The 903968-nt window shown below is 74.3% G+C and carries 819 protein-coding genes, 4 tRNA genes and 6 pseudogenes (2 of these 829 cut by a window edge); 464 read left to right on the forward strand and 365 right to left on the reverse strand.

Features of this window, described 5'->3' with window-relative positions:
• A protein-coding gene (locus tag ANAE109_RS00225; RefSeq protein ID WP_011984369.1) for a thiamine pyrophosphate-dependent enzyme crosses the window boundary here: on the reverse strand, positions 1-251 show its 5' portion. 1369 nt of this gene lie to the left of the window's left edge; only the first 251 of its 1620 coding nucleotides appear in the window; its start codon is at positions 249-251; the stop codon falls past the left edge of the window.
• A 131-nt stretch (positions 252-382) separates the two neighbouring features.
• On the opposite strand from ANAE109_RS00225, the gene ANAE109_RS00230 reads away from it, so the two are divergent.
• Complete coding sequence (locus ANAE109_RS00230) at positions 383-1336, forward strand: phosphate acyltransferase (RefSeq protein ID WP_011984370.1); 954 nt, start codon at positions 383-385, stop codon at positions 1334-1336.
• On the forward strand, positions 1333-2433 hold the full coding sequence (gene buk / locus ANAE109_RS00235; RefSeq protein WP_011984371.1) for a butyrate kinase: 1101 nt from the start codon (positions 1333-1335) through the stop codon (positions 2431-2433). Before ANAE109_RS00230 ends, buk begins: the two co-directional genes overlap by 4 nt.
• Before the next feature lie 211 nt (positions 2434-2644).
• On the opposite strand, the gene ANAE109_RS00240 is transcribed toward buk, so the two are convergent.
• The 3 genes from ANAE109_RS00240 to ANAE109_RS00250 all read right to left on the reverse strand — a co-directional run bounded on the left by ANAE109_RS00240 (position 2645) and on the right by ANAE109_RS00250 (position 6182).
• The gene (locus tag ANAE109_RS00240) at positions 2645-3601 is read right to left on the reverse strand and encodes an NAD-dependent epimerase/dehydratase family protein (protein ID WP_011984372.1); all 957 of its coding nucleotides are present in this window, start codon (positions 3599-3601) and stop codon (positions 2645-2647) included.
• Positions 3602-3687: 86 nt separating this feature from the next.
• Entirely contained in the window at positions 3688-5625 is a 1938-nt protein-coding gene (locus tag ANAE109_RS00245) for a DUF4105 domain-containing protein (RefSeq protein WP_011984373.1), read from the reverse strand.
• 56 nt (positions 5626-5681) lie between these two features.
• Positions 5682-6182: a DUF3015 family protein gene (locus tag ANAE109_RS00250; protein ID WP_011984374.1), complete on the reverse strand. Its 501-nt coding sequence runs from the start codon at positions 6180-6182 to the stop codon at positions 5682-5684.
• Positions 6183-6392: 210 nt separating this feature from the next.
• Here ANAE109_RS00250 and ANAE109_RS00255 point away from each other — a divergent pair, with 210 nt between their 5' ends.
• The 7 genes from ANAE109_RS00255 (at position 6393) to ANAE109_RS00285 (ending at position 13503) form a co-directional block, all read left to right on the forward strand.
• A complete protein-coding gene (locus ANAE109_RS00255; RefSeq protein ID WP_011984375.1) occupies positions 6393-7196 on the forward strand; it encodes an electron transfer flavoprotein subunit beta/FixA family protein in 804 nt (267 codons plus the stop codon).
• 20 nt (positions 7197-7216) lie between these two features.
• On the forward strand, positions 7217-8179 hold the full coding sequence (locus ANAE109_RS00260) for an electron transfer flavoprotein subunit alpha/FixB family protein (protein ID WP_011984376.1): 963 nt from the start codon (positions 7217-7219) through the stop codon (positions 8177-8179).
• A gap of 31 nt (positions 8180-8210) precedes the next feature.
• Positions 8211-9215, forward strand: a complete 1005-nt coding sequence (locus ANAE109_RS00265) for an MBL fold metallo-hydrolase (RefSeq protein ID WP_011984377.1) — start codon at positions 8211-8213, stop codon at positions 9213-9215.
• A gap of 64 nt (positions 9216-9279) precedes the next feature.
• Positions 9280-10041, forward strand: a complete 762-nt coding sequence (locus ANAE109_RS00270) for a TerC family protein (RefSeq protein WP_011984378.1) — start codon at positions 9280-9282, stop codon at positions 10039-10041.
• Positions 10034-10936, forward strand: a complete 903-nt coding sequence (locus tag ANAE109_RS00275; RefSeq protein ID WP_011984379.1) for a DMT family transporter — start codon at positions 10034-10036, stop codon at positions 10934-10936. Before ANAE109_RS00270 ends, ANAE109_RS00275 begins: the two co-directional genes overlap by 8 nt.
• A gap of 107 nt (positions 10937-11043) precedes the next feature.
• A complete protein-coding gene (locus tag ANAE109_RS00280) occupies positions 11044-12222 on the forward strand; it encodes a glycosyltransferase family 4 protein (RefSeq protein ID WP_011984380.1) in 1179 nt (392 codons plus the stop codon).
• 96 nt (positions 12223-12318) lie between these two features.
• On the forward strand, positions 12319-13503 hold the full coding sequence (locus tag ANAE109_RS00285; protein ID WP_041448013.1) for a murein transglycosylase A: 1185 nt from the start codon (positions 12319-12321) through the stop codon (positions 13501-13503).
• 59 nt (positions 13504-13562) lie between these two features.
• Here the strand turns inward: ANAE109_RS00285 and uraA are convergent, their stop codons facing one another.
• Complete coding sequence (gene uraA, locus ANAE109_RS00290) at positions 13563-14867, reverse strand: uracil permease (RefSeq protein ID WP_011984382.1); 1305 nt, start codon at positions 14865-14867, stop codon at positions 13563-13565.
• A 197-nt stretch (positions 14868-15064) separates the two neighbouring features.
• On the opposite strand from uraA, the gene ANAE109_RS25165 reads away from it, so the two are divergent.
• Positions 15065-15241 (forward strand): hypothetical protein, encoded by a 177-nt coding sequence (locus ANAE109_RS25165; RefSeq protein WP_158305859.1) that lies wholly within the window; start codon positions 15065-15067, stop codon positions 15239-15241.
• Positions 15242-15339: 98 nt separating this feature from the next.
• On the forward strand, positions 15340-16332 hold the full coding sequence (locus tag ANAE109_RS00295; protein ID WP_011984383.1) for an MBL fold metallo-hydrolase: 993 nt from the start codon (positions 15340-15342) through the stop codon (positions 16330-16332).
• Between the two features lie 5 nt (positions 16333-16337).
• Here the strand turns inward: ANAE109_RS00295 and ANAE109_RS00300 are convergent, their stop codons facing one another.
• Positions 16338-17015, reverse strand: a complete 678-nt coding sequence (locus ANAE109_RS00300) for an O-methyltransferase (protein WP_011984384.1) — start codon at positions 17013-17015, stop codon at positions 16338-16340.
• A gap of 157 nt (positions 17016-17172) precedes the next feature.
• Here ANAE109_RS00300 and ANAE109_RS00305 point away from each other — a divergent pair, with 157 nt between their 5' ends.
• Both ANAE109_RS00305 and ANAE109_RS00310 read left to right on the forward strand, forming a co-directional pair.
• Positions 17173-18192, forward strand: a complete 1020-nt coding sequence (locus ANAE109_RS00305; protein ID WP_011984385.1) for an RluA family pseudouridine synthase — start codon at positions 17173-17175, stop codon at positions 18190-18192.
• Between the two features lie 35 nt (positions 18193-18227).
• Positions 18228-20786 (forward strand): penicillin-binding protein 1A, encoded by a 2559-nt coding sequence (locus tag ANAE109_RS00310; RefSeq protein ID WP_011984386.1) that lies wholly within the window; start codon positions 18228-18230, stop codon positions 20784-20786.
• Between the two features lie 74 nt (positions 20787-20860).
• Here the strand turns inward: ANAE109_RS00310 and ANAE109_RS00315 are convergent, their stop codons facing one another.
• Entirely contained in the window at positions 20861-21301 is a 441-nt protein-coding gene (locus tag ANAE109_RS00315) for an EVE domain-containing protein (protein WP_011984387.1), read from the reverse strand.
• A gap of 84 nt (positions 21302-21385) precedes the next feature.
• On the opposite strand from ANAE109_RS00315, the gene tatB reads away from it, so the two are divergent.
• From tatB to ANAE109_RS00345, 6 genes are all read left to right on the forward strand, one after another.
• The gene (tatB, locus tag ANAE109_RS00320) at positions 21386-21742 is read left to right on the forward strand and encodes a Sec-independent protein translocase protein TatB (RefSeq protein ID WP_011984388.1); all 357 of its coding nucleotides are present in this window, start codon (positions 21386-21388) and stop codon (positions 21740-21742) included.
• Complete coding sequence (gene tatC, locus ANAE109_RS00325; protein ID WP_011984389.1) at positions 21739-22551, forward strand: twin-arginine translocase subunit TatC; 813 nt, start codon at positions 21739-21741, stop codon at positions 22549-22551. The genes tatB and tatC overlap by 4 nt, the downstream gene beginning before the upstream one ends.
• A gap of 95 nt (positions 22552-22646) precedes the next feature.
• Positions 22647-22841 carry a hypothetical protein gene (locus ANAE109_RS00330; RefSeq protein WP_041448014.1) on the forward strand — a complete coding sequence of 65 codons (195 nt, stop codon included), beginning with the start codon at positions 22647-22649 and terminating at the stop codon, positions 22839-22841.
• 17 nt (positions 22842-22858) lie between these two features.
• Positions 22859-24067 carry an acetyl-CoA C-acetyltransferase gene (locus ANAE109_RS00335; protein WP_011984390.1) on the forward strand — a complete coding sequence of 403 codons (1209 nt, stop codon included), beginning with the start codon at positions 22859-22861 and terminating at the stop codon, positions 24065-24067.
• A gap of 66 nt (positions 24068-24133) precedes the next feature.
• Entirely contained in the window at positions 24134-24331 is a 198-nt protein-coding gene (locus ANAE109_RS00340; protein WP_011984391.1) for a hypothetical protein, read from the forward strand.
• Positions 24332-24337: 6 nt separating this feature from the next.
• Positions 24338-25072 carry a rhomboid family intramembrane serine protease gene (locus ANAE109_RS00345; protein WP_011984392.1) on the forward strand — a complete coding sequence of 245 codons (735 nt, stop codon included), beginning with the start codon at positions 24338-24340 and terminating at the stop codon, positions 25070-25072.
• 45 nt (positions 25073-25117) lie between these two features.
• Here ANAE109_RS00345 and ANAE109_RS23155 read toward each other — a convergent pair whose 3' ends face one another.
• Positions 25118-27697, reverse strand: a complete 2580-nt coding sequence (locus ANAE109_RS23155) for a hypothetical protein (RefSeq protein ID WP_011984393.1) — start codon at positions 27695-27697, stop codon at positions 25118-25120.
• A 140-nt stretch (positions 27698-27837) separates the two neighbouring features.
• Between ANAE109_RS23155 and ANAE109_RS00355 the strand changes: the two genes are divergently transcribed.
• The 5 genes from ANAE109_RS00355 to ANAE109_RS00375 all read left to right on the forward strand — a co-directional run bounded on the left by ANAE109_RS00355 (position 27838) and on the right by ANAE109_RS00375 (position 33102).
• Entirely contained in the window at positions 27838-29775 is a 1938-nt protein-coding gene (locus tag ANAE109_RS00355; RefSeq protein WP_041448015.1) for a YgiQ family radical SAM protein, read from the forward strand.
• A gap of 10 nt (positions 29776-29785) precedes the next feature.
• On the forward strand, positions 29786-30520 hold the full coding sequence (locus tag ANAE109_RS00360) for a GDSL-type esterase/lipase family protein (RefSeq protein ID WP_011984395.1): 735 nt from the start codon (positions 29786-29788) through the stop codon (positions 30518-30520).
• 119 nt (positions 30521-30639) lie between these two features.
• Positions 30640-32028 carry an adenosylmethionine--8-amino-7-oxononanoate transaminase gene (gene bioA / locus ANAE109_RS00365; protein ID WP_011984396.1) on the forward strand — a complete coding sequence of 463 codons (1389 nt, stop codon included), beginning with the start codon at positions 30640-30642 and terminating at the stop codon, positions 32026-32028.
• A gap of 75 nt (positions 32029-32103) precedes the next feature.
• Entirely contained in the window at positions 32104-32775 is a 672-nt protein-coding gene (gene bioD, locus ANAE109_RS00370; protein WP_011984397.1) for a dethiobiotin synthase, read from the forward strand.
• A 54-nt stretch (positions 32776-32829) separates the two neighbouring features.
• Positions 32830-33102: a hypothetical protein gene (locus ANAE109_RS00375; RefSeq protein ID WP_041448016.1), complete on the forward strand. Its 273-nt coding sequence runs from the start codon at positions 32830-32832 to the stop codon at positions 33100-33102.
• Positions 33103-33143: 41 nt separating this feature from the next.
• On the opposite strand, the gene ANAE109_RS00380 is transcribed toward ANAE109_RS00375, so the two are convergent.
• From ANAE109_RS00380 to ANAE109_RS00390, 3 genes are read right to left on the reverse strand one after another with little or no spacing between them, the layout of a single operon-like run.
• Positions 33144-33419, reverse strand: a complete 276-nt coding sequence (locus tag ANAE109_RS00380) for a DUF1844 domain-containing protein (protein WP_011984398.1) — start codon at positions 33417-33419, stop codon at positions 33144-33146.
• 48 nt (positions 33420-33467) lie between these two features.
• On the reverse strand, positions 33468-34847 hold the full coding sequence (locus tag ANAE109_RS00385) for a trypsin-like peptidase domain-containing protein (RefSeq protein ID WP_011984399.1): 1380 nt from the start codon (positions 34845-34847) through the stop codon (positions 33468-33470).
• Between the two features lie 3 nt (positions 34848-34850).
• Positions 34851-35084: a hypothetical protein gene (locus ANAE109_RS00390; RefSeq protein WP_011984400.1), complete on the reverse strand. Its 234-nt coding sequence runs from the start codon at positions 35082-35084 to the stop codon at positions 34851-34853.
• Positions 35085-35164: 80 nt separating this feature from the next.
• On the opposite strand from ANAE109_RS00390, the gene thiE reads away from it, so the two are divergent.
• From thiE to ANAE109_RS00405, 3 genes are read left to right on the forward strand one after another with little or no spacing between them, the layout of a single operon-like run.
• Positions 35165-35833, forward strand: coding sequence for a thiamine phosphate synthase (gene thiE / locus ANAE109_RS00395; RefSeq protein ID WP_011984401.1), 669 nt, complete (start codon positions 35165-35167; stop codon positions 35831-35833).
• Positions 35830-36540 carry a gamma-glutamyl-gamma-aminobutyrate hydrolase family protein gene (locus ANAE109_RS00400; RefSeq protein ID WP_011984402.1) on the forward strand — a complete coding sequence of 237 codons (711 nt, stop codon included), beginning with the start codon at positions 35830-35832 and terminating at the stop codon, positions 36538-36540. Before thiE ends, ANAE109_RS00400 begins: the two co-directional genes overlap by 4 nt.
• Entirely contained in the window at positions 36537-37328 is a 792-nt protein-coding gene (locus tag ANAE109_RS00405) for a PfkB family carbohydrate kinase (protein WP_011984403.1), read from the forward strand. The genes ANAE109_RS00400 and ANAE109_RS00405 overlap by 4 nt, the downstream gene beginning before the upstream one ends.
• Positions 37329-37362: 34 nt before the next feature.
• Here the strand turns inward: ANAE109_RS00405 and dnaB are convergent, their stop codons facing one another.
• Entirely contained in the window at positions 37363-38787 is a 1425-nt protein-coding gene (gene dnaB, locus ANAE109_RS00410) for a replicative DNA helicase (protein ID WP_011984404.1), read from the reverse strand.
• Between the two features lie 252 nt (positions 38788-39039).
• On the opposite strand from dnaB, the gene ANAE109_RS00415 reads away from it, so the two are divergent.
• From ANAE109_RS00415 to ANAE109_RS00445, 7 genes are all read left to right on the forward strand, one after another.
• Complete coding sequence (locus tag ANAE109_RS00415; RefSeq protein ID WP_011984405.1) at positions 39040-39870, forward strand: LEA type 2 family protein; 831 nt, start codon at positions 39040-39042, stop codon at positions 39868-39870.
• A gap of 125 nt (positions 39871-39995) precedes the next feature.
• Positions 39996-41312: a magnesium transporter gene (mgtE, locus tag ANAE109_RS00420; RefSeq protein ID WP_011984406.1), complete on the forward strand. Its 1317-nt coding sequence runs from the start codon at positions 39996-39998 to the stop codon at positions 41310-41312.
• A 129-nt stretch (positions 41313-41441) separates the two neighbouring features.
• The gene (locus ANAE109_RS00425; RefSeq protein WP_011984407.1) at positions 41442-42833 is read left to right on the forward strand and encodes a pitrilysin family protein; all 1392 of its coding nucleotides are present in this window, start codon (positions 41442-41444) and stop codon (positions 42831-42833) included.
• Positions 42830-44263, forward strand: coding sequence for a pitrilysin family protein (locus ANAE109_RS00430; protein ID WP_011984408.1), 1434 nt, complete (start codon positions 42830-42832; stop codon positions 44261-44263). The genes ANAE109_RS00425 and ANAE109_RS00430 overlap by 4 nt, the downstream gene beginning before the upstream one ends.
• Positions 44264-44388: 125 nt before the next feature.
• The gene (locus ANAE109_RS00435) at positions 44389-44787 is read left to right on the forward strand and encodes a MarR family transcriptional regulator (protein ID WP_011984409.1); all 399 of its coding nucleotides are present in this window, start codon (positions 44389-44391) and stop codon (positions 44785-44787) included.
• Positions 44780-45037 carry a DUF5985 family protein gene (locus tag ANAE109_RS00440; RefSeq protein ID WP_011984410.1) on the forward strand — a complete coding sequence of 86 codons (258 nt, stop codon included), beginning with the start codon at positions 44780-44782 and terminating at the stop codon, positions 45035-45037. Before ANAE109_RS00435 ends, ANAE109_RS00440 begins: the two co-directional genes overlap by 8 nt.
• Positions 45034-45294, forward strand: a complete 261-nt coding sequence (locus ANAE109_RS00445; RefSeq protein WP_011984411.1) for a DUF5985 family protein — start codon at positions 45034-45036, stop codon at positions 45292-45294. The genes ANAE109_RS00440 and ANAE109_RS00445 overlap by 4 nt, the downstream gene beginning before the upstream one ends.
• 1 nt (position 45295) lies before the next feature.
• On the opposite strand, the gene ANAE109_RS00450 is transcribed toward ANAE109_RS00445, so the two are convergent.
• Both ANAE109_RS00450 and metH read right to left on the reverse strand, forming a co-directional pair.
• Positions 45296-46708, reverse strand: a complete 1413-nt coding sequence (locus ANAE109_RS00450; protein ID WP_011984412.1) for a sigma-54-dependent Fis family transcriptional regulator — start codon at positions 46706-46708, stop codon at positions 45296-45298.
• 292 nt (positions 46709-47000) lie between these two features.
• Positions 47001-50450, reverse strand: a complete 3450-nt coding sequence (metH, locus tag ANAE109_RS00455) for a methionine synthase (RefSeq protein ID WP_011984413.1) — start codon at positions 50448-50450, stop codon at positions 47001-47003.
• 206 nt (positions 50451-50656) lie between these two features.
• Between metH and amrS the strand changes: the two genes are divergently transcribed.
• The gene (gene amrS, locus ANAE109_RS00460; protein ID WP_011984414.1) at positions 50657-51730 is read left to right on the forward strand and encodes an AmmeMemoRadiSam system radical SAM enzyme; all 1074 of its coding nucleotides are present in this window, start codon (positions 50657-50659) and stop codon (positions 51728-51730) included.
• Between the two features lie 22 nt (positions 51731-51752).
• Here the strand turns inward: amrS and ANAE109_RS00465 are convergent, their stop codons facing one another.
• The gene (locus ANAE109_RS00465) at positions 51753-52049 is read right to left on the reverse strand and encodes a hypothetical protein (RefSeq protein WP_011984415.1); all 297 of its coding nucleotides are present in this window, start codon (positions 52047-52049) and stop codon (positions 51753-51755) included.
• 89 nt (positions 52050-52138) lie between these two features.
• On the opposite strand from ANAE109_RS00465, the gene ANAE109_RS00470 reads away from it, so the two are divergent.
• On the forward strand, positions 52139-52762 hold the full coding sequence (locus ANAE109_RS00470) for an outer membrane lipoprotein carrier protein LolA (protein WP_011984416.1): 624 nt from the start codon (positions 52139-52141) through the stop codon (positions 52760-52762).
• Between the two features lie 9 nt (positions 52763-52771).
• A complete protein-coding gene (locus tag ANAE109_RS00475; protein ID WP_011984417.1) occupies positions 52772-54238 on the forward strand; it encodes a helicase HerA-like domain-containing protein in 1467 nt (488 codons plus the stop codon).
• Between the two features lie 37 nt (positions 54239-54275).
• On the opposite strand, the gene ANAE109_RS00480 is transcribed toward ANAE109_RS00475, so the two are convergent.
• The 5 genes from ANAE109_RS00480 to ANAE109_RS00500 form a co-directional block, all read right to left on the reverse strand.
• Positions 54276-55049 (reverse strand): glycosyltransferase, encoded by a 774-nt coding sequence (locus ANAE109_RS00480; RefSeq protein WP_011984418.1) that lies wholly within the window; start codon positions 55047-55049, stop codon positions 54276-54278.
• The gene (locus tag ANAE109_RS00485) at positions 55034-55789 is read right to left on the reverse strand and encodes a bifunctional 2-polyprenyl-6-hydroxyphenol methylase/3-demethylubiquinol 3-O-methyltransferase UbiG (protein ID WP_041448017.1); all 756 of its coding nucleotides are present in this window, start codon (positions 55787-55789) and stop codon (positions 55034-55036) included. Before ANAE109_RS00485 ends, ANAE109_RS00480 begins: the two co-directional genes overlap by 16 nt.
• A 108-nt stretch (positions 55790-55897) precedes the next feature.
• On the reverse strand, positions 55898-57310 hold the full coding sequence (gene rimO / locus ANAE109_RS00490) for a 30S ribosomal protein S12 methylthiotransferase RimO (protein WP_011984420.1): 1413 nt from the start codon (positions 57308-57310) through the stop codon (positions 55898-55900).
• A gap of 58 nt (positions 57311-57368) precedes the next feature.
• Positions 57369-57857: a YajQ family cyclic di-GMP-binding protein gene (locus tag ANAE109_RS00495; RefSeq protein ID WP_011984421.1), complete on the reverse strand. Its 489-nt coding sequence runs from the start codon at positions 57855-57857 to the stop codon at positions 57369-57371.
• An 81-nt stretch (positions 57858-57938) separates the two neighbouring features.
• On the reverse strand, positions 57939-59591 hold the full coding sequence (locus tag ANAE109_RS00500) for a ribonuclease J (protein ID WP_011984422.1): 1653 nt from the start codon (positions 59589-59591) through the stop codon (positions 57939-57941).
• A gap of 215 nt (positions 59592-59806) precedes the next feature.
• Between ANAE109_RS00500 and ANAE109_RS00505 the strand changes: the two genes are divergently transcribed.
• Both ANAE109_RS00505 and ANAE109_RS00510 read left to right on the forward strand, forming a co-directional pair.
• Entirely contained in the window at positions 59807-60925 is a 1119-nt protein-coding gene (locus ANAE109_RS00505; protein ID WP_049768488.1) for a hypothetical protein, read from the forward strand.
• A 50-nt stretch (positions 60926-60975) separates the two neighbouring features.
• On the forward strand, positions 60976-63315 hold the full coding sequence (locus ANAE109_RS00510; protein WP_011984424.1) for an ATP-dependent helicase: 2340 nt from the start codon (positions 60976-60978) through the stop codon (positions 63313-63315).
• A 41-nt stretch (positions 63316-63356) separates the two neighbouring features.
• On the opposite strand, the gene ANAE109_RS00515 is transcribed toward ANAE109_RS00510, so the two are convergent.
• Complete coding sequence (locus tag ANAE109_RS00515; protein ID WP_143827879.1) at positions 63357-65132, reverse strand: CotH kinase family protein; 1776 nt, start codon at positions 65130-65132, stop codon at positions 63357-63359.
• A 124-nt stretch (positions 65133-65256) separates the two neighbouring features.
• Here ANAE109_RS00515 and add point away from each other — a divergent pair, with 124 nt between their 5' ends.
• Both add and glgC read left to right on the forward strand, forming a co-directional pair.
• Positions 65257-66381: an adenosine deaminase gene (gene add, locus ANAE109_RS00520; RefSeq protein ID WP_011984426.1), complete on the forward strand. Its 1125-nt coding sequence runs from the start codon at positions 65257-65259 to the stop codon at positions 66379-66381.
• Between the two features lie 167 nt (positions 66382-66548).
• Positions 66549-67784 carry a glucose-1-phosphate adenylyltransferase gene (glgC, locus tag ANAE109_RS00525; RefSeq protein ID WP_011984427.1) on the forward strand — a complete coding sequence of 412 codons (1236 nt, stop codon included), beginning with the start codon at positions 66549-66551 and terminating at the stop codon, positions 67782-67784.
• Positions 67785-67822: 38 nt separating this feature from the next.
• Here the strand turns inward: glgC and ANAE109_RS00530 are convergent, their stop codons facing one another.
• Together ANAE109_RS00530 and ANAE109_RS00535 are read right to left on the reverse strand one after the other, a co-directional pair.
• Positions 67823-68212 (reverse strand): response regulator transcription factor, encoded by a 390-nt coding sequence (locus ANAE109_RS00530; protein WP_011984428.1) that lies wholly within the window; start codon positions 68210-68212, stop codon positions 67823-67825.
• Positions 68213-68292: 80 nt separating this feature from the next.
• Positions 68293-70899: a carbohydrate binding family 9 domain-containing protein gene (locus ANAE109_RS00535; protein WP_011984429.1), complete on the reverse strand. Its 2607-nt coding sequence runs from the start codon at positions 70897-70899 to the stop codon at positions 68293-68295.
• A gap of 128 nt (positions 70900-71027) precedes the next feature.
• On the opposite strand from ANAE109_RS00535, the gene ANAE109_RS00540 reads away from it, so the two are divergent.
• The 4 genes from ANAE109_RS00540 (at position 71028) to ANAE109_RS00555 (ending at position 76641) form a co-directional block, all read left to right on the forward strand.
• A complete protein-coding gene (locus ANAE109_RS00540) occupies positions 71028-72521 on the forward strand; it encodes a pitrilysin family protein (RefSeq protein ID WP_083776770.1) in 1494 nt (497 codons plus the stop codon).
• On the forward strand, positions 72518-74032 hold the full coding sequence (locus ANAE109_RS00545; RefSeq protein ID WP_041448018.1) for a pitrilysin family protein: 1515 nt from the start codon (positions 72518-72520) through the stop codon (positions 74030-74032). Before ANAE109_RS00540 ends, ANAE109_RS00545 begins: the two co-directional genes overlap by 4 nt.
• 148 nt (positions 74033-74180) lie before the next feature.
• Positions 74181-75497, forward strand: a complete 1317-nt coding sequence (locus ANAE109_RS23160; protein WP_158305860.1) for a sensor histidine kinase KdpD — start codon at positions 74181-74183, stop codon at positions 75495-75497.
• Between the two features lie 211 nt (positions 75498-75708).
• Positions 75709-76641: a PD-(D/E)XK nuclease family protein gene (locus ANAE109_RS00555; protein WP_011984431.1), complete on the forward strand. Its 933-nt coding sequence runs from the start codon at positions 75709-75711 to the stop codon at positions 76639-76641.
• Between the two features lie 82 nt (positions 76642-76723).
• On the opposite strand, the gene ANAE109_RS00560 is transcribed toward ANAE109_RS00555, so the two are convergent.
• From ANAE109_RS00560 to ANAE109_RS00610, 11 genes are all read right to left on the reverse strand, one after another.
• A complete protein-coding gene (locus tag ANAE109_RS00560) occupies positions 76724-77032 on the reverse strand; it encodes a Dabb family protein (protein ID WP_011984432.1) in 309 nt (102 codons plus the stop codon).
• Between the two features lie 5 nt (positions 77033-77037).
• Entirely contained in the window at positions 77038-77646 is a 609-nt protein-coding gene (locus tag ANAE109_RS00565) for a GNAT family N-acetyltransferase (RefSeq protein ID WP_011984433.1), read from the reverse strand.
• Positions 77643-79016, reverse strand: coding sequence for a sigma-54 dependent transcriptional regulator (locus ANAE109_RS00570; protein ID WP_011984434.1), 1374 nt, complete (start codon positions 79014-79016; stop codon positions 77643-77645). Before ANAE109_RS00570 ends, ANAE109_RS00565 begins: the two co-directional genes overlap by 4 nt.
• Positions 79017-79054: 38 nt before the next feature.
• Positions 79055-80548, reverse strand: a complete 1494-nt coding sequence (locus ANAE109_RS00575) for an ATP-binding protein (RefSeq protein WP_011984435.1) — start codon at positions 80546-80548, stop codon at positions 79055-79057.
• Positions 80545-81453, reverse strand: a complete 909-nt coding sequence (locus ANAE109_RS00580) for a hypothetical protein (RefSeq protein WP_011984436.1) — start codon at positions 81451-81453, stop codon at positions 80545-80547. Before ANAE109_RS00580 ends, ANAE109_RS00575 begins: the two co-directional genes overlap by 4 nt.
• Before the next feature lie 117 nt (positions 81454-81570).
• The gene (locus ANAE109_RS00585; RefSeq protein ID WP_041448020.1) at positions 81571-83283 is read right to left on the reverse strand and encodes a multiheme c-type cytochrome; all 1713 of its coding nucleotides are present in this window, start codon (positions 83281-83283) and stop codon (positions 81571-81573) included.
• Positions 83284-83495: 212 nt separating this feature from the next.
• Entirely contained in the window at positions 83496-83801 is a 306-nt protein-coding gene (locus ANAE109_RS00590) for a hypothetical protein (protein WP_041448021.1), read from the reverse strand.
• A gap of 235 nt (positions 83802-84036) precedes the next feature.
• Positions 84037-85779, reverse strand: a complete 1743-nt coding sequence (locus ANAE109_RS00595) for a M14 family zinc carboxypeptidase (RefSeq protein ID WP_011984439.1) — start codon at positions 85777-85779, stop codon at positions 84037-84039.
• Positions 85780-85788: 9 nt separating this feature from the next.
• The gene (locus tag ANAE109_RS00600) at positions 85789-86568 is read right to left on the reverse strand and encodes a hypothetical protein (protein WP_011984440.1); all 780 of its coding nucleotides are present in this window, start codon (positions 86566-86568) and stop codon (positions 85789-85791) included.
• Positions 86569-86696: 128 nt separating this feature from the next.
• Complete coding sequence (locus tag ANAE109_RS00605; RefSeq protein ID WP_011984441.1) at positions 86697-87731, reverse strand: rod shape-determining protein; 1035 nt, start codon at positions 87729-87731, stop codon at positions 86697-86699.
• 71 nt (positions 87732-87802) lie between these two features.
• Complete coding sequence (locus ANAE109_RS00610; protein WP_011984442.1) at positions 87803-89866, reverse strand: S9 family peptidase; 2064 nt, start codon at positions 89864-89866, stop codon at positions 87803-87805.
• A gap of 174 nt (positions 89867-90040) precedes the next feature.
• Between ANAE109_RS00610 and ANAE109_RS00615 the strand changes: the two genes are divergently transcribed.
• Positions 90041-91600 (forward strand): serine/threonine-protein kinase, encoded by a 1560-nt coding sequence (locus tag ANAE109_RS00615; protein ID WP_011984443.1) that lies wholly within the window; start codon positions 90041-90043, stop codon positions 91598-91600.
• A 73-nt stretch (positions 91601-91673) separates the two neighbouring features.
• Here the strand turns inward: ANAE109_RS00615 and rplI are convergent, their stop codons facing one another.
• From rplI to ispE, 8 genes are all read right to left on the reverse strand, one after another.
• Positions 91674-92123, reverse strand: coding sequence for a 50S ribosomal protein L9 (gene rplI, locus ANAE109_RS00620; RefSeq protein ID WP_011984444.1), 450 nt, complete (start codon positions 92121-92123; stop codon positions 91674-91676).
• A gap of 10 nt (positions 92124-92133) precedes the next feature.
• The gene (gene rpsR, locus ANAE109_RS00625) at positions 92134-92565 is read right to left on the reverse strand and encodes a 30S ribosomal protein S18 (RefSeq protein WP_011984445.1); all 432 of its coding nucleotides are present in this window, start codon (positions 92563-92565) and stop codon (positions 92134-92136) included.
• A gap of 3 nt (positions 92566-92568) precedes the next feature.
• Entirely contained in the window at positions 92569-93021 is a 453-nt protein-coding gene (locus tag ANAE109_RS00630; RefSeq protein WP_011984446.1) for a 30S ribosomal protein S6, read from the reverse strand.
• A gap of 106 nt (positions 93022-93127) precedes the next feature.
• Positions 93128-93706, reverse strand: coding sequence for an aminoacyl-tRNA hydrolase (pth, locus tag ANAE109_RS00635; RefSeq protein ID WP_011984447.1), 579 nt, complete (start codon positions 93704-93706; stop codon positions 93128-93130).
• 8 nt (positions 93707-93714) lie between these two features.
• On the reverse strand, positions 93715-94422 hold the full coding sequence (locus ANAE109_RS00640) for a 50S ribosomal protein L25/general stress protein Ctc (RefSeq protein WP_011984448.1): 708 nt from the start codon (positions 94420-94422) through the stop codon (positions 93715-93717).
• A gap of 193 nt (positions 94423-94615) precedes the next feature.
• Positions 94616-95581, reverse strand: a complete 966-nt coding sequence (locus tag ANAE109_RS00645; RefSeq protein WP_011984449.1) for a ribose-phosphate pyrophosphokinase — start codon at positions 95579-95581, stop codon at positions 94616-94618.
• A gap of 130 nt (positions 95582-95711) precedes the next feature.
• Positions 95712-96005 carry a septation regulator SpoVG gene (gene spoVG, locus ANAE109_RS00650; RefSeq protein WP_011984450.1) on the reverse strand — a complete coding sequence of 98 codons (294 nt, stop codon included), beginning with the start codon at positions 96003-96005 and terminating at the stop codon, positions 95712-95714.
• A complete protein-coding gene (gene ispE / locus ANAE109_RS00655; protein ID WP_011984451.1) occupies positions 95957-96874 on the reverse strand; it encodes a 4-(cytidine 5'-diphospho)-2-C-methyl-D-erythritol kinase in 918 nt (305 codons plus the stop codon). The genes spoVG and ispE overlap by 49 nt, the downstream gene beginning before the upstream one ends.
• 154 nt (positions 96875-97028) lie before the next feature.
• Between ispE and ANAE109_RS00660 the strand changes: the two genes are divergently transcribed.
• Positions 97029-97448 (forward strand): SH3 domain-containing protein, encoded by a 420-nt coding sequence (locus ANAE109_RS00660; protein ID WP_011984452.1) that lies wholly within the window; start codon positions 97029-97031, stop codon positions 97446-97448.
• Between the two features lie 89 nt (positions 97449-97537).
• On the opposite strand, the gene ANAE109_RS00665 is transcribed toward ANAE109_RS00660, so the two are convergent.
• Positions 97538-99157 (reverse strand): carboxypeptidase M32, encoded by a 1620-nt coding sequence (locus tag ANAE109_RS00665; protein WP_011984453.1) that lies wholly within the window; start codon positions 99155-99157, stop codon positions 97538-97540.
• A 54-nt stretch (positions 99158-99211) separates the two neighbouring features.
• Between ANAE109_RS00665 and ANAE109_RS00670 the strand changes: the two genes are divergently transcribed.
• The 11 genes from ANAE109_RS00670 (at position 99212) to ANAE109_RS00720 (ending at position 111980) form a co-directional block, all read left to right on the forward strand.
• Positions 99212-100027 (forward strand): uracil phosphoribosyltransferase, encoded by an 816-nt coding sequence (locus ANAE109_RS00670; RefSeq protein ID WP_041448022.1) that lies wholly within the window; start codon positions 99212-99214, stop codon positions 100025-100027.
• On the forward strand, positions 100020-100547 hold the full coding sequence (gene hpt / locus ANAE109_RS00675; protein ID WP_011984455.1) for a hypoxanthine phosphoribosyltransferase: 528 nt from the start codon (positions 100020-100022) through the stop codon (positions 100545-100547). The genes ANAE109_RS00670 and hpt overlap by 8 nt, the downstream gene beginning before the upstream one ends.
• Before the next feature lie 155 nt (positions 100548-100702).
• Complete coding sequence (locus ANAE109_RS00680; RefSeq protein WP_011984456.1) at positions 100703-101488, forward strand: hypothetical protein; 786 nt, start codon at positions 100703-100705, stop codon at positions 101486-101488.
• Between the two features lie 195 nt (positions 101489-101683).
• Positions 101684-104188, forward strand: a complete 2505-nt coding sequence (locus ANAE109_RS00685) for a methyltransferase domain-containing protein (RefSeq protein ID WP_011984457.1) — start codon at positions 101684-101686, stop codon at positions 104186-104188.
• A gap of 139 nt (positions 104189-104327) precedes the next feature.
• On the forward strand, positions 104328-104870 hold the full coding sequence (locus ANAE109_RS00690; protein WP_011984458.1) for a PilZ domain-containing protein: 543 nt from the start codon (positions 104328-104330) through the stop codon (positions 104868-104870).
• A gap of 35 nt (positions 104871-104905) precedes the next feature.
• Complete coding sequence (locus tag ANAE109_RS00695; RefSeq protein WP_011984459.1) at positions 104906-107074, forward strand: glycoside hydrolase family 57 protein; 2169 nt, start codon at positions 104906-104908, stop codon at positions 107072-107074.
• Between the two features lie 6 nt (positions 107075-107080).
• Positions 107081-107947 (forward strand): GGDEF domain-containing protein, encoded by an 867-nt coding sequence (locus ANAE109_RS00700; protein WP_011984460.1) that lies wholly within the window; start codon positions 107081-107083, stop codon positions 107945-107947.
• Positions 107948-107996: 49 nt separating this feature from the next.
• On the forward strand, positions 107997-109157 hold the full coding sequence (locus ANAE109_RS00705; RefSeq protein WP_011984461.1) for a tetracycline resistance MFS efflux pump: 1161 nt from the start codon (positions 107997-107999) through the stop codon (positions 109155-109157).
• A gap of 4 nt (positions 109158-109161) precedes the next feature.
• Positions 109162-110163 carry a DUF4931 domain-containing protein gene (locus tag ANAE109_RS00710; RefSeq protein WP_011984462.1) on the forward strand — a complete coding sequence of 334 codons (1002 nt, stop codon included), beginning with the start codon at positions 109162-109164 and terminating at the stop codon, positions 110161-110163.
• Between the two features lie 54 nt (positions 110164-110217).
• Complete coding sequence (gene glgA / locus ANAE109_RS00715) at positions 110218-111645, forward strand: glycogen synthase GlgA (protein WP_011984463.1); 1428 nt, start codon at positions 110218-110220, stop codon at positions 111643-111645.
• A 53-nt stretch (positions 111646-111698) separates the two neighbouring features.
• Positions 111699-111980, forward strand: a complete 282-nt coding sequence (locus ANAE109_RS00720) for a hypothetical protein (protein ID WP_011984464.1) — start codon at positions 111699-111701, stop codon at positions 111978-111980.
• 10 nt (positions 111981-111990) lie between these two features.
• On the opposite strand, the gene ANAE109_RS00725 is transcribed toward ANAE109_RS00720, so the two are convergent.
• The 4 genes from ANAE109_RS00725 to ANAE109_RS00740 all read right to left on the reverse strand — a co-directional run bounded on the left by ANAE109_RS00725 (position 111991) and on the right by ANAE109_RS00740 (position 116203).
• Positions 111991-113250 carry a metallopeptidase family protein gene (locus ANAE109_RS00725; RefSeq protein WP_011984465.1) on the reverse strand — a complete coding sequence of 420 codons (1260 nt, stop codon included), beginning with the start codon at positions 113248-113250 and terminating at the stop codon, positions 111991-111993.
• Between the two features lie 87 nt (positions 113251-113337).
• Positions 113338-114309 carry an SIR2 family protein gene (locus ANAE109_RS00730; protein ID WP_011984466.1) on the reverse strand — a complete coding sequence of 324 codons (972 nt, stop codon included), beginning with the start codon at positions 114307-114309 and terminating at the stop codon, positions 113338-113340.
• 51 nt (positions 114310-114360) lie between these two features.
• Positions 114361-115479, reverse strand: a complete 1119-nt coding sequence (gene thiO, locus ANAE109_RS00735) for a glycine oxidase ThiO (RefSeq protein WP_041448023.1) — start codon at positions 115477-115479, stop codon at positions 114361-114363.
• A 58-nt stretch (positions 115480-115537) separates the two neighbouring features.
• Entirely contained in the window at positions 115538-116203 is a 666-nt protein-coding gene (locus ANAE109_RS00740; RefSeq protein ID WP_011984468.1) for a TetR/AcrR family transcriptional regulator, read from the reverse strand.
• A gap of 91 nt (positions 116204-116294) precedes the next feature.
• Between ANAE109_RS00740 and ANAE109_RS00745 the strand changes: the two genes are divergently transcribed.
• On the forward strand, positions 116295-117494 hold the full coding sequence (locus ANAE109_RS00745) for a DNA polymerase IV (RefSeq protein WP_011984469.1): 1200 nt from the start codon (positions 116295-116297) through the stop codon (positions 117492-117494).
• Here ANAE109_RS00745 and ANAE109_RS00750 read toward each other — a convergent pair whose 3' ends face one another.
• Positions 117495-118055, reverse strand: a complete 561-nt coding sequence (locus ANAE109_RS00750) for a hypothetical protein (RefSeq protein WP_041448024.1) — start codon at positions 118053-118055, stop codon at positions 117495-117497. It lies immediately after the preceding gene.
• Between the two features lie 137 nt (positions 118056-118192).
• Here ANAE109_RS00750 and ANAE109_RS00755 point away from each other — a divergent pair, with 137 nt between their 5' ends.
• Positions 118193-119029 (forward strand): nucleotidyltransferase family protein, encoded by an 837-nt coding sequence (locus ANAE109_RS00755; protein ID WP_041448025.1) that lies wholly within the window; start codon positions 118193-118195, stop codon positions 119027-119029.
• Positions 118986-119798 carry a metallophosphoesterase gene (locus ANAE109_RS00760; protein ID WP_011984472.1) on the forward strand — a complete coding sequence of 271 codons (813 nt, stop codon included), beginning with the start codon at positions 118986-118988 and terminating at the stop codon, positions 119796-119798. Before ANAE109_RS00755 ends, ANAE109_RS00760 begins: the two co-directional genes overlap by 44 nt.
• 96 nt (positions 119799-119894) lie before the next feature.
• Here the strand turns inward: ANAE109_RS00760 and ANAE109_RS00765 are convergent, their stop codons facing one another.
• Positions 119895-120275: a response regulator gene (locus tag ANAE109_RS00765; RefSeq protein WP_011984473.1), complete on the reverse strand. Its 381-nt coding sequence runs from the start codon at positions 120273-120275 to the stop codon at positions 119895-119897.
• Positions 120272-121243, reverse strand: coding sequence for a DHH family phosphoesterase (locus ANAE109_RS00770; RefSeq protein ID WP_011984474.1), 972 nt, complete (start codon positions 121241-121243; stop codon positions 120272-120274). Before ANAE109_RS00770 ends, ANAE109_RS00765 begins: the two co-directional genes overlap by 4 nt.
• Before the next feature lie 288 nt (positions 121244-121531).
• On the opposite strand from ANAE109_RS00770, the gene hprK reads away from it, so the two are divergent.
• The 11 genes from hprK (at position 121532) to ahcY (ending at position 131907) form a co-directional block, all read left to right on the forward strand.
• On the forward strand, positions 121532-122497 hold the full coding sequence (gene hprK / locus ANAE109_RS00775) for an HPr(Ser) kinase/phosphatase (RefSeq protein ID WP_011984475.1): 966 nt from the start codon (positions 121532-121534) through the stop codon (positions 122495-122497).
• On the forward strand, positions 122494-123378 hold the full coding sequence (rapZ, locus tag ANAE109_RS00780; RefSeq protein ID WP_011984476.1) for an RNase adapter RapZ: 885 nt from the start codon (positions 122494-122496) through the stop codon (positions 123376-123378). Before hprK ends, rapZ begins: the two co-directional genes overlap by 4 nt.
• Positions 123379-123447: 69 nt before the next feature.
• Positions 123448-123867 (forward strand): PTS sugar transporter subunit IIA, encoded by a 420-nt coding sequence (locus ANAE109_RS00785; RefSeq protein WP_011984477.1) that lies wholly within the window; start codon positions 123448-123450, stop codon positions 123865-123867.
• Between the two features lie 31 nt (positions 123868-123898).
• Positions 123899-124393: a PTS sugar transporter subunit IIB gene (locus ANAE109_RS00790; RefSeq protein ID WP_011984478.1), complete on the forward strand. Its 495-nt coding sequence runs from the start codon at positions 123899-123901 to the stop codon at positions 124391-124393.
• A gap of 10 nt (positions 124394-124403) precedes the next feature.
• On the forward strand, positions 124404-125108 hold the full coding sequence (locus tag ANAE109_RS00795) for a PTS sugar transporter subunit IIC (protein ID WP_011984479.1): 705 nt from the start codon (positions 124404-124406) through the stop codon (positions 125106-125108).
• Positions 125105-125872 (forward strand): PTS system mannose/fructose/sorbose family transporter subunit IID, encoded by a 768-nt coding sequence (locus tag ANAE109_RS00800; RefSeq protein ID WP_011984480.1) that lies wholly within the window; start codon positions 125105-125107, stop codon positions 125870-125872. The genes ANAE109_RS00795 and ANAE109_RS00800 overlap by 4 nt, the downstream gene beginning before the upstream one ends.
• Positions 125873-125876: 4 nt before the next feature.
• Positions 125877-126149, forward strand: a complete 273-nt coding sequence (locus ANAE109_RS00805) for an HPr family phosphocarrier protein (RefSeq protein ID WP_011984481.1) — start codon at positions 125877-125879, stop codon at positions 126147-126149.
• On the forward strand, positions 126146-127945 hold the full coding sequence (gene ptsP, locus ANAE109_RS00810) for a phosphoenolpyruvate--protein phosphotransferase (RefSeq protein ID WP_011984482.1): 1800 nt from the start codon (positions 126146-126148) through the stop codon (positions 127943-127945). The genes ANAE109_RS00805 and ptsP overlap by 4 nt, the downstream gene beginning before the upstream one ends.
• 163 nt (positions 127946-128108) lie before the next feature.
• The gene (gene metK, locus ANAE109_RS00815; protein WP_011984483.1) at positions 128109-129278 is read left to right on the forward strand and encodes a methionine adenosyltransferase; all 1170 of its coding nucleotides are present in this window, start codon (positions 128109-128111) and stop codon (positions 129276-129278) included.
• 129 nt (positions 129279-129407) lie between these two features.
• Entirely contained in the window at positions 129408-130376 is a 969-nt protein-coding gene (locus tag ANAE109_RS00820; protein WP_011984484.1) for a metalloregulator ArsR/SmtB family transcription factor, read from the forward strand.
• Positions 130377-130425: 49 nt separating this feature from the next.
• Positions 130426-131907 carry an adenosylhomocysteinase gene (gene ahcY, locus ANAE109_RS00825; RefSeq protein ID WP_011984485.1) on the forward strand — a complete coding sequence of 494 codons (1482 nt, stop codon included), beginning with the start codon at positions 130426-130428 and terminating at the stop codon, positions 131905-131907.
• Positions 131908-131958: 51 nt separating this feature from the next.
• Here the strand turns inward: ahcY and ANAE109_RS00830 are convergent, their stop codons facing one another.
• On the reverse strand, positions 131959-132609 hold the full coding sequence (locus ANAE109_RS00830; RefSeq protein ID WP_011984486.1) for a hypothetical protein: 651 nt from the start codon (positions 132607-132609) through the stop codon (positions 131959-131961).
• A 126-nt stretch (positions 132610-132735) separates the two neighbouring features.
• Between ANAE109_RS00830 and ANAE109_RS00835 the strand changes: the two are divergent.
• The 5 genes and pseudogenes from ANAE109_RS00835 to ANAE109_RS00855 all read left to right on the forward strand — a co-directional run.
• Positions 132736-133609: pseudogene (locus ANAE109_RS00835) on the forward strand (undecaprenyl-diphosphate phosphatase); the annotation flags it as partial.
• 37 nt (positions 133610-133646) lie between these two features.
• Entirely contained in the window at positions 133647-134237 is a 591-nt protein-coding gene (locus tag ANAE109_RS00840; RefSeq protein WP_011984488.1) for a CoA pyrophosphatase, read from the forward strand.
• Positions 134234-135325, forward strand: a complete 1092-nt coding sequence (locus tag ANAE109_RS00845; protein WP_011984489.1) for a mannose-1-phosphate guanylyltransferase — start codon at positions 134234-134236, stop codon at positions 135323-135325. Before ANAE109_RS00840 ends, ANAE109_RS00845 begins: the two co-directional genes overlap by 4 nt.
• Before the next feature lie 105 nt (positions 135326-135430).
• Entirely contained in the window at positions 135431-136801 is a 1371-nt protein-coding gene (locus ANAE109_RS00850) for a phosphomannomutase/phosphoglucomutase (protein ID WP_011984490.1), read from the forward strand.
• 2 nt (positions 136802-136803) lie between these two features.
• Positions 136804-137763, forward strand: coding sequence for an ROK family protein (locus ANAE109_RS00855; protein WP_011984491.1), 960 nt, complete (start codon positions 136804-136806; stop codon positions 137761-137763).
• A 2-nt stretch (positions 137764-137765) separates the two neighbouring features.
• On the opposite strand, the gene ANAE109_RS00860 is transcribed toward ANAE109_RS00855, so the two are convergent.
• Genes ANAE109_RS00860 through ANAE109_RS00870 form a run of 3 tightly spaced genes read right to left on the reverse strand, consistent with a single transcriptional unit; the run spans position 137766 to position 139577 of the window.
• Entirely contained in the window at positions 137766-138527 is a 762-nt protein-coding gene (locus tag ANAE109_RS00860) for an energy transducer TonB (protein WP_011984492.1), read from the reverse strand.
• Between the two features lie 3 nt (positions 138528-138530).
• The gene (locus tag ANAE109_RS00865; RefSeq protein ID WP_011984493.1) at positions 138531-138944 is read right to left on the reverse strand and encodes a biopolymer transporter ExbD; all 414 of its coding nucleotides are present in this window, start codon (positions 138942-138944) and stop codon (positions 138531-138533) included.
• A 3-nt stretch (positions 138945-138947) separates the two neighbouring features.
• Complete coding sequence (locus ANAE109_RS00870) at positions 138948-139577, reverse strand: MotA/TolQ/ExbB proton channel family protein (protein ID WP_011984494.1); 630 nt, start codon at positions 139575-139577, stop codon at positions 138948-138950.
• A 251-nt stretch (positions 139578-139828) separates the two neighbouring features.
• On the opposite strand from ANAE109_RS00870, the gene ANAE109_RS25170 reads away from it, so the two are divergent.
• From ANAE109_RS25170 to ANAE109_RS00890, 5 genes are all read left to right on the forward strand, one after another.
• Positions 139829-139969, forward strand: a complete 141-nt coding sequence (locus ANAE109_RS25170) for a hypothetical protein (protein WP_158305861.1) — start codon at positions 139829-139831, stop codon at positions 139967-139969.
• An 83-nt stretch (positions 139970-140052) separates the two neighbouring features.
• A complete protein-coding gene (locus tag ANAE109_RS00875; RefSeq protein ID WP_011984495.1) occupies positions 140053-141543 on the forward strand; it encodes an NFACT family protein in 1491 nt (496 codons plus the stop codon).
• Positions 141544-141677: 134 nt separating this feature from the next.
• Positions 141678-142436 (forward strand): hypothetical protein, encoded by a 759-nt coding sequence (locus ANAE109_RS00880; protein WP_041448028.1) that lies wholly within the window; start codon positions 141678-141680, stop codon positions 142434-142436.
• A 124-nt stretch (positions 142437-142560) separates the two neighbouring features.
• Positions 142561-144582 (forward strand): outer membrane protein assembly factor, encoded by a 2022-nt coding sequence (locus tag ANAE109_RS00885; RefSeq protein ID WP_011984497.1) that lies wholly within the window; start codon positions 142561-142563, stop codon positions 144580-144582.
• Positions 144582-149099: a translocation/assembly module TamB gene (locus tag ANAE109_RS00890; RefSeq protein WP_011984498.1), complete on the forward strand. Its 4518-nt coding sequence runs from the start codon at positions 144582-144584 to the stop codon at positions 149097-149099. Before ANAE109_RS00885 ends, ANAE109_RS00890 begins: the two co-directional genes overlap by 1 nt.
• On the opposite strand, the gene ANAE109_RS00895 is transcribed toward ANAE109_RS00890, so the two are convergent.
• Positions 149093-150298 carry a membrane protein gene (locus ANAE109_RS00895; RefSeq protein WP_011984499.1) on the reverse strand — a complete coding sequence of 402 codons (1206 nt, stop codon included), beginning with the start codon at positions 150296-150298 and terminating at the stop codon, positions 149093-149095. The genes ANAE109_RS00890 and ANAE109_RS00895 overlap by 7 nt on opposite strands.
• A gap of 106 nt (positions 150299-150404) precedes the next feature.
• On the opposite strand from ANAE109_RS00895, the gene ANAE109_RS00900 reads away from it, so the two are divergent.
• Genes ANAE109_RS00900 through ANAE109_RS00910 form a run of 3 tightly spaced genes read left to right on the forward strand, consistent with a single transcriptional unit; the run spans position 150405 to position 152599 of the window.
• On the forward strand, positions 150405-151061 hold the full coding sequence (locus ANAE109_RS00900) for a DedA family protein (RefSeq protein ID WP_011984500.1): 657 nt from the start codon (positions 150405-150407) through the stop codon (positions 151059-151061).
• Complete coding sequence (locus tag ANAE109_RS00905; RefSeq protein WP_011984501.1) at positions 151058-152032, forward strand: transglutaminase domain-containing protein; 975 nt, start codon at positions 151058-151060, stop codon at positions 152030-152032. Before ANAE109_RS00900 ends, ANAE109_RS00905 begins: the two co-directional genes overlap by 4 nt.
• A 45-nt stretch (positions 152033-152077) precedes the next feature.
• A complete protein-coding gene (locus ANAE109_RS00910) occupies positions 152078-152599 on the forward strand; it encodes a hypothetical protein (protein ID WP_049768490.1) in 522 nt (173 codons plus the stop codon).
• A gap of 15 nt (positions 152600-152614) precedes the next feature.
• Here the strand turns inward: ANAE109_RS00910 and ANAE109_RS00915 are convergent, their stop codons facing one another.
• Entirely contained in the window at positions 152615-153763 is a 1149-nt protein-coding gene (locus ANAE109_RS00915; protein ID WP_011984503.1) for a M20 family metallopeptidase, read from the reverse strand.
• Between the two features lie 96 nt (positions 153764-153859).
• Between ANAE109_RS00915 and argC (ANAE109_RS00920) the strand changes: the two genes are divergently transcribed.
• Together argC (ANAE109_RS00920) and argB are read left to right on the forward strand one after the other, a co-directional pair.
• Positions 153860-154924 (forward strand): N-acetyl-gamma-glutamyl-phosphate reductase, encoded by a 1065-nt coding sequence (gene argC, locus ANAE109_RS00920; protein ID WP_011984504.1) that lies wholly within the window; start codon positions 153860-153862, stop codon positions 154922-154924.
• Complete coding sequence (gene argB / locus ANAE109_RS00925) at positions 154921-155736, forward strand: acetylglutamate kinase (RefSeq protein WP_011984505.1); 816 nt, start codon at positions 154921-154923, stop codon at positions 155734-155736. Before argC (ANAE109_RS00920) ends, argB begins: the two co-directional genes overlap by 4 nt.
• A 42-nt stretch (positions 155737-155778) precedes the next feature.
• On the opposite strand, the gene ANAE109_RS00930 is transcribed toward argB, so the two are convergent.
• The 8 genes from ANAE109_RS00930 to ANAE109_RS00965 all read right to left on the reverse strand — a co-directional run bounded on the left by ANAE109_RS00930 (position 155779) and on the right by ANAE109_RS00965 (position 167016).
• On the reverse strand, positions 155779-156783 hold the full coding sequence (locus ANAE109_RS00930) for a radical SAM protein (protein WP_011984506.1): 1005 nt from the start codon (positions 156781-156783) through the stop codon (positions 155779-155781).
• 13 nt (positions 156784-156796) lie between these two features.
• The gene (gene tes, locus ANAE109_RS00935) at positions 156797-158623 is read right to left on the reverse strand and encodes a tetraether lipid synthase Tes (protein ID WP_011984507.1); all 1827 of its coding nucleotides are present in this window, start codon (positions 158621-158623) and stop codon (positions 156797-156799) included.
• Positions 158624-158639: 16 nt separating this feature from the next.
• A complete protein-coding gene (locus ANAE109_RS23165) occupies positions 158640-159335 on the reverse strand; it encodes an outer membrane lipoprotein carrier protein LolA (protein WP_011984508.1) in 696 nt (231 codons plus the stop codon).
• Positions 159322-160005, reverse strand: coding sequence for a YqaA family protein (locus ANAE109_RS00945; protein ID WP_011984509.1), 684 nt, complete (start codon positions 160003-160005; stop codon positions 159322-159324). Before ANAE109_RS00945 ends, ANAE109_RS23165 begins: the two co-directional genes overlap by 14 nt.
• Positions 160002-160760, reverse strand: coding sequence for an ABC transporter ATP-binding protein (locus ANAE109_RS00950; protein WP_049768491.1), 759 nt, complete (start codon positions 160758-160760; stop codon positions 160002-160004). Before ANAE109_RS00950 ends, ANAE109_RS00945 begins: the two co-directional genes overlap by 4 nt.
• Complete coding sequence (locus tag ANAE109_RS00955; RefSeq protein WP_011984511.1) at positions 160757-161851, reverse strand: ABC transporter permease; 1095 nt, start codon at positions 161849-161851, stop codon at positions 160757-160759. The genes ANAE109_RS00950 and ANAE109_RS00955 overlap by 4 nt, the downstream gene beginning before the upstream one ends.
• On the reverse strand, positions 161848-162681 hold the full coding sequence (locus ANAE109_RS00960; RefSeq protein ID WP_041448029.1) for a hypothetical protein: 834 nt from the start codon (positions 162679-162681) through the stop codon (positions 161848-161850). The genes ANAE109_RS00955 and ANAE109_RS00960 overlap by 4 nt, the downstream gene beginning before the upstream one ends.
• 90 nt (positions 162682-162771) lie before the next feature.
• On the reverse strand, positions 162772-167016 hold the full coding sequence (locus ANAE109_RS00965) for a BadF/BadG/BcrA/BcrD ATPase family protein (protein ID WP_011984513.1): 4245 nt from the start codon (positions 167014-167016) through the stop codon (positions 162772-162774).
• A 318-nt stretch (positions 167017-167334) separates the two neighbouring features.
• On the opposite strand from ANAE109_RS00965, the gene ANAE109_RS00970 reads away from it, so the two are divergent.
• Positions 167335-167964 (forward strand): hypothetical protein, encoded by a 630-nt coding sequence (locus ANAE109_RS00970; protein WP_011984514.1) that lies wholly within the window; start codon positions 167335-167337, stop codon positions 167962-167964.
• A 130-nt stretch (positions 167965-168094) separates the two neighbouring features.
• Positions 168095-169084, forward strand: a complete 990-nt coding sequence (locus tag ANAE109_RS00975; RefSeq protein ID WP_011984515.1) for a GTPase — start codon at positions 168095-168097, stop codon at positions 169082-169084.
• Positions 169085-169114: 30 nt separating this feature from the next.
• Here the strand turns inward: ANAE109_RS00975 and ANAE109_RS00980 are convergent, their stop codons facing one another.
• Positions 169115-171007 carry a sulfatase-like hydrolase/transferase gene (locus ANAE109_RS00980; protein WP_011984516.1) on the reverse strand — a complete coding sequence of 631 codons (1893 nt, stop codon included), beginning with the start codon at positions 171005-171007 and terminating at the stop codon, positions 169115-169117.
• A 211-nt stretch (positions 171008-171218) separates the two neighbouring features.
• Between ANAE109_RS00980 and ANAE109_RS00985 the strand changes: the two genes are divergently transcribed.
• Complete coding sequence (locus ANAE109_RS00985) at positions 171219-171815, forward strand: class I SAM-dependent methyltransferase (protein WP_011984517.1); 597 nt, start codon at positions 171219-171221, stop codon at positions 171813-171815.
• 85 nt (positions 171816-171900) lie between these two features.
• Here ANAE109_RS00985 and ANAE109_RS00990 read toward each other — a convergent pair whose 3' ends face one another.
• Both ANAE109_RS00990 and ANAE109_RS00995 read right to left on the reverse strand, forming a co-directional pair.
• Positions 171901-172737 carry an ion channel protein Tsx gene (locus tag ANAE109_RS00990; protein ID WP_011984518.1) on the reverse strand — a complete coding sequence of 279 codons (837 nt, stop codon included), beginning with the start codon at positions 172735-172737 and terminating at the stop codon, positions 171901-171903.
• Positions 172738-172835: 98 nt separating this feature from the next.
• Positions 172836-173861, reverse strand: a complete 1026-nt coding sequence (locus ANAE109_RS00995; protein WP_011984519.1) for an arginine N-succinyltransferase — start codon at positions 173859-173861, stop codon at positions 172836-172838.
• A gap of 148 nt (positions 173862-174009) precedes the next feature.
• Between ANAE109_RS00995 and dtd the strand changes: the two genes are divergently transcribed.
• A complete protein-coding gene (dtd, locus tag ANAE109_RS01000) occupies positions 174010-174459 on the forward strand; it encodes a D-aminoacyl-tRNA deacylase (RefSeq protein WP_041448700.1) in 450 nt (149 codons plus the stop codon).
• A 69-nt stretch (positions 174460-174528) separates the two neighbouring features.
• Entirely contained in the window at positions 174529-174873 is a 345-nt protein-coding gene (locus tag ANAE109_RS01005; RefSeq protein WP_011984521.1) for a histidine triad nucleotide-binding protein, read from the forward strand.
• Between the two features lie 3 nt (positions 174874-174876).
• Here the strand turns inward: ANAE109_RS01005 and ANAE109_RS01010 are convergent, their stop codons facing one another.
• On the reverse strand, positions 174877-175788 hold the full coding sequence (locus tag ANAE109_RS01010) for a hypothetical protein (protein WP_011984522.1): 912 nt from the start codon (positions 175786-175788) through the stop codon (positions 174877-174879).
• Positions 175789-175912: 124 nt separating this feature from the next.
• Between ANAE109_RS01010 and ANAE109_RS01015 the strand changes: the two genes are divergently transcribed.
• The 13 genes from ANAE109_RS01015 to ANAE109_RS01075 all read left to right on the forward strand — a co-directional run bounded on the left by ANAE109_RS01015 (position 175913) and on the right by ANAE109_RS01075 (position 186942).
• On the forward strand, positions 175913-176782 hold the full coding sequence (locus ANAE109_RS01015; RefSeq protein ID WP_011984523.1) for a CoA ester lyase: 870 nt from the start codon (positions 175913-175915) through the stop codon (positions 176780-176782).
• A gap of 128 nt (positions 176783-176910) precedes the next feature.
• Positions 176911-177117: a hypothetical protein gene (locus ANAE109_RS01020; protein ID WP_049768492.1), complete on the forward strand. Its 207-nt coding sequence runs from the start codon at positions 176911-176913 to the stop codon at positions 177115-177117.
• A gap of 88 nt (positions 177118-177205) precedes the next feature.
• The gene (gene aroH, locus ANAE109_RS01025) at positions 177206-177559 is read left to right on the forward strand and encodes a chorismate mutase (protein WP_011984525.1); all 354 of its coding nucleotides are present in this window, start codon (positions 177206-177208) and stop codon (positions 177557-177559) included.
• A gap of 29 nt (positions 177560-177588) precedes the next feature.
• Positions 177589-178467 (forward strand): 3-deoxy-7-phosphoheptulonate synthase, encoded by an 879-nt coding sequence (gene aroF, locus ANAE109_RS01030; RefSeq protein WP_011984526.1) that lies wholly within the window; start codon positions 177589-177591, stop codon positions 178465-178467.
• Between the two features lie 2 nt (positions 178468-178469).
• Positions 178470-179327, forward strand: coding sequence for a prephenate dehydrogenase (locus ANAE109_RS01035; protein ID WP_011984527.1), 858 nt, complete (start codon positions 178470-178472; stop codon positions 179325-179327).
• On the forward strand, positions 179324-180616 hold the full coding sequence (gene aroA, locus ANAE109_RS01040) for a 3-phosphoshikimate 1-carboxyvinyltransferase (RefSeq protein WP_011984528.1): 1293 nt from the start codon (positions 179324-179326) through the stop codon (positions 180614-180616). The genes ANAE109_RS01035 and aroA overlap by 4 nt, the downstream gene beginning before the upstream one ends.
• Entirely contained in the window at positions 180613-181452 is an 840-nt protein-coding gene (locus tag ANAE109_RS01045; protein WP_011984529.1) for a shikimate dehydrogenase, read from the forward strand. The genes aroA and ANAE109_RS01045 overlap by 4 nt, the downstream gene beginning before the upstream one ends.
• On the forward strand, positions 181449-182594 hold the full coding sequence (gene aroC / locus ANAE109_RS01050) for a chorismate synthase (protein WP_011984530.1): 1146 nt from the start codon (positions 181449-181451) through the stop codon (positions 182592-182594). The genes ANAE109_RS01045 and aroC overlap by 4 nt, the downstream gene beginning before the upstream one ends.
• Positions 182575-183066: a shikimate kinase gene (locus ANAE109_RS01055; protein WP_011984531.1), complete on the forward strand. Its 492-nt coding sequence runs from the start codon at positions 182575-182577 to the stop codon at positions 183064-183066. The genes aroC and ANAE109_RS01055 overlap by 20 nt, the downstream gene beginning before the upstream one ends.
• A complete protein-coding gene (locus ANAE109_RS01060) occupies positions 183063-184238 on the forward strand; it encodes a 3-dehydroquinate synthase family protein (protein ID WP_011984532.1) in 1176 nt (391 codons plus the stop codon). Before ANAE109_RS01055 ends, ANAE109_RS01060 begins: the two co-directional genes overlap by 4 nt.
• A gap of 8 nt (positions 184239-184246) precedes the next feature.
• Positions 184247-184702, forward strand: coding sequence for a type II 3-dehydroquinate dehydratase (gene aroQ / locus ANAE109_RS01065; RefSeq protein WP_234945214.1), 456 nt, complete (start codon positions 184247-184249; stop codon positions 184700-184702).
• 37 nt (positions 184703-184739) lie between these two features.
• Entirely contained in the window at positions 184740-185744 is a 1005-nt protein-coding gene (locus ANAE109_RS01070) for a glycosyltransferase (RefSeq protein WP_011984534.1), read from the forward strand.
• 115 nt (positions 185745-185859) lie between these two features.
• Positions 185860-186942 (forward strand): DUF4303 domain-containing protein, encoded by a 1083-nt coding sequence (locus tag ANAE109_RS01075; RefSeq protein WP_049768679.1) that lies wholly within the window; start codon positions 185860-185862, stop codon positions 186940-186942.
• 22 nt (positions 186943-186964) lie between these two features.
• On the opposite strand, the gene ANAE109_RS01080 is transcribed toward ANAE109_RS01075, so the two are convergent.
• Both ANAE109_RS01080 and ANAE109_RS01085 read right to left on the reverse strand, forming a co-directional pair.
• Positions 186965-187861, reverse strand: coding sequence for an RluA family pseudouridine synthase (locus ANAE109_RS01080; protein WP_011984536.1), 897 nt, complete (start codon positions 187859-187861; stop codon positions 186965-186967).
• 10 nt (positions 187862-187871) lie between these two features.
• Complete coding sequence (locus ANAE109_RS01085; RefSeq protein WP_011984537.1) at positions 187872-188168, reverse strand: FmdB family zinc ribbon protein; 297 nt, start codon at positions 188166-188168, stop codon at positions 187872-187874.
• A 144-nt stretch (positions 188169-188312) separates the two neighbouring features.
• Between ANAE109_RS01085 and ANAE109_RS01090 the strand changes: the two genes are divergently transcribed.
• Entirely contained in the window at positions 188313-189683 is a 1371-nt protein-coding gene (locus ANAE109_RS01090) for a hypothetical protein (RefSeq protein ID WP_011984538.1), read from the forward strand.
• Between the two features lie 13 nt (positions 189684-189696).
• Here the strand turns inward: ANAE109_RS01090 and ANAE109_RS01095 are convergent, their stop codons facing one another.
• Positions 189697-190044: a hypothetical protein gene (locus tag ANAE109_RS01095; RefSeq protein WP_234945215.1), complete on the reverse strand. Its 348-nt coding sequence runs from the start codon at positions 190042-190044 to the stop codon at positions 189697-189699.
• 203 nt (positions 190045-190247) lie between these two features.
• Here ANAE109_RS01095 and ANAE109_RS01100 point away from each other — a divergent pair, with 203 nt between their 5' ends.
• Positions 190248-190694: a CoA-binding protein gene (locus ANAE109_RS01100; RefSeq protein ID WP_011984540.1), complete on the forward strand. Its 447-nt coding sequence runs from the start codon at positions 190248-190250 to the stop codon at positions 190692-190694.
• A 2-nt stretch (positions 190695-190696) separates the two neighbouring features.
• Here ANAE109_RS01100 and ANAE109_RS01105 read toward each other — a convergent pair whose 3' ends face one another.
• The 3 genes from ANAE109_RS01105 to ANAE109_RS01115 form a co-directional block, all read right to left on the reverse strand.
• The gene (locus ANAE109_RS01105; protein WP_011984541.1) at positions 190697-191752 is read right to left on the reverse strand and encodes a hypothetical protein; all 1056 of its coding nucleotides are present in this window, start codon (positions 191750-191752) and stop codon (positions 190697-190699) included.
• A gap of 49 nt (positions 191753-191801) precedes the next feature.
• The gene (gene hflX / locus ANAE109_RS01110; protein WP_011984542.1) at positions 191802-193601 is read right to left on the reverse strand and encodes a GTPase HflX; all 1800 of its coding nucleotides are present in this window, start codon (positions 193599-193601) and stop codon (positions 191802-191804) included.
• Between the two features lie 113 nt (positions 193602-193714).
• On the reverse strand, positions 193715-194020 hold the full coding sequence (locus ANAE109_RS01115) for an STAS domain-containing protein (protein WP_011984543.1): 306 nt from the start codon (positions 194018-194020) through the stop codon (positions 193715-193717).
• Positions 194021-194276: 256 nt separating this feature from the next.
• Here ANAE109_RS01115 and ANAE109_RS01120 point away from each other — a divergent pair, with 256 nt between their 5' ends.
• The 9 genes from ANAE109_RS01120 (at position 194277) to rsfS (ending at position 201931) form a co-directional block, all read left to right on the forward strand.
• On the forward strand, positions 194277-194948 hold the full coding sequence (locus ANAE109_RS01120; protein WP_041448032.1) for an HAD family hydrolase: 672 nt from the start codon (positions 194277-194279) through the stop codon (positions 194946-194948).
• 174 nt (positions 194949-195122) lie between these two features.
• Positions 195123-196382: an MFS transporter gene (locus tag ANAE109_RS01125; protein WP_011984545.1), complete on the forward strand. Its 1260-nt coding sequence runs from the start codon at positions 195123-195125 to the stop codon at positions 196380-196382.
• Between the two features lie 9 nt (positions 196383-196391).
• Positions 196392-196910 carry a 3'-5' exoribonuclease domain-containing protein gene (locus ANAE109_RS01130; RefSeq protein WP_011984546.1) on the forward strand — a complete coding sequence of 173 codons (519 nt, stop codon included), beginning with the start codon at positions 196392-196394 and terminating at the stop codon, positions 196908-196910.
• A 258-nt stretch (positions 196911-197168) separates the two neighbouring features.
• The gene (locus ANAE109_RS01135) at positions 197169-197615 is read left to right on the forward strand and encodes a nucleotidyl transferase AbiEii/AbiGii toxin family protein (protein WP_041448033.1); all 447 of its coding nucleotides are present in this window, start codon (positions 197169-197171) and stop codon (positions 197613-197615) included.
• A gap of 61 nt (positions 197616-197676) precedes the next feature.
• Complete coding sequence (locus ANAE109_RS01140) at positions 197677-198294, forward strand: LysE family translocator (RefSeq protein ID WP_011984548.1); 618 nt, start codon at positions 197677-197679, stop codon at positions 198292-198294.
• Between the two features lie 80 nt (positions 198295-198374).
• On the forward strand, positions 198375-198875 hold the full coding sequence (locus ANAE109_RS01145) for a DUF2059 domain-containing protein (RefSeq protein ID WP_011984549.1): 501 nt from the start codon (positions 198375-198377) through the stop codon (positions 198873-198875).
• Positions 198876-198921: 46 nt separating this feature from the next.
• A complete protein-coding gene (proB, locus tag ANAE109_RS01150; protein WP_011984550.1) occupies positions 198922-200055 on the forward strand; it encodes a glutamate 5-kinase in 1134 nt (377 codons plus the stop codon).
• A 5-nt stretch (positions 200056-200060) separates the two neighbouring features.
• Positions 200061-201347, forward strand: a complete 1287-nt coding sequence (locus ANAE109_RS01155; protein ID WP_011984551.1) for a glutamate-5-semialdehyde dehydrogenase — start codon at positions 200061-200063, stop codon at positions 201345-201347.
• A gap of 8 nt (positions 201348-201355) precedes the next feature.
• Complete coding sequence (rsfS, locus tag ANAE109_RS25455; RefSeq protein ID WP_011984552.1) at positions 201356-201931, forward strand: ribosome silencing factor; 576 nt, start codon at positions 201356-201358, stop codon at positions 201929-201931.
• A gap of 40 nt (positions 201932-201971) precedes the next feature.
• On the opposite strand, the gene ANAE109_RS01165 is transcribed toward rsfS, so the two are convergent.
• Together ANAE109_RS01165 and ANAE109_RS01170 are read right to left on the reverse strand one after the other, a co-directional pair.
• The gene (locus ANAE109_RS01165) at positions 201972-203267 is read right to left on the reverse strand and encodes a CxxxxCH/CxxCH domain-containing protein (RefSeq protein ID WP_011984553.1); all 1296 of its coding nucleotides are present in this window, start codon (positions 203265-203267) and stop codon (positions 201972-201974) included.
• Between the two features lie 128 nt (positions 203268-203395).
• Positions 203396-204295 (reverse strand): DMT family transporter, encoded by a 900-nt coding sequence (locus ANAE109_RS01170; protein ID WP_011984554.1) that lies wholly within the window; start codon positions 204293-204295, stop codon positions 203396-203398.
• 131 nt (positions 204296-204426) lie between these two features.
• Between ANAE109_RS01170 and ANAE109_RS01175 the strand changes: the two genes are divergently transcribed.
• The 4 genes from ANAE109_RS01175 (at position 204427) to ANAE109_RS01190 (ending at position 207605) form a co-directional block, all read left to right on the forward strand.
• Positions 204427-205125, forward strand: coding sequence for a hypothetical protein (locus ANAE109_RS01175; protein ID WP_011984555.1), 699 nt, complete (start codon positions 204427-204429; stop codon positions 205123-205125).
• 153 nt (positions 205126-205278) lie between these two features.
• Complete coding sequence (locus tag ANAE109_RS01180) at positions 205279-206661, forward strand: hypothetical protein (protein ID WP_011984556.1); 1383 nt, start codon at positions 205279-205281, stop codon at positions 206659-206661.
• Between the two features lie 5 nt (positions 206662-206666).
• Positions 206667-207011, forward strand: coding sequence for a DUF86 domain-containing protein (locus ANAE109_RS01185; protein WP_041448709.1), 345 nt, complete (start codon positions 206667-206669; stop codon positions 207009-207011).
• Positions 207012-207149: 138 nt separating this feature from the next.
• On the forward strand, positions 207150-207605 hold the full coding sequence (locus ANAE109_RS01190) for a hypothetical protein (RefSeq protein WP_041448035.1): 456 nt from the start codon (positions 207150-207152) through the stop codon (positions 207603-207605).
• Positions 207606-208076: 471 nt separating this feature from the next.
• Here ANAE109_RS01190 and ANAE109_RS01195 read toward each other — a convergent pair whose 3' ends face one another.
• Positions 208077-209135 carry a serine/threonine-protein kinase gene (locus tag ANAE109_RS01195; protein WP_011984559.1) on the reverse strand — a complete coding sequence of 353 codons (1059 nt, stop codon included), beginning with the start codon at positions 209133-209135 and terminating at the stop codon, positions 208077-208079.
• Positions 209136-209407: 272 nt separating this feature from the next.
• Between ANAE109_RS01195 and nifJ the strand changes: the two genes are divergently transcribed.
• From nifJ to ANAE109_RS01210, 3 genes are all read left to right on the forward strand, one after another.
• A complete protein-coding gene (nifJ, locus tag ANAE109_RS01200; protein ID WP_011984560.1) occupies positions 209408-213019 on the forward strand; it encodes a pyruvate:ferredoxin (flavodoxin) oxidoreductase in 3612 nt (1203 codons plus the stop codon).
• 219 nt (positions 213020-213238) lie between these two features.
• A complete protein-coding gene (locus ANAE109_RS01205; protein WP_011984561.1) occupies positions 213239-214432 on the forward strand; it encodes an efflux RND transporter periplasmic adaptor subunit in 1194 nt (397 codons plus the stop codon).
• Positions 214433-217636 (forward strand): efflux RND transporter permease subunit, encoded by a 3204-nt coding sequence (locus ANAE109_RS01210; RefSeq protein WP_011984562.1) that lies wholly within the window; start codon positions 214433-214435, stop codon positions 217634-217636. It begins immediately after the preceding gene.
• A 78-nt stretch (positions 217637-217714) separates the two neighbouring features.
• Here ANAE109_RS01210 and ANAE109_RS01215 read toward each other — a convergent pair whose 3' ends face one another.
• On the reverse strand, positions 217715-219139 hold the full coding sequence (locus tag ANAE109_RS01215) for an NAD(P)/FAD-dependent oxidoreductase (protein ID WP_041448711.1): 1425 nt from the start codon (positions 219137-219139) through the stop codon (positions 217715-217717).
• Positions 219140-219391: 252 nt separating this feature from the next.
• On the opposite strand from ANAE109_RS01215, the gene ANAE109_RS01220 reads away from it, so the two are divergent.
• From ANAE109_RS01220 to ANAE109_RS01275, 12 genes are all read left to right on the forward strand, one after another.
• Entirely contained in the window at positions 219392-221350 is a 1959-nt protein-coding gene (locus ANAE109_RS01220; protein WP_011984564.1) for an FAD-dependent oxidoreductase, read from the forward strand.
• Positions 221347-221853, forward strand: a complete 507-nt coding sequence (locus tag ANAE109_RS01225; protein WP_011984565.1) for a ubiquinol-cytochrome c reductase iron-sulfur subunit — start codon at positions 221347-221349, stop codon at positions 221851-221853. Before ANAE109_RS01220 ends, ANAE109_RS01225 begins: the two co-directional genes overlap by 4 nt.
• 10 nt (positions 221854-221863) lie before the next feature.
• Positions 221864-223210, forward strand: a complete 1347-nt coding sequence (locus ANAE109_RS01230; protein WP_011984566.1) for a cytochrome b N-terminal domain-containing protein — start codon at positions 221864-221866, stop codon at positions 223208-223210.
• Positions 223211-223212: 2 nt separating this feature from the next.
• Positions 223213-224442: a cytochrome c family protein gene (locus ANAE109_RS01235; protein ID WP_011984567.1), complete on the forward strand. Its 1230-nt coding sequence runs from the start codon at positions 223213-223215 to the stop codon at positions 224440-224442.
• A gap of 19 nt (positions 224443-224461) precedes the next feature.
• Positions 224462-226405 (forward strand): Sec-dependent nitrous-oxide reductase, encoded by a 1944-nt coding sequence (gene nosZ / locus ANAE109_RS01240; RefSeq protein WP_011984568.1) that lies wholly within the window; start codon positions 224462-224464, stop codon positions 226403-226405.
• Positions 226402-227088 carry a hypothetical protein gene (locus ANAE109_RS01245; RefSeq protein WP_011984569.1) on the forward strand — a complete coding sequence of 229 codons (687 nt, stop codon included), beginning with the start codon at positions 226402-226404 and terminating at the stop codon, positions 227086-227088. Before nosZ ends, ANAE109_RS01245 begins: the two co-directional genes overlap by 4 nt.
• Entirely contained in the window at positions 227085-228464 is a 1380-nt protein-coding gene (locus tag ANAE109_RS01250; protein ID WP_011984570.1) for a nitrous oxide reductase family maturation protein NosD, read from the forward strand. The genes ANAE109_RS01245 and ANAE109_RS01250 overlap by 4 nt, the downstream gene beginning before the upstream one ends.
• Positions 228461-229360, forward strand: coding sequence for an ABC transporter ATP-binding protein (locus ANAE109_RS01255; RefSeq protein WP_011984571.1), 900 nt, complete (start codon positions 228461-228463; stop codon positions 229358-229360). Before ANAE109_RS01250 ends, ANAE109_RS01255 begins: the two co-directional genes overlap by 4 nt.
• A complete protein-coding gene (locus ANAE109_RS01260) occupies positions 229357-229800 on the forward strand; it encodes a nitrous oxide reductase accessory protein NosL (protein WP_011984572.1) in 444 nt (147 codons plus the stop codon). Before ANAE109_RS01255 ends, ANAE109_RS01260 begins: the two co-directional genes overlap by 4 nt.
• On the forward strand, positions 229797-230642 hold the full coding sequence (locus tag ANAE109_RS01265; protein WP_011984573.1) for an ABC transporter permease: 846 nt from the start codon (positions 229797-229799) through the stop codon (positions 230640-230642). Before ANAE109_RS01260 ends, ANAE109_RS01265 begins: the two co-directional genes overlap by 4 nt.
• Positions 230643-230795: 153 nt before the next feature.
• On the forward strand, positions 230796-231374 hold the full coding sequence (locus ANAE109_RS01270; RefSeq protein WP_041448715.1) for an RNA polymerase sigma factor: 579 nt from the start codon (positions 230796-230798) through the stop codon (positions 231372-231374).
• Positions 231371-232570, forward strand: a complete 1200-nt coding sequence (locus ANAE109_RS01275) for an anti-sigma factor (protein ID WP_011984575.1) — start codon at positions 231371-231373, stop codon at positions 232568-232570. Before ANAE109_RS01270 ends, ANAE109_RS01275 begins: the two co-directional genes overlap by 4 nt.
• A gap of 65 nt (positions 232571-232635) precedes the next feature.
• Here ANAE109_RS01275 and ANAE109_RS01280 read toward each other — a convergent pair whose 3' ends face one another.
• The gene (locus tag ANAE109_RS01280) at positions 232636-234018 is read right to left on the reverse strand and encodes an MATE family efflux transporter (RefSeq protein WP_011984576.1); all 1383 of its coding nucleotides are present in this window, start codon (positions 234016-234018) and stop codon (positions 232636-232638) included.
• A gap of 107 nt (positions 234019-234125) precedes the next feature.
• Here ANAE109_RS01280 and ANAE109_RS01285 point away from each other — a divergent pair, with 107 nt between their 5' ends.
• From ANAE109_RS01285 to ANAE109_RS01330, 11 genes are all read left to right on the forward strand, one after another.
• The gene (locus ANAE109_RS01285) at positions 234126-235226 is read left to right on the forward strand and encodes a glycosyltransferase family protein (RefSeq protein ID WP_011984577.1); all 1101 of its coding nucleotides are present in this window, start codon (positions 234126-234128) and stop codon (positions 235224-235226) included.
• 8 nt (positions 235227-235234) lie between these two features.
• Entirely contained in the window at positions 235235-235696 is a 462-nt protein-coding gene (gene rlmH, locus ANAE109_RS01290) for a 23S rRNA (pseudouridine(1915)-N(3))-methyltransferase RlmH (protein WP_011984578.1), read from the forward strand.
• Positions 235697-235813: 117 nt separating this feature from the next.
• Positions 235814-236215, forward strand: coding sequence for a hypothetical protein (locus ANAE109_RS01295; RefSeq protein ID WP_011984579.1), 402 nt, complete (start codon positions 235814-235816; stop codon positions 236213-236215).
• 116 nt (positions 236216-236331) lie between these two features.
• Entirely contained in the window at positions 236332-236625 is a 294-nt protein-coding gene (locus tag ANAE109_RS01300; protein ID WP_041448036.1) for a type II toxin-antitoxin system Phd/YefM family antitoxin, read from the forward strand.
• Complete coding sequence (locus ANAE109_RS01305) at positions 236622-237011, forward strand: PIN domain-containing protein (protein WP_041448037.1); 390 nt, start codon at positions 236622-236624, stop codon at positions 237009-237011. Before ANAE109_RS01300 ends, ANAE109_RS01305 begins: the two co-directional genes overlap by 4 nt.
• A gap of 138 nt (positions 237012-237149) precedes the next feature.
• A complete protein-coding gene (gpmI, locus tag ANAE109_RS01310) occupies positions 237150-238700 on the forward strand; it encodes a 2,3-bisphosphoglycerate-independent phosphoglycerate mutase (RefSeq protein WP_011984581.1) in 1551 nt (516 codons plus the stop codon).
• Positions 238697-239434: a ComF family protein gene (locus ANAE109_RS01315; RefSeq protein WP_011984582.1), complete on the forward strand. Its 738-nt coding sequence runs from the start codon at positions 238697-238699 to the stop codon at positions 239432-239434. Before gpmI ends, ANAE109_RS01315 begins: the two co-directional genes overlap by 4 nt.
• Before the next feature lie 62 nt (positions 239435-239496).
• Complete coding sequence (locus ANAE109_RS01320) at positions 239497-243258, forward strand: DUF3857 domain-containing protein (protein WP_011984583.1); 3762 nt, start codon at positions 239497-239499, stop codon at positions 243256-243258.
• On the forward strand, positions 243255-246980 hold the full coding sequence (locus ANAE109_RS01325; RefSeq protein ID WP_011984584.1) for a DUF3857 domain-containing protein: 3726 nt from the start codon (positions 243255-243257) through the stop codon (positions 246978-246980). Before ANAE109_RS01320 ends, ANAE109_RS01325 begins: the two co-directional genes overlap by 4 nt.
• 152 nt (positions 246981-247132) lie before the next feature.
• A complete protein-coding gene (locus ANAE109_RS25175; protein ID WP_158305862.1) occupies positions 247133-247282 on the forward strand; it encodes a hypothetical protein in 150 nt (49 codons plus the stop codon).
• Between the two features lie 124 nt (positions 247283-247406).
• Positions 247407-247604, forward strand: a complete 198-nt coding sequence (locus tag ANAE109_RS01330) for a hypothetical protein (RefSeq protein WP_041448038.1) — start codon at positions 247407-247409, stop codon at positions 247602-247604.
• A 30-nt stretch (positions 247605-247634) separates the two neighbouring features.
• On the opposite strand, the gene ANAE109_RS01335 is transcribed toward ANAE109_RS01330, so the two are convergent.
• From ANAE109_RS01335 to hemW, 3 genes are read right to left on the reverse strand one after another with little or no spacing between them, the layout of a single operon-like run.
• Complete coding sequence (locus ANAE109_RS01335) at positions 247635-248249, reverse strand: DUF4230 domain-containing protein (protein WP_011984585.1); 615 nt, start codon at positions 248247-248249, stop codon at positions 247635-247637.
• Between the two features lie 9 nt (positions 248250-248258).
• Complete coding sequence (locus tag ANAE109_RS01340; protein ID WP_011984586.1) at positions 248259-248681, reverse strand: TfoX/Sxy family protein; 423 nt, start codon at positions 248679-248681, stop codon at positions 248259-248261.
• 10 nt (positions 248682-248691) lie between these two features.
• Positions 248692-249831 carry a radical SAM family heme chaperone HemW gene (gene hemW / locus ANAE109_RS01345; protein WP_011984587.1) on the reverse strand — a complete coding sequence of 380 codons (1140 nt, stop codon included), beginning with the start codon at positions 249829-249831 and terminating at the stop codon, positions 248692-248694.
• Between the two features lie 161 nt (positions 249832-249992).
• On the opposite strand from hemW, the gene ANAE109_RS01350 reads away from it, so the two are divergent.
• Complete coding sequence (locus ANAE109_RS01350; protein ID WP_041448039.1) at positions 249993-252074, forward strand: OPT family oligopeptide transporter; 2082 nt, start codon at positions 249993-249995, stop codon at positions 252072-252074.
• A 67-nt stretch (positions 252075-252141) separates the two neighbouring features.
• Here the strand turns inward: ANAE109_RS01350 and ANAE109_RS01355 are convergent, their stop codons facing one another.
• Positions 252142-252498 carry a cupin domain-containing protein gene (locus tag ANAE109_RS01355; RefSeq protein ID WP_011984589.1) on the reverse strand — a complete coding sequence of 119 codons (357 nt, stop codon included), beginning with the start codon at positions 252496-252498 and terminating at the stop codon, positions 252142-252144.
• Between the two features lie 157 nt (positions 252499-252655).
• Positions 252656-255211 carry a response regulator gene (locus tag ANAE109_RS01360; RefSeq protein WP_011984590.1) on the reverse strand — a complete coding sequence of 852 codons (2556 nt, stop codon included), beginning with the start codon at positions 255209-255211 and terminating at the stop codon, positions 252656-252658.
• Positions 255212-255327: 116 nt separating this feature from the next.
• On the opposite strand from ANAE109_RS01360, the gene ANAE109_RS01365 reads away from it, so the two are divergent.
• From ANAE109_RS01365 to ANAE109_RS01385, 5 genes are all read left to right on the forward strand, one after another.
• Positions 255328-256179, forward strand: coding sequence for a 50S ribosomal protein L11 methyltransferase (locus ANAE109_RS01365; RefSeq protein WP_041448040.1), 852 nt, complete (start codon positions 255328-255330; stop codon positions 256177-256179).
• Positions 256176-256916: a 16S rRNA (uracil(1498)-N(3))-methyltransferase gene (locus ANAE109_RS01370; RefSeq protein WP_011984592.1), complete on the forward strand. Its 741-nt coding sequence runs from the start codon at positions 256176-256178 to the stop codon at positions 256914-256916. The genes ANAE109_RS01365 and ANAE109_RS01370 overlap by 4 nt, the downstream gene beginning before the upstream one ends.
• Before the next feature lie 31 nt (positions 256917-256947).
• Positions 256948-257901, forward strand: a complete 954-nt coding sequence (locus ANAE109_RS01375) for an RDD family protein (RefSeq protein ID WP_011984593.1) — start codon at positions 256948-256950, stop codon at positions 257899-257901.
• A 31-nt stretch (positions 257902-257932) separates the two neighbouring features.
• Positions 257933-259966: a general secretion pathway protein GspE gene (locus ANAE109_RS01380; RefSeq protein ID WP_011984594.1), complete on the forward strand. Its 2034-nt coding sequence runs from the start codon at positions 257933-257935 to the stop codon at positions 259964-259966.
• A gap of 102 nt (positions 259967-260068) precedes the next feature.
• Positions 260069-261631, forward strand: a complete 1563-nt coding sequence (locus ANAE109_RS01385) for an acyl-CoA carboxylase subunit beta (protein WP_011984595.1) — start codon at positions 260069-260071, stop codon at positions 261629-261631.
• Between the two features lie 21 nt (positions 261632-261652).
• On the opposite strand, the gene ANAE109_RS01390 is transcribed toward ANAE109_RS01385, so the two are convergent.
• The 3 genes from ANAE109_RS01390 to ANAE109_RS01400 all read right to left on the reverse strand — a co-directional run bounded on the left by ANAE109_RS01390 (position 261653) and on the right by ANAE109_RS01400 (position 263993).
• The gene (locus ANAE109_RS01390) at positions 261653-262270 is read right to left on the reverse strand and encodes a DUF2231 domain-containing protein (RefSeq protein WP_011984596.1); all 618 of its coding nucleotides are present in this window, start codon (positions 262268-262270) and stop codon (positions 261653-261655) included.
• Between the two features lie 180 nt (positions 262271-262450).
• A complete protein-coding gene (locus ANAE109_RS01395) occupies positions 262451-262654 on the reverse strand; it encodes a cold-shock protein (protein WP_011984597.1) in 204 nt (67 codons plus the stop codon).
• 166 nt (positions 262655-262820) lie between these two features.
• Complete coding sequence (locus ANAE109_RS01400) at positions 262821-263993, reverse strand: nitronate monooxygenase family protein (RefSeq protein WP_011984598.1); 1173 nt, start codon at positions 263991-263993, stop codon at positions 262821-262823.
• A gap of 204 nt (positions 263994-264197) precedes the next feature.
• Between ANAE109_RS01400 and ANAE109_RS01405 the strand changes: the two genes are divergently transcribed.
• The 3 genes from ANAE109_RS01405 to ANAE109_RS01415 all read left to right on the forward strand — a co-directional run bounded on the left by ANAE109_RS01405 (position 264198) and on the right by ANAE109_RS01415 (position 266939).
• Complete coding sequence (locus ANAE109_RS01405; protein WP_041448041.1) at positions 264198-265532, forward strand: hypothetical protein; 1335 nt, start codon at positions 264198-264200, stop codon at positions 265530-265532.
• A 75-nt stretch (positions 265533-265607) separates the two neighbouring features.
• Complete coding sequence (locus ANAE109_RS01410; RefSeq protein ID WP_011984600.1) at positions 265608-266381, forward strand: lysophospholipid acyltransferase family protein; 774 nt, start codon at positions 265608-265610, stop codon at positions 266379-266381.
• An 81-nt stretch (positions 266382-266462) separates the two neighbouring features.
• Positions 266463-266939: a DUF2267 domain-containing protein gene (locus ANAE109_RS01415; RefSeq protein ID WP_011984601.1), complete on the forward strand. Its 477-nt coding sequence runs from the start codon at positions 266463-266465 to the stop codon at positions 266937-266939.
• Between the two features lie 10 nt (positions 266940-266949).
• Here the strand turns inward: ANAE109_RS01415 and ANAE109_RS01420 are convergent, their stop codons facing one another.
• Positions 266950-268194 carry a sensor histidine kinase KdpD gene (locus ANAE109_RS01420; protein WP_041448042.1) on the reverse strand — a complete coding sequence of 415 codons (1245 nt, stop codon included), beginning with the start codon at positions 268192-268194 and terminating at the stop codon, positions 266950-266952.
• A 218-nt stretch (positions 268195-268412) separates the two neighbouring features.
• On the opposite strand from ANAE109_RS01420, the gene accC (ANAE109_RS01425) reads away from it, so the two are divergent.
• The 5 genes from accC (ANAE109_RS01425) to yhbY all read left to right on the forward strand — a co-directional run bounded on the left by accC (ANAE109_RS01425) (position 268413) and on the right by yhbY (position 274572).
• Positions 268413-269945 carry an acetyl-CoA carboxylase biotin carboxylase subunit gene (gene accC / locus ANAE109_RS01425; protein WP_011984603.1) on the forward strand — a complete coding sequence of 511 codons (1533 nt, stop codon included), beginning with the start codon at positions 268413-268415 and terminating at the stop codon, positions 269943-269945.
• Positions 269942-270454 (forward strand): biotin/lipoyl-containing protein, encoded by a 513-nt coding sequence (locus tag ANAE109_RS01430; protein ID WP_011984604.1) that lies wholly within the window; start codon positions 269942-269944, stop codon positions 270452-270454. The genes accC (ANAE109_RS01425) and ANAE109_RS01430 overlap by 4 nt, the downstream gene beginning before the upstream one ends.
• Before the next feature lie 63 nt (positions 270455-270517).
• Positions 270518-272167 carry a methylmalonyl-CoA mutase gene (locus ANAE109_RS01435; RefSeq protein WP_011984605.1) on the forward strand — a complete coding sequence of 550 codons (1650 nt, stop codon included), beginning with the start codon at positions 270518-270520 and terminating at the stop codon, positions 272165-272167.
• Positions 272168-272174: 7 nt separating this feature from the next.
• Entirely contained in the window at positions 272175-274058 is a 1884-nt protein-coding gene (locus ANAE109_RS01440; protein WP_011984606.1) for a DnaJ domain-containing protein, read from the forward strand.
• A gap of 7 nt (positions 274059-274065) precedes the next feature.
• Positions 274066-274572, forward strand: coding sequence for a ribosome assembly RNA-binding protein YhbY (yhbY, locus tag ANAE109_RS01445; protein ID WP_011984607.1), 507 nt, complete (start codon positions 274066-274068; stop codon positions 274570-274572).
• Between the two features lie 213 nt (positions 274573-274785).
• On the opposite strand, the gene ANAE109_RS01450 is transcribed toward yhbY, so the two are convergent.
• Positions 274786-275088, reverse strand: a complete 303-nt coding sequence (locus tag ANAE109_RS01450; RefSeq protein WP_011984608.1) for a hypothetical protein — start codon at positions 275086-275088, stop codon at positions 274786-274788.
• A gap of 125 nt (positions 275089-275213) precedes the next feature.
• Here ANAE109_RS01450 and ANAE109_RS01455 point away from each other — a divergent pair, with 125 nt between their 5' ends.
• A complete protein-coding gene (locus tag ANAE109_RS01455) occupies positions 275214-275816 on the forward strand; it encodes a putative metallopeptidase (RefSeq protein WP_041448719.1) in 603 nt (200 codons plus the stop codon).
• 59 nt (positions 275817-275875) lie between these two features.
• Here ANAE109_RS01455 and ANAE109_RS01460 read toward each other — a convergent pair whose 3' ends face one another.
• The gene (locus ANAE109_RS01460) at positions 275876-276469 is read right to left on the reverse strand and encodes a FumA C-terminus/TtdB family hydratase beta subunit (RefSeq protein WP_041448043.1); all 594 of its coding nucleotides are present in this window, start codon (positions 276467-276469) and stop codon (positions 275876-275878) included.
• 279 nt (positions 276470-276748) lie between these two features.
• On the opposite strand from ANAE109_RS01460, the gene ANAE109_RS01465 reads away from it, so the two are divergent.
• Entirely contained in the window at positions 276749-277684 is a 936-nt protein-coding gene (locus tag ANAE109_RS01465) for an RluA family pseudouridine synthase (RefSeq protein ID WP_011984610.1), read from the forward strand.
• 207 nt (positions 277685-277891) lie between these two features.
• Here the strand turns inward: ANAE109_RS01465 and ANAE109_RS01470 are convergent, their stop codons facing one another.
• The 4 genes from ANAE109_RS01470 to ANAE109_RS01485 all read right to left on the reverse strand — a co-directional run bounded on the left by ANAE109_RS01470 (position 277892) and on the right by ANAE109_RS01485 (position 280380).
• Positions 277892-278341, reverse strand: coding sequence for a biopolymer transporter ExbD (locus ANAE109_RS01470; RefSeq protein WP_234945216.1), 450 nt, complete (start codon positions 278339-278341; stop codon positions 277892-277894).
• 8 nt (positions 278342-278349) lie between these two features.
• Positions 278350-278763 (reverse strand): biopolymer transporter ExbD, encoded by a 414-nt coding sequence (locus ANAE109_RS01475; protein ID WP_011984612.1) that lies wholly within the window; start codon positions 278761-278763, stop codon positions 278350-278352.
• A gap of 38 nt (positions 278764-278801) precedes the next feature.
• The gene (locus ANAE109_RS01480) at positions 278802-279569 is read right to left on the reverse strand and encodes a MotA/TolQ/ExbB proton channel family protein (protein ID WP_011984613.1); all 768 of its coding nucleotides are present in this window, start codon (positions 279567-279569) and stop codon (positions 278802-278804) included.
• Positions 279570-279636: 67 nt separating this feature from the next.
• Positions 279637-280380, reverse strand: a complete 744-nt coding sequence (locus tag ANAE109_RS01485; RefSeq protein WP_011984614.1) for an energy transducer TonB — start codon at positions 280378-280380, stop codon at positions 279637-279639.
• A 490-nt stretch (positions 280381-280870) separates the two neighbouring features.
• Between ANAE109_RS01485 and ANAE109_RS01490 the strand changes: the two genes are divergently transcribed.
• Positions 280871-284200 carry a TonB-dependent receptor gene (locus tag ANAE109_RS01490; RefSeq protein WP_011984615.1) on the forward strand — a complete coding sequence of 1110 codons (3330 nt, stop codon included), beginning with the start codon at positions 280871-280873 and terminating at the stop codon, positions 284198-284200.
• A 22-nt stretch (positions 284201-284222) separates the two neighbouring features.
• A complete protein-coding gene (locus ANAE109_RS01495; protein WP_011984616.1) occupies positions 284223-285881 on the forward strand; it encodes a hypothetical protein in 1659 nt (552 codons plus the stop codon).
• 246 nt (positions 285882-286127) lie between these two features.
• On the opposite strand, the gene tsf is transcribed toward ANAE109_RS01495, so the two are convergent.
• The 3 genes from tsf to ANAE109_RS01510 all read right to left on the reverse strand — a co-directional run bounded on the left by tsf (position 286128) and on the right by ANAE109_RS01510 (position 289273).
• Positions 286128-286787: a translation elongation factor Ts gene (gene tsf, locus ANAE109_RS01500; RefSeq protein WP_011984617.1), complete on the reverse strand. Its 660-nt coding sequence runs from the start codon at positions 286785-286787 to the stop codon at positions 286128-286130.
• Positions 286788-286869: 82 nt separating this feature from the next.
• Positions 286870-287817 (reverse strand): 30S ribosomal protein S2, encoded by a 948-nt coding sequence (gene rpsB / locus ANAE109_RS01505; RefSeq protein WP_011984618.1) that lies wholly within the window; start codon positions 287815-287817, stop codon positions 286870-286872.
• Between the two features lie 412 nt (positions 287818-288229).
• Entirely contained in the window at positions 288230-289273 is a 1044-nt protein-coding gene (locus ANAE109_RS01510) for a competence protein CoiA family protein (RefSeq protein WP_011984619.1), read from the reverse strand.
• 127 nt (positions 289274-289400) lie between these two features.
• Between ANAE109_RS01510 and bcp the strand changes: the two genes are divergently transcribed.
• The 9 genes from bcp (at position 289401) to ANAE109_RS01555 (ending at position 298567) form a co-directional block, all read left to right on the forward strand.
• On the forward strand, positions 289401-289856 hold the full coding sequence (bcp, locus tag ANAE109_RS01515; protein ID WP_083776778.1) for a thioredoxin-dependent thiol peroxidase: 456 nt from the start codon (positions 289401-289403) through the stop codon (positions 289854-289856).
• A 40-nt stretch (positions 289857-289896) separates the two neighbouring features.
• Positions 289897-291210, forward strand: a complete 1314-nt coding sequence (locus tag ANAE109_RS01520) for an RsmB/NOP family class I SAM-dependent RNA methyltransferase (RefSeq protein ID WP_011984620.1) — start codon at positions 289897-289899, stop codon at positions 291208-291210.
• 2 nt (positions 291211-291212) lie between these two features.
• The gene (gene mutM, locus ANAE109_RS01525) at positions 291213-292043 is read left to right on the forward strand and encodes a bifunctional DNA-formamidopyrimidine glycosylase/DNA-(apurinic or apyrimidinic site) lyase (protein WP_011984621.1); all 831 of its coding nucleotides are present in this window, start codon (positions 291213-291215) and stop codon (positions 292041-292043) included.
• A 168-nt stretch (positions 292044-292211) separates the two neighbouring features.
• On the forward strand, positions 292212-293627 hold the full coding sequence (locus tag ANAE109_RS01530) for a hypothetical protein (RefSeq protein WP_011984622.1): 1416 nt from the start codon (positions 292212-292214) through the stop codon (positions 293625-293627).
• A 601-nt stretch (positions 293628-294228) separates the two neighbouring features.
• Complete coding sequence (locus tag ANAE109_RS01535) at positions 294229-295176, forward strand: ribonuclease HII (RefSeq protein WP_041448046.1); 948 nt, start codon at positions 294229-294231, stop codon at positions 295174-295176.
• Positions 295177-295264: 88 nt separating this feature from the next.
• Entirely contained in the window at positions 295265-296938 is a 1674-nt protein-coding gene (gene pcnB / locus ANAE109_RS01540) for a polynucleotide adenylyltransferase PcnB (protein WP_234945218.1), read from the forward strand.
• 104 nt (positions 296939-297042) lie between these two features.
• Positions 297043-297792 (forward strand): UMP kinase, encoded by a 750-nt coding sequence (gene pyrH / locus ANAE109_RS01545; protein ID WP_011984626.1) that lies wholly within the window; start codon positions 297043-297045, stop codon positions 297790-297792.
• Positions 297793-297809: 17 nt separating this feature from the next.
• Entirely contained in the window at positions 297810-298373 is a 564-nt protein-coding gene (frr, locus tag ANAE109_RS01550) for a ribosome recycling factor (protein WP_011984627.1), read from the forward strand.
• On the forward strand, positions 298370-298567 hold the full coding sequence (locus tag ANAE109_RS01555; RefSeq protein ID WP_011984628.1) for a hypothetical protein: 198 nt from the start codon (positions 298370-298372) through the stop codon (positions 298565-298567). Before frr ends, ANAE109_RS01555 begins: the two co-directional genes overlap by 4 nt.
• A gap of 27 nt (positions 298568-298594) precedes the next feature.
• Here the strand turns inward: ANAE109_RS01555 and ANAE109_RS01560 are convergent, their stop codons facing one another.
• The 5 genes from ANAE109_RS01560 to ANAE109_RS01580 form a co-directional block, all read right to left on the reverse strand.
• On the reverse strand, positions 298595-298804 hold the full coding sequence (locus tag ANAE109_RS01560; protein WP_011984629.1) for a dodecin family protein: 210 nt from the start codon (positions 298802-298804) through the stop codon (positions 298595-298597).
• A 225-nt stretch (positions 298805-299029) separates the two neighbouring features.
• Positions 299030-299467 (reverse strand): hypothetical protein, encoded by a 438-nt coding sequence (locus ANAE109_RS01565; protein WP_011984630.1) that lies wholly within the window; start codon positions 299465-299467, stop codon positions 299030-299032.
• On the reverse strand, positions 299464-300342 hold the full coding sequence (locus tag ANAE109_RS01570; RefSeq protein WP_234945219.1) for a polyphosphate kinase 2 family protein: 879 nt from the start codon (positions 300340-300342) through the stop codon (positions 299464-299466). The genes ANAE109_RS01565 and ANAE109_RS01570 overlap by 4 nt, the downstream gene beginning before the upstream one ends.
• 44 nt (positions 300343-300386) lie before the next feature.
• Positions 300387-300722, reverse strand: a complete 336-nt coding sequence (locus ANAE109_RS01575) for a hypothetical protein (RefSeq protein ID WP_011984632.1) — start codon at positions 300720-300722, stop codon at positions 300387-300389.
• Between the two features lie 216 nt (positions 300723-300938).
• A complete protein-coding gene (locus ANAE109_RS01580) occupies positions 300939-302642 on the reverse strand; it encodes an NAD+ synthase (protein WP_011984633.1) in 1704 nt (567 codons plus the stop codon).
• Between the two features lie 79 nt (positions 302643-302721).
• Here ANAE109_RS01580 and ANAE109_RS01585 point away from each other — a divergent pair, with 79 nt between their 5' ends.
• From ANAE109_RS01585 to ANAE109_RS01595, 3 genes are all read left to right on the forward strand, one after another.
• On the forward strand, positions 302722-303687 hold the full coding sequence (locus ANAE109_RS01585; RefSeq protein WP_011984634.1) for an ABC transporter substrate-binding protein: 966 nt from the start codon (positions 302722-302724) through the stop codon (positions 303685-303687).
• Between the two features lie 165 nt (positions 303688-303852).
• Positions 303853-305253 (forward strand): serine protease, encoded by a 1401-nt coding sequence (locus ANAE109_RS01590; protein WP_011984635.1) that lies wholly within the window; start codon positions 303853-303855, stop codon positions 305251-305253.
• 257 nt (positions 305254-305510) lie between these two features.
• Positions 305511-305852: a LuxR C-terminal-related transcriptional regulator gene (locus tag ANAE109_RS01595; protein ID WP_011984636.1), complete on the forward strand. Its 342-nt coding sequence runs from the start codon at positions 305511-305513 to the stop codon at positions 305850-305852.
• A gap of 93 nt (positions 305853-305945) precedes the next feature.
• Here the strand turns inward: ANAE109_RS01595 and tkt are convergent, their stop codons facing one another.
• The 4 genes from tkt to ANAE109_RS01615 form a co-directional block, all read right to left on the reverse strand.
• Entirely contained in the window at positions 305946-307943 is a 1998-nt protein-coding gene (gene tkt / locus ANAE109_RS01600; protein WP_011984637.1) for a transketolase, read from the reverse strand.
• 294 nt (positions 307944-308237) lie between these two features.
• Entirely contained in the window at positions 308238-308681 is a 444-nt protein-coding gene (locus tag ANAE109_RS01605; RefSeq protein ID WP_041448722.1) for a histidine phosphatase family protein, read from the reverse strand.
• A gap of 2 nt (positions 308682-308683) precedes the next feature.
• Entirely contained in the window at positions 308684-311725 is a 3042-nt protein-coding gene (locus ANAE109_RS01610; RefSeq protein ID WP_011984639.1) for a malto-oligosyltrehalose synthase, read from the reverse strand.
• On the reverse strand, positions 311709-313289 hold the full coding sequence (locus tag ANAE109_RS01615) for a 4-alpha-glucanotransferase (protein WP_011984640.1): 1581 nt from the start codon (positions 313287-313289) through the stop codon (positions 311709-311711). Before ANAE109_RS01615 ends, ANAE109_RS01610 begins: the two co-directional genes overlap by 17 nt.
• Before the next feature lie 154 nt (positions 313290-313443).
• Here ANAE109_RS01615 and gluQRS point away from each other — a divergent pair, with 154 nt between their 5' ends.
• On the forward strand, positions 313444-314457 hold the full coding sequence (gene gluQRS / locus ANAE109_RS01620; RefSeq protein ID WP_011984641.1) for a tRNA glutamyl-Q(34) synthetase GluQRS: 1014 nt from the start codon (positions 313444-313446) through the stop codon (positions 314455-314457).
• Here the strand turns inward: gluQRS and ANAE109_RS01625 are convergent, their stop codons facing one another.
• Complete coding sequence (locus ANAE109_RS01625) at positions 314458-314997, reverse strand: hypothetical protein (protein WP_011984642.1); 540 nt, start codon at positions 314995-314997, stop codon at positions 314458-314460.
• Positions 314998-315117: 120 nt separating this feature from the next.
• On the opposite strand from ANAE109_RS01625, the gene ANAE109_RS01630 reads away from it, so the two are divergent.
• Together ANAE109_RS01630 and ANAE109_RS01635 are read left to right on the forward strand one after the other, a co-directional pair.
• On the forward strand, positions 315118-315681 hold the full coding sequence (locus ANAE109_RS01630) for a tRNA-(ms[2]io[6]A)-hydroxylase (RefSeq protein WP_011984643.1): 564 nt from the start codon (positions 315118-315120) through the stop codon (positions 315679-315681).
• 193 nt (positions 315682-315874) lie between these two features.
• Positions 315875-316918, forward strand: coding sequence for a zinc-dependent alcohol dehydrogenase family protein (locus tag ANAE109_RS01635; RefSeq protein ID WP_011984644.1), 1044 nt, complete (start codon positions 315875-315877; stop codon positions 316916-316918).
• 60 nt (positions 316919-316978) lie between these two features.
• Here the strand turns inward: ANAE109_RS01635 and ANAE109_RS01640 are convergent, their stop codons facing one another.
• Positions 316979-318022, reverse strand: coding sequence for a histidinol-phosphate transaminase (locus tag ANAE109_RS01640; protein WP_011984645.1), 1044 nt, complete (start codon positions 318020-318022; stop codon positions 316979-316981).
• 190 nt (positions 318023-318212) lie between these two features.
• Between ANAE109_RS01640 and ANAE109_RS01645 the strand changes: the two genes are divergently transcribed.
• The 4 genes from ANAE109_RS01645 (at position 318213) to ANAE109_RS01655 (ending at position 320365) form a co-directional block, all read left to right on the forward strand.
• A complete protein-coding gene (locus ANAE109_RS01645; RefSeq protein ID WP_011984646.1) occupies positions 318213-318527 on the forward strand; it encodes a hypothetical protein in 315 nt (104 codons plus the stop codon).
• A gap of 192 nt (positions 318528-318719) precedes the next feature.
• On the forward strand, positions 318720-318950 hold the full coding sequence (locus tag ANAE109_RS24710) for a hypothetical protein (RefSeq protein WP_143827880.1): 231 nt from the start codon (positions 318720-318722) through the stop codon (positions 318948-318950).
• Between the two features lie 236 nt (positions 318951-319186).
• Complete coding sequence (locus tag ANAE109_RS01650) at positions 319187-319762, forward strand: group II intron maturase-specific domain-containing protein (RefSeq protein WP_049768497.1); 576 nt, start codon at positions 319187-319189, stop codon at positions 319760-319762.
• A gap of 180 nt (positions 319763-319942) precedes the next feature.
• Positions 319943-320365, forward strand: a complete 423-nt coding sequence (locus ANAE109_RS01655; protein ID WP_255342641.1) for a DMT family transporter — start codon at positions 319943-319945, stop codon at positions 320363-320365.
• 75 nt (positions 320366-320440) lie between these two features.
• Here ANAE109_RS01655 and ANAE109_RS01660 read toward each other — a convergent pair whose 3' ends face one another.
• The 5 genes from ANAE109_RS01660 to queF all read right to left on the reverse strand — a co-directional run bounded on the left by ANAE109_RS01660 (position 320441) and on the right by queF (position 326995).
• Positions 320441-321544 carry an arginase family protein gene (locus ANAE109_RS01660; protein ID WP_011984648.1) on the reverse strand — a complete coding sequence of 368 codons (1104 nt, stop codon included), beginning with the start codon at positions 321542-321544 and terminating at the stop codon, positions 320441-320443.
• Between the two features lie 58 nt (positions 321545-321602).
• Positions 321603-323195 (reverse strand): leucyl aminopeptidase, encoded by a 1593-nt coding sequence (locus ANAE109_RS01665; RefSeq protein ID WP_011984649.1) that lies wholly within the window; start codon positions 323193-323195, stop codon positions 321603-321605.
• 119 nt (positions 323196-323314) lie between these two features.
• Positions 323315-325162, reverse strand: coding sequence for a serine/threonine-protein kinase (locus ANAE109_RS01670; protein WP_011984650.1), 1848 nt, complete (start codon positions 325160-325162; stop codon positions 323315-323317).
• A 126-nt stretch (positions 325163-325288) separates the two neighbouring features.
• Positions 325289-326455: a glycosyltransferase family 4 protein gene (locus ANAE109_RS01675; protein WP_011984651.1), complete on the reverse strand. Its 1167-nt coding sequence runs from the start codon at positions 326453-326455 to the stop codon at positions 325289-325291.
• A gap of 171 nt (positions 326456-326626) precedes the next feature.
• Positions 326627-326995: a preQ(1) synthase gene (gene queF, locus ANAE109_RS01680; RefSeq protein ID WP_011984652.1), complete on the reverse strand. Its 369-nt coding sequence runs from the start codon at positions 326993-326995 to the stop codon at positions 326627-326629.
• 208 nt (positions 326996-327203) lie between these two features.
• Here queF and ANAE109_RS01685 point away from each other — a divergent pair, with 208 nt between their 5' ends.
• Positions 327204-327401, forward strand: a complete 198-nt coding sequence (locus ANAE109_RS01685; RefSeq protein ID WP_041448049.1) for a hypothetical protein — start codon at positions 327204-327206, stop codon at positions 327399-327401.
• A 145-nt stretch (positions 327402-327546) separates the two neighbouring features.
• On the opposite strand, the gene ANAE109_RS01690 is transcribed toward ANAE109_RS01685, so the two are convergent.
• The 8 genes from ANAE109_RS01690 to ANAE109_RS01725 form a co-directional block, all read right to left on the reverse strand.
• On the reverse strand, positions 327547-329298 hold the full coding sequence (locus ANAE109_RS01690; protein WP_011984653.1) for an OPT/YSL family transporter: 1752 nt from the start codon (positions 329296-329298) through the stop codon (positions 327547-327549).
• A gap of 136 nt (positions 329299-329434) precedes the next feature.
• Positions 329435-331072 (reverse strand): hypothetical protein, encoded by a 1638-nt coding sequence (locus ANAE109_RS01695; protein WP_011984654.1) that lies wholly within the window; start codon positions 331070-331072, stop codon positions 329435-329437.
• Between the two features lie 4 nt (positions 331073-331076).
• Positions 331077-332555 (reverse strand): lipopolysaccharide biosynthesis protein, encoded by a 1479-nt coding sequence (locus ANAE109_RS01700; protein ID WP_011984655.1) that lies wholly within the window; start codon positions 332553-332555, stop codon positions 331077-331079.
• Positions 332556-332914: 359 nt separating this feature from the next.
• Complete coding sequence (locus ANAE109_RS01705) at positions 332915-333994, reverse strand: pectin acetylesterase-family hydrolase (RefSeq protein WP_011984656.1); 1080 nt, start codon at positions 333992-333994, stop codon at positions 332915-332917.
• 70 nt (positions 333995-334064) lie between these two features.
• Positions 334065-335051: an NAD(P)H-quinone oxidoreductase gene (locus ANAE109_RS01710; RefSeq protein ID WP_011984657.1), complete on the reverse strand. Its 987-nt coding sequence runs from the start codon at positions 335049-335051 to the stop codon at positions 334065-334067.
• The gene (locus tag ANAE109_RS01715) at positions 335048-335479 is read right to left on the reverse strand and encodes a hypothetical protein (RefSeq protein ID WP_011984658.1); all 432 of its coding nucleotides are present in this window, start codon (positions 335477-335479) and stop codon (positions 335048-335050) included. The genes ANAE109_RS01710 and ANAE109_RS01715 overlap by 4 nt, the downstream gene beginning before the upstream one ends.
• 46 nt (positions 335480-335525) lie before the next feature.
• On the reverse strand, positions 335526-336935 hold the full coding sequence (locus tag ANAE109_RS23170; protein ID WP_049768500.1) for a hypothetical protein: 1410 nt from the start codon (positions 336933-336935) through the stop codon (positions 335526-335528).
• 243 nt (positions 336936-337178) lie between these two features.
• Positions 337179-337976 carry an ATP-binding protein gene (locus ANAE109_RS01725; protein WP_011984660.1) on the reverse strand — a complete coding sequence of 266 codons (798 nt, stop codon included), beginning with the start codon at positions 337974-337976 and terminating at the stop codon, positions 337179-337181.
• A 199-nt stretch (positions 337977-338175) separates the two neighbouring features.
• Here ANAE109_RS01725 and ANAE109_RS01730 point away from each other — a divergent pair, with 199 nt between their 5' ends.
• Positions 338176-338934 (forward strand): J domain-containing protein, encoded by a 759-nt coding sequence (locus tag ANAE109_RS01730; RefSeq protein ID WP_011984661.1) that lies wholly within the window; start codon positions 338176-338178, stop codon positions 338932-338934.
• 16 nt (positions 338935-338950) lie between these two features.
• On the opposite strand, the gene ANAE109_RS01735 is transcribed toward ANAE109_RS01730, so the two are convergent.
• Positions 338951-339547 (reverse strand): DUF938 domain-containing protein, encoded by a 597-nt coding sequence (locus ANAE109_RS01735; RefSeq protein WP_041448050.1) that lies wholly within the window; start codon positions 339545-339547, stop codon positions 338951-338953.
• 116 nt (positions 339548-339663) lie between these two features.
• Here ANAE109_RS01735 and ANAE109_RS01740 point away from each other — a divergent pair, with 116 nt between their 5' ends.
• A complete protein-coding gene (locus tag ANAE109_RS01740; RefSeq protein ID WP_011984663.1) occupies positions 339664-340875 on the forward strand; it encodes a hypothetical protein in 1212 nt (403 codons plus the stop codon).
• A 7-nt stretch (positions 340876-340882) separates the two neighbouring features.
• Positions 340883-341650: an acyl-[acyl-carrier-protein] thioesterase gene (locus ANAE109_RS01745; protein WP_011984664.1), complete on the forward strand. Its 768-nt coding sequence runs from the start codon at positions 340883-340885 to the stop codon at positions 341648-341650.
• Positions 341651-341932: 282 nt separating this feature from the next.
• Here ANAE109_RS01745 and ANAE109_RS01750 read toward each other — a convergent pair.
• Positions 341933-342364, reverse strand: a pseudogene (locus tag ANAE109_RS01750) (HNH endonuclease); the annotation flags it as partial.
• Positions 342365-342760: 396 nt separating this feature from the next.
• On the opposite strand from ANAE109_RS01750, the gene ANAE109_RS24515 reads away from it, so the two are divergent.
• Positions 342761-343015, forward strand: a complete 255-nt coding sequence (locus ANAE109_RS24515; protein ID WP_041448052.1) for a hypothetical protein — start codon at positions 342761-342763, stop codon at positions 343013-343015.
• 38 nt (positions 343016-343053) lie between these two features.
• On the opposite strand, the gene ANAE109_RS01760 is transcribed toward ANAE109_RS24515, so the two are convergent.
• Positions 343054-343593 carry a spore maturation protein gene (locus tag ANAE109_RS01760; protein WP_011984667.1) on the reverse strand — a complete coding sequence of 180 codons (540 nt, stop codon included), beginning with the start codon at positions 343591-343593 and terminating at the stop codon, positions 343054-343056.
• A gap of 220 nt (positions 343594-343813) precedes the next feature.
• A complete protein-coding gene (locus tag ANAE109_RS01765; RefSeq protein ID WP_011984668.1) occupies positions 343814-344419 on the reverse strand; it encodes a nucleoside recognition domain-containing protein in 606 nt (201 codons plus the stop codon).
• Positions 344420-344495: 76 nt separating this feature from the next.
• Here ANAE109_RS01765 and ANAE109_RS01770 point away from each other — a divergent pair, with 76 nt between their 5' ends.
• The 3 genes from ANAE109_RS01770 (at position 344496) to ANAE109_RS01780 (ending at position 348628) form a co-directional block, all read left to right on the forward strand.
• On the forward strand, positions 344496-346028 hold the full coding sequence (locus tag ANAE109_RS01770; RefSeq protein ID WP_011984669.1) for a transglutaminase-like domain-containing protein: 1533 nt from the start codon (positions 344496-344498) through the stop codon (positions 346026-346028).
• A gap of 105 nt (positions 346029-346133) precedes the next feature.
• Complete coding sequence (gene mce, locus ANAE109_RS01775; RefSeq protein ID WP_011984670.1) at positions 346134-346538, forward strand: methylmalonyl-CoA epimerase; 405 nt, start codon at positions 346134-346136, stop codon at positions 346536-346538.
• A 248-nt stretch (positions 346539-346786) separates the two neighbouring features.
• On the forward strand, positions 346787-348628 hold the full coding sequence (locus tag ANAE109_RS01780; protein WP_011984671.1) for a TIGR04551 family protein: 1842 nt from the start codon (positions 346787-346789) through the stop codon (positions 348626-348628).
• Between the two features lie 81 nt (positions 348629-348709).
• On the opposite strand, the gene ANAE109_RS01785 is transcribed toward ANAE109_RS01780, so the two are convergent.
• Entirely contained in the window at positions 348710-349114 is a 405-nt protein-coding gene (locus ANAE109_RS01785) for an OsmC family protein (protein ID WP_011984672.1), read from the reverse strand.
• Between the two features lie 128 nt (positions 349115-349242).
• Here ANAE109_RS01785 and argH point away from each other — a divergent pair, with 128 nt between their 5' ends.
• The 8 genes from argH (at position 349243) to ANAE109_RS01825 (ending at position 356996) form a co-directional block, all read left to right on the forward strand.
• Positions 349243-350646: an argininosuccinate lyase gene (gene argH, locus ANAE109_RS01790; RefSeq protein WP_041448053.1), complete on the forward strand. Its 1404-nt coding sequence runs from the start codon at positions 349243-349245 to the stop codon at positions 350644-350646.
• Positions 350647-350935: 289 nt separating this feature from the next.
• Entirely contained in the window at positions 350936-352204 is a 1269-nt protein-coding gene (gene lysA, locus ANAE109_RS01795; RefSeq protein ID WP_011984674.1) for a diaminopimelate decarboxylase, read from the forward strand.
• A 118-nt stretch (positions 352205-352322) separates the two neighbouring features.
• Entirely contained in the window at positions 352323-353210 is an 888-nt protein-coding gene (dapA, locus tag ANAE109_RS01800) for a 4-hydroxy-tetrahydrodipicolinate synthase (RefSeq protein WP_011984675.1), read from the forward strand.
• A gap of 32 nt (positions 353211-353242) precedes the next feature.
• Positions 353243-354049: a 4-hydroxy-tetrahydrodipicolinate reductase gene (gene dapB / locus ANAE109_RS01805; protein WP_011984676.1), complete on the forward strand. Its 807-nt coding sequence runs from the start codon at positions 353243-353245 to the stop codon at positions 354047-354049.
• Positions 354046-354798, forward strand: coding sequence for a fumarylacetoacetate hydrolase family protein (locus ANAE109_RS01810; RefSeq protein WP_011984677.1), 753 nt, complete (start codon positions 354046-354048; stop codon positions 354796-354798). The genes dapB and ANAE109_RS01810 overlap by 4 nt, the downstream gene beginning before the upstream one ends.
• 27 nt (positions 354799-354825) lie before the next feature.
• The gene (gene folK / locus ANAE109_RS01815) at positions 354826-355317 is read left to right on the forward strand and encodes a 2-amino-4-hydroxy-6-hydroxymethyldihydropteridine diphosphokinase (RefSeq protein WP_011984678.1); all 492 of its coding nucleotides are present in this window, start codon (positions 354826-354828) and stop codon (positions 355315-355317) included.
• Positions 355314-356201, forward strand: a complete 888-nt coding sequence (locus tag ANAE109_RS23175; protein WP_049768501.1) for a lipopolysaccharide assembly protein LapB — start codon at positions 355314-355316, stop codon at positions 356199-356201. Before folK ends, ANAE109_RS23175 begins: the two co-directional genes overlap by 4 nt.
• 189 nt (positions 356202-356390) lie before the next feature.
• Positions 356391-356996 carry a glutathione S-transferase family protein gene (locus tag ANAE109_RS01825; RefSeq protein ID WP_011984680.1) on the forward strand — a complete coding sequence of 202 codons (606 nt, stop codon included), beginning with the start codon at positions 356391-356393 and terminating at the stop codon, positions 356994-356996.
• A 21-nt stretch (positions 356997-357017) separates the two neighbouring features.
• Here the strand turns inward: ANAE109_RS01825 and ANAE109_RS01830 are convergent, their stop codons facing one another.
• Positions 357018-357635, reverse strand: coding sequence for an FmdE family protein (locus ANAE109_RS01830; protein ID WP_011984681.1), 618 nt, complete (start codon positions 357633-357635; stop codon positions 357018-357020).
• Between the two features lie 85 nt (positions 357636-357720).
• Here ANAE109_RS01830 and ANAE109_RS01835 point away from each other — a divergent pair, with 85 nt between their 5' ends.
• The gene (locus tag ANAE109_RS01835) at positions 357721-358383 is read left to right on the forward strand and encodes a DUF2238 domain-containing protein (protein WP_011984682.1); all 663 of its coding nucleotides are present in this window, start codon (positions 357721-357723) and stop codon (positions 358381-358383) included.
• Here the strand turns inward: ANAE109_RS01835 and ANAE109_RS01840 are convergent.
• Entirely contained in the window at positions 358380-359105 is a 726-nt protein-coding gene (locus tag ANAE109_RS01840) for a class II aldolase/adducin family protein (protein WP_011984683.1), read from the reverse strand. The genes ANAE109_RS01835 and ANAE109_RS01840 overlap by 4 nt on opposite strands.
• Complete coding sequence (locus tag ANAE109_RS01845; protein ID WP_011984684.1) at positions 359102-360136, reverse strand: SIS domain-containing protein; 1035 nt, start codon at positions 360134-360136, stop codon at positions 359102-359104. Before ANAE109_RS01845 ends, ANAE109_RS01840 begins: the two co-directional genes overlap by 4 nt.
• Before the next feature lie 90 nt (positions 360137-360226).
• Between ANAE109_RS01845 and fsa the strand changes: the two genes are divergently transcribed.
• Positions 360227-360874, forward strand: coding sequence for a fructose-6-phosphate aldolase (fsa, locus tag ANAE109_RS01850; protein WP_011984685.1), 648 nt, complete (start codon positions 360227-360229; stop codon positions 360872-360874).
• A gap of 156 nt (positions 360875-361030) precedes the next feature.
• Positions 361031-361240, forward strand: a complete 210-nt coding sequence (locus ANAE109_RS01855) for a hypothetical protein (RefSeq protein ID WP_143827882.1) — start codon at positions 361031-361033, stop codon at positions 361238-361240.
• An 18-nt stretch (positions 361241-361258) separates the two neighbouring features.
• Here the strand turns inward: ANAE109_RS01855 and ANAE109_RS01860 are convergent, their stop codons facing one another.
• Both ANAE109_RS01860 and ANAE109_RS01865 read right to left on the reverse strand, forming a co-directional pair.
• Positions 361259-361705 carry a hypothetical protein gene (locus ANAE109_RS01860; RefSeq protein ID WP_011984686.1) on the reverse strand — a complete coding sequence of 149 codons (447 nt, stop codon included), beginning with the start codon at positions 361703-361705 and terminating at the stop codon, positions 361259-361261.
• A 74-nt stretch (positions 361706-361779) separates the two neighbouring features.
• A complete protein-coding gene (locus ANAE109_RS01865) occupies positions 361780-362613 on the reverse strand; it encodes a triacylglycerol lipase (RefSeq protein ID WP_041448055.1) in 834 nt (277 codons plus the stop codon).
• A gap of 192 nt (positions 362614-362805) precedes the next feature.
• On the opposite strand from ANAE109_RS01865, the gene aroF (ANAE109_RS01870) reads away from it, so the two are divergent.
• From aroF (ANAE109_RS01870) to ANAE109_RS01880, 3 genes are read left to right on the forward strand one after another with little or no spacing between them, the layout of a single operon-like run.
• On the forward strand, positions 362806-363822 hold the full coding sequence (gene aroF, locus ANAE109_RS01870) for a 3-deoxy-7-phosphoheptulonate synthase (RefSeq protein WP_011984688.1): 1017 nt from the start codon (positions 362806-362808) through the stop codon (positions 363820-363822).
• A gap of 17 nt (positions 363823-363839) precedes the next feature.
• Positions 363840-364862, forward strand: coding sequence for a 3-deoxy-7-phosphoheptulonate synthase (gene aroF / locus ANAE109_RS01875; protein ID WP_011984689.1), 1023 nt, complete (start codon positions 363840-363842; stop codon positions 364860-364862).
• 54 nt (positions 364863-364916) lie between these two features.
• Complete coding sequence (locus ANAE109_RS01880) at positions 364917-365129, forward strand: hypothetical protein (RefSeq protein WP_011984690.1); 213 nt, start codon at positions 364917-364919, stop codon at positions 365127-365129.
• Positions 365130-365148: 19 nt separating this feature from the next.
• Here the strand turns inward: ANAE109_RS01880 and trpA are convergent, their stop codons facing one another.
• From trpA to ANAE109_RS01945, 13 genes are all read right to left on the reverse strand, one after another.
• A complete protein-coding gene (trpA, locus tag ANAE109_RS01885; RefSeq protein ID WP_011984691.1) occupies positions 365149-365991 on the reverse strand; it encodes a tryptophan synthase subunit alpha in 843 nt (280 codons plus the stop codon).
• Positions 365988-367268, reverse strand: coding sequence for a tryptophan synthase subunit beta (gene trpB, locus ANAE109_RS01890; RefSeq protein ID WP_011984692.1), 1281 nt, complete (start codon positions 367266-367268; stop codon positions 365988-365990). The genes trpA and trpB overlap by 4 nt, the downstream gene beginning before the upstream one ends.
• On the reverse strand, positions 367265-367885 hold the full coding sequence (locus ANAE109_RS01895) for a phosphoribosylanthranilate isomerase (protein ID WP_011984693.1): 621 nt from the start codon (positions 367883-367885) through the stop codon (positions 367265-367267). The genes trpB and ANAE109_RS01895 overlap by 4 nt, the downstream gene beginning before the upstream one ends.
• 44 nt (positions 367886-367929) lie before the next feature.
• Positions 367930-368709, reverse strand: a complete 780-nt coding sequence (trpC, locus tag ANAE109_RS01900; protein WP_011984694.1) for an indole-3-glycerol phosphate synthase TrpC — start codon at positions 368707-368709, stop codon at positions 367930-367932.
• Positions 368706-369719, reverse strand: coding sequence for an anthranilate phosphoribosyltransferase (gene trpD, locus ANAE109_RS01905; protein ID WP_011984695.1), 1014 nt, complete (start codon positions 369717-369719; stop codon positions 368706-368708). Before trpD ends, trpC begins: the two co-directional genes overlap by 4 nt.
• Complete coding sequence (locus ANAE109_RS01910; RefSeq protein WP_011984696.1) at positions 369716-370297, reverse strand: aminodeoxychorismate/anthranilate synthase component II; 582 nt, start codon at positions 370295-370297, stop codon at positions 369716-369718. The genes trpD and ANAE109_RS01910 overlap by 4 nt, the downstream gene beginning before the upstream one ends.
• Before the next feature lie 263 nt (positions 370298-370560).
• Positions 370561-372042, reverse strand: coding sequence for an anthranilate synthase component I (gene trpE, locus ANAE109_RS01915; RefSeq protein ID WP_011984697.1), 1482 nt, complete (start codon positions 372040-372042; stop codon positions 370561-370563).
• Positions 372043-372123: 81 nt separating this feature from the next.
• Positions 372124-372519 carry an aspartate 1-decarboxylase gene (panD, locus tag ANAE109_RS01920; protein WP_011984698.1) on the reverse strand — a complete coding sequence of 132 codons (396 nt, stop codon included), beginning with the start codon at positions 372517-372519 and terminating at the stop codon, positions 372124-372126.
• A 131-nt stretch (positions 372520-372650) separates the two neighbouring features.
• Positions 372651-373412: a glycosyltransferase family 25 protein gene (locus tag ANAE109_RS01925; protein ID WP_011984699.1), complete on the reverse strand. Its 762-nt coding sequence runs from the start codon at positions 373410-373412 to the stop codon at positions 372651-372653.
• 70 nt (positions 373413-373482) lie between these two features.
• Positions 373483-374775, reverse strand: coding sequence for a glycosyltransferase family 4 protein (locus tag ANAE109_RS01930; protein ID WP_011984700.1), 1293 nt, complete (start codon positions 374773-374775; stop codon positions 373483-373485).
• A 43-nt stretch (positions 374776-374818) separates the two neighbouring features.
• The gene (locus ANAE109_RS01935; protein WP_011984701.1) at positions 374819-376813 is read right to left on the reverse strand and encodes a thioredoxin; all 1995 of its coding nucleotides are present in this window, start codon (positions 376811-376813) and stop codon (positions 374819-374821) included.
• 151 nt (positions 376814-376964) lie between these two features.
• Positions 376965-378002, reverse strand: a complete 1038-nt coding sequence (locus tag ANAE109_RS01940; RefSeq protein ID WP_011984702.1) for a hypothetical protein — start codon at positions 378000-378002, stop codon at positions 376965-376967.
• Between the two features lie 19 nt (positions 378003-378021).
• A complete protein-coding gene (locus tag ANAE109_RS01945; RefSeq protein ID WP_011984703.1) occupies positions 378022-378531 on the reverse strand; it encodes a hypothetical protein in 510 nt (169 codons plus the stop codon).
• A 123-nt stretch (positions 378532-378654) separates the two neighbouring features.
• Here ANAE109_RS01945 and ANAE109_RS01950 point away from each other — a divergent pair, with 123 nt between their 5' ends.
• From ANAE109_RS01950 to ANAE109_RS01965, 4 genes are all read left to right on the forward strand, one after another.
• On the forward strand, positions 378655-378906 hold the full coding sequence (locus tag ANAE109_RS01950) for a sulfurtransferase TusA family protein (protein WP_041448740.1): 252 nt from the start codon (positions 378655-378657) through the stop codon (positions 378904-378906).
• Between the two features lie 9 nt (positions 378907-378915).
• A complete protein-coding gene (locus ANAE109_RS01955; protein ID WP_011984705.1) occupies positions 378916-379971 on the forward strand; it encodes an asparagine synthase-related protein in 1056 nt (351 codons plus the stop codon).
• 199 nt (positions 379972-380170) lie between these two features.
• Positions 380171-383125 carry a pyruvate, phosphate dikinase gene (gene ppdK / locus ANAE109_RS01960; RefSeq protein WP_011984706.1) on the forward strand — a complete coding sequence of 985 codons (2955 nt, stop codon included), beginning with the start codon at positions 380171-380173 and terminating at the stop codon, positions 383123-383125.
• A 147-nt stretch (positions 383126-383272) separates the two neighbouring features.
• Positions 383273-384484, forward strand: a complete 1212-nt coding sequence (locus ANAE109_RS01965; RefSeq protein WP_011984707.1) for a penicillin-binding transpeptidase domain-containing protein — start codon at positions 383273-383275, stop codon at positions 384482-384484.
• Between the two features lie 174 nt (positions 384485-384658).
• Here ANAE109_RS01965 and ANAE109_RS01970 read toward each other — a convergent pair whose 3' ends face one another.
• Positions 384659-385774 (reverse strand): DUF4388 domain-containing protein, encoded by a 1116-nt coding sequence (locus ANAE109_RS01970; RefSeq protein WP_011984708.1) that lies wholly within the window; start codon positions 385772-385774, stop codon positions 384659-384661.
• 64 nt (positions 385775-385838) lie between these two features.
• On the opposite strand from ANAE109_RS01970, the gene ANAE109_RS01975 reads away from it, so the two are divergent.
• From ANAE109_RS01975 to ANAE109_RS02010, 8 genes are all read left to right on the forward strand, one after another.
• Complete coding sequence (locus ANAE109_RS01975) at positions 385839-386492, forward strand: TlpA disulfide reductase family protein (protein ID WP_234945222.1); 654 nt, start codon at positions 385839-385841, stop codon at positions 386490-386492.
• 286 nt (positions 386493-386778) lie between these two features.
• Entirely contained in the window at positions 386779-387756 is a 978-nt protein-coding gene (locus ANAE109_RS01980; RefSeq protein ID WP_049768503.1) for a dihydrodipicolinate reductase, read from the forward strand.
• A gap of 8 nt (positions 387757-387764) precedes the next feature.
• A complete protein-coding gene (locus tag ANAE109_RS01985; protein WP_011984711.1) occupies positions 387765-388202 on the forward strand; it encodes a MaoC family dehydratase N-terminal domain-containing protein in 438 nt (145 codons plus the stop codon).
• An 8-nt stretch (positions 388203-388210) separates the two neighbouring features.
• Complete coding sequence (locus tag ANAE109_RS01990; RefSeq protein ID WP_011984712.1) at positions 388211-389179, forward strand: MaoC/PaaZ C-terminal domain-containing protein; 969 nt, start codon at positions 388211-388213, stop codon at positions 389177-389179.
• 15 nt (positions 389180-389194) lie between these two features.
• Positions 389195-390070 (forward strand): TRAP transporter TatT component family protein, encoded by an 876-nt coding sequence (locus tag ANAE109_RS01995; RefSeq protein ID WP_011984713.1) that lies wholly within the window; start codon positions 389195-389197, stop codon positions 390068-390070.
• Between the two features lie 9 nt (positions 390071-390079).
• Positions 390080-390997: a DUF4292 domain-containing protein gene (locus ANAE109_RS02000; protein WP_011984714.1), complete on the forward strand. Its 918-nt coding sequence runs from the start codon at positions 390080-390082 to the stop codon at positions 390995-390997.
• Between the two features lie 97 nt (positions 390998-391094).
• On the forward strand, positions 391095-391784 hold the full coding sequence (locus ANAE109_RS02005) for a MotA/TolQ/ExbB proton channel family protein (RefSeq protein ID WP_011984715.1): 690 nt from the start codon (positions 391095-391097) through the stop codon (positions 391782-391784).
• 1 nt (position 391785) lies between these two features.
• On the forward strand, positions 391786-392241 hold the full coding sequence (locus ANAE109_RS02010; protein ID WP_011984716.1) for a biopolymer transporter ExbD: 456 nt from the start codon (positions 391786-391788) through the stop codon (positions 392239-392241).
• Between the two features lie 160 nt (positions 392242-392401).
• On the opposite strand, the gene apaG is transcribed toward ANAE109_RS02010, so the two are convergent.
• Positions 392402-392776: a Co2+/Mg2+ efflux protein ApaG gene (apaG, locus tag ANAE109_RS02015; RefSeq protein WP_011984717.1), complete on the reverse strand. Its 375-nt coding sequence runs from the start codon at positions 392774-392776 to the stop codon at positions 392402-392404.
• Between the two features lie 74 nt (positions 392777-392850).
• Here apaG and ANAE109_RS02020 point away from each other — a divergent pair, with 74 nt between their 5' ends.
• A complete protein-coding gene (locus ANAE109_RS02020) occupies positions 392851-393663 on the forward strand; it encodes a Sir2 family NAD-dependent protein deacetylase (RefSeq protein ID WP_011984718.1) in 813 nt (270 codons plus the stop codon).
• Between the two features lie 34 nt (positions 393664-393697).
• Here ANAE109_RS02020 and ANAE109_RS02025 read toward each other — a convergent pair whose 3' ends face one another.
• The 4 genes from ANAE109_RS02025 to ANAE109_RS02040 form a co-directional block, all read right to left on the reverse strand.
• Entirely contained in the window at positions 393698-396019 is a 2322-nt protein-coding gene (locus ANAE109_RS02025; RefSeq protein ID WP_011984719.1) for a carboxypeptidase-like regulatory domain-containing protein, read from the reverse strand.
• 83 nt (positions 396020-396102) lie between these two features.
• Positions 396103-397305, reverse strand: coding sequence for a metallophosphoesterase (locus ANAE109_RS02030; RefSeq protein WP_041448743.1), 1203 nt, complete (start codon positions 397303-397305; stop codon positions 396103-396105).
• Between the two features lie 182 nt (positions 397306-397487).
• Positions 397488-397817 (reverse strand): hypothetical protein, encoded by a 330-nt coding sequence (locus tag ANAE109_RS02035; protein WP_011984721.1) that lies wholly within the window; start codon positions 397815-397817, stop codon positions 397488-397490.
• A gap of 85 nt (positions 397818-397902) precedes the next feature.
• The gene (locus ANAE109_RS02040) at positions 397903-398241 is read right to left on the reverse strand and encodes a 4a-hydroxytetrahydrobiopterin dehydratase (protein ID WP_011984722.1); all 339 of its coding nucleotides are present in this window, start codon (positions 398239-398241) and stop codon (positions 397903-397905) included.
• Between the two features lie 87 nt (positions 398242-398328).
• Between ANAE109_RS02040 and ANAE109_RS02045 the strand changes: the two genes are divergently transcribed.
• Positions 398329-398697 (forward strand): DUF423 domain-containing protein, encoded by a 369-nt coding sequence (locus ANAE109_RS02045; protein WP_011984723.1) that lies wholly within the window; start codon positions 398329-398331, stop codon positions 398695-398697.
• Between the two features lie 45 nt (positions 398698-398742).
• On the opposite strand, the gene ANAE109_RS02050 is transcribed toward ANAE109_RS02045, so the two are convergent.
• Positions 398743-399057, reverse strand: coding sequence for a rhodanese-like domain-containing protein (locus ANAE109_RS02050; RefSeq protein WP_011984724.1), 315 nt, complete (start codon positions 399055-399057; stop codon positions 398743-398745).
• Positions 399058-399135: 78 nt separating this feature from the next.
• Between ANAE109_RS02050 and ANAE109_RS02055 the strand changes: the two genes are divergently transcribed.
• Together ANAE109_RS02055 and ANAE109_RS02060 are read left to right on the forward strand one after the other, a co-directional pair.
• Positions 399136-400440 carry a POT family MFS transporter gene (locus ANAE109_RS02055; protein ID WP_011984725.1) on the forward strand — a complete coding sequence of 435 codons (1305 nt, stop codon included), beginning with the start codon at positions 399136-399138 and terminating at the stop codon, positions 400438-400440.
• 24 nt (positions 400441-400464) lie between these two features.
• Positions 400465-401841 carry a POT family MFS transporter gene (locus ANAE109_RS02060; protein WP_011984726.1) on the forward strand — a complete coding sequence of 459 codons (1377 nt, stop codon included), beginning with the start codon at positions 400465-400467 and terminating at the stop codon, positions 401839-401841.
• Positions 401842-401886: 45 nt separating this feature from the next.
• Here ANAE109_RS02060 and ANAE109_RS26040 read toward each other — a convergent pair whose 3' ends face one another.
• The gene (locus ANAE109_RS26040; RefSeq protein ID WP_011984727.1) at positions 401887-406314 is read right to left on the reverse strand and encodes a DEAD/DEAH box helicase; all 4428 of its coding nucleotides are present in this window, start codon (positions 406312-406314) and stop codon (positions 401887-401889) included.
• A gap of 90 nt (positions 406315-406404) precedes the next feature.
• Between ANAE109_RS26040 and ANAE109_RS02070 the strand changes: the two genes are divergently transcribed.
• The 3 genes from ANAE109_RS02070 to ANAE109_RS02080 all read left to right on the forward strand — a co-directional run bounded on the left by ANAE109_RS02070 (position 406405) and on the right by ANAE109_RS02080 (position 408321).
• Positions 406405-406929 carry a DUF4442 domain-containing protein gene (locus ANAE109_RS02070; RefSeq protein ID WP_011984728.1) on the forward strand — a complete coding sequence of 175 codons (525 nt, stop codon included), beginning with the start codon at positions 406405-406407 and terminating at the stop codon, positions 406927-406929.
• 63 nt (positions 406930-406992) lie between these two features.
• The gene (locus ANAE109_RS02075) at positions 406993-407175 is read left to right on the forward strand and encodes a hypothetical protein (RefSeq protein ID WP_011984729.1); all 183 of its coding nucleotides are present in this window, start codon (positions 406993-406995) and stop codon (positions 407173-407175) included.
• 15 nt (positions 407176-407190) lie between these two features.
• Entirely contained in the window at positions 407191-408321 is a 1131-nt protein-coding gene (locus ANAE109_RS02080; RefSeq protein ID WP_011984730.1) for a hypothetical protein, read from the forward strand.
• Between the two features lie 43 nt (positions 408322-408364).
• Here ANAE109_RS02080 and ANAE109_RS02085 read toward each other — a convergent pair whose 3' ends face one another.
• Positions 408365-408898, reverse strand: a complete 534-nt coding sequence (locus ANAE109_RS02085) for a hypothetical protein (protein ID WP_085938826.1) — start codon at positions 408896-408898, stop codon at positions 408365-408367.
• Between the two features lie 661 nt (positions 408899-409559).
• On the opposite strand from ANAE109_RS02085, the gene ANAE109_RS02090 reads away from it, so the two are divergent.
• Positions 409560-410735: an HNH endonuclease gene (locus tag ANAE109_RS02090; protein ID WP_011984732.1), complete on the forward strand. Its 1176-nt coding sequence runs from the start codon at positions 409560-409562 to the stop codon at positions 410733-410735.
• Positions 410736-410949: 214 nt separating this feature from the next.
• On the opposite strand, the gene ANAE109_RS02095 is transcribed toward ANAE109_RS02090, so the two are convergent.
• Genes ANAE109_RS02095 through ANAE109_RS02105 form a run of 3 tightly spaced genes read right to left on the reverse strand, consistent with a single transcriptional unit; the run spans position 410950 to position 414213 of the window.
• On the reverse strand, positions 410950-412098 hold the full coding sequence (locus tag ANAE109_RS02095) for a class I SAM-dependent RNA methyltransferase (protein WP_011984733.1): 1149 nt from the start codon (positions 412096-412098) through the stop codon (positions 410950-410952).
• A 10-nt stretch (positions 412099-412108) separates the two neighbouring features.
• A complete protein-coding gene (locus ANAE109_RS02100) occupies positions 412109-413080 on the reverse strand; it encodes a GGDEF domain-containing protein (RefSeq protein ID WP_234945223.1) in 972 nt (323 codons plus the stop codon).
• Positions 413081-413127: 47 nt separating this feature from the next.
• A complete protein-coding gene (locus tag ANAE109_RS02105) occupies positions 413128-414213 on the reverse strand; it encodes an OmpA family protein (protein ID WP_143827884.1) in 1086 nt (361 codons plus the stop codon).
• A gap of 116 nt (positions 414214-414329) precedes the next feature.
• Here ANAE109_RS02105 and ANAE109_RS02110 point away from each other — a divergent pair, with 116 nt between their 5' ends.
• The 8 genes from ANAE109_RS02110 to phoU all read left to right on the forward strand — a co-directional run bounded on the left by ANAE109_RS02110 (position 414330) and on the right by phoU (position 421834).
• Positions 414330-415025, forward strand: a complete 696-nt coding sequence (locus ANAE109_RS02110; RefSeq protein WP_011984736.1) for a response regulator — start codon at positions 414330-414332, stop codon at positions 415023-415025.
• Between the two features lie 5 nt (positions 415026-415030).
• A complete protein-coding gene (locus tag ANAE109_RS02115; RefSeq protein WP_011984737.1) occupies positions 415031-416164 on the forward strand; it encodes a cell wall metabolism sensor histidine kinase WalK in 1134 nt (377 codons plus the stop codon).
• Between the two features lie 132 nt (positions 416165-416296).
• Complete coding sequence (locus ANAE109_RS02120) at positions 416297-417505, forward strand: hypothetical protein (protein WP_011984738.1); 1209 nt, start codon at positions 416297-416299, stop codon at positions 417503-417505.
• Between the two features lie 40 nt (positions 417506-417545).
• Positions 417546-418358, forward strand: coding sequence for a phosphate ABC transporter substrate-binding protein (locus ANAE109_RS02125; RefSeq protein WP_011984739.1), 813 nt, complete (start codon positions 417546-417548; stop codon positions 418356-418358).
• 82 nt (positions 418359-418440) lie between these two features.
• Entirely contained in the window at positions 418441-419418 is a 978-nt protein-coding gene (pstC, locus tag ANAE109_RS02130) for a phosphate ABC transporter permease subunit PstC (protein WP_011984740.1), read from the forward strand.
• Entirely contained in the window at positions 419415-420329 is a 915-nt protein-coding gene (pstA, locus tag ANAE109_RS02135) for a phosphate ABC transporter permease PstA (protein WP_011984741.1), read from the forward strand. The genes pstC and pstA overlap by 4 nt, the downstream gene beginning before the upstream one ends.
• A 43-nt stretch (positions 420330-420372) precedes the next feature.
• Positions 420373-421116, forward strand: coding sequence for a phosphate ABC transporter ATP-binding protein PstB (gene pstB / locus ANAE109_RS02140; RefSeq protein WP_041448748.1), 744 nt, complete (start codon positions 420373-420375; stop codon positions 421114-421116).
• Positions 421117-421138: 22 nt separating this feature from the next.
• The gene (phoU, locus tag ANAE109_RS02145; protein ID WP_011984743.1) at positions 421139-421834 is read left to right on the forward strand and encodes a phosphate signaling complex protein PhoU; all 696 of its coding nucleotides are present in this window, start codon (positions 421139-421141) and stop codon (positions 421832-421834) included.
• Between the two features lie 21 nt (positions 421835-421855).
• Here the strand turns inward: phoU and ANAE109_RS02150 are convergent, their stop codons facing one another.
• From ANAE109_RS02150 to ANAE109_RS02190, 9 genes are all read right to left on the reverse strand, one after another.
• The gene (locus ANAE109_RS02150; protein WP_041448056.1) at positions 421856-422059 is read right to left on the reverse strand and encodes a hypothetical protein; all 204 of its coding nucleotides are present in this window, start codon (positions 422057-422059) and stop codon (positions 421856-421858) included.
• A gap of 149 nt (positions 422060-422208) precedes the next feature.
• Positions 422209-422715, reverse strand: a complete 507-nt coding sequence (locus ANAE109_RS02155; protein ID WP_011984744.1) for a histidine phosphatase family protein — start codon at positions 422713-422715, stop codon at positions 422209-422211.
• Between the two features lie 263 nt (positions 422716-422978).
• The gene (locus tag ANAE109_RS02160) at positions 422979-423554 is read right to left on the reverse strand and encodes a hypothetical protein (RefSeq protein WP_041448057.1); all 576 of its coding nucleotides are present in this window, start codon (positions 423552-423554) and stop codon (positions 422979-422981) included.
• 152 nt (positions 423555-423706) lie between these two features.
• Positions 423707-424336 carry a phosphatase PAP2 family protein gene (locus ANAE109_RS02165; protein WP_011984746.1) on the reverse strand — a complete coding sequence of 210 codons (630 nt, stop codon included), beginning with the start codon at positions 424334-424336 and terminating at the stop codon, positions 423707-423709.
• Complete coding sequence (locus ANAE109_RS02170) at positions 424333-425133, reverse strand: CHAP domain-containing protein (RefSeq protein WP_011984747.1); 801 nt, start codon at positions 425131-425133, stop codon at positions 424333-424335. The genes ANAE109_RS02165 and ANAE109_RS02170 overlap by 4 nt, the downstream gene beginning before the upstream one ends.
• Positions 425130-426107 carry an ABC transporter substrate-binding protein gene (locus ANAE109_RS02175; protein ID WP_011984748.1) on the reverse strand — a complete coding sequence of 326 codons (978 nt, stop codon included), beginning with the start codon at positions 426105-426107 and terminating at the stop codon, positions 425130-425132. Before ANAE109_RS02175 ends, ANAE109_RS02170 begins: the two co-directional genes overlap by 4 nt.
• Positions 426104-426868 (reverse strand): ABC transporter permease, encoded by a 765-nt coding sequence (locus tag ANAE109_RS02180; protein WP_011984749.1) that lies wholly within the window; start codon positions 426866-426868, stop codon positions 426104-426106. The genes ANAE109_RS02175 and ANAE109_RS02180 overlap by 4 nt, the downstream gene beginning before the upstream one ends.
• Positions 426801-427742 (reverse strand): ABC transporter ATP-binding protein, encoded by a 942-nt coding sequence (locus tag ANAE109_RS02185; RefSeq protein ID WP_011984750.1) that lies wholly within the window; start codon positions 427740-427742, stop codon positions 426801-426803. The genes ANAE109_RS02180 and ANAE109_RS02185 overlap by 68 nt, the downstream gene beginning before the upstream one ends.
• Positions 427743-427842: 100 nt before the next feature.
• Positions 427843-428787: an RNA methyltransferase gene (locus ANAE109_RS02190; RefSeq protein ID WP_011984751.1), complete on the reverse strand. Its 945-nt coding sequence runs from the start codon at positions 428785-428787 to the stop codon at positions 427843-427845.
• Positions 428788-428913: 126 nt separating this feature from the next.
• Between ANAE109_RS02190 and ANAE109_RS02195 the strand changes: the two genes are divergently transcribed.
• Complete coding sequence (locus ANAE109_RS02195) at positions 428914-429723, forward strand: glycosyltransferase family 2 protein (RefSeq protein ID WP_011984752.1); 810 nt, start codon at positions 428914-428916, stop codon at positions 429721-429723.
• On the opposite strand, the gene ANAE109_RS23180 is transcribed toward ANAE109_RS02195, so the two are convergent.
• Positions 429715-430893: a hypothetical protein gene (locus tag ANAE109_RS23180; protein ID WP_011984753.1), complete on the reverse strand. Its 1179-nt coding sequence runs from the start codon at positions 430891-430893 to the stop codon at positions 429715-429717. The genes ANAE109_RS02195 and ANAE109_RS23180 overlap by 9 nt on opposite strands.
• Positions 430894-431115: 222 nt before the next feature.
• Between ANAE109_RS23180 and ANAE109_RS02210 the strand changes: the two genes are divergently transcribed.
• Together ANAE109_RS02210 and ANAE109_RS02215 are read left to right on the forward strand one after the other, a co-directional pair.
• The gene (locus ANAE109_RS02210; protein ID WP_011984754.1) at positions 431116-432714 is read left to right on the forward strand and encodes an ABC-F family ATP-binding cassette domain-containing protein; all 1599 of its coding nucleotides are present in this window, start codon (positions 431116-431118) and stop codon (positions 432712-432714) included.
• A 127-nt stretch (positions 432715-432841) separates the two neighbouring features.
• Complete coding sequence (locus tag ANAE109_RS02215; RefSeq protein ID WP_011984755.1) at positions 432842-433627, forward strand: DUF4412 domain-containing protein; 786 nt, start codon at positions 432842-432844, stop codon at positions 433625-433627.
• Positions 433628-433631: 4 nt separating this feature from the next.
• On the opposite strand, the gene ANAE109_RS02220 is transcribed toward ANAE109_RS02215, so the two are convergent.
• Positions 433632-434423: a glycerophosphodiester phosphodiesterase gene (locus tag ANAE109_RS02220; RefSeq protein ID WP_011984756.1), complete on the reverse strand. Its 792-nt coding sequence runs from the start codon at positions 434421-434423 to the stop codon at positions 433632-433634.
• Positions 434424-434583: 160 nt separating this feature from the next.
• Between ANAE109_RS02220 and ANAE109_RS02225 the strand changes: the two genes are divergently transcribed.
• Together ANAE109_RS02225 and ANAE109_RS02230 are read left to right on the forward strand one after the other, a co-directional pair.
• Positions 434584-435417 carry an SAM-dependent methyltransferase gene (locus ANAE109_RS02225; RefSeq protein ID WP_011984757.1) on the forward strand — a complete coding sequence of 278 codons (834 nt, stop codon included), beginning with the start codon at positions 434584-434586 and terminating at the stop codon, positions 435415-435417.
• Positions 435418-435459: 42 nt separating this feature from the next.
• A complete protein-coding gene (locus ANAE109_RS02230) occupies positions 435460-436200 on the forward strand; it encodes a phosphatase PAP2-related protein (RefSeq protein WP_011984758.1) in 741 nt (246 codons plus the stop codon).
• 9 nt (positions 436201-436209) lie between these two features.
• Here ANAE109_RS02230 and ANAE109_RS02235 read toward each other — a convergent pair whose 3' ends face one another.
• On the reverse strand, positions 436210-438066 hold the full coding sequence (locus tag ANAE109_RS02235; RefSeq protein ID WP_011984759.1) for a TRAP transporter large permease subunit: 1857 nt from the start codon (positions 438064-438066) through the stop codon (positions 436210-436212).
• Positions 438067-438210: 144 nt separating this feature from the next.
• On the opposite strand from ANAE109_RS02235, the gene ANAE109_RS02240 reads away from it, so the two are divergent.
• Complete coding sequence (locus tag ANAE109_RS02240) at positions 438211-439050, forward strand: TRAP transporter TatT component family protein (RefSeq protein ID WP_011984760.1); 840 nt, start codon at positions 438211-438213, stop codon at positions 439048-439050.
• A gap of 16 nt (positions 439051-439066) precedes the next feature.
• The gene (dctP, locus tag ANAE109_RS02245; RefSeq protein WP_011984761.1) at positions 439067-440047 is read left to right on the forward strand and encodes a TRAP transporter substrate-binding protein DctP; all 981 of its coding nucleotides are present in this window, start codon (positions 439067-439069) and stop codon (positions 440045-440047) included.
• An 8-nt stretch (positions 440048-440055) separates the two neighbouring features.
• On the opposite strand, the gene ANAE109_RS02250 is transcribed toward dctP, so the two are convergent.
• Positions 440056-440970 carry a hypothetical protein gene (locus ANAE109_RS02250; RefSeq protein ID WP_200860877.1) on the reverse strand — a complete coding sequence of 305 codons (915 nt, stop codon included), beginning with the start codon at positions 440968-440970 and terminating at the stop codon, positions 440056-440058.
• A gap of 54 nt (positions 440971-441024) precedes the next feature.
• Positions 441025-441405 (reverse strand): response regulator, encoded by a 381-nt coding sequence (locus ANAE109_RS02255; protein WP_011984763.1) that lies wholly within the window; start codon positions 441403-441405, stop codon positions 441025-441027.
• Positions 441406-441607: 202 nt separating this feature from the next.
• Here ANAE109_RS02255 and ANAE109_RS02260 point away from each other — a divergent pair, with 202 nt between their 5' ends.
• From ANAE109_RS02260 to ANAE109_RS02270, 3 genes are read left to right on the forward strand one after another with little or no spacing between them, the layout of a single operon-like run.
• Positions 441608-442540 carry a DUF429 domain-containing protein gene (locus ANAE109_RS02260; RefSeq protein ID WP_011984764.1) on the forward strand — a complete coding sequence of 311 codons (933 nt, stop codon included), beginning with the start codon at positions 441608-441610 and terminating at the stop codon, positions 442538-442540.
• Positions 442531-443193 carry a uracil-DNA glycosylase family protein gene (locus ANAE109_RS02265; RefSeq protein WP_011984765.1) on the forward strand — a complete coding sequence of 221 codons (663 nt, stop codon included), beginning with the start codon at positions 442531-442533 and terminating at the stop codon, positions 443191-443193. The genes ANAE109_RS02260 and ANAE109_RS02265 overlap by 10 nt, the downstream gene beginning before the upstream one ends.
• On the forward strand, positions 443190-443618 hold the full coding sequence (locus tag ANAE109_RS02270) for a septal ring lytic transglycosylase RlpA family protein (protein WP_011984766.1): 429 nt from the start codon (positions 443190-443192) through the stop codon (positions 443616-443618). Before ANAE109_RS02265 ends, ANAE109_RS02270 begins: the two co-directional genes overlap by 4 nt.
• A gap of 55 nt (positions 443619-443673) precedes the next feature.
• Here the strand turns inward: ANAE109_RS02270 and ANAE109_RS02275 are convergent, their stop codons facing one another.
• The 5 genes and pseudogenes from ANAE109_RS02275 to ANAE109_RS02295 form a co-directional block, all read right to left on the reverse strand.
• Positions 443674-445140 carry a sensor histidine kinase gene (locus ANAE109_RS02275; protein ID WP_011984767.1) on the reverse strand — a complete coding sequence of 489 codons (1467 nt, stop codon included), beginning with the start codon at positions 445138-445140 and terminating at the stop codon, positions 443674-443676.
• A complete protein-coding gene (rpe, locus tag ANAE109_RS02280; RefSeq protein ID WP_011984768.1) occupies positions 445137-445829 on the reverse strand; it encodes a ribulose-phosphate 3-epimerase in 693 nt (230 codons plus the stop codon). The genes ANAE109_RS02275 and rpe overlap by 4 nt, the downstream gene beginning before the upstream one ends.
• Positions 445830-445918: 89 nt before the next feature.
• Positions 445919-447238, reverse strand: a complete 1320-nt coding sequence (locus ANAE109_RS02285) for a transcription antitermination factor NusB (RefSeq protein ID WP_011984769.1) — start codon at positions 447236-447238, stop codon at positions 445919-445921.
• Entirely contained in the window at positions 447235-448176 is a 942-nt protein-coding gene (gene fmt, locus ANAE109_RS02290; protein WP_041448062.1) for a methionyl-tRNA formyltransferase, read from the reverse strand. Before fmt ends, ANAE109_RS02285 begins: the two co-directional genes overlap by 4 nt.
• A 276-nt stretch (positions 448177-448452) precedes the next feature.
• A pseudogene (locus tag ANAE109_RS02295) lies at positions 448453-449618 on the reverse strand (HNH endonuclease).
• A 574-nt stretch (positions 449619-450192) separates the two neighbouring features.
• Here ANAE109_RS02295 and ANAE109_RS02305 point away from each other — a divergent pair.
• The gene (locus ANAE109_RS02305; RefSeq protein WP_234945225.1) at positions 450193-450855 is read left to right on the forward strand and encodes a hypothetical protein; all 663 of its coding nucleotides are present in this window, start codon (positions 450193-450195) and stop codon (positions 450853-450855) included.
• Between the two features lie 558 nt (positions 450856-451413).
• Here ANAE109_RS02305 and ANAE109_RS02310 read toward each other — a convergent pair.
• On the reverse strand, positions 451414-452784 hold the full coding sequence (locus ANAE109_RS02310; protein ID WP_011984773.1) for a glycerate kinase: 1371 nt from the start codon (positions 452782-452784) through the stop codon (positions 451414-451416).
• Here ANAE109_RS02310 and ANAE109_RS02315 point away from each other — a divergent pair.
• Positions 452783-453430, forward strand: a complete 648-nt coding sequence (locus ANAE109_RS02315; protein WP_041448066.1) for a hypothetical protein — start codon at positions 452783-452785, stop codon at positions 453428-453430. The two genes, ANAE109_RS02310 and ANAE109_RS02315, sit on opposite strands and share 2 nt — an antisense overlap.
• Positions 453431-453447: 17 nt before the next feature.
• On the forward strand, positions 453448-454989 hold the full coding sequence (locus ANAE109_RS02320; RefSeq protein WP_011984775.1) for a HEAT repeat domain-containing protein: 1542 nt from the start codon (positions 453448-453450) through the stop codon (positions 454987-454989).
• Between the two features lie 64 nt (positions 454990-455053).
• Here ANAE109_RS02320 and ANAE109_RS02325 read toward each other — a convergent pair whose 3' ends face one another.
• The 5 genes from ANAE109_RS02325 to polX all read right to left on the reverse strand — a co-directional run bounded on the left by ANAE109_RS02325 (position 455054) and on the right by polX (position 461131).
• Entirely contained in the window at positions 455054-456424 is a 1371-nt protein-coding gene (locus ANAE109_RS02325) for an LETM1 domain-containing protein (protein ID WP_143827885.1), read from the reverse strand.
• Between the two features lie 105 nt (positions 456425-456529).
• Positions 456530-457606: a recombinase RecA gene (recA, locus tag ANAE109_RS02330; RefSeq protein ID WP_011984777.1), complete on the reverse strand. Its 1077-nt coding sequence runs from the start codon at positions 457604-457606 to the stop codon at positions 456530-456532.
• 390 nt (positions 457607-457996) lie between these two features.
• Positions 457997-458596: a YqgE/AlgH family protein gene (locus ANAE109_RS02335; RefSeq protein WP_011984778.1), complete on the reverse strand. Its 600-nt coding sequence runs from the start codon at positions 458594-458596 to the stop codon at positions 457997-457999.
• Between the two features lie 120 nt (positions 458597-458716).
• The gene (locus tag ANAE109_RS02340) at positions 458717-459310 is read right to left on the reverse strand and encodes an HPF/RaiA family ribosome-associated protein (protein ID WP_011984779.1); all 594 of its coding nucleotides are present in this window, start codon (positions 459308-459310) and stop codon (positions 458717-458719) included.
• A gap of 60 nt (positions 459311-459370) precedes the next feature.
• Positions 459371-461131, reverse strand: a complete 1761-nt coding sequence (gene polX, locus ANAE109_RS02345) for a DNA polymerase/3'-5' exonuclease PolX (protein WP_011984780.1) — start codon at positions 461129-461131, stop codon at positions 459371-459373.
• A gap of 400 nt (positions 461132-461531) precedes the next feature.
• On the opposite strand from polX, the gene ANAE109_RS23185 reads away from it, so the two are divergent.
• The gene (locus ANAE109_RS23185) at positions 461532-462557 is read left to right on the forward strand and encodes a DUF6600 domain-containing protein (RefSeq protein ID WP_011984781.1); all 1026 of its coding nucleotides are present in this window, start codon (positions 461532-461534) and stop codon (positions 462555-462557) included.
• A gap of 30 nt (positions 462558-462587) precedes the next feature.
• On the opposite strand, the gene thpR is transcribed toward ANAE109_RS23185, so the two are convergent.
• The 3 genes from thpR to glmU all read right to left on the reverse strand — a co-directional run bounded on the left by thpR (position 462588) and on the right by glmU (position 466896).
• Positions 462588-463175, reverse strand: coding sequence for an RNA 2',3'-cyclic phosphodiesterase (thpR, locus tag ANAE109_RS02355; protein ID WP_011984782.1), 588 nt, complete (start codon positions 463173-463175; stop codon positions 462588-462590).
• Positions 463176-463558: 383 nt separating this feature from the next.
• Complete coding sequence (glmS, locus tag ANAE109_RS02360) at positions 463559-465394, reverse strand: glutamine--fructose-6-phosphate transaminase (isomerizing) (protein ID WP_011984783.1); 1836 nt, start codon at positions 465392-465394, stop codon at positions 463559-463561.
• Between the two features lie 38 nt (positions 465395-465432).
• Entirely contained in the window at positions 465433-466896 is a 1464-nt protein-coding gene (gene glmU, locus ANAE109_RS02365) for a bifunctional UDP-N-acetylglucosamine diphosphorylase/glucosamine-1-phosphate N-acetyltransferase GlmU (RefSeq protein WP_011984784.1), read from the reverse strand.
• 94 nt (positions 466897-466990) lie between these two features.
• Here glmU and ggt point away from each other — a divergent pair, with 94 nt between their 5' ends.
• Genes ggt through ANAE109_RS02405 form a run of 8 tightly spaced genes read left to right on the forward strand, consistent with a single transcriptional unit; the run spans position 466991 to position 476121 of the window.
• Positions 466991-468655: a gamma-glutamyltransferase gene (ggt, locus tag ANAE109_RS02370; RefSeq protein ID WP_041448067.1), complete on the forward strand. Its 1665-nt coding sequence runs from the start codon at positions 466991-466993 to the stop codon at positions 468653-468655.
• A 57-nt stretch (positions 468656-468712) separates the two neighbouring features.
• The gene (locus ANAE109_RS02375) at positions 468713-469288 is read left to right on the forward strand and encodes a chemotaxis protein CheW (protein ID WP_011984786.1); all 576 of its coding nucleotides are present in this window, start codon (positions 468713-468715) and stop codon (positions 469286-469288) included.
• Positions 469285-470763, forward strand: coding sequence for a protein-glutamate O-methyltransferase CheR (locus tag ANAE109_RS24525; protein ID WP_011984787.1), 1479 nt, complete (start codon positions 469285-469287; stop codon positions 470761-470763). Before ANAE109_RS02375 ends, ANAE109_RS24525 begins: the two co-directional genes overlap by 4 nt.
• Positions 470760-471134 carry a PleD family two-component system response regulator gene (locus tag ANAE109_RS02385; protein WP_011984788.1) on the forward strand — a complete coding sequence of 125 codons (375 nt, stop codon included), beginning with the start codon at positions 470760-470762 and terminating at the stop codon, positions 471132-471134. The genes ANAE109_RS24525 and ANAE109_RS02385 overlap by 4 nt, the downstream gene beginning before the upstream one ends.
• A gap of 1 nt (position 471135) precedes the next feature.
• Positions 471136-471696, forward strand: coding sequence for a chemotaxis protein CheW (locus ANAE109_RS02390; RefSeq protein WP_011984789.1), 561 nt, complete (start codon positions 471136-471138; stop codon positions 471694-471696).
• A gap of 3 nt (positions 471697-471699) precedes the next feature.
• Positions 471700-474192: a response regulator gene (locus ANAE109_RS02395; RefSeq protein ID WP_011984790.1), complete on the forward strand. Its 2493-nt coding sequence runs from the start codon at positions 471700-471702 to the stop codon at positions 474190-474192.
• Positions 474189-475256 carry a chemotaxis protein CheB gene (gene cheB, locus ANAE109_RS02400; protein WP_011984791.1) on the forward strand — a complete coding sequence of 356 codons (1068 nt, stop codon included), beginning with the start codon at positions 474189-474191 and terminating at the stop codon, positions 475254-475256. The genes ANAE109_RS02395 and cheB (ANAE109_RS02400) overlap by 4 nt, the downstream gene beginning before the upstream one ends.
• Positions 475257-475296: 40 nt before the next feature.
• On the forward strand, positions 475297-476121 hold the full coding sequence (locus ANAE109_RS02405) for a TatD family hydrolase (protein WP_011984792.1): 825 nt from the start codon (positions 475297-475299) through the stop codon (positions 476119-476121).
• Here the strand turns inward: ANAE109_RS02405 and moaC are convergent.
• The 3 genes from moaC to ANAE109_RS02420 are packed head-to-tail and all read right to left on the reverse strand — an operon-like array spanning position 476118 to position 478422.
• Positions 476118-476588 (reverse strand): cyclic pyranopterin monophosphate synthase MoaC, encoded by a 471-nt coding sequence (moaC, locus tag ANAE109_RS02410; protein WP_011984793.1) that lies wholly within the window; start codon positions 476586-476588, stop codon positions 476118-476120. The two genes, ANAE109_RS02405 and moaC, sit on opposite strands and share 4 nt — an antisense overlap.
• A gap of 4 nt (positions 476589-476592) precedes the next feature.
• Positions 476593-477537: a thioredoxin-disulfide reductase gene (trxB, locus tag ANAE109_RS02415; RefSeq protein WP_011984794.1), complete on the reverse strand. Its 945-nt coding sequence runs from the start codon at positions 477535-477537 to the stop codon at positions 476593-476595.
• Positions 477538-477588: 51 nt separating this feature from the next.
• Positions 477589-478422 (reverse strand): methyltransferase domain-containing protein, encoded by an 834-nt coding sequence (locus ANAE109_RS02420; RefSeq protein WP_011984795.1) that lies wholly within the window; start codon positions 478420-478422, stop codon positions 477589-477591.
• 88 nt (positions 478423-478510) lie between these two features.
• Between ANAE109_RS02420 and ANAE109_RS02425 the strand changes: the two genes are divergently transcribed.
• Together ANAE109_RS02425 and ispG are read left to right on the forward strand one after the other, a co-directional pair.
• Positions 478511-479575, forward strand: coding sequence for a thioredoxin (locus ANAE109_RS02425; protein ID WP_011984796.1), 1065 nt, complete (start codon positions 478511-478513; stop codon positions 479573-479575).
• A gap of 212 nt (positions 479576-479787) precedes the next feature.
• The gene (ispG, locus tag ANAE109_RS02430; protein ID WP_011984797.1) at positions 479788-480906 is read left to right on the forward strand and encodes a flavodoxin-dependent (E)-4-hydroxy-3-methylbut-2-enyl-diphosphate synthase; all 1119 of its coding nucleotides are present in this window, start codon (positions 479788-479790) and stop codon (positions 480904-480906) included.
• On the opposite strand, the gene ANAE109_RS02435 is transcribed toward ispG, so the two are convergent.
• Positions 480903-481238 (reverse strand): cytochrome c, encoded by a 336-nt coding sequence (locus tag ANAE109_RS02435; protein ID WP_011984798.1) that lies wholly within the window; start codon positions 481236-481238, stop codon positions 480903-480905. The two genes, ispG and ANAE109_RS02435, sit on opposite strands and share 4 nt — an antisense overlap.
• 114 nt (positions 481239-481352) lie before the next feature.
• On the opposite strand from ANAE109_RS02435, the gene ANAE109_RS02440 reads away from it, so the two are divergent.
• The 5 genes from ANAE109_RS02440 to ANAE109_RS02460 all read left to right on the forward strand — a co-directional run bounded on the left by ANAE109_RS02440 (position 481353) and on the right by ANAE109_RS02460 (position 486926).
• Entirely contained in the window at positions 481353-483080 is a 1728-nt protein-coding gene (locus ANAE109_RS02440; protein ID WP_011984799.1) for a proline--tRNA ligase, read from the forward strand.
• Positions 483081-483086: 6 nt separating this feature from the next.
• The gene (locus ANAE109_RS02445) at positions 483087-484208 is read left to right on the forward strand and encodes a DUF4388 domain-containing protein (protein ID WP_011984800.1); all 1122 of its coding nucleotides are present in this window, start codon (positions 483087-483089) and stop codon (positions 484206-484208) included.
• A gap of 218 nt (positions 484209-484426) precedes the next feature.
• Positions 484427-485110 carry an orotidine-5'-phosphate decarboxylase gene (gene pyrF, locus ANAE109_RS02450; protein WP_041448068.1) on the forward strand — a complete coding sequence of 228 codons (684 nt, stop codon included), beginning with the start codon at positions 484427-484429 and terminating at the stop codon, positions 485108-485110.
• Positions 485111-485178: 68 nt separating this feature from the next.
• Positions 485179-486090, forward strand: coding sequence for an alpha/beta fold hydrolase (locus tag ANAE109_RS02455; RefSeq protein WP_011984802.1), 912 nt, complete (start codon positions 485179-485181; stop codon positions 486088-486090).
• Between the two features lie 173 nt (positions 486091-486263).
• On the forward strand, positions 486264-486926 hold the full coding sequence (locus tag ANAE109_RS02460) for a peroxiredoxin (protein WP_011984803.1): 663 nt from the start codon (positions 486264-486266) through the stop codon (positions 486924-486926).
• A gap of 143 nt (positions 486927-487069) precedes the next feature.
• On the opposite strand, the gene ANAE109_RS02465 is transcribed toward ANAE109_RS02460, so the two are convergent.
• Both ANAE109_RS02465 and ANAE109_RS02470 read right to left on the reverse strand, forming a co-directional pair.
• Entirely contained in the window at positions 487070-487474 is a 405-nt protein-coding gene (locus ANAE109_RS02465) for an SRPBCC domain-containing protein (protein WP_011984804.1), read from the reverse strand.
• Positions 487471-487788 (reverse strand): helix-turn-helix transcriptional regulator, encoded by a 318-nt coding sequence (locus ANAE109_RS02470; protein WP_041448069.1) that lies wholly within the window; start codon positions 487786-487788, stop codon positions 487471-487473. Before ANAE109_RS02470 ends, ANAE109_RS02465 begins: the two co-directional genes overlap by 4 nt.
• Before the next feature lie 427 nt (positions 487789-488215).
• Between ANAE109_RS02470 and ANAE109_RS02475 the strand changes: the two genes are divergently transcribed.
• Complete coding sequence (locus tag ANAE109_RS02475) at positions 488216-489523, forward strand: glycosyltransferase (protein ID WP_041448070.1); 1308 nt, start codon at positions 488216-488218, stop codon at positions 489521-489523.
• Positions 489524-489648: 125 nt separating this feature from the next.
• Here ANAE109_RS02475 and ANAE109_RS02480 read toward each other — a convergent pair whose 3' ends face one another.
• Positions 489649-491910 carry a transglycosylase SLT domain-containing protein gene (locus tag ANAE109_RS02480; protein ID WP_041448071.1) on the reverse strand — a complete coding sequence of 754 codons (2262 nt, stop codon included), beginning with the start codon at positions 491908-491910 and terminating at the stop codon, positions 489649-489651.
• A 436-nt stretch (positions 491911-492346) separates the two neighbouring features.
• Here ANAE109_RS02480 and ANAE109_RS02485 point away from each other — a divergent pair, with 436 nt between their 5' ends.
• The gene (locus ANAE109_RS02485; RefSeq protein WP_011984808.1) at positions 492347-492883 is read left to right on the forward strand and encodes a hypothetical protein; all 537 of its coding nucleotides are present in this window, start codon (positions 492347-492349) and stop codon (positions 492881-492883) included.
• 207 nt (positions 492884-493090) lie between these two features.
• Positions 493091-493261, forward strand: coding sequence for a hypothetical protein (locus ANAE109_RS25460; RefSeq protein ID WP_200860878.1), 171 nt, complete (start codon positions 493091-493093; stop codon positions 493259-493261).
• Between the two features lie 46 nt (positions 493262-493307).
• Here ANAE109_RS25460 and ANAE109_RS02490 read toward each other — a convergent pair whose 3' ends face one another.
• Entirely contained in the window at positions 493308-494264 is a 957-nt protein-coding gene (locus ANAE109_RS02490; protein WP_011984809.1) for an NADP-dependent oxidoreductase, read from the reverse strand.
• Between the two features lie 137 nt (positions 494265-494401).
• Here ANAE109_RS02490 and ANAE109_RS02495 point away from each other — a divergent pair, with 137 nt between their 5' ends.
• A complete protein-coding gene (locus ANAE109_RS02495; protein ID WP_011984810.1) occupies positions 494402-495094 on the forward strand; it encodes an RNA polymerase sigma factor in 693 nt (230 codons plus the stop codon).
• A gap of 83 nt (positions 495095-495177) precedes the next feature.
• Positions 495178-496554, forward strand: coding sequence for a hypothetical protein (locus ANAE109_RS02500; RefSeq protein WP_011984811.1), 1377 nt, complete (start codon positions 495178-495180; stop codon positions 496552-496554).
• A 24-nt stretch (positions 496555-496578) separates the two neighbouring features.
• Here ANAE109_RS02500 and ANAE109_RS02505 read toward each other — a convergent pair whose 3' ends face one another.
• The 3 genes from ANAE109_RS02505 to ANAE109_RS02515 all read right to left on the reverse strand — a co-directional run bounded on the left by ANAE109_RS02505 (position 496579) and on the right by ANAE109_RS02515 (position 498584).
• On the reverse strand, positions 496579-497061 hold the full coding sequence (locus tag ANAE109_RS02505; RefSeq protein ID WP_234945316.1) for an enolase C-terminal domain-like protein: 483 nt from the start codon (positions 497059-497061) through the stop codon (positions 496579-496581).
• Between the two features lie 280 nt (positions 497062-497341).
• Complete coding sequence (locus ANAE109_RS23895; RefSeq protein WP_011984812.1) at positions 497342-497803, reverse strand: hypothetical protein; 462 nt, start codon at positions 497801-497803, stop codon at positions 497342-497344.
• A gap of 118 nt (positions 497804-497921) precedes the next feature.
• Complete coding sequence (locus ANAE109_RS02515; RefSeq protein WP_041448075.1) at positions 497922-498584, reverse strand: Smr/MutS family protein; 663 nt, start codon at positions 498582-498584, stop codon at positions 497922-497924.
• 24 nt (positions 498585-498608) lie between these two features.
• Between ANAE109_RS02515 and ANAE109_RS02520 the strand changes: the two genes are divergently transcribed.
• From ANAE109_RS02520 to ANAE109_RS02555, 8 genes are all read left to right on the forward strand, one after another.
• Positions 498609-498791, forward strand: coding sequence for a CPXCG motif-containing cysteine-rich protein (locus ANAE109_RS02520; RefSeq protein ID WP_011984814.1), 183 nt, complete (start codon positions 498609-498611; stop codon positions 498789-498791).
• Positions 498792-498905: 114 nt separating this feature from the next.
• Positions 498906-499619 carry an ABC transporter ATP-binding protein gene (locus tag ANAE109_RS02525; RefSeq protein WP_011984815.1) on the forward strand — a complete coding sequence of 238 codons (714 nt, stop codon included), beginning with the start codon at positions 498906-498908 and terminating at the stop codon, positions 499617-499619.
• A complete protein-coding gene (locus ANAE109_RS02530; protein ID WP_011984816.1) occupies positions 499619-501757 on the forward strand; it encodes an ABC transporter permease in 2139 nt (712 codons plus the stop codon). Before ANAE109_RS02525 ends, ANAE109_RS02530 begins: the two co-directional genes overlap by 1 nt.
• Before the next feature lies 1 nt (position 501758).
• Positions 501759-503066 (forward strand): ABC transporter permease, encoded by a 1308-nt coding sequence (locus ANAE109_RS02535; RefSeq protein ID WP_011984817.1) that lies wholly within the window; start codon positions 501759-501761, stop codon positions 503064-503066.
• 8 nt (positions 503067-503074) lie between these two features.
• Entirely contained in the window at positions 503075-503851 is a 777-nt protein-coding gene (locus tag ANAE109_RS02540; protein ID WP_011984818.1) for an outer membrane lipoprotein-sorting protein, read from the forward strand.
• An 86-nt stretch (positions 503852-503937) separates the two neighbouring features.
• Complete coding sequence (locus tag ANAE109_RS02545; RefSeq protein WP_011984819.1) at positions 503938-505521, forward strand: hypothetical protein; 1584 nt, start codon at positions 503938-503940, stop codon at positions 505519-505521.
• A gap of 149 nt (positions 505522-505670) precedes the next feature.
• Complete coding sequence (locus tag ANAE109_RS02550) at positions 505671-506057, forward strand: DUF302 domain-containing protein (RefSeq protein WP_200860879.1); 387 nt, start codon at positions 505671-505673, stop codon at positions 506055-506057.
• 541 nt (positions 506058-506598) lie between these two features.
• A complete protein-coding gene (locus ANAE109_RS02555) occupies positions 506599-508542 on the forward strand; it encodes a multicopper oxidase family protein (RefSeq protein WP_011984821.1) in 1944 nt (647 codons plus the stop codon).
• Positions 508543-508630: 88 nt separating this feature from the next.
• On the opposite strand, the gene ANAE109_RS26095 is transcribed toward ANAE109_RS02555, so the two are convergent.
• The 6 genes and pseudogenes from ANAE109_RS26095 to ANAE109_RS02580 all read right to left on the reverse strand — a co-directional run bounded on the left by ANAE109_RS26095 (position 508631) and on the right by ANAE109_RS02580 (position 516382).
• Complete coding sequence (locus tag ANAE109_RS26095) at positions 508631-509635, reverse strand: phosphate acyltransferase (RefSeq protein WP_369730627.1); 1005 nt, start codon at positions 509633-509635, stop codon at positions 508631-508633.
• A pseudogene (locus ANAE109_RS26100) lies at positions 509633-510886 on the reverse strand (malic enzyme-like NAD(P)-binding protein); the annotation flags it as partial. The pseudogene ANAE109_RS26100 and the gene ANAE109_RS26095, both read right to left, overlap by 3 nt.
• 312 nt (positions 510887-511198) lie before the next feature.
• The gene (locus ANAE109_RS02565; RefSeq protein WP_011984823.1) at positions 511199-513025 is read right to left on the reverse strand and encodes a DUF4091 domain-containing protein; all 1827 of its coding nucleotides are present in this window, start codon (positions 513023-513025) and stop codon (positions 511199-511201) included.
• Between the two features lie 543 nt (positions 513026-513568).
• Positions 513569-514060, reverse strand: coding sequence for a C-GCAxxG-C-C family protein (locus tag ANAE109_RS02570; RefSeq protein ID WP_011984824.1), 492 nt, complete (start codon positions 514058-514060; stop codon positions 513569-513571).
• Complete coding sequence (locus ANAE109_RS02575; RefSeq protein ID WP_011984825.1) at positions 514057-514998, reverse strand: Fpg/Nei family DNA glycosylase; 942 nt, start codon at positions 514996-514998, stop codon at positions 514057-514059. The genes ANAE109_RS02570 and ANAE109_RS02575 overlap by 4 nt, the downstream gene beginning before the upstream one ends.
• Positions 514999-515029: 31 nt before the next feature.
• Positions 515030-516382 (reverse strand): sigma-54-dependent Fis family transcriptional regulator, encoded by a 1353-nt coding sequence (locus ANAE109_RS02580; protein ID WP_234945227.1) that lies wholly within the window; start codon positions 516380-516382, stop codon positions 515030-515032.
• Positions 516383-516453: 71 nt separating this feature from the next.
• Between ANAE109_RS02580 and ANAE109_RS02585 the strand changes: the two genes are divergently transcribed.
• From ANAE109_RS02585 to ANAE109_RS02600, 4 genes are all read left to right on the forward strand, one after another.
• Positions 516454-516720, forward strand: a complete 267-nt coding sequence (locus ANAE109_RS02585) for a hypothetical protein (RefSeq protein ID WP_041448076.1) — start codon at positions 516454-516456, stop codon at positions 516718-516720.
• Between the two features lies 1 nt (position 516721).
• Positions 516722-518167: an amidase gene (locus ANAE109_RS02590; RefSeq protein WP_011984827.1), complete on the forward strand. Its 1446-nt coding sequence runs from the start codon at positions 516722-516724 to the stop codon at positions 518165-518167.
• Positions 518168-518190: 23 nt separating this feature from the next.
• Positions 518191-518937, forward strand: a complete 747-nt coding sequence (locus ANAE109_RS02595) for a 1-acyl-sn-glycerol-3-phosphate acyltransferase (protein ID WP_041448758.1) — start codon at positions 518191-518193, stop codon at positions 518935-518937.
• Positions 518938-519137: 200 nt separating this feature from the next.
• A complete protein-coding gene (locus tag ANAE109_RS02600) occupies positions 519138-520313 on the forward strand; it encodes a lactate racemase domain-containing protein (RefSeq protein WP_041448077.1) in 1176 nt (391 codons plus the stop codon).
• A 209-nt stretch (positions 520314-520522) separates the two neighbouring features.
• On the opposite strand, the gene ANAE109_RS02605 is transcribed toward ANAE109_RS02600, so the two are convergent.
• The 11 genes from ANAE109_RS02605 to ANAE109_RS02655 all read right to left on the reverse strand — a co-directional run bounded on the left by ANAE109_RS02605 (position 520523) and on the right by ANAE109_RS02655 (position 530409).
• On the reverse strand, positions 520523-521206 hold the full coding sequence (locus tag ANAE109_RS02605) for a dihydrofolate reductase family protein (RefSeq protein WP_011984830.1): 684 nt from the start codon (positions 521204-521206) through the stop codon (positions 520523-520525).
• Positions 521207-521234: 28 nt separating this feature from the next.
• Positions 521235-521714 carry an SRPBCC family protein gene (locus tag ANAE109_RS02610; RefSeq protein ID WP_011984831.1) on the reverse strand — a complete coding sequence of 160 codons (480 nt, stop codon included), beginning with the start codon at positions 521712-521714 and terminating at the stop codon, positions 521235-521237.
• Entirely contained in the window at positions 521711-522055 is a 345-nt protein-coding gene (locus ANAE109_RS02615) for a helix-turn-helix transcriptional regulator (protein WP_041448078.1), read from the reverse strand. The genes ANAE109_RS02610 and ANAE109_RS02615 overlap by 4 nt, the downstream gene beginning before the upstream one ends.
• 844 nt (positions 522056-522899) lie before the next feature.
• Positions 522900-523715: a hydrogenase nickel incorporation protein HypB gene (gene hypB / locus ANAE109_RS02620; protein WP_011984833.1), complete on the reverse strand. Its 816-nt coding sequence runs from the start codon at positions 523713-523715 to the stop codon at positions 522900-522902.
• Complete coding sequence (locus ANAE109_RS02625; protein WP_011984834.1) at positions 523715-524059, reverse strand: hydrogenase maturation nickel metallochaperone HypA; 345 nt, start codon at positions 524057-524059, stop codon at positions 523715-523717. The genes hypB and ANAE109_RS02625 overlap by 1 nt, the downstream gene beginning before the upstream one ends.
• A 6-nt stretch (positions 524060-524065) precedes the next feature.
• On the reverse strand, positions 524066-525088 hold the full coding sequence (hypE, locus tag ANAE109_RS02630) for a hydrogenase expression/formation protein HypE (RefSeq protein WP_011984835.1): 1023 nt from the start codon (positions 525086-525088) through the stop codon (positions 524066-524068).
• Positions 525089-526228: a hydrogenase formation protein HypD gene (gene hypD, locus ANAE109_RS02635; protein ID WP_011984836.1), complete on the reverse strand. Its 1140-nt coding sequence runs from the start codon at positions 526226-526228 to the stop codon at positions 525089-525091. It lies immediately after the preceding gene.
• Positions 526229-526283: 55 nt separating this feature from the next.
• On the reverse strand, positions 526284-526571 hold the full coding sequence (locus ANAE109_RS02640; protein WP_011984837.1) for a HypC/HybG/HupF family hydrogenase formation chaperone: 288 nt from the start codon (positions 526569-526571) through the stop codon (positions 526284-526286).
• A gap of 20 nt (positions 526572-526591) precedes the next feature.
• Positions 526592-528937 carry a carbamoyltransferase HypF gene (hypF, locus tag ANAE109_RS02645; RefSeq protein WP_011984838.1) on the reverse strand — a complete coding sequence of 782 codons (2346 nt, stop codon included), beginning with the start codon at positions 528935-528937 and terminating at the stop codon, positions 526592-526594.
• A 50-nt stretch (positions 528938-528987) separates the two neighbouring features.
• Complete coding sequence (locus ANAE109_RS02650) at positions 528988-529557, reverse strand: Sua5/YciO/YrdC/YwlC family protein (RefSeq protein ID WP_011984839.1); 570 nt, start codon at positions 529555-529557, stop codon at positions 528988-528990.
• Positions 529558-529761: 204 nt separating this feature from the next.
• Positions 529762-530409 carry a hypothetical protein gene (locus ANAE109_RS02655; RefSeq protein ID WP_041448079.1) on the reverse strand — a complete coding sequence of 216 codons (648 nt, stop codon included), beginning with the start codon at positions 530407-530409 and terminating at the stop codon, positions 529762-529764.
• Between the two features lie 41 nt (positions 530410-530450).
• Here ANAE109_RS02655 and ANAE109_RS02660 point away from each other — a divergent pair, with 41 nt between their 5' ends.
• Positions 530451-532097, forward strand: coding sequence for a glycosyltransferase family 39 protein (locus ANAE109_RS02660; RefSeq protein WP_041448080.1), 1647 nt, complete (start codon positions 530451-530453; stop codon positions 532095-532097).
• On the opposite strand, the gene ANAE109_RS02665 is transcribed toward ANAE109_RS02660, so the two are convergent.
• The 6 genes from ANAE109_RS02665 to ANAE109_RS02690 form a co-directional block, all read right to left on the reverse strand.
• Positions 532039-532572, reverse strand: a complete 534-nt coding sequence (locus tag ANAE109_RS02665) for a hydrogenase maturation protease (RefSeq protein ID WP_011984842.1) — start codon at positions 532570-532572, stop codon at positions 532039-532041. The genes ANAE109_RS02660 and ANAE109_RS02665 overlap by 59 nt on opposite strands.
• 126 nt (positions 532573-532698) lie before the next feature.
• Positions 532699-534435 carry a nickel-dependent hydrogenase large subunit gene (locus ANAE109_RS02670; protein ID WP_011984843.1) on the reverse strand — a complete coding sequence of 579 codons (1737 nt, stop codon included), beginning with the start codon at positions 534433-534435 and terminating at the stop codon, positions 532699-532701.
• 18 nt (positions 534436-534453) lie between these two features.
• Positions 534454-535704, reverse strand: a complete 1251-nt coding sequence (locus ANAE109_RS02675) for a Ni/Fe-hydrogenase cytochrome b subunit (RefSeq protein WP_011984844.1) — start codon at positions 535702-535704, stop codon at positions 534454-534456.
• Positions 535701-536651 (reverse strand): hydrogenase 2 operon protein HybA, encoded by a 951-nt coding sequence (hybA, locus tag ANAE109_RS02680; RefSeq protein ID WP_011984845.1) that lies wholly within the window; start codon positions 536649-536651, stop codon positions 535701-535703. The genes ANAE109_RS02675 and hybA overlap by 4 nt, the downstream gene beginning before the upstream one ends.
• Before the next feature lie 6 nt (positions 536652-536657).
• Positions 536658-537779 (reverse strand): hydrogenase small subunit, encoded by a 1122-nt coding sequence (locus ANAE109_RS02685; protein ID WP_234945228.1) that lies wholly within the window; start codon positions 537777-537779, stop codon positions 536658-536660.
• 494 nt (positions 537780-538273) lie between these two features.
• The gene (locus ANAE109_RS02690; RefSeq protein WP_011984847.1) at positions 538274-539560 is read right to left on the reverse strand and encodes a DNA recombination protein RmuC; all 1287 of its coding nucleotides are present in this window, start codon (positions 539558-539560) and stop codon (positions 538274-538276) included.
• Positions 539561-539696: 136 nt separating this feature from the next.
• On the opposite strand from ANAE109_RS02690, the gene ANAE109_RS02695 reads away from it, so the two are divergent.
• Complete coding sequence (locus ANAE109_RS02695) at positions 539697-541379, forward strand: DNA mismatch repair protein MutT (RefSeq protein ID WP_011984848.1); 1683 nt, start codon at positions 539697-539699, stop codon at positions 541377-541379.
• 33 nt (positions 541380-541412) lie between these two features.
• Here ANAE109_RS02695 and ANAE109_RS23200 read toward each other — a convergent pair whose 3' ends face one another.
• The 4 genes from ANAE109_RS23200 to ANAE109_RS02715 all read right to left on the reverse strand — a co-directional run bounded on the left by ANAE109_RS23200 (position 541413) and on the right by ANAE109_RS02715 (position 549017).
• Positions 541413-543392, reverse strand: a complete 1980-nt coding sequence (locus ANAE109_RS23200) for a PAS domain-containing protein (protein ID WP_011984849.1) — start codon at positions 543390-543392, stop codon at positions 541413-541415.
• Positions 543393-543431: 39 nt separating this feature from the next.
• Positions 543432-547571 carry a DUF3857 domain-containing protein gene (locus ANAE109_RS02705; RefSeq protein WP_011984850.1) on the reverse strand — a complete coding sequence of 1380 codons (4140 nt, stop codon included), beginning with the start codon at positions 547569-547571 and terminating at the stop codon, positions 543432-543434.
• 72 nt (positions 547572-547643) lie between these two features.
• Entirely contained in the window at positions 547644-548381 is a 738-nt protein-coding gene (locus ANAE109_RS02710; protein ID WP_011984851.1) for an MgtC/SapB family protein, read from the reverse strand.
• 93 nt (positions 548382-548474) lie between these two features.
• Positions 548475-549017, reverse strand: a complete 543-nt coding sequence (locus ANAE109_RS02715) for a GNAT family N-acetyltransferase (protein WP_011984852.1) — start codon at positions 549015-549017, stop codon at positions 548475-548477.
• A gap of 119 nt (positions 549018-549136) precedes the next feature.
• Between ANAE109_RS02715 and ANAE109_RS02720 the strand changes: the two genes are divergently transcribed.
• Positions 549137-549328, forward strand: a complete 192-nt coding sequence (locus ANAE109_RS02720) for a hypothetical protein (RefSeq protein ID WP_041448081.1) — start codon at positions 549137-549139, stop codon at positions 549326-549328.
• Positions 549329-549346: 18 nt separating this feature from the next.
• Here the strand turns inward: ANAE109_RS02720 and ANAE109_RS02725 are convergent, their stop codons facing one another.
• Positions 549347-549910, reverse strand: a complete 564-nt coding sequence (locus ANAE109_RS02725; protein WP_011984853.1) for a TMEM165/GDT1 family protein — start codon at positions 549908-549910, stop codon at positions 549347-549349.
• 158 nt (positions 549911-550068) lie between these two features.
• On the opposite strand from ANAE109_RS02725, the gene ANAE109_RS02730 reads away from it, so the two are divergent.
• Complete coding sequence (locus ANAE109_RS02730; RefSeq protein ID WP_049768507.1) at positions 550069-550920, forward strand: YwiC-like family protein; 852 nt, start codon at positions 550069-550071, stop codon at positions 550918-550920.
• A 14-nt stretch (positions 550921-550934) separates the two neighbouring features.
• Here the strand turns inward: ANAE109_RS02730 and ANAE109_RS02735 are convergent, their stop codons facing one another.
• A complete protein-coding gene (locus ANAE109_RS02735; protein WP_041448082.1) occupies positions 550935-553370 on the reverse strand; it encodes a fimbria/pilus outer membrane usher protein in 2436 nt (811 codons plus the stop codon).
• Complete coding sequence (locus ANAE109_RS02740; RefSeq protein ID WP_011984856.1) at positions 553360-554115, reverse strand: molecular chaperone; 756 nt, start codon at positions 554113-554115, stop codon at positions 553360-553362. Before ANAE109_RS02740 ends, ANAE109_RS02735 begins: the two co-directional genes overlap by 11 nt.
• Positions 554116-554179: 64 nt before the next feature.
• Here ANAE109_RS02740 and ANAE109_RS02745 point away from each other — a divergent pair, with 64 nt between their 5' ends.
• From ANAE109_RS02745 to ANAE109_RS02765, 5 genes are all read left to right on the forward strand, one after another.
• Positions 554180-554674 carry a spore coat U domain-containing protein gene (locus ANAE109_RS02745; RefSeq protein ID WP_041448083.1) on the forward strand — a complete coding sequence of 165 codons (495 nt, stop codon included), beginning with the start codon at positions 554180-554182 and terminating at the stop codon, positions 554672-554674.
• Positions 554675-554846: 172 nt separating this feature from the next.
• Positions 554847-555308 (forward strand): spore coat U domain-containing protein, encoded by a 462-nt coding sequence (locus ANAE109_RS02750; RefSeq protein WP_011984858.1) that lies wholly within the window; start codon positions 554847-554849, stop codon positions 555306-555308.
• A gap of 387 nt (positions 555309-555695) precedes the next feature.
• Positions 555696-557837, forward strand: coding sequence for a response regulator (locus ANAE109_RS02755; protein ID WP_049768508.1), 2142 nt, complete (start codon positions 555696-555698; stop codon positions 557835-557837).
• A gap of 17 nt (positions 557838-557854) precedes the next feature.
• On the forward strand, positions 557855-563305 hold the full coding sequence (locus tag ANAE109_RS02760; RefSeq protein ID WP_011984860.1) for a HAMP domain-containing protein: 5451 nt from the start codon (positions 557855-557857) through the stop codon (positions 563303-563305).
• A gap of 1 nt (position 563306) precedes the next feature.
• Complete coding sequence (locus ANAE109_RS02765) at positions 563307-564143, forward strand: protein-glutamate O-methyltransferase CheR (protein WP_011984861.1); 837 nt, start codon at positions 563307-563309, stop codon at positions 564141-564143.
• Between the two features lie 3 nt (positions 564144-564146).
• Here ANAE109_RS02765 and ANAE109_RS02770 read toward each other — a convergent pair whose 3' ends face one another.
• On the reverse strand, positions 564147-564812 hold the full coding sequence (locus ANAE109_RS02770; protein WP_011984862.1) for a hypothetical protein: 666 nt from the start codon (positions 564810-564812) through the stop codon (positions 564147-564149).
• A 151-nt stretch (positions 564813-564963) separates the two neighbouring features.
• On the opposite strand from ANAE109_RS02770, the gene ANAE109_RS02775 reads away from it, so the two are divergent.
• The 9 genes from ANAE109_RS02775 to ANAE109_RS02810 all read left to right on the forward strand — a co-directional run bounded on the left by ANAE109_RS02775 (position 564964) and on the right by ANAE109_RS02810 (position 573019).
• Positions 564964-565638, forward strand: a complete 675-nt coding sequence (locus tag ANAE109_RS02775; RefSeq protein WP_011984863.1) for a hypothetical protein — start codon at positions 564964-564966, stop codon at positions 565636-565638.
• A gap of 26 nt (positions 565639-565664) precedes the next feature.
• On the forward strand, positions 565665-566537 hold the full coding sequence (locus ANAE109_RS02780) for a phosphatase PAP2 family protein (RefSeq protein ID WP_011984864.1): 873 nt from the start codon (positions 565665-565667) through the stop codon (positions 566535-566537).
• A gap of 85 nt (positions 566538-566622) precedes the next feature.
• Positions 566623-567579, forward strand: a complete 957-nt coding sequence (locus ANAE109_RS02785; RefSeq protein WP_041448084.1) for a COX15/CtaA family protein — start codon at positions 566623-566625, stop codon at positions 567577-567579.
• A 135-nt stretch (positions 567580-567714) separates the two neighbouring features.
• Positions 567715-568332, forward strand: a complete 618-nt coding sequence (locus ANAE109_RS02790; RefSeq protein ID WP_011984866.1) for an OmpA family protein — start codon at positions 567715-567717, stop codon at positions 568330-568332.
• Between the two features lie 304 nt (positions 568333-568636).
• On the forward strand, positions 568637-569593 hold the full coding sequence (locus tag ANAE109_RS02795) for a DUF5996 family protein (RefSeq protein ID WP_011984867.1): 957 nt from the start codon (positions 568637-568639) through the stop codon (positions 569591-569593).
• Positions 569594-569709: 116 nt separating this feature from the next.
• The gene (locus tag ANAE109_RS02800) at positions 569710-570117 is read left to right on the forward strand and encodes a bacteriohemerythrin (protein WP_011984868.1); all 408 of its coding nucleotides are present in this window, start codon (positions 569710-569712) and stop codon (positions 570115-570117) included.
• 206 nt (positions 570118-570323) lie between these two features.
• On the forward strand, positions 570324-571253 hold the full coding sequence (locus ANAE109_RS02805; protein WP_234945229.1) for a zinc metalloprotease: 930 nt from the start codon (positions 570324-570326) through the stop codon (positions 571251-571253).
• Positions 571254-571383: 130 nt separating this feature from the next.
• A complete protein-coding gene (locus ANAE109_RS25180; RefSeq protein WP_158305863.1) occupies positions 571384-571578 on the forward strand; it encodes a hypothetical protein in 195 nt (64 codons plus the stop codon).
• A gap of 409 nt (positions 571579-571987) precedes the next feature.
• Positions 571988-573019 carry an aldo/keto reductase gene (locus ANAE109_RS02810; RefSeq protein WP_011984870.1) on the forward strand — a complete coding sequence of 344 codons (1032 nt, stop codon included), beginning with the start codon at positions 571988-571990 and terminating at the stop codon, positions 573017-573019.
• An 11-nt stretch (positions 573020-573030) separates the two neighbouring features.
• Here ANAE109_RS02810 and ANAE109_RS23205 read toward each other — a convergent pair whose 3' ends face one another.
• The 4 genes from ANAE109_RS23205 to ANAE109_RS02830 form a co-directional block, all read right to left on the reverse strand.
• Entirely contained in the window at positions 573031-573888 is an 858-nt protein-coding gene (locus ANAE109_RS23205) for a S1/P1 nuclease (protein ID WP_011984871.1), read from the reverse strand.
• A gap of 102 nt (positions 573889-573990) precedes the next feature.
• Positions 573991-574989: a tripartite tricarboxylate transporter substrate binding protein BugD gene (locus ANAE109_RS02820; protein WP_011984872.1), complete on the reverse strand. Its 999-nt coding sequence runs from the start codon at positions 574987-574989 to the stop codon at positions 573991-573993.
• Between the two features lie 34 nt (positions 574990-575023).
• Positions 575024-576526 (reverse strand): tripartite tricarboxylate transporter permease, encoded by a 1503-nt coding sequence (locus tag ANAE109_RS02825; RefSeq protein ID WP_011984873.1) that lies wholly within the window; start codon positions 576524-576526, stop codon positions 575024-575026.
• 7 nt (positions 576527-576533) lie between these two features.
• Positions 576534-577022, reverse strand: coding sequence for a tripartite tricarboxylate transporter TctB family protein (locus ANAE109_RS02830; protein ID WP_041448085.1), 489 nt, complete (start codon positions 577020-577022; stop codon positions 576534-576536).
• Between the two features lie 345 nt (positions 577023-577367).
• Between ANAE109_RS02830 and ANAE109_RS25185 the strand changes: the two genes are divergently transcribed.
• Genes ANAE109_RS25185 through ANAE109_RS02850 form a run of 4 tightly spaced genes read left to right on the forward strand, consistent with a single transcriptional unit; the run spans position 577368 to position 580931 of the window.
• Positions 577368-578027, forward strand: a complete 660-nt coding sequence (locus tag ANAE109_RS25185) for a hypothetical protein (protein ID WP_158305864.1) — start codon at positions 577368-577370, stop codon at positions 578025-578027.
• Positions 578024-579178 (forward strand): M48 family metallopeptidase, encoded by a 1155-nt coding sequence (locus tag ANAE109_RS25190; RefSeq protein WP_011984876.1) that lies wholly within the window; start codon positions 578024-578026, stop codon positions 579176-579178. The genes ANAE109_RS25185 and ANAE109_RS25190 overlap by 4 nt, the downstream gene beginning before the upstream one ends.
• Entirely contained in the window at positions 579175-579744 is a 570-nt protein-coding gene (locus tag ANAE109_RS02845) for a hypothetical protein (RefSeq protein WP_011984877.1), read from the forward strand. The genes ANAE109_RS25190 and ANAE109_RS02845 overlap by 4 nt, the downstream gene beginning before the upstream one ends.
• Before the next feature lie 32 nt (positions 579745-579776).
• On the forward strand, positions 579777-580931 hold the full coding sequence (locus ANAE109_RS02850) for an MFS transporter (RefSeq protein ID WP_011984878.1): 1155 nt from the start codon (positions 579777-579779) through the stop codon (positions 580929-580931).
• 14 nt (positions 580932-580945) lie between these two features.
• Here the strand turns inward: ANAE109_RS02850 and ANAE109_RS02855 are convergent, their stop codons facing one another.
• Both ANAE109_RS02855 and ANAE109_RS02860 read right to left on the reverse strand, forming a co-directional pair.
• Entirely contained in the window at positions 580946-581407 is a 462-nt protein-coding gene (locus tag ANAE109_RS02855) for a DoxX family protein (RefSeq protein WP_041448086.1), read from the reverse strand.
• A gap of 162 nt (positions 581408-581569) precedes the next feature.
• The gene (locus tag ANAE109_RS02860) at positions 581570-582439 is read right to left on the reverse strand and encodes a putative RNA methyltransferase (protein WP_011984880.1); all 870 of its coding nucleotides are present in this window, start codon (positions 582437-582439) and stop codon (positions 581570-581572) included.
• Between the two features lie 180 nt (positions 582440-582619).
• Between ANAE109_RS02860 and ANAE109_RS02865 the strand changes: the two genes are divergently transcribed.
• Positions 582620-583834 carry a glutathione-independent formaldehyde dehydrogenase gene (locus tag ANAE109_RS02865; RefSeq protein ID WP_011984881.1) on the forward strand — a complete coding sequence of 405 codons (1215 nt, stop codon included), beginning with the start codon at positions 582620-582622 and terminating at the stop codon, positions 583832-583834.
• A 63-nt stretch (positions 583835-583897) separates the two neighbouring features.
• On the opposite strand, the gene ANAE109_RS02870 is transcribed toward ANAE109_RS02865, so the two are convergent.
• Positions 583898-584386: a cupin domain-containing protein gene (locus ANAE109_RS02870; protein WP_011984882.1), complete on the reverse strand. Its 489-nt coding sequence runs from the start codon at positions 584384-584386 to the stop codon at positions 583898-583900.
• 131 nt (positions 584387-584517) lie between these two features.
• Positions 584518-585264 carry an MBL fold metallo-hydrolase gene (locus ANAE109_RS02875; protein ID WP_011984883.1) on the reverse strand — a complete coding sequence of 249 codons (747 nt, stop codon included), beginning with the start codon at positions 585262-585264 and terminating at the stop codon, positions 584518-584520.
• Between the two features lie 56 nt (positions 585265-585320).
• On the opposite strand from ANAE109_RS02875, the gene senA reads away from it, so the two are divergent.
• Together senA and senB are read left to right on the forward strand one after the other, a co-directional pair.
• Positions 585321-586595, forward strand: coding sequence for a selenoneine synthase SenA (gene senA / locus ANAE109_RS02880; protein ID WP_011984884.1), 1275 nt, complete (start codon positions 585321-585323; stop codon positions 586593-586595).
• On the forward strand, positions 586583-587575 hold the full coding sequence (gene senB, locus ANAE109_RS02885; protein WP_234945230.1) for a selenoneine biosynthesis selenosugar synthase SenB: 993 nt from the start codon (positions 586583-586585) through the stop codon (positions 587573-587575). The genes senA and senB overlap by 13 nt, the downstream gene beginning before the upstream one ends.
• 6 nt (positions 587576-587581) lie before the next feature.
• Here the strand turns inward: senB and ANAE109_RS02890 are convergent, their stop codons facing one another.
• Genes ANAE109_RS02890 through ANAE109_RS02905 form a run of 4 tightly spaced genes read right to left on the reverse strand, consistent with a single transcriptional unit; the run spans position 587582 to position 594609 of the window.
• Positions 587582-588829, reverse strand: coding sequence for an MFS transporter (locus ANAE109_RS02890; RefSeq protein WP_011984886.1), 1248 nt, complete (start codon positions 588827-588829; stop codon positions 587582-587584).
• The gene (locus tag ANAE109_RS02895) at positions 588826-590277 is read right to left on the reverse strand and encodes an efflux transporter outer membrane subunit (RefSeq protein WP_011984887.1); all 1452 of its coding nucleotides are present in this window, start codon (positions 590275-590277) and stop codon (positions 588826-588828) included. Before ANAE109_RS02895 ends, ANAE109_RS02890 begins: the two co-directional genes overlap by 4 nt.
• Positions 590270-593434, reverse strand: coding sequence for an efflux RND transporter permease subunit (locus ANAE109_RS02900; RefSeq protein ID WP_011984888.1), 3165 nt, complete (start codon positions 593432-593434; stop codon positions 590270-590272). Before ANAE109_RS02900 ends, ANAE109_RS02895 begins: the two co-directional genes overlap by 8 nt.
• Before the next feature lie 29 nt (positions 593435-593463).
• Entirely contained in the window at positions 593464-594609 is a 1146-nt protein-coding gene (locus tag ANAE109_RS02905) for an efflux RND transporter periplasmic adaptor subunit (RefSeq protein ID WP_011984889.1), read from the reverse strand.
• Between the two features lie 94 nt (positions 594610-594703).
• On the opposite strand from ANAE109_RS02905, the gene ANAE109_RS02910 reads away from it, so the two are divergent.
• A complete protein-coding gene (locus tag ANAE109_RS02910) occupies positions 594704-595333 on the forward strand; it encodes a TetR/AcrR family transcriptional regulator (RefSeq protein WP_011984890.1) in 630 nt (209 codons plus the stop codon).
• 57 nt (positions 595334-595390) lie between these two features.
• On the opposite strand, the gene ANAE109_RS02915 is transcribed toward ANAE109_RS02910, so the two are convergent.
• Positions 595391-596365, reverse strand: a complete 975-nt coding sequence (locus ANAE109_RS02915; RefSeq protein ID WP_011984891.1) for a CHAD domain-containing protein — start codon at positions 596363-596365, stop codon at positions 595391-595393.
• 2 nt (positions 596366-596367) lie between these two features.
• Complete coding sequence (locus tag ANAE109_RS02920) at positions 596368-596871, reverse strand: inorganic diphosphatase (RefSeq protein WP_041448770.1); 504 nt, start codon at positions 596869-596871, stop codon at positions 596368-596370.
• A gap of 189 nt (positions 596872-597060) precedes the next feature.
• On the opposite strand from ANAE109_RS02920, the gene ppk1 reads away from it, so the two are divergent.
• Positions 597061-599292, forward strand: coding sequence for a polyphosphate kinase 1 (ppk1, locus tag ANAE109_RS02925; RefSeq protein WP_011984893.1), 2232 nt, complete (start codon positions 597061-597063; stop codon positions 599290-599292).
• 23 nt (positions 599293-599315) lie between these two features.
• Here ppk1 and ANAE109_RS02930 read toward each other — a convergent pair whose 3' ends face one another.
• Positions 599316-599513, reverse strand: coding sequence for a hypothetical protein (locus ANAE109_RS02930; protein WP_041448088.1), 198 nt, complete (start codon positions 599511-599513; stop codon positions 599316-599318).
• Positions 599514-599727: 214 nt separating this feature from the next.
• Between ANAE109_RS02930 and ANAE109_RS02935 the strand changes: the two genes are divergently transcribed.
• Positions 599728-601263, forward strand: a complete 1536-nt coding sequence (locus ANAE109_RS02935; RefSeq protein WP_011984894.1) for a Ppx/GppA phosphatase family protein — start codon at positions 599728-599730, stop codon at positions 601261-601263.
• 110 nt (positions 601264-601373) lie between these two features.
• On the opposite strand, the gene ANAE109_RS02940 is transcribed toward ANAE109_RS02935, so the two are convergent.
• Positions 601374-602006 carry an outer membrane beta-barrel protein gene (locus ANAE109_RS02940; protein WP_011984895.1) on the reverse strand — a complete coding sequence of 211 codons (633 nt, stop codon included), beginning with the start codon at positions 602004-602006 and terminating at the stop codon, positions 601374-601376.
• Positions 602007-602207: 201 nt separating this feature from the next.
• Entirely contained in the window at positions 602208-602639 is a 432-nt protein-coding gene (locus tag ANAE109_RS02945) for a DoxX family protein (RefSeq protein WP_011984896.1), read from the reverse strand.
• A 135-nt stretch (positions 602640-602774) separates the two neighbouring features.
• Between ANAE109_RS02945 and ANAE109_RS02950 the strand changes: the two genes are divergently transcribed.
• A complete protein-coding gene (locus ANAE109_RS02950; RefSeq protein WP_011984897.1) occupies positions 602775-603107 on the forward strand; it encodes a helix-turn-helix transcriptional regulator in 333 nt (110 codons plus the stop codon).
• A 61-nt stretch (positions 603108-603168) separates the two neighbouring features.
• On the forward strand, positions 603169-603402 hold the full coding sequence (locus ANAE109_RS02955) for a hypothetical protein (protein WP_011984898.1): 234 nt from the start codon (positions 603169-603171) through the stop codon (positions 603400-603402).
• Between the two features lie 14 nt (positions 603403-603416).
• On the opposite strand, the gene ANAE109_RS02960 is transcribed toward ANAE109_RS02955, so the two are convergent.
• Together ANAE109_RS02960 and ANAE109_RS23910 are read right to left on the reverse strand one after the other, a co-directional pair.
• Positions 603417-603914 (reverse strand): DoxX family protein, encoded by a 498-nt coding sequence (locus ANAE109_RS02960; protein ID WP_011984899.1) that lies wholly within the window; start codon positions 603912-603914, stop codon positions 603417-603419.
• Positions 603911-604696 (reverse strand): YciI family protein, encoded by a 786-nt coding sequence (locus ANAE109_RS23910; RefSeq protein ID WP_011984900.1) that lies wholly within the window; start codon positions 604694-604696, stop codon positions 603911-603913. Before ANAE109_RS23910 ends, ANAE109_RS02960 begins: the two co-directional genes overlap by 4 nt.
• Before the next feature lie 206 nt (positions 604697-604902).
• Between ANAE109_RS23910 and ANAE109_RS02975 the strand changes: the two genes are divergently transcribed.
• Entirely contained in the window at positions 604903-606129 is a 1227-nt protein-coding gene (locus tag ANAE109_RS02975; protein WP_011984901.1) for a CHRD domain-containing protein, read from the forward strand.
• A 36-nt stretch (positions 606130-606165) separates the two neighbouring features.
• On the opposite strand, the gene ANAE109_RS02980 is transcribed toward ANAE109_RS02975, so the two are convergent.
• On the reverse strand, positions 606166-606975 hold the full coding sequence (locus ANAE109_RS02980) for a Rieske (2Fe-2S) protein (RefSeq protein WP_011984902.1): 810 nt from the start codon (positions 606973-606975) through the stop codon (positions 606166-606168).
• A complete protein-coding gene (locus ANAE109_RS02985; RefSeq protein ID WP_011984903.1) occupies positions 606972-607523 on the reverse strand; it encodes a YceI family protein in 552 nt (183 codons plus the stop codon). Before ANAE109_RS02985 ends, ANAE109_RS02980 begins: the two co-directional genes overlap by 4 nt.
• A gap of 194 nt (positions 607524-607717) precedes the next feature.
• On the opposite strand from ANAE109_RS02985, the gene ANAE109_RS02990 reads away from it, so the two are divergent.
• The gene (locus ANAE109_RS02990) at positions 607718-608209 is read left to right on the forward strand and encodes an RNA polymerase sigma factor (RefSeq protein ID WP_011984904.1); all 492 of its coding nucleotides are present in this window, start codon (positions 607718-607720) and stop codon (positions 608207-608209) included.
• Complete coding sequence (locus tag ANAE109_RS02995) at positions 608206-608940, forward strand: DUF4384 domain-containing protein (RefSeq protein ID WP_011984905.1); 735 nt, start codon at positions 608206-608208, stop codon at positions 608938-608940. The genes ANAE109_RS02990 and ANAE109_RS02995 overlap by 4 nt, the downstream gene beginning before the upstream one ends.
• 38 nt (positions 608941-608978) lie before the next feature.
• Here ANAE109_RS02995 and ANAE109_RS03000 read toward each other — a convergent pair whose 3' ends face one another.
• Complete coding sequence (locus tag ANAE109_RS03000) at positions 608979-609611, reverse strand: hypothetical protein (protein ID WP_011984906.1); 633 nt, start codon at positions 609609-609611, stop codon at positions 608979-608981.
• A gap of 235 nt (positions 609612-609846) precedes the next feature.
• Between ANAE109_RS03000 and ANAE109_RS03005 the strand changes: the two genes are divergently transcribed.
• Positions 609847-610725 (forward strand): hypothetical protein, encoded by an 879-nt coding sequence (locus ANAE109_RS03005; RefSeq protein ID WP_011984907.1) that lies wholly within the window; start codon positions 609847-609849, stop codon positions 610723-610725.
• Between the two features lie 5 nt (positions 610726-610730).
• On the opposite strand, the gene ANAE109_RS25195 is transcribed toward ANAE109_RS03005, so the two are convergent.
• Positions 610731-611834, reverse strand: a complete 1104-nt coding sequence (locus ANAE109_RS25195; RefSeq protein ID WP_011984908.1) for a methyl-accepting chemotaxis protein — start codon at positions 611832-611834, stop codon at positions 610731-610733.
• A 171-nt stretch (positions 611835-612005) separates the two neighbouring features.
• On the opposite strand from ANAE109_RS25195, the gene ANAE109_RS25200 reads away from it, so the two are divergent.
• A complete protein-coding gene (locus tag ANAE109_RS25200) occupies positions 612006-612533 on the forward strand; it encodes a GbsR/MarR family transcriptional regulator (protein ID WP_011984909.1) in 528 nt (175 codons plus the stop codon).
• A gap of 91 nt (positions 612534-612624) precedes the next feature.
• Positions 612625-613539 (forward strand): SDR family oxidoreductase, encoded by a 915-nt coding sequence (locus ANAE109_RS03020; protein ID WP_011984910.1) that lies wholly within the window; start codon positions 612625-612627, stop codon positions 613537-613539.
• Positions 613540-613611: 72 nt separating this feature from the next.
• Here ANAE109_RS03020 and ANAE109_RS03025 read toward each other — a convergent pair whose 3' ends face one another.
• Both ANAE109_RS03025 and ANAE109_RS03030 read right to left on the reverse strand, forming a co-directional pair.
• Entirely contained in the window at positions 613612-614220 is a 609-nt protein-coding gene (locus tag ANAE109_RS03025; protein WP_011984911.1) for a lysoplasmalogenase, read from the reverse strand.
• Between the two features lie 95 nt (positions 614221-614315).
• Positions 614316-615227 (reverse strand): SDR family oxidoreductase, encoded by a 912-nt coding sequence (locus tag ANAE109_RS03030; RefSeq protein WP_011984912.1) that lies wholly within the window; start codon positions 615225-615227, stop codon positions 614316-614318.
• A gap of 208 nt (positions 615228-615435) precedes the next feature.
• Here ANAE109_RS03030 and ANAE109_RS03035 point away from each other — a divergent pair, with 208 nt between their 5' ends.
• Entirely contained in the window at positions 615436-615735 is a 300-nt protein-coding gene (locus ANAE109_RS03035) for a hypothetical protein (protein WP_011984913.1), read from the forward strand.
• Positions 615736-615893: 158 nt separating this feature from the next.
• Positions 615894-616808, forward strand: coding sequence for a DMT family transporter (locus ANAE109_RS03040; protein WP_011984914.1), 915 nt, complete (start codon positions 615894-615896; stop codon positions 616806-616808).
• Between the two features lie 10 nt (positions 616809-616818).
• Here the strand turns inward: ANAE109_RS03040 and ANAE109_RS03045 are convergent, their stop codons facing one another.
• Positions 616819-617415, reverse strand: a complete 597-nt coding sequence (locus tag ANAE109_RS03045) for a gluconokinase (protein WP_011984915.1) — start codon at positions 617413-617415, stop codon at positions 616819-616821.
• 186 nt (positions 617416-617601) lie between these two features.
• Between ANAE109_RS03045 and gnd the strand changes: the two genes are divergently transcribed.
• The 9 genes from gnd to ANAE109_RS03090 all read left to right on the forward strand — a co-directional run bounded on the left by gnd (position 617602) and on the right by ANAE109_RS03090 (position 625551).
• The gene (gene gnd / locus ANAE109_RS03050) at positions 617602-618615 is read left to right on the forward strand and encodes a phosphogluconate dehydrogenase (NAD(+)-dependent, decarboxylating) (RefSeq protein WP_011984916.1); all 1014 of its coding nucleotides are present in this window, start codon (positions 617602-617604) and stop codon (positions 618613-618615) included.
• The gene (zwf, locus tag ANAE109_RS03055; protein ID WP_011984917.1) at positions 618612-619976 is read left to right on the forward strand and encodes a glucose-6-phosphate dehydrogenase; all 1365 of its coding nucleotides are present in this window, start codon (positions 618612-618614) and stop codon (positions 619974-619976) included. The genes gnd and zwf overlap by 4 nt, the downstream gene beginning before the upstream one ends.
• Before the next feature lie 10 nt (positions 619977-619986).
• A complete protein-coding gene (locus ANAE109_RS03060; RefSeq protein ID WP_011984918.1) occupies positions 619987-620571 on the forward strand; it encodes a histidine phosphatase family protein in 585 nt (194 codons plus the stop codon).
• Positions 620568-621257 (forward strand): 6-phosphogluconolactonase, encoded by a 690-nt coding sequence (gene pgl, locus ANAE109_RS03065; protein WP_011984919.1) that lies wholly within the window; start codon positions 620568-620570, stop codon positions 621255-621257. The genes ANAE109_RS03060 and pgl overlap by 4 nt, the downstream gene beginning before the upstream one ends.
• A gap of 80 nt (positions 621258-621337) precedes the next feature.
• On the forward strand, positions 621338-622924 hold the full coding sequence (locus tag ANAE109_RS03070) for an alpha/beta fold hydrolase (protein WP_049768509.1): 1587 nt from the start codon (positions 621338-621340) through the stop codon (positions 622922-622924).
• 158 nt (positions 622925-623082) lie between these two features.
• Positions 623083-624192, forward strand: a complete 1110-nt coding sequence (locus ANAE109_RS03075) for a sigma-54-dependent Fis family transcriptional regulator (RefSeq protein WP_011984921.1) — start codon at positions 623083-623085, stop codon at positions 624190-624192.
• A gap of 107 nt (positions 624193-624299) precedes the next feature.
• Positions 624300-624626: a helix-turn-helix transcriptional regulator gene (locus tag ANAE109_RS03080; RefSeq protein WP_041448089.1), complete on the forward strand. Its 327-nt coding sequence runs from the start codon at positions 624300-624302 to the stop codon at positions 624624-624626.
• Entirely contained in the window at positions 624623-625048 is a 426-nt protein-coding gene (locus ANAE109_RS03085; protein WP_011984923.1) for an SRPBCC domain-containing protein, read from the forward strand. The genes ANAE109_RS03080 and ANAE109_RS03085 overlap by 4 nt, the downstream gene beginning before the upstream one ends.
• Positions 625049-625083: 35 nt before the next feature.
• Entirely contained in the window at positions 625084-625551 is a 468-nt protein-coding gene (locus ANAE109_RS03090; protein ID WP_011984924.1) for an SRPBCC family protein, read from the forward strand.
• Between the two features lie 424 nt (positions 625552-625975).
• On the opposite strand, the gene ANAE109_RS25965 is transcribed toward ANAE109_RS03090, so the two are convergent.
• The 3 genes from ANAE109_RS25965 to ANAE109_RS03105 all read right to left on the reverse strand — a co-directional run bounded on the left by ANAE109_RS25965 (position 625976) and on the right by ANAE109_RS03105 (position 629208).
• Positions 625976-626335 carry an antibiotic biosynthesis monooxygenase gene (locus ANAE109_RS25965; protein WP_369730629.1) on the reverse strand — a complete coding sequence of 120 codons (360 nt, stop codon included), beginning with the start codon at positions 626333-626335 and terminating at the stop codon, positions 625976-625978.
• Positions 626336-626406: 71 nt separating this feature from the next.
• Positions 626407-627735: an ISAs1-like element ISAnsp13 family transposase gene (locus ANAE109_RS03100; RefSeq protein ID WP_011984925.1), complete on the reverse strand. Its 1329-nt coding sequence runs from the start codon at positions 627733-627735 to the stop codon at positions 626407-626409.
• A gap of 234 nt (positions 627736-627969) precedes the next feature.
• Positions 627970-629208: a Fic family protein gene (locus ANAE109_RS03105; protein ID WP_011984926.1), complete on the reverse strand. Its 1239-nt coding sequence runs from the start codon at positions 629206-629208 to the stop codon at positions 627970-627972.
• 161 nt (positions 629209-629369) lie between these two features.
• Between ANAE109_RS03105 and ANAE109_RS03110 the strand changes: the two genes are divergently transcribed.
• Both ANAE109_RS03110 and ANAE109_RS25465 read left to right on the forward strand, forming a co-directional pair.
• Entirely contained in the window at positions 629370-629723 is a 354-nt protein-coding gene (locus ANAE109_RS03110) for a hypothetical protein (RefSeq protein WP_041448091.1), read from the forward strand.
• Between the two features lie 9 nt (positions 629724-629732).
• The gene (locus ANAE109_RS25465; RefSeq protein WP_011984928.1) at positions 629733-630683 is read left to right on the forward strand and encodes an AlpA family transcriptional regulator; all 951 of its coding nucleotides are present in this window, start codon (positions 629733-629735) and stop codon (positions 630681-630683) included.
• Positions 630684-631038: 355 nt separating this feature from the next.
• On the opposite strand, the gene ANAE109_RS03120 is transcribed toward ANAE109_RS25465, so the two are convergent.
• Positions 631039-631115: transfer RNA gene (locus ANAE109_RS03120), tRNA-Asp, on the reverse strand.
• A 16-nt stretch (positions 631116-631131) separates the two neighbouring features.
• Positions 631132-631203: transfer RNA gene (locus ANAE109_RS03125), tRNA-Val, on the reverse strand.
• Positions 631204-631347: 144 nt separating this feature from the next.
• Between ANAE109_RS03125 and ANAE109_RS03130 the strand changes: the two genes are divergently transcribed.
• Entirely contained in the window at positions 631348-634047 is a 2700-nt protein-coding gene (locus ANAE109_RS03130; RefSeq protein WP_041448092.1) for an SNF2-related protein, read from the forward strand.
• Between the two features lie 470 nt (positions 634048-634517).
• On the opposite strand, the gene argE is transcribed toward ANAE109_RS03130, so the two are convergent.
• Together argE and ANAE109_RS03140 are read right to left on the reverse strand one after the other, a co-directional pair.
• The gene (gene argE / locus ANAE109_RS03135) at positions 634518-635633 is read right to left on the reverse strand and encodes an acetylornithine deacetylase (protein ID WP_041448093.1); all 1116 of its coding nucleotides are present in this window, start codon (positions 635631-635633) and stop codon (positions 634518-634520) included.
• A 58-nt stretch (positions 635634-635691) separates the two neighbouring features.
• A complete protein-coding gene (locus ANAE109_RS03140) occupies positions 635692-637122 on the reverse strand; it encodes a formimidoylglutamate deiminase (protein WP_041448094.1) in 1431 nt (476 codons plus the stop codon).
• A gap of 34 nt (positions 637123-637156) precedes the next feature.
• Here ANAE109_RS03140 and dapF point away from each other — a divergent pair, with 34 nt between their 5' ends.
• From dapF to ANAE109_RS03160, 4 genes are read left to right on the forward strand one after another with little or no spacing between them, the layout of a single operon-like run.
• Entirely contained in the window at positions 637157-637957 is an 801-nt protein-coding gene (gene dapF / locus ANAE109_RS03145) for a diaminopimelate epimerase (protein ID WP_011984932.1), read from the forward strand.
• Positions 637958-637960: 3 nt separating this feature from the next.
• Complete coding sequence (locus ANAE109_RS03150; protein WP_011984933.1) at positions 637961-639829, forward strand: response regulator; 1869 nt, start codon at positions 637961-637963, stop codon at positions 639827-639829.
• 14 nt (positions 639830-639843) lie between these two features.
• Complete coding sequence (locus ANAE109_RS03155; RefSeq protein ID WP_011984934.1) at positions 639844-641301, forward strand: DUF4388 domain-containing protein; 1458 nt, start codon at positions 639844-639846, stop codon at positions 641299-641301.
• A gap of 35 nt (positions 641302-641336) precedes the next feature.
• Positions 641337-642149 carry a PhzF family phenazine biosynthesis protein gene (locus tag ANAE109_RS03160; protein WP_011984935.1) on the forward strand — a complete coding sequence of 271 codons (813 nt, stop codon included), beginning with the start codon at positions 641337-641339 and terminating at the stop codon, positions 642147-642149.
• Positions 642150-642195: 46 nt separating this feature from the next.
• Here the strand turns inward: ANAE109_RS03160 and ANAE109_RS03165 are convergent, their stop codons facing one another.
• From ANAE109_RS03165 to ANAE109_RS03180, 4 genes are all read right to left on the reverse strand, one after another.
• Positions 642196-642516, reverse strand: a complete 321-nt coding sequence (locus tag ANAE109_RS03165) for a hypothetical protein (protein ID WP_011984936.1) — start codon at positions 642514-642516, stop codon at positions 642196-642198.
• Positions 642517-642568: 52 nt separating this feature from the next.
• Positions 642569-643018: a bacteriohemerythrin gene (locus ANAE109_RS03170; RefSeq protein WP_011984937.1), complete on the reverse strand. Its 450-nt coding sequence runs from the start codon at positions 643016-643018 to the stop codon at positions 642569-642571.
• Between the two features lie 194 nt (positions 643019-643212).
• Positions 643213-644637 carry a pitrilysin family protein gene (locus ANAE109_RS03175; RefSeq protein WP_011984938.1) on the reverse strand — a complete coding sequence of 475 codons (1425 nt, stop codon included), beginning with the start codon at positions 644635-644637 and terminating at the stop codon, positions 643213-643215.
• Positions 644634-646190, reverse strand: coding sequence for an ATP-binding protein (locus tag ANAE109_RS03180; RefSeq protein ID WP_011984939.1), 1557 nt, complete (start codon positions 646188-646190; stop codon positions 644634-644636). Before ANAE109_RS03180 ends, ANAE109_RS03175 begins: the two co-directional genes overlap by 4 nt.
• A gap of 165 nt (positions 646191-646355) precedes the next feature.
• Between ANAE109_RS03180 and ANAE109_RS03185 the strand changes: the two genes are divergently transcribed.
• Positions 646356-647183, forward strand: coding sequence for a hypothetical protein (locus ANAE109_RS03185; RefSeq protein WP_011984940.1), 828 nt, complete (start codon positions 646356-646358; stop codon positions 647181-647183).
• Between the two features lie 62 nt (positions 647184-647245).
• Here ANAE109_RS03185 and ANAE109_RS03190 read toward each other — a convergent pair whose 3' ends face one another.
• Positions 647246-647917, reverse strand: coding sequence for a DUF1054 family protein (locus ANAE109_RS03190; RefSeq protein ID WP_234945232.1), 672 nt, complete (start codon positions 647915-647917; stop codon positions 647246-647248).
• A 54-nt stretch (positions 647918-647971) separates the two neighbouring features.
• Between ANAE109_RS03190 and ANAE109_RS03195 the strand changes: the two genes are divergently transcribed.
• The 6 genes from ANAE109_RS03195 (at position 647972) to ANAE109_RS03220 (ending at position 652439) form a co-directional block, all read left to right on the forward strand.
• Positions 647972-648979, forward strand: coding sequence for a YafY family protein (locus tag ANAE109_RS03195; protein WP_011984942.1), 1008 nt, complete (start codon positions 647972-647974; stop codon positions 648977-648979).
• On the forward strand, positions 648976-650082 hold the full coding sequence (locus tag ANAE109_RS03200; RefSeq protein WP_011984943.1) for a YafY family protein: 1107 nt from the start codon (positions 648976-648978) through the stop codon (positions 650080-650082). Before ANAE109_RS03195 ends, ANAE109_RS03200 begins: the two co-directional genes overlap by 4 nt.
• 187 nt (positions 650083-650269) lie before the next feature.
• On the forward strand, positions 650270-650635 hold the full coding sequence (locus tag ANAE109_RS03205) for a response regulator (RefSeq protein ID WP_011984944.1): 366 nt from the start codon (positions 650270-650272) through the stop codon (positions 650633-650635).
• Between the two features lie 488 nt (positions 650636-651123).
• Positions 651124-651843: a hypothetical protein gene (locus tag ANAE109_RS03210; protein WP_143827889.1), complete on the forward strand. Its 720-nt coding sequence runs from the start codon at positions 651124-651126 to the stop codon at positions 651841-651843.
• Positions 651844-651900: 57 nt separating this feature from the next.
• Complete coding sequence (locus ANAE109_RS03215; RefSeq protein WP_143827890.1) at positions 651901-652155, forward strand: hypothetical protein; 255 nt, start codon at positions 651901-651903, stop codon at positions 652153-652155.
• Positions 652152-652439: a type II toxin-antitoxin system RelE/ParE family toxin gene (locus ANAE109_RS03220; RefSeq protein WP_011984946.1), complete on the forward strand. Its 288-nt coding sequence runs from the start codon at positions 652152-652154 to the stop codon at positions 652437-652439. The genes ANAE109_RS03215 and ANAE109_RS03220 overlap by 4 nt, the downstream gene beginning before the upstream one ends.
• A 103-nt stretch (positions 652440-652542) precedes the next feature.
• On the opposite strand, the gene ANAE109_RS03225 is transcribed toward ANAE109_RS03220, so the two are convergent.
• Entirely contained in the window at positions 652543-653424 is an 882-nt protein-coding gene (locus tag ANAE109_RS03225; protein WP_011984947.1) for an NAD(P)-dependent oxidoreductase, read from the reverse strand.
• Between the two features lie 174 nt (positions 653425-653598).
• Here ANAE109_RS03225 and ANAE109_RS03230 point away from each other — a divergent pair, with 174 nt between their 5' ends.
• Positions 653599-654816, forward strand: a complete 1218-nt coding sequence (locus tag ANAE109_RS03230) for an NAD(P)/FAD-dependent oxidoreductase (RefSeq protein WP_011984948.1) — start codon at positions 653599-653601, stop codon at positions 654814-654816.
• Here ANAE109_RS03230 and ANAE109_RS03235 read toward each other — a convergent pair whose 3' ends face one another.
• The 5 genes from ANAE109_RS03235 to ANAE109_RS03255 all read right to left on the reverse strand — a co-directional run bounded on the left by ANAE109_RS03235 (position 654817) and on the right by ANAE109_RS03255 (position 661423).
• Positions 654817-657489, reverse strand: a complete 2673-nt coding sequence (locus tag ANAE109_RS03235) for an ATP-dependent Clp protease ATP-binding subunit (RefSeq protein ID WP_011984949.1) — start codon at positions 657487-657489, stop codon at positions 654817-654819. It lies immediately after the preceding gene.
• A gap of 115 nt (positions 657490-657604) precedes the next feature.
• Entirely contained in the window at positions 657605-658081 is a 477-nt protein-coding gene (locus ANAE109_RS03240; protein ID WP_011984950.1) for an arginine repressor, read from the reverse strand.
• Positions 658078-660174 (reverse strand): bifunctional glutamate N-acetyltransferase/amino-acid acetyltransferase ArgJ, encoded by a 2097-nt coding sequence (gene argJ / locus ANAE109_RS03245; RefSeq protein WP_011984951.1) that lies wholly within the window; start codon positions 660172-660174, stop codon positions 658078-658080. Before argJ ends, ANAE109_RS03240 begins: the two co-directional genes overlap by 4 nt.
• A gap of 1 nt (position 660175) precedes the next feature.
• Positions 660176-661210: an N-acetyl-gamma-glutamyl-phosphate reductase gene (argC, locus tag ANAE109_RS03250; protein ID WP_011984952.1), complete on the reverse strand. Its 1035-nt coding sequence runs from the start codon at positions 661208-661210 to the stop codon at positions 660176-660178.
• A 129-nt stretch (positions 661211-661339) separates the two neighbouring features.
• A tRNA-Leu gene (locus ANAE109_RS03255) sits at positions 661340-661423 on the reverse strand.
• A gap of 124 nt (positions 661424-661547) precedes the next feature.
• On the opposite strand from ANAE109_RS03255, the gene ANAE109_RS03260 reads away from it, so the two are divergent.
• Both ANAE109_RS03260 and ANAE109_RS03265 read left to right on the forward strand, forming a co-directional pair.
• Positions 661548-662339 (forward strand): hypothetical protein, encoded by a 792-nt coding sequence (locus ANAE109_RS03260; protein WP_041448097.1) that lies wholly within the window; start codon positions 661548-661550, stop codon positions 662337-662339.
• Between the two features lie 131 nt (positions 662340-662470).
• Entirely contained in the window at positions 662471-663493 is a 1023-nt protein-coding gene (locus tag ANAE109_RS03265; RefSeq protein ID WP_011984954.1) for a hypothetical protein, read from the forward strand.
• A gap of 24 nt (positions 663494-663517) precedes the next feature.
• On the opposite strand, the gene ANAE109_RS03270 is transcribed toward ANAE109_RS03265, so the two are convergent.
• Positions 663518-664918, reverse strand: coding sequence for a protein-disulfide reductase DsbD (locus ANAE109_RS03270; RefSeq protein WP_011984955.1), 1401 nt, complete (start codon positions 664916-664918; stop codon positions 663518-663520).
• A gap of 153 nt (positions 664919-665071) precedes the next feature.
• Here ANAE109_RS03270 and ANAE109_RS03275 point away from each other — a divergent pair, with 153 nt between their 5' ends.
• From ANAE109_RS03275 to iscX, 7 genes are all read left to right on the forward strand, one after another.
• Positions 665072-666286, forward strand: a complete 1215-nt coding sequence (locus tag ANAE109_RS03275; protein ID WP_011984956.1) for an IscS subfamily cysteine desulfurase — start codon at positions 665072-665074, stop codon at positions 666284-666286.
• A gap of 14 nt (positions 666287-666300) precedes the next feature.
• Positions 666301-666762, forward strand: coding sequence for a Fe-S cluster assembly scaffold IscU (gene iscU / locus ANAE109_RS03280; protein ID WP_011984957.1), 462 nt, complete (start codon positions 666301-666303; stop codon positions 666760-666762).
• Positions 666763-666775: 13 nt separating this feature from the next.
• On the forward strand, positions 666776-667105 hold the full coding sequence (locus ANAE109_RS03285; RefSeq protein ID WP_011984958.1) for an iron-sulfur cluster assembly accessory protein: 330 nt from the start codon (positions 666776-666778) through the stop codon (positions 667103-667105).
• A 72-nt stretch (positions 667106-667177) separates the two neighbouring features.
• Complete coding sequence (gene hscB, locus ANAE109_RS03290; protein ID WP_011984959.1) at positions 667178-667801, forward strand: Fe-S protein assembly co-chaperone HscB; 624 nt, start codon at positions 667178-667180, stop codon at positions 667799-667801.
• Positions 667802-667813: 12 nt separating this feature from the next.
• A complete protein-coding gene (gene hscA / locus ANAE109_RS03295) occupies positions 667814-669700 on the forward strand; it encodes a Fe-S protein assembly chaperone HscA (protein ID WP_011984960.1) in 1887 nt (628 codons plus the stop codon).
• A gap of 6 nt (positions 669701-669706) precedes the next feature.
• Positions 669707-670012, forward strand: a complete 306-nt coding sequence (locus tag ANAE109_RS03300) for a 2Fe-2S iron-sulfur cluster-binding protein (protein ID WP_011984961.1) — start codon at positions 669707-669709, stop codon at positions 670010-670012.
• A gap of 16 nt (positions 670013-670028) precedes the next feature.
• Positions 670029-670226: a Fe-S cluster assembly protein IscX gene (iscX, locus tag ANAE109_RS03305; RefSeq protein ID WP_011984962.1), complete on the forward strand. Its 198-nt coding sequence runs from the start codon at positions 670029-670031 to the stop codon at positions 670224-670226.
• A gap of 18 nt (positions 670227-670244) precedes the next feature.
• Here iscX and ANAE109_RS03310 read toward each other — a convergent pair whose 3' ends face one another.
• Genes ANAE109_RS03310 through ANAE109_RS03340 form a run of 7 tightly spaced genes read right to left on the reverse strand, consistent with a single transcriptional unit; the run spans position 670245 to position 676194 of the window.
• Positions 670245-671321, reverse strand: coding sequence for a chemotaxis response regulator protein-glutamate methylesterase (locus ANAE109_RS03310; protein WP_011984963.1), 1077 nt, complete (start codon positions 671319-671321; stop codon positions 670245-670247).
• Entirely contained in the window at positions 671321-672229 is a 909-nt protein-coding gene (locus ANAE109_RS03315; protein ID WP_011984964.1) for a protein-glutamate O-methyltransferase CheR, read from the reverse strand. Before ANAE109_RS03315 ends, ANAE109_RS03310 begins: the two co-directional genes overlap by 1 nt.
• A 3-nt stretch (positions 672230-672232) precedes the next feature.
• Complete coding sequence (locus tag ANAE109_RS03320; RefSeq protein WP_011984965.1) at positions 672233-672790, reverse strand: chemotaxis protein CheW; 558 nt, start codon at positions 672788-672790, stop codon at positions 672233-672235.
• 18 nt (positions 672791-672808) lie between these two features.
• On the reverse strand, positions 672809-674485 hold the full coding sequence (locus ANAE109_RS03325; RefSeq protein WP_011984966.1) for a chemotaxis protein CheA: 1677 nt from the start codon (positions 674483-674485) through the stop codon (positions 672809-672811).
• Positions 674486-674493: 8 nt separating this feature from the next.
• Positions 674494-675006 (reverse strand): chemotaxis protein CheD, encoded by a 513-nt coding sequence (locus tag ANAE109_RS03330; protein ID WP_011984967.1) that lies wholly within the window; start codon positions 675004-675006, stop codon positions 674494-674496.
• Entirely contained in the window at positions 675003-675812 is an 810-nt protein-coding gene (locus ANAE109_RS03335) for a GAF domain-containing protein (protein WP_011984968.1), read from the reverse strand. The genes ANAE109_RS03330 and ANAE109_RS03335 overlap by 4 nt, the downstream gene beginning before the upstream one ends.
• A 10-nt stretch (positions 675813-675822) precedes the next feature.
• A complete protein-coding gene (locus ANAE109_RS03340) occupies positions 675823-676194 on the reverse strand; it encodes a PleD family two-component system response regulator (protein WP_011984969.1) in 372 nt (123 codons plus the stop codon).
• Positions 676195-676617: 423 nt separating this feature from the next.
• Here ANAE109_RS03340 and ANAE109_RS03345 point away from each other — a divergent pair, with 423 nt between their 5' ends.
• Together ANAE109_RS03345 and ANAE109_RS03350 are read left to right on the forward strand one after the other, a co-directional pair.
• Entirely contained in the window at positions 676618-677265 is a 648-nt protein-coding gene (locus ANAE109_RS03345) for a hypothetical protein (RefSeq protein ID WP_041448099.1), read from the forward strand.
• The gene (locus ANAE109_RS03350; protein ID WP_011984971.1) at positions 677262-678197 is read left to right on the forward strand and encodes a lamin tail domain-containing protein; all 936 of its coding nucleotides are present in this window, start codon (positions 677262-677264) and stop codon (positions 678195-678197) included. Before ANAE109_RS03345 ends, ANAE109_RS03350 begins: the two co-directional genes overlap by 4 nt.
• Before the next feature lie 8 nt (positions 678198-678205).
• Here ANAE109_RS03350 and ANAE109_RS03355 read toward each other — a convergent pair whose 3' ends face one another.
• Entirely contained in the window at positions 678206-678898 is a 693-nt protein-coding gene (locus ANAE109_RS03355) for a response regulator (RefSeq protein WP_011984972.1), read from the reverse strand.
• A gap of 75 nt (positions 678899-678973) precedes the next feature.
• Between ANAE109_RS03355 and ANAE109_RS03360 the strand changes: the two genes are divergently transcribed.
• The 18 genes from ANAE109_RS03360 to ANAE109_RS03445 all read left to right on the forward strand — a co-directional run bounded on the left by ANAE109_RS03360 (position 678974) and on the right by ANAE109_RS03445 (position 698841).
• Complete coding sequence (locus tag ANAE109_RS03360; protein ID WP_011984973.1) at positions 678974-679483, forward strand: chemotaxis protein CheW; 510 nt, start codon at positions 678974-678976, stop codon at positions 679481-679483.
• Positions 679480-679869, forward strand: coding sequence for a chemotaxis protein CheW (locus ANAE109_RS03365; protein ID WP_011984974.1), 390 nt, complete (start codon positions 679480-679482; stop codon positions 679867-679869). The genes ANAE109_RS03360 and ANAE109_RS03365 overlap by 4 nt, the downstream gene beginning before the upstream one ends.
• A gap of 19 nt (positions 679870-679888) precedes the next feature.
• Positions 679889-681157: a methyl-accepting chemotaxis protein gene (locus ANAE109_RS03370; protein WP_011984975.1), complete on the forward strand. Its 1269-nt coding sequence runs from the start codon at positions 679889-679891 to the stop codon at positions 681155-681157.
• 36 nt (positions 681158-681193) lie between these two features.
• Complete coding sequence (locus tag ANAE109_RS03375; RefSeq protein WP_011984976.1) at positions 681194-683470, forward strand: hybrid sensor histidine kinase/response regulator; 2277 nt, start codon at positions 681194-681196, stop codon at positions 683468-683470.
• Entirely contained in the window at positions 683467-684489 is a 1023-nt protein-coding gene (gene cheB, locus ANAE109_RS03380) for a chemotaxis-specific protein-glutamate methyltransferase CheB (RefSeq protein WP_011984977.1), read from the forward strand. The genes ANAE109_RS03375 and cheB (ANAE109_RS03380) overlap by 4 nt, the downstream gene beginning before the upstream one ends.
• A complete protein-coding gene (locus tag ANAE109_RS03385; protein ID WP_011984978.1) occupies positions 684486-685985 on the forward strand; it encodes a CheR family methyltransferase in 1500 nt (499 codons plus the stop codon). The genes cheB (ANAE109_RS03380) and ANAE109_RS03385 overlap by 4 nt, the downstream gene beginning before the upstream one ends.
• A gap of 8 nt (positions 685986-685993) precedes the next feature.
• Positions 685994-686377 (forward strand): PleD family two-component system response regulator, encoded by a 384-nt coding sequence (locus ANAE109_RS03390; protein ID WP_011984979.1) that lies wholly within the window; start codon positions 685994-685996, stop codon positions 686375-686377.
• 123 nt (positions 686378-686500) lie between these two features.
• On the forward strand, positions 686501-687247 hold the full coding sequence (locus tag ANAE109_RS03395) for a YebC/PmpR family DNA-binding transcriptional regulator (RefSeq protein WP_011984980.1): 747 nt from the start codon (positions 686501-686503) through the stop codon (positions 687245-687247).
• Between the two features lie 21 nt (positions 687248-687268).
• A complete protein-coding gene (locus tag ANAE109_RS03400; RefSeq protein ID WP_011984981.1) occupies positions 687269-688573 on the forward strand; it encodes a thymidine phosphorylase in 1305 nt (434 codons plus the stop codon).
• Between the two features lie 47 nt (positions 688574-688620).
• On the forward strand, positions 688621-689469 hold the full coding sequence (locus ANAE109_RS03405) for a purine-nucleoside phosphorylase (protein WP_011984982.1): 849 nt from the start codon (positions 688621-688623) through the stop codon (positions 689467-689469).
• Positions 689470-689515: 46 nt separating this feature from the next.
• On the forward strand, positions 689516-689887 hold the full coding sequence (locus tag ANAE109_RS03410) for a PilZ domain-containing protein (RefSeq protein WP_011984983.1): 372 nt from the start codon (positions 689516-689518) through the stop codon (positions 689885-689887).
• 178 nt (positions 689888-690065) lie between these two features.
• Positions 690066-690482, forward strand: a complete 417-nt coding sequence (locus ANAE109_RS03415; RefSeq protein WP_011984984.1) for a cytidine deaminase — start codon at positions 690066-690068, stop codon at positions 690480-690482.
• A gap of 61 nt (positions 690483-690543) precedes the next feature.
• Positions 690544-691512: a riboflavin biosynthesis protein RibF gene (gene ribF / locus ANAE109_RS03420; protein WP_011984985.1), complete on the forward strand. Its 969-nt coding sequence runs from the start codon at positions 690544-690546 to the stop codon at positions 691510-691512.
• A 133-nt stretch (positions 691513-691645) separates the two neighbouring features.
• Positions 691646-693352, forward strand: coding sequence for a type IV-A pilus assembly ATPase PilB (gene pilB / locus ANAE109_RS03425; protein ID WP_011984986.1), 1707 nt, complete (start codon positions 691646-691648; stop codon positions 693350-693352).
• A gap of 31 nt (positions 693353-693383) precedes the next feature.
• Entirely contained in the window at positions 693384-694481 is a 1098-nt protein-coding gene (locus ANAE109_RS03430; protein ID WP_011984987.1) for a type IV pilus twitching motility protein PilT, read from the forward strand.
• Between the two features lie 61 nt (positions 694482-694542).
• Positions 694543-695802 (forward strand): type II secretion system F family protein, encoded by a 1260-nt coding sequence (locus ANAE109_RS03435; protein WP_011984988.1) that lies wholly within the window; start codon positions 694543-694545, stop codon positions 695800-695802.
• A gap of 3 nt (positions 695803-695805) precedes the next feature.
• A complete protein-coding gene (locus ANAE109_RS03440; RefSeq protein WP_234945233.1) occupies positions 695806-697458 on the forward strand; it encodes a nitrogen regulation protein NR(II) in 1653 nt (550 codons plus the stop codon).
• Between the two features lie 9 nt (positions 697459-697467).
• Entirely contained in the window at positions 697468-698841 is a 1374-nt protein-coding gene (locus ANAE109_RS03445) for a sigma-54 dependent transcriptional regulator (RefSeq protein ID WP_011984990.1), read from the forward strand.
• Between the two features lie 119 nt (positions 698842-698960).
• On the opposite strand, the gene ANAE109_RS03450 is transcribed toward ANAE109_RS03445, so the two are convergent.
• The 5 genes from ANAE109_RS03450 to ANAE109_RS03470 are packed head-to-tail and all read right to left on the reverse strand — an operon-like array spanning position 698961 to position 706993.
• Entirely contained in the window at positions 698961-703961 is a 5001-nt protein-coding gene (locus ANAE109_RS03450; RefSeq protein WP_011984991.1) for a hypothetical protein, read from the reverse strand.
• A gap of 17 nt (positions 703962-703978) precedes the next feature.
• A complete protein-coding gene (locus ANAE109_RS03455; protein ID WP_011984992.1) occupies positions 703979-704482 on the reverse strand; it encodes a PilX N-terminal domain-containing pilus assembly protein in 504 nt (167 codons plus the stop codon).
• A gap of 8 nt (positions 704483-704490) precedes the next feature.
• Entirely contained in the window at positions 704491-705753 is a 1263-nt protein-coding gene (locus tag ANAE109_RS03460; protein ID WP_011984993.1) for a PilW family protein, read from the reverse strand.
• 5 nt (positions 705754-705758) lie between these two features.
• The gene (locus tag ANAE109_RS03465; protein WP_011984994.1) at positions 705759-706346 is read right to left on the reverse strand and encodes a prepilin-type N-terminal cleavage/methylation domain-containing protein; all 588 of its coding nucleotides are present in this window, start codon (positions 706344-706346) and stop codon (positions 705759-705761) included.
• Positions 706347-706354: 8 nt separating this feature from the next.
• Positions 706355-706993, reverse strand: a complete 639-nt coding sequence (locus tag ANAE109_RS03470) for a type II secretion system protein (protein WP_011984995.1) — start codon at positions 706991-706993, stop codon at positions 706355-706357.
• 257 nt (positions 706994-707250) lie between these two features.
• Between ANAE109_RS03470 and ANAE109_RS03475 the strand changes: the two genes are divergently transcribed.
• Positions 707251-708996: a M48 family metallopeptidase gene (locus ANAE109_RS03475; RefSeq protein WP_234945234.1), complete on the forward strand. Its 1746-nt coding sequence runs from the start codon at positions 707251-707253 to the stop codon at positions 708994-708996.
• A gap of 31 nt (positions 708997-709027) precedes the next feature.
• Here ANAE109_RS03475 and ANAE109_RS03480 read toward each other — a convergent pair whose 3' ends face one another.
• From ANAE109_RS03480 to ANAE109_RS26105, 3 genes and pseudogenes are all read right to left on the reverse strand, one after another.
• A complete protein-coding gene (locus ANAE109_RS03480) occupies positions 709028-709786 on the reverse strand; it encodes an ABC transporter permease subunit (RefSeq protein WP_011984997.1) in 759 nt (252 codons plus the stop codon).
• Positions 709783-710694 carry a lipopolysaccharide assembly protein LapB gene (locus tag ANAE109_RS03485; RefSeq protein WP_011984998.1) on the reverse strand — a complete coding sequence of 304 codons (912 nt, stop codon included), beginning with the start codon at positions 710692-710694 and terminating at the stop codon, positions 709783-709785. Before ANAE109_RS03485 ends, ANAE109_RS03480 begins: the two co-directional genes overlap by 4 nt.
• Positions 710695-711281: 587 nt before the next feature.
• A pseudogene (locus ANAE109_RS26105) lies at positions 711282-711375 on the reverse strand (prepilin-type N-terminal cleavage/methylation domain-containing protein); the annotation flags it as partial.
• Positions 711376-711685: 310 nt separating this feature from the next.
• Here ANAE109_RS26105 and ANAE109_RS03495 point away from each other — a divergent pair.
• The 19 genes from ANAE109_RS03495 (at position 711686) to ANAE109_RS03585 (ending at position 736900) form a co-directional block, all read left to right on the forward strand.
• The gene (locus ANAE109_RS03495; RefSeq protein ID WP_041448100.1) at positions 711686-712636 is read left to right on the forward strand and encodes an ABC transporter ATP-binding protein; all 951 of its coding nucleotides are present in this window, start codon (positions 711686-711688) and stop codon (positions 712634-712636) included.
• Between the two features lie 3 nt (positions 712637-712639).
• A complete protein-coding gene (locus tag ANAE109_RS03500; protein WP_011985001.1) occupies positions 712640-713512 on the forward strand; it encodes an A24 family peptidase in 873 nt (290 codons plus the stop codon).
• Between the two features lie 3 nt (positions 713513-713515).
• Entirely contained in the window at positions 713516-714658 is a 1143-nt protein-coding gene (locus tag ANAE109_RS03505) for a sensor histidine kinase (RefSeq protein WP_011985002.1), read from the forward strand.
• Between the two features lie 48 nt (positions 714659-714706).
• Entirely contained in the window at positions 714707-716077 is a 1371-nt protein-coding gene (locus tag ANAE109_RS03510; protein ID WP_011985003.1) for a sigma-54 dependent transcriptional regulator, read from the forward strand.
• 216 nt (positions 716078-716293) lie between these two features.
• Positions 716294-716551, forward strand: a complete 258-nt coding sequence (locus ANAE109_RS03515; protein ID WP_011985004.1) for a helix-turn-helix transcriptional regulator — start codon at positions 716294-716296, stop codon at positions 716549-716551.
• A gap of 55 nt (positions 716552-716606) precedes the next feature.
• Entirely contained in the window at positions 716607-717662 is a 1056-nt protein-coding gene (gene pilM / locus ANAE109_RS03520; RefSeq protein ID WP_011985005.1) for a type IV pilus assembly protein PilM, read from the forward strand.
• A gap of 2 nt (positions 717663-717664) precedes the next feature.
• Entirely contained in the window at positions 717665-718246 is a 582-nt protein-coding gene (locus ANAE109_RS03525) for a PilN domain-containing protein (RefSeq protein WP_011985006.1), read from the forward strand.
• Positions 718247-718252: 6 nt separating this feature from the next.
• A complete protein-coding gene (locus ANAE109_RS03530; RefSeq protein ID WP_011985007.1) occupies positions 718253-718882 on the forward strand; it encodes a type 4a pilus biogenesis protein PilO in 630 nt (209 codons plus the stop codon).
• A gap of 35 nt (positions 718883-718917) precedes the next feature.
• Positions 718918-719421: a pilus assembly protein PilP gene (locus ANAE109_RS03535; RefSeq protein WP_234945319.1), complete on the forward strand. Its 504-nt coding sequence runs from the start codon at positions 718918-718920 to the stop codon at positions 719419-719421.
• A gap of 5 nt (positions 719422-719426) precedes the next feature.
• Positions 719427-722108, forward strand: a complete 2682-nt coding sequence (gene pilQ / locus ANAE109_RS03540; RefSeq protein WP_011985009.1) for a type IV pilus secretin family protein — start codon at positions 719427-719429, stop codon at positions 722106-722108.
• A gap of 8 nt (positions 722109-722116) precedes the next feature.
• Positions 722117-722737, forward strand: a complete 621-nt coding sequence (locus ANAE109_RS23215) for a hypothetical protein (RefSeq protein WP_011985010.1) — start codon at positions 722117-722119, stop codon at positions 722735-722737.
• A gap of 117 nt (positions 722738-722854) precedes the next feature.
• On the forward strand, positions 722855-723217 hold the full coding sequence (locus ANAE109_RS03550) for a hypothetical protein (RefSeq protein ID WP_011985011.1): 363 nt from the start codon (positions 722855-722857) through the stop codon (positions 723215-723217).
• Between the two features lie 95 nt (positions 723218-723312).
• On the forward strand, positions 723313-723885 hold the full coding sequence (gene efp, locus ANAE109_RS03555) for an elongation factor P (RefSeq protein ID WP_011985012.1): 573 nt from the start codon (positions 723313-723315) through the stop codon (positions 723883-723885).
• A gap of 36 nt (positions 723886-723921) precedes the next feature.
• Positions 723922-724485, forward strand: a complete 564-nt coding sequence (gene accB, locus ANAE109_RS03560) for an acetyl-CoA carboxylase biotin carboxyl carrier protein (protein ID WP_011985013.1) — start codon at positions 723922-723924, stop codon at positions 724483-724485.
• 18 nt (positions 724486-724503) lie between these two features.
• The gene (accC, locus tag ANAE109_RS03565) at positions 724504-725883 is read left to right on the forward strand and encodes an acetyl-CoA carboxylase biotin carboxylase subunit (protein WP_011985014.1); all 1380 of its coding nucleotides are present in this window, start codon (positions 724504-724506) and stop codon (positions 725881-725883) included.
• Positions 725884-726092: 209 nt separating this feature from the next.
• Positions 726093-728774 carry a tetratricopeptide repeat protein gene (locus ANAE109_RS03570; RefSeq protein ID WP_011985015.1) on the forward strand — a complete coding sequence of 894 codons (2682 nt, stop codon included), beginning with the start codon at positions 726093-726095 and terminating at the stop codon, positions 728772-728774.
• A 12-nt stretch (positions 728775-728786) separates the two neighbouring features.
• Positions 728787-729683 (forward strand): ExeA family protein, encoded by an 897-nt coding sequence (locus tag ANAE109_RS03575; RefSeq protein WP_011985016.1) that lies wholly within the window; start codon positions 728787-728789, stop codon positions 729681-729683.
• Positions 729684-729731: 48 nt separating this feature from the next.
• On the forward strand, positions 729732-733664 hold the full coding sequence (locus ANAE109_RS03580) for a translocation/assembly module TamB (RefSeq protein ID WP_011985017.1): 3933 nt from the start codon (positions 729732-729734) through the stop codon (positions 733662-733664).
• Complete coding sequence (locus ANAE109_RS03585; RefSeq protein ID WP_011985018.1) at positions 733649-736900, forward strand: POTRA domain-containing protein; 3252 nt, start codon at positions 733649-733651, stop codon at positions 736898-736900. The genes ANAE109_RS03580 and ANAE109_RS03585 overlap by 16 nt, the downstream gene beginning before the upstream one ends.
• A 203-nt stretch (positions 736901-737103) precedes the next feature.
• Here ANAE109_RS03585 and ANAE109_RS03590 read toward each other — a convergent pair whose 3' ends face one another.
• From ANAE109_RS03590 to tolQ, 7 genes are read right to left on the reverse strand one after another with little or no spacing between them, the layout of a single operon-like run.
• Positions 737104-737757 carry an MtnX-like HAD-IB family phosphatase gene (locus tag ANAE109_RS03590; protein WP_011985019.1) on the reverse strand — a complete coding sequence of 218 codons (654 nt, stop codon included), beginning with the start codon at positions 737755-737757 and terminating at the stop codon, positions 737104-737106.
• A gap of 14 nt (positions 737758-737771) precedes the next feature.
• Positions 737772-738434: a class I SAM-dependent methyltransferase gene (locus tag ANAE109_RS03595; RefSeq protein ID WP_011985020.1), complete on the reverse strand. Its 663-nt coding sequence runs from the start codon at positions 738432-738434 to the stop codon at positions 737772-737774.
• Complete coding sequence (locus ANAE109_RS03600; RefSeq protein ID WP_011985021.1) at positions 738431-739354, reverse strand: Ppx/GppA phosphatase family protein; 924 nt, start codon at positions 739352-739354, stop codon at positions 738431-738433. Before ANAE109_RS03600 ends, ANAE109_RS03595 begins: the two co-directional genes overlap by 4 nt.
• A 7-nt stretch (positions 739355-739361) precedes the next feature.
• Entirely contained in the window at positions 739362-740663 is a 1302-nt protein-coding gene (locus ANAE109_RS03605; protein ID WP_041448797.1) for a PD40 domain-containing protein, read from the reverse strand.
• Positions 740664-740671: 8 nt separating this feature from the next.
• Complete coding sequence (locus ANAE109_RS03610) at positions 740672-741433, reverse strand: energy transducer TonB (RefSeq protein WP_011985023.1); 762 nt, start codon at positions 741431-741433, stop codon at positions 740672-740674.
• On the reverse strand, positions 741434-741892 hold the full coding sequence (tolR, locus tag ANAE109_RS03615) for a protein TolR (protein ID WP_011985024.1): 459 nt from the start codon (positions 741890-741892) through the stop codon (positions 741434-741436). It lies immediately after the preceding gene.
• 12 nt (positions 741893-741904) lie between these two features.
• Complete coding sequence (gene tolQ / locus ANAE109_RS03620) at positions 741905-742642, reverse strand: protein TolQ (protein ID WP_011985025.1); 738 nt, start codon at positions 742640-742642, stop codon at positions 741905-741907.
• Positions 742643-742911: 269 nt separating this feature from the next.
• On the opposite strand from tolQ, the gene ANAE109_RS03625 reads away from it, so the two are divergent.
• The 8 genes from ANAE109_RS03625 (at position 742912) to ANAE109_RS03660 (ending at position 751224) form a co-directional block, all read left to right on the forward strand.
• Positions 742912-743691 (forward strand): hypothetical protein, encoded by a 780-nt coding sequence (locus ANAE109_RS03625; protein WP_041448103.1) that lies wholly within the window; start codon positions 742912-742914, stop codon positions 743689-743691.
• An 87-nt stretch (positions 743692-743778) separates the two neighbouring features.
• A complete protein-coding gene (gene murI, locus ANAE109_RS03630) occupies positions 743779-744558 on the forward strand; it encodes a glutamate racemase (RefSeq protein ID WP_011985027.1) in 780 nt (259 codons plus the stop codon).
• A gap of 280 nt (positions 744559-744838) precedes the next feature.
• Positions 744839-745387 carry a hypothetical protein gene (locus ANAE109_RS03635; RefSeq protein WP_011985028.1) on the forward strand — a complete coding sequence of 183 codons (549 nt, stop codon included), beginning with the start codon at positions 744839-744841 and terminating at the stop codon, positions 745385-745387.
• A 16-nt stretch (positions 745388-745403) separates the two neighbouring features.
• Positions 745404-746087: a cell division ATP-binding protein FtsE gene (gene ftsE, locus ANAE109_RS03640; protein WP_011985029.1), complete on the forward strand. Its 684-nt coding sequence runs from the start codon at positions 745404-745406 to the stop codon at positions 746085-746087.
• Between the two features lie 2 nt (positions 746088-746089).
• Positions 746090-746974 carry an ABC transporter permease gene (locus ANAE109_RS03645; protein ID WP_011985030.1) on the forward strand — a complete coding sequence of 295 codons (885 nt, stop codon included), beginning with the start codon at positions 746090-746092 and terminating at the stop codon, positions 746972-746974.
• A 3-nt stretch (positions 746975-746977) separates the two neighbouring features.
• Positions 746978-748090: a murein hydrolase activator EnvC gene (locus ANAE109_RS03650; RefSeq protein WP_011985031.1), complete on the forward strand. Its 1113-nt coding sequence runs from the start codon at positions 746978-746980 to the stop codon at positions 748088-748090.
• Positions 748091-748167: 77 nt separating this feature from the next.
• Positions 748168-749547 carry a S41 family peptidase gene (locus ANAE109_RS03655; RefSeq protein ID WP_011985032.1) on the forward strand — a complete coding sequence of 460 codons (1380 nt, stop codon included), beginning with the start codon at positions 748168-748170 and terminating at the stop codon, positions 749545-749547.
• A 171-nt stretch (positions 749548-749718) separates the two neighbouring features.
• Entirely contained in the window at positions 749719-751224 is a 1506-nt protein-coding gene (locus tag ANAE109_RS03660) for a cellulose synthase family protein (protein ID WP_011985033.1), read from the forward strand.
• 86 nt (positions 751225-751310) lie between these two features.
• Here the strand turns inward: ANAE109_RS03660 and ANAE109_RS03665 are convergent, their stop codons facing one another.
• From ANAE109_RS03665 to rho, 21 genes are all read right to left on the reverse strand, one after another.
• Positions 751311-751847: a GNAT family N-acetyltransferase gene (locus ANAE109_RS03665; RefSeq protein WP_011985034.1), complete on the reverse strand. Its 537-nt coding sequence runs from the start codon at positions 751845-751847 to the stop codon at positions 751311-751313.
• 172 nt (positions 751848-752019) lie between these two features.
• Positions 752020-753036, reverse strand: a complete 1017-nt coding sequence (locus ANAE109_RS03670; RefSeq protein ID WP_143827891.1) for a glycosyltransferase family 2 protein — start codon at positions 753034-753036, stop codon at positions 752020-752022.
• Positions 753037-753120: 84 nt separating this feature from the next.
• Positions 753121-753825 (reverse strand): HAD family hydrolase, encoded by a 705-nt coding sequence (locus ANAE109_RS03675; RefSeq protein ID WP_011985036.1) that lies wholly within the window; start codon positions 753823-753825, stop codon positions 753121-753123.
• A gap of 207 nt (positions 753826-754032) precedes the next feature.
• Positions 754033-755430, reverse strand: a complete 1398-nt coding sequence (ftsY, locus tag ANAE109_RS03680) for a signal recognition particle-docking protein FtsY (protein ID WP_011985037.1) — start codon at positions 755428-755430, stop codon at positions 754033-754035.
• 250 nt (positions 755431-755680) lie between these two features.
• Complete coding sequence (smc, locus tag ANAE109_RS03685; RefSeq protein WP_011985038.1) at positions 755681-759277, reverse strand: chromosome segregation protein SMC; 3597 nt, start codon at positions 759275-759277, stop codon at positions 755681-755683.
• A 255-nt stretch (positions 759278-759532) separates the two neighbouring features.
• Positions 759533-760450, reverse strand: coding sequence for a type II secretion system protein GspN (gene gspN / locus ANAE109_RS03690; protein WP_011985039.1), 918 nt, complete (start codon positions 760448-760450; stop codon positions 759533-759535).
• A gap of 5 nt (positions 760451-760455) precedes the next feature.
• Positions 760456-761016: a type II secretion system protein GspM gene (gene gspM, locus ANAE109_RS03695; protein WP_234945235.1), complete on the reverse strand. Its 561-nt coding sequence runs from the start codon at positions 761014-761016 to the stop codon at positions 760456-760458.
• Positions 761017-762603 (reverse strand): pilus assembly protein PilM, encoded by a 1587-nt coding sequence (gene pilM / locus ANAE109_RS03700; RefSeq protein WP_011985041.1) that lies wholly within the window; start codon positions 762601-762603, stop codon positions 761017-761019.
• Positions 762604-762606: 3 nt separating this feature from the next.
• Positions 762607-763965 carry a type II secretion system protein GspK gene (locus ANAE109_RS03705; protein WP_011985042.1) on the reverse strand — a complete coding sequence of 453 codons (1359 nt, stop codon included), beginning with the start codon at positions 763963-763965 and terminating at the stop codon, positions 762607-762609.
• Entirely contained in the window at positions 763965-764684 is a 720-nt protein-coding gene (locus ANAE109_RS03710; protein ID WP_011985043.1) for a type II secretion system protein GspJ, read from the reverse strand. Before ANAE109_RS03710 ends, ANAE109_RS03705 begins: the two co-directional genes overlap by 1 nt.
• A complete protein-coding gene (locus ANAE109_RS03715; RefSeq protein ID WP_011985044.1) occupies positions 764684-765349 on the reverse strand; it encodes a prepilin-type N-terminal cleavage/methylation domain-containing protein in 666 nt (221 codons plus the stop codon). Before ANAE109_RS03715 ends, ANAE109_RS03710 begins: the two co-directional genes overlap by 1 nt.
• The gene (locus ANAE109_RS03720) at positions 765346-765957 is read right to left on the reverse strand and encodes a type II secretion system protein (protein ID WP_011985045.1); all 612 of its coding nucleotides are present in this window, start codon (positions 765955-765957) and stop codon (positions 765346-765348) included. The genes ANAE109_RS03715 and ANAE109_RS03720 overlap by 4 nt, the downstream gene beginning before the upstream one ends.
• A 7-nt stretch (positions 765958-765964) precedes the next feature.
• Positions 765965-766378, reverse strand: coding sequence for a type II secretion system major pseudopilin GspG (gene gspG / locus ANAE109_RS03725; protein WP_011985046.1), 414 nt, complete (start codon positions 766376-766378; stop codon positions 765965-765967).
• 5 nt (positions 766379-766383) lie between these two features.
• Positions 766384-767613, reverse strand: coding sequence for a type II secretion system inner membrane protein GspF (gspF, locus tag ANAE109_RS03730; protein ID WP_011985047.1), 1230 nt, complete (start codon positions 767611-767613; stop codon positions 766384-766386).
• Between the two features lie 3 nt (positions 767614-767616).
• A complete protein-coding gene (gene gspE / locus ANAE109_RS03735) occupies positions 767617-769413 on the reverse strand; it encodes a type II secretion system ATPase GspE (RefSeq protein ID WP_041448104.1) in 1797 nt (598 codons plus the stop codon).
• 33 nt (positions 769414-769446) lie between these two features.
• The gene (gspD, locus tag ANAE109_RS03740) at positions 769447-772125 is read right to left on the reverse strand and encodes a type II secretion system secretin GspD (RefSeq protein ID WP_011985049.1); all 2679 of its coding nucleotides are present in this window, start codon (positions 772123-772125) and stop codon (positions 769447-769449) included.
• Between the two features lie 21 nt (positions 772126-772146).
• Entirely contained in the window at positions 772147-773139 is a 993-nt protein-coding gene (gspC, locus tag ANAE109_RS03745) for a type II secretion system protein GspC (protein ID WP_041448105.1), read from the reverse strand.
• A gap of 182 nt (positions 773140-773321) precedes the next feature.
• The gene (locus ANAE109_RS03750; RefSeq protein WP_011985051.1) at positions 773322-774737 is read right to left on the reverse strand and encodes a sigma-54 dependent transcriptional regulator; all 1416 of its coding nucleotides are present in this window, start codon (positions 774735-774737) and stop codon (positions 773322-773324) included.
• 47 nt (positions 774738-774784) lie between these two features.
• Complete coding sequence (locus ANAE109_RS23220; protein WP_234945236.1) at positions 774785-775006, reverse strand: hypothetical protein; 222 nt, start codon at positions 775004-775006, stop codon at positions 774785-774787.
• An 81-nt stretch (positions 775007-775087) separates the two neighbouring features.
• The gene (gene rpmE, locus ANAE109_RS03755; RefSeq protein WP_011985052.1) at positions 775088-775450 is read right to left on the reverse strand and encodes a 50S ribosomal protein L31; all 363 of its coding nucleotides are present in this window, start codon (positions 775448-775450) and stop codon (positions 775088-775090) included.
• Positions 775451-775574: 124 nt separating this feature from the next.
• Positions 775575-776888: a transcription termination factor Rho gene (rho, locus tag ANAE109_RS03760; protein ID WP_011985053.1), complete on the reverse strand. Its 1314-nt coding sequence runs from the start codon at positions 776886-776888 to the stop codon at positions 775575-775577.
• Positions 776889-777145: 257 nt separating this feature from the next.
• Between rho and ligA the strand changes: the two genes are divergently transcribed.
• From ligA to ANAE109_RS03790, 6 genes are all read left to right on the forward strand, one after another.
• Positions 777146-779245, forward strand: a complete 2100-nt coding sequence (gene ligA / locus ANAE109_RS03765; protein ID WP_011985054.1) for an NAD-dependent DNA ligase LigA — start codon at positions 777146-777148, stop codon at positions 779243-779245.
• Positions 779245-779526 carry an acylphosphatase gene (locus ANAE109_RS03770; protein WP_011985055.1) on the forward strand — a complete coding sequence of 94 codons (282 nt, stop codon included), beginning with the start codon at positions 779245-779247 and terminating at the stop codon, positions 779524-779526. The genes ligA and ANAE109_RS03770 overlap by 1 nt, the downstream gene beginning before the upstream one ends.
• A 171-nt stretch (positions 779527-779697) precedes the next feature.
• On the forward strand, positions 779698-782391 hold the full coding sequence (locus ANAE109_RS03775) for a TIGR03960 family B12-binding radical SAM protein (RefSeq protein WP_011985056.1): 2694 nt from the start codon (positions 779698-779700) through the stop codon (positions 782389-782391).
• A gap of 187 nt (positions 782392-782578) precedes the next feature.
• A complete protein-coding gene (locus tag ANAE109_RS03780; protein WP_011985057.1) occupies positions 782579-784801 on the forward strand; it encodes an Rne/Rng family ribonuclease in 2223 nt (740 codons plus the stop codon).
• Positions 784802-784806: 5 nt separating this feature from the next.
• Positions 784807-786111 carry a YhjD/YihY/BrkB family envelope integrity protein gene (locus ANAE109_RS03785; protein WP_011985058.1) on the forward strand — a complete coding sequence of 435 codons (1305 nt, stop codon included), beginning with the start codon at positions 784807-784809 and terminating at the stop codon, positions 786109-786111.
• Positions 786112-786256: 145 nt separating this feature from the next.
• Complete coding sequence (locus ANAE109_RS03790; protein WP_011985059.1) at positions 786257-786637, forward strand: HU family DNA-binding protein; 381 nt, start codon at positions 786257-786259, stop codon at positions 786635-786637.
• A gap of 81 nt (positions 786638-786718) precedes the next feature.
• Here the strand turns inward: ANAE109_RS03790 and ANAE109_RS03795 are convergent, their stop codons facing one another.
• The 11 genes from ANAE109_RS03795 to ANAE109_RS03845 all read right to left on the reverse strand — a co-directional run bounded on the left by ANAE109_RS03795 (position 786719) and on the right by ANAE109_RS03845 (position 794808).
• Complete coding sequence (locus tag ANAE109_RS03795; RefSeq protein WP_011985060.1) at positions 786719-788740, reverse strand: flagellar biosynthesis protein FlhA; 2022 nt, start codon at positions 788738-788740, stop codon at positions 786719-786721.
• Positions 788737-789768, reverse strand: a complete 1032-nt coding sequence (locus ANAE109_RS03800) for a flagellar biosynthesis protein FlhB (RefSeq protein WP_011985061.1) — start codon at positions 789766-789768, stop codon at positions 788737-788739. The genes ANAE109_RS03795 and ANAE109_RS03800 overlap by 4 nt, the downstream gene beginning before the upstream one ends.
• On the reverse strand, positions 789765-790541 hold the full coding sequence (locus tag ANAE109_RS03805; protein WP_011985062.1) for a flagellar biosynthetic protein FliR: 777 nt from the start codon (positions 790539-790541) through the stop codon (positions 789765-789767). Before ANAE109_RS03805 ends, ANAE109_RS03800 begins: the two co-directional genes overlap by 4 nt.
• Positions 790538-790804: a flagellar biosynthetic protein FliQ gene (locus ANAE109_RS03810; protein ID WP_011985063.1), complete on the reverse strand. Its 267-nt coding sequence runs from the start codon at positions 790802-790804 to the stop codon at positions 790538-790540. The genes ANAE109_RS03805 and ANAE109_RS03810 overlap by 4 nt, the downstream gene beginning before the upstream one ends.
• Positions 790805-790809: 5 nt before the next feature.
• On the reverse strand, positions 790810-791481 hold the full coding sequence (sctR, locus tag ANAE109_RS03815; protein ID WP_011985064.1) for a type III secretion system export apparatus subunit SctR: 672 nt from the start codon (positions 791479-791481) through the stop codon (positions 790810-790812).
• Positions 791478-791840, reverse strand: a complete 363-nt coding sequence (locus ANAE109_RS03820) for a flagellar biosynthetic protein FliO (protein ID WP_011985065.1) — start codon at positions 791838-791840, stop codon at positions 791478-791480. The genes sctR and ANAE109_RS03820 overlap by 4 nt, the downstream gene beginning before the upstream one ends.
• On the reverse strand, positions 791837-792817 hold the full coding sequence (locus ANAE109_RS03825) for a FliM/FliN family flagellar motor switch protein (protein ID WP_041448106.1): 981 nt from the start codon (positions 792815-792817) through the stop codon (positions 791837-791839). The genes ANAE109_RS03820 and ANAE109_RS03825 overlap by 4 nt, the downstream gene beginning before the upstream one ends.
• A gap of 155 nt (positions 792818-792972) precedes the next feature.
• Complete coding sequence (locus ANAE109_RS03830) at positions 792973-793299, reverse strand: hypothetical protein (RefSeq protein WP_041448107.1); 327 nt, start codon at positions 793297-793299, stop codon at positions 792973-792975.
• Positions 793296-794015, reverse strand: a complete 720-nt coding sequence (locus ANAE109_RS03835; protein WP_011985067.1) for a secretion protein — start codon at positions 794013-794015, stop codon at positions 793296-793298. The genes ANAE109_RS03830 and ANAE109_RS03835 overlap by 4 nt, the downstream gene beginning before the upstream one ends.
• A 12-nt stretch (positions 794016-794027) precedes the next feature.
• Positions 794028-794381, reverse strand: a complete 354-nt coding sequence (locus ANAE109_RS03840; RefSeq protein ID WP_011985068.1) for a hypothetical protein — start codon at positions 794379-794381, stop codon at positions 794028-794030.
• A gap of 7 nt (positions 794382-794388) precedes the next feature.
• Positions 794389-794808, reverse strand: coding sequence for a hypothetical protein (locus tag ANAE109_RS03845; RefSeq protein WP_011985069.1), 420 nt, complete (start codon positions 794806-794808; stop codon positions 794389-794391).
• A 160-nt stretch (positions 794809-794968) separates the two neighbouring features.
• Here ANAE109_RS03845 and ANAE109_RS03850 point away from each other — a divergent pair, with 160 nt between their 5' ends.
• Positions 794969-796282 (forward strand): flavohemoglobin expression-modulating QEGLA motif protein, encoded by a 1314-nt coding sequence (locus tag ANAE109_RS03850; RefSeq protein WP_011985070.1) that lies wholly within the window; start codon positions 794969-794971, stop codon positions 796280-796282.
• Positions 796283-796375: 93 nt separating this feature from the next.
• Here ANAE109_RS03850 and ANAE109_RS03855 read toward each other — a convergent pair whose 3' ends face one another.
• Positions 796376-797491: a VIT1/CCC1 family protein gene (locus ANAE109_RS03855; protein WP_011985071.1), complete on the reverse strand. Its 1116-nt coding sequence runs from the start codon at positions 797489-797491 to the stop codon at positions 796376-796378.
• Positions 797492-797664: 173 nt separating this feature from the next.
• Here ANAE109_RS03855 and hisD point away from each other — a divergent pair, with 173 nt between their 5' ends.
• The 14 genes and pseudogenes from hisD (at position 797665) to ANAE109_RS23225 (ending at position 809553) form a co-directional block, all read left to right on the forward strand.
• The gene (gene hisD, locus ANAE109_RS03860) at positions 797665-799086 is read left to right on the forward strand and encodes a histidinol dehydrogenase (RefSeq protein WP_011985072.1); all 1422 of its coding nucleotides are present in this window, start codon (positions 797665-797667) and stop codon (positions 799084-799086) included.
• Positions 799083-799700 (forward strand): imidazoleglycerol-phosphate dehydratase HisB, encoded by a 618-nt coding sequence (gene hisB, locus ANAE109_RS03865; RefSeq protein WP_011985073.1) that lies wholly within the window; start codon positions 799083-799085, stop codon positions 799698-799700. The genes hisD and hisB overlap by 4 nt, the downstream gene beginning before the upstream one ends.
• Positions 799701-799758: 58 nt before the next feature.
• On the forward strand, positions 799759-800373 hold the full coding sequence (gene hisH, locus ANAE109_RS03870) for an imidazole glycerol phosphate synthase subunit HisH (protein WP_011985074.1): 615 nt from the start codon (positions 799759-799761) through the stop codon (positions 800371-800373).
• An 8-nt stretch (positions 800374-800381) separates the two neighbouring features.
• Complete coding sequence (hisA, locus tag ANAE109_RS03875) at positions 800382-801098, forward strand: 1-(5-phosphoribosyl)-5-[(5-phosphoribosylamino)methylideneamino]imidazole-4-carboxamide isomerase (RefSeq protein WP_011985075.1); 717 nt, start codon at positions 800382-800384, stop codon at positions 801096-801098.
• A 14-nt stretch (positions 801099-801112) separates the two neighbouring features.
• Positions 801113-801874, forward strand: coding sequence for an imidazole glycerol phosphate synthase subunit HisF (gene hisF / locus ANAE109_RS03880; protein WP_011985076.1), 762 nt, complete (start codon positions 801113-801115; stop codon positions 801872-801874).
• A gap of 160 nt (positions 801875-802034) precedes the next feature.
• A pseudogene (hisI, locus tag ANAE109_RS26110) lies at positions 802035-802370 on the forward strand (phosphoribosyl-AMP cyclohydrolase); the annotation flags it as partial.
• 32 nt (positions 802371-802402) lie between these two features.
• Entirely contained in the window at positions 802403-802744 is a 342-nt protein-coding gene (gene hisE / locus ANAE109_RS03885) for a phosphoribosyl-ATP diphosphatase (RefSeq protein WP_049768512.1), read from the forward strand.
• A 130-nt stretch (positions 802745-802874) separates the two neighbouring features.
• Positions 802875-803069: a 30S ribosomal protein S21 gene (gene rpsU / locus ANAE109_RS03890; RefSeq protein WP_011985077.1), complete on the forward strand. Its 195-nt coding sequence runs from the start codon at positions 802875-802877 to the stop codon at positions 803067-803069.
• Between the two features lie 19 nt (positions 803070-803088).
• Positions 803089-803538, forward strand: a complete 450-nt coding sequence (locus tag ANAE109_RS03895; protein ID WP_011985078.1) for a GatB/YqeY domain-containing protein — start codon at positions 803089-803091, stop codon at positions 803536-803538.
• A gap of 57 nt (positions 803539-803595) precedes the next feature.
• A complete protein-coding gene (gene dnaG, locus ANAE109_RS03900; RefSeq protein WP_255342642.1) occupies positions 803596-805455 on the forward strand; it encodes a DNA primase in 1860 nt (619 codons plus the stop codon).
• The gene (rpoD, locus tag ANAE109_RS03905; protein ID WP_011985080.1) at positions 805452-807911 is read left to right on the forward strand and encodes an RNA polymerase sigma factor RpoD; all 2460 of its coding nucleotides are present in this window, start codon (positions 805452-805454) and stop codon (positions 807909-807911) included. The genes dnaG and rpoD overlap by 4 nt, the downstream gene beginning before the upstream one ends.
• A 38-nt stretch (positions 807912-807949) precedes the next feature.
• Positions 807950-808022, forward strand: a tRNA-Ile gene (locus tag ANAE109_RS03910).
• 19 nt (positions 808023-808041) lie between these two features.
• Complete coding sequence (locus ANAE109_RS03915) at positions 808042-808782, forward strand: zinc ribbon domain-containing protein (protein ID WP_011985081.1); 741 nt, start codon at positions 808042-808044, stop codon at positions 808780-808782.
• A 6-nt stretch (positions 808783-808788) separates the two neighbouring features.
• Positions 808789-809553 (forward strand): ribonuclease HI family protein, encoded by a 765-nt coding sequence (locus tag ANAE109_RS23225; protein WP_011985082.1) that lies wholly within the window; start codon positions 808789-808791, stop codon positions 809551-809553.
• 18 nt (positions 809554-809571) lie between these two features.
• Here ANAE109_RS23225 and ANAE109_RS03925 read toward each other — a convergent pair whose 3' ends face one another.
• From ANAE109_RS03925 to priA, 6 genes are all read right to left on the reverse strand, one after another.
• Entirely contained in the window at positions 809572-810339 is a 768-nt protein-coding gene (locus tag ANAE109_RS03925) for a sulfite exporter TauE/SafE family protein (protein WP_011985083.1), read from the reverse strand.
• 14 nt (positions 810340-810353) lie between these two features.
• Positions 810354-811721: an FAD-dependent oxidoreductase gene (locus ANAE109_RS03930; protein WP_200860880.1), complete on the reverse strand. Its 1368-nt coding sequence runs from the start codon at positions 811719-811721 to the stop codon at positions 810354-810356.
• A gap of 87 nt (positions 811722-811808) precedes the next feature.
• Positions 811809-812036: an anti-sigma factor gene (locus ANAE109_RS03935; RefSeq protein ID WP_041448110.1), complete on the reverse strand. Its 228-nt coding sequence runs from the start codon at positions 812034-812036 to the stop codon at positions 811809-811811.
• Between the two features lie 123 nt (positions 812037-812159).
• Positions 812160-812717, reverse strand: coding sequence for a peptide deformylase (gene def / locus ANAE109_RS03940; RefSeq protein WP_011985086.1), 558 nt, complete (start codon positions 812715-812717; stop codon positions 812160-812162).
• A 71-nt stretch (positions 812718-812788) separates the two neighbouring features.
• Positions 812789-815962 (reverse strand): DUF4388 domain-containing protein, encoded by a 3174-nt coding sequence (locus ANAE109_RS03945; RefSeq protein WP_011985087.1) that lies wholly within the window; start codon positions 815960-815962, stop codon positions 812789-812791.
• A gap of 96 nt (positions 815963-816058) precedes the next feature.
• On the reverse strand, positions 816059-818266 hold the full coding sequence (gene priA / locus ANAE109_RS03950) for a primosomal protein N' (RefSeq protein ID WP_011985088.1): 2208 nt from the start codon (positions 818264-818266) through the stop codon (positions 816059-816061).
• A gap of 72 nt (positions 818267-818338) precedes the next feature.
• Here priA and ANAE109_RS03955 point away from each other — a divergent pair, with 72 nt between their 5' ends.
• Together ANAE109_RS03955 and ANAE109_RS03960 are read left to right on the forward strand one after the other, a co-directional pair.
• A complete protein-coding gene (locus tag ANAE109_RS03955) occupies positions 818339-819043 on the forward strand; it encodes a hypothetical protein (RefSeq protein WP_011985089.1) in 705 nt (234 codons plus the stop codon).
• Between the two features lie 441 nt (positions 819044-819484).
• Positions 819485-821182: a MopE-related protein gene (locus ANAE109_RS03960; RefSeq protein WP_011985090.1), complete on the forward strand. Its 1698-nt coding sequence runs from the start codon at positions 819485-819487 to the stop codon at positions 821180-821182.
• Positions 821183-821257: 75 nt separating this feature from the next.
• Here the strand turns inward: ANAE109_RS03960 and ANAE109_RS03965 are convergent, their stop codons facing one another.
• Both ANAE109_RS03965 and ANAE109_RS03970 read right to left on the reverse strand, forming a co-directional pair.
• The gene (locus ANAE109_RS03965) at positions 821258-821896 is read right to left on the reverse strand and encodes a YqiA/YcfP family alpha/beta fold hydrolase (protein WP_011985091.1); all 639 of its coding nucleotides are present in this window, start codon (positions 821894-821896) and stop codon (positions 821258-821260) included.
• Between the two features lie 63 nt (positions 821897-821959).
• Positions 821960-823294 (reverse strand): replication-associated recombination protein A, encoded by a 1335-nt coding sequence (locus tag ANAE109_RS03970; RefSeq protein WP_011985092.1) that lies wholly within the window; start codon positions 823292-823294, stop codon positions 821960-821962.
• A 26-nt stretch (positions 823295-823320) separates the two neighbouring features.
• On the opposite strand from ANAE109_RS03970, the gene ANAE109_RS03975 reads away from it, so the two are divergent.
• Positions 823321-824160, forward strand: coding sequence for an NAD(+)/NADH kinase (locus ANAE109_RS03975; RefSeq protein ID WP_234945237.1), 840 nt, complete (start codon positions 823321-823323; stop codon positions 824158-824160).
• Positions 824161-824291: 131 nt separating this feature from the next.
• On the opposite strand, the gene ANAE109_RS03980 is transcribed toward ANAE109_RS03975, so the two are convergent.
• Positions 824292-824519 (reverse strand): hypothetical protein, encoded by a 228-nt coding sequence (locus tag ANAE109_RS03980; RefSeq protein ID WP_041448111.1) that lies wholly within the window; start codon positions 824517-824519, stop codon positions 824292-824294.
• 161 nt (positions 824520-824680) lie between these two features.
• On the opposite strand from ANAE109_RS03980, the gene recN reads away from it, so the two are divergent.
• The 3 genes from recN (at position 824681) to ANAE109_RS03995 (ending at position 828443) form a co-directional block, all read left to right on the forward strand.
• Entirely contained in the window at positions 824681-826516 is a 1836-nt protein-coding gene (recN, locus tag ANAE109_RS03985; RefSeq protein WP_011985094.1) for a DNA repair protein RecN, read from the forward strand.
• Between the two features lie 34 nt (positions 826517-826550).
• Positions 826551-827336 (forward strand): Stp1/IreP family PP2C-type Ser/Thr phosphatase, encoded by a 786-nt coding sequence (locus tag ANAE109_RS03990; protein ID WP_041448112.1) that lies wholly within the window; start codon positions 826551-826553, stop codon positions 827334-827336.
• Between the two features lie 189 nt (positions 827337-827525).
• Positions 827526-828443: a M23 family metallopeptidase gene (locus ANAE109_RS03995; protein WP_011985096.1), complete on the forward strand. Its 918-nt coding sequence runs from the start codon at positions 827526-827528 to the stop codon at positions 828441-828443.
• A gap of 40 nt (positions 828444-828483) precedes the next feature.
• Here ANAE109_RS03995 and ANAE109_RS04000 read toward each other — a convergent pair whose 3' ends face one another.
• Positions 828484-829170 carry a CHAP domain-containing protein gene (locus ANAE109_RS04000; protein WP_011985097.1) on the reverse strand — a complete coding sequence of 229 codons (687 nt, stop codon included), beginning with the start codon at positions 829168-829170 and terminating at the stop codon, positions 828484-828486.
• 140 nt (positions 829171-829310) lie between these two features.
• On the opposite strand from ANAE109_RS04000, the gene secA reads away from it, so the two are divergent.
• The gene (secA, locus tag ANAE109_RS04005) at positions 829311-832145 is read left to right on the forward strand and encodes a preprotein translocase subunit SecA (RefSeq protein ID WP_011985098.1); all 2835 of its coding nucleotides are present in this window, start codon (positions 829311-829313) and stop codon (positions 832143-832145) included.
• 134 nt (positions 832146-832279) lie between these two features.
• Positions 832280-833464 (forward strand): BamA/TamA family outer membrane protein, encoded by a 1185-nt coding sequence (locus ANAE109_RS04010; RefSeq protein WP_011985099.1) that lies wholly within the window; start codon positions 832280-832282, stop codon positions 833462-833464.
• 73 nt (positions 833465-833537) lie between these two features.
• Here ANAE109_RS04010 and ANAE109_RS24725 read toward each other — a convergent pair whose 3' ends face one another.
• The gene (locus tag ANAE109_RS24725; RefSeq protein ID WP_011985100.1) at positions 833538-834095 is read right to left on the reverse strand and encodes a cyclic nucleotide-binding/CBS domain-containing protein; all 558 of its coding nucleotides are present in this window, start codon (positions 834093-834095) and stop codon (positions 833538-833540) included.
• Between the two features lie 103 nt (positions 834096-834198).
• Between ANAE109_RS24725 and ANAE109_RS04020 the strand changes: the two genes are divergently transcribed.
• The gene (locus ANAE109_RS04020) at positions 834199-835128 is read left to right on the forward strand and encodes a DNA-3-methyladenine glycosylase (RefSeq protein WP_041448113.1); all 930 of its coding nucleotides are present in this window, start codon (positions 834199-834201) and stop codon (positions 835126-835128) included.
• 53 nt (positions 835129-835181) lie between these two features.
• Positions 835182-835430 carry an Lrp/AsnC ligand binding domain-containing protein gene (locus tag ANAE109_RS04025; RefSeq protein ID WP_011985102.1) on the forward strand — a complete coding sequence of 83 codons (249 nt, stop codon included), beginning with the start codon at positions 835182-835184 and terminating at the stop codon, positions 835428-835430.
• Positions 835431-835452: 22 nt separating this feature from the next.
• On the opposite strand, the gene ANAE109_RS04030 is transcribed toward ANAE109_RS04025, so the two are convergent.
• The 7 genes from ANAE109_RS04030 to ANAE109_RS04060 form a co-directional block, all read right to left on the reverse strand.
• Entirely contained in the window at positions 835453-836544 is a 1092-nt protein-coding gene (locus ANAE109_RS04030; protein ID WP_011985103.1) for an AI-2E family transporter, read from the reverse strand.
• A 9-nt stretch (positions 836545-836553) separates the two neighbouring features.
• The gene (locus ANAE109_RS04035) at positions 836554-837261 is read right to left on the reverse strand and encodes an oxidoreductase (protein WP_011985104.1); all 708 of its coding nucleotides are present in this window, start codon (positions 837259-837261) and stop codon (positions 836554-836556) included.
• Positions 837262-837349: 88 nt separating this feature from the next.
• Positions 837350-838192: an MBL fold metallo-hydrolase gene (locus tag ANAE109_RS04040; RefSeq protein ID WP_011985105.1), complete on the reverse strand. Its 843-nt coding sequence runs from the start codon at positions 838190-838192 to the stop codon at positions 837350-837352.
• A 66-nt stretch (positions 838193-838258) separates the two neighbouring features.
• A complete protein-coding gene (locus ANAE109_RS04045) occupies positions 838259-838774 on the reverse strand; it encodes an adenine phosphoribosyltransferase (RefSeq protein ID WP_083776993.1) in 516 nt (171 codons plus the stop codon).
• Between the two features lie 84 nt (positions 838775-838858).
• A complete protein-coding gene (locus ANAE109_RS04050; RefSeq protein ID WP_011985107.1) occupies positions 838859-839713 on the reverse strand; it encodes a M23 family metallopeptidase in 855 nt (284 codons plus the stop codon).
• Positions 839710-840474, reverse strand: a complete 765-nt coding sequence (surE, locus tag ANAE109_RS04055; RefSeq protein WP_011985108.1) for a 5'/3'-nucleotidase SurE — start codon at positions 840472-840474, stop codon at positions 839710-839712. The genes ANAE109_RS04050 and surE overlap by 4 nt, the downstream gene beginning before the upstream one ends.
• A gap of 64 nt (positions 840475-840538) precedes the next feature.
• Positions 840539-840994 carry a MarR family winged helix-turn-helix transcriptional regulator gene (locus ANAE109_RS04060; RefSeq protein WP_234945238.1) on the reverse strand — a complete coding sequence of 152 codons (456 nt, stop codon included), beginning with the start codon at positions 840992-840994 and terminating at the stop codon, positions 840539-840541.
• Positions 840995-841177: 183 nt separating this feature from the next.
• Between ANAE109_RS04060 and ANAE109_RS04065 the strand changes: the two genes are divergently transcribed.
• Together ANAE109_RS04065 and ANAE109_RS04070 are read left to right on the forward strand one after the other, a co-directional pair.
• The gene (locus ANAE109_RS04065; protein WP_011985110.1) at positions 841178-842956 is read left to right on the forward strand and encodes an ATP-binding protein; all 1779 of its coding nucleotides are present in this window, start codon (positions 841178-841180) and stop codon (positions 842954-842956) included.
• Positions 842957-843063: 107 nt separating this feature from the next.
• A complete protein-coding gene (locus ANAE109_RS04070; RefSeq protein WP_011985111.1) occupies positions 843064-844512 on the forward strand; it encodes an MFS transporter in 1449 nt (482 codons plus the stop codon).
• A 1205-nt stretch (positions 844513-845717) separates the two neighbouring features.
• Here ANAE109_RS04070 and ANAE109_RS04075 read toward each other — a convergent pair.
• The gene (locus tag ANAE109_RS04075; RefSeq protein WP_011985112.1) at positions 845718-846188 is read right to left on the reverse strand and encodes an aminoacyl-tRNA deacylase; all 471 of its coding nucleotides are present in this window, start codon (positions 846186-846188) and stop codon (positions 845718-845720) included.
• Positions 846189-846493: 305 nt separating this feature from the next.
• On the opposite strand from ANAE109_RS04075, the gene ANAE109_RS04080 reads away from it, so the two are divergent.
• Positions 846494-847033 (forward strand): hypothetical protein, encoded by a 540-nt coding sequence (locus ANAE109_RS04080; protein ID WP_041448115.1) that lies wholly within the window; start codon positions 846494-846496, stop codon positions 847031-847033.
• 116 nt (positions 847034-847149) lie between these two features.
• Positions 847150-847854, forward strand: coding sequence for a radical SAM protein (locus ANAE109_RS04085; protein WP_011985114.1), 705 nt, complete (start codon positions 847150-847152; stop codon positions 847852-847854).
• Here the strand turns inward: ANAE109_RS04085 and ANAE109_RS04090 are convergent.
• The gene (locus ANAE109_RS04090; protein WP_011985115.1) at positions 847838-848908 is read right to left on the reverse strand and encodes a 4Fe-4S binding protein; all 1071 of its coding nucleotides are present in this window, start codon (positions 848906-848908) and stop codon (positions 847838-847840) included. The genes ANAE109_RS04085 and ANAE109_RS04090 overlap by 17 nt on opposite strands.
• 182 nt (positions 848909-849090) lie before the next feature.
• Here ANAE109_RS04090 and ANAE109_RS04095 point away from each other — a divergent pair, with 182 nt between their 5' ends.
• From ANAE109_RS04095 to ANAE109_RS04120, 6 genes are read left to right on the forward strand one after another with little or no spacing between them, the layout of a single operon-like run.
• Positions 849091-849951: an STAS domain-containing protein gene (locus ANAE109_RS04095; protein WP_011985116.1), complete on the forward strand. Its 861-nt coding sequence runs from the start codon at positions 849091-849093 to the stop codon at positions 849949-849951.
• Between the two features lie 10 nt (positions 849952-849961).
• A complete protein-coding gene (locus ANAE109_RS04100) occupies positions 849962-850333 on the forward strand; it encodes an STAS domain-containing protein (protein ID WP_011985117.1) in 372 nt (123 codons plus the stop codon).
• Positions 850334-850340: 7 nt separating this feature from the next.
• Positions 850341-850745: an anti-sigma regulatory factor gene (locus ANAE109_RS04105; protein WP_011985118.1), complete on the forward strand. Its 405-nt coding sequence runs from the start codon at positions 850341-850343 to the stop codon at positions 850743-850745.
• Entirely contained in the window at positions 850736-851743 is a 1008-nt protein-coding gene (locus tag ANAE109_RS04110; RefSeq protein ID WP_011985119.1) for a SpoIIE family protein phosphatase, read from the forward strand. Before ANAE109_RS04105 ends, ANAE109_RS04110 begins: the two co-directional genes overlap by 10 nt.
• Positions 851740-853896, forward strand: coding sequence for an ATP-binding protein (locus ANAE109_RS04115; protein WP_011985120.1), 2157 nt, complete (start codon positions 851740-851742; stop codon positions 853894-853896). Before ANAE109_RS04110 ends, ANAE109_RS04115 begins: the two co-directional genes overlap by 4 nt.
• Positions 853893-855884 (forward strand): ATP-binding protein, encoded by a 1992-nt coding sequence (locus ANAE109_RS04120; RefSeq protein WP_011985121.1) that lies wholly within the window; start codon positions 853893-853895, stop codon positions 855882-855884. The genes ANAE109_RS04115 and ANAE109_RS04120 overlap by 4 nt, the downstream gene beginning before the upstream one ends.
• Positions 855885-855895: 11 nt before the next feature.
• On the opposite strand, the gene rarD is transcribed toward ANAE109_RS04120, so the two are convergent.
• A complete protein-coding gene (gene rarD, locus ANAE109_RS04125) occupies positions 855896-856792 on the reverse strand; it encodes an EamA family transporter RarD (protein WP_011985122.1) in 897 nt (298 codons plus the stop codon).
• A 64-nt stretch (positions 856793-856856) separates the two neighbouring features.
• Here rarD and ANAE109_RS04130 point away from each other — a divergent pair, with 64 nt between their 5' ends.
• Positions 856857-857312, forward strand: a complete 456-nt coding sequence (locus tag ANAE109_RS04130; RefSeq protein WP_011985123.1) for a universal stress protein — start codon at positions 856857-856859, stop codon at positions 857310-857312.
• Here the strand turns inward: ANAE109_RS04130 and ANAE109_RS04135 are convergent.
• The gene (locus tag ANAE109_RS04135; RefSeq protein WP_143827893.1) at positions 857287-857775 is read right to left on the reverse strand and encodes an SRPBCC family protein; all 489 of its coding nucleotides are present in this window, start codon (positions 857773-857775) and stop codon (positions 857287-857289) included. The two genes, ANAE109_RS04130 and ANAE109_RS04135, sit on opposite strands and share 26 nt — an antisense overlap.
• Before the next feature lie 108 nt (positions 857776-857883).
• On the opposite strand from ANAE109_RS04135, the gene ANAE109_RS04140 reads away from it, so the two are divergent.
• Together ANAE109_RS04140 and ANAE109_RS04145 are read left to right on the forward strand one after the other, a co-directional pair.
• The gene (locus ANAE109_RS04140; RefSeq protein ID WP_011985125.1) at positions 857884-858870 is read left to right on the forward strand and encodes a dihydroorotate dehydrogenase-like protein; all 987 of its coding nucleotides are present in this window, start codon (positions 857884-857886) and stop codon (positions 858868-858870) included.
• Between the two features lie 33 nt (positions 858871-858903).
• Positions 858904-859548: a diacylglycerol kinase gene (locus ANAE109_RS04145; protein WP_158305865.1), complete on the forward strand. Its 645-nt coding sequence runs from the start codon at positions 858904-858906 to the stop codon at positions 859546-859548.
• A 9-nt stretch (positions 859549-859557) separates the two neighbouring features.
• Here ANAE109_RS04145 and ANAE109_RS04150 read toward each other — a convergent pair whose 3' ends face one another.
• Complete coding sequence (locus tag ANAE109_RS04150; RefSeq protein WP_011985127.1) at positions 859558-859818, reverse strand: hypothetical protein; 261 nt, start codon at positions 859816-859818, stop codon at positions 859558-859560.
• A gap of 154 nt (positions 859819-859972) precedes the next feature.
• Here ANAE109_RS04150 and ANAE109_RS04155 point away from each other — a divergent pair, with 154 nt between their 5' ends.
• From ANAE109_RS04155 to ANAE109_RS25970, 4 genes are all read left to right on the forward strand, one after another.
• Entirely contained in the window at positions 859973-860392 is a 420-nt protein-coding gene (locus tag ANAE109_RS04155) for a rubrerythrin family protein (protein ID WP_011985128.1), read from the forward strand.
• Positions 860393-860488: 96 nt separating this feature from the next.
• Complete coding sequence (locus ANAE109_RS04160; RefSeq protein ID WP_011985129.1) at positions 860489-861853, forward strand: heterodisulfide reductase-related iron-sulfur binding cluster; 1365 nt, start codon at positions 860489-860491, stop codon at positions 861851-861853.
• Positions 861850-862410 (forward strand): DUF3501 family protein, encoded by a 561-nt coding sequence (locus ANAE109_RS04165; protein WP_011985130.1) that lies wholly within the window; start codon positions 861850-861852, stop codon positions 862408-862410. Before ANAE109_RS04160 ends, ANAE109_RS04165 begins: the two co-directional genes overlap by 4 nt.
• A 92-nt stretch (positions 862411-862502) precedes the next feature.
• Positions 862503-862631 carry a hypothetical protein gene (locus ANAE109_RS25970; protein ID WP_255342616.1) on the forward strand — a complete coding sequence of 43 codons (129 nt, stop codon included), beginning with the start codon at positions 862503-862505 and terminating at the stop codon, positions 862629-862631.
• A gap of 57 nt (positions 862632-862688) precedes the next feature.
• Here the strand turns inward: ANAE109_RS25970 and ANAE109_RS04170 are convergent, their stop codons facing one another.
• A complete protein-coding gene (locus ANAE109_RS04170; RefSeq protein ID WP_011985131.1) occupies positions 862689-863291 on the reverse strand; it encodes a 3'-5' exonuclease in 603 nt (200 codons plus the stop codon).
• 168 nt (positions 863292-863459) lie between these two features.
• Between ANAE109_RS04170 and ANAE109_RS04175 the strand changes: the two genes are divergently transcribed.
• On the forward strand, positions 863460-864029 hold the full coding sequence (locus ANAE109_RS04175; RefSeq protein ID WP_011985132.1) for a type 1 glutamine amidotransferase domain-containing protein: 570 nt from the start codon (positions 863460-863462) through the stop codon (positions 864027-864029).
• 458 nt (positions 864030-864487) lie between these two features.
• Here ANAE109_RS04175 and ANAE109_RS04180 read toward each other — a convergent pair whose 3' ends face one another.
• On the reverse strand, positions 864488-865555 hold the full coding sequence (locus ANAE109_RS04180) for an HNH endonuclease (protein ID WP_011985133.1): 1068 nt from the start codon (positions 865553-865555) through the stop codon (positions 864488-864490).
• Positions 865556-866092: 537 nt separating this feature from the next.
• Positions 866093-867904 (reverse strand): DUF294 nucleotidyltransferase-like domain-containing protein, encoded by a 1812-nt coding sequence (locus tag ANAE109_RS04185; protein WP_011985134.1) that lies wholly within the window; start codon positions 867902-867904, stop codon positions 866093-866095.
• Positions 867905-868058: 154 nt separating this feature from the next.
• Between ANAE109_RS04185 and ANAE109_RS04190 the strand changes: the two genes are divergently transcribed.
• On the forward strand, positions 868059-868676 hold the full coding sequence (locus ANAE109_RS04190) for a hypothetical protein (protein ID WP_011985135.1): 618 nt from the start codon (positions 868059-868061) through the stop codon (positions 868674-868676).
• Here ANAE109_RS04190 and ANAE109_RS04195 read toward each other — a convergent pair.
• Both ANAE109_RS04195 and ANAE109_RS04200 read right to left on the reverse strand, forming a co-directional pair.
• Positions 868619-869173: an adenylyl-sulfate kinase gene (locus ANAE109_RS04195; RefSeq protein WP_011985136.1), complete on the reverse strand. Its 555-nt coding sequence runs from the start codon at positions 869171-869173 to the stop codon at positions 868619-868621. The genes ANAE109_RS04190 and ANAE109_RS04195 overlap by 58 nt on opposite strands.
• Positions 869170-870300 carry a phosphotransferase family protein gene (locus tag ANAE109_RS04200; RefSeq protein WP_234945239.1) on the reverse strand — a complete coding sequence of 377 codons (1131 nt, stop codon included), beginning with the start codon at positions 870298-870300 and terminating at the stop codon, positions 869170-869172. Before ANAE109_RS04200 ends, ANAE109_RS04195 begins: the two co-directional genes overlap by 4 nt.
• 176 nt (positions 870301-870476) lie before the next feature.
• Between ANAE109_RS04200 and ANAE109_RS04205 the strand changes: the two genes are divergently transcribed.
• From ANAE109_RS04205 to ANAE109_RS04225, 5 genes are all read left to right on the forward strand, one after another.
• Positions 870477-871274 carry a prolipoprotein diacylglyceryl transferase gene (locus ANAE109_RS04205; RefSeq protein WP_011985138.1) on the forward strand — a complete coding sequence of 266 codons (798 nt, stop codon included), beginning with the start codon at positions 870477-870479 and terminating at the stop codon, positions 871272-871274.
• Positions 871275-871288: 14 nt separating this feature from the next.
• Positions 871289-873196: a molecular chaperone DnaJ gene (locus tag ANAE109_RS04210; RefSeq protein WP_011985139.1), complete on the forward strand. Its 1908-nt coding sequence runs from the start codon at positions 871289-871291 to the stop codon at positions 873194-873196.
• A gap of 115 nt (positions 873197-873311) precedes the next feature.
• Positions 873312-873689: a hypothetical protein gene (locus ANAE109_RS04215; protein WP_049768514.1), complete on the forward strand. Its 378-nt coding sequence runs from the start codon at positions 873312-873314 to the stop codon at positions 873687-873689.
• A 95-nt stretch (positions 873690-873784) separates the two neighbouring features.
• A complete protein-coding gene (locus ANAE109_RS04220) occupies positions 873785-874177 on the forward strand; it encodes a response regulator (RefSeq protein ID WP_011985141.1) in 393 nt (130 codons plus the stop codon).
• Between the two features lie 5 nt (positions 874178-874182).
• The gene (locus ANAE109_RS04225; protein WP_011985142.1) at positions 874183-875226 is read left to right on the forward strand and encodes an NAD-dependent epimerase/dehydratase family protein; all 1044 of its coding nucleotides are present in this window, start codon (positions 874183-874185) and stop codon (positions 875224-875226) included.
• A 7-nt stretch (positions 875227-875233) separates the two neighbouring features.
• On the opposite strand, the gene ANAE109_RS04230 is transcribed toward ANAE109_RS04225, so the two are convergent.
• Positions 875234-876538 (reverse strand): hemolysin family protein, encoded by a 1305-nt coding sequence (locus tag ANAE109_RS04230; protein WP_041448117.1) that lies wholly within the window; start codon positions 876536-876538, stop codon positions 875234-875236.
• Positions 876539-876713: 175 nt separating this feature from the next.
• Between ANAE109_RS04230 and ANAE109_RS04235 the strand changes: the two genes are divergently transcribed.
• Positions 876714-877856, forward strand: a complete 1143-nt coding sequence (locus ANAE109_RS04235) for a hypothetical protein (RefSeq protein ID WP_011985144.1) — start codon at positions 876714-876716, stop codon at positions 877854-877856.
• On the opposite strand, the gene ANAE109_RS04240 is transcribed toward ANAE109_RS04235, so the two are convergent.
• The gene (locus ANAE109_RS04240) at positions 877832-879055 is read right to left on the reverse strand and encodes a methyltransferase (RefSeq protein WP_143827894.1); all 1224 of its coding nucleotides are present in this window, start codon (positions 879053-879055) and stop codon (positions 877832-877834) included. The genes ANAE109_RS04235 and ANAE109_RS04240 overlap by 25 nt on opposite strands.
• A 67-nt stretch (positions 879056-879122) precedes the next feature.
• Here ANAE109_RS04240 and ANAE109_RS04245 point away from each other — a divergent pair, with 67 nt between their 5' ends.
• Both ANAE109_RS04245 and odhB read left to right on the forward strand, forming a co-directional pair.
• Positions 879123-881945, forward strand: a complete 2823-nt coding sequence (locus ANAE109_RS04245) for a 2-oxoglutarate dehydrogenase E1 component (protein WP_011985146.1) — start codon at positions 879123-879125, stop codon at positions 881943-881945.
• A gap of 4 nt (positions 881946-881949) precedes the next feature.
• The gene (odhB, locus tag ANAE109_RS04250) at positions 881950-883263 is read left to right on the forward strand and encodes a 2-oxoglutarate dehydrogenase complex dihydrolipoyllysine-residue succinyltransferase (RefSeq protein ID WP_011985147.1); all 1314 of its coding nucleotides are present in this window, start codon (positions 881950-881952) and stop codon (positions 883261-883263) included.
• A gap of 53 nt (positions 883264-883316) precedes the next feature.
• Here odhB and ANAE109_RS04255 read toward each other — a convergent pair whose 3' ends face one another.
• The 3 genes from ANAE109_RS04255 to ANAE109_RS04265 are packed head-to-tail and all read right to left on the reverse strand — an operon-like array spanning position 883317 to position 888762.
• The gene (locus ANAE109_RS04255) at positions 883317-884066 is read right to left on the reverse strand and encodes a DUF72 domain-containing protein (RefSeq protein WP_011985148.1); all 750 of its coding nucleotides are present in this window, start codon (positions 884064-884066) and stop codon (positions 883317-883319) included.
• Positions 884067-884091: 25 nt separating this feature from the next.
• Positions 884092-886026, reverse strand: a complete 1935-nt coding sequence (ligD, locus tag ANAE109_RS04260; RefSeq protein WP_143827895.1) for a DNA ligase D — start codon at positions 886024-886026, stop codon at positions 884092-884094.
• 57 nt (positions 886027-886083) lie between these two features.
• The gene (locus tag ANAE109_RS04265) at positions 886084-888762 is read right to left on the reverse strand and encodes an ATP-dependent helicase C-terminal domain-containing protein (protein ID WP_041448118.1); all 2679 of its coding nucleotides are present in this window, start codon (positions 888760-888762) and stop codon (positions 886084-886086) included.
• 176 nt (positions 888763-888938) lie between these two features.
• Here ANAE109_RS04265 and ANAE109_RS23235 point away from each other — a divergent pair, with 176 nt between their 5' ends.
• Positions 888939-890807, forward strand: coding sequence for a methyl-accepting chemotaxis protein (locus ANAE109_RS23235; RefSeq protein ID WP_011985151.1), 1869 nt, complete (start codon positions 888939-888941; stop codon positions 890805-890807).
• Between the two features lie 189 nt (positions 890808-890996).
• Here ANAE109_RS23235 and clpA read toward each other — a convergent pair whose 3' ends face one another.
• The 5 genes from clpA to ANAE109_RS04295 all read right to left on the reverse strand — a co-directional run bounded on the left by clpA (position 890997) and on the right by ANAE109_RS04295 (position 896231).
• Positions 890997-893288 (reverse strand): ATP-dependent Clp protease ATP-binding subunit ClpA, encoded by a 2292-nt coding sequence (clpA, locus tag ANAE109_RS04275; RefSeq protein WP_011985152.1) that lies wholly within the window; start codon positions 893286-893288, stop codon positions 890997-890999.
• A gap of 2 nt (positions 893289-893290) precedes the next feature.
• Positions 893291-893617: an ATP-dependent Clp protease adaptor ClpS gene (locus tag ANAE109_RS04280; protein ID WP_011985153.1), complete on the reverse strand. Its 327-nt coding sequence runs from the start codon at positions 893615-893617 to the stop codon at positions 893291-893293.
• 248 nt (positions 893618-893865) lie between these two features.
• Complete coding sequence (gene aat, locus ANAE109_RS04285; RefSeq protein ID WP_011985154.1) at positions 893866-894573, reverse strand: leucyl/phenylalanyl-tRNA--protein transferase; 708 nt, start codon at positions 894571-894573, stop codon at positions 893866-893868.
• 80 nt (positions 894574-894653) lie between these two features.
• Entirely contained in the window at positions 894654-895271 is a 618-nt protein-coding gene (locus ANAE109_RS04290) for a hypothetical protein (protein WP_011985155.1), read from the reverse strand.
• 108 nt (positions 895272-895379) lie between these two features.
• On the reverse strand, positions 895380-896231 hold the full coding sequence (locus ANAE109_RS04295) for a sigma-70 family RNA polymerase sigma factor (protein ID WP_011985156.1): 852 nt from the start codon (positions 896229-896231) through the stop codon (positions 895380-895382).
• A gap of 292 nt (positions 896232-896523) precedes the next feature.
• On the opposite strand from ANAE109_RS04295, the gene ANAE109_RS04300 reads away from it, so the two are divergent.
• The 7 genes in view from ANAE109_RS04300 to ANAE109_RS04330 are tightly spaced (at most 1 nt apart) and all read left to right on the forward strand, a layout consistent with a single transcriptional unit that may run on beyond the window.
• On the forward strand, positions 896524-897174 hold the full coding sequence (locus ANAE109_RS04300) for a cytochrome c3 family protein (protein WP_011985157.1): 651 nt from the start codon (positions 896524-896526) through the stop codon (positions 897172-897174).
• Positions 897162-900185, forward strand: coding sequence for a TAT-variant-translocated molybdopterin oxidoreductase (locus ANAE109_RS04305; RefSeq protein ID WP_011985158.1), 3024 nt, complete (start codon positions 897162-897164; stop codon positions 900183-900185). Before ANAE109_RS04300 ends, ANAE109_RS04305 begins: the two co-directional genes overlap by 13 nt.
• On the forward strand, positions 900182-901630 hold the full coding sequence (gene nrfD / locus ANAE109_RS04310) for an NrfD/PsrC family molybdoenzyme membrane anchor subunit (protein WP_011985159.1): 1449 nt from the start codon (positions 900182-900184) through the stop codon (positions 901628-901630). The genes ANAE109_RS04305 and nrfD overlap by 4 nt, the downstream gene beginning before the upstream one ends.
• A complete protein-coding gene (locus ANAE109_RS04315) occupies positions 901627-902154 on the forward strand; it encodes a DUF3341 domain-containing protein (protein ID WP_011985160.1) in 528 nt (175 codons plus the stop codon). Before nrfD ends, ANAE109_RS04315 begins: the two co-directional genes overlap by 4 nt.
• A gap of 1 nt (position 902155) precedes the next feature.
• The gene (locus ANAE109_RS04320) at positions 902156-902728 is read left to right on the forward strand and encodes a cytochrome c (protein WP_011985161.1); all 573 of its coding nucleotides are present in this window, start codon (positions 902156-902158) and stop codon (positions 902726-902728) included.
• Positions 902725-903909: a hypothetical protein gene (locus tag ANAE109_RS04325; protein WP_011985162.1), complete on the forward strand. Its 1185-nt coding sequence runs from the start codon at positions 902725-902727 to the stop codon at positions 903907-903909. The genes ANAE109_RS04320 and ANAE109_RS04325 overlap by 4 nt, the downstream gene beginning before the upstream one ends.
• Positions 903906-903968: the 5' portion of a hypothetical protein gene (locus ANAE109_RS04330; RefSeq protein ID WP_011985163.1), read on the forward strand. The gene runs 381 nt beyond the window's last position; 63 of the gene's 444 nt are visible here — the first part of the coding sequence; the start codon lies at positions 903906-903908; its stop codon lies off the right edge, out of view. The genes ANAE109_RS04325 and ANAE109_RS04330 overlap by 4 nt, the downstream gene beginning before the upstream one ends.

Here is a 903968-nt window from a genome sequence, read left to right on the forward strand (position 1 = left end):
GGGTCGGCGGCGACGTTCAGGCCGACGTGCTTCATGGTGACGACGGCGCGCGCGCCGGCGAAGGCCGCGCCGAGGCCGACCTCGAGCGCGACCTTCTCGTTCGGCGCCCACTGGGCGCGGCCGCCGAGCGCCGAGAACGCCTCGAGGATCTCGGTCGAGGGCGTGCCGGGGTACCCGGTGCCGAGGTGCACGCCGCCGTCCATCGCGGCGGCGGCCACCGCCTCGTCACCGGAAAGAAGCCGTCGTTCCATCGTTCGCGCTCTCCTCGTGATCGCGCGCGCCACATCACGGGACGTGCGGGGCGCCGCCGTCCGGGGTAAAAGCCGGCCGGCCCGTGCGCGATTCCGGGCAAAAGGAGCGGCATGATAGCGCGAGGGAAGCGATGATGCCCATCCCCACGCTCGAGCGGCTCGTCGCGGCCGCCCGCGCCGCCGGCCCGCTTCGTGTGGCCGTGGCGGCGGCCGAGAACGACACCGCCCTCGCCGCGGCCGCGCTCGCCGTCCGCCAGCGCATCGCGGAGATCGTGCTCGTGGGCGATCCCCAGGCGATCCGCGCGCGGCTCGCCGCCGCCGGCGAGGATCCCGCCGATTTCAGCGTCGAGCCGGCGGAGAGCGACGCCGACGCGGCGCGTCGCGCCGTGGCGATGGTGCGCGGCGGGGAGGCGGCCGTGCTCATGAAGGGCCGCCTGCCGACGGGCGAGCTGCTGCGCGCGGTGCTGGATCGCGAGGGGGGGCTCCGCGCCGGGCGGCTCCTCTCCGACGTGCTCGTCGCGGATCACCCGCTCTCCGAGCGGCCGCGCCTGCTCGGCGTGACCGACGGCGGGGTGAACGTCGCGCCCACGCTCCCGCAGAAGAAGGAGATCGTCGCGAACGCCGTCCGCCTCTTCCAGGCGCTGGGCTACGCGCGGCCGAAGGTGGCCTGCCTGTGCGCCGTGGAGACCGTGAGCGAGGTCATGGCGGCGACGAAGGACGCGCAGGCGCTCGCGGAGGCGAACGCGCGGGGGGAGCTGCCGGGCTGCGTCGTCTCCGGCCCGCTCGCCCTCGACAACGCCCTCAGCCCGGAGGCCGCGCGCGCGAAGGGCATCGACCACCCGGTGGCCGGCCACGCGGACGTCCTGCTCGTCCCGACCATCGAGACCGGCAACGCCCTCGGCAAGGCCTTCACCTACCTCGCCCGGCGCCACGTCGGCCACGTCATCGTCGGCGCGCTGGCGCCGGTGCTCATCCCGTCCCGCGTCGAGCGGGCGGAGGACAAGATCTACTCCATCGCCCTGGGCGTCCTCGCGGCGGCCTCCGAGCGCTGGCGCCGCGAGGGCGGCGGGAGGGAGCGGCCGTGACGGAGGCGACCCCGGAGCACGCCGGGCCGCTCGTGCTGGCGGTGAACCCGGGCGCGGGCTCGACGAAGCTCGCGCTCTACCGCGGCGACGCGCTCGTGCGCGAGGAGAAGCTCACCCACCCTCCGCTCATGGAGCGCCCCGCGGCGCGGGTCCTGGACGAGCTCCCCGCCCGCCTCGAGGCGGCGCGGGCGCTGCTCTCCGCCGCGGCGATCCCGCTCGGCCGCCTCGCCGCGGTGGTCGGCCGCGGCGGGCTCCTCCCCCCGCTCCGCTCCGGCACCTACCTCGTGGACGCCGAGATGCTGCGCGACCTCGCCCGGGCCGAGCGCGGCGAGCACGCCTCGAACCTGGGCGCTCCCATGGCGCGCGCGCTCGCCGACGACCACGCCTGCCCGGCCTTCATCGTGGACCCCGTGTCGGTGGACGAGCTCGATCCGGTCGCCCGCGTCTCCGGCCTCTGCGGGGTGGAGCGGCGGAGCCTCTCGCACGCGCTCAACATGCGCGCCGTCGCGAGACGGCACGCCGCCCGGGCGGGCCGCGCGCTCGAGGACCTCCGCCTCGTGGTCGTGCACATGGGCACCGGCGTCTCGCTCTCCGCGCAGCGCGACGGGCGGATGGTCGACGTCGTGAACCCACAGGACGAGGGGCCGTTCTCGGGCGATCGCGCCGGGGGCGTGCCGGCCATGGCGGTGGTGGAGCTGTGCTTCGCGCCGGGCGCGGAGGAGCGCGCGGTGCGTCGCCGGCTCTTCGGCGACGGCGGCCTCTACTCGCACCTCCGCACGCGCGACGCGCGCGAGGCGATCCGCCGCTGCGAGGCGGGCGACTCCCAGGCCTGCCTGGTGCTGGACGCCATGTGCTACCAGATCGCCAAGGCGGTGGGCGGCCTCGCCGCGGCGCTCGAGGGGCGCGTGGACGCGGTGCTCCTCACCGGCGGCATGGCCCACCTGCCGCACGTGGTGGAGGGCGTCCGCCGCCGCGTCGGCTGGATCGCGCCGGTGCACGTCCTCCCCGGCGAGGACGAGCTGCGCGCGCTCGCCGAGGGGGCGCTGCGCGTGCTGCGCGGCGAGGAGCGGCCACGGAGGTACGGCGACCGCGAGTGAGACCGCGACGCCCCGAGGGGAGGCGAGGCGCCGCGGCCCCTTTCCCGGCAACGACCCGACGAACGCCTTCCGTGGAATACCAGTACTCGCGGCGAAGACGACAGTACCTCACACAGGGTACCGCCCTCGCACCATCCGCTCTCCCCCTTTCACGGTAGGTGCGGGCCATTCTCCGCGCCGGGCCGCGCCTGGCCGCTGCCGTGTTCACGCCTCAGCGATCCGCCCCGAACCGCTCGCGGGCCCAGGCCACCGTCTCCGTCGCGCCGGCGTCGGGCGCGACGGGCACGAGCTCCGGGAACCTCGCCCGGAAGCGCCGGTCGTCCACCACGAACGGCTCTTCCCACTGGTAGAGCATCTCGTCGAGCTCGCGGACGATGGGGACGGCGAGCGCGATCGCGCGGACGAGCGGGCGCGGGAGCACGCGCAGGCGGATCTCCCGGCCGAGCGCGGCGGAGAGCCGGGCGACGAGCGCGCGCGTCGGCTCCGCGGGCGCGCAGGGCAGCATGAAGGTCCGGCCGAGCACGTCGTCGTCCGCGGTGCCGAGCGCGGCCAGGGCGCGGGCGACGTCGGGGATGAAGTGGTAGCTGTGAGGGGTGTCCGGGTTCCCGATCCAGGTCACGGGCCTCCCGCCGAGCGCGGCGGGCCAGAAGCGCGGGCCGAAGAACGACTGCTCCCCGCCCGGTCCGTAGAAGTCGGAGGCCCGCCCCACCACCGCGCGGACCTCGCCGCGGCGCTGGGCCTCGGCGAGGAGCGCCTGGGTGCGGGCGCGGATCTCGCCCTTCCGGCTCACCGGAGCGGGCGGGGTGTCCTCGCGCATGGGGTGGCCGCCGGTCCTGCCGAGGGCGTAGAGGTTGTCGAGCACGACGAGCCGCGCCCCGGCGCCGCCCGCGGCCCGCGCGAGGTTGGTCGCGAAGCGCGGGACGAGGTCCGCCCATGCGCGCGCGGAGTAGGGCGGGTTCATGCAGTGGTACACCGCGGCGGCGCCGCGGGCGGCCTCCGCGCAGAACGCCGCGTCGGCCGCGTCGCCGCGGAGGAGCTCGGCGCCCGGAGGCACCTCTCCCGCGCCTCGCCGAGCGACGCGCACGGCGAAGCCGCGGGCGGCGAGCGCTCGCGCGAGGTGCTGCCCGACCTGGCCGGCGCCGAAGACGACGTGCAGTGGAGCGATCATGCTCCGGGGCCATACCGCCGTCCCGCGCGGCGCGAAAGGCCCGCGGCGGAGCGCGGCGAGGGCGCGCCGCCGCTCCCGCGCGACGGTCAGCGGTAGAGGAGCAGGCCCGCCTGCACGTCGCGGTCCTCGGGCGCGGCCCGCGCCTCGACGGCGAGCGAGAGCGCGCGCGTGAGGTGCAGCCGGAGGGTGCCGGAGACGGACCAGGTCTGCTCCGGCGTGGCGAGGGGCAGGTAGCGCCAGCGCGCGTCGGCGAGGAGGACGGCGCGATCTCCGGCCCGGACGCGGACGAGGGCCGAGGGGCCGAGCCCGAGCCGCGCTCCCGCGCCGCGGATGCCCTCCAGGCTCGGCGCGCCGAGGAGCTCCGCGTCGCCCAGGGCGAGGAGGTCGATCGCGCCGCCGAGGTCCGCGAGGCCCAGGCCGCCGCCGAGCTCGGCCACGCCGGCGAGGCACCCCGCGCAGCCGGCGTCGCGCACGGTGGTGGCCCCGACGCGCATGCGCCACGACGGCCGCTGGTCCCAGCGCGAGAGGGGGTTCAGCGAGACCACCTTCACGAGCGAGGCGTCGTCGAGCTCGAGCCGGCTTCGCTCCGGGTAGTAGCGCAGGCGCGCCGGCAGGAACTCGATCTGCGCGGTGGGTGGGTAGCCCTGGAGCGGATCGGCGAGGTCGTGGAGGGCGAGGCGGCCCTCGAGCGCGGCGAACCCGCCGTACGCGCGCGACGCCCCGCCCATGAGCCCGGCGCGGAGCGAGCCGTGGCCGCGATCCGGCCGCCGCGCCTCGGGGGCGGGCACCTGCAGGGGGGCGCTCGGCACCGGCAGCTCCGCGCGTCGCTCGAGCAGCGCCTGGCGCAGCCGCGCGGCGCGGGGATCCTCGCCCATGACGAGCTTCCGCCCGTGGCGCAGGTCGAGCAGGTCCTGGGCGGCGTCGAGCACGGCGACGCGACGCGCGGGCGCGAGCGCGGGGGGGAAGGGCGCCGAGGGCCGGCTGGCGAGCTCGACCGCGGTGTCGAGCTCCAGGCCGGAGAGGGTCCTCGCGCGCGCCTCGAACTGCGTGCGGATGGAGGGGCGGTAGTGGACGGCGCGCACGAGCCCGGGGTTCGCGAAGAGCGCCTTGACGGTGTCGGAGGGCAGCACCACCCCGCCACGGACGCGAGCGAGCAGCTCGAGGCGCGGCGCCGCCGCCTCCAGCGCGCCGAGCACGTGGTAGCTGCAGTTCTCGTCGAGGTACCAGTACGCGAACCAGGTCCCGCCGAGCTCCCACAGGTGGCGGGCGAGGAGCGCGGTCTCGTCCGGCGTGAAGGCGAGGTCGTACTCCCACAGGTCGCGCGACTCGAAGTCTCCGTACTGCCGGACCTTGTAGTAGTACGCGTAGTGCTTGAACTCGCCCTTGAACAGGCCGAACACCCCCTTCACCGCGTAGAGGATGGCGTTCGAGGTGTCGACGGTGGCGGCGTAGTCCACGCCGTAGTCGAGCAGCTCGAAGTGCTTCCCCTCGCGCGCGCCCTCCGCCTTGTCGAGCCGGAGCAGGGTGTGGCCGAAGGAGGAGGACGGGTTGTTGAGGTAGTACGACGAGAAGACGAGGGTCACGCCCGCCGGCCGCACGCGGGCGAGGAAGTCGTCGCGCTTGGGGCAGCTGCGCGGCGGGAGCGCGGCGGGATCGAGCCCGAGCCGCGCGGCGAGGAAGGCGAGGCGGGCCGGGAAGCGGCAGACGGGATCCGACAGCTCGTCCGCGAAGGGCCCCGAGGAGAAGAAGCCCTCGAGGGTGGCCTCGAGCTCGGCGGCGGGGTCCTCCTTGCCCTCGGGGGCGAGGAAGAATTGGGGGCCGTCGATCTCGCTCTTCCAGCCGAAGAGCCCCTTGCGCCAGTGGCCGAGCCGGAGCCAGCCGAGGTCCTCGGCGAGCCGGGCGGCGCGGGCGCGCGCGACGTGGGGCGCGGCCGCCTGCGCGGGCGAGGGTACGGCCTCCGCGGCCCCCGCGGGCGCGGCGAGCAGGAACGAACAGAGAAGGAGCGCGGCGCCGGTCGAGGCCATCCGCGCTCCTGATTACCACGGGGGCCGCGCCAGGAGCGCCTGCCCCGGGCGGACCGCTAGCTCTTGCCGCAGCCGAGGCTCTGGTCGCCGTGCAGCGTCTCGAGGATGGCGCGCGTCACGTCCTCGTTGGACGCGCTCTCGCTCGGGAAGATGGTCTTGAAGTTCTTCTGCAGGGCGGCGCCGACCTTGTGCGAGTCCTCGCAGGCGTTGATCACGGTGAGCGCGCCGATCGCCTCGCCCTCGCCGCGGGAGATGTCCTTCGCGAGCGCCTCGCGGTTGGCCTCGACGAAGTTCTGCGTGCCCATGGCGAAGAGACCCGGGCCGCAGTTCGAGGTGCCGGTGGTGATGCCGAAGGTCTGCGTGCCGAAGAGGCCGTTCGTGGTGGCGGCGAGGATCTGCACGGCGCCCGGCGTGTCGCCGAAGGCCATCGAGCCGAGGCCGCAGCCGGCGGTCCCGTACTTGCCCGTGCCGCGGATGGCGGACTCGGCCTGCGACTGGGCGGCGGCGGGGAGGGCGAAGAGGACGGCGGCGATCGCGAGTGCGAAGGAGCTGCGCATCGGGGTTCTCCTTGGAGCGAGTTTGACGGAGCGAGAACGAGCCCGTCCGGGGGCTCGCGGTGCAGAACGTCGTATCCGCTCTCTCACGACAGCGCCTGTTTCTGGCTGCGCCCTCGTGGGGCGCAGGCGCCCGCCTTTTCGGTTGCGGTCCGATGCCGCGCTGCGCAATATCTCGGCCACCACGAACCGATTCGACAATCAGGTGCGCGCATGCCCCTCAAGATCCTGGTGACCGCCAAGCGGGTGGAGGACCCGGAGTCGAAGATCAAGGTGAAGCCCGACGGCTCGGGGATCGTCACCGACGGGGTCAACTACAAGATGAACCCCTTCGACGAGATCGCCGTCGAGGAGGCGCTGCGCCTGAAGGAGAAGCACGGCGGTGAGGTGGTCGTCGCCTCCATCGGGGGCGAGAAGTCCGCCACCGAGCTCCGCGCCGCCCTGGCCATGGGCGCCGACCGCGGGATCCTCGTGCGCCACGACGGTCCGCTCGACCCGGTGGTCGTCTCCGCGCTCCTCGCCAAGGTCTTCGAGCTGGAGAAGCCGGACCTCGTGGTGCTCGGCAAGCAGTCCATCGACGACGACCAGAACCAGGCCGGCCAGTACCTCGCCGCGCGCCTGGGGCTCGCCCAGGCCACGTTCGCCTCCAAGACGGAGAGCCTCGAGAGCGAGGCGGAGCAGAAGAAGCAGCCAGGGCTCGCGCTGGCGGCGGACGGCAAGACCCTCGCCGTCGTCCGCGAGGTGGACGGCGGCGTGGAGACGCTCGAGGTGACGCTCCCGGCGGTGGTGACCACCGACCTGCGGCTCAACAAGCCGCGCTTCGCCTCCCTCCCCGGCATCATGAAGGCGAAGAAGAAGGAGCTGAAGGAGCTCGCGGCGGCCTCGCTCGGCGTGGATCTCGCGCCGAAGGTGGTGGTGCGGAGGCTCTCCGAGCCCCCCGCGCGCAAGGGCGGCGTGAAGGTGCAGGACGTCGAGGAGCTGTGGAAGAAGCTCCACGACGAGGCGAAGGTCGTCTAGGCGCGCGGCGGAGGAACACCATGGCGAACGTCCTCATCGTGGCGGAGCAGTCCGGCGGCGCGATCCGCAAGGCGACGTTGCACGCGATCTCGGCGGGGCGCGAGGTGGCGCGCCGCACCGGCGGGGAGCTGCACGTGGCGCTCCTGGGGAAGGGGATCGGCGCGGCGGCCGAGGAGCTCGCCGGCTACGGCGCCGAGGTGCACGCCGCCGACGCCGCGGTGCTCGAGCACCCGCTCGCCGAGGCGCACGCGCCGGTGGTGGCGGAGCTCGCCCGCGCCGTGCAGGCGGCCTACGTCGGCGCGGCGGCGACGGCGATGGGCAAGGACCTCCTGCCGCGCGTCGCCGCCCTGCTCGAGGCGGGCATGGCCACCGAGGTGCTCGGCTTCGGCGGCGACGGCGCGGAGTTGACGTTCCATCGGCCGATGTGGGCGGGCAACGTCCTCGCCGAGGTCGCCATCGCCACGCCGGTGAAGGCGTTCACCGTGCGGGCGACCGAGTTCCCCGCCGCGGCGAAGGAGGGCAAGGGGGCCGTGATCCCGGCGCCGGTGAGCGTGGACGCGGGCGCCCTGCGCACCCGCTACGCGGGGTTCAAGGAGGTGAAGAGCGAGCGGCCGGAGCTCACCGAGGCGCGCGTGGTGGTCGCGGGCGGGCGCGGCACGAAGGGCGACTTCAAGGCCGTGGAGGCGCTCGCCGACGAGCTCAACGCGGCGGTCGGGGCGAGCCGCGCGGCGGTGGACGCGGGCTGGGTGCCGAACGACTGGCAGGTCGGCCAGACCGGCAAGGTGGTCGCGCCGGACCTGTACGTCGCCGCCGGCATCTCGGGGGCGATCCAGCACCTCGCCGGCATGAAGGGCTCGAAGGTGATCGTGGCGGTGAACAAGGATCCCGACGCGCCCATCTTCCAGCTCGCCGACTACGGCCTCGTCGCCGATCTCTTCAAGGCGCTGCCGGAGCTCACCGCGAAGGTGAAGGGCGCCCGTTGACGGAACGTCGGCGGGGCGGCGCGGGCGGGCGATGACCGAGGCGGACCTCGCCGCGCTGGGGGTGCACCGCATCGCGGTGCCCATCCCCTTCCCGCAGGCGGGCGGGCCGGTCAACGTCTACGCCATCGAGGAGGCGGGCGGCGGGCTCGTGCTCTTCGACTCGGGCTTCTCGAGCGCGGAGGCGCACGCGGCGCTCGAGGACGGCTTCCGCCGCATCGGCCGGCGCTTCGACGAGGTGACGCGCATCGTCGTGTCGCACGGCCACGTGGACCACTACGGCGGCGCCCGCCACGTCCAGGAGCTGCACGGCGGCACGCCCCCCGTGTACGCGCACCCGGCCGATCTCCCCAAGGTGACCGAGGAGGGCTGGCGCTGGCGCGAGCACGCGCCCGCGTACGCGGCGCACCTCGCGCGCCTCGGCCTCCCCGAGGACGTGATCGCGGCCACCGCCGCGGCGGGCGAGAAGAGCTTCGAGCTCGCGCCCCGCGTCCCCGAGGCGCGCCCCCTCGCCGAGGGCGAGCGGCTCCGCGCGCGCCACCTCGACCTCGAGGTGCTCCACATGCCGGGGCACACCCCCGGCCTCGTCTGTCTCTACGACCGCGCGCGGCGGCTCTTCCTGTCCGACGATCACCTGCTGCAGAAGATCTCGCCGAACCCGCTCATCGAGCTGGGCCCGCACGGCGAGGAGGGCTACTTCCGCCCGCTCCTCGCCTACCTCGACAGCGTCCGCCGCCTGCACGCGCTCGACGTCGACCTCGTGCTCCCCGGCCACGGCCCGCCGTTCTCGGGCCACCGCGCGGTGATCGACCGGCTCGTGGAGTTCTACGGGAAGCGTCAGGCGAGGCTGCGCGAGCTCCTCGCCGCGGGGCCGCGCACCGCGTGGGAGCTCTGCCGGACGCTCTTCCCCTGGGCGAAGCCGGCCGAGGCGTTCCTCACCATCTCCGAGACGGCCGCGAACCTCGAGCTGCTGGAGGCGCGCGGGGAGGTCGCCCGGACGGAGGTGGCCGGCCGCTGGAGCTACGCGCTGGCCCGCTGACCTCCGCAGTCCCGGCCACTGCCGCTCGACAAGGACCCCCGCATCGGGCAATCAGAGGGCCGCCATGCTCGACCTCCTCACCCAGCCGGACGTCTGGATCTCGCTCGCCACGCTCGCCGCGATGGAGATCGTCCTCGGCATCGACAACGTGGTGTTCCTCACCATCCTCGCCGGGCGCCTCCCGCAGGAGCAGCAGCCGAAGGCGCGCAGGCTCGGGCTCGGCTTCGCCCTCGCCACCCGGCTCGGCCTGCTCTTCGCGATCAGCTGGGTGATGGGGCTCACGCGCGAGCTGTTCTCCGTCGCCGGCCAGGGCTTCTCCGGGCGCGACCTCATCCTCCTCGCCGGCGGCCTGTTCCTCATCGGCAAGGCGACGTTCGAGATCCACGACAAGCTCGAGGTGGAGCACGGGCCGGAGGAGGCGAAGAAGGGCGGCGCGAGCTTCTGGGGAGTGATCGTCCAGATCGGCATCCTCGACATCGTCTTCTCGCTCGACTCCGTCATCACCGCCGTGGGCATGGCCCGCCACCTCTCGGTGATGGTGACCGCGATGGTGCTCGCGGTGGGCGTGATGCTGGTGTTCGCCGGGCCGATCGGGGGCTTCGTGGAGCGCCACCCGACCATGAAGATGCTCGCGCTCTCGTTCCTCATCCTCATCGGCGTGATGCTCGTGGCGGAGGGGTTCGGCAGGCACGTCGAGAAGGGCTACATCTACTTCGCGATGGCGTTCTCGCTGGCGGTGGAGCTCCTCAACATGCGCATCCGGCGGGCGAAGGAGGCGCCGGTGAAGCTGCACGGTCGGTTCGAGATCGAGGAGCCCCGTGGCTGACCTGGCGCTGCTCGTCCTCACGCTGTTCTGGGGCACCACCTTCCACTTCGTGAAGGGGGTGCTCGAGGTCGCCTCGCCGGGCGTGTTCCTCGCGGCGCGCTTCGCGACGGCCGCGGCCGTCCTGGGCGCGGTCGCGCTCTGGCGGCGCGAGCGGGTGGGGGCGGGGTTCCTGCGCCACGGGGTGCTGCTCGGCGCGTTCATGCTGGCGGGCTTCGCCCTCCAGACCGTCGGGCTCCGCCACACGACGCCGGCGCGCTCCGGCTTCTTCACCGGCCTGGCGGTGCTCATCGTCCCGTTCCTCGCGAGGTTCCTGCTCGGACGGGCGGTGAAGATGGCGAGCTGGGCGGGCGTCGCGCTGGCGGTGGCCGGGCTCGCGCTGCTCACCCACCCCTTCGGCGAGCCGGTCGACGCCGGGGTGCGGCTCGGAGATCTCCTCACCGCCGGCTGCGCCGTCGCGTTCGCGCTCCAGATCGTCTACACGTCCGAGTGGTCCCCCCGGCACCCCATCGTGCCGCTCACGCTCGCGCAGATCACGGTCACCTTCCTCGGAGCGGCGGCGATGCTGCCCTTCGAGTCGCGCTACTACCGGCCCGAGGGCGCGGCGGTGTTCGCCGTCACGGTGGTCTTCACGGGCGTGTTCATGACCGCCCTCGCCTTCTTCGTCCAGAACTGGGGCCAGCGGCACACGACGGCGGTCCGCGCGGCGCTCATCTTCTCGCTCGAGCCGGTGGCGGCGGCGCTCTTCAGCCACTTCTACGGCGGCGAGCCGCTGCGGGCGACCGACTGGGGTGGCGGCGCGCTCATCGCGCTCGGCGTCGTCGCCGGGGAGGTGGGCGGCTTGGTGGAGGGGCGGCGGTCCCCCGGCCCCGCGCTCACCGCCGGCGGGCGCGGCTGAGAAGGGGCCCCAGCCTCGGCCCCCGGGCGGTCGGAAGCCCGCCGCAGGGCTTCCCCGCGTCCCGAGCGGTCTCCATGTTGCGTGTGACGGAGAGGGCCCTCACGCGCATGAATCATCCGGACACGTCTCTCTCGATCGCCTACGCCAACTATGGGGAGCAGAGCGGTGTCACCGCCCACGTGGCCGGAGCGCTCCGCGCCCTCGGCCACCGGATCGCTCCGGTGTCGGCGCGCGGGCCGCTCGACCTCCGCGACCCGCAGACCCGCCTGCCCCGGCTCACCCGCGACGTGTTCGCCCACCTGGCGGTCGCTGCCGCGCGCTTCCGGGGGCGGGCGCTCGCGTACCGCTGGAACACGGCGTACGCCTTCGACGTCCACTCGCGCTACCTCGGCGCGGCGATCGACGGGCTCGATCCCGCCCCGGACGTCGTGCTCCAGAACGGCGCCCTGTTCGCGCCCGGCGCGCCGCCGCGCGTCCCGTACGTCCTCCTGCTCGACCACACGCGCGCGCTCGCGGAGGCGTCGCCGGCGTTCCCCGCCGCCGGCCTGGCGGCCCCGCCGCGCTACGGCCCGTCCTGGTTCGCGCGCGAGCGCGCCTGCTACCAGGGGGCCGCCGCGATCGCGACGTTCTCCGAGAACGTGGCCCGCTCGCTCGTGCGCGACTACGGGATCGCGGGCCAGCGCGTGGAGATCGTCGGCGCCGGCGCGAACGCGGTGCCGGAGCGGGTGGTCCGCGCGGACGACGGCGAGACCATCCTCTTCGTGGGGCGCGAGTTCGCGCGGAAGGGCGGGACGTTCCTGCTCGACGCCTTCGAGCTGGTGCGCCGCCGCCGGCCGTCGGCGCGGCTGCTCATCGCGGGACCGCCCGAGCCCCTCGCCCTGCCCGCCGGCGCCGAGCAGCTCGGGCCCGTTCCCTACGAGGAGCTCGAGCCGCTGTTCGCCCGCGCCACCGTGTTCGCCCTGCCGACCTTGTGGGAGCCGTTCGGCATCGCCTTCCTCGACGCGATGGCGTGCGGCGTGCCCTGCGTCGGGACCCACGTCGAGGCGGTGCCGGAGATCGTCGAGGACGGGAAGACCGGCGTGCTCGTGCCGCCCGGGGACCCGGCCGCCCTCGCGGAGGCGCTGCTCGCGCTCCTCGGCGATCCGGCGCGTGCGCGGGCGATGGGCGCGGCGGGCCGCGCGCGCGTGCAGGGCCGCTTCCTGTGGTCGCACGTCGGCGGCCGGCTCGACGGCCTGCTCCAGTCGGTGCGGGCGACGCCGCGCCAGCCCGCGCGCGCCGCCTCCTGAGATGGCCGGCGGTCCGGGCCGCGGCGCTCGTGCCCCAGGAGGGCGGCCGGACGAGCGGGCGGAATGCCGCCGGCCGGTCCCGAGTTATCGTGCGCGATGCGCCGCGCCCTCCGCCTCGCCCTCGCCGCCACGCTCGCGCTCGCCGCCTGCCGCACCGTCCCGCCGCCGCCCCCGCAGCCGGCCACCACCGCCGAGCGGGCCCTCGAGGAGCTCTCGCCCGGCGCCTTCCCGGCGTTCGGCGACGACCTCGACTACGCGGGCCTGGACGCCGCCCTGGAGGGATCGCTGCAGCACTTCGCGCGGGTGGCGCGCGCCGATCCCGGCCGGACGCTCGCCTTCGGGAAGGAGCGCGTCCCGGTCGCGAAGGTGGCCGCCTCGCTGCGGCGCTTCCGCGAGCTCGTGGGGGCGCGGCCCGCGCCGGCCGCGCTGCGCGAGGCGCTGCGCCGCGAGTTCCGCGTCTTCCGCTCGATCGGCGACGGGCGCGGGACGGTGCTCTTCACGGGCTACTACCTCCCGGAGATCGCGGGCTCGCTCGAGCGCGGCGGCCGGTACCAGGTCCCCCTGCACCGGGCCCCGGTCGATCTCGTGCAGGTCCGCGCGCGCGACTTCCCCGCGCTCTCGGCGGACCTCATCGGCCGGGTGCGCGACGGCCGGCTCGTGCCGTATCCGACGCGCGCGGAGATCGCGGACGGCGCCATCGCCGGCCAGGGCGCGGAGCTGGCGTGGGTCGCCTCGGCGGTGGACGCCTTCTTCCTGGAGATCCAGGGGAGCGGGCTCTTGCGCCTGCCGGACGGGACCACCCGCGTCGTGACCTACGCCGGCAAGAACGGCCACCGCTACGAGGCGATCGGCGCCGAGCTGATCCGCCGCGGCGCGCTCACGCGCGAGCAGGTCTCGATGCAGGCCATCCGCGCGTGGCTCGCGGCGAACCCGGCGGAGCAGCCGCTCCTCCTCGCCACGAACCCGTCCTACGTCTTCTTCCGCTTCGCGGACGACGCCATCGGCTCCCTGGGCGTGCCGGTCACCCCGGATCGCACCATCGCCGCCGACGCGCGCGTGTTCCCGAAGGGCGCGCTCGCCTTCGTGGAGACGGAGCGCCCCGCGGACGCGACGGGGGGGCCCATGAAGCCGTTCGGCCGGTTCTTCCTCGACCAGGACGCGGGCGGCGCGATCAAGAGCTCGGCGCGCGTCGACCTGTTCCTCGGCAGCGGCGCCTACGCGGAGAGCGCGGCGGGACGGATGAAGCAGCCGGGGCGGCTCTACTACCTGCTCCTGAAGTAGAAGCGCCCGGCCCCGCGCGGGCGGGACCGGGCGCCGAGGATTCGCCGCCGCTCGGGGATCTAGACGTCCGCCGCCTCGCCGGCCGCCTCGCCGGCGCCCTTCTCCATGGCGCGGGGCAGGATCAGGTTCAGCAGCATGCCGACGTAGGCGGCGAGGGACATCTCGCCGAACTCGATGCCGCCGATGTGCAGCTTCGCGCCGCCGATGCCGATGACGAGCACCACCGAGGCGATGATGAGGTTGCGCTTCTGGGAGAAGTCGATGCCGGCCTCGACCAGCATGCGGATGCCGGCGGAGGCGATGATCCCGAAGAGCAGGATGCAGATGCCGCCCATCACGTGGGTCGGGATGGTGCGGATGAGCGCGCCCACCGGCGGGAAGAACGACATCACGATGGCGATCACGGCCGCGCCGCCGATGACCCACACGCTGAACACCCGCGTGATCGCCATGACCCCGATGTTCTCGCCGTAGGTGGTGTTGGGCGGGCCGCCCAGGAGGCCCGCGAAGGCGGTGGCCACGCCGTCGCCCGCGAGCGAGCGGTGGAGGCCCGGATCCTTCACGAAGTCGCGCCCCACGATGTTGTTCGTGACGATGAGGTGGCCGATGTGCTCGGTGATGACGACGAGCGAGATCGGGGCGAGCGTGAGGATCGCGCCCCAGGTGAACTTCGGCGGCACGAAGGGGGGCAGCGCGACCGGCGCGGCGGACCTCACCGCGTCGAAGCTCACCTGCCCGGCGAGGAGCGCCACGAGGTAGCCGCCCACGATGCCGATCAGGATGGGGATGACGCCGAGGAACCCCTTCAGGAACACCGCCGCCAGGATGGCGATCGCGAGCGCGGAGAGGGCCACCGCGAAGTACTCGGGGTGATAGGTCCCCGTGCCGCCCTCCATCGCCATCGTCACCACCGCGGTGCGGGCGAGGCCGAGGCCGATGACCATCACCACCGAGCCGATGACCACGGGCGGCAGCAGCCGGTCGATCCAGCCGGTGCCGAACTTGCCGATGATGGCCGCCACGACGATGTAGACGAGGCCCACCACCACGCAGCCGCCCATGGCGACCGCGATGCGGTCGGGCGAGGCGAGCTCTCCCGCCTTGGCGCCGAGCAGGCCGATGAACGCGGCGATGAAGGCGAAGGACGACCCGAGGTAGGCGGGGATCTTCCCCTTCGTCACGAAGATGTAGAGCAGCGTGCCGACGCCGGAGGTGAAGAGCGTCACCGAGGTGTCGAGGCCGACGAGGTACGGCACGAGCACCGTCGCGCCGAACATCGCGAACAGGTGCTGCAGCGAGAGGGGGATGCTCTGCAAGAGCGGGAGCCGCTCTCCCACGTCGACGGTGCGCTGCTCCGCTTTCATCTTCGCCTCCCGGGGGGAGCCCACGTCCCTGCGGGCGGGCTCGGTGTCTCTTCGAAGAGGTAGGGCCATGGCGGCGCGCATGATGCCAGAGGGGGCTGACGCCCCCAAGCGAGGTTCGCGCGCAGGGGTGGCCCCGAAGGCGCCTCGCACCGGCGCGCGGGCGGCGCGACGATCCCGGCCAGACGCGGAGGTGGGCGATGGCACAAGACAGGCGAGGCGGCTTCCATTCGCTCGAGAAGAAGATCCACGACCTCGAGGAGCAGGACCGCACCTCGGAGCGGAAGGCCGGCGCGGAGGGCGGGCAGCGGCGCGAGCCGAAGGGGGAGAAGGAATCGGCGGAGCGGCGCACCCCGCCGGCCGCCCACGACGAGTGAGCAGAGCCCTGCGGGCGTGAGCCCCCGAGGCGCGCCGCGACCCGGCGCGCAGGCGGGGGTTCGCGCCTGTGGGGAGGGCGGTGTAGAACGGGCGCCCGATGAGGCGGCCGCCGATCGAGCTCCACAAGGGAGAGCTCCGCATCACCCACAGCGCGCTCCACCTCGACGCGAAGCGCCGCGTCGAGTGCGCGTTCGTCTCGCACGCGCACGGCGACCACATCGGCCGCCACGACCGCACCATCGCGACCACCCCGACCCTGGCGCTCATGCGCCACCGGCTGGGGGAGCCGAAGCGGCGCAAGACCGAGGCGCTCCCCGTCGACTACCGCACGCCGTTCGGGCTCGGCGAGCTCACCCTCGAGCTGTTCAGCGCGGGCCACGTGCTCGGCTCGGCGCAGCTGCGCGTGACCCGCAACGAGGTGGCGGTGGGCTACACCGGCGACCTCTGCACCGAGCCCACCCACGCCGCGGAGCGCGCGGACGTGATGCCGTGCGACGTGCTCGTGATGGAGTCGACCTTCGGGCTGCCGCGCTACGTCTTCCCGCCCAAGGAGGAGACCCTCGCGGCGGTCCGCAGGTTCGTGGACGACGCCCTGTCGGACGGCGTCACCCCGGTGCTCCTCGGCTACGCGCTCGGCAAGGCCCAGGAGATCCTGAAGTTCCTCTCCGACGCGGGCTACCCCTGCCGCGCCCACCCGGTGGTGCACGCGGTGAACCGGGTCTACGAGGCCCACGGCGTGGCGTTCCCGAACGTGCGGGCGCTCGGGCCGGAGGGGCCGGAGCGTGGGGAGGTGGTCGTCGCCCCCCCGCACCTCGCGCGCAGCCCCGCGATGCGGGGCGTGGGAAAGCGCCGCACCGCCATCCTCACCGGCTGGGCGATCGACGGCGGTCGCTGGTTCCGCGGCGTGGACGCGGCCTTCCCGCTCTCCGACCACGCCGACTTCCCGTCCCTCGTGCGCTACGCGAAGGCGACCGGCGCCGGGCGCGTCTTCACCGTGCACGGCCACGCCGACGCGCTCTCCGCCGCGCTCCGCAAGGAGGGCGTGCGGTCGGAGCCGTTGCGCGAGCACATGCAGCTGGAATTGCTGTAGCGGGCTCAGCGCACCTTCACTCCGAGCGATAGCCCCTCCGCCGTCGGGAGCATCGTCGCGCGGAAGCGGCCGCCGCGGGCGAGCCGCTCGCTGAAGCGCCGCAGCGGCTCCATCGCGGCGGCGTCCTCGCCGGCCGAGGCGGGCTCGTGCACGTGGCCGAAGCCGAAGGTGTTGTCGGCGAGCAGGACGCCGCCCACGCGCAGGTGCTCCTCCGCCCAGGCGAGGTAGGCGGGGTAGCCGCCCTTGTCGGCGTCCACGAAGACCAGGTCGAAGGGGCCCTCGCCCTCCACCTCCCGCAGCCGCTCCAGGGCGGGGCCGACGTGGACCCGGACGCGGCCCGCCACGCCCGCGCGCGCGAACGCGGCCCGCGCGAGCGCGGCGTGCCGCTCGAGCAGCTCGAACGTGTGGAGCACGCCGTCCTCCGGGAGCGCCCGCGCGAGGCAGACGCCGCTGTACCCGGCGAGCGTGCCGATCTCGACGATCCGGCGCGCGGCGCAGGCGCGGGCGAGCACCTCGAGGTGGAGCCCGTCGAAGCGGCCCACGTGGATGGGCGGGAGGCCGGCCGCGTCGCTCCGCGCCCGGATCTCGCGCAGCACCTCGTCCTCCGGCGCGTACACCGACTCCGCCCACGCCGCGAGCGCGGGGTCGCCCTGCCCGAACCCCTTCACCGGGGGAGATCCCATCCTGTCCTCCGCGGAGCGAGTTACCGTCCCCGGCGCGGGTCGCACGTGCCGGGCGGGTGGGGCGATCGGCGCGAGGCAGGCGCGGCGCTCCGGCGAGCGCTCCGCCGGCCGGCACGGCGAGGTCGTCGGAGGCGGGCGGGTGCTGTAGAACATCCCCGTGCTGACGTTCACCATCTCAGAGGACGCCGCCGGGCAGCGGCTCGACAAGCTCGTGCGCAAGGCGCTCCGCGACGTGCCCCTCTCGCACGTCTACAAGATGTTCCGCACCCGGAAGATCCGCGTGAACGGCGGGCGCGGGAAGGCGGAGCAGCTCGTAGCGGCCGGCGACGTCGTGGTGATCCGCGGCGACGAGGAGCGGCTCCTCGCGCGGCAGGAGCCGGAGCCGGGCGCCCGGGCGGGCGCGGTCACCTTCGGCGTGCTCCACGAGGACGCCGACGTGCTCGCGGTGGACAAGCCGGCGGGGCTCGCCGCTCACCCCGGCACCGGCATCAGCGGCGCGACGCTCGTGGAGATGGCGCGCGCCCACCTCGGCACGCCCGCGGACCTGCCGCCCACCGAGTTCAAGCCCTCCCCGGCGCACCGGCTCGACCGCGACACCTCCGGCGTGGTGCTGGTCGCGAAGAACCGCAAGACGATGGTGCGGCTCACCGAGCTCTTCACCGACGGCGCGGACGTGAAGAAGACCTACCTCGCGCTCGTGAAGGGCAAGATGCCGCGCGAGGCGGGGACCATCGACCTGCCGCTCGCCGAGCACGAGCAGACCGCGCGCTCCAAGGCGGCGCGCGGGGTGAACCTCCAGGAGGCGCTCACCCGCTGGAAGGTGGTGTCCGCCATGAAGGAGGCCTCGCTGCTCGCGGTGACCATCGAGACCGGCCGCACCCACCAGATCCGGCGCCACCTCGAGGCGGTCGGGCACCCGGTGCTGGGCGACCGCCGCTACGGAGACTTCCCGACGAACCGCGCCGCGCGCCAGCGCTGGGGCCTGCGGCGCATGTTCCTCCACGCGTGGCGCCTCGAGCTGCCGCACCCGACCACCGGCGCGCCGCTCAGGCTCGAGGCGCCGCTCCCGGGGGAGCTCCTGGAGGCGCTGTCGCGCGCCAACCTGAGCTCGCCCGCCGGCACGGCGTCCGGGCGGGCGGCGCCCCGTGGGGCGGCTCGCCCACACGGCGAGCGTTGAACTCACCCGGACCCGGGGCATAGATTCGCCTGCCGATGACCGACAGCCGCGATCCGACGGTCGAATCCGGGGGCGCGCCGGACGCCCCTCCCCGGGTGGTGCTCGACGGGCTTCCGCCCCGGCGCCCCTTCGTCCGCGGGCTCGTCCGCTGGGCGCTGTTCCTGGCCATCGTGGCCGTGAACGCGGGCGTGGTGGCCGGGATCGCCGGCTACCTCTACTTCTCGCGCGGGCTGCCGGAGCTCCCGAAGCTCTCCGACTACCGGCCGCCCATCGTCACCGAGATGGTGAGCGCCGACGGCCAGATCGCCGGGGAGTTCTTCGTCGAGCGCCGCAAGGTGGTCCCCTACGAGCGCATCCCGAAGCGGCTCCTGCAGGCGTTCGTCGCCTCCGAGGATCAGGACTTCTTCGAGCACGGCGGCGTCGACTGGACGGGCACGCTGCGGGCGGCGCTCAACACCTACGTGCTGCGGCGCCGGATCCAGGGCGGCTCGACCATCACGCAGCAGACCGCCAAGGCGCTGCTCATCAGCGCGGAGGGGTTCGAGTCGGGGACGCGGCGGAACCTCGCCCGCAAGCTGCGCGAGTTCATCCTCGCGAAGCGGCTCGAGCGCGCGTTCACGAAGGAGGAGATCCTCTGGATGTACCTGAACGGCGTCTACCTCGGGCACCACAGCTACGGGGTCCAGGCGGCCGCCGAGAACTACTACCGCAAGAACGTGGAGGACCTGACGCTCGAGGAGGCCGCGCTCATCGCCGGCCTCCCCCAGGCGCCGTCGCGCTACTCGCCGTTCTCGCACCCCGAGGCGGCGAAGGACCGCCGCCGCTACGTGCTGCGCCGCATGGCGGAGGAGGGCTTCATCACGCAGGAGGAGCGGGCGCGCGGCTCCGAGGCGGAGGTGAAGGTCTTCGGCGTGGACGACGTCTTCCGCGAGACCGCGCCCTTCTACGTCGAGCACGCGCGCCGCTACGTGGTGGACCGCTTCGGCAACGAGCGGCTGCTTCAGGACGGCCTGCGCGTGGAGCTCGCCATGGACCTCGAGAAGCAGCGCGCGGCGCAGGCCGCGATGCTCTCGGGCCTCATGGAGGTGGATCACCGCCAGGGCTACAACGGGCCCGTCGCGAACGTCGCCGGGGCCGAGCGGAAGACGCTCGCCGAGCGGCTGGCGCGCGCCTGGCCGAAGGGGAGGCTCGAGCGCGGCGAGTACTGCGTGGGGATCGTGGCCCGCGTGGACGACCGCGCCGGGTTCGCGGAGGTGGAGGTCGGCGAGAACCGCGGCCTGCTCCCCCTCTCCGGCATGCGCTGGGCGCGCCGGCCGAACCCGGAGGTCTTCTACCCCGACGCGCTCATCTCCCGCGCCTCCATCGCCGTGAAGACGGGCGACGTGGTGCTGCTCCGCCGCGTCGCGCGCGAGGATCTGCAGAAGCGGGAGAGGGAGCTCGGGCTGGGCAAGGCCGCCTCGGTGCCGGAGGCGGAGCTGCTCTTCACCCTCGAGCAGGAGCCCAAGCTGCAGGGCGCGCTCGTCTCGGTGGACCCGTGGACCGGCTACGTGGTGGCCATGGTGGGCGGCTACGACTTCGACGCGTCCGAGTTCAACCGCGCCTTCCAGGCCTGCCGCCAGCCGGGCTCGGCGTTCAAGCCCCTCGTCTACGCCGCCGCCATCGAGAAGCTCGACTTCACGCCGGCCACCATCCTGACCGACGCGCCCATCGTCTTCCGCGACGACGAGAACAGCTGGAAGCCCCAGAACTACGGGCAGGACTTCAAGGGCGACGTGACGCTGCGCACCGCCCTCGTGGACTCGATGAACATCCCGGCGGTGAAGACCGCCGAGGCGCTCTCGGCGAAGGTCGGCATGCAGGCCCTCGCCGAGTGGGCGAAGGCGCTCGGGCTCACCACGCCCGTGAAGCTCGAGCTCGGGACCGCGCTCGGCTCGTCGTGCGTGAACCTGTGGGAGCTCACGAACGTGTACGCGCTCTTCGCGCGCTACGGCGAGAAGCGCCCCGCCACCTTCGTGAAGCGGGTGCTCGACCGCGACGGCAACGTGCTCGAGGACCGCACCGACTGGCGCGATCCCTGGGTCGGCCTCGACGCGCGGCTCGCCGCCGGGTTCGCGGAGGTGACGCGCCCGCGCGCCCGGGTGATGGACGAGCGGACCGCCTACATCCTGGTGCGGCTCCTGCGCGAGGTCGCCACCGTCGGCACCGGCGCGCGGGCCTCGGCCCTCGGCAAGCCCGCGGCGGGCAAGACCGGCACGACGAACGACTCGTTCGACACCTGGTTCATGGGCTTCACCCACGACCTCGCCACCGGCGTGTGGCTGGGCTACGACGTGAACGTGACGCCGCTCGGGCGGTACGAGACGGGCGGCCACGCGGCCCTGCCGATCTGGCTGTCCTACATGCGCACCGCGCTCGACCGCCGCCCGCAGCCCGAGTTCACCGCGCCCGCCGGGATCGTGGAGGTGCGGATCGATCCCGACACCGGCAAGCCGGCGGCCGACGGCGTGTTCGAGCCCTTCAAGCAGGGCACCGAGCCGAGCGCGCCCGCCGAGGGTCAGCAGCAGGTCGAGGTGCAGGACCTGTTCATGCAGTAGCCGCGCGCGGCGCCGCGGCTTCACGGAGCGTCACGTTCGCCGCGGCGGCGGGACCGGCGCTCCGGACGGCCCTCTCAGAAGCGCTCGTCGCGGCGCAGCCCACCGGTCTTCGCGATGATGTCGGCGAGCGCGGTGAGATCGCGCCACTCGGCCGGCGACAGCGGCACGACCGAGAGCCGCCCCTGGCGCACGAGCGCGGAGCCCTCGAACGCCGGCTCCTGCTTGAGCGCCTCGAGCGGCACCGGCGCGGGCAGGGGGGCCACCGCCTTCACGTCCACGCAGACGGCGCCCTCCCCGGCGGAGGGGTCGGGGTAGGCGGTGCGGACGACCTCGGCCACCCCCACCGCGCGCTTCTCGCCCGAGTGGTAGATGACCGTGCGGTCGCCCGCCTGCATCGCGCGGAGGTTCGCCTGCGCCTGCGGGTTCGAGACCCCGGTCCAGGCGGTGGTGCCCTCGCGGACGAGATCGTCCCAGGCGTAGGTGCCGGGCTCGGTCTTCAGCAGCCAGTAGGCCATGCGCCGGAGAGTTAGGGGGCGGCGGACCGGTCCGCAACGACCGTGCGAAGCCTTCCCCTCGCCCGCGTGTTATATGGGCCGGGCATGTTCGGCCTCGGCTTCGGCGAGATCATCATCATCGCCATCCTGGCGCTGCTCCTCCTGGGCCCCGAGCGCCTTCCGGAGGCGGCCAAGGCGCTCGGGAAGACCCTCCGTGACGTCCGCCGGGCGACCGACGACATCAAGGGCCAGATCGAGACGGAGATCTACGCGGAGGAGCGCAAGGCCGCGAAGCCCGCCCTCGTCCCGCCGGTGCCCGCTGCGCCGCTCGCCCCGGCGGGGCCGCCCCCGCCGGCCACGAGCGAGAACGTCCCCGGCCTCGAGGCGGCGCTCGCCGAGCCGCCAGCCTCGGCCTCCCCGGAGACCACTCCCGGCGAGCCAGCCCCCAGCAGGACCGCATGAGCTCGACCGCGCCGCAGCTCCCCCCCGCCGGTGCCGCAGCGCCGGAGCCGGAGAACGAGGTCCGGCTCACGTTCATGGAGCACCTCCGCGACCTGCGGAAGCGGCTCACCCACGCCATCCTCGGCGTGCTCGTGGGCATGCTCGCGGTGGGCGGGTTCGTGGACGGGATCTTCCACTGGCTCATGGCCCCGGTGCGCGCCGCCCTGCCGCCGAACCAGCAGGTGCTGCACTACACGAGCTCGATCGAGCCGCTCATGGTGTACCTGAAGGTGGCCGTGTACGGCGGCGTGTTCGTGGCCGCGCCTTGGGTGCTGTACCAGCTGTGGCAGTTCGTCGCCCCGGGCCTGTACAAGAAGGAGAAGCGGCTCGTCATCCCGTTCCTGTTCTTCGGGACGCTGCTCTTCTACGTCGGCGCGGCGTTCTGCTACTTCCTCGTCATGCCGCCGGCGTTCCCCGCGATGCTCGCCGTCGCGGCCGACGCGAGCCTCGCCCCGATGCTCACCATGAGCTCCACCCTGGGGCTCGTGCTCGCCATGCTGCTCGGCTTCGGCGTCGTGTTCGAGGTCCCGGTCATCCTCGCCTTCCTCTCGCTCATCGGGGTGGTCTCGGCGCAGACGCTCGCCAAGTACCGGCGGGTGGCGATCATCGTGAACGTGCTCGTCGCGGCGGTGATCACCCCCACCGGCGATCCGCTGAACCTCGCCATGATGGCCGTGCCGATGATCGTGTTCTACGAGATCGGGATCCTCCTCGCGCGCATCCTCGGCAAGCGCAAGGCCGAGCCGGTGGGCGCGGCCGCCAATCCGTAGGTCGAGTCGCTCCCGGCGCTCGCCGACGCGCGCCCCGCCCGGTGGCCCCATCCGAAGGCGCGCGAGCAACCGCGCGCGGAAGTAGCATCCCGGACGTGACGACCTTCCACGTCCTCGCCGCGCTCTTCGGGATCTACATGCTCGCGCGCCACGCCCCGCGGGCGGTGCGGCTGCTGCGCTCCCCCGGCCACCGGGCCGCCGCCGCGATCCCCCTCGTGAACATCTTCCTCGCCATGGCCATCCTGGCCTTCGCCGTGAAAGGGCTCGCCGCGAGCCTTATCCCTGGATGACGGGAGGCTCAGGGCGCATGAAGCGGGCAGGCCAGAAGGACGTCGTCATTCTCGCCGCCAAGCGGACCCCCTTCGGGACGTTCGGCGGCGCCCTCAAGGACCACAGCGCCACCGATCTGGCCGTGCACGCCGCCGGCGCCGCGATCGCGCAGGCCGGCGTCCCCGCCGAGGACTACGGGCACGTGGTGATGGGGAACGTCGTGCAGACGAGCCCCGACGCCATCTACCTCGCCCGCCACGTGGGGCTGCGCGCCGGGCTGCCGCAGCGCGTGGCGGCGCTCACCGTGAACCGGCTCTGCGGCTCCGGGTTCGAGGCGATCATCCAGGCGGCCAGGCTCATCGAGCTGGGCGAGGCGGAGCTGGTCCTCGCCGGCGGGACGGAGTCGATGAGCCAGGCGCCGCTCGTGGTGCGCGGCACGCGCTTCGGCTACGCCTTCGGGAAGCCGCCTGCGATGGAGGACATGCTCTGGTCGGCCGTCACGGACAGCTACGCGGGCATGCCCATGGCGCTCACCGCGGAGAAGCTGGCCGAGCAATACGCCCTCTCGCAGGACGAGGTGGACGACTACTCGGTGCTCTCCCAGCGACGCTGGGCGGCGGCCCACGAGGCGGGGCGCTTCCGCGAGGAGCTGGCGCCCCTCGAGCTGAAGGGCAGGAAGGGGCCGGTCGCCTTCGAGCGCGACGAGCACCCCCGGCCCGACACCACCGTCGAGGGCCTCCGCACGCTCCCCAAGGCCTTCAAGAAGGACGGGGTGATCCACGCGGGCGCGGCGAGCGGCATCGCGGACGGGGCCGGCGCGCTGGTCGTCGCCACCCGCGAGTACGCGGAGCGACGCGGGGTGAAGCCCATCGCGCGGGTGGTGAACTGGGGCCACGCCGGCGTGGACCCCACGGTCATGGGCATCGGTCCGGTGCCCGCCATCCGCAACGCGCTCGAGCGCGCCGGCGCGACCCTCGCGGACGTGGACCTGTTCGAGGTGAACGAGGCCTTCGCCCCGCAGTACCTCGCGGTGGAGAAGGAGCTCGGGCTGCCGCGCGAGCGCACCAACGTGGACGGCGGCGCCATCGCCGTGGGGCACCCGCTCGGCGCGAGCGGGGCGCGCATCACCATGCACCTCGCGTACGAGCTCCGCCGTCGCGGCGGCCGGGCGGCGGTGGGCGCCGCCTGCATCGGGGGCGGCCAGGGCGTCGCCATCGTCCTCGCGCCGGCCGAGCCCGGCGCATGACCGCAGCGATCTTGCCGCGTCTCCCTCGGAGGGATAGGGTCCAGCCCGTTCCGAAGGAGGGCGCGGATGGCGAGCTTCACCGGGGTGAAGGTGTTCTCCACGACCCTCGCGCGCGACCGCGAGCACATGGGGGAGCAGGTCGGGCGCTGGCTCGCCGAGCACCCCGACTACGAGGTCGTGGAGCGTGAGGTGAGGCAGAGCTCCGACAAGGAGTTCCACTGCCTGTCGATCATCCTCTTCTACCGGGACCGAAGAAAGGCCTGACGCCACATGCCGACCGCGCGCCGCCGTGCCCCTCGCCTCGGAGACACGTTCACCTTCGGGGGACGGGTCCCCGCCGTGGTGGGGCTGCTCATCGCGGCGATGGCGGTGGTCACGATCGCGAGCTGGCTCGACCGGCGGCTGCTGCAGCTCCTCGCGTTCGACCCGGCGAGCGTGCTCTACGGTCAGCTGTGGCGGCTCCTCACCTGGGTGTTCGTCCAGGACAGCCCGCTCACCCTGTTCTTCGCCGGGTTCATGCTGTGGTGGCTCGGGCAGCAGCTCGTGTACGTGTGGGGCGAGCGGCGCTTCCTCCTGCGCTTCCTGGGGATCACCGTCGGCGCGGGCGTGCTCGCCACGCTGTTCGCCCTGGTGTACCGGCCGGCCGCCGTCGGTCACGTCAACGCCTGGCCCACGGTGAACGGGCTGCTCGTCGCCTGGGCGCTCATGTTCCCCGACCGGCCGCTCTCCTGGTTCGGCGTCATCAACATGAGCGCCAAGATGATGGCGGCGCTCGTGGCGTTCGGGACCGTGCTCTACGCCATCGCCTACGGCGGCCCGGGGCGCTTCGCCGTGCACTTCGCGGCGCTCGCCATCGGCTGGGCGCTCTCCCGTGGCCTCTCGTTCGGCGGCTTCTTCCGCAAGGCGCGCCGCAACCTGGAGGAGCGGGAGGCGCGCCGCCGCGCGAAGCACCTCAAGGTCGTCCGCCGCAACGGGCAGGACGAGCCGCCGCGCTGGATGAATTGAGGCCTCGCCCTCCCGCCCGGCGAGGACGCAGCCGCGCCCGAGGCTTCAGCTCACGGACACTTCCTTCACCGCCGCCCGGTAGACCCAGATCCGGCCGGTGTTGGTGCGCGTGTCGCCGGGGACCATGAAGAAGCCCGGGCCGTCCTCGCGGTAGTCCGGGCTGTAGCCCGCCACCTGCCGGCCGTCGCGGAACGTCACGCGCACCTTCTTCCCCTCGGCCGCGGGGGTGGGCTCGCCGGGGGCGAGCATGAAGAAGATCGCCTTCACCTTCTCGGTCGCGATCGTCTCCCCGGCGGCGCCGGGTGCAGGGAGGAGCGCGAGGGCCGGGGCGGCGAGGTCGAGGTCCTCGACGACGCCGCGCTTCACCGTGCCCTCCAGCGTGTGCACCACCACCCGCTGCGTGCCCGAGGCGACGGTCGGTCCCGCGGGCGAGGCGGCGCGCGCCGGCATCGCGGCGGCCCGCGGGGGCTCGGGCGCGGAGGGCGGCGCGGGCACCGCGGCGCCGCGCGCCGGCGAGAGCGCCGGAGGCGGCGCCACCGCCGCGGGGGCGGCTGGCGTCGCGGCGCGCGGCGCTGGAGCGGCTGGCGCGGCGGGCGCGGTGGACGTCGCAGCGGCCGGCCGTGGGGCGGGCGCCGGGACCGCGGCGGGTGGGGCGGCGGCGGGGCGCGGAGCGGCGGCGGTCGCCGGAGCGGCGAAGTCGAGCGCGGGAGGGGGGAGGTCCGCCTCGTCGGCCGGGATCTCCTCGAGGATCTCCTCCCCGTCCACCGTCGGGATCTCCTCGACGATCTCGGGCAGCGAGAGATCGTCCCCGTCGGGCGCCGCCGCGGAGACCGGCACGAGGGAGTGACTCTCCGTGACGGAGTCCGCCTCGGCGGCGTCCGGCGTGGCGTCGGCGTGCGCGACGGGCGCCGCCGCCGCGCCGGCGGCGAGCTCCCAGGGCGCGGGCGCCTCGGCGGTCGCCCACGCGGCGCCTGGATCGGCGGCGTCGAACGAGCCACCGGACGCGAGCGAGAAGTCGGGGTCGAGCGCGGCGCCCGGCGGCCAGTCGCCCGCCCCGTCCAGCGCGGAGCCGTCCGGGTCGAGCGCGAGGGGCTCGCCGGCCTCGAACCCGTCGGCGGGGGGCTCGAACACCGCCCCCGGCGCGAACGCGGCGGTGTCGTCGTACTCGCCCAGCGCGAACGCGGCGGTCGCGTCGATGGGAGCGCCGGGCTCCGCGGAGAACCCGGCGTCGAGCGAGAGGCCGTCGTCCGGGCCGAACGCGGACGCGCCGGCGCCGGGGTCCTCGTCGTACGCGCCGAGCGGCGCGCCCGGCGCGGAGGGAGCGGGCGGCGGCGTGGGATCCCAGCCGGCGGGAGGGAGCGTGGAGGCATCGCCGCCGAGCGGCAGCGTCTGCGTGGGCTCCGGCTCGCTCGCGAGCCCCAGCAGCTGGGTCGGCTCGGGCGCCGAGGCCGGATCGAGCTCGGCGCCCTCCGGCTCGGCGGCCAGCGCGACGTCCTCGAGGCCCAGGAGGTCCAGGTCGGCTGCGTCCAGATCCAGCGCGGGCAGCTCCTCGAGCGCTCCGGCGGGCGCCGCGGCGCCGAGCGGGAACGCCCGCGTCGGCTCGGGCTCGGCCTCCGGCGCGAGTCCGGCATCCCAGCCCCCGTCGAAGGCGGGCTCTGCCGCCCCGTCGGCCGCGAGCGAGGCGGGATCCCACGCGGCCTCCCCCTCGCCGCCGAGGGCGGACAGGTCGAAGGGCTCGGGCGCGATGCCGGCCGGTTGCAGGCCGGCCTCGGGGAGCCCGGCGTCGTCGTACGCGAGGGCGGGCGCTCCCGCGAGCGCCGCCGGATCGAGCGGGGCCGCTGCGCCGTCCGCGCCGCTCCACGCCGCCGCGTCGTCCGGGGTGGGCGAAGCGGCCGCGTCACCCGAAGGATCCCAGCCGGCCGCGCTCGCCGGATCCCACGCCGGCGGCGCGCCGGGGTCCGCGGGGAGCGCGTCCGGAGCCCAGGCGGCCGTTTCGTCCGCGAGGGTGGCGGGATCCCAGGGCTGTCCCTCCGCGCCGGCGCTCGGGTCCCAGGCGGCGTCCTGCGGGATCGCGGCCGGATCCCAGGCCTGGGCGCCCTCGGGAGCGTTCGGGTCCCAGGAGGCCGGATCCTGCGAGGCCGCGCCCGGATCCCACGGCGGCGCGGCGGCGTTCGGATCCCAGGCGGCCGTTTCCTGCGGGAGGGCGGCGGGATCGTAGGGGGGCTGCGCGCCGAGCTCGCCCTCCCAGCCGAGCGTGGCGGGATCGAACAGGGCGGAGGGGTCGAGGTCGGCGAGCGGGTTCTCCCCCGCCGGCTCGGCCGGCGCCGCCTCGAGCGCGACCGGCGGCGCGGACGCCGGGAAGAACGGCTCGGGCTCGGGCTCGGGCGAGAGCTCGGGCGGCGGCGGTGGTCGGTTCCGCAGCCCCGCGGGGAGCAGCGACTCGCGCAGCCGGGCCGCGGCCGCGTTCACGTCGAAGCCGCCGCGCGGCGCTCCCCCGCCCGCGTCGCCGCCCACGAGATCGCGCAGCTCGGCGAGGCGGCGCTCCTCCTCCGGCGAGAGCTTTCCCGCGCGGCGCTTCGCGTCGAGGGTCCGGAACTCCTGCATGACGCTGCGCGGATCGGGCATTCGGTCTTCCGGGAGGGTGGCGGGCCACGGGGGCCGAGCGAGAGGGCGGATGATACCTCGCCCGGCGAGGCCCACAAAACTGGCGAGGGGGGCGCTCCTCCTTGATTTCCCTAGCTCCGGCAGCCATGTATGGCGCGCCCATGAATCGCCTGCCGGTGCTCCACGACGGCCGCGCCCAGCCGCCCGCGGCCCGCGCCGACTCCTTCCTGCCCACCTCCGCCGCCGAGCTCCGCGCGCGCGGCTGGAGCGCGCTCGACGTCCTGCTCGTGACCGGCGACGCCTACGTCGACCACCCGAGCTTCGGGGCGGCCGTGATCGGCCGGGTGCTCGAGGCGCAGGGCTACAAGGTCGGCATCGTGGCGCAGCCGGACTGGCGCAGCACCGCGGACGTGCTGCGCATGGGGCGGCCGCGGCTCTTCGTCGGGGTCACCTCGGGCGCCATGGACTCCATGGTGAACCATTACACGGCCCACAAGCGCCGCCGCTCCGACGACGCGTACACGCCGGACGCGGTCGCCGGCAAGCGGCCCGATCGCGCGACCACGGCCTACGCGCGCCTCTGCCGGCAGGCGTTCGGGGCCACGACGCCCATCGTCGTGGGCGGCATCGAGGCCTCGCTCCGGCGCATCGCCCACTACGACTACTGGGACGACCGGGTGCTGCCCTCGGTGCTCGTCCCCTCGGGCGCGGACCTGCTCGTCTACGGGCAGGGCGAGAAGCCGGTGCTGGAGATCGCGCGCCGGCTCGCCTCGGGGGAGGACCTCTGCGGGCTCGTGGACGTGCCGGGGACGGCCCTCGCGGTGCCGGACCTCGCGCTCGCCATGCTGGAGGGACGCGAGCGGAAGACGCTCGAGCTCCCCGCCTACGAGGAGATCGCGCTCGACAGGCGGCGCTTCGCCGAGTTCAGCCGCCTCTACCACCTCGAGCACAACGCCGAGAACGCGCGCATCCTCGTGCAGCGCCACGGGCGCGGGGAGAGGGCGCGCTTCGTGGTGGTGAACGAGCCGATGGCCGCGCCCTCGACCGAGGAGCTCGACCGGATCGCCGAGCTCCCCTACGTGCGCGAGGCGCACCCGTCCTACGGCGGCGCGCACATCCCCGCGCTCGAGCAGATCCGCTGGTCGATCCAGATCCTGCGGGGCTGCGCCGCCGGCTGCGCCTTCTGCTGCATCACCGAGCACCAGGGGCGCGACATCGCCAGCCGCTCGGAGGCGAGCGTGCTGCGCGAGCTCGCCACGCTCGCCTCGAAGGAGAGCTTCAAGGGCACCATCACCGACGTGGGCGGCGCGACCGCCAACATGTGGGGGATGCGCTGCACGGACGCGGAGGCGCACGCGGTGTGCCGGCGCGCCTCCTGCGTCTATCCGACCGTCTGCAAGTTCTTCGCGGTGGACCACGGCCCGCTCGTCGACCTCTACGAGAAGGCGCGCAAGGTGAAGGGGGTGAAGCACCTCTTCGTCGGCTCGGGCGTGCGCTACGACCTCGCCCAGGCGGACACGAAGAACGGCGCCCGGTATCTCAAGACGCTCGTGCAGCACCACGTCTCGGGGCAGCTCAAGGTCGCCCCCGAGCACGTCTGCGAGCCGGTGCTGAAGCTCATGAAGAAGCCGGGCGTCTCGTCGTTCGAGCGGCTCCGCAAGGACTTCGAGCGCTACTCGCGCGAGGCGGGCAAGGAGCAGTACCTCGTCCCGTACTTCATCTCCTCGCACCCGGGGTCGTCGCTCGAGCAGGCCGCGGAGCTCATGGACTACCTGCAGGACAACCGCTGGAAGCCGCAGCAGGTGCAGGACTTCATGCCCACGCCGATGACGCTGGCCTCCGACATGTACTGGTCGGGCTACCACCCCATGACCGGCGAGCCGGTGCACGTCACGCGCGACATGGACGAGAAGCGCATGCAGAAGGCGCTGCTCCGCTGGGGAGACCCGGCGAACCGGCCGCTCATCGAGAAGGCGCTCCGCAAGCTCGGGCGGCTGAAGCCGGGGGAGCGGCTCGGGCCGGGGATGCGGCCATCGCGCGGCTCCCCGAAGAGGCGCGGCCCCGCCGGTGGGCCGGGCCCCCGGCGCCCGCGTGCCTAAGGTACCGGCCGTGATCCCGCACCGTGGCCGTGCCGCGCTCGCCGCCGCGCTCCTCCTGCTCGCCGGCGCCGCGCGCGCCCAGCTCCCGGAGCGGCCGAAGGCCGGCCGCGGCGCGCCCATCGCCTACCTGGCCATGGGCGACTCGACCGCGGTGGGGGTGGGGGGCGGCGCCGGCGGCGGCTACCCGCAGCGGCTCGCGCGGCGGCTCGAGGCGAGCGGCGTCCCGGTGAAGCTCGCCGTGGTGGCGGCGTCGGGCGCCACCATCGCCGACCTGCGCCGCGACCAGCTCCCGGAGGTGATGGCGAAGCGGCCGGCGCTCGTCACCATCGGCGTGGGGATCAACGACCTCATGCAGGGGCGCAAGCTCGCCGACTTCGCCCGCGATCTCGAGGTCGTCGCCGACCTGGTGCGGCGCACCAAGGCGACCGTGGTCCTCCAGACGCTCCCCGACCTCACCTTCTCGCCCGCCGGCCACGGCGCGCCGCCCTCGCTCGGCAGGCGCCTCGAGGCGTACAACGCCACCATCGCGCGCGTCGCCGAGCGGCACGGCTTCGTGCTCTCCGACGTGTACGGCAAGAGCCGGCGCGCCTTCCGCGACCGCCAGGCCGAGCTCTTCGCGAAGGACGGCTTCCACCCCTCCTCCGCCGGCTACGAGGTGTGGACCGAGGCGCTCTGGCCGGACGTGGAGCGCGCGGTCGTCGCTCCGCGCGTGCAGGCCCGCACGCCCGCCGCGGGCGAGCGCTGAAGGGCGGCTCGCGATCCGCGACCGCGTCGCGGCTCGCGACTCCCGGCCGGCGCCGGGCTCGCGAGCGCTCGCTCTACCGCTTCCCTTCGGCCGAGGGCGCGCGATAGCCTCGCCGCCCCATGTCCGACCCGTCCGGCTCCCTCGCCGCGCGCGCCGCGCGGCACCGCCGCCTCTGCGAGGCCGATCACCGCCACCTCTGGCACCCGTTCACGCAGATGCAGGACTGGCTCGCCGAGGAGCCGCTCGTCGTCGACGCGGCCGACGGCGTCCACCTCGTCGACACCCTCGGCAACCGCTACCTCGACGGCGTCTCCTCGCTCTGGTGCAACGTGCACGGCCACCGGGTGAAGGCCATCGACGACGCGATCCGCGCGCAGCTCGACCGCGTCGCCCACTCCACCCTGCTGGGCCTCGCCTCCACCGCGTCCATCGAGTGCGCCGAGGAGCTCGTCCGCCACCTGCCGGAGGGCCTCACCCGCGTGTTCTTCTCCGACGCGGGCGCCACCGCGGTGGAGATCGCGCTCAAGATGGCCTTCCAGCACCACCAGCTCCGCGGCGACGTCGAGCGCAGCGAGTTCGTGGCGCTGCGCGGCGGCTACCACGGGGACACCCTCGGGTCCGTGTCGGTGGGCGGCATCGAGCTCTTCCACCGCATCTTCAAGCCGCTCCTCTTCGACGTGCACCACGCCCCGCAGCCGTACTGCTACCGCTGCCCGCTCGCGAAGGAGCCGTCCTCCTGCGGGATGGCCTGCGCCGACGCCGTCGAGGAGGTGTTCGCCGCGCGGCCGGGGAAGATCGCCGCCCTGGTGATGGAGCCCGTGATGCAGGGCGCGGACGGGATGATCGCCCAGCCGCCCGGCTACGTGCGCCGCATGCGCGAGCTCTGCGATCGCCACGGGGCGCTGCTCGTCTGCGACGAGGTCGCGACCGGCTTCGGCCGCACCGGCACCACCTTCGCGGTGGAGCAGGAGGGCGTCGTCCCCGACATCCTCACCATGGCGAAGGGGATCACCGGCGGGTACCTGCCGCTCGCCGCCACCGTGACCACCGAGCGGGTGTTCGAGTCGTTCCTCGGGCCGTACGAGGAGAAGCGGACCTTCTTCCACGGCCACACCTACGCGGGCAACCCGCTCGCCTGCGCCGCGGCCACCGCCTCCATGCGGCTGCTGCGCGAGGAGCGCGTCATCGAGGGGCTGCCCGCGAAGATCGCCGCCCTCGCCCGCGCGCTGGAGCCGGCCCGGCGGCTGGCGCACGTGGGCGAGGTGCGCCAGCGCGGCCTCATGGTGGGCATCGAGCTCGTGCGCGACCGCGAGACGCGGGAGGAGTACGCCTACGCGCTCCGGGCCGGGCACCAGGTGATCCTGGAGGCGCGCAAGCGCGGCGCCATCCTGCGGCCCCTCGGGAACGTGGTGGTGCTCATGCCGCCGCTCGCCATGACGGAGCGACAGCTCGAGGAGCTCGCCGCCATCGCCCTCGCCGGCATCGAGCGGGCGACGGCGAGGATCTGAACGCGGTCACGCGTGAACGCCGCTCGTGGTGAGCCTGTCGAGCCGCGGGCGGGGGTGGCGACGGAGGTGTGCAGGATGCGGGGGCTGTTCATCACCGGGACCGACACCGGCGTCGGCAAGACCGAGGTGACCTGCGCGCTCGTCGCGAACGCGCGCGCGGCGGGCTTGGACGCGGTGCCGATGAAGCCCGCGCAGTCCGGCGTCGCGCCCGGCGAGCCCACCGACGCCGACCGGCTCCACGCCGCCTGCGACGGGGCGGAGCCGCTCGAGGTCCTCTGCCCGTACTCGTTCGCCGCGCCGCTCGCGCCCGCGGTCGCCGCCCGGCTCGAGGGTAGGCAGGTGTCGTTCGGCGCGATCGTGGACGGGGTGCGCGCGCTCGCCGCGCGGCACGAGGCCGTGCTGGTGGAGGGGGCGGGCGGGCTCCTCGTCCCGCTCACCGAGGAGGAGACCTACGCCGATCTCGCCGTGGCGCTCGGGCTGTCGGTGCTGGTGGTCGCGCGCGCCGGGCTCGGCACGGTGAACCACACCGCGCTCACCGTGGAGGCGCTCCGCGCGCGCGGGCTCGTCCTCACGGCGATCGTCCTCAACCAGGCGTGCGAGACGGACGACCCGTCCGTGCCGTACAACCCGGCCGAGATCGCGCGCGTGACCGGACGTGAACCGCTCGCGCGCCTCGCGCACGTGCGCGATATCGCTGAGCGCCAGCGATTTCTGCGATCCAGGCTCGCCGGGAAGATCCAGTTTTAGGGCACGGCGCGCGAAAATTGGATCGCCTCGGCGATCGATCCTAGAGATCGCCGCGTGCCGAACGTCGTCGACCTCACGCTCGTCTCCCGCGCCCGCCGCATCCTCCAGCAGGTCCTCGAGGAGCGCGGCCTCGGCTTCTTCCTCCTCGCCTCGTCGCGCGTCCCGAAGCTCGACGCGCGGCGCATCGCCTGGGTCGTCCAGGCGGCGCGGCGCAAGGCGGGCCCGCACGCGCGGCGCGACCCGAACGCCCTCTCCCGTACCCGCCGCGTGGTCCGGCGCGAGCTCATCCGGCTCCTCGCCGAGGCGATGGTGCAGGCGGGGGTGTAGCGCCGCGCGGCGTCCGGCGCGAGCGCCACCGCGGCCGGGGGCTACTCCGGCTTGCCGCCCTGCCTCGACACGTAGCGCAGCCGCAGGTCGGTGAGGAGGTGGTCGATGAACTGCTCCTCCTCCGCCGTGAGGTTGCCCTTCGTCTTCTCGCGGAGCATGGCGAGGATGTCGATCGTCTGGTGCGCGAGGGCGAGGTCGGGCTTGCCGGGCAGCCCGGTGTCGGGGTGGGGCGCGTCGCCGAGGTGGACGAACGCGCTCGAGGCGAGCGACAGCACGAAGGTGTAGAAGTCGATCCCGCCGGCGCTCTTCTCGTCCATGGCGACCTCCCCGCAGCGCGGGCCGCGACGCGGCCTGTGCCCCGGAGTCTACTGGAAGTCGAAGGCGATCCGCTCGGCCGCGTAGCCGCGCTGCACGAGCAGCACGAGCTGGCCGCTCCGGCGCGCGCGGGCGGCGGCCCGGCGGAAGTCGGCGAGCGTCGCGACCTCGGTCGAGTTCACCTCGCGCACGAGGTCGCCCTGGCGGATCCCCACCCGGGCGGCGGGCGAGGCGGGCGCGACGGTCTTCACGATGAGCACCGAGCCGCGGTGCAGGCGCTCCTCGGCGAGCGTGAGCCCCGTCGAGCGCGTGGCGAGCTGCGCGGCGGCCTCCGGGGAGAGCTCCACCGACGGCACCGACAGGGCGATCCGCTTCCCGCCCCGGACGAGCTCGAGGCGCGCGGCCTGGCCGATGGGGAGATCGCGCATCCGGAAGCGGAACTCCTCGGCGCTGCGGGCCGCGAAGCCCTGCACCGCCTCCACGACGTCGCCCTTCTTCACGCCGGCCTTCGCGGCGGGTGAGCCGGGATCCACGCCGGTCACCACCACCCCGCCGGACGCCCCCTCCGCCGCGCCGTCCTTCGCGGGCAGGTCGTCCACCGCCACGCCCACGTAGCCCTCGCGCACCTCGCCGTGCGCGATGAGGTCCTCGGCGATGCGCCGCGCGCGGTCGATGGGGATGGCGAAGCCGATGCCGGCGTTCCGGTCGCCCAGGATGGCGGTGTTGATGCCGACGAGCCGCCCCTCGATGTCGAGGAGCGCGCCGCCGGAGTTGCCCGGGTTGATGGAGGCGTCCGTCTGGACGAAGTCGAAGAGCATCCGGTCGCCGGCCCGGAAGTTCCGGTGCACCGCGGAGACCACGCCCGTCGTGACGGTGTGCGAGAGGCCGAACGGGTTCCCGATGGCGATGAGCGTCTCGCCGATGAGGAGGTCGTCCGAGCGGCCCAGGGTGGCGAAGGGGAGCCGCTCCTTCGTCTCCAGCTTCAGCACGGCGAGGTCGCTCGACGGATCGGTCCCCACCACCTTGGCGTTGATCTCGCGCCCGTCGAGCAGGCCCACGCGGAAGCGGGCGCCGCGCTCGACCACGTGGTTGTTCGTGAGCACGTACCCGTCGGGCGAGACGATGACGCCCGAGCCGAGCGAGCTCACCGCGTAGCCCTTGCGGAAGCGGGGCTTCTCGAAGAAGTCGCCGAAGAGCAGCTCCGCCATCGAGCTCGCCCGCGACGGCACGCGGATGCGGACGAGCTCCTCGGCGGAGACGTTGACCACCGCGCCGCGCACCTTCTCCACCGCCTGCACCACCGGCGTGCGCCGGCTCGGCGAGGGACGCTCGTCGGGGCGGGGGAGGGCGTTCGGTCGGGCGGAAGCGCTCGCGGCGAGCACGGAGGCCCCGAGCGCGAGCGAGGCGAGGATCGCGCGGTGCGCGCGCACGGCTCAGGTCTGGGGGGCCTCGCCGGTGTCGGCGGGCGACTCGGGCTCGTCGTCGACGTCGTCGAGGTCGTCGCGATCGTCGGAGTCCATCGAGGCTTCGATGGGCATCGCCTGGTCCGCGAGGTCCGGGAGGGACTTCAGGTGCTTCTCGTAATCCTTCTCGTCCAGCACGCCCTTGCGCAGGTAACGCTGCGCGACGCGCTTGTCGACGAGCTTGTTCTCGGGCTGATCGGCCATGGGTCCACCTGGAAACGCGGGAGGCCGCGAAAATATGCGGCACCTTGCGGGGCCGTCAAGCGCGTGTTAGCGCTGTCGTCATGCCCACTTCCGACGGCTCCGCCGGCGCCGCACGGCGGGCGCGGCTCGCGGGGCTCTACGCCATCGTGGGGGGCGCGGCCGCGGTGGAGCAGGCGCGCGCGGCGATCGCCGGCGGCGCTCGGGTCGTGCAGGTGCGCATCAAGGACGCGCCCGCAGGCGCGGTGCTGGCCGCCGCCCGCGAGATCGTCGCCCTCGCCCGCGGCCGCGCGCTCGTCATCGTGAACGACCGCGCCGATCTGGCGCTCCTCTCGGGCGCCGACGGCGTGCACCTCGGGGACGAGGATCTCCCTCCCGCCGAGGCGCGCAGGCTGCTCGGCCCGGACCTCCTCGTCGGCCGCACCACCCGCACGCTCGAGGAGGCGCGCGAGGCGCTGCGGGAGGGGGCCGATCACGTGGGGTTCGGCCCCATCTTCCCGACCGGCTCGAAGGCCCTCGCGGTCCCGGCCCGCGGGGCGGGGATGCTGCGGGAGGTGGCGGCGGCGCTCGCGGCGCCGGTGGTGGCCATCGGCGGCATCGGCCCCGCGAACGCCGGCGAGGTGGCGCGCGCCGGCGCGGCCTGCGCCGCGGTCATCGGCGCGCTGTTCGACGCGGGGGACGCGCGCGCCAACGCCGAGCGCCTCGCCGCGGCCTTCGAGGCGGGGCGGGCCGCGCGTGAGGCGACGCGGTGACGCGCCCTCGCATCGGCCTCACCCTCGACGCCGAGGAGGGGGCGGGCCGCTACTTCCTCGGCCGCGCGTACGTCGACGCGGTGCTCGCCGCCGGCGGCCTCCCCATCCTGCTCCCTCACTCGAGGGAAGCCGCCGCGGCCTACCTCGCGCTCCTCGACGGCCTCGTCGTGACGGGCGGGTTCTTCGACGTGCCGCCCGAGCTCTACGGCGAGGCGCGCCGGGAGGCGTGCGGGGTGACGAGGCCGGAGCGGACCGCCTTCGAGAAGGAGGTCCTCGAGGCGGCGCTCGCCGCGCGCATGCCGGTGCTGGGCGTCTGCGGCGGGATGCAGCTCCTCAACGTGGTGCGGGGCGGGACGCTGTACCAGGACCTCCCCCAGGACGCGGGGATCCGCGGGCACGAGCAGCCCGCGCCCAGGGACGTCCCCTCGCACGAGGTGGTGGTCCAGCCCGGCACGCACCTCGCCGCGCTCGTCGGGGCGGGTAGCCTCCAGGTGAACTCGACGCACCACCAGGCCCTCCGCGAGCCGGGCGCGGGCGTCCTCGTCTCGGCCCGGGCGCCGGACGGCGTCGCGGAGGCGATCGAGCTGCCCGACCTGCCGTTCGCGCTCGGCGTGCAGTGGCACCCCGAGGCCGTCGCCCGCCACGAGCCGCGCCACGCCGCCCTCTACCGCGGCCTCGTCGCCGCGGCGCGGGACCGCCGGCGGTGACGCCGCGCGGATCCTCCGCCCGCGCGCGCGCGCCGCGGGCGCCGCACGCCGGGCCGCGCGTGCTCGTGGTGGCCGGCCTCGATCCCTCCGGCGGCGCGGGGCTCCTCGCCGACCTCGAGGCGGTCCGCGCCGCGGGCGCCCAGGGGTGGGCGGTGGCCGCCGCGCTCACCGCCCAGGGTCCGGGCGGCGCGCGCGGCTTCGAGCCCGCGAGCCCTGAGATCCTGGTCGCCCAGATCGACGCGCTGGTGCTCGGCGCGGAGCGCCCGCGGGCGGTGAAGACCGGGATGCTCGCCACCGCGACGCTCGCGCGCGCGCTCGCCACACGGCTCGGCGAGCGCCCGCTCGGGAGGGTCCCGCTGGTCGTGGACCCCGTGCTCGTCGCCTCCTCCGGCGCGCCGCTCTTCGACGCCGAGGGCGGCGGGGCGGGGGACGCGCTCGCCCCCCTCCTCGCGCGCGCCCGGCTCGTGACGCCGAACCTCCCCGAGCTCCGCGCCCTCACCGGCCTCGACGTGTCCACCGACGACGCGGCCATCCGGGCGGCGCGGGCGCTCCCCGCGCGCGCGGTGCTCGTGAAGGGCGGGCACCGCGAGGGCGCGCCGCTCGACCTGCTCGTCATCGCCCGCGCCGTGGTCCGCGTCCCCGGTCGCCGGCGTGCGGGGACCGCGCGCGGCACGGGCTGCCGGCTCGCCTCGGGGATCGCGGCGCTCCTCGCGCAGGGCGCCTCGCTCGAGGAGGCGGTGCGCGGCGCGAAGCGGCTCGTGGAGCGCTACCTCGACCGGATGATCTAGACCGGGGGCCCGCCGAGCGAAGCTCCGCGCAGCTTCACTGTCCGTCGCGCCGCCGCTCCATCTCCGCGAAGTAGGTCGTGGTCTTGAAGAAGACGAGCGGGATCGTGCCGGTGGGACCCTGGCGCTGCTTCGCCACGACGAGCTGGACCTCGAGCGTGTCGCCGCTCGCGGTGCCGGACTGGACGTCCTTGTTGTCCTCGTCGTTCCGGTGCAGGAACATGACGATGTCCGCGTCCTGCTCGATGGCGCCCGACTCGCGCAGGTCGGAGAGCATGGGCGGCTCCCCCTTGCGCTTCTCCACGCCGCGGTTGAGCTGCGAGAGCGCCACGATGGGGCACTCGAGCTCCTTGGCGAGCGACTTGAGCGAGCGGCTGATGGTGGCGATCTCCTGCTCGCGCGACTGGCTCGCGCGGTCCGACGGGGCGTGCATGAGCTGGAGGTAGTCGATCATCACGAGGTCGAGGCCGCCGTTCTCGCGCTTCAGCTTGCGGCACTTGGAGCGCAGCTCGACCGGGGTCAGCACGAAGTTGTCGTCGAGCCAGATGGAGGCGGCGCCGAGCTTGTCCGCGTGCGTGGCGATCTTCTGCCAGTCGTAGGCGGAGAGCTGTCCCGCCGAGAGCCGCCGCCAGTCGAGGCGGGCCTCCGAGGCCAGCATGCGGAGCGCGAGCTGGTCGGAGGGCATCTCGAGCGAGAAGAACGCGACCTTCTTGCCGGCCCGGGTGGCCGCGTGCGTCGCGATGTTGAGCGCGAAGGCGGTCTTGCCCACCGAGGGGCGGGCGGCGAGCACGGTGAGCGTGCCGGGCTGGAACCCGAGGGTGTTCTTGTCGAGCGACTGGATGCCGGTGGGCACGCCGGTGATGGGCGAGAGGCCGGCCTGGACGCGCTTCTGGACGGCCTCCAGGTTCTCGATCGCCCGCATCACGGGCTCGGCGATCTTCTTCAGCGTCTCGGTGCCGGTCCCCTGCGCCGCCCCGAAGACGTCCTGCTGGGCGGAGTCGAGGAACTGCTGGACGCTCGCCCCCGCCTCGTAGCCGCGCTCCACCACCCGCTGGGCGGTGAGCATCATCTGCCGCAGCCGGGCGAGCTCCTGCACCGTGCGCCCGTAGTGCTGCACGTTGGCGGTCGTGCCGATGGCGCGCGCGAGCGAGAGCGGCAGCTCGCGGGGGACGGCGCTGCCGAGGAGCCCCTTCGCGTCGAGCCGCTGCTGCACGAGGATGGGGTCGAGCGTCTTCGACTCGCGCGCGAGCTCCTCGCACACCGCGTACACGTGCTGGTGCGCGAGCAGGTAGAAGTCGCCCGACTTGATGAGCGCGGCGACCTGGTCGAAGGCGGTCTCCTCGACGAGGATCGCGCCGATGACCGCCTGCTCGGCCTCGAGGCTGTGGGGCAGGTCGCGGGCGCTGCGCAGGGGTGCGACGGGCGCCTCGGAGACGCGTCGGACGGGGTCGTGCTCGGCCATGGGAACCGGCGCAGCCTACCAGCGAGGTCCGACGGGATCACCGTGGACAGGCGGTGGAAAACGTCGGAAATACCGGGGGAAAACGCTGTGGAGGGAGGGTGGACGGGCTGTGGACGAGGTGTGGACGGGCGTGAATGCCGGCCCGGGGCCGTCCGTCCGTCCCCTGGCCGCGGGCTTGCCGCGCCCCGCGCCGCGCTCGGAGTCCGGCTCCCACCTCGCCCATCACCACCTCTCCCCTGTAGAACCTCACCCATGAAGAAGACCTTCGCCCTCGCCCTCCTCGCGCTCACCGGCGCCGGCTGCGCCGGCCTCTCCGATCTCGCCCGCGTCGCCTTCGAGGAGCCGAAGCTCAGCTTCCGCTCGGCGAGCGTCGAGGCGCTCGACCTGGAGGGCGCCACCATCGGCGTGAAGTTCGACCTCGAGAACCCGAACGGCTTCGGGCTCGACGTGGCGCGCGTCGGCTGGGGCGTGGAGGTGGAGGGGACCCGCGTCGCCACCGGGGACATGCCCGGCGGGCTCGCGATCCCGGCGAAGGGCGTCGCGCCGCTCACCATCCCCGTCCGCGTGCGCTACCAGGACGTCCCCGGCATCGTCGGGCTCCTCACGAGCCGCCGCGACGCCATCGGCTACCGCCTCTCCGGCAAGGTCGGCGTCCGCACGCCCATCGGCATCGTGGACCTCCCCGTCTCGCACTCCGACCGGGTGGCGCTCCCCTCGCTGCCGAGCTTCTCGCTCGAGGGGGTCTCGCTGCGCACCGCCTCGTTCACCGACATGGCGCTCGACGTGAAGCTCCGGGTGAAGAACCCCAACGCGTTCCCCATCCCGGCCGGGAGCCTCGACTACGCGCTGTCGCTGGCGGGGACCGAGGTCGTGCGCGCGCAGGACACCGCGCTCGCCAGGGTGGCGGGCGGGGCCGCGCAGATCGTGTCCATCCCGGTGCGGGTGAGCGTGCTGAAGGCGGGCCGCGCCGCCACGGAGCTCGCGCGCGGCGCTCCCGTCCAGCTGGGGCTCGCCGGGACCGCGGACGTGGCGGGCATCCCGGTGCCGCTCGACCTCGCCGCGACGGTCCCGGCCCGGCGCTGACGCCGCCGCGCCGGCGCCGCTCGGCGCCGCGTGGGCGCGCGCCTCCCGGTGCGCGTCCACGGCGGAGCCTTTCGCTTTACGCGGCTCCATCGCGCGACTAGCCTCCGCGTCGCGAGGAGAGCGGCATGGACGCGGACGAGCTGGTCGACGTGCCGCTCACGGCGGAGGAGCTCCGGGACGCCTGGCCGGCCCTCTCCTGGGAGGAGCGGATCGAGGGCTTCCACCGCCTCGTGCGCGCCGAGGCCGACGACTTCTTCCTCGAGCTGCCCCCCGCGGACGAGGCGGCGCTGCTCCTCGCCCTGCCGCCCCCGGAGCGGCGGCTGTGGATCCGGCTCCTCGCGCCCGACGACGCGGCCGACGTCATCCAGGAGACCCCGGAGGAGGAGCGGCCCCGCCTCATCGAGCTGCTCGACCCGGTGGCCCGCCGCGAGGTGACCGCGCTCCTCGCCTACGCGGAGGACGCCGCCGGCGGCCTCATGAGCCCGCGCTTCGCCCGCCTGCGGCCGGAGATGACGGCGGACGAGGCCATCCGCTACCTGCGGCGCCAGGCGCGCGAGCAGGCGGAGACCATCTACTACGCGTACGTGCTCGACCCCGAGCAGAAGCTCTCCGGCGTGGTGTCCTTCCGCGACCTGCTCACCGCCCCGCCCGACCGGCGCATCTCCGAGCTCATGAAGCGCGACGTGGTGAGCGTGCCGGACACCCTCGACCAGGAGGCGGTGGCGCGCATCATGGCGCGCGAGGACATCAACGCCATCCCGGTGGTGGACGGGCAGGGGCGCATGCAGGGCATCGTCACCGTGGACGACGTGGTGGACGTGGTCCAGCAGGAGGCCACCGAGGACATCCAGAAGATCGGCGGCACCGAGGCCCTCGACGCGCCCTACCTCGACACCGGGCTCTTCGCGATGGTGAAGAAGCGCGCCGGCTGGCTCGCGCTGCTCTTCGTCGGGGAGATGATGACCGCGAGCGCGATGGGCCGGTTCGAGGAGCACATCGCGAGCGCGGTGGTGCTGGCGCTGTTCGTGCCCCTCATCATCTCGTCGGGAGGGAACTCCGGGTCGCAGGCCTCGACGCTGGTGATCCGCGCCATGGCGCTCGGCGAGGTGGGCATCGCGGACGCGTGGCGGGTGGCGCGCCGCGAGATCCTGTCGGGCCTCGTCCTCGGGGGGATCCTGGCGGTGCTGGGCGTCGTGCGGATCTTCCTGTGGCAGGGCCTCTTCGGCACGTACGGCCACCAGGCCGCCCGCCTCGCGCTGACCGTCGGCTCGAGCGTCATCGCCGTGGTGACGTTCGGGACGATCGCCGGATCGATGATGCCGCTCCTCATCCGGCGCCTGGGGTTCGACCCGGCGAGCGCGTCCGCGCCGTTCATCGCCACGATGGTGGACGTGTCGGGGGTGGTCATCTACTTCTCGATGGCGCGCCTCGTCCTCCTCTGACCGGCGCGCCGCGCGGGGCCCCCGCGCCAGCGCGCCCCGCCGCCCCACCGGGCACGTTCCGCCCGGGCGTCACGTACGGTATGGCAACGCCTCCGGAGACGAGAGCCTCCGGCGAAAGGGGTCGCCGCCATGAAGCCCGTCCTGCCGCTCGCCCTCGCGCTCGCAGCGCTCGCGTGCGCCTCGTCCCGCGGCGCGGCGGGGGGCGCGGAGCCCGCGCGCGCCACGCGCCTCTCCGTGCCGCTCGAGTACCACACGCTGGAGAACGGCCTGCGGGTGGTGCTCTCCCCGGAGCGGAGCGTCCCGAAGGTCGCGGTGGGCGTCTACTACGGGATCGGCTTCCGCGTGGAGCCGAAGGACCGCACCGGCTTCGCCCACCTCTTCGAGCACATGATGTTCCAGGGCTCGCGGAGCCTGGGGAAGATGGAGTTCATCAAGCTCGTGCAGTCGAACGGCGGGACGCTCAACGGCTCCACCCGCTTCGACTTCACGAACTACTTCGAGGTGGTCCCCTCCAACGTCCTCGAGACGATCCTGTGGGCGGAGGCCGACCGGATGCGAGGCCTCGCGGTGACCCAGGAGAACCTCGCGAACCAGCAGGGCGTGGTGGCGAACGAGGTGAAGGTCAACGTGCTGAACCGCCCGTACGGCGGGTTCCCCTGGCTCGACCTGCCGCAGGTCGCGAACGAGAACTGGTACAACGCGCACAACTTCTACGGCGACCTCGCCGACCTCGAGGCGGCGACGCTCGCCGACGTGCGGCGGTTCTTCGAGACCTACTACGCGCCCAACAACGCGGTGGTGGCGCTCGTGGGGGACTTCGAGCCGAAGGAGGCGCTCGCCTGGGTGGAGCGGCACTTCGGCGACATCCGCCCGGCCAGCCAGCCGCCGCGCCCGGATCTCTCCGAGCCGCGGCAGGAGCGGGAGAAGCGGGCCGAGAAGGTGGATCCGCTCGCGGAGCGGCCCGCCGTCGCGCTCGCCTGGCACGCGCCGGCGCGGAACACGCCCGCGCACGCCGCCTTCGTCCTCCTCGACCAGATGATCCTGCAGGGGCGGGACTCGGCCCTGTACCAGAAGCTCGTGCAGGAGCAGGGGCTCACCGGCGAGGTGTCGGGGGGGCTGAACCTCCTCGGCAACCCGTGGAACTACCAGGGCCCGATGCTCCACATCGCCTACCTCTTCCACGACAAGGACCGCTCCGCCGGCGAGATCCTGCGCGCGGTGGACGAGGCGCTCGCGCCGTACCTCGAGCGGCCGGTGGAGCCCGAGGCGCTCGCGCGGGCCAAGGTGAAGGCGCGCTCCGCGCTCTACGCGGAGATGGAGAGCTTCGCCGGCTTCGGCCTCGCCGACCTCCTCGCCGCCCACGCGCTGTTCGACGACGACCCCGCCCGCGTGAGCCGGATCGAGGCCGAGCTCGAGGCGGTCACGCCGGCGCTGGTCCTCGAGACCGCGCGCGAGTACCTCCGCCCGACGAACCGCACCGTGCTCCTCGTGAAGACCAAGGACCAGGGGGTCGCCCCGTGACCGTCCTCGCCGCCGCCCTCGCCCTCGCCCTCGCCGCCCAGGACCCCGCCGCGGCCGCGCCGAAGCAGGCGCCGCCGCCGCCGCGTCCGCCGCCGGACTTCCGCGTGCCGGGGACGCGCTCGTTCACGCTCGACAACGGCCTCGCCGTCACGCTCGTCGAGATGGGCCAGCTCCCCAAGGCCACCGTGGCGCTGGTGCTGCGCGCCGGCACGGGCGACGACCCCCTGGAGAAGACGGGGCTCTCGAGCTTCCTCGGGGCGCTCCTCACCGAGGGGACGACCACCCGCAGCGCCGCGGACATCGCCGCGGCCGCGGCGCGCTGGGGCGGCGCCATCGAGACGAACGTGACGCCCGACGAGACGGTGGTCGGCGGCACGGTGCTGTCCGAGTTCGCCCCCGAGCTCGTCGCGCTCGTCGCCGACGTGGCGCTCAACCCGGCCTTCCCGCCGCGCGAGGTGGAGCGCGTGCGCCAGGACACCCTGCGCGCCGTGACCATCGCCCGCACGCAGCCGCAGGTGCTGGCGCAGGAGCGGTTCCTCGCGTCGCTCTACCCCGATCACCCGTACGGCAGGCTCCTCCCCACGCCGGAGATCGTGCGCGGCTACACGGTCGACGAGGCGCGGGCGTTCCACCGGGCGAGCTACGGCGCGCGCCGCGCCCACCTCTACGTGGCCGGACGCTTCGACCGGGCGGCGACCGAGGCGCGGATCCGCGCCGCGCTCGCCGCCATGCCGCCGGGCGCCCCGCGCGAGCCGACGCCGCCGCGGCCGGCCTCGCGCCGCGCGGTCGAGCTCGTCCCGCGCCCCGGGGCGGTCCAGTCTTCCCTCTACCTCGGCCTGCCCGTGCTCGACCCGCGCCACCCGGACTACCTCCGGCTCGCGGTCGCGAACACGCTCCTCGGCGGCTACTTCTCCTCCCGCATCACCGCCAACATCCGCGAGGCGAAGGGCTACACCTACTCCCCGTACAGCCTGGTCTCGGTGCGGGCCGGGACGGGGTACTGGGCGCAGGTGGCCGACGTGACGACGGCGGTGACCGGCGCGTCGCTGAAGGAGATCTTCGCCGAGGTGGAGCGGCTGCGCGCCGCGCCGCCGGGGGCTGACGAGCTCCGCGCGGTCCAGGCATACCTCGCCGGCACCTTCGTGCTGCAGACCTCCGATCGCGACGGGCTCATCGCGCGCCTGCGCTTCGTCGATCTGCACGGGCTCGGGGAGCGCTGGCTCGAGGAGTACGTGAAGAACGTGCGGGCGGTGACGCCCGCGGACGCGCAGCGCATGGCGCAGGCCTGGCTCGACCCGGCGCGGATCACCGTGGTGGTGGTGGGCGACCCGGCCCTGGTGACCGAGCAGGTGCGGCCGTTCGGCGAGATCGTCACCGCCCCGGCCGCGCCGCAGCCGGACGCCGCGGCGCCTTCGAAGCCGCGGACCTGAGCCCTCGGGGAGGGGGCGCGACGGCCCCGTGCGTGACGGCGCGGCCAGCGGCGGACGGGACCACCGCTCGGCGGCACCTCGGAACCTTTGACGTCATACGGTGTCGTGGGTAGTGTGCCGCCGACTTGAGCGAGGAGATCGCGCACGACATCCGGGCGTTCCTGCTGGCGTACGTGGAGTCGTACGAGCAGCTCGAGATCCTGCTCCTGCTGCACCGCGAGGCGGCCGCGTGGCAGCCTCCCGGCGTGGCGGACGCGCTCAAGATCCCGCTCTCGTCGGCCGCCGCCTCGCTGGACGAGCTCGCCGCGCGCGGCCTGTTGCGCCGCGAGCGCGGGGGCTACCGCTTCGACCCGGGGGATCCGTCCGTCGCTTGCCTCGTCGCGGGCCTGGCGCGCGCCTACGAGGAGCGCCGGGTGGCGGTGATCGATCTCATGAGCGCCAACGCCATGGACCGCATCCGGAGGTCGGCGCTCCGCACCTTCGCGGAGGCGTTCCGGCTGAGGGGGACGAAGAAGGATGGCTGAGGCGGTCTACCTGCTGTGCGCCCTGACGAGCATCGCCTGCGCGGCGCTGCTCGTGCGGAGCTACCTCGCCACGCGCGTGCGGCTCACGCTGTGGAGCGCGCTCTGCTTCGTCGGGCTCGCGCTCAACAACGTGATGCTGTACGTGGACCACATCGTGGTGCCGGGCGCGGACCTGTGGCTGCTCCGCACGGCGCCCGCGGTCCTGGGGATCGGCGTGCTCGTCGCCGGGCTCGTCTGGGAGTCGACGTGAGAGGGTTCGCGTGGGGCGTGCTCGCCGCCGGGTGCGCGGTCGCCGGGCTGTTCTTCCTGCGCTTCTGGCGGGAGAGCCGGGACCGGCTCTTCGCCGGGTTCGCCGCGGCGTTCTTCATCCTGTGCGTCAACTGGCTCGTCCTCGGGATCACCAACTCGGGCGACGAGACGCGGCACAACGCCTACGTGCTGCGGCTCGTGGCGTTCCTCGTGCTCATCTGGGCGATCGTGGACAAGAACCGCCGCTCCGCGCGCTGAATCAGAGCGGCTCCCGCCCGGACGCCATCGGGCCGGGGCCCACCACGCCGAGCCGCTTCATCCGCTTCCACAGCGTCACGCGCGAGATGCCGAGCACGTCGGCGGCGCGCGCGCGGTTCCAGCCGGTCCGGATGAGCGCCTCGACGATCGCCGAGCGATCGGGCGCGGCGCGCTCCGGCGTGGGCGGCGCGGCGCCGCGGATCTCGGCGGGGAGGTGGGCGGGCGAGATGGGCGCGCCGCCCGCCTGCAGCGCCGCGTACTCGAGCACGTTCTGCAGCTCGCGCACGTTCCCCGGCCACGCGTAGGCGGCGAGGAGCCGCGACGCTTCCGGCGAGGGCGGCGGCGCGCCGAGCCGCGCGAGGAAGCCCTCCGAGAGGAGCGCCACGTCCTCGGCGCGCTCGCGCAGCGGCGGCACGCGGAGCGGGAACACCGCCAGGCGGAAGTACAGGTCGGCGCGGAAGCGGCCGTCGGTCACGAGCTGCTTCAGGTCCCGGTGCGTGGCGCAGAGGAGCCGCACGTCGACCGGGAGCGGTTGCGAGTCGCCCACCCGCTCGACCACGCGCTGCTCGATGACGCGCAGGAGCTTCACCTGGACCGCCGGTGAGATGTCGCCGATCTCGTCGAGCAGGAGGGTCCCGCCGTGCGCCTCCTGGAACCGGCCGCGCCGGTCGCGCAGCGCCCCGGTGAACGCCCCCTTCACGTGGCCGAAGAGCTCGCTCTCGAGGAGGTTCTCGTTGAGGGCGGAGCACGACACCCGCACGAGCGGCCCCGCCGCGCGCCGGCTCTGCCGGTGGATCGCCTCGGCCACGCGCTCCTTTCCCACGCCGCTCTCGCCCAGGATCATGACCGTCGCGTCGGAGCGGGCGACGAGGGCGATCATCCGGTACAGCTCGCGCATGACCGGGTGGCAGCCGAGGAGCCCTGCGCACTCGCTCTCCGGCGGCGCGGCCTCCGCCGCGGCGGCGACGCCGGCGGACGGAGCCGGGAGCGCGCACGCGCTCTCCCACGGGATGGCGCCGACGCTCAGGTCCGTGACGTCGGTGAAGCTCTCGAGCGCGCCGGCGACGGTCCCGTCCGGCCCGTGGAAGGCCACCGCGTTCTTCACGATGAGCCGCTCCCGGCCGTCCTTCGTGCGGATGCTGCAGCACTTGGAGCTCTTCCCGCGGTCGGAGATCCCGCAGCGCACCGGCCCGCCTCCGCACATGCAGCCGCGCCCCATGTCCCCGGCGAGGAGCGCGCAGGTGCGGCCGATCGCCTCCGCGGCGGAGTAGCCGGTGATCGCCCCGGCGGCGGGGTTCCAGTAGGTGATCACGCCGTCCCGGTCGGTCGTGAAGACGCCGTCGGGGAATGCGTCCGCGACCTGCTGCAGCGACTCAGCGCTGCCGAGGCCGAGATAGGGCAGGGACGGGATCATGCGTCGGGCTCGGGGGGTTCCGTCGGGGTCCACGGAAACGTCTGCGTGAACGAGCAGACCTTATCAGACCGGAGCCCTATCGGGTCTGAACCCCCTGAAATTCCCCGCAAACGGCCGCGGCGCATTGCCGCAGGGTCACGCGCGCCCCTGGTCCGCAGCTCAAACACGCGCGGAGGAGATCGAGGCGCTCCTGGACGGCCTCCGCCGGCTACGGCGAGCGCCGCTCGGCGGAGTCGCCGTTCCTCTTTCCGCCCGTCCCGGAGCCCGAAGGCGGGCGGCGCGTGGGCGCACCTCACACCGCCGCAGCGGTGGCGCCCCGCACGACGAAGTAGATGGCGTCCGGGTGGTGGAGCACGATGGCCGAGGTGGACGCCTCCGGCACCATCTGGTTCGCCTCGGTGAGCGAGACGCCGATGGTCCGGTCGGGCTCGAGCAGCTTCCACACCTGGCGCTGGTCGGCGAGCTCCGGCCAGGAGGGATAGCCGGGCGAGTAGCGCTTGCCCTGGCCCTCGGGGACGCCGAGCTCCGCCCGGACGCGCCGGTGCCAGTACTCCGCGAGCGCCTCCGCCGCCTCCACCGCGAGCCCGTGCACGAAGAGCCCCCGGCTGTAGTCGCCGCGCTCCTGCGCCGCCTCGGCGAGGTGCGTCGCCTGATCGCCCACCGTCACCACCTGGAGCGCGCACACGTCCGAGCCGCGCTCCTCGCGGAACCAGTCGGCCATGCAGAGGTTCCGGTCGTCGGGCTGGCGCGGGAGCACGAGCCGCGCGACCTCCGCCTTGCGGTGCGTCGGGTCGAGCACGACGAGATCGTTCCCCTCGGCGTGGCAGGGGAAGTAGCCGTACACCACCTTCGGCACGAGCCAGCCGTTCGCCTGCGCCTCGGCCTTCAGCTCCTCGAGCTTGGGGCCGAACTGCTCGCGGATGAGCCGCTCGTACTCCTCGCCCTTCGCCTTCACGCCCCACTGCAGCTTGAAGAGCTCGGGGAGGTCGAGCAGCGGCCACAGCTCGGCGAGCGCGATCTCGCCCGCGGGGACCACCCGCGCGCCCCAGAACGGCGGGGACGGGATGCGCAGCGCGGGGGCGACGCCGGAGCGGCGCGCCGGCGCCGGGGGCGGGACCGGGGAGGCCGGCATGTCGCGGTTCGCGATCGCCTTCTGCAGCACGCCCTGCTTCAAGCCCTCCCGGCGGGCGGGGTCGACGAGCGCCTCCACCACCTCGAGCCCCTCGAAGGCGTCCTTCGCGTAGAACACGCCGCCCGGGTACGGGGCGCCGCCCTGCGTGAAGAGGGCGCGGTAGCCGAAGCGCCGGTTGATGGCGGCGCCGCCGATGATGACGGGGAAGGACAGGTTCCGCCGGGCGAGCTCCTCCACGCAGAAGGGCATCTGCTTCGAGGTCGAGACGAGCAGGGCGGACAGGCCGATGGCGTCGGCGTTGGCCGCCACCGCCTTCTCGATCACGGTCGCGATCGGCACCTGCTTGCCGAGGTCGTGGACCGTGAAGCCGTTGTTCGCGAGGATCGTCTTCACGAGGTTCTTGCCGATGTCGTGGACGTCCCCGTAGACGGTGGCGAGCACGACCGTCCCCTTCGTGGCGCCCTCCTTCTTCTCGAGGAACTGCTCGAGGTGGGCGACGGCCTTCTTCATCACCTCGGCGGACTGCAGCACGAACGGGAGGATGAGCTCGCCCGCGCCGAAGCGATCCCCCACGTCCTTCATGGCGGGGAGGAGGACCTGGTTCAGCACCTCCACCGCCGAGCGGCGGGTGAGCGCGTCGTCGATGAGCGCCTCGATCCCCTCCGGGCGCCGGTGGAGGATCTGCAGGTGGATCCGCTCCTCCGCGCTCTTGCCGCCCGCCGCGGCGAGCGGGTCCACCGCCGCCTTCTCCGGGGCGCCCTTCGCCCCGAAGTGCGCGATGAGCCGCGCGAGCGCGTCGGGGCGCCGGTCGAGGAGCAGGTCCTCGGCGAGGACGCGCTCCTCCTCGGCGATGGCCGGGTAGGGCCGGATGTCCTTGGGGTTCACGATGGCGAGGTCCAGCCCCGCCTGCACCGCGTGGTAGAGGAAGACCGAGTTCACCACCTCGCGCGCGCTCTTCGCGAGGCCGAAGGAGACGTTCGACACGCCGAGGGTGGTGAGGACGCCCGGGTTCTCCGCCTTGATGCGGCGGATCCCCTCGAGCGTCTCGATGGCGCTCTTGCGGTACTCCTCGCCGCCGGTGGCGAGCGTGAACGTGAGCGCGTCGAACACCAGGCTGTCCGGCGGGATGCCGTGGTCCCTCGCGATGGCCACGGTGCGCCGCGCGATCTCCGCCTTGCGCTCAGCGGTCTGGGCCATCCCCTTCTCGTCGATGGTCATGGCGACCACCGCCGCGCCGTAGCGCCGGACGAGCGGGAGGATCTTCCGCACCCTTTCGCCGGACTTCTCCAGGTTCACCGAGTTCACGATGCAGCGGCCCGGGTAGACCTTCAGCGCGCCCTCGACCACGTCCGCCTCGGTCGAGTCGATCATGAGCGGGGCGTCCACGGCCTGGGCGAGGAGCTTCGCGAGCGTGCGCATCTGCGCGCCCTCGTCGTCGCGCTCGTTCAGCGCCACGCACACGTCGAGCACGTGCGCGCCGGCGTCGACCTGCCCGCGGGCGATCTGCAGGAGCCCGGCGTAGTCGTCGGCGAGCAGGAGCTCCTTCACCTTCTTCGAGCCCTGGCTGTTGAGCCGCTCCCCCACGATGAGCGGCCGGGGCTCCATCGCGAGCGGGACCGCCTTCATGGCGCTGGAGAGCTCTGGGGCCGGGGCCGGCCGGGCGCGGCGCGGCGCGCGCAGCCCCCGCACCCGCTCGACCACCGCGCGCATGTGCTCGGGGGTGGTCCCGCAGCAGCCGCCCACGAGCTCGACGCCGTACTCGGCCACGAACCCGGCGAGCGCGTCGGCCAGGGCCGCCGGGGAGAGCTTGTAGACCGCCCGTCCGTCCTCGTTCTCCGGCATGCCCGCGTTCGGCAGCACCGAGACGTAGTGGCTCGACTTCTCCGCGAGGGTGCGCACCGCCGCGCGCATCTCGGCGGGGCCGGTGGAGCAGTTGAGGCCCACCGCGTCCACCGGCAGCCGCTCGAGGGTGGCGAGCGCGCTCGCCACGTCCGTGCCGAGCAGCATGCGGCCGTTCGCGTCGATGAGCGTGGGCTGGGCGATGATGAAGACGTCGCGCAGGAACTCCTTGCGGCAGGCGTCGGCGGCGAGCACGGCGGCGCGCAGCTCCAGCATGTCCTGCTGGGTCTCGATGATGAGGGCGTCGACGCCGCCCTCGATGAGCCCCTTCGCCTGCTCGAAGAAGATCCGCTCGAGCGCGTCGGAGGTGATGTTCCCGAGGGCCGGGTCCGAGGACGAGGGCAGCATGCCCGTCGGCCCCATGGAGCCGGCCACGAAGCGCGGGTGGTCGGGGGTGGCGAACCGCTCGGCGGCGCGGCGGGCGAGGATGGCGGCCCGGAAGTTCACCTCGTAGGTGCGGTGGCCGAGGCCGTACTCGTCGAGCTTGAGGCGGGAGGAGCCGAACGTGTTCGTCTCGACGACGTCGCAGCCCACCGCGAAGTAGCGGGCGTGGATGTCCTCCACGAGGTCGGGCCGGGTCAGCGTGAGGAGATCGTTCGCCCCGTCCTTGCCGCCGAACTCCGCGGCCGTGAGCTGGTGGCGCTGGATCTGGGTGCCCATCGCGCCGTCGAAGACGAGGGGGCGGCGGTCGATGGCTTCGCGGAAGGTCACTTAGGCGTCCTCGAAAATGTCCGGCCCGCGCGGGCGCGCGGGCCGTGCAGCAGAGATAGCAAAGCCGGGCGCCTCGATCGAGCGCGCGACCGCCTGCGGACCCGGGTCGCCACGGCGGCGGGACCCCCGCGTGGACCCGCGCGCGCGGGCGAGGCCCCGCCACCCCGCCCGCTGCCGCGGCCGGGTCGCGCCGCTACGATCCCCGCGTGCTCCACGAGGCGCGCTACTGGGAGCCCGCCGAGGGCGGGAGGGTGCTGTGCACGCTCTGCCCGCGCGCCTGTCGCATCGGGGACGGCCAGGCCGGCTTCTGCTTCATCCGACAGAACCGCGGGGGACGGCTGCTCACCGCCGGCTACGGCCGCTCCACGGGCTTCGCCGTGGATCCCGTCGAGAAGAAGCCGCTCGCCCACTGGCTGCCGGGCTCGGCGGTGCTGTCCTTCGGCACCGCGGGGTGCTGCCTGGGCTGCCGCTTCTGCCAGAACTGGGACATCTCGAAGGCCCGCCTCGACGATCGCGCCGCGGAGGATCGCTGGTCGCCGGAGCGCGTCGCGGCGCTCGCGGTCGAGGCGGGCGCGGCGGGGGTGGCCTTCACGTACAACGACCCCATCATCTGGGCGGAGTACGCCATCGACGTGGCCGAGGCGGCGCACGCGCGCGGCCTCTACACCGTGTTCGTGACGAGCGGCTACGTGGAGCCCGCGGCGCGCGCGGAGATCTTCCGCCACATGGACGCGACGAACGTGGACCTGAAGGCGTTCACCGAGGACTTCTACGCGAAGGTGACCCTCGCGCACCTCGCGCCGGTGCTCGACACGCTCGAGTGGCTCGCCCGCGAGACGGACGTCTGGGTGGAGGTCACGAACCTCCTCATCCCGGGCCTCAACGACGCGGAGGACGAGACGCGCCGCCTCGCCGACTGGGTCGCCGCGCACATGGGCGTCGACGTCCCCCTCCACTTCACCGCCTTCCACCCCGACTACAAGCTGCGCGATCGGCCCCGCACGCCTCCCCGCACGCTCTCGCACGCGCGTGAGCTCGCGCGGGCGGCCGGGCTGCGCCACGTCTACACGGGCAACGTGCACGATCCCGAGGGCCAGACCACCTTCTGCCCGCGCTGCGGCGCCCGCGTCATCGAGCGCGACTGGCACGCGGTGCGGGCGGTGCGGATGGCCAGGGGCGCCTGCGCGGCGTGCGGCGAGCGGATCGCGGGGCGCTTCGCCGACGGGCCGGTGGCGCCGACCTCGGGCAGGCGCGTCGCGCTGGGGCTGCCGGACGCGTGAGCGTCCGGGCCGGCTCTCGGGATCAGGGAGCGTCTGCCGCGAGCGAGATGCCGCACTTCTCCTTGGCGTCCGCCGTGGAGATCCACTCGCAGAACTCGGCGCCCGACGGGGCGTGGCAGGTGTCGAGCCACCCCTCGCACTGCTTCTGCTTGGCGTCGCCGGCGCCCACGTCGGAGAGCCGGTCCTCCGCGCCGCGCTCGCAGGAGTCCTGCGAGCTGCCGCCGCCCGCGCACTCGCAGAAGCGGTTCGCGAGCTCCTGGCAAGGCTCGGTGCAGGCGGAGAGGAGGGCGAAGGCGAGGGCGGTGACGAGGCGGCGCATCGGAGCGGGGGAGGATCGCTTGGGGCGCCCCCCGCGTCAAGGCATGGTGAATGCCGTGCCGACGCCGCCCGTCTGCTATCTAGCTCGCCATGATCGCCGCCCTCGCCGCCCTCCTCCTCGCCGCCGCCCCGCCGCCCGCCGACGCGGGCCAGCTCGCTCGCAAGGTCCAGACCTTCTACGAGCGCACCCGCGATCTGGAGGCCCGGTTCCAGCAGACCTACACCTACTCCGGCTTCGGGCGCCGCCAGGTCTCGGCGGGTACGCTCAAGGTGAAGAAGCCCGGCATGATGCGCTGGGACTACGAGACGCCCGCGCCGAAGACCGTGGCGGTGAAGGGGTCGCGCCTCGTGCAGTTCGAGCCCGAGGAGAACCAGGCGTACGTGGACGAGCGCTTCGACGCGACCGCCATGAGCGCGGCGGTCACGTTCCTCCTCGGCAAGGGCGACCTCGCCCGCGAGTTCGGCCTCTCCACCGACGGGACGGGGGCGCTGGTGCTCCGCCCGAAGGAGGAGGACCCGCGGGTCGAGTCGATCGCGCTCACCGTGGGGCCGGACGGCGAGGTGCGCGCCACGCGGGTCGTGGACGGGGCCGGCAACGTGAACGAGATCCGCTTCGAGAAGGTGAAGCGGAACGCCGGGCTCCCCGACGGGGCCTTCGAGGTGAAGCTGCCCAAGGACGTGCGCCGCATCGCGCCGCCCGGCGCGGAGCGGTAGAAGAGGGGCATGTCCCCTCCCGCCCCGCTCCTCGTCGCCAAGAGCACGCAGGAGCTGCTGCTCCTCCCCGGCCTCGCCAACCGCCACGGCCTCGTCGCCGGCGCGACCGGGACCGGCAAGACCGTCACCCTGCGGGTCCTCGCCGAGGGGTTCAGCCGCCTCGGCGTGCCCGTGTTCCTGGCGGACGTGAAGGGGGATCTCTCCGGCCTGGCGCGGCCGGGAGGCGACTCGCCGAAGATCGTCGAGCGCGCCCGCGAGCTGGGCCTCGCGCTCGCGCCGGAGGCGAGCCCGGTCGTCTTCCTGGACGTGTTCGGGGAGGCGGGCCACCCGCTGCGCACCACCATCTCCGAGATGGGGCCGCTCCTGCTCGCGCGCGTGCTCGGGCTCAACGAGACGCAGGCGGGCGTGCTGCAGGTGGCGTTCCGGGTGGCGGACGAGGGCGGGCTCCTGCTCCTCGACGTGAAGGACCTCCGGGCGATGCTGGAGCACCTCTCGCAGCAGGCGGCGGAGCTGCGGCAGCGCTACGGGAACGTGGCGCCGGCGAGCGTCGGGGCCATCCAGCGGTCGCTGCTCGCGCTCGAGGCGCAGGGCGCCGACCGGCTCTTCGGCGAGCCGGCGCTCGCGCTCGAGGACCTGCTCCGCACGGACCTGGGCGGCCGCGGGCAGGTGACCATCCTCCACGCCGAGCGGCTCGTGCGCGCGCCGCAGCTCTACGCCACGCTCCTCCTCTGGCTGCTCTCCGAGCTGTTCGAGCAGCTCCCCGAGGTGGGCGATCCGGAGAAGCCGCGGCTCGTCTTCTTCTTCGACGAGGCGCACCTGCTCTTCGACGACGCGCCGGACGAGCTCCGCGCGAAGATCGAGCAGGTGGTGCGGCTCGTCCGCTCGAAGGGGGTCGGCGTCTACTTCGTCACGCAGAACCCGCTCGACGTGCCGGACGCGGTGCTGGGACAGCTCGGGAACCGCGTGCAGCACGCGCTGCGCGCCTTCACGCCGCGCGACCAGAAGGCGGTCCGGGCGGCGGCGGAGACCTTCCGCCCGAACCCGGGGCTCGACGTCGAGGCCGCCATCACCGAGCTCGGCGTGGGCGAGGCGCTCGTCTCCTTCCTCGACGCGAAGGGGACGCCCGCGCCGGTGGAGCGCGCGCTCGTCGTCCCGCCGCGCTCGCGCCTCGCGCCGCTCACGCCGGAGGAGCGGGCGCAGGTGCTCTCCGCCTCGCCGCTGCGCGGGCGCTACGACGCGGCGGTCGACCGCGAGTCCGCCCACGAGCTGCTGCAGAAGCGCGCGGCGGAGCGGGAGGCGCCGGCGCGCGAGGAGGCGCCGCGGGGCCGGCAGGAGCCCGGCGCGCTCGGCGGCGCGGGCGACATGCTCGGCAAGATGGCGACGAGCGCGGTGCGCGCCGCCGGGACCCAGATCGGCCGCGAGATCATGCGCGGCATCCTGGGCTCCATGTTCGGCGGCGGCCGCCGGCGGCGCTGAGCCCGGCGATCGGCCGGCTCGTCGCGGGGCCGACCCGTCAGCGGCGGGAGCCCAGCCGGAGCCGGAGCCGGAGCCGGAGCCGGAGCGCGAGCACGAGGAGCTGCAGCCCCGCCGCGAGCATCGCGCCGGGCCGGAGCTTCGAGCCGCCCACGTCGCGCCAGGCGCGGAGCGGCACCTCCTCGAAGGCCTCCGCCGCGAGCGGCGGCGCGCCCGGGCCGCCGGCGCGGAGCCGGGCGAGGAGCTCGACGTCGAAGATCCAGCGGGTCCGGAAGGGCGCCTCGAGCGCGGCGGCGAGCGCGGGCGTCGCCCGGAACAGCTTCGCGCCGCACTGCGTGTCGTAGACGGGCAGCCCGAGCGCGAGGGAGGCGAACGTGGCGAACACCCGGCCGAGGTAGTGCCGGTGCGCGCGCCGCTCGATGCGCCAGCCCAGCAGCCGCACGCGCGAGCCCATCACCGCGTCGCGGCTCGAGGCGGCGGCCACGTCGACGAGCCGCAAGAGCTCGTCCACCGGCGTGGAGAGGTCCGCGTCGGCGTAGCCGGTGAAGGCGGCGCCGCTCGCGAGGGCGGCGCGCAGGCCGGCGCGCACCGCCTCCGCCTTCCCGGAGTTCCGGGCGAGCGAGAGGACCGAGATGCGGGCGGGCTCCGCGCGGCGGAGCTCCTCGAGCGCGGCCGCCGTCGCGTCGGTCGACCCGTCGTCCACGAGCAGGAGCGCGAGCCCGTCGCGGGCGCGGGCGAGCCGCAGCAGCTCGGCGCGGTCTAGGCGCGCGGCCTCGTTGTAGCAGGGGACGACGAGGACTACCTCTTGCGGCATAGCGCCCACCAGCTCAGGCCGGGCAGATCGATCCCGAGCCGCGAGAGCAAGAGCGAGAGGGAGGCGTCGAGCGAGAGCGCGCCGCGCACGAGCGCCGTCACCGGGGCGGGGGCGCTCCACCCGCCGAGCTCGGCCGGCGGACGGGGCCGGTGCCGGAGCCGCTCGAGCGCGACCTGGGCGGCGCGCGGCGGGATGAGCGCGTGGAACAGGCCGCCCCCGCGGACGACCTCGAGCCCGGCGCCGGCGAGGAGCGCGCGCGCGGCGCCCGGGGCGTACCGCCGGTGGTGGCGGAGGCCCTCGTCGTGGGACGAGGACAGCGCGGGCCAGGCCGGCACCGAGACGAGCGCGTGCGCGCCGGGCAGGAGCCGCCGCGCGACCACCTCCGAGAGGAACCCGAGGTCGTCCGCGACGTGCTCGAGCACGTCCAGGAGGAGGGCGAGCCCGAAGGCGTCCGCGGGGGCGGCCCGCGTGAAATGCAGCCGGCCGGTGGGGGCGAAGGCCGGGGACGCGAGGTGCGCCGCCGTGTAGTTCGCGTCCCAGCACGTCACCGTGGACCCCGGCGCGAGCTCCTCCGCGAGCCGGCGGGCGATGAAGCCGTCGCCGGCGCCCACGTCGAGGACGGCGACGCGCGACCGGAGCAGCCCCGCGCCGCGGAGCACGCGCAGGAAGAAGGCGAGGCGCGCCTCCTCCCACGGGTGACGGCGGACGGGCGCGCCGCTCTCCAGCTCCACGAGATCCATCGCGGGGACTGTCGCGCGAAACCCAGCAGGGATCCAGCGCATTGACTGCGCGGCGTCGCGTGCGGCGAGGCGGTGCCGGCCCGCGCCTCCGCGGCGGGGCCGGCTCGATCAGCCCACGACCGGCAGCCCGCCGCGGCGCGGCGTCTCGCCTCCGGCGGGCGCGGGCAGCGGTCGCCGCGCCCGCTCCGGATCGCGCGCCACCACGTGGCCGACGAGGTCGTACTCGGAGGCGTCGGTGATCTCGACGGTGACGAGCTCGCCGGGGTAGGCGACGCCGTCGTTCACGTAGGTGATCCCGTCGATCTCCGGGGCCTGCTGGGCGTGGCGCCCGGCGAGGAGGTGCTCCGTCTCCTCGGCGCGGCCCTCCACGAGCACCTCCAGCCGGCGGCCGACCATCGCCCGCTGGTGCTCGCGCGAGATCTCCTGCTGGAGCGCCATGATCCGGTCGCGCCGCGCGCGCTTCACCACGTCCGGCACCTGCTCCGCCATGTCCGCCGCGGGCGTGCCGTCCTCGGGCGAGAACTCGAACACGCCGAGCCGCTCGAAGCGCTGCTCCTCCACGAAGCGCACGAGATCCTCGAAGTCCTCCTCGGTCTCGCCGGGGAGCCCGACGATGAGCGAGGTGCGGAGCGCGATCCCCGGCACCCGCGCGCGCAGCCGCGCGAGCAGCTCGCGCAGGAACACCGAGTCGCGGCCGCGCTTCATCGAGCGGAGCAGCCGGTCCGAGGAGTGCTGGAGCGGCATGTCGAGGTACTTCACGATCTTCGGCTCGCGGGCGATCACCTCCACGAGCGCGTCCGGCACGTCGCGCGGGTAGGCGTAGTGCAGCCGGAGCCACCGGATGCCGTCCACCTTGCAGAGCTCGGGCAAGAGGTGATGCAGCCGCACCTTGCCGGGCAGGTCGTAGCCGTAGGCGGTGAGATCCTGCGCCACGAGCGACAGCTCCACCGTGCCTTGCGCCGCGAGGGCGGCGGCCTCCGCGACCACGTCGTCCACCGGCCGCGAGCGCTGCGCGCCGCGCAGCTTGGGGATGATGCAGAAGGCGCAGGCGTTGTCGCAGCCCTCGGAGATCTTGAGGTAGGCGGTGTGCGAGGGGAGCGAGTTCACGCGCGGCGTGGCCGCGGAGTGCACGAAGTCGGGGTCGGGCACGACGAGCCGCTTCGCCTGCGCGTCGGAGACCACCCGCGCGATCTCCGCGTACGCGCCGGTGCCGAGGAAGTGGTCCACCTCGGGCAGCTCCGCCGACAGCTCCTCGGCGTGGCGCTGCACCAGGCAGCCGGTCACGACGAGCTTCTTGCAGCGCCCCTCCTGCTTCATCCCCGCGAGCTCGACGATGGCGTCGACCGACTCCTCCTTGGCGCTCTCGATGAAGCCGCAGGTGTTCACCACGATCACGTCCGCCTGGGCGGGGTCGCGCTCGAGCCGGTAGCCGGCGCCCGTCAGGGTGCCGAGCATGACCTCGCTGTCCACCCGGTTCTTCGGGCAGCCGAGCGTGTGGAGGTAGACGCGGGTGGTCGCCATGGGAGCCGGCGGATCTAACAGACGGGGAGGGGCGGGACAATCCGCGCTCCCGGTCCCCTCACTCCCGGAAGTTCTGGAACTGGAGCGGCACCCCCAGGCCCCCCGTCCGGATGGCCTGCATCGCCGCCTGCAGGTCGTCCTTCTTCTTGCCGCTGATGCGCACCGCCTCCCCCTGGATGGCGGCCTGGACCTTGAGGCCGCTCTCCTTCATGAGGGCGACGATCCTCTTCGCGTCCTCCTGCTTCAGGCCCCGCTTCAGCTTCACGAGCTGGCGCACCGAGCCGCCGGAGGCGGGCTCGAGCTTCTGCGGGTCGAGGCCCTCGAGCGGCACGCCGCGCTTGGCGAGCTTCTCCATGAGCACCTGCAGCGCCGCCTCCGCGCGCCCCTCCGAGCCGGCCTTCACCACCACGTTCTCGTCCTTGTCGCGCTCGAGGTCCGTGCTCGTCCCCTTGAAGTCGAAGCGCTGCAGGATCTCCTTGCGCGCCTGGTTGAAGGCGTTCTCCACCTCCATGAGGTTCAGCTCGGAGACCACGTCGAAGCTCGGCATACCGCTCTCCCTCGTGCGGGCCGTTCGCGATGGCGGGCGCCTCTCCCGAAGCCCGTTGCGCGAAGCTTTGAGCCCAGAGCTCTAGAGTTCCAGCACCACCGGCAGCACCGTGGGCCGCTTCCCCGTGGTGCGCTTCAGGAAGCGGCGGACCGCGACCCGGAGCGTCTCCTGCACCTCCTCGATCGCCACGCGGGCCTGCGGCGTGAGCTCGTCGAGGGCGCGCAGCGCCTCCGCCCGGATCTCCTCCTCCGCCCCCTCGAACCCGGCGACGCCCCGGGCGAAGAGCTCCGGCCCGCGTATCACCGCGCCGGTCACCTTGTCCACGGCGAGCACCGCGATGCAGAGCCCGGCCTCGGCGAGCAGGCGCCGGTCCTTCACCACGAGCGCGCCGATGTCCTGCCCGAGCAGCGCGTCCCGGTCGGTGTAGACGCGCCCGACCGGGACCGGCTCCTCGAGCACGGTCGCGCCGAGGTCGCCGAGCTCGAGGACCTGCCCGTCGAGGAGCAGGTGCCGCCCGCGCACCCCCTCCGCGGCGGCGTGGGCCGCGTGGCGCGCGAGGTGACGGTACTCTCCGTGAATGGGGACGAAGTGCTCGGGCCGGGCGAGCGCGATGAGCCGCCGCTGCTCCGCCTCCTGGGCGTGGCCGGACACGTGCAGCGGCCGGAGCCCCTCGTAGGCCACCTGCGCCCCGCGCCGGCAGAGCGCGTTCACCAGCTCGCCGACCGCCACCTCGTTGCCTGGGATGAAGCGCGAGGAGAGGACGACGAGATCACCCGGCGCGACGTCGAGGTCCAGGTGCTCGCCGCGCGCGAGCCGCGCGAGCGCGCTCCGCGGCTCGCCCTGGGTGCCGGTGGTGAGGACGCAGAGCTCCTTCGGCGGCAGCTCGCGCGCCTCCGGGAACCCCACCGGCATCCAGCCGGGCAGCTCCAGGTACCCGAGCGCCTGGGCGAGCCGGACGTTCGTCTCCATCGAGCGGCCGAGGAGCGCGAGCCGCCGGCCGAACGCGCGCGCGGCGTTCGCCACCTGCTGGATGCGGTGGATGTTGGAGGCGAAGCAGGCGACGAAGACGCGTGCGGGGGCGCGCTCGAACGCCTCCTCGAGGGCTGCCCCGACCTCGGCCTCGGAGAGGGAGGAGCCCGGCCGCTCGGAGTTCGTCGAGTCGGAGAGCAGGAGGCGCACGCCGCGGCGGCCGAGCGCCTCGACGCGGGCGAGATCGAAGCCGGGCCCGGAGATCGGGCGCGGGTCGATCTTGAAGTCCCCGGAGTGGAGGATCGTGCCCTGGGGCGTCGACAGCGCGAGCCCGCACGCGTCGGGGATGGAGTGGGTGACGGCGTAGAACTCGGCCGAGAGGGGAGACGCCTCGCCCGCCGGTCGCGCGTCGCCGGGCGCCACCTCGCGCAGGTCCGCCTCGACGCCCGCCTCCTCGAGCCGCGGGCGCAGGAGCGCGAGCGTGAAGCGCGTTCCGTAGACCGGCGCCTTCACCTCGCGCAGCAGGAACGGCAGCGCGCCGATGTGATCCTCGTGCCCGTGGGTCAGGTAGATGGCGCCGACCTGCTCGCGCCGCTCGCGCAGCCAGCCGAGGTCCGGCGCGATCACGTCCACGCCGATGGGCTCGTTCGGGAAGAGGATCCCGCAGTCCACCACGGCCATCCGGCCGTCGGCCTCGATCGCCATGCAGTTCATGCCGATCTCGCCGAGGCCGCCGAGCGGCACGATGCGGACGGGGGGCGCCACGCGGGGAATCTACTCCCTGGGGGCGCGTGGAGGGGCGGGAACCCGGTTCCCTGGCACCGGGCCCCCCACCCGCTCCGCCCGTCGCCTTCGCGGCGGGCCGGAGGCGACCGCCGCGCAGCGGCTGCGGACCCCTGCGCGGCGCCGGCCTCCCACTGGAAAGGATCCCGCCGCGTCCGGATCGTGTCCCCCCGGCCCCGTGTTAGCCTCGCTCGCCCATGCGAAGGCTCCCTCGCGCGCTCGCCACGCTCGCCCTCCTCGCCGTCTGCGCCGGCGCGCTCGCGCGAGAGGATGCGCCGGCCCCTGCGCCTGCTTCCCCCGCTCACCCGCCGGGCGGGGCCGCTCCCGCCTCCCCGGTCCCCGGCGTGCCGGCGGAGGCGCCGGAGCCGGCGGGCATGGGACGGGCCGATCCGAAGCTGGTGCGGCTGCGCTTCGACTGGCCGGCCGCCGCCGAGGTGCAGGCCACGCAGCGCCGGACCCGGACGCGCACGGGGCACGCGCCGGTGACGACCACCACGCGCTTCACGCAGCGGCTCGAGCGCCGCGAGGGGGCCCTCCGGATCTCCACCTCCGGCACGACCTGGGAGGGCGACGCGCCGTACCCCGGGCCGCCCGCGGCCGTGGAGGGCGTGCTCCGCGCGGCGGAGCGGGTCGTGCAGGTGGTCTCTCCAGAAGGCGAGTTCCGCGGGCTGGAGGGCGTGGAGGCGCTCCGCCCGGCGCTGGCGCGCGTGCTCGCCGGCTCCGTGCCGCCCGAGCAGGTGGAGCGGGCGCTCGGGTTCGCCGAGAGCTCCATGCAGGCGCAGGCGCAGGAGATGTGGAACCTCGCGGTGGGGTTCTGGATCGGCGCGGACCTGGAGCTCGGCGAGCGCTACGGCATGCGCACGGAGGCGGAGGTGCCGCTCGCCCACGCGGAGGCCGAGTTCGAGCAGGAGTTCTCGGTGCGCCGGCGCGTGCCCTGCTCCGCGCGCGACCGCGAGGAGCGCTGCGTGGAGGTGACGCTCCGCTCCGCGCCGGACCCCGCGGCGTTGCCCGCCCTCGCGCGCGGCGTGGTCGCCCAGCTCGCGGGTGGGGAGGCGCCGGTCGCGGCGGAGGCGCTCCGGGAGCTCGTGGTCGAGAACGAGCTCCTGCTCGTCACCGAGCCCGCGAGGCTGCTCCCGCACCGCGTCGTCTGGACGCGCACGGTGCGCGCCACCGCCGCCGCCGGCGAGGGCGCCGGGGGCGAGCCGCGGCTCCTCGAGCAGGTCGATCGCCACGAGGCGGACTACCGCTACGACGCCCCCAGGAAGAAGCCGCCCCGCAAGCCGAAGCGGGCCCAGCCGCGCTCGGCGTCGCGCTGACGCCGGGCCCGCGGCTCGCGTCCCCCGCCTCGATTATCCTTACCCGCCCCATGGCTCCCCCCGACCCGCTCCTCGAGGGCCTGAACGACGCGCAGCGCGAGGCCGTGCTGCACGGCGACGGCCCGCTCCTCGTCCTCGCCGGCGCGGGCAGCGGCAAGACCCGCGTGATCGTGCACCGCATCGCCCGCCTCGTGCGCGACGAGCGCGTGATGCCCTGGCACGTCCTCGCCGTGACCTTCACCAACAAGGCGGCGGGGGAGATGAAGGACCGGCTCGAGGCGCTGCTCGGGACGCAGGCGAGCGAGCTGTGGGTGCAGACCTTCCACGCCTTCGGCGCCCGCTTCCTGCGCCGCGAGGCGGCGCGCGCGGGGCTGCCGCCCTCGTTCGCGATCTACGACGACGACGATCAGATCCGCGTGGTGAAGCGCATCTTCCAGGAGCTGCGCGTCGAGGACGGCGAGCCGCTCACCGCCCGCCAGGCGCTGTCGCGCATCGACCGCTGGAAGAACGCGGCGCTGCGGCCCGCCGAGGTGGTGGTCGGCGAGTACGACGTGGAGGGGCAGCTGGCGCGCGAGGTCTACGGCCGCTTCGAGGCGGCGCTCGCGCGCGCCGGCGCGGTGGACTTCGGCGACCTGCTCCTGCGCCCGGTGCGCCTCCTCGAGGAGGACGCGACGGTGCGGCGCGCCTGGGCGGGGCGCTTCCGCTACCTGCTCGTGGACGAGTTCCAGGACACGAACGCCGCGCAGTACCGGCTCCTCAAGCTCCTCGCGAACGAGAAGCGGAACGTGTGCGTCGTGGGCGACGACGACCAGGCGATCTACCGCTGGCGCGGCGCGGACGTGACGAACATCCTCGAGTTCGACCAGGGCTTCCCCGGCGCGCGCGTCGTGAAGCTCGAGCAGAACTACCGCTCCACCCGCACGGTCCTCGACGCCGCGCACGCGGTCATCTCGAAGGCGCGGCGCCGGCGGGAGAAGCGGCTCTGGACGGAGAGCGGCGCGGGCGAGACGCTCGCGCTCGTCGTCGGCCAGGACGAGCACGACGAGGCCGAGCGCGTCGCGCGGGCCGTGGCGGCGGAGCGCGCGCGCGGCACGGCGGGCGAGGAGATCGCCGTCCTCTACCGGACGAACGCCCAGTCCCGTCCCCTCGAGGCCGCGCTCCGGGCGGCCCGCATCCCGTACGTGATCGTGCGCGGGACGAGCTTCTACGACCGGGCCGAGGTGAGGGACGCCGCCGCCTACCTTCGGCTCGCCCTCTCGCCGCGGAGCGACCTCGACCTGGAGCGCGTCCTGAACCGGCCCGCGCGCGGCGTCGGCGAGAAGACGCTGGAGCGGCTGCGCGCCCACGCGTCGGCGCGGGGCATCGCGCTCTTCGACGCGATCGCCGAGCGCGACGCGGTGGAGGACCTGAAGCCGGCCGCGCGCCGGGCCCTCGGCGAGTTCCACGCCCTCGTCGCCGGCCTGGCCGCGGACGTGCCCGCGCTCGACGCGGGGATCGCCGTGCAGGAGGCGCTGAAGCGCTCGGGCCTGCTCGCGCGGCTCGAGGCGGAGCACACCGACGAGGCGGTGGAGCGGGCGGAGAACCTGGCCGAGCTCGTCGCCGCCGCGCGGGAGTTCGACGAGTCGCTCCTCGGCGAGCCGCCCCCGCGCGATCCCGAGGAGGTCCGCCCCCCGCCGCTCGCGCGCTTCCTCGAGCAGATCGCCCTGCTGGGCGAGGCGGACGCGGAGACGCCGGAGGGGCGCGTCTCGCTCATGACCCTCCACGCCGCGAAGGGGCTCGAGTTCGAGGCGGTGTTCCTCGCCGGCCTGGAGGACGGGACGCTCCCCTACGAGCGCCCCTGGTCCGACGCCGGCCCCGCCGAGCGCGAGGCGGCGGAGGACGAGGAGCGGCGGCTCTGCTACGTCGGCATGACGCGGGCGAAGAAGCGCCTCACGCTCTCGCTCGCCCGGCGCCGCATCGGCTACGGGGAGGGCGGACCGTCCTACCGGTCGATGGAGCCGTCGCGCTTCCTCGCGGACCTCCCGCCCGAGCTGTTCGGCCTCGCGCCCAGGCTCGCTTCGGCGCCGGCCGCGCGCGGCCCCGTCATCCGCCGCCCGCCGGGCTCCTTGCCGGGCGAGCCGCACATCGAGCTCGAGGAGGATGGGCCGCGCGAGCCGCCGCCCCCGCGGCGGCCGGCGGCCGCGCGCGCGGGGCCGGTGGTGGACTACGACTTCGACCAGCGGCCGCGCGCGGCCGGGACGATCGCGCGCGGCACCCGCGTCGCGCACGAGTCGCTCGGGGAGGGGACCGTGGCCGCCTGCGAGGGCTCCGGCCCCGGGGCGAAGGTGACCGTCTTCTTCGACGAGGTCGGCGAGAAGCGCGTCCTCGCCCGCTTCCTCAGGCCGGCGTAGCGCTCAGGCCGGACGCGCTCATGGCGCAGGGGGTGGCGCCGTCAATTCGGCGCCCCCGGCGTGCGCGCCACGTCCGACCACGCCTCGACGCCGTCGCCGGTGCGCCCGTAGGCGCCCCCCTCCGCGCGCGGGCCGAAGTAGACGAGATCGTACGGAGCGTGCAGCGTCCCCGGCGCGAACACGCCGAGCTCGCCGCCCGCGGGGGAGAGGACGAACGGCAGGCGCAGCGGCTCGCCCGCCGGCGCCCCGGCCGGCGGCGGCCAGGGCGTGCCGTCCGCGACGAGCAGCAGGTGCCCGCGCGGCGGGATCGTGGTCCCCTCGGGGAGCGCGTACTTCCCCGGCGCGCGCAGGTCGTCGGTGACGTGGGCGCCCGAGAGGTCGAGCGCGACGTCGGCCCGGTTGTACAGCTCCACGTAGCCGGGCCCCGTCCCGCCGGGCATGCCGACCTCGTTCACCACGAGCGGACCCGAGCCGTGCGCGCGCAGCCTCGCCAGCCGCCCGAGGAGGACGCTCCGGCGATCGCGGACGAACGTCACCAGGCGGGAGGGCACCGTCTGCGCGCGCGTCGCGTCCACGAACGGATCGGTCACGATCTCCGGGCCCGCCGCCGCCCAGAGCGCCTCGAGGTAGGGGCCCACCCGCTCCGGGGTGAAGGGGCCCGCGAGGGCGGCCTCGAGCTTGGCGAGCAGGCGCGCGCGCAGCGCCGGGTGATCCCAGACGCGCGTGGCGAGCACGCTCCAGGTCGGCTTCTGCCCGGCGCGCTCCGTCACCCGCACGTCGTAGATCCGCCGCACCGCGTCGTCGTAGATGGAGAAGATCTGCGCCTCGCGCCAGACGCCGCCGAGGGGCGCGTTGGCGGCGATGTCGCGCGACCAGTAGGCCTGCGAGTTGTTGAGATCCCACGGGACGTAGGTCCACACGTCGCGGTGCAGCTCGTGGAGCCAGTAGCCGCGGGCGTCCTCGAGGACGGTGTTCGCGATGAGCTCGTCCGCCGCGAGGTTGCCGAGGTAGGCGTCGAGGTCCATCACCTCCCCGAGCCGCCGCTCGAGCTCCGCGTCGTCCGTCCGGCTGACGGTCTCGAGGAGGCGGTCGAGGTCGTCCCAGGGGAGCGCCTCGTTGCGCGTCTTCGTGAAGTCCTGCTGGTACGCCGGCTCGTAGCGGGGGAGCAGCTTCAGCTCGCAGTTGCGGCCGCCGCAGCGGTAGAGGGAGGCGTCGGTCTCGTGCCCGTGGTGGACGAGGTACTCGCCGCCCACCCGCTCCATGTCGAGGAACACGCCGCGGTAGGCGCCGTTCACGTAGAGCTTCACGTAGCGGGCGAAGGGGACGGGGAGGCCGAGGGCGCGGTAGAGGTCCACCGCGAAGCGCTCCACGAGCTTCGCCGCGTCGTCGTACTCGGCGAGCAGCGCGAAGCGATCGCGCCCCTCGAGCGCGTAGCCCGGGTCGAGGTCGATGCGCCAGCTCCGCTGCGGGCGCGTGCGGGACGAGGCGCCGCGGAAGCGCACGAGCCCCTCGGCCGCGCGGCCGTCGAGCGCCACGGTCGCGGGGTACATGACGTCCCAGGTCGGCTCCGCCTCGAGCGCGGCGAGGTCGCCCGGCGCGAGCGTGAGATCCACGCGGCGCAGGCGCGGCTCGGGGGTGGGGAAGGCGCCGGGGGCGCTCGCCACCGGCCAGGACGGCCCCGGGGGAGGGAGCTGCTGCTGCGGGGGCTGGTACGGCGGCGGCTGCTCGTCGGGAGGGCGCACGACGGTCGTCCCGTCGCCGCGGCCGCAGGCGAGCGAGAGGATGGCGGCCACGAGGAAGGGGGCTTGCCTGTTCACGGGGCAACGTGCGATCCGCCGGGGACGAACCGGGAGGCCGCCGGCGGGGAGGACCACACCTCGGGAAGCGGGCGACCAGGCGGGTCGTCGCGCGGCGGCCCCCAGCGGGATCTAAGATCCGGCCATGCCCTCCAACGCCGGCGCCTCCCCGATGCCCGTGACGGACGAGCTCCTGCGGGCGCTCCCCAAGACCGACCTCCACTGTCACCTCGACGGCTCGCTGCGTCTCACCACCCTGCTCGAGCTCGCCGAGGCCCAGGGGGTGCGCCTCCCGGCCGACACTCCGGAGGGGGTGGGGCGGGCGGTGCGGATGGGCGCCCAGTGCGCGTCGCTCGAGGAGTACCTCACCGCCTTCGACGTGACGCTGTCGGTGCTCCAGACCGAGGACGCGCTCCGCCGGGTGGCCTACGAGCTCGCCCTCGACTGCGCCGCCGAGAACGTGCGCTACCTCGAGGTGCGCTACTCGCCCGTCCTCCACACGCGCAAGGGGCTCAAGCCGACGGCCATCGTGGACGCCGTGCTCGACGGCCTGCGCGCGGCGGGCCGCGAGTCCGGCATCCGCTCCAACGTCATCATCTGCGGGATCCGGCACATCGATCCGCAGACGTCCGTGCGGCTCGCCGAGCTGGCCGTGGCCTACAAGGGCAAGGGCGTGGTGGGGTTCGATCTCGCCGGGGCCGAGGAGGGCCACCCCGCCTCGCGCCACCGCGAGGCGGTGCAGCTCATCCTCGACAACAACGTGAACGTGACCATCCACGCCGGCGAGGCGTTCGGCCCGGAGTCCATCGCCCAGGCCGTCCACACCTGCGGCGCCCACCGCATCGGGCACGGCGTGCGGCTGCGGGAGAACGGGGACCTGCTGAACTACCTCAACGATCACCGCATCCCGCTCGAGATGTGCCCCTCCTCGAACGTCCAGACCCGCTCGGTGACCGGCTACGAGAGCCACCCGCTCAAGTTCTACTTCGACTTCGGCCTGCGGGTGACCGTCAACACCGACAACCGGCTCATCACCGACACCACCATCACGAAGGAGCTCCGCCTCGCCCACGAGCGCATGGGCTTCACCCTCGAGGACCTGTGCACGCTCCTCGTGCAGGGCTTCAAGAGCGCGTTCCTGCCGTTCCGGGAGAAGGCGGAGCTGCTGCGCGACGTGAACGCGGAGATCGCGGCGGTGCTCGCGCGGTTCGCCGGGCCGGGGGCGGGCGGGCCGGCCGCCGCGGTGACCGAGGCGGTGGCGGTGCGGTAGACTCCGTCCCGAGGCATCCCTGACGGGGCGACCGCGTGCGCGATCTCGCTCGCGCGGCTGGCCTCGCGGTAGAGCGAGATCTCCGCGCGCGGCGCGGCCGCTTCCTTGCCCCGCCTCGCGCGGGTGCGTAGCCTCGAAGGCGTACCGTATCCACGCGGAGTGACCCGATGGCGAAGCTTCTCGCGATGATCCTCGCCGGCGGAGAGGGCCGAAGGCTCGACCCGCTCACGCGGGAGCGCGCCAAACCCGCCGTGCCCTTCGGCGGCCGCTACCGCATCGTCGACTTCGTCCTGTCGAACTTCGCGAACTCGGGCGTCCTCAAGATGAAGGTGCTCGTGCAGTACAAGTCCGAGTCCCTGAACGCCCACATCCAGCGCGGCTGGCGCCTCACCGCCCTGCTCGACCAGTACGTGGAGATCGTGCCCGCGCAGATGCGCGTGGGGCCGAAGTGGTTCGAGGGCTCGGCGGACGCCATCTACCAGAACCTCAACATCATCACCGACGAGGAGCCCGAGTTCACGTTCATCTTCGGCGCCGACCACGTCTACCGCATGGACGTCCGCCAGATGCTCCAGTTCCACCAGGACAAGGGCGCGGACCTGACCGTCGCGGCCATCCCGGTCCCGGTCGAGGAGGCGTCGGAGTTCGGCATCATCGAGGTGGACGGCGACGGCCGCATGATCGGCTTCGTCGAGAAGCCGAAGGCCGGGGTGAAGACTATGCCCGGCGACCCCACCCGCGCCCTCGCCTCGATGGGCAACTACCTCTTCACCACGGACGCCCTCGTCCAGGAGATCGTGCGCGACGCCGGCGACACCAAGAGCGCGCACGACTTCGGCAAGTCGATCGTCGCCGCGATGTACGAGCGCAAGCGCGTCTTCGTCTACGACTTCGCGAAGAACGTGGTGCCCGGCCAGGGGGACAAGGAGCGGGGCTACTGGCGCGACGTGGGGAGCCTCGACGCGTACTACCAGGCCAACATGGACCTCGTGGACGTGGACCCGTCGTTCTCGCTGTACAACGACCGCTGGCCCATCTTCACCGCCCAGCACAACTTCCCCCCGGTGAAGTTCGTCTTCAACAACCAGACGGAGGGCCGGGTCGGCTACGCCACCGACTCGCTCGTGTCGGAGGGGTGCATCATCTCGGGCGGCCACGCCCACCACTGCATCCTCTCGCCCAAGGTGCGGATCAACAGCTACTCGCTGGTGGAGGACTCGATCCTCTTCGAGAACGTGAACATCGGCCGGCACTGCAAGATCCGCCGCGCCATCGTCGACAAGCACGTCGAGATCCCGGCCAACACGACCATCGGCTACGACCTCGAGCACGACCGCAAGCGCTTCCACGTCACCGAGAGCGGGATCGTGGTGATCCCGAAGGCGATGCGGGTCGAGCCGTGACGCGCGGGGCCGGGCGTCCCCGGGGGCGCGGCCCCCGGCTACCCGTTCACCAGCCGCTCCGCCTTGTTGAAGGCGATCTGCAGGTCCACCGGCTTCTCCATCACGTCGGAGGCGCCCAGCTCGACGAGCAGGTCGCGCATGTGCTGGTCGCCGCCGAGCGCCGACACGACCAGCACCGGGATGCCGGCGGTGCGCGGGTCCGCCTTCAGCCGCAGCAGGACGTCGCGCCCATCGAGCGCCGGCATGGCGACGTCGAGCACGATCACGTCCGGGAGCTGGGACAGCGCCGCGGCGAGCGTCTCGACGCCGTCGCGCGCGTGGGAGACGGCGTGGCCCCGCCCCGTCGCGTAGCTCGCGTAGAGCTTCGCGAGCGCGGCGTCGTCCTCGGCGAGGAGGATCCTGATCGGGGCCGGGGGGGTGAGCGCCATCGCGCTCCGAAGCATAGCGCTGCAGCAGGCGGGCGCAACCCACCGGGGCGTACGGCGGCTCCCTCGGCGTACGGCCGGGCTCAGCGAGCCCAGTAGTAGGTCCACTTCACGAGGAAGGTGTCCGTGGCCGGCCCGGCGCCGAGCGCGACGGGACGCAGCGTGCTGGCCAGCGGGGCCGAGCCGTCCCACTCGAGCTCGCGCTGCGCCCTCGTGTAGACGAGGTACAGCGTCGAGCCCAGCCGGTATTCCCAGCGCAGCACCGCGTTCAGGTTGAGCGCGCCCTCGCGGAAGTCGTTCTCGCTCGGGCCGGGCGCCTCCGCGGGGGAGAGGGAGGCCAGCGTGACCTTGCGATCCACGCCGCTCGCCTGGCGGAACGCGCGGTACTCGCCGAAGGAGGTGAAGAGCTGGACGTACCCCTGCAGCGTGAGGCGCGGCGTGAGGACCACCTGCTGCCGCAGCGTGACGGAGAGCGAGGGGGCCTCGAGCCCCGCGAAGCGGTACACGCCCGGCGCCGGCTCGTCCACGTAGCGCGCGCCCCACCGCGAGACCTCGTAGCGCACGTCGAACCGGCTCTCGACCCGCGCGTGGGGCCGGACCACGACGACCCCGCTCGTGCCCCAGTAGCGCTGGCCCTGCACCGGCCCGAGCGCCTCCGAGCGGCCCATCCCGGCGCCTCCCTCGAGGAAGACGGCCTTGGAGGGGTCGAGGGAGAGCCAGCACTCCCCGAAGGTCGAGCGCGGCCGCTCGAGCGCGACGCCGGACTCCTCGATCTCGCGGACGTCCCAGGCCCGCAGCTCCACGACGCCCGTGCAGCCCACCCACTGGTAGCTGCGGAGCTGCGCCTCCGCGGAGAGCCAGAGCTGCTTCATGCGGGCGAGGCCGCGGCCGTCGGTGGTGCGCTGCCCCTGGACGCCGGAGACGACCGAGTAGGTGTGGAAGGGGCCGCCGCCGCTCGGGCGGACGTAGCGCACCAGCGCGCGGCCGAGCTGCTCGTTCTGCGTCCGCTGGTAGCCGAGCGCGTTGAGGTCGAGCGTGGGGGACTCGTACTCCCAGTGCAGCTCGAAGCGCCAGGGCTCACCGCCGGCCCGGCCGACCGCCGCGTGCGCCCCGTAGCCGAGCTCGCCCTCGTCGAGGACGGTCCCGTCGGCGAGCGTGCGCCTGGGCGAGGACACGGGCGCGCCGGGGGCCGCGCGCGCCGGGGCGCCGCCGAGCGACTGCGAGCCGGTGACCTGCCCGAGCAGGAACCACTCCCCATCGCGCGAGCGCAGGCTCCAGTCGAGCGCGGCGGCGCTCCCGGAGAGCGCGTCGCAGCGGGCCGGGCGGCGCTCGCGCGGGTCCTCCGCCTCGTCGTCCTTCTCGGCGTCCGAGATCGAGCAGCCCGGGCCGAGGGGCAGCGTGGAGGTCACGGTCGCGCCGAGCGTGCGCCCCGGGGCCGGCTGCCAGCGCGCGACGCCGGCGAGGAAGTTCCGCGGGGCCGGGGCGAGCTCGGGGAGCGACGAGCGCGGCCCGAAGTGGAAGGGCTGCGCCGCGTCCAGGCGGAAGGAGCGATCGGGGCTCGCCTCGGGCAGCCCGGAGCCGGCGCCGGTGACGAGCGCGTCGAGGATCCCCACCTGCAGCGTGCCGGTCGGCTTGCCGACGAGCTTGACGGCGCCGAGGATGGGCGCGTCGAGCCCGATGCGGCGCGAGTAGAAGAGCTGCTGCGGAGAGCGTCGCCCCGGGAGGGCGACCGGCTGGAACAGATCCATCCCCTGCGTGAAGAAGGGCCGCTTCTCCGGGAAGAAGATCTCGAAGGAGGAGAGGTTCTGGATGATCTCGTCCGCCTCGACCTGCCCGAAGTCGGGGTTGACCGTGCCCTGCAGCGACAGCGCGCGGCCGAGCGAGGCGCGCACGTCCACGCCGACGTCGCCGACCGGGTCGGCGTCGCGCGGGCTCGGAACGTCCGAGACGCGCGGCCGGAACGCGAGCCGCGCCGCGGTGTACGGCGCCACCTCGAGGTCCTGCACCGGGGCGAGCCCCTGGAGCCCGGTCAGGCTGCCCATGCGCGCGAGCTGGCCGCGGGCGCCGCGCGGCAGGTGCACGGAGAGGAGCTCCTCGTGACGCCGGGCCACGACGCGCTTCACCGCGAAGCCCCAGGTCTGCACCGGCGCGTTCGAGAAGCGCAGGGCGGCGAGCGGGATGCGCAGCTCGGCCCCCCAGCCGTCGGCGAGCGCCGCCGTCGCCCCCTCCCACACCGCGTCCCAGTCGCTCGTGGAGGTGTCGTCCTCGAAGAGGAGCGCGTCCGACTGCACCCCGGCGGCGTTGATCTCGAAGGCGTACGCGGCGCGGTGATCGTGCATCGAGTCCACGATCACCGTCACCGCGTCGGAGTACGGCGCGCGGTCGCGCCGGCCGAGCGGCCTGCGCACCTCGCCCGGGCTGCGGTCGCGCGCCGCGATCCCCACGTACAGGGCGCGATCGTCGAACAGCACGCGCACCTCGGTGCGCTCCGAGGGCGCGGCGCCCTCGGAGGGGAAGATCTGGACGAAGCCGTCGTAGGCGGGGGCGAGCGCCCAGCCCGGCTCCTCGAGCCGCCCGTCGAGGACGATCTCGCCCTGGCGCCGGGCGGCGGTGAGGGGATCGCCCGGGGCGGCGGCGAGGGCGGGCGGGGCGAGCGCGGCGGCGAGGAGCGCGAGCGAGCGTCGGATCATGGCGGCGTCGGGGGCGTCCGTGGGCCGGTACGCGGCGGGCGGGAAGATATTTCGGGCGGGCCCGGTACGGAGGGCGCTCGCCGCGGAACGTGACGCGGCAGGGGGCCCGCCTTATAACGCGGGCCGCCATGACGCCGAGAACCCTCGCGACCCTCCTCGCCGTCGCGCTCGTCCCCGCCCTCCCCCGCGCGCAGGCTCCCGCGGCGGCGCCGGCGGCGGCCGACGCTCCCGAGCTCCCCTACCAGCTGTTCCGTCTGGAGAACGGCCTCACCGTGATCCTGCACGAGGACCACACGACCCCCATCGTCGGCGTTCACGTACAGTACGACGTGGGCTCCAAGAACGAGAAGGAGGGGCGCACCGGCTTCGCGCACCTGTTCGAGCACCTGATGTTCCAGGGGACGGAGCACCTGCCGAAGGGCGAGGCGGACAGGCTCGTGGACGCGGCGGGCGGGAGCGCCAACGGCTCCACCTCCCAGGACACCACCCAGTACTGGGAGCAGGTGCCGACGAGCGCCCTCGAGCAGATGCTCTTCGTCGAGGCCGACCGGATGGGGTTCCTCCTGCCGACGCTCACGCAGGACAAGCTCGACAACCAGCGCGACGTGGTGCGCAACGAGCGGCGCGAGAACTACGAGATGCAGCCGTACGGGCTGTCCTACGAGAAGATCCTGCACGCCCTGTGGAACCCGGAGTTCCCCTACCACTGGATGCCGATCGGCTCGCACGAGGATCTCGAGGCGGCGACGCTGGAGGACGTGAAGGAGTTCTTCCAGCGCTGGTACGGGCCGGAGAACGCGGTGCTGGCCATCGCGGGAGACATCGATCCCGCGCGCACGCGCGCGCTCGTGGAGAAGTGGTTCGGGGGCATCCCCGGCAGGGCGAAGCCCGCGGCGGCCGCGCCCGCTCCCGCGCCGCTCGCGTCGGAGAAGCGCGTGACCATGGAGGACCGGGTGCAGCTCCCGCGCCTCTACATGGCCTGGCAGAGCCCCAAGCTCTTCGCGGAGGGCGACGCCGCGCTGGGCGTCGCGGGCCAGGTGCTCTCCGACGGGAAGAGCGCGCGGCTCGTGAAGCGGCTCGTGATGGACGAGCGCATCGCCCAGAGCGTCTCCGCGGGCCAGTCCTCGCAGGCGCTCGCGGGCATGTTCCTCGTGGTCGCGACGCCCAAGCCGGGCGTCTCGCTGGCGCGGCTCGAGAAGGAGATCGACGAGGAGATCGCGCGCCTCGCCGCCGAGCCGCCGACGGCCGAGGAGGTGCAGCGGGCCAAGAACGGCATCGAGGCCGGCGCGATCTTCTCGCTGGAGCCGGTGGGTGGCTTCGGCGGCCGGGCCGCCACCCTGGCCGACTACTACCTGCGCGCGGGCGATCCCGGCTACCTCGCCACGGACCTCGCCCGCTTCAGGAGGCTCACCCCCGAGGAGGTCTCCGCCGCGACCCGCCGCTACCTCCGCAAGGACGCGCGCGTCGTCCTCACCGTGACCCCCTCCGCGGGCGCGCCCCCGGTCCCCGCGCCGCAGCGGCCGCCGTCGCCCGCCGCGCCGCGCCCCGGCGCCCCCGCACCGCCGACCGCGCCGCCCGCCGCCGCCGCGCCGCCCTCCAACGCCAACGGAGCCGTCCGATGATCCGCCGCCACGCCCTCGCCGTCCTCGTCGCCGCGGCGCTCGCCTGCGCGGGTCCGCGCGCGAAGGCACCGCAGGCCCCGCCCGCCGCGCCGGCCGCCGCGGCGGTCGTGCCGGCGGGACCGGATCGCGCGAAGCTCCCGGAGCGCGGCCCGGCCCCGGAGCTGGAGCTGCCGGCCCAGCGGCACTTCGCGCTCGCGAACGGCCTCAAGGTGCGCCTCGTCGAGTACCGCCGCCTCCCGGTGGTGGCGGTGAACCTCGTGGTGGAGGCGGGCGCGGGGCGGGATCCGGCCAAGCTGCCCGGCCTCGCGAGCTTCACCGCGGCGATGCTCACCGAGGGGACGAAGACCCGCTCCGCGATCCAGCTCTCCGACGAGACCAACTTCCTCGGCGCCTCGCTGCGCGCCTCGGCGGGCCCGGACGCCGCCGCGGTGACGGGCGGGACGCTCGCGAAGCACCTCCCGAAGTTCCTCGAGCTCTTCGCGGACGTGACGATGAACCCGGCCTTCCCGAAGGCCGACTTCGCCCGCGTGCAGGACCAGCGGCTCGTCATGCTCCTGCAGCAGCGCGATCAGCCTCAGCCCATCGCCTCCAAGGCCTTCGTGCCCGTCTTCTGGGGGAAGATGCCCTACGGCCACTACCTCCTCGGCGACGAGGCGGCGGTGAAGGCGACCCGCCCGCGAGACCTCGCGGCGTTCCACGCCCGGCACTACCGGCCCGAGAACGCGGAGCTGATCGTGGTGGGCGACGTCGCCGAGGCCGAGCTGCGCCCGCTGCTGGAGGCGACGCTCGGCAAGTGGAGGCGCGGCTCGGCGCCGGGGCCGCTCGCGCCCAGGCCGCCCGCCGCGCCGCACCGGGCGCTCCTCATCGAGAAGCCCGCGGCGCCGCAGTCGTACGTGCTCGTCGGCATGCCCGGCGTCGAGCGCTCCTCGCCCGACTACGTCGCCGCCTCCGTCGCCTTCCAGGTGCTCGGCGGCGGCTCCTCGTCGCGCCTCTTCCGCAACCTGCGCGAGGAGAAGGGCTACACGTACGGGGTGTACGCGATGGGCGAGGCGCGCAAGCTCGCCGGCGCGAGCCTGGTCGCGGGCAGCGTGAAGGCGGACGTCACCGGCGCCGCGCTGAAGGAGATCGTGCGCGAGCTCGCGCGGCTGCGCGAGGAGCCCGTCCCCGCGCAGGAGCTGTCGGACGCCAAGGACGCGCTCGTGCTCGGCCTGCCCGCCGACTTCGCGACCGCGGGCGGCATCGCCGGCCGGGTCGCGGAGCTCGCGCTGCACGGCCTGCCCGACGACTACTGGAACGGCTACGCCGACGCGGTGCGGGAGGTGGACGCGGAGGCGGTCCAGCGCGCCGCGCGGCGCTACCTCGATCCCGCCAAGATGACGGTGGTGATGGTCGCGGATCCGGCCGTCGTGCGGCCGCAGCTCGCGGACGTCCCCTTGGGGCCGATCGAGGAGCGACCCGCGCCGGCCCGCGCCCCGGCGCCATCCCCCGGGCGCGCGGTGGGCCAGCGCTAGCCTGGCCGGGTGCGACATCGGGACACGATGACCTCGCGGTGATCTCCGTGTTGGATCGGAGGCTCACCCGAGGTCGCTCATGCCGGCTCCTGCCGGGAAGACGGGCCGTTGGTTCGGACTGCCAAAGCGCGTCGCGCTCGGGTTCGCCGTGGCGATCGGTAGCCTGATCGCCTCCGGGATCCTCACCGGCGTCACGCTGGGGAAGCGGACCGACGCCAGCGTCGCGGCGGAGCTGGCGGCCGACACCCAGCTCGCGCTCGAGGAGCTCGAGTCGGCCATGCTCGTCGCGGACACGGCGCTCGACGCGTACCTCGCCGGGGGGGAGGCCCGCCACCGGGCGCGCTTGCAGCGGGCGCGCGACAAGATCCCCGGCGAGCTGGATCACCTCACCCGGGCCATCGCGGCGGAGCGCATCGACGAGGACGGCGAGCTCCTGGGGCGGCTGCGCCCGGCGGTGAAGCGGATGGTCGACGCGCTGGATCGCGCGGCCGCCCTCGCCGACGCCGGCGGCCGCGAGGAAGCGCGCCTCCACCGCCTCGCCGAGGGGGTACCTCCGTTCGACCGGGCGCACGCGGCGCTCGAGGCGGTCGAGGAGCGCGAGAAGAGCGAGGTCGCTCGTGCCGCAGCCTGGGCGCACCGTGCGCGCATCATCTCGAACGGGGTGTTCCTCGGGCTCGACACGATCCTGCTGCTGTTCGTGCTCGGGGCCGCGCGCGTCGTGCGGCAGGAGATCCGCGCCCGCGAGGAGCACGAGGCGGAGCTCGCCCGGACGCAGGCGGTGCAGCAGCGCCTCGTCGCCGTGGTCAGCCACGACCTGCGGAACCCGCTCTCCGGCATCCTGACCGCCTCGTGGGCGCTCGCCCGCGTGAGCCTCCCCGACGACGCGCTGCGGGCCGTGCGCAGGATCACCGCGGCGGGCCGGCGCATGGAGCGGCTGATCCGCGACCTCCTCGACTGGAGCCGCGCGAAGGCCGGGGCGGAGATCCCGGTGACCTTGCTCGAGGCCGACCTGTGGGACGTCTGCACCCGCGTCGCCGAAGATCTCTGCGATCCCCGCTGCCAGCGGCTGGAGCTCGCCCGCCACGGCGACACCCGCGCGGAGTTCGACCCGGAGCGGATGGAGCAGGTGGTCGCGAACCTCGTCTCGAACGCCCTCAAGTACGGGGACCCCGACCGGCCCGTGTACGTGGAGGCGGCGGGCGAGGAGGGAGCGGTCCGGATCGAGGTGCGCAACGAGGGACCGCCGCTCGATTCGGCGACCATCGCGGCCATCTTCGAGCCCTTCCACCGCGCGCCGCGCGACCACCCCGACTCGAGGACGAGCGTGGGGCTCGGGCTGTTCGTCGTGCGCACGCTCACCGAGGCCCAGGGCGCCGAGGTGAACGTCCACTCCTCGGTCGGGCAGGGGACCACGTTCGTCGTGAGGGTGCGACGAGCCGTCCGCGCCGAGGCGCGGGCGGGGTGACGCGGGGGTCGGCGCCGCAGCTGGCGCCGGCCCCCGACCCCACCTCGAGCGCGACCTTCAGCGAGCCCGCGAACGCCACGTCGGCCTCGCCGCGTCCCGCTCAGCGTCCGTCCAGGCAGCCGCCCGCCCAGTCGCCCGGAGGGCCCCCGCCTGTCGGACCGTCGCGCTAGACTGCGCGAGCTACGGGCTCCCTGCCCGCCCGCTCCCACCCATGGCCGATCTCCAGAACGAGTTCTCCTGGTCGAAGTCCCGCCACGAGAAGTTCGCGGAATGCCGGCGCGCGTACTTCTACGCGTATTACGGCAGCTGGGGGGGGTGGGAGGCCGCGCCCGGTACGCCGGTGCGGGAGCTGTACGTCCTGAAGAAGCTCTCCTCGCGCTGGCAATGGGCGGGCTCGGTCGTGCACGACGCGCTGAAGCAGATGCTCTCTCGCGCGCGGGTGACGGGCGACTTCCTCCCCCTGGAGCGCGTGCTCGAGCGGACCCGGACGCGGGCGCGGGCGCAGTTCGCGGTCTCGCGCGAGAAGAGCTACTGGCGGGAGGCGTCGCGCATCGTCGGGCTGGTGGAGCACGAGTACGGCGACGCCGTGGCGGACGAGGACTGGCGGCGGCTCTACGAGGGCGTCGTCGACGGCTCGCTGCGCGCGTTCTACGCGAGCCCCACCTTCGAGGAGATCCGCCGCACGCCCCGCGAGCGCTGGCTCTCGGTGGACGAGCTCGACTCCTGGGAGTTCGAGGGGACGAAGATCTGGGTGGCGATCGACTTCGCCTTCCGCGACTCCGACGGCCAGGTCCGCATCCTGGACTGGAAGACCGGCAAGGAGCGCGGCGTCGATCACACGCAGGTCGGCATCTACGCGCTCTACGCCCAGCGCAAGTGGAGCGCCCCGCCCGACCAGGTGCTGGGCGGGCTCGTCTACCTCGTCGCGAACGGCGCCGGCGCGGGAGGGGAGACGGTGTCGGTGGCCGCCGATCCCGCCGCGCTCGAGCGGTGCCAGAGCGAGATGCGCCACTCCATCGGCGAGATGAAGGCCACGCTCCAGGACCCCGCGCGCAACCACGCCCTCATCGACCAGTTCCCGCAGCGAGCCCAGCGCGAGAGCTGCCGCCGCTGCCCGTTCCGCCGCCCGTGCGGGCGGATGTAGCGCGCGTACCCGTCCCGCCCGCTCGTCACGCGGGGAGTGCCCGTCGCCGGCGTGTCACCTCCGCCTCCGGGCGGGAACGGCGCTAGGAGCCCGTCTCGTAGTCCACGACCGCGCGCCTCTCGCGCACGCGCCCGATGAGGTCGGCGACGGCGCGGTGCTCGGGGTGCGCCTGGTAGGCGTCGAGGGCCGCGCGATCGGCGAACGTCGAGGAGAGCGCGACGTCGTAGGACGCCTCGCCGCGCGAGAAGTCGATCCCGACCTCGAGCTCGAGCAGGCCCGGGATGCGGCCCGCGAGCCCCTCCAGCGCCGCCTTCACCCTGCGCGCGTTCTCCTCGCGCGACGCGCCGTCGGCCTGCTCCTTCAGCGTCCAGAACACGAGGTGCTTCACCATGCCGTTCACCTCCCACGCGGACGGACCCGCGCCCGTCCGGACGATCGTGCCGCTCGCCTCGCCGAGCGCTCTCCGGGGGCGCCGGCGGTCGAGTCGAGCCGCTTCTCCATGCGAACCGCGGCGAGCGAGGTCTCGCCCGGGAGCGGGACGCGCGCGGCGCCGCGCCGCCCGAAGCCGAGCCGCGCGTAGAACGGGACGGCCCCGAGCGCCGCCACGACCCGGAGCCTCGCCACCCCGGCGCGGCGCGCGGCGCGCTCGACGTGCCGGACGAGCGCCGTCCCCACGCCGGCGCCGGCGGCGCGCGGGAGCACGAACACCGCGGTGAGCTCCGCGTCGCGGCGCGCCGCGTACCCGACGATCGCCCCGTCCCGCTCCGCGACGACGTAGCGCTCGCCCCCGGCCGTCATGGCCCAGCGGTGGTACAGGGCCGGGAGCGACGACCAGGCGCGGACCTCCGAGTGGCCGTAGGCGGCGGCGCCCTGCCCGCGGATGGCGGCGCGCATCACGCGCGCGAGGGCGGGGGCGTCGGCGACGTCCCCCGCGCGGAGCCTGGGCGCGCGAGGGGCGCGGCGCGGCGGTGGCGCGCCGCCCGACGCGGCGGTGCGTCCGCTCACGCCTTGGCGTCCTTCTCCACGAGGCCGTAGCGCTGGAGCTTCTCGTACAGGGTGGAGCGATGGAGCCCGGCCGCCTCGGCGGCCTTCGCGACGTTGCCGCCCGCCTCGCGCAGCAGGTCCTCGAGGAACTTCCGCTCCCAGGCGTCGCGGGCGCGCCGGTAGCGCCCCTCCGCCCCGCCCGCGGCGGCTTCGGCGGCGGGCTGGGCGAGCTCGGGCGGGAGATCCGCGAGGGTGATGGTCTCCCCGCGCGCGAGGAGGAGCCCGCGCTCGATGGCGTGCTCCAGCTCGCGGATGTTGCCCGGCCAGGGGTGGTCGAGGAGCGCCCGCATCGCCTCGGCGTCCGGCTCGAGCGGCGGCCGCCCCAGCCGCAGCGCGTGCTTCTCCACGAAGTGGTGGACGAGGAGCGGGATGTCCTCCTTCCGCTCGCGCAGGGGCGGGAGCCGCAGCGGGACGACGCGCAGCCGGAACCACAGGTCCTCGCGGAACTTCCCCTCCTTCACCGCGCGGGCGAGGTCCTCGTTCGTGGCCGCCACCACGCGCACGTTCCCCTTGCGCGCCTTGCGGCTGCCGACCGGGATGTACTCGCCGTCCTGCAGGACGCGCAGGAGCTTGGGCTGGAGCGCGGGCGGGAGGAGCCCGATCTCGTCGAGGAACAGCGTGCCCCCCTCCGCCTCGGCGAAGAAGCCGGCCCGCGCCTGCTCGGCGCCGGTGAAGGCCCCCTTCTCGTGGCCGAAGAGCTCGGCCTCGGCGAGGTTCTCGGGGATGGCGCTCATGTTGAGCGCCACGTAGGGTCCGCTCGCGCGCCGGCTCATGGCGTGCGCCGCGCGCGCGAGAAGGTCCTTGCCGGTGCCGGACTCGCCCTCCACCAGGATGGGCACGTCGGAGGGGGCGATCCGCCCGAGCATCTCCACGAGGGCCTTCATCGGCTGCGACTTGCCGATGATGCCGTGCACGCCGAACTCGCCGGCGAGCGCGCTCCGCAGGCGCGCGTTGTCGCGCTTGATGCGCGCGTGCTCCACCGCGCGCGCGACCACGAGCTCGAGCTCCTCCGGCTCGAAGGGCTTCTTGAGGTAGTCGAAGGCGCCGGCCTTCATCGCCTCGACCGCGGTCTCCACGGTGGCGAAGGCCGTGACGAGGATGACCGGGATCTCCGGCACCCGCTCCTTGAAGCGGCGCATCCCCTCGATGCCGTCGATGCCGGGCATGCGCAGGTCGGTGACGATGGCGTCGAACTCCGCCCGCTCGACGGCGGGCAGCGCCTCCGCCACCGAGGCGAAGTCGAACACCGCGTACGACCGCCCCAGCGTGCGCTTCATCATCTGCCGCGCGGAGTCGAGGTCGTCGATGACCATCAGGTTGGGCTTCGTCACGGGAGTCCTCTAACGAGATCGCGCGCCGGGTGATGGGCTCACGGCGCGGCGCCTGCGCCCGCCGCGGCCGGCTCGGCCGGCGCGACGGGCAGGCGGATGCGGAAGGTGGCGCCGTGGCCGGGGGCGCTCTCGACCTCCACCGTGCCGCCGTGGGCCTCCGCCGCCTGGCGCACGATGGCCAGCCCGAGGCCGGTGCCGTTCGCCTTGGTGGTGAAGAACGGGTCGAAGACGTGGGCGGCGATGTCCCTCGGCAGGCCCGGGCCGCTGTCCGACACCTCCACCACGAGCCCGTCTCCCTCGCGGCGCGCGCGCGCGACGAGCGTCCCGCCCCCGCGCTCCTGCATCGCCTGCACGGCGTTGACGCAGAGGTTCAGGAAGGCCTGGCGGAGCAGCTCGCCGTCGGCCACCACCTCCGGCAGCGCGGGCGCGATCTCGACCACGCGCTCGACGTTCGCGTGCGCCGCGGCCGGCCCGACCACCTCCACCGCCTCGCGCAGGATCGGCTCGACGGGCTGCGCGATGGGGTGCACCGTGCGCGCGCGCGCGAAGACCAGGAACCGCTCGATCAGCCCGGCCGCGCGGGTGACCTCGCGCCGGATCGCCTCCACGTCGGACTTCACCTCGGCGTCGGCGGGCAGCTCGCGCGCCGCCACCGAGGCGTAGCCGCGGATGACGTTCAGGGAGTTGCCGATCTCGTGGGCGAAGCCGGCGGCGATGCCGCCCAGCGTGGCGAGGCGGTCCGCGCGCAGCACCTCGCGGGTCTTCTGCGCGACGCGCGCCTCCAGCTCGGCGATGAGCCGCTGGTTCTCGCTGCGCCGGTCGTCGAGCCGCCGCGACATGTCGTTGAAGGCGCGCACCAGATCGGCGAGCTCGCGCTCCTCGGGCTCCTCGAGGCGGACGCCGCGCTCCTCCGCGAGCGACTCGGCGGCCTCGGAGAGCCGCACGAGCGGGCTCGTCACGCGGCGCAGGAAGATGGCGGCGAGGAGCTGCCCGACGAAGATCCAGAAGGCGGCGACGATGCTCGCCCCCCACGCCAGGTTGCGGGCGTTCCCCACCACCTCCTCGTGCGTGAAGTCCACCCGGACGGCCCCCACCACGGCGCCGCTGCGCAGGATGGGAGCGGAGGCCACGATGCCCTCCGGCTGGAGCAGCCGCCCGAGCGCCTGGAGCGGGGACTCGGCGAGCTGGAACTCCGAGGGCGGGGCGCCCTCGGGGCAGGCCTCCTCGGTGCGCGTGACGCAGGCGAGGACCTTGCCGGTCCGGTCGACGATCCAGGCGCGGTCGAGCGGCGCGCTCGCGACCACGCGCTCGAGCACCGCCGGCAGCGCGGAGGCGCCGCCCGGGTCCACGCCGTCGGCGCGGACCCAGTGGGCGGCGGCGGTGGCGGCGGTGGAGGCGATGGCGACGCCCTCGCGCGCCAGGAGCTCCTGCCCGCGCACCACCTCGCGCCAGAGCGCCACGGCGGTGACGCCGCTCATCGCGAAGATGATCACCCCCGCGATGAGCACGAAGAGCTTGAGCCGGAGGGTCACGGCGACGACTCCCCGCGCGGCGGCGGCCGCGGCGCCCCGCCGAACTCGTGGCAGGCGGTGCACGACTTGCCGTGCGCGTGGCTCTGGGCATGCGCGTGGCAGCGGAGGCACCGCGCCGGCTCCGGGGTCCAGGTGTGGGCCGGGTGGCAGTCCAGGCAGCGGAAGTGGCCGGGGTTCGCGTGCAGCCCGGCGCGGCGGGTCGCCGGCGCGTCGTGGCAGTGCGTGCAGGAGACGAGCGTCTCGCCCGGCGGCGCGTGCGGCCGGTGACAGGTCGCGCAGGCCATCGCCATGGGCGCGCCGTGCTCCCCCACCGGCGCGTGGATGCCCTGGGCCGTGTGGCAGCGCAGGCAGTCGCGCCGGGTCGGCCGCAGCCCCGGCTCGTCGCCGAGGAACTCGTGGCAGGCGAAGCAGTGCATCCCCTCCATGCCGTGGACCCGCACCGCGTGGCCCGGGTGGCAGTCGGCGCACTTCGCCGCGATGGGCTCGAAGCCGTGCATGCTCGCGGCGTGGCAGCGGACGCAGGCGATCTTGTGCTCCTCGTAGTGGATGCGGTGCCCGCGCGAGCCGCCGACCTGCGGCCAGCGCGGATCGTGCGAGAAGTGGCACTCCGCGCACGAGCCGATCTCCACCCCGCCGTGCCCCGCCGGCGCCTTGCCGAGCAGGAACGCGCCCAGCATGGCGACGCCCTGCTCCGGGCGCGCGTGGTGGCAGCGCTGGCAGGCGACGCTCTTGTGCGTGCCCTGCATCCACAGGGCGAACTCCGGGCTCGCCTGGTGGCAGGTCGCGCACAGCCGCGGATCCTCGTCGACGTAGCGCTTGAAGCGCAGGCCGCCGGCGACCGCGGCGGCGACCGCCAGGGCGGCGACGGCGAGGAGCAGCGTCTTCGCGGTGCGTCCGAGCCTCATGGGGGAGGCGATTGTATCGCCCCCGCGCGCCCGCCGCGCGCGGGCCCCCGCGCGGAAAAAGAGGGGGGCCGCACGGTCGCCCGCGCGGCCCCCGACGACGCGCCTCTCGGGCGCGAGCTACTTCTGCTCGTCGCTCATCCGGTCGTACTCGAGCGGATGCTCGTGCTTCATCATCTCCACGCTGATCCGGCCGTTCAGCCAGGCCCAGTTCATCGGGAAGATCGAGGGCTTCAGGTGCACGTTGTAGAAGTGCACGACGAAGAGGAACAGGATGGCGAGCGTCGCCTCCTCGCCGTGGATGATGAGCGCGGCGGTGATGAGCCAGCTCGGCGCCCAGGCGGCGAAGAAGGCCGGGAACCAGAAGATGAAGCCGGTGCCGACCATCATCACGATGCCCCAGAACACGGCCCAGTAGTCGAACTTCTCCAGGTACATGTACCGGTCGAACTTGGGCCGCTCCTTCTTCACGCCGAGCATGAAGAGGATGTTGTCGCGCATGTCGAGCGCGTCCTTCGGGCCCGGCAGCATCGACAGGGGCAGCCGCTTCTGGGAGGCGAGGAACGTCAGGTAGAACAGGTGGTAGGCGGCCGAGATGATGATCAGGACGGCGCCGACGCGGTGCCACAGCGCCGCGCCCTCCGCGCCCCCGAAGATCTTCATGAACGCCTCGGAGTAGGGGGCCGCGTCCCTGCCGCCGATGATGGGCGCGTTCCCGAACGTCCCGGCGCCGCGCAGCGGCCAGCCGGTGATGCCGAGCAGGATGACGCCCGACAGCATGAACCAGTGCTGGATGCGCTGGTGGATGTCGAAGCGGATGACGCTCCGCACCGCGTCCGCCGACGGACCGTGGCCCTGCTTCGCCTTGAGGCGCTGGCGCAGCTCGTACACGAAGTCGACGACGACGTGGAAGGCGAAGAAGAGCAGGGTGAGGGTCGTCAGGTACGAGAAGGCGATGTGGATGACGTGCGGGACCGGGTGCCCGCCCGTCTCCTGCGGCGTCTCGTGCGCGATGAGCGAGGCGAAGTTGTCCGTGGCGCCCGCGTGGCAGCGCGCGCACGCGTCCTTGCGGTTCGCCACGTTCACGATCGAGTTCGGGTCGGTCTTCGCCACGATCGCGTGCGTGCCGCCCTTGCCCTGCGGGGCGGCGTGGCAGCTCACGCAGACGGGCGCGAAGGCGTTGCCCACGCGGACCATCCGGCCGTGGATCGAGTCGTGGTAGTTGACCGTGGCCTCCGGCTTGAGACCGGCGACGGCGGCGAACTCCTCGTTGCCGTGGCAGCCCTCGCAGCGCCGCGTCATCTCGCGGCGGTCGGCGGGCACCGGCTGGCGCGCCTCGGCCTTCGGGTCGTAGAAGGCGAGGGACTTCACCGCGTGCACCGAGCCGTGGCAGGAGGCGCAGGTCGGGCCGGACGCCTTCGTGTCCTCGCGCAGCCACTTCGAGTGGATCGAGGCGGCGAACGCGTCGGTCTGCTCGGTGTGGCAGTTCTGGCAGGCCAGGTAGGCGCGCGGCGAGGTGACCGCCACCTTCTGGCCCTCCTCGCCGAAGGTGCCCTTCTCCAGCCGGGCGACGAACTGCTGCTCCGCGTCCGAGAGCGGCGGGAGCGTGCCGCCCATCGCGTGCTCCTCGGTGTAGCCCGCGTGGCAGTCCGTGCAGGCGACGCCGTTCTCCGCGTGGACGGACTTGGCGAAGGTGTCGGCGTGGACGGTGGGCCCGTCGCCGCCGGGGGAGTGGCACTGCAGGCAGGTGTCGCTGCCCTCGGGCAGCTTGGGCCCCTCCGCCCGAGCGGCGGGGGCGAGGAGGAGCGCGAAGGAGAGGAGGATGGCTCGCATAGGCGGGGTTCGCGTGTGCAACCGATATGCCCCTGCGCCCCAAACGGCTCGGAGCGCAAGGGGGCGTTATCGTTCAGGTTTGCGATGAATCAATCGTCGGGAGGTCGCAAAGGTTGCGCGCAAGCCTTCCGTTCGGGAAAGGCTGCGCGTCGGCGCGCACCCGCCGATGAACGCGCGAGCCCGGGGAGGTCCCGGCGGCGGCGCCTCGGCGGCTACTTGCTCGACGCCTCCTGCGCGGCGGGCTTGCGGGAGGCGAGGCTGGTCAGCGCGCCCACGCCCGCGCCGGCGGCGGCGCCCATCACGGCGAACAGCGACCCGACCCCGGCGACGCCGAGCACGATCCCGAACACGATGAGCCCGCGGACGAGGAACGTCGCCTGGAGCGGCGTGCCGAAGATGCCGCCCGCGAGCAGCACGCCGGCGTAGCCGCCGTACAGCATGGCCGGGAGGAGCGCGACGGCGAGGAAGAGGGCGAGGCCGATGCCGGCGCCGATGAGGGAGGGGGTCTTGCTCTGCATCTCGGTTCTCCTGGTTGGCTGCGGTCTGAAAGGTCCCGGCGATCCGCACCGCATCGCGTCCGCCGTGCCCGCTCCCCACTGCACGACCGTTGCCAGGATCGCGGCGCCTCGTGTCGCGGGCTTGCGCGATCGGTCGTCGGGAACTCCCGACACCCCGCCGGAGGGCGACGACATCGCGCCGAGCGCTCCACATCGCCGCGCGGCGCGGGGGGACGGGCCGAAGGGCGCCGTGGGGTCAGGGGCGCGCGTCCACCCGAGTCACCGGGTAGGTGCGGTACGCCTCGTCCCAGGCCGGGTGGCGCCGGTAGAAGAAGTCGGTGCGCGCCTCGCGATCGGCGGCGAAGGCGGGATCGGCGAGCAGGCGTTCCCACTCGGCCCGCACGGCGGCGTCCTTCGCGAGCAGCTCCCGGGCGAACGGCTCGAGCACGTAGTCCTCGACGTACTCCTTGCGCTCGAACGCGGCGTTGAACGTCCCCCAGGCGAGGAGGGCGTCGGGGCCGGTGGGCTCGAGGAGGTGCGCGGCGAGGAGCGCCCGCGCCTGCGCGGCCGGGACGAAGAGCGCGCCCGGCCCGATCGCTCGCCGCTCGCGCGCCCAGGCCCCCTTCACGGCGAGCAGCTGGCGTCCCTCGAACGGCTCGGCGCGGAACCTCGCGTCCGCGGCGCGGAACACCTCGACCTCGCGCGCCGGCCGCGCCTGGCCGAGCCGCTCGAAGATCACGCCGTGCGTGGCGAGGGTCGAGGCCACCTGCTCGGCCCAGCCGGCCGGGACGATCCAGCCGCCCCGGGGCAGCACGGCCCTCACCGCCGGCCGGAGCTCCCCGAGGAACGGCACGCTCCAGAGCTCGGGGCGCGACTCGTCGTAGCGCGACACCTGCGCCCCGGTCACCACGGAGGGCTCCCGGACGTAGGCGTAGCCGCGGAACGCGAGCGTGGTGGCGGCGCCGGTCGGCTCGAAGGACAGGGCGACCTCTCGCCCGGCGAGGGCGGGCGCCTCGCGGTCCGCCCGGTCGGCGGCGGCGCGCCAGCGCGGGCCGTGCTCCGCGGCGAGCTCGAGCAGCGCGCGCAGGAAGGCGACGGCGCCCCTGACCCGCTCGCCGTACGGGCGCCAGGAGTGCGCCTCGAGCAGGACGCCGAGCCGGTTCCGCGCCGCCCAGTACCCGTGCCCGAAGCGCGGCGGCGCCACGCCCGCCGCGAACCCGCTCGCCGGATCGCCGTCCTCGCGGAACGACGGATAGAAGTCGAGCGGGAGGTGGCCCGCGGCCGTGAGCCGGGCGAGGAGGGCCGCCGAGAGCGCCGCGCCCTCGGGACGGAGCGCCTCGGCGTAGCCGAGGCGCGGCTCGACCATCACGGCCAGGTCGTGCTGGAACTGCGCGCCGTCCGTGACGTGCAGATCGGCGTAGACGATGGGGTCCCACTTGCGCAGGAGCCCCAGCATCGCGCGCGTCTCCGGCGCGTCCGCCTTCGCGTAGTCGCGGTTCAGGTTGAGGTTCGCGGCCGTGGCGCGCCAGCCGGCCTCGACGGGCCCGCGCTGGTTCGGGCGCTGCTGCGGCCCGAAGCGCTCGTGCCCGTCGGCGTTGAAGATCGGCACGAACACCGCGGTGACGCGCGAGAGCGGGCCGGCCTTCGCCGCGAGCAGCCCGCGCAGCGCGATGAAGCCCGCGTCCTTTCCGTCGAGCTCGCCGGCGTGGATCGCGCCCTGGAACAGCACCACCGGGCGCCTCCGCGCCCGGGCGGCGTGCGGGGTGAGGACGCCGTCCGCGCTGGCGACGAGCGCGACGAGCTGGCGCCGCTCCGGCGTCACCCCGAAGGAGACGCAGCGCGCGCGCCGCGGGAACGCCTTCGCGAAGGCGCGGCAGAGCCCGACCGCCTCGTCGTGCCGTCCGGTGCGCTCGAAGGCGGTGCGCTCCGCGGTGGTGGAGAGATCAGGTGCGGCGACGGTCAGGAGGGCGGCCGCGAGGGCCGCGGGGGCGATCGGCATGCGCGCGCATCATAGCGGGCGCGGGGCGAGGTAGCCGGTGAGTGCGAGCGCGACCGCCGACAGCGCCTGGAGCGCGCCCGCCGCGCCGGCGGGGATGGGTCCGACGAGCACGATCCAGAGCGCCATCCCACCCGCCACCACCCCGAGGCTCGCGTGCACCCGCCGGCGCCGGGCGGCGCCCGGCGCGTCGGCGGCCCCCGCGGCGACCGGCATCCCCACCACCGCCGCGAACGTCGCCACGAACAGCCCGAAGCCGACGAGGGCGACCTCGCTGCGGGGCACGACGGCCGAGACGAGCACTCCGAAGGCGGCGGCGGCGAGCGCCGGCACGGACGCGAGCGCGAGTCCCACCATGGCCCCGGCGGCGAGCCGCGCGAGGGATGCGGCGCGCGGGCGGCGCAGGGCGACCACCGTCGCGAGCGCGGCGAGCGCCACGGCGGCGCCCACCGCGGCACGCCGCGGGCTCCCGTGGAGCGGTCCCGCCACGCGCGCCGCCTCGGCCTCGGCCACCACGCGCTCCGGCCCGCGGTCCGCCTCCGCCAGCAGCGCCTCGCACTCCGCGACCGGCCGGCGCGCCGCGCACAGCGTGAGCGCCGCCTCGCGGCGTGGAGCGCAGTCGGTCCGCCCGCGCCCGGCGTGGAGGCACTCCGCGTACGCGACGCGGGCGCCGACGTCCCGCGCCGGCGCCGGCTCGGTCGACGCGGCGACGCCGAACGCGAAGGCGACGGCGACGAGGAGCCCGGCCGCGGCGAACGCGATCGGAGATCCCTCGAGCTCGAACGGTCCCATGCGCACAGGGGACCTAACGCCGACACGGCGCGCGCGCTGACGCCGGCGCGCGGTGGAGACGGCACGACCGCCGCGAGCGCGAGGCCCGGGCGGTCGTTGGGAGACGCGCGGCGGCCCGGTGCGGCGGCCTATCCGTGCGCGGTCACCTGCCGGAGGATGTCCAGCTCCTCGAGCGCCTTCCCGGCGCCGATCACCACCGAGGAGAGCGGGTCCTCGGCGAGGAACACCGGCAGGCCGGTCTCCTCGCGGAGCAGCACGTCGAGGTTCTTGAGGAGCGCGCCGCCGCCGGCGAGGACGATGCCGCGGTCGGCGATGTCGCCCGCGAGCTCCGGCGGGGTCCGCTCCAGCGTCACCTTCACCGCCTCGACGATCCCGTTGATGGGCTCGCTGAGCGCCTCGCGGATCTCGGAGGACGTGACGGTGAGGGTGCGGGGCACTCCGGCGACGAGGTCGCGCCCCTTGATGTCCATCGTGAGCTCCTCCTCGGTCGGGTAGGCGGTGCCGATGCCCATCTTGATGAGCTCGGCGGTGCGCTCGCCGATGAGGAGGTTGTACTTGCGCTTGATGTGCTGGATGATCGCCTCGTCCATCTTGTCGCCGGCGATGCGCACCGAGCGGCTGTAGACGATGCCGCCGAGCGAGATCACCGCGACGTCGGACGTGCCGCCGCCGATGTCGACGATCATGTTGCCCGAGGGCTCGGTGATGGGCAGGCCCGCCCCGATCGCCGCCGCCATGGGCTGCTCGATGAGGTAGACCTCGCGCGCGCCCGCGCTCTCGGCCGCCTCGCGCACCGCGCGCTTCTCCACCTCGGTGATCCCCGACGGGATGCCGATGATGATGCGCGGCTTCACGAAGCTCTTCCGGTTGTGCGCGCTCTGGATGAAGTACTTGAGCATCGCCGCCGTGACCTCGAAGTCGGCGATGACCCCGTCCTTCATCGGGCGGATGGCGACGATGTTCCCGGGCGTGCGCCCGAGCATCTCCTTCGCCTCCTTGCCCACGGCGAGGACCTTGCGGCCGCCGCGCGCGTCCTGCTGGACGGCGACGACGCTGGGCTCGTTCGACACGATGCCCATGCCGCGGATGTAGATGAGGGTGTTCGCGGTCCCGAGGTCGATCGCGAGATCGCGCGACAGCATGTTGTGAAGCCAGTTGAGCACGGCGGGGTCCGGTTTATGGCAGGGCGGGGTCGGACGGCAAGCGGTTTCGGGAGGTTAGCGCGTTCGGGAGCTCAGCGCGCCTTCGCGGACACGTTCGCCGCGGGGGCGAGGTGCTCGTCGAGCCACCCGAGCACAACATCGTAGAACACTCTCGCATTCTTCGGCTTCGAGACCCAGTGTCCTTCGTCCGGGAAGACGAGAAGCTTCGAAGGGATCCCGCGCCGCTGCAGCGCCGTGAACGCGGCGTAGCCGTGGTCGACGGTGGTGCGGTAGTCGAGCTCGCCCACCGAGACGAGCGTCGGCGTCCGCCAGCGCTGCACGAAGCGGTGCGGCGAGAACTTCTGGTAGTCGGCCGGCTGGTCGAACGGCGTCCCCCCGAACTCCCACTCTGGGAACCACAGCTCCTCGGTGCGATAGAAGAAGGCCTCGAGGTCGAAGATCCCCGCGTGCGACACGAGGCAGCGGAAGCGCTCCGTCTGGCCGTTCAGCCAGTGCACCATGTAGCCGCCGTAGCTCGCGCCCGCTGCGCACATCCGCGCACCGTCCACCGCGCCTAGCGCGATGGCGGCATCGACGAGCGCCATCACGTCCTCGTAAGGCTTGCCGCCCCAGTCGCGCGAGACGGCGTCGACGTAGGCCTGCCCGTAGCCGGTCGAGCCGCGCGGGTTCGGCAGCACCACCGCGTACCCGCGCGCCGCGTACAGCATGGCGTTCCAGCGCGAGGTCCAGGCGTCGTTCCAGGCGCCCTGCGGCCCTCCGTGGACGAGCACCGCCGCCGGGTGACGCTGGCCGTCGCGGTGCTCGGCCGGGAGGACGATCCAGCCGAAGACCTTCGTGCCGTCCTTGGAGGTGGCCTCGAGGGGCCGCAGCGTGGGGCGCGCGATCCCCGCGAGGGCGTCGGCCGCGAGGCGCGTGCGCTCCGCCCAGCGGGCCTTGCCCGGCTTGCCCTCGAGCACCGCGATCTCCGGCGGCGCGGTGGTCCCGTCCACGAGCGCCGCGACGCGCGCCCCGTCGGCCGAGTACGAGACGGACTGCACGTTCACGCGCGGCCTGCCTGCGAGGGCGGGCGCGCCGGCGAGCTTCACGAGCTCCCCGCTCCGGACGTCCACCTCGTAGACCTCGTGGTAGCCGGAGGTGAGCGCGACGAAGCGCAGCGCCCCGCCCTTCCGCGCCCAGTGCAGGTCGCTCGCCGAGAGATCCACGCCCGCGGTGAGATCGCGGGCGTCCTTCCCGTCGATCCCGGCGACCATCACGCGGACGCGGTCGGACTCGTAGCCGCCGCGCGCCTGCGACAGCCAGGCGAGCCGCTTGCCGTCGGGGGAGGGGCGCGGGCTCGCGTCCCAGCCCGGCCCGCTCGTAACGCGGCGGGCCTCGCCGCCCGCGAGCGGGACCGCGAAGACGTCCGCGTTGGTGGAGGCCGCCTCGAGCGCGTCGTCGACGGCGGTGAAGTAGAGGGTCTTCCCGTCGGGGGAGACCGCGAGGTCGCCCGGGCCGCCGCGGACCGCGGGCGGAGCGTCGCGATCGCCGGGCGTGAGGTCCGAGGGCGCCCCGCCGTCGAGGGGAACCTTCAGCACGTGGGTGCGCAGCCGCTCGCGCCACGCGTTCCAGTGGCGGAAGAGGAGGCGGGTCGCGACGCGCGGCTTGCCCTTCGCCTCGGCCTCCGCCTTGGCGTTGCAGCCGGCGTCGGCGCCGCAGCGCGGGTCCACGTCCGCGGTGACGAGGAGGGCGGCCCCGTCCGGCGTCCACGAGAGCTCGTTCGCGCCGCCGGGCAGCGCGCTCGCGACGCGGATCTGGCCCGAGGCGAGGTCGAGGACGTGCGCCTGGGGAGCGCCGCTCCGGGTCGAGACGAAGGCGAGCCGCTTCCCGTCCGGGGAGAAGCGCGGCGAGGAGATGCGCTCGTCACGATCGGTGAGCTGCCTGCTCGCTCCGCCCGCGGCGGGCGCCACGTACAGCGTGGAGACGATCCGATCGCCGGCGCCGGTGAGTCGCCCGACGGTGAAGGCGAGGAGGGTACCGTCCGGAGAGAGCTCCGGCGCGCCGACCCGCGGGAGCGCCACGAGGTCGTCCACCGTGAACGGCCGGGGCGCGGCCGCGGCCGCGGCCACGGCGAGCGCGGCGAGGGCGGAGGTGAGCATGGAGCGCCCTTCTACCACGTGCGCCCGTCGCCTCGGAGAGGGCTCGGGGAGCTTTGCCGGGGCGCCGCCGCGCGCTACGCTCCGGCGCGAGCGATGGCCCGTCGCAAGCCCGCCCCGGAGCCCCAAGCCTCCTGCGCCCGGTGCGGGCACCTCGCCGGTCCGCCGAGCGAGGCGGTGAACTTCTGCCCCGCCTGCGGAGCGCCGCTGCGCGCCGGAGCGCGCCGTCGCGGCGGTCGCGAGAAGGACGGCGTGGTGGCGGACCGGTACCGCCTCGTCGAGCTCCTCGGCGAGGGCGGGATGGGCCGGGTCTACAGGGCCGAGCACATCCGCATGGGCAAGGCGCTCGCGCTGAAGCTGCTGCGCGAGGACTTCGCGCGCGAGCCGGCCGCGGCCGAGCGGTTCCTCGCCGAGGCGCGCGCCGTGTCGCGCCTCTCGCACCCGCACACCATCGCGGTGTTCGACTTCGGCGAGGCGGGGCCGCGCGGCGGCCTCTACCTCGCCATGGAGTACGTGCCCGGGGAAGACCTCGCGGCCGTGCTGCGCGCGGGCGGGCCGCTGCCGGAGGCGCGCGCCCGCGAGCTGGGGCGGCAGATCCTGGGCTCCCTCGCCGAGGCGCACGAGGCGGGCGTGGTCCACCGCGACATGAAGCCCGGCAACGTGATGCTCATGCGGACCCGCTCGGGCGAGGACTTCGCGAAGGTGCTCGACTTCGGGATCGCGGCGCTCCGCGACGACCGCGCGGCCGGCGCGGGCGACGCCATCGTGGGGACTCCGGCGTACCTCGCGCCGGAGCAGGCGCGGGGCGCGGCGGTGGACGGCCGCACGGATCTGTACGCCCTCGGGTGCGTGCTCTACGAGCTCGTCTCCGGCAGGCCGCCGTTCGTGGCGCCGAGCCCGATGGCGGTCGTCTCCGCGCACCTCTCGCAGGAGCCGCCGGCCCTCGCGAAGCTGGTCCCGGGCGTGTCGCGCGCGTTCGCGGAGGTCGTGCACCGCGCGCTCGCGAAGCGTCCCGAGGACCGCTTCCCGAGCGCCGACGCCATGCGCGAGGCGCTCGTCGGGACGAGCGGGCGCGCCGGCCGTCGCGCGCGGCCTGGCGACGGGGAGCGCGACGCGGGGGGCGGCCTCGCCAGCCGCGCGGACTTCGACGCGCTCGCCGCCCGGATCCTGCGCCCCGGCCGCGTGGTCCTGGCGCTCGCGGCCCTGGCGGTGCTCGGCGGGGCCGCCGTCGCGTGGCGGTGGGAGGACGTCCACGCGCTCCTCGCCGCCCGCGCGCCCGCCCTGGCAGCGGCGCTGCCCGCGGCGCTGCAGCCGGCGCCTCGCCTCGACGGCGCTCCGCAGGGGAGCTCGCACCCCTCGCCGGAGGGTGAACACGCCGTTTCCCCGGTCTCGCCGTCACCCACCCCGGCGGAGGAGGCTCCGCCGGACGTCGAGCCGGCCGGCGCCCCGCAGGCCGAGACGCCGCCGCCGGCCGCCGAGGCGGGCGCTGCAGCGCCGGATGACCCGTCGCAGGCGGCCGGAGGCGCCGAGCCGGACGCGGGCGCGCCCCAGCGCGAGGCGGCGCCCTCCTCCGAGCCGCTCGCCGAGGAGCCGGAGGCGCTCGGACCGGGCGCGCGGTCGGAGTCCGGCGACGAGGCGCTCCGCGAGGTGGTGGACGGCGAGGGCCGCTTCCGCCTCTCCTTCGAGCCGCGGCCCGAGGCGGCCCTGCCGCTCGTCGCGCCGTCCCCAGCGCCGTAGGCGTGGGCTCCAGAAATGGAGAAGGCCGGCCCCGGAGGACCGGCCCTCGACTGTCGCAGGTCATACGAGGCGACTAAGCGGCCTCGGCCTCGACCTTGACCTTCACCTTGCCGACCACCTCGCTGTGCAGCTTCACGGGGACCTCGAAGTCGCCCGTGGTCTTGATCGGCTCGGCGAGGTCGATCGCGCGGCGATCGATCTGCAGGCCGCGCGCGGCGAGGGCCTCGGCGACGTCCATCGCCGTGACCGAGCCGTAGAGCTTGTCCTGCTCGCCGACCTTGCGGCTGAGGGTGATGGGCGTCTCGGCGAGCCGCTTCGCCACGGCCTGCGCGCTCGCCTTCATCTTGGCGGCCTTGGCCGTCGCGATGGCCTTCTGGTGCTCGAGCTCGCGGACGTTCTTCGGGTTCGCGAGGACCGCGAGCCCGCGCGGGAGCAGGAAGTTCCGGCCGTAGCCGGGCTTCACGTCCACGAGCTCGCCGCCCTTGCCCAGGTTCTCGACGTCTTCACGGAGGATGAGCTTCATCTCGGCCTCCTTACATCCCGCCCACGGTGTAGGGCAGGATCGCGAGCATGCGGCCGCGCTTCACGGCGGTGGCCACCTCGCGCTGGTGCTTCGCGCAGTTCCCGCTGATCCGGCGGGGGATGATCTTGCCGCGCTCGGTCAGGAAGTACTTCATCTGCGACTGGTCCTTGTAGTCGACCTTCAGCGTCTTGTCGGCGCAGAACCGGCAGACCTTGCGGCGGCCGAAGCCGCGCCGCCCGCCCTCCTCGCCGCCGCGGTCGTCGCGATCGCCACGGTCCCCGCGGTCGCCGCCGCGGCCGCCGAAGCCGCCGCCGCCACCACCGCCGTACCCGCCGCCGCCGCCGCCACCGCCGCCGTAACCGCCGCCGCCGAAGCCACCACCGCTCCGGGGACCGCCGAACCCACCGCTGCTCTTCGGACCACCCATGTCAGGACGTGCCATGGCCTATTCCTCCGCCGCCTCGGGCGCCTCGGCCTCGAACGGCTCATCGCCGGGGGCGAACTCACCGCGCTCCTCGCGCGGCTTCGGCTCGTCCTCGACCGCCTGGATCTTCACGTCGGGCTCGACCTGCCGGGCGTCGAAGTCCACGCCCTCGGCGAGCCGCACCGACTGGAACTTCGAGACCTGGTCGATCATCTTCAGGTTGCGCTCGAGCTCCGCCACCAGGCCGGGCTGGCCGATGTACAGGCAGTGCATGTAGAGCGCCTTCGGGTTCTTGCCGACCGGGAACGCGGTCTTCCGCTTTCCCTGGTTCGTGAACCGGATGACCTTGCCGCCCTCGCGCGTCACCACGCCGCGCAGGCGCTCCTTGATCTCCTCCACCTGGTCGTCCGGCGTCTCCGCCTTGAGCAGGTAGATGGTCTCGTACTCGCGTACGAGCTTCCTCGTCTCCGCCATGTCGCTCCCCTCGGGTCTGAAAGCGGCGGTTCGCCCGCCGCGAGGAGTCCGCTCTTCCGTTTCGCCCGCCCGGCCCCATGCCGGAGGACGAGTGCTGCAGCAGCTCTCAGCCAGCGGCGCTCGCGCGCCGGTTCACCTGGTTCATCGCCTTCGCCGCGCCCAGCTCGATCGCGAGCCGGGCCGCCTCGGTGGCGCGGACGAGGCACTCCTCGAGCGGCGCCTCGTCGGCCTTGGCGAAGCGGCCGAGCACGTAGTCGGCCGGATCCATCCGCGGCGGCGGCCGGCCCACCCCGACGCGCACGCGCGCGTAGTCGGGGCCGCCCACGTGGGCGTTCACGCTCTTCAGGCCGTTGTGGCCGCCGTGGCCGCCGCCGACCTTGAGCTGGACCCGGAACGGCTCGAGCTCGAGATCGTCGTGGACCACGACGAGGTCCTCGAGGCCGAGCTTCCAGAAGTGGAGCGCGGACCCGACGGACTCGCCGGAGTGGTTCATGTAGGTCTGGGGCTTCATGATCCAGACGCGCTCGCCGCCGGCCCGCCCCTCCGCGAGCTCGGAGGCGAACTTGCGGAGGGTGAACTCGGCCCGGAGGGCGAGCGCGAGCCGGTCGGCCACGAGGAAGCCGACGTTGTGGCGCGTGCGCGCGTACTCGGGGCCCGGGTTCCCAAGACCGACGACGAGCTTCAAGGGCGCCCCTACTTCTTGGCGCCCTTCGCCTCGGGAGCCTTCTTGGCGGCCTCGCCACCCGCGGCCGGAGCGGCGCCGGCGGCAGGCGCACCCGCCGCGGCCGCGCCCTCGGCCGGCGCGGCACCCGGAACGGCGGCGGCCACCGGGGCGGCGACCTCCTCCTTCTCGGGCACGGCGACGAACGCGATGACGTAGTCGCTCGAGTACTTGAGCTTGCAGCCCTCGGGCGGCGTCAGCTGCGAGACGTGGATCGACTGGCCGATCTTGAGGTTCGTGACGTCGACCTCGATCCGCACCGGGATCTTGGAAGGCAGCGCCTCGAGCACGACCTCGTGGGTCGCGAGCGAGAGGATGCCGCCCTCCGCCTGGCCGACCGAACGGCCGGAGGTGACGACCGGCACGGCGACCTTCACCGCCTCGTCCAGCTTCACCTCGAGGAAGTCGGCGTGCTCGAGCTTGCGCGAGACGGGATCGACCGCCCAGTCCTTGAAGAGGACGTGCTTCTCGGCGCCGTCCAGCTTGAGGGTGAGCAGGGTGTTGAACTTGTGGGGGGTCTCGATCGCCTTGAGGAGCGACGCCGGATCCACCGAGAGGTGGGTGGGCTCCTGCTTGCGGCCGTAGACGACCGCGGGGATGAGGCCCTTCTGACGCAGCCGGCGCGCGGGACCCTTGCCCTTCTCCTCGCGACGCTGGGCGTTGATGATGTTGTCGGCCATTCTCGTCCTCCCAATGGACTCGGGCCGCTCCGGTCTGGAGCAGGGCGCGAGGGGCCGCCTGGATGAGCGTGCCGGCCCTGGGTGGTAGTGGGGCCCCCGACCATCCGGGAGCCACGGGAGCGCGGGTGATTACCCGAAACCCCCCGGGTAGTCAAGGGTTCCGCGCGGAAGCAGGCGGGGGCGCAGCCCCCGTCTAAACGAACAGGCTCGAGAGGGAGTCCGCGGAGTGGATGCGGCGGACGGCCTCGGCGAGCAGGCCGGCGATCGTGAGCGAGCGGATCTTGCGGCAGGCCTCCGCCGCGGGCCCGAGCGCGATCGTGTCGGTCACCACCACCTCCTCGATGGGGCTCTTCACGATCCGCTCGACGGCGGGGCCGGACAGCACCGCGTGCGTGGCGTACGCGTAGACCTTCACCGCGCCCTTGTCCATGAGCGCGTTGGCGGCCTGGGTGAGCGTGCCGGCGGTGTCGATCATGTCGTCGAGGAGCACGGCGATCTTCCCCTGCACCTCGCCGATGACGTTCATGATCTCCGCGACGTTCGGCTTCGTGCGCCGCTTGTCCACGATGCCGAGGGTCGAGCCGAGCCGCTTCGAGTAGGCGCGGGCGCGCTCCACGCCGCCCGCGTCGGGCGAGACGATGACGACGTTCTGCGCGTCGCCGTCGAAGCGCTTGCGCATGTGCTCGAGCAGCACGGGCGCGGCGTAGAGGTGGTCGAAGGGGACGTTGAAGAAGCCCTGGATCTGCCCGGCGTGCATGTCCATCGAGACGACGCGGGTCGCGCCGGCGGCCTCGATGAGGTCGGCGATGAGCTTCGCGGTGATGGGCACGCGCGGCGCGCTCTTCCGGTCCTGGCGGGCGTAGCCGTAGTAGGGGAGCACCGCCGTGATGGAGCCCGCCGACGCGCGCTTCAGCGCGTCGATCATGATGAGGAGCTCCATCAGGTTGGTGTTCGCGTCGGGCGAGGTGGACTGCACGACGTAGGTGTCGAGGCCGCGGACGTTCTCGCCGATCTCGACCTGGATCTCGCCGTCCGAGAACCGCCCCACCGTCGCGTGCGCGAGCGGCCGGCCGAGCTCCTTGCACATCGCCTCGGCGAGCTTCCGGTTCGAGTTGCCAGAGAAGACCCGGTAATCGGGCCGAATTCCGTGAAATTCCATCGAGCGCTCCGGCGTGGTCCCGCGAGGAGGAGAGGGCGGCCCGGGGGTGCCGAGGCCACCGGCGGCGCCACATATACCGGAACCGCCCGACAGACCCAACCGGCAACCGCGCGCGGCGCGCAGGCGGCGATCAGTCGTCGTGGGTGCCGGTCGGGCGGGGCGCCGCTCCCTTGCGCAGCTCCCGGTCGTACTCGGCGAGGATCGTCCGCTCCATCCGCTCGCGCGTCTCGGTGTTGAGCGGGTGCGCGATGTCCTTGAACGTCCCGTCCTTGCGGCGCTTCGCCGGCATCGCGATGAAGAGGCCGGTGTTCCCGTGGATGACCTTGAGGTCGCGGACGACGAAGCAGTCGTCGAGGGTGATGGTGACGTAGGCCTTCAGCTTCTCTTCGTTGACGGGGAAGACGCGGACCTCGGTGATCTCCATGGCGTAACCCCCGGATGCCGTCGCACCGTCGTCGCGGCGAGGACCATCACCTTCCGATCGACGACCTCCTCCGCGATCGTCCGCGCCGCCCGCGCAGCCGCGTTCCGGCTGTGAAACGTGCCGAACACGGTGGGCCCACTTCCCGACATTATAGCGGCCGTCGCGCCTCGACCCACAAGCAGCCCCAAGAGCGTCGCCAGGGGCGGCCGCTCCAGCAGGCAGGGCGGCTGGAGATCGTTCCCCGCGCGGGATGGCTCGAAGCGCGCGAAGCGCGGCGGCAGACGCGGCCTGCGGCCCTGCCGCGACGCGTCGAGCCAGCGGTAGGCCTCGCCGGCCCGGATCGCGAGCGCCGGATCGTCGGGGTAGACGAGGACGAGGTGCTGCGGGGGCACGTCGGCGGGCGTGAGCCTCTCGCCCCGGCCCTCGGCCCACGCCGGCCCCGGGCCGAGGAAGAAGGGCACGTCGGAGCCGACCTCGAGGGCGATCGCGGCGAGCGCGGCGCGGTCGCGGATCCCGAACGCGCGAGCGAGGCAGCGCAGCACCGCCGCGGCGTCGGAGGACCCGCCGCCGAGCCCCGCGGTCACCGGGATGCGCTTCGCGATCCGGATGCCGATCGTCCGCTCGACGCCGAAGCGCGCGCGGAAGCGCTCGGCGGCGCGCGCGGCGAGGTTGTCGGCGCCGTCGAGCTCCGGCCTCCCCGGGACCCGGCAGGTGACGGGGCCGGCGCGCTCGCCCACCGACACGTCCACGCGATCGCCGAGGTCGAGGGGGACCATCAGCGAGCGGATGCCGTGATAGCCGTCCCTGCGCGGCGGGCCGACGCGCAGCACGAGGTTCACCTTGGCCGGGGCGATCGTCTGGAGGCGCACGGGACGCTCCTACCACGCCCGCGCGAGCGCGGCGCGGCGGTCCGCGCGCGTCCGCCCGGGCCGCGTCACGAACGTCGCTCCCGCTCCTCTGATGCGTTGCGGGCGCCAGGCCTCGCTCTCACACTCCGCGCCCTTCCAAGGAGGAAACACGTCCATGTCCCGCCTCTTCGCTCGCCTCTCGGTCCCCTGCCTCGCCGCCCTCGCCGTCGCCGCCAGCGGCTGCGCCTCCGCGTTCGGCCCCGAGCCGGTGACGCGGCTCTCCGAGGCGCCGCAGGCGCAGCTCTCCGCGACCGTGAAGCAGGAGGTCGCGCTCAGGACCGGCCCCGACAAGCTCGCGCACGTCGTGGAGCGGCTCCCGGCCGGCGCGTCCGTCACCGCCTCGGATCGAGCGGTGCGCGGCTATCGCCGGGTCCGCACCGAGGCGGGCCGCACCGGCTACGTCGAGGAGTCCGCGCTCGAGGTGGGCGCCGCCGTCGCCGCGCCGGCCACGCCCGCGGCTCCGGCTCCGGCTCCGGCGGACGGCGCGCCCGCCGCGGCCGCTCCCGAGGCGGCGGGACAGCCGGTGGCGAACTAGCCTCGGCGCGCGGGAGAGACCTCGCGCGCGCTGCACCGTCGCTGGCGGCCCGGGGGCTCGTGTCCTCCGGGCCGTCTCGCGGTCGGCGTTCAGCCCGCGAGCGAGAGGCCGTACAGCGCGCCGTACTTGGTCTTCACGTAGCGCTCGAAGTCGCGGTCGGTGAGCCCTTCGCCCGTCGCGTCGCGAACGATCTCCTCGGCGTCCTTGCGGCGCCCCACCCGGTAGACCCGCTCGGCGAGCCACACCCGCAGGGGCGCGAGCTCTCCTCGGGCGAGGGCCTCGTCGAGGCCGGGCAGCGACCGCGCCGCCGCGGCGTACAGCGTCGCGGCGTACAGGTTGCCGATGGTGTAGGTCGGGAAGTAGCCGAGGTCGCCCCAGGCCCAGTGGATGTCCTGCAGCACGCCCTCCACGTCGTGGCGCGGGCGGACCCCGAGGAGCGCCTCGCTCCGCGCGGCCCAGGCCTCGGGCAGCTCGCGGACCGCGAGCGCGCCGCGCAGCAGGCCGAGCTCGAGCTCGAACCTCAGCGCGATGTGGAGGTTGTAGGTGACCTCGTCGGCCTCGACGCGCACGAGCGAGCGCCGGACGCGGTTCGCGGCGCGGTGGAAGTCCTCGGGCGCCACTCCGGCGAGGCGAGGGAAGCGCGCGGCGAGCCGCGGCAGGAAGGCGCGCCAGAACGGGAGCGAGCGGCCGACCAGGTTCTCCCACAGGCGCGACTGCGACTCGTGCAGCCCCATCGACGGCGCGGCGCACAGGAGCGAGCGCCGGTCCTGGGCGGGGAGGTGCTGCTCGTAGAGGCCGTGCCCCGCCTCGTGGAGGGTGGAGAAGATCGCCGAGAGCGGCTGGTCCTCGTGGATGCGGGTGGTGATGCGCACGTCGCCGGGGTCGAGGCCCAGCGTGAAGGGGTGCACCGAGCGGTCCTGCCGCCCGGCGGCGGGATCGAAGCCGAGCGCCTGCAGGAGCTCGAGCGTGAAGCTCCACTGGGCCTCGGCGTCGAAGCGGCCCGCGAGGAAGCCGTCCTCCGGCGCGGGCGCCGCGTCGATGGCCGCGACGACCGGGGCGAGCCAGCCCGCGAGCCGCTGCAGGATGGGCGCGAGCCGAGCGACGCGCATCCCCGGCTCGTAGCCCTCGAGCAGCGCGTCGTAAGGTTCAATCTTGCCGGGGGGGCGCGAGAGGCCGCGCCCCCCCGGACCCCCCGCTCGCTCCGGCGCAGCCTCCTCCGGCTGCGCCTGCGCTCGCCGCTCCAGCATGGGCAGCAAGGCGTCGGCCTGCTCGCGGCGGAGCGCGAGGAGCCGCTCCAGGCTCGGCGCGAAGCGCGCGAAGCTGCGCTCCGCGCGCGCCGCCTTCCAGGCGTCGATCCCCTCGGCCTGCGCCTGCGCCAGCGCGCGGACCAGCTCCTGCGGCACGCGCGCGGCGCGCTCGTGGTCGAAGCGCAGCGCCCGCAGCGCCGCGGCGCGATCCGGGTCGCCGTCCGCGTCGCGCTCCGCCCGATCCAGCGCCTCGGCGACCGCGCGCGAGGTGAGCCGCTCGTGCAGCGCCGCCTGCACCACGGCGAGCTGGTCGCCGCGCGCGGCGGCGCCCCGCGCCGGCATGAAGGTCTCCTGATCCCACTGAAGGAGGGAGACGGCGCCTCCGAGCGCCCGCACGTCGCTCATGACGGCCGCGAGCGTCTCCCACGCGGCGCTCCGGGGGGACGGGGCGGGGTCGGCCATGGCCGCTCATTTAGGCCGAGGCATCCGGGGGAACAAGCATTATGCTCCCCGCCCGTGCGAGACCGCAGCTACGACAGCGTCCCGTTCCGCCTCTCCGAGATCGAGCACCGCTACGGCCCCACCGTGCACATCGTCGCGAACCCGTTCCTCCTCGGGCACCTCGCGACGCTCTGCGCGAAGGAGACGCGCCAGCCCGAGATCACCCGCCTCGTGCGCATCCTCTACGAGGACCTGATCCGCACCGTCCTGAACGTGGAGTTCCCGCGACGGAGGGTCTCGGTCCCGACGCGCATGATCGACAGCTCCCCCCAGGGCATCTTCGAGGGAGAGGTCATCGACCGCGCGGTCCGCGCGGTGACGGTGAACATCGCCCGGGCCGGAGCGCTCCCCTCGCAGGTGGCGTACGACCTCCTCAACGAGACGCTGGAGCCCTCGCTCGTGCGGCAGGACCACATCATCATGAGCCGCATGCTCGGCATGAACGAGGAGGTGGTCGGCGCCGGCATCGGCGGGATGAAGATCGGCGGCGACGTGGACGAGGCGTTCCTGCTCTTCCCCGATCCCATGGGCGCGACGGGCAGCTCGCTCGCGACCGCGATCGAGACCTACAAGACGAAGGTCCCCGGCAAGCCCAGGCGGATCGTGAACATCCACCTCATCGTCACGCCCGAGTACCTGCGGACCATGACCGCGGCGCACCCCGACGTCGTGGTCTACGCGATCCGGGTGGACCGCGGCCTCTCCCCGCCGGAGGTGCTCGCCACCGTCCCCGGCACGCGCTGGGACGAGGAGCGCGGGCTCGACGATCACCAGTACATCGTCCCCGGCGGCGGCGGCTTCGGGGAGATCCTGAACAACGCCTATGTCTAGCGGCGCGAGCAAGGTCGAGGTCCTCATCTCCGAGGCGGACCTCCAGGCGCGGGTGAAGGCGCTCGGGGCCGAGATCACGCGCGATCACGCGGGCCGCTCGCTCGTCGTGATCGGCGTGCTGAAGGGCTGCTTCATCTTCCTCGCCGATCTGGTGCGGGCCATCGACCTGCCCATCTCCATCGACTTCATCGGCATCTCCTCGTACCAGGGCACCCGCTCGACGGGGGTCGTGCAGATCACGAGCGATCTCACCCGGCCCATCGAGGGGAAGGACGTGCTCCTCGTCGAGGACATCGTCGACACCGGCCTCTCCATGCGGTACCTCCTCGACAACCTGGCGACGCGCAGGCCCGCCAGCCTCCAGGTCTGCGCGCTGCTCGAGAAGCCGTCCCGGGCGGTCGTGAAGGTCCCCATCCACTACCGCGGGTTCGAGATCGGCGACGAGTTCGTGGTCGGCTACGGGCTCGACTGGGACGGCAAGATGCGCAACCTGCCGTTCATCGGCGTGCCGCGGAGCTAGACCATGGTTCGCGATTCGAGCTCAGCGTCGCTGTCTCGAATCGCGCCATGGTTTGGCCATGATCCGACGGGGGCCCCACCCCTGCTGCGCGGGGCCCGGGCGCGGCCTCGCCGCGCTCTTTCCGAATCGGGCAGTCTCGTTTAGCGGAGGATCTCGTGGCGGACGACACGACGCGGGCGCCGAGGCGCGGTGGCGGGGCGAGGGCCGCGGTCGCGTGGCTCGCGATCCTGGCCTTGCTCGGCGTCGTGGTTTGGCTCGTCTCGGAGCGGAACGCGCGCACCTGGTACCTCGTGCCGGACGAGGGACGGCTGGTGGTGATGCGCGGCGTGCTCGCGCCGATCGGGCGGCAGACCTTCAAGACCGCCGATCCGGTGCTCGCGCAGGCCTACGAGCCCATCGTCGCGCCGCCCGGCAAGCCGCTGCCCGAGGCGCGCGGCTTCGAGGAGCGCAGCCTCCTCGATCAGGGGATCTACGAGATCGTCTCCGGGTGGGCGCGCGACGAGATCGCGAGCGGCGACCCGGCGCGGCTCGAGCGCGGGCTCGGCTATCTCTCCCGCGCCGAGCGGCTCGCCGGGCTCTCGGCGGCGCAGCGCGAGGACCTCTCCGCCCTGCGCGCCGAGTCTGGCTTCTACGAGGCGCAGCGGCTCCTCGATCGCGCGGTGGGCGAGCTGCGCCAGGCCGCCGAGAAGCTCCGCCACACGGCCGCCTCCCGCTCGGCGCACGCGAACGACGCCCGCGCGCTCCTGCACGACGTCGAGCCGGCGCTCGACGCCGCCGCCGTCGCGCTGAGGAGCGCCGGCGGCGCGCCGCGCCCGCGGACGGGCCCCCCCCAGCCGGCGCAGGAGAGCCAGCCGGCGCCGCAGGGGGCGACGCCCGCGGAGCCCGCCCCGCCGGCGCCGGCGCCGGCGGCGCCCGAGACCGGGGCGGCCGGGGAGCGGTGAGCGGCGAGCCGCGACGCCGCGTCCGGAGTCGGAGGTCGGAGTCGACCCGACGACGGCGCCGGGCGACGGCGTCACGGCGGACCACGAGGACCAGGATCGGGTGCGCACACCTCCGCTCCTCTGCCACCCGCTCGCCGGCGCGCCGCGGGCGGCCGGGAGGGCGGCGCTCCTGCCGGTGGTAACATCGGCTCCGCCATGGCTCCCTTTCACGCGCGGAACGGCGCGGGCGAACTGCTCGCGCGCTACAGCTTCCTCGAGCCGCTGCTCGCCGGCCGGCGCGTGCTGGAGGTGGGCGCCGCGGCGGCGACGGACGGGGTGACCGCGCTCTTCCTCGCGGAGCGCGGCGCGGCGGCGGTGCTGTCGATCGCCGACGCCGAGCCGGAGCTGGCGGCGGCGCGCGAGGCGGGCCACCACCCCTTCGTGCAGTTCCGCGCCGCCGCGGCCGAGGCGCTCCGCCCCGGCACGTTCGACCTCGCGCTGGTCGCCGACGGCGCGGCCCTCGCCCGGGACCCGGCCCGCCTCGCGGCGCTCCGCCGGCTCCTCGCGCCGGGCGGCCGGCTCGTGACGGCGCTCCCGGCCGGCGGCGTCGGCCTCGCCGACCTCGCCGGCGAGCCGCCCGCCCCGGACGCGCCGCCGTACGAGGCGTTCGTGGCGGCGCTCGCGGATCAGTTCCCGCTCGTGGAGGTCGCGACGCAGTCGGCGACGGTCGGCTGGGTGCTCGCGCTCGCCGGCGAGGGGGAGGACGACGAGCCCGACGTGGCGATGGACGGCACGCTCGCCGGGACGCCGGAGACCGCCGCCTACGTCGCCGTCTGCGGCGACGAGCCGTGCGGGCTCGCGGGGCTCGCGGTGGTCGCCTTGCCGGTGACGCCGCTCGCGGACGGCGCGCGGGCCGCCGCCGGCGCCGTCGCCGCCGCGCGCGAGGCGCTCGCGACGGCCGAGGCGCAGCGTGCGCTCGCCGCCGGGGAGGCGGCGCAGGCGGCGGCCGAGCGGGACGCCGCCGCGAGCGAGCGCGCCGCGGAGCGGGCCGCGCGCGCCGAGTCGGACGCCGCGCGGGCGGCGCTCGCGGCGGAGGTGAACGACGCGCGCGCGGCGGCGGAGGCGGCCGACGCGGCGCTCGCGCCGACGCGGATGGCGGCCGAGGCCGCCCGGGCCCGGGCGGCCGAGCTCGAGGCGCTCCTGGAGGAGGAGCGCGAGGGCGCGCTCGAGCTGCGCGCCGCGGTCGATCGCGTGCGCGCGGCGGAGGCGGAGCACGCGCGAGAGACGCGGGAGGCGCGCGCCGGCCTGGAGGCCGCGCGCGCCGAGGCCCAGGCGGCGAAGAGCGGCCTCGACGCCGCGCTCGCCCGCGCCATCGCCGCGGAGACGCGCGCGGCGGAGCTGGAGGAGGCGGGCGACGAGCTCGCCGCTGCGCGGGCGGAGGCGGCCGGGCGGCTCGAGGCGGTGGAGGCCGCGCTCCACGCGGCGGACGCGGAGCGCGACGCGGCCCGGGCCGAGCTCGACGCGGGCCGCGCCGAGCGCGACGCGGCCCGGACCGAGCTCGAGGCAGCGCGGGCCGAGCGCGACGCGGCCCGGACCGAGCTCGAGGCAGCGCGGACCGAGCGCGACGCCGCGCGGACGGCGGAGCGCGACTCCCGCGCCGGGCGCGAGGCCGAGGGGGCCGAGCTGGAGCGGGTGCGCACGGCGCTCGAGGCCGCGGAGCGGGAGCGGGCGCGCCAGGCCGCGGAGGCGGAGGCCGCGCGGTGCGACCGCGAGCGGATGCGGGAGGAGGCCGCGTCGGTGCGCGAGCGGCTCGCGGCGCTGGAGGAGGGGACGGTCGCGCGCGACGCGGAGGGCGCCCGGCTGGCGGAGGCCGCGGCGCGGGCGCAGGAGGCGGTCGCCGCCGCGCAGTCGGCGCGCGAGCTGCTCGAGGCGCAGGTGGCGGAGCTGGGCGCGCGCCTCGAGGCCGAGGCGGAGCGGCTCCGCATCGCGGAGGCGCGCGTGGCCGAGGCGCAGGCGCGGTCGGAGGTCGTCGCGGGGGTCGAGGCGCGGGCGCGCGAGGCGGAGGAGGCGCTCCGCGCCGCGGAGGGGCGGGCCCAGGCGGCGGAGCGGCGGGCGGAGGAGCTCGAGGCGCGCGCGGCCGGGGCGGCCGAGCTCGCGGGGGACGCCGAGGCCCGCGTGCTCGCGGCGGAGCGCGCGGCGTCGGAGCGCGAGCGCGAGCTCTCCGCCGCGCGCGGCGCGGCCGAGGAGCGGGCGCGCGCCGCGGAGACCGAGCTCGCACGGCTGCGGGAGAGCGCCGAGGCGGCGGGCGCGGAGGCGGCGTCGCTCGAGGCCGAGCTGCAGGCCGCGCGCTGGGAGCGGGACGAGCTCGCCGAGAAGCTCCGCGCGGCGCCCGCAGGAGGGGACGCCACGCCGGACGGCGCCGGGGAGGACGCGGCCCGGTTGCGCGACGCGCTCGCCGAGGCGCTCCGGCGCGCCGCCGACGCCGAGGCCGCGGCGGTGGCCGCGCGGGCCACCGCTCCCGAGGGAGCCGCCGAGGGCGCCGCGGACGCGCTGCGGGCCGCCTCCGTCGAGCGCGACGCGCTCGCCGCGCAGCTCGCGGAGCGCGACCAGAAGATCGCGCGGCTGCAGCGCGAGGTGGCAGACAAGACCGATCGGCTGGGGCGCCTCGCGCGCGAGATGGGAGAGCTGAAGGCGAGGGGCGCGGGCAAGCTCTGGGGGTAGGGCCGGGCGAGGGAGACTCGCGCCTCCGCGAGGCGGGCGCGGGGTGGCCGCAGCGCGCCCGCGGACGCACATCGCCGCCGTCGAGCGAGCAGGCAGGCGTTCGCTCGGTCGCCCGGCGGGGTGCTATCGTCCTCGTCCCATGAGCGTCCCCCGTCGCTACGAGCGGATCGACATCGAGCTCCCCTGCCGTCTCTTCATCCCGGGGGAGGTCGGGCTCCGCTTCGAGGCGTTCTGCACCTCGCAGAACCTCGGCCTCGGGGGCCTGTTCGTCACCTCGAGCTTCCTGCTGCGCGCCGGCCTCGAGCTGTACGTGGAGCTCGCGCTCCCCGACGGCCCGCTCGCCATCCGCTCGCGCATCGCCCACGTCGTGCCGCACGGCGACCGCGCTCACCCCACGGGCATGGGGATCGAGTTCCTCGACGTCGACGCGCACGGCCGGGAGACGCTGCTCCGCTACTTCACCCCCGCGCGCTACACCAGCTTCTACGAGGCGTTCATCGCGGAGTTCCCGCACCTCGACGAGACGGTGCCGCTGCGCGACGTCTCGCTCGTCCTGAACCTGTGGGAGGAGTGGAAGATCCGCGGCGAGGGCGGGCCGCTCTCCACCGCCTCGGGGGCGCCCCCCGCGCCCGCGCTCGGCGAGGGCACCACGGACGCCCGCGGCGTGCGCTCGCGTCGCTAGGCGAGGGGCCCGCTCCGCCGTTACGGTTCTGCTCGATGCAGAAGGCACGGCTCGCGCTCCTGTGGCACATGCACCAGCCGCCCTACCGCGACGCGGACACGGGCGAGTACCTGCTCCCCTGGGTCCGGTTGCACGCCACCCGCGCGTACAACGACATGGCGTGGATGCTGGAGCGCCACCCCGCGCTCCGCTGCACCGTCAACTTCACACCGATCCTGCTCGAGCAGCTCGAGGACTACGTCGCCGGCCGCGCGCGCGACCGCTTCCTCGAGCTCAGCGCGCGCCCCGCGAGCGAGCTCGGGCACGACGAGCGCAGCGCGGTGGTGCGGGGCTTCTTCATGGTGGACTGGGGCCGCAACGTGCGCCCGGTCCCGCGCTACTGGGAGCTCCTCCACAAGCGCGGCCAGGACCTGGGCGACCGTGATCCCCGGCGGCTCGCCGCCGGGTTCTCCGACGCGGACCTCACCGATCTGCAGGTGCACTTCAACCTCGCCTGGATGGGCTTCGGCGCGCTCGCGGACGACGAGGGGCTGCGGGCGCTGCGGGAGAAGGGGCGCGACTTCGACCGGGCCGACGTCGCCTACCTGCTCGAGGCCCAGCGGCGGATCCTCGCCGGCGTCGTCCCGCGCTGGACGCGGCTCGCGGAGCGCGGCCAGGTCGAGCTCTCCACGACGCCCTACTACCACCCGATCCTGCCGCTCCTCTGCGACAGCGACGCGGCGCGCAGGGCCTTGCCGCACCTCCCGCTCCCGCCACGCTTCGCGCACCCGGAGGACGCCCGCTGGCACGTGCGGGAGGCGCTCGCGAGCCACGAGCGCCGGTTCGGCCATCGGCCCGCCGGGATGTGGCCGGCCGAGGGATCGGTCTCGCCCGAGGCGGTGGAGGTGCTCGCGCGCGAGGGGGTCCGCTGGGCCGCGAGCGACGAGGGCGTGCTGCTCCACTCGCTCCCGCCGACCGCGCCGCGGCTCGCCTCGGTCTACCGGCCCTGGCGCATCGCCGCGGGCGAGGGGCGCGAGCTCACCATGCTCTTTCGCGATCGCGCGCTGTCGGACGCCATCGGCTTCACCTACGCGGGCGTGCCGGCGCAGGAGGCGGCGGGCGACTTCGTCGCGAACGTCGGCGCGATCGCGCGGGCGTGGGAGGCGGAGCGGCTCCCGGGCCGGCCCACGGTGGGCGTCTTCTTGGACGGGGAGAACGCCTGGGAGCACTACCCCGAGAGCGGCCGGGAGTTCCTGGACCGGCTCTACGGCGGGCTCGCCGTGAGCGACGCGATCGAGACGGTCACCCTCTCGGAGGCGACCGCGGACGCCGAGAGCGGCATCGTCACGCGCATCCACTCCGGCTCCTGGATCGAGGCCTCCTACCGCGTCTGGATCGGGCACGCCGAGGACCGCCACGCCTGGACCGCGCTCGGCCGCGCGCGCGCGGCGCTGGCGGAGGCGGAGCGCCAGGGGAGCGTGGACGCGGGCCGGCTGGAGCAGGCGCGCCGGCACCTCCACGCCGCCGAGGCGTCGGACTGGTTCTGGTGGTACGGCGACGACTTCTCGACCGACCTGGGCGCCGAGTTCGACGGGCTGTTCCGCGGGCACGTGGTGCGGGCGTGCCTCCTCATCGGCGCGACCCCGCCGGCGGAGGTGCTCGAGCCCATCAAGCGCGTGGCCCCCGGCGCCGAGGCGCGCGCGGCGCGCGAGCCCACGGCGCTGCTCGCCCCGCGCATCGACGGCCGCGAGACCACCTTCTTCGAGTGGGCGGGCGCGGGGGTCCACCGGCCGGGCCAGCACCGCGGCTCGATGTTCGGGGGCGCGCAGGCCTTCCGCGAGCTCCACTTCGGCTTCGGCCTCGACGCGCTCTACCTGCGGCTCGATCCGGCCGAGTCGCCGGCGCGCAGCGCCGAGGTGGTGAGCCACGTCCGCGTCGTCATCCTGGCGGGCGAGCGGCAGGCGACCGTGGAGCTCGCCGTCGTGCCGGACGGCGCGGTCCGCCCTGGGCGCGCGGCCGCAGCCGAGCTCGGCGAGGCGGCCTTCGGGAAGGTGCTGGAGGCGCGCCTCCCGTTCGCCGCGCTCGGACTCGTCCCCGGCGGCGAGGTCGCCCTCGGCGTCCACGCGGTGCGCGGCGAGGTCGAGGTCGAGCGGCTCCCCCGCCACGGGTTCGTGAGGTTCACCGTCCCGGACGCCGACTTCGAGCGCGTCCACTGGAAGGTGTAGCGCGGCATGACCGGCGACCCGACGCGCATCCGGCCTCCCTCGCCCGGCGCGTCGGCCGCGGGCTCGGCCCGCCTCGTGTTCGTCGAGGGCGCCGAGCTGCTCGGGGTGAGCCTCCCGCTGGACCGCGAGGCGGTGCTCGGACGCGAGGCGGGCTGCGCGCTCCGCCTGCCCGCCGACGACGTGTCGCGGCGGCACGCGCGGATCGCGCCGGCGGACGGCGGCCACGTCGTCGAGGATCTCGGCTCGACCAACGGGACCTTCGTGAACGGCGAGGCGGTGACGGCGCGCCGGCTCGCGAGCGGCGACCGCATCCGCGTCGGTCCCTTCGTGGCGCGCTACCTCGCCGCCGGGGACGAGGCCGCGCGCGAGCTGGAGGCGCTCGCGGCGCTGGCGCGGCGCGATCCGCTCACCGGCCTCGCGAACCGGCGGGCGTTCGAGGAGGCCCTCGCGCGGGAGGTGGCGCGGGCCGCCCGCGAGGGCGGGCCGCTCGCGGCCATCGCCCTCGACGTGGATCACTTCAAGCGCGTGAACGACGGGTACGGGCACGCCGCGGGTGACGCGGTGCTCGTCGAGGTGGCCGCGCGCGCGGCGCAGGGGCTCCGCGCGAGCGATCTCCTCGCGCGGGTGGGAGGCGAGGAGCTCGCGGCGTTGCTGCCCGGCGCGACCCTCGAGGCGGCGGCGGAGGCGGCGGAGCGGATCCGCGCCCGCGTCGCGGGCGCGCCCATCGCCGCCGGCGAGCTGCGCCTTCGGGTGACCCTCTCCGCCGGCTGCGCGGCGCTCGGGCCGGGGGAGGACGGGGCGACGCTCCTCGCCCGCGCCGACGCGAGGCTCTACGAGGCGAAGCGGGCGGGGCGGGACCGCGTCGCGGGCTGAGGAGCACGGGGCTGCGCGGCCGCCCGCCCCGGGTTATCCTCCCGGACCCGTGAAGAACCGGTCCGCGCTCGCGATCCTCTTCGTCATCGTCTTCATCGATCTGCTCGGCTTCGGGATGGTCATCCCCGTGATGCCGCTCTACGCCGAGCGGCTCGGCGCGTCGGAGGCCTGGACCGGGCTCCTCTCCGCGGGGTACTCGGCGATGCAGTTCGTGTTCGCGCCGATCTGGGGCCGCCTCTCCGACCGGGTCGGGCGCCGCCCGGTGCTGCTCGTGTCCATCGCCATGACCGCGGTGGCCTTCGCCCTGTACGGGCTGGCGGGCACGTTCGCGATGCTGCTCGTCTCCCGCCTGTTCGCCGGCGCCGCCACCGCCAACATCGCCATCGCGCGGGCGTTCGTGGCCGACGTCACCCCTCCCGAGGGGCGCGCGCGGGGGATGGGCATCATCGGCGCGGCGTTCGGCCTCGGCTTCGTGCTCGGGCCGGCGCTCGGCGGAGTTCTCTCCCAGTATTCCCTGTCGCTCCCGGGCTTCGCCGCGGCCGGCCTCGCGGCCGCAAACGGGATCGCCGCCTGGGCCATCCTCCCCGAGCCGGAGCACCGCTACTCGGTGGACCGGCGGCGGCGGTTCGCCGCGATGCGCGAGGAGCTCGGCCGGCCCGGCATCCGCCGCATCATCGGCATCTACTTCGTCACGATCCTGGCCTTCAGCGCGATGGAGGCGACCTACGCGTTCCTGGCGAAGCAGCGCTACGGGCTCGCCGAGTCCGCCGTCTCCTACGTGTTCGCCTACATCGGCGTGCTGCTCGTGCTGGTGCAAGGGGGACTCATCGGGCGGCTGTCGCGGCGCTTCGGCGAGAAGCGGCTGCTCGTCACCGGGCTCGTGCTGCAGGCGCTGGCGCTCGCGGCGCTCCCGTTCGCGGGGACGGTTCCGGGGCTGCTCGTCGCGACCGCCCCGCTGGCCGTCGGCGCGGGCCTCACCCAGCCCACGCTCTCGGCCCTCCTCTCGCGGTTCGCCCGCGCGGAGGACCAGGGCGGCACCCTCGGGATCGGCGAGTCCGCCGCCGCCTTCGGCCGCATCCTCGGTCCAGAGGCGGGGACGTGGACCTTCGGGCAGTGGTCGATCGCGTTCCCGTACCTGGGCGGCGCGGCGCTGATGGCGTTCGCGGCGGCCATCGGCGTGACCGTGCGCCCCGCGGGCGAGGAGAGGTGACGCGATGCCGGACCTGCGCAGGGATCCCATCGTAGGGCGCTGGGTGATCATCGCGACCGAGCGCGCCCGGCGGCCGTCCGATCTGGTGCGTCCCGCCGAGCCCGCCAAGGCGGGGCTGTGCCCCTTCTGCCCGGGCCAGGAGGACAAGACGCCGCGCGAGGTGTACGTGGCGGGCCGGCCCCCTTCGGCGCCCGCGAACGGCCCGGGCTGGAGCGTGCGCGTCGTCCCGAACCGCTTCCCGGCCCTCAAGATCGAGGGCGACCTGGACCGCGAGGCCGAGGGCATCTACGACCGGATGAACGGGATCGGCGCGCACGAGGTGCTCGTCGAGACGCCGAACCACGAGCGGCAGATGAAGGACCTCTCGGTCCCGGAGCTCACCGAGGTCCTCTTCTCGTTCAAGGCGCGGATCCTGGACCTCCGCAACGACCTGCGCTTCCGCTACATCCTGCTCTTCAAGAACCAGGGCCAGCTCGCCGGCGCCTCGCTCGACCACGCGCACTCGCAGCTCATCGCGCTGCCGGTCGTGCCGCGCCAGGTGGTCGAGGAGATCGAGGGCGCGAAGCGCCACTACGAGCACAAGGAGCGCTGCATCTTCTGCGACATCGTCGGCCAGGAGCGGAAGGAGCGCGCCCGGCTGGTGCACGAGAACGAGGAGTTCGTGGTGTTCGCGCCGTGGGCGCCGCGCAGCCCCTTCGAGACCTGGATCGTGCCCAAGCGGCACGAGTCGAACTTCGAGGCCGAGCCGAAGGAGCGGCTCTCGCTCTGCGCGCAGGCGCTCGGGACGACGCTGCGGCGGCTCGCGGCCGCGCTCGGCGATCCCGCCTTCAACTTCATCGTCCACTCGAACCCGCTGCGCGACGCCGCCTCCCCCTCGTACCACTGGCACATCGAGGTGATGCCGGCGCTCACCCAGGTGGCGGGGTTCGAGTGGGGCTCCGGCTTCCACATCAACCCCGTCCCGCCCGAGGAGGCCGCGGAGTTCCTCCGCGGCGTCGAGGGCTGAGCGTCCGCCCGCGGCGGAGCGCGCACGGAAGAACGGCCGGAGCCGAGACACGCGATGGAGATCCTGTTCGTGGCGTCCGAGGTGGCGCCCTGGTCGAAGACCGGCGGGCTCGGGGACGTCGCGGGGGCGCTCCCGCGGGCCCTCGCCGCGCGCGGCCACGCCGTCTCGGTGGTGACGCCGCGCTACGGGACGATCGACCCGCACGCGCACCGGCTGCGCCCGCTGCACCGCGCGCTCGACGTGCGGGGCGAGCCGACCACCCTGTGGGTGAGCCGCGACCGCGCCCCGGTGTACTTCGTGGAGCACGAGCACTTCTTCGGCTCGCGCCGCGGCCTCTACGGCGAGGCCCACGACTACGGCGACAACGCCGAGCGCTTCGCGTACCTGGCGCGGGCCGCGCTCGCCCTGCCGGGCGCGCTCGGGCTCCGGCCGCACATCGTCCACCTGAACGACTGGCAGACCGGCCTCGTCCCGTTCCTGCTCCGGCGCGAGCACGCCCGGGACGCCGCCCTCGCCGGCGCACGGACGGTGTTCACCATCCACAACCTCGCCTACCAGGGCGTGTTCTCGAAGCACGTCGTGCCCGCGCTCGGGCTGCCCTGGGACGTGTTCCGCTACGAGGCGATGGAGTTCCACGACCAGCTGAACTTCCTCAAGGCGGGGCTCGTCTTCGCCGACGCGCTCACCACCGTGTCCCCGACCTACGCGCGCGAGATCGCCACCCCCCAGGGCGGCGTGGGGCTCGACGCCCTGCTCCGCCACCGCGCGCGGGACCTGCACGGCATCCTGAACGGCATCGACGTCGAGGAGTGGGACCCCGCCACCGACCGGCACCTCCCCGCGCGCTACTCCGCGGCCGACCTCTCGGGCAAGGCGGCCTGCAAGTCGGCCCTGCAGCGCGAGCTCGGCCTGCCGGAGCGGCCCGACGTGCCGCTCGTGGCGATGATCGGGCGCCTCGCCGAGCAGAAGGGCCTCGATCTCGTGGTGGCGGCGCTCGGCGAGCTCCTCGCGCGCGACCTCCAGCTCGTGCTGCTCGGCACCGGCCGGCCCGAGCTCGAGGAGGCCTTCCGGCGCGCCGCGCGCGAGCGGCCCGACCGGATGGCGGCGCGCATCGGCTTCGACGAGGGGCTCGCCCACCGGATGGAGGCGGGCGCCGACCTGTTCCTCATGCCCAGCCGGTTCGAGCCGTGCGGGCTGAACCAGATGTACTCGCTGCGCTACGGCACGATCCCGGTGGTGCGCGCGGTGGGCGGGCTGGAGGACACCGTCGAGGACTTCGACGGCTGGAGCCGCGGCACCGGCTTCAAGTTCCGCGACTATCACCCGCAGGCGATGCTGCTCGCCGTGCGGCGCGCGCTCGAGGCCCACCGCGATCGCCGCGCCTGGCGGGCGATGATGCTGCGCGGGATGGCGCTCGACTTCAGCTGGGACCGGAGCGCGCAGGCGTACGAGGCGCTCTACCGCTCGCTCGCCGCGCCGTGAGCCGGCGCGGGTCCGCCCTTCATTGCGCCGCGGCCCAACCTTAGCTTGTGGGCATGGGCCCGCGATTCGACGACGAACCCGATCCCCCGGAGCCGACCGTTCAGCCGAGCGATCGGACGCATCGGGAGCGCATGGCCGAGGCGGACGAGAAGGTCGTGCCGATCGAGAACGTCGGCGGTGCCGCGCCGACGCCCCTCGGGCTCGACTCCGGCGGCAACTTCCCGGGGTCGGAGGACGACCTGTCGAACCTGCCGGAGCCGGAGCCGCCCGAGCCGCCCGAGGTCGGCGCGGTGCACGTGCGCGAGGACGAGCGGGGCCGCCGCAGGCGGCGCTGAGACCGGGCGGCTACTCCAGGCCGCGCGCGCGCAGGTCGTCGTCGCTCTCGCCGTGCAGGTGCCCGAGCTCGTGCAGGAGCGTGACGCGGACCTGCTCGGTGAGCTCGCGCCGGTCGCGGGCGAAGCGGAGCAGGTTCTTCCGGTAGAACACGATGGTGCGGCAGCGCGGCCCGTCCGCGTGCGTGCAGGGCTCGTCCTCGGACGGGCCGCGGAAGAGCCCCAGGATCGAGGGCGAGAGCGGCGGGTGCACGGCGAGCAGGTCCTCGAGGTCGGGCAGGTCCTGGATCTCGATGGGCACCGACCCGAGCGCGCTGCGCTCCTCGGCGGGGAGCGAGGCGACGGCGGCCTCCACCTCGTCGCGGAAGCCGCCCATGTCCACGGGCAGCTCCACCTTGAAGTCGTCCGGCGCGAGCGAGCGCGCGCGGCCGAGGAGCGACGCCGCGCGCCGCTCGTCGCCGCGGCGCTCCGCGAGCAGCCCGAGCTGGTGGATCGTCCAGGGATCGTCGGGGGCGAGCGCGAGGGCGCGCTCGAAGGCCCGCTGCGCCTCGTCGAACCGGCAGAGCTCGTAGAGCGCCACGCCGCGCTCGTACACGGCGTCGGCGTCGCCGGGCAGGGCCTGGACGGAGCGATCGAGGTGGCCGAGGGCGAGGTGGCTGCGGCCGAGGTCGTTCTCGGCCATCCCGGCGACGAGCTCGAGCCGCCCGGCGAGCTCGCGGTCCTTCCGCAGATTGGCGGCGCGCGCGCCGCGGAGGGCGTACTCGAGCCCCGCCTCGATGGCCTCCGGTGAGCTCGCGAGGCGGCGGACGTGGAGCTCGGCCGCGCCGAGCAGCGCGCGGGGCTCGTCCGGCTCGATGGCGAGCGCCCGCGCGAACGCGAGGCGCGCCTCGTCCACCCGGCCGGCGGCCGCGAGCGCCTCGCCGCGCGCGGTGAGCGCTCCCACGTGGCGCGGCGCGCGCTGCAGCGCCTCGTCGGCGCAGGCGAGCGCCCGCTCGGACGACCCACGCTCGAGCGCCGCGGCGGACTCCTCCGCCAGCACGCCGGGGGAGGCCGAGGGCTCGGCGGGGAGGCAAGGCGGCGCGGCCCGGGCGCCGGCCGGAGAGACGATCGAGGGGGCGGGGGCCCCCTGCGGCCGTACCGCGGCGGTCGGCGCGCTGCTCGCGCGCGCCGCGGGCGCGGTCGGGTTGGGCGCCGACGGTGCGGTGGGCGCAGGGGGGCGGGTGCACGCCGCAAGGAGGACGAGCCACACCGCGCGGCGAAGCGGCCGGTGCATTGGCGGCAGCTTGCCACGGTTCCCCGGCAGGCGCTACACGGCGGGGCGGGCGAGCGGGCGCGTGTGGGCGCCAGCGCCACCCGGAGCTCACGGGACCGGCCTCGGACGCGCGGCGGCGGTCGGGGGGGAGGCGGGGCGCGGCTCCTCGCGCGGCCCGAGCTCCCGCTCGCACCACGACGCCAGGTCCTCCAGGAAGGCGAGGAGCTCCGGCGGATGCACCGGATCCGACGCGTGCAGGTCCACCCGCCCGATGCGGTCCATCGCGACCGTCGCCCGCTCGAGGTCGGACGAGGCGCCGAGCTCGAGGAACCAACCCACCGGCGGGACCCGCAGGTCGCGCAGCTTCGTCCAGATCCAGCGCAGGTTGGGGTCGTTGAACCCGTAGCCGACGAGCAGGATCTCGCGCCCCATCACGTCCGACGAGAAGCGCAGGTCGATGGGGTTCGCGGCGAGATCCGAGCGGCGGAGGAAGTCGGACTCCCCGATGACGAGCGAGCCGGGCCGCTCGAGCGTGCCGTGCAGCTTGTAGATCGGGAAGCGCGGCACCTGCCGCCCGTCCACCTCGTCGAACTGCCAGCGCCGCAGGTCCTCCGCGGCCGCGACCACCTGGCAGGGCCGGCCGGCCCACGCGAACGTGCGCTCGAGGAGGTCGTCGAAGTTGGTCGTGTAGATGGCCGGGACGAAGGGCGCGAGGCGGACGAGCCGGTGGTGCAGCGGGAGCTGCGCGGGGTCGATGCGGCTCGTGTCGAACAGGACGCGGAGCCTCTCGACGAGCCGCGCCTCGCCGCGCAGGAAACGGTAGGCCTCCGGCAGGCGGAGCAGGGCGTCGAGCGACACCGGCTCGTCGGGCGCGGGCGGGGTGAACCGGGCGCGCGCGTCCGGTACCTGCTCGCGCAGCGCGGGGAGGAGATCCTCGGCGAGCGCGCAGACGATCTCGCGCCAGGAGGGGAGGCCTGCCCAGCGCGACGCGCCGGCGCCGACGAGCAGCACGAGCTGCCCGCGCGCGAGCCGGGCGAGCAGCCGCTCCCTCAGCTCGTGCAGGTCGGCGGGGGCCTCCATCCCACGAGAAGCTACGCACGCCCGGTGCGCGCCACGCGCCTCGCGGCTGGCTCAGCGCCGCCCGAGGATCGCGCCGAGCCGCGCGGGCGAGAAGGGCGCGAGGTCGAGCGGCGCGGCGGCGCCGGTGACGGCGGCGGCGATCGCGTCCGCGGTGACGGGCGCGAGGAGGATCCCGTTGCGGGTGTGGCCGGTGGCGTAGAACAGGCCGGGGACCGTCCCCTCGCCGAGGATGGGTTCGCCGTCCGGGCTCGCGGGCCGGAAGTTCGACCAGGTCTCCACGACCGGCGCCTGGGCGAGCGCGGGCGCGATCTCGACAGCGACGCCGAGGACGTGGCGGAGCCCGCCCGCGGTGACCGCCTTCTCCCAGCCCACGTCCTCCATGGTGGAGCCGCACAGGATCCGGCCGTCGGGTCGGGGCACCACGTAGCCGTTGCCCGAGAAGACCACGCGGGAGAGGAGCGGCGGCCGAGTGTCCACGACGGCGATCTGACCGCGCACCGGGCGCACCGCGCCCGGCGGGAGGCCGTTTCCCTCCACGAGGAGGCTCCAGCTCCCCGCGGCGAGCACCACCGCCCCGGCGTCGATCCGCCCTGCCGCGTGGTCGACGCCCGCGGCGCGGCCGCCCTCCGTGCGGATGCGGCGCACGTCCCCCGTCACGAACCGCGCGCCGGCGCGCGCCGCGGCGACGTACACCGCGCGCGCGAGCAGGCGCGGATCGAGCGACGCCTCGTCGGCGAAGTAGAGGGCGCCGCGCGCCTCTGAGGAGACGCCCGGCTCGAGGGCGCGGACGGCGGCCTCGTCGAGCACCTCCACGGGCAGGCCGCTGCGCTCCAGCTTCTCGGCCCTGCCCGCGAGGAGCCGCGCGTGATCGTCGTCGAGCGCGACCTCCAGCGTGCCGAGCGCGCGGTAGCCCACCGCGATCCCGGAGCGCGCCTCGACCTCGCGCACGAACTCCGGGTAGCGCGCGAGCGAGGCGCGGCAGAGCGCGTAGAACGGGCCGGGCTCGATCGCCTCGACGCCAGGAGAGAGGATGCCGCCCGCCGCGCTCGACGCCTCGGCGCCCGGGATCGAGCGCTCGAGCACCACCACGTCGCGCCCCGCCTGCGCGAGCCGCAGCGCGACCGAGGCGCCCTGGATGCCGGCGCCCACCACCACCACGTCCGTCCGCATGGCGGGCAAGACTACGCCCTCGCGGCCTCGCGGGGGAAGCGCGCAGGGCTCACGATGATCACACGGCTGCGCCGTTGCTCGGCGTGCCGCCCGGCGTCCCGGGGACGGAGGCAGGGCGCGCGGGCCGGAGGCCGTTCACGAGGAGCTCCAGCACGTGCTGGCGCCACGCCTCCGGCGCGATCGGCTCCTGCACGAACGGGCGCGCCGCCTCGCGGGAGGAGGCGACGAGCGCGGCGAGCCCTCCCACGGTGACGACGGTGAGGACCGGGTCGAGATCGGAGGCGTCCCCGGCCGCCAGCGCGGCGGCCGCGCGGCGCACCGGCTCGAGGAGCGCCGGGTCGGTCTGGGTCAGCTGCGACAGGAAGGGTGCGCCGTCGAGGTACTCGCGGATCAGGATCTGGGCGCCCATCGGGTCCTTCATCATGGCGTCCAGGTACGCGGCGACCACCACCGCCGCCCCGCCGGGCCCCGACTGCACGAGCCGCGCGATCTCGTTCGCGGAGCCGAGCCACACGGCGCGCAGGATGTCGAGGTAGAGGGCCCGCTTGGACGCCCAGTGCCGGTAGATGAGCGCCACGTTGCAGGCGGCGCCGCGCGCGATCCCCTGGACCCGCGCGCCGTGGTAGCCGCGCTTCGAGAACTCGGCGCGCGCCGCGTCCCAGATCCGCTCCGCGATCCCAGCGCGCGGGGCGCCCGCCTTGCGCATGGCGACAGAGGCGTCCATGAAACCGTCGAATACCCGCTGCGTTGACCTGGGTCAAGTCCGCTTGCGCCCCCGTCCGGAGGGTGGGCGGGCCGGCATATATGAGGAGGTGATGACGGGGCCGCGCACCATCCTGCACCTCGACCTCGACGCGTTCTTCGCGTCGGTGGAGCAGCTCGACGACGCCTCGCTGCGCGGGCGCCCGGTGATCGTGGGTGGCCCATCGCGGCGCGGCGTGGTGTGCGCGGCGAGCTACGAGGCGCGCCGGTTCGGCGTCCGCTCCGCCATGCCGACCGCGCAGGCGCGCAAGCTGTGCCCCGAAGGGACCTTCGTCGCGCCGCGCTTCGCGCGCTACGCGGAGCTCTCCGAGAGGGTCTTCGGGATCTACCGGCGCTACACACCGCTCGTCGAGCCGCTCTCGCTCGACGAGGCGTTCCTCGACGTCACCGCGAGCCGCGCCCTGCACGGCGGGGGGCGCGACATCGCCACGGCGGTGAAGCGCGCGGTGCGCGGGGAGTGCGGGCTCGCCGTCTCGGCCGGCGTGGCCGAGGTGAAGCTGGCGGCCAAGATCGCGACGGACCTCGGCAAGCCCGATGGGCTCGTGGAGGTCCCGCCCGGCGGCGTCGCCGCCTTCCTCGCGCCGCTGCCCGTCGGCCGCCTGTGGGGGGTCGGGCCGGTGACCGAGGGTGCGCTCCGCAAGCTCGGCGTGACGCTCGTCGGCGAGCTCGCGCGCCTGCCGGAGACGGCCCTCGCGGCCGTGGTGGGCGCGTCCAACGCGCGGGGGCTCCGAGCGCTGGCCTCGGGCGAGGATCCGCGCGAGGTGGTGCCCGACGAGGAGGCCAGGTCGGTCGGCGCGGAGGAGACCTTCGGCGAGGACGTCACCGGGCGCGCCGCCCTGGAGCGCGCCCTCCTCGAGCAGGCCGGGCGGGTGGGGCGCCGGCTCAGGGCCGCGGGGCTCGCCGGCCACACCGTGACGCTCAAGGTGAAGTACGCCGACTTCACGCTCGTCACCCGCCGGACGACGCTCGCGCACCCCACCGACGACGACCGCGCCATCTACGAGGCGGCGCGCGCGCAGCTCGCGCGCGTGGAGGCGGACCGCCCGGTGCGGCTCACGGGCGTGTCGGTGTCGGGCTTCGCCGGCGCGGCGGAGCGCGACCAGCTGGATCTGTTCGCGTCCGGGGCTCCCGCGCGCCCGCCCGACGCCGAGAAGCGCCGCTCCCTGAACGCCGCGCTCGACGCCCTCGCCCTGCGCTTCGGGGATCGCGCCGTCACGCGCGCCGACCTCGCCGACGACGCGGACGACGACTGATCACCCGCCGCCGGGGCTGCCCAGCTCGCCCGTGTTCGGGACCCAGACGGCGTCGGGCGGCGGCCCGCCGCCGGGGCGGTGCCCCCGACCAGACGCCGAGCGCGCCTCGATCGAGAGGGCGGTCGGGCGTCCAGCCCGCCCGCTCGCGTACGACGCCCTCACCTCGGCCCCCTCGCGCAGCTCGACCAGCCGCCCCGGTCGGCCGTCGACGGTGATGGCGGTGCGCGTCCCCACGTGCAGCGTCACGCGCTCCTCGCCCGGCGCGCGGATCACCACGCGCTCCTCGGACAGGCGCTCGAGCGTGCCCTCGATGCGACGTACCGACCTCGCGCGGGCGGCCGCGCGGCGGTGCCGGTCGGAGCGCCCGCTCGGCTCCTGGTGAGCCTGCTCCCCGGGCGTGCGGCCGCCGCGCTGCGCGGCGGTGGCCTCGGGCTCCGGCGCCTCCGCACGCTCCTCGGGTGGGGCGGACGCCTCCGGAGCCTCCGGCCCCCGCCGGCACGCGACGGCGAGCGCGCCCGCCACGACCAGCGCGAGCCGAGAACTGGAGCCGCCGAGGAGCACGCCGCACCGCCGTTCAAGGAAGGTACCCTCGCTCGAACGTGCGCCGCGCGACGTCCGCGGGCAACGCCGCTCCGCGGCTGACCCGGGGGCCGCCCCGCGGGCTTCCTCCGCGGGGGCGCGCGCCGCACCTTCTCCTCATGATCTCGACCGAACGGCCGGGGGAGCACCTCGCGACGCGGGACCGGGAGGCGGGTGAGCTCGACGCCCGGGCCGACGCCCTGCGCGCCCTCTCGAACGCCGGCGTGCCCCACCTGGTCGCCGGCGCCTACGCCTTCTTCGAGTACACGGGGATCTTCCGGGACACGAAGGACCTCGACATCTTCCTCCGCGAGCGCGACCTCGAGGACGCCTTCCGCGTGCTCGAGGCCGCCGGGTTCCGGACCGAGCTGCTCGATCCGACCTGGATCGGCAAGGGCTACCGGGGGGAGTGGTTCGTCGACCTCATCTTCTCCTCCGGCAACGGCGTCGCCGTGGTGGACGACCTGTGGTTCGAGCACGCCCGGCCCGGGCGCGTGATGGGCGTGGACGTGCTGCTCGCCCCCCCGGAGGAGATCATCTGGTCGAAGGGCTACGTGCTCGAGCGCGAGCGGTACGACGGCGCCGACGTGAACCACCTCCTGCGAGCGTGCGGCGACTCGCTCGACTGGGACCGGCTCCTGCAGCGGTTCGACCGCCACTGGGAGGTGCTCTTCTCGCACCTCATGCTCTACCGCTTCACCTATCCGTGCGAGCGGGACAAGGTGCCGGAGCGCGTCATGCACGCGCTGATGCAGCGCACCCGCGCCGACATGCTGGAGGGGAACCACGTCCGCCCGGTCTGCAGGGGCACCCTCATCTCTCGCGTGCAGTACCGGCACGACCTCGAGCACCTCGGCTACGAGGACGGGCGGGCGCTGGACGAGGCCGAGCGGGGCGGAAGGACGGAGCGCGATGGCGGACGGGGACGGGACCTTCCGGCTGGCGGCGATCGCTGACCTGCACTGCCGGCAGGATCAGCACGGCCGCTTCCGCGAGGTCGTGAAGATGGTGAACGGCGAGGCCGAGGGGCTGGTCCTCGCCGGCGACCTCACCGATCACGGCAGCGTGGACGAGGCGAAGACGCTCGCGGAGGCGTTCTCCCAGCTGCGCGTGCCGTGCGCCGCGGTGCTCGGCAACCACGACTACGAGGGCGGGGTGGTGAAGGACATCGTCCGGATCCTGGGCGAGTCCAAGATCGAGGTGCTGGACGGGGATCACGCGGTGTTCGACAAGCGGGTGGGGATCGCCGGCGTGAAGGGCTTCGCGGGCGGGTTCGAGCGGGGGATGCTCCAGGCGTTCGGCGAGCCGGTGATCAAGGCCTTCGTGCAGGAGGGCGTGAACGAGTCCCTGAAGCTGGAGGCCGCCCTCGGCCAGCTCGACCTGCCGATCAAGGTCGTCCTCATGCACTACGCCCCCATCCTGGAGACCTGCGACGGGGAGCACCTGGAGATCCGCCCCTTCCTCGGCACCTCGCGCCTCTGCGCGCCCTGCGAGGCGTTCGGGGCGACGGCGGTGTTCCACGGCCACGCCCACCACGGGAAGACCGACGGGCACACCCCCAAGGGGATCCCGGTGTTCAACGTCGCGATGCCGCTCGTGCGAAAGCTGTGGGATCGGCGCTTCCGCGTCTTCGACGTCTCGGAGGGGAGCTGCACGCCGGTCGGCGACACCGCCGCGAGCCCGCAGCCGCAGCAGCCGCAGCTCATCGTCACGACCACGCACTGAGGGACGGGCTTCAGGCTTCCGGACAGGCTAGGGGAAGAGCGACCACGTCGCGGCGCCTTCCCTGAAGCCCGTCGCAGTAGCCCGTCGCCCCGCTCTTCAGTGCCTCAAGGGAGGCGGGCCGGCGGCCTTGCGGACGCGCTCCAGGATCTCGTCCATCCCGACCGACTTCGGGATGTAGCCCTGCGCGCCGAGGAGCTCCGCCTCCCACTCGAACCCGTAGGCGGAGAGGATCAGGATCGGCACGGCGGCGCTCTTCGCGTCCCCGCGCATCCGCTCCATCACCCCCCAGCCGTCGAGCACCGGCATCTTGAGGTCGAGGAGCACGATGCCGGGCGCCTCGTCGGAGACGCGCGCCAGCGCGACCTCGCCGTTCTCCGCCTTCTGCACGGGGTAGCCCGCCTCGACGAGCACCTCGGAAAGCGCCTCGCGAAAGTCGTCGTCGTCGTCGACGACGAGGATGTACTGGCCCGGCATCATGGTGCGCTCGGCTCCGTCCTCAGGGTCTCCGCGATCTCGCCCGCGATGCGCCGCGCGTCCTCGAGGCGGTCGGGCGGGAGGGAGACCGCGCCCACCACCGGATGGCCCCCGCCGCCGTAGCGCTCGCAGAGCCGCGAGATGTCGTGGGCGCGCGCCGGGCGCGCCCACGGGTTCGATCCGACCGACACCTTCGCGCGCTTCGCGTCGCGGCTCACCACCACGGTGTAGCGGGCCTGCGGGAAGAGCTCGTAGGCGATGAACTTGTTGGCGGACTCGATGGGCGTCTCGCCGAGGTCGATGGTGACGACCCCGCCCTCCACCCGGGCGATCCGCCGGTAGGTGTCGATCGCCTCCGCGTGCCGCGCCAGGATCGGCGCGAGCGGGCGGGCCACCCAGGGCTCGTCGGCGATCTCGGCGAGCGGGCGGTGCTGCAGCGCCTCGATGAGCCGGGCGGGGATCGACGGGTCCTTCGTGGCCTCGAGCAGCGTCATGATCCGCAGCGCCGGCGCCTCGAGCCGCACGGCGGTGGCGGGCGAGTCGAAGCGGGCCGCGTCGATGACGTCGGCCCAGCGGACGAGCTCGGCGAGGTCGTCGGCCCGCCACTCGAAGCGCTCGGCGAGGGTCCGGGCGATGAAGCCGGTGCAGCTCGGCGCGGCCGGATCCCAGAACTTCTGGCCGCTCGCGTCGCGCTCGAACGCGGCACGGTCGTTAGGCGTGGGGAACGCGCTGGCGTGGTGGTCGAACCACCAGTGAAGGTCCGGCGAGGCGGAGAAGCGGAAGTCGACGCACGCGTTCACGTCGCCGTCGAAGGCGCCCGAGGGGAACGGGTCGCCGGCCCCGTGCTGCAGCGGGACGTGGCGGACCTCCGAGAGGCGCGTCCCCTCGCGCTCCGCGAAGAACCGGCTGAAGAGCGCGGCCGAGGCGCAGCCGTCGAAGCAGTTGCCGTGGTAGAGGACCTTGAGCTGCATGGGGCGGGGCAATGTAGTGACCTGCCGAGCATACCGTCAACGCGCGAGACGGGCCCCGCGACCGCGGGCGAGCCCCCCACCGGGGCGACGCGCGGACGACGCCACGCCGGCGGCCCGCCGAGCGCCACTACACTGACCGTTCAGTTGCCGGAGTCGGCTCCGTCGCGCGCCCCGACGCGCCGGGCCGTCCGCCCGCCCGCCCCGCGCGAGCGGCGGGTATGCGCCGCGCTCGAAGGGAGTGCCGACGAGGTGGCGGCCAGGCGTTTCGGCGGGTTAGACTCGCCCGCGATGGACGCGATCCGCGTCGGGGCCCTCCTCGACGACAAGAAGTTCGACCTCCGGCTCTCCCTCGTCGCGGGCAAGCAGGGGCTCTCGCGCCGCATCAGCTCCGCCCGGATCCAGAAGCCCGGGCTCGTGCTGGCCGGCTTCACCGAGAACCTCCACCGCGAGCGGGTGCAGGTGTTCGGCAACACCGAGATGAGCTATCTCGCGACGCTGCCGCGCGAGCGCGCCGTCGACGTCCTGCGGAGCTTCTTCTCGGCCGACGTCGCCTGCCTGGTGGTCACGAAGGGGCTCGACGTGCCGCCCGAGATGGCGGCGGCGGCGGACGAGTCCGGCGTGCCGCTGCTGCGCACGACGCACCTCAGCTCCACGTTCATCGAGGGGGTCCAGAACTACCTCGAGGACATCCTCACCGCGCAGACCTCCATGCACGGCGTGCTGCTCGACGTGTTCGGCGTCGGCATCCTCCTGCTCGGGAAGTCCGGCATCGGCAAGAGCGAGATCGCGCTCGACCTCATCATGCGCGGCCACCGGCTGGTCGCCGACGACATCGTGGACGTGAAGCGGCGCACGCCCGACTCGGTCTACGGGGCGGGATCCGAGATCATCAAGCACCACATGGAGATCCGCGGCCTCGGGATCATCAACATCAAGGACCTCTTCGGCGTCGCCTCCATCCGCGAGCGGAAGAAGATCGAGATCGTCCTCGAGCTCGTGGAGTGGGATCCCAGCGTCGAGTACGACCGGCTCGGCGTCGAGGAGAAGAAGTTCCGCATCCTCGACGTGGAGATCCCCATGCTCATCGTCCCGGTCCGGCCGGGCCGCAACATGACCACCATCGTGGAGGTGGCGGCGCGCAATCACCTCCTCAAGCTCCAGGGCCACCACTCGGCGCGCGAGTTCCAGGAGCGCCTGAACCGCGCCATCGCGCTCGCCCCCGGCGGGCGCGTCGGGGAGCTGGACGTCGAATGAACGAGCTCGTCAACCGCGGCGGCCCGGAGGTGGTGATCCTCACCGGCGTGTCCGGCTCGGGGAAGTCCACGGCGCTGCGCGCCCTCGAGGACGCGGGCTTCTACTGCGTCGACAACCTGCCCATCCTCTTCCTCGAGAAGCTCCTCGAGCTGTCCGGCCACACCGCCGGCGAGGTCTCGCGCATCGCGCTCGTGGTGGACGCGCGCGAGGGCCGCTTCCTCGCCGACGCGCCGCGCGTCATCCAGGAGATCCGCCAGCAGGGGGCGGACGTCGAGGTGCTGTTCCTCGACGCGTCGGACGAGTCGCTCGTGCGCCGCTACTCGGAGACGCGCCGGCGCCACCCCCTCGCCGGCGAGAGCGGCACGGTCCCCGACGGCATCGCCGCCGAGCGCCAGGCCCTCGCCGCGCTGAAGGCCATCGCGGACGAGGTCATCGACACGACGACCCTCAACGTGCACGAGCTGAAGCGGCTCGTGACGCGGCGCTTCGCGACGTCCGAGGGGGCTCGGCTGGGCGTCACGGTGGTCTCCTTCGGGTTCCGCTTCGGGCTCCCCACCCACGCCGACGTGGTCCTCGACGTGCGCTTCCTGCCGAACCCGTACTTCATCCCGGAGCTGAAGCCGCACCCGGGGACCGACCCGCGCGTGGCGCGCTTCGTCCTCGGCCAGCCGGACGCGAAGGCCTTCCTCGAGCGGATCTCCGACCTGCTGGGCTTCCTGCTCCCGCGCTACCGCGCCGAGGGGAAGAGCTACCTCACCATCGCCATCGGCTGCACCGGCGGGAAGCACCGCTCCGTCGCCCTGGCCGGCGCCCTCGCCGAGCGCCTGGAGGGAGGCGGGCAGCCGGTGCGGCTGTGGCACCGAGACGTCGAGAAGGAGTAGCCGGACCGCTGGCCCCCCGAGCCGCGCGAGGCTATGGTACGCGCGCGCAAACGGGAGGGAGCGATCCTGATGGTCGGACTCGTCGTCGCCACGCACGGTGGGCTCGCGGAGGAGCTGCTCCGCACCGCCGAGGGCATCGTCGGACACCTCGAGCAGTGCGAGGCGGTGAGCATCGGCGCGTCCTCCTCCATGGAGGACTGCCGGGCGCGCCTCGGCGAGGCGGTGAAGCGCGTCGACACCGGCGAGGGCGTCCTCGTGCTCACCGACATGTTCGGCGGCACCCCCGCCAACCTGGCGCTCACCTTCCTCGACGAGAAGCTCGAGGTGGTCACCGGCGTGAACCTGCCCATGGTGCTGAAGCTCGCCTCCGCGCGCGCGGAGAACCTCGGCCTGCACGCCGCCGCCGAGCTGCTCACCGGCTACGGCCAGAAGAACATCACCCTCGCCTCGGAGCTGCTCCGCACCCGGGCCCGCACGAGCCGCCCGTGAATCGGGGCACCCCCGCCGCCGTCTCCGTTCCGTGATCGCCCTCGTCCGCGTCGACAACCGCCTCCTCCACGGCCAGGTGCTGGAGACCTGGCTCCCCCACCTCGCCGTCCGGGAGGTGGTGGTCGCGGACGACGAGGCGGCGTCGAGCAGGCTCGCGCGCGCGGCCATGACCCTCTGCGTCCCGCCCGAGCTGGCGGCGCGCATCGAGCCGGTCGGCGCGGTCGATTACGCCGCGCTCGCCGCCGCGCCGGCGCCGGTCCTCGTGCTGGTGCGCGACGTCGCCCAGCTCGTGCAGGCGCGGGCCGCCGGGCTCACGCCGGCGCTGGCGCCCCGCCTCAACGTCGGCAACGTCCACTACGCGCCGGGGCGCCGGAGCGTCACACCCTCCGTATTCCTCTCGCAGGAGGAGGTCCGCGCCCTGCGCGCCCTCGCCGCCGAGGGGTTCGAGGTGGAGCTGCGCGCGGTGCCCGCCGAAGCCCCCGCGGGGATGGACGAGATCGAACGCCGGTACGCCGCGGCCCGTTAGGTTACACTGCTTGGGCTTGTCCTACCTCGTCCTAGGGGTCGTCGCGGGCCTCGCCGCGGTGGAGCGCAAGGGCTTTCTGCAGGCCATGCTCTCCCGGCCCATCGCGCTCGCGCCGGTGACCGGCTGGGCGCTGGGCGATCCGCAGGGCGGCCTCCTCGTCGCCCCGCCGCTCGAGCTGCTCTGGCTCGGGGCGGTGAACCTCGGCGCCGCGCTCCCCGTGCACGAGGCGCTCGCCACCGCGGCGATCACCGGCGGCGCGGTCCTCGCCGGGCGCGCCCTCGGCGCGGGCGTGTCGCCCGAGGTGGCCATCCTGGCGGTGCTGATCTGCGCGCCGCTCGCGCTCGTGGGCCGGCGCGCCGACCGGCTCGTCGAGGGCTGGAACGAGCGGATCGCGCTGCGCGCCGAGGCGGCGCTGGCGAGCGGCCACCCGCGCGCCGCGGTGCGCTGGAACCTCTCCGGGCTCGCGGCCCCGTTCGCCGTCGCGGCGCTGGTCGCGCCGGCGGGGGCCGCCCTCGCGGCCGTGGCGATCCCGGCGTTCCTCCGCGCCGTGCCCGCCGCCGCCACCCCGCTGCAGCTCGGCTTCTTCGCCTTCGCCGCCCTGGCCTGCGCCTCCGGCGCCAAGGCGCTCCGCGCGCGCGAGGCGCCCCGCTACTTCTACGGCGCGCTCGCCGTCGCGCTCGTCGCGGGGGTGATCGTCGGGAGGGCGCTGTCGTGAGCGCGCGCGTCCCGGCGCGGACCCTCGCGCGCGTGTTCTGGCGCGGCCTGTTCCTGCAGGCCGCCTGGAACCGGCGCGGCATGCAGAACCTCGGCTTCGCCTACGCCATCGATCCCGCGCTGCGCGCGCTCTACCCCGAGCCCGCCCGGCGCCGCGAGGCGCTCGAGCGCCACCTCCAGTTCTTCAACTGCCACCCCTACATGGCGGCGGCCATCCTGGGCGGCGCGATCCACCACGAGGAGCGGGTCGCCGCGGGGGAGGAGCCGGCCGGCGCGGCCCTGCGGTACAAGGCCACGCTGCAGGGGCCGCTCGCCGCGCTCGGCGACGGCTTCTTCTGGACCGCGCTCCGCCCGTTCTGCGGCGCCCTCGGCGCCGTGGGCGCGCTGCTCTTCGGCGGCGCCGGGGTGGTCGCCGCCCTCGTCCTCTACAACGTCGTCCACCTCTCCCTCCGCGCCGGGCTGTTCCGCGTCGCCTACCGGGGCGGCGACGCGGTGATCCCCGCCATCGCGCGGCTCGGGCTGCCGCTCGCGGCGGACCGCCTGCGCGCCGCCGGCGCGGCCCTGTGCGGCGTCGCGGCGGCGGTCGTGGCCCTGCGCGCCGCCGGCGCCGCCGGCGCGCCGGCCACCCTCGTCGCGATGCTCGCCGCGGGGGCCGGCTACGCCGCCCTCGCGCGCGGCGCACGTCTCCTCCCCACCGCCTACGTCGCGGCCCTCGCGGCCGTCGGCGCCGCGGTGGTGGCCGGCCACTTCCACTGGAGCAGCTAGGGGCATGCCGAGGCACGAGCGCACCTTCGTCATCGTCAACTCGCTCGGGCTGCACGCGCGCGCCGCGGCGCAGCTCGTCCAGACGGCGAACCGCTACCGCGCCGAGATCCACGTCGAGAAGGACGGGATGCAGGTGAACGGCAAGAGCATCATGGGCGTGCTGACGCTCGCGGCGGCCAAGGGCTCCTCCATCATCCTCGTCGTCGACGGCGAGGACGCGGACGCGGCCATGACGGCCCTCGCGAAGGTGATCGAGAGCGGGTTCGGGGAGACATGACGCCGAGCGCCACCTCGATCCTCGTCGGCATCGCCGCGTCGCCCGGCATCGCGATCGGGCGCTGCTGGCCGGTGGATCGGCGCAAGGTCCGCGCGCCGAAGCGCCTGCTCGCGCCGGAGGAGATCGAGAACGAGCTCGCGCGGCTGCGCACCGCGCTGGAGATCTCCGAGCTGCAGCTCGCCGAGGTGCGCGAGAAGGTGGAGCGCGCGCCCGGCACGCAGGGCGGCGCCGAGCACACCGCCATCATCGACATGCACCGGATGATGCTGAAGGACGAGATGCTCGTCCTGGAGGCGCAGCGGCTCATCCGGGAGGAGCGCGTCAACGCCGAGTGGGCGGTGAAGCGCGCGACCCGCAAGATCAAGAGCGCGTTCCACGAGCAGGCGGACGAGTACTTCAAGGAGCGGCGCGCGGACGTGGACTACGTGGGCGAGCGCGTCATCAAGAACCTGCTCGGCCAGGCCCCGGACGTCGAGGAGCCGCCGCCCGAGGGCGCCATCATCGTCGCCCACGACCTCTCGCCCGCCGACACGGCGCTGCTCCTGCACGAGCGCAAGGTGGCGGCCTTCGTGACCGACACCGGCGCGAAGACCTCGCACACCGCCATCGTCGCCCGGGCGCTGGAGGTGCCGGCGGTGGTGGGCGTGGGGCGCATCACCTCGCTCGCGGGGCGGGGCGACTGGATCGCCGTCGACGGCAGCCGCGGCGTGGTGGTGATCAACCCCACGCCGGGGGAGCGGGTCGAGTACGAGGTCGCCCGCGAGCGCTTCCTCGAGGCGGAGCAGGTCCTGCTCCGCACGCGCGACCTCCCCGCCCGCACCCTCGACGACGTCACCGTCCGCCTCGCCGGCAACATCGAGTTCGTCGAGGAGGTGCCGAGCCTCGTCGCGCACGGCGGCGAGGGGGTGGGGCTCTACCGGACCGAGTTCCTGTTCATCGGCCGGACGGAGCTGCCCGGCGAGGGCGAGCAGTACCAGACCTACCGGCGAGTCCTCGAGGCGCTCGCGCCGAAGCCGGTGACCATCCGCACCTTCGACCTCGGCGGCGAGAAGCTGCCCGTCGGCATGCGCCTGCCCGCCGAGAACCCCGCGCTGGGCCTGCGCGCCATCCGCTACTGCCTGCGCCAGCCCGAGATGTTCCGGGCGCAGCTCCGGGCCCTGCTGCGCGCGTCGGTGCACGGCAACCTGCGCATCATGTTCCCCATGATCTCCGGGGTGTCCGAGCTGCGCGCGGCGAAGCGGCTCCTCGCCGAGGTCCGCGAGGAGCTGCGGCGCGAGGGCGCGCCGGTGCGCGAGGAGGTCCCCCTCGGCATCATGATCGAGCTGCCGTCCGCGGCGCTCATCGCGGACCGCCTCGCCGAGGAGAGCGACTTCTTCTCCATCGGCACGAACGACCTCATCCAGTACGCGATCGGGATCGACCGGCAGAACAAGGACGTCGCCTACCTCTACAAGCCGCTCCACCTCGCCGTGCTGCGCATGCTGAAGCTGATCTGCGACGCGGCGCAGGTGAAGGGGATCCCGGTCTCCATGTGCGGGGAGATGGCAGGCGACGTGATGAACACGCTCGTCCTCATCGGCCTGGGGGTCTCGGAGCTCTCCATGAACGGGCCCGCGATCCCGTTCGTGAAGCGGGTGGTGCGGGCGGCCCGGGCCGCGGACGGGCGGGCGCTCGTCGAGCGCATCCTCTCCCTCACCACCGCGGACGACATCGAGCGCGAGGTGCGCACCGAGATGCTCCGTCGCTTCCCGGAGCTGCTCGAGGCGGAGGCCACCTTCGGGCCAGTCTCGGGGTAGCGCCCGCGGACGCCCGCCCGCTCGTCCGGCGCCCGCTCGGGCCCGCGAACCGGGCCTCCGCGAGGCGCGCCGCGCCGCGGGTGGACGGCCCTCCGTCATATTGACAGCTTCCGGCCCCGGCGCGTACCTTCGCCACCCCCCACGCCCGCGGAGAAACCTTCCGATGCCGCACACCGACTACCTGTTCACCTCCGAGTCCGTCACCGAGGGCCATCCCGACAAGATGGCGGACCAGATCTCGGACGCGGTCCTGGACGCGGTGCTCGCGCAGGACAAGAAGGGGCGCGTCGCCTGCGAGACCCTGCTCAAGACCGGGTACGTCATGATCGCGGGCGAGATCACCACCACCGCCCGCATCGAGTACCCGAAGCTCGCGCGCGAGGTCGTGAAGCGCATCGGCTACGTCTCCGGCGACATGGGCTTCGACGGGAACACCTGCGGCGTGCTCGTCGCGGTGGACCAGCAGTCCCCGGACATCGGCCAGGGCGTCGACGTGGGCGGCGCGGGCGACCAGGGCATGATGTTCGGCTACGCCTGCGACGAGACGAACGAGCTCATGCCGGCGCCGATCCAGTACGCCCACGCCGTCACGCGTCAGCTCGCGAAGGCGCGGCGCGGCGGGCTCGACTTCCTGCGCCCCGACGGCAAGAGCCAGGTGACCGTCGAGTACCGCGGCGGCAAGGTGGCGCGCATCGACACGGTGGTCGTCTCCACCCAGCACTCGGAGAGCGTCTCGAACCGCAAGCTCCACGCGGCCCTCCGCGAGGAGGTCATCGCCAAGGCGCTCCCGAAGAAGCTCGTCGACCGGAAGACCAAGGTCTTCATCAACCCCACCGGCCGGTTCGTGATCGGCGGGCCGATGGGCGACACCGGCGTGACCGGCCGCAAGATCATCGTGGACACCTACGGGGGCATGGGGCGCCACGGCGGCGGCGCGTTCAGCGGCAAGGACCCCTCCAAGGTCGATCGCTCCGCCGCGTACATGGGCCGCTACATCGCCAAGAACGTGGTGGCCGCCGGGCTCGCCCGCCGCTGCGAGGTGCAGGTCGCCTACGCCATCGGCGTCGCCGAGCCGGTCTCGGTGATGGTCGAGACGTTCGGCACCGCGGCGGTCCCGGAGGAGCGGATCGCCCAGGCGGTCCGCGAGGTCTTCGGCCTCACGCCCAAGCAGATCATCGAGGGGCTCGACCTGCTGCGGCCCGTCTACGAGAAGACCGCCGCGTACGGCCACTTCGGCCGCACCGAGAAGGAGTTCAGCTGGGAGCGCACCGACAAGAAGGACGCGCTCCGCGACGCGGCGGGCGGCAAGGTCCGCGCGGTCGCGGGCGCCTAGCGGCCCGGCCTCCGCGGCGCACAGGGGCCTGCTCCCTCGCGGGAGCGGGCCCTTCGAGTCTCTGCGGTGGCCCCCGGCCTTGACCGCGGCGAGGGCCCGGTACATATATCCGTCCATCCGGATGGATCGATGACTCAGCCTGCCCCCGCCCGCCCGCACGGTGAGGCCCTCCTCGGCTGGATGGAGGGGCTCGCCGACCCGACCCGGCTCAGGCTGCTGCACGCGCTCGAGCGCAAGGAGCTCTCGGTCCTGGAGCTCTGCGAGGTGCTGGCGCTGCCACAGTCCACCGTCTCGCGCCACCTCAAGGTGCTCGCGGACCAGGGCTGGCTCGCGAGCCGGCGCCAGGGGACGCAGAGCCTGTACGGCTATGCGGACGGGCTCGCGCCGGGCGCTCGGCGCCTGTGGCTGCTCGCCCGCGCCGAGAGCGAGGCCTGGCCGGCGGTGCGGCAGGACGCGGAGCGGCTCCAGGCGGTGCGCGCGCGCCGCGACGGGGCGCAGCGCTTCTTCGCCGGCGCGGCCGGAGCGTGGGATCGCCTGCGCGCGGAGGTGTACGGCTCGTCGGTGGCGCGCGAGGCGCTCCTCGCGCTGCTGCCCTCCTCGTGGACCGTCGCGGACCTCGGCTGCGGCACGGGCGCCCTCTCCGCGGAGCTGGCGCCGCACGTGCGCGAGGTCGTCGCGGTCGATCAGTCCGCGGCGATGCTGCGCGCCGCGCGCCGGCGCTGCGCGGCGCTCCCCAACGTCGAGCTGCACGAGGCCCGGCTCGAGGCGCTGCCCATCGCCGACGGCCGCTGCGACGCGGCGCTGCTCGCGCTCGTGCTCGCCTACCTCGACGAGCCCGCGGCCGCGCTGCGCGAGGCGGCGCGGGTGCTGGCGCCGGGGGGCCGGCTCGTGGTCCTGGACGCGGTCCGCCACTCGGACGAGGCGCTCCGCCGCCGCATGGGCCAGGTCCGGCCGGGCTTCGCGCCGGAGGAGCTCGAGGCGCTCCTCGCCGGCGCCGGCCTCGGCGCCGTGCGGACCCGCGCGCTGCCCCCCGAGCCCGGCGCCAAGGGCCCCGGCCTCGTCGTCGCCACGGCCGAGCGCGCCTCACGGCGGCGCTGACCCCTCCCCGAACGCCCACCACACGACCCACCACGACAAGGAGAGCACCATGGCCGTCCCCGCCGCGAAGAAGAAGCTGCTGAAGCCGCCCGCCGCGCCCGTCGAGCACCGCGTGAAGGACCTCGCGCTCGCCGAGTGGGGCCGCAAGGAGATCGAGCTCGCCGAGAAGGAGATGCCCGGCCTCATGGCGGTGCGCCGCGAGTACGCGCGCAAGAGGCCGCTCGCCGGCCAGCGCATCACCGGCTCGCTGCACATGACCGTCCAGACCGCGGTGCTCATCGAGACGCTCGCGGACCTGGGCGCGGACGTGCGCTGGGCGAGCTGCAACATCTTCTCGACCCAGGACCACGCCGCCGCGGCGGTGGTGGTGGGCCGCGGCGGCACGCCCGACGCGCCGCGCGGCGTGCCGGTGTTCGCCTGGAAGGGCGAGACGCTCGAGGAGTACTGGGACTGCACCGAGCGCGCGCTCGACTTCGGCGGCGGCAAGGGGCCGACGCAGATCGTGGACGACGGCGGCGACGCCACGCTCCTCATCCACAAGGGCTTCGAGTTCGAGAAGGCCGGCAAGGTGCCGCGCGCGGCGAGCGCGGACTCGGAGGAGTACGCGGTCGTGCTGAGGCTCCTCGGCCGCGAGCTGAAGAAGGACCCGCGGCGCTGGACGCGCGTCGCGGAGGACTGCGCGGGCGTCACCGAGGAGACGACCACGGGGGTCCACCGGCTCTACGAGATGCAGAAGGCGGGGACGCTGCTCTTCCCCGCCATCAACGTGAACGACTCGGTGACGAAGTCGAAGTTCGACAACCTCTACGGCTGCCGCCACTCGCTCGTGGACGGGCTCAACCGCGCCACCGACGTGATGCTCGCCGGCAAGCTGTGCGTGGTGTGCGGCTACGGCGACGTGGGCAAGGGCTGCGCGCAGGCGCTCCGCGGCCAGGGCGCGCGGGTGGTGGTGACCGAGATCGATCCCATCAACGCGCTGCAGGCGTCGATGGAGGGCTACCAGGTCGTGCGCGTCGAGGACGTGGTGAAGGAGGCGGACGTGTTCGTCACCGCCACCGGCAACCTCGACGTCATCACCGTCGCGCACATGCAGCAGATGAAGGACTGCGCCATCGTCGGCAACATCGGCCACTTCGACAACGAGATCGACATCGCCGGCCTGAAGAAGGTCCCCGGGCTGGAGAAGGTGAACATCAAGCCGCAGTACGACGCCTTCGTGTTCCCCGACGGCCACCGGGTGCTCGTCCTCGCCGAGGGCCGGCTCCTGAACCTCGGCTGCGCGACCGGGCACCCGTCGTTCGTGATGTCGAACTCGTTCACCAACCAGACGCTCGCGCAGCTCGAGCTCGCGACGAACCGCGCGGCGTACGAGAAGAAGGTCTACGTGCTGCCGAAGCACCTCGACGAGAAGGTCGCGGCGCTCCACCTCGAGCAGATCGGCGCGAAGCTCACGAAGCTCACGAAGAAGCAGGCGGGCTACCTGGGCGTGCCGCCGAACGGGCCGTTCAAGCCCGATCACTACCGGTATTAGAGGCGCGACGGCCCGGGCCGTGGACGGCCCGGGCCGCGCTCGCCGTCTCCATCAGAAGTCCAGCGCGCCCCGCAGCCCGACCTGGACCCAGGTGTGGGTCGCCTCGTCCCACTCCGGGATGTCGGTGTCTCGGCCGCCGATCTCGGCGCTGATCTCGGTGAAGCGGCCCCAGCTGACGCTCGCCCACGGCCCGATCACGATGGGACCCCAGGCGAAGTCGATCCCGCCCTGCGCGCCGACCTCCCACCCCTCGTACGAGAGCTCGAGCGAGTCGGTGTCCACCGCCTCGCTCACGTCTCCGTAGGTCAGCGCCTCGAACCCGCCGAACGCGCCGATCCAGGGTCCGGCGTTCCCGGGCGCGAGCCGGACGTCCACCTGACCCCCCACCGCCCACCCGAAGGGCCCGTCGCAGTCGAGGGAGCTCGCGTCACACGCGTCCTCGACGTTGTCCCCCACCACGCCCGGCGAGAGGCGAGCGTACCCGCCCAGCATGAGCCTGTCCGCGAAGCGCCAGCCGAGGTCCACCTGGAGCGGGATCTGCCCGCGCACCGCGCTGTCGAGGTCCACTCCGTTGCGCAGCTCGCCGAACGGGAACGCCCAGCCCACCCGCGCGCCCACCACGAAGCCGGCCGACGCCGTCACCGGCGCGGCCAGCCCCGCGAGCGCCAGCGCCACCACCACCGCCACCCGTTGCCTGTCCATTGTGCCCTCCCTCGTCCTCCGCATTCCGCTGAGACCAGGCGCGCGCAAGTCATCCGTGTCGCGCTCCCCGGGCGGGAGGGGCCGCGTTGATGATCCGCCGACGGTGGACTAGGGTTCCGTCCGCGCATGAGCCTCCTCGCCGCAGTCTTCCTCGGGGTCCTCCAGGCCGCGACCGAGTTCCTCCCCGTCTCCTCCACCGCCCACCTGCTCGTCTTCGGCGAGCTGCTCGGCCACGACCTCGCCGACCCGCGCTTCCGGGCGTTCGCGACCATCATCCAGACGGGCACCACCCTCGCGGTGCTCGTGTACTTCCGGACGGAGATCCTCTCCCTCCTGGCGGCGGGCCTGCGCTCGCTCGCTCGCCGCCGCCCGCTCGAGACCCCGCAGTCGCGCCTCGCCTGGTTCATCGTGCTCGGCACGGTCCCCGCCGCGGTGCTGGGGAAGCTCTTCGAGGAGCGGATCGAGGCGCTCGGCAACTGGGTCATCGCGGGTTCGCTCGTGGTGCTCGGGCTCGTGCTCCTCGCCGCCGAGCGCTACGCCCGCCACCTGCGCACCGTCGAGGACGTGGGCGCGCGGGACGCGGTGCTCATCGGCCTCGGCCAGGCCCTCGCGCTCGTGCCGGGGAGCTCGCGCTCGGGCACGACCATCACGGCCGGCATGCTGCTCGGCTTCACGCGCGAGGCGGCGGCGCGCTTCAGCTTCCTGCTCTCGGTGCCGATCATCCTCGGCGCCGGAGGCTACAAGCTCTGGAAGACCGTGCCGGTGCTGCGCGGCGAGCCGAGCTGGGCGCTCGCCACGCTCGTCGGGACCGCGGTGTCGGCGGTGGCCGGCTACCTCGTCATCGACTGGCTGCTCGGCTGGCTGCGCACCCGCACGACGCACCTGTTCGTCGTCTGGCGCATCGCGGCCGGCGTGGCCCTCGCGATCCTCATCTGGCAGGGGGTGCTCCCGGCCGGCCACGCCTCCGTGTCCGCGCCCGCCGTCGAGGCGGCGCGCGCCGCGGACCCGGACGCCCCGCTCGGCGCCGCGCTCCGCCGATGAGCCTCGAGGCCCTGCGGACCGCGCTCGCGGCGCACGCGTGGGGCGTCGCGCCGGTCGCCGAGATCCCGCCGGAGCACTTCCCGCTCGGCGGGTTCCTGCGCGCGGCGGTGCTCGTGCCGCTCTACGACGGGCCCGGAGGCACGCACGTGGTCCTCACGCGCCGCACGCGGCACCTCCGCCGCCACGCCGGGCAGATCAGCTTCCCCGGCGGGCGCATCGACCCGGAGGAGGAGCACCTCGCGGCGGCGCTGCGGGAGGCGCGGGAGGAGATCGGGCTCGAGCCGGCGCACGCGGACGTGCTGGGACGGCTCTCCGAGACGCTCGTCCTCACCTCGGCCTTCCGCTTGACGCCCTGGGTCGCCTCGGTGCCATATCCGTACCCCTACGCGGCGGCGGCGCACGAGGTGGCCGAGATCCTCCACGTGCCGCTCGCCTCGCTGCTGGCGCCCGGCGCGCACCGCACCGAGCGCGTCGAGGCCTGGGGGCTGCCCGTGGACGTGCACCACTTCACCTTCGGCGACGAAACGATCTGGGGCGCCACCGCGCGCATCCTGTCGGAGCTGCTGTCCATCTGGAGGACCCTGTGAAGATCCATCCCGTCGTCATGGCCGGCGGCTCCGGCACCCGCTTCTGGCCGCTGTCCCGCAAGGACCGGCCGAAGCAGTTCCTCGCCCTGGCCGGCGGGGCGCCGCTGCTCGCGGCCACGATCGCGCGGCTCCCCCCGCTCGGGAAGGCGGATCGGACCTTCGTGGTGTGCGGGCCCCGCCACGCCGTCGCGGCGCGGCGCATGCTGCCCCAGCTCCCCAAGGAGAACTTCATCGTCGAGCCGTGCGCGCGGAACACGGCCCCCTGCGTCGGCCTCGCCGCGCTCCACGTGGCGGCGCGCGATCCGCAGGGCGTGCTGGCGATGCTCCCCGCCGACCACCACATCGCGAAGCCCGCGGCCTTCCGCGAGGCGCTCGCCGCGGGCGCCCAGCTCGCCGAGCGCGGCGCCGTCGCGACGATCGGCATCCGCCCCTCGCGGCCGGAGACCGGCTACGGCTACCTGAAGGTCGGCCCGCGCCTCGCCGCGCGCAGCGGGAGGGGCAAGGCGCGGCTGCAGGCGTTCAAGGTCGAGCGGTTCGTGGAGAAGCCCGACGCGCGCACCGCGGCGCGCTACCTCGCCGACGGCGGCTACCTCTGGAACTCGGGGATCTTCGTGTTCCGCGCGGACGTGATCCTGGAAGAGATCCGCCGCGCCATGCCCGTGCTGGGCGAGCAGCTCGCCCAGATCGGCGCGGCGCTCGGGACGCCGGCGTACGCCCGCACGCTGCGGCGCGTGTTCCCGGAGTGCCCGTCCATCTCCATCGACTTCGGCGTCATGGAGAAGAGCGACCGCATCGCGGTCGTGCCCGCCGACTTCGGCTGGAGCGACGTGGGGAGCTTCGCCGCGCTGCCCGACGTGCGCGCCACCGATGCGACCGGCAACGTCGCGGAGGGGGACGCCCTCGTCATCGACGGCCGCAACAACGTGGTGATCGCCACCGACGGGCGGCCGGTGGCGGTGGTCGGGATCGACGACGTGGTGGTGGTCGACGCGGGGGACGCGATCCTGGTCTGCCGGCGGGACCGCGCGCAGGACGTGCGCAAGGCGGTGGAGGAGCTCACGCGCCGGGGCCGCGACGAGGTGCTATAGCGCCGCCGGGCGCCCCCTTCGTGCTAGACAGCGCCCGCCCGCCCCGACGTGGACTGCGCGCCGCCGGGCTCGGCACGACATTCTACCCGGAACCCGGAGACCCCCATGGACACGCTCTCGCCCACGATCTTCCGTGAGTACGACATCCGCGGGCTCGTCGATCAGGACCTGACGGAGCACGCGGTCCACCTCGTGGGCAAGGCGCTCGGGACGCGCATCCGCGAGGCGGGCGGGCGCAAGGCGGCCGTCGGCCGCGACGCGCGCCTCTCCGGCGAGCGCTTCCGCGACGCGATGGTCTCGGCGCTCACCTCGACCGGGATCGACGTGCTGGATCTCGGCGTGGTGCCGACCCCGCTCACCTACTTCGCGGCGCACACCGCGGGCGTGGACGGCATCTGCATGATCACCGGCTCCCACAACCCGCCGGAGTACAACGGCCTCAAGGTGGGGCTCGGCGCGGCGACCTTCCACGGCGAGGAGATCCAGGCGCTGCGACGGCTCGCCGAGTCCGGGCGGTTCGCGAGCGGGTCCGGCACGGTGAGCCCGTACGACGTGATCACCCCCTACCGGAAGTACGTCCGGGAGAACCTCCGCCTCGGCGGCCGCAAGCTGAAGGTGGTGGTGGACGCCGGGAACGGGACCGGCGGCGTGATCGCCGTGCCCATCCTCGAGGCGCTCGGGGTCGAGGTGGTGCCGCTGTTCATCGACATGGACGGCCGCTTCCCGAACCACCACCCGGATCCGACCGTGGAGAAGAACCTCGAGCACCTGAAGGCGAAGGTGCTGGAGACGAAGGCGGACCTCGGCATCGCCTACGACGGCGACGCGGATCGCGTGGGCGCGGTGGACGAGCGGGGGCGGGTGCTGTGGGGGGATCAGATCATGATCCTCTTCTCGCGCGCGCTCCTCGCCGAGGAGCCCGGCGCCGCCATCGTCGGCGAGGTGAAGTGCTCGATGTCGCTCTACGACGACATCGCGAAGCGCGGCGGACGCGCCATCATGTGGAAGGCCGGGCACAGCCTCATCAAGGCCAAGATGAAGGAGGAGCGCGCGCTGCTCGCCGGCGAGATGAGCGGGCACATCTTCTTCGCCCACCGCTGGTTCGGGTTCGACGACGGGATCTACTCGTCGGCGCGCCTCGTGGAGCTGCTCTCCCGGACGGACGCGCCGCTCTCGGCCCTGCTCGCCGACGTCCCCCGGACCGAGTCCACGCCGGAGCTGCGGGTCGACTGCCCGGAGGACAAGAAGTTCGAGGTGGTGCGCCGCGCCCAGGAGTTCTTCGCCGCGCGCTACGAGGCGGTGACGGTGGACGGCGTGCGCGTCGTCTTCCCGGACGGCTGGGGGCTCGTGCGGGCCTCGAACACCCAGCCGCTGCTCGTGCTGCGCTTCGAGGCGCGCACGAAGGAGCGGCTCGACGAGATCGAGGCGCTCGTGCGCGGCAAGGTCGCCGAGATCATGCGGGAGGTGGGGGCCTAGCGATGCCGCTCGGGATCGGCGTGGACCTGGGGGGGACGAACGCGCGCGCCGCGGTCGTGGACGCCGACACGGGCGAGATCGTCGCCGCGCACAAGGAGCCGCTGCGGGACCGCACCCCGGCGGGCGTGGTCGAGATCGTGCGCCACGCCATCGGGGAGGCCACCTCCGCGGCGAGCGTGGTCCCGGGTGTCTTCGGGGCGGTGGGGGTGGGCGTCGCAGGGCAGTGCCTGGGGCGCACCGGGGTCGTGCTGAACGCGCCGAACCTGGGGTGGCGCGACATCGCCTTCGGGGAGCTGCTCCGCGACGCGCTCGGCGTGCCCGTGCGGGTCGCGAACGACCTGTCGGTCGCGGCCTGGGGCGAGAAGCGCTTCGGCGCGGCGAAGGGGATCGACGACGTGGTGCTCGTGTTCGTCGGCTCCGGCGTCGGCTCGGGCCTCATCCTGGACGGCCGGCTGTACGACGGCGCGCAGGGCGTCGCGGGGGAGTTCGGCCACGTGAAGGTCACGCCGCTGCGCGCCGAGACGGCGGTGCGTCGCTGCGGCTGCGGTGACTGGGGCTGCCTCGAGGCCTACACCTCGGGGGTGAACGTGGCGACGCGCGTGCGCGAGGAGCTCGCCGCCGGCGCGCGCACCGCCATCTTCGAGCGGGTGGGTGGAGACCTCGCGCGCGTGACCGCGAGCCTGGTGGACGACGCTTACCGGGCGGGCGACGCCTACGCCCGGGCGCTCTGGGCGGAGGTGGGCGAGCTGCTCGGCACCGCCATCGCGAACCTCGTCACCGTGCTCAACCCCGCCCGGCTCATCCTGGGCGGCGGCGTGCTGCTCGGCTGCCCCGCCCTCGGGGAGCTCGTGCGCCGGACCTTCGACGCGAAGGTCTCCAAGTCCGCGGGGAAGGGGCTCAGCATCGAGCACGCGTGGCTGGGAGACGATGCGGGCGTGATCGGCGCCGCCGTGTTGCCCTAGGCTCACGGCAATTCGTAGCGCACCGTGTAGCGGAGCCTCGTCGCGACGCGCTCCTCGCCCCTGCGCGCGGGGTCGAAGCGGCAGTGGCGCTTCACGCCGGCGACGGCGGCCTCTCCGAGGCCGTGGCCGGGCGACTCCACCACCTTCGCGTCCGCGACGCGCCCGGCCTCGTCCACGAGGAGCGTGAGCACCACGCGACCCTCCACTCCGGCGCGGCGAGCCGCCTCCGGGTACTCGGCCTGCGGGATCTCGCAGGAGATCGGGCGGGGCAGCACCGTCACCTGAGCGGGTGACGCGTAGCGCTCGGAGCGATACGGCTGCACGTCCTGCGGGTCGGGCGCGGTGCGCGGCATCTCGCCGTGGAGCGTGTTGCCGGAGGGCGCAGAGAAGGAGCCGCCCTCGGTCGTGGCCGACATGGCCACCCCGACGCGGACCGCCGCGCGCCTCGGCGCGTCCGCGGGCGGCTCGGCGCTGGGCGGCGGCGGGGCGGGATCGGGGCGCGCGGCCCGCGGTGCGAGCGGCGGCGCCTTCACCGGCGCGCGGCGCGGCGCGGGCCCGAGCGGCTCCGGCTCGGGCGCCGGGGTGGGGGCAGGCGCGGGCGCGGGCGCGGGAGGTGGGGGCGGGGGCGGCGCGACGTCGACGACCTCCACGGCGACCTCGTCACCGAGGGCCGGAAGGGGCGGCAGGCGCGCGAGGCCGGCGAGCGCCGCGAGGTGGAGCGCGGCGGAGACGGCGTAGGCGAGCGGCGGCGGGAGGCGCCCCATCCGTCACCGCTCCCGCTCGACGTGGATCGCGAAGCGGGTCACCCCGCCGTCGCGCACGAGGTCGATGGCGCGCACCACCGCCCCGTGCAGCGCACCCTTGTCGGCGGAGATCACGGCGCGGGTGCCGGCGTCCTTGCGCACCGCCTCGCGCGTCCGCGCGACGAGCTCCTGCTCGGTCCGCTCGACGCCGTCCAGGTAGACCTTCCCGTCGCGGGTGAGCACGACCGTGAGGACCGTGCCGGTGGTCTCGCCGCCGTGCGCCGCGCGCGGCAGCTCGACCTCGATGGCCGCCCGGACGATGTAGGTGGCGGTCACCATGAAGATGATGAGCAGCACGAGGACGACGTCGACGAGCGGCGTGACGTTGATGCCGCTGATGAGGTCGTCGTCGTTCTCGCCGCCGGAGAGCCCGGCCATCGCTCACGCCTCCCTGCCGGGGCGCGCCTCGAGGTGCGCGATGGCCGCGTGCCCGAGCGCCGTCGCCCGCTGGGCCGTCCGGCGGAGGCCGCGCTGGAACAGGTTGTAGGCGACCACGGCGGGCAGCGCCACGAACAGCCCGACGGCGGTGGCGACGAGCGCCTCGCTGATGCCCGCCATGACCGTGCCGGCGCCTGCGGCGCCGGGGTTGCGCGAGAGCTCGAAGAAGGCCCGCACGATGCCGAGGACCGTGCCGAACAGGCCGATGAAGGGAGCGTTGTTGCCGAGGGTGCCGAGGAAGGCGAGCCGCTGCTCGTAGTCGATGCGCGAGCGCTCGATCGTCCCGGAGACGACCTCGCGCACCGCGTCGGGGCCCATCGCCGCGTGCGCGACCGCGGCGCGCACCACCTCCGCCTCCATGCCGCGGCGCCCTTCCACCGCGGCGCTCGCGCCCGCGAGGTCCCCGGCGAGGAGCTGCCGCCGCAGCGCGTCCACGTCGCCCGCCCGGCGGGAGAGGAAGAAGGCGACGCGCTCGATCATCACGCCGATGGAGGCGACGGAGAGGGCGATGAGGAGCCAGAGGACCCACTCGGCGCCGAGGTTCGTGAACCCGAGGAGCTGCTTCTGGAGCATGGCGTTCCTTCCTGAAAGGCCTGCGGGACGTAACGATCCGCGCTCCTCGAAGTCAAGGCGAGGGCCGGCGCCGGGGGTGCGAGCGCCGGTCACGTGCCGTGAACCCGTACCCGCCGATCCACGGACCGCGAGGCGACTCGCGCGGGTCGATCGCGCGAGCGTCGCGCGTCGCGCACGGGAATTTCGCGTGACGCTTGCTTGACGTGTGTGATCTCGGCGCGCTAACCTCCGCGCAACTTGTCCATTCTTGAATGTCCAGCGACATCGTGAGTGACATCGAATGGACGTTCCGAGGAGGGAACACGATGCCTGCGAAGAAGACGACGAAGAAGCCGGCCGCGAAGAAGACGACGACGAAGAAGAAGGCGGCGAAGAAGTCCGCCAAGAAGTAGTTGCGTCGGCGCGCTTCGTCGCGCAGCGCCGCGGCCGCCTTCGGGCGGCCGCTGCTTTTTTGGGCACCTAGTAATGTCTCGGCATGTCGCTCGGCGCGGGTGAGATCGAGGCGGTCGTCCGGGAGCTCGCGCCCCTCGTCGGCTCCCGCGTCGACGCGGTGCGGGTCCACGCCGAGCGCGCGCTGACCCTCGAGCTGTTCGGGCGCGCCGGGCCCGTGCTCCTCCTCCTCTCCGCCGAGCCGGACGTCACGCGCCTCCACGTCACGCGCGCCCGCCCGCCGCAGCCCGCCACGCCCTTCCCCTTCCAGGTGCTGCTGCGCCGCGAGATCGAGGGCGCGCGCCTCGCCGCGATCGAGACGCTCCCGGGGGATCGGGTGGTGGCGCTCGCGCTCGAGACGCCGCGCGGCCGCCTGCGGCTCGTCGGGGAGCTGACCGGCCGGCACGGCAACCTGTTCCTGCTGGGCGACGACGGGATCATCCGGGCGAGCGCCGGGCGCAACCTCTCGCAGCGGCGCAAGCTCGTCGCCGGCGAGCCGTACGTCGCGCCCGCGCCCCCGCCTTCGCCCCGCGTCGAGCGGCCGCGCTTCACGGCCGAGCCCTCGGGCCCGTTCCCGCTCTCGGCCGCGGTCGAGGCGCGCTACGCGGCCCTCGTGCAGGAGCGGCTCGTGGCGGAGGGCCGCCGCCGGCTCCGCGAGCCGGTCCGCGCGGGCGTCGCCCGCGCCTCGCGCGCGCTCGAGAAGCTGGCCGACGAGGCGGCGCGCGTGCCGGTCGCCGAGGCCGACCGGCGCGCGGCGGACCTCCTCAAGGCGAACCTCCGCGCGGTGAAGCGCGGGGAGCGCGAGGTGACGCTCACGGAGTGGACGGAGGAGGGGCCGCGCGAGGTGCGCGTCGCCCTCGATCCCGCCCTCGCGCCGCAGGCCAACATGGAGCGGCTCTACCGCCGCTATCGGCGCATCGTGGAGAGCGCGGAGCGCGTGGCCGCGCGGACCGCGGGGGTGCGGGGCCGCGAGGCGGCGCTCCGCTCGCTCCTCGGCGAGATCGACTCGGCGCCGCTCGAGGAGCTCCCCCGCCTCGAGCGCGAGGCGCGCCGGCTCGGGGCGGGCCCCCGGCCGCAGCCGCAGCCGCAGCCGCGCCCCGCCGGGCCCGGCGGCCGCGCGCGGGCGCGCCCGGAGCCGCTCCCCTACCGCGTCTTCCGCTCCGCCGCCGGCGCCGCCATCCTCGTCGGCCGTGGCGCCGCCGAGAACGATCGCCTCACGCTCCGGGTCGCGCGCGGCAACGACCTCTGGCTGCACGCCCGCGGTGTCCCCGGCGCGCACGTGGTGGTGCGGCTCGAGAAGGGCCGCGGCCCCGACCAGGGGACGCTCCTCGACGCCGCCCACCTCGCCCTCCACTTCTCCGACGCGCGCGGCGCCCCGCAGGCGGACGTCGCGTACACACGCGCGAAGTACGTCCGCAAGCCCAAGGGCGCAGGCCCGGGCGCGGTGACGTACAGCCAGGAGAAGGTCCTGCTGCTCCGCACGGAGCCGCAGCGCATCGCGCGGCTGCTGGCGGAGGAGGAGGGCGGCCAGGAGTAGGGAGGGGCAGGCGGCGATCCGACCGCCGCCAGCCCAGCCCCTGCCTTCCCGCCCGCTCTCCACCCGTCCCCCGCGCCGCCCGCGGGGGTGGCCCTTGCTGTGGCGTGCCCCCCTCCGTAGGATCGCGGCCGCCCGTGCCCCGCCCCCCGCAGGCCAACCGCCAGCTCGAGCTCTTCGACGCGCGCCGCGCCTCGCGCGAGGCGCGGCTCTCGGCGGCCAGCCGGCTCGCCGACTCCCTGTCCGGCATCCTCTCCGAGCGCGTGCGCCTCACCGTTCACGACAACCGCTCGACCATGGTGTCGTTCCGCCGCGGCTCGGGCGGGATCCACTACCGGCTCCACCACATGTTCCTCGGCGCCCCCGGGGAGGTGGTGCGGGCGCTCGCCGCCTTCGCCGGCCCCACCCGCGGCGCGTCGGCGCGCCGGCGCGAGGCCGGCTCGCGCATCGACGCCTTCGTCCGGCACAACCGCGCGCGGATCGCGGTCCCGCGCGCCGACCGGCTCCAGCCTCGCGGGCGCGCCCACGACCTGCAGCAGATCTTCGATCGCCTCAACGCGGCCCACTTCGGCGACGCCATCCAGGCGCACATCGGCTGGGGGGCCGTCCGCGGCGGGGCGCGCCGCCGCACCGTGAAGACGGGCGTGTACGTGCAGGACGCGCGCATCATCCGCATCCACCCCACGCTCGATCGACCCGAGGTCCCCGAGTTCTACGTCGCGCTGGTGGTGTTCCACGAGATGCTCCACCAGGCGGTGCCGGCGCGCGAGGTGAACGGGCGCCGCGTGGTGCACGGCGCGGAGTTCCGGCGGCGGGAGCGCGCCTACCCGGACTACGCGCGCGCGAAGGCCTGGGAGGAGGGAAACCTGGGCCTGCTCCTCTCGTCGCCCACGTAAGCGGCGCCGCCGCGCCGCGCGGTCGGCGGCCGCAGATCACTCCGCGCGAACCCCCATCGGGCGCCTCGAGCGCGCCGAAAACAAACCGGCGGGGTCCCCGGGCGTGCGCCATAATCCCCGCTCGATGGTGCGCCGCGTCGCTCTCGCGCTGCTCGTCCCGCTCGCGCTCGGCGCCACCGGCTGCCTGCGCGCCCGCGGCACGGAGAGCGAGCCGATCGTGACCGAGCTGAAGCTCGAGGGCGTGGAGGCCCTCGACGCCGAGGACATCAAGGCGAAGCTCGCGACGCAGGAGCCGGCCGCGCCGGGGGGCGTCACGGGGCTCGTCAGGCGCGAGGGTTTCCCGCTGGATCCGGACGCCCTCGCGTCCGATCGGCGGCGCGTCGAGGCGTTCTACCGCGACCGCGGCTACTACGCGGCGCGCGTCGACAAGGTCGACGTGGTGCCCGACGGGCCCGGGCGCGCCCGCGTGGTGATGCACGTGGTGGAGGGGAAGCCGGTCCGGGTGACCGAGCTGCACATCAAGGGGCTGGAGGAGGTGGCCGAGGCGCGCGAGCGGCTGAAGGAGCTGCCGCTCGAGGTCGGGGACGTCTTCCGCGTGTCGGCCTACGACGCGACGAAGGCGGCCATCACCAGGGGGCTGCGCACGAAGGGCTGGGCGAACGCGGAGGTGACGCAGGCCGCCCAGGTGCTGCCGCAGGAGGGGACCGCGCAGGTGACGTACGAGGTGAAGGCGGGTCGCCGCTTCCGCTTCGGCCCGATCTTCGTGGCGGGGACCTCGGCGGTCTCGCGCGATCTCGTGCGCGAACAGGCCTCGGTGGACGTGAGGACCGGTGCCTGGTTCGACGAGTCGAAGCTCTCGAAGGCGCAGGCGCGCGTGTTCAACCTGGGCGTCTTCGCCGGGGTGCGCGTGACCCGCGGCACGCCCAGCGCGGAGCGGGGCATCATCCCGGTGGTGGTGGCGGTGCGCGAAGCTCCCTTTCGCACCATCCGCGCCGGGCCCGGCCTCGGGGTGGAGGCGACGCGCTGGGAGGCGCGGGGCAACGCGTCGTGGCAGCACCGCAACCTGTTCGGCGAGCTGCGGCGGTTCGGGATCGACCTGCGGGCCGGCTACGCCTGGCTGCCCACGCCGTGGGCCGACCAGCGCAGCGGCGTCGTCGCGCTGATCGGCTTCGAGTTCCAGCAGCCCGCCGCCATCGCCCGCCGCCTCGACGTGTCCGCCCGGGTGGAGGTCGAGCGCGGGCTCGAGCTCGCCTACGGGTTCTGGGCAGAGCGGGTCGAGCTCGGCCTCCCCGTCCGGATCTCCCCGCGCTGGACGTTCATCCCCTCCTACAACCTCGAGGTGTACCAGCTCTCCGACGCGCCCGAGGCGGTGGTGACCAGGCCCGGCACGCCGGAGGCCGAGACCCGCCCGCTCCTCGTCGGCTGCCCGAGCAGCACCTGCCTCCTCTCCTACCTGGAGCAGCGCCTCGCCTGGGACGGGCGCGACGATGCCGTGAACACCCGGCGCGGCTACTACGTCGGGCTCTCGCTGCAGGAGGGCTTCCGCATCGGGACCGTCGGCTACCGCTACCTGCGCTTCCTCCCCGAGGTGCGCGGGTTCTGGCCCCTCTCGCGGAAGCTCGTGCTCGGCGCGCGGGCGCGGGTGGGCGCGCTCGTCCCGCTCACCGAGCCGAAGGAGCCGCCCATCGTCGCGAACTTCTACTCGGGCGGCCCGCTCTCGATGCGCGGCTACTACACCCGCCGCCTCTCCCCGATGATCGAGGTGGGCAAGAACGACTGGGTGCCGGTCGGCGGCAACGGGCTCTTCGACGGCTCGCTCGAGCTGCGCTACGCGTTGGCCGGGAACTGGTCCGGCGCGTGGTTCCTCGACGCCGGGAACGTGGCGCCGCCGGACAACGGGGAGACCGCCTGGCGCGAGGCCCTCTCGCTCGGCGACCTCCAGCTCGCGAGCGGGGTCGGCCTCCGCTACGCGACCCCGTTCGGACCGATCGGCGTCGACGTGGGGGTGCGGCTGCCGACCGACCTCTCGTCCGGGGTCCCCTTCGACAAGCGCTTCCCGCCGGTGCCCTCGAACCCGAACGCCGGGACTGCGGAGCACCGTGAGCCGATCGTCGCCGTTCACATCACCATCGGCGAGGCGTTCTAGTGCGCGCGCTGGTCGCAGCGCTCAGGGTCGCGGGGTGGGGCCTGCTCGGCCTCGTCGCGCTCGTCGGCGTCCTGCTCTCTGCCGTGACGCTGTTCGCGACCTCGAAGGCGGGCGGGCCGATCGTGGCGCGCGAGGTGATCCGGCTCGTCGACGACGCGCTCGCCGGCCGGTTCGAGCTCGCGGGCGTGGCGGTGCGGCCCGACGGCACCGTGGAGGTGCGGGGACTGCGCGTGTTCGATCCCGACGAGCACCTCGTCCTGGCGGTGGACCGGGCGCGCGTGGCGATCGACGTGACCCAGCTTCGCCGCCGCACCGTCGGCGCCGCGATCGCGCTCGACGGTCCGTCCGTGCTCCTCGAGGAGGAGGAGGACGGCGGGCTGTCGCTCGTGAGGGCCTTCTCGGCCGCGCACCCTGGGCCGCCCAGGCCGGAGGGGCCGCGAACCCCTCCGCGAGGCCCGGGGCTCGAGGTGCGCGTCAGCGCGCTCGCCATCCGCGGCGGGGACGTGTGGTGGGTCGACGCGGACGGCGCGACGCGCCTCGAGGCGCGGGATCTCGACCTCGACGCCCGCGGCGCGTGGCAGCGCTCCGCCGCGGACGTCGAGCTCCGGCTGCGGGGCATGCTGGACCTGCCGGTGGCGGCGCCCCTGTCGCTCGACGTGGTCGCCTCGCGCGAGGGCGACCGCGTGCGCGCGCCGCTCCTGCGCGCCTCCGTGGGTGGGACGGCGGTCTCGCTGATCGGGCACCTCGACGTGGTGACCCTCGCCGGGCGCGCCGCCATCACCCGGCTCGACGTCGACCGAGCGCAGGCGCGCACGGTCGTGCCGGAGCTCGGCGGCGGAGAGGACGCGGCGGCCACGGTCTACGCGGAGTCGGACGGCGCGATCGCCACCGCGGCCGCGCGCGTGGAGCCGCGCGACGGCGGGCCCGCGCTCGGGCGGCGCGCGGACGCCGCGGTGGCCCTCCGCCTCGACGGCGCGCGTGCGCTCGGCTTCGACCTCGCCTTGGAGCGGCTCGATCCCTCCGCCCTGCACGCGGCCGCGCCGGCGGGAGACGTCACCCTCACCGGGCGGGGTGCGCTCGTCGGCAGCTCGCTCGAGGATCTCCGGGCAGACGTGGCGGTGTCGGTGGCCCGCTCTCGGCTCCGCCGGGGCGAGCTCGGGCCGGGCGAGGTCGTCGCGCGCGCCGAGCGGGGCGCGTACGACGTCCGCCGGCTCACGCTCCGCGCCCCCGGGCTCTCCCTCGACGGCGCGCTGCGCTGGCGCCCCGGCGGCGCCGTCTCCGGGCGGGTGGACGCCGACGCGGCCGACCTCGGGGTGGCGATGCGCAACCTGGGCGCGCTGCTGGGGAAGGAGCTGCCCGACCTCCGAGGGAGCGCGCGGGTCGAGGCGGCGCTCTCGGGCACCGAGCGGGCGCCGGTGGCGCGCGCGACGGTGTCCGCGCCGGCGCTCCGCTCGGGCGGGCTCGCGGTGGGAGGGGTGAAGCTCGACGTCAGCGCCGAGGGGCCGCTTCGCCGTCCGACCGTGAGCGTCGAGGGGGTGGTCGCGGCGCTGCGCTCCGGCGGCGACGAGATCGCGCGCGGGCTCGTCCTGCGCGCGCGGCTCGCCGACGAGGAGGCCGTCGTGTCGGCCTCCGCGGCCTTGCCGGCGGTGGGCGACCGGCCGTTCGCCCTCGACGCCCGCGGACGCCTCGGGCCGCGGCGCGATCGGCTCGCGCTCGCGCAGCTCGCGATCGCCTACCCCGGCGCCCGCTGGACGCTGACGCACCCCGCGGAGCTACGCTTCGCCGGCCCCTCCGTGGACCGGCTGGAGCTCGTGGCGGACGCGCAGCGGATCGCGCTCGAGGGAGGCCTCACGCCGCGCGGCGGCCTCGACGCGCACGCGAAGCTCGTGGGGGTGGACCTGACCCGCCTGCCGCCCGGCGTCATCCCGCGCAACCTCGGCGTGGCCGGGCTCGTGAGCGCGGACGCGCGCGCGGGGGGCACGAGGCGCCGCCCCCTGCTCGACGCGAGCTTCGACTTCCGCGGGGGCGCGGTGCGCGGCCTCGCCGGCCTCGACGGCGCCGGCACCGCGCGCTGGGACGGCCGCGCGCGCCGCGCCGCGGTCACCCTCGGGGTGGCGCGCGCCGACGGCGGCTCGGTGGACCTCTCCGCCGATCTCCCCATCCCCCTGGATCGCTCGCCGGCCGCGCCGCTCGCCGCGCGGGTCCGCGGGCGCGCGCTGCCCGTCGCGCCCGTCCTCGCCGCCGCGGGGGCCGCCTCTCCGCTCCAGGGGACCGTCGAGCTCGACGCGGCGCTGGAGGGGACGGTCGGGGCGCCGCGCGTGCGTGCGGACGCGACGCTCGCGGAGGGGGCGTACGAGGACCTCGGGCCGTTCGCGATCGCGATCGCGCTCGAGGACGCCGGGGAGCGGGCCGAGCTGCGCGCGAGCGCGGCGTACGACGGCGTGCGCGCGCTCGTGCTCGAGGCGGCCGCGCCGCTGGACCTGTCGGAGGTGATCGCCGGCCCCTCGGAGGCGCTCGCGGCGCTGCGCGGGGCGCCGGTGGAGGCGAACGTCGCGGTCCCTGGCCTCGAGCTCGCCCCGCTCGCGGGCGTGCGCGGGATCCCTGCGGGGCTCGAGGGCACCCTCGAGGTGCGCGCGGCGCTCGCAGGCACGATCGACGCGCCGCGCGGGAGCATCGCGGTCGGCCTGGCCCGTGGAGTGGTGGCGGGCTACCGCGACGTGAGCGCGGGCCTCGCGGTCGCCCTCGAGGACGCCCGGGTCGCCCTCACGGGCCAGGTCGCGCTGGGAGGGGATCCGGTGCTGCGGCTGGGGGGCGCGCTCGAGGCGCCCCCGGAGCGGCTCCTCCCGGCGGATCGCCTGGAGAGGACGCCCCTCCAGCTCGAGGTGGTGGTGCCGCGCGTTCAGCTCGCGCGGGCGGCGGGCGCGGACTCGACGCTCCCGCTCGCGGGCACCGTCGAGGGCCGCCTGTCGGCGTCGGGTACGCTCGCCGCCCCGGTCGCGCGGGTCGAGCTCGCGGGCAGCGGCGTCGCCGTGGCCGGGCGCCCCCTCGGCGAGGTGTCGGTTCGCGCCGAGCACGCGAACGCGCGCACCCGGGCGCAAGCGGCCATCCGCGCGGTCGCGGGGGGCGTCGTCGAGCTGTCGGGGACGCTGGAGGCGGCGTTCGGGGTGGGCGTGCGCGGTCCGCCGCTGCGGGAGGCACCCCTCGACGCCCGCCTCGTGGCCCGCGGGCTCGACCTCGGGGTCCTCGCCGCGCTGCTCCCGGGCGTGGTGCGCAGCGCCGCCGGGCCGCTCACCGCCGACGTGACGGCGCACGGTCCGCTCGGGCGGCCGCGGCCCCGTGGCAAGGTGACGCTGACCGACGGACGGCTCGCCGTCGCGGAGTACGGCGAGTGGACGGCCATCGCGCTCGACGCGGAGGTGAACGACGACACCCTCGAGCTCCGCACCCTGTCCGCTCGCCGGGGGCACGGCACGGTCCGCGTGTGGGGGGCCGCCCGCGCCCTGCGGGAGCAGAGCTCGCCGGTGGAGGCCCACGTCGAGGCGAGATCGCTCGTGATCCCCCGGTCCGGCCAGGAGCTCGCGACCATCGATGTCCGCGGGGACGCCACCGGGACGTACGCCCCCGACGCGCTGCGCCTCGAGGTGAAGATCCCCGAGGGCACGCTGAAGCTCCCTCGGCAGACTCCGCGCGAGCTCCAGCAGCTGGAGCAGCGGCCGGACATCGTGGTGGGCAAGCCGAAGACCGACGAGCGGCGCCGGCGGTCCGGGGCCGGCGCGGGGCCCGGGGCGAAGCCGTTCGTGCTGGCGGTGCACGCCATGGCGCCCGGAAGGCTCTTCGTGAAGAGCGACGATCCTCCCATGAACGTGGAGCTCAAGGCCGACGTGACCTACGAGCTGGCCGGCGGGAACGACTACACCTCGGGCGAGATCTCCGTGGTGCGCGGGTTCGTGGAGCCCATCGGCGGGCGCCACTTCGAGCTCGGCCGCGGGCGCGTCCAGTTCACCGGCGGCCCGCCGGCCGCGGCCATGCTCGACGTCGAGGCGACCTACGAGAACCCGGAGGCGACGGTCACCGTCACGGTGACGGGCCCGGCGAGGGAGCCGGAGATCCGGCTCTCCTCGAAGCCGCCGCTCGACGAAGGGCAGATCGCGATGCTGATCGCGACCGGCCGGACCGAGGTGAAGTCCGGCTCCGGGGACTCGAGCGCGTTCACGGGCGAGGAGGTCGGCAGGGCCGCGCTGGGCGCGGTGGCCACCCGGGCGTTCAAGAACCTCGTGGCGGACAAGCTCCCGCTCGACACGGTCGCCGTGGACTCGGGAGCGGTGCGGGCCGGAAAGTACGTGACGGACAAGATCTACGTCGGCTACGTGCGGCGCTTCGACGCGGACGTCGAGCGCGGAGAGAACGAGAACGAGGCGCGCATCGAGTACCGGATCACGCCGCGCTGGACGGCCGAGTCGCGCTACGGCACTTCCGGCTCGGGCGGCGCCAGCCTGGTGTGGTCGAAGAGCTACTGACGGGCCCCGAGCGTCGCACCGCCCGGGCCGGCGCGCCCGCCGGTCGCGGCGTCCGCCGGCCCGCGCGCCTCGCGCCAGAGCGCCCGGGCGATGAGCGCCGCGAGCGCGAGCCAGAGCAGGGTGCGCACGACGGCGGTGGGGTGGAACAGGTGGTCGCGGAACCACGGCTCCCAGCGCCGGGCCCGGACCTCGAACGCCACGTGGAAGTCCCAGATCGACACCGCGGTGAGCGCCGCGAACAGCGCGGCGGGGCCGGCCGCGAGCGCGCCCGCCAGGAAGCCGTACAGCGCGTACTGCGGGCTCCAGACCTTGTTCGTCGCGATCCAGACCACCAGCGCCAGCGCGGTGGCGAGCCGCGCCGCGCGCGCGGCGTCGCCGCCGCGGCGGGCGGCGCAGGCGGTCGCGACGGCGCCGGCGATCGCGGCGGCCGCGAGGGGCCCGGCGGAGAGCGCCTCGAGGAGGGGGCCGCGCGGGACGGCGAGGGCCTGCCACACGGAGTTCTCGGCGCCCCGGCCGGCGTTGAAGCGGAAGAACCAGCTCCAGCGCTCGGGGGCGGCCAGCGCGAAGGGGAGGTTCACGGCGAGGACGACGCCGGCGAAGACCACCGCGTAGCGGAGGAGCGCACGCGGCCGGGTCGCGGCGAGCGCGGCGAGCGCGGCCGGGACGAGCGTCGCCGGGAAGAGCTTCGCCGACACGCCCAGCGCCGCCGCCGCCGCCCCCGCGCCGGCGCGGCCGCGCTCCTGCGCCAGCAGCGCGCCCGAGAGGAGGGCGATGGGGAGCACGTCCCAGTTCAGCCCCGCGTAGTAGACGAGCGCGGGCGTCGCCCCGAGCCACCAGGGCAGGGCGCCGGGGAGCCGCGCCAGGGCGAGGAGCGCGGCGGCGAGGCACGCGGCGAGGACCAGGTAGGTGGCGGTGAAGTGACCGAGCGCCCCTCCCGGCGCGTACGACGGGAGCCAGAGGGCGATCCCGAGCAGCACCGGGTACTCGATGCGGTCCTCGAGGTACGGGAGCGGGTGCGAACCCCCGAGGTAGCGATCGCCGTGCAGGGCGATGACGTCGGAGTAGCAGTGGTGCTGGAAGGACCAGAACCGGTAGCCCGGCCCGGCGTGGGCCGCGCCGCGGGCGACGTTGACGTAGCCCACGGCGAGCCACAGCCCAGCGAGCGCGGCGGTCACGACGAGCGAGCGGCGGCGGTCCACGGCCAGGCAATAGCACGCGGCGCCGAAGCGGTCGCGGGAGGGGCGCGATGGGGCCGGGGCGCGGTTGGGAGCGGGCGCGGGGCCCCTTCTCGAATAACATCCGCGCGTGGCCTCCTTCTCCGGGCTCGCCCAGACGCTCGCCGACGCCGTCTCGCGGACCGGGCCGGCCGCGCCGGCCATCCTGTTCGCCGCGAGCTTCGTCGAGTACGTGTTCCCGCCGTTCCCGGGCGACCTCGTCGTGGTGCTCGGCGCCTGGTACGCGGTGGACGGCGCGCTCTCCTGGCCCGCCACGTTCGTCTCGGTCACGGCCGGCGCCATGCTGGGGGCCTGGATCGACTACCGGGTGGGCGCCGCCGTCGGCCGGCGCCTCGACCGGCGGCTCTCGGGGACTCGATCGCTCTCGGCGGAGAGGCTGCTCCGCTTCGAGGCGAGCTACCGGCGCTGGGGCGCGCTGCTGCTCGTCTCGAATCGGTTCTTCCCCGGCGTCCGCGCGTTCTTCTTCCTCGCCGCCGGCGCCGCGGGGATCCCCCTCCGCCGCGTGCTGCTGTACGGCGGGCTCTCCGCCGCGCTCTGGAACGCGGTGCTGCTCGGCGCGGGGGCCCTCTTCGCGCGCAACGTGGAGGAGCTCGTCCACCTGTTCGAGCACTACACGTACGCCGCGTGGTGGGCGCTCGGGGGCGTCGCCGCGGTCGCGCTCGCCGGCGCGCTGTGGCGCCGCCACGCCGCCCGCAAGGCCTCGCGCGCGGCCGGAGAGGAGCGATGAGCGCCGCGGCCGCCCTCGCGGCGCTGCTCGCCCTGGGGCTGCCGGAGGGCGCCGCGCGCTACCGCGTCGAGCTGGGCGGCGTGACGGTGGGCCTGGCGGAGCTCGAGCTCCGCTGCGGCCGGGAGCGCTGCCGCGCGCGGTGGGAGACGCGCCTGCGCCTGCCCGAGGAGGCGGGCGGGGCCGTGACGACGCGCCGCTTCGAGACCGAGCTCGATCGCGCGGGGCGCGCCGTCGGGCGGATGCGAAGGACCCGCGACGCCGAGATCGCGAGGCTGGAGGTCCCCTCGGGGCGGGTCCCGGCGGGCCTCGCCGAGGCGCTGCTCGCGACCGCCGCCGGTCGGGGCGAGGCGGCGTGCGTGGAGGTCTTCGAGGAGGAGACCCTCGCGACCGGCCGCGCCTGCGGCGCGTGGGAGGGCGACACGCTCCACGCGACCGTGCTCGGCGTCGAGGAGCGGGTGACGTTCGCGGCCGACGGCCTCCCCGAGACGGTCGCGCTCGCGAGCGACGGGGCGCGCTTCCTCCGCGATCGGCGCGCCGCCGTGCCCTCTCGCCCGCCGCGCCTCACGGCGCGCGTGGCCGGCCCGGGGGATCCCGCGCGCGCCGAGAGCTTCTGCGGCGTGCCGGTCGACCCTCCCCCGCCGCGGGCGCCGCCGGGGCTCCCCGCGCCGCGGGCGGCCGGCGAGAGCTGCCGCGAGAAGACCGCGGCCTACCTCGCGACCGCCGCCGCCGCCGGGCACGAGGGGCGCACCGCGATCGGCGTCGCGTGGGACGGGGACGGCTTCGTGTGGCACGCGTGGGCGGAGCTCCTCGCGGACGGGAGCTGGGTGCCGGTGGATCCGTCGTTCGGAGAGCTGCCCGCGCGCGGTCCGCGCTTCACGGTGGCGCGCCACGGCGCCGGACGCGCGGCCGCCCTGGCCGCCGGGCGCCGCGTCCTCGCCTGCTGGGGCAGGGCGGGGGTGCTCGCTCGCTGAGCGCCGGTGCGGGCCCGCGCGCCGGCGCGGACGCATCTTGGAGGCGTGGACCTCATCGCTCTCTACGTCGAAGACCATCTCGCCCTCTCGCTCGGCGGCATCCGGCTCGCGCGCCGATCGCTCGGCGAGAACCGCGGCACGCCGTTCGCGGCGCCGCTGGAGCGGCTCATCCCCGACCTCGAGGAGGATCGCGACGTGCTGAAGGATCTCCTCCGGGCGCTCGGCGGCTCGCGGAGCGCGCTGAAGGAGGCGGCGGTCGTGCTCGGAGAGTACGCAGGCCGCCTCAAGCCCAACGGTCGCCTCCTGAGCTACTCGCCGCTCTCGCGGGTGTGGGAGCTCGAGGGGCTCCTCGCCGGCAGCGAGTCGCGCCGCGGAATGTGGAACGCGCTCGCCCGCGTGCAGCGCCAGGACCGGCGCCTCGAGGGCTTCGACTTCGCCGCGCTCGAGGCGCGCGCGCGGCGCCACCTCGACGAGCTCGAGCGCTGGCGGCTGCGCGCGGCCGAGGAGGCGTTCGGGCTCGCTCCGCGGCGCCGCTCGCGCGCCGCCACTCCCCAGCCCGCGCGCTGACGCGCGCTCCTCGCCTCAGGCGCCGCGGCGCGCGAGGAAGCGCAGGAACGCGCTGGCCTTCGGCACGAGCGTCGAGAGATCGACCTCCTCGCCCGCGGTGTGGAAGCCCCTGCCGCGCGGGCCGAGCCCGTCGATGGACGGGATCCCGGCCGCCCCCGTGGTGCAAGCGTCGGAGCCGCCGCCGACGAGCGGCGCCTCGCCGAGCCCGAGGCCGCTCTCCCGCTGGCAGTCGCCGTACTCCTTGGCGAGCGCGGAGGAGGCCTGCGTCCGCTCGAGGGGATCGCGCCACCCGCCGCGGGAGAGCGCGAGGGTCGTGCCGGGCACCGCCGCCTCGGCCGCGATCGCCTCCGCGGCCTCGGCGAGCGCGAGCCCGTCCGCGGCCGTCTCGAAGCGGAGGTCCACGTCGCAGCGCGCCTCGGCCGGGACGGTGTTCTTGGTCGTGCCGCCGGAGACGAGCCCCACGCTCACGGTGACGCCCCGCTCGTAGTCCGTGAGCCCCTGCACGCGGTCGACGAAGCGCGCGATCGACCAGATCGCGTTGCGACCCTTGTCGTGCTCGTTGCCGGCGTGGGAGGCGACGCCGCGCGCCTCGGCGTGGAGCGAGCCGACACCCTTGCGCCGCGTGACGAGCAGGTCGCCCGGACGGCCCGACTCGAACCCGAGGGCGCAGGCCGCGCCCTGGGCGTGGGTGCGGGTGAGGGGCTGCGACTCGGGGGATCCCACCTCCTCGTCGGCGACGAGGATGCCCCTCACCGCCACCCGCTCGAGCAGCCCCGCGCGCTTGGCGGCGACGAGGCCGAAGAGCATCACCACGATCCCGCCCTTCATGTCGAACACGCCCGGGCCCACCGCCCGGGCGCCGTCGCGGCGGAACCCCTCGAACGTCCCCGGCGGGAAGACCGTGTCGGTGTGGCCGAGCAGGAAGACCGGCGCGCCGTCCGCCGCGCCGGAGAAGAGCAGGTGGGGCCCGAAGCGCGCCGACGGGCGCAGCTCGACGGAGAGGCCGAGGGTGCGGAGCTGGCCCGCCACGAGGTTCGCCACCGACTGCACCCCGGCCTTGTTCCCGGTGAAGGAGTTCACCGTGACGAGCCGCTCGAGGAGCGACTCCATCGCGCCCCGCTGGCCTGCGAGCCAGGTGAGCGCGTCGTCGAGGCGAGCGGCCATGCGTCCTCCTTGTGCCGGGCGCCGGGGCGAGCTCGCCCTCGGCGGGCCGCGCCGGCCCCTGGCCGGGCGCGGGAGTCCCCGGTATAAGGGCGGCCCATGGCACCGGGCAAGCGCTACCGGGCCGCCGTGATCGGCGGCTCGGGGTACGGCGGGGCGGAGATGATCCGCCGGCTCCTCCTCCACTCCGACGTGGAGCTCGTGCGCGTCGCCTCCGTGGACTTCGTCGGCGAGCCGCTGGCCGCCGCGGATCCCGCGCTGGAGGGCGTCACCGACCTCGTCTTCGAGGGGATCCCGCCCGCGGAGGCGGCGCGGGGCGTGGACGTCGTCCTGCTCGGGCTGCCGCACACGGTCGCGGCGTCCAAGCTCCCGGAGCTCGCGGCGCTCCCGGGCCTGAAGGTCGTGGACATGAGCGGCGACTTCCGCCTGAAGGACGCCGCCGCCTACGAGCGCTGGTACAAGCACACCCACCCCTGCCCGGAGCGGCTGCGCGACTTCGTGTACGGCCTCCCCGAGCTGAACCGGGAGTGGATCCGTGCCGCGCGGTTCGTCGCCTCGCCCGGCTGCTTCGCCACCACCATCGAGCTCGCGCTGCTGCCGCTCGCGCGGGCCGGGCTCCTCGAGGGCGTGGTCCACGTGCAGGGGATCACCGGGTCGTCGGGCTCGGGGGTCGCGCCGTCCGCGGGCACGCACCACCCGGTCCGCGCCGGCAACCTCCGCACCTACAAGCCGCTCGAGCACCAGCACGTGCCGGAGATCGTCGAGACGCTCGCCCAGGCCGGCGCGCGCGACCTGGCGCTGCGCTTCGTGCCGGTCTCCGCGCCGCTGTCGCGCGGCATCCTCGCCACCTGCTTCCTCGAGCTGCCGGAGGAGTGGACGCAGGAGCGGCTCGATCGGCTCTTCCGGGAGAGCTACGCGGGCGAGCCGTTCGTGCGCGTCCCGAGGAAGCGCCTGCCCGAGGTCGCGGCGGTCTCGGGCTCGAACTACGCCGAGGTGGGCGTCGCGGCGGGGCCGCCGCGCGCCGGGCGGCGCACCGTCACCTGCTTCGGCGCGACCGACAACCTCGTGAAGGGCGGGGCGGGGCAGGCGATCCAGAACATGAACCTCATGCTCGGGCTCGACGAGAAGGCCTCGCTCGCCGATCCCGGTCCGTGGCCGCCATGAAGACCATCGTGCTGAAGCTGGGCGGGGAGCTCGTCCACGCCCCCGAGCTGGACGTCATCGCGCGCGACCTGCGCGTCCTCGTCGACGGCTTCAACCGCGTGGCCATCGTCCACGGCGGCGGGCCGCAGGCGTCCGCCCTGCAGAAGACCCTCGGCCTCGAGACGCGGATGGTCGCGGGCCGCCGCTACACCGACGCGCAGACGCTCGAGGTGATGAAGTACGTGGTCGCCGGCCAGCTCAACGTCGATCTGTGCGGGCGGCTGCTCGCGAACGGGGTCATGGGCGTCGGGCTCCACGGGGCGAGCGGCCACGTGGTCCAGGCCCGCCGGCGGCCGCCGCGGGTCATGAAGGGCGCCGGGCCCGAGCCGGTCGACCTCGGGCTCGTCGGCGACGTGCTCGGCTTCAACCTGCCGCTCCTCGGCGATCTCTTCGAGCGGCGCTACGTCCCGGTCATCGCCTGCCTCGGCTGCGACGCCCAGGGCCAGGCGCTGAACATCAACGGCGACACGGTCGCGAGCCAGCTCGCCGGCGCGCTCGAGGCGGACGCGCTCGTGCTCGTCACCTCCACCCCCGGCGTGCTGCGCGACGTGAACGACCCGTCCTCCCGCATCCCGCACATCACCCACGCGGAGTTCGAGCGGATGGTGGCGGACGGCACGATCTCGGGCGGGATGATCCCCAAGCTCGAGGAGTCGTTCGCGGTGCTCGACTCGGGCGCGAAGTCGGTGGTCATCGTCGGCAAGCTCGGCGAGGGCGATCTCGCCCACGCGGTGCTGAACCCCGGCAGCGCCGGGACCGTGCTGGTCGGCTGAGCTCCCGCGCCGCGGCCTCCGCCGACGGGGCCCCGGCCGCGCTCAGCGCGGCGCGGCCGCGGACAGGCCGAGCCGGGTGAGCACCTGCTCGCGCAGGAGCGGCAGGTAGCTCTTGTCGCAGTAGCTGCGGATGGCGACGTAGCAGCCGCGGCAGTCGTTCGTGCGCGCGAAGCGCTGGATCAGCTCCCGCTGCGAGCGCGCCTTCACCGGCTTGTGGGCACACGGGCGGAAGAACCCCTCGGGCGTGACGAGCAGGAAGCGATAGCCGGCGCGGCAGCCGGGGATCCCCCCGTCCGCGAAGAAGCGGTAGAGGCCGTCCAGGTCGGGCGCCGGGTTGCGCACGGGCCCTCCCCGCCGCTTGAGGTCGAGGACCGCGTCGAGCTGGGCCCGCAGCCCTCGCAGGTCCTCGGGCGACGAGACGAGGTAGTCCGTGTTCCCCGTCCGCAGGGCGGAGTACGCGCTGAAAGAGATGCTCGAGCCCCATCTGCGCGCCGTCTCGCACAGCCGGGTCAGGTCGCCGGCGTTGAGGCGAGACACGGCGCAGTTCAGCACCACGTCGCCGTGGCCGCGCGAGGTCAGCTCCGGCACGAGCCGCTCGAGCCTGCGGAAGAGGCCGGGTACGCTGCGGAAGTCGTCGTGGCGCTCGTCGGGGAAGTCGAGCGAGATGGAGAACTGGTTCACGCCGGCGGCGCGCAGCGCCTCGTACTTGGGGGCGCTCAGGAGCGTGCCGTTGCTGACCACGATGAGGTAGGGGGCGCCGCGGCGCTCCTTGATCGCGCGCGCCACCTCCACCACGTCGCGGCGGAGCAGGGGCTCGCCGCCGGAGAGCTGGACCGCCACCGGCCGGAGCTCACGGTAGATCTCGCCGATGCGCTGCGGCGAGAGCGGCGTCTCGTCGCGCAGGATCCCGCCCTTGTCGCAGTGCTTGCACCGGGCGTTGCAGGAGCCGGTGAGCTCGAAGGAGACGACCAGCGGGCGATCCGCCAGGTAGTTCCGGCTGCCGCGCAGGAAGAGGCGGAGGACGGTCGCGACGCCGAGCTGGTCCATGCGGGCGCCTCCCTCACACGGTTCGTGCGCCCGCGCCCGCTCCTTCGCCCGCGGCGCCGCGGCGGGCCCGCCACTCCTGGAGCGGGATGGCGTGCTTCCGCTCCACGCGCTGACGGTGAACGGGGCCGCAGTTGTAGGCGCAGAACGGGAACATCCCCTCCGGCGTGGAGTAGTGGATCACGCAGCGCTTCACGCGCTCGACGTCGAAGTTGTAGCGATCCTGGAAGTGCATCCCCGCCGCGAGGAGCGTCCGGTAGGTGCGCTCGCCGGCGCGCCCGCGGCCGACCCTCTTGTCCGTCATGCCGCGCAGCGCGTGCAGGAAGGTGCGGACGGTCAGCCCCTCCGGCGCGAGCTCCTTGCGGAAGTGGCGCGCGAAGAGGAGCGGGACGCGGACCTTGTGGAGGCCGCGGAAGCGCGCGCGCTCGACCCGGGAGGCCAGCCGATCCAGGTCGCGGAAGAGCCCCTCGACGTCGAGGAAGCGCGTGATCGGCACGGCGTTCCCGTGCCGGTCCACGACGAAGTACGCGCCCGACGAGCAGGCCGGATGGGCGGTGGCGGTGATCTTGGGGTCGCCGGTGAACGCGGCGATGAGGCGCGACAGCGGCGCGGTGATGGCGAGCGGGTAGAAGTCCCGCATCGGCTCGAGCCAGCCCGCCGCGCCGAGATCGCCCGCGAGATCACCCAGCGTGTAGCGCTTGGCCTCGCGATCGGCGAGGGAGATGCGCCCCGTGAACGAGACGGGCTGGTAGGCGATCCCGCTCACCACGTGGATGTTGTCGATCGCGAACCGGAGGATCTTGGCGACCTGATCGTCGTTCACCCCCTTCACGATGGTCGGCACGAGGCAGACCTTCATCCCGGCGGCGTGGATCTGCTCGAGCGCGCGGCGCTTCACCTCGAGCAGCGGCCGGCCGCGGGTGACCTCGTGCACGGCGTCGTCGACGCCGTCGAACTGCAGGTAGATGGTGTGCAGCCCGGCCTCCGCGGCGGCCTTCGCGAACCCCGGCTCGGCGAAGCGGATGCCGTTGCTCGCCGCCTGGACGTGGCTGAAGCCGAGCTCGTTCGCCCTCCGCACGAGGGCGAGGAAGTCGGGGTGGAGGGTCGGCTCGCCGCCCGAGAACTGCACCGCCGTCGCCGGCACCGGGCGGTAGGCGCGGAGCCGCTCGAGGAGCGCGACGGCCTCGTCGAAGGTCGGCTCGCACACGTAGCCCGTCGCGCTCGCGTTCGCGAAGCAGATGGGGCAGCTCAGGTTGCAGCGGTTCGTGAGGTCGATCTGCCCGAGCATCGTGTGGCTCTGGTGCATGTTGCACAGGCCGCAGCTGCCGGGGCAGGCGTCGGCGGCGGGCACGCGCGGGTTCTCGACGCCGGCGCCGTCGCGGAAGCTCCACTGCTGCATCTTGAGGAACAGGGCGCTGTTCGTGAACACCCGGTCGCGCACGTAGCCGTGCTCGGGGCACGTCTTCTCCATGTACACGTCGCCCCGCCAGTCGAACACCCGCCCCAGCACCGTCCGCGCGCACTCGGGGCAGAGGGTCTCCACCGTCTTCGGCAGGGCGCGCACCACCGGCCGGATGGGCGTGCCCGAGTACGTTCGCACCGCGGAGCCGGGGCGATCGGGTGCGGCCTCGTGGAACAGCACGTCGTGCAGCGCCTCGCGGATGGCCCCGTGCTCGGGGCAGGTCTTCTCGAGGACCACCCCGTCGCCGCTCACCCTCAGCGTCGCCGCGAGCACGCGCTCGCACGCCGTGCACTGCGACTGCATCGGGCTGCTAGGGGCCTGGGTGAGCCGCGGATCCGAGGACGCCTGCGCCATGATCTCCCCCTTGACGGTCGGTGCCATGGACGAGGGTACCGGTCTACGGCACGACGCTATAGCCCTCAGGTGCGGTGAACAGAAAGAGTGAGCCCTCGATCGCGACCCCTCTTTGCACGTCGGAGAGCACGAACCGCGTCGTGTCGCCGGAGGTCTCGTGCAGCAGGATGTCGCGGGGTAAATGATCTTTGGGGTCGAGCGTCAGCTCGACGCGGGTGAACGAGGCGGCGAGCTCGGGACCGCGCGGCGTCAGGGACAGCACCGGCGCGCCCCCGGCGCCGAAGGCGAGCGTCGTCTCGAACGCGTCCGCGAGCGCCGCTCCGCAGGCGCCGAAGCCGATCGTCGAGAGGATCCCCTCGGCGCGCGAGCGGCCGACGGTGAACCGCTGCACCTGGCGGATGCGCGGAAACACCGCCCAGCCGCGATCGCCCGCGATGACGGTCCACGCGCGGTCCGGCGCGGAGTACTCCCACCGGAGCCTGTCCGGCTTCCGGTAGTAGAGGACGCCGGACGAGCGGTCCTCCTCTCCGATGGCGGTGAACCCCTTCGTCTGGACGAAGCGGGCGCGGAGCGTGGTGGTGGCCTCGCGCGCGCGGCAGTGCGCGTCGAGCACCCCGGCGAGCGTCCGCGGCGGCCCGTCACGCCCCGCAGCGGGCGAGGGCGGAGCCGCCAGGAGGAGCGCGACGAGCGCGACGGCCGCCGCCGGACGCGCTCCGCGCGGGAGCTCAGGCGCCGGCATCGTCGGAGCTCCGGGTGCGCGCGCGCGCCCCGCGCGCGCGATCGAGGGCGGCCTTCGCGGCGCCGACGAGCGCGATCGCGAGCGCGACCACGAAGATGGTGAGGTTGGAGGGCCGCAGCTCGTGCCCCAGCACCGCGAACAGGAGATAGCGGGGGAACCTGCCCACGTAGGACGCGAGGACGTACGCGGGGAGCGGGTAACCAGCGGAGATCGCGAGCAGGCGCACCGCGTCGACCGGCAGGGGGACGAAGGAGGCGAGCGCGAGCGAGAGGAACGGCGCCCGGCGGAACCACGCGACGGCGCGAGCGTGCCACGCGCTCTCGCGCGCCCGCCGGAGCCGGCCGGCGCGCCAGAGCCCGCTCACGATGTGGTAGTCGTGCAGGTTCGCGATGCAGGTCCCGGCCGTCGCTACCAGCGCGACCCACAGCACGCCGGCCTCGCGCGCCGCCCACAGCACGATCCAGGCCGTCGGCAGCGGGAGGAACGTGCACGCGAAGCTGAGGTAGAGCAGCAGCAGGATGAGGACCTCGAGGCCGGGGCTCCGCAGCGTGTTGCGGGCGAGCCAGAGCGCCGCGCCGCTCGCGGCGACGAACCCGGTGAAGGCGAGCGCCCACGAGCGCCAGGCGAGGTCTCGCGTCGCCGCGGCGGCGCGGGTGGCGGGGAGGCTCATGCCCCATCCTCGGGCGCGAGCAGGGGGGAGGCGGACCGCGGCCGGAGCGCGCCGGCGGGAACGGCTGCGCCGTCCCGCATCTGGATGACCGTGTCCGCCACCGCCGCGCACTCCGCGTCGTGGGTGATCATGAGGATGGTCGGCCCCGCGCCCGTCCCGATCTGCCGGAAGAGCGACATCACGGTGCGTGCGTTCGTCGAGTCGAGGTTCCCGGTGGGCTCGTCGGCCAGGACGAGGCGCGGCTCCTTGACGAGCGCGCGCGCGATGGCGACGCGCTGCTGCTCGCCCTGGGAAAGGTCGAGCGGCCGGCTGCGGCGCTTGCTCTCGAGGCCGACGCGCGCGAGCAGCGTCCGGATGCGCTCGTCCGACCGGTCGGTCCGCCCGGCGATGCGGCAGGCGAGCTTCAGGTTGTCCTCCACGGTGAGCGCGGAGATGAGGTTGAGCCGCTGGAACACGAACCCCACGTCGCCGCGCCGGAAGGCGGTGAGCGCCCGCTCCGGCGCGCGCGTCACCTCGAGGCCTCCGACGCGCACCGAGCCGGAGGTGGCCCGGAGCATCCCGCCCACCACGTAGAGCAGCGTGGACTTGCCGCAGCCGGACGGGCCCATGACGGCCGCGAACGTCCCCGGCGCGACGTCGAGGTCGATCCCGCGCAGCGCCGGAACGGCGATCCGCCCGCTCCGGTACTCCTTCACCAGCCCCCGGACCTGGATGGCGCTCCCGCCCGGCACCTCGCTCCTCTCGCGCCCCGTCATTCGTAGCTCAGCGCCTGCACGGGATCCTGCCGCGCGGCGAACCAGGCCGGGTACAGCGCCCCGAGGAGGCCGCTCGCGATCCCGACCCCCCCGCCCACGAGGATCCAGAACCGCGTCACCTCCACCGTGAGGAGCGGGTACCAGCTCCGCAGCGCCGCGACCGAGGCGAGCGTGAGGGCGTAGCCCGCGAGGACCCCGCAGCCGGTGAGCAGCAGGGACTCCAGCACGACCGTGCCCATGATGCGGCGCCGCGAGGCGCCGAGGGAGCGCAGGATCCCGATCTCGCGCGTCTTCCCCAGGATGGTCATGTACATGGCCAGCGAGACGACGAGCAGGCTGACGACGAGCGTGGTGCCCGTGATCGCCCCGATGAACTCCCGGAGCCCGGTCATCGAGCGCGCCATCTCGTCGGCGAGCCCCTCCAGGATCTGGCAGCGCACGCCTTCGATCGCGGCCTCGATCGCGGCGGCGGTCGACTTCACCGCCCCCGGCGACGTGCAGCGCACGAAGAAGAGCGACACGCGCCGCTCCTGGTGGAGCATCGCCTGCAGCTCCGCCATCGGGAGGAAGATGCGCGCCCCGACGCCCTCCTTCGAGACGCCCACGATCTCGAACCGGGCGCCGAGGATCTCGACGCGATCGCCCACCGCCAGCCGGGCCGCGGCCGCGAGGCGGGAGTCGACGACCACCTCACCTCGTCCGCGCAGCGGTCGCCCCTCCACGATCCGCAGCCCGCCGCCGATGGAGGAGAACTGCTCGGGGTCGATGCCGTAGACGACGTAGAACGCGTTCCGGAAGGTGGTCGTCCAGGCGACCACCGGCGAGACGGCCGCGACGCCGGGCAGCGCCCGCAGCCGCTCGGCGTAGCGCTCCGGGAGCACGCCGCTCTTCAGGGCCAGGAACTGGGTCGCCCCGGCGGGCTGCACGATGAGGTCGCCGCCGACGTTCTGGATGCGCTGCGCGACCTCCTGGATGGATCCCCGGGTCAGACCCACCACCACGAGCAGCAGCGCCACGCCGATCCCGATGGCGAGGACGCAGATCGCGCTCCGCACCTTCTTCTGGAGGACGTTGGCGAGGGCGAGCGTCACCGGTCGCGCTCCGTCCCGTCGACCCTCTCGACCCGCGCTCCGGGGGGAGACAGCGGCCGGAAGGCGCGCGCGTCCAGCCCGGGCGGATTCACCGTGAGAGAATCGAACTCGACGAGGACGGAGCCGCCGGCGACGGGGTCCTGCACGCTCAGCCGCTCGGGCTGGAGCCGCCCGTCGCGCTCACGCTGGCGCTCCCGGAGGATGACGAGCTCCTCCCGCCCGTCGGCGTCGTAGAGCACCTCGCGCTCGACGGCGAACCGCCGCCGCTCCACCCAGAGCCGCCGGTGCAGCCGGCCCGCCCGGCGGATCGAGAGGACGTACGTCTCGCCGTCCTCCCGGACCTCCAGCGCGTCTGCGGGGCCGGGCGGCTCCACGAACAGCGCGCGGAGGAGCGCGCGCGCGTCCAGGCGGAGCTCCCGGCCCCGGGCCACGACGCCGCGCACCGTGGTGCCCGTGTACACCACGCGCTCGCTCGGGACGTGCAGCCAGAAGCGCTCACCGTCGCTCACCAGCGTGAACAGCGTCGGCATGAGGGAGCGGTAGCCCTCCACGAACAGCCCGGGCGCCGCGCCGTCGCTCCACGGGCTGCGGGCCGCGAGCGCGCCGCGGCAGGAGCGCGCGCCCGCGGCCGCGCGCTCCTGGAAGGTGAGGGTGACCTTTCCCTTCAAGGCCACGAGGCCCGCGGCGTCGTCGACGAGCCGCCGCGCGAGCTCCTCGGGCGAGGCCGTGCGGATCGGGCGTCCGGAGAGCGGATCGCCTGGCGCCTGGCGCGCCGCGCAGCCCGCGATCAGCGCCGCGAGCGCCGCCCCCAGCCACGGCCCGGATCGCATGGCCACAGCGTCGCACGGCGGATGGGTGGCGGACACTGCCCCGAGAGACCCCCCCGAAGCGACGAGTCGACACGGGGATGAGACGATCCGTCAAGCGCGGCGCCGGAAGCGCTCCTTCACCTCGTAGGCGAAGGCGTCGAGGATCTCCGGGTCGATCGGGTCGCCGTTGAGCGAGAGGGTCAGGGAGAGGAGTCCCTCGCGCTCCCGCGCGTGGACGAGCTGGGCCTCGGTCAGCTTGTCGGGCATGCACTCGAGCGGGCCCACGCAGACCGCGCCGTCGATCTCTCCGCGCCGCCACTGCACGAGGGGGAGGCCCACCGCGAGCACCGCCTCGTGCTCGAGATCGTCGCGGAGGTAGGGCGCCGCGGCCGCGAGCGCCTCGTCCAGGCGCGGGTGATCCGGCCACCCCATGGCCCGCGCCATCGCGCGCCGGCACGTGCGGAGGATGCGCCGGCGGATCCAGCCCTTGAGGCGGTCCTGCGGCGCGCCGCGGAGGCCGCGGCGCACCTGGACGTGATCGGAGTACTCCAGGTACTCGGCCACCGGCTCGAGCCGCACCCGGACCCCGCGCTCCTCGAGGGCGTCGCCCACGCCGCCGTTCGCCCCCGGATCGGAGCGCAGGTAGATCTCGCCCACGAGCATCACGGTGGGGTGCGGCCGCGCGGTCTTGAGCGCCCGCAGCGCGCGGCCGGTGCGCTCGAGCAGCGCCGTGACGCCGTAGTTCCCGCCGCTCGCGGCCTCCAGCAGCACGCGGCGCGCCGAGAGGTCGGCGCCGGCCGCGCGCTCCAGGAGCCGCGTGAGCTCGCCGGAGGCCGCCGCGTGGACGCGCGCCGCGGCCCCTCGCTCGCGCTCCACCGGACGGACGTCGCGGAGCGCGTCCTCCAGCAGGCCGAACGCGGCGATCCCCGCGAAGACGAGCGCGCCGAACCCGGCCGGCACACCCGCGAAGTAGTCCGAGTCGGGCGGCGACCAGATCCCCACGCGCGCGCCGTGCCCGAGCCGCTCGAGGATCATCTGGTGGAGCTGCCGGTAGTAGCCGAACCGGCAGGGGCCGTTCGACCCCGGCATGAAGAACGAGAGCCGCTCGCCCGGGTCGGCGCGCTCGAGCCGCTGGAGCAGCGAGCCGAGCGTCACGATCATCGGCAGGCACTCCTTGCCGCTCGTGTGGCGCCGCGCCTGGCGGATCGCCTCCGCGCTCGCCGCCGGGAGCACCTCCGCGGGGACGCCGTACCCGCGCAGCGCCGCCGCGAGCGAGTGGGCCTCGGCGCCCATGGGCGGCACGAGCACGCGCGAGCCTCGACGCGCGATCTCGGGCAGCGACTGGGAGGCGAGCGCGAGCAGCGGCGCGGCCGAGGCCGCGGCGCTCCCACCGGAGCGCAGATCCTCGCGGACGCAGTGGAGGAAGGCCTCCACGCGCGTCTTCGTCCCCGCGTCGCCGGCGTGGCCGTCCGTCTCGATGACCGCGAAGGGCTTCCCCTCCATGAGGCGCGCGTACGCGTGGAGGGTGAAGCTGTCGGGCCCGCACCCGTAGTTGCTCGCGAACAGGCTGTAGACGCCGGGCGTGCGCCGCACCTCGTGGGCGGCCCGGAGGATCCGCTGCGTGTAGCCCCAGAACGCGCCCGGCACCATGGGGGTGGCGGGATCCGTGGGGTAGCAGTCGGTGGGGATCGCGACCGCCCCCTGCTCGCGCAGCAGCGCCGGGATGTTGGCGCTCAGGACCGGGTCGTGGATCGTGTAGGTGCGGCCGAGCACGACCACGGGGAGGAGCCCCCCGGCGCGGCAGCGTTCGAGGGCGCTGCGCCCGATCCCGATCAGCGCGGCGTCGAAGCGCGCCTGCTCCTCGCGCGCGGCGGCGTGGGCGGCGCGCCAGGTCTCCTCGTCGCGGACGCCCAGGTCCTCGGCGATGGAGCGGCAGGTGTCGAGGAACGCCGGCGCGTCGAGGAAGCCCGGGCCGAGCTTGATCGCCGGCGAGAGCACCCGCCGTCCGGCGAGGAGCGGGCGCAGGTCGAGCCGGAGCACGTCGGCGCTCCCCGCCACGATCGGGCAGAGCCAGTGCGACTCCTCGTCCTTCACGGGGGGCAGGTCGCGGAGCATGGGCAGGAACACGCGCTCGGCGGGCGCCTGCGCCAGGGCCGCCACGAGGCCGTGGTACTGCTGCATCGGCGCGCAGAACGGGACGTTCGCCCCCTCCGCCCCGCGGCGCAGCGCCTCCCGCCCCCCGCCCTGCGCCACCACGAGGTCGAAGTCGAGCGCGCGGAAGAACCGGGCGAAGAACGGGAACAGCCCCTTCAGCTGGAACGCCTCCGCGAGCGCGACCCGCGGCGCGCCCGTCGGCGCCGCCAGCGGTCGCAGCACCGCCTCCACCAGCTCGGCTCGCTCGCGGAACGGATCGGGCGCGCCGTCGGGGAGCTTGCGCGCGCGCGTCCCTCCGTCGTGGAGCGAGCACCCACCCCCCCAGGAGAAGGCGCGCCGCTCCCCCTGCACCCGGGTGCGGATCCGCTCGATGCGGCAGGCGTTCCCCGAGCCGCCGCAGCCGGTGCTCGAGCGGCAGACGAAGGTGTCCTTCCGCTCCACCCGCGCGTCGAGGAACCTCGCCAGCTCGAGCGGCGCGCCCGAGGCGAGCGCCTCGCGCGCGAGCAGCGCGATCCCCCACGCCCCCACCGTGCCGGGATTCGGGGGCACGATCACCTCGGCGCCGGTCTGCCGCGCGACCGCCGCCGCGAGCGCGTCCGCGGCGAACGGCATCCCCTGGCAGAAGACCACCTCGCCCACCGAGCGGTTGCCCTTCACGCGGTTCAGGTAGTTCTGCACCACCGAGTCGTAGAGCCCGGCGACGAGACGCGGCCGCGTGACGCCGGCGGCCGCCGCCTCGTCGAGGATCTCCGCCATGAACACCGCGCAGTGCTGGCCGAGGGCGGCGCAGGCGTCGGCCCCGACCGCGACGCGCGCCAGCGCCTCCACGTCGAGGTTCCCGAGGCGGACGCCCTGCTCCTCGATGAACGAGCCCGTGCCGGCGCTGCACGCCTCGTTCATCGCGGCGTCCACCACCCGCCCCGCCGCGAGCCGGATGTACTTCGCGTCCTGGCCGCCGATCTCGAAGATGGTGTCGACCCGCGGGTCGCAGGCGCGCGCCCCCTCGGCGTGGGCGGCGATCTCGTTCAGGACGTGCACGCGGTCGCCGCCGAAGCAGGTCGTGAGGAGCGATCCGACGATCTCGCGGCCGCTGCCGGTGACGCCGAAGCCCGCCACGGCCGCGCCGGCCGGCCCTCCGGCGGCCCGGCGCACCAGCTCCTGCGCCGCGCCCACCGGGTCCCCGGCCGTGCGGGTGTAGCTCTCCCAGAGCGGCGCGCCCGAGGGGACGTGGAGCGCCACCACCTTGGAGCCGGTCGAGCCGATGTCGAGCCCGAGTAGGAACGCGTCGCCTTCGCTCACCGGGGGTGGTGCACGGCGCGGGAGGCGGTGGACGCTGCCCATGGCGTCGGACAGGGGGGGACGCAGCTCCACCGGCGCGTGGGCCGGCGGCGAGACGAGGTCCTCCGGCCTCGGCAGCGGCCCGTCGCCCCGCGCCGCCAGCACGGCGCAGCCGAGCGCGTCCAGGTACAGCGCGTCCTCGCCGTGCTCCTCGGCGAGCGTCATCCCGCGCTCCGCCAGGCGGCGGCGGAACCGCTCGCGGACCCTGCGCGAGCGTCCGACGCCTCCGGCGAGCACCACCGCGGGAGAGACGGCGCCCGCCCGGGAGCGGAGCAGCACCTGCACGTTGTCGCAGATGGCGTCGAAGAGGCCCGCGAGGATCCGCGCCCGGTCCTCGCCCTGGTTCGCGAGGTGGGTCATGTCCGTCTTGAGGATGACGGGGCAGCGCCCGGAGAGGTGCGCCGGCTCCTCCACGGGCGCCGCGAGGACGTCGGCCTCCTCGGGCGCGAGGCCGAAGCGCTCCACGAGCTGCCGCAGGAAGTTGCCGGTGCCTTGCGAGCAGCGCGGGTTCTCCCGGTACTCGGCGTCCTCGCCGCCGTTCACCTCCAGGACCGAGAAGCCGTGCGCGCCGATGTCGACGATGACGGCGGGCCCGTCGCCGCGGAGGAAGCGGTGGCCCGCGAGGCGCGCCTGCTTGCCCGGGACCCGCGAGAGCGCGAGCTGCCGGCCGAGGCGGCCGGTGGCGACCGCGCCGCGGAGGCCGTCCCAGCCCCACTCGCGGAGGAGCTCGCCGAGGGCGGCCCCGGGCGTCTTGTGGTGCTCGACCCGGGCGCGCCGGCGCCAGACGAGGCCTCCCGGCTCGCCGGCGAGCTCGACCACCTTCAACGTCTCGGCACCTGCGTCCACCCCGAGGAAACGCGGCATGCTGACCGCGAGTGTCGCTCACGGCGTCCCTCGCGTGCGTGCCCAGAACGGGCGCGGCGCGGGGAGCAGGGGCACGCTTCCCACCGCCCGCCCATCCCTCGTGGGGCCGACCCGGCGTGGGAGTGGCATCCGCAGCCCGATCCGTCGACTCGGGCGCGCCTGGGGCGCTCGACGAAGCAGGAGGCCGGAACCGGGCGCCGGTTGAATATCGGTGGTCTACTCCCCGTCGCTTCCCGCAGCCCACCGGCCGCCCGCGCTCCGCGGTTGCGCCACGCTCACTGAGGGAGCTACCTCGCTCCCGCTCGAAAAGGACACTCGATGACCACGAAGTTCGCATTCACGCTCGCGATGGCGGCGCTGTTCGGCTTCGCGGCCCCGGCGCGGGCGCAGCTCCCCGGCGCGGCACAGAAGCTCGGCAAGGCGAAGGCCGCGACGGCGGAGGCCGGCACCACGGCGGAGGCGAAGACCACGGCGGCCGCCGCGAAGGCGGAGACGAAGGCGTCCGACGCCGCCACGAAGGCCGACGCCAAGGCCGACGCCGACACGGCGAAGGCGGAGCGTAAGGCGGACGCCGGCGCGAAGAAGGCCGAGGAGAAGGCCGCCGCGGCGAGCCCGGTCGCCGGCGAGCAGGTGGGCCAGGCGAACGCGCTGGGTCACGAGAAGGCCGACGCCGGCAAGGCGAAGGCGAAGAAGGGCAAGGCGAAGGGCCTCGAGAAGGCGAACGCCGGCCGCGCGAAGGGCCAGGCGACCGCGGCCGAGGCCAAGGCGAAGGCCGTGGACGCCCACGAGCAGGGCCACGCGGCCGCCGCGGAGGCCGACGCGAAGGGCCAGGCCACCGCAGCGCAGGCGAGGCAGCAGGGCGAGAGCAAGGCGACGGCTGCGCAGCAGAGGCTGCACCCGGTCGTTCCCGCCCCGGCTCCCGCGCCCGCCGCTCCGGCCGCCAAGTAGGGGCCGGCTCTCCTCATGAGGACGACGGCCCGGCCGCTCGGCCGGGCCGTCCTGCATCGTCATCCTTCGTGGGGGCAGCCCCGCCCTGGTCACGGTCTCCCGGCGCGAAGCCGCGGCGACGATCGCGGTCGTGCCCGCGAACCTCACCACCCAGTACAAGGACGCGGAGCTGCGCTTCCGCCAGGCGACGGATCACGACGCGAAGCGCGAGGCGCTCCGCGAGATGCTGGCGCTCCTCCCCAAGCACAAGGGGACGGAGAAGCTCCACGCGGACCTCAAGAAGCGGCTGGCGAAGCTCGAGGAGGAGGCCGGGCACGCGGCGCGCGGCGGCCACCGCGCCGACCCCGGGCACGTGCGGCGCGAGGGCGCCGGGCAGTGGATCCTGGTCGGCCCGCCGAACGCGGGGAAGTCCTCGCTCCTCGCGGCGCTCACCCACGCGCACCCCGAGATCGGCGAGTACCCGTTCACCACGCGCGCGCCGCTGCCCGGGATGGCGGCGGTCGAGGACGTGCAGGTGCAGCTCGTGGACACGCCCCCCGTCGCGGCGGGGCACACCGAGCCGTACCTGCCCAACCTCGTGCAGGGCGCGGACGGCGTGATCGTGGTGCTCGACCCGACCGCCGACGACGTGGCGCAGGCGTTCGCGGCGGTCCTCGAGGTGCTCTCGCGAGGTCACGTGTGGCCGCGCGGGCGCGCGCCGCCCCAGGGCGCGTCGCCCCTCCTCGTCGCGCGGCCGGTGCTGGTGGTCGCCACCCGCCGCGATCTCGACGACGGCGGCACGTTCGCCGCGCTCGCGCGCGACGCGGCGGGCGCGGAGCTGCCCTTCTTCGCGGTGTCGGCGACGCGCGGCGACGGGCTCGACGCGCTCCGGCCCGAGCTGTTCCGCGCGCTGGGACGGATCCGCGTCTACACGAAGGAGCCCGGCAAGAAGCCCGATCTGGGCAAGCCCTTCGTGCTCCCCGCCGGCGCGACCGTGCACGACCTCGCCGCGCTCGTGCACCACGACGTCGCCGCGCACCTCAAGTTCGCGCGCATCTGGGGCCACGCGCGCTTCGAGGGCCAGCAGGTCGACCGCCACCACGTCCTCGCGGATCGCGACGTGGTGGAGCTGCACGCGTGAGGCTACGAGCAGATCTTCCCCGGAGCAGGGCTACCGGTCCCCCACCGTGGCCGCCGCCGGCAGCGGTCGCGGCACGTGCGCGGGGGCGACCTCCTCGCCGCGCATGGCGCGCAGGATCCTGCCCGCGCTGGCGGCGAGCCGGGCGCTGGCGTCGGGGAGCGGCCGGTCCTGGGGATCGGTGACCTCGGCGCCGGCGAGGCCGGCGTAGACGGTGACCTTGAGGTCCTTGCCGATCACCGCGTAGCGGGGCTCCCAGCCCACGGTGGACAGCACGAAGCGGTCCTCGGGCGCCTCGAACATCGAGAGGCCGTCGGAGTGGAGCGACGGCGCGTGCGTGTCGCCGAGCAGCGAGAAGAGCGTGGGGACCACGTCCACGTGGCTCGTCGGGGCGTCGCGCGTGGCGGCGGGGATCCCGTCGCCGAGCACCACGAGCGGCACGTGGATCTGCTCGTCCGTCACCGCCGACCCGTGGCCGAGGTGCCCCTTCTCCTTGAACTCCTCGCCGTGGTCGCCGGTGAAGATCACGAGGGGCCTGCGGCCGCGCGCCTGCTCGAACCAGGAGAGGAACTCCTCCAGCGTGCCGTCGAGCGCGTACGCCGCGTTCTTCGCGCGGTTGCGGATGGTCTCGGGCGCCGCCGTCGTGGCCTGCAGCCCGCCCGAGCCGTCCCAGGCCGGCCGGAACGGCTCGGCGCCGGGCGGGTGGAAGTAGTTGAAGTGGGTCCCGTAGAGGAACAGGAACATGAAGAGCGGCTGTCCGGGCGGCACCGCCGCGGCCATCGCGCGCGCGTCCGCGAGGAGCTGCGGATCGCGATCGCCCCAGCCCTCGCCGTCGCAGCGGTTCCTGAGGTCCTCGCTCGATACGCCCGCGAACACCGTCTCGCGGAGATCCATCCAGTCGAGGCAGGAGGCCGAGAGCGCCTTCACCGCGTAGCCGTTGTGGCGGAGGGCGGGGAAGAGCACCGGCCGCCGCCCGGCGCCGAGGGTCGCCTCGAGCTTCTGCGCCTGGATCCCGTAGAGGAGGCTGAAGAGCGTGTAGTGGGTGGCGACGGAGCCCGCGTAGTGGCGCGTGAAGCGGGTGCCGGCCTCGGCGCGGCGCCACAGGTTCGGCATCACCTCCGGCGCCAGGTGCGCGGCGGGGAGGCTCTCCGCCAGGATGAACAGCACGTCCGGCGCGCGGGTGAAGCGGATCTCCTCCGGCGCGACGCCGGCCGGCAGCCGGAGCGACTCCTGCCCGGCGAACTGGTCCACCGCGCGCTTGCCGAACACGCGCGAGTAGACGGAGTTCATGCGCAGCGGCACCTGGAGCGGCAGCACGCCGGAGGCGGCGAACATCGCCGGGCCTCCGAAGTACACGAGCCCGGCGCCGTACACGCGCTCCGCGCCAGCGGCGAGGAGCAGCGCCAGCGCGATGCCCCAGGTCCGCCGCGGCGTCGCGAAGCGACGGATGAACCAGGCCCCCAGCGCGACGTCGAGCGCGACGAAGGCGATCCCGATCCCGAGGAACAGCGCCACGTCCGCCGGCGAGATGCCCGTCTCCTTGAGCGCGTACGGCTGGAACATCACGCGGACGAAGAAGCCGTTCATGTGGAAGCCGACCGCGCCGTAGATGCGGCTGTCCAGCGCGAGGACGCTCGTCGCGAGGCCGAGCACGGCGGGCGCCGCGACGCGGTACGCGCCCGGCTTGAGCGAGAAGGGGAGCGCGACCACGAACGCGGCGAGCGCGAGGAGCCCCGCCTGCGGGAGGAAGATGGGCCAGAGCGGGAGCCGGTACGCGGCGGGGGAGTTCCCGACCGCCGCCGCGATCGAGCTCGCGTACAGGGCCAGGAACAGCGGGACGTGCAGGAGCGACCAGACGAGCGCCGGGAAGCGGTACCCGCTCCCGCCTCGCGTCGCCCCGGCGCCGATGTGGAGCGCACGGGACATCGGCCGCGGAACGTAGCACCGGCGGGGGCCGCACGCCACCGAGGGGAGGGCGAAAGGGGGAGCAGGCGAGCGCACGCGTGGAAGGACGCGGGTTCTGGCCGCGCCCCGCGAGTCCCGCGCGTGATCGCGTCCGGCGGGGGCGCGGGCCTTCCACCTCGCGCCGAGGTCGGTCGCCGTCGCGGTCGCCCGCCGCGTGGGCTAAGAAGCGGCGATGGCCGACGGACCGCGCAGGGACTTCGAGAGTGCCTATCTGGCGGGCTCGCCCCCCTGGGACATCGGCCGGCCGCAGCCCGAGATCGTGAAGCTCGCCGACGAGGGCGAGGTGAAGGGCACCGTGCTCGACGTCGGCTGCGGCACCGGGGAGAACGCCCTCCACCTCGCGAGCCTCGGCAAGCGGGTGGTCGGCGTGGACGGCTCGCGCGCGGCGATCGCGCGGGCGCGGGAGAAGGCTGCCGAGCGCGGCCTCCCGGTCGCGTTCCACGTCGCCGACGCGCTCCAGCTGAGGCGCCTCCACCTCCGCGTGGAGACGGTGGTCGATTGCGGGCTGTTCCACGTCTTCTCGGACGAGGAGCGCCGTCCGTACGCGGAGTCGCTCACCGAGGTGCTCTCGCCGGGCGGCACGCTCCACGTCCTCTGCTTCTCGGACGAGGAGCCGCCCGGCCCCGGCCCGCGGCGTGTCGCCGAGTACGACCTCCGCGCCACGTTCCGCTCGCTCTTCGCGATGGTGCGGATCCGCCCGGCGCGCTTCGAGAGCCTCGTCCACCCGGGCGGCGCGAAGGCCTGGCTCGCGACGCTCGTGCGGATCTGAGCGAGCGCCGGTGCCCGGAAGCGGAGGGGCCGCGCCTCCTCGCGGAGGGCGCGGCCCCGGGTGCGGTTCCGTCGCGGCGGCGGGACTAGTACACCGTCCACTGCACCATGATCTGCGGCGCCGAGGCGGTCTCCACCGGGTGGCGGTGGTAGAACCACTCGGTCCCGACCCACAGCCGGTTCGGCTTCCCGCCGAACGGCGCGAGCGCGTCCACGAGGAGCTGGGGCTGCGCCCAGATCTCGACGAAGGACTCGTCCGCGGCGAAGTCGTGCGTGCCGTTCACGTCGACGAAGCCCGTGAAGAGGAAGGGCACCTTGCCGATCGAGAAGGGCACCGTCCAGAACGGGCTCACCTGCCACTGGTTCCCCTCGTCGATCGAGTCGAGGACGGAGTCGTAGCGGTAGTAGAGGTTCAGGCCGGCCACCGCGAAGCCCGGGAGGGTGAGGTCGAAGCCGACGCCGGCGAGGTAGGCGCCGAAGCCCTCGCTCTGGTTCAGCTCGCCCGCGAGGCCCCAGTTCTTGATGAAGCCGAACAGCGGCTCCTTCTGGCCGAGCACGCGGTTCAGGAACAGGCGAGGGTGCCACTCGGCGTACAGCTTGTACTCGCCGGCGTCCTCGTGGGAGGGGCTGAACCCGTTCCTGAAGTGGCCGGCGTAGAAGTCGGCGAACGCGAAGTTGTCGCCGTACTCCCAGGTCGAGAAGTGGTTCAGCGTCACCGTGGTCATGCGACCGTCGGTGTAGTAGAGCGGATCGTCGAAGTTGTAGCCCTGGAGCAGCTGGACGTTGGTGCTCGAGAAGGCCTGGAAGGGCGGCTCGGCGGCGGCGGCGGTCGCGCGCGCGCCGCCCGCCTGCTGGGCGCTCGCCGGCGCCGCGGCGAGCGCGAGCACGGCGAGGAGGGCGAGGAAGCGGGGGTTCGAGGTCATGGGGCGAGCCTTCTAGCTCAACCCTCTGACACTCGAAAGGGTATTCCTTACCCGGGGTTGCTTCGCTCCTCGTGAAGGCGCCGCGTCGACCGAGGCGCCTACTCGAAGGGCACGAGGTGGAGCCGCTCGCCGGGGCTCGCCTCGAGAATCGCGCGTGCCTTCGCGGGGATGCGGAGCACCTCGCCGTCGAGCCGGGCCGGGGTGCGCACCGCCCGGAAGCGGATCTTGCCGCCCGTCCGGTAGCGCCCGACGAGCCGCTCCTCGCCGTCGCGCTCCAGCGGCTCCGGGGCCAGCTTCGCCCGCCGGTACGCGCGCACCAGCGTCACGTCCTCGAGCCTCGCCTCGTAGTGCGGACCGCCGTCGAACGGATCGATGCGGTTCACGTAGTGGAACCCGATCCGCTCGAGCATCCGCCGCACCGGCTCGGTCTCCGGGCCGACCTTGCCGAGGTTGCGCTGCACCTGCTCCGGGAAGAGCGTCGCGTACACGTCCACGGGCGGGAAGAGCTGCTGGATGAACTCCTTGTTCTCGCGGCTCTTCTTGTCGGCGGTCTGGTAGTCGAGGTCGGTGAAGCGCTTGCCGAACGCCTCCCAGAACGCGCTCCGCCCGTCCTTGGTGAGCGGCGGCATGAGCTCGGCGAGGACCTTCTCGCGGAACCGCTCGCGGAACATCGCCAGGTACAGGAAGCGGACGTAGGCGAGCTGCTTGCCCGCGCGCTCCTCGCCGCCCCGCTCCTCCGGGTCCACGACCAGGCCGCCGATCTCCGTCGGGCCGTCGAAGTGGTAGCCGATCGAGAGGACCTCGTGCTTGAAGTGCCGGTCGATCGTGGACGAGTAGTGCTCGCGCTCGGAGACGTCGAAGAAGGTGCAGGGGGACTCCCGCGTGCCGTGCTGCGCGATCACCATCGAGGTGCCGATGATGCGGCCGGAGCGCGGCTCCTCGGCGACGAACACGTAGGCGCGCTGCAGCGGATCGCGGATGCGCCCCGCGAAGCTGCGCACCGATTGCTCGATGATCCGGGCGAGCGCGCGCTCGTCGTACGGGAGGTTGACGGTGTTCAGCACCTTCGCGAGCCGGGAGAGGCTCGGGAGATCCGACTTCTGCGCGTCGCGGAGGAGGAGCATGCGTCGGGTGGGGAGGACTAGCACGCGCCCCCCGGGCTGTCACCCGAGGGGACCCGCAGGCCCCGCGAGGATCCTCACCCGCCCGCGCGCGCCGCGCGCCCGCACGGGAACGTTGAACCCGGCGCGCCGGCGTGCCATGGAACGGTCCGTGCGCGCGGTGGTGCAGCGGGTGTCCCGGGCAGAGGTCCGGGTCGAGGGCCGGGTGTCCGGGGCGATCCTCCGCGGCCTCCTCGTGCTCCTCGGCGTCGCGCGGGAGGACGGACCCTCCGACGCGGACCTCCTCGCCGACAAGCTCGCCGGGCTGCGCATCTTCGAGGACGACGCGGGCAAGATGAACCTCTCCGTCGGCGAGGTGGGCGGCGGCCTGCTGGTCGTGTCGCAGTTCACGCTCCTCGGCGACGCACGCAAGGGCAACCGGCCGAGCTTCGTCGACGCGGCGAACCCCGAGCTGGCGAACGCGCTCTACGAGCGGGTCTGCGGCCGGCTGCGCGAGAAGGGGCTCGCCGTCGCGACCGGCGTCTTCCGCGCGCACATGGACGTCGAGCTGGTGAACGACGGGCCGGTCACGATCCTGCTCGACTCGCGCCGCCTGTTCTGACGGCGGCGGTGACGACACCCTGGGCGAGCGCCCGGGACGCAGCCCGCAGGGCTACCGAGGAGAACGAGCATGTCCGACTGCCTCTTCTGCAAGATCGTGGCGAAGACGCTCCCCGCGAAGATCGTCCACGAGGACGCCGACACGGTCGCGTTCGAGGACCTGAACCCGCAGGCGCCGACGCACGTGCTGATCGTGCCGCGCAAGCACGTGGCCACCATGGTCGACCTCGCCCCCGAGGACGACGCGCTCGTCGGCAAGCTCTTCCGCGCCGGCGCCGCGATCGCGAAGGCGCGCGGCATCGACGGCCCGGGCTACCGGGTGGTCATGAACCACAACCGGGACGCGGGCCAGAGCGTGTTCCACATCCACCTGCACGTCCTCGGCGGACGGCGGATGGGCTGGCCGCCGGGGTAGAGCTCAATACCCGGCGCCGGTCCCCGTCGTCGCCGCGGCCGCGCCCGCCCCCTCGCGCGCGAGCGCGTGCGCTCCCCGCGCGGCGAGGGTCGCGCGCACGAGCGCGAGGCGGGCCGTGAACAGGTCGCCCCGCGCGAGCGCCTCGCGTGCCTCCGCCAGGTGCGCCGCGCTCGCCCCGGTGCCCGCCGCCTCGGCGAGCGCGCCGTGCCGCTGCGCCTCGCCGCGCGTCGCCTCCAGCGCGTCGGCCTGCGACGCCAGCGCGGCGTCGAGCCCGCGGGAGTCGCCCGCCTCGAGCGCGCGCATCGCCGTGTCCAGGTCGCCCAGGGCCGCCGCGGTGGACTCCGCCCGGGCGAGGGTCGACTCCGCCGCCTCGGCCGCGCGGCGGGCCTCCTCCGCCTCGCGCGCCTGGAGGCGCTCTTCCAGGGCTTCGGCCCGCGCGCGCTGCGCGTCCACCTCGTCTCGGAGCGCCTCGATCTCGAGCTGGAGCTGCTCCGCGCGCGCGGCGGACTGCGCGTCGGCGAGCGCCTGCGCGTCGAGCCGGATCTGCTCCTCCCGGATCGCCTCCTGCCGGTCGGCCTCGAGGCTCTCCTCGCCCCCGGGGGAGCTCGCCTCCGGGCGCGCGATCCCCGCCGCGCCCGGGGTGGCCGGGTCGGCGGCCGCCGTGGGGCCGGCCTCGGGCGCGGCCGCAGGCGGCGCCGGCGCGCCGGTCGGCGACGGCGCGCTCGCCGCTCGCTCGTCCGGAGCCCGGGCTTCGGTCGCTGCCGCTCCCTGCTGGCCCGGTTCCTCCGCGCCCGCCTGCCGCTCCGGGATCGCGATCGTCTGGACGGCTTCCCGTGGGGGCGGCGTGCGGGGAGAAGCCTGGGCCTGCGCCTGGGAGGAGAGGAGCGCGGCGACGACGGCGGCGGCGTACGTCATGCGAGGAGGATTCGGCGGCGCCGCCCTGCCCGCAACCCGGCGCGACCTTAGGGGCGCGGCCCGGGCTGGGCGCGCCGCGCGCGCTCTGGCAGGCTGCGGGGCGCCACGCCTGGAGGGAGCCCCCGTGAACCTCGTACGTCCCCGCCGCAGCGTCCTCTACGTCCCCGGCGCGCACGCGCGCGCGCTCGAGAAGGCGCGCTCGCTCGAGGCCGACGGCCTCATCCTCGATCTGGAGGACGCCGTCGCCCCGGCGGCGAAGGGGGACGCGCGCGCCAGGGTGGTGGAGGCGCTCCGGGCGGGCGGCTTCGGCCAACGCGAGGTGGCGGTGCGCGTCAACGGGCTCGCCACTCCGTGGGGACCGGACGACCTCGCCGCCGCGGCGCGGGCCCGGCCGGACGCGATCGTGCTGCCCAAGGTCGAGTCCGCCGCGCAGGTGCACGCCGCCGACGCGGCGCTCGCTGCCGCCGGAGCCTCCGAGAGGCTCGCGCTGTGGTGCATGATCGAGACGCCGCGCGGCGTGCTCGCCGCCGCCGAGATCGCGGCCGCCTCGCGCAGGCTCGCCTGCCTCGTGGCGGGCACGAGCGACCTCGTGAAGGACCTCGGCGCGCGGCACACGCCCGCGCGGACGGAGGTGCTGACGAGCCTCGGGCTCATCGTGCTGGCCGCGCGCGCGTTCGGGCTCGCCGCGCTCGACGGCGTCCACCTCGAGCTCGACGACGACGCCGGCCTGGAGGCGAGCTGCCGGCAGGGGCGCGACCTCGGCTTCGACGGCAAGACCCTCATCCACCCGAGGACCATCGCCGCGGCGAACCGCGCCTTCGCGCCGGACCCGGCCGAGCTCGAGGAGGCCCGGCGCGTCATCGCGGCGCACGCGTCGGCGGAGGCGGCGGGGCAGGGGGTGGTGGTGGTGGACGGGCGGCTCGTCGAGGCGCTCCACGTCGAGGCCGCGCGGCGGAGGGTGGCGCTCGCGGAGGCGATCGGGGCGCGCCGCTGAGCCGAGGACGGCGGGCCGCCGGCGCGCGGCGGTTCCTCGGGCCAGTCGCCCCGGGCCGGGCGTCCGGTCGGGGCGGGAGGATGCGCTCGTTTGACAGCCCCCGGCGGCGCCGCTATCGTCTGCTGAAAATGAGAAGCAGTCGCAACTTGGAGGAGGGAGACGCCTCGGCGCCGCACGCGTGCGAGGACGTCCGCTGCGGGTGCGGCTGCCTGCTCGCCCGGGTGATCGACGGCGCGGTGGAGCTGAAGTGCCGCCGCTGCAAGCACGTCTGGCGGCTCCCCGTCGAGGGTGCTCCCCGTCCCCTCGCGCGCCCGGATCGCGTCGACGCTGGGTGAAGAGCGCGCGCGAGGGCCGCGCTGCGCACGTCCGGCCCCTCGCCCTGTGGACAGGGGTGGGCGCATTCCTTAGACTCTTCCGCTCCCGATGCGCGGAATCCGTGGGGCGACCCAGGTCGCGGCGAACACCGTTCCGGCCATGGAAGAGGCCGTCGTCGAGCTCTGTCGCGAGATCGAGCGGCGGAACGAGATCGGCCCGGCCGACGTGGTGTGGGCGATCTTCACCGTGACGCACGACCTGGACGCCGACTTCCCCGCGCGCGCCGCGCGGGTGGCCGGCTGGACGCAGGTCCCCATGATCTGCTCCCAGGAGATCCCCGTGCCGGGATCGATGCCGCGGGTGGTGCGGGTGCTACTGCACGTCGACTCCGCGGGCCCACGCAGTCACGTGTATCTTCGCGGCGCGCAGGCGCTGCGGCCGGATCTGCACCGGCAGCCGTGACGGTGGGGCGAGAGAGGAACTGGACGACGATGGTGCCGATCGAGAAGAGCGCCTCCGAGGCGGAGATCGAGGGCGTCCCGGAGCCGTACGCGCTCGCCTCCCTGGAGCTGCACCCCGGCCGGACGGTGGTGACGGTGGGCCGCGGCACGGGTGCGGTGACGTTCGGCGGAGCGCGGGTGCCGGTCGTGGCGGGGCCGTGCGCCGTGGAGAGCTGGGAGCAGCTCGAGGCGGTGGCGCGGGCGGCCAGGGCCGCGGGCGCGCGGCTGCTGCGCGGGGGCGCCTTCAAGCCGCGCTCCTCGCCGTACACGTTCCAGGGCCTCGGCGAGGAGGGGCTGAAGCTGCTCGCCCGGGCGCGCGAGCTCACCGGCCTGCCGGTGGTGACCGAGGTGATGAGCCCGGACGCGGTCGGGCTCGTGGCGGAGTACGCCGACTGCCTCCAGATCGGCGCGCGCAACATGCAGAACTACGACCTGCTGCGCGCCGTCGGCCGGGCCTCGAAGCCGGTGCTCCTGAAGCGGGCGCTGTCCGGCACCATCGAGGAGCTCCTCATGGCGGCGGAGTACGTGCTCGCGGCGGGGAACCCCGAGGTGATCCTCTGCGAGCGCGGCATCCGCACCTTCGAGCGCGCCACGCGGAACACGCTCGACCTCTCCGCCGTCCCCGTCCTGAAGGAGCTCACGCACCTGCCGGTGCTGGTCGATCCCTCCCACGGCACGGGCAAGCGGAGCCTCGTGCCGGCGATGGCGCTCGCCGCCGTCGCGGCCGGCGCCGACGGGCTGCTCCTCGAGGTGCACCCCGACCCCGCGCGCGCCCGCTCCGACGGGCCGCAGTCGCTCACGCCCGCGGACCTCGAGGCCCTCGTGCCGAGGCTCGCCGCGGTGGCCTCCGCCGTCGGCCGGGAGCTCTAGCCGTGGCCGCGAGCCCATTCCCTCGCACGGTCGGCGTGGTGGGCCTCGGGCTCATGGGCGCCTCGCTCGCGCGCGCGGTGCGCGCGGCCGACCCCGGCGTGCGCCTCGTCGCCGTCGAGCCGCGCGAGGACGTGCGCGCGCAGGCGCTCGCCGACGGCGTCGCGGACGAGGCGCGCGCGGCGCCGGACGTCGCCCTCGAGGCGTGCGAGCTCGCCGTGCTCTGCACCCCCGTCGCGGCGATCGAGGCGCTCCTCGGGCCGGTGTCCCGGCTGCTGCCCGACGGCGCGGTGCTCACCGACGTCGGGGGCGCGAAGGCGCACGTCGTGGCGGCGGCCCGCGCCTCGGTCCGGCCGGGCGTGGCGTTCGTGGGCGCGCACCCGATGTTCGGCGGGCACGGCGGCTACGCCGGCGCGAGCGCCGAGAAGTGGAAGGGGGGCACGGTGGCGGTGTGCACCGACGCCGCGCCCGCCGAGGCCCCCGACGCGGTGGAGCGCGTCGTCGCCCTCCACCTCGCGCTCGGCGCGAGGGTGGAGCGCTGCACCGCCGCCGAGCACGACGCCGCGGTGGCGATGGTCTCGCACCTGCCGTACCTCGTGGCCTCCGCCCTGGCGGTGGCGGCGAGAGAGGCCGGCCCCCTCGCGGTGAGGCTGGCGGGGCCGGGGCTCAAGGACATGACCCGCCTCGCCGCCTTCCCGTTCGACATCCAGGGTGAGGTGGCCCGGCGGAACGCGGGGCTCCCCGAGGCGGCGGCGCGCCTCGAGCGTCATCTGGCGCGGCTCCTCGCCGCGATCGCCGAGTCGCCGGAGGCGGCGCGCAGCGCCCTCGAGGCCGCGCGCGCAGCGCGGGAGGAGATCTTTTGACAGGCTCGCTCACCTGCCGCCGCAAGGGGCCGCTCCGGGGATCGATCGAGGTCCCGGGCGACAAGTCCATCTCCCACCGCGCGCTGCTCTTCGGCGCGCTCTCCACCGGCGAGACCCGCGTGCGCGGCCTGCTCGACGCGGAGGACGTGCACGCCACCCGCCGCGCCGTCGAGGCGCTCGGCGCCACCGTCCGCGCCGAGGGCGAGGAGCTCGTGGTGGTGCCGCCCCCGGCGCTGCGCGAGCCGGGCGACGTCGTGGACTGCGGGAACTCGGGCACGAGCCTCCGGCTCCTCACCGGCGTGCTCTCCGGCGTGCCCGGGCTGTCGATCCTGACCGGCGACGCCTCGCTCCGGCGCAGGCCCGTCCGCCGCGTCATCGAGCCCTTGCGCCGCATGGGCGCGGACCTCTCGGCGCGCGACGGCGATCGGCTCCCGCCGGTGGTGGTGCGCGGCCGGCCGCTGCGCGGCGCGCGCCACGTGCTGGAGGTGGCGAGCGCCCAGGTGAAGAGCGCGTGCCTGCTCGCGGGGCTGTTCGCGGAGGGGGAGACGACCGTCGTCGAGCCGGAGCGCTCGCGCGATCACACCGAGCGGATGCTCGCGGGCATGGGCGTGCCGGTGCGCGTGGACGGCCTCGAGGTGACCGTGGCGCCGGCGCGGCCCCGCGGCGGGCGGGTGGACGTGCCGGGCGACATCTCCTCGGCCGCCTTCTTCCTCTGCGCCGCCGCGGCCCTGCCTGGCTCCGAGGTGACGGTGCGGAACCTGGGGGTGAACCCGACCCGCACCGGGCTCCTCGACGTGCTCGGCGCCATGGGCGCCGCGCTCTCGCGCGCGAACGAGCGCGAGGTCGCAGGCGAGCCGCGCGCCGACGTGACGGTGCGCGCGGCGGCGCTCCACGGCACGGAGATCGGCGGCGCGATCATCCCGCGCCTCATCGACGAGCTGCCCGTGGTGATGGTGATGGCCACCCAGGCGCGGGGCCGGACCGTCATCCGCGACGCGAAGGAGCTGCGGGTGAAGGAGTCGGACCGGCTCGCCTCCATGGGCGAGGCGCTCGCCCGCGCGGGCGCGAAGATCGAGCTCTTCGAGGACGGCTGCGCCATCGAGGGGCCCACGCCGCTCCGCGGCGTGGCGGTGCAGACGCGCCTCGATCACCGCATCGCCATGTCGATGGCGGTCGCGCAGCTCCTCGCGGGCGGCGAGGAGGTGGTGCTCGACGACGTGGCCTGCGTGGCGACCAGCTTCCCGTCGTTCTTCGCCCTCCTCGACGGGTTGTGCGAGGGCGGCGCGTGATCACCGGACGGACCGCGCTCTACGGCGTCCTCGGCAACCCCGTGCGCCACAGCCGCTCGCCGCAGATGCAGGCGGCGGCGTTCGAGCACCTCGGCCTCGACGCCACCTACGTCGCGCTGCCGGTCGAGCCCGAGCGGCTCCCGGCCGCGGTCGCCGGCGCCCACGCCCTCGGGTTCCAGGGGCTGAACGTCACCGTCCCGCACAAGCGCGCGGTGGTGGCGCTGTGCGAGGCGGTGGACCCGGTGGCGCGCGAGGTCGGGGCGGTGAACACGCTGCGCCGCACCGAGCGCGGCTGGGAAGGCTTCAACACCGACGCCGCCGCGTGCCTCATGCTGCTCCGCGAGGAGGGGCTCCGTCCCGGAGCGCCCGCGCTCCTCGCCGGGGCGGGCGGGGCGGCGCGGGCCGCGGCGTGGGCGCTCGTCCGCGCCGGCGCCGTGCTGCGCATCGCGGCGCGCCGGCAGGATGCGGCGGAGCGGCTCGCGGCCGAGCTCGGGCCCCTGGCCGGCCCGGGCACGCCGGCGCCCGTCGCGGTGCCCTGGGGCGCGCTCGAGGCGGAGGCGGACGCCGCCGAGGCGGTCGTGAACGGGACGACCGTCGGCCTGCACCCGGAGGACGCGCCGCTGCCGCTCCGCGTGCGCGCCGGCCAGCTCGTCGCCGACTTCGTCTACGGCGACACGCCCCTCGCCCGCGCCGCGCGGGACGCGGGGGCGCGGCTCGTCTCCGGCGAGCGCATCCTCGTGCGGCAAGGCGCGCTCTCGTTCGCGCTCTGGACCGGGCGCGCCGCGCCCGAGGCGCTGATGGCGGCCGCCATCGCCGCGCCGGGAAGGGCCACATGACCATCCGCTACCTCACCGCCGGCGAGTCCCACGGGCCGGGTCTCGTCGCCATCGCCGAGGGGTTCCCCGCCGGCCTCGCCGTGGACTTCGACGAGGTGAACCGGGATCTGCGCCGGCGCCAGAAGGGCTACGGGCGCGGCGGGCGCCAGAAGATCGAGAAGGACGAGGCGGAGTTCCTCGCCGGGCTGCGCGGCGGCGTGACGCTCGGCGCCCCCATCGCGCTCGTGGTGTGGAACAAGGACCACGAGAGCTGGAAGGACCTCGTCTCGCCGTACGCGCGCGGAGGGCGGCCCTTCACCCAGGTGCGCCCCGGCCACGCCGACCTCGCCGGCGCGCTGAAGTACGCGCTCACCGACGCGCGCGACGTGCTCGAGCGCGCCAGCGCGCGCTCCACCGCGGTGACCGTGGCGCTCGGCTCGCTCGCGAAGCAGCTCCTCGCGCGCTTCGGCGTGCGGGTCTCCTCGCGCGTGGTCGCGATCGGGCCGCGCCTGCGCCACGTGGAGGAGCCGCCCACCGACGCGGAGCGCGACGCCATCGAGGCCTCCGACCTCCACGTGGAGGACGAGGCGGTCGCGGCCGAGTGGCGGGCGCTCATCGACGCGGAGAAGGCGCGCGGCGGCTCCATCGGCGGCGCCTTCGACGTCCACGCCACGGGCCTCCCCATCGGGCTCGGCAGCCACGTGCACCCGGACCGGCGCCTCGACGCGCGGCTCGCCGGCGCGCTCTGCGGGGTGCAGGCGATCCGCGCCGCGGAGATCGGCGACGGCACGCAGGTCGGCCGCTCCGGCCCGGAGTTCCACGACGCCATCCAGCACGACCCCGCGCGCGGCTTCCACCGGCCCTCCAACCGCGCGGGCGGGCTGGAGGGCGGCATGACGGACGGGATGCCGCTGCGGGTGCGGGCGTACATGAAGCCCATCCCCACCATGCTCACGCCGCTCGCGACGGTGGATCTCGCGACGCGCGAGGCGACGCAGGCGCGGTACGAGCGGAGCGACGTGTGCGCGGTGCCGGCCGCGGCGATCGTGGGGGAGGCGGTCGTCGCCTGGGAGCTCGCGAACGCCTTCCTCGAGAAGTTCGGCGGCGACGCCCTCGTGGACGTCGAGAAGGCGGTGGAGGCCTATGCCGCTCGCATCCGCTGAGACGCTGGCGCTCGCCGGGATGATGGGCTCCGGCAAGTCCACCGTCGCGCGCCACCTCGGCCGGCTCCTCGGGCGCCGGGTGGTGCACCTCGACGAGGAGATCGTCCGCGCCGCCGGCAAGCCCATCCCGGCGATCTTCGCGGAGGACGGGGAGCCGCGCTTCCGCGCGCTGGAGCGGGAGGCGGTGGCGGCGCTCCCGGCGGGCGTGGTCGCCGATCTCGGCGGCGGCGCCTTCTGCGATCCCGCGAGCGCCGCGCGCCTCCTCGCCGCGGGCCGCGTGGTCTTCCTCGACGTCTCCGCCGCCGAGGCCGCGCGCCGGCTCGGCGCCGGCGACGCGGGCCGGCCCCTCGCGGAGCGCTGGCCGGAGCTCCTCGGGCGCCGGCTGCCGCTCTACCGCCGCGCCCACCTCACCGTCGCCGTGGACGGCCTCACCGCCGAGGCGGTCGCCCGGCGCATCCTGGAGTCGCTGTGACCGACGTCGTCGAGGTGATCCCGGCCCGGCAGGGCGAGCACGAGTACCCGGTGCGCGTGGGCGCCGGCGCGGCCGAGCTCGTGGGCGCGCTCGCCGACGAGCACGATCGCGTGATGCTCGTCTCCTGCGCGCGCGTGCTCCGCACGCCGTTCGGGAGGGCGGTGCGCGCCCGGCTGGAGCGCGAGGCGCCGCTCGCCCTCGTCCACGTGCTGCCGGACGGGGAGCGCGGCAAGACCCTGCGCGAGCTGGAGCGCGCCGCGGTGGCGATGCTGCGCGCGGGCGCGACGCGCGGGAGCCTCGTCGTCGCGCTGGGCGGCGGCGCGGTGACCGACGCCGCCGGCTTCCTCGCCGCGACCTACATGCGCGGGGTGCGCTGGGCGGCGGTGCCCACCACGCTCCTCGGGATGGTGGACGCCGCCATCGGCGGCAAGACCGCGGTGAACCTGCCGGGCGCGAAGAACGCCGTGGGCGCCTTCCACCCCCCGGAGGCGGTCCTCGCCGATCCCGCCGCGCTCGAGACGCTGCCCGCGCGCGAGCTCCGGAGCGGCAAGGGAGAGGTGCTGAAGTACGCCGCGCTCCAGCCCGCCCTCCTCGGCGCGTTCGGGCAGCAGCTCGCGGGCGACGAGGTGGACCCGCTCGTCATCGCCACCTGCGCCCGCATGAAGGTGGACGTCGTCGAGGCGGATCCCACGGAGCAGGGGCCGCGCAAGCTCCTCAACCTCGGCCACACCTTCGGGCACGGGGTGGAGGCCGCCGGCGACTTCTCCCGCTACGCGCACGGCGAGGCGGTGGCCATCGGGCTGGCGTTCGCGTTCCGGCTCGCGGCGCGGCTCGGCCGGGTGGGGGCGGACGCGGTCGCCGCGGTCGAGGAGCGGATCGCCCAGGCCGGGCTCCCCGCGCGCGTGCCCCGGGCCGACGCGCGCGCGGCGGCGAAGCTCATGGCGTTCGACAAGAAGCGCGGCGAGGGCGGCCTGCGCTGGGTCCTCCCGCTCGCGACGGAGAACGGGGGCTGGACGGTGGAGTGGGACGTCGCGGCGGAGCCGGCGGCGATCGAGGCGACGGTCGCCGAGCTGGAGGCGCCCGCCCCTTCGCGCGCTTCGACTCCGGCGCGCGGGCGCGCTAGGCTCGCCCGCGGCCGCGGCGCGGCCGGAAAGGCGAAGGCGACCAGATGATACTCCTCGTGAACGGCCCGAACCTGAACCTGCTCGGCGAGCGCGAGCCCGACGTGTACGGGCGCACCACGCTCGCCGAGGTCGAGGCGCTCGTCCGCGACGCCTGCGCCGCCTGGAACGTGGAGGTGAAGGCGTTCCAGTCGAACCACGAGGGCGCGCTCGTGGACTTCCTGCACGAGCACCGCAAGGTGGCGCGGGGCATCGTCCTCAACCCGGGCGCGCTCACGCACACGAGCTACGTGCTGCACGACTGCCTGAAGTCGATCCCGCACGTCCCGGTCATCGAGGTGCACCTCTCGAACATCCACGCCCGCGAGGCGTTCCGGCGGACGAGCGTGGTCGCGCCCGCCTGCCGCGGCCAGATCACCGGGCTGGGGATGCGCGGCTACCTGCTCGCCGCGGAGTGGCTGTGCGCCGAGATCGGCGCGGTGCCGGTCGAGCGGGAGGGCGCCGTCCGCGGCTAGCCAGGCGCTCCTCGCCGCCCGCGCTCGCGCCGCCCGCGTGCCCCGCGTCGCCGTCCTCATGCCCGCCCGCGACGCCGCCGCCACGGTGCGCGCCGCGGCGGTGTCCATCCTGCGCCAGACGGAGCGCGACCTCGCGCTCGTCTGCGTGGACGACGGCTCGCGCGACGCCACCGGCGAAGTCCTCGAGCGGCTCGCCGCGCGCGACCGGCGCGTCGTCGTCGTGCGCGGCCCGGGCGAGGGCATCGCGCGCGCGCTGAACCGAGGGCTCACGCGGTGCGACGCCGAGCTCGTCGCGCGCATGGACGCGGACGACGTCGCTCACCCGCAGCGGCTCGCGCTCCAGCGCGAGGCGCTCGGGGCGGATCCCACGCTCGCCGTCCTGGGCGCGCGGGTCCGGCTCTTCCCCGGGCCGCTCGTCCGTCCGGGGATGCGCCGGTACGTCGGCTGGCTGAACGGGCTCACCACGCCCGGCGAGCTCCGGCGCGATCTCTTCGTCGAGGCGCCGCTGGTTCACCCTTCGACCACCCTCCGCCGCGCGACCCTCGAGGCGGTCGGGGGCTGGCGCGACGGGGACTTCCCCGAGGACTACGACCTCTGGCTGCGCGTGGACGCGGCCGGCGGCCGCCTGGCCAATCACCCGCGCACGCTGCTCGCCTGGCGCGAGGCCCCCACGCGCGCCACGCGGACCGACCCGCGCTACGCGCTGGCGCGCCACGTGGCCCTCAAGTGCCGGTACCTCGCCGCGGGTCCGCTCGCCGGCCGGCGCGAGGTGGCGCTGTGGGGCGCGGGCGAGACGGGGAAGGCCTTCGCCGACGCGCTCGCCCGCGAGGGGATCGGGGTGGCGATGTTCGTGGAGGTCGACCGCAACAAGATCGGCCGGCAGGTGCGCGGCGCGCCGGTCGTCGGCTACCAGGACGTCGGCCGCGTGCGCGGGCTCCCGCTGCTCGTGGCGGTCGGAGCGCCGGGGGCGCGCGGGCTCATCCGCGAGGAGCTCGCGAAGGGCGGGTTCGAGGAGGTGCGCGACTTCCGTTGCGTCGCCTGACCGCGGCGCGTCACGGCCAGCGCGCCGCGCCGGCGCGGGAACCCGACCCCTGCGGTCGCCGACCGGCGCGGGGGTGGATGGAAGCGCGCGGGGGGTGGCGCTACCGTTGGTGCTCATGCGATCGCCGTCCTCCGTCGGCTCCGGGCCCGCGCCGTCGTTCGATCTCGCCGCCTTCCGGCGCGCGCTCACCGATCGCACGGCCGCCGCGGTGAAGGCGCTGCGAGCCCAGATCGGCTCGGAGACCCTCTACGCCTTCGCGCTCTACACGAGCGCCGAGTCCGGCTACGCGTGGGTCGAGGCCTCCGCGAACACGGAGGAGGGGCTGGCGCGCGCCGCGACTTCCCGGGCGGCGGACGATCCGCGCTTCCGCGGCGAGGCGGGGCGGCGCCTGCTCCGCTGGTCGGTGGAGGACTGGGCGCACCACGACTTCGACGCGGCCGTGCGGGCGGTGCCGCTCCCGGATCCCCTGGAGCGGCGCGAGTCCCTGGACCGCGCCCTGCTGACGGCGATGGTGGGCGCGCTGCGGACGCTCGACCGGGCGGGGCTGTTCGGGCGGGGGGCGGATCGCGCCTTCCTCACGGTGAACGTGCTGTGCCCGCACCCGTCGCGCGCGTTCTTCGTGCGGAACCTGCGCGCCCTGAACCCCGTCCCCACGGTGGAGCGCCACCTCCGCGAGACGGACCCCGCCCCCTTCGTGCGCGCGGTGAACCGCGCCCCGCGCCGCGAGCGGATGCGGATCTGGCTCGCCCTGTACGAGGACCTGTACATGGAGTGGAAGACGCCCATCGCCGAGGAGGCGCGGGCGCGCGGCATGTCCCCGTGGGAGGTGGAGGTCGAGCTCGCCCGGTTCGGCCCCAAGGTCGTGCCGAAGCTCGTCGATCTGCTCGCCCACTACGGCTTCGCGCCGCCGTTCGACTCCGCCCGCGAGCTCGAGACGCGCGAGGTCTGGCTGGCCGGCAGCGCGCTCTTCCTCGTCCGGCGCATCGGCCTGGTGCCCGAGTCCCAGATCCGCAGGCTGCAGGCGCTGGTGGGCGCGTTCGAGGAGCGCGACCGCCGCCTCAAGATCGCCTCCACGCTCGCCGAGAACACCGCCCGCGTGCTGCACGAGCTCCGCCCGCGGAAGTTCCCGGAGAGCGTGATGGACCCGCAGACCTACAAGCTGCTCAACCCCGAGCCCTTCCTGCCCCGCCGCCCGTGATCGCTCGGCGGTCGCGCCGGCGTCACTGCGGGAGGAGCGCCCCCTCCGCCGCGCGGAGGTCCTCGGGCACCGGCGCCTCCAGCAGGAGGCGCGCGCCGGTGGCCGGGTGGTCGATCTCCAGGCGCCGCGCGTGCAGCATCACCCTCGGGATGGCGACCTCCCCGACCCGCCGCGGCCCGCCGTAGCGAGGGTCGCCGAGCAAGGGCGCGCCGAGGTGAGCGAGGTGCACGCGGATCTGGTGGGTGCGCCCGGTCTCCGGGCGCGCCTCCACGAGGGCGGCGAGCGGGCCGGCGCGGAGCGTCCGGTAGCGCGTGGCGGCCGCGTCGCCGCGCGGATCGACGCGGCGGAGCCCCGCGCGAGCGGGATCCTTCCCGAGCGGCGCGTCGATCCGCCCGTCGGGCGGCGCCGGCGGCCGGGCGCAGAGCGCGAGGTAGGTCTTCTCCGGCGTCCCGGTGCGGAACGCCTCGGCGAGCGCAGCGGCGGCGGCGGCGGTGCGCGCGAGCACCGTCACGCCGCTCGTCTCGCGATCCAGCCGGTGGACGAGCGTCACCGGCGCGCCGAGCAGGTCCGAGACCAGCTCGGGCAGGGTGCCGCGATCCGTCGTGAGCGTCGGCTGCGACGGCACCCCGGCCGGCTTGTCGACGGCGACGAGGTCCTGGTCCGCGTAGAGGAGCCGCGCGCGCTCGAGCGCGCTCCGCGCCGGCGCCGCGCGCCCCGCCTCCTCGAGGTTGACGACCACCTTCTGGCCGGCCTGAAGAAGGCGCCCCGAGACCTTGCAGCGGCGCCCGTCGAGGAACACGCCGCCGGAGTCCAGCGCGCGCCGCGCGGCGCCGCGGGAGACGCCGCCGCGGGCGGCGATGAAGCGATCGAGCCGCTCGCCCCCGTCCGCAGATGCGACGACCAGCGAGAGCCGCTTCAAGCCCGCGCCATCAGCACGCGCCTGCGCCCTGCTTGGCCGGGCAGGTCGCGCACGCGTCGGGCTTGGACTCGACCTTCGGCTCCGGCTTCGACTCGGCCTTGTCGCCCTTGCCGGTGATCGCGGCGGAGTTCCGGCCGTTGTAGTCGGTGATGTAGAAGCCCGAGCCCTTGAAGGCGAACGCGCTCGCGGACATGAGCTTCGTCACCTTGGAGCCGCAGACGTCGTGGACCTCGAGCGCCGGCGAAGACATCTTCTGCAGGTGGTCGAACCGCCCGCACTTGGGGCACTCGTACTCGTAGATGGGCATACCCGCGAATCTCCGACGGAGAAGCTAAAATCGGCGGACCCGCTGTCAAGCGGACGCCCGGCACGGCCGTGGGAGCGTCGCCGTCGCGAACCCGGTTCGCGCGCGGCGCCCTTGGCCCGGCCGGGACGGAGGGAGCCTTTTATCATGGACGCGCTGGAGATGGATCTGCTGGGGGCCGAGGTCGACCGGCTCGCGGCCGCCGTCGACGAGGAGCGGTTCCGGCACGTCGCCGGGCTGGAGCGCGAGCCGTCGCTCGCTCCCCTGTTCGCCGCGAGCTCGCGCGCGGCGCACCGCGAGACCGTGCAGGCGCTCCGGGAGCGGGGCGAGGAGCCGCTCGCCGGGCGCGTGGCGGCGCTCCGCGCCGAGCGCGCCCAGGCCGAGGCCGAGGAGGCGTGGCGCGCCGAGGAGGCGCAGGCCACCGCGCGCGGCCCCGACGGCACCGCGCCGCTCGCCGCGCTGGAGGCCGCGCTCGTCCGCGAGCCCGATCGCGCGCGCCGGCTGGGCCTCGCGCGCGCCGCCGCCGAGGCGCTCGCGCCGGTCGCTTCCCTGCGCGAGCGGGCGGTGGAGGCGCGGGCGCGGGCGCGGGCCGAGGTCGGGCTCGCGCCGGACTGGCGGCTCGTCGTGGAGGGCGACCAGGCGCTCGCGGCCTCCGACGACGCCTTTCGAGACGTGCTCGCCTTCGCCGCCCGCCGCGAGCTCGGCCTCGGGCCACAGCCCGGAGGCGAGCTCGCGCGCGCGGACCTCCTGCACCTCGTCGAGGCGCCGCGCTACGACGGCCTCTTCCGGCCCGGGATGCTGCCCATCGCGCTGAAGCTGACGCTCGAGCCGCTCGCCCTCGACCTCGGCCGCGTGCGCATCGACGACGCGGCGCGCGCGGGGAAGTGGCCCGGCGCCCACGCGCTCGGCGCGCGCGTCTCCTTCCGTCCTCGCGGCGGCGCCGGGGACTGGCACGATCTGCTGGCGGCGGTGGCGCGCGCGCTCCCCGCGGCCGTGGCGGCGGCGCGAAGGGCCGATCCCGTGCTCGGGGAGGCGCTCTCGTGGGTGCTGGGCGGGCTGCTGCTCGAGCCGCGCTGGCTGCACGACCGGGCCGGCGTCGACCGGCGCCAGGCGCCGGACGTCGTCCGCGCGCTCGCGCTGCGCCGCCTCCTCGCGCTGCGCGCGGACGCGGCGGCGCTGCGGGTGGCGACCGAGGTGGAGCGCGGCCTCTCGGGCGCGGCCTGGCGCGAGGCCCACCGCGAGGCGCTCACCGCCGCCACCGGCGCGGCCTGGGACGTCGGCCGGGCCTCGCGCGACGCCGACGCCGGGCGGCTCGGCGCGGCGCTCTCGGGCGCCGCCGCGGGCGAGGCCCTCCGGCGCGCGCTGGTGGAGCGGTACGACGAGGACTGGTGGCGAAACCCTCGCACCGCGGCGCACCTCGCCGGGCTCCTGGCGGCGGGTCGGCTCCCGGAAGCGGCGGAGCCGCCGGCGCCAGCGGAGGCGGCGCGGCGGCTCGTGGGCAAGCTCGAGGGGAGGTGACGCCCGCGGGCGCCTAGGTCTTCTTCCGGAGGGCGCGGATGATCTTCTCCTTCGTCCGCGACGGCACCGGGGTGAGCGCCGGCGCCGCCCGCGCGCTCTCGCGGCCGCTCTCCTGTGCGGCCTTGTGCGCCTTCCACTTCAGGTGCGCCTCGATCTCGTAGGCGAGGAGCTCGATCTCGAGGTCGCTGAGCCCCGCGCCGGCCTTCTCGAGCGGGGCCGCCCGGGGGGGCGTCGCGCCGAGGCGCATGCGGAGGACCTTCTCCTCCGCGGGCGCGAGCTCCTTGGCCGCCGAGCGCCGGAGAGCGGCCTGGGCAGTGCCCTCGGTGACGACCGCGACGCCGGGCTTCTTCTTCGTTTCCATGAAGGTCATGGTAGGCGGGCACCGCCCCCTGTCCATTTTTCGCGAGCCGCTCGGCCGTCGGAGGGACGTGGGAGCAAGCCCCCGATATCGCACACGAATCCCCGGCGTTTCCGCGAGCGATTCCGCGGGCCTGAGGGCTCCCGGACGCCCGGTTGCGCGGTCTCTGTCGTGCCGGCATGTTTCCCTCCAACGGAGGGAACGGAATGGCCGACTGGCGCGCGAACATCCTGGACGACGACGCGGCGCTCCGCCCGCTCCTCAGGTCCACCCGGCGCGTGGCGGTGCTGGGCATGAAGACCGAGGCGCAGGCGAGCCAGGCCGCCTTCTACGTCCCCCAGTACCTCGCCGGTCAGGGCGTCGAGGTCGTGCCCGTGCCCGTCTACTACCCCGAGGTGCAGGAGATCCTCGGCCGGCGCGTGTACCGGAGCCTCGCCGCGGTGCCGGGCGATATCGATCTCGTGGACGTGTTCCGCCGCCCGCGCGACGTCCCCGGCCACCTCGACGATCTGCTCGCGAAGCGGCCGCGCGCGGTCTGGCTGCAGCTCGGGATCCGCCACGACGCCGTCGCCGAGCAGCTCGCCCGCGCGGGCATCCAGGTCGTCCAGGACCGCTGCTTGATGGTCGACTGGCGGCGGCTCGTGTCGGGCTGACGCTAGGGCTCGTCGTCGGCCGGCTCCGAGGCGCCGGCCTCGGCGTCCGCCGCCTTCTTCTTCAGCCCGGCGGCCTCGAGCGCGCCGGCGACGCCGGGCGGCTTGCGGACGTCGGGCAGCGCCGCGCTCGGCGCCGCGATGGGCGCGGCCGTCTCCCCGAGCGCCGTCACCTGGGCGAGGAGCTCCACCCGCGCGCGCACGCCGGGCGCGTCCTTCACGGTGAAGGAGCCGGCGAGCCGGACGCGCAGCGGCGCGCCGGTCTCGGCGTCGAGGAGGAGCTCGCCCTCGGCGGACTCGGGCACGCGGGCGTCCAGGAACGCGAACCGGGCGGCGGAGTCGGGATCGGGCGCGCCGGTGGGGAGGACGCGCGGCTTCGCCGCCGCCTGGGGCGCGCCGGGGGCGAGCGAGAGCCGGAAGCGCCGCGCGGAGCGCCCCGCGACCGTCGCCTCTCCGGCCGGCTCCAGCGCGAGCGCCTCGCCGTAGAGCGCCGCGAGCGCGTGCGCCACGCGGAAGCTGTCGTCCCGGAAGCGGCGCGCGTCGCGGCCGCGATCGGTGGGGCGCTCGCGGAACGGCGCGTAGCGGGCGCGCGCGTAGGTCATGCCGCCCGCGTAGATGATCTCCTTGCCGGTGTCGGACCCGGGCCCGAGGCCCGGATCCACGTCCGCCTCGACGTGGAACTCGCCGGTCGCCGACTGGCGGAGGCGGTGGCGCTCGAGGGCGTGGACCCGCGGCGGTGGCGGCGGCGGCGGGACGAACGGGGCGGGCTTGCCGTCCACGGCGGGAGCCGTCGCGGGCGGGGGCGGCGGCGCGGGGTCGTCGCCCTCCCGCGCGACCGTCCAGTCGATCGCAGCGGACCACTCGAAGGAGCCGAGTCGCGCGGCCACCTCGTCCGCCGTCAGGGCGAGCGCCTCGCGCGGCTTCGACGGGTCGACGGTCGCCGCCTGGCCGGCGCGCGCGGTGTCGGCGCCGCCCTCGAGGCGCTGCTTGCCCTCGGGCTCTGGGCCGCCGGAGCAGGCCGCGAGCAGCGCGGCGAGGGTCAGGGCGAGCGTGCGGGTCATGCGGAGCGCGACTCTAGACCGGAAGCGTGCCCTGGCGCGAGCGGAGGCGCTACGACACGCGCGCGATCCGGGAAGGGAGCAGGCGCGCCGCGGGGGAGGGCGGTGTGGGCTCGGGCGCGGCGCGATCCGTCGCTGCCGCGCGTGCGGCTCCCTCCTCGCCCGGTTCCGGCGTCGCGGGCGGCGGCGGCGCGCTCGCCGCGACGTCGGCGAACGCGACGCGGCGGTCCTCCCACAGCAGGCGGTCGCACAGGTGCAGCAGCTCGGCGAGCCCGTCGCGCGAGAGCGCCGAGACCGCGATCCCCTCCGCGCGGTGCGCGAGCGCGGCGCCCTCACCCGGCGGCAGCCGGTCGGCCTTGTTGAACACGAGCAGCCGCTGCTTCTGCTCGAGGCCGAGGGAGGCCAGGATCGTCTCGACCGCCTCGATCTGCTCGGGGTGGCGCGGGTCGGAGGCGTCCACGACGTGCAGCAGCAGGTCCGCGTCGGAGAGCTCCTCCAGCGTGGCGCGGAACGCGTTCACGAGGTCGGGGGGCAGGTCGCGGATGAAGCCGACCGTGTCGGTGATGATGACCTCGCGGTCGCGCGGGAAGCGCAGGCGCCTGCTGGTCGGATCGAGGGTCGCGAACAGCTTGTCCTCCGCGAGCACCGCGGAGTCGGTGAGCGCGTTGAGGAGCGTGGACTTGCCGGCGTTGGTGTAGCCCACGATGGAGAGCACGGGCAGGCCGCGGCCGTTGCGCTGCTTGCGGCGCAGCTGGCGGCTCGAGCCGAGCGCCTCGATGCGCCGCTCCAGCGCCGTGATCCGGTCGCGCACCCGGCGGCGATCGATCTCGAGCTTCGTCTCGCCGGGGCCCCGGCCGCCGATGCCGCCCGCGAGGCGCGAGAGGGAGTCGTCGCGGCCGACGAGCCTCGGGTAGAGGTACTTCAGCTGGGCGAGCTCGACCTGGAGCTTGCCGTCGGCGCTCTGCGCGCGCTGCGCGAAGATGTCGAGGATGAGCTGGGTGCGGTCCAGGATCTTGAGGCTCGTCGCCTCCGCGATGTGGCGCGCCTGCGACGGCGAGAGCTCGGCGTCGAACACGATCACCGTCGCCATGAGCTGCATCGAGCGCAGCACGACGTCCTCGAGCTTGCCCTTGCCGATGAGGTAGCGCGGATCGGGATCGCGGCGGAGCTGGACGGTGGCGTCGATCACCTCGACCCCCGCGGTCCGGGCGAGCTCCTTCAGCTCCTCGAGCGAGGACTCCGCGTCCGCGCGCGACCGCCCCTTCCCGCCGAAGCCCACGAGGATGGCCCGCTCGCGCCCGCCGGTGCGGCGCACGGCCCGGGCGCGGGCGAACTCCTCCTCGAGCGCGAGCGCGCCGGAGAGCGCGTCGTAGGCGAGGTCGTGGACGCTGGCCGCCGCCTCGTCCTTCCACATCGCGCCCTGGGCGTTCTCCGGGACGAGGTGCGCGAAGTGCACCTTGCCCGGGAGCCCGTCCTCGCGGACCTCGATCGCCGCGACCAGGTCGAGGCGCAGGAGGGCGAGGTCGGTGTGGTCGTCGCGGGTGAGCGGCTCGCCGTTCAGGTGCGTGTGCACGAGGCGCAGGCCGCGCAGGCGGCTCTCGCCGGCGCGGCCGCGGCCGACGTCGGGGAGCTCGAGCTTGCGGGCGTCGCCGACGATGACCGAGTGCACGTCGCCCTTTCGGTCGAGGAGCACGCCGATCTGGCGGTTGGTCTCGCGCGACACCTCGGAGAGGTGCCGGGCGAGCTCCGGCGACACGATCGACGCGGCGTCGACGCGGCGGCGGTAGGTGCGGCGGAGGGCGTGGAGCTGGGAGGGCTTGAGGCCGAGGGTGTTGCCGAGGACGTCCTGCATTCGTTGTCCGGAGCATAGCCACGGTCGCGGCGCGGATCGAGCCGATCGCGCGGGCGGGAGGCGGCGGGGGTCTCCGTGCGCAGCGGGCCGCCGAGCGGCGGAGAGCTCCTCGTTCAGGCCGCCCCGCTCTCCGGGCCCAGGTCCACCCCCGCGGTGTCGATGTGGAGGTAGCGCAGGAGGCGCAGGTGGTGCTGGCGCAGGCCGCGCACCGCCACGTGGCGCGGCCGCACCGCCAGCACCTGGGCGAGGAACGCGACGCCGAAGTCGTGGAACTCGCGCACGTGGGTGAGATCCAGGTGCACCGGCTCGTCCGCGTCGCCCTCGGCGAGGGCGCGCGCCACGCGCTGTGCGGCGGAGACGTCGAACACTCCCTCGAGCTTGAGCAGCCGCGCCGCGCGCGGTATCGGCCTGCCGTTCATCGGTCCTTCCCCCGGCAGCGCAGCCGCGCCGCCAGCGGCGAGCGTTGGAAGAAGCGTGCCGACGGCGGCGACCCGATCAGGTTGCACGCGCGATCCCCGTAGCTCCGCATTCGGACTCGGGGTCCGGGGCAAATCGGTGACCCGGGCGTCCCGTTTGACGCTGTGTCCGGGCGGCCCCAGGGTCGGCGCGATCGGGCGCTGTCGGGCGCGCATGCAGCGCGTGCCGCATGGGCGAGCAGCGCCCACCTTGCAGGACATGGCGCGGCCTGAGGCGGTCCTCCTCGACGTGGACGGGACGATGGTGGACTCGGTGGACCTCCACGCGCGCGCGTGGCAGGAGGCGCTCCGGAGGTTCGGCCGGGACGTCCCGCTCCCGGAGGTGCGGCGGCAGATCGGCAAGGGCGGCGACCAGCTCGTGCCGGTGTTCCTCCCTCCCGAGCAGCTCGCCCGGGAGGGGGAGGCGCTCGAGCGGTTCCGCGCCGAGCTGTGGCGGCGCGAGTACATGGCGCAGGTGCGGCCGTTCCCGGGGGCGCGCGCGCTCCTGCGCCGCGCGCGAGAGGCGGGGCTGCGAGTGGCGCTCGCGTCGAGCGGCAGCGAGGAGGAGGTCGCGCACAACCGGCGGCTCCTCGACGTCGACGCGCTGCTCGAGGGGTCCACCACCTCCGACGACGCGGCGCGCTCGAAGCCGCACCCGGACATCTTCGAGGCGGCGCTCGCGCGCGTTCGCGCGCCGCCCGAGCGGGCGATCGCGGTGGGCGACTCGCCCTGGGACGCCCTCGCCGCGGGGCGCGCGGGCGTGAGGACCGTCGGGCTCCTCTCCGGAGGGTTCGAGGAGCGCGAGCTGCGGGAGGCGGGCTGCGTGGCGATCTACGCCGGGCCCGCCGACCTGCTCGCGCGCTTCGACGAGTCGCCGCTCGCGCGCGGCTGAACCACGGCTCGCGCTTCGAGAGCGGCATCGCTGTCTCGAACGCCGTCTCCGGGTCGCGCACGCTCGTTCGGAGCGCTCCTCGCGAGCGGTCGCGGCGCCGCGCCGTCCCCGGCGGCCGGGCGGGCGGCGACGCCTCGACTCCGCCGCGCGACTCTGCTTCACTCGCGCGCCAGCATGGCGACCCTCGTCTCCCCCGAAGCCGGCGCGCCCGCCGGCGCGCGCTCGGTGCTGAACGCCGCCGTGATCGTCGCGGCGCTCGGCTACTTCGTCGACATCTACGACCTCATCCTCGTCTCGATCGTGCGCAAGCCGAGCCTCACCGCCCTCGGCGTCGCACCCGAGCTGCTCCTCACCGAGGGCTTCTCGATCCTCAACTGGCAGATGATCGGGATGCTGCTCGGCGGGATCGTGTTCGGGGTGGTCGGCGACAAGCTGGGGCGGCTGCAGATCCTGTTCGGCTCGATCACGCTCTACTCGCTCGCGACGCTCGCGAACGGCTTCGTCACGGACCTCTCCACCTACAAGGTGCTGCGCTTCGTCGCCGGGCTGGGCCTCGCCGGCGAGCTCGGGGCCGGCGTGACGCTCGTGTCGGAGATCCTGCCCGCCCGGCTGCGCGGGTACGGGACCATGATCGTCGCCTCGGTGGGGGTCTCCGGGGCGGTGGCGGGGAACCTCGTGGCGAAGTGGCTCGACTGGCGCTGGGCGTACTTCGTGGGCGGCGGGCTCGGGCTCGTGCTCCTCGTCCTGCGCATCAAGGTGCACGAGTCGGGGATGTTCCGGAAGGTGGCGCGGCAGGCGGGGATCTCCCGCGGGGACTTCTTCTCCCTGTTCACCGACCGCGAGCGCTTCACCCGCTACCTCGCCTCCATCCTCATCGCCGTGCCGATCTGGTTCGCGAACGCGATCCTCGTGCTGGGCGCGCCGGAGTTCGCGCAGGCGCTCGGCGTGACCGGGCCCGTCTCGGCCGGTGACGCGGTCATGTTCTTCTACGGCGGGCTCGTGGTGGGCGACGTGGCGAGCGGCTCGCTCTCGCAGCTCCTGCGCAGCCGCCGCCGCGTGGTGCTCCTCTTCCTCTCCCTCCTGGCGGCGGCGATCGCGGCCTACTTCCTCGCCGGCCGGGGCGCCTCTCCGGGGCTGTTCCTCGCGCTGTGCGGGCTCCTCGGCGTGACGAGCGGCTACTGGGCCATCTTCGTCACCATCGCCGCCGAGCAGTTCGGGACGAACATCCGCGCCACGGTCGCGACCACGGTCCCGAACTTCGTGCGCGGCCTGGTGGTGGTGGTGACCTCGACGTTCGTGTGGCTGCGGCCGCAGGTGGGGCTGGTGGGCGGCGCGCTGGCGGTGGGCGCGATCTGGTTCGCGCTCGCCCTCGGCTCCGCGCTCCGGCTGCGCGAGACCTTCGGCATCGACCTCGACTACGTCGAGCGGGACTAGGGAGGGACCATGTCGCTCTACGTGGTGGACGTCGAGGCGGACGGCCCGATCCCGGGGAAGTACTCGATGGTGTCGCTCGGCGCGGTGCTCGTCGAGCCGGGGCTCGGCCGCACCTTCTACGGCCGGACGCGCCCCATCGCCGACGCGTTCCTCCCCGACGCGCTGGCGGTGTCTGCGACCACGCGCGAGGAGCACCTTCGCTTCGACGAGCCGGGCGAGGTGATGGCCGCCTTCGAGCGCTGGATCCAGGAGACCACGCGGGGCAAGCCGGTCTTCTTCTCCGACAACCTCGCCTTCGACTGGCAGTTCGTGAACTGGTACTTCCACACGTACCTGGGCCGTAACCCCTTCGGCTGGAGCGGCCGGCGCATCGGCGACCTCTACTGCGGGATGGTGAAGGACGCGTACGCACAGTGGAAGCACCTCCGCAAGACCGGCCACGACCACCACCCGGTGAACGACGCCAAGGGGAACGCCGAGGCGCTCCTGGCGATGATCGACATGGGGCTGAAGCTCACGGCGCGGTGAGCGGGGCTGATCCGGAGGCCAGGGTCGCACCACATGGGCCGCTCGAGGAGCTCGCCGAGGTGCCGGCGCCGGGTCAGGGCGGTACAATGCTCTCCGTGGACCGGCACGAGACACGGGCGGGGGCGACGAGCCGGGTGATCCGGCTTCACGAGGACGACGGCGCGTTCGACCGAGCATTCTGGTCTTCCGTCCCGGCGTCGCGTCGCCTCGAGTCCGTCTGGGAGCTGGTGCTCGAGTACCTCGCGTGGCGGGAGCCCGATGCCGGTCAACCCCGACTTCAGAGATCTGTTTGCCGCGTTGAACGCCGAGCGCGCTGAGTACCTGCTCGTCGGCGGCTACGCGCTCGCGGTTCACGCGGCGCCGCGCTTCACGAAGGATCTCGACGTGTGGGTCGCCCCGACGACCGCGAACGCGGTGCGCGTCCGGGCAGCGCTGGAGCGCTTCGGAGCGCCGCTGGCGGACCTCCGCGAGTCGGATCTCGCGACCCCAGGCATCGTCTTCCAGATCGGTGTCCCTCCGAACCGGATCGACGTGCTCACCGCGATCGACGGCGTCACGTTCACGGAGGCCTGGCCGGAGCGCATCGAGACGACCTACGGCGGCGAGCCCGTCCCGGTCATCGGCCGGCTCCAGCTCATCGCCAACAAGCGCGCCTCGGGGCGACCGCAGGACCTCCTCGACGCCGAGATGCTCGAGCGCGGCTGAGGCGCCTCGCGGGCCTCCACCTGCGCATCAGCGCGAACGCCCTCGACGCGGACCCGCTCTCGTGATCTCTCCCGCCGCCCTGACGCTCTTCCTCACCGGCGCGACCCTCGGTCTCTCCGCCGCCGCGCAGCCCGGGCCCTACCAGGCCTACTTGCTGGCGCAGTCGCTGCGGAACGGCGCCGCCCGCACCCTGCCGGTCGCGCTCGTGCCGTTCGTCTCCGACCCGGCCGTGATCGCGGTCGTGCTGGTGGTCCTCGCCCAGGTGCCGGCGGGGTTCCTCCGCGTCCTCCAGATCGTGGGCGGCGCGGTGGTGCTCTGGCTCGCGGTGGCGACGCTGCGGGCCGCCCGCGCCGGCGGCCCGGTCGAGGGGAGGGCGCCGCCGCGCGGGTTCGTGCGGGCCGCGGTCGTGAACCTCACGAACCCGAACGCCTGGATGTTCTGGAGCCTCGTGGGCGGGCCGGTGCTCGCCGAGGCGTGGCGCGACGCGCCGGTGCGCGCGCTCGCGTTCCTCGCCGGCTTCTACCTGTTCCTCACCGGCGGCAACTTCGCCCTGGTGGGGCTCGCCTCGGCGGCGAGCCGGCTCGGCCCGCGCTTCACGCGCGCGCTCGGGCTCGTCTCCGGCGCGGCGCTGCTCGCCTTCGGCGCCTGGCAGATCGGGCGCGGGCTCGCGGGGGCGTGACGCGCCTTCACGGAGGGAGCGTCCCGGCTCCACGCTCCGTGCTAGGATGCCGCGTCACCTCACCCGCTCCGGAGCTCGCCATGCCCCGCCTCGCGCTCGTCGCCGCCCTCCTGCTCTCCCTCGCACCCTCCGCCCGCGCCGGGACGCCGGCGCCTGCCGGACGCGCCGCCGCCGCCGTCGAGCTCGCGCGCTTCGCGCTCCCGAGGGCGACCTGGGATCAGACGCTGGCGGCGGTGCTGGGTCAGATCGAGCAGCAGGCGGCGAGCGGAGGCTCCGCGCTCCCCGCCGGCTTCTCGGAGGCGCTGCGGGAGGAGCTCGGGCAGCTGTTCTCGTACGAGGAGATCCTCGACCTGCAGGCCGGCCTGCTCGCGAAGCACTACACCGAGGCGGAGATGCAGCAGCTCGTCGCCTTCTACCGGACCCCGCTCGGACAGAAGACGATCCGGATCATGCCCGAGGTGGCGGCGGACGCGATGGGGCAGGTCCAGGTGCTCATGGGGCAGCGCGTGCCCGCCATGATGGAGCGGCTCCAGAGGCGCTTCGGACCGGAGGCGGCGAAGGCGAAGGCCGGCGCGAAGTGAGCGGCCGGTGCAGGGGCCGGGCCTGATGGGGTAGGCTCTCGCCCCCATGCGCAGCGCCCTCTCCCGCACGAAACGGCTCGTCGTCAAGGTCGGCACCGGCACGCTGACCGACCCGAGCGGCCGGTTCGACCGGGCGAACTGCGCCCGGCTCGGCGCGGAGCTCGCCGAGCTCGCGCGGCGCCGCCGGGTCGTGCTCGTCTCCTCGGGCGCGGTCGCGCTCGGGGCCGAGCGGCTCGGGCTCGCCCGCTCCCGTGGCAAGCCCTGGGACATCCCCACCAAGCAGGCCTGCGCCGCCGTCGGCCAGCCGCACCTCATGGCCGCCTGGGGCGACGCGCTCGGCGCGCACGGCGTCACCGTCGCCCAGGTGCTGCTCACCGCGGACGACCTGGCGTCGCGCAAGCGGTTCCTCAACGCGCGGCGCACCTTCGACAAGCTCCTCGAGGCGGGCGTCGTGCCGGTCGTGAACGAGAACGACACCGTCGCCGTGGACGAGATCAAGGTCGGGGACAACGACACGCTCGCCGGGCTGGTGGCGGGCTGCGTCGAGGCCGAGCTCGTCGCGATGCTCACCGACGTGGAGGGGCTCTACGATCGGAACCCGTCGGAGCCGGGCGCCAGCCTCCTGCACGACGTGCCGCGGGTGACCGGCGAGATCGAGCGCATCGCGGGCGGCGCCGGCAGCGAGCGGAGCGTCGGCGGGATGGCCACCAAGGTGAAGGCGGCGCGCCGCCTCGGCGCGCAGGGCGTCACGACCGCCCTCCTCTCCGGCCGCCGGCCCCGGGCGCTCGCGGCGCTCCTCGCGGGCGACCGGGTGGGGACGGTCTTCGCGCGGGGGGCGGCCCGGCTCACCTCTCGCAAGGGCTGGCTCGCCGCGGCCGCCAAGGGGAAGGGCGTCATCGTGGTGGATCCCGGCGCGCGGCGGGCGCTGACCGAGCAGGGGCGGTCGCTGCTCCCCTCCGGGGTCAGGGCGGTCGAGGGCCACTTCGGCGTGGGGGATCCGGTGGACATCGCGGTGGACCCCGCGAGGCCGTTCGCGCGCGGGCTCGCCGGCTACGGCGCCGACGAGGTCCGCCGCATCGCCGGGCTGAAGACGGGCGAGATCGAGCGGGCGCTCGGGTATAAGTACCTCGACGAGATCGTCCACCGGGACGATCTCGTCGTCCTCGAAGCCCGGGAATGACGGCCATGAGACAGCCTGCGAGCGAGGGGCTCGCCGCCGAGATGCGGCGGCTGGCGGAGGCGTCGAGCGACGCCTCGCGGGCGCTCTCGCGCGCCCAGCCGCGCGCCAAGGACGAGGCGCTCCGCGCCGCCGCCGACGCGATCGGCCGCCGGGCGAAGGAGATCCTCGCCGCCAGCGCCGAGGACGTCGCCGCCGCGCGCGCCGCGGGGCAGTCGGCCGCCTACCTCGACCGGCTCGCGCTCGACCCGAAGCGGCTCGACGGGATCGCCGCGGCGCTGCGCGAGGTCGCGGCGCTGCCGGATCCGGTGGGCGAGGTGACCGCCACCTGGCGGCGCCCCAACGGCCTCTCCGTGAAGAAGGTGCGCATCCCGCTCGGCGTCGTGCTGATGGTGTACGAGGCGCGGCCGAACGTGACGGTGGACGCCGCGGCGCTGTGCGTGAAGAGCGGCAACGCCGCCATCCTCCGGCCCGGCTCCGACGCGCTCCGCTCCTCCCTCGCGCTCGCCGCCGCCTTCGCCGAGGGGCTCGCCGCGGCGGGGCTGCCGGCCGCGAGCGCGCAGGTCGTCCCCACCAGCGATCGCGAGGCCACCTTCGAGCTGCTCCAGCTCGACGACCTCATCGACCTCGCCATCCCGCGCGGCGGGCCGTCGCTCATCCGCGCCGTGGCGGAGCGGTCGCGCGTCCCGGTCGTGAAGCACTACCAGGGCGTCTGCCACCTGTTCCTGGACCAGAGCGCGCCGCTCCAGCAGGCCATCGACCTCGCGCTGAACGGCAAGGTGCAGCGCCCCGCCGTGTGCAACGCGCTCGAGTGCCTCCTCGTGCACCGCGAGGCGGCGGGGCGGCTGCTGCCCGCGGTCGGGCGCGCGCTCGTCGACGCGGGGGTCGAGCTCCGCTCGTGCCCGACTTCGACGACCATCCTCGCGAGGGCCGGCGTGCCCGCGGTGACGGCCGCGCCGGACGACTACGGCAAGGAGTTCTCGGACCTGATCCTGGCGGTGCGCGTGGTCCACGACCTCGACGGCGCGCTCGATCACATCGCCCGCTACGGCTCGCTCCACACGGAGGCGATCCTCACGCGGGACCTCGCGAGCGCGCGCCGCTTCGAGCGCGAGGTGACGGCGAGCGCGGTCATGGTGAACGCCTCGACACGGTTCAACGACGGCGGCGAGCTCGGCCTGGGAGCCGAGATCGGAATCTCGACGACGAAGCTCCACGCGTTCGGCCCGATGGGCCTCGCCGAGCTCACCACCCAGAAGTTCGTGGTGGAGGGCGACGGGCAGGTGCGGAGCTAGGGGAAAGAATGGCGATCAAGAAGAAGGCGACGGCGAAGAAGACGGCGAAGAAGACGAAGCCCCTGAAGAAGACCGCGAGGTCCCGTCAGGCGCCCGCGCGCGGCGGGAAGGAGCTTGCCCGGCGCCGCGGCCCGGCCCCCGTATCGCAGGCCTTGAAGCGCGTGCCCCGCGCCGCGAAGAAGCCGGCCGCCTCGGCGGGGGGCCCCGTCTCGGCGGCGCCCGCCGCCGCGCCGCAGCCGGATCACGCCCGCCCGACCGCGCTCGCCATCGCGCACGCCGGCCTCGACAAGAAGGCCGAGGAGGTCACGGTGCTCGACGTGCGCGGGCTCACGAGCTACGCCGACTACTTCGTGGTCATGACCGCCGACTCCGACCGGCAGGCCTCGGCCATCGCGGACCACGTCGAGCAGACCATGAAGGCGCAGGGCGTCTCCAAGGTCGGCGTGGAGGGCTACGAGACCGGGCGCTGGATCCTGGTGGACTACGGCGACGTGGTCGCCCACGTCATGAACCGCGAGTCGCGCGGCTTCTACGATCTCGAGGGGCTCTGGGCGGACGCGCCGCGGTTCGCCGTGGAGGGGTAGGGCCTCCCTCCCCGGGCGCGAGGCGAGCCGCGCGCCTCCCTCAGAACATCGAGTGGCAGCGGTCGCAGGAGACGGACCGCACGTAGGGCTCTCCCCACTGCAGAGGGGGATACCCCGCGTTCACCATCGACTGCCTCCCCAGGTGGCAGCCCACGTTCGAGCAGGTGCGGGTGGCGGGATCGTAGCTCGCCTGCTCGAGCGAGACGGTCAGCACCTCCTTCCCGGTTTCGGTCAGCCGGATCTCGCTGCCGGGCGGCAGCTCCCAGCCGATCATCGAGACGTTGAACGGGCTCACGTAGTAGGGCGCGATCGGCGCGGTCGTCGCGAGCGCCGGCAGGCCCGTCACGTAGCCGTCCGGCAACGCCGAGCGCCGGTCGAACGCGACGTCCGGCCGGCCGTTCACGTGGCGCAGCGGCAGCACCGCACCGCCGGCCGCGGGAGCGCGCAGCCCTTCGCCGTGGCAGGTGACGCACTGGGTGCGCGCCCAGCTCGGATGCGAGAGGCGCGCGGGGTCGCCGCCGTCGAGCGCGTAGTCGCCGCTCGTGTCGAGGTAGTAGAAGCCGCCCGGCGTCGTGTGCGCGGGATCCACGGTCTCGAAGTGGCAGGTCTGGCAGGTGATGGGCGCCGCCGCGAAGCCCGCGGTCGGGCTGCCGTGGAGCGGGTAGTGGTAGGGGCCCGGCATGCCGGCGTAGTGACCCCACTCCCAGGCGAGGCTCCCGTCCTCGGCGAGCTGGATATGCGAGTTGGGGGCGGCGCTCGTCGCTCCCGGGCCGGACGACGCATAGCCGGGAGGGTTCCCGTGACAGCCGCCGCAGCCGAGCGTTCCCGGCGCCGCGGTCCAGGCGGGCGTGGCGCGGTACTCGAGCTGCGCTTCCGGGTGACCCTGCCCGCTCGAGTGGCAGTAGACCCCGCTGCACGAGCCGGACGCGCTGTCCCAGCCGGCCTGCGGCGTGTTGCGCGCCTTGATGACGTCCCCCGCGACGAGGGGAACCGGTGGCGTGAGCACGACGTCGGGGAGCCCGTCGTCTCCGAGGTCCGCCTCGTGCGCGGCCTCGTCGACGGGGTGGCAGTGGCCGCAGCCGAACGCGTAGCGCGTCCCGCCCGTCGCCACGTCCTCGAGGACGCGCAGGTCGCCGTACGCGAGGCCGTCGAGCGCCGCCGGCGCCACGTGCGCGAGGTGCGCGCCGGTCGCGGGAGGCGCGGCGTGACACGTGTCGCACGGACCGGCCTCCACCCGCTGGCGCCGAGGGAGCGGCGCGCGGGACTCGCATGCAGCGGCGACGAGCAGCGTGACCGCCGCCGCGCGGAGCGCGACGCCAAGCGTGATGCGCGCCATCGAAACCCTCCCGGTGCAGCCCCCGGACGGGATTCTCGGGCAACCACGCCAGCCGCGCCAGTTCTCGGGGAGGCGGCCCTCGCCGTCTCGGCGCGCCACCTGTACGAGATCGCGCTCACGCTCGTGCATCAGGCGCCGCCGTCGGAGGTGCGCGGGGCGTCGCGCGTGGCGAGCGCGGCGGCGGCGAGCACCATCGCGCCGCCGAGCGCGAGGTGCCAGCCGAGGGACTCGCCGAGCAGGAGCGCGCCCAGCGACACCGCGACCGTCGTATCGAGGAGCGGCAGCGCGCCGATGGCGGCGATGGGGACGCGCGGCACGAGCCAGTAGAGGCCGATGTAGGTGAGGGCCGTCCCGAAGACGGCGAGGTAGGCGAGCGCGGCGAGCGCGGCGGGCACGTACGCGGCCGGGCGTCCCGACTCGAAGACGAGCGCGGCGACGAGGAGCACGACGGCGCCCACGAAGGTCTGGCCCGCGGTCATGGCGAGCGGCGTGACGGCGACGAGGTGGCGGCGCACGAGCACGTTCGCGATCGCCACGACGATCGAGGCCGAGACGATGAGGGCGCTGCCGAGCGCCAGCTCGCCCGAGCCCTCGAGCGAGCCGAGGTGTGGCCACTGCAGCACCGCGATGCCCGCCACGCCGAGCGCCGCGGAGGCGAGCTTCGCCGGGGTGAGCCGCTCTCCGGGGAGGAACACCCGGGCGAGCAGCGAGATCCAGACGGGGAAGCTCGCGAAGAGCAGCGCGGCGAGGCCGGAGGGCACCCACTGCTGCGCGACGAACATGAGCCCGTAAGGGATGGCGATCTGGAACAGCCCGACGACCGCGACGCGCGGCCCCACCTCGCCCGCGAGCACGCGCCAGGCGCCGCCGCGGAGCGCGAAGGGCGCGAGGATCGCCGCCGCGAGCGCCATGCGGATCCCGGCGAAGCGCAGGGGCGGGAGGTGCTCGAGGCCGATCCGGATGACGGCCCAGGTCGAGCCCCACAGGAAGGCGATGGCGACGTAGACGAGGACGATGCGAGCGCGCACGGGGGCGCATCCTAACCGCTCGCCCGGCCGGCGGCCGGGCGCCGGCACGGCGCGCGCCGCGGCACCAGCGGCGGGCGTGCCGCTCCGCCCACGGGTCCTGTCCCTATCTTTAGAAGCGAAGGGGGTTTCACATGACGCGCGCGCTCTCGCTCTCGCTCGCCGTCGTCGCGGTCGCCGCCTCGGCGTGCGCCACGTCGAGCAAGGAGAATCAGTTCAGGCCGGTCGCCCAGGAGGACGTCGGGCGGCTGTCCGCGCAGCAGATGGCGCCCATCAGCGCGGCGCGCCAGGACCTGGCGCGCGCGAACGACGAGCTCGCGCGCGCCAAGCTCCGGATGGCGGAGGCGAGCCGCGACCGGGGGCTCTCGGAGGCGGAGAAGACGGCGGTGCAGGCGGATCAGCAGCGCGCTGCGGCGCTGAGCAAGGAAGCCGACGCGTCGCGCGAGCCCGCGAAGCTCGCGGCGGCTCGGCAGGCCGCGGCAGCGGCGCAGCTGCGTCAGCGGGCCTCGGAGGCGCACCAGGACTACACGGCGAAGATCATCGCCGCGCGCGAGGCGGAGGTGCGCGCGGCCGAGGCTCGCGTCGCGGAGATGCAGGCGCGCCTGGATCAGGCGCAGCTCGCCGCGCTGCAGCAGGCCGGCATCCCGGCGGCGACGAAGTACGACCCGGCGAGCTTCCAGCGCCGGGTGGCCGAGGCGGCGGGAGCGTCTCAGCGGGCGCAGACCGAGCTCGCGCGGGCCATGGGCGCCGCCCAGCAGTCCGAGAACCAGTGGCGCGCGCTGAGCGAGCAGCTGCGCGTCCCGCAGCAGGGGACGGCGACCGGGGGTCGGTGAGCGCCTGACGGCGCCGGTGCGGCCGCGAACGGGGCGCGGGGCGGCCCGCGGTGCGCGTGGAGCGCTCCGCCGCCACCAGCACACCTTGGGGCGAGCCCTCGCAGGCGAACCGCCGAGCGTCGCGGCGGTGTAGGCGTGGAGGCGGAGGCGCCCATGCCGCTTTCCGTGTTCGTCGCCCTCGCGCTCTCGGCCGGGGCGCCGTCCGCGCCCGGCGCGTGCGGCTGCCCGGATCCCGAGACGGCGCCCACAGGGCTACTCTGGCGCGGGGCGGGCCCGCTTCCGCCCGGCGAGCTCGCGCGCCTCGCCGCGCCCATCGTGTGGTTCTCGCGGGACGAGCCGCTCGTCGTTCCGGGCGCGACGCCGCCGCCCGATCCCCACCCGTGCGACGCGGAGGCCCCGCGCGACTCACCCGTCGTGTACTGGTCCCTCGATCGCGTCCAGCTGCGTGGCACCGACCAGCTCGCCCGACCCGTGGAGGAGGACGCGCGCCTCATGGAGCGGGCCGTGAGCGCGGTGTTCCGCTTCTTCTTCTATTACCGGGAAGACGTCGGGGTCGGTCACCATCCGAACGACATCGAGCTCGTCGACGTCACGGTGAACCTCGTGCGCGAGTCCGGCTGCTGGGAGGCGCGCGTGCGATCCGTGACCGGGTTCGCGCACGGGGTCGACTGGTACTCGAACGAGCTCGCCGTGCAGCCCGACACGCGGCTGCCCATCACCATCCTCGTGGAGGAGGGCAAGCACGCGAGCTGTCCGGACCGGAACGCGGACGGGATCTACACGCCCGGATACGACGTGAACCGCCGCATCAACGACGCGTGGGGGGTGCGCGACGTGATCGGCTCGGGGTTCCTGCTCTCGAGCGGCTACGCCGCGTCGATGACGAAGCCGCGCACGCCCATCGAGCGGGTGCTCCCGCCGGAGCCCGGGCCGCCGTGCGCGACGGGGAGGCGCTCGTCCGTGCGCGACCCCGACGCGGCGCTGGGCCGCTACGTGCTCCGGCCCGCCCGCGAGGTGCCGATCTGCCTCCAGGCGCCGGAGCCTCGCGCGCTCGAAGCCTCCATGCGCCGCAACCACTTCGGCCTCGATCACGAGGCGCCGCAGCGCTGGTTCGAGCTCGGCGACGCGCTCGAGCAGCCCATCAACGGGACGGAGAGCCTCGTCCCGAGCATCGCGCTCCGCTGGGACGGCGGGCTCGGCTTCGCAGCGCTCTTCCGCGGCCTCGACCTCCGCGAGCTGTACCTCGTGCCGCGGCTATCGTTCGTGGGCGTGGCCGACGCGCTCGAGCTGCTCGTCACGAACTCGGCGGCGCGCTTCGCGAGCGGGTACGCGAGCGCCGGGGTGGCGCGCGAGGAGTCCGAGTGGCGCTTCGTCTCGGAGGCGGGCCTCAAGCTCCGCGTCACCGCGAAGGGCTGGCAGCGCGTCCTCAGTCTCGGCTATCAGTTCGCGGGCCTGCGCGTCGGCGTACGCTCGAGCGGGTTCGACCCGCTGGAGGACCTGCGGTTCGTCGCGGAGCTGGGGGCGGGAGTATGGTGAGCCCGATGTCTGCCCGGGACGATCGGGTGCGGCTGAAGCACATGCTGGACGCGTCGCGCGTCGTGGAGGCGTTCGCCGCGGGCCGCACGCGCGAGGACCTCGATCGAGACCTCCAGCTGACGTTCGCCCTCGCGCGCGCCGTCGAGATCGTCGCGGAGGCGGCGAAGGACGTCTCCGAAGAGCGGCGGATGCACCATCCCGGCGTCCCCTGGCGCGCGATCGCCGCGACGCACCACCGGCTCGTGCACGATCCGCTCGCCCTCGACCTCGACCGGCTCTGGCACATCGTCTCCGTCGACGTGCCGGTCCTCATCCCGCACCTCCGGGACGCGCTCGGCGAGACGCCCTGAAGGCGGGCGCCGCGGGTCGCCTCGGCAGGTCTGCGTGACGTGCGGGAGCCGGCGCGCGACGCGGGCTCGTCTTGCGAGAGGTGGGGGAAGGGGATTACTCTCGGTCGAAGCCGAGCGCGGTGCGGGGACACCTTCGCGATGAGCAGACTCGCCACGAGCAAGTGGGTCACCACGAAGCGCTCCGGCCGCTTCCTGGACCTGATCGTAGGGCTGTTCACGGCGCTGCTCTTCTTGATCGCGCTGGCTCTGGGGCCCGGCGTTGGCTGCGATCCGTGCGTAAACTCGGTGATGTCGGAGGCGAGCTCTCCTTCGGGTGATCACCGCGCGGTCGTCTTCTTGCGTAACTGTGGCGCGACGACGTCATACAGCGTGGAGCTGTCGATACTGCGGGGAGACGAGCGGCTGCCGACGTGGAAGGGAAACGCATTCAGCGCCGACGCTGGTTACAGCGATGCCCCGCTGAAGCTCGAGGTTCACTGGGACTCGGACCAGGCTCTGACCGTCAGGCACGATCCACGCCTGCGTCTCTTTCAGAACGAGGCGAAGGTTGGCCCCATCGGCCTGAGGTACGTGGCGGCGGAGAGCGCTCCGTGACTCAGGCGTCGAGCGATTCGGCCGCCACGGAGGGCGCACGGCCCGGTTCGACGGGCGGGCTCCTCGGCACCGTGAGCCGAATCGTCGGAGCGCTCGACCTCCTCCTCGCGTCCATCCTGGCGGTATTCCAATGGGCCGCGATGGTGTGTGCTCCGGCGGCTTATCAAGCCAGTTCGACCGAACCGGAAGATCTCGTAGGTGTTGTCGTCTGGAGTGCCTTCCTGGTACCGGCAATTCTTTCTGCCGGGGTCTCCGGACTCATTTTGCTGAGACGTAGGACGACTGCTTCAGTAACGCCCCGTGCGGCCTCATGGCTGTGCGTAGGGCTCGCGGTGCCCTCTGCGGCCATGTGGGTGGGTTCCATTGCTGCAGGCGACCGAGAGTTGAGGATCGCCATGGTGCTACCCACGGGATTGTTCGTCCTCTCTGCGTGGCTCCTGCGCCGGATGGACGGGGCAGTTCCCTAGCTCCTCAGATCCTCACCACCCACGCCGCCACCCCCGCCGCCAGCGCAAGGATCAACGCCAGTCCGATACGGAACGGCGCGCGGCGGCGGATGGGGAACTCGGCGGCGGTGGCGGAGCCGCGCACGTCGGCGATGCGGGTGGCGCGCAGGGTGGAGAGGTCGAGCTTGGAGAGCGCGACCTCCTCGGTGGCGTAGCCGCGGTTGGCGAGGAGGGCGACGAGGCGGGCGCGCGGGTGGACCTCGCGCCCGACGAGCCGCGCGGCGGTCGCGTCGAGCACGCGCGCGAGCGCGCCTGCGGAGGCGATGCGCGCGGCCGGGGTCCTCGAGAGGCAGCGCTCGATGGCGTGCGCGAGCCGGCGGGGGCAGTCGGGGGCGAGGGCGCGCACCTTCCTGAATCGGCCGCGCGCGATGGCGGCGAAGAGCTCCTCGGCGTTCTTCCCGCGGAAGGGCTTCTCGCCCGTCGCGAGCTCGTACAGCGTGACGCCCAGCGCCCACACGTCTGCGCCCGGCCCCTCCTCCTCGCCCGCGAGCACCTCCGGCGCCATGTACGACGGGCTCCCCACGAGCATGCCGGCCTTGGTGAGCGACAGGTCGTCGGCGCCCTTCGCGATGCCGAAGTCCATGAGCTTCACCTCGCCGTCGCGCGAGACCATCACGTTCGCCGGCTTCACGTCGCGGTGGAGGAGCCCGTTGAAGTGGACGTAGTCGAGCGCGTCGGCGATCCGCGCGCCGATCACGGCGACGCAGTCGGCCGGCAGCGCCCCGCCGGTCGCGAGGACGCGGGCGAGGTCCGCGCCGTCCACGAGGTCGGTCACCAGGTAGAGGCCGTCGTCCTTCTCGACCAGGTCGTGCACGCCGACGATCGCCTCGTGCCGGAGCCGGGCGTACGCTCGCCCTTCTCGACGGAACCGCTCCACAATCTCCTTCGAGCGGGCGAGCTTCGTGTCGAGGGACTTCACCGCGACCGTGCGCTCGAGGCCGTCCTGGTACGCCTCGTACACGACGCCCATGCCGCCACGCCCGATTTCACGGACGATCCGGCTGGTCCCGACCTTGCGCACCATGGCGGGGGAGCTTGCGACGCCGAGGACCCGGCGTGCAAGCGGGCGGCTGGACGCGGATGTAGGACTGACGCCGAAGTCATGCCGAAGCGATACCGGAGCGACCCGGTCCTGGAAGAACCTCGCCGTTGCGAGGGGTTGTCGAGGGGGTCGGGCGATCTGCTACAGTCCCCCGTTCCAGCGCAGGTCCCGGATCGACACGAAGTAAACCCGCTCGGCACTGCCCAGCGGCGCGAACGCGCGCGCCGTGGCGCGCATGCCCGAGGAGTCAACCGATGGCGAGCAGGCGCATGGTGACCATGGACGGCAACGAGGCCGTCGCGTCGGTCGCCCACCGGATCAACGAGGTGATCGCGATCTACCCGATCACCCCCTCTTCCAACATGGGTGAGTGGGCCGACGAGTGGTCCGCCAAGGGCCAGAAGAACATCTGGGGGACGGTGCCCTCCGTCTCCGAGATGCAGTCGGAGGGCGGCGCGGCCGGCGCGGTGCACGGCGCGCTGCAGGCGGGGGCGCTCACGACGACCTTCACGGCGTCGCAGGGCCTGCTCCTCATGATCCCGAACATGTACAAGATCGCGGGCGAGCTGACCGCGTTCTGCATGCACGTCAGCGCCCGCTCGGTCGCGACGCACGCGCTCTCGATCTTCGGCGATCACTCGGACGTGATGGCGGTCCGCCAGACCGGGTTCGGGCTGCTCTCCTCGGCGTCGGTGCAGGAGGCGCACGACTTCGCGGCCATCGCGCAGCGCGCCTCGATGCTCTCGCGCGTCCCGTTCCTCCACTTCTTCGACGGCTTCCGCACCTCGCACGAGGTCGCGAAGATGGAGGAGCTCACCGACGACGACCTCCGCCAGATGATCCCCGAGGAGCTCGTCGCGGCGCACCGCTCCCGCGCGCTCACGCCGGACAAGCCGACGGTGCGCGGCACCGCCCAGAACCCCGACGCCTTCTTCCAGGCGCGCGAGGCGTGCAACCCGTTCTACGCGGAGGCCGCCGACCACGTGCAGGAGGCGATGGACCACTTCGCCAAGATCACGGGCCGCCGCTACAAGCTCTTCGAGTACGTCGGCCACCCGCAGGCGGAGCGCGTCATCGTCGCGATGGGCTCCGGGTGCGACACCATCCAGGAGACCGTCGAGCACCTCGTCGCGAAGGGCGAGAAGGTCGGCCTCGTGAAGGTGCGGCTGTTCCGGCCCTTCGACCTCGGCGCGTTCATGACCGCCTTCCCGCGGACCGTGCACCACATCGCGGTGCTCGATCGCACGAAGGAGCCGGGGTCGCTCGGCGAGCCGCTCTACCAGGACGTGGTCACCGCGCTGCGCGAGGCGGAGCAGGCGCACATCGACCGCTTCCACCACCAGCTCACCGTCATCGGCGGCCGCTACGGCCTCTCCTCCAAGGAGTTCACGCCGGCGATGGTGAAGGCGGTCTACGACGAGCTCTCGAAGGCGCGCCCGAAGCGCCACTTCACCGTCGGCATCAACGACGACATCGGCCACACCTCGCTCAAGTACGACCCGGCCTTCGACACCGAGCCGGCCGACGTGGTGCGCGCCCTGTTCTACGGCCTCGGCGCGGACGGCACCGTCGGCGCGAACAAGAACTCCATCAAGATCATCGGCGAGGACACGCCCAACTTCGCGCAGGGCTACTTCGTCTACGACTCGAAGAAGTCCGGGTCGGTGACCATCTCGCACCTGCGCTTCGGGCCGCGGCCGATCCGCTCCGCCTACCTCATCTCCAACGCGAACTTCGTCGCCTGCCACCAGTTCGGCTTCCTCGAGAAGTACGACATGGTCGAGCAGGCGGTGCCCGGCTCGACGTTCCTGCTCAACTCGCCGTACGGGCCCGACGAGGTGTGGCAGCACCTCCCGGCGGAGGTGCAGGACCAGATCCTGCAGAAGAAGCTGAAGCTCTACGTGATCGACGCGTACAAGGTGGCGCGCGAGACGGGCATGGGGGTGCGCATCAACACCATCATGCAGACCTGCTTCTTCGCCATCTCCGGCGTGCTCCCGAAGGACGAGGCGATCGGGCACATCAAGAAGACGATCGAGAAGACCTACGCGCGCAAGGGGCCGGAGGTCGTCCAGAAGAACTTCGCCGCGGTGGATCACACCCTCGCGCACCTCTTCGAGGTGAGCACCGCGGGTCGGCAGGTGAGCGGGAAGCCGCGCCCGCCGGCGGTGGCGGAGGTGGCGCCGGACTTCGTGAAGCGCGTCACGGCGCTCATGCTCGCCGGCAAGGGCGACCAGCTCCCGGTGTCGGCGTTCCCGGTGGACGGCACCTGGCCGACCGGGACGTCCAAGTGGGAGAAGCGCTCGATCGCCCTCGAGCTGCCGGTGTGGGAGCCGAGCCTCTGCATCCAGTGCAACAAGTGCGCGCTCATCTGCCCGCACGCGGCCATCCGCCCGAAGTTCTTCGCGCCGGAGGCGCTCGCCGCCGCGCCGCAGGGCTTCGTGACGATGGACTTCAAGTCACCGGACGTGAAGGGCAACAAGTACGCCCTCCAGGTGTCCCCCGACGACTGCACGGGCTGCACGCTGTGCGTGGAGATCTGCCCGGCGGAGTCGAAGACCGAGAAGGGCCACAAGGCCATCAACATGAAGGACGCCATGCCGCTCAAGGAGAAGGAGCGGACGAACTGGGCGTTCTTCCTGTCCATCCCCGAGGCGGACCGCACCCGCGTGAAGCTGGACGTGAAGGGGACGCAGTTCCTCCAGCCGCTGTTCGAGTTCTCCGGCGCCTGCACCGGCTGCGGCGAGACCCCGTACCTGAAGCTCCTCACCCAGCTCTACGGTGACCGGGCGATCATCGCGAACGCCACGGGCTGCTCGTCCATCTTCGGCGCCAACCTGCCGACGACGCCGTACACGCAGGACGAGGCGGGGCGCGGGCCGGCCTGGGCGAACTCGCTCTTCGAGGACAACGCCGAGTTCGGCTTCGGCATGCGGCTCGCCATCGACAAGCAGGCCGAGCACGCGAAGGAGCTCCTCGCCAAGATGGGCACCGTCGTGGGCGACGGGCTCGTCGAGGAGATCCTGAAGGCCGAGCAGGGCGACGAGGCGGCGATCGAGAGGCAGCGCGCGCGCGTGAAGCTCCTCAAGCAGAAGCTCGCCGCGGTCGACACCTTCGAGGCGCGCTGGCTCTACAAGATCGCCGACTACCTCGTCCGCAAGTCGGTCTGGATCGTGGGCGGCGACGGCTGGGCCTACGACATCGGCTACGGCGGCCTCGACCACGTCATCGCGCAGGGCCGCGACGTGAACATCCTCGTGCTCGACACGGAGGTGTACTCGAACACCGGCGGCCAGGCGTCGAAGGCGACGCCGATGGGCGCGGCGGCGAAGTTCGCGACGGCCGGCAAGAGCCTGCCGAAGAAGGACCTCGCCATGCTCGCCATGACCTACGGCCACCCCTACGTGGCGCGCGTGGCGCTCGGCGCCAAGGACGCGCAGACCGTGAACGCCTTCAAGGAGGCGGACAGCTACACGGGGACGTCCGTCATCGTGGCCTACGCGCACTGCATCGCGCACGGCTACGAGATGTCCGACGCCCTCGGGCAGCAGGAGAAGGCGGTCGAGTCCGGCTACTGGCCGCTCTTCCGCTACGATCCGCGGCGCGTCGCGAACGGCGAGAGCCCGCTCAAGCTCGACAGCCCCGCGCCGAAGATCGACCTCGCGCGCTTCGTCGAGAACGAGACCCGCTTCCGGCAGGTGGAGGCGTCGAACCCCCAGGGCTTCGCGAAGATGCTCGAGCAGGCGCAGAAGGACGTGCGCGAGCGGTACGCGCTCTACGAGCAGCTCGCCCGCGCGATGAACCCGGCGAACCTCGTGCCCGGCGCCGCCGCCGCGGACGGGAAGCCGCCCAAGGCGCGCGCGTAGCCGGCTCCCACGGACGCACGACGGGCCCGATCCGCTCCGGCGGGTCGGGCCCGTTCCCATTCGTGCGCCCGCCGGGGGAGGCGCCGCGGAAGCGGCGGATCGCGCGGGCGGATTCCCCGCCCCCCCGATCGGACTCGCCTTTCGCCCCCCGAACGGACATAAGGAGGGCGTCCGCCCGTATGGGCGGTTTCTTCTTTTGTTCTACTGGAAGGGCAGACGATGGCGGGTCGATCCCATCGGATCTCGGCGCTCGTCGCGGCCTCGACGCTCGCGCTCGGCGCATGCAAGGGCGGCGGCGGCGAGCAGGCCGCGGCGCAGCCGGAGCCGGTCACGCTGGCGCCGGAGAACGTCACCACCGTGACGGAGCGGACGCTGCAGTCCGGCCCGGACATCTCCGGCACGCTGCGCGCCCGGCGCGCCGCCGCGCTGCGCGCGGAGGTCGGCGGGACGGTGCTCGAGGTCCTCGCCGAGGCGGGCGAGCGGGTGAAGCCGGGCCAGCTCCTCGCGCGCGTCGACGACACCGCGCTGCGCGACGCGCTCATCGCCGCACGCTCCGGCGTGAGCGCCGCGAAGAACACGCTCCAGGTCGCGGAGGCGAACGCGAAGCGCGCGCGGACGCTCGCCGAGGCGGGCGCCTTCGCCGCCCAGCAGGCGGAGCAGGCGGAGGCCGCGCACGAGGGTGCCCGGGCGCAGCTCGCCGACGCGCGGGCGCGCCTGGTCCAGGCCGAGCAGCAGGTGAGCAAGGCCCGCGTCCGCGCGCCGTTCTCCGGCGTCGTCTCCGAGCGGCAGGTCTCCGTCGGCGACGTCGTCGCGCCCGGCGCCCCGCTGTTCACGGTCATCGACCCGACCCGCCTGCAGTTCGAGGCCTCGGTCCCGGCCGCCCAGGTCGGGCTCGTGCGGCCGGGCGCGCGCGTGGACTTCACCGTCACCGGCTTCGACCGGGTCTTCGAGGGCGCCATCGAGCGGGTGAACCCCGCCGTCGATCCCGCCACGGGGCAGGTGCGGGTCTACGTGGACGTGAAGAACGAGAACGGCCAGCTCATCTCCGGCCTCTACGCGCACGGGCGCGTGGCGGCCGAGAGCAGCACGGGCCCCTCGGCGCCGGCCGCGGCGGTGGACGACACGAGCAAGCCGCCGACGGTGATGCGCGTCTCGGGCGGCAAGGTGGAGCGCGTGGAGGTGCAGATCTCGGTGCACGACGACGTGACCGGCGCGGTGGGCTTCCGCGCGGGCGTGAAGCCGGGGGACGTGCTCGTGCTCGGCTCGGCGCGGGCGACGCTCGCGGAAGGCGCTCCGGTGCAGGTCGCGCCGGCGGGCGCGGACCAGGGCTCCCGGGCGCAGCCGGCCCCGGAGTCCGGGGCGCCCGCGGAGACGGGGGGCGGCGCGCAGGCGTCGGACGGCGGGGGGCGGTAGATGCTCATCTCGGACTTCGCCATCAAGAAGCCGATCGTCACCGTCACGGTGATGCTCGCGCTCGTCATCTTCGGGCTCATCGCGCTCGTCGCGCTCAAGACCGACGAGTTCCCCGACGTGCAGCCGCCCGTGGTGGCCGTCACGATCGTCTACCCCGGGGCGTCGCCGGAGACCGTCGAGCGCGAGCTCATCGATCCGATCGAGGACGCCATCTTCTCGATCAGCGGGATCGACGGCGAGCAGACCACCGCCTCCGCCACCGACGGCCTCGCGCAGTTCATCGTCTTCTTCGACTTCGAGAAGGACCTGCAGGAGGCGACGCAGGACATCCGCGACGCCATCAGCGAGAAGCGCGCCGACCTGCCGCTGGAGATGGAGGAGCCGATCATCACGCGGTTCGATCCGGCCGACGAGCCGATCGTCTCGCTCACGCTCACCTCCGGGTCCATCGACGTCCCGTCGCTGACGCGGCTCGCCGACGAGGTGGTCTCGCGCGAGCTGCGCGCGGTGCAGGGGGTGGCGGACGTGCGGCTCGTGGGCGGCCGGAAGCGCGAGCTCACGGTGGAGCTGAACCCGCAGGCGATGGCCGCCGCGGGCGTGTCGGCGAGCGACGTGGTGGGCGCCCTCCAGGCGCAGAACCTGGCCGCGCCGGTCGGCAGGGTGAACACGCCCCTCGGCGAGCAGTCCATCCGGCTCAGCGGGCGGCTGCAGACGCCCGACGAGTTCGCGGCCATCGCGGTCGCGACGCGCGGCGGGCAGGTGGTGCGGCTCGGCCAGCTCGGGAGCGTGAAGGACGGCGCGGAGGAGCCGCGCACGCTCGCGCTCTACGACACGTCGGAGGCGGTCGGCCTCGAGGTGCTGAAGACGAAGGGCTACTCGACCACCGCGGTGGCCGACGAGATCAAGGCGCGCGCGAAGGCCCTCGAGCCACGGCTGCCGAAGGCCGCGAAGCTCCAGGTCGTGCAGGACGCGGGCGAGCGCGTGCGGCGCTCGGTGAACGAGGTGCAGACGACGCTCGTGGAGGGCGCGCTCCTCACCGTGCTGGTGGTGTTCTTCTTCCTCAACTCCTGGCGCTCCACGGTCATCACCGGCCTCGCGCTGCCGGTCTCCGTGCTGGCCGCGTTCATCAGCGTGTGGATGTTCGGGTTCACCCTCAACACGATGTCGCTCCTCGGCCTGTCGCTCGCGATCGGCATCCTCATCGACGACGCCATCGTCGTGCGGGAGAACATCGTCCGGCACATCGAGCTCGGCGAGGACCACACCACCGCGTCGTTCAAGGGCACCGACGAGATCGGGCTCGCGGTCGCGGCGACCACCTTCTCGATCGTCTCGGTGTTCGTGCCGGTGGCGTTCATGTACGGGGTCGCCGGCCAGTGGTTCAAGCCGTTCGCCCTCACCATCGCCGCCGCCGTGCTGGTCTCGCTGTTCGTGTCCTTCTCGCTCGACCCGATGATGTCGGCCTACTGGCCCGACCCGCAGATCGAGAAGGGCCAGGCGCGCGGCCCCGTCGGGCGCGCGCTCGGGGCGTTCAACGCCTGGTTCGACCGGCAGGCCGATCGCTACAAGGGGGTCGTGGCGTGGGCCCTCGATCACCGCTGGACGATGATCGCGCTGGCCGGGCTCTCGTTCTTCGGGGCGATCTTCCTGCAGGGCGCCTTCGGCGGGGCGGGCTTCGTGCCCATCTCCGATCGCAGCGAGGTGAACCTCATCGTCCAGACGCCGCCCGGCTCCTCGCTCGACTACACCCGCGCGAAGGTGGAGGAGGCGAACGCCATCGTCCGCAGCCACCCCGAGGTGAAGTACGTCTACTCCTCCATCGGCACGCCCATCCCGCTCCAGGCGCCGGGCGTGGACCAGGCGCTCGTGTACGTGCGGCTCGTACCGAAGGCGGACCGCGCGCGCTCGCAGGAGGAGCTCGGGACCACCCTGCGCCGCGAGCTGAAGCGCGTCGCGGGCGCGGAGATCTCCGTCTTCACGAGCGGCTTCGGCGGGGCGTTCAAGTCGATCCAGCTCGAGCTGCGCGGGCCGGACTCGCGCGTGCTCGCCCAGTACGCGGAGAAGGTGAAGGCGGTCGCCCAGGCCGTCCCCGGCGCCGTGGACGTCGGCCTCTCCACGCGCGGCCAGAAGCCGGAGCTGGAGGTGGCGGTGAACCGCGGCCTCGCGGGCAACCTCGGCGTCACCGTCGGCCAGGTCGCGCAGTCGCTCCGCATCGCCTTCGCCGGCCTCGACTCGGGCGACTGGGTCGACCCGACCGGCGAGACCCGCGACGTCATGGTGCGGCTCGCGCCAGAGGCGCGCGAGCGCGCGGTGGACCTGCGCCAGCTGCCGCTCGTCCTGCACCCGCAGAACGGGGGCAACCCCCAGGTCGTGCCGCTCGGCCAGGTGGCCACGGTGCGGGAGGGCCTCGGGCCCGCCCAGATCGCGCACCTCGACCGCGAGCGCGTCATCAACATCCAGGGGAACGTGGCGGGCCGCTCGCTCACCGAGGTGGTGCAGGACATCGAGCGGCGCCTCGGGGCCGAGGTGAAGCTCCCGCCGGGCTACACCATCCGTCAGGGCGGCGAGTCGCGCGACCAGCAGGAGGTGTTCATGCGCGTCGGGCTCGCGCTGCTGCTCGCGGTGCTGCTCATGTACCTCATCCTCGTCCTGCAGTTCGGGTCGTTCCTCGACCCGCTCGCGATCCTCCTCTCCCTGCCGCTGTCGCTCATCGGCGTCGTGGGCGCCCTCCTCCTCACCGGGGACACCCTCAACATCATGAGCCTCATCGGCGTGATCCTGCTCTTCGGCATCGTCGCGAAGAACGCGATCCTGCTCATCGACTTCGCGAAGTGGGCGCGCGAGGAGCGGGGCATCTCGATACGGGACGCGCTCGTCGAGGCCGGCCGCATCCGCCTGCGCCCGATCATGATGACGAGCGTCGCGATCATCGCCGGCATGATCCCGGTGGCGCTCGGGGCGGGAGAGGGCGGCGACTTCCGCGCGCCCCTCGGCCGGGCGGTGATCGGCGGCGTCATCACCTCGACGCTCCTCACCCTGCTCGTCATCCCGACCGTCTACGAGATCATGGACTCCTTCCGCGAGCGGGCGCTGCGGGGGTTCCGCCGCCTGCTGGGGGGCGGCCGGGGCGGGGGGAACGGGACGAGCGAGCCCGCGCCGGCGCCTCACGCGCGCGCGGGCGGGGTGAGGCGCGAGCTGGAGTAGGGGCACCGTCGCTCGGGCGCGGTCACCGCTCGTGCCGGGACGGTCGAGGCACGAGCGGGAACGTCCGCGCGCCTCGCGCTACCACAGCCTCCGCAGCGCCGTCTGCGCCGCGTGGTACCCGCACATCCCGTGGACGCCGCCGCCCGGCGGCGTCGAGGCCGAGCAAAGGTACAGCCCGGGCACCGGGGTGGACCAGGGGACGAGCCGCGCCGCGGGCCGGAACAGCGTCTGTCCCAGGGTGTTCGCGCCGGCGCCGACGTCCCCGCCCACGAGGTTGGGATCGTCGGCCTCCAGCGCAGCCGGCCCCCGCACGGCGCGCGTGAGGACGCGCTCGCGGAACCCCGGGGCGAAGCGCTCCAGCTGCGCCTCGAGCGCGCCGAGCGCGTCGCCGCCGAAGCCGCTCGGCACGTGGCAATAGGCCCAGGCGGTGTGCTTCCCGGGCGGCGCGCGCGGCGGGTCGAAGAGCGTGTGCTGCGCCACGAGCACGTAGGGGCGCACCGCGAGCTCGCCGCGCCAGACCGCCGCCTCGGACGCCGCGATCTCCTCGAGCGTGCCGCCGAGGTGCACCGTCCCCGCCCGCGCGCACTCCGCCGCGAGCCACGGGATGGGCCCGTCGAGCGCGTAGTCCACCTTGAAGGCGCCCGGCCCGTAGCGGAAGCGCGCGAGCGCCCGGGCGTACCGGCGCGGCAGCCGGTCGCCGGCGACGCGGAGCACCTGGCGCGGCGTGAGGTCGAGGAGGGTGGCGCGGGTCCGTGGGAGCGCGGCGAGGCTCCTCACCTCCTCGCCCGTCACGATCTCGCCGCCCGAGGCGCGGAGGAGCGCGGCGAGCGCGTGCGGGATGGCCTGCGCTCCGCCGGCGGGGAACGGCCAGCCCTCCGCGTGCGCCGCCGCACCGAGCACGAGCGCGAAGGCGGCGCTCGGCGCCCGCTCGAGCGGGAGCTGCGCGTGCGCGGCGAGCCCGGCGAGGAGCGCGCGCGCCCTCGGGCCGCGGAAGCGCGCCCGGGCGAGCGCCGAGGCCGGCACGAGGGCCGGCAGCGCGAAGCGCGCGAGGAGGAGGGGCCGGCGGGGGACGCGGACGAGCCCGCCCAGGAGCTCGTCCATGAGCTCCGGGAAGCGCTCCGCGAGCGGCGCGAAGAGCGCGCGCCAGGCCCGCGCGTCGCCGCGGTCGAGGCTCCCTCCCGTGGCCTCGAACGACCGCGACAGCAGGGCGGCCGTGCCGTCGTCGAACGGGTGCGCGACGGCGATGGGAGGCTCGACCCACGTGACGCCGTGCGCCCCGAGCGGCAGGCGGCGCAGGAACGGCGAGCCCGCCGCGAGCGGGTGGATCGCCGAGCAGTGGTCGTGGTGGAAGCCGGGCAGGGTGAGCGACAGCGTGCGCGCGCCGCCGCCCACCTGCGCGTTCCGCTCGACGACGCGGACCCGCAGGCCGGCAGTGGCGAGCGCCACGGCGGCCGCGAGGCCGTTCGGGCCCGCGCCCACCACGATGGCGTCGGGAGCGCTCACCGGCTGGTCGTAGCGGCGCCGGCCGGCCGCCGCGAGTGCCCGCGCCGGGGGAGCGCGGAACGGCGCGCGCCGGAGCGAGCCGCTCGGAGGCATGGCGGGGGAGGGTACGACCGGGCGTGCGCCAGTCGACCCGCAGTGCGAGCGGGGCCGATCGCCGCGCCCCAACGGCCGCGACCTCGGGGCGCCGTCACGGTGCCGAAGATCCAGGGTCCCGACCGGCGCCGCCAAGCGCCGATCGAGCTGGGGGGCTTCATGGCGATCCGTGCCCGGGTTCCGGAGCTCGAGGACTGGAAGGCACAGGTGAAGTGCCAGGCCGGCTGCCCCGTCGCCACCGACGCGGGGCGCTACGTGCAGCTGGTCGCGGCGCGGCGGTACGAGGACGGCTACCTCGTCGCGCGGGCGCCGAACCCGTTCGCCTCCGTCTGTGGCCGCGTCTGCGCCGCGCCGTGCGAGGACGCGTGCCGGCGCGGCAGCATCGACGCGCCCATCACCATCCGGGCCCTGAAGCGGACGCTCTCCGAGCGCTTCGGCGTCGAGTCCGTCCACCCCGACACGCAGGATCGGCTGCTCGAGGCGCTGCTCCCCGAGGGCAACCGCTACGTGGGCCATCTCCCCGTGGCGCCCTTCTCGGCGCGCGGCCCGGAGGCCCGCCGCAAGGTGGCGGTGATCGGCGCGGGGCCGGCCGGCCTCTCCGCGGCGCACGATCTCGCGCTGCTCGGCTATGCCGTCACGGTGCTCGAGGCCTCGGACGAGCCGGGCGGCATGATGCGCTTCGGCATCCCGGAGTACCGGCTGCCTCGCGGCGTCATCCGCGCGGAGATCGAGAAGATCCTGTCGTTCGGCGTGACGCTCAGGACCGGGACGCCGCTCACCCCCTCGTTCGGGCTCGAGGCGCTCCGCCGGGACGGCTTCGAGGCGGTGTTCCTCTCCGTGGGCGTGCAGAAGGGCCGCGATCTCGAGCTGCCCGGGGTCGACCTGGACGGCGTCGTCAAGGCGGTGGACTACCTCCTCAACGCCAACCGCGGCTACCGCGTCGACCTCGGGCGCAAGGTCGTCGTCATCGGCGGCGGCTTCGTCGCGTTCGACGCCGCGCGCATGGCGCTCCGCCTCGGCCGCGAGGAGGCGCCGGAGATCGGCGCGCGCCTCGGCGAGGAGGTGGACGCGAGGATGAAGGAGGCGTTCGACGCCGCGCGGGAGGCGGTGCGGGGCGGCGCGACCGAGGTGACCATCGTCTCGCTCGAGAGCTTCGCGGAGATGCCGGTGCTGCGCACGTCGCAGGGCCACGAGGAGTTCGAGGAGGCGAAGCGCGAGGGGATCCGCTTCGAGCCGAGGCGAGGCCCGAGGCGGTTCCTGGGAGAGAAGCGGCTCGAGGCGGTGGAGCTGAGGCGCGTCATCTCGGTCTTCGACGAGGCGGGCCGCTTCTCGCCGCGCTACGACGACGCCGACGTCCTCGCGATCCCCGCCGACGCCTGCGTGCTCGCCATCGGCCAGCGCGCGGAGCTCTCCTTCCTGAAGCCGGAGGACGGGGTCGAGGTCACGCCCGGCGGGACCATCAAGGTGGACCGCGCCACCCTCGCCACCAGCGCGCCCGGGGTGTTCGCCGGCGGCGACGTGGCGTTCGGGCCGCGCAACCTCATCGAGGCGATCGCCAACGGCAAGCGCGCGGCGCGCTCGATCCACGAATACCTCTCGCGCGAGGCCGCCCGGGTCGAGGCGCTCCTCGAGATCGAGAAGATCCCCACCCGCGAGTACCGGATGATCGCCGGGTTCGAGGTGCTCGACCGCAGGCCGCCGCCGACGCTCGACCTCGGGCGGCGCACCGGCGTCGCGGAGGTCGAGATCGCGTTCTCGGAGGAGGAGGCGATCGCGCAGGGCGCGCGCTGCCTCGTCTGCCACGTGCAGACGATCTACGACCCGGAGAAGTGCGTCCTCTGCGGGCGCTGCGTGGACGTGTGTCCGGAGTACTGCCTGTCGCTCGTCCCCATCGAGGAGCTCGAGCTCCCGGAGGAGGAGCGGCGGGCGCTCGTCGCGCTCGCGCGCGCCGACGGGCTGCCGCTCTCGGCGATGCTGAAGGACGAGGAGAAGTGCATCCGGTGCGGGCTCTGCGCCATCCGCTGCCCCACCGACGCGATGACGATGGAGCACTTCCAGATCACCGAGCGGTACGGGGCCGCGGGCGAGCGGGCCGCGCCGCGCGAGAGGTCGTCATGACCGAGCGGAAGGATCGGCGGGAGTTCCTGAAGGGCCTCGGCATCGGGGCGGGGGTCGTCGCCCTCGGCGGGCAGTCGGTCGCCGCGCTGCGCTCGCTCGTGCCGAACGTCTCGTACGACGCGCCCACCACCGTGAAGATCGGCGCGCCCGGCGAGTTCCCGGACGGGATGAAGTTCCTGCCGGAGCAGCGGCTGTTCGTGTTCCGCGAGGGGAAGGTGTTCCACGCCATCTCCGCCGTCTGCACGCACCTCGGCTGCACCGTGCGCGCCGAGGCGCTGCCGCGCGCGGAGACGAAGACCGTCGAGGGACAGCCGCTCAAGCTCACGCACCGCTTCCTCTGCCCGTGCCACGGCTCGCGCTACGAGGGCGACGGGCAGAACGTGGCCGGACCCGCTCCGCGCCCGCTCGACTGGTACCACCTCGAGCTCGCGCTCGACGACGGACAGCTCGTGGTCGATCTGGCGAAGCCGGTGGACCGCGACTTCCGGCTGACCATCGCCTGAGGAGGACGTCGTGGCCACCGCTCCCCGAACCGGAACGTCCCCGCCCGCCGCACCCGGCGTGCACCCGCGGCGGTTGTGGAGCCTCCGCCCGGCGTCGGATCGCCAGGCCGGCGACGCGATCGTCGCGAACTTCCTCCTGCACTGGTTCCCCGCGAAGGCGCTCCGCGCCTCCCTCGACTGGCGGTACTCGCTCTGGCTGGGGACCGTCTCCGCGGCGCTCCTGCTCCTGCTCGTCGTGTCGGGCCTGCCCCTGCTCTTCCTGCACGTGCCGTCGGTGGAGCGCGCCTACGGGTCCGTGAAGGACATCGAGTACGTCGTCACCTTCGGCTCCTGGATCCGCTCCGTGCACCGCATCGCGGCCCACCTCATGGTGGCGGCGGTGTTCCTCCACCTCGTCCGGGTGTTCCTCACCGGCGCGTACAAGAACGGGACGGGGCGCGGGCAGCACCGAGAGTGGAACTGGGTGCTCGGCGTGGTGATGTTCCTCGTGACCCTGTTCCTCAGCTTCACGGGCTACCTGCTCCCGTGGGACCAGCTCGCCTACTGGGCGGTCACCGTGGGCACCAACATCGCCTCGGCGGTGCCGCTCGTCGGGGCGGAGGTGCGCGAGCTCCTGCTCGGCGGCCGGAACATCGATCAGCCGACGCTCATCCGCTTCTACGTGCTGCACGTGATCGTGCTGCCCGGCGCGCTCGGCGCGCTGTTCGCCTACCACATGTGGCGGATCCGCAAGGACGGCGGGCTCGCCTGCGCGGACCGCGCCGCCGCGCTCCCCGCGCCCGCGCCGGACGCGCCGGGCGCGACGAAGACCTACTCGCTCCTCGGGATCGCGCGCGGCACGGGCCCGACGATCCGCGCCACCTCCGTCGAGGCGCCGCTCACCACGGTGAACTCCGTCCCCGACCTCACGCGGCGGGCGGCCATCGTCGTCCTCGGCACCATCGCGGTGGTGAGCATCCTCGCGGTGCTCATCCGCTCGCCGCTCGAGGAGGCCGCGAACCCGCTCGTCACGCCGAACCCCGCCAAGGCCCCCTGGTACTTCCTCTGGCTGCAGGAGCTCGTCACCGACACCACCTTCCGCATCGGCTCCTTCACGGTGAACGGCGCGCTCGTGGGCGGGATCATCCTGCCCGGGATCCTGGTGACCGTCATGGCGATCTGGCCGTGGCTCGATCGGAGCCCGCCGGAGGCCGCCGGACGCTGGATGCCGAGGACCCGCCGGACGCAGAACGCGGTGTTCCTCGTGATCGTCCTGCTCGTGCTCCTCCTCACGTACGTCGGGCTGTTCGTCCGAGGGCCGTACTGGAACCTCTACTGGCCGTGGGAGGCCTGGCCCGACATGCCGGGCCGGATCTGATCATGGAACAGCGCAGCCCATCGCCGTACCGCAGCCGTGACCGGCTGGTGCTCGCACTCGTCGGAGTCCTGCTCGTCGTGTCCACCGCCCTGTTCGCCTGGAAGGACTGGGTCCACGACTGGCGCTACTACCAGTGGGAGTTCAAGCGGCGCGTCGCGGGTCAGCTCGGCGAGGACAAGGCGTCCGCCATACCGTCCGGCATGCTGCAGGTCTGGGTCCCCGCGCTGCAGCGCGCCGACCGGTGCGTGATGTGCCACCAGGCCACCGCCTGGAAGGGCTTCGAGGGCGCCGAGGAGCCATTCCGCACCCACCCCCCTGCCATCCTGGCGTCTCACCCCGTCGAGCGGTTCGGGTGCACCGCCTGCCACGGCGGCCAGGGGTACGCGGTCGACGTCGAGGAGGCGCACGGCCCGGTCCAGCACTGGGAGGAGCCGGTGCTCGGCGAGTTCCTCGGGGAGGGGTACTCGCTCGCGGGCGACCGCGGCGCGCTCCTGCAGATGAACTGCAACGTCTGCCATCGCTACGACCGCGCGACGAAGGGCGCGGACGCCATCAACCTGGCGAAGCGGCTCGTCGGGGAGAAGGGTTGCCGCGCCTGCCACGTGATCAACGGCCGCGGCGGGAACATCGGGCCGGATCTCACCTTCGTGGGCGACAAGGCGCCGGAGCAGTTCGACTACACGCGCCTGCTCGGCCAGCGGACGATGTTCGCCTGGCACGTGGCGCACTTCCGGGAGCCGAAGGCGCTCGTGCCCGACACCGTCATGCCGAACTTCAACTTCTCGACCGAGCAGGTGCAGGCGCTCTCGATGCTCGTCATGTCCTGGCGCAACGAGCCCGTGCCGGCCGCCTACCTCGCGGGCGCGCCGCGGACCGATCCGCAGACCCCTCAGGAGATCGAGGAGGAGCGGCGGATGCTCACCGGACCGGGGGCGTGGTTCGTGAAGACCGGCTGCTTCGTCTGCCACAACGTCTCGTCGCTCGGCGTGAAGAGCCCGGCGCAGATCGGCCCCGATCTCTCGAACGCGGTCGAGGACGTGCAAGCGCGCTTCGGCCGCACCGTCGACGACTTCCTGCGCGCGCCGACCGGCACGATGTCGGTGGTGCTCTCGCGGCAGATCGTCCTCACGCCGGCGGAGCTCGAGGTGGCGATCGGGAAGGTCCGCGAGGCTTACGCCGCGTGGCTGGAGCAGCAGAAGGCGAAGGGAGAGCCCGCGCCGGCCCGGCGCTGAGCGTGGCACAGGAGGCACCATGTCGTCCTCGAAGAGCGTCTCGAAGCCACTCGCGATCGCCGCGGTCCTGGTCGCGGCGGCCGCGGTCGCGGTGCGCTGTGCGCCCAGGGAGCCGAAGGGAGCGAGGCGGGAGGCCGCCAAGTCGGACGTCTCGGTCGCGGCGCAGAAGACGTACGTCGCCCCGGGGGATCTCGACGAGTACTACATGTTCTCCTCCGGCGGTCACTCCGGTCAGGTGTTCATCTATGGCCTCCCGTCGATGCGCCACCTCGCGACCATCCCGGTGTTCGCGCCGTACCCCGCCACGGGCTACGGCTTCGACGACGAGACGAAGGAGATGCTCGGGAAGCTCACCTGGGGCGACGTGCACCACCCGGCGCTCTCCGAGACCAAGGGCGACTACGACGGCCGCTGGCTGTTCGTGAACGAGATGAACGGCCGGATCGCGCGCATCGATCTGCGCGACTTCAAGACGCGGCAGATCATCGGGCCGGTCCCGAACGTCTCCGGGAACCACGGCTCGGCGTTCGTCACCCCCAACACCGAGTACGCCATGATGTCCTCCCGGTTCTCGATCCCCATCCCCAAGGGGACGGCCGTCTCGATCGACAAGTACGCGAGCGAGTACAAGGGCATCGTCGCAGGGATCAAGATCGACCCGGAGTCCGGGAAGATGTCGCTCGGCTGGCAGGTGGCGCTCCCGCCGTTCGACTGGGATCTGGGCGACGCCGGCAAGCTCGTCTCCGACGGGTGGATGTTCCTCACCTGCTACAACTCCGAGCGCGGCACCGGCAAGCTCGAGGTCACCGCGTCGCAGCGCGACCGGGACTACATCGCGGCGATCAACTGGCGCGAGGCGGAGAAGGCCGCTGCCGAGGGGAAGGGCGACCTCATCGGCGGGGTGAAGGTGCTCGACCCGCGCAAGGTGCCCGGGCTCGTGTACCTCATGCCCTGCGGGAAGTCGCCGCACGGCGTGGACGTCTCGCCGGACGGCAAGTACATCATCGGCTCAGGGAAGCTGCAGGGCGTCACCACCGCCTTCAACTTCGAGAAGGTCCTCACCGCGATCAAGAACAAGGACTTCACCGGCGAGGAGGACGGCATCCCGGTCCTCAAGTACGAGTCGATCAAGGACGCCGAGGTGCCGGTGGGGCTCGGGCCCCTTCACACGCAGTTCGGCCCGGACGGCTGGGCGTACACCTCGCTCTTCGTCGACAGCGCGCTCGCGAAGTGGAAGCTCGGGACCTGGGAGGTCGTGGACAAGGTCCCCATGTCGTACTCGACCGGCCACCTCTCCGCCGCCGAGGGTGACACCGTGTCGCCCGACGGGAAGTGGCTCGTGGGCCTGAACAAGCTCTCCCACGGGCGCCACCTGTCGGTGGGGCCGTCGCAGCCCGAGTCCTCGCAGCTGGTGGACATCTCCGAGGACAAGATGAAGCTCGTGTACGACGCCTTCACCGAGCCGGAGCCGCACTACGCGCAGATCATCAAGGCGGACAAGGTGAAGCCGATCGAGGTCTACAAGAAGGAGGAGAACAAGAACCCGCTCGCGGTGTGGGACGTGAAGGACACGGGCGCGAGCCGCAAGGGAAACGAGGTGGTGGTGAAGATGACCGCGGTGCGCTCCACCTTCACGCCGCAGCTCATCGAGGTGAACCAGGGCGACACGGTGAAGGTGGCGGTGACGAACATCGAGCAGACGACGGACGAGCTGCACGGCTTCGGGCTGCTCGACTACAACATCAACCTCGTCGTCGATCCCGGCGAGACGAAGGTCGTCACGTTCAAGGCCGACAAGCCGGGCGTGTTCCCCTACTACTGCACGAACTTCTGCTCCGCGCTCCACCAGGAGATGCAGGGCTACCTCGTGGTCCGGCCCGCGCGTGCCGCGGCGCCGGCCGAAGGCGACGAGGGCGGTGGCGCGCGGGCCGGCCGGGAGGAGACCAGGAGGGGACCGCGATGACGCGCCTGCTCGAGAGCAGCCACCGCGCGCTCTCGTCGCCGGTCGGAGGCACGCCGCGGGCGCTCGTCCTCGCGGCGGCGCTCCTGCTCCTGCCCACCTACTTCCTGCCGCTCTGGAACCTGACGATGTTCGCGCCGCAGTACCAGGGCGGGCTGCGGCTCGACATCTACAGCTACAAGCTCGAGGGCGGGAACGAGGGCCAGGATCTGAAGGAGATCAACCTCCTCAACCACTACATCGGGATGCGAGATCTCAGGGAGGACGACTTCCGCGAGTTCCAGTGGATGCCGTTCGTGATCGGCGTCCTGGCGCTGCTCTTCCTGCGCGCGATCGTGATGGGCCGGCTGCTCGACCTCGTGGACTCGACGGTCCTGTTCGCCTGGTTCGCGGGGTTCTCCGGGTGGTCGTTCGCGTACAAGCTGTACAGATACGGGCACGACCTCGCCCCGACGGCGCCGGTGAAGGTGGACCCGTTCATGCCGCCGCTCTTCGGCGGGACGCAGCTCGCCAACTTCGAGGTCTACTCGTACCCCGCCGCTGGATCGTACGCGCTCCTCGCGGCGGGGCTGGCGCTCGTCGCCGCCCTGCTCCTCGCGGCGCGCGCGGCGCTCCGGGAGGCGCGGGCTGCACGCGGCGGGACGTCCCCGGCCGGCGCCTCCTCGGCCCGGACCGCCGCACGATGATCGCCGCGGCCCTGCTCCTCGCCGTCGCCGCGGGCCAGGGCGACATGCCGGCGATCCCGGCGGGGGACGTCGAGGGGCGGCCGCCGCGCGGCGAGGCCTCGCCGCTGCAGGCGCGGATCGACGCGGCGCCGCCTGGCGCGCGCGTGGAGGTCGGGCCCGGCGAGTACGCCGGCGATCTGTTCCTCGACCGCCCGATCCACCTCGCCGGCCGCGGCCGGCCGCGGCTCGTCGGGGCCGGCAAGGGGAGCGTGGTCCGGATCCGCGCCCCGGGGGTGGTGATCGAGGGGTTCGACATCGACGGGCGGGAAGGCGGTGACCTCGGCCGCGACTCGGCCGGCGTGCACGTCGCCGCGCCCGGCGCCGTGGTGCGCGACTGCCGGATCGAGCGGGCGCTCTTCGGCGTGTACCTGCGCGAGGCGCACGGCGCCCGCGTGGAGGGGAACACCGTCCACGGCATCCCCGGGAAGGAGCCCGGCGAGAAGGGCTCCGGCGTCCACGTGTGGAACACCGAAGGGTTCACGCTCGAGCGGAACGTGGTGTGGCACGCGCGCGACGGGTTCTACATCCAGTCCTCCCCGCACGGCGTCATCCGCGGCAACGTGGCGCGCGAGCTCCGCTACGGGCTCCACTACATGTTCTCGGACGACAACGTGTTCGAGGAGAACACGTTCGAGGCGAACGCGGCCGGCGCGGTGCTCATGTACTCTCGACGGATCGAGTTCCGCCGCAACCGCTTCCTGCACAACCGCGGCTTCGCCTCGGTCGGGCTCCTGTTCAAGGCCTGCGACGACGCGATCGCCGAGGACAACCTCTTCGCCGACAACGCGCGCGGCATCTTCCTCGAGGGCTCGTACCGGAACGTCTTCCGGCGGAACGTCGTCGCGGAGTCGGACGCGGCCATCGTGCTCTACGACTCGTGCGGCGAGACCCGCTTCGAGGGGAACGCCTTCATCGGGAACCTCACCTCCCTCGACCTGGTCGGCCGCCGGACCGACACGAGCTTCGACGGGAACTACTGGTCGGACAACGACCAGCCGGATCTCGACGGTGACGGGAGGAGCGACCGGCCCTACGTCCTCGGCAGCCTGTTCGACCACCTGCGCGGGAACCTCGCCGCGGCGGACCTCCTCGCCCAGAGCCTCGCCGCCGCCGCGCTCGCCGCGGCGGAGCGGAGCTTCCCCGTGCTCGCGCCCATCCAGGCGGTGGATCGCGCCCCGCTCGCGCGCGCGCCGCGCCTGCCCGCGGTCCCCACCGTTCGGTCGGCCGGGCGGCGCGTCTCCGCTCCCGGCCTCGCCGGGTCCGCGGCGGCGATCGTGCTCGGTCTCGCCGTGCTCGGCGGCGGCCGAAGGTCCGGGCGCGCAGAGGAGGAGCGGTGATCCGGTTCGAGGCGCTCTCGAAGCGCTACGGCCCGAACCGCGCGGTCGAAGGGCTCACCCTCACGGTGGGGGCCGGAGAGGTGGTGGCGCTCCTCGGCCCGAACGGCTCGGGCAAGACCACCTCGCTCAAGGCGGCGGCCGGGCTCGTCCGTCCCACGTCGGGGCGCGTGCTCGTCGGCGATCCGGGCGTCAGCGCGGCCGAGCCGCGGGCGCGGCGAGCGCTCTCGTTCCTGCCGCAGAAGGTGAGCTTCCCGGACGCGCTCACCGGCGCGGAGGTGGTCGAGTTCTACCGGCGCCTGCGGGGCGGAGCGCCCGGCGCGGCGCGCGAGGTGCTGCGCACCGTCGCCCTGAACGGCGCGGCCTCGCGGGCGATCGGCACCTACTCCGGGGGCATGGTCCAGCGTCTCGGGCTCGCGGTCGCCGCCCTGCCGGACGCGCGCAGCTACCTGCTCGACGAGCCCACCTCGTCGCTGGATCCCGATGGCCTGTGCGCGTTCTACGGGCTCGCCGAGCGCTGGCGCCGCGCGGGCAGGTCCGTCCTGTTCAGCTCTCACCAGCTCGGGGACGTGGAGCGGCTCGCCGACCGCGTGGCCGTCCTGGTGGAGGGACGCCTCGTGGCCCAGCTCGGGCAGCGGGAGCTCCAGGACCGGCTCGTCGGGCGGGGCCTCCTGCGGGTGCGGCTCGATCGCTGCCCGCCCGCGCTGGAGGGCAAGCTCGCGCGGCTCGCGCCCGGTGCGCGCTGGACGGGCGAGGAGGTGATCGTCCCCGGCACGCCGGCGGTGCGCGCCGCGGCGGTGGAGGCGATCCGCGCGGAGGGTCTGGAGCTGCGCGGCCTCTCCGCCGAGGAGGGGCGCCTCGACGCGCTCTACCGCGAGCTCGTGGAGGGGACCGCATGAGGAACGCGTCCGCCGTGCTGCTCGTCGCCCTGTCCTGCTCGCGCGGACCGCCCGCCCCGGCGCCGCTCGACACGCGCAACGACGCCTGCGCGCAGTGCCGCATGGCCGTGTCCGACCCACGGTTCGCCGCCCAGCTCGTCGCGGCGCGCGAGGAGCCACGGTTCTTCGACGACATCGGCTGCCTGCGCGACTTCCTGAGGGCGCACGCGTCGCTCCCGGACGGCGCCGTCGCGTACGTGGCGGACCACCGGACGCGGGCGTGGGTGCGCGCCGCGGCCGCCCGGTACACGCGCGACGACGCGCTCGCGACGCCGATGTCCTCGCACCTCGTCGCGCACGCCGACGACGCGTCGCGCGCCGCCGACCCCGAGGCGGCGCGAGGGGTCCGGATCACCGTCGCGGAGGTCTTCGGGCCGGGCGGAGTCCCCGACGCCCGATGACGCCGCCGCTGCCATCTCCGCTCCTGCTCGTCGCGCGCCAGGAGCTGCTCCTCGCGGCGAGGTCGCGCTGGACGCAGATCTTCGCGGCGGTGTTCGCCGTGCTCGCCCTCGGCGTCGCGTTCTCCGGGTACGTCCTCTCGGGTGGGAGCGGGTTCCAGGACTTCGCCCGGACGAGCGCCTCGCTCGTGCAGCTCGTCGCGCTGGTCGTGCCGCTGGCGTCGCTCCTCATGGGAGTCCTGTCGCTCGCGCCCGAGCGGGGGACGGTCGAGCTCCTCTTCGCGCAGCCGGTGGCGCGCCGCACCATCCTCGCCGGGAAGCTGCTCGGCCTCCTCGCGGCGCTCGCCGCGGCGCAGGCGGTCGGGTTCGGGCTCGCGGGCCTCGTCATCTTCTCGCAGGCGGGCGAGGCGGGGGGCGCCGGGTACGCGCTGCTCGTCCTCGGATCGATGGTGCTCACCGCGGTGTTCCTCGCCGTCGCGGCGCTCGTGGCCTCCGGTGCGGTCGGCCGCAAGCGCGCCCGCGCGATGGCGGTGGCGATCGTGGTCTGGTTCGCGGCGGTGGTCCTCTTCGACCTCGCAGCGCTCGCGATCGCCTCGGTGCTGCCGTCGGGGACGGCCTCGCGGCTCCTCGCCGTCTCGGTGATCGTCAACCCCGTGGGCGCGGTGAGGACCGGGGCGCTCCTCGCCATCGAGGGGACCGCGGCGTTCGGGGCCGCGTCGCTCGCCTTCCTGCGCTTCACGGGCGGCGAGCCGGGCGCGGCGGCGGCCCTCTGCGCGTCGCTCCTCCTCTGGATCGCCGTGCCGGCGCTCCTCGCCGCTTGGAGGCTCGGGCGCATCGATCTGTAGGGGGCCGAGGCGGGGCGCGGGATCCGCCTGCCGGCGAGCGGGCGGGCGGGCGGGCGCCGGCGTACAATGGGCGTAGATCGAAGTCGCGCCTGGCGCGTTCACCGCGCAGGGCCCGGAGCACGCGTGGCGGCGGACGAGAGCGACGAGCGACTCATGCTGCGGTTCCAGGCCGGCGACGCGCGGGCCTTCGAGGCGCTCGTGGGCCGGCACCGCACCCCCGTCTTCTCGTTCCTCGTGCGGCTCACCGCCGACCGCGCGCGCGCCGAGGATCTCTGTCAGGAGGTGTTCCTCAAGGTGGTGAAGGCGTCGAGGACATGGGAGGAGCGCGCGCGGTTCCGGACGTGGCTCTACGCGATCGCGCGGAACCTCGCGGTGGACGAGGCGCGCCGGGCCGCCTTCCGCAGGGCCGAGCCGCTCGACGCGCCAGGCCTCGCCGGCGCCGCGGCGTACCCCGCGGGCGATCCGGCGCCGGACGCCGCCGCCGAGGCGGCGCTGCTCCGGCCCAAGCTCGAGGCGGCGCTCGCGGCGCTCCCGGACGAGCAGCGTGAGGTGTTCCTCCTGCGCGAGTACGCGGGCCTGCGCTTCGCGGAGATCGCGGACGTCACGGGCACCCCGGAGAACACGGTGAAGAGCCGCATGCGCTACGCGCTGGAGGGGCTGCGCGAGGCGCTCGCCGCCCTCGGCGTCGGCCCCGAGGTCCCGGTTTCCGCGGCAGGAGGCGCCTCCCCATGAGCCACGAGCGCTTCAGCGAGCGGATCCTCGACCTCGCCTACGGCGAGCTCTCGCCGCGCGAGGCGGGCGAGGTGGAGGCGCACGCGGCCACGTGCGCCGGGTGCGGCGCGGAGCTCGCGCGCATCCGCGCGACGCGGCGGCTGATGGCGGCGCTCCCGGACGAGCGGGCGCCGGACCGGGGAGAGGGCGTCCTCCTCGCGGCGGCGCGCGAGGAGGTGCGCGGGCGCGCGCCGGCGCGGAGCTGGTCGCGCTGGAGGTGGTCGACGTCCGTCGTCGCGGCGCTCCTCCTGGCGGTGGGGGCCGTCTCGTATCGCCTCCTCGAGATGAGACCCGCCGCGGAGCGGGGCGGCGAGGAGCTCCTCGGGCGCGGACGATACGCGGAGGCTCCGCCGAGCCCGGAACCTTCCGGCGAGGGGGTGGCGAAGGCCGAGGCGCCGGACGAGGCGCTGAACGACATGCGCGCAGAACCTCCCTCCGTGGCGCAGGCGCCCCGGCCGGAGGGGGCGGCGCGGCCGCGCGCGGAGCTGGCCGCCCCCACCCGCCGCGAGGTGCGATCGGCTCCGACCCCTGACGCCCAGGGGAAGCACGCGGCGTCCGCCCCGGCCCGCGAGGAGGAGGCCGCGCCCGCTGCGCGCCGCGCGTACGCGGAGGCCCCGGCCGACCCGAGCCGTGCCGAGGACGCGGAGGTCGCGAGCGCCGCGGCCGGCGCGGCGGAGGAGGCGGCGGGCTTCGCGGCGCCGCCCGAGCGCGCCCCCGAGGCGCCGTCGCGGAGCGCCGTCGCCGCAGCGCGTCCTCGGAGCGCCGGCGCACCGGCCGCGGCGCCGGCGGCCGCGCCGGAGCCTGACGGCGCCGCCGAGGCCGCCTCGTCGGCGGACGCGCTCGAGCGCTACGCCACGCTGAGGGCGCACGGGGCGCTGGCAGGCGAGATCCGCACCTTCGTCGGCTGCGAGGGCGAGGCATGGCGAAAGGTGGAGCGCGATCGCCAGGGCCGGGTCGTGAAGTACGTGCGGGAGGGGCGCATCGGCGGGGCCCGCGTCCGGGTCGAGCACCTCTTCGACGCGGACGGACGGCTCGCCGCGGTGCGGGCCACCGACGTGGAGCGGGGCGCCGCAGTCGAGCCCGGCGCGCTCGGGCTCACGCTGCCGCGCCACGCCGGCGAGGCCGGCGCCGACGCGCCACCCCGCTGCGAGCGCTGACTCCCCGCGCGTCGTGAAGAGTCCCCGGCCGTCGCGATGGCGCCGCGGATGGTTCACCGGCCGCTTCAGGGCGCCTCGGGCACGAGCTCGATCCGCCGCCAGGCGCCGGAGCGGAAGCGCAGCAGGAGCGCCAGGGCGAGCAGCGCCAGCCACAGCACCAGCCATCCCACGGCGACCACCTCGCCCGCGCCGAGCTCGCGCACCGAGATCCAGGTCCCCGGGACGAAGACCGCCCAGCCGAGGGTGACCCGCATCCACATGACGAACGCGGTGTCGCCCGCCGCCCTCAGCGCCTCTCCGAGCGACATCGCGGCGGCGTCGAAGAGCTGCCAGGCCGCCGCGAGGAGCAGCACGCGCCGGCCGATCGCGACGAAGGCGCTCCCCGGTCCGGCGCCGGTCGCGAACGGCGCGAGGATCGCCTCCGGCGCGAGGACGTACAGGGCGCCGACGAAGAGCTGCCAGGCGGCGCTCACCGCGAACGTGACCGCCACGAGGCGCGGGACGCGGTCGGCGTGGGACGCGCCGATCGCCTGACCCACCAGGATGGCGCCCGCGCTCGCGAGCGCCCACGCGGGCATGAACGCGACCGTGTTCACCTGGAGGATCGCCATGAGGGCCGCGAGCGACGTCGTCCCGAGCTCGACGAACACCACGTTCACGAAGAAGACGAAGGCCAGGACCTCGAAGAACCAGTTGACGCCGGACGGCACGCCGAAGCGGAGCAGCCGCCCGAGCTCCCGGGCGCGGAGCGTCCCGGTCCCGGTCCGGCGTCCCTCGCGCACGAACACCGCCAGGAGCCCGGCGAACGCGAGCGCGGTCGAGAGGGTGCTCGCGACGGCGGCGCCCGTGACGCCGAGCGCGGGCAGCCCCAGCCGCCCGTCGATGAGGAGCCAGTTGCCTGCCACGTTCAGCACCATCGCCGCGAGGTTCGCGCGCATCGGCAGCCGCGTGTCGCCCAGGCCGCCGTAGTAGTTCGAGAGCGCCTCCAGCCCCACCACCGCGCCGGCCGAGAGGAGCCGGATCTGGAGGTAGCCGCTCATGAGCGCGCGCACGTCCGGCGCGTAGGCGAAGGCCTCGAGGGCGCGCGGCGTCGCGAGCGTGCCCAGCACGCCGAGCACCTGCGCGCCCGCGGCGACGGCGAGCCCGTACCAGCCGAAGCGCCGCGCCCCGGCGAGGTCGCCGCGCCCGAAGAGCTGGGACGCGAAGCTCTGGACGACGAACACGATCCCCATCGGCAGGATGACGATCGAGAAGGCGTTCGTCGCTCCCGTGGTCGTCGCCGCGAGCGCCGCCTCGCCGAGGTGGGCGACCATCACGGCGTCCGCGATGCCCACCACGACCTGGGTGGCGCGGGAGACCACCATGGGCCAGGCGAGCGCGAGGAGGGGGCGCAGGATCGCGCTGCGCCCGGAGGCGCGCGTGCGCTCGGACGGGTGAGGGGCGTCCATCGGCCGCGCAGGGTACCCCGGACCTCGCCGCGCCCGGAAGCGCGGGCGCCCGGGCGGGTCCCCGCCGGGCCCGCGGCTCGGTCTCGCCGCTGCGCTAGATTCACGGGGTGGCGCGCATCCTCTACGGCGTGGCGGGCGAGGGCATGGGGCACGCGATCCGCTCGCGCGTCGTCATCGACCACCTCTCCCGCTCGCACGACGTGCAGGTGGTCGTCTCGGGCCGCGCGCACGGCTATCTCAAGGCGCTGGAGCGAGAGCGCCTGGGGGTGAACCGGATCTGGGGCCTCTCGATCGTCTACGAGGACAACGAGGTGCGGAACTTCCGGACCGTCCTCGCGAACGTCGCGGGGGCGGCCCTGGGCGGCTGGCCGCGCAACGTGAAGGCGTACTTCGACCTCGCCCTGGCGTTCCGGCCGGACGTCGTGGTCTCCGACTTCGAGAGCTGGAGCCACCTGTTCGCGCGGATGCACGGGCTCAGGTGCCTCTCGGTGGACAACAACCAGATCGTGAACCGCGCCGATCACCCGCCGGAGATCACCGCCGGGCACGAGGCCGAGTACCTCGTCGCGAAGGCCGTCGTGAAGGCGAAGCTGCCCGGCTGCTTCCACTACCTCGTCGCGACGTTCTTCCAGCCGGAGGCCGTGAAGCGCCGCACGACGCTCCACCCGCCGGTGCTGCGCCCCGAGATCCTCGCCGCCCGCCCGGAGCCCGGCGACCACCTCCTCGTCTACCAGACCTCCACGTCGAACGAGGCGCTCCCCGACGTCCTGCGCCGCTCGGGGCGGGAGTGCCGCATCTACGGGCTGCGCCGCGACCTCACCTCCGACGAGCGCGACGGCAACCTCCTGTGGCGGCCCTTCGACGAGCCCGCCTTCATCGAGGACCTGCGCACCGCCCGCGCGGTCGTCTCGGGCGGATCCTTCACGCTCATGAGCGAGGCGGTGTATCTCCACAAGCCCATGCTCGCCGTCCCCGTGAAGCGTCAGTTCGAGCAGCTCCTGAACGCCCGCTACCTCGAGCGGCTCGGCTACGGCGCCGCCGCCGAGCTCATCGACGACGCCGTCCTCGCGGCGTTCCTCGGGCGCCTCCCCGAGCTCGAGCGGCGCCTCGCCGCGTACCGCCAGGACGGGAACCGCGACCTCCTCGCCAAGCTCGGCGAGACGATCGCGCGGGCGCTCGTCCCCGGCGACGTCGGCCCACTCCCCTGACGCCCCCGATGCGCCTCCGCGTCGTCGCCGTCGGCAGGGATCGCTCCGGGCTCTACGCGCCGGCGATCGAGGAGTACGCGAAGCGCCTCGGTCGCTACGTGAAGTTCGAGCTCGTGGAGGTCCCCGAGGCGAGGAAGCACGCCGGCACCGCCCAGGCGAGGGACGAGGAGGCGGAGGCGCTCCTCGCGAAGCTGGGCCCGCGCGAGCGGGTCATCGCCCTCGACGAGCGGGGCGCGGAGTGGACGAGCGTCGCCTTCGCGGAGCGGGTGCGGCGCTGGACCGAGGGCGGGCGGGACGTGGCGCTCGTCATCGGCGGCTCCGACGGCCTGTCGCGCGCGGTGCTGGACCGCGCCGAGGAGACGCTGGCGCTCTCGCGGATGACGCTCGCCCACCGGCTCGCGCGGCTCGTCCTCGTCGAGCAGCTGTACAGGGCGATGACGATCCTGAGGGGAGAGCCGTACCACAAGTGAACGTCGTGCTCCGGGCGTGGTCCGCACGGCGCTCGTGACCCGAGGAGACCGCGGCGTCAGTGAGGCGCCCCGCGCGGTGCCCTTGGCATACTCCGCTGGATGCGTGACGCTGCGTTCATGCGCCTCGCGTTCGTCGGCGCGGTCGCCCTCGTCCTGACCGCCTGCGAGATCGACGACGATTGCCGTACCGCGCGCGAGCAGCACCAGCCCGTCCAGCCCATCGGAGTCGCCTGCACGCGCGGCTCCTACGGCGACTGCGCGGAGGACTACGACGACTGTGCCGAGGGGACCTGCCGCCACAGCGACGCCGCGGGTGGGCTCATCTGCACCGTGCCCTGCGACGCCGGGTGCGAGCGGCACGGCCTGTTCTGCGGGACCCAGGGGATCTGCGAGCCCGCGGCGCGGTGCGGGCTCGCGTGCAGCATCATCGGATACTGCTGCTGCACGGCGGGCGCTCCAGGGCTGCCCACGGAGTGCGGCGTCCTCTACTGCGGGTGGGGCCTCAGCAGCTGCGGGTGAAGGGGCCCGGGGAGCAGCTCCGTTCGACGCCCGCCGCGCGGGCCGAGATCCCTGGTGAGGGGTGGTGTCGCCCTGGAACGTTGCGCAAGTAGCTACCGGGCGCTACCTTTGCCATCGTGCGCGTCGTGGGGATCAAGGTTCTCAAGAACAAGCTGAGCGAGTACGTCCGTCTCGCCTCGCAGGGGGAGACGGTCCTCATCGCCGATCGCGACCGCGTCGTGGCGGAGCTCGTCCCGGCCGATCCGCGCCGGAGCGAGATGGTGTCCGACGCGGCGCTCGCCGACCTCGTCCGCCGCGGCGTCGTGACGCCCGCGCTCATGCCGCCGGGCGCCCGTCCCGCGGCGCCTCCCAGGACGGTGCGCCTCGCGGAGCTCCTCGCGGAGCTGGACGCCGATCGCGCGGACCGATGATCTACCTCGACACGTCCGTCGCGCTCGCCGAGCTCTTCGCGGAGGACCGCCGGGCGCCCGACGCGCTCTGGGCGGAGGCGCTCGTGTCGAGCCGCCTGCTCGAGTACGAGCTCTGGACGAGGATCCACGCGCGCGGTGCTGCCCGGACGCACGACGGTCCGGCGCGGGAGGTGCTCGCCCGCGTGTCGTTCGTCGAGCTCGCGCGTCCAGTGCTCGCGCGCGCGCTCGAGCCGTTCCCCGCGCCCGTGCGGACGCTCGACGCGCTGCACCTCGCGACGGTCCACTACCTCGCCGAGGCCGGACAGCGCGTGGCGGTCGCTACGTTCGACGCCCGCATGGCCGAGGCCGCGCGGAGGATGAGCTACCCGCTCGCTTTCGCGCCCTGAACGACGCGCGGGCTCCGCGGCCTCACCGGCGCAGGTCCACTGCGGGTGGGGCGCACCGAGTCGCCGGCGGATTCTCCTGTTGTGGCCCAGGGACGCGAAACCTAAGATCTCGGCTCCCCAAACGTCTCGGAGGAATCCTTGGCCAAGCCGAAGCCCGTGCTGCTCGTCGTCCTCGACGGTTGGGGCCTCCGCGCGGAGCGCGAGGCGAACGCCATCGCGGTCGCGGGCACCCCGAACATGGACGCCCTCGTGCGGGAGTTCCCGCACACCGCCATCGAGACGAGCGGGCTCTCGGTCGGCCTCCCGGAGGGCCAGATGGGGAACTCCGAGGTGGGCCACACGAACCTCGGCGCGGGGCGGATCGTCTACCAGGACCTCGTGCGCATCAACCGCGCCGTCGAGGACGGGTCCTTCTTCAAGAACGACGCGTTGCTCATGGCCTGCCGGCGGGCGAAGGAGAGCGGCGGCGCGCTCCACCTCATGGGGCTCCTCTCCGACGGCGGGGTGCACAGCCACGAGGAGCACCTCTTCGCGCTCGCCGAGCTGGCGCGCCGCGAGGGAGTGCCGCGCACGTTCGTCCACGCGTTCATGGACGGGCGCGACACGCCGCCCAAGAGCGGCCTCGAGTACATGGCGAAGCTGGAGAAGGTCCTCCGCGACAAGGGCCATGGCAAGGTCGCCACCGTCTCCGGGCGCTACTACGCGATGGACCGCGACAAGCGCTGGGATCGGGTCGAGGTCGCCTACCGCGCGCTGGTGAAGGGGGAGGGGCAGCGCGCGCCGGGCGGCGTCGCCGCCATGGAGGCGGCCTACGGCCGCGACGAGACCGACGAGTTCGTGAAGCCCACCGTGGTCGTGAACGGCGACGGCAAGCCGGTGGGCCCGGTGCGCGACGGCGACGCGGTGCTGTTCTTCAACTTCCGCGCCGATCGCGCCCGCGAGATCACGCGCGCGCTCACGGACGAGGGGTTCAAGGACTTCGACCGCGGGCCGGCGCCGCGGCTCTCCGCGTACGTCTGCATGACCGAGTACGACAAGACGTTCCCGCACCCGGTCGCCTACGCGCCGCAGGACCTGACCGAGATCTTCCCCGAGATCGTGGCGCGCGCCGGCCTGAAGCAGCTCCGCTGCGCCGAGACCGAGAAGTACGCGCACGTGACCTTCTTCTTCAACGGCGGGCGCGAGACGGTCTTCCCGGGGGAGGACCGCATCCTCGTGCCGAGCCCGCGGGACGTGAAGACGTACGACCAGAAGCCGGAGATGAGCGCCCGCGAGGTGACCGACAAGCTCGTGCAGGCCATCGGGACCGGCCAGCACGGCTTCGTGCTCGTGAACTTCGCGAACCCGGACATGGTCGGCCACACCGGCCTCCTCGACGCCGCCGTGAAGGCGGTGAAGGTCGTCGACGAGTGCGTCGGCCGGCTCTGGCAGGCGGCGAAGGCGCAGCGGATGGCGATGCTCGTCACCGCCGATCACGGCAACTGCGAGATGATGACCGACCCACAGACCGGCCAGCCGCACACCGCCCACACGCTGAACCCGGTGCCCTTCATCCTCGCAGACCCCGACTTCCGCGGCGCGAAGCTGCGCGCGAAGGGCGTGCTCGCCGACGTGGCGCCCACCGCGCTGCAGGTGATGGGGCTGCCCCAGCCGAAGGAGATGAAGGGGCTCGGGCTCCTGCAGCGATGACGCCGACGGGCTCGACCCCGCCGGACCGCCCGCTCGCGGCCGCGCTGCGCGCGGTGGCCGCGGCGCTGCTCGACCTCGTCTACCCGCCGCGCTGCGCCGCCTGCCGCGAGGGGGTGGCCTCCGAGCCGTTCTGCCCCACCTGCGCCGAGGCCGTGGATCCGTTGCCGGCGGGCTGCGCCCGCTGCGGCATGCCCGGCCCCGACCCGCTCTGCGGCGCGTGCCGCGCCGATCCGCCCGCGTTCGACGCGATCCGCGCGGGCGGGCTCTTCGGGGGTCCCCTCGCCGACGCGATCCACGCCTTCAAGTACGGAGGGCGTCCGGCCCTCGCGCGCCCGCTCGGCGCGTGGCTCGCGCGCACCGCGCCGCTTCCGCCCGGCGCGCTCCTCGTCTCCGTCCCGCTCGCCCGCCGCCGCCGCATCGACCGCGGCTACGACCAGGCCGCCCTCCTCGCCGACGCGCTCGCCCGCGCCGCCGGCGCGCGCGACCGCCGCCTCCGCGGCGCCCTCGTGCGCACCCGCGAGACGCCGCCGCAGGTGGGGAGGACGCGCGCGGAGCGCAGCCGGAACGTCGCCGGCGCGTTCCGCGCCGTGCGGACCCGGGATCTCCAGGGGAAGGACGTGGTGCTGGTCGACGACGTGGTGACGACCGGGGCGACGGCAGACGCGGCGGCCAGGGCGCTCAAGGACGCAGGGGTGAGATCCGTGATCGTGGTCGCGCTGGCGAGGGCAGACTGAGCACTCACACCTGGCTCCCGAAACGGCATGCTCCGGGGGCGCCGGCGGTTAGACTGCGCGAGATGTCTCGCCCCCTCGCCGCCCTGCTCGCGCTCGCCGTGGTCGCCCCCCTCCCCGTCGCCCGTGCCGCCGGAGGGGCGCCTGGCGCGCGCGGAGCGGATCCCGAGGCCGCGCTCCGCGCCGAGGCGATCGCGGCGCTGGCGCGGGACCGGCGCGGGCCGCGCGGGATCGTCGCGCTCGCCGAGCTCGGCGAGCTCGAGGCCGAGGCGCCGGAGCTCGCGCCCCTCGCCGCCGCCTACGCCGCCGCCGTCGAGGACCGCGCGGCCCACCCCGAGGTCCGCGCGCTGGCGCGCCACCGGCTGGCCGCCCTGGAGCGCTCGCGCGGGAACTTCCAGCGCAGCGCCGCGCAGGTGCGGCGGCTCGGGTTCGTGACGCGCTGGCACGTCGTCGGCCCGTTCGACGACGAGGGCAAGCGCGGGCTCGACACCGCCTACGCGCCGGAGCAGGGGATCGATCTCGCCGCCCGCCACGACGGCAAGGTCGGCGAGGTCGCGTGGCGCCCGCTGCCGGACGAGGCCGTCGTGCACGGCTTCGTGGATCTCGGCGCCGCCCTCCGGCCCGCCAGCGAGGGGGTCGCCTACGCCGTGGCTTTCGTGGAGGCGGCGCGCGACGAGCGCGTGGCCCTGTGGCTCGGCGCGAGCGGCGCCGCGAAGGTGTGGGTGAACGGCGCGGTCGTCGTCGCCGACGCCGGCTACCACCCGGCGAGGCTCGACCAGCGCGGCGCCGTGGTGACGCTGCGCCGGGGCACGAACCGCATCCTCGTGAAGCTGTGCCATCAGCTCGGCCGCATGGGCTTCTTCCTGCGGCTCGCCGACGAGCGCGGCGACGGTCGTGCCCGCGCGGCGGGCTCGCCCGACGCTCCCGCCCCCGAGCCCGGGCCCGCGGCTTCCCCGATCGACGGCGCGGTGGCGCGGCTCGAGGCGCAGGCCCGCGGGGCGAGGACGCGGGCGGAGGAGGCCGCGGCGCGGCGGGACCTCGCCATCGTCCTCGCAGAGCGGCAGAGCGCGGACTTCGAGGAGCGGCGGCCCGCCGCGGAGGCGCGGCGCGCGGCGGAGCTGGCGCCGCGCTCGGCGGAGCTGCAGCTCCTGGCGGCCTCGATGGAGGAGGACCACGGGCGGCGGCGCCGCTACGTGGAGGCGGCGCTCGCCGCCAGGCCCGAGGAGCCTCGCGCGCTCGCCGCGCTGGCGCGCGAGGAGCTGGATCAGGGACGGCCCCACGCGGCGCTGCGGCTCCTCGATCGCGCGGTGGCCGCCGCGCCGCGCTGGGCCGCGCCGCGCGTCGCGCGGGTCGAGGCGCTCGATCGCGCCGGCCTGGAGGTGCGCGCGGTCCGCGCCGCGGCGGAGGCCGCGGACGCCTTCCCCACCACCCCCGGCGCGGTGCGCGCCGCGGCGCGCGCGGCGGGCCGGCTGAACCGCGTCGAGGAGGCCGTGGCGCGGCTGCGGACCCTGCTCGCGCTGCGGCTCGACGACGCCGAGGCGCGCGGCACGCTCGCCCACCTGCTCGTGGAGCGCGGCGAGGTCGCGACCGCGGCGGCGCTCCTCGCGGAGGCCCTCAGGCTCGATCCCGCCGCCGGCGAGCAGCGGCTCCGCCTCGCGGACCTGCTCGCCGCGAACGGACGCGGAGAGGAGGCGGAGGCCGCGTACGAGGCGGCGCTGCGCATCGCCCCCGCCGACGCGGACGCCCTCGAGCGCCGCGGCCGGGCGCGGCTCGCCGCCGGGCGTCCCCGCGACGCGCTCCAGGACCTGCACGCCGCGCTCGACCTCCGCCCCCAGTCGCCGGAGCTGAAGGAGCTCGTGCGGAGCCTCGAGCCGGCCCGCGAGCGGTTCGAGGCGCCCTACGTCCTCGACGCACGCGCGCTCGCCGCGAACGCGCCCGCGCCGCGCGCCGACGACGACGCCATCGTGCTCGGCGAGCTCAAGGTGACGCGCGTCTTCCCCTCCGGGCTGTCCGCCACGTTCCACCAGCAGGTGGTCAAGATCGTGAGCGCCCGCGGGGCGGAGGCGTTCCGGCGGCACGTCATCGGCTGGACGCCGGATCGGCAGGACGTCCGCGTCGAGCGCGTGCGGATCGTGAAGCCCGACGGCAGCAGCGTCGAGACGCACGACGCGGCGGAGCGGAGCGCGAGCGAGCCGTGGTACCGGCTGTACTACGACACGCGCACCCGCACCCTGTCCTTCCCGTCGCTCGGGGCCGGCGACGTCCTCGAGGTCGCCTGGCGCATCGAGGACAGCGCCCGCGAGAACCTGCTCTCGGACTACTTCGGCGATCTCACCTTCCTCGACGACACCACCCGCAAGGCGCGCGTCGACTACGTGCTGCTCGTCCCCGAGGCGCGGCCCATCTACTCGAGCGTGCCCGAGGGCGTGCGCCACGAGACGCGCAAGCTGTCCGGCGGGCTCGTCGAGCACCGCTTCGCCGCCCGGGAGCTCGCGCGCATCCGGCCCGAGCCTGGCATGCCCGGCTGGAGCGAGGTCGCCCGCTACGTCCACGTCTCCACCTACGGCGACTGGGACCAGGTGGCCCGCTTCTACTGGGGGCTCGTGAAGGACCAGCTGCGCCCCACGGACGAGCTCCGCGCCACCTCCGCGCGGATCGTGGAGGCGGCGGTCGGCGCGACCCGGCTCCAGCCCGTCGCGGCGCGAGCGGGAGGGGCGGCCCCCGCGGCCCAGGGCGGCTGGACGCTGGACCAGAAGCGGGCCATCGCCCGCGGCGTCTACGACTTCGTCGTCTCGCAGACGCGCTACGTGGGCCTCGAGTTCGGGATCCACGGCTACAAGCCCTACCGGGTGGATCAGGTGCTGGCGCGACGCTTCGGCGACTGCAAGGACAAGGCGAGCCTCGTCCACGCGCTCCTCGCCAGCGCGGGGATCGACTCGCGGCTCGTGCTCCTGCGCATGCGGCGGCTCGGCCGCATGCCGGAGGCGCCCGCGTCGCTCGCCGTGTTCAACCACGCCATCGTGTACGTGCCCGAGCTCGACCTGTGGCTCGACGGCACCGCCGCCCACTCCGGCTCCGGCGATCTGCCGAGCGAGGACCGCGGCGCGACCGTGCTGGTGGTGAACCCCGGCGGGAAGGCGCGCTTCGGCACGGTCCCGCAGGCGCGCCCCGAGGACAACCGCCTGGAGAGCCGCTTCGAGGTGACGCTCGGGGCGGACGGCCGCGCGCGCGTGCGAGGGAGCTCGCGCGTCCGCGGCTCGCAGGCGCCGCAGTACCGGCGCGCCTACCTCGCCGAGCACGAGCGGCGCGCCCAGCTCGAGCGGGCCTTCGGCCGAACCTTCCCGGGCGCCGAGGTGACCGGCCTCTCCGTCTCGGACCTCACCCGCATCGAGGAGGACGTCGCGATGGAGTTCACCCTCGACGTGCCGCGCTACGCGCTCGCCGACGGGGGCGGCCTCCGCTTCACGCCGTTCGGCGACGTGGCGGGGTACGCCCAGTCGTACGCCGCGCTCTCCGCCCGCAGGTACGATCTCGTGGTCGGGGATCCGGGGATCACGCGCTTCACCTATCGTTACGTCCTGCCCGCGGGCTGGGCGCCGGTCGAGGTGCCCGAGCCCGCCGCCGCCGACACGCCGCACGGCGCGTTCGAGGTGCGCTACCGCCGCGAGGGCGACGCGCTCGTCGCCGAGGGGCACGTCACCTTCAAGGCGGCGCGCGTCGCGGCGGCGGAGTACCCCGCGTTCCGCGACCTCGCCGCGCGGATCGACCGCGCCTTCGCGCGGAAGGTCCGCATCGCTCCCGCCGCGGCGGGGGAGGGCTCGCGATGACGGCCCGCCTCCGTCGCCCCTGCGCCCTCGCGGCCGCGGTTCTCCTGGCCGCGCTCGGCTGCGCCGGGCCCCGGGCCGGCTCCCCCGGACCGGGCGCGTCGGGCAACGCCCGTCCGGCCGAGGCGCTCGTCCTCCGCAACGACGCCGCCGCCGCGCAGGCGGGCACCTCCCGGGCCCTCGCGCGCCGGGGCGAGGACCCGTGGGCGCACCTCGGCGCCGCGCTCCTCGCCCGCCGCGCGCTCGACGCGGCCGCGGAGGGTCGCCACCTCCTCGCCGTCGCCGCCGCCGCGCCCGCCGATCCCGCCGCGCTCGTGGCGCTGCGGCGCCTCTCCGAGCTCGCGGAGGAGTCCCCGGCTCGCGCCGGCGAGGTGGAGGCGGGCCTCGCGCCGCTCCTCGAGGCCGGCCGGTTCACGGGCCTCGCCGCGTACCGGGCGCGCATCGCGCGGGTGACCGCCGCGGAGGTCCGGGGCGACCACGCGCGGGCGGTCGCGCTGCGCCGCGCGAACGGCGCCGTGACCGCCTGGTCGCTCGCCGGACCGTTCGGCCGGTACCAGGCGCTCGACCTCGACGCGCGCTTCCCGCCAGACGAAGGCGTCCTGCCGGAGGCCGCGCCGGCGCCGGCGGGGCTGCCGCCGCGGCCGACCCGCGCGCTCCCCGCGCCGGACGGCACCGTCACGCTGGAGGGCGAGCCGCCCGATGCGGACGTGTTCTACCTCGCCTCCGACGTGACCCTCGCCCGCGGGGGCCGGTACCTGCTCACGGTCGGTACGGGCCTGTCGGCGCGCGTCTCCATCGACGGCGGGCCGGTCCACGAGCGGCGTGCGTTCGCGGGGACCCCGGCGTCGCTCGCCCACCTTCCGCTCGAGCTCGCGCCGGGTCCCCACCGCGTGCTCGTGAAGCTCACGCGCGGCCCCTCCTCCCGCAGCGGCCTCCACGTCGCGCTCACGCGCGAGGACGGCGCCCCCTCGGACGCAGCCTTCACGCCGGCCGCGCCGGGGGCCGCGCCGCGGGCGCCCGTCCCCCCGCGCGCGGGCCCGCCGGTGGGCGCCCCCGACGGCCTCGCGTCCGCCCTCGAGCCTGCCGGGGGCTACGCCCTCGCGCAGCTGCTCGCGGCGCGCGACGCGGCGCAGGTGGATCGCGAGGGAGCGAAGGCGCTCCTCGCCCGCGCGGTGGCGCGCCTGCCGAGCTCCGCCGCGCTGCGCGTGGCGCGGGCCACCGTCGTCCAGGACGACGACACGCTCGACTCCCAGGCCGGCCGCGCGCGCGCCGAGGCCGATCTGCGCGAGGCGCTCGCGCGCGATCCCGGGCACGCCGAGGCGCGCGTGCTGCTCGCCGAGCTGCTCCGGCGCTCCGAGCGGCTCGACGACGCGGACGCCTTGCTCGCGGGGCTCTCGCCGGCGGCCGCGGGCCGGGGCGCGGCGCTCGAGGCCCGGGCCCGCGCGGCCGAGGCGCGGGGGCTGGGAGTCCGGGCCGAGCAGCTCGCCGCGGAGGCGCTCTCCGAGAGCGGCCGCTGCGGCGCGGCCGACCTCGCCTACGCGCTCGCCGGTCGCCGGCTCGCCATCGCGGAGGAGGACGCCCGGATCCGCGCGGTCGCCGCCTGCCGCGACGGGGCGGCTCGCCTCGCGGAGCACCTGCGCCGGCGCGGGGACGCGCGCGGCGCGGTCGAGGCGCTCGCGTCGACGGTGGCGGCGCGACCGTGGGCGATCGAGCCGGCCCTCACCCGAGCGGGCGCGCTCGTCGCGGCGGGCGACGCCGCCGGCGCGGTCGAGGCGCTCGGCGCCCTCCAGGCGGTCTGGCCGCGGAGCCCGCGCGTCGCGAAGAAGCTCGCGGACGTGCGCGAGCTCGCCGGCGATCTCCCGGGCGCGCGCGCGCTGCGCGAGCGGGCGCTGCTCCTCGACGGGGCGGACCTCGCGCTGCGCCGGGCCCTCGCGCTGGAGGACGGGCGCGAGGTGCTCGACGCCGGCGCCCAGGACGGCCGCGCGGCGATCCGCGCGTACGAGCGGGCGCGCCCCCGCGGGGCGACCTCGGCGGCGATGGTGCTCGACGCGGCGGCGATCGAGCTCCACCCCGGCGGCTCCGCCACGGAGCGGACGCACCAGGTGATCCACGTCCTCGATCAGCAGGGCGTCGAGGAGTTCGGCGAGATCTCCGTCCCGCACGGCGCGGACGTGCTCCAGCTCCACACGGTGAAGCCCGACGGGCGCGCGCTCGAGCCCGAGCGGGCGGGCGCGTCGAAGGGGTCGGTGTCGCTCGCCGGCCTCGAGCCGGGGGACTACGTCGAGGTGGAGCACGTGCGCGCGGTGCGCGGGCTGGGCGGCGCGTACGTGTCCGACCCGTTCTACTTCCAGGTCGCCGGCGTGCCGCTCTTCCACTCCTCGTACCTCGTCGTCGCGCCCGAGGGGCTCGGGCTCGCCGTGGACGCGCACGGAATGCCCGCGCCGGAGGTGCGGCGCGAGGGGGGGCGGGACGTCGTGCGCGGCCTGCGGACCGAGGTCCCGGCCTTCGTCCCGGAGCCCGGCGCGGTGCCGCCGCAGGAGTACCTGCCGTTCGTGCAGGTGGGCGCCGGCGCGGACCGGGCGGACGTCCAGCGCGCGCTCGGCGACGCGGTGCTCGAGCGCACCCGGCCGACCGAGGAGCTCCGCGCGTTCGCGCGCGCGCTCAGGGCCGAGGCGGGCCGCGACGCCTCGCCGGAGGCGCTGGCGCGGGCCGCCTACGCGCGCGTCGCGCGCGACATCCTGGGGACGGGCAGCGCGCTCGGCGAGGACGCGAGCGTGGTGCTGTCGCGCGGTCGCGGCAGCCGGCTCGTGGTGCTGAAGGCGGTGCTCTCCGAGCTCGGGCTGCGGACCCGCATCGCGCTCGCCCGCCCGTTCTCGGCGGACGCCGTCGCCTACCGGTTCCCGAACCCCGCCGAGTTCACGCACCCGCTCCTCCGGGTCCAGGCGGGAGCGGAGACCTTCTGGCTCGACCCCGCGCTCCGGCTCGCGCCCTTCGGCGCGGTGCCGTCGAGCGTGCTCGACGTGGACGCGATGGTGCTGCCGGAGCCGGGCGACGCGATGGAGGTGGCCCGCACGCCTGCGCGCGCGCAGGTCGAGGAGCGGCGCGAGGTCGCCGTGCACATCGCCCTGCGCCCGGACGGCGCCGGCGAGGTGCAGGGGAGCGATCGCTACTTCGGGGCCATGGCGGCCGCGGCGAAGGAAGGGCTCGAGAAGCTCGACGCGACCGAGCGGCGCCAGGCCGTCGAGGCGATGCTCTCGCGGACCTTCGGCGGGGTCACCGTGCAGGAGGTGACCATCGGCGGCGAGGACGAGCCGGCGGCGCCGCTCGAGATCCGCTGGCGCGGGACCGTGCCGGACCTGGCCCGCGCGTCCGGAGGCGGGATGGTGATGGACGCGTCGCTCTTCCCGGCGCGGCTCGCGTCGCGCTACGTGCAGATCGCGCAGCGTCGCACGCCGCTCCTGCTGCCCACGCCGGAGGTGGGCGTGTCGAAGATCGAGATCGCCGTTCCGGAGGGGCTCGCGATCCGGGCCTCGCCGGCGCGGAAGGTGGAGACGCCGTTCGGCACCTTCACGCGGACCGAGCGCGCCGAGGGGAGGACGCTCGTGCGCGAGGACCGGCTCGCCGTGACGCGCGGGAGGGTCCCACCCGAGCGGTACGGCGAGTTCGCCGCCTTCGCCGCGGCGGTGGACGCGATCCAGGATGACCCGGCGGTGTTCCACCGCTGACCTCCTCGCTCCGGACGGAAGTCGGCCAGACCGCCGACCCTGGGTCGGGCGCGACCCTCGGGCCCCGAAGGGGAAAACCACCCTCTTGCCAAGGGCATACGCCTCCGGTGCGGGGGCGCCGCCAGGGCACGTCGCCTGCACTAAGGGTGCGCGTGCGTCTCGTCGCCTGGATCGCGGAGAGCTGCCGTCGACTCGCCGCCGCGCTGGTCGCGGTGACCGTCCCGCCCGCTCCCCATCCACTCCCCGCCGTCGTGACGCTGGTCCGCCGCGCTCCCTCCCCGCGCGGCGCCCCCCAGCGCTGACGGGCATCCGGGACCGGGCCGCACGCAGCCGTTCGCTCCCCTGCGAGAGGGGCGGTCGCTTTCCCGGGCGACCGCCTCTTTTCTTTCACTCCAGCAGGAGCCGGCGCCACGCGTCGGCGAGCCAGTGCTCGAACCTCTCGGGAGGCCAGCCCTCTACGCGGGGGCCGTCCGGCGCATCCTCGGGCGGCTCGCACCGCTCGTGCGTTCGATCCACGCCGCCGCCTCCGAGCACCCGGAGGTCGCCGAGCTGTGGCGGGAGATCTCGGCGCGCCGCGCGCGCAACATGCGCCTGCTCGCCGCCGACCTCGCCGAGGCTGGCTGACCGCGGCCCGCGCGCGCGGCTCCGGTCGAGCTACGTCTGCGAGCGCGCGGGCGGGAGCACGTCCACGAAGCGGACGTCCTCGAAGCCGAGCGAGAGCAGCAGCGCCCGGATGTGCCGCTCGGCCGACGCGCGCGCGCGCGCCTGCAGCGCGGCGTCGGCGTCGACCTCGCGCTCGAAGGCGGCCTTCGCGAGCTCGAGCAGCCGCGCCGTGTCGGCCGAGTCGAGGTTGGAGCCGAGGACCTCGGTCTCGCCGGGGCGGAGCGCGACGGTGGTGCGGATGGGGGGCAGCACCACGTCCACGCGGCGCCCTTCCACCTGGACGCTGTTCGCGTTCAGCCGCTCGAGGTCCAAGGTCAGGTAGGCGTCCGCGAAGACGATGGCCTTCCCCTGCGGCGCGCTCACCGCGTGGCGCAGCCAGCCGGCGACGTCGCCCCAGAACGAGCCGGCCGGCGTGGGCTCCGGCGCGAAGCTCACCTTCTTGTAGAGCCGCACCTCGAGGGTCTCGAGCCGCGCCACCTCGCGGATCTGCGTCGCGACCGCCGGAGGAGCGGGCATCGGACGGTCGCTCGGCAGCACGCGGAACATCACGGCGAGGCCGGCGCCGAGCGAGAGTCCCAGGACGGCGAGGCCGAGGAGGCGGCGCATGCGGCGATGCTACCGCGTCCGGCCGGGCCGCGCCCGGGGGGCGGCGCGCCGCCTGCGTGGCGCCGCCGTGGGCTTCGCACGCACCCGCGCCGCCTTGGCGGCGGCCGCGCGCAGGGCGGCCTCCATCGCGAGGCGCGCCCACGGCAGCATCGCCTCCGGCTCCTCGTGCGCGTCGTCGGGCGGGCGGAAGTAGCTCGTCCGCTCCGTGGTGCCGTCGCGGCGCGCGTAGAACCACGGCCGGCAGCCCGCGTCGACGAAGCGCGCGCGGGTGACGGCGTCCGTCTTGAGGAACAGCTCGTCGTCGTCGAGCAGCCCGAACATCGCCCCGCCGGCGTAGAGCCCGTGCCCGCCGAACATCCGGCGGGCCTCCACGGGGCCGGCGAGCGCCAGCAGGTCGAGCACGTGCTCCACGAACGCCTCGGAGTTCGCCATGATCTCTCCCTCACTCGAGCAGCCGCTCCGCGATCGAGGTGTGGAGGTCCATGCCACGCGAGGTGAGGACGAGCGCGCCGCGCCGCCGGACGGCGAGGCGCCGCCGCACGAGCCGGTCCGCCTCGCGCGACTGGATCGGAGACAGCGTCGCGAGCGGCACGCCCTCGAGCGTGCGGAGCCCGAGCATCATGCGCTCGTTGCGCTCCGCCGCCGGCGCGATGCGGTCCTCCTCCGCCGTCGGCGACCGCCGGCCGAGCGCCGCGTCGAGGTAGGCGCGCGCGTCGCGCAGGTTCCCGTAGCGGTACGAGCCCGCCTCGCCGCGCGCGCAGCCGTAGGCGCCGGCGCCCAGCCCGAGGTAGCTCTCGGCGGTCCAGTAGAGGCGGTTGTGCGCGGACTCCAGGCCGGGGCGCGCGAAGTTCGAGATCTCGTAGCGGCGCAGCCCGGCGCGGCGGAGCGCGGCGCGGATGGCGGCGGCCTGCGCGGCGACCTCGTCGTCGGAGGGGAGGGGGAGCCGGCCCTCGCGGCGCATGCGCGCGAGGGGCACCTCCTCCGCCATGATCCCGGGGTCGAGCGTCAGCGCGTACGCCGAGACGTGGGCCGCGCCCGAGGCCGCCGCCCGGGCGGCGTCGGCCCGGGCGATCTCCACCGTGGAGCGCCGGGCCCCGTAGATGAGGTCGACGCTGACGTTCCCGAGCTCCTCGGCCGCCTCGCGGATCGCGCGCTCCGCCGCGTCCGGGCCGTGCCGGCGGCCGAGCTTCGCGAGGACGCCCGCGTCGAACGATTGCACGCCGACCGACACGCGGTTCACGCCCGCGGCGCGCCAGGCCCGCAGCCGCGCCCGGTCGGTGGACTCGGGGTTGGCCTCGATCGTCACCTCGGCCCCGGCGGGCAGCGCCAGCCGCGCGCGCAGCGCCGCGAGGAGCGCCGCGACCTCGTCCGGATCCCACAGCGACGGCGTGCCGCCGCCGAGGTAGACGCTCACCGGCGCGAGCCCGTCGAAGGCGCCGGCGCGCAGCTCCAGCTCCGCGAGCAGCGCGGCGAGATACCGGCGGCCCTCGGGCGGCCGCTCGGTCGTGACCGCGAAGTCGCAGTACGGGCAGCGGTGCGCGCAGTAGGGGAAGTGGACGTAGATGCCGAACCGGCGCGCCATCGGCCCTTCATAGCGCGACGCGGCGTCCGGATCTCGCGCGCTTGGGCCGGTCGCCGGGGCCGGCAGGGCGTGGGTGGCGGGCGTCGACCCGAGAGTCGACAGCGAGGGGGAGACGTGGTTTCTTGACGCCCCGCAACCGGACCGTGTCGCGAGGACCCCGAATGGCCGAGCTCGCCACCCCCCCGCCCAAGGACTTCAAGCCCTACATCGCCGACGAGACGACGGTCCCCGAGTTCACGCTCAAGGCGATCGTCGCCGGCGCGCTCGCGGGGATCCTCTTCGGCGCCGCCACCGTGTACCTCGCGCTCAAGGCGGGCCTCACGGTGTCGGCCTCGATCCCCATCGCCGTCATCGCCATCTCGCTCGGGCGGAAGTTCCTCAAGACCTCCATCCTCGAGAACAACATCATCCAGACGGCGGGCTCGGCCGGCGAGTCGATCGCCGCCGGCGTGGTGTTCACGCTGCCCGGCTTCCTCTTCCTCTCCGTCGATCCCTCGACGAAGGTCTCGGTCGGCGCGGGCTACTTCGACTACGTGACGCTGTTCGCCCTCTCGCTCGTGGGCGGCATCCTCGGCGTCCTCATGATGATCCCGCTGCGCCGCTCCCTCATCGTGAAGGAGCACGCGACGCTGCAGTACCCGGAGGGCACCGCCTGCGCGTCGGTGCTCATCGCCGGCGACAAGGGCGGCGAGTTCGCCAAGACCGCCTTCCAGGGCGTGGGGCTCGCGCTCGGCTACGCCGTGCTGCAGAAGGTCTTCCACGTCATCGCGGAGACGCCCGCCTGGGTCACCCGACAGACGAACAAGTGGCTCCCGAACGCCACCGTGAACGGCGAGATCACCCCCGAGTACCTGGGCGTGGGCTACATCATCGGGCCGCGCATCGCGGGCGTGCTCGTCGCGGGCGGCGTGCTCGCCTGGCTCGCCCTCATCCCGCTCCTCTCGGTGCTCGTGCCGGCGGACGTCATCGCGGGCCAGCTCGTGAAGCTCGGGGACCTCAAGGACGTCGCCACCGCGGGCGGCGCCGGGGGCTGGGATCCCGCGACGCACGCCTTCTCGAACCTGCCCAACGCCGTGTACCGCGCCTACATCCGCCAGATCGGCGCGGGCGCCGTCGCGGCCGGCGGCTTCATCACGCTCCTCAAGACGCTCCCCACCATCTGGACGTCGCTCCGAGACTCGATCGCCTCGCTCGGCGACAAGGCCGCCCAGGCGGGCGTGCGCCGCACCGAGCGCGACCTGTCGTTCCTCACCGTCATCATCGGCAGCGTCGGCCTGGTCCTGCTCCTCGTCATGCTCCCGCAGGTGCCGGGCGAGTCCGTCCTCCAGAAGCTCCTGGTCGCGCTGCTCGTCATCGTCTTCGGCTTCATCTTCGTGACGGTCTCGTCGCGCATCGTCGGCATCATCGGCTCGTCCTCGAACCCGATCTCCGGCATGACCATCGCGACGCTCATGGCGACCGCCATGGTCTTCGTGGGCGTGGGCTGGACCGGCTCGGCGTACGAGCCCCTCGCGCTCGTGGTCGGCGGCATGGTCTGCATCGCCGCCGCGAACGCGGGGGCGACGAGCCAGGACCTCAAGACCGGCTACCTCGTGGGCGCGACGCCGCGCTACCAGCAGATCGCGCTCTTCGTGGGCGCCATCTTCTCGGCCTTCGTCATTGGGCTCACGGTGAAGGTGCTCGACACCCCCACGGCGGACCTCGCCGCGCAGGGGGTCCAGCACATGATCGGCACGGAGAAGTTCCCGGCCCCCCAGGCGACGCTCATGGCGACGCTCATCAAGGGGCTGCTCTCCCTGAACCTCGACTGGCACTTCGTGCTGGCCGGCGCGTTCTTCGCCGTGACCATGGAGCTGTGCGGCGTGAAGTCGCTCTCGTTCGCCGTCGGCCTCTACCTGCCCCTCTCGACGACGCTGCCGATCTTCGTGGGCGGCGCCCTGAAGGGCGTCGTGGACTGGCTCGCGGCGCGGCGCGGCGAGCACGCGGAGGAGAGCGAGCTCGGCGGCGGCAGCCTGTTCGCCACCGGCCTCGTGGCGGGCGGCGCGCTCACCGGCGTCATCGTCGCGCTGCTCAACGTGAACGACGGGGTGAACCGCTTCATCGGGACCACCCTCAACATGGAGCCGCGCATCGCCGGCATCATCGGCCACGGCGGCTACCAGGTGCTCGGGGTGCTCTTCTTCGCCGGGCTCGCGTTCGCGCTCTACCGCGCCGCGCGGCGGTCGAAGCCTCCCGTGATCTAGCCCGACGCGGCGACGCGGACGCACCGGGGGGCGCTCGCCGCGGCGGGCGCCCTTCGCGCTGGAGGTCTCAGCCGTCGCGATGCACGGTGTCGAGCGAGAACGCCGGGACGCACACGGCGAGGTACCTCGCCCCCGCGGGCGTGCTGTAGCGCACCCACTCGCCGCTGGGCGCGTGCACCGCCTGTCCCGCGCCCACCTCCAGCACGCCCTCGCGCGTCTCCACGCGCAGCGCCCCCTCCAGCACGACCGTGTACTCGTCGAACTCGGGGGTCTGGCCCGGCTCCGCCCAGCCCGGCGGGCTCGTCATGCGGGCGACGCTCACCCCCGCGCTCCCGGTGGCGACGCGGCCGAACAGCTCCTCGATGAGCTTGGGCGGGTTCCCCGCAGCGGGGACGACGAAGGGGGTGGTGACGAGCCGGGCCATGCGGCGATCGCTAGCGGGAGCGGGCTGGGCCCGCAAGCGGCGCGGACGAGCGCACCCCGCCCGCGACCCGCGCGAGGAGGGGTCGCCCCGCGCGGCCGCTCGGCGCGGCCCCCCGGCGGCGTTCCTCGACGCTCGAGACGAGCGGAGGTCGAGGACCTCACGACTCCTTCAGCGAGTCGATCTGCGTCTGCAGCTGCCTGTTGCGCTGCTGGTACCGCGCGACCTCGCCGTTCAGGAAGTCGTTCTCGCCGCGCAGCTCCTCGAGCTCCTCGCCGAGCTTCGCGACCCGCGCCTTCAGGGTGGCGAGCTCCGCGGGATCGGCCTTCGGCGCGGGCGCGGGTGGCGGCTTCGCCGAGGCCTTCTCCAGCTCCTGGACGCGCTTCTTGAGCGTCAGCTCCGCCCGGGCGCGCGTCTCGAGGTGCTTCTCCAGCTCCACCATCGCGGCGCGCAGCCGGGCGACCTCGGCCTGGTGGCGCTTCTCCGCCTCCGAGGCGTCCGCCGCGAGGGCGCGCGCGCGCTGCTCGCCCTTCTCGTGCGTCTTGCGGCTCTCGTCGCTGCGCGCGCTCCGCTCGCGCTCGAGCTCCTCGAGCTTCCGCCGCGCGGCGCCGAGCTCCGACTCGAGCCGGCTCGTCGCGCCCTGCAGCTTGCCCGCCTCGACGGCGAGCCGCTCCTCCGCCCGGGCGCGCTCCGCCGCGGCCGCCTGGGCGGCGCGCGACGCGCTCTCCGCCGCCGCGCTGCGCTGCTGCACCATCTCCTTCAGCGTGGCGACCTCCTTGCGCAGCCGGGCCGCCTCCTCGGCCACCGGCTCGAGCTTCGCGAGCCGGCCGATCTCCGCCTCGAGCCGCTTCGCCCGCTCGCGGTCCCCCTCGGCGCCGCGACGGGCGGCCTCGATGGCCTTCGCGAGCTGATCGCGCTCCGACGCCGCCTGCGCCGCCCGCCGCTCGGCGTCCGCGCGCGCGGTCTCGATGCGCGAGAGCTCGCCCTTCGTCCCGGCCACCGACGCGCGCCCCTCCTCGAGCGCCGCGCCGAGGTCGCGGATCCGCTGCTCCGCCGCGGCCAGCTCGGCCGCCTTCGCCTCGAAGGCGTGCTCGGCGGCGACGGCCTTCTCGTCGTACGCCCGCGCCTCCGCCTGCGCCTGGCCGAGCGCCTCCTCGAGCCCGGCGTGCGCCTCGGCCTGCGCCGCCGCGTCCGCCTCGAGCGCGCCGATCCGGCCGGTCGCCTCGGCGAGCTCCGCCGCGACCGCCTGGGCGCGCCCGTGGGCCTCGTCGAGCCGCGTCCGGAGGGCCTCGATCTCCGCGTCTCCCTCGCGGCGCGCCTCGGCCGCCTGCTCGAGCTTCGCGGCGAGCTCGGCGACCACGCGCCGCAGCTCGGCCGCGAGGGAGTCCCGCTCGCCGGTCAGCGCCGCGAGCCGCGCCTCCGCCTCCGCCTGCTGCGCGCCCGCCTCGTCGCGCTCGGCGGTGCGGGCGGCCTCGAGCTCGGCCTGCGCGCGCGCGTGGGCCTCGTCCGCCTCGGCGCGCGACGCCTCGAGCCGCGCGCGCTCGTCGGCGCGCTCCGCCTCGAGGCCGGCGACGGCGCGCGCGTGCGCCTCGGCCCGCTCGGCGAGCTCCGCCTCGAGCCGCGCCCGCTCCGCGTCGGCCTCGCCGATCCGCGCCGACCAGTCCTGCGCCGCCGCCTCGTGATCCTGCATCGCCTGCGAGAGCACGTCAGAGATCGACTGGCGCGTCGCCTCGCTCTCCTCGAGCCTGCGGAGCGCGTCCGCGGCGCGCGCCTCGTGCTCGGTGGCCGCCGCCCGCGCGTCGACGAGCGCGTGCTCGAGCTCGTCCGCGCGCTCCCGCGCCGCCGCCAGATCGCGCTCCAGCCCGTCCCGCTCGCCGGCGAGCTCGGCGGCCTGGCCCTTGAGCTCGCCGAAGGCGTCGCGGACGCGCGCCACGAACGCGTCGCGCGCGCGGAGCCGATCGCGGAAGTACTCGAGCTTCTCCTCCGGCGTGCCCTTCGGCGGCGCGGGATCGCGCGGCCAGTCGGCGAAGACGTCGGCGGGATCCGCCCGGCCGCCGCCGACCCTCACGCGGCCGATGGCGGCCGGGGGGCGCGCTCCGATGGGCGGCGGGGCGGGCGGGGCGGCGGGCGCCGCGGACGCGGGCGCCGGGCGCGGCGGAGGGGCGGCGGGCGGCGCGGCCGCCGCGAGGGCGGCGGCGAGTCCGCGGGCCGCGATCTGCCCGGAGTCGACGCGGGTGAGGAGCGGCGGGGCGTCGCCCTCGGGCGCGGAGCGGCGGCCGTCCGGACGCGGCGGCGCAGGCGGCGCGGGCGGCGCGTCGCGCGGCGCCGAGGGGCGGGGCGCGGCGCCGTCACCGTGCAGCAGGGCGGCAGCGCGGCCGAGCAGCTCGGCCATGTCGAAGGGCTTGCGCAGGTAGTCGTCTGCGCGCGTGCGCGTGGCGCGGTGCGCCTCGATGGCCGCGTCGGTCGCGTCTCCCGTGTAGAGCAGGAGCGGCACGGCCTGGACGGCGCGCTTCAGGCGATTGCACACCGAGAAGCCGCTCATGTCGGGCAGCTCGGCCGCCAGCAGGATGAGATCGGGCGCGGCTTGCCGGCAGCGCTCGACGGCCGGCTCGCCCGCCTGCAGCGAGGTGACCTCGAGGCCCGCCGGACCGAAGGCGCGGCGGATCTCGTCCGCGAGCGCGGCGTCCGGCTCGACGAGGAGGACGTTCAGGGACATGGCGGGGCGGATCGTACCCTCGTTTGCCAAGGCCGCGAAATGAGGGGACGAGTGCGATATCGCGGGACCCAGATCCCCCTGGCCTCCGCGGGCGGGCCGGGGTACGGATGCGGCCGATGCCCACCTTCTCCCTCACCCTGGATGCGGCGCGCGAGCGCGCCGAGGACCTCTCCGCCGAGCTGTTCGACGCCGGGGCGAGCGGCGTCGAGGTGCGCGACGGCGAGGGCACGCCGATGCCGGGCATCGCCCAGCCCGCGCCGGGTCGCGCGCTGCTCGTCGCGTTCTTCTCCGACCGCGCCGACGCCGAGGAGGCCCGCGCCGCGCACGGCGGCGAGCTCGCCGAGGTCGCCGACGAGGACTGGGGCGAGACCTGGAAGAAGGGGCTCGGGCCGCTCGCGGTGGGCCGGGCCTTCGTGCGCCCGTCCTGGGTGGACGCGCCGGTCCCGCCCGGCATGGCGGAGATCGTGCTCGATCCGGGGATGGCGTTCGGCACCGGGACCCACCCCACCACCGGGCTCTGCCTGGCGGCGCTCTCGGAGCTGCTCGCCGCCCGCCCCGGGGCGTCGGTGCTCGACGTCGGCACCGGCTCGGGCCTGCTCGCCATCGCCGCGGCGAAGCTCGGCGCCGGGCGGGTCGCCGCGAACGACAACGATCCCGTCGCGGTGGCCGTCGCGCGCGAGAACGCCGACCGGAACGGAGCGGCGCTGGAGCTCACCGGGGCCGCGGTCGGGGAGATCGCGGGCACCTTCGATCTCGTGGTCGCGAACATCCTCGCCAACACGCTCGTCGAGCTCGCGCCCGACGTCGCCGCGCGGGTGGCGCCGGGTGGCACGGTGCTCCTCGCCGGGATCCTCACCCCGCAGGAGGACGAGGTCCGCGCCGCCTACGTCGCCCAGGGGCTCCGCCCCGCCCTCGAGCGGCGTGACGCCGAGTGGAGCCTCCTCACGCTGGAGCGCCCGCGCGCGTGACGCTGCGACGCGTCCACCTGCCCCCGCAGCGCTTCGAGGGCGAGCGGGCCGCGCTCACGCCCGAGGCGCGCCACTACCTGCGCGACGTGCTGCGGCTCGGACCGGGCGCGGAGGTCGAGGTGTTCGACGGTCGCGGCGGGGCGTGGGCGGCGCGGGTCGACGCGGCCTACGAGGCGCTGCTCCTCGGCGAGCGGCGCGCGCAGGGAGGGGCGGCGGCCGAGATCTGGCTCGTGGCCGCCCTCGCGAAGGGCGAGAAGATGGACCTCGTCGTCCAGAAGGCGACCGAGCTCGGCGCGGCCGGCGTCGCGCCGTTCGCCGCGGAGCGGTCGGTGGTGCGGCTCGAGCCGGACAAGGGCGAGGAGCGCGCGCGGCGCTGGCGGCGCATCGCCGAGGAGGCGGCGCGCCAGTGCGGCCGTGCGGACGTTCCGGAGGTGCGCGCGCCCGCGCCGCTCGCGGGCGTCCTCGCCGCGCTCCCGCCGGGCGCGCTCGCGATCGCGCTCCAGCCGGGCGGGCCCCCGGTGCTGGCGCTCGAGCCCGTCGCGGCGAGGGCCTACGCCGCGATCGTGGGGCCGGAGGGTGGGCTCACGGACGTCGAGCTCGCCGCCTGCGACGCGGCGGGCGCGCGCCGGGCCGCCCTCGGCCCGCGCGTCCTGCGCGCCGAGACCGCCGCCATCGTGGCCGTCGCCTTGCTCCAGGCCCGCTTCGGCGACCTGGGCGCCCCGGTTCCCGTTCCTTGACCGGCCCCGCGGGCGAACTTAGCCTCGACCCGTGCTCTGCCCTCGCTGTGCCCGAGAGACGGATGAGCGCGCCGCCTTCTGCGGCGCGTGCGCCGCGCCGCTCACCCTGCGGGACGAGCCGGCCCTGCGGACCCTCGACGTGACGCTCGACCTCGATCGGCGCAGGTCGCGCACTCCGCCGTCCCTCTCGAGCCCCTCGCCGACGCCGCCTGCCGCACCGGCCCGCGGCGCTCCGCCTCCCGAGCCCGCCTTCGTGGCGCCGCCGGCGCCCGCCCCGGCGAGCCGCTCGCACTGGGATCTCGGGCGCATGGTCGAGGAGGCGCTGCGCGACGCGGGCGTCGCCGCCGAGGCCTCGGCGCCCGCCGGTGCGCCGGCCCCCGCGGCCCAGCTCGCGGCGCCTGCGGCGGAGAGCGCCCCCTTCGCGTGGTCCGATGCCGCACCGCAGCGCTGGCCCGACGCCGCTCCGGAGGTGATCGACGCCGACGAAGCCGAGGTCCTGGGCGTCGCCGAGGTCGCCGTCCGGCCAGCGGAGGTCCACCTCCGGAGGCCCGCCACCTGGCGGCGTGCCGGCGCGTGGGCGATCGACGCCGGCCCCCTCCTGGCCGGCGTGGTCTACCTCGGCGCCTCGCTGCTGGCGCCCACCGGCTCCGGCGCCGTCGCCGGCCTGGACGGCCTGCTCGACCTGCTCGCTCGCGAGAAGGACGTCGTGCTCTCCCTCGTGGCCCTGCTGGCGCTCGCGCTCGCGGTGTACGCGACCCTGGCGCACGCGCTCGCCGGCGCCACGCTCGGCAAGTGGATGCTGGGCCTTCGCGTCGTCGGCCCGGGGGGGCGGCGCCCGTCGCTGGCGCGCAGCGCCGCGCGCTCCGGCCTCGCCGCCGCGTCCTTCGCGCTGCTCGGGCTCGGCTTCCTCCTCGCGCTCTTCACCCGCAGCGGGAGGGCCCTGCACGACCTCCTCGCGCGGACCTGGGTGGTCGAGGCTCCTTGACCCCCGTTCACCGGGGTCCTACAACCGAGCCGTGCCGAAGGACCTCGCCGCCCTCCTCGTCGAAGAAGGCGTGGTCACTGCCGACGTCATGGAGCGCGCGCTCGCGCGCCGGGACGAGGCGGGCGGCGCGCTCGACACCGCGCTCCTGGAGCTCGGCGCCCTCCCCGAGGACGCGCTCGCGATCGCCCTCGCGGGCGCCGCGGACGTCCCGCCCGCGCCGCCCGAGGCGTTCGCGGGCGGCGACGCGCGCGCGCGCCGCGTCTTCCCGGCCCGCGTCGCGGACCGTCACGGGCTGGCGCCCTTCGCGCTCGACGGGCGCGAGCTGTCCGTCGTGTCCGTGTTCCCGGTCGACGCCGGCCTGCTCGACGAGATCGGCTTCATGCTCTCGCTGCACCTCACCGCGTACGTCGCGCCGGAGTGGCGGGTGCGGCTGCTCGTTCACCAGCTGTACGGGACGCCGATCGCGCCTCGCTTCGCGGCGATGGCCGTCGCGGCCGGCGCCCTCGCGCGGGAGGACTCGCCGGGTGAGGCGGACGCCGCGCCGGGGACGGAGGAGCGCGAGGAGGGCGAGGCGGCGCCGGTGGGGTTCGGCGGGGACGACGAGGGACCGCTCGAGCCGCTCGCCGCGGCGCTCGCGCAGGCGCTCGAGGAGGTCGACCCCGGCCTGGTCCGCGAAGCGCTCGCGCCGGCCGGAGGGGACGCCGCCGCGATCCGCGACGCCGCGCCGGGCGCGGAGGAGGACGTCCACGCCGCGCCGCCGGATCGCAGCGCGCCGCCCGGCTGGACGCTGGAGCACGCGCGCGCCGCGCTCGCCGCCGCGCGCACGCGGGACGAGGTGGTCCTCGTCGCGCTCCGCTACGCGCGCGACTTCTTCGCCTTCGCGGCGATGTTCGCGGTCACGCGCGACGCCGTCGCCGGGCACGACGCGCTGGGGGTGGAGCCCGAGGCCCGCGAGCTCGCGCGCGGCGTCGCCATCTACGCCGACGACCCTGGCACCTTCCGCACGGTCATCGAGACGAAGAGCCCGTACCTCGGGCCGGTGTCGCGCGAGCCCGCCGGCAACGCGGCCATCCTCGCAGGGCTCGATCGCGGCACCCCGCGCACCGCGCTCGTCGCCCCGGTGCTGCTCCGCGATCGCCCCGTGTGCGTGCTCTTCGCCGACAACGGGGGGGCTCCGGTGTCGGCGCGGCGGCTCGGCGACCTGCTCCTCCTCGTCTCCACGCTCGGCGCCGCGTTCGAGCGGATCATCCGCGAGCGCAAGCGCCGGCGCGCCCCCGCCCGGACCCTGCCGCCGCGCGCGGCGCAGCTCGCCGCGGAGCCGGCCGCCGCGCCCCCCGCGTCCGATCCGTGGACGGCAGCGGCGCCGGGAGCCACGCCCGCGCCGCCCGCACCGGCGGCCGCGCCGGCCGATCCGTGGACGGCGACCGAGCCCGCTCGCCCCGCGCTCGCGCCCGCCGCGGCGCCCGCCATCCCCGACGAGCTCGACGCGCTCGAGATCGACGTGGACGAGAGCGTCGTCGCCCCGAACACCCCGCCCGCGCTGCTCGCCGACCGGGCCCTCGACGCCGATCCGGCGGTCGCCGCCGCGGCGTGCGCCGCGCTCGCCGCGCGCCGGCGCGAGCCGGCCGCCCGGGAGGCGAGCGAGCGGCTGCGGCGCGCGCTCCTCTCCGGCATCGAGGCGCGCGCCCGGCGCGCCGCGCGGGCGCTCGGGGCGCTGCGCGACGTGGACGCGATCCCGCTGCTCGTGCAGGTGCTGGAGACGAGCGCGCCGGAGCCGGCGCGAGCGGCGGCGGACGCGCTCGCCGACATCACGCTGCAGCGGCTCGGGACCGACGCGCGCGCCTGGCTCGGCTGGTGGAAGCAGAACCGCGGCCGCGGCCGCGCGGAGTGGCTGTTCTCCGGGCTCACGAGCCAGGAGCGCGAGACGCGCGTGGCCGCGGCGGTCGAGCTCTCCGGCGTGGCGCCTCCCCCGGTCGCCTACTCCGCGGACCTGCCGCCCGCCGAGCGCGAGAGCGCGGCGCGCGCGTGGGCGGGGTGGTGGTCGCGCAGCGGCAACGTGCTTTGATCGGCGCCGACGGCCCCGCGCGGAGCCGCTCGGGCCGCTTGCCTCCGGTGAATGGGGGTGCGTATCCTCCCGCCCCTCCACGCACGCACGCGCGAGGTGTCCATGCACAAGCCGGTCGACCCCGATCCGCGTCGCGCCCTCCTCGATCAGCTCGACGCCGAGGCCGAGCGCGGCGGCGGAGAGGAGCGCATCGCGAAGCAGCACCGGGCGGGCAAGCTCACGGCGCGTGAACGGATCGAGCTGTTCCTCGACCCGGGCTCGTTCGTGGAGCTGGACAAGTTCAAGACGCACCGCTGCGCCGACTTCGGCATGGAGCGGCAGAAGGTGCTCGGCGACGGGGTGGTCACGGGGTACGGGCTGGTGGAGGGGCGCCAGGTCTTCGTGTTCGCCCAGGACTTCACGGTCTTCGGGGGCTCGCTCTCGGGCGCGTTCGCCGAGAAGATCTGCAAGGTGATGGACCGGGCCATGGAGGTCGGGTGCCCCGTCGTCGGCCTCGACGACTCTGGCGGCGCGCGCATCCAGGAGGGGGTCGTCTCGCTCGCCGGCTACGCCGACATCTTCCTGCGCAACACGCTCGCGTCGGGCGTCATCCCGCAGATCTCGGTGATCCTCGGGCCGTGCGCGGGCGGCGCGGTCTACAGCCCCGCCATCACCGACTTCATCTTCATGGTGAAGGACACGGCCTACATGTTCATCACCGGCCCGGACGTCATCGCGTCGGTGACGCACGAGCAGGTGACGAAGGAGGACCTCGGGGGCGCGCGCGCGCACGCGACGCGCTCCGGCGTCGCGCACTTCGCCATCGACTCGGAGGAGGCGACGCTCGGCGCCGTGCGCGAGCTGCTGAGCTTCCTGCCGCTCAACAACGCCGACGACCCGCCCGCGCAGCCGTGCTCGGACGACGTCCTCCGCCGCGACGAGCTCCTCAAGACGGTCGTCCCGGAGAGCCCGAGCAAGCCGTACGACATGCGCGAGGTCGTCAAGGCGACCGTCGACGACCGGCACTTCTTCGAGGTCGCCGAGCTCTTCGCGGCGAACATCGTCGTCGGCTTCGCCCGGCTGAACGGGCGGCCGGTGGGCATCGTCGCGAACCAGCCCGCCGTCCTCGCCGGTGCCCTCGACATCGACGCCTCGGTCAAGGCGGCGCGCTTCGTCCGCTTCTGCGACGCGTTCAACATCCCGCTGCTCACCTTCGTGGACGTGCCCGGGTTCCTCCCGGGCGTCGATCAGGAGTGGAGGGGGATCATCACCCACGGCGCGAAGCTCCTCTACGCGTTCGCCGAGGCGACGGTGCCGAAGGTCACCGTCATCACGCGCAAGGCGTACGGCGGCGCCTACGACGTGATGGCGTCGAAGCACCTCCGCTCGGACGTGAACTTCGCCTATCCGTCGGCGGAGATCGCGGTGATGAGCCCGGAGGGCGCGGTGGGCATCGTGTTCCGCAAGGAGCTGCAGGCGGCGAAGGATCCGGTCGCGGAGCGCGCGCGCCTCGTGCAGGAGTACCGCGACAAGTTCGCGAACCCCTACAAGGCGGCGGAGCTCGGCTACGTGGACGAGGTCATCCGGCCGGAGGACACGCGGCCCAAGGTCATCCGGGCGTTCGAGATGCTGCGCACCAAGCGGCAGGAGAACCCGCCGAAGAAGCACGGCAACATCCCGCTCTGAGGGGCGGGGGCGCAGCCCCGTTCAATGGATCTCGGGCTCGGCCCCGGTGCCCGCCTCGGCGATCGGCCCGAGCGCGGACCGCTGCACCCGCTCCCGGCTGGTCACCGCCCGGTAGGCCCGCTGCAGCAGCCAGCCGAGCCCGCGCCCCGCGTCTCGCCCCAGGCGCGCCATCCCGTGCGCCGAGAAGAGCGGGGGCGACTCGGCCGCCGCGCCGCCGAGCGCCGTCACGCCGGCGCCGTGCGTGTAGACGAGCTCTCCCCCGAGGTAGGCGGTGTAGCCCGCCGCCCCCGCGGCGAGCAGCCCGCTCAGGGCGGAGGTGAGGTTCGCGTGGTTGCGCGCGCGCCAGCCGGAGACGCCGGCGGCCGCGAGGACGATGCAGAGGTTCCCGATCCCGTGTGCGAACATCATCTCGCGCGCGTGGGTGGAGCGGAGCTCGATCTCCTGCGAGGCCGCCATGCCCGTGAGCCCCGCCGCGAGCCCCGCCGACGCGGCTCCCCACCAGAGGTTGCGACCGAGCCGGTCGAGCCGGCGGTCGCGTGGACGGAGGGCGGCGGCCAGATCCACCAGCGCCGCCGCGGGGAGGAGCACGAGCGGGGCGTGGACGAGGGACGGGTGCAGCTCGTGCGTTCGCATCGTCATGGCGGGGCCTCTCCACACACGCTGCGGCCCGTCGGCGGCCGCCGCAACGGAGTCCGCTCGGCCCGCCGCCCGTCCCGCGGGCTCGCTTCACTGCGCGTGACGAGGACCCCCCAGGATGCGCGAGAGCCCGGCCCCCCTGCAGAGGAACCGGGCTCGGTGCCGAGCGATCGCGCGGGCGACCTACGTCTTCCGCACGTTCGCGGCCTGAAGGCCCTTCGGGCCCTTCACGACGTCGAACTCCACCTTCTGACCCTCGGCGAGGCTCTTGAAGCCGTCGCCCTGGATCGCGCTGTAGTGGCAGAAGACGTCCTCACCGCCGTTGTCCTGGGTGATGAAGCCGAAACCCTTCGCGTCGTTGAACCACTTCACGGTGCCAGTCGCCATTCAACATCTCTTTCGCTGGTTCGACCGCCGGTATGACGTTCGGTCCACCCGAAAAATGATGGACCAAAAATCTCTATCCGAAAAAAACGCAAGGGTCGAGATGCGGCGTCCCGCGCGGGCAATCCGCTTTGACCACAATCAATGTGTCTCGAAAGGGTGCTCCGGGCTAGGCGCCGGCCGCGGCCGCCGCGAGCGCGGGGGCGGCCTCGAAGGCGCCGTCGTCCGTCGCCAGGCGCGCCTCGAGCTGCGCGAGGAGCTCCGCCGCGGTGGGCAGCGTCGTCACGTCACGCTCGCCGATGCGGACGAGGCTCTGGCCCGTGTAGAAGAGCCCGTTCTCCTCGTCGCCCTTCACCGCGGCGGCGAGCAGGGCGTCGGTGATGCAGAAGCTCTCCTTGAAGCCGCTCGTGCGGCAGACGCAGAGCCCCTCGCCGAGGCACTCGATGCAGGCCTTCTTGCGCCCGAGGTAGCCGTCCTTGCCGAACCACCAGGCCTTGGAGCGCGGCGGGACCGCCTCGCCGCGCGCGAGCTTCTCGGTGAACGCATTCCGCACCGCCCGCGCCTTCATCCCCTTCACGCAGCTGGTGATGATCGCGACGTCGTCCTCGCCCTTGCCGAGGTGCATCGCCTTGAACGCAGGGTGAACGTCGCCGTCGGCGCACGCGAGGAAGCGCGTCGCGAGCTGGACGCCCGCCGCGCCGCCGCGGAAGAAGCGGGCCACGTCGGACCCGTCCACGCCGCCCGCGGCGACCACCGGCAGCGACGTCGCCGAGAGCACCTCGCGCGTGAGCGTCGGGAGCGAGTGGCCGATGTCCCCGATGTGCCCGCCCGCCTCGGAGCCCTCGGCGACGACGAAGTCCGCGCCCCACTTCTCGTACATCGCCGCGAGCCGTCCGGAGGAGACGATGCCCGCGAACGGCACGCCGCCCTCCTTGCACCAGCGGACGATCTCGCGGGAGATCCCGGCGCCCTGCACGATGAAGGAGACCCGCTCCTCGATGGAGAGGCGGGCGAGGAGCTCGAAGTCGGCCTTGTTGATGGCCGCCATCAGGTTGACGCCCACGAAGCCTCCCGGGGCTTCGCGGCGCGCGCGGCGGATCTCGGCGCGGAGCTGCTCCGGCGTCTTGAGGACCGCGGAGATCGTGCCCACGCCGACGAGCCGGGCGCCCCGGTGCGCGGCGACCTTGCCGCTCACGCCATCCGACGCGTGGATGCCCATCCCGCCCTGGACGAGCAGGCGGCGCCCCGACCGGACGATCGCCTCGATGGCGGCGCGATCGAGGCGGGCCAGCGGCGCGGAGGTCTCCTCGGCGTGCAGCGGCGCGGGATCGGTGACGGGCATTTGGTGAAGCTCCTTCGCGCCCGGGGTGGAGACGGCGGGACGCGAGGCGGAACCCTACGATCCCGGTGTCACCCGAGCGTCACGGCTCCCGCCGAAATCCTTCGACGCGACGCGTAAGCGGGCCTGCGGGCGGTCGCCCCCACGACGCGCTGCGTCCCGCTCAACCGGGGCGCCCGCGTGAGGTACGCTCGGCCGGCACGCGCCATGACCTCACGCTCGCTCGAACCGAAGCCGCTCGTCGTCGCCGTGGAGATGGGCTACGGGCACATGCGCGCCGCGATGCCGCTCGCGGATGCGCTCGGCACGGAGGTGCTGCAGGTGGACAAGGCGCCGCTCGTGGCGCCGGGCGAGGAGCGGCTGTGGCAGCGGGTGCGCCGGACCTACGAGGGGGTCTCCCGCCTGTCGCAGGTGCCGTGGGCCGGCGCGCCGCTCCGGCGGGCGCTGGAAGCGGTCACCGACATCCCGCGCCTCTACCCCTACCGCGACCTCTCCGCGCCCACCCGCGGGGTCCACGCGCTCGACCGGCTCGTGCGGGGGCGGGAGCTGGGCCGCGGGCTGGTCGCCGAGCTCCGCCGGACGGGCGCGCCGCTCCTCACCACCTTCTACTCGCCGGCGATCGTCGCCGACGCGGCCGGCGTGGAGCGGGTCTTCTGCGTCGCGACCGACTCGGACCTGAACCGGATCTGGGCGCCGGTGGAGCCGGGGCGCACGCACATCCGCTACCTGGTCCCGACCCGCCGCGCCGCGCGGCGGCTCCGATCGTACGGCGTGCCGGAGGACCGGATCACCTTCACCGGCTTCCCGCTGCCCGACGCGCTCGTGGGCGGGACCGCGCTGGGTGCGCTCAAGCGGAACCTGGCGGCGCGGATCGTGCGGCTCGATCCCTCGGGCGAGTTCCGCCGATCGATCCCCGAGGAGCTCGCGCACTTCCTCGGCGCCCTCCCGGCCGAGGAGGAGGGCCGGCCGCCGCTCCTCGCCTTCGCGGTCGGCGGCGCCGGGGCGCAGGCGGGGATGGCCGCGGAGCTGCTGCCCGGCTTCCGCCCCGCGCTGGAGGGCGGAGCGCTGCGGATCTGCCTCGTGGCGGGGGTGCGCGCCGAGGTGGCGGCCCGCTTCGCCGAGATCGTCCGGCGCGCCGGGATGGAGCCGCTCCTGGGCGGGCCGCTGGAGATCCTGCTCGCCCCCGGGTTCCGCGAGTACTACGCGCGCTTCAACGCGCTCCTCGCGCGCACCGACGTGCTGTGGACGAAGCCCTCGGAGCTCACCTTCTACGGCGCGCTGGGGATCCCGCTCGTGCTGGCGCCGCCCGTGGGGGTTCACGAACGGTATAACCTCCGCTGGGCGCGGGAGAGCGGCGCCGGGCTGAAGCAGCGGGACGCACGGTTCGCCTCGGAGTGGCTCGCCGACGGGCTCGCCGACGGCGTGCTCGCCGCCGCCGCCTGGGCCGGCTACATGCGGCTCCCCAAGTTCGGCCTGCAGCGCATCCTCGAGACGGTGGGCGCCGCGCCCGAGGCGCGCATCGCGGCCCCCCGCGGCGGCTGAGGCCGACGTGTGCGGCGGCCCCGCGGCGCCCGCCCGCCGCTTGCCGCGCCGCCAGGGGCGGAGGAGGATGCGCCCGTGCTGCGGGCCTTCTCGGTCGTCTACTGGGTCTTCTTCGTCGCCACGCTGCCCATCCTGTTCCTGGGGGCGGCGCTGGTGTTCCTCGTCACCGTCCCGTTCGACCGGCGCCGCGTCGCGGTCCACCTCTACTCGTGCGCCTGGGCCACCTTCTACGTCCTCGCGAACCCGCTCTGGAGCACCTCGATCCACGGCCGCGAGCGGCTCCCGTGGAAGGGCGCCGCGGTCCTCGTCGCGAACCACCTCTCGCTCCTCGACATCCTCGTCGTGTACGGGCTCTTCCGTCCCTTCAAGTGGGTGTCGAAGGCCGAGATCTTCCGCGTGCCGTTCGTCGGCTGGAACCTGTGGCTCAACGACTACGTGGCGGTGAAGCGGGGCGACCGGGAGTCGATCCGGGAGATGATGGACCGCTGTCGCGCCCACCTCGCGCGCGGCTCGCCGGTGATGCTCTTCCCGGAGGGGACCCGCTCCCGCGACGGCCGGCTGGGGCCGTTCAAGGACGGCGCCTTCCGGCTCGCGATCGAGGCGGGCTGCCCGGTCATCCCCCTCGTCGTCAGCGGCACGGGCGACGCCCTCCCCAAGCACGGGCTCGTGCTGCGCCAGCGGATGCGAGCGCGCGTCGAGGTGCTCGAGCCGCTGCATCCGGAGGACTTCCCGGCCTGCGACGCGCTCCGCGACGCGGCCCGCGCCGCGATCGCGGCCGCGCTCCCCGAGGCCAACCGGCCGGCGGGGCCGCTGCGATCCGCGCCGCCGGGGTTGCCGCAGGTCCGCTGACGTCCGGGCGGGCGCCCGCCGCCGCGCCCGTGGCCCGGCCGCCGCGCTGCGCCGCGCCGGGGTCACGCGCATGTTCTCGGCATGGCGGGCGAATACCAGGTGACGGGCGGATACGGCGACGCGGTCCCGGGGACGGTCGGCCCCGACGCGATCGACGGGCGCGTGGAGTGGGTCGACGTGGCCGGGCAGAGCCTCGCGGAGCGGCTGGAGGCGCGGCTCGGCTCGGAGGTGGATCTCCGCAAGGTCCTGCTCGGCGTGCTCGTCCCGCTCGCCGGCGCGCTGCACGGGGAGCCCACCCGCGCCATCGCCGCGCGGCTGCCGTACCCGCTCGCGCGCGAGCTGCTAGACGCCGACGACGGCGTGGCGCGCGTCCCGGCCGGCGTGGAGACCTACCTGCGCGACGTCGCGGAGCTCGTCCAGCACCCCGTCCCGAGCGCCGCCCTCTACGCGCGCGCGGTCCTCGACACGGTGCGCGAGGCGTTGCCCGCGGAGGCGGCGTCCGAGGTGGAGCGCCGGCTCCCGGCGGCGCTCGCCGCGCTCTGGCGCGCCGCGCGCTGACCGCGGGGCGTCACGCGGTGGGGCGCGCGACGCAGCGGCGCGGGAGGTGCACCGTCACGATCGTCTCGCCGTCGTGCGAGCTCGCCTCGACCTCGCCTCCGTGCCCGCGCACGATCTGGCGGGAGATGTAGAGGCCCAGGCCGAGCCCGGAGGCCTTGCGGCTCTTCTCGTCCGGCCCGCGCGCGAACGGCTCGAAGAGGTGAGAGAGCACCTCCGCCGGGATGCCCGGCCCGCCGTTGCGAACGTGCAGCAGGAGCCGCTCCGCATCGTCGCCGTCCACCTCGACGCGGACGGGGACCGCGGGGTCGCCGTGGTCGATGGCGTTCGACACGAGGTTCGAGGCGACCTGCTCGAGCCGGTCGGGATCCCACTCGCCCGCGGGGTCGCCGTGGACGGCGATCTCGATGGCGCGATCGCTGTTCACGGCGCGGAGCTCGTCCACCACCTTGCGGGCGATGGCGTCGAAGCTCGCCGGGCACGGGTTGATCGGGATGCCGTTGCCGAGCCGGGTCCGGGTGTAGCTGAGCAGGTCCTGGATGATGCGGCCCATGCGGCCGGCCGACGAGCGCATCCGCTCGATGGCGCGCGCCTGCCAGCCCTCGAGCGCGCCTTTCCGGTGCAGCAGCGCGGCGGACATGTGGATCGCGCCGAGCGGGTTGCGCAGGTCGTGCCCCACCACGCCGAGGATGAAGTCGACCGTCCGGCGCCGGTTCTCGAGGTCGCCCTCGGCGCGGCGGAGCGTCTCGCGGGCGTCCTCCTGGGCGCGGGCGAAGCGCGCGCGATCGATCGTACGGGCCGCGCGCTCCGCCGCGACGCGGAGCAGCAGCAGCGCGTCCGCGTCGAGCGGCTCCTCGCCGCGAGTGCCCGCGAGGAGCGCGCCGGGCGCGGCGCACGCGAGGAGCGGAGCGCCCGCGCCGTGGCGCGTGCCGGGCGGGAAAGGCGAGCCCGGCCGTCCGGTCGTGCGGAGCGTCCCGGAGTCCGCCACCTCGGCGGCGAGGCCGGCGGCGATCGCCGCGGGCGCTCCTTCGTCCAGCCCCACGGCGGCGACGAGCTCGAGCCGGTCTGCCTCGCGCACGAGCAGCGCGACGGAGTCGATGGCGGGCACGACCTCCGCCAGCGCACCGAGGAGCCGTCGGAGCGCGTGCTCCTCCGGCTCGACGGCGAGGAGGCGCTCGAGGCCGCCGGCGAGCGGCACGCGCGTGCGCTCGGAGGCTTCGTCACCCTCGGGCTCGCGGCGCACGACGTCCTCTGGCATCGCTGGACATCGTGGGCGCGCCGCCGTCCGGCGGGAACCCCCCGTGACGCGCTCCGCGGCTCCCTGCCAGTCGGCGCCCCGCACGTTGCGGACTCGAGGGGTCGATGTGGGAGAGGCTTTGCGTGCGCGTGCGCGCGCAGGTATCGTGGCCCGCTCCCGAGCGCCCCGCATCCCGCGCCGGACCCCGCTGCGACCGAGAACGTCCTCGAGGCCCGAGAATGAGCCCGAAGAAGCCCATCCGGAAGGTCCTCGTCGCCAACCGCGGCGAGATCGCCGTGCGGGTCATGCGGACCTGCCGGGAGATGGCGATCGCGACGGTGGCGGTCTACTCCGACGCGGATCGCGGCGCGCTGCACGTGCGCAAGGCGGACGAGGCCGTCCACATCGGGGCCTCCCCCGCGCGCGACAGCTACCTCGTGGTCGAGAAGGTGGTCGACGCCGCCAAGAAGGCCGGCGCCGACGCGATCCACCCTGGCTACGGGTTCCTCTCCGAGAAGGCCGAGCTGGCCCGCGCGTGCGAGGCGGCGGGCATCACCTTCGTCGGCCCGAGCGCCGCGTCGATGGACGCGATGGGAGTGAAGACCACCGCCCGCAGGAACATGAACGCGGCGGGGGTGCCGACCGTGCCCGGGTCGGAAGGCCCGATCGCCGACGAGCAGGAGGCCAAGGCCTTCGCGGACGCGATCGGCTACCCCGTCATGATCAAGGCTGCGGCCGGCGGCGGCGGGAAGGGCATGAAGAAGGTGGAGCGGGAGGCGGACTTCCTCTCGCTGTGGGCCTCCGCGCGGCGGGAGTCGGCGGCAGCCTTCGGCGACGACCGGCTCTACCTCGAGAAGTTCCTGGACCGCCCGCGCCACGTCGAGATCCAGGTGTTCGCCGACGAGCACGGGAACGTCATCCACCTCGGCGAGCGCGAGTGCTCGATCCAGCGCCGGCAGCAGAAGGTGGTGGAGGAGAGCCCGAGCTGCGTCCTCGACGAGCGGATGCGCGAGGCGATGGGGCAGGTCGCCGTGCGGGCCGCGAAGGCGGTGGGCTACCGCGGCGCCGGGACCGTCGAGTTCCTGGTGGACGCGCAGCGGGACTTCTACTTCCTCGAGATGAACACGCGGCTGCAGGTCGAGCACCCCGTCACCGAGATGCTCACCGGGCTCGATCTCGTGCGCATGCAGCTCGAGGTCGCCCGCGGCGAGCGGATCCTCGCGCAGGACCAGGTCGTCCGCCGCGGCCACGCCATCGAGGCCCGCGTCTACGCCGAGGACCCGGCCCGGCGCTTCCTGCCGTCGCCCGGGAAGATCACCTACCTGCGCGTGCCGGGCGGCCCGGGCGTGCGCGACGACTCGGGCGTGTACACGGGCTGGGTGGTCCCGCAGTTCTACGATCCGATGATCTCGAAGCTCGTCGCCTGGGCGCCCACCCGGGAGCAGGCCATCGAGCGGCTCATCCGCGCCCTGGGCGAGTACACCGTCCACGGCATCGCCACCAACGTGGCCTACCTCGCGGCGGTGCTCGATCACCCCGCCTTCCGCTCGGGCGATTACGACACCGGCTTCTGCGTCGCGTACGAGCGCGACCTGGTGCGGCCGCCGGACCCTGCCTTCGAGGGCGTGGCGCTCATCGCCGCCGCGGTCGAGGCGTTCCGGCGCGATCGCGACGCCGCCGAGACGTTCGCCGCGCGGGCCGGGGCGGCGGCGACGCGCTCCGGCTGGGCGCGGCTCGGGCGCGCCCGGGCCCTGCGGGGAGGTGGACGGTGAGCACGTACGTCGCCCTCCTCGACGGCGGAAGGCGCGAGGAGTCGATCGAGGTGAGGCAGACCGGCGCCGGCACCTTCGAGGTGCGCCTCCGCGGCGAGGTGCACGTCGTCGACGCCTACAAGCACGACTACGGGACGCTGTCCCTCATCGTGGACACCGCGAGCTACACGGCCACGCTGGATCGCCGCGACGCCCACGTGCGGGTCCGGGTGAGGGACTCGGTGTATCCCATCGAGATCCTCGACGAGAAGAAGCTCCGCATACGGCGCGCGACGGCCAGGTTCACGGTCGACGGCCGGCAGATCCTCACGGCGCCGATGCCGGGGAGGATCGTGCGGGTGCTGGCGAAGGCCGGCGACGCGGTGAAGGCGGGTCAGGGGCTGGTGGTGGTCGAGGCGCTGCAGATGGAGAACGAGATGAAGAGCCCCAAGGACGGCAAGGTCCTCGAGGTCCTCGTCGCGGAGGGCCAGGCCGTCGAGGCGAACGCGAAGCTCTGCGTGGTCGAGTAGCGAACCCACCCATCTCACCGCGCGGCCCGCACTCGCGGCGCCGCGGCTCGGCGAGGGACCGACATGGCGGACGAGAAGAAGCAGCGCTGGATCGAGGGCACCTACGGGAAGGCCGTGAAGAAGGGGCCGGAGCGCCGCGCGCGCTTCGAGACCACGAGCGGCGTCCCCCAGCAGCCCGTGTACGTCCCGTCGGACGTGAAGCCGGCCCTGGAAGAGCGGCTCGGCCTCCCCGGCGAGTACCCGTTCACCCGCGGCGTGCAGCCGACCATGTACCGCGGCCGGTTCTGGACGATGCGCCAGTACGCCGGCTTCGGCAGCGCGGAGGAGTCGAACAAGCGCTACCACTACCTGCTCAAGTCCGGTCAGACCGGGCTGTCGGTCGCGTTCGACCTGCCCACGCAGATGGGCCGCGACTCCGACCACCCGCGGGCGCGGGGCGAGGTCGGCAAGGTGGGCGTGGCGATCGACTCCATCCGCGACATGGAGACCCTCCTCGACGGCATCCCGCTCGGCGAGGTCTCCACGTCGATGACCATCAACTCGACGGCCGGCATCCTCCTCGCCCTCTACCAGGCGGTCGGCGAGAAGCAGGGCGTCGCGCCGGGGGACCTGCAGGGCACCATCCAGAACGACATCCTCAAGGAGTACGCGGCGCGCGGCACGTACATCTACCCGCCCGAGCCGTCGCTCCGCGTCATCACCGACATCTTCGCGTACACGGCGAAGGTGATGCCGAAGTGGAACCCCATCTCGATCTCCGGCTACCACATCCGCGAGGCGGGCTCGACGGCGGTGCAGGAGGTGGCCTTCACCCTCGCCGACGGCATCGCCTACGTGGACGCCGCGGTGAAGGCGGGGCTCGACGTCGACGCGTTCGCCGGCCGGCTCTCCTTCTTCTTCAACGCGCACAACGACCTGCTCGAGGAGGTGGCGAAGTTCCGCGCCGCGCGCCGGCTCTGGTCGCGCCTCATGAGGGATCGCTTCAAGGCGAAGGACCCGCGCTCGATGATGCTGCGGTTCCACACGCAGACGGCGGGCTCGATGCTCACCGCGCAGCAGCCGGACAACAACATCGTGCGCGTCACCATCCAGGCGCTCGCGGCGGTGCTGGGCGGCACGCAGTCGCTGCACACCAACTCGCGCGACGAGGCGCTCGGGCTGCCCACCGAGGAGTCCGCCCGCATCGCGCTCCGGACGCAGCAGATCGTCGCGAACGAGTCGGGCGTGGCGGACATCATCGATCCCCTCGGCGGGAGCTGGGCCATCGAGGCCATGACCGACGAGATCGAGGGGCGGGCCGAGGAGTACCTCCGCAAGATCGACGAGATGGGCGGGATGGTCCACGCGATCTCCAAGGGCTACGTGCAGCGCGAGATCCAGGAGGCCGCCTACGCCTGGCAGCGCAAGGTCGAGGCGAAGGAGCAGGTCGTCGTGGGGGTGAACGCGTTCCGCTCGGACGATCCGGCCGTCACGGTGATGAAGGTGGACCCGGCCGTCGAGGAGCGGCAGGTCGCGCGCCTGCAGTCGTTCCGGCGGGAGCGGAACGGGACCGCCGCGAAGCAGGCGGTGGAGGCGGTGCGCGCGGCGGCGAAGGGGACCGACAACCTCATGCCGCCGATCCTCGCGGCCGTGAAGGCCCAGGCCACCCTGGGCGAGATCTCCGACGCGCTGCGCGAGGTGTTCGGCGAGTACCGGGAGACGGTGGTACTGTAGCCGGCCGGTGAGCGACGGGAACGGGCAGGGGAAGGCGGCCGGGGCGCAGCAGCCGGCGGACGAGGCGCCGCCGCGGCTCGACCGCGTGCCCCCCGGCTACCGCCCGCCGCCCGTCCGCGCCGCGACCCCGCCGCCGCGCGTGGCGCCCGAGGCTTCGGCTCGCGCCGCTCCGCCCGTCCCGCCCCGCGCGTCGTACGGTCTCGCCGAGCGCGAGGTGACGGCCGCGGCTGCGATCGCCGCGGGCCTCGCGCGCGAGGGATCCCTCCGCGCGGAGGGGGCGCTGCACCTGTTCCTGCTCGCCGCCGCGAACCAGGCGCACGGGCGGCTCGCGCTCGCCTCCGGGCCGGTGCGCTACGCGCTCACCTTCCGCCGCGGCACCGTGGAGCACGTCGCCTCGGCGGCGCCGGAGGACGGCCTCGGCCGGTTCCTCGTCCGGCGCGGCGCGCTGACGCCCGAGCAGCTCGTCCGGGCGGACGGGGCGTGCGCGCCCGGCGGCGACCTCGTCGCGACGCTCGTGGCCGAGCGGCTCCTGGCCCCCTCGGACGTCGCGGCCCTCCTCGGCGAGCACGGCGCGTCGCTCGTCGCGCGCGCCCTCGCCGTCGAGGACGGGAGCTGGAGCTGGGAGCCCGGCGCGGCGCCGCCGCCGTCCGGCTTCCCGCTCGGCAACCCGTACGGCATGGCCGCCGCCGCGGTGCGCGCCGTCGACGCCGCAGGCGCGGAGCGCCGCCTGGGCGATCGCGCCGGGCGCGCCGCCTCGCGCGTGGTCGGACGCGTGCGCCTGGAGGACCTGCGGCTCGCCCCCCAGGAGGCGCGCCTCACCGGCCTCTTCGACGGGCGGAGCGCGCTGGAGCTCGCCGCCGCCCATCCCGCCGACGCGGCGACGATCCTGCGCGTCGCGCTGCTCCTCGCCGAGGCGGAGCTGCTCGCGTTCGGAGCGGCGCGCGCCTCGCCGCCCCGCGCGGTCCCGGGCGCGAGCGCGTCCGCGTCCTCCGCCGCGGCCGCGCAGCCGACCTCGACCCCGACCGCGCCGCGAAACCCTGAGGCCGGTCACCCTTCCGCGGCCTCCGGCCGCGACGCTCAGGACAGGCCGCGCGTCGCGTCCTCCGCCGCGGCGCGAGCCCCGACCTCGACCCCGACCGCGGGAGCGCGAACGGCCGCTCATCCCGAGCGTAGCGCCGCCGCGGCAGCGGCGGAGCGAGCTCGAGGGACGCCACCCGTTCCCGTCGATCCCGCCACGCTGCGTGCGCTCCTCCAGCGGCTCGCGGCCGCCGACCACTTCGAGGTCCTCGGCGTGAAGCGCGACGCCGCCCCGGCGCAGGTGAAGGTCGCCTACTTCCGGCTCGCGAAGAGCTATCACCCGGACGCGGTGCCCGCCTCCGTCTCCGCGGAGGTCCGCGGCCTCTGCGCCGACGTGTTCGCCAAGGTGAGCGCCGCCTGGGCCGTGCTCGGCGACGACGCGCAGCGCGCGAAGTACCTGGACGAGCTCGCCTCCGGCGGCGCAGCGGACGTGGACGTGATGCGGATCCTCCAGGCGGAGAACGTGTTCCAGGCGGGCACGGTCCTCGTGCGGGCACGCCGCTACGCGGAGGCGCTCGAGAAGTTCCGCGACGCGGCGGTCCTCAACGAGGACGAGCCGGAGTTCGCGATCTGGCTCGCGTGGTGCGAGTTCCTCGTCGCGAAGGAGCCGCGGGCGCAGCACGCCGCGAGCGCCGCCGCCATCGAGGACGGGCTGCGCCGGAACGCGCGCTGCGCGCCGGGGTACCTGTTCCTCGCCCAGATGGCCAAGATCGTGGGGGACCTCTCCCTCGCGGAGCGCCATCTCCGCCGCGGCCTCGCGGTCGCGCCGGAGCACGTGGACCTCGTCCGCGAGCTCCGCTACCTCAGGAAGTGAGCCGCACATGCCCGCACCGACGAACCCGAAGAAGCGCGCCCTCATGCCCTCGACCCGGCTCCGCAAGACGCTCCGCGCGGCCGGGCACCACCTCTCGCCCGTCGTGCAGGTCGGGAAGGAGGGGGTCACCGAGGCGGTCCTGCGCCAGCTCGACGAGGCGCTCTCCGCGCACGAGCTCGTGAAGGTGAAGATCGGCACGGAGACCCCCGAGGATCGCTTCGAGGCGGCGGACCGGCTCGGCGCGGACAGCGGCGCGCAGGTGGCGCAGATCCTCGGCCGCACGATCCTGGTGTACCGCCGGCACCCGGAGAAGCCGCGCTACGAGGCCCCCACCGCGCGCCCCGCACTGAAGGAGCTGGAGAGCCCCGCGCCCCGCACCCGCGGCAAGGCCCGCCGCTCCCCGGCGCGCGGCGCGAAGGGGCCGGCGCGCGGCGCGAAGCCTGGGCGCGGCGCGAAGGGGGCGGCGCGCGGCGCGAAGCCCGCGCGCGGCGCGGCGCGGACGCGGTCCAGGTAGTCGCGCGAGGCCGTTCGCGTGGGCTCGGACTGAAGCTGGCAGGGAGGGGCCCCGTCGCGAAGCGGCGGGGAGGGACGCAGTCCCTCGTGCGACTTCGGCGAGCGCAGGCGCAGCCCGATGAGGCTGCGCCGGAGCGAGCCGGGGGGCCCCGGGGGACGCGCAGCATGCGTCCCCCCCGGTAAGAAGCCGGGACGCAGTCCCCGTCAGATCAGATCAGTTCAGCTCGCCGTCGCGCGCGCGGTCGTAGCCCGACGTCGCGTCCGCCACGAACCGCCGGCGCACCGCCTCGATGTCGTCCTCGTCGGCGACGCCCTTCTCGAGCAGCACGTTCTCGGCGATCTCCGCCTGCGTGACCGCCTGGGCGACCTCGGCCTCGGCGGCCTCGAGCCGGAGCCCCAGCTCCTTCACGCGCTCGCCGAGGTCGCCGACCTCACCGGCGAGCTCGCGCTCCCGGCGGGCGAACCGCAGGACCGCGGTGGCGAGCACGACGACGGCGATCCAGAGGAGCAACGGCATCGGCGGTCATCGTACCGGCGCCCCGCGCCGAAGTGAAGAAGCGGGTGCGCCCATCGGCGACGGCATGCGACCTTGTCCGACGGGCGCCGGTGGGCCATCCTGAACCGCGCGTGGCCCGTCTGAACGTGACGCTCGCGGTGAAGCGGCTCGTGCGCGACGTCGCGGCGCGGGTCCCCGAGCTGGCGCACGTGCGCAGCTCCCGCGTCCTCGTGGTCGCCGGCGAGGCGCGGCGGGCCTCGCGGGCCACCATCCGCCCGGCGCACTTCAAGCGGCCGCGCGCGCCAGGGACGGGGGGGCGGCAGAAGCCGCTCATCCGCGTGAGGGGGAGGAAGATCCTCTACGTCATCACCCTGCGGCCGCTCTGGTTCCGCGCGTCGACGCCCGAGCAGCGGATCGGCACGATCCTGCACGAGCTCTACCACGCCTCGAACCGCTTCGACGGAACCCTGCACCGCGGCCGCCGCCACTCGCGGCTCCCGCGCGCCCGCTACAACCGCAAGATCCGCCGGCTCCTCGAGCGCTACCTGGCGGTGGCGCCCCCGGAGATCGTGGCGCCGTTCTCCGCGAGCGGGATCGTGCGCGCGCGGATGTGGCTCGAGCGCCCGGGAGGCTCGTTCCCGGAGGAGGGCTTCACCGGGCGGCGGCTGTACACGGAGCGGCAGCTCTTCTGCGGGCTCGTGCGGATGGTGACGCCGCGGAGGCGCAAGACGCGCCGCGCGGCGGGGTGAGGACCCGGCACCCGGAGCCTGCCGCCGGCCGACGCAGTCCGCGATGGGCGGCGCGCCGTTCAGACGGTGGTGCGCCCGAGCAGCGCGCGCGCGGCCTCGGCCTCGCGCGCGAGCGTGGCGTGGAGGCTCTCCCCGTGCGCGTCCATCGTGACGATCGCCGGGAAGTCCTTCACCTCGATGTCCCAGATCGCCTCGCGCACCCCGAGGTCGTCGAGCCCGTGCACGCCGTGCACGTGGACGACGCGCCGCGCGAGCCCCACGGCGAGCGCGCCGACCGCGTGCAGGTAGACCGCGCCCCGGGCAGCCAGCGCCGCCAGCGTGGCGGGGCCCATCCCGCCCTTGCCCACGACGCCGCGCACGCCGTAGCGGGCGATGAGCTCCGCCTCGTACGGCTCCTCTCGCATCGACGTCCCGGGCCCGGCGGCGACGAAGCGCCAGGCCCGGGTGACGGGATCCTGCGCGACGACCGGCCCGCAGTGGTAGACGAAGCTGCCCTCCACGAGCCGCTTCACCGCGGGATCGAGCTCCCGCAGGAGGGCGCGGTGCGCCGCCGCGCGGGCGGTGATCAGCCGTCCGCTGAAACGCACCTCGTCGCCGACGTGGAGCGACCGCACGGTCTCCTCGTCGATCGGCAGGGTGAGCGAGGTGGGCATCGATCTGGACCTATCGACCTCCCCGCCGTCCTGCCACCCCCCGTCCGCGCGTCGGCCCCGGGGCGTGGCGCCGCCTCGCGAACGGCGAAGTCGACGCTTCGAGCGCCGCCCGAAGCCGGGAGAGCGCCTCGTCGGCCCGCAATCGCGGTTGCCTTCGCGGCGGGGGAGGCTCTATCTCCCGTCCCGGGCGGAGCACCCGCTCCCGCGCGGGCGAGCCGCTCGCGAGGGGGAGGGCGGGGGCGGACCGCAGGGCCGCGCGCGGCGCGGGGAACGGATCGCATGCGACGGGAGATTCGGCTGCCGCTCACCGCCTCGGGGCGGCTCGATCGGGCGCTCGCGGACGCGCTCGGACTGGGGCGCGCCTCGGTGAAGCGCGCCTTCCTGCTCGGCGAGGTGCGCGTGCGCGGACGCCGCGCGCGGGCGAGCGACCCGGCGGAGCCGGGCGCCCTCGTGGAGCTCGACGTGGAGGAGCCGGCCGGAGCGCCGGAGCCGGAGCCGGAGGCGCCCCTCGCGGTGCTCGTCGAGACGCCGCGCCTCGTCGTGGTGGACAAGCCGGCCGGCGTCGCGGTCCACCCGCTGGCGCCGGGGGAGGGCGGCACGCTCGCGAACGCGGTCGTCGCGCGCTTCCCGGAGTGCGCGGGCGCCTCCCCCGAGCCCCGCGAGGGCGGGGCGGTCCAGCGGCTCGATCTCGAGACGAGCGGCTGCGTGACGTTCGCGCGCGACCCGGAGGCCTGGCAGGAGCTCCACGCCCGGCTCTCGGCGCGCGAGGTGGAGAAGATCTACCTGGCGCTCGTGGCGGGTCGGATGGCCACGGTCGGCGTCTCCTCGGTGCCGCTGGCGCAGCGTGGAGGGAGGGCGATCCCGGTGCCCGATCCCGAGACGGAGGAGCGGCTCCGCGCGAAGGGGCTCCGCCCGCGGCCCGCGGAGACGCACTGGGACGTCGCGAGGCGCTTCGAGACCCACACGCTCCTGCGCGTCCGCATCGTCACGGGCGTCATGCACCAGATCCGGGCGCACCTCGCGCACCTCGGCCACCCCGTGGCCGGCGACGCGCTCTACGGCGGCGACGCGGCGGCGCTCCCCGGCCTGCGGCGTCAGTTCCTCCACGCCACGCGGCTCGCCCTCGAGGGACCGGACGGCGAGCGCGTCGAGGCGGAGAGCCCGCTGCCGCCCGAGCTCGAGGCCGTGCTGGCGCGGCTGGGCGCGGGCAGGTAGCTCCTCGGTCGCCGCAGCCCCCGCGATCGCTCGCCGTCCGCTCATCCTGAGCCTGTCGAAGGCCCGGTCATCCTGAGCCTGTCGAAGGCCCGGTCATCCTGAGCCTGTCGAAGGACGGCGGGCTCAGGGCGAGCGGTCTGCTCGATCGCTGCCAAAAGGAAAGGGCCGGCTCGCGCCGGCCCTCGGGTCCCCTTCCCCGCTGACCCGCTACTGCGGGGCCGCCTCCGCCGGTGCGGCCTGCGCGGTGAGGGGCGGATCGGTCATCATCCCGATCGTGTTCACGCCCGCTCCGTGCGCCTGGTCGAGCACGTACACCACCTGGTCGTACTTGACGTTGTCCTCGGCGTTGAAGAACAGCACCTTGGAGGGGCGGCCCTCGTACGCAGGGCCGAGCCGCTGCATCGCGTCCGCGACGCTCAGCTCCTGCTTGTTCAGGAGCACGTTCCCGTTGCGCAGCGCCGTCAGGATCGTCTGATCCGGCGGCACCGAGTCCGGCGGGACCGGCTGCATCTCGGGCTGGTAGTCCGGGACGCGCATGAACTTCTGCTTCTCGGCGAGCGGCGTCAGCACCATGAAGATGATGAGCAGCACCAGCACCACGTCGATGAGCGGCGTGACGTTGATGTCCGAGGCGGGCTTCTTGGTCCCGAGCGCCATCCCCATGGCTACTTCTCCTTGATCTCGCTGGCGGCGAGGCTCACGCCGAGCAGGTGCGTCTTCGAGACCTCGAGGATGATCTCGCGGACCTTCTTGTAGTCGAGGCTCTTGTCGCCCTTGATCATCACCGGAGAGCCCGGCGACATCTGCATCGCCACGGTGAGCTCGGTGGAGAGCTGATCGAGCGGGACCTCCGCCTTGTCGATCCAGGCCTTCCCGTCGGCGGTGATGGAGAGGAGGACCGGATCGCCGCCGCCCTTCAGCGCGGAGACGTGCTTGGCGTCGGGGAGCTGGACCGGCTTTCCGCGCTGCAGCATCGGGGTGATGACCATGAAGATGATGAGGAGCACCAGCACGACGTCGACGAGCGGCGTCACGTTGATGTCGCTCTTCACCGACTTGCTGCCGACATCCATCGACATCGCGTTCGGCTCCTGGCGCTTCGAGGAGGGGGGGGAGGCTACCTCGCCTCGCCGCGCCCCTCCTTCATGAAGAAGTCGACGAGCTCCGTGGCGGAGTCGGTGATGTCGACCTGCATGTCCTCGACGCGGTTCGTGAGGTAGTTGAACATCATGACCGCCGGGATCGCGACGAGGAGGCCGAAGGCGGTGTTGATGAGCGCCTCGGCGATCGCGCCGGACACCGTGCCGAGACCGCCGGAGCCGGTGGCCGCCATGTTCTGGAAGGCCTTGATGATGCCCCACACCGTGCCGAGGAGGCCGACGAACGGAGCCGTCGAGCCGATCGTGGCGAGCGAGCCGAGGCCGCGGCGGAGATCGTTCACCGTGCGGAGCGAGCTCCGCTCCACGGCGCGGTTCACGGCGGCGATGACGTCGAAGTCGCCCACGTCCTTGGGGCCGCGGGTGTGCAGCGCCTCGACGCCGCGGCTGTACTCCTCGATCGCCAGGCCGAGCACCTTGGGGAGGTGGCCCCGCTTCAGCTTCCTCGAGAGCTCCACGGCGTCACCGAACTTCCCGCCGGGGAGGAGGTCGCGCAGGCTGGCCGCGTACTGGCGGGACGCCTTGTTGGCGCGGGAGTAGGTCACGAGCCGCTCGGCCATCACGCCGAGCGAGTAGATGCTCATGATCCCGAGGATCACGGCGACGACGATTCCGAAGCCCTCGATCGACTTGATCATGTTGACCAGATCGAAGGTGCCCGGGGCGGCGCCGGCGCCGTGCGCCTGCGCGAGGGCGAGATTGTGGACGGCATCGAGCGGCTGGAACATCGACATCTCCTGTGGGCTGAAACTACAGGTGCGGGTGCGGAAAGAGCGGTGAGACGAGCGGGCTCGGTCAGCCCGAGGTGAAGCGGATGGGGAGGATGACCCAGATCGCCACCGGGCGGCCCTGCGCGTCGGCGCCGGGGACCCACTTGCAGCTCTGGACCGCCTGCCAGATCGAGGTCGAGATGCGCTGGTCCGGGACCGTGCCCATCACCTCGAACCGGCTAGGGACGCCGTCCGGGCGGATGGCGAACTTCACGGTGATCGGACCCGAGATGTACCCCGCGAGCTGCTGCGGGATGCGGACCGACCGCTGCACGCACCCCGGCTCCTTCATCTGCGGCTTGCGATAGCCCGCGGTGGCGTAGGCCGGCGCGTCCTCGATGTCGTTGGCGGCCTGCGCGCCGACGACGCCGCCGACCACCCCCTCGCCCTCGCCGACGTCGCCGTAGTCGTACTCCGGCTCGGGAGCCTCGTTGGGATCCGGCGCCTTCATCTCGGGCTGGATCTCCTGCGGCTGGATCAGCGCCTGCGGAGGAGGCGGCTTGGGGAGATCGGTCCGCGGCTTCGACTCCGGCGGACGCTTCCGCGCCGCCGGGGGGGCGGGCGGAGGAGGAGGCGGGGGCGGGGGCGGCGCGGTCTTGACGAACTTCACGTCGACGACCGGCTCGTCGATGACCTTCGCCTTGATCGCCGCCGACGCGAAGATGACCGCCGCGATCAGGATTCCCTGGAAAACCGTAGAGCCGAAGACGTAGCCCGCGCGTCGCGCGGCGGCCTTACCGCCTTCCTTCTTCGTGACTTCGTCGAACACGCGCGGCTGGCCTCGCTGCTGCTGCGGTTGACGGCAGAATCAGCCGGAAAAATGAAGACGCTTCCTAGTCTCGGGACCTGCGTCTTGTCAATACCGGTCCGCGACAATACTGCGCACGGGGGAGAGTCGCAGGAAACCGATCGAAATCGCGCGGTTCGGCGTCGCGCCTTTCGCCTCGATCGCTCCCGGACGACATGCGCGCCGATGGCGCAACGCGGCTCTAGGGGCGCCTTCACGGCCCTAGCCCACAAGGCCGCGACACTCTGGCGCTTTCGCAAAAACCTGCGTGAACCCGGAGTGTTGCGCCCCGAGGGGGGCGTAAACGACACGCCCCCCTAACAGCTGGCCCCGTCTTGACATTCCTCACAGCGGGTGCCTAGAACGGCGGATCGATTGACCCGTCGGTCGACCGCCACGTGTGCCGTGCCTGTATCCATACGTGCGCTCGACCGTCTGGCTGCGGCTGAGTGCTCTCTCCCTGGAGGAAGTCATGAGGAAGAAGTTGCTGCGCTTCCTGCGGCTCGCGCCGCTCGCGCTGCTGTTCGCGAGCACTGCGTCCGCGCAAACCACCGGCACCATCCTCGGCGTGGTGACCGATGCGTCGACCGGAAAGCCGGTCGCCGGCGCCGTCATCATCGCCACGAGCCCTTCGCTGCAGGGCGAGCAGACGGCGGTGACGGACAACAACGGTTCCTTCCGTCTCCCGCAGCTGCCGCCGGGTGACTACAAGCTCGCGGTCCAGCTCGACGGCTACAAGCCGGCCGAGCGGTCCGACATCACGGTGCGCCTCGACAAGACCATCCGCGCGAACCTCGCGGTCGTCCCCGAGGCCGTCCAGATGGAGGAGCAGGTCGTGCGCACGGGCGCGGCGCCGGTCATCAACATCGGCGCGGCCGAGAGCGGCGCGGTCATCTCCCGCGAGTTCGTGGCGAGCGTCCCCGTCGGCCGCACGGTCGAGGCCGTCTCGGCGACGGTGCCGACCGCGTCCGTCGACCAGTACGGCGTCGGCTTCGCCGGCTCGCAGTCGCCCGAGAACGCCTACATCCTCGACGGCATGAACGTGACGGACCCGGTGTACGGCACGTTCGGCGGCAACCCGACCGCGCAGAACCCGCAGACGACCCTCATCACGAACTTCATCCAGGAGGTCGACGTCAAGACCGGCGGCTTCATGCCGGAGTACGGCCGCGCCACGGGCGGTGTGCTCAACATGGTCGCGAAGTCGGGCTCGAACGAGTTCCACGGCTCGGTGTTCGGCAACCTGACCCCGCGCTTCCTGTTCCAGCCGACGGGCCGCACGGCCGGTGCGGCCGGTGAGGCGGTGGCGTGGCGGTTCAAGCCGGACGAGGGCTCCTACGACCTCGACCTCGGCTTCGAGATCGGCGGCCCCATCCAGAAGGACAAGCTCTGGTTCTACGCCGGCTTCGCGCCGGTCATCACGAAGCGCAACACGGAGCGGTTCCTCCGCTCCAACGTGCTCGGTGACGTCGGGACGGGGAACTGCGCGGTGGAGGATCCGCTCGAGCTCGGCCGCTGCATCGACTCGAACGGCAACTTCGTCCAGAACACGATCCCGGGCACGAGCGAGATCATCGAGAGCGGCCGGAGCACCTACCAGTTCACCGGCAAGCTCACCTACCTGCTGAACGAGAACAACAACTTCACGCTCTCCGGGTTCGGCCTGCCGTCCACCGAGAAGCGCTACGCGATGAACGGCGCCGAGCAGCGCCGCACCATCGAGAGCACCGACAACATCTTCGACGTGATCGGCCGCTACTCCGGCAAGTTCCTCGACAAGCGGCTCATCACCGAGGTCGTCGCCGGCTGGCACGGCTCCACCTCCGTGGACGATCCGTCCTCGTTCCAGGCCAGCAACTCCGCGATCGAGTGGTACGACAACCTCCCGCTCTCCGGGTTCGAGGGTGATCGCCCCGGCGTGGACGCCGCCTGCAACACGGCGGACCCGCTCGCGAGCTGCACGGTGTTCGGCTACCTCACCGGCGGCTCCGGCTTCCTGAACGACTCGGCCGCGAACCGCCTGGCGGGCCGCGTGAACGCCACCTACCTGTTCGACGCCTTCGGCTCCCACGCCACGAAGGGCGGCCTCGACGTCGAGCGCTCCACCTACGGGATCACGAAGCGCTACGGCGGCGGCGCCTACTTCCGCGCCGTCCCCAACGCCACCGGGACGGACGCCAGCCTCCGCGTGTTCCGCGGCTACGGCGTCGTCAACAACGGCACGCCGAGCGACACCTTCGGCGTCATCGCCGAGCCGGGAGCCCTGATCGGCCCTGACGGCATCAACCAGTTCGAGAGCATCGAGACGAACTCGCAGACGACGTCCACCGCGCTCTACCTGCAGGACTCGTGGCAGCTCCCCATCCAGAACGTGACGCTGAACTACGGTCTCCGCTGGGAGATGCAGGACATGTCCAACCGGGACAACCCGGAGGACAACGGGTTCACGATCTCGAACAACTGGGCGCCGCGCGTCCAGGCGATCTGGGACTTCACCGGGAACGGCCGCGGCAAGCTGGCCGGCAGCTGGGGCCGCTTCTACTACATGATGCCGCTCGACATGGGCGACCGCGCCTTCGGCCTCGAGGACAACCTCCGCTACCGTCTGACGGCTTCGACGTGCGGTAACTGGGCCCAGTCGGGCGCCGTGGGCAACTACGCCGCGTTCGACGCGACGCAGGTCGGCCTCGGCAGGAGCACCTGCGAGATCGAGACCCGCACCGCCGCCGGCGAGACGTTCGACGCGTTCCAGTCGGGCGGCTTCACGCCGGTCGATCCGAACCTCGACGCGACCTACGTCGACCAGTTCGGCGGCCAGCTCGAGTACGAGGTGCTCTCCGACCTCTCGCTCGGCCTCGAGTACCAGGGCCGTCGCCAGGGCGCGACGATCGAGGACATGTCCTCCGACGACGGCGTCCACTACTACATCGGCAACCCGGGCACCGGCAGCCCGTTCACGATCGACGGGGTGACCTACGATCCGGTCAACGTGACCACGTTCGACGTGATGACGGGCCGCGAGGTCAACGTGAAGTTCCCCGAGCCCGAGCGCTCGTACGACGCGATCACCGTCTTCGGGCGGAAGAACTTCTCCCAGAACTGGCAGGCCTTCGCGAGCTACACCTACTCGTACCTGCGCGGTAACCTCGCCGGCCCGTACCGCGAGGAGGACGGCCAGATCGACCCGGGCATCACCTCCGAGTACGACCTCGCCTCCCTCATGGCGAACAAGCACGGTCGACTCCCCGGCGACCGTCCGCACCAGGTGAAGCTGTACGGCTCGTACACCTTCAACTTCGGGCCGCGGTTCAACCTCACCACCGGCGCGGGGTACACCGGCACCTCCGGAAACCCCGTCAACGCGCTCGGCGCCGACGGCGGCGCGGGCGACTACGGCGAGGGCCAGGCGTTCATCCTCCCGCGCGGCATGGCGGGGCGCTCGCCGTTCCTCCACAACGTCGACCTCAAGGGCTCGCTCAGCTACGTCATCACGCCGCCGTACGCGCTCCAGTTCTCGGTGGACGTGTTCAACGTCTTCAACACCGAGGAGGTCCGGCTGACGGACGAGAACTACACGTTCGACGCCGTCCAGCCGATCGTCGGCCTGAACTGCGACACGAGCGCCGGCGGCTCGAGCAACCCGGTCGCGAAGCTCCAGGCCGACTGCTCCGACGTGCGGTACCTCAAGACCGTCGACGGCCGTCCGGTGAGCGTCAACCCGAACTGGGGCAAGGCCGCCCCGGGCGTCAACTCGTTCCAGGCGCCGCTCTCGCTGCGCTTCGGCGTCGCCCTCTCGTTCTAGGCCGCGCCAGGAGACAACGACCATGAACAGCATCAGGAAACTGTGGTGGGTCGGAGCGGTGGCGATCATCGCCGCCTGCGATCCGTACGACGACGAGAACAAGGGGCCGCCCTCGATCCTCTCGGCCTTCGCCTCGAACGCCGACGAGGCGGCCGAGGGCGAGCTGGTCGACGGGTTCTGGACGATCCGCTCCTCGTCCGTCTGCGAGGGCGCGCACCTCGCGCCCCGCGGCGTCGTGCCTCGCGGCGCGTCGGCGGAGGCGTCGACGATCGCCGACATCCCGGTCGTCTACGTGAAGACCAACAAGCTCCTCGACGGGGCCTCGATCCAGGCGGATCCGCTGAGCTGCGATCCGGCCGTCCGCGACGGCGCGCCGTGGCTCAAGGTGACCCGCGTGGTGGGCGCGACGGAGACGGACGACTCGGCCAACTGGCTGAGCTGCTACAACCCGTCGTCTCCGACCTCCTCGGAGGGCGCGTCGATCATCATCTACCGCGGCGAGGACGTCTCGGGCGGCGTCGCTGGGGACGGCTGGTTCGCCGTCAGCGAGGTCGAGGGCGACGCGGCCGAGGTCGCCACCTACCGCATCGAAGGCACCGTCTTCGATCGGCAGGGCAACGCGCTCCCGGTGAACGTCGCGTTCGAGCTCGAGCCGGACGCCGGCCCGATCAAGTCCTTCCGCGCGACCGAGCTCGCCGGCTCGGGTGACGCCGTCACCGCCAACTTCGAGTTCACGCCCGGCGCCTGCGGCAGCGCGACCGAGTACGTGGTGCAGAAGGTCACGGGCAAGGACGCGGACGGCGACCCGATCTGGACGGCCCTCGAAGGCGCGACGTTCACGGTCGCGGATCCGCCCGCGACGACGTACTCCTTCACCGACACCGTCACGGCCGGCGAGGTCTACGACTACCGGATCCGCGCGACGGTTCCGGGCGTGGGCGAGGAGTTCACCGAGACCGCCGGCGAGTACACGCTCACGGCCCTCGAGATTCCCGCTGGGGCGCCGACGGCCGCCTTCCTGCCGGCCGAAGGTACGGGCACGGCTGCGAAGCCGAACCGGATCTCGGTGAACACGAGCGCGACCGCTCTCCCCGCGGGTGCCAGCGCCTTCGTGGTCCTCCGGGCCACGGAGGACGAGTCCATCGCGACGGAGGATCTGCCGGGCGCGTTCTCGGTGGTCGCTCCCGAGGTCGGCCTCGCCGGCTCGACGACCGAGGCGAAGTTCCCGTTCGAGGACACCAAGCTCAGCGGCTGCCAGCAGTACTTCTACGCGCTGGCGGTCACGGACGCCGACGGCAACGTCGGCCCCTACGGTGACCCCTCGCCCGGCGTCAAGTCGCCGGTCGCCAAGGTCGCTGCGCCGACGCTCGAGGCCGTGACCGCGGGCGGCGTGAAGGTGACGTGGAAGATCCTCCGCGGCGCCCTCACGTACGACGTGCAGCGCGCGCCGGACGCCGCTGGCGTGCCGGGCACCTATGAGACCATCGCTGCGAACGTCGCTCAGCCCGCCAATCCGGTGGATCCGACGGCGAAGGCGGTCACGACGGCGAACGTCACGGACGCGACCGCGGCGGCCGGGACGAAGTACCACTACCGCGTGAACGTCGCGACGAGCGACTCCACGCTCTGCAGCGACGTGGTCACGACGAGCACGGGCACCGCCGCCTCCATCACGCGGTAACCCGTAGTCGACTCGAACGAAAAGGGAGCCGGCCACCGTGCCGGCTCCCTTTTTTTGCGCGTGCGCGTGCCCCACGCGCGCGCGTGCCCGACCCGCGTGCCCGACCGAGAGTTCCGCGCCTCGGCCGCTACGTCCGCGCCACGCCCGCGGGGAACGAACACGCGCGCCACAGCCGCGCGGAAAGAGAAAGCCCCGGCCCGCACGCGGCGGACCGGGGCTCGTTGCTTCGTGAGGCTCGAAAGCGAGCTACTTCTGCAGCCCGGCCGCCTTGGCGACCTCTTCGGCCAGGTTCTCCTGCTTCTTCTCGAGCCCCTCGCCCAGCACGAAGCGGGCGAAGCGCCGGACCTGGATGTTCTCGCCGATCTTGGCGACCGCGTCGGTGAGGACCTCGGACATCTTCTTCTTGTCCTCCTTCACGAACGGCTGATCGAGGAGGCAGAACTGCTCGTAGAACTTCTCGAGCTTGCCCTGGGCGATCTTCTCGAGGATCGCCTCGGGCTTCTTCTGGTCGCGCATCTGCGCCTTCGCGATCTCGAGCTCCTTCGCGACGACATCGGCGGGGACCTCGTCGCGGCGCACCCACTGCGGCGCGGCGGCGGCGATCTGCATCGCGATGTCCTTCACCAGCGCCTGGAAGCCGTCAGTGCGGGCGACGAAGTCGGTCTCGCAGTTCACCTCCACGAGGACGCCGATCTTGCCGCCCATGTGGATGTAGCTCGCGACCTGGCCCTCGGTGGCGGCGCGGGAGGACTTCTTGGCGGCGGCGGCGAGGCCCTTCTTGCGGAGCACCTCCTCCGCCTTCGCGAAGTCGCCGCCGGCCTCGGCGAGCGCCTTCTTGCAGTCCATCATGCCGGCCCCGGTCTTCTCGCGGAGCTCCTTCACCATGTTCGCGTTCACTTCGGCCACGGGTCGTTCTCCTTCGTGCGTTGAAAAAGGTCGGGGGCGGACCCGCCGGGTCCGCCCCCGGAGGCTCCGGGATGCGCGGGGGCTAGCGGTTGGCGTCGCTGCCGGGCGCGGGCTGCGCCGGCGTCACCTCGCCCTTGCGGACGACCTCGACGTTCGCGCTCGCGGCGGCGCGGTCCTCGCGCGGCTCGCGGCGCTCGCGGTCACGCCCGCCTCCCCGGCGGTCGCGGCGATCGCGGCGGTCCTTCTGCCCGCGCTCGCTCGCGGCGTCACGATCCTCCTCGCCCGGACGCCGCTCCTCGCCGTGCTGCGCGGCCCAGGTGGAGTAGCGGGCGCGGCCCTCGATGCAGGCCTCGGCGATCTTGCCGGTGAAGAGGCGGATGGAGCGGATCGCGTCGTCGTTGCCGGGGATGACGTACTCGATGCCCTCGGGATCGCAGTTCGTGTCGACGACCGCGACCACCGGGATGCCGAGCCGGTTCGCCTCGTGCACCGCGATGTGCTCCTTCTTCGTGTCGATGACGAAGATCGCGGCGGGCAGGCGGCTCATCTCCTTGATGCCGCCGAGGTTCTTCTCCAGCTTCTCGCGCTCGCGCTCGAGCTGGGCGACCTCCTTCTTGGGAAGCCGCTCGTAGGTGCCATCCGCCGCCATCTTCTCGATGGTCTTCAGCCGGTCGATGCCCTGCTTCACGGTCTTGAAGTTCGTGAGCGTGCCGCCGAGCCAGCGGTTCGTGACGTGGTACTGGCCGGAGCGGGAGGCCTCCTCGCGGATGGCGTCCTGGGCCTGCTTCTTCGTGCCGACGAAGAGGACCATGCCGCCCTTCGCGACCGCATCCGAGACGAAGCGGAGCGCGCCGCGCGCGAGGCCGACGGTCTTCTGGAGGTCGATGATGTAGATGCCGTTGCGGGCGCCGAAGATGTACGGCTTCATCTTCGGGTTCCAGCGCTTCGTCTGGTGGCCGAAGTGGACGCCCGCCTCGAGGAGCTGCTTCATCGTGATGGCGGTGCCCTGCGTCGTGAGGGCGCTCGCCATCGTCTCGCCCTGGGCCTGCGCCGGGGCCGCCGCCTCGGGCGCCGGGGTCGGCGTCGGGGGAGCGATGGGGTCCTGCTGCTGCTGCTGCTGCGGCTGCTGGTTTTCCATGTGTTCTCCGGTTCGTGTCCGCCACCTCGCCGAGCTGAAGACGCGCCTTTTGACCCACGGGACGGGCGAGAAGCCGCCGTCGCCGGGAGCACCGGAGCGCGCCGATGCGGGAGGTGTGTGAATTTGCTGCGCCACGCGCCCCCTGCTGCGGGCCGCGCCACCGCGAGCCGAGTCGGCGCACGGGGGACCGTCCTCTAACACAACGAACCGCACGTCGCAAGGCGAGCGGAGGCGGGCCGTGGACGAGAAAATCCGTACGGATTCCGCGGGGTGCCGCAGGAGGACCTGCGCGCTGCGTGAAGGCTCAGCGCTGCCACCACGACAGGGTCACCACCGCGCCGTCGTACCCCCGCCAGGCGACCGGGCGGGCGGTCCCTCCGGGGCAGGCGTGGCGGGCCAAGCGCTCGCCCAGGTCGAGGCGCGTCAGGCCGCAGTCGGGGCAGCGGAAGCGATCGGCGAGCGCCGCCCGCTCTTCCCTCGACAGCGGCGCGTCGTGCGGCGCGACGGGCGCCGGCAGCCCCGCGGGACGGGCGGAGAAGAAGCCGCGCGCCCGGTACGCCTCGAGCTCGGCGATCTCGGCCCCCTCGCCTCCGCGCGCCCGGTCCTCGTCGGCGCGGGCGTGCGCGGCGCAGGTCGGGCAGGGAGGGAAGCCGAGGCTCCGCGCGCAGGCGAGCTCGACCCCATCCGCGCCCTCCCGCTCCCACTCGTCGCGCGCGTCGATCTCCACCGCAGGTACCCCCGCGGTCGCGAGCGCCACCTCCTTGGCGGCGTCCACCGCGTGCGTCACCACCACCTCGATGGCGAGGGCAGGGCGCTCCCCCGCCAGCACGAGCACGTCCGCGCGGAGCGCGCCGATCGCGCCTTCCGTGACGGCCCGATCGCCCTCGCGCGCCACCTCCCGCGGCGCGGCGCGCCGGCACGCCGGGCAGCGGGTGAGGAGCGTCACGCGCCGCCTTCCCGTGAAGGCGTCCTCGCACAGGGCTAGGAGCCGCTCCTTCGCGTCGAGGTGCAGCGCCGTCTCCGGTGCGGTGAGCGGGCAGGCCGACCCGGCCCGGTGCGCGAAGTGGGGAGCGCGGACCTTTCCGAGGTGCGGGACGAGCTCCTCCCCGCAGCCGAGGCACGTGAAGGGGGCGCGGGCGCGCCGGTCGTTCGCGTCGAGCCGCACCGCGTGGACCTTCCTGCCGTCCCGGTCGCGCGCCCAGGCGAGGAGGACGTCGCCCGCGGCCCTCGCCGCCGTCGGCCGCTCTCCGGGCGCCGTCGGCGCCGTCTCCGGCTTGCCCGGGGGCGCGCGCCGGGCGCGGGGCACCGAGGCTGGCGGACCGTGTCTCGGCTTCGAGCGGCGGCGCATTGGGGCGGAGTGTAGCGCCGTCCCCGCCCGGGATCCTGCGCCCGGGGGCCGGACCGGGTACGGCTACGCGGTCGCTCCGCGCGCCCGGACACACCGATGGCCCCGGGCGGGCGAGCCAGGAGGATTCATGGCGCTCGAGGTGGGCAAGAAGGCCCCGCAGTTCGCGCTGCCCGACGAGGACGAGAACGAGGTGAAGCTCTCGGACTTCGCGGGGAAGCGCGTGGTCGTGTTCTTCTTCCCCAAGGCCGACACGCCCGGCTGAACGCGGGAGGCCTGCGACTTCCGGGACGAAGTCGACGCGTTCAAGAGGAAAAAGGTGGCGGTGGTGGGGATCTCCAAGGACAAGCCCGCCGCGCAGAAGAAGTTCAAGGAGAAGTACGACCTGCCGTTCCCGCTCCTCTCCGACCCCGACGCCGAGGTGCAGCAGGCCTGGGGCGTCTGGAAGGAAAAGAGCATGTACGGCAAGACGACCATGGGCACCGAGCGGACGACCGTGATCGTCGGTCCGGACGGCAAGGTCGAGCACGTCTTCCCCAAGGTGAAGGTGGAGGGCCACGTGGCGCAGGTGCTCGAGAGCCTGTAAGGTCGCGCGCCCGCCGGCTCCGCGCCGGCGGGCCCTCCCCATGCCGCGCAAACCGCTCCGACCCCGCCCGAACCGAAACGACCTCGTGGACCCGCTGGTGCTCGAGGTCCACGGCCTCGTGCGCGACCAGGGCTGGCTCGCGGATCGCGCCCTCGAGCGCGCGCTCCGGCGCGAGCCGAAGCCCTGGGCCTCCGAGCGGCGCGCGGTAGCCGAGTCGGTCTACGGGCTCATCCGCTGGCAGGGGCTGCTCGACTTCCTGCTCGGCGGGAAGCCCGACCTCGCGACGCGCTACGCCGCCTGGCTCGTGCGGTTCGAGGGCGTCCCGGTGGCGGACGCTGCGCGGCGGCTCGCGGTCCCACCGGCCGCGCTCGCGGGGCTCGCGAGCGCGGAGGCGCGGCTCGCCGCGGTGACCGAGCCGGTGGAGCGGCTCTCCCTCGAGGCGTCCCTGCCGAGCTGGATCGCGGAGCGCTTCGTCCGCGAGCTCGGGGAGGTCGAGGCGCGCACGCTCGCGGCGGCGATGAACGCGCGTGCGCCGCTCACGGTCCGCGCGAACCTGCTGAAGATCGATCGCGAGGAGCTGCGCGGAAAGCTCGGCTCGGAGGGCATGGCGTCGGAGCCGACGCGCTTCTCGCCGTGGGGGCTCGTCCTCGACGGCCACCAGAACGCCTTCGCCCTCGGCTCGTTCCGCGACGGGCTGTTCGAGATCCAGGACGAGGGCAGCCAGCTCATCGCCCTCGCCTGCGGCGCGCGGCCCGGCAAGACGGTGGTGGACGCCTGCGCCGGCGCCGGGGGCAAGTCGCTCGCGCTCGCGATGGAGATGCGGAACAAGGGCTCGCTCCACGCGCTCGACACGGACGAGGGGCGCCTCGACGACGCCAAGAAGCGCGCCCGCCGCGCCGGCGTGCACAACCTCCGCGCGCGCGTCATCGCCGCCGGGGCCGAGGCCGAGGCGCAGCTCGCGGACCTCGCCGGGCAGGCCGACGTCGTGCTCGTGGACGCCCCGTGCAGCGGCCTCGGCACGCTGCGCCGCAAGCCCGACGCGCGCTGGCGGCTCACCCCGGAGGACCCCGAGCGCTTCGCGGGGATCCAGCGCACGCTGGTCCGGCGCTTCGCGGCGCTGCTCCGGCCGGGCGGCCGGCTCGTGTACGCCACCTGCTCCGTCGGCAAGACCGAGAACGGCGACATCGCGGACTACGCCGAGCGGGAGGTCGGCCTCGCGCCGGTGCCGCTCGCGCCGCTCCTCGGGGAGGAGCGGGCGAAGGCCCTGGGAGTGGACGGCGCTCGCCTCGAGCTCTTCCCGCACCGGCACGGGACGGACGGGTTCTTCGTGGCGGCGTTCGAGAAGAGGAAGTAGGCGTGCCCGAGCTCCCCGAGGTCGAGATCGCGGCCCGCAACCTGCGGCGCTGGACGATGGGCCGGCGCATCGAGCGGATCGAGCCCGACCCGAAGGCGCGCTACGTCTTCCGCCCGGCGACGCCCACCGCCTTCGCGCGCGGCCTCGAGGGGGCGCGCTTCGGCCCGATCCGCCGCATCGGCAAGCACCTCCTCGTCTCGATGAAGAAGGACGGCGCGCCGGTCGGGCTCCTCGCCCACCTCGGCATGACCGGCAAGTGGCTCCGCCGCGAGGGGGACGCCGCGCCGTCCCGCTTCTCGCGCGCGCGCTTCCACCTCGACGACGGCGCGGTGCTGCACTTCGACGACATGCGGCTCTTCGGCCGGCTCCGGGTCGTGCCCGGCGCACGCTTCGAGGAGGTCCGGGAGATCGCCGAGCTGGGTCCCGATCCCCTGGAGCAGGGCATCGACCTCGACCGGCTCGCGGAGGCGCTCGGGCGCTCGAGGCTGGCGGTGAAGGTCCGCATCATGGACCAGGCGCTCCTCCCCGGTGTCGGCAACATCGTCGCGAGCGAGTCGCTCTTCCTCGCGAAGATCGACCCGCGCCGCCAGGCCCGCTCGCTCACGCCCGCCGAGGTCCGCAAGCTCGCCGACGGAATCCTCGCGACGGTGAAGGAGACCATCGCGCGCGAGGACAGCCCCGAGATCAGCTACGTCGAGGAGCCCGGGTCGGAGAACCCGTTCCTCGTGTACGCGCGCGAGGGCGAGAGGTGCCCGCGCTGCCGGCGGGCGGAGATCGTCCGCGTCGTCCAGGCGCAGCGCTCGACGTACTACTGTCCGCGCTGTCAGCGGTGAGGCGTACGCACCGCGGCGGCCGGTCGGGACGGTATGCGCCATCCTGGCCGGTGTGCGCCAGCGGCCGCGGTGGTGTACGGTCAGTGCGCCTGCTAGGCTCGGGCCGAGTGAAGGTTCACCAGGACTGACTGGCAGGAGAGCCCCTGAACCCTCCTGCAGAGGAGTGCCATGGCCCTTCCGTTCGCGCGCGAGAGCAGTCCCGAGGCGCGAGCCGCGCCGGAGGCTGCGCTCGCTGCGGCGCCCGACGGGCAACCTCGAAGATTCGACGGATGGCCAGGGGGCGCGGGCTTGAGCGTATCAGCGGTCTGCGCGGCACTGGTCGCGCTGACGGTGCATGCCGATGTGGACGCCGAGTGGCGTCTCCATGCTCGGAAATGGGTCGACGCAGACAAGGTGCTGTGCGGGATCGGCGAGACTTCCGACGACGTGCCCGCTCACTTGGGGCGCCGGGAAGAGGCCGGAAAGGAATTGCGAGCTGCGCGACCGTCCAATCGCGACGTCGAAGCCGCACTCCGCGGCTCGTCGCGGCCTGACCGGCTGCTCGCGAGCGCCGCGATCGCGGTGATCGGCGATGCATCGGATGCGCAGGTGGACGGGCTCACGCGCCAGGTGCAGGACCCCGATCCGTACGCGCGCTTGCTGGCGGTGCGTGCGTTGCGGAGCGCTTCGGCCGAGCAGGTCGGGAAGCGCGCGACGGCGCTGGTGGCTGCGCTCGTGCGCGAGCAGAACGGGGCCGTGCTGCTGGAGGCCATTCCGCTGCTCGAAGGGATGGATTCATCGGACGCGACGCCGGTGTTCGGACACATGTTCGAGCTGCCGGATGATGGGCTGCATGCGTACGCGTACGCGATGCTCGAGCGTCTGGGTCGACCGTCGCTCGAGAGCGTGGAGCGCTACGTCGAGCAGCGGGGGAGTGCGCCGGCACGGGATGCGCTGCGCGGGAGTGATTGGTTGCGGGCAGCGAACCAATATGTGGATTCGTACAGGTCGTATTACTTGGGCGGGCACAATGGGATGGACGACTTCGGCGCGCTGAAGTCCGCAGGCGAACGACTCGCACGCCGCGTTCCACGCGAGTCCGTCCTCAGGGAGGCGCTCTTCCATCACGACGCGCTGAAGCGCGCTGCCGCTCTGGCGGCCCTGTCCGTCGCGAGATCTACGAACGGCGATCTGGTCCCCCGTCTCATCCATCTGATGAGGCACGAGCGAGATCCCGTCATGCGTGGCTTTGCAGCGGACGCGCTCAGGGCCGCGCCCGAGGATGTCGTGCGGAAGAACGCGAGAGGCGTCATCGAGGCGCTCTCGGACGAGTCGGACGTTCACGTCGTGGTCGCAGAATCGTTCCTGGCGATGCGGCTCGACCCCGAGGCGGCGGTCGAGGCCATCGCGATGCTGTCCATCCGTGGAGACAACACGCTCAGGCGAGTGCTGCACGCTCAACTTCACAACATCGGAGGCCCCCCTGCCGTCGAGCGAGCCGCCCAGATGCTCGGGCGGCTCGGGAAGACGGAGGCCGCGGCCGAGCTGAGGGAGATCGAGAAGGAGCGGGAGGAACGGGACCGAGCCAAGAGACGCGGAGACTAGTGTGCCGGCCGCAGGGGCTAAATGGGCTGCAACGGCCGCCGTTGTTCAGGTGCTGTGCGGGTGCTTCGGCCCGTGCGATGCCAAGGTGCTGTAAGAGGCAGTCGCGCCCTCGGGTCAGCGTCGTGCGGTCGTGTTTCGGAGAAGTTGGGCTGTTGTTGGAGGCCCCGAGGCCCCGAGGCCCGGACCAGTTCCTGGATGCGCTGGTGGCGCGCGCAATCAACGCGTCGTTGGGCCGGTGGGAAGCGTTCTGGGCGCCCAACAGCTACAGCGCCGTGGCGTGAACGTCGCCAGTGTTCGAACGGAGCGAACGTGTCGCGTCTGTGACGAGTACGTCATGTGGCGTGCGGTTCTGTCGTCAGGGGCTTGGTGGAATGTGCTGTACAGGCTCGATGCCTGCCCAAACTGCGGAGCGCGCGACGATACCGAAAGGCTCGTGTGAAGGCTGTCATGGCTAACGGGCGGGCTGTGCCCTACCGAAAGCTCACGGCCAGGTGACAAGACAGCATCGGGCGAGAAGGGCGCTCCGTCTCAAATGGCGCGCTCGACCGGCCAGCTTCCCACGGTTCCCGCCCCGCCGCCTGGTGGCGTACACTCCGCCTCGATGCGCCCCGAAGACCTCGCCCGGATGTCCGTGGCCGAGCTGCGCGAGCGGTTCCTCGATCGCAACCGCGCCCTCTCGCCCGAGTGCGAGGCGGCCCTCACGACGGACCCGCGGGCGGGCGCGCGCGAGGTGCTCCGGCTGATCCTGAAGCGCCGGCACGCCAACCGGGCGGAAGGACAGCGCCTTCGGCATCTGCTCCGGTACGAGGGAGAACTCTGGGACGGGGGCGTCACGCTCGTCGCGGGCGTGGACGAGGCCGGGATGGCGCCGCTCGCGGGGCCGGTGGTGGCGGGCGCGTGCATCCTCCCGCGCGACTACCGGCCGCGCGGCATCGACGACTCGAAGCAGCTCGACCGGCGGGAGCGCGAGCGGCTCGCCGAGGACATCAAGGCGAACGCCGTGTGCTGGGCGGTGGCGCGCGCCGAGGTCGAGGAGATCGACCGCCTCAACATCTACCGCGCCGGGCTGCTCGCGCTCACCCGCGCGGTGCAGGCGCTCACGCCCGCGCCGGGCCACGTGCTCGTGGACGCCCGCAAGCTCCCGGAGCTCCGGCTCCCGCAGACTCCGATCATCCACGGCGACGCGCTGTCGCTCACCATCGCCGCCGCCAGCATTCTCGCGAAGACGACCCGCGACGAGCTCATGGGCGAGCTCGACGCGCTCTACCCCGGCTACGGCTTCTGCAATCACAAGGGCTACCCGACCGCCGAGCACTTCCAGGCGCTCGAGCGGCTCGGCGCCTGCCCGATCCACCGGCGCTCCTTCCAGCCGGTCCGGGAGGCGCTCGGGCTCGCGCCGCTCCAGGGCGAGCTGTTCGCCCCACCTCCCGAGAGCGCCGCCGAGCCCGGCGGGGAGGGGGCGATCGCTGGAATTGCGCCAGGATCTGCGCCGTGTGACGTCGCGGAGCCACTCCCGGCGCGCACCCCCGCGAGCGCACGAGGGATTTGACCTAAGCCTCGCCGCTCGCTACAACGCCCCCCAAGGACGAGCCCGACGGTGTAGGCGCGTTTCCGCGAGCCAGGGAGTTGACCCCGGCGTGGACGCCCCCCGATCCGGCGACTACATGCACGACCGATCTCCGACCGACCTGCTCCCGGCGTCACACGAAGAAGAACTCGAAGAGAGCCGCCCCCACCGCCCGCCGCCCGGTCTCGCGCTCGATCCTCCGGAGGAGCCGCCGCCGGAGCATCCGCCCGAGATCCCGCTCGACCGCCTCGACGCCGACGCGGTGAGGGTCATCGCGCGGCTGCGGCACATGCGCCACCGCGCGTACTTCGTCGGCGGCTGCGTGCGGGACCTGCTCCTCGGCGCCAAGCCCAAGGACTTCGACGTCGCCACCGACGCCCATCCCGGCGAGGTGCGCGCCATCTTCCGCAACTGCCGCCTCATCGGCCGGCGCTTCCGGCTCGCGCACGTCTACTTCCGCGGCGGGAAGGTCATCGAGGTCGCGACCTTCCGCAAGAACCCGGTGGACGTGGGCGAGGACGTGCCGGACACGGACGACCTCCTCATCACGCGCGACAACGTGTTCGGCACCGCCGAGGAAGACGCGGTCCGCCGCGACTTCACGGTGAACGGCCTCTTCTACGACGTCGCGACCGGCGAGGTGATCGACTACGTCGGCGGCCGCGAGGACCTCGAGGCCCGCCGCATCGCGACCATCGGCGACCCCGAGATCCGCATGCGCGAGGACCCGGTGCGCCTGCTGCGCGCCGTCCGCTTCGCGGCCCGGCTCGGCTTCATCATCGCGCCCGACACCTTCGAGGCCATGCGCCGCCACGCGAGCGAGCTCGCACGCTGCGCGCCGGCCCGGGTGCTCGAGGAGATCTTCAAGATCCTGCGCTGCGGCGGCTCCGCCCGCGCCTTCGAGCTGCTCCGCGCGAGCGGGGCGCTGCCCGTCATCCTCCCGGCGCTCGCCGCCGCGCTGGAGAGCTGGGACACGACCGGCCGCCGCGCGTTCTTCGCGCACCTCGCCGCCCTCGACCGGCTGGTGCGGTCGGGCGAGGAGGTGTCCGACGCGGTGCTGCTCGGCGCGATCGTCATGCACCTCGGAGGCCCGGCCGCCGGCCCGTCGCCGCTCGAGCCCGCGTCCGTCGACGCGACGCCGGAGGAGGGCGCCCCGGCGCACGGCGGGCACGACGCCGCCGCCGCGCTCCTCGACTCGCTCGTCCAGAGCGCCCGGCTGCCGCGCAAGATCGCCGAGCGCACGCGCCTGGCGCTCCACGCCCTCCGGATGTTCCGGGACCCGCCGAAGAAGCGGCGCCGCCGCGGCCGTGGTGTGGCCGGCCAGAGCTACTACGAGGACGCGCTGCAGCTCCTCCAGATCTCCGTCGCCGCCACGGGCGAGGGGCAGGAGGTGCTGGAGCGCTGGCGTGCGACGTCCGGCGCCCACCCGGCGCCCGCGCCCGCGCGCGAGCAGCCCGAGCCGCGCCGCCGCGGCCCCGAGCGCACGCGGGAGCCACGCCGCGCGCACGCTCCCGCTGCGGCCGCTTCCGTCGAGATCCCCGTCCAGGCGCAGGAGACCGCCACGGAGGAGATCCCGTTCGTGGAGGTCGCCGCCGGAGGGGAGGCACCCGAGACGCCCCGTCCGGGCACCGAGGCCACCTCGGCGGCTGCAGGGGACGGCGCGCGCCGCCGCCGCCGCCGTCGCGGCGGACGCCGTCGCCGCCGTCGCGGCGCGGGCGAGGGCGCTCCCGCCGAGCAGCCCTGAGCCGACGAAGACACCCCGGCGCGCGGCCCGCGCGTCGGGTAGAATTTCGCTCCAATCCGCGCCGCCTTGACCGACCCGGCGCCCTTTTGTAGAACGCGCCGACCATGCCGAGCGACCGAGCCGCGACGCCGAAGCCCAGCTACAAGCGCATCCTCCTCAAGCTGTCGGGCGAGGCGCTCATGGGCGACGGCAAGTACGGCATCTCGCCGAAGACCCTCTCCGCCATCGCCGGCGACGTGAAGGACTGCGTCGATCTCGGCGTCGAGGTCGCGCTCACCATCGGCGGCGGCAACATCTTCCGCGGCGTGTCCGGGGCGACGGAGGGCATGGACCGCTCCTCCGCCGACTACATGGGCATGCTCGCCACCGTCATCAACGCGATGGCGCTGCAGGACGCGCTCGAGAAGATCGGCGTGAACACGCGGGTGCAGTCGGCCATCGAGATGCACCAGGTCGCCGAGCCCTACATCCGCCGCCGCGCCATCCGCCACCTCGAGAAGGGCCGGGTGGTGATCTTCGCGGCGGGCACCGGCAACCCGTACTTCACGACCGACACCGCCGCCTCCCTCCGCGCGATGGAGATCCACGCGGACGTGCTGCTCAAGGCGACCAAGGTCGACGGCGTCTACACGGACGATCCGAAGAAGAACCCGGCCGCCACCAAGTTCAAGCAGCTCAGCTACATCGACGTCCTGAAGAAGAACCTGAAGGTGATGGACTCGACGGCCATCAGCCTCTGCATGGACAACGACCTGCCGATCATCGTGTTCGACTCGACGCTGCGCGGGAACGTTCGCCGCGTCGTGCTGGGCGAGCAGATCGGGACCACGGTCGGCCGGCTCGAGGAGAAGTAGACACGAGGGGAGGGGCCATGAGCGTCGCGGACGACATCCTGAACGACCTGCACGGTGGCATCGCCAACACGCTGGACGACCTCCGGCGCGAGCTGGCTTCGGTCCGCACCGGCCGCGCGAGCCTGCACCTCCTCGACGGCGTGCGGGTCGACTACTACGGCACCTCCACCCCGCTGAACCAGGTGGCCACGCTCTCCGTCCCGGAGGCGCGGCTCATCATGGTGAAGCCCTGGGAGAAGAACCTCATCCCGGTGATCGAGAAGGCCATCCGGGACGCCAACCTCGGCGTGAACCCCCAGTCCGACAAGGACCTCGTCCGCGTCCCGATCCCGCCGCTCACCGAGGAGCGCCGCAAGGAGATCGTGAAGCAGGTGAAGCACAAGGGCGAGGATCACAAGGTCGCCATCCGCAACCAGCGCCGCGACGCGAAGGAGCTCATCGAGGTCGCGGAGAAGGACGGCGACATCGCGGCGGACGACGCGAAGAAGGCCCTCGACAAGATGCAGAAGGAGACGGACGAGGGCGTGAAGAAGGTCGACGAGATCGTCGCCGCGAAGGAGAAGGAAGTGATGCAGGTGTGAGGCTGCCTGCGCTCCTCCTCCTCCTCGGTCCCCTGTTCGTGATCGGCTTCGGCGCGGGCGCGCTCCGCGCCTGGTCGCACCGCCCAGGCGTGTCGGATCGCACGCGGCGCGCCCTCCAGGCGGTGTGGGTGCTGCTCCTGCTCGGCGGCACGCCCCTCTGGCTGTTCCTGGCGGCGACGCTCGGGATCTTCTGAGCCCGCCGCCCAGCCGAGCCGGCCGCGCTACTCCTCGAACTTGAACGAGAGCTTCAGCTTGGTCCGGTAGGCGGCGATCTTCCCGCCGTCGAGGTGGATGTCCAGCGCGGAGACCTCCGCCACGCGCAGATCTCGAAGAGACTTCGAGGCCGCCTCCACGGCGGCCTGCGCTGCCTTCTCCCACGACTCGGGGCTCGATCCCACGACCTCGATCACCTTGTAGATGCTGTTCGGCATCGCGGCTCCTCCTCACCGCGAACCTCGCTCGCGGCGCGCGGAACGGCACCGCCTCGCATGCGCACGTCGCGCGTCCGGCCGCGGGGAACCTTGGGCCGCCCCGCCGGCGGGTACCGCGGCGTGACCCGTCCGTCGGGTAGCCAGGAGATCGTGCGTCGAGGGGGCGCCCGCCACCTCGGCGGGCATGTCACGACGCGCCACTCGAAGCTCGGGATGAGCCGCGGCTCAGACCGGGAATACCATCGTGGCGAGCGCGATGAGCCAGAGCGTGTGGGCCATGCCGGACCACATGGCCATCCGCTTCACCGGCGAGTCGGTCGGCGGCACGTCCTGGCCCGCCGCGAGCCGAGTCGCGACGGCGCGCCAGGCCGGCCGCAGCCCGGCGAGCACGACCACCACGCGCACGATCGAGAGGGCGAACCCGACCATGATGCCGGTGCGCGGGTGCACCCCCTGGAAGGCGAGCACCAGCAGCCCGGTGAGGATGGTCGCCACGGCCATCGCCACGTCGAGCCCGATGGCCGGGTTCACGCGCGCGGCGAGGCCGGCGGGAAAGGGACGGCCGGCGGCGAGGGTGCGACGCACGTCGCCAGCGACCCAGAGCGTGGCGCCCAGCCAGGCGGACGCGGACAGGATGTGGAGGAACCGGAGCAGGTCGTTCAAGGTGTCTTTCCTTCGAGGAGTCGGATGGTGGCGCGCAGCACCTCGAGCCGCGCGTGCTTCTTGTCGTTCGCCGCGACGAGGAGCCACGGGGCGTCGGGCCGATGGGTGCGTGCGAGCATGTCCTCGATCGCGCGGCGGTAGGCGGGCGCTGCCTTCCGGTTGCGCCAGTCCTCCGGGCCGAGCTTGTAGCGCTTCACCGGGTCGGCTTCGCGGTCTCGGAACCGCTCGAGCTGCGTCTTGCGGTCGATGTGGAGAAAGAACTTGAGGAGCCGGATCCCGTCCGCGGTGAGCGTCCGCTCGAACGCGTTGATCTCGTCGTACGCGCGCCGCCACTCCTCGCCCGTCGCGAGCTTCTCGACGCGCTCCACGAGGACGCGCCCGTACCAGCTCCGGTCGAACACGGCCAGCTCGCCGCGCCGCGGGAGTCGCGTCCAGAACCGCCACAGCCAGTGGTACGATCGCTCCTCCTCGTTCGGCGCGCCGATCGGCCAGACCTTGTAGCCGCGCGGGTCCATGAGCGTCGTGAGCCGCTTGATGCAGCCTCCCTTGCCGGCCGCGTCCCAGCCCTCGAAGACGACGATCGCGCGACCCTCGTCGAGGAAGTTCCGGACTTGCAGCGCGTACGCCCGCCGCTGGAGGTCGACGATCACCTGCTCGTAGCGGTCTTCGTCGACCTTCACCGACAGATCGACGTCGTCGAGCGAGAGCGTCCCCGGGGCGAACACCGGGTAGGAGAGCGCGGCGTCGGCGGTGCGAGGGCGGCGGGCGGGCATGGCGGCTGGGGGCGCGCGGCGCCCGCCGGAACTTAACGCCAGCGCCGGCAGGGGCTCGTCACGCATGAGGGACACGGCGGGGGGCTCCGGCGTCTTCGCCACCGGTGTCTCCGACGGAGCGTGACAGGCCACCCCGAAGGCGGCAGTCACCCGCGCCGCAGCACCTCGTCGAGCCGGCCGGTGAGCTGACCGCGCGTCATCACCTCGTCCACCCCGGCCGCCTCGGCGGCCTCGATGAGATCCGCCTGAAGGTGGCCCAGGAATCCCACCACGCGCGCGCCGGTGTCCCGCTTGAGCGCCGCGAGCTCCTCCACCATGCCGGGCTGGTTGAGGTCCGCGAGCACGCTCGCACCCGCGGTCTCACGGACCACGTCCCCGAGTGGCCGGTCGCGGGGCGCGAGCAGGATGGGCACCGCAAGCCGCTCGGCGGCGGAGGTGATCTTGGAGCGGAAGAGCAGGTCCCGGACGGCGACGACGATCATGGGTGAGACCTAATCGCGGCGCGGGCCGAAGGCGAGCGGGACGGCCGTCGAGACGCCGGCAATGGTCCGGGGGGCGGCCGTACCGGACGAGGCGCGGAACTCTCGGTTTGGTCGGCCGGGGTCGGCCCGCCCTGTCGGAGCTCAGCTGATCGCAGCCTCCGGGAGGCGGATGGTCGTCGCGTCCGAGGGTCGCCGCGCGGCGCGGGGTCGCGCTCGTCAGTACCGGTACCCGTGCGCGATCGGGAACCGCCGGCCCTCGCCGAACGCCTTCTCGCTCACCTTCAGCACCGGCGCCGCCTGGCGGCGCTTGTACTCGCTCGCCACCACCATGCGCAGCACGCGGCGGACGGTCGCCTCGGGGTGGCCGCGCGCCACGATGGCGTCGAGCGGGAGCCGCTCCTCGACGTAGGCCTCGAGGATGTCGTCGAGGACGTCGTAGGGCGGCAGCGAGTCCTGGTCCACCTGGCCCGGCTTCAGCTCGGCCGAGGGCGGCTTCGTGAAGGTGCGCTCGGGGATGAGCGTGCGCCCCGCCCGCGCGTTCGCGGCGCGCGAGACCCGGTACACGAGCGTCTTCGGGACGTCGCCGATGACGGCGAGGCCGCCCGCCATGTCGCCGTAGAGCGTGCAGTAGCCGACCGCGAGTTCGCTCTTGTTGCCCGTCGAGAGCACGAGCCCGCCGGTGTCGTTCGAGAGCGCCATCAGGAGCTGGCCTCGGATGCGGGCCTGCACGTTCTGCTCGGCCAGGTCCCCGAGCGGCTTCCCCTCCGCCGCCTCGATCTGCCCGAGGAAGGCGGCGTGCATCGGCTCGATGGAGATCTCCTTGAAGGGGATCCCGAGGTGGTCGGCGAGGGCGGCGGCGTCCTCGCGCGAGTGGCCGGAGCTGTAGCGGGAGGGCATCGCCACGCCGAGCACGTTCGCCGCCCCGAGCGCGTCGGCCGCGAGGCAGGCCGTGAGCGCCGAGTCGATGCCGCCGGAGAGCCCCACGATGGCGCTGCGGAAGCCGCACTTGCGGACGTAGTCGCGGACCCCCAGCACGAGCGCGCTGTAGACCTCGTCCGCCTCCGGGTCGGGGGCGCCGGGCGCCACGGCGACGCCGTCGCGGCCGAGCGGGACCGCGCTGGCCGCGCCGGTCGCGAGCTCGGCGACCAGCAGCACCTCCTCGAAGAGCGGGGCGCGGGCGAGGATCGCGCCGTCGCTCCCCACCAGCATCGAGCCGCCGTCGAAGACGAGCGCGTCGTTGCCGCCCACCTGGTTCACGTAGGCGATGGGCGCGCCGTGGCCCGCCGCGCTCGCGGAGAGCATCCGCTCGCGCAGCCCCGGCTTGCCCATGGCGTAGGGCGAGGCGGAGATGTTCACCACCAGTCCGGCGCCCCCCCTCACGAGCTCGGCGATGGGATCGCGCGCGTAGCGCGGGTGGACCCAGAAGCGCTTGTCGTTCCAGACGTCCTCGCAGACGGACAGGCCGAGGCGGAGGCCGACGCCCCCCGCGTCCGCCGCGGTCGAGCTGTCGGAGGGCAGGAAGTAGCGCGTCTCGTCGAAGACGTCGTAGGTGGGCAGGAGCGACTTGCGCCCCACGGCGGCGACGCGCCCGTCGGCGATGAGCGCCGCCGCGTTGTAGACGCCGGGCGGCGGCGCGCCCGCGACGCCCTCGGGGAAGCCGACCACGATCGCGACGTCGCGCGACCACTCCGCCGGGGCGGCGAGCTCGGCGAGCGTGCGCGCGGCGCGCTCGAGGAACTCGGGGAGGTCGAGGAAGTCGCGCGGCGGGTAGCCGCAGAGGGCGAGCTCGGGGAACACGACGAGCGTCGCGCCCTCGGCGCGCGCCCGCTCCGTGACGGCGCGGATCTTCGCGGCGTTCCCCGCGAAGTCCCCGACCGTGGTGTTCACCTGCGCGAGGGCGATGCGTCCGGTGGGAGCCACGGTGGGGATGTTACATTGCCCCGCGCGCCCCGCGCCCGCACTTCCGCGGGCGCGGCCGGCGCGAAGTCGCCGAGCCGCCATGACCGCGTCCCCGCGCCGCCGCGTCCTCGCCGTGCTCCCGCTCGCGCTCGCGCTCGCCTGCTCGCGCCCGGCCCGGACGCTCCCCGAGGTGAAGGTCCACGTCGCCTCCGACCTGCCCGCCGAGGTGCTCGCCGACGTGGCCGCGCGGTTCGGGGTGGCGAAGGTGGTCCCCGTGGCCGCCGCCGCGGACGCCGAGCTCGCCTGGGTCGGGGATCCCGCCCAGGCCCTCGCGCTCGGCGAGCGGCTCGTCGCCGGCAGCGCCCCCGCCGCCGAGGACGTCCCGGCGCGCTGGCGCGATCCGAAGCGCCGCTTCGCACCGCTCGGAGCCCGCGCGCGCGTGCTGCTCGTCTCCCCCGCCGCGCGACTGCCGTTCTCGCCCTCGAACCTCCGCGATCTCGCCGACCCGCGCGCGCGTGGGCGGATCTCGGTGGTCCCGTTCGGCCGCGGCGCGGGACCGGTCACCATCGCCGCGCTCGTGCTCGCCTACGGTGGCGAGAGCGCGGGCCGCTTCCTCTCGCTCGTCGCCCGCAACGAGCCGCAGCTCGCGGACGCGGACGCCGAGGTCCGCGCGCGCGTCGCCTCGGGTCAGGCGACCTTCGGGCTCGCCGGCTCCCTCGAGGGCGCCGCCGCGGCGGCGAGCGCGACGCCGCTCGAGGTCGTCTACCCGGACCAGCTAGGCTCGGGCGCGGTGGCGCTGCCCACCGCGGTGGCGCTCCTCGGCGGCGCGTCCGACGCCGCCCGCGCCCTCGCGGCCTGGCTGGCGGGGCCGGACGCGGAGCGGGTGCTGGTGGCGCGGATCCCCGGGCTGCTCCCGCTGCGCGCGGAGGTGCCGGTGCCGGTCGGGGTGGAGCCGGCGGGGAACATCGTCTCGCTGCCGTTCGATTGGGACGCGCTCGCGGCGGAGACGGGGAAGCAGCGAGCGCGGCTGGAGCGGTGGCCGGAGGGGTTCACCGAGCGGAAGTGAGCGGGTGGACGTCGCCGGGCGGGACCCTGCAAAGGTCGCCGCGCGCGCTTCGACAGGCTCCGCGCGCACCAAACCGACGGGGGCCATGGCTCGGCGAGACGCACCGCCCGGGAGGACCCTTCCTCGCAGGCGCCGCCTGCACGGCGGGCCCCTACCTTCAGGCCGATGCAAGTCCGCGCAGCCCGCGCGCTCCTTTCCCTCGCCCTCGGCGGCCTCGCGGTCGCGGGGCCCGCACCCGTCGCGGCGCGCGGTGCGCGGGGGGCGGAGTGCGTGGGGCGCTACGCGGACACCCTCTCGGCGATGAAGGCCGCGGCGCGCGAGCGCGAGGCACGCCCGGCCGCGGACTACGTGTACTGCCTGCGGGCCACCGCGGTGTACGAGCACCTCTCCTACGGCCGCGGCGGGAAGCTGCGCCGGCAGTACTACACGAAGACCCGACACGGCACCGGCTTCGCCTACGGCGCGCGCGGCGGCGAGTCGCTCGTCGCCACGAACCACCACGTGGTGGACTTCCCGGAGGTGACGGGAGAGGACACCGAGCTCGAGGGCGTGCCGGCCGGCTCGCGACGGGTGCGAGAGGAGGTCCGCATCGTCTCCAGCGAGGCGGAGCCCGAGGCGCCGGGGCAGCACGCGCTCAGCGCCGTCGTCTCGGACGAGGCGCTCGACGTGGCGGTGCTCTCCACGCCCACGAAGCTCCGCACGCTCCCGTACCGCACCGGCAGCGCGCGAGACCTGCGGGTCGGGGACGCCGTGCTGGTGCGAGGCTTCCCGCTGGGCGCGTTCCCGGCCGCCAACGCGGGGCGGGTCATCGCCGTCGGGCAGCGCGACCTCGATCGTGGCTGGGACCACGAGGACTTCGCCGTCGACGCCCTCCTCAACCTCGGCAGCTCCGGCAGCCCCGTGCTCGCCGTCTCCTGCACCACCGGTGAGCCCGAGCTCGTCGGCATCTACCACGCGGGCTACAAGGGCGCGCAGGGGCTGAACGTGGTCGTCGGCATCGACCAGGTGCGCGGCCTGCTGGAAGGGCTGCGCGCCTCGCCGCGCGAGGTCGCCGCGCGGGATCCGGGCGTCGATCGGGCCTCGGCGCGTGCCGTGCTCGCGAAGGGGCCGGTCGTCATGCCTTTCGGGGGGCGCGTGGTGCGCGCCGAGCTCTCCGGCGGCGGAGTACGGTTCTCGCTCCTCGACGCGAGCTATCCCCTCTCGACCCGCGTGGAGCTCGCCGTGCTCGACACCGGCCCGCGCTCCGGCCCCGGCGGGGACGAGCTCAGCGAGGCGCTCTGGGAGCAGCTCGGGCTGGTCCTCCACTACCGGCGGGTCGAGGAGGAGCGCGAGAGCGCGAGCGCTTCGTCCGCGCGCGCGCGCGTCGAGGAGCACATCCGTGACCGCGAGGAGGAGCAGGCGGACCTCATCGCGGCGGCGGAGGCGGGCGCGGACGGGCTCGCGCTGATCGGAGGGGCGGTGCGCGACCCGGCGACCGGCACCGCGGCCCCCGACGCTCGGACGCCGAGAGGAGCCCCTCCTCCGCCCGCGCGCACGCGGGGCCTGCGACAAACGGTCGCCCCCTGACCCCGGCACACCGGAGGGTCGGCATGCGAGCTTTCGCCGCGCCCCCCGTCAGGACAATAGCCAGAAATCATTAGTGATACCAGTCCATTGCGAAATAGTTGTGCCGGGGGGTGGCAACCGTGTGGGGCGTTATTATCGTCCCCTTCGCCGACGACGGGCGACCGAGCGGGGGTGCGGTGAGGCAGCAGTAGCTCGGCTGTGCCTCGATTCGTTCGGCGAAACGGCCCTACACTTGGGGCCCTTCCGGGGAAGAAACGATGGCTCAGATCGATATCGAGATCCTCACGCCGTTCGCCGCCAAGTTCATGGAGGGCACGACGCTCACGCCTGCTGAGCGCGCCGAGGTCCTCCGGATCGCCCAGGGCTTCGCCTGCAAGGACTCCGCGGCCGCCGCTGGCGTCTCGCCCGAGACCATCCGCGCGCGCCGCAAGCGCATCTACCGCAAGCTCGACGTGCCCGGCTCCGGCGAGCTCCTCGCGAGCCTCCTCGCGCTCTCGCTCAAGATGCTCGCGAAGGGCGAGCGGATCGAGCCGCGCCCCGTCACGCCGGCGCAGCCGCAGCCGACCACGACGGTGTCGTCCGCCGTCGTCGCCCGCTAGTCGGGCGGAACAGAACGAGCTGGGCCACGCGCGCCTTCCCACGCGCCCCGGTCACGGGGTGCGGGGGAGGGCGCGCGATGCGTTTCAGGACGACTACCGCGCCAGCCAGCTCTCGATGCGTCCGGCGATCTGCGCGGGCGTGAAGCCGTACTCCTCGGCCAGCGCCTTCTCCGGCGCGCTCGCGCCGAAGCGATCGATGCCGAGCACGAGCCCGTCCTTGCCGACGTGCTTCCACCACTCGAGCCCGCGCGCCGCCTCGAGCGCCACGGCCGGCAGGCCCGGCGGGAGCACCTGGTCCTGCCACGCCTTCGGCTGCGCCTCGAAGCACGCGAGGCACGGCACCGACACGAGCCGGCCGCGGAGCCCCTTCTGCGCGAGGACCTCGAGGGCGGCCTGCGCGAGCGCCACCTCCGACCCCGTCGCCAGGATCGAGAACCGCGCGCCCTCGGGGGCCGCAACCACGTAGGCGCCGCGGAGCGCCGCCTCCGGGTCGAAGTCGCCGTCGCGCTTCACGGGCGCGATCTTCTGGCGCGACAGGATGAGCGCGGTCGGGCCGTTCCGGCGGGTGAGCGCGTGCGCCCACGCGACCGCCACCTCGTCGCCGTCGCACGGCCGGCACACGTGGAGGTTCGGGATGGCGCGCAGCGCGGTGAGGTGCTCCACCGGCTGGTGCGTGGGGCCGTCCTCGCCGAGGAAGATGGAGTCGTGCGTCCAGACGAAGACGTTCTGGAGCCCGGAGAGCGCGGCGAGGCGCACCGTCGGGCGCATGTAGTCGGCGAACTGCAGGAACGTGCCCGTGAACGGGATGTGAAGCCCGTCGTAGGCGAGGCCGTTCGCGATCGCGCCCATGGCGTGCTCGCGGATGCCGTAGTGCACGTTGCGGCCGGCCGGGGTCGACGGGGAGAACGACCCGCCGCCCTTGATGTCGGTGAGGTTCGACTCGGCGAGGTCGGCGGAGCCGCCGACCAGGCACGGGACGAGCGGGGCGATCTTCTGGATCGTCGCCGCGGAGAGCTTGCGTGTCGCCTCCGCGCCGGCGGCGCCGTCGAGGACGCGCTCCAGGATCCGCTCCGGCACCCAGCGGTCCACGTGCACGTCGAGCAGCGCGGCCTTCTCGCCGTTCGCCTGGCGCCAGGCGCGCTCCTTCTCGCGCCACGCCTCGACCTGCTTCGCCTTCTCCGCCTGCACCTCGCGCCAGAGCGCGCGCACGTCGTCGGGGACGAGGAAGCGCGGCTCCTCCGGCCAGCCCAGGTTCTTCTTCGTGGCGGCGAGCTCGGCCTCGCCGAGCGGCGCGCCGTGGGCCGACGACTTGCCGGCCTTGCCCGGCGAGCCGAAGCCGATGGTGGTGCGGACGCGGATGAGCGAGGGCTTCCCGAGCTCCGCCTTGGCGGCCTGGATGGCCCGGTCGATCCCGTCGTGATCGCGGCCGTCGACCTCCTGCACGTGCCAGCCGTAGCCCTCGAAGCGCTCCGTCACGTCCTCGCCGGTGAAGGCGATGGAGGTGTGGCCGTCGATGGTGATCTCGTTGTCGTCGTAGAGGTAGACGAGCCGGCCGAGCGCGTTGTGGCCGGCGAAGCTCGCCGCCTCGGCGGCGACGCCCTCCATGAGGTCGCCGTCCGACACGATGGCGTAGACGAAGTGATCCTCGAGGGGGTTGCCGGGGCCGAGCTTGGCCGAGAGCATCGCCTGGCCGAGGGCGAAGCCCACGCCGTTCGCGAAGCCCTGGCCGAGCGGGCCGCTCGTCACCTCCACGCCGGGCAGGTAGCCGAACTCGGGGTGTCCGGGCGTGCGCGAGTGGAGCTGCCGGAACTTCTTCAGATCCTCGACGGTGCAGTCGAAGCCGGCGAGGTGGAGGAGCGAGTACAGCAGCATCGACCCGTGGCCGGCCGAGAGGACGAACCGGTCGCGGCCGATCCAGCGCGGCTGCCGCGGATCGAACCGCAGGTGGCGCGTCCACAGGACGAAGGCCATGTCCGCGGCGCCCATCGGCATGCCGGGGTGGCCGCTGTTCGCCTGCTGCACGGCGTCGGCCGACAGCATGCGGATGGTGTTGACCGCCTTCTCGACGAGGTCTCTGCTCGCGCTGGGCACCGGGTTCCTCCGTGAAAACGCGGGCGCAACATCGCGCAGCGGGGGAGGGAGATCAAGGGGGACCCCTCGCCGGCCGCCCGACCGGTCGATCGCGGCCCCCGGCGGCGCCGGCGTCGCCGGAGAGGCGCTCACAGGGTTGTTCAGAATGCCGGGACCGAGCCAGGCGAGCGAGACGCGAGCAGCGCAAGGCGCGACGACCGAGCATGGCCGTAGGCCATGTAAGGGAGGAGCAACGCAGCGATGCGACGCGGATCGTTCGCCGCGGCGACGGGACCGGCGTTCTGGACAGCCCTCTCAGGGCGGCGGGCGGATCCAGGCGAGCGCGACCGTGCCGTCGGCGGCGACGTCCAGCGCCGCGACGGTGCCCGGCGGGACCGGGAGGTCGCGCCCCGCCGCGAGCGCGACGGCCTGGGCCAGCTCGGGGTTGTGGCCGACGAGGGCGGTCCCCGCCGGCGCGCGGCGCGCGAGCGACAGCAGGTCGCCCCCGCTCGACGCGCCGGAGGCGAGCGCGGGGTCCTCCGCGCTCGAGGCGCCCGTCGCGGCGGCGAGCAGCGCGGCCGTCTCAGCGGCGCGTACGAACGGCGAGGTCCGGATGGCGACCAGGGCGAGGGACGGGGAGAGCGCGCGCGCGTGGACCTCGAAGCGCGCGCGGCCCGGGGGCGTGAGGCGGCGGGCCTCGTCGGTGGTCGTCCTCGGCTCGGCGTCCGCGTGGCGGACGAGGTAGACGCGGCCGGCCACGGTCACTCCGAGACCAGCACGGCGACGGGGAAGTCCTCGAACAGCTCGGCGAGCGGGAGCGCGTCGCCCTCGCGCCGCGCGCCGGTCACGACGTCGCGCCACCGGCGCGGCAGGCCGTGCGGGACCTCGAGCGCGCCCTCCCAGCGGATCCGGCCGCCGCCCGCCTCGAGGAGCCCGAGCACGAGCCGGGGGACCACGCACAGCGCGGCGCGCCCGCCGTTGCCGGCGTGCGCCCTCGCGAACGCGAACACGCTCCGGGCGTGCGGTCCCTCCGCGTGCGCCGGGCGGTAGTCGCCGGCGAGGAAGAGCTCGCGCTGCTCCCGTCGCGCGTGCAGCGCCGCGTGCAGGAGGAGGAGCTTCGCCCGGCCGTCGGCGAGCGTCTCCGGGGCGGAGACGCTCCGGGCGAGGTCTCGGCGCGCCGCGGGGCCGCGGGCGAGGTCTGCGCGAAGCGCCTCGAGCGTCTGCGCGCGCAGCGCGTAGTCCACCGGCCGGCGGTTGTCGGGATCCACGAGGGAGAGATCCCAGAGCTCGCAGCCCTGGTACACGTCCGGCACGCCCGGCGCGGCGCACTTCACGGCCACCTGGGCGAGCGAGGAGAGCCGCCCGACGGCGGCGACGCGCGCCGAGAACGCGCCGAGGTCAGCGAGGAAGGCGGGCGAAGCGAGGATGCGCTCGACGAAGGTCCGGACGCCGGCCTCGTAGTCCTCGTTCGGGCTCGTCCAGCTCGTGTGCACCTTCGCCTCGCGGAGCGCCTTCTCCATGTAGCCCTGGATCCTGCCCACGAAGTCGGCGTGTGCGCGCGTGCCCGGCGTCACCCCGCCGTCGGGCAGGGCGCCGACGAGCGTCTGGTAGAGCAGGAGCTCGTCGGCGCGGTCCGGTGCGCCGCCGCCCTCGCCGCCCACGTGCGCCCGGTTCATCCGGTGCCAGCGCAGCACCGCGGCGCGCCACTCGGTGGGGATCTCCGAGAGCGCGTCGATCCGGACGCGCACGTCCTCGCTCCGCTTGGTGTCGTGCGTGGAGGTGGAGGAGAGCGACCCCGGGAAGCGCGCCTGCCGCTCCGAGAGCAGGCCGTGCACCTCCTCCGGCGTCGTCCCGAAGTGGCGCGGCTCGCCGCCGACCTCGTTCAGGGAGACCAGCCGCACGTACGTGTAGAACGCGGTGTCCTCGACGGCCTTGGCCGTCACCGGGCCGGTGATCTGCTGGAGCTTGAGGGTGAGCTCGAGCCACTCCCGCCGCTCGTCCTCGGTGAGCTCCTCCGGGTAGCGCTGGAGCACGACGTCGCGGAGGAAGTCGTAGATGGACGGGTCCACGACCGGGCTCCGCCGCCGGGCGCGCGCGATGGTGCGCTCGACGAGCGCGCGGTCGCGGTCGTCCACCTCGCCGCGCCGCGTGACGTAGGTGCGGTAGACCGGGAACAGGGCCACGAACTCCACGAGCGCGCGGGTGAGCTCGTTCAGCGTGAAGTCGCGCGTGCGCCGGTTCATCTCGCTGATGCGGTTGAGCCGGTGCGCGAGCATGTTCACCTCGCCCGCCATCGAGGAGGACATGACGAGCCGCTTCTTGTCGGCCACCACGTCGGCGAACTGCTCGCGGCGGCCGGAGAGGCGCGCCCACATGCCGTCGAAGGCGCGCTCCGCCTCCGGCTCGACGAACAGCCCGTTCACCGCGGCGAGGAACTCGTAGCCGGTGGTGCCGTCCACGTCCCAGCCGTCGGGCATCCGCTCCGGCGCGATCAGGATCTTCTCCACGACCACGTAGAGCGGCCGGGGCGGGAGCCGCCCCGCCTCGAGCGCCTCGAACACCCGCTCGAGGACGAGCGCCTCCGTGTCGGGCTCGAGCGGCGTGCCGCGCCGGGCGGCGAGGGCGCGGGCGCGCTCGACGAGGTACGACGCCTGGAGCCTCCGGAAGTACGCCGGCGGGGCGTAGAGGCCGTCGGGGTGGTCGATGCGCAGCCCGCTGATGCGTCCGTCGCGCAGGAGCCCGAGGACGAGGCGGTGGGCCTCCTGGAAGACGCGCGGCTCCTCCATGCGGATCGCGGCGAGGGCGTTCACGTCGAAGAACCGGCGGTAGTTGATCTCCTCGCCGGCCACCCGCCAGAACGCGAGCCGGTAGGCCTGGCCCTCGAGGAGCTTCTCGAGCAGATCGAAGCTCCGCCGCTCGCTCTTCCGGCCGTTGAAGATGCGGATGTTCTCGTCCACGAACGCCCGCACGCGCGGGCTCGCCTCGCACAGCGACGCGAGGCGGCGCTTCGCGACCTCCTTCTCCCGGGCGCGATCCGCGACCGCCTGCGGCGAGGTGTCGGTGCGGGGCGCGAGCTTCTCCAGCGAGACGCAGATGGACTCGAGCTCCTGGTAGTGGACGTCGCCCGGGCCGAGCTCGCCGCGGAGCTCGTCGAGCCGATGCCGCAGCAGCTGCGGCACGGAGCGGGGCGCGACCGGGAACACGTGGTCCCAGTAGCGCACCACGAGCGCGCCGCCCTCGCGCGCGAGCTGGAGCTCGCCGCGCTCGAGGACCTTCCCGAACTGATCCCCGAGGAGCGGGACGAGCACCTTGTGGCCGAGCTCGGCCTTCAGCGGCCGCCACTCGACGTCGAAGGCCCGCGCGTGGACCGACGACGGCCCGTTCTCGAGCACGTCCATCCACCACGCGTTCCGCGGTCCGATGCCCATGTGGTTGGGCACGAAGTCGACGAGGATCCCCATGCCGCGCTGGGCGCACGCACCCGCGAGGCGCAGGAAGCCCTCCTCGCCGCCGAGCTCCGGGTTGAGGCGGCCGTGGTTCACGACGTCGTACCCGTGCGTGGAGCCGGGCGCCGCCTCGAGGATGGGCGAGACGTACAGGTCCGAGACGCCGAGGGCGTGGAGGTACGGCACGACTCGGGCGGCGTCCTCGAAGCCGAACCCGCCGTGGAGCTGCAGGCGGTAGGTGGAGGCCGGCCGCCGGGTCGAGCCCTCGCCGCGCGCCGCCTCCTGCGCGAGCGCCTCGACGAGCTCGGCCGCGAGCGCCACCCGCTCGGTCGCCGCCGTCTCAGCCGCGCTCGCCACCGGTGCTCCCCACGAGCCGCCCGCTCCGCGCGGCGAGGTCGCGCAGCCGGTCGCGCGCGCCCAGGTCGGCCGCGAGCGCGCCGAGGTGGCGCGGCATCCGGTACGTCCAGTTCTCGGCGGTCACCGTCCCCGGCACGTTCACGCGGTCGCGCAGCCCGAAGGCGTCCTGGAACGGCAGGAGGAGGAGCTCCGAGCCCGCCGCGTAGACGAGCTCGAGCAGCGCGTCGCGCACGGCGTCGTCGTAGAAGGCCTTCTCGCGCGCGCGCAGGCCGGCCAGCCCGGGCAGGGCGAGGAGCGCCGCGCGCTCGTCGTCCGGCATCCCGTCCCACCAGTCCGCCAGCGAGTCGGTGTCGTGCGTGCCCGTCGTGGCGACCGAGAGGGCCGGCCAGGTGCGAGGGTCGCGGAACGGCTGGTCCGGAACGTGCCAGTGGCGCTCCCAGCGGAGGACGCAGTAGCCGGGGACCTCGATGCGCCGGAGCGACTCGCGCACGAAGTCCGGGACGGTGCCGAGGTCCTCCGCCGTGACGCGCGCGCCGGCGGAGAAGAGGCCGAGGACGCGCTCGCCGTTCTTCGTCTGCGCCTCCTCGCCCTCGGGCACGAACGCCGGCGGGCTGCCGTCGTTCGGGAAGAAGTAGGTGCGGTACAGCCCGACCACGTGGTCCACCCGGTACAGGCCGTACAGGTCCGCCATGCGGCGCGCGCGCTCCCGCAGCCAGGGGTAGCCCTCGCGCTCCATCGCGTCCCAGCGGTACACGGGCAGACCCCAGTCCTGGCCGGTCGCGCTGAACGCGTCGGGGGGGACGCCCACGCGCGCGTCGAGCCGGAAGTCGCCTCGCCGCGCCCAGACGTCGGCGGAGTCGGTCGCCACCATGAAGGGCAGGTCGCCGGCGAGCTCCACGCCGGCCTCGTTCGCCGCGCGCCGCGCGGCGTGCCACTGCTCCTCGAGCTGCCACTGGAGCCAGGTGTAGAAGAGGATCGTGCGGGAGTGGCGCGCGCGGGCCTCGGCGAGCGCCTCCGGGGCGCGCTCGCGCAGCTGCTCGGGCCAGTCCATCCAGGCGCGGCCGCCGAGGGCGTCGTCGTGGATCGCGACGAAGAGCGCGTAGTCGTCGAGCCAGGCGGCCTCCGCGCGCGCGAACGCCTCGAGCGCCCGGGCCCGCGCGGTCCCGCGGGACCACTCGTCGCGCTCGAAGCGCGCGAAGGCGAGCTCCAGGGCGCGGCGCTTCAGCGCACGGACCTCGTTCCAGCGCACCGACGGCGCGGCGCGCACCCGCGCGAGCCGCTCGCGGTCCTCGGAGGAGAGCGCCTCCTCTCCGCCCGCCGCCTCGAAGTCCTCGAGCCCGCCGAGCGCGAGGTAGACCGGATCGATGGCGAAGGCCGACAGCGCGGCGTAAGGGCTGTGCTGCCCGCGCGACGCCTCGTTCACCGGCAGCACCTGCACGATGGAGAAGCCCGCCCCGGCGCACCAGCGGCCGAACGGGACGAGGTCGGGGATCTCGCCGACGCCCCAGTCGCGGGCCGAGCGGAGCGAGAAGAGCGGGAGGAGGACGCCGGCCTGTCGGGGCATGGGTCGGGGGGGCTCGGAGCGGGCCCTGGGTCGCGCTCGAAAGGATGGGGCTTGTGGTGATCGGGGGCAGGGGATTATCAGGAGCCGCGCCCATCCGGCACCCTGAAAAGCGGGTGTGGCGCGGCGCGCGCCTCGTGGCGAGGTCGCGCGGCCGATGACCCTCGAGGCGGGCCGCGAGGCCCTCACGCACACTCCCTTGCGACGCGGCCGCTTCGCCCCCTCCCCCACGGGCCCGCTCCACCTCGGCAACGCCCGGACGGCGCTCCTCTCCTGGCTCGCCGCGCGGGCGCTCGGAGGCCGCTACGCCCTGCGCGTCGAGGACCTCGACGCCCCGAGGGTCCGGCCCGGCATGGAGCCGCGCATCCTCGACGAGCTGCGCTGGCTCGGGCTCGACTGGGACGAAGGCCCGGACGTGGGAGGCCCGGCCGGCCCGTACCGACAGTCGGAGCGGCTCGAGCGCTACGCGGCGGCGCTCGAGCGGCTCCGCGCGGCGGGGCACGTGTACCCGTGCTTCTGCTCGCGCGCCGAGATCGCCGCCTCGGCGCAGGCGCCTCACGGGCCCTCCGACGACGGCCCGCGCTACCCGGGGACCTGCCGCGCCCTCTCCGCCGCCGAGCGCGCGGAGCGCGCCCGGACCCGCGCCCCGTCGTGGCGGTTCCGCGTCCCGCACGGCCCCGTCGCGTTCGACGACGGCGTGCACGGACCTCGGACCGCGGACGTCCTCGCCACGGTGGGCGACTTCGTCGTGGCGCGCGCCGACGGCGTCCCGGCCTACCAGCTCGCGGTCGTGGTGGACGACGCGGCCATGGAGGTCACCGAGGTCGTGCGAGGCGACGACCTCCTCCCCTCGACCGCGCGCCAGCTCCTGCTCTACCGGGCGCTCGCGCTCGCGCCGCCGCGCTTCGCCCATGTCCCGCTCGTCGTCGGCGAGGACGGCGAGCGGCTGGCGAAGCGGCACGGCGCGCTCTCGCTCGGGGAGCTGCGCGAGGGCGGGGCCGCGCCGGACGCGGTGACGGGGCTCCTCGCCGAGCTGTCCGGGCTGACGCCGCCAGGCGTGCGCTGCCGGCCCTCGGACCTCGTCGCGGGCTTCTCGCTCGCGCGCCTCCCCCGCGCGCCGGCGGCGCTCGCCGCCGCGCGCGTCGCCGCGCTGCTCGACGGTGAAGCCTGATCAGAACTCCACGCCCACCCGGCCGAGCATCCCGAGCGCGGGCTCGCCGCTCGGGGTCCCCGGCAGCCCCCAGCGCGCGAGCCCCCACACGCCGAGGCGCAGCGGGAAGGCCGGGATCTTCAGCGACACGCCCGGCCGCGCGCCGTAGAAGGTCGACCACTCGCCGGCGACCGCCGCGCCGAGGTCCTCGCGCGAGCGCAGGCTCGCGGCGCCCAGCTCGCCGAGGAGCTCGAGCCGCAGGAGCGGCAGCACGTCGAAGGCGAGACCGGCGAGCCCGCTCGCGTCGTAGCGCTCGAGCCGGGAGCCGTCGAAGTACCCGCCCGCCGCCGCTCCCACCGCGAGCGAGCCCACGCGCAGGAGGACGGTCCCGCCCAGCTGGCCCATCTGCGCCAGCGGCTCGTTCGACCCCGGCGCGCGCTGCACGCCGAGCTGCTCGGCGCCGAGGGTGGCCTCGAGCCCCAGAGACACCGCCGCCCGGGCCGTCCCCGCCCGAGCGAGCGTCGCCATCGCCACCACCACCACCACCGTCCGGACGTGCATGCGCTCTCCTCCCCGGGTGATCGGGCGCCTCACCCAAGCTGCGCACCGCGCGGCACCCGGCCGACTCCGCACCGGGGGAACGACCGGGCGAGAGAGCGGGTGCCGCGCTAGATCCGGCCCGTGATCCTCCGCTCCGCCACCGACCCCCGCTGGCTCCCCGTCGCGCTCGCCGAGCTGCGCGCCACGCTCGCCGACCACGCCCACTGCGAGAAGAAGGCGGCCGCGAGCGCGCTGAAGCTCGTCGCCGATCACGCCGATCGGCCCGATCTCGTCCACAGCCTCGCGCGGCTCGCGCAGGAGGAGCTGCAGCACTTCCTCGCCGTGCTCGCCGAGATGGCCCGCCTCGGCGTGCCGCTCCCGTCCGACGAGGGGGACCCGTACGCCCAGGCGCTCCTGCGGCGCGTCCGCGGCGGACCGGGGCGCCTCGCCGACCGGCTCCTCGTGGCCGCGCTCATCGAGGCGCGCAGCTGCGAGCGGCTCGGGCTGCTCGCCGCCGCGCTCGAGGACCCGCGGCTGCGCGAGCTGTACGCGCGGCTCGCGCAGTCGGAGGCGGGGCACGAGCGGCTGTTCGTCGAGCTCGCGCGGCGTCACGGCGCGGGCGACGTGGAGGCGCGCCTCGCGGAGCTGGCCGCGGACGAGGCCCACATCGTCGCGGGTCTCCCGCTCCTGCCGCGCATTCACTGACCGCGTCCTCCGCGGGGGTCCCGGTCCGGAGCCGGCGAGCCCGCGCACCGGGAGCGGCGAGGCGAGCGCCGATGCGCGAAACGGTCGCATCCGTCGTGGTCCTGCCATTCCGCGCTCGGGCGGGGGACGCTGCGAAACGGCGCGGCGCGCTCGTTCCGCTCGCCGCGACGGTCGAGGACCGGAGGAGGCTCGAATGAAGGCGCTCGTCTATCACGGACCCGGCAAGAAGGCCTGGGAGGAGAAGCCGAAGCCGACGATCAAGGGACCCACCGACGCGATCGTGAAGGTCCTGAAGACCACCATCTGCGGCACCGACCTCCACATCCTGAAGGGCGACGTCCCGGCGGTCACGGACGGGCGGATCCTCGGCCACGAGGGCGTCGGCGTGATCGAGGAGGCGGGCCCGGCCGTCACGAACTTCAAGAAGGGTGACCGGGTCCTGATCTCCTGCATCACCTCGGACGGCAAGTGCGAAGCCTGCAAGAAGGGGATGTACTCGCACTGCGCGAACGGCGGCTGGATCCTGGGGCATCTCATCGACGGGACGCAGGCCGAGTACGTCCGCGTCCCGTACGCCGACACCAGCCTGTACGCGGTGCCCCGCGGCGCCGACGAGGGCGCGCTCGTCATGCTGAGCGACATCCTCCCCACCGGCTTCGAGGTGGGCGTGCGCAACGGCGCCGTGAAGCCGGGCGACAGCGTGGCCATCGTCGGCGCCGGTCCGATCGGGCTCGCCGCGCTCGTGACGGCGCAGTTCTACTCGCCCGCCGAGCTCATCATGGTGGACCTGGACGACAACCGCCTCGAGGTGGCGAAGCGCCTCGGCGCGACGCGCGCCGTGAACAGCGGCGACGGCAAGGCGGTCGAGAAGGTCATGGCGCTCACCGGCGGCAAGGGCGTGGACGTCGCCATCGAGGCGGTGGGCATCCCGGCGACGTTCGACGTCTGCCAGGACATCGTCGCGGCCGGCGGGCACGTCGCGAACGTCGGCGTGCACGGCAAGAGCGTCTCCCTGAAGCTCGAGAAGCTCTGGATCCACAACGTCACGATCACGACCGGGCTGGTCGACACGAACACGACGCCCATGCTCCTCAAGACCGTCGTCGCGGGACGGCTCGCCCCTCGCGAGCTCATCACGCACGAGTTCGCGCTCGACGACGTGATGAAGGCCTACGAGACCTTCGGGAACGCCGCGAAGGAGCGAGCGCTGAAGGTCCTCATCCAGGCCGCGGGCTGACGGGGCGCGCGCGGACCCGCCCCGCGGACGGCGGGGTCGGTCCGCGCGGAGGGATCGCCCTCACCTCGTCCCGGCCGCCGCCGCGAGCAGCGCATCGTTCTCGGCGGGCGTCCCCACGGAGATCCGGATGCACCCCTCGAGCCCGGGGTAGTGGTCCTGTCGCCTCACCAGGATCCCCCGCGCGACGAGCCCGTCGAACGCCGCCTTCGCGTCCGGCGTGCGGACGAGCAGGTAGTTCGCCGCGCTCGGGTAGGGTCTCCACGTCGGGTGCGCGGAGAGCCCGGAGAAGAGCCGGGCGCGCTCCGCGCGGATCCGCTGGTGGATGGGTGCGAAGGCGGCGGGCGCCTCGAGCGCGGTGAGCAGGATCGCGCCCGTGTGCGCCGGGATGCAGAACGGCGGCACGAGCGCGCGCACGATCGAGGCGACCCGCGGCGCGCCGAGCAGGTAGCCCGCGCGGATGCCGCCCAGGCACCAGGACTTGGAGAAGGTGCGGAGGATCGCGACGTTCGGGTTCGCGCGCGCGAGCGGGCGCGCGTCGGTGCCCGCGAAGGCGTGGTACGCCTCGTCCACCACGAGCAGCCAGTCGCGCTCGCGCGCGCGGGCCGCGAGCCGCTCGACGTCGCCGGACTCGAACAGCCGGCCGGTGGGTGCGTGCGGGTTCGGCAGGAAGAGCACGCCGGGCGGGCCGTCCATCGCGGCGAGCAGCGCGTCCGCGGGGAGGGCGAAGTCCTCCCCGAGCGGGACGGAGCGGTACGGCGTCGCGGCGGCGACCGCGCCGCCCTTGTAGTACGGGAACGCCGGCACGGTATCGAGCACCGAGCGCGCGCCCTGCGCGAGCGCCAGCACGAGGAGGTTCGAGCCCGGGGCGACGACGATCCCCTCCTCGGGCCACTCCTCGTGGCGCGACAGGGCAGCGCGCACGTCCTCGGCGTGGAGCTCGGGGTAGCGGTTCCACGAGAGCGCCGCGAGACGGGCGAGGGCGCGGGCCTTGAGCTCCGGCGGGAAGTCCTCTGGGCTCTCGTTCTGATCCAGCTTCACGCGCGCGTCGACCTTCGCGTACGGGTAGTCGGCGACGGCGGCGAGGTGCGGCTTGAAGGCGTTCACGGCGCCGAGGGTAGCACAGCGCCCCCTCCGGTCCGGGCTGTCGGCCGGCCCGGCGGCCCCGTCGGGAATACCCGACACGGCGCCGCGGAACCCCGCGGAACGCCGCCGCGAAGAGGTGGCAGAGCCCGTGCAGATGAGCGAGGGTGGGTGGCCGGACGGACGGCCCCGGGACGAAAAAGGAGACATGGTCATGACGAAGAACTCGAAGGTCCCTGCTCTCGTTGGCGCCGGCGTCGGTCTCGCCCTCTTCCTCGCAGTGGCGCTCCTGCCCGCGCTCCTCTACGGCGGCTACGCGGGCGTGATGCTGGCCGGCGGAATCTTCGGCACGCCGGTGAGCGCCTCCTTCGCCGCGCGCGCGCTCATCATTTTCGGGATGGTGCTCGGCGTCACCGCGGTCGGCTCGCTCTTCGCGGTCGCCGGCGCCGCCGCGGGCGCGGCCGTCGGCGCCCTCATCGGCCTCGCCCCCGCCGAGGCGAAGAAGGCCGCCGAGAAGGCGAAGGCGTAGCGGCCGGTCGAGCGGAACCGAAGCTCGATACCGTCCGACACCCGGCCCCGGATCCGCGAGGATCCGGGGCCTCGTCGTGTGTGCCCAGCATGGGCGTGATCAGAAAGCCAGACGCGGGACGGCGACCGCCTACCGGACGTCCGTGGGCCACGACGGCGCGAAGGGCCGAACGAGCAGGAGGGTGGAACGACCGTGAGCCTCGAACGCGCCAAGCACCAGAAGGCCAGGCAACTGGCGCTGCCGCTGGAGACGAGGGGTGAAGCCCCGCGGTGCCAGCGGAGCGGTGAAGCGCGGTCGGCGGTGGACGGAGACGGACGCCCGGGAACGGACCGCCTGATGGAAGAGGTGGTCCAGCGCGGCAACGCCAAGGCGGCGCTGAAGCGCGTGAGGCAGAACAAGGCAGCCCCGGCATCGACGGGATGACCCTGCTGGAACTGCCGGAGCATCTGGCCGAGCACCCGTTCGCCATGACGCCGGCCTCGAGGTAGCGCCGAATCAACCCCAGCATCCGCTTGTCCGCGATCCTCCCCGCCAGCTTCCCCATCAGTGGTGATGGAGAGGCACGAGGGGACGCCGCAAGGCGGGCCGCTCTCGCCGCTCCTCGCGAACGTGCTCCTCGACGAGGTGGACAAGGAGTTGGAGAACGCGGGCACGCGTTCGTGCGCTACGCCGACGACTGCAACGTGTACGTGCGGTCCCGGCGGGCAGGCGAGCGGGTGATGGAGACGCTCTACGCGCGGCTCCGGCTACGGGTCAACGAGGCGAAGAGCGCGGTGGCGCGCCCGCAGGACCGCAAGTTCCTCGGTTACAGCTTCTGGTACGCCAAGGGAGGAGAGGTCAGGCGGCGCATCGCGCCGAAGGCCCTTGAAGCGATGAAGGACCGGGTCCGGGAGATCACCGCCCGGAACGGTGGCAGGTCCATGGAGCGGGTGATCGAGGAGCTGCGGGGCTACCTCGCCGGCTGGAGGGAGTACTTCCGGCTGGCGGACACGCCGCGCGTGCTCAGCGACCTCGACGAGTGGATCGGGCACCGCGTGCGCGTGGTTCACCTCGAGCAGTGGAAACGGGGCACCACCGTATACCGGGAGTTGCGGGCGAGAGGCATGGGCCCGGTCTCCGCGGCGAAGGTGGCAGTCAACGCCCGCCGCTGGTGGAAGAACGCGACCATGGCGATCCACGTCGCGCTGCCCACGAGCTACTTCGACCGAGCAGGAGTCCCGAGGCTGGCCCGCTGACCTCAACCGCTCGAACCGCCGGATGCGGACCCGCACGTCCGGTGGTGTGGGAGGGGAGTAGCCGGGAACACCGGCCACCCCCTATCCCGATTCCGAGGGCGTCCGCACTGTCGCCTCTCGCGCCGTCGCGGTAAGAACCGCACCTCACCGAAGGAGGATCCCCTGCAGCTCGCCCTCGTCCTGCTCGCCCTCATCGCCGGCGCCGTGGTCCCCGTGCAGGCCGGCGTGAACGCCACCCTGGCTCGCCACGCGGGCCGCCCGGAGTGGGCGGCGTTCGTGAGCTTCGCGGTCGGCCTCGCCGGGCTCGCGGCCTACGTCGTCGTGCTGAGGGTCCGCCCGCCGCCGCTCGCCGCGCTCGCGGCCGCCCCGCCCTGGAGCTGGACCGGCGGGCTCCTCGGTGCGTTCTACGTGACCGCGATCGTGATCCTCACGCCGCGGATCGGCTTCACCCTCGCGCTGGCGCTCACGCTCGCCGGGCAGATGATCGCGGCGCTCGCGCTCGACCACGCGGGCGCCCTGGGGCTCGCGACGCGCCCCGTCACCGCCCCGCGCCTCGTCGGCGCGGCGCTGCTCTTCGCCGGCGTCCTGCTGATGCGCCGCTGATGAGGTCGTGAAATCGATCCCCGGACCGGGCCGCGGCGACCGCGGGGACCACGGCCGCTGACGGCGCCCGCTCGCTCACCCGAGCGCCGCGTCGACGGTCTCGCGCAGGTAGCGCGCCGCCAGCGCCACGGTGCGCGGGCCGCCCCCGGCGCTGCGCGCCACGTACGGCGCGACCTCCATCACGTCCCCGCCCGCCAGCCCCACCTCGCGCCCGAGGCGCGCGACCAGCGCGGAGACGAACTCGGGCGCGAGCCCGCCCGGCTCGGGTGTGCCCGTCGCGTCCGCGAACGACGCGTCCGTCCCGTCGATGTCGTTCGAGAAGTAGACCGCGGAGACGCCGGTGGCCCGCACGTGCGCGACGATCGCCTCGAGCGCCGCGGCGGGATCGGCGCGGACCTCCTCCGCCCAGAACTGGCGCACCCCCAGCGTCGACTCCCAGTGCGCCCGGTCGTGCCCCGAGGCGCGCGTGCCGACCTGGACCAGCCGGCCGCCGCGCCCGAGCAGGTCGTTCGCGTGATACGACCAGGTGGCGAAGCAGGTGCGGATGCCGAGCCGCTCCGGGAGCAGATCGGTGTGCGCGTCGACCTGGACGATCCCGATCCCCGCGCGGACCGAGGCGAGCGCCTTCACCACCGGCCACGCCGCGGAGTGATCGCCTCCCAGCGCGAAGACCCGCGCGGCCGGGTTGGCGGCGAGGACGAGCGAGAGGGCGCGCTCGGCGATCGAGAGCGGCGAGACGGGCCAGGCGGCGCGCTCGGCCGGCTCGAGGTCCGGGTAGAGGGCGCGGGCGGTCGCGGCCCGCTGCGCGTCCGAGAGCATCTCGTCCTCGAGGAGCTGCGGCACCACGAACACGTCGCCGAGATCCACGAGGCCGGCCGCGCGCGCCCGGGCCGGCCAGCCGGGGTCTTCCTCCAGCAGCCTCGCGCGGATGGCCGACGGTCCGAGGTTCGCGCCGCGCTGGAACCCGCCGCCCGCGTCGGAGGGGATCCCGAGCAGCACCGCGCGCGCGCCGGCGGCGCGGGCCAGCTCCTCGCGCCAGCGGGCCCGCACGATGGCGTCGTCCGCCGCCCCGTAGAGCCGGCGCTGGAGGGCGAGCTGCTCCGCCTTCCCGGTGGAGACGAGGTGGACCCCGCCGCCGGCGGGTCGGAGCAGGCGCCCGAGGGCGTCGATCGCGTTCACGCGGGTAGGTTAGCCCGGCGGGCTCGCCGCCGCAGCGCGCTTCGTGCCGGCCGGCGCGTCACGGCCGGTGGGCGCGCACGAGCTCGACGAGCGTGCGCACGCCGAAGCCCGTCCCGCCCTTCGCGACGTAGCCGCGCTCCTTCGGGGCGTGGGAGGGGCCCGCGATGTCGAGGTGCGCCCAGGGGACGTCCTTCACGAACGCGTGGAGGAAGTGCGCGGCGGCGATGGCCCCGCCCCAGCGCTCCCCGGTGTTCTTCAGATCGGCGCGATCGCTCTTCAGCTGCTCCTTCAGCGACTCGGTCATGGGCAGCCGCCAGAGCTCCTCGCCGGAGGCGCCCGCCGCGGCGAGCAGGCCGTCCACCGCCGCGCCGTCCGGGCCGAAGAGGCCGGCGGTGGTGTGGCCGAGGGCCACCATGCAGGCGCCGGTGAGCGTCGCCACGTCGACCATCAGCGCCGGGTTCCACGTCTGCGCGGCCCAGGCCAGCACGTCCCCGAGCACGAGCCGGCCCTCCGCGTCGGTGTTGGTGATCTCGACGGTCTTGCCCGCGTAGGAGACGAGCACGTCGGAGGGCTTGTAGGCCTTGCCGCCGGGCATGTTCTCGCAGGCGCCCAGGACCGCGTGCACCGGGAACGGCGGCGCGAGGCGGGCGACGACGCGCATCGCGCCGAGGACGGCCGCCGAGCCGGCCATGTCGGTGTTCATGGTCACCATGCTCTCGGTGGGCTTCAGCGACAGGCCACCCGAGTCGAAGGTGATGGCCTTGCCGACGAGCACGACCGGCGGCTTCTTCGCCGCGGCGCCCCTCGGGATCCAGCTCAGGGTGACGAGCCGGGCCGGCTCGGAGGAGCCGCGGGTCACGCCGAGGAACATGCCCATGCCGAGCGCCGCGATCTCCTTCGGGCCCCGCACCTCGACGGCGAGCCGCGCCTCGCGCGCGAGGGCCTCGGCCTGCTCCGCGAGGAGGGTGGGGGTGCAGTCGGCAGGCCCCAGGTTGACGAGGTCCCGCGCCCAGGCCACGGCGGCGCCGATCTCGCGCGCGAGCTCGAGCGCGTCCCTCAGCTCGGCCCGCCGCTCCGCGCCGGCGGGCACCGCCACGGTGAGCTCGGCGAGCGGGGTCCGCCGCGCGTCGTCCTCGCTCTTGTAGCGCTCGAAGGCGTAGGCGCCGAGGAGCGCGCCCTCGGCGAGCGCCCGCGCCGCCCCGGCGACGTCCTCGACGCCGTCCTCGGGGAGGGCGACGGCGAGCGCGCGCGCGCCCGCCTTGGCCGCGGCGCGCGCGGCCTTGCCGGCCGCGTGGCGGAGCGGCTCGAAGCCCGTCGACGGCCACGCCTCCGCCTTGCCGCGAGGGCCCATGCCGAGCAGGAGCACCCGGCCCGCGGGCGCGCGCCCCAGCGTCGGGAGCGAGAGCTCCTGGCCGGCCTTCCCCGCGAAGCGCTCCGCCTTCACGGCCGCCGCCAGGGCGCCGCCGAGCAGCGCGTCGAGGGCCTTCACCCGACCGCGCCCGCCGGCCCGGACGTCCTCCTCGTAGACCGGCAGCGCGAGCGCGTCCGCAGCGAGCTCGATCGCGGGGGTCCCCGCCGCCTTCACCGAGGGCTGCTTCCTCGCCGTGGCCTTGCCCGTGCGGGCCTTCGCCGTCGCCTGCTTACGCGCCATCCGGTCTCCTCGCGAGAAGCTCGCCGCCCCGCCGTCGAGGGCGGGCGGACTGTGGGTGCCGGCGTCGTTTAGCACGAGCCGCCCCGCGGCGCAGGGTCACGTGCGGCCTGGCGGCGCCGTCACGGCGACCGCGCCGCCGCCTCGATGCGCCGGGCGGCCGCCGCCGCCTCGGCGGACCCGCAGGCCTGCGCGCGCCGGGTCATCCCGAAGAACCCCTTCGTCTCGACCGTCGCGAGCGCGGCCCGCCGCAGCGCGGGGAGCGCGGCGCGATCGCCGATCTCGCCGAGCCGCTCGGCGGCCTCGCGCCGCACCTCGCAGTCGGGCACGTCGAGCAGGGCGCCGTAGGCGGCGGCGCGATCGAGCCGCTCCTCCGCGCCCAGGTCGCGCGCGAGGTGGAGCGCCCGGAGCCGCTGCGAGGGGGCCCCCTCGCGCGCGGCGCGCAAGACCGCGGGGACGGCGGCCTCGCCCTCCTCGAGCAGGAGGCGGTGCGCCCGGTCCGCGGTCGCCCGGTCCGCGGCCAGCGCCGCGACGAGGTCCGCGCGGGCGGGGTCGTCGAGGGAGCCGCGGGCGCGCGCAGCGGCGAAGGCGGAGAGCGCCGCTGCGTCGGCGCCGGTGAGGTGCAGCGCCCGGGCGCGGAGGAGCAGCAGCTCGCCGTCGTCCGGACGCTCCGCCAGCGCGCGATCGAGGAGCGCGAGGGCCGCGCCGGGCCGGCCGCCGGCGAGGAGGCTGCGCGCCTCGGCGGCGGTCCTGCCGCGGCTCCAGCCGAGCGCGAGGGCGAGCGTGAGCGCGAGCAGGGCGGCGACCGCGGCGGCGGCGACGACGCGGGGGTGCGCGCCCAGCTCGCGGACGGCCGCGCGCGCGCGCCGGGCGGCGGACCGCGCGAGCGTGCGGGCGCGCCCGGCGAGGCGCGCGGCCTCGAGCGAGAGCGTCGACGACGCGATCGGGGCGGTCCGGACGGGCGGGAGCGCGGCGCGGGTGTCGGCGACGCCCACCGGGTCGGGCGCCCGGGCGGGCGGCGTCGCGGACAGGGAGATGGCGGGCGACGGGGTCGCGTTCGGCGGCAGCACGAAGGCGGGCCCGAGGGAGCCGCCGAGATCGTCGCGCAGGGCGCTCGCGGACGGATGTCGCTCGTCCGGCTCCTTGGCGCAGGCGCGCGCCACCGCGGCCACCAGCGCGGGGTAGGCGCCGAGGTCCGGGCGCGGGTCGGTGAGCGGGGGCACCGGGCGCGTCGCCTGCATCATGAGCAGCGCGCGCGGCTCGTCGGCCTTGAACGGGTGGCGGCCGCCCAGCACGCGCCAGGCGATGAGGCCGACGGCGTACAGGTCGGCGCGCGCGTCGACCTCGCCCCCGAGCGCCTGCTCCGGCGCGAGGTACTCGGGCGTGCCGACCACGACCCCGGCCTGCGTGGAGGCGCCGCTCGCGGGGTCGGCGATCTTCGCGATGCCGAAGTCGAGGAGCTTCGTCACCTCGCGTCCGCTGGCCGTGCGGGCGAGGAAGACGTTCTCGGGCTTGAGGTCGCGGTGCACGACGCCGAGGGCGTGCGCCGCCTCGAGCCCCGCGCACACCTGCCAGAGGATCGGCACCGCCTCCTCCGGCGAGAGACACCCGTCGCGCCGGATCCGGTCGAAGAGGCTCTCGCCGCACAGCAGCTCCATCACGAGGAAGAGCCAGCCGTCCGGGCTGCGACCGAAGTCGGTCACGCGCACGATGTTGTCGTGCTCGAGCGCGCTCGCGATCTCCGCCTCCCGCCGGAACCGCTCGACGAGGTCGGGCGAGGAGGAGAGGTCCGGGCGCAGGACCTTCACCGCGACGTCCTTGCGCAGGTGGACGTGGCGGGCCCGGAACACCGCCCCCATCCCGCCGGTCGCGAGGTGCGCGGCGAGCTCGTACCTTCCGTCGAGGACGAGGCCGAGGAGCGACTCGGGCTCGAATCGGCCCCCGGCTGGCGGGTGTTCGGCGGCGGACACTCGGGCCGGGATTGTACTCCACGGGCCGTGTCACGCTCGGACGGCCGGAGGTGATCAGGCGCCATTCCCCTACACGCCGTCGCTCCACTCCAGAGCCCGTCGCGGGCGCGCGGACTCCGGCGCGCCTCACGCCGCCTTGCCGTGGGAGGAGATCGCGTCGAGCAGGGCGCGCTCGAGCCGCTCCGCGACGTGGCTCCACAGGAAGCCCGCCGCGACCCGCTCGCGACCGCGCGCGCCCATGACGCGCGCGCGCTCCGGTTCGGCGAGGAGGCGCCGCAGGGCCTCCGCGAGCGCGTCCGCGTCCCCTGGCGGCACGAGGAGTCCGGTCTCGGCGTCGCCCACGATCTCCGGCACCGCCTCGTGCGCGGTGCCGACGCACGGCACGGCGCAGGCCATCGCGTCGAGGAAGGCGAGGCCGAACGGCTCGCGCAGGGTGGGCAGGGCGAACACCGTCGCCTGCGCGAAGAGCGCCGGCAGCTCGTCGAGCTCGACGGGGCCGAGCCAGTGGGCGCCCACGGGGAGCGGCGGCGCCGCGGGCGGGCCCGCCACCAGCAGCCGCGCCCGCGGCTCCGTCCGGCGCAGCCGCGCGAACGCCTCCGCGAGCACGTGCCCGCCCTTGCGGGGGAAGTCGCGTCCGACGAACAGGATCGTGCGGCCGTCGTCCTGGCGCGGCGCTGCGCCCGGGAAGACGTTCGCGCCGGCTCCCACCACGCGCACGCACGCGGGGTCCACGCCGTAGTCGGAGACGAGCGAGCGCGCGACGTTCGCGCTGAAGGTCGCGAGCACGCGCGCGCGCCGATAGAGGGCGGTCTCGCGCGCCAGCCAGCCCTCGCCGTAGTCGAGCGGCGCGGCGAGCCCGGCGGCGGGACAGGGCGGGCCGCGCATCGCGAGCGCGCGGGTGTGATCGAGCAGGAGCGCGTACGGAAAGGGGGCCGGGAGCCCTGGCGCGAAGAGCGCGCCGTTCTGCAGCACGAGGCGGGGCGGAGGGTCGAGCGCGCGCAGGGCCTCACCGGCACGAAGAGAGTGCCGGTCGAACGCAAAGGGGGTGTTCCAGCGGTGCTCGAGCGCGCTGCGCCCCACGCCGAACCGCGCCGCCGCGGCGGCGAGCGTGAGCGCGACGGCGGGCCGCGGGCGGAGCCGGCCCGTGACCGGGTGGCGGGGCTCGAGGTCGCCCGTCGCCTCGACCAGCCGGACGTCGTGGCCCCGCGTACCGAGGGCGCGCGCGACCTGGTCGGTCACGCCGCTCTGCGCGCCGTAGTGCACGTACGCGATGGACAGCCTGTCGCTGCGCAAGAGCCTCCCCCCGGGAGGAAAGCTGCGCTCCGGGAGGAGGGAGGGGAACCCCGGCGCGGGCGGGGCTGCGAGCGACGCGAGCGCGCGGGGGCGCAGCTCCCCCTTCTCAAGCCGGGGGGTCGGCGGCGCGAGTCGCGACGCAGCGGCTGCTCGCGGATCGCGCCCCGTCGTTCAGACGCCCGCCGGGCGCTCGCCGTGGCGCGCCGTCACGACCGTGTGGATGCCGCCCCGGACGGCGAAGTCGCCCACCACCTCGATCCAGCGCGGCGCGATCGCCTGGACGATGTCGTCGCAGATCCGGTTCGTCACGGCCTCGTGGAACGTCCCCTCGTCCCGGAAGCTCCACAGGTACAGCTTCAGGCTCTTCAGCTCGACGCAGCGCTCGGCCGGGACGTAGCGAAGCCGGATGGTCGCGAAGTCCGGCTGCCCGGTTACCGGGCACACGCAGGTGAATTCCGGGCACTCCATCGCGATCTCGTAAGGCCGGTCGGGTTTCGGGTTCGGGAAGGTCTGGAGGTCTCGAGCGGGCTTCGTCGGCATGGCGTGGGTCTCTTCGGGCTTAGGAGCCCGGGGCTACTTCCTTGGCCTGGACTGTCGGGATTTCGAGGCCGGCACTGGAAAGTCTACAGGTGGCGGGGGGGGTCACCGAGCCAAGCCCCTGTAACCCCGACCGTGAGGGCGAGGCAAGCGGATTGCTAGTGGGATGGGGACGGGCACGCCACGCCGAATCGCCACCACCGGAGGGAGCATGAAGGCCAACCGCCGCCGCCGTTCCGAGAAGAGCAACGCCCCCCGCCGGCTCGTCACCACCCTCGGCGAGCTGATCTCCGCCGCCTACGAAGCGGTCCCGGGGATGGGCGATCAGCGCCTCGAGCGCGCCCTGGAGCTGCTGACGCACTCACCCCTGGCGCGTCACATGTACCCCCACGTGGAGTTCGTCCGCTAGCCGCCTCCCCCTGCGCGGCGACGGCGGCTCCGACTGCGACTGGAGCCCCGCGCCTCGTGCGGCCGACGAGGGACTTCACACGACCGGGCCCGGCCACCGCCGGGCCCGGTGCTTTTTCGGGACCCGGAGCCTTGGGTCCGGAGCCTCAGCCGGCGACGGCCGCCCAGAGCGCGAGGAACAGCAGCACGAGCGCCTCCCCGGTGATGAACCCTGAGGCGAGCGGGGTCGCGTACACGTCCTCCGTCCGCGGCGACAGCCGGCGCCAGAGGTCCTGGGCGACGCCGCCGATCACCATGGGCACCACCGCGAAGCCCGGGATGAGCGCGCCGAGCCCGATGGCCGTCGGGGAAGGGACGTAGCGGCCGAAGCGCGGGCTCGCCTCGAGCAGCGTCAGGACCACCCCCGCGACGAGCGCGACGACGAGCGCCACGAGCGCGCTCGACGGGAGCGCGCCGAAGCCCTGCGACAGCAGCTCCGCGAACCCGGCCCACTTCACGGAGATGGGCGAGGTGAGCCCGCCCTCACCCCCGATGCCGTACTTGGCGCGCACCGCCGGGTAGGCGACGGCGACCGCCGCCGCGCCGATGGGGACGCCGATGAGCTGCAGGTAGGTGAGGTGCCGGTTGGTCGAGCCGACGATCTTGCCAGCCCGGTAGTCCTGCATGAGGTGCTCGCCGTTCGCCGCGACCGCGCCGCTCATGCCGGAGCCCACCATGTTGATGGGCACGTGACCTGGGGCGAGCACGGCGAACACCGCCTGCATCACGTTCGCCATGGCCGAGATGGGTGCCCAGTTCGTCTCGCCGAGCACGCGGATGCCGACGAGCATGAGGACGATGGAGAGCAGCACCGAGACGGCGGAGAGCCAGATCGGGAAGCCGAGCGAGATCTTCTGCACCGCGGCGAGCACCACGGCGCACCCGAGGGCGCCCCACACCACCCAGCGCATCGGGAAGTCGCCGCTCGTGTCGGCCTCCTTGCCCGACAGCCCATGGAACGTCTTCGCGATCACCTTCCACTTCAGGACGAGGGCGGTGAGGCCGCCCGCCACCATGAGCCCGGTCGCCGGCCACATGATCCAGCGCTGCAGGATGGCGTTGAACGTGAGCTCCGGCACGAGGCCACGCGCGAAGAGCCGGTCGGGCGCGACGATCCAGCCGAGCAGCATTCCGAGCCCCATCGAGAGCGTCACGCGGAGGCCCACGAGGATGCCCGCCCCGAGCGACAGGACGCCCACCTCGCTCCCCAGCCGCAGCGCCTCGGCGTGCGGCGTGAGGAAGCCGAACGCGATCGTGTCGGGGATCCACTTGAACCCCTGGCGCAGCACCGTGAACCCGACCGAGATGGCCCCGCCGATCCCGAGCGCGGCGACGCGCGGGCCCGCCTGCTTCGGCCCCTCGTCGAGCACGAGCAGCGTCTCGCCGGCGGCGGTGCCGTCCGCGAAGGGGAGGTTCTCCTGGTCGATGTAGTGCTTGCGCAGCGGCACCGCGAGCAGCACGCCGAGGAGGCCGGAGGGGGCGAGCCAGGCGAAGATCTGGAGGCTCGAGAGGTGCAGGTTCATGAGCCCGCGCTGGTTCAGCATGTCGATGGCGGCGAGCACCACCGCCATGAAGCCCACCCCCGAGGCGGCGGCGGTGCCCGCGGTCTGGACGAGGTTGTTCTCGAAGCGGGTGCCGCGGCGGCCGGTGAGCTTGCCGATCAGGGTGATGACGATGAAGCCGAGGAAGGCGCTCACCACCGACATGTTCGGCCCGTAGCCGATGCGCAGGACCACCGTCGGCTCCGCGGCGCCCATCAGCGCGGCGACGAGGATCGCGATGGCCACCGCGCGGGCGGTGAGCTCGCGCTTCGGCGCCACGAGGTTCGGGAGGTCGGTCGAGGGAGAGAGCTCGCGCATGCGGGGCGAGACTCTAACCTCGGGTCCGGGAACGGGCCAACCGAACGGGGGGCAGGGGTCGTGAATCGATCTCCGGACCGAGCCAGGTGGACGAGACGCGAGCGACGACGCGACGGGACGCGGATCGGCCGCCGCCTCAGGGCGCGGCGCGCTCGAGCGCGGCGGCGGGGATCTCCCTCGAGCGCGCAGGGATCGCGCCCAGGTCCGGCTGGGCGCGCCGCCGCCCCCCGGCGCGCGGGCCGGCCGCGACCGGCGAGTCGCCGCCGGTCCCTCGCAGCGGCAGGTAGAGGTGGTAGGGCCCGTGCCGCTCGGCGAGCCGGTAGTGGCCGGCGATCTCGGCGACGACCGCGGGGCCGAGGTTCCCGCGGGCGTACCACCCGCGCGCGGCCGCCGAGTCGAGGTCCTGGAGGAGGACCACCGCCGGGAACTCGTCACGCCGGAGCCCCTCGAGGAGCGGCCCCGCGAGCGAAGGGTCGCGCTCGGCGGCGAGCCGGAGCATCCAGGGGTCGAGCACGAACGGCCGCATGCCCGCGACGAGGGGCAGGAGCGGATCCTCGGACACGACCACGCCGGGCGGGAGGGCGGCGACCACGGCGCGCGCCTCGGCGAGCCGCGACCCGGCGAGGTCCGCGCGAGCCATCCCCGCCGCGACGACGACCCCGAGCGCGCACGCCACCGGCGCGAGCCCCCGCGCGATGCGACGCTCGGTGCCCCGGGCGCGCCACGACGCGCCGAGCGCGAGCGCCGCCGCCACCTCCGCCTCCGCGAGGTGGTTCGCGTCCGTGCCCGGCGAGGCGAACACCACGAGCGCGCCCGCGAGCGCGGCGGCGAGCCAGAGGACGGGGAGGAGGCCCGGGCCGGCCGCGCCGCGCCGCGCGGCGCGCAGGTGGTGGCGCGACCCGGCGAGCGCGGCGGCGAGCGCGGCGCCGAGCAGCGCGATGGCAGCGGGATCGGCCACGGCGAGGTGGTGGGCGAGCCGGTAGGGCGCGGCGAGCGCGTCGCGCAGCCGCGCGCCGCCCGAGGCGGTCGCCGCCAGGATCTCCATGAAGCGGCCCCCGGAGAGCGCGTCGGTGATCGCCACCACCGCGATGCCGCCGGCCGCCACCGCTCCTGCGAGCGTCGCGGCCGCGCGCCGCTCGCGGCGGACGAGCAGCCAGGCGAAGGCGGCGGCCGGCGCGGTCAGCGCCGTGGGCTTGGAGGCGAAGCCGAGCACGAACAGCGTGGCCGCGAGCGCGACCGCCCTGCGCGAGGGGCCGCCGGCGAGCGCGGCGAGGCCGAGCGCACCGAGCGCGACGGGCAGGAGGTCGAAGCGGACGGACGAGAGGGCGTACTGCGTCGCGTAGGTGCCGAGCGTGAGCACCCCGAACGCCGCCGAGACCGGGGCCGTCACCCCCACCCGCCGGAGCAGGACGTACGCGGCGACGACCGTGAGGAGCCCGACGGCGAGCGAGAGCGCGTACCCCGCGGTCACGAGGTCGAGCCCGGCGACCCGGAGGCCGGCGTGGGCGACGAAGGCGAGCGGGAACCAGCGCGTTCCGCCGTAGCCGACCGCCGGATCCAGCAGCGGCCGGTACAGCAGGCCTTGGGCGAGGTCCTCGGCGAGGGCCATCCACGCGCCGGAGACGTGGTTCAGGGCGTTGCCGCTCGCCCACGAGGCCGGGAGTCGCGCGGCGGTGGTGACGGCCAGCGCCGCCGCAGTGAAGTAGAGCAGGAGGTTCCCGCGGCGCATCACCTCGACGCTGTGCGCTCGGCGGGGCAGGGGCGAGTCCGTCACGGGGTCATGACTCCGACGGAGCCACGGCCGTGCGAGCGCGCCGCGTCGAGAAGAGCGAGAGCCAGCCGGCCGGCAGCCAGCCGCGCGCCCAGGACAGCCCGAGGTACGCGAGCGCGAAGGCCCCGCACGCGGCGGCGAGGCGCACCGCCGGCGGCGCCGCGTGGAGGGCGCGCATCGTCACCCAGGCCGGCGCCATCGCGAAGGCGGTCGCGGCGAGCTGACGAGCGAGCGACCGCATGGGCAGCACGCGGGAGAGCGGCACCTCGAACAGCCGCGCCGCCCGGTGGAGCATCACCACCCGCGCGACGGCCTCCGCAAAGGTCCAGCCCGCGAGCGCGCCGATCGGCCCGGCCACCCGCAGCCCGCCGAGCACCAGCGGGACGGTGGCCCCGAGCTTCGCCACGGACAGCGCGAGCATGTAGCGGTTCTGGGCGCGCGCGCGCATCACGCCGTCGAGCGGGAGCGCGGCGAGCGCCACGGAGAGGATGCCGATCCTGAAGATCGGGACCGCGTCGAGGTAGCGCGCCGAGAAGAAGAGCTCGATGAGCGCGGGCGCGACGACGCCGAGGAGCCCCACGAGCGGCAGGAAGGCGAACGCGAGCTGGAGCACGGCCTCGTGGAACAGCGGCAGCCCCGCTCGCGCGGGCCGGCCAGCGCCTTCCACCTCCGCGAGGCCGATCTGGAGCAGCTCGGAGACGGGCGTGTAGAGGATGTCCACCACCGGCAGCTGGAAGGTGCCGACGCTGTAGACGGCGAACGCCGCGGCCGAGACCGCGGCCGCCACGGCGTACTGGTGGAACTGCTGCTGGGGGACGATGAGCAGGAAGGCCGCGCCGAACGGCAGGGCGTAGGCGGCCTGACGGCGGAGGGCGCTCGCCGAGAACCGCAGGCCGTGCGCCCGCGCCAGCGTCACGAAGGTCCACGCGGCGCGGAGCAGGTGCGCCACGGTGATGCCCGCGAAGACCGCCTCGACCGAGCCCCCCAGCAGCGCGCCCGCCAGGATGGCCGCCCCGCGCACCACCTCGGTGACGAGCCGGGCCACCGCCGCCGCGCCGATCCGGCCGGAGGCGTTCCACGCGATGTCGAGCGGGGCGCCCGCGATCTGGAGCGCCGTGAAGGCCGCGATCCACGGCACGGCGCGCGTCAGCTCCGGGTTGTGGAACTGCCGGTCGACGAGCGGCGCCCCGGCGAGCACGAGCGCGGCCGCGAAGGCGCCGAGCACGAGGTGGAACCACAGCGCCTGCGCGACGTGCGCGTCGCGGTCGGCCGGCTCGCGCGGCACGAAGTAGTAGAGGCTCATCGTCATGCCCATCGGCAGCACGAGCGCGAGCGTGTTCATGAGGAGCCAGGCCTGCTTGAACGTGCCGTAGGACTCCGGCAGGAGCACGCGCGCGAGCACCATCGGCACGGCCAGGGTCAGGACGGCGCCGGCGAGGCGGGCGACGAGCAGCGGGCGGGCCCGCGTCAGGATCGAATCGGACAACGAGCGTTCCTTCCGCCGCGAGGAGCCATCGGGCAGGGGCGGGCGGTGACCCCCAGGCGCGCCCGGTGGAGGGCGCCGCCGCCGCCTCGTGCGCGGCCGGACCTCACGGTGCGCAGTGACGCGCCCGAAGGCGCGTGCCCGGTTGGAAGGAGGCGGTACGCGAATCCGCCCGCTCGCCCGTCGTGCCGGCGCCCGCTCGAACGTCTGGCGCCCCCGCGGCAGAGCCCCGGTGCTCCGAGGCGCCCGGGGAGGAGCGGGCTGGCTGCCGGGCGAGCTTCAGGCCGAGCGCCGCCGCGCTGCTCCGCCCTCACCGCGGAGCGCCGGGCGCGAGGTCCCGGCGCGCGGCGCGGCGGGTCGCCTCACGGCCCGACCGAGCTCCACGCGGGGTCGTCCTCCACCTGCTGGCGCAGCCACTCGTCGAGCCTCACGCCGCCGGCGGTGAAGGAAGCGGGCGCGCCGAGGAGGGTGTGGCTCGAGCCGGGGACGAGGAACGTGCGCGCGTTCGGGAGCGGCGCGATGACCGCCGTCGTGAGCCGCAGGAGGGCGTCCTCGAAGCGCGCGGGCTCGAGGAGGACGAAGCTGCGGATGACGGAGTCGCGGGTCGAGGAGAGCAGGGAGAGCCGGTCCTGCGGGTACTTGCCCGACAGGACCGGGAAGACCGCCGAGAGATCCTCGAGGCAGGCGGTGCCGCAGAGCGGAAGGAGCACCTCGTCGAGGCGCCAGCTCACGAACCACGCCGCGCGCACCGCCGGCGAGAGGTCGTCGCGGACGAGCGGCGGCCCGGAGTCGTCCACGAGGTAGCCGCGGGCCTGCGGCCAGCGGCGGCGCACGGCGTCGAACGTGATCAGCGCGCCGAAGCCGCCGGCGGACGCGCCGCTCACGACCACCTTCGGCGGCGCCCCCAGGTTCGCGTCGAGCCAGTCGATCGCGCGGGCCACGTTCACGCGGCCCTTGTGGTGCCAGCGGCGCGGCGCGCCCGGGTAGCCCTGGATCTCGTCGCCCGCGTGGACGTCGCCCGTGCAGTACGGCACGAACACGAGCGTGTAGCGCGCGAAGGGGTTGCCGGGCGCCGCGCGGTCCAGGACCGTGCCCGGGACGTCAGCCGCCCGGGCGGCGAACTCGGCGCTTCCGAACGGTCCGGGCTTGGCGAGCCCCAGGGTGAAGCAGGTGAGCGCGTCCCAGCACGCCCCCCCGCCGTCCAGGAAGAGGAGGACCTCGTCCCCGTCGCCCCGGTTCACGGCGATGCCGGTCTGCGAGCCGTCGCCGCAGGCGGTCCCCGGCACGTCGATCCACGTCCAGGTGTTCCGCGGGAGCGCCTCCGCCGGCGCCTCCGCGCCCGCCGTGTCCTCGCCGCCGCACGCGCCCAGCGCGGCGACGACGGCGAAGGCGAAGGCCACGAAGGCCGCTCGCGGGCGGAAGGGCCTCTCGGGTCGCCACATGGTGACCTACGGTGGGCGCGGCGCGCGCGCGCGGCAACGTGGCGCGGAGACGCGCCAACGCCCGGTCCGCTCAGAAGGTCAGGACGAGCTTGCCGAAGCTCTCGTTCCGCTCCATGCGCTCGTGCGCCTCGCGGGCGCGCTCGGCGGGCAGCACCAGGTCCACGACCGGCTTCACCGCGCCCGCCGCGACGAGCGGGAGGACGTCGCGCGCGAACGCCTGGGTCGCGGCGATCTTCTCCTCGAGCGGCCGCGGGCGCAGCACCGTGCCGACGATGGCGCCGCGGGCCCGCATGAGGAGCCCCAGATCGAGCTGCGCCTTCGGGCCGCCCATGGTCCCGATCACCACGACGCGCCCGCCGGAGGCGAGCGCGGCGAGGTTCTCCGCCGCGTAGGGTGCGCCCACGAAGTCGAGCACGAGCGGGCAGCCCCGCTTGCCGGTGAGGCGCCGGACCTCCTCCGCGAACCTCGGCTCGTCCTTCGCGACCAGGATCCCGTGATCGAGCCCGAGCGCGCGCGCCCGCTCGAGCTTGTCGGCGGTGCGAGAGGTGCCGATCACCGTCGCGCCCGCCGCCTTCGCGATCTGGAGCGCGGCGGTGGAGACGCCCGAGCCGATGGCGTGGACGAGGACCGGCCAGCCGGGACGCAGCCCGCCCAGCGTGAAGAGCGCGTCGTGCGAGGTGACGCACGCCTCCGGGATGGCGGCCGCGTCCTCGGAGGAGAGCGCGTCGGGGATCCGCACGAGCATCCGCTCGTGGGCCACCGCGAGCTCCGCCTGTGCCTCGCCGGAGGCGATGGCCATCACGCGGTCGCCCGCCTTCCAGGCGGTGACGCCCGCCCCGACCGCGGCCACCTCGCCCGCGAGCTCGAGGCCGGGGATGTCCTCGCGCGTGCCGGGCGGCGGCGGATAGAGGCCGCGGCGCTGCAGCAGATCCGCGCGGTTCAGCGCCGCCGCGCGCACGCGGACGAGCACCTCGCCGCGCGCCGGCGCGGGATCGGAGGTCTCGGCGAAGCGCACGATCTCGGGACCGCCCTTGCCGTCGAACAGGACCGCCTTCATGCAACCCTCCTCATGCCGGGCGCGCCGAAGTGACCTGCGGGCGCGCCGAACGGAGCCTCGAAGCTTGCGCCGTCCGCGTCGCGCGCCACGACGGCGCGCCCCGGCTCGACGTGCGCGAGAGGATACCGATCGGCGCGCGGGACCGCGACCCGCTCGTCGTCGGGCGGGCAGGCGGAGGTGGGATCGAGGCCCGCGAGCGCGTCGAGGGGAACGATGGCGACGGCGAGGGAGTAGCCGTTGTACGTGCCGTCCCACCACATCGACAGCTCCGCCGGCGCCGTGGCCGCCCGCGCGGCGAGCTCGAGGAGCGCCGCCCGGAAGGCACGGAAGGGCGCGGTGTCGGTGCGAGGGTCGAGCCCCTCGGCCGACGCCCCGGCGTAGCGCGCGCGGAGGTCCTCGAGGGCGAAGCGGAGGATGCGGGCCTGCACGAGGCGAGGATGGCGCCCGGCGCGGGCGCGTGCAGGGGATTCTTGGTCAGGTCCCGTCGCGAGCGGCCCCGGTGGGCTCGCGGGCGGCGACCTCGCGACGCGCACTCCACCACGCCCAGGCGGCGGCGGCCGCGAGCGCGCCGTACTCGACGACGAGCGCCCATCGCGGCACGGCCCACGGCGCGCCAGGAGGGCGATGCCACACCACGTCCGTCGCCTGGATGGAGAGGGTCCAGACGAGGAGCGGCAGCGTGGCGCGCGCGACCAGGAACGGCGTGAGCCAGACGAGATACCAGGGGTAGACGAGGGGTGCGCAGAGGAGCGCCGCGCCGAGCGGCCAGGCCCACGCGGCGGGCGACGTCGCGGGGAGCCGCGCCCGCGCCCAGGCCGCCACCGCGAGCCCCGCGCCGACCGCCAGCGCTCCCGCGATCGCGGGCGTCGACGCCGCGGCGGCCGCCTGGAAGACCGGGCCGTTGAAGCGGAAGCGCTGCACGATCGCGGGCACCGAGCCGAGCGCGGGATCGCCGCCGAGCCAGAACGGCAGGTACAGCGCCGCGAGCACGGAGAGGCCCACCGCCGCGTCCCGCAGCGAGACCCTGCGCCAGAGGAGCGGCGCGAGGACGACCGGCAAGGGCTTCACCGCGAGCGCGAGGACGAACGCGACGCTGCCGGCGAGCGTGCGCCGCCGCGCGAGGGCGAGGGCCGCGAGCGCGACGAGGAGCGCCCCGAGCGCGTCCACGTGGCCCTCGCGCGCGATCTCGAACGCGACGAGCGGGTTCCACAGGTAGGCGAGGATCCAGGCCGGGCCGGCGCCGACGGCGAGGAGCCAGCGCCAGAGCGCGAGCGCGAGGAGCGCCTCGCACGCGACGAGGGCCGTCTTCACGGCGAGGGCCGTCTCGCCCGGCGTGGTCGCGAGGAGGAAGAAGAGCTGCGCCGCCGGAGCGTACGGGCTCGGCACGTCGGGGTTGTTCACCGGCCAGCTCTCCGCCGTGCGGAGGTGGGCGACGGACGGGTCGGCCGGGAGCACCGCGTACGGGGAGAGCCCCGCGCGCACCGTGCGCGCGTCCCACACGTACCGGGTCATGTCGGCGTCGGGGTGGGTCGGCGCGAGCAGGAGCGGGAGGCGCCACCCGAAGGCGAGGAGCGCCAGCGCGACGAGCGCGCGCGGAGAGGGATGCCGGCCCCGCGCGAGCGCCATCATGGCGAGCAGATAGCCCGCGCTCGCGAAGCCCACGAGGACGAAGAACGCCGGCGTCCCCCGCCCCGGGTCCCGCGCCGCCAGGGCGACGAGCGAGGCGAGGATCGCCGCCCCGGCGGCCCAGAGCGACCACGGGCGGACCAGGCGATCCGCGGGCTCGCGTTCCCCGAGCCTCATGGCGCGCGCCGCGCCGTCGCCGCGCGGGAGCTCCCACGAGGCGACGAGCGCCGCGGTGCGGGGCGCACGTGCGGGTTCCACGCGCAGGAGCGCGGGGAGGCGGAGCGGCCGAGGGCGAGACCGATGGAACCGGCCTCCTCGTACGTCGGAATCACGACCGCGACCCGCACGACCGCGGACACTACCAGACGGGAAGCCTCGGCCAGCGCCTCGAGAGGATGGCGTTCACACCTCGGGTGCGTCCCGGCCGGGCCGTGCCGAGCGCCGCCGCCGCGATCGTCGGGATGAGCAGCTCGCCCGGAGAGTGCCTGCGGCGAACGCGGCCTATCTCACCGCGCCGTCCACCCCCACCACCACGTCCGTCAGCGGCAGCTTCTTCCCGCTCGCCGCGACCGCGTGGCGCGCGGCCATGGCGATCCCGCCGCAGCAGGGGACCTCCATGCGCGCGACCGTGACGCTCCGCACGTCGGACTGCGTGAGGATCGCCGTGAGCTTCTCGGCGTAGAAGTCGTTGTCGTCGAGCTTCGGGCACCCCACCACGATGGCCCGTCCGGCGAGGAGCTCGTCGTGGAACCCGGCGTAGGCGAAGGGCACGCAGTCCGCCGCGACGAGCAGGTCCGCGCCCTGGAAGTAGGAGGCGGTCACCGGGACGAGGTGCAGCTGGACCGGCCACTGCCCGAGCCGGCTCTGCGCCGAGGCCATCCCTGCGGCGACGCGCTGGGGACCGGCGGGCCGGGGCGTGAGCGTCCGCGGGCGCGAGCCGGGGCAACCTCCGCCCGCCGAGGGAGCGGGGTCCGAGACGATGGAGAGCCGCGGGCGCGCGGGCGCGGGCGGCGCGACGGCCGCGAGCGCGGGCGGGGCGGGCTCCTGCGCGGGAGCGCGAGCGCGAGCGAGGTGCGCCTTCACCGCCGCCTCGTCGAAGTCCGCCGCCTCGCGCTCGATCACGGTGATCGCGCCCTGCGGGCACTCGCCCAGGCAGGCGCCCAGGCCGTCGCAGAGCACGTCCGCCGAGAGGCGCGCCTTCCCGTTCACGAGCGCGATGGCGCCCTCGGCGCAGGAAGGGATGCACTGCCCGCAACCGTCGCAGCGGGCCTCGTCGATCTGCACGATCTTCCGGATCATCCGTCGCCTTATCCCATGTCGGGCGCCCGCCCGGTAGTCGGAGGACGCTTCCGCTGGCGGCGCAGCTGCCGCGCGCCTGCACGCGAGTGGAACCCGCGCCGGCGCGCGAGGCTTCCCGACCGGCCGGTGGCCTGGCGCCCCGGCCGAAAACTGGCCGGCGACGCGGGCGGAGGCTACCCATCCCAAAGGGCGATATCGCGTGACCAAGACGGCGGAGATCACGGTCGAGCAGCTGGTGCGCGCAGGCCGCGTGCTCTTCGGGGCGTCGTTCGCCCCGGAATCGTCGACCTGGCGCCCGGCGCTGCGCGACGCGTACCGGCGCCGGGCGCTGGAGACGCATCCGGACAGGGCGCGCGCGCTCGGCCGGACCGAGGCGGAGCTCGCGCGCGAGTTCGGGAGGGTCGCCGACGCGTACCGGCTCCTGTCCGCGCTCGCGGCCGCGACCCCGGCGCGGGTGGCTCCGCGGCGTGGCTCCGCTACCGCGCGAGCCCCCGTCCGGCCTTCCCAGCCGCCGCGCGCCGCGCCCCGAGCCGCCCCGCCACCGCCCGTCGCGTCCGCGCGCCACGGCGGCCTGCCGCGGCGCCGCCTGCGGCTCGCCGAGTTCCTCTACTACTCGGGGCGCGTCCCCTGGTCCGCGTTCGTCGCGGCGATCGCGTGGCAGCGCGCGCAGCGCCCTCCGCTCGGCCGCATCGCCGTGGACCTCGGCTTCCTCGCACGGGAGGACGTCGGCGCCATCCTGGCCCGCCGCCGGGCCGACGCCGCGACCGCGGAGCGGTTCGGCGAGTACGCGCTGCGCCGCGGCTTCCTCACGCGGCTGCAGCTCCTCGCGGCCGTCGGCCGGCAGGGGCGGCTCCAGCGACGAATCGGCGAGTACTTCGTGGAGAGCGGCTGGCTCGACCTCCGCGCGCTCGACGCGGCGCGGGCCGAGCTGCTCGGGCACAACGCGCGGTTCAGGTGATCTCGGGCATGCAGCCTCACGCGCGCCGGCACACGAGCAGGAGGTCCCCCTCCTCGGGCATCGCCACCACCTCGCCGAGCGCGAGGCCGTAGCGCGCGGCGAGCTCCGCGAGCCCCTCCAGCTCGCGCACGCCGAGCGCGGGGTCGTGCGCGCGGAGCTGGGCATCGAGGCGCGCCAGCCGGCCCTCGAGCGGCGCGCCGCGCCTGCGGAACGGCCCGTAGACGACGAGCGGTCCGCCCGGCGGGAGGACGCGGGCGGCCCCGCGCGCGAGCGCCTCCGCGCACTCGGGCGGCGCGACGTGGAGCACGTTCACGCACAGGACGGCGTCGGCCGGGCGCGCCTGCCACGCCGGGAGGCGGACGTCGTAGGCGAGCGGCGCGAGCAGGTTCGCGAGCCCCGCCTCGGCGGACCAGGCGCGGATGCTGGCGCGCGCCTCGAGGTCCGGATCGGACGGCTGCCACTCGAGCGCGGGGAACGCCCGGGCGAGGTGGACCGCGTGCTCGCCCGTGCCGCTGCCGAGCTCCAGCACGAGGCCGCGCGCGGGGAGGATGCGGCGGAGCGCCGAGGCGATCGCCTCGCGGTTTCGCAGCGCGGCGGCGGCGGTCCGCTTCACCCGGGCATCATGAACGCGCCGGCTCGCGCGGGCGAGCGCCGCGTCCACGCGGGTCGGCCGGGCGCCGTCGCTCGCGCACGGGTCGGGGAAGCGCTAGAAGGGCCGAGGGAGGGTTCATGACGACGCCTCGCCGCGCGACCCGGGCAGGGGCGCCCGCGCGCCCTGCGCTCTGCGTTCCGCTCGCCCTGGCCCTCGCGCTCGTGGCGTCGCTCGCGCTGGGGGCCTGCGCCGGCCGGCGGGGAGGGGCGGAGCCCGCGCCGGCGCGGCAGCGCTTCGAGCTGCCGGGACACGGCGCGTTCGAGGTGACGGTCCCCCAGAGCTGGAAGGCGACCACCGGCGAGGGCGAGGAGCCGATGCCCCTCACGGTCCGGCTCCAGCCGCGCGAGCCGGAGCGACCGCCCTTCATCGTGCTGCTCACGCCCTTCTGGAACCCGCGTTCGCCAGGGGGTGCCGCGCCCGAGGCGCCCGCCGCGCCGGACGAGCTCGGCGCCGACGCCCAGGGTGACACCGCCCAGCTCCTCGCGGAGCTCGCGCGCCGCAAGGCCCTCGCCACCAGCGCCGAGAAGGAGATCGCGCTGCAGGAGCTGCGCGGCGAGGCGGGCGTGCACGGCTACTGGTTCGAGGCGACCGACAGGGCGCTCGCCGGCAAGGAGCCGGGCGAGGGCGAGTGGCGCCACCTGCTGCAGGGCGCCGCCGCCGTGGGCGACATGATCCTCGCCTTCACCCTGCTCGACAACGGGCCAGGACCGCAGCGCGAGGCGGTGCTCGAGCTCGTCCGCAGCGCGCGCCAGCTGAAGGCGACGCCCGCGGAGCGAGGTGCGCCGGCGGACGACGGGCCGATGCGCTTCACGCCCGACCCGGACGCCGAGACCGAGCCGCTCTCGGTGGCGTACCCCGGCCGCTCGTTCGCCGTGCTGGTGGACCTGCCCGGCTTCGAGATGTTCGCCCCCCGCCCGGCCGAGGGCGGCGAGGGCGTGCTCGTCCTCGGGCAGCACCCGGCGCTCGGCCTCGTCGCGTCGGTGACGCTGCGCGACGCGCAGGGGGCCGCCGACGCCCGGGCGTGCCGGGAGAGGACCCTCGAGCGGATCCGCAGGAGCGCGCCCGAGCTGAAGGAGCTGGCGCTGGCCGAGGCCGACGGCGCGGCGCGCGCCGCGTACGTCCTCGACGAGCTCCGCGGCCGGAGCATCCGCCAGCAGCACGCGCACCTCTTCCTCTGGCGGGAGGACGTCTGCGTCAACGTGCAGGTCTCGAAGGCCGACCCGGAGCCGGAGGACCCCGGCCGCATCGAGGCGATTCTCGCCTCGGTCCGGTTCGGCGCTACCTTGTAGCGAGCCCATGGAAAAGCACAGGCAGACGTTCGGCGTTCACACGTACGAGGTGGACGCCTTCGGCACGGTGGCGATCGCCGCCCTCTCGGGCTACCTGCAGGAGGTGGCGGGGCAGCACGCCGCCGCGCTCGGCGTGGGGCTCGAGGTGCTCATGCCGCGCGGGCTCACCTGGGTCCTCGCGCGGCAGCGGATCGAGAACCCCGTCCCCATCGTCCTCGGCGACCGGCTGGAGATCGAGACCTGGCCCGCGGGGATCGACCGGCTCGCCGCCCTGCGCGACTTCGTGGTGCGGCGCGCCGACGGCACCGAGGTGGCGCGCGCGACGACGCAGTGGTTCGTGCTCGACCTCGAGAGTCGCCGGCCCGTGAAGCCCGCGGAGGTGCTCGACCCGCGCTTCCAGCGCGAGCTCTTGCCGCCCATCCTGCCGCTCGCGCCCGGGAAGCTGCCGGAGCTCCGGAGCTGGGAGTTCCAGAAGCGCTTCCACGTGCGCTACGGCGACATCGACGTGAACATGCACGTGACGAACACGAGCTACCCGACCTGGGCGCAGGAGGTCGTGCCGCGCGAGGTGTTCCGCGGCCAGCGGCTCGCGTCGGTGGAGGTGCACTTCCTCGCCGAGGCGCACTACGGCAGCGCCATCCTGTCCCGCCTCGCCTCCACCGGCGAAGGCGCCTTCGCCCACGCCATCGTGCGCGAGGAGGACGAGAAGGAGCTCGCGCGGCTCGCCACCCGCTGGGTGCCGCGCGCAGCGCCGGCCGTCCCGGGCGCGCGCTGAGGCGGGACCGCGATCGCGACCCCGACCGCGAGCCCGACCTCGACCTCGACCCCGACCCCGACCCCGACCTCGACCCCCGACCGCGACCTTGTCATTCATCACATCGGCTCGTCCTGGACTCGGGACGAGGTGCCGACCGCGCGACCGCGGTGGGCAGGCGCGAGGGAGCACTACGAGCCAGGGAAGCCGGCTACGAGGGGCCGGAGAGGCGGCGTCGCCGCGCGTCCGCCGCGTCGCCGCGCCGCGCTGCGGTCGGCTTAGCTCCCGTTCCGCCGTCCGCGGTCACGTTGCGTACAAGCCCTGCTGAATGGCAGCTGGGGCGGTGCCGGCATGCCCCGTCCGCTCGGAGACGCTCTCACGCCGGAAGCGATCCATGTGCTCGCGCCCGTAGGTCTGTTCGGCGTGCAACATGTTGTGGGACTTGCAGGCGACCCGGAGGTTCTCGACCGTCGAGGGTCCGCCCAGGGCCTGCGGCTGGATGTGGTCGAGCTCCAGCTGCCAGCGGCTATTGCAGCGCCGCCCATCCGGAGCGACCCACGCGCAGCGTCCGCCGTCGCGCTTCCAGACCTCGCGCCGCACTATCGCCGGGATCGTGCTCGTGGGCGCGGCGGGCTCGGCAGAGGGCCGTGGGTCCCGGTCCGCCTTCCGCTGCCGCTGCGGGAGGACCGCGCCCTTGCGCTTGCCGTGCTTCTCGATGGCGCAGCGGATGGCCTCGCCCCTTCGCCGTCCACGCGGCGCGCCGGACGCGCAAACCGTGCCCTGCCTGCGCTCGCGAGGAGCGTGCTCTCGACGTGCCGCGGACGTCGGAGCCCGTTTCGCCTCGAACCTCGTCAAGAGCGCAACGTTCACCCACCGCACCTGGGACTCGCGTGGCTCGCAAGAGCTGTCGCTGGAGATAGCAGGAACTATAAGTGAATGCCGCTAGACAGTTGCGCGACCTTCCTCGGACCTGCTCCGCCCGCTCCCCAGTCCTCGCGTCGACGGCGACGAAGACCCGCCCGAGTGACGCGCGAGGCGCGCCCGGAACCGAGCGCTTCTCCCCTCGATGCCCGAGCCCCGTCGGCGTACGGGCGACGGCACACGACCTGCCCGAATGCGCGTGCTGTCGCCGTGGGATGTGATGAATCGAGAGGCCCCGACCCCGACCCCGACCGCGACCGCGACCGCGACCGCGACCGCGACCGCGACCGCGACCCCGACCGCGACCGCGACCCCGACCGCGACCCCGACCCCGACCGCGACCGCGACCGCGACCGCGACCGCGACCCCGACCGCGACCCCGACCGCGACCCCGACCCCGACCGCGACCGCGACCGCGACCCCGACCGCGACCGCGACCGCGGTCACCCGGAGCGAAGTCGCTGAAGACACGTCGAGCAGCGCAGAGCCTAGACTGGTCCGCCCTAGCCCGCTCCGAACACGAGCCGCACCGCGACCACCGCCGCCGCGAACCCGGCGAGGTCGGCGAGGAGCGCGGCGGGGAGGGCGTGGCGGTAGCGAGATACGCCGATCGCCCCGAAGTAGACCGCGAGCACGTAGAAGGTGGTCTCGGTCGAGCCGGCCATCACCGACACGAGCCGGCCGGCGTAGCCGTCCGGGCCCTCGGCGCGGAGCACGTCCGCGACGACGCCCAGGGCGCCGCCGCCGGAGAGCGGCCGCACGAGGACGAGGGGGACCACGCTCGCCGGGACGCCGGCGGCCTCGGACAAGGGGGCGAGGAGCGCGGCGAAGGAGTCCATCGCCCCGGAGGCGCGCAGCATCCCGAGCGCGACGAGGATCGCGACGAGCGAGGGGATGATCCGCACGGCGGTCTCGAACCCCTGCTTCGCGCCGTCCACGAAGGCGGGGTAAACCTTCACGCCGCGGGCGAGCGCCACCGCGGGGACGCCCGCGAGGAGCAGCGGGATCGCCCAGATCGAGAGCGCGTCGAGGGCGGTCTTCATGGCGACACCCCCTCGCATCGAGCTGCTGCGGCGCACGCTGCCTGCCTGCGGGGGGCGGACTCCTCCCTGCGCTGCTCGACGTGCCTTCCAGGCACGCCTGCGCTGCTCGGTGGTCGTGTGCCCCGCTCTGGCCCGTTCATCCCGAGCGTAGCGCCCAGGGCGCGAAGTCGAGGGACGGCATCGTGTGCCTCGCAACGCTCGACGCAGAGGGGTGGCGCCATCAGCACGGCTCGCCCTCCGCCGGCGCGGCCTCGGGCGTGGCGCGGGCGAGGAGCTTCGCCGTCAGGATCGCCGCGGTCGCCCCGCACACCGAGGCGAGGATCGTCGCCCCCAGGATCTCGGCGGGCGCGCGCGAGCCGGCGGCGGCGCGGAGCGCGATGACGCTCGCCGGCACGAGCTGCACGGAGGCGGTGTTCATGGCGCAGAAGAGCGCCTGCGCGTTCGAGGCGGTGCCCGGCCGCGGGTTCAGGGTCTCGAGCGCCTGCATCGCCTTCACGCCGAAGGGCGTCACGGCGTTGCCGAGCCCGAGCAGGTTCGCCGACAGGTTCATGAGCATGGCGCCCATGGCCGGGTGCTCCGGCGGCACCTCGGGGAACAGCCGGCGCATGACGGGTCGCGCCGCGCGCGCGAGCGCCCGCACGAGGCCGGCCTCCTCCGCGACGCGCATCAGCCCCAGCCAGAGCGCCATGGCGCCGGCGAGCCCGATCGAGAGGGTGACCGCCTTGCCGGCCGACTCCATCGCGGCGGGGGTGAGCGCGGCCATCCGTCCGTTCACCGCGGCGGCGACCACCGCCACGGCCACGAGAACGGTCCAGATGACGCCCATGCCGCGGATGGTGGCACGCCGGGTCCCCGAGGCGAGTTTTTGGTAGAACGCCCCTGTCCGAGGAAGGAACCGCCCCATGAGATCGCATCGCCTCGCCACCGGCGTCCTCGCCGCGCTCGCCCTCTCCGTCACCGCCTGCCCCGAGCAGCGCGGGGGCCAGGCGAAGCCGCCGCGCCCCCCGCGCGGCGAGCTCGCCGCGGGCGCCGCGGCCCTGCCCGACGCGCTCAGCGTCCCGCGCCCGCCCGGGCCGGAGTGGTTCGGCCTGTACCTCGTCGGCAAGAAGGCGGGCTTCACGAAGGTCCAGCTCTCCCGCGAGCTGCGCGACGGCCGCGACGTGCTCGTCGGCCGCAGCGAGACGCTCGTGCGCGCGACCGTCGGCGGCAAGACCGTGGAGCGCAGGGCGGAGGAGGAGCGCGTCTACGAGGCCCGCCACCAGGGCCCGCTCCTGGCGGTGCGCTCGGTGTGGGCGGGCGACGGGGGCGACCGCACCGTGTCGGGCACCTGCGCGCGCGCGGTGTGCAAGCTCGTCGAGGAGACGGCCGCGGGGCGGCAGGAGCGCACCGTCGAGGGCGTCACGGAGACGGCGGAGCTCGCGGACGGCGTCCGGCTCGCCGCGGCCCGCCGCGGCGCGGTGCGCGGCCGGCAGCTCGATCTCGAGAAGCTGCGGGTGAAGGAGATGCAGGACGTCTTCCTGAGGCGCGAGACGATCGCGGGCGGGGGCGTCCAGGAGCAGGTGTCGGTGGTCGCCGAGTCCGAGGCGGGCGACCGGCTCGCCGCGGAGTACCGCGTGGCGGACGACGGCCGGATCGTGGAGATCCGGCTCGGCGAGGCCATCGTCGCCCGGCCCGAGCCCGAGGACGTCGCCCGCAGCCTCGAGCAGGTGGATCTGTTCGCGCTCGCGCGCGTCGCGGTCCCGCGCCCGCTCCCCCGCACCGTGCCCACCACCATCACCTTCCGGCTGGCGGGGCTTCCGCCCTCGTTCCAGAAGGGCGACGCGCGTCAGCGCTTCGCCCGCGGCCGCTCCGGCGAGACCGTGCTCAGCGTGACGGCGCGCCGCCCGCTCGCGGCCGACCCCGCCAGGGACACGCCGCTCGCCCTGGCCAGGAAGGGCGCGAGCGCCGACGACCTGGCCGCGACGCCTCAGGCGGACGCCGACTCCGCGGCGATCGCCGCGCTCGCGAAGAAGATCGCGGGCGACGCCCCGGGCGCGTACGCCGCGGCCCAGCTGCTCGCCGACGACGTGTACCGCCGGCTGGAGAAGGCGTACGGGGCGAGCCACGACCGCGCGAGCGAGGTGCTCGCCGCCGGCCGCGGGGATTGCACGGAGCACACCGTGCTGCTCGTGGCCCTGGCGCGCGCGCTCGGCATCCCCGCGCGCCCGGTGCACGGGCTCGTGTACGCGCGCTACGAGGACGGGCAGGACGCGCTCTACTGGCACGCCTGGGCGGAGGTGCGGAGCGCCGGCGAGTGGATCGCGATGGATCCGACCTTCGGGCAGCCGGTGGCGGATGCGACCCACGTGGCCCTCGGGGTGGGGACGCAGGTGGACACGGTCGGGCTCCTCGGCGCGCTGAAGGTCCTCGGGGTGGAGGTGAAGGCCGGGAGGTGACCCGCCGCGGCGATGCGCTATCATCCCGGCCCCTCGCGCGAGAGGGCGCCCATCCCGGGCGCCGTGCCCCTGCCGCGGGCTCGCGACTCGAGGGACGGAGGCCGCATGAACGGGCTCGACCACGTCGCCATCCTCGTCGCCGACCTCGACGCCGCCATCCGGCTCTACCGGGACGTCTACGGCCTCGAGCTCGCCGAGGTGGAGGAGGTCCCGACCGAGAAGGTGCGCGTCGCGATCTTCGGCCACGGCGCCGGCCGCATCGAGCTCGTCTCGCCGAGCGGGCCGGACAGCCCGATGGCGAAGGCGATCGAGAAGCGCGGCGAGGGGCTGCACCACGTCTGCCTCGAGGTGCCGGACATCGAGCAGGCGATGGCGGCGCTCCGCGCGCAGGGGGCCCCGCTGCTCGACGAGAAGCCGCGCCCGGGCGCCGGCGGGTCGAAGGTCGCCTTCGTCCATCCCAAGGGGAGCCGCGGCGTCCTGGTCGAGCTGAAGCAGGGCGGCGGCTACTAATCGGCGCACGATCCCGGGCCTGCGGCGGGCGTCCTCGCTCCTTGCGCCTGCGGCGTACGGAAGCAGTACGCCTCGGCGCGCGTCGCTGCGGTAGCCCGCCTCGGCTCCGGTCTCGTGCGCCTCGCCGCTCCGAGCGGCGCGGGGCTCCCCGCGCACCCGCGGCGCGCTCCGTGATCGGGGTTGACCGTCCGCGGGAACGCGTGTTGTATCACCGCGTTTCGACTTCGCCTCCTGCAAGGGGTCACCGCATGTCCCGTCTCCTCGCCGCGCTCGCGGCTTTCCTCCTCATCGCCGGCGCCGCGCGCGCGCAGGACGCCAAGAAGGCGGAGGAGTCGAAGGACGCCGCCGTGCCGGCCGCGGAGCTGCCCCCCGAGACCCGCGCCGCGATCGAGCGCGAGGTCGCGCGGCTCAAGGAGGAGCTCCGCGACGAGGTGCGCGCGGAGATCCAGGGCGCCCAGGCGGCGGCGGAGTTCATGGGCGCGGTGGCCGAGGGCCCCAAGCTCGAGTTCCTCGAGCTCGACGGCTACTACCGCGTGCGCGGCCACCTCTTCGACGACTTCGATCTCGGCCGCCGGGCGGACGCGACCGGCCACTACATCTTTCCCGTCCCGCTCAAGAACCCCGACCCGCTGACGGGCGCCTCCGCCGGGCGCGCGACGATCGCCACGGCGAACATGCGCCTCCGGCTCGAGCCGACGATGAACGTGTCCGAGCTCGTCCGCGTGCGGGCGCAGATCGACGTCCTCGACAACTACGTGCTCGGCTCGTCGGCGAGCCGGCTCTTCGACGACCCGGCGAGCCCGTACGCGGTGCCGTTCTACGGCTCGACCCGGCAGCTCTACCCGGGCGACCCCACCGCCGACCGCGATCCCGTCCTGCCGAAGCGGGTCTGGGGCGAGGTGCAGACGCCGGTGGGGCTGCTGAGCTTCGGGCGGATGCCGTCGGAGTGGGGGCTCGGCGTCCTCACGCACGCGGGCGGCGGAGTGGACGACGACTACGGCGACACGGTGGACCGCATCCAGTTCGCGCTCCCCCCGGTCCAGACGCCCATCGGCGCCCTGACGCTCGTCCCCATCCTCGACTTCGAGGCCGAGGGGGCGCTGCGCGCGGATCCGCGCTTCGGCACCGGCATCGGCCAGCCGTTCGACGCGGAGTCGTCCGACGACGCTCGCACCTGGTCGCTGAAGGCGGCGCGGGTGGACACCGACGACGAGATCCGGCGCAAGCTCGAGCGGAACGAGTCCTCGTTCAACTTCGGCGCGTACTACAGCTACCGCTCGCAGGACGACGTCGTCCCGGCGTGGCTCGCGGAGGGCTACGGCGCCGACCTCGATCCCCCCTCCGCCGTCGCGCTGGGCAACCGCGACACGTCCGCCCACGTTCTCGATCTGTGGGCGCGGGTGCTCACCTCGCGCTGGCGCGTGGAGGCGGAGGCGGTCGGGGTCTACGGCGAGGTCGGCCAGGTGTTCACGGTCGGTCCCGCCCCCTCCTACGCCGTCACCGGCGTGACGTCGGTCGATCTGCGCCAGTGGGGCGGCGCCCTCCTCACCGAGTACAAGGCGATCCCGAACAAGGTCACGCTCGGAGGCGAGCTCGGCGTGGCGAGCGGGGACGACGCGCCCGGCTTCGGCAACGTGCCGAGCCGAGCCAACCCGGACTTCGCCTACGGCGTGCTCGAGGGGCCGCAGTTCGACCCGGACGGCGGCGCGACCGACCAGAGCATCCGCAACTTCCGCTTCAACCCCGCGTACCGGGTCGACCTCATCCTCTTCAGCCGCATCCTCGGCCAGGTGACCGACGCCTGGTACCTGAAGCCCAAGATCCGCTGGGACATCTTCCCGGGCCTGGCCTTCGACGGGCAGCTCGTCTATTCGCAGGCGATCAACAGCGAGTCCACCCCCAGCGCGATCGGGCCGGGCACCGGCTCGCGCCCGCTGGGCCTCGAGCTCGACGGGACGTTCACGTACACCTCGGGCGCCGGCTTCCAGGCCTACGCGCAGTACGGCATCCTGCAGCCCTTCGACGCCTTCGGCCCGGGGGACCTCTCCCGTCCGCAGATGCTCGCCGTCGGGCTCGTCGCCAAGTTCTAGGCGGGCACGCCCCGAGGCACGAACGCCCGGCCAGCCTCCTCGGCGGCCGGGCGTTTCCACGTGCGGCGGCGGGGCGGCGTGCTACCCGGCCACGACGGTCTGGACCTCGAAGCGCGGCTGGGCCTGGATCGCCTTCTTCACGGCGCACTGATCCGCGACGCGGACGAGCGCCTCCCGGTACTTCTCGGGAAAGCTCGGGGGGACCTCGATGTCGAGCTCGACGCGCGCGAGCACGCCGGTCTCCGGATCGAAGTGGTTGCGCTGCCGGATGCGGATGCCCTCCGTGGGCAGCTCGCGCTTCTGGCAGAAGCCGGCGACGTAGATGCCGGCGCAGGTGCCGATCGCCGCGAGGAACAGGCCGAAGGGCGAAGGGGCGCTGTCCTCGCCGCCGGCCGACGCGGGCTGATCCGTGCGGATCACGTGCTTGCCGATCTGGGTGTCGATCTTCTTGTTGCCTGGGAGGGTGACGACCATCTCGCTCGCCATCGGGGCGGTCTCCTCGGGGTCTGGGTCCGAAACCGTTCGGCGCATGCTCGCGCCGTCCAGGGGTGTGAGCCAGCAGAAGCCTCGGGGATTCCGGGGGAAGTGCGGGTGTGCTAGCGTCGCCGCCCCCGATGAGTGCCAAGACGAAGTCGAAACCGGTGTCCCGCGCCGCGCTCGCGGGCGAGGCCGACCCGCGCCTCGTCGCGCTCTCCGTCTCGATCCAGGACGACGGCGCGCTGTACGCGGAGGACATCCGCGGCAGCCAGGCCCACGTGACCATGCTCGCGGAGCAGGGCATCGTGCCGAAGGCGTCGGCGCGCCGGATCGTGGCCGCGCTCGACCAGGTCCGCGCGGAGTTCGCGGCCGGCAAGATCCGCCTCGATCCCGCCCTCGAGGACGTGCACACCCACGTCGAGCGGCGGCTCGGGGAGCTCGTCGGCGCGGACGCCGGCTACCTCCACGCGGGCCGCAGCCGGAACGATCAGGTCGCGCTCGACGAGCGGCTCTTCATCGTCGCCGCCTGCGAGCGCTGCGACGCCGCCCTGGGGCGCCTGCAGCGCGCGCTCGTCGCCCGCGCGCGCGAGCACGAGAAGACGATCCTGCCCGGCTACACCCACCTGCAGCGCGCGCAGCCCGTCTCGCTCGCGCACCACCTCCTCGCGCACGTGGAGGCGTTCGCGCGCGACCGCGACCGGCTCGCTGACGTGCGGCGCCGCGCGGCGGTGTCGCCCCTCGGCTCGGGGGCGCTCGCGGGGACGACGCTGCCGCTCGACCGCGAGGCCACCGCAAAGGCGCTCGGGCTCGCGGGCGTCACGCAGAACTCGCTCGACGCCGTCTCGGACCGCGACAGCGCCATCGAGCTCCTCTTCGCCTGCGCGCTCGCGGCGGTGCACCTCTCCCGCGTCGGCGAGGAGATCGTGCTCTGGACCACGAAGGAGTTCGGCTTCATGACGCTCGCCGACGCCTTCGCCACCGGCTCGTCGCTCATGCCGCAGAAGAAGAACCCGGACGTGGGCGAGCTCGCGCGCGGCCGCGCCGGGCGCGCCATCGGCGATCTCGTGGCGCTGCTCGCGATCGTGAAGAGCCTGCCGCTCTCGTACAACCGGGACATGCAGGAGGACAAGCGGCCCCTCATCGGCGGCCCCGACGCGCTCGTGCTCACCGCCGACGCCGTCGGCGGCGCGATCGAGACCGCCACGTTCCACGCCGACCGGATGGAGGAGGCGCTCGGCTCCGGCGAGGCGCTCGCCACCGACGCGGCCGAGTACCTGGTCGAGCGCGGCGTGCCGTTCCGCGAGGCCCACGAGGCGGTCGGCAAGGCGGCGGCGTTCTCGTCCGCCGAGGGGCGGCCGCTCGCGAAGCTCACCGCGGACGAGTGGCGCCGCTTCCACCCGGCGTTCCAGAAGGACGTGCTCCGCTGCTTCGACGCGCGGAAGAGCCTCGCCCGCCGCGAGCTCACCGGCGCCCCCGGGCCGAGGCAGGTGGCGCGCCAGCTCGCGCGCTGGGAGAAGGCGCTCGCGAAGGAGCGGCGGTGAGCCGCCTCGCCGCCCTCGCCGCGGGCTGCCTCCTCGCAGCGTGCGGAGTGAAGGCGCCGCCGCGGCCGCCGGAGCCGGAGCGCGGCGATACCTCGACCCCGTCCCCGCCCGCGACCCCGCCCGCGACCCCGCCCGCGACCCCGCCCGCGACCCCGCCCGCGACCCCGACCGCGACCCCGACCCCGACCGCGACCCCGACCGCGACCCCGACCGCGACCCCGACCTCGACCCCGTCCGCGACCGCGTCCGCGACCCCGACCTCGACCCCGTCCGCGTCGACTCCCTGCCCATGAACCACTTCCAGCGCAAGAAGGGCGTCCTGCACGCGGAGGCGATCCCGCTCGAGCGGCTCGCCGAGCGGTACGGCACGCCGCTGTACGTCTACTCCACGGCGACCCTCACCCGGCACTGGAAGGTGCTGCACCGCTCGCTCGCCGGGATCCGCCACGTCGTCTGCTACGCGGTGAAGGCGAACGCGAACCTCGCGCTGCTCGCGCGCTTCGCGAAGCTCGGCTCCGGGTTCGACATCGTCTCGGCGGGCGAGCTCTACCGCGTCCTCAAGGCCGGCGGCGACCCGCGCAAGGTGGTGTTCAGCGGCGTCGGCAAGCGCGACGACGAGATCGCCTTCGCGCTGGAGTCGGGGGTGCGCGTCCTCAACGTGGAGAGCGCCGGCGAGCTCGCGCGCATCTCGATCGTGGCCCGCCGCATGGGCGTGCGCGCCCCCATCGCGCTGCGGGTGAACCCCGACGTGGACCCGAAGACGCACCCCTACATCTCGACCGGGCTGCGCGAGAACAAGTTCGGCGTCTCGGTGGACGAGGCGCGGCGGCTCTACCCGCTCGCCGCCAAGGACGAGGCGCTCCACGTCATGGGGATCGCCTCGCACATCGGCTCGCAGATCACCACCGTGAAGCCGTTCCTCGACGCCATCGACCGCGTGCTGTCGCTCGCGCGCGAGCTCGAGAAGCAGGGCATCCCGCTCGCCCACCTCGACGTGGGGGGCGGGCTCGGCATCCGCTACAAGGACGAGGACCCGCCGCACCCCGACGAGTACGGCGCGGCCATCCGCAAGGCGCTCGCCCGCTGGAAGGGCGAGGTGCTCCTCGAGCCGGGCCGCGTGCTGGTGGGCAACGCTGGCGTGCTCGTCACGCGCGTGCTGCACGTGAAGCGGAGCGGCCGGAAGACGTTCGTGGTGGTGGACGCGGCGATGAACGACCTCGTCCGGCCCGCCATCTACGACGCCCACCACGACATCGAGCCCGTCGGCCCTCCGAGGGAGGGCGAGCGGGAGGTCGTGGCCGACGTCGTGGGGCCGATCTGCGAGTCCTCCGACTTCCTCGCCCGGAAGCGCCGCATGCCGGAGCCCGTACCGGGCGACCTCCTCGCCGTCCGCTCCGCCGGCGCCTACGGCTTCTCGATGTCCTCGAACTACAACGCGCGCCCGCGGGCGGCCGAGGTGCTCGTGGACGGCGACCAGGCGCTCCTCGCGCGCCGGCGCGAGACCTACGCGGACCTGGTCCGCGGCGAGGAGCCGTCCCCCTCGCCCGAGAGGGTATGAGCCGGGGCGGTCTCGCGCGGCCGGCCGCCGCGCGCCGCCCGCGCCCCGCCCCGTTCCCGGGCACGTGAGGATCGGATACATTTTTCGCCCTCTCTCTTCCGCCGGAGGTCAACGCCGCATGCCGCGTCTCGAAGGCTCGATGGTGGCCATCGTCACCCCGATGAAGGACGGCGCGGTGGACCTCCGCGCGTTGCGCGAGCTGACCGAGTGGCAGATCGCGGAGGGCACGGACGGCATCGTCCCCTGCGGCACCACCGGCGAGGGGGCGACGCTCACCGCCGCCGAGCGCGCCGAGGTGATCCGCGCGGTCGTGGAGGTCGCTCGCGGCCGCGCCCTCGTCGTCGCGGGCGCCGGCTCGAACGCGACGCACGAGGCCATCGAGGGCGTGAAGGCGGCCAAGGCGCTCGGCGCCGACGCCGCGCTGGTGGTGACGCCCTACTACAACAAGCCGACGCCCGAGGGGCTCTACCGGCACTACACCGCGATCTGGGAGGCGACCCGCTTCCCGGTGGTGGCCTACAACGTGCCGGGCCGCACCGCGGTGGACATGGGGCCCGACACGGTCGCGCGCCTCGCCAAGGCGGGCGCCATCGTCGGCATCAAGGAGGCCACCGCGAGCATGGACCGGCAGGTCCAGCTCGTGGAGCGGATCGGCAAGGACGCCATCGCCTACCTGTCCGGCGACGACTTCACCGTGGTGCCCTACATCGCCTGCGGTGGCCACGGGGTCATCTCCGTCATCTCCAACATCGCGCCGCGCGCCATGAAGGACCTCGTCGTCGCGGCGCGGCTGGGCGATTTCGCGCGCGCGCTCGACCTGCAGGTCCGCATGGCCGAGCTGAACCGGGTGATGTTCGTCGAGACGAGCCCCGGACCGGTGAAGGCCGCCGTCGCCCTGCTCGGGCGCGCCGGGCCGGAGCTGCGGCTGCCGCTCGCCCCCGTGTCGGAGGCGAGCCTCTCGAAGGTGCGCGAGGCGATGACGCGCTTCGGCCTGAAGCTCGCGTGACGGGCCGGCCGCCCGCGCTGGAGGACATGCGAATGGTGAACGTGGTCGTGACCGGCGCCGCCGGGCGGATGGGGACGCAGATCGTCCGGCTCGTCGCGGCCGCCGAGGGGCTGAAGCTCACGGGGGCGGTGGAGCGGCCCGGCCACGCCGGGCAGGACGCCGGCGCGCTCGCGGGCATCCCGCCGCTCGGCGTCGCGGTGGTGGACGATCTCGCCGGGGCGCTCGCCGGGGCCGACGTGGTGATCGACTTCACGAGCCACGAGGCCTCCGCGCGGAACGCGGAGCTCTGCGCGGAGAAGGGCGTCGCGCTCGTCATCGGCTCGACCGGCTTCACGCCCGAGGCGAAGGCCCGCGTCGCCGCCGCCGCCGCGAGGATCCCCGTCGTCTTCTCGCCCAACATGAGCGTGGGCGTGAACGTGCTCTTCGAGCTCGTCCGCCAGGCCGCGAAGGTGCTGGGCGACGCGTACGACGTGGAGATCGTCGAGATCCACCACAAGCGCAAGCGCGACGCGCCCTCCGGGACGGCGGTGGCGCTCGGCGAGGTCGCCGCCGGGGCGCTGGGGCGCGATCCCGCCGACGCGCTCGCCTACACGCGCCACGGCATCCTCGGCGAGCGCCCGCCCTGGCAGATCGGCGTCCAGACGCTGCGCGGCGGCGACGTCGTGGGCGAGCACACCGTCTACTTCTGCGGAGAGGGCGAGCGGCTCGAGCTCACCCACCGCGCGACGAGCCGCGAGCAGTTCGCGCGCGGGGCGGTGCGGGCGGCGGGCTTCATCGCCGGCAAGCCGGCGGGGCTCTACGACATGGCGGACGTGCTCGGGCTGCGGAGCGCGCGGTGAGGACCTGCCGCTTCCGGCACCGGGGGCAGGAGCGCCACGGCGCCGTCGAGGGTGCCGAGGTCCGGCCGCTCACGGCCGCGCCCTGGGCGGGCGGGCTGCCGGAGGGCCGGGGCATCCCGCTCGCGGAGGTGACGCTGCTCGCCCCGGTCGAGCCCTCCAAGATCGTCTGCGTCGGCCGGAACTACCGCGCCCACGCGCGCGAGCTGGGCAACGAGGTGCCGGCGCAGCCGCTCCTGTTCCTCAAGCCGCCCTCCGCCGTGATCGGCCCGCAGGAGGCGATCCGCTGCCCGGAGCAGTCGAGCGAGGTGCACCACGAGGCGGAGCTCGGGGTGGTGCTCGCCCGGCCGCTGTCGCGCGCCACCGCCGCCGAGGCGCGGGGGGCGGTGTTCGGCTACACCTGCCTGAACGACGTCACCGCGCGCGACATCCAGCGGGAGGAGAAGCAGTTCACGCGCGCGAAGGGGTTCGACACGTTCTGCCCGGTCGGGCCGTTCGTCGAGACCGCCCTCGACCCTCTCGACCTGCCCGTGGTGTGCCGGGTGAACGGCGCCGAGCGGCAGCGCGGCTCGACGCGCGACATGACGTTCGACCCGTTCGCGCTGCTCGCCTTCATCTCGCAGGTGATGACGCTGCTCCCCGGCGACCTCGTCGCGACGGGGACGCCCGAGGGCGTCGGGCCCATCCGCCGCGGGGACTGGGTCGAGGTGGACATCGCCGGGATCGGGGTCCTCCGTAATCCGGTGGTGTGACCCGGCGCAGCGTGTTAGGCCAGGCGCATGCGCGCCTACGTGGGCGTCGGCACGAACCTCGGTGATCGCTGGGGGCACCTCGCGCACGCGGCGAAGGCGCTCCGGGCCGAGCCGCGGATCGCGCTGCTGCGCGGGTCGCGCGTCTTCGACACCGCGCCGATGGGCCCCGCGCAGCCGCGCTACCTGAACGCCGTCCTCGAGCTCGAGGTGGACCTGCCGGCCGGAGCGCTGCTCGAGGCGCTCCAGCGCGTGGAGCGTCGCTGCGGCCGGCGGCGCAAAGGCGTCCGCTGGGCAGCGCGCACGCTCGACCTCGACCTCCTGCTCCTCGACGACGAGGTGGTCCGCACGCCCGCGCTGGTCCTGCCGCACCCGGGGATCCTGACCCGCAGGTTCGTGCTCGCCCCGCTCGCCGAGCTGTGCCCGGACCGTATCGTCCCGGGCACCGGGTGCACCGTCGCGCGGCTCCTCGGGGACGCCCCCGCGGCGGACGTGGTGCCCGTGGGGATCTACCCGCTGTGATCACGATCCCCGACCTCACGATGACCCCGCTCCGCGCCCTCCTCACGCTGTCCCTCGCCACCGCGCTCGCCGGGTGCGAGCGCGAGCCGAAGACCATCGTGGCGGCGCCGGCGGATCCGCCCCGCTCGACGCGCGCGCCCGCCGAGCCCGCGGACGCGCCGCCTCCCGCCCCGGGCGCGCCCGACGGTGCGCGCGGGGCCCCCATGACGCCCGCTCCAGGCGCGCCAGGACAGGGGCTGCCCTCCTCGGCGGAGCTCCTCGCGCAGGTCGAGGCGATGAAGGGGCAGCTCGCCTCGGCGCCCAAGTCGCTCGAGATCCTGCTCGCCCTCGGGAACCTGTACTTCCAGGAGCGCCGCTACCCCGACGCCATCGGCTGGTACGACCAGGCGGTCGCGCTCGCCGAGCCGGTCTGGAAGGACTACCTGGCGCTGCCGGCGGCGGCCCGGGAGAAGGAGCCCGCGGCCGCGGTGAAGCAGGCCTGCACGCGCACGGAGCAGCGGGGGTTCGAGGCGCTCGCGAAGGAGGCGTCGGCGCGCGCGCGGAAGAAGGACGTCGCCGGCGCCGGCTACTGCTACCGCGCCGCGCTCGAGCCCTCCATCGGCGTGCGCATCCAGCGCGCCAACGCGAGGCTCCTCGGCGGCGACGAGCGGGGCGCCATCGCCGACCACGAGGCGCTCCTCGCGCGCGTCCCGGACCAGCCCGACGCGCTGTACTTCCTCGGCCTCGCGCTCGCCGAGACGGCGCGCGGGGACGTCGCCCAGCTCGAGCGGGCGCGGGCGCTGTGGAAGCGCGTCGCCGAGCTCCAGCCGAACGGCCCGTACGCGGACGACCTGAAGCTCGCGACCGCCGAGGTGGAGCGGCGCATCGCGGCGGCGAGACGTTAGAGCGGGGGCTGCGCCCCCGCCCCGCCGACGGCTGACCGCCGCCGTCGGGGCCCCACCCCTGCTCGCCGGGTCCCGTGCGCCATCGCGAGCGGCTTCGCCGCCAGCGCGATGGCGCCCCGGCGGACTCGCTTCGCTCGTCTGGCGTTTTCTGCGCGCAACGCCTGGCCCGGCCCGCTAGAACGGTCGGCCATGCCGAAGCTCTACTACGTGCCCCGCACCCGCGCCGCGCGCCCCCGCATCGTCCTCGAGGAGCTCGGGATCCCCTACGAGCTCGTCCGCCTCGATCCCGGGAGCGGTGAGACCCGCACGCCGGAGCACCTCGCGCGCCATCCCCTCGGGCACGTGCCCGTGCTGGAGGACGGCGAGGTCCGCCTGTTCGAGTCCGGTGCCATCTGCTTCTGGCTCGCGGAGCGCTACGGGGAGGGCAGGCTCCTCGCGCCCCCCGGATCCCCCGCCCGCGCGCTCGCCTACCAGTGGCTGTGCTTCGCGCTCTCCGAGCTGGAGCCACCGCTCGCGCCCCTCGCCGCCGAGCTGAAGAAGCCCGAGCCGGAGCGGGACCGCGCGCGCGTCGAGGAGGGCAGGGCGAGGTTCCACGCCGCGGCGCGCGCGGTGGACGCCGCGCTCCCCGGCCGGGAGTTCCTCCTCGGGTCGGAGCTCTCGGTCGCGGACGTCGTCGTCGCCGCGGTGCTCTCCTACGGGAAGTTCCTCGCCGGCCTCGAGGGCCTGCCGGCCGCCGAGGCGTACGTGCTCCGGCTGCGCAGTCGCCCCGCGTGGAAGCGCGCGATGGCGGACTGAGGGAACGGTCGAGCCGGGCGGTCAGCGCCGCGGCGGTATCCGCTCCGCGCAGCGCAGGCACAGCTGCGCCTCTCCGCGCCGCTCCACGTACGGCTCCAGGACCAGATCCCCGCAGGCCTGACACGGCACCGTCCGGAACGACGGGGCGCCCTCCTCGAGCTCCATGGGGAAGATCGGGCTCGTCGAGAAGAGGTGGTCGTCCTCGCAGTCGAGGACGAACGCGAGGATCGGCTCCAGCACCTCGCGGGGCACGGGCGCCCAGGGCTCCCCGGCGGACCGGACGGCGCGGAACCACGCGCTCGACTCGAGCGCCTCGCCCACCGCGGCGCGCAGCGCCACGCGCACGGCCCGGCGGCGGCGCTGGTCGAGGAGCGTCAGGCCCAGCTTGCCGTGGGGCAGGCGCACGATCCGGTCCTTCCCGAACGTGCAGCCCGTCGCGACCTGTACGCCGTCGGCGAAGCCCTGCCCGTAGTGATCGCTCGTCACCTCCACCATGGCGAACAGCTCGCGCTCCACCGCGCGAGGCACTGCGAGGGCCCGGAGCGCGGCGTGGCCGGCGCGCACGCCCAGGGTGAGCGGCGGGCAGGGATGCCCGTGCAGCAGCTCTCCGCACTCGAGCTCGCATTTGACGTCCGTCATCGGTCGAGAGGCCTCCGCCCATGGGAGCCGCGGGGCCGGCGACCGGTGCAATTGACGGATCCCCCTTCGCACGGGACGATGGCGCATGCACGTGGCCAGCGCCCGTAGCTCGCAGCCCTCTCCCGTCGAGAAGACCGGCAGCGCACGCGCCGGACGCGCCGCGCTGGTCGCCGCGCTGCTCGCGCTCGCCCTCTCCGCGGTCGGGCCGAAGGATCGGCTCACCTGGCTCATGGAGGTCGCGCCGGTGCTCGTGGCGGTCCCGGTGCTGGTCGCCACGAGGCGCGTCTTCCCGCTCACGCCGCTGCTGTACGTGCTCCTGGCGGTGCACGCGGCGATCCTCTGCCTCGGCGGGCACTACACCTACGCCGAGGTGCCGCTCGGCTTCTGGGTGAGGGACGCGCTGGGGCTCGCGCGCAACCACTACGACCGGCTCGGCCACCTCGCCCAGGGCTTCGTCCCGGCGCTGGTGGCGCGCGAGGTCTTGCTGCGCACCTCCCCGCTGCGGCAGGGCCGCTGGCTCTTCGTCCTCGTCACCGCCGTGGCGCTCGCGATCTCCGCGCTCTACGAGTTCGTCGAGTGGGGCGCCGCCCTCGCGCTCGGCCAGTCCGCCGACGCGTTCCTCGGGACGCAGGGCGATCCCTGGGACACGCAGTGGGACATGTTCCTCGCGTTCCTCGGGGCGATGGCCGCGCAGCTCGCCCTCGGCCGCGCGCAGGACCGGCAGCTCGAACGCCTCGGGCGTCGCTAGCCGCGCGCCGGCTTCCCCGCCGCGGCGAGCACCTTCGCGATCGCCTCCGCGGAGAGCGGCTCGCACCGCCCGGCGAGCCGGGCCACGAGGGCCACACGCGCCACGCGCTCGAGCGTCTCCATCCGGTCGAACGCCTCGCCGAGCGAGCGGCCCAGCGCGAGGGCCCCGTGGCGCTCCAGCAGCACGACGTCGTGGCCCGCCCAGAGCGGCGCGAGCGAGCCGGGCACCTCGTCGGTGCCGGGCGTCGCGAACGGCGCGACGGCGATCTCACCCAGCGTGACCGCCGCCTCCGGCACGAGGTCGTTCGGGGGCGGGAGCCCCGCGACGGTGAGCGCCACCGCGGTGATCGGGTGGGCGTGCACGACCGCCGCGACGTCCGCCCTCGCAGCGTAGGCGGCGAGGTGCATGCGCAGCTCGGTGGAGGCGCGGCCTTCTCCGGAGACCACCGCGCCGCGCCCGTCCACCACGACGAGGTCGGCCGGGGCGAGGTAGCCCTTGTTCGCGCCGGAGGGGGTGACGAGGAAGCGGTCCTCCCCGAGGCGGGCGGAGACGTTGCCCTCGCCGGCGCCGATGAGGTCGCGGGCGTGCAGGCGGCGGCAGGTCTCCACGATCGCATCGCGGAGCGCGCGCTCACCGGAGACGGCGGGGACGCGGGCGGCCCGCGGCGAGCCGCGCGCCTTCGTGCGGCGGGAGGAGAGGGCGGCGCGGCGGCGGGGGCTCACAGGATCTTCGCCGCGAGGAGGTCCTGCACGTCGAGCAGGCCGACCGGACGGCCCTCGTCGTCCACCACCGGGACCTGGTCGATGCGCGCCTGCCGCAGCACGCGCGCGGCGTCCACCACGAGCGCGTCGGGGCGCACGGTGCGCGGGTTGCGTCCCATGGCCGCGGACACCGGGCGGGTGAAGTCGGTCTCGCCGTGCTCGACCAGGCGGCGCAGGTCGCCGTCGGTGAAGATGCCGACCAGCTTCCCGGCCGCGTCGACGACGCTCGTCGCGCCGGGGCGGCCGGGCGTCTCGGTCATCCGCGCGACCGCGGCGGAGAGGGGCTGGTCCTCGCGCACCACCGGGTTCGACTCGGCGCCGCGCATGAGCTCGCGGACCTTCATGAGCCCGCGCCCGAGCTTCCCGCCCGGGTGGAAGAGCGCGTACTCCTCCTTCTCGAACGGCCGGTTCGCGAGGACCGTCATCGCGAGCGCGTCGCCCACCGCGAGGAGCACCGCGGTGGAGGCCGTCGGCGCGAGCCCCATGGGGCAGGCCTCCGCGACGTCGCCGATGACGAGGGCCAGGTCGGCGGCGCGGGCGAGCGGGTTCACGCGGTCGCGCGTGACCGCCACGACGCGCGCGCCGATCTTCTTGAGCGCCGGCAGGAGGCGGAGGAGCTCCTCCGTCTCGCCGGAGTTCGAGAGGGCGATGACGACGTCGTCCCGGGTGATCCGGCCGAGGTCGCCGTGCGCTGCCTCGGCGGGGTGCACGTAGTGGGAGGGCGTTCCGGTGGAGGCGAGGGTGGCCGAGATCTTCTGCGCGACGAACCCGGGCTTCCCCATCCCGGTGACGATGACGCGGCCGCGGCAATCGAGCACCCACCGGACGGCCTCGGCGAAGCGCTCGTCGAGCCGCACCGCCGCGATGGCGCGCGACTCGGCGTCGAGCACCGTGCGTCCGTACTCGAGGAGGGGGCGATCGCCGCGCGCGCTGCGTGGCTTCGCGCGCGCGCGGGGGAGGCGAACCACACGGGCCTTCGGTCGGCTGGCCATGTCAGTGGCCGCGGATATAGCACTTCCGCGCCCCTTGCGGCACCGCGCGCCGGTGCGCTATGGGACGCGCTCCTCGGGAGGGATCCAACCATGCAGTTCTTCATCGACTCCGCCGACGTCGGCGAGATCAAGAAGGCGCTCGCCCTCGGCCTGTGCGACGGCGTGACGACCAACCCCTCGCTCGTCGCCAAGACCGGCCGGTCCTTCGACGACGTCCTGAAGGAGATCGTGGCGCTCGCCCCGGGCCCCATCTCCGCCGAGGTCACCGCCACCGACGCGGAGGGGATGCTCCGAGAGGCCCGCGCGTACGCGAAGTACGGCGACCAGGTCGTCATCAAGATCCCCCTCATCGTCGAGGGGCTCCGCGCGGTGAAGGTCCTCTCGCAGGAGGGCGTGAAGACGAACGTCACCCTCTGCTTCTCCGCGGTGCAGGCGCTCCTCGCCGCGAAGGCGGGCGCCACCTACGTCTCGCCGTTCGTGGGCCGGCTCGACGACATCTCGCAGGACGGCATGCAGCTCATCGCCGACATCCTGGAGATCTACCGGAACTACGACTTCGACACGAAGGTGCTCGTCGCCTCGGTGCGCCATCCGGTGCACGTGCTCGAGGCGGCGCGCCTCGGCGCGCACGTGGCCACCATCCCGTTCGGCGTCATCGAGCAGCTCGCGAAGCACCCGCTCACCGACGCCGGCCTCAAGAAGTTCCTGGCCGACTGGGAGAAGGTGCCGAAGCGGTAGCCGGCCTGCCGACCGCCTTCCTCGCCGCCTCCCGGGCGAGCGAAGCGCCGCTGCCCAGCCCTGCCTTCCGCCGCCCGGCCCGCTCCCGGGCGGCTGTCGTGCGCTCCCCCGATGCGCATGGTTCCCCAGCCGCGCGAGGCCGCGGCGGGAGGAATCATGCCTTCGCTCGTCCGTCCGTGGATCGCGCTGCTCGCCGCCTTCGCGCCGGTGCTCGCGCTCGCCCAGCAGGATCCGGCAGCCGCGACCAGCGCCGGGTTCGGCTGGGTCTGGATCGTGGCCGGGGCGGCGATCGTGATCGCCCTGTTCTGGCTCGTGTTCGCCGGGCGCCGCGGCCCGGGCTCGACGCCGCCCGCGCGCCGCCCCTGACCGCCGGCTCGTGGCCGTTCAGGCCAGCGTCACCCGGAACAGCCGCCGCTCCACGTCGTGCAGCATGGCGGCGAGGTCCTCCCGCCGCAGGCGCGCCCCCTCGGCGTACTCCTTGAGCCCGAGGCACTTCTCGGTCACGAGCCGCACGAGCAGGTGGAGCGCCGCCGCCTCCGCGGGCGTCTGCAGGCGGTGCGCGTCGGCGGCGAGGTGACGCTCGACACCCTCGAAGTCGCGCACGAGATCGAGCCGGGCGACCTCGAGGGCGAAGCGCAGGACGTCGTCGCGCGGCCGCTCCGCCGCGCCGGCCGCCCACCGCGCCCGCAGCTCGTCCGAGACCCACTCGACGAAGGGCGGCGGCCACGCCTCCAGCTCCCGGGCGAGCTCTCCGGCGAAGCGCTCCAGCACGTAGGCCTTCACCGGCTGCCGCTCGCGGTCGTACAGGTGGTCCCAGCGGCGATCGCGCACGGATCGAGTGTACCGCGGGCGGGCTCCGGCGCGGAGGGCCCGCGGCGCGTCGCGAGGATCGAACGGCGCCGGCGTCACGCCGCGTCGGAGCCGGACACGGCGCGCGCGCCGTTCTCCGCCGCCCGGCCCCCGCGCATGGCGGTGAGCGGGCCGCGCACGAGCGGCGCCTGGTCCTCGCCCGTCCGGATCTCGCGGAGGATCGCCTGGTACACGCGCTTGCTCGTGAGGAAGGAGCGGTGCTCCCCGCGGACCTCCACGTTCACGAGGTGCGGGAGGCCGTGCGTGTCGAGCACGGCGCTCGGGTAGGGCGCCCAGCCGTCCCGGCGCGACCAGATCGACGCGAGCCGCACCTGCGCGGGCCAGGGACCGTCTCGCAGGCGCTCGAGGAAGGCGCTCCCCGGCATCATCTGCCACACCGAGCGTGAGACCCCGCCGAGCGGCAGGCCGAGGTAGGCGAGCGGCGTGCCGTGGTGCGGGGTCCCGAGCGTCACGACCGCGCGCGTGCGCCGCCAGCCGCCCAGCCGCTTCACGTAGTAGGCGGCGACGAGCCCGCCCTTGGAGTGGCCGACGATGGTGAGCGGGCCCATGCCCGGGTTGCGCGCGTAGATGCGCTCGATCTTCGCGCGGACGAGATCGGCCACGTCGTCGATCCCGCGCGTGTTGAAGGTGCCGCCGAAGCCGCCGAGGTGGAGCGAGAAGACCCCGTAGCCGTCGCGCCGGAGCCGCGCCTCCAGGATGTCGAAGGTGCGCCGCGAGGCGAAGAACCCGTGGAGGAGGAGCACCGGTCGCGGGCAGCGCGAGAAGTCGGTCCGCTTCTCGATCCGGTCCTGGGTTCCCGGCAGCTCCAGGGCCGCCGCGATCTCGTCCACCCGCCGCGCCGCTCGCCGGATGACCCGCAGGACCTTCATGCGGAGCACCTCCCGCCAGCAATGTAACGCGCCTTTCGGGCGGCGGCAGGGGGGCGCACCGGGCAAGCGTGTCTCCGGACCGCATGACGCGGCGGTGGCCTCGGAGCGCGACCCGGGAGGCGCGCCGGCCAGGCGCCTTGAGGGATCCGAGACGGCGCGATAAGACTCGGGATTCCCCGCGGAGGTCACCGGATGCTCGTCGTCATGAAGCCCCACGCCAGCGAGGGGGAGATCGCCGCGGTCGTCGAGCGGATCGCCTCCCTCGGGCTCACCGCCCACCCCATCCCGGGCGCGCAGCGCGTCGCCATCGGGATCACCGGCAACAAGGGCGGCCTCGAGGCGGAGCTCTTCGAGACGATGCCGGGCGTGCAGGAGGCGCTCCGCGTCTCGCAGCCCTTCAAGCTCGTGTCGCGCGAGGTGAAGGCGGACGACACGGTCCTCGACGTCGGCGGCGTCCCGCTCGGCGGGAACGCGCTCGCCATCATGGCGGGGCCGTGCTCGGTCGAGTCCCGCGAGCAGCTGCTCGAGGCGGCGCACGCGGTCCGCGCCGCAGGCGCGCGCTTCCTCCGCGGCGGCGCCTACAAGCCGCGCACGAGCCCCTACGAGTTCCAGGGGCTCGCCGAGGAGGGCCTGAAGCTGCTCGCCCTCGCGCGCGAGGAGACCGGCCTCAAGGTGGTGACCGAGGTGATGGACGTCGAGACGCTGCCGATGGTGTCCGAGTACGCCGACGTCCTCCAGATCGGCGCCCGGAACATGCAGAACTTCTCGCTCCTGAAGCAGCTCGGCGAGCTCCGCAAGCCGGTGCTCCTGAAGCGCGGCCCCTCCGCCACCGTCAAGGAGTGGCTCATGGCCGCCGAGTACGTGGTCTCGCGCGGCAACTACCAGGTGGCGCTGTGCGAGCGCGGGATCCGCACGTTCGAGACCATGACGCGCAACACGCTCGACCTGAACGCCGTGCCGGTGCTGAAGGCGCTCACCCACCTTCCCGTGGTGGTGGACCCGTCGCACGGCATCGGCCTGCGGGCCCACGTCGCCGCCATGGCGCGGGCCGGGGTCGCCGCCGGCGCGGACGGCCTCATCGTCGAGGTCCACCCGCACCCGGAGAAGGCCCTCTCCGACGGGCAGCAGTCGCTCACGCCGCGCGAGTTCGAGGAGCTCATGCGGCAGGTGCGCGTCATCGCCGGCGCGGTCGGCCGCGCCATCGCCTGACCTGAAGGGAGCCGCGCATGTTCGTCGCGATGAAGCCGCACGCGAGCCCGGCCGAGTTCCAGGCGGTGCTCGAGAAGATCCGCTCGCTCGGCCTCACCCCGCAGCCGATCACCGGGACGGAGCGCAAGGTGGTCGCCGTGATCGGCCACACCACCGGCCTCGATCCGGACGACCTGTTCGGCTCCATGCCGGGCGTGGCGGAGGCGCTGCGGGTGTCGCAGCCCTTCAAGCTCGTCTCGCGCGAGGTGAAGGAGGAGGACACGATCATCGACGTGGGCGGCGTCACGCTCGGCGGCAAGGCCATCGCGGTCATGGCCGGCCCCTGCTCGGTCGAGTCGAAGGACCAGATCCTCGAGGCGGCCCACGCCGTGAAGGCGGCGGGCGCGACCTTCCTGCGCGGCGGCGCCTTCAAGCCGCGCACCAGCCCCTACGAGTTCCAGGGGCTGCGCGAGGAGGGGCTGAAGCTGCTCGCGCTGGCGCGCGAGGCCACGGGCCTCAAGGTCGTCACCGAGGTGAAGGACACCGAGACCCTGCCGATGGTGGCGGAGTACGCCGACGTGCTGCAGGTCGGCGCCCGCAACATGCAGAACTACTCGCTGCTCGAGCGGCTCGGCGCGGTCGAGAAGCCCATCCTCCTGAAGCGCGGCCTCTCCGCCACCCTGAAGGAGTGGCTCATGGCGGCGGAGTACATCGTCTCCAAGGGGAACTTCCAGGTCGCGCTGTGCGAGCGCGGCATCCGGACCTTCGAGACCATGACCCGCAACACCCTCGACATCAACGCCGTGCCGGTCCTGAAGGCGCTCACGCACCTGCCGGTGGTGGTGGATCCGTCGCACGGCATCGGGCTCCGCCCGCACGTCCCCGCCATCGCGCGGGCAGGGATCGCCGCCGGCGCGGACGGCCTCATCATCGAGGTCCACCCGTGCCCGGAGAAGGCGCTCTCCGACGGCCACCAGTCGCTCACGCCCGCCGAGTTCGAGGAGCTCATGCGCCAGGTCCGGGTGATCGCCGGCGCGATCGGCCGGCCGGTCGGCGCCTGACGGCCACTCCGAGCCGCCACTTGCCAACCCACGATCGTGTCTTACGGTCGTGGCATGAGGCACGCGCTCCAAGAGCCGGCGGGCGAGGATCCCCGCGACCTGAGGCTACCGAACGGCTGCATCCTGTGCGGCGGGGATCTCGACGTGCGGGTGTCCGACGGCGAGGCCCGGAGCTTCTGCGCCCGCTGCCGCTGGATCAGCCGTCCGCACATGCAGCGGCACGCGGACGGGATCCACGTCGTCCACCCGGCCGGGGGGCTCGCGTAGAGGCAGCCCCGGCGAGGCGTCAGCGCCGAAGCGCCCGCTTGAGCGAGCGCACGAAGCGGGTGACGCGCGCGCCGCGCGCCGCGCGGGAGCCGCCCTCGGCGACGCGCTGCACGATGGCGCTCCCGACCACCACCCCGTCCGCGAGCGGTCCCAGCTCGCGCGCCTGCGCGGGCGAGGAAACGCCGAAGCCGATCACCACCGGCACCGGGCTCTTCGCGCGGATGGCGGCGACCGCCGGCGCGATCTCCGCCGCGACCGCCCGCCGGGCGCCGGTCACTCCGGTCACGGAGACGAAGTAGAGGAACCCGGTGGCGGCGCGGGCCGCGGCCTCGACGCGGGCCGCGTCGGAGGTGGGCGCGAGCAGGAACACGGTGCGGATCCCGCGCGCGGCGAGGACGGGGGCCACGTCGCCGGCCTCCTCGGGGAGGAGATCGGGGACGATCACCGCGTCCACCCCGGCGCGAGCGCAGCCCTGGGCGAACCGGTCGACGCCGCGGGCGAGGATCGGGTTCAGGTAGCCCATGAGCGCGATGGGCACGTCCGAGCGCGCGCGCACCGCCGCGGCCACCTCGAGCACGCCGTCCGGCGTCGTGCCCGACGCGAGCGCGCGCTCCGCGGCGTGCTGGATGGTGGGGCCGTCCGCCATGGGATCGGAGAAGGGGACGCCGAGCTCGAGCAGGTCGGCGCCGCCCTCGACGCAGGCGAGCGCCATCGCCCGCGAGGTGGCGAGGTCGGGATCGCCGCCCATCACGTACGTCACGAGCGCCGCCTCGCCCCGGGCCCGGCAGCGCGCGAACGCCGCCGCGATCCGATCGGTCGGGGGCGCCGCCGCGGCCGGTGCGCTGGCCTTCGCCGTCTTCATCGTCCGCTCCTCTTGCGGCGCGGCGCCGCCGCTGGCGCCGGGCGCCTGGCGCGGCGGCGGGGCGCGGCCTTCCGGCCGGGCGCCGCTCGCGCCGCGAGCGCGCGGCGGACCTGGTCCACGTCCTTGTCACCCCGCCCCGACACGTTCACCACGAGGAGCCCCTCCGGCCCGAGCGCGCGGGCGACCTGCCGGGCCGCGGCGACCGCGTGCGCGGTCTCGAGGGCGGGGATGATCCCCTCCATGCGCGCGAGGTACTGCAGCGCCTCGAGCGCGTCGTCGTCGCTCGCCTGCATGAGCGTCAGCCGGCCGCTGTCGTTCAGGTGCGCCAGCTCCGGGCCGACCCCCGGATAGTCGAGGCCGGCGGAGATGGAGTGCGCCTCGCGGATCTGGCCGTGCTCGTCCTGCAGGACGTAGCTGCGCGAGCCGTGGAGCACGCCGGGCCGGCCCTTCGCGAGCGAGGCGCCGTGCCGGCCGGTCGCGAGCCCGTGGCCGGCGGCCTCGACCGCCACGAGCGTCACCCCGGGATCCTCCAGGAACGCCGAGAAGATCCCCATCGCGTTGGAGCCGCCGCCGACGCAGGCCACCACGGCGTCGGGGAGCCGCCCCGCGACCTCCAGGCACTGCCGCCGCGCCTCCGCGCCGATCACCGACTGGAAGTCGCGCACGAGGGCGGGGTACGGGTGCGGGCCGGCGACCGAGCCGATGATGTAGTGGGTGTCGCGCACGTTCGTCACCCAGTCGCGCAGCGCCTCGTTCATCGCGTCCTTGAGCGTGCGCGAGCCGGACTCCACCGGGACGACGCGCGCGCCGAGGAGCTGCATGCGGAAGACGTTCAGCGCCTGGCGCTCGACGTCGAGCGCGCCCATGAACACGTCGCAGGGCAGCCCGAACAGCGCCGCGGCGGTGGCGGTGGCGACGCCGTGCTGCCCCGCGCCGGTCTCGGCGATGATGCGGGTCTTCCCCATCCTCCGCGCGAGCAGCACCTGGCCGAGGGTGTTGTTCACCTTGTGCGCGCCGGTGTGGCAGAGGTCCTCGCGCTTCAGCAGGATCCGGCAGCCCCCCGCGTCCGCGCTCATGCGACGCGCCTCTCCGAGCGGGGTCTCGCGCCCGGCGAAGCGGGTGAGGAGCTCCGCCAGCTCGGCCTCGAAGGCGGGGTCCTCGCGCGCCGCGCGCCACGCGGCCTCGAGCTCCTCGAGGGCAGGGACGAGCGTCTCGGGGACGTAGCGCCCGCCGTACGCGCCGAACCGGCCGCGTGGGTCGGGGAGGGGGACCGTCATCGCGCTGCCTCCTTCGCCGCCTGGACGAACCGGCGGACCTTCTCCTCGTCCTTCACGCCGGGCATGAGCTCCACGCCGCTCGCGACGTCCACCCCGTACGGCCGCACCCTGCTCACCGCCTCGGCCACGTTCTCCGGGGTCAGCCCGCCGGCGAGGAACACGCGCGCGGCGCGCGCCGCCTCGGCGGCGAGCTCCCAGTCGAGGGTGCGTCCGCTGCCGCCGAAGCCGGGCCCCGCCGCGTCGAGCAGGAACGCGCTGACCTCGTAGGCGGCGAGCGCCGCGAGCGCGCTCGGCCCGTCCACGCGGATCGCCTTCACCACCGGCACCGGGAGCGAGGCGCACAGCGCGGGCGGCTCGTCCCCGTGCAGCTGCGCGGTGCCCACGCCCGAGGCGGCGACGGCGGCGAGGAGCTCCTCCCGCGAGGCGTTCACGAACACGCCGAACGCCTCCACCTCGGGCGGCAGCTTGCGCACGATCGCGGCCGCGTCGGCGGGCGCGATGAAGCGCTTCGAGCGGGGCCAGAAGTTGAACCCGAGCGCGTCGGCGCCGTGGCGGGCCGCCGCCAGGGCGTCCTCGAGGCGGGTGATGCCGCAGATCTTGACCTTCACAGGAGGCATGGCGACGAGGTGGTCGAGCGGGTCGGGGTCGGGGTCGGGGTCGGCTACGCCGTCATCTCGCGGATCAGCGCTCCCGGGTCCGCGGCCCGCACGAGGGCCTCTCCCACGAGCAGGTTCGCGGCGCCGGCGCGGCGCAGGCGGCGCGCGTCCTCGGGGCTGCGCACCCCGCTCTCGGCGACCCCGCGCACGCCGTCCGGGAGCCGGGGCAGGATCCGCTCGGAGGTGGCGAGGTCCACGGCGAAGGTGTGGAGATCGCGGTTGTTCACGCCGACGATCCGGGCGCCCGCGGCGAGCGCGCGGTCCGCCTCGGCCGCATCGTGCACCTCCACGAGCGCGGCGAGGCCGAGCGCCGAGCAGTCGTCGAGCAGCGCGCGCAGCGCGTCGTCCCCGAGGGCCGCCACGATGAGCAGGGCCGCGTCGGCGCCGGCCGCGCGCGCCTCGAGGAGCTGGTAGCGGTCGACGACGAAGTCCTTGCGGAGCAGGGGCACGCCGACCGCGGCCCGCACGGCGGCGAGATCCGCGAGCGAGCCGCCGAAGCCCGGGCCGTCGGTGAGGACCGAGATCGCCGCCGCGCCCGCGGCGGCGTAGCGGCGCGCCTGCGCGGGCGCGTCGAGCCCGGCGGCGATCGCGCCCGCGGACGGGCTCGCGCGCTTCACCTCGGCGATGATGCGCGCCGGCCCGCCGGGCAGCGAGAGCGCCGCCTCGAAGCCCCGGGGCGGCGGCGCCGCGCGGGCGCGCGCCTCCAGCTCGCCGTCGGGCTCGGCCGCCCGGCGCGCCGCGACCTCCTCCCGCTTGCGCGCCAGGATCCCCTCGAGGAAGGTCACGCCCCACCCCGCGTGACCGCGACGAGGCGGGCGAGCTTGTCGGACGCGGCGCCGCGATCGACGGCCTCCGCGCCGAGCCGCACCCCCTCGCGCAGGTCGGCGGCCGCGCCGGCCGCGACGAGCGCCGCCGCCGCGTTCGCGAGCGCGGCGTCGCGCGGCCCGCCCTGCTGGCCGGCGAGGACGTCCGCCAGGATGCGCGCGTTCCGGTCGGCGTCGCCGCCGGCGATCTCGGCCTCCTCGTGCCGGCGGAGGCCGAGGTCCTCCGGCACCATGGCGTAGCGCTCGCACTCGCCCGCGCGCACCTCGCACACGTGCGTCATGCCGGTGACCGCGATCTCGTCGAGCCCCTCGCCGTGGACGACGAACGCGTGCGCGGCGCCGAGCGCGGCGAGCACGCCGCCGAGGATCGGCACCCAGCGCGGCTCGTAGACGCCCAGGACCTGGTAGCGCGCGCCGGCCGGGTTGGCGAGCGGCCCGAGCAGGTTGAAGACGGTCCGGACCCCGAGCTCGCGCCGGATGCCGGCCACCGCCTTGAACGCAGGGTGCAGGCGCGGCGCGAACAGGAAGCCGATGCCGACCTCCTCGATGGCGCGCTCCACCACGTCCTTCGCCGCGTCCACGTCCACGCCCAGCGCGGCGAGCACGTCCGCCGAGCCCGAGCGCGAGGAGACCGCGCGGTTGCCGTGCTTCGCCACGGTCACGCCGGCGCCCGCCACGATGAACGCGGCGGTGGTGGAGATGTTGAAGGTGTGCCGCCCGTCGCCGCCGGTCCCGCAGGTGTCCACGAACACGTCCCGGTCCACGCGGATGGGGTCGACGCGGGCCCGCATCACCTCCGCCGCGCCGGCGATCTCCTCCACGGTCTCGCCCTTCAGCCGCAGCGCCGCGAGGAACGCGCCCACCTGCGCCGGCGTCGCGCCGCCGTCCGCGATCTCGTCCATCACCGCGGACATCTCCGCGCGCGCGAGGTCGTGGCGGTCGAGGAGCCGCGTCAGGGCCTGCTGGATCATCGCGCCCTCCCGCCGTCGAGGCGGCGGAGCCAGTTGCCGAGGAGCCGCTTGCCCTCGGCGGTCAGGATCGACTCGGGGTGGAACTGGACGCCCTCCACGTCCAGCGCCCGGTGCCGCAGCCCCATGATCTCTTCCTCCTCGGTCCAGGCGGTGATCTCGAGGGCCGCGGGCAACGTCTCCCGCTCGACGACGAGCGAGTGGTAGCGCCCCGCCTCGAACGGCGACGGCAGCCCCGCGAACACGCCCGCCCCGGCGTGCAGGACCGGGCTCGCCTTCCCGTGCACGATGCGCGCGTTGCGGATCACCTTGCCCCCGAAGGCCTGGCCGATGGCCTGGTGCCCCAGGCACACGCCGAGGATGGGCAGCTCGCCCGCGAGCGCGGCGATGGCCTCGAGCGTCACGCCCGCGTCGTCCGGCGTGCACGGCCCGGGGGAGAGCACGAGGCCGTCCGGGCGGCGCGCCTGGATCCCCGCGACGTCGATGGCGTCGTTGCGGAACACCTCGACGTCGGCGCCGAGCTCGCCGAGGTACTGGACCAGGTTGAAGGTGAACGAGTCGTAGTTGTCCAGCAGGAGCACCCGCGCAGCACCGCCGCACGATGCCTGCCTGCGGCGGGCGTCCTCGCTCCTTGCGCCTGCGTCCCTCGACTCCGGCGCGCTGCGCGCGCCTACGCTCGGGACGAGCGGGGTATCGAAGGCGCCTCGGCGCGCGTCGCTGCGGTTGCCCGCCTCGGGCCCGTTCATCCCGAGCGTAGGTCCCGCGCTTGCGCGGGACCGAAGTCGAGGGACGGCCTCGTGCGCCTCGCGAGAAGCGAACGTGCCTCGCTGTCCGTTCCGGCCGCTCATCGCTCGCCCCTGCGCGGCCGGCGCCGGCTCGCCTTCGGCGTGCGCGCCGCCACGGTGCGCGCCGCCGGGGCCGGGGGCCGCGCGACGGCGTCGAGCACGCGAGACTCGGCCTGGGCCACCGCCGTGAACACCGCGCGCGCCTTGTTGAGGGTCTCCTGGTACTCCGCCTCGGGGTCGGAGTCGTACACGAGGCCGCCGCCCGCCTGGACCGACACGCGCCTGCCGCGCGCCATGAGCGTGCGGATGGCGATGCACATCTCCATGTCGCCGCCGCGGTCGAAGTAGCCGACCGCGCCGGCGTAGGGTCCCCGCCGCGCCGGCTCCAGCTCGTCGATGATCTCCATCGCCCGCACCTTGGGCGAGCCGGAGACCGTGCCGGCGGGGAAGCCCGCCCGCAGCACGTCCACCGCGCCGAGGCCGGCGGCGAGCCTGCCCTTCACCTCCGAGACGAGGTGCATGACGTGCGAGTACCGCTCCACGGTCTTGAGCGCGGTGACGCGCACGCTGCCCACCGCGGAGACGCGGCCGACGTCGTTGCGGCCGAGGTCCACGAGCATGACGTGCTCGGCGTTCTCCTTCGGGTCGGCGCGCAGCTCCGCCTCGAGCCGCGCGTCCTCCGCCGCGTCCCCGCCGCGCTTGCGCGTGCCCGCGATGGGCCGGAGCGTCACCTCGCCGTCCTCGAGCTTGATGAGCGTCTCGGGCGAGGAGCCGACGAGGGCGCGCTCCCCGTCCTTCAGGAAGAACAGGTACGGCGAGGGGTTCACGCGCCGCAGCGCGCGGTAGATCTCGAACGGCGGGACCGAGACCTCGGCGTCGAAGCGCTGCGAGAGCACGATCTGCTGGCAGTCCCCGGCCCGGACGTAGTCCTTCGCGCGCTCGACCGCGGCGAGGTAGTCGGGCTTCGCCACGCGGGGGACGAGCTCGGACGGCTTCGCGGCGCGCCGCGCCCGGCGGTCCTCGAGCGGGGCGGCGAGGAGCGCGAGCCGCGCCCGGATGCGCTTCACGGCGCGCGCGTAGAGCGCCCGGGGATCGTCGCCCTCGTCGCAGCGGACCTCGCAGATGACGTGCAGCGAGTGGCGCCGGTTGTCGAACGCCACCACCTCGTCGAAGTCCATGAGCAGCAGGTCGGGGAACCCGAGCTCGTCCGGGTTCGCGATCGGCACGCGCGGCTCGAACAGCTTCACCGCGTCGTAGCCGACGTGCCCGACCAGCCCGCCCGCGAAGCGGGGCGTGCCCGGGACGCGCACGGCCGTGTGCGTGGCGAGCGCGGCGCGCACCGCGGCGAGGGGGTCGCCGCGATCGCCGAGCTTGTGGCGCAGCACGCTCTTGGGGCCGGCGCCGAGGAAGCTGAACCGCGCGCTGCGCTCGCCGCCCTCGACCGACTCGAGCAGGAACGCCTGCCGCTCGCCGCGGGAGAGCTTCAGGAACGCGGAGACCGGCGTCTCGGTGTCGGCGTCGACCTCGACGCGCACCGGCACGGCACGGCCGGGTCTGCACAGGGAGAGGAAGGCGTCGAGGTCGGGCTGGGGCCGGAGGTCACCGGCGCCAAAGAAACACCGTCATGCCGACACCCGCCGCGCCGGCCCAGCGATCTCGACCGCGTCGCTCTCGACGATCTTGTTCTTGCGGTCGACGAGGACCACGGTCGGCTTGAACCCGCGCGCCTCGGCCTCGTCCAGCTCGGCGAACGTCGCGAGGATGACGAGATCGCCCGGCTTGTTCAGGTGGGCGGCCGCGCCGTTGATGCAGATGACGCCGGAGCCGCGCTCGCCCTTGATGGCGTAGGTCTGCAGCCGCGTGCCGCGCGTGATGTTCCACACGTGGACGGCCTCGTACTCGAGGATCCCGGAGGCGTCGAGGAGGTCCTCGTCGATCGAGACGGAGCCCTCGTAGTCCAGGTCAGCGTGCGTGACCGTGGCGCGGTGAATCTTCGACTTGAAGAAGGTCCGGCGCATGGCGAGTGGCGATCCTTATCCGAACGCGGGCGCCCCGCGCAAGGGTCCTGCGCGGGAGGCGGGCGCCTCACAGCCTGGGCCGCGGCGGCCATGGGGTCGGCAGGGCAGGCGGGCGCTCCCCGATCGCCCGATCAGGCTGCGACGAACGAGCCCACTCCGCCCGGCGGGGCCTCCTGGTCGAAGAACTTCGGCTCGGTGACGAACGCGCGGATCTCTCCGCGAAGCACGAGGTGCACGAGGAGCTGGTCGGCGGGGAAGGCGACCGGCGTCTGCGCCGCGAGGAGCTTCTTCGCTCCCGCGAGGGTGAAGGCGTATGCGTGAGTGCAGTGGTGCAGCCCGGCGCAGCGAAGATTCGGCGAGAAGGGTCTCGGGTGAAAGCGCAGGATCTCTCGCGGCCTCCACTTCATGAGCCGCAGCGCCGAGAGCACGACGTAGCTCGCCTGCTTCACGCGGTCGCGCCTGGTGACCGTCTCGAAGTTGGTGTAGCCGAGGTACAGGACGTCCCACGCCTCGGGCAGCTGCGAGAGCGCCGCCGTGAGCTGAGGAAGGTCGTCGTCGCGCGCGACGACGTCGTCCTCCAGGACGAGCACGCGGCTCCAGCCGTTCTCGATCGCCTGCTCGTAGAGCTTCCGATGGGAGAGAGAGCACCCGACCTGGCCGGCGCCCAGGGCCCTGCCGTGACGATCCACCCTCCGGGCGCGCTCTGGCGCGTAGACGCCCTCGCGCGCGAGCCGATCGAGGTCGAGCTGCTGGCGATCGAAGCCGTGGAAGAACCGATAGTCGAGCCCCGTGAGGCGGGACGTGACGCGGGCCTGCCTCTCGAGGGCGCGAGGCAGGGTCACGACGAAGATGCGGTCGAACGTTCGGTTGAGGAGGTCGAACGAGGGATGCACGGCTCCAATTGTCGCATGCCCTGGCGGGGTTACGCTACCGAGGCGAGACCCGGGGCGGCCCTCCCACCGGCTACTCCACCCCCGGCGCTGGCGCCACTCGCCGGACCGGTGACCGCGGGGTCGGATCCGCGAGGACGCCGGCGAGCACCCGGCACATGCGGCGCGCCCAGGCCGAGTGGGAGAAGGATGCGGCGGCGGCGCGATGACCGGAGAGCGCGAGGCGGCGCGCGAGCGCGCGGTCGTCGAGCAGCCTCCGCAGCGCAGCGCCGAACGCGTCCGGCGTCGCCGGCGCGATGAGGCCGGTGGCGTTCGGGATCACGAGGTTGCCGAGCCCGCCCACGTCGGTCGAGACCACCGCCGCGCCGGCGCACATCGCCTCGATGGCCGAGAGGCTCGTCCCCTCCGACCAGAGGCTCGGGACGGCCGAGATGTGCGCGCGCCGGTGCTCCTCGACCATCTCGTCGTGCGGTCGCTCGAGGACCTTCACGTTCGCTTGGCGCGCGGCGAGCTCGCGCAGCCAGGGCTCGCCTGGTCCCCGGCCGACGCAGCGGAACTGGACCTCGGGGTAGCGCGGGGCGATCTCGCGGAGCACGTCCGCCCACAGGAACGTGCCGCGCTTCATGACGAACCGGCGCGCGAACAGCACGGTGGTCGGCGCATGGAGGTCGCGCCACTTCGCCACCACCTCCGCGCGCGGGAGGAGGGTTCCGAAGTTGGGCACGTACTCGATGCGCCCACCCCACTCCAGCTGCGGGAACATGAAGCGCGTCACGTTCCCCACGTTCGTGTCCACCGCGACGGTGCGGGTCGTGCGGGTGACCATCCGAAAGTGCCGCCGCCTCCGACGGTGCCACACCCAGAGCTTCCGGACGTCGCGCACCCATCCCATGAGGCGCGAGCGCGGCCGCCGCTCGAACGCGCCGTCGTCCAGGATCCCGTGGTGGAGGAAGACGCTGGGGTGGTCGGCCACGTCGGGCAGGTAGTCCTCGACGAACAGCAGGGTGACCGTGGGCCGCGCGCCGGCCTCCTCCCGCACGGCGCGCAGGAGCGGACCGACGTCCCGCGGGCGAGCCCAGCTGCGCGCCGAGAGCCCGGGGCGGACCTCGCGCGGCGCGAACGGCGTGCGGGAGCGCTGCAGGAACACCACGTCGCCGCCCAGCCCCCGCGCCACCTCCGCGAGCGTCGCCGCGTACGTCTCGGTTCCGCCCGTCTGGATCTCTCCCGTGACGGGCGAGACGAGCACGTACCCCACCACGGCGATGCGGACCCCCGCCAGGGCGGGAAACTCCGCGCGCAGCGAGTCGGTCCAGCGCGGCGCGTCCGGCGGCGAGGGCGCGTCGCGCAGAGGCGAGGAGGGGGTCACGTGGTCCGCGGCCTCGCGCGAGATGGCCGCCGGCCGCAGGGGCTCAGCGAGCCGCGAGCTGCCGGTCGATCACGGCCTTGATCTGGGCGAACGGCACGGCGCCCACGATCTTCTCGCCGTTCACGAACATGGTGGGCGTCCCCTGCGCGCCGACCCGCGAGGCGAGCTGCTGGTCCTCCTGGATGCGCGCGCGCGCCTTGCCGCTCTGGACCGACGCCTGGAACTTCTTCGCGTCGAGCCCGATCTCGCGCGCGATGCGGCCGTACGCGTCGGGCGAGAGCTCGCGCTGCGAGGCGAAGAGCTTGTCGTGCATCTGCCAGAACCTGCCCTGCTCGCGGGCGGCCTCGGCGGCCTCGGCGGCCGGGAGCGCCTGCTGGTGGAAGGGCAGCGGCTGGTGCTTCCACACCACCCGCACCTTGTCGCCGTAGGTGCGCTGCACCTCGTCGAGCGTGGGGCCGACGCGCGCGCAGAACGGGCACTGGAAGTCGGAGAAGAGGACGATGGTGACCGGGGCCTTGGGGTTGCCGCGGACGGGATCGTCCGTGCGGACGTCGATCTTCTGGATGGGGCCGGGCGCGGGGGCCTGCGCCGCGGCGGGGACCGGCGCGGCGGGGGCGGCGGCCACGTTGGCGTCGCACGCGCGATCGTAGAAGCCCGCGTCGGGCCTGGCGCCGCCGAGCAGCGCGTCCGCCTTCTTCAGCTCCTCGTCCGCGACCGCCTTCATGCGGTCGAACGGCTGCGCGCCGACGAGCTGGCGGCAGTTGAAGAACAGGGTGGGGGTGCCGCTCGCGCCCACGGAGGCGCCGAGGCGCATGTCCTCCTGGATGCGGGGCTCGTGCTTCTTCGACTGGAGCGCCTGCTCGAGCTTGCGCGCGTCGAGGCCGATCTCCTTCGCGTACCGCGCCAGGCTGGCGTCGTCGAGCGCGCGCTGGTTCTCGAAGAGCTTGTCGTGCAGCTGCCAGAACTTGCCCTGCTCGCGCGCCGCCTCGGCGGCGAGGGCGGCCGGCATCGCCTGCTGGTGGAAGCCCAGCGGCTGGTGCTTCCAGACGACGCGGAGCTGGCCGGGGTACGCCTCCTCGAGCTGCTTCAGCGTGGGCTCCACGCGCGCGCAGAACGGGCACTGGAAGTCGGAGAAGAGGACCACCGTCAGCTTCGCGCTGGCCGGGCCGCGGGCCGGATCGTCGGCGCGGAGGGGCACCTTGCGGTAGACCGCGGCGGGCGCGGCTGCGGGCGCCTTGGGCGCGCCGTCCTGCGGGGCGGCCTGGCCCGTGGGCGTCGGGAGGTAGACCGGCCGGGACGAGGCGCTCTCCATGATCTTCGCGTAGACCCCGGAGGCGGGCGTGCCGCCCTGCACGAGGGCCTCGGCCTTCTTCAGCTCCTCGGCGACCAGCGCGCGGAACGTCTCGAACGGCTGGGCGCCGGCCAGCTTGCGGCCGTTGATGAAGAAGGACGGGGTCGCGGGGGCGCCCACCGACTGGACCACCCGCTGGTCGCGCTGGATCCGGTCCTTGTGCTTGCCCGAGGCGATCGCCTCCTTCACCTTGGCGGCGTCGATCCCGATCTCCTGCGCGGCGCGCTCGATGCTCGCGTCGTCGAGCGCGGGCGCGAGCTCGAAGAGCTTGTCGTGCATCGCCCAGAACTTGGCGTCGCCGCCCTGCGCGCGCGCCTCCTCGGCCGCGATCGCGGCGGGGAGCGCCCGCGCGTGGAACGGCAGCGGGTTGTGCCGGAACGAGAAGCGGAGCTTGCCCGGGAAGGCCTCCTCGAGCTGCTTCAGCGTCGGCCCGACGCGCTTGCAGAAGGGGCACTCGAAGTCGGACGACTCGACGATGGTGACGAGCGCGTCCGCGGGGCCGCGCAGCGGCGTGTCGTCGACGGGCACGCGGTAGACCGCGCTCGGGTCCTCCACCGGACGGGCGGGACGCTGCTGCGCCTGCCCGGAGGGCCGCGCGCCGCGGCCGCCGCCGTCGATGGCGCCCCGCGAGAAGAAGCCCACCGAGAACCCGATGACGAGGGCGATGATCCAGCTGACGTGCCTCATGTCGAAGCGTCTCCTACGCGTGCGAGTGCGTGCCGCGCATCTATCACGAAATCCCGAGCACCGACAAACGGATGTGCCTCCGCGCGGGGCAGCGCGCGTCCCCCGGAACCGGCCGCGCGGCGGACCATTCCCGCGGCCGCGGGAGCGCTCCTCAGAACACCAGCGACGCGATGGCGAGCAGCTTCATCTCGCCGTCCGTCTCGCTCGTCTCCGCGCCGAGCCCGCGGCGGCGGTAGCGGTCCCAGCGGGCGGCGACGTTGAACACCGCGGACCCGTCGAGCACCTGGTAGCCGAGGCTCGCCTCGCCGGCCAGGAACGTGTCGGCCTTGTTCCACATCTTCATGAGGTCGCCCTGGAGCGACAGCAGCACGGACGGCGGCAGGAGCAGCGTCCAGCGCAGCCGGCCCGCGCTCGCCGCGACGGGCACGTCCGACTCGGTCGCCCACGCCGCCGAGTGCTCGATGTGCGCGTCGCCGTGGTAGCGGACGAACGAGGCCTCCACCGGAGAGACGTAGTAGTAGAGGCGCATCGTGTCGCCGAGGAGCGGCAGGGAGCCCTCGAAGCACGGGAGCGTGGCGAGCTGCGCGAGCACGTTCACGCCGAGCGCGGGGTAGCGCCCGACCTCGAGGCGCCCGAGCACGAAGCGGAACTCGCGCCGGCCGATCATGAAGGCGCCCTCGATCTCGCCGTCCGACGGCAGGTAGACCTCGCTCTCGCCGCCGGTGAACATCCGCAGCCGGAGCCGCGCCGACTTGCCGAAGCCCTCGGACCACAGGCCGTCCGCCTGCGCGCCGAAGTACAGCAGCACGCCGGGGTTCTCGCGGTCGGGGTCGAGCTGCATCCCGCCGAAGCGGCCGGCCACGCCGCTCGCCATCGCGTAGCGCCAGTGGCCGATCGTCTCGTCGGGGTGCAGCGGCGCCGCCGGCGAGCCGGCGGGCGCGACGGGTGACTCGCCGATCGCGCCGCCCTGGAACGCGCCCGAGGCCGGCGCCGCGTGAGGCGGCGCCGGGCGCTGGGCCGGGGGCAGCCTCGGATCGAGCTGCGAGAGCGGCCGGGTGCCGGAGGGCGGCGGGGGGAGGGGGACGTCCCCCTCGTAGGCGGGCGGCGGCGGCGGCGGGGGGAGCGCCTCGTCCTGGGCGAGGACCGGCGCTCCGAACGCGAGGGCGATCGCGACGGCGAGGCGTCTCATGCTGGCTCTCCCACGATGGCTAGAAGCGGAAGGTCGCGCCGGCGCGCGCGAGGAGCGGGACCCCGGCCTCGGACGACAGCGGCGCGCCCCCGTCGACCTCCGCGAAGAGGCCGAGGACGCTCGTGAAGCGGAGCTCCGCCGCGACACCGAGGAGGAGCCAGCGCCACTCCATCGAGCGGTCGCGGGCGTTGGAGCCGTCGAAGGCGAGCCGGACCTGGATCGGGAGGGTCTGCAGCGACCAGCGGATGCCGGGGCGCAGCGCCCAGTGCGTGTCGGGATCGAGCCCCAGCACGACGCCGATCTCGGGCCGCAGGCCGGTGGACTCGAACTCGTACCCGAGCGTCGCCTCGATCTCCGCCACGCCGGCGCCGAGCTCGTCCTCGCCCTCGTCGAGCCCGAGCTCGCCGCCGCCGCCGTACGAGAAGGTGGCGGCGAGGCCGGTGGTCGGGACGTGGGGCTCCTGGGCGGAGGCGGGCGCGGCCGCTGCTGCGAGGGCGGCGAGGAGGGCGGCGAGAGCGAGGCGGGGCATCGCGGGCGAGCCTACCGCTCGCCTGCACCCCGGGCAAGGATGCGCGGGAGCTGCGGCGCCCACACCGGCGACGCGCCGGCCGCCGGTTGCTCCTCCCCGGAAGGACGGCTAAAGGGAGTGCCCGTGGCGCTCCCCGACATGCCCGCACCTGCGCGGACCCTCGACACCTCCGGCCGGCTCTGCCCGTTCCCGATCGTCGAGACCGCGAAGGTGGTGCGGACGCTCGAGGAGGGCGCGGTGCTGCTCGTCATCTCCACGGACGCGGGCATCGCGACCGACATGCCGATGTGGTGCAGGGCCACGCGGAACGAGCACCTCGGCACCTTCCGGGACGGCGCCGCCTGGAAGAGCTGGGTTCGGAAGCGGGCGCGCTGAAGGAGCATCATGCCGAAGCAGGGGAAGGCCATCGCGATGATCTCCGGCGGGCTCGACTCGACGCTCGCCCTCGCGCTCGTGCGCCGGCAGGGCGTCGAGGTGAAGGCGGTGACCTTCTACACCGGCTTCTGCATCACCGAGACGCAGCGCCGGAAGGGCGGCCGCGCCGACGGCGCGGTCCCCCGCAACGAGGCCCTGCGCGCCGCCGCCGATCTGGAGGTCGACATCGAGTACGTCGACATCTCCGGGTCCGAGTACCTCGACATGCTCGTGCACCCCAAGTACGGGTACGGCGCGAACGCCAACCCGTGCGTCGACTGCCGCGTCTTCATGATGCGCAAGGCGAAGGAGATCATGGAGGCGGAGGGGGCGGACTTCATCTTCACCGGCGAGGTCCTCGGCCAGCGCCCGAAGAGCCAGCGCCGCGACACCCTGCGCATCATCGAGCGCGACAGCGGGCTCGACGGCCGGCTCCTGCGCCCGCTCTCGGCCAAGCTCCTCCAGCCGACGATCGCCGAGCAGGAGGGGATCGTCGACCGCGAGCGGCTGGAGGCGATCAGCGGCCGCTCGCGCCAGCGGCAGATGGAGCTCGCGCGCGAGCTCGGCGTGGTGGACTGGCCGCAGCCGGCCGGCGGCTGCTGCTACCTCACCGACGAGAGCTTCGCGAAGAAGTTCTTCGATGTGCTCGACGCACGCGAGGCGGCCGGCGAGGAGCGCCGGATCCTCCCCGAGGACGTCGTGCTGCTCTCGACCGGCCGGCACTTCCGGCTCTCCCCGCGCGCGAAGCTGGTCGTGGGGCGCACCGAGGTGGAGAACGCCCTGCTCGAGCACCACGTCGAGGGGCGCGCGCGGCTGGAGGCGCAGGACGTGCTCGGACCCGTGGCGATCGTGGAGGGCGAGCCCACCTGGGAGGAGCGCGTGCTCGCGTCGCGCATCGTCGCGCGCTACGGCAAGGGCAAGGACGCGCCCCGGGTCACCGTCGAGTGGCGCGAGGGCGACCTCGTCGAGCGCTACGAGGTGGAGCCGGAGCAGGACGAGGCCCGCGTCGAGGCGCTCAGGATCTGATCGCCGCGGCGGCGTGCCTGCCGCCCCGTCCACCGTGCGGGCGGGCAACGTGAGGTCGTTCGGACCGCGGCGATGCGCCGCGAGGGCAAAGTGGGGGTTCGGTTCCGCACGCTCCGCCCGTTTGGTACGGTGCGTCATGCGGGCAGCGCGTGAGATCGCGCCCGACCGGATTCGACCCCAACTTCACTCGAGGTCACGGATGGCCCAGAAGCGCATCTACGCCTTCGGCGGAGGAAAAGCCGAAGGAAACAAGGACATGAAGGAGCTCCTCGGCGGCAAGGGGGCGGGGCTCGCCGAGATGTCCAACATCGGGATCCCCGTCCCGCCTGGCTTCACGATCACCACCGAGGTCTGCACCGAGTACTACCGCGGCGGCAAGAAGCTGCCGAAGGGGCTCGAGGGTGAGCTCCGCGCGGCGATGAAGCGGGCCGAGGCGCTCGCCGGCAAGCGCTTCGGGGATCCGAAGGACCCGCTCCTCGTCTCCGTGCGCTCGGGGGCCCGCGCGTCGATGCCCGGCATGATGGACACCGTCCTGAACCTCGGGCTGAACGACGCCACCGTGGGAGGGCTGGCGCGGGCCTCCGGCAACCCCCGCTTCGCCTGGGACAGCTACCGCCGCTTCGTGGCGATGTTCGGCGACGTGGTGCTGGGCCTGAAGCCGGAGCACAAGGAGGATCGCGACCCGTTCGAGGAGATCCTGGAGCGCAAGAAGCTCGCGCGCGGGGTGAGGTTCGACTCCGAGCTCCCCGAGGACGCGCTGCGCGAGCTCGTCACCGAGTTCAAGGCGGCCATCCGCGAGCGCAAGGGCGTCGAGTTCCCCGACGACCCGTACGGCCAGCTCCTCGAGGCCGTCGCGGCCGTGTTCCGCTCCTGGGACAACGACCGCGCCATCGCCTACCGCAAGCTGTACGGCTACCCCTCCGACTGGGGCACGGCCGTCAGCGTCCAGGCGATGGTGTTCGGGAACCTGGGCGACGACTCGGGGACCGGGGTCGCCTTCACGCGCAACCCCGCGACGGGCGACGACGCCTTCTACGGCGAGTTCCTGGTGAACGCCCAGGGCGAGGACGTGGTCGCCGGGGTCCGCACTCCCCAGAAGATCTCCGAGCTCGCGGCGCGCTGGCCCGAGATCGCGCGGCAGCTCGAGAGCGTGCGCACCAAGCTCGAGAAGCACTACCAGGAGATGCAGGACATCGAGTTCACGGTCGAGCGCGGCAAGCTCTACGTCCTGCAGACGCGCACCGGCAAGCGGACCGGCCTCGCCGCCGTCCGCATCGCGCTCGACATGGCCGCCGAGCGGCTCATCACGAAGGAGGTGGCGCTCCAGCGCATCGAGCCCGAGGCGCTGAACCACCTGCTCCGGCCGATCTTCGACGCCGACCGTAAGGCCGCGGCGATGAAGGCGGGCAAGCTCCTCGCGAAGGGGCTCCCCGCCGGGCCGGGCGCGGCGAGCGGGCGCGTCGTGTTCTTCGCGGAGGACGCGGTGACGTGGGGCGCGCGCGGGGAGCGGGTGATCCTCGCCCGGCACGAGACCTCCCCCGAGGACATCCGCGGCATGGCGACGGCGGAGGGCTTCCTCACCGCCTTCGGCGGCATGACCTCCCACGCGGCGCTCGTCGCGCGGCAGATGGGCAAGGTCGCCATCGTCGGGTGCGAGGCGCTGTCCTTCGACTACCACGGGCGCCAGATGCGGGTCGCCACCGCCGCCGGCGAGCGCGTCGTGCGCGAGGGCGACTGGATCTCCATCGACGGCACCGCCGCCGAGGTGATCGAGGGCGAGCTCGAGACGCGCCCGTCGCAGGTGCTGCAGGTCCTCGTGGAGAAGACCCTCGCCGCCGAGGACGCGCCGGTGTACCGCGAGTTCGCCCAGGTCATGGCGTGGGCCGACCAGGCCCGCCGCCTGGGCGTGCGCGCCAACGCGGACCAGCCGGACCAGGCCGCGGTCTCGGTCGCCCTGGGCGCCCAGGGCATCGGGCTCTGCCGGACGGAGCACATGTTCTTCGGGGAGGGCAAGATCGGCCCGATGCGCGAGATGATCGTCGCGGAGACGGTCGAGGAGCGGCGGGCCGCGCTCGCGAAGCTGCTCCCGCTCCAGCGGGAGGACTTCCGCGGCATCTTCGAGGCGATGGGCCCGCGCCCCGTCACGATCCGCACCATCGACCCGCCGCTGCACGAGTTCCTGCCCCAGGACGAGCCGGGCATCGCCGAGCTCGCGCGCGTCACCGGCAAGCCGGTGGAGCGGATCCGGGCGCGCATCGAGGAGCTGCACGAGTCGAACCCGATGCTCGGCCATCGCGGCTGCCGGCTCGGCATCACCTACCCGGAGATCACCGAGATGCAGTCGCGCGCCATCTTCGAGGCCGCCTGCGACGTGGCCGAGCGGGGGATCGAGGTGGAGCCCGAGGTGATGATCCCGCTCGTCGGCGCGAAGCAGGAGCTCGACGATCAGGCCGCCGTGGTGCGCCGCGTCGCGGACGAGGTCTTCGCCGCGCGCGGGCTGGCGGTGAGCTACCACGTCGGCACGATGATCGAGGTGCCGCGCGGCGCGGTCACCGCCGGGGAGATCGCGAAGACGGCGGAGTTCTTCTCCTTCGGCACGAACGACCTCACCCAGACGACCTTCGCCCTGTCCCGCGACGACACCGGCCCGGTGCTCGCCACGTACCTGGAGAAGGACATCTGGCCGGGCGACCCGTTCGTCTCCATCGACCGCGAGGGCGTCGGTGCGCTGATGCGGATGGGCGTGGAGGGCGGGCGCAAGACCAGGCCCGACCTGAAGCTCGGGATCTGCGGCGAGCACGGCGGCGATCCGTCCTCGGTGGAGTTCTGTCACGAGCTGGGGCTCGACTACGTCTCGTGCTCTCCGTACCGGCTCCCCATCGCGCGGCTCGCCGCCGCGCAGGCGGCCCTCCGCGAGCGGGCGGCGGCGCCCGCGAAGGCGGCGGCGAAGCGCGTCGCCAAGGCCGCCAAGGCGAGCGGTGGCGCGGCCGGGCGCGCCGCGAAGGCCGCGAGGACGCCCGCCCAGGGCGGCAAGCGCGCGAAGGGGCTTCGCGACGGGAAGCCCGCGGCGGCGAGGCTCGGCGCGGCGCTCGCGAGCAAGGGGCTCGCCAAGGTGAAGCGCGCGCTGAAGGCCCGCGCGCGGCGCGGCCGCTGACACTGAGGGTGCATGCGGCCCGGCCGGGCTCCGGTCGGGCCGCGCACCCAGGCGAGCACGTCCTCGAGGAGATCGCGGCGCCTACTTTGACGCGGTCCCGGGCTTGCGGCACACTCGCCGCCGCTCCCCCGTCGAAGACTCGCTCCGATGCTCCACCGCGTCCCCTCCTGGCTCGTGCCCGCGAGCGCGCTCGTGCTCGCCGGCCTCGTCCTCCCGCGCGCCCACTCCTCCGGGGGCGGCGCAGGCGGCGCCTCCGCCAGCGCCCAGAAGAAGCTCGCGGAGGCTGCGCCCGCCGCGCCCGAGCTGCCGATCCGCATCGGCGAGATCGTGCTCGACGAGGCCACCGGCCGCTACGTCGCGCCGCTCGGCGATCGCCGCGCCACGCTGACGCTCCATCCCGGGCTTCAGGCGCGGCTGGAGCGCGCCCTCGACACCTACCGCGTGCCCTGGGGCGCCACCGTCCTCCTCGAGCCCGCCACCGGGAAGATCCTCGCCCTCGCGGAGCACTCCCGGGCGGAGCCGGGTCGCCGCGGCCTCTCCGTCGCGGCGCTCGCGCCAGCGGCGAGCATCTTCAAGCTCGTGACCGCCGCCGCCCTGCTCGAGCACGGCACCCAGCCGGACGAGGAGGTCTGCTACCACGGCGGCAAGCGCCGGCTCGCCCCGGGAAACCTCGCGGACGACCCGCGCCGCGACCACCGCTGCCGGACGCTCGTCTCCGCGTTCGGGCACTCGACGAACGTCGTGTTCGCGAAGCTCGCGGGCCGCGGGCTCGACGCCGAGAGCCTGCGCGCCACGGCGGAGCGGTTCCTGTTCAACACCGAGATCCCGTTCGCCCGCCCTGTGGAGGTGTCCCGGGCGGACATCCCGGAGGACGACTTCGGGTTCGCGAACACCGCGGCCGGGTTCGGCCCGGTGAAGCTCTCGCCGCTGCACGCCGCGCTCCTCGCGGCCATCGTCGCCAACGACGGCGTGCTCGTGCCGCCGGTGATCGTCGAGTCGGTCGACGGCGGCGCGATCCCCTCCGCCGGCGAGCCCCGCCGCGTCATCGAGGAGCCCGTGGCGGCGGAGCTCGCGAGGATGATGCGGAGCACCGTCACCGAGGGCACCGCCCGCCGCGCCTTCGCGCGCGCGCGGGGCCCGCTGCGCGGCATCCCGGTGGCCGGCAAGACCGGGTCCCTCGCCGACGCCCAGCCCTACCGCGACTACTCCTGGTTCGTGGGGTACGCGCCGGCGGACCACCCGCAGGTGGCCATCGCCACCGTGGTGGTGAACGAGCGGCTCTGGCACGCCCGCGCGCCGACCGTCGCGCGGGAGGCCCTCGAGGCGTACTTCGCCGCGCAGGTCGCGCAGGTCCCATAGGCGTAGCGACACGGCGTCAGCCGCGGCCCGAAGTCGAAGGGCCTCGACTGCAACCCCGACCTCGACCTCGACCGCGACCGGAACCGGGACCGGGACCGGGACCGGGACCGCGACCTCGACTGGGACCGCGACCTCGACCGGGACCGCGACCCCTCCCACGCCCGGCGCGCGCCCTCAGCCGAGCTCGACGAGCCCCGCGTCGGCGAAGCGCCGGATGGCCTTCAGCACGTCGAGCTCGCGCAGCGGCGCCACCCGGGCCAGCTCGCGCAGGTCGCGCCGGCCGTCGCAGCGGGAGAGCAGGTACTTGTCGGCGGACGAGAGGCGCAGCCGCGCCACCTCCGGCGAGGAGAGCCGCACCCGCGGCGTGCGCGGGGGCCCCAGGAGCTCGGCGCGGAGCCGCTCGCCGAGCACGCGCTCCGTCTCGCCGAGCAGCGAGCGGGCGGCCTCCGAGGCGGGGGCGAGCTCGACCGCCCGGGCGGCCACGAGCTCCGCGTCGTCCGCGCGGCCGTCGGCGAGCAGCGCCCGCGCGCGGTCGATGAGGTCGGCCGCGCCGACCGGCTCCGCGGCCGCCGCGGCGGCGAGGGGGGCGGGCGCCGCCCGGAGCGCGCCCTGGCGGGCCAGGGCGTAGAGCCGCTGGTACAGGTGGAAGTCGGTCGCGTGCAGCGCGAGCCCGATCTCGTCGATGGTCTTGCCCTCGCGGGCCAGCGCGAGCAGCCGGCCGTCCACGGTGGTGGGATCGGCCGAGGCGGTCGCCGCGGCCTCCTCCACGACGAGGGTGGCCGCGCCGCTCGGGAACTCTCCGCGAAACGCGCTCCACGCGGTGGTGCGGAACTCCGCCTCGCGCGCGATGTCGGCGAGCGGCACCGCGGCGTCGAGATCGTCCACCACCGGCGGCGAGCCGCCGTCGAACCAGAACACGCCCGCGTCCCACAGGAACACGTCGAGGAGCGTCTCGCGCAGCTTGATGGCGAGCACGTCGCGCACGGTGTCGGGCGACACCAGGCCGACGAGCGTCAGCACCTTGCCGAGGCGGATGCGCGTCTCCTCCTGCGTCTGGAACGCCTTCGCGAGCTGCTCCTCGGTGACGTGGCCGAAGTTCAGGAGGAGCTGGCCGAGGTGCTCGCGCGGATCGTTCGACTCGGCGCCGACCGCGACCCCCTCGCGCACGTGCACCGACTTCTGCACGGTGCCACGCTCGCAGCCGAGGGTGCCGGACATGCTCCGGCGCGCGAGCAGGTCCACGAGCTCGGAGAGCGGGAGGACCGCGAAGCTGCCCATGAGGCCACGCATGCCGCGCGAGTGTCGCCCGAGGGGCGGGTGGCGGCAAGCTGGCCGCTCGTGTACAAACGCGGCCGTGCAGACGCAGCCGAACGTCCCGCCGCCGACCTCCGCTCGCACCCCGGGCCGCCGCGGCCGCCTCGGCGTGGCGCTCGTCGCCGCCGCGCTGGTGGCGGGCGGCGCCTACCTCGCGTACGACCGCCTCGTCACCCAGCCGGCGCTCGAGCGCGCCGCGCTGCTCGGCTTCGGCGTCGATCGCACCGACGTCCCGGCGCCCGCGCTCGAGCTCGAGGCGCTCGACGGCTCCCGCTTCTCGCTCGCGCAGGCGCGGGGGCAGGTCGTCTTCCTCAACTTCTGGGCCACGTGGTGCCCTCCGTGCCGCGAGGAGATGCCCTCCATGCTCCGGCTCGGGCGGGAGCTGGAGGCGAAGTACCCCGGACGGTTCCGGATGGTGGCCGTCTCGGTGGACGAGGGCTGGGATCCGGTGAAGGAGTTCTTCGCCGCTCCGCCGTACTTCGGGAAGCCCGGCCTCGCGGTGACGCTCGACCCCGGCCACGCCGTCACGAAGGCGTACTACTGCGCGGCGCGGGGCGGTTCGTGCCCCGATCTGAAGTTCCCGGAGTCCTACATCGTGGACAAGGACGGCCGGCTGGTGGCCTACGTGGTCGGTCCTCGCGACTGGAACGATCCCACCGCCCGCCAGCTCCTCGAGTCCCTCATCGGCTCGTGAGCGGCTGCCCCCGTCCGGGGCTCACCCGTCGAAAACTCGTCGTTCCTCGGCAACTTGACGGTGCCCAGGCGTTGGCGGCGGGGCTCGAGGAGCCTCCAATCGACGTCCGTAAGTGAACGCTTACGGCAGGCTTAGACGCCCACACCGCCCCGCCGACGGGCCGCGCCGGCGGGGTCGAGCTCCCTGGTTTCCTTGATAGCCAGTGGTCGCGTGCACTATAAAGGCCCGGGAATCTTGGAGATCCGGCGCGCCCGCTCCCCGGGCGCGCGCGTCTCCGGAGGGGCGCGTGCGACGGGACGGGATCCCGGTGGTCCTCGTGGGGCTCGGAGAGGATGGGCGAGCGATCGCCCGGGCGGTAGTCGCTCGCCCCGAGCTCACGGTCGTCGCGGCGGTCGATCGCGATCCGGCGCTCGCCGGAGCTTCCCTCGATGCCCTGCTCGGTGCTGGAGCCCCTGAGGTGCGCGTAGAGGGCGACCTCGCGAAGGCGCTCGGCCGCGCGCGCGGAGGCGTCCTGATCCAGTCCGGAGTGGACCGGCTCGACGACGCGCTGGCGGACGTCCGTGCAGCCGTGAAGGCCGGCCTGCACGTGGTCTCCACCTGCCCCGAGCTCGCCTACCCGGCGCTCGATCGTGCCGACGATGCCGAGGCGCTCGACGCGCTCTGCGAGCAGCGGGGCGTGGCGGTGGTGTCCACCGGCGTGACCCCCGGGTTCTCGCTCGACAGGTTGCCCGCGCTGCTCGCCCAGGTCGCCGGGCCGATCCGCCACGTGCGTGCCGTCCGCGTGGTGGACCTCGCGAGCGCCGACGATCCGCTCCGGCGCAGGGTCGGCGTGGGGCTCTCCGAGGCGGCGTTCGACGACGCGCTCGAGCGCGAGGAGCTCGGCCAGCTCGGGCTGGCGCAGTCCGCGGCGCTCGTCGCCGAGTCGTGCATCGGGACGGACGACTACGAGGTCGACGAGGAGCTCGTGCCGCTCGTCGCCGAGGAGGACGGCGCGGTGCGGCGCGGCGAGGTCGCCGGGGTGCAGCAGATCGCGCGCGTCTTCGCGGAGGATCAGGAGGTCGTCAGGCTGGAGCTGACGATCCAGGTCGGCGCGCGTGACCCGCGCGACGAGGTCGAGCTCGACGCCGCCCCGCCGCTCCGGCTCCTCGTGCCAGGGGGCGTCCCCGGCGCCGCCGGCACGGCGAACGCCGTCGTGAACGCCATCGCGGCCGTCATGGAGCGCCAGGGGCTCCTCACGGTCCTCGATCTCCCCGTGGGAAGGTGAACGGACGCATGCTCGACAGATCCCTCATCGGACGGGAGAGCGAGCCCGTGGAGCACGAGGTGGAGCGGAGCGCGATCCGGCGCTTCGCGGACGCGCTCGGCGATCCCAACCCGATCTACCAGGACGAGGCGGCGGCGCAGGCGGCGGGGTACGCCGCGCTCGTCGCCCCGCCCACCTTCCCCGTGACGCTCACCGCGAACGAGCGCTTCCGCCACTCGCTCGATCTCGGCACCCGCTCCATCCTCCACTCCGAGCAGCAGCTCGAGTACGCCCGCCCCATCGTCGCGGGCGATCGGATCACCGTGGTCTCGCGGGTGGCCGACGTGCTCGAGCGGCCCGGCGCGAGCGGGCCGATGGACGTGCTCGTGCTCGAGGACGAGGGGCGGGACGAAAAGGGCGAGTGGGTGTTCCGCTCGCGCGCGACGCTGATCCTGCGTCGCGGATAGGGGCGAGGATGCTCACGGCACGCCAGCTCTACTTCGAGGCGGTCAAGGTCGGCGACGAGCTGCCGCCGCTCGTGAAGCCGCCGGTGGACCGGCTCCAGATCGCGCGCTACGTCGGCGCGGCCCAGGACTGGAACCCGCTCTACATCGACGAGCCCTACGCGAAGAACTCGGGGTTCCCGAGCGCGCTCGCGCCCGGGATGATCGCGATGGGGTTCCTCGGGGAGCTCGTCGTCGACTGGGTGCGCGGGGCGCGCCTCCGCCGCTTCTCCGCCCGCTTCGTGAAGATCGTGTGGCCGGGCGACGTGCTCACGGTGCGCGGCCGCGTGACGGATCGGCGGTTCGAGGAGGGCGGCCGCTACGCGGTGGACATCGAGGTGTGGGCCGAGAACCAGCGCGGCGAGCTCGTCGTGCGCGGCCTCACCGGCTTCCAGCTCTATTACAGCGCCGAGGACGAGGCGCGGCAGCGCGCCGGCGGCGCGCCGCTCGTCGTGACGAAGGAGGAGGAGGAGGCGCGGCTCGCGAAGCTCTCGCGCGCGCAGCCCTCGCGTCCTGCCGCGCCCGCGAGCCGCCCGCTCGCGCCGCCCCGCCTGCCCCAGCCGCCCGCGCAGCCCGCGCAGCCCGCGCCCGCCGCGCGGACCGCGCCCCCCGCCGCGGCGAGGCCCCAGGCCGCGTCGAGGCCTCCCGCCCCTGCGGCGACCGCCGCGCGCGCGGCGCCGGCGGCCGCCCCGAAGCCCGCGCCGAAGGCGGCGCCCGTCGGGGCGCGCCCCCGTCCGGGCACGAAGCCGCCGGCCCCCGCGACCCAGACGCCCAAGCGCGCCGCGGCGCGCCCGCGCCCGGCCGCGAAGGCGACGGCCGGCAAGGCGAAGGCCGCGCGTCCGCGACCCGCGAAGCGACCGGCGGGCAAGGAGAAGGGCGCGAACGCCCGCGCGCGCGCCCACGGCGCCGCCAGGAAGCCCACAGGGAAGAAGCGCCGCTAGGGACGTCCCCGACGAATGCCCTCCCGCCGCTCGCTCGCGCTCGCCGCGCTGGCCCTCGTCGCCGGCGCGTCCGCCTGCCGCCGTCCGGCGGAGACCGCTCCGGCGCCGGCGGACGCGCGCGCCGCGCCCGGGCCGTTCGAGGCCGCGCTCGCCGAGGGCGTTCGCGCGTTCGAGGAGCGGGCCGATCCGGCGCGGCTGGTCGAGGCGATCAGCGCCTTCCAGCGCGCGGCCGCAGCGCGTCCAGGCGCCGTCGACGCGGAGCTGCCGCTCGCCCGCGCGCAGGCGTTCCGCGCGCTCTCGGCCCGCGAGCCCGCGGAGGCGAAGGAGGCGTGGGACGCGTCCGCGCGCGCGGCGGAGCGGGCGTTGCGCGTCACCTCGCCTGGGTGGGCGCAGGCCATCGACCGTGGCGAGGACCCGGCCGCGGCGGCGGCGCGGGTGGACCCGCCGGGAGGCGAGGCGCTGTACCTGCTCGCGCAGGGCGCGATGCGCGGGGCGCAGGCGACCGGCTACGCCGCCGTGCTGGCGGTGAAGGACGCCGCGCTCGCGATGATGGCGCGCGCCGCCGAGCTCGACGAGCGGATCGACGCGGCCGGCCCGCACCGCGCCCTCGGGGCCTGGCGCGCGGCGCTCCCGGTCGCGGCCGGCGGCGGCGCGGACGCGGCGCGCGCCCACTTCGACCGCGCGCGGCAGCTCGCCCCCGACGACCTGCTCGGCCGCGTCGCGGAGGCCGAGACCTACGCCGTGCTCGTGCAGGACTCGGCGCTGTTCGACCGGCTCCTCGCGGAGGTGACGGGCTCCGACCCCGCAAGCGATCCGGCGCGCGCGCCCGAGAACGGCGTCGCGCAGCGGCGCGCCATCGAGCTGCGCGAGCGCAGGGCGCGCCTGTTCTGAGGGCTGGCCATGGTCCGCGAACCCGAAGCCATCGCAGCGAGCCCGGCGCGCCGCCGGAGGGCCGCGGTCCTCCTCGCGATCGCCTCCGCCCTGGTCGCCTGCCGCCCTCGCGTGCCGCCGCCGGACCTGTCGCGCGACGCCGGGGAGCTCCTCGCCCAGGTCCGGGCGGGCCAGGCGCGGGTCCAGCGCGTCTCCGGCGAGGCGCGCGTCAAGGTGGACGCGAAGGGGATGCGCACCGCGGTGACCGTGCGCCAGTTCATCGCCGCGGAGAAGCCCGACCGCCTGCACGTGGAGGTGCTCGACTTCTTCGGCAACGTCGGCGCCGTGCTCGCCGCGGAGGGCGGCCGGTTCCAGCTCTTCGACGCGAAGGAGCGGGTCTTCTACCGCGGCGCGGCCACGCCCGAGAACCTGGCGCGGCTCGTCCCGCTGCCGCTCCCGGCGGAGGACCTCGTCACGATCCTGTGCGGCTCGGCGCCGCTCCTCGACGCCGCGGAGGACGTCGAGGTGAGGGGCGCCGCCCTCGTCCTCTCGCTCGGAGCCGACGGGCGCGCGCAGGAGGTCCGCGTCGGGGAGCAGGCCACCGTCGAGCGCTCCAGCGTCGTGGCGGTGGGGCCCGGCACGGCGCCCGCGTACTCCCTCGACTTCGACGGGTTCCGTCCGCTCGCAGCGGGTCGGTTCCCGGGAGAGCTGCGGATCCGCGCCGAGGACCCGCGCGTGCGGCTCGATCTCCGCTGGGGCGAGGTGCAGGTGAACGGCGATCTCGGGGGCGTGCGCTTCACGATCGACCCGCCCCGCGGCGCGCGCGTGGTCGAGCTGGGAGACGAGGAGCACGAGGTCCCGAACCTGTTCCGGGAGGGCGTGCCCGAGCCCGCGCCCGGGTCGTCGCCGGCGCACGGGCCGGGCGGCGCGGGGTCGCCCTCCCGCTGATCGGGGGGGCGGGCGGGCCCCGCCGCACTCTCCCGCCGCCCCACGCGGCGCCGGTCCCGATTACACTCCCGTCTCCTCGCACCGGAGAGCCCTCCCCTTGGACACGAGCTTCCTCGGAATCCTGAAGACCAGCTGGTCGATGTGGATCATCGGCGCCTGCTCGGTCCTCGCCCTCGCCGTGGCGATCGAGCGCGCGATCGCCCTGTGGGGGTTCGCGGCGCGCGCCCGCACGGTGGCCGACGCGGTGGTGCGCGCGCTCCTGCGCGGCGACCTCGAGGAGGCCCGGGCCGAGTGCGAGCGCTCGCCTTCGCCCGCAGCCGACGTGTTCCTCGCAGGGCTGGCCGCCGCCGGCCGGCGCGCCGCGCGGGGCGGCCTCCCCGATCCCGAGAAGATCGACGCCGCCGTCGAGCGCGAGCGTCAGCAGATGAACCTGCGCCTGCGGCGCAACGTCTGGGTCCTCGGCACGGTGGGCGCGATCGCCCCGTTCATCGGCCTCTTCGGCACGGTCGTCGGCATCATGCAGGCGTTCCGGCACATGGCGGCGACCGGACAGGGCGGCTTCACGGTGGTCGCCTCGGGCATCTCCGAGGCGCTCGTCGCCACGGCGGGCGGCATCGCCGTCGCGATCGAGGCCGTCGTCATCTACAACTTCTTCAACGTGCACGTGCAGAAGCTCGCCCTCCAGCTGAAGCTCATGGTCGAGGAGTTCCTGGAGACGCTCCACGAGGTGCTGCCCGCGGCGGCCGCGCGCCCCGCGCCCGAGCCGCGTCCGGCGCGGGAGGCCTGAGATGGCGATCGGCGGGCCGAACGGCGGCGACGGCGGCGACGACCTGGAGATGCCGGGCGGGATCTTCGCCGACATCAACATCACGCCGCTCACCGACATCTTCCTCGTGCTGCTCATCATCTTCATGGTGACGACCACCGCCATCGCCGAGGCGGGCCGCGACGAGGGCGGGTTCAAGGTGAACCTTCCGAAGGGCGGCAAGGGCGAGACGTCGGCGGTGGCGCGCGACGTCACCGTCGCGGTGCTGGCCGACGGCCGGGCCGTCGTGGGCGGGAAGGTGCAGGACGACGCAGAGCTGCGGCGCGCCTTCACCGAGGCGCGCGAGCGGAGCCCCGAGACGGTGGTGCTGTTCCAGGCGGACGAGGGCGTGCCGCACGGGCGCGTCGTCCAGGTGATGGAGCTCGCGCGCGCGGCTGGGCTGAGCCGGCTCGCGATCGCGACGCGGGCGGAGCAGTGACCGCCGGCGCGAGCCCTCATGATTCATGGCCGTGATCACTCGGGTCGAGCCTTTCCCGCTCGCCCTTCGATGGGCTCAGGGCGAGCGGATCACGGAATGCCGCTCGCGGTGAGCCCGTCGAACCGCGAGCGAGCCGGTTCGACGCAAGCGGGCACGGCCATCAGTTCAGCGTCCCCGCCACCAGCGGGAACGGCGCGATCCGCGCGTGGAAGGACGAGCCGTCGGGCCGCTCCATGCGGTAGCTGCCCTGCATCGAGCCGTGCGGCGTCTCCAGGACGCAGAAGCTCGTGTACTCGAACTCGTCGCCGGGGGAGAGCTGCGGCTGCTGGCCGATGACGCCCTCGCCGACCACCTCCTCGCGCTCGCCGTTCGCGTCGGTGATGATCCAGTGGCGCGCCGCGAGCAGCGCCGGCGTCTCCCCCTGGTTGGCGATGCGGACGGTATAGGTGAAGAGCCAGCGGCCGGCCTCGGAACGGTCCGGACGGTAGGCGCTGCGCACCTCGACGCGGATGCCCTGGGTGACGGCGGTCGACACGCGAGGACGTTATAACGGCCCGACCCGGGCGCGCCAGCACGGTCGGTGAGCGAGGCGCAGGGGAGAAGACGCGCATGGAACCGAAGCTCCAGCAGCTCCTCGACGACGTGCGGCGCGCGCAGGGGCGGGTGGTCGCTCTCACCGGCGCGGGGGTCTCCGCCGAGAGCGGGATCCCGACCTTCCGCGGGCGCGAGGGGTTCTGGGTGGTCGGCTCCCGGAACTACATGCCGCAGGAGATGGCCACCCACGAGATGTTCGCGCGCGCGCCCGAGGAGGTCTGGCGCTGGTACCTGCACCGCTTCGGCGTGTGCCGGGACGCGCGCCCGAACGCCGGCCACGCGGCGCTGGTGGCGCTCGAGCGCGCCCTCGGCGAGCGCTTCACGCTCGTCACCCAGAACATCGACGGGCTCCACCGGCGCGCCGGCTCGGAGCGCGTCCTCTGCATCCACGGGGACGCCGCGTACGTGCGCTGCGCGGATGGGTGCGGGACGGGGCTCCTGGACCTGCCGCTCTTCCCGCAGCGCGGGAAGGACGACCCGCTCACCGACGCCGACCGCGCGCGCCTCGCCTGTCCGTCGTGCGGCGGCTGGCTCCGGCCCCACGTGCTCTGGTTCGACGAGTACTACGACGAGGTGAACTACCGGATGGAGAGCGCGCTGCGCGCGGCGGCCGAGGCGGAGCTCCTGCTCGTGGTCGGCACGAGCGGCGCGACCAACCTGCCGATGCAGATCGGCCGGCTCGCGTTCGAGCGGCAGGCCGCGCTCGTGGACGTGAACCCGGAGGTGAACCCCTTCGCCGAGCTCGCGTCCCGCTCCTCGCGGGGCTTCTTCGCGCGCGGGAGCGCCTGCGAGCGGCTGCCCGCCATCGTCGCCGCGCTGGGGGCCTGACCCGCTCCCGCCCGGCGCGGCGAGAGCCGGGGGATCACCGCCGGTCCGGCTCGAGCGGGATCTCGAGCGTGCGCGTCTCGCCGGAGGCGAGGCTCAGCTCGGCGGCCCCGCGCCGGCCGTCGTCGGCGCGCACGGTGAGGCGCAGCGGACCGGTGGGGACGTCCGCCAGCTCGAAGCGCGCGCCCGGGAACCGGTGCACGTCCGTGACGCGCCAGCCGTCGGCGGACGGCCGGGAGGCCACCTCGACGACGACGCTCCTCGGCTCGGCCCCGCGCGCACGCACGGCGCCCGCGATGGCGCCGCCCCGCTCGAGCTGGACCGCCACCTGGCCGGAGGCCGGGAGCGCGCCCGTCCACGCGCCGCTCCGGCCGCCGCTGCGCGCCCTCACCGTGATCGAGGCACCCGCGAGCCCCATCTCCTTCGCGAGCACGACGCGGCCGTCCTCGCCCGCGCTCGTCGCGAGCGCGATGCGGTCGTCTCCGGCCCGCGCCAGCGTGACCGCCGCGCCCGGCGACGGCGCGCCGCCGGGCTCGAGGATCACCAGCTCCACCCCCTCCTCGGCGGTGGGCGCGGCCGCGGTGAGGTCGAGCCGCGAGGTCGCTCCCGCCTCGACGCGCGCGAACGCCGGCGCCACACGGAGGTCGGTGCGATCGGCGTCGCCGGGCGCGGCGTGGACCCGGTACTCGCCGGCCGGGAGCGCGAGCCGGTAGGTCCCCCGCGCGTCGGCCACGGCACGAGCGCGCTGCGGGGTGCCGGCCCCGGCCTTCAGCGGGACGGCGACCACCGCGGTGCCCACCGGCGCGGTCCCTCCGGCCTGGCTCACGCGCCCGGCCAGGACCCCGGCCTCGGGGAGCGAGAAGTCGGCGCGGGCCGTGGACCCGGGGGCGACGCGCACGGCCCGCGAGACCCCGAGCGCCACGCCGTCCTGGCGCGCGACGAGCTCGGCGCGCCCCACCTCGACGCCCTCGATGCGGTAGCGTCCCTCGAAGTCGCTCCGCGCCTCCAGGGGGAGCGCGCCCGCGAGCCCGTCCCCGCGGGCCTCGACGCGGACCCGTGCGCCCGCGAGCGGCCCGCCGCGCGCGTCGGCGACCGCGCCCTCGATCGTGCCGGTGCCGGCGAGCGCGACGTCGAGCGGGAAGGTCTGACGGGCGGCGAGCGTCACGCCGCGCTGCACGGCGGGGCTCCTCCCGGCCGCGGCCGCGCGCAGGTCGTACTGGCCGGGCGCGAGCGGGGCGAGCCGGTACCGTCCCTCCTCGCTCGCGACGGCGCGCGCGGCGAGCGCGCCGGTGTCGTGGAGGACGAGCGCCACCTCCGCGCCGGGCACGGGCCGGCCCGAGCGCTCGTCGACGACCACGCCCTCCAGGGCGGCCGCGCGCCCGAGCGCGAGCGCGATCCCCTCCGTCGTCGCGCCGGCCTGCACCGTCACCGGACCCGCTCCGGCGGCGCCCTCCCCGGCGGCGGCGATGAGCCGGTAGGCGCCCGCGGGCGCGGCGAGCGTGTAACGACCCTCCGCGTCGGAGGTCGCGCTCGCGGCGTGGTCGCGCGAGGCGCCGCGCACGGTCGCGCCCGCCGCGGGCCGGCCGGAGGGATCGCGGACGACGCCGGAGATGCGGCCCAGCGGCTCGAGCGAGATCGCGAGCGGCTCGGCCCGCGGGACCTCCACGCGCGGCAGGAGGACGGGGTGGAGGTCCGGCGCCTCGGCGGCGACGGCGTAGGACCCGGGGGCGAGCCCGTCGACTCGCGCCGCTCCGGCGCCGTCCGCCGACGCCGAGAGACGCTCCTCCACGGGCGCCGACGGCGGCGCCAGCCGCGCCCCCCGGCCGACCGACGGGAGCAGCACGATGCGCGCCTGCACCGGCCTCCCGTCCGGACGGGCGACGACGCGCACGTCGAGGGTGGTCGGCTGCGCGAGCGCCACCTCCGCGTGCGTGAGCTCCTCGCCCGGCGCGCAGAACACCTCCGCGTGCGCGGGAGCGAGCCCGGCGGCCCGGACCGCGGCGAGGTACGTGCCCGGCCGCGCCGGCAGCCTCGCGATCCCCTCCGCGTCGGTGCGCGCCTCGGCGGCGCGAAGCCACGCCGGCTCGAGCGCGCCGGTCCGGGGCGGGAGCTGCAGGTACAGCCGCACCTCCGCGCCGGCGAGCGGCGCGTCGTTCGCCGTGGCGCGCAGCTCGACGCGCCCGTCCGCCTCGGTCGCGGCGGGCTCCAGCGGCGGCGTCACCGAGGGTGATGGGGCCGACGGCGCCGCGGGCGGGACGGCGCGGGGCCGCTCGCGCGTCAGCTGGAGGACGACGAAGAGCGACAGCGCCGCGGCGCCGAGGAACACGGCGGCGATGACGGCGACGGAGCGGGTACGCATCGGGGAGCCTCCCGGCGGCCGAGGTTAGTCCGCGCTCACCCCCGGGTGCAGGGCCCTTGCGGGCCCCAAGATCTCCGCGCCGCTCAGCTCGTCAGCACCACGCGCGCGATCTCCGGCGGCGAGCCGAGCCGGAAGGGAGGTCCCCAGTAGCCGGTGCCGCGCGACACGAAGATCTGACCGGCGCGCCCGGGCTCCGCGTGGCGGTGGAGGCCTCTCACGTACGGCTGGGCGGCCGCGACGAGGAGGTTGAAGGGGACGATCTGCCCGCCGTGCGTGTGGCCGGAGAGCTGGAGCTCCACCCCGGCCTGCACCGCCGCCTCGATCCCGCGCGGTTGGTGCGCCAGGAGCACGAGCCCGCGATCGGGATCGCGCCCCTCGAGGGCGAGCCGGAGGTCGTTCTCGTGCCCGCCGTTCCGGTGCGCGGCGCTCCAGTCGTCCACGCCGGCGAGATCGATCGAGGCGGCCGGATCGCCGATGCGCACGCGCTCGTTGCGGAGCACGCGGATGCCCATGGCGCCGAGCGCCTCCAGCCACTCCTCGACGCCCGAGTAGTACTCGTGGTTCCCCGTGACGAAGAACACCCCCAGCCGGGCGCGCAGCCGCGCGAGCTCGCCGACGGCGCGGCCGAGATCGCGGACGCTGCCGTCCACGAGGTCGCCCGTGATGGCGACCACGTCGGGGCGGAGGGCGTTCGTCTGCTCCACGACGCGCCGCACGTCGCGCTCGCCGATGGTCGGACCGACGTGGAGATCGGTGATCTGGGCGATGGTGAAGCCGGAGAGGGCGGGCGGGAGCCGCTCGAGGCGCACGGGGACGTCGGTGACCTCCGCCGGCCCCGTCGCGCTGCGGAAGGAGAGCGCGGCCGCCCCGCCGGTCGCGAGCGCGGCGCCGCCGGCGAGCGCGCGGGCGACGAGGAGGCGGCGGGCGGGGTCGACGGGCGGATCGGGACGGCGGCGGAGCCAGTCGGCGAGCAGCTCGCCCCCGCGCGCCGCGGCGCGGACGAGGTCCACCGAGACGAGCACGCAGAAGCACATGAAGGCGAGGCCGAGCCAGCCGAAGGCGACCACGGGCACGACGCGCGCGAGCGGCTGCGGCGCGGCCCGCAGCGCGATCATGCCGAGCGGCATGGCGAAGGCGAGCACGATCAGGGCGACGGTCGCGATGCGGTGCCAGGGCTCGGGGAGCGCCGGGTCGCGCACGAGGCGCATCCACAGATAGGTGTGCATCCCGCCCACGACGGCGAGGCTGACGACGAGGAAGATCGAGAAGGACAGGGCGCGGCTCACCGGCACGGTTTAACCCCGCGCCGGCGCGCTCGCCACGCGCCAGCGCGCGTGCTCGGAGCTCGTGCAGGTGCCCGCGCGACGGGCTGCGGGGCGGGGCCGGCACCGGCCCGCGAGCCTCGAACGGCGCGGCCCGCGCGCAGTCGAGCGCACGGGCCGCGGAGGGGAGCGGGAGCGCCGAGGGATCAGCGCCAGGCGTAGTAGCGGAGCGCGTCCCGGCGGGCCTCGAGCTCCGCGCGCCGCGAGGCGTACCACCGCTCGAACTTGCGGATCTTGCCGGGGCGGCCGGCGTAGCGGGCGTGGAAGTCCGCTCGCTCGTCCTCGAGGGCGCGGAGCTCGCGCCGGATCTCGCGCAGCTCGCGCTCGCGCGCCGACTCGTGGTGCCAGCCGGCCGGCGTGGGGCGCGGCGGTGCGGGGACGCGCTCCGACTCGCAGGGCATCGCGAGCGCGGCGGACGGAACGGCGACGGCGAGGGCGGCGGCGAGGGCGAGCTTCCTGAGCGACAGCGACGTCATGGATGCCTCCGGTGTCGTGTTTCCCTTCCACCGGAGAGACGGCGCTGGCCCGGCCGCTATTCAGCGCGCCCAGCCTGCTCCGCGCTCACGCACGCGAGGCGGGGAGCCGGTCCAGCTTGGCGGCGAGGATGAAGTCGTTCTCGGACAGCCCGCCGATGGCGTGCGTCCAGAGCGTCACGTCCACCGCGCTGTAGTGGACGCAGAAGTCGGGGTGGTGCCCCTCGTCCTCTGCGAGCGCGGCCATGGCGTTCACGAACGCGATGGCCTGGGGGAAGTCCTTGAACCGGTAGTGCTTGTGGAGCTGCGTCGCGTCCAGCCGGGCGTCCCACCCGTCGAGGGAGCGGAGCGACTCCTCGACCTGGGCCGCCGTCATCTTGGGGATGCCGCCCTCGCACGGGACGCAGCGCTTCTGGGAGAAGTCCATGGGCGGAGACCTGCGCCGGACGGGGCGTCCGCGCAAGGCTTGGGCGGGACGCCCGCGCCTGAACGGCGTCGGCTATCCTCGCCCGCCATGGAACGGACCTTCTTCGCCCTCGGCGCGATCTCCGCCGCCGTCTCGGTGGCCGCGGGCGCGTTCGGCGCGCACGCGCTCAAGGCGCGACTCTCGCCCGACCTGCTCGCCGTCTTCGAGACCGGCGCGCGGTACGAGATGTATCACGCGCTGGGCCTCGTCGCGGCCGCGTGGGCCGCGGCGCGCTTCGGCGGCGCCGCGCCGGCGTGGGCCGGCTGGCTCTTCCTCGCCGGGACGGTGCTCTTCTCCGGCAGTCTCTACGCGCTCGCCCTCACCGGCGTGCGCGGCCTCGGCGCGGTGACGCCCTTCGGCGGCGTGGCGTTCATCGCCGGGTGGCTCGCGCTCGCGGTCTCCACGCTCCGCCGGTGACGACCGGCGGCCTGGCCACGCGCTCCAGAAGCCGGGGCGCCCTCGTCAGGGCGACCCCTCGAACGGCAGCCCCTCGCGCGCCCAGCGGACCGTGCCGCCGTCCACGCTCGCGGTCGCGGGTGCTCCCGCCCGCTCGGCGAGCGCCGCGGCGGTCAGGCTGCGCACCCCGTGGGCGCAGACGAACACGACGGGCCGCGCTCCGAGGTGGGCCTGGGGCGAGGCGACGAGCGTGCGGAGGGGGACGTGGCGCGCGCCCGGGATGTGGCCGCGGGCCCACTCGTGCGGCTCGCGCACGTCGACGAGATCGTGGCCGCCCTGCGACACCAGGGCGTGCGCGTCGGCCGGGGAGAGTCGGGTCATGGCGCCAGGCTCTAACGCGCGGGCGGGGCCCGCGCAGCCTCGCCTCTCGGGGGCTCCCGTGGCAGAGTCACGCCTCGCATGAGCGCGACCGCCCGGGACAGGTTCCCGCCGTCGATCAAGTACCTCGCCTGGAACGAGGCCGCCGAGCGGTTCTCCTACTACGGCATGACCTCCATCCTCGCCCTGTACATGGCGAGGAACCTCGGGCTCCCCGAGCACCGCGCCATCGCGGGCTTCCAGGTGTTCACCGCGGCGGTGTACCTCATGCCGCTCGTGGGGGCGCTGCTCGCCGACTGGTTCTGGGGCCGCTACCGTACGATCCTGTGGCTCTCGTTCGGCTACGTCGCCGGCCACGCGACGCTCGCGATCTGGGAGAGCGGCACCGGGCTCGCCGTCGGGCTCGGCCTCATCGCCATCGGCGCGGGCGGCATCAAGCCGTGCGCGTCCGCGTTCGCGGGCGACCAGATCCCGGCCGGCAAGGAAGCGCTGCTCTCGCGCCTCTACGACCTCTACTACTGGATGATCAACCTGGGCTCGACGGTCGGGACGCTGGTGATCCCGCTGCTCCTCGACCGCGTCAGCCCGCGCGTCGCCTTCGGCGTGCCGGGCATCGCCATGGCGGCCGCGCTGGCGGTCTTCTGGGTGGGCCGCGGCCGGTACGTGCGCGTGCCGCCCGCGCGCAGCGCGCCGCCGCCGGCCGCGGCGGACGCGGCCGAGCCGCCCGCGCGCGGGGCGATCCTGCGCATCCTCGCCATCTTCGCCCCGGTCGCCGCGTTCTGGGCGCTCTTCTTCCAGTACGGCTCGTCGTGGACGCTGCAGGCCGACCGCATGCGGCGCGAGGTGCTCGGGTTCCAGATCGCCGCCGGGCAGGTGCAGACCCTCGACGCCGCGCTCGTCCTCACGCTCATCCCGGTCTTCGCCGTGCTCGTCTACCCGGCCGTCGAGCGGCGCGGGGTGCGGGTGACGCCGCTGCGCAAGATGTCGGTGGGCATGTTCGTGATGGTGCTCTCGTTCGTCTCGGCCGCGGTCGTCGAGGCGCGCCTGCTGGACGCGGGCGCGGCGGCGCCCCACGTGGCCTGGCAGATCCCCCAGTACCTCTTCCTCGCCGTGGGGGAGGTGCTCGTGTCGGTCACCGCCCTCGAGTTCGCCTACGGCGAGGCGCCGAGGCGGCTGAAGAGCGTGGTGATGGGCCTGTGGTACCTCACCATCGCTTCCGGCTCGATCCTCACCGCGCTGGTCGCCTGGGCGAACCGCTTCCACGGCGTCGCGTACTACGCGTTCTTCGCGGCGCTCATGCTCGCCGCAGCGGTGGTCTTCGCGCTCGTCGCGTGGTGGTACCCGGCCGCGTCCTCCCGGCGCGCCGCGGTGGACGCCGCCGCGTAGCGCTCTTCTTGCCGGAGCTCCGACATGGCCCGCACCGAGCGCTATCCACCCCAGGTCAAGTACATCGTCGGCAACGAGCTCTGCGAGCGCTTCTCGTTCTACGGGATGCGCTCCATCCTGACGCTCTACATGATGCAGTACCTGCTCTTCGCCCAGCAGGACGCGAAGGCGTACTTCCACTACTTCGTGATGGCGAACTACCTCACGCCGCTCCTCGGCGGGTGGATCGCCGACCGGTTCTGGGGCCGCTACCGCACCATCCTGTGGATCTCGCTCGGCTACGTCGGCGGGCACGCGGTGCTCGCCATCTGGGAGACGCCCGCGGGCCTCCTCGCCGGCCTGTCGCTCATCGCGCTCGGCGCGGGCGGCATCAAGCCCTGCGTGTCGGCGTTCGTGGGCGATCAGTTCGGCCCCACCCAGAAGACGCTCATGCAGCGGGTCTACGGCTGGTTCTACTGGTCCATCAACCTCGGCTCGGCGTCCGCCAACCTGCTCATCCCCTGGCTCCTGAAGCGGCACGGCCCGTCCGTCGCGTTCGCGATCCCCGGCGTCCTCATGGCGCTCTCGCTCCTGGTGTTCTGGGCGGGGACGAAGCACTACGTGCAGGCGCCGCCCTCCGGTCCCAACCCGCACGGCTTCCTGCGCGTGGTCGGCCGCGCGGTGCGCCGGGCCGGCACCGGGCGCGCCGGCGAGCACTGGCTCGACGTGGCGCGCGACCAGCACCCGCCGGAGGCGATCGCCGGCGCGAAGGCGGTCTTCCGCATCATGGGCGTGTTCGCGGCGGTGACGCTCTTCTGGACCCTGTTCGACCAGAAGGCCTCGTCGTGGGTCATCCAGGCGAGCCAGATGGACCTCGTGGTCCGCGGCTGGGAGATGTCGCCGGCGCAGCTCCAGGCGGCGAACCCGTTCCTGGTGATGACGCTCATCCCGCTCTTCACCTGGGGTGTGTTCCCGTTCCTCGAGCGGCGCGGCGTCGAGCTCTCGCCGCTCCGGAAGATGACGGCGGGGATGTTCCTCACCGCGCTCTCCTTCGGCGCGGCGGCGATCGTGCAGACGTTCGTCGATCGCGGCGGCGCCCCGCCGAGCGCGCTCTGGCAGCTCCCCCAGTACGTGCTGCTCACGGTGGGGGAGGTGCTCGTCTCGGTGACCGGCCTCGAGTTCAGCTACACCCAGGCGCCGAAGACCATGCGGAGCACGATCATGTCGCTCTGGTTCCTGACGATCGCGCTCGGGAACCTGCTCACCGCCGTGCTGACGCGGGTGGTCTCGCTCGAGGGCGCCGCCTACTTCTGGCTCTTCGCCGGCCTCATGCTCGCCGCCGCGTTCGCGTTCCGCGAGGTGGCGCGGCGGTACCGGCCGGTGCCGGCGGCCGTCGAGGCGGGGGTGGTGGCGGAGGGGTGACGGAGCGCGAGCCCGCTCGATCCGCCGCCGCGTCCGCGGGCGTGGTCAACCCGTCCCGACCTGCGTCCCCGGCGCGGGCGTGGCGGCGGGCACGCCGCCCTCGAGGACGAGCCGGCTCCCCGGCACGGCGGGGATCCGTGGCCCGGGGGTGAGGATGCCGGCGAGGTTCAGCGGGTCGGACGCGGAGAGGTCGAGCCGCTCGGCGTGGCCGTCCCCGGCGCGCCGCGCGGCGCGGAGCGCGTCGACCGCCTCCGGCAGCGCGAACTGCTCGCCCGAGAACCCCACCACGAAGCGGCCGCCGCGGAGCTCGCCGCGCGCCTCGAGCGAGCGGTAGACGCGGACGAGGTCGCGCCAGGGAGGCGGGCGGGGCTCGCGGGCGAGCAGGTCGCGGAACACGACGCCGTAGCGGCGCAGATACTGGTGGGCGAGGTGGTCGAGGGTGGGTTGGGAGACGCTCGACGTCGCGCTCTCGCCCGACGCCGCTCGCTCGATCGCGCCCGGCGCCCTCAGCAGCGCCCACCGTCCCCCCGCGCTCCCCGGCCGGATGACGCGCCCGCGCGGCGGGGGCGCGATGAGCGCGCGCAGCCCGGCGAAGCCGTCGCAGGTCACGAGGCCGGCCGAGACGAGCTCCCAGAGCGCCTCCTCCGTCTCTCCCGGCGGCGCGCCCACCGCGGGTGCGAGCTCGGCGAGGAACGAGGCGCCGCGTCGCGCGAGCACCTCGACGAGCGCGGTCGCGATCTCGCCGAGCGGCGGCGGCTCGGGCGCGATGGCCTCGAGGAGCCAGGGGAGGTCCTCGCGCAGCGCCAGCGTCACCGGGGCGGAGCGGGTCGGGGCGCCCTTGCGGCGCGGGGAGCCGTCCTGCGGCGGCGCCACGTGCAGCCGTCCCCAGGCCACCTCGCCGGACAGGCAAGCCGCGTCGAGCAGGGCCGGCTCGTACCCGCCGACGCGCGCGGGCAGGAGGTCCCGCTCCCACGCGCCGGCGGCGGCGTGGAAGCCCTGCAGCTGGCCCAGCACCTCGGCGAGGCCGTGCGCGCCGTGGAGGCGCGTCCCCGGCGCGACGTGCTGCCAGCGCGCGAGGAAACGCAGGAACACGGCGGTGCTCACCGGCTCGATCTCGCGGCGCAGGCGGCCGAGGGTGAGCCGGTGGATGCGCGCGAGCACGCTGCGCTCGCACCAGTGCGGCGCTTCGGCGGACCACGGCGCGTCGGGGAGGAAGGTGCCGCGGAGGACGAGCCCCTCGGCCTCGAGGCGAAGCAGCGCGGACGCCGCGGCGCTCTCGGGGAGCCCGATGCGTCCGGCGAGGTCCCTCGCGGTGGTGGGGCCGAGGTGGGTGACCCAGCCGCGGACGACGGCCAGCACCGCATCGTCAGGAATGCGCTCGGAGGGAAGCGGGGAGAGGGGAGGAGCGAAGATCGCTCCGGCCGCTCCCGCTCGTGCTTCGACAGGCTCAGGACGAGCGGAACCTTCGATGCGCCCGGCGAGGGCGGGTGTGGATGGGGTCGGGGTCGGGGTCGGGGCCCTTCGACTTCGCGCCGCGGCTGTCGCCGCGTCGCTACGCTCAGGGTGGCCGGCCTCAGGAGATCCGGCGGGGGTCGGGGTCGGGGTCGCGCCGCCCAGCTCCACCGCCGCCCCCCTCGCCGTCCCCACCCGCTCCGCGGCCACCCACCAGCGGGCTTCACCGACCGTCATTCTGGCCGCCCGCCCTGCCACCTCGAGCTCGCCGAGCCAGCCCTCCCACCCGGCCGCGGCCGTCAGCGGCAGGACCCCGAGATCCAGGAGCGCGTCGTGCACCTCGTCCGCGTCCCGCGGGGCGGGCCACACCTGCTCGGCCACCTCGGCGATGGCGGCGGGGTCCAGGGCGCCGATGCCGCTCGCCTCGGCGGCGGGCAGGGCCCGGCGCACCGCGACGGCCCGCGCGCGGCGCTCCTCCAGCGGCGCGTCGTCGAGGTACGCCCAGGGCCGCGCGTTGAGGAGCTCGTGCGAGAGCGGCGACGGCTCGGGCGTGTCCACCGCGAGGAGCCGCACCTCGCCCGCCGCGATGCGCTCCAGCAGCGCGCGGAGCCCGGCCGCGTCCATCGCCTCGGTGAGGCAGTCGCGGAGCGTCTCGCGCACGAGCGGGTGATCCGGCACCTCGAGCGGTCCGCCGGGCGCGTTGTCCTGGCAGGCGACCTGCGCAGGGAACACCGCGGCGAGGAGATCCTCCGCGCGCATCCGCGCGATGGGCGGAGGCATGCGCTTGCCCCGGAACAGGCGCGGGATGGCGAGCGCGCGGGTGGCGTTCCAGCGCCAGCGCACGCCGAACATCGGCGCCTGCAGCACCGCCTGCTCGAGCACCTCGTCGAGCGTCGCGGGCGTGACGTAGGAGAAGATGGTCTCGAGCGGGAAGGCGTGCTGCGGCCCGAGCGAGAGGAGCACGCCGTCGTCCGTCGCCGCGGCCTGCAGCTCGAAGTCGAACGTGCGGCAGAAGCGCTTGCGGAGCGCCAGCCCGAAGGCGCGGTTCGTGCGCGCGCCGAAGGGCGCGTGCAGGACGAGCTGCATCCCGCCCGCCTCGTCGAAGAAGCGCTCGGCGACGAGGGTGTCCTGCGTCGGCAGCGCGCCGAGCGCGGCGCGGCCGGCCGCGAGGTAGTCCACCACCTGCCGCGCGCCCGCCTCGGGCAGCGCCGCCTCCGCCACGAGCCAGGCGATCGCCGCCGGCGGGTCCGCGAGCCGCGGCTCGAGCTCCGCGCGCAGCGCCGACACCTCGGCCGAGAGCGCCGCGCTGCGCCCGGGCGCCTCCGCGTTCCAGAACGGGACGCCCGGCGGCGCGCCGTGCGCGTCCTCGACGCGCACGATCCCGGCCTCGACGCGCCGGATCATCCAGGAGGTCGTGCCGAGCAGGAAGACGTCGCCGGCGAGGCTCTCCACCGCGAAGTCCTCGTCCACCTGGCCGATGGTGACGCCCTCCGGCTCGGCCACCACCGCGTACTGGGCGGTGTCGGGGATGGTGCCGCCGCCGGTGAGCGCGGCGATGCGCGCGCCGCGCCGCGCCTTCACGCGCCCGTTCACGCCGTCGCGGTGGAGGAGCGCGGTGGTGCGGCCGGGCGTGGTGGCGATGCCCTCGGCGAGCATCTCCACCACCGCATCGAAGTCCGCGCGCGGGAGGGCCCGGTACGGCCAGGCCCGCCGCGCGAGCGCGTAGAGCCGGTCCTCGTGGATCGACCCGCAGGTCGCCTCGGCCACGAGCTGCTGCGCGAGCACGTCGAGCGGCGCGTCGCGCGGGGCCACCGGCTCGAGCCGCGCGCGCCGCAGCCCGCGCACGAAGGCCGCGCACTCCACGAGCTCGTCGCGGCTCATCGGGAAGAGCCGTCCCTTCGGCGTGCCGCCGCGCACGTGGGCGGCGCGGCCGATGCGCTGGACGCCGGTGGAGATCGCCCCCGGGGAGCCGAGCTGTACCACCACGTCCACCTCGCCCACGTCGATGCCCAGCTCGAGCGAGGCGGTCGCCACCACCGCCCGCAGCGCGCCGGCCTTCAGCCGCTCCTCGGTGGCCAGCCGGCGCTCGCGGGAGAGGCTGCCGTGGTGCGCCGCCACGGCGCCGTCGCCGAGCCGTTCCGCCAGCGCGTGCGCCGCCCGCTCCGCGAGCCGGCGCGTGCCCACGAAGACGAGCGTCGAGCGGTGCGCCCGGATGAGCTCGGCCACGCGGTCGTAGCTCTCCGCCCACAGCTCCTTAGAGGCGACCGACGAGAGCTCGTCGCGCGGGACCTCGATCGCGACGTCGAAGCGGCGCCGCCGCCCGACCTCCACGATCGCGCAGCGGGCGTTCCCGCGGCGGTCCACCCGCTCGGCGCCGACGAGGAAGCGCGCCATCTCCGCCACCGGGTCGACCGTGGCGGAGAGGCCGATGCGCTGGGGTCGCCGCCGCGCGAGCGCCTCGAGCCGCTCCAGCGAGAGGGCGAGGTGCGCTCCGCGCTTGTCGCCGGCGAGCGCGTGGATCTCGTCCACGATCACCGTCTCGACGTCGCCGAGGGAGGCCCGCCCGCTGTCGCAGGTGAGCAGCAGGTAGAGCGACTCGGGGGTCGTGACGAGGATGTGCGGCGGGCGGAGGAGGAGCTTGCGACGGGCGGCGGCGGGCGTGTCGCCGGTGCGGACCGCGACCCTGAGCTCCGGGAGCGCGAGCCCGGCCGCGTGGGCCGCGGCGCGGATCTCGGCGAGCGGCGCCTGGAGGTTCTTCGAGATGTCGTTGCCGAGCGCCCGCAGGGGCGAGACGTACACCACGCGCGTCCGGTCGCCGAGCTCGCCCGCGAGCCCTTCCTTCAGGAGCGCGTCGATGGCGTGGAGGAACGCCGCGAGCGTCTTGCCCGAGCCGGTGGGCGCCGACACGAGCACGTCGCGGCGAGCGCCGATCTCGCGCCAGGCGGGCGTCTGCGGCTCGGTCGCGTCGCCGAAGCGCCGCACGAACCAGTCGCGGACGACCGGGTGGAAGGCGTCGAGCACGCGCGTCTCCTTAAGCGCCCCGCCCGGGCGGCGCTCGCATCTCCGTGGGGCCCTATGATTCCCGCGTCGGATCGCCCGCCGGAGAGGCTCATGCTGCTCAAGGAAACCGCGCTCGTCCGCCTGCTGTCCCTCAGGATCCCGGTCCTGCTCTTCGTGGCCCCGAGGGTGAAGCGGCTCGACGACGAGGTCTGCGAGATCGAGATCCCCCTCGGCTGGCGCACGCGGAACCACCTCGGCTCCATGTACTTCGGCGCGCTCTGCGTCGGCGCCGACCTCGCGGGCGGCCTCCACGCCGCGCGGCTCACCACCTTCGGCCCGTACCGGGGCGTGAACCTCGTGTTCGCCGACGTCCGCGGCGAGTTCCTGAAGCGCGCCGACGGCGACGTGCTCTTCCGTTGCACCGACGGTGCGCGCGTCGCCGCGGCGGTGCGCGAGACGCACGAGCGCGGCGAGCGCGTGACGCTGCCCGTGGAGATCGCCGCGTTCGTGCCGGAGAAGTACGGAGACGAGGCGGTCGCGCGGTTCACGCTCGCGCTCTCCCTCAAGCGCGCCACCGGCGCGCCGATGCGGGTCGTCGCGACGCCGCCGTCTCGCGGGAACGCCGCGGGCGCCTGACGCCGGGCTCTGCCGCGCATCCGGTGTCGCGCGCGGAGGCTCCGGACGCTATCCTCCCCGCGCATGCGACCGCTCGCCCAAGCCGCCGCCCTCGCCGCCGCGCTCGCCCTCGCCGGGCCGACCGCCGTGGCCGCGGCGCCCAGGAGCCCGCCCGGCCAGTTCATCGAGGACGACTACGATCGCGCCCGCGCCGACGCGCGCGCGCGCGGCGTGCCGCTCGTGGTGGACGTCTGGGCCCCCTGGTGACCCACCTGCCGCTTCATGCGGGCCTACGTCCTCCCGGACGAGAGGCTCCGGAAGCTCGCCGGACGGTTCGTCTGGCTCGACATCGACACCGAGAAGCCGAGGAACGCGGCGTTCGTGGAGCGGTTCCCGATCGACGCCTGGCCCAGCATCCTGATCGTGAACCCGGAGGACGAGCGGGTGCTCGTTCGCTGGGCGGGCACCGCGACCGCCGAGCAGATCGAGCGGCTCGCCCTCGACGGTGAGCGCGCCCTGCGCGCGGGGAAGGCGTCGCGCGCGGAGGAGGCGCTCGCGCGCGCCGACCGGCTCCTCGGAGAGCGCCGCCACGCCGAGGCCGCGGCGGCGTTCCAGGAGGCCCTCGCGGCCGGCGGCCCGCGCTTCGCGGCGCGCGAGCGCGCGTCGGAGGCGGCGGTCCAGTCGCTCGGGCTGGCGGGCGCGGCGACGGAGTGCGCCGCCACGGCGCAGAAGCTCCTCCCCTCGCTCGGCGGGGCGAGCGCGGCGCGGGTCGCGGCGCAGGGGATCTCCTGCGCCCTCGAGCAGGAGGAGGTCGCGGCGCGCCGGTCCGCGGTCGCGGCGCTCGAGCCGCGCGCGCGAGGCCTGCTCGACGACCGCCGGGTGCTCGCCGACGATCGCTCCTGGCTCTACGACGTGCTGTCCTCGGCGCGGTCCGAGGCGGGCGACGACGCCGGCGCGAAGGCGCTCGCCCGGCGCTGGCTCGCCTTCCTCGAGCGGGAGGCGGCGCGGGCGAAGACGCCGCTCGCGCGGTCCGCGTTCGACGGGCAGCGGCTGCAGGCGGCCCTTCGCAGCGGCGAGCCCGCGCGGGCGCTGCCCGCGCTCCTCGCGTCCGAGCGCGATCTGCCGCACGAGTACGTTCCCCCGACGAACCTCGGCGTCCTCTACCTCGCCCTCGACCGCCCCGCGGAGGCGCTCGCCGCCGCCGACCGCGCGCTCGCGCTCGCCGAGGGGCCGCGGCGGATCCGTGTGCTCGTGCTCCGCGCCGAGGCGCAGGCGAAGGCCGGCGACGGCGCGGGAGCGCGCGCGACGCTCGAGCGCGCCGTCCAGGAGGGGGAGGCGTTGCCGGAGGCGGCCCGGCCGCGCGGCTACCTGCGCAAGGCGAAGAAGCTGCTCGGCGAGCTCCGCGCGTCCTGACCGACGGCACGCCCCCTCGCGGTCACCCGCCGGTGTCACGCGGTCAGCGGCAAGGATAGAGGCTCTCGGTGAACCACCAGCGCCCGTCGCGCCGCTCGAAGCAGAGGGGGGCCCCCGGCGTGCCGAGGCCGGGCGCGCGGTAGTCGACGCAGGGCAGCCCCACCGCGCCGGCGGCGGGGTCCCTGCGGAAGGCCACCAGCACCGCCACCTCGCTCGCCTCGCGGAAGAGCGCGCGCAGCGAGCGGGCGACGCCCGGTGAGGGCACGTGGCCGGGGCCGCCGAAGAGCACCCCGTGTAGCCAGCTCGTCTCGGAGCGCAGCTCGCGCTCGACGCGCTCGCGCGGCACCACCCGGGGCCCGCAGCGCAGCCCTCCGGCCGGCACGCGTGCGACGATCGTCGCCACGTCCTCCGCCTCGATGGCGCGCTGCAGCTCCCCTGCGAGCTGGATGAGCTCGCGCGCGATCCGATCGCGGCGCGCCTCGACGGAGGGGGGCGTCGGCTTCTCGGCGGGCGCCGCGGGCGCAGCGGGCGCGGGCGCCGCGAGCGCCGCGAGGAGGAGGGGGACGAGCGCACGCACCGCGGGAGACCGTAGGCGAGGGCGGGGGATGGAGCAACGGGAGTCCGGGGGCGTTCGGCCGGGGTTGCTCAGTCGAGGTCGAGGTCGGGGTCGGGGTCGGGGTCGCGGTCGAGGTCGGGGTCGCGGTCGGGGTCGGGGTCGGGGTCGCGGTCTCTTCATTCGTCACATCCCACGGCGACAGCACGCGCGCGCGGGGTTGTGTGCCGCCGCTCGACGCAGAGGGCTCGGGCATCGAGGGGAGAAGCGCCCGGTTCCCGGCGCGCCTCGGGCATGGCACGCGGCGGGTCTTCGTCGCCGTCGGCGCGAGGACTGGACGAGCGGGCAGAGCAGGTCCGAGGAAGTTGCGCGCACGTCTCCGCCCATGCCGGCGTTCACTAATAGTCCCCGCTATCTCCAGCGACAGCTCTTGCGAGCCACGCGAGTCCCAGTTGCGGTGGGTGAACGTTGCCCTCTTGACGAGGTTCGAGACGAAACGCGCTCACACGTCTTCGGCGCGTCGGGAACACGCTCCTCGCGAGCGTAGGCAGGGCGCGCCGTGCGCGTCCGGCGCGCCGCGTGGACGGCGAAGGGGCGGGCCCGGAAAGCGGCGCAGGCGCGATCCTGGCGCGTCTCAGGAGGTGCGGAAATCGCGTGTTACGAACGGCGCACAAGGAGGTGCACCATGCCTGCGATCGCCCCTTCCGCCCTCGACTCGACCCTGCTCGCCCAGCGCCTGAGCGAGCTCGCCGGCGAGGAGCGCGACGTCCAGGTCGAGTTCCTCCTCCACCTCGAGGTGTTCGATCGCCGCCGCGCGTACGTGGACGCCGGGTACCCCTCGCTCTGGGCGTATTGCCTGGAGGTGCTCCACCTGCGCGAGGGCGCGGCCGGGCGACGCATCCAGGCGATGCGGGTGCTGCGCCGGTTCCCCAGCCTCGAGGGCGCGCTTCGGGATGGCCGCCTTTGCATCTCCACCGTCCAGCTGCTCGGCCAGGTGCTGACCGAGGAGAACCTGCCCGACCTCGTCGCCCGGGCCGCGTACCGCACCAAGGCGGAGGTGGATCACCTCGTCGCCTCGCTCCAGGCGCGCACCGCTCCGCGGGCGGGCGTGCGCAAGCTGCCCGACCGCGCCTCAGCCGCGAGCGCCCCGGCGCTGCCGCTGGCGGCAGCCGAACCTGCACGTGCCGAGCCGCAGGAGTCGCCGCTCGCGCCGCCGTCGTCGGCCGCTGCTGCCGGGGTGTCCCCCGCCACGATGCCCGCGCCGTCCGACCCGTCTCGCCAGAGGACGCGGGCGGTCACCCGTGCGGTGAGCGAGAGCGGCTGGTCGCTGCGGGTCACCATCGACCGGGCCTGCAAGGAGGACCTCGAGACGCTCACCGCGCTGCTCTCGCACGAGTTCCCGGACGGCGATCTCGCGGCGGTGCTCCGGGAGGCCATCCGCTGCGCCATCGAGAAGCACGGCAGGCGCAAGGGCGCGGTCGCGCCGCAGCGGCAGCGGGGGACCGACCGGGAGCCACGTCCCTCCGCCGAGTCCGCCGCGCCCACGAGCACGATCCCGGCGATAGTGCGGCGCGAGGTCTGGAAGCGCGACGGCGGACGCTGCGCCTGGGTCGCTCCGGACGGGCGGCGCTGCAACAGCCGCGGGCAGCTGGAGCTCGACCACATCCACCCGCAGGCCCTGGGCGGACCCTCGACGGTCGAGAACCTCCGAGTCGCCTGCAAGTCGCACAACCTGTTGCACGCCGAACAGACCTACGGGCGCGAGCACATGGACCGCTTCCGTCGCATGGGCGTCGCCGGGGTGACGCCAGATGCCAGCGGGGCGCCACCAGCGCCGCAGCAGGCCCTGTGGGGACCGTGACCCGGGCCTACGGAACGGGAGCAAAGCCGACCGCAGCGTCTTCCGGCGACGCCGATCCGCGGCGACTCCGCCCCGCGGGCCTCCTCGTAGCCCGCCTTTCCCTCGCTCGTACTGCTCCGTCGCGCGTGCCCACCACGCTCGCGCGGTCGGCACCTCGTCCCGAGTCCAGCGCGAGCCGATGTGACGAATGACAAGGTCGGGGTCGGGGTCGGGGTCAGGGGATCCGGTACTTGAGCAGGTGCGTCTCCAGCGGCCCGTTCCACAGCCGGTGATCGACCTCCGGCCGCATCCTGATGGCCCGCTCGAGCAGCGGGTTCCCCGAGAGGATGACGGCGGTCCACCCCGAGTGCCGGGCCAGCATCTCGGCGAGGCCCCGGTAGAAGCCGGCGAGCTTCTTCTGCTGCACGCCCGGATCCTCCTCGCCCGACATGAGCCGCTCGCCGTACGGCGGGTTCGTGACGAGGAACCCGCTCGCCGCGATGGGCTGGAGCTCCCGCGCGTCGGCGCGCTCGATGGTCACGTCCGCGGCGACGCCGGCGGCGGCGGCGTTGCGGCGCGCGGCCTCGAGGGCCTTGGTGTGGAGGTCGCGCGCGAGCACCGGCGCGGGCGCGGCCGGGAGGATGGCCGCGCGCGCCTCGGCCTTCATGCGATCCCACGCGGACTGCGGACCCCCGCGGTACATGGGCCAGCGCTGGAACCCGAAGGCGCGTCCGAGGCCGGGGGCGATCCGGCGCGCGCGCAGGACGTGCTCGATGGCGAGGGTCCCGGAGCCCGCCATGGGGTCCACGAACGGCGCCTCGGGCTCCACGCCGCCGAGCGCCAGGATCGCGGCGGCGAGCGTCTCCTTGAGCGGCGCCACGGTGCTCGCGCCGCGGTAGCCGCGCCGGTGGAGCGGCTCGCCGGCGAGGTCGAGCGAGAGGGCCGCCTCGTCGCGCGCGAGGTGGAGCACCACCCGGACGTCGGGATCCTTCGGGTCCACGTCGGGGCGCGCGCCGAGCTTGTCACGGAGCGCGTCGACGGCGGCGTCCTTCACCTTGAGCGCCGCGTAGCCGGAGTGCGTGATGGCGGACGAGGTGACGGTGGCCTCGACGGCGAGCGTCGTCCTCACCGTCAGCCACTCGTCCCACGCGATCGCGCGCGCCCCCTCGTACAGCGCCTCGGGGGAGGGCGCGGGGAACCGGGCCAGCTCGAGGAGCACGCGCATGGCGGTGCGCGCGTGCAGGCAGGCCCGCATGCCCGCCTCGAGCGGGCCTTCGAAGGAGACGCCGCCCCGATCGCCGCGCACGGCGGGCAGGCGCAGCGCGGACAGCTCTCGGCGGAGGGCACCCTCGGTGCCCTTGGCGCACGTCGCGAAGAAGCGCATCGCGGTCCTTTTACCTCGGACGCGCCGCGCTGGCGCGCGCTCCGCCGTCGTACACGCCGAGCCTGACCGACCCCTTGGCCGCGCGCTTCGCCGTGTACATGAGCTCGTCGGCGCGCGCCATCATCTCGTCCACGGACACGGCCGGGGTGCGGAAGACCGCCGCGCCGACGCTGAAGCGGAGGCCCCACCCGTGCCGCGCCATCACCTCCTGCAGCGTCGCCTGCAGGCGCCCGAGGAGCGCCTCGGCCATCGGCTCGTCGGTCTCGGGCAGCAGGAGCCCGAACTCGTCGCCCCCGAGCCGCGCGACCGTGTCGACGGCGCGCGTCGCCCCGCGGAGCGTCCGCGCGACCACCGCGAGCAGGGCGTCGCCTTCCGCGTGGCCGAGCCGGTCGTTCACGTCCTTGAAGTCGTCGGCGTCCACGTAGGCGAAGGTGAGGGGGCGGCGGTGGCGGCGGGCGCGCTCGAGCTCGAGGCTGGCGGCCTCGATGAACGCGCGCCGGTTGGCGATGCGGGTGAGGGCGTCCGTGCGGGCGAGCAGCTCCTCCGCCTCGAGCCGGACCCGCAGCGCGTTCAACACGAGGACGAGCGCGAGCGACGTGCCGAGCTGGATCACGGCGTTCCAGCCGAGGACCGCGACGGGCAGCGCCGGCCCGCCGGACTCGAGCCGGAAGAGCGTGTCCGCGGCGGTGGCCACGACGGCGCCGCCGGCCGAGAGCGCGATCGCGCCGCGCAGCGTGACGAACCAGGTGCAGAAGCCGATCGGGGCCAGGTACAGCAGGATGAGGGAGACGTCGGTGCCGGTCAGGTAGTCGGCGGCCCCCACGCAGAGGGTCATCCCGAAGGCGGCGCCGATCCACGCGGCGCGCGCGAGCGCCGAGGAGCCCGCGACCGTCCCGGCCACGCGCCCGGGGTCCGGCTCGGCGCGCGGGGGAGCGGCGGCGTCCAGGCCCTCGGTCGGGCGCTCTCTGGAGGGGGTACGCACGCGTGTCGGTTCCATCGAGGCGCGGCGGCGCCATGTCAAGGCGGCGCTCACCGCCCCGGGGCCACCTCGATGCGGCGGTTCGCGGCGCGCCCGCGCGCCGTGAAGTTGGGGAGGAGCGGGCTCTCGCCGCCTCGCCCGGACCAGGCGAGCCGGGCACGCGCGACGCCGAGCTGATGCAGCCGCTCTCCTGCGGTGCGCGCCATCTCCTCCGAGAGCTTGCCGTCGCCGGCGCGATCGTCGCTCGCGTCGACGAACGCCTCGATCCGCACCGTCACGCCCGGCGCCGCGGCGAGCGCGATGGCGAGGTCGGCCAGGCCGCCGTCGCGGAGCAGCTCCGCGGTCCGGCCCGCGAACGCCACGTCGTCGACGACGAGCCGCTCGCCCGCCGCGAGCTTGCGGGCCCACTCCGTCTGGCGCGGCGTGCGCGGCGCGGCCGCCGCGGGCGCGCTCGTGGCCGCCACGGGCGCCACGGCCGGGCCCGGCGCCGACTGCGGCTCGGCGCGGCGGTCTGGCCTCGGCTCGGCGAGGGCGAAGCGCCGGAGCGCGCGGGTGCGCTCCGGATCGAAGCACTGCTTGCGTCCCGGGTCTCCGATGCGGGCGAGCAGCGGGCGGGCGAGCTCGTCGACCGTGCGCCGCACCGCGTCCTCGGGCGCCTCGCCGGGCTGGGCCCGGACCACCGCGTTGCGCGCGAACAGCAGGCGGTGGGCGCCGGTCACCGCGACGCGGACGGAGACGAGCAGCGGGGCGTCCTCGCCCTTCCCCCCGCCCTCCACCGTCCCGTAGACCGCCGCGTCGGCGCCGACGAGCTCCGCGAGCTCGAGCGCGAGGCTCGGCGCGATCCCGGCGGGGAGCTCGAGCGGCGTGTCGCGGAACACCTCGCGCAGCTCGGGGATCGGGAACACGCGGGCGCGCGAGGGGTCGACGCCGGACACGAACGCGGAGGTCGCCGCCTCTGCCGCCAGCGCGACGTCGGAGGCGTTCTCGAAGGGCGCGACCAGCAGGCAGCGCGTCCGCGCGAGGTCGGCTCCGCGCAGGATGGCGCCGTTCGGGGTGAGGGTGGAGAGGGGCTCGACGGGCGCGGTCGCGCAGCCGAGCGCGATCGCCAGCGCGAAGGGGAGGGCGTGGCGGTGCATGCGCACGCCATCGTAACGCGCGCCGCCCCACGAGGGACGCTCGCCGTCGAGCCGTTCACCGATCCGTCGCATGCCGGCCACCAGCCTGTCACAGGCGCGTGAGTTAAGCTCGTCCCGTGACGTCCGTACTCCTGGTCGACGACGAGCGGGATCTCCTGTCGCTTCTCGACTTCAACCTCCGCGCCGCCGGGTTCGAGACCCTCCTCGCCACCACGGGAGAGCAGGCGCTCGTGCAGCTCCGTCGCCGCATCCCCGACCTCGTCGTACTCGACCTCATGCTTCCCGACGTGTCGGGCACCGAGGTGTGCCGCCAGATCAAGGCTGACGCGCGCACCCGCCACGTGCCGGTGGTGATGCTCACCGCCAAGGGCGAGGAGGTGGACCGGGTGGTGGGCTTCGAGGTCGGGGCCGACGACTACGTGACGAAGCCGTTCAGCGTGCGCGAGCTGGTGCTGCGGCTGAAGGCGCTGGCGCGCCGCACCGGCGCCGGCCGTCCCGCGGAGCGGCCGCCCGAGCAGGTCGGGCCGATCCGGGTGGACGTCGACGCGCACCGCGCGTTCGTCGACGGCGAGGAGGTGCAGCTCACGCCGCTCGAGTTCAGGCTCCTCACCATGCTCATGGCGCGGCTCGGCCGCGTCCAGTCGCGCGAGCAGCTCCTCGAGGACGTCTGGGAGATGTCGTCGGAGGTCGAGACGCGCACCGTGGACACGCACGTGAAGCGGCTGCGCGAGAAGCTCGGCTCCGGGCGCGACCTGCTCGAGACGGTCCGCGGGATCGGCTACCGCCTCGTCGATCCGCGCGAGAAGGGCTAGCCGGGATGTTCGGTCGAACGCCGCTCGCGGCCGCGATCCAGGCGCTGCGCGCCGAGCTCGCCGGCGGCCCGCGCGCCGACCTCGGGCGCGACGTCCGCGAGCTCGCGGATCTCCTCTCCGCGCGCGCGCAGCGGCGCCCCGGGACGCTCTATCCGGAGGCACCCGAGCAGGAGCTGCTCGCGGCGCTCCCCGACGCGGCGGCGCTCGTCTCGCGCGAGGGGTGGGTCCGGGTGTCGAACGCGGCGTTCGACACGCTGGCCGCGACCGGACGCGCGGCGGGGCTCACGCCCCTCGAGATCACCCGCAGCGCGGAGCTCTCGGAGGCCGTGCGGCGCGCGCTCGAGGGCACCGCGAGGCGGCTCGACCTGCAGCTCGGCCGCCGCAGCTACCTCGTCCACCTCGCGCCGCTCCTGCGGGGCGAGGTGCTCCTCTCGCTGCGCGACGTCACCGAGGCACGGCGCGCGGAGGCGACGCGGCGCGACTTCGTGGCCAACGCGAGCCACGAGCTCCGCACCCCCGTGGCGGCGATCCGCGCCGCGGCGGAGACGCTCCTCGCCGGCGCGGTCGACGATCCCGCGGGCGCGCGTCAGTTCGTGGAGATCGTGGCGCGGCAGGCCGAGCGGCTCGCGCGCCTCACCGAGGATCTCCTCGACCTCTCGCGCCTCGAGTCGCGGCAGTGGAGCTTCGACCTCGCGCCCGTGGACGCGGCGGCAGTGTCCACGCAGGCCGTGGAGCTGCTCGCCCTCACCGCACGCGACAAGGGGCTCGAGATCGCCGCGGAGGTCCCCGCCGGCGCCACCGTGCGCGCGGACGCGCGCGCCCTCGAGCAGGTCCTCGTGAACCTGCTCGACAACGCGGTGAAGTACACCGGGGAGGGCGAGGTCACGCTGCGCGGCGAGCGCGACGGCGACGCGTGGGTGCTCTCCGTCGCCGACACCGGCCCCGGGATCGACCGGCATCACCTGCCGCGCATCTTCGAGCGGTTCTACCGCATCGACGCCGGCCGCTCGCGCGAGCAGGGCGGCAGCGGCGTCGGGCTCGCCATCGTGAAGCACCTCGTCCAGGGAATGGGCGGCGAGGTCGGGGTGGAGAGCGGCACGGGCGGGACGCGGTTCTGGGTGCGCCTCCCGGCCGTGTGACGTTCACCGGCGGACGTGTCGAGTTCGCCGTTTCGTCACGACCGCGCCCTCGCAGCGCCACGACCGGCCCCTAGAAAGTGGCCCGAACCGAGCCTTTGCTCGGGCCGTCCTCACGAAAGGGCCACAGACCACATGAACCGCCTCACCGCCGTCCTCGCCGCGATCGCGCTCGTCCCCGCGCTGGCGCGCGCCCAGGACGCCGCCGCCGAGCAGCAGGATCCCGCCGCCGCCCAGGGCGCCACCGAGGAGTCGTCGTTCGACGCCTCCGCCATGCAGGGCAAGGTCGACTCGCTCGCCGAGCAGTACGCCGAGACGAAGACCGACGTCGCCAAGCTGAAGAAGCTGAAGCTCTCCGGCTACGTGCAGGGCCGTTACGCCTGGCAGGAGAGCGCCGCCGCCGACTTCAACACGACGCCCGAGAGCGCGCCGTCCCAGCAGGGCTTCTTCGTGCGGCGCGGCCGCTTCAAGGCGACCTACGACGCCGACTGGTCCCAGTTCGCCGTGCAGCTCGACGCGACGCCGGCCGGCGTGTCCGCGAAGGAGGCCTTCGCGTCCATCAAGCTGCCCTGGAAGGGCTTCGCCGTCGACGCGGGCCTCCAGCTCTTCCCCTTCGGCTACGAGGTGGCGGTCCGCTCGTCCTCGGATCTCGATCTGCTCGAGCGTTCCGCCGTGACCCGCGCGTACATCGCCGATGAGTACGACCTCGGCGTCGCCCTGAGGGGCGCCTACGGGATCATGAACTTCAAGGTCGGCCTCTTCAACGGCAACGGCGTCGCCGCGAAGCAGGCCGGCGTCGACAACGACCAGCGCAAGGACGTCATCGGGCGCGTGGGCTTCGATCTCGGGATGCTCACCGGCGGCGTCTCCGGCTGGTACGGCACGACCGTGAACTACGTCGCCTCGGACGACCCGGACTACGACCGCTACCGCCTGGGCGCGGACGCGCAGCTCTTCCTGGATCTCGTCCCGGTGGGCGGCACGGCGCTCAAGGGGGAGTACATCTGGGGCCGCACCACCCTCAGCGACAAGAACGGCGGCGCGGGCGACCGGCTCGGCGACACCGGCCACGGCTGGTACGCCCTCGTCACCCAGAACGTCTGGCGCTGGAATCAGCTCGCCGTGCGATACGAGGAGTTCACGCCTGACCACACGGTCGACCTCACCACCGGGACGGCCGTGAAGACCGGCCGCGAGATCCAGGCGGCGCTGCACACGTTCGTGGGGGAGGGCGGGAAGATCTCGCTGGCCTGGTATCACCCGATGAACGGCGACCGGGCGTCCGGGGTGTCCTCGGACCCCAAGCGCGACCAGTTCATCGTCCAGGCGCAGGCCAAGTTCTAGTCACCCGACGTCACACTCGAGAGAGAGAAGGAGAGAACGCATGAAGCGCACGCTCATCGCCCTCGTCGCCGCCATCGCGCCGGCCCTCGCCAGCGCCGCCGTGACGGTGAAGGGCTCCGACACGATGGTCATCCTCGCCCAGCGCTGGGCGGAGTCGTACATGAAGCAGAACGCCGGGAAGCGCGTGCAGGTGACCGGCGGTGGCTCGGGCGTCGGCATCGCGGCCCTCATCAACGGGACCACGGACATCGCGAACGCTTCGCGTGACATGAAGTCCGCGGAGAAGGCGAAGGTGCGCGAGCGCTACAACGTCCTCCCCACCGAGATCGCCGTCGCGAAGGACGGCGTGGCGGTCTACGTGAACGCGGGGAACCCGGTGGAGCAGCTCACCATCGAGCAGCTCGAGAAGATCTACGCGGGCGACGTGACGAACTGGAAGGACGTGGGCGGGTCGGACGCGCCCATCGTCCTCTACTCCCGCGAGAACTCCTCGGGCACCTACGTGTTCTTCAAGGAGAACGTGCTGAAGGGCGCGGACTTCGCGTCGAGCGCCCAGACCCTGCCGGGCACCGCCGCGGTGGTGAACGCGGTGTCGAAGGAGAAGAACGGGATCGGCTACGGCGGGGCGGCGTACGCCAAGGGCGTCAAGGAGGTCAAGGTGGTCGGCGCAGACGGCAAGGGCTACGCGCCCGACGCGGACTCCGTCGCCACGGGCAAGTACCCGCTCGCCCGCCCGCTCTTCATGTACACGCGCGCCAAGCCGGCCGGCGAGGTGAAGGCGTTCATCGACTACTGCCTCTCCCCCGAGGGGCAGAAGATCGTCACCCAGGTCGGCTACTTCCCCGTCAAGTAGGCGACGGCGTCACGTGGACGCTCCGCGGCCGTCACGTTCCCGTCACGAACCCGTGAGAGAACCCGCGTCCGTGGAACAGGTCATGGTCGGAAGCGAGGAGCGGGCTCGTCCCGCCCCCTCGATGCGGCGGCGGCAGATCCGCGAGGCGGCGATCCAGGCGGCGATCACCCTGGTCGCCCTCACGGGGATCGCCGCCGTCGTCCTCATCTTCGTCTTCGTCGCGCGCGAGGCGCTCCCCATCTTCACCTCTCCGGAGGTGCGGGAGGAGACGGACCTCGCGCGCATGTTCCTCCCCCAGGCCTGGCGCGAGGGCCGCGCGGCCTTCTTCAGCTGGCAGCCCGTCTCCGACGTGCCGAAGTACTCGATGGTCCCGCTGTTCGTCGGGACCCTCAAGGTCACGGCGGTCGCGATGCTCGTGTCGGTGCCGGTCGGCATCGCGGCCGCGGTGTTCACCTCGGAGTTCGCGCCGCGGCGCCTGCGCGAGGTGCTCAAGCCGACCATCGAGCTGCTCGCGGGGATCCCCTCCGTGGTGCTCGGCTTCTTCGCCCTCATGGTGATGGCGACCGTCCTCCAGGGCGCGTTCGGCTTCACCTCTCGCCTGAACGCCATCGTCGCCGGGCTGGCGCTGGCCCTCACGGTGGTCCCGGTCATCTTCACGGTGAGCGAGGACGCCCTGGCGGCCGTGCCGCGCAGCTACCGCGAGGCGTCGCTCGCGCTCGGGGCCACGCGCTGGGAGACCTCTTTCAAGGTGGTGCTCCCCGCCGCCGCGCCCGGCGTGCTCGCCGCGGTGGTGCTCGGGTTCGGTCGCTCGATCGGCGAGACCATGATCGTCCTCATGGCCTCCGGCAACGCCGCGATGACGACCTGGAGCCTGGGCGACTCGGTGCGCACGCTCCCGGCGACCATCGCGGCGGAGATGGGCGAGGTGGTGTTCGGCGGGGCCCACTACTCCGTGCTGTTCTTCATCGGCGTGGAGCTCTTCCTGTTCACGTTCGTCCTCAACATGCTCGCGTCCCTTTTCGTGAAGCGGCTCGTGCGGCGCATGGCGGGGACGGCGTGAGCGTCGCGAGCCGCAAGGTCGTCGGCACGGGGCTGACCGTGCTCACCGGCGCCACCGCCGCGCTGGTGGTGGCGATGCTGGCGGTCATCCTGGTGGACGTGGTCCGCGGGGGCGCCGCGCGGGTGAGCTGGGAGTTCCTCACCGCGGCGCCCGAGGAGGGCATGACGGCCGGCGGGATCTTCCCCGCCATCTACGGCACGGCGATCATGACGCTCATCATGACCGTCGCCGTGATGCCGGTCGGCGTCCTCACCGCCGTCTACCTCCACGAGTACGCGGCGCCCCGCTCGCGCATGGCCGCCCTGGTGCGCGTGGCGGTGACGAACCTCGCCGGCGTCCCCTCCATCGTGTTCGGGCTCTTCGGCCTCGGCTTCTTCATCCAGTTCGTCGGCGGCTCGCTCGATCGCGCCTTCTCGCCGCCGGGCGAGCTGTTCTACGGCCGGCCCGCCCTCCTGTGGGCCGCGCTCACGCTCGCGGTGCTCACGCTGCCGGTGGTCATCGTCTCGACCGAGGAGGCGCTCCGGGCCGTGCCGCGCGATCACCGCGACGCGAGCCTCGCCCTCGGCGCGACGAAGTCCCAGACCCTGGTGCGCGTGATCCTGCCCCAGGCGCTGCCCGGCATCCTCACCGGCGCGATCCTGGCCGTCGCGCGCGGCGCGGGCGAGGTGGCGCCCATCCTGTTCACGGGGGTCGCCTACTTCCTGCCCGATCTGCCCGGCTCCGTCTGGTCGCAGTTCATGCACCTCGGCTACCACGTGTACGTGCTCGCGACGCAGTCGCCGGACATCGACGCGACCCGCCCGCTGCTCTACGCGACGGTGTTCGTGCTGCTCGCGCTCACCTTCGCCCTGAACCTCCTCGCGATCGCGATCCGCACCCGCACCCGCCGCAAGGCGGCCGCCGGACACTGACCAGATGACGAGCCTCCTCCAGCCGCTCCCCGCCGCCGTGAAGATGGAGACCCGCGGCCTCGAGATCCGCTACGGCGCGAAGCTCGCCGTGAAGGGCGTGAGCCTCTCGCTGCCCGAGCACCAGGTGACCGCGCTCATCGGCCCCTCCGGCTGTGGGAAGTCCACCTTCCTGCGCGCGCTGAACCGGATGAACGACCTCATCCCCGGGGCGAGCGCGGCGGGCGAGATCCTGCTCGACGGGAGGAGCATCTACGCCGCCCACCTCGACGCGGTCGAGCTGCGCCGCCGGGTGGGCATGGTGTTCCAGAAGTCGAACCCGTTCCCGAAGTCCATCTTCGAGAACGTCGCCTACGGGCTCCGCGTCGGGGGCCTGGGCGACCGGCGCGAGCTCGCCGAGCGCATCGAGCGCTCGCTCCGCTCGGCGGCGCTGTGGGACGAGGTGAAGGATCGGCTGGCAGAGTCCGCCATGGGCCTCTCCGGCGGCCAGCAGCAGCGGCTCTGCATCGCCCGGGCGCTGGCGGTGGAGCCGGAGGTGCTCCTCATGGACGAGCCGGCGAGCGCGCTCGATCCCATCGCCACGGCCAAGATCGAGGACCTCATCCACGAGCTGAAGGCGCGCTACACGATCGCGATCGTCACGCACAACATGCAGCAGGCCGCGCGCGTCTCCGACCAGACGGCGTTCTTCTACATGGGCGAGCTCGTGGAGGTGGGGCCGACCGAAGCGATCTTCACGAATCCTCGCGAACAGCGGACCGAGGACTACGTCACGGGCAAGTTCGGCTAAGCTCGGGCAGCTCGAGGGCGAAATGGTGACGACCCACACCGACAAGGCGTACGAGGCGGAGCTCAAGGATCTGCGCGACAAGCTGCTCGAGATGGGCGGCCTCGTCGAGCGGGCGATGGCGGCCAGCGTGCGCAGCATCACCGAGCGGGACACGCCGCTCGCCGAGCAGGTCAAGGAGCGCGACCGCGAGATCAACCGGATGGAGGTCGCCATCGACAGCGCCTGCCGGCGCGTGCTCGCGCTGCGCCAGCCGGCGGCGAGCGACCTCCGCTTCATCACGACCGCGCTCAAGATCGTCACCGACCTCGAGCGCATGGGGGACCTGGCCGTGAACGTGGCGGAGCGCGCCATCGACCTCAACAAGGTCGCTCCCCTCGGCCCCCTGCACGACCTCTCCCGGCTTGCGGAGATGTCCGAGACCCAGCTCAAGCACGCGCTCGACGCGTTCGTGACGGGCGACGTCGCGAAGGCCGAGGACGTCATGCGCTCCGACGAGCACCTCGACGCGCTGTACCTCAAGATCTTCAACGACCTGCTCGCCATGATGATGGAGGACTCGCGAAACATCCGGCGCGCGACCTCCCTCATGTTCGCGGCCAAGCACCTCGAGCGCTTCGGCGACCACGCGACCAACCTGGCGGAGATGGTGGTCTACATGGTGCGCGGCACCGACGTGCGGCACCCGCGGAGCCGAGCGCCCAGCGCGCCCCCCGCCTGAGGCGGAGACCGCTAGCGATCGTCACCCGCGCGCCCCTCTCTCGTCGCTGCTCCCTCGGTCGACGGGCTCCACCCGGATGTCCGACACGCGCACGTCACCGACATCCTCGCGTATCTCGCTGGCGAACAGCTCGGCCGCTTCCCGATCGTCCCAGGCGAGGACGTGCGCGCGGTGCTCGCCCTCTCCGGAGTCATACGAACAGAAGTAGACCGATTCGCGAAGCATGCGCACCTCCCGGCGTGAGCGCTGCGGGTTCTTAGCCGCAGCCGTCCGGAGGCGCCACCGGCCGGATCGGGCCCAGAATCGTCACGAGACCGTCACGTGCATCGCGGCATCACGCCGTCGCCCGCGCGCTCGCGCGCCGAGGACGGCGCTCACCCGAGGCGGCGCAGCTGAGCCGGCGTGAGCAGCCAGCGGAGCTGTGCGCCTCCGACCAACTGCGTGTCGCCCAGCGACAGCAGGCAGGCGCCGCCCTTCTTCAGAGCGACGAAGCCGCGCCCGGCGCTGCCGGTGAGGAGGTACTGCACGAGCCGCGACAGGTGCGGCTCATGGCCCACGATCGCGACGCGCGAGCGCGCGCGGTGCTTCCGCAGCCACGGAACGAGCGCCGCGGGATCGGACTCGGGCGCGAGCTCGCCGAGCTGCGACGCGCCGCGCAGCTCGTAGGCGGCCGCCAGGATCGCGCCCGTCTCCTTCGCCCGCGCGAGCGCGCTCGTCGCGAGGACGTCGATGGACTCGACGAGCTCGCGGAGCCCGCGCGCTCCCTTCTCGAACCGGCGGCGCCCCTCCGCCGTCAGCGGGCGCTCGGGGTCGTCACGACCGGTGGCGGCGAAGACGTCGCGGTCCTCGGCGATGGCGTGACGGACGACGAGAAGCTCCAAGCTCCACCTCCTGCTCCGGCCATTCTGCCGCCGGGAGGGGGCGGACCGTCACGGCCACGCGTGACGCGGCCCGGCGAAGAGGGTGCCGGCGAGCGCTACGCGCTCCGCGCGCCTGGCGCAGTCGGGCACGGGCCGCTCACGCTCCGTTCACCCGATGCGCTGGCGCTCTGCCGGCCGTCGCGCCCAGCGAGAGCGGCCGGCGGACCGCGGCGCGGGGGCTGGTCACCCTCGCGCCGCCTCTCTCCGCGCCTCCGCCGTGGTCGTCAGGGCCGCTGCGATCCGGGCGTGGAGGCGCCGCCCACGGACCCGGACGTGCCGGAGCCGGAGCCCTGCGCCGCCCCTCCCGCCGGCGGAGCGACGTCGGCGTTGCCGCCGGCCCCCGGCGACTGCGTCGCGCCGCCCGCGCCCGTCCCGCCGGTCGAGCCGGCCGGCACGCAGGCACCGGACGCGCCCGTGGCGCCCGCCGTGCCGCTCGACGCCGCGGTGCCCGAGCTCCCGCCGGCGGACCCCGTCCCCTGCGCGGAGCCCGTGCCGGTCGTCCCGCTCCCGGCCGTGGAAGGCATCCCCGCGCTGGTCGCGGGGACCATGCCCGGCGGGCAGGCCTGGGTACCGGCGCCGCCCGTCGTGCCGGCCGTGCCCGCGGTGCCCGAGGGAGTGCCAGTCGCCGTCGGATCGGCGGCCGTCGAGCCCGTGCCAGTCTGGCCGGCAGTCGACCCGGGCGCGGCGCCGCCCGCGGCTCCGGATCCCGAGGAGCCGGCGCCGGTCGTCGTCCCTCCGGTGCCCTGCCCGAGGACGAGCGTGGGGGCGAGGAGCGCTGCTGCGAACGTGAGCTTCCGCATGTCGTTTCCTCCCGAGACAGAACGGATGCGCATCGCGCGCGTACCGCGCGTGGCCGCAGGGTCCGTGGAGAGGGAGCCGAGCGGCCGCAAAGCCGGCCGGGCGACCGCTCGACGCGATGGAAGGCGCTCGGGATCGCGCGCCGATCGAGGGCTCAGGAGACGAGCAGTCGCGAGGCCAGCCCCGCGACCACGCCGAGGAGGGCCCCGGCGCCCACGTCCAGCGGGTAGTGCGCGCCGAGATAGACGCGCGAGAGCCCGATCCCGACGGAGAGGAGGAGCGCGAGCGGACCGAGGCCGAACGGCTCGTCGGCGAACGCGACGGCGACGCTGAACGCGGCGGCGGTGTGTCCTGACGGGAACGAGAAGCGATCCGGGTTCGCCGCCAGCGCCTCGAAGCCCGCGATCGACACGTCCGGGCGGGCGCGGGTGAGGCTGCGCTTGAGCGTCTGGGAGAGCGCCGTGGCGAGGAGCGTGGCGGCGCCGAGCCGCAAGCCGAGGTGCCGGCCGTGCGCCGAGCCGGTCGCGAGGAGCGCGATCCCCGCGAACGTCCAGCTCTTCGCGTCGCCCAGGTGCGTGAGGGTGCGCGCCACGATCGTCCGCCACGGGCTGTGGAAGCGGCGGAAGGAGAGCAGCAGCGCCTCGTCGAGGGAGAGGATGCGCGCGAGGCGCCCGTCTCGGATGACGGCGGTCGCGGTCGCGGGATCGATCGTGATCGAGGCGCCGCCGCCCGCGTCGAGCTCGAAGGTGCCAGCGGGGAGGCCAGTCTCGCGGTCGTCGGTCATCGGGGTGCAGGGTGCCGGTCGTCTGTCTCGACGGCGCGGCCCGCCTGCAACATCTGGGTGAACTCTCCCTCCAGCAACTCCCCGAAAGCGGCGAAGAGCTCGCCCGTCAGGTAACGCGTGCCACGCGGATCGCCGCGCCGGCGTACGCGGAGGCGGCCGTTCGCGTCGGGATCTCCGGGGCGCGAGAGGTCCATCCTCGTCCGCTCGACGCCCTTCCTGGCGCGGTGGAGCAGGATCACGGAGCTGCCCTCGACGCGCTCGACCAGCGCCACGTGCGTGAAGCGATCGTCGCGCCGGCGGTCGCGATCGCGGTCGTAGCTGTCGTGGAAGAACGCGAGGGCGCCCGGCCGCGGCGTCTCCAGCGGCCGGCTCGCGCGGTGGAGCGACTCCGAGCGCGAGACGCCCGGGCCGAGCCGCACCCGCACGCCCGCCTCGTGGAAGGCGCGCAGCACGAAGGCCGAGCAGTCGCCGCGAAAGCGCCTCCCCACGAGCGCTCTCGCGGCGTCCACCACGCGCGCGCGGACCGCCTCGAGCTCGGGATCGCCTTCTGCCACGGCGGCCGGCTCCGCGTCCTTCGGAGCGGCGGAGTCCCGAGCGCCCCAGGTCGACTCTGCGCCGGCGTCCGGGGGTTCGTCACCGGCTCGCGCGCCCGCCTCGGGCGCGGGCGGCGAGACCGCCGAGGGCGAGGTGGCGGGCGAGGCGGCGCGCTGCGCGGCGCAGCCGGTGGCGAGGGCGAGGGCGAGGCCGAGCAGCGGTGCGGCGCGGCTGGCGGTGCGACCGGGGTGCCGGTCGTTCATCGGCGCGCGATCTCCTGGAGCATGGTCGCGTCCACGATACCCGACGGGTCGCCCTTGGGGGCGAACCCGAGCTCCTGCGCGTCGCGCGCCATGCGCTCCAGCTGGCGGGGAAGCGGGTCCGACACCGGCTCCACGCGCGAGAGCGCGTCGAGGAGCACGGCGTCGGGGAGCGCCTTGCCGGCGCGCTTGCCGTACGCCGCGTTCGCGAGCCGCGCGAACGCGGCGCGGTCCGCCTCCCAGCGGCGGGTGAGCTCGAGGTGCGCGCGCACGAGCGCGATCACGTCGGCGCGCCGCCGCTCCAGGGCGCGCGCGGACACGACGAGGACCGTGATGGGGAAGCGTCCCTCCGGCCAGAGCGATCGCTCGTCGACGAGGATCCTCCCTCCCGCCTCCGCCACGAGGCGCGCCGCCCAGGGCTCGGGGACCCACGCGCCGGCGAGGTCGCCGCGCGCGAAGAGCGCGAGGATGTCGGGGTTCGCGAGCGGCGTCACCTCCACCGGGCCCTGCCCGCGCGCGTCCTGGAGCCCTTGCTGGCGCAGCCACATGCGGAGCGCGACGTCCTGGGTGTTGCCGAGCTGCGGGGAGGCGACCCGCTTGCCGGCGAGGTCCTTCGGGGCGCGCGCGTCCTTCACGACGAGCGCGGCGCCGCCGGAGGCGGCCCCCGCGACCACGCGGAGCGCCTCGCCGTGGGTGCGCAGGAAGGCGATGGCGGCGGGGCCGGGGCCGACGTAGCTCGCGTCGAGGTCGCCCGCGAGCAGCGCCTCCATCGCCGCGGGCCCGGCGTTGAACATGCGCGTCTCGAGCCTGCCCGACAGCGCCCGCGCGAAGGTGCCGTCGTCCACCCCCACGAGCGCCTGCGCGTGTGTGACGTTCGGGAAGTAGCCGAGCCGCAGCGGCGCGTCCGGACCCTTCGCGCGAGAGCAGCCGAGCGCGGCGGAGAGGGCGAGCGCGAGGAGCGGGGCGCGGCGCCTCATGCCGGCTCCTCGACGAGGCCCCAGCGCCGGCGCACGCGCAGCTCGACCACGCGGAACAGGACACGGTCGATGGCGACGCCGATCGCCACGATCGCCAGCATGACGCCCATGACCTGGGCGGCGTCGAGCAGCTCGCGGCCGTTCTGCAGGAGCTGCCCGAGGCCGCCCGCCACGAAGAGCAGCTCGCCCGCCATGAGGGCGCGCCAGGCGAAGCTCCAGCCGAGCTTCAGGCCGGTGAGGATCCCGGGCAGCGCCGCGGGGAGGAGCACCCCCCCGTGGAAGCGCGCGCCGCGGATGCCGAGCGTACCGGCGGCGCGGAGGAGCAGGGGGTCGACGCCCGAGACGGCGTCCTCGGTCGCGATGGCGATGGCGAACACCGATCCCATCACGACGACGAACAGGATGGCCGTCTCGGACAGCCCGAACCAGAGGATGGCGAGCGGCAGCCAGCAGATCGACGGCAGGGCCTGCAGCCCGAGCACGATGGGCCGGAGCCCGCCCCGGACGAGCTCGCTGCGCGCGAGCAGCACGCCGAACGGCACGCCGGCGACCGCGGAGAAGGTGTACCCCTGGGCGAGGCGCGCGAGCGAGCGGCCCGTGGCGGCGCCGAGGCGCCCGTCCGCGAGCATGCGGCCCAGGCTGCCGGCGACCGCGAGCGGGCCCGGGAACAGCCAGTGCGGCCAGGGCCCGATCCTAGAGAGGAGCTCCCAGACGACGAGGGGGACGAGCAGGAGCAGTCCCGTCCGCAGCGATGCGCGCATCCCGTTCCTCCGTCGCGTCCGTTCCGCCCGCGGCCTCGGCCCGCCTGAGCTCGTCGCGGATCCGGCGCGACATCCCCACGAGCGCCTCGTCGTCCGGATCGCGCGGCCGCGGGAGCCGCACGTCGAGATCCTGGAGCACGCGCCCGGGCCGGGCCGCCATCACGATCACGCGGTCCCCGAGCACCAGCGCCTCGCGCACGTCGTGGGTCACGAAGACCACGGTCTTGCGATCCCGCAGCCAGACCTGCTGCAGCAGCTCGTGCATGTGGCTGCGCGTCTGCGCGTCGAGCGCCGCGAACGGCTCGTCCATGAGCAGCACGGCGGGGTCGAGGGCGAGCGCCCGCGCGAGCTGGACGCGCATCCGCATGCCGCCGGAGAGCTCGTGCGGCAGGGTCTCCTCGAAGCCCTCGAGGTGGACGCGCGCCACGTACTCGCGCGCCCGCGCGTCGGCGTCCGCCCGCGGGAGCCCGCGCGCGCGGAGCGCGAAGACGAGGTTCTGGCGGACGGTGAGCCAGGGGAAGAGCGCCGGCTCCTGGAAGACGAGCAGCCGGTCCGGTCCGGGCCCCTTCACCCGCAGGCCGTCGATGGTGATCCGCCCGCCGCTGGGCTCGAGGTGGCCGGCGAGCGCGTAGAGCAGGGTGGTCTTGCCGCAGCCGGAGGGGCCCACGAGGCACACGAACTCGCCGGCGTGCACCTCGACGTTCACGTCGTGGAGCGCGACCACCTTGTTCGCGAAGCGGTGCCCCACGCGCGACACGTCGATCTTGGGCGGCCCGCTGCGCCGCACGCGCGGCGTGAGCAGGCCGCGGCGGCGACGACGCACGCGAAGCTCGCGCGCGAGGCGCGAGAAGCGCTCGCTGACCTGCCTCCACATTGGCACCAATGTGCGTCGGCCGGGCTGCGGATGCCTCCCCCCTCGTCTGGACGCCCCGGGAGAGGGCAGACGCGCGCGGGCTCGACCGGTCGGGACGGCCTCACGGGGTGAAGCGGAGGAGCCGGCAGGAGATCCCGCCGTTGCTCACCGGGAGCGCCGCCGCCGGGGCGAGTGGGAGGAGGCCCTCGTAGCCGCGATCAGGCCCCAGGACGGCCACCTCCCAGCCGGCGAGGCGCGGGAGGAGCGCTCCGAGCGCGCGCCACGCCGCCGTCACGTCCGCGTCGAGCCGGACGCCGTAGGGCGGGTTCACCGCGCAGAGGCCCGCGCCGGCGGGGGGCCGGACGAGCGCCGCGTCCTCGCGGGAGAAGCGGATCGCGTCCCCCACGCCGGCGGCGGCGGCGTTCTTCTGGGCGAGCCGGAGCGCGCCGGCGTTGCGATCGGAGGCGTGAATCGGCACCGCGACGGGCCGCGCGAGGGCGGCGAGGTGCGCGCGCAGCCGCTCGGTGCGCGCGGCGTCGTGCCCGGGGAGCCCCTCGAACGCGAAGGCGCGGCCCAGGCCCGGCGCGCGCCGCGCCGCGATGAGCGCCGCCTCGATGGCGAGGGTGCCCGAGCCGCACATCGGATCGAGGAACGGGCGATCGCCGGCCCAGCGGGAGGCGAGCAGGATCCCGGCGGCGAGCGACTCGCGCAGCGGCGCGGCGCCGACGCGGGCCCGCCAGCCGCGCCGGAAGAGCGGCGCGCCCGCGGCGTCCACCGAGATCGTGGCGCGCCCGGGGCCGGTGCGGATCTCGAGCCGCGCCCCGGCTGCGCGCCGCGCCGCCGCGCGCTTCGCCGCCGCGAGGCCGGACGCGTCGCCCTCCCAGAGCCGCAGCAGCACCGTGTCCGCGGTCCGCGAGGCGAGGCAGGCCACCGCCGCGGCGTCCTCACCGCTCGCCTCGGCGCCGCCGCGGACGGCGCGCGCCTCGAGGCCGAGCGCCGCGAGCTCGGCGGCCAGGATCGGCTCGAGGCCGGGCGCGCACGCGCAGAAGATCCGCTCCTTCGGCATGGCGCATCCTAGACGGCGGCCGGGGCGCCCGCGAGCGCGGCGGCGCCGCCGGGCGGGCGGGGCGGCTCCGTCACCCTTGCGCGGCGGCGGCCCCGCCGGGTAAACGTCGCCGCCTCGGGAGGCTCCTTGCGGCTCGGCGGCTTCGTCATCCACGGGAACAACGCGGACACCCTGGCGCGCTGCCTGGACGCGATCGCGGCGGTCGCCGACGAGGTCGTCGCCGTCGACTCCTGCTCGTCCGACGGGTCCGCCGAGCTCGTGCGCGCGCGCGGCCTCCGCCAGGTCGTGCACCGCTGGGAGGGCTACGGCGCCGCCCGCCAGGTCGCGACGGCCGCGCTGCAGGGCTGCGACTACGTCTTCTTCCTGGACTCCGACGAGTGGCTGGAGGCGCCGGCCATCGCGGCGCTGCGCGCCTGGAAGGCCTCGTCGCCGGACGCGCCGCACTACTCGCTCGCGCGGCGGGACTGGGCGGAGCTCCCGCACCGTCGCTTCCTGTTCCGGACCGAGCGCCACGTGCGCCTGGTGCGGCGCGATCACGCGCGGTGGGAGCCGTCCATGATCGTGCACGAGGCGCTCCCGCCCGCGCCGACGGTCCGGCTCGACGCGCACGTCGAGCACCGGTTCGCGACGAGCGTGGAGGCGATGCGCTCGAAGGTCGATCGGTACGCGCTCCTGTGGGCCATCCGCTTCCACGCCGAGGGGCGGCGCGCCAAGCCGCCGGCGCTGCAGAAGGTGGTCCACGCCCTGAAGGAGGCGCTCGTGCACGGCGCGCTCTTCCGCGGCGGCCGCGACGGGATCCGCCTGGCCGAGGCGGTGGCGCACTACCACGCGCGGAAGTACGCGCTGCTCGGGGACGTGCGGCGCGGTGGCCACCCCGAGCTCGTGCGCGCGTTCGCCGAGCGCCGCTTCGCGGACGTCTACCGGCTACTACCCTGACGGCTCGCGGGGACGCCTCGCGACGAGCGCGAGGAGCGCGCCCCCGGCGAGGAGCGCGGCCGGGACCGCCAGCATCGCCCACCACAGCGACGTCGCGTGCGAGGCCAGCCCGACGAGGAGCGCCGCGGGGGCGTCGCCCAGGAGCGCGACCCAGGGGAGCGCGGCCGACGCGGCGGCGCTCCCGTCCCGGGGCGCATCGAGGGCGAGCGCGTCGCGCAGCGTCGCGAGGGCCACGAGCGCGAGCGCGAGCGCGGCGACGAGGGCCGCGAGGTAGACGCCGGGCTGGCGCGCGAGGAGGGCGGCGAGGGCGAGCGGCGCCGAGGCGAGCGCCGCGCCCGAGCAGAGCCAGCGGGGGTCGCGCAGGGTCTTCGCCAGGGTGGGCCGCGCCCAGGCGGCGGCGACCCCCGCCATCAAGGCGGCCGCGGCGATCTCGAGCGGCGCGATCGCGCGCGGCACCCCCCGCGCCCTCTCCAGGAACGCGGGCGCCCAGGTCGCGAGGGCGGCGGCGGCGAACGCCACGAGGGCGCCGCCCGCGATCGCCGGGCGCGACGCGTACGCGCGGTCCGCCGCGGCGCGCGCGGCGACGGGCGCGAGCGCCGCGCCCGGCTCGCGTCTGGCCAGCCAGGCGGCAGCCAGGGTCAGCACGACCGAGGCGGCGCCCGCGGCGACCAGCGCGGCACGCCAGCCGAGCCGCCAGCCGAGCGCTCCCGCGCCTGCGTAGCCGAGCGCGGCGAGCGTCATGGCCGGGACGATCAGCGCGGCGTCGCGGAGAGGGGGGCGCACTGCCACGCCTCCCTCCACCACGAGAGCGGCTCGTCTGCCCGCTCCCGCCGCGCCGCCGGCGACCAGGCGCGCGGCGAAGAGCGTCCAGGCGCCGCGCGCCGCGCCGGCGAGCGCCGCCGCAGCGCCCCACAGGAGCGCGCCGCTCGCGCGCCGCAGCCGCCCGGGCGCCGCGAGGGGACGCCGGAAGGCGAGGAGAGCGGCGATGGCGGCGGGGAGGCCCGCCGCGAGGCCGAGCTGCAGGTCCGTCAGCCAGAGGTCGGCCCGGACGCGCTCCAGCACCGCGGCGAGGGCAGCCCGGTCGAGGAGCGGCAACGTCAGGATGACGAGCGCGGCGGCGCGTCGGGCCGGGCGGGCGGACAGGCGAGATTCGGCGCTGAACGCCCTCACGCGTGCGGAGCCTAGCCCGCGCTGGCGGGCGGGTCGAGATCGCGGCCTCTGCGGCTGTCTCGCGCGGTGGCGCGCGGTCGATCCAGCGGGCCGGCTCGCCGGCCCACGTCCGCTCCGGTCCGGGTCCGCTGCCTGCTCCGCCTCCCCCGCCCGCCGCCCTCTCCGCCGTCCTGCCGCGGGCTCCTCGCAAATCCGCGAGCTTTCGGCTAAAAGGCCCGCGCCATGATCTCCGTGCAGAACGTCACCAAGGCCTTCGGCCCGAAGAAGCTGTTCGAGGACGTGAACGTCGCGTTCTCCCCCGGGAACCGCTACGGCCTCACCGGCCCGAACGGCGCGGGCAAGACCACCTTCATGAAGATCCTCGCGGGGGACGAGGAGGCGGACGAGGGGAGCGTGCTGCGGCCGAAGAAGCTCGGCATCCTCCGCCAGGACCACTTCCGCTACGAGGACAACCGCGTGCTCGACGTCGTCCTCATGGGCAACGTCGGGCTCTGGTCGGCGCTCCAGCAGAAGGAGGCGCTGCTCGCGAAGGACGAGATCTCCGAGGAGGACGGCACCCGCCTCGGCGAGCTCGAGGGGACCATCGCCGAGGAGGACGGGTACTCGGCGGAGGCCGACGCCTCGGAGCTGCTCCAGGGCCTGGGCATCGAGCAGCCCTGGCACGACCAGCCGATGCGCGCGCTGACGGGCGGCTACAAGCTGCGCGTGCTGCTCGCGCAGGCGCTGTTCGGCAAGCCGCAGGGGCTGCTCCTCGACGAGCCCACGAACCACCTCGACATCGAGTCCATCCGCTGGCTCGAGAAGTTCCTCCACGCGTACGAGGGCGTGCTCATCACGATCTCGCACGATCGCCACTTCCTCAACGCGATCTGCACGCACATCGCCGACATCGACTACGAGACGATCATCACCTACCCGGGCGGCTACGACGACATGGTCCGGCACAAGGGCCAGGTGCGCTCGCGCGTCGAGTCGGAGAACGCGGAGAAGAAGAAGAAGATCGAGCAGCTCCGGGAGTTCGTGGCCCGCTTCCACGCCGGCACGCGCGCCTCCCAGGTCCAGAGCCGCATCCGCGCGATGCAGAAGCTCAAGCTCGAGGACATGAAGCGCTCGAACATCCAGGCGCCCTTCATCAAGTTCGAGCAGAAGGCGCCCTCCGGGAAGCAGACCCTCACCCTCGAGGCGATCGAGAAGCGCTACGGCGGGAACGAGGTGGTCCAGCCCTTCAGCGCGCTCGTCACCCGCGGCGAGAAGATCTGCGTCATCGGCAAGAACGGCGTCGGCAAGACCACGCTCGCGAAGATGATCGCGGGGGAGCTGCAGCCCGATCACGGCCACGTGAAGTGGGGCCACCAGGCGCAGGTCGGCTACCTGCCGCAGGATCAGCAGGGCGTCATCCGGCCGGGGACCACCGCCTTCGGCTGGCTGCGCGAGCTCGAGGACAAGCTCTCGAACGAGGAGATCTCCGGGCTGCTCGGGCGGATGCTGTTCTCGGGCGAGGAGCGGATGAAGCCCACCGCGACGCTCTCCGGCGGCGAGACCGTCCGGCTCCTCCTCGCGAAGCTCATGCTCTTCAAGGACAACGTCCTCGTGCTGGACGAGCCGACGAACCACCTCGACCTGCAGTCGATCGCGGCGCTCTCGGAGGGGCTGCAGCGCTACGAGGGCACGATCATCGTCGTCACGCACGACCAGGAGCTCATCCGCGAGGTGGGGACGCGCATCTGGTCCATGCACCAGGGCGAGCCGGTGCTCGACTTCCCCGGCACGTTCGACGAGTTCGTCGCGAAGCACCCGGATCTGGCGACCGCGCACGCGTAGTCCGCGCCCGCACCGCGGCGTCCCGCGCGCGGGAGGCCTCCCCCGTGACGCCGGACGGTCGTGGCGGACGGCGCGCGTCCGGTGCATGCTCCGCCGGAGCCGCCGGACGGCGGCCGGGAGGTCGTGCATGCGTGAGGTCGTGGTCGCGGTGCTCTCGCTGGGGTTCGCGCTCGGCGCGCGCGCGGCGGAGTTCGAGGGCAAGGCGGAGTACCGGGTGAAGGGGGTGGGGGCGGGCCCCGCGCGCGACGGCAGCGCCGTCGTCTACCTGTCGCCCAAGGGGTCGAGGAGCGAGGTCGAGATCGCCGCGTCGCCCGAGCTGGCGAGCCAGGGGATGACCGAGCCGATGCGGATGATCTCGATCGTGAAGGCGGGCGAGCCGGGCCGCGCCTACGTCGTGAACCCGGGCACGAAGAGCTACAGCGTCCTGGACGGGCAGCCCGAGGGGAAGGCGGGGAGCTGGACGGTGGAGCGCGCCGGCAGCGATCGCGTGGGCGGCGTCGGCTGCGAGCGCGCGCGGATCTCCGGCTCCGGCGGCGAGCGCTTCGAGGTCTGCATCACCCGCGAGCTCGGGACCGTCGGGTCCTGGGCGGCGAGCGGCGGCGGCCAGGACGCCGAGCTCCCCCGCGCGCTGAAGAAGGCCGGCCTCGACGGGCTCCCCGCGCGCTGGAGCGTCGTCGATCCGGCGACGGGCGCGCCGCAGATGACGATGGAGCTCGTGCGCGCGGCGCGGCAGAAGGTCCCGGCCGCGATGTTCGAGATCCCGGCCGGCTACGCGAAGACCTCCGTCCCGCAGGCCTCGCCCGAGATGCAGCGCAAGCTGGAGGAGGCCATGAAGGACATGCCGCCCGAGCAGCGCAAGCAGCTCGAGGAGATGATGCGCCGCGGCGGTGGGGATCGGCCGCCGGGCAGGTGAGCGATCATCGCCCGAGGACCGACCGCAGCACGTCCGGGCGGTCGGTCACGATGGCGTCCACGCCGACGGCGAGCAGCGCGCGCATCTCCTCGGCGTCGTCCACCGTCCACGCGTGCACGGGCATGCCGCGGGCGTGGAAGTGCGCCACCACGGGCGGGCTCACCACCTGCAGCTCGCCCATGCGCGCGGGCAGCGAGGCGAGCTCGTAGCCGCCCGGGCAGCTCGAGGCGTCGCCGCCGGAGAGCGCGGCGAGCACGTGGCACTTGGCGGCGTCCTGCGGCAGGTAGCGCGCGCAGCCGGGCAGCAGCGCGCCCAGCCGCTCGGCCTGCGCGTCGAAGAACGACCCGACGCACACGCGCCGCTCCGCGCCCGCCGCGCGGACGGCGTCCGCGAGCGCCTCGGCGAGCGCGGCATCGTCGGCCTTCGCGTCCACGATGAAGCGCATCGCCGGGTGGCGCGCGAGCGCCTCGGCGAACGTCGGGATCGCGATCCCGGTCCCACGCCGCGGGTGGGTGCGCCCCCCGTCCCGGGTGAACCCCGCCGCCGCGTCGAGCGCCTTCACCTCCGCGAGCGTCCGCTCCTCGATGGTGCCCGGCGCGCCGGTGAGGCGCTCCGTCGTCTCGTCGTGGAAGATCACGACCACGCCGTCCCGCGTGCGGCGGACGTCGGTCTCGATGGCGTCGGCGCCGAGCTCGGCGGCGAGCTCGAAGGCGGCGAGCGTGTTCTCGGGCGCGAGCGCGCTGCCGCCGCGGTGGGCCACGAGCCAGGGGGAGGGGAGCGAGAGGAAGGGGTGCATCGGGGTCCCTCGACTTCGTGCGGCGGAGCGAAGCCTGTCCTGAGCGTAGCGGCCGAAGGCCGCGGAGTCGAAGGGCTCGGGATGACGGGCCGCGGGAGATCCGGTCGGGGGTCGGGGTGGTCGTCGTAATCGTGCCTCCGACCGGTTACAACACCCGCACATGCGCCGCCAGGTGAAAGGGGAGGCCGTCCGCCGCGAGCTCCTCCCCGGTACGTCCCCGGAGCTCCTGAAGGAGCTGCACCTCCTCACGCGCGCGGGCGACCTCAACGCGGACAGCCTGCGCAAGCTCAAGCAGGTGAACCACCTCGCCGGGCTGCTCGCGCCGGCGCTCGACGACGTGCTCGCTCGCTTCGGCGACCCGGTCCTCGTCGACTGCGGCGCGGGCAAGAGCTACCTCGGCTTCGTCCTGTACGAGCTGTTCCTGCGCGCCGCCGGCAAGGGGCGGCTGCTCGCGCTCGAGTCGCGTCCCGAGCTGGCGCGCGCCGGGGCGGAGCGGGCCGCCCGGCTCGGCTTCGAGCGGCTGCGCTTCGTGGAGGCGTCCATCGCGGCGGCGCCGGTGCCCGAGCGCGTCCACCTGGTGACCGCGCTCCACGCCTGCGACACCGCCACCGACGACGCGCTGGCGCTCGCGATCCGCCATGGCGCCGACCACGTCGCGGTGGTCCCCTGCTGCCAGGCCGAGGTCGCGCGCCAGCTCGCGGGGGCGCCCGCGCCGTCCCCGCTGCTCGCGCCGCTCTTCGACCACCCGTGGCACCGGCGCGAGTTCGGATCGCACCTCACCAACGTGGTGCGCGCGCTCGCCCTCGAGGCCGCCGGCTACAAGGTCACCGTGACGGAGCTCACCGGCTGGGAGCACTCGTTGAAGAACGAGCTCATCCTGGGCCGGAAGGTGCGGTCCGGCTCGCGCGAGGCCAGGGAGCGGCTCGACGCGCTCCTCGCGGCCGCCGGGGTGCGGCCGAAGCTCGTCCGGCTCCTCGCGGGCGAGGAGGCGTAGCGCCGCCTTTGCGGCGCCCCGCGGGCGTGGGATAAGCGCGCCGTGGTCCTCCGACGCGTCCAGGGCGAGCCGGCCGGCGCCTCCGCCTCCCCGCCCCTCGGGGCGGGTGCGCGCGGGCTCGCCGGCCTGCGGGCGCTCTGGCCGGTGCTGCTCGGGGCCCTCGCCTTCCGCGCCGCCTGCTACGTGGTCATGACGGCCGCCGCGATCTGGAACGAGCGGCGCCCCGCCCCCGCGCTCCCGGACCTCGTGCTGTCCTGGGTCCCGTACGTCGACTGGGTCGCCCGCGCGAACTACCTGCTCTGGCTCGTCGCGTACGTGCCCCTCGCGCTCGTGCTCCTGTGGCGCGCGCCGGGCCGGTTCGCCCGCTACACCGTGACCGGCGGGCTCGTCTCCCTCGCCCGCGGCGCGACGCTGATGCTGACCGGCCTCGGCGCCCCGCCGCCGCACGCGGGCGGCGCCGGGATCGCCGGCCACTCCTTCGGCGAGGTGCTCCTCTCGCTCATGTCGCCCTGGCAGGTGTTCGCCGACGGCGCCATGGGCGCGTACCTCACGCAGGACCTGTTCTTCTCGGGCCACACCGCGACGACGTTCCTGCTCGTGCTGTACGTGTGGCGCTCGCCGCCGCTCCGCCTCGCCGCCCTCGGCGCGCACCTGCTCGTCGTCGCGTCGGTGTTCCTCTCCCACCTGCATTACGGCATCGACGTGGTGGGGGCGTACGCGGTGACGTTCGCCATCTTCGCGCTGCGCGAGGGCTGGCCCGCGCGCGCCGGCGCCCCGGCGTGAGCCGCGACGCTAGTCCCCGACGAGCAGCTGCACCACGCCGGTGGTGATGGCCGGCAGGTAGGTGATGGCGAGGACGCCGGCGGACATGATGACGAGGAACGGGAGCGCCTTGCGGTACATGTACGGCAGGGGCTTGCCGAAGCGCGAGGCCGCGAGGAAGAGGTTCAGGCCCATCGGCGGGAAGAGGAACCCGAGCTCGAGGTTCGCGAGGAACACCACGCCGAGGTGGATGGGCTCGATGCCGTAGGCGGCGCCGAGCGGAGCCACCAGCGGCGCCAGCACCACGATGGCGGAGTAGATCTCGAGCACGCTCCCCAGCACGAGGAGCACCGCGTTCAGCATGAGCAGGAAGAGCGCGGGGCTCTTCACCGTCGCGGTCATCCAGTCGACGAGCAGGGTCGGGATCTCCGCGTCGACGAACCAGGAGGTGAGCCCGAGCGCGGTGCCGAGGAGGATGAGCACGCTGCCCACCAGGGCCGCCGCGTCGACGAGGACGCGCGGCAGGTCGCGCAGCGGGTGGATGGAGCGGAAGATGGCGAGCTCGACCAGGATCGAGTACGCGGCCGCGAGCGCGGCCGCCTCGACGATGGTGGCGAACCCCGTCGCGACCGAGACCACGACGAGCGTCGGCAGGCCGAGGTCCCACTTCGCGGCCCACAGGGCGGCGGCCGCCTCGCGCGGCTCGAACCGCTCCCGGGGCGCGTGGGAGCGGACGCCCACGGCGACGCCGTAGGCCGCGACGAGGACGATCATGAGCAGGCCCGGCACGAGCCCGCCGAGGAACAGGTGATCGATGGGCGCCTGCGCCACCACCCCGTAGAGGATCACCGGCAGCGAGGGGGGGAAGAGCAGCCCGAGGGAGCCGGAGGCGGTGACGAGCCCGACGGAGAAGTCCTCCGGGTACCCCTCGCGCCGCAGGGCCGGGAGCAGGAGCCCCCCGAGCGCGAGGATGGTGACGCCGGAGGCGCCCGTGAACGTGGTGAAGAGCGCGCACACGAACGTCGCCATGATGGCGACGCCGCCCGGCATCCAGCCGAAGATCCCCTTGTACGCCCGCACCAGGCGCTGCGCCGCGCCGCCCTCCGCGAGCACGTAGCCCGCCGCCGTGAGGAGCGGGATGGCGGGGAGGGTGGCGGACGACACCAGGTTGAAGGTCGCGGTGGGCACCGCCGCGATCGCCTCCGGCCCGCCGTCGCGGAAGAAGAGCGCCATCGCGAAGCCGCTCATGGCGACGAACACGGGCGCGCCGAGCAGGAACGCCGCCAGCACCACCGCGGCGAGGATCCAGACGAGCAGCGGGGCGGGCTCGGCGCGGCCGAGCGCGAAGGCGGCGGCCGCGATCGCGAGCGCCGCGGCGCGGAGTGGCCAGCGGGCGGCGCCCTCGCCGGCGCGCCACGCGAACCGGAGCGCCATGAAGCCGAACCCGATCGGCATCACGAGCTCGCTCCAGGCGACGCGGATGCCGAAGGCGACGGTCCCGAACCCCTTCCACTCCACCGCGACGAGCACCGCCGACGCCCAGGCGAGGAGCGCGCACGCCGCCGCCGAGACCGCCGCGGTGAAGAAGCGGGCGATGCGGCGCGGCGTGCCGGCGGGCACGAGCTCGATGGTCGAGAGCGCGAGGTGATGCCCCGAGGCGGTCGCGAGCAGCGCGCCGAGGAAGCCGACCCAGAGCGTGATGTGCTGCGCGAGCACCGCGGATCCCGGCAGCTCGCGTCCGACGAGCCGGCGCGAGACCGTGGAGGCCGCGGGCAGCGCGACCATGGCGAGGAGGAAGAGGGCGAGCAGGCCGCGCTCGAGCCGCGTTCCGGCGACCTTGGCGGGCGAGCCCTCTGTATCGGGAGGGAGCGAGGATGGGGTGGTCACGCGAAAGTCGATTGACCCCTACGGGAGGGGAAAATATGACTACCACACACGCCCGCCCACCGCGCCCTTCCCGTGAAGCGTCTCCCCCTCGTCATTGCACTCTCCGTAAGCGCGGCGTCGCTCGTCGGCTGCCGCAGCACCGCCATGTCCTTCGTGTCGGACGCGGTGGCGCAGAGCGGCTCCTCCTACGCGACCGACGACGACCCCGAGCTCGTCCGCGGGGCGGTGCCGTTCGGCCTCAAGACCATGGAGGGGCTCCTCTCGGAGGACCCGCACCACGAGGGGCTGCTCCGCGCCCTGGCGGGCAACTTCACCCAGTATGCGTACGCCTTCGTCCAGGCGGACGCCGACCTGGCGGATCTGCAGGGGAACCTGGACGCGGCGCGCGCCGGGCGCGAGCGCGCGCGCAAGCTGTACCTCCGCGCGCGCGACTACGGGCTGCGCGCGCTGGAGCAGCGGCACGACGGCCTCTCGAAGCGGCTGCGGGAGGGCCGCGACGTCGCGGGGGCCCTGAAGGCCGCCGAGAAGAAGGACGTCGAGGTCCTCTACTGGACCGCCTCGGCGTGGACGCTCGCGATCGCCAACGGCAAGGGCGACATGGGGCTCGTGGCCGAGCTGCCGGTCCCGGTGGCCATGATGGAGCGCGCCCTGGCGCTCGACGAGAAGTGGGGACAGGGTGCGCTGCACGAGTACTTCGTCTCCCTGGACGCGGCGCGCGGCGAGGTGGAGGGAGGCGGCCCCGCGCGCGCGAAGGCACACCTCGAGCGCGCGCTCGAGCTCTCGATGAACAAGAAGCTGGGCCCGCGCGTCGCCTATGCGGAGGGCGTCCTCGTGAAGCAGCAGGACCGGGCGGCGTTCGAGCGCGAGCTGGGGGTCGTCCTGCAGGCCAATCCCGACGAGGCGCCGGAGCACCGGCTCGCCAACATCCTGGCGCAGCGGCGCGCTCGCGCGCTGCTCGACCACGTGGACGATCTGTTCCTCTGATCCCAAGGAGAACCCCGTGAAGAAGCTCCTCCTCGCCGCGCTCTTCGCGGCGCTCGCCACCACCGCCCGCGCGCAGACCGTGACGCTCAAGCTCGGCACGCTCGCGCCCCAGGGGTCGACCTGGCACGACATCCTCCGCGAGATGGGCCAGAAGTGGGAGCAGGCCTCGGGCGGGAAGGTGAAGCTGCGGATCTACGCCGGCGGCGCGCAGGGCTCCGAGGGCGACATGGTGCGGAAGATGGGGATCGGCCAGCTCCAGGCCGCCGCCATCTCCAACGTCGGCATGCACGACGTCATCCCCGAGCCGCAGGCGCTGAGCGTCCCGTTCCTGTTCCAGAGCGAGGCGCAGATGGAGTGCGCCTTCGAGAAGGTCCGGCCGCGCATCGAGCAGGCCCTGGAGAAGCGGGGGCTCGTCGCGCTGCAGTGGAGCCGCATCGGCGCGATCCACCTCTTCTGCGACTCTCCGTTCAAGACGCCCGCGGAGGTGAGCCGCGCGAAGATCTGGGCGTGGGAGGGCGATCCCAAGAGCGTCGAGGCGTTCCGCGCCGCCGGGCTGCAGCCGGTCGTGCTGTCCGCGAACGACATGTACCCCTCGCTCCAGACCGGGATGATCGACTGCGTCCCGAACGTCCCGCTCTACGTCCTCACCGCTCGCCTGTTCGAGAAGGCGAACCACATGGTGGACGTCTCGTGGGCGTACATGATCGGGGCGACCATCGTGCGGAAGGACGCCTGGGAGAAGATCCCCGCCGACGTCCGCCCGAAGCTGCTCGAGATCGCGCAGTCGCTCGGCCGGAAAGTCGACGACGAGGTGCGCCGCCTCAACACCGACGCCGTCACCGCCATGCAGAAGCAGGGGCTGCAGGTCGTGAAGGTGGATCCCGGCCCGTGGCGCCAGGCGATGGAGAAGTCCTGGACGGTGGTGCGCGGCGGCGTCGTGCCGGCCGAGTTCTTCGACGCGGTGAAGTCAGCGCGCGACGCCTGCCCGGCCAAGTAGCGGGCCGATCAGCCGGCCGCGACGAAGCGGGCGAGGTCGCGCCGGAGCGCGCGGCAGGCGAAGAGCAGGGTGAGGTGGCCGCGCGGGTAGCGCCGCGCGGCGGCTCCCCACGCGGCGGCGAGCCCGAGCGCGCCCGCGCCCAGCGCGATCCGATCGTCCGTCCCCACCGCCACGAGCACGCGCCGCGCGGTGGGGCGGCGCTGGTCGGCGCGAAAGGGCGCGAGCATGCGCGAGAGCGCGTCCGGCGGCGGCACCGGCGCGCCCGCGCGGCGAGCGAGGGACAGGTAGCGGCGTCCGATCGGCGTCCCCGCGAACACGGCGGCGAGATCCGCAGGAGGCGCGACGAGCGCCGCGAAGTCGAGCGGCTCCGGCGCCGTGGCCGCGAGCGCCGCGCCGAGCGCGCCGAGCGAGAGCCCCACCACGCCCACCGTTCCGCCCTCGGCGCGCGCGAGCGTCACGAGGATCCGGATCTCGAGCACGAGCTGCTCGAAGGCCGCCCGCAGCGCGGGCAGGTCGGGCGAGACGAACCCCTCGCCGCTGCGGAGGCCCGGCGGCGCGCGATGGAGGTGGCGCGGCGGCACGAGCGTCCAGACGGCGTAGCCCGCGCGCGCGAGGAGCCGCGCGTAGCCCGAGACGGCCGCGAGGCGCGGGACCTTCCACGGAGGCACGAGGAGCGCCGTGCCGCGCCGCGGGCCGCGGGCCGCCTGCGCGTGGACGGCCATGGTCGCGTCTCCTTCGGCCGGACGCGGCGAGGGCGCGTGCCACGCGCCCTCGCGAGGAGGCCCTGCGGGCAGGACCGGCAGCGGCCCGAAGCAGTCGAGCGAAGCGGCGGGTGCCGGGCGGAAGCCCATCGGCTCTCGCGGGCGCCGATCCTCCATCCACATCGCGAGCCCGTCGATCGCGCGGTCGAGGAGCGGTGCCATCGGGCGGATCATGACCCGGCGCGGGGCGGGACGCGCCGTCCGCGCGGGGGCGGGTCAGCAGAGCCGATGGATGGTGCTCATCAGCGAGTCGAGATCGAACGGCTTCGCGAGGAACGCATCCGGAGCGAGCTCCTCGGCGCAGCGGCGATCCGCGGAGTGGCTCGCCGACACCACCACCGTGGGGATCCGCGCGAGCCTCGGGTCCTCGCGCTGCGCGGAGCGGAACTTCCACCCGTCCATCACCGGCATGGCGAGATCGAGGAGGATGAGGCTCGGCGCCGCGGAGCAGGAGAGGTGATCGAGCGCTTCGGCACCGTTCGACGCGCAGGCCACCTCGAAGCCCTCGTCCGCGAGCAGCTCGGCGAGGGTCTGGCGGATGGCGACGTCGTCTTCGACGACCAGGATGCGGGCGGGGCGGGCAACGGTCGGCAGCACGCACGCACCTTAAGCATGTCACCCATGACAGGGAACCCATCCGCAGGGCGTGCCCCCAACCGAGACGCCGCGCGCTCCTCGAGGAGGGGCAGCCCGGGCCACCCGCGGCGCGCGCGGGTCGCCATCCCGTGGCGGCGTTGACACCTGCGGCGACCGGAAGGTAAACGCACCGGGCGCGCCGCGGGCGCCGGAGATCGCGAAGATGGCAGAGAACGAGGGCAGCAGCGGCTCAGCGGCGGCGGTGTTCGGCCGCGCCCGCCCGCCCTCCGTCTCCCTGCCGGATCGCGGGGTGGTCATCGGCCTGCGCTGGAGCGGCGTCGAGGGCGCGGGCAACCAGATCCTCGCCGCCAAGATCGAGTGCGGACGGACGAAGGTGCGGCTCACTCGCCTGTGGCGCCCGTTCACCGACGCGCCCGGCCGCCGCGACGTGCACGTGCGCTTCGCCGGCTGGCTCGCGGAGGAGGCGAAGTGGGCGGAGGGCCGGCTCGTCGTCGGCGTGGACTTCGCCCTGTCGCTCTCGGAGACCCACCTCCGCCAGCTCGGGCTGCTGCGCCAGGCGCTCCGCGGCCCGGCGGTCCTCGGCCGGAACCTCCACGAGCGGTTCGTGGGCGCGGGCGGCGACTTCACGGAAGGTGCAGCGCGGTTCCGGGACGAGCTCGGGAAGGATCGCCCGCGCGCGACCGACTGCTACCGCGGCGAGCTCGCCCCGCCCACGAGCGCGCGCACCTACCGCCAGACGTTCTTCGGGCTCTGCACGCTCGCCCACGTGCAGGCGAGCTTCCTCCCCTGGGATCCGCCGCAGCCGGGCAGGCCGTCCATCGCGGAGGTGCGGCCCGCCCACGTGGCGCGCGTCCTCTGCGGCGTGTGCGGCTACCGCGACGACGACCGCGACGGCGTCGCGCGGGCCTCCACCCGGGCGGCCATCCTGCGCACGCTGCGCAGCGCGGCGAAGCTCGAGTTCGAGATGGAGCAGGCGGCGCAGGTCGTCGAGGACGGCCGCGGGGAACACCTCGACGCCGTGCTCGCCGCCACGGGGGCGGCCGCCGCGTCGGAGGACGGGTTCCAGGGAGTCCCCTCGAACGTGCCGCGCTCGGAGGGATGGATCCACTCCGTGCGCGAGGAGCCGTGGCGCTGAGGGTGAAGGGGTCACGGCCGCGCAAGGCCTCGAGCGTCGTCGCCGCCCTGGAGGCGGTGCACCGCGACATCCAGGCGTTCCGGCCGGACGGCTTCGGGCCGCCCGTTCACGGTCCGGCCGTCGCGAGCCGGATCCTGCTCGTCGGCCAGGCGCCGGGCCCCCACGAGGCGCGCTTCGGCAGGCCTTTCGCGTGGACGGCGGGGAAGACCCTGTTCCGCTGGCTGGAGCGCGCCACCGGCGCGGACGAGCAGACCGTCCGCGCGCGCGTCTACATCGCCGCCGTGGTGCGCTGCTTCCCGGGCAAGACGACGGGCGGGGGCGACCGGGTCCCCTCGCCGGAAGAGTGCGCGCTGTGGCGCGGCTTCCTCGCGCGCGAGGTGGAGATCCTCGCGCCGCGCCTCGTGATCCCGGTCGGCCGGCTCGCCATCCAGGAGGTCCTCGGCCACACGGAGCCCATCGCGGCCGTGGTCGGACGCACGCTGAGGACGCAGTTCCACGGGGTGAACGTGGACGTCCTGCCGCTGCCGCATCCGTCCGGGGCCTCGACCTGGTTCAAGATGGAGCCCGGGCGCACGCTGCTCGAGGACGCGCTGGCCTTGCTCGCGCGCCACCCCGAGGTGGCGCGCGCGTTCCCGCGGAGGGCGGCGAGGTGACGGCGCGCCGCTCCAGGCCGTTGGGGCGGGTCGCGCTCGCCGTGCTCCTCGGCGCGGTGGCGGCCTGCAGCCACGCGCCCCGGCACGCGCCCGACGAGTCTCCGCGCCGGCCGTCCGCGGAGGCGCCCGCGGCGTCGGGCGAGGTGGGGCTGGCGAGCTTCTACGGGAAGCGCTTCCACGGGCGCCGCACCGCGAGCGGGGCGCGCTACGACATGAACGCGATGACCTGCGCCCACCCCCGCGCCCCGTTCGGCGCGAGGCTCAAGGTCACGGATCTCGAGAACGGACGGAGCGTCGTCGTCACGGTCAACGACCGCGGCCCCTTCAAGCGCGGACGCGTCGTGGACCTGTCGAGGGCCGCGGCCCGCAAGCTCGGCATGATCGAGCGCGGGCTCGCGCGCGTCCGCGTGGAGCGCGCGGACTGAACGACGGACCACGATCCGCGTGCACCGACGGTGATCGCGGGTCGCGCTCCGTCGTTCAGGCGGGACCGGAGTCCTCGAGCTCGGGCAGCTCCAGCACCGCGCGCGTCCCCCTGCCGGGCTCGCTCTCCAGCCAGATCGCGCCGCCGCTGCCCTCCACCACGCCGCGCGCGATGGCGAGCCCGAGGCCGCGGCCCCGCTCGTCGCGCCGGGTCGTGAAGAACGGGTCGAACGCGCGGCGGAGGACCTCGGGAGGCATGCCGGCCCCATCGTCGGAGACGGTGATGCGGACCGCGCCGGTGCGGCGCTCGGCGCGCACCTCCACCCGGCCGGCGCGGCCGTCCGGCACCGCGTCGGCGGCGTTGGCGAGCAGGCTCCCGAGCACGTGGACGACGTTCTCGGGGCGCGCGCGGACGACCAGGCCCTCGGGGATCTCCTCCAGGATGCGGATCCGATCGCCGGCGCGGATGCGCGCGTCGGAGATGGTCGCGCGCACCGCCTCCCCCACCGCGGTGCGTCCGCCCGGCTCCACGGCGGCGGCGCCGCCCGCGTCGGCGAGGGCGCGCACGAGCGCGCCGAGCCGGTCGAGCGCCGCCAGGGTGTCGGCCAGGGCCTCGTGCGCCTCGGGGGCGGCGGCGTCCGCGCGGCGGAGCGCGTCCTCCAGGAGCCGCAGGTTCGTCGTGATCACCGCGGCGGGGTCGCGGATCTCGTGGGCCACCGCCGTGGCGAACCGGCCCAGGGCGGCGAGCTTCTCGGACTGGTGGAGCGCCGCCTGGGCGTCGGCGAGCGCGCGCGTGCGGGCCTCGACGAGCTCCTCGAGCCGCGCGCGCATCGAATGCAGGGCGCGGGCGTTGTCGGCGAAGCGCACGGTGAGGGTCCAGTAGACCGCGACGATCGGCACGATGAAGCCGGTGTCCAGGAGGTAGGGGAGCGGGACCTGGCCGGTGGTCGCGAGGGCGTCGTTCAGGCCGAAGAGGATGAGGGCGCCGAAGGCGACGGCGTGCACGCCCGCGTGGCGGACCCCGCCGCGCCAGGCGCGGAGGAAGCGGTACCAGGTGACGACGGACGCGACGAGGAGCGCGGCGAAGACCGCGTAGCCGAACGAGGTGGGCAGCGCGTCGCGGTAGACCGCGCCGAAGGCAGGGAACTCGTGGCTCACGACCCGGTCCGAGAAGACCACGCCCGGGAGGGTGGCGAGCGCCGCGAGGGCGAGGATGCCACGCCGCACGCCCATCCGCAGGCGGTCCTCCCGCATCCCGACGAAGGTCGCGGAGTACCCGAGCCACGCCCAGAAGTGCGCGAGCGCGCTCGCCACCTGGAAGCGCGAGGTGACCGTCACCACCGCGTCCGGCAGCCCGAGCGTGGTGGCGAGGTTGCACACGGAGTACGCGGCCGCCGAGAACGCGACGAGCGAGAAGCCCTGCTGGTCGCGCCAGCCGGGGGCGAACGACAAGCGCCGCGAGAGCGCCCCGGAGAGCACCGCCACGAGCGCGGCCGCCGCGGCGATGGCGGCGGCGACGTTCACCGCCGGGCTCCCCCCGCGCGCGCCGCCTCGGCGCCGGCGCGGAGCGCGGAGATGGCGGCCCGGTAGTCGGGCGCGCCGAACACCGCCGTCCCCGCCACGAGCAGGTTCGCGCCCGCCCCGGCGACGAGCCCCGCGCGCTCGGCGTTCACCCCGCCGTCCACCTCGATCTCCAGCGAGGGGTTGCGCGCGTCCGCCAGCGCGCGGAGCTGCCGGAGCTTGTCCGTGCACGCCTCGATGTAGCGCTGGCCACCGAACCCGGGGTTCACGGTCATGACGAGCACCATCTCGCACTCCTCGATCACCCACTCGACCGCGGAGAGGGGCGTCGAGGGGTTGAGCGCGACCGCGGGGCGCGCGCCGGCGGCGCGGATCGCCTGCAGCGTGCGGTGGAGGTGGGGCGACGCCTCGGCGTGGACCGAGAGGAGGTCGGCGCCCGCCTTGGCGAACGCCTCCACGTACCGCTCCGGCTCGACGATCATGAGGTGCACGTCGATGGGGAGCTTCGTCACCTTCCGGACCGCCTCCACGACGAGCGGGCCGATGGTGATGTTCGGCACGAACCGCCCGTCCATCACGTCGACGTGCACCACGTCGGCGCCGGCCGCCTCGATCGCCCGCACCTCCTCGGCGAGGCGGCCGAAGTCGGCGGACAGGATGGAGGGGGCGATCCGGATCGGCGGGAGGGGCATGGGGGCCACAGTCTACGCGAGAGCGGCCGGCGCCGGGGGCAGCGCGGAGGCGCGGCGGAGGTCCGCGGCGCGGACCTTGGCGCCGGGTCTCACCCGACCAGGCGAGCGGCGTAGAAACCGTCGGTGCCGTGGCGGTGGGGCAGGGTGAGGAGATCCCCCTCCGCCGTGAGCACGTCGGACGGCACCGCGCCGCCCCCGGCGCGCGCGAGGCCGCTCCGGAGCGCGGCCTCGACGACGCGAGGCCCCTCGACCCGCGACAGCGAGCAGATGGAGTAGGTGATCGGCGCGCCGGGGCGCGCGTAGCGCGCGACGCCCGCCAGCACGTCAGCCTGCAGGACGGCCATCCGGGCGAGGTCCTCGGGCACGCGGCGGAGCTTCAGCTCCGGGTGGCGGCGCAGCGTGCCGAGGCCGGCGCAGGGAGCGTCCACGAGCACGGCGTCGAAGGAGCCGGCCTCGAGCCCCGGGATCGGCCGCGCCGCGTCGGCGCAGACGACGCGAACGCCGGCGAGGCCGCGCCGCGCCGCCTCGCGCGCGAGCTCCTCCGCCTTGCGCGGATGGAGCTCCACTGCGACGACCTCCGAGCCCGGCGCGAGCTGCTCGGCGAGGTGGAACGCCTTCCCGCCGGGCGCGGCGCAGGCGTCGAGCACGCGCGCGCGGGTGCCGCGCAGCCCGCCCGCCGCGTAGAGCGTCACGAGCTGAGCGGCCTCGTCCTGCACCTGGAAGGGGAGCCCTCCCGCCGCGCGGGCGAGCGCGGCGACCGAGGCGCCGGCGAGCAGGACTCCGTCCGGCGAGCGCCGGGTGGGCTCCGCGGCGAGGCCGGCGGAGCGGGCGCGCTCGACGAGCGCGTCTCGCGCCGGGGAGCGCACCGTGAGCGGCGCGGGCTGGTTCATGCCGCGCGCGAGGGCGAGCGCCTCCGCGGGCCCGAGCCACTCGACCCACTCCTCCGCGAGCCAGCGCGGCAGCGCCTCGGCGAGCGCGACGTGCCCGGCCGGATCGACCGAGAGCGGCGGCGGCTCGGGGAGCGCCGGCGCGCGGGCTAGGGCGCGCAGCACCGCGTTCACGTACCCCGCCGCGCGGCCGTGATCGACCGCCTTCACGAGGGAGACGGTCTCGCCGACCGCAGCGTGGGGGGGCTTCCCCATGAACAGCAGCTGATAGGCGCCGAGCCGGAGCGCCACGCGGGCGGGCGGGTCCAGCGCGCCGACGGGCCGTCGCGAGTGGGGCGCGAGGGCTGCGTCGAGCGTCAGCGAGCGGCGGAGCGTCCCGTACACGAGCTCGGTGGCGAGGCCGGCCTCGCGCGGATCGAGGGCGCCGGCTCCCGTCAGCGCGGCGTCCAGGGCGCGCGAGGCATACGCGCCGCCCTCGTCCACCCGGCGCAGGACCTCGAAGGCGATCTGGCGCGCGCTCATGTGCCGAACGTGAAGGTGCGGCGGCGAAGGCCGTTCGCGAAGTCCACCGCCGCCTGCGGGGGCCTCCCCTCGGGCTGCAGGCGGGTGACGAGGAGCGCGGTCCCGTCGCCGCACCGCACGGCGACGCCGCGGCCGGGCACGAGCGCGGCGGCGCCGGGGTCGGCGGCGAGCGCGCCCGCCGCCTCCGGCTCTTCGCGGACCTCCAGCAGCTTCACCGAGCGGCCGTCGAGCGTGGTCGTCGCCCCCGGCCACGGGGTGAAGGCGCGTAGCCGATCCCGGATCCTCCGTGCGCTCCGCGTCCAGTCCACCCGGCCGTCCTCCTTCTCGAGGATGCGCGCCAGCGTGGCGCGCGACGCGTCCTGCTTCACCGGCACGAGCCCGCCGTGCGGCAGCAGCGCGAGCGCCTCGACGAGCGCCTCGCCGCCGAGCGCGGCGAGCTTCGGGGCGAGGGACTCGGAGGTTTCGTCGGGCCCGATCGGCAGCACGCGCTGGAGCAGCACGTCGCCCGTGTCGAGCCCCTCGTCCATCTGCATGATCGAGACGCCCGTCTCCGCCTCCCCCTCGGCGATCGCCCACTGGATGGGCGCCGCGCCCCGGTACTTGGGCAGCAGCGAGCCATGCACGTTCAGGGCGCCGTGGGGCGCGAGCTGGAGGAGGTCGCTGCCGAGGATCCGGCCGTAGGCGGCCACCGCCAGGAGATCGGGCCGCAGCGCCTCGAGCTCGCGCGCGAGCCGTCCGTCGCGCACCTTCTCGGGCTGCAGCACCGCCACCCCGTGCGCGCGCGCCCAGACCTTCGTGGCGGGCTCGCGCAGCGCCTGGCCGCGCCCGGCCGGCCGATCCGGCTGCGCCACCACCGCCGCGACCTCGTGGCCCGCGCGGGCGAGCGCGTCGAGCGGGGGCACCGCGAAGGCGGGAGTTCCCATGAAGACGATGCGCATGAGGGGGTCTGTATAGGCGGGGTCGAGGGCGCGGTCGAGGGGGGACGGTGCGGCCCAGGTCGAGGTCGAGGTCGAGGTCCTTGTCATTCGTCACATCGGCTCGCGCTGGACTCGGGACGAGGTGCCGACCGCGCGCCCGCGGTGGGCACGCGCGAGGGAGCAGTACGAGCCAGGGAAAGCGGCCTACGAGGGGGCCGGAGGGCCGGCGTCGCCGCGCGTCCGCCGCGTCGCCGGAAGACGCTGCGGTCGGCTTTGCTCCCGTTCCGCCGACCGCGGTCACGTTGCCCACAAGCCCTGCTGAATGGCAGCTGGCGCGGTGCCGGCATGCCCCGTCCGCTCGGCGAGGTTTCCGCGCCGGAAGCGGTCCATGTGCTCGCGCCCGTAGGTCTGTTCGGCGTGCAACAGGTTGTGCGACCTGCAAGCGACCCGAAGATTGTCGCGCGTCGAGAGACCCCCGAGAGCCTGCGGGTGGATGTGGTCGAGCTCCAGCTGCCAGCGGCTGTCGCAGCGCCGCCCGTCCGGAGCGACCCAGGCGCAGCGTCCGCCGTCGCGCTTCCAGACCTCGCGCCGCACTATCGCCGGGATCGTGCTCGTGGGCGCGGCGGACTCGGTGGAGGGACGTGGCTCCCGGTCGGCCTTCCGCTGCCGCTCCGGCGCGATCGCGCCCTTGCGCTTGCCGTGCTTCTCGACGGCGCAGCGGATGGCATCCCGGAGCACCGCCGCGAGATCGCCGTCCGGGAACTCGTGCGAGAGCAGCGCGGTGAGCGTCTCGAGGTCCTCCTTGCAGGACGCGTCGATGGTGACCCGCAGCGACCAGCCGCTCTCGCTCACCGCACGGGTCTCCGCCCGCGCCTTCGGGCGAGGTTGGTCGGGTGGGGCGGAAACCGTGGCCGGCGACCCACCAGCAGCCGCCGGCGGCGCGGGGATCGCCTCCTGCGGCTCGGCAGGTCCGGCAACCACTGCCGCCAGCGGCAGCGCCGGGGCGCTCGCGGCTGAGGCGCGGTCGGGCAGCTTGCGCACGCCCGCCCGCGGAGCGGTGCGCGCCTGGAGCGAGGCGACGAGGTGATCCACCTCGGCCTTGGTGCGGTAGGCGGCCCGGGCGACGAGGTCGGGCAGGTTCTCCTCGGTCAGCACCTGGCCGAGCAGCTGGACGGTGGAGATGCAAAGGCGGCCATCTCGCAGGGCGTCCTCGAGGCTGGGAACCGGCGCAGCACCCGCATCGCCTGGATGCGTCGCCCCGCCGCGCCCTCGCGCAGGTGGAGCACCTCCAGGCAATACGCCCAGAGCGAGGGGTACCCGGCGTCCACGTACGCGCGGCGGCGATCGAACTCCTCGAGGTGGAGGAGGAACTCGACCTGGACGTCGCGCTCCTCGCCGGCGAGCTCGCGCAGGCGCTGGGCGAGCAGGGTCGAGTCGAGGGCGGAAGGGGCGATCGCGGGCATGGTGCACCTCCTGTGCACCCTTCGTAACACGCGATTTCCGCACCTCCTGAGACGCGCCAGATCGCGCCTGCGCCGCTTTCCGGGCCCGCCCCTTCGCCGTCCACGCGGCGCGCCGGACGCGCACGGCGCGCCCTGCCTGCGCTCGCGAGGAGCGTGTTCCCGACGCGCCGAAGACGTGCGAACGCGCGTCGCGGCGAACCACGTCAAGAGGGCGACGTTCACCCACCGCAACTGGGACTCGCGTGGCTCGCAAGAGCTATCGCTGGAGATAGCAGGGACTATTAGTGAACGCCGGCATGGGCGGAGACGTGCGCGCAACTTCCTCGGACCTGCTCTGCCCGCTGCCCAGTCACCGCGCCGACGCCGGTGAAGACGCACCGCGTGATGGGCAGAGGCGCGCCGGCGCGAGCGCTTCTCCCCTCGATGCCCGAGCCCCGTCTGCGTACGGGCGACGGCACACGACCTCCCGCATGCGTGTGCTGTCGCCGTGGGATGTGATGAATCGAGAGGTCGAGGTCGGGGACGGGGTCGGGGTCTGATCATCCCTCACAAGACGGGCGGCCGGATCGCGAAGGTGCTCACCCCCGAGAACCGCGCGGAGGTGCTGCCCCGGTTCTTCGGTCGCTCGCGCCGCGAGGCGGAGGCGGTCGCCGTGTCGCTCCGGCCGGCCGAGGTGGTGCCCACCCGCGAGGTCGTCACCGCGTTCCGGCCGGCCGCCATCCGAGCGGCCACGGTCCAGGCCGCGCTCCTGGCACCCTCGCCCGAGTCGCCGGCGCTTCGAGTCCACCCGGATGAACCGACCACTCCCGTCACGGTCGCTGCCCCGAGGCCCCTGCCCACTCCGCCGCCACCCCGCGAGTCCGTGGAGCGGCTCGACGCCGAGCTCGCCCGCGTGCACGTCACCGTCTCCCGCCGCTTCCTCGAGAAGCTCGAGGCCGCCACGGACGCGCTCGGGCATGCCTGCCCGGAAGGCAACGCGGCGGAGATCCTCGAGCGCGGCCTCGACCTCATCCTCGCCCAGCACGCGAAGCGCCGCGGTCTCGTCGAGAAGCCTCGGAAGAGCCGCGGAGGGTCCCGCCGCGACACGATCCCTGCCGAGCCATCGCGCCCTGCTCCTCACGGAGAAGGCGGACGAGGTGGGTTCGTGAGCTCGCGTGCGGTGGACATGTACGCAGTGTCTCATGCGAATTTCGGCCGTCCCCAGGCTCGCGAGAACGGCGCGAGGCGCGACCGATGACCAGGGGTGCCGCGCCCCCTCCCGCGCAGCTCCGGCGCCCTCCGGGTGGCCCGCGAACGCTGCGAGGCACGCGTTCTCGGGCTGCTCGCGCCGCGGAAAGCGAGCTGCAAGACAACCGTGTCAACGGTTACCGTCGGGCAAATGGGTTGCTCTGGCCATGGCCGGAAGCGCCCTGGCTCACCTACAGTGAAATGGCCTGGCTCCTCGGGAGTTCCGCGCCTCCAAGCACGCCCGTGCCGCGTCTCGCCCTCGGGTTTCTTGTTAGCCGATCGCGCGGCGACGGTTCCGGTCCTCGGTAGCGCTTCGGCCGGTCCCTCTCGTCTCGAGCCAGCTCGGGACCGCCCGCCTGGCGGATACAGCCGTTTCCGGGCAGAACCGTCGCCGACTTGTGATGGATGATGAGGTCGAGGTCGAGGAGGTCGGGGGTCGGGGCCCTTCGACTTCGCGCCGCGGCTGACGCCGCGTCGCTACGCTCAGGGTGGTCGGCCTCAGGAGATCCGACGGGGGCCGAGGTCGCGGTCGGGGTGTCGCGGTCGACGTTGAGCTCGAGGTCGGTCCCTACTCCACCGCCACCAGCACCAGATCGCACACGTGCGTCCCGGTCTCGAAGCGCGGGATGGCGACCCCGAGCGCCGCGCAGGCCGGGCCCGAGCGCGCCTCGGCGAGCGCGGCATCGAGGTCGACGCCGGCGGCGGCAGCCCCGGGAGCGGTCTCGCCGTCCACGACGGCGCCGGCGTGCTCCGTCGGGCCGTCGCGGCCGTCGGAGCCGGCGGCGAGCGCGGCGGCGGGGAGCCCCGCGAGCTCCTTCGCGGCGAGGAGCGCGAGCGCCTGCGCGCGGCCGCCGTCGGGGTGGGCGGCGGCCGGGACGCTGATGGTGGGCTCTCCGCCGAGGGCGAGCAGCCGCGGGCCGCGGCCGGCGTTCGCGCGCGCCCACGCGCCGAGGCGCGCCGCGACCGCGGCGACGTCGCCGGTGAGCGGCGCGGGATCCGCCTCGGCGGAGATGCCCCGCTCGGCGGCGGCCTCGGCGGCGGCGCGCGCGAGCTCGGTAGGCCCGGCGAGGAGGCGGTGCGCGATCGTGGCGAAGCGAGGGTCGCCCGGCTTCGGCGTCTCGCGGCCCGCCGCCGACTCCGCCTCGACGAAGGCGCGGACCGCCGCCGGCAGCGCCCCGCGCGTGCGGGTGCGGTCGAGGACCGCGCCCACGTCCGCCCAGGTGGTGGGGTCGGGCACGAGCGGACCCGAGGCGATGGTGGAGAGGTCGTCGCCGGGGACGTCGGAGAGGACGAGGACCCGCACCGGCGCGGGCGCGAGCCGGGCCCCGAGGCGGCCGCCCTTCAGGTCGGACAGGTGCTTGCGGACGGCGTTCAGCTCCTGGATGGTCGCGCCTGCCCGCATGACGGCGGCGAGCGCGTCGGCCTTCTCCTCGAGGGAGAGCCCCGCCGCGGGCGCCACCGCCAGCGCGCTGCCGCCGCCGGAGAGCAGGACGAGCGCCGTCGCACCCCCGTTCGCGTCGGCCCAGGCGCGGATCGCCTCGCCCGCCGCGAGCGAGCCGCGCGTCGGCCGCGGGTGGCCCGCCGCGATGGCACGCGCGCCCGCGGGGGGGCGCGTTCCCTCCGGGTGGACGCAGAGCGGGTGCCGCGCGCGGTCGCCGAGCGCGGCGAGGGCCGCCTCGATCATTGGGGTAGCAGCTTTCCCGAGCGCCAGCACGCGCACCGGGCCCGGCGGCAGCGGGGAGCTCGCGAGCTCCGCCGCGACGCGTCGGGCCGCGTCGAGCCGATGGAGGGCTGCGCGGTAGATGTCCTCACAGGTGGACGCGAGTGGGCGTCGGGCTTGCATCGTCACCTCCCGTGCGGCAGCGTCGTTGCGGTGCGAGGGGCAAGCGATAGAATCGCCTGTCCCCGGCGACGCCGGGCCGAGAGGGGAGCATCGCATGGCCGAGGCATCCGCCGCTGCCGACGCGCCGGGGGCCGGGCATCACCGGCGCCGGTACCTCGTCGACCGCGGGTTCCAGCTCAAGTACGCGCTCCTCATGGCGGGCGCCGGGCTGGCCGTTGCGCTCGTGTTCGGCCTGTGGCTCCACCAGGCGCACGTCCAGGCGACGGCGCTGCTCGCGTCGGACCCCGAGACGCGCGCCCTCGTGGCCCGCAGCGATCGCGTCCTGCTCGGCGCGTTCGGCGCGATCGCGCTGCTCCTCGCCGGCGCGCTCGGGCTCCTCGGCGTGGTCGTCACCCACCGCGTCGCCGGCCCCGTGTTCGTCATGGGCCACTACGTGCGCGTGCTCTCCGAGGGGCGCTTCCCGCGCATGCGGACGCTGCGCAGGAGCGACGAGCTCAAGCCCTTCTTCCGCACGTTCATCCAGGCGGTCGAGGCGATGAAGGCACGCGAGGCGCGCCACGCGGCGGTGCTCTCCGACGCGCTGCAGCGCATGTGCGCCGCCTCCGCGCGCTCGCCGGAGCTCGCCCCCGCCATCGAGGCGCTGACCGCCGCCCTCGCCGAACGCCACAGCGCCCTCGCGCTCGACGACTCCGAGCCGACGCCCATCGCCGTCCCCGCGCCGCAGCGGCGCGCCCTGCCGTAACCCCCGAGGAGCACGACATGCGAACCCTCCCCGCCGTCCTCGCCTGCCTCGCCCTCGCCGCCTGCGGGAGCCCCAGCGATCCGGAGGGCTGGGCGAAGCGTGCCGCAGGCCGCAGCCGGCTGGACGAGAAGCTCGAGGCGCTCTCGCACGTCCGCAAGGTCCAGGGGGACCGCCGGGCCGCCGTCCCGCACCTCGTCGCCGTGCTGAAGCAGGCGCCGCGGGCGCGCGCCGAGGCCGCCCTCGCCCTCGGCGAGATCGGCGATCCCGCCGCCGCCGCGCCGCTGCTCGCCGCGCTCGACCCGGCGCCGAAGGACCGGGACACGATCGACGCGAACCGCCGCATCGCCGAGGCGCTCGGGGCGCTCCGCGCTCGCGAGGCGGTCCCCGCGCTCCAGGAGCTGACCGCGTCCCCCGACGGCTACACGCAGGTCGCGGCGGTCGACGCGCTCGGCCGCATCGGCGATCCGGCCGCGGTCGACACGCTCGTCGCCATCGCCACGGGCGATCGCGTCGAGCCGTTCACCGCGAAGAAGGCGCTCCTCGCGCTCGGCTCGATCGCCGATCCGCGCGCGGGGAAGGCCGTGCTGCGGATGCTCTTCGAGGAGCGGCCCGGCGTCTCGTTCTTCCCGGAGGCCGCGTTCGCCGCCTCCCAGATCGGCGCGCCCATGACGGCGCCGCTCCTCGCGGTGCTCGAGGGGCGCGACGCGGAGCTCGCAGGCTGGGCGCGCCAGCGCGGCGTCGTGCCGGGCGCGCTCTTCGCGAAGTCGGCGCAGCTGCTCGGCGACGTCGCCGGTGCGGAGGCCGTCCCGGCGCTCGTGCAGAAGCTCTCGTACCAGGACGCCGATCCCCGCCTCGCGCTCTACGTGCGCGTGTTCGCCGCCGAGTCGCTCGGGCGCATGCGTGCGCAGGAGGCGGTCCGGCCGCTCGCGAGCCTCCTCCCGCGAGAGCGGGATCCCGACGTGCGCGACCGCTATTGCGACGCGCTGGCGCGCATCGGCGATCCGGCGGCGCTCCCGGCGCTGCGGGCCGCCTCGGGGTCCCCCGACGCGCGGCTCCGCGACGGCGCGCTCGCGGCGCTGTCGCGCATCGGCGGCGCGGCGGAGCGCCCGGTCGTGGAGGCGGCGGAGCAGCGCGCCTGCGCGGGCGGCTGCGACGCCGCCCGGAAGGCGGCGTTCGCGGGCAGGACGGCCCGGCTGGACGCGGCGGCGGCTTGCGGCGTGGACCCGGCCTGCTGGGCGGGCAAGCTCGCGGATCCCATCGCCGCGGTGCGCGACCGCGCCGCGCTCGAGGTCGGCCGGAGGGGGAGCGCGCGCCACGCCGCCGCGCTCACCGACGCGCTCGTCCGGCCAATCGAGCAGGACGCCGACGTCGCCGCCCGTTACCACGCGGTGCTCGGCCTCGGCTGGCTGGCCTCGCGGGAGAAGCTCGGCGCCGCCGGCGCGGACCTCGCGGGGAAGATCGACGGCATGATCGCCCACGACCGCGGCCGGACCCTCACCGCGCGGGTGAACGAGGACGCGCTGCGGCTCGCCGCGCGCCTCCGCCGCGAGGCGCGGTAGCGCCCCTCGCGCAGCCCCCGGGCGATCGCCCTCGGGCGGTCGCCTCGCGAGCACGGCGCCGGCTCTACCTCGCGACCTGCTTCCGCTTCGACTCGGCGGGCTTCTCCCACGCGCTCGGGAGGAGGTTGAACGGCAGCAGCTTCGCGAGGAGCGGGAGGAGCAGCATCCCGCCGGGCGCGGCGAAGATCGCGAGCGCCGGCACCGCCTTCGCGAGATCGATGAGCTGCGCCTTCACCTTCTTCTTCTCGTCGCGCGAGAGCGCGCCGCCCGACGCCGCCCGGGCGAGGAGCTGTCCGAGCTCGCCGGTCTCGCGGATCTCGGTGACGAGCGCCTCGAGGTTGTCGGTCACCGCCACCGTCACCCGCTCGACGACCTCGTCCGTGGCGACGTCGAGGTCCGACGCGAGGCCCTGCCAGGCGCGGGGGCCGTCGCCGAGCGCCTCCAGCCAGTCCGCGTGGTCCGCGTGCTGCGCCGCCGCCTCGATCTCCGCGCTGGCGATGGCCTGGGCGTCGAGCCCTGCCGCCCGCACGAACCGCTCGACCCACGCCGCGGGCTCCTCCTCCACGAGCTTGAGGCCGAGCTGCGCGAGCCGGAGCTGCTCGAGGAGGAACCCGCGCACGCGCTCCGGCGCCGCGTCCGCGATCGCCTCGGGGTCGCGGGGCGCGACGATGGCGCGGCGCGCCTCGCGCGCATCGGCGCGGCCCAGCCCGAGCCTCGCGATCTGCCGCTGGCGCAGGACGCGGACCGCCGCGCCGTCGCCGTCGCCGGCGGCGCCGAGGAGCCCGGCGAGCGCCTCGACGAGGAGCAGGGTCTCGCGGGCGGCGTAGGCGCCGTGGCGCGCCAGCGCGGCGCCCACGAGGCGGCCGTCGCGGTGGTACCCGCTCACCACGCGCGCGAGGCGGCGGCGGAGCACCGCGACCTTGCCGGCGTGGAGCGGCAGCGCGTGAGCCGGCTCGGCGGGCGGATAGAACCGCGCGTGGAGCGCCTCGGCCGCGCCGCGCACCGCCCGCTCCACGGCCCGGTCGCTGGCGCCGCCCGGCTGCTCCGGCTCCGCCTCGATCGCCAGGGCGTGCTCGCCGGCGGCAGCGGCCAGCGCGGCGGCGATCTCAGCACGGCGCCGGGCCCGCACGAACGGATCGCCGCGCAGCAGGGCGAGGTCGAGCGCGAGACCGATGTGCGCGCGGACCTCGTCGAGGAACACGTCTCGCGCAGAGGCCGGGCGATCCGCCCCCTCGCCCGGAACGCGCACCGCGACCCGCCGGCGCAGCGAGCGGGCCACGAGCAGGTTCGCCGCCGGCGCGAGATCGAGGGGAGTGGATGCCGCGGCACGCACGTCGGCGGGAAGCCGCGCGCGGGCCTGGTGGGGATCGTGGCCGAGCAGCTCCTCGTCCAGGAGCTGCTCGAGCCAGCGTCTGTCGCTGAGCCGTCTCGGCACGGGGCGTCCGGGGCGGCGAGTGTAGCGTGCCTGGCAGGGGCCGCGCTCGCCCGTCCGGGCGCAAAGGGGGGAGGGGCGGGGGCGTTCGCCCAAGTGTCCGGAAGATCAGCGTCCGGACCGGGCGCGCCCCTTCTTCTCCTCCGCCTCGTCGGGCGGGGGCGGGGGCACCGCCACCGGGCCGCGGCGGATGCCGAACTTCTCGAAGAGCTTTCCCTCCACCTGCTGCAGCACCTCGGGGTGCTCGCGCAGGAAGGCCTTCGCCTGCTCACGGCCCTGCCCGATGCGCTCGCCGCCGAAGCTGAACCAGGTGCCGCTCTTCTCGACGATGTTCTCGTTCGAGCCGAGATCGAGCAGGTCGCCTTCGCGGCTGATCCCGTGGCCGTACATGATGTCGAACTCGACCTCCTTGAACGGCGGGGCGACCTTGTTCTTCACCACCTTCACGCGCGTGCGGTTGCCGATGACCTGGTCGCCGTCCTTGATCGCCCCGATGCGGCGGATGTCGAGGCGCTGCGTCGCGTAGAACTTGAGCGCGTTGCCGCCGGTGGTCGTCTCGGGGTTTCCGAACATGACCCCGATCTTCATGCGGATCTGGTTGATGAAGATGACGATGGTGGAGGACTTGGAGATGGTGCCGGTGAGCTTGCGGAGAGCCTGGCTCATGAGGCGCGCCTGCACGCCCATGTGCGCGTCGCCCATCTCGCCCTCGAGCTCGGCCTTCGGGACGAGGGCGGCCACCGAGTCGACCACGAGCACGTCGATGGCCCCCGAGCGGACGAGCGTCTCCGCGATCTCCAGCGCCTGCTCGCCGGTGTCGGGCTGCGAGATGAGGAGATCGTCGGTGCGGACGCCCAGCTTCCGGGCGTAGCCGACGTCGAGGGCGTGCTCGGCGTCGACGAACGCGGCGATGCCGCCCTTCTTCTGGGCCTCGGCCACCGCGTGCAGCGCGAGGGTCGTCTTGCCCGAGGACTCCGGGCCGTAGATCTCGATGATCCGGCCGCGGGGGAACCCGCCGACGCCGAGGGCGATGTCGAGCGAGACCGAGCCCGTCGAGACCGCCTGGACGTCCTTCACGAGCGCCTCCTCGTTGCCGAGGCGCATGATCGAGCCCTTCCCGAAGGCCTTCTCGATCGACGAGACGGCCAGCTCGATCGCCTTCTCCTTCTCCGGTGCGACGGCCATGGTCCTTCCTCTCCTTGCGGGGAACGCCTCGCGCGCTCCCGGCCATGCGGCGGTGGAGGTCTCTCTAGCAACACGCCCTGACAGGCGCCGCCGTCGGACCTGAACAAGTGGATACTGAACGGATGCTCGGTCGTCAAGGAGACGGCCCGGCGCACGATCCCGGGCCTGCGGCGGGCGTCCTCGCTCCTTGCGCATGCGTCGCTCGACTCCAGCCCGCTTCGCGGGCTTACGCTCGGGACGAGCGGGACATCGAAGGCGCCTCGGCGCGCGTCGCTGCGGGTGCCCGCCTCGGGTCCATTCATCCCGAGCGTAGCTCGCGCGCTCGCGCGCGAGCGAAGTCGAGGGACTGGCTCCTGCGCCTTGTGAACGCCGCCGAGGCGTAGCCGCCAGTCAGGCAGACGCGCCGCCGCCGCCTACCAGGAAACCGCCCGGCTCCAAGCCCAGCCGGCGGACCGCCGTCTCCCAGCGCTGCTCGAGCGGCACGTCGAACACGAGATCGCTGCCCTCGAGCTCGAGCGGCACCCACGCGCCGGCGGCCACCTCCCGCTCGACCTGCATCGGCGCCCAGCCCGCGTAGCCGAGGAGGAGCAGGAACGGGTCGCCGCGCGGCGCGCGCACCAGGGCCTCGAGCAGCTCGCGCGAACCTCCCAGGGACAGGCCGTTGCCGACGGGCACCGCTCCCTCCGCGTCCGCGCCGATGCCGCCCGGGCGGAAGAGGATCCAGAGGCGCTCGGGCTGGACCGGCCCGCCCACCAGCACCGGCGCGCCGGCGCGCCCGTTCGCCTCCGCGGCGCGGCGGAGATCCTCGTCCACGCTCGCGAGCACCTCCGCGACCGTGACCGGGCCTGGGCGGTTCACCACGAACCCCAGCGCGCCCTCGCCGTGGTGCTCGGCCATGAGCACGAGCGAGCCGGCGAAGTTCGGGTCGCCCAGGGCGGGCGCTGCGACGAGGAAGCCGGGGGCGAGGCCGGAGGGCGCGGGGCTCGGCATGGTGTCTCCGCGGCCGCGCCGACGGGCGGGCCACCCCCAGATCTCTCGCGACGGGGCGCTCCGCGCAACCCGCGTCGCGGACGGGCCCCCGCCGGTCACAGGCGAGCTCGGGACAGCCCCTCAGCGCGCCGGCGCGGGGGCGGGCGTCGCCCGCCGGCGCGCCGGGAGCGGATCCACCGTGCTCGCCTGCGGTCCCTCGTCGCCGCGCGTCTCGACGAAGCGGACCGCCCGGCCGACGCGGAGCCGCGAGAAGAGCCCGCGCAGCACGGCGTTCGCGTGGAAGTACACGTCTCGCCCGTCCGCCGTGCGGAGGAACCCGTAGCTCTCCTCGGGGAGGAGGCGGGCCACCACCGCCTCCTCCGCCGGCGGCGCGTGGGACTTCACGCGGCCGTCGATGCGCCGCACGCGGTCCTCGAGCTGCCGGCGCGCCTCGCGGAACGCCTGCTTCACGACGGCGTAGAGATCGGCGTGGGTATCGGTCCGCGGCGGGTTGCGCCCGACCACGATCTTGCCGCGCGGCACCGAGACCTCCACGCGGACGCGGTACTGCGAGCCGCTGTGCCGGTGGTGGCGGCTGGGCGCCTCCAGCTTCACCGAGCACCCGACGATCCGGTCCGACGCGCGCTCCAGGCGCGCCGCCTCGTCGCGGATGAGCGCCGACACCGCGGGCGAGGGCGCCACGTTCCTCCAGCCGATCTCGATGGGCTTCTGCATCGCTCGCCTCCCACTTCCCACTTCGTCCCGTCCCGGGCAGCGCCCCGGCGTCCGCGCGCCTCACCGCGAGCTCCCGCCGTGGGCTCGGTCCGGCGCCCGCGTGACGCGGGCGAGTCGACGGGCGAGCCCCTCGAGCGGCAGCGTGTTCAGCACGTCCTTCGCCTCGAGCCACCCGCGGCGCGCCACCCACACTCCGTAACGCAGGTTCGCGAGCTGGGCCGCGTCGTGCGCGTCCGTCGAGATCACCACCGGCACCCCCGCCGCCCCGGCGGCGCGGCACCCGGCGTCGGTGAGGTCGAGCCGCTCGGGCATCGCGTTCACCTCGAGCGCGACCCCCTCCTCGCGCGCCACGGAGAGCAGGCGCTCGAGGTCCAGCGGGTAGGCGTCCCGCAGGCCGAGCTCCCGGCCGGTGGGGTGCGCGAGCACGTGGACGACGCCGCTGCGCAGCGCGCGCTCGAGGCGCTCGGTGGTGCGCGCGGACGAGTCCCCGAAGCGCGCGTGGACGCCGGCCACGACCAGATCCATGTCGGCGAGGACGTCCTCGGGGAGGTCGAGCGCGCCGGAGGGCAGCACGTCCACCTCCACCCCGGCGAGGAGCTGCGGCTCGCCGCCGAGGCGCGCGTCGAGGGCGCGGACCTCCGCGGCGTGCGCCCGCAGGCGCTCGGCGTCGAGGCCGAGCGGGCGGGAGCGGGAGTGGTCGGTCACCGCGAGGTAGCGGCGCCCGAGCGCGCGTGCCGCCCGGGCGAGCTCCTCCAGGGTGGAGCGCCCGTCGCTCGAGGCGCGGGAGTGGACGTGCAGGTCGCCGAGGAGCTCCGACTCCTCGACCAGGCGCGGCAGCCGCCCCGCCTCGGCGGCCTCGAGCTCGCCTGACCCCTCCCGCAGCTCGGGCGGGATGAACGGCAGCCCGACCGCCCGGAAGACCTCGATCTCCTCGGCGCCGCCGAGCCGCCGGCCCTCGCGGTCGAACACCCCGTACTCGGAGAGGTCGAGGCCACGCTGGGCGGCGCGCCTCCGGATCGCGACGGTGTGCTCCTTGCTGCCGGTGAAGTGGTGCAGCGCCGCGCCGAAGCAACCGGGCGGCAGGACCCGCAGGTCCGCCCGGATCCCCGCGCGCAGCCGCGCCTTGGCCTGGGTGGTGGTGGTCGCCTGCCCGAGCACCGGCTCCACGCCGGGGAGCCCGCAGAAGGCGCGGAGCACGGGCGCCGCGTCGTCGGCGGCGACGAGGAGTTCGAGATCGTCCACCGTCTCCGTGCGGCGGCGGAGGCCGCCGGCCACCTCGGCGCGGCGCACCCCGGGGACGGTGCGCAGCCGCGCGAGGATGCCCTCGGCGTACTCGAGGGCGCGGTGGAGCGGCATCCGTCCCGCCCGCGCCCGGTGACGCGCGATCGCGGCGAGCAGCGCGCGCGCCCGGGCCGGACCCATGCGCGTCGCCGCCAGGATGCGCCCCGAGCGGCAGGCGTCCTCGAGGGCGGCCAGATCGGTGACGCCGAGCTCCTTCCAGACGGCGGCGACCGCCTTCGGCCCCATCCCCTCGAGCCGCAGCATGGCGAGCACGCCGGGCGGCACGCCCGCGGCGAGCCGGCCGTGCTCGCGGCACTCTCCGGTCTCGACCAGCTCGCCGATCCTCTCGGCGAGGTGGGCGCCCACCCCGTGCAGCTCCCCCGCGCGCCCCGCCCGCCACAGCTCCGCGACCGAGGCGGGGTGGAGGTCCACCGCCTGCGCCGCGCGCCGGTAGGCGCGCACCTTGAACGCGTTGCCTTCTGAGAGCTCGAGGAGGTCGGCGATCTCCGAAAGGACCCGGGCGATCTCGGCGTTCTCCATCCCCGCCTCACCGCGCGCCGCCACCCGCTCCATCCTGGCGCGGCGATCTCATGCTACGCCCGCGCGCCGGCGCGCCGGCCGATGCGATGCGGGGCGCTTCCGACGGTGGTCCCCGGGCGAGCGCGAGGCGCCCCCCGGCCGTACGCCCCGCGTGCACGCGAGCGCGCGCGCGGGTGTGGACGGCCCGCCTCCCGGGCGGCGCGGCGCGCGCCCTCTACCGCCGCCCTCGAGCGAGACCGCCAGGCTCGCGCCGCCCGCGGCCCACCTGCGCGGTTGCCGCGCGGCGTGCCGCGGCGGATCCTGCGGGCGTTGCCGGGACCGCCGGCGGCTTCGAGCGGCTCCGGCCCGCGTCGCGCGACGGAACGCGGCCCGCCTCGCCGCGGGCCGGGAGGTCGAGGCCATGGCGGCCAAGACGGTGGGAGCCCTCGTCGGTGCGCTGCTCCTCTTCTGTGGAGCCGGTGCCGCTCCGGGGCGCGCCGCGGCGCAGGCCGGAGGGGCCGCGGTCTCCTTCGAGGTGTTCGAGAGCGGGCTGGCGCCGTACGGCGAGTGGGTGGTCGCGGGGAGCTACGGCCGCGTCTTCCGTCCGTCCGGCGTCGCCCCGGGCTGGCGTCCGTACACGCAGGGTGAATGGGTCTGGACGGTCGAGGGCTGGTTCTGGGCGAGCGACGAGCCCTGGGCGTGGGCGGCCTACCATTACGGCCGCTGGATCTTCGATCCGTGGCTCGGGTGGATCTGGGTCCCTGGGTACGACTGGGCGCCGGCCTGGGTCGCCTGGCGCGTGGGGGGCGGGTACATCGGGTGGGCGCCGCTCCCGCCCGGCGTGGTGACGTGGTGGGTCGAGCCGGTGCCGATCGTGGTGACGAGCTGGGTGTTCGTGCCGGTGCGCCGCTTCGTGGGTCACCCCGTTCACCGCGCGCTCGTGCCGCCCGCGCGCGTCCCCGAGCTCGTCCCCAGGACGCGGCCGGCGCCACCGCGCAGCGCGGGCGTGGCGCCGGCGCCGCCGCGCGGGGGGCCCCCGAGGCCACTCGTGGAGGCGGAGATCGGCCGACCGGTGCGGCCAGCGCCCATCGTGGCGGTCCCGTCTCCCGACGCGGCCCGCCGGCGGAGCGGCGACGCGGTGCCTGCCTTCCGGCCCGCCGCGAAGCCGGCGCCGGCGCCTGCGAAGGCGCCCGCGCCCTCCACGGCTCGCGAGCGCCGGCCCGAGCCGGCTCCGGCGCCTGCGACGGGGGCAAGAGCCCCCGCGTCTCCACCCTCCGGCAAGGCCGAGACTGCGCCGCGCGCCGCGCCGGGGTCCGCGCCGGCCGCGCCCGCACCCGCACCCGCGCCGAAGGGAGGGGAGGCGAGACCGGCTCGTCCGCCGGAGGCGAACAGCGGGGCGACGGCTCCGTCGCCCGCACCCGCTCCCGCACCCGCGAGGCGCCCCTGAGCGCGAGGTCGGAGCCGGACGCGCGCGCCGTCAGGCGCCGAGGGCGGCCTGGACGATGGGCTCGTAGCGCGGGCCCTTCGGCGAGAGGTGAGACTCGACCAGCACCAGCTCGCCGGCGCGCCACGGGATGCCGTCCTCCTGCGCGCGCGCGACGAGCGCCCCGCCGAGCCCCGGCGCGCCACGGGGATCGCGCGCGCGACCCAGGGTGAGGTGGGCGGCCCAGGGGCGCGCCTCGGGCGCGAAGCCCAGCGGCGCGAGCCGGCGGCCCACGTCCGCGACGAGCGCCCGCGCCGCCTCCACGTCGCCCTCCAGCCCGAGCCAGATGACGCGCGGCCGGCGCGCGTTCGGGAAGCCGCCCGCGCCCTTCACCTCGAGCGCGAGGGGCCGCGACGCCGCCGCCGCGGCGCGCACCCCGTCGGCGACCGACTCCACGCGCTGCTCGGGGACGGCGCCGAGGAACTGGACCGTGAGGTGGAGGTTCTCGACGGGGACCCAGCGCACGTCCTCCGCGTGTCGGCCGGCGGCCTGGCGGAGCGCGGCCGCGCGCGCGCCGATCCGCCGGCGAACCGCGTCGGGCGGCTCGAGCGCGACGAACAGGCGGTGGGTCTTGCCCTCCACGGGGGGAGGTGTACCGGACCGGAACGCGGATGGCGAGCGGGGAGAGGGGGGCCGAGGGCGGCGCCGCGGACACGACGGGAGCGGTCGAGGTCGGGGTCGGGGTCGGGGTTCGCGGTCGCGGTCGCTGGTCGCGGTCGCGGTCGCGGGTCGCGGGTCGCGGTCGCTGGTCGCGGTCGCGGGTCGCGGGTCGCGGTCGCGGGTCGCGGGTCGCGGTCGCGGTCGCGGTCGCGGTCGCGGGTCGCGGTCGCGGTCGCGGGTCACGGTCGCGGTCGCGGGTCGCGGGTCACGGTCGCGGTCGCGGGTCGCGGGTCGCGGGTCGCGGTCGCGGGTCGCGGTCGCGGGTCGCGGTCGCGGTCGCGGTCGCGGGTCGCGGATCGAGCCGCCTACTCCACCGTCACGCTCTTCGCCAGGTTGCGCGGCTGATCCACGTCGGTCCCCTTCAGATCCGCCACGTGGTAGGCGAGGAACTGGAGCGGGATGATCGAGACGAGCGGCGCGAGGAGCGGCGGCGCAGGGGGGACCGGGAGGGCCACCTCGGCGAGGCTCGCGGCGTGGGTGTCTCCCTCCGAGACGACCGCGAACACGTGGCCGCCGCGGGCGCGGACCTCCTCGATGTTGCCGAGCGTCTTCTCGTACGCGGGCTCTCGCGTGGCGAGCACCACCACCGGGAGGTCCTCGTCGATGAGCGCGATGGGGCCGTGCTTCATCTCCCCGGCCGCGTAGCCCTCGGCGTGGATGTACGAGATCTCCTTCAGCTTCAGCGCGCCCTCCAGCGCCACCGGGAACTGGGCGCCGCGGCCGAGGAAGAGGACGTCCCGCGCGGCGGCGCAGCGCTTCGCGATCGGCATGAGCGCGGCCTCCTGGCGGATCATCTGCTCCATCCAGGAGGGCACGTGCCGGAGCGCCTCGAGGTGCTCGCGCGCCTTGTCGGCGGAGAGCGCGCCGCGCAGCCGCCCGAGCTTCACGGCCAGCAGGTAGAGGCCGGCGAGCTGCGTGGTGAACGCCTTCGTGGAGGCGACCCCGATCTCCGGCCCGGCGCGCGTGAACAGCGTCCCGCCGTCGCACTCGCGGGGGATCGCGGAGCCGACCACGTTGCAGATGGCGTAGGCCTTCGCGCCGCGCGCCCGCGCGATCTTGACGGCCGCGAGCGTGTCGGCGGTCTCGCCGGACTGCGAGATGGCGAGGCAGAGGACGCGCTCGTTCACCAGGGGATCGCGGTTCCGGAACTCGCTCGCGAGCTCCACCTCGACCGGGACGCGCGCGAGCGCCTCGATCATCTGGCGGCCGGAGAGGCCGGCGTGCCAGGAGGTGCCGCAGGCGACGATGACGATCCGCTCCAGGGAGCGGGCGTAGTCCTCGGGCAGCTCCACGCCGTCGAGCGTGACGTCTCCCTGCTCGAGCGAGGCGCGGCCGCGGATGGTGTCCGCGACCGCCCGGGGCTGCTCGAAGATCTCCTTGTGCATGAAGTGCTTGTGGCCGTCCTTCTCGGCGGCCACCGCGCTCCACTCGATGCGGCGGGGCGGGCGGGTGATCGGCTCGTCGTTCCGGCCGAAGACGGTGATGCCCTCGGCGGTCAGGACCGCCAGCTCGCCCTCCTCGAGGTAGCTCACCTGGCGCGTGTGCTCGAGGATCGCGGGCACGTCGGAGGCGAGGAAGCTCTCCCCCTCGCCGTAGCCGACGACGAGCGGCGAGGCGTTCTTCGCGGCGACGATCTCGCCCGGCCGCTTCTCCGACACGACCGCGATCGCGTAGGTGCCCTGCACCTGCTGCAGCGCCGCGCGCACCGCCGCGTGCAGGTCCTTCGCGCCGTCGCCGAGCGCGTCGGCGATGAGGTGCGCGAAGATCTCCGTGTCCGTCTCGGAGGTGAACCGGTGGCCGCGCCCGGTGAGGGCCGCCTTCAGATCGAGGTGGTTCTCGATGATGCCGTTGTGCACCACCGCCACCCCGCCGTAGGAGTGCGGGTGCGCGTTCTCGTCGGACGGGCGGCCGTGGGTGGCCCAGCGGGTGTGCCCGATGCCGGTGCACCCCGGGAGCGGCCCGTCGCGCAGGATGGTGACGAGGTTCTGCAGCTTGCCCTTGGCCCGCTTCACGGCGAGGCCGGAGGGTCCCACCACCGCGACGCCGGCCGAGTCGTAGCCGCGGTACTCCAGCTTCCTCAGGCCGCCGACGATCAGGTCAACGCACTGCCGGGGACCGACGTAACCAACGATTCCGCACATGGGGATTCGCCTTCTACCACGGGGGAGAGCCCCTTCCGCTAGCTCGCTCGCCCGCCGCGCGGGCTGTCGGCCGGGGACGGCGCCGGCGCGGCCTCGGCCGCCCCTTTGTTCTGCGCCTCCGCCTTCCTCCTGGCCACCCACCCCTCCTTCGTCACTTGCTTCGCGCGCCCGAGGGCCAGGGCGCCCGGGGGCACGCTCTCCGTGAGGGTGGAGCCCGCGGCCACGTAGGCGCCGGCCCCGATCTCGATGGGGGCGACCAGGATCGAGTCGGACCCGATGAAGGCGCCTTCGCCGATGGTCGTCGGGTGCTTCTTCTCCCCGTCGTAGTTGCAGGTGATCGTGCCGGCGCCGACGTTCGCGCCCGCGCCGATGGTGGCGTCGCCGAGGTAGGTGAGGTGGTTCGCCTTCGCGCCCTTGCCGAGGCGCGCCTTCTTGGTCTCGACGAAGTTCCCGACGTGCGCCTCCTCGCCGATGTCGCTCCCCGGCCGCAGGCGGGAGAACGGGCCGAGGATCGCGCGGGCGGCGACGGTCGCCTCCTCGATCACCGTGTACGGCTTCACCGTCACGCCGTCGGCGAGGACGGCGTCGGTGAGGATCGCGCCCGCCCCGAGCCGGCAGCCGGCGCCGATGCGCGTGCGCCCCTTCAGGCGGACGTTCGGCTCGATCACCGCGTCCGCTCCGATCTCGACGCCCTCGTCGCAGTCGAAGCGCTCGGGATCCTCGATCGTCACGCCCGAGCGCATGAGCTCCGAGGCCCGGCGGCGCAGGAGCACGCGGCCGGCGCGGGCGAGCTCCTCGCGGTCGTTCACGCCCGACGCCTCCTCGGGCGGCACCGGCACCGCGACCACGCCGCCCGCGCGCGCCGCCATGGCGACGAGATCGGTGAGGTAGAACTCGCGCTGCGCGTTGGCGCTCCCCACCTTCGAGAGCGCCTCCCACAGGAACGCGGCGTCGGCGCAGTACAGCCCGGCGTTCACCTCGTCGAGGGCGCGCTCCGCGTCCGTCGCGTCCTTCTCCTCGACGACGCGGGCCGGGGTCCCCGCGGGATCCCGGACGATGCGGCCGTAGCCGTGCGGGTCGGCGAGCCGCATCGTCGCGAGCGAGAGCGTGGCGCCTGCCCGGGCGGCGACCACGCGCGAGAGGGTCTCTGCCCGGAGGAGCGGCGTGTCGCCGGACAGGATCAGGACCGCGCCCTGGTAGCGCCCGAGCGCCTCGCGCGCGGAGAGGACGGCGTGGGCGGTCCCGAGCTGCTCGCGCTGCACCGCGAAGCGCAGCGGCGCGCCGGGCAGCGTCGCCGCGAGCGCGGCCTCCACCGCCTCCGCCTGGTGGCCCACGACCGCCACCACGGGGTTCGCGCCGATCTCCAGCGCGCGCCGGGTCGGGAACCATGCCAGCGGGCGGCCGCCGACCTCGTGGAGCACCTTCGCCTTCTGAGACTTCATCCGGGTGCCCTTGCCGGCGGCGAGCACGATCGCGGCGAGGGGTGTGGGGGAATGGCTCATGTCGCGGCACCCTAGGCCCCCCCTGCCGCGGTGATCAAGCCCGAGGGACGGGGTGACGGCCCGAAAAAGGCGACGCCGGTGGTACACGACGTGGATGCCGGTCCTGCTCGCGCTCGTCCTCTCCGCGACCGCCGTCTCCAGCCGGGGGGCGGTGGCGACCGCTCACCCGCTCGCGAGCGAGATCGCCGCGGACGTGCTGCGCGGCGGCGGCAACGCCGCCGACGCGGCGGTCGCGGCGGCGCTCGCGCTCGCGGTGGTCGAGCCGCAGTCGTCGGGCATCGGCGGGGGAGGGTTCGCGCTCGTCTACGACGCGCGCGCGCGGAGGGTGCACGCCCTCGACTTCCGCGAGGTCGCGCCCGCCGCGGCGACCCCGGACATGTTCGCGCCGTCGCCCGGCGCGCCCGGGGCGCCGCCCCGCTCGCTCGACGGAGGCCTCGCGGTGGCGGTGCCCGGCGCCGTGAAGGGGTACGCGGAGCTCGCGCGCCGCTTCGGCTCGCGGCGGTTCGCGGCGCTCGCCGCACCCGCGGCGCGCCTCGCCGAGCGCGGGTTCCCCGCCTCGCCCTCCTACTCCGACGCGGCGCGAGCTCGCCTCGCGTGCCTCGCCGCCCGGCCCGCGGCGGCGAGGGAGTTCCTCGCGAAGGGATCCGACGGCCGGCCTGCCGCCCCCGGTCCGGGCGATCGCGTCGTGCGCCGCGAGCTCGCCCGCACCCTCCGGCTCCTGGGCCGGGATCCGGACGCCTTCTACCGCGGGCCGCTGGCGGAGCGGATCGCCCGGGCCGCCCGGGACGACGGAGGCGTCCTCGCGGCGAGCGACCTCGGGCGCTACCGCGTTCGTGAGCGCCCGCCGGTCGAGGGTCGCTACCGCGGACACCGCGTCGTGTCGATGGGCCTGCCCTCCGCGGGCGGCGCGATCGTGGTCGGCGTCCTGCAGGCGCTCGAGCGCGAGACCCCGCGCGCCGGCGGGTACCGGCCCGTGCGCTTCCTGCACGCGATGGCGGAGGCGGAGAAGCGGCTCTTCGCGCGCCGCGCCGCCCTCGGGGATCCGGCCTTCGCACCGGGCGCCGCGGCGGTGGTCGACGAGATGGTCTCTCCCCGGTACGCCGCCCGGCTCTCCGCGGAGGTCGGCGAGCGCGCGCTGCCGGTCGCCGCCGAGGCGCCGCCGCAGGGCGAGGACAAGCACACGACGCACGTCTCGGTGGTGGACGGGGAGGGGAACGCCGTCGCGATCACGACGACCGTGAACTACCTGTTCGGCGCCTGCGTGGTGGTGCCGGGGACGGGGATCCTCCTGAACGACCAGATGGACGACTTCGACGCCGCCGCGGGCGTGCCCAACGCGTACGGGCTGGTGGGCACCGGCGCGAACGCCCCGGCGCCGGGGAAGACGCCGCTCTCCTCGATGGCGCCGACGCTGGTGTTCGAGCCGGGTGGGGCGCTCTGGCTCGTCCTCGGAGCACCGGGCGGCTCGACCATCCCGACCACCATCGCGCAGGCGATCTCCCACCTCGTGGACGACGGTATGACCCTGGAGCAGGCGCTCGCCGCCCCGCGCCTGCACCATCAGTGGCAACCGGACGCGCTGCGGGTGGAGCCGAACGGCCTCGAGGCGGAGACCGCCCGCGCCCTCCAGGCCCGGGGGCACCGGCTCCAGGTGTCGGAGCGGCCCTGGGGCAACGCCCAGGCGGTCCGCCGCAGGCCCGACGGGCGGTGGGAGGCCGCGAGCGACCCCAGGTACGACGGGGTCCCCTCCGCCCCCTGATCGCGGCCGGCGTGGGTTCGACGGGCGAGCGAGCGTCCGCTATCCTGCTCGCGCACCGTGACGACGAGGCCCGAATCCAGCGCCGCCACGGGCGGCCTCCGTCCGCCGCGCGCCGCCCTGACCGCGGAGGTGCGCCGGCTCGAGGAGGAGCTCGGTCGCGCCCAGCGCGAGCTGCTCGCGCAGGGCGGCGACGTCCTCCCCGGCCTGCACCTCCTCGTCGAGACGGTGGGCCTGCGCGCGCTGCTCGGCGCGGGGCGGGTATCCGAGGTGGTGCGGCTCGTCTCCACCGTCCCGCTCGCCGGCGCCGGGCCCCACGTGCTCGGCACGTTCGTCTGCCGCGGCACCCCGGTCGTGGCCGTGGACCTGGCCGCGCTGCTCGGGATCGCGCGGGAGCCTTCCCTGGACGCGCAGATCGCGGTCGTCCCCGGCGCTCCGACGATCGGGCTCGTGGTGGACCGGGTGGACCGGCTCGTCGACGGGCCGCGGCTCTTCCATGGGGACGCGCAGGCGGGCACGCCCGACGCCTGGAGAGGGTCGCCGCTCGTCGCGGGGCTCTGCCTCCACGGAGGCGAGGTCGTGCCGCTGATCGATCCGGGGCCGCTCGCCGCTGGGCTCGCGGAGCCGCGGTCGTGACCGCGACCGGCGCTCCCTCCGCCGCCGGCGTCGAGGACGTCGAGCGGGCGCTGCGGGACGCCTGCGGCATCACGCTGACCGAGGGGCTCCGCACGACCCTCGCCGAGGCGCTCCGGCGCGCCGCGCGGGCGACCGGGCTCGACCCCGACACGTTCAGGGCGCGGCTGCGCGCTCGGGATGCGCGCTGCGTCGCCGAGCTCGTCGAGGCGGCGGTGGTGGGGGAGACCTACTTCTTCCGCCACCCGGAGCAGCTCGAGGTGGTGCGCCAGCTCGTGCTGGAGCGGGCTCCCCGCGAACGCCCCCTGCGCATCTGGTCGGCGGGGTGCGCCACCGGAGAGGAGCCGTACACCCTCGCCATGCTGCTCCGCGACGCCGGGCGCGCCGGCTGCCGCGACCGGATCCTCGCGACCGACGTGTCGGTGCGCGCGCTGGCAGTGGCCGCGGAGGCGACGTACGGCCCGTGGTCGCTCCGGCGGCTCGACCCCGTCGCCCGCGCCCGCCACCTCGCGGGAGAGATGCCGGTCGTGCGGGTGCGCGAGGAGGTGCGCGCCGCGGTCGAGCTGCGGCGGCACAACCTGTTCTCCGAGCCCGCCCCGCCCGGCCCGTTCGATCTCGTCGTGTGCCGGAACGTGCTCATCTACTTCGACCCCGAGACGGCGCGAGCGATCGCCGCGCGGCTGCTGGAGGCGGTCGCGCCGGGAGGGTTCCTGCTGCTCGGTCCCGTGGAGGTGCCGCTCGCCGAGCGGCTCGAGGCGGAGCGGATCGAGGTGGGCGGCACGACGCTGCTCCGGCGCATGGCGGAGGGGGAGCGGGCCGGAGAGCGCGTCGCGCCGAAGCCGGCGCGGGGCAGGGCGAGGAGCGGGAGCGGCGCGAGCCCGACCGCGAGCCGAACCCCGATCCGGACCCGGACGCCGGTCCCGGGACCACCTGAGGCCGGTCATCCCGAGCCCTTCGACTCCGCGGCCTGCGGCCGCTACGCTCAGGACAGGCTGCGCTCCGCCGCACCGGCGGCGGAGCGGAGTCGAGGGACCCCGACCCCGACCGCGTCGGCAACCCCCACCCCCGCCCCCGGCTTCGAGCAGGCGCGCGACGCCGCGCGGCGCGGGGACGTCGAGTTCGCGGAGCAGCTCGCGCGCGAGGTGGCGGAGCGTCACCTGTGCCCGGAGTCATTCCTGCTCCTCGCCATGGCCGCGGACGCGCGGGGTGATCTCGCCGGGGCCATCGACGCGCTCCGGCGCGCGCTCTACCTCGAGCCGGGGCTGGCGATGGCCCACGCCGCGCTCGTGCCGCTCTACGCGCGGGTGGGGCGACACGACGAGGCCGCGCGCGCGCGCCGGAACGCGCTCGAGGCCGTCGAGGGGCTCGACGACACGGCGCCGCTGCGCGGCGTCGAGCCCATCACCGTGGGCGCGCTGCGCAGCGCGCTCGGGGCCGTGCACCGACCGCAGGCTGGGGCCGGAAGGAGCGAGGCATGAAGGTGCTGCTCGTGGACGATACCCGGACGCTGCTGTCGCTCATCCAGGTCTACCTGATGGGCTGGCAGATCGAGTTCGTGGAGGCGAAGGACGGCACGGAGGGGCTCGCGCGGGCGCGCGAGCACCGTCCGGACCTCGTCATCACGGACGTGCGGATGCCCGGCATGGACGGCTTCGAGCTGTGCGCGGCCATCCGCGCGGACACCGTCCTGCACAAGACCCCCATCGTCCTCCTCACCTCGCTCGCGGACGACGCGAGCCGCAAGAAGGGCAAGCTCGTCGGCGCGACCGCGTTCCTCACCAAGCCCGTGTCGGTCGAGGAGCTCCGGAACACCGTGGGCGGCATCTTGCGGCTCCCGGCGAGGAGGTAGCGTGGCGCTCGGGTCGCGAGACACGCGGGAGCCCGCGCCGCGCGCGCCGGCCGACCCCCGGGCCGGGCTCGACGTGGCGCCGTCGCCCGAGGAGCGCCGGCGCGTGCTCGACGAGCGGGCGCGCGCCATCGCGCCAGCGCGCGAGACGGCCGCCGTCGCCACGCTGCCGGTGGTCGCCTTCGCGCTCGGAGGCGAGCGCTACGGGATCCCGGTGGAGGACGTCTTCCAGATCCTCGACGCGGGGACGCTCTCCCCGCTCCCGGCCGTGCCGGCCTGGCTGGTCGGCGCCGCGGTCTCCCGCGGCCGCATCGTGCCGGTCGTCGATCTGCGGCAGCTCCTGGGGCTCGACGGCGGCGGCATGAGCGACCTCGCGAAGATCGTGGTGGTCGAGCATGGCGCGGACGCCTTCGGGCTCGCGGCGGAGGTCGTCGAGGGGCAGCTGGAGCTCCCGCGCGCCGGGCTCTCCCCGGTGACCGCCGGGCCGTTCGCCTGGATCGCGCCCGACCGGCTCGCGGTCCTCGACCTCGGCAAGCTGGCCGCCCCGGCGGCGCTGGGCGGATAGCGCATGGATCGCGAGCTCTTCCGGCAGATCTGGCCCGTCTTCTCCGCCGAGGCGCGCGAGCACCTCGAGGGGATAAGCGCGGGCATCCTCGAGCTCGAGCGCGATCCGGGCCGCCCCGTGATCGACGGCGTGCGCCGCATCGCGCACAGCCTCAAGGGCTCGGCGGGCAGCCTCGGCCTCGCCGACCTCGAGCGGCTCGCGCACGCGCTGGAGGGATCGCTCGCGGGCTACGACCCCGCCGCCGGGCTCTCGCGCGCGGCCGTGCAGGCCGCGCTCGAGGCCGTCGAGGCGATGGAGGCGGCTCTCGCCTCGGGCGATGCGGGAGGCGTCGTCGAGGTGCCGGCGGTGGACGCGCTCCTCGTCGGGCTCGGCGCGGCCGCTCGGATCGGCCAGGGCCCCGGCACCGCCGCGCGCGACGAGGCGACCCTTGGGCCGACGGGCGCGGCCGCCGCCTCCGCCGACGTGCTCGCCGGCATGGACGCGCTCGAGGCGGCGCTCGAGCAGCTCTGCGCGCCCCTCGAGCCCGACGCTCGCCGGGCGGTCGCCGGCGGCGCCGCGCGTGGCGCGCTCCACCTCGCCGCCCTCGCCGCGCCCGGGGTGGCGGCGCTCGCGCGCCGCGCGGCCGACGCGTTCACGCTCCTGGCGGAGGGAGGGCCCGACGCGCCGCGCGCCACCGCCGCCCTCGCGGGGGACCTCATCGACCTCCGCGAGGCGCTCGCGCGCGCGCCGGTGGCCCCGGCGCCCGCGGAGGCCGGACCGACCGGCGCGGCGGCGGCCGCGAAGGCGCGCGGCGAGCGCTCGATCCGCGTGCTCGCCTCGACCCTCGACTCCATCGGCCGCCAGTTCGAGCTCCTCGCGCTCGCCGAGGCCCGCCGGGCCCGGCGCGCGCGCGACGTGCTCGGCCACGCGGAGGCCGTCCGCGGCGCGCTGCAGTCGCTCGACCACGCGACCAGGAGGCTGCGCGGCGCCGGGATCGAGACCGGCCGGGCCGAGCTCGACTCCGCCTCGACCCGGCTGCGGGAGGTCGCCGCCGCCCTCGGCAGGGTGGCGCTGGAGGCCCAGCGCGAGGCGGAGGCGCAGCGGCTCGCGGGCACGGTCCTCCGCGAGGATCTGCGCGGCCTGCGGATGGTTCCGGCCGCGCTCGTGCTCGAGCCGCTGCGGCGCGCGGTGCGCGACGTCGCGGGGCGGCTCGGCAAGGAGGTGGAGCTCACCGTGGAGGGCGGGGAGGTGCGGCTCGATCGCCAGATCGTGGACGCGCTGCGGGATCCGCTCCTGCACCTCGTGCGCAACGCCGTGGACCACGGCATCGAGGCGCCCGCGGCGCGGCGCGACGCGGGCAAGCCGACCGGTGGCCGGATCGCCGTCCGCGTCGAGCCGCGCGGCGCACGCGTGGCCATCGTCGTCGAGGACGACGGGCCGGGGCTCGACGTCGGGGCCATCCGCGCCGCCGCGGTGCGCAAGGGGCTCCTCACGACCGAGGAGGTCGATCGCCTCACCGACGCCGAGGCGGCCCGGCTCGTCTTCCACGCCGGCGTCTCCACCGCGCGCGCCGTCACCGAGATCTCCGGCCGCGGCGTCGGCATGGACGTGGTCCTGGAGACGCTGGCGCGGCTCCAGGGCACGATCGACGTGCGGTGGGAGGCGGGGCGCGGCACCCGCTTCGATCTGGACGTGCCGCTCGCGCTCTCGGCGTCCGCGGCGCTCGTGGTCCGCGTCGGGCGCGACGTCGTCGCCGTGTCGGCGGACCCGATCGAGCACGTGGTGCTGCTCCGCGACCAGGACCTCGGCACCGTGGCCGGCCGCACCACCGTCCTCGTCGCCGGCGAGCACGTGCCGTACGCGCCGCTCGCCCGGCTGCTGCGCTCGGAGGAGGGAGGCGGACCGGCGCGCCAGGCCGTGGCGCTGGTGCTCGCGCACGGCGGCGCGCGCGTGGCGGTCGGGGTGGACGAGCTCGTGGGCCAGCAGGAGCTCGTGATCTCCTCTCTCGGCGGGCTCGTGGCCCAGATCGCGCACCTCGCCGGGGCGGCGGTGCTCGACGACGGCCGCGTGGTGGGCGTCCTCTCCGCGCCGGAGCTCCTCCGGCGCGCGCAGCCCGGCGCCGCGGCGGCGCGCGCCCGCGAGGGCGGGCGGCGCGTGCTGGTCGCCGACGACTCGCTCACCACCCGCTCCGCCATGAAGGCGCTCCTCGAGCTGGCCGGGTACGCGGTGCTGCCGGCCGCCGACGGCGAGGAGGCGCTCCAGCTGCTGCGGGAGGCGGGCGCGGACCTCGTGGTGTCCGACGTCCAGATGCCCCGCCTGGACGGCTTCGGCCTCGCGCGCAAGGTGAAGGCGGATCCGCGCCTGCGCCGCACGCCGGTGATCCTCGTCACCTCCCTCGACGCCCCGGAGGACCGGGCCACCGGCCTCGCGGCCGGCGCCGACGGCTACCTCGTGAAGCGCGAGGTCGAGCGCGGCAAGCTCCTCGACCTCGTCCGCCAGCTCCTGCCCCGCGCATGATCCGCTGCCTGCTGGTGGACGACTCGCGGTCGTTCCGCGCCCTGCTGCGCGCGCTCCTCGAGCGCGCCGGCATCGACGTGGTCGGGGAGGCGGCGGACGGCGACGCCGCCGTCGCGAAGGCGGTCGCCCTCCGCCCCGACGTCGTGACGATGGACGTGCGCATGCCCGGAAAGGACGGGCTCGCAGCCATCGAGGAGATCATGCGCGTCGCGCCGACGCCGGTGGTGGTGGTCTCCGCGGAGGCGGGCCCGGAGCGGCAGGAGCTCGCGTTCTGGGCGCTCGAGCTCGGCGCGGTGGAGGTGCTCGCGAAGCCGCGCGCGGTGGACGCCGCGCGCTTCGACCGTGAGGTCCAGGCCATCCGCGACGCGGTCCGCTCGGTGGCGGGGCTCAAGGTCGTGACTCGCCACCGTCGGCGCGCGCTGCCGGCGGCCGCCCCGCGAGCGGCGCCGGCGCCGCCGCCGCGCGGCGCGTCCCCCGCCCACGCGCCCCGGGTCCTCGGGATCGCCGCCTCGACCGGCGGCCCTGCGGCGATCGCGCGGATCCTCCGGGCCTTGCCGCGCGAGTTCCCCGCGCCCATCCTGGTGGTGCAGCACATCGCCCCGGGGTTCGAGGCGGGGCTCGCCCACTGGCTCGGGAGCGAGACGCGCCTCTCGGTGAAGCTCGCGCAGGACGGCGAGCTGCTGCGCGCGGGCACGGTCTACGTGGGCGCCGATGGACGGCACCTCACCGCGCGCGCGGATCGCGTGAGGCTCGTGGACGCCCCTCCGGTGCGCGGCTTCCGGCCGTCCGGCACGACGCTGCTCGAGTCGCTGGCGCGCGAGTACGGCGGCGCGGCGGCCGGGCTGGTCCTGTCGGGCATGGGGGACGACGGCGCCGACGGCCTCAGGTCGGTGCGCGAGCGCGGCGGCTGGACGGCGGCGCAGGGGCCTGCCTCCGCGGTGGTGTTCGGCATGCCCGGCGCCGCGATCGAGCGGGGCGCCGCCCTCCACACCCTCGAGCTCGACGACATCGCCCCCGCGCTCCTCAGGCTCGCTCGCGCCCCCGCCCTCGCCCCCCGCGCGTGATGGCGGCGCCGCGTCGCGCGCGGTGTAGGTTCGGGGCGAGATGTGGTTCGACGCGCTCCTGCACGCGCGCGCGCTCCGGACGCGCGACCTCGACGACCTCGCCTTCTTCGGCGTCTCGGGGGCCCTCGTCCCGTCGGACGACACCGTCGTGCCGGCCACCGCGTCGGCCATCCGCGCCGGCTGGGACGAGACCGCGGCCGCGGCGCGCCGGCTGCGCCGCGCCGGCCTCGACGGGCACGCGGCCGTCGGCATCCACCCGCGGTGCATTCCGCTGCGCGGCCTCGAGGCGCTGCTGGCGGAGCTGCCCGTCGCGCTCGATCGGCCGGAGGTGACGGCCATCGGCGCCGTCGGCCTCGCCGGCGGGGGCGAGCTCGAGGAGCGCGTCTTCGCCCGGCAGCTCGCGCTCGCGCGCGAGCTGCGCCGCCCCGTGCTCGTCGCCACGCCGTGGCGCGCCAAGGAGCGGATCACCCGGCGGGTGCTCGCCCTGCTGCGCGAGGCGGAGCTGGATCCCCGCCGCGTGCTCGTCACGGGCGCCGATGCGCGAACCGTCCGCGCGGTGCGGGCGTGCGGCTACCTCGCCGGCCTCTCGCTCTCCGCCACCGGCGCGCCACGCGGGCCGATCGCGGAGGCGGTGCGGCTCGTGCGCGCGCTCGGGCCGGAGGGGCTCGTGCTGGGCTCGGACGCCGGCGTGGCGGGCGCCGATCTGCTCGCCCTCCCGCTCGCGGCGGACCGGCTCGCGAAGGCGGGGCTCTCCGAGGCGGTGGTGCGGCGGGTGTGCGGCGGCAACGCGCGCGCGTTCCTGGGCCTCGGGGCGGAGCCGCGGGGTCGGCGCGCCCCGGCCCGGCGGGAGGGCGGTGCGCGCTAGCGGCTGCGGCGACGGCGGGGACGCGCCTCGGCGTCCTCGCGCTTCCAGTGGCCGCTCCGGCCGCCCTTCTTCTCCACGAGCTCCAGCCCCTCGATGCGCATGCCCTTCTCGTACCGCTTCAGCATGTCGTAGATCGTGAGGCAGGCGGCGGCCACCGCCGCGAGCGCCTCCATCTCGACGCCGGTCCGGTCGACGGTGCGCACCGTCGCGGTCACCGCGACGCCGCGCGGTCCCGGCTCCACCTCCGTCTCCACGCCGGAGAGCGCGATGGGGTGGCAGAGCGGGACGAGGTCGGGCGTCTTCTTCGCGGCCATGACCCCGGCGAGCCGGGCGGCGGCGAGGACGTCGCCCTTCTCCACGTCCCCCCGCTCGACCCGCGCGACGGTCTCCCGCGACATGGCCACGAAGCCGCGCGCGATCGCCACCCGCTCCGTCCTCGGCTTCGCGCCGACGTCGATCATCTTCATCGGGCTAGTCCCAGGTCTCCGTCGTGTGCTCGCCGAGGAAGCGCTCGGCGTCGATGGCGGCCATGCAGCCGGACCCGGCGGCGCTGATCGCCTGGCGGTAGCTCGGGTCGGCGACGTCGCCCGCGGCGAAGACGCCCGGGACGCTCGTGGCCGTCGAGGGCGACCTCACCTCGAGGTAGCCCACGTCGTTCATGGCGAGCTGGCCCTTGAAGATGCCGGTGTTCGGCTCGTGGCCGATGCCCATGAAGACGCCCTTGAGCGGCACCTCGCGCAGCGATCCGTCCTTCGTGGAGCGGAGCCGCACGCCCGTGACCGCCTTGCCGTCGCCGAGGATCTCGTCCACCACCGACTCGAGCACGAGCTCGACCTTCGGGTTCTTCTGCGCGCGCTCCTGCATGATCTTCGACGCGCGCAGCTCGGAGCGGCGGTGGATCACGTAGACCTTCGTCGCGTACTTGGTGAGGAAGATCGCCTCCTCCATCGCGGTGTCGCCGCCGCCCACCACCGCCACGTCCACGCCGCGGAAGAAGAACCCGTCGCAGGTCGCGCAGGCGGACACGCCGCGCCCCTGGTACTGCTTCTCCGAGGCGATGGCGAGCCACTTCGCGGACGCGCCGGTCGCGACGACGACCGCGTCGGCGGTGAAGAGCCGGTCCTCCTGCCAGAGCTGGAAGGGGCGTCGCGTGAAGTCCACCCGCGTCACCTCACCCAGCTCGAAGCGCGTGCCGAACCGCTCCGCCTGCTTCTTCATGAGCTCCATGAGCTCGGGCCCGAGGATGCCCTCCGGGAAGCCGGGGAAGTTCTCGACCTCGCTCGTGATGGTGAGCTGCCCGCCCGGCTGCATCCCCTCGAACATGAGCGGGTTCAGGTTCGCGCGCGCGGCGTACAGGGCGGCGGTGTAGCCGGCGGGGCCGCTACCGATGATGACGAGCCTCTCGTGCTGGGCCATTGGGTTCCCTCGATTGAGCGGACGGTTGTCTATCCTCTCGGAGCCCGGGTGTCATGGGGAAGGTTCGATCCCGGGGGCGCCGCCGGCACGGCCGCTCGGGCCCGGCGGCCGCCGCGCCCAGAGGAAGACGCGGCGGTAGGTGTAGAGGAAGGGGCGCTCGTCCGGCAGCTCCGCGAGCAGCCGCTCGCGGTACCTCGCCAGGAAGCGCGCGTACGCCTCGGGCGAGAGGCGCCGCTCGTAGTCGGTGAGGAGCGTCCCGCGCACCCACTCGATCACCGCGGCCGGCTCGGGCAGGGGGTGCGCGTAGATCTCCACCCGCACCCGCTGGCGGGAGACGCCGAGGCTCCACAGGACCCGCGCGTACGCCTCGGGCGCGAGCACCGGGCTCTGGCGCACGAAGCCGGCCAGGGCGGCGGCGAGGTCCGGCTCGCGGGCCACCTCGCGGGCGACCGCGTGCGACGGGTGCTCCTCGTTGGCCGGGATCTGCAGCGCGAGCTGCCCGCCCGGCGCGAGGAGCGCCGCGAGCCGCGGCAGGAGGGCCGCGTGGTCGGGCACCCAGTGCAGGGCGGCGTTGGAGAGGACGAGGTCGTACGGCCCGTCGTCCACCGCCGCGAGATCGCCCTGGCGGAAGGCGAGCCCGCCGCCCGCGTGCGCCGCGGCGCGCGCCAGCATCGCCGCGGAGGCGTCCACGCCGACGGTCTCGCGCGCGCCGAGCCGCTCGTGCGCGAGGCGCGTGAGCTCGCCCGAGCCACAGCCGAGATCGACGATCCGCATGCCCGGCCGCGGCTCGATGGTGGCGAGGAGATCGAGGAACGGCGCCCGCCGCTCGCCGGCGAAGCGGGCGTAGCGATCGGGGTTCCAGACGTCGCGCTCGGCGGTGGGCAAAGGCGTTGACCTCCCCGGCGATTTGGCGGAATCTCGCCCGCGTTCAGATTATCCCCCCGAGCCTTTCCTCGTCCGGAGCCTCCGCCCCATGAAGAGCCGTCACCTCGTCGTCGCCGCGCTCGCCCTCGCGCTCGCGGCGTGCCAGTCCCCTCGCCCGGCGCAGCAGGCCTCGAACGGCCAGGCGCAGAAGCAGGATCCCAAGGCGCCCGTGGCCAAGATCGGGGCCCAGACGATCACCGCCGGTGAGCTCGACGAGCTCGTGAAGAAGGACCTCGACCAGCTCGAGCAGCAGTACCAGGAGCAGCGCTACCAGCTCCGGCGCCAGGCGCTCGAGGCGATGATCCGCAAGCGCATCGTCGAGGAGAAGGCGAAGGCCCAGAACCTCTCGCCGGAGGAGATGGTCCAGCGGGACATCGGCGCCAAGGTCGCGGAGCCGTCCGAGGAGGAGCTGAAGGCGCTCTACGATCGCGCCAAGGCCGGCGGCCAGCAGCTCCCGCCGTACGAGCAGGTGAAGCCGGACATCGCGCGCTTCGTGAAGAACCAGAAGGCGCAGGGGCTCCTCGCCGAGTACTACGAGGAGCTCAAGAAGGACGCGAAGGTCGAGGTGCTCCTCCCCGCGTACGAGCCGCCCAAGGTGGAGGTCGCGGCGACCGGCCCGTCGAAGGGCCCGCAGGGCGCGCCGGTGACGATCGTCGAGTTCTCCGACTTCGAGTGCCCGTACTGCGTGCGCGCCGAGGACACGGTGAAGCAGGTGCTCGCCGCCTACCCGGACAAGATCCGGCTCGTGTACCGCGACTTCCCGCTGCCCATGCACGCCCGCGCGCCGAAGGCCGCCGAGGCGGCCCACTGCGCCGGCGATCAGGGGAAGTACTGGGAGATGCACCAGCGGCTGTTCGCCTCGAGCAACGCGATCGACGTCCCCGATCTCAAGAAGTACGCGGGCGAGCTGAAGCTCGATCAGGCCAAGTTCGACAAGTGCCTCGACTCCGGCGAGAAGACCCAGGTGGTCGAGGAGCACAGGAAGGCAGGCGAGGAGGCGGGCGTGAGCGGCACGCCGGCGTTCTTCATCAACGGCCGGATGCTCAGCGGCGCCCAGCCCCTCGACGCGTTCAAGAAGGTGATCGACCAGGAGCTGGCGAGCGCGGGCAAGTAGCGAGTCGACGTCGCACCGCCCCCGGACGGCAGCACGGACGTCCGGTTTGCATCGCCGGCGGTCCCTCGAGCTCGCGCGGCCTCGCCACTCGCGGGGCCGCGCTGCGCTCGGGATCACGCGCCCTGCCGCGGGGGCAGCGACGGGGCGCGTGGCGGGTTACATATGCGGCCGGCCGCCTCGCCTCCTTCGGGGCGCCGGGAGGACCTCGACGCATGGGCGGCTACGGGCAGGGCGCGGCGGCGACGCTGGGTGAGCGGCGGAAGACGCGGGGCATCCGCCTCGGCAACGTCCCCATCGGCGGCGGCGCCCCCATCGCCGTGCAGTCGATGACCACCACGCAGACGTCCGACGCGCCCGCGACGCTCGCGCAGATCCGCGCGCTCGCGGAGGCGGGCGCGGACGTGGTGCGGGTCGCGGTGCCCGACCGAGACGCGGCGGCGGCGCTGCCGGCCATCGTGCGCGCCTCGCCGGTGCCGCTCGTCGCCGACATCCACTTCGACTACCGGCTGGCCCTCGCCGCGCTCGAGGCGGGCATCCACGGCATCCGCCTGAACCCGGGCAACATCGGCGCGCGGGAGCGGGTGCGGGAGGTGGTCCACGCGGCGCGCGAGCGGCTCGTGCCGATCCGCATCGGCGTGAACGCGGGCTCGCTCGAGAAGGACATCGTGGAGAAGCACGGCTGGCCCACCGCGGAGGGCATGGTCGAGAGCGCCGAGCGCCACATCCGCTTCCTCGAGGACGAGGGCTACCGCGAGATCAAGGTGTCGCTGAAGGCGCACGACGTCGCCATGACGGTGCAGGCGAACCGGCTCTTCTCGCAGCGGTTCGAGTACCCGCTGCACCTCGGCGTCACGGAGGCGGGCACGCTCCTCGCCGGCACCGTGAAGAGCGCCGCCGGCCTCGGCATCCTGCTGGGGGACGGGATCGGCGACACGATCCGCGTCTCCCTCACCGCCGACCCGGTCGAGGAGGTCCGCGTCGCGCGCCTGCTGCTCAAGTCGCTCGGCCTCAAGTTCGGCGGCGCCACGATGACCTCCTGCCCGACCTGCGGCCGCTGCTCGGTGGACATGATCCCCATCGCCGAGCGCGTGGAGAAGCGGCTCGCGACGCTGAAGGGCGAGGTGGCGGTGGCGGTGATGGGCTGCGAGGTGAACGGCCCCGGCGAGGCCGCGGCCGCCGACGTGGGCGTGGCCTACGGCCACAACGGCGTGGGCCTCCTCTTCCGCGGCGGCAAGATCGTGAAGCGGATGAAGGCCGAGGAGCTGGAGGACGCCGTGGTCGCCGAGGCGATCAGCATCGCCTCGAGCCGCACGCCGGGCGAGCGCGACTAGTCGCTGCCCTCGCCCATCGCCGAGAGGTACACGGCGAGCGCGCGCCGGTCCTCGTCGCTGCCGTGGAACTCCGGCATGACCGGGTAGAGCTGGGGCAGCCGGCCGATGGCGTCGTAGGCCCGCTCCGCGGTCCACCCCGCCACGCGCCGCGCGAGCGGTACGTCGCCGTGGCAGTGCAGGCACTTCGCGCGGAACACCCGCTCACCCCGCGCGAGGGCCTCGGGAGTCCCCACCAGCGAGGGCCGGCCGCGCGGCGCCGCCGCGAGCGCGATCGCCAGCGCGACCGCGACGGCGGCCACGGCGAGGGCGGCGAGGCGGGCGCGGCGGGTCACTGCGCCTCTCTATCCGGAACGTCCCGGGGCCGCCAGCGCGGCGCCGCGTCCCGCGTCCACGGCGCGCGGCGGGCGCTGCGAGCGCCGCGGCGGGCGGTGTATAACCGCCGGACCATGCCCGTCGTCAGACTCAGCCAGGCGTTCGTCCCCACCCTGAAGGAAGCCCCCGCCGACGCCCAGGTCGCGAGCCACAAGCTGCTCGTCCGCGCCGGCTTCATCCGCCAGCTCGGGGCCGGGATCTACGACTACCTGCCGCTCGCGAAGCGCACGCTCGCCAAGATCGAGGCCATCGTCCGCGAGGAGATGGACGCCATCGGCGGCCAGGAGTTCTACCTGCCCGCCCTCCACCCCGCGGAGATCTGGAAGGAGTCCGGCCGCTGGGAGGTGATGGGCGACAACATGTTCCGGCTGAAGGACCGCAAGAACGGCGACTACTGCCTCGGCATGACGCACGAGGAGATCTTCACCGCCATCGCCCGCGACGAGCTCCGCTCGTACCGGCAGCTCCCGCAGGTCTGGTACCAGATCCAGACCAAGTTCCGCGACGAGCCGCGCCCCAAGTCCGGCCTCCTGCGCGTGCGCCAGTTCACCATGAAGGACGCCTACTCCTTCGACGTGGACCGCGCCGGGCTCGACAAGAGCTACGAGGACCAGCGCCGCGCCTACGAGCGCATCTTCACCCGGTGCGGCCTCGACTTCGTGGCGGTGCAGGCGCACTCCGGGGCGATGGGTGGCAGCGAGTCGTCCGAGTTCATGGTGCGCACCGACGCGGGCGAGGACCTCGTGGCGGCGTGCCCCAGGTGCCGCTACGCCGCGAACACCGAGACCGCCACCTCCCGGCTCGCGTCCGAGCAGGACGGCGCGGGGCTCCCGAAGCCCGAGAAGTTCGCCACCCCGGGCGTCGTGACCATCGAGGCGCTCGAGCAGCCGCCCTACGGCGTCGCCGCGAGGCGGCAGCTCAAGACGCTCGTCTACGTCGCCGACGAGAAGCTGGTCGTCGCGGTGGTGCGCGGCGACCAGGAGCTGAACGAGGCGAAGCTCCAGACGGCGACCGGCGCGCAGGTGATCCGCCCGGCGCACCCCGAGGAGATCCCGTCGCTCATGGGCGCGCGCGCGGGATCGCTCGGCGCGGTGGGCTTCTCCAGGGCGAAGGTGTTCGTCGATCCCTCCCTCGCCGACCGCAAGGACATGGTCACCGGCGCGAACGAGGACGGCTTCCACCTGCGCGGCGTGGAGGTGCGTCGCGACGTGCTCACCGGCCCGCACGCGACCGTCGCCGAGCTGCGCACGGTCCGCGCCGGCGAAGGCTGCCCGCGCTGCGACGGCACGCTCGACGTCTTCAAGGCGCTCGAGGTCGGCCACATCTTCAAGCTCGGCACCAAGTACTCGGAGTCGATGAAGGCGACCGTGCTCGACGCGGACGGCAAGGCCGTCCCCATCGTGATGGGCAGCTACGGCATCGGCGTCGAGCGCATCATGGCCGCGGCGATCGAGCTGCACCACGACGAGCTCGGCATCCGCTGGCCGCCCGCCATCGCGCCGTTCCAGGCGACCGTGCTCACCCTCGGGCCCGAGCCGGAGCTGAAGAAGGCCGCCGACGAGCTCGTGAAGGCGCTCTCGGACGCCGGGCTCGAGGTGCTCCACGACGATCGCGAGGAGCGCGCGGGCGTGAAGTTCAAGGACGCCGACCTGGTGGGCATCCCCCTGCGCATCTCGGTCGGGAAGAAGGGGCTCGCGGAGGGCAAGGTGGAGTGGAAGCTCCGCGGGGACAAGGCGGTCGAGCTCGTGCCGCTGGCCGAGGTGGCGCGCCGCGCCGCCGAGCACGTGCGGGCGGGGAGGTAGCCGGGCGTGCGCGCGCGGCTCTCGGTCGGGCGCGACGGCGAGGTCCTCGTGCCGCCGCGCGAGGCGGAGGCGCTCGGGCTCGGCGGCGGCGGGGAGGTCGACCTCGTCTCCGCCCGCGGCGCGTTCGCGCTGCTCGTGCCCGCCCGCGGGGACGAGGCGCCGCGGGCCTGGTTCGCGGGGTCGCTCGCGGCCCTCACCGTGCCGGAGGTGATCCAGTTCGTCTTCACCTCCCTGAAGACCGGCGTGCTCCTCCTCGCCTTCGGCGAGGACGCGGCCCGCGCCGCGCCCGACACGCCCGACCGGCTGCGCCGCAAGAGCATCTACTTCCGCGACGGGCAGGTGGTGTTCGCCTCGTCGAGCGACCCCTCCGATCGGCTCGGGCCGGTCCTCCTGCGCGAGGGGCTCGTCGGGGAGGAGGAGCTCGCGCGCTGCGCCCGCCTCGCCCGCGCCGGGCGCCCGCTCGGGCAGGTCCTCGTGGACGAGGGCGTCCTCGGGCCCGGCCAGCTCTACGAGGGCGTCACGCGGCAGGTCCGCGAGATCGTCCTCGGCGCGTTCGCGGAGCTGACCGGCGAGTTCGCGTTCCTCGAGGGCCCGGTGGACGACGCCACCGCGGTGAAGCTGCCGGAGCGGACCCGGGAGCTCCTCCTCGCGGGGATGAAGCGCCTCGAGGAGGCGGAGGCGGCGCGCGCCGCCGCCACCACCCCCGGGCCGGGCGAGCCCGAGGTCACCATCGAGATCGCGCCGCCCGAGCCCGCCGCGCCCGCGCGCGCGAGCGGGCCCTTCGAGACCTACCGGCGCATCTTCCGGCGCGTGCACGCGGCGCTCGCCGCGGTCACCCCCGACGCCGCGGATCGCCTGAACGGCTACCTGGCCCAGCTCCCGGACAAGCGCCGCGCCCCGTTCGCGGGGGTGCACGTCCAGCACGACGGCGACCTCGACGTCGCGCAGGTGCTCGGGAACGTGAGCGCGGCCGGTGCCCACCGCGGGGCGGCGGCGCGGGCGCGGGCGCTCGAGGCGCTCGACGAGCTGCTCGCGTTCGCGCTGTTCGAGGCCAAGAACCGGCTGCCGCGCGAGGAGGCCGAGCGGCTCCTGCGCGAGGTGGGCCGGATGCAGGTGGGGAAGGGGTAGGTCGGGGTCCCTCGACTCCGCTCCACCGCGGGGCGGCGGGGCTACGCTCGGGATGACCGGCCTCAGGAGATCCAGGTCGGGGTCGGGGTCGGGGTCGGGGTCGAGATCGACGTCCGGAAGTGGTTCGCTCGCCCTGAGCTTGTCGAAGGGCGAGCGGCCGAGCTCGGCGGCCGAGGGCCGCGGGCGCCATGGGTCGTTCACACGGAGGAGCCAACCGCATGCAGCCCAAGGACCGCATCTGCGCCGCCATCGACTTTCCGTCCTGGTCCGCCGCCGAGCCGTTCGCGCGCGCGGTGGCGCCCGAGGTCGGCATGCTCAAGGTCGGCCTGGAGCTGTTCGTCGCCGAGGGTCCGCCCGTGGTGCGCGCCGCCGCGGCGCTCGGGAGGCCCGTGTTCCTCGACCTGAAGCTCCACGACATCCCCAACACCGTGGAGGGCGCGGCCCGCTCGGCGGCGGCGAGCGGCGCGTCGCTCCTCACGGTGCACGCCTCCGGGGGCGCGGAGATGGTCCGCGCCGCCGTGCGCGGCGCGGGCCCGGGCGTGCGGGTGCTCGCGGTGACGGTGCTCACGAGCCTCGACGCGGCCGCGCTCGACGCGATCGGCCTCGCCGGTCCGCCCGAGGACGCGGTGGTGCGGCTCGCGAGGCTCGCGGTCGGGGCCGGTGCCGGCGGCATCGTCTGCTCCCCGCACGAGGTCGCCGCCGTCCGCGCGGCGGTCGGCGCCGGCCCGCTCCTCGTCATCCCCGGCGTGCGCCCCGCGGGCGCCGCGAAGGGCGATCAGGCCCGCGTCGCGACGCCCGCCGAGGCGGTGCGCTCCGGCGCGGACGTGCTCGTCATCGGCCGCCCCCTGCGCGAGGGTGGCGATCCCGGCGCCGCGGCGCGGGCGATCGCGGGGACGCTGTAGCGGGCGCTCGAATCGCGTCGGGCGGGGACGCCACGGTGCGCGCTCGCGCCGCCGATTATCCTCGGCGCATGCCCGAGCTCTTCCCCGGCTTCACGGTCCACGATCTCGAGACCCGCGGCGCGCGGATCCACGCGCGGGCCGGCGGGAGCGGGCCGCCGGTGCTCCTGCTCCACGGCTACCCGCAGACCCACGCCATCTGGCACCGGGTGGCGGGGCCGCTCGCCGCGCGGTTCAGCGTGGTCGCCGCCGATCTGCGGGGCTACGGCGACAGCGGGAAGCCCCCGAGCGCGCCGGACCACGCTCCGTACTCGAAGCGCGCGATGGCGCAGGACCTCGTGGAGGCGATGGGCCTGCTCGGCTTCGAGTCGTTCCACGTCGTCGGCCACGACCGCGGGGCGCGCGTCGGGCACCGGCTCTCGGTCGATCACGCCGCGCGCGCACGCTCCCTGACCGTCCTCGACATCGCGCCGACCCTCGCCATGTACGAGCAGACCGACATGGACTTCGCGAGGGCGTACTACCACTGGTTCTTCCTCATCCAGCCCGAGCCCTTGCCGGAGCGGCTCATCGGCGCGGACCCCGGGTTCTTCCTGCGCGAGAAGCTGCGCGGCTGGAGCCAGGGCCGCTGGCCGTTCGAGGCCGCCGCCTTCGCCGAGTACCTGCGGTGCTTCGAGGACCCCGCCACGATCCACGCGTCGTGCGAGGACTACCGCGCCGCGGCGACGATCGACCTGGAGCACGATCGCGCGGACCGGGACGCCGGACGCCGGGTGCGCTGCCCGGTGCTCGCGTCGTGGGGCGAGCGCGGAACCGTCCATCGATGCTTCCGGCCGCTGGAGGAGTGGCGGCGCGTGGCCGACGGGGACGTCGGCGGCGGCCCGCTGCCCTCCGGCCACTACCTGCCGGAGGAGGTGCCGGAGCTGCTGCTGCGGGAGCTGCTGCCGTTCCTCGAGCGCGCGGAGACGGCTCCGCGCGCTTGACGCGCTCGGACGTCGCCCGGCGCGGCGCGGGCGTCGAATCGCTCTCACACTCGGCTGACCTGCACCCCCTGGGACGATCCGCCGGCGCGCTCCAGCGTCGAGGCGGCCCACCTTCGCGCGGCGCGCGCGGGCGCCGCGATTACCACCCGCCTGCGATCGAAAGGAGCCTGACGATGCCCCTCCGAATCAACGACGAGGCGCCGAACTTCACGGCGCAGACCACCCAGGGCCCGATCGACTTCCACCAGTGGATCGGGAACCAGTGGGTGATCCTCTTCTCTCACCCCAAGGACTTCACGCCGGTGTGCACCACGGAGCTCGGCTACATGGCGCGCATCAAGCCCGAGTTCGACAGGCGCAACACGAAGGTCATCGGCCTGAGCGTGGACTCCGTCGCGGACCACGCGAGGTGGGCGCACGACATCCAGGAGACCCAGGGCGCGGCGCCCAACTACCCCATCATCGGCGACGCCGACTTCGAGGTCTCGAAGCTCTACGACATGCTGCCGGCGACGGTCAGCGGCGACGCCAAGGCGCGCACGCCGGCCGACAACCAGACGGTGCGCACCGTCTTCCTCATCGGGCCGGACAAGAGGATCAAGCTCATCCTGATGTACCCGATGACCACCGGTCGCAACTTCGACGAGGTGCTCCGGGTCCTGGACTCCATCCAGCTCACGGCCAAGTACCGGGTGGCGACTCCCGCGAACTGGCATCAGGGCGACGACGTCATCATCGCCGGCTCCGTGAGCGACGAAGAGGCGAGGAGGCAGTACCCGGAGGGCTGGCGCGCCCCCCGGCCTTACCTCCGCTTCGTTCACCAGCCGACCCGGTAGTCCTCCAGGCGCGTCCGCGACCCCGCCATCCACCTCATCGAGCGCCGCGGCGAGCATCCGCACACGCTCGGTGTCGGCGTGAGGCGAGCGCGGGCGCTCGGTCCTTGCTTGCACGGCCGACACGCGGCCCGGCCGCGTCGGAGCTATGCGCCCAGCGCCGCCCCGAGACGCTCGAGGATCGCGGGCCAGCCTCCCTTCATCCCCTCCCAGGCGCCACGGGCGAGGGGCGAGTCGAGATCGAACCCCTCGTGCGTGAGGGACAGACGAGTGCCCTCGCCCTCCGCGGAGAGGCGCCACGTGACGGTGGTGTCGAGCGAGCCGGTCGCGAACCGGTAGCTGAACAGCCGCTCGTGCTCGACCGCGGTCACCTCGCACGGCTGCTTTCCGAACCTGCCCATGTCGAGCGTGAAGCGGTGGCCGACCACGGGGCGCACGTCGCCGGCGGCCCACCACCTCGCGTGGAGCTCGGGGTCGGTGAGGGCGCGCCACACCGCGGCCGGTGGGTGGGGATAGACGTGCTCGAGGTGGATCATCCCGGGGGTGCTCATCGCGTCTTCTCCTTGTCGAGGACTTCGCCGAGGGCCACGAGCCGGCGCTCCCAGTAGCGCGAGAACGCCTCGAGCCACGTGTCCACCTCGGAGAGGGGACGGGGATCGAGGTGGTAATACCGCTCGCGTCCGCGCGGCTCCTCGCGGACGAGCCGCGCCTGGCGCAGCACCTGGAGGTGCTCCGAGATGGCCGGCCGCCCCACGTCGAAGCCGGCGGCGAGGTCCTTCACGGCGCGAGGACCCTTCCGGAGCTGCATCAGGATGTTTCGGCGGACGGGATTCGCGAGCGCCGAGAACACGTCGGGCTGCGGCATGCAGGGAAACATAGGTCGGGAGATCCCGACGCGTCAACAGAACCCGACGCGTCGCTCCGCGGCCGCTCCGCTCTTGCTCCGGGGCGGGCGCGCGAGCCCGGCGCTCGCCGGGGAGCCGCGCCTGGACAAGCGTCGGTCGAGGGTCTAAACGACCGTGCGCGATTCGGAAACAGCGCGCCGAAGCCGCGCCCGCGGGACGGCGCGCGAGCCCCGAGGGGCGAAGCGCGCCCGGGCCCCGCGTAGCAGGGGTGGGGCCCCGACGAGCTTCGCTCGGCGGGGCGGGGGCGCAGCCCCCGTCAGGACATGGCTAAACCATGGCGTGATTCGCGACACCGAAGGTGATCGCGAGTCACGAACCATGGTTTAGTACGGAGCGTGCATGGTCCGCCGGCAGCGGCCGTGCGAGGCCGCGGGGAGGCGGCCTGCCATGCGCATCGCGCTCCTCACCGCCGGCTCCCGTGGCGACGTCCAGCCCTACCTCGCGCTCGCGCGGGCGCTCGCGCGGTCCGGCCACGCCTGCACGCTCGTCACGCAGCGCGTGTTCGCACCGCTCGCGGCGGAGTACGGCGTCACGTTTCACGCAGCGGGCGGCGACGACTGGCCGACACCGGAGAGCGTCCGGGAGCGGGTGCGCAATGGCGAGCTCGCGGAGCTCGCGGGCAAGAGGAACAGCTTCTCCCAGCTCTCGCTCGTCGCGGCGCTCTTCGCGCGACACATGACGCGGTTCACGGCCGACGCGCTGCCGGCCTGCGAGGGCGTGGACGCGGTGGCGTTCGCGCCGATGGCGGCCGTCGCGGGCCACTCCCTCGCCGAGAAGCTCCGGGTCCCCTTCGTGCCGGCGCTGCTCGCGCCGGCCTTCTCCACCCGCGAGTTCCCGAGCGTCCTGTTCCCCCCGCGCGCGAGCTTCATCCCCGGCTACAACCGCCTGAGCCACTGGGCGGCGGAGCGCCTCCTGTGGCGCCTCAACCGGGAGAGCGCGATCCGGCTGCGGCGCGACGTCCTGGGGCTCCCCCCTTACCCGCGCTCCGCCTTCGAGCTCATGCATCGAGCCGAGCCGCCGGTGCTCGTCGGCGTGAGCCCGAACGTCGTGCCGCGGCCGCGGGACTGGGCCCCGTACCTGCACCTGACCGGCTACTGGTTCCTCGACGAGCCGTCCGGGTGGAACCCGCCGGCGAGGATCGCTCGGTTCCTCGCGTCGGGCTCGCCGCCCGTCTGCGTCGGCTTCGGCAGCATGGTGAGCGAAGATCCGAGGGGCGACGTCCGGATCGTCGCGGAGGCGCTCGATCGTGTCGGTCGACGCGGGATCCTCCTGTCCGGCTGGGCCGGCCTCGACGACCACGCCGCGGACCTCCCGTCGAGCATCCTGCCGCTCGACTCCATCCCTCACTCCTGGCTGTTCCCGCGCGTCGCCGCAGTCGTGCACCACGGCGGCGCCGGGACCACCGCGGCTGCCCTCCGCGCCGGGGTCCCGCAGGTCGTCGTGCCGTTCATCACCGATCAGCCGTTCTGGGGCGACCGGGTGCGGCGCCTGGGCGTCGGACCGGCGCCGATCCCGCGTGCACGCCTCACGGCGGAACGACTGGCCAGGGCGATCGCGTGCGCCCTCGAGCGCGGGGCGATGACGGCGCGCGCGCGGGACCTCGGCCACACGATCCGCGCGGAGGACGGCGCGCGCCTCGCGGTGGAGATCCTCGAGCGGGAGCTGGGGCGCGGGCGGCGCCGGGCGCCCGGATGATCACGTGCGGGCTACGCCCGCCCCGTCGATCTCACGGTCGGGCACGGCTGCGTGGGCTCCACTTCGTCGTGACCTTGGCGTACCACGCTCGCCGGGCGCGCCGCCCGCCCGGCCGCGGTGGTCGCCTACAGGCGCCTCGCGGGCTTCGGCTCCCCGCGATCGCCGCGGGCGCGAGGCGAGCGGTCCTCGAGCGGACCGGCTCCCCTGCCGTAGACGTGACGATACGCCCCGTAGCTCCCGAGGACGCGCTTCACGTAGTCCCGCGTCTCCGTGATGGGGATCTTCTCGACCCACACGTCGACGTCCTCGTCCGGCCTCGCCCGCACCCATCGCCACACCGCGACCGGGCCCGCGTTGTAGGCCGCCACCGCCCGGACCATCGAGCCCTCGTACTCCGAGAGCAGCTCCGCGAGGTAGGCCGCGCCCAGGCGGATGTTGAGCGCAGGCCGGTGCAGCATGCCCGGGTTCACGCGGCCGAGCTTCAGCCCGCGCGCCACGTCCTGCGCGGTGCGCGGCATCAGCTGCGTGAGGCCGCGGGCACCGGTCGCCGAGCGCGCCCACGGGTTGAAGCGGCTCTCCTCCCGCATCAGCGCCTGCAGGAGATCCGGATCGACGCTCGAGGCCTTCGCCCATCGCTCGACCAGGCTCCGGAAGGGCAGCGGGTACGTCGCGCGCCAGACGTCGGCGGTGCGATCGTCGATCCCGCCCGTCAGCGTGCGCCCGAGCGTGGTGCGCGCGACGTAGGCGGCGGCCGCGGAGCTCCCGCTTCGCTGCAGGGCTTCCACGAGCAGGCGCGCCGCGTCCTCGGGCAGGCTGCGCCGATCGATGGCGAGCAGCTCGGCCGCGCCGTCGGGCAGCTGCATCCGCAGGAGCTCCACCCCCGCGAGGAACCGCGGGTCGTCCCCCAGCGGCCCCGCCTCCAGCGGCCACACCGTCGCCGCCGCGTAGGACGACGCCGTGCGGTGGGACGCCACGAGCGGCGCGAGGTCGGGGAGCCGCGCGCGGGCGAGCAGGCCGTACCACTCCGCGGGGTGATCGGCGGCCAGCGCGGCGAACGCGGGCGCGGCCGCGGCGTCGCCCTTGTCCGCGAGCGTGCGCGCCCGCCAGTAGCGCGACCGGAGGCGCTGCTCGCGCCCGAGGCCGGGGAGGCGGTCCAGCCGGTCGAGCGCGGCGAGCGCCTCCTCGTGCGCGCCGGCCGTCCGGTGCTCCCACGCGAGCCGGAAGAGCGCCTCGGGAGCGAAGTTGCCCGTGGCGTAGCGGGCGGCCACCTGCTCGAGTCGCTCCAGCGCGACGGCCCGTCGTCCGCCGCGCAGGTCGAGCTCGGCGGCGAAGAACAGCGCGTCGTCGGCGAAGGCGTGGCCGGGGTACTCGTGCGCCAGCGCCTCGTAGGTGCGCACCGCGTCCTGCCCGATCACCGACTGCGAATACCCGAGCACGTACATCGCCTGAGGCCGAAGCTCGGAGCTCTTGCACGCCTCGACCATCGGTCCGAGCTCCGCGGCTGCCTTGCGGTGCTGCCGCTCCTTCCGGAGCGCGTTGCCGATCACGAACGACGCGGTGCAGGCGTGCTCGTCGGGCAGCGGGGTCTTCACCTGCCGCGCCAGCCGCAACGCCTCGAGGTTGTCGTGGAACGCGAGGAACGACTCGGCTCGCCGCAGCCGCCATCGGTTCGGGATCGGGAGCTCCTTCAGGCGTTCCCAGACGACCTTCGCCTCGCGCGAGAGCGGGCTCGTGGCCCACAGCTCGAGCATGGCCCGGTGCTCGCACGGGTAGTCGCCCTTCTTCTGGCACAGCCGCGCGGCGGCGAGCAGCGCCTTCCGTCTCACCGCATCGTGGCGAGGGATGGCCGGCAGCTCGCGCAGCGGGACGAGCGCGTCGAGCGCCCCGTCGAGATCCAGCCCGCGCTCGAGCACCCGGGAGCGCCCGAGCCGGGCCTCGGCGTAGAGCGTGGAGCCGGGGCTCACCTGCGCGTAGACGTCGGCGGCGGCGCGGCGCTTCCGCAGCCGCTCCAGGGCGCGTGCCGCGTGGAAGAGGCAGTGGTCCCGCATCCGCGGGTAGTCGTCGGCGAGGGCCCGGAGCTCGACGACCGCCGAGGCGGGGGCGTCGCGCAGCGCGGACACGGCGCGCAGGTACCGCACCGGCGGCTGCTCTCCACGCAGCCGCGCGCGTGCGCGCGCATGGCTGCCACGGTCGAAGAGCGCCTTGGCCTCGGCGAGCTCGCCCGAGGCGAAGTAGGGCGCGAAGTCGCCCTCCGTGTAACGGCGGGTGACCCCCTGCGAGCGCGAGGCGCTCTCCAGCAGGTCTTCGAGCTGACTCTCCGCGACGGGAGCGTCGCCCTCGGCCTCCTGCGCGGGAGCTGCCGTCGCCCACATGGCCCCGACGAGCACGGCGAGCCAGCGACACCCGGATCGCGTGCGGAGCCGGCGCGAGCCGGTATGCCTCGTCACTCGATGCACGGGTGGCGGTCAGTGTACCGATCGAGCGGCGCGCGTCACTCCCACAGCCCGCGCCGAGCGCGGTGAAGCGCGTACATCGGCGACTCACGCCAGGGCCGCGCGGGGACGAATACGGGGCCGGCGCGCTCGGGCGCGGCATGGCGCCGGCGATGTGACCGTCGGTGCAGGGGCACGCGAGGTGTCTCCGCGCCGGCACATCGGCGGCGCCCGCCGTCGCCGCGACGGTCGCGCCGCACCGCGGGGGCTCTCGCCTTCGGGTGCGATGCAGCGGGACCTCGAGCACGGCCCGGGCGAAAGACGCAAAGCGAAGGCGGGTGGCACGCGCCGCGGCGAGCGCACATCGTGACCGCCGGAGAGGAGAGAGCCGATGAACACCAGAAGGCTTGCGGTGATGGCCGCGCTCGTGGCTGCCACGACGGCGCGAGCTCAGAGCGGCGGCTCGGCGGCCGATCCCGCGGAGAGCGGGGCGAGCCGCGATTCGGCCAGTCAGGCGGCCGCCCAGCAGCAGGCGCCGAGCGTGACGAGCACCGAAGGGCCCGGTGGCAGCAGCCCGCGGCCCGTCACGCAGGGGCAGGGGGAGAACAGGCGCTTCGGCAACGAGCCGGCGGCCACGCCGGGGATCACGGGGAGGAGGGCGAACGAGCCGGGGAGGACCGGCGCCTCACAGAATCAGGTGTCCGGGCGCGTGGCGCTCGTGAACCCGAGCGAGCGCGAGATCGCGATCGACGCGGGCACCGCCACGATGCAGTTCAAGGTGGCCCCCGACGCGAAGATCACGATCGATGGGGAGAAGGCGTCGTTCGAGGACATCGCGAAGGGCGCCGAGGTCCGCGCGTCGCTCGACCGGAGCGGCGGCGAGTTCCAGGCGAAGCGCCTCGAGGTCACCTCGACCGGGAAGAAGTGAAGGAAGGGAGCCCCGGTCGCCGGCAGGGTGACCGGGGTTCGCGACTCGCCCCTGCACGGCGCCCGCGCGCTTGGGCGCTGCTCTGGAGCGCGGGAGGCGGTCGAGGGTGGGGGCGGGCGGGCGCGCGCCCGCGCTGGCCGCCAGCGGAGGTGAGGCCGGGCGTAGGAGGGAGCCGGACGCTATGGTTCTGGTCGAGGAGGGAGCGACATGAAACGTCAGGACCGTGGAAACGCCAGACCCGAGCCCGAGACTCGGAGCGATGACCGCGAGACGCGGGAGCGCACCGTCGCTCCGCCGATCGAGCGAGAGCACGAGACGCAGAAGGGCGTCTTCGAGGAGGAGGAGGAGGAGAAGAAGCGCGAACCCGAGCGCCGCTGACCTCCTCCAGCCGATTGCCCTGAGACCCGGCCGAGCCGGGCCGGGGCTAATGAATCCGCAGGGCGAGCTTGCCGAGGTGGTGCCGTCCGATCTCGCGGTGCGCCCGCGCCGCGTCGTCGAGCGCGTACACCCGCCCGATCTCGACGTGGAACGGGCCGGCGCCGATGAGCCGGTTGAGCTGCTCGAACGCGTCGCGGCCCGGCTGGCCGTCGTAAGAGAGCAGGGTCACCCCGGGAGGCGCGGTCGGCGCCGGCTCGACGCCGTTGGGGTGCGCGACGCGGCCGCCCTTGCGCATCGCGGAGAGCGCGGGGTCGAGGCTCTCGCCGTGGACGAGCACGAGCGCGGCGTCCAGACCGGCAGGCGCGAAGTCACGCGCCGCCCGCGCGACGTCGTCCCGCTTGCCGTCCACGGCCGCGTCCGCCCCGAGCCTCCGGACCAGCTCGACGCCGTCCCGCCCGGAGGCGACCGCGAGGACCCTCGCGCCCATTCGCTTCGCGAGCTGCACCGCCAGGTGCCCGATCCCGCCGCTCGCGCCGTACACCAGGAGCGTCTGTCCCGGCCCGAGGTGCAGCTGATCGTCCAGGCCGCGCACCGCCGTCACGCCGTCCGCGCCGAGCACGCCCGCCTCCTCGGCGCTCAGACCGCGTGGGATCTGCGCGACCTCGTCCTCGTTCACCGCGACGTACTCCGCGTAGAACCCGGCGTCGAAGGAGTACGCGTAGACGCGATCGCCGATGCGGAACCCGCGCACGCGATCGCCCACCGCGACCACCTCGCCCGCTCCGTCGTTGCCGATGACGCGCGGAAACCCGCTCGGACCGAGCTCGACCTCCCCGGACCGGAGGTAGGGATCCCAGGCGCCGATGCCGGCCGAGTCCAGCCGGATGAGGACCTGGGTCGGCCCCGGCTGCGGCACCGGGAGCGTCTCGGTGTGGAGGACCTCCGGGCCGCCGTACCGATCGAATGCCGCTGCTCTCATCTGCGCTGGAACGGACGCTTGCATGGCAGCTCCTCCTCGCTGGTACGACCCCGCAGCCATAACGCGAGCGGGCACCGGCGCACGGCCCCGGGGCGGGCCCGACTGGACCCGTGTAACCACCCGTCGGCTCGCGCATCGAATGGGAAGGGAACGAGGATCCGATGGCACAGGACGCTGGTTCGGCGAGGGGCTTCCAGGCGGGCGGCGCCCCGGACGAGGCCGTGGTCCACCGCGTACTCGCGGGGGACACCGCGTCGTTCGAGCTCCTGATGCGCCGCCACAACCAGCGCGTGTACCGCACCATCCGCGCGGTGCTGCGCCGGGACTCGGCGGACGTGGAGGACGCGATGCAGCAGACCTACCTGCACGCCTACCGGGCCCTCGCCGCGTTCGAGGGGGCGTCCTCGTTCGGTACGTGGCTGACGCGGATCGCGCTCAACGTCGCGCTCGGCTTCGTGCGGAGGCAGCGCGTCGCCGGCGTGGAGCTCTCGGTGGAGGTGGACGAGATGACCCGCGGCGCGCGCGACGAGGGGCCCGAGGACGGAGCGGCGAGGAGCGAAGCCGCCGCGCTGCTGGAGCGAGCGGTCGCCCAGCTGCGCGACGAGCACCGCATCGTGTTCGTGCTGCGGGAGGTCGAGCAGCTCTCCACCGCCGAGACCGCGGAGGCGCTCGAGCTCTCGGAGGAGAACGTGAAGGTGCGGCTCCACCGGGCGCGCCTCGCGCTGCGCGAGATCCTCGCCGGGGAGGTCGGCCAGTCCGCGCCGCAGGCGTTCGCGTTCCTCGCTCCCCGCTGTGACCGGGTCGTCCACTCGGTGCTCTCCTCGATCGGCGCCCGACCGCGGACGAGCGGATAGCGCGCGGGCGAGATCGTCCGGCCCCCGCTGCAACCCCCGGCGCGCTGGCGCGTCCAATCGTGAGTCAGCATCCGGAGGACGTCATGGCGCTTTCCAGGGGCAGGGATCGATCGAAGCTCACCAGGATCATGGGGATCTCGCTGACGTCGCTCGGCGCGCTCGCGTCGGCGGCGGTGATCGCGGGGACCGGGCAGCCCGTCGCGGCCGCGAAGGGCGACGACACGCTCGAGCGCCTCGCCAGCGAGCCGGTCGCGCGGGCCGCCGCGAAGGCGTTCCTCGAAGGGCGGGAGACCTTCCGGTTCGACACCTTCGGCGACGAGGCGTTCTGGGGCGGCCAGCTCCGGCTCCACGAGGCGATCGCCGGCTCCGCGAACGGCGGCGTCGGCGAAGGCGTGAGCCCGCGCGCCGCGCTGGCGGTGGGTCTCAAGGTCGACGCCGACGGTCTGCCGGCGAACCTTCGCCAGCAGCTCCGCCGGGGCGAGGTCGACCTCGACGACCCGGCCACGACGCTGGCGCTCCTGAAGCTCGGCGCCGTCGTCGGCGTGAAGGGCGTCTTCGAGGGCGACCGGCTGACCTCGGCCGGCATCACCTGCGCCCTGTGCCACTCGACCGTCGACGACTCGCTCGCGCCGGGGGTCGGCCGCCGCCTCGACGGGTGGGCGAATCGCGACCTCGACGTGGGGACCATCGTGGCGCTGGCGCCGGACCTGTCGCCCTTCACCACGCTCCTCGGCGTCGACGACGCGACGGTGCGCTCGGTGCTGCGGAGCTGGGGGCCGGGGAAGTTCGACGCCGAGCTCGTGCTCGACGGCAAGGCGTTCCGCCCCGACGGCAAGCCGGCCGCGACGCTCCTCCCGCCGGCCTACGGCCTCGCCGGCGTGAACCTGCACACCTGGACCGGCTGGGGATCGGTCACGCACTGGAACGGGCTCGTCGCGAACCTCGAGATGCACGGGCAGGGCACGTTCTTCGACCCGCGCCTGGACGACGCGGCGAAGTTCCCCATCGCCGCCCGCGAGGGCTTCGGGAACGTGCGGAACACGCCGGACCTCGTCACCGCGAAGCTCCCCGCGCTGCACCTCTACCAGCTCGCGCTCCCGGCGCCGGCGCCGCCCGACGGCAGCTTCGACCGCGAGCTCGCGGCGCAGGGGAAGGCGCTGTTCGAGGGCAAGGCGAGGTGCGCGACCTGCCACGTCCCGCCGCTGTACACGGAGCCCGGCTGGAACCTGCACACCCCCGAGGAGATCGGGATCGACTCGTTCCAGGCCGACCGCTCGCCGGACGGGCGCTACCGCACCGCGCCGCTGAAGGGCCTCTGGGCGCACCAGAAGGGCGGCTTCTACCACGACGGCCGCTTCGCGAAGCTCGAGGACGTGGTGAACCACTACGACGAGCACCTCGACCTCGGCCTCGACGCGGGCGAGAAGGCGGCGCTCGTGGAGTTCCTGAGGTCGCTGTGATCGCGCCGGTCGTCCCCGCCGCACTCAGCACTCCACCGCGTACCGCCGGACGGCGTCCCCGTCCCAAGCGAGGCCGTTCCCGGGCACTTCGCGCGGGTGGATGAACCCGTCCTTCACGAGGAACGGCTGCCCGAGCACCGGGTGCGCCCAGTCCTGCCACTCGATCCAGTGCGCCGTCGGCGTGACGCGCATGAGGTGGCTCGAGATCTCCGGGTACAGGTGCGAGGACAGGTCGATCCCCCACGCGGCCGCGAGCGCGGCCGCGCGCAGCCAGCCCGTCACGCCACCGATCCGCATGAGGTCGGGCATGACGAGGTCGCACGCCTGCGCCGCGAGCGCGTGAACGAGCGTCGCGCGGCGTCGCCGTTCTGCACCGGCGCCACCCGGGCCGCCCGCGAGCCTCGCGCCGAGGTCGCGGACCATCGGCGCGAGGTACTTCAGCGATCGCGGCAGGTAGGGCGCGAGGTATCCGCGGCCGGTGACGCCTTCCTCCGTGAGGAGCTCCACGAGCAGCAACGGCCACTCGCCGAACGACCCGACACGGTCGAGACCGGCCGCCCGAGCGGCACCACCACGCCGCGGGCGGTGACCTCTCGCACCGTGAGCCTGGAAAGGGTCGCGCCGTTCGCACCGCCCTGAAGGAGTGGCATGGCGCGCCTCCCGCGTCGGTCGCCGCCTGCGCGTGATAAGCGCGGCGAGCGGCGACCGCACGGCGAGCGGAGGCGCGCCCTCGGGGGGAAGCGCCGCGGCCGAGCTCCGCAGGGGAGAGAGGTCCTGCCCTGGACCGCTACTTCGCCGCCGCGGCCTTCCGCACGATGGGCGGCCTCGCCTTCACCACGCGCTCGGTCTTCGCGGGCGCGGCGGGCGCCTGCGCGGGCTTCGCGTGCGGGAGCGGCTTGCCCTTCGCGAACGCGGAGTTCGCGCCGAAGCGGGCGACGATCTGCTTCTTCGTGTCGAGGCCGGTCGCCTCGATGACGAAGGTCGGGACGCGGCGCGCGCGCTGGTCCGCGACCCAGCGGGTGATCTCGCCGGCCCGCGGCACCGCCACGTTCCGGCGCGCGGTCCGCGCGGGCGCGGCGGGGACGGGGGTGCGGGCAGCGACGCGCGCGGAGGGCTTGCCCGCGCGGACGCCCGCCGCGACGGCGGCGTCGATCGCCCGCCGCAGCGAGGGGAGGGCGCGCGCGACGGCCGCCTCTACCGCGGCGTCGATCGCGTCGCCGATGGAGTGCTTCGCCGGGATTGCAGCCATGTCTCTCCTCGCGCAGCCGAAGGGGCGTGCGCATTCGAGGAATATGCCGGCCGTTGCAGGATGACAATGGACTCGCGGCGAATGCGACGGCGCCGGGCGCGCCTCGCCGAGTCCCGGGTCATCGCCCGGGACGCCGCAGGAGCACGTAGATCGCCCCTGCGCCGCCGTCCACCGGTCGCGCGGAGGCGAACGCGAGGACGTGGCGCGCGAAGCGGCCGGTGGCGAGCCAGGTCTTCAGGGCGTCCTTGAGGACCGGGAGCTGATCCTTCGAGTGCAGGCCGCGGCCGTGCACGACGAGCACGCAGCGCTTCCCGGCCTGGCGCGAGCGGCGCAGGAAGTCCTCCACCGCGCCCTTCGCCTCGTCGCGCGTCATGCCGTGGAGGTCGACGTGCCCCTGCACCGCGAACTCGCCGCGTCGCAGCTTGCGCGCGAGGTTCGCGTCGAGGCCGGCCGCGCGGCCCTCGATGAACTCGTCGGTGTCGGAGAGGTCGAACGGCGCGTCCCCTGCGACGAGCGCGCGCAGCTCGTCGATCGCCTCCAGGTCTGGGTGCCAGAACGGGCCCGCGGCCGGTGGAGGCGGCGGCGGCGCGGCCACGCCGGGGCCGCGGTCGAGCGGGCGCACGCCCGACGTCGCGCTCTCCCACAGCTCCTCCTCCGTCACCTCGTGGGCAGGAGTGGGAGGCGGGGGAGGGGGCGGCGGCGAAGAGCGCGGCTGTGCGGGGATCGCCTTCGCGCGCTCCTTCAGCTTGTCGAACGGATTGTTGAAGGGCTTCTTGCCCACCCGTCGACTATAACGGCGGGCGCCGTGGACATCGAGATCCAGTGCCCCTACTGCGGCGAGTGGGTCGTCGTCTTCGTCGATCCCGGCGGTGGTGCGGAGCAGACCTACGTCGAGGACTGCCCCGTCTGCTGCCGGCCGTGGATCGTGCACGCGCGCGAGGAGGAGCCCGGCGGGTTCGCCGTGGGCCTCGCGCGGCAGGACGACTGATGAGGGCGACCGCGGGGGCGCTCGCAGGATTCACGGATTCACACTCCCGCAACATGGTCCGTGTCAGAATGCTCCCCCGCCGCGGACCGCAGCCGCGGCAGATTGGAACGCTTCATGTCGATCGTCTCGGTCGAGCACGTCTCCAAGGACTACATGCTCGGGAAGACCGTCGTGCCGGCGCTGCGCGACGTCTCGCTCTCGGTGGACGAGGGCGAGTTCCTCTCCATCGCCGGCCCGTCGGGCAGCGGCAAGACCACGCTCCTCAACCTCGTCGGCTGCGTGGACACGCCCACGGCGGGCCGCGTCCTGGTGGCCGGTCAGGACACCGCCCGGCTCTCCGAGCGCGCCCTCACCGAGCTGCGCCTCCGCACCATCGGCTTCATCTTCCAGAGCTTCAACCTCGTCTCGGTCCTGACGGTGTTCCAGAACGTCGAGTTCCCGCTGCTCCTCCAGGGCGGGCAGACGCGGAAGGAGCGCGCGGAGCGGGTGCTCGCGCTCCTCGACGCCGTCGGCATCCAGGAGCACGCGCGCCATCGCCCGAGCGAGCTCTCGGGCGGGCAGCGGCAGCGCGTGGCCATCGCGCGCGCGCTCGTGACGCGCCCCGCGCTCGTCCTCGCGGACGAGCCCACCGCCAACCTCGACTCCGAGACCGGCGGCAACATCATCGACCTCATGCGGGAGATGAACCGCCGCGACGGCACCACCTTCATCTTCTCCACCCACGATCCCAAGGTGATGGCCCACGCCAGCGCGCTCGTCCGCATCGAGGACGGGCGCCTCGCGAGCCGCGAGGACCTGGACGGCGCGGCCTCGGCGGGGGGCCGCTGATGGCCGAGCGCCGCGACGCGGTGCGGGTGCTCCTCCGCATCGCCTTCCGCAACCTCGCCGCGAGCCCGGTGCGCACCGCCATCCTGGGCGCCATCGTCCTCGTCGGCTCGCTCATCGTGGTGGTCGGCTCGTCGGTGCTCGACTCGATCGACCGCGGGATGCGCACCTCGATCCAGGGCAGCCTCGGCGGGCACCTGCAGGTCTACGACGCGCGCTCGGAGGGGGCGCTGGAGCTCTACGGCGGGCTGCGCGGCGAGTCCCTCCTCGAGCCCATCGAGGACTTCGCGCGGGTGAAGGAGGTCCTCTCGAAGGTCCCGAACGTGCGGCAGGTCGTGCCGATGGGGATCGACCAGGCGATGGTCGCGACCGGCAACACGTTCGACGTCGCCCTCGAGCGGCTGCGGGAGGACGTGCGCCGGCTCGAGGCGGGCGCGGACGACGCCGAGCTCCGCCGGGCCTACGCGGCGCACCAGTCGCACGTGCGGCGCATGGTCCAGCTCCTGCGCGAGGAGATCTCCCAGGCCCGCGAGATCGTGGATCCCGGCGGGCGCGAGGGTGCGGAACGCCGGCAGGAGTGGGAGGCGCTCCAGCGCGCCGCCACCGACGGGTTCTGGGACGGCTTCGACCGGGACCGCTACGGCAGCCTCGAGTTCCTCGAGAACCGGGTCGCGCCGCTCGCGATGGACACCGCCTTCACGTTCCTGCGCTACGTCGGGACGGACGTGGACGCGTTCTTCGAGGCCTTCCCGCTCGCCGAGGTGGTGAAGGGCGAGCGGATCCCCAGCGGTCGCCGCGGCGTGCTCGTGGGGGGGCAGTTCGCGGAGGAGTGGCTGAAGCTCAAGAACGCGCGGCGCCTCGACCAGATCAAGGACGCGCGCGACCGCCGCGGAAAGCGGATCGCCGAGGACGAGGAGCTGCAGCGCTGGGTCCGCGAGAACGGGAGCGGCATCCGCGAGATCCTGCTGCAGCTCGACCCGGTGCGCGCGGACGAGCTCGCGGCGGAGCTCCGCCCCGCGCTGGGCGCGCCCGCGGGCGAGGCGCTGGAGCCCCTGCTCGCGCGGCTCTTCGCCACCACGGACGAGAGCTTCGACCGGAACCACCGGATCTTCTACGACCTCGTCGCCCCCAAGGTCCGCCTCTACCGGGTCGACGTGGGGGACGTCATCACCATCAAGGCGCCGTCGAAGAGCGGCTACTTCAGCTCGGTCAACGTGAAGGTCTACGGGTTCCTGCAGTTCAAGGGGATCGAGCGCTCCGGCATCGCCGGGATGATGAGCGTCCTCGACCTCATGAGCTTCCGCGATCTCTACGGCTACCTCACCGCGGAGAAGGCGGCGGAGATCCGGCGCCTGCAGGAGTCGATGGGCGTGCGCGAGCTCGATCGCGAGCGGGCGGAGGCGGAGCTGTTCGGAGGCGGAGGAGGGCTCGTGGGAGAGGCGCGGGCCGCCGAGATCGACGAGGGGGCCCTCGTGGCGGGGCGCGAGGAGGACCGGGCGAGCGCCGCGGACCTGGCGGCGCGCGTCTACTCGCGCGAGGAGCTCGAGCGCGGCGTGGCGCTCAACGCGGCGCTCATCCTCGAGGACCCACGCCAGCTCGACCGCACCCGGCGCGACGTCGAGGCCGCCATCCGCGACGCCGGGCTCGGGCTGAAGGTGGTGGACTGGCAGGAGGCGGCGGGGCTCGTCGGGCAGTTCGTGACGCTGCTGCGCGTCGTCCTCTTCACGGCGGTCGTCATCTTCTTCGCCATCGCGCTCGTCATCATCAACAACGCCATGGTCATGGCGACCCTCCAGCGCGTGAAGGAGATCGGGACCATGCGCGCCATCGGCACGCAGCGCCGCTTCGTGGTGACGATGCTCCTCGTCGAGATCGCGACGGTCGGGGTGGTGTTCGGGATCGCGGGCGCGCTCCTCGGGGGGGTGGTGGTGTGGGGCATCCGGGCGGCGGGGGGGATCCCGGCGGTCACGGACCTCCTCTACTTCGTGTTCTCGGGCCCCGCGCTCTTCCCGCGCCTGGGCGCGCTGGCGGTGGGCGGCTCGCTGGTGGTGGTGCTCCTCGTGGCGATCCTCTCCGCGCTCTACCCGGCGGTCATCGCGATGCGCGTGACGCCGGTCGAGGCGATGGCGACGGAGGACTGACGTGCTCGGCGTGGACCTCCAGATCGCGGGACGCAACCTCGCGCGCCACACCCGGCGCAACCTCTTCCTGGGCGGCGCGCTCGCCGCCGTCACCGCCCTCCTCGTCCTCCTCGGCGCCCTCACCGCCGGCATGGAGTCGTCGATGATGCAGTCCGCCCTGACGCTCATGACGGGCGACGTGAACGTGGGCGGGTTCTTCAAGGTGACGAGCGGGAGCGCCGCCCCGCTCGTGTCGCAGTACCCGCGCGTGCTCGAGACGGTGCGCGCCACGGTCCCGGAGGTGGAGTACGTCACCATGCGCGGCCGCGGGTGGGCGAAGGCGGTCTCGGAGAGCGTGTCGATGGACCTCGTCCTCGCCGGCGTGGACGTCGCGAACGAGCCGACCTTCCGGAGCGTGCTCCGCGTGGTGGACGGGGACCTCGAGGCGCTCGCGCAGCCCGGGACGGTGTTGCTCTTCGAGGGCCAGGCCGAGCGCCTCAAGGTGCGCGTGAACGACGTCGTGACCCTCTCGGCGCCGACGGCCCGGGGCGTGAACAACACCGCCGACGTGCGCGTCGCGGCCATCGCGCGGAACGTGGGGCTCCTGTCCGCCTTCTCCGCGTTCATCCAGGTGGACACGCTGCGCGAGCTGTACGGCCTCAACGCCGCGACCACCGGCGCGCTCCACCTGTACCTGCGCGACCCGGGTGACGCCCCGCGCGTCGCGGCGCGCCTGCGGACGGCGCTCGCGGACGCGGGCTTCCGCGTGATGGAGCCGGACGCCCAGCCCTACTGGATGAAGCTCATGCAGACGGTGCCGAGCGAGGACTGGACCGGCCAGAAGCTCGACGTCACCACCGCCGACGACGAGATGGGCCAGTTCAAGCAGTTCATCCTGGCGCTGCGCGTGGTCACCGGCCTCCTCGTCGTGATCCTCATGGTGGTGGTGGTGATCGGGCTCCTCAACACCCTCGCCATCGCCATCCGCGAGCGGACGCGCGAGATCGGCGCCCTGCGGGCCATCGGCATGCAGCGGCGCAAGGTGATGTGGCTGTTCCTGCTCGAGTCCGCGCTCCTCGGCGCCCTCGGGACGGCGGCGGGCGTGGCCGTCGCGCTCGCCGTGGCCGTGGCGGTGAACGCGGCCGGCATCGCCCTGCCGGAGGCGGTCCAGGTGTTCCTCGCCCAGGAGCGGCTGGCCTTCCTGCTCGATCCGCGCGCCATCGTGGGCGACGCGCTGCTCCTCTCCGCCATCACGGTCGTCGCGTCGATCTTCCCGGCGCGCCGCGCCGCGCGCCTGAAGCCGGTCACCGCCATGCACCACGTCGGGTGAAGCCCAACATGCACCGAGTCCCGCTCGTCACCGCAGCCCTGGCCCTCCTCGCCTCCGCCGCACCCGCCCTCGCGCTCACCGCCCCCGAGCTCGCGAAGGTCGTCGCCACCATCGACGAGCGGCAGCGCAACTCCGGAGATTGGAAGGCGCTCTGCTACATGGAGGCGAAGGAGAAGGGGAAGACCGACGTCGTCTACGAGCTCGTCGTCTACCGGCGCGACGAGGACGACAAGCAGATGTTCCTCTTCACGAAGCCGCGGGCCGAGGCGGGCAAGGGCTACCTGCGCATCGACAAGAACCTGTGGCTCTACGACCCGGCGGTGGGGCGCTGGGAGCGGCGCACCGAGCGCGAGCGGATCGGCGGCACCGACACGCGGCGCGGCGATCTCGACGAGTCGCGCCTCGTCGAGGAGTACGACGCGACCTTCGAGGCGGACGAGAAGCTCGGCGCGTACGACGTCCACCGCATCCTCCTCGTCGTGAAGCCCGGCGTGGACGTGGCCTTCCCCAAGGTGCGGCTCTGGGTGGACCGGGCGACGCTGAACGTGCTGAAGCGCCAGGAGCTGGCCCTGTCCGGCCGCCTCATGCGCACGGCGTACTACCCGCGCTGGAAGAAGCTCTTCTCGCCCTCCAAGCGCGCCGACGTGTGGTACCCGGAGGAGATGCGGATCTTCGACGAGATCGAGAAGGGCAACTCGACGCTCATCCTCATCAAGGAGATCGACCTGCGGCCGCTCGCCGCGAACCTGTTCACCAAGGCGTGGCTGGAGTCGAAGAGCCGGTAGGCCGGGTCGTCCCTCGACTTCGCTCCGCCGCGGCGGAGCTACGCTCGGGACGAACGGTCCTGGGAACGCGATCGAACGGAGGGGAGATGAGGATCGCCGTCGCGCTCGCCGCGCTCGCCGTCGCCACGGCCTCGCTCGGGCAGGAGCGTCCCACCGAGGAGGAGCTCTTCGGGAAGCCCCCCGCAGAGTCGCCGCAGGCGACCGGCGAGGAGGAGCAGGAGCCGCAGCCCCGGCAGCCCGAGGAGCGCCCCGGGTCGCCGCGGCCGGAGGAGGCGGAGCTGTTCGGCGGGACCGGCTCCCCGAACGCGGCGCCGCCGCCGGCGGAGGGGATCCTGCCGCGCGACGTCGCCGATCCGCTGCGCCTGGGCGGACAGCTCTACTTGCGCGCGCAGGCGCTGTGGCAGGAGGAGGTCGCTCCCGCGGACTGGTCGCTCTCCACGCCGAACCTGCTCGACCTGTGGCTGGACGCACGCCCGAACGATCGCGTGCGCGCCTTCACCCTCGCGCGCATGCGCTACGACCCGACCGCCCCGGAGACGGACGAGAGCGCGCTCCCCGCCGCCGAGCAGGCGCTCCTGACCGACGCCACCAGCACGCGCGGGCTCGTCACGGGCGTGCGCGGCCCGCGGGTGCTCCTCGATCAGCTGTGGGTGAACTTCGACGTCGGACGGCACGTCTTCGTGACCGCCGGCAAGCAGCACGTCAAGTGGGGCGTGGGCAAGTTCTGGAACCCCACCGACTACCTGCACCCCGTGCGACGCGACCCCCTCGCGGTGTTCGACGAGCGGACCGGCACGACGATGGTCAAGGTCCACGTGCCGTGGGAGCGGCGCGGCTGGAACGCCTACGGCGTGGCGCTGCTCGAGGACGTCGCCGGGCGGGTGGAGCCCACGAACCGGGTCGGCAGGATCGGGGTGGGCGGGCGCGCGGAGATCGTGGCCGGGACCGTCGAGCTCGGGGCCGACGCGCTCGCCCAGGACGGCCGGCGCCCGCGCTTCGGCGTGGACGTCTCGGCGGGGATCTGGGACCTCGACGTCTACGCGGAGGCGGCCCTCCGCACGAGCCGCGACGCGCCGCGCTGGACGGAGGTGGACCCGGGGGCCCCCCTCGTGGCGCGCTACGCCCGCGACGATCCGGAGGGCTTCACGCCGGCGGTGGTGCTCGGCGGGAGCTGGTCCGCGAACTACAGCGACGAGGACGCGCTCACGGTCGGCGCCGAGTACTCCTTCGACGACGCCGGCTACGACTCCAAGGACGTCTACCCGTTCCTCCTCGCCGGCGCGCCGGAGCTCACCGGGGAGTTGGCGGCGCCCTTCCGGCAGCGCGATCCGACCGCCTTCCGGCCGTTCTACCTGGGCCGGCACTACGCGGGCGCGTTCCTGCTCCTCCCTTCACCGGGCCGCTGGAACGACACGACCGTCACGCTCTCCGTGCTCGGAAACCTGTCGGACCGGAGCTTCGTCGCCCGCCTCGATCACGCCGTCCTCGCGCTCACGTACCTGCGCGTCGAGTCCTTCGTCGCGGCCTCGTTCGGCGCGCGCGGCGGCGAGTTCCGGCTCGGCCTGGACGTCCCGCTCTCCGACGTCGCCCCAGGGCTGCCGTCAGACCAGGCCATCTCCGTCCCGGCTCCCGTGCTCCAGCTCGGGCTTGCCCTCCGCGTGGCCCTCTAGCGGAAACGGCCAGGGCACGTTGCCGCGCCCCCCGAGCGCGCCTTGCGCGAGGGGCGGCCGGCGACGACGCGCTCCATCGGGGCGGGCGGCGCACCGATCCGGCGCGCCGCGGCTCCCACGGACGGACTCGATACCTTCGGAGGTGGGACGTGGCCGAGCTCGGCATGCGGAAGCAGGTGAGCGGCAAGTACGACGAGGTGCTCGCGAAGATCCCCGAGCTGCTCAAGGGGGAGGGCTTCGGCGTCCTCACGCGCATCGACGTGACCGCGACGGTGAAGGAGAAGCTCGGCGTCGACTTCCGGCGCTACCAGATCCTCGGCGCGTGCAACCCGAAGCTCGCCCATCAGGCGCTCACCTACGAGGTCGGCCTCGGCGTCATGCTGCCCTGCAACGTGGCGGTGTGGGAGGACGACGCGGGCAAGGTGATCGTCTCCGCGGTCGATCCGCTGCAGACGATCGCCTCGCAGGACCCGAACCTCGAGCCCATCGCCCGGCAGGTGCGCGAGAAGCTCTCCCGCGTCCTCGCGCAGCTCTGACGCGATGGGCGAGTGGGACTTCCTGACGTTCCTGGCGTTCGCCGCCGGCTGGATCCTCCTGCAGCGGGTGATCCTGCCCCGCGCCGGCGTGCCCACCTGAGGGATGCCGCCGCGCCCCCGTGACGGGGCGCAGCAGGAGGACGAGCGCCGAGGGCAGGGCGGCTGCTGAAGCCACCGGCTCGCGCTCGAGGTGCTCGCTCCGCGAGCGTACGGGCGTGAGATCATTCAACGCCCGCGCCTGCGCCCGCGCGGCCGCGCCGGCACGCGCGCCGCCGGAAATACACGATCCGTCACGGAGCCCATCGGGAGCCCGGACGGAGGATGCGGGCGTGCGCCCGCGTGTGCATTCGCTCTGCGTGCGGCGGAAGCCTTTTCGTACCGCGGGCGTCTCTGTTTACGAGTGGTGAATACAGCTCGCTCCTGCCGCCGTCGGGGGATTTCCTCCCGCCGGGCGCCGCGCGCACAAAGGTTGCGCCCCACTCGCGCGAGGCGTGCGGAGTGCCCCGCGAGCGCGCTCGCGCGGGGGTGAGGAGGAAATCCCATGAGGCGCGCCGTTCACTCGACCCTCGCGGCTCCCGCGGTCGCCCTCGCCGTGTGCACGGCGGCCGTCGCGAGCGCGCAGGACCCGTCGGTACCCGAGTCCATCCCCAAGTACGACCGGCCCCTCGTCATCCCGCCGGCGATGCCGGTGACGAGCACGCCCGTGGTGCCAGGAGTGGGCCCCATCGACTACTACGAGATCGCCGTTCGAAGTCTCAGCCAGCAGATCCTGCCGGTCGGATATCCCCAGACCACCGTGTGGAGCTACGGCTCCGTCAATCATCCTGGCACGCTCAACTACCCCGCCTTCACGATCGAGGCCCGCTTCGCGCGGCCGGTGCGCGTGAAGTGGATCAACGACCTCGTGGACGAGGAGGGCGCTCCGCTCCCGCACCTGTTGCCCGTCGACCAGACGCTCCACTGGGCCAATCCGCCCGGCGGCGTCGAAGGGCGCGACATGCGCCCCTCGACGCCCGTCGTGGAGCCGTACCTCGGCCCGGTCCCGATGGTCCCGCACCTGCACGGCGGTCACAACGCGCAGGAGAGCGACGGCTACGCCGAGGCGTGGTTCCTGCCCGCGGCGGCATACTCCGACGAAGCGTTCGAGGACTTCGCGAAGGAGGGCCGCTGGTACGCTCCGTTCAAGGCCCTCTTCGAGAGCAAGTACGGCGTGGAGTGGGAGCCTGGAACGGCCACGTTCCAGTACGAGAACGACCAGCGGGCGGGGACCTTCTGGTACCACGACCACACCCTCGGGATGACGCGCGTGAACGTCTACGCCGGCCCCGCCGGCTTCTACCTGCTCCGCCGCGGGCCGGGCGATCTCCCCGCGGGCCTGCCGGGACCAGCGCCCACCGTCGGCTCGGATCCCTTCGGGACGTTCTACGAGATCCCGATCGCCATCCAGGACCGCTCCTTCAAGAGCGACGGCTCGCTGTTCTACCCGGCCACGCGCGCCTTCTTCGACGGCTTCCCCCAGCCGTACATCCCGGACAGCGACGTATCGCCGATCTGGAACCCGGAGTTCTTCGGCACCACGATGGTCGTGAACGGGCGCACCTGGCCGTATCTGGAGGTCGAGCCGCGCCGGTACCGCTTCCGCTTCCTGAACGGCTGCAACTCCCGGTTCCTGATCCTGAAGATCGCCGGCGATGCGCTGGAGGAGCGGCCGGCCCAGCCGGCGCTCCACTTCGTCCAGATCGGCGGCGAGGGGGGATTCCTGCCCTCGCCGGTGGTGCTCGACCAGCTCCTCCTCGGCCTGGCGGAGCGTGCCGACGTCATCGTCGACTTCACCGGGCTCGAGCCGGGGACGGAGCTGTTCCTCGTCAACGAGGCGCCCGACGAGCCGTTCGGCGGCGGCAGGGTGGTCGAGGACTTCGATCCTGCCGATCCCGAGACGACCGGCCAGGTGATGAAGTTCAGGGTCGTGGAGCTCCAGGGCAGGGACGGCAGCCTGCCCGTCGATCGCCTCAAGCTGCCGGCGGCGCCCCCCCTCCCGCCGGCGACGGCGACGCGCCGGCTCTCGCTGAACGAGCTCGAGTCCACCATGGGCGGCGAAGGGCCGATCGCGGCGCTGCTCGGGACGATGGAGGGCGCCGAGCCGGTCCCGCTCTTCTGGGACGACGAGGTCACGGAGATCCCACGGCTGGGCGCGACGGAGATCTGGGAGATGTCGAACTTCACCGCCGACGCGCACCCCATCCACATCCACGAGGTCCAGTTCCAGGTGGTGGACCGGCAGCCGTTCGGCGGGGCCACGCGCGCTCCCGAGCCGTGGGAGGCGGGCTACAAGGACACCGTCATCGCCTACCCCGGCGAGATCACGCGGGTGAAGGCGAAGTTCGATCTCCCCGGCCTGTACGTGTGGCACTGCCACATCGTCGAGCACGAGGACAACGAGATGATGCGGCCGTACTGCGTGGGCGAGTGCCCGGCGCTGGAGTAACGAGCGGCGCGGGCGCTCCTCACGGCGTGAAAGGAAAGGGCCCCGTCGCGGACGACGGGGCCCTGCTCTTACCGATGATGCGGCCGGACTAGAACAGGAACTTGTCGCCCTGCGCGCGGAGCGCGGTGATCGCGGCGAGGTTCACGATGGACTGGACCGAGCAGCCCATCTGCAGCACGTTCACCGGCTTCTGCATGCCGATGAGCACCGGACCGATGACCTCGGCGCCGCCGACGTTCGCGAGCATCTGGTAGGCGATGTTCGCCGCGTCGAGGTTCGGGAACACGAAGACGTTCGCGTTGTCCTTGAGCGTCGAGAAGGGGAACTCCGGGACGCGCACCTCGGTGTTCGTCGCGATGTCCACCTGGATCTCGCCGTCCACCTCGAGCTCCGGGTGGTGCTGGCGCACGAGGTCCTTCGCGATGGCCATCTTGCGCGGGCTGGGGCCCTCGGCCGAGCCGAACGTCGAGTACGACAGCATCGCGACGCGCGGCACCACGTCGAAGTAGCGGGCGAGGTCGCAGGTGGTGAGGGCGATCTCGGCGAGCTCCTCCGAGCTCGGATCCACGTTCACCGTGCAGTCCGCGAAGAACTTGAAGTCGTTCTTGGTGACCACGATGTAGACGCCCGCCGCGCGCTGGCCGGGCCGCGTGCGCACCACCTCGAGCGACGGCCGGACCGACGCGGCGTAGCCGGAGGTGAGGCCGGTCACGAGGCCGTCCACCGCGCCCTGCTCGAGCATGATCGCGGCGAAGTAGTTGCGCATGCGCATGCGGCGCTGCGCCTCCTCGAAGGTGACGCCGCGGCGCCGGCGCAGCTCCCAGTAGCGGGCGACGTACCGGCTGAACGCGTCGCTCGTCATCGGATCGATGATGGTGACCCCGTCGAGGTCGTCGAGCCGCTGCTCCTGGATGGAGCGCTGGATGTCCTCCACCGGGCCGAGGAGCACCGGCTCGCAGATCGCCTCCTCGCGCAGGATCTCGGCGGCCTGCTGGATCTTGGGGTGGTGGCCCTCGGGGAAGACGATGCGGGTGAGCTTCTTCTTCGCCTTGGAGATGATGGAGCCCATCACCTGGTTGGCGCGGCTCTGCATCTTGCGGAGCCGGTCGCGGTACTCCCCGAGATCGATCTGCTGCCGCGCGACGCCGCCGTCCATGGCGGCCTTCGCGACCGCGGGGGCGACCCAGAGCAGCACGCGCGGGTCGAGCGGCTTCGGGATGATGTACTCGCGGCCGAAGCGGAACTTCTCACCGCCGTAGGCGCGCGAGACGGAGTCCGGCACGTCCTCCTTGGCCAGCGCGGCGAGGGCGCGGGCGGCCGCCATCTTCATCTCCTCGGTGATCGCCTTCGCGCGGACGTCGAGCGCGCCGCGGAAGATGTACGGGAACCCGAGGACGTTGTTCACCTGGTTCGGGTAGTCGGAGCGCCCGGTCGCCATGATGACGTCGAGGCGCGCCTCCTTCGCCTCGGGGTAGCTGATCTCGGGATCCGGGTTGGCGAGCGCGAAGACGATGGCGTCCTTCGCCATCGAGCGGACCATGTCCTGATCCACCATGCCCTTCGCCGAGCAGCCGAGGAGGACGTCCGCGCCCTTCATGGCGTCGGCGAGCGTCCGCGCCTTGGTGTCGACGGCGAACTCCGTCTTCCACTCGTTCATGCCCTCGGTGCGCCCGCGGTAGATGACGCCCTTCGTGTCCACCATCACCACGTTCTCGCGCCGCACGCCGAGCGAGAGGTAGAACTTGGTGCAGGCGATGGCCGACGCGCCCGCGCCGGACACGACCACCTTCACCTTGGCGATGTCCTTGCCCGCGATCTCCAGCGCGTTGAGCAGCGCGGCGCCGGAGATGATGGCGGTCCCGTGCTGGTCGTCGTGGAACACCGGGATCTGCATCTCGCGCTTGAGCCGCTCCTCGATGACGAAGCACTCCGGCGCCTTGATGTCCTCGAGGTTCACGCCGCCGAAGGTCGGCTCGAGCGCCTTCACCACCTTGCAGAAGGCGTCGACGTTCTTCTCGTCGACCTCGATGTCGAACACGTCGATGTCGGCGAAGCGCTTGAAGAGGACGCCCTTGCCCTCCATCACCGGCTTGCCGGCCGCGGCGCCGATGTCCCCGAGGCCGAGCACGGCGGTGCCGTTGGAGATGACGGCCACGAGGTTCCCGCGGGCGGTGTAGAGGTACGAGAGGTCCTGGTCCTTCTCGATCTCGAGGCACGGCTCGGCGACGCCGGGGCTGTAGGCGAGCGCCAGGTCGCGCGCGGTCGCCATGGGCTTGGTCGCGACGACCTCGATCTTCCCCTTGCGCCCGGACGAGTGGTACGCGAGCGCGTCCTCCCGGCGGATCTTCTTCTTCGGGTTCGGGACGGGCGACGACGGCGGGTTCTTCGGCGGGGTGAAGTCCGTGGCCATTCAATCCTTCCTTCGCTGGGTGCGTAAGGGTGGTCCGGGAAGACAGCGCGAATGGCCCAGCAGTGTCAAGGAGACGACCCGCGTGTCGGACCGCAACCCCACTCCATCGCTCGATATTTGACGCGGCGTGGCGAGGACGACGCGCTGCGGCTCGCCCGTCGCGGTGTCCGCCCGGCGAGCGACCGTCGCGCCGCCCCGGCCGCTGGGACGATCGGGGTGCGTCGGCGGCTACGCGCGCGTCGCCGGCTACGCGCGTCGCCGGCGGAGCCGGAGCGCGGCGGCGAGCCCGGCGAGCGCGAGCGCCCCGGCGCCGCTGCCCGACGCGCATCCGGCGCGCACGACCCCGAGGCCGTCTCCGGACCCGGCCGTTCCGTCGTCGCCCGCGGGCGGTGGCGGGAGCGGCAGCGGCTCGCCGTCGGGCGCGGGCGCGGTCGCGCCGAGCTCGACGATCCGCCTGGCGAGCTTCTCCCGCGCGGCCATCAGCGTCGCCGGCGCCACCTCGGTGGAGTAGGGGTTCGGGAAGAGCGCGTCCGCCACCTCCCGCGCGAAGGCCTCGTCGCCCGCGTCGGAGAGGAGCTTCAGGTACTCGTAGTCCTCCATGCCCTCGCGGATCATCTTGAGGCGGATGGAGGCGACCGGGACGTGCGTCGTCCCGCCGATCTTCGCGGGCGTGCCCGGGTAGAACAGCGTCCCGTCCCCGTTCCCGTTGAAGTCCCACTGGTTCGTCCAGGCGTCGTGGCTGTACGCGTACGCCGTCTCCCAGTAGAGCTCGCCCGTGACCCGGTACCGGAAGGAGAGCCACTCCATCGCGCGGTTCCGGACCGCGGACGCGTCGATCATGTAGCTCGGCCAGCCGGTGAAGTAGCGATCCGACCAGGACGGCGAGCCGAAGTTCACCGTCCCGCCACACCCGTGGCTCATGCAGCTCTGGTAGGCCCAGAGCTCGCGGCGGGGCGAGCCCGCCAGGAAGGCGTCGTACTTCGCGCGCTGGTTGCCCGCGTAGGTCCCCTCCCTGTCGTCGAGGTAGTTGATCACCGGGACGATGACGTCGATCGAGCCGGTCACGCCCTGCGCGTCCGCCTCCTGGATCGAGGTCGTCACCAGGGTCCGGACGTTCGCCGCGCGCGCGGTGGCGGCGCGCGCCGGGATGTCCGACCAGGCGCAGGTGAGCGGGGGCTCGTCGCAGGTGTACTGGAAGAGCCGGTCCAGCCAGCCCTCCCCGTCGAAGTACGTCGACCAGCTCTTCGCGTCGTACAGGAGCTCGTAGCTGGTCATGCGCGCGCCGCGCAGCGCGGTCGGCGCCGCGCCGTCCATCGCCGGCCCGTAGAGGGACGCGGCGTGATCGATCGCGGCGCTGCCGTCGTCGACGTGCGAGAGCGTGATGCGGTGGTCGAGCGCGAGCCGGCCGTAGCGCTCGCGGAGGGCCGCGAACGCGTCCGCGGCGCCCACGCCGTGGCCGCCCGGGATCGCGCCGTACGTGAAGCCGAAGGCGCTCTTCAGCGACGCGGTCGAGGGGAGGGTGAAGGGCCAGACCGTGAGCGTCACCGGCACGGTCGCGGACCCGCCCTGCCAGGTCACGCTGACCGCGCCCGTGTACTCGCCGGCCGGCGCCTCGGGCGGCACGAACACCTCCACCCAGATCGCCCGGCTCTCGCCGGAGGGCACGGCGAACGGGAAGGCGTTTCGCCGCTCGTTCGAGAGCTCGTCCACCTCGGGGACCAGCGCGTCGGGCCAGGGCCCCGTCGCTCCGTCGAGCGACGAGGCGTTCTGCAGGTGGATGATCGACTCCCGGTAGAGCCGCACGCCGCCGAACGTGGCGGGGCCGGAGAGCTCGCTCGCCGTCGCGCGCACGTCGGACGCCGCGCCCGTGACGACGATCTGGAACGCCTCGAACTCGTTCCGTGCCGCCGCGATGCGCGCGCTCGCCTCGGCGCGCGCCGCCGTGGCCGGGCGGATCTTCTCGGTCGCCAGCGCCGTCCAGACCTGCGCCGCGCCCGCGCGGAGAGGCGCGACGAGGGCGGCGGCCAGGAGCAGGGGGACGAACCGGGGGAAAGGCTGCGTGGGCTCGGGCAAGTGCTCGCCTCATCGTTGCGGCAGGCCCGGGGACGGCGCCCGCCTCGGTGTGCGTGCCTGGAGGCACCATGGAGCCGCTTGCGCACCGGCCGAGTGAGCGAGCGATCCAATGCGAACCGAACGTGAGGACGTGCGGCCGATATTCCCGTCCGGGGTCCCGGCGCGGAGGCGAGGGCGAGTTCAGTGGGAGAGCGGGGAGAGGCCGCCCGGCAAGGTCCCGCCGACGGCCTACGCCGGCCGGGGCAGGATGCTTCGAGGCCAGCCGTCGGCGGCCGAGGTCGAGGTCGCACACGGCGGTCGCGGTCGCGGTCGCGGTCGAGGTCGAGGTCGAGGTCGAGGTCGAGGTCGAGGTCGAGGTCGAGGTCGAGGTCGAGGTCGAGGTCGCGGTCGCGGTCGGCGAGGTCGCGATCGCGGTCGTCCCTCGACCTCGCTCCGTCGGTCACGCGACGGAGCGACGCTCGGAACGGGCGGGGGTGTCGAAACGAGCGGTCAGCTCCTCGCGGAACACGGGAGGCCGCTCATCCCGAGCGTAGCGACGCGGGGTCAGCCGCGGAGCGGGGTCGAGGGACGCATCGCCGTGACCTCCACCTCCGCGCCGAGGTCCACCGCGATCTCGGCCACGATCTCGGCCACGGTGGCGGCGATGTCCGTGCAGAACGCCGCCCGCTCCTCGGACTGGAAGATCGGGAAGCGCCCGACGAGCGCGTTGCAGACGAGGGACTCGGCGCCGCCGGTGCGGAGGCGCGCGGCGACGGCGGCCCGGTAGCGCTCGAGGGCCTCCCGGAGGGCGGGCGGGGCGGGGGCGGTGAAGTCGTCGCCGCCGAGCAGCTCTCCCAGCACGAGCTGCCCCGCGAGCACGGCGCCGCAGAGCCCCTCGCCGGTGAGCCCGCCGCGGCGCAGCGTGAGGTACGGCCTGGGATCCCGGCCGAACGTCTCCGCGAGCGCGACGCCGCAGCTCCGGTGGGCGACCTCCTTGCCCTCGTACAGCACGCGCGCCTTCTCGCGCAGCGCTCGCACCTTCTCGTCCCTCGTCAACGCGACCTCCTCCGCGGCGCCGGCGGGGGGCGTGGCGCGCCCAGCGCCGGGTTGCGCTCGAGCTCCTCGATGGTCCGCGGCCAGTCCTCCTTGAGGAGCCGCGCCAGCGATCGGTCCGACAGGATCTGCCCCTCGGTCTGGCAGCGCGGGCAGTAGTTGACCTCGTTCTCGGCGCGCACGATCCGCTGCACCGCCGTGCCGCACACGGGGCACGGCTGGCGGTGCCTGCCGTGGACCGCCATCTCCTCGCGGAAGGCGGTGACGCCCTCGGGGAAGCCGCCCGCCGCCTCGCGCCGGAGCCGGTCCGTCCACTCCGTGAGCACCGCGCGGGTCGCCGCGTGGAGCCGCGCCAGCTCCTCGTCGGTCAGGCGCGAGGTGAGCTTGACGGGGGAGAGCCGGGCCCGGTGCAGGATCTCGTCCGAGTAGGCGTTGCCGATGCCGGACAGCAGGGAGGGATCTGTGAGGGCGCGCTTGAGGGTGTGGTTCTCGCGGGTGAGCGCGGCCCGGAACGCGGCGAGGTCCGCGTCGAGCGGCTCGATCCCGCCGCGGTCGAGGGCGGCGAGCGCCGCGGCGCCGCGGACGAGGTGGATCGCGGCGCGCCGCTTCGTGCCCGCCTCGGTGAGCACGAGCGTGCCGTCCTCGAAGTCGAGCGCCGCGAGGCCCACGCGGCCGGGCAGCTTCGCGCCGGCCTCGCGCCAGTGGAGGCGGCCCGCGATCATCAGGTGCAGCGCGAGGAAGAGGTCGCCCTCGAGGGCGAGGACGATCCGCTTGCCCACGCGCCGGACGTCCTCGACGCGCTTCCCGGCGGCCTCGCCGAGCGGCGGGTCCACCGAGCGGAGCACGAACGGGCTCCCGAGCCGCACGCGCAGGAGCGGCCGCGCCCGGACGCGGGCGGCGATGGCCTCGACGTAGACCTCGATGTCCGGGAGCTCTGGCACGAGCCGATCCTGCCCGCCGGGCGGCGCCCCGTCAGCGCTCGCCCGGGTCGGCGACGCCGAGGCGACGCATGCGCTTCCAGAGCGTGACGCGCGACACGCCGAGCAGCTCGGCGGCGCGGGTCCGGTTCCAGCCGGTGCGCTCCAGCGCCTCGACGAGCGCGCGCCGGGCGTCCACGTCGGGATCGCACGGCGTGCCAGGGGCGGCGCGGGACTCGAGGACGTCGCGGGGGAGGTGCTCCGGCGCGATCTCGCCCGCGCCGGCGACCAGCGCCGCGTACTCGATCGTGTTGCGGAGCTCGCGGACGTTGCCCGGCCACGGATACGCGCGGAGCACGCGGAGTGTCTGCGGCGACAGCGTGCCCACGGCATGCCCCGCCGCTCGCTGCTCCGCGAGGAACCGTTCCGCGAGCAGCGGCACGTCGTCGATCCGCTCCCGCAGGGCGGGGACGTGGAGGGGGAACGCGGCCAGGCGGAAGTACAGATCGGCGCGGAAGCGCCCCTCCTGGACGAGGTGGCGCAGATCGCGCTGGGTGGTGCAGAGGATGCGGACGTCGGCGGGGATCGGAGCCGCGTCGCGGGCCGTGAACGTGCGGTCCTCGACCAGGCGGAGGAGCTTCGTCTGGAGCGCGGGGGGTGCGCCGGACACCTCGTCGAGGAGCAGCGTCCCGCGCTCCGCGCTCGCGATCCGGCCGCGCCGGCCATCGGAGGTCCCGAACAGCTCGCCTTCGGCGGCGCCGGGATCGAGCGCCGCGCACGAGTAGCGGATCAGCGGGCCCGCCGCGCGTTCGCCGAGCGAGTGGATCGCCTCGGCGATGCGATCCTTCCCGGTCCCGCTCTCGCCGGTGATCATCACGGTCGCGCTCGAGCGGGCGACGAGCCGGATCATGCGATACAGCTCGACCATGGCCGGGTGCCGGCCGACGAGGCCGCACAGGTCACCCGGCGCGGTCGCGGCGACGGCCCCGCCGAGCGCGCACGCCAGCTCGGGCCCGGGGTCCACGTCGGTGAAGGTCTCGAGCGTGCCCACCGGCGTTCCGTCCGCCGCGTAGAGCGCGATCGCGTTCTTGACGATGACCTGCGGACGACCGTCCCTCGTGCGGAGCGTGCAGCGCCGGGCGGTGCGCGAGCGCTCCGCGATCCCGCAGTAGAGCGGGCCGGCGCCGCAGGTGCACCCGTTCACGTAATCCCCGGCGAGCAGCGAGCAGCGCTGGCCGATCGCCTCGTCCCGCGACCAGCCGGTGATCCGCTCCGCGCCGCGGTTCCAGAACGTCACCTTCCCGTCCCGATCGGTGACGAAGACCCCCTCCGGGAGCGCGTCCGCGACGCGGCGCAGGCTCTCCACGGTGTCCACGTCGGGGAAGAGGGACGGCGAATGCTCGGGCAAGCGCGGCAATCCTACCATCGGTCCCGTCCGTCGCGACGGCGAGCGCGGGCTCGCTGTGCTAGGAACGCGGCATGGACGACCCCCGCCATGCCCTCCCTGCGACACCTCGCCGCGAGTTCCTGCGCCTGATGGCGCTTGCTCCGGCCCTCGCCGCCGGTTGCGCCGGGGCGCGAGCCTCGGCGCCGGCACCGACCGGCTCGAGCCCGGCGGGGCCGCCCGGGGCCACCTCAGCCCCGGGGGCGAGCGATCCGCTCGAGCCGCTCCGCTCGTTCAAGCTCGCGCTCGACGCCGAGCCCGCCTTCGTCTTCCGCGCCCACCCGGCGCGCCCGGGGGCCTAGGGTGGCCCTCTCCGAGGACGTGCTGTTCTCCGGGGTGGACGCGCTCTCGCAGCGGCTCCGGGCGCGCGAGCTGTCCCCCGTGGAGCTCACCGAGGCGTTCCTCGCCCGGATCGACGCGCACGCGGGTCGGCTCGGCTGCTTCGTCACGGTGACGCCCGAGCGGGCGCTCGCCGAGGCCCGCGCCGCCGAGACGGAGCTCGCCGCGGGGCGCTGGCGGGGGCCGCTGCACGGGGTGCCGTTCGGGCTCAAGGACCTGGTCGACACCGCGGGGATCCGCACCACCTTCGGCGCCGCGCCCTACGCGGACCGGGTGCCGACCCGCGACGCGGCGATCGTCACCCGCCTCGCCCAGGCGGGCGCGGTGCTGCTCGGGAAGCTCTCGATGGTCGAGCTCGCCGGCGGACTCGGCTACCACACCGGCGCGGCCGCGCTGAACGGGCCATGCCGGACGCCGTGGGACCTCGCGCGCTGGTCGGGCGGCTCCTCCTCGGGCGCGGGCTCCGCGGTCGCGGCCGGGCTCGTGGCGTTCGCCATCGGCTCGGAGACGTGGGGGTCCATCACCTGTCCGTCGGCCTTCTGCGGCGTCACCGGGCTCCGCCCCACGTACGGCGTGGTGCCGCGGCACGGCGCGATGGCGCTCTCGTACACGATGGACAAGCTCGGGCCCATGGCGCGCAGCGCTCGCGACTGCGCGCTCGTGCTCGACGCGATCGCCGGGCCCGACGCGCGCGACCCGAGCGCGATCTCGCCGCCCCCCGGGCTGGCGCGGGTCCGTCCGCAGGTGGCGCGCGGGTTGCGCGTCGCGGTCCTCGGCTTCCCGGAGAAGCCCGAGCCCGCCCCCGGTGCGCGCGAGGCGTTCGCCCGGGCGGAGGAGGTGCTCCGCGAGGCGGGCGGGCTCCTCGAGCCGGCCGCGCTCCCGGAGCTCCCCTACGAGCCGCTCGCGAACCTCTTCATCGAGGCGGAGGTCGCGACCGCCTGCGAGGAGCTCATCCGCTCGGGCCGGACGCGCGAGCTCGCCGACGCCTCCCACCGCGCGAAGCGGCCGGAGGACTACCTGCCGAAGGCGAACGCCGCCGATTACGTGAGGGCCATGCGCGTGCGCGGCGAGGTCCAGCGGGCGCTCGCCGGCTTCTTCACGCGCCATGACCTCGTGCTCGCGCCGAACCTCCCGTTCACGCCGCCGCGGGTGGACGAGAACTTCGACGCGCTGTTCGCGTCCCCCGACCCGCTGGGCGCCGCGGGGAACGTGGCGGGCCTGCCGGCGGTGGCGGTGCCGATGGGGTTCTCGGGTGGGCTTCCGCTGTCGATGCAGCTGGTGGGGCCTCCCCTCGAGGAGGGGCGGCTCCTCTCGGTCGCCGCGCTCTTCCAGGCCAGGACGGAGCACCACCTCGCGCGCCCCGACCTCTCCCCACCCGCAGTACCCATGGCCGCCGTGACCCCACGGTGACCTTCGCTCCGGACCATTCGACCGTGCCCGTCATCGCCGCGATCGGCTACTTCCTCACCGGCCTCGTCATCCTGCTCGCGCTGCCGCTGCAGCTGCTCCTCTTCGCCCTCACGTTCCCCTTCGACCGGAATCGCGCCGTGGTTGGCCGGTTCTCCCGGCTGGCGGCGGTCGCGGTCACGAGGACCTTCCCCCCCTGGCGGCTCCGGGTGGAGGGGCGCTGGCCGGCCGGGCGGCAGGCCTACGTGGTGGTCGCGAACCACCAGTCGCTGCTCGACATCCTGATGCTGTCGAAGCTCCCCCGCGAGATGAAGTGGGTCGCGAAGGAGTCGCTCTTCAAGGTGCCGTGGGTCGGCTGGATCTTCCGCATCTCCGGGGACATCCCGGTCCGCCGCGGCGACTCGGAGAGCGGCGGCGCCGCGCTCGCGAAGGCGCGCCGCTACCTCGAGCGCGGCATGAACGTGATGATCTTCCCGGAGGGAACGCGGAGCGTGAGCGCGAAGCTCCTGCCCTTCAAGTCGGGAGCGTTCCGGCTCGCCATCGAGGCGGGCGTGCCCGTCCTCCCGGTCGCGGTGCACGGCGCCGCTCAGGGGATGCCGAAGGGGAGCCCGTGGGTGCGGCCGTGCCGCGCCTACGCGCGGATCCTCGAGCCGGTCCCGACGGCGGGCCTGACCATCGAGGACACCGGTCGCCTGAAGGAGGAGGTGCGCCGCCGCATCGCGGCCGCGCTGCCGGCGTCGGACGTGGGGAACGGGGAGCAGCGGGCGGGGTAGGCGCGGCCGCTCACCCTTCGACAGGCTCAGGGTGAGCGGATCTGTAGCGCGGCAGGCTGAACGCGGGGCATCCCAGCCCGCTCAGGGTGAGCCTGTCGAACCACGAGCGGGTCGCGGTGCGGGCCCTCGACTTCGCGTCTCCGCTGGCGCGGAGACGCTACGCTCGGGATGACCGGCCGCCAGAGTCGTACAATGCTCGGGTGACCATCCTCCTCGGCTACGGCGCCCGTCCGCTCCCGCTGCCGGATGTACCCGGCGCCCGCGTGCTCCTCCCGCCCGTCGCCCCGCCGGTGGCCGAGCTCGCCGCGGCGCTCGACGCCGCCCTCGCCCACCCGGTGGGCGCCCGCCCGCTCGCCTCCGTGGCCACGGCACGGACGCGGGTCGTCGTGATCGTGAGCGACTCGTCGCGAGACGAGCCGCGGTCCGAGCTGTTCTCCGCGGTCCGCCGTGCGCTCGCGGCCGTGCCCGACGACCACCTCACCGTCGCCGTCGCGAACGGGACGCACGGTCCGAAGCCGCTCGAGCGGCTCGGCCTGCCCGAGGAGGTGCTGCGGCGCCACCGCGTGGTGAACCACGACGCGCGCGACGACGCCTCGATGGTGGAGATGGGGCGGACGAGCCGCGGCACGCGCATCCGCGTGAACCGCTGCGTCGCCGAGGCGGACCTCGTCGTGTCGACCGGCAAGGTGAAGCCGCACTATTTCGCCGGCTGGGGCGGCGGCGCGAAGGGGATCTTCCCGGGGCTGGGACACGACGTCGACATCCGCCAGAACCACAAGCTGAAGGCCGATCCCGCCTCGGCGCTCGGCCGCGCCGACGGGAACCCGTGCCGCGAGGACATCGAGGAGGCCGTCCGCAGGATCGGGCGCGACACCTACCTCGTGAACGTCGTCGAGGCGGGCGCCACCATCCTGGGCGCCGTCGCGGGCGACGTCGTCTACGCGCATCGCGAGGCGGTGCGGCTCGCGCGCCCGTGGTGCGAGGTCGAGGCGGCGCCCGCGGACATCGTGGTCGTCTCGGCGCCGCTGCCGGTGTCCGGCTCGCTCTACCAGGCGTCGAAGCTCATCCCGCCCGCGGGCCTGCTGCTCCGCGAGGGCGGCGTGGTGATCGTGGCCGCCGAGTGCCCCGAGGGCACCGGGCCGCTCAAGGTGGTGAACGAGGGGATCTTCGAGCTGGGCGTGCGCCGCTACCTGCCCGCCGGCGCGACGGTGCTGCTCGTCTCCGGCATGGACGAGGCGACGGTGCGCGGGACGTACGCGACCTACGCGCCTGACCTCGCGAGCGCGATTGCGCGCGCCCGCGCGCTCGTGGCGAAGTCGGATCCGAGCGTGCTCGTGCTGCCCGACGCGGGGGATCTGGTGCCGCGGGCGGGCTGATCGGCGTCTTCGCATCGCTCGCGCTTCGACAGTTGGGACGAGCGGCTTCTCTCGACCGCTCGTGGTGAGCCTGTCGAACCACGAGCGGGCTCGAGGTCGGGGCCGCCACGGTCGCGGATCGGGACCGCTCGCCCTTCGACAGGCTCAGGGCGAGCGGGACCGGGGGAGTTCACGCTCGTCACGCCTCGGCCACCGACTCAGCTCTCGGGTCACCGTGGGTTTCGAGGTGACCTCGTCAGGACGACGTGGGTGGCGAGGTCGGTGGAGGCGTGCTCCGTGCACGTGTAGCCGAGGCTCACCGTGTCGATGCCGGCGAGGAGGTGCTCGCCCCTGCCCAGGAGCACGGGCGAGATGGCGAGGTGGAGCTCGTCGATCAGCCCTGCGGTGAGGTACTGCCGGATGGTGGCCACGCCACCGCCGAGCCGGACGTCCTTGCCCCGAGCCGCCTCGCGCGCGCGCTCCAGGGCGGCGTGGATGCCGTCGGTCACGAAGTGGAACGTCGTTCCGCCCTCCATTTCGATGGGCGCGCGAGCGTGGTGGGTGAGCACGAAGACCGGCACGTGGTAGGGCGGGTTGGAGCCCCACCATCCCTTCCAGCCGTCGTCGGGCCAGGGGCCCCGCACCGGCCCGAACATGTTGCGGCCCAGGATCCAGGCGCCGACGTTCTCGAAGCCGCGGGCGGCGAACGCGTCATCGACGTCTTCTCTGGCGACCTCGTCGCCGATGAGCGATCCGGCGAAGTCGGCGTGCATCCTCTGGAACGTCTTCGTGCCGAGGACCCACTGGTGCAGCGCCATCCCTCCCACGCCCATCGGATGGTCGAGGCTCTGGCCGGGACCGGCGCCGTAGCCGTCGATGGAGATTGCGAATGAGTTGATCCTGAGCCTCGACATGCGCGCAGCTCCTCTCTGCCCCAGACGACTAGGTCTGCCCCACCTGCGCCTCGCACAGCGCCGCGAGCCGCCCCAGCGTCTGCTCGCCGCCCTCGTCGGCGCGGTAGCGCTCCACCACCAGGTCGCGCTCCGCCCGCGTGGGAAAGAGCGCCCGCATCGTCACCAGCGTGGCGCCGCCCCGCTCCTCGAGGACGATGCGGCTCTCGAAGGTGTGGCCGTCGTCGCCGGCGTGGAGATACGTCAGCCGCTCCGGCGGGACGACCTCGCGCCAGGTGAGCTGGTTGGGGTAGTCGGTGCCGTCGGGCCCGTGCATCACGTGGACCCAGCGACCGCCGGGCCGGAGCTCGAACTCGCTCGTGGTGGTGCGGAAGCCTTCGGGCCCCCACCACCTGCCCAGGTTCTCGGCGCTGGTGAAGGCCTGCCACACGAGCCGCCGCGGCGCCTGCACCAGCCGCGTGATCACCATCTCCCGCTCCGACTCCGGCTCCAGGGAGCGCACCGTGCTCATCGCTTCCTCTCCTCCTGCTCGGCGAGCTCCTGCACGAAGGCGTCGAGCCGGGCGAAGCTCTCGTTCCAGAAGCGCTCGAAGCCGCCCACCCACTCGTGGATGGGGCGCAGGCCGCGCGCGTCGAGGGCGTAGAGCCGTTGGCGCCCCTGCTCGCGCACCCGCACCAGCCCCACCTCGCGCAGCACCCGCAGGTGCTTGGAGGCGCGGGGCTGGTCCATGCGCAGCGCCCTGGCCAACTCGGTCACCGGCTGCTCGCCGCCGCGGAGCAGCGTGAGGATGCGGCGGCGCTGCGGCTCGGCCACGGCGTTCCAGGCGTCGGTGGTGGTGGCGGCTCGAGCCATGCCCGGAGAAACATATACCCATATCGGCATGCGTCAACCAGGGGCCCCATCCTGGCCGTAGCCTGCCGCCGGTGCGCTTCGTCCCCGGCGACGGTGCTGCTCGTCTCCGGGGGCGCGCTCCAACGACGAGCCGCTGCACAAGTGACGGTTCGCTCGATCGGGCCGCGCTGGCGTGCCCGTGCTGAGGAACGGCGAGACCGACGGTGAAGGTCGAGCCACGCCAGTGAACCGGACCCGTAACCCAGTCTCCCCGTCCACAGCGCGCCGCCGTTACCGTGGCGGGGCCTCGCGCCCGCAGGCGGCCAACTGGACGCGGTCGGTACCGCCCGATCCTCGGACCGCATGCAACGCGGCTTGGCCGCCGAGGAAGCGCTGCGGGGCGCAACCCCGCAACCACGCGGCCCCGCGTTGCCGCGGGGGCTGGCGCACGGAACCGAAGAAAGTAAGTGAACCCCGTCCATCGTTGGCCGCCGAGGACGTGAGGCCCCGCCGCCCAGGCGGCGCGCCACGGTGCCGCCTAACAAGATCCCGCGGGAGTCCCGGCCCGCACCTCGACAGGCTCAGTGCGAGCGGATCCGGTCAGGTCGGGATCGGGAGGGTTGGCCTCCGAAACGTCCGCCCATTCAAGTAACGGACGGTGTACCCGCTGCGGGGATCCGTGTCGCGCGCGGTGCCAGACTCACCGAGGCTGAGACGAGCGTTGCGGGAGTTCCGCCGCACTTCGACAGGCTCAGTGCGAGCGGACCCCGATCGGATCGAGGCCGGCCACAACGTCCGCCCATTCAAGTAACGGACGGTGTACCCGCTGCGAAGGTGCCGTCGAACGGGGCCGGTGACCAGTCGGTTACCTGCCGTGCTTCCCCGGCCGACCGTCCGCGGCCGCGTGCTCGTGGCCGTGGCCGTGGTGATGGGCGTGCTCGTGCGCGTGGGCATGATCGTGCGAGTGCGAGTGCGCCTTCACCTCGCGGAGCCCGAACCCGTTGCGCAGCTCCTCCACCCACCGCACCCACGCGTCCATGCCCTGACCGGTGCGGGCGGAGACCTCGATGACGTGCGGCCGCGGCATCACGCGCGCGAGCGCGTCGTGGACCTTCGCGAGCTCGACGTCGAGGTGCGGGACGAGATCGCACTTCGTGAGCAGCACGAGGTCGGCGGCGTGGAACATCACTGGGTACTTGAGGGGCTTGTCCTCGCCCTCGGTGACCGAGAGCACCACCACGTTCGCGGCCTGGCCGAGGTCGTAGATGGCCGGGCAGACGAGGTTCCCGACGTTCTCGATGAAGAACACGTCGGTGCCGCGCCAGGGGAAGTCGTGCAGCGAGCGGTGGACCAGCTCGGCGTCGAGGTGGCAGGCCTGACCGGTGGTGATGGCCTTCGACGGGATGCCCGCCTTCTGGAGCCGTCGCGCGTCGTTGTCGGTCGCGAGATCCGCGGAGACGGCGCCGAGCTTCCAGCCCTTGGCGGCGGCGGCCTTCGCCGTCGCCTCGAGCACCGCGGTCTTGCCGGCGCCCGGCGAGCCCATGAGGTTCAGGGCGAGGACGCCCGCCTCGAGGAAGTGCTCGCGGTTGTGGCGCGCGGCGCGATCGTTGCCGGCCAGGATCTTCTCGTGCAGCTCCACCGGGACGAGCTCGGTGTCACCGCAGCCGCAGGTCGTGCACATCAGGGTACCTCCATCTCGATGCCGTCGAGGGTCAGCGCGTCGGAGCCGTCGTCGAGCTTGCCGGGCGCGTCGCACGCGGGGCAGCGCAGGATCGCGCCGCGCGCGATGGGCGTCTTGCAGCGCGGGCAGGACCAGCTCGCCGCGACGCGGGTGAGGGTGAGCGGGGCGTCCGCGCAGATCGTGCCGGCGCGGAAGGTCTCGTAGGCGGTCTGGAAGAGCTCGGGGTCCACCCCCGAGAGCTCGCCCACGCGGACCGAGAGCTTGTGCACCGCGAGCGCGTTGCGCTTGCGGGCCTCCGCCTCCACGCGCGTGACCAGCGCCTCGATGAGCGAGTACTCGTGCATGGGCGCCTAGCAGATCCGCGGCAGGAGCTCGCCCTCGGGCTCCGCCAGCATCCGCTTGCCGAACCCGGTGTCGAGGATCACGGCCCCGGGCCGCTCTGCGATGGCGGTGGCGATCACGGTCGCGGAGGCGCCGAGCGGGTGGGCGCGCAGCGCGGCGAGGACCTTGTCGGCCGCGCGCGCACGCACCGCGATCACCGCCTTGCCCTCGTTCGCGACGAGGAGCGGGTCGATGCCGATCATCTCGCCGGCGGCGCGCACCTCGTCGCGCACGGGGAGGGCGGTCTCGTCGATCACGATCCCGACCTTCCCCTTCGCCGCCATCTCGTGCAGCACGCCCGCCACGCCGCCGCGGGTGGGGTCCTTCATGGCGACCACGTCCTCGCCGCCGGCGCGGAGCGCCTCGCGGACGAGGCCGTTGAGCGGCGCCACGTCGGAGCGCAGGTCGCCCTCGAGCCGGAGGTCGTGGCGGCGCGACATGATGGCCATGCCGTGGTCGCCGATGGTGCCGGTGACGATGAGGAGGTCGCCGGCGCGCAGGCCGGCGTCGGACACGACGCGCTCGGCGAGTGCCACGCCGGTGGTGTTGAGGACGATGCCGTCCACCTCGTCCTTGCCCATCACCTTGGTGTCGCCGGTGACGATGGGCGCGTTCGCCTCGCGCGCCGTCTCCCGCATGGACGCCACCACGCGCTCCAGGTCCGCGCGCGGGAAGCCGTCCTCGAGGACCACGGCGCAGGTGAGCCCGAGCGGCTCGGTGGCGCCCATCATGGCGAGGTCGTTCACCGTCCCGGAGACGCTGAGCCGCCCGATGTCGCCGCCCGGGAAGAAGATGGGGTGGACGACGTGCGAGTCGGTGGTGACGACGAGCCAGCGGTCGCCGACGCGGATGGCCGCGCCGTCGTCGAGCGCCGAGAGGCCGATGCCGTCCACCGGGGAGGCGAGGGTGAGGAACACGTCCTCGATGAGCTGGCGCATGGCGCGCCCGCCCGAGCCGTGCTTGAGGCCGATCTTGGCGACGGGCTTGTCCATCTAGGTTCCGACCTTCCTGAGATCCGGGACGCCGCCGTAGGTGTGCCAGATGCGGCACTGCCCCTCCGACGACACCATGCAAGCGCCCACCGGCGACTCCGGGACGCAGGTCTTCCCGAAGAGCGCGCAGTCGCCCGGGTTCGCGAGGCCGAGCATGATCGAGCCGCAGATGCAGCCCTTCGCCGCTTCCTCGGCGTCCTCGTCGCGCACGGGCGCCGTGTCGATCCGGAAGCGCTTGCGCGCGTCGAGGTGCGCGTACTCGGGCCTGAGGTCCAGGTTCCCGTCGCGGACCTCGGCGATGCCGCGCCACGTGCCGGTCACGGGACGGAACACCTTCCACAGGCTGCGCTGGGCGGGGAGGTTCCCCTCCTTGGTCACGCAGCGCGGGTAGACGTTCGCGACCTCCGCCTTCCCCTGCCGCATGAGCTCCACGAGCTGGAGGATGGCGGCGAGGATGTCGAGCGGCTCGAAGCCGGCCACCACCACCGGCTTGCCGGTGCGGGCGGCGAACGGCTCGAAGATCCCCCAGCCCGTGATGATGGCGGCGTGCCCCGCCGCGATGTAGCCCTCGATGTTCGTCTGCGGGCTCTCGGCGACGACGTTCATCGCCGCGGGCACGTACTTGTGCACCGAGAGGATGGAGAAGTTCTTCGGCGGGCTCGCGAGCGCCACGGCCGCGGTGGCCACCGCGGTGGTCTCGAAGCCCGAGCCCAGGAAGACCACCTCGTCCTCCGGGTGCTTCTGGGCGAGCTCGACCGCCTGCGAGACGGAGTAGACGACCTCGACCTTCGCGCCGTCCGCCTGGGCATCGGCGAGCGACCGCGCCGTGCCGGGGAGGCGCAGCATGTCGCCGTAGGTGCAGACGCGCGCGCCCTGGAGGGCGAGCGCGACGGCCTCGTCCACCTCGGGGCCGTCGGTCACGCACACCGGACAGCCCGGGCCCATGATGAGCTCGAGGCCGGGCGGCAACACCGCGCGCAGCCCGAAGCGCGCGATCGCCTGCTCGTGGCTGCCGCAGACGTGCATCACCGGCACCGTCCGGCCGATGGCGTCGACCTCTCGGGCGATGGCCTCCGCGAGGGCGCGCGCGCGCACCGGGTCCCGGAACTTCAGCTCCTGGAAGAGATCCTTGCCTGCCATGCCGTCTCCGCGCCGCCTCCCGCGGGCCGAACGCCCGCCGGACGCCGGCGCCTCGTCACGCCTTGTGCTTCGCGGCCGCGATTTCGCCGCGCACGTCCTCGGCCATGAGGTCCGCCTTCGCGCCGGTGACGTCGAGGATCTGGTCGAAGAGCGCGAGCGTCTCCTGCACCTCGTCCGGCGGGATGCGGCGGATGGCGAAGCCGACGTGGTTCAGCACGTAGTCTCCGACCGAGACCGGCTCGTCGACGATGTCGAGCCGCAGCTCCTTCTTCACGCCGAAGAAGTCCACCGTGGCGCTCATGCCGTCGATCGCGACGACCTTCCCTGGGACACCGAGGCACATGGGCTTGCGCTTCCTTCCGGCTACGGGTGCGCCCGCGCGTCCGCGACGAGCGCCTGGCCGAGCGCTATCCCGCCGTCGCCGGGGGGCACCTGGCCGTGTGGATATACCTCAAAAGACAAGGAGAGCTCCCCGAGGATTCCCTCGGCGAGCCGCGCGTTCTGGAAGCAGCCGCCGGTGAGCACGATGGGCAGCCGCCCGGTCGTCCGGCTGGCGCGCCGGACGAGCTCCGCGCCGGCGCGCGCGAGCGCGGCGTGGAAGCGCGAGGACACCGCGGCGGGCGGGGCGCCCGCGATCACGTCCGCGACGAGCGCGCGCCACAGCGGGCGGAGATCCAGCTCCGTGACGGGCCGGGAGGTGTCGAGGTCGAACGGGTAGGGCGCCTCCGCGGCGCCGGTGGCCGCGTTGTCGAGGGCGAGCGCGACCTGCCCCTCGTAGCGGGACACGCCGCGGCCGAGCGCGAGCGCCCCAGCGGCGTCGAAGGCGCGACCGGCGCCGTGCGCGGGCGGCGCGTTGAGGCCGGTCGCGAGGAGGCGGCGCACCACCGCCAGCTCCGCGGGCGGCACGGCGCGGAAGAGCGGCAGCGCCTCGAGCGGCGCGTCCTCGCCGAAGGCGTCGAGCACGGCCGCGAGCGCGATTCGCCACGGCTCGCGGATGGCGCGATCCCCTCCGGCGAGCGGGAGCGGCCGGAACGTCGCGAGCCGCTCGAAGCGATCGCGCTCGACGAGGAGGAGCTCGCCGCCCCAGGCAGCGCCGTCGGTGCCGAGGCCCGTGCCGTCCCAGGCGAGCGCGAGCACCGGCCCGTCGAGGCCGTGCTCGGCCATCGCCGCGGCGGCGTGGGCGTGGTGGTGCTGCACCTCGACGAGCGGGACCCCCAGCGCGGCGGCGCGCTCGCGCGCGTAGCGGGTGGAGAGGTAGAGCGGGTGGAGATCGCAGGCCACGACCTCCGGCCGCAGCGCGAGGAACCCCTCCAGCCGCGCGATGGCCCCCTCGTAGGCGGCGTAGGTCTCGAGGTTGTCGAGATCGCCGACGTGCGGCCCGAGCACCGCCTCGTCGCCGCGGGCCAGGCAGAACGTGTTCTTGAGCTGCGCGCCCACGCCCAGCACCGGGCGGGCGAAGCGGCGGTGGACGATCACCGGGCGCGGGACGTAGCCGCGCGAGCGGCGCATCACCAGCGGCCGGCCGGCCACGGTCCGCGCGACCGAGTCGTCGCACCGCGAGGCGATGGGTCGGTCGTGCACGAGGAACAGGTCGGCGATCCCGCCGAGCCGCCGAAGCGCCTCGTCGTCCTCGAAGGCGATGGGCTCCTCCGAGAGGTTGCCGCTCGTCATCACGAGCGGCCGCGCGGCGGCGCCGAGCAGCAGGTGGTGCAGCGGCGCGTAGGGGAGGAGCAGCCCCACGAGCGGGCTGTCCGGGGCGACCTCCGGGGCGAGGCTTCCGCTCACGGTGAGCCCGTCGAACCGCGCCTCCGGCCGCCGGCGGCAGAGCACGATGGGCCGCTCGACCGAGGCGAGCAGCGCCGCCTCCGCCTCGCCGATCTCGGCCAGGCGCCGCGCCTCGTCCAGATCGCGCACCATCACCGCGAGCGGCTTCTCCTCGCGCCGCTTGCGGGCGCGCAGCGTCGCCACCGCCGCGCTCGAGGTCGCGTCGCAGGCGAGGTGGAACCCGCCGATCCCCTTCACCGCGGCGATCGCGCCCGCGGCGAGCGCGCGGCCGACGTGGCCGATGGGATCCGCCGCCTCGACCGGCGCACCGTCGCGCGCGACCACCCGCACGCGCGGCCCGCAGGCCGGGCAGGCGTTCGGCTGGGCGTGGAAGCGTCGGTCGAGCGGATCCGCGTACTCGCGCGCGCAGGCCTCGCACATGACGAACGACGCCATGGTGGTGGCGGGCCGATCGTACGGCGCGCCGTGCGCGATGGTGAAGCGCGGGCCGCAGTCGGTGCAGTTCGTGAACGGATAGCCGTGGCGCCGGTCGTGCGGGTCGCGCAGCTCGCGCTCGCAGGCGGGGCAGGTGGCGAGGTCCGGCGGGATGGCCGCGCGCCGCTCCGACGAGGCCCCGCTCTCCACGATCTCGAAGCCGACGCTCGGCTCGCCCGCGATGGGCTCGCTCCGGAGCGTCTCGACGACGGCCGCCGGCGGATGGTCGGTGCGCAGCGCGCGTTCGAAGCGGTCGAGCGCGCCGGCGGACCCGAACGCCTCGATGGTCACGCCGGAGGCGTCGTTCCAGACACGGCCGGAGAGGCCGTGCGCGTGCGAGAGCCGGTAGACGAACGGACGGAAGCCGACGCCCTGCACGGTCCCGGTGACCCGGACCCTGCGCCCCTCGACCGGAGGGGCTCCGTCGCTCGCTCGCGCCGCGCGTGTCATGGCTGCCAGGCCGGTCGGGCGACGTCGCCGGGCCTCCCGACCGGAACGGTCTATTTACGCCGTACGGCCGCGCCGCCGCAAGGCACCGCGGGCGAAAACCGCCCTTTTATCGGAGGGAAGGACCCGGTGGCGCGGAGCGCGGGTGAGGGGACCGGGGGGACACCTGGCGGTCGCGCCGCGGACCCGCGGACGAGGCGCGGAACTCTCGGTCGGGCGATTGGATTGAGCACGATGGGACGCTCCACCGAGGTGAGCAAAGCCGCCTCCGCCTCGCCGACCTCCGCGACCCGGCGCGCCTCGTCGAGGTCGCGCACCATCACCGCGAGCGGCTTCTCCTCGCGCCGCTTGCGCGCCCGCAGCGTCACCACCGCCGCGCTGGAGGTCCCGTCGCAGGCGAGATGGAACCCGCCGATCCCCTTCACCGCCGCGATCGCGCCCGCGGCGAGCGCCCGGCCGACGTGGCCGATGGGATCGGCCGCCTCGACCGGCGCGCCGTCCCGCGCGACGACCCTCACGCGCGGCCCGCAGGCGGGGCAGGCGTTCGGCTGCGCGTGGAAGCGGCGGTCACAGGGGTCGGCGTACTCGCGCGCGCAGGCCTCGCACATGACGAACGAGGCCATGGTGGTGGCCGACCCGAATCTGCATCGTGGTACAGGTGATCCGCGAGTGCGTCGCCGTTCAGGTCCCGCAGCACGACCGTGTCGGCGAGCTTCTTGGAGACGCCACACGCATCCGTGTACGTCGCCGTGCCGTACAGTCCCTCCGCCGGGCCAGGGACGGATCCGCCGGACCACCAGAGGGCGTCGCCGCCCAATCCCGTCGAGTCATTGAGCCCGGAGTGCCTCGAAGCAAATACGATCCGAGAGGCCGTCCCCGTTGATGTCGACGAGCCCCTGCTCGCTCACGCCAGACCCGACGCCACCCAGGCACGCCGCCGTCCCGCCCGCGATCTCGCCTCGGAACGCACCGATGCCGGCGACGACGTACGAGAGCGCAGACCCGAACCCCAGCGCGCCCGTCGAAGCGTCTCGATAGCCGGGGAACACGCTCCAGGTCGTCGATGTGGGATACGTCCCGGCGGCCGGCACCTCTCGGACGACGACGTCCTGGAATCCGTCGCCCGTGACGTCGAACAGGTCGGCGCGGACGGTGGCGGGATCTCCGCTGGTCTCGGGGAGGCGAAGCGCGAAGGAATAGGTGCTCTGCGAATCCCAGAAGGCGATCGGCTTGGACGCGTCGATGCAAGAGGATGCGCCGAATGCGAGGTTGTGGTCCGTGCCGATCGTCCCGAAGCGCACGGACATTCCCAACGCGCCGCACTGCGTCGGCCCTGAGTTCAACAAGTCGAGCGCGCCGTCCCCGTCGACGTCCGTGAGGAACTCAGTTGCGTCCGGATTGTTGTTGGCGGTGCTGCCGAACTTGATCCACGTTGATTCCGTCGTTCTGGGCTCAAAGGGGGGAGCACATCCCAAGCGCGCACATCCCCGCGAGCAGGCCCCGCCTCGTCGCGGCCTTGTTCCTAGCCCTGATCGCGATCGGGCTCCTGCTCAATCTCGGCGTCCGCCCGCTCGCGTTCGAGGAGCCGCGCAGGGGACTCGTCGCCCTCGAGATGCAACTGCGCGGCGACTGGGTGGTTCCCACCACGAACGGCGTGCCGTATCTGAATAAGCCGCCGCTGTTCAACTGGGTGCTGCTCGGCTTCATGAAGGTCTTCGGCTCGACCGCGGAGTGGGTGGTGCGGCTCCCCACCGTGGTGAGCTTCCTCCTCACCGCCTGCCTCGTCTACGCGGTGGCGCGACGCCATCTTCAGCGCCAGACGGCGCTCGTGGCGGCGGCGCTGTACCTCACCTTCGGCCAGCTCCTCTTCAAGGCCACGCTGGCGGGCGAGATCGACCTGTTCTTCTCCCTCGTCGTCGCCGCCCAGGCCCTGGCGATCTTCCACTTCGAGCAAAGCGGGCAGCTCCTGCCGCTCTTCCTCGTCTCCTACCTGCTCGCCGCCGCCGGCGTCCTGACCAAGGGCGTCCCGTCCCTCGCGTTCCAGGGGGTGACGCTGCTCGTCTGGCTCGCGCACGCGCGGAAGCTCCGGACGCTCCTGTCCTGGCAGCACGCCGCGGGGCTCTGCGCGTTCGCGCTGTGCGCGGGCGGCTACTTCGCCCTGTACGCGCGACGCGCCGAGCTCGCGCCCTTCCTCGCGAACGTCCTCCTCGAGTCCAGCGAGCGGACCGCGGCGGGCCCGGGCCACGGGCTGGCCGCGGTGCTCGTCCACGCGGCCCGCTTCCCGCTCGAGCTCCTCTGGCTCCTCGTGCCGTGGACGGCGTTCGTGCCGCTGCTCCTCGCAGAGGGCTTCCGGGCCACGCTCGCGGAGAGGCCACTCCTGAAATTCTGCGTCCTGTTCACGGGCGCCAACCTCGTCCCGTACTGGCTCTCCCCCGGGACCCGCCAGCGCTACCTCTACATGTTCCTGCCCTTCGCGGCGCTGCTCCTCGCGGCGGCGCTGGAGCGGGCTCGGCGGGACGACTGGTACCCGCGGCTCGTCGAGTGGACGCTGGGGGCGTGCCTCGCGGCGTGCACCCTCGCCGCCGCGGTCATCCCGTTCACGCGCCTCGGGGCGTTCCTGTCGTCCCCCGCGGCGTGGGTCGTCGTCTGCGGCTGGCTGCTCGCGCTCTCGGTCGCGTACGGGCGGCGTCCGGACGCGAGGGTCATGGCCGCGCTCCTGGCGATCGCCTGCCTGCGCATCGGCTACGACCTCCTCGTCCCGAACGTCCGGCGCACGACGAGCGGCGCCTCGTACTACCGGGAGGTCGCGTCGACGCTGAACGAGAGATACGCGCACGAGCAGATCGCGCTCGTGGCGAGGACCTGGGAGACCGCGAGGGACCTACCCTTCGTCGGCAGGAGCGTCGCGGTGCGCCAGGTGGAGTTCTTCCCCTCGTCCCTGTCCTTCTACTTCACCGCGGGGCGCCGGCAGCTCCTGGAGCTCGCTCCGGAGCTGGTGCCAAGCCGGCTCTACCTCGCGCGATCGACGTTCCGCGTCGACCGCGATCACGAGGTCCTGGAGATCTTCCGAACCACGCTCGAGGATACGCAGGAGCTGAAGCTCGTCAGGATCGCGGCTTCTCCCACCACAGATCCGGCTCGACAGGCGGCACCCGCTCGGTGACCACCACGCCGACCGCCCCGAGCTCCTTCGCGACCTGCGCGACCGCGGCGGGGATCGCCGCCCGCACCTCGGCGCTGAGCCCGATCCCGGTCGCCACGCTCGCGGGGACCACGCCCACGAGCTTCACGATCCGCGGCGAGACCCCCATGAACTCGGCGTTCATGAGCGCCTCGCGCACGCCCGGCTCGTGCGGGCTCATCGCCAGGAGCGGCGCCTTCTTCAGCAGCTCCTCCTTGTCGTAGACGCGCAGCGTGCCCGGCGGTGCCTTCGCCTTCACCGCGTCCACGAGCACGAGGGCCTCGAGCCCGGCGATGAACGCGGTGAGGTCATAGCCAGGTGTGCCCGCGTCCATCACCTGCACGTCGTGAGGCACGGCGTAGCGGGCCTCGAAGACCCGCACGACGTGGGGGCCCACGGCGTCGTCGCCGGTGAGCACGTTGCCGATGCCGATGACGGCGATGCGCGGCGAGGACATGAAGCTCCTGCGTCGAATGAGAATCCCGTCCCGGGAGTCCGGGACGGGATCGGTTCTACCATCACGGCGCTCGCGCTTCCCCCGAGCCTGTCGACGGGTCAGCGCGAGCGGTTGTCTGGGCGGCCGCTACAGCACCTTCACCCGGGAGATCTCCTCGCCCTCCGCGTCCACGGTGTGGATCGCACAGGCGAGGCACGGGTCGAACGAGTGGATGGTGCGGAGCGCCTCGAGCGGCAGCTTCGGATCGGCGATGGGGTTCCCCACGAGCGACTTCTCGTAGGGGCCGAGCTGGTCCTTGGCGTCGCGCGGGCCCGCGTTCCAGGTGGACGGCACGACCGCCTGGTAGTTCGCGAGCTTCATCTCCTTGCCGTCGGTCTCGATCACCGCCCAGTGCGAGAGCGTGCCGCGCGGCGCCTCGTGGAAGCCGACGCCGCGGTAGGTGCCGGGCTTCAGGTTCTTCATGGGGTCCACGAAGATGGCCGTGTCGCCCTTGCCGATGTTCTCGATAAGGAGCTTCCAGTGCTTGAGCGCCAGCTCGCCCATGGTCGCCGCGCGGATGGCGCGGGCGGCGTGGCGGCCGAGCGTGGAGTGGAGGACGGCCGGCGTGAGCTTCACGCCCGCGATCTTGCCGGCCGTACCGAGGCACCAGTCCGACCACTTGCGGATGCTCTCGTGGCCGTTGGCGTAGCCGACGAGCACCTGCGCGAGCGGGCCGACCTGCACCGGCTTGCCCTCGAGGCGAGGCGCCTTCACCCAGGTGTACTTCTCCGGCGCGGGCGTCTCGGCCTTCCAGTCACCCGTGTACTTCGGGTTCGTCTGGCCCTCCCACGGCTGGCGGACCGTGTCGCCCTCGTAGTAGGCGCGGGCGATCGACTCCGTCACGTTCTGGCGCAGGTAGTCGTCGTTCCAGCTCGTGACCGGCTTCACGTTCGACAGGTCGCCGTTCCAGATGATGCCGCCCGGGAGGTCGAACTGCGTCATCTTCGCGTCGGTCGGCATGTCCGGCACGGCGAGGTAGTTCGTCACGCCCGCGCCGTACTTGAGCCAGTCCGGGTAGCTCGCCGCGATGGCGGCGACGTCCGGCAGGTAGACCTGCTGCACGAAGGTGACGACCTCCTCGAGGAGGGTCTTCACCTGGTACAGCTTCTCCATGTTGAGCGCCGCCGGGCTGTCCAGGTTGATCGCGTTGGCGACGCCGCCCACCGCGAGGTTCTGGATGTTCGGCGTCTTGGAGCCCAGGATCGCGACGGCCTGGTTCGCCTTGCGCTGCACGTCCAGCGCCTGCAGGTAGTGCGCGACGGCGAGGAGGTTCACCTCCGGCGAGAGCTTCATCGCCGGGTGGCCCCAGTAGCCGTTGGTGAAGATGCCGAGCTGGCCGGCCTGGACGAAGCCCGCCACCTTCTCCTTCGCCGCCGCGAGGGCGTGCTTCGAATTCCCCGCCCACTGCAGGCCGAGCGAGTCGGCGAGGTCCGCCGCCTTCTCGGGATCCGCCTTCAGCGCGGCGACGACGTCCACCCAGTCGAGCGCGGAGAGCGCGTAGAAGTGGACGATGTGATCGTGGAGCGAGTGCGCGCTCATGATCACGTTGCGGATGAGCTGCGCGTTCAGCGGGATCTCCAGGCCGAGCGCGTTCTCGACGCTGCGCACCGAGGCGATCGCGTGCACGGTGGTGCACACGCCGCAGATGCGCTGGGTGAACACCCAGGCGTCGCGCGGGTCGCGGCCCTGGAGGATCGTCTCGATGCCGCGCCACATCGTGCCCGAGGACCAGGCGTTCTTGACCGCGCCGCCGTCCACCTCGACGTCGATGCGGAGGTGGCCCTCGATGCGGGTGACGGGGTCGATGGTGATGAGCTTACCCATGGACGTTTACCTCTCTGACTAGCGGCTGGCGGCGGTCTTCATCGCGCCGCTCTCGAGTTTCGAGTGCTTGGGGCGTTCGTCGACGGCGACGACCGGGAACAGGCGGGAGATCACGATGAAGATGGCGACGCCGACCGACGCCATGCCGAGCGTGACGAGCGTCTCGCCGAGCGACGGGAAGTACGCCCAGCCGGCCGGGATGGCCTTGCCGTTCGCGTCGAAGCCCGCCGGGCGGTAGACGCTCAGGTACGTGTCCATGCGGTAGGCGGCGCCGGCGAGCACGGCGAGCAGCGCCGCGCCGAAGAGCCGGCCGCGGTTCGCCTGGACCCTGGGGAGCAGGAACAGCACCGCCGGCGCGAGGAAGAGCGCCAGCTCCACGAGGAGGAGCGCGGTGTAGAAGTTCGCGCCGAGGTAGCGGAGCTTCCCGCTCCAGGCGAGGTCCCCGAGCCGCAGCGCCACGTAGAAGAAGAGCAGCCCTGCGTTCACCTTGGAGAGCTGGGCGAGCAGCTTCTGGTCGTGCTTCCCGTTCCAGGTGAGCTTCAGGAGGGTGACGAGCGCGACCACCGCCCCGAAGCCCATCGACAGGCACGAGACGAGGAACAGCGTGGGCAGGAGCGCCGTGTGCCAGAGCGGGTGGACCTTGGTCTCGGCGATGAGCATCAGGCCGCCGAGGGAGCTCTGGTGCATCGTGGGGAGCACGATGGCGAGGGCGATGATGAAGGGCAGGGCCCGGTGGAGCCGCGGCCCCCAGCGCTTGCCGATGGCGGCGAAGCGCGGGTGGCGGCTCGCGGCCGCGCCCTCGAGCACCGAGGGCAGCACCTCGACCCACAGCACCGTGACGTACGCGATCACGCAGACCGCGACCTCGAGCAGCGCCGAGGAGAGGTTCCAGTAGGGGAGCCACGGCAGCCAGTACGCGTTCCAGTAGCGGCCGAGGGCCACCACGATCGAGCTCGCGCCCAGCGTGTACGCGATGGCGCCCACCAGCACGGCCGGCCGGACGAGGGCGTGGTACTGGCCCTTGTTGAGCGCGTAGCAGAGGAGCCCGACCGAGAACGCGCCGGCCCCGATGCCGGTGAACACGACCACGTTCAACGGCTCCCAGATGCCCCAGGTGAACCCGTCCGTCATGTTCGAGACGGGCCCGACGCCGACGATGAAGCGGTACAGCATCACCGCCGCGGCGACGCCGAAGAGCGCGAGCAGCGTCTTCATCGGGGGGGCGAGCAGCTTGCCCCCGATCGCCTTCGGGTGTTCGTGGGCGCTCATCGCTTGCCCTCCGGGCCGTGCTCGGCCGCCTCTTCCTTCTTGCGGTTGCGGTGGATGACGAAGGCGAGCCCCGCGTAGAGCGCGATGGGCGTGAGGCCGTGCAGGTACGGCGCGTGGGAGACCTTCTCCGAGAACTCCGCGCTCGACCGCTCGGGCAGCACCGGCAGCCCCAGCGCCGTGAACTCCACGCCCTTGGGGGCGAGGTACAGGACCTGGGTCCCGCCGCCGTCGTGCTCGCCGTACACCTTCGCCTCGTAGCGCTCCGGCTCGGCCGCCACGCGCCGCTTCGCCTCGGCGAGCAGCTCGGCGCGCCTCCCGTAGATCACCGCCTCGCGCGGGCAGGCCTCGCAGCAGGCGGGGTTCGCGACGGCGAGGGGCCCCTCCTTCTTCGGGTCGCCGCGGTGGCGACACAGCTCGCACTTCACGATCTTGGGGAACGCGTCGTCCCACTCGAACTTCGGGACGTTGAAGGCGCAGCCGATCTGGCAGTAGCGGCAGCCGACGCAGAGGTCCTTGTCCCACAGGACGATGCCGGTCGCGACGGACCGCTCGCCCTTCATGAGCCGCTTGCCCTGCGCCTCCTTGTGGAGCGCGCCCATCATGCAGACCGACACGCACGACGGGTCGACGCAGTGCATGCACTGCTGCTTCATGTACGTCTGCGAGTCGCCGGCCGGGTGCGCCTTGATGATGTTCTTCGTCGTGCCGTTCAAGTCGTTCGGCGCGTCGTACTGACCGTCCGGGGTGCGGTCGTACGGGAGCTCGTTGGCCTCCTTGCACCGCGTGACGCACGCGCGGCAGCCCACGCAGCGGGTGGCGTCGAACAGCATCCCGACGGCGTCGGGCAGGGGCTGGACCGCCTCGCGGGCCTCGGCCTTGCCGGCGAGCGCGGTGGCCGCTCCGGCGACGGCCGCTCCCTTGAGCAGGTCTCGTCGTGTGATGGCCATGGGCGGCTACTCCTTCCCCTCTTCCTTCTCCGCCTCGGCCGTGAGCTTGCGCGTGGCCATGACGCCCGCGCCGATGACCGCGCCGGCGATGGCGCTGCCGACGCCGATGGCGATGGCGCCGTTGCCGCGGCCGAGCACGTCGTGATCCGGGTGGACGGCCGGGTACGCCATCGGGGCGGTCGGCCTCTCGACGGGCAGGTTCGTGTAGATCGGGACGTGGAACCCGATGCCCTGCTCGGTGCAGCCGACGCACGGGTGGCCGATGGCGACCGGCCACGCGCCCGGGACCTCGCAGAAGTCGAGCAGCGAGCAGTTGGCGTGCGTCTGCGGCCCCTTGCAGCCGAGCTTGTAGAGGCACCAGCCGTTGCGGTGGCCCTCGTCGCCGAACGCCTGCGCGAAGCGGCCCGCGTCGAAGTGCGGCCGGCGCTGGCAGTCCTCGTGGATGACGCGGCCGTAGGCGAACTTCGGGCGACCGAGGTCGTCGAGGGCCGGGAGGGTGCCGAAGGTGGCGTACTGGAGGACGGTGCCGAGCAGGTTGTAGGGGTTCGCCGGGCAGCCGGGCAGCGTCACCACGCTCTTGCCCTTCAGGAGCTGCGGGACGCCGGTGGCGCCGGTCGGGTTCGGCTCGGCGGAGGGGATCCCGCCCCACGAGGCGCACGAGCCGATGGCGATGACCGCCCCGGCCTTGGCGGCGACCTCGCTCAGCGTGTCGACCGCCTTCTTGCCGCCGACCTGGCAGTAGATGCCGCCGTCCTTCGTCGGGATGGCGCCCTCGACGACGAGGACGAACTTGCCCTCGTTCTCGTGCATCGCCTTCTCGAGCGCCTCCTCGATCTGGAGGCCGGCCGCCGCGAAGAGGGTCTCGTGGTAGTCGACCGAGACGAGGTCGAGGATCAGCGAGCCGACGTCGGGGTGGCTCGTGCGGAGCAGCGACTCCGTGCAGCCGGTGCACTCCTGGAAGTGAAGCCAGATGACCGAGGGCTTCCTCCCCTTGGCCACGTTCTCGGCCATCTTCTCGCCGGCCCAGGCCGGGAGGCCCACGGCCGCCGCCGCGGTGGTGCAGACCTTGATGAAGTCGCGGCGGGAGACGCCCTTCGCCGTCCCCAGGCCGAGCACTTCGGAGCGCATGTCGTTCATTCCGTCCTCCGGGTGCGCGAACACTACCGCTCCGGTCTTGAATTGCAACATGCCAAAATCGCGGCGCTTTTTCGGATTGGGTCTGACGCAATCCTTGCGTGGGCATTCTGCGGCGAACGGCCGCTACTCGGTCCGTAATCACCCGTCGGCCGAGCCGTTTGATTGATCCGCGTCAGGTCGAAACCGGGTAAAACCCGTAAACGGTCCCGCGAAATGGCCTTTGTGGAGTCCGCGAGGCAACATTGACCAGTGCAATCCACGACAAAATTGCGCAGCGGATTTTTGGGCGGAATCAGCCCGGTTCTCACGGAGAGCGCGGGTAACGCGCGGGCGAACGCGGACGGTCCCGGGGACCGCATGAAGCGGGCAGGTGGCGTCGATGACGGTGGGTGAATGCGGCGCAAGCTTCGCCGGCCCCCGGTAGGCGAACCGAGCGTGAACCGGCGCGGCCTCCCGGAGCCTCGCGGGGGCACCCCCGCGGACGGTCAGCGCGCCGCGAACGGGTCTGCGAGCTCGGGGGCTACGACGTCGCGCGGCACGAGGTCGAGCGGAGCGAGCTCGGGCAGCTCCGCCTCCGCGGGGGCGGCCGACAGGGCCTCGAACCGCCGCGCAGCGGGGAGGACGCGCGCCTCGAGCGAGCCCACCGCCCGGTTGTACGCCTCGACGGTGCCGCCGAGCGCACGGCCGAGCCGCGCGAAGTGCCCGCCGAGGTCCGCGATGCGCTTGTAGAGCTCGCGGCCGAGCGCGGCGACCGCCTCGGCGTTCTCGGCGACCTCCGCCTGGCGCCAGCCGTGGGCCACCGCCTTCAGGAGCGCGATGAGGGTGGTCGGGGTCGCGACGATCACCTGCCGCTCGGCGCTCGCCTCGAGGAGCGTCGGGTCCGCCTCCAGCGCCGCCGCGTAGAAGCTCTCGCCCGGCAGGAACAGGACCGCGAACTCCGGCGCCGGGCGCAGCCGCTCCCAGTACGCCTTCCTGCCCAGCTGCTGCACGTGCTCCCGGAGCTGCCGCGCGTGATCAGCGAGGCGGGCGCGCCGCTCGCCGTCGTCGCGGGCTTCGATCGCCTCGAGGTAGGCGGAGAGCGGCGCCTTCGCGTCCACCACGACGTTCCGTCCACCGGGCAGGCGCACGACGAGGTCCGGTCGCAGCCGTCCCTCGTCTCCCTCGACCGTCGCCTGCTCCTCGAAGTCGCAGCGGTCGAGCATGCCGGCGAGCTCGACGACGCGGCGCAGCTGGAGCTCGCCCCAGCGGCCACGGGCCTGCGGCGCGCGGAGCGCCTTCACCAGGTTCGCCGCCTCGCCGCGGACCTGCGCCTGCGCCTCGGCGACCTGCCGGAGCTGCTCGGTGAGCGCGCCGTACGCCCCCTCCCGCGCGCGCTCGATCGCGCGCAGCTCCCCGTCGAGCCGGCCGAGGGCGTCGCGCACCGGGGCGAGCAGGCTCCCGATGGCCTCCTGGCGGCGGGCGAGCTCGCCCTCGGCCGCGGCGCGCTCGCGCCCGAGGGCCGCCCGCGCGAGCTCGAGGAACGACGCGCTCGAGTCGCGGAGCGCGTCCGCGGAGAGCGCCTTGAACGCGTCGGAGAGGCGCGCCCGCGCGTCCTCCACGAGCGCCCGCTTCTCCTCCGCGCCGGCGCGCTCCGCGGCGAGCGTCGCCTCCAGCTCGGCGATGCGCACGGCCCGCTCGGCGGCGCGCCGGGCGTCGCCGCTCCGCGCGAGGAATCCGGCGACCGCGCCCAGCGCGAGGCCGAGCGCGAGGAGGAGGAGAGCGGTCGCGTCCATCCGCCGAGCCTACTCCCCGGCTCTGTCCGGACGGCCCGGGCGGGGGCCGCGCCGATCTCACGCACGGTGCAGCCGCGAGGCCCGGCGCCGCGGCGGCCGCCGGTGTAGAACGAGCGGACACCCCGGAGGACTCTCGATGCGCATCTTCGCCCGCTCCCTCGCCGCCGCCCTCGCCTTCGCGGCGCTCCCCGCCGACGCGGCCTCCGCCGCTCGCTTCCCGGACGCCGCCGCGCTTCGCCGCGCCGAGGCGCGCTACGCGCCGGTGGACCTGAAGGTGGACGTCTCGCGGCTCCCCGAGAGCGAGCGGCGCGCCCTCGCGCTCCTCGTCGAGGCGGCGCGGGTGATGGACGCGCTCTTCCTGCGCCAGGCGTGGGCGGGGAACGAGCCGCTCCTCCTCGTCCTCGCGCAGGATCGGTCGCCGCTCGGCCAGGCGCGGCTCGCCGCGTTCCTGCGGAACAAGGGCCCGTGGGACCGGCTCGAGCACGGCGAGCCGGCCTTCCTGCCGGGCGTCCCGGAGAAGCCGGCCGCCGCGAACTTCTACCCGGCCGGCGCGACGAAGGAGGAGGTGGAGCGCTGGCTCGCGGGGCTCGCGCCGGAGGCGAAGGCCGAGGCGACCGGGTTCTTCACCACCGTCCGCCGCGCCCCGGGCGGCGGCCTCGTGGCGGTGCCGTACGCGCTCGAGTACCAGGGAGACCTCGCGCGCGCCGCGGAGCTCCTGCGCGCGGCGGCCGCGGCCACGTCGGACGCGACCCTGCGCAAGTTCCTCGAGGCGCGCGCCCAGGCGTTCACCTCGAACGACTACTACGCCTCGGACGTGGCCTGGATGGAGCTCGACGCGTCGGTCGAGCCGACCATCGGTCCGTACGAGGTGTACGAGGACGGCTGGTTCAACGCGAAGGCGGCGTTCGAGGCCTTCATCGGCGTCCGCGACGACGCCGAGACCGCGAAGCTCCAGCGCTTCGCGGCGGAGCTGCAGGGCATCGAGGACGCGCTCCCCATCGACGCGGCGCTCAAGAACCCGAAGCTCGGCGCGATGGCGCCGATCCGGGTGGTGAACGAGCTGCTCGCCGCGGGCGACGCCATGAAGGGCGTCCAGACGGCCGCGTTCAACCTCCCCAACGACGAGCGCATCGTCCGCGAGATGGGCTCGAAGCGCGTGATGCTGAAGAACGTCCAGGAGGCGAAGTTCCAGAGGGTGCTCCTGCCCATCGCCGGGATCGCGCTCTCGAAGGCGGACCGTGCCGCGGTGGCGTTCGACCCGTTCTTCACGCACATCCTCATGCACGAGCTGCTGCACGGCCTCGGGCCTCACGAGCTCGTGCTCGGCGGTCGCACGACCACCGTCCGCGCCGAGCTCGGCGACACCTACAGCGCCCTCGAGGAGGCCAAGGCCGACGTGGCCGGGCTGTTCGCCCTGCAGAAGCTCCTCGACGAGGGGAAGCTCGATCGCGGCATGCAGCGGACGCTCTACCCCACCTTCCTGGCGTCGGCGTTCCGCTCGATCCGCTTCGGCGTCGGGGAGGCCCACGGGCGCGGCATGGCGCTCCAGCTCAGCTGGTTCCTCGACGCGGGCGCGATCGCGCCGCGGCCCGACGGCTCCTTCGCGATCGACGCCGCGAAGATGCGCGAAGCCGTGGTCTCGCTCACCCGCGAGATCATGACCATCCAGGGGAAGGGCGACCGCGCCGCGGCCCAGGCGCTGCTCGAGCAGAAGGGCGTGGTCCGCCCGGAGGTGCAGCGCGTGCTCGACCGGCTGCGCGGGATCCCCGTGGACATCGCGCCGCGCTTCGTCACGGCGGAGGCGCTCACGCAGCGCTAGCGGGCGCCGCGGATCCGCGCGGGCTTCCTCCGATCAAGACGAGCTGCGCTCGGTCCGCGACGCGGCCCGCCGCACCGCCGCCTCGATCGCGGCGAGCGGCGGCGGCTTCGCGAGGTGCTCGTCGAACCCCGCCTCCGTCGCGCGCCGCAGGTCGTCCGGCAGCGCGTAACCGGTGAGGGCGACGAGGTAGGCGCCGCGGGTCCCGGGATCGTCGCGGCACGCGCGCGCCACGCCGTAGCCGTCGAGCTTCGGCAGGCCGATGTCGCAGAACACGATCTCCGGGCGGAGCGCGCCGATGCGCTCCACCGCCGCCTCGCCGTCGTGCGCGACGGCCACCTCGTGCCCGTCGAGGACGAGCAGGTCGCGCAGGGTCTCGGCGGCGTCGACGTTGTCGTCCACGACCAGGATCCGCCTGCGCGCGAAGGCCCCCGCCGAGGTGGGGACCGGCGGGGCCGCCGCCTCCACGCGGGCGATCGGCAGGCGCACCAGGAACTCGGCGCCGGCGCCGGGCCCGTCGCTGTGGGCCCACACGTGGCCGCCGTGCAGCTCCGCGAGGCTGCGCACCAGCGCGAGCCCGAGCCCGAGGCCGCCCCGGCTGCGCTCGAGGCTCACCTCCGCCTGCGCGAACGGCTCGAAGAGGCGGGCCAGCATCTCCCCGTCCATGCCCACGCCGGTGTCGCGCACCCGCAGCAGCGCGTCCTTCTCGCCGGGCGTCAGCTCGAGGAGCACGTGGCCGCCACGCGGGGTGAACTTGACGGCGTTGAGGAGCAGGTTCCCCACGATCTGCGTGAGGCGCGTCGCGTCCCCGGAGACCGGCACGGGGGCGTCCGGAAGGCGGACGTCGAGGGCGACGCCCGCCTCGGCGAAGAGCGGGCGGTGGTCCTCGGCGGCGCGCCGGACCACCTCGGTGAGCCCGAGCGGCGCGGGGCGGAGCTGGATCTTGCCGCGGGAGATGCGGGTCAGGTCGAGCAGGTCGTCCACCAGCCGGGAGAGGTGGGCGAGCTGGCGCTGCAGGACGGCCTGGGCCCGGCGGGAGGTGTCCTCGGACGCGTCGGGCCGCTCGAGCACGCCGAGCGCGTTCCACATCGGGGCGAGGGGGTTGCGCAGCTCGTGCGAGAGCACGGCGAGGAAGTGGTCCTTGCGCCGGTCGGCCGCGAGGAGCGCCTGCTCGCCGTGCTTGCGCTCCGTGACGTCGAGCGCGATGCCGCGGACGCGCACCGGGGCGCCGCTCGCGTCGTACTCGGCCCCGCCGATCTCCCAGATCCAGCGCTCGCCGAGGGCGGGGTGGTGGATGCGGAACTCGGCGCTGTACTCCTCGGCGCGCTCCACGGCGGCGGTGAGCGCGGCGGCGACGGCGGGCGCGTCCTCCGGCACCACCCGGCGCCGCCAGGAGGCGATGTCCGGCCCGCGCGCGGCGAGCGCCGTGCCGTAGAGGGCGTGGCACTCGCGGGACATCCAGGCGGTCCCGGCGACGAGGTCGAGCTCCCAGACCCCCGCGTGGGCGGCGCGCTGCGCGAGGCGGAGGAGCGCCTCGCTCGCGCGCAGGTCCTCCTCGATGCGCTTGCGGGCGGTGATGTCGTGCACCGTCGCGACGGTCCGCACCGGCGCCCCCGCCGCGTCGCGCAGGACGTTACCGGTGACCACCACCCAGGCGATCAGCCCGTCCTTGCGGACGTAGCGCTTCTCGATGTTCCAGCCGTCGGTCTCCCCGCGCAGCGCCGCCTCGACGGCGGCGGCGTCGCGGGCGCGATCGGCGGGGTGGGTGATCTCGGTGACCTCCCGATCCAGCAGCTCCTCGGCGGTGTAGCCGGTGATCTCGCAGAAGCGGCGGTTCACGCGCACGAGCCGGCGCCGCGCGGGATCGGCGATCGCCTTCCCGCTCCCGGCCAGCTCGAAGATCGCGCGGAACTCGCGGTCCTCCCCGACGGCCCCGTCCCGGCAGCCCTCGCCTCGCTCGCCGAGGTCACCCTCGGTCACGCCGGCGGGGGACTCCAGCGGCACTCGCCTCTGCACGACGACTCCCTCGGGGGTGCACCTGATGAGAGCGGGATGTTACTGCGCGCGCGGCGGCGCGGCGACGCCGCCCGGGCGGCCCCGTTGGGCTCGTTCCTGCGCGGCGCCACCGCCCGCCAGCAGCGCGAGGCGCCGCCGCGCGAGGACGTGAGCGCCCGACGGGTCCTCGGCGCCCTCCACGAGCTCCGGCTGCACGCGCGCGTAGGCGGCGCGCGCCGCCTCCGGGAGCGACCAGCCCTCGGCGATCCGGCCGTGCACGTACCAGTCGGCGCCCTCGAGCGCGCGCCCGTCCTCGAGCGAGCGGAGGAAGACGTCGCGCGCCTCGGCGGGGCGGCCGAGGTCGGCGTACACGGCGGCGAGCGTGTTCAGCGCGGCGTGCGCGTCGCCCTGGCCGCCCTCGACCGCGCGGCGCGCCCAGCCGAGCGACTCGCTCGACGCGCCGCCGCGGAACAGCGTGAGCCAGGCGGCGTCGTTGTAGACGCCCGGCGTCGCGCGGCCGGCGGCGACGAGGCGCCGCATCGCGCGCTCGGCGCCCTCCCGGTCGCCGAGGAGCAGGCGCGAGGTGGCGACGAGCGACAGCACCTCGGGGTCCTCGGGCAGCCGCGCGAGGATCTCCTCGGCGGCGCGATCCAGCTCCGCGCCCCGGCGGAGCCGCCGGAGCGCCCATGCCTTCGCCGCGAACGCCTCGCGTGACGCGGGCTCCTCGGCGAGCAGGGCGTCGGCGGCCGCGAGCACAGCCTCCGGGCGCTCGCCGCTGCGGTGCGCCCGCGCCAGCGAGAGGAGCACCGCCCGCCGCACCGCCGGATCGCGATCCGCCCGGGCGGCGGTGAGGACGGCCAGCCCCGGCTCGCCCCCGTCGACGAACGCGCCGAGCGCCGCGGCGGCGAGGCGCGCGCGCGGGGCGTCGAGCCTCGCGCCGGGCGGGGCGAGCACGGCGAGGACGCCGGCCGGCGCCCCCGGATCCCCGGGCGACCCCGGGACGTCCTCTCGCGCCCAGGCGAGCCAGCGTGCGGCGCCGGCCACGTCACCCGCGTCCGCGGCGCGCAGCGCCTCGGCGGCGAGGATGGGCCAGGCGGAGTCCGTGGCGAGCAGCCGGAGCTCGCCGCGCTCGCGCACGAGGTAGAGGGACGTCGCCCGCTCTCCAGGGGCGAAGGCGAAGCGCGCCCGGATCCGCAGCCCCGAGGCCGGCTCGCCCTCGCGGTACAGCTCGAGCCCGGAGAGCGCGACATCCAGGAGGAGATCGGGAGTGACGCCCGCGTCGCGCAGGGGGCGCCGGGCGGCGCCGATGGGCAACGGCGGGACCCCCAGGAGCGCCGCGCGCGCGGGCCCGGCGGCGCGCGCGGAGACGAGCCGCTCGAGCGCGCGCGCGGGATCTCGCGAGGTGACCGCCGTGACGACGAGCGACTTCACGAAGCGGGCGGCCTCGTCGCCCTGCGCCACGAGCTCCTTCCAGGGGCGCAGCGAGGCGAGCAGGTCGGCGAAGGCCGACGGCTCCTCCGCCTCGCGCGTGCCGCGCGCGGCCTCGCGGGCGAGCGCCGCGGCGAGCGGGTAGCGCCGCTCCCGCGCGAGGAACCCCGCCGCTCCGAGCAGCGCCTCCTGCCGCTCCTCGCCGAGGGCGGCGGCCTCGCGCTCTGCGGAGGCGGCGCCGCCGGTCACCGCGGCGGCGGCGAGCAGGGTGGCGTTCCGCTCCGGCGACGGCGGGAGCGCGCGCGCCAGCTCGAGCGCCTCGGCGTGCCGCCCCGCGGCGAAGCGAACGGCGAGGAGCCCCGCGTCGTGCGGGCCGGGGCCGAGCTCGGCGTGGAGCGCCTCGAACTCGGCGAGGGCAGCGCCGAGGTCCGCTCCCGGCGCGCCCCTCGTCCCCGTCTCGCCGCGCGACAGGAGCTCCGCGAGCGCGGCGCGGCCGCCGGCGTGGCGCGGATCGAGCTGCGCCGCGCGCCGGTACGCCTCGACCGCGCCGTCGCGGTCGAACCCCGCCCCGAAGCGCCGGCCGACGGCGTCGTGCTCGAGGATCCAGCCCAGCACGCGGTACCCCCAGGCACGCCCCGGCTCGAGCGAGATGGCGCGGCGCGCCTCGACGGCCGCCCCGGCGCCGTCGCCGAGCTGGAGCAGCGCGAGCGCGAGGTGGAGCGGGTGCATGGCCTCGCGCGGGCGGGCGGCGCCGAGCCGGTGCAGCTCCGCGAGCGCCTCCTTCACCTGGCCGGTGGCGAGCAGCGCCGCCGCGGTCCGCTCGAAGGCGAGCCGCTCCGGCTCTCCCGTGGCGATGGCGCGGGCGCGGGTCGCGAGCGCGTCGGCCTCGGCGGCGGCGAGGCGCCGCCCGCCGGTGTCGATGGCGTAGGTCGCGGTGACGGAGCCGTCCTCGCCGGCGGCGTAGCGGCGCGAGAGCGTGGCCGGGCCGAAGCGCTCCACCGCGTCCGCGGGGAGCGGCCGCGCCCGGAAGCCGTCGGGCGGGATCACGCGGAAGCGCATCTCCCAGCGGTAGGGCAGGGGGAGCACGACGTCCGCGCGCCGCCGGCGGGGCGCCTCCCCCTCGCGCTCGCCCGTCAGGAAGGCGGGGAGCGGCTCCAGGATGGGCGCGGCGCCGACCGGCACCAGGGCCTCGTCGTCCCCCGTCTCTGCGAGCGCGCTCTCCTGCGCCTCGACGCGGACCTCGAGGGGCGCCGCCGGGTCGTCGAGGCCGCGCACGTCCGCGCCGAGGAACACGCCGGCGCGGAGCACCTCGAGCGCGTACCGCTCGTCGAGGCGGTCGCGGTGGTCGGGCGGCACGCGCGCGCGGAACTCGCGCTCGCTCGAGGCGAGCGCCCCGGTCAGCCGGCGCGTCTCCACGACGCGGCCGCGCCCGAGCTGGGAGAGGTGCAGCTCGCGCACGGTCACCGCGGCGTTGTCGGCGGGGCTGGACGCCGGGGTGCGGACGAGGTCGCGCGTCCCGCGCGCGGCGACGAGGGCGAGCCTCCCCTGCGCCTCCAGCGGCAGCGCCCCCGGCGCGAGCCCCGCGGAGGGGTCGATCCAGATCGGCGCGCCCTTGCCGCCGACGCGGACGAGGGCGCGGTCGAGGAGGCCGAGGCCGGGGACCTCGCGCGGCGGGTCGTGCCACTCGCTCGCGGCGAGGGCCACGTCGGCGTCGAGGCGGGCGGCGCGCAGGAGCGCGACCCACAGCGCGGCCAGGTCCTTCCCGTCCCCCGCGCCGCGGACGAGGACGTCCGCCGGACGCGCAGGCGCGAGCGGCGCCTCGCCCACGGCCGCGGCGCTCACCCGCACGCGGGCGGCCAGCCAGGCCCCGATCCGCCGCACCGCCTCGTCGCGGCCGGGCTTGCCCGCGCCGAGCGCCGCGCGCGCCTCGGCGCGCAGGTCCGAGCCGGCGATGGCCTCCTCGAACACCGCCCGCAGGCGTGCGGCGACCTCGCCCCAGCTCTGGCCGGCAGCGAAGGCGACGTAGGGGGCCGGCGCGACCTCCGGCGGGGAGCCCGGCTCGGCCGGCGGGACGGGCTCCGCGTCGCGCCGCTCGAACACGATCGAGCGGATCCCGTTCGCCACGGTCTCGACGGGCGAGAGCTCGACGCCGCGCACCACCCACCGGACCGGAAGCGCCGCGGGCGCCTCGAGCCGCAGCCGCACGTGCCGCACGGGCGAGCCGGAGCCGATCCGGAAGCGCTGCACCGTCCCGCCGGCGAGGAGCGGCGCGAGCTCGCGCACGGTGGTCACCTGCTCGACGACCGCGCCGGGGCGCACGCCCGGGATGGTGCCGGTGAGCTGACGCCGCTCCGAGCGTGGACCGTCGCCGTCGGCCGCGGGCCCCTCGGCGAGCGCGCCGGGCTCGAGCGTCGCGACGGCGCCGTCCGGTCCCACGACGCGCGCGCGGATCTCCGGTCGCGCCTCGCGCCACGGCGACCAGGTGCGCTCGACCTGGGCCGCCGCGCGGCTCGCCTCGGGCACCACCGGCCGGTACACCACCCGCAGCGTGTGCGTGACCGCGCCGCGCGCGTCGAGCCGGAAGACGCCCTCCTCCAGCAGCACGTCGAGCGGCACGCCGGCGGGCGGCTCGAGCGCGTCGGCGGCGGCGCGCATGGCGGCCGGCTCCGCGGACAGCGGAGCGCCCTCCCAGGGCGCCGCGGCGACCGCGGCGCGGGCGGAGAGGAGCGCGACGACGGCGGCGAGGGCGAGGCGAGGGCTCGTGAGCGGCACCGGCGCATTCTGGAGGAGGGCCGGCCGGGGCGCCAGCGACGGATCTCCCAGCCCCTCTCGCAGCCTTCATCATCAGTCCCCCGACGGCGAGAGGCGGAACTCGCGTACCTGAGGGAGCGCCTCGAGGTCTCGCGCCAGCCGGCCGAAGTTCCGCTCGTCCCGCGTGCGGATCATCATCCGGTACTCGAACGAGCGCCCGTCGTCCGTGACGGCGTACGCCAGCCCGTAGTGCTGGAACCCGTGCTCCGCGAGGAGCACGCGCACCGCCTCCTCGCTCATGGCCTGCCCGCGCTCGAAGCGGATGCGGTGATGCGCGAACTTGAGCGCCGGCATGCGGGCCTCGAGCCAGCGGAACAGGGAGAGGACCCCGAGCGTGAGGACCGTGGCGTAGAGGGCGGGGAGGTACTGGCCGGTGCCGGTGAGCACGCCGATCGCCGCGGTGATCCAGATCGACGCCGCGGTGGTCAGGCCACGGACGGTGATCCCCTCCTTGAAGATCACGCCGGCGCCGAGGAAGCCGATGCCGGTCATGATCCCCTGCGCCATGCGGGTGGGATCGACCCGCACCGTCTCCGAGGCGCCCGCGAACCACTCGCCCTGATAGACGGTCACGAGCATGAGGAGGCTCGAGGCGAGGCACACGAGCGCGTGCGTGCGGAACCCGGCCGGACGGCCGTGGTAGCTGCGCTCGAGGCCGATGGCCCCGCCCGCGACCAGCGCCGCGAGGAGGTGGACGAGCATGTCTCCGCGCGCGCGGGAGACGAGCACGTCGATCGGGGCGGCGGAGAGGATCTCTGCGAGCGCGCGCATCGACACGATTCTGGCCACGAACGGTGCCCGCCGTCACGTTCGTGGACGGGGGCGGCCTCGGGGGCGGTCCAGGCCTGGCTCGCGATCTGGAGGTCAACGGGACCGGCGAGGGCGTCGCGGCTCGGCTCGCGGCGAGTCGGGCAGCTCGGCGGCGTCGATCGCGAGCTCCAGCACGGTCCTGCGGAACCCCATCCCCTCGAACAATTCGAGCGCCCGGGCGTTGCGCGCCGCGACGTGGATCACGACCTGCGGTGCCCCGCGCCGGACGAGCTCCCGCAGGAGCGCCTCGAGGAGCAGGCGGCCCGCCCCGCGGCGACGGGCGCGCGGCGCGACGTAGAGATCGACGCCGACGCCGCTCGGATCGCGCAGCGTGTTCCAGTCCCGCCCCTCGAGCCGCCCGTACGCGTAGCCCACGAGCTGCTCGCCCCCGCGCGAGCGCGTGACCGCCGCGAGCACCACCGCCCTCCGGCTCGCCAGCTCCTTCGCGAGCCACGAGGCGTAGCCCTCCTCCATCCCCTCGCTCGCGAAGAAGCGCCGCGCGTCCATCCGGTGGTGGAGCCGCGCCAGCGTCGCTCCCATCCGCCCGAGCGCGGGCGCGTCGTCGGGGCGCGCCGGCCGGATCTCGATCTCGCTCACCCGGCAACCGTAGCCGAGCCGGCGCGCATCCGCCCGCGTCGTCGCGGGTGGGAGCCGTGTCCACGCGTGCGGAGACCTCGCCCTGCGCTAGGATGCCGCGGCGGCGAAAGGAGTGACCGATGGGCGCAAAGCTGCCACGCCTCGCGGATACGGCTCGGCGATACCTCGACGACACGCTCCGTGCTCGCCTCGCGAGCCCGGGCGTGGAGCGCTATCGGGTCGAGCGGAAGAGCGGCGGCGGGACGGTCGTCGCCGCCGTCCTCGCCCTCGCCGCGCTCGTCGCGGCGTTCGCGTGGCTCTCGACGCCCTGAGCGCCGCGCCTGCGCTCCTCAAGCGCGGAGGGAGGCCACCAGGGACAGCGCGCCGAACACGAAGAACAGCGAGGCGGCCGCCCAGCGCATCTTGCGCGAGGAGACCTGGTCCGCGACCTTCTCGCCCAGGAACACGGCGAGGCCGTCCGCCGCCAGCATGCCCAGCGTCGTCCCGACGGTCACGCGGACGATCGACTCGTAGCGCGCGGCGAGGGCGACCGTCGCGAGCTGGGTCTTGTCGCCCATCTCCGCCAGGAAGAACAGGATCGTGGTGGTGACGAACGCGCCGAAGCGCTCCGGTCCGCGGGCCTCGTCGAGCGTGTCCGGCCGGAGCGTCCAGACGCCGAAGCCGATGAACGTGACCGCGAGGAACCCCGCGAGCGCGCGGGCGGGGACGTTCGCCGAGATCCAGGCGCCGACCGACGACGCGAGGGCGTGGTTCGCGATCGTGGCGACGAGGATGCCCGCCATCACCGGCCACGGCTTCCGGAAGCGCGTCGCGAGCGAGAACGCGAGGAGCTGGGTCTTGTCCCCCATCTCGCTCACGGCGACCAGCAGGAAGGAGCTGAGGATGGGGGTCATGACGCGGGATCCAGGGGGGCGAACGGATACCCGAGCAGGGGGCGACCGTCAACGAAGGCGGCTCGGGTGCACCGACGGAGCGGTGGCCCGCGCACCGCCGCGTCGGTGACGCGGCGGGCGCTGCGCCGGATTCTTCCCGAACTACAATGCCCTCCCAGATGGCGAGCGACTTGCTCTCTCCTTCCGACGTGACCTCGACCGCGACCGCTCAGCGTACGACCGACCGCCCCACCGCCGCCCCGCCCCGCTCGATGCTGCCGCACGAGCACGGCGCCTGGGGGCAGCTCGCCATGCCGCTCCTGACGGCGCTCGCCATCGGCCGGCCCGGGCTGGCGCCCACGGCGCTGGCCGCGGGGGTGGTGCTCGCGTTCATCGCGCACGAGCCGCTCCTCGTGCTGCTCGGCCAGCGAGGCCGGCGCGTCGCGGAGGAGGAAGGACCGCGCGCGCGGCGGTGGCTGCTCGCCACCGGCGGCCTCGCCGCGGCGAGCGGGCTGCTCGGGATCGCGCTCGCGCCCGCGGCGGCGCGGCTCGCCCTCGCGCTGCCCGCGGCGCTCGCGGCCGTCGTGGCGCTCCTCGTCTGGCGCCGGCTCGAGAAGACGACGCTCGGCGAGATCGTGGTGGCCGCCGCGCTCGCGTCGGCCGGCTGGGCCGTCGCCCTCGCCGGCCACGCGCCCGCGGAGGCGGCCCTCACGGCGGCGCTCGCGTGGATCATCGCCTTCGCCGCCGCCACGCTGGGGGTGCGCGTCATCCTCGCGCGCGCGCGATCGAAGGGCGCGCGCGATCCCGGGAAGCTGCACGCCGTCCTCTCGGCCGCCCTCGCCGGGGTCGCGGTGGCGCTCTCCGCCGCCGGCCTCCCGGCGGCGCTCGCCTGGGCGACGCTCCCCCCCGCGCTCCTCTCGATCGTCATCTGCCTGGCGCGCTTCTCGCCGAAGCGGCTGAAGCCGCTCGGGTGGGCGATCGTCGCGTCCTCCGCGGTGACGCTCGTGATCCTCGTCGCGGGGCTGCGGTAGAGCGCCGGTCGCGGTCAGAGCATCGGCGCGCGTGGCCCGCAGGTGACGGTGCCGAGCTCGAGCACGCCCGCGCCGCTCTCCGGGACGGCGAGCGGCAGCTCGCAGACCTCGCCGTTCCAGTAGACGCGCGCCGCGTGCTCTCCCGCGGGCACGTCCTCGAGCCAGAACGCGCCGTCCGCGCCGACCGGAGAGCGCCGCGTGCCGCCGGGGAGGTCGAGCTCGAACGTGCCGTAGGCGGGGACGACGGCGCCCTCGCGGCGCGCGAGGCGCAGCCAACCCTCCACCGCCCGCAGCCGCTCCACGTCGAACCGCACCACCGCCGCGCCGCGCGGCCGCGAGGCCACGAGCCGCTCGGTGTCACCGATGCGGTAGCTCGCGGGGACGTCGGCGTCCTCGATGCCGAGCCGGTTGCCGTAGTAGGGGAGGAGGCCCGGCACGAGCAGGTCGCCTCGCGCGTCGGTGCGCCCCACGGGACGGCGGTCGAGATAGGCCCGCACGCCCGGCACGCCCGGGACGCGAAGGAGGGCGAAGCCCTGCTCGACGGGGCGCGTCGCGAAGAGGCGCCGCCCGACCAGGACGAGCCCTCCCGAGGCCGACGCAGAGCCGACCTCGCTCCCGCGCCCGTGATCGTAGCCGAGCTCGTACCGTCCGAACTCCGGCTGCGCCTGCGCCAGGGCGCTCACCGTTCCCCCCGCCGCCGAGTCCGCGCGCAGGCGATAGCCGACGCCGGGACCGACGGGCAGCGTGCGCTGGAGGCCCGTGCTCGCGCTCGTCCCGGCGCGCCCGGAGCGAACGCCCGCGTCGAGCGTCCCGCCTCCGGGCGCGGCCATGACGAGCTGGGCGAACACCGCGGCGGCCGGGTCCGCGGCGCGATCCCGGCTGACCGAGGCGGAGAGCTGCAGCCACGCGCCGCCGCCCACGCGCAGCGAGGTGCGCGCCTCGACGCGGTGGCTCGCGCCCGCGTCGCGCTGCTCGGCCCCGACGTACTGGAGCTCGACGCTCGCGACACGACCGAGCGGCGCCGCGACGTGCGCTCCGGCCCGCCAGAGGGCGCGGTCGGCGCCCGCCGCGAGGGTCGCGTGGGCGAAGCGGCTCGAGAGGACGGACGCGTCCGCGCCGAGCGCGAAGCGGCGCGCGGAGTAGCGCCAGGCGAGGAAGCCGGCCGCGCCGGGCGCGCCCTCGTCGGCGCTCGCCGCCGCGGCCGCCTCCAGCTCCCCCGCCCCCGAGCCGACCGTGACGGAGGCGCCGGCCTGCTGCACGCGCGGGCCGAGCTCGAGCCGGGCGCCCCCGGTCAGCCGGTCGCTGAAGCCGCGCCGGTGTCGTCCGATGAGGACGGGATCGCCGTAGGAGAAGCTCTCCGTCCCGTACCGCTCGCGCAGCGCCCCCGCCCACCAGCCCAGCTCGTCGAGGCCTGGGGCGAGCAGGCCCTGCGCCTGGTAGTGCGCGGCCTCGATCGCCTGCGTGCGCCCGAACGCGTCCCGCACCACGAGGCGCACGTCGTTCGCGCCGGTCGTGACGGGGAGGTTCGAGAGGTCGTAGGTCCCGGGGGCGACCGGCAGGCTGCGCGCGAGGGCCCCGTTCACGTACACGTCCACGGTGGAGGGCGTCGCGGCGAAGGCGGTGGCGCCGGGGAGCGGGGCGCGCACGCGGTACGGGTCGAGCGACCACTCGCGCGCGATCCCGATGCCGGCGAGCATGGGCGCGCCGGAGAGGGCGTCCGGGGCGACGAGCGCGTCGCCCGCCGTGAGGCGCAGGAGCCGCTCCGGTCGATCGAGCGTCAGCGTGGTGAGCCCGCGGACGACGCCGGCCACCTGCGTGGCCGACACGGAGCCGGTGAGGAGCGCCGCGTCGCGCGAGACGCCCGCCTCGAGGAAGCCGGACGCGTCCTCCTGCGTCGTGGCGTGGGCGGCGTAGTTGAGGAACGCGCTGGGCGCGTCGCCGGTCTCGATGCCCGCGGGGCGGCTCCACGCGCGGAGATCCACCGCGCCGCGCCCGAGCAGGCTCGGGGCGGCCTCGAGCCGCAGGGCGAGCTCGCGCTCGTCCAGCTCGAAGCGGACGTCCGGGGCGAGCGAGCGGAGCGACACGAGTGTGCGGCCGTCGAGCTCGCGGCGCGCGCCCCCGATGCCGGACAGGCCGGTGCGGGCGAGGTCCGCTGGAGAGATCCAGGCGTCCCGCGGCGCGATCAGCACGAGGGCGGTGTCGCCGGGCACCCCGTTCACGAAGAGCTGGAGGAAGGCGGGGCGGAGATCGCCTTCGGCGTCCGAAAGCTCCCCGGTCGCGGGCGGGGTCGGGGTCCCTCGACTTCGCTCCGCCGCTGTCGCGACGGAGCTACGCTCGGGATGACCGGCCTCGAGAGATCCAGTCAGGGTCGCGGTCGGATCCGCCTGCGCCGCCGCGCTCGCGAGCGCGGCGAGGACGGCCAGGGCCCGCGCGGCGTGCTTACGGGTCACGGCACGCGCCCGCGGCGCGCGCCTCGAGCACGCCGCGCTCGAGCGCGGCGGTCGCGACGACGGCGGCGGCGCGCGCGCACGCCTCCGCCGGCACGTCGACCTCGTAGACGCGCTCGCCGCCGGCGAGCACGTACCAGACGTCCAGCGACCGCTCGAGCACGCTCGTCCCGTCGGCGGCGACGAGCGCGAGCCGCACGCTCCGCGGGCGCAGCCGGACCGTGCCCGTGTTCCGCAGGGCGAGCCGGATGCGCGCCCCGTCGCGGCCCAGGAGCGCGAGCTCGCCGCGCTCCACCGGGGCGGCGGGGGCGAGGAAGACCGGGACCCCGACGCGCGTGAGCACCTCGACCCGCGCCGCATCCTCCGCGGCCTCGGCGCGCGGGAGCTCCTCGATGAAGAGGCGCCAGGTGCGCTCCGTCCCGGCGGGCGCGGCGTCGGTGCCGATGCGGACGTTCCGCGCCTCGCCGGGCGCGAGCTCGAGGAGGGGCGGGAAGACGACGAGCTCGCGGCTGGGGGTGAGGTCCATCGCGCCGTCCGGCTTCTGCGCCCAGCCGTACGCGCGGAGCTGGTACCGCGCGGCCGCGCCGTCGCCGTTGCGCAGCGACAGGAGCGCGGTGCGGACCTTGCCGGACAGCTCCACGTTCACCGGCGAGACGTCGAGGTCGCCGCCGCTCGCGGCGGCGGGCGCGAGCGCGGCGGCGGCGAGGAGGACGCGGAGGGCGCGGGCGGCTCGGCGGAGCGGTCGCATTCGGGCACGTGGACTGGCGTGGGATCCGGCGGCGGAGTCTAATACGCGCGATCGCGCACCAGCAATGAAACGGCCGCTCCCACAGCAGCTCACCGCGATGCTCTGCGCGACCCTCGCCGCCGCGGCGGCGGGCGCGGCGCTCGCACCGCGCGCGGTCGACGCGGCGCAGCCGCCGAGCCCAGGGCCTTCCTGCAGCGTGTCCGCGGGGAGCGTCGCGTTCGGCGCCTACGATCCGCTCTCGCCCACCCACCTCGACTCCACGGGGACGATCGGCCTGACGTGCGCCGTGCGCCAGCTGGTGACGATCTCGCTGGGAACCGGGCAGTCCGGCACGTTCGCGCGCGAGCTGCGCGGGCCGGGCGGAGCGGCGCTGCGGTACGACCTCTACACGGACGCCACGCGGACGCAGGTGTGGGGCGACGGGACCGCCGGCACCGCCACCTGGCCCTTCGAGACGGAGCGCGGGAGATACGTGCCCGTGTACGCCCGCGTGCTCGCGGGCCAGGACGTCCCCGCCGGCCCGTACTCCGACACGATCGTCGTGACGATCCAGTTCTGACGCGCCGCTATCGCGTGCGCGTCCGCCCTCGTTCACCCACAGGCGCTGCACCTCGCGCACGTTTGCGCGTCACCTCCGCGTGGGCTTCCGCGTCGGCCGGACGGCGATATGCTGGCGATCGCCCAGCGTGCGTGCAGGATCCGCCCGCGAACCTTCAGACCAAGGACCCGAAATGAACCGCTTCCTCCGTCTCACCCTCGCGCTCGGCGCCGCGCTCGCCGCGGGGGCCGCGCACGCCGAGACCGCCACCGCCCAGTTCCAGGTGACCGCCACCGTCGTGAAGAAGTGCAAGATCTCCGCGACGACGATCGCGTTCGGGAACTACGACCCGGCGACGATCCTCTCGGCGGAGGGGACCCTCACGCTCAAGTGCACGAAGGGCACGCTCTACTCCGTCGCCCTCGACGGCGGCTCCACGGGCTCGCGGCAGATGACGCAGGCGGCGGAGGTGCTCGACTACGAGCTCTACAGCGACGCCGGTCACACCGCGGTGTGGCCGTCCACCGCCGCGGCGCCTTCGGTGGCCGCTGCCGGCGCCGACGAGGCGCTCATCATCTTCGCGCAGGTCCCGGCGGACCAGTACCCCGCGCCCGGCGCCTACGCCGACACGGTCACGGCCACGATCAACTACTAGCCGGCGGCTCACAGGCGCGCCGGCAGGCTCCGGCGCGGAGGGGAGACCCGGGGCCGAGGCGGTCCCGGGTTTTCTCTTGTGGATCGATGGTGGGACCTCAAACGATCTGCCGCGCCGAGGCGCCCCGGGACCACCCTGTCCCCGGTCGGGGCACTTCTCTACGGCAAGTTCCCGATCTATTTGACCCCCGTGCGCGGCCCCCCTCGCGAGCGTGCGCGCGCGCGCCCCCACCCGGATATCCCGAACGCGATGGAAAGCTCCCACCCCTCGCCTGCGCCCCGACCGGAAGGGGAACGAGCCGGTCCCGAGGCGAGAGGGGGCGAGCGGAACGCCGCGGCGCCGCGCGACGAGCGGCCGGCGCCGTCGCGGCCCGAGGGGGAGCGCGCGGTGTCCATCGGCGAGGCCCAGCCGGTCGACGTCCTGGCGGTGGACGACGACCCGCGGAACCTCGAGGCGACGCGGGCGCTCCTCTCCGGCTCGGGCGCCCGGATCGTGGAGGCCCGCTCCGCGGAGGAGGCCCTCCGCATCCTCCTCACGCGCGAGGTCGCGCTCATCCTCCTCGACGTCGGGCTCCCTGGCATGTCCGGGCTCGAGATGGCGAAGCTCGTCCGCGCGCGCGAGCGCACGCGCCACACCCCCATCATCATCCTGACCGCGAGCTCCGACCCCCGGCTGCTCGAGCGCGGCTACGCCCTCGGCGCGGTGGACTTCCTCACGACGCCCGTCCCCGAGCAGGCGCTGCGCGCGAAGGTCGCCTTCTTCATCGAGGCGCACCGCAAGAACGAGGCGCTGCGCCACAACGCGGAGCTCCTGCGCGCCGCGCAGGAGCGCGAGCTCGCCCGGAACGTGGCGGAGGCGCGGCGGCGCTGGGAGGAGGAGGCGCTCCGGCGCGAGATGGAGCGGGATCGGCGGCTCGTCGACACCCTGCACCGGGCGAACGAGCGGCTCAAGCTCCTCTCGAGCGTCCGCAGCGACCTGCTCACCGCCCAGGTCGTGCGGGAGCGGCTCCCGGCCATCTGCGATCGCGTGGCGGCGCACCTCGGCCTGGAGCGCTGGTCGCTGCACCTCGCCGACCCGGACGGGCGGCTGTCGCTCGCCGCCACCGGAGGCGCGGACGGCGCGCAGGTGGCGCGCGCGAGGGCCCTCGACAGCGTCGAGGCGATCCTCGGCGGGACGGCGGCGCGCGTCGCGGCGCGCGGCGAGCCCGTGCCCCCCATCGGCGAGGCGCTCGGCGTGGTCTGCTGCGCCGCGCGGCCGCTGCACACGGGGGACCGGGTCCTCGCGGCGTTCGCCTTCGGCTCGGCCGAGCGCGACGCTTGCGACCCCGACGACCCCGCCACGCTCGAGCTCGTCGGCTACGCGATGGCGATGGCGCTGGAGCGCGACCGGCTCATCGCCGAGCTCCAGGGACGCAACGCGGAGCTGCGCGAGGCGGACCGTCGCAAGGACCAGTTCCTCGCCATGCTCGCGCACGAGCTGCGCAACCCGCTCGCGCCGGTGACCAACGCCGTGCGCCTCCTCCAGGACTACGGCGCGGACGCGCACGTCCGCGAGCGGGCGCTCGCGGCGGCGGAGCGGCAGGTGAGGCACATGGCGCGCCTCGTGGACGACCTCCTCGAGGTGTCGCGCGTCCGCAGCGGCAAGGTGTGCCTGCGCAAGGAGACCGTGGAGCTGGCGCGGGTGGTGCGCGAGGCGGTGCAGAGCGTGGACGAGCTCGTCGCCTCGCGCGGGCACGCGCTCGCGCTGGAGCTGCCGGACGCGCCCCTGCTCGTCGAGGGCGACGCCGTCCGCCTCACGCAGGTCGTCGAGAACCTCCTCACCAACGCGGTCAAGTACACCGATCCCGGCGGCCACCTGCGCGTCGAGCTCCGGCGCGAGGGGCGCGAGGCGGTGCTCGCGGTGCGGGACGACGGCATCGGGATCGCACCCGAGCTCCAGGACACCATCTTCGAGCTGTTCGTGCAGGCGGAGCAGGGCGTCGATCGCTCGCGCGGCGGCCTCGGCATCGGGCTCTCCCTCGTGAAGACCCTGGTGGACATGCACGGCGGCGCCGTCGGCGTGACGAGCGCCGGGCCCGGGCAGGGCTCCACCTTCACCGTGCGGCTCCCCGCGCTCGCCGAGGACACCGCCGTGCCGGCGGCGCCGGAGCCCGCCCGCCCGGCGCGCGGGCGGCGCCCGCGCGACATCCTGGTGATCGAGGACAACCCCGACATCCGCGAGACGCTCGCGGAGCTGCTGCGCCGGCGCGGCCACGCGGTGCGCGAGGCGGAGGGCGGGCGCGCGGCGCTCGAGCTCGCCCGCGACCTCGCCCCCGAGGTCGCGCTCGTGGACATCGGGCTGCCCGAGCTGGACGGCTTCGAGGTCGCCCAGCGGCTGCGCGAGGTGGCGCCGGAGGTCCGCCTCGTGGCGCTCACCGGCTACGGGCGGGCCGAGGACCGGCGCCGCGGCGCCGCGGCCGGCTTCCTCGCCCACCTCGTGAAGCCCGTGGACATCGACGAGCTCTCCGCAGTCATCGACTCGCTGGACTGATCGCCCCGAGGAACCCCATGCCCGCCAAGCCGACCACGGCGCTCGACGCCGGCCAGCTCCTCGCCGTCCTGGACGCCGTCCGCAAGGGCGACTTCGCCGCGCGCATGCCGGTCGACCGCACCGGCGTCGCGGGCAAGGTCTGCGACGCCCTCAACGAGATCGTCGAGCTCAACGCCGGGCTCGCCGCCGAGCTCGCGCGGCTGAACCGCGTGGTCGGCAAGGAGGGGAAGACCTCGCACCGCGGCCGCCTGGCGGGGGCGAAGGGCTCGTGGGCCGAGTGCGTGGACTCGGTGAACGGCCTCATCGCCGACCTCGTCCAGCCCAGCGTCGAGGTGACGCGCGTCATCGGCGCGGTCGCGCGCGGCGATCTCGGTCAGGCGATGGCGCTCGAGATCGACGGGCGGCCGCTCCAGGGAGAGTTCCTCCGCACCGCCGGCATCGTGAACACCATGGTGGCCCAGCTCTCCTCGTTCGCGAGCGAGGTGACGCGGGTCGCGCGCGAGGTGGGCACGGAGGGGAAGCTCGGCGGGCAGGCGGTGGTGAAGGGCGTGTCGGGCACCTGGAAGGACCTCACCGACAACGTGAACTCGATGGCGTCGAACCTCACCGCGCAGGTGCGCGCCATCGCCGAGGTGACGACCGCGGTCGCGAACGGCGACCTCTCCCGCAAGATCACCGTCGACGTGCGCGGCGAGATCCTCGAGCTGAAGAACACCATCAACGTGATGGTCGATCAGCTCTCCTCGTTCGCGAGCGAGGTGACGCGGGTCGCGCGCGAGGTGGGCACGGAGGGGAAGCTCGGCGGGCAGGCGGTGGTGAAGGGCGTGTCGGGCACCTGGAAGGACCTCACCGACAACGTGAACTCGATGGCGTCGAACCTCACCGCCCAGGTGCGCAGCATCGCGGAGGTCACGACGGCCGTCGCGAACGGCGACCTGTCGAAGAAGATCACGGTGGACGTGAAGGGGGAGATCCTCGAGCTGAAGAACACCATCAACGTGATGGTCGATCAGCTCTCCTCGTTCGCGAGCGAGGTGACGCGGGTCGCGCGCGAGGTGGGCACGGAGGGGAAGCTCGGCGGGCAGGCGGTGGTGAAGGGCGTGTCGGGCACCTGGAAGGACCTCACCGACAACGTGAACTCGATGGCGTCGAACCTCACCGCGCAGGTGCGCGCCATCGCCGAGGTGACGACCGCGGTCGCCACGGGCGACCTGTCGAAGAAGATCACGGTGGACGTGAAGGGGGAGATCCTCGAGCTCAAGAACACCATCAACACGATGGTGGATCAGCTCTCCTCCTTCGCGAGCGAGGTGACGCGGGTCGCGCGCGAGGTGGGCACGGAGGGGAAGCTCGGCGGCCAGGCGGTGGTGAAGGGGGTCGCCGGCACCTGGAAGGACCTCACCGACAACGTGAACTCGATGGCGTCGAACCTCACCGTCCAGCTGCGGGACGTGTCGAAGGTGGCGACCGCCATCGCGAACGGCGACCTCGGCCAGAAGATCACCGTCGCCGTGCAGGGCGAGATCCTCCAGATCAAGGACGTCATCAACAAGATGGTGGACCAGCTCTCCTCGTTCGCGAGCGAGGTGACGCGGGTCGCGCGCGAGGTGGGCACGGAGGGGAAGCTCGGGGGCCAGGCCGACGTGCGGGGCGTGGCCGGCACCTGGAAGGACCTCACCGACAGCGTCAACTCGATGGCGTCGGGCCTCACCGCGCAGGTGCGGGACATCGCCAAGGTCGCGACGGCCGTCGCGAACGGCGACCTGTCCCAGAAGATCGCGGTGGACGTCCGCGGGGAGATCCTCGAGCTGAAGAACACCATCAACGGCATGGTGGACAACCTGCGCACCTTCTCGACGGAGGTGACGCGGGTGGCGCGCGAGGTGGGCACGGAGGGGAAGCTCGGCGGCCAGGCGGTCGTGAAGGGCGTCGCCGGCACGTGGAAGGACCTCACCGACAACGTGAACTCGATGGCGTCGAACCTCACCACCCAGGTGCGCGCCATCGCCGAGGTGACCACCGCGGTCGCGAACGGCGACCTGTCCCGCAAGATCGCCGTCGACGTGCGCGGGGAGATCCTCGAGCTGAAGAACACCATCAACGTGATGGTGGACCAGCTCTCCTCGTTCGCGAGCGAGGTGACGCGCGTGGCGCGCGAGGTGGGCACGGAGGGGAAGCTCGGCGGGCAGGCCGACGTGAAGGGCGTGTCGGGCACCTGGAAGGACCTCACCGACAACGTGAACTCGATGGCGTCGAACCTGACGTCCCAGGTGCGCAACATCGCCGCCGTGACCACCGCCGTCGCCACCGGCGATCTCACGAAGAAGATCACGGTGGACGTCCGCGGCGAGATGCTCGAGCTGAAGAACACCATCAACGTGATGGTGGACCAGCTCTCCTCGTTCGCGAGCGAGGTGACGCGCGTGGCGCGCGAGGTGGGCACGGAGGGGAAGCTCGGCGGGCAGGCCGACGTGAAGGGCGTGTCGGGCACCTGGAAGGACCTCACCGACAACGTGAACTGGATGGCGTCGAACCTCACCGCGCAGGTGCGGGGCATCGCCACCGTGGTCACCGCCGTCGCCGCCGGCGACCTGGGCCGCAAGCTCGCCCTCGAGGCGAAGGGCGAGATCGCCGCCCTGGCCGACACCATCAACGGGATGATCGACACCCTGGCGACCTTCGCGGATCAGGTGACGAACGTCGCGCGCGAGGTGGGCACGGAGGGCAAGCTGGGCGGCCAGGCGCGGGTGCCCGGGGCCGCGGGCGTCTGGCGCGACCTCACCGACAACGTGAACTCGCTCGCCGCGAACCTCACGACGCAGGTGCGCGCCATCGCGGAGGTCGCCACCGCGGTGACGAAGGGGGACCTCACCCGGTCCATCGCGGTGGGGGCGCAGGGCGAGGTCGCCGCCCTGAAGGACAACATCAACCAGATGATCTCCAACCTGCGCGCGACCACGCAGAAGAACACCGAGCAGGACTGGCTGAAGACGAACCTCGCCCGCTTCACCCGCATGCTGCAGGGGCAGCGCGACCTCGAGGCGGTCGGCAAGCTCATCCTGAAGGAGCTCGCGCCGCTGGTGGAGGCGCAGATGGGCGTGTTCTACCTCCTCGAGGAGCAGGGCGGCGAGCGGGTGCTGCAGCTCCTCTCGTCGTTCGCGTTCCGCGAGCGGAAGGGCCTGTCCAACCGGTTCAAGCCGGGGGAGGGGCTCGTCGGGCAGTGCGTGCTGGAGAAGGATCGCATCCTCGTCACCGACCTGCCCGAGGACTACACGCCCATCTCCTCCGGCCTGGGGGAGGGCAAGCCGCGCAGCGTCGTCGTGCTGCCCATCCTGTTCGAGGGCGAGGTGAAGGCGGTCATCGAGCTCGCCTCGTTCCACCGCTTCGGCGAGATCCACCTCGCGTTCCTGGACCAGCTCACCGAGTCGATCGGCATCGTGCTCAACACGATCGCGGCGAGCATGCGCACCGAGGAGCTCCTGAAGCAGTCGCAGTCGCTCGCGGAGGAGCTGCGCGCCCAGCAGGCGGAGCTCACCGACTCGAACCGCCGGCTGGAGCAGCAGGCGAACTCGCTGCAGGCCTCGGAGGACCGCCTCCGCAACCAGCAGGAGGAGCTGCAGCGCACGAACGAGGAGCTCGAGGAGCGCTCGCGGCTGCTGGAGGTGCAGAACGTCGAGGTGGAGCGCAAGAACCGCGAGATCGAGCAGGCGAAGGCGGCGCTGGAGGAGCGCGCCCAGCAGCTCGCCGTCGCCTCGAAGTACAAGTCCGAGTTCCTCGCCAACATGTCGCACGAGCTGCGCACGCCGCTGAACTCGATGCTGGTGCTCTCGAAGCTCCTCTCCGACAACGCCGACGGGAACCTCTCGCCGAAGCAGGTGGACTTCGCCCAGACCATCCACTCCGCCGGCGCGGACCTCCTCGCCCTCATCAACGACATCCTCGACCTGTCCAAGATCGAGTCGGGCGCGATGCAGGTGGACGTGTCGGAGTGCCTGCTCGCCGGCCTGCAGGACTACATCGAGCGGGCGTTCCGGCAGCTGGCCAGCCAGAAGGGCCTGCGCTTCGCGGTGGAGGTGGATCGCCGCACGCCGGGCGCGATCTGGACCGACGAGCGGCGCCTCCAGCAGATCGTGCGGAACCTCCTGTCGAACGCCTTCAAGTTCACCGAGCACGGCGAGGTGGTGGTGCGGATCGCCCCGGCGCGCGGCGGCTGGAGCCGGGACGCCGAGGGGCTGAACGCGGCGGGCTCGGTGCTCGCGCTCTCCGTGCGCGACACGGGCATCGGCATCGCGCCCGAGAAGCAGCGCATCATCTTCGAGGCGTTCCAGCAGGCGGACGGCACGACGAGCCGCAAGTACGGCGGCACCGGGCTCGGGCTCTCCATCAGCCGCGAGCTCGCGAAGCTCCTCGGCGGCGAGCTCGCCGTCGAGTCCTCGCCCGGCAAGGGGAGCACCTTCACGCTGTACCTGCCGGAGGCGCGCCTCGCCGTGCCGGCCGCGCCGCCCAACGTGGCGGTGGCGGTCCCGCGCGCGGCGAGCCGCGACGGCCTGCCGCCCGCCGTGCCGGCCGGGGCGGAGGCGACCTCCGGCCTGCAGCCGCCCGCCTCCCCGGGGTTGGCCGCGAGCGTGGAGCCGCTCGCCGCGAAGGGGATCCTGGTGGTCGTGCCCGACGCGCGGCTCGCCGCGACCGTGGAGGCCGTGGCGCGCGACCGCGGCTTCGCGGTCTGGCAGGCGGACGCCTCCGACGCGGTGCGCACCGCGCGCGAGCGGCGGCCGGACGGCATCGTGATCGAGGTCGGCGCGGCGGCGGGGCCCGAGTGGTCCGTGCTCGAGCGGCTCAAGGAGGACCACGACACGCGCGAGATCCCCCTGCACGTGCTCGCGGCGCCGGCGCCGGCGGCGGAGGAGATGGCCGCGGCCGGCGACGGCGCCTCCGCCCCGCCGCCCGCGCGGGCGGCCGGCGAGCACGCCGCCGACGAGGTGGCGCTGTTCCTCCACCGCGTGGACGCCGAGCTCCCGGAGCGCAAGCGCGCGCTCGTGCGGGCCGCCACGGCGGACACCTCGCTCGTGTCGAAGAAGATCCTCATCGTGGACGACGACGTGCGGAACGTGTTCGCCATCACGGCGCTCCTCGAGCAGCACGGGGCGAGCGTCGTCTACGCGGAGAACGGGCGGCGCGGGCTCGAGGTGCTGAAGGCCAACCCGGGGGTGGACCTCGTCCTCATGGACGTGATGATGCCGGAGCTGGACGGGTACGAGACGATGCGCGCCATCCGCCACCTGCCCGAGTTCGAGCGCCTGCCGATCATCGCGCTCACCGCCAAGGCGATGAAGGGGGACCGCGAGAAGTGCGTCGAGTCCGGCGCCTCCGACTACGTGACGAAGCCGGTGAAGGCCGAGCAGATCCTGTCGCTGCTGCGGGTGTGGCTGTACCGCCGGCCGGAGCCGCGCGGGGAGGCGCGCGTCTGAGGTGAGGACCGGCGCCGACGAGGACGCCGCCGAGCGGGGCGAGCTCGAGGCCCTCCTCGAGGCGATCCACCGGCGGTACGGGCACGACTTCCGGGGGTACGCGCGCTCCTCGGTCGCGCGGCGCCTGCGGGAGGTGCTCCGCGCCGAGCGCGCGGGCTCCTTCTCGGAGCTGCAGGCGCTCGTGCTGCGAGACCCGGCGGCGATGGAGCGGATGCTGTCGACGCTCTGCGTCCACGTCACCTCGATGTTCCGGGATCCCACCTTCTACCTGGCGCTCCGGCAGAAGGTGCTCCCGGCGCTCCGGCGCGCGCCGCTGATCCGCGTCTGGCACGCGGGCTGCGCGAGCGGCGAGGAGGCCTACTCGGCCGCCATCCTCCTGGACGAGGAGGGCCTGCTGGAGCGCTCGCGCATCTACGCCACGGACCTGGCGCCCGCCGCGCTCGAGACCGCGCGCGCCGGCGTGTACCCGGCCGACCTCGTCCAGGAGTACACCGCCAACTACCTGCGCGCGGGCGGCCAGCGGTCGCTGTCCGATCACTACGTGGCGCGCTACGACTCGGTCATCCTGAAGGAGCGGCTGCGCAGGAGGATCGTCTTCTCGCGGCACGACCTCGTCACCGGCGACGTCTTCAACGACTTCCACCTCGTGCTGTGCCGCAACGTGCTCATCTACTTCGAGCCGCCGTTGCAGGGGCGCGTCCACCGGCTGCTGCTCGCGAGCCTGCGCGGCGGCGGCTTCCTCGGGCTCGGCCGCAGCGAGGCCCTGCCGCCGGACCTCCGCGATCGCTACGAGGAGCTCGACGCGCGCGAGCACCTGTACCGGCGGCGGGAGCCGTGACGCTCACGGCACCGGCGCGCCGTGCACCTTCGCGCGGAGCCCCACGAACCAGTCGTTCACCGTCCCGTGCACGTCCTCGGGACCCTGGTCCGCGCGGCTCGACGTGTCGAGGTGGCAGACCAGCTCCAGCGCCGTGACGCCGTCGCCGGCGTCGTAGGCGACCAGCGAGCCGGACTGCACGCGGATGTCCTCGATCCCCTCCACCTTCTGGTAGCGGAACCCGAGCTGCTGCGGCGCCTCCACCGTGCCGAGGAGCGCCCCGCCGCGGTACAGGATGGTCCAGCGGCCCTTGTAGATGGCGGGGCCGGCCGCGTAGCGGATCGAGAACGAGATGGGGTACTCGGGCTCGACGTTCGGGGTGACGTCCCAGCTGTCGGTCTGGTGGATGCGGCTCACGCGCGGGTCCCGCAGCGCCTCGAGGACCTCGGGCAACGTCGCGTGGAGGTACCCTGCTCCGTGCGCGTAGGCGAGCCTGCCCTCCCGCCAGTCGGACACGATCTGGATCTCCTCGGGGTGCGGATCCCCCGCGGTGGCGGGCGGGAACGCCGCCGTGCAGGGCTCGATGGGCTGGAACCCGTCGGCCGGATCGAACGGCGTGCGGGTGGTGTCGGGGCACCCGGCGAACACGATCACGGCCCCGAGCACCGCGAGCGCGCGAGGGAAGCGCATGGCCGGCCTCCGTCCCTGGCATAGCGCCGCCGCCGGGCCGTGGCGCTCTCCTGGTGGCGCAGCCCCGAGCGGGAGGCCTCGAATCGGCCGGTTGACGCAGGGCGCGTGCGGTGGTGCGCTCGCCGGTGAGTCTCCCTCACGCGAGGTCACCATGCGGAAGCTCCTCTCCCTCACGATCGCGCTCGCCGTGCTCGCCGGGTGCGGCGACGACGACGACGGCGGCGGCGGTCCGGCGCTGACCGGGAAGCTTCACGGAGAGACGTTCGACCCCGCGGAGGTGGTGTTCGCGGGGCCGCGGCAGTCGGCGAGCTGCGAGTTCCCCGGCTTCCCGATCACCTACGGGATCGGGGACGCCCTCATCGCGTTCTCCCCGGAGGCGGGCGGCGGATGCGCCCTGGCCGATCCGTGCGCGGGGCGGCGGAGCTTCACGTTCGTGGCGGGGCTGCTCGCGCACGCGGAGGTGCCGGCCCCCGCCGCGGCCCCCGCGCTGGATGGCGGCTCGTACGCGGTGTACGGCTCGCTCGACGAGGCCGTCCCCGCGCTCGCGACGAGCGGGGGCGGTTCGATCCGGACCGCGCTGCTCGCGGCCCAGCAGACGGACGCGCAGTGCGCGCCGGTGGCCGCACCGCCGAGCGCCTCCGGCACGATCCGCCTCGACGCGGTGAGCGCGACGGAGCTCCGCGGGCAGATCGACGTCTCGTTCGCCGACGGCCAGGGCGGGTTCCTGCGCGGACAGTTCACCGCGCGGCCGTGCCCGGCCGTCACCTTCGACGCCTGCTTCAGCGACGCCGGCCTGACGTGCTCCGGGACCCCGTCCTGCCAGTGATCGGACCGCGCAGTCGTCGCCTCGCGATGCGCCTCCTCGCCCTCCTCCTCGCCCTCGCCGCCGCGCCGGCCGGAGCGGCGGAGGGTCCCCTCCTCGGGCCGCAGTTCCGCTGGTCCGAGATGCCGGTGCTCCAGCGGGTGGTGCGCGACGTGGTCGCCATCCCCGCCAACGCGCCGCGGTGGAGCGCGGGAGACTGGGCGCAGCTCGCGCTCTGGTCGGGGGCGGTCGGCGCGCTGATGGTCCCGCTCGACGATCCGCCCGACGCGCGGCTCGATCGGTGGATGCGGGAGGAGCTCGACCCGCGCCTCCCGACCGTCTGGAACGACTGGATGCAGCCGCTCCTCTGGGGAGGGCTCGCGGTGGGCAGCCTCGGCTCCTGGTGGTGGGCCGCGTCCACCGGGAACGACCACGTCGCGCAGGGCTGCTCGCTCATGGGCGAGGCGCTCGCCGTGTCGCAGGTCTATCACCTCACGCTCAAGCTCGCCCTCGGCCGGGACGGCCCGAGCGACGGCGACGGGACCGCGGACATCAAGGGGCCGGCGAACGCGATCCGCGTCTACCCCGCCGGAACGCCCTCGGGGCACGCGGCGACGCTCTTCAGCCTCACCACCGCCGGCCTCGCGTACTTCCGCCCGCCGGCGTGGTTCCAGGCGCTGGGGTACGGCGTGACGGGCGGCCTCGTCGCGTTCCACGTCATCGACCACCGCCACTTCCTGTCGGACTCGGTGTGGGGCGCGGCGATGGGCTTCTACGTCGCGCAGTGGGTGGTCAAGAACCGCGCGTCGCCGCTGCCCGGCGACGCCGGCCGCGCCGAGCGCGCGCCCGGCGGCGGCCACGTCGTGGTCGTTCCGCTGGCGTTCCCGGGCGGCGCGGGGCTGGCGCTCGTCGGGCGCGGCTGAGCGCGGTCGAGCGGGCGTCCTCCCCGGGTGGGGGATGCCGACCCGCGCCGTTGCGGAGCGGCGGGCGCGGTGGTTTGTCTGCCGCATGCGCGCGTTCACCCGCTTCGCCTGGGCGGTGCTCGGCTACAACCTGCTCGTCGTCGCGTGGGGCGCCTTCGTCCGCGCCACCGGCTCGGGCGCGGGCTGCGGCAAGCACTGGCCGATGTGCAACGGGGCGGTGGTGCCCCGGGCGCCGGCGGTCGAGACCGTCATCGAATTCACGCATCGTGCCACGAGCGGCATCGCCCTCCTGCTCGTCGTGGCGCTGGTGGCGTGGGCCGTCCGCGCGTTCCCGGGCGGTCATCCGGCGCGGAAGGCGGCGTGGGCGTCGCTCGGGCTCATGATCCTCGAGGCGCTGGTGGGCGCCGGGCTCGTCCTCTTCGGCTGGGTGGCGAAGGACACCTCGTTCGCCCGCGGCTGGGTGATGGGCGTCCACCTCACGAACACCTTCCTCCTCCTCGGCGCCCTCACCCTCACCGCCGACTGGAGCGCGCGGCCAGGCGGCATGCGCTTCGGCGAGCGCGGCGTCGTCGCCGGCGCGCTCTGGCTCGCCTTCGTGACGGTGATCCTCGCCGGCGTCACCGGCGCGATCGCCGCGCTGGGCGACACGCTCTTCCCGACGACGAGCTTCGCCGAGGGGCTGCGCCAGGAGCTCTCGACCGAGGCGCACGTGCTCCTCCGCCTCCGCATCCTGCACCCGTTCGCCGCCGTCGCGGCGGCCGCGGTGCTGCTGCTCGTGGCGCGCATGGCGCTGCGACATCGGCCCGATCCGCGCGTGCGCCGCGCCGCCCTGTCCCTCCTGCTGCTCGTCGCGATCGAGCTCCTGGCGGGCGCGGTCAACGTGCTGCTGCTCGCGCCGGTGTGGCTGCAGCTCGTCCACCTGCTGCTGGCGGATCTGGTCTTCGTGTCGCTCGTGCTCCTCGCGGCGGCGAGCCTCGCCCCCGGTGAGGTGGAGGTCCCGGCGGGGACGCCCGGCCCCCTGCCGGCCAGCCTTCAGAGCTAGCCCAGGCCTTCCTGGCGTTGGGTCCGGCGCTCCGACCGGGTAGACTGCCGCCGCGTCCCGTTCGTGCGGTCGGGGGGCGGCGCTCGTGTCGGGCGTCGGCTCGGCTGCCGGGCAACTGAAAGGGAGAACTCGAAAATGCACCTCCGGTCCAACCGGGTCATCGCGCTCGCGACCCTCGTCACCCTCATCGGCTGCGGCACCGCCGGAAAGCGCACCGCGATCGGCGGCGGCGCGGGCGCGGCGCTGGGCGCCGGAATCGGCGCGCTCGCGGGCGGCAAGAAGGGCGCCCTGATCGGCGCCGGCGTCGGCGCCCTCGCCGGCGGCTCCGTCGGGCTCTATCTCGACAAGCAGCACAAGGAGCTCGAGAAGGTCGCCGAGACGAAGCGCACCGAGAACGGGATCCTCGTCAACATGAAGAACGACATCCTGTTCGACACCAACAGCGCCGACCTCAAGGGCGAGGCCGTGACGCAGCTCACGCAAGTGGGCGACATCCTCGCGAAGTACGCGGACGACCGGATCCGGATCGAGGGCCACACCGACTCCTCCGGCTCCGACTCGCTGAACGAGGCGCTCTCCCGCAAGCGCGCCGACTCGGTGCGGACGGTGCTCGTCTCCCGCGGCGTGCGCGAGGAGCAGATCACCGTGGTCGGCAACGGCGAGACGAAGCCCATCGCCGACAACGCGACGAAGGAAGGGCGGGCCAAGAACCGCCGCGTCGAGCTGCACATCGACGTGCCGAACCCCAGTTAGCACGGGGGCAGCGCCCCCGCCCCGACGACGGCTGACCGCCGTCGTCGGGGCCCCACCTTCTCCGGCGGGCGTTCGCGCGGGGCCCCTCCCGCGGTGATTCGCGCGGGGCCTCCACGCTGTGATCCGAGCGGGGCTGCTCCGCGGGGATTCCGCGCCGGCCCTGCCGCACAGCGGGCGGGCAAGCTCACCGCTCGTCCGGCCAGACTTCGCTCGCTCGACCGCTTCGGGCTCCACCTGGCGCTAGCGTCCGGGCTCCTCGGTTGCCCAGCTTGATGGGCACGCGAAGCACGCGAGGAGGGGACCGATGCGCGATCACATCGCCTGGCCGGAGCTGCCGCTGGCGCGCTGGCGTGGCACCTGCGAGACGCTGCACATGTGGACGCAGGTCATCGGCAAGGTGCGCCTCGCCTCGACGCCGCTCGTGAACCACTGGTGGAACGTGCCGCTCTACCCGACGGCGCGCGGGCTCACCACCTCGCTCATGTTCCACGGGCCCACGGGCTTCGAGATCGCGCTCGACCTCCTCGACCACCAGCTCGAGGTCACCACCAGCGACGGGACGTTCGGGGCGATGCCGCTCGTCCCGCAGACGGTCGCGCAGTTCCACGCGCGTCTCATGGGGATGCTGCGCGACCTCGCGATCGACGTGCCCATCCGCACGACGCCGGTGGAGATCCCGAACCCGATCCCGTTCGAGAAGGACGACGTGCACGCCTCCTACGACGCGGAGTGGGCGCAGCGCTTCTGGCGGGTGCTGCTCGCCTCGAGCCGGGTGCTCGGGGAGTTCCGGGCTCGCTTCATCGGCAAGGCGAGCCCGGTCCACTTCTTCTGGGGCAGCTTCGATCTCGCGGTCACGCTCTTCTCCGGGCGCCGCGCGCCGGAGCGGCCGGGGGCGGACGGCATCACGCGCGAGGCCTACTCGCACGAGGTGGTGTCCTTCGGCTTCTGGCCGGGCGGAGGCGTGATGGACGACGCCGCCTTCTACGCGTACGCCGCGCCGGAGCCGGCCGCGTTCGCCGACGCCCCGGTGCGCCCCGCGGAAGCCCACTACCATCGGGCGCTGCGCGAGTTCATCCTGCCCTACGCCGCCGTCCGCGCCGACGCGGAGCCGGAGCGGCGCCTCATGGAGTTCCTCGAGACGACCTACGAGGCGGCGACCGAGCTCGGCGGCTGGGATCGCGCCGCGCTCGAGCGCGGTGAGCCGGCCGCCGTCGAGGCGGCGCCGCGAGGGGAGCGGCCGGAAGCGCCGCCCCTGCATTGAGCGCGAGGCATCACCCCGTCCTGGCGGGTGGGGGAGGTCGCCCCCGGGCGGGCGTTGAGGTGCGCGCGCCCGCCGGGAATGGGAGAGCGCGCGATCATCCGGACGAGGAGGCGGTCATGGTGGAGACGCACGCCTGGAACGAGAAGCTCGACGTCGGCCACGAGGCGATGGATCACGATCACCACCTGCAGATCGGGCTCGTGAGCGCCTTCGTGGACGCGGTCGAGCGCGGTCGCCCGTGGATGGCGCGCCGTCTCGCGGACCAGCTCCTCGCCTACAGCGTCGCGCACTTCGGCAGCGAGGAGCTGCTCATGGAGGGCAGCGCGTTCCCCGAGCGCGACGCGCACGCGGGCGAGCACGGCGCGTTCCTCGAGCAGATGCGCGAGCTGCAGCGCTCGTTCTCGAGCGGGGACGAGGCGCTCGCCACGACCTCCGCGCTGGAGCTGCGCGGCGCGCTCGCCGCGCACATGAACGGCGCCGATCGCCGGCTCGCGGCGCACGTCTCGCCCCTCACCCGCGGCTGAGCGGACGGAGACTTCACGGGAGTGCTGGTGCTTCTGGCACCCGCTCCCCGGAGCCCTGCGACTGGCCCTCCGGTACGAAGGGCGCCCGTTCACGCATACATGGCAGCGCGCTGGGTCGGGTGTGCCCCGTCCTGACGGGGTGGGGCACGTTGACCCGACGCAATATCGACCCCTACCATGCCTCCTCCCGACTCGAGGAGGCGTCCTTGCTTTCGAACCGCTCGCTGCTCGCCGTCGCGCTCGCTGCCGCCGTCCTGGCCGGCTGCGAAGGAGCCCGCACCGATCCCAACCTCGCGGCCGAGGACCAGGCCCTCGCGGCGAGCCGCCAGATCCGCAGCTGCGGCACGGAGAACCCGAGCGCCCGGGACCTGGAGCGCGTCTCCCGCGAGGTGGACGCGAAGCTCCGCACCTCGAACGCGGAGGGCGCCGCGGCGCGCGCGGCGGGCTCGGTCGCCGTCCCCGTCTGGTTCCACGTGGTGAACCGGGGATCGGGGCTCGCGAACGGGGACGTGCCGCAGGCGCTCATCGACGCGCAGCTGCGGGTGCTGAACGACGCCTTCGCGGGCCGCACGGGCGGCACGCCCACGGCGTTCACCTTCACGCTCGCGGGCGTCACGCGCACGACCAACGCCACCTGGTTCGGCTCGTGCGACGTCTCGTCGGTGGAGGCGCAGATGAAGACGGCGCTGCGCGTCGGCGGCGCGGGGACGCTGAACGTCTACAGCTGCGACCCCGGCGGCGGCCTCCTCGGCTGGGCGACCTTCCCGTGGAGCTACGCCTCGAGCCCGCGGATGGATGGGGTCGTGCTCCTCTACTCCTCGCTGCCCGGTGGCGGCGCCGCCCCGTACGACGAGGGCGACACCGGCACGCACGAGGTCGGGCACTGGCTCGGCCTCTACCACACGTTCCAGGGCGGGTGCCCGAGCGGCGACAGCGTCACCGACACCAACGCCGAGCGCTCCGCGGCGTACGGTTGTCCGACGGGACGCGACACCTGCAACGGGAAGCGCTACCCCGGTCCCGATCCCATCACGAACTTCATGGACTACACGGACGACGCCTGCATGTTCCACTTCACGTCGGGTCAAGCGTCTCGCGCCGACGCGCAGGCGGCGACGTACCGGCCGGCGCCCTAGCGCGTTCCCCCCGCGCGCGAGCGGCCGTCGCGGCGGGGCGGCGAAGACGAGCCGTGCGCGGCGAGGCGCCGGGCGAGGGCTCGCTCGCCGCCCGCGATCGCCGGCTTTCGACGGGAGGAATGGCGACGAGGTGCGAGCGGTTCGATCCCTCGTCCTCCCGGAGGTGTTCGTGACCACGTTCCTCGCCGCGCTGATCGCCGTGTCGCTCCTCGTGCTCGCGGGCCTCGCCCTGGCTCGTCGAAACGGACAGGCTCGGCTGGCGGCGGTCCCGGTGCCTGCGCGCCTGCGGCGCGCGCCGCGCTCCAGCCGGCGCCGCGGCCGCTGATCCCGCGGCCGGCGCCGCGAGCGGCTCCGCCCCCCTCTTCACCGCCCAAACGGACTGGCGACCCACCCCCGGTCGCCGGCGCTCCGGTGAACGTGCGTTCAAGTCGTCGCGCGTGGGTCGCCTCGGCCGGTCGCCACTTCGCCCCGCACACGAACGTCCCCCGCCCGCGGGACGGCGCCCCCTCGTTGCATTCACGGAAAGTGCGACCGGACGCCTGCGTGGCGCTCCCACGTGAACGTGCTCGCAGCGGGTCCGGGGCGAACGGGGGAGATGGTGGGGGGTGATACGTGCCGCCGCCGCACGTGGGCCGCCGCCGGGACGAGGAGGCGCTCCCAGGTTCGGATCCCCCCGGTGAGCGAGTTCGCCCGGCGCCAGCGCCGCGCGCATCTTCTCGACGAGGAGGTCCGCCATGACGCGCCGAGAGTTCCTGGAGCTGGCCGCAGCGGCGACGTTCGTGCCGCTCGCCGCCTGCGGCGGCCACACCCAGACCGCCCACGGCGGAGTGGAGGAGGGGACGCCCGACGCCCCCGCGGGCGCGGGGCCCCTGCCAGAGCGGATGCTCGGCCGCACGGGCGTCGCGGTCTCGATCGTCGGGCTGGGCGGCTACCACATGGGAACGCAGGAGACGGAGGAGGAGAGCGTCCGCATCGTCCGGACCGCGATCGACGGCGGGATCACCTTCCTCGACAACTGCTGGGACTACAACGACGGCGAGAGCGAGCGGCGGATGGGGAAGGCGCTCCAGGACGGCTACCGGGAGAAGGTCTTCCTCATGTCCAAGATCGACGGCCGCGACGCGGTGACCGCGGCGCGGCAGATCGACGAGTCGCTCCAGCGCCTGCGCACCGACCGCGTGGAGCTCATGCAGATCCACGAGGTGATCCGGCCGACCGACCCCGAGCGCTGCTTCGCCGCGGGGGGCGCGGTCGAGGCGCTCGTCGCCGCCCGGCAGGCGGGCAAGATCCGCTTCATCGGCTTCACCGGGCACAAGTCGCCGCGCTGGCACCTCGAGATGCTGCGCGTGGCGGAGGAGCACGGCTTCGCGTTCGACACCGTGCAGATGCCGCTCAACGTCCTCGACGCGCACCACGACAGCTTCGAGCGGAACGTCCTGCCGGTGCTGGTCCAGAAGAACATCGGGATCATCGGCATGAAGCCCATGGCAGACGCGCGGATCGTCAAGCGGGGCATCGCCTCCCCCGAGGAGTGCCTCGGCTACGCGCTGAGCCTGCCCGCGAGCGTGGTGGTGACCGGCTGCGACTCCGTCGAGCGCGTCGAGCAGGCGCTGCGGGTCGCGCGGGCGTTCCAGACGTTCCCGGAGGAGCGCGTGGACGAGCTGCTCGCCCGCACCGCCCCGGCGGGGCAGGGAGGCGCGAACGAGCTCTACAAGACCACCGAGGAGTACGACGGGACGACCCAGAACCCGCACTGGCTGGGGTAGCGCTCACACCGTCAGCGGCCGGCGGCGCCGAGCCGGACCGCTCGCGCCGCCGCGATCCGCTCGAGGAGCGCGGCGAGCCGGACGCCGGCCTTCTGGAGCTGCAGCTCCGTTCGCGCTCGCTGCCGGTCCGCGTACTCGCGCGGCAGGAGCACGATGCGCCCGTCGCGCGGGAGCGGCCCGAGCTCGGCGTACAGCGCGCGCGCGAGCGCGTGCGACTCGTCCGCCCACTCGGCGGGCGAGGGGCGCGCGGCCCAGCGCGCCGCCTCCGCGGGTCCGATGTCGCGGGCGAGCGCGCGGGCGGCGGCGACGGTGCCGCGCCGCCGGAGGATCGGCCCGAGCACGTCCTGATCCCACACGCGGTGGAACGGGCGCGGCTGCCCGCGGGCGCGCTCGCGCCGCGTCGGCAGGTCGTTGCCGCCGCGGTCGCGCCCGTCGCCCGCGTGCAGCGGCTGGTGGACGTCCGCGACGAGGTGCACGAGCCAGCGGAACGCGTCCGCGCGCCGGGCCGCGCCCTCGCCGTCGCGCAGCTCGGCGATCGCGCGCTCGAGCGCGGCCACCACGCACGCCTCGCGCGGGCAGTCGCGGGCGGGGTCGAACGCCGCGGCGAGGGGGATGTTCACGTAGTGCCAGGCCCTCGTCGCGGGATCGCGCTGCGCGTCGGCCCAGCCGGCCACGTCGGCGTTCGACATGGGCGTGGCGCCGAGGACCTCCCGCACGAGCCGCCGCGCGGAGGGGCCGAGCCGCTCCTCCGCGATCGCCGCCACGATCCGGTGCCCCGGCTCGGACCAGGCCGCCGCCGTCGCGGGTGCGGTCGCGACGGCGGCGGCGGCGAGACAGAGGAGAGGCAGGGCGGCGTTCGTGCGGGGCATCGGACCTCGGCGGCGGCGGGTGGACGGGGAGCCTACCGCGCCGCGCCGACGCCGAGGGTCCCCTCCATTTCCGAGCCCGCGGGTGCGCGCCGGGCCGAGGCGCTACTTGGCCTCGGCGCTGCCGGCGCCCTTCAGCGCCTTCGACCAGCGCGCCACCTCGCTCTCGACGAGCTTGCGCAGCCCCTCCGGCGTCTGGGCGTCCTCGTTGGAGAGGTCGCCGCCGAGGTCGAGGAGACGCTTCCGCGTGCCGGGATCCTTGAGCGCCTTCACGAGCGCGCCGTTGAGCTTCTTCGTGACCTCGGGGGGCGTCCCCTTGGGCGCGAAGATCGCGTTCCAGGCGCTCACCTGGAACTCCGGCAGGCCGGCCTCCTTGGTGGTGGGAACGTTCGGCAGCGCCGGGGAGCGCTCGGGCAGCGCCACCGCGTACGCCTTGATGGTCCCCGCCTGGATCTGCGGCACCAGGCTCGGGATCTGATCGCACATGTAGTCCACCTGTCCGGCGACCAGGTCGTTCAAGGCGGGGCCGGTGCCGCGGTAGACCACGCGCGTCGGCTTCACGCCGACGAGCGAGTTGAAGACCGTGCAGGTGCTGAAGGAGACGGAGCCCACGCCCGCGTGCGCCTCGTTCAGCTTCGAGCCGTTCTGCTTCGCGTACGCCATGAACTCCTTCAGGTCCTTCGCCGGGAAGTCCTTGCGGGCGACGATCAGGATCGGCGTGCCGGAGGCGAGGCCGATGGGCGCGAAGTCCTTCACCGGATCGTACTTGAGGTTGGGGTAGACGGCGGGCGCCGCCCCGTGCGTGCCCATGTGGCCCATCATGATGGTGTAGCCGTCCGGCGGCGCCTGGGACGCGCGCGTGATGCCGGTCGTGCCGCCCGCGCCGGCGACGTTCTCGATCACGATCTGCTGACCGAGGGTGCGCGACATGTCGTCGGCGACGATGCGGGCGACGACGTCCGTCGGACCGCCCGCGGCGAACGGGACGATCATGGTGATGGGCCGCTCGGGGTAGGCGGCCCGCGGCGAGGCGGGTGCGAGCAGCGCCGCGGCGGCCACCGCGGCGAGCAGCGTCTTCACGAACCTCCACACTCTCGGCTCCATCGAGACTCCTCCCTCGCGCCCACCCTGGGCGCGCTCACTCCACGAAGACCTCGTCGCGCTTCTTGCGCAGCGAGGGGACCACGGCGAGGATCAGGACCAGCGCCGCCACCGCCAGCAGCGCGGCGCTGACCGGCCGCTGGACGAAGACGGCGGGATCGCCGCGCGCGATGGCGAGCGCGCGCCGCAGGTTCTCCTCCATGAGGCGCCCGAGCACGTAGCCGAGCAGCAGCGGCGCGGTCTCGAAGCCCAGCTTCGTGAGCGCCCAGCCGATCACGGCCAGCCCCGCGGTGAAGAGCACGTCCGCGGGCGAGTTGTTCACCGAGTAGATCCCGATGCAGGAGAACACCAGGATGGCCGGGTACATCAGGCGGTAGGGCACCTTCACGAGGCGCACCCACACCCCGACGAGCGGGAGGTTGATGACGAGCAGCATGAGGTTGCCGATCCACATGCTCGCGACCACGCCCCAGAACAGCGAGGGGTTGCGGGTCATCACGAGCGGCCCGGGCACGATGCCGTGGATCGTCATCGCGCCGACCATGAGCGCCATGACCGCGTTCGGCGGGATGCCCAGGGCGAGGAGCGGGATGAACGAGGTCTGCGCGCCCGCGTTGTTGGCCGACTCGGGCCCGGCCACGCCCTCGATGGCCCCGCGCCCGAAGCGGCGCGGGTCCTTCGCGAGCTTCTTCTCGAGGGCGTAGGAGGCGAAGGGGCCGAGCACGGCGCCGTTGCCGGGCAGGACCCCCAGCGCGGAGCCGAGGAGGCTGCCGCGCACGATGGGGCGCGCCGACTGGCGGAGCTCGGCCATGGACGGGAGCACGCGTCCGATCGGCCTCTTCACCACGTCGCGGTGCTCGGTCACCTCCAGGTTCCGCAGCACCTCGGCGAGCCCGAAGATGCCCATGGCGAGCACCGCGAAGTCGAGCCCGTCCGCCAGGGGCGCGTACCCGAAGGTCATGCGCTCGACGCCCGTCTCGAGGTCGGTCCCCACCGTGGAGAGGAGGAGGCCGACGAGGATCATCCCGATCGCCTTGAGGAGCGAGCCGCGCGCGAGCACGATGGCGAACACCAGCCCGGCCGCCATGAGGGAGAAGTACTCGGCGGAGCCGAAGAGCAGGGCGACGCGCGTGAGCGGCACCGCGGCGGCGGCGACCACCAGGGTGGCCACGCAGCCGGCGAAGAACGACCCCAGCGCCGCGACGCCCAGCGCGGCGCCGGCGCGGCCCTGCTTCGCCATCTCGTGCCCGTCGAGGGTGGTGACCACCGCGGTCACCTCGCCCGGGATGTTCACCAGGATGGCGGTCGTCGAGCCGCCGTACTGCGCGCCGTAGTAGATGCCCGCGAGCATGATGATCGCGCCCACCGGATCGAGGCCGAACGTGACCGGCAGCAGCATCGTGATGGTCGCGATGGGGCCGACGCCGGGCAGCACGCCCACGAGCGTGCCGACGAAGCAGCCCGTCAGCGCGAGCAGCAGGTTCTGCGCGGAGAGCGCGACCGAGAAGCCGAGCGCGAGGTGCTGGAAGAGGTCGCTCACCCGGCCCTCAGATCACGAAGCCCGGCAGGACGAGGATGGGGATGGGGAGATGCAGCGCGTACCGGAACAGCCCGATGCAGAAGGCGGTGATGACGATCGCGAAGACGACGAGCTCCTTCCAGCGCGTCTCGGGCGAGGCCGCGCCGGACACGAGCGCGACGAGGGGCCCCGCCAGCGCCAGCCCCACCGTGCGGATCGAGAGCGCGAAGGCCACCACCGCCAGGGCCACGAAGAACGGGCCGCGCAGCGGCCAGCGGCCGAGGGGGTCGCCCTCCTTCACGAGCGACAGCACCACGAGCGCCAGGCCGGTGAGCCCGACGAGGACGGTGACGGCGCGCGGCAGCATGCCGGGGCCCATCGAGCGGAGCGTCCCGGTCTCGAGCTCGGCGCCCGCCCACCAGGCGAAGAGCGCCAGGGCGACGAGGCTCGCGCCCGCCGCGAGGTTCTGGGGCGCCTGCACCCTGGGTCCCCCGGGCGTCACGGCCCCGCGTGACACGTCGGCTGCTCGTTCGGGCAATGGGACCTCCACTCCGCGTCACTGCCCAGCAAGGGGTAGGGATTCGAGCCGAGCGTGAAAACTCGTTGATGGCTCGCGAAAGCGGCCGTGGCACCGGCCGTTTGGGGCTGCCCGGGCGGCTCACCGGAGCGGGAGGCGACCGGCCGCGGTCGCCTCGGCGGCCGCCTCGCTCGCGGGGCCTCGTCAAGGCGTGGCCACGACGCCGCGCCGACGCTCCGCGATATCGGCGGACGTTGACTCCGCGTGCGCGCGAGACCCACCCCGCGCCCCTCGCGGCCGACACCCTGCGTGGGCTACGCTCCGCGCCGTCTCCGGGAGGGAACCGTGGGAAGACGCGTACTGCTGGTGATGCTGCTCGCCGCGGCCGCAGGCTGCATGCCCTATCACCGCGCGCGCCCCGGCGCCGAGACCTGGCGGCAGGGGGTGAAGACGGTGGGCGTCCTGCCCGCGATCCGGATCCTCGAGATCTCCCCCGGGAACGTCGAGGAGGAGCACGAGGAGTGGACGGAGCAGGGAAAGCGGAACGTCGTCGCGGCGCTCTCCGACGGCCTGCGGGCGCGAGGGCTGCACCCGAAGGTGATGACCTGGAAGACCGACGACGAGCTCGACGACGTGCGGCTCCTCTACGCCGAGGTCGCGGAGGCGATCTGGCTCTACGCCTATCCGCCGTACACGTTCCCGCACAAGGTGGAGCGGTTCGAGTACGGCGTCGGCCCGATCGGCAAGATCCTCGATCGGGCCGGCGCGGACGTGCTGCTCGTCGCCGCGGGCCAGGATCGCGTCGGCTCGGACGGGCGGAAGCTCGGGATGCTCGCCGGCATGCGCGCCATGGCGCTGCTCACGCTCGGGCTCGTGGACCGGGCCGGGAACGTCGTCTGGTTCGACGTGTGGGGCGGCGCCGGGATCGACCTGCGGCAGGACGCGGACGTCCGGGAGTCCGTCGAGAAGCTCCTCTCCGAGCTGCCCGGGACGGCGGCGCCGTGACCCCCCGCGCCTGGCTGATCGCCGCCGCGGCCCTCCTCTCCGCCGCGTGCGCCGTCGCGCCGCCGCGCGCGGCGCGGCTGCCGCCCGTGTCCGCCCCGAGCTTCGCGATGGAGCGCGACGAGCGCCGCCTCTGGAAGGAGGCCGCCGAGATGGACGCCCGCGCGCGCAAGAGCGGCGCCGTGCTCGGGGAGGCCCCGCTCGAGCGCTACCTGCTCGGCGTCGCCCGCCGCCTCACGCCCGGCGCCGCGCTGGGCAAGCTGGACGTGCGCGTGCGCGTCATCGAGTCGCCGAGCCTGTCCGCCTTCGTGTCGCCCGACGGCGGGGTGTTCGTGACGATGGGGCTGCTCGCGCGGCTGGAGAACGAGGCGCGGCTCGCGGTCGTGCTCGGGCACGAGCTCGTGCACGCCGTGAACCGGCACGCCATCGTCGAGTACCGCACCTTCAAGCACGGCGCCGCGCTCGCCTCCGCCCTGCCGTTCGGCCTGGGCGAGCTCGGCACCAAGGCGGCGGTCACCGGCTACTCGCGCGACCTCGAGCGCGAGGCCGACGAGGAGGGGCTCGCGCTCGTCGCGGCGGGCGGGTGGGACGTCGCGGAGGCGACGCGGCCCTTCGAGCACCTCGCCGCGTGGGTGAAGGAGGAGGAGATCGAGGAGCCCTTCCTGTTCTCCACGCACCCGCGCCTCGAGGAGCGGATGGAGAGCTACCGCACGCTGCTCGCCACCCGCTACGCGGGCCGCAGCGGCGGCGACCGCGGCCGGGAGCGCTACCAGGGCGCGATCCGCGAGCTCGTGCTCGCCAACGCGCGCCTCGATCTCGCCGCCGGACGCTTCGGGCCGGCGGAGCGCGGCGCCCGCGCGTACCTCGCCCTCCGCCCCAAGGCCGCGGAGGGGCACGCGCTCCTCGGGGACGTGGCGCGGCAGCGCGGCGGCGACGGAGCGGAGGCCGGCGCGCTCGCGCACTACCGCAAGGCCGTCGAGCTCGACGCGCGCTGCCCCGAGGCGCAGCGCGGGCTCGGGCTCGCGCTCGCCAGGCGAAACGATCGCGAGGGCGCCCGGGCGGCGCTCCGCGCGTACCTGAAGCTCAGCCCGGACGCCGTGGATCGCGCCTGGATCGAGGGGGACCTCGCGGCGCTCGAGGGGAGGGGACCATGAGGATCCGGCTCGCGACGCTCGCGTGCGTCGCCGCGCTCGCGTCGGGGTGCCTCCACGACGAGGCGCCCTGGCGCGAGGTGGGCGGCAAGTACGACTCCGGCAACTGGTTCGGGCCGCGCATCTCCATGGTCCTCCCCGACGACTGGATGAAGCTCAACCGCGTCGAGGACGGCCTGGTCGCGACGCGCGACGGCTTCAACCTGCAGTCGATCAAGATCCGGCGGGTGGACCCCGGCAAGCCGCTGCCGCACACGAAGAAGACGGTGGCGGAGGGGATGCGCCCGCACGAGCTCGCCGAGGTCCTCCTCGACGACCTGCGCAGCGACGGCTCGGCGAACGGGCTCAAGGTGCTGGAGACGCGCCCGGCGACCATCGCCGGGGCGCCCGGGTTCCGCACGACGGTCGCGTTCAAGGACGCCTTCGGCCTCAAGGTGAAGGTGGTCCTGTGCGGGGTGATGATCGAGGATCACGCCTGGCAGATCGCCTACGTCGCGCCCGCGCGGCACTACTTCGAGCAGGACCTCGGCACGTTCGACGGGGCGCTGGCGAGCTTCCGGGTGCGGTGACCGCGGGCGCCTCCGCGGGTATCGTGCCCGCGATGGATCGTGAGCGCCTCGCGCTGTACGCAGGGACGGTCGCCGCCTACTCGGACATGTACGTGACGCAGCCGATCCTCCCGCTGCTCTCGGGGGAGTTCGGCGTCGGGCCCGCACGGGCGGGGCTCACCGTCTCCGCGGTGGTCCTCGCCATCGCGGTCGCGTCGAGCCTCTACGGACCGCTCTCCGACGCGCTCGGGCGCCGCCGCGTCATGGCCGGCGCCACCGCGCTCCTCTCGCTCGCGACGCTCGCCTGCGCCGCGGCGCCGTCCTTCGGCGCGCTCGTCGCGCTCCGGGCCGCTCAGGGGGCGCTCGTGCCGGGCATGACGGCCGTGTCCATCGCGTACGCGGGAGACCGCTTTCCTCCGGGCGAGCTCGGGCGCGTGGTCGGCGGCATCATCGCCGCCTCGGTGGTGGGAGGGCTCGTCGGGCGCGTGGCCTCGGGCGCGATCGCGGCGCACCTCGGCTGGCGCGCGGCGTTCGTGGCGTTCGCGGGCCTCACGCTCGCGGCCGCGGTGGTGCTCGCGCGCGGGCTCGCGCCGGGGACGCGCGCGGCCCGGCACGGGCTCGTCGCGGCCTACGCCGGGATGCTGCGCCACCTGCGCGATCCGCGCCTCGTGGGCGCCTACCTCGTCGGCCTCTCCCTGTTCTTCGGCTGGATCGGGATCTTCACGTACCTGCCGTACCGCCTGTCCGCGCCGCCCTACGCGCTCTCCACCGGGGCGGTGTCGAGCGTCTACCTCGTCTACGCCGCCGGGGTGGTGGCCTCGCCGCTCGCGGGCAGGCTCTCGGGCCGCGTGCCGCCGCGGCGCCTCATCGCCGTCGGGCTCGCGGGCGAGGGGCTCGGGATGGCGCTCGCCCTGGCGGGCCCGCTGCCGCTCGTCGTGCTCGGCCTCGTGGTGCTGGTGCTCGGCACGTTCACGGCGCAGGCGGTGGTCCCGGCCTTCGTGAACGCCACCGCGCGCACCGCCAAGGGCGGCGCGAGCGCGCTCTACCTCGCCTTCTACTACCTGGGCGGCACGCTCGGGTCGGCGCTGCCGGGCCTGGCGTGGCAGGCCGGGGGCTGGCCGGCGGTCGTGGCCGCGTGCGGCGCCTCGGTGTGCGTCGGGATCGTCGCGAACGCCGCGCTGTGCGGGCGCGCCGCCCGGACTGGCTGACCGAGCCGCGTCGGCTACTTCAGCAGCTTCACGAACCGGAGCGCCCGGCGCCGGCGCGGCCGGGCGAGCGCCCAGGCGGGACGCTCGACCCGCCGCTCGAGGAGCTCGTGCGCGGAGATCACCCCGGGCCCGGCGGCCAGCAGGGTCGCGGCCATCCCGATGAGCGCCAGGTTGAACTCGTAGCCGCCGCTCAGGTTGGAGAAGCCCTTCGGCCCGTGCACCTTCGCGATCGCCATGGCCTGGGTCGCGAGCACCGCGAGGGCGCCGAGGCGCGTGCCGATGCCCAGGATCGCCGTCGCCCCGCCGAACACCTCCGCGAGACCGGTCACCCGCGCCCAGCGCTCGCCGGGCTTGAACCCGAGCGACTCGAACATTCCGGCGGCCTCCTCGGGGCCGCGCAGCTTCTGCGCCCCGTGGTAGAGCATCGTCGCGCCGAGCGCCGCCCGCATCGGGACGAACGCAGCCTTCTTCGTCATCGCAATCGTGGCCGTCACGTGGTCTCCCCCTGCCGTGAAGATGTGGTGCCCGCGCCCGCAGGGACAGGTGACGCCGCGCGGCGGCGGCCGGACCACGAGCGCCCGCGGGGCCGCGCCCGTCGCGGGCGCACGCACGCCGGGGCGCCCACCGCCGCGGTGCGGTCAGCGAGCCGCTCCCGGAGCGAGTGCCCGATAAGTCCGGACGGTGACCGCCGCGCGCACCCGCACCGGCTCCCGGAGCGCGCCGAGCCGGTCGGCGACCGCGGCCGGATCGGCGTGCCACGCGCTGGGGCCCATGGCCACGAGCGTCCGCGCCTCGGCGTGCGTGAGCGCCAGCTCGCGCGCAACGTGCGCCTCGCGCGCGAGCGCGAACCGGTCACCCAGGCTTGCCGCGACGCGCTCCGCCTTCTCGGGATCGACGGACAGCAACCCCAGCGCGGCCACGAGCTCGTGGAGGTGCTCGGGCGCTGGGGTGACCACCACGAGCGCGCCGTCCTGCCCGAGGACGCGCGCGAACTCGGGGCCGTTCCGCGGGGCGAAGACGTTCAGGAGGAGCCGCGCCGCCCCGTCGGCGAGCGGCAGGCGGCCCCAGGTGTCGCAGTGCGCCGCCGCGGCGCGCGGGTGCGCCCGGGCAGCGCGACGGAGCGCCGGCTTCGACACGTCGAGGGCGAGCCCGACGGCGTCGGGCAGGGCATCGAGCACCGCCGCGAGGTGCTGCCCCGTGCCCGCGCCCGCGTCCACCACGAGGCGTTGGCCGTCGCCGCCCCAGCGCTCGCGCACCGCCGCGACGATCGCCTCGGAGACGAACGCGTAGTGCCCCGCGCCGAGGAACGCCTCGCGCGCGGCGATCATCTCGGCCGAGTCGCCCGGGTGCGACCGCCGCCCCGTGTCGAGGCTCGCGTAGCCCTGGCGGGCGACGTCGAAGGCGTGGCCGGACGGGCAGCGCAGCGCGTGGCCGGTGCCCGACGCCTCCTCCTCGAGCGCCAGCGCGCACAGCGGGCAGCGCAGCGCGGCGAGCACTTTCGACAGCATCGGACCCGATTAGCAGAACTCCGGGGCGCAGCGCGACCCTTCTCTCTCCGCGACGCCCGAGGACCGGATGACCGCCCCCTCCTTCCTCGCGCCGCGGCGGCGTGGGGCCGGATGGCTTCCTGTCCCGCTGCGTCGCCCGGCGCGCGTGCCGATGTTGCAGCTTTCCGGGAGGAGAGCGACATGCGCGCAGTGGTGTGGAAGGGGCCGGGGAAGGTCGCGGTGGAGAAGGTCGAGGATCCGCGCATCGAGAGCGCGACCGACGTGCTGGTGCGCATCACCACCGCCGGCATCTGCGGCAGCGACCTGCACATGTACGAGGGCCGCACCGTCGCCGAGCCGGGGGTGGTGCTCGGGCACGAGAACATGGGGGTCATCGAGGAGGTGGGCAGCGCGGTGCAGCAGCTGCAGAAGGGCGATCGCGTGGTCCTGCCCTTCAACGTCGCCTGCGGGACCTGCTTCAACTGCTCGCGCGGCTACACCAGCGCCTGCCTGGTGACGAACGAGGAGGGGGCCGGGGCCGCGTACGGCTACGTGGGGATGGGGCCGTACCGGGGCGGACAGGCCGAGCTCTTGCGCGTCCCGTGGGGCGAGGCCAACTGCATCAAGCTGCCCGGCGAGCCGGGCGACGAGCTCGAGGACGACTTCCTGCTCCTCTCCGACATCTTCCCCACCGGCTACCACGCCGCCGAGATGGCCAAGGTGCAGCCCGGCTCCACGGTGGCGATCTTCGGCGCCGGGCCCGTGGGCCTGCTCGCCGCGTACAGCGCGATGCTGCGGGGCGCCGCCGAGGTGTACGTCGTCGACGCCATCCCCGAGCGGCTGGAGAAGGCGCAGCAGATCGGGGCGATCGCCATCGACTTCCGGCAGGGCTCGCCCGCCGAGCAGATCCGCGACCTGCGCCTCGGGAACCCGCTCGTGCGCGGCTCGATGCGCCGCGGCGAGGAGAAGATGGCGGGCGTCATGTGCGGCATCGACGCGGTCGGCTACCAGGCCAAGGACTTCGAGGATCCGAGCAAGGAGCAGCCGACCTCCCTCACCGAGCAGCTCGTGGAGATCATCAACCCCACCGGCGCGCTCGGCATCATCGGCGTCTTCCTCCCGCAGGATCCGGGCGGCAAGGACAGGGCGGCGAAGCGGGGGGCGTACACGCTGCCGTGGGGCAAGCTGTGGGAGAAGGGCATCCAGCTCGGCATGGGGCAGACGCCGGTGAAGAACTACAGCCTCGTGCTCCGCGATCTCGTCGTGGCCGGCCGGGCGAAGCCGAGCTTCATCGTCTCGCGGCGCATCCCGCTCAGCGAGGCGCCGGACGCCTACCGGCGCTTCGACCGGCGCGAGCCCGGGTACACGAAGGTCCTCATCAAGCCGGGCGAGGAGGCGACGGCGGCGACGCACTGAGAGGGCAGCGGACGCGGGCGCTCGCGGGCAGCCGCGAGCCCCGCGTCCGCCACGGCTTCCGGATCAGTGCGCGGTCCCCTGGTTTCGCGGATCGTCCTCGGGGTTCGCGTAGGTGATCGCGAAGGGCCCGACGGCCTCCACCTGGAAGACGGTGTCGTCCGTGCTCGCCCACGCCCAGTGGAACTGCTCCTTCGGCAGGAACGCGTAGTCGCCCGGCTCGAGCGCCCTCGCGGCGCTCCGGTCGAGCGTCCTCCCGTTGCCGAGGTGCAGGCGCCCCGAGATCACCGTCACGTGCTCGTCGAAGGGATGGCTGTGCGGCGCGAAGACGTAGCGGTCGCCCACCTTGAGCCGCACCGAGAACAGGCGATCCGCCCCCGGGTCCCCGTGGAGGACGCAGAACTGACAGCCCGACGGGAAGACGTCGGGCGCGGGCCCCCAGCGCATCTCGTCCTTCGCGATCAGCGCGGGATCCTCGCCCTGCGAGGACCGCCCGCTCTCCGTCCCGCGCGCCGCGGCTCCGACCTGCTGGCCCTCTTGCATCGACACCGCCATGGCTACCTCCTCCTCGACACGCGTGCGTCGAGGCCGACATCCACGGGAGCTAGCCGTCCACCGCGGCGTCGTCGCGCAGATGCGCAGGCGCCTCGCGGGGCGCTCGCCGGCGGCCGAGCGCTCGCCGGGCGTCACACGTCGTAGGCGCGCCCCTGCTCGAGGGGCTCGATCCCGCAGGCCGAGAGATCCAGCTGATCCGGGAAGTGCGCGAGGCGCAGCCGGGCGCGCAGCTCCGGGGGCAGCGCCGCGAGCCGCTCCAGGGGCGTGTGGATGCCGAAGCCCGCCTCGTGGACCACGAGGTCGGCCTCGGCGAGCCAGGCGACGAGCGCGGGATCGAACGCGGTGTCCGCGCTGCACGCCACGCGCCGGCCTCCCGCGGCGATCCGGAACGCCGTCGTCGGGAGGGGGTGACGCGTGAAGCGGCACTCGATCTCGAAGGGGCCGACGCGCACCGCGCCGCGCTCGTCGAGCGGGACGAGCTCGAAGAAGTCCTCGAGGCGCGCGGAGACCGGCGCGCCGCTGCCGAGCGCGACCTGCTCCATCCCCGCGGCGAGGTGCCCGTCCCAGAGCCGGCGCGCCACCTCGGGGTGGGCGGCCACCCGCGCCCGGCGACCGAGCGCGAAGTGGCTGAAGTACGCGAGCCCCTCGAGACCCGAGGCGTGGTCGGCGTGGAGGTGCGTGAGGGCGACCGCCTCGACGCGGTCGACGTCGAGCTCCAGCCCGCTCCGGAGCGAGGCCTCGCGCATCATCTTGCGGATGGGATGGGGGCAGTCCACGAGCAGCCAGCGGTCGCCGGCGCCGAGCGCGAGGCAGGTGGAGTAACGCTCCGCGGAGAACGCGTCGCCGACTCCGAGGGGGACGAGGCGGAGGGCGCTCACGCCCGTATCCTAACCGTCCACGGCAGACGCGCCGCCGCGTGTCTAGGATCTCGACCATGGGGGAGACGCTCACCGGATGGGTCGCGGACGCCAGGCGCAGGACGCTGGAGCTCGCCTCGGCGCTGACCGAGGAGCAGCTCCTCGGGCCGCGGCTGGCGATCGTGAACCCACCTCTGTGGGAGCTCGGGCACGTGGCCTGGTTCCAGGAGCGCTGGGTGCTCCGCCACGGGGCGGGGCGTCCGCCGCTGCGCGCGGACGGCGACGCCCTCTACGACTCCTTCGCCGTGGCGCACGACACCCGCTGGTCGCTGCCGCTGCCCGGATTGGCCGAGACCATCGACTACCTGCGGGGGGTGGAGGCCGGCGTGCTCTCGCTGGCCGGGCGCGGAGAGGCGGACCCGTATCTCGTCCGGCTCACCGTCTTCCACGAGGACATGCACTTCGAGGCGATGGCGTTCACGCACCAGACGCTCGGGTACGCCGCGCCGGTGGTGTCGGGCGCCGCGCCGGCGGAGGCGGGCGGCGGCGACCTGCCTGGCGACGTCGAGGTGCCGGGGGGGACGCTCCGGCTCGGCGCGGAGCGCGGAGAGGGCTTCGTGTTCGACAACGAGAAGTGGGCGCACGCCGTGGAGCTCGCCCCGTTCCGGATCTCGCGGGCGCCCGTCACGCAGGCGCGCTTCGCCGAGTTCGTGGAGGACGGCGGTTACCGGCGCCGGGAGTGGTGGACCGAGGAGGGGTGGCGCTGGCGGGAGGCGACCGGGGCGGGCGCGCCCGCGTACTGGGAGCGGCGCGGCGGGAGCTGGTTCCGGCGCGACTTCGACCGGTGGGTGCCGCTCGAGCCGCATCGACCGGTAGTGAACGTGAGCTGGTTCGAGGCCCAGGCCTTCTGCCGCTGGGCGGGCCGGCGGCTGCCGACGGAGGCGGAGTGGGAGGCGGCCGCGGCCGGCGAGCCGGGGGCGGACGGCCGGCTCGCGCCGCGAAAGCGCCGGTTCCCCTGGGGCGACGCGCCGCCCGAACCCTCGCGCGCGCACCTCGGCGTCCCCGCGCTCGGCGCCCTCGACGTGGGCGCGCTCTCCGCGGGCGACAGCGCCTTCGGCTGCCGGCAGCTCCTCGGCAACGTGTGGGAGTGGACCGCGAGCGACTTCCTCCCGTATCCGGGCTTCTCGCCGGACGCGTACCGCGAGTACTCGGAGCCGTGGTTCGGCACGCACAAGGTGCTGCGGGGAGGGAGCTTCGCGACCCAGCCGCGCCTCGCCTGGAACACCTTCCGCAACTTCTACACGCCCGACCGCCGCGATCAGTGGGCCGGATTCCGCACGTGCGCCGTCTGACGATCTTCGTGGTCACGCCCGCGCGGCGCGGCTCGCACAAGGGCAACCGCGTGACGGCGATCCGCTGGGCCGGCCACCTCCGGGCGCTCGGCCACCGCGTCGCGCTCGCCGAGGGTTGGGACGGGCAGCGCTGCGACCTGCTCGTCGCGCTCCACGCCACGAAGAGTCACGCCTCCGTCGTCCGCTACCGCGAGCGCCGCCCCGACGCGCCGCTCGTGGTGGGCCTCGCCGGCACCGATCTGTACCAGGATCTGCCCGCGTCGCCGGAGGCCCGCCGCTCGCTGGAGCTGGCGACGCGCCTCACCGTGCTCCAGCCCCTCGGGATCGAGGCGCTGCCGCCGGCGGTCCGCCACAAGGTGCGGACCATCTTCCAGTCGGCGCACCCGGTCCGCCCGCAGCCCGCGGAGGACGGCACGCTCCGCGTGTGCCTGCTCGCCCATATCCGCGAGGTGAAGGACGCCTTCCTCGGCGCGGAGGCGGTGCGCCGCCTCCCGCCCCGCTCGCGTGTGCAGCTCGTCCACCTCGGCGCCGCGCTCGACGCCGGCGCGGACGCGCGCGCCCGCCGCGAGATGGAGGGGAACCCCCGCTACCGCTGGCTCGGCGAGCGCCGTCGCTCCGAGGCGCTCGCGACGCTCGCGGGCAGCGCGCTGCTCGTCGTGACCTCGCGCCTCGAGGGGGGCTCGAACGCCGTCTCGGAGGCGCTCGCGTCGGGCGTCCCGGTGCTCTCGACGCGGATCGCCGGCTCCATCGGGGTGCTCGGTCCCGATTACCCCGGGTTCTTCCCGGTCGGCGACGCCGGCGCGCTCGCCGAGCTCCTGCGGCGCGCCGAGGAGGACGCCGCGTTCCTCGCCGCGCTGCGCGCGGGCGTCGAGCGCGTCCGCCCCCTCGTCGCGCCCGAGCGCGAGCGGGAGGCATGGCGCGCGCTGCTCGCGGAGCTCGTGCCGGGGAAGCCTGGGGACGCCCAGCCCAACCGCCGGTGACGGGCGTCACGCGGGCCGCGGCACGAGCTTCAGCAGCGCGAGCGCGGCGAGGAGCGCCAGCGCGCCGGAGCCGGCGAACGCGACGGCGCTGCCCAGCGCGTCCCAGACGAAGCCGAAGGTCGTGCTCGCCGCGAGCGCCGCGAGCCCGACGAGCATGTTGTAGACCCCGAACGCCTTGCCGGTGGCGTTCCCGGCGGCGAGCTCGGCCACCAGCGCGCGCTCCGCCCCCTCGACGAGGCCGTGGGAGATCCCGTACACGGCGCCGAGGACGAAGAGCGCGGGCACGGTCTCGGCGAAGCCGATCGCGGACCACGCGACGGCGTAAACGGTCCAGCCGAGCGCCAGCGCGTCGCGCTTCCCGTACCGGTCGGCGAGCCGCCCGCCGGCGGTGGCGGTGGCGGCCTTCACCACGTGCAGGGCGAGCCAGAGGAGCGGGGCGAGGATGGGGGCGCCGCCGAGCCGCGCCAGCTTCACGAGGATGAAGGCGTCGGTCGCGTTCGCGAACGCGAACAGCCCGAGGGGCACGAGGGCGCGCCGCAGGGCGGGCGGGAGGCGCCCGTCCCGCCGCGCGCGCGGACGGGGCGCCGCGCGCCGCGGCTCGGGGGTGAGGGCGAGCGCGATCACCGCGAGGACGCCCGGCACCGCCGCCCAGAGGAAGACCGTGCGCAGCTGCTCCGCCGTCGCGGCCTGCGCGCCCCGCGCGCCGAGCGACCAGAGGATGCCGGCCCCGAGCAGCGTGCCGACGGCCGCGCCGGCGTGGTCCATGGCCCGGTGGAAGCCGTAGGCGCGCGCCCGGATCGAGGGCTCCGCCGCGGCCGCGATGAGCGCGTCGCGCGGGCTCGTGCGCACCCCCTTCCCGACGCGGTCGACCAGGCGGACGGCGAGCACGTGCCACGGGACGGCCGCGAAGGCGACGAGCGGCCGGGCCGCGGTGGAGAGCACGTAGCCGGCGAGGACCAGCGGCTTCAGCCGCGCGCGCCGGTCGGCGAGCAGGCCGGTCGCGTACTTGAGCGAGTTCGCGACGAGCTCCGCCGCCCCCTCCACGAGGCCGATGAACGTGTTCGAGGCGCCGAGCGTCGCGAGGAACGCCGGCAGCAGCGGGAAGATCGCCTCGCTCGAGGCGTCGGTGAGCAGGCTCACGAGGCCGAGGCCGACCACCGCCCTCGGCAGGGCCGCGCTCGCCTTCGAGCCGGCCGGCGGCTCCGGCGCGGCGCGGGCGGCGACGGGGGCCTCGCCCTGCTCGCCCGCGCTCACGTGCCGCTCGTCGCGGTCTCCCCGCCGCTCGGGGCGGAGCGCTCGCGCCACCCTCCGCCGAGCGCCCGGTACAGGTCCACCAGGTTCACGAGGCGCGCGAGGCGCGACTGGATGAGGAGCTGCCGCGCCGCGAACAGCTCGCGCTGGGCATCGAGCACGCCGAGGTAGCTGTCCACGCCCTTGCGGTAGCGGAGCTCCGACAGGTCGTACCGCCGCTGCTCCGCCTCGGTGCGCGCCCGCTGCGCCTCGAGCTGCTCGTCGAGCGCCGCCCGCGCCACGAGCGCGTCGGCCACCTCGCGGAACGCGCCCTGGATCGCGCGCTCGTACTGCGCCACCTCGATGGACTTCCGCAGGTGCGCGACGTCGAGGCTCGCCCGGAGCGCGCCGCCGGTGAAGAGCGGGAGGTTCACCCGCGGCGTGAAGCTCCAGGTCGTGGCGCCGGCGCCGAACAAGCCCGAGAGCTCGGGGCTCGACGTCCCGCCGAACGCGGTGAGCGAGATGGAGGGGAAGAACGCCGCGCGCGCCGCTCCGATGCTGGCGTTGGCGGACCGGAGCGCGTGCTCGGCGGCGAGGATGTCGGGGCGCCGCCGCAGGACCTCGGACGGCACGCCGGGCGGGAGCTCGGCGAGGAGCGCCTGCGTCTCGAGCGGCTGGGGCGGAGGGAGCTCCGCCGGCAGGGCCTCCCCCACGAGCAGCACGAGCGCGTTCTGCGCCTGCGCCCGCAGCAGCAGCGCGCGGGACAGGTTGAAGCGAGAGGTCTGGACCTGGGCCTCGGCGATGCGCAGGTCGAGCTCGGAGGTCTTGCCCGCCTCGAAGGTGCGCCGGGTGAGGGCGAGCGCCGACTCCACCGTCTCGAGCGTCTGGCGCGCGAGCGCGACCTGGTCGTCGAGGGCGCGCGCGGAGAGGTACTGGGTCGCGACCTCCGCCACGAGCGAGAGGTGCGCGGCGCGCCGCGCCTCCTCGGTCGCGAGGTACCGCTCGAGGGCCGCCGCCGACAGGCTGCGCACGCGGCCGAAGAGGTCCAGCTCGAACGCGGCGACCCCCACCCCCACGGTGTAGCCGGTGGTGGTCTGGGCCTCGCCCGTGGGGCTCAGGTCCTCGCCGAGGTGCTGGCGCGTGACGCTGGCGGACGCTCCGACCGCGGGGAGCAGCTCCGCCCGCTGGATCCGGTGCTGCGCCCGGGCGAGCTCCACGTTCAGCGCGGCCACGCGGAGGTCGCGGTTGTTCTCGAGCGCGAGCGCCACCAGGGCGCGCAGCCGCTCGTCCCCGAACACGTCGCGCCAGCCGAGGTCGGCCGCGGCGGGACCCGCGGCGGCCGGGGTCGAGCCTGCCTCCCAGGCCTCCGCGACCGGGGCCGGCGGGCGCTGGTAGCGCGGCGCCAGCGTGCAGCCCGCCAGGAGGACGGCGGCGGCGCCGAGCGCGGCGCGCGCGTGCGGGGCGCTACGCATGGGCCGCGTCCTCCCTGACGTCCTCGGCGCCGGACGCGTCCTCGGGCGGCACCCCGGCCGGCGCGGGCGCCCTGCGCGCGATGAGCACGAAGAACAGCGGCACGAAGAGGATCGCGAGCGCGGTCGCGGAGAGCATGCCGCCGATCACCGCGAACCCGATGGCGTTCTGGCTCCCGGCGCCGGCGCCGCTCGCGAGCGCGAGCGGCAGCACGCCCAGGACGAACGCCAGCGACGTCATGAGGATGGGCCGGAGCCGCATGCGCGCCGCCTCGAGCGCCGCCGCCGGGGCGGATCTGCCGCGATCGTGCAGCTCGCGCGCGAACTCGACGATGAGGATGGCGTTCTTGGCGGAGAGGCCCACCGTCGTGAGCAGGCCCACCTGGAAGTACACGTCGTTCGGGAGGCCGCGCAGGCTGGACGCGATCACCGCCCCGATCACGCCGAGCGGCACGGCCAGCAGGACGGACACCGGGATGGACCAGCTCTCGTACAGCGCGGCGAGGCAGAGGAAGACCACGAGGATGGAGAGCGCGTAGAGCGCCGGCGCGTTCGCGCCCGAGAGCCGCTCCTCGTAGGAGAGCCCGGACCAGTCCGCCGCGACGCCGCTCGGGAGCTGGCCGACGATCTCCTCGAGCGCCGCCATCGCCTCGCCCGAGGAGTGGCCCGGCGCCGGCTCGCCCTGGATGGCGACGGCGGGGAGCCCGTTGAACCGCTCGAGCTTGGGGGACCCCATGGTCCAGCTCCCGGTGGCGAACGCGGAGAAGGGGACCATCTCGCCCCCGCGCTGGCGGACGTACCAGCGGCCCACGTCCTCGGGGTGCATCCGGAAGGGCGCGTCGGCCTGCAGGTAGACGCGCTTCGTGCGCCCCTTGTCGATGAAGTCGTTCACGTAGCTGACGCCCCACGTCGAGGCGATCGTCGCGTTCACGTCGGCGAGCGAGATGCCCAGGGCGGCGGCCTTCTGCTGGTCGACGTCGATCTTGAACTGCGCGGTGTCCTCCAGCCCCGCGGGGCGCACCTTCGCGAGCCGGGGGTCCTTCTGCGCGAGCCCGAGGAGCTGGTTCCGCGCGTCCATGAGCGCGTCGTGCCCGAGGCCCGCGCGATCCTGGAGCTGGAGCTCGAAGCCGTTCGCGTTCCCGAGCTCGCTCACGGCGGGCGGGGTGAACACGAACACGTTCGCCTCCTTCAGGGTCGAGAAGGCGCGCATCGCCCGCGCCGCCATCGCGTCCGCCTTGAGGTGCTTCCCCTCGCGCTCGTCCCAGGGCTTGAGCCGGATGAAGGCGACGCCCGTGTTCTGGCCGCGCGCGCTGAAGCTGAACCCGGCGATGGACATCACCGACTCGACCGAGTCCTTCTCCTCGGTGAGCAGGTGGTTCGAGACCTTCTCGAGCACCTCGCGCGTGCTCTGCAGCGTGCTGCCGGGCGGCAGGAGGATCTGGGCGAACGCGGTGCCCTGATCCTCGGCCGGCAGGAAGCCCGTGGGCATGCGCGCGAAGAGCCCGGCGAGCGCGGCCACGATCACGCCGTAGGCGATCAGCGCCCGGACGCGCCGGCGCATGAGGAACCCGACCACGCGCCCGTAGCGCCCCGCGCCCCGGTCGTAGAGGCGATTGAACGCGCCGAAGAAGCCGCCGCGCGCGAGGCCGTGCCCGCGCTCGACCGGCTTCAGCAGCGTGGCGCACAGCGCCGGCGTCAGCGTCAGGGCCACGAGCACGGACAGCGCCATCGAGGCGACGATGGTGATGGAGAACTGCCGGTAGATGACGCCGACGGAGCCTCCGAAGAAGGCCATGGGCACGAAGACGGCCGAGAGCACGAGCGCGATGCCGACGAGCGCCCCGGTGATCTGGCTCATCGACTTGCGCGTGGCGGACTTGGGCCGCAGCCCCTCCTCGCTCATCACGCGCTCGACGTTCTCGACCACCACGATGGCGTCGTCGACCAGCAGGCCGATGGCGAGCACCAGCCCGAACATGGTCAGCGTGTTGATGCTGAACCCCGCCGCGGCGAGCACGCCGAAGGTGCCGAGCAGCACCACCGGCACGGCGATGGTCGGGATGAGCGTCGCGCGGAAGTTCTGCAGGAAGAGGTACATCACGAGGAAGACGAGGACGATCGCCTCCGCGAGCGTGATCACGACCTCCTCGATCGAGAGCCGCACGAACGGCGACGTGTCGACGGGATAGACGGCCTTCAGGCCGGGCGGGAAGAACTTCGAGAGCTCGTCCATGCGCGCCCGCACCGCGCCGGCGGTGTCGAGCGCGTTCGCGCCCGCGGCGAGCCGGACGCCGATGCCGCTCGACGGGCGCCCGTTGAAGAAGGTCTCGATCTCCGAGCTCTCGCCGGCGAGCTCGACGCGCGCGACGTCTCCGAGCCGGACCTGCGAGCCGTCGGGGTTCACGCGCAGGAGAATGTTCCTGAACTCCTCCGCGGTCTGGAGGCGCGTCTGCGCGGTGATGGTGGCCGTGAGGCGCTGCCCCTCGACGGCCGGGAGGCCCCCGAGCTGACCGCCGGAGACCTGGGCGTTCTGCGACTGGACGGCGCTCGACACGTCGAGCGGCGTCAGCCGGAAGCTCGTGAGGCGGTCGGGATCGAGCCAGATGCGCATGGCGTACTGCGAGCCGAAGGTCTGGACCTCGCCGACGCCGTTGACCCGGCTGATCTGATCCTGGATCGAGGCGTAGGCGTAGTCCGAGATGTCGTTGCGGGTCATCGACCCGTCCTCGGAGACCAGGCCGATGATGAGCAGGAAGCTGGCCGCCGACTTCACCACCCGCACGCCCTGCCGCTGGACGTCCTGCGGGAGCTGCGGCATCGCGAGCTGGAGCTTGTTCTGGACCTGCACCTGCGCGATGTCGGGGTTCGTGCCGGCCTCGAACGTCAGCGTCAGCTGCGCGTTGCCGGACGAGTCGCTCGACGACGACATGTACCGCAGCCCGTCGAGGCCGGTCATCCGCTGCTCGATCACCTGCGTGACCGTGTCCTCGAGCGTCTTCGCGGACGCGCCGGGGTAGCTCGCGATGACGCTCACCGTCGGCGGCGCGATGGCGGGGTACTGCGAGACGGGCAGGGTGAGGATCGAGAGGGCGCCGGCCAGCATCACGATGATGGCGACGACCCACGCGAAGATCGGACGATCGATGAAGAACTGGGCCACGGGTGCTCCTGATGCGGCGGGATCGGCGCTCAGCGGACGGCGTGCTTCGGGCCGGCCACCGGGACGGGCTTCACCTCCGCGCCGGGCCGGACCTTCTGCAGCCCCTCCACGATCACCTGCTCCCCGCGGGAGAGCCCGGAGGTCACGAGCCAGGCGTCGCCGATGGCGCGATCCGTGACGAGCTGCCGGCGCTCGACCTTCCGCTCCGCGTTGACCACGAGCGCGGTGGGCTGCCCCTTCTGGTCGCGCGCGACCGCCTGCTGCGGCACGAGCAGGGCCTCCGGGTTCACCCCCTCCTGCAGCCGCGCGCGCACGAACATGCCCGGCAGGAGCTCGCCGCGCGGGTTCGGGAACAGCGCGCGCAGCCCGATCGAGCCCGTGCTCGGATCGACCGTGACGTCCGCGAACTGCAGCGTCCCGTCCAGCCCGTAGGGCCGGCCGTCCTCGAGCACGAGCTGCACCTTCGCCTGCCCCTGGCCGGCGCGCTGCAGCTTGCCCTCGGCGTGGTCGCGCCGCAGCCGCAGCGCCTCGGTGCTCGACTGCGTGAGATCCACGTAGACGGGGTCGAGCTGCTGCACGGTCGCGAGCAGCGTCGCCTGGCCCTGCTGGACGTAGGCGCCCTCCGTCACCGCGGAGCGGCCGATGCGCCCGGTGAGCGGAGAGGTGACGGTGGTGTAGCCCAGGTTGATCCGCGCGGTCTGCACGGCGGCGCGCCCGGCCGCGACGTCCGCCTCCGCCGCCTTCAGCGCGGCCACCGCGTCGTCGGCCTCCTGCTTGCTCACCGCGTTCTCGGCGACGAGCTCGGTGTACCGCTGCGCCTGCATCCGGGCCGACGCGACCCTCGCCTCGGCGCGGGCGAGCTGCGCCTTCGCTCCCTCCAGCGACGCCTGGTACTGCGCAGGATCGATGACGAAGAGGGGCTGCCCGGCCTTGACGTCGGCGCCCTCGGTGAAGAGCCGCTTCTGGACGATCCCGTTGACGCGGGCCCGCACCTCCGCCACGCGGAACGCGGACGTGCGGCCCGGCAGCTCCTTCGTGAGCGTCACCGACGTGGGCGCGAGCGTCACGACGCCGACCTCCACCGGGCCGCCGGACGCCTTGGCCCCGGACTTCTGGCCACACGCGGAGAGGAGCGCCAGCCCGAGTACGAGGGAGGTCGAGAGGTGTGTGCTCATTCGCGCCTTTTCTTAGGAGAGGATGGGGGGTGCGGCTGGCTCGCGCACGCCCGGGCTTGACGGACCATACTGAACGGTTCAGTCTAGGTCAATCGTGAGTGACCGCGCCGACGTGGGCGAACCCGAAGCGGTACCGGCCAAGCGCCGCCAGATCCTGGTCGGCGCACGGCGGACGTTCGGAGAGCTGGGCTTCGAGCGGGCGAGCGTCGATCTGATCGCCGCCCGGGCGGGCGTGTCGAAGGCGACCGTCTACCACCACTTCGAGGACAAGCAGGCGCTGTTCGTCGCCTGCGCCCTCGAGGAGGCGGAGGCCATGCGCGCCGGGCTTCGCGCCTGCCTCGACCAGCCCGCCGGCGACGTCGAGCAGGGGCTGCAGCGCATCGGCGAGAAGGTGATGCGGGTGCTGCTCTCGCCCGCCGTCGTGGGCCTCCACCGCCACGCCATCGCGGAGGCGGGGCGCTTCCCGGAGGTCGGCCGGACCATCTTCGATCGCGGTCCCCGCCTCACCCAGGAGCTCATCGCCGCGCACCTCGAGCGGTGGGATCGGAGCGGCGCCCTCCGCATCGACGACCCGCGCTCCGCGGCCGTGCAGTTCGTGGCCCTCTGCCAGGGCGACCTCCTCGCCCGCGCGCGCCTCGCCATGCTCGAGTACCCGGCCGACGAGCAGGTGCGCGAGACGGTGAGCCGCGCGGTGCGGACGTTCGTGCGCGCCTACCGGCCCTGAGAGGGCTGTCCAGGGCTCTCCCGCCGCCGGGTGAACGTTCCGCGAGCGACGGCCGCCTCAGGCGCCCGACGAGGTCGCGGCGGGAGCCGCCCCGCCATTCGCGCGGCGCACGCCCGCGCCGGCGCGGCCCAGGCGCTCCCGGTCGCGTCGACCCTTCGTGAACCGTCGCCGGAGCGAGCGCACGACGCGCTCCTCCCGCCAGCGCTCGAGCTCTTCGGCCAGGGCGCGCCGCTGGCGGGCCCGGTCGTGGCGGAGCCACGCGAGCAGCGTCCGCGCCTCGCGCCGCTCGCGCCTGGCGCCGTCCCGCAGCAGCGCCGAGAGCCGCGCGATGCGCACGTCGCAGTCGTGCAGCGTCCCGAGCCTCTCCTGGAGCGGCGCGAGCGCCTCGACCACGCGCTCCGCGCCGGCGGGGAAGCCCGGCCGTGCGACCTCCGCCACGTACCTGAGCTTCTTCGCGGCGATCCGCAGCCGGTGGGCGGTGCGGGGGTTGGGCGCCTTCCGCGCCGCCGCGAGTCGCCGCTTCAGGGTGCGCAGGCGGTCCTTCACCTCGCGCGCGATGCGCCTCCCCCCGAGGCGACCCTTCCCAGGCGCGGCGGAGGCGGCGCGCTCGATCTCGGGCGCGACGGCGGCGTCGAAGGCGCGGACCGCGCGGCGCAGCCGCTTCACCGCGCGCGGCAAGCCCGCCTCCGCCCACCGGACGAGCGCGCGGGTGCCGCCGTCCGCGCCGCGCTCCAGGAGCCAGGCCCGCTGCACCTGCGGGTCGCGGACGTCGCCGAGCGCGTCCTGCAGCGCCTTCACCTCGTCCTCGAGGTCCGCGAGGTCTCCGCGCCCGAAGAGCGCCATCGCGGCGCGCAGCCGCCGCGCCGCGACGCGCATGTCGTGCACGGCCTCCACGTCGGGCTCGCCCTCGTCGACCGAGACCGCGGCCTCGTACTGGCGGACGTCCTCGAGGCGGCTGCGGACGAGGAGCGGCGCCGCGACCGAGACGGGCGTGTCGGGCGCGAGCCCGGGGACTTCGGCCGGCTTCGCCAAGGCTATCCCCCGAGCAGCCGCTCCGCCGCCTCGGGGCCGCGCCACCCGAGGACGCGGGGATCCTTCGGCTCGAAGAACACCGACGAGGTGAAGAAGTGCTCGATCTCCTCGAGCACGCGGCGGTCGAGGTCCGCGTGCGTGTGCAGCCCCGCGCCCCGGGGGTTCGCGAGCGGAAGCGCCAGGATCCGATCGTTCCGCTCGCGCCCGCCGCCCTTCGCGTCCTGCTCCAGCTCCAGGACCCCGAGCGCGCGGCAGCGGATCACCACGCCCGGGTAGCTCGCCACCTCCCAGTAGACGAGGGCGTCGACCGGGTCGCCGTCGGCCGCCTTCGTCCCCGGGACGAATCCCCAGTCGTAGGGGTAGGCGAACCCGAGCGGGAGCGGGCGGTGAGCGAACATGACGTCGAGCGCGGGGTCGTGCTTCAGCTTCACGGTCGCGCCGCGCGGCGCCTCGACCACGACGTGGAAGCCGCCCGCCGTGCGCGCCCGGACGGAGGAGATGGGCATGCCTCGAATGTGCGACTCGCCGCGCCCGCGCGCCATGGAGGCGAGGGCGCGCCTCGCTACACGTCCGAGGTGCCGGACGGCCTGCGACATCGCGCGCCGTCACGCGTTCGTCACCGCGCCGGGGCGTGCACTCCGAAGGCGGGGGCGCTAGGCTCCGCCATCGAGTCGAGAGGTCGTCGCGGAGGTCCGATGCAGAGCCCGGCGGAACCCGCCGTTCCCCCGGAGGTCGTCAGCCCGCGCGCGGGGGGTGACGGCGCGCCCGCCGCCGGCGTAGCAGCCGACGCGGCGGCCGCGGTCGCGCGCGACCTCGCGGCGGACACCGCGAAGCTCGACCCCGGCCTCCTCGTGAATCGCGAGCTCTCGCTCCTCGCCTTCCAGTGGCGCGTGTTCGAGGAGGTCAACGACCCCTCGAACCCGCTCCTCGAGCGCGTCCGCTTCCTGTCGATCGTCGCGGCGAACCTCGACGAGCTCTTCATGATCCGCGTCGCCGGGCTCGAGCAGCAGGTGGCCGCCGGCTTGACCGAGCCGTCGTCCGACGGCCTCACCCCCCTCCAGCAGCTGACCGAGCTGCGCCGCGAGACGCTCCGGCTCACCCGCGCGCTCGGCGCCGCCTGGCAGGACGAGCTCCTGCCCGCCCTCGACGCGGCCGGCATCCACGTCCTCGATCACCCTCAGCTCGACCCCAAGCAGGCGAGCTGGGCGCGCACCTACTTCGACGAGATGGTGATGCCGGTGCTGACGCCGCTCGCCTTCGACCCCGGCCGGCCCTTCCCGCACATCTCGAACCTGAGCCTGAACCTCGCGGTGCTGGTGGAGGACGAGGGCATCGATCGGTTCGCGCGCATCAAGGTGCCGGACACGCTCCCGCGGCTCGTGCCCATCGGGCGTGCGACCGGCGGGCTCGACGGGTCGGGAACGGCGCACCGTCACCACGCGTTCGTCTGGCTGGAGCAGCTCGTGGCGGCGCACGTGGAGCGGCTCTTCCCGGGAGTGAAGGTGAAGGGGGTCCACCCCTTCCACGTCACGCGTGACGCCGAGATGGAGCTCCAGGAGCTGGAGGCGGCGGACCTGCTCGCCTCCGTGGAGCACGGCGTGCGGGAGCGGCGGTTCGGCTCGGTGGTGCGGCTGGTGGTGACGCCGGGGATGCCGGATCACATCCGCGATCTCCTCGTGCACAACCTCGAGATCCAGCCGCGCAACATCCACGTGGTGGAGGGCCCGCTGGCGCTCTCGGGAGTGTCCTCGCTGGCGTCCGTGGAGCGCAGCGATCTCAAGTTCCCGCCGCTGTTCCCGGCCGTGCCGGCCGCGCTGCGAGGGGACGACGACGTCTTCGCCGCCATCCGGCGCCGGGACGTGCTCATCCACCATCCGTTCGAGTCGTTCGGGCCCGTCGTCGAGTTCCTGAGGGCGGCGGCCCGCGATCCCGACGTCCTCGCCATCAAGATGACGCTGTACCGCGTGGGGCGGAACTCGCCCGTCGTCGAGGCGCTCCTCGAGGCGAACCAGAACCGCAAGCAGGTGGCGGTGCTGGTGGAGCTGAAGGCGCGCTTCGACGAGGAGAGCAACATCGGGTGGGCGAAGGCGCTCGAGGCGGACGGCGTCCACGTCATCTACGGGCTCCTCGGCCTGAAGACCCACTCGAAGATCGCGCTCGTCGTGCGGCGCGAGGGCGAGCGGCTCGCGCGCTACGTCCACCTGTCCACGGGGAACTACAACCCGTTCACCGCCGCCGTGTACACGGACCTCGGGCTCTTCACGGCGGACGAGGAGATCGGCGAGGACGCGACGCAGCTCTTCAACTACCTCACCGGCTACGCGCACCCCCGGGAGTTCCGGCGCCTGCTCGTCGCGCCGGTGAACCTCCGCGAGCGGCTCGTCGAGCTCATCGAGCGTGAGACCGAGCACGCGCGCGCGGGGCGCGGCGGCCACCTCGTGTTCAAGGTGAACGCGCTCGCCGACGAGCGGATGGTGGAGCCGCTCGTGCGCGCCTCGCGGGCCGGAGTCCAGGTGGACCTCCTCGTCCGCGGCATCTGCTGCCTCCGCCCGGGCGTCCCGGGCGCCACCGAGAACGTGCGCGTGACGAGCGTCGTGGGGCGGTTCCTCGAGCACAGCCGCATCTTCTGGTTCCGGAACGCCGGCGCCGAGGAGGTCTACCTGGGCAGCGCAGACCTCATGCGGAGGAACCTGTCGCGCCGCGTCGAGGTGCTGTTTCCGGTCACTGATCCGGCGCTCGTGCGCCACCTGCGCGACCGCGTGCTCGCCACGTACCTGGCGGACAACCGCCGGGCGCGCAGGATGCGGGCCGACGGCGAGTACGAGCGGATCCGGCCAGCCGACGGAGAGCCGCCCGTGGATGCGCAGGCGCGGCTGCTCGCCTCGCCCTCGGCGCCCGTCCCGCCCGACGGCCGCGACGGCCCCTGAGGCGGGGACGCCGCCTCGGCGGATCAGGCGCCGCTGACCGCGGCGTGGCCTGCGTCGACGGACTCCACGTGGATGTCCGACACGCGCACGTCCCCGACGTCCTGCTCGATCTCGCTCGCGAACAGCTCGGCCGCCTCGCGGTCGTCCCAGGCGAGGACGTGGGCGACGTGCTCGGTGTCGCCGGAGCCGTACCTGCAGAGGAAGACCGATTCGCGGAGCATGCGCACCTCCCGGCGTGAGCGGATGCGGCTTTGTAGTCGCAACGGTCCGGACGCACCAGCCCCGAAGCCGGCCGCCGCGTTCGTCACGAAACCGTCACGTTCGCGTCGCCGAGACGCCACGCCAGGCGCGGCGCCCACCCGGTCGCCTGGACGCCGGGCGCGGGCCGCTCCGCCCCCGAGCGCACGTCCGAGTGCGCGGCTACACTCCTTCGGCGTGAAGAGCTCCCACCCCGACGTCGTCGCCGCGATCGACGTCGGCACGAACGCCATCCGGCTGGAGATCGCGCGCGCGGGCCCGGGCGAGTCGATCGAGACGCTGCACCAGGAGCGCGATCCCATTCGTCCAGGGGAGGGGGTGTTCGTCACCGGCCGCATGCCGCCGGCCGTGGAGAAGCGCCTCATCTCCACGCTGCGCCGGTACGCGGCGCTGTGCCGGCGTCACTCCGCGCGCGTCCGGGCCGTGGCGACGAGCGCGATCCGCGAGGCGAAGAACGGCCCCGACGTCGTCAGGCGGGTGCGCGCCGCCGCCGGGATCGAGCTCGAGGTGGTCTCCGGTCGCGAGGAGGCCCGGCTGATCTGCGCGGGCGTCCTGCGCGGGCGTCCTCCCGATGCGCCGGCGCTCGTGCTGGACATCGGCGGCGGATCGACCGAGGTGGCGCGCGCGCTCGGCGAGGCGCCGACGGATCTCTGGTCGGTCCCGCTCGGCGCGGTCCGGCTCACGCAGATCTTCGAGACGCGCGGGCGGGTGTCTCCGGCGCGGCTCGCCGCGCTGCGCGCCTACGCCGCCGAGGAGTTCCGCGAGGCGATCCCCCACCCGCCGAGATCCGTCCGCAGGGCGCTCGGCAGCTCCGGGACCATCGGCGCGGCCGTGGGGTTCGCGGCGGACCAGGGGCGCAGCGCGACGCGCGGCGACGTGAGCCGCGCGGTGGACGCGCTCGCGGGGATGTCGCTCCAGCAGCGGGCGCGCGAGTTCGACCCGCGGCGCGCCGAGATCATCGTCGCGGGGGCGGCCATCCTGGAGGCCGCCGCGCGCCACCTCGGCCTCGAGTCGATCGTCGCCGTGGACAAGGGGCTGCGGGACGGCATCCTCGTCGAGCTGGTCCGGAGCAGCTCGGCCCTGCGCGACGCGTCCAGCGCCGAGGCGCTCGTCGGGTTCGGCCGCCGCTTCGGGTTCGACGAGGCGCACGCGACGCACGTCGCGGCCCTCGCCCTCGAGCTCCACGATCGCCTCGCGCCGCTGCACCGGCTGCCGCCCTCGATGCGGCGGGTGCTGGAGGCGGCGGCCCTCCTCCACGACGTGGGCCACGCCGTGTCGGTGCACGCGCACCACAAGCACACCTACTACCTCGTCTCGAACGCGGACCTGCCGGGCTTCTCGGATCGCGAGCGGGAGCTCGTCGCGCTCGTCGCGCGGTACCACCGCCGGAGCGCGCCGTCGCGGGGCCGCGCGGATCTCGAGGACCTCGGGTCGGGCGAGCTCGCCGCGGTGCGGAAGCTGGTCGCGATCCTGCGCGTCGCGGACGCGCTCGACCGCAGCCACCACCAGCCCGTGCGCCGGCTCGCCACGTCGACCCGGAACGGCGCGGTCCGGATCGCGATCACCGCCCGCGGACCGATCGATCTCGAGCTCTGGGACGCCGAGCGCGAGGCGGGGCTGTTCCGGCGGGTCTTCGCGCACCGCCTCGAGCTCGCGCGCGCGACGCGCGGCTCGGGCGGCGCCCAGGCGACGCGGCGCAGCCGAGGCGCGTGAGGAGCGACCGGAGAGGCTGCTGGGGCCCCGGGGCGACCGGCGGACGCTCACGGCCCGGACGAGCCTCTCCCCCGGCGCTCCGGGGGAGAGGAGGCGGGCCGGGAGGTGGCCTAGAGGTCGAACCGCCCGCGGATGCCGAGCTGCAGCCACTCGTGCATCGCCTGATCGTCGATCTCGCCCGAGATCTCCTCGGCGCCGAGGTCCATCGACACGTTCGAGTACCGGCCGACGCTGAACCCCAGGTACGGCCCGATCGCGAACTGCGGGCTCACGGCGTAGTCCGCGCCGGCGGTGAGGTTCAGCAGCTCGAAGCCGCGGTAGGAGAGGGTGGCCTCCTGGCCGCCGGCCTCGGCCGTCAGGCTCCCCCACTCGTACCCGGCGCCGACGCCCGCGAACGGCTGGAGCCGTCCGATCGCGTCGAAGGTGTAGAGCCCCTGCACGCCGACGCGGACGACGCGCGTGGAGCAGTCGGCCCCGTCGCAGTATGCGTCGAACTCGTCGCCGGACTGGCCGAAGCCGTACGACGCGTACCCGCCGAGCGAGAGCTTCGGGGTGAGCTTGTAGCCGGCGTCGAGCTGGATGGGGATCTGGCTCTTCACGCCGTCGGACATCTTGGCGTCCTTGGCGGCGTCGCCGAGCGCCGGGGCATAGCCGAGCCGCAGGCCCAGCGAGACCTGCGCGTGAGAGGTGAAGGGGACGGCGAGCAGCGTGAGGGCGAACACCGCGGCGAGCAGCTTGCGCATGGATCTCTCCTCGTGAAGGTTGAAGACCGGACCGCAGCGCGCGGCACTTCACCGCTCGTGCCACGCGGGCAGGGCGGGAGCCCTCGCAGCGATCTCGGGCGCTTCGGCGGCGTGTGCGCGGCGCGCGCCCGTGCTCGCACGTGAGCCGGGCGCACGGGCGCGGCGACTCCGCACAGGAGGGGCGATGCCGTGTGCTGCGGGTCAACGCGCGCGCGCGCCGCCGCGGAGCACGGCGTCGAGCGACGCCGGCCCCGGGCCTCGCGCCATCACGAACAGGAACAGGAAGCAGTACAGCGCCGCGAGCTCGCCCTTGTTCACCGAGGGCAGCCACGCGAAGTTCGCCACCGCGAGCTTCCAGTGGAACTGGGTGTACGCGACGGCCATCGTCCCGGAGGCGAGGAAGGCCGCCGCGCGCGTGAAGAGCCCGAGCGCGATGAGCGTCCCGCCCACGAGCTCGATGATCCCCCCGAACCAGAGCTGCGTGCCGAGCGCCGGTGCGGGTCCGGCGGGGAGCCAGCCCAGGATCTTCTGGGCGCCATGGAACGCGAACATCGCTCCTGCGACGAGGCGCAGCGCGGCATAGGCAAGGGTCTCGAGGCGCGCCGCGGTCGCGGCCAGTGCACGGGTGTCCATGCCCGATTCCCATAAGCGTCCGCTCTCGCCTCCCGGCGAACCTTTCGGGGACGGTCCTGGCCGCAGCGCTGCCGGAGGTACGCCTTGACTCCCCAATCATCGACCGCTATCGATGCTGGCGGGGGGCAGGTGACCATGCCGGTCGGGCTCACGGACGAGGAATTCTGCGACATCGCCAAAGCGCTGGCGGATCCCCAGCGCTGCGAGATCCTCGAGCGCGCGGCGGCGGCGGTGGAGCTCTCGTGCTCGGCGATCGTCGAGACGACCGAGCTCTGCCAGTCCACGGTGTCGCACCACCTCAAGGAGCTGGTGAACGCGCAGCTCCTCGAGCGTCGCCGCGACGGCCACTTCGCCTTCTACCGGTTCCGGCGCGACGTGATGGAGGCGTACCTCGACGCGCTCCGGGCGCGGACCCTCTCGGGCGCGAACAGGCCCAAGCCCGCGGAACGACGGGCGCGCGGCCGGTGAGCGGATGTGGGTCACGCCGATCGGCGTGAAAATCGACCTCCGTCGATTTAAGTAACGGGCCATGAACACCTGGTCGCTCGTCCCGATGCTGCTCGTCGACCCCGCCGTGCCCGAGGAGGCGAGGCTCGCCCTCCACGCGTCGCTGCTGCTCAGCGACGCCTGCCGCGCCCGCGAGGCGCGCGCGCTCGCGGGCCGCGTGCTCGTCCAGCGCCGGAGGCTGTCGGTCCGCGAGGCGGCGGAGCTGGTCGGGGTGGAGGCCGGGGCGATCGAGTCCCGCCTGCCCTGCGCGGCGTGACGCGCGGCCCGCGGTCAGCTCGCGGCTCGCTCCGATCGCCAGCTCGGCGCCGCTCCCGTGCTCCCCGCGCGGCCCCTTCGCGACGCCATGAGCGTCCGGAGCCGGTCGTCGCGCAGATAGAGCCCGCTCCATAGCAGCACCCCGACGTAGCTCGGGAAGAGGACGTGGGTGAAGAGCGGATCGCCGACGCGCACGTGCGTGGAGACGGCCCCACCGAGATAGCCCGTCAGCAGGACCGCTCCGAGCAGCGAGGTCCGCGGAACGAGGGTGACGGCGATGAGCGCGAGCTCGAGCCCCCCGATCCCGCGGGCGATCGTCGCGGGATATCCGAGCCGAGCGAACGACTCGACGACGGGGTCGAGCTTCAAGAGCTTGATGGTGCCGTCGAAGAGCAGGAACAGGACGGGGAGGGCAGTGAGGATCCGTCCAGCCCACAGCCTCGTCCTCGAGGCGTCTCCCGCGCCGTGCCCGGAGGTCGCGGAGCGTCCGATCGATGTGGCGCGCGCGCTCATGCCCGCCTCCCCTCGGCCGCTCCCCGTCCGTGAGGCTCGACGGGGGCGAGGTCCGAGTCCTCGAACAGCGGGCGAACGTCCAGCTCGACGTCGCCGACCACGGCCGCGAAGCGCCCGGCCCAGTCGAGGAGCTCTTCGCGCGACTTCACCCGCAGCATCACGTAGCCGGCGATGAGCTCCTTCGACTCGGCGAAGGGCCCGTCGATCACGGTGCGCTTCCCCCCGCCGTACCTGAGCCGCCACCCTTCCGAGCTGGGCTTCAGCCCCTCGGTCGCGAGGAGCACGCCGGCCTTCGTCATCTCCTCGATGAGCTTCCCCATCTCCGCCATCGTCTCCGGGTTCGGCGCGGCGAAGGCCTCCGAGCTCTCGTCCGCCTTGTGCATCGCGAGGACGCGCAGCGGCACCTCTCCCGGCGGCCTCGGCGCGACGCCGAGGTCCCAGGGCTCGGTGACCGGGCCGACGTCGATCTCCACGTCGCCGACCACCTGCGCGAAGCGCGTCGCCCACGCGATGGCCTCCTCCATCGACCTCACCTTCATCAGCGCGAAGCCGGCGATGAGCTCGTTCCTCCCGACGAGCGGCCCCTTCGTCACCTCGCGCTCGCCCCGGGAGAAGTTCAGGCGCACCCGCGTCGAGCTCGGCTTCAGCCCCGCGGCGTCGAGGAACACGCCGGCCTGCACCATCTCCTGGATCAGCCTCCCCATCCCGGCGAGCACCTCCGGGCCGGGGAGAACCCCCGCCTCGGTGCTCTCGTTCACCTTGTGCATGATCATGACGCGCATCGCTCCGTCTCCTTGGCTGGGGCCTTAAGGACACGACGAGCGAGGCTCCGCGAGATCGACACGGCTGCCGAGGTCCTCGCGGGCCCTGCAAACGTTCGCTTCGCCGGACGGCGATCGTCCGCGGCGTAGACCCACCTGGTGCGGCATCCCAGCGCCGGCCGCGGTGTCAGTCCCCGTGGCCGTTCGCGCGGGGGAGAGACTGAGCCATGGAACACAGGGTTTGCCGCCGGTCGTCACGGGTCGCGCTGGTCGCGTCGTTCGTCCTCGCCGCCTGCGGCGGCTCCTCGTACGGAGGAGGAGGCGGGAGTGGGGGCGGAGACGGCTACGGAGGCGACGGTGGAGGCGGCGGTGGAGGAACCGCCGCGACGGCCCTGTGGGTCATCCCCGAATCCGCGCCCGCGCTGACGAGCGATGGCCGCGCCGCCTTCACGGCGGGAGGCCTCTACTACAACGCGCACACGGCGGCGAACACGGGCGGTGAGATCCGCGGTCAGCTCGACCACGGCGGAACGCTCCGGCTGGCGACCCTCGACGGCGCCCAGGAGACGCCTCCGGTCACGACGGGCGCGTTCGGTGCGGGCGCGTTCACGGTAGACACGAGCACGGGGCGGATCAGGGGGCTGGTGACGACGTCGGGCCTCGTGAACGCGACCGCCGCTCACGTCCACCTGGGCGCGCGCGGCTCTCCCGGCGGCATCATCGTCCCGCTGTCGGGCGGGCCTGAGGTCTGGGTCGTTCCGGACGGCGCGGCGCAGCTCACCTCCGAGCAGATCGACGCGTTCGAGCGGAACGACCTCTTCGTGAACGTGCACACCTCCGCGAACCCGGCCGGCGAGATCCGCGGTCAGCTCGACAAGGGCGGCACCGTCCAGGTCACGTCGCTCAGCGGTGGGGAGGAGACCCCGCCGGTGACCACGAGCGGCTTCGGCGCGGGCATCCTCGTCGTGGACGACACGACGGGAGTGCCGGGTGGCTTCATCGTCGCCTCGGGGCTCACGGGCGCGAACGCCGCGCACGTCCACCTCGGCGCCAAGGGCACCCCGGGCGGCGTCATCTTGCCGCTCTCCGGCGGGCCCGGTCTATGGGTCGTTCCGGATGGCGCGGGGGCGCTCACCGCGGAGCAGCGGACCGCGTTCGCGGAGAAGAACCTCTATTACAACGTGCACACCGCCGCGAACCCGGGCGGCGAGATCCGCGGCCAGCTCGAGCAGAGAGACCTCGTCCGCATCGCCTCGCTCGACGGCGGCCAGGAGGTTCCGGCGGTGACGACGACGGCCTTCGGCGCGGGCCTGCTCGCGCTCGACGACGGGACCAGCGGCGAGGTGGGCGGGTTCCTGCTGACCGTCGGGCTGGTCGCCCCCAACGCGGCGCACGTGCACTCGGGCTCGCGCGGCACGCCCGGCGGAGTGCTCGTGCCGCTGTCGGGGCCCTGATCGCTCCCGCGGCTCGCGCGCTCACCGCTCGGAGGGTCAGGCCGGGATGCGCACCGTCACCGCCTGGGCATCGGCGGTGACGTCGTATCGCTGGAGCTTCCGAGTCGCGGGACCTTGCTGCACGACGCCGTCCGTCGTGTAGCGCGAGTCGTGGCACGGGCAGATGACGAGCGCGCGCCCCGCGTCGTAGCCGACGGTGCAGCCGAGGTGCGTGCAGATCGCGTCGAGCGCCGCGTACTCAAGGTCGGGGAGCGCGACCACGAGGAGCGCGAGCGGCCGGGGCGCTCCCCCGGGCCGCCCGGCGACCGAGCCTCCCGGTTGCCCGAGCTGCGGGTACTGAGCGAGCGGCAACGTCACCACGCCGGCGTCCCAGCGCGGGAACCCTTCGTCGCCGGCGACGAGGTCCACCGCGAGCTCGCCGAGGCTCGGGTCGTAGAACGCGGCGTAAGGCGTGAGGCCCTGGACCGCGGGCGGGTTCGTGACCCGCCCTTGCAGGTCGAACGTGGACTGGTGACAGGGACAGACCACCTGCGCGCCGTCGAATCCGACCGGACAGCCCTGGTGCGTGCAGACGCTCGACATCGCCACGAAGCCGTCCTCCGTGACGCGAGCGATGAGGACCGGCTCGTCGAGGCCCGGCGCACGCGCTCGCACCGCACCGCCCACCTTCGCCAGCTCCGGGTAGCGAGCGACGAGGAGGCTCAGGCGGCCGCCGACCGGGGCCGGCACGTCCACGAGCGGCGCCGGCGATGCGTCGGGTGCGCAGCCGGGCAGGGCCGCCCCCGCGACGGCGCCGGCGGCGCCGGCGGCGGTCCTCACCAGGAAGCGACGGCGCGTGAGGCTCATCGGTCCGCCTCCAGGTCGAGCTTCGCGTCGATGACGACGCGGTCGTCCACCTTCACGAACATGAGCGAGGGCCGCTCCACGTGGTGCTCCTCGAGGCTGATCGGAAAGCTGGCCTCGGCGTGGGCGCGCTCCGCGGAGTCGAAGCGCACGGTGAGCGCCACCTCGACGGCGCGCGGCGTCTTCAGCGTGAGCACGCCGCGCAGGGCGACCCGGGCTTCGGAGGGATGGGCGTCCGGCGCGTCGAGGCGACCCACGCCCTTGAACTCGACGTACGGGTTCTGCGCCGCGCCCGTGGCCTCCAGCATGTGCGCGTCGCGATTCGAGTTGCCGGAGTCGAACGAGTCGAGCGGCGCGCGGACCATCACCTGCACGGTCCCGTCCGGCAGCACCCGCGCCTTGCCCTCCACGGCGCGGGAGACGCCGTTCACCTCGTGGAACCTGTGGACGAGCCGGTAGGCGAGGGTGCTGCCGGGCAGGACGCTGAAGGTCCGCGGCACGGCCTCGGGTGCGGCGAGGAGGAGGGCGGCGGCGACGATCGACGCGATCACGGGGCACCTCGGAGGGCCGCAACAGGGGTCGCCCCGGGCGGAGGCGCGAGGAGGAGCGGCGGCCCTCTGCCGCTTCAGACACCCGGCTCGAGCCCTCGGTGACACGCCGGGAGCAGCCGCCGTCCCGCCACCCCATTGGGCTCGGCCGCCGCGAGACACTCGCCCCTGCTCGGCGGTGTCATTACGACCGTGCGGTGCCTCTGGACGAGGCGGCGGCTGCCCGGCTGTACCGGACGTACGGACCCGCCGTCTACAGACGTTGCCTGCGCCTCCTTCGCGATCGCGAGCTCGCCCGCGACGCGACGCAGGACGTCTTCGTCCAGCTCCTCCGTCAATGGACCGACTCGACGAAGCCGGAGGTGGTTCTGCACTGGATCTACCGGGTCGCCACCAACCACTGCCTCAACCTGCTCCGCAACGCGCGACGGCACGGCGAACAGCCGCTGGAGCTCTGCCCGGTCCACGCCGTGCCGGGCTCTCCGGCCGAGCCGCAGCGGCTCGTCGCGCAGCAGGTGCTGTCGCGGTTCGACGCGGTGACGCAGGCCGTGGCGGTGGGTGTGTTCGTGGACGGGATGGAGCACGAGGAACTCGCGCGCGCCCTCGGCATCTCCCGGCGGACGGTCAGCCGCCGGCTCGACCGTTTCGTGGAGTCGGCGCGGGAGTACCTGGCCCGAGGTGAAGGATGACGGGCTGCCCGTCCGATCTGAGGCTGGAGGTGCTGCTCCTCGAGCCGCAGGCGCCCGAGGCGCAGCACGTCGCCTCGTGCCCGCCGTGCCAGGCGCGACTCGCCGAGATGCGCGCCGCGGGCGAGGAGTTCCAGCGCGAGGTGTACCCGGCGACGGTGGCGACCGTGACCGTCGCGGTGAGGACGCCGAGGCGCGCGCCGCCCGCACGGCGCTGGGTGCGCCTCGCCGCGCCGCTCGCCGCCGCGGCGGCGGTGATCGCGTTCCTGGCGGCGCGGTACTGGACGACCGCCGCGCCCACCCTCGCGCTCGCCGTGTACGTCGCGGATCCGTCGAGGGCGACGCCCGTCGGAGACGGCGAGCCCGTCCCCGCGGCCGCGGCCCTGCGCTTCGAGGTCCACCCGAGCTCGCCCTGCAACCTCTGGATCCTCTCGGTGGATCCGACGGGCGACATCGCGCGGCTGTATCCGCCCAAGGGCGATCGAGCCTCCGAGGCGATCGTCCACCCGGCGGAGCAGCACCTCTTGCCGACGACGGCCCTGCTCGACGGGCGGGCCGGCCCGGAGCGCATCTTCGCGGTCTGCACGAAGTCCCAGGTGCCGTGGAACACCGTGAAGCAGGCCGCTGCCAAGGAGCTGGAGAAGGGCGACGAGGCGGTGCGGCGGCTCCGCTCGATCGGCGGCCTCCCCGCGGGCTCCTCGCAGACGTCGGTGCTCATCGAGAAGCGCACGTGACGGAGCGGGCCCCCGGGCGGCGTCCACTCCCCGCGGGTTCAGAAGACGAGCACCGTCATCCCGAACGTCATCGCCCCCAGCGTCGAGTAGCCGACGAGCTGGTGCGCGGTCGCGAGGTCACGCTCGGAGAGGCTCCCGGCCTGGCCGCGCGCGACGACGCCGAGGACGATCTGGGTGATCATGCCGGCGGTGGCCACGCCCATGGCGATCTTGTGCAGCAGCGCCGTGTCGAGCCGGGCCGGCTCGGAGAAGGGCTTCGGCGCGAGCACGCCGAGCAGCGCCGTCGTGAGGAACAGCGCGCTGGTGCCGTAGGCGAGGCCGGTGTGCCACCCGTGGTACTTGCCGGTGTCGCCGCCGCCGCGGAAGCGATCGTCGAAGTCGAGCTGCCCGACCGCGGTCGTCGTGGCCAGCGCCGCCCAGGTGGCGATCCCGATGCCGGTGTGCAGCGTCAGCATCTTGCGCCGGGTCTCGAGCTTCCGCTGCACCTCGGGGTTGGCCTTCTTCGCAGGCTTGCCGAGCAGATCGAAGTCCAGCTCGGGGGCCCGCGGCGACAGGTCGGGGCGCTTCTCCTCGCCCTTCCGATCCCTGGGCTCGTCGTCTGCCGCACCGGCCGAGCCGGCGCCCAGCGCCAGGGCCAGGGCAACCATCGATGCACGGGGGGTCGCTCTCATCGGCGTCTCTCGAGTCCGGTCGGGCGAACGGAGCCGCGCCCGCCTCCTCGGAGCGCGGGCCACGTCACCGTGACACCCGAGCCCGCTCGTACGCGACAGGTCGTCCCGTTCGCGGCGGTCCCTGGAGCGGTCCAGTCGGTGAAGCCGGCCCCATGCGACATCCTGTCCAGAACCGCACCGGCGTCTGGGGGCTCTCAGGCTCGATCGCTCGCGCTCCGCCGCGAAAGGACCCGCCATGACCAAGCGCCTCGCCCTCGCCAGCCTCCTGCTCGCCACCTCTGCCCTCGCCGCCGACCCCCAGATGAAGCCGTTCGTGCTCGCCTCACGCGGTGCCGGCGACGTGGAGGCGGCGGCGAGCACGGCGAGGCAGAAGCTCCAGGCCGCCGGGTTCGAGATCGCCGGGAGCTACGCGCCGTACCCCGGCGCCGTGGTGCTCGCGGTGACGAACGAGACGCTGAAGGCCGAAGGCGCGAAGACCGGGTCCGGCGGCTACGTCGCCGCCCAGCGCGTCACCATCACGAGGGTGGGCGAGGAGGTCCAGGTCGCCTTCACCAACCCGGTGTACATGGCGGCGGCCTACCGCCTCCCCGGCGATCTCGCGCCGGTCACGGCGTCGCTCCAGGGCGCGCTGGGGAGGATCGAGGAGTACGGGCCGTCGGAGGGGAAGAGCGCGAAGGAGCTCCGCAAGTACCACTACATGGTGGGCATGGAGTACTTCGACGAGCCGTCGAAGCTCGGCCACTTCGCGAGCCACGACGAGGCGGTCAGGGCGGTCGAGGCCGGGCTCGCGGAGCGGCGCGGCGGCGCGAGCAAGGTGTACCGGATCGATCTCCCCGGCGGGCGGCAGACGGTGTTCGGGGTGGCGCTCACCGACGGCTGCTCGGGCGACGCGCGCATCATGAAGGAGATCGACTTCAAGCCGGTCCGCTCCACCGGCCACCTGCCGTACGAGATCCTCGTCACGGAGGGTGACGTGCGGGCGCTCTACGCCCGCTTCCGGATCGCGGTGAACTTCCCGGACCTCAAGATGATGGGCTCGCACAGCTTCATGGACATCCGCTGCGCGCCCGACGCGATCGAGAAGGCGCTGAAGGCGGTGGCCGGGGCGCGGTGAGGCGCCTACTCGGCGGCGGCCCGGTAGCGCTCGACCGTCGCGCCGAGCGAGTGTGACATCTCCGCGAGCGCCTTCGCCGCCTGCTCGATCCCCGCCGCGCTGCTCACCGCCGCCGAGGTCGCGGCGGAGATCTGGCCCATGGCGGCGACGATCTCGTCGATGCCGAGCGTCTGCTGCCGCGCGGCCAGCGCGATCTCCCGCGCCTCCGTGGCCGAGTCGCGCACGAGGCCCCCCAGGCTGTCGATCGCCGTCGCGGTGCTCCGGGCGAGCGCGATGACCCCGTCGGCGCGCGAGCGCCCCTCGCTCGCCGCGCTCGCGGTCCGCTCCACCCGGGCGAGCACCCCGCCGACGATCCGCGCCACCTCGACGGCGGCGCCGCGGGACTGCTCCGCGAGGGAACGCACCTCGACGGCCACGGTCCCGAACCCGCGGCCGTGCTCGCCGGCCCGCGCCGCCTCGAGCGCGGCGTTCACGGCGAGGACGTTCGACTGCTCGGCGACGTCCTTCACGGTCTCGACGATGTCGCCGATGCGCCGCGCATCGGCCGCGAGCTCCGCGGTGGCCTGCGCGATCGATTCGACCGCGGCGGCGAGGTCCTCGATCCCGCTCACGACCCGCTCCACGGCGCGCTGCCCCTCCGTGGAGAGATCGCCGGAGCGGTCCGTCACGGCGATCACGCCCTCGGCGCGCTCCGCCGAGCGCACCGCCATCTGGGCGATCTCCGCCGCGGACGTGGAGGTCTGCGCGATCGCGCTCGCTTGCTGCGCCGCCCCGGCGGCCTGCTCGGCGGCGCCGCCGCGGATCCGCGTCGCCTCCTCGGCCAGGGATCGCGCCGCCCCGGCGAGCTCGCCGGCGGCCCGGACGTACGCCTCGCGCCGCGCGGCGTCGATCGCGACGGCCCGGTCCTGTCGAACGCCCGCCACGCGCGCGAGCAGCGCGAGGACGAGCGGCGCCAGGGCGACGATCCAGAGGAGCGGCGACCGCAGCGCCGCGGCGAGCGCCGCGGGGCCGACGCCGCCGTGCCGCGAGGCCGCCTCCAGGACGGTGGCGATGACGGGGAAGCAGGCGCCGAATGCGGCGCCGTACCAAGCGTACCTGCGGGCGAACATCTCCGATCCTCCGGGCGACTCCCTCGCGGAGTCGGCGCCGTGACTCTCCCGGATACGACGCCCCTCCGCAACTCGGCGTCCGCTCGCCGGCGCGAAAGCCTTCGCGCCGATCGGGTCCGACCCTGGGCGGTGTTGACGGCGTCGAGCGTTCAGAATAATCTGAACGCAACGATGGCCACGACCGCTCCCGAAACCGTGCAGCGCTTCGTCGAGGCCTGGGGCGCGATGGGGTCGCTCTGGGGCATCAACCGGTCCGTGGCGCGCGTGCACGCGCTCCTCATGGCCACCGAGGAGCCGCTGCCGCTGGAGGAGATCGCGGGGCGGCTCCGGATCTCGAAGGGCAACGCCTCGATGTCGCTGCGCGAGCTGCGGACGTTCGGCGTCGTGCGGCAGGTCGAGGTGGCGGGCGATCGCAGGGACTTCTACGTCACCGAGCCCGACGTGTGGCTCATGTTCTTCCGCATCCTGAAGGAGCGGAAGCGCCGCGAGTTCGATCCTGCCCTCGAGGCCATCCACGCCCTCGTCGACGCCCCTGGGGCGACGGGCGCCGTGCGCGGGCGGCTCGAGCAGATGGCGGACCTGCTCACCACGGTCGAGGGCGTCGTGAACCGGTTCCTCCAGGATCCGCAATCGTCCCGGTCGGCGCTGGCGTTCATCGCCGGCATGCCGTTCGGCCGAAAGCAGAACGGGAAGGGATAGCGCGGAGTCGCATCGGCAGATGGAGGTGTCGTCGCGTCGTAAGTGTTCGCAAAATTCTGAACGCTGGCAGATGTCACGAGGAGGGAGACGCATGAGCCGCCCGCACGTCCACGCGATCACCGGAGCCTTCGGCTACAGCGGACAGGAGATCGCGCGGCTGCTCCTCGCGCGCGGCGAGCGCGTGAGGACGCTCACCGGTCACCCGGAGCGACCGGACCCGTTCGGCGGAAGGGTCGAGGTGACGCGCTTCCGCTTCGACGATCCGTCCCGGCTGCGCGACGCGCTCGCGGGCGTGCGGGTGCTCTACAACACGTACTGGGTCCGCTTCGATCACGGGGCCTCGACGTTCGCGCGGGCGGTCGAGAACAGCCGCGCCCTCTTCCGGGCCGCGGCCGAGGCGGGCGTGGAGCGCGTCGTCCACGTGTCCATCACCAACCCCGCGCCGGACTCGCCGCTGCCCTACTTCCGCGGGAAGGCCGAGGTCGAGCGCGCGCTCGGCGAATCGGGGCTCTCCCACGCGATCCTCCGCCCCGCGGTGTTCTTCGGCGGCCGGGACGTCCTCATCAACAACATCGCCTGGCTGCTGCGGCGGCTGCCGCTGTTCGGCGTGGCGTCCGGTACCTACGGCATCCAGCCGGTGCACGTGGAGGACCTGGCCCGCCTCGCCGTGGAGCACGCGGAGCGCGGCGCCGACGTGGTCCTCGACGCGGTCGGGCCCGAGGCGTTCGCCTTCGACGAGCTCGTGGGGCTCGTCCGGAGGGCCGTCCGCTCGCGGGCCGCCATCGTACGGGTCCCGCGCTGGCTGCTCCTCGGCGCCGCGCGCGCGCTCGGCGCTCCGCTCGGCGACGTGGTGCTCACCCGAGACGAGGTCCTGGGGCTGACCGGGAACCTCCTCGTCTCGCACGGAAGGCCCACCGCCGGGACGCGCTTCTCGGACTGGCTCGCCGCCCACGCGGACGAGCTCGGGGTCGCCTGGGCCTCGGAGCTGGGTAGACACTACAAGTGAATTGACCGGGGGCGCGAACGCACGGAAAGCGAGGACGTCCCCGTGATGGTGGCCCTGCGGCGCCGGAGCGGGCTAACCGACGGCGAGGGCGAGGAGCAGCTGCCCGGCGTAATAGATCGGAAGCCCGATCAGCCGGTTGGCCAGGCCCGGCCGCACGAACCGGTCTCGCGCGACGAGCAGGTCCGAGGCGTAGAAGAGCAGCGCCCCGGCCCGGACCTCAAGCCGAGCGACCCCGAGCGCGAGCCACAGCATCACGCTGATCACGGCGCAGTACGCGACGACCGGGACCCGCATGTCGCCGAGGCCTCTCCAGAGCCAGCGGAGCGCCGCGCCCGTCGCGGCGAGGACGAGGAGCGCGAGCGCAGGCGAGGGGTGCGTCACGCGGGCGAAGGCGATCGCGTACGCGACGTGCGCCAGCAGGAACGCGACGAGCCCGCCCAGGAACGGGACCCGCCGCCCGGAGAGGAGGAGCGCGTCGCCCACGACGGACAGGACCAGGCCCGCGAGGATCCCCCGCTCGAAGGCGCCCTCGACTCCGAGGGCGAGCGCGAGCGCCACGAACGTCGCGGAGGCGCCGAGCTTCCCCACGGCACGTGCGAGCGGCGCTCCGCGCCGGTCCGCGACGAGGTGCAGGGCGAGCAGCGCCGAGACGCACACGAAGGCGATCCACCCGGCGGGCATCTTGGAAGTCGAGCACGACCGGGAGGCTGCGTCCACGCGCCGGGCACGGCCGGAGGGTGGTCGTGCGCGCGACCGCGAGCCGTGCGCCCGGGAGCTCAGCGATACCCGCTCACGTCCGCGGGCTTGCCGGCGTCCTGGACCTCGACGAGGTACCGCCACGCGTCGGGCTGGCTGCCGTCGAGATCGGTGAAGCCGTAGACCTTCGCCAGCTGGCCGCTGGACAGCGACTGACCGTTCCAGCGCGACACGTCGGGGTCGCGGGCGAGCGCGGCGACGGCCCTGCCGACGTAGGCGGGGCTCTCGGAGATGGCGAAGTGGGGCGTCGTCCTGGTCGCGTCGCGCCAGTTCGCCTCCGTGACGCCGTACGCCTCGAGCATGACCTCCGATCGCAACCACCCCGGAGTCAGCGAGACCGCCGTCGCACCGTGGGGCGCCAGCTCGTGCGCGAGCGCGAACGCCATGCGGAGGTTCGCCGCCTTGGCGAGATCGTAGAAGAAGGAGACCCGGTAGTTCGTCGCGTTGTACTCGGCCGTGCCGTCGGTGACCTCGACGACGAGGCCGCCAGGCGTCTTCAGCAGCAGGGGGATCGCGAAGTGGCTGGTGATGGCGTGCGTGTCCACGGCCAGGCGCAGCGTGTGCAGCCCGTAGTCCAGCGACGATTCCCAGGCAGTCTTGCCCCACTCCATCCTGGTGGCGCCAAAGATGTCGTTCACGAGCACGTGCAGGGCGCCTTGCTCCTCCTCGATGCGAGCGACGAGCGCGCGCACCTCGGCCGGCACGAGGTGGTCCACCTCGACGGCGATCCCGTGACCCCCGGCCCCGTCCACGAGCGCCGCGGTCTCCTCGATGGTCTCCGGCCGGTTCATCTCCGAGCGCCGGGAGCGGGTCGTCCGCCCGGTGACGTAGACGGTCGCTCCGGCCGCGCCGAGCTGGACGGCGATCCCGCGTCCGGCGCCTCGGGTCGCCCCGGCCACCAAGGCGACCGTGCCTGCCAGCGAGGTCTTCATGCGGCGGTCCTCCTCGGGGGCGCCCCGGACCGAGCGCAGAGTCACTTAGCTCCGGGGCTTCGCCTCGGCCCGCGCGCCTTTGGGTGGCTTCGTCGCGCGATGCCGGGAAGAGGCCGCCGGGGCGGGTACCCGCGCGGCCGCCGCCACCTTCGGGGCGCCGCCTCGCGAAAGAGTTCCCATTGGTGCGCCGTGTGCTAGGCCTCGATTCATGCGCCCCCGCGTAGCCCGCAAGCGGTCCGACGGGATCATCCAGATCCGGCGGCGTCGACCCTCCGACGCGCTCCTCACCCGCGACGTCGCCAGGCTCGGGCTGCTGATGGGCGGGTGGGCGCTCTTCACCGCCGCGCTGGTCGGGGCGCTCCTCCTCGACGTCGGCGTGACGAGCCTGGTGATCCTGCTCGGTATCGCCGGCGTATCGGCCGCCGTGGCGATGACGAGGGCGGCGCACGTCGACGAGGCGGTCCACGGCGCGCCCACGCCGCCGCCGCCCCCGGGCCGGGCCGGCTGAGGCCGCGCACGGCCTGCGCCGGAGCGGTCTCCCCGCGCGCGGGGTGCGCGTCGCGGAGGAGCACGTGCATCGGTGCGCGCACCCGGTGCATCTTTGCGCGAGCGCCGCGCCCCCTGACCCGCTAGAGCTACCGGCCATCCGGACGCAAGGAGGGCAGGGTGACGCGACGAGGCTGGCTGTTGTTCCTGGCGCTGTGCGTGATCTGGGGGATCCCGTACCTGCTCATCAAGGTGGCGGTCCGCGAGCTCACCCCGGCGAGCCTCGTCTTCCTGCGCACCGCCATCGGCGCGGCCGTGCTCCTGCCCTTCGTGCTCCGCTCCGGCGGCAACCTGCGCGCCCTCCTGCCGCGCTGGCGCCCCATCGTGCTGTTCACGGTGGCCGAGCTCGCCATCCCCTGGCTCCTGCTCTCCGACGCCGAGCGGCGGCTGTCGAGCTCGCTCGCGGGGCTCCTCGTCGCGTCCGTGCCGCTCGTCGGCGTGGTGATCGCGCGGCTGAGCGGCGTCCCGGAGCCGCTCGGAGGCCGCCGTCTCGCCGGGCTATGGGTGGGCCTCGCCGGCGTGGTCGCGCTGCTCGGGCTCGACGTGCGGGGAGGAGAGCTGCGGGCGGTGGCCGAGATGGTGCTCGTCGTGCTCGGCTACGCGGTCGGGCCGATGGTCGTGGCTCGGCGCCTCACCGGCGTGCCCACGCTCGAGGTGGTCACGGTCTCGCTCGCGCTCGGCGCGCTGGGATACGCGCCGTTCGGCCTCGCCCAGCTCCCCGCCCAGCTCCCCTCGGCGGAGGTGCTCGTGGCGGTGGCCGTGCTCGGCGTGGTCTGCACGGCGCTCGCGTTCGTGCTCTTCTTCCGGCTCATCGCCGAGGTCGGCCCGGTGCGGGCCACCGTGGTCGCCTACGTGAACCCGGCGGTCGCCGTGGCGGCCGGCGTCGCGGTGCTCGGCGAGCCGCTCACGGTGGGCACCGTCACCGGGTTCGTGTTGATCCTCGCCGGCTCGTGGCTCGCGACCGGAGCGCCGGCGCGCGCGGCCGCCGCGCCGCAGCCGGTCCCCGTGGCGCAGGACACCCTCGAGCAGGCGTGACGCCGGGGCGTCACGGCGAGGTCGCGGTCGCCGCGGGGTCCAGCTTCAGCGCGGCCAGCGCCGCGGCGACGACCTCCTCCAGCGGGGCGGTCACGTCGATCGTGACGCCGCGCTCGTCCGCGCCGAGGGGCTCGAGGGCAGCGAGCTGCGACGCGAGCAGACGCTCCGGCATGAAGTGCCCGGTGCGCGCGTGAACGCGCTTCGCGAGGAGCTCGGGCGTGCCGGCGAGGTGGACGAACGCGAGGTGGGCCGAGGCGGCGCGAAGGACGTCGCGATAGGCGCGCTTCAGCGCGGAGCAGGTGACGACCGCGCAGCGGCCGGCGCGGTCCCGCTCCTGGATCCACGCCGCGAGGTCGCGCAGCCAGGGCCCGCGGTCGCGATCGTCGAGCGGGACGCCGGCCCTCATCTTCGCGAGGTTCGCGGCGGAGTGGAAGGTGTCGCCCTCGGCCAGCTCGCAGCCGAGCCGCTGCGCGAGCCGCTCCGCGACCGAGCTCTTGCCCGAGCCGGAGACCCCCATCACCACGAGCTGAACCGCGGGCGTCGCGCGGACGGCGTCGGCGCGGGGCTGCGACTCGGGAGGCGTCGGGCCGTCGCTCGAGGGGCTCATGGAACGGTCTCTAGCGAGACCCCGGCGCGGGCGCGTCCCGCGCGGAACGCCGGGGCCTGCCCGCCGGGCGGGCGGAGGAGCGGCCCGCGGCGGCGCGGCGCGACGGCACGTTCCCCGCTACGGAGGCTGCGGGCGCCCTCGTGAGCCTTCGGCCGCGAGCCGCCACGTCCGTGGGAGGAGCGCGTGATGCAGCTCGGAATGATCGGCCTCGGCAGGATGGGCGCCAACATGGCGCGCCGGCTCCTCAGGGCGGGGCACGAGTGCGTGGTGTTCGACACGTCGCCCGCGGCCGTCGAGGCGCTGGCGCGCGAGAAGGCGGTCGGCGCCGGCTCGCTGCAGGAGCTGGCGCGCGCGCTGCGGAAGCCCCGCGCCGTCTGGATCATGGTCCCCGCGGCGGTCGTCGACCGGACCATCGCCGAGCTGGTCCCGCACCTCGAGCGCGGCGACATCCTCGTCGACGGCGGGAACTCGTACTACGTCGACGACCTCCGCCGCGCGCGCGAGCTCGCGCCGGAGGGGATCCACTACGTGGACGTGGGCACGAGCGGCGGAGTGTGGGGGGCGGACCGCGGCTACTGCCAGATGATCGGCGGCGAGGAGGAGGTGGTGCGGCACCTCGATCCCGTGTTCGCGGCGCTGGCCCCCGAGGTCGCGTCGGCGCCACGGACGCCCGGGCGCGAGGGGCGGAGCGGGACCGCCGAGCACGGCTACCTGCACTGCGGGCCGAGCGGCGCGGGGCACTTCGTGAAGATGGTGCACAACGGCATCGAGTACGGGCTCATGGCGGCGTACGCGGAGGGGCTCAACATCCTGCGCGGCGCCTCGGTGGGGAGGCGGCGCCACGAGGTGGACGCGGAGACCACGCCGCTCCGCGACCCGGAGAGCTACCAGTACGAGTTCGACCTGGCCGAGGTGACGGAGCTGTGGCGGCGGGGGAGCGTGATCGGCTCGTGGCTCCTCGACCTCACGGCGGGCGCGCTCCTCCAGGACCCCGCGCTGGAGGGCTACGCGGGCCGCGTGGCCGACTCCGGCGAGGGGCGCTGGACCATCCACGCCGCGATCGACGAGGGCGTGCCGTCCCCCGTGCTGACCGCCGCCCTCTACCAGCGCTTCTCGTCGCGCGGCGAGGGCGACTTCGCCGACAAGGTGCTCTCCGCCATGCGCCACGCCTTCGGCGGCCACGTGGAGAAGAAGCCATGAGCGCGCGCACCGCGGACGGGCTCGTCCTCTACGGAGCGACCGGTGACCTCGCGTACAAGAAGATCTTCCCCGCCCTGCAGGCGATGATCCGCAGCGGGGTCCTGGACGTGCCGATCGTCGGCGTCGCGAGGCGTGGCTGGACCCTCGAGCAGCTCAGAGCGCACGCGAAGGAGAGCGTGGAGCGGCACGGCGGCCTCGACGCGCAGGCCTTCGCGCGCATGGCCGAGCTGCTGCGCTACGTCCACGGTGAGTACGAGGATCCCGACACCTTCCGGGCGCTGCGCCGGACGCTGGGCGACTCCCACCGGGCGGTGCACTACCTCGCCATCCCGCAGGGGCTGTTCGGGCTCGTGACCGAGCAGCTCGCCAGGTCCGGCTGCCTCCAGGGCGCGCGGCTCGTGATCGAGAAGCCGTTCGGGAACGACCTCGCCTCGGCGAAGGAGCTGAACGCCACGCTGCACAAGGTGTTCGCGGAGAAGGACGTCTTCCGCATCGACCACTACCTCGCGAAGGGCACCGTCCAGAACCTCGTCTTCTTCCGGTTCGCCAACACGTTCCTCGAGCCGATCTGGAACCGCAACTACGTCGAGAGCGTCCAGATCACGATGGCGGAGGACTTCGGCGTCGAGGGGCGCGGCGCGTTCTACGACGGGGCGGGGACCATCCGCGACGTGGTCCAGAACCACCTGCTCCAGGTCGTCTCCAACGTCGCGATGGAGCCGTTCCCGCGCAGCGCGGATCCCGAGACGGCGCGCGACGAGAAGGTGAAGGTGCTGAAGGGCATGCCGCCCGTCGAGCCGCAGGACGTCGTGCGCGGCCAGTTCCGCGGCTACCTGGACGAGCCCGGCGTGGCGCCCGGCTCGACGACCGAGACGTTCGTGGCGCTGCACCTGCACGTGAACAGCTGGCGCTGGCAGGGCGTCCCCTTCTACATCCGCGCCGGCAAGAAGCTCCCGGTCACGCGGACCGAGGTCGTCGTCCGGCTCCGCCAGCCGCCCACGATCGTGGAGGGGATCGCCTTCCCGCCCAACTACGTCCGCTTCCGGCTCAGCCCCGACTTCGTCATCGCGCTGGGCGCGATGGTCCGCGCGCCGGGCGAGCGGCTCGCGGGGCGCGAGGTGGAGCTGGACGTGACGCACGTCGCGGGCAAGGACCCGCAGCCCTACGAGCAGCTGCTCGGCGACGCGCTGGTCGGCGACCCCTTCCGCTTCGCGCGGCAGGACTACGTGGAGGAGGCGTGGCGCATCGTCGATCCGGCCGTGAAGGCCGACACCCCGCTCCACGTGTACGAGCCGGGGAGCTGGGGCCCGAAGGAGGCGGAAGACATGGTCCCGGGAGGCTGGTTCACGGCCAGAGAGTAGGGGGAGCGCCATGGGAGAGCTCTGGCTCATCCGGCACGGCGAGACCGAGTGGAGCCGCTCCGGCCGCCACACCGGTCGCACCGACGTCCCGCTCACCGAGCGCGGCGAGCGGCAGGCCGCGCGCCTGGGCCGGCGCCTCGCCGGGCGCGAGTTCGCGCGGGTGCTCACGAGCCCGCTGGTGCGCGCCCGCGAGACCGCCCGCCTGGCCGGGTACGGCGGCGCTGCCACGCCCGAGCCGGAGCTGCTGGAGTGGGACTACGGCACGTACGAGGGCCGCACCACCGCGCAGCTCCGGGAGGAGGTGCCGGGCTGGACCATCTGGACCGGCGGCGTGCGCGCCGGCGAGTCCGCCCACGAGGTGGGGGCGCGCGCCGATCGCGTCATCGCCCGCTGCGCGGACGCCGGCGGCGACGTCGCGCTCTTCGCGCACGGCCACGTGCTGCGCATCCTCGCCGCGCGCTTCCTGGGGTTCCCAGCGGTCGTGGGGCGGCTCCTCGCGCTCGACACGGCCTCCCTGAGCGTGCTCGGACAAGAGCACGAGGAGCGCGTCATCCGCCTCTGGAACGAGCGCTGCGGGGCCGGGGAGGAGCCATGAAGGTCGAGGTCCTGCCCGACGCCGCCGCCGTCGCGACCCGCGCCGCGGCGCTCATCGTCGCCGAGGCTCGCGCGGCGGTGGCCGCGCGCGGACGCTTCGCGTTCGCGGTCAGCCGCGGGCGCAGCCCATGGCTGATGTTGCGGGCGCTCGCCGCCGCGCAGCTCCCATGGGAGTCCGTGCACCTGTTCCAGGTGGACGAGCGGATCGCGCCGCCCGGGCACGAGGACCGGAACCTCACGCTCGTCCGCGAGAGCCTCATCGGCCCGGCGCAGCTCGCCCGCGTCCACGCGATGCCGGTGGAGGCCGCCGACCTCGCCTCCGCGGCGGCGCGCTACGCGGAGGAGCTGCGGAGCGTGGCCGGCTCTCCGCCCCAGCTCGACCTCGTCCACCTCGGCCTCGGCCCGGACGGTCACACCGCCTCCCTCGTGCCGGGCGATCCCGTGCTGGAGGTCGCGGCTGCGGACGTCGCGGTCACCGGCGTGTACCAGGGCTGGAGGCGCATGACGCTCACGTACCCCGCGCTGGACCGGGCGCGGCGGGTGCTGTGGGTGGTCACCGGCGGCGAGAAGGCGGCGATGGTGGCGCGGCTCCGGGCGGGAGACCGGGCGGTCCCGGCGGGGCGGGTCCACGCCGAACGCGCGGTGCTGCTGGTGGATGCGACGGCGGCGGTCGGGTTCACGCAATGAGCCGCGGACCGAGGGCTCCGAGTGATGGGGAGGAGCCTGAGTCGATGGAACCGCCACCGAGCCTGCGGTTTCTCGGCCCGATGAGGGCCACTCGCGCCGGCCGACCGGTTCCGCTGCCGCATTCTCGGAAGACCCGGGCGCTGCTCGCGTACCTGGCGGTCACCGGCCGGCCGCACCAGCGCGACCGGCTGTGCCGGATGTTCTGGGACGTCGCGGACGATCCGCGCGGCGCGCTGCGGTGGAGCCTCAGCAGGCTGCGCGCCCTCGATGACGAGGGTGCGCGGCGCATCCAGGCGGATCGTCACGAGGTCGCGTTCCAGGCCGCTGGCGCCAGGGTCGACGCGCTCGAGGTGCGCGCGGCCACCGCCGGAGGCCTGGGGGGACTGTCCGTCGAGGCGCTGCGCGAGCTCGTCGCCATGTTCCGCGGGGGCTTCCTCGACGACGTCGAGCTGCCGGAGTTCGGCGAGTTCCAGGCCTGGCGCGTCGCGGAGCGCGAGCAGTTCCGGAAGCTCCACCTGCAGCTCCTCCGCGAGCTCGTGGGCCGCCACGCGGCGGACCCCGAGGAGGCGCTCGGCCCGGCCCGCGAGCTGGTCCGGCTCGCGCCGGAGGACGAGTCGCTCCGCGCCGCCCTCGTCCGGCTCCTCGTCGCCGCCGGGCGCCGGGAGGAGGCCGAGGAGCACTACACCCTGGGGAGCCGGCAGCTCGAGCAGGCCGGCGTCGACCGCGGCGAGCTGCGCGAGGCCTGGCGTCACGCAGGCGCGCAGCCGCCACCGGCGGTCTCTGCCGCCGAGCTCGACGCCGTCCGCCAGCAGGTCCGGTTCTGCACCGCCCCGGACGGCGTGCGGATCGCGTTCGCGACCACCGGTCACGGGCCGCCGCTGGTGAAGACCGCCAACTGGATGAGTCACCTCGAGTACGACTGGAAGAGCCCGCTGTGGCGTCACCTCGCCCGCGACCTGGCTCGCGACTTCCTGCTCGTGCGCTACGATCAGCGCGGCAACGGGCTGTCCGACTGGGAGGTCGAGGATTTCTCTCTCGACGCCTTCGTGGGCGATCTCGAGGCGGTGGTCGGCGCCACGGGCCTGCAGCGCTTCGCGCTCCTCGGGGTGTCGCAGGGCGCTCGCGTCGCCGTCGCGTTCGCGGCCCGGCATCCGGAGCAGGTCAGCCACCTCGTCGTCTACGGCGGCAGCGCGCGCGGATGGAAGCACCGCAACCCGGCGGCGCGCGAGGCCAGGGCGAGCCTGCAGGCGCTCATCCGGCAGGGGTGGGGGCGTGACAATCCCGCGTTCCGCCAGGTGTTCACCACCCTCTTCATGCCGAACGCCTCCCTCGCGCAGACCGCCTGGTTCAACGAGCTGCAGCGCGTGTCGACCTCGCCCGAGAACGCGGTCCGGCTCACCGAGGCGGCCGGTGAGGTCGACGTCACCGCGCTGCTCGGCGAGGTGCGGGCGCCGACGCTGATCCTGCACGCCGCCGAGGACGCGATGGTGCCGTTCGAGGAGGCGCGGATCCTGGCCGCCGGGATCCCGGGCGCCCGCTTCGTGGCGCTCGCCAGCCCGAACCACCTGCTCCTCGACGACGAGCCGGCGTTCGCCCGGTTCCTCTCCGAGATCCGCGCGTTCCTGTCGACCGAGCCCGCGGCGCTCGGCCCGGCAGCTCGTCGCTGATCGGGGAGCCTCGCGCGCTCGCGCGAACCGGGCCGCGCCGCCTCGAAGCGGCTCGCCCCCGCAGGGCCGCGTCGATTCCACGGCCTCTCACACGTTCCTTCCCTCGGTCCGCGGACACCATCTCCTCGCGGCGCCGCTCGGCGCCGGAGGAGAGCGCGATGGAGACGACGTCAGGCCTGTCCGTGCTCGACGGCGTGCCGGCCGATCGCATGGAGGCGGAGCGGACGCCCCGGGCGCTCACCGCGGAGGCGGAGCACCTGGGCGAGGAGCTCGCGGCAGAGCACGGGTTCGAGGGGATCGTGGGGCGGAGCGTCGCGCTGCTGAACGCGCTCCGCGGCGTCATGCAGGTGGCGGCCACCGACGCGACGGTGCTCCTGCTCGGCGAGACCGGCACCGGGAAGGAGCTCTTCGCGCGGGCGATCCACGATCGCAGCGGGCGGCGCGGACGGCCGCTCGTGAAGGTGAACTGCGCCGCGATCCCGGCCACGCTCATGGAGAGCGAGTTCTTCGGGCACGAGCGGGGCGCCTTCACCGGCGCCACGCAGCGGCGCGAGGGCCGCTTCACGCTCGCCGACGGGGGGACCATCTTCCTCGACGAGATCGGCGATCTGCCGCTCGAGCTGCAGGGGAAGCTCCTGCGTGTCCTGCAGGAGGGCGAGTTCGAGCCGGTGGGCGGGACGCGAACGCGCAAGGTGGACGTGCGCGTCATCGCCGCGACGAACCACGACCTGCAGGAGTCCTCCCGGCGAGGGCAGTTCCGGGAGGATCTCTACTACCGGCTGAGCGTCTTCCCGCTCCGGTTGCCGCCGCTGCGCGAGCGCGGCGACGACGTGGTGCTGCTCGCGGCGGCCCTGGCGGAGCGGCTCGCGCACGCCCTCGGGAAGAGGGTCGCGGCGCCCGGCCCGGCGGACGTCGCGGCGCTCCGGGCCTATCCGTGGCCGGGCAACGTGCGCGAGCTCCGGAACGTGGTCGAACGCGCGATCATCACCTCGACCGACGGACGGCTGCACCTCGATCGGACCCTGCCGGCCCCCCACCCGTCGCGTCCGGCGGCAGCACGGCTCGACGCGGCGGCGCTCCTCCAGGGTCTGATCCTCACCGAGCGTGACCTGCGGGAGCTCGAGCGGAACAATCTCCTCGCCGCGCTCGAGCGGGCCGGGTGGCGGGTGGCGGGCACGGGCGGCGCCGCCGAGCTCCTCCAGGTGAACCCCTCCACCCTCAAGTCGCGCATGAAGGCGCTCGAGATCCGGCGTCCGGCGGCGGCGTGACGGGGCGGGCCGGGGTCTGGTGCTGCGGCGCGTGAGCGAGCAGGCCGCGGCCGCTCCCGCATGTGCCCTTGACGCCGGAGCCGCCCGTCCATAATTCAACCCGCAGGTTGAACGAACGGGCCGACATCGTCTTCGCCGCGGTCGCCGATCCGACCCGGCGGGCCATCCTCGACCAGCTGGCGCGCGGGCCGGCGCGGGTGACGGACGTGGCGGCTCCGTTCGCGATGTCGCTCAACGCGGTCTCGAAGCACATCAAGGTGCTCGAGCGCGCCGGGCTGGTCCGCCGCACCCGGCGCGGGCGCGAGCACACGCTCGAGCTCGAGCCGGCGCCGCTCCGCGAGGTCGTGCGGTGGGCCTCGCACTTCGAGCGGTTCTGGACCGAGCGCCTCGATCGCATGGAGGCGTTCTTCGCGGAGAAGAGGAGGCGATCGTGAACGAGACGAAGACCACCGAGCTGACCGTGAAGCGCACCATCCCGGCGACCCCGGCGCAGGTCTACGACGCCTGGCTCGACCACAAGAGCCCGGGGAGCCCGTGGCACGGGACCGCCCGCGCGATCGTGAACCCGGTCGTGGACGGCCTCTTCTACCACTCGGTCGATCACGCCGGCCGCTCCTGGGCGCACTACGGCCGGTTCGTCGCGCTCGAGCCCGCGAAGCGCATCCAGCACACCTTGATGTCGGAGGCGACCCGCGGCCTCGAGTCGGTGGTGACCGTCACGCTCGAGGCGCGGGGCAGCGACACCGAGGTGACGCTGCGCCACACGAACGTCCCGGACGACGAGCTGGGCCGCATGCACGCGGAGGGGTGGGGTTACGTGCTGGGCGCGATCGCCGAGCGGTTCGCGAAGCGATAGGTGGCGAGCACGCCGTGGCGGAGCCGGAGGAGACCATGTCCGCTGAACGAGAAGGCCGGGGCGGCGATGCGTCGGAGCGCGAGATCGTGAGCGCGCGCACGTTCGCGGCTCCGCGCGAGCGCGTGTTCGAGGCGTTCCGCGATCCGGCGCGCCTGGCGCGCTGGTGGGGACCGCAGGGCTTCCGCAGCACCTTCGAGGTGTTCGACTTTCGCCCGGGCGGCGCGTGGCGGTTCGTCATGCACGGGCCGGACGGCGTCGACCATCCGAACGAGAGCGTCTTCCTCGCGGTGGAGCCGCCTGAGCGCATCGTCTTCCGACACCTGTCGGGAGGCCACCCGTTCGAGCTGACGATCACGCTGGACGAGAAGGGCGGCACGACCCGCGTCACCTGGCGCATGCGGCACGACACCGCCGAGGACTGCGCCAAGGTGAAGCCGTTCGTCGTCCCGGCCAACGAGCAGAACTTCGACCGGCTGGCGGCGGAGCTCGAGCGGGCGGGGTGAGGGGTCGAGCCGTGAAAGCGCGGTTCCGGGATCGGAATCGCCGTGCGTGGCCGGCGCGCGACCGCGAGGGGCGGCGACGTGGCTAGGGCACAAGACCGAACACGGCGACCGGCACAGTGCTGTCCGTACCCATGACGTTCCCGAGCCGATCCCCGGCGCCCCAGCACTCCGCGCCACCCTTCACGAGCGCGCACGTGTGCCACTGACCCGCCGTGATCGCCTTGGCGCCGCTCGCGAGGCCAAGAACACTTTCCTGCGCATCGCCGTCTCATATCACGAAGCGTAAAGAAGCGTGTCGCCTGCGCGGCGACGGTATGGATTGGCAGAAGAGACGATGCGTGTCAGGTCCTGGAGGCCGTCTTCAGGCGAGGTGACGGTCGAGACGGCTGTCGTCGTCGATCGGCGCGGCGAGCTCGCGTTAGACTCAGGTCCCGCGCAGGATCTCGTAGCCGCCGAGCTCGGACCGGACCTGCCACCGCTCCAGCGAGGCGGCACGGTCGAACCCGATCCGCTCGTAGTGGGCGCGCACCGCGGTAGCCGCCTGGTCGATCGCCTCCTGGCTCTCCCAGACCGCGAGCGTCACCACGTCGAAGGCGGTCGGCCCGCCCGTCTTCCGGAAGACGAGGTGACCGCGGAAGCCGGGGAGGGTCGAGATGAAGTCCAGGTTGCGGCGGGTGGCCTCGTCGAACTCGGCCCGGGAGCAGACCCGATCCGCGCTGGCGTGAGTTGAGCTTCGCCGGCGTCGTGGCGCCGCTCTCGAGGCGGCGGGACGCAGGGCGTCCAGCGGCGTCGGCCGCGGGACGGTTCATGCTTTCTGCGCGCAATGAAGAAGGGGGCGGCCTGCGGGCCGGTGGTTCAGGTGACAGCTGAGGCGAGCTCGCGGTGATCGGTGACCTCGGCGGCAAGGAGCGCGTCGCGGAGCGTCTCCATGGCGCGGGCCCAGGCGACGGGCCTGCCGTCCTTGCGAGGCGCCAGGGTCCGCCAGGCGCTGACCGCGTTGTAGCCGATGAGCCTGAGCCAGCTGACGGTCTCGATGGAGGCCCGGCTCGCCTGGCAAGGGTGGCCCTCGTCCTCACCGAGCATGACGTCCATCGTCCAGTGGCAGCCGTTCTCGATGGCCCAGTGCATCCGGACGAGCGCCAGCTCCTGGTCGCGGGTCAGCGTGCCGGTGGGTATCGATGTGACGAAGTAGCGCTGCTCGACGGCCACGATCTCGCCGCGCCGGTCGGTCGTCGTCTGGCAGACGTACCAGAGCTGCTGGGCGGCCTCGATGGCGGCGGCGGGATTGCCGGCGACGTCGCGAGCGTACAGTTCGCGCACGATGGTGTGGCCTCTGTACCGCTCCGCGGTCCGGGCGAGCGGGGTGCCGAGGTCGTACTGCCCGTAGTCGCGGGCGATGTCGTGCAGGTAGGGCTGGTTGTCCTTCAAGCCGAAAACGTACCAGCGGCCGAGCGAGGTCACGAGCTCCGCGTTCTCGCGGGCGCAGAGGCCGGCGTCGCCGGTGACGATGCGGAACTGCCCGCCCAGCTGCTCGCTGATGGCCGGGAGCAACCGCCGGAACGCGGTGGACTCGCCCTCCTTGGAGCCGATGAGCCTCTGCCCGACGCAGGGACAGACCGAGGAGGAGGTGAGGGCGGCGCGGAGCGCTCCGAAGGTCTGCAGCGACGAGCCCTCGGCGTCGTACGCCGACTGCTGGGCGCCCTTCACCTTCTCCCCATCGGTGCGCGACCAGGTCCCCTTGCCGTCGAAGCTCACGACGCCGAGCGCGAGGAGGTCGTTGCGCACCACCTTGCGGGCGATGAGGTCCTTCACCTGGGCAAAGACCGTCTCCTCGAGGCCGGCCGGGGACTGCTCGGCGAGGAGGCGGTACAGCGTGGTGTCGCACGGCTTCCCGCGGCCGAGCCCGAGCGCGCAGGCCGAGGTCCGCGAAGAAGTCCTCCGCGCGGCGCAGGCTCCGGCACCCGATGGAGAACGCGGCGGCCAGGCCGCCCAAGAGACCGAGGTGGTCGTGAACGACCCACGCGTCCTCTCGGGGGTCGTCGACCTCCCGGTCCCAGGGGATGTCGGCGTGCCGCATGGCACGCCGGGCTTGTGCTTCGGTGATCGGCATGATCTCCTGCCTCCTGGCCTCTTCTCGTTTGCGCGGGTTCGGCCGTCTTGGGGGTGGGGCCCGCAAGCCCGCAAGCTCCACCCCTTCTCATTTGCGCGGAGGCGATGATCGCCGGGGTCGATCCCCGCGTCGATCTTGCCGATCAGGAAACGGAGGCCGCCGCGGTCGCCGAGTCGCTCGCGACACGAAACTCGCCCCCGTCTCGGCGCCAGCTGGATCCTCAAGCGCCGCAGGCGCGAGAGCGGCGGCCTCCGGTCAGCGGGAATCAGGTCTGGGGACTGACGGACGGCGGGAGAAAACAAGGCGGGTCAGGTCCTCGAAGTCGTCTTCCTGGGGGGAGCGGGACGAGAAGGCCCGTCGTCGTCGGTCGGTGTGGCGAGCTCGCGTTCGAAGTCGTTGATGAGGTCGAAGAGGTCGCGGGCCTCCCAGGCGCGGTTTCGTTTCGCGAGGGTGATGGCGTGGAGGACACCCTTCTCGGCCAGCACCGCGATGGCCTCGTTCACGGCCTGCTTCGAGCGGCCGAGGAACTTCTGCGCTGTCGCGACCGTGACGATCGGGTGCGCCGGCAGTTCGACGATGAGGGCCTCGGCGCTGGAGTGGCGGCGCGGGCGACCTGCGCGTTCTCGCCACTTCTCTTGAAGCGCGGCAAGGCGTAGCGCGAGCTCGCTCGCCTTCGCCGCGGCTCGTTCGATCGCCTCCGCGAACAAGCGAACCCAGTCGGCAGCGCGATCGTCGCGGAACGCGGTCAGCCCGCCGACATACGCCTTCGCGTCGGCAGCGAGGACGAGGCTGACGGGAGGGACATACCGGGGCGCGAGCCCTCGCCGGCGCAGGACGACGTGGATGAGGGCGCGGCCGACACGACCGTTGCCGTCGGCGAAAGGGTGGATGGTCTCGAACTGCGCGTGGGCGATGGCGGCCTGGACCACGGGCGGAAGGTCCATCCGGTTGATGAACGCGACCAGGTCGTCCATGAGGTCCTTCACCCGCTCGGGCGCGGGCGGGACGAAGTCGGCGCGGCCGGGGTTGAAGGCATTCCCGCCGATCCAGTTCTGGCGGTCTCGGAGCTTGCCAGCGATCTCGGGCGTGGTCGTCGCCAGCATCAGGTGGCGGTGGATGTCGAGGACGTCCCTGAGCCGGAGCGGCTTCGCGTTCGTGCCGAGGGTGACCGCGTGCTCCATGGCGACGACGTTGCCGAGCACGGACCGGGCGGTCTCGTCGCGCGCATCGGGCTCCTCGGCCTCGGCGCGGGCGAGGCGGCGCTGGGAGAGGACCAGGCCCTCGATCCGGGACGAAGCGACCGACTCGGCGCGGAGGAGGCGCCGGGCGAGGACCTCGAGGCTGGCCAGCCGGGGCGGGTCGCGGTTCAGGGCGTCGACGGCGCGTTCGGCGGTGGAGACCGCGGCGGCGACGCTCGACGGAAGCGCGAGTTGGAGCTTGGCGACCGGGTCCGGAACGAAAGCCTGGTACCGGAACGCGCGGCGCTCGGCGCGGCCGCCGGGGGCGGACGGGTCGGCGGGCCAGGAGCGAGTCTCGTACCGAGCCATCGTAGAGGAAGCTTTACTAACGGAAGCTACTAGTCAAGGTTTCCAGAGAAAGCTGGACGAGCGGCGAGCGCTGGTCAGGGTTCCGCTGCGGCCGCCCCCGGCGCCGCAGGACCGGATGGGGGGTCCGCTTGCAGACCTCCGCAGCTGCCTACGTCGAGGCCATGAGCCCAGGGAAGGAGCCGCTCGAGCTGCCCGCTCGCGCCGGCACTAACACCAGCGAGAAGGTCGTCGTCACGTTCCGGTTACCTCGCGACCTCGCGGGCTGGCTCGGGCGCGAGGCCGAGAAGCGGGGCTGGTCGATGAACGAGTTCATGGTGACGGTCGCTCACGACCTGTTCGCCTGGTACTCGCTCCCGGACATCGTCGTCGAGCAGCTCGAGGCGGACGCGGAGGCGATGGGGCTCGACCGGCGCAAGTACATCACCCGCGTGCTCATGCGCCGGTACCACGAGGTGCTGGAGAAGGGACCCGGGCTCGAGAAGGCGGCTCATGCCGGGGGGAAGCGGGCGAAGTAGGAGCGGAACATGGCCGAGACGCGCGTGGAGCAGGTGGCGTTCGGGTGGGCGGGGGAGGGGACGACCGACACCGCGGAGCTGCCGCCCGAGGCTAGCCCCTCGACTTCGCCGCCGCTGCGCGGCGGCTACGCTCGGGGCGAACGGGTGGAAGGTCGCGCCTCGAACCGGAAGGTGCCCGCTCGCAGTTCGGCAGAGTCACCGCGGGCGGAGGCGCCGCGGGTCGACGCGCTGCCGCCCGACAACGAGCTCTGGGACGTCCACGCGGGCGTGCGATTCCTGAAGCGCAGCGTGAGCTGGGTCTACCACCGCGCCGAGGACGGCACGCTGCCGGTGAAGCGCATCGGCGGTTGGCGGCTGCGATTCATCCCGGCGGAGCTGCGCGCCTGGGTCGAGGCGAGCGGCGAGCCGCGGCGAAAGGTGGCGAGGGGCAGCAAGGAGTATCCGATGGGCAGCGTCTACAAGCGTGGCCGGACTGGGTGGCTGAAGTACAAGGACGCGACCGGCACGTTGAAGCCGGAGGCGACGAAGGCGGCGACCAAGACGGAAGCGAAGGCGCTCCTCCACGAGATAGAGCGGCGCGTCGAGCGCCAGCGGCTCGGGCCCGAGCCGATCTCGCTCAACCCGGAGGGATGGACGGTCGGCGACCTCCTGCAGTGGTGGCTCGACACGTACAGCCACCACTCGCCGTCGCACGAGAAGAACCTCGGGACCGTTCGCCGCCTGATCCTCGGGGCGCCGCTCGCGGAGAAGCCGCTCCAGCACGTCCAGCCGGGCGACGTCGAGCAGCTCCTCCAGGCAATGGAGGGCGAGGTTTCGGCGAGACCATCAACCACGTCCGCCAGTTCCTGGTCGGCGCGTTCAACCACGCGCGCGAGGCGGCGCTGCGACAGGACGACGGCCTCGATCGTGAGGATGCGACGGTGTTGGCGCGCGGTGCAGGCGCGGCGCCTGTCGCGCTAGTCAAGGTTCCACCGGAAACCTTGACCACCGCTCGTCATGGTCAAGGTTTCGCCGGTTGCGTCCCTGCGGCGGCCGAGAGCGCCTGGCCACGTCCGCCGAATCAAGATCGCCGCCGTCCCTCGACTCCGACGCCGCTTCGCGGCGTCTACGCTCGGGACGAACGTTAGCGGGAGGACGGAGAGGAGGGAGCCGTCAGCGGCTCGCCCTTCGACAGGCTCAGGGCGAGCGGGGCTGGCGGTGTTTCGCGTCGGTCGCTCGAGCGCGCGGCCCAGCTCGGTCACGCCCTGGTGAACCACCGCAGACCCCAGAAACACCGAGGCCGGGACCCCTGTGTCAGGGATCCCGGCCTCATGACTGGCGGGGTGTAGGGGACTCGAACCCCTGGCCTCCGGCGTGACAGGCCGGCGTTATAACCGACTTAACTAACACCCCAAGTCGCAAACTTGGATGGGCGGAACAGGCTTCGAACCTGTGACCCTCGCCTTGTAAGGGCGACGCTCTACCCCTGAGCTATCCGCCCAAGGCGCGAAAGCGGTCGGGTTTCTAGCTTGAGCGGTCCCCCGTGTCAACGGTGTGGCACAGCCCCCGGCCGGCCCGGCGCGGGGCTCCGTCGTGCGGTAGTGAGGCTGGACCAGCCTGGGTACCGATGGTAAGGGGCGGCTCGATGGCTTGGAAAACGGGCACCAAGGTGATCCACCGCGCCCAGCGCGGCTGGGGCGTGGGCGTGATCGTGCAGGTCGCCGAGGAGGGCCGGCGGCTGGCGGTCCGGTTCGCCGGTCGCGAAGGGATCACGGTCGTGTCTGGCCGCGACTCCGCCCTGGTCGAGGTCCCGGCCGACACCCCGATCGAGAAGGCGGCGGCCGGAGGGCCGCTCGACGCCCTCGCCTCGGGCGAGCAGGGGGCCGCCACCGCCTTCGCGCTGCGCACGCGCGTCTCCCGGCTGGAGGCGCTGCGGCGCGCGGACTCGCTCGGTGCGCTCCTCTCCTCGCGCGTCCACGTCCTCCCGCACCAGGTGGGCGCCGCGGGCCGCATCCTCTCCGATCGGCTGCCGCGCTTCGTCCTCGCCGACGAGGTCGGCCTCGGCAAGACGGTGGAGGCGGGCCTCGTCTTCGCCGGCATGCGCCAGCTCGGCATCGCCGAGCGCGTGCTCGTCGTCGTCCCCGAGCACCTCGCCTTCCAGTGGCTCGCGGAGCTCTTCCACAAGTTCAACGCGCTCTTCTCGCTCCTCACCCCCGAGCGCATCGCCGCGCTCGGAGGCGCCGAGGCCGCGCTCGCGCGGTCGCCGCACGCCATCGTCTCCTTCGAGGCGCTCCGCGACGACCCCGACCTCGCGGACGTCGCCGCCGACATCCCCTTCGACCTGCTCGTGGTGGACGAGGCGCATCACCTCGCCGAGGACGCGCTCCACGCCGCCGTCGCCCCGCTCTGCCGCGCCGCCTACGGCGTGCTGCTCCTCACCGCGACGCCGGTGCGCCTCGACCCGCGCGAGTACTTCCGCCTGCTCTCGCTCGTGGAGCCGGTGCCCTCCACCACGCTCGACGAGTTCCTCGCCCGGCTCGAGCAGCACGAGGCCTACGCCGAGGTGGCGCGCACGCTCCTCGCCGGCGGCTCCGAGGCGGAGGCGCTCGGGGCGCTGCGCGCGCTCGCGCCCGGCGACGAGCTCTTCACGCGAGAGGACCCGGTCCCCGACCGGCTCACGCTCCTCGCCCACCTCGCCGACCGCTACAGCCTCTCCGCCCGGCTCATCCGCAACCGCCGCGTGAAGGTCGGCGCGTTCACCTCGCGCGTGCTGCGCCGCAAGGACGTGGGGGAGGGGGAGAAGCGCGCCGCGCTCGTCGAGCTGTGCGCCCGGCTCGCGAAGGGCGGCGAGAAGGTGCTCGTGTTCGGCCACGACCTCGAGCTGCTCAGGGAGCTGCAGGCGGGCATCGGCGGCGAGGGGCTCGAGGCGCTGCTCTACGACGACGCGCCCTCGCTCGAGGGGCGCGACCGCCTCGTCGCGCGCTTCCGCGATCCGGAGGGGCCGATGGTCCTCCTCTCCGGCGAGTCCGGCGGCGAGGGCCGGAACTTCCAGTTCGCCTGCCAGCTCGTCTGCGCCGACCTGCCCGAGTCGCCGCTCGTGCTGGAGCAGCGCATCGGCCGGCTCGACCGGCTCGGGCAGCACCGGCCCGTCGAGATCCACCTCGTGGTCGAGCCGGGGGAGGAGGCGTTCCTCGCCGACCTCTACGAGAAGGAGATCGGCATCTTCGAGGAGCCGGTGGGCGGCCTCGACGCAGTGCTCGCCTCGCTCCCGGAGGAGCTGGAGGCGCTGCGCCGCAAGCGGACCGACCGCACGCGCGAGGCCTTCCGCAAGGACCTCGCCGAGCGCGTCGCCACCGCCCGCCGGGCGCAGCACGAGGGCGACCCGCTCCTCGACATCCGCTCCGCCGCGCTCCCCGACCTCGCGCGCCTCGTCAAGGGCGCCTTCGGGCGCATGGGCGAGGAGGTCCCGGAGGGCATCGAGGGACCGCGCGTCTCGGGGGAGGCGGTGGAGCAGTCGCTGGTCACGCTCTCGCGCTGGCTCGAGGAGGAGCTCGAGGAGGTCACCACCGACGTCGGCCAGCGGATCGGCATGGAGGTGGACACCGACCAGAACGTCCACCCGTTCGAGGTCGCCTTCACGCTCGGCTCGGGCATGCGCATCGAGGCGCTCCCCGGGATGGAGATGCCGGAGGAGCCCGTCACGTACCTCGGCTCGTACTGGCGAGAGACGGCGGTGGCGCGCGACGAGCTGCAGTGGTTCGCGACCGGGCACAAGCTGGTGGAGGCGCTCGTCGGCCTGGTGCGCGACGGCGACGCCGGCCGCTCCGCCGCGCTGAAGCGGGAGTGGGCGCCGCGCCGCGGCGGCCTGTACGTGCGCTTCGAGCCGCGGCTCGCCTCGAGCGCCGACCTCGCGCCCGGCGCGCGCGTGGCCTCCCGCCAGGCCTCGCGGTACCTGGATCTCTCTCCGGTCTCGGTGCTGGTGGAGCTCGAGCCGGGCCACCGCCACGTCGCGGGCGGCGCGCAGCGCGTCGAGGACGAGATCGAGGGGGTGCAGGACGCGAAGGTCGGTCCCGCCCCCGCCGCGCTCCTGCAGGCCGCCCGTGAGGCCGCCGAGAAGGAGGCCCTCGAGATCCTCGCGCGCCGCCGCGAGGAGGCCCACGAGCTGCTCGCGTTCCACGCCGACTACGAGGAGGAGCGGCTCATCGAGTCCGCCTTCCAGGGCGGCGCGCCGCGCGCCCGCATCGAGGCCGCGCTCCTCGTCCTCCGGCAGCACCGGGAGGTGGTCGGGCGGGCCATCGACAAGGCGAAGCTGGAGCTGGACGCGGCGGCGGTCGTGGTCCCGTAGCTCGGCGCACGATCCCTGCCTGCGACGGGCGGACTCCTCGCTGCGCGCCTGCGGCGTACAGAAGAGTACGCCTCGGCGCTTCGCTCGTCTTGCGCCCGTCTCGGCGACGGGCTCGTGCGCCTTGCGCCTGCGACGGGCGGACTCCTCGCTGCGCGCCTGCGGCGTACAGAAGAGTACGCCTCGGCGCTTCGCTCGTCTTGCGCCCGTCTCGGCGACGGGCTCGTGCGCCTTGCGCCTGCGACGGGCGGACTCCTCGCTGCGCGCCTGCGGCGTACAGAAGAGTACGCCTCGGCGCTTCGCTCGTCTTGCGCCCGTCTCGGCGACGGGCTCGTGCGCCTTGCGCCTGCGACGGGCGGACTCCTCGCTGCGCGCCTGCGGCGTACAGAAGAGTACGCCTCGGCGCTTCGCTCGTCTTGCGCCCGTCTCGGCGACGGGCTCGTGCGCCTTGCGGTACGAAGAGACGCGGCCCGCTACCCGCAGAACCGCTCGATCGCCCGCGTCAGGATGGCCGCCGCCTGCTCGAGCTGCGCGACCTCCACGTACTCGCCCGTGCGGTGCGCCACGCGGATGTCGCCGGGGCCGAACACGCAGGCCTCCGCGCCGAGGCCGATGACCTCGGGGAGCTCGGTGCCGAACGGCACCGTGGTCGCGGCGTTCCCGCTCTCGGCCTGGAGGAAGCGGACGATCTCCGCCTCCGCGGGGGTGACCGCCGCGGCGTCGGTGCGGAGCGGCGTGACCTCCACCTGCACCCGCCCGCCGCTCGACGCGGCGAGCCGCGCGCACGCGTCCTCGAGGAGCCGGAGGGCCTTGCGCGGATCCTGGCCGGGGATGGGCCGCCACTCGTAGGTGAAGCGGCACTCGCCCGCGATGATGTTCCGGGCCTTGCCGCCCTGGATGACGCCCACGTTCCAGGTGGTGTGCGGCGGCGAGAAGGCGCCGTCGGACTCGCCGCGGAGCGCCTCGCCGATCTTCTCGAGCTCCGGGAAGAGCCTCCCTGCCGCGTGGATCGCGGAGGCGCCGACCTCCGGGTAGGCGCTGTGCCCCTCGAGCCCGGTGAGCACCACCTCCACCGCGCAGTAGCCCTTGTGCGCGCGCACCGGCGTGAGCGACGTCGGCTCGCCCACGATGGCGTGGCGCGGGTGGACGCGACCCTCGGCGAGGAGCCGCTTCGCGCCGAGGCAGCCGATCTCCTCGTCCGCGGTGAAGAGGAGCGTGAGCGGCAGCCGCGCGGGCCGCGAGCGGGAGGCGGCGACGAGCGCGGCGGCGAGGAAGCCCTTCGTGTCGGCCGCGCCGCGCCCGTAGATGCGCCCGTCGCGCTCCGCGCCCGTGAGCGCCTCCTCCCAGGCCGGATCGAACGGCACGCAGTCCGAGTGGCCGACGAGCGCGAGCCCGCCGCCCGCCTCGGGGCCGCGCCGGCACACGAGGTTGCCCTTCTCGACGCCGCTCGCGTCGAGCCAGCTCTGGCGGCGGGTCTCGAACCCCAGCGCCCGCGCGTCGCGCTCGAGCAGGTCGAGCACCGGCAGGTTGGAGCGCGTGGAGGTGGAGTCGATCGCGATGAGGGACCGGAGGAGCGGGACGAGTTCCATGGGAGGGGAGCCTAGACGAGGCGCGAGCGTCGCGCCGTCCTTCTCGCGGCGCATGGGGTCACGCCCCGCCCCACAGCCGGGCCATCACCCCACGGAAATCCGCGAGGATGCGCTCGGCAGGCACCCGCCCGGGCGCCGTGGCGCCGCCGGTCACCACCGGCTCGCCGGCGACGTGGACGGAGCGGATCGCGGTGCGCGCGGCCGCGAACACCACCGTGGAAAGGAACGCCTCCGTCCCGCGAGCTCGTGCTTGGACGGGCTCGGCACGAGTGGACAGGTCTGCGCCCGCGATCGACGGGTCGTCGAGGTCGAGCGCGACGAAGTCGGCCGGCTCACCCGGGGCGAGCGTCCCGCCGGCGAGGCCGAGCGAGGCCATGCCGCCCGTCGTGGCGGCGCCGAAGAGGCGCGCCGCGAGCGTGCCGGGGGGATCGTCGAGCACGTTCCGCTCCCCGCGCACGAGCCGAAGGTGCAGCTCGAGCGCGCGTGCCTCCCCGAGCAGATCGATCTCCACGAGCGAGTCCGCCCCGAGCGCGAGCCGCGCGCCGGCCGCGACCAGCCGGTCGGCGGGGACCACCCCGTCGCCGAGGTTCCGCTCGGTGAGCGGGCAGGCGCACACCGTCGAGCCCGCCGCGCCGATGGCGCGGACGTCGGCGTCGTCGAGGTGGATGGCGTGGACGAGCGTCGTCCCGCGGTGGAGCGCGCCGGCGCGGGCGAGCAGCGCGACGGGCGAGACGCCGTGCTCGGCGCGGCAGGCGGCCACCTCCGCGGGCTGCTCGGCGGCGTGGACGTGAAGCGGGAGCCGCCGGCGGCGCGCCTCCGCGGCGAGCGCGGCGAGCCACGGCTCGGGGCAGGCGCGGACGCTGTGCGGCGCGATCCCGACGGAGACGAGGGGGTCGCCGGCGAGCGCCGAGGCCAGCTCGTCGAGGCCGGCGAGGTAGGCGTCCTGAGAGGGCTCCACGAAGCGGCGCTGCAGCGGGTCGGGCGCGAGCCCATGGCCCGCGCGCGCGTACGCCGCGCGCAGCAGCACGATCCGCAGCCCCACGTCGCGCGCCGCCCGCACCACCCGCAGGGCCAGCTCGGCGGGCTCGGCGTAGGGGCGCCCGGCGGGATCGCGGTGCAGGTAGTGGAACTCGCCGACACAGGTGACGCCCGCGCGGGCGAGCTCGTGGAACGCCATCCGCGCGACCGCCTCGAGGTCGTCCGGCCCGAGCAGGTTCGCCGCCTCGTACATGGCGGCGCGCCAGCTCCAGAAGTCCTCGCGGCCGCCGCCGCGCCGCTCGGTGCGCCCGCGGATCGCGCGCTGGAAGGAGTGCCCGTGCGCGGACACGAGGCCGGGGAGGATCGCCTGCCGCGGCAGCGGCACGAGCTCGGCGCCGGGGAGCGGCTCGCCCACGGCCACGACCGCGCCGCCCTCGACCGAGAGCGCAGCGCCTGCGCGCAGCTCGCCGCCGGCGAGGAGCAGATCGGGCAAGTAGGCGCGCGGCGGCACGGGCAAGGGTTCGTGAGCGGGAGGGCGGCGCGTTATGATGCACGGCGTGCCGCTCTCCTTCGTGAAGTACCACGGGCTCGGGAACGACTTCATCGTCGTGGACGGGCCCCTGATGGATCCGGACCGTGCCCGGCGACTGTGCGACCGGCGGCGCGGGATCGGCGCCGACGGCGTGCTCACCGTGCTCCCCCCCAGGACCTCGGGCGCCGCGGCGACCATGCACATCTTCAACTCCGACGGCTCGGTCGCCGCGATGTGCGGCAACGGCGTCCGCTGCGTCGCCCGCCACCTCGCCGAGACGCGCGGCCTCTCGGGCGCGCTCGTCATCGACACGGACTCCGGCCCGAAGCGCTGCGTCGTGCACCGCACCCCGGCCGGCGTCCCCTCGGCCGTGTCCGTGGAGATGGGGCCGGCGGCGGTGCAGGGCGACGAGGAGCTCCGGGCGGGCGGCGAGACGGTGCGCGCGGTGCGCGTGTCGATGGGCAACCCGCACGCGGTGCTGTTCGACACGCCCACCCGCGAGCGCGCGAGCGCGATCGGCCCGCTGCTCGAGCGCGCCGTGCCGGGCGGCGTCAACGTCGGCTTCGCGCGCCCGGGTCCCCATGGCATCGACCTCGTGGTCTGGGAGCGCGGCGCGGGGCTCACCGACGCCTGCGGGACGGGCGCGTGCGCCGCCGCGGTCGCCTCGGTCCGCGCGGGCGCGGTGAAGGCGGAGACGCCCGTCGAGGTGCGGCTCCCCGGCGGCGCGCTGGAGATCACCGTGGGCGCGGATCTCGTCCGCGTCACGATGCGCGGCCCCGCAGCGCGGGTCTTCGCCGGCGAGACGGACCTCTAGGGCATGGCGACCGGCCGGATCCTGGTCGTCGACGACGAGCGGCTCTACCAGGAGCTGTTCCGCGACGCGCTCGCGGGCGCCGGGCACGCCACGCGCACGGCGTCCTCCGCCGAGGAGGCGCTCGCGCTGCTCGCCGACGAGCGCTTCGAGCTGCTCGTCACCGACATGGTCATGCCCGGCCTGGACGGCGTCGGCCTCGTGCGCGAGGCGAAGCGGCGCGATCCGGATCTCGAGGTGGTCGCCGTGACCGGGCGCGAGGAGGTGCGCCTGGCGGTGGAGGCCATGAAGGCCGGCTGCGCCGACTTCCTCACGAAGCCGCTCGAGCCGGAGGAGCTGGTCGAGATCGCGGAGCGCGCGCTCGGAAGGGTCCAGCTGCGCCGCGAGCACTCCAAGCTCGTCAGCGAGAACCTCGACCTCACGCGCGCGCAGGCGCTCTACCGGCAGGGGCTGCAGATCCTCTCCACCCTCGACGGCGAGCGGCTCCAGGACGTGGCGCTCTCCGTGCTCGCGCGCGTCACCGACGCGCAGGGGGCGGCCCTGTGGACCGCCGACGAGCGCGGGCAGCTCCAGCTGCGCGCCTATCGCGGGGTGGTGGATCGCGCCGCGCTGCCCGCCCGCATCGACCCCGCCGGCGAGGAGTGGGCCGAGCCGCTCCGCGGGGGGGCGCCGTTCCAGGTGCCGTTCGCGGGGGCGGGGGAGGGGTTCCTCGTGCCGCTCGTCGCCGACGACGAGCCGGTCGGGGTCGCGCTGCTCTCCGACCGCGCCGCCGGTCCGTTCGGCCCCGAGGAGCACCAGGCCGCCGTCACCATCGCCGACTTCGCCGCCATCGCGGTGAAGAACGCCCGGCGCTTCCAGGCGGTGGAGCGGGTCGGGCTGCGCGACCGCGAGACCGGCGCCTACAACCTCGCCTACTTCGTGGACTACGCGGGCAAGGAGTTCTACAAGGCCCGCCGCTACGCGCGCTCGTTCTCGCTCGTGGTGCTGTCGCTCGACAACGCCGAGCAGATGCGCAAGGAGGCGGGCCGCGAGCCCTACCGGCGCGCGGTGCGCGACCTCGTCGCCGCGGTGGCGCGCGTCGGCCGCGACGCGGACATCCTCGCCAAGGTGTCGGAGAGCGAGTACTACGTGCTGCTCCCCGAGACCGATCACTTCGGCGCCCTCATGTTCCTCCGCCGCGCGGTGGACGAGGTGCGGCGCGAGGACGCCATCCAGCGCGTCGAGGAGCGCTGCCCGGTGCTCCTCTCGATGGGCGCCGCCACCTTCCCGAAGGACGGGGAGGACTTCGACGAGCTGCTCCACTGGGCGCGCGCCCGCATCCTGGAGCAGCGCGGCTCGCTCCTGCGCCGGCTCCACCTCGACGACCTCGACCCCGCCGCCTTCTGGGAGCTCGCGGATCTGTTGCTCTCCGGCTCCTCCCACCTCCCCGAGAGCACCCCCTCGGCCCGCCCGCGCGCCGACGGCGAGCTCCTCGCGGCCGTGCAGCGCGAGGCGGCCCGCGAGCTGGCGCGCGACCCGCGCGCGCGCGGGATGCTCTACGTGGGCGGGCCGGTGGACGCGGGGATCGCGCCGCTGGTGCAGGCGTTGCCGGCCGGCGACGCCCTCGCGCGCGCGGGCGATCCGTCCGCGCGGGTCTACCTGCTCGGCCCGCGCGGGCGCGACGCCGCGTCGGTCGTGCACCCGCTCGTCACCGAGGTCTACCTCGACGGCGACAAGCGCTTCGCCGACCACGGCTTCGTGCTCTTCCTCTCCGAGCACTCCGCCTACGCGCTCCTCACCGGCCCCGGCGGCCGCGTGTTCCACACCGCCGACGCGCCCCTCGTCGACGCGCTGGTGGCGAAGCTCCAGAACCTCTACGACCTGCAGCCCCTGTAGCCCGAGCGCCCGCGATGGCCCCCGCCCGCAAGATCCTCATCGCCGATCCCGACGCCGCCACCGTGCGCGCCCTCGCCCCCGCGCTGCGCCAGCGCGGCTACCAGGTGCACGCCGCCCGAGACGCGTCGCGCGCGCTCCAGATCGCCATCCTGCGCTTCCCCGATCTCGTGCTGCTCGACGAGCGGGCCCCGCTCCTCGACCCGCGAACCTTCGTGCGCATCCTGCGCACGAACCCGCGCACGGAGCGGATCCCCGTGGTCCTCACCGGCGAGAACGTGGACCCGGAGCGCGCCCGGCTCGGCACCTTCCTGCGCAAGCCCTTCAACCTCGACGAGGTGCTCGCGCGCATCGAGCAGATCTTCCGGCGCGTGGACGCCGCGCGCGCGGTGTCGAGCGAGACCCGCGAGATCGAGGGGAACCTCGCGCAGATCCCCATCCCGGACCTCCTCCAGGTGCTCGCCTCCAACCGCAAGACGGGGCGGCTCACGGTGGAGCGCGAGGGGGAGCGCGCGGAGATCGCGCTCGCCGACGGGCGGGTGGTGGACGCCACGATGGGCGCCGCGGTGGGCGAGAAGGCGCTGTGGCGGCTCCTCACGCGGCGCGAGGGGCAGTTCGCCTTCCTGCCCGGCGCGGTGGCCGGGCCGCGGCGCATCGACCGGCGCGTGGAGGAGCTGGTGCTCGAGGGGCTCCGCCAGGCCGACGAGATCGCCCGGCTCCTCCCGGCGCTGCCGTCGCCGCGCGACCTGGTCGAGCTCGCCGTGCACGCGAGCGAGATCCCGGCGGGCCTGCACCCGGTCACCGAGGAGGTGGTGGCGCTCCTCGCCGCGCCGCGCCGCTTCCAGGACGTGGTCGATCGTTGCCGCGCCTCCGATCTCGAGGCCATGCGCGCGTCGCTCGCCCTGCTGGAGCATGGCTACGCGCGGCGCCTCGCGCGGCCCGCGGCCTTCGACGCGCCGCCGCTCCTCGGCGCGGCGGAGCTCCACGCGCTGCGGGCGCGCATCGCGCGCGGGCGCTCCTCGGGCGCGCAGGCGGTGGGGAAGGTGGTCGTGGTCGGCGGGGGCCCGCTCGCGCGCCGCGCCGCGCTGCAGCGCTTCCAAACCGTCCCCGGCTTCCACGCCGAGCCCGACCTGCCCGCCGGCTTCGGCACGCTCGGCCGCGTCACGCTGGGCGAGGGCGTGCGCGTGGACCTGACGGAGCTCCCGGGCGAGCGCGGGCTCCGCCCGCTGTGGCGCCCCTTCGCGGCGGGCGCGGTCGGCGCGCTCGTGCTGCTGCCGGCCGAGGAGGAGGCGCCGCTCCTGGCCGAGCTGGCGAGCGGGCTGCGCCTGCCGGTGGTCGTGTGCGGGCCGTCCGAGGCGTCCGTCCCGGCGGCGCTGCGCGACGGGCCCGGCGGGTTCGCGTTCGAGGGCAACGACCCCGCGGAGGGGCTGCGCGCGCTGCTCGCCGGCGCGGGCGCGCGCGCCGCTTCCTACTGACGACCGGGCCGCGCGGCGCGCCGGAGGAGGTGGTGATGCGGATCCCGATCTGGCAGGTGGACGCGTTCACCGAGCGCGTGTTCGCCGGGAACCCGGCGGCGGTGTGCACCCTCGAGCGCTGGCTCCCGGACGAGACGCTCCGCGCCGTCGCCGCCGAGAACGCCCTCTCCGAGACCGCCTTCCTCGTGCGGGAGGGCGGCGAGGGCGGCGAGTACGCCATCCGCTGGTTCACGCCGGAGGTCGAGGTGGACCTCTGCGGCCACGCCACGCTCGCCTCCGGCTTCGTGGTCCTCTCGGTGCTCGAGCCCGCGCGCGCCGCCGTGACGTTCCGCTCCCAGAGCGGCCTGCTCGGCGTGTCGCGCGGCGAGGGTGGCCGGCTCGTCATGACCTTCCCGCGAAGGGCCCCGGCGCCGGTCGAGCCGCCGCCGCTGCTCGTGGGCGCGCTCGGCCGACGGCCGCTCGAAACGCTCCGCGCCCGCGACCTCGTCGCCGTGCTGGACAGCGAGGACGCCGTGCGCGCCGCCGCGCCCGACCTCGCCGCGGTCGCCGGGCTCGACGCGCTGGGGCTCGCGATCACCGCGCCGGGGAGCCGGGGCGCGGACTTCGTGTCCCGCTACTTCGCGCCCCAGGCGGGCGTGCCGGAGGACCCGGTCACCGGCTCAGCGCACTGCACGCTCGCGCCGTACTGGGCGGCGCGCCTCGGCAAGCGCCGCCTCCTCGCGCACCAGGTCTCGCGCCGCGGCGGCGTGGTCGAGTGCGAGGACACGGGCGAGGCGGTGGTGCTCGCCGGACGAGCGGCCCTCTACCTCACCGGCGAGCTCACCCTGCCGGACGCCGGCTCGCGCTGAGGGACGACGTCTCCCGCCCCGACCGTGAGCCGACAGAAGGAGGTCGCTAGGAGCCGGCAGGCTCGGCCGCGTCGCCCAGGACCGCCCGGACGAGCGGGCTCGTGCAGAGCAGCCGGAACTCGGCGCGGGTGAGCCACGCCGTCCGCGAGGAGCGCTTCCCGCGCAGCACGAGGCGCACGCGCTCCGCCTCGCGCGCGACCGTCGCGGAGGCGCCGGCGGACAGGTCGCGCTCGAGCGAGCGGAGGTGTCGGTGGATCCGCAGGGCGCGCTTGCCCTCGGGCGAGGAGAGGGCGTGGAAATAGCGGTTCCGGCTGAAGCCCGGGTCCTCCCGGAGCCGCTCGACGGCGCGCGTGACGAAGTCCGGCATCGAGAGGGACGTTAGCACCCGTCCCGCCCAGCCGGCCACCGCTCGCGAGGTGCTACGAGGCTCGCACGGGTGCGCCTGCGCGCTCGGCGATCGCCTGGTCGGACTGCCGGGCGGCGACGAAGCGGGCGAGCGCGTGATCGGTCCCGTACACGTGCTCCTGCAACCAGGCGGTCACCTCGCGCTCCAGGCGGAGCACGAGCCGCGCGGTCGCGCCCTCGGCCGCGAGCCAGCCCGCGAGCGCGTCGATCTGCGCGGCGAAGGCGAGGTGCTCGGCCACGTGGCGCGCGGCGTCCGGGTACTCCACCTCGCGCATGAGCCGCTCCTCCGCCGCGAAGTGATCCGAGACGTGGTGCTGGAGGAACGCGATCAGGCGGGACGCCTCGCTCCGGTCTCGGGCCAGGATGGCGTCGAGCAGCCGGTCGACGCGACGGAACAGCTCCTCGAGCTGCGCGTCGAGCTCGGCCACGCCGCTCGACAACGCAGAGGTCCACTGGAGCGCCATGAGTTTCCCCCCCGGGCCGCCATGGTCGCGCGACGATCTGACGGAGCGTATGAGCGGCTGCGAGCGATGGCACGCTCCTGGTTGACGGCCATCACGGAGCACCCCGAGAGGAGCGCCGCCGCGGCAGCCAGTCACACGCCTAGGGTGGAGAACGCCCGGCTTCCGATGACCTCTGCTCGGACCGCCTCCCCACGTCAGGTGGGAATGGCGGTGGTCGTGGAGACGATGCGGGACAGCACGGCGCGCTCGCGGCGGCCCGAGGGACCGACGACGACGGCGACGAGGTTGCGGCGTCTGAACGTCTCGGCGGCGACGCGGCGGACGTCGGCGGGCGTGACGCCCTCGACGCGCCGGCAGCGGTCCTCGAAGCTCTCCGGCGCGGAGAGCACCTCGCCGGCGCCGTACCAGCCGGCGAGGTCCGCCGCGCTGTCGAGCGAGAAGGCGAGCGTCATGCGGTGGCGCCGCTGGACCCGCAGGAGCTCCTCCTCCGGCATGGGCTGCTCGGCGAGCGCGCCCAGCACGCGGAGGATCTCCTCGAGGACGCGCGGGAGCTTGCGCGGGGCGCACGCCCCGTCCACGACGGTCATGCCCGCGTCGGCGAACGTGTCGATGCCGGCGTGCAGCGAGTACGCGAGCCCGCGCCGCTCGACGATCTCGAAGGGGAGCCGCGAGGAGAGCCCGTCGTCGAGGATGCGGCGGATGCAGAGGTGCACCGGGTAGTCCGGGTGGCGCTCGGGCGGGCAGGGGAACGAGAGCGAGAACTCGGCCTGCGCGTCGTCGTGCTCGACGAGCTCGAGGCGCGGCCCCTCCGGCCAGGGCGGCGGCGCGAGATCGGTGCTCGGCTTGCCGCGCGGCAGGAGCCCGAGGTGCTCCTCCGCGAGGGCCTCCACCTCGCTCGCGCGCACCGGCCCCGCCACGGCGAGGACGAGGTTCGACCCCGTGTAGAAGCGCTGGTGGTGGGCGCGCACGTCGCGGCGCGCGAGGCGCCGCACGATCTGCGGCGTGCCGGCGATCTTGTAGCCGAGCGGGTGGTCCCCGAAGACGATCCGCTTCGACAGGTTGTCGGGGTCGATGTCGCGGCCGTCGGCGTCCACCTCGTCGAGGATCTCCTCCAGGATCACCTCGCGCTCGACGTCCATCTCCTTCAGCAGGGGCCGGCGGATGAGGTCGCCCAGGATGGCGAGGCCGGTGCCCACCTCGTCCGGGTGGATGGGCGTGTAGTAGCAGCCGTGATCGCGGGCGGTGATGCCGTTGAGGCTCCCGCCGGCGCTCTCGACCGCGGCGTTCATGGCGACCGTGTCCGGCCAGGCCAGCGAGCCGCGGAAGAACAGGTGCTCGAGGAAGTGCGAGACTCCGTTCCGGGCCGCCGTCTCGTGCCGGGAGCCCGCCCGGACGTAGAGCGCGATCATCGCGGAATGCAGCCCCGGGGCCCCCGCGGTGAGCACCCGCAGCCCGTTCGGCAGCACGGCGCGGTGCACCTCGCCCCAGTTCTCGCGCGGGCGCCTGGGGCGCGCCGCGACGCGCTGGCGGGAATCGCCGGCGCGGATCAACGCGCCGGTCGCCTTCTGCGGGAGCAGCTTCCGTCGCTTTCGCCGGATCTCGTGCCTCGGGTGCCTCATCGCGTGCTGGCCGCCTCCACCGGCCCCTCCATCGGTTCGTCCGCCGCCGCCGGCAGGCGGACGACGAACGTGGTCCCTTGCCCGACCGTGCTGTCGCAGCGGATCGAGCCCCCGTGCTCCACGACCACCTGCCGGGTGAACGCGAGGCCGAGCCCGGTCCCGCGCTCCTTCGTCGAGTAGAACGCCTCGAAGATGCGCGTCAGGTCACCTGGGGGGATCCCCCCGCCGGTGTCGGAGACCTCCGCCTCGATCGCGTCCCCCACGCGACGGGTCCGCACCGTGACGGTGCCCCCCGAGGGCATGGCCTCCCGGCTGTTGCGCAGGAGGTTCAGGAAGACGGCGCGGAGCTGCCCCTCGTCCGCCTGCACGGCCGGCAGGCCGGCCGCGAGCGCCCGCTCGAGCTCGATGCGAGCCGCCGCGAGCTCGGGGCCGAGGAAGTCGAGCAGGCCGGAGAGGATCTCGTTCAGGTCCTGGCGCGCCAGGGCCGGCTTGGGGAGGCGCGCGAACCGCAGGTACTCCTCGGCGACGCCGTTCAGCCGGTCGACCTCGCGCGAGATGGCCGAGACGAGCTGGAGCGCCTCGCGGGGCGGGACGTCGAGCTCCGCGAGCTCCTCGGCGAGGAGCTCGGCGTTGAGGCCGATGGCGTTCAGCGGGTTGCGGATCTCGTGCGTGATCTGGGCGGAGATGCGGCCCACCGCGGCGAGCCGCTCGGCCCGCCGCAGCTCGTCCTGCTGCCGGTCGAGCGAGGCCGCCATCGCGTTGAACTCGCGCGCGAGCAGGCCGATCTCGTCCCCGCTGCGGACCGCGACCTGGCGAGAGAGATCGCCCGCCGCGACCGCCTTCACGCCCTCGGTGAGCGTCTGGATGGGCGCGAGGAGGCGCTGCGAGAGCAGGGCCGCGCCGACGCCGATGCCGAGCGCGATGAGCGAGTAGATGACGATGAGCGCGACCGTCCGGCCCTCCGAGCGCTCTGCCGCCCGCACGCGGTCGGCGATCTGGCTCTCCAGGGCCACCTGCAGGAGCTTCACGTCCAGTGAAAGACCCTTCTCGAGCTGCCGGACCTCCTGCGCGCGCGCCTCGAAGGCGGCCGCGGTGCTCGGGTCCTGGCCCTCGCCCGCCTCCAGCGCGTCGAAGAGCGCGCGGGCCTTCCCGTCGTACTCCGACCAGCGCGCCCCCAGGGCCTGAAGGCGGCCCTCGACGTCCTGGAGGAAGCGCGCGTCGTCCTCGCGGGCGAGCAGCCGCGCGTCGGCCACCACCCGCTTCGCCTCCTCGATCTTCTCCCGGACGAGCGCCGGGAAGTGCGCCCGCGCGACGGGGAGGTAGGCCTGCCTCGCGGAGCGGTCGAGCGCCCGGGCCTCGAGGGCGCGGGCGGCGACCCAGTCCTTCGTCTCCAGCTGGGCGGCGATGCGGGTCAGCGGCAGGTAGCCGGAGGAGAGCAGGCGGAGGTCCCGCCGTGCGTCGTGCAGCCGCACGATCGCGAACACGGCCACGGCGCCGAAGGCGGCGAGGGCCACCGCGAAGGTGAGGAAGATGCGGGTGGCGACGCGGCGCATGGGAGGGGGGCGAATCCTAGCGCGGTGCGGCCCCGCCGCCCCGCCGAATCGTTCCTAACCCCCCGCCCCGGCGAGCGCCCGTGGTGAGCGCCTGCCCGCGCCGCTCCTTCCCAAGATGCGCGGAGGTCTGTTAGTTACCGGGACCTCCACCGGAGCACATCTCCCATGACCGGACTCTTCGCCTTCCTCGCCCTCCTGGGCGTCCTCGCAGCCGTCGGCTTCTTCCTCTCCGCCCGCACCGCGCGTGCCGAGCTCGCCGCCCGAACGGGCGACCGCGCCAGGCTCGAGGCCGACGCGGAGGCGGCGCGCAAGGCGGCGCAGGACGCCAGGGCGGAGGCGAAGAAGACGCGGGACGAGGCGAGCGCGCTGCGGGCGGATCTCGAGCGCGCGAAGAAGAAGGCCTTCGAGCAGCAGGAGGCCGCGCGCCGCGCCGGCGGCGCCCCCGCGCTGCGCGAGGAGATCGACAAGCTCGCCGCGCGTCTCGCGGAGGCGCGCGCCGAGGCGGGGCACCAGGCCGAGCGCGCCCGCGCCCTCGACGCGGAGCTGCAGAGGGTGAACGCCCAGCTGGAGCGGGCTCGCAGCCGGCCGGTGGAGGCCGCGCCGGCGCCGGCGCCCACGCCCGCCGCGGCGCCAGTCGCGGCGCCCGCCGCCGACGACGGGCGGCTCGCGGCCGAGAAGGACCGTGCCGACAAGGCCGAGGCGAAGCTCGCCGAGGCGCGCAAGCGGATCGCCGAGCTGGACCATGATCTCAAGGCCGTCAGGGGCCGGCTCGAGACGGAGAAGCGCGTCTACATGGTGCAGAAGGGCGAGCTCGGGCTCGCCGCCGACCGCTACGCGGAGCTGCGCCGCCGCCACGACTCGCTGCGCAAGGAGCACGAGGAGCTCGTCGAGGCCGTCCGGCAGGCGGCGCGCGAGGAGCGCCGCCTCGCCGAGGCCGGCGCCGCGAAGGGAACGGGCGGGGGGAACGAGCCCGCCGGCGGGACCGCCGCGTAGCGGAAACCCCGTTCGCCCGTAGCCTCACCGCAGGCGAGGCGGGGTCGAGGGGACGCCGCCGCTCAGGTGCGCGGCGCTTCCTCGGACGCGTTCGCGAGCAGCTTGAACAGCGGGGCGAGGTCGCGGAACACGCCCAGCAGATCGCCGAGCGAGAGGCTCCGCGCCTCCTCGCGCGACCACGCGATGCCCACGTCGAGCCCGTCGGCGCCGGGCGCGAGGTCGTCCGCGAGCTCCTGCCAGAAGGCCGGCGTGTGCGCCGGGGCGAGCTCGGGCAGCTCCTCGAAGTTCCAGTCGTTGAAGCTGCGCAGCTTTCGGAACGGCTTTCCCTTGCGGGAGAGGGCGGGCGCCTCGCGGGTGAGCGCGCGCTGCATCGCCTCGCGGCAGGGGGAGTCGCCCTTCACGCCGACCCGGGCGTGGAGGTGGTCGCGGGTGACGACCACCGCGAGGTACGGCAGGCCGCGGTAGCCCCGGGGGCTCTCGCAGAAGGTCACGAGCGCCTCGTCCTGCGCGACGCCCTTGCGGCGGGCCACCTTCCCCGGGTGCACGAAGAGGCCCCGGCCGGCGACGCGGGACAGCCCGGCCACGCAGTGGTTGCCGATGTCGGCGAGCTTCGGCTGGAGCTTCGCCTCGAGCGCGGCGGAGCGCGCGTCCGGATCGTCGATCTCGAAGAGCCCGAAGTCCGATGGGCCGATGCCGAGGCCTGCCATGAGCGCCCCCAGCGCGTTTGGGCGCACGATCCTATCACACGTTGACTGGCCGGGCGGCGTGGGCCTAGGTTCTGCCCTCCGATGCAGAAGGACCAGCGGCTCCTCGACCTCGCGGCGCTCCTGCTCAAGGCCGCCGAGCCCGTCTCCTGGCGCGAGATCCAGGAGCAGTTCCCCGAGGACTATGGGGGGAGGGGCGAGGCCGCGATCCGCAAGTTCGAGCGGGACAAGGCCGAGCTGCTCGAGCTCGGCATCCCGGTCCGCTACGCCGCAGGGGACGAGGACCTCCCCGCCGGCTACCTGATCGAGCGGGACGAGTTCTACCTGCCCGACCTCCGGCTTCCCCCGGAGGACCTCGCCCTCCTCTACCTCGCCGGCTCGGCCGCGCTCGCGAGCGGGACGTTCCCCTACGCCCGAGACCTCGCGCACGCCCTCAACAAGCTCTCCTTCGCGGCGCGCGCGCCCGGGGCCTCGGAGGCGGCCGGCCTCGCCGCGCGCCAGCTCTCCGCCCCGGACGACGGCGAGGGCATGGACGCGGCGGCGCGCGTCGAGGAGCTCTCCCGCGCCATCGCCCACGTGAAGCGCGTGCACCTCGTGTACCTCGGCGCGGAGCGGCGCGAGACGACCGAGCGCGACGTGGATCCGTACGGTCTCTTCCAGCGGGGCGGCGCCTGGTTCCTGGCGGGCTGGTGCCACCTGCGCCGGGCGATCCGCACGTTCCACCTCTCGCGCATCGTGTCGCTCGCGGTGAACGCGTCCGCGCCGCGCACGCGGGACTTCGTGCCCCGCGGGGACTTCTCGCTCGCCGGGTTCGCCACCCGCGAGACGTGGGAGTACGACGTCCACGCCCCGGTCCGCTGCCGCATCCGCCTCGACCCGCCGGTGCCGGCCGAGGTGCTCGCCTCGTTCGGGCCCCGGGCGAAGCTGCTCGAGGACGGCGGCGCCACGGTGGTGGAGGTCGAGGCGACCAACGAGGAGGGGCTCCTGCGGCACGTGCTCGCGCTCGGGGACCGCGCGGAGCTGCTCCAGCCCAGGCCGCTGCGCGAGAAGGCGCGCGCGGTGCTCGCCGGGATCGAGCGGAGGCTCGCGTGACGCCGGCGCGCCGCAAGAGGGCGGAGGGCGCGCCAGGCGCCACGGGCGGTGCCCGGTCCGGGCGCGCCGCGCCGCGCTCCGCCAAGCGCGAGGCCGCGGCGGACCCCGCCAAGCCCGCGCCGTCGCCGGCGAAGTCGGCGCCCAGGCCCGCCACCGCCGCGCCCAGGCACGACCCGCGCGATCGGCTCCGCCGCGTCCTGTTCCTCGTCCCCTACGCCGTGCGCCACCCCGGGATCCCGGTGAAGGATCTCGCGCGCCGGTGCGGGTGCACGGAGAAGGAGCTGCTCGCGGATCTCGACTTCCTCCTCGAGGTGGGGTCGCCGCCCTTCGCGCCCGACGACTTCCTCGACCTGTACGTCGAGGGCGATCGCGTCTACGTCGCGCTGCACCAGAGCTTCTCGCGCCCGCCGCGCTTCACGGAGAGCGAGGCCGCCGCGCTCGCGGCCGCCGCCCAGGCGCTCGGCGGCGAGGGGCGCGAGCGCTCGGTGAAGGCGCTGCGCGACTCGGTCCCGCGCGATCGGCGGGCCAGCTTCGACGAGCTCGTCGGGCGGATCTACGCCGGCGCGCCGCCCGCGCCGCAGTCGGTGCTGGGACGGCTCCAGCGCGCCATCGCCGAGCGCCGCGCCGTGCGGCTCGCGTACCACTCCGCCTCGCGCGACGCCGAGACCGAGCGCGTGGTCCACCCCTACACGCTCGCCCAGCGCTTCGGCCACTGGTACCTCTACGGCCACGACTCCGCGCGGGGGAAGGCGCTCGCGTTCCGGCTCGATCGGATCCGCTCCTGCGAGGTGACCGACGACCGGTTCGACCCGCCGTCCGAGGCGGAGCTCGCGCGGGCGCGGCTGTTCTCCGAGGCGCAGGGCGAGCCGGTCCGGATCCAGCTCGGGCCGCTCGCCGCGGCCTGGGCGCTCGCCCGGCCCGGCGTCCGTCTCGTGAGCCGGACCGAGAAGGGCGGGGCGGTGGTGGAGCTCCCGGGCGCGAGCGACGAATACGGGACCCGCTACGCGCTCTCGCTCGGTGGGGACGCCGAGGTGGTCGCGCCGCCGTCGGCGAGGCGTCACTTCGAGGACGCGGTGCGGCGGACCCTCGCCCGCTACCGGTAGCCGCCGGGATTCCCTTGCGCCTTCGGCCGTCTGGGCGGGGTCCCGGCACCCCCCGGTGAGACGCCGAGACTCGCTCGCGGCCTACCCTGGGTTCCGTCAGACCACCTCGTCACCCGCGAGAACCGGGCGATTTCGCGCGGCACGCGAGGCGCATCGCCGCGGTACGGCCGCTCCGGCCGGAGGTGCCTTGGCTCGCGTCCTCATCGTCGACGACACCGACATCGTGCGCCGCGCGCTGGAGCTCGCGGTGCGCCGGATGGGGCACGCCGCCGTGTCCACCTCCGACGCGGTCGAGGCGCTCGCCCTCGCCCGCGAGCAGCCCCCGGACCTGGCGCTCGTCGACTTCCGCATGCCGGGAATGGACGGCGCGGCGCTGTTCCACGCGCTGCGCGAGTCGCTCGGCGAGCGCTGCCCCAAGATCCTGTTCGTGTCGGCCACCCCGCCGGACGAGGTCGCGCGCGAGGTCGAGCGGATCGGCCGGCCGGCGGGCTACGTGAAGAAGCCGTTCCACCTGGACGACCTGGTGAAGATGGTGGGCGAGGCGCTGGCGTAGGCCGACTAGGCCGACTCATGATCGTCGCCGTGCTTCGTGGAATGATAGCCGTGCTCGCTTGCGCGATCCTGAGTTCGGGTCGGGGGGCGGTGGCGATGCGGTGTGAGCCGAGAAGATAGCCATCGGCCTTGTTAACCCGAGTCGGCCGCATCACGAAATTCAAAGGAAAATCGCATTTGGTATTCACTACTCCTCTGGGAGCGTACTGGCGGCGATGACCACCTCAAAGACCGTGAGGTGGTTCGCTGCTGGGGTTGGGATATTCATTTCAGGTCTAGTCCTCCAGGTGTATGGCTCGATGCTCGCGGCATTGTTGTCGTCGGTGTGTGAGTCGTCTTCGCTGTCTGACCCAAGTCCCAGTGTCGAGTTCCGAGTTATTGGACGCTCGCGGGATGGATTGCGATTGCTGCCGGTCTTGTGGTGATCGCTTGGAGAGCCGTTCATCTCTTGCAGGTGGCGAGGAGCCGGGAGAATACCGGGAAGGAAACGTGACGAGCCTCGCCGAGACTTCCCGTGGAACGCGGTCGGCTCGGGTAGTGAGCGTGTTGGGCGGCACAGGCCTCCAACTGCTGAGGCGGCTCGACACGCTGCTCGCCGCAGCGTTGCTCGCCTTCGGGTTGCGGGTGATCCCCGACAAGTGGTTGTGCGGGGAGGTGACGTGCCGGGCGCCACGTGATGCCGTGATGATGGCGCTGTTCACCATCACCGTTGCGTTGGCGATCGCGTTCGTCTTCTGGCGTGTCACCCGCCGATGGTGGGAGCGCGTGCTCGTGCTCGTGGCTGCGGCGTACGTGAGCAATCAACTCCCGGTGTGGCTTCGGCGACACGGGAGCTGGAACATCACCAGGGAGAGGGGCAGTCGCTGTGAAGTGACGTACGGCATGCGGCAGGACGAAGTTCGCCGTCGGTGCGGGGCCCCGACCTACTGGTGCGAGGGACCGAAGCACCTCGAGCCCCTGAACCAATGGAATCCTGTTGCTCCTTCTCGTGTGCTCGTTCAGGGGCGATGTCTACGGAGATCGCTTGATCACCTACGGCTGCGCGGGCGGAGTCGACAGCGTCAGGGCCATCTCCCGGGATCCCCCGGAGAAGACGCGGCCAGCAGGCTGCGTGTCCTGGGGACGGTGAGGCGCGCGCGTCGGTGGAAGCGCGCGCTAACCTGGCTGCGCCTCGGAAAGCTCAAGGATCTCGTCGGCGGGAAGGCCTGACGGTCCGTCCTGGGCGAGCCGTGGCCGTGGCAACGGAGGGAGACTAGAATGGGATCGATGCGGGCGCTCAAGGCACACGTGAGGGGCGGACGGCTCGTCCTCGACGAGCCCACCGACCTGCCGGAGGGCGAGGACGTCGAGCTCGTGCCTCTCGACGACGTGCTTGCGAGCGGCGGAGACTACCTCGACGACGATGAGCGCCGTCGGCTGCACGAGTCGATAGAGCGCGGGGTCGAGGACGTGCGCGCCGGGCGCACCGTCGACGCCGAGCAGGTGATCGCGAAGCTGCGCGCGAGGAACGCCGGCCGGTGAAGGTCGAGCTCTCGGCCGAGGCCCAGGCACAGATCGACCGGATCGACGCGTGGTGGCGGGAGAACCGTCCGGCTGCGCCGAACCTCTTCGCGGAGGAGCTCGAGGCGGCGCTCCGCACGCTTGCCGAGACGCAGGCGGTGGCGATGCGCTACGCGCCGAAGCCAGGCGTGCGTCGCCTGCTTCTCAGGCGCACACATCACCATCTGTACGTCATCGAGGAGGCGGCGAGGGTGTACGTCATCGCCGTCTGGAGCGCCTACCGCGGCCGGGGCCCGCGCCTGTAGCCCGCGGCGCAGCGCTTCGCCGAGCGTGCTACGCTCCGCGCGCCGTGGAGCTCGCGGCCGGCGCCAGCCACTTCCCTCTCTTGCGGGCGAGCTTCACGAGGACCTACGTCTTCGCCACCCACTCGAAGAACAGCTCCGCGACCGCCGCGATGTCCTTGTCCGCGCGGCCGCTCTGCGCGGCGTCCGCGAAGACCCGGCGCACCGTGTCGTTCACCGGGGTCTTCGCGCCGAGGTCGGCCGCGGCCTCCTGGGCGAGGCGCTGGTCCTTCTCGGCGAGCGCGATGGCGAAGCGCGGCGCCCAGTCCCTCCGCTCCACGAGCTCGCCCTTCATCAGATAGAGCGGCGAGTGGAAGGAGGACGCCTGCAGCACCTCGACGAGCTTCGCGACGGGGACCCCGCCGGCCTGGCCGAGGGCGAGCGCCTCGCCGAAGCCCGTGATCATGGCGCCGCCGATGGCGTTCACGCAGAGCTTCATGAGCGCGGCCTGGGCCGCGTCCTCGAGCTCGAAGATGCGGGCCGACACCGCGTGCAGCGCGGGCCGGGCGCGCTCGCGCGCCACCGCCGGGCCGCCGGCCACCAGCACGAGCTGCGCCTGCTCGGCCGCCGAGCGCGAGCCCAGCACCGGGCAGGCCACGAAGCCCGCGCCGCGCGCCGCCGCGCGCTCCGACACCGAGCGGGCGGCGCGGACGCCGGCGGTGCTCATGTCCACCAGAACGTCGCCGTCGCGGAGCGCCTCGAGCACGCCGTCCGGCCCCTCGAGCACGGTGTCGAGCGCCTTCTCGTCCGAGACACACGTGATGACGAGGTCTCGCCCGGTCGCGCACTCCCGCGCCGACCCCGCGAGCTTGCCTCCCTTGGAGACGATGTGGGCTGCCTTCGACGGCGTCCGGTTCCAGACCGTGAGGTCGTGACCGGCCTTGCGGAGGTTGTTCGCGATGGGCTCTCCGATCGTCCCGAGCCCGACGAACCCGATGCGGAGTCGCATGGAGAGACCTCTAACTCATCGCGCAGGAACCGGCCAACGTCACGGAAGCGGCGTCCACCCCGGTCCGCCAGGTGCGGCCAGGAACCCCTGGCGCGTCGCGGCGTTGTCTGCGAGGCTCCCGCCGAGGCGCCTGCGGCGACGGGCGCGATTCACTCGAGGTCAGGAGCGCGCGGAATGGCCAGAGCGGACGTCATCGTGGTCGGCGGGGGGGTGAGCGGGCTCGGCTTCGCGTGGAAGGCGGCGCAGGCCGGCAGGAAGGTCACGGTGCTGGAGCGCGAGGCGCGCATCGGCGGCTGCCTGCACTCGCACCGCCGTCCCGACGGCTACTGGTTCGAGATGGGCGCCCACACCGCCTACAACAGCTACGGCGCGATGCTCGACATCGTGGTCGGCGCCGGGATCGAGGACCAGGTGAAGGAGCGCGGCCCCGCGCGGGCGCACTTCGGCCTGCTGCGGGGCGGCGAGTACCGCTGGCTCACGCCCCCCAAGATCCTCATGCAGCTGAACTGGCTCGAGGCGGCCGCCCACTTCCCCTTCAACTTCCTGCGCGCGAAGGGGGGCGAGACGGTCGCCTCCTACTACGGGAAGCTGCTCGGGCGCGGGAACTACCAGCGGCTCTTCTCGCCGTTCTTCGCCGCCGTCCCCTCCCAGTCGGCGGACGGCTTCCCGGTGGAGGGCGCGGGCTCGCTCTTCAAGAAGCGCCCGCGCCGTCAGGAGTTCGTGCGCAGCTTCGGCTTCGAGGGCGGGCTGCAGACCGTCTGCGAGGCGGCCGCCGCGGCGCCGAACGTTACCGTGGAGAAGGGCGTGCGTGTCACGCGCCTGGCGACGGGCGGGTCCGGGTTCGTGGCGACCGCGCAGGACGGGCGCACCTGGGAGGCGCCGCTCGCCGCGGTGGCCGCGACCGCCGACGAGACCCCCGCGCTGCTGCGAGACGCCTTCCCCGAGGTCTCCGCTGCCGTCGCCCGGGTGAAGACGGTCGCCCTGGAGAGCGTGGGCGTGGTGCTGCCGCGCGAGCGCTGCTGGATGCCGGAGTGCGCGTTCCTGGTCCCCGTCGGCGACGTGTTCCACTCGTGCGTCACGCGCGATCCCTTCCCCGATCCGCGCCTCCGCGCCTTCGCCTTCCACTTCAAGCCGGGCGTCTCGCGCGACGACAAGCTGAGGCGCGTCTCCGAGGTGCTGCGGGTGCCCGTCGCCGAGCTGGGCGAGCTCGTGGAGCAGCGGCTCGTGCTCCCCTCGCCGGCCCTCGGCCACGATCGCATCGTGGAGGAGATCGACCGCGCCCTCGCCGGGCGGAAGCTCGCCGTCACCGGCAACTACTTCGCCGGTCTCGCCATCGAGGACTGCCTCATCCGCTCCAACGCGGAGTGGGCGCGGGTCGCGGCGGCGGGATAGCTACCGCGGTCCCACGCCGGACCCGGCGTCCGGCCGCTCCGGCTGCGACGGCGGCGCCGGAGCGGGTCGCGGCTCCACCTCGAACCGGAACTCACCCTCGGCGAGGTCGACGCGCAGCCGCGCGCCCTCGCTCACCTCCCCGCGCAGCATCATGCGCGAGATGGGGGTCTCGAGCTCCCGCTGGATGGCGCGGCGCAGCGGCCGCGCGCCGAAGCGCGGCTCGAACCCGCGATCGACGAGCCCGCCGATGGCGGCCGGCGTCACCTCCAGCGTGACGTTCTGCCCGCGGAGCTTCCGGCGCGTGGACTCGAGGAGCCGCTCCACGATCCCGCCCATCTGCTCGCGCGAGAGCGGGTGGAACACCACGATCTCGTCGATGCGGTTCAGGAACTCCGGCCGGAACGCGCCGCGGAGCGCCTCCATCGCCTGATCGCGCATGCTGCGCGCCGCCTCGTCCTCTCCCCGCGTGAAGCCGACCGTGGTCCGGTAGGCGAGAGCGTCGGCGCCGACGTTGGAGGTCAGCACCACGATGGTGTTCTTGAAGCTCACCGTGCGCCCCTTCGCGTCGGTGAGCCGGCCGTCGTCCATGAGCTGGAGCAGCACGTTGAACACGTCGGGGTGGGCCTTCTCGATCTCGTCGAACAGCAGCACCGAGTAGGGCCGCCGACGCACCGCCTCCGTGAGCTTGCCGGCCTCCTCGTACCCCACGTACCCCGGGGGCGCCCCCACCAGCCGCGAGACGGTGTGCCGTTCCTGGAACTCCGACATGTCGAAGCGGATCATCGCCTCCTCGTCGTTGAACAGGTACTCGGCGAGCGCCCGGGCGGTCTCGGTCTTCCCCACGCCGGTGGGGCCCAGGAAGAGGAACGTCCCGATGGGCCGGCTGGGATCCTTGAGCCCGGTGCGGGCCCTGCGCACCGCCTCGGACACCGCGCGGAGGGCCTCCTCCTGCCCGACGACGCGCTTCTCCAGGGCGCGCTCCATCTCGAGCAGGCGCTGCATCTCCTCCACCCGCAGCTTCTCGGCGGGGATGCCCGTCCACTCCGACACGACGTGCGCGACGTCCTCGGGCCCGACCGACGGCTCGTGCGTGGAGCGCTGCTCGCGCCAGCCCTTGCGCAGCTCGCCGAGCTGCGCCTTCAGCCCGTCGAGCTCCTTCTTCACCTCCGCCGCCTCCGCGTAGCGCTCGGCGGCGACCGCCTCGGCCTTGTCCTTCTCGCGCTGCGCGACCCGCCCCTCGAGCTCGGCCAGCCGGTCCGGACCGCTCGCCGCGGAGAGCCGCACCATCGCGGCGGCCTCGTCCATGAGGTCGATGGCCTTGTCCGGGAGGAAGCGATCGGTGACGTAGCGATCGGACAGGTCCACCGCGGCGGTGAGCGCCGCGTCGGTGATCTTCACGCGGTGGTGCGCCTCGTACGCGTCGCGCAGGCCGCGCAGGATCTCGAGGGCCTGCTCCGCGGTCGGCTCCGAGACCAGCACCGGCTGGAAGCGACGCTCCAGCGCGGCGTCCTTCTCGATGTGCTTGCGGTACTCGTCGAGGGTGGTGGCGCCGAGCGCCTGCAGCTCGCCGCGGGCGAGGGCGGGCTTGAGGAGGTTGGACGCGTCCATCGCGCCCTCGGCGCCGCCCGCGCCGACCACGGTGTGGATCTCGTCGATGAAGAGGACGATCTTCCCCTTCAGCTTGCGGATCTCGTCCATCAGGCCCGTGAGCCGCTGCTCGAAGTCGCCGCGGAAGCGCGTGCCGGCGAGCATGCCCCCGAGGTCGAGGGCGAGGACGCGCTTGTCCCGCAGGACCTCGGGGACCTCGCCCGCGACGATGCGCTGCGCGAGCCCCTCGGCGATGGCGGTCTTGCCCACCCCCGGCTCGCCCACGAGGACCGGGTTGTTCTTCGTCTTGCGCGACAGGATGCGGATGACGCGCTCCACCTCGCGCTCGCGCCCGATCACCGGGTCGAGCTCCCCCGCCTTGGCGAGCGCCGAGAGGTCGCGGGAGAAGCGGGCGAGGTTCGGCGGCAGGTCGGTGCGGCGCGGCGGCGCGCCGGCGCCCGGCTCGGTCGCGGCGCCGCCCCCCTGCAGCCTCGCCTCCAGCGCGCGCGGATCGACCTCGCGGAGGAACTGCGCCGCGAAGCTCTCGCCCTCCGCCACGATCGCCGCGAGGAGGTGCTCGGGGCCGATGAAGTCGTGACCCAGCTGCGCCGCCTGCATCCGCGCGACCTGCAGCACCCGCTTCATGCCGGACGAGAGGCCGACCTGCTCCGCCTCGCGCGGCGCGCCGCGGGGGATCGCCTGCTCGAGGCGCGACTCGTACTCCTCCACCGCGACCCCGGCCGCGGCGAGCGCCTCGCGCAGCTCGGGCACCTCGCGCAGCAGCGCGAGCAGGAGGAAGTCCACGCCGACCCGCGGCTGGCCCCACGCGAGCGCCTCCTGCGCGGCGCGCTGCAGGACCCGCTGCGCCATCTCGGACAGGCGTCCGAGCATCCCCTCGCGACCGCGCAGGCGGGGCCCGAACAGCCCCTCCATGAGGCTCTCCACCGAGGCCGCCCCCGCGCCGGAGGCCACCGCGCTCGCGCAGTGATGGCAGAGCCGCACCGCGGCCTGACGCCCGTCCACCCGCTGCCGCAGCTCGATCGCCGCCGGCCGTACGCCGCAGTTCTCGCAGAGAATGGTCGCCACGTTCCCCTCCCGCCGGAAACGTAGGCCGCCGCGACGAGCGGGGTGGCCGGAGATCCGGGGGAGCGGGGGAGCGGGCGGGCGGTGGGGAGCGGCCCGAGAAAACGCCCGCGCTCGGCTACTGCGCGGGGCCCTCGCCCGCGACGGGCGCGCCGAGCAGGTCGGCGAGCCGGGTGGCGAGCTTGCGCGCCCGGAGCTCGCCCGCGGGGGCGACGAAGATCGTGTCGTCGCCCGCGATGGTGCCGAGTACGTCCGGCAGCCCGGCGAGGTCGATGGCGCGCGCGATCGCCGGCGCGCTGCCGGGATGGGTGCGGATCACCACCAGCGACGCGTTGGACGCGACCTCCGAGACGAGGCCCCGCAGCGTGGCGAGCCCGTCGCGCTCGGCCGCGCCGGCGGGGAGCTCGTAGACGGTCCCGCCCTCCGGCCGCGAGACGCGCCGGGCGCCGAGCTGGGCGAGGTCGCGGGACAGGGTCGCCTGGGTCGCCTCGATGCCGCCCGCGCGCAGCGCCTCCAGGAGCTCCTCCTGCGTCCCGATCCGGCGCGCGCGGAGGAGGCGCGCGACCACCTCGCGGCGGTGGCGCTGGTGCGTCATGACGTCACCAGGGAGCCGACCCCGCGGTCGGTGAAGAGCTCGGCGATGACGGTGTGCGGCTGGCGGCCGTCGAGGACGTGGACGCGCTCCACCCCGCCGGCGAGCGCGGTCAGGATCGACTGCGCCTTCCACTTCATCCCGCCCGTCACGGCGCCGATCTGCACCCGGTGGGCGAGGTCGCCGGTGGTGAGCTGGCGCACCAGCTGGCCGTCCGGGGTGGACTCGAGGATGCCCGGCACGTCGGTGAGGTAGATGAGCTTCTTCGCCCCCAGCGCGACCGCCACCGCCGCCGCGACCTCGTCGGCGTTGATGGAGAGGCTGCCGCCCTCGTCGGAGAGGCCGATGGGCGAGATGACCGGCACGTACCCTCCGTCGAGGAGCATGCGGAGGAAGTCCCTGTTCACCTCCACGACCTCGCCCACGTGCCCGAGATCCCGCCCGGACTCGTGGACGGCCTTGCGGGCGCGCAGGAGCCGTCCGTCCTTGCCGGAGAGGCCGACCGCGCCCGCGGCGCGCGCGTTGAGCAGGGCGACCAGCTCCTGGTTCACCTTGCCGGTGAGGACCATCTCCACGACCGGCAGGCTCTGCGCGTCCGTGACGCGCATCCCGTCCACGAACTCGCTCCGCTCTCCCAGCTTCTCGAGCGTCTTCGTGATCTCGGGGGCGCCGCCGTGGACCACCACCGGCTTCAGCCCCACCTTCTTGAGCAGCGAGACGTCCTCGGCGAAGGCCTCCTTGAGGCTGTCCTTCACCATGGCGGCGCCGCCGTACTTGATGACGGCGATCTGGCCGGAGAAGGCGGCGATGTACTTGAGCGCCTCGGCGAGGAGCGCCCGCTTGAAGGCGGGGCTGTAGTTCGAGACCCGATCGTCCTTCGCCACGCCCCCGTCCGGCTTCTGGATGATGAGCGAGGTGTAGTCCGCGTTGATCTTGACGTAGTCGTAGGAGAGGTCGCAGCCCCAGGCGACGGCGCGGGCCTCGCCGTCGGCGAGCTCGACGAGCACGTCGATCCGGCTCTCCCGCATGCGGGTGCGGAGGTTGTCGCGGTCGAACTCGATCGGCGCGCCGCCGCCGAAGACGGTGATCCCCTGCAGCGAGACCCGCGCCTTGTACGGATCGATGGGGTAGCCCGCCGCGCCCGCGCGCGCGCCGACGGTGGAGAGGATCCGGCCCCAGTTCGGATCGGCGCCGAAGAGCGCCGCCTTCACGAGCGGCGACGACGCGATCGAGCGGGCGCAGTCGCGCGCGGCCTCGTCGCCCGGCGCGCCGGTGACCACCACCTCCACGAGCTTGGTCGCGCCCTCGCCGTCCGCGGCCATGGCGCGGCCCATCTCGCCGAGCAGGTCGGTGAGCGCGGCCTCCAGCACGGCGAGGTCCGGCCCCGGCTCGGAGATGCGGGGGTTGCCGGCGAGCCCGTTCGCGAGCGCGAACACGCAGTCGTTCGTGGACATCTCGCCGTCCACGGTGACCATGTTGAGCGTCTTCTGGACCGCGCGGGAGAGCGCCTCCTGCAGGGCCTTCGGCGTCACGGCGGCGTCGGTCGTGACGAGGCACATGGTCGTGGCGAGCTGGGGCGCGAGCATGCCCGAGCCCTTGCAGATCGCCGACAGCACCGCCGCCTTGCCGCCGAGCGTCACCTCGCGCGCCGCCATCTTCGGCCGCGTGTCGGTGGTCATGATCGCCTCGGCGGCGAGGTCGGCGTGGTCGCCGAGCTGATCGACGAGCGCGGGGAGGGCGGTCACGATCTTCATCGCCGGGAGCCGCGCGCCGATGACGCCCGTGGAGGCGGTCAGCACGGCGCGCTTCTGGATCCCGAGCGCGTCGGCGACGGCGCTGCGGATCACGGCGACGTCGTCGAGGCCGGCGGGGCCGGTGAGCGCGTTCGCGTTCCCGGAGTTCGCCACGATGGCGCGGATCCCCTCGGCCGGCACGCGCGGCCGCGCGTCGAGCACGGGGGCGGCCGCGGCCTTGTTGATGGTGAACACGCCCGCGGCGGCCGCGGGGTGATCCGACACCACGAGCGCGAGGTCCCGCCGCTGCGGCTTGAGCCCGCAGGCGACGCCGCCGAACCGGAAGCCCTTCGGGATCTTCACCTCAGCCTCCGAGCAGATCCAGGCCGGCCGTCTCCGGCCAGCCCATCGCGGCGTTCATGGCCTGCACCGCCTGCCCGGCGGCGCCCTTCACGAGGTTGTCGATGGCGGAGGTGACGAGCGCCACCCCCGCGCGCGGATCGACCGCGACGCCGACGTGGGCGCGGTTCGTGTGGAGCACGTCCTTCACCGTCACCCGGTCCGCGGCGACGACCCGCACGAACGGCTCGCCGGCGTAGGCCGCGCGGAGCGCGCCCTCGAGGTCGGCCGGGCGGGCGCCGCCCGCGAGGCGGAGGGCCACGGAGGAGAGGATGCCGCGCCGGATGGGGACGAGCACCGGCGAGAAGGCGATGGGACCGCAGGCGCCGGCGTGGCGCAGCACGGTCTGCTCGATCTCGGGGACGTGCTGGTGGCGGCCGAGGCGATAGGCGCGCAGGTCGTCGGCGACCTCACCGAAGCTGTAGTCCTCGGCGGCCTTGCGCCCCGCGCCCGACACGCCGGAGAGGCCGGTGACGACGATGCCCTCGGGCGAGGCGAGCCCCGACTTCACGAGCGGCGCCACCGCGAGGGCGATCGACGTCGCGTAGCAGCCCGGGTTGGTGACGAGGCGGGCTCCGGCGAGCCCCGCGCGCGCGAGCTCCGGGAGCCCGTAGCGCGCCTCGGCGAGGAGCTCCGGGGCCGGGTGGGCGAACCCGTACCAGGCCGGGTAGGCCGCCGGATCGGCGAGCCGGAACGCGCCGGAGAGATCGACGACGCGGGCGCCGCGGGCGAGGAGCTTCGGGGCGAGCTCCGCCGACACCTCCGCCGGCGTGGCGAGGAACACGAGCTCGCCCTCTGCGCGCTCCGCCTCGGACAGCGGGCGGTAGCGCAGCGCCGCGAGCTCGCCCGCGAGCGGGAGCCGGGCGCCGGCGGCCTCGTCCGCCCAGCGATCCGAGTAGAGCCCCGCCACCTGGACCTGCGGGTGCCGGGCGAGGAGCCGCGTCAGCTCGAGGCCGGTGTAGCCGGACGCGCCGACGATCGAGGCGGGAAGCTTATGCATGGGCCTGCATAAATATGCAGACGGGCCGCGATGTCAAGCCGCGCCGCGGCGCGGCCGGCGAGGCAAAAGGAGACGCGAAGGGCGGGCTCGCGTTCGCGAGCCCGCCCTCGGAAGCTACGTGAGGCGGAGTGCCCAGGAGAGGATTCGAACCTCCACGGTTTTGAGGCCGCCAGACCCTGAATCTGGTGCGTCTACCAGTTCCGCCACCTGGGCTTTGGGGGCCTCCTCATATGCCGTGGGCCGACGGGGTGTCAACCGGGAATCCCCCCGGCGCCCATCCGTTTCGTCCGTGCCGGCGCCTCTGCCCGCTACAATGCGCCGTCCCGGGAGGAACCGCATGCTCGCCACCTTCTTCGCTCTCCACCTCATGCTCGCGGCGCCGTCGATCCAGGGCGGGGCGCAGGGGACGCCGCCCGCCGAGGCCGGGCCGGAGGACTGGCCCTACGAGACCCCGCCCGGCCAGGAGCCGCCGCCGGCGCAGCCCCCTCCTCCGGCGCCGCCCCCGCGCCAGCCCGCGCCCCGCGTGGCCACCTCCCCGCAGCCGGGCACGCAGCCGCGGCTGCGTCAGCTGTCCCTCCTCTCCGCGGAGCCGCTCGGCGGCGGGTCGGCCACGCTCGCGTGGGCCGGGTGGTCGTCGGTGGGGATCGCGTGGGCGCAGGGGCTCACGCTCCGCGACGACCTCGGCGCGTTCGGGGACCTCGACTGGGCCAAGACGGAGCTGCGCCTCGGCGGCTTCTATCGCCGCCCGCTCGGCGCGGCGGGCGGGTGGGACATCGCCGGCCGGTTCGGCCTCGCGTACTACGCGAACTACGGCGGCGAGTGGGTCCACGACGACAACCACCACGACCGCGGCGTCGAGCTCTCCCCCGCGCTGGTCCTGTCCGCCCGCGCGATCGGCGGCATCGTCGCGCTCTCCGGCGAGGCGCCGGTGACGGTGACGGTGAAGCACGACGCCGGCATGCTCTTCACGCCGCGCTTCGCCGCGTCGTACGAGACGCCGCTCTACGACGAGGTCACCGTCGGCGTCCGCGCCGCGCTCGGCTACCGCGTCGGCGCCGGCGACGCCCCCCTGCGCGACGGCATGGCCGACCTCCAGTTCCTGGTGCTCGCGGGCTACCAGGTCCTGTAGGCGCCTGTCGCAGGACGTCGCCGCGAGCCGTTCCGCGACGCGCTCCGGCGCGATTCGACCTGGACGGCATCGCGCCACGGTGTTCTCCTCCGGTGACATTCGCCCCGGCTTCCGCCGGCGAGGGGTTCACCATGAGGACATGTGCCGTGCTGACCGCGATCGCGGCCGCGCTCGCGGGGTGCTCGGGACCGAAGGACGCCCCGACGCCGCGGCCCGACACCTCGACCATCGGTGCGTTCTGCGACGCGATGCTGGCGGCGTACTCGAGCAAGCTCGCCTCCTGCTACCGCCTGACGCCGGCGACGATCGAGGGAGAGCTCGACGGGTCGCAGTGCCGCGCCTACCAGGCGTTCGCCGACGCCGGCCGGCTCACCTACGACGCCGCGCAGGCCTCGCGCTGCGTCGCGGAGATGCAGGCGGCGAGCTGCGAGCAGTTCTGGTTCTGGAACGATCCCGGCGCCCCCTCCTGCGCGTCCGTCTTCGCGGGGCACACGCCGCCCGGGAGCTCCTGCGCGGTGTCGGAGGCGTGCGCCGGGGGACGTTGCACCGACTGGACGGACCATTGCAGCGGCACCTGTGTCGCGTGGCTCGCCGCAGGCGAGGCGTGCGACCTCGAGCCTTGGGGCTGCGCGCCCGGCCTCGCCTGCGACGCGGGACAGGTCCCCCCGCGCTGCGCCGTGCCGTCGTACGCTGGCGAGGGCCAGGCGTGCGGCGCGTTCGGCTGCGGCGTGGGCCTCTGGTGCGATGGCGACACCTGCCGTGCCAAGACCGCCACGGGGAGCTGCGCGACCGGTGAGGAGGCCTGCGCGGCGGGGTCGTACTGCAGGTCCGGCGCCGCAGATGAGGCGAGGTGCGTGCCACTCGTCGGCGTCGGCGAGGCGTGCGGCGCCGCCGTGCTCTGCGGACCCGGATCCCACTGCGATGCCGCGAGCGGACGCTGCGCGGAGGATCCGGGCCCGGGCGAGCCCTGCGCCGAGCAGACCGAGTGGGGGGACGGCTGCGCCCGCTCGTGGTGCGACGCAGGAACCTGCCGCGCGTTCGTGCCCGAGGGCGAGGCGTGCACCCAGGCTCAGGAGTGCGGGCCGCTCTCCTGCATCACGAGCGTCGGCGGCGGCCTCACGTGCGTCGACGAGTTCCAGGCCTGCATGCCCTGAGGCCGGGACCGGCTTCGCCGCGCGCTACCAGCGGGCGGCGCAGGCGAGCGCGCCCGCCGGCGCGGCGGTCGCCGGGGGCTTCCCCTCGCAGGCCTGGTCGACGCCGCGCAGCTTCTCGAGCATCTCCCCCGCGGGGATCGCGCCCGTCACGCGCTCCGGGACCTCCCGGCCACGCGGGTCGATGAAGATCACCGTCGGCATGCCGACGATCCCGTACTTCTCCGAGAGCGCCTGGAACGCCTCGGAGCCGTCGGTGCCGTCGAGCTTCACCGCGACGAACCTGCTCGCCTCCTCGCGCACGCGGGTGTCGGCCCACGCGATCCTGTCGAGCTCCTTGCAGGCGGTGCACCAGTCGGCCCAGAAGTCGATGATCACGGGGCGGCCGGACGCCTTCGCGAGCGCGATCGCCTCCTCCTCCGAGTGGAGCCACGCGAACGCGGCGGCCGAGCGCTCCCGCTCGCGCGCCCCCGAGGCGCCCGCGGCGTACACGATCCCGCCCACGAGGAGCGCGATACCGAGCCCCTTCGCGGCGCGCTCGAGCGCCGGGCCGTGGAAGCTCCCCTGGAGGGCGCCGGCGAGCACGCCGGCGGAGGCCAGGGCGGCGGCGATCACCGCCGCCTCGCGGGCCGCGGAGAAGAGCGGCTTCACCTGCGGGAAGGCGTCCTTCAGGAAGACGCCGGCGGCCGCGAGGAGCGCCACGCCGAACACCGACTTCACGGTCTCCATCCAGGCGCCGCTCTTCGGCAGGGAGATGGAGAACGCGCCGATGAGGAAGAACAGGAGCCCCATCCCGAGCGCGTAGGTGAACATGATGCCCAGCCCGAACGCGACCGACCCCTTCGCGGCCACGAAGGTGAGCGCCGCCGCCAGCACGGGACCGGTGCAGGGGGCGGCGATGATCCCGGAGACGAGCCCCATGGCGAACGCGCCGGTCCGGCCGGCCCCGCCGACCCCGGAGAGCCGCGCCTGCCACGACGAGGGGAGCTGCAGCTCGAACGCCCCGAACATGGAGGCCGCCATGGCGACGAGGACGACGGCGACGAACCCGATCACCCACGGGTTCTGCATCACGCTGCCGAAGGCCTTCCCGGTGAGGGCCGCGCCCACGCCCAGGGCGGAGTACATCGCCGCGATCCCGAGGACGTAGAGGGCGGAGACCGCCGTCGCCTCCCGGCGGCTGCCGGCCTTGCGGGCGCCGAAGATGGAGACGGTGATCGGGATGAGCGGGTAGACGCAGGGGGTGAGGCTCGTCGCGACGCCGCCGGCGAACGCCACCGCGAACGCGACGATCGACCCCTCGGCCAGCAGGGAGCCCAGCTGGAGGTCGCTCTGCGCCCCCGTCGGGCCAAGGCCTGCCAGATCGGGAAGCCACAGCACACCGGCGAAGGTGACCGCTGCGAGAAGTATCCGGGTGGTAAGGCGCATGTGTACCTTCGGAACCTAACGAAATTCCGCTGTGTCGCCCAGTGCTTGCTCGCGGGACTCGCTTGACCGGGTGCTCGATTTCCTTATACTCGACTCCGCCCGTCGACGTCAGGCGGCGCGAATCCCAATGCACTTCGAGAGCCCGCGGGCGCGATGAAGATTCCGATCTACATGGACTACCACGCCACGACACCGGTCGATCGCCGGGTGCTCGAGGCGATGCTGCCGTACTTCGCCGAGGACTTCGGGAACGCCGCCTCCAAGAGCCACGCCTTCGGCTGGCGCGCCGAGGAGGCGGTCGAGGCGGCGCGCGAGGAGGTGGCGAGGCTCGTCGGCGCCTCCGCGAAGGAGATCGTCTGGACGAGCGGCGCGACCGAGTCGGACAACCTGGCGGTGAAGGGCGCGGCGCAGTTCTACCAGTCGAAGGGCAAGCACCTCGTCACCTGCAAGACCGAGCACAAGGCGGTGCTCGACTCGATGCACGCGCTCGAGCGCCAGGGCTTCGAGGTGACGTTCCTCGACGTGGAGAAGGACGGCCGGCTGGATCCCGCTCGCCTGCGGGCCGCGCTGCGCGAGGACACCATCCTCGTCTCGATCATGCACGCCAACAACGAGACGGGCGTCGTCCACCCCATCGAGGAGATCGGGCGGATCACGCGGGCCGCGGGCGTGCTCTTCCACTGCGACGCCGTGCAGAGCGCCGGCAAGCTCCCGTTCGACGTCGAGGACGCGAACGTCGACCTCGCCTCCCTCTCGGCGCACAAGATGTACGGGCCGAAGGGCGTGGGCGCGCTCTACGTCCGGCGCAAGCCGCGCGTCCGGCTCATCGCGCAGATGGACGGCGGCGGGCACGAGCGCGGCTTCCGCTCCGGCACCCTGAACGTGCCGGGCATCGTGGGGTTCGGCAAGGCGGCCGAGCTCGCGCGCCTGGAGGGCGCCGCGGAGGCGGAGCGGGTGCTCGCGCTCCGCGAGCGGCTGCGGAAGGGGCTCGACGCCGGGCTCGATCTGCTCACCGTGAACGGCAGCCTCGCGCACCGCGTGCCGGGGAACCTGAACGTCAGCTTCGCCTACGTGGAGGGCGAGGCGCTGATGATGGCCATCAAGGACGTGGCGGTGTCGTCCGGGTCGGCCTGCACGAGCGCTTCGCTCGAGCCGTCGTACGTGCTCCGCGCGATGGGGATCTCGGAGGATCTGGCGCACTCCTCGATCCGCTTCGGCCTCGGCCGCTTCACCACCGAGGAGGAGGTGGACCACGTCGTCCGCCTCGTCGTCGAGAAGGTCCGCAAGCTCCGCGAGATGTCGCCGCTGTACGAGATGGTCAAGGAAGGCGTCGATCTCTCGCAGATCGAGTGGGCGAACCCGCATTAACCGAAGGAACGAAGATGGCGTACTCCGACAAGCTCCTCGATCACTACGAGCACCCGCGCAACGTCGGCTCCCTCGACAAGGCCGACCCCGACGTGGGGACCGGCCTCGTAGGGGCTCCCGCCTGCGGCGACGTGATGAAGCTGCAGATCAAGGTGAACGGCGAGGGCGTCATCGAGGACGCCAAGTTCAAGACCTTCGGCTGCGGCTCCGCGATCGCCTCCTCCTCGCTCGTGACCGAGTGGGTGAAGGGGAAGACCGTCGACGAGGCGCTCACCATCAAGAACACCGACGTCGCGAACGAGCTGAACCTGCCGCCGGTGAAGATCCACTGCTCGGTCCTGGCGGAGGACGCCATCAAGGCGGCCGTCGCCGACTGGCAGAAGAAGCGGGGCGTCGCGCCCACGGTGAAGCCGGACACCGTCCAGGGCGATCGCGCGGAGCTGCTCGAGCGCGGCGTGCTGAAGTCGGGGATCTGAGAGGGCCGGACCCATGGCGGGCATCGAGATCAGCGAGAAGGCGGCGGTGCGCATCCGCGCGCTCTCGCAGGAGAAGGGGACGCCGCAGGGCGGGCTCCGACTCGGCGTGAAGGGGGGCGGCTGCTCGGGCCTCTCGTACTTCATCGACTGGGCGCCGGAGCCGGCGAAGCACGATCAGGTGATCGAGCGCGACGGCGCGCGGCTCTTCGTCGATCCGAAGAGCGCCGTGTTCCTCGCCGGCACCGTGGTGGACTGGCAGCAGACGCTGATGCAGAGCGGCTTCGTGTTCCGAAATCCCAACGTGAAGAGCGCTTGCGGCTGCGGCGAGTCGTTCACCATCTAGTCGGATCGTGGTAGTGCGTTCCCGCTCCGCGCCGGGATCGCCCCGGAGGAGCGGGAATCGCTTTCGAGAGGCATGCGCCGCCCGATCTGCTGGAGCTGCGAGCTGGAGCTGGAGAGCGGGACGCTCTTCTGCGCCCGCTGTCGCAAGATCCAGCCGGTCGCCCGCACCGAGGACTACTTCTCGCTCCTCGGCCTGCCGCGCCAGTACGCGCTCGACCCCGTCGAGCTCGAGCGCCGCTTCCGCGAGCTGTCGCGGGTGCTGCACCCGGATCGCTTCGCGCGCGCCGAGCCGCGGGAGCGGCGCCTCTCGCTCGAGCGGGCGACCCGGCTCAACGACGCCTACCGCTACCTCAAGGACTGGCGGCTCCGCGCCGCCTACCTGCTGAAGCTCGCCGGGACGGACGTGTTCTCGGAGGGCAGGACGTTCGCCGACCCCGAGTTCCTCGAGGAGCAGCTCGAGTGGCGCGAGGCGCTCGCCCTCGCGCTCGCGGACGGGGACGGGGAGGCGCTGCGCAGGATCGCGGCGGCGACGCGCGGCCGCCTGGAGGCCCTGGAGGCGGAGGTCCGTGGCATGTTCGAGGACGATCACTGGTTCTCCGAGCTGCCGGTGGACATCGCGCGGCGCCTCTCCCGCGCGCGCTACTACGACAACATCGTGGCCGACGCCGAGCGCGGCGCCGCCGCGACCGGACACTGAGGAGCGCCCCCCATGCCCCGCGCGATCGGGATCGATCTCGGCACCACGAACTCCCTCGTCGCGCACGTCGACGAGCGGAACCGCCCGCAGGTGCTCGAGGTCGAGGACGGGCGCCACCTCCTGCCGTCGGCGGTGCACTACGGCGCGGCCGACGACGCCGAGGTGGGCGCCGGGGCGAAGCGCCGCGCGCCGGAGCGGCCGCTCGACACCATCCTCTCGGTGAAGCGCTTCATGGGCCGCGGCCCGGCCGACATCCGCCCGGAGGACCGCGGCATCTACCGCTTCGACGAGGCGGGCGCGGTCGTGAGGCTGGTCGTGAACGGCGGCGCGCGGGCGGTGACGCCGATCGAGGTCTCCGCCGAGATCCTGCGCGTCCTCAAGCGCCGCGCCGCGGACGCGCTCGGCGGTCCGCCGGGCGGCTGCGTGATCACCGTGCCCGCCTACTTCGACGACGCGCAGCGCCAGGCCACGAAGGACGCCGGCCGGCTCGCCGGCCTCGAGGTGCTCCGGCTCCTCAACGAGCCCACCGCCGCCGCGCTCGCCTACGGGCTCGACAAGCGCTCCCAGGGCGTGTTCGCGGTCTACGATCTCGGCGGCGGCACGTTCGATGTCTCCATCCTCCGCCTCGACGGCGGCGTCTTCGAGGTGCTCTCGACGGTCGGGGACACGCACCTCGGCGGCGACGACTTCGATCGCCTGGTGGCGCGGGAGCTCATGGCGCGCGGCCTGTCGCCCCGCGCCGACGAGCCGTCGCCGGCCGTGCTGCGCGGCGCGGTGGCCGCGGCCCAGAAGATCCGCGAGGAGCTGAGCGCGCACGAGGTGGTCGAGGCGGACGTGGAGCTGCCCGAGGGGCACCGCCTCCTAGCGCGGCTCACCCGCGCCGAGCTGGAGGCGCTCATCCAGCCGGTGGTCGAGCGCACCACCGGCCCCTGCCAGCACGCGCTGCGCGACGCCAACGTCGCGAGGGTCGACGGGGTCGTCCTCGTCGGCGGGGCGACCCGGACGCCGCTCGTGCGGCGCCACGTGCGGCGGCTGTTCGGCCAGGAGCCGCTCACCGACCTCGATCCCGACACCGTGGTCGCGCTCGGGGCCGCCGTGCAGGCGGACGCGCTCGACAAGGGCGGCCGCGAGGACGTGCTCCTCCTCGACGTCATCCCGCTCTCGCTGGGCGTGGAGATGATGGGCGGGGTGGTCGAGAAGATCATCATGCGGAACTCGACCATCCCGGCGAGCGCCACGCAGCAGTTCACCACCTACGCGGACGGCCAGACCGGCATGGTGGTGCACGTGGTGCAGGGCGAGCGCGAGCTCGCGCACGACTGCCGCTCCCTCGCCCGGTTCACGCTGAAGGGGATCCCGCCGATGCCGGCGGGCATCGCGCGGGTGGAGATCACCTACGCGGTGGACGCGGACGGGATCCTCCAGGTCTCCGCGCGCGAGCTCACCACCGGCATCGAGCAGAAGATCCAGGTGAAGCCCACGTACGGGCTCACCGAGGACGAGGTCGAGCAGATGCTCGTCGAGAGCATCGAGCACGCCGAGGAGGACGTCACGCAGCGGTTCGTCGCCGAGTGGCGCGTCGAGGGCGACCGCATCCTGGCCTCGCTCGAGTCGGCGTTCGCGCTCGACGGCGAGCTGCTCGAGCCGCCGGAGCGGGCGGCCATCGAGGAGCGCATGGGCGGGCTGCGCGAGGCGATGGCGGGCACCGACTACCTCGCGGTCAAGGCGTGGATCGAGTCGCTCGACGGGGCCTCGAAGGCGTTCGCCGAGCGCCGCATGGACAAGCACATCCGCCAGGCCATGGCGGGTCACCGCGTCGAGGAGTTCGCCCAGAGCATCGTCGAGCACCCGCGCGCGACCGGCTCCAAGGACGGCGATCTCGACGATCAGGGGGAGTAGGAGCACATGCCGAAGGTCACCTTCCTGCCCCACGGCACGACCGTGGAGGTCCGCCGCGGGTCGTCGATCCTCGACGCCGCCGAGCACGCCGGCGTCGAGCTCCCGCACAACTGCGGCGGGGTCGCGGCGTGCACCACCTGCCACGTCTGGATCGAGAAGGGGTTCGACTCGCTCTCCGAGATCGGCGACCGCGAGGACGACAAGCTGAACGAGGCCGCGGGGCTCACCCAGACCTCGCGCCTCGGCTGCCAGGCGCGCGTCTCCGACGAGGACGTGGTGGTGCGGATCCCGGGGAACCGGATCGCTTCCTGAGAGAGGGGACCCACGGATGAGATGGACGGACGTGCGGGAGATCGCGATCGCGCTCGCCGAGGCGCACCCCGGAGTGGCGCCGCTGGCCGTGCGCTTCACCGACCTCCATCGCTGGGTGCGCGAGCTCCCCGGCTTCGCCGACGATCCCGGCAAGTCGAACGAGAAGGTCCTCGAGGCGATCCAGATGGCCTGGCTCGACGAGGTCGAGGATTGACGAGCGTGGCCGCCGCGCTCAGGGCGTGATCGACTCCCGGGGGCGCGGCCCCCGGGACCAATGAAGCAGCGCCGGGGCGATGCGCGGCAGCGGGAGGACCTCCTCGACCGCGCCGCGCGCGATCGCCTCCTTCGGCATCCCGAACACGACGCAGCTCGCCTCGTCCTGGGCGAAGGTGCGCGCGCCCGCCGCCCGCAGCTCGGCGAGCCCATCCGCGCCGTCGTCTCCCATGCCCGTGAGGATCACGCCGGCCGCGTTCCCGCCCGCGGCCTGCGCCGCCGAGCGGAAGAGGACGTTCACGCTCGGCCGGTGCAGCGACACCGGCGGCCCGTCGAGGACGTCCACGAAGTAGCCGTCGCCCGCCCGGCGCAGCGCGAGGTGGCGGTCGCCCGGCGCCACGAGCGCGCGGCCCGGGCCGAGCCGGTCTCCCTGCGCGGCCTCCTTCACCTCGATCCGGCAGGTCCTGTCGAGGCGCGCCGCGAACTGCGCGGTGAACACCGGGGGCATGTGCTGGACGACGGCGATGCCGGGGGCGTCCGGCGGCATCGCCCCGAGCAGCACGCGAAGCGCCTCCGTCCCGCCCGTGGACGCGCCGACGACGACGATCCGGTCGCCCGCGCCGCGCGCCGCCGGACGCGCCGGCAGCACCGCGTCGGCGGAGAGCTTCTGGACCAGGGGTGGGGCGGACGGCCGGCGCCGGACCCGCGCGAGGACCGCCGCGCGCACCACGTGCACGAGCCGCCCGGCGGAGCCCTCGAGGAAGTCCTTCACGCCGAGGCGCGGCTTCTCGACGAGGTCGACCGCGCCCTCCTCCAGCGCGCGGAGCGCGACCTCGGTCCCCGGGCCCGCGAGCCCCGAGCAGACGACGACCGGGATGGGATCCTCCGCCATCAGCTTGCGGAGGAAGGTGAGGCCGTCCATCCGCGGCATCTCGATGTCGAGCACGATGGCGTCGGGCCGCTCCCGGCGCATCTTCTCCATCGCGATGAGGGGATCGTTGGCGGTCGCCACCGCGAGGCCCGCCCGGCCGAGGATCTGCGCGAGCGCCTGCCGCACCACGGCGGAGTCGTCCACCACGAGGACGCGCGCGGGCATCAGGCGTCCCGCGCCGGGGCGAAGGGCGTGTAGACGGTGGGCACGACCGAGCGGGCCCGCGCGGTCAGCCCGCCGAGGCTCTCCGCGTGGCCGAGGAACAGGTGCCCGCCGGGCGCGAGCCGGTCGAGGAGCCGCTCCACGACGCGCTCCTTGGCGCGGCGCTCGAAGTAGATGAGCACGTTGCGGCAGAAGACGAGGTCGAACCGCTCGTCCGGCCAGCCGTCGCCGTTCAGGTTGAGCCGCTCGAACCGCACCAGCGCCCGCAGCTCGGGGCCCGCCTTCATGAGCCCCTCCTGGCTGCCGACGCCCCGGAGCATGAAGGCCTTCAGGTACGGCTCGGGGATCTCCCGCGCCTTCTCGACCGGCCAGACCGCGGCGCGGGCGCGATCGAGGATCCGGGTGGAGAGGTCGGTGGCGAGGATCTGGAGGTCCCAGCCCTGCGGGAGCGCGTCGAGGAGGGCCATGGCGATGGAGTAGGGCTCCTCGCCGCTCGAGCACGCCGCGCTCCACACCCGGAGCCGCCGCGGCCGGTCGCCCGCCTCCGCCTGCTCCCGCAGCGCGGGGAGCAACCGCCCCGCGAGGAGCTCGAAGTGGCGCGGCTCGCGGAAGAAGTGCGTCTCGTTCGTGCAGATCGCGTCGAGCATCCGCACCTTCTCGGCCGGATCCTCCCGGACGCGCTCGTGGTACGCGCGGTAGCTCGCCATCCCGAGCTCGCGGAGCCGGCGCGCGAGCCGCCCGACGAGCAGCGCCTTCTTCACCGGCGCGAGCCAGATGCCCGCCTCGCGGTGGATGAGCGACTGGAACAGCTCGAACTCGTCGTCGCTCAGCGCGGTGACGGCGTGCGCGGTCACCGCCGGGGGGGTGGCCCCGGCGCGGTCCGGCCGCCGCCGCTCCGCGGGCGCCGGCACGCGCTACGCCGCCTCCGCCGGGTCGGCGGGCGCGTCCGGGGTCGCGTCCCCCGGCGCGGGGGCGCCGTCGAGCGCTCCCGCCGCGGCCTCCCGCGCGAACTCCTTCTCGTCCGCCGAGATGACGCGATCGAGATCGAGCAGGAGCACGAAGCGCTTGCCGACCTTCCCGACCCCGAGGAGGAAGTCGACGCGGACGGCGGTGCCGAAGGCGGGGGCCGGCTCGACGTCTCCGGGGCCGAGCTCGATCACCTCCTGCACGGCGTCGGCCATGACCCCGACGACCGCGGGTTGACCGTCGAGGCGCGCCTCCACGATGAGGATGCACGTGAGGCGCGAGACCTCGGTCTCGGCCAGCCCGAACTTCGCGGCCAGGTCGATCACCGGGACCACCTGGCCGCGCAGGTTGATGACCCCGCGCACCGACCGCGGCGTGGACGGCACCCGGGTCACCGTCTCGTACTGGAGGATCTCCTTCACCTTGAGGATGCCGACGCCGTACTCGCCTCCCCCCAGGGAGAAGGAGAGGTACTGCGCGCGCTCGACCGCGTCCGTCGCCTGCATTGTCGTCTCCCGTTGCGGCTACGCCGCCTGAGCCTGGGCTGCCCGCCGGAGCGTCTCGCGCAGCAGCCCTCCCACGTCGAGGATGAGCGCCACGTTGCCGTTGCCGAGGATGGAGGATCCCGAGATCCCCACGACCCCGCCGAACATCCGGCCGAGCGGCTTGATCACGGTGGAGCTCTCGCCGTGCAGCGCGTCCACCGCCACGCCCGCCGTGTGCGCGCCGTGCCGCACCACCACCACGTTCTGGCGCGCCGGGGGCGCGCCGCCGAGGCCGAAGTGGTCGCGCAGGCGCAGGTAGGGGAGCGGGGCGCCGCGCACGTTCAGGATCCCGCAGGGCGCGCCCGCGGCGCTCTGCTCGGCCGGAAGCTCCAGGCACTCCACCACGGCGTCGAGCGGCAGGATGAAGGTCTCGTCCGCGACGCCCACCTTGAAGCCCTGGATGATGGCCAGCGTCAGCGGCACGCGGAGGGTGATCTCGGTGCCCACCCCGGGCGCGCTGTGGATGGCGACGGACCCGCGCAGCGCCTCGACGTTGCGGCGCACGACGTCCATCCCGACGCCGCGGCCGGAGAGCTCCGTGACGCGGTCGGCGGTGGAGAACCCATGCTCGAACACGAGCCGCGCGGCCTCCTCGTCCGTGACGCGGTCGGCCTCCAGCGCGAGCCCCTGCGCGACGGCCCGCGCCGCGATGCGCGCCCGGTCGAGGCCGCCGCCGTCGTCGGCGACCTGGATGACCATGCTCCCGGCCTCGTGGAAGGCGCGCAGCACGACCGTGCCCACCGGCGGCTTGCCCCGGGCGCGACGCGCCTCGGGCGACTCGATGCCGTGGTGCAGCGCGTTGCGGACCATGTGCGTCAGCGGATCGCGGATGTGCTCGATCACCGCGGTGTCCACCTCCACGTCCTCGCCCTCGACCACGAGGCGCGCGCGCTTGCCGAGCGCGCTGGCGGCGTCGCGGACGGTGCGCGCGTGCGGATGGAACGTCGGTCCGATGGGCACCATGCGGGCCTGCATGATGAGCTCCTGCAGGTCCTGGTAGAGCCGGTCCGCCTCGCGGTGCGCCTCGAGGAGGTGCTCCGCGCCGTCGCCGCCGCGCTGCTCGAGCAGGTCGGTGAGCCGCCCGCGCGCCACCGCGATCTCGCCGGCGAGATCGAGCATCCGGTCGAGCTTCGCCACGTCCACGCGCAGCGTGCGCGCGCCGCTCCCGTGGCCGGGGGCCGCCGCGCGCTCGGGCGCGCCGCCTCCGCCGCCGCGAGCCGGGAGGGGCGCGTCGGGGCCGGCGCCCGAGGGCGCTCCGGCCGCCTGCGCCGCGTCGGCGAGCCGGCGCCGGAAGGCGAGCGCCGCCGGGGACTCTCCCTCGGCCCCCGCCGCCGCCGCGCCGACCGCCTGGCGGAGCACGTCCACCGACCGCAGGAGGAGCGTCACGAGCGCGTCGGTGACGCCGAGGCTGCGCACGCGGAGCCGCTCGAGCACGTCCTCGAGGTCGTGCGCGAGGTCCCGTACGCCGTCGAAGCCGACCAGCGCCGCGCCGCCCTTCAAGGTGTGCGCGTCGCGGAACAGCGCGTGGAGGATCTCCTCGTCGCCCGGGCGAGCCTCGAGGGCGACGAGCGCCTGCTCCATTCGCCCGAAGGTCTCCTCCGCCTCCGCCAGGAAGGTCTGCACGAGGAGCTCGCGGTCGATGCCGAGTTCGTCCATGGGTGCTCTCACAGCTGGCGGACCCAGGCGGTGCCCTGGTCCACGATGAAGACGACCTTTCGCCCGCGCGCGCCGCCGACGTCGTGGTCGAGCACCGGGATGCGCGCCTCCTCGAGGAGCCGGAGCGCGAGCGCCGCGTTCTCCTCGCCCAGGTTGCGCGAGCCGCGGAACGCGCCGATGACGCTCGCGCCCCCGAACACCTTGGCGACGAGGGCGCCGCGGGCGGCGCCCTCGCGGACGACCGCGTCCACGAGCTGAGGCACGGCGACCTTCCCGAAGCGGGGCGACCGCTCGCGGCCGACGGGGTTCGGCAGGAGGAAGTGGTTCATCCCGCCCACGCCGGTGGTCGGGTCGTGCAGGCACACCGCCACGCAGGAGCCGAGCACCGTGGTGATGGCCGTGGGCGCGGCGGCGGTCGCGAGCTGGCCGGCGTGCAGGTAGACCTGCGCGCGGCCGGCGGCGTCCGGAGGGCCGCCGCCGGAACGCTCGGAGGGCAGGGTGAGGCGTTCGGGCGAGCTCACGCGATGGGCGCGCCGGCCTGCGAGGCTCTGAGGTGGAGCGCGAGCCCGGCGTGGGCCGAGAGGAGCTCGAACACGGCGTGGTCCTGCTCGTCGAGCACCGGCTTGTGCCCGAGGAGCCGCCAGATCGCGAGCGCGCCCACGACGTCGTCGCCCGCGCGCAGCGGGATGCACGCGGTGAGATCGGCATCCGGCGACTCGGGGGCGGGATCGCGCCCGGCGATCCAGGCGGCCCCGGTCGCGGCGGTCCGGCCGATGACCCCCTCGCCCAGCCCGATCGTGTGGATCGGGCCCGGGTCCACGCCGAAGGCCTTGAGCAGCTCGAGCCCCCCGTCGCGGCGCTCGAAGAGCGCGAGCTCCTCGGAGCCGACCACGTTGATGACGATCTCCTGAACCGCGGTGACGACGTCCGCGCGCGAGCGGCCCCCGTGCAGCCGCTCGAGGGCCACGAAGAGCTGGGCGAGCTCGGTCGCCCGCTCCTGCGCCGCGACGTACTCGTCGGAGAGCCTGCCGTGCTCGGCCTCGAGCTCGTCGACGCGCACGCGCAGCCGGTCCCGCTCGGCGCTCGCGTGGGCGATCGCCTCGCGCGCGAGCGCGAGCTCGCTCGCGAGCCGCCGGCGCTCCAGGTCTCCGGAGTCCGCCGTGGCGGTGGCCGGCGGGACGGACGGGCGCGCCTCGCCGGCGAGCCGCTGCTGCTCGGAGCGGAGCGAGGAGATCACCTCGCGCAGGCGCTCGCTCATCTTCTGGAGGTCCTGGCCGGTGCCGGAGGGCGGCGGCGTGGGCCGGTCGCTGCGGGGGCGGTCCGACATGACGCTCCTGCTACTGCCCGAGGCAGCTGCGCACCTTGGCGAGCAGCTCGAGTCCGTTGATGGGCTTGGTCACGTAGTCGTTGCAGCCGCTCGCGTAGCCCGACTCGACGCTCGCGAGCTCGCCGCGAGTCGTCACCATGATGACGGGGATCTCGCGGGTGTCCTCCTGCTCGCGGATGCGGCGGCAGGCCTCGAAGCCGTCCATCCGAGGCATCACCACGTCCATGAGGATCAGGTCGGGCCGCTCGGCGATGGCCTTCTCGACGCCCTCGGCGCCGTCCTTCGCCGTCACGACGTCGTACGCGTACTTCGAGAGGATCATTCGCTCCATCAGGAGAACGGTGGACGAGTCGTCGACGAGCAGGATCTTCTTCCGGTCCATCACGGGGCGGCCTCCGCGCGCGAGCTACGGGGCCTCGGGCGGTGCAAGCGCGGCACCACCAGGCGGGGTGGGTGCGAGGCGCAGACCTCCTGCCGCGGGGTCGGCGTTGGAACCACCGGAAATTACCGGGATCGGCTCGCGGTGACGGGGTTCCGTCCGCTACTGCGAGTCGGTTGCCGTACCGTGAACGGGGCACGTGATACCGCCCGCGGACGACTCGCGCCGGACCCTCGGGCGGGGGTTGGGCAAACCCCGGGTCGGGTCATCGGGGGGTGCGGCCGCTCGAGCGCCGCGGCGACGCGTAGCGACGGGCGAGGGGACGCGTGCGCGCCCACCGGCCGGCGCGTGGACGCCGGGTCGCGAGCAAGCGCGCGATATCAGGACTGCTCGCGGCGGTGCGCGCCGTGCTCACGCGCGCGGGCCATGACCTCCCTGCCCGTCGCCCTGGCCGCCGCGCTCGCCGCCACGGCGCCCCGCGCCGCCCCCCGTTCCGCAGCGCCCCCCACCGTCGAGCCAGCGCCGGACGTGTCCGTCGAGGCCGCGGAGGTCGAGGCCCTGCGCGCGCTCGCCCTCCTCTCAGCGGGCGAGCCGAGCATCGGCGAGGTGCAGGCGGCAGCCGCCCTGGCCGCGGAGGAGGACAACCCCGGCGCCGCCGGGTTCGCCCGGCGGGCGCGCGTGGCGGCGCTGCTCCCACGGCTCACCGCCGAGTACCAGCGCGACGAGCGCAGCTACCGGGTGGTCGGCCTGCAGGGCTCGGGCGAGGTCGACTACCTGCGCGTCGCTCCCGGCCATGCGGTGTCGCTGCGCGCGACGTGGGATCTCGGCGGCCTGGTCGCGGCGACCGGCGAGGTCGCCGCCGCCGCGGAGCGGACCGCGCGCGCCCGGGCTCGCGCCGAGGCGGTGAAGCGGGCCACGGCGGTGTACTACGAGCGGCGCCGGCTGCGGCTCGCGCTGCTCCTCGCGCCGCCGTCCACGGCGCTCGCCCTCGGGCAGGCGGAGCTCGAGATCGACCGGCTCGGCGCGGAGCTGGACGCGCTCACGGCCGGTCGCTTCGGCGGGGGCAGGAGATGAGACGCGCGGCGATCGTGCTGCTCGCCGTCGCGTGCGGACTGCCGGAGCCCGCGCCGCTCGCGCGCGTGGAGAGCGTGGCTCCGGAGGGCCCGGGGATCCCGCCGGAGCTCGCCGCCGCCGAGCTCCGGTTCACGGCTCCGGTCGAGGCGGACGGGATCACCGACGGCGCGCGGCTCGTGCTCGTCCCGGCGGCGGCGCTGCGCGAGGCGCTCGACGCGGTCGAGTCCGAGGCCGGCGCGCTCGACCTGCCGGCGCGGGTGCCGGCCACGGCGGCGCTCGCCGAGGGCGGCCGCCGCGTGCTGCTGCGGCCCGCGGCGCCGCTGCGCCCGCTCTCGCCCTACGTGGTGGTGCTCTCCTCGCGCGTCGCCGCCGCCGGCGGAGGTCCCGTGCTCGACGCCGAGGGGCGCCGCCGTCCGACCGTCGCGGCGTTCGAGACGGCGGCGGCTGCGGGGCCACCGCCGCGCCCCGTCATCACGGAGGTGCGAGCGGACGCGGCGACGCCGGAGGCGGGCGGCGAGTACGTCGAGATCGCCAACCTGGGGGAAGGCCGGCTCGATCTCGGCGGCTGGCGGCTGGCGAAGCGCACGGCGACGGGGGCGCTCACCTCCTGCGCCGTGAGCGCCGCACCGGCGGACGCCGTCCCGCCCGGAGCCGTGGCGCTCGTGGTGGGCGGCGCGTACGACGGCCGCTACGCCTTGCCGGCCGGGACGCCGCGGGTCGCCTGCGGCGGGACCGCGCTCCTCGGCGGGATCGCGAACGACCGGCCGCCGGAGATCCTCCTCCTCGATCCGCTGGGCGAGGTCGCCTCGACGTTCGGCGCGGGAGGCGTGGCGCCGGTCTGCCCCGCGGCGGCGGAGCGGATCGACCGGGACGGGCCGGACGCGGCGGACAACCTCGCCTGCGCGCCGGGAGAGGGGACCCCGGGCGAGTGAGCCCGGGGTCAGCAGGCGTTGTCGACGATCCACTTCCCGAGGAGCTCGTCCTTCAGGAGGTAGCCGTCGGCGCCACACTCCGCGACGAGCCTCTCGATCCGCTCCTTGTCCACGCCCGAGCAGAAGACGACCTTGATCGAGCGGAACATCTCGTTCTTCTTCACGAAGCGGCAGAACTGCGCGCCGTCCACCTTCGGCATGTTGATGTCGAGGAGGATGAGGTCGGGGCGGGTCTGACGTTTCAGGATGATCGAGGTCGCCTTCTCGGCGTCGGGTGCGTACTGGATCTCGAAGCCCTTGGCCTCGAGCTCCTCCGTGAGCAGCCGCGCGACGATCTCGGAGTCGTCCACGATGAGGACCCGGCGGCGCGCCTCGAGCGCGGCGGTGAAGCGGCGCGGCAGCTCTTCCGCAGGGGAGGCCGGGACTGCCCCGTCGAGCTTCAGCTCCGCCGCCTTCTGCGCCAGCTCCTCGGGAGTGCCGTCGCCGACCAGCAGGGCGCGGCCGCCGAAGCCGCGATCGCGCAGCAGCGGAGGCGCCTGCTTCGCCCGAGCGGCGTCCACGAGCAGCGCTCCGGCCCCGGGGGTCTCGGCGACGAGCGCGTGCGCCTCGCGCTGGAGCACGACCTGGTGCCCGGCGGCCTCGAGCGCCATGCCGGTCAGGTGTAGGAGGATCTCGCTCTCGCAGCAGATGAGAACCTTCACGTCGCCCCTCTCGCGGTGAACAAAATAGCACCGATCTTGCCCGTGCGTCCCGGGCTCGCGGATAATCCGCGCCCGATGCCCGAGCCGAAGGAAGCCCAGCAGCCCGGAACCGGCGCGCAGCCGACGGCGCCGGAGGCGTGGTTCTTCTGCCTGAAGCTGCTCGGCGGACGCTACGCGTTCGAGGCACCGCTCGTCACCGAGGTCGTCCGGCTCGGACCCCTCACGCGCCTGCCGGCGGCGCCCGCGTTCCTGCCCGGCGTCTTCACGCACCGCGGCGAGGTGCTCCCGGTGCTGGACGTGGCGCAGCTCGTCGGGCAGGGAACGGTCCCGCTGCGCCCGAGCACGCGCGCCGCGATCGTCCACTGCGGCCCCTGGAAGGTGGCGGTGGTGAGCGACGCCGTGGAGGGGCTGGTCTCGATCCCGCGTCGCCAGCTCGAGCCGCCGCCGGCCGAGTCGAGCGGCGTCGCAGAGTTCCTCTCCGCGGTGGGGCGCGATCGCCTCGGCTCGGTCGCCATCCTCGACCTGCCGCGCCTCGTCGAGACGGCCCGGGCGCGCGCCGTGCCCGCGGGGAGCGCCCTGGCGTGACCGGCCCGACGAGCGAGCTCGTCCTGTTCCAGGTCGGCGCGCGCACGTTCGCGGCCGTCGTGCACGACGCCATCCGCATCGGCAGCGTCCGCGACGTGTCTCCCGACGAGCTCGTGCTGGAGACGGCCCTCGGCGTCCCCCAGGGCCGCCTGCGCGGCATCGTGGTCGCGAGCCACGACGACGCGATGGAGCGGACGCTCGTCGTCGATCAGGTGCTCGGAACCCGCAGCGTGCCCGACGAGCTCGTCCACCCGCTGCCTGCGTTCGCCGCCGCGTGTCTCGCCTCGGGCGCGGTCACCGGGTTCGTCCTGCTCGAGGGCGACCCCCTCCTCCTCGTCGATCTCCCCACCCTCGTCCGCGAGCGCGCCGCCGGCGCGACCGCGTGACGTCTCCCCGGAGCCGCCCATGAGCACCCGCGACCCGTTCGAACTCTCTCAGAAGCCCAAGGCCCGCGTCGCGGCCCCCCGCACCGCCGCGAAGAAGCGGAACGGCGCCGTCGGCTCGGACGCGGCCCGCATCGCCGTGGTCCTCCGCGGGTTCGCCGAGGGCAACTACGACGGCAGGGTCGATCCCGAGACGATCGACGATCCGGGGCTGCGCGCGATCGCGGAGGCGGTGAACGGCGCGGCGAGCGCCGTCGTCGCCGATCTCCGCCAGGCGCAGCAGCGCGTGCAGATCGTGACCGCCGGGATCGACGAGGCCATCGAGGCGATGATCCGCCTGGTGATCCAGGGCGACCTCTCCGGCTCGCTCCGCCCCGGCTCGATCGACGCGGCGCTCACGCCGCTCATCGCGGGCATCGGCCAGGTGATGGAGACGCTGAAGAAGTTCGTCACCGAGACGCGCGAGGCGGCGCTGCAGCTCTCCACGAGCTCGGCGGAGGTGCTCGCCGCGGCGACGCAGAACGAGTCCTCCACGAGCGCGCAGGCGTCGGCGATCCACGAGACGACCGCCACCATGGAGGAGCTGAAGGGCGCGTCGCACCAGATCGCCGAGAACGCCCAGATGGTCGCGGCGATCGCGGAGCAGACCCTCTCCGGCGCGCGCCAGGGGGAGGGGGCGATCAAGGCGTTCATGGGCTCGATGGAGAAGGTCCGCCACAACGCCGTCGAGGTGGACGACGCGATCGCGAAGCTGTCGAAGCGCGTCGAGCGGATCGGCACGGTGGTCGAGGTGATCGACGAGATCGCCGACCGCTCGGACCTGCTCGCCCTCAACGCGGCGCTCGAGGGAGCCAAGGCCGGCGAGGCGGGGCGCGGGTTCTCGATCGTCGCCGCCGAGATGCGCCGGCTCGCCGAGAACGTCCTCGAGTCGACGAAGGAGATCAAGAACCTCATCACCGAGATCCGCGAGGCGACGCACGCCGCCAAGGAGGCGTCCGACGGGAACAAGCGCGAGGCCTCCGAGGGCGAGAAGCTGGGCGGCAACGCGATGTCGAGCGTGTCCGGGATCCTCTCCGGCATCCAGGAGACGAGCGACGCGGCCCGCGTGATCCACCTCGCCACCCAGCAGCAGCGCACCGCCACCGAGCAGGTGGTGCAGTCGATGTCGGAGATCGAGGAGGTCACCCGGCAGGCGCAGGCGGGATCGAAGCAGGCGACCGGGGCGGCCTCGGAGCTGACGAAGCTCGCCGAGCGGCTCGCCGAGCTGGTGAAGCGCTTCAAGGTGGAGTAGCCCGGCCGACCCGGAAAGGCACGCCGCGAGCCGCGCATGGGCGTCTCCGAAGAGATCCGCAAGAAGCTCCTCCCCCGGTTCCGCGAGACCACCGCGGACCGGGTGGAGAAGATCTCGAGCGCGCTGCTCGAGCTCGAGCGCGGCGCCGGCTCCCCCGAGGCGCTCGACGAGCTCGCGCGCGAGCTGCACACGCTGAAGGGCGAGGCCCGCATGATGGGCTTCGTCGGGATCTCCAGCGTGGTGCACGCGGCGGAGGACCTGCTCAAGGCGCTGCCGCAGGCGAGCCCCGGCGAGCGGCTGGACGCGCTGCTCAAGGCGTGCGGCGCGCTCGTCCCCATGCTCGACGCCCCGGTGGACGGCGGCGACGCCGCGGGCAGGCTCACGGAGTCGCTGCGCGCATTGATCGCGACACCGGCCGGATCACCCGAGGCCAGTCACCCTGAGCGTGGCGACGCGGCGACAGCCGCGGAGCGAAGTCGAAAGGCCTCGACCCCGACCCCGACCCCGACCGCGACCTCGACCTCGACCGCGACCGCGCCGTCACCCCCGTCCCCCTCGCCGCAGGCCCCCCGCCCCGACTCCCGCATGGAGCTGCGCGGCGAGAAGCCCGCCGCCTCCATCCGCGTGGACGTGGACCGGCTCGACGAGATCGCCGCGCTCGCCGGGGACGTGCTGGTGGAGGGCGAGCGGGCCATCCGGCGCTCGCGGGACCTGAACGCGCTCTTCGCGCGCTGGGGCCGGCTCTCCGACCGCGTGATCGCGCTCGCGGAGCGGCTGCGCGACGCGCGCACCGCCCGGCTCGTCGAGCAGATCGAGGGGGACGTCCACCTCCTCCGCTCCGACACCTTCCGCTTCTCGCGCGCGCAGAGCGAGGCGGCGTCCTCGTCGCAGGCCCAGTTCGGGCGCCTCGCCGAGCGGATCGGGGAGGCGCGGCTCATCCCGCTCTCGGGCGTGCTCGCCGCGTTCCCCCTCGCGGTCCGCGACATGGCGCGCGAGCAGGGGAAGGAGGTCGAGTGCGTGGTGCGCGGCGGAGAGACGGGGGTCGACAAGGCCATCCTGCTCTCCCTCAACGACCCGCTCGTGCACCTCGTCCGCAACTCGGTCGACCACGGCCTGGAGGCGCCCGGCGAGCGCGCGCAGGCGGGCAAGCCGCGCGCCGGGAGGATCGTGATCTCCGCGCGCGTGGACGGCGACCTGCTCGCGGTCACCGTCGAGGACGACGGCCGCGGCATCGAGGCCCCGAAGGTCCGCGCCGCCGCCCTGCGCAAGGGGATCATCGGCGAGCAGCAGGCGGCGAGCCTGTCGGCGCGGTCGGCGCTCGACCTCATCTTCATGCCCGGGTTCTCGACGCGCGAGCAGGCGGGCGAGACGAGCGGGCGCGGCGTCGGCCTGGACGTGGTGCGCAAGCGCGTCACGGCGCTGGGCGGCTCCGTCACGGTCGACTCCGAGCCGGGCAAGGGCACGCGCTTCACGCTGCGCATGCCGCAGTCGCTCTCGCTCATGAAGGTCCTCCTCGTCCGCATCGACGAGGACGTCTACGGCATCCCGGCGGTGGACGTGGACAGCGTGGGCCGCCTCGATCCCAAGGACGCCACGGAGGTCGCCGGCATCCGCGCCGTGCGCTACCGCGGACGGCTCCTGCCCGTCGTGGCGCTCGGCCCGCTGCTCTCGCTCAACGGCGGTCCGCGCTCGAAGCGGCCGCTCGTCGCCTACGTCATCCACGGAAACGAGGGCGCGGCCGTCGTCGTGGACGGCCTGCACGGCGAGCGCGAGGTCGCGGTGAAGGCGCCCGGCGCCTTCCTAAAGGGGATGCGCTTCGTCACGGGGGCGGCGGCGCTCGAGGACGGCCGGGTGGCGCTGCTCCTCTCCACCCCGGACATCGTCGCCGCGGCGCGGCGGCTCGCGTCCCCGGCGATGTCGCGCGGGCGCGACCGGCGCAGGCTGCGCGTGCTCCTCGTCGACGACAGCGCCATCGCGCGCGAGGCCGAGGCCGCGCTGCTCCGCTCGCTCGGCCACGAGGTCGAGGAGGCCGTGGACGGCGAGGACGGCTGGCGGAAGCTGCAGGCCGGCAGCTACCAGCTCCTCGTCACCGACGTGCAGATGCCGGTGCTCGACGGGATCGACCTCACCCGCCGCGTCAAGGCGACGCCGCGCTTCCTGAAGCTCCCGATCGTGATCATGTCCTCGCTCTCCGCGCCCGAGGAGCGGCGCCGGGGCGTCGACGCGGGCGCGGACGCGTACATCGTCAAGGGGGAGCTCGAGGCGGAGAGCCTCGCCGCCACCCTCGAGCGGCTGTGCGGGGTCGGCGCGTGATCCACGCACAGCCCCGGCGGATCCGCGTCCTGGTCGCGGACGACTCCGCCCTGTTCCGCGAGCTCCTCGCAGGGGTCGTCGCGGACGCGCCGGGCTTCGAGGTGGTCGCCGTCGCGGCCGACGGGCACGAAGCCGCGGCGCTGGCGCGCCAGCACCGGCCCGACGTCATCACCATGGACCTCAACATGCCCGAGGCCGACGGCTACGCGGGCATCGCGCGGATCATGGCGGACACGCCGACCCCCATCCTCGTCCTCACGGCGAGCCCCTCCGAGGCGGCGGGGTTCCGCGCGCTCTCGCTCGGCGCGCTCGACATCCTGGAGAAGCCGCAGGCGACGGCCGATCTCGACGTGTACGGACGGCAGCTCCGCTCGAGGCTCAAGCTCCTCGCCGGCGTGAAGGTGATCCGCCACCCGCGCGGCCTGCGCGTGGAGGGCACGCCGCCGCCGCGGCGCGCCGCGCGCGCGGATCTGGTGGTCGTCGGGGCCTCGCTGGGCGGCCCGCGCGCGCTCGTGTCGCTCCTGCGCGGGCTCGCCCCGGCCTTCCCGGCGCCCATCGCGGTGGTGCAGCACATCGCCGACGGGTTCACCGAGGGGCTCGCGGCGTGGCTGTCCGCCGAGACCCGCCTGGACGTCCGGGAGGCGCGCGACAGGGAGCCGCTCGCCCCCGGGCGGATCCTCGTCGCGCCGTCCGGGCGCCACCTCGTGGTGACCGACGGCGTGGCCCGGCTCTCAGACGCCGAGCCCGTCGAGACCTTCAAGCCCTCGGTGACGCCGCTCTTCCTCTCCGCGGCCCGGCACTACGGCGCGCGCGCCTGCGGCGTCATCCTCACCGGGATGGGGCGCGACGGCGCCGAGGGGCTGCGAGCCATCCGCGCCGCCGGCGGCCCGACCATCGCCCAGGACGAGGCGACGAGCGCCGTCTTCGGCATGCCGCGCGCGGCCATCGAGCTGGACGCGGTGGATCGCGTGCTGCCGCTCGAGGAGATCCCCCGCGCGCTCGTGGAGCTGACGCGGTGAGGCCGATCACGCCCGACGACCTGTCCCAGCTCGCCGCGCTCCTCAAGGAGCGGGTCGGGCTGCACGTGCGGCAGGACGGCCACTCCGCGCTGCGGCTCGCGGTGGGCGCGCGGCTCGACGAGCTCGGCGGGGCGGTGCCGGACGCGCGCGCGTACCTCGCGCTGCTGCGCTCGCCGGCGGAGGGCGACGAGGAGCTGAGGCGGCTGCTCCCGCTCGTGACGGTGGGGAAGACGAGCTTCTTCCGAGACGAGCGGCAGTTCCGCGCCCTCGAGGCGCTGCTCCCGGAGCTCGTCGCGCGCGCCAGCGGCGGCGGCCGGCGGGTGTCGATCTGGTCCGCGGGCTGCGCGACGGGCGAGGAGCCGTACTCCATCGCCATGACCGCGGAGTCCCTCGGCGCGGCGCCGGAGCACCTCGAGCTGCTCGCCACGGACGTGAACCCGGAGGCGGTCGCGCACGCGGCGCGCGGTGCGTACGACGCGCGGCGGGCGCGGGAGATCCCGGCGCCGCTGCGCGAGCGCCACTTCGACCGCGACCCGCACGACCGCTACCACGTCCGCGCGAGCCTCCGCCGCATGATCGCGGCGATCCGCCCGCACAACCTGGTCTCGGGCGTGATGCCCCGCCCCGAGGGCGGCTGGGACGTCATCTTCTGCCGCAACGTCATCATCTACTTCGACACCCCCACCACCCAGCGCGTGCTCACCCAGTTCCACCACGCGCTCGCGCCGGGCGGCTACCTGTTCCTCGGCTACTCCGAGTCGCTGTTCCGGATCTTCGACGGCTTCGAGCTCACCGAGGTCGCCGGCGCGTTCCTGTACCGGCGGCCGGAGACCGTGCGCACGCCGCTCCCGGCCCCGCGCCCGATCCGCCCGGTGGTGCCGGTCCCCTCGGCGCCGCCGACCGTGCGGCACGTGCCCGTGGCGCCCGCGGCGCCGCCGCGGCTCCCCACCCCCGCGCCCATCCCCGCGGCCCAGCCGCCGCTCGCGCCCCAGGAGTACCTCGACGCCGCGGTGGCGCTCTTCGCGGAGGGGCGGTTCGGCGCCGCGCGCGAGCTGCTCGAGCGGCTCCTCGAGAAGGGCGGCGAGGACCTCGCCGTGCGGCTCACCCTCGCGAACCTGTACGGGATCCTCCGGCAGACCGACCGCGCCCGGGAGTGCTACGTGGCGGCGCTGCAGCTCGAGCCGCTGAGCGCCGAGGCGCACCTGTTCTTCGGGATCCACCTGCTGGCCGAGGGCGACACGGAGCCCGCCGCGCTCGAGCTCTCCCGCGCGCTCTTCCTCGACCCGGACCTCGCCCTCGCCCACTACTGGCTCGGGCGCTGCCGCGAGGCGCAGCGCGATCCGGAGCGGGCGCGGCTCGCGTACCGCAACGCGCTCACCGCGCACGCGCGGTGGCCGGAGGGGAAGCGGCAGGCGTTCCTGGGCTACTATCCCGACGTCCCCGAGGACGGCGCCGCGTTCGTGCGCGCCGCGCAGTACGCGCTCGCCGCGCTGTGAGGAGATCGATGGCCGAGAAGAAGCGCATCCTGCTCCTCGACGACTCGACGATCACGCTCGAGATGGAGAAGGCCGTCCTCGAGGACCGGGGCTACAAGGTGGCCATCGCCTCCAACCTCCTGGAGTTCCAGGCCCAGCTCGAGGGGTTCCAGCCGGAGATCATCCTGACGGACCTCATGATGCCGGACATCTCGGGCAAGGACATCGTCCGGGTCCTGAAGCAGGACTTCCACACGGAGAAGATCCCCATCATCCTGTTCAGCTCGAAGCCCGACGACGAGCTGGAGGAGATCTCCGAGCAGGCCGGCGCGGACGGGTTCCTCTCGAAGTCGCACGGCATCGACCGGCTCGGCGACATGGTCGACGAGATGGTGGACTCCATCCTGTGGTGAGGGCGGGCGAGCCGGCCCCCGGGCGCTGGCCCCCCCCGTTCGCTTGAAGACGCCGGGGAGCGCGTGCTACCTCCGGTGAGATCCCCGCCCGCTGGGCGCGGGGCCGCCGAGGGAGCGTCCTGCATGTCCGGCCACAACCGATGGTCCAAGATCAAGCGCAAGAAGGAGGCGCAGGGCGCGGCCAAGGGCAAGCTCTTCTCCAAGGTCATCAAGGAGATCACCGTCGCCGCGCGCATGGGGGGAGGCGACCCCGCCGGCAATCCGCGCCTCCGCGCCGCCATCGACGCGGCGAAGGAGGCGAACATGCCGCAGGACAACATCACCCGCGCCGTGAAGAAGGGAACGGGCGAGCTCGAGGGCGTCTCCTACGAGGAGGTGGTCTACGAGGGGTACGGTCCGGCGGGCGTGGCGATGATGGTCGAGTGCCTCACGGACAACCGGAACCGCACCGCCGGCGACGTGCGCTCCTCGTTCTCGAAGGGCGGAGGGAACCTCGCCGCCGAGGGCGCGGTGGCGTGGAACTTCGAGAAGCGCGGCGTCGTGGAGGTGCGGCCCGGGCCCACGGAGGACCGGGTGACGGAGGCCGCCATCGAGGCCGGCGCGGAGGACGTCGTGAGCCTCGGCGCGGACGGGTTCGAGGTCCGCACCCACCCGAACGACCTCCACGCGGTGGCGGCCTCCCTCGAGAAGACGCTGAAGCTCGGCGCGCGCCGCATCACCTTCGTCGCGAAGGAGACGGTGCGGCTCGCGGATCCCGACCGGGCGCGCGCCGTGCTGAAGCTGGTGGACGCGCTCGAGGATCTCGAGGACGTGCAGAGCGTCCACGCGAACTTCGAGATCGACGACAAGCTCATGGAGCAGCTCGCGTGACCCCCCGGGGAGCGTGACCGCGTGCGCGCCTACGAGATCATCCACCGCAAGCGCGACGGACGGGCCATCCCGCCCGCCGCGATCGCCGCGCTCGTGGACGGCTTCACGACGGGCGAGATCCCCGACTACCAGATGGCCGCCTTCTGCATGGCGGTGTTCTTCCGCGGCATGGACGAGGTCGAGGTGCGCGCCCTCACCGAGGCGATGCTGCGCTCGGGCGACGTGCTCGATCTCTCGGACATCCCCGGCGCGAAGGTCGACAAGCACTCCACGGGAGGCGTCGGCGACAAGGTCTCGCTCGCGCTCGCGCCGCTCGCCGCCGCCTGCGGCGTCAAGGTCCCCATGATCTCCGGGCGAGGCCTCGGCCACACCGGCGGGACGCTCGACAAGCTGGAGGCGATCCCGGGGTTCCGCGTGGACCTGCCGGTGGGGAGGTTCCGCGAGCTCGTCCGCGACGTGGGCGCCTGCCTCGTCGGCCAGACCGAGCGGCTCGCCCCGGCGGACCGGAAGCTCTACGCCCTGCGCGACGTCACCGCGACCGTCGAGTCGATCCCCCTCATCGCCGCGTCGATCATGTCGAAGAAGCTCGCGGAGGGGATCGACGCGCTCGTCCTCGACGTGAAGGTCGGCTCCGGCGCGTTCATGAAGCGGCTCGACGACGCGCGGACGCTGGCGGCGACGCTCGCGGGGATCGGGCGCCGGATGGGCAAGCGCGTCTCGGCGCTCCTCACGCGCATGGACGAGCCGCTCGGCCGCGCCGTCGGCAACGCCCTCGAGGTGGCGGAGACGGTGGCGCTCCTCTCCGGCGGCGGCCCCGAGGACCTGCGCGAGGTGACCGTGGAGCTCACCGCCGAGATGCTCGTGCTCGGTGGCGCCGCGGCGGACCTCGCCGCCGGCCGGGCGCGGGTCGCGGCGGCCATCGCCGACGGGCGGGGGCTCGCGAAGCTGGAGGAGATCGTGCGCGCGCAGGGGGGTGACGCCGCCGTGCTCCGCGATCCGGAGCGGCTGCCGCGCGCGCCCGTGCGGTACGACGTCCCCTCGCCCGCGGCGGGGTTCGTCGCCGAGCTCGACGCCGAGGCCATCGGGCTGGCCGCCGTCGCGCTCGGGGCCGGCCGCGCGCGCGTCGAGGACCGGATCGACCCGGCGGTGGGCGTCGTCGTGGCGAAGAAGCTCGGCGATCGGGTCGAGCGGGGTGAGCCGCTCTGCACGGTGCACGCGGGAGAGGGCAGCGAGTCCCGGGAGCGGGTCACCGCTCGGCTCGCCGGCGCGTACCGGATCGGGCCGGTCGCGCCGGCCCAGCGGCCGCTGGTGCTCGAGCGGCTCTGACCGCTCGTGGAACCCCGAACCAGGACTCGCCGTCCCGAGGGAACGTCATGCCCCATCGCGCCGACCTCTCCACGCGCCTCTCGTACGCGCTCGCCTGGGTGCGCGGGAAGACGGACCTCGCGCCGGCGGCGGGCCTCGTGCTCGGCTCGGGGCTCGGCGACTTCGTGGATCGGCTCGAGCGCGCCGTCTCGATCCCGTACGAGGAGATCCCGTCGTTCCCCGTCTCCCGCGTCCCGGGGCACGTGGGGCGGCTCGTGATCGGCGAGCTCGTGACCTCGGAGGGCACGGTGGCCGTCGCCGCCATGCAGGGGCGGGTACACGGATACGAGGGGTGGAGCGGCGAGGAGGTCGCCTTCGGGGCGCGCGTGCTGTGCGCCCTCGGCGTGAAGCTCCTGCTCGTCACCAACGCCGCGGGCGGCGTGAACCCGACGTACGCGCCGGGTGACCTCGTCCGGATCGTCGACCACCTGAACCTCTCCGGGGTGAATCCGCTCGTGGGGGCGAACGACGAGCGGCTCGGTCCGCGCTTCCCCGACCTGTCGGAGGCCTACGACGCTCGGCTGGGCGCCCTGCTCGAGGAGGCGGCCGCGCGCGCCGGCGTGACGCTCCGTCGAGGGGTGTACGCTTGCATGCCAGGCCCGTCCTACGAGACCCCCGCCGAGATCCGCATGCTGCGGCTCCTCGGGGCCGATCTGGTCGGCATGTCCACCGTGCCGGAGGTGATCGCCGCCCGTCACATGGGCGTCCCGGTGGCGGGCCTCTCCGTGGTCACCAACTTCGCCGCCGGCCTGTCCCGCCGCCCCCTGTCGCACGAGGAGGTGGCCGAGACGGCCGGGCGGGTCCGCGACCGGCTGGCCGCGGTCGTGGAAGGGTTCCTCCCCGGAGCGGTTCGTTGAAGAGGGTGGCCCCGCGCTGCTAGCCTCGCGGTACGGAGGGCCGAGCATGGACGACCGTGACCTGCCGTTGAACGCCGTCCCCGACCCGGATCCCGCCGGGCGCGAGCACGACGAGCGCCGCGACAGCGAGCGCATCCCCATCCACCTGCTGGTGCGCGACGCCGCCCTGGGCGGCTCGTTCGAGGCACACGAGGGCAACCTCGGCCTCGGCGGCGTGTTCTTCGGCGGCCTGCACCCGCCTTCGGGCAACCGCCTCGAGGTCCGCTTCCTCATCCCGGGAACGAGGCAGGAGGTCGAGGCGGTCGGCGAGGTGCTGCGGGTCTCCCGGAACGGACAGCGCTTCGGGGCGCACGTGAAGTTCGTGGACATGCCGCTCGCCTCCGAGCTCGCCATCGCGCGCTTCCTGCAGGACGAGTGATGGCGCCGCCCACCTGCGTTGAGCGTCGCGAGGCGCTCGATGCCGTCGCCGAGCGGGGCACACGACGACCGAGCAGCGCAGGCGTGCCTGGAAGGCACGTCGAGCAGCACAGGGAGGAGTCTGCCCCGCGCAGGCAGGCAGCGTGCGCCGCAGCAGCTCAATGCGAGTGGGTGTCGCCATGACAGCGCGGGCGCCGAGGAGGGGGAGCGCGGACGCCGCGCTGGCGCGGGCCGCGCGCGCCGCGCGCAAGCGGGCGTACGCTCCGTACTCGCGGTTCCGGGTCGGCGCGGCCGTGCGCGCGGGCGGGGCCGTTCACTCGGGGTGCAACATCGAGAACGCGAGCTACGGGCTCACCGTGTGCGCCGAGCGCGTGGCGGTGGCCGCGGCCGTCGCCGCGGGGGCGCGCCGCATCGAGGCGGTCGCGGTGGCGAGCGGGACGGACGAGCCGACCCCGCCGTGCGGGATGTGCCTGCAGACCCTCGCCGAGTTCGCCGGGCCGGAGCTGCCGGTCCGGCTCGTGGGCGCCCGCGGCGGCACGCTCGACACGACGCTCGGCGAGCTCCTGCCGCGCGCGTTCACGAAGCGCTTCCTGTGACGGCCGCCGGCGGGGCCGGCGCCCGTTTGACGGGGCCGGGCGCGGGGCCTATGTAGGCCCGATGGACGTCCACCGCTCGCTCGAAGAGGCTCGCGCCGCGGGTCGCCTGCGCGGCTGTGCCGTCGCCGTCGGGAACTTCGACGGCGTGCACCTCGGCCACCAGCGGCTCATCGCGCTCGCGCGGGCGCTCGCGCACCCGCGCGGCGCCGCGGCGGCCGTCCTCACCTTCGAGCCGCACCCGGTGCGCGTGCTCCGCCCGAGCCTCGCGCCGCCGCTGCTCGCGACCCTGCCGCGGAAGCTGGAGCTGCTGGCCGCGGCCGGCGCCGACGCGGTGGTCCTCCAGCCGTTCGACCTCCCGTACGCGGCGACCCCCGCGTCGGCGTTCGTCGCCCGGGACCTCGTCGGCGGGCTGGGCTGCTCGGACGTGGTCGTCGGCTACGACTTCACCGCCGGGCACGAGCGGGCACGGGTGGACGCGCTGCGCCCGCTGCTCGCCGCCCACGGCGTCCGGCTGCACGTCGTCGAGCCGGTGACCATCGACGGGCTCGTGGTCTCGTCCACCAAGGTGCGCGAGTTCCTGCTCGAGGGGAACGTGGAGGCGGCCGCGCTGCTCCTCACCCGGCCGCACGACGTGGACGGGATCGTCGCGCGCGGCGCCGGGAGGGGGCGGGGCTTCGGGTTCGCGACCGCGAACGTGCAGACGGCGGCTTTGCTCCCCGCGAACGGGGTGTACGCGGTCCGCGCCTGGCTGGGCGGCCAGCCCGGGCCGCAGGGCCTCGAGGGCGCGGCCCTGCACGAGGGTGTGTGCAACGTGGGCGTGAAGCCCACGGTCGAGGCGAACGCCGCGCTCACCGCCGAGGCGCACCTGTTCGACTTCATGGGCCGGGATCTCTACGGCGAGCGGATCCGCGTCGCCTTCGTCGCGCGGTTGCGGGACGAGCGTCGCTTCGCGTCGGTCGACGCGCTGCGGGCGCAGATCGCCGAGGACGCCGCGCGCGCGCGGGAGCTCCTCGCGCAGGCGCCGATGTAGGGCCGGGTCCGCGATTTACCCTCTCGAATCGCGTACTTACGGGCGGTCGCTTCCTTGACCCCTCGGCGAGCGGCCTGTTAAGTTCGCCGGGCTTCGCGGCCTGTCGCGCGCTCGACCACGGGGACCCTCACGCATGTCTGGACGGCTCGGCGAACTCCTGGTCCGGGAGAACCTCATCTCCCTGCAGCAGCTGCAGAGGGCCCAGGACGAGCAGCGCAAGACGGGCGGCCGCATCGGCTCGCTGCTCGTGCGGACCGGCGCGATCGCCGAGCACGACCTCACGAGCTTCCTCTCGAAGCAGTACGGCGTCCCGGCGATCTCGCTCAAGGACTTCGACATCGACGACGAGGTCCTGAAGCTCGTCCCGAAGTCGACGGCAGAGAAGCACCAGGTGGTGCCGGTGAACCGCGCCGGCGCCTCGCTCATCGTCGCGATGAGCGACCCCTCCAACATCTTCGCCATCGACGACATCAAGTTCCTCACCGGCTACAACGTCGAGGTCGTCGTCGCGTCCGAGCAGGCCATCAAGGAGGCCATCGACAAGTACTACGCGGACAGGGGGCCGAACCTCGAGGAGGTGATGGCGGGGTTCGACGACGGCGAGATCTCGGTGATCGAGGCCGCGGCCGACGACATGAACGTCGTCGATCTCGAGAAGAGCGCCGAGGACGCGCCGGTCGTCAAGCTGGTGAACCTCATCCTGCTCGACGCCATCAAGAAGGGCGCCTCCGACATCCACATCGAGCCCTACGAGAAGGACTTCCGCGTCCGCTTCCGCATCGACGGCACGCTGTACGAGGTGATGAAGCCGCCGATGAAGCTCAGGAGCGCCATCATCTCCCGCCTGAAGATCATGTCCGAGCTGGACATCAGCGAGCGTCGCCTCCCGCAGGACGGGCGAATCAAGCTGAAGCTCGGCAAGGGCAAGGAGATGGACTTCCGAGTCTCCGTCTGCCCCACGCTCTTCGGCGAGAAGGTGGTGATGCGCCTCCTCGACAAGTCGAACCTCCAGCTCGACATGACGAAGCTGGGCTTCGAGGAGCAGCAGCTGAAGGACTTCCTGGAGGCGATCGACCGGCCCTACGGGATGGTCCTCGTCACCGGCCCCACCGGCTCGGGCAAGACCACCACGCTCTACTCGGCGCTCTCCAAGCTGAACGAGGTCGCCTGGAACATCTCCACCGCCGAGGATCCCGTCGAGTTCAACTTCTTCGGGATCAACCAGGTGCAGATGCACGAGGACATCGGCCTCAACTTCGCGGCCGCGCTGCGCAGCTTCCTGCGCCAGGATCCCGACATCATCATGGTCGGAGAGATCCGCGACTTCGAGACCGCCGAGATCGGCGTCAAGGCCGCGCTCACCGGCCACCTCGTGCTCTCGACCCTCCACACCAACGACGCGCCCGGGACGGTGTCGCGCCTCCTCAACATGGGCATCGAGCCGTTCCTGGTGACGGCGTCGCTCAACGCCATCGTGGCGCAGCGGCTCTGCCGCCGCCTGTGCGCGGAGTGCAAGAAGCCGGCGCAGCTCGAGGAGCAGGCGCTCCTCGACGCGGGCTTCGGGCCGGAGGAGCTCGGGACGTTCCAGCCCTTCGAGCCGGTCGGCTGCAAGACCTGCAACGACCGCGGCTACAAGGGCCGCGTGGCGGTGTACGAGGTGATGCCGCTCTGGGACGGCCTCAAGGAGCTCGTCATCCAGGGCTGCTCGACCGCCGAGCTCAAGCAGGAGGCGATCCGGCTGGGCTTCAAGACCCTTCGCATGAGCGCCCTCAACAAGGTGAAGCTCGGCGTGACGACGCTCTCCGAGGCGGTGGGCAACACCGCGCCGGACAAGTTCTAGGCTCCTCGCAGGCACGAAGGCGGACCGAGATTTGGCGAACCTGCACCAGCTCCTCAAGGCGATGGTCGAGAAGGGGGCCTCCGACCTCCACGTGACGACCGGGTCGCCGCCCCAGCTCCGCATCGACGGCGCCCTCGTGCCGCTCAAGACGCCGCCGCTCACGCCCGTCGAGACGAAGCAGCTCTGCTACTCCATCCTGACGGACTCGCAGAAGCACAAGTTCGAGGAGGAGAGCGAGCTCGACCTCTCCTTCGGCGTGAAGGGGCTCTCGCGCTTCCGGGCGAACATCTTCATGCAGCGCGGCGCCGTGGCCGGCGCGTTCCGCACCATCCCGTTCAAGATCCTGACCTTTCAGGAGCTCGGGCTGCCGCCCATCGTGACCGAGCTCGCGAAGAAGCCGCGCGGCCTCGTGCTCGTGACCGGCCCCACCGGCTCCGGCAAGTCGACCACGCTCGCGTCGATCATCGACAAGATCAACACGGACCGGCACGAGCACATCATCACGATCGAGGATCCGATCGAGTACCTCCACCCGCACAAGAACTGCGTGGTGAACCAGCGCGAGGTCGGGGCCGACACCCAGTCGTTCAAGAAGGCGCTCAAGTACATCCTCCGCCAGGATCCCGACGTGGTCCTCGTGGGCGAGATGCGCGACCTCGAGACCATCGAGGCGGCGCTGGTCATCTCCGAGACCGGCCACCTGGCCTTCGCGACGCTGCACACGAACAGCGCGGTGCAGACCATCAACCGCATCCTGGACGTGTTCCCGCCCTACCAGCAGCCGCAGGTGCGCGCGCAGCTCTCGTTCGTGCTCGAGGGCGTGCTCACCCAGAACCTGCTGCCTCGGGCCGGCGGTCCCGGGCGCGTGCTCATCATCGAGGTGATGGTCCCGAACCCCGCCATCCGGAACCTGATCCGCGAGGACAAGATCCACCAGGTGTACTCGCAGATGCAGGTCGGCCAGGCCAAGTTCGGGATGCAGACCTTCAACCAGAGCCTCGCGGCGGCGTTCTCCCGGCGGCTCATCACGCTCGAGGACGCGATGGGCCGCTCCCCGGACCCCGAGGAGCTGAAGAACCTGCTCTCGAGCGGCGCGGCCCTGCGCCCCGCCGCGCCGCCGTCCCGCTGAACCAGGTTTTCGACCCGCGGGCGACCCTCGGCTAGGATCGCCCGGCACCCGCGAGGAGCTCATGGCCCAGGCCGCAGCCGCGAACGCGAAGACGAAGGCCGCGCCCGCGCCGAAGGAGGCGCCGGTCTGGAAGTGGTCGGCCAAGACCAAGCAGGGGGAGATCAAGTCCGGCGAGATGGAGGCCGGAGACGCGGCGGCGGTCGAGGCCCGGCTCCGGCAGATGGGGCTCGAGCCGACGAAGGTCCGGAGGAAGCCGAAGGACATCGTCATCCCCGGCCTCGGCCCGAGCGTGAAGACGAAGGACATCCTCGTCTTCACCCGCCAGTTCTCGGTGATGATCGACGCCGGCCTGCCGCTGGTGCAGGCCCTCGACATCCTCGCCACGCAGTCGGACAACCCCGCCTTCAAGAAGGTCCTCACCGCGGTGAAGGTGCGCGTGGAGTCGGGCTCCACCTTCGCCGACGCGCTCGGCGAGCACCCCAAGGCCTTCGACGACCTCTTCGTGCAGCTCGTGCGCGCCGGCGAGATCGGCGGCATCCTGGACACCATCCTCCAGCGGCTCGGGGCGTACATCGAGAAGAACGAGAAGCTGAAGCGGCGCGTGAAGAGCGCCATGGTCTACCCGTCCATCGTCCTCACCGTGGGCGTGGGCGTGACCGTCGTGCTGCTCGCGTTCGTGACGCCGACGTTCGAGAAGATGTTCAAGGACTTCGGCGGCGCGATGCCCGCGCCGACGCAGTTCCTCATCGACCTGTCGCACGGGCTGCGCGACTACTGGTACTGGTACGTCGCCGTGCCGACGGTCCTCGTCATCGCCTTCAAGGTGTTCACGAGCAACCCGCGCGGCCTGGAGAAGTGGCACGCCTTCGTGCTGAAGATGCCGCTGTTCGGCTCGCTCGTGCGCAAGGTGGCCGTCGCCCGCTTCACCCGCACGCTCGGCACGATGCTCTCCTCCGGCGTCCCCATCCTCGACGCGCTCCAGATCGTCGCGCGCTCCGCGGGCAACAAGATCATCGAGAAGGGCGTCATGTACGTCCGCGCCAAGATCTCGGAGGGCAAGACCATCGCCGGTCCGCTCGCCGAGACGCAGGTCTTCCCGCCGATGGTCGTGCAGATGATCGGCGTCGGCGAGGCCACCGGCGCGATGGACGCCATGCTCAACAAGATCGCCGACTTCTACGACGACGAGGTGGACGTCGCCGTCGCCGGCCTCACCGCCATGATCGAGCCGGTCATGATGGTGTTCCTGGGCGGCATGGTCGGCGGCTTCCTCGTCGCGATGTACCTCCCGATCTTCAGCATCGCCGGCAACATCCACTGATCCGTGGAGCCGCCGGTGCTCGCCCCCGCCTCCGCCGCCGCCCTCGCGGCGGAGCCGTCGGCGCCGCCGCTGCACGACGGCCTGCAGCGCAAGCTGCGCTGGCTGACGGTCTTCCGGGTGGTGACGGTGACGGTGCTCCTCGCGGGCACGGTCCTCGTGAACCTCGAGCTCGGCGCGACCGTCGAGCGCGACCTGCTGCCCGTGTACGCCGCCGTGGGCGCGACCTACCTCGTCGCGCTCGCCACCGCGCTCGCGCTGCGCGGCCGGCGCGGGCTGGTGTCGCTCGCGTACGCCCAGGTCGTGCTGGACGTGCTGTTCGCCGGCGCCGTCGTGGCCGTCACCGGCTACTCGGCGTCGGTGTTCGTGGTCCTGTTCTCCATCGGGATCGTCAACGGCAGCATCCTGCTGTTCCGCCGCGGCGCGATCGTCGCCGCCGCGCTCGCCGTCCCGGCGTACCTGCTCCTCGCGGTGCGCGTCGATCCCCAGGGGGGGGACGTCTCGCGGGCCACGCTGCTCGTGCACGCGGCCTCCTTCCTCGCGGTGGCCGTGCTCTCCTCCTACCTCGCCGAGCAGCTCCGGTCCGCCGGCGAGCGGCTCGCGGCGCAGGAGGGCGCGCTCGCGGAGATCACGGCGCTGCACGAGTCCATCGTCGCCTCGCTCACGAGCGGCCTCCTCACCGTGGACCTCTCCGGCCGGGTCACGTACCTGAACCCCGCCGGCGAGCAGCTCACCGGCCTGCGCCTCGCGGAGGTGCGCGGGCGGCCGACGGCGGAGCGCTTCGGGGCGTTCCGCGAGGCGACGCCGCGCGGGGAGGAGGAGTGGGAGGCGCCCGGCGGACGGAAGCTCCGGCTCGGGTACTCGGCGTTCCCCCTGCGCGGCCCCGGCGGATCGCCCATCGGGAGCGCGGTCATCTTCCAGGACCTCACGGCGCTGCGAGAGCTCGAGGACGCGATGCAGCGCAGCCGCCGCCTCGCCGATCTCGGGCGCGTCGCGGCCGGGCTCGCGCACGAGCTGCGCAACCCCCTCGCCGCGATGGCGGGCTCGCTGGAGCTGCTGCAGTCGAACGCCTCGCTCCCTCCCGACGACCGGCGGCTCATGGACATCGTGCTGCGCGAGGCCTCCCGGCTGAACGGGCTCGTCACCGATCTGCTCGAGTACACGCGGCCGGCGCCGCTCCGGCGCGTCCCGACCGATCTCTCCGTGCTCCTCGACGAGGCGCTGCAGGTGTTCGCGAACGATCCCGCGGCCGCGCGGGTGCGCGTGGAGCGGGACCTCACGCCGGTGTCCATCGCCTGCGATCCGGACCAGACGCGCCAGGTGTTCTGGAACCTGGTCGTGAACGCCGCCCAGGCGGCGGCGCGGGAGGGCCGAGCGGGCCGCGTGCGCGTGGCGTGCCGCCCGGACGCGCGCGGCGCGCGCATCGTGGTCGAGGACGACGGGCCCGGCATCCCGGCCGCCGATCTCCCGCGCATCTTCCTCCCGTTCTTCACGACCAAGCAGAACGGCACGGGGCTCGGGCTGCCCACCGTGCAGCGGGTCGTCGACGCGCACCACGGCAGCGTCGCGGTCGAGTCGTCTCCCGGTCGAGGGACGCGCTTCGTCGTGCAGCTCCCGCGCGCGGGCGCGGAGGAGGGCGCGGCGCCGGTCCCGGGTTAGGATGCGCGCGTGGCCTCGATCCTGGTCGTAGACGACGAGTCGTCCATGCGCGACATGCTCGAGATCCTGCTCCGCAAGCAGGGTCACGAGGTGCACCTCGCGGCCGACGCGCCGGCGGCGGTGGCGCGCGCGGCGCAGGGCGAGCTCGATCTCGTCGTGACCGACCTCCGCCTGGGCTCGGGCTCCGGCATGGACGTGCTCGCGGCGGTGAAGACGCACTCCCCCGCGACGGAGGTCGTCATCATCACCGCGTTCGCGACCGCCGAGAACGCGATCCAGGCGATGAAGCTCGGGGCGTACGACTACGTCCTGAAGCCCTTCAAGCTGGACGAGCTGAAGCTCGTGGTCGCGAAGGCGCTCGAGCGGCGCGCGCTCGTCGCCGAGAACCGCGCGCTGCGCCACCGCGCGGGCGCGGCCGGCGAGGAGCCGGAGCTGCTCGGCCGCTCGCCGGGGATGGAGGAGGTGCGCTCGCTCGTGGAGAAGGTGGCGCGCTCGCGCTCGACCATCCTCGTCATGGGCGAGAGCGGGACGGGCAAGGAGGTGGTGGCGCGCGCCATCCACCGGGGCGCCGGGCCCGATCGCCCGTTCGTGGCCATCAACTGCGGCGCCATCCCGGAGGGCCTCCTCGAGAGCGAGCTCTTCGGCCACGAGAAGGGGAGCTTCACCGGCGCCGTCGGCGCCAAGGCCGGCCTGTTCGAGGTGGCGGGCACCGGGACGCTCTTCCTCGACGAGGTGGGCGAGCTGCCGCCGCATCTCCAAGTGAAGCTCCTGCGCGTGCTCCAGGAGCGGCGCGTCCGGCGCGTGGGAGGGCAGAGCGACCTCGCCGTGGGAGCGCGGATCGTCGCCGCCACGAACCGCGACCTCGGTGACGAGGTCCGGCTCGGGCGCTTCCGCGAGGACCTCTACTACCGGCTGAACGTCATCCAGATCCGGGTCCCGCCGCTGCGCGAGCGCAAGGAGGACGTCCCGCTCTTCCTCGAGCACTTCCTGGAGCGCTTCGCCGCCGAGGCCGGCCGGCCGGTGCCGCGCCTCGCGCCCGAGGCGGAGGGCGCGCTGCTGGCGCACGAGTGGCCCGGCAACGTGCGCGAGCTCGCGAACGTGGTGGAGCGCGCGGTGACGCTCTCAGGCGGCACCGAGATCGTCGAGCCGGCGGTGCTGCCGCCCGCCCTGCGGGGCCGCGCCGCGGCGCTCCCGGAGGCCCAGCTCCAGCTCCCCGACGTCGGCATGGACCTCCAGGCCCACCTCGACGCGATCGAGCGCAACCTGCTCGAGCAGGCGCTCGCGCGCGCCGGCGGCGTCAAGACCGAGGCGGCGCGCCTGCTGAGCCTCACGTTCCGGTCGCTGCGCTACCGGCTCGCCAAGTTCGGGATCGGGCGGGACTGATGGCCGTGCCCGCTTCGCCGGGCCGGGCGCGCGCGTTCGTCCCCCAGGCTCACGCGAGCGGCGGCCCCTGATCCGCTCGCCCCGATCCGTCGAGGGGCGAGCGGGCGAACCCGGCGGGCTCACTTGCAGGACGTCGGTGCGGTGTCCTTGTGCCTGCAGTCGTGCAGATCCTTCGAGATCTGGATGACGCCGTAGCTCGGGACCGGGTCACGGCTCACCGCGGTCGGGACGTTCGACGCGCCCTTCTCCGGGTTCACGGAGGTCAGGCCCACCTGGACCTGGCCCTTCTGGTTCACGAACACGGTGGGCTGGTCGCCCATGGTCGGCACGAGCGTGTTCTGCGCGCGCGCGAACACCTTGGTGCCGCCCTCCTCGAGCACCGGGCTCCCCTTCACCGGATCCACCACGTAGTGGTAGGCGACGCGCCGGTTCTCGGCCGTGCACTTCGCCGTCCGGCAGCTGCTGCCATTCCGTCGCGTGACGATGGGGCTGGTGGCGGTCTGGATGGTCTTCCAGGAGAGCCACCGGTAGATGGCGGTCGTCGAGGAGGTGCGCTCGTCGTAGCGCGAGACCGTGTACGTGTGATCGTCCGCGGTGACCGTGCCGCCGTGGTTGTAGTAGAGCGCCCAGCCGTCGCTCGATCCGGTCGCGTAGGTCGGGGTGCTGGTGGTGCTCGGGTTCCCGTCGATCTTCACGAGCGTGGTGGTCGTGTCGGCGACGCCGGAGAGCGTCAGGCGCGCGGCGTCGTAATCCTTCGCGTCTTGCTCGGTGCGGAAGATGGCGCGATCGCCGCTGTCGTCGAACACGCGGATCGAGACGAACCAGTTGTCGCGCTCGATGGGGGTCGCGGCCTCGTCGAGGTTCACCGGGAGGCCGTTCGAGCCCGAGCGCGTGCAGGCGAGGCCGTTCGCCGAGTCCGAGCAGGTGACCTGGACGTTCTTGACCGTGTCGTTGTTTCCGGTGCAGTCGATCGCGACGTTGGCCTGGCCGCTCAGCGTGCACGCCGCGGCGCTCGGGTCGGTGGAGCTCGCGCCGGCGGAGTAGGACGTGCACGCGTTCAGCGTCGTGCTGCCCTCCGCCTTTCCGAGCCCGGTCGACCAGAGGTAGTTGGAGGCGCTGGACACGGTGACGGAGCACCCGCGCTGCGCGCACGCCCGGATGTTGTCGGGGCCGCACTTGCCGCCGAACGTGTCGAGGAGGTTGTACCGGTCACCCGTGCCGGCGTACGTGCGCAGGATCCCGCCCGGGATGGCGGCGTTCGAGGTGATGTAGAAGAAGGGCTGGCTCGCGCACCCCTGGAGCTCGAACGCGCGGGCGCCGTACCAGTTCGTCACCCTCTTCGTGCCGGAATCCAGCCTGCCGGGGTCGCTGAACCGCAGCACCCAGAGCTGACCGGCCGCGTCGCCGAACGTCGCGGTGTCGAAGTAGCCCTGGTTCGGGGAGGACTGCGTCCGGCGCATCTCCTTGCCCCACACGATCATCCCCACGGTCGCCGGGATGGGGGCCTTCAGCGCGCGGCGGGGATCGTCCGTGGCGACCGTCCCGGTGGGATAGCCGAAGTCGAACAGCTCGTGCCCGGTCCAGACGTCCACCATGTGGACCCCGCGCCCGCGCACGTACTGCGGGTCGAACCCTCCGGAGAGCATGGTCACCCAGCGCTCGTGGTACCGCTTCGAGACCATCGTGCTGGGGGTCGTGTCGCTCGGCACGTCCATCGTCAGCGCCGACTGGGCGACGCCGAAGAGGGTGTCGGAGGTGCCGTCCGACTCGATCCGCACCGGGCCGATGGGCGGGCCGTTCGGCAGGAAGTCGGCGTACGTGGCGCCGAACGCGAGCGACTCCGCGTCGTCCGGCTGCGGGTAGATCCAGAGGAACTTCGGGGGCAGGTGGCCCGTCTCGCTCGGGAGCTTCGTCGCGTCGCTGAGATCCAGCGCGAAGTAGTGGCTGCCGCCGCGCCGCTCGGCGACGACGGCGACGGTGTGGAACTCGGTCTTCTCCTTCTTCCCGTCCGCGTGGCCCGACCCGATCCCGTTCGACGTCCCGTCCACCCAGACGTCGCGCACCATCGGGGAGCCGTCCACGAACAGCTGGTGTCCGACGACGAGGAGGCCGAGCTTCGGGAGCAGATCCGGCGGCACGAATCCCCACAGCTCCGCGCCGGTGCCCCGGGTGAAGTAGCCGTTGAACGGCGGCTTGTCCTCTTCGATGCCGCTCGTCGTGGGATCGTCCTCGTCCGCGACCCACGCGCCGCCGTCGAACGCGTGCAGCATCCCGTCGTTCGCCCCGACGAGCACGACCTTGCGCCGGTCCTTGTAGGGGGCGCTCTTCGCGTACCCGGCGTAGGCGTCCTCGGTGCTCGAGTAGTCGGGGACGGGCGTCTCCCACAGCGAGGTGAGGCACTGGTTGTGGAGGCCGTTCGGGCACAGCACGCCGTCGGGAGGGAGGGGAGGATCGACCACCACCGGCGCGGAGTGGAAGATGTCGCCCAGCATCACCTTGCGCTTCGGGAGCGTGTCCTGCGCCGCGTCCGTCGCGTCCTTCGGCCAGACCCCCAGGTCTTCGGACTCGTTGTCGTTGAAGACGTCGGCGCCGAGCACGTAGCGGACGAGCGTCTTCGCGCAGAACCGGCGGGCCGTGAGCGTCGTCCCCGCCACCGCGGCGGCCGTGTCCGGGTCGCCGCGGGCGCTGATGCGGCTCGCGAGGTCGCCGCAAACGCCGCCCTCGAGGGCGAGGTACGGGATCAGCTTGTCGGCGACCGCGTCGGTGGGCTCGAGGCGGAAGACCGTGTCGCGAGCGTCGATCTTGCCGTCGGGCGTCCCCTCGGTCGGACCGGAGTCGTCCACGACGGTGTAGACCCTGCGCTGCGACCGCCAGCTCGGCGTCTGGAGCGCCGTCTGCGCGTCCCAGTACTCCTTCGCGGCGCCCGTGCCGGCCACGGCGCAGGTCTTCCCCTCGACGTCCTTGCACGCGGCTGCCTGGTAGCAGGGCGCGCGGTTCTCCGGGTCGTTCTTGCGGAACGCGCCGGTCCCGTCCTCCTGGATGAAGTCGCCATCGGCGTCCTGGAGGAACACGCTCAAGCACTTTCCGTCGCAGTCGAGGTCTCCGTCGCCCGACCCGTCCGCCGTCTCCTTGCACTCGTTGATGAACTCGCTGTAGAGCTCGTACCGGAACAGGTGGCCCTTCCACATCCGCTCGGCCGGCGACGCCGGCTCGAAGCGCGGCACGATCACCGACTGCCCCGAGGTCGTCTGGAGGGTGGAGACGGTGGCGACGCTGAACGAGGTGGAGCGCTGGTTGATGGCCACGAGCGCCTCGTCGAGCTTCCCGCGGAGCGTCGGTGCGTCGTCGGCGGCCTTGAAGAGCCCGCCGCCCATCTTCGCCATGGACTCGAGCATCGTCGCGGCGTCGCCGGTCGCGCCGAGGCCGATGGTGTAGATGTCGAGGAGCTGCTTCCCACCCATCGCCGCGCAGTCCTCCGTGTTCTCCGAGTTCTGGCGAAGGTCGAAGTTGTGCAGGTACCAGGAGACGCGGATGGGGTTGTTGAGCCAGTCCTTCTCGGCGGGGAAGCGCGTGCACTCGCGGCACAGGCTCTGCGGGATGCCGGAGCCGCCACCCGTGGCGCTCGCGCGGATGCCGGTGTCGGTGGACCCCGCGTACGTGGTCTCCGTCTCGCCCTCCTCCACGGTCCCCACGGGCAGGTTGTTCCCGTCGCTCGGTCCGGGGGCGCGATCCACGAGGACGATCGTCGAGCTGACCTGGCACGCGTAGCACATGGTCTGGTTCGAGCCGCCGGTGGCGGCGTTCCAGGTGTTCGGGAGGTTGAACCATTGCAGCGAGGGCGTGTGGTAGTACTGGCCGACGTCCAGGAGGGCGCGCGCGAGCGGGACCTCCCTGTCGAAGTGGAAGGTGTTCACCCTGGACATGAACGTGCTGCGGCTGCTCGTCCACTGCGCGTCCGGCTGATCGCACGCTGGCTTCAGCTCGACCCACTGGTTCGACGTGTGGTCCGCCCCGACGTCGCCGAAGTGCGCGAGGCCCATGCGCACGTTCAGCTTGTCCATGACGAAGTCCTTCAGGACCTTGCGGGCGATGAGGAACTTCGGCGGGTAGAAGTTGAGCCAGTTCCCGGTGAAGAAGATCGAGGGGTAGCTCTGATCCGGAACCCCGTCGACGGTGGTCTTGAACTCGCGGCCGTCCAGCAGGAAGCCGCGCTTTCGCAGGCACGACGCGCAGATGTCCTTCTTCAGGAGCAGCCCCTGGTTCGCGTTGTTGCCGTACAGCGACGAGCAGAAGTTGTCGATCGCCAGGATCGTGTCGTTCTTGCGGGCCGCGGGGTTGAGGCTCAGCGCGGTCCAGCCGTCCGCGGGGGAGTTCGCGGGCGGGTTCACCACCGTGTCGTGGAAGACCAGGTCGCTGTCGAAGAAGTTCTTCGTGTTCGGACAGTCGACCTTGTCTCCGGTGCTGCCGCAGTAGAAGTCGGGATCGTAGCCGCCCGGGTGGCTCGGGTCGTTCGCGGGCACGATCGACCCGGAGGTGGAGCTGCCCTGCGTGTAATACGGGCAGGCCTTGGAGGCCGCGGCGTAGTCCATCGGCGTTCCGTCCGCTTTCAACGGTTGGTAGATGTTGCCCAGCGTTCCAGGCTCGCTCGAGGCGCCGCAAGCGGGCTGGAACGTACGCGAGCGCAGCCAGTGAATGAGCGTGCCTTCCCCGGCAAAAGCGGCGGAGGCGGGATCGTCTCCGCAGCCCATCACCGGGCAGCCGGTGAGGGCATCGCAGTCCGCGTTGAAGGCGCTGAGCGCGGGAACGGGATCGAGCGGGTTCACCAGCGGCGGCCGCTGGCCGGGGTACGAGGACGGGCCGTTGGGGGGCAGGCGGCGCATCGACGTCGAGTTCCCGAGCAGGAAGAAGACGTTCGGGATGCCGCCGGAGGTCGTGAAGAAGCTCGCGTCCTCGAGGTCCGCGCCGTTGAGCTGCGTGTCCATGTAGCTCGTCGCGACGAGACCGCGCGCGGCGGACGGCGTGCTGCAGGTCTGCGCCGGGGCGTCGGTCGCGGGCAGCACCAGCGCGATGACCGCCGCGACCGCGAGGAGCCGGAGGGCGCGTGAGGGCCTGGGGGGCATGACGGGCTCCTGTGAGGCTAGAAGAGGGCGAACCGCATCGCGAACTCGACCTCCAGCTCGCGGTTGCGCGCGTCCGTGCAGCGGGCCACCGCGCGGTAGGCGCGGCCGGAGGTGAGCGCGTCGGGCGAGGCGCTCCGGTTCGTGAGATCCACGACCGGCATGGGCGCGCCGTCGCTGACCGCCTTGTCGACGGCGAGCACGACCTGGTTCACGGTCATCGAGGTGGTCGAGCCGTAGTGCGCGGGCGCCTGGAGCGTGCCGACGCCCGTGATGTCGAGCGGCGCGGTGAGCTGGTTCGCGCTCGACAGGTAGCGCGGGCCGTACCGGGCGATCTCCGCCCAGATCTTGGCCCGCGCCGCCTGCGCGCACGCCGCGAGCGCGTCCACGCGCGACTTCGCGGCGGCGTTCCGGCGCTCCTGGGACGAGAGCAGCACCGCCGCGCCGCCGATCACCGAGAGGACGGCCAGCAGGATGAGGGCGATGACGAGCGTGCTGCCGCGGTCCTGCGCACGAGGGGGCATGGCGGCTCCTAGAAGTAGACCATGCCCTGCGAGAGCATGTTGGGGAGAGGGATCGTCGCCTCGAAGGCGACGCGCTGGTAACCGTCCTTGGCGTCCGCGTCGCCCACCCAGGCCGCCGGCGCGGACTGGTTCAGGCGCAGCATCGGCGGCGAGCTCTGGCGCGTGAAGTCCGGCTCGGGAGAGCGGGCGACGATCGCGATCCGGACCGCCCGGACGTTCGCCTGATGATCCGTGAGCCGCTCGGGGTCGGCGGGCGGACCCATCGTGTAGCGGTACCAGCTGGTCGGCGAGTAGACGCTCTCGTCGGGCGCCGGCGCCGGGCCCGGGAAGACGAGCTGGGTGAGCGTGTCGGTGGTGCCGGGGGCGCCCGGGAAGCCGGCGTTGAAGGTGATGCCGGTGCCGGACGTCGCGCCGACCACCTTCCCGTTCGCGAGCACGTAGGCGACCTGCATCGACTCGATGCCCTCCGCGACGAACTCCTCGTCCGCCTCGGTGACGGCGCCGCCGGTCCCGACGGAGTCCACCCCGCGATCGAGGACGAGGAACGGGTCCACCCGATCGCCCACCGCGACCGGCCGCACGTGGAGCCGGTAGCGATCGATCAGGAACACGCGCGCGGCGCCGCTGCGGAAGCACTCGTCGCCGGCGGCGTCCTGGCGCTTGAAGGGGTTCGCCGAGTCCACCGCCTCGAGCTCGATCTGGAGCGGCCCGTCGACGGCCACGGGCGCCGAGGCCGGCGCCCTGGCGGCAACCGTCACGTAGACGTACTGGCTCGCGCCCTCGCAGACCGCCTGCAGGATCTGTCCCTTGAGGAACGTGTCGCCGGCGCGGGCGTTCAGGTGCAGGTGCGTGGCGGTGATACCGGAGCTGGTCACGCTCCACGTACGGCCCGCCATCCCGGTGCCCGAGGGTTGCAGCCAGTACGACGGATTGCGCGCGTAGAACACGAGCTCGTCGGAGTCGTCCGTGCGGTCGCGCTTGCAGGCGCCGCTGACCTGCAGCTGCGCGGGGCACGGACCGCTCGTGTACCGATCGAGGTCGAGCGCGAGAGAAGGCGCCATCCCGTACCCCGCCAGCGGCAGCTTCTGCTCCAGGAACAGCAGCGCGTTCCGGGCCGAGGCCTGCGCCGCGCGCACGCGGTGGCCGTCGGCGTAGGCCTGCTGCTGGGACGTCACGATCCCCACCATCGCGACGAGCACGAGGGACGAGACCGCCATCGCGATCAGGAGCTCGACGAGGGTGACGCCGCGGACGGCGGGTCGGGGAGGCATGGGGATCACCGGTAGGCCGCCGCGAAGGAGAGCGCGAGGCCGGGGTTCGAGCGCTGCGTGAGCACCACCACCTCCCGCGGGCTGGCGTTCCCACGCTCGTGGTAGACGACCGAGACGGCCACGACCTTCGTCGCCGCCGCGCCGCTCGCGGACCCGTCGCCGACGTAGTCCCAGACCGTCCAGCGGCGGCGGTAGAGCGGCTGCGACCCGTCGAGCGGGTCGGCCTCGATCGCGGAGTCGAGGCGCGCGCCCGGGACCGCCTCGCCGTCGCTCCACGTGCGGATCTCGTCCGCGGTCGTGTCCGCGCCGAGGAGCGATCCGAAGGTCGACGGGGGCGTGGAGGAGAGGGTTCCGGCGAGCCGCCCGTCGTCGAAGGGCAGCGCCTCCAGCGCGCCGGCGAGCTCGGTCGCGAGCTGGGCGGCGGTGGTGTGCGCCCGGGCGCCGGCGTTGGAGGTGATCCCGATGATCTGGAGCTTCATCATCCCGAGGAGCCCCACCGCGAGGATGGCGAGCGCCACCATCGCCTCGAGGAGGGTGGTGCCGCGCTGGCCGCGCGGGTGCGGAGGACGGCGCTCGAGCCCTTGGGCGTGCATGGCGGCTCCTAGTTCGTCACGAACGTCCGGACGATGCCGGCGGGGAAGGCGACCACCAGGCCGCGGCGATCGGCGGCGGGCGAGTCCACGCTGGTCGTGAGCGCGAAGGCATATCCCGGCTTCCCGGTCGCGCCCTCGGCCGAGACGGTCCCGTCTCGCCCGAAGCGGATCGCGAAGCGGCGCTTGCCGGCGATGGTCGCCGTCAGCGCGGAGTCGAACATCGGGATCGCGGCGAACGGGGCGGGGGGAACGCCCGTGACGCCGGGGTACAGCCGTACGCCGCGCGGCATCGCCACGTGGTCCACGTACGCGGCGTTGGTGCCCGGGCTCGTCGGGTTGAAGCCGGCGAGCGTCCAGGAGGCGTTCGGGTTCCGCAGGACGTAGTAGCGCGTGCAGCGCCCCTGCACGAAGGCGCTGCACGCCGCCGGGTCCGTGCCGTCGAGGAGCACGACCAGGTAGTCGTCCTGGTCCGAGATCGCCTGCGCCTTGAGGCCCGACAGCTTCAAGGCGAGCTCGAAGGTGGCGCTGCCGAGGTTCGCGTTCGACTGCGCGGCCTGGGACACGCCGAACGCCACGCCCGCGAGGATGGCGACGATCGCGAGGACCACCATCAGCTCGATCAGCGTGAACCCGTGGCGCCGGTGCATGCGCTGGCACCAAGCAAGCCGCGGGCCCGCTCCGGCGAGGCGCACCTCTGTATTCTCGGTGGCTTGGCGCGACGGGCCGGCGGCTTCCGCGCCGTCGGCACGTCACTTCTTGCAGCGGTCGCTACAGTTTGCATGTGGGCGTTCCGGCGCGGATGACGCGTGGGTCGGTACGCTGGCGGCGGGACCTCGCGCGGCGTCACGCGACGGCAGGGCGAACCTTTGCGCCACGGGCGCCGCTCTGCAACGATGCCGGCGCCGTGAACGACGAAATAGAGAAGTCGCAGGGGTGGACAGCTGGAGGCGGCACGCTCGGCGGCGAGCCTTTCGCCGACGGGGGGAGCGACTGGGCTCACCGGTACCCGCTGGCGGTCGTCTGGCTCCTCGCGCTGCTGGCCTACTCGAGCTCGTTCACCGGGGCGTTCGTCTTCGACGACCTCCACCACGTTCGAGACAACCTGGCCATCCGCGATCTCGGGGCGTTCCTGAGCTGGAGCGGGTACGAGCTCGCGCCCCAGCGGTACGTTGGCTACGTCACGTTCGCGGTGAACTACGCGCTCGGGAAGCTCAATCCGCTCGACTATCACGTCGTCAACTTCCTCATCCACGCGATCAACGCGGGCCTGGTGTACGGTCTCGTGCTTCTGTGCTTCAGGACCCCCCGGCTCTGCGGCTCCGCAGTGGCCGGGTCCGCGCAGGCGATCGCCTTCTTCGCGGCGGCGGTCTTCGCGACGCACCCCGTCCAGACCCAGGCCGTCACCTACGTCGTCCAGCGCTTCACCTCGCTCGCCACGCTCTTCTACCTGCTCACCGTGGTGCTGTTCCTCCGCTGGAGGCTCGCCCGGGAGCGGGGCGACGCGAGCCGGACGAAGCACGTCGCGTTGTATGCCGGCGTGCTCGCGAGCGCGGTGCTCGCGATGAAGACGAAGGAGATCGCCTTCACCGCGCCGATCGCGGTCGTGCTGTGCGAGCTCTCCTTCTTCGGGCCGTCGTCGTGGCGCAGGCGGCTGTTCCTCGTCCCGATCGCCGCGACGATCCTGATCATCCCGTTCACCATGCTGGGCCCCGCCCTCACCAGCCCGGCGGCGATCGCCCAGGCGACGCGGGTGCAGACCACCCTGTCGCGGCTCGACTACCTGCTGACGCAGGCTCCCGTGATCGCGACGTACCTGCGCCTGCTCGTGTGGCCGGCCGGGCAGAACCTCGACCACGACTTCCCGCTGGCGCACGCGCTGCTCGAGCCGCGGGTGCTCGCGGCGACGCTGCTGCTCGCCGCGCTGGCGTCGGTGGCTGCGCTTCTATACCGCCACACGTCGGCTCGCGCCGATGGGCGGCCCCTGGACCCGGCGGCGCGCCTCGCCGGGTTCGGCATCGCCTGGTTCTTCCTCGCGCTGGCGGTCGAGTCGACGCTGGTGCCGATCGTGGACGTCATCTACGAGCACCGCGTCTACCTCCCCTCCGTCGGACTCTTCTGCGGTGCCGGAGTGCTCGTGGCGCTGGGGCTGCATCGGCTCCAGCCGCGCCACGCCGCCCGCGGGCTGGTGGTGGGCGCTGCGGTGGTGGCCGTGGTCCTCGGGGCCGCCACGTTCAAGCGCAACCGGGCCTGGGCCAGCGAGCTCTCCATCTGGTCGGACGCGGCCGAGAAGTCACCGAACAAGTCGAGACCGCACCTCAACCTCGGGACGGTGCTCGTGCAAGCCGGGCGCCTCGAGGATGGGTCCGTCGCGCTGCGGCGGGCCGTCGAGTGCGATCCCGCGTCCTTCTACGCCCGCGCCCAGCTCGGCGCCGCGCTCCTGTCGCTCGGACGGATGGGGGAGGCGGAGGGCGAGCTCCGCGAGGCCGTTCGACTGGCGCCTCGCGATCCGGAGGCCCTGTTCAACCTCGCGATGGTGCTGCTCCGGACCGGCCGCAAGGGCGAGGCGAGGCCGCACCTGACCCGGTTCCTCGAGGTGGCGCCGGCCAGCTACTCGAGCGCGCGAAGCCTCGCCGAGCGGGCGGTACGCTAGGCCCGGCCCCGTCGCGGGTCCTGAGGGCGGTTCAGCGGAAGTCGCGCCGCTCGAGCACCGCCGCGCCGAGGGCGAGGGCGATGGCGGCGTGGGCCATCGCGAGGAGGCAGCTCAGTCCCAGCGCAGCCGGGAGCGCGGTGCGGTAGACCACCGCGTCGTTCGTGGTGAGGCCGCCCAGGTCCGGCAGCGCGTACCAGATTAGGGTGGCGATCCAGGCGTGGTCGCCCTCCCAGAGGGCGCGCAGCTCGCTCGTGAGGTAGCCGGCGACGGTCAGGCTGAGCGTGAAGATCGCCGCCAGGGTGGTGTTGGTGAAGGTGGAGAAGAGCGCCGCGATCGCTGCCACGGTGAGCACCTTGAGCAGCAGCGCGCCGAGCGCGCCGGCCAGCGCGGGCGTGAGCGGCGCCAGCGAGCCCGCGTCGAGGACGAAGAGCGCGGAGAGCATGAGCGCCATCGCGAGCAGGTTCAGCGCGAGCGCGGCGGACAGCCCGAGATAGCGCCCCAGCAGGTACTGCGTGCGGGAGACGGGCTTCGCCGCGATCGGGTAGATGACGCGGCGCTGCACGTCCCCGGCGACGAGGTCCGCGCCCAGGAACGTGGCGAGGAGGATCGAGACGAGCTCCATCCCCGAGAGTCCCAGGTCCGCGAGGATGCGGTGTGAGTACCCGACCGTGAGGAGCGTGGCGACGTACGCCGCGACGAGCAGGAGCGCGGCGAACACGAGCAGCGTCACCTGGATCTTGCGGCTCAGCGCCTCGCGGAGGGTGACCGCGGCGATGGCGAGGATCTTCATCGGGGCGTCGCGCCTTTCAAGGTCGAGCCGAGTCGCTGCTGCGACTCCTGGCGTTCCGAGTGGGTCATCGGCCTCAGGATGCGGCGGTCGTGCACGGACGAGTGCGTTCGCCCCTCGCCGTCGACGATCCACGACCCGCCGTACGGATCGGGCGGGATGTCGTCGATCAGGCCCGCGAACCGCACCTCCTCGACGGCGAACGGCAGCCGGACGAACCGCTCGCGGAACGCCTGCACCGCCTCGTCGAGGCGCAGCGCGATCCGCTCGAGGCGAGCCTGCTGGAGCTGGGCCTCGAGCGCCTGGCGGGACTCGGCGTCCTCGCTCGACTCGATCATGTACGTGAGGAAGCGGATCGCGGCGTCGGCTTGATCGGCCTTCACGTACATCGCCATCACCGCCTCGCGGGTGTGGAGCGGCGCGCCGGGCGACCTGGCGGCGCGCTCGAACCAGGACGCGGCCGCTGCGTAGTCGCCCGCGTAGAGGAACGCGTTCACTCCGCGGTGGTAGGGGAGGATGTAGCGATCGGGCACGTTCGCCGTCCCCTTCTCGAGGAGCCGGTTCGACTCGTCCACGAGCCCCGACGCGGCGAGGATGTTCGCGCCGACCTGGTAGGCGTAGCCGTGGCGGGGGTCGAGGTCGGTCACGAGCTCGAGGACCGGGTAGAGCTTCTCCCAGCCTCGTTCATTCGCCTTCGGGTCACCCATGTACTGGACGGCGCGCAGCCAGAAGAGGTTGGCGGCGAGCGTCGGGTGGCCGAGCGAGACCCATCGCACCGATGCGGCGCTCGGGACGTACGCGAGGTCGTAGGGAGCAAGGACGCTCTGAGCGTCGAGGCGGTGCCCGATGGCCACCTTGGCGGTCGCGAGCGCCGCCGCGAGGGCGATCAGGGCGAGGGTGCGCCGTTTCATCGTCGTTCGGAAAAGCGGATGGCGCCCTCGACTCGGCCGAGGGCGCCATCAGAGTGCCACAACTCTGCCTGGGCCTCTAATTCGCTAGAAGACGCTCTCGTCCTGGATGATCGGAGCGCCCGTCCTGGTCGCGTCGAACACCAGCGCCGTCTCGCACGCACCGTCCGGCGGCGTGGACGTCACGTCGCCCAGAGAGCCGAGCTGCGGCTTGAAGAGCGCGACGCAGCGCAGGACGCCGTCGCCATCGACGTCCGACCGCGCTGTGACCGTCAGCGCCACGCCGGAGTTGGCGACGATGGTTCCAGTGGTCGGCGCCGTGACGTCCGACTGGTACCGACCGTACGTGGCGCCCTCGACCGCCCAGTCGATGTTGCGCGCGACCACCACGTCCCCGGGCGTCCACGCGATCTTGCTCGTGCCCACGTCGTTCGGAGCAACAGGCGTCGGGACCGCCGCGAACTGCCAGTACTGGCCGATCGCGCCCTCCGGGTTCGAACGCTCGCTCTGGCGCATCGCCTCCTGCGACTTGAAGATGCTGGTGACGTTCTCGTTCAGCTCGCTGACCTTGGCGCGGAGCTGGTACCGCATGAAGTTCGGGATGGCGATGGCGGCGAGGATGCCGATGATCGCGACCACGATCATGAGCTCGATGAGCGTGAAGCCCTTGGACGTCTTCTTCATGATGCCTCCGTGGTGTGGCGTACGCGGGGGGACCACCGTGGCGCCACCGTCTTCGGGCTCGTGCTGATCCCTGGCCCGTTGTCTTGGGCCGGCACGAAGCAGGACCCATGCCAGCGAGCCGCGTCGCGTAACCGGCCGGAACCGCGGGCTGGCGCCGCCGCGCGCGTTGACGATCCTGGGCGGTCCGGGTGAGCCCGACTGACGGATTTCGTCAGCGCTGCGTGCGGCGGTGCGGGCGGGTGTGTGCCACGGGTCCGGGAGGCGCCGTGCCTTTGACAGCGCCCGGCGACGCCCGGATCATGCGCTCGACATGATCCTCCGAACCGAGGGGCTCACGAAGGTCTTCGAGCTCCGCCCCGGCAAGCGCGTCACGGCCGTCGACGACCTCACCTTCTCGGTCCAGGAGGGGGAGATCTTCGGGTTCGTCGGCCCGAACGGCGCGGGCAAGACCACCACCATCAAGATGCTGATGGGGCTCATCTTCCCCACGCGCGGCCGAGCCTTCATCTTCGACACGCCCATCCCCTCGGAGGCGTCGAAGGCGCGCATCGGCTACCTGCCCGAGAACCCCTCGTACCACGAGTTCCTCACCGGGATGCAGGCGCTCCGGTTCTTCGCCACCCTCGCCGGCGTGCCGCGCCGGGAGCGGGGGAAGCGCTGCGAGGAGCTGCTCGGGATGGTCGGGCTCGAGGCCGCGGCGGACCGCCAGCTCCGCAAGTACTCGAAGGGCATGCAGCAGCGGCTCGGCATCGCGCAGGCGCTCGTGGGCGACCCCGCCTTCGTCGTGCTCGACGAGCCCATGAGCGGGCTCGACCCCGTGGGCCGCAAGGAGGTCCGCGACCTCATCCTCGAGCTGAAGCGGCGCGGCAAGACCGTCTTCTTCTCGACGCACATCCTCCCCGACGTGGAGACGCTCTGCGACCGCGTGGGCGTGATCCTCGGGGGCAAGCTCCGGGACGTCGGCCGGATCGACGACCTCCTCTCGGCGAACGTCCGCTCCGTCGAGCTGAGCGCGGTCGTGCCGCCCGCCGCCGCGCCCGCCCTGGCCGCGGGGCGGATCGTGCGCGCCGACGCCGAGCGGGTCACCGTCGCGTTCGACGACGAGGGGCACGCCGACGCCGCCGTGGCCGCCATCGTCCGCGCCGGCGGGCGGGTGCTCTCCCTCACGCCGCACCGCGACACGCTCGAGGACTTCTTCGTGCGTCGGCTCGCGGAGACGCAGGGAGCGCCGGCCCCTGCGCCGACGCGCAAGGCTTCGTAGCCCATGGCGCCCGACCCGAGCGTCCCGGCCGCGTTCGCCGCGGCGTGGTTCACGGTCCTGGGCGCCGTCGTCGGCAGCTTCCTCAACGTGGTGATCGCGCGCGTCCCGGCGGGCCTCTCGATCGTGAGGCCGGGGTCGCGCTGCCCTCGCTGCGAGAAGCCGATCGCCTGGTACGACAACCTCCCCGTGGTCTCGTGGCTCCTGCTGCGCGGCCGCTGCCGCCGCTGCGCGCTGCCCATCTCGATCCGCTACCCGCTCGTCGAGCTGCTCGGGGCGGCCGCCGGGTACCTGGCGTGGCGCCGGCACGGTCTCTCCGGCGAGGCGGGCGCGGAGCTGGCCTTCGTCGCGACGCTCGTGGCGCTCGCCTTCATCGATCTCGACACCTGGCTCCTCCCGCACGTGATCACCTGGCCCTTGCTGGCGGCGGGCCTCCTCGCCTCGCTGCTCGGCTGGAGCGCGGCCTCGACGTTCCCCTCGTCGCTCTGGGGCGCCGCGGTGGGCTGGGGCGTGTTCGCGGCGCTCTCGTGGGGGGGAGAGAAGGTCCTCAAGAAGGAGGCGCTCGGGTTCGGAGACGTCTGGCTCCTCGGCGGCCTCGGCGCGTGGCTCGGGCTCGGCGCGCTGCTGCCCGTGGTGCTGCTCGCCTCGATCCAGGGCAGCGTGGTGGGGATCGCGCTGGTGCTGCTCGGGAAGGCCGAGACGGGAGAGCGGCGGGCGAACGAGGCTCCCGCGGCGGACGAGAGCGCCGCCGACGAGGACTGGGTCCCCCCCAGGAACGCGGTCCCGTTCGGACCGTTCCTCGCGCTCGGCGCCGTCGAGTGGCTCTACGGCGCCGACCTGCTCGCCCGCGCGTTCCCCGCGCTCGGCGCGTTCCGGTGAGCCGTGGGCCGCGGGGTCCGGACCGTCCTCCTGCTCGATCTCGCCGCCGCCGGCGCGGGCGCCGCCGCGGTGACGCTCGCGATCGGCCTCCCGCTCGCCGCCCGCGGCGGGCTCTCTCCGCGCGCGCTCGCCGTCGTCGTCCTCGTGGGCGGCGCCGCGGGCGTGGCGCTCGGGGCGGCGCTGCTCTTCCGGGCGGTGGCGCGTCCGGTGGATCGGATCGTCTCCGCCGCGGAGCGCCTGGGAGCAGGCGCCCGCGCCGACGCGCTGCCCTTGCTCGCCCCGCCCGGCGACGCCGCCACGGAGAGGCGCGGCGCGGCGGGAGCCGCGGTGGCCTTCGAGCGGCTCGCGGGCGCGCTCTCGGAGGAGCGGAGCCGGCTGGCGGAGAAGGTGAGCGAGCTCGAGCGGGCGAACGGCGCGCTCCTCGAGGCGCGCGAGTCGCTCGTCCGCGCCGAGCGGCTCGCCACCGCGGGCCAGCTCGCCTCCGGCATCGCCCACGAGGTGGGCAACCCGCTCGGCGCCATCACCGGCTACGCGGAGCTGGCGCGCTCGCGGCTGCGCGACGGCAGCCCGCCCGCGCTCGCGCAGGCCGCGGAGTTCGCGGAGCGGATCGCGGCGGAGACGGCGCGGATCGACCGGATCGTGCGGGACCTGCTCGATCTCGCGCGCCCGAGCGCGCCGGTGGTGCGCCCGATCGACGTGCGAGGGCCGCTCGAGGCGGCGCTCCGGCTCGCGCGCGCGCAGCCCCGGTTCCGTGCCGTCGAGGTGACCGAGGACCTCCCGGCGGCGCTGCCGCGGGCCCTCGCGGACGAGCAGCGGCTCGCGCAGGTGCTCCTCAACCTGCTGCTCAACGCGGGTGATGCGATGGGGGGCGCGGGCGCGGCGCGGGTGAGGGCGCGCGCGGCGGGCGGCTTCGTCGAGCTCGCGGTGGAGGACGCCGGCCCGGGATTCGACACGGCGGACCTCTCGCGCGTCTTCGAGCCGTTCTTCACGACCAAGGGGGCGGGGCAGGGGACCGGCCTCGGCCTCGCGATCTGCCGGAGCATCGTGGAGGCGCTGGGCGGCGACATCCGCGCCGAGAACGCGCCGGGCGGAGGCGCGCGGGTCGTCGTCCGGCTCGTGAAGGCCGGAGAGCCCGCGGAGGCCTGACGGGCGCGTGGCCGGGCAGGGTGGTGGACGCGTGATAAGGTGCGCCCCGTGACGTTTCGCAGCGTGCTCGTCGTCGACGACGAGACCTCCATGCGCCACCTCCTCTCCGTGATCCTGACGGATCACGGCCGGGAGGTCCGCGCCGTGGCGAGCGCCTCCGACGCGCTCCGCGAGCTCGCCGCGCGCGAGTACGACCTCGTCCTCACCGACGTCCGGATGCCGGGGATGGACGGGCTCGCGCTGCTCCGCGAGATCCAGCGGCTGCAGCCGGAGCTGACGGTGATCGTCATGTCGGCGTACGGGGCGCACGACGCCGCGCTCGAGGCGATGAAGGCGGGCGCGTACGACTTCCTCTCGAAGCCGTTCAAGCCGGACGAGGTGGTGCTGGTCCTCCGCAAGGCGGAGGAGCGCGAGCGCCTCGCGCGCGAGAACCGCCGGCTCCGCACCGAGCTCGCGGCCGAGTACCGGCCCGAGGCGATCGTCGGCGCGTCCGACGGGATGCAGGCCGTGCTCCGCCAGATCGCGAAGATCGCGCCGCAGAAGACGACGGTGCTGCTGGAGGGGGAGTCCGGGACGGGGAAGGAGCTCGTCGCGCGGGCCCTCCACGAGCGCTCCCCGCGCGCGGCCATGCCGTTCGTGGCCGTGAACTGCGGCGCGATCCCGGGCGAGCTGCTCGAGTCCGAGCTGTTCGGCCACGTCAAGGGGGCGTTCACCGACGCCAGCCGAAACAAGAAGGGGCTCGCGGCCGAGGCGGACGGCGGGACGCTGTTCCTCGACGAGATCGGCGAGCTCCCGCTCCACCTCCAGGTGAAGCTCCTCCGCTTCCTCCAGGAGGAGGAGGTCCGGCCCGTGGGCGACACCCGGGCGCGCAAGGTGGACGTGCGCGTCGTGGCGGCGACCGCGCGCGAGCTCGGGCGCGCGGTCGCCGAGGGGCGGTTCCGCGAGGACCTCTACTGGCGCCTCAACGTGATCGGCGTGCGCCTCCCGCCGCTCCGCGAGCGCGCCGAGGACATCTCCCCGCTGGCCGGCCACTTCCTCGCGCGCTTCTCGCGCCTGCGCCCCGAGCTGCCCCCGATGTCGTTCTCGCCCGAGGCGGAGGAGGCGCTCCGCACGCACCGCTGGCCCGGGAACGTCCGCGAGCTCGAGCACGTGGTCGAGCGCGCGGTGGTCCTCGCCGATGGGCCGGTGATCGGGGAGGAGGACCTGCCCGACGCGGTCCGCGGCGCGCCGCCTCGCGCTCCGGCGCCGGCGCTGCCGGACGACTCGCTCTCCGTCAAGAAGGCCACCCGCGCCGTGGAGGAGCAGCTGATCCGCGCGGCGCTGGAGCGGACCGGCGGCAACCGCACCCGGGCGGCCGAGCTGCTCGAGCTCTCCTACCGGGCGCTGCTCTACAAGATCAGGGACTACGGGCTGGGGTAGCGTCGACCGCTCGTGGTGAGCCTGTCGAACCACGAGCCGGGGAACGGGGGCGCCGGCGAGGTCATCCTCCGTCAAGCTCTCGCCCAGGACCTAGAGTGAAACCTATCAATTAGATATCACTCGATCTCCGCGACGCATCCTTTCCCCACACCTGCCGACTCGCGCACAGGTCGCTTTCTTGATCCCTTCATCGGGCTTGGCTTAGCGTGCGCTCGCATGCCTGCTCGACCGTCCAGACAGCGGACCGACGCGACCCGGCGCGCCTCGAACAACGTGCAGCGGCTGCGGGAGGAGCAGCTCCTCACCAAGGCCGAGCTCGCGCGCAAGGCCGGGGTGTCGCCGCTCACCGTCGCGCGCGTCGAGAGCGGCCTCGACTGCCGCATGGACACGCAGCGCAAGATCATCCTCGCCCTCGGCCTCACGCCGTCCGATCGCTTCAAGGTGTTCGCGCGCGGCCGCGGGGGGCGCGCGTGAGCCACCGTCCACCTCGGGCCGGGCGCCGCCCGGCCGTCGCCTGAAGGGAACCGCCATGGCGAAGAAGAAGCTCGCCGTCGGCCTCGACATCGGCTCGTCCGGCGTCAAGCTCGTCCAGCTGAAGGAGAAGAAGGGCGGGTACGCGCTGCAGGCGTTCGGGACGGCGCCCCTGCCGCCGGAGGCGATCGTCGACGGTGCGCTCATGAACTCCGGCGCGATCGTGTCGGCGATCCAGGACCTCGTGGCCGAGCACAAGGTGAAGGCGAAGGACGTCGCCATCGGCATCGGCGGTCACTCCGTCATCATCAAGAAGATCTCCATGCCGCGGATGACGCAGGAGGAGCTCGACGAGTCGATCCAGTGGGAGGCGGAGCAGTACATCCCCTTCGACGTCAAGGACGTGAACATCGACACGCAGATCCTCTCGCCCGAGGCGAACGCCGCCGGGCAGATGGACGTCCTGCTCGTCGCCGCCAAGAAGGACATGATCAACGACTACACGTCGGTCTGCGCGGAGGCGGGGCTCACCGCCACCGTGGTCGACGTGGACGCGTTCGCCGTCCAGAACGCCTTCGAGGCCAACTACGACCCCGACGGCCAGACGGTGGTGCTCATCAACGTCGGGGCGGCGGTCTCCAACATCAACATCCTCTCCGGCGGCGCGACGAGCTTCACCCGCGACATCACCATGGGCGGCAACGCCTTCACCGAGGAGATCCAGAAGCAGCTCAACATCTCCTACGAGGAGGCGGAGGCCCTCAAGATCGGCGGCCAGGGCGAGACCGACGCCGTCGTCCCGCAGGAGGTCGAGCGGGTCATCCAGGCCGTCGCCGAGCAAATGGGCGGCGAGATCCAGCGCTCGCTCGACTTCTTCGCGTCCACCTCCGGCGACGCGCGCATCGGGCGCGTCTACGTCTCCGGCGGCACCGCCCGCATCCCCGCCCTCCAGAAGGTGCTCGAGGCGCGGGCGGGCGTGCGGGTCGAGCTCTTGAACCCCTTCAAGAACGTGGACGTGGACAACCGCAGGTTCGATCCCGCCGTCCTCCTCGCCGCGGCGCCGTCCGCGGCGGTCGGCGTCGGGCTCGCGCTGCGCAGCGCGGGGGACAAGTAGCCATGGTCCGCATCAACCTCCTCCCGGTCCGCGTCTCCAAGAAGAAGGAGGCCGGCAAGCAGCAGCTGATCCTCTTCGCGCTCGTGCTGGTGCTCGGCGTCGTCGTGAACTACCTGTGGGCCGCCTCTCGCGCCGACGCGCTCGCCACGAAGCAGGCGGCGGTGAAGCGGACCAAGGACGAGATCGCCCAGCTCGATCGCATCATCGGCGAGGTGAAGAACATCAAGGAGCAACAGGCACAGCTCAGGGAGAAGCTCGAGGTGCTCGCGCAGCTGAAGACCGCGCGCACCGGACCGGTGAAGATGCTCGACGAGCTCGCCACGCTCACCCCGAAGCGGCTCTGGCTGCGGAAGCTGGAGGAGAAGGGCGGGGCGGTCACGATCGACGGGACCGCCTCGACGATCGACGACGTCTCGGAGCTCATGACGGCCCTCGGCGGATCCACGCAGTTCCGCAACGTCGAGCTGAAGAAGACCGCCTCGAAGACCGATGGTGGATTCCGGACCGTGGACTTCACGCTCACGGCGACCGTCGCGTATGCCGCCAAGCCCGCCTCCGGCCCCGCGGCCGGAAAGAAGGGGTAGTACTCCATGGACCAGCTCATCGAGCGCGTCGCGAAGGCGCCGGTCGGGGCGAAGATCGCCGCGGTGGCGGTCGCGGTGCTCCTGCTGTCCGTGCTGAACTACTTCGTGATCTCCATGCGCCTCGGGCCGTCGATCTCCGAGGTGAACGAGCGCATCGTCCGGGCAGAGCGAGACCTGGCGAAGCTCGACAAGGAGTTCACGGAGAAGACGGCCATCGCGAACAACCTGAACCAGTTCCGGCGCGAGAAGGAGCTCCTAGAGCAGCAGCTCCGCGAGGCGCTCGCCGAGCTTCCGGAGGAGAAGAAGGTGGACGAGCTCCTCCAGCTCTTCCAGGACCGGGCGAAGAAGGCGGGCCTCGAGATCGGGACCATCGAGCCGAGGTCGCCCGTGAACGAGAAGTTCTACGCTCGCCTGCCCATCCCGATGTCGGTGACCGGGAACTTCCACGAGATCGCGACCTTCTTCGACTCGCTGGGTCGCATGCGCCGCATCGTGAACGTCAATGACATCGTCCTGGACTCGCCCAAGGACGTGAGCGGGAAGATGGTCCTGAACGCGAAGTTCCTCGCCACCGCCTTCATGTTCGTCGAGCCCGCGGCACCCGTGGCGGCGAAGCCTTCAGGAGCGAAGCGATGAGCGCGCGACGAAGCGCAATCCCGGTCTTGGCCGCCGTGCTCCTGGCTGCGTGCGGGGAATCTCCCGCGCCCGCCGCACAGCGCGCGGCGCGGCCCGGCGGGCTCGCCCCCGCGGCCGCGCCGCAGCAGGCGCCCGCCGCTCAGGCAACCAAGGCACCCGAGAAGCCTCCCGAGCCGTCGTACTCCTCGGTAGGGAAGCGCGATCCGTTCCGGAGCTATCTCTCCGAGCTGTCGAAGCAGGGCAGCGAGCTCGCCACCCGCTGCGCCACCCCGCTCGGCAAGTTCGAGCTCGAGCAGCTCCAGCTCGTCGCGGTCGTGACCGGGCTCGAGAACCCCGTCGCGATGGTGCAGGCGCCGAACGGCGTCGGCTACTCCCTGCGCCGCGGGGCCTGCATCGGGAAGAACGGCGGGACCGTGGCCGCGGTCCGCTCCGGCGAGGTGGTCGTCGCCGAGTGGGTGGTCCGCGCCGACGGCACCCGCGACAGGACCCAGACCGTCATCCGCCTCCCGCGCGAGGCCGCGTTGAACCTCGAGGAGTAGCGCCCATGAAAATCCCCATCCTGCGCCTCGCAGTCGTCCTCTGGGGCGCCCTCGTGGTCCCGGCGCGCGCCGCCGAGGCGAACGCGATCCGCGCCCTCGACGTCGCGGAGCGCGACGGCGCGGTCGAGGTCGCCATCCAGGGATCCCGCCCGCCGTCGTACACCGTCTTCAAGCTCCAGGACCCGCCGCGGCTCGTCATCGACCTCGCCGGCGCCGACGTGTCGAAGCTCGCGACCCCCCTCGCCGTGAAGAAGGGGGGCATCGCGGAGATCACGACGGCCCAGTACCAGGACGAGCGGAGCAGCGTGGGCCGGGTGATCGTCGCCCTCGACGCCGCGCGGCCGTACGAGATCGCTCCCCGCGGCGACGCCGTGGTGGTGAGGGTTCTCCCCGAGGGGGCGAAGCCGGCCGCGGCCGTGACCTCGACGGATACCCCGAGTCCGCTCGTGGTTCGACAGGCTCACCACGAGCGGGCGGCGCCGGAATCCGCTCGCCCTGAGCCCGTCGAAGGGCGAGCGAGCTCGGTTCGCACGCCCTCGGCCGACGCTCACGTCGTCTCGCGCCGCGTGGACGACGGCGGCGCCGGCACCGCGCGGACGCTGCGCGCGGTCCGCTCCGGCAAGGAAGGGCTCGTGCTCGCCACCGACGGCGAGCCCGGGCGGCTCGAGATCCTCGAGCTGCGCAACCCGCCGCGGCTCGCGATCGACCTGCACGGCGTCACCCGCGCGCCGCGCAGCGCCGTGAAGGTCTCCGGCGCCTTCACGCGGGCCCGCTTCGGGAAGGACGCCGGGAAGATCCGCGTCGTCCTCGACGCGGCCGGCGAGCTCCCGGCCTACGAGGTGAAGCGCGTTGCGGGAGGCGTCGCGATCGTCTCGCCTGAAGCGCGCGTTGCCGCGATCCCGACCGCGACCTCGACCGCGACCCCGACCGCGACCGCGACCGCGAAGAAGGCCTCCCCCTCCCGCGCCCGCATCGCCGACGTGCGCTTCGGCCAGCAGGGCAAGGCCGCGCGCATCGAGATCGCGGGGAAGGCGCGGTACACCCTGTCCCGGCCCGATGCGCACACCGTCGTCCTCTCGCTGGAGGGCGCGGAGATCCCGAAGAAGCTCGAGCGCTCGCTCGACACGAGCGCGTTCCAGGGGCCGGTGCTCATGGTCTCCTCCTTCAACCAGCCGGCCACCGGCCAGGTGAAGGTGGTCGCGACGCTCCGCGGCGCGGCGAAGGACGAGGTCGTGGAGACGAAGGACGGCCTCGCCTGGACGTTCGCGTCCACCGGGAAGGACGCTCCCGCGGCAGCGCCCGCGCCGGCCCCCGAGGCGCGCGCCGCCGAGGCGCAGGCCGCCGGCTTCGCGGCCGAGGCCCCGGCCTACGCGCTCTCCGGCGCGCCCCAGGCGCGCGGCTACAGCGGCCGCCGCATCACGCTCGACTTCCACGACATCGACATCCGCAACCTGCTGCGCCTCATCGCGGACGTCTCCAAGAAGAACATCGTCGTCGCCGACGACGTGACCGGGAAGGTGACCGTCGCCCTGCGGAACGTCCCCTGGGATCAGGCCCTCGACCTCGTCCTCAAGTCGAAGGGGCTCGGCAAGGAGGAGATGGGGAACGTCATCCGCATCGCCAGGTTCGAGGCCATCGCCAAGGAGCAGCAGGCGCGCGCCGAGGCGGAGAAGGCCCGCATCCCGCTCATGCCGCTCAAGGTCCGGATCATCCCGGTGAACTTCGCGCGCGCCGGCGACGTCTCCGGGCGGGTGAAGGACGTGCTCAGCGAGCGGGGCTCCGTCTCCACCGACGAGCGCACGAACGTCCTCATCGTGAAGGACGTCCAGGAGGCGCTGGTCCGCGCCGAGGGGCTCGTGCGGAACCTCGACACCGAGATCCCGCAGGTGCTCATCGAGAGCCGCATCGTCGAGGCGTCGTCGAACTTCAACAAGGCGCTCGGCGTGCAGTGGGGCGGCAACGCCTCCTTCACCCAGGCCACCGGCAACCCGACCGGCGTCGCGTTCCCGAACAACGTGGCCGCGGCAGGCGGCGCGGGCCCCGGCAACAGCTTCGGCACGGCCGCGAACCCCAACTACGCCGTGTCGCTCCCCGCGCCGGTCGGCGACGGCCAGGGCGGCGCGCTCGGCCTCGTCTTCGGCTCGGCCGGCGGCGCCTTCAACCTGAACCTCCGCCTCTCCGCCCTGGAGAACAACGGCGTCGTGAAGACCATCTCCGCGCCGAAGATCGCCACCATCGACAACCGCGAGGCCACCATCGGGCAGGGCATCTCGATCCCCTTCTCGCAGGTGTCCGCCTCGGGCGTGAACACGACGTTCATCGAGGCGAAGCTGGAGCTCAAGGTGACGCCGCACGTCTCCGCGGACGGCTCGATCCTCCTCAAGATCAAGGCCACGAACAACCAGCCGAATCCGCAGCTCACCGGGGCGAACGGCCAGCCCTCGATCTCGAAGCGGGAGGCGGAGACGGAGGTGCTCGTGAAGGACGGCGAGACCACCGTCATCGGCGGCATCTACACCCGCCAGACCGCGAACCGGACGAGCGAGGTGCCGTTCCTCGGCAAGCTCCCGCTGCTCGGCTACTTCTTCCGGAACATGAGCGAGCAGGACGACCACACCGAGCTGCTCATCTTCATCACCCCCCGCATCCTGAACCGGGCGGCGACCGCCGTCGCCGCGGGGAACTAGGAGCTGCCATGAAGACGAGACTCGCGACCCTCGCCCTCGCCAGCGTCGCGCTCGCCTGCGCGGACAACGGCGCCTCCCTCCAGCCGTTCGCGATCTGCTCCCCGCCGGACAGCGCGACCGAGTGCGTCTTCGACGACGCCTGCGAGACGGTGCACATGGGGCCGCTCATGATGGACCCGGGGCTCGCGTCCATGTCCGTCTTCCTCCAGGTCAACAACCAGCTGCCGAACAACGAGGACCTGTCGGCCGGCCGCCTCAACACCAACGACGCCTACGTGACGGAGTACGAGGTCGAGTGGGAAGGCCCCGCGACGATCGGGGACGTCGTGGGCCAGACGCAGGCCATGGTCCCTGCGGGTGGCAGCACCATCGTCGGGCTCCTCCTGCAGCGCCCGGCGGCCGCCGGACAGGTCGTGGCGAAGCTGCGGCTGAAGGGGCATTACGCGGACCAGTCGGAGTTCGAGACCGCCGCCTACGAGACGCCGCTCATCGTCGGAGCCGTCCCGCCGCCGGTGTGCCCCACGGGCGAGTTGCTGAAGGGCACCTGCGGCGGGAGCGTCGGGCAGGTTCCGCTCGGCTTCGAGTGCGAGGCGCCGGACACCACGACGACCACCCCCACGACGCCTTGACGCGCCGCGTTCCGGCCGAACGCTTGACGTTGCACGCGCGGGCGGGCTAAGTACGAGCCCGCTCCGCGCGTCCGTGCTCGTAATGACGGAGGTTTTTGGCCGGCGGAGCCACCGCACATGAGCTTCCGCGCCCATCTCGAGCAGGTCTGCCGGAGCGTCGACGGAGCCGTCGCGTGCTCGCTCATGGGCATGGACGGGATCGAGATCGACACGCACCTCACCGGCGAGGGCGACGTCGCGGACGTGCGCTCGCTCCTCGTCGAGTACTCGGGCGTCCTGCGCAGCGCGCGCGAGGCGGCCGAGGCGCACGAGGCGGGCGGCGTGGCCGAGGTGGCGATCGCGACCGACAAGCTGCTCGCCGTGGCCCGGCAGGTCTCGCCGGAGTACTTCATGGTGGTCGCGCTGACGCCCGGGGGGAACCTCGGGAAGGCGCGCTACCTGCTCCGCGTCACCGCGCCGAAGCTCGAGGAAGAGCTCTAGGGACGGGCGGCCGACCGTCGGGACAGGCAGCCGCCGCTGCCGCAGCGCGGCGGGCGGATCACTCTCACCCAGACCTTCGAAGGAGCGACACAGCAATGGCAGAGACGCTCGACACCTCGGCGTTCCGCCGCGGCCTCAAGATCGAGATCGATCGGGAGCCGTGGGAGATCATCGAGTTCCAGCACGTGAAGCCGGGGAAGGGCTCGGCGTTCGTGCGGACGCGCATCAAGAACCTCATCACCGGGCGCACGATCGAGAAGACGTTCAAGTCCGGCGACGTGGTGGGCAAGCCCGACATCGACGAGAAGGAGATGCAGTTCCTCTATCGCGAGGGCGACCACTTCAACTTCATGGACAACAAGACCTACGACCAGACGTTCCTCACCGAGGAGCAGATGGGCGAGGCCAGGAACTTCATCAAGGACAACACCACCACGCACATCCTGTTCTTCAACGGGAAGGCGATCGGCGTCACGCTGCCGAACGCGATGGACCTCAAGGTGGTGAAGTGCGACCCGGGCATCCGCGGCGACACGGTGTCCGGCGCCACGAAGCCCGCGACCCTCGAGACCGGCTACGTCGTGAACGTGCCGCTCTTCATCAACGAGGGCGAGATCCTCCGCATCGACACCCGCACCGGCGAGTACCTGACCCGCGTCGCCGGCTAGCCCGCCGCACCTCCCCGCAACGAAGGAGATCCCCCGATGGCGACCCGCCCGCTGAAGCAGCAGCCCCACGTAGCGCAGGAGCCCGCCCGCACCTCCGACACCGCCGCGGGGCAGGGCTTCTCGATGGAGGACGTGAAGAAGCTCGTGGCGCTCGTCGAGAAGAGCGACGTCACGCACATCGCGTGGCAGCGCGGGGTCGAGAAGGTCGTCATCCGCCGCGGCGCCGTCGCCGCGCCGGCGCCGGCCGCGGCTCACCCCGCGCCGGCCCTCCACGCCGCCCCGGTGGCCGCCCCCGTCCCGGCCCCGGCCGCCGCCTTGGCGCCTGCGGGCGCGAAGCCGGAGGCGAAGAGCGACAAGCCGGGCACCATCGTGAGCTCGCCCTTCGTCGGCACGTTCTACCGCGCGCCCTCCCCCGACTCCCCGCCGTTCGTGGAGGTCGGCCAGAAGGTCAAGAAGGGCCAGACGCTCTGCATCGTCGAGGCGATGAAGCTCATGAACGAGATCGAGTCGGAGGTCGACGGGACCGTCGCCGAGATCTTCGTCCAGAACGCCACGCCGGTGGAGTTCGGCGAGCAGCTGTTCCGCGTCGTCCCGGGCTAACCCCCGCCGGAGCCCCGAATGTTCAAGAAGGTCCTCGTCGCGAACCGGGGCGAGATCGCCCTCCGGGTGATCCGCGCCTGCCGTGAGCTCGGCGTCTCCACCGTCGCGGTCCACTCGACCGCGGACGCCGAGTCGCTCCACGTCCGCTTCGCCGACGAGGCCATCTGCATCGGGCCGCCCCAGTCCCGGGACAGCTACCTCAACGTCCGCGCGCTCCTCTCGGCCGCCGACGTCACCGGCGCCGACGCCATCCACCCAGGGTACGGGTTCCTCTCCGAGAACGCCGAGTTCGCGGAGATGGTCACCACGATGAACCTCAAGTTCATCGGGCCGCGCCCGGAGATGATCCGGCTCATGGGGAACAAGGTCGCCGCGCGCGAGGCGGCCGAGAAGGCGGGCCTGCCGCTCCTGCCCGGCGCCCGCGGCAAGCTCAGGGACGCGGAGGAGGCCGAGCGGATCGCGGAGGAGGTCGGCTACCCGGTCATCCTCAAGGCGGCGGCGGGCGGCGGCGGGCGCGGCATGAAGATCTGCCGCGAGCGCGGCCAGATCCGCCAGCTCTTCGAGACCGCCAGCAACGAGGCGCTGTCGGCCTTCGGCGACGGCTCGATGTACCTCGAGCGCTACGTCGAGATGCCGCGCCACATCGAGCTGCAGATCGTGGCCGACGAGCACGGCCGGGTGATCCACCTGGGCGAGCGCGAGTGCTCGGTGCAGCGGCGCCACCAGAAGCTGATCGAGGAGTCGCCTTCACCCGCCGTCACTCCCGAGCTCCGGCGCGAGATGGGCGAGGTGGCGCTCTCGGCCATGAGGAACATCGGCTACAACAACGTGGGGACCATCGAGTTCCTCATGGACGAGAAGGGCCGCTACTACTTCATGGAGATGAACACGCGCATCCAGGTGGAGCACCCGGTGACCGAGCAGGTCTACGGGCTCGACCTCCTGCGCGAGCAGATCCGGCTCGCCGCGGGCGAGCCGCTCGAGCGCACGCAGGAGTCGGTCTTCCCGCGGGGCCACGCCATCGAGTTCCGCGTGAACGCGGAGGACCCCGTCACCTTCGCGCCGTCGCCCGGCAAGATCACCGGCTACCACCAGCCCGGCGGCTACGGGGTGCGCGTCGACACCATGGCGTACGAGCAGTACAAGGTGCAGCCCTACTACGACTCGCTCGTGGCGAAGCTGGTCATCACCGGCGCGAACCGCGAGGTGGCGATGCAGCGCGCCGCGCGGGCGCTGCACGAGTACGTCATCGAGGGCATCAAGACCAACATCGCCTTCCACAAGCGGGTCCTGGCGCACCCGGGCTTCGCCGGCGGTCAGTACGACACGCGCATCGTCGATCAGATCCTGAACCCGCCGGCGCCTCCCGAGATGCCGAAGGCGGCCGCGGGCGGCTAGCCGAGAGCGGCGCCGTGCGCGCCCGCGCGGGCGCGCCGGGGCTGCGCAGATTCCCGAATTCCTATGTGGGTTCGCGGGGGTGGCTCCTTGACCGCCCCCCGGCCTTCCATTACGCTCGACGCCGCCCCTGGGCCCTTCGACGCCGGCGCTGGTGCGCCGCCGCGCACTCGTCCGAGGGCCCCCCCAGCGCAGCGAGATGCCTCGGCCCGATGGCTGTCGACAAGAACAAGATCATCGCCGAGGCGACGAAGCTCGTTCAGAAGGGGGCGTACGACAAGGCGATCAAGGCCTACGAGAAGATCCTGGCGGAGGACGCCAAGGACGTCCGCATCCTCCTCAAGATCGGCGAGCTTCACCAGAAGAAAGGCGACGACAAGGCCGCCGCGGCCGCCTTCCAGAAGGTCGCCGAGACCTACGCCGAGCAGGGCTTCTTCCTCAAGTCCGTCGCCGTCTACAAGCAGATCGTGAAGCTCGACCCGGACGACGTCCGGGCCAACGAGCGGCTCGCGGCCCTGTACCAGCAGCTGGGCCTGATGAGCGACGCCATGGCGCAGCTCCAGACCGTGGCGGCCGCGCACGAGAAGGCCGGCGACCTGGGCCGGCTCACCGAGATCCTCCGGCGCATGGTGGACCTCGACCCGGAGAACATCGCCTCCTCGATCAAGCTCGGCGAGATGCAGGCGCGGGCCGGCCACCCGGCGTCGGCGCTCGAGTGCTTCCGCCGCGCGGCCGACTACCTGAAGCGGAACGGCCGCGCCGACGAGTACCTCAGGGTCGCGGAGCGGATCGCGGTGCTCACGCCGGACGATCACGCGCTCACCCGCGAGCTCGCCCACGTCTACCTGGGGAAGGGCGACACGAAGCGGGCGCTCGCGAAGCTCCAGCTCTGCTTCAAGGTCGACCCGAAGGACGTCGAGACGCTGCAGCTCCTCGCGCAGGCGTTCCGCGACCTCGGCCAGACCGCGAAGACGCTCTCCGTCTGGAAGGAGCTCGCGCGCCTCCACGAGGAGCGGGGCCGCGCCGGCGACGCGCGCGCCGCGTGGCGCAAGGTCCAGGAGCTCGCGCCCGACGACGCGGACGCCGCGGCGGCGCTCGGCGCGGGGTGGGCGCGCTCGCCGGCCCCCGCCCACCCGCCGCCGCCCGCGCACCCGGCGGCGACGCCGCTCGCGTTCGGTCCGGCCTTCGACCCGCCGCCGGTCCCCGGCCGCGTGCCGCAAGGCCCTCCCCCGGGAGCGCGCGTCTCGCCGGCCGTCGTGGCGCCGCCGCCCGCCCCGGCGGGCGTGGCGCCCCCGCCCGCGGGAGGCCCGGCCGGCATCCCGAAGCTCCTCACCGAGACCGACGTCTACGTGAAGTACGGGCTGCACGACAAGGCGCTCGATCACCTGCGCAAGGTGCTCGCGATCGATCCCGACTGCCCGGAGGCGTATGAGCGCATCCGCGACGTCCACGACGCCGCGGGGCGTGCCTCCGACGCCGCCGCGGCGGGCGTCCGCGCGGCGCGCTCGCTCCTCGCGCGCGGCCAGGAGGAGCGTGCCCGCGAGGCGGTGACCCGTCTCGGCCAGCTCTCGCCCGGGCACCCCGAGCTCGCGAGCCTCGCCGCGGCGGCGGGCGGAGGCGCCGACGAGGTGGAGCTGGTGCCCCTCGAGGCCGAGGAGCTCGTCGAGGCGGATCCGGTCGAGGACGACGCGCTCGCGCTGGCCGCCGCCGGCCACGAGGGCGACGACGTCGTCGAGGACGAGCCGGTGGGGCCCGCGCCGGCGCGCGAGGAGCACGCCGGCGTCGAGATCGAGGTCGCCGAGAGCGAGCTGGACGCGGCGGGCGACGCGCTCGCCGAGGCCGCGGCGCTCGCCTCCGCGGCCTCGGAGGAGATCGTCGAGGAGGAGCCTCCGCGGGCCCGCGCCCCCGCACCGGCCGCGTCGGCCCCGCGCCGGGACGGCGCGTCGAGGTCGCCCGCCGGGAGGCCCGCGCCGGCGCAGGCGGCGGCCCCGGCGTGGACTCCCGCGCCCGTCGCGCCGCCGCCGCCCCCGGCGGCCAGGCCTCCCGCTCGCGCCGCCGGCGGGGACGTGCCGGACCTCTCCGACGAGCTCGAGGAGACCGAGTTCTTCCTCCAGCAGGGCCTGCTCGACGACGCGCGCGACGCGCTGCACGCCCTCCTCGCCGCGCACCCGCGCCACCCCGTGCTCGAGGCGCGCCTCGCAGAGGTCGAGCGGCGTGCCGGCCGAGCTGCGCCGGCGGCGGCGCCTTCCGGCGCGCGCGAGACGCGCCCGCTCGAGGTCTCGGGACCGGACGAGAGCTTCGACATCGCGCGCGAGCTCGCGGACGAGCTCGCCGGCGAGGCGCCCCCCACCGTCGACGACGAGTTCCAGTACTCGGTCGAGGACGTCTTCGCGCAGTTCAAGAAGGGCGTCGAGCAGACGGTCCGCCCCGAGGACAGCGCGACGCACTACGACCTCGGCATCGCCTACAAGGAGATGGCGCTCCTCGACGACGCGATCCAGGAGTTCGAGGTCGCGCTGCGCGGCGCGGACAAGCGGCGCGCCATCGACTGCCTCTCGATGGTCGGCCTCTGCCGCATGGCGAAGGGGGAGCCTCGCGAGGCGATCCGCGCCTTCCGCCGCGCGCTCGCGTCCGAGGCGCTGACCAAGGAAGCGGCGAAGGCGATCCAGTACGAGCTCGGCGCGGCCCACGAGGCGGTCGGGGAGGCGGAGGTCGGGCTCTGGTTCCTGCAGCGCGTGGCGAAGCTCGATCCGGCGTTCCGCGAGGTCGGCGCCCGCATCGGCGCGCTCGGGGGCGGACCGGGCCGGCCGCCGGCGGACGCGAGCCGCGGCGCGCGGCCGGCGCAGGCCCCGCGGCCGCCCGCCGGCGTGAAGAAGAACATCGGGTACCTGTAGCAAGGACGCTGCGTGAACTACCTCGAGTACTACGAGCTGTCGCAGGAGCCGTTCTCGAACGCGCCCGTCTCGCGCTTCTACTACTCGTCGGCCCAGCACGCCCAGGCGCTGCTCCGGCTCACGCACGCGGTCTCCGGGATGAAGGGGCTGGCGGTCCTGGTCGGCGACATCGGCGCCGGCAAGACGACGCTCGCGCGCCGCATGCTGGACGCGCTCCCGGAGGAGGAGTACGAGGCGGCGCTCCTCGTCATCATCCACTCCGGCATCACCGCGAGCTGGCTCCTGAAGCGCATCGCGCTGCAGCTCGGGGTGGAGAGCCCGGCGGACGAGAAGCTGGCGCTCCTCTCCCAGCTCTACCAGCGGCTCGTCCGGATCTACGAGCAGGGCAAGAAGGCCGTGGTCCTCATCGACGAGGCCCAGATGCTCGCCACGCGCGAGATCATGGAGGAGTTCCGCGGCCTGCTGAACCTCGAGGTCCCGGAGCGGAAGCTCCTCTCGTTCGTGTTCTTCGGCCTGCCGGAGATCGAGCAGAACCTGAAGCTCGACCCGCCCCTCGCCCAGCGGGTCGCCCTCAAGTACCGGCTCGAGCCCCTCTCCGCGGAGGCCACCGGGGCGTACGTCCGACATCGGCTCCGGCTGGCGGGGGCGCCGCGCGTCCCGTTCACTCCGGGCGCGGTCGCGCGCATCCACGCCTACACGCGCGGCACGCCGCGACTCATCAACACCTTGTGCGACAACGCGCTCTTCGAGGGCTTCGTCGCGCGGGCCCGGGAGCTCGACGAGGGGTTCGTCGATCGCGTGGCGCGCGATCTCGGTATCGACCTCCCGGCCTCGGACGCCCGCCCGCCGGAGCCCCCGGCGCGGCTCGACCTCGCCGAGATCGATCGCTACCTCGAGTCGCTGAAGTAGCCGCCGCCCGCTTGGCCGCGCGCGCACGCCGGTGGAGAATCCAGGCAGGTGAAGAAGCGCACCGTCGCCCTGGCGTTCCTCGCGCTGATCGTGGCCCTCGTGGGCGGCACGATCGCGGCCCTGCGCACGCGCTGGGCGGCGGAGCTCACCTGCGAGCTCGCGGTCGGGCGCGTCGAGCGCGCGACGGGGCTCGAGCTCGCGGTCGCCGCCTGCCGGATCCGCCCGCTCGCGCTGGAGCTGGAGGCGGAGGGGGTGCGGCTCGGGCCGGCCGAGGCGCCGCTCTTCACGGCCGACGCGCTCTCCGCGCGGCTCGCGCCCATCCAGGCGCTCGGCCGCCAGCTCCACCTCCGCGAGCTGCGCCTCGTCCGGCCCCGGCTGGTGATCCCTCCCCGCCAGGCGACGCCCGGCGGCGCGGGCGGGCCCGCCTGTCCGCCGGCGCTCCTGTCGCGCTTCGAGGTACGCCACCTGGACGTCGAGGCGGGCTCCCTGGACGTGGCGTTCGGGGCGGGCCGCCGCGTCGTCGTCGACCGGCTCGACGTGCGCTCCAGGCCGCCCGCGCGATCGCTCCGCTCCCTGGGGACGCCGCTCCGGCGCGCGCGCGTCGAGCTCGCCGCCGGGCCGGTCCGGCTCTCGGAGCCGGGACGGGCCCTCGCCGTGTCGGCGCTCTCCGCGGACGTCGAGGTCGCGCTGGATCTCTCGAGCGCCGTGCTGCACGGCGCCGAGGCCGCGCTCGGGGGCGTGCGCGTCGCGGCGCGCGGGGAGGTGCGCGACCTCTGCGATCCCACGCTGGACCTCGCCGCGACCGCGCACGGCCGGGTCGCGGACGCGCTCGCGCTCGCGGGGATCACGGCGGACGCGGAGGGCAGCGCCGAGGTGGTCGTGCAGCTGCGCGGCGCCGCGCGGGCGCCGCAGGCGACCGCCACGGCGGCGTGGTCCGGCGTTCGGATCGGGGCTCAGCGCGCCGGCGACGGTCAGGCGAGCCTCCGGCTCGCGCCGGGCGAGCTCGTCGTCGAGCGGCTGGAGGTCCCGCTCGACGAGGGGAGGGCGGTGGCGCGCGGCACCGTAGGGCTGGTGCGCGGAGCGCCCGTCGTGGCGGAGGTGGAGCTCCACGGCGCGGAGCTCGCGGAGGTGCTGGACCGCCTCGGCGTGCGCGACCCATGGGTGAGCCTCAAGCTCGACGGCCGCGCCGCCGTCTCCGGCACGCTCTGGCCGCCGGCGCTCGCGGGGGAGCTCGCGACGGAGCTGCGCGAGCTGCGGGCGCTCACCCGTCCGTATCGCGAGGCGAAGGGCGATCCCGGGGTCGTCGCGTTCGGGCGGGGCCGGCTCGAGTCGGCCGTCCGCGTCGACCGCGAGGGGCTCTTCTTCGACGGCGGGCGGCTTTCGGTGGGCCGCGGGACGCTCGCGGCCGACGCCGCCGTCCACTTCTCGGAGGCGGGCGGCTTCTCGGTGCAGGCGCGCGGCGAGGCGGACCTGGACGCCCTCGGCCGTGTCGCCGAGATCCCGTGGTCCGGCCTCGCACGCGTCGAGGCGACCATCGCCGCCGCGCCCTACGGCAACCCGCACGTCGCCGGCCGGGCGCGCGTGGACCGCTTCCGGTTCCTCGACGTCGACCTGGGGAACGTCAGCTCGGACTTCCGCTACGACGACTTCCTGCTCCGCCTCTCCCGCGCCGAGGGTCTCCGCAACGTGTCCCGCTGGCGGGGCGAGGGGATCGTGGATCTCGAGCGCACCCCGGCGCACGTCGTCTCCTCGCGCTTCGAGGCGAAGGGTCGGATCCGGGACCTGCTCGACGCCGTCCGCGACTGGCTCCCCCGCACGCGCTGGATGCGCGACGTCGTCGACGGCGACGTCGAGGTGTCGGGCACCGCCAACGGGCCCGCCGACGCGGTGGACGCCGAGTTCGAGGCGCGGCTCGGGGCGGGGACGATCTACGGCCGGCGGTACGACTCGGGCCGCGCGGAGGGGCGCATCCACCGTGGCGTCGAGACGCGGCTCGACCGCGCGGAGGTGCGCCGCGGCACCGGCGTGGTCCGCGCGAGCGGGACCTGGAGCGCGCTGCCGCCGTTCCCGTGGGACGTCGGCGTCACCTTCTCCGGCGTGCCGCTCGAGGCGCTCGAGCTCTCCAGCGGACAGTGGGCGGGCACCGTCGCCGGCACGGCGAAGCTCGACGGCTCCGTCGACCACCCCCGCGTGCGCTTCGCCGCGAGCGGCGACGCGGTGCACGCCGCCGGCGTCGGGGTCGGCACCGTGCAGGTCGGCGGCACGCTCGACGGCGAGCGGCTCGTCGTGACGGGCGGGGCGGACGGCGTCTCGTTCGAGGGGGAGGCCACGCTGGCCGGGCGCATGCCGTTCCGCGCCCGCGCCCGGCTGGCGATGCACGACGTGTCCCGGCTCCTGCCCGAGGGCGCGCCAGCGGGCCTCCGCGCGCGGGTCGCGGGGGAGGGGAGCGCGGAGGGCGAGCTCGCGGACCTCTCGCACGCCCGCGCGCGCGTGCGACTCGACGAGGTGCAGGTCGGGTACGCCGACTTCCGGGTGCAGTCGGCCCAGCCCGCGGTGCTGGAGCTGGATCGGGGACGTGTCGAGGTGCAGGGGCTCGTGCTGCGCGGCGCGAACACCGAGCTCGCCCTCTCGGGCGCGCGCGCCGCGTCCGGGCAGCTCGACGTGTCGGCGCGCGGGAACCTCGACCTGCGCCTGCTCGGCGGGCTCGCGCCGACGCTGCGCCGCCCGGCGGGGCGGCTCACCCTCGAGGCGCACGTCGGCGGCACCGCCGAGGAGCCGGTCCTCGTCGGGGCTGGGCGCCTGGCGGACGCCGGGTTCGAGCTGCGCGACGTGACGCTCGCCCTGACCGGGCTGCGGGGGGACCTCGCCTTCTCGCAGAACCGCGTGCTGTTCGAGGGGCTGGAGGGGGCGGTGAACGGCGGGCGCGCCCGGCTCGAGGGGGAGGTGGAGCTCGCCTCGTTCCGCCCGTCGCGCCTGCGGGTGGAGGCGAAGCTGGACGAGATCCCGGTGGCGATCCCCGCCTACCTGCCCGCCACGCTCTCGGGCCGCCTCGAGGCGGTGGGCACCCCGCAGGCGACGACCGTCACCGGTCGCGTCCACGTCGTGCGCGCCCGCTACACCGCCGACGTGGACCTCGAGCGCAGCCTGCTGGAGGTGCGGCGGCGGGCGGTGGCGCCGCCCCGCGCCTACGACCACGCGGGGGAGTGGCTCCGCTTCGACGTCCAGCTCGCGGTGGACGGCGACGTGCGCATCGAGAACGATCTCGTCCGCGGGCCGCTCTCGGGCGAGCTGACCCTCACGGGCTCGCTCGCGGCGCCCGGCCTCGTCGGGACGCTCGCGATGGCGGAGGGGAGCCGCGCGATCTTCCGCGGGAACGAGTTCCAGCTCACGCACGCGGTCCTGGAGCTCACCGATCGCAACCGGATCGCGCTCGCGCTCGACTTCCACGGCGAGTCGCAGGTGCGGGACTACCAGGTCTACATGCACGTGTTCGGGCCCTTGAGCGACCCGCAGATCACGCTCACCAGCGCGCCGGCGCTCGCGCAGCCCGACATCATCACGCTGCTCTCGCTCGGGTTCACGCGCCGCGACGCCGCGGCGGGGGCGGGCGTGGGCGGGGTGGCCACCGCCGCCGCCGCGCAGGCGCTCTTCTCGGCCTCTGGCCTGGACGAGCAGGTGAAGCGCTTCCTCCCCCGCGGCGGCGTGGTGCGCGATCTCTCCGTCCGCATCACGAGCGCCTACTCGGAGGGGAGCGGCCAGGTGGAGCCGCGCGCCGAGTTCGAGTCCTGGTTCCTGCGCGACAGGCTGCGCCTCCGCTACCAGGCGCCGCTCGCCGGCGCGCGGGGCCAGAAGGCCCAGGCCGAGCTCCGGCTCGGTAACCATACGGCGGTGCAGTACCAGTGGGACAACGACAACCCCGACGTGGCCACCGGCGATCACGGCGTGGACCTGAAGCTGCGGTGGGAATGGACGGACGACTGATGCTGCGGCGCACGATCCCGGGCCTGCGTCCCTCGGCTCCGGCTGTGCTGCGCACGTCCTACGCTCGGGATGAGCGGGCGACGTCCTGGCTCCCTGCGCCTGCGGCCCTGGACTCGAGCCTGCCCGGGCTTGGTCGAGGGACGGTCTCCTGCGCCTCGCGCCCGCTCGCGCGCCGCTCCGTCCGCGCGCGGTGGCTCGCCGCCCTGCTCGCCGCGCTCCTCGCCTGCGCCGCCCTCCCCGCGGCCGCGCAGGAGCCCCCGCCGCGCGTCGTCGGCGTCGAGCTGCGCGTCCCCGAACGCGAGGATCGCGTCGCGCTCGCCGCCCTCGTGGACGTGGCGCCGGGAGAGACGCTCTCCCGCCGCGCGCTCCGCCGCACCGTGCAGCGGCTCTACCAGACCGGGCGGTTCCGCAACGTCGTGGTCCGCGCCGCGCCCGCCGCCCCGCCGCCCGGCCAGTCCGGTGCGTGGGTCTCGCTCGTCGTCGAGGCGCTCCCCGTCCGCCTGCTGGCGACCCTCGAGCTCCGCCTGGAGGGCGCGCCGGTGCTCGACGCCGACCAGGTGCGCGCCGCCGCGCGGCTCCCGACCGGCGAGCCGTTCGACGATCCGGACCTGGAGGCCGCCGCCGCGCGGGTCGCGGCCGTGCTCGCGCGCCGCGGCTACCGGGAGGCGGTCGTGGAGGCGCGCGAGGTGCGCGACGGCGCCGTCGAGCTCCGCGTCGTGCCGGGCGAGCCGGTGCGCATCCGCTCGGTGCGCCTCGCGGGCTCCGGCGAGGCGCCGCGGCTCACCGCCGCCCTCCGCTCGCGCGCAGGCGCGCCGCTCGACGAGGACGTCCTCGCCGCGGACGTGCGCGCGGCCCGCGCCGCGCTGCACGCGAGCGGGTATCGCCGCGCGCGGGTGGGCGCGCCGGAGATCCGGCTCGAGGGGCGGCTCGCGGACGTGGAGCTGCCCGTCGACGCGGGCCCGCGCCTCGCGTTCCTCTTCCGCGGCAACGGGCGGATCGCGGCCGCGGTGTTGACGCGGCAGCTGGGGTTCGAGGACGGCCAGCCCGTCGACGCGCCGGCCATCGCCGCCGCCGCGGAGCGCATCCGCGCCTTCTACCGCGCCCGCGGGTTCGCGACGGCGCGGGTGGAGGTGGAGGAGGTGCGGCGCGGCCGCGTCGCGGCGGTGGTCTTCCACGTCGAGGAGGGGCGCCGCTACCGCCTGGAAGAGGTGCGGCTGGAGGGAGTGGAGCAGCGAGACGCGACGACCCTGCGCGCGCAGCTCGCCGCGATCCTCGACGAGGAGGGCGGGAGACGTGACGACGGGGCGATGGACCGCGCGCGCGCGCTGATCGTCTCGATCCCCGGCGTGCGGCCGCCCCCCGCGCCCCCGGCGGCGCTCCCGCCCAGCGAGGTGTGGGACGAGGCCGCCTGGGCGCGCGCCGCGGAGCGGATCGTGGACGACTACCGCGCGGCGGGCTGGCTCGAGGCGGTGTACCTCGGCGCCTCCGTGTCGCTCGACGCCCGGCGGCGCGCCGCGGACGTGACGGTCCGCTTCCGGGAGGGTCCCCGCACGCACGTGGAGGCGATCTCGTTCGAGGGGAACCGCGTGCTCTCGCTCGCCGAGCTCGCACGCGAGTCGCGGCTCGCGCCGGGCGATCCCCTCGTCTTCGAGCGCATCGAGGAGACCCGCTCGGCGATCCTGCGCCGCTACCTCGCGCGCGGCCACCTCTACGCTCGCGTCGACGCGCGCGAGCAGATCGAGCCCGGGCTCCACACGGTGGCGATCCGGTTCGTCGTGGACGAGGGGCCGCAGGTGCGGATCGGGCGCGTCCAGCTGTCGGGCAACCGCCGGACCCGCGAGGAGGTCGTGCGGGGGGCGCTCGCGTTCGCCGAGGGCGACCTGTACGACCCGGACGCGATCGCGAAGAGCCAGGCGGCCCTCCTGCGCCTGGGCGTCTTCCGCTCGGTGTCGATCCGCGTCCAGGAGCCGGAGGCGCCGCACGAGACGAAGGACCTCGCGGTGGAGCTCACCGAGCGGCCGTGGGCCACGCTCGCGCAGGGCGTCGGCTTCTCGATCGCCGACGGTCCGCGCGCGTTCGTCGAGTACGGCGAGCCGAACATCCTCGGCCGGGCGCTCGAGCTGGGCGCGCGCGCGAAGGTGAATTACCCCGTCGAGACCCCGTGGGTGGACCGCCCGGACCTCGCGGACAAGCCTCCGGCGGACCGGGTGGAGGGGAGGGCGGAGGTCGGGCTGCGCACGCCGAACCTGGGCTTCCTGCCGTTCCCGGCGAGCGGCCGCGCCAACGTCATCGGCGAGATCCTCCACCGCAAGGCGTACGCGCTGCGGCGCGCCTCGGCGATCGCCGGCGTGGACGTCGGGCTCACCTCGCGTCTCTCCACCTCGCTGCAGTACGAGCTCGAGGTGGATCGCATCGACCGCACCGACGCGGTGGGCTTCCTCACGCAGGCGGACCTCGAGCGGCTCCGCTTCGACGAGGGCATCACCACCCTGCACGCGCTCCGCCCGTCGATCTCGATCGACTACCGCGACAACTCCGCTCACCCCCACTCCGGCTGGTTCGCCACCGGCGCGCTCGAGTACGCCCGCTCGCTCGGGGTCGAGCGTCCGGGGCCCGACGGGCGGCCGCTGCTCGGGCTGCTCCCGGCGAGCGGCATCCACACGAACATGCTCAAGCTGTCCGCGGCGGGATCGGGGTACCTGCCCATCGGCCGGGGGAGCGTGGTCGCGCTGTCGCTGCGCGGCGGCCGGGTGTTCCCGCTCGACCCTCGCTCGCAGACCATCATCCCTCGCCGCTTCTTCCTCGGCGGCGCCTCGTCGATGCGCGGCTACGGCGAGGAGGAGATGATCCCGGAGGACGTCCGCGACCACCTCGCCTCGGAGGCGCGGCACTGCGCGTCGAGCCCCACGCAGGTGGGCTGCACGGAGCGCGGGGCGCGCATCGCGGACGGCGAGCGCCCGGTCTCGGAGGGAGGGGAGGCGTTCCTGCTCGCCAAGGCCGAGCTGCGCGTCCCCGTCCGCCGGACCCTCGAGGCCGGGCTGTTCGTGGATCTCGGCAACCTCTGGCTCGACCCCCTCCGCTACCGGCTCGTGGACCTCCGCGCGAACGCCGGCGTGGGCCTGCGCTTCGTCACGCCCATCGGCCCCGCCGCGCTCGACCTCGGCTTCAACCTGAACCCGGACGGCGACGTGAACGAGCGGGTGTTCGCGCCGCACTTCACTATCGGGTTGTTCTGATCTCACGGGGACTGCGTCCCCGCCCCAGCGGCAGAGCCGCTGGGGCCCGGCTTCTTGCCGGGGGACGCACACGACGCGTCCCCCGGACCCCCGGCTCGCTCCGGCGCAGCCTCATCCGGCTGCGCCTGCGCTCGCGTTCGTGCTGGGCAGCAAGCCGTCGCGCGGGGGCCTCCCCCAAGGGCGCGCTGCGGACGCGGGAGTCCCTACCGCGGAAACCGCGCCATCACCTCGTCGAAGGTCTCGAACACGTCGTGGCGGATCCGGCGCTCGGCGCAGTAGCGCACGAGGCTCGAGCCGGCGCGGGCGAAGACGTGATCGGCGGCGTCGGCGGCGTGGCGGTCCCCCGTCCCGTCGCCGCAGAGGACCACCTTGTTTCCCGCGCGCTGCAGCTCCCGGACGACCTCGCCCTTGCAGAACCCGCAGAAGCCGCAGTCGGCGCCGTGGAAGCGCACCGAGAGGCCCGAGGGCGAGAGCTCGGCGCGGTTCGCGCGGACCTCCACGTGAGCGCGCAGCGCGGCCGGCAGGCGCTCGAGGACGGGCTCGATGTAGGCGTCGAGCCCGGAGGAGACGACGAGGAACGGGCGGCCGCTCTCGCGGCAGGCCTCGACGAACGCCTCGAACCCCGGTCGCAGCACCGCGTGCTCGCGGGCGAAGGCGGCGATCTCGTCGCGCGCCGCCGTGATGGGCGCGAACACCTTCGCGAGGAGCACGCTGAACGGGAACTCGCCCCGCTGGTAGAGGTCCGCCGCGGCGCGGTAGTTGGCCTCCCCCGCGAACCGGTAGGCGACGAGGTCGCCGAGGTCCTCGGTGAGGGCGGTGCCGTCGAAGTCGCAGACGATGGCCCAGGGCGCACGCATCGGGGCCGACGGTTCTACTCCGGCCGGACGGCGATTGCCATCACCCCGTACCCGGAGAGCACCGGCCACGCGCGCGCCTCGACGAACCCGGCGTGGGCGAGGAGCGCGGGGAGGCTCGCCTCGTCGTAGCGCCGGTGGAGGCGCGACATGCTGCGCCAGAGGGCCATCGCGACGCCGTTGCGGGGGCCGGCCCGCAGCGCGTCGCGGAGCCGGGCGCGGCCGGCGCGCGGCTCGAGGAACGCGACCCGCCCGCCGGGCCGCACCGCGCGCCGCACCTCCCGGAGCGACGCCGCGGCGTCGTCGAGGAGGTACAGGAAGCTGTGGCCGGTGGCCGCGTCGAACGCGCCCTCGCGGACCGGCAGCGCCAGCACGTCCGCCCGCAGGAGCGGCAGGGCGACCCGCTCCGCCCGCGCGCGCCCCGCCGCGCGGCGGAGCATGGCGGCGGAGAGGTCGAGCCCCACGTGCCGGCGGCTGGGATCGGCCCGCGCCATCTCCAGGGCGCTCGTGCCCGGGCCGACGCCGAGGTCGAGGACGCGCGGGCCTCCGACCAGCTCCGCCATGTCGCGGCAGTCGCGCCGCCAGGCCTCCTGATCGGTGAGGAGCTCGTAGATCGCCGCGGCTCGCCCGAACGCCAGCGCCGCGTAGGCGCGGCCCGCCTGGGCGCGGAGGCGGCTCATCGCTGCGGGACGCGATCGTGGAGGAGGCCCCAGCGCACGCCGCGATCCGAGACGATCAGCCGATCGAACCCCGCCGTCCGCAGCGCCTCCACGACCACGATCGCGCCGGCGAGGATCACGTCCGCGCGCTTCGGCTCCATCCCGGGGAGGGCCGCCCGCTCGCGCACGGTGAGCGCGGCGAGGCGCGCCACGAGGGCGTCGGCGCTGGCCAGCGTCAGGGTGGCTCCGTGCACCCGCTCCGCGTCGTACGCAGGCAGCGCCTGCTCGACCGCCGCGAGGGTGGTCACCGTCCCGGCCACGCCGACGAGCCGCGCCTGCCCGGGGGGCGGGGCCATCGTCGCGATGGGCTGGAGCGCCTCGCGCGCCGCGCGCCGTAGCGCCCCCACCTCGGCGGCCGTCGTGGGGTCGCCGCGGACGTGGCGCTCGGTGAGCCGCACCGCCCCGACCTGCAGGCTGGTGCGCGCCCGCGGCGCCGGCCCGTCGCCCACGGTGAACTCGGTCGAGCCGCCCCCGACGTCGAGCACCGCGAGCGGGCCCGCGCCGCCGAAGTCGCGCCACGCGCTCGCGTAGACGAGGCGGGCCTCCTCGTCGCCGGAGATCACCTCCGGCGCGAGCCCCGCCGCGCGCCGCGCGGCCTCGAAGAACTCCGCCCCGTTGCCCGCGTCGCGCGCCGCGCTCGTCGCCACGCAGGCGACGATCTCGGCGCCCAGCGCGCGGGCCTCGCCGGCGTAGGCGGCGAGCACGGCGACGGTGTCCCGGATCCCTCCGGGATCGAGGCGTCCGGTCGCGTCGACGCCGCGGCCGAGCCGGGTGATCTCGGCCCGCTCCACGAGCGGCGCGAGCGAGGCGCCGCGCCGCTCCGCGACGGTGAGGAGGACGGTGTTCGTCCCGACGTCGATCGCGGCGAAGCGCTCGGCCACGGGCGCGCTACTCCACCAGCGGACCCCAGGCGGGCGCCGACAGCTCGCCGCCGCCGCCCCCGGTGACCACGGTCTGCTTCTCGCCGCGGGCGTCGGACACGACCACCTGGAAGCTGGCGCCGGCGCGGTCGGTCTTGAGCGCCATGAGCCGCCCGTTGGGCGCCCAGGTCGGCTCCTCGTTGGTGCGCCCCTGGTCCTGCGTGACGCGCTGGATCTTGCCGTTCTCGGGGGAGACGACGAACACGTCGAAGACCTTGCGCTCGTCGCGCGCGGTGAAGGCGATCGCGTCGCCGCGCGGGCTCCAGGCCGGGGTCTGGTTGTAGTTGCCCTGGAAGGTGAGGCGGCGCGGGCTCGAGCCGTCCGCGCCCATCAGGTAGATCTGCGGCGTACCGCTCCGGTCGGAGACGAAGGCGAGCCGCGTGCCGTCCGGCGACCAGCTGGGGGAGAGGTCGAGGGCGGGCTCGCGCGTCAGCCGCTTCGCGCCGGTCCCGTCCGCGTTCATCACCCAGACGTCGCTGTTCGCGCGGTCGGTGATGGTGAAGGCGACGCGGGTGCCGTCCGGCGAGTAGACCCCGCCGTACGCGTTCGGGATGGCGGCGAGCCGGCGGAAGCCCCGGTCGGCGAGGGTGTAGAGCCAGAGCTCCGGGCGGCCGGAGCGGTAGCTCGTGAGGAGCACCGCGCGGCCGTCGGGCCGCCAGCACGGCGCGAGCAGGATGGTGCGCTCGGACAGGAGGACGCGCGGGTTCTTCCCGTCCACGTCGAACATCACGAGCTCCCAGTGGCCGCGCAGCTTCCGGATGGCCACGAGCTTCGTCGAGAAGATGCCCGGCTCGCGCGTGTAGTAGCGGACGATCTCGTCGGAGATCCGGTGCCCCAGCGCGCGCGGATCGGACGCCGCGGCGCGGAGCCGCTTCACGAGCACCTCCCGCCCGGCGCGGACCTCGTAGAGGTGCAACTCGGCCTCGAGCTCGTCGCCGGCCTGCCTCATGCGCGCCTTGACGAGCCCCTCGGCGCCCACGTCCGACCAGCGCGCGAAGCGGATGGTCGGCGCGGCCCAGCCCTCGGACGGATCGGCGAGGAAGCCGCGCGGGTCGAGCACGTCGAACAGTCCGGACAGGCTGAGGTCGCCGCGGACCACCTCCGTCACCCCGGCGGCGCGGGCGTCGCCGCCCTCGCCCTGGAACTGCGCCACGGCGATGGGCAGCGGCTGGAAGCTCGGCGAGCCGATGGTGAGGGTCGGGCGCTCCTGGGCGAGCGCGGGCAGCGCGGCCGCGAGGGCGGCGAGGGCGAAGGTGCGGGCGAGGATCATGGGCGCGATCATCCGATCGTGAAGTTTACCGTCAGGCCGCGGCGGCGGTAGTCCTCTCGCGCGCCGTCCGGCGGGGGCGGGACGCGGGTCTTGCGCAGCGTGCGCTCCAGGGCGGCGTCGAAGGCGGAGTTGCCCGAGGGCGTCTCGAACTGCCACCGGGTGATGCGCCCGTCGGGCTCGATGTACACGACGACCGTCGCCTTGAGGTACATCCGCTCGCGGTCGGAGATCGTCGCGGGGACGTCGTAGTTCGCCTGGATCTCCCGGTTGACGAGCGCGAGGTACCGGTCGCCCTCGGAGCCCTCCTCGGAGTCTCCGAGCGGATCGCCGTCCGGATCCCCGTACTGCGGGTCCGCGGCCGCCGCCGTCGCCCGGACCTTCGAGAGCACCGACGCGAGGCTGTTGCTGGTGGCCTTGCCGGGGTTCGGGCTCTTGGCCGTGGGCGTCGCCGGCTTCGGGTCGACCTTCGCGATCGCGGCGATCGGCGCCGCGGGGGCGGCCGGCGCCGGAGCCGCGACGGGCGCCGGGGCCGCCTCCGCCGGCGCGGGGGGCGGCGGCGCCTCCTTGCGCGGGAGGTACTCCGGCGGCTTCTTCGGGCCGAGGCGGACCAGCTTCGCGACGATCGGCTTCTGGTTCAGGTCGATGGCGGGCGCCGGCACTCGGACGACCACCCACACGATGAGCGCCGCGTGCGCGGCCGCGGAGAAGGTCACCGCCGGCCAGAGCCGGTCCTTCCGGCGGAGCGCGGTGATGACCGGGATCGCCGCCATCTACCGCCGGCCCTCCTGGCTCTTGTCTCGCACCTTGTCCGCGGCAGGGTTCGTGATCATGCCGACGTTCACGATCCCCGCCCGCTGCACGGTCGCCATCACGTCGACCACGAAGCCGTAGGGCAGCGCCTTGTCCGCCATGAGGTACAGCTCACGGTCCTTCATCGCGCGCGTGTTCGCGCGGAGCTTGTCCTCGAGCGCGTCGTAAGGCACCCGCGCGGCGTCCTCGCTCGTGCCGAGGTAGAGCGACTTGTCCGACTTGATCGAGAGGACGAGCTTCTGCTCCTCCGCGTCGACCGCCTTCGCGCGCGCCTCGGGCAGGCTCACCTCGACGCCCTGCTGGATGAGCGGCGCGGTGACCATGAAGATGATGAGGAGCACGAGCATCACGTCCACGAGCGGCGTGACGTTGATCTCGGTGAGGGTCTGGCGGCCGGAGCCGCCGCTCGAACCTGCCACGGGCGATGGCTCCTAGCTGAAGAAGTGACGCCGGACGATGTTGAGGAAGTCGTTCGAGAAGTTCGTCATCTCGCTGTCGAGGACGCGGATCTTCGACACGAAGTAGTTGTAGGCCACGACCGCCGGGATGGCCGCGAAGAGCCCCACCGCGGTCGCGATGAGCGCCTCGGAGATGGGCTTCGCCACGGTGGCGAGGTTCGCGTTGCCCGCCTGGTAGATGTCGTGGAAGGCGCGCATGATGCCCCACACCGTGCCGAACAGTCCCACGAACGGCGCCGCGCTCGCGGTGGTGCCGAGGAACGGGACCTGCGCCTCGAGGTGCGTCACCTCGGACGCGGCGGCGCGCTTGAGCGCGCGCTCGACGTTCTCGATCCCGCCGAGCTCGTCGCTCATGCTGCCCTCGCCGCCCTCCTTCTTCTGGGCGGTGACCTTGGACAGCTCGACGTAGCCGGCGCGGAACACCTGGCTGATGGGGGAGGCGGACAGGGACTCGGCCGCCTGGTAGATGGCGTCGAGCCGCTTCGACTGCCAGAAGGTCTCGAGGAACTTCACCGACTCGTCCTGGGCGCGCCGGATCTGGAGCCACTTCTTCACGATGATGGCCCAGGACACGGCGGAGGCGCCGAGGAGGAGCAGGAGCACGCCGATCCCGATGGGACCGGAGTTCTTCGCGATCTCGAAGTAGTCGAGGCCATCGCCGCCGGCGGCGGCGAGCGGGAGGGGCAGCGGCAGGGGCGTCAGGAGGTTCATCATGAGCACCGATAGATGGTTCGCTTGTGTAGCACGGGCGAGCCCCGCACGAAGGAAACGCCCGAGCGGGCTTTTTCTGCCCCGATCGTGCGCCTACATGTCGGCACCTTGGGGTGTGAGAGCCTGTCACGCCGTCGCCAGCCGGCAACCCGACGGAGGGGGGCGACTGCATGAATTCGCGGCCTCGCGCGTCTGCACGGCGTGGCACATCGGTTGCTCGTTCCCTCGCTCGACTGCCGCGAGCCCGCTGACACCGCTCGGAGGATGACATGAGACGCCTCGCCCTGACCCTCGCCACCGCCGTCCTCGCCTCCGGCTGCATCATCGGGGACGACGACGACGACCACCTGCCGCCGCCCTCGGGCGCCGGGTCCGTGATCGTCTACTGGGAGTTCCTCCGGAACGCGCCGGCCCAGCCGCAGGGGGCCGTGCTCTACGACGCGGACCTCGTGGGGCCCGGGACGGGGCCGTGCGCGCAGTCGGCCGTCGAGGTGGTGACGATCGACGTCGGCGGGGCGCCGCAGTTCGTGGTCGACTGCGTCTACCAGGGCGTGCAGGGCGCGACGCTCGACCTGCTGCCCACGGGGCCGCAGGCGGCGCGGATCCGCGGCTGGCGCGGCGACTTCGCCGTGTACGACAGCAGGGTGACGCTGGACGTCTTCCAGGACCAGGTGACGGAGCAGCCGCTGGTCGACGTGGAGGGGGTGCCGGCGCCGATCGACCTGTTCGGCGATCTCGCGGCGGGCGCCACGTTCTACGCCTCGTGCGCGCAGGCCGACGTCCCGAACATCTCCTTCGAGCTGTGGGACTCCTACGGCACCTTGATCGACGACGGGGTCGCGGGCTGCTCCGACCCGCTGCCGGCGCCGGTCTTCGCAGGCGACCTCGATCTCGACAACTACACCGTCCGCATGCAGGGGACGGCGACGCAGGGCCCGAACTCAGGACGCGTCGTCTTCGACTCGTGCGACCAGGTGTTCGACCACTTCATCGCGCAGATCGGGACGGGGGGGATCGCCGTGACGCTGCAGACGCCGCCGGGGTGTTAGTAGCGCGGCGAGGCCATCGCGCAGGCGCGGCGCCGGCCCGGGCGGCCGGCGCTTCGCATTTCTCCCGGAACGAGTAGACTCCGCGCCGTGTCACGCATCGGCATCTTCGACTCCGGGGTCGGCGGCCTCACCGTGCAGCGCGCGATCCTCGAGGCCCTCCCCTCGGTCGACACCGTCTACCTCGGCGACACCGCCCGCGTGCCCTACGGCACGAAGTCGGCCGACACCGTCACGCAGTACTCGCTCCGCAACGCCCGGCTGCTCGCGCGCCACGAGATAGACCTGCTCGTCGTGGCCTGCAACACCGCCTCGGCGGTGGCGCTCCCGGCGCTGCGGGCGGAGCTCGCCGTCCCGGTGCTCGGCGTGGTCGAGCCGGGCGCGCGGGCGGCGGCGCGCGCCTCGCGGGGCGGGCGCATCGGCGTCATCGGCACGCAGGGCACCGTCTCGAGCGGCGCGTACCAGTCGGCCCTCCGCGCGGCCCGCCCCGACGCCGAGGTCGTCGCCCGCGCCTGCCCGCTCTTCGTCCCCCTCGCGGAGGAGGGCTGGACGGACCCCGGCGACCCCGTGGTGCGCGGCGCCGTGGCGCGCTACCTCGCGCCGCTGCGCGAGGCGCGGATCGACACGCTCGTCCTGGGCTGCACGCACTATCCGCTGCTGCGCGAGGCGATCGCCCGCGAGCTGCCGGAGGTGGTGCTCGTGGACAGCGCCGAGGCGATCGCCGCCGAGGTGCGGGCCCGCATGGGCGAGGAGCGCGGGCGGGAGGGCTCCCACGCGTTCCTCGTCACCGACGCGCCCGAGAAGTTCCTCGCCGTCGCGGGCCGGTTCCTGGGCCGCGCGGTGACGTCGGCCGAGCACGTGGACGTTTGAACGGGGGCTGCGCCCCCGCCCCAGCAGCGGGAGCCGCTCGGGCCCGCACTCGGCGGTCGTCAGCGGCCGGTCACCCCGAGCGTAGCGTCCGCGCGAGCGGACGCGGCGTCGAGGGGTCGCGCCCGCTCCGCGGGACCGTTCCCCGCTTCCAACAGCCCGCTCACCCCGAGCGTAGCGACGCGCAGCGGTCGCGAAGCCGAGGGGCACCCTTCCCGCGGTGGCCCCGCGAGGCCGTCACCGATTTGATGGCGCCAGCGCGGGGCGGTAGTCTCGGAGCCCGATGGCCGGCGACGCGAAGAAGATGGCGGTGGGCTTCAACCACAACATCAAGCACAAGGGGAAGCCGTACCACATCCAGACCGAGGACTCCGGCCTGGACAACCCGCACATCATCACGCACCTGTTCGTCGGCGGGAACATCCTCGCGTCGAAGAAGACCTCCTACGCGGACATCGTCGGCGCGGAGAACCTGGCCCAGGTCGTCCGCGAGCTCATGGAGGAGCAGCACAAGGAGATGCTGCGCAACCTCGTGAACGGCGTGTACGACGACATCGACGCCGCCTACAGCGCGCAAGCCCAGGCGTACCAGCCCGGCCAGCTCCGCGCGGAGCGCGCGCCCGACGTCCGCCTCCAGGCCGGCGTCGCGATCCCTCGCCCGCCGGCGGCGCACCAGCTGCCGCCCGAGGTGGTCGCCGCGCGGGGCGCCCCCGCCCCGCCGCTGCGGGGCGACGGGGCCGAGACGCTCTTCGGGGAGGACCTCGTCAGCGAGAAGAGCCTCGACGAGGTGATCCTCTCGTACCTCGCCGACGACCTCGGCGACCGCAAGTGAGCCCTCACCCCCCCGCGTGATCCAGCTCTTCCACGTCACGAAGGAGTACCCGGGCGACGGCCCGGCGCTCCAGGACGTGTCGCTCACGGTCGACAAGGGCGAGTTCGTCTTCCTCACCGGCGCGTCCGGCGCCGGGAAGTCCACCCTGCTGAAGCTCGTCTTCTGCGAGGAGGCGGCGACCTCCGGGCAGCTCCTCCTCTTCGGGAAGAACGTCGCCAAGATCTCCCAGGCGGCCATCCCCTTCGTGCGGCGCAACATCGGCGTCGTGTTCCAGGACTTCAAGCTGCTGGCGAACCGCACCGTCGCGGAGAACGTGGCGCTGCCGCTCGACGTGCGAGGCCTCCCGCAGAAGGAGATCCGGCGGCGGGTGCGCGGGCTCCTGCGCTCGGTCGGGCTCGAGCACCGCGCGGACAAGTTCCCGCCCTCGCTGTCCGGCGGAGAGCAGCAGCGCGTCGCGGTCGCGCGCGCGCTCGCCCCCGATCCGGCGCTCCTCCTCGCCGACGAGCCCACCGGCAACCTCGATCCCGAGCGCACGCTCGAGGTCATGGACCTGCTCCACGGCGCCAGCGCGCGCGGCACGACGGTGGTGGTCGCCACCCACGACCGCTCGCTGCTCGAGCGCTACAAGCGGCGGGTCGTGGTCCTCGACGCCGGGCGGCTCGTCTCGGACGGCGACTCCGTCCGGCGCGCGGTCTCCTGACCATGTCGCTCCGCCCTCTCCGCGCCGCGCGCCGCGCGCTCGAGTCGATGGCCCGCGGCCCCTACGTCGCCCTCGTCGGCGCGGCGACGGTGTTCGTCGCGGTGTTCGCGACCGGTCTCTTCGCGGGCGCGCTCGGCGGCGCCGAGCGGCTCCTCGCGGCGTGGGCCGGCGAGGTGCGCCTGTCGGTGTACCTCGCGCCCGGCGCGGACCTCGAGCGCGCCCGCGCCGCCGCCGTCGCGCTCGCGCCGGGGCGGCGCGTCGAGGCGGTGCCTTCGGAGGTGGCGCTGTCGCGCCTCGCGGAGTCGCTGGGCGCGGAGGCGCACCTGCTCGACGGCGTCGGGCCGGGCGCGCTGCCGGACGCGGTCGAGATCGAGGCGCCCGGGATCTCGCTCCTGGACGCCCGGGAGCTCGCGGCGCGGCTGCGCGCGGTCCCGGGGGCCGACGACGTGGACTACGGCACCGCCTGGCTGGAGGGGCTGGAGCGCTTCGTGACGCGCGCGCGCGCGGCGGGCTTCGTGCTGTTCGGCGCGCTGGCGCTGGCCACCGCGATCCTCGTCTCGAACACGCTGCGGCTGGCGGTCTTCGCGCGCCGCGAGGAGATCGAGATCATGAAGCTCGTGGGCGCGACCGACGCGTTCGTCGCGGCGCCGTTCCTGCTCGAGGGGCTCCTGCAAGGGCTCCTCGGGGCGGGCGCGGCGGTGCTCGCGCTCGTCGGCGTGTACGGGCTCGTGGTGCCGCGCCTCGCCGCGGCGGTGTCGGCCGCCGGCGGGCTCACGCTCGCCGACACGCTGCCGCCGGCGCTCCTGCTGGCGCTCCTCGGCGGCGGCGCGGGCATCGGGCTCCTCGCGAGCGCGCTCTCCGTCGCCCGGGCGCTGCGCCGGACCTGAACGGTGACCGTGCCCGCCGCGCTCGCCCTCCTCCTCGCGCTCTCCGCGGCGGATCCGCGGGCCCAGCTCTCGGCGCTCGAGGCCAGGCGCCGCGCGGAGGAGGCGGCGGCGCGCCTCCTCGCGCGGCAGGAGCGCTCGGTGCTCGACACGCTGGGCGAGGCGGAGGCCGCGCTCGCGACCGCGCGCGCCGAGGTCCGCCGCGTGGAGGCGGAGCGCGCCGGCGCGCGGGCCGGGCTCTCCCGCGCCAGGGAGGCGGAGGCCGCCGCGCGGGGGCGCCTCGGCGCGCGCCTCGCCGAGCTCCGCCCGCGGCTCGTCGCGCGGGCGAGGATGGGGCGGGCCGGCGAGCTGCGCCTCCTGCTCGCGAGCGGCTCCCTCGCGGACCTCGTGAAGCGCCGGTACCTCCTCGAGCGGATCCTCTCCCGCGACGCGGTGCTGCTGGCGGAGGCGCAGGAGGCGGCGCGCGCGGCGGAGGCGGCCCGCGCCGAGCACGGCCGCGAGGCGGCGCGCCTCGAGGCGCTCGCGACGGAGGCGGTCGAGCGCCGCGCCCAGGCGGAGGCGCGGCGCGAGGAGCGCGAGACGCTCATCGCCGCGCTGCGGAGCGCGCGCGGGTTCCACGAGCGCGCGGCGCGCGAGGCCGCCGTCCAGGCGCGGAAGCTCGGGGAGTTCGTCGCGACGCTCCCGCCCCCGCGGGCAGGGGGTGCCCTGCCCGGCGGGTTCGCCGCGCGCAAGGGCCGGCTCCCCGCCCCCGCGCCGGGGCAGGTCGCGGTGGCGTTCGGCCGGATCGTGAACCCGAAGTTCAACACCGTCACCGTCCAGAACGGGCTCGACATCGCCGCGCGCGCGGGCGCGCCCGTCCGCGCCGTCGCGCCGGGCCGGGTGGTGCACGCCGGCTGGTTCAAGGGGTACGGCAACCTCGTCATCGTCGACCACGGCGAGGGCTACCACACGCTGTTCGCCCACCTCGGCGCGATGCGGACCGCGATGGGCGAGCTGGTCGAGGCGGGCGCCGTCCTCGGGACCGTCGGCGACTCCGGGTCGCTCAAGGGGGCGTACCTCTACTTCGAGCTCCGCGAGCGAGGGCGGCCGGTGGATCCGCGGCCCTGGCTCGCCCCGTGATCCGCGGGCCTCCCCGAGGCGCCCCGAGGCCCGGCCCGCCAGCGCCCTCCGCCGCGCGGTTCGGGTATGCTCCCCGGATGACGCGCCGGTCCGTCCTCTCCCGCGTCGCCCTCGTCGGCGCGCTCGCGGTGGCGTTCCTCGCCGGGCTCGGCGTGGAGCACGTCGCGACGGCGGCCCGCCGCGGCGCCGCCCAGCCGTACCGGCCGCTCGACGTCTTCGCCGAGGTCCTCGAGAAGGTCGAGAACGAGTACGTCGACGACGTCGAGGAGCAGGAGCTGGTGTACGGCGCCATCGACGGGATCGTCGGCAGGCTCGACCCGCACTCGGCGTTCATGCGGCCGGACGTCTACCGTCAGCTGCGGGAGGACACGACGGGCGAGTTCGACGGGCTCGGCATCGAGGTGGCGATCCGGGAGGGCGTCCTCACGGTGGTGTCGCCGCTCGCGGACTCGCCGGGCGAGCGCGCCGGGATCCGCCCCGGCGACCGGATCCTGGCCATCGACGGTGCCCCCACGAAGGAGATGCCGCCGGGCGAGGCGATCCGGCGGATGAAGGGGCCCGTCGGGACCCGGGCGACGCTGGAGGTGATGCGCGACGGATTCACGTCCCCGCAGTCCCTCACGCTCGTGCGCGATCGGGTGCGGACGCAGAGCGTGGAGCTGCACGTCGCCGACGCCGAGCGGCGCTTCGCGCACGTGCGGGTGAAGGCGTTCCAGGAGCGGACGGAGCGGAGCGTTCGCAAGGCGCTCGACGAGGCGCGCGCGCGGGTCGGCGGCGAGCTGCGCGGGCTGGTCCTGGATCTGCGGAGCAACCCCGGCGGCCTGCTCGACCAGGCGGTGCGCGTCGCCGATCTGTTCCTGTCCTCCGGCGTGATCGTCACGACCGAGGGGCGCGACCGGCGCGACGTCCAGGTGGAGCGCGCCCGCGAGAAGGAGACCGAGCCCCCCTACCCGGTGATCGTGCTCGTGAACAAAGGAACCGCCAGCGCCAGCGAGATCGTCGCCGGCGCGCTGCAGGACCACGGACGCGCGGTGATCCTGGGGACGTCCACGTTCGGGAAGGGCTCGGTGCAGACGATCGTCGAGCTCGAGGACGGCTCCGGCCTGAAGCTGACGGTCGCCCGCTACTACACCCCGAAGCACCGCTCCATCCAGGAGAAGGGCATCGCGCCCGATGTGGTGATCGAGGATGGCCCGCCCGTCGCTGCGGGTGGGAGCGCCGCGCCCGACGCCGCCCGCCCGCATGGGGTCCACGGCACCGGCACCCCACTCTCGGTCGCAGCTCCCCTCGGGGCGCCCGGCGAGGCGCCGCCCGGGGCGGATCGGGCGCTCCGCGCCGCCCTCGACCACCTGCGCGCGCTCGACGACCGGCCCGCGCGTCGCGCGGCGCCGCAGCGAAGCGCGACCGAGCCAGGGGGTTCCAGGGCGGCCGCTGCGGGCGAGCTCCCGGTGCGCTGAGAGGCGCGTGGGTGAGGCGAGGTAACCTGCCTGGAGCGATCCCGTTTTCGCCAGTCGGGGCGCAGGTTTTGGTCTGATTGACTTCGCAGACGGGGAGGCTATAGTCCGCCCGGTTTTCCAGGTCCCCGCCAGGGGAGCGAGCTCCCCGCCGCAGCCCGTACAAACGGACAGATGAGCGCCATCGAGCTATCGGTCGTCGTCGCCTACGCCCTCCTGCTGCTTCTCCTCTCGGTGTACGGCTCGCACCGGTACGCGATGGCGTACCTGTACTACCGGCACAAGTATCGGCTCCCCACGCCGAAGGGACGCTTCGAGCAGCTGCCGCGCGTCACGATCCAGCTGCCCATCTTCAACGAGATGTACGTGACGGAGCGGCTCATCGACGCAGTCGCGAAGATGGACTACCCGCGCGACCTCCTCGAGATCCAGGTCCTCGACGACTCCACCGACGAGACGCAGGGCATCGCCCGCGCCTGCGTGGACCGGCACCGCGCGTCGGGGCTCGACATCCACTACGTGCACCGCACCAACCGCCAGGGCTTCAAGGCGGGCGCGCTGGAGCACGGGCTGACGCTCGCGAAGGGCGAGCTGGTGGCGGTCTTCGACGCGGACTTCATCCCCGAGCCCGACTTCCTCCGCCGCACCGTGGACTTCTTCACGGACTCCCGGATCGGGATGGTCCAGACGCGCTGGGGGCACCTCAACCGCTCGTACTCGCTGCTCACCGAGGCCCAGGCGATCCTGCTCGACGGCCACTTCGTCATCGAGCACACCGCGCGGAACCGCTCGGGCCGCTTCTTCAACTTCAACGGGACCGCCGGCATCTGGCGCCGCGAGGCGATCGCGAGCGGCGGCGGCTGGCAGCACGACACGCTCACCGAGGACCTCGACCTCTCGTACCGCGCGCAGATGAAGGGCTGGGAGTTCGTGTACCTCCCGCAGCTCGTCACGCCGGCCGAGGTCCCGGTGGAGATGAACGCGTTCAAGAGCCAGCAGCACCGCTGGGCGAAGGGCTCCATCCAGACCGCGCTCAAGCTCCTGCCGCTCATCCGCCGCGCCGACGTGCCGAAGGAGGTCAAGCGGGAGGCGTTCATGCACCTCACCGCGAACCTCGGCTACCTCATGATGATCCCGCTGGCGATCCTGCTGCCCATCACGGTCGTGGTGCGGGTCTCGCACGGCGCGCTCGAGGTGCTCTTCCTCGACCTGCCGTTCTTCGCGGCGGCGACCTTCAGCGTCGTGTTCTTCTACATGGCGAGCCAGCGCGAGCAGGGGAGGACGCGCTGGGAGCGGGTGAAGTACCTGCCCTTCGTCATGGCGCTCGGCATCGGGCTCGCAGTGAACCAGGCCCGCGCGGTGGTCGAGGCGCTCATGGGCTACGAGACCGCGTTCACCCGGACGCCCAAGCACGGGGTGAAGTCGGCGGGCGACTCGGTCGTGAAGAAGCGCTACAAGGCGGCGGTCACGTTCCAGCCCATCGTCGAGCTCGCGCTCGCCGCGTACATGACCTACGGCGTGGTGTACCTCCTCGAGCGCGGCGTCTACTACTCGCTGCCGTTCCTCGTGCTGTTCCAGGTCGGCTTCGGCTACGTCGGCCTCGCGAGCCTCTACGAGGGGGTGCGCGGCTATCTCGCCCGCTCCACCCGCCAGATGGCGCCGCAGCCGTCGGCCGAGTAGCGAGGAGGGGGTCCTTCCGCGACGGCAGCGCCGCCGCCGACCGCAGCGATGCTCCAGCGGCCCGCTCGGCGCGCGCGCCGCGTGGGTCAGCGGACGTCCACGAGGAGCCGCTCGTACACGGCGACGCCGCCGTCGAGCCGCCCGATCCGGGCGAAGCCCACTCTGTCCCAGAACGCCTGGGCGCCGGGGTTCTCGTCGCCGACCGACGCGCGCAGCGCGGTGAAGCCCGCCCGCTGGAGCACGTGCTCCAGCGCCGCGACCGTCTCCTCGCCGTAGCCGATGCCCTGGCACGACTCTCGGAAGAGGAGGAGCGCGACGTGCGCGACCCCCGGCTCGGGGTGGTGCAGGTACAGGTCGAGCACGCCGACCGCGGGGCCGCCGGCGTGCGGGACGAGGCAGAACACCTGCCTCGACTCGTCCGCCTCGGCGTCCTCGATGAGCCGCAGCGCCGCATCCGGCTCGGGCAGCCGGCCCTCCGTCAGCAGCCAGTAGTCGGGCGCGCCCTCGAGGCACGCCTGCAGCTCGACGGCGTGGGCCCGATCCGCGAGCTCCGCGCGCAGGCGCGGGCCGTCGAGTGAGGGGAGCTGCCGGCCCGGGCCGACCGGGGACGTGCGCGTCGCCATGGATGGACCTCGCGACCCGGCCATAGCCCGACCCCGCGGCGCCGGTCAAGGATAGCCGGGGGGCTATTCGCGGAGCCCGCTTGGTCTGAGTCGCGTAGCGAGGCGCACGATGGCGTCGGCGCAGCCAGCCAGCGAGCGCCGCAGTAGCGAATCAGGCCAGGTGGTCTCCGCCTTAGCCGCCGGACGGCCCTGCGCCGCCACGCGCGGCGCTCCCCGCGGCCTGGCCGGCCGAGCGCCGCGCGGCGGCGGACTCCCGCGCCCGGTCGCGCCAGGACAGGACCAGGCCGACCGGCGAGGCGGCGGCCCAGAGCAGCTTCAGCGGCGGCGTGGCGAGCGGCGCGACCTGCGTCCGCACGGGATCGCCGGCGAGGAACGAGAAGCGCGCGTAGTGGATCGCCAGCTTGAGGAGCTCGAGCGGTGCGACGGTGAGCCACGCCCGATCCTCGTACAGCCGCTGCGCGTACCAGGCGCGGAAGCGCGTCCAGCCCCGCGGCGAGGTGCGCGTCAGCTGGTCCTCGCCGCCGCGGTGGTAGATCCGCAGCAGCTCGTTCACGTGGCGCGTCACGTAGCGGCGGGAGATGGCGCGCCACACGACCTCCTCCGGGACGTGCCGCGTGCCGTGCTGGACGGGGAAAGGGAACTCCCGGAACGCGCTCGTGCGGTGGAAGCCCCACTTCTCGCCGCGCAAGGCATATCGGTAGTGGATGTCCCACCACCCCGCGTCCAGCGGATCGCGCGGGAACGGGTCGCCGATGAGCTCGCCGCGCTCGTCGCCGCACAGCGCCGTCACGCCGCTGAAGCGGTGACGCTCGCCCTCCGGGATGGCCCGCCAGTGGTGCCAGAACCGCTCCAGCGCATGCGCCGGAAACGCGTCGTCGGAGTCGGCGATGAGGAAGAGCTCGCCGCGCGCCTCTCGAACTCCGCGGTTCGTCGCCGCCGCCTTCCCGGCGTTCGGCTGCCAGAAGTATCGGATGGCGAAGTCCGCGGAGGCCGCCCACCCGCTCACGAGCGCGCGCGTGCCGTCCCGGGAGCCGTCGTCGACGACGACCCACTCGAAGTCGCGGAAGGTCTGGGCCGCCAGGCTGTCCCGCACGCGCTGCAGCGTGTGGGCGCGGTCGTAGGTGGGCGTGAAGACCGTGAACGCCGGGGCGCGCGGTGGGTCGTCTCGCGGGTCGGTCGCCTGGGGCACGCCCAAACATTCGGCTGGAGATCGCGCGGGGCATGGGCGCGCGATGGGGGGCCGGGCGGGGGGACGAGCGCCGACCGCGGCGGCTCAACCCAGCAGCAAGCGCAGCGCCGCCGGATCGGCGAGGGTGGGGGAGACGTGATCGGCGCCGCAAGCCGCGAGCTCGTCCGCCGCGTACCGTCCGGTCGCCACCGCGAGCACCGGGCAGCCGACGTGCCGGGCGGCCGCGACGTCGCGCGGCGTGTCCCCCACCACGAGCGCCTCGCGGGCGTGCACGGTGCGCCCGAGGCGCGCGGAGGCGCGGGCGAGGGCCGCCGCCACGACGCGCTCGCGCGCCTCGCCGTCGTGGGCGAACCCGGCGATCGCCCGGGGGCCCCAGTCGAAGTAGCCGTCGAGCCCGCCGCGGGCGAGCTTCACGCGAGCGCCGCCGGCGACGTTCCCGGTGCAGAGGCCGAACGGGAGGGCGCGCGCGCGGAGCGCCTCGAGGAGCGCCGTCACGCCGGGCAGCACCTCGTAGCGGGGATCAGCGATCTCCTCGCGCAGGTGCGCGAGGTAGCGCTCGAGGACGCCGTCGCAGGCGGCGTCGCTGAACGGGTGCCCGAGCAGCCCGAGCGCCTCGCGCACGATGAGCCGGTCGGTCATGCCGTCCAGGCGCAGCCCGGCGAGGCGGCCGGCGAGGGCGCCGCAGCGCTCCTCGAGCGCGCGCTCCAGGGCGCGCCGCCCGGCCCCGCCCGCAGACACGAGCGTGCCGTCGATGTCGAACAGCACGACTGCGAAGGGTTCCAGGTGCATGTCGTAAGCTAGGCCATTCGTGAAGGGTCCGCGACTCTGTAGAGGCTCACAGCGGGAGGGCCCCGCGCGACCGCGCGGGAGGGGCGAAGCCCCTCCGGCGGGGAACCTGCGCGCACCCGCGACAGCGGGCGCGCAGGTTCACGGGCCCCGCCGAGCAGGGGTGGGGCCCCAGCGGCTCCGCCGCTGGGGCGGGGACGCAGTCCCCGTCTAATCAAAGAGCGCCCGCACGAACTCCGCGGGCACGAAGGCCTTCAGGTCCGCCACGCTCTCGCCCACGCCGACGTAGCGCACGGGGATCCCGAGCTCGTCGCAGATGCCGATGATGACGCCGCCCTTGGCGGTGCCGTCGATCTTGGTGAGCACGATCCCGGTGACGCCGAGCGCCTCGTGGAACTGGCGCGCCTGGGCGATGGCGTTCTGGCCGTTCGTCGAGTCGAGCACGAGCAGCACCTCGTGCGGCGCCCCGTCCACGGCCTTGCCGATGACGCGCTTCACCTTCTTGAGCTCCTCCATGAGCGGCGCCTTCGTGTGGAGCCGGCCGGCGGTGTCGCACAGCACCACGTCGGCGCCGTCCTGGGCGCCGCGCTGCACCGCCTCGAAGCACACGCTGGCCGGGTCGGCGCCCTCCTTGCCGCGGACGATCGGCGCGCCGACGCGCTCCGCCCAGATCTCGAGCTGCTCGCCGGCGGCGGCGCGGAACGTGTCGCCCGCGCCGAGGAGGACCCGCTTCCCCTCGGCCTGGAGCTTGGAGGCCAGCTTGCCGATGGTCGTCGTCTTGCCCGACCCGTTCACGCCCACCACCATGACCACCCAGGGCCGTGCCGGCCCGAGCTCCAGCGGCCGCGCGGCGGCGGGCTGGCCGTCCAGCGCCAGGATGCGCGCGATCTCCTCGCGCAGCGCGTCCTTCAGGCGCTCCGGATCCGACAGCTCCTTGCGGCGGACGCGCTCGCGCGCCGACTCGAGCAGCCGCGTCGCCGTGCGCACTCCGATGTCGGCCGTGAAGAGGACCTCCTCGAGGTCGGCCAGCACCGCGTCGTCGACCAGCTTCCCGCCCGAGAAGAGGGCGTTCAGCCGCGCCATGAAGCCGCCGCGGGTCTTCTCCAGCCCGGCGGCGAGCGTCTTGCCCGCCTCGGCCTCGGCGCGGCGGCGGCGCTCCTCCTCCTCGCGGCGCCGCTCCTCCTCCGCCTCGCGCGCGGCCCGCGCGGCCTCCTCCCGCGCCCGGGCCTCCGCCTCCTCGCGCTCCTGGCGCCGGCGCTCGCGCTCGAGCCGCTCCGCCTCCTTCTTGCGGCGGTACTCCTCCTTGCGGCGCGCCTCCTCCGCCTCGCGCCCGGCGCGGTCCGCCGGGGGCGCCGGGGGCGGCGCCGGCACCCGCGCCGGCGGTGGGGCGGGCGGCGGGAGCTTCGCGGACGGGGGCGGCAGCGCCTCGGGGCCTGCGCGGAGCTCGCGCTCCGCGGACGGCGCGGACGGGCCGGGCGGCGGCCTGCGCCGCCGCGCGAGCCGGATCGCGGCGACGAGCAGGAGCAGGACCAGCAGCGCGGCGATCGCGATCGCGATGCGTTCGTTCGGCGTCAGCGACTCGAGGAAGGCTTGAAGGCGCGGCGGCACGCAGGAACTCCCTTGAGATTCGGCACTCTATAGAGGCCGCTGGAACGCTGTGTCAATGAACGCGAGCCCAAGCGCGAGGCCCCCGTCGTCCCGTACGCACCTCGTGGTGGGTTCCGGACGGGACACGAGGCGAAGGAGCCCGGAGCCGAGGCGGGCACCCGCAGCGACGCGCGCCGAGGCGTACTGCTTCCGTACGCCGCAGGCGCAAGGAGCGAGGACGCCCGCCGCAGGCCCGGGATCGTTCGCCGAGCTAGGCCGCCGCGGCCTCCTTGGTGCGCTCCGAAAGCCTCACCGAGACCAGCTTGGAGACGCCCGGCTCCTGCATGGTCACGCCGTACAGCGTGTCGACCATCTCCATCGTCCGCTTGTTGTGCGTGATGAGGATGAACTGCGACGTCTTGGACATCTCCTTCACCATGTCGTTGTAGCGGCCGACGTTCGCGTCGTCGAGCGGCGCGTCGACCTCGTCGAGGAGGCAGAACGGGGTCGGCTTGATGAGGAAGATGGCGAAGATGAGCGAGACGGCGGTGAGGGCCTTCTCGCCGCCGGAGAGCAGGTTCACGCTCTGCAGCTTCTTGCCGGGGGGCTGGGAGAAGATCTCCACCCCCGGCTCGCCCTCCCCGTCGGCCTGCGTGAGCACGAGGCCGGCGCGGCCGCCGTTGAAGAGGCGCGGGAACACCGCCTGGAACTTCTCGTTCACCCGGTCGAAGGTCTCCTGGAACCGCTCTCGCGAGGCGCGGTTGATCTTCACGATGGCGGACTTCAGATCCGCGAGCGACCGCTCGAGGTCCGCCTTCTGCGCGCTCATGAACTCGTGGCGCTTGAAGAGGTCGTCGTACTCCTCGATGGCGGTGAGGTTGATGGCGCCCATCCGGTCGGCCTGCGACTTGAGCTCCTCGAGCTTCTCGCGCTCGGCGTCGCCGGGCGGCCGCTCCAGGTGGAAGCGCGCGACCTCCCAGCGGAGCTCGGCCTGGCAACGCTCGCGCGTCTGCTCCTCGAGGTGGCTGAGCGCGAGGGCCTGTTCGCGGGCGGTGAGCGCCGCCTCCGAGATGGCGGCGCGGGCCGCCTCGAGCCGGCCGCGCAGCTCGCGGGCCTCCGCCTCGCGGGCGCGCGACGCGACGGCGCGGCCCTCGTGCTCCGCCCGCGCGCGCGCGAGCTCCTCGCGCATGGCGGCGAGGTCCTGCGAGAGGCGATCGAGATCGACGCGGGTGCCGTCCAGGCGGCCCCGGAGCTCCGCCGCGCGCGCGTTGGCCTCGGACAGGGCCGCGAACAGCCGCGCCCGCCGCTCGTCCACCTCGCGCCGCGCGTCGTCGATCCGCTTCAGCGCGGCGCCGATGCCCTCGCGGCGCTCGGCGTCCGCCGCGACCTTCACCTTCAGGTTCATCAGCTCGGCGGTGAGGACGTCGCCGCGCTGGCGGGTGAGCTCGAGCCGCTCCACCGCGTCGCGGGCGCGCTCCTCCGCGCGCGAGGCCTCCGCCTCCGCCGTCGCCGCCGCGACCCGGTGGTCCTCCTCCTCGCGCGAGAGGGCGCCGAGCGTGTCCTCGAGCTGAGAGCGCTCCAGCTCGAGCGCCCCCATGCGCTCGCCGACGCGCTCGAGCTCCTCGCCCACGCGGGCGAGGTCCTTCTCCTGATCGAGGAGGGCGAGCTCCTTCTCGCGGCCGTCCTTGTCGAGGCTCTTCAGCGCGGCCTCGAGCTGGAGCAGGCGCGCCTGGAGCGTGCGGTGACGCTCCTGGGCGAGCGAGAAGTCGGCCTCGAAGGCGCGGACGACGTCCTCGAGCTCCTGCGCCTCGCGGCGGCGCTGCAGCGCGCCGTGGCCCTCGCCCTCGAGCGGGCCGCCGGTGACGACGCCGTAGGGATCGAGCACCTCCCCGTCGAGGGTCACGAGGGTCCGCTTCTCGCCGCTCTGCTGCCAGAGCTCGAGCGCGGCGGGGAGGTCGCGCACGATGAGCGCGTCGCCGAGCAGGAACCGGACGACCTTCTCGTAGGACGGCTCGAAGCGGATGACGTCGAGGCAGCTCGCCACCACGCCCGGGTGGCCGAGGTCGGCCGCCGCCGCGCCCGGGGTCGCCTCCCGCAGGCGCGCCATGGGGATGAGCGAGGCGCGGCCCTCCGCCGCCGTCTTGAGGTAGTCGATGGCCTCGACGCCCTGCGAGTGGCTCTCGACGATGACGTACTGGAGCCGCTCGCCGAGCACCGCCTCGATGGCGTTCTCGTACTCGGCGGGCGCGGAGACGACGTCGGCCACGAGGCCGAAGACGCCGCGGTCGCGCGCCTCGGCCTGGCCGGCGCGCGTCATGAGGCTCCGCACGCCGCGGCCGTAGCCCTCGTAGTTGCGGACGATCTCGAGGAGGCTGTTGAGGCGCGAGCGCTTCTCGGCGAGCTCCTCCCGGAGCGTGATGAGCCGCGCCTCGTTCTGGATGAACTCGGCGCGGGTGCGCTCGAGCATCTCCTCCTGCGCGCCGCGCTGCTCGTCGAGGCGCAGCTTGAGCTGGCGCGTCTGGCCGAGCTTCTCGACGAAGCGCGAGCGCGAGCCGTCGAGCTGCGAGGTGCGCTGCGCGAGGTCGTCGGCCTCGCCGCGGTTCTTCTGGATGCGGCCGCGGAGGTCGAGCCGCTGGCGCTCGATCTGCGCGAGCTGGCTCTTGTGGGAGGTCGCCTCGGACAGCGCGGCGGCCGCGGCGGCGCGCGACCGATCCGCCTCGCCCTGCAGCGCGCCCTGCTCGCGGCCGGCGTCGCGGAGGGCCGCCTCGGCGTCCACGAGGCGGGTCTCGTCGGTGCTGACGAGCGACTGGAGATCCTCGCGCTGCTGGAGGAGCGTCTCGCGCTCCTGCGAGAGCGCCTCGGCCTGGGCCTTCAGCGCCTCGACCTCGGCGGCCTGCGCCCGCGTCCGCTCGGCGATCTGCTCGAGCTCGCGGGCCGCCGCCTCGACGGAGACCTCCGAGACCCGCGCCTGGCTCTCGAGCGCGTGCTCGCGCCCGGTGAGGTCGCCGACGCGCGCCTCGCTCTCGGCGAGCAGGGCCCGGTCGCCGTCGAGCGCCCCGTCGAGCTCGGCCAGCCGCGCGGCGGCCTCCGCCTCCTCGGCCTTGTGCGTCGCGTGCCGCTCCTCGGCGGCCCGGCGGGTGGCGGTGAGCTCCAGGTACCGCGCCGCGGCGGAGCGGAGCTCGAGCTCGCGGATCTGGCCGCGGAGCGCCTTGTACTTCTCGGCCTTGCGCGCCTGCCGGTTGAGGCTGTCGAGCTGCTTGCCGAGCTCCTGCACGATGTCCGCGACGCGCATCAGGTTCTGCTGCGTCGCCTCCATCTTCCGCTCGGCCGCCTCGCGGCGCTTCTTGTACTTCGTGATCCCGGCGGCCTCCTCGATGATGGCGCGCCGGTCCTCGGGGCGGGCGGAGACGATCTGGCCGATCCGCCCCTGCTCGATGATCGAGTAGGCGGTGCGGCCGACGCCCGAGCCGAAGAAGATGTCGTTCACGTCGAGCAGGCGCGCCTGCACGCCGTTCACGAGGTACTCGGACTCGCCGGTGCGGAACAGGCGCCGGCCCACCGTGATCTCGGAGAAGCCCTGGTACTGGGTCGGGAGCTCGCTCGGCCGGTCGTTCTCGAAGGTGAGCATCACCTCGGCCATCGAGAGCGGCGGCTTCGACTCCGAGCCGTTGAAGATCACGTCCTCCATCGAGCGGCCGCGCAGGTGGCGCGCCGACTGCTCGCCGAGGACCCAGCGGATCGCGTCCGCGACGTTCGACTTCCCGCACCCGTTTGGGCCGACGACGCCGGTGACGCCTTCGTCGAAGGCGACCACGGTCTTGTCCATGAACGACTTGAAGCCGACGATGTCGAGCCGCCGGATGCGCATGGCGAACCCGATATCACGACCCCATGGGCAGCTTCAAGGGAAGCCCTTGATCGCAGGGGGGTTTTCCCAGGGTCCGGGCGGGGGCTCCCTGCCCTGGGTGCGATTTCGCCCATGAGAACGCGGCGTTGCGTGACACCGCATGTAGCGTCACATCGGTAGGCTCGGTAGGGGAGCAGCCGACGGGCGGGCGACGGGGCGACCAGGGCGCCGGCAAACGCCACGTCGAGCGAGGGGGCGAGGGCGGCGCCCGCCCGCTCACTGGCCGGGGGGCGCCGGGCGCAGCTGCGGCTTCCCCACGCTCCCCGAGACGACGAAGTTCCACGCTCCGTCACGCCCGCGCGAGGACGCGAGGGCCGCCTCGGCGACGCCCTTGAGCGGCTGCGTCTCGCGCCGCGCCCAGAACGCGTCCTTCACCCGCAGCTTCGCCTTGCCGGAGATGGGCGCGAACTCGAGGCGCGGCTGCAGCACCGCGTACAGCCCCTCCGCCGTGAAGTCGGCGTCGCCCCCCCTCGCCTCGAGCTTCGAGAAGGTGGCCTTCCCCTGCTCCAGCGCCACGGCCGCGACGATCTCGCCGAGCGAGAGCTTCGGGACGGCGAACCCTCCGGTCATCCCCGGGACCGGGAGCCGCCCGCCGTTCAGCCCCGCCTCCTTCACCGTCAGGTCGATGCGCCCGGTGGGCCTGCCGGTCGGCGCGGCCGGCAGGACGAGGTCCGCCCGGCCCGAGAGCTTCCCCGCAACGTCCACCCCGGTCGCCTTGCGGAGCGGCAGCGCGCGGGCGAGGTCGACGCCCTCGGCCTCGATCGCCAGGTGGCGCTCCTCCCCCGAGAGATCCGCGGTGCCCTCGACCTCACCGTCGTACAGGCGCGCGTCGAACGCGACGCTGCGCCGGCCGGTGAGGAGCGGCAGCAGGCGCAGCGAGGCGGTCAGCTCGTCCACCGGGATCTTCATCCCGGCGGCGTCCTCCACCGTGACCCCCTCGGCGTCGATGCCGAGGAAGCCCGCAGCGCCCACCTCTGCCATGTCGATCTGCCAGCCGCGCGCGGCGGCCTCGACGATGATCCGCTGCTTCACCGCCTCGGCGGGGAAGGTCCAGCGGAGCGCCAGGATGAAGGCGAGGGCGGTGAAGGCCCCGTACAGGAGGCGCGGGCGCCAGCGGATCCAGTCGATCTTCATGGGCGTCAGGTCCGGAGCTGGTAGGTGGAGACGACCAGCGTCGCGTCCACGAGCGCCGGATCGTCGGAGCGGGTCGTCACGCGGATGCGACGCACCTTCACGACGCCCGCGCCGCGCTCGAGCGAATGCAGGAGCCGCGCGAGCCGCGGGAGATCGATGCGGGCGAGGTTCACCTCGACCGACTCCTCGCGCAGCCCCTCGAGCTCCGCGGGGGCGCCGGTGGGGCGCAGGTCGTTCACCTCGATCCCGAGCGCGGCGCCCGCCTGCGAGATGTGGCTCATGAGCTGGATGGGCTGGCCCTTGAGGCGCGCCTCCACGGCCTGGCGCTCCGCCTGGTTGCGACGGTAGCCCTCGGCGAGCTTGCCGAACTGGGACATCACCTTGGTCTTCTGGTCGATGCGCTCCTCGCGGGCCGCCATCCCGGAGGAGATCTGGAACGACACGAGCCAGACCACGAACGCGACCACCGCGACCGCCGCGGCGGTGACCATCACGCGCTCGCGCGCGGAGAGCTTCGCCAGCCACGCCTCCGCGTCGGCGCGGAGCTTCCGGAGCCGGTCCATCATCTAACCCCTCCCGCCCGGCGCGGCCGGGCCCGACTCGAGGCAGGTGATCCCCGAGTCGATGGAGAACTCGAACTTGCCGTCGGAGGCGCGCCGCCGCGCGCCGCCGGAGCGCGCGTCCCCGAAGCAGCGCGAGGCCTGCAGCGCCGAGACGATCTTGTCCACGTTCTCGGCGGCGTCGGTCGTGCCCTGGAGGTGCAGCTTGTCCTTCGTCACCTCCATCCGCTCGAAGCGGAGCGGTACGTCGGGCGCGCGCTGCGCGAGCTCCGCGAACACCTCCACCGCGGAGACGCGGGGGATCGCCGCCCCCGGCGTCCCGCGGCCTCGCAGGACGGCCTGAGCCTCCTCGAAGCTCGCGTAGCACTTGCCGAGGACCTTCTGCTCCGCGTCGCAGAGCGCGTCGTCGAGCGCCTTCTCCTGCCGCGCGAGCGCGAAGAGCCGCACCCCGGAGCTCACCACCGCGAGGAGCACGAGGAGCGCCGCGAACACGCCCAGGCGCGTGACCTTGCCCTTCACGTGCTCGAAGTCGCGCGTGAAGGCGAGCTCGCCGCGGCGCAGGTTGAGGCGCGGCGCGCGCGCGCCCTGGTGGCCGCGCAGCGCGAGCGCCAGGGCGAGGGCGAGGCCGGGGGCCTCCTCCGCCGGGATCCGCTCGGCGGCGGGCGCGGCGAGGGCGAGCGGGGCGACCGGCCCCTCCACCTCGGGCGCGAGCAGCTCCGTCAGGCCGGGGAGGCGGGCCGCCTCGCCGCAGAGCAGGAGCCGCCGCACCGGCCGCGCGCCGGCGCGCGCGTGCCAGGCGCGGAGCGTCGCGCGCAGCTCGCGCGCGAGCGGCGCGAGCGCGCGCCGCTGCGCCTCGCCCGCGCGCGGATCCGCCTCGCCTGCGGCGAGCGCGGCGGGGGCGTCCCCCTCCGGGAGGCCGAGCTCGCGGGCGACGGAGCGGGCGAGGTGGGCGGCGCCGAAGGCGAAGGTGCGGACCGCCTCGGCGCCGCCGTTCGCGACGACGCACAAGTTCGTCCGCTCGTGCCCCACGTCGAGCACCACGTCCGCCCCGTCGGGCGGGGCGTCCGCCTCGGGGGCGGCGACGGCCCCGGTCGCGAACAGCGCGGCGTAGGCGGGGCCCGCGGGGACGACGGCGCGCGGATCGACGCCCGCCGCGGCGAGCGCCGCGACCAGCGCGGCGAGCTCCTCCTTGCGGACGACGGAGACGTGCAGATCGGTCTCGCCGTCGTGCGCGTGCAGCGGCTGCCAGTCCCAGGCGACCTCGTCGAGGTCGAAGGGGATCTGCCCCTCGACCTCGAAGCCCACGGTCTGCTCGATCCGGCGCGGCTCGGTGAAGGGGAGGGTCACCACGTGCGACGAGGCGGCGGCGCCGGGGAACGCGGCGATCACCGCCTCGGGCCGCCAGCCGCGCTCGGCGAGCAGCGCCCGGAGCGCGTCCGCCTGGCGCGACACGAGCCGCGCCCCGTCGTCCGCCGGCGGCGCCACCGGGGCGCGCGCCGAGTCCACCACCGTGTAGCCGCGATAGGTGCTCTCGAGGAGCACCCCCTTCACGGCGTGTGCCCCGAGATCGAGGCCAAGGATCCTCTGCGCCATCCGTCACTCCTCGCGCCAGCGCAGCAGCCGGCTCGGCTTCACGCCCGTGGCCTGGGACTGGAGCTGCTGCACCTGCGCCTGCGGGTCGCGGTTCTGCTTGGGATCGAAGCTCACGACCGCGTCGACGTGCTTCGTGACCGCGCCGGCGACGCCGGTGGCGCGGATGCGGAAGACGTACGAGCGGTCGGTGAGGAGCTGGTTGCCGCCCGCGGCCGAGCCGAGCGCGTTCACGTTCACGCTGATTCCCAGCCCCTGCATCGTCGCGGCGAACTGCTGCGGCGTGATGGTCATGAGCCCACCCATCGTCTGCTCGGCGATCACCTGCTGGAGCTTCGTCCCGAACTCGGGGTCGAGCAGGTAAGGCTGCCCCGGGGGGTCGGCGAGGAGGCGGGCCAGCTCGACGAGGTCGCGGCGATCGAGGGTGTTCACGTTCCGCGGCGCGTCGGTGGGCAGGTACACCGTCAGGCGATCCGCGAAGGCCGCCATGAACGGATCGCTCACCCCCGCGACGAGGTACAGCTCCTCGATCGAGTCGAGGCGCGCGTTCTTCGCGCGGTAGCGCTCCGGCCCCTTGTCGTAGGGGAAGTTCTCGTCGCCGAAGCCGTTCTCGAACGGAGGGTTCGCCGGCTCCATGAGGCAGGCGGAGCCGGGGAAGCCCGCCAGGAGCGAGGACGAGACCTTGTCGTCGTCGAGCCAGTCGCGCAGGTGGACGATGAGGTCCTGCCGGCTCGTGCGGGTCCCGTTCGCGTCCTCGCGCGCGAACAGCGGGTCCCAGCGCGGATCGCACACGAGCTGGTAGAGCCCCAGCACCTGCATGCGGGCCGCGCCCGAGGCCTGCAAGCCGTCGAGCTGCGCGTTCACCTTGCGCCCCTCGTCCTCGATCTTCGCCTCGAACGTGCCCTCGAACTCCCCGAAGCCGGGGCGCGCCGCCTCCGCGCTCGCCGCCTCGATGGGCGCCGCGCCGGCGAAGAGCGACTGCACGAGGGCCGACCCCACCGGCACGGCGCTCCAGATCTGCGGGCGGGGGCACGGGACGGCGGGCTGCTGGGGCGCCCCCGGCGCGCCGCGCTGGCCCGGCGTGCCCTGCCGTGGCCCGCCGCCGAGGAGCCCGCAGGCGGCGCTCGCCGCGTCGTCGATCTGCTGCTGGAAGCCGAGCACCATCCGCGACAGCGCGACGCCGCTCTTCGCGAGGTAGGTCGCGCGGAGCTCGTCGCGGGCGCTCGCCGCGATCTCGAGGGAGACCCGCGTCTCGTACGCGAGCTCCGCCGCGAGGGCGGTCAGGACGGCGACCGCCACGATCACGACGAGGAGCGCCGCCCCCCGCTCTCCGCCCCGGTGACGGGCCTGGTCGCGCGCGCGCATCAGAAGTCGAGCGGCCGCGTCATCGCGATCCGCGCCTCCGTGGACAGCCGCTCGGTGCGCCCGTCGGGCAGCTTCGTCTCGAGCTCGATCCGCACGCGCTCCGGCAGCTCCGCCTCGTGCTCCGTCGAGCGGGTGGACCACTCGCGCACCCACTCCTTTCGCTTCGGGTCCCAGTACTGCAGCCGGAAGGCGGTGATCCGATCGGCGACCAGATCGCGGCGGCCGCCGCGCTCGGGGTCCGCGTCGATGCGCGGCTTCGCCCGCCGGAAGAGCGCCTCCTCGCCGGCGTGGTCGGGATCGGTGTCCAGCACGTACTCGACCACGGCCTGATCCGATTCCTTGGCGTCGAGGTAGAGCCGCTCGTGCGCCATGGTGGCGAAGAGCACCTCGTCCTCGCGGCCGCGGAAGAGGGTGGGGCGCTCGCGGTGCTCGGCCCGGTCGTAGTGATCGGAGAGGAACGCCATGGTGAGCTCGCGCGAGAGCCGCGTGAGCGCGACCCGCGCCGCCGCGTAGCGGTCCCCCTGCGCGCGCACGAGCTCCGAGGCCCGATCCACCTGGCGGAAGCTGCCCACCGTCATGGCGCCGATGAGGGCGGTGATCGCGATGGCGATCATCACCTCGACGAGCGTGAACCCCTCGACTCCGCGCCGCGTGCGCGGCGCTGCGGTCGGGGCTCCGCGCCGGCGGCTCGCTGGCGCTGCGGCAAGGCGGTCGGTCATCACGCGCCCGGCTCCCTGGGGGCGAGCACCACCATGTGCGTCACGACGGTGAAGGACTCGTCGCGCTTGCCGTCCTTCCACGAGACCGTCAGCCGCACCTCGCGCACGCCCTTCTTGATCTGCTCGCCGAGGCGGGTGATCTGGGCCTGCAGCCCCTGCGCCAGCCCCGCCGCGCCGGGCGTGACGAGCTGCGGCCCGCCCTCGCCGCCCTGCGGCTGGGCGGCGCCGAGGAGCTCCTCGAGCCCCCCCTCGCCGCCGGTGAGCAGCTGCAGGATCCGCTCGGCCGAGAGGTCCACCTCCGGCTTCACCACCTCGGTGGACCAGCGGACCTCGGGGTGGCCTTCCTCCTCGAACGTGCCCTCCTCGCCCTCGTCGAAGTCCCGGAAGCCCTTCCGCTCGTACTCCGTCTCGAGCTCCGCCATCTTCCCGCGCGCGAGGAGCGTCGCGACCTCGAGCTGCCGCGCGCGCACGTGGTTGCGCAGCGAGCCGCCGACGATCTCGGAGACGGTGAGCAGCGCCGCGGCGAGGATCGAGAGCGCGATCATCACCTCGAGCAGCGTGAACCCGACGGCTCCGCGCCGGCTGCGCGCCGGCGCCGCGGCCAGCTCGGCGCGGGACGCCGCCGCGCGCGGCCCGGGGCGGTCCCTGTCGCGCGCCGGTGTCACTCCTTCACCTCCACGTCCCCGGGGACGACCCGCGCGCGGCCGGTGAACGGCTCGAGCACGATGGTGTAGCGGTTCGAGCCGTCGACGACCGGCACCCAGGCGCGCTGGGCCTGCCCGCCCGCGAAGAAGTACACGTACGCCGTCCCCTCCTCGAGCGCCTCCCGCCGCCCCTCGACCCGCACCGGCCCGAACCGCGCGCTCCCGGGCAGCTCGCGCTTCTTCACCACCCGGTCCTGCAGCGCGCCGAACTCGGTCCTGGCCAGCAGCTGCCGGACCTCCTCGTCGCGCTCGGCGGGGAAGCGCTCCGCGAGCGGCGCGGCGACGCGGTCGGGATCGGCCGCGATCCCCGCCCGCCCGGGCGCGCACTCCGCCCACCACGTGCGGGACTCGAGGTCGATCGCCATGCGACAGGTGGCGTGCCGCAGGGCCGCCACGTCGAAGAGGGCGCGCATCGACCCGGCGAGCTCGCTCGCCGCCTTGCGCGCGTTCGCCCCCGAGACGGACTGGAGCGCGGGCACGGCGAAGGTGGCGGCGAGCGCGACCACGCCGAGGACGATGAGCAGCTCGATGAGCGTGAAGCCCCTGGCCTGTGGGTGGATCCGGCGCAAGTCGCTCCTAGTAGTTGACGATGTCGTCCTCGGTGCCTGGCTGCCCATCGGGGCCGTTCGACTTCACGTCGAAGCCGTCGGGGTTCTTCTGGCCCGGGTAGAGGTAGACGTAGTCGTTGCGCCACGGGTCCTTGATCGATCCGTCCGGCTGGTTGGCCTTGAGGAACCCCTCCTGGATCAGGATGCGCAGCCCCTCCTCGGTGGACGGGTAGCGGCCGCGCATCACCCGGAACGCGTCCACGCCCTGGTTGGCGATGTTCTGCACGTCGGTCGCCGCCTTCTTGAGCTCGGCCTCCTTCTGCCGGCCGATGACGTTCACGGCGACGGCGGAGGCGATGAGCCCGAGGATCACGAGGACGACCATGATCTCGATGAGGGTCATGCCGCGCGCGGCGGCGCGGGCGAGCTTGCTGGACTTCACGGTTTTCAGCCTCCTGCGAGGTTGTTGATCTGGAGGATCGGCATGAGGACCGAGAACACGATGAACGCGACGACGCCGCCCATCGCGACGATCATCACCGGCTCGAGCAGGGACGTGAGCGCGGCGATGGTGGTCTCGACCTGGTCCTCGTAGGCGTCGGCGACGTTGGCGAGCATCTCCTCGAGCGCGCCCGAGCGCTCGCCGATGGCGACCATGTGGTACACGAGCGGCGGGAACTCCCCGGAGCGCTTCAGGGGCGCGGCGATGGACTCGCCCTCGCGGATCGCGTCGCGGGCCTGCTCGACCACCTCCGCGAGCCGCACGTTCCCGAGGATGTTCTTCACGATGTCCATCGCGGTGAGCAGGGGGACGCCGCTCTTGAGCAGCGTCGAGAGCGTCCGCGCGAACCGCCCGATGGCGACCTGGCGGACGATGGGCCCGAGGATGGGGGCGCGCAGCACGGCGCGGTCCCAGGCGCCGCGCCCCGCCGGCGTCCGCCGCCAGCGGGCGAGGCCGTACCCGGTGGCCGCGACGGCGAGCAGGATGGCCCACCACCAGCGCGCCGCGAACGACGAGATGCCGATCGTCACCGCCGTGTACCAGGGGAGGGTCGCGTTGGTGTTGTCGAAGATCTGCGTGATCTTGGGGATCACGACGGTGAAGAGGATGCCCATGATGAGCGTCCCGATCACCATCATCGCGATGGGGTAGGCCATCGTGCCGGCGATCTTGGAGCGGAGCCGCGCCTGGCTCTCGGTGAAGTCGGCGAGCCGCACGAGGACGATCTCGAGCGCGCCCGACGACTCCCCCGCCCGGATCATGTTCACGTACAGCGTCGAGAAGACGCGGGGGTGCGCGGCGAGCGCGTCGGCGAGCGCGCTGCCCTCGTTGACCCGCTGCTTCACGTCGCCCAGCACGCGCTTCAGGCGCTCGTGCTCGACCTGGTCGACGAGCGCGGTGAGCGCCTCCACGAGCGGGATGCCGGCGTGGGCGAGCACCGCGAGCTGGCGGGTCGCGACGGCGAGATCGCGCGCGCCGACGCGCCCGAGCATCCAGCGCCGGACGTTCACCTCGCGCTTGGCCTGCGCCTTCGCCTGCGCCTCGCCGATCACCTCGGTGAGGAACACGCCCTCGCGGCGCAGGTTCGCGCGGAGCGTCCTCGGCGAGTCCGCCTCCTTGAGCCCCTGGACCGCCTTGCCGGCGGCGTTGAGCGCCTTGTACTGGAAGACGGGCATCGCCTAGTGAATGTCCTCTGCGGTGACGGAGAGCACCTCGGCGGCGGTGGTGATCCCGCGCGCGACCTTGTACGCGCCGTGCTCCATCAGCGTCACCATCCCGTGGTTCACGGCCGCCTTCTTGATGGCGGTCGAGTCGACGTTCTTCAGCACCAGCTGGCGCACGTCGTCGTCCACGAGCATGAGCTCGTAGATGCCGGTGCGCCCCTGGAAGCCGGTGTTCTGGCAGGCCGGGCAGCCGCCGGCCTTGTAGACGACCTGCGGGCTCCCGGCTTTCTTCCAGATGGCGTCGGTGAGCCCGACCTGGTCTCGCTCCTCCTTCGTCGGGACGTACGGCTGGCGGCACTCGGGGCAGAGGACGCGGACGAGCCGCTGCGCGAGGACGCCGACGAGCGACGAGGCCACGAGGAACGGCTGCACGCCCATGTCCACGAGGCGGGTGATCGCGCCCGCCGCGTCGTTCGTGTGGACGGTGGAGAGGACGAGGTGGCCGGTGAGCGAGGCCTGGATCGCGATCTCCGCGGTCTCGAGGTCGCGGATCTCGCCGACCATGATCACGTCCGGATCCTGGCGCAGGAACGACCGGAGCCCGCTCGCGAAGGTGAGCTCGATCTTCGGGTTCACCTGCACCTGTCCGATCCCCTTCAGCGGGATCTCGACCGGATCCTCGATGGTGAGGATGTTCAGGTCCGGCGAGTTGATCTGCGCGAGCGCGCCGTAGAGCGTGGTGGTCTTGCCGCTGCCGGTGGGCCCCGTCACGAGCACGATCCCGTGCGAGCGCGTGATGAGCCCGTCCATGATCTTGCGCTGCCAGTCCTCGAAGCCGAGCTGGCCGAGATCGAGCACCACGTTCGACTTGTCGAGGAGGCGCATCACGATCCGCTCGCCGTGCGCGGTGGGCACGGTCGAGAGGCGGATGTCGACGTCCTTGCCGGCGATCTTGATCCGGATGCGCCCGTCCTGCGGGAGCCGCTTCTCGGCGATGTTGAGGCCGCCCATGATCTTGATGCGGCTGGAGATCGAGGCCTGGAAGCGCTTCGGGGGGCGGATCACGTCGCGCAGCACGCCGTCGATCCGGTAGCGCACCGAGATGTCCTTCTCCTCCGGGTTGATGTGGATGTCGCTCGCGCGCTCCTTCACCGCCCGGAACATGAGCGAGTTGACGAGCCGGATGATCGGCGCCTCGTCGTCCGCGTCGAGGAGGTCCGTGGGCTCCTCGAGCTCGTGCGCGACCGACTCGAGGTCCTCGGTCTCGAGGTCCTCCATGAGCCGCTCGTGCTCGTCCGCCGCCCGGTCGTACACGGCGTTGATCGCGTCGACGACCACCGCGCCGGGCGCCACCTCCGGCGCGATCGCGGCGCCGAGCAGCATGGCCAGCGAGTCCTGCGCCGCGGTGTCGAGGGGGTCCACCACCGCCACGCGAACGGCGTCGCCGTCGAGGCCCACCGGCAGCACCCGCGCCTGCCTCGCGAAGTTGATCGGCACCTTCTTCACGAGCTCGGGCGGGATCCGCTCGAGGTCGATCCGCTCGAGGAACGGGAGGTCGAGCTGCGCCGCGAGCGCGCGCAGCACCGCCTCCTCCGAGACCGCGCGCATGCGGACGAGGATCTCGCCGAGGCGCGCGCCGGCGTGCTCGCCCCGCTGCGCGAGCAGCGCCGCGTCGAGGAGCTCGGGCGCGAGCGCGCCGGTCGCGACCAGGATCTCCCCGAGCGGCCGGCCGCAGAGCCGCGCGCCGGCGGCGCCGGGGAGCGGCGGAGGGAGGGGCAGGCGGTGGGCTTCGATGCGTGCTTGGTCGGACATGCGGATCTCATGCAACGGGCGCGTCGCTCCCGCTCATTCCCCCGGCGGCTGCGGCGCCGGCTCCGGCTGCGTGGCGGGCGGCGCCGCCTCGCCCGGCTGTGGCGCGGGCGGCGCGGGCGGCGCGGCCTCCCCCGGCGCGGGCGCCTGCGGCTGCACCTCGAGCTGCTCCACGTCGCCGCCTGGCGCCTCCTCCGGCGCGAGGTCCTGCGCCTCCGGCTCCCCGCCCGGCGCGCCCTCCTCGTCGCCGCGCCGCGGGGCGCCGGTCGGCGGCACGATGAGCCGCTCGCCGGGGGCGCCCGTGCCGCCGTTCTCGAGCTTCTGCGACTCCTCGAGGATGCCCGCCCGGAACTTCGCGTACGGGCCGGCCTTGCGCGTGAAGTCGATGGCGACCTGGTAGCTCGGCTGCCGGCCGTAGAACTGCTCCACGAACTCCTGCTGCTCCTTGCGCTTGCGCTCGTAGATGCGCCGGTAGTCCGTCTCGTCGCGGATGATGTACGGCGTGAGGAACAGGAGGAGGTTCGTCCGCTGCTTCGTGTTGGTGGAGTCGCGGAACAGCCAGCCGAGGATGGGCAGGCTGCCGAGCACCGGGATCTTGCGGACGCTGCGGACGTTCCGCTCCTGGATGAGCCCGCCGATGACGATGGTGCTCTGGTCCTTCGCCACGATCTGCGTCTTCGCCGTGCGCTTCGCGGTGGTGGGGCCGAGCTGGGGATCGCGATCGACGATCTCCTCGGTCTGCTCCTCGATGGTCAGCCGGATGTTCCCGCCCTCGTTGATCTGCGGCTTGATCTTGAGCCGGAGCTCGACGTTCTGCCGCTGGATGGGCGCGACCAGGGAGGAGAGGCCGCCGAGCCCGAGCGTCGAGGTGGTCGCCGTCGTCCCGGTGAGCAAATTCCCGAGCCCCGCCGGCGCGTACCCCGCCTGGAACGGCACGTTCTGCCCCACCGTGATCTCGGACTCCTCGTTGTCGGACGCGAGGATGTGCGGCGTGGAGAGCACGTTCACGTCGGCGCTCGACTGCAGCGCCTGGACGATCACCCCGAGTGAAGGGACCTTGATCCCGAGGAGATCCTCCACCACGCCCGAGGGCGGCCCGTTCAGGCCCGTCAGGAACCCGCCGAGGGAGATGGCGCTCGTGACGTCGAAGGAGGAGACGCGGCCCGGCTGCGAGGAGATCGGGATGAACCCCTCGTCGCCGCGGTAGTCCACCGGCACGATGCCGTGCGCCCCCACCCCGAACTGCGTCTCGTCGCGGAGGTTGACCTCCATGATCACCGCCTCGACGAACACCTGCCGCCGCGGGCGGTCGAGCTTCTCGACGAGCCGCTGGATGGCCTGGAAGTCCGCGCCGCTCGCCTGGACGAGCAGGGCGTTCTGCTGCTTGTCGGCGGTGATCTTCACGTCGCCCGAGAAGAGGGACGCCGTCACGTCGGAGGCGCCGCCCGGGCGGGCCGACGGCGGCGCGCCGGGCTGCGTTCCGAGGGGGCTCGGCATCGGGGTGGGCGTGAGCCCGCCCGCGGGCGCGCCGGGCGTGGTGGCCCGGCGCCCGGACGCCTGGCCCTGGGCGAGGTTCGAGAGGGTCTGCGCGAGCTCCTCCGCGTTCGCGTTCTTGAGGAACACGACGTGGATGCCGCCCTCGGCGCTGGTGGGCACGTCGAGCTGCTCGATGAGCTCCATGAGCCGCTCGAAGCTCTTCTCGTCGGCGATGACGATGAGCTTGTTCGTGCGGTCGTCGGCGAGGACCTTGGAGACGGAGATCTGCCCCGAGTCACGGCCGGCGGGCGCGGCCGCGGCGGGCTGGCCCGGCCTGGGGCGCGCCGGCACCTGCGGCGCGCCCACGCCCGGCCGCGCGCCGCCGCGGCTGCCCTGCTGCGCCTGGAAGATCTGGTTCACCTTGTCGGCGATGTCCTTCGCGGAGGCGAAGCGGATCTGGACGATGCGCACGAGCTCGCCCGCGCCGGCGCGGTCCACCGCGTCGATCAGCCGCTCGATGCGGCGGATGTTCAGCGCGATGTCCGTGATGATGAGCATGTTGGGCGGGATGGACTGGATGTCCGCGCCCTGGGGCGAGATGAAGTTCCCCATGATCCCGCGGAGCTGGTCCGCGTCCGCGTAGTTCAGCCGGATGACCTTGGTGATCGGCTGCTCGCTGTAGGGCGTCGTCTGATCGCCCGTGTAGGTGGGGATCGGGTTCTTCTTCGCGTCCGCCGTCCGCACGAGCTTGTAGTACTTGCCCGTCGGGTAGACGCTGATGTTGTTCGAGTTGAGCGCCGCGATGAACGCCGAGTACGCCTCCTCGGCGGTGACGGGCGTCTTCGACAGCAGCGTGATCTTCCCGCGCGCCACGTCCTCCGTGAACATGAAGTTCCGGCAGGTCCAGCGGCTCGCCTGCTCGAGGACGTCGGCGATCTCGGCCTTGTTGAACTGCAGCATGAAGCGCCCGCGCAGCGGGACGCAGCGCTCCGCCGAGCGGAACGTCTGCGGCTGGTCGGGCTGCTGAGGCGGCTGGGGCTGCGCGGCGGGGCGCTGCTGCGGGGCCGGCGGCGCCGCGGGGCGGGGCGCCCCGGGCGCGGCCGAGGGCGGGGGCGGGCGCGGCGCGGGCCGCACCGGGCGCGGGCCCGCGGTGTCGTCCGCGCCCGGCGGGCGGACGGGGACCTGCGCGAGCGCGAGGGACGGCAGGAGGACGAGGAGCGTGGCGAGTCGGTTGCGCATGGGAAGGCTTTCGACCCTGCGTCACGGGCCGGCGATGGAGTACTCCTTGCGGATGACCTGTCCCCCGCGCTCGAGCTCGATCGTCACGCGCTGGGACTCGCGCAGCTTCTGGTAGAGCTCGAGCGCCTTCTCGGGGGAGTTGATCTCGTAGCCGTTCACGCGCTGGATGACGTCGCCGTTCTGGATGCCGATCGACGCGTAGAGCGAGTTGGGCTGGATGGAGAACAGCTTGAACCCGTTCGCCGCGCCGTTCTTGAACGACGGGACGATGCGGGCCTGGGTGGCGATGGTGTTGAGGTTCGAGAGCGTCGAGTCGATGACGTTGCGCTCGATCTCGTACTTGTTCTGCCCCACCTCGCGCACGCCCTCCATCGGCGCGCGCGCGCCGGGCCCCGGGCGCGCCGGAGGGGGCACCGGGGCGTAGCCGAGGTTCCCGCCCTCGCCGCTCGCGGGGGACGCCGCCGCGCCTCCCTCGAAGTCGAGGTACTCCTTCGTCCCCTTGTTGCAGATGATGGCGACGACGCGGAAGCCGTTCCCCGTGACGTCCGAGTCGTCCCGCACGCGGTCGAGCCCCATGAGCCGGACGCCCCCGACCTCGTCGCCCACGCCGACGACGTTCGACTCGCGCGTGTTGAGGTCCACGATCGTCGCGAGCGAGTAGCGCGCCGGCTCCGCCACCACGCCGGCCACGAGCTGCAGCCGCAGGTCGCTCTTCGCCGGGTTGGCGCGCGGGTCGTCGCAGTTCTGCGGCGCGGCGGGGCCCTGCGCCACGACCGCGTCGACCTCGCGCGGCGGCTCCTGGCCGATGAGCTTGTAGAGGCGCTCGACGTCGAGCGTCGCCGGCAGCGTGGGGCGCGGCGGCGCTGCGGGCGGGGCGGCGAGCTCGGGGCGCGGCTCGGGGCGAATCGCGGCGCCCACCACCGTGTTCACCGTCTTCGCGGTGAGCCACGCCGCCACGAAGAGCAGGGCGAGGTTCGCCGTCCAGGCGTATTTACGGAAGAAGAGGTCGAGCATGGGAGTCGGCCGGGGCGGGGAGTGAGCAACCGCCATGCCACCAAGTCGCCCCAACTACGTCGCTCAACCCCCGATCGTCACAGGGAAATTCCAGCGAGCGGCGAAATCGCCCGGCCTCCCGCCGCCCTTCCGTGCCAATTTGGCAAGGTCAACCCCTCGGCGCCCGCCGGCCTGCCAGTTTGTCAGCGCTCGTCGTCCGGTTCCCCGCCCTGGGCGGGCTCGACGAGGCGCCCCTCCTCGTCGCGATCGAGCTTCCGGTAGATCGTCCGAGCGGCGATCCCCAGGAGCTGCGCCGCGAGGTTCTTGTCGCCGCGGGTGTGCTCGAGGGTGCGGCGGATCACCAGCCGCTCGATCTCGTCGAGGGTCGTCCCGAGCGGCACGGCGAGGGTGGCGGGGCCGCCCGCCGGCTGGGCGCCCACCGCCGCGCGCACCGCCTCGGGGAGGTCCCCCACCTCCACCGTCGCGCCGTGGGTGAGGATCACCGCCCGCTCCACGGCGTGCATCAGCTCGCGCACGTTGCCCGGCCAGCCGTACCGCTCGATGGCCGCCACCGCCGCGGGCGAGAACCCCGTCACCGCCTTCGCGTTCGCCTCCGCGAAGCGCCGCAGGAACGCGCCCGCGAGCGGCATCACGTCCTCCCGCCGCTCGCGCAGCGGCGGGAGGCGGACCGAGACCACGTCGAGCCGGTAGAAGAGGTCCTCGCGGAAGCGTCCCGCCTTCACCTCCGTGGCGAGCTCCTTGTTCGTGGCCGCGACGACGCGGACGTCCACGCGGATGGGCTCCGTGCCGCCGACGCGCTCGAGCACGCCGTCCTGCAAGAAGCGGAGGAGCTTCACCTGCACGGCGGGGGACATCTCGCCCACCTCGTCGAGGAAGAGCGTCCCCCCGCGCGCCCGCTCGAAGCGGCCCTCCTTGCGCGCGGCCGCGCCGGTGAACGCCCCCCGCTCGTGGCCGAAGAGCTCCGACTCGAGCAGGCTCTCCGGGATCGCCGCGCAGTTGATGGGGACGAACGGGCCCGCCGCGCGCGGCGAGAGATCGTGGACGAGCCGCGCGGCGAGCTCCTTCCCGGTGCCGCTCTCGCCGGCGAGGAGCACCGTCGCGGAGGTCGGCGCGGCTTGACGGAGGGTGTCGAGCACGGCGCGGAACGCGGGCGCGTTGCCGAGGAGCCCCCCGGGCGATCCCGCGGAGAGCTCGGCGAGCTGCGCGCGCAGCGCGCGGTTCTCCGCGACGAGCGAGGCCCGCTCGATGGCCTGCCGGACGGACTTCACGATGGCGTGCCGCTTCACCGGCTTGGTGATGAAGTCGTAGGCGCCCTCCTTCATCGCCGCCACCGCGTTCTCGACGGTGCCGTAGGCGGTCATGAGCACGACCTCGGTCTCCGGCGAGAGCGCCTTCACCGCCCGCAGCAGCTCCTCGCCGCTCATCCCCGGCATCATGAGATCCGTCACGACCGCGGAGACGCGCTCGCGGCGGAGCACGTCGAGCGCGGCGCTGCCGCTCTCGGCGAGCGCCACCCGCCAGCCCTCGCGCTGGAAGATCCGGGCGAGCGACTCGAGGTTGGGCTTCTCGTCGTCGACGATGAGGACGAGCGGGGTCACCGCCGGAGGATAGCAAAGGGCGCGGACGGGGGCCGCGGCGCGGCGGGTCAGGGGGCGGCGCCGGGCGCGGCGGCGCGCGCCGCCGGCGGGGGGCGCACCCCCAGCGCGGAGCGCAGCTCGTCGCCGTAGAGCACGACGGCCCCGGCGGCGAGCGCCACGAGCGCCGCCGTCAGCACCGCGAGCTCCGTGAGCCCTTGCCGCACGGCCGCGAGCTGTAGACCGGCGGGCGGTGCGCCTTCAAGGCGCGGCGTGTGCGCCAGGCGCCGCACGCCTCCGTGGCCTCGCCGGAAATGGAAGAGGCGGCGCCCCGCGGGACGCCGCCTCGGTCGCTGCCCCGCAGCGGGCGAGGACTACTCGTCCTTCGCCTCGGCGGCCGGCTCGGCCGGCGCCGCCTCGGCCTTGGGCTTCGCCTTGCCCGACTTGGCGCGCTTCGCGGCGCGGTTCTCCTTGGGCGCCTCTGCCTTCTTCGCCGGCTCGGCCTTGGCCTCGGCCTTCTTCGGCTCGGCCTTGGCGGGCGTGGCCGCGTAGCGGGTCTTGAACTTCTCGATGCGCCCCGCGGTGTCCATGATCTTCTGCTTGCCCGTGAAGAACGGGTGGCACTGGGCGCAGATCTCGATGTGGAAGTCGCCGCGCGTCGAGCGGGTCTCGATGACGTTCCCGCAGGCGCAGAGGACCTTCGAGTCCTTGTAGTCGGGGTGGATCGCTTCCTTCATGATGACCTCGGGGCCGCTTGCATCGGGCAGGTCTGCCGATGGTCCGGGCCCGGTGATGTGGAACTGGGCGATCTAGTCGGATCGGGGGGTTACGTCAACCCCGGCGTTGCGGCGGGGCGCCGCGCTACTTGCCGCCCCCCACCATCATCTTGAAGAACTCCTCGTGGTTCTTCACCTGGCGGAACTTGTCGAGGATGAACTTCATGGCCTCCACGTTGTCGAGGCCGTTCAGGATGGTCTGGCGCAGGATGTAGATCTTCGAGAGCCAGTCCGCCGGGAGCAGCAGCTCCTCCTTGCGCGTGCCGCTCTTGCCGATGTCCATGGTCGGGAAGATCCGCTTCTCCATCATCTTGCGGTCGAGCACGATCTCGGAGTTCCCGGTGCCCTTGAACTCCTCGAAGATCACCTCGTCCATGCGGCTGCCGGTGTCGACGAGCGCGGTGCCGATGATGGTGAGCGAGCCGCCCTCCTCGATGTTGCGGGCGGCGCCGAAGAAGCGCTTCGGCTTGTGGAGCGCGTTCGAGTCCACGCCGCCGGAGAGGATCTTGCCCGAGGGCGGGACGACCGAGTTGTAGGCGCGCGCGAGGCGGGTGATCGAGTCGAGCAGGATCACCACGTCCTTCTTGTGCTCGACGAGGCGGCGCGCCTTCTCGATCACCATCTCCGCGACCTGCACGTGCCGGGTGGCGGGCTCGTCGAAGGTCGAGGCGACCACCTCGCCCTTCACCGTCCGCTCCATGTCGGTCACCTCCTCGGGCCGCTCGTCGATGAGCAGCACGATGAGGGTGCACTCAGGGTGATTGGTGGTGACGGCGTGCGCCATGTTCTGCAGGAGCACCGTCTTGCCGGCGCGGGGCGGGGAGACGATGAGGCAGCGCTGCCCCTTGCCGATGGGCGAGAACAGGTCGACGACCCGCGTCGTCATCTCGTTCGGATCGTGCTCGAGGGAGAGGCGCTCGGTCGGATAGAGCGGCGTCAGGTTGTCGAAGAGGACCTTCGTCTGGTTCTCCTCGGGGGGCTCGCCGTTGATCGAGTCCACCTTGAGCAGCGCGAAGTACCGCTCGCCCTCCTTCGGCTGGCGCACCGTCCCGCGCACGGTGTCGCCGGTGCGCAGGTTGAACCGCCGGATCTGCGAGGGCGACACGTAGATGTCGTCGGGCCCGGGCAGGTAGCTGAAGTCCGGGCTGCGCAGGAACCCGAAGCCGTCGGGGAGCACCTCGAGCGTGCCCTCGCCGCCGACCTCCATCTCCTCCTTCTTCTCCTCGGCCACCTTGGACTGGGCCTGGAGGATCGCGAAGATGAGGTCCTGCTTCTTCATCGCCCCGGCGGCCTCGATCTCCAGGCTGCGGGCGAGCTTGGCGAGCTCCGCGACCTTCATGTGCTTCAGGTCCGTGAGGCTCGACGGGGTGGGCGCGGCGGGCTGAGCGGCGGCGGGCATGTGTGTCTCGGGAGGCGGGGCGCCCGGTCGGGGAGTCGGGCGGCGCGGGTACGCGGCTGCGTGCGGTCTCGTGAGCAGACCGGAGGAGAGGCGGGAAACGTATGCGGCCCGTCCCGAGGTGTCAACGCCGCGGGCCCGCACCCCCCGGCGTGCGGGGGCGGCGCGCCCCGCGCGCGGCGCCGCGTTCACGCCGAGCGCCGCCGCCGCGCGCCAAGAAGCGATTGAAAGAAGGCCCGCCCGGTCGTAATCCTGGCGCCATGCGGGCCGACGCCGACAGGGACTCCGCCGAGACGCGCGCCGCGGAGCTCCGCGCGCGGATCCTGGACGCCGACCACGCCTACTACGTCCTCGATCGCCCGGTGCTCGCGGACGCCGAGTACGACCGGCTCGTCCGGGAGCTCGCCGAGATCGAGGCCGCCCACCCCGAGCTCGCCACCTCCGACTCGCCCACGCAGCGCGTGTCGGGCGCGCCGAGCGAGCGGTTCGAGCGCGTCGTCCACCGCGAGCCGATGCTCTCCCTCGGGAACATCCAGTCCGACGGCGAGCTCGACGAGTTCGACGCGCGCGTGCACCGCCTCCTCGGGCTCGCCGGGGACGTCCAGGTCGGCTACGTCGCCGAGCCCAAGCTCGACGGCCTCGCCGTCGAGCTGGTCTACGAGGGCGGCCGCCTCGTCCAGGGCTCCACGCGCGGCGACGGCGTGAACGGGGAGGACGTCACCGCGAACCTGCGCACGGTCGGCCGCACGCGCGCGAACCGCGGGGTGCCGGAGCGGCTCGCGGGCGAGGTCCCGCCGCGCGTCGAGGTGCGCGGCGAGGTGCTGCTCTTCAAGGAGCACTTCGAGGCGATGAACCGGCAGATCCTCCGCGCCGGCGACGAGCCGTTCGCGAACCCTCGCAACGCCGCGGCGGGGTCGCTCCGGCAGCTCGACTGGCGCGTGACGGCGAGGCGCCCGCTCTCCTTCATCGCGTACGAGGCGCTCGTGCCCGGGGCGGAGCCCGGGGGCGCGCGCGCCGGGCCCTGGGCCTGGCGCACCCACGCGGAGAAGCTCGAGGCCCTCGCCCGCTGGGGGTTCGAGACGAACGCGGAGAACGAGCGCTGCGAGGGGATCGCCGCGGTGAAGGCCTACCGCGATCGGATGGCGGAGCGCCGCTTCGCGCTGCCGTACGACACCGACGGCGTGGTGGTGAAGGTGGACGACCTCGACTGGCGCCGCAGGCTGGGCGCCGCGTCGAAGTTCCCGCGCTGGGCGGTCGCGTTCAAGTACCCGCCGCAGGAGGAGGCGACGCGCATCCGGCGGATCTGGGCGTCGGTGGGGCGCACCGGGATCCTCACGCCCGTCGTGGACTTCGAGCCGGTCAGGCTCTCCGGCGCGATGGTCTCGCGCGCGACGCTGCACAACGAGGACGAGATGCGCCGCAAGGACGTCCTCGAGGGCGACTGGATCCTCGTGCGCCGCGCCGGGGAGGTCATCCCCGAGGTGGTCATGCCGCTGAAGGAGCGGCGCACCGGCGAGGAGCGCCCCTTCGCGTTCCCCGCGGAGTGCCCGATCTGCGGCGCGAAGGTGGTGCGCGAGGAGGGCGAGAAGGTGTACCGCTGCACCGGCGCCGCGTGCCCCGCGCAGCTCGTCGGGCGGCTCACCCACTTCGCCCAGCGCCGCGCGATGGACATCGACGGGCTCGGCGACAAGCTCGCGCTCGGCCTCGTCGAGCGCGGGCTCGTGAAGGACTTCGCGGACCTCTACGCCGTCCCGTTCCCCGCCTGGCAGGAGCTGTTCAGCCGGCCGCGCAAGGAGGAGCGGGACGCCAAGGCGGAGCTCCCGCAGAAGAGCGCGCAGAACATGGTGGACGCCCTCGAGCGCTCGAAGGCGACGACGCTCCGGCGCCTCCTCTTCGCGCTCGGGATCCCGCAGGTCGGCGAGGCCACCGCCGCGACGCTCGCGCGCCACTTCGGCGAGCTCGCGCGCTTCATGGACGCGAGCGAGGACGCGCTCCTCGCGGTGCGCGACGTCGGCCCGGAGACGGCGCGCGAGATCCGCGCCTGGACGGAGGAGCCGCAGAACCGGCGCGTGGTGGAGCGCCTCCTCGCCGCCGGCGTGCGGCCCGCCCCCGAAACCGTCGACGCTGGCGGCCCGTTCGCGGGGAAGACCGTGGTCCTCACGGGCGGGCTCGCGGCGCTCTCGCGCGACGACGCCAAGGCCGAGATCGAGCGGCGCGGCGGGAAGGTGTCGGGCAGCGTCTCCCGCAAGACCGATCTCGTCGTCGCCGGCGCGGAGGCCGGCTCGAAGCTCGAGAAGGCGCAGGCGCTCGGCGTCCGGGTGGTCGGCGAGGAGGAGTTCCTTCGGATGCTGGAGGAGTGATGGCCGAGCTCGCGCGCGCGCACATCCTCGTGAGCGGAGAGGTGCAGGGGGTCTCGTTCCGCGCGGCCGCCGTCGACGAGGCGCGCCGGCTGGGCGTCCGCGGCTGGGTGCGGAACGTGGCCGACGGCCGCGTCGAGGCCGAGGCCGAGGGAGAGCGGGCGAAGGTGGAGGCGCTCGTCCGCTGGTGCGGCCGCGGGCCGCCCGCGGCGCGGGTCGCGGACGTGCAGGTGTCCTGGGGCGCCTACGGCGGCGACCTCGGGCCGTTCTCCGTCAGGCACTGAGTCGCGCCCCGGCCCGTCGGCGGTGGGGCCGGCGCCCGCTCGCGGTCGAGCGTTGCCGGCGGCGCCGGCGGTGTGCTACGTACGCCAACCCTGCCGGATTCGCGTGTCGGATCCGGCGCTTCCATACGACGGCGGGCGAGGCGCGGTTCGAACCCGCGGCCCGGCGAGGCCATGAAGACTCCCCACGCGACCCTGACGTCCGCGGTCGACGAGCTCGTGCTCGCCGCCCAGAAGCCGTCCCGCTACGTCGGCGGGGAGTTCGGCAGCATCGTGAAGGACCTGGACGGCGCGCGGGTGCGCTTCGCGCTCGCCTTCCCGGACACCTACGAGGTCGGCATGTCCAACCTCGGGTTCCGGCTGCTCTACCACCTGCTGAACGATCGGCCCGAGATCGCCTGCGAGCGGGTGTTCCTGCCCTGGCCGGACATGGAGGGCATGCTCCGCGAGCGCGGCGTGCCGCTCTTCACGCTCGAGTCGCGCGCCGCGGTCCGTGACTTCGACGTCCTCGGGGTGACGCTCCAGTTCGAGCTCGCCTACACGAGCGTGCTCGCGATGCTGGACCTCGCCGGCATCCCGCTGCACGCGAAGGACCGCGGCGACGAGGCGCCGCTCGTCGTGGGCGGCGGGCCCTGCGCCTTCAACCCCGAGCCCGTGGCCGACTTCTTCGACTGCTTCGTGGTGGGGGAGGGCGAGGAGGTCGCGCTCGAGCTCGCCGACGCCGTCGCCGCGAGCGGGTTCCGCCGGGGCGGCGCGCCGCGCGCCGAGGTGCTCCGCCGGCTCGCGCGCATCCCGGGCGTGTACGTCCCGTCGCTGTTCCGGCCCCGCTACGACCCCGCCACGCGCGCGCTCGCCGCGATCGAGCCGCTGCTGCCCGGCTACGAGAAGGTCGAGCGGCGCGTGATGCCCGATCTGAACGCGCTGCCGACCACCGCCTACACGCGGCCGCTCGTGCCGTTCATGCAGACGATCCACGACCGGCTGCCCATCGAGATCCAGCGCGGCTGCACGCGCGGCTGCCGCTTCTGCCAGGTCGGGATGATCACCCGCCCGACGCGGCAGCGCGATCCGAAGCAGGTGCTGCGCCTCGCCGAGACCGGCCTCGGGGCGTCCGGCTACGAGGAGGTGGGCCTGCTCTCGCTCTCCTCCGGCGACTACGCCCCGCTGAACGGGCTCCTCGACGACTTCCTCGCCCGCTGGGAGGGCGAGAAGATCGGCATGAGCCTCCCCTCGCTGCGCACCGAGACGATGAACGACTCGCTCGCGCAGAAGATCGCGCGCATCCGGAAGACGGGCTTCACGCTCGCGCCGGAGGCGGCGACCGAGCGGATGCGGGCGGTCATCAACAAGGGGAACCGCGAGGAGGACCTGCTCCGCGCCGTGGAGTCGGTGTTCCAGAACGGCTGGTCGCTCCTCAAGCTCTACTTCATGATCGGGCTGCCGCAGGAGCGGGACGAGGACGTGGTGGCCATCGCCGAGCTGGCCCGGCGCTGCCTCTCGACGGCGCGCCGCGCGCTGCCGAAGGGGCAGGGCTCCGCCGCCATCCACCTCGGCGCCTCCACGTTCGTGCCGAAGCCGTTCACCCCGTTCCAGTGGGAGGCGATGATCTCGCCGGAGGAGACGCGGCGGCGCCAGGGGCTCATCACCGCTTCGCTCGGCGGCCGCAACGGGGCGATCCAGTTCAAGCCGCACGACTCGCGCCAGTCGTCCATCGAGGGCGCCCTCGCGCTCGGCGACCGGCGCGTGGCGACCGCGGTGCTCGCCGCGTACCGCAGCGGCCAGCGGCTCGACGGGTGGTCGGAGTGGTTCGACGAGGGGCGCTGGCTCGCGGCGTTCGAGGCCTGCGAGCGCGAGCACGGCGTCGGGCTCGACTGGTACGCGCACCGCCGCCGGCGCCTCGACGAGGTGCTGCCGTGGGACCGCATCGACTGCGGCGTCACGAAGACCTACCTCGCGAAGCAGCTGGCGGCGGCGCGGAACCTCGCCGAGGTGGAGGACTGCGTCCCCGCCCCGTGCACGGTGTGCGGCGCCTGCGACTACGAGGTCGTGAAGAACCGGACCTACGAGGCGAAGGACTACGTCCCGGAGCCGGCGCCGCCGCCGCCCCCGCCCGAGCCGCCCATCCGCTCGCGGGTGCGGGTGCGCTGGGCGAAGCTCGGCCGGCTGGTCGCGCTCTCGCACCTCGAGACGATGCACACCCTGCTGCGCGCCATCCGGCGCGCGCGCCTGCCGGTCGTGTACTCGCAGGGCTATCACCCGAAGCCGCGGGTGTCGTTCGGCCCGGCGCTCGCGGTCGGCATCGAGAGCCAGGCGGAGTTCATGGATCTGGAGCTCGCGGGGGCCGTCGGGGCGGCCGAGGTCGCGGCACGGCTGGCGCCGGAGCTGCCGGAGGGGCTCCGGGTGCTCGACGCGCAGCCCGTCGAGCCGCACGCTCCGTCCATCGGCGAGTCGCTGCGGGCGGTGCATTATCGTGCGGAGTTCCAGGGGGATGGCTGGGACGAGGCGGCCCTCTCCGAGCGGGTGGCGGGCTTCGCCGACGCCGAGCAGGCGGTCGTCACCCGGGTCGCACCCCCCAAGAGCCGCGGACATCGGCGACAGAAGGTCGCGGAGACGAAGAGAAGAGAGATAGACTTGAAAGAAATCGTGACCCACCTGGCCGTCGAAGGCCCGGGGACGGTCGCGTTCAGCTTGCGGGCGGATCCCTCAGGGAGCGCGAAACCAGCCGAGGTGCTGGCCGCGGTCTTCGGAGACGACGGGGAGCCGCCCAGGGGAGTGAAGGTTTTGAAGGAGGGCGTCAGCTTCGCGAGGGCGAGCGAGGGTCAGGCATCTGGCCGACAGCCGCGCGCGCCCCGCTACCTCGACGCCTGAACCACAGCGCGCCCCGCAGCGCCGCGACGAACCGCGGCCGCGGGCGCGAGGAGCGCGAAGCTTTGAGCGTGAGCTCGACAGCCGATCCGAGACGCCCGGCACCGCCCGGACGCTCGCGGTCGCGGCCCATCGTGACGAAGGGCCTCGCTCTCCCCGCGCCTTCCCGGGGCGAGAGAGGACCATCGTCATGGCGGGCAACAGCATCCTCGTGATCAACGCGGCCGGCGCGGAGACCCGCGTCGCCCTCGTCGAGAACAACACCATCCACGAGTACTACCTCGAGCGAAAGCGCGAGAAGGGGATCGTCGGCAACATCTACAAGGGACGGGTGGTGCGCGTGCTCCCGGGCATGCAGGCCGCCTTCGTGGACATCGGCCTCGACAAGGCGGCGTTCCTCTACGTCGGCGACGTCTACGGCGATCCCGAGTTCTCCGAGGAGTTCGAGCTCACCGAGGGCGAGCACCGGGTCGAGGTGCCGGAGGTCCCCACCGAGCAGGAGGCCGAGGCGGAGGAGGCGCGCGCCCAGGCGGTGTCGTCCCAGCCTCCCGCGGTCGCCGCGGCGCCCCTCGAGGGCGAGGCGGTCACCCCGGCGCCGACGCCGTCGCCGGTGCCCGAGGGCGAGCCGCAGGCGCCGCTGGACGCCGCGCCGATCGCGGAGGGCGGGATCGACGCCCCGCCCGCGCCGCTCTCGCCCATCCCGCTGACGCAGGAGATCGGGATGGCGGCGGTCCCCACCCCGCCGCCGCTGCCGGTGCCGCCCGTCGCCGACGCGGGCCCCACGGAGCCGCTGCCGGCGGAGGCGGGCGCCGCCGCCGTGGCGGAGGTCCCCGCGCCGGTGCCCGTCGCGGAGCCGGCGCCGGAGGCCGCCCCGGTCGCCGACCGGCTCCAGGCGCCGCGCGAGAAGGCCGACGCGCGCGAGGCCCGCGCGGATCGCGAGCCGAAGGAGGGGAAGGGCGGCGAGCGGCGGCGCGACCGCGAGGAGCGCGGACGCCGCGACGGCCGCGACCGCGAGGCGCGCGAGGGCCGCGAGCGGGGCAACCGCAACGGCCACGAGCGCGAGAAGCGCTCGAAGGAGCCGAAGAACATCCAGGACCTCCTCAAGGAGGGCCAGGAGGTCATCGTCCAGGTCGCGAAGGATCCCATCGGGACCAAGGGCGCGCGGATCACGAGCCACATCTCGCTCCCGGGCCGGCACCTCGTCTTCATGCCGACGGTGGATCACATCGGCATCTCGCGCCGGATCGAGAAGGACTCCGAGCGGCGCCGGCTGCGTGAGATCGTCGATCGCATGCGGCCGGACGGGACCGGCTTCATCGTCCGCACCGTCGCGGAGAACGTGGAGGCCGGGAAGCTCGAGGCGGACATCCGCTTCCTCATCCAGGTCTGGAACGAGATCATCCGCACGAAGGACAAGGTCTCCGCGCCGGCGCTGCTCCACGGGGACCTCGACCTCATCCTCCGCGCGACGCGGGACCTGTTCACCGCCGACGTCGGCAAGCTCGTCATCGACGATCGCGACGAGTACGAGCGGATCCTGCGCTTCGTCCACGAGCAGGCGCCGCACCTTGAGAGCCAGATCGAGTACTACCGCGGCGAGGAGCCGATCTTCGACGCGTACGGCATCGAGCAGGAGCTGAAGCGCGCGAGCCAGCGCAAGGTCTGGCTGAAGAGCGGCGGCTACATCATCATGGACCAGGCGGAGGCGCTCACCGCCATCGACGTCAACTCGGGCCGCTACGTCGGCAAGAAGAACCTCGAGGAGACGATCACCAAGATCAACGTCGAGGCCGCGAAGGAGATCGTCTACCAGCTCCGCCTGCGCAACATCGGCGGCATCATCATCATCGACTTCATCGACATGGACAAACCCCAGAACCGCGACAAGGTCTTCAAGGCCTTGCAGGACGCGCTGGGGCGGGACAAGGCGAAGACCAACGTCCTCAAGATCTCCGAGCTCGGCCTCGTCGAGATGACGCGCAAGCGCGTGCGCGAGTCGGTGACGCGCGTGATGAACGAGCCGTGCAGCTACTGCGAGGGCAAGGGGCACCTCAAGTCGAAGATCACCATCACCTACGAGATCTTCCGCGAGATCCGCCGCGAGGCGGTGCACTTCCCCGAGCCCGTGCTGGTGGTGAACTGCCACCCCGAGGTCGCCCGCATCCTGCAGGGGTCGGAGCGCGAGGAGCTGCGCTACCTGATGGATCGCTTCAACAAGACCATCCAGGTGAAGCCGCAGTCCGGGTACCACCAGGAGCAGTTCGACATCTACGGCCGGCAGGAGCGCATCGACCAGCCGCGCGATCGCGAGCGCGAGCGCGGGCGGGGGCGCGATCGGGATCGCGGCGGCCGCGGCAAGTCGGAGGAGCCGGCGACCCCGCCGGCGGACGCGGCCGGCGGCGAGGAGCGCTGAGCGACATGCCGGGGCGCGGAGAGACGCGGCAGCGCGCGGCGCGCCTCCTCCGGTCGACGTGGCGCGCGCTGGGCACCGCGCTGCGGGTCCTCGAGAGCGACACCGTGCGCCTGCGCGCGATGGCGCTCACCTACATCACGCTGTTCGCGCTCGTCCCGGCCCTCGTCGTCGCCTTCTCGGTGGTGCAGGCCTTCACCGGGATGGACAGGATCTCCGACCTCGTCCACGAGTTCCTCATCTCGAACCTGGCCGTCGGCGCGCGCGACACGCTCGAGCCGTACCTGCAGCGCTTCGTGAGCAACGCCCACGCGACCAGCGCCGGGATCGTCGGCGGGGCGCTCCTCGTCTGGTCGGCGATCTCGCTCTTCACGAACGTCGACGCGGCGGTGAACGACATCTGGGGAGTGAAGCGGCGGCGGCCGCTCTCGCAGCAGGCGGTGATCTACTGGATGGGGATCACCCTCGGGCCGCTCCTGCTCGCGGGCTCCCTCACCCTCGCCGCCACCGGCCGGGCGTTCCTCGCCGGCACCGGCATCCGCGCGCTCGCGGTCGCTGGCAGCGCGCTCCTCACCTGCGCCTTCTTCGCGCTGGTCTACCTGCTCGTCCCCTACACGAAGGTCCGCATCAAGTCGGCGGTGATCGCCGGCCTGGCGGCGGGGGTCGCCTGGGAGCTCGCGAAGTGGGCGTACGCGCTGGGGATCGGCGGGATCGTCCGCTACCACGCGATCTACGGCTCGGTCGCGGCGGTCCCCATCTTCATCTTCTGGCTCTTCGTCTCGTGGTCGATCGTGCTGTTCGGCGCGCGCCTCGCGTTCGTCATCCAGTACGCGACCGCCCTCATCCAGGGCGGCCCCCAGGCGACGTCCAGCACCGGCAGGGAGATCCTCGCCGGGCAAGCCATGCTCCAGATCGCGAGGGCGTTCGACCGAGGGGAACCTCCGCCCGACGCGGGAGACGTGGCGAGCCGGCTCGGCTCGAGCGCCGAGGAGGCGGGCGAGGTCCTCGCGGCCTTGCGCAACGCCGGGCTCGTCGTCTCCCTCACGGATGGGGGGCTCGTCCCTTCCAGGCCGCTCGCCCGGCTCACCCTCCTCGACGTGCGCCGCGCGCTGGTGGGAGGGGCAGCAGATCTCCCGCAGACCCGCAGCCCGGTCGCCGGGATCATCCGTGAAATCGAGGAGCGAGCGGAGGAGCGCCTGGCCGCCGTCGACTTCGGCGCGCTCTGCGAGCAGCGGCCCGCCACCGAGTCCGGCACGTCTACGGCCCTGCCTCCGACCGGAGAAGCGGCCGAGCGACCTGCACGGCGGGCCTAGGCGGAACCGCCACCTCGGCACCGGCAGTGCGCCGAACTACGCATGCTGTTGGAACCCTTGCTGAATTCGGAGGCTTCGGCTAGGCTCCGGTCAACCTCGAGGGACTTCGGAGCCTGGAGGCCCTCAGCTCTCGTCCGGAGTGCCGATGCTGAAGTCGGATCTCATCAACATCCTCGTGGTCAAGCGCGGCGTCACGCAGAAGCAGGCGGAGTCCACGATCGAGACGATCTTCGACTCGATGAAGGACGCCCTCTGTCGCGGAGAGAACATCGAGATCCGCGGGCTTGGCGCCTTCCACGTGAAGCACTACGACGGGTATCAGGGCCGTAACCCCAAGACCGGAGAGGTGATTCCGGTGAAGCCCAAGCGCGGGATCCTGTTCCGCACCGGCAAGGAGCTCCGGGATCGCGTGAACCGTCCCGAGGCGCTCGCGAAGCCGCTCGAGCCCGATACCGACGACGACGGCGACGGCGACGGCGAGGGCAGCGAGGGCGCCGGCTCGCCGCCGGTCGCCGCCGGCGCCTGACGCCGCGGCAAGCGTCCATTTCCACGCGCCTCGCGGGCCGCGGCCAACCTGCCGCGGCCCGTCGTGTTTTCATCGTCCGGCTCACGCCGCCAGGCCGAGCCGCCCCACCGGACGGACCGCCAGGTCCGGGGGGAGCTCCTCGAAGGCGAGCACCGCGACGCGCGGGAAGCGTGGAGCGACGAGGCCCCGAAGGGCGCGCCGGACGTCGCCGGCTGCGAGGATGACCGGGGGCGCTCGCGCGCCGTGCGTCTCGGCCGCCAGCGCGTCCAGCAGCGCGCGGGCGGTGCCCGGCTCGAGCGCGAGCGCCTCGCCGGCCAGCGCCTCGCGGATCGTGTGCTCGGCGGCGGGGTCGATGAGCAATGCGGCGAGCGGGCCGTCGCAGGCGAACCGGTGCGCGATGTGGCGCCGGAGCGCGCGGCGGCAGGCCTCGGCGAGCGCGGCCGCTCCTGGCGCCGGCCCGCCGGCCTCGAGCAGCGCCTCCAGGATGGTCCGCAGCGGTCGCACCGAGACGCCCTCCTCGACGAGCCGGCGGAGGACCTCGGCGAGGAGCGCGGGCGGCAGCTGGCGGCTCGCCTCGCGGACGAGGGCCGGCGCGGAGGGCTCGAGCGCGTCGAGGAGCGCCTGCGCCTCCTGGACGCCGACGAGGTGGTGCGCCGCCTTGCGCAGCCCCGCGCCCGCCTCGTGGACGAGGCGCTCCACCCGACCGAGCGCGAGGCCGAGCGCGGCGGCGCGGGCGGCGTCGGCGTCGCTCACGAGGGACGCGGCGCCGCCGCTGGCCGGATCCTCGGCCGGCGTGGACGCGATGCCGACGAGCGCGAGCTCGTCCGGGGCGACGAGCGCGAGGCGCTCCCCGCGCGCAGCGCGGCCGGACGCGACGGGCACCTCGTCGACGAGCAGCGCCCACGCGCCGGCCGCGAGCGGGGCGGGGCGCAGCACGACGGGCGGCACCTGGACGCCGAGCTCGCGCCAGAGCTGCTCGCGGAGGGTGGCCAGCGCGTCGCGCAGCGCGCGCCCGTCCTCGGCGCGCGCCTCGTCGAGGAGGTCGTCGGAGAGCTCGAGGACGATCGGCGCCGGGGGCGCGAAGGGGTCGTCGGCGCGGGCGGGGGCCTCCGCCTGCGCGGCGGCCTGGCGCGCGCGCCGGCGGGAGAGGTGGAGCGCCCCGCCCGCCGCGGCGGCCGAGAGCGCCACGAAGGGCGCGGCGGGCAGGCCGGGCGCGAGGGCGAGGGCCGCGAGGAGCGCCGACACGGTCGCGAGCGCCGCCGGCTCCGCCGCGAGCTGGCGGCCGATCTCGCCGCCGAGGGAGCCGCCGTCGTCCTCCGCGGCGACCCGCGTCACCGCGACGCCGGCGGAGACCGCGACGAGGAGCGCCGGGATCTGCGAGACGAGGCCGTCGCCGATCGCGAGCAGGGCGTAGCGGCGCGCGGCGTCGCCGACGTCCATGCCGCGCAGCGCTCCCGCGACGAGCCCGCCCGTCACGTTGACGAGCACGATGGCGATGCCGGCGATCGCGTCCCCCTTCACGAACTTGAGCGCGCCGTCCATGGCGCCGTAGAGCTGGCTCTCGCGCTCGAGGGCGCGCCTTCGCCTCCGCGCCTCGCCCGCGTCGAGCGCGCCGGCGCGGACGTCCGCGTCGATCGCCATCTGCTTGCCGGGGAGGGCGTCGAGCGTGAAGCGCGCCGCCACCTCCGCCACGCGCTCGGCGCCCTTCGCGACGACGAGGAGCTGCACCAGCGTCAGGATCGCGAACACGACCGCGCCCACCACGTAGTTGCCCTGCACCACCACCCGGCCGAACGCCTCGATGACCCGTCCGGCCTCTCCGCGCGAGAGCACGAGGCGCGTGGACGAGACGTTGAGCGCCAGGCGGAAGAGCGTGGTGAGGAGGAGCAGGGTGGGGAAGCTCGCGAAGCGCAGCGCGTCTCGCGCGAAGAGCGTCGCGACGAGGACGGTCGCGGCGAGGCCGAGGTTCAGCGCGAGCAGCGCGTCGAGCGCCGCCGGCGGGATCGGCGCGACGAGCAGGAGCACGACCGAGAGGACCGCGACGGCGAACAGCGCGTCACCGGCGCCGCGGACGCGGGCGAGGAGCGGGTGCAGGCGGATCATGGCGGGACCTCCAGGCCGTACAGGTGGGCGAGGACCGCGGCGGCGGCCTCGTACAGCTCCTCCGGGATCTCGTCGCCGACCTCCGCGAGCCGGTGGAGCGCGCGCGCGAGCGGGACGTCGCGCACGATCGGGACCCCGGCGCGCCGCGCGGCGGACCGGATCCGGGCCGCGGCGGGCCCGCTCCCCTTCGCGACGACGCGCGGCGCGTCCTCGCCGTCGCGGTCGTGGCGCAGCGCCACCGCGACGTGGGTCGGGTTCACCACGACCACCGTGGCGCGGGAGACGGGGCCGGCCTCGAGCAGGGCGCGGTGCAGGCGGCGCCGCTCCGCCCGGTGGGCAGGGTCGCCCTCGTCCTCCTTGTGCTCGCGGCGCACCTCGTCGCGCGTCATGCGGAGGGCCCGGCGGTGGCGGAAGCGCGCGAGCGCGACGTCCCCGAGCGCCAGGAGCGCGTAGGCGGCGACGAGCCGCGCGACGAGGCCGCCGAGCATCGGCAGCGAGCCCCAGAGCGCCCGCGCGTCGAGCCGCGCGAGCCCGGCGAGGCTCGGGGCGGCGGACCGGAGCCAGACGACGGCGACCCCGAGCAGGACCGCCGCCTTCGCGAGCCCGAGCAGCACGGCGAGGGCGCTCGCCGGCGAGAGGAGCCGGCGCAGGCCCCGCAGCGGGTTCACGCGCTCCGCCCGCGGCGAGAGCGCGCCGGGGGCGAAGACGAAGCCGGTCTGCAGCGCGCCCGCGAGCACGGCCGCGGCGAGGGCGGCGCTCGCGGGGGCGAGGGCGAGCCGCCCTACCGTCACGAGCGCCGCGTGCAGCAGCGCGGCGGGATCGGCGGACGGCTGCGCCGCGGCCTGGAGCTGGGCGCGCAGGAGCGACGCCAGCTCGCGCGTCATGGAGGGGCCCGTGAGCGCGAGCGCGAGGAGCCCGCCGGCGAGCGCCGCCGCGCCGCCGAGCTCGCGGCCCTGGGCGACGTCGCCGCGGCGGCGCGCCTCGCGGAGCCGCTTCGGCGTGGGTCGTTCGGTGCGGTCGCCGGTCACGGGACGATCCCCGCCGCGCTCCCGATCGTGCGGCCCGACAGCGCCACCATCGCGGCCAGCCGTCCACCTGCGACGGAGGCGGCCGCCGCGAGGGCGAGGAGCCCGACGGCGGCGCGCGCGGGCTGAGCCGCGTTGACCGCGCCGAGCTGCGGGGCGACGCGGGCGACGAGCGCGATGGCGAGGTCGACGGCGAGCACGCCCGCCGCGGCCGGCGCCGCGATGGCGACCGCGGCCGCCACCAGCTCGCCCGCCGCGGCGAGCACGGCGGGGAGCGCGCCGCCGAGCGCCGCCCGCGCGCCGGGAGGGACGGCGGCGAAGGTCGAGAGCAGGCCCTGCACCACGAGCCGGTCGCCGCCAGCCCAGGAGGCGAGGACGACGACCCAGTGGGCGAGCAGATCGCCCGCCGCGCTCTCGCGCTGGCGGATGGGCGCGACGTGCAGCTCGGAGAGGGTGGCGCCGCGGAAGGTGTCGGCGAGCCGGCCCGCGGCGCGGGCGGCCTCCACGGGCACCGAGACGAGGAACGCGAGCACGGCGCCGAGCGCGAGCTCGCGCGCGCCGGCCGCGGCGAGCGCGAGGCCGTCCGCCACGGGCGGCGGGGCGCTCGCCGCCGACACCGCCGCGCCCAGGCCAGCGGCGAGCGCGACCCGCACGATCGGCGGCACGAGGGGACCGCCGAGGAACGGAGACGCCATCGCCACGGGCAGGAGGCGCAGCGCGGCGAGGAGCGCGCCGGGGGCGCGGGACGCGAGCTCCGGGGGCAGGATCTGAGTCACGGCGCGATGCGGAGCGTGAGGTCGAGGCAGGTGCGGGCGAGCTGGGCGACGCGCGCGCCGATCCAGGGCGCCGCCACGGCGAGCGCGACGAGGACGGCGCCGAGCCGCGGCACCACCCCCACGGTCGGCTCCTGGATCTGCGTCGCGGCCTGGAGGACGCCGGTCACGAGCCCCACCGCCAGCGCGGCGAGGAGCGGCGGCGCCGACACGACGAGCACGACGAGCAGGGCCTCGCGGCCGACGTGGAGGAGGGCGGGATCCATGGTGATCACCCGGCGTACGAGAGCGCGAGCGCGCGGGCGAGGAGCTTCCACCCGTCGACCGCGACGAAGAGGAGGAGCTTGAAGGGGAGGGCGATCGAGGTCGGCGAGAGCTGGGTGAGCCCGAGCGCGAGGAGCACGTTCGAGACGACGAGATCGACGACCAGGAACGGGACGAACACGAGGAACCCGATGGTGAACGCGCGCCGCAGCTCCGACACCACGAACGCGGGCGCGAGGACGGCGAGGTCCCGCTCGGCGGGAGGAGCGGCGTCGGGTCCGCGCAGCCGCCGCGCGACGTCGACGAAGGCGGCGCGGTCGTCCGCGCGCGCGAACCGCAGGAGGAAGCCGCGGAGGGGATCGGAGCCGCGCTCGAGCTGCGCGAGCGTGCCGGCGACGCCGTGACCGGCCGGGGCGGCGCGCATGGCCGCCACCGCGCGCTCTCCGACGGGCGCCATGACGAGCGCGGTGAGGACGAGGGCGAGCCCGGTCACCGCCGTGTTCGGCGGGACCTGCGGCGCTCCGAGCGCCGAGCGCGCGATCGAGAGCACGACCACGATCTTGAGGAACGAGGTCAGCATCACCAGCGCCGCCGGGACGACCGCCAGCGCCGCGAGGACGACGAGCAGCTCCGCGGGCCGGTCCGCGACGGGGCCCGCCGCGAGCGCGAGCGGGATCACGGCGCGCTCCCCCCCGGCCGGGCGGCGGGCACGTCGGAGAGGAGCTGGACCCCGGCGGCGCCGAAGCCGACGAGGAGCCGACGCCCGCCGAGCTCGACGAGCGCGACGCCGGTGTCCTTCGCCAGCGAGGCGCGGGAGACGACCGCCAGCGCCGGGGCGGCCGCGCCCGGTGGAGCCGCCCTGCGGCGTGCGAGCACGGCGGCGGCTCCCAGCGCGGCCGCGACGAGCGCGCCGCGGGCGGCCACCGGCCCGAGGCCGCCCGGCGCCAGCGTCAGGGAGGCGGCCGCGAGCGCTGCCCCGGCCAGCCAGAGGATCCGCCGGCGCGCCAGGGCGGCCGCGGCGACGCGCGGCGCGATCACGGCGTCACCTCGAGGTCGATGATGCGGACGCCGACCGCGCCGTCCACGTCCACGAGCTCCCCGCGCGCCACCGCGCGCTCGCCCGCGCGCAGCGTGACCAGCCCGCGGCGGTCCAGGGCGAGGGGCAGGATCCCGCCCGGCTCCAGCCGGGCGAGCTCGGCGAGGGTCACCTCCACCCGGGCGAGCTCGACCTCGAGCACGACCGGAAGCTGCGCCATCCGCTGGGTCATCTCGATCTCCTCCACGTGAAAGGTTCCGTCCTCGTGCCGGCCCGACAGGCGCGCGCCCCCTGGGAGCACGAGCGCACGCGGCCCGGCGCCGCCGTCGAGCACCACCACGTCGCCGGCCGCGAGCGCCTCGAGCTCCTCGGTCCGGAGGGCCGCGGCGCCGCCCCGGACCGACGCGACGAGCCCGATCCCCGCCGCGTCGCCGTCGAAGGCCGGCGCGCCGCGCAGCGCCCGCACCGCCGCCGCGGGCAGGAGGAGCCGCGCCCGCCCCGACAGCTCACCGGCGGTGAGGGTGAGCTCGACCGCGAGCGCCGCGGAAGGCTCGGGCGTGGCGCGGCAGAGGCGCGGCGAGAGCGTCTCCTCGACCGCCGCGAGCTGGCAGGCACCGTCGAGCGCCGCCAGGGCGAAGAGCTCGAGCGCCGCGGACTCCACGCTCGTGAGGGAGGTCGCGCCGAGCGCCTCGCCCTTCCCGCCGGCCAGCCGGTCGACCAGCGCGACGACGAGCGCGGGCTCCACCTCGACGCTCGCGGTGCCTGGCAGCGCGGGCAGGTCCACGGAGAGGCGCGCGACGCCGGCGCGGGGGAGCACGCGGCCCGCGACAGGCCGGGCGACGATGGCGACGTCCGCCCCGACGACCGAGGCGAGCGACCCGGCGGCGGCGGAGGCGACCTCCGCCCCGAGCGCGCGGGCGGCGCGGGTCAGCTCGGCGTGGCCACGGGACACGAGGGGGAGCTCGAAGGGAAGCGGCATGGCTCCGGACAGTCCACGGCGCATGCCAACCCGAGGTGGCGCGAGATCACGGTTGTTTCCCGCGCGAACCGGGCCAGAAGGGCCGCGGCACGGACGGGGCGACCGGAGCGCGGCCGGCTCGAGCCGGCTCCGTCCCCGGGGATCGATTCACGACCTCAGCCGAGCCGTTCCCGGCAGAGGCGCGCGAGCACGGGAGAGACCGCTGCCGGAGGCGCGAGCCCGCCGCGGAGGGCGAGAAGCACGCCGGTGACGGACGCGCGCTCCGCGGTCGGGGACGGGCGGGCGGGTGCCGCGGCGTGCGCGCTGGCGAGCGCCGCCGCGAGCGCAGCGAGCCGGTCGCCGCGGCCGGTGAGCGCGAGCCGCCCCCCGTGCGCCAGCGCCGCACCCGCGCCCGCCGAGCCGAGGCGCGAGAGGAGCGCCGGGGCGCGCTGGGGCGCCATGGCGGCGGCGAGGCAGGCGAGGAGCCGATCAGCGGGACTCATCGAGGGCTCCTGCCCCGGAGGCGCAGGAGGCCGGTGGCGCCCGCGATGGCGGCCGCCCCGACTCCCGCGAGCCCCGCGAGCCCGAGCAGGAGCGGCGACCTTCGCCGCGGGGCCGCCGGGGACGGAACCGCGGCCGCGCCCGGCGCGATCACCACCGAGATGGCGCCCGGCTCGAGCCCGCCGGCGGCCCCAGCGACGAGCGCCCGGATCCCCGCCTCGAGCGCTCGCACGGCGTCGCACGCGGCCGGGCGGCACTTCACGAGCACGGCGCCCCGCGGCGCGGGGACGTCGCCCGGGCGCAGCGGATCGGGCTGCGGCAGGCCGAGGTGGACCCGAGCCTCGACGACGCCGTCGATGCTCTCGACGCTGCGCGAGAGCTCGCCGGCGAGCGCGTGGAGGTAGAGCGCGTGCTCCTCGGTGGGCGTCGGCACCATCGACCCCTTCCCGAACACCTCCCCGAAGCCGGGGGGGCGCGCGCGCGGGAGCTCGCGCTCCGCCAGGACCCGGTGGGCGCGCGCGGCGTCGTGCGCGCCCACCGCCACCATCCACTGTCCGTCCGATCCCTCCTCGCGCCGCTTCGTCGCGGGGAGGCCGCCCTCGTCGAGCGCGACCAGGACCTCGTTCGCTTGCGCCTCGTCGAGGCCGTGCAGCAGCTCCTCTTCCGCGCAGCCGGAGAGGGCCGTGGCCAGGACCAGGAGCGGGATCGCGCGTCGCATGGGAGACCTCCGTCAGACCTGGGCGTTGAGGGCCTGCTTCACGGACTGGGCGCCCTGCTCGACGAGCTTCGAGGCGAGGTCGACCGTCTGGACCACGCGGTAGGCCTCGGCCTGCAGGCCGAGCAGCTCCTGCGCGCTGAAGGTCCTGCCCTGGCGCGCGGCGGCGAGCACGTCGTCGAGGCGCCGCTGCGCGCGCTCGACGCCCTCGAGCGCGGCGAGCGCGGGGCTCGGCCGGGCCCGCTGGTCGCCGGAGGGCGGCGGCGCTGGCGCCCTCGACGCGAGGTGGGCGGAGAAGCTGGCCTGCTGCGGCGCGACGGGCGCGGCTGGGCTGGCCGCCGCCGCCGCGCCCACGGGCGCGATGGGCATGGGGGCCTCAGTGGATGTTGTTGATCGAGGACTTCGCGCTGTCGTGCTTCACCTTCATGACGTTCGACAGCGCGGTGAACTCGCGGCTCTCGCGCTGCATGCCCTCCTGGAGCTGGAGGTACTGCAGGTTGAAGCTCTGGGACTGCTGCTGCAGCGCGCGGGTGGCCTCGAGGAGGTCGCCCTCGCCCGCTCCCGACGCCGGGGAGCGGAGCGCGCCCCCGTCCGCGGTCGCGAGCGTTCCTGCTGCCCCGCGCACCGCCGCGGACAGGACGGTGCCGCCCGGCACGTACGGGGCGGCGAGCTCGACCGAGGCGGCGATGCCGCGGGCGGCGCCCGCGGCGGCGTTGCGGAGCGTGATGCCGAAGCGGGACGGCTCGGTCTTCCTCGAGGTGGTGGTCGCGACGTGGATCGACGGGATCGGCTTCATGGCGTGGCCTCCTGGCCGGCGGGCGAGCAACGGGCGTGCCGCGCCGCCTCCGCCGAGAAACGGCGCGGCGGGGGCCCGGCGCGGGGACGTCCGGCGGACGCTCGGGGCCGGGGCGCGGACGCCGCCGGGACTCGCGGTGGGCCCGTGGTAACGTCGGCCGGTGCCGCGCGAGTACCTCCGCCGCCTGAGCGATCAGATCGTCCACGCCCAGCGCCCCATCCGCGTGCTCCGCGCGATCAACTGGGGCCCGCACGTGCACGAGCGGTTCTTCAAGCACGAGGCGAAGGAGCTGCCTCGCCCCGAGTACCCGCCCCTCGGGTTCGACCCGGCCGACAAGGTGAAGGAGCTCCGCGAGATCCGGCGGCAGATCCGTGGCAGGAACGCCGTCGAGGAGCTGCTGCGGAAGAAGTGCGACGAGTTCGTGGCGATCACGCGGATGCTGGCCGCGCGCGGGACGAAGCGCTTCTACGAGATCTCGCGCCGCGTCTACGGCGATCCGCGCGATCGCTTCCCCGACCACAACGTCGACAACCTCGCCATCGCGCGGCTGTGGGCCTCCCGGCCGCGCGCCCGCGACGAGGAGAAGGTCCACTCGGCGGAGGAGGCGGCGCGGCGGATCGAGGAGCTCTGCAACCCGCTCCTGGGCGGGGACGTGAAGGTGGTGGTGACGACGCGCCTCACCGCCAACGCCGCGGCGGGCGCGACGCGCATCACCCTGCGGAAGGGCGCGCGGTTCTCGGAGCGGCAGGTGCGCGCGCTCGCCCACCACGAGGGGCTCTGGCACGTGCTCACCTCCATGAACGGCTTCCGCCAGCCGGTGCTGACGGTGCTCGGGGTCGGCCTCCCCAGGCACACCGAGTCGCAGGAGGGCGGCGGGATCGTCACCGAGTTCCTCACCGGCCACATCACGGACGAGCGGTACATCGAGCTCGGCGAGCGGACCATCGCCATCGACATGGCGGCGCGCGGAGCCGACTTCCTCGAGGTGTACCGCTACCTCCTCGCGCGCTTCCCGCCGGAGAAGGCGGCGCTCATGAGCGAACGCGTGTTCCGCGGCGGGCTCGTGGAGGGGGGCGCGCCGTTCACGAAGGACGCCGCCTACCAGCGCGGCTACTGCCGGACGTTCAACTTCATCCGCTCGGCGCTCGATCAGCGCGACGTGGAGCTCGTGCGGGCCTTCCTGGCGGGGAAGATGAGCGTGGACGACGCCGAGCTGGTGCGCGACCTGGTGGAGGAAGGGCTGTGCGTCGGGCCGGTGTACCTGCCCGAGTGGTTCATCGACATCGACCGGCTGAACGCGCTCGCCACCCACAGCGTGACGATGAACCGGTTCAGCCTGCCGAGCGTCTCGCGCTACTACGCGGCGCGCCGGAGGGGGGCGCGGCCGGCGGGGGAGGTCGCCGGAGCGCACCGCGAGGACAGCGAGGAGCGGGCCGGGCCGATGGGGGCCGACGAAGGCGACCTCGGGGAGTAGCGGCGCGCCGGAGCCTGCGGGCTCCGCTCGCCGGGCTACGGGCGTCGCTCCTGCTGGACCCGCAGCCCGAGGCCCGTCGCCTCGTGGCCTCGCTCAGCTCACCGTCGCGCCGAAGATCCGCCCCACCGCGTAGGTGACGCCCGCCGCGACCGCGGCGAGCCCGACCATGCGCGCGGCGGAGCGAACGACGCTCGTTCCGGAGAGGAACCCGAGCAACCCGCCCACCGCGGCGAGGAGCGTGCCGGCCAGCGCGGCGGCGATCGCGACGGCGGGCGTGCCGGTGGTGAACAGAAACGGCAGCACCGGGACGAGCGCGCCCACGGAGAAGAGGGCGAAGGACGCGACGGCGGCGCCGATGGGAGAGCCGAGGTCCTCCGGATCGAGGCCGAGCTCCTCGCGCACGAGCGTGTCGGCGGCGCTCGCCGGGTTCTTGAGCAGCTCGGCGGCGGTGCGGCTCGCCTGCTCCGTCGAGAGCCCCTTCTGCTTGAAGATGAGGGTGAGCTCCGCGGCCTCCTCCTCGGGGGCCTCGGCGATCTCGCGCCGCTCCAGCTCCACCTGCCGGGCCAGCAGGTCGCGCTGGCTCGCCACCGAGGTGTACTCGCCGGCCGCCATGGAGAAGGCGCCGGCGAGGAGCCCGGCGAACCCGGTGACGACCACCGCCTCGGGCGCGACGCCCGCCCCCGACACGCCGAGGATGAGCGAGAGGTTCGAGACGAGGCCGTCGTTCATCCCGAACACGGCCGCGCGGAGCGAGCCCGAGCTGCGGCCGGCGCGGTGCCACCGCTCGCGCGTGGCGATGATCTCTCTCGCGTCGGTGGGGGCGCCCTCGCTCATGCCGGCGAGCGTGCTGCGGTGCTCGCGCTCCTCCGCGGCGATCTCGCGCGCCTCCCCGCCCTGGCGCTCGTACTTGTCGGCGTCGCCCGCCTCCGTCTCGAGGACCATCGGCACCACCGCCGCCGAGCCGAGCCGCTTCGCGAGCCAGACGATCGCGCGGACCCGCGAGCTGGGCCGGTCGGGCGGGATCGGCACCCCCTCCCGCTCCAGCTTCCGCTGCCAGAGCTCCGCGTGCCGCCGCTCGGCCTCGGCGAGCTCGCGGAAGCTCGAGGCGCGGGCGGGATCCCTCTCGTGGCGCGCGAGCCCCTCGTACAGGGCGGCGCCGTCGCGCTCGTCGAGGAGGTTCTGGAGCCACAGGTCGGTGCGGGGTGCCATGGGCGGAATGTACCAGGGGTGGCCCCGCTCCTCACCGGCCCGCACGCACACCGGCAGTATCGACGGGCTCGCGACGGGCGGAGGCGGCGGCGGCGGCTTCCGCGCCGTCGGCCAGGAAGGCTCGCCAACCTCGGGGCGGGTGTTCTATAAAAACGGGCTCCCCGGAGAGACCCGTGCAGAAGCTCGACACCCGTGATCCGTCATTCCCCGAAGCCTGGGCGCGCGTGTGCGCCCGCGGCTCGGACGAGGACGAGGCCCCCGTCCGCGAGGCGGCGCTGGCGATCGTGCAGGACGTCCGCGCGCGCGGCGACGCCGCGCTGCTCGAGTACACCCGCCGCTTCGACGGCTGGGACCCGGGCGGTGCCGAGGGGCTCGTGCTCGGCAAGGAGGCGTTCCGCGCGGCGTTCGAGGGCCTCCCGGCCGAGGGTCGCCGGGCGCTGAAGCTCGCCGCGACGCGCATCGCCGAGTTCCACCGGCGGGAGCGCGACGCCGAGGTGCCCGCGCGCCGCGACGCGACCGGCGCGACGCTCGCCCAGGTGGTCCGTCCGCTCGCGCGCGCGGGGCTCTACGTGCCGGGCGGCACCGCGCGGTATCCGTCCTCGGTGCTCATGACCGCCATCCCGGCCAGGGTGGCCGGCGTCGGCGACGTGTACGTCTGCTCGCCCGGGGTGAAGGGCACCGGGGAGATGGACGCCTGGACGCTCGCCGCCTGCCACGTCGCGGGCGTGTCTCGGCTGTACCGGGTCGGCGGCGCCCAGGCAGTCGCCGCGATGGCGTACGGCACCGCCTCCATGCCGCCCGTGGACAAGATCTGCGGGCCCGGCAACGCCTACGTCGCGGCGGCGAAGCGGCTCGTCTTCGGGCAGGTCGACATCGACATGATCGCGGGGCCGAGCGAGATCCTGGTGCTCGCGGACGCCGCGGCCGACCCGGCGGAGGTGGCGAGCGATCTCATCGCCCAGGCCGAGCACGACGCGCGGGCGGTGTCGGTGCTGGTGACGCCGTCGGCGCGCCTCGCGGAGGCGACGCGCGCGGAGGTGGAGCGGCAGCTCGCCGATCTGCCGCGCCAGGAGATCGCGCGGCGCTCGCTCGAGGATCGCGGCGCGGCCGTCGTGACGAAGGACCTCGCCGAGGCGGTGCGGCTCGCGGACGCGTTCGCCCCCGAGCACCTCGCGCTGCACGCGCGCAACGCGGCGTCGCTCGTCTCCAGGCTCTCGCGTGCGGGGGCGGTGTTCGTCGGGACCAGCACGCCGGAGGCGGTGGGCGACTACCTCGCCGGCCCGAGCCACGTGCTCCCCACGGCGGGCACCGCCCGGTTCGCCTCGCCGCTCTCCGTCGCGACCTTCCGCAGGCGGATGAGCGTGCTCGAGCTCACGCCGCGCGCGCTCGCCGCGGTGGCGCCCGCCGTCGAGGCGCTCGCGAAGGCGGAGGGGCTCGAGGGACACTGGCGCGCGGTGGCGGTCCGGGTCGCGAAGACGGCCGCTCCCGCGCGCGCGGGCAAGAGCGGCGCGCGCCGCGGCGGTGCGTCGAAGGCGGCGGCGTCCGGCGCGAAGCGCCGCGGGGCCCGCGTGGCGGCGGGCAGGAGGGCGCGGTGAAGCAGGCGAGCCCGAGGGCCGGTGGGGCGAAGGCGCGCCGCGGACAGGTGGCGCGGAAGACCAAGGAGACCGACGTCTCGGTCGAGCTGCGGCTCGAGCCCGGCGAGTCCAGCATCGCGACCGGCCTCCCGTTCTTCGATCACATGCTCGACCAGATCGCCCGCCACGGCGGCCTGACCCTCTCCGTCCAGGCCAAGGGCGACCTCCAGGTCGACGCCCACCACACCGTGGAGGACGTCGGCATCGGGCTCGGCGAGGCGCTGCGGCAGGCGACCGCCGACAAGGCCGGGCTCGCCCGTTACGGCGTCGCGGTGGTCCCGCTCGACGAGGCGCTCGTCGAGGCGGTGGTGGACCTCTCCGGCCGGCCGCACCTGACCTTCAACGCGAAGCTCCCCTCCGGCAAGCGCTTCATCGGCGCCTACGACGTGGACCTCACGCAGGACTTCCTGCAGGCCTTCGTGAACCACGCGCGCATCTGCCTGCACGTGAACGTGCGGTACGGGCGGAACCTGCACCACGTGGTGGAGGCGATCTTCAAGGCCACCGCCCGCGCGCTCCGCGCGGCCACGGCGCGCGAGGGCACCGCCCTGCCGTCCACCAAGGGGCTGCTATGAGGCTGCGCGAGCGCATGCGCGCCCACGAGGGGGGGAGCCGAGCGCTCCCCCGGTTCGAATGACGCGCCCGCCGGGGACCATCGCGCTGGTGGATTACGGGGCGGGGAACCTCCGCTCCGTCGAGAACGCGCTGCGCGAGGTCGGAGCGCAGGTCGTCGTCACGCGCGATCCGGAGGCGGTGCGGCGGGCCGACCGCGTGGTGGTGCCGGGGCAGGGCTCCATGCCGGAGTGCGCCGAGGCGATGCGCCGGAGCGGCGTCGCGGAGGCGCTGCGCGACGCCATCGCGCGCGGCGCGCCGGTGCTCGGCATCTGCGTGGGGCTGCAGATCCTGTTCGAGGAGGGCGAGGAGGCCGGCGGAGCGAAGGGGCTCGGCATCGTGCAGGGCCGGATCCGGCGCCTGCCCGCGGGCGTGAAGCTCCCGCACATCGGCTGGTCGCCGGTGCGGCTCGTGGGGTCGCGCCCGCCGCTCTTCGCCCCGATGGACGGCGCCTACGTCTACTTCGCGCACTCCTACGCCGCTCCGGCGGACGCGCCCGGCGTCGCGCTCGTGACGACGCACGGCGAGACGTACTGCGCGGCGCTCGCGCGCGAGAACCTGTTCGCGGTCCAGTTCCACCCCGAGAAGAGCCAGCAGGTCGGGCTCGCGCTGCTGTCGCGCTTCGTCGCGATCTAGGAGGCCCCTTGCTCGTCATCCCCGCCATCGACCTCATGGGCGGCGAGGCCGTCCGGCTCGAGAAGGGCGACTTCGCGACCAAGACGGTCTACGCGCGGCACCCCGCCGAGAAGGCGGAGGAGTTCGCCCGGGCCGGCGCGACGCTGCTGCACGTGGTCGACCTCGACGGCGCGAAGGCGGGCTGGCCGGTGAACCTCGACGCGGTGCGCGCCATCTGCGAGGTGCCGGGCATCGAGGTGGAGCTGGGCGGAGGGCTGCGCTCGCTGCCCGACATCGAGAAGGTGCTCGCGCTCGGCGTGCGCTACGTGGTGCTCGGGACGGCGGCCGTCGAGCGGCTGGGCCTCGTGGAGCAGGCGTGCCAGCGGTTCCCCGGCCAGGTCCGCGCCGGCATCGACGCCCGCAACGGCGAGGTGAAGATCGCCGGCTGGCTCGAGGGGACGGGCCTCGCCGCGGTGGACGTGGCGCGCAAGGTCAAGGGCGCCGGCGTGGGGCTCGTCGAGTACACGGACGTGGCGCGCGACGGCATGTTCACCGGGGTCGACGCGGCGGGGGCGGCGCGGATCCAGGCCGAGGCCGGCATCCCGGTGGTCGCCTCCGGCGGGGTCGCCTCCCTCGACGACGTCACGGCCTGCCGCGCCGCGGGCCTCGCCGGGGTCATCGTGGGGAAGGCCCTCTACGAGCGCCGCATCGACCTCGCCGCGGCGATCCGCGCGGCGGCCGCCTAGGATCGGATCGTCCCATGCCCGCAAAGCGCATCATCCCCTGCCTCGACGTGAAGGGCGGCCGCGTCGTGAAGGGGGTCAACTTCAAGAACCTGCGCGACGCCGGCGATCCCGTCGAGGCCGCGCAGCGCTACGACGCCCAGGGGGCGGACGAGGTCACCTACCTCGACATCGCCGCCACGCAGGAGAACCGCGGCACGCTGCTCGACCTCGTCACCCGCACCGCCGCGCGCGTCTTCGCGCCGCTGACGGTGGGCGGCGGCGTGCGCAGCGAGGAGGAGTTCGTCGCGCTGCTGCGCGCGGGGGCGGACAAGGTCTCCGTCAACTCCGCGGCGGTGAAGGACCCGTCGCTCGTGGACCGGCTCTCCCGCATCGCGGGCGCGCAGGCGCTGGTCGTGGCCATCGACGTGAAGCGGCGGCCCCACACCTCCCCACGGGAGTGGGAGGTCTACGTGGCGGGCGGGTCGCGGCCCACGGGGCTCGAGGGCGTGGCCTGGGCGCGCGAGGTGGCCCGCCGCGGCGCGGGCGAGCTCCTCCTCACCAGCATGGACCGCGACGGGACGCGGGCGGGCTACGACCTCGAGCTCCTCGAGCGGGTGTGCGAGGCCGTGAGCATCCCGGTCATCGCCTCCGGCGGCGTCGGCACGCTCGAGCACCTCGCCGAGGGGCTGCGCATCGCCGACGCCGCGCTGGCCGCCTCGATCTTCCACGACGGCCAGCACACGGTGCAGGAGGCCAAGGCCTACCTGCGCGGCCAGGGCATCGAGGTGAGGCCATGACGCCGGCCATGGCCGCGCGCCGGGAAGCGCTCGTCGCAGGGCCCAGGGCCCGAGACGAGCGCCAAGGGCCCCGGCGAGCCGGGGTGGGGCCCCGCGAGCTCCGCTCGCGGGGCGGGGCGGCACGCCCCGTCGAGATCGAGGTGAGGCCATGACGCGGCCCATGGCCGCGCGCCGGGAAGCGCTGGCGGCAGAGGCTCGGGCCCGAGTCGAGGGCCTCGTCGCGCGGGTGAAGTTCGACGAGCGCGGGCTCGTCCCCGTGGTGGCGCAGGACGAGGACGGCACCGTCCTCATGGTCGCGTGGGCGAACCGCGAGGCGCTCCTCGACACGGCGAGGACGGGGCGGGCGACGTACTGGTCGCGGAGCCGCCGGGCCATCTGGGTGAAGGGTGACACGAGCGGCCACGTCCAGGAGGCGCGGGCGATGGCGCTCGATTGCGACGGGGATACCGTCCTTTACGTGGTCCGGCAGACCGGGCCGGCGTGCCACACCGGCACGCGCAGCTGCTTCTCGGAGAGACTGGAGATTCCATGGCAGACGAGCGCTTCCTCGCCCAGCTCTGGGCCACGATCGAGTCGCGCAAGGCGGACCTCGGGGCGACCGAGAGCTACACCCGGCAGCTCCTCTCGAACCCCTCCCGCGCCCGGCGGAAGGTCATCGAGGAAGCGTACGAGGTGAACGAGGCGCATCAGGCCCTGGAGAGCGGGCGGGACTCGAAGGACCACCTCGCCCACGAGGCGGCGGACCTGCTCTATCACCTGTACGTGCTCCTCGCGTCCGCGGACGTGACCCCGGCGGAGGTCTACGCGGTGCTCGAGCGGCGGCACGGCGCGCCGCGCCGATCCAAGGCGGGCGGGGGTGGAACCCCTTGACGGGGGTGGGGATTTCGGCTAATAGCCGCCCCTCAGCCGCACGGAGAGCCGGGCGTCCGAGGGTGCCCGGCTCGTTTGCGTTTCGGCGGTAAACCCGAGAGACACCGAAGAAAGAGCGGAGACGAACTGAATGACCGGCGTGCGCGTCAAGGACGGCGAGTCCTTCGAGAATGCGATGAAGCGCTTCAAGAAGCAGTGCGAGAAGGCGGGCATCCTCTCGGAGATCCGCAAGCGCGAGCACTACGAGAAGCCGTCCGTGAAGCGCAAGAAGAAGGCCCTCGCCGCCAAGAAGCGCGCGATGAAGAAGATGCGGAAGAGCTTCTAGCCGCTCGGGAGGGGTCACGATGGCGCTGAAGGAGACGCTCGACGCGGACATGAAGGCCGCGATGCGCGAGAAGGACGCGGCGAAGCTGAGCGTGATCCGCATGCTGAAGAGCGCCATCAAGTACCGCGAGATCGAGGTGATGAAGCCGCTCGACGACGCCGGCGTGCTGGCCGTCGTCGCCACGGAGATCAAGCGGCGGCGCGACTCGGTCGAGCAGTACCGCGCCGGGAACCGCGCGGACCTCGCGGACAAGGAGGAGGCGGAGATCGCCGTCCTCCAGACCTACCTCCCGGCGCAGCTCGGTGAGGACGAGCTGCGCGCCAAGGTGGACGAGGCGATCGCCCGGACCGGGGCGAAGGGGCCGAAGGACATGGGGGCGGTGATGAAGGCCCTCCTGCCCGAGGTGCAGGGCCGCGCGGAGGGGAAGGCGGTCAGCGACATGGTGAAGGCGCGCCTCGCCGCGAAGTAGCGCCGTTCCCACCGGCGCGCGGGGGTCCGCGCGTCCGCACCGGAGAGGAAGCTCCTGATCCCCGAGGCGCTCATCGAGCAGGTCCGGGATCGCGTGGACGTCGTGGCGGTGATCGGCCGCCACGTGGAGCTCAAGAGGTCCGGGCGGACTTGGAAGGGTTGCTGCGTGTTCCACGGGGAGCGCACGCCGAGCTTTCACGTGTACCCGGAGGACAAGCACTTCAAGTGCTATGGCTGCGGCGCGTACGGCGACGTGTTCACGTTCCTGCAGCGGCTCGAGGGCAAGGAGTTCCCCGAGGTGGTGAAGGCGCTCGCGCAGGAGGTGGGGATCGAGATCCCCGACGCGGCGGAGGAGGACGGCGCCGAGGCGCGCCAGCGCCGCAAGGAGCGCAACGAGGTCCTCGCCGCCTGCGAGGCCGCGGCGCGCTACTGGGCGGCCCGCCTGCAGAGCCGCTTCGGCGAGGCGGCCCGCCGGTACCTCGAGGAGCGCGGCGTGGGTGAGGAGTCCACCCGCCGCTTCCGGATCGGGATCTCCGCCGACGGGTGGAGCGATCTCGCCTCGCGCGTCGCCGAGAAGGGCGTCGCCGCCCCCGCGCTGATGCGCGCCGGGCTCCTCGTGGAGAAGGAGCAGGGCGGTGCCTACGACCGCTTCCGCAACCGGCTCATGTTCCCGATCGCCGGGATGGACGGGCAGGTGATCGGCTTCGGCGGCCGCTCCATGCCGGGCGAGGCGTCCGCCAAGGCGGGGGCGAAGTACATCAACACGCCCGAGACGCCGCTCTACAAGAAGTCCAAGGTGCTCTACGGCCTCGACCTCGCGCGCGAGACCATCCGGAAGGCGCGCGCCGCCCTGCTGGTGGAGGGCTACTTCGACGTGATCGGGCTGCACCAGGCCGGGATCACGAACGCCGTGGCGGTCTGCGGCACGGCGCTCACGGCGGAGCACGTCGAGCTCCTGCAGCGCTGCGACTGCCGCGAGGTGACGGTGCTCTTCGACGGCGACGTCGCCGGGCTCGCCGCGCCCGCCAAGGCGGCGGCGGCGCTGTTCCCGGCCGGCGTCGCGGGCAAGGTCGCCGTCCTGCCGTCGGAGGGAGGCAAGACCGATCCCGACGAGTACGCCCGCGCCCACGGGCGTGCCGGCGTCGAGGCGCTCCTCGAGCGGGCGAGCCCGCTCTCCGAGCACCTCATCGACCGGGCGGTCGAGCGGACGTGCGGGGGTCCGGCGAGGCAGGCGGCGCTCGAGGAGAAGCTGGCCGCCGTCCGCGAGCTGACCCCGTTCGTGCGGATGATGCCGGAGGGGCTCGCGCGTTCCGTGTTCGAGGACGCCATCGCGAAGCGGCTCGATCTGGATTCCGGGGCGCTCCGCGCCGAGCTCGAAGGGGAACGTCCCCGGCGGCCGGCGCTCGCCCGGCCGGAGGCCGCCCCGGCGCCGCGGCCGCCGCGCACGGCGCCCGGGAGCCGGGTGAAGGTGCTCCTGCCGGGCCCGGCGGCCGATGCCCTCGGCCTGCTCGCCGCGTTCCCCGAGGCCCTCGCCGGGATCGCCGAGGAGGAGAACCTGCCCGGGCTCATGCCCCCCGGGCCGCTCGCCGATCTCGCGCGCGACCTCATCCGCGGGCCGCTGCCGCTGGACGCGGCGCTGGCGCGGGTGCAGGAGGCGGGCGACGACGACGCGCTGCGGCGCGTCCGCGAGATCGCCGGCCCGGCCCGGCCGCCGGCGGAGCGCGCCGGCGTCGAGCTCAGGAAGGCTGCCTTGAAATCGAAGCTGGAGCGGCTGGCGTTGGAGATGGGAGAGGCCGAGCGGCGCGTCGTCAAGGCGGGCAGCGCGGCCGTGGACGACCTCTCCATCCAGTACCAGCGGCTCGTCAACCAGAAGCGGGATCTGCAGCGCCGCCTGCATTCGTTGGAGCGCGGCGGATGAAACGCAAGCTGCGGAGCATTCTAGGAAAGTTCGCCGGGCTCGCCCGTCCCAGACCCGTTACAAAGGCGCCACATCGTGCAGAGCAGTCGAAGGAGCCGAGGCACATGACCACGAAGGCCGCGAAGAAGCCGCTCAAGAAGCCCGCCGCCAAGCCGAAGGCGAAGCCGGCGCCGCGGGAGAAGGAGCGGCTCGCGAAGGCCGCGAAGGCGAAGGCCGCGCCGAAGCACGCAGGGAAGGTCGCCCGCTCGCCCGCCAAGGTGGAGAAGGCGGCGCACGCCCAGAAGCCGCAGAAGGCTGCGCCCCGCAAGCCGGAGAAGGCCGAGAAGGTGGTCGAGAAGGCCGCGCGGGCGCCGGAGAAGGCGGAGAAGGCGGAGAAGGTCTCGAAGAAGAAGGTCGAGGCCGTCGCGCCGGTCGCGGTGGTGCCGCCGAAGGGGAAGGGGCCGAAGCTCCGCAAGGCGGCGAAGCCGTTCGACGGCGAGGAGGCCGACGCCGAGGAGGGCGAGGAGGTCGAGGCCGCCGCGGACGACGACGAGCTCGACGAGGACCTGCCCCAGGACGACATGAGCGACATCACCGAGCGGTCCGAGGTGAAGGCGCTCATGCAGCGGGGCCGCGAGAAGGGCTTCCTCACCTACGACGAGGTGAACGACGCCCTCCCCTCAGACATCGGCTCGGACCAGATCGACGACGTCATGTCGATGTTCGGCGAGCACGACATCGAGGTGGTCGACGGCGCAGAGAAGAAGATGAAGCTCCCGGACAAGCCGCCGGAGCCCGAGGGCAAGGCGGAGGCCGAGGAGGAGAAGGACGAGGACGAGGACCCCGGCTACGGCAAGTCCAACGACCCGGTCCGCATGTACCTGCGGAAGATGGGGTCGGTGTCGCTCCTCACGCGCGAGGGCGAGGTCGAGATCGCCAAGCGGATCGAGGAGGGCGAGAAGGAGATCCTGGCGGCGGTGCTCTCGTCGAGCATCGCGATCCGCGAGATCCTCGAGCTCGGCGAGCGGCTGCGGAAGGGCAAGATCCGGGTCCGCGAGATCATCAAGGACGCGGGCGACGAGCAGCAGGCGGAGCGCGAGGAGGAGGAGATCGAGGAGGAGTCGCTCGAGGCCGAGGGCGCCGAGGAGGCCTCCGCGGAGGCCGCGGGCGCCGAGGGCCCCGAGGGTGGCGCGGCCGAGGGCGCCGAGCCCGAGCGCCCGAAGATCCCCAAGGAGGAGGAGCGCAAGGTCGAGCACGTGCTGAAGCACATCGACCTCATCCGCAAGCTCGAGGACGACGTCGTGAAGGTGAAGGAGACCCTCACGACGAAGAAGGTCTCGGAGCCGAAGCGCAAGGAGCTCAGGAGCGAGATCAAGACCATCGAGGGCGAGATGATGGAGCACCTCGAGGCCATCCAGCTCAACAAGAAGCAGATCGACCGGATCGTCCTGCGCCTGAAGGGCTTCATCAAGCGGGTGGAGGAGGCGGAGCGCGAGCTCGCCGACTGCGAGCGGGCGACCTCCGTCCCGGTGCGCGAGCTGCGGCGGCTCCTGCGCGAGGCGCGCGAGGACGAGGGGGCGCGCAAGAAGCTCGGGAAGAAGCTCGGGTGCTCGGCGGAGGAGGTCGAGGAGCTCGACCGGACGGTGCGCTCGGCGTACCGCAAGATGCTGCGCGTCCAGGAGGAGGCGGAGGTCCCGGTGGACGAGCTCCGCCGCACCTACCGCACCATCAGCGACGGCGAGCACAAGGCGGAGCGCGCCAAGACCGAGCTCGTCGAGGCGAACCTGCGCCTCGTGGTGTCGATCGCGAAGAAGTACACGAACCGCGGCCTGCAGTTCCTGGATCTCATCCAGGAGGGCAACATCGGCCTCATGAAGGCGGTGGACAAGTTCGAGTACAAGCGCGGCTACAAGTTCTCGACCTACGCGACGTGGTGGATCCGCCAGGCGATCACGCGCGCCATCGCCGACCAGGCGCGCACGATCCGCATCCCGGTCCACATGATCGAGACCATCAACAAGCTCATCCGCACGAGCCGCTACCTCGTGCAGGAGCTCGGCCGGGAGCCGACGCCGGAGGAGATCGCGGAGAAGATGGAGCTCCCGCTCGACAAGGTCCGCAAGGTCCTCAAGATCGCCAAGGAGCCCATCAGCCTCGAGACGCCCATCGGCGAGGAGGAGGACAGCCACCTCGGTGACTTCATCGAGGACAAGTCGCTCGTGTCGCCGTCCGACGCGGTCATCAACATGAACCTGGCCGAGCAGACGCGGAAGGTGCTCGCCACGCTCACGCCGCGCGAGGAGAAGGTCCTCCGCATGCGCTTCGGCATCGGCGAGAAGAGCGACCATACCCTCGAGGAGGTCGGGCAGGACTTCGAGGTGACGCGCGAGCGCATCCGGCAGATCGAGGCGAAGGCGCTCAGGAAGCTGCGCCATCCGAGCCGCTCGAAGCGGCTCAAGAGCTTCGTCGAGAATTAGAGGGGCGTGATGTGGTAGACGGAGCCAGCCGGGGACCTGGGCCCATAGCTCAACGGTCAGAGCGGTCGGCTCATAACCGATTCGATCCAGGTTCGAATCCTGGTGGGCCCATTCCGAGGGAGCGATTGCCTTGTCGTTGCGTGAGAAGCTGAAGGCGCTGGAGGAGCTGCAGCAGATCGATCTCGAGGCGAACGAGGTCAACGGGGCGCTCGGCGCGATCCCGGCCAAGAAGGCGACCATCGAGGACGCCGTGGGCGACGCGCGGCGAGCCTGGGACGCGGAGAAGGCGCGCCTGGAGGCGAACGAGCGCGAGCGGCGCCAGCTCGACAGCCTGCTCGCGATGGAGCGCGACAAGGTGAAGAAGTGGGAGGGCCGGCTCGGCGAGATCAAGACGCCGCGCGAGTACGCCGCCCTCTCGCGCGAGATCGACATCTCCAAGAAGACGAACGACACGCAGGGCGAGCACCTGAAGGAGCTCGCCGCCCAGGCGGTGCAGCTCCGCGAGGCGCTCGACGCCAAGGCGGAGGCGCTCTCGGAGCGCGAGCTCGCCGCCCAGGCCGAGCTGGAGGAGCTCGCGAAGCGCGGCGCGGCCGCCGAGGAGAAGCTCCGCGAGCTCGAGGCGCGCCGCGCCGAGGCCGCGAAGCGCGTCGATCCGGGGCTCCTCTCGAAGTACGAGAACATCAAGCGGCGGCGGGCCGGGATCGCCGTGGCGCCGGTGGTCGGCATGACCTGCAAGGGCTGTCAGCGCAACATCCCTCCGCAGCTCGCCATCACCCTGCAGCGGGCGAACTCGATCGAGACCTGCCCGAACTGCAACCGCATCATCTACTCGGCCGACGCGGTCAACCCGCCGGCGCCGTCGCCCGCGTAGGCGCCCGTGCCGAAGCCCGTCCTCGCCGAGCTCCTGCGCTTCATCGCCGCGAACGAGCAGCTCCCCCGGACGCTCCAGCGCTACTCGGGCTACGATCGGGACACGCTCGGCAAGCTCATCGACGCCGCCGCCGACCGCATCGAGGAGGCGGAGAAGGCGCGCGAGGGGGCCGCGTCGGGAGCGGGCTCGAAGGGCATCAAGGTCCGCAAGCAGACCGACGTGGAGAAGGCCGCGGCCCGCTCGGCCACGGAGCTCGACGAGGCGATGGAGCTCTCGAAGGCCGAGCGCGACCAGCGCCGCCGCGAGCGCGCCGCGCAGGCGCAGCGCGAGGCCGCCCAGGCGGCGGCCGCCGAGGTGGAGGAGCGCGCGAAGCGCACGCGGCTCTACACCGACGGGGCGGCGCGCGGGAACCCCGGCCCCGCCGGCGCCGGCGCGGTGATCGTGAGCCCCGACGGCCACATCGTCGCGAAGGTCGGCAAGTTCCTGGGCGAGTCCACGAACAACGTGGCCGAGTACATGGGGCTCATCCTCGGCCTCCGGCGCGCGAAGGCCATGGGCATCAAGGAGCTCGAGGTGTTCGCCGACTCCGAGCTCCTCGTGAAGCAGCTCGCGGGCGACTACGCCGTGAAGGCCGAGCACCTGCGGCCGCTCCACGACGAGGCGCAGCAGCTCCTGAAGGGCTTCAGCTGGATCCAGGTCCGCCACATCCCGCGGGAGGAGAACGGGCAGGCGGACGCGATGAGCAACCGGGCGATCGACGAGCGGCTGTAGGCCGCGGGGATCGGGGCCTCACCCCGGCAGGTTCCGCGCGAACAGGAACGCGGAGAGGATCACCAGCACGAGCGCGAACGCGCGCCGCAGGAGCGCCTCGTCGAGGCGCGCGGCGAGCCGCCGCCCGGCGCCCGAGCCGGCCACCCCCGCCAGCGCGAACGGGATCGCCACCTCCCAGTCCGCGGGCGCGCCCCGCGCGCTCGCGGCGAGCGCCATCGCCGACGCGAGGGCGACCACCACGAGCGAGGTGCCGACGGCCTGGCGCGGCGGGAACGACAGGACGAGCAGGAGGACGGTCACGATCACGAAGCCGCCCCCCACGCCGAAGAGGCCGGTGAGGAACCCGACCCCCATCCCGGCCGCCCCGAGCTTCGCGCACGAGCGGACGTCCGGGCGCAGCACGCACTCCCGCGGCTCCCCGCGCGCGCGATCCGCGGGCCTCCAGACGAGCGCGGCCGCGAGGAGGAGCAGCCCCGCGAACGCGATCAGGAACCCGCGCCCGCCGAGCCGCTCCCGCAGCAGCGACCCCGCGATCGAGCCCGCCGACGCGACGCCGGACAGCGCCAGCGCGGTGGGGAGGCGCACGGTGCCGGCGCGCCAGTGCGAGGCCGCGCCGCTCGCGGCGGCCAGCCCGACGACGAGGAGCGAGGTGGTGGCGGCGGTGCTCACGTCCTCGCCCAGCACGTACACCAGGATCGGAACGGTCAGGACGGAGCCGCCCGCGCCCAGGGCGCCGAGGAGGCCGCCGACGAGCAGCCCGGAGGCCGTGAGGACGAGGAGGTGCATCACCCGCGGTGCGGTCAGGCCGGGCGGCGGGCCTTCGCGAGCGCCTTCTCCGCCACGCCGGCGGCGACGAGGATCGGGTCGTAGACCGGGGCGAGCGGCGGTGCGTACGCGAGGTCGAGCTGCTCCAGCGCGGAGACCGACCACCCGGCGGTGAGCGCCGTGGCGTAGACGTCGACGCGCCCGGTGACCCCCTCGGCGCCGACCAGCTGAGCGCCGAGGAGCCGCCCCGTCGCGCGCTCCGCGAGGAGCACGGTCGTGATCTCGCTCGCGCCCGGATAGGCGTGGCCACGGCTGCGGTGCGTCGAGGTCGCGGCCACGAAGTCGAGCCCCGCCCGGCTCGCCTCGGCCGGCGCGAGGCCGGTGCGCCCCACCTCCAGGCCGAAGACCTTGAACGCGGCGCTCCCCACGATCCCCCCGAACCGCTCGTCCGCGCCGGCGGCGTTCGCGCCCGCCACCTTCCCCTGCTTGTTCGCGGTGGTGCCGAGCGGGATCCACGCCGGGCGTCCCGTCACCAGGTGCCTCGCCTCCGCGCAGTCGCCCGCCGCCCACACGCCGGGCGCGCTCGTCCGCTGGGCGTCGTCGACGGCGATCGCGCCGCTCGCGCCAGTGGCGAGGCCGGCCGCCTCGGCCAGCGCGGAGTTCGGGCGCACGCCGACGGAGACGAGGACGAGGTCCGCCGGGAACGGGCCACGATCGGTCACGACCGCGAGCTCCCGGTCGCCGCGGCGGATCTCCGTCACCGAGACGCCGGTGTGGGCCTCGACCCCGTGGCGCGCGAGCTCCCGCTGGACGGCCTCGACGACGGGCGGGGCGAAGCCGGGCAGGAGCTGGGTCATCTTCTCGAGCACCGTGACGGCGAGGCCGCGCGCGCGCAGCGCCTCCGCCATCTCCATCCCGACGTATCCGGCCCCCACGATCACGGCCCGGCGGGGCGCCGCCTCGGCCAGGAACCGCTTCATGGCGGCGCCGTCGGTGAGCTCGCGCAGCACGAACACGCCCGGCAGGTCCATGCCCGGAAGCGGCGGCCGCACCGCGCGCGCGCCGGTCGCGAGGACGAGCGCGTCGTACCCCAGCTCCAGCTCCTGGCCCGAGGAGAGGTCGCGCGCCCGCACCCGCCTGCGCCCGAGGTCGATCGCCGACGCCTCGTGGCGCGTCCGGACGTCGATCCCGCGCTCGTCGCGGAACCGCTCGGGCGTGATCACGACGAGGTCCTCGATCGCGCGGCCGGGGTCGAGGAGGTTGTACGGCATCCCGCACGCGCCGTAGGACACGTACGGCCCGCGCTCGAGGACCACCACCTCCGCCTCGGGCGCGCGACGCTTTGCCTGGCTCGCGGCGCTCATCCCTGCCGCGACGCCGCCGACGACGACGATCCGGGCCATCGACCCCTCCGCCATACGAGCCGCGACCCCTCGCAGCCGGTTCGCGCGGTCGCGTACCGAAGGTGATCGCGAATCACGAACCATGGGTCAGTGCAGCCGGCCCGGGCTCCACGCGGGATGCCCCGCGTTCGAGAGCTCGTGCAGCGCCTGGACCGTGACGAGCAGCTCGAGCGCGAGCCTGGCGCACGCCGAGCAGCCGGCGACGTGGCACCTGACGCGGTCCAGGACGGCGGGATCGCGCTCGCCGTCGATCAGCTCCGAGAGCCGCTCCGAGAAGTCGGCGCAGCGAAGGGGATCGGGCGGACCGGAGCGCATGGCGGACCTCCGTGTTCGCCATGTTCGAGCCGCGAGGGACGGGCGCGGAGCCGGTCCTTCGTGGGGCGTGCTGGGGCCACGCGCCCACGGCCGGCGACACGAAGGCGCCCCTTCAACAGCCTGCTAGAGCGCGGTCTCGTGCTTCGGCGCGTCGCGCACCGCCCGCGCCGCCTCCTCGGCCCGCTGCGTCTTGAGCTTCTTCATCCGCTTGCGGATGAGCTCGCGCTTCAGGCTCGAGAGGTGGTCCACGAAGAGCGTGCCGTTCAGGTGATCGGTCTCGTGCTGCACCGCGATCGCGAGCAGCTCGTCCGCCTCGAGCTCGAACGGCTTGCCGTGGTAGTCGAGCGCCCGGACCCACACCTTCGCGGCGCGGGCGACGTCCTCGGCCTCGCCGGGGATGGACAGGCAGCCCTCGGTCCACGTCGTCTCGCCCTCGGCGCGGACGATCTCCGGGTTCACGAGATGGATCAGCTTCTGCCCCTCCTGCCGGGGAGAGGTGTCGATGACGATCACCCGCTTCAGGACCGCGATCTGCGGCGCGGCGAGCCCGACGCCGTCGGCGGCGTACATGGTCTCGGCCATGTCGTCGAGGAGCCGGCGGATGGAGTCGTCCACCCGCTCGACGGGGTTCGCGACCTCCTTGAGGATCGGATCTGGCCAGATGACGATTTCACGCACCATGAGGTCAGGCACTCCAACGGGTTGAGACTGATTCCTAATCCGCGCGCTGGCCGGACGCACCTGAACGGCGGTCATTCGCCCAGGCCGCCGAGGTACTCGGAGCGGAGCCGGTCGTCGGCGAGCACCTCGCGCGCGTCCGCCACCACGCACCGGATCTCCTCGAGCGCCTCCGGCAGCCCAGCTTCTCGCACGCCGACGTACCTCGCGGGGGCGAACTCGGCGGACAGGCGGTCGGCCGCCTCCCTGACCTCGTGTGGGGTGCAGAGGCGGCCGAGGCCGAGGACCGTGAAGTAGTCCGCGCGGCGGGCGTGGTCGAGCTTCTCGCGCACGCGCGCGAGATCGATGGCGGTGGCCGCCGCGGCGGCCGGGTGTCCCCCCCGCAGCAAGCGAACGCGCAGCGACCCGACGAGGACGAGCGCGGCCAGGACCTGCCGGGTCGTCAGGGCGTCGAGCGGGCTCGCGGCGACGATCTCGTCGAGCGTGCGGAGGCCATCCGCCAGCGCCACTGCGCGGCGCTCCTCCGGCGAGAGCTGGAGCTCTCCGGGCGGCGGCGGGGCGTCGTCCGGCGCGAGGAGGGTGCCAGGACCACCGAGCACCTCGTCCACGCGGGGAGCCAGCCAGCGGCGGCGCACGCCCTCGATCGCGAGCGCCAGCGGGCCGCGCTCGAGCGCGATCCGCTCCTCGGCGGGGACCGCCGCCCCGGCCCAGCGGAAGCGCGCGACGGGATCGGCGAACGCGCCGAAGACGATCTCCTCGGCGCGCCGGCGCACGAGGCCCGTGAGCTCGGTGGGCTTCAGGAAGCCGCGCTCGAGCAGGAGGAGGGCGGCGCGCCGCGATGGGAGCGCCGCGGCGGCGGAGGCGATCTGCCGGTGCTGGTCGCGCGTCAGGAGGCCGAAGCGGAGCGCGAGCTCCTCGACCCGCTCGGTGGGATCGGCGCTCGTCGCGCCGACGACGCGCCCGTCCTCGAGGTAGAGCGAGCGCGCCGTCTCGCCTCGAACGTCGAACCGGCCGCTCACGCGCGCGGACCAGGCGAGCGCGAGGAGCCTGGGCGCAGGGAGGTCGGCGAGCGTCCCGCTGCGGAGCTCGGGAGGGGGCGGCTTCCGAGCTCGCTCCGTCGCGGCCGGCTCCACCTCGCTGGGCTCCGCGACCGCGGCGGCGGCGTCCGGCGGAGCGAGGCCCGCCCCTGGCTCGGCACGCCAGCCGGCGATCGGGGCCGCCGAAGCGTCAGGAGGCGCGAGCCCTCGCAGCGCCGCCACGCGGCGGCGCGCGAGGTCCTCCAGGGGGGGCCCGGCCATGGGCGCGGCGCCGGCGCCCTCGTCGGGGAACGGGAACGCCATCGGCTGGCGTGCCGCCTCGTCCGCCAGGCGCCGCAGCTCGGCCTCGGCCTCCTCGCGCCGCCGGGCCTCCTCGTCGGTGCGCCGGCGCAGGGTCTCCATCTCCTGGCGGGCGCTCTCGATCGCGCGGCGGAGGTTCTCCTCCTCCTCCTCGCGCCGGCGCTCCGCCTCCTCGGCCTCGCGTCGCGCCTCCTCGTCGGCGATCCGGCGGAGCTCCTCGGCCGCCTGCTCCTCGGCGGCCGCGCGCTCGAGGACGCTCTGGATGCGGTGCTCCGCCGCGCGACGCTCCTCGTCGAGCTGTCCGCGAAGCCGCTCGAGCTCGGTCTCGAGCCGGCGGCGCGCGTCCGCCTCGCTCGCCGCCTTCTCCTCCGCGGCGCGCGCCCTCAGCGCCTCCTCCTCCGCGCCGCGCTGCGCGCGCTCCTCGGCCTCGCGCTTCTCCTCCTCCGCGCGCCGGGCGGCCTCCGCGGCCTCGCGCTTCTCGGCCTCCGCGCGCCGGGCGGCCTCCGCGGCCTCGCGCTTCTCGGCCTCCGCGCGCCGGGCGGCCTCCGCGGCCTCGCGCTTCTCGGCCTCCGCGCGCCGGGCGGCCTCCGCCGCCTCGCGCTTCTCCGCCTCGGCGCGCAGGACGGCCTCGCGCTTCTCGGCCTCCGCGCGCCGGGCGGCCTCCGCCGCCTCGCGCTTCTCCGCCTCGGCGCGCAGGACGGCCTCGTGCTTCTCGGCCTCCGCGCGCCGGGCGGCCTCCGCGGCCTCGCGCTTCTCCGTCTCGGCGCGCAGGACCGCCTCGCGCTTCTCGGCCTCGGCACGCAGGACGGCCTCGCGCTTCTCGGCCTCCGCGCGCCGGGCGGCCTCCGCGGCCTCGCGTCGCTCCGCGTCGGCGCGCTGGGCCGCCTCGGCGGCGGCGCGCTTCTCGGTCTCCGCGCGCTGGACGGCTTCCTTGGCGTCGCGCCGCTCCGCCTCCGCCCGCCTGGCGGCGTCGGCGGCGGCGCGCTTCTCCAGCTCGGCGCGCCGCGCGGCCTCGGCGGCGGCGCGCTGAGCGTCCGCCTGGAGTCGTGCGCGGGCCCCTGCCTCCGCCGCGGCGCGCGCCTCCGCCTCCGCCCGCGCGCGCTCCTCCGTGCGGGCGCGGGCCTCCGCCTCCCGGGCGCGTGCGGCCTTCTCCACCGCGACGCGCTCCGCCTCCGCCCGCTGGGCGGCCTCCACCGTGGCGCGGTCGGCCTGCCGCGCGCGCGCCTTCCGCTCCGCGAGGTGGCGCCGTTCGGCCTCCTCCGCCCTGCGCAGGAGGGCCTCGAGCCCATCCTCCTCCACTGCCGCGGCGGCCGCAGGTGCGGGGGCGCTCGCGGTGCGGCGAAGCTCGTCCGCTCGCGCGCGGAGCGCGTCGGCCGCGGCGCGGCGGGCATCGGTCTCTCGAGGCCGCGGCGCCGCCGGCGCGGGGACGCTGCGGGCGGGAGGCGCGGCCGCCCGGGAGAGTTTCGAGGAGGGCGCGCTCGCGCTCGCGGCCGGGTTCCTCGCCCGCTGGGTGGGCGCGCCCGCGGAGCTCGCGCGGGCTGGGCCCGCGAGCGCCGGCGCCGCCGCTGCGGCGCGCTTCAGCGCGGCGGTCACCTCGTCCGCGAGCTGCTCCGGATCCACCGGGCGGGCGAGCTGGGCGGCCCCCGCCGGCAGCCCCTCGGCCTGCCCGAGGACGATGAGCGGAACGGGCGCGCCTCCGTCGCCCGCGGCGAGCCGGCACGCGAGCGCGAGCGCCTCGCCTCCCTCGCAGGTGGCGCCGACCAGGGCGAGGGCAGGCATCGCCTGTCCGATGACGGCGACCGCGTCCGAGGCGTTGGTCGCCAGCACCGCCTGGTGTCCGCCGCGCGCGAGCACGCGCTTCACGGCCGAGATCTCGGCGATGTCGTCGTTGACGAGGAGGATGCGCGCCACGGCGCGCGATTATGGATCGCGCCCAGCAGGGGACCAAGCCGGCGCCCGGCGCGCCAGGTGCGATAGCGGCGCCGCCGCAGCGGCTCGGCGGCGGCGTCACAGCATCGACTGCGGATCCATGTCGAACCGCACCGCTCCACCGCCCGGCGGCCGGCGGGCGACGCGCGCGAGCGCGCCGTGCACGCGGAAGAGGGCCTGGGCCGACGTGGCCCGAAAGAGGAGGTGCCAGCGGGTGCGGCCCCGGATCCGCTCGATGGCGGCCGGCGCCGGGCCGAGCATGGCGACCTCGCCGCGGAGGGCCGGCCGGGCTGCGTCGGCCAGCGCCTCCGCCGTCCGGCGGGCGCCGGCCTCCGAGCCTTCGACCCTGGCCGCGAGGAGCCTGCCGAAGGGCGGGTAGCCGTGGCGCACCCGCCGGTCGAGCTCGCCCTGCGCGAACGCGGCGTAGTCGTGGCCGGCCGCGCAGGACACGGCCGGCGTGGCCGGGTTGAAGGTCTGGACGATCACGCGGCCCGCGTCGGCGCCGCGCCCGGCGCGGCCGGCCACCTGGGCGAGGAGCTGGAAGGTGCGCTCCGCGGCGCGAAAGTCGGGGAGGGCGAGCGCGGTGTCGGCGAGCACGACGCCGACCAGGGTCACCCCGGGGAAGTCGTGCCCCTTCGTCACCATCTGCGTCCCGACGAGCACGTCGAGCTCGCGTCGCGCGAAGCGCGCGAGCAGCGCCGCCGTCTCCTCCGCCGTCCCGACCGCGTCTCGGTCGAGCCGCGCGACGCGCGCGCCGGGGAGGAGCCCGCGCACCGCCTCCTCCACCTGCTCCGTCCCCACGCCCACCCCGACGCGCGGGCCGCCGCACGCGGGGCAGCGCCCCCCCATCCGCTCGGTCCGGCCGCAGTAGTGGCAGAGCAGGATGCCGCGACGCGCGTGGTGCGTGAGCGAGACCGCGCAGTCGGTGCAGCGCGCCTCTTCGCCGCACGCCTCGCACACCACCAGCGTCTCGTACCCACGGCGATTCAGGAACAGGATGGCCTGCTGCCCGGCCGCGACCGTCGCGGCGAGCGCCTCGGCGAGCCGGGGCGAGACGAGCCCCGCGCCGACGTCGCGCCCGGACCGGCGGAGCTTCGAGAGATCCACGAGCTCGACCTCGGGCATGGGCCGATCGTCCACCCGGGACGGCAGCTCGAGGAGGCGGTAGCGGCCGCGGCGGGCGTTCTCCAGCGTCTCCAGCGACGGGGTGGCGGAGCCGAGCACCACCACCGCGCCCTCGAGCTTCGCGCGCACCACCGCCAGGTCGCGCGCGTGGTAGGCGGGACCGTCCTCCTGCTTGAAGCTCCCCTCGTGCTCCTCGTCGACCACCACGATGGCGAGGTCCTGCACGGGGGCGAAGATCGCGCTGCGGACGCCCACGCAGATGCGGGCCTCTCCGGTGCGCAGCCGCTGCCACTCCGCGTGCCGCTCGGCGGGGGAGAGCCCGGAGTGGAGCAGGGCGACCTCGTCGCCGAAGCGCGCGCGAAACCGTCCGGCGAGCTGCGGCGTGAGCGCGATCTCCGGCACGAGCACGAGCGCGCCCCTGCCGGCGGCGCGGGCGCGGGCGATGGCCTGGAGGTACACCTCGGTCTTCCCCGAGCCGGTGACTCCGTGGAGGAGGAACGGCGCGAACGCGCCGGACGCGCCGGCGATCGCCTCGAGCGCGGCCGCCTGCGCGGGCGTGAGCTCGGGCGGCGCCGCGGAGGCGGCGAGGAGCCCCCCGCGCGCGACCGGCGCCTCGCGCTCGAGCCGCACGAGGCCCCGCCGGGCGAGCGCGGTGAGGGCGGGCCGGCCGTTCGGGAACGCGGCGCGGAGCTCCTCCACGGGGATGCGCCCGCGCGCGAGCAGGTACTCGAGCACGGAGCGCTGCGCGCGCGAGCGCGACAGGGAAGGGAGGGCGTCCCCCGCGCCGGGCTCCGGAGCGGCGTACTCCACGCCGCGCCGCGCCGGTCCGGCGGCGCCGCCGCGGGCGTTGAGGCCGGGGGGCAGCGCGGCGCGCAGGAGCTCTCCGGGGGGGACGAGGTAGTACTCCTCCGCCCAGCGGATGAGCTCGACGAGCTTCGGCGTGAACGGCGGCAGGCGGTCCAGCACCTCCGTCACGTCGCGCAGGGCGAGGCCGTCCGGCGCCTCCGCTGGAAAGCCCACCACGTAGCCCGTGGCGCGCCGGCTCTTGCCGAACGGCACGGCGACGCGCTGCCCGAGGGCGATCGCCGGGGTGAGCGCGGGTGGGACGCGGTAAGTGAACGTCCCGCGTACCGCGGCGGCGACGGCGACCTCGACGAGCACGGCGGGAGTGTAGCAAGCGCCCTCGCCGGGCGCCCCACGCGGTAGACTGCTCCGTCTCCGGAGGAGGAATCCATGCGCTCTCGCCCGCTGCCGCTCGCCCTCGCCCTCGCCTCGCTCGCCCTCGCCTGCGGTGAGCGGCGCACCGAGGCCCCTCCGCCCGCACCGGCGCAGCAGCCCGTCCCCGCGGCGCCCTCGGAGACGGCGGCCCCTGCGCCCACGCCGGCTCCGGCGTCGAGCGAGAGCCCCGCGGCCCAGAAGCCCGAGCCGACCCTCGAGCCCACCCCGGCCCCGCCCCCCGGGGCGCCCAAGCCGACCGTCGAGCCGACCCCAGCGCCCAAGCCGTCGCCCGCGCCGCCCAAGCCGACCGCCAAGCCGGCCCCGACCGCGCCGGCGCCTGCGGCGCCGGCTGCGACCCCGGCTCCGGCCGCGGAGAAGCCCGCGGCGACGCCGGCGCCGGCTCCCGCCGCACAGCCCGCCCCTGCGCCTGCGCCCGCGGCGCCCGCGGGCGCGCAGCATGCCAAGGTGGGCGACGCGAAGTGCAAGATGTGTCACCGCGTCCAGCACCAGTCCTGGGCGGCGAGCCCGCACGCGGCGAAGGGGCTCGACTGCGAGGGCTGCCATGGCAACGGCGGCGACTACTGGCCGGCCTCGGTGATGCGCGACCCCGCGAAGGCGACGGCGGCCGGCCTCGTGCGACCCGGCGTGGACTCCTGCCGCAAGTGCCACCCGCACGCCGACATGAGCCTCCTTCCGAAGGCCCACGCGCACAAGCCCTGACGCCCCTCGCGATCCGCGCCGGTGGTAGACGCCCTCCCCGCTCGCGGGAGGTGCGCGCCGCGCGGCGTTTCCTCTGTCGGTCAATCCTGACTGGGTGTATTGCCGCAGGTCGCCGCTGTGGGTGGGTGTTTCGTCGCACCCGACGCCCGCGCGCGTGAGCGCTGGAAATGCGCGGAGATCCGCGCGCCGTTCGCGATCAGTGAAACTGCTCCCCTCTCTTAACGCAGGCGTTAAGAGGGGGCCCGCGGCGACCGCCACGTCCCGTGACCGGGCGACGCAGCCGGGGCCGAGGCGTTAGCGCTGCGTGAACGTCTCGGTGAACGCTGCGGTGAACAGTGCACTGTTTTCGCGGACTTCCGCGCGCGCGCGGGCACCGCGCGTGCAGTCGGTGCGGCGAGCCGGCGCATCGGGGGACGACCGGCCTCGAGGGAGACCGAGGAAATGAGACGGATCTTGAAGACGCTGATCGCCGGCGCGGCCCTGCTGGCCTCGCCCGCCTACGCCGGGAGGCCGTGCCCGGACGCGGACGCGGACGGCTACAAGGACGTGGCCTGTGGTGGGACCGACTGCAACGACGCCGCCGCGAGCGTGAACCCGGGCGCCGCGGAGGTGTGCGGCGACGCCGTGGACAACAACTGCAGCGGCGTGGTGGACGAGGGTTGCTCCGGTGGGTCCGGCCCGCACGCCGGCCTCACGTGGACGGGCTACGCGATGTGCCGCGGCTGCCACGCGCAGCAGGCGAACGACGTGTTCGCCTCCGGCCACTACCAGTGGAACGGCGCCGCCCTCTACAACGTGAACGACGCGGGCACCACGCAGGGGAAGTACCAGAGCTCCATCAACAGCTACTGCGTGAACATCCTCGGCAACTGGGACGGGATCAACGCCGCCCGCGCCGGCGCCTGCTCGGCCTGCCACGTCGGTCGAGGCCTCGAGCCGGTGGCCGCCTCGAGCGCCGCCCAGCTCGACAACATCGACTGCCTCATCTGTCACCAGGACGGCTACAAGCGGAAGTTCGACGCCACCACCGGCCAGATGGTGGCGGACACGGCGGCGATGACCATCACGATGGACCAGGCGGTGCAAACGCTCCACCGGCCCACCCGCGCGAGCTGCCTGCAGTGCCACGCCAAGGCCGGCGGCGGCGACGCGGTGAAGCGCGGCGACATGGCGCTCGCCCAGATCGCCACCACGGACGGGAACTACGACGTCCACATGGCGACGACGCGCGGCGACCTGAAGTGCACGAGCTGCCACGCCGTGCAGCGCCACCGCATCGCGGGCTCGGGCACGGACCTCCGCGTCGTCGATCTGGACGTGGAGATGAAGTGCGCGCAGTGCCACCCCACCAAGGAGACGTCGACCGGCCACGCGACGCTGAAGGTGAACGACCACGTCGGGCGCGTCGCGTGCCAGACCTGCCACATCCCGCGCTACGCGCGGAACGCGGCGGACACCGCCGCGGACGAGGCCACCGAGATCCACCGCGACTGGGCGCACACCCACAACGCGACGCCGCCCATCCATCCGGCGCGCACCTCCGCGAACGATCTCCTGCCGCGGTACGCGTTCTGGAACCGCTACTCGAACTCCGGGCTCCTCTTCGACACGCCGGCGCTCGACCCGGCGACGGGCGCGTACCCGACCTCGCGGCCGGTGGGGGGCATCAACGACACCGCCTCGAAGCTCTACCCGTTCAAGTACAAGACCTCGAACGTGCCCTTCGCCACGAACCGCGGCCAGTTCATCGCGCTCGACACCTCCACCTTCTTCGCGACGGGCAACGCCACGCAGGCGGTGGCGGACGGCCTCGTGAACATGGGCTACGCGTCGAGCGAGCCGTGGACGTGGGTGACCTCCGACACCTACCAGCTCGTCACGCACACGGTGCCGCCGGCCTCCGGGAACGTGCTGGGGTGCGCGAGCTGCCACGAGAGCACGGCGCAGCTGAACCTCGCGGCCCTCGGCTACGTGAAGAAGGCGGACCTCTCCGTCATCTGCACGCAGTGCCACGCGCTCCGCGCGTGGAAGGGGTACGCGGCGGGCCACGACACCCACGTGACGCGGAAGCAGAAGGACTGCTCCATCTGCCACGCCTTCACGCGGCCGGAGAGGAACCTCTCGACCGTGATCCGCTGACGTCGCGGCCGTAGAGGTCGTCGTCGCACGGGGGCGGCGCCGCGAGGCGCCGCCCTCTTCGATCGGCCGGGCGCCTCAGCTCGCCGGGACCCCGAGGAAGGAGCGAGCCTCCTCGAAGATTCGATCGAGCGACGCGGCCAGCTCGTGGCCGTCGTCCACCGCGACGAGGCGTGCCGTCGGCGTGCGCGCCACGAACGCCTCGACGTCCTCGAACGGGACCGTGTCGTCTCGCGTCCCCGCGATGCACAGGGTGGGCACGCGGACCTCCGGGAAGGCGGGGTAGCCGGCGGCGTCCTCGAAGAACTGGAAGCCGATGCGCCGCGTCCTGCCGGACGCGTAGTGCATCGTCTCGAGCCCCGCCGCACGCCAGGCCTCGAGGTCCGCCGGCCCCAGGCGCGCGCGCCACCGCTCGAAGAGCCGGAACGCCGGCGCGAGCAGCACGAGCCGCTCGACCGAGGGGTCCCGGGAAGCCGCCAGCGCGGCGAGGTATCCGCCGAGCGAGCTGCCGATGATGGCGTGAGGCGCCTCGGCGCCTCCGAGCGCCGCCTCGGCGACGGCGAGCATGGAGGACGGGGAGCAGCGCTCGAAGCCGTCCGGCCCGGGGGTGAGATCCGGGACGTGCAGCGGCTCGCCGAGCGCCGCGAACCGCTCGGAGAGGACGCGCGCCTTGTGAGAGGAGGGGCCCGACGCGAAGCCGTGGAGGTAGAGGAGCACGGCGGGGAAGCCTAGCGCGGAGCCGGCCCGCGCGCCGCGTCGAGCGCTCGACCGCGCCTGCGTTCACGCCTCGTCCGGCTCCGGCTCCGGCTCCGGCTCGCCGCGCAACGCCCGCAGCCGCGCCGCCAGCGTCTTCTCGAGCCCGTTGTCCGAGAGGGTCACGATCCGCTCCGCGCGCAGCGCGTCGGGCAGGTACTGCTCGGCCACGTAGTGCCCCTCGAAGTTGTGCGGGTAGCGGTAGCCGCCGCCGTAGCCGAGCCCCTCCATGAGCTTCGTGGACGCGTTGCGGAGCTTCAGCGGCACCGGCAGCGGGCCTCGCTCGCGCACGAGGCGGCGAGCGGCGCCGTAGGCGGTCAGGGCGGCGTTCGACTTGGGGGCGAGGGCGAGGTACACGGCGGCCTGGCTCATGGGCAGGACGCCCTCCGGCAAGCCCACGAGCTCCACCGCCTGCAGCGCCGCCACGGCCACCTGGAGCGCCTGCGGGTCCGCGTTGCCCACGTCCTCGGAGGCGAAGATCACCATCCGGCGCAGGACGAAGCGCGGCTCCTCCCCGCCCTCCAGCATCCGCACCAGGTAGTAGACGGCCGCGTCCGGATCCGATCCGCGCATCGACTTGATGAACGCGGAGACCACGTTGTAGTGCTCCTCGCCCGCCTTGTCGTAGAGGACGGTGCGCTGCTGCAGCGCCTCCTCCGCGTCCGCGCGCGTCACCGCGGCGCGCCCGGCGAGCCGCACCGCGGCCGCCGCCACCTCGAGCGCGTTCAGCGCGCGCCGCGCGTCGCCGTAGGCGTAGCGCGCGATCGCCGCGCGCGCCTCCGGCTCGAGGGACACGGCGCCCGCCAGCCCCTCGGGCGCGGCCGCGGCGCGGTCGAGCAGCGCCGCCACCTCCTCCTCGGTGAGCGCCCGCAGCGTGACCACCCGGCAGCGCGACAGGAGCGCGGCGTTCACCTCGAAGGAAGGGTTCTCGGTGGTCGCGCCGATGAGGGTGATCGTTCCGTCCTCGACGTGGGGGAGGAACGCGTCCTGCTGGGCCTTCGTGAAGCGGTGGATCTCGTCCACGAAGAGGATGGTGCGCTTGCGGTGCATGCGGCGGCGGTCCCGCGCCGCGGCGACGATCTCGCGGATCTCCTTCACGCCCCCGAGCACGGCGCTGAAGGGCACGAACTCCGCGCCGGTCCGCTTCGCGACGATGCGGGCGAGGGTGGTCTTCCCCGTCCCCGGCGGGCCCCAGACGATGAGCGACGGCACCTGGTCGGCCTCGATGGCGCGGCGCAGGCCCGTGTCCCTGCCGAGCACGTGCTCCTGCCCGACGAAGTCCTCCAGGCGGCGGGGGCGCATCCGCTCGGCGAGCGGCTTTCCGCTCTCGTCCCGCTCGGCAGCGCGATCGAAGAGGTCCATGGCGAACCGCTTATATAATGCCCCGCATGGAAGACCAGTCGTGCCCCGTGCCCCGGCGCATCGGCATCGTCCACAAGGTCAGCTCGGCGGAGGCGTCGGAGACGGCGCACTTCGTGGAGCAGTTCCTCCGCTCGAAGGGCGTCGACGTCGTCACGGACGAGGCGGAGGTCGGCCGGGTCGCCGACCTCGTCGTCGTGCTCGGCGGCGACGGCACCCTCATCCACGCCGCGCGCCTGCTCGGCGGCAGGCCGGTGCCGATCCTGGGCGTGAACATGGGCAACCTCGGGTTCATGACCGAGGTGCCCCAGGGCGAGCTGTATCCGGCCCTCGAGCGGGTGCTCGCGGGCGACGCGCTGGTGTCCGAGCGCATGAAGCTGCGCGTCCACCTGCACCGCGGCGGCCGGCCGGAGCGCGACGTGGACGCCGAGGTGCTGAACGACGTGGTCATCGGCAAGGGCGCGCTCGCGCGGATGGCGGAGCTCGACGCGCGCTGCGCGGGCGGCTACCTCGCGACGTACAAGGCGGACGGGATCATCGTCGCGACCCCCACCGGCTCCACCGCGTACGCGCTGGCCGCGAACGGGCCCATCGTCTATCCCACCATGCGCGGCATGATCCTCGCGCCCATCTGCCCGCACACGCTCACGCAGCGGCCGATCGTGCTGCCCGACGAGCTGAGCGTCCAGATCGTCCTCATGAACGACTCGGAGGTGTACCTCACCCTCGACGGGCAGAAGGGCGTGCGGATCGCGAAGGGAGATCTCGTGCAGGTGAAGCAGTCGTCGAACCGGGTCCTGCTCGTGCGGAACCCGAACCTCGACTACTTCGGCATCTTGCGCGCAAAGCTCCGCTGGGGCGAGCGGTGACGGAGGCAGGCTCCAGGCGTCGGGCCGCAGGCTTCAGGAGGGCGTCTCCAGCGAAGACCTCGCGCTTGCGATGGTCTCGACTCCCGCCGGCGACCGCACCCTGAAGCCCGAAGCCTCCGGAGCAGCGCCAGTTACGTCGGCGCGTGCGAGAGCGGGGGCGGCGGCAGGTTCCGGTAGGTCTCACCGGCGGCGGGGCCGTCGCACGCGTGGTCCGGCAGCGGCGATCTCTCGTCCGTGACCACCGTGAAGTCGCACCACCGGCAGCGGTACGCCGGGACCTTCACCGGCGGTTCCCCCGGCACCTCGAGCTCGTGCCGCTCGAACAGCACGCGCACCGTCCCGGACACGTGGATCGTCATGGCGTCCTCCGTCCCCTCGAGCGTCCCACCGCGCCGGGGCGACGGGAAGCGCCTCCCCGGGACGTGGAGGGCAGGCGGTCGGGTCCCGTCCGGGCGAGCACCCGAACGCCTGCACCACTGAAAATTTGCGCAGTGTCAGGGGCCCGTGGATCAATGTCGCCATGCTCACGACGCTGCGCATCTCGGGCTTCGCGATCGTCGACGCGATCGAGGTCCGCTTCGGCCCGGGGCTGAACGTGCTCACGGGAGAGACCGGGGCCGGCAAGTCGATCCTGGTGAACGCGCTCCACCTCGTCCTCGGCGGCCGGATGACGGGAGAGGTGCTCCGGGACGGCGCCGAGGAGGCGGTGGTGGAGGCGCTCTTCGAGCTGCCCGACGACCACCGCGTGCTCGCACGCCTCGAGGCGGCGGGGCTCCCCCGCTCGGCCGGGGGAGGGGCAGGGGGGAGCGCGGAGCTGCTCGTGCGGCGGGTGGCCGCGCGCGGCGGGCGCGGGCGGGCGTTCGTGAACGGCGCGCTGTGCACCGTCTCCATGCTGGAGGAGGCGCTGCGCGGGCTCGTGGACGTCTCGGGCCAGCACGAGCACGTGTCGCTGCTCGATCCGTCGACGCACACCGAGATTCTCGACGCGTTCGCCGGCCTCCTCCGGCCGAGCGACGCGCGGGTGGCGGGCGGCGCGGGATCGTCCCTCCTCCGATACCGCGCCGCCCACGCGGCGCTCGCCGCCCTCGTCCGCGAGCGGGAGTCGCTCGCCGCGGACGAGGGCGAGCGGGCGCGGCGGGCGGACTACCTCGCGTTCCAGCTGCGGGAGCTCGACGCGGCCGATCCCCGCGCAGGCGAGCTCGAGGCGCTCGAGGACGAGCGGCGCGTGCTCGCCTCCGCCGAGAAGCTGCGGGACGCGGCTCGCGCGGGGGAGGCGCTCGCCTACGGCGAGGAGGGCAGCGCCTCGGAGCGGGTGGCGCAGGCTGCGCGGGCCCTGGCGGAGGCCGGCTTGCTGGACCGTCGCCTCGAGGGACCGCTCGCGCTCCTCCGCTCGGCGGCGGTCGAGCTCGAGGAGGCGGGGCGCGAGCTCGGCCGCTACGCCGACGCGGTGGGCGGCGATCCCGAGCGGCTCGTCGTGGTCGAGGACCGGCTCGAGCTCCTGCGCGCGCTCGCGCGCAAGCACGGGGGCTCCCTGGACGCAGCGATCGCCCGGCGCGCCGCGATGCGCGAGGAGCTCGCCCGGCTCTCCGGCGGAGGCGAGCGGCTGCGCGACCTCGGCCCCGAGATCGACGCGCGCGCGGCGGCGGCGCTGGCCGCCGCAGCCGAGCTGACGAAGGCGCGCGGCGAGGCGGCGCGCGCCTTCGCGGACGCGGTGCGCGCCGAGCTGCAGGGGCTCGCGATGGGGCGCTGCCGCCTGGAGGTGGCGATGCTCGCGCCCGAGGCGGGGGTGGACGTCGGCGGCAAGCGCCTCGGCCCCACCGGCGCCGAGCGGGCCGAGCTGCTCCTCGCGCCGAACCCGGGCGAGCCGCCCCGACCTCTCGCAAGGATCGCCTCCGGAGGCGAGCTCTCGCGCGTGCTGCTCGCCGTGAAGCGAACCCTCGCGCGCAACGATCCCGTGGCGACCTACGTCTTCGACGAGGTCGACGCCGGCATCGGCGGCGCGGTGGCGGAGGCGATGGGGCGCGTCCTCGCGGACGTCGCGCGCGGGCGGCAGGTCATCTGCGTGACCCATCTCCCCCAGGTCGCCGCCTTCGCGGAGCGTCACCATCGGGTGGAGAAGCGCGTGTCGGCGGGCCGCACGGCGACGTCGGTGGCGCTGCTCGACGGCGACGACGCGCGGCGCAGGGAGATCGCCCGCATGATCGCGGGGGCGACCGTGACCGACTCCGCGATCGAGCACGCCGGCGCCCTCATCGCCGCGGCTCGCGCGCCGTTGCCGTCGGCGGAGCGGGGCCGGCGTGCTGCGCCCGCGCGGGCCGCAGCCCGTCGCGTCACCGCGACGGCCCCAGATCGTTAGGCGCCGGGTGTGCGCCGATGCTACGCTCCGGCGCGTGGTGCACCCGGCTCCGCTCTCCGTCACCGCCCGCGGCCTGACCGACGTCGGGCGGCGACGCGACCACAACGAGGACGCGCTGCTCGTCGACGACGACCTCCATCTGTACGTGGTGGCGGATGGAATGGGGGGGCATGCGGGCGGGGGCACGGCCTCGCGGCTCGCCGTCGACACGATCCAGCGGACCCTGCGGGCGGCACGCGCGCGCGCGCCGGACGCCTTCGCGCCCGAGCTCCCGGAGTCGAGCCCGCTGCCCGGCGTCCTGCGCGGGGCGGTCGAGCAGGCGTGCGCGGTGATCCACGCGGCGGCGCAAGCAGACCCCGAGCTCGCGGGGATGGGGACCACCGTAACGGCCGTGCTCCTCGACGGTCGCTCGGCGTTCGTGGCCCATGTGGGCGACAGCCGCTGCTACCTGCTGCGCGGCGCGCGCATCCAGCAGGTGACCGAAGACCACTCGCTCGTCAACGAGCAGGTGAAGGCCGGCGCGCTCACCGCCGCCGAGGCGAAGCACAGCCGGTTCAAGAACATCATCACGCGCTCGGTTGGGTTCGAGCGCGAGGTGCTGGTGGATCTCGCGGCGTTCGCGCTCGCCCCGGGAGACGCGATCGTCGTCTGCTGCGACGGGCTCACGAACCTCGTCGAGGACGACGAGATCCTCCGGGTCGTGACCGAGGCGCCGCTGGAGGACGCGCCGCCGCGGCTCGTCGCCCTCGCGAACGCGCGCGGGGGCGACGACAACATCACCGTGATCGCGGTCCGGGTCGGCCCAGACGAGGCCCCCTGAGCTCCGTCGACGCCGGACACGCGTGGTGAATCTGTAGGGAAGACACGCGCTTGACAGGGGAGCGACCCCTCTGCTACCCGTCTGAGCGTCTTTCGCGAGCTCCCGAGGCCCCGGGGCTGGCGTTCTGGCTCGGCGGACGCGTCGTTAGCTTCTCGGCGCGAACTGGGCGGGCAGCGGAGCTCTATCGGGATGGCCGCACCTCCGAAGACGCAGGTCTTCACCGTCATCGTCGTCAGCGATCACTCGCAGGCGATCCGGAAGTTCCGGGTCCCCCGGCGCTGGCTGAAGAACCTCGCCTACGGGAGCGGCGCCATCGCGCTGATCGCGCTCCTCACCATCGGTCACTACCTCGCCCTCCTCGGCTCCGCGTCGGAGAACGCGGTCCTCAAGGAGGAGAACGCGCAGCTCAGGTCGCAGATCCTGCTCGTCCAGGAGAAGGTCGCCCACATCTCGGCGACCCTCGACCGCGTCGAGCGCTTCGACGCGAAGCTCCGCACCGCCGTCACCCAGCTCCAGGATCCGGAGCGGAACCTCGCCATCGGCCCGGTGGGGGGCGCCGAGGTGGAGGCGCAGATCCCGGGGCCGGCACCGGCCGCGGAGGCGAGCCTCACCGCGCTGCCCGGCAAGCTCTCCTCGCTGGAGACGGAGGCCTCGCGGCAGGAGCAGAGCCTGCGCGAGCTGCAGGAGTACTTCGACGACCAGCGCTCGCTGCTCGCCTCCACCCCGTCGATCTGGCCGGCGCGCGGGTGGGTGACGTCCGACTTCGGCACGCGCCTCGATCCCTGGACGGCCGAGCGGAGGATGCACCAGGGCCTCGACATCGCGACGCCCCACGGCCAGCCGGTCCACACGCCGTCGGACGGCACGGTGGTGTTCGCCGGGACGGAGGGCAGCTACGGCAAGGTCCTCGTCATCGATCACGGCTACGGCGTGAGGACGCGGTACGCGCACCTGTCGGAGATCTTCGTGCGGGCGGGCTCCCTCGTCCGTCGCGGGGACAAGGTCGCCGCCGTCGGGAACACCGGCCGCTCGACCGGGACGCACCTCCACTACGAGGTGCGCGTGAACGGCATCCCGGAGAATCCGCGCAAGTTCATCCTGGAGTGAGCCGCCGGAAGCGCGCGGAGCGCGAGCCGCGAGGTCATGATCAACGACCCGCGCGCGCGAGCTCGGCGGGGACGCGGCGCGGGGCGAGGCGCGCGTAGCCGGCGAACAGCGCGCCGGCGAGCAGCTTCTCCTGGTCGCCCGGGCGCCCTCCGCGGCCCCTGGCCGAGCTGCGGATCGCGCTGTTCAGCTCCCGCTCCCCGTCGGAGGCCTCCCCGGGGCGGTCGGGCGTCATGACGCCGCGCGCCACGGAGCGCCCGCCGCGGTGGACGAACACGACGGTGCCGCGCTCCACGCGCTCGACGATGCCGACGTGGGTGAAGCGGTCGCCGCGCGTGCCGTCCCGGTTCCGATCGTACGTGTCGTGCCAGAACACCAGATCGCCGGGCTCAGGCCAGGCGCCGCCGCCGCCGAAGACGACGCCGTAGCGCTGCACGGCGCGGTAGAGCGCGGCGACCCCCGAGCGCTCGCCCGGCGCCGCCGCTGCCGCCAGCCGGCGGAGCGGCACACCCTCCGCCTCGTACACCGCCTGGACGAACCCCGAGCAGTCCGCGTTGAACCGCTCCCCGGCGATCTCGAAGCTGCCGGTGTGGCCGACGAACGACGCCCCGCGGGCGGCGAGCCGCGCCTGCAGCTCGGCGAACGCCCCCTCGTCCCGGGTCCAGCGCCCCGGCCCCGCGCAGGCGGCGAGCAGGAGCGCCGCGATCGCTGCCGAGCGGACGAGCGTCACCCCCGAAACATACCCCGAACGCCCGAGAGTTCCCTCGTTTGACATCCTGTGGCGCGACGTTACCTAACGGGGTAAGACGGGGCGCCCGCCTGGCCTCAGCTGCGATCCGGCGGGCCCCCGTCTCCTGTCTCGAGGGCTCCGTGGTCAACTACGTCCTACGAAAGATGCTCGGCACGAAGAACGAGCGCGAGCTCAAGCGGTTGCGCCCGCTCGTCGCCCGCGTCAGCGAGCTCGAGCCGCGCATGAAGGCGCTCTCCGACGCCGACTTCCCGCGGCTCACCGCCGAGTGGAAGCAGCAGGTGCGCAACGGGAGGCCGCTCGACGACCTGATGCCCGAGGCCTTCGCGCTGGTGCGCGAGGCGGGCGTGCGCGCGCTGGGGATGCGCCACTTCGACGTGCAGCTCATCGGCGGGGCGGTCCTCCACTCCGGCCGGATCGCCGAGATGAAGACCGGCGAGGGCAAGACCCTCGTCGCGACGCTCCCCTCGGTGCTGAACGCGCTCTCCGGGCGCGGCGTCCACGTGGTGACGGTGAACGACTACCTCGCCCGCCGCGACTCGGAGTGGATGGGGCGGCTGTACCGGTTCTGCGGCCTCACGACCGGCGTGATCGTGCACGGCCTCACCGACCGCGAGCGGCAGGACGCCTACCACTCGGACATCACCTACGGGCAGAACAACGAGTTCGGCTTCGACTACCTGCGCGACAACATGAAGTTCCGCCTGCAGGACTACGTGCAGGGGGAGCTCAACTTCGCGATCGTCGACGAGGTGGACTCGATCCTCATCGACGAGGCGCGCACCCCGCTCATCATCTCGGGGCCGTCCGACGAGTCGTCGGACCTGTACTACCGGGTCAACCAGGTCATCCCCTCGATGATCCGGGACCAGGACTTCACGGTCGACGAGAAGAGCAGGACGATCGTGATGAGCGACTCGGGCGTCGAGAAGATGGAGAAGAAGCTCGGGGTCCAGAACCTCTACGATCCGAACGCCATCGAGACGCTGCACCACGTCGAGCAGGCGCTCCGCGCGCACCACCTGTACCGGAACGAGGTCGACTACGTCGTCAAGAACGGCGAGGTGCTCATCGTCGACGAGTTCACCGGCCGCCTCATGCCGGGCCGGCGCTGGTCGGACGGCCTGCACCAGGCGGTGGAGGCGAAGGAGGGCGTCAAGATCGAGGCGGAGAACCAGACCCTCGCCACGATCTCCTTCCAGAACTACTTCCGCATGTACTCGAAGCTCGCGGGCATGACCGGCACCGCGGACACCGAGGCGGAGGAGTTCGCGAAGACCTACAACCTCGACGTCGTCGTCGTCCCGACCAACAAGAAGAACGTCCGCAAGGACTCGGAGGACGTCGTCTACAAGACCGAGCGCGAGAAGTTCGGGGCGCTCTGCGACGAGATCGAGACGCGGCACAAGAAGGGGCAGCCCGTCCTCGTCGGCACGGTGTCCGTCGCGAAGAGCGAGGTCGTCTCGAGCCTGCTCAAGCGCCGCGGGGTGCCGCACGACGTCCTGAACGCGAAGCACCACCAGCGCGAGGCCGAGATCGTCGCGCAGGCGGGGCGCAAGGGCTCGGTCACCATCTCCACCAACATGGCGGGCCGCGGCACCGACATCATCCTCGGCGGCAACGCCGAGATGATGGCGAAGCACGAGGTGGGTCCGGAGCCGGACCTGCCGATGGAGGGGGAGGCCGAGGAGTCGTTCCTCGCCCGCAAGCAGGAGTGGGCGCGGCGCCTCGAGGAGACGAGGGAGCGGCTGCGCGGGCAGACGGCGACGGAGCACGACGAGGTCGTCGCGCTCGGTGGCCTGCACATCGTCGGCACCGAGCGGCACGAGTCCCGCCGCATCGACAACCAGCTGCGCGGTCGCGCCGGCCGCCAGGGCGACCCGGGCTCGTCGATCTTCTACCTGTCCCTCGAGGACGAGCTCATGCGCATCTTCGGATCCGAGCGGATCCAGGGGCTCATGAGCCGCATGGGCATGAAGGAGGGGGAGCAGATCGAGCACCCCTGGCTCACGAAGGCCATCGAGGGCGCGCAGAAGAAGGTCGAGGGGCACAACTTCGACATCCGCAAGAACCTGCTCGAGTACGACGACGTCATGAACCAGCAGCGCCGGTCGGTCTACCGGCTGCGGCGCATGGTGCTCGGCTTCGGGGCGGGCGTCCCGGTGGTGGAGTACGACGAGGAGCCGAAGACGCGGAAGAAGACGCGCCGCGAGCAGGTCTTCACCTGGGGAGATCAGCGCGAGCACGTGCTCGATCTCATCGAGGACCTGGTGTTCGACATGGTCGGCGCGAGCTGCCCGAACCGGCTCTCGGACTGGAACCTCGACGGGCTCTCCTCGATGGTGAAGGAGCAGTTCGGCGTCGAGATGAAGTTCGCGCCCCCCTCGGGCAAGGCCGCCGACGCGCGCCGCGAGATCGAGGAGCAGGTCTACGCGGTCGTCGAGAAGGCCTACCGCCAGAAGGAGGAGGAGCTCGGGATCGGCCCGGACGGCGAGCCGGTGCTCCGGCGCTACGAGCAGTGGCTGTACCTGCAGGCCATCGACCAGCAGTGGAAGGACCACCTGCTCTCGATGGACCACCTGCGCCAGGGGATCGGCCTGCGCGGCTACGGCCAGAAGGACCCGAAGCAGGAGTACAAGAAGGAAGGCTACGAGATGTTCGTGCAGATGACCTGGCGCGTGAAGAGCGCGGTCATCGGCAACCTCCTCCGCCTCCAGCTCGTCCGCCAGGAGACCGCCGAGGAGATCGAGCAGAAGCGGCTCGCCGCGCAGCGACGCGCGATGCAGCGCATCACCGAGACGCACGCCGCCGCGGCGGGCGACGGGGAGGAGAAGCCCCGCCCCAAGCAGGAGACCGTGGTCCGCACGCAGCCCAAGGTCGGGCGGAACGACCCGTGCCCCTGCGGCTCGGGCAAGAAGTACAAGAAGTGCCACGGCGCGACGGAGGCGGCCGTCTAGCCCGTCCACCGCAGCGCTCCCCCCGGCGGCCCCCGCGTCGAGCGCGGGGGCCGCGTCGTGTCCGGCGACGGCGTGCCGGCGGGCGCCCGCTCAGCCCCCGTGGGCCGACTCTGCTAACCTCCCGCGTCCCTCGAATGCGACCTCGCTCCGCCGCACTGCTCCTCTCCGCGCTGCTCCTCGCCGGCGCCCCGGCCGCGGCGGCGGGCGCCACGGGAGAGGCCCGCGGCGACGGCCTCCACGCCTCCGATCCGCAGAGCGGCGCGGTGTCGCCGGAGACCCCGGCCGAGCCGACCGCGAAGGCCGCGTCGGCGGCGGTCGCCGCCCCGCCCCGCGGCGTGCGCGGCTTCGGCCTGCCGGTGCTCTTCTGGCTGCCGGAGACGAAGCTCGGGTTCGGCGCGACGGGTGGGCTGCACCTGCACCTCCGCGGAGCGCCGCGGGCTTCGTCGGTGTTCGCCGCCCTGGTCTACACGCTCGAGGGGCAGGGCTCGGTGGACCTCGCCGGCGACGTGACCACGAAGGGCGGCGCCTTCGTCGGTGGCCGCATCCGCGCGCTCCACTTCCCGGACGTCTACTACGGCCTCGGCCCGGAGTCGCACGAGGGCGATCGCGAGCCGTTCACCCGCCGCACGCTCGAGGGGTACCTCGTCGCCGAGTGGCCGATCGCCGGCCCGTCGCTGCGCGCCGGCCCGCGCGTCGACTTCCGCGCCGAGGAGATCCAGGACATCGAGCCAGGCGGCGCGCTCGCCGCGGGCGCCGTCGCGGGCGCCGGCGGGTTCCGCGGGGCAGGGCTCGGCGCCAGCATCACCTTCGACACGCGCGATGGTGCATTCTGGCCGTCGCGCGGCGCCTTCGCGCAGGCCTGGTACTCGCTCTACCCCTCCGCGCTCGGCGACCACGGCGGGGCCGGGCGCGGGCTCGTGGAGGGGCGCAAGTTCGTGCCGCTCGGCGCGGGCCGCGTCCTCGGCTTCGCCGGCATCGCCGAGTGGTCGCACGGCGACGTGCCGTTCACGATGCTGCCGCGGCTCGGCTCCACGCGCTTCCTGCGCGGCATCCGCGAGGGGCGCTACCGCGATCGGCTCGCGTGGGCGGGCCAGACGGAGCTGCGTCTCCCCGTGCGCGGGCGGCTCTCGGCCACCGTGTTCGGTGCGCTCGGCGACGTCGCGAGCTCCCCGAGCGACCTCGGGCTCGGCACCATCAAGGTCGCCGGCGGCGCCGGGCTGCGGTGGCGTCTGACCGACGAGGGCGCCAACATCCGGCTCGACGTCGCCGTCGGTCCCGCGGGCCCCGAGGTGTACGTGCTCGTCCTCGAGGCGTTCTGAACGACGGTTCGCGGTGCGCGACCACCTCCTTCGCCGCCGGCGCGGCGACGCGCCGGCGGTCGCCCCTCGGGGCTCACTCCCCCTCGGGCCGCGGATGCATCGCCAGCTCCGGCTCGGGCGGCAGGTTCAGCACCTCCTCCGCGCAGAGCTCCACGACGAAGTCCGCGAGGTCGCGGATCGAGAACATGCCCGCGGGCCGACCTTCGCCGTCCACGAGGGGCACGTGGCGGAAGCGCCCGACGCTCATCTTGTTCACCGCGTAGGCGACGGGGTCGCTCGGGTGGAGCGTCTCCGGGTCCCGCGTCATGAACTGGGCGATCGGCGCGCCGGCGTACCCGGGGACCGGCAGCGCCCGCTCCAGCAGGTCGCGCTCCGTGAAGATCCCGGCGAGCCGTCTCCCGTCGTCGTTCGCGACGACGAGCAGGGCGGAGACGCGTCGCTCCCGCATGAGCGCGATGCCCTCCGCCACCGTCGCGTCGGGCGCGACCGTGACCGGCTCGCCGCGCTTCACCTCGGCGAGCGGCGTCCGCAGCAGCTCCCGGCCCACGTGGCGGTCGCGGCCGACGTCCGGCTCGCCCTCGTCTCCCTCCAGCGGCTCGAGCTCGCCCGCTGCCTCGCGCTCCTGGATCACGGCGTCCTCCTTGGCCGGCGGCGCTTCGAAAAGAAGTTGCCCTCCGGACCCCCCGATGCTCCTTTTCCGCGAGGAGCCCCCGCAACGCCCTCGCGGGGACGACGTGCGAGTACCCGAGCCCTTCGACCTCGACCTCACGGTCCGCAGCCATGGCTGGTACGACCTGCCGCCGTGGCGATACGACCCGGCGCGCCGCGTGCTCGGCCGCCCGCTCCTCCTCGCGGGAGGGAGGACGGTCTACGCGGAGGTCGCGGCGGGGCAGGGCGGGCTCGCGTTCCGCGCGCTGGCCGAGGGGCGGCTCGGCCCGGCCGAGGCGCGCGCCGCGCGGGCGGCGATGCGGACCTGCCTGTCGCTCGACGAGGATCTCTCCGGGTTCCACGCCCGGGCCGCCGCGCTCGAGGCGCGCCGCGCGGAGGGCCGGGCGAAGGACCTGCCCGATCTCCGCTGGGCGCTGGCGCGCGGCGCGGGACGGCTGCTCCGCTCCCCGACCGTGTTCGAGGACGCGGTGAAGACCCTCTGCACCACCAACTGCTCATGGGCGCTCACGCGCGCGATGGTCTCGCGCCTGTGCGACGCGCTCGGCGCGACCGCGCCGCTCGGTACGCGGGCGTTCCCCACCCCCTCCGCGATGGCGTCGATGCCGGAGCGCTTCTACCGGGACGAGATCCGCGCCGGGTACCGCGCTCCCTTCCTCGCGGCGCTCGCCCGCGACGTCGCCTCGGGCGCCCTGGACCTCGAGGGGCTCCGCGGGACGGCGGAGCCGACCGACGCGCTCGCGCGGCGCATTCGCGCCCTCGCCGGGTTCGGCCCGTACGCGACCGAGCACCTCCTGCGGCTGCTCGGCAGGCACGATCACCTCGCGCTCGACGCCTGGACCCGCCCGGCCCTCGCGCGGCTGCGCGGGCGCCGCCGCGTCCCGACGGATCGGGCCCTGCGCCGCTGGTACGCGCCGTACGGGGAGTTCGCGGGCCTCGCGATGTGGCTCGAGGTCACCGCCGACTGGCACGACGGTCTGCCGGCCTGGCCGCCCTGATGGCGGGCGGAGGCCGTGGTACAACGCACGCGGATCCCGCGGGGAGGCCGGAGATGAAGGCAGCGTTCGTTCTGGTGAAGTGCGAGCTGGGCAGCCTCGAGGAGGTCGCGAACGCGATCATGGAGATCGAGGGCGTCTCGGAGGTGCACTCCGTCACCGGAGAGTACGACCTGCTCGTGAAGCTGTACGCGCCCGCCTACGAGGCGTTCGGGGACCTCATCCCCGATCGCCTGCAGAAGGTGCCCGGCGTGAAGCACACCCAGACCATGCTCGCGTTCCGGGCGTTCAAGCCCATGGCGTGAGGCGCGGCCCGCGCGCCGCCCGTCAGGGGGCGGGCGGAGCCGGGGGAGGGGGCGGGGGCGCGACACCGGGGGTCACGCCGCGGCCGTACTCCCGCTCGTACATCTTCAGGACGGCGAGCAGGAAGGTCACGATGAGCGGCCCCAGCACGAGGCCGATCCCGCCGAACGTGGCGAGGCCGCCGATCAGGGCGAAGAAGACGATCCCGCCGTGCAGCTCCATCCCGCCCTTGAGCAGGTAAGGCCGGGCGACGTTGTCGATGAGCGAGACGACGGCGGCACCCCACGCGACGAGGAACGTCCCCGCGAGGACGTGGCCCGTCGCCAGCAGCAGGAGCCCGACGCCGACCACCATGAACGCGCCGCCGAGCGCGGGGACGAGCGCGACCACGAACGTGGCGAGGGTGAAGAAGACGAGGTTCGGCGCGCGCGCGATGAGGTAGCCGACCAGGGCGGTGGCGGTCTGGATGCCGGCCGTCGCGAGGGTCGCGGTGAGCACCGAGACGCTCGTCTTGCTGAAGTCCTCGATGAGCTCGCGCAGCAGCCCGGGCCGGAGCGGTACGTGCCGGTCCAGCCAGCCGACGAGGCGCGAGCCGTCGACGAGCATGAAGAACAGCGCGATGAGCATCATCACGACCTGGAAGACGGCGCTGCCCGTCGCGGAGATCACCGTCGCGACGACCCCCGCGGCCTGCTGCCCTTGCTGGGCGATCTGCTTGATCTGCTGCTGCGGCTCGGGGATCGCCGCGACGACCTTGCGCGCCGCCTGCTCCAGCGGGTCGGGGAGCCGCGCGAGGATCCCGCCGATCCCCTCGCTCGCGAAGAGCTTCCGGAGGAACTGCACGCCGTCCAGCACCTCCCCCACGATCAGGGTCCCGATCGCGGCGAGCGGCAGCACCACCGCGAGCAGCACGGCGATGGTGAGGGCGGCGGCGGCGATCTCCCGGCGGCCGCGCAGCTTGCGCGCCAGCCACTCCATCGGGCGGCGCAGCGTCGCGGAGAGCACGGCGGCGAGGAAGAACGCGACCCAGAACGGCCAGACGAGGGCGGCCGTGAGCGCGAGCGCGACGACGAGCATCGAGACGAGCAGGCGGCGCGCGTGTGTGGGCGGGGGCATGCAGGGGTCCTAGAAGTTCGCGTGGACGCGCTCGGGCGGGATCCCCGCCCGCGCGAGCGTCCGCCGCACGTCCTCCACCATCGCCGTCATCCCGGAGGCGAAGGCCACCGCGTCGGTCGGCGGGCCGCCGCCGAAGGCGAGCGATCGCGCAACCTCCTGGACGCGCCCGCGGAGGCCCTGCCAGGCGTCGTCGGCCCCCGAGGGACACAGGATCACGCGCACGCCGCGGCGTTCCCAGGCGAGGTGCTCGCCCAGGTAGGCGAACTCGCCGCCGTGCCGCTGGCCGTAGAAGAGGGTCACTCGCCCGAAGCGCTCTCGCGCCCGCACGAGGTGCTGCACGAGGGCGCGCACGGGCGCGATCGCGGAGCCGGCGGCGAAGAGGAGCACGTCCTTGCCCTCGGCCTCGTGGACGGGGAACCCCTTGCCGAAGGGCGGCGTCAGCTCGAGCCGTTCACCGGGGACGGCCCGCGCGATCACCGCGTCGGCGACGTGCCCACCGCGCTTGACGAGCAGGTCGGCTGGCCCGGCGGGATCGGGCGCGCTGGCGAGCGCGAAGAAGCCCTCGCCGGCATCCGTCCGGATCTTCACCACCTGCCCGGGGAGCACGTGCGCGGCCGCGAGCGACGGCGGCAGCGCGATCCGCAGCCCCCGGAAGGTCGTGGTCTCGTCCCAGGCCGCGAGCACCGGCACGAGGGCGTGTGCTGTGGGCCCCGTCATCGCGCGAAACCTATCACCGGGCGGCCGCCGGAGGCGTGTCCGCGGCGGCCCGGCGCGGCGGCTCGGGAGGGGCGTTGGTCCGCGAGGGTCACCCAGCGTCATCGCTCCGGACGCGAGCGGGGATCCTCCGCCGCTCCGCCGCGCCCTCCAGCGCGTCCAGGTCGAGCAGCCACCCGTCGCGGGCCGCCACCGTCGGGACCCCCGTCCGCTGCGAGATCTCGAGCGCGAGCTCCTCCGCCCGGCCGCGCGCGAGCTGCATCCCCAGGTGCGTGAGGACGGCGAGCCGCGGCCGGATCTCGGCGACGAGCGTCTCGGCGTCGTCCGCGCCGAGGTGCAGGTAGCGGCGGTCCCGCCCGCGCTCGCGGGTGGTGTTCACGACGAGGAGGTCGACGCCCGCGTAGGCGCGCGGCAGGGCGTCCATCCAGAACGTGTCCACGACGTGACCCGCCGTGAAGCCGGGCGCGTGGAGCCGATACCCGTAGGTCTCGATGCCGTGGTCGTGGGCGAGCGGCGTCTCGACGACCACTCCCGGCGCGAGCTCGTGCCGGCTCCCCTCGGAGAGGACCAGCCGGCGCGCCACGAAGCCTTGCGCGTACCGGAACACCACCGGCTCCTCGTCGAGCGCGTCGCTGGGCGCGAGGAGCGTCCCCCGCGGCGCGAAGCCCCCGCGGCTCATCGCCTCGACGACCGCGGTGGCGTCCCCCGCGTGATCGAGGTGCCGGTGCGTCACGAGGAGCGCGTCCACCTTCGCGGGATCGACGCGCGGGCGCGAGGCGAGCGCGCGCACCAGCGCGCCCGGTCCGGGGTCGACCCACAGCGTCGCGCCGCCGAGCGTCCACACGAGCCCGCCGGAGTGGCGGAGCTGGGTCGAGACGACGAACCGCGCGCCAGCGGTCCCGAGGAACTTGAGGGTCCGTGCCGGCGAGCTCACGGCACGGTTCTAACGCCCGCCGCGGGCGGGGGCACGCCCGCGCCGCGCGGCGGCCGCGGGGAGCGGTCAGTACGAGAGGAGCGCGTGGACGTGCTCGCGGCCGAGCCGCTTCGCACCGCCGAGGAACCCGAGCTCGACGAGGAACGAGTAGGCGACGAGCGTCGCGCCCTGACGCGTGACGAGCCGGCCGACCGCGTCGGCGGTGCCGCCCGTCGCGAGCACGTCGTCCACGACCAGGACGCGCTCGCCCGCCTTCACCGCGTCGATGTGCAGCTCGAGGGAGTTCTCGCCGTACTCCAGGGAGTAGACCTCCCGGATGGTCTCCCAGGGGAGCTTGCCCGGCTTGCGCGCGATGGTGAGCCCCGCGCCGAGCGCGTACGCGAGCGGCGCCGCGAAGAGGAAGCCGCGCGACTCGATGCCCACGACCTTCGAGATCCGCTCGTCCTTCCAGCGCGCGACGAAGGCGTCGATGACCTCGCGGAAGGTGGTGGGATCGGCGAGGACCGGGGTGATGTCCTTGAAGACGATCCCCTTCTGCGGGAAGTCGGGGACGTCTCGGATGCGGGCGCGGACGGCTTCCATGGCGGCGGACATTACCACGGCTCGTCCGCTCCCCGCCTCGACGGCGGCCTGCCGGGCCAGGGCGTCGCGCGCCCGCGCCCGGCCCTAGGGGAGGAAGAGGAGTGGGTTGCGCGGCCGGGTCCCCTGGCGCACCTCGAAGTGCAGGTGGGGTCCGGTCGTCCGCCCGGTCTGGCCGACGCGCGCGATCGGGTCGCCGCGCGAGACCCGTTGGCCGTCCTTCACCAGCACGCGCGAGTTGTGGGCGTACAGCGTCACGAGATCGTTCGCGTGCTTCAGGATGACGAGCGCCCCGTAGCCGGGCTGGTCGCCCGCGAAGATGACGGTCCCTTCGGCGGCGGCGCGCACCGGCGCGCCCTCCGGGGCGGCGATGTCGATCCCGTCGTGCCGCTGTCCGGCCCGCACGCCGTAGCGGCCGTAGAGCACCCCCTTCAGCGGCCACGCCAGCGGCGTGCCGCCGTCCTCGCGCGCGGCGGCCGGGGCGCGAGCGGGGCGGGGCGGCTCTGGCGCTGCGCCGGGGGCGGTCGGGGTGGAGGGGGCGGGCGGGAGCGGCGCGGCGGCCGGGGCGGGCGCGGCGGCGGCGCCGTCCGCCGGGGAGAGCTCCACGACGCGGCTCGCGCCGGGCACGAACAGCTCCGTGCCAGCGGCGACCGCCCGGGGGTCGGAGATCCCGTTCGACTCGAGGAGGTCCGCGGGGTCCACGCCGTAGCTCTTGGCGATGCGGTAGATGGTCTCGCCGCGCCGGACGACGTGCACGACGCCGGCGAGGCCCGGCTCCTCGTGATGCGGGGGGGCCTCGAGCGGGACCGGCAGCGCGCCGCGCGGCGGTGCCGCCGCAGCCGGGGCCTCCGGGGAGGAACCGCGCGGCGCGAGCGAGGGCGGGGGAGCGCAGGCGGCGAGCGCGAGGACGAGCGCGGCGGCGCCGCGCGTGACGCCCCTCACAACGCCGGCTCCTTCTCGTAACCGGGCACCGTCCAGCTCCGCAGCCCCTGCAGCACTGCGTCGTGCGAGGAGTCGAGGTGGAGGGGCGTCACGGCGACGAGCCCCTCGCCGAGGACGCAGTTGCAGTCGGACCCCGGGATGTCCTCGTTCGTCGGACCGCCCTCCCCCCCGATCCAGTAGTACTTGCGGCCGCGCGGGTCGGTCTTCTCGACCACCTCGTTGCCGTACGTGCGCCGGCCGAGACGCGTGAAGCGGTACCCGCGCACCGGACCGCGCGGCACGTTGACGTTGAGGAGGAGCGGGGCGGGCGGCTGGGTCGCGACCACGCGGCGGGCCAGCGCCACCGCGAACCGGGCCGCCTCGTCGAAGACGTGCGGCGGCGAGCACGCGAGGGAGACGGCCAGTGCGTGCACCCCGAGGAGCGCTCCTTCCATCGCGGCGGCGACCGTGCCGGAGTAGAGCACGTCGTTGCCGAGGTTCGGCCCATGGTTGATGCCCGACACGACCACGTCCGGACGCGCGCCGCGGAGGACGTGGTTCAGGCCCATGTACACGGCGTCCGTCGGCGTGCCGTCCACGGCGTACCAGCGCGGCGCCATCTCGAAGAGCCGGAGCGGCCGGTGCAGCGAGATCGCGTGGGACGAGGCGGACTGCTCGCGATCCGGGGCGACCACCCACACCTCGTCGCCCTCGAAGGCGTCCGCGAGCGCCTTCAGCCCCGGCGCGTGGACGCCGTCGTCGTTCGAGAGGAGGACTCGCACGCGCGTGAATCTACCAACCGGGCGGGCGCGCCGCCAGGCGAGCCACGGGCGCGTGCGCGGAAGATCAATCGAGCCGCGCGAGCTCGGAGGCGACCGCCTCGGCGACCTCGCGCGCGTGCTGCACGGCCGCGGGCCGTACGCGCGTGAGGGCGCGGCGCACCGCCGCCTCGACCGTGCCGCTGCGCAGCTCGTCCACGGCGCGGCCCTTGCTCGACAGGAAGAGCAGCGCGCGGCGGGCGTCGCGCGGATCCGGACGGCGCTCCACGAGCCCGCGGTCGCCGAGGCGCCGGAGGATGCCGGTGAGCGTGCTGGGATGGAGGTGCAGGATCTCGGAGACCTCTCCGGCCGAGACGCCGGGGTAGCGGCCGACGATGCGGACCACCAGCCGCTGCGGCGCCGTGATCTCGAGCCGCGACTCCATCCGCTTGGACGCGGACTGCAGGGCGTGATCCAGCGCCCAGAGCGTCCGCATGAACTCCAGCACCGGCCCCAGCGTCTTTCCGTTGACCTTCTCGCTCATCCGCGGCGCGGCGCCTCTCTGTGCTCGTGCGGCCATCGCGCCATTTCACCCCGATCCCGGCGCGATTGCCACGGGCGAGGTCCCGTCCCGCGCTCGTGCGACACATCTCCACACCCTTGTACCGGACCGTCCGTTCTGGGTTAATGGCGACTCCAACCCGCAGTCCGTGTCCGGGGGGACACCGTGGACTCGCGAGACGAGAGCACCGCGGCTTCGCACGCGGGCGGCACCGATCCCTGCTGGGAGGCGGAGCGCGCCGCGCGCAGGGAAGCCGAGGCGTCTGCGGCGCGGCTCGCGCGCCTCCAGGCGGTCACCGCGGCCCTCTCGAGCGCGCGGACGCCGGACGAGGTGGCGGAGGTCACGCTCGGCCGCGGGGTCTGGGCCCTCGGCGGCGCGCGCGGTCTCCTCCTCGTTCCAGGGGCGGGGGGTGGAATGGACGTGCTCCCTTCGCCGGGCGCGGCGGACGCGTTCGCGAGCGCGGCCGCGCGGCTCCCCGGTCCCGGTCCGGTGCGCGACGCCTTCCACCACGGCGCGCCGGTGTTCCTCCCGGACCGGGCCGCCATCGCGGCGCGCTACCCGGGCCTGGACGGGCTCGCGGGCGCCGCGCTCGTCGCCCTGCCGCTGCCGTCGCAGGGGCTCCCGCTCGGCGTGCTCCTCGTCGGCTACGACGCGCCCCGCGCGTTCCCGGAGCCGGACCGCGCCCTCGCGTTCTCGCTCGCGTTCCACTGCGCGCAGGCGCTCGACCGCGCTCGCCTGTTCGTGGCGGAGCGGCTCGCGCGCGCCGAGGCGGTGGCGGCGCAGCGCCGGCTCGCGTTCCTCGACGAGGTCTCGGCCCACCTGGCGGCGACGCTGGAGGAGGACGAGATGCTCGCGGGCCTGGTGAGGCTCGCCGTCCCCGCCCTCGGAGACTGGGCGGGGGTCCTCGCGCTGGGCGACGAGGGGCTCGAGGTGGCGGCGCGGCTCGGACCGGACGCGGTCGGCGCGCCGGTGGAGGCGCTCGTCCGTGGATTGGCGCTCGAGCGGCTCCTCGCGGCGGGGGACGCCGCGCGGGCGGAGACCGTCGAGGAGTTCTCGGCCCCTGGCGATGCCGCGGGGGGGCCGGCGCCGCGCGCCGCGGTCCTCGCGCCCCTCGTCGCCGCCGGCGGGGTGATCGGGGTCCTCGCGGTCGCCAGCGCGGATCCGGCGCGGCGCTACGGGGCCGGGGATCGCGTGCTGGTCGCGGACGTCGCGCGCCGCACGGCGCTGGCGGTGGCCCACGTGCGCCTGCTGCGCGACGCGCGGGTCGCGGCCCGCGCGCGCGAGGAGTTCCTCCAGGTCGCGTCGCACGAGCTGCGCGGGCCGCTCGGGACGCTCCGGCTCGGGGTCCAGCTGCTGCTGCGCGAGGGCGGCTCGAAGCCGCCGGAGGCGCGCCTGCGGATGATCGAGCGCCAGGCGGATCGGCTGGTGCGGCTCGCGGACACCCTCCTCGACGTGTCGCGCATCACGGCGGGCCGCTTCGCCCTCGCGCGCGAGGACGGCGACCTCGCGGCGCTGGTCCGCGACGTCGTCGCCCGGTACGCGGAGGAGGCGAGCGACGCGCGCTGCGCGCTGACCTGCGAGGCGCCTGGCCCGCTCCGCGGCTCCTACGACGCGTCGCGCCTCGAGCAGGTGCTGTCGAACCTGGTCTCGAACGCGCTCAAGTACGGCCGCGGTCGCCCGGTCCGCGTGGCGCTCTCCTCCGCCGACGGCGTGGCGCGGCTCAGCGTGGCGGATCGCGGGATCGGCATCGCTCCCGCCGACCAGGCGCGCATCTTCGGGCGGTTCGAGCGCGCGGTGTCGGGGCGCCACTACTCCGGCCTCGGCCTCGGCCTCTGGATCGTCCGGCAGATCGTCGCCGCGCACGGCGGCCGCATCGGCGTGGAGAGCACGCTGGGCGAGGGCGCCACCTTCACGGTCGACCTCCCGCTCTCGCCCAGCGCCTGAGAGGGCGTCCAGAGCTCCCCTCCCGCCTCCTTCCCCGGCCACCTGGACCGCCCGGCCCCGCGCGTGGCACAGTGCGCGGCGCGCGCGCTAGGGAGCGCCGCTGCTTCATGCATCCGATCGTCGGGCTGCCCGCCGCCCTGCTCCGCGGGCTCTTCCTCGCCGCCGCCGCGCCGGCGCTCGGCCTCCTGCGCGGCGCGCCGCCTCCGCTGGGAGGGGGCCGCGCCGCGGGCCCGGCGAGTCGGGTCCGGGCCTCGCTGCGCGCCTCGTCCACCGAGGGCGTGTTCGCGGAGCTGGTCGCCGCGACGGCCGGCCCCACGGTGCTCACCGGATGGGCGCTCCACCTCGGCGCGACGCCGCTCGAGGTCGGGTTCATCGCGGCCCTGCCGCAGCTCGCCCAGGCGGTGCAGCTCCCGGCGGCCTGGACGACGGCGACGTTCGGCCGCCGCCGCGTGGCGGTGGCGGCGGTGACGCTGTCGCGTCAGGCGCTCCTACCGCTCGCCGTGCTCCCGCTGCTGCCCGTCTCCGCGGCCGCGGCGCGGGCGATCCTGCTCGGCGTCGCGGCGCTGTCCGCGGTGCTCGCGGTGGTCGGCAACAACGCGTGGAGCGCGTGGATGGGCGAGCTCGTCCCCTCGCGGCTCCGCGGCCGCTACTTCGGGCGCAGGACCGCGATCTGCGCCGCCTGCGGCACGGCCGCGGGGCTCGGGGTGGCGCGGCTGCTCGACGCAGCCTCGTCGCGTGCCGCCGCGTCCCTGGCCCTCGGCGGCCTCGCGCTCGCCGCGAGCGGCTTCGGCGCCGTCACGACCCTGCTCATGCTGCGCCAGCACGAGCCGCCCGCGCCCGCGCCGGCGCCGCCGTCGCTCGCGGACGCGGTGCGGCCGCTGCGCGATCGCGACGCGCGCGCCGTGCTGGCGTATCAGGTGGCGTGGAACGCCTCCGTGGGGCTCGCCGGCGGGTACTTCACCTTCCACCTCCTCCACAACCTGCGGGCCGGGTTCACCCTCGTCGCGGCGCACGCCGCCATCTCGGCGGCCGCGCGGGTCCTGTCGGCGCCGATGTGGGGACGCGTGCTGGACCGCGCGGGGGCTCGCCCGGTGCTGGCGGCCTGCTCGTTCGCAGCCGCGGGGCTCCCGCTGCTGTGGCTCGCGACGTCGCCCGGCGTGCTCTGGCCCATCGCCATCGACGCTGCCCTCGGCGGGATCGCGTGGGGCGGGCACGCGCTCGCGACGTTCGCGCTCCCCCTCGAGATCGGCGCCCGCCGCGACCGGCCCTTCCAGCTCGCCGTGTTCTCCATGGCGGGCGGGGTGGCCTACGCCGCCGCGGCCGCCGTCGGGGGCGCCGCGGTCGCGGCGCTGCCCGCGCAGCTCGCCGCCCTGGGACGCGCCGGCGGCCACGGGCTCGAGCTGCTGTTCGTGGTCTCCGCCGGAGGTCGGCTCGCGAGCGCCTTCCTCGCGCTGCGGACGGATCCGCGCGGCACCGTCTCGCTCGCAGAGGTGCAGCGCGCGGCGACCGGCGCGGCGCGCGGCGCGCTCGCGTACGTGCGCATCCTGCGGCGGTGAACAGTCGCGCCCCTCGACTTCGCGCCCGCTGCGCGGCCGCTACGCCCGGGGTGAGCGGACGTCCCGGGACCCGCCGGGCAAGTACGTGAGCGCGGGTGCAGCCGCAGCCGGAAAGCGAGTCCCCGCACCAGGGTTCACTGCGGGAGGGGAAAGCCCTCATCATCCATCACAAGTCGGCGACGGCTCTGCCCGGAAACGGCCGTATCCGCCAGGCGGGCGGTCCCGAGGCTGGCTCGAGACGAGGGGGACCGGCCGAAGCGCTACCGAGGACCGGAACCGTCGCCGCGCGATCGGCTAACAAGAAACCCGAGGGCGAGACGCGGCACGGGCGTGCTTGGAGGAGCGGAACTCCGAGGAGCCAGGCCATTTCACTGCACGTGAGCCAGGGCGCTTCCGGCCATGGCCAGAGCAACCCATTTGCCCGACGGTAACCGTTGACACGGTTGTCTCGCAGCTCGCTTTCCGCGGCGCGAGCAGCCCGAGAACGCGTGCCTCGCAGCGTTCGCGGGCCACCCGGGGGCGCCGGAGCTGCGCGGGAGGGGGCGCGGCACCCCTGGTCATCGGTCGCGCCTCGCGCCGTTCTCGTGCGCCTGGGGACGACCGAAAATTGCGTGAGACACTGCGTGCATGTCCACCGCACGTGAGCTCACGAACCACCTCGTGCGCCTGCTCCGCGAGGAGCAGGGCGCGATGGCCGACTTCCTCCTCGCCCTCGCCGACTTCGATCGGAAGAAGCTGTGGCGCGAGCTCGGCCATACCTCGCTCTTCTACTACCTCCACCGCGAGCTCAGGCTCTCGAAGGGCGCCGCCCAGAACCGCGAGACCGCGGCCGAGCTCATCCAGGCGTTCCCCGAAGTGGAGGCGGCGCTGCGCGCGGGCGAGCTCTGTTTATCCACCGTGAACGAGCTCGCGAAGGTGCTCACCCCCGAGAACCGCGCGGAGGTGCTGCCCCTTCTTCGGCCTCTCGCGCCGCGAGGCGGAGGCGGTCGCCGTGTCTCTCCGGCCGGCCGAGGCGGTGCCCACCCGCGACGTCATCACCGCGTTCCGGCCGGCCGCCATCGTAGCGGCCACGGTCCAGGCCGCGCTCCTGGCACCCTCACCCGAGTCGCCGGCGCTTCGAGTTCACCCGGTGTCCAGCCGGAGACACAGAGCAGGGGGTGGGGCCCCAGCGGCTCTGCCGCTGGGGCGGGGGGCGCAGCCCCCCGTCAAAAAGGATGCAACCCGAGCCGCTCCACCGGGACGACGTGCTCGCTGCGCAGCCAGGCCGCGGTGTCGAGCCGAAGGGCGTCCTCGTGCGTGCCGCCGCGGACGACGATCCACGGCTCGTGGGCGAGCGCATCGTCCACGAAGATGGGCAGGCCGAACAGCCCGAGCGGCGGCTCCGCGCCGACCTCGCACGGGGGGAAGCGGCCCTGGAACGAGGGCTCCGGCGCGAGCGCGGCCCGCTCGGCCCCGGTGACGCGTCGCAGGGCCTCGAGGTCCACACGCTGCGTCGCGGAGACGACCGCGAGCGCGAGGCGGCCGTCGAGGTCCACCACGACCGGCTTCGCGATCCGCTCGCCGGAGACGTGCTCAGCGGCGGCGAGCCGCTGGGCCGGGACGGCGCGCACGTGCACGGTGTGCTCGTAGGCGAGGTGGTGCTGCTTGAGGTAGCGGTCGATGGGTTCCGGGATCACGGCGACCTCCTCTGCATGGCGCGGGCGTGGAACGGCAGATCTGTAATCGCGCGCCGGCCCCGATCGACGGGGAGGTTCGGCGCGGTGGGGCGGGCCCTGCCGGGCGAGCCCTCGTCCCGGACGCCCTCTCCCGGGGCCCTTGCTTCCTGCCTCGCGGGGACGAATGGTTCGCGTGGCGGTCGTCGCGAGCGCAAACAAGGGCGCCGACGGCACGGCGGCCGCTCCCTCTCATGCCAAACTCCGCCGCGGCTCCCCTACTGGAGCGCCGTCAGACTCCTCAGCTCGCCCGCGCGGCCCACGATCTCGTGCGGGCCTCCCTCGGCGACCTGCGCGGAGCCGAGGTCCTCGTCGCCTCGGACGACTCCGGCGCGCTCGCGGCCACGCTCGAGCGTGACGGCGCGCGGGTGACGCCCGTCACCCTGGGCCGGGACGGGCTCTCGCATCCCGACACCTGGCGCGCGATCGACCTGCCGACCTGGTCGTTCGACGCCGTCGTCGCGGAGGGGCTCCTCTCCGGAGCCCCGGACCCCGAGGCGCTGCTCTACCGGCTCCGCGCCTGGGTGCGGCCGGAGGCGCCGTTCGCCTTCACGGAGCCGCTCGCCCCGGCGGCGTGGGACGCTCGGACCAGTCCGCCCCGGCGCGCGCTCGGCGCGCGCGAGCTCGAGCTCCTCCGCAGGCACCTCCCTGGGCTGCGCGTCACGCGGCTCCCGGCGGCCCCCTCGGCGCGCCCGGCGTCGGCGTGGGCCGACGTGCTCCGCACCGCCGTCGAGAGCGCGGCCACGTGGCTGCCGGGCCTGGATCGCGACGTGCGCATCGCCGTGCTGTCGGGGCGGCTCCCGCCCTGACGGTGAGGGGCCCACGGATCGAGATTCGTTCCGCGACCCTGGGGCCCCCGAAGGACTTCGCTCTCGGTGACGTTCGTCAAGGCCGGGGCGGCGATCCGTGACCACCTTGCGCCGCGATGGCGATCCTCGCCCACGATCTCGACGCGACGGAGGGGCTCGGCGGGCCGCGCCTCAGGGCGCTGCTGGACCTCGGCTTCCCCTGCAACCTCGCCTGCGGCGGGTGCGCGCGGGTCCACCGGCGGGGCCGCCCGAACCGCTCCTCCGCGCTCGCGGTCGCCGCGCGGCTCGCCGGGCTCGTGGGGGAGTCCGGCGCGGCCGCGACGTCGCTCGTCCTCTTCGGCGGCGAGCCGCTCCTCGACGCCGACGCCGTGGTCAGCTGCTCGGCGCTCGTGCGCGACGCGTGCGCGCGGGAGGGGTGCGGTTACGAGGCCACGGTGATGACCAACGCGACGCTCCTCGACGGCTACGTCGCCCGCCGCCTCTCGCGGGCGGGGGTGACGACGCTGCAGGTGACGGTTCCCGTCCGCGGCCGGGTCGCGCCGGAGGGCTCGCTCGACCGCCAGCGCTTCGCCCGGATGGTGCGCAGCATGCGCGAGGCGCGCGACGAGCTGGAGGTGCTCGTCCGGTTCGAGGTGAACGGCACCGACGACCTGCGCGAGGCGCTCTCGACGGTGCGCGCGCTCGAGCACGAGGGGCTGCTCTCCCCGCCGCGCCCCGCGGGGGTGCTGCTCGGGCCGCGCGCGAGCTACGCCGCGCAGGCGCGGGCGCTCTTCGTCGCGCGCCCGACGCGCGCGCCGTCGGCGCTCACTCGATGCCCATGATCCGGTAGGCGAGGCGGAACGCCTCCGCGCTCAGGCTCGTCTCCCAGAACCCGGTCGCCCGGGCGAGCCCCCAGAAGGCGAGCATCGTGGAGAGCGCCACGGCCGGCACGAGCCACGGCGAGAGCGACCGCGCCCCCTTCCGCGTGACGCCGAGGCAGTCGGGCGTCGTGCAGGCGGCGACGCACGACATGCAGCCCGTGCACTCCGACGAGATCACGCGCAGGCGCGCGTGCACCGGGATCTCGGCGGGACAGGCGCGCGTGCAGGCGCGGCAGTCGTTGCACGCCTCGGGATCGCGCCGGACGGAGAGCGGCGAGAGGAGGCTCGCCACGCCGAGGAGGGCGCCGTACGGGCAGAGATACCGGCACCAGAAGTGCTTCACGAGGAGCGAAAGCGCCACGAGCGCGCCCATCACGGCGAGCGCGGTCGTGGAGGGGTGCCGGAAGAAGAGGAGCATCTTCGCGTCGGCCGCCGCGTTGTAGGGCGAGCGGAGGAAGCCCTCGATCGCGTCGAGCGGCATCTGCGCGACGCTCCAGGCGAAGAAGCCGAGGAGCAGGTACTTGAGCGAGGCGAGCGGGAGGTCGAGCCACCGCGGCACCGCGGGCCAGCGCCGGCGCCACAGCGTGCGTCGCCCCACCCACTCCAGCGCGCGGGAGATCGTCCCGACCGGGCAGACCCAGGAGCAGAACGCCTTGCGCGCGAGGAGCGAGGTGGCGACCGCCGCGAGCAGGATGGCGAGGCCGGCGGGGTGGACCTCGTCCCAGTAGCGGGTGAGGAGGAACCGCTTCAGGCCGACGAGCGCGGCGATGGGGAGGAAGCCCTCGACCGCAGGCGGACGCGACGCGGTGAGCGGTCCGTCGCTCGTCGCCTGGGAGACGAAGCGGGCGAACTCCAGGCCGACGAGCGCCACGAAGGCCAGGTACGCGAGCTGGACGGCCCACCGCACGCGGGGGAGCAGCCGGTGCGGGTTCGACCACCGGGCGGTCGCAGGGACGGCTGGGGGGGCAGGGGAGGGCGAGGGCTCGATCGGCGAGGAGGCGGTCGGGGTGTTCATGCGCGGACGCGGTTTCCTGTCGGACAGGGGACCCGAAGCGGTCGCGTCGGTCGGACGGACCGTCCCCAACTTTTCCTTCGACGCTCCTCCAAGAGGGGCCGAGCGGGCATAGCCCCTTCCGAGCGGGGACGCGATGCGTAACATTGCGCGTCCCGAAAGATTCCTTACTTCACGGAGCGTTCATGGCGACGCAGACCTCCCACCTCCCCCGTATCCTCGACCGCCACGCCGACGGGCTCCTCGCAGACTGGATCCGCGAGCAGCGACAGGTGTCGTCCCGGACGGGCGCCATCAAGGAGGCGGAGCTGCGCGAGGAGTGCGGCGAGTTCCTGCGCCTGCTGCGCCAGGCGGTGGGGGACGGAAGCGCCGTGGACGTGAACGGCCCGGAGTTCGACCCGCTGCGCGAGCTCCTGGCGAACGTCTCCCGCACGCGCGGGACGCAGGGGTTCTCCCCCACGGAGACCGCCACCTTCGTGTTCTCCTTCAAGCGGCCGCTGTTCCAGCGCCTGCGCGAGGAGCTGGGGCGCGACACCGCCGCCTTCGCCGACGAGACCTGGGCGACCACGGAGCTGCTCGACCGGCTCGGCCTCTTCACCACCGAGGTGTACCAGAAGACGCGCGAGCAGGTGATCGCGCGGCAGCAGGAGGAGATGCTCGAGCTCTCCACGCCAGTCGTGAAGCTCTGGGACGGCATCCTCGCGCTGCCCATGATCGGGACGCTCGACTCGAACCGGACCCAGGTCGTGATGGAGACGCTGCTCGAGAAGATCGTGGAGACCGGCTCGCAGGTCGCGATCATCGACATCACCGGCGTCCCCACCGTGGACACCCTCGTCGCGCAGCACCTCATGAAGACGGTGGCGGCGGCGCGGCTCATGGGCGCGGACTGCATCATCAGCGGCATCCGCCCCGCCATCGCCCAGACCATCGTCCACCTCGCCATCGACCTCGGCAACGTCATCACCAAGGCGAACCTCGCCGACGCCTTCAAGACGGCGCTCGAGCGGCTGGGCACCGAGTCGACGGCGCTCGCGCGGCGATAGGGCCTCGGACATGGAGCGCATCCCGATCCTGAGGATGGGCGAGTTCCTGCTCGTCACCATCCAGGTCGACATGCACGATCAGCTCGCGCTCGCGCTGCAGGACGACCTGACGGCGCAGATCACCCGCACCGGCGCGCGCGGCGTGCTCATCGACATCTCCTCGCTGGACGTCGTGGACTCCTTCATCGGGCGCATGCTCGGCTCCATCGCGTCCATGTCGCAGCTCATGGACGCCGAGACGGTCGTCGTGGGGATGCGGCCTTCGGTGGCGATCACGCTCGTGGAGCTGGGGCTCACGCTGCACGGCATCCGCACCGCCCTCGACGTGGAGAAGGGGATGACGCTGCTCCGCGCGAGCGCCGCCCGCAGACGCCGGGCGTGAGGATCGCATGCTCGTCTTGAAGGAGGAGACGGTCGCGATCGCGTCCGACGCGGACGTCGTGCTCGTCCGGCAGCTGGTCCGACGCCACGCGCTGGAGCTGCGGTTCTCCCTCGTGGACCAGACGAAGCTGGTCACGGCGGCGAGCGAGCTCGCGCGCAACGCCCTCGAGCACGGCCGGGGCGGGGAGCTGCTCCTCCAGATCCTCCAGGAGCCGCCGCGGTCCGGCCTGCGGCTCGTCTTCACCGATCGCGGCCCGGGGATCGCGAACGTGGAGCTCGCCATGAAGGACGGTTACACCACGGGGGGCGGGCTCGGCTTGGGGCTCGGAGGGGCGAAGCGGCTGGTGAACGAGTTCGCGATCGAGTCCACACCGGGGTCCGGGACGCGCGTCACGGTGACGAAGTGGCGCTGACCCACGGAGAGAGCCTCGTCGTCCCCGTCGGCGAGGAGTCGCAGGTCGGCGAGGCCCGCCGCTCGGCGCGCCGGATGGCCAGCGACCTGGGGCTCGGCGAGGTGGCCGCCGAGCGGGCCGCCATCGTGGCGAGCGAGGCGGCCCGCAACATCGTGACCCACGGCGGCGGCGGCCTCGTCGCCATCCACCCCATCGGCCACCCGCCGAGCGGGATCGCGATCATCGGCCTCGATCGGGGGCGGGGGATCGGCGACGTCGCGACCGCGATGCGCGACGGTCACTCGACCGCCGGCACCCCCGGCGAGGGGCTCGGCGCCATGTCGCGCGTCGGCTCCGCCTTCGATCTGTGGAGCGCGCCGGGGAAGGGGACCGCGCTCGTGGCCGAGGTCTGGGCGGCGGGGCAGCGCCCGCCGCGCCGGCTGGCGGCAGGGGCGCTGTCGGTCGCGAAGCCCGGCGAGCAGGTGTGCGGCGATGGGTGGGCGCTCGTGGAGCTCGAGGACCGGGCGGTGCTCGCCGTCGCGGACGGCCTCGGGCACGGCCGTGCCGCGGCGGACGCCGCGCGCGTGGCGATCGAGGTCGTGCGCCGGACGGCGGACCTCGCGCCGCGCGACATCGTCGACGCGGCCCACGCGGCGTTGCGGGCGACCCGGGGCGCCGCCCTGGCGGTCGCGGCGCTGGACCTCGCGACGGGAGAGCTGCGCTACGCCGGGCTCGGCAACGTGGTCGGCGCGATCGTCGGCGGCGGCGCCTCGCGGCGCCTCGTCTCGCTCGCCGGGACGGTCGGGCACGCGGTGCGCTCCATCCAGGAGTTCTCCTATTCGCTCCCCGAGGGCGCCGTCCTCGTCATGCACTCCGACGGCATCGCGACGCACTGGGACGTCGCCGCGTACCCCGGCCTCGCGGCGCGGCATCCGGCGCTCCTCGCGGGCGTGCTGTTCCGGGATCATGCCCGGGGCCGCGACGACGCGACCGTCCTCGCCGCGCGGAGGGCGCGTTGAGCGCGCGGGCCGCCGCCCCGGGCGCTCCGCTCCTGACCATCGCGGTGCGCCGCGAGGAGGACGTCGTGCTCGCGCGGCAGCGTGCGCGGCAGGTGGCGCGGCTCGTCGGGATCGCTTCGTCCGAGCAGACGCGCCTCGCCACCGCCGTGTCGGAGATCGCGCGCAACGCCTGGAAGTACGCGGGCGGCGGGAAGGTCGAGATCGCGCTCGAGCCCGACGAGGAGGAGGGGAGCGCGCTCGTCGTCCGCGTCCGGGATCGGGGCGGCGGGGTGACCGAGCTGGACGCCATCCTGGCCGGGCGGTACCGCTCCCCGACCGGGATGGGGCTCGGGATCTCCGGCAGCCGCCGCCTCGTCGATCGATTCGACATCCAGACCGGCCCGTCCGGCACCACGGTGACCCTGGCGAAGCTCTTGCCCCCGGGGTCGGGGCCCGCGACGCCGCGCGAGCTCGCCGCCGTGGTGGAGGAGCTTCAGCGGGAGCGGCCGCACGACGCCCTCGAGGAGCTCACGAGCCAGAACCAGGAGCTGCTGCGGACGCTCGACGCGCTGAGGGAGCGCGAGCGGCAGCTCGTGGCGGTGAACCGCGAGCTCGAGGACACGAACCGCGGCGTCGTAGCGCTCTACGCCGAGCTGGACGAGAAGGCCGACTACCTCCGGCGCGCGTCGGAGCTGAAGAGCCGGTTCCTCTCGAACATGAGCCACGAGTTCCGGACGCCGCTCAACACCGTCATCTCGTTCTGTCGGATGCTGCTCGACGAGACCGACGGTCCCCTGAACGACGAGCAGCGCAAGCAGGTGGGCTTCGCGAGGCGCGCCGCGGAGGGGATGCTGGACCTCGTGAGCGACCTGCTCGATCTCGCCAAGGTCGAGGCGGGGAAGACCACGGTCCGCTCCTCGCCGTTCGAGGCGAGCGAGCTGTTCGGCGCGCTCCGCGGCATGCTGCGCCCGCTCCTGGCGACGACCCAGGTGACGCTCCACTTCGAGGACCCCGTCGGCCTGCCGACGCTCTACACCGACGAGGGCAAGATCTCGCAGATCCTCCGCAACTTCATCTCGAACGCCCTCAAGTTCACCGAGCGCGGCGAGGTCCGCGTGAGCGCGCGGCGTCAGGGCGACCGGGTCGTGTTCTCGGTGTCCGACACCGGCATCGGGATCGCCAGGGAGGACCTGGATCGGATCTTCCAGGAGTACGGGCAGCTCGACTCGCCGGTGCAGCGGCGGGTGCGCGGCACGGGGCTGGGGCTCCCGCTCTCGAAGCGGCTCGCCGAGCTGCTCGGGGGGCGCCTGGCGGTGAAGAGCGAGCCCGGCGTCGGCTCCACCTTCTCGCTCGAGGTGCCGCTCCTGTACGGGGGTCCCCCCGAGATCGGTACGGTCGCGGACGTGTGCGCCCTCCACGATCCCACCCGGTACCCCGTGCTCGTCGTCGAGGACAACCCCGAGACCATCTTCGCGTACGAGAAGTACGTGAGGGGGACGCCGTTCCAGGTGCTCCCGGTGGGGACGCTGCCCGAGGCGCGCCACGCGGTGCAGCGGCTGCGCCCGATCGCGGTGGTGCTCGACGTCATGCTGGGAGCCGAGGCGGCGTGGCCGCTGCTGTCCGAGCTCAAGGGCTCCGCGCTCACCCGCGGGATCCCGGTCTACGTCGTGACGATGGTCGAGAACCGCGGCAAGGCGAAGGGCCTCGGCGCGGACGACTTCTCCGAGAAGCCCCTCGAGCGGGCGTGGCTCCTCTCGCGCCTCGAGACGGCCGCGGCGCTGCTCCCGCGCGAGGAGGTGGTGGTCGTCGACGACGAAGAGGCGTCGCGCTACCTGCTCCGCTCGCTGCTCGAGGAGACGCGCTACGCCGTCCAGGACGCCTCGTCGGGCGAGGAGGCGCTGGCGCTGGTCGCGGAGCGGCGCCCGGCGGCGGTCTTCCTCGACTGGAAGATGCCGGGGATGGACGGCGGGGAGGTGCTGGCGCGGCTCCTCGCGGATCCGCAGACCCGCGACGTGCCGGTGATCGTCTACACCGGCGAGGAGCTCGGCCCCGAGCAGCGCGCCCGCGCCGGAGGCGCCGCGGCGATCCTCGGCAAGGGCCGGCCGAGGGCGTCCGCGCTGCAGGAGATCCGCGAGGCCCTGGCGCGGCTCGCAGGAGGCGTGACGAGGTCGTGAGCACCCGGGCGCACATCCTGTTCGTCGAGGACGACGCGGGGACGCGCTACGCCGTGAACCGCGTCCTCGCGAACGCCGGCTTCCGGGTCAGCGTCGCCGCCACGGGGGCGCAGGCGCTGGCCCTCGCGCGCTCGGCGCGGCCGGACCTCGTGCTGCTCGACGTGCAGCTCCCGGACGCGATCGGCTTCGACGTCTGCCGCGAGCTCAAGGCAGACCCCGCCACGTCGGCGCTGCCGGTGGTGTTCCTCTCCGCGCGGCGCGCGGACGCCGAGGACCTCGTGCGCGGCCTGGAGGGGGGCGCGGACCTGTACCTCACGCACCCGGTCGAGCCCCACGTGCTGGTCGCGGCGCTGAACGCCCTGCTGCGCGTCCGCCTCGCCGAGGCGCGCCTCCGCCGGTTCGTCGACTCGAACATGATCGGCGTGGCGGAGTTCGACGCGGAGAGCGTCCTCACCGACGGTAACGACGAGCTCCTGCGCATCCTGGGGCTCACGCGCGAGGACATCGCGGCGGGGCGCGTGACCTGGCCCGAGATCGTCCCCTCCGAGTGGCAGGCGCAGCAGGCGAGCCTCGAGGGGCGGCCTCGGCGCGAGGGCATGGTGGGGCCGCTGGAGAAGGAGTACCAGCGCAAGGACGGGAGCCGGGTGTCCGTGCTCATCGGCGCCGCGGCGCTCCCGGCGCGGTCCGAGGGCGTCGCGTTCGTGCTCGACCTGTCCGAGCGCAAGCGCGCCGAGCGCGAGCGCGAGGAGGCGCTCGCGCGCGCCGAGGCGGCCCAGCGGCGGATGGGGTTCTTGCTCTCGGCCACGAGCGCGCTCATGGTCTCGCCCGGCGAGATCGCGGCCGCCCTGCGCCGGCTCGCCACGCTGTGCGCGCGGGAGATCGCCGACTGGTGCATCGTCGACCGCGCCACGCCCGAGGGCGCCGTGCGGATGGCGGTGGCGGCGGCCGATCCCGCGCGCGCCGCCGACGCGGCCGTGGTGGAGGCGCGGGCCCCCGGCCGGGCGGGCGCCATCGCCCGCGCCCTCGCCGAGGGGACGCCCCAGCAGCTGGAGCTCGTGGACGATCCCGAGGCGCTCGAGCCCGCGCGCGACGGACGGCACCGGCAGGCCCTGCTCACCCTCCGGGTGGGCGCGGCGGCGGTGTTCCCCCTCGTCCAGGGCGGCCACGTGCTGGGCGCGCTGACGATGGTGAGGGCGCGCCGGGGGGCGACGATCGCGCCGGTCGAGCTCGCGCTCGGCGAGGAGGTGGCGGGGCGGGCCGCCGTCGCGCTCGAGAACGAGCTGCTCCACGAGGAGCTCTCGCGGTCGCTCCGCGCCCGCGAGCAGACGCTCGCCGAGGTCTCGCACGATCTCCGCAACCCGCTCTCGTCGATCATCCTCGCGGCGGCGCAGCTGGAGCGCTCGGCGGGGCGCTCCGAGCTGCCCGACCTCGTCGGGCGGCGCGCCGCGAGCATCCGCCGCGCCGGGGACCGGATGAACCACCTCGTCCAGGACCTGCTCGACCTCGCGCGCGCCGAGAACGGGCGGCTCGAGCTCGACGTCGGGGAGCACTCCGCGCGCGAGCTCGTCGACGACGCGGTGGAGAGCATCGCGCCCGTCGTGCGGGAGCGCGAGCTGCGCGTGCGGGCCGCGGTGGAGCCGCTCCTCGTCCGGTGCGATCGCGAGCGGGTGCACCGCGTCCTCGCGAACCTGCTCTCGAACGCGGTGAAGGTGAGCCCGCGCAAGGGCACCGTCGAGCTCACGGCCCGCCAGCGCGAGCGCGCGGTGCTGTTCACCGTCGCGGACGAGGGGCCGGGGATCTCGCTGGACGAGCAGCGCCACATGTTCGAGCACTACTGGCGCGGCCGCGAGTCGGGGGCGCAGGGCGTCGGGATCGGCCTGTCGATCGTGAAGACCCTCGTGGAGCGGCACGGCGGGAAGGTGTGGGTCGACAGCGTGCCCGGCGCGGGCGCGCGGTTCTCCTTCACCTTGCCGCGCGCCGAGGACTGACCGAACGAGCCTCACCGCTCGATCGGCCGCAGCCGGCCGAGCGCGTCCCAGGTGTACAGCGCGAGCGACGCCCAGATCAGCCCGAACGCCGCGGCGTGCGGGCGCGTGAAGGGCTCCCGGTACAGCGCCACGCCGAGCAGGAACTGGCCGGTCGGCGCGATGTACTGCACGAGCCCCATCGTCGAGAGGCGCAGCCGGTGCACGCCGAGCGTGAACCACACGAGCGGGAGGGCGGTGATCACCCCGGCCGCGGCGAGGAGGACGGTCGTGCCGGGCGTGCTGCCGAATGCGCCCGCGCCGCCGGCGGCCCGGACCCCGAGGAACGCGAGCGCGAGCGGGGCGAGCAGGGCGGTCTCGGCGAACAGGCCGCCGACGGCCTCGATGGCGGCGCGCTTGCGGACGAGGCCGTAGACGCCGAACGAGGTGGCGAGGACGAGCGAGACCCAAGGGAAGGTGCCCGCGCGCAGCACGAGGACCAGCACCCCCGCGGCCGCGAGCCCGATGGCGGCCCGCTGCCGCCCGGAGAGCGTCTCGCCGAGGAACGCCACCCCGAGGAGCACGTTGACGAGCGGGTTCATGAAGTACCCGAGGCTCGCCTCGACGATGCGGCCGGCGTTCACCGCCCAGATGTAGACGAGCCAGTTCGTGGAGATGAGGGTCGTCGTCGCCGCCAGGATCCGCCAGCGACCTCCGCGGAAGGGCGCGGTGAACGCGCCCTGCTCGCCGCGCACCGCGAGCAGGGCGGCGAGCAGGACGAGGGACCAGACCACCCGGTGCGCGAGGATCTCGGGGGCCGGGACGTGCTTCAGCGCCTTGAAGTACAGGGGCAACAGGCCCCAGGAGAGGTACGCGGCGAGCGCGTAGGCGAGCCCTGCGGAGCGCTCGTCGCGGGAGGAGGGGGAGGTCACGCGGGGCGCATCCTACGCCAGCGGTCCGCCCCCGGCTTACACTTCGCCCGGAGGGAGCCCGCCGATGCCGACCGCCGACTGGAAGCGGATCTGCTGCCCGATCGACTTCTCCGACGCCTCGCGCGCCGCCATGGAGGTCGCCGCCGACCTCGCCCGCCGGACGGGCGCCGAGCTGTGGCTGCTGCACGCCTATCCCGTCCCCGGCTACACCTTCCCGGACGGCTCGGTCGTGGCCAGCCCGAAGATGCTGCAGGACCTGGCGGATGGCGCGCAGCGCCACCTCGACGAGTGGCGCACGGCGGCCGAGGGCCTCGGCGCTCCGCGCGTGGAGACCGCGAAGGAGGCCGGCGAGCCCGCCGCCGAGATCGTGGCGTTCGCGCGCGAGCGCGGCGTGGACCTGCTCGTCCTCGGCACCCACGGGCGCACCGGGCTCGAGCACGCGCTGATGGGCTCGATCGCCGAGCGCGTGGTGCGCAAGGCGCACTGCCCCGTGCTCACGGTGCGGCCGCCCCCGGCGTAGCCGCCCCCGGCGCGAGCAGGGCCGAGATCCGCTGCGCGCGGTGCCCGAAGATCCGCGCCAGCGCGCGGCGGACGAAGAGCGCGTGGGCGAGCGTACCCAGCGGCCCGAGCGGCAGCTCGTACTCGACGCGATCCTCGACCACCGTCCCGCCGGGTGCGTCCTCGAAGGCGTGGAGGTGACGCCAGCGCCGGTACGGGCCGGACAGCTGGACGTCGACGAACCGCTCGCCGGGGACGCACTCCTCGATGCGCGTCCGCCAGGAGAACGGCACGCCGAAGAGCGAGAGCCGGTAGTCGATCAGGGTCCCGGCGGCGAGCGCGATGGGGCCGCGCGTCACGATGCGGAAGCGCAGGAAGCGCGGCGTGATCGCCTCGAGGTTGTGCGCGTCGGAGAAGAAGGAGAACACCTCCTCGCGGGGGCGCGGCACGAGCTGCACGCGCTCGAGCACCCAGAGGCGTCCCATGGACGCTTTCATAGCGGCCCGGGGAGGGGTTTGCTGGCGCCCGCAGGGTTCGCTCGATATGGACGGCAGGCGGCGGCCACTCGGGCGGCCACCCACCCGGAGACGCACATGGCCGAGCTCGTCACCGAGTACATGGGGCTCGCGCTGCCCAGCCCGCTCGTCCTCGCGAGCTGCGCGCTGTCCAATCGCGTCGAGAACCTCGAGATGGCGGAGGGCCACGGCGCGGGGGCGGTGGTGCTGCGCTCGCTGTTCGAGGAGCAGCTCGAGGGCGCCGCGAGCGCGCTCGAGGAGGAGCTGCTGCGAGGCGCCGAGTCGAACCCGGAGGCGCGCACCTACTTCCCGCCGCAGCGGGTCGGGCCGCACGACTACCTGTCGCTCGTCGAGCGGGCGAAGCGCGCCCTCGAGATCCCGGTCATCGCGAGCCTCAACTGCGCGGCGCCCGGCAGCTGGACGGACTACGCGCGCGACATCGAGCAGGCGGGGGCCGATGCGCTGGAGGTGAACCTGTACTCCGTGGAGGCGGACCCGACGGTGTCGGGCGCCGAGGTCGAGGCGCGCTACCTCGAGGTCGTCGCGGCGGTCCGGCAGGCGGTGCGGATCCCGATCGCCGTGAAGCTGTCGCCGTTCTTCTCCTCGCTGGCGCACTTCGCCACCCGTCTCGACGGGCTCGGCGTGAACGGCCTCGTCCTCTTCAACCGCTTCCTCCAGCCGGACATCTCGCTCGAGCGGATGGCCGCGCTGCCGACCATGACCCCGTCCGCGCCGTCCGAGGCGCTCGTTCCGCTGCGCTGGATCGCGCTGCTGCACGGCCGCGTGCGCGCCCACCTCGCGGCGAGCACCGGCGTGTACGACGCGCCCGGCGTGCTGAAGCAGGTCCTCGCCGGGGCGCAGGTCGTGCAGCTCGCCTCGACGCTCATGAAGAACGGCATCCCGCACCTCGGCAAGGTGCTCGCGGGGATCGAGGACTGGCTCGATCGGCGCGGCGTCTCGAGCCTCGACGAGCTGCGCGGGGCCCTGTCGCAGCGGGAGGTGAGCGACCCGGGCGCGTTCGAGCGCGCCCAGTACGTGCACCTCATCCTGTCGCAGAACATCTGACCGCCGGCCCTCGGGCGTGGCAGCATGGCGCCGATGGCCTCGCCGCGCCCGCCCCTCCGCGCCCCCGCCGCCCTCGCCCGGGCCTTCGCGTGCGCGGGGGCGGGCCTCGCCGACGCCGCCGCTCGCGAGCGGAACCTCCGCATTCACCTCGGCCTCGGCGTGCTCGCCGCCTGCGCCGCGGCCGTGCTCGACCTCTCCCCCGCCGAGCGCGCGCTGGTCCTCGCCTGCGCTGGGGCGGTCGTCGCGATCGAGGCGGTGAACTCCGCGGTCGAGACGGTCGTCGACGTCGTCCTCCCGGGCCCCGACCCCCGCGCGCGCTTCGCGAAGGACGCCTCGGCCGGCGCCGTGCTCGCTTTCGCGGTGGCGAGCGTGGCCGTCGCGCTGGAGATCCTGCTGCCCCGCGCCGCCGCCCTCGCGGACGACGCGCGGGCGCTCGCGCCCTCCGCGGCCGGGGCGGCGCTCTCCGCCCTCGCCGCGTGGCGGCTCCCCGCCCCCGTGGCGCGGCGCGCTCCCGCGCGGCTCGCGCTCGCGCTGGCGGGCGGGCTTGGGCTGGGCGTCGTGGCGGCTGCCGCGCGGAGCGTCACGGCGCTCGCGGTGGCGGCGCTGCTCCTCGCCGTGGGCGCGGGTACGGCCGCCCGCCGGGCCGCCGGCGAGGGCCCTCCCACGCACCGCGGGTGACGGGGATCCTCAGCCCTCGGGCAGCGGATCGCCGGGGTGCTTCGGGATCTGCATGCGCGAGGCGTCCCGGGACCGCTGCTCGTCGTCGCCGTGCACGCGCGACGCCTCCCGCTCGTCCTGCTCCTGGGTCCACGTCGTCCCGGCGCCGGCCGACGAGAGCCCCTCGAGCGGCCGCTCACCGTGGCGCGCCTCCACCTCGAGGTCCTTCGTCTCGTTCTCGCGCCGCCGCTCCAGCTCGCGATCCCGCATCGGATCCTTCCGCTCCGCCATGCGCGCGTCCTCCTCACGATCACGCTGGCCACCCACCCGGGGCGATGCAATCCCGGTACGTCCCGATACCTTCCGGTCACCGCATCGGCCCGCTGCGCAGCCGTCGTCCGGCGGGCCGACCCTTTTTCCTGAGCCGCACACCGGAGGACACCTCATGGCCAACCTGAAGGGCAGCAAGACCGAGCAGAACCTCAAGGACGCGTTCGCGGGCGAGTCGCAGGCCAACCGCCGCTACCTCTACTTCGCGAAGATCGCGGACGTGGAGGGGTACCCCGAGGTCGCCATGAACTTCCGCGAGACGGCGGAGGGGGAGACCGGGCACGCGCACGGCCACCTCGACTTCCTGAAGGTCGTCGGCGATCCCGCCACCGGCCTGCCGATGGGCGACACGGCGACGAACCTCAAGGCGGCCATCGCCGGTGAGACGCACGAGTACACGGACATGTACCCGGGCTTCGCCAAGACCGCCCGCGACGAGGGCTTCACCGAGGCGGCGGACTGGTTCGAGACGCTCGCCAAGGCCGAGAAGTCCCACGCTGGCCGCTTCGACAAGATGCTGAAGAGCATCAGCTAGCGCGCCAAGCACGCTCGTACGGCGACCCGGCGCGCCCCCTTCGAGGGCGTGCGCCGGGTCGTTCCGCGTCGGGCCACCCCGGGAGAAACTGCCACCATGACCACGCCCGACCAGCAGAAGCGCATCTCGTACCAGCCGACGCCGGGCCTCTCGTACGACCCCTCGGAGGCGAAGTACTGGGACCCGGCGGCGCTCGAGGGAGAGGTGCGCCGCACCTTCGAGATCTGTCACGGCTGCCGCATGTGCTTCAAGTATTGCGACAGCTTCCCGCGCCTGTTCACGCTGCTCGACCAGAAGTACGACGGCGACGTCCACAGGCTCGACCGAGGGGACGTCGGCCGCGTGATGGACGCGTGCTTCCAGTGCAAGCTGTGCGAGGTGCAGTGCCCGTACACCCCGCGCGACGGGCACGAGTTCCAGCTCGACTTCCCGGCGCTCGTCCACCGCTACCGCGGCGTGCACCAGCGGGGGAAGCCTCGCACGCTGCGGCAGCGCGTGCTCAACGATCCCGACGGCGCCGCGCGCATGGCGCGCCTGTCGCTCGGCGCCGCCAACGCGGCGAACCGCTCGCGCCCCCTGCGCGTCCTCATGGAGAAGACGGTCGGCATCCACCGCGAGAAGAAGCTCCCCGACTTCGCGGCCCAGCCGTTCGACCGATGGGCGGAGCAGAACGGCTACGTCAGGCCCGAGCCGGGGGGTGAGGCGGTCCTCTTCCAGACCTGCTTCGTGCAGCACAACGAGCCGGAGATCGGCAAGGACGCGCTGTTCGTGCTGCGCCGCTGCGGCGTGGACGTGCGCGTCGTGAAGGGGCTCCTCTGCTGCGGGATGCCCGCCTGGGAGCACGGTGACCTCGAGGCGCTGCGGCGCCAGGCGCGCAGGGACCTCGACCTGCTCATGCCCTACGTGGAGAAGGGCGCGAAGGTGCTCGTCGTGAACCCGACCTGCTCGATGATGATGCGCCGCGAGTGGCCGCACCTGCTCGCGGGCGAGGATCGCGCCCGGGCGGCGAAGCTCGCGCCCGCGGTCATGGACGTGTCGGAGTACCTCTGGTCGATCCGCAACGAGGAGCGGTTCTCGACTGCCTTCAAGTCGGCGCCGCCCGGCGGCAAGGTGGCGTACCACGCGCCCTGCCACCTGCGCGCGCAGGCGATCGGGTTCAAGGGTCGCGATCTCCTCCGGAAGATCCCGGGCGTCACGGTGGCGGCGACGGTGATGGAGTGCTGCGGCCACGACGGCACCTTCGCGATGACCGTCGAGGGGTTCGAGCCGTCGAAGCGCATCGGCCAGAAGGCGTTCGAGGGGATGAAGTCGGCGGAGGCGCCGACCTGGGCGACCGACTGTCCGCTGGCGGCGCTGCAGTTCGAGCAACACGCGGGGAAGAAGCCGCTCCACCCGCTCTCGCTGCTCGCGCGCGCGTACCGCGAGGGCGGCTTCGACGGCGGCGAAGGGGGAGCGCGATGAGGCCGGTGCGACGCGAGGAGCTGATGGACCTCTCGACCTACGAGCGCGCGCGGGCCGAGATCCGGCCGGGCGTGCTCGAGGCGAAGCGGCGCCGGCGCGTCCACGTGGGCGGCGCGCTCACCTTCCTGTTCGAGAACGCCGCCACCGTCCGGTACCAGGTGCAGGAGATGATGCGCGCGGAGCGCATGACGCGCGAGGAGGACGTCCGGCACGAGCTCGAGACCTACAACGAGCTGCTCGGGGGGAAGGGCGAGCTGGGCGTCACGCTGCTCATCGAGATCCCGGACCCCGCCGAGCGCGACCGCAAGCTGCGCGAGTGGCTCGCGCTGCCGCGGCACCTCTACCTCCAGACCGCCGACGGGCGGAAGGTCCGGGCCACCTTCGACCCGCGCCAGGTCGGTGAGGACCGGCTGTCCTCCGTGCAGTACCTCAAGTTCGACGTCGGCGGCGAGGTGCCCGTCGCGGCGGGCGCCGACCTCCCCGGCCTCACGGTGGAGGCGCGGCTCGACGAGGAGCAGCGCGAGGCGCTGCGCGCGGACCTGGCGAGCGACGGGTGACCCTCCAGCCGGGGCGGTTGCCGCTCGCTCCCTCAGCGGTTACCCCTTCGAGGATGGACGGGCGCCCGCCCGCCCGACGGAGGTTCGAGCCGATGCGACGCCATCCGACCGCTCCCCGCGCTCACGCGCTGGCCGTGCCGCGCCCCGCCGCGTCCGACTGGCAGGAATGGGCGGTGGCGGTCGTGGCGGTGGCCGCCCTGTTCGCGGCCCTGCTCCGCTGAGGTGGTCCCCCGGCCCGGAGGGCGGAGACGCGAGCAGGCGCGAGGTGCGCCGGCCGTTCAGCGGACGTCGCGCAGCGTCCGCGCCGAGAGCCGGCGGCGCAGCACGAGGAACAGCTCGGCCGCCGCGATGGCGTCGGTCAGCGCGTCGTGGGAGGCGTACTCGGGGAGCTTGGCGCGCCGGCGCGCCGCCGCGAGGTTCAGCTCCGGCTCGATGCCCGTCGCGTCCGGATCCACGAACCGCGCGCGCTTCGCCGCCTTGAGCAGCAGCACGACGGTGTCCACCACCGGCGGTCCGGGCCATCGCCGCCCCGCCCGGCGGTAGGCGCGGCGGAGGAAGGACACGTCGAGGGCAGCGTTGTGCACGAGGAGCGCGCCCTCCCGGATGCGTGCGTCGATCTGGTCGAGCACCGTCTCGAGCGGCGGTGCCTCGGCGACGTCGCGCGGCACGAGGTGGTGCGCACGCATCGAGTCCGGGCGGATGCCCTCGCGGACGTCGGGCCGGACGAGCGAGGCGTAGGACTCGGCCAGCCGGATCGCGCCGCCCCGGATCGGCACCATCCCCACCGCGAGGATGGGATCGGACTTCGGGTCGAGCCCGCCGGTCTCCAGATCGAGCGCCCAGTACGTGACGCTTTCCCACGGCGGCGAAGGCCAGAGCACGAGCCACTTCCTAGCACGCGGCGCGCCGGCCGTGCGCGGGCGCAGGTGGCGGACGGCCCCCCCTCTCGCCCGTGGCCACCGGCGGCGACCTTCACGTGAGCGTCGTGCTCGCGCCGGTTGGCGCGCGTCCCGGCCGTGCGAAACGTCTCCGGTTGAACGGGGGTACGCATGGCTCGCATCGCCTTCATCGTGGACGACATGTTCGAGGATTCGGAGCTCCGCGTGCCGTACGACCGGCTCCGCGACGCCGGGCACGAGGTGATCGTCGTCGGACTGGAGCAGGGCAAGCGGATCGAGGGCAAGCAGAAGAAGGAGAAGCTGACCGTCGAGCGTGCGGCGAAGGACGTCCGGGCCCAGGAGCTGGACGCCCTCGTCATCCCGGGCGGCTACTCGCCCGACCACCTGCGGACGAGCATCGACATGGTGCGGCTCACGCGGGACATGTTCGTCGCGGGCAAGCCCGTCGCCGCCGTGTGCCACGGCCCCTGGATGCTCGTGGAGGCCGACGCGATCGACGGGCGCACGGTCACCTCCTGGCCGTCGCTCAAGACCGACCTCATCAACGCCGGCGCGCGCTGGGTCGATCGGGAGGTGGTCGAGGACGGGAACCTCATCACCTCGCGCAACCCCGGCGACCTGGCCGCCTTCTCCAGCGCGATCCTCCGCCAGCTCGAGCGCGCCGCGGAGGCCCACCGCGCGGGCGGAGAGCCACGAGGCGACACGCCGACCATGCATTGACCGCCGCGGCGCACCGGCATCGCGCGCTCGCCCCCTCGCGAGGCGCACGAGCCCGTCCCTCGACTCCGGTCCCGCGCGAGCGCGGGACCTACGCTCGGGACGAACGGGCCCGAGGCGGGAAGCGCAGCGAGGAGTAGCGAGGCGTACTGCTTCCGTCGGTCGGGGTCGCGGTCGGGGTCTGATCATTCGTCAACAAGTCCGGCGGCCGGGTCCGCGGCGGCGGCCCGTCTCCGCCTCGTGCACGTCGCCGAAGGTTGGCTCGAGAGGAGGGGTCAGGACCGGACCGGACCGGCGCCGAATACCGGTACCGGTACGGCGCGATCGGCTCACCAGAAGCCCGTACGGGAGGCGGCGCACGGGCGTGCGCCCGCAGCTCGCCATCCAGTCGCCCTCGAGCAGGCTGGTCACGCGGATGAGGCAGGAAGGCTACCGGGAGAAATGCGGGTTCTGCTCCGACGTCAACCGCCGACGCCGCAGTAGCGGTCCATCACCGCATCTCCAAAGATCTGCCGGGCGGAGAGCAGATTGTGGGGACGGCAGGCGAGCCGGACGTTGTCCATCGTGGACGCCCCGCCCAGCGCGAGGGGCTCGATGTGGTCGTACTCGAGCCGCCGCCGGCAGTCGCAGCGCTCGCCGGATTCGAACCGCCACTCGCACTGCCCCCCGGCCCGGCGCCACACCTCCCGCTTCACCTCGGCAGGGATCGTGTCGCGGCGGGACCCTCGGCGGCTCTTCCGAGGCTTCTCGACGAGACCGCGGCGCTTCGCGTGCTGGGCGAGGATGAGGTCGAGGCCGCGCTCGAGGATCTCCGCCGCGCTGCCTCCCGGGCAGGCATGCCCGAGCGCGTCCGTGGCGGCCTCGAGCTTCTCGAGGAAGCGGCGGGAGACGGTGACGTGCACGCGGGCGAGCTCGGCGTCGAGCCGCTCCACGGACTCGCGGGGTGGCGGCGAAGGCAGGGGTATGGGGGCAGCGACCACGACGGGAGAGGTTGGTTCATCCAGGTGAACCACGACTGGTTCATCCGGGTGAACTCGCAGCGCCGCCGACTCGGGCGAGGGTGCCAGGAGCACGGCCTGGGCCGTGGCCGCTACGATGGCGGCCGGCCGGAACGCGGTGATGACGTCGCGGGTGGGCACCACCTCGGCCGGCCGGAGAGACACGGCGACCGCCTCCGCCTCGCGGCGCGAGAGGCCGAAGAACCGGGGCAGCACCTCCGCGCGGTTCTCGGGGGTGAGCACCTTCGCGAGCTCGTTCACGGTGGATAAACAGAGCTCGCCCGCGCGCAGCGCCGCCTCCACTTCGGGGAACGCCTGGATGAGCTCGGCCGCGGTCTTGCGGTTCTGGGCGGCGCCCTTCGAGAGCCTGAGCTCGCGGTAGAGGTAGTAGAAGAGCGAGGTATGGCCGAGCTCGCGCCACAGCTTCTTCCGATCGAAGTCGGCGAGGGCGAGGAGGACGTCGGCCATCGCGCCCTGCTCCTCTCGGAGCAGGCGCACGAGGTGGTTCGTGAGCTCGCGTGCGGTGGACATGCACGCAGTGTCTCATGCGAATTTCGGCCCTCCCCAAGCTCGCGAGAACGGCGCGAGGCGCGACCGATGACCAGGGGTGCCGCGCCCCCTCCCGCGCAGCTCCGGCGCCCCCGGGTGGCCCGCGAACGCTGCGAGGCACGCGTTCTCGGGCTGCTCGCGCCGCGGAAAGCGAGCTGCGAGACAACCGTGTCAACCGTTACCCGCGGGCAAACGGGTTGCTCTGGCGGTGAGAAGCGTCCAGATTCGCCCACGGTGAAATGACCTGGTCCTCATCCAGAGTTCCGCGCCAAGCCCCAAGCATGCCGGTGCCGCGTTCCGCCCCACGGGCTTCTTGTTAGCCGATCGCGCCGGGACGGTTCCGAGCCTCGGTAACGCTCCGACCGGCCCCCCTCGTCTCGAGCCAGCCTCGGGGCCAGCCCGCCCGCGGACACGGCCGTTCCCGGAAGAACCGTTGCCGACTTGTGATGAATGAAGAGGTCGCGGTCGGGGCCCCTCGACCACGCGTCTCCGCTGCGCGGGAGACGTACGCGCCGAGGCTCAGAACATGTCCGTTCGATAGTGGTACGCCGCCCTCTCCTGCCAGGTCTCGATGGCGCGGAAGGTGTCGCGCAGCCGGCTGCGCTCGAGCGACGACAGGTCGGCGATCGACACGACGTTCACCGGGGGCCTGCCCTCCGCGATCATCCGGAGCTGCTCGCGCAGGCGCAGCCGCAGGAGGAACCCGTACGCCTCGGTGAGCGTCTCGAGCGTGTCCTTGGCGATGAGCCCTGCGTCGAAGGCGGCGCGGATCCGGCCGAGCGTGTTCGAGGTGCGCGCCCCCGCCTCGAGGCCGTACACGCGCGCCAGGAACACGATCGAGCTGATGCCCTTGAGCTTCAGATCGACGGTGGACGTATCGCCGCGGATGCGGAGCACGAGCCCGCCCGGCGGGCGGAACGTGAGGGCGCTCTTCGCCATCGCCGAGAGGAACGTGCGCGCGCCGCCGGCGCGGGCGGCGAGGGCGTGGAGCGCCGAGACGTCGAGCTGGCCGTGGACCGGCCGGAAGTCGAAGAAGATCGAGGCCTCGAGGAGCGCGGTCGGGGTCGCCTTCTCGAGCCAGCCGTGGAAGCGCTCGCGCCACTCCTCGAGGGCCCCCTGCCAGCGGGTCGCCATGTAGCCGCCCGGGCAGCGCGGGAAGCCGGCCGCCTGCAGGTCGGCGATCGCGCGCTCCGCGAAGCGCGCGAAGTAGGCGCGCGCGGCCGGAGAGTCCTCGCCGTAGACGAGGGCGTTGTCCTGGTCCGTGAGGAGCGTCTGCTCCATCCGCCCCTCGGAGCCGAACGCCAGCCAGGAGTAGGGCGTGGGCGGCGGGCCGAGGTCGGCCTCCGCCAGGCGCAGGATGCGGGCGAGCAGGGAGTCGTTGAGGCGCGCGACGAAGCCGCCGATGACGATCGGGTCGAGCCCTCCCGCGAACAGCGCGGACGCCATCTCCGCGACGCGCGACCCGTACCCGGGGAGCGCGTCCCGGCTCGAGAGCCGCTCGACGCTGCGCATCACCGCCACCGGGCCGGCGGCGGTGAACCTGAGGAGATCGGTGGACGACACCACGCCCACGATGTCGTCGCCGCGCGTCACCGGCAGGTGATGCACCCCCGCGTCGAGCAAGATCCGCCAGGCCTCGTACACCGGCGTCTCGGCGGGGACGGCTCGCGCAGGCGCGCTCGCCACCTCGAGCACCGGCGTCTCCGGCCCCCGGCCCGCGGCGAGGACTCGGCGCGCGAAGTCGCGGTCGGTGACGATGCCGGGGGGCGTCGAGTCGACGATCGCCGAGCTCACGCAGCGCTCCGCCATGGTCCGCGCCGCCTCTCCGACGGTGGCCGAGGGCGGCACCCGCACCGGCGTCCTGCCGCGCAGCAGCGTCGCCACCGGGACCCCCAGGTCCGGCTGGAAGCTCGCCACCTGCGAATGCTCGAGGCTGTTGCGGAGCCGCTCCGCGAGGCCCGAGGCGAAGTGCCCCGCGAACGCGGCGTGCGCCAGGAGCGCCTCGAACTCGGGCCTGGGGAGCCGGTACGCCAGGAGGTCCTCCTCGACCGTCACGTCGAGGGTCGCCTCGCCGGAGATGAGCGAGGTGAAGCCGAAGATCTCGCCCTCCTCCAGCAGCTGCACGGTCTGGCCTTCGCGCTCGAGGCGCACCGCGCCCTTGCGGATCACGAACAGGTGGCGGGAAGGCTCGCCGCCGCGGGACAGCAGCCGCGTGCCGGCCGGGTGGAAGACGATCTCGATGGCGTGCGCGGCGGCGTCGAAGACGGGCTGCGGGAGCCCGTCGAACGGCGGGGTGGACCGCACGAACGCCACCGGATCCAGAGCGACCATGTGGGCGAGGATAGCAGAGCGGCGCCGGTCGCCCGGGGGCGGGCCGCGACTCCGCGGGTTCGGTTCTTGCTCCGTCCCCGCAGGTCCCGTCGAATGGGCGGGATCGGCCCCTGCGGCGCGCTGCGCCGTGGTTCCTCGACGACAGGAGTGGCTCATGCGCACCCCCCGAATCCGCCTCCTCGCCCTGGCCCTCTCCCTCGCGGCGCCACACCTCGCCGCCGCGGACACCGCTCCCGGCTCCGGCTGGTCGCTCACCCTGGGCGTCTGGGGAGGCGCGTCCCGGTACGACGTCCTCGGCCTGAAGCACGGCGTCGAGAGCCTCGACCCGGACACGCTCGACGGCACCCTCGACACCTACGGCGCCTCCGCGCTCCTGCGGCTCGGCTGGCTCGACGTGGGCGCGCTCTACGAGGGCTCCTTCGGCGAGGCGACCGACAGCTTCGTCCTCACGCCGCTCGTCGGGTTCAAGTGGGACGTCACCGACGTCCTGCGGGTGGACTTCCTCGGCGAGCTCGGCGGCCACCGCGTGACGCACCTCGGCGCCGACGCCGAGTCCGTCTGGCTCCCGTACGTGGGCGTGCGCCCCACGCTCTCGCTTCGACTCCCGCTGGGCCCGGTGCGCGTCGTCCTCTCGGGCGCGCCGTTCGTGCGCTGGGACCTCGTCGAGAAGGAGGTCGTGGTGCCGTCCTCGTCCGGCGCGGACACGCGCTCCACCTACGACGTCGGCGGCACGACGTTCGGCGTGGTGGGTGGCATCGGCCTGGAGATTTGAGCCAGCACCGCGTCCACCGCCGCCTCGTCCTCCCCGCCCGCCGCGACCACCTCCGGCGCGACGGGCGGCTCGTACTCCCGCCCGGCGCCGGGGAGCTCCGGCGCGCCGCCGGCGCGGGCCCGGGCCCAGAGCCCCTTCGGATCGCGCGCGGCGCAGACCTCGGCGGGCACTGCGAGGTGGACCTCCACGAAGCGCGGCGCCCGGGCGCGCACGCGATCGCGAAAGGCGCGGCGGCTCGCGGTCGCCGCGACGACGGCCACGAGCCCGTCGGCGGCGAGCAGCAGCGCGAGATCCCCGAGCGTCTCGTAGAAGGCCTCGCGCGAGGCGGGGTCGTAGCCGGGCGACGGGTGGACCGCGGCGCGCACGGCGTCGCCGTCGAGCAGCGCGGCGGGCCGCCCCAGCGCGGCGAGCCGCGCCCGGAGCCTTCGGGCGAGGGTGGACTTCCCGGACGACGGGAGCCCGGTCACCCACACCACCGCGCCCCCGGGCCCCGTCACGGGTCGTCCCCGGGGAAGAGCGCCTCCGGCCAGGCGAGGTCCAGGCGGCCCGCGTCGAGCGCGCGCTCGGCGAGGCCGAGCAGGGCGTCGCGCGCGTCCGCCGACAGGCGCGGGTAGAAGCGGGGGGAGGCGAGCACCAGCGCGCGCCAGGCGAGGTAGGGCGGAGCGCTCTCCAGCACCCCGGCGTCCCCGGTCGCCGTGAGGTAGCGCTCCCAGAAGCGGCGCCACAGCGGACCGAGGGCGTGCCACGCGCCCGGGTGATCGAGCGCGAAGAACGGGTAGTTCACCGACAGCGCCACGACGTCGTCGGCCGGATCGCCCTTGCCGCCCCGCGAGGCGTCGAGGAGCGCGAAGCTCGCGCCGTCCACGCCCGGACCGGGCGGCCGGAACACGACGTTGAACGGGTGGAAGTCGCCGTGGGTCCGCGCGAGCCGGCCCGTCCGTTCGCGGAGCCGCCAGCGCCAGGCCAGGCAGCGCTCCTCGATGGCGCGGAGCCGTGCCGGCGGCGCCGCCGGCACGTCGGGCGGGTAGCCGTCCACCATCCCGAAGATGCCCTCGCCGTGCCCGACGAGATCGCGCACGGCCCGACGCCAGGCGGCGGGATCCACGAGCCGCCGGGCGTGTAGCGAGGCGAGGTAGTCGGCGAGCGCGCCGGCGCGCGCGAGGTCGAGCGGCGCCGCGGAGCCCGCGTGCGCGAGGCGGCGGAGGTCCTCCGCATACAGCGTCCCCTCCGCCCACTCCGTCACGAGGTACGGCTCACCCGTCCCGGCGAGCGAGAGGAAGCGCCCGTCGCGCGCGACGCCCACGTCGAGCGCGCGCACGTGCGCGGGGAGCGCGTTGAAGAGGTCGTAGGAGAGCAGGGCGCTCTCGACGCGGTCCGGGCGGCGGTCGTGCCCGAACGCGTCGGCGCGCTGCGTGCGGAACACGAAGCGCCGCAGCGCCCCGTCCGGCGCGCGCACCGTGACGCGCAGCGGCTCGCCGTAGCCGATCGCCTTCTCGGCGTCGCCGCCCGCGGCGTCCGCGGCGAGCGGCTCGACCGCCTCGAGCGCCGCGCCCGGGACGATCGCGGCCGCGAGGGCGCGGAGGCCTTCCGGCACCTCTGCCATGTTCGGCTCCCCGGCACGCACATAGCCCACCTCCGCGCCGGCGACTCGGCGCAGCCGGGTGCGGCGAGAGAGCGCGAGCGCGGCGACGCGCCGAAGGGGGGACCGCCGGCGCGGCGGGCCGCCATTCCGCGGCGGCGGGCGGGCGGCAGCCACGTTTTCCCTTGGCCGACCGCGAGCTTGGTCGTAAACACGGCGCGATGCCGTTCGCCCTCATCCCCTACTTCGAGTTCCCGAGCCTCACGCTGGGCCCCTTCACCATCCAGTCGTTCGGCGTGCTGTCCGCGCTCGGCATCCTCGCCGCGGTGAACCTCGCGGCGCGCGGCGCGCGCGAGACCGGCAGGAACCCGCAGGTGATCCTCGACTTCGCGGTGGTGGGGGTGCTCACCGGCATCGTCGTCGGGCACCTCGTGCACCTGTTCTTCTACCACCCCGAGGAGCTCGAGAATCCCTGGCAGATCCTCAAGTTCTGGGAGGGTCTCTCGTCCATGGGCGGGCTCCTCGGAGGCGTGCTCGCCGCGGCCGTCTACTTCTGGCGCAAGCGCATCCGCTTCCACGACTACGGCGACGCGTTCGCGCTCGGCGTGGCGCCGGGGTGGGGCGTCGCCCGCGTCGGCTGCTTCACGGTGCACGATCACCCGGGCGTCCACAGCGACTTCTTCCTCGCCGTCCGGTTCCCGGAGGGCCCCCGCCACGACCTGGGCCTGTACGAGGCGATCCTGCTCCTCTCGCTCGCCGCGATCCTGTGGGCGCTGCACCGGCGCGGCGCGCTGCGCGGTCGTCTCCTCGGGCTGCTCGCGGTGGCGTACGGGATCGGGCGCTTCCTGCTGGACTTCCTCCGCGCCCGCGACGTCCCCTACGCCGACGCGCGTTACCTGGGGCTCACGCCCGCGCAGTACGTCGCGGTCGCCCTGGTGGCATACGGGGTGTGGGCGATGGCCCGCGGACCGGGCCCTGCGCGAGAGGCGCGGCGGTTCGCGGCCGGCGCCCGGCGGTGATACAACGTCGCCCGATGGGCGACTCGCGGGCGCGTTCTCTACGGGCTGCGCTGGTCCACGTCGGGCGGCCGCCCCCCGACCCGGCGATCGTCGCCGCGGAGGCGCGGCTCCGCGCGGTCCTGGACGAGGTCACGGCGCTGGACCTCGAGGTGGAGGCGCTGTCCGCCGCGCTGGCCCGGTTCGCGGGCGCGTACGAGCGGTCGCTGCGCGAGGCGTTCCAGGAGGTCCAGGCGGCGGAGCGGCTCGTCCGCCGGATCCAGACGCTCTCCGATCGGCTCGCGGCGATCGAGGGGGCGCTCCGGGCGGACGCACCCGCGGCGAACGCGGCGCGGCGCGCCGGGGACTCGGCGGTCGCGGCGGCGGCGGCGCGCGCCGCCCGGGCGCGCGGGCTTGCGGCGGGAAGGGGCGGGGAGGACGCTGAGCCCGGCGCCGGGCCCGACGAGGTCGACGAGGCGGACGTCGAGGAGGGCGCGGCGCTCGAGCCCGAGGAGCTCGCCCTGAAGCGCCTGCACCGGAGCCTCGCGCGGCTGCTCCACCCCGACCTCGCCCGGGACGAGGGCGCGCGGGGGCGGCTCGGCGAGCTGATGGCGCGCGTGAACGCCGCGTACGAGGCGGGAGACCTCGCCACCCTGGAGCTCATGGCCGAGCGGCTCGGCGCGGGCGAGCTCGACCCGGACGTCTCCCCCGAGGAGCGCCGCGCGCACCTCGAGAAGCGCGCGGCGGCGCTCGAGCGGATCCGCCTCGCGCTCGAGCGCGAGCGCGAGCGGCTCCTCGGCAGTGACACCGCGCGCCTGCTCGCGGAGTCGCGCCGGCGCGAGCAGGCGGGCGGCGATCTCCTCGCGGAGACGCGCGCCGAGCTCGCCGAGGAGGCGCGCGCCGCGTACGCGGACGCGCTCGCGCGGCTGGAGCGGGTCGGCACGGCGGCGCGCGCGGTCGCGCGCGCGAGGACGGCGGTCATGACGAAGATCGTGAGGCGCGGCCCGACCGGCGCGCGGCGGACGTTCGATCCGCTGGCGGAGGGCGGACTCGTGCGGATGGGCGCGGCGCGGCTCGATCGGCAGCGCGCGACGCCCGCCGCGCGGGAGCTCGCGCGGCGCCTGGAGGAGGCGGAGCCGGTCGAGGCGGCGCTCACGCTGCTCGCGTTCTTCGCGGAGGAGGCGGGCGGCAGGGCCCCGGACGCGATCGCGCGCGCGGAGGGATGGGCGGCGACCTGGGAGCGGCTCCGCCCCGTGCTCCCGGAGGCGCAGGAGCTGCCGCGGGTGCTCGGGCGGCTGCCGCGCCACCTCGTCCTCGGCGCCCGCGCGCACGGCGACGAGCTCGTCGCCGGCGTCCAGCTCGCCGAGCCGGAGCTGCTCGCCGGCGTGCAGATCGCGCTCGAGCGGGAGGGGGTCGCCGCGCTCGGCCGCGAGGTGCTGGCGGCGCTCGGTCCGGAGGAGGCGTGCGAGGGCTGCGGGGCGGAGGGCCCGGCGCGTCACCTCCTGCGCACCCGCGGCCTGGACGAGCGGCACGGGCTCGCCTGCGCGGGCTGCGGCGCGATCCTGCGGAGCTACTGGCGCTACGGCGAGCTGGACGGCCTCGAGGCGCTCGCCCCGCACGCCCTCCGGCTGGGGCTCGTGGCCGAGGTGACGATCCAGCTGGCCGGGACCGCGATCGGTTTCCAGCTGCTGCCCGCCCAGCGCGAGGCGCTCACCGCCGCGGCACTCCTGCGTCGCTTCGCCGACCTGTACCTCGTCGCGTACGACGTCGAGCTGGAGGCGGGCGCGACATCGCTCGTCGCGGCGCGGGGAGGCGCATTGCCCATGTCGGCGCCTCTCCCGGCGGGCGCCAGGGTGCGCCTGGCGCTCGATCCCTCGGCGGGCATGACCGCCGAGGCGCTGCTCGATCTGCTGCGGCACCGGATCGAGCGTCGCTTCCGGCCCTGAGCCCTTGGAGCCTTGGGGCACAGCCGAGCCCCCTGCGGGCGTTCGTCCGGGCGGGCTGCGAGACTCGGTCGCGCTTACATCGATCTCACGGGGTTCGTGTCCACCGGGAGGGATCATGAAGCGCTTCACCGCCATCGCCGCAGCCCTGGTGCTGGGCATCGTCATCGGCTCGGCCCGGCGCTCGCTCGACGGGCAGCACGACCCCTGCGCGTCGTTCACCGTCGCCGGGATCCTGCAGGATCCCGAGCTCGCCCGGCAGTATTTCGGGGCGCTGCGCGGCGACGATTCGCGCGCGCGACAGCAGCTCGACGCGATGGTCGGCGAGCTGCGCGCGATGCACGGCTGTTCCGCCGCTTCCTCGAGCGAGGGGGCGTCCGGGGAGCCCTTCGCCCACCCTCCCGTCGCGCCGCGGCTGCCGCCCGGCCATCCGCCCATCGAGGGCTCGCCCGCCCCCGTCTTCGGGCTGGAGCCGGGAAGCACGCTCACCATCTGACCGACGACGAATCGCCTCGAGCGTCCGTCCTACCGACCGGCTCCCCATCGGAGTGCAGACTCCCGCCAGGGGCTCGCTGTATAACCCGGCGGTCCATGGCCACGACGCACCGCTCCATCCTTCTCATCGAAGACGACTCCGGGATCCGCGACACCGTCGCCGAGTGCCTGGCGTCGGAGGGGTACGAGGTGGCGCCGGTCGAGAACGGGAGAGAGGCGCTCTCCTGGCTGAGGAACACCTCCCGGAGGAACACCGCCCGCCCCGACCTCATCATGGTGGACCTCGTCATGCCCGTGATGAATGGCGCCCAGTTCATCGAGGAGCTGCGCGGCGACGCGAGCCTCCGCGACATCCCCATCGTGCTGATGACGGCGGCCTCCCCATCGAGCGCGATGCCGCTCCCGCGCGCGGACGCCTACCTGGCGAAGCCCTTCGACCTCGGGGCGCTGCTCGACACGGTCGAGCGTCACTGCACCGCCGCCGCGTAGCGACCGTGCGCGTCCTCGTCACCGGCGCCACCGGCTTCCTGGGCGGCGCGGTGGCGCGCGAGCTGCTCGCGCGCGGCCACTCGGTGCGCGTGCTCGCGCGCGAGGGCTCCGACACCGCGCCCCTGCTCGAGGGTGCGGACGCACGGCTGGGCGAGCCCTCGTCACCGGCGCCCGAGATCGTCCGCGGCGACGCGCTCGACCCGGTGGCGGTCCGGGCGGCGCTGGCCGGCTGCGAGGCCGTCGTCCACGCCGCGGGGCTCGCCGGGTTCCGCGCGACGCGCGAGGCGCTCATGGCCGCGAACGCACGCACCGTGGAGGTGGTGCTCGGCGCCGCGCGGGACGCAGGGATCGGTCGCGCCGTGCTCACCTCCTCCACCGCAGTGCTCGGCGGGACCCGCACGCCGGCGATCGCGGACGAGGCCGCCGCTGGCGACGCGGAGGCGCTCGGGATCCCGTACTTCCTCTCCAAGCTCCACGGCGAGCGGGCGGCGCTGGCGCTCGCGGCGCGCGGCTTCCCCGTGGTGATCGTGCGCCCCGCGTACGTGCTCGGGCCCGGCGACGTCCACGGCTCGTCCGCCGCGACGCTCGTGGCGCTCGTCCGGCGGCGCATCCCGGCGTACGTCGAGGGCGGAGCGTCGTTCTGCGACGTGCGCGACGTCGCGCGCGGGCACGCCGAGGCGCTCGAGCGCGGCCGGCCGGGCGAGACGTACATCCTCGGCGGTCACAACCTGCGCGTCGGCGAGATGATCGCCCGCGTCGCCGCGCTCGCCGGGGTGAAGCCGCCGCCGCGCATCCCGGTCTCCGTCGCGCTCGGGGCGGCCACCCTGCAGGAGCTGGGCGCCCGCCTCCGCGGGGGCCGCGCGGCGATGACCCGCGAGCTCGTCCGCGCGGCCGCGCTGTACACCTTCGTGTCGAGCGCCAAGGCGGAGCGCGAGCTCGGCTACGCGATCCGGCCGTTCGACGAGATGGTGCGGGACACGCTGCGCTGGGCGATCGCGCACGCGCGGCTGCGGGCCGAGACGGCGGAGCTGCGGGCGATCGCGGGCTAGGGCGCGCTCACGCGCCCTCGGACCCCTCGCCCTCCTCCGGCCGCGGCAGGCTCGGCCGCAGCCGGACGAGCCGCACCACTCGCGGCGAGGCGTCGACCACCTCGAGCTCGGTCCCGTCCTCGGCGCGCAGGCGCGTGCCGCGCTCGGGGACGGCGCCGGCGAGGGCGATGCACAGGCCGGCGACCGTCGAGTAGTCCTCGCCCTCGGGCAGGTCGAGCGAGAGGGCGCGGTTCACCTCGCGGATGGGGGCCTCGCCGCGGACCAGCGCGGCACCGTCCGCCTCGCGCTGCCAGAGCGCCTCGGGCTCCTCCGTCTCGCCGAAAATGTCGCCGACGAGCTCCTCCACCAGATCCTCCAGCGTGATGAGCCCGGCGACGCCGCCGTGCTCGTCCACCACCGCGGCGATCTGGGTCCGGCGGCGCTGCAGGTCGCGGAGCACGTGGACCGCCTTGGCCGCCTCGGGCACGAAGTGCACGGGGCGCAGCAGGTCGTCGAGGACGATGAGCTGCCGCTCCCAGGCGATCGCCGCGAGGTCCTTCGCCATGACGTAGCCGACGAGGTCGTCCAGCGAGCCGTCGTACACCGGCATGCGCGAGTGCCCCTCCTCGAGGAGCATGCGCTTCAGATCCTCCTGCGAGGCGTCGCGCGGCAGCGCGACGATGCGGCTCCGCGGCACCATCACCTCGCCGGCGGTGAGGTCACGGAACGCCAGCGCGCGCGAGGCGATCTCGGCGGTGGGCGCGTCGAGCGCGCCCGCGCGCCCCGCCTCGTCCACGAGCTGCTCGATCTCCTCCACGGACAGGCGCGCCTCCGTGAAGGTGGTGCGGTCCCCGAACGGCCTGAGGAGGAGGTTCGAGGACGTCGTGAGGAGCCACACGAGCGGCCGCGCGACCTGCGCGAGCCCCAGGAGCGGGCGCGCGGTGAGGAGCGCGTAGCGCTCGGCGGCCCGGAGCGCGATGGACTTCGGCACGAGCTCGCCCAGGACGAGCGAGAGGTACGAGATGAAGGCGACGACGAGGCCGAGGGAGAGCGGGTCGGCGTAACGTCCGAGCCCGGGGATCCTCGCGACGGTCGGGGCGATGTGGCGGGCCAGGGACGCGCCGCCGAACGCGGCGGCGGTGGCGCCGATCACCGTGATGCCGATCTGGACGGTCGCGAGGAACTGCTCGGGCGCGTCGCGGAGGCGCTTGACCGCTCGCGCCGACGAGCGCCCCTCCTCGACGAGCTGGGCGAGGCGCGTCTTCCGCAGGGCGATGACGGCGATCTCGGCGCCGGAGAAGACCCCGTTCGCGAGGACGAGGGCGAGGACGATGGCGAGCTCGACGAGGATCTCGTTCAGGATCTGGCCTCCTCGGGAGGTCTACCACGCGATCCGTCGCCCTGCGGGCGTACCGCCGGCGGCGTCGCCCGGCAGGGGACTCGCGCGGAGCGGCCGCAAGCCATAGCCCAGAGTACCACCTGACGGGCCCTCTGACGCGGAGCGTCACATGCGCAGCGACCACGCGGGACCGCCCGCGGACGAGGCACCATTCCCCGCGCGGGCCGGTCCGGCCGAACGCCTTCGGCATCTGCTCCGCTACGCGGTGCTCGCGCCGTCGCGCCACAACACTCAGCCGTGGCTGTTCGAGGTCGAGGGCGACGAGGTCCGCGTCTACGCGGATCACTCCCGCGCGCTCCCGTCCGCCGATCCGGACGGACGGCAGCTCCTCATGGCGTGCGGCGCGGCGCTCGTGAACCTGCGCATCGCCGCGCACCACTTCGGGCACGCGACCTCGTCGGAGATCCTCCCCGGCTACCGGCCGGATGGGCTGGTCGCGCGGGTCCGGCTCGAGGAGCGCTGCGCGACCACGCCCGACGTGGAGGCGATGTTCCGCGCGATCCCGCTGCGGCGCACGAACCGGCTGCCGCTCGAGGGCAGGGAGCCGCCGGAGGGGCTCGTCACGGCGCTGCTCCGCGAGGCGCGCCGCGACCGCGTGTGGCTCCGCTCGATCGAGGAGCACCAGCGGCGCGCGGTCTCGGAGCTCGTGGCGGAGGGCGACAGGCTCCAGTGGGCGAGCGGGAAGTTCCGCGCCGAGCTCGCCGGCTGGACGCGGCCGAACGGCTCGTCCCGCCGCGACGGCATGCCCGGCTATTCCTACGGGATGAGCGACGCGGCGGCCTTCGTGCACCCGCTCGCCGTGCGGTTCGCGAGCGCCGGGAGGGCGGAGGCCGAGCGCGACCGGCGCAGGGCCCTCGTCAGCAAGGCGCTCCTCGTCCTGTCCACCGACGGCGACGGACAGGCGGAGTGGATCGCGGCGGGCGAGGCGCTGCAGCGCGTGCTCCTGCGCGCCACCTGCGCCGGCCTGTACGCGTCCTACTTCGCGCAGGCGGTCGAGGTCCCCGAGCTGCGCCAGCGCCTCGCCGAGACGCTCGGCGGGAGCGGCGCCCCGCAGATCATGCTCCGGCTCGGGTACGGCCTCGACGTCCGGCCGCCGCCGCGGCGCACCGTCGACGAGGTCCTCCGCAGGATCGAGGAGGCGCCTCCGCCGCCGCAGCCGCTCGCGGTGCGCGCTCCCCCGCTCGTGCTGCCGCGCTCGATCCCCGCCGCGAGCGCTCGGCCTCCCGATCACCCCGGTCCGGCGATCCGGTAGAGCCGCGTCCGCTCCGCCGCGCGCGCCGCGTGGAGCGGATCGGCGCGGTCCCGTGCGCGGGGATGGGTCGGGTGGGTCTCGCGGACGGCGCGGACCGCGAGCCCGGCGCGCGCCGCGAGCGCCTCGACGGCTCCCGCCGGCCGCAGCCCGAGCCGCTCGGCCAGATCGGACACGACGATCCACGCCTCGCCGGCCGGCGCGAGCCGGGAGGGGAGGGCGGACACGAGCCGCTCCAGGAACCGGCCGCCGGGATCGTAGACGGCGCGCTCGAGCGGAGAGGCGGCCTCGCCGGGCAACCAGGGCGGGTTCGACACGACCAGGTCCGCGGGGCCGACCCCGTCCGGGAAGAGATCCGCCCTCACCACCTCGACGCGCTCCGCCAGGCCGAGCCGGGCGGCGTTCTCGCGCGCGCAGGCGACCGCCGCGGGCTCCACGTCGGTCGCGATGACCCGCGCGCCGGCGCGCGCGAGGACGAGCGCGAGCACCCCCGTGCCGGTGCCGACCTCGATCACGCGCTTGCCGGCGACCGGCCACTCCGCCGCGGCGCTCGCGACGAGGTCGACGTACTCCCCGCGGACGGGGGCGTAGACGCCGTAGTGGGGGTGGAGGCGCGCCCCCAGCGCCGGGACGTCGACTCCGCGCCGCCGCCACTCGTGCGCGCCGACGATCCCGAGGAGCTCGCGCAGCGGCAGGAGCCCCGGCGACGCGGCCATCGGCCCCAGCGCCTCCTCGCAGGCGGCGGCCACGTCCGGGGCGCGCGCCAGCGCGACGCGCCAGCCCGCCTCGACCGGGACGACGAGCCGCGTGAGGAGCTCGTGCTCGAGCCGCTTCACCGCGCGCTCCACGCGGAAGGCGGCGGAGAGGTCGCCGCCCGTCCCGGCAGGCGAGCGCTCGGGTCGGTGCGCCTCCGAAGCCCCGCGGGCGGACCGTCTCGCGCCGTCCGCACCGGACGGGCCTGGCGGCCCCGACGGCGCGGGCGCGAGCCGGCGCGACATGGCGGTGAGGAGCTGTCGGGCGTTGTGGTAGTCGCCCGCGTAGACGAGGGCCTCGCCCCGCCGGGCCCGTGCGAGGGCCGCCGCGGCCTTGGTCCGATCGTCGACCGCGCCCGCGCGGGCGGGGGGAGGCACCAGGCCCGAGAGCCACGCCGCGCGCCGCTCGCCCGCGGGGGTCCGCCAGACCAGCTCGGGGGGCCGCCTCACGCCGGAAGCTCGCTGCGGCACCGTTCCACGGGGCGTCTCGCGACCGGCGAATTAAGTATGTCGCGACATGTCATCACCCGAGACCGAACTCCCCGTCCCGGCGCCGAGCGCCAGCAACCTGAGCTTCGTCGAGGACCTGTACTACGAGTGGCTCGCCGATCCCAGCGCGGTGGACGAGCGCTGGCGCCGCTACTTCGAGTCGGTGCCGGCGACGCCCGGCACGGCGAAGGCCCCTGAGGCCTTCGCGCCCCGCCGCCCGGACGGGGGCGTGGCGCCCGCCCCGGGGGCGGCCCTCGCCTCGGCGGACGCCGCCTTCCAGGCGAAGGTCGACCGGCTCGTGACGGCTTACCGCGAGTACGGTCACCTGCGCGCGGACCTCGATCCGCTCGCCCTCACCCGGCGCGCGGAGCGCTTCTCGCCGGCGACGTTCGGGCTCTCCGACGCGGAGCTCGAGCGGCCGTGCGCCGACCCGGAGGGGCGTGGGGATCGAACGCTCCGCGGGCTCGTGGCGCGGCTCGAGGAGACCTACTGCCGGACGCTCGGCGTCGAGCTGGCGCACATGCACGACGCCGACCTCCGCGGCTGGCTCGAGCAGCGGATGGAGCGCACGCGCAACCGCGTCTCGCTCGAGCCGGAGGTGAAGCGCCGCCTGCTCGAGAAGGTCGTGGAGGCCGAGACGCTGGAGCAGTACCTCGGCACGAAGTTCCTGGGCGCGAAGCGCTTCAGCGTGGAGGGCGCGGAGGGGCTCCTGCCGCTGTTCGAGCTCGCCGTCGACCGGGCCATCGGCCACGGCGTCCGCAACGTCGTCATCGGCATGGCGCACCGCGGCCGGCTCAACGTGCTCGCGAACGTGGTCGGCAAGCCGCTCCGCGACATCTTCGCCGAGTTCCGGGACGCCGCGATCATCAACGCGGGCGGGGGCGACGTGAAGTACCACCTCGGCTACTCGTCGGATCGCGAGAGCGCCGAGGGCGTGCTCGTGCACCTGTCGCTCGCCTTCAACCCGAGCCACCTGGAGTGGATCGACACGGTGGTGCAGGGGCGCGTCCGCGCGAAGCAGGACCGCTACCGCGACACCGACCGCCACCGCTCGCTGCCCATCCTGGTCCACGGCGACGCCGCGTTCGCGGCGCAGGGCGTCGTGGCCGAGTCCCTCCAGATGTCGGAGCTCGAGGGCTACGCGGTGGGCGGCACGATCCACGTCATCGTGAACAACCAGGTGGGCTTCACCACCTCTCCCAGGGACGCGCGCTCGACCACCTACGCCACCGGGCCCGCGCGCATGCTGCAGATCCCCATCATCCACGTGAACGGCGAGGACCTGGAGGCGATCGCCCAGGCGGTGCTGCTCGCCGTGGACTTCCGCCAGCGCTTCCACCGCGACGTGGTCATCGACCTGTGGACCTACCGCCGTCACGGGCACAACGAGGGCGACGAGCCGGCGTTCACGCAGCCGGTGATGTACCGGGCCATCTCGCGCAAGCCCACGCTCAAGGCGCTCTACGGCCAGCAGCTCGTGAAGGAGGGGACGATCGCCGCGGGCGAGGTCGAGCAGATGGTCGCGCGCTATCGCGCCCGGCTCGAGGAGGCCTACCAGGCGTCGGCGAAGATCGCGGTCCAGCCGGGGGCCCAGGCCATGAGCGGCTTCTGGAAGGACTACCGCGGCGGCCCGATGGGCCGCGAGGAGCCTCCCACCGGCGTCGCCCCCGAGGTGCTGCGCCAGGTCGGCGAGCTGCTCGTCCAGCTCCCGCGCGGCTTCCGGGTGCACCCGAAGCTCGCGAAGGTGCTCGAGGCGCGCGCGCAGATGGTCCGGGGCGAGCGGCCGCTGGACTGGGCGATGGCCGAGGCGCTCGCGCTCGGGACGCTCGCGTGGGAGGGCGCGCGCATCCGGCTCTCCGGTCAGGACGTCCGCCGCGGGACGTTCAGCCACCGCCACTCCGTGCTGTACGACCACGAGTCGGGGGTCCCGTACTCGCCCCTCTCCCACCTGCGCAGCGGCCAGGGGCCCGTCGAGATCCGCGACAGCCTGCTCTCCGAGGCCGGCGCGCTGGGCTTCGAGTACGGCTACAGCCTCGAGATGCCGGACGCGCTCACCCTGTGGGAGGCGCAGTTCGGCGACTTCGTGAACGCCGCGCAGGTCATCATCGACCAGTTCCTCTCCTCCGGAGAGGCCAAGTGGAACAGGCTCTCCGGGCTCGCGCTGCTCCTGCCCCACGGCATGGAGGGGCAGGGCCCGGAGCACTCGTCCGCGCGCCTGGAGCGCTTCCTGGAGCTGTCGGTGGACGACAACTGGCGCGTGGTGAACCTCACCACGCCCGCCCAGTACTTCCACGCGCTGCGCCGGCAGGTGCGCTCGCCCTTCCGCAAGCCGCTCGTGGTGATGTCCCCGAAGAGCCTCCTGCGCCACCCGCAGGTCGTCTCGCCGCTGGACCTGCTCGCGCGCGAGCGTTTCCAGCCAGTCATCGACGACGAGTCCGCCGACCCAACGGAGACGACCCGCGTCGTCCTGTGCTCGGGCAAGCTCTACTACGACCTCGCCGGCGCGCGGACAGCGCAGGGCGCGCGGCACGCGGCCATCGTGCGGCTGGAGCAGCTCTATCCGCTCGACGTGGAGTCGGTCCGCGCGTCGATCGCGCGCCTCCGCCCCGGGGTCGAGATCGTCTGGGCGCAGGAGGAGCCGTCGAACATGGGTGCCTGGGACTACGTGAACGCCCACCTCGCTCCGAGGCTGCCGTCGCGCGTCGCCCTCGTCGCGCGCGCGCCGTCCGCGAGCCCGGCCGCGGGATCGGCGACGCGCCACCGCCTCGAGCAGGAACAGCTCGTGCGCGAGGCCCTCGGAGAGCCCGTCTCGCGGATCCGCGCCGACCGCGCGGCCGCCCAGGAGCGCTGACGACATGTCGATCCAGCTGAAGGTCCCGTCTCTCGGCGAGTCGGTGACGCAGGCCACCATCGGAGCGTGGCTGAAGAGCGAGGGCGAGAGCGTCCAGGTGGACGAGCCGCTCGTGGAGGTGGAGAGCGAGAAGGCCACGGTGGCGGTGCCGGCGCCCGCGGCGGGCGTGCTGCGGCGGGTGCTGAAGCGCACGGGCGACACGGTCGCGGTGGGCGAGGCGATCGCCGACATCGAGGAGGGCGCGGCGGGGGCGAGCGTCGCGGTCTCCCCGCTCGGCTCGGGCCCGACGCCCGGCGGCCTCGTGCCCGCCGCGCGCCCGGAGTCTCCGCCGCCCCAGCCCACGCCGCCGGCTCCCGTCGCGCCCGAGGCCTCCGGGCCGCGGGGCGCGGCCTCCGCCCCGGCGCCAACCCCGGGCGGAGGGGCGGCCGCGCGGCGGGCGCCGCCGAGCGCGCGCCGGCTCATGGCCGAGCACGGCCTCGAGGCAGGCGCGGTCGCCGGGTCCGGTCCCGGCGGTCAGGTGCGCAAGGAGGACGTGGTCCGCGCGCTGGAGCGGCCCGCCGAGGCGCGCGCCCCGGCGCCGGCGCCCCAGCCGGCGGCGCGGCCCGATGGCGCGACCGCGCGCGAGCGGCTGGTCGCGATGACCTCGCTGCGCCGCACCGTCGCGCGCCGGCTCGTCGAGGCGCAGCAGACCGCGGCCATCCTGACCACCTTCAACGAGGTCGACATGTCGCGCGTCCTCGAGGTGCGCGAGCGGCACGGGGAGGCGTTCCTCGCGAAGCACGGCGTGAAGCTCGGGTTCATGTCGTTCTTCGTGAAGGCGGCGGTCGAGGCGCTGCGCGCGTTCCCCGTGGTGAACGCCGAGGTGCGCGGCACCGACATCGTCTACAAGGATCACTACGACATCGGGGTCGCCGTGGGCGGCGGCAAGGGGCTCGTCGTGCCCATCGTGCGCGACGCGGACGCGCTCTCCTTCGCGGAGGTCGAGAAGCGGATCGGCGAGCTCGCGAAGAAGGCCCGCGACAACCGCATCACCATGGACGACCTCGCCGGGGGGACCTTCACCATCTCGAACGGCGGCATCTACGGCTCGCTCCTCTCCACGCCCATCCTGAACCCGCCGCAGTCCGGGATCCTCGGCCTCCACAAGATCGAGAAGCGCGCGGTGGTGACGGCGGGCGACCAGATCGCGGCGCGGCCGATGATGTACGTCGCGCTCTCCTACGATCACCGCATCGTCGACGGGCGCGAGGCGGTGCAGTTCCTCATCGCGGTGAAGAACGCGATCGAGGACCCGGAGCGGATCCTGCTCGAGATCTGAGGACGAGTCGCGGCGCCTCGGCGCTCCCCGTCCGCCGACCTCCGCCGCTGGACCTACGGCGCGTGCGCCGAGGGCGAGGGCCGCTCCACGCCGAGCAGGGCGAGCAGCGACAGGGCGTCGTGCACCGCGTGGCCGCCGAGGTCGTTGTTGAAGTAGACGAAGGCGTCGCCGCCCCGGACCGCCCAGGCGAGGAGCTCCGCGGCGAACGGCCGGAGCGCCTCGACCCCGTAGCGCCCCGAGTAACGCCCCGTCGTGCCGTGGAAGCGGACGTAGCGGAAGCCGCCGGTGAGCCGCGGCGGCGGGCGGCGCAGGTTGTCGTGCTCGCAGAAGACGGCGCCGTGGCGGTCGAGCACCGCGCAGGTCTCCTCCGTGTACCAGCCCTCGTGGCGGAACTCGACGGCGTGGCGCCCGGCCGGCAGGTGGGCGAGGAACCGATCGAGGCGCGCGAGGTCGGGCTTCATGTGCGGCGGGAGCTGCCAGAGGACGGGGCCGAGCTTCGGCCCGAAGTGCGCGACCGGATCGTAGAAGCGGTCGAGCCCCGCCTCCGCGTCGAGCAGCCGCTTGAGGTGCGTGAGGTAGCGGCTCCCCTTCACGGCGAAGGTGAACCCGCGCGGCACGCTCGAGCGCCAGCGCTCCACCGCCTCCACCGTGGGCAGCCGGTAGAAGGTGGCGTTCATCTCGACGGTGTCGAAGAAGCGCGCGTAGTGGGGGAGCCACTCACGCTGGGGCAGCCCCTCCGGATAGAGGACGCCACGCCAGTGTCGGTACTGGTACCCGCTCGTGCCGACGCGGACGCGACCCATGCGCGGAATGTAGTCGCGCCGGGCCTCACGGCGCGGGCGACGCCCCGACCGCGTCGAGCCGGCTGCGTGCGAGCGAGCGCCGCGCCCGGTCGTATCCCGCCCAGGGATCGGCCCGGAGCCGCGCGAGCCGCCGCGGCACGGTCCGGAGCGTGTGGCGGTCGGGCGGCGCGCGGGGGGAGAGCTCGTCCCAGGCGAGCGGCACGGCCACGGTCGCGGCTGGGCGCGCGCGCGTGGAGAACGCCGCGATGGAGGTGTTCGTGCGGTTGTTGCGCAGGTAGTCGAGCAGGATCTTCCGCTCGCGGCCCGCCTTCGCGTAGGCGACCGTGAACCGGGAGGGGTCGTGCCGCGCGAGCGTCGTGGCGAGCCCGCGCGCGAACGCCAGGCACTCGCTCCACGGGCGCTCGGGCACGAGCGGCGCGACGACGTGCAGCCCCGCGCCGCCCGTGGTCTTGACGAAGGCGCCGAGCCCCAGGGCGGCGAGCGCGTCGCGCAGCAGCCGCGCCGCGCGAACCACCTCCGCCCAGCCCACCGCGGGCCCCGGGTCGAGATCGAGCACCAGCCGGTCGGGCTCCTCCAGCCGGTCGACCGTCGAGCTCCAGGTGTGCAGCTCGAGGACGTCCATCTGGACGATCGAGAGGAGCGCCCGGGCGTCGTCCACGACGAGGTACTCTCCGAGCTTCGTCCGCTCCGGGATGCGGACGCGGCGCACGGCGTCCGGTGCCCAGAGCTTCGAGTGCTTCATGTAGCGGCACTCGCCGGCGAGCCCGTCCGGGCAATGCACCAGCGTGAGCGGTCGCCCCGCGAGGTGCGGCACCATCGCGTCCGCGACCGCCTCGTAGTAGCGGGCGAGGTCCCGCTTCGTGACGCCGAGGTCCGGGTACATCACGCGGGCGGGGCTGGAGATGCGCACGCCGCCGATCTCCTCGGCCTCGCCCGCCCCGGGCGAGCGCGAGCGCCGGGGCACGCGCTTCTCCGTCGGGGTCGCGGTCGAGGTGGCGGTCGAGGTCGCGCCCCCGGCCGCCCGCTCGCGTACGACGTCCTCGGGGCGCTTGTCCTCGCGGAGCCCCTGGAACGACGGGTGGCGGATCTTCCCGTCCGCCGTCCACTCGGTGAAGGCGACCTCGCACACGAGCTCGGGCCGGACCCAGTGCGCGTTGCGGCCGAGCCAGCCGCTCGGCCGCGGCGTGAACGGGCTCGAGTCGGTCGGAAGGCCGGCGAGCCGCTCGCGGAGCGCGCGAGCGCTGGCGTTCGTGAAGCCGGTCCCGACCTTGCCCGCGAACCTGAGCGCGCCGCCCTCCCGGTAGCCGACGAGCAACGCGCCGATGGCGTCGCGCGCCGCGCCCTCGGGATCGGTGAAGCCGCCGATGACGAGCTCCTGCCGCAGCACGCACTTCGTCTTCACCCAGGTCGCGTTGCGGCCCGCGCGGTAGGGCAGGTCGGAGCGCTTCGAGACGATGCCCTCCATCCCGAGCTTGCACGCCTCGCGGTGGACGTCGGGCCCGCGTCCCTCGAAGTGCGGCGCGTACCGGACGACGCCGCCGTCGCCCAGGAGCCCCGCGAGCGCGGCCTTCCGCTCGAGGAGCGGGCGGGAGGTGAGGTCCTCGCCGTCCAGGTGGAGCAGGTCGAACGCGAAGTAGACGAGGTCGCGGCGTCCCCCGTGGAAGGCGTTCTGCAGCGCCTGGAAGCTCGTGCGTCCGTCCGGCAGCACGGCCGCCACCTCGCCGTCGAGGAGCGCCGACCGGACCTTCAGCCGCCGCGCCGAGGAGGCGACCTCCGGGAACTGCGCCGTCCAGTCCTTGCCGCGGCGGCTCCAGAGCGTGACCTCGCCGCCGTCGACCGCGCAGCCGATCCGGTACCCGTCGTACTTCACCTCGTGCACCCACGCGGCACCCTCGGGCGCCCCGGAGACGAGGAGCGCGAGCTGCGGGCGGTAGGGCGGGAGCCTTCGTCGGGAGGTCACATCCGGAAGATGCGGGCCCCGAGCCGGGGTGGCCAAGCCCCCGGGACCGGAGGTCGTCTACCGGCGCGCCGGCGGCGGCGTGGCGCTGCGGGGGTCCTCCGGCCAGGCGTGGCGCGGGTACCGGCGGCCGAGCTCGCGGCGCAGGGCCGGGTAGTGGCGCTCCCAGAAGCCCGCGAGGTCGGTCGTCACCTGCACGGCGCGCTGGTTCGGCGCGAGCAGGTGCAGCACGAGCGGCACCTTGCCGCCGGCGAGCGCCGGCCCCTGGGCCAGGCCGAAGAAGTCCTGCAGCCGGCTCTCGATCCACGGCGGCTTGCCGGTCTCGTAGTGGACGCGCGTGGTGCGGCCGCCGGGCAGGGTGACGCGCTCGGGCGCGAGCCGCTCGAGCGCCGCGCGCGCCCTGGGGTCGAGCCGCGCGAGGAGCGCGCTCGGCAGGTCCGCCTCCCGCAGCTCGGCGAAGCTCCTCCGGCCGGCGCACAGCTCGCGCAGCGCCGCCGCGAGCTCCTCGTCGGTGGGCGCGACGAGCCCGGAGTCCGGCGCGTGGGCGGCCGCGAAGGCGATCCGCGCGACGACCCGGTCGAGCGCGCCCTCCGGCGCGAACGCGCGGGGGCCACGCGCGAGCGCCTCGGAGGCGAGCAGGGCCGCGACCTTCTCCGGGTCGGCGCGCGGCGCGCGCGACTCCTCCAGCACGAGATCCTCGTACACGAGCCGCTCGGTCGCCTCCACGCGCTCGGCAGCAGCGTTCCACTGCACCGCCTCCTCGTAGCGGAGCGCGTCGGGGAACAGATCGAGGAGCATCTCCTCCGTCACGCCGCTGGCGATGCGGACGCGGGCCTCGGCCGCGCGCGCGCCGGGAACGCGCCGGTCGCCGCGCCGCTCCTCCGCGTCCACGGCGACGAGGAGCGCCGCCTCCCGCACCACGCTCGCGGCGTCCAGCCGCGCGCTGCCGCCGCCCACGAGGACCACCTCGTCCGACCCCGGCGCGCGCCGCCGCGCGACGCGGTCCGGGTAGGCGGCGAGCGTGGCGAGCAGGAGCGCGTGCTCCGCGGGCGTGGTGCCGGGGAGGAGGGTCGCGGTCGAGGTCGGGATCGAGGTCGTCCCTCGACTCCGCTCCGCCGCCTCCGCGGCGGAGCTACGCTCGGGATGAGCGGGCGAGAGATGCGCGGTCGGGGTCGCGGTCGAGGTCGTCGCGGTCCTCACCAGCCGCTGGAGCTGCCTCCGGCTGCGCTCGACCGCCTGGACCGCGCCGGGGTTGAGCCCCATCCGCCGGAGCCGCTCGGGCTCGAACCGCGCGCGCGCCGCCTCCTCGAACGCGTGCGCGAGCTCGAGCAGGTCGGAGGGGCCGGTCGGCGGCAGCGCGCCGCCGTCGAGGGCGCGCCGATCGCGGAGCTCGCGCTCGCCGAGGAGGGCGGCGAGGAGCGCACCGCCGTCCGGCGCGCCGCGCGCGGCCGCCTCGAGGGCGAGGCGCGCGAGGCGCGGGTGGACGGGCAGGCGGAGCATGCGGCGGCCGAGCCCGGTGATCGCGCCGCCGCGATCGAGGGCGCCGAGCCGGAGCAGCAGCGCGCGCGCCACCTCGAGGGCGGCGGGCGGCGGCGGCTCGAGCCAGTCGATCCGGCCGCCGGCCTCCAGGGCCGAGGCGGCGAGGAGCGTCTCCGCGAGATCCTCGCGGAGGATCTCCGGCACCTCGAACTCGGGGCGGGTGTCGTGATCGTGGCGCGTGTAGAGGCGCAGCGCGCGGCCGGGGCGGGTGCGCCCGGCGCGGCCGGCGCGCTGGGCGGCGGAGGCGCGGCTCACCTTCCGCACCTCGAGCGTCGGGAGGCCGGACCACGGCGAGTGCGACGCGACGCGCGCGAGCCCGGAGTCCACCACCGCCACGACGCCCTCGATCGTCACGGAGGTCTCCGCGACGTTGGTCGACAGGATCACCTTGCGACGCGCCCCCGCGCGCACCGCGCGGTCCTGCTCCTCGGGGGGCAGGTCGCCGTGCAGCGGGAGCAGGTCGACCGCCGTCGCGGCGGCCCACTCGGAGAGCGCCTCCCGCGCTCGCCGGATCTCCGCGGCGCCGGGAAGGAACACGAGCACGTCGCCGTCGAGCCCTTCACGGTGCAGCCGCCGCACGGCGCGCGAGACCAGCTCCTCGAGGCGCGCGTCCGGCCGCGCGGCCTCCTCGGGCGACAGGTACTCGACGGCCACCTCGAAGCGCCGGCCCTCGGAGCGGAGCGAGGCCGCGCCGAGGAACCGCGCCACCGGCGCCGCGTCGAGCGTCGCGGACATCGCGACGAGCTTCAGGTCGGGGCGGGTGGTCCGCTGCAGGCGCCGGAGCAGCGCGAGCGCGAGGTCCCCCTGGAGGTGCCGCTCGTGGAGCTCGTCGAGCACCACCGCGCCCACGCCCGGGAGCAGGGGCTCGGCGAGGAGCCGGCGGGTGAGGAGGCCCTCCGTCACGAAGCGCAGCCGCGTGCGCGGTCCGGCCACCTCCTCGAAGCGGACCTGATAGCCGACCGTCTCGCCGACGCGCTCGCCCAGCTCCTCTGCCACCCGCCGCGCGGCCAGCCGCGCCGCCAGCCGCCTGGGCTCGAGCACCACCACCTCGCCCGCGCCCGCCAACCCGCCGGCCAGGATCGCGGGGGGCACCCGCGTCGTCTTGCCCGCGCCGGGCGGGGCCTCGATGACGAGGGAAGGCGCCGCCCCGAGCGCGGCCAGGGCGTCGGGCAGGATTTCGTCGATCGGCAGGCGCTGCACGGCGGGGTTGTACCCGAGGACGGCGTCAGCAGCGACGGCCGGCCTCCCGCGGCTGCGGCAAAATGTCGCGGCGCCGATGTCGTCCAACCCCGCATCCCCGGCTCACGGGGCGAGCCGTCGGTTGGCCGCCTGCCATACCGGATGAGACACTCCCGCTACCCATTTGGGAGGTCCTCGTGGCGCGTTCCGCATCCCTCAGCAACCGGTTCGTCATCTCGCTCGTCGCCGTCCTCTCGCTCACCGTGGCGCTCACCGCGTACGTGACGCGCACGGCGCGGGAGCGGCAGCTGCTCGACGCCGCGTCCGGCGAGATGCTCGCCAACGTGGCCGCGTTCGAGGCGGCGGTCGAGGCCGACGCGGAGGGGCTCTCTCGCGCGCTGACCGTGCTGTCCCAGGCCGAGCGGCTGCTCGCGCCGTTCGCGGCGGGAGACCGCGACGCGACGCTCGCGGCGGCGACGCCGCTCTTCCAGGAGCTGAAGGCGAAGAACGCGATCACGCACATGTACTTCATCGAGCCCGAGGGCCGCGTCTTCCTGCGCGTCCACAAGCCCGAGCAGCGGGACGACGTGCTGAAGCGCGCGACGTACCTGGCCGCGGCGAGGACGGGCCGCAACGCCCACGGGATCGAGCTCGGCAAGAACTTCTTCTCGCTGCGGAGCGTCCGGCCGGTGTCGCTCGGCGGGGCGCAGGTCGGCTACCTCGAGGTCGCCGAGGAGATCGATCACCTCTTCGCGCAGACGAAGCGCGTCACCGGCGAGGAGGTCGCGCTGTTCCTGCGCTCCGACTACCTGCGCGCGAAGGGGGCCGAGCCCGCGTCGAAGGAGGTGGTCGGCGAGTTCCAGGTGCTCGAGGCGACCGATCGCGCCCTGGCGCACGAGCTCGGCGCGGTCGTCGGGCTCGGCGACGGGCTCGAGGCGCCGGTGGCCCGGCTCTTCCGGCGCGGCGACGCCTGGTACGTGGCGGGGATCGGGCCGCTGCGAGACGCGGAGGGGACGGTCGCCGGCGTCCTGTTCTTCTTCCGCGACGCGACCGCGCTGCACGCCGCCGCGGTGCGCGACGGGTGGATCACCATCGCCCTCTTCGCGGCGATGATGGCGCTCGCGGGCGGGCTCCTCTACGCCTCCCTCCGCCGCAGCCTGGTCGCGCTGCGCGAGGCCGCCGCCGTCTCCGCGCGGATGGCCTCCGGGGACCTCACCGTCGAGATCGACGCGCCGGGGGCCGACGAGGCGGGCCAGGTGCTCTCCGCCATGCGCGACACGGCCGGCCAGCTGCGCGGCGCGGTGGGGGAGGTCCGCGACGCGGCGGGGGGGGTGGCGGCGGGGAGCGACAAGCTGCGCGGCGGCGCCGAGCTCATCTCGCGTACCACCTCCGAGCAGGCCGCCGCCGCCGAGGAGGCCGCGGCGTCCGTCGAGGAGATCTCCGCGACCATCACCGCGACCGCGCGGGACGCCGACGAGGTGGAGAAGGCGGCGCTCGCGTCGGCCTCCGCCGCGGAGGAGGGCGGCCGGGCCGTCGCGGAGGCGGTCGGGGCGATGCGCCAGATCGCCGAGAAGATCGGGATCATCGAGGAGATCGCGTACCAGACGAACCTGCTCGCGCTGAACGCCGCCATCGAGGCGGCGCGCGCCGGCGAGCACGGCAAGGGCTTCGCGGTCGTCGCCGCCGAGGTGAGATCGCTCGCCGAGCGCAGCCGCGGCGCGGCGATGGAGATAGGCGAGCTCTCCGGCTCGACGGTGGCCGTCGCGGAGCGGGCGGGGGCGGTGCTCGGCGCGCTCGTGCCGGACATCCGGCGCACGGCGCAGCAGGTCCGGGAGGTGGCGGCCTCGACGCGCGCGCTCGCCACCGGGGCCGCGCAGATCAGCGGGGCCGTGCAGGGGCTCAGCGCAGGCGTCCAGCACACGGCCGGCGCGGCGCAGGAGATCGAGGCCACCGCGCGCGATCTCGACGATCGCGCCGCGGCGCTCCAGGCCGCCATCGGCTTCTTCCGGCTGGAGGAGCAGGCGGCCGCGCGGGCGTTGCTCGCCCCCGGCCGCCGCGCCGCCTGACCTCGCTCCGCTCTCCGATCGACGTGCGCGCCGAGCTCATGGCCGTGATCACTCCGGTCGAGCCTTCCCGCTCGCCCTTCCCCCCGAGCCTGTCGAGGGGTCAGGGGCGAGCGGATCACGGAATGCCGCTCGCGGTGAGCCTGTGTACGAACCGCGAGCGAGCCGGTTCGACGCGAGCGGCCACGGCCATCAGGCCGGCTCGGGCTCCGGGATCTTCGGGGCCGGCGGAACCGCGGCCGCGACGACCAGCTTGAGCTTCGCCCCGTCCGGCTCCACCTCGACCCGGACCGTGCCGCCGTCGTGCAGCTCGCCGAACAGGATCTTCTCGGCGAGCGGCTTCTTCACCTCGTTCTGGATGAGCCGCGCCATCGGCCGGGCGCCCATCTTCCGGTCGAACCCGTGCTCGGCGAGCCACGCGCGCCCGGCGGGCGTGAGCTCGATGCGCACCTTGCGCTCGGCCAGCTGAGCCTCGAGCTCCTTCACCATCTTGTCCACGACCCGCGCGATCACCTCGGGCGGCAGCGAGTCGAACGCGACCCACGCGTCGAGCCGGTTGCGGAATTCCGGGCTGAAGGTGCGCTCGATCGCGTTCCGCGCGTTGCCTGGGTCCGACACGTCCGAGCCGAAGCCGACGCGGCGCGCGGAGAGCTCCTGCGCGCCCGCGTTCGTCGTCAGGACGAGGATCACGTGGCGGAAGTCCGCCTTGCGGCCGTTGTTGTCGGTGAGCGTCGCGTGATCCATGACCTGCAGCAGCAGGTTGAAGATGTCCGGGTGGGCCTTCTCGATCTCGTCGAGGAGGAGCACGGCGTAGGGCGTCTTGCGGATGGCGTCGGTGAGGAGCCCGCCCTGATCGAACCCGACGTACCCGGGGGGCGCGCCGATGAGCCGCGAGACGGTGTGCTTCTCCTGGTACTCCGTCATGTCGAAGCGGAGGAACTCGACGCCGAGGATCCGCGCGAGCTGCTTCGCGAGCTCGGTCTTCCCGACGCCGGTGGGGCCGGAGAACAGGAAGTTGCCGATGGGCCGCTCGGGCGAGCCCAGCCCGGAGCGGGAGAGCTTGATCGCCGAGACGATGGCCTCCACCGCGGCGTTCTGGCCGAAGATGACCTTCTTGAGCTCGGGCTCGAGGTTCCTGAGCTGCACCTCGTCGTCCGCGGAGACGGTGCGCTCCGGGATCTTCGCGATCTTGGCGACGACCCGCTCGACGTCGCGCGCGGTGACGCGGTGGCGCCGGCGCCCCTCCGCGCGCATGCGGTCCCGCGCGCCGGCCTCGTCGAGGACGTCGATGGCCTTGTCCGGCAGCTGCCGGTCGTTGATGTGCTTCGCCGACAGCTCCGCGGCGGCGCGCAGCGAGCGGGGCGTGAACACCACGCCGTGGTGCTCCTCGTAGACCTTCTTCAGCCCGCGCAGGATGCGGATGGTGTCGTCGACGCTCGGCTCGTGGACCTCGATCTTCTGGAAGCGGCGCGCCAGCGCGTGATCGCGCTCGAACGTCTGCTTGTAGTCGTGGAAGGTGGTCGAGCCGATGCAGCGCAGCTCGCCGGACGCGAGCGCGGGCTTGAGGAGGTTCGAGGCGTCCATCGAGGAGCCGGTGGTCGCCCCGGCGCCGACGATGGTGTGGATCTCGTCGATGAAGAGGATCGCGTTCGGCGTCTTCTTGACGCCGGCGATGACGCCCTTGAGCCGCTGCTCGAACTCGCCGCGGAACTTGGTCCCGGCGAGCAGCGCGCCCATGTCGAGCGAGTAGATGGCCGCCTTCTCGAGGACCGCGGGGACCTTCTTCTCGTGGATGCGCAGCGCGAGCCCTTCCACGATGGCGGTCTTGCCCACGCCGGGCTCGCCCACGAAGACGGGGTTGTTCTTGCGCCGGCGGCACAGCACCTGGATGGTCCGCTCGATCTCGAGGTCGCGGCCGATGAGCGGATCGATGAGCCCCTGGGCGGCGCGCTCGTTCAGGTTGACGGTGAAGGTCTTGAACGGATCCTTCACCGTGCGGGGGCCGCCGCCCTCGTCGCCGCCGTCCTCCTGCGGCTCGTCCTCGCCGCCGCCCTCCTTGCCGATCCCGTGCGAGATGTACTGGAGGATGTCGAGCCGCCTCACGCCCTGCTTCTCGAGCAGGTAGACGGCGTGCGAGCCGCGCTCGCGCGTGATCGCCACGAGGACGTCCCCGGCGTTCAGCTCGGTGCGCCCGGAGCCCTGGACGTGCCAGGCCGCCCGCTGCAGCACGCGCTGGAAGGCGGCCGTCTGCTCCGGGTCCTGCGCCGTCCCGAGCGACTCGAGGGTGCGGTCGAGGTACTCCTCGAGCTCGCGCTCGAGCAGCTTCAGATCCGCGCCGCACGCGAGCAGCACCTCGGACGCGATCTTGTCGTGCGTCATCGCGTGGAGGAGGTGCTCGAGCGTGACGTACTCGTGCCGCCGCCGCCGCGCCTCCGCGACCGCCGCCTGCAGCGTCTGCTGTAGCTCCTTCGACACCGTCACCATGCCTACTCCGGCTCGACCGTCACGAGGAGCGGGTACTCCGCCTCGCGCGCGAGCGCCATCGTCTTCTCCGCCTTCGTCTCGGCGATCTCGAAGGGATAGATACCGGCCAGGCCGACCCCGTGCATGTGAACGTGCAGCATGATCCGGTGCGCGCTCTCGGGATCGTGGTGGAAGACCGTCACGAGCACCCAGTCCACGAACTCCTGGGTGGTGTAGTCGTCGTTGTGCAGCAGCACGCGGAACAGCGACGGCCGCTTCGTCTCCTTCTCCGCCTTCGTCCGGGGGACGACGACGTCCGTGTCGCCCCCGGGGCGGGACCGCTCTGCCATGGGCTCACATTCTAAGCGTACGCTCTCGACCCCGCGCACGCCGCCCTCCGCCGCCGGGACGCGTCGCGGTGTCGCCGTCCGGCCTGCGCCCGCGGGGCGCGCATGCCCCCTGGCGGGGCCGGTCCTGCGCGGTTCGCCCGCGGCCGTGGCCCGGACCGGCGAGGCAGCGCCCGGTCGTCCGGGAGCTGGCGCGGCGGCCCTCCGTACGCCGGCGACGGCGGCGCGCTGCTCGCGGGCGGGCATGGCCATCAGGCGCCGGCCGGACGATCGCCGGCGTCGAGATCCCAGCGGCCGCGCAGCGTCGGCCGGTCGAGGGCGCGCCCCAGCCGCGCGAGGAACTCGGCGCGCGGGATCTCGCGCGCGCCGAAGCGCGCGAGGTGCTCGGTGCGGACCTGGCAGTCGATGAGCCGGACGTCCCAGCGCGCGAGCCACTCGACGGAGCGGACGAAGGCGACCTTCGAGGCGTCGGGGCGATCGGCGAACATCGACTCGCCGAAGAACGCCCCCCCGAGCGAGACCCCGTAGAGGCCGCCGGCGAGCGCCTCGCCCTCCCACGCCTCGAAGGAGTGGGCGAAGCCGAGCCGGTGCAGCCGCACGTAGGCGTCGATCATCTCCGGCACGATCCAGGTGCCGTCCTGGCCCGGTCGCGCGCGGCCCGCGCAGCGCCGGACGACGTCCTCGAACGCGCGGTCCGCCGTGACGCGGTACCGGCCCCGCCGGATGGTGCGGGCGAGGGAAGCGGACACGTGCAGCCGCTCCGGCTCGAGGACGAGGCGAGGGTCGGGCGACCACCAGAGGATGGGCGTGTCCTCGCCGTACCAGGGGAAGATGCCCGCCGCGTACGCGGTGAGGAGCCGCTCCGGCGAGAGGTCCCCGCCGACCGCGAGCAGCCCATCGGGCTCCGCCAGGTCGGGATCCGGGAACGACACCTCGCGCGGGAGCCGGTAGATCGCCACGCGCCGAGTGTAGTGCGGAGGAGGGCGAAATTCTCGCCGGAGGAGCGGCGCGCGCCCCTCCGGCGAGAGCGCTGGAGCCGCTAGAACCTCCCCGCCCAGCCCACGTAGGTGGGGGCGCTGACGACCGGGTCGCGGTCGGTCGTGCCGAGCCCGTCGCGGAACGCCACGCGCCGCTCGCGACGGTCCGCCTCGCGGGCCTCGTAGGTCGCGTGGATCACGCCCACCGCGGCGCCGACGAGCAGCCCCGCGCCGGCGCCGATCATCATGTCGCGCTGCCAGTCGTCCCACTCGTTGATGAGCGACACGCCCGTGCCCACGAGCAATCCGGCGACCCCGCCGTACGCCGCATCGGTCGCGACGGTGGCCATCGGGTTCGGCCGCTCACGCCGCTCGACGATCACCTGCGTCTCGGTTCCGGCGGCAGGCGGCGGAGTCACCACCGTCGTCGAGGACGGCGGCGGCGCCGTGGTCGTCCCCGGCTGGCCGCTCGGCGGGGTCACGACCACCTGCTGCGAGGCGCCGCCGGGAGCGGCGGTGGTCCCTCCCTGCGCGGGCGGCTGCTGCTGCGATGGCGGCTGCTGCGCCGGCGGTGGCTGCTGCTGCGGCGGCGTGTACGGTTGCTGGTACGTCGTCCCGGACTGTCCCAGCGCCGGGCCCGCGACGGCGAGCGCCGTCGCGAGTAGCGTTCCCTTGAGCATCCCCTCACCTCCCGAACCCGAAGATGGGGTGGGAGGGCGATCCCGGCAAAGGATGACGTCCTTCGAGTGGATGCCTAGAGCGGAGCCCCGCTCGGTCTGAGCTCCCCCCTAGCTGCGGAGCGCGACGAACTCCTTCAGCGCCTCCCGGATGGACGACTGGACGTGCGCCGGGACCTCCGGGAGCGGGGCGGCCTTGCAGAGCGCGAGCGTCCTCTGGAGCGACTGGCAGCGCGCGTCGCACGCCGGGCAGCGGGCGAGGTGACGCTCCATGTCGGCGCACAGCGTGGCGCTGATCTCGCCCTCGAGGTGCTTCGAGAACAGCTCGACGATGTCCGGGCAGGGCTCCGCCGCCGGCGTCGCGGGGGCGGGCGCGGGGGCCTCCGCACCCGGGATCCCGAGGAGGGGCGCCACGGCCGCGCGCACCGCCACCCGCGCGCGATGCAGGCGGCTCTTCACCGCCTCGACGGACAGTCCCATCACCTCCGCCACCTCGGGCGCGGTGAGCCCCTCGACGTCCCGCAGGACGAGCACCTCGCGGTACATGGGATCGAGGGAGCCGATGGCCTGCTCGAGCGCGACCTCGATCTGGCGACCGGCGAGCGCGTCGTCGGGCGGTCGACCGGGGTCGACGATCTGCAGCGCCGCCTCTCCCGGCTCGCGCGCGTCGAGCGACTCCTCCTGCTCCGGGGCGAACTTGGAGCGCCGCCGCTTCTTGATGCAGAAGCTCCGCGCGATCGTGTAGAGCCACGTCGACACGGAGGAGGCGCCGCGGAAGTCTTTCACGTTCCGTGCGACCGCCAGCAGGGTCTCCTGCAAAATATCCTTTGCGTCCTCCTCGTCACGGCACATCTTCAGGCCGAAGCGGTACACGCTCCGTTGATGCCGTGCCAGGAGCGCCTCCAGCGCCCGCCGGTCGCCCGCGCGGGCGCGTTCGAGGAGCTCGGTGTCGTGGGCGTCCATGTGGGGTGGGTCGTAACCCGGAGCCGTCGATGGAACAAGCACCGCGTCGCCGCCGCGACCGTCCGCGCCTCGCGCGCCCAGCGCGCCTCATGCGCGTGACCGACGACCGTTACGACCGCCCGACCGCGCATGGACGGGGACGCCGGGTCACGCGCGGGCAGTCCGCCGAGCAAGAACCCGAGCCCCTCGCCCCTTCCGAGACCTTCCGTCGATCCTTGATCCAAGACAATTTACGCCCCGACGCGGGCCCGGCAGCACCTGCACGCCGTCCACGGGGGCCGCGCAAACAGCGATGAGCGCACTCTTCTCTCCCAGATCCAACGGCATCTTCCGTCTCGTCATCGCGATCGTCGTGGCCGGCGCCGCCGGGACGGTGGGGGCGCTGATGATCTTCGCCCGCATCCCGGCCGGCACGGGCCAGGCGAAGCAGGTCGGCCAACCGGTGCAGTTCGACCACCGCCACCACGTGCAGGACGACCTCATCGACTGCCGCTACTGCCACACCACGGTCGAGCGGGCGGCGAGCGCCGGGATCCCGCCCACCGAGCTCTGCCTGAACTGCCACTCGCAGGTCTGGAACAAGAGCCCGCTCCTCGACCTGGTCCGGGCGAGCTGGTTCGCGAACAAGCCCATCGAGTGGGTGCGCGTCCACCGCGTGCCGGACTTCGTCTACTTCAACCACGCCATCCACGTGAACAAGGGCGTCGGCTGCGTCGAGTGCCACGGGCGGGTCGATCTGATGCCGGCGATCGAGCAGGTCGCCCCGCTCACGATGGGCTGGTGCCTCGACTGTCACCGCGACCCTTACCCGCGTCTCCGCCCGCTCGAGGAGATCACGAACATGACCTGGGAACCCGAGGGCGACCGCGTCGCGCTCGGTAAGCAGCTGGCGAAGAAGTACGACGTGAAACCCCGGACGAGCTGCTACACATGCCATCGCTAGGCCTCCCCATCTACGGTCAGAAGACGGCGCTCGAGACGCGCCGCTGGAAGAGCATCGAGGAGCTCGAGGGGCGCGGGGAGGCCGAGGCCGGGGAGTTCCCGGAGGGCGCCGCCGAGACGCCCGACGGGTTCTCTCGCCGCGGCTTCCTCCAGATCCTGGGCGCCTCCGTGGCGCTCGCGGGCCTCCAGGCCTGCAAGCCGCCCCGCGAGAAGCTCGTACCCTACGTGCGCGGGCCGGCCGGGGTGACGCCCAGCGTCCCCGTCGCCTACGCGACGGCCGCGAGCGAGGAGGGCTACGCCGTCGGCCTCGTCGTCCAGGCCTTCGAGGGCCGGCCGGTGAAGATCGAGGGCAACAAGCTCCACCGCGCGAGCCTGGGGGGAACGGACGCCATCCGGCAGGGGCTCGTGCTCGAGCTGTACGACCCGGCGCGCCTGCGCGGCTTCACGAAGCAGGGGCGCGCGCTCGCGTGGTCGGCGCTGCTGCAGGAGATCGCGGCGCTCGGGCGCGAGCACGACAAGGACGGCGGGGCCCGGCTGAGGTTCCTCGTGGCGCCGACCAGCTCGCCGACGCTGGGAGACCTGCGCCGGCGGCTCCTGGAGCGGTTCCCGAAGGCGCGGTTCGTGGCGTGGTCGCCCGCCGCCGGCGGCGCGGAGCGCGGCGGCGCCGAGATCGCCTTCGGCCGCCCGCTCGACGCGACGTACGAGGTCGCCAAGGCGGACGTGATCCTCTCGCTCGACTCGGACTTCCTCGCCACCGAGGGCGAGCACCTGCGCCACGCGCGCGAGTTCGCGTCGCGGCGCGAGGGCGAGCGGATGAACCGCCTCTACGTGGCGGAGCCGCGCCACTCGGTGACCGGCGGCATGGCGGATCACCGGCTGCGCATGCGCGGCGCCGAGGTCGGCGCGTTCGCGCGCGCGGTGGCGGCGGAGCTCGCCGGGCAGGGGCTCGCGGCGCTGAAGGCGCTCGGGGCGCCCGCCGCCGGCCCGCACGCGAAGGCGGCGCGGGCGATCGCGAAGGACCTCGCCCGCGCCAGGGGCCGGTCCCTCGTCGTCGCCGGCGCGCGGCAGCCGCCCGCGGTGCACGCGCTCGCCGCCGCCATGAACGAGGCGCTCGGCAACGCCGGCGCGACGGTGCAGTGGCGCGCGCCGGTGCTGCTCGACGCGCAGGTCGGCCCCGCGCCGCTCGCGGAGCTCGCCGGCGAGCTCCAGGCCGGCAAGGTCGACACGCTCGTCGTCACCGCCTGGAACCCGCTCTACACCGCCCCCGCGGACCTCGACCTGCGCGCCGCGTTCGGCAAGGCGAAGAACACCCTCGTCCTCGCGCTGCGGGACGACGAGACCGTGCGCGCGGCGAGCTGGAAGCTGGCGGCGAGCCACCCGCTGGAGTCGTGGGGAGACCTCCGCGCCCGCGACGGCAGCGTCTCCATCGTGCAGCCGCTCATCACCCCGCTGCACGAGAGCGCCACCGAGCTCGAGCTGCTCGCCGCGTTCGTCGGGGAGGGCGACCGCGGCGCCTGGCGCCTCGTGCGCGACGGCTGGCGCGTCCGCTCCGGCGCGCCGCCCGCGCCGCTGCCGCTCTCCGGGCCGGCCGCGGCGGCGAACCCGGCGGACACGAACCGCCCGCGCCCCCCCGATCCGTACGACCGGACCTGGGAGGAGTGGCTCGCGGCGGGCCTGCTCACCGAGAGCGCCGGCCAGCCCGAGCAGGCGTCGGTCGACGGGGGCCGCGTGGCCGAGGCGCTCGGGAAGCTCCCCCCGCCCGCGGGCGGCATCGAGCTCGGGTTCACCCCCGACTACAAGGTGTGGGACGGCCGGCACCTCGAGAACGCCTGGCTCCAGGAGCTGCCGGACCCGATCACCAAGCTCACCTGGGAGAACGCCGCGCACCTCTCCCCGGCCACCGCGCAGCGGCTCGGCCTCTCCTCCGGCGACCTCGTGGAGCTCTCCCGCGGCGGCCGCAGCGTGGTCGCGCCGGTGCTGGTCGTCCCGGGCCACGCCGACGAGGCGGTCACCGTCGCCCTCGGGTACGGCCAGCGGGCCGCCGGCCCGGTGGGCCACGGCGCCGGCTTCGACGCCTACGCGCTCCGCACGAGCGACGCGACCTGGTTCGCCGGCGGCGCGGAGCTGAAGAAGACGGGCAAGCGGACGGATCTCGCCGTCACCCAGGGTCACTTCTCCATGGAGGGGAGGGCGATCGCGCTCGCCCTCGACCTCGGGGAGCTCGACCACGCGAAGCCGGAGCTCGACGAGCACCGCGGCGAGGTGCCCACCATCCTCCAGCCCGTCGACTACTCCGGCGAGACCTACAAGTGGGGGATGTCGATCGACCTGTCGCGCTGCATCGGCTGCGGCGCGTGCACCGCGGCGTGCCAGGCGGAGAACAACATCCCGGTGGTCGGCAAGGAGCAGGTGCTCCGCAGCCGCGAGATGCACTGGATCCGCGTGGACCGCTACTTCGAGGGACCGGCGGACGACCCCAGGTCGGTCAGCCAGCCGCTCGCCTGCGTCCACTGCGAGATGGCGCCCTGCGAGTACGTCTGCCCCGTGAACGCCACCGTCCACTCGGACGAGGGCCTGAACGAGATGGTCTACAACCGCTGCGTCGGCACGCGGTACTGCTCGAACAACTGTCCGTACAAGGTGCGCCGCTTCAACTACCTCGATTACCGAGGGGAGATGGCGCCCACGCTGCAGATGCTCATGAACCCGGACGTCACCGTCCGGAGCCGCGGCGTGATGGAGAAGTGCACCTACTGCACCCAGCGCATCCAGCGCACCCGCATCGACGCCCGCGTGGCCGGCCGGAAGATCGGCCCGGACGAGGTCGTGCCCGCGTGCGGGCAGGCGTGCCCCGCGGAGGCGATCGTCTTCGGCAACCTCAACGACCCGCAGTCGCGCGTCTCGCGCAAGCACGCGGACGCCCGCCGGTACGACCTGCTGCACGAGCTCGGCACCCGGCCGCGCACCGCCTACCTCGTCAAGCTCCGCAACCCGAACCCCGAGCTCGCATGAGCACCGCCCAGAAGACGCTCGAAGAAGCCCACGCGCTCGAGGGTGCGCCGGTCCTCGTGGGCCGCCCCGACGATCGCGCCCTCACCGAGAGCCTGCTCGCGCCGGTCCTCGAGCCGACGCGCAAGGGCTTCGTCGTCCTGCTCGTCGCGCTGCTCGGCGGGGTGGGCTTCTGGCTCGTCTCGCTGGGGACGACCCTGTTCGTGGGCATCGGCGCCTGGGGCAACAACATCCCGGTCGCCTGGGCCTTCGACATCACCAACTTCGTCTGGTGGATCGGCATCGGCCACGCCGGCACGCTCATCAGCGCGATCCTCCTGCTCTTCCAGCAGCGGTGGCGCACCTCCATCAACCGCTTCGCGGAGGCGATGACGCTCTTCGCGGTGGCGATGGCGGGCCTCTACCCCATCATCCACCTCGGCCGCCCCTGGCTGTTCTGGTGGCTCATCCCGTACCCCTCGACGAACCAGATCTGGCCGAACTTCAAGAGCGCGCTCCCCTGGGACGTGTTCGCCATCTCGACCTACGGCACGGTCTCCTTCCTGTTCTGGTACCTCGGGCTCATCCCGGACCTCGCCACCCTGCGCGACGCCGCCAAGAGCCGCACCCGCCGGATCGTGTACGGGATCATGAGCTTCGGCTGGCGCGGGTCGGCGCGCCACTGGCAGCACTACCGCGTCGGCTACCTGCTCCTCGCCGGCCTGTCCACGCCGCTCGTCGTCTCCGTCCACACCATCGTCTCCTTCGACTTCGCCATCTCGCAGCTGCCCGGCTGGCACACGACGATCTTCCCGCCGTACTTCGTGGCGGGCGCGATCTTCAGCGGGTTCGCGATGGTGATCACGCTGATGATCCCGGCGCGCCGAGTGCTCGGCTTCAAGCACGTCGTCACCGAGCGTCACCTCGACAACATGGCGAAGGTGATCCTCGCGACCGGGCTGATGGTCAGCTACGGCTACGCGATGGAGCACTTCATGGCCTGGTACTCCGGGTCTGGGTACGAGGCCTTCGCGTTCCTGAACCGCTGGACCGGGCCCTACGCGCCCATCTGGTACATGCAGCTCGTCTGCAACGTGCTCGCGCCCCAGCTCTTCTGGTTCCCGTCGATGCGGCGCAGCGAGGTCGCGCTGTTCGTCGTCGCCATCCTGGTGAACGTCGGCATGTGGGCGGAGCGGTTCGTCATCATCGCCGTGTCCCTCACCCGCGACTTCGTCCCGTCCTCCTGGGCCATGTACGTGCCGACCTGGGTCGACTGGGGCCTGCTCTTCGGCTCCATGGCGACCTTCGGCCTCCTGTTCCTGCTCTTCCTCAGGTTCCTGCCCGCCATCCCGATCTTCGAGGTGAAGGAGCTCCGGCGCGAGCTCGAGCACCACGGGCCGGGCGTGCACATCCAGTCGCCGGCGGACGCCCCCGGCGCGCACGTCGAGGACCCGGAGGAGGTGCCATGAGGGCCTACGTCCTCGGCGAGTTCGAGCGCGAGCACGCGCTCCTCGACGCGGCGCGGACGCTGCGCGCGCGCGGCGAGGCGAGGCTCGACATCCACTCCCCTTACCCGCTCCACGGCACCGACGAGGCGCTCGGGCTGAAGCGCTCCACCGTCCCGCTCGTGGCGCTGATCGCCGGCGTGACGGGGGCGGCCACCGGCTACTTCATCCAGTGGTACATGGTCGCGTTCGACTGGCCCATCAACGTCGGCAACCGCCCCCCGCACAGCGCGCCGGCCTTCATCCCGGTGACCTTCGAGCTCGGCGTGCTGTTCGCCGCGCTCGCCATCTTCTTCGGGCTGCTCGGCGGCTACTTCGGCTTCCCGCGCACGCACCACCCGGTCTTCGAGGTGGAGGCGTTCCGCTCGGCGAGCATCGACGCGCTGTGGCTCTCGGCCGAGGTGGACGGCAAGGACGCCGAGCCGCTCGCCGAGGAGCTGCGGCGGCTGGGCGCGCGCCACGTGTCCATCGTCCCGGAGGCGAAGTGAGATGAAGAGGATCCGCCTCGCCGCCCCGCTGCTGCTCCTCCTCGCCGCCTGCCCGCGGCTCGATCCGATGTGGGATCAGCCCAAGGTGAAGGCCTACCAGGCCAGCCCGCACTATCCGGACGGCCTGGCGATGCGCGCGCCGCCCGCCGGCACGGTGCCGCACCGCCCGCCCGTGCAGCCCGCCCTCGCGACGGGGCGCGGGCCGGACGGCGTGCCGCTGGCGGTGTCGCCGCTGCCGCCGTCCGCCGAGGTCCTGGCGCGCGGGCGCGCGAAGTTCGACGTCCACTGCGCCGTCTGCCACGGGGTCCTGGGCGACGGCGAGAGCCAGCTCGCGCTCAACATGTCGCTCCGCAAGCCGCCGTCGCTGCACGCCTACCGCGAGGTGGCGGACGGCTACATCTACCAGGTGATCACCGAGGGGTTCGGCCTCATGCCGTCGTACGCGGCGGAGCTGACGGTGCAGGAGCGGTGGGCGGTGGTCGCCTACGTGCGCGCGCTGCAGCTCTCGCAGAACGCCAGGCTGGAGCAGCTCCCGCCGGAGGCGCGCGAGCGCCTCGACCAGGAGACGCGATGACGCTCACCCCGTACCAGGGAGGCAGGCGGCTCATGGTCCCCGCGCTCGGCGCCGCGGTCGTCGGCCTGGGCCTCACCGGCGTCGGCGCCATCTTCGATCCGAAGCGGGCGCTGTTCGCCTACCTCGTCGCGTTCGTCTACTGGGTCGGCATCGCGCTCGGGGCGCTCATCCTGCTCGGCGCCTTCCACGCCTCGAACGCGCGCTGGCCGGTGGTGCTGCGCCGCTTCGTCGAGACCGTCCCCGCCACGCTGCCGCTGTTCGTGCTGCTGTTCGTGCCGATCGCGCTCGGGATGCGGCACCTCTTCGTGTGGGTGGCGCCGCCGGAGGGGCTCGATCCGGTGATGGCGCACGCCATCCACCACAAGCACCCGTACCTCAACAGCGGCTTCTTCCTCGCCCGGGCGGCGATCTACTTCCTCTTCTGGATCGTGGTCGCGCACCTGCTGCGGAGCTGGTCGCTCCGCCAGGACTCCGCCGGCGGCGTGACGCTCACGGTGTGGCAGCGCCGGCTGGGCGCGGGCTCCCTCCCGTTCCTCGCCCTCACGCTGTCGTTCGCGTCGTTCGACTGGATGATGTCGCTCGACCCGCGCTTCTTCTCGACCATCTTCGGCGTCTACTGGTTCGCGGGCAGCTTCATGGCCGCCTTCGCGGTCATCATCATCGCGAGCACCCTCACGCGCGGCGATCCCGCCGCGTTCGGCCACCACATGAACGCCGAGCACTTCCACTCGCTCGGGAAGTTCCTCCTCGCCTTCACGGCGTTCTGGGCCTACGTGGCCTTCTCGCAGTTCATGCTCATCTGGATCGCGAACGTGCCGGAGGAGGTGCCCTGGTACATCCTCCGCATCGACGGCGGGTGGAGGTGGGTGGGCGCGTTCCTGGCCGTGTTCCACTTCTTCGTCCCGTTCTTCCTGCTCCTCTCGCGCGACCTGAAGCGCAGCCCGCGGGCGCTCTCTCGCGTCGCGGCCTGGATGCTCCTCGTGCACTGGGTGGATCTCTACTGGCTCGTCATGCCGCACCTCCACCCGCAAGGCCCGCGGCCCTCGCTCTGGGACCTGACGGCGTTCGTGGGCGTGGGCGGCGCGGCCATCGCCTTCGGGATCTTCCGCATGCGCGGCACCCTCACGGTGCCGGTGCAGGATCCCTACCTCCAGGACTCGCTGAGGTACCTCCCGCAATGAACCCGCACACCGATCCCGTGCACGGCGCGCCGCACGCCGCGGGCCACGGCCACGACGTC

The organism is Anaeromyxobacter sp. Fw109-5 (assembly GCF_000017505.1).
In the GTDB taxonomy this organism is placed as follows: Bacteria; Myxococcota; Myxococcia; order Myxococcales; family Anaeromyxobacteraceae; genus Anaeromyxobacter.

Coding starts and splice junctions, on each gene's coding strand:
- ANAE109_RS03840 (WP_011985068.1), bottom strand. CDS start 794,381: ATGCCCATCGCGCCCGTGGGCGCGGCGGCGGCGGCCAGCCCAGCCGCG.
- ANAE109_RS03480 (WP_011984997.1), bottom strand. CDS start 709,786: ATGAAGATCCTCGCCATCGCCGCGGTCACCCTCCGCGAGGCGCTGAGC.
- ANAE109_RS02670 (WP_011984843.1), bottom strand. CDS start 534,435: ATGGGTAAGCTCATCACCATCGACCCCGTCACCCGCATCGAGGGCCAC.
- ANAE109_RS02800 (WP_011984868.1), top strand. CDS start 569,710: ATGGTGGAGACGCACGCCTGGAACGAGAAGCTCGACGTCGGCCACGAG.
- ANAE109_RS02860 (WP_011984880.1), bottom strand. CDS start 582,439: ATGCTGTCGAAAGTGCTCGCCGCGCTGCGCTGCCCGCTGTGCGCGCTG.
- ribF (WP_011984985.1), top strand. CDS start 690,544: ATGGACGTCCACCGCTCGCTCGAAGAGGCTCGCGCCGCGGGTCGCCTG.
- ANAE109_RS03270 (WP_011984955.1), bottom strand. CDS start 664,918: ATGCGCCTTACCACCCGGATACTTCTCGCAGCGGTCACCTTCGCCGGT.
- ANAE109_RS00495 (WP_011984421.1), bottom strand. CDS start 57,857: ATGCCGAGCTTCGACGTGGTCTCCGAGCTGAACCTCATGGAGGTGGAG.
- ANAE109_RS04290 (WP_011985155.1), bottom strand. CDS start 895,271: ATGCTCAAGGGAACGCTACTCGCGACGGCGCTCGCCGTCGCGGGCCCG.
- ANAE109_RS02980 (WP_011984902.1), bottom strand. CDS start 606,975: ATGAGCCTCACGCGCCGTCGCTTCCTGGTGAGGACCGCCGCCGGCGCC.
- ANAE109_RS02930 (WP_041448088.1), bottom strand. CDS start 599,513: ATGCTCCGCGAATCGGTCTTCCTCTGCAGGTACGGCTCCGGCGACACC.
- ANAE109_RS02975 (WP_011984901.1), top strand. CDS start 604,903: ATGGAACACAGGGTTTGCCGCCGGTCGTCACGGGTCGCGCTGGTCGCG.
- ANAE109_RS04095 (WP_011985116.1), top strand. CDS start 849,091: ATGGCGACGCAGACCTCCCACCTCCCCCGTATCCTCGACCGCCACGCC.
- ANAE109_RS01295 (WP_011984579.1), top strand. CDS start 235,814: ATGCGCCTCGCGTTCGTCGGCGCGGTCGCCCTCGTCCTGACCGCCTGC.
- hemW (WP_011984587.1), bottom strand. CDS start 249,831: ATGGCGCGCCGGTTCGGCATCTACGTCCACTTCCCCTACTGCGCGCAC.
- ANAE109_RS03830 (WP_041448107.1), bottom strand. CDS start 793,299: ATGAGTCCCGCTGATCGGCTCCTCGCCTGCCTCGCCGCCGCCATGGCG.
- ANAE109_RS02905 (WP_011984889.1), bottom strand. CDS start 594,609: ATGAGCACACACCTCTCGACCTCCCTCGTACTCGGGCTGGCGCTCCTC.
- ANAE109_RS04025 (WP_011985102.1), top strand. CDS start 835,182: ATGAAGGCAGCGTTCGTTCTGGTGAAGTGCGAGCTGGGCAGCCTCGAG.
- ANAE109_RS01315 (WP_011984582.1), top strand. CDS start 238,697: ATGACGCCGACGGGCTCGACCCCGCCGGACCGCCCGCTCGCGGCCGCG.
- ANAE109_RS03175 (WP_011984938.1), bottom strand. CDS start 644,637: ATGAGGCACCCGAGGCACGAGATCCGGCGAAAGCGACGGAAGCTGCTC.
- ANAE109_RS01935 (WP_011984701.1), bottom strand. CDS start 376,813: ATGAGGCACGTCAGCTGGATCATCGCCCTCGTCATCGGGTTCTCGGTG.
- argH (WP_041448053.1), top strand. CDS start 349,243: ATGAGTGCCAAGACGAAGTCGAAACCGGTGTCCCGCGCCGCGCTCGCG.
- pilM (WP_011985041.1), bottom strand. CDS start 762,603: ATGGCGCAGAGGATCCTTGGCCTCGATCTCGGGGCACACGCCGTGAAG.
- ANAE109_RS01075 (WP_049768679.1), top strand. CDS start 185,860: ATGCGATCGCCGTCCTCCGTCGGCTCCGGGCCCGCGCCGTCGTTCGAT.
- ANAE109_RS23185 (WP_011984781.1), top strand. CDS start 461,532: ATGGCGGCCAAGACGGTGGGAGCCCTCGTCGGTGCGCTGCTCCTCTTC.
- ANAE109_RS00465 (WP_011984415.1), bottom strand. CDS start 52,049: ATGCGCCGCCTCGTCACCGCCCTCGCCTTCGCCCTCCTCTCCGCCTGC.
- ANAE109_RS02795 (WP_011984867.1), top strand. CDS start 568,637: ATGCGCGATCACATCGCCTGGCCGGAGCTGCCGCTGGCGCGCTGGCGT.
- ANAE109_RS03185 (WP_011984940.1), top strand. CDS start 646,356: ATGACCGGACTCTTCGCCTTCCTCGCCCTCCTGGGCGTCCTCGCAGCC.
- ANAE109_RS04185 (WP_011985134.1), bottom strand. CDS start 867,904: ATGGTCGCTCTGGATCCGGTGGCGTTCGTGCGGTCCACCCCGCCGTTC.
- ANAE109_RS00295 (WP_011984383.1), top strand. CDS start 15,340: ATGAGGCGGCCGCCGATCGAGCTCCACAAGGGAGAGCTCCGCATCACC.
- ANAE109_RS04235 (WP_011985144.1), top strand. CDS start 876,714: ATGCGCAGCGACCACGCGGGACCGCCCGCGGACGAGGCACCATTCCCC.
- gluQRS (WP_011984641.1), top strand. CDS start 313,444: ATGACCCTCGAGGCGGGCCGCGAGGCCCTCACGCACACTCCCTTGCGA.
- ANAE109_RS01360 (WP_011984590.1), bottom strand. CDS start 255,211: ATGTCCCTGAACGTCCTCCTCGTCGAGCCGGACGCCGCGCTCGCGGAC.
- gspE (WP_041448104.1), bottom strand. CDS start 769,413: ATGTCCGACCAAGCACGCATCGAAGCCCACCGCCTGCCCCTCCCTCCG.
- ANAE109_RS01135 (WP_041448033.1), top strand. CDS start 197,169: ATGCCGGTCAACCCCGACTTCAGAGATCTGTTTGCCGCGTTGAACGCC.
- ANAE109_RS04100 (WP_011985117.1), top strand. CDS start 849,962: ATGGAGCGCATCCCGATCCTGAGGATGGGCGAGTTCCTGCTCGTCACC.
- ANAE109_RS04140 (WP_011985125.1), top strand. CDS start 857,884: ATGGCCGAGCTCGTCACCGAGTACATGGGGCTCGCGCTGCCCAGCCCG.
- ANAE109_RS01470 (WP_234945216.1), bottom strand. CDS start 278,341: ATGGCGCTCGGGACCAAGAAGCCCGCCTCGGACATCAACGTCACGCCG.
- rpsU (WP_011985077.1), top strand. CDS start 802,875: ATGACCGGCGTGCGCGTCAAGGACGGCGAGTCCTTCGAGAATGCGATG.
- ANAE109_RS00310 (WP_011984386.1), top strand. CDS start 18,228: ATGACCGACAGCCGCGATCCGACGGTCGAATCCGGGGGCGCGCCGGAC.
- ANAE109_RS03275 (WP_011984956.1), top strand. CDS start 665,072: ATGAAGATTCCGATCTACATGGACTACCACGCCACGACACCGGTCGAT.
- ANAE109_RS03165 (WP_011984936.1), bottom strand. CDS start 642,516: ATGCCGGACTTCGTCACGCGCGCCGTCGAGCGGCTCCGGGAGGACCCG.
- ANAE109_RS00960 (WP_041448029.1), bottom strand. CDS start 162,681: ATGCGATCCGGGCCGTGGCTGGGGGCGGCGCTCGCGGCGCTGATCGCG.
- ANAE109_RS03935 (WP_041448110.1), bottom strand. CDS start 812,036: ATGCGCTCCGGTCCGCCCGATCCCCTTCGCTGCGCCGACTTCTCGGAG.
- ANAE109_RS00990 (WP_011984518.1), bottom strand. CDS start 172,737: ATGACCTCGAACCCCCGCTTCCTCGCCCTCCTCGCCGTGCTCGCGCTC.
- ANAE109_RS01895 (WP_011984693.1), bottom strand. CDS start 367,885: ATGCCTCCTGTGAAGGTCAAGATCTGCGGCATCACCCGCCTCGAGGAC.
- ANAE109_RS02025 (WP_011984719.1), bottom strand. CDS start 396,019: ATGCGTACCCGCTCCGTCGCCGTCATCGCCGCCGTGTTCCTCGGCGCC.
- ANAE109_RS00765 (WP_011984473.1), bottom strand. CDS start 120,275: ATGATGCCGGGCCAGTACATCCTCGTCGTCGACGACGACGACGACTTT.
- ANAE109_RS01185 (WP_041448709.1), top strand. CDS start 206,667: ATGTCTGCCCGGGACGATCGGGTGCGGCTGAAGCACATGCTGGACGCG.
- ANAE109_RS00345 (WP_011984392.1), top strand. CDS start 24,338: ATGCCGACCGCGCGCCGCCGTGCCCCTCGCCTCGGAGACACGTTCACC.
- hypD (WP_011984836.1), bottom strand. CDS start 526,228: ATGGCAGGCAAGGATCTCTTCCAGGAGCTGAAGTTCCGGGACCCGGTG.
- ANAE109_RS00995 (WP_011984519.1), bottom strand. CDS start 173,861: ATGCTCCTCCTCCGCGACGCGCAGAAGTCGGATCTCCCGAGCCTCTCC.
- hscA (WP_011984960.1), top strand. CDS start 667,814: ATGCCCCGCGCGATCGGGATCGATCTCGGCACCACGAACTCCCTCGTC.
- ANAE109_RS03495 (WP_041448100.1), top strand. CDS start 711,686: ATGATCCTCCGAACCGAGGGGCTCACGAAGGTCTTCGAGCTCCGCCCC.
- pstC (WP_011984740.1), top strand. CDS start 418,441: ATGGTCGGAAGCGAGGAGCGGGCTCGTCCCGCCCCCTCGATGCGGCGG.
- ANAE109_RS03180 (WP_011984939.1), bottom strand. CDS start 646,190: ATGCGCCGCGTCGCCACCCGCATCTTCCTCACCTTCGCGGTGGCCCTC.
- gspM (WP_234945235.1), bottom strand. CDS start 761,016: ATGATGGACCGGCTCCGGAAGCTCCGCGCCGACGCGGAGGCGTGGCTG.
- ANAE109_RS01125 (WP_011984545.1), top strand. CDS start 195,123: ATGGCGACCCTCGTCTCCCCCGAAGCCGGCGCGCCCGCCGGCGCGCGC.
- ANAE109_RS03260 (WP_041448097.1), top strand. CDS start 661,548: ATGCTCGCCACCTTCTTCGCTCTCCACCTCATGCTCGCGGCGCCGTCG.
- ANAE109_RS04190 (WP_011985135.1), top strand. CDS start 868,059: ATGCGCACCCCCCGAATCCGCCTCCTCGCCCTGGCCCTCTCCCTCGCG.
- ANAE109_RS03770 (WP_011985055.1), top strand. CDS start 779,245: ATGGCCGAGCTCGCGCGCGCGCACATCCTCGTGAGCGGAGAGGTGCAG.
- ANAE109_RS02785 (WP_041448084.1), top strand. CDS start 566,623: ATGCGCGCGTTCACCCGCTTCGCCTGGGCGGTGCTCGGCTACAACCTG.
- ANAE109_RS01100 (WP_011984540.1), top strand. CDS start 190,248: ATGGCCGACTGGCGCGCGAACATCCTGGACGACGACGCGGCGCTCCGC.
- ANAE109_RS00685 (WP_011984457.1), top strand. CDS start 101,684: ATGGCTCCCTTTCACGCGCGGAACGGCGCGGGCGAACTGCTCGCGCGC.
- ANAE109_RS01415 (WP_011984601.1), top strand. CDS start 266,463: ATGGCGGGCGAATACCAGGTGACGGGCGGATACGGCGACGCGGTCCCG.
- moaC (WP_011984793.1), bottom strand. CDS start 476,588: ATGAAGATGATCGACGTCGGCGCGAAGCCGAGGACGGAGCGGGTGGCG.
- ANAE109_RS02125 (WP_011984739.1), top strand. CDS start 417,546: ATGAAGCGCACGCTCATCGCCCTCGTCGCCGCCATCGCGCCGGCCCTC.
- ANAE109_RS01195 (WP_011984559.1), bottom strand. CDS start 209,135: ATGGTGCGCAAGGTCGGGACCAGCCGGATCGTCCGTGAAATCGGGCGT.
- ANAE109_RS00270 (WP_011984378.1), top strand. CDS start 9,280: ATGCTCGACCTCCTCACCCAGCCGGACGTCTGGATCTCGCTCGCCACG.
- hflX (WP_011984542.1), bottom strand. CDS start 193,601: ATGCAGGACGTCCTCGGCAACACCCTCGGCCTCAAGCCCTCCCAGCTC.
- ANAE109_RS01105 (WP_011984541.1), bottom strand. CDS start 191,752: ATGACCCGCACGCTCGCCCTGACCCTCGCCGCGCTGCTCGCGGCCTGC.
- ANAE109_RS00560 (WP_011984432.1), bottom strand. CDS start 77,032: ATGGTGAAGCACCTCGTGTTCTGGACGCTGAAGGAGCAGGCCGACGGC.
- ANAE109_RS02865 (WP_011984881.1), top strand. CDS start 582,620: ATGCGCGCAGTGGTGTGGAAGGGGCCGGGGAAGGTCGCGGTGGAGAAG.
- ANAE109_RS03240 (WP_011984950.1), bottom strand. CDS start 658,081: ATGACGCACCAGCGCCACCGCCGCGAGGTGGTCGCGCGCCTCCTCCGC.
- ANAE109_RS01995 (WP_011984713.1), top strand. CDS start 389,195: ATGCCCTCCCGCCGCTCGCTCGCGCTCGCCGCGCTGGCCCTCGTCGCC.
- ANAE109_RS00580 (WP_011984436.1), bottom strand. CDS start 81,453: ATGAGGCTCGGACGCACCGCGAAGACGCTGCTCCTCGCCGTCGCCGCC.
- ANAE109_RS02385 (WP_011984788.1), top strand. CDS start 470,760: ATGAAGGTGCTGCTCGTGGACGATACCCGGACGCTGCTGTCGCTCATC.
- ANAE109_RS02465 (WP_011984804.1), bottom strand. CDS start 487,474: ATGAGCACCCCCGGGATGATCCACCTCGAGCACGTCTATCCCCACCCA.
- ANAE109_RS02060 (WP_011984726.1), top strand. CDS start 400,465: ATGGCCCGCACCGAGCGCTATCCACCCCAGGTCAAGTACATCGTCGGC.
- ANAE109_RS02545 (WP_011984819.1), top strand. CDS start 503,938: ATGAGGATCGCCGTCGCGCTCGCCGCGCTCGCCGTCGCCACGGCCTCG.
- ANAE109_RS01320 (WP_011984583.1), top strand. CDS start 239,497: ATGTCTCGCCCCCTCGCCGCCCTGCTCGCGCTCGCCGTGGTCGCCCCC.
- ANAE109_RS02710 (WP_011984851.1), bottom strand. CDS start 548,381: ATGCGCGCGCTCGCAGAGATCCTCTCCGCCGCCCCGATCGACGTGCTC.
- argC (WP_011984504.1), top strand. CDS start 153,860: ATGGCACCGGGCAAGCGCTACCGGGCCGCCGTGATCGGCGGCTCGGGG.
- ANAE109_RS00340 (WP_011984391.1), top strand. CDS start 24,134: ATGGCGAGCTTCACCGGGGTGAAGGTGTTCTCCACGACCCTCGCGCGC.
- ANAE109_RS00870 (WP_011984494.1), bottom strand. CDS start 139,577: ATGCTCCAGAAGCAGCTCCTCGGGTTCACGAACCTCGGCGCCGAGTGG.
- ANAE109_RS02020 (WP_011984718.1), top strand. CDS start 392,851: ATGGAACCGAAGCTCCAGCAGCTCCTCGACGACGTGCGGCGCGCGCAG.
- ANAE109_RS01465 (WP_011984610.1), top strand. CDS start 276,749: ATGCGACGGGAGATTCGGCTGCCGCTCACCGCCTCGGGGCGGCTCGAT.
- ANAE109_RS04315 (WP_011985160.1), top strand. CDS start 901,627: ATGAGGGCCTACGTCCTCGGCGAGTTCGAGCGCGAGCACGCGCTCCTC.
- ANAE109_RS03455 (WP_011984992.1), bottom strand. CDS start 704,482: ATGCCCCCTCGTGCGCAGGACCGCGGCAGCACGCTCGTCATCGCCCTC.
- rsfS (WP_011984552.1), top strand. CDS start 201,356: ATGGCGATCAAGAAGAAGGCGACGGCGAAGAAGACGGCGAAGAAGACG.
- ANAE109_RS01130 (WP_011984546.1), top strand. CDS start 196,392: ATGTCGCTCTACGTGGTGGACGTCGAGGCGGACGGCCCGATCCCGGGG.
- ANAE109_RS00875 (WP_011984495.1), top strand. CDS start 140,053: ATGTCGCTCGGCGCGGGTGAGATCGAGGCGGTCGTCCGGGAGCTCGCG.
- ANAE109_RS02675 (WP_011984844.1), bottom strand. CDS start 535,704: ATGAGCGCCCACGAACACCCGAAGGCGATCGGGGGCAAGCTGCTCGCC.
- rplI (WP_011984444.1), bottom strand. CDS start 92,123: ATGAAGCTCATCCTCCGTGAAGACGTCGAGAACCTGGGCAAGGGCGGC.
- ANAE109_RS03780 (WP_011985057.1), top strand. CDS start 782,579: ATGGCGGGCAACAGCATCCTCGTGATCAACGCGGCCGGCGCGGAGACC.
- ANAE109_RS01260 (WP_011984572.1), top strand. CDS start 229,357: ATGAGGAACGCGTCCGCCGTGCTGCTCGTCGCCCTGTCCTGCTCGCGC.
- phoU (WP_011984743.1), top strand. CDS start 421,139: ATGGTGACGACCCACACCGACAAGGCGTACGAGGCGGAGCTCAAGGAT.
- ANAE109_RS01325 (WP_011984584.1), top strand. CDS start 243,255: ATGACGGCCCGCCTCCGTCGCCCCTGCGCCCTCGCGGCCGCGGTTCTC.
- ANAE109_RS00485 (WP_041448017.1), bottom strand. CDS start 55,789: ATGGATCTCGTGGAGCTGGAGAGCGGCGCGCCCGTCCGCCGTCACCCG.
- ANAE109_RS04320 (WP_011985161.1), top strand. CDS start 902,156: ATGAAGAGGATCCGCCTCGCCGCCCCGCTGCTGCTCCTCCTCGCCGCC.
- ANAE109_RS02045 (WP_011984723.1), top strand. CDS start 398,329: ATGGAACGGACCTTCTTCGCCCTCGGCGCGATCTCCGCCGCCGTCTCG.
- ANAE109_RS03625 (WP_041448103.1), top strand. CDS start 742,912: ATGAGACGCCTCGCCCTGACCCTCGCCACCGCCGTCCTCGCCTCCGGC.
- lysA (WP_011984674.1), top strand. CDS start 350,936: ATGAACCACTTCCAGCGCAAGAAGGGCGTCCTGCACGCGGAGGCGATC.
- ANAE109_RS02075 (WP_011984729.1), top strand. CDS start 406,993: ATGCGACCGCTCGCCCAAGCCGCCGCCCTCGCCGCCGCGCTCGCCCTC.
- ANAE109_RS02955 (WP_011984898.1), top strand. CDS start 603,169: ATGAACACCTGGTCGCTCGTCCCGATGCTGCTCGTCGACCCCGCCGTG.
- ANAE109_RS01005 (WP_011984521.1), top strand. CDS start 174,529: ATGTCCGACTGCCTCTTCTGCAAGATCGTGGCGAAGACGCTCCCCGCG.
- fmt (WP_041448062.1), bottom strand. CDS start 448,176: ATGCGCATCGTCTTCATGGGAACTCCCGCCTTCGCGGTGCCCCCGCTC.
- ANAE109_RS03170 (WP_011984937.1), bottom strand. CDS start 643,018: ATGGCGCTCCAGTGGACCTCTGCGTTGTCGAGCGGCGTGGCCGAGCTC.
- ANAE109_RS02960 (WP_011984899.1), bottom strand. CDS start 603,914: ATGAGCGCGCGCGCCACATCGATCGGACGCTCCGCGACCTCCGGGCAC.
- ANAE109_RS01835 (WP_011984682.1), top strand. CDS start 357,721: ATGCACGTGGCCAGCGCCCGTAGCTCGCAGCCCTCTCCCGTCGAGAAG.
- nosZ (WP_011984568.1), top strand. CDS start 224,462: ATGTCGTCCTCGAAGAGCGTCTCGAAGCCACTCGCGATCGCCGCGGTC.
- ANAE109_RS03610 (WP_011985023.1), bottom strand. CDS start 741,433: ATGGCGGCGATCCCGGTCATCACCGCGCTCCGCCGGAAGGACCGGCTC.
- hisF (WP_011985076.1), top strand. CDS start 801,113: ATGCCCGCAAAGCGCATCATCCCCTGCCTCGACGTGAAGGGCGGCCGC.
- ANAE109_RS04300 (WP_011985157.1), top strand. CDS start 896,524: ATGAGCGCACTCTTCTCTCCCAGATCCAACGGCATCTTCCGTCTCGTC.
- ANAE109_RS04090 (WP_011985115.1), bottom strand. CDS start 848,908: ATGAACACCCCGACCGCCTCCTCGCCGATCGAGCCCTCGCCCTCCCCT.
- ANAE109_RS01615 (WP_011984640.1), bottom strand. CDS start 313,289: ATGCCCCGACAGGCCGGCGTCCTCCTCCCGCTCTTCTCGCTCCGCTCG.
- ANAE109_RS00280 (WP_011984380.1), top strand. CDS start 11,044: ATGAATCATCCGGACACGTCTCTCTCGATCGCCTACGCCAACTATGGG.
- hypE (WP_011984835.1), bottom strand. CDS start 525,088: ATGGACAAGCCCGTCGCCAAGATCGGCCTCAAGCACGGCTCGGGCGGG.
- ANAE109_RS00390 (WP_011984400.1), bottom strand. CDS start 35,084: ATGGCCGATCAGCCCGAGAACAAGCTCGTCGACAAGCGCGTCGCGCAG.
- ANAE109_RS02725 (WP_011984853.1), bottom strand. CDS start 549,910: ATGACCCCCATCCTCAGCTCCTTCCTGCTGGTCGCCGTGAGCGAGATG.
- ANAE109_RS04180 (WP_011985133.1), bottom strand. CDS start 865,555: ATGTCCACCGCACGCGAGCTCACGAACCACCTCGTGCGCCTGCTCCGA.
- ANAE109_RS01355 (WP_011984589.1), bottom strand. CDS start 252,498: ATGGCCCGGCTCGTCACCACCCCCTTCGTCGTCCCCGCTGCGGGGAAC.
- ANAE109_RS03130 (WP_041448092.1), top strand. CDS start 631,348: ATGGCTTGGAAAACGGGCACCAAGGTGATCCACCGCGCCCAGCGCGGC.
- accC (WP_011985014.1), top strand. CDS start 724,504: ATGTTCAAGAAGGTCCTCGTCGCGAACCGGGGCGAGATCGCCCTCCGG.
- ANAE109_RS00590 (WP_041448021.1), bottom strand. CDS start 83,801: ATGCAGAGCAAGACCCCCTCCCTCATCGGCGCCGGCATCGGCCTCGCC.
- ANAE109_RS03645 (WP_011985030.1), top strand. CDS start 746,090: ATGTCGCTCCGCCCTCTCCGCGCCGCGCGCCGCGCGCTCGAGTCGATG.
- ANAE109_RS00230 (WP_011984370.1), top strand. CDS start 383: ATGATGCCCATCCCCACGCTCGAGCGGCTCGTCGCGGCCGCCCGCGCC.
- ANAE109_RS02310 (WP_011984773.1), bottom strand. CDS start 452,784: ATGCGATGCTCCCCTCTCGGCCCGGCGTCGCCGGGGACAGGCGATTCT.
- cheB (WP_011984791.1), top strand. CDS start 474,189: ATGATCCGCTGCCTGCTGGTGGACGACTCGCGGTCGTTCCGCGCCCTG.
- ANAE109_RS00285 (WP_041448013.1), top strand. CDS start 12,319: ATGCGCCGCGCCCTCCGCCTCGCCCTCGCCGCCACGCTCGCGCTCGCC.
- ANAE109_RS03595 (WP_011985020.1), bottom strand. CDS start 738,434: ATGAGCCGCCTCCGCGCCCAGGCGGGCCGCGCCTACGCGGCGCTGGCG.
- ANAE109_RS03825 (WP_041448106.1), bottom strand. CDS start 792,817: ATGCCGCTTCCCTTCGAGCTCCCCCTCGTGTCCCGTGGCCACGCCGAG.
- ANAE109_RS01780 (WP_011984671.1), top strand. CDS start 346,787: ATGTCCCGTCTCCTCGCCGCGCTCGCGGCTTTCCTCCTCATCGCCGGC.
- yhbY (WP_011984607.1), top strand. CDS start 274,066: ATGCCCGCACCGACGAACCCGAAGAAGCGCGCCCTCATGCCCTCGACC.
- ANAE109_RS02500 (WP_011984811.1), top strand. CDS start 495,178: ATGGCGCTTTCCAGGGGCAGGGATCGATCGAAGCTCACCAGGATCATG.
- aroC (WP_011984530.1), top strand. CDS start 181,449: ATGACCATCCGCTACCTCACCGCCGGCGAGTCCCACGGGCCGGGTCTC.
- ANAE109_RS03000 (WP_011984906.1), bottom strand. CDS start 609,611: ATGAGAGCGACCCCCCGTGCATCGATGGTTGCCCTGGCCCTGGCGCTG.
- ANAE109_RS02615 (WP_041448078.1), bottom strand. CDS start 522,055: ATGGCTCGAGCCGCCACCACCACCGACGCCTGGAACGCCGTGGCCGAG.
- ANAE109_RS02585 (WP_041448076.1), top strand. CDS start 516,454: ATGGACGACCCCCGCCATGCCCTCCCTGCGACACCTCGCCGCGAGTTC.
- ANAE109_RS03660 (WP_011985033.1), top strand. CDS start 749,719: ATGAGCGCCATCGAGCTATCGGTCGTCGTCGCCTACGCCCTCCTGCTG.
- ANAE109_RS04135 (WP_143827893.1), bottom strand. CDS start 857,775: ATGGGACGCCTCTGGGTGCTCGAGCGCGTGCAGCTCGTGCCGCGCCCC.
- ANAE109_RS01785 (WP_011984672.1), bottom strand. CDS start 349,114: ATGGCGAGCGAGATGGTCGTCACCCTCCCAGGCAACAAGAAGATCGAC.
- ANAE109_RS04085 (WP_011985114.1), top strand. CDS start 847,150: ATGGCGATCCTCGCCCACGATCTCGACGCGACGGAGGGGCTCGGCGGG.
- accC (WP_011984603.1), top strand. CDS start 268,413: ATGAGCCCGAAGAAGCCCATCCGGAAGGTCCTCGTCGCCAACCGCGGC.
- rlmH (WP_011984578.1), top strand. CDS start 235,235: ATGCGCCTCCGCGTCGTCGCCGTCGGCAGGGATCGCTCCGGGCTCTAC.
- ANAE109_RS02485 (WP_011984808.1), top strand. CDS start 492,347: ATGAACACCAGAAGGCTTGCGGTGATGGCCGCGCTCGTGGCTGCCACG.
- ANAE109_RS00905 (WP_011984501.1), top strand. CDS start 151,058: ATGAGCGCCGCGGCCGCCCTCGCGGCGCTGCTCGCCCTGGGGCTGCCG.
- ANAE109_RS01090 (WP_011984538.1), top strand. CDS start 188,313: ATGGACGCGCTGGAGATGGATCTGCTGGGGGCCGAGGTCGACCGGCTC.
- ANAE109_RS01585 (WP_011984634.1), top strand. CDS start 302,722: ATGACCGCGTCCCCGCGCCGCCGCGTCCTCGCCGTGCTCCCGCTCGCG.
- pyrH (WP_011984626.1), top strand. CDS start 297,043: ATGCCGAGCGACCGAGCCGCGACGCCGAAGCCCAGCTACAAGCGCATC.
- ANAE109_RS03710 (WP_011985043.1), bottom strand. CDS start 764,684: ATGACCGACCGCCTTGCCGCAGCGCCAGCGAGCCGCCGGCGCGGAGCC.
- ANAE109_RS03790 (WP_011985059.1), top strand. CDS start 786,257: ATGCTGAAGTCGGATCTCATCAACATCCTCGTGGTCAAGCGCGGCGTC.
- ANAE109_RS00885 (WP_011984497.1), top strand. CDS start 142,561: ATGGTGCGCCGCGTCGCTCTCGCGCTGCTCGTCCCGCTCGCGCTCGGC.
- ANAE109_RS01385 (WP_011984595.1), top strand. CDS start 260,069: ATGCACAAGCCGGTCGACCCCGATCCGCGTCGCGCCCTCCTCGATCAG.
- ANAE109_RS01530 (WP_011984622.1), top strand. CDS start 292,212: ATGGCCCTTCCGTTCGCGCGCGAGAGCAGTCCCGAGGCGCGAGCCGCG.
- ANAE109_RS02425 (WP_011984796.1), top strand. CDS start 478,511: ATGAAGAGCCGTCACCTCGTCGTCGCCGCGCTCGCCCTCGCGCTCGCG.
- ANAE109_RS02850 (WP_011984878.1), top strand. CDS start 579,777: ATGGATCGTGAGCGCCTCGCGCTGTACGCAGGGACGGTCGCCGCCTAC.
- ANAE109_RS03005 (WP_011984907.1), top strand. CDS start 609,847: ATGACCAAGCGCCTCGCCCTCGCCAGCCTCCTGCTCGCCACCTCTGCC.
- ANAE109_RS00450 (WP_011984412.1), bottom strand. CDS start 46,708: ATGATCCCGTCCCTGCCCTATCTCGGCCTCGGCAGCGCTGAGTCGCTG.
- ANAE109_RS02650 (WP_011984839.1), bottom strand. CDS start 529,557: ATGGCCTCGTTCGTCATGTGCGAGGCCTGCGCGCGCGAGTACGCCGAC.
- ANAE109_RS01625 (WP_011984642.1), bottom strand. CDS start 314,997: ATGCACGTCCGGACGGTGGTGGTGGTGGTGGCGATGGCGACGCTCGCT.
- ANAE109_RS01095 (WP_234945215.1), bottom strand. CDS start 190,044: ATGGAAACGAAGAAGAAGCCCGGCGTCGCGGTCGTCACCGAGGGCACT.
- ANAE109_RS03500 (WP_011985001.1), top strand. CDS start 712,640: ATGGCGCCCGACCCGAGCGTCCCGGCCGCGTTCGCCGCGGCGTGGTTC.
- ANAE109_RS01990 (WP_011984712.1), top strand. CDS start 388,211: ATGCTCACGGCACGCCAGCTCTACTTCGAGGCGGTCAAGGTCGGCGAC.
- ANAE109_RS01120 (WP_041448032.1), top strand. CDS start 194,277: ATGGCGCGGCCTGAGGCGGTCCTCCTCGACGTGGACGGGACGATGGTG.
- ANAE109_RS00700 (WP_011984460.1), top strand. CDS start 107,081: ATGACCGGCGACCCGACGCGCATCCGGCCTCCCTCGCCCGGCGCGTCG.
- tatC (WP_011984389.1), top strand. CDS start 21,739: ATGAGCTCGACCGCGCCGCAGCTCCCCCCCGCCGGTGCCGCAGCGCCG.
- ANAE109_RS00860 (WP_011984492.1), bottom strand. CDS start 138,527: ATGGGGCGCCTCCCGCCGCCGCTCGCCTACGCCGTCTCCGCCGCGCTC.
- ANAE109_RS03450 (WP_011984991.1), bottom strand. CDS start 703,961: ATGCCCCCCAGGCCCTCACGCGCCCTCCGGCTCCTCGCGGTCGCGGCG.
- ANAE109_RS02050 (WP_011984724.1), bottom strand. CDS start 399,057: ATGACCCGACTCTCCCCGGCCGACGCGCACGCCCTGGTGTCGCAGGGC.
- ANAE109_RS00440 (WP_011984410.1), top strand. CDS start 44,780: ATGGCTGAGGCGGTCTACCTGCTGTGCGCCCTGACGAGCATCGCCTGC.
- ANAE109_RS03020 (WP_011984910.1), top strand. CDS start 612,625: ATGAGCCGCCCGCACGTCCACGCGATCACCGGAGCCTTCGGCTACAGC.
- senA (WP_011984884.1), top strand. CDS start 585,321: ATGGGGGAGACGCTCACCGGATGGGTCGCGGACGCCAGGCGCAGGACG.
- ANAE109_RS00855 (WP_011984491.1), top strand. CDS start 136,804: ATGCCGCTCGGGATCGGCGTGGACCTGGGGGGGACGAACGCGCGCGCC.
- ANAE109_RS00730 (WP_011984466.1), bottom strand. CDS start 114,309: ATGGAGGCCCCCGCCGACCTGCACGAGCTGAGGGAGCGGCTGCTCGCC.
- ANAE109_RS02115 (WP_011984737.1), top strand. CDS start 415,031: ATGTTCGGTCGAACGCCGCTCGCGGCCGCGATCCAGGCGCTGCGCGCC.
- ANAE109_RS02185 (WP_011984750.1), bottom strand. CDS start 427,742: ATGTGGAGGCAGGTCAGCGAGCGCTTCTCGCGCCTCGCGCGCGAGCTT.
- recA (WP_011984777.1), bottom strand. CDS start 457,606: ATGGCCGTCGCACCGGAGAAGGAGAAGGCGATCGAGCTGGCCGTCTCG.
- ANAE109_RS00480 (WP_011984418.1), bottom strand. CDS start 55,049: ATGCCGCAAGAGGTAGTCCTCGTCGTCCCCTGCTACAACGAGGCCGCG.
- ANAE109_RS03325 (WP_011984966.1), bottom strand. CDS start 674,485: ATGGACGAACTCGGCATCGACCGCGAGCTCCTCGTGCAGACCTTCCTG.
- ANAE109_RS25195 (WP_011984908.1), bottom strand. CDS start 611,834: ATGTTCGCCCGCAGGTACGCTTGGTACGGCGCCGCATTCGGCGCCTGC.
- ANAE109_RS00930 (WP_011984506.1), bottom strand. CDS start 156,783: ATGGACCAGCTCGGCGTCGCGACCGTCCTCCGCCTCTTCCTGCGCGGC.
- ispG (WP_011984797.1), top strand. CDS start 479,788: ATGGGCGGCTACGGGCAGGGCGCGGCGGCGACGCTGGGTGAGCGGCGG.
- ANAE109_RS00770 (WP_011984474.1), bottom strand. CDS start 121,243: ATGCAGCTCAAGGTCCTCTACCACGGCAACTGCTTCGACGGCTGCGCC.
- ANAE109_RS00300 (WP_011984384.1), bottom strand. CDS start 17,015: ATGGGATCTCCCCCGGTGAAGGGGTTCGGGCAGGGCGACCCCGCGCTC.
- ANAE109_RS01390 (WP_011984596.1), bottom strand. CDS start 262,270: ATGACGATGCGAACGCACGAGCTGCACCCGTCCCTCGTCCACGCCCCG.
- ANAE109_RS00595 (WP_011984439.1), bottom strand. CDS start 85,779: ATGCCGATCGCCCCCGCGGCCCTCGCGGCCGCCCTCCTGACCGTCGCC.
- ANAE109_RS03025 (WP_011984911.1), bottom strand. CDS start 614,220: ATGCCCGCCGGGTGGATCGCCTTCGTGTGCGTCTCGGCGCTGCTCGCC.
- ANAE109_RS03550 (WP_011985011.1), top strand. CDS start 722,855: ATGAGCTTCCGCGCCCATCTCGAGCAGGTCTGCCGGAGCGTCGACGGA.
- ANAE109_RS04255 (WP_011985148.1), bottom strand. CDS start 884,066: ATGGGTCGCGTCCGCGTCGGCACGAGCGGGTACCAGTACCGACACTGG.
- glgA (WP_011984463.1), top strand. CDS start 110,218: ATGGAGATCCTGTTCGTGGCGTCCGAGGTGGCGCCCTGGTCGAAGACC.
- ANAE109_RS00945 (WP_011984509.1), bottom strand. CDS start 160,005: ATGAGCCTCCCCGCCACCCGCGCCGCCGCGGCGACGCGAGACCTCGCC.
- ANAE109_RS04280 (WP_011985153.1), bottom strand. CDS start 893,617: ATGGCAGAGCGGTCCCGCCCCGGGGGCGACACGGACGTCGTCGTCCCC.
- folK (WP_011984678.1), top strand. CDS start 354,826: ATGCGCGCCTACGTGGGCGTCGGCACGAACCTCGGTGATCGCTGGGGG.
- ANAE109_RS02810 (WP_011984870.1), top strand. CDS start 571,988: ATGACGCGCCGAGAGTTCCTGGAGCTGGCCGCAGCGGCGACGTTCGTG.
- ANAE109_RS00695 (WP_011984459.1), top strand. CDS start 104,906: ATGCAGAAGGCACGGCTCGCGCTCCTGTGGCACATGCACCAGCCGCCC.
- ANAE109_RS01955 (WP_011984705.1), top strand. CDS start 378,916: ATGCCGAAGCAGGGGAAGGCCATCGCGATGATCTCCGGCGGGCTCGAC.
- ANAE109_RS04045 (WP_083776993.1), bottom strand. CDS start 838,774: ATGGAAGCCGTCCGCGCCCGCATCCGAGACGTCCCCGACTTCCCGCAG.
- ANAE109_RS02945 (WP_011984896.1), bottom strand. CDS start 602,639: ATGGACACCCGTGCACTGGCCGCGACCGCGGCGCGCCTCGAGACCCTT.
- ANAE109_RS02625 (WP_011984834.1), bottom strand. CDS start 524,059: ATGCACGAGTACTCGCTCATCGAGGCGCTGGTCACGCGCGTGGAGGCG.
- ANAE109_RS00830 (WP_011984486.1), bottom strand. CDS start 132,609: ATGGACAGGCAACGGGTGGCGGTGGTGGTGGCGCTGGCGCTCGCGGGG.
- ANAE109_RS03525 (WP_011985006.1), top strand. CDS start 717,665: ATGGTCCGCATCAACCTCCTCCCGGTCCGCGTCTCCAAGAAGAAGGAG.
- ANAE109_RS02215 (WP_011984755.1), top strand. CDS start 432,842: ATGCGTGAGGTCGTGGTCGCGGTGCTCTCGCTGGGGTTCGCGCTCGGC.
- ANAE109_RS00245 (WP_011984373.1), bottom strand. CDS start 5,625: ATGGCCTCGACCGGCGCCGCGCTCCTTCTCTGTTCGTTCCTGCTCGCC.
- hpt (WP_011984455.1), top strand. CDS start 100,020: ATGTCTAGCGGCGCGAGCAAGGTCGAGGTCCTCATCTCCGAGGCGGAC.
- ANAE109_RS01475 (WP_011984612.1), bottom strand. CDS start 278,763: ATGTCGATGGATGTCGGCAGCAAGTCGGTGAAGAGCGACATCAACGTG.
- pyrF (WP_041448068.1), top strand. CDS start 484,427: ATGCAGCCCAAGGACCGCATCTGCGCCGCCATCGACTTTCCGTCCTGG.
- ANAE109_RS03045 (WP_011984915.1), bottom strand. CDS start 617,415: ATGAGCCCCTCGAGCGACGGCCCGACGCCTCCCGAGTCGCAGCCCCGC.
- ANAE109_RS02080 (WP_011984730.1), top strand. CDS start 407,191: ATGCGGGCCTACGTCCTCCCGGACGAGAGGCTCCGGAAGCTCGCCGGA.
- ANAE109_RS03285 (WP_011984958.1), top strand. CDS start 666,776: ATGGCGGGCATCGAGATCAGCGAGAAGGCGGCGGTGCGCATCCGCGCG.
- ANAE109_RS01685 (WP_041448049.1), top strand. CDS start 327,204: ATGAAGGCCAACCGCCGCCGCCGTTCCGAGAAGAGCAACGCCCCCCGC.
- ANAE109_RS04210 (WP_011985139.1), top strand. CDS start 871,289: ATGGGCGACTCGCGGGCGCGTTCTCTACGGGCTGCGCTGGTCCACGTC.
- ANAE109_RS03980 (WP_041448111.1), bottom strand. CDS start 824,519: ATGACGATCCACGTGTCCGGGACGGTGCGCGTGCTGTTCGAGCGGCAC.
- ANAE109_RS01020 (WP_049768492.1), top strand. CDS start 176,911: ATGAGAAGCAGTCGCAACTTGGAGGAGGGAGACGCCTCGGCGCCGCAC.
- frr (WP_011984627.1), top strand. CDS start 297,810: ATGAGCGTCGCGGACGACATCCTGAACGACCTGCACGGTGGCATCGCC.
- ANAE109_RS01010 (WP_011984522.1), bottom strand. CDS start 175,788: ATGACGTACGCCGCCGCCGTCGTCGCCGCGCTCCTCTCCTCCCAGGCG.
- ANAE109_RS25465 (WP_011984928.1), top strand. CDS start 629,733: ATGGCCGAGACGCGCGTGGAGCAGGTGGCGTTCGGGTGGGCGGGGGAG.
- ANAE109_RS00980 (WP_011984516.1), bottom strand. CDS start 171,007: ATGTCCCGTGCGCTCCACATCGGCGCCGGGGCGACGCGAGGCGGGAGC.
- ANAE109_RS01745 (WP_011984664.1), top strand. CDS start 340,883: ATGGAAAAGCACAGGCAGACGTTCGGCGTTCACACGTACGAGGTGGAC.
- ANAE109_RS04130 (WP_011985123.1), top strand. CDS start 856,857: ATGCCGACCGCCGACTGGAAGCGGATCTGCTGCCCGATCGACTTCTCC.
- ANAE109_RS02120 (WP_011984738.1), top strand. CDS start 416,297: ATGAACCGCCTCACCGCCGTCCTCGCCGCGATCGCGCTCGTCCCCGCG.
- ANAE109_RS01940 (WP_011984702.1), bottom strand. CDS start 378,002: ATGAGACGCCTCGCCGTCGCGATCGCCCTCGCGTTCGGAGCGCCGGTC.
- ANAE109_RS02010 (WP_011984716.1), top strand. CDS start 391,786: ATGGCGATCGGCGGGCCGAACGGCGGCGACGGCGGCGACGACCTGGAG.
- ppk1 (WP_011984893.1), top strand. CDS start 597,061: ATGCAGAGCCCGGCGGAACCCGCCGTTCCCCCGGAGGTCGTCAGCCCG.
- ANAE109_RS02225 (WP_011984757.1), top strand. CDS start 434,584: ATGCGCCGCCAGGTGAAAGGGGAGGCCGTCCGCCGCGAGCTCCTCCCC.
- ANAE109_RS03485 (WP_011984998.1), bottom strand. CDS start 710,694: ATGAAACGGCGCACCCTCGCCCTGATCGCCCTCGCGGCGGCGCTCGCG.
- ANAE109_RS01710 (WP_011984657.1), bottom strand. CDS start 335,051: ATGAAGGCGGTCCTGTTCGACGGCAAGGGCGGTCCCGAGATCGTGCGC.
- ANAE109_RS03215 (WP_143827890.1), top strand. CDS start 651,901: ATGCGGGCGCTCAAGGCACACGTGAGGGGCGGACGGCTCGTCCTCGAC.
- recN (WP_011985094.1), top strand. CDS start 824,681: ATGCTCACGACGCTGCGCATCTCGGGCTTCGCGATCGTCGACGCGATC.
- fsa (WP_011984685.1), top strand. CDS start 360,227: ATGCAGTTCTTCATCGACTCCGCCGACGTCGGCGAGATCAAGAAGGCG.
- glmU (WP_011984784.1), bottom strand. CDS start 466,896: ATGAGCCATTCCCCCACACCCCTCGCCGCGATCGTGCTCGCCGCCGGC.
- ppdK (WP_011984706.1), top strand. CDS start 380,171: ATGGCCCAGAAGCGCATCTACGCCTTCGGCGGAGGAAAAGCCGAAGGA.
- hisE (WP_049768512.1), top strand. CDS start 802,403: ATGGCAGACGAGCGCTTCCTCGCCCAGCTCTGGGCCACGATCGAGTCG.
- ANAE109_RS01115 (WP_011984543.1), bottom strand. CDS start 194,020: ATGAACGGCAGGCCGATACCGCGCGCGGCGCGGCTGCTCAAGCTCGAG.
- iscX (WP_011984962.1), top strand. CDS start 670,029: ATGAGATGGACGGACGTGCGGGAGATCGCGATCGCGCTCGCCGAGGCG.
- ANAE109_RS04060 (WP_234945238.1), bottom strand. CDS start 840,994: ATGAGCGAGAAGGTCAACGGAAAGACGCTGGGGCCGGTGCTGGAGTTC.
- ANAE109_RS02475 (WP_041448070.1), top strand. CDS start 488,216: ATGCGCATCGCGCTCCTCACCGCCGGCTCCCGTGGCGACGTCCAGCCC.
- ANAE109_RS01175 (WP_011984555.1), top strand. CDS start 204,427: ATGACGCGCGCGCTCTCGCTCTCGCTCGCCGTCGTCGCGGTCGCCGCC.
- glgC (WP_011984427.1), top strand. CDS start 66,549: ATGGCGAAGCTTCTCGCGATGATCCTCGCCGGCGGAGAGGGCCGAAGG.
- ANAE109_RS26095 (WP_369730627.1), bottom strand. CDS start 509,635: ATGCAGAGCCGCGCCAACCAGGTGATGGGCTCCATCATCTCCAAGGCG.
- ANAE109_RS04145 (WP_158305865.1), top strand. CDS start 858,904: ATGGCCTCGCCGCGCCCGCCCCTCCGCGCCCCCGCCGCCCTCGCCCGG.
- smc (WP_011985038.1), bottom strand. CDS start 759,277: ATGCGCATCCGGCGGCTCGACATCGTCGGCTTCAAGTCGTTCATGGAC.
- ANAE109_RS00710 (WP_011984462.1), top strand. CDS start 109,162: ATGCCGGACCTGCGCAGGGATCCCATCGTAGGGCGCTGGGTGATCATC.
- ANAE109_RS01665 (WP_011984649.1), bottom strand. CDS start 323,195: ATGGCGCGTAAGCAGGCGACGGCGAAGGCCCGCACGGGCAAGGCCACG.
- ANAE109_RS02740 (WP_011984856.1), bottom strand. CDS start 554,115: ATGCGACCGCTCCGCCGAGCCGCCCGCGCCCTCCGCGTCCTCCTCGCC.
- ANAE109_RS04165 (WP_011985130.1), top strand. CDS start 861,850: ATGAGGCCGGTGCGACGCGAGGAGCTGATGGACCTCTCGACCTACGAG.
- ANAE109_RS03835 (WP_011985067.1), bottom strand. CDS start 794,015: ATGCGACGCGCGATCCCGCTCCTGGTCCTGGCCACGGCCCTCTCCGGC.
- ANAE109_RS23155 (WP_011984393.1), bottom strand. CDS start 27,697: ATGCCCGATCCGCGCAGCGTCATGCAGGAGTTCCGGACCCTCGACGCG.
- ANAE109_RS01535 (WP_041448046.1), top strand. CDS start 294,229: ATGCGCCCCGAAGACCTCGCCCGGATGTCCGTGGCCGAGCTGCGCGAG.
- pgl (WP_011984919.1), top strand. CDS start 620,568: ATGAAGGTCGAGGTCCTGCCCGACGCCGCCGCCGTCGCGACCCGCGCC.
- ANAE109_RS03105 (WP_011984926.1), bottom strand. CDS start 629,208: ATGGCTCGGTACGAGACTCGCTCCTGGCCCGCCGACCCGTCCGCCCCC.
- ANAE109_RS03345 (WP_041448099.1), top strand. CDS start 676,618: ATGACCTCCCTGCCCGTCGCCCTGGCCGCCGCGCTCGCCGCCACGGCG.
- ANAE109_RS01400 (WP_011984598.1), bottom strand. CDS start 263,993: ATGCCCGTCACCGATCCCGCGCCGCTGCACGCCGAGGAGACCTCCGCG.
- mgtE (WP_011984406.1), top strand. CDS start 39,996: ATGGACGCGGACGAGCTGGTCGACGTGCCGCTCACGGCGGAGGAGCTC.
- ANAE109_RS03810 (WP_011985063.1), bottom strand. CDS start 790,804: ATGGATCCCGCCCTCCTCCACGTCGGCCGCGAGGCCCTGCTCGTCGTG.
- rimO (WP_011984420.1), bottom strand. CDS start 57,310: ATGGCGACCACCCGCGTCTACCTCCACACGCTCGGCTGCCCGAAGAAC.
- ANAE109_RS03590 (WP_011985019.1), bottom strand. CDS start 737,757: ATGCGTGCGCCCTGGGCCATCGTCTGCGACTTCGACGGCACCGCCCTC.
- ANAE109_RS03925 (WP_011985083.1), bottom strand. CDS start 810,339: ATGCACCTCCTCGTCCTCACGGCCTCCGGGCTGCTCGTCGGCGGCCTC.
- odhB (WP_011985147.1), top strand. CDS start 881,950: ATGTCGATCCAGCTGAAGGTCCCGTCTCTCGGCGAGTCGGTGACGCAG.
- ANAE109_RS03395 (WP_011984980.1), top strand. CDS start 686,501: ATGTCCGGCCACAACCGATGGTCCAAGATCAAGCGCAAGAAGGAGGCG.
- ANAE109_RS23895 (WP_011984812.1), bottom strand. CDS start 497,803: ATGGCTGCAATCCCGGCGAAGCACTCCATCGGCGACGCGATCGACGCC.
- ANAE109_RS00665 (WP_011984453.1), bottom strand. CDS start 99,157: ATGGCCGACCCCGCCCCGTCCCCCCGGAGCGCCGCGTGGGAGACGCTC.
- ANAE109_RS23910 (WP_011984900.1), bottom strand. CDS start 604,696: ATGCGCGTCATGATCATGCACAAGGTGAACGAGAGCACCGAGGCGGGG.
- ANAE109_RS02175 (WP_011984748.1), bottom strand. CDS start 426,107: ATGAGGCGCCGCGCCCCGCTCCTCGCGCTCGCCCTCTCCGCCGCGCTC.
- ANAE109_RS01280 (WP_011984576.1), bottom strand. CDS start 234,018: ATGGACGCCCCTCACCCGTCCGAGCGCACGCGCGCCTCCGGGCGCAGC.
- ANAE109_RS00645 (WP_011984449.1), bottom strand. CDS start 95,581: ATGGAATTTCACGGAATTCGGCCCGATTACCGGGTCTTCTCTGGCAAC.
- ANAE109_RS04220 (WP_011985141.1), top strand. CDS start 873,785: ATGGCCACGACGCACCGCTCCATCCTTCTCATCGAAGACGACTCCGGG.
- ANAE109_RS01055 (WP_011984531.1), top strand. CDS start 182,575: ATGCCGCTCGCATCCGCTGAGACGCTGGCGCTCGCCGGGATGATGGGC.
- ANAE109_RS02170 (WP_011984747.1), bottom strand. CDS start 425,133: ATGAACGACCGGCACCCCGGTCGCACCGCCAGCCGCGCCGCACCGCTG.
- ANAE109_RS03060 (WP_011984918.1), top strand. CDS start 619,987: ATGGGAGAGCTCTGGCTCATCCGGCACGGCGAGACCGAGTGGAGCCGC.
- ANAE109_RS03585 (WP_011985018.1), top strand. CDS start 733,649: ATGGACGGACGACTGATGCTGCGGCGCACGATCCCGGGCCTGCGTCCC.
- ANAE109_RS01460 (WP_041448043.1), bottom strand. CDS start 276,469: ATGCCCACCTCGCTCACCCTGCCGATCGACGAGGAGACCGTGCGGTCG.
- ANAE109_RS00240 (WP_011984372.1), bottom strand. CDS start 3,601: ATGATCGCTCCACTGCACGTCGTCTTCGGCGCCGGCCAGGTCGGGCAG.
- pilQ (WP_011985009.1), top strand. CDS start 719,427: ATGAAAATCCCCATCCTGCGCCTCGCAGTCGTCCTCTGGGGCGCCCTC.
- ANAE109_RS00690 (WP_011984458.1), top strand. CDS start 104,328: ATGAGCGTCCCCCGTCGCTACGAGCGGATCGACATCGAGCTCCCCTGC.
- ANAE109_RS01520 (WP_011984620.1), top strand. CDS start 289,897: ATGCCGCGCAAACCGCTCCGACCCCGCCCGAACCGAAACGACCTCGTG.
- ANAE109_RS00380 (WP_011984398.1), bottom strand. CDS start 33,419: ATGGACGAGAAGAGCGCCGGCGGGATCGACTTCTACACCTTCGTGCTG.
- zwf (WP_011984917.1), top strand. CDS start 618,612: ATGAGCGCGCGCACCGCGGACGGGCTCGTCCTCTACGGAGCGACCGGT.
- ANAE109_RS00725 (WP_011984465.1), bottom strand. CDS start 113,250: ATGCACCGGCCGCTTCGCCGCGCGGTGTGGCTCGTCCTCCTTGCGGCG.
- ANAE109_RS03390 (WP_011984979.1), top strand. CDS start 685,994: ATGGCCGAGAAGAAGCGCATCCTGCTCCTCGACGACTCGACGATCACG.
- ANAE109_RS03155 (WP_011984934.1), top strand. CDS start 639,844: ATGGCCCCCGCCCGCAAGATCCTCATCGCCGATCCCGACGCCGCCACC.
- ANAE109_RS03995 (WP_011985096.1), top strand. CDS start 827,526: ATGGCCGCACCTCCGAAGACGCAGGTCTTCACCGTCATCGTCGTCAGC.
- ANAE109_RS01180 (WP_011984556.1), top strand. CDS start 205,279: ATGCCGCTTTCCGTGTTCGTCGCCCTCGCGCTCTCGGCCGGGGCGCCG.
- ANAE109_RS03070 (WP_049768509.1), top strand. CDS start 621,338: ATGAGGGCCACTCGCGCCGGCCGACCGGTTCCGCTGCCGCATTCTCGG.
- ANAE109_RS00355 (WP_041448015.1), top strand. CDS start 27,838: ATGAATCGCCTGCCGGTGCTCCACGACGGCCGCGCCCAGCCGCCCGCG.
- ANAE109_RS03340 (WP_011984969.1), bottom strand. CDS start 676,194: ATGGACCGGAAGAAGATCCTGCTCGTCGACGACTCGTCCACCGTTCTC.
- ANAE109_RS01250 (WP_011984570.1), top strand. CDS start 227,085: ATGATCGCCGCGGCCCTGCTCCTCGCCGTCGCCGCGGGCCAGGGCGAC.
- ANAE109_RS03230 (WP_011984948.1), top strand. CDS start 653,599: ATGGCCAGAGCGGACGTCATCGTGGTCGGCGGGGGGGTGAGCGGGCTC.
- ANAE109_RS02455 (WP_011984802.1), top strand. CDS start 485,179: ATGCCCGAGCTCTTCCCCGGCTTCACGGTCCACGATCTCGAGACCCGC.
- ANAE109_RS04175 (WP_011985132.1), top strand. CDS start 863,460: ATGGCTCGCATCGCCTTCATCGTGGACGACATGTTCGAGGATTCGGAG.
- ANAE109_RS00850 (WP_011984490.1), top strand. CDS start 135,431: ATGGACACGCTCTCGCCCACGATCTTCCGTGAGTACGACATCCGCGGG.
- ANAE109_RS04105 (WP_011985118.1), top strand. CDS start 850,341: ATGCTCGTCTTGAAGGAGGAGACGGTCGCGATCGCGTCCGACGCGGAC.
- trpD (WP_011984695.1), bottom strand. CDS start 369,719: ATGATCCAGCAGGCCCTGACGCGGCTCCTCGACCGCCACGACCTCGCG.
- aroF (WP_011984526.1), top strand. CDS start 177,589: ATGGTGCCGATCGAGAAGAGCGCCTCCGAGGCGGAGATCGAGGGCGTC.
- ANAE109_RS00970 (WP_011984514.1), top strand. CDS start 167,335: ATGACCACGAAGTTCGCATTCACGCTCGCGATGGCGGCGCTGTTCGGC.
- ANAE109_RS00585 (WP_041448020.1), bottom strand. CDS start 83,283: ATGCGAGCCATCCTCCTCTCCTTCGCGCTCCTCCTCGCCCCCGCCGCT.
- ANAE109_RS04150 (WP_011985127.1), bottom strand. CDS start 859,818: ATGGCGGAGCGGAAGGATCCGATGCGGGATCGCGAGCTGGAGCGGCGG.
- ANAE109_RS00540 (WP_083776770.1), top strand. CDS start 71,028: ATGACGCCGAGAACCCTCGCGACCCTCCTCGCCGTCGCGCTCGTCCCC.
- ANAE109_RS01705 (WP_011984656.1), bottom strand. CDS start 333,994: ATGTGGCGACCCGAGAGGCCCTTCCGCCCGCGAGCGGCCTTCGTGGCC.
- ANAE109_RS00840 (WP_011984488.1), top strand. CDS start 133,647: ATGAGCCTCGAGGCCCTGCGGACCGCGCTCGCGGCGCACGCGTGGGGC.
- ANAE109_RS00805 (WP_011984481.1), top strand. CDS start 125,877: ATGCCGAGGCACGAGCGCACCTTCGTCATCGTCAACTCGCTCGGGCTG.
- argE (WP_041448093.1), bottom strand. CDS start 635,633: ATGGAACTCGTCCCGCTCCTCCGGTCCCTCATCGCGATCGACTCCACC.
- ANAE109_RS01220 (WP_011984564.1), top strand. CDS start 219,392: ATGGCGATCCGTGCCCGGGTTCCGGAGCTCGAGGACTGGAAGGCACAG.
- ANAE109_RS02460 (WP_011984803.1), top strand. CDS start 486,264: ATGCCCCTCCGAATCAACGACGAGGCGCCGAACTTCACGGCGCAGACC.
- ANAE109_RS01510 (WP_011984619.1), bottom strand. CDS start 289,273: ATGCGCCGCCGCTCGAAGCCGAGACACGGTCCGCCAGCCTCGGTGCCC.
- ANAE109_RS00760 (WP_011984472.1), top strand. CDS start 118,986: ATGGCGGACGGGGACGGGACCTTCCGGCTGGCGGCGATCGCTGACCTG.
- ANAE109_RS03435 (WP_011984988.1), top strand. CDS start 694,543: ATGGCCCAGGCCGCAGCCGCGAACGCGAAGACGAAGGCCGCGCCCGCG.
- ANAE109_RS02530 (WP_011984816.1), top strand. CDS start 499,619: ATGGCCGAGCGCCGCGACGCGGTGCGGGTGCTCCTCCGCATCGCCTTC.
- ANAE109_RS03265 (WP_011984954.1), top strand. CDS start 662,471: ATGAGGACATGTGCCGTGCTGACCGCGATCGCGGCCGCGCTCGCGGGG.
- ANAE109_RS03320 (WP_011984965.1), bottom strand. CDS start 672,790: ATGCAGGCGACGGACGCGGTCGAGCGCGCGCAGTACCTCTCCTTCTCC.
- ANAE109_RS02525 (WP_011984815.1), top strand. CDS start 498,906: ATGTCGATCGTCTCGGTCGAGCACGTCTCCAAGGACTACATGCTCGGG.
- aroF (WP_011984688.1), top strand. CDS start 362,806: ATGCTCGTCGTCATGAAGCCCCACGCCAGCGAGGGGGAGATCGCCGCG.
- argC (WP_011984952.1), bottom strand. CDS start 661,210: ATGCATAAGCTTCCCGCCTCGATCGTCGGCGCGTCCGGCTACACCGGC.
- accB (WP_011985013.1), top strand. CDS start 723,922: ATGGCGACCCGCCCGCTGAAGCAGCAGCCCCACGTAGCGCAGGAGCCC.
- ANAE109_RS01155 (WP_011984551.1), top strand. CDS start 200,061: ATGAGACAGCCTGCGAGCGAGGGGCTCGCCGCCGAGATGCGGCGGCTG.
- ANAE109_RS01725 (WP_011984660.1), bottom strand. CDS start 337,976: ATGATCCGGAAGATCGTGCAGATCGACGAGGCCCGCTGCGACGGTTGC.
- tatB (WP_011984388.1), top strand. CDS start 21,386: ATGTTCGGCCTCGGCTTCGGCGAGATCATCATCATCGCCATCCTGGCG.
- uraA (WP_011984382.1), bottom strand. CDS start 14,867: ATGAAAGCGGAGCAGCGCACCGTCGACGTGGGAGAGCGGCTCCCGCTC.
- ANAE109_RS03705 (WP_011985042.1), bottom strand. CDS start 763,965: ATGCGCGCGCGCGACCAGGCCCGTCACCGGGGCGGAGAGCGGGGGGCG.
- rapZ (WP_011984476.1), top strand. CDS start 122,494: ATGAACGAGCTCGTCAACCGCGGCGGCCCGGAGGTGGTGATCCTCACC.
- ANAE109_RS03030 (WP_011984912.1), bottom strand. CDS start 615,227: ATGAAGACCTCGCTGGCAGGCACGGTCGCCTTGGTGGCCGGGGCGACC.
- ANAE109_RS23215 (WP_011985010.1), top strand. CDS start 722,117: ATGAAGACGAGACTCGCGACCCTCGCCCTCGCCAGCGTCGCGCTCGCC.
- ANAE109_RS02495 (WP_011984810.1), top strand. CDS start 494,402: ATGGCACAGGACGCTGGTTCGGCGAGGGGCTTCCAGGCGGGCGGCGCC.
- ANAE109_RS03465 (WP_011984994.1), bottom strand. CDS start 706,346: ATGCACGCCCAAGGGCTCGAGCGCCGTCCTCCGCACCCGCGCGGCCAG.
- pilM (WP_011985005.1), top strand. CDS start 716,607: ATGGCGAAGAAGAAGCTCGCCGTCGGCCTCGACATCGGCTCGTCCGGC.
- ANAE109_RS25460 (WP_200860878.1), top strand. CDS start 493,091: ATGAAACGTCAGGACCGTGGAAACGCCAGACCCGAGCCCGAGACTCGG.
- ANAE109_RS04295 (WP_011985156.1), bottom strand. CDS start 896,231: ATGGACGCCCACGACACCGAGCTCCTCGAACGCGCCCGCGCGGGCGAC.
- ANAE109_RS01740 (WP_011984663.1), top strand. CDS start 339,664: ATGACGACGCCTCGCCGCGCGACCCGGGCAGGGGCGCCCGCGCGCCCT.
- ANAE109_RS02000 (WP_011984714.1), top strand. CDS start 390,080: ATGGTCCGCGAACCCGAAGCCATCGCAGCGAGCCCGGCGCGCCGCCGG.
- ligA (WP_011985054.1), top strand. CDS start 777,146: ATGCGGGCCGACGCCGACAGGGACTCCGCCGAGACGCGCGCCGCGGAG.
- dapA (WP_011984675.1), top strand. CDS start 352,323: ATGCCGCGTCTCGAAGGCTCGATGGTGGCCATCGTCACCCCGATGAAG.
- hisH (WP_011985074.1), top strand. CDS start 799,759: ATGACGCGCCCGCCGGGGACCATCGCGCTGGTGGATTACGGGGCGGGG.
- ANAE109_RS01405 (WP_041448041.1), top strand. CDS start 264,198: ATGACCTCACGCTCGCTCGAACCGAAGCCGCTCGTCGTCGCCGTGGAG.
- ANAE109_RS04155 (WP_011985128.1), top strand. CDS start 859,973: ATGGCCAACCTGAAGGGCAGCAAGACCGAGCAGAACCTCAAGGACGCG.
- ANAE109_RS00785 (WP_011984477.1), top strand. CDS start 123,448: ATGGTCGGACTCGTCGTCGCCACGCACGGTGGGCTCGCGGAGGAGCTG.
- tes (WP_011984507.1), bottom strand. CDS start 158,623: ATGGCACCGACCGTCAAGGGGGAGATCATGGCGCAGGCGTCCTCGGAT.
- hprK (WP_011984475.1), top strand. CDS start 121,532: ATGGACGCGATCCGCGTCGGGGCCCTCCTCGACGACAAGAAGTTCGAC.
- ANAE109_RS04070 (WP_011985111.1), top strand. CDS start 843,064: ATGCATCCGATCGTCGGGCTGCCCGCCGCCCTGCTCCGCGGGCTCTTC.
- ANAE109_RS03775 (WP_011985056.1), top strand. CDS start 779,698: ATGAAGACTCCCCACGCGACCCTGACGTCCGCGGTCGACGAGCTCGTG.
- ANAE109_RS01830 (WP_011984681.1), bottom strand. CDS start 357,635: ATGACGGACGTCAAATGCGAGCTCGAGTGCGGAGAGCTGCTGCACGGG.
- ANAE109_RS02770 (WP_011984862.1), bottom strand. CDS start 564,812: ATGCGCTTCCCTCGCGCGCTCGCGGTGCTCGGGGCCGTGATCGTGTTC.
- ANAE109_RS02760 (WP_011984860.1), top strand. CDS start 557,855: ATGCCCGCCAAGCCGACCACGGCGCTCGACGCCGGCCAGCTCCTCGCC.
- ANAE109_RS03530 (WP_011985007.1), top strand. CDS start 718,253: ATGGACCAGCTCATCGAGCGCGTCGCGAAGGCGCCGGTCGGGGCGAAG.
- trpB (WP_011984692.1), bottom strand. CDS start 367,268: ATGACGGTCCCCCTCCCCGACCCACGCGGCCGGTTCGGCGCGTACGGC.
- ANAE109_RS02240 (WP_011984760.1), top strand. CDS start 438,211: ATGTCCTTCGTGTCGGACGCGGTGGCGCAGAGCGGCTCCTCCTACGCG.
- ANAE109_RS02855 (WP_041448086.1), bottom strand. CDS start 581,407: ATGACGAAGAAGGCTGCGTTCGTCCCGATGCGGGCGGCGCTCGGCGCG.
- ANAE109_RS00965 (WP_011984513.1), bottom strand. CDS start 167,016: ATGCCGCGTTTCCTCGGGGTGGACGCAGGTGCCGAGACGTTGAAGGTG.
- ANAE109_RS01165 (WP_011984553.1), bottom strand. CDS start 203,267: ATGGCGCGCATCACGCTTGGCGTCGCGCTCCGCGCGGCGGCGGTCACG.
- ANAE109_RS02250 (WP_200860877.1), bottom strand. CDS start 440,970: ATGGCACCGCTCCTCGACCGCGCGATCGACGGGCTCGCGATGTGGATG.
- ANAE109_RS01335 (WP_011984585.1), bottom strand. CDS start 248,249: ATGCGCCGCCTCCTCGGCCTCGCCGTCCTGGGACTCTCGCTCGGCGCC.
- ANAE109_RS01350 (WP_041448039.1), top strand. CDS start 249,993: ATGGCCGAGCTCGCCACCCCCCCGCCCAAGGACTTCAAGCCCTACATC.
- ANAE109_RS00250 (WP_011984374.1), bottom strand. CDS start 6,182: ATGCGCAGCTCCTTCGCACTCGCGATCGCCGCCGTCCTCTTCGCCCTC.
- ANAE109_RS03350 (WP_011984971.1), top strand. CDS start 677,262: ATGAGACGCGCGGCGATCGTGCTGCTCGCCGTCGCGTGCGGACTGCCG.
- ANAE109_RS00505 (WP_049768488.1), top strand. CDS start 59,807: ATGCGAAGGCTCCCTCGCGCGCTCGCCACGCTCGCCCTCCTCGCCGTC.
- gnd (WP_011984916.1), top strand. CDS start 617,602: ATGCAGCTCGGAATGATCGGCCTCGGCAGGATGGGCGCCAACATGGCG.
- ANAE109_RS01765 (WP_011984668.1), bottom strand. CDS start 344,419: ATGGGCGTCATCTGGACCGTTCTCGTGGCCGTGGCGGTGGTCGCCGCC.
- ANAE109_RS00315 (WP_011984387.1), bottom strand. CDS start 21,301: ATGGCCTACTGGCTGCTGAAGACCGAGCCCGGCACCTACGCCTGGGAC.
- ANAE109_RS03335 (WP_011984968.1), bottom strand. CDS start 675,812: ATGTCGGACCGCCCCCGCAGCGACCGGCCCACGCCGCCGCCCTCCGGC.
- rpoD (WP_011985080.1), top strand. CDS start 805,452: ATGAAACGCAAGCTGCGGAGCATTCTAGGAAAGTTCGCCGGGCTCGCC.
- ANAE109_RS01825 (WP_011984680.1), top strand. CDS start 356,391: ATGCCGAAGCTCTACTACGTGCCCCGCACCCGCGCCGCGCGCCCCCGC.
- ANAE109_RS02055 (WP_011984725.1), top strand. CDS start 399,136: ATGAGCGCGACCGCCCGGGACAGGTTCCCGCCGTCGATCAAGTACCTC.
- pstB (WP_041448748.1), top strand. CDS start 420,373: ATGGAGACCCGCGGCCTCGAGATCCGCTACGGCGCGAAGCTCGCCGTG.
- ANAE109_RS01395 (WP_011984597.1), bottom strand. CDS start 262,654: ATGGCGACTGGCACCGTGAAGTGGTTCAACGACGCGAAGGGTTTCGGC.
- queF (WP_011984652.1), bottom strand. CDS start 326,995: ATGCCGACGAAGCCCGCTCGAGACCTCCAGACCTTCCCGAACCCGAAA.
- ANAE109_RS03515 (WP_011985004.1), top strand. CDS start 716,294: ATGCCTGCTCGACCGTCCAGACAGCGGACCGACGCGACCCGGCGCGCC.
- ANAE109_RS02150 (WP_041448056.1), bottom strand. CDS start 422,059: ATGCTTCGCGAATCGGTCTACTTCTGTTCGTATGACTCCGGAGAGGGC.
- ANAE109_RS03845 (WP_011985069.1), bottom strand. CDS start 794,808: ATGAAGCCGATCCCGTCGATCCACGTCGCGACCACCACCTCGAGGAAG.
- ANAE109_RS00265 (WP_011984377.1), top strand. CDS start 8,211: ATGACCGAGGCGGACCTCGCCGCGCTGGGGGTGCACCGCATCGCGGTG.
- ggt (WP_041448067.1), top strand. CDS start 466,991: ATGCCGGTCCTGCTCGCGCTCGTCCTCTCCGCGACCGCCGTCTCCAGC.
- ANAE109_RS02315 (WP_041448066.1), top strand. CDS start 452,783: ATGGCCGAGGCATCCGCCGCTGCCGACGCGCCGGGGGCCGGGCATCAC.
- ANAE109_RS00255 (WP_011984375.1), top strand. CDS start 6,393: ATGCCCCTCAAGATCCTGGTGACCGCCAAGCGGGTGGAGGACCCGGAG.
- ANAE109_RS01690 (WP_011984653.1), bottom strand. CDS start 329,298: ATGCGCGAGCTCTCTCCCTCGACCGACCTCCCGAACCTCGTGGCGCCG.
- ANAE109_RS01275 (WP_011984575.1), top strand. CDS start 231,371: ATGAGCCACGAGCGCTTCAGCGAGCGGATCCTCGACCTCGCCTACGGC.
- ANAE109_RS02035 (WP_011984721.1), bottom strand. CDS start 397,817: ATGACGTCGCTGTCGCTCAGGAAGCTCGCCCTCGCCGCCGCCCTCGCC.
- rpsR (WP_011984445.1), bottom strand. CDS start 92,565: ATGGCACGTCCTGACATGGGTGGTCCGAAGAGCAGCGGTGGGTTCGGC.
- ANAE109_RS01760 (WP_011984667.1), bottom strand. CDS start 343,593: ATGAAGACCGCCCTCGACGCGCTCTCGATCTGGGCGATCCCGCTGCTC.
- nifJ (WP_011984560.1), top strand. CDS start 209,408: ATGGCGAGCAGGCGCATGGTGACCATGGACGGCAACGAGGCCGTCGCG.
- dapF (WP_011984932.1), top strand. CDS start 637,157: ATGATGCACGGCGTGCCGCTCTCCTTCGTGAAGTACCACGGGCTCGGG.
- rpe (WP_011984768.1), bottom strand. CDS start 445,829: ATGCCCCTCCCGCCGATCCGGATCGCCCCCTCCATCCTGTCCGCCGAC.
- rpmE (WP_011985052.1), bottom strand. CDS start 775,450: ATGAAGGAAGCGATCCACCCCGACTACAAGGACTCGAAGGTCCTCTGC.
- ANAE109_RS03570 (WP_011985015.1), top strand. CDS start 726,093: ATGGCTGTCGACAAGAACAAGATCATCGCCGAGGCGACGAAGCTCGTT.
- ANAE109_RS03415 (WP_011984984.1), top strand. CDS start 690,066: ATGACAGCGCGGGCGCCGAGGAGGGGGAGCGCGGACGCCGCGCTGGCG.
- ANAE109_RS00915 (WP_011984503.1), bottom strand. CDS start 153,763: ATGGCCGCTCGCCTCGACGACGCGCTCACCTGGCTCGCAGGCCAGCGG.
- ANAE109_RS25170 (WP_158305861.1), top strand. CDS start 139,829: ATGTCCAGCGACATCGTGAGTGACATCGAATGGACGTTCCGAGGAGGG.
- iscU (WP_011984957.1), top strand. CDS start 666,301: ATGGCGTACTCCGACAAGCTCCTCGATCACTACGAGCACCCGCGCAAC.
- ANAE109_RS01865 (WP_041448055.1), bottom strand. CDS start 362,613: ATGAAGGTCCTGCGGGTCATCCGGCGAGCGGCGCGGCGGGTGGACGAG.
- ANAE109_RS02730 (WP_049768507.1), top strand. CDS start 550,069: ATGGCGAGCGACTTGCTCTCTCCTTCCGACGTGACCTCGACCGCGACC.
- ANAE109_RS01575 (WP_011984632.1), bottom strand. CDS start 300,722: ATGATCGTCGTCGCCGTCCGGGACCTGCTCTTCCGCTCCAAGATCACC.
- ANAE109_RS03655 (WP_011985032.1), top strand. CDS start 748,168: ATGACGCGCCGGTCCGTCCTCTCCCGCGTCGCCCTCGTCGGCGCGCTC.
- ANAE109_RS02490 (WP_011984809.1), bottom strand. CDS start 494,264: ATGCAAGCGTCCGTTCCAGCGCAGATGAGAGCAGCGGCATTCGATCGG.
- hybA (WP_011984845.1), bottom strand. CDS start 536,651: ATGGCCATCACACGACGAGACCTGCTCAAGGGAGCGGCCGTCGCCGGA.
- ANAE109_RS01420 (WP_041448042.1), bottom strand. CDS start 268,194: ATGCCAGAGGACGTCGTGCGCCGCGAGCCCGAGGGTGACGAAGCCTCC.
- ANAE109_RS03160 (WP_011984935.1), top strand. CDS start 641,337: ATGCGGATCCCGATCTGGCAGGTGGACGCGTTCACCGAGCGCGTGTTC.
- ANAE109_RS04325 (WP_011985162.1), top strand. CDS start 902,725: ATGACGCTCACCCCGTACCAGGGAGGCAGGCGGCTCATGGTCCCCGCG.
- ANAE109_RS01595 (WP_011984636.1), top strand. CDS start 305,511: ATGGCTCAGATCGATATCGAGATCCTCACGCCGTTCGCCGCCAAGTTC.
- ANAE109_RS02720 (WP_041448081.1), top strand. CDS start 549,137: ATGGGCGCAAAGCTGCCACGCCTCGCGGATACGGCTCGGCGATACCTC.
- thiE (WP_011984401.1), top strand. CDS start 35,165: ATGCCCACTTCCGACGGCTCCGCCGGCGCCGCACGGCGGGCGCGGCTC.
- ANAE109_RS01435 (WP_011984605.1), top strand. CDS start 270,518: ATGGCGGACGAGAAGAAGCAGCGCTGGATCGAGGGCACCTACGGGAAG.
- ANAE109_RS02470 (WP_041448069.1), bottom strand. CDS start 487,788: ATGCCGCAGCCCGACGTGTTCTCGGCGCTCGCGAATCCCGTCCGCCGA.
- ANAE109_RS02440 (WP_011984799.1), top strand. CDS start 481,353: ATGCCCGTCGTCAGACTCAGCCAGGCGTTCGTCCCCACCCTGAAGGAA.
- glmS (WP_011984783.1), bottom strand. CDS start 465,394: ATGTGCGGAATCGTTGGTTACGTCGGTCCCCGGCAGTGCGTTGACCTG.
- ANAE109_RS03225 (WP_011984947.1), bottom strand. CDS start 653,424: ATGCGACTCCGCATCGGGTTCGTCGGGCTCGGGACGATCGGAGAGCCC.
- ANAE109_RS03375 (WP_011984976.1), top strand. CDS start 681,194: ATGGGCGTCTCCGAAGAGATCCGCAAGAAGCTCCTCCCCCGGTTCCGC.
- ANAE109_RS03410 (WP_011984983.1), top strand. CDS start 689,516: ATGGACGACCGTGACCTGCCGTTGAACGCCGTCCCCGACCCGGATCCC.
- ANAE109_RS03635 (WP_011985028.1), top strand. CDS start 744,839: ATGGCCGGCGACGCGAAGAAGATGGCGGTGGGCTTCAACCACAACATC.
- ANAE109_RS00425 (WP_011984407.1), top strand. CDS start 41,442: ATGAAGCCCGTCCTGCCGCTCGCCCTCGCGCTCGCAGCGCTCGCGTGC.
- ANAE109_RS01245 (WP_011984569.1), top strand. CDS start 226,402: ATGACGCGCCTGCTCGAGAGCAGCCACCGCGCGCTCTCGTCGCCGGTC.
- ANAE109_RS02220 (WP_011984756.1), bottom strand. CDS start 434,423: ATGCACCCCTTCCTCTCGCTCCCCTCCCCCTGGCTCGTGGCCCACCGC.
- ANAE109_RS02820 (WP_011984872.1), bottom strand. CDS start 574,989: ATGGAGCCGAGAGTGTGGAGGTTCGTGAAGACGCTGCTCGCCGCGGTG.
- ANAE109_RS02665 (WP_011984842.1), bottom strand. CDS start 532,572: ATGTCCTCGCCGCGCATCGCCGTCATCGGCATCGGCAACGTGCTCACC.
- ANAE109_RS02940 (WP_011984895.1), bottom strand. CDS start 602,006: ATGCGCAAGCTGCTCGCCGCGGTGTTCGCCCTCACGCTGCTCGCCGTC.
- ANAE109_RS00610 (WP_011984442.1), bottom strand. CDS start 89,866: ATGCTCACCTCCGCCCTCGCCGCGCTCGCCGTGGCCGCGGCCGCGGCC.
- ANAE109_RS00985 (WP_011984517.1), top strand. CDS start 171,219: ATGGCCGACGGACCGCGCAGGGACTTCGAGAGTGCCTATCTGGCGGGC.
- aroF (WP_011984689.1), top strand. CDS start 363,840: ATGTTCGTCGCGATGAAGCCGCACGCGAGCCCGGCCGAGTTCCAGGCG.
- aroH (WP_011984525.1), top strand. CDS start 177,206: ATGCGCGGAATCCGTGGGGCGACCCAGGTCGCGGCGAACACCGTTCCG.
- ANAE109_RS02920 (WP_041448770.1), bottom strand. CDS start 596,871: ATGCCCATCTCCTCCGTCCGGGCGCGCACGGCGGGCGGCTTCCACGTC.
- ANAE109_RS04010 (WP_011985099.1), top strand. CDS start 832,280: ATGCGACCTCGCTCCGCCGCACTGCTCCTCTCCGCGCTGCTCCTCGCC.
- ANAE109_RS25165 (WP_158305859.1), top strand. CDS start 15,065: ATGGCACAAGACAGGCGAGGCGGCTTCCATTCGCTCGAGAAGAAGATC.
- trpA (WP_011984691.1), bottom strand. CDS start 365,991: ATGAAGACGGCGAAGGCCAGCGCACCGGCCGCGGCGGCGCCCCCGACC.
- ANAE109_RS03955 (WP_011985089.1), top strand. CDS start 818,339: ATGCGCTCTCGCCCGCTGCCGCTCGCCCTCGCCCTCGCCTCGCTCGCC.
- ANAE109_RS02040 (WP_011984722.1), bottom strand. CDS start 398,241: ATGGACTTCTCCCAGAAGCGCTGCGTCCCGTGCGAGGGCGGCATCCCC.
- ANAE109_RS02320 (WP_011984775.1), top strand. CDS start 453,448: ATGCGAACCCTCCCCGCCGTCCTCGCCTGCCTCGCCCTCGCCGCCTGC.
- ANAE109_RS03405 (WP_011984982.1), top strand. CDS start 688,621: ATGCCCCATCGCGCCGACCTCTCCACGCGCCTCTCGTACGCGCTCGCC.
- ANAE109_RS02605 (WP_011984830.1), bottom strand. CDS start 521,206: ATGTCGAGGCTCAGGATCAACTCATTCGCAATCTCCATCGACGGCTAC.
- ANAE109_RS02070 (WP_011984728.1), top strand. CDS start 406,405: ATGCTGCTCAAGGAAACCGCGCTCGTCCGCCTGCTGTCCCTCAGGATC.
- clpA (WP_011985152.1), bottom strand. CDS start 893,288: ATGGTGACGGTGTCGAAGGAGCTACAGCAGACGCTGCAGGCGGCGGTC.
- ANAE109_RS25970 (WP_255342616.1), top strand. CDS start 862,503: ATGCGACGCCATCCGACCGCTCCCCGCGCTCACGCGCTGGCCGTGCCG.
- ANAE109_RS03785 (WP_011985058.1), top strand. CDS start 784,807: ATGCCGGGGCGCGGAGAGACGCGGCAGCGCGCGGCGCGCCTCCTCCGG.
- ANAE109_RS23205 (WP_011984871.1), bottom strand. CDS start 573,888: ATGCCCCGCACGAACGCCGCCCTGCCTCTCCTCTGTCTCGCCGCCGCC.
- ANAE109_RS01490 (WP_011984615.1), top strand. CDS start 280,871: ATGAGGAAGAAGTTGCTGCGCTTCCTGCGGCTCGCGCCGCTCGCGCTG.
- ANAE109_RS01560 (WP_011984629.1), bottom strand. CDS start 298,804: ATGCCGAACAGCATCTACAAGGTGATCGAGGTCGTGGGATCGAGCCCC.
- ANAE109_RS03360 (WP_011984973.1), top strand. CDS start 678,974: ATGCCCGAGCCGAAGGAAGCCCAGCAGCCCGGAACCGGCGCGCAGCCG.
- ANAE109_RS01845 (WP_011984684.1), bottom strand. CDS start 360,136: ATGGCCAGCCGACCGAAGGCCCGTGTGGTTCGCCTCCCCCGCGCGCGC.
- ANAE109_RS00740 (WP_011984468.1), bottom strand. CDS start 116,203: ATGGACGCCTCTGTCGCCATGCGCAAGGCGGGCGCCCCGCGCGCTGGG.
- add (WP_011984426.1), top strand. CDS start 65,257: ATGCCCTCCAACGCCGGCGCCTCCCCGATGCCCGTGACGGACGAGCTC.
- ANAE109_RS01265 (WP_011984573.1), top strand. CDS start 229,797: ATGACGCCGCCGCTGCCATCTCCGCTCCTGCTCGTCGCGCGCCAGGAG.
- ANAE109_RS01305 (WP_041448037.1), top strand. CDS start 236,622: ATGATCTACCTCGACACGTCCGTCGCGCTCGCCGAGCTCTTCGCGGAG.
- ANAE109_RS01945 (WP_011984703.1), bottom strand. CDS start 378,531: ATGCCCCGCCTCGCTCTCGCCGCCCTCCTCGCCGCCCTCGCAGCAGCG.
- ANAE109_RS25200 (WP_011984909.1), top strand. CDS start 612,006: ATGGCCACGACCGCTCCCGAAACCGTGCAGCGCTTCGTCGAGGCCTGG.
- ANAE109_RS00660 (WP_011984452.1), top strand. CDS start 97,029: ATGTCCCGCCTCTTCGCTCGCCTCTCGGTCCCCTGCCTCGCCGCCCTC.
- ANAE109_RS02950 (WP_011984897.1), top strand. CDS start 602,775: ATGCCGGTCGGGCTCACGGACGAGGAATTCTGCGACATCGCCAAAGCG.
- ANAE109_RS04030 (WP_011985103.1), bottom strand. CDS start 836,544: ATGCCCCCGCCCACACACGCGCGCCGCCTGCTCGTCTCGATGCTCGTC.
- ANAE109_RS00950 (WP_049768491.1), bottom strand. CDS start 160,760: ATGACGGGGCGCGAGAGGAGCGAGGTGCCGGGCGGGAGCGCCATCCAG.
- ANAE109_RS00555 (WP_011984431.1), top strand. CDS start 75,709: ATGGCCGATCTCCAGAACGAGTTCTCCTGGTCGAAGTCCCGCCACGAG.
- ANAE109_RS00545 (WP_041448018.1), top strand. CDS start 72,518: ATGATCCGCCGCCACGCCCTCGCCGTCCTCGTCGCCGCGGCGCTCGCC.
- hypB (WP_011984833.1), bottom strand. CDS start 523,715: ATGTGCACGACCTGCGGCTGCGGTGACACCGAGCTCGTCCCGGTGGAG.
- ANAE109_RS02640 (WP_011984837.1), bottom strand. CDS start 526,571: ATGTGCCTCGGTGTCCCAGGGAAGGTCGTCGCGATCGACGGCATGAGC.
- ANAE109_RS00335 (WP_011984390.1), top strand. CDS start 22,859: ATGAAGCGGGCAGGCCAGAAGGACGTCGTCATTCTCGCCGCCAAGCGG.
- ANAE109_RS00530 (WP_011984428.1), bottom strand. CDS start 68,212: ATGGCGCTCACCCCCCCGGCCCCGATCAGGATCCTCCTCGCCGAGGAC.
- ANAE109_RS02780 (WP_011984864.1), top strand. CDS start 565,665: ATGCGCCTCCTCGCCCTCCTCCTCGCCCTCGCCGCCGCGCCGGCCGGA.
- ANAE109_RS03930 (WP_200860880.1), bottom strand. CDS start 811,721: ATGGCCCGGATCGTCGTCGTCGGCGGCGTCGCGGCAGGGATGAGCGCC.
- ANAE109_RS02790 (WP_011984866.1), top strand. CDS start 567,715: ATGCACCTCCGGTCCAACCGGGTCATCGCGCTCGCGACCCTCGTCACC.
- ANAE109_RS02405 (WP_011984792.1), top strand. CDS start 475,297: ATGTGGTTCGACGCGCTCCTGCACGCGCGCGCGCTCCGGACGCGCGAC.
- ANAE109_RS01590 (WP_011984635.1), top strand. CDS start 303,853: ATGCAAGTCCGCGCAGCCCGCGCGCTCCTTTCCCTCGCCCTCGGCGGC.
- gspC (WP_041448105.1), bottom strand. CDS start 773,139: ATGCTCGACCTCTTCTTCCGTAAATACGCCTGGACGGCGAACCTCGCC.
- ANAE109_RS03150 (WP_011984933.1), top strand. CDS start 637,961: ATGGCGACCGGCCGGATCCTGGTCGTCGACGACGAGCGGCTCTACCAG.
- ANAE109_RS04205 (WP_011985138.1), top strand. CDS start 870,477: ATGCCGTTCGCCCTCATCCCCTACTTCGAGTTCCCGAGCCTCACGCTG.
- ANAE109_RS01480 (WP_011984613.1), bottom strand. CDS start 279,569: ATGTTCCAGCCGCTCGATGCCGTCCACAATCTCGCCCTCGCGCAGGCG.
- ANAE109_RS03110 (WP_041448091.1), top strand. CDS start 629,370: ATGAGCCCAGGGAAGGAGCCGCTCGAGCTGCCCGCTCGCGCCGGCACT.
- ANAE109_RS02690 (WP_011984847.1), bottom strand. CDS start 539,560: ATGGACGCGACCGCTCTCCTCCTCCTCGCGCTCGGCCTCGCGCTGGGC.
- ANAE109_RS04035 (WP_011985104.1), bottom strand. CDS start 837,261: ATGACGGGGCCCACAGCACACGCCCTCGTGCCGGTGCTCGCGGCCTGG.
- dapB (WP_011984676.1), top strand. CDS start 353,243: ATGGTGAACGTGGTCGTGACCGGCGCCGCCGGGCGGATGGGGACGCAG.
- ANAE109_RS02695 (WP_011984848.1), top strand. CDS start 539,697: ATGCGCATCTTCGCCCGCTCCCTCGCCGCCGCCCTCGCCTTCGCGGCG.
- metK (WP_011984483.1), top strand. CDS start 128,109: ATGCCGCACACCGACTACCTGTTCACCTCCGAGTCCGTCACCGAGGGC.
- ANAE109_RS02160 (WP_041448057.1), bottom strand. CDS start 423,554: ATGCGGAAGCTCACGTTCGCAGCAGCGCTCCTCGCCCCCACGCTCGTC.
- ANAE109_RS03035 (WP_011984913.1), top strand. CDS start 615,436: ATGCGCCCCCGCGTAGCCCGCAAGCGGTCCGACGGGATCATCCAGATC.
- ANAE109_RS00755 (WP_041448025.1), top strand. CDS start 118,193: ATGATCTCGACCGAACGGCCGGGGGAGCACCTCGCGACGCGGGACCGG.
- argB (WP_011984505.1), top strand. CDS start 154,921: ATGAAGACCATCGTGCTGAAGCTGGGCGGGGAGCTCGTCCACGCCCCC.
- ANAE109_RS02285 (WP_011984769.1), bottom strand. CDS start 447,238: ATGAGCGCGCGCCAGATCGCCTTCGAGGTCCTGCGCCGGGTGGACGAG.
- ANAE109_RS03460 (WP_011984993.1), bottom strand. CDS start 705,753: ATGCCTCCCCGACCCGCCGTCCGCGGCGTCACCCTCGTCGAGCTCCTG.
- proB (WP_011984550.1), top strand. CDS start 198,922: ATGCGCAGCGCCCTCTCCCGCACGAAACGGCTCGTCGTCAAGGTCGGC.
- ANAE109_RS02395 (WP_011984790.1), top strand. CDS start 471,700: ATGGATCGCGAGCTCTTCCGGCAGATCTGGCCCGTCTTCTCCGCCGAG.
- ANAE109_RS03195 (WP_011984942.1), top strand. CDS start 647,972: ATGCAGAAGGACCAGCGGCTCCTCGACCTCGCGGCGCTCCTGCTCAAG.
- ANAE109_RS03300 (WP_011984961.1), top strand. CDS start 669,707: ATGCCGAAGGTCACCTTCCTGCCCCACGGCACGACCGTGGAGGTCCGC.
- ANAE109_RS02555 (WP_011984821.1), top strand. CDS start 506,599: ATGAGGCGCGCCGTTCACTCGACCCTCGCGGCTCCCGCGGTCGCCCTC.
- panD (WP_011984698.1), bottom strand. CDS start 372,519: ATGCGCCGGACCTTCTTCAAGTCGAAGATTCACCGCGCCACGGTCACG.
- ANAE109_RS00260 (WP_011984376.1), top strand. CDS start 7,217: ATGGCGAACGTCCTCATCGTGGCGGAGCAGTCCGGCGGCGCGATCCGC.
- ANAE109_RS01970 (WP_011984708.1), bottom strand. CDS start 385,774: ATGCGTGGCCTCATGGGCAGCTTCGCGGTCCTCCCGCTCTCCGAGCTC.
- ANAE109_RS02750 (WP_011984858.1), top strand. CDS start 554,847: ATGAACCGCTTCCTCCGTCTCACCCTCGCGCTCGGCGCCGCGCTCGCC.
- ANAE109_RS03605 (WP_041448797.1), bottom strand. CDS start 740,663: ATGATCCTCGCCCGCACCTTCGCCCTCGCCGCCCTCGCGGCCGCGCTG.
- ANAE109_RS01880 (WP_011984690.1), top strand. CDS start 364,917: ATGAGGCACGCGCTCCAAGAGCCGGCGGGCGAGGATCCCCGCGACCTG.
- pilB (WP_011984986.1), top strand. CDS start 691,646: ATGTCTGGACGGCTCGGCGAACTCCTGGTCCGGGAGAACCTCATCTCC.
- ANAE109_RS02180 (WP_011984749.1), bottom strand. CDS start 426,868: ATGCGCGCATCGCTGCGGACGGGACTGCTCCTGCTCGTCCCCCTCGTC.
- ANAE109_RS01340 (WP_011984586.1), bottom strand. CDS start 248,681: ATGGCGAACTCCGAGGCGTTCGTGGAGCACGTGCTCGACCTGCTGGCG.
- ANAE109_RS00720 (WP_011984464.1), top strand. CDS start 111,699: ATGGGCCCGCGATTCGACGACGAACCCGATCCCCCGGAGCCGACCGTT.
- ANAE109_RS00600 (WP_011984440.1), bottom strand. CDS start 86,568: ATGGGACCGTTCGAGCTCGAGGGATCTCCGATCGCGTTCGCCGCGGCC.
- ANAE109_RS01365 (WP_041448040.1), top strand. CDS start 255,328: ATGCCCACCTTCTCCCTCACCCTGGATGCGGCGCGCGAGCGCGCCGAG.
- ANAE109_RS03310 (WP_011984963.1), bottom strand. CDS start 671,321: ATGCCCGCGCGCGTCCTCGTGGTGGACGACTCCGCCGTGGTGCGGCAG.
- ANAE109_RS02090 (WP_011984732.1), top strand. CDS start 409,560: ATGCCTGCGATCGCCCCTTCCGCCCTCGACTCGACCCTGCTCGCCCAG.
- ANAE109_RS02995 (WP_011984905.1), top strand. CDS start 608,206: ATGACGGGCTGCCCGTCCGATCTGAGGCTGGAGGTGCTGCTCCTCGAG.
- ANAE109_RS02870 (WP_011984882.1), bottom strand. CDS start 584,386: ATGGCGGTGTCGATGCAAGAGGGCCAGCAGGTCGGAGCCGCGGCGCGC.
- ANAE109_RS03090 (WP_011984924.1), top strand. CDS start 625,084: ATGTCCGCTGAACGAGAAGGCCGGGGCGGCGATGCGTCGGAGCGCGAG.
- ahcY (WP_011984485.1), top strand. CDS start 130,426: ATGGCCGTCCCCGCCGCGAAGAAGAAGCTGCTGAAGCCGCCCGCCGCG.
- dnaB (WP_011984404.1), bottom strand. CDS start 38,787: ATGGCCGAGCACGACCCCGTCCGACGCGTCTCCGAGGCGCCCGTCGCA.
- ANAE109_RS02895 (WP_011984887.1), bottom strand. CDS start 590,277: ATGCGTAGCGCCCCGCACGCGCGCGCCGCGCTCGGCGCCGCCGCCGTC.
- ANAE109_RS02165 (WP_011984746.1), bottom strand. CDS start 424,336: ATGACCGACGACCGCGAGACTGGCCTCCCCGCTGGCACCTTCGAGCTC.
- gspN (WP_011985039.1), bottom strand. CDS start 760,450: ATGAAGATCGACTGGATCCGCTGGCGCCCGCGCCTCCTGTACGGGGCC.
- ANAE109_RS03470 (WP_011984995.1), bottom strand. CDS start 706,993: ATGCACCGGCGCCACGGGTTCACGCTGATCGAGCTGATGGTGGTCCTC.
- ANAE109_RS00865 (WP_011984493.1), bottom strand. CDS start 138,944: ATGGCCGGGCTCTCCGGCGGCGAGAACGACGACGACCTCATCAGCGGC.
- ANAE109_RS01635 (WP_011984644.1), top strand. CDS start 315,875: ATGAAGGCGCTCGTCTATCACGGACCCGGCAAGAAGGCCTGGGAGGAG.
- ANAE109_RS00415 (WP_011984405.1), top strand. CDS start 39,040: ATGAAGAAGACCTTCGCCCTCGCCCTCCTCGCGCTCACCGGCGCCGGC.
- bioA (WP_011984396.1), top strand. CDS start 30,640: ATGTCCGACCCGTCCGGCTCCCTCGCCGCGCGCGCCGCGCGGCACCGC.
- ANAE109_RS00510 (WP_011984424.1), top strand. CDS start 60,976: ATGGCTCCCCCCGACCCGCTCCTCGAGGGCCTGAACGACGCGCAGCGC.
- ANAE109_RS01235 (WP_011984567.1), top strand. CDS start 223,213: ATGGAACAGCGCAGCCCATCGCCGTACCGCAGCCGTGACCGGCTGGTG.
- ANAE109_RS01450 (WP_011984608.1), bottom strand. CDS start 275,088: ATGCCGTTGCTCCTCTGGATCGCCGTCGTCGTGCTCGCCACCGCGGTC.
- ANAE109_RS03975 (WP_234945237.1), top strand. CDS start 823,321: ATGGAAGACCAGTCGTGCCCCGTGCCCCGGCGCATCGGCATCGTCCAC.
- ANAE109_RS00535 (WP_011984429.1), bottom strand. CDS start 70,899: ATGATCCGACGCTCGCTCGCGCTCCTCGCCGCCGCGCTCGCCCCGCCC.
- spoVG (WP_011984450.1), bottom strand. CDS start 96,005: ATGGAGATCACCGAGGTCCGCGTCTTCCCCGTCAACGAAGAGAAGCTG.
- polX (WP_011984780.1), bottom strand. CDS start 461,131: ATGGAGAACGCCGAGATCGCCCGGGTCCTTTCGGAGATCGCCGACCTC.
- ANAE109_RS03665 (WP_011985034.1), bottom strand. CDS start 751,847: ATGGCGACGCGCACGTCCCCGGTCGGCCCGGGCCGGCAGCTCCCCTCA.
- ANAE109_RS00470 (WP_011984416.1), top strand. CDS start 52,139: ATGATCGCCGCCCTCGCCGCCCTCCTCCTCGCCGCCGCCCCGCCGCCC.
- ANAE109_RS03675 (WP_011985036.1), bottom strand. CDS start 753,825: ATGCACCTGGAACCCTTCGCAGTCGTGCTGTTCGACATCGACGGCACG.
- ANAE109_RS02190 (WP_011984751.1), bottom strand. CDS start 428,787: ATGCCGAAGGAGCGGATCTTCTGCGCGTGCGCGCCCGGCCTCGAGCCG.
- ANAE109_RS00640 (WP_011984448.1), bottom strand. CDS start 94,422: ATGGCCGACAACATCATCAACGCCCAGCGTCGCGAGGAGAAGGGCAAG.
- ANAE109_RS00630 (WP_011984446.1), bottom strand. CDS start 93,021: ATGGCGGAGACGAGGAAGCTCGTACGCGAGTACGAGACCATCTACCTG.
- mce (WP_011984670.1), top strand. CDS start 346,134: ATGAACGGGCTCGACCACGTCGCCATCCTCGTCGCCGACCTCGACGCC.
- ANAE109_RS02685 (WP_234945228.1), bottom strand. CDS start 537,779: ATGCGCTCCGAAGTGCTCGGCCTGGGGACGGCGAAGGGCGTCTCCCGC.
- hypF (WP_011984838.1), bottom strand. CDS start 528,937: ATGACACGCGCGGCGCGAGCGAGCGACGGAGCCCCTCCGGTCGAGGGG.
- ANAE109_RS03795 (WP_011985060.1), bottom strand. CDS start 788,740: ATGATCCGCCTGCACCCGCTCCTCGCCCGCGTCCGCGGCGCCGGTGAC.
- ANAE109_RS02335 (WP_011984778.1), bottom strand. CDS start 458,596: ATGCCGAGCCCCGCGCCCTCCGGCCTCGCCCCCGGCTTCCTCGTCGCA.
- ANAE109_RS04305 (WP_011985158.1), top strand. CDS start 897,162: ATGCCATCGCTAGGCCTCCCCATCTACGGTCAGAAGACGGCGCTCGAG.
- ANAE109_RS02105 (WP_143827884.1), bottom strand. CDS start 414,213: ATGCACCGCCACGCCCTCCCCTTCGCGCTGGCGATCGCGCTCGGCTGC.
- ANAE109_RS00475 (WP_011984417.1), top strand. CDS start 52,772: ATGTCCCCTCCCGCCCCGCTCCTCGTCGCCAAGAGCACGCAGGAGCTG.
- nrfD (WP_011985159.1), top strand. CDS start 900,182: ATGAGCACCGCCCAGAAGACGCTCGAAGAAGCCCACGCGCTCGAGGGT.
- efp (WP_011985012.1), top strand. CDS start 723,313: ATGGCAGAGACGCTCGACACCTCGGCGTTCCGCCGCGGCCTCAAGATC.
- ANAE109_RS03075 (WP_011984921.1), top strand. CDS start 623,083: ATGGAGACGACGTCAGGCCTGTCCGTGCTCGACGGCGTGCCGGCCGAT.
- ANAE109_RS01495 (WP_011984616.1), top strand. CDS start 284,223: ATGAACAGCATCAGGAAACTGTGGTGGGTCGGAGCGGTGGCGATCATC.
- ANAE109_RS23165 (WP_011984508.1), bottom strand. CDS start 159,335: ATGCCGGCGCCTGAGCTCCCGCGCGGAGCGCGTCCGGCGGCGGCCGTC.
- tolQ (WP_011985025.1), bottom strand. CDS start 742,642: ATGAACCTCCTGACGCCCCTGCCGCTGCCCCTCCCGCTCGCCGCCGCC.
- ANAE109_RS01225 (WP_011984565.1), top strand. CDS start 221,347: ATGACCGAGCGGAAGGATCGGCGGGAGTTCCTGAAGGGCCTCGGCATC.
- gspF (WP_011985047.1), bottom strand. CDS start 767,613: ATGCCCGTCTTCCAGTACAAGGCGCTCAACGCCGCCGGCAAGGCGGTC.
- ANAE109_RS00820 (WP_011984484.1), top strand. CDS start 129,408: ATGACTCAGCCTGCCCCCGCCCGCCCGCACGGTGAGGCCCTCCTCGGC.
- ANAE109_RS04215 (WP_049768514.1), top strand. CDS start 873,312: ATGAAGCGCTTCACCGCCATCGCCGCAGCCCTGGTGCTGGGCATCGTC.
- ANAE109_RS00745 (WP_011984469.1), top strand. CDS start 116,295: ATGACGGGGCCGCGCACCATCCTGCACCTCGACCTCGACGCGTTCTTC.
- ANAE109_RS01205 (WP_011984561.1), top strand. CDS start 213,239: ATGGCGGGTCGATCCCATCGGATCTCGGCGCTCGTCGCGGCCTCGACG.
- bioD (WP_011984397.1), top strand. CDS start 32,104: ATGCGGGGGCTGTTCATCACCGGGACCGACACCGGCGTCGGCAAGACC.
- gspD (WP_011985049.1), bottom strand. CDS start 772,125: ATGCGCAACCGACTCGCCACGCTCCTCGTCCTCCTGCCGTCCCTCGCG.
- rho (WP_011985053.1), bottom strand. CDS start 776,888: ATGCCCGCCGCCGCTCAGCCCGCCGCGCCCACCCCGTCGAGCCTCACG.
- thiO (WP_041448023.1), bottom strand. CDS start 115,479: ATGCGGACGGACGTGGTGGTGGTGGGCGCCGGCATCCAGGGCGCCTCG.
- ANAE109_RS02775 (WP_011984863.1), top strand. CDS start 564,964: ATGCGGAAGCTCCTCTCCCTCACGATCGCGCTCGCCGTGCTCGCCGGG.
- rpsB (WP_011984618.1), bottom strand. CDS start 287,817: ATGGCGAGCGCCCTCACGACGCAGGGCACCGCCATCACGATGAAGCAG.
- ANAE109_RS01855 (WP_143827882.1), top strand. CDS start 361,031: ATGCCTTCGCTCGTCCGTCCGTGGATCGCGCTGCTCGCCGCCTTCGCG.
- ANAE109_RS01965 (WP_011984707.1), top strand. CDS start 383,273: ATGCTCCACCGCGTCCCCTCCTGGCTCGTGCCCGCGAGCGCGCTCGTG.
- ANAE109_RS02260 (WP_011984764.1), top strand. CDS start 441,608: ATGGCAGAGAACGAGGGCAGCAGCGGCTCAGCGGCGGCGGTGTTCGGC.
- trxB (WP_011984794.1), bottom strand. CDS start 477,537: ATGGCCCAGCACGAGAGGCTCGTCATCATCGGTAGCGGCCCCGCCGGC.
- ANAE109_RS02210 (WP_011984754.1), top strand. CDS start 431,116: ATGATCTCCGTGCAGAACGTCACCAAGGCCTTCGGCCCGAAGAAGCTG.
- ANAE109_RS02540 (WP_011984818.1), top strand. CDS start 503,075: ATGCACCGAGTCCCGCTCGTCACCGCAGCCCTGGCCCTCCTCGCCTCC.
- ANAE109_RS03370 (WP_011984975.1), top strand. CDS start 679,889: ATGAGCACCCGCGACCCGTTCGAACTCTCTCAGAAGCCCAAGGCCCGC.
- ANAE109_RS02340 (WP_011984779.1), bottom strand. CDS start 459,310: ATGCAGAAGCCCATCGAGATCGGCTGGAGGAACGTGGCGCCCTCGCCC.
- hscB (WP_011984959.1), top strand. CDS start 667,178: ATGCGCCGCCCGATCTGCTGGAGCTGCGAGCTGGAGCTGGAGAGCGGG.
- def (WP_011985086.1), bottom strand. CDS start 812,717: ATGGTGCGTGAAATCGTCATCTGGCCAGATCCGATCCTCAAGGAGGTC.
- ANAE109_RS03855 (WP_011985071.1), bottom strand. CDS start 797,491: ATGGCACCCCGCACCGACCTGTGGCTCCAGAACCTCCTCGACGAGCGC.
- ANAE109_RS01190 (WP_041448035.1), top strand. CDS start 207,150: ATGAGCAGACTCGCCACGAGCAAGTGGGTCACCACGAAGCGCTCCGGC.
- ANAE109_RS02745 (WP_041448083.1), top strand. CDS start 554,180: ATGAAACGGCCGCTCCCACAGCAGCTCACCGCGATGCTCTGCGCGACC.
- ANAE109_RS04245 (WP_011985146.1), top strand. CDS start 879,123: ATGTCATCACCCGAGACCGAACTCCCCGTCCCGGCGCCGAGCGCCAGC.
- ANAE109_RS01645 (WP_011984646.1), top strand. CDS start 318,213: ATGACGAAGAACTCGAAGGTCCCTGCTCTCGTTGGCGCCGGCGTCGGT.
- ANAE109_RS02845 (WP_011984877.1), top strand. CDS start 579,175: ATGAGGATCCGGCTCGCGACGCTCGCGTGCGTCGCCGCGCTCGCGTCG.
- ANAE109_RS01770 (WP_011984669.1), top strand. CDS start 344,496: ATGAGATCGCATCGCCTCGCCACCGGCGTCCTCGCCGCGCTCGCCCTC.
- ANAE109_RS03895 (WP_011985078.1), top strand. CDS start 803,089: ATGGCGCTGAAGGAGACGCTCGACGCGGACATGAAGGCCGCGATGCGC.
- ANAE109_RS02610 (WP_011984831.1), bottom strand. CDS start 521,714: ATGAGCACGGTGCGCTCCCTGGAGCCGGAGTCGGAGCGGGAGATGGTG.
- ANAE109_RS01210 (WP_011984562.1), top strand. CDS start 214,433: ATGCTCATCTCGGACTTCGCCATCAAGAAGCCGATCGTCACCGTCACG.
- ANAE109_RS01085 (WP_011984537.1), bottom strand. CDS start 188,168: ATGCCCATCTACGAGTACGAGTGCCCCAAGTGCGGGCGGTTCGACCAC.
- ptsP (WP_011984482.1), top strand. CDS start 126,146: ATGACGCCGAGCGCCACCTCGATCCTCGTCGGCATCGCCGCGTCGCCC.
- ANAE109_RS03960 (WP_011985090.1), top strand. CDS start 819,485: ATGAGACGGATCTTGAAGACGCTGATCGCCGGCGCGGCCCTGCTGGCC.
- ANAE109_RS02095 (WP_011984733.1), bottom strand. CDS start 412,098: ATGCGCTTCTTCGCGACGTGCGCCAAGGGCACCGAGGGTGCCCTCCGC.
- ANAE109_RS03970 (WP_011985092.1), bottom strand. CDS start 823,294: ATGGACCTCTTCGATCGCGCTGCCGAGCGGGACGAGAGCGGAAAGCCG.
- ANAE109_RS01145 (WP_011984549.1), top strand. CDS start 198,375: ATGCCCCGCCTCGCGCTCGTCGCCGCCCTCCTGCTCTCCCTCGCACCC.
- ANAE109_RS01270 (WP_041448715.1), top strand. CDS start 230,796: ATGCTGCGGTTCCAGGCCGGCGACGCGCGGGCCTTCGAGGCGCTCGTG.
- ANAE109_RS04160 (WP_011985129.1), top strand. CDS start 860,489: ATGACCACGCCCGACCAGCAGAAGCGCATCTCGTACCAGCCGACGCCG.
- ANAE109_RS01985 (WP_011984711.1), top strand. CDS start 387,765: ATGCTCGACAGATCCCTCATCGGACGGGAGAGCGAGCCCGTGGAGCAC.